This is a genomic window from Streptomyces sp. NPDC030296 (assembly GCF_055572815.1).
In genome coordinates this window covers 43,020-874,730 of sequence record NZ_JBVICQ010000003.1, presented here as the reverse complement: position 1 = coordinate 874,730, position 831,711 = coordinate 43,020, and the positions used below count along the sequence as shown (strand labels likewise).

At 71.1% G+C, this 831,711-nt stretch carries 727 protein-coding genes, 4 tRNA genes, 14 pseudogenes and 3 riboswitches; of the genes and pseudogenes, 307 read left to right on the top strand and 438 right to left on the bottom strand.

From position 1 onward, the window contains the following. The 3 genes from ACZ4Z3_RS11955 to glgB all read left to right on the top strand — a co-directional run. The coding region (locus tag ACZ4Z3_RS11955; RefSeq protein WP_468500806.1) for an alpha-glucosidase C-terminal domain-containing protein at positions 1–555 on the top strand (555 nt) is incomplete at its 5' end. A 92-nt stretch (positions 556–647) separates the two neighbouring features. Then, the gene (locus tag ACZ4Z3_RS11950) at positions 648–2,150 is read left to right on the top strand and encodes a maltokinase N-terminal cap-like domain-containing protein (protein ID WP_468500805.1); all 1,503 of its coding nucleotides are present in this window, start codon (positions 648–650) and stop codon (positions 2,148–2,150) included. A gap of 104 nt (positions 2,151–2,254) precedes the next feature. Further along, on the top strand, positions 2,255–5,413 hold the full coding sequence (glgB, locus tag ACZ4Z3_RS11945) for a 1,4-alpha-glucan branching enzyme (RefSeq protein ID WP_468500804.1): 3,159 nt from the start codon (positions 2,255–2,257) through the stop codon (positions 5,411–5,413). A gap of 226 nt (positions 5,414–5,639) precedes the next feature. On the opposite strand, the gene ACZ4Z3_RS11940 is transcribed toward glgB, so the two are convergent. The 5 genes from ACZ4Z3_RS11940 to ACZ4Z3_RS11920 all read right to left on the bottom strand — a co-directional run bounded on the left by ACZ4Z3_RS11940 (position 5,640) and on the right by ACZ4Z3_RS11920 (position 12,237). Next, positions 5,640–7,082: a cytochrome P450 family protein gene (locus ACZ4Z3_RS11940; RefSeq protein WP_468500803.1), complete on the bottom strand. Its 1,443-nt coding sequence runs from the start codon at positions 7,080–7,082 to the stop codon at positions 5,640–5,642. Between the two features lie 255 nt (positions 7,083–7,337). Beyond that, positions 7,338–9,629, bottom strand: coding sequence for a HelD family protein (locus tag ACZ4Z3_RS11935; RefSeq protein WP_468500802.1), 2,292 nt, complete (start codon positions 9,627–9,629; stop codon positions 7,338–7,340). A 126-nt stretch (positions 9,630–9,755) separates the two neighbouring features. Continuing rightward, the gene (locus tag ACZ4Z3_RS11930; protein ID WP_272172083.1) at positions 9,756–10,088 is read right to left on the bottom strand and encodes a thioredoxin family protein; all 333 of its coding nucleotides are present in this window, start codon (positions 10,086–10,088) and stop codon (positions 9,756–9,758) included. After that, the gene (locus tag ACZ4Z3_RS11925) at positions 10,085–10,513 is read right to left on the bottom strand and encodes a MerR family transcriptional regulator (RefSeq protein WP_055717561.1); all 429 of its coding nucleotides are present in this window, start codon (positions 10,511–10,513) and stop codon (positions 10,085–10,087) included. The genes ACZ4Z3_RS11930 and ACZ4Z3_RS11925 overlap by 4 nt, the downstream gene beginning before the upstream one ends. Before the next feature lie 335 nt (positions 10,514–10,848). Then, positions 10,849–12,237 carry a cation:dicarboxylate symporter family transporter gene (locus ACZ4Z3_RS11920; protein ID WP_468500801.1) on the bottom strand — a complete coding sequence of 463 codons (1,389 nt, stop codon included), beginning with the start codon at positions 12,235–12,237 and terminating at the stop codon, positions 10,849–10,851. 372 nt (positions 12,238–12,609) lie between these two features. On the opposite strand from ACZ4Z3_RS11920, the gene ACZ4Z3_RS11915 reads away from it, so the two are divergent. The 6 genes from ACZ4Z3_RS11915 (at position 12,610) to ACZ4Z3_RS11890 (ending at position 19,251) form a co-directional block, all read left to right on the top strand. Then, a complete protein-coding gene (locus ACZ4Z3_RS11915; RefSeq protein ID WP_468500800.1) occupies positions 12,610–14,334 on the top strand; it encodes a sensor histidine kinase in 1,725 nt (574 codons plus the stop codon). Continuing rightward, complete coding sequence (locus ACZ4Z3_RS11910) at positions 14,331–15,017, top strand: response regulator (protein WP_468500799.1); 687 nt, start codon at positions 14,331–14,333, stop codon at positions 15,015–15,017. Before ACZ4Z3_RS11915 ends, ACZ4Z3_RS11910 begins: the two co-directional genes overlap by 4 nt. 112 nt (positions 15,018–15,129) lie before the next feature. Continuing rightward, on the top strand, positions 15,130–16,539 hold the full coding sequence (locus tag ACZ4Z3_RS11905) for an extracellular solute-binding protein (protein WP_468500798.1): 1,410 nt from the start codon (positions 15,130–15,132) through the stop codon (positions 16,537–16,539). 10 nt (positions 16,540–16,549) lie between these two features. Continuing rightward, complete coding sequence (locus tag ACZ4Z3_RS11900; protein ID WP_468500797.1) at positions 16,550–17,440, top strand: carbohydrate ABC transporter permease; 891 nt, start codon at positions 16,550–16,552, stop codon at positions 17,438–17,440. A 4-nt stretch (positions 17,441–17,444) separates the two neighbouring features. After that, positions 17,445–18,320 carry a carbohydrate ABC transporter permease gene (locus tag ACZ4Z3_RS11895; RefSeq protein ID WP_468500796.1) on the top strand — a complete coding sequence of 292 codons (876 nt, stop codon included), beginning with the start codon at positions 17,445–17,447 and terminating at the stop codon, positions 18,318–18,320. Between the two features lie 121 nt (positions 18,321–18,441). Beyond that, positions 18,442–19,251 carry a helix-turn-helix domain-containing protein gene (locus ACZ4Z3_RS11890; RefSeq protein ID WP_468500795.1) on the top strand — a complete coding sequence of 270 codons (810 nt, stop codon included), beginning with the start codon at positions 18,442–18,444 and terminating at the stop codon, positions 19,249–19,251. A 12-nt stretch (positions 19,252–19,263) separates the two neighbouring features. On the opposite strand, the gene ACZ4Z3_RS11885 is transcribed toward ACZ4Z3_RS11890, so the two are convergent. Further along, complete coding sequence (locus ACZ4Z3_RS11885) at positions 19,264–20,289, bottom strand: ATP-dependent 6-phosphofructokinase (RefSeq protein WP_468500794.1); 1,026 nt, start codon at positions 20,287–20,289, stop codon at positions 19,264–19,266. Positions 20,290–20,626: 337 nt separating this feature from the next. Here ACZ4Z3_RS11885 and pta point away from each other — a divergent pair, with 337 nt between their 5' ends. The 3 genes from pta (at position 20,627) to pyk (ending at position 25,493) form a co-directional block, all read left to right on the top strand. Further along, complete coding sequence (pta, locus tag ACZ4Z3_RS11880) at positions 20,627–22,714, top strand: phosphate acetyltransferase (RefSeq protein WP_468500793.1); 2,088 nt, start codon at positions 20,627–20,629, stop codon at positions 22,712–22,714. Between the two features lie 32 nt (positions 22,715–22,746). After that, positions 22,747–23,952 carry an acetate kinase gene (locus ACZ4Z3_RS11875; RefSeq protein WP_468500792.1) on the top strand — a complete coding sequence of 402 codons (1,206 nt, stop codon included), beginning with the start codon at positions 22,747–22,749 and terminating at the stop codon, positions 23,950–23,952. 110 nt (positions 23,953–24,062) lie between these two features. Beyond that, the gene (pyk, locus tag ACZ4Z3_RS11870) at positions 24,063–25,493 is read left to right on the top strand and encodes a pyruvate kinase (RefSeq protein WP_468500791.1); all 1,431 of its coding nucleotides are present in this window, start codon (positions 24,063–24,065) and stop codon (positions 25,491–25,493) included. Between the two features lie 111 nt (positions 25,494–25,604). Here the strand turns inward: pyk and ACZ4Z3_RS11865 are convergent, their stop codons facing one another. The 4 genes from ACZ4Z3_RS11865 to ACZ4Z3_RS11850 form a co-directional block, all read right to left on the bottom strand. Further along, a complete protein-coding gene (locus ACZ4Z3_RS11865; protein ID WP_468500790.1) occupies positions 25,605–26,951 on the bottom strand; it encodes a hypothetical protein in 1,347 nt (448 codons plus the stop codon). After that, positions 26,941–27,579 carry a DUF6114 domain-containing protein gene (locus ACZ4Z3_RS11860; RefSeq protein ID WP_468500789.1) on the bottom strand — a complete coding sequence of 213 codons (639 nt, stop codon included), beginning with the start codon at positions 27,577–27,579 and terminating at the stop codon, positions 26,941–26,943. The genes ACZ4Z3_RS11865 and ACZ4Z3_RS11860 overlap by 11 nt, the downstream gene beginning before the upstream one ends. A gap of 169 nt (positions 27,580–27,748) precedes the next feature. Next, positions 27,749–28,333, bottom strand: a complete 585-nt coding sequence (locus tag ACZ4Z3_RS11855; RefSeq protein WP_468500788.1) for a DUF6230 family protein — start codon at positions 28,331–28,333, stop codon at positions 27,749–27,751. Positions 28,334–29,078: 745 nt separating this feature from the next. Further along, on the bottom strand, positions 29,079–30,053 hold the full coding sequence (locus ACZ4Z3_RS11850) for a tetratricopeptide repeat protein (protein WP_468500787.1): 975 nt from the start codon (positions 30,051–30,053) through the stop codon (positions 29,079–29,081). Positions 30,054–30,251: 198 nt separating this feature from the next. On the opposite strand from ACZ4Z3_RS11850, the gene ACZ4Z3_RS11845 reads away from it, so the two are divergent. After that, the gene (locus tag ACZ4Z3_RS11845; RefSeq protein WP_468500786.1) at positions 30,252–30,863 is read left to right on the top strand and encodes a TetR/AcrR family transcriptional regulator; all 612 of its coding nucleotides are present in this window, start codon (positions 30,252–30,254) and stop codon (positions 30,861–30,863) included. Between the two features lie 62 nt (positions 30,864–30,925). Here ACZ4Z3_RS11845 and ACZ4Z3_RS11840 read toward each other — a convergent pair whose 3' ends face one another. Next, complete coding sequence (locus ACZ4Z3_RS11840; protein ID WP_468500785.1) at positions 30,926–32,626, bottom strand: acyl-CoA mutase large subunit family protein; 1,701 nt, start codon at positions 32,624–32,626, stop codon at positions 30,926–30,928. A 95-nt stretch (positions 32,627–32,721) separates the two neighbouring features. On the opposite strand from ACZ4Z3_RS11840, the gene ACZ4Z3_RS11835 reads away from it, so the two are divergent. After that, on the top strand, positions 32,722–33,063 hold the full coding sequence (locus tag ACZ4Z3_RS11835) for a DUF3817 domain-containing protein (RefSeq protein ID WP_468500784.1): 342 nt from the start codon (positions 32,722–32,724) through the stop codon (positions 33,061–33,063). 15 nt (positions 33,064–33,078) lie between these two features. On the opposite strand, the gene ACZ4Z3_RS11830 is transcribed toward ACZ4Z3_RS11835, so the two are convergent. From ACZ4Z3_RS11830 to ACZ4Z3_RS11815, 4 genes are all read right to left on the bottom strand, one after another. Then, positions 33,079–33,588, bottom strand: a complete 510-nt coding sequence (locus ACZ4Z3_RS11830) for a MarR family winged helix-turn-helix transcriptional regulator (protein ID WP_468500783.1) — start codon at positions 33,586–33,588, stop codon at positions 33,079–33,081. Positions 33,589–33,736: 148 nt separating this feature from the next. Then, positions 33,737–33,883 (bottom strand): hypothetical protein, encoded by a 147-nt coding sequence (locus ACZ4Z3_RS11825; RefSeq protein ID WP_468500782.1) that lies wholly within the window; start codon positions 33,881–33,883, stop codon positions 33,737–33,739. A 221-nt stretch (positions 33,884–34,104) separates the two neighbouring features. Next, positions 34,105–34,398 (bottom strand): MTH1187 family thiamine-binding protein, encoded by a 294-nt coding sequence (locus ACZ4Z3_RS11820; protein ID WP_468500781.1) that lies wholly within the window; start codon positions 34,396–34,398, stop codon positions 34,105–34,107. After that, positions 34,395–34,739: a DUF3817 domain-containing protein gene (locus tag ACZ4Z3_RS11815; protein ID WP_468500780.1), complete on the bottom strand. Its 345-nt coding sequence runs from the start codon at positions 34,737–34,739 to the stop codon at positions 34,395–34,397. Before ACZ4Z3_RS11815 ends, ACZ4Z3_RS11820 begins: the two co-directional genes overlap by 4 nt. 178 nt (positions 34,740–34,917) lie before the next feature. On the opposite strand from ACZ4Z3_RS11815, the gene ACZ4Z3_RS11810 reads away from it, so the two are divergent. From ACZ4Z3_RS11810 to ACZ4Z3_RS11795, 4 genes are all read left to right on the top strand, one after another. After that, complete coding sequence (locus tag ACZ4Z3_RS11810; RefSeq protein ID WP_159776404.1) at positions 34,918–35,550, top strand: AIM24 family protein; 633 nt, start codon at positions 34,918–34,920, stop codon at positions 35,548–35,550. Between the two features lies 1 nt (position 35,551). Further along, positions 35,552–36,202: an AIM24 family protein gene (locus tag ACZ4Z3_RS11805; protein ID WP_468500779.1), complete on the top strand. Its 651-nt coding sequence runs from the start codon at positions 35,552–35,554 to the stop codon at positions 36,200–36,202. Positions 36,203–36,204: 2 nt separating this feature from the next. Beyond that, positions 36,205–37,002, top strand: coding sequence for an AIM24 family protein (locus ACZ4Z3_RS11800; protein ID WP_468500848.1), 798 nt, complete (start codon positions 36,205–36,207; stop codon positions 37,000–37,002). 110 nt (positions 37,003–37,112) lie between these two features. Beyond that, the gene (locus ACZ4Z3_RS11795) at positions 37,113–37,589 is read left to right on the top strand and encodes a MarR family winged helix-turn-helix transcriptional regulator (RefSeq protein ID WP_055538055.1); all 477 of its coding nucleotides are present in this window, start codon (positions 37,113–37,115) and stop codon (positions 37,587–37,589) included. Positions 37,590–37,706: 117 nt separating this feature from the next. On the opposite strand, the gene ACZ4Z3_RS11790 is transcribed toward ACZ4Z3_RS11795, so the two are convergent. After that, positions 37,707–39,134, bottom strand: coding sequence for a sensor histidine kinase (locus ACZ4Z3_RS11790; protein WP_468500778.1), 1,428 nt, complete (start codon positions 39,132–39,134; stop codon positions 37,707–37,709). Continuing rightward, a complete protein-coding gene (locus ACZ4Z3_RS11785; protein ID WP_468500777.1) occupies positions 39,131–39,799 on the bottom strand; it encodes a response regulator transcription factor in 669 nt (222 codons plus the stop codon). The genes ACZ4Z3_RS11790 and ACZ4Z3_RS11785 overlap by 4 nt, the downstream gene beginning before the upstream one ends. 122 nt (positions 39,800–39,921) lie before the next feature. Here ACZ4Z3_RS11785 and ACZ4Z3_RS11780 point away from each other — a divergent pair, with 122 nt between their 5' ends. Next, positions 39,922–40,626, top strand: coding sequence for a PepSY domain-containing protein (locus tag ACZ4Z3_RS11780; protein ID WP_468500776.1), 705 nt, complete (start codon positions 39,922–39,924; stop codon positions 40,624–40,626). 145 nt (positions 40,627–40,771) lie between these two features. On the opposite strand, the gene meaB is transcribed toward ACZ4Z3_RS11780, so the two are convergent. Both meaB and ACZ4Z3_RS11770 read right to left on the bottom strand, forming a co-directional pair. Continuing rightward, on the bottom strand, positions 40,772–41,728 hold the full coding sequence (meaB, locus tag ACZ4Z3_RS11775; protein ID WP_055540585.1) for a methylmalonyl Co-A mutase-associated GTPase MeaB: 957 nt from the start codon (positions 41,726–41,728) through the stop codon (positions 40,772–40,774). Between the two features lie 46 nt (positions 41,729–41,774). Continuing rightward, positions 41,775–42,977, bottom strand: a complete 1,203-nt coding sequence (locus ACZ4Z3_RS11770; protein WP_468500775.1) for an acetyl-CoA C-acetyltransferase — start codon at positions 42,975–42,977, stop codon at positions 41,775–41,777. Positions 42,978–43,125: 148 nt separating this feature from the next. Between ACZ4Z3_RS11770 and mce the strand changes: the two genes are divergently transcribed. The 7 genes from mce (at position 43,126) to ACZ4Z3_RS11735 (ending at position 53,063) form a co-directional block, all read left to right on the top strand. Further along, positions 43,126–43,566, top strand: coding sequence for a methylmalonyl-CoA epimerase (mce, locus tag ACZ4Z3_RS11765; RefSeq protein WP_055717368.1), 441 nt, complete (start codon positions 43,126–43,128; stop codon positions 43,564–43,566). A 243-nt stretch (positions 43,567–43,809) separates the two neighbouring features. After that, complete coding sequence (scy, locus tag ACZ4Z3_RS11760; RefSeq protein WP_468500774.1) at positions 43,810–47,658, top strand: polarized growth protein Scy; 3,849 nt, start codon at positions 43,810–43,812, stop codon at positions 47,656–47,658. Between the two features lie 234 nt (positions 47,659–47,892). Then, positions 47,893–48,831, top strand: a complete 939-nt coding sequence (locus ACZ4Z3_RS11755) for a coiled-coil domain-containing protein (RefSeq protein ID WP_055540376.1) — start codon at positions 47,893–47,895, stop codon at positions 48,829–48,831. A gap of 159 nt (positions 48,832–48,990) precedes the next feature. Then, entirely contained in the window at positions 48,991–49,965 is a 975-nt protein-coding gene (locus ACZ4Z3_RS11750) for an ABC transporter ATP-binding protein (protein ID WP_468500773.1), read from the top strand. 2 nt (positions 49,966–49,967) lie between these two features. Next, complete coding sequence (locus ACZ4Z3_RS11745; protein WP_468500772.1) at positions 49,968–50,738, top strand: ABC transporter permease; 771 nt, start codon at positions 49,968–49,970, stop codon at positions 50,736–50,738. Positions 50,739–50,913: 175 nt separating this feature from the next. Further along, entirely contained in the window at positions 50,914–52,197 is a 1,284-nt protein-coding gene (locus tag ACZ4Z3_RS11740; protein ID WP_468500771.1) for an ABC transporter ATP-binding protein, read from the top strand. Next, positions 52,194–53,063 carry an ABC transporter permease gene (locus ACZ4Z3_RS11735; RefSeq protein ID WP_468500770.1) on the top strand — a complete coding sequence of 290 codons (870 nt, stop codon included), beginning with the start codon at positions 52,194–52,196 and terminating at the stop codon, positions 53,061–53,063. Before ACZ4Z3_RS11740 ends, ACZ4Z3_RS11735 begins: the two co-directional genes overlap by 4 nt. A gap of 100 nt (positions 53,064–53,163) precedes the next feature. Here the strand turns inward: ACZ4Z3_RS11735 and ACZ4Z3_RS11730 are convergent, their stop codons facing one another. Then, a complete protein-coding gene (locus ACZ4Z3_RS11730) occupies positions 53,164–53,487 on the bottom strand; it encodes a zinc ribbon domain-containing protein (protein WP_468500769.1) in 324 nt (107 codons plus the stop codon). Positions 53,488–53,707: 220 nt separating this feature from the next. On the opposite strand from ACZ4Z3_RS11730, the pseudogene ACZ4Z3_RS11725 reads away from it, so the two are divergent. Then, positions 53,708–53,887, top strand: a pseudogene (locus tag ACZ4Z3_RS11725) (IS5/IS1182 family transposase); the annotation flags it as partial. A gap of 71 nt (positions 53,888–53,958) precedes the next feature. Here the strand turns inward: ACZ4Z3_RS11725 and ACZ4Z3_RS11720 are convergent. Next, on the bottom strand, positions 53,959–54,300 hold the full coding sequence (locus ACZ4Z3_RS11720) for an ATP/GTP-binding protein (RefSeq protein WP_468500768.1): 342 nt from the start codon (positions 54,298–54,300) through the stop codon (positions 53,959–53,961). A gap of 222 nt (positions 54,301–54,522) precedes the next feature. Between ACZ4Z3_RS11720 and ACZ4Z3_RS11715 the strand changes: the two genes are divergently transcribed. Then, a complete protein-coding gene (locus ACZ4Z3_RS11715; protein ID WP_468500767.1) occupies positions 54,523–55,551 on the top strand; it encodes an LLM class flavin-dependent oxidoreductase in 1,029 nt (342 codons plus the stop codon). Between the two features lie 223 nt (positions 55,552–55,774). On the opposite strand, the gene ACZ4Z3_RS11710 is transcribed toward ACZ4Z3_RS11715, so the two are convergent. Next, positions 55,775–56,167, bottom strand: coding sequence for an SCO5389 family protein (locus ACZ4Z3_RS11710; RefSeq protein ID WP_055717359.1), 393 nt, complete (start codon positions 56,165–56,167; stop codon positions 55,775–55,777). Positions 56,168–56,537: 370 nt separating this feature from the next. On the opposite strand from ACZ4Z3_RS11710, the gene nucS reads away from it, so the two are divergent. Beyond that, the gene (gene nucS, locus ACZ4Z3_RS11705; protein ID WP_055717358.1) at positions 56,538–57,218 is read left to right on the top strand and encodes an endonuclease NucS; all 681 of its coding nucleotides are present in this window, start codon (positions 56,538–56,540) and stop codon (positions 57,216–57,218) included. Positions 57,219–57,271: 53 nt separating this feature from the next. Here the strand turns inward: nucS and ACZ4Z3_RS11700 are convergent, their stop codons facing one another. The 4 genes and pseudogenes from ACZ4Z3_RS11700 to ACZ4Z3_RS11685 all read right to left on the bottom strand — a co-directional run. Next, a complete protein-coding gene (locus ACZ4Z3_RS11700) occupies positions 57,272–59,962 on the bottom strand; it encodes an ATP-binding protein (protein ID WP_468500766.1) in 2,691 nt (896 codons plus the stop codon). 300 nt (positions 59,963–60,262) lie between these two features. Beyond that, on the bottom strand, positions 60,263–60,586 hold the full coding sequence (locus tag ACZ4Z3_RS11695) for an STAS domain-containing protein (protein WP_009297239.1): 324 nt from the start codon (positions 60,584–60,586) through the stop codon (positions 60,263–60,265). A gap of 174 nt (positions 60,587–60,760) precedes the next feature. After that, entirely contained in the window at positions 60,761–61,609 is an 849-nt protein-coding gene (locus ACZ4Z3_RS11690) for a 3-hydroxyacyl-CoA dehydrogenase family protein (protein WP_468500765.1), read from the bottom strand. A gap of 129 nt (positions 61,610–61,738) precedes the next feature. Further along, positions 61,739–62,091 (bottom strand): annotated as a pseudogene (locus ACZ4Z3_RS11685) (TetR/AcrR family transcriptional regulator); the annotation flags it as partial. Between ACZ4Z3_RS11685 and ACZ4Z3_RS11680 the strand changes: the two are divergent. Both ACZ4Z3_RS11680 and ACZ4Z3_RS11675 read left to right on the top strand, forming a co-directional pair. Beyond that, on the top strand, positions 62,074–62,763 hold the full coding sequence (locus tag ACZ4Z3_RS11680; RefSeq protein WP_468500764.1) for an ABC transporter permease: 690 nt from the start codon (positions 62,074–62,076) through the stop codon (positions 62,761–62,763). The pseudogene ACZ4Z3_RS11685 and the gene ACZ4Z3_RS11680 overlap by 18 nt on opposite strands. Positions 62,764–62,776: 13 nt before the next feature. Further along, complete coding sequence (locus ACZ4Z3_RS11675) at positions 62,777–63,349, top strand: cob(I)yrinic acid a,c-diamide adenosyltransferase (RefSeq protein ID WP_468500763.1); 573 nt, start codon at positions 62,777–62,779, stop codon at positions 63,347–63,349. A gap of 79 nt (positions 63,350–63,428) precedes the next feature. On the opposite strand, the gene ACZ4Z3_RS11670 is transcribed toward ACZ4Z3_RS11675, so the two are convergent. After that, the gene (locus tag ACZ4Z3_RS11670) at positions 63,429–64,010 is read right to left on the bottom strand and encodes a hypothetical protein (protein ID WP_468500762.1); all 582 of its coding nucleotides are present in this window, start codon (positions 64,008–64,010) and stop codon (positions 63,429–63,431) included. A gap of 152 nt (positions 64,011–64,162) precedes the next feature. Here ACZ4Z3_RS11670 and ACZ4Z3_RS11665 point away from each other — a divergent pair, with 152 nt between their 5' ends. From ACZ4Z3_RS11665 to ACZ4Z3_RS11655, 3 genes are all read left to right on the top strand, one after another. Continuing rightward, positions 64,163–65,350, top strand: coding sequence for a sensor histidine kinase (locus ACZ4Z3_RS11665; RefSeq protein WP_468500761.1), 1,188 nt, complete (start codon positions 64,163–64,165; stop codon positions 65,348–65,350). Then, positions 65,347–65,988: a response regulator gene (locus ACZ4Z3_RS11660; RefSeq protein ID WP_468500760.1), complete on the top strand. Its 642-nt coding sequence runs from the start codon at positions 65,347–65,349 to the stop codon at positions 65,986–65,988. The genes ACZ4Z3_RS11665 and ACZ4Z3_RS11660 overlap by 4 nt, the downstream gene beginning before the upstream one ends. A gap of 152 nt (positions 65,989–66,140) precedes the next feature. Further along, positions 66,141–67,964 (top strand): glycosyl hydrolase family 18 protein, encoded by a 1,824-nt coding sequence (locus ACZ4Z3_RS11655; RefSeq protein ID WP_468500759.1) that lies wholly within the window; start codon positions 66,141–66,143, stop codon positions 67,962–67,964. Positions 67,965–68,013: 49 nt separating this feature from the next. Here the strand turns inward: ACZ4Z3_RS11655 and ACZ4Z3_RS11650 are convergent, their stop codons facing one another. The 27 genes from ACZ4Z3_RS11650 to ACZ4Z3_RS11520 all read right to left on the bottom strand — a co-directional run bounded on the left by ACZ4Z3_RS11650 (position 68,014) and on the right by ACZ4Z3_RS11520 (position 97,870). After that, positions 68,014–68,466: a DUF2550 domain-containing protein gene (locus tag ACZ4Z3_RS11650; protein ID WP_055514818.1), complete on the bottom strand. Its 453-nt coding sequence runs from the start codon at positions 68,464–68,466 to the stop codon at positions 68,014–68,016. A 133-nt stretch (positions 68,467–68,599) separates the two neighbouring features. Then, complete coding sequence (locus ACZ4Z3_RS11645; protein WP_468500758.1) at positions 68,600–68,974, bottom strand: F0F1 ATP synthase subunit epsilon; 375 nt, start codon at positions 68,972–68,974, stop codon at positions 68,600–68,602. A 131-nt stretch (positions 68,975–69,105) separates the two neighbouring features. Continuing rightward, positions 69,106–70,542 (bottom strand): F0F1 ATP synthase subunit beta, encoded by a 1,437-nt coding sequence (gene atpD, locus ACZ4Z3_RS11640; protein WP_107466616.1) that lies wholly within the window; start codon positions 70,540–70,542, stop codon positions 69,106–69,108. Next, positions 70,542–71,456 carry a F0F1 ATP synthase subunit gamma gene (locus ACZ4Z3_RS11635; protein ID WP_468500757.1) on the bottom strand — a complete coding sequence of 305 codons (915 nt, stop codon included), beginning with the start codon at positions 71,454–71,456 and terminating at the stop codon, positions 70,542–70,544. The genes atpD and ACZ4Z3_RS11635 overlap by 1 nt, the downstream gene beginning before the upstream one ends. A gap of 21 nt (positions 71,457–71,477) precedes the next feature. Further along, the gene (gene atpA / locus ACZ4Z3_RS11630) at positions 71,478–73,076 is read right to left on the bottom strand and encodes a F0F1 ATP synthase subunit alpha (RefSeq protein WP_468500756.1); all 1,599 of its coding nucleotides are present in this window, start codon (positions 73,074–73,076) and stop codon (positions 71,478–71,480) included. A gap of 119 nt (positions 73,077–73,195) precedes the next feature. Next, positions 73,196–74,011: a F0F1 ATP synthase subunit delta gene (locus tag ACZ4Z3_RS11625; RefSeq protein ID WP_468500755.1), complete on the bottom strand. Its 816-nt coding sequence runs from the start codon at positions 74,009–74,011 to the stop codon at positions 73,196–73,198. Continuing rightward, entirely contained in the window at positions 74,008–74,553 is a 546-nt protein-coding gene (locus tag ACZ4Z3_RS11620) for a F0F1 ATP synthase subunit B (RefSeq protein ID WP_055514830.1), read from the bottom strand. Before ACZ4Z3_RS11620 ends, ACZ4Z3_RS11625 begins: the two co-directional genes overlap by 4 nt. Positions 74,554–74,594: 41 nt before the next feature. Next, positions 74,595–74,840 (bottom strand): ATP synthase subunit c family protein, encoded by a 246-nt coding sequence (locus tag ACZ4Z3_RS11615; RefSeq protein ID WP_055514831.1) that lies wholly within the window; start codon positions 74,838–74,840, stop codon positions 74,595–74,597. A 71-nt stretch (positions 74,841–74,911) separates the two neighbouring features. Continuing rightward, on the bottom strand, positions 74,912–75,739 hold the full coding sequence (atpB, locus tag ACZ4Z3_RS11610; protein WP_468079252.1) for a F0F1 ATP synthase subunit A: 828 nt from the start codon (positions 75,737–75,739) through the stop codon (positions 74,912–74,914). Positions 75,740–75,964: 225 nt separating this feature from the next. Further along, on the bottom strand, positions 75,965–76,402 hold the full coding sequence (locus tag ACZ4Z3_RS11605; protein ID WP_055514835.1) for a hypothetical protein: 438 nt from the start codon (positions 76,400–76,402) through the stop codon (positions 75,965–75,967). A 428-nt stretch (positions 76,403–76,830) separates the two neighbouring features. Then, complete coding sequence (locus tag ACZ4Z3_RS11600) at positions 76,831–77,241, bottom strand: hypothetical protein (protein ID WP_468500754.1); 411 nt, start codon at positions 77,239–77,241, stop codon at positions 76,831–76,833. A 225-nt stretch (positions 77,242–77,466) separates the two neighbouring features. Beyond that, positions 77,467–78,756 (bottom strand): MraY family glycosyltransferase, encoded by a 1,290-nt coding sequence (locus ACZ4Z3_RS11595; protein WP_468500753.1) that lies wholly within the window; start codon positions 78,754–78,756, stop codon positions 77,467–77,469. A 129-nt stretch (positions 78,757–78,885) separates the two neighbouring features. Continuing rightward, a complete protein-coding gene (locus ACZ4Z3_RS11590) occupies positions 78,886–80,124 on the bottom strand; it encodes a serine hydroxymethyltransferase (RefSeq protein WP_468500752.1) in 1,239 nt (412 codons plus the stop codon). A 78-nt stretch (positions 80,125–80,202) separates the two neighbouring features. After that, positions 80,203–80,874, bottom strand: a complete 672-nt coding sequence (locus tag ACZ4Z3_RS11585) for an arsenate reductase/protein-tyrosine-phosphatase family protein (RefSeq protein ID WP_055514842.1) — start codon at positions 80,872–80,874, stop codon at positions 80,203–80,205. Next, entirely contained in the window at positions 80,871–81,518 is a 648-nt protein-coding gene (locus tag ACZ4Z3_RS11580; protein ID WP_055514844.1) for an L-threonylcarbamoyladenylate synthase, read from the bottom strand. Before ACZ4Z3_RS11580 ends, ACZ4Z3_RS11585 begins: the two co-directional genes overlap by 4 nt. Before the next feature lie 53 nt (positions 81,519–81,571). Then, positions 81,572–82,411 carry a peptide chain release factor N(5)-glutamine methyltransferase gene (gene prmC / locus ACZ4Z3_RS11575; RefSeq protein WP_468500751.1) on the bottom strand — a complete coding sequence of 280 codons (840 nt, stop codon included), beginning with the start codon at positions 82,409–82,411 and terminating at the stop codon, positions 81,572–81,574. An 80-nt stretch (positions 82,412–82,491) separates the two neighbouring features. Beyond that, the gene (gene prfA / locus ACZ4Z3_RS11570; protein ID WP_099967487.1) at positions 82,492–83,568 is read right to left on the bottom strand and encodes a peptide chain release factor 1; all 1,077 of its coding nucleotides are present in this window, start codon (positions 83,566–83,568) and stop codon (positions 82,492–82,494) included. Between the two features lie 99 nt (positions 83,569–83,667). After that, a complete protein-coding gene (gene rpmE, locus ACZ4Z3_RS11565) occupies positions 83,668–83,889 on the bottom strand; it encodes a 50S ribosomal protein L31 (protein ID WP_055514850.1) in 222 nt (73 codons plus the stop codon). Between the two features lie 232 nt (positions 83,890–84,121). Beyond that, positions 84,122–85,264: an LCP family protein gene (locus tag ACZ4Z3_RS11560; RefSeq protein WP_468500750.1), complete on the bottom strand. Its 1,143-nt coding sequence runs from the start codon at positions 85,262–85,264 to the stop codon at positions 84,122–84,124. 212 nt (positions 85,265–85,476) lie between these two features. Beyond that, positions 85,477–87,231 (bottom strand): trypsin-like serine protease, encoded by a 1,755-nt coding sequence (locus ACZ4Z3_RS11555; protein WP_468500749.1) that lies wholly within the window; start codon positions 87,229–87,231, stop codon positions 85,477–85,479. Between the two features lie 153 nt (positions 87,232–87,384). Further along, positions 87,385–89,400 (bottom strand): transcription termination factor Rho, encoded by a 2,016-nt coding sequence (gene rho, locus ACZ4Z3_RS11550; RefSeq protein ID WP_055713636.1) that lies wholly within the window; start codon positions 89,398–89,400, stop codon positions 87,385–87,387. Positions 89,401–89,807: 407 nt separating this feature from the next. Next, the gene (gene thrB / locus ACZ4Z3_RS11545; RefSeq protein ID WP_055538228.1) at positions 89,808–90,761 is read right to left on the bottom strand and encodes a homoserine kinase; all 954 of its coding nucleotides are present in this window, start codon (positions 90,759–90,761) and stop codon (positions 89,808–89,810) included. Between the two features lie 338 nt (positions 90,762–91,099). After that, on the bottom strand, positions 91,100–92,158 hold the full coding sequence (thrC, locus tag ACZ4Z3_RS11540) for a threonine synthase (RefSeq protein WP_468500748.1): 1,059 nt from the start codon (positions 92,156–92,158) through the stop codon (positions 91,100–91,102). A gap of 6 nt (positions 92,159–92,164) precedes the next feature. Further along, positions 92,165–93,454, bottom strand: coding sequence for a homoserine dehydrogenase (locus tag ACZ4Z3_RS11535; RefSeq protein ID WP_468500847.1), 1,290 nt, complete (start codon positions 93,452–93,454; stop codon positions 92,165–92,167). 328 nt (positions 93,455–93,782) lie between these two features. Then, positions 93,783–95,174: a diaminopimelate decarboxylase gene (gene lysA / locus ACZ4Z3_RS11530; RefSeq protein WP_468500747.1), complete on the bottom strand. Its 1,392-nt coding sequence runs from the start codon at positions 95,172–95,174 to the stop codon at positions 93,783–93,785. 400 nt (positions 95,175–95,574) lie between these two features. Further along, positions 95,575–97,053, bottom strand: coding sequence for an ArgS-related anticodon-binding protein NrtL (nrtL, locus tag ACZ4Z3_RS11525; protein ID WP_468500746.1), 1,479 nt, complete (start codon positions 97,051–97,053; stop codon positions 95,575–95,577). Between the two features lie 316 nt (positions 97,054–97,369). After that, positions 97,370–97,870: a response regulator gene (locus ACZ4Z3_RS11520; protein WP_468500846.1), complete on the bottom strand. Its 501-nt coding sequence runs from the start codon at positions 97,868–97,870 to the stop codon at positions 97,370–97,372. 193 nt (positions 97,871–98,063) lie between these two features. On the opposite strand from ACZ4Z3_RS11520, the gene ACZ4Z3_RS11515 reads away from it, so the two are divergent. Beyond that, positions 98,064–98,135, top strand: a tRNA-Arg gene (locus ACZ4Z3_RS11515). Between the two features lie 274 nt (positions 98,136–98,409). Here ACZ4Z3_RS11515 and ACZ4Z3_RS11510 read toward each other — a convergent pair. Then, positions 98,410–99,297, bottom strand: coding sequence for a nuclease-related domain-containing protein (locus ACZ4Z3_RS11510; RefSeq protein WP_468500745.1), 888 nt, complete (start codon positions 99,295–99,297; stop codon positions 98,410–98,412). Positions 99,298–99,372: 75 nt separating this feature from the next. Beyond that, positions 99,373–100,410 (bottom strand): annotated as a pseudogene (locus tag ACZ4Z3_RS11505) (tyrosine-type recombinase/integrase); the annotation flags it as partial. A 296-nt stretch (positions 100,411–100,706) separates the two neighbouring features. Between ACZ4Z3_RS11505 and ACZ4Z3_RS11500 the strand changes: the two are divergent. Beyond that, entirely contained in the window at positions 100,707–101,321 is a 615-nt protein-coding gene (locus ACZ4Z3_RS11500; protein ID WP_468500744.1) for a hypothetical protein, read from the top strand. Between the two features lie 112 nt (positions 101,322–101,433). Beyond that, a complete protein-coding gene (locus tag ACZ4Z3_RS11495; protein ID WP_468500743.1) occupies positions 101,434–103,440 on the top strand; it encodes an ATP-binding protein in 2,007 nt (668 codons plus the stop codon). A 230-nt stretch (positions 103,441–103,670) separates the two neighbouring features. On the opposite strand, the gene ACZ4Z3_RS11490 is transcribed toward ACZ4Z3_RS11495, so the two are convergent. From ACZ4Z3_RS11490 to ACZ4Z3_RS11465, 6 genes are all read right to left on the bottom strand, one after another. Further along, positions 103,671–104,444, bottom strand: a complete 774-nt coding sequence (locus ACZ4Z3_RS11490; RefSeq protein ID WP_468500742.1) for a DUF6339 family protein — start codon at positions 104,442–104,444, stop codon at positions 103,671–103,673. Further along, positions 104,444–105,346 carry a hypothetical protein gene (locus tag ACZ4Z3_RS11485; protein WP_468500741.1) on the bottom strand — a complete coding sequence of 301 codons (903 nt, stop codon included), beginning with the start codon at positions 105,344–105,346 and terminating at the stop codon, positions 104,444–104,446. Before ACZ4Z3_RS11485 ends, ACZ4Z3_RS11490 begins: the two co-directional genes overlap by 1 nt. Continuing rightward, the gene (locus ACZ4Z3_RS11480) at positions 105,343–107,220 is read right to left on the bottom strand and encodes a hypothetical protein (protein ID WP_468500740.1); all 1,878 of its coding nucleotides are present in this window, start codon (positions 107,218–107,220) and stop codon (positions 105,343–105,345) included. Before ACZ4Z3_RS11480 ends, ACZ4Z3_RS11485 begins: the two co-directional genes overlap by 4 nt. Then, entirely contained in the window at positions 107,217–108,233 is a 1,017-nt protein-coding gene (locus ACZ4Z3_RS11475) for a PD-(D/E)XK motif protein (protein WP_468500739.1), read from the bottom strand. The genes ACZ4Z3_RS11480 and ACZ4Z3_RS11475 overlap by 4 nt, the downstream gene beginning before the upstream one ends. Then, positions 108,230–110,821 carry a Z1 domain-containing protein gene (locus tag ACZ4Z3_RS11470; protein ID WP_468500738.1) on the bottom strand — a complete coding sequence of 864 codons (2,592 nt, stop codon included), beginning with the start codon at positions 110,819–110,821 and terminating at the stop codon, positions 108,230–108,232. The genes ACZ4Z3_RS11475 and ACZ4Z3_RS11470 overlap by 4 nt, the downstream gene beginning before the upstream one ends. Before the next feature lie 188 nt (positions 110,822–111,009). Further along, positions 111,010–112,293: a DNA cytosine methyltransferase gene (locus ACZ4Z3_RS11465; protein WP_468500737.1), complete on the bottom strand. Its 1,284-nt coding sequence runs from the start codon at positions 112,291–112,293 to the stop codon at positions 111,010–111,012. 547 nt (positions 112,294–112,840) lie between these two features. Between ACZ4Z3_RS11465 and ACZ4Z3_RS11460 the strand changes: the two genes are divergently transcribed. Further along, positions 112,841–113,254 carry a very short patch repair endonuclease gene (locus ACZ4Z3_RS11460; RefSeq protein ID WP_468500845.1) on the top strand — a complete coding sequence of 138 codons (414 nt, stop codon included), beginning with the start codon at positions 112,841–112,843 and terminating at the stop codon, positions 113,252–113,254. 1,207 nt (positions 113,255–114,461) lie between these two features. Further along, positions 114,462–115,763 carry a restriction endonuclease gene (locus ACZ4Z3_RS11455; protein ID WP_468500736.1) on the top strand — a complete coding sequence of 434 codons (1,302 nt, stop codon included), beginning with the start codon at positions 114,462–114,464 and terminating at the stop codon, positions 115,761–115,763. Between the two features lie 342 nt (positions 115,764–116,105). Here the strand turns inward: ACZ4Z3_RS11455 and ACZ4Z3_RS11450 are convergent. Further along, positions 116,106–116,303 (bottom strand): annotated as a pseudogene (locus tag ACZ4Z3_RS11450) (hypothetical protein); the annotation flags it as partial. Between the two features lie 461 nt (positions 116,304–116,764). Here ACZ4Z3_RS11450 and ACZ4Z3_RS11445 point away from each other — a divergent pair. From ACZ4Z3_RS11445 to ACZ4Z3_RS11430, 4 genes are all read left to right on the top strand, one after another. After that, complete coding sequence (locus ACZ4Z3_RS11445; RefSeq protein ID WP_468500844.1) at positions 116,765–117,526, top strand: ZIP family metal transporter; 762 nt, start codon at positions 116,765–116,767, stop codon at positions 117,524–117,526. 263 nt (positions 117,527–117,789) lie between these two features. Further along, on the top strand, positions 117,790–118,611 hold the full coding sequence (gene modA / locus ACZ4Z3_RS11440) for a molybdate ABC transporter substrate-binding protein (protein ID WP_468500843.1): 822 nt from the start codon (positions 117,790–117,792) through the stop codon (positions 118,609–118,611). Between the two features lie 2 nt (positions 118,612–118,613). Continuing rightward, the gene (locus ACZ4Z3_RS11435; protein ID WP_468500842.1) at positions 118,614–119,477 is read left to right on the top strand and encodes an ABC transporter permease; all 864 of its coding nucleotides are present in this window, start codon (positions 118,614–118,616) and stop codon (positions 119,475–119,477) included. Then, positions 119,474–120,550, top strand: a complete 1,077-nt coding sequence (locus ACZ4Z3_RS11430) for an ABC transporter ATP-binding protein (RefSeq protein ID WP_468500735.1) — start codon at positions 119,474–119,476, stop codon at positions 120,548–120,550. Before ACZ4Z3_RS11435 ends, ACZ4Z3_RS11430 begins: the two co-directional genes overlap by 4 nt. Positions 120,551–120,563: 13 nt before the next feature. On the opposite strand, the gene ACZ4Z3_RS11425 is transcribed toward ACZ4Z3_RS11430, so the two are convergent. Continuing rightward, a complete protein-coding gene (locus tag ACZ4Z3_RS11425; RefSeq protein WP_359695624.1) occupies positions 120,564–120,926 on the bottom strand; it encodes a (2Fe-2S) ferredoxin domain-containing protein in 363 nt (120 codons plus the stop codon). 953 nt (positions 120,927–121,879) lie between these two features. On the opposite strand from ACZ4Z3_RS11425, the gene ACZ4Z3_RS11420 reads away from it, so the two are divergent. Beyond that, positions 121,880–123,001, top strand: coding sequence for a lysylphosphatidylglycerol synthase transmembrane domain-containing protein (locus tag ACZ4Z3_RS11420; RefSeq protein ID WP_468500734.1), 1,122 nt, complete (start codon positions 121,880–121,882; stop codon positions 122,999–123,001). A gap of 141 nt (positions 123,002–123,142) precedes the next feature. On the opposite strand, the gene ku is transcribed toward ACZ4Z3_RS11420, so the two are convergent. Beyond that, positions 123,143–124,180, bottom strand: a complete 1,038-nt coding sequence (gene ku / locus ACZ4Z3_RS11415) for a non-homologous end joining protein Ku (RefSeq protein WP_468500733.1) — start codon at positions 124,178–124,180, stop codon at positions 123,143–123,145. A 141-nt stretch (positions 124,181–124,321) separates the two neighbouring features. Here ku and ligD point away from each other — a divergent pair, with 141 nt between their 5' ends. Continuing rightward, positions 124,322–125,203, top strand: coding sequence for a non-homologous end-joining DNA ligase (ligD, locus tag ACZ4Z3_RS11410; protein ID WP_468500732.1), 882 nt, complete (start codon positions 124,322–124,324; stop codon positions 125,201–125,203). 47 nt (positions 125,204–125,250) lie between these two features. On the opposite strand, the gene ACZ4Z3_RS11405 is transcribed toward ligD, so the two are convergent. Then, a complete protein-coding gene (locus ACZ4Z3_RS11405; RefSeq protein ID WP_468500731.1) occupies positions 125,251–126,054 on the bottom strand; it encodes a nuclease-related domain-containing protein in 804 nt (267 codons plus the stop codon). A 104-nt stretch (positions 126,055–126,158) separates the two neighbouring features. Here ACZ4Z3_RS11405 and ACZ4Z3_RS11400 point away from each other — a divergent pair, with 104 nt between their 5' ends. The 7 genes from ACZ4Z3_RS11400 (at position 126,159) to ACZ4Z3_RS11370 (ending at position 132,861) form a co-directional block, all read left to right on the top strand. Next, positions 126,159–126,671 carry a protein-tyrosine phosphatase family protein gene (locus ACZ4Z3_RS11400; RefSeq protein ID WP_468500730.1) on the top strand — a complete coding sequence of 171 codons (513 nt, stop codon included), beginning with the start codon at positions 126,159–126,161 and terminating at the stop codon, positions 126,669–126,671. 101 nt (positions 126,672–126,772) lie between these two features. Beyond that, a complete protein-coding gene (locus tag ACZ4Z3_RS11395) occupies positions 126,773–127,636 on the top strand; it encodes a hypothetical protein (RefSeq protein WP_468500729.1) in 864 nt (287 codons plus the stop codon). Between the two features lie 17 nt (positions 127,637–127,653). Next, positions 127,654–128,916, top strand: coding sequence for an ATP-binding protein (locus ACZ4Z3_RS11390; RefSeq protein WP_468500728.1), 1,263 nt, complete (start codon positions 127,654–127,656; stop codon positions 128,914–128,916). 113 nt (positions 128,917–129,029) lie between these two features. Continuing rightward, positions 129,030–129,386, top strand: coding sequence for an SH3 domain-containing protein (locus ACZ4Z3_RS11385; RefSeq protein WP_468500727.1), 357 nt, complete (start codon positions 129,030–129,032; stop codon positions 129,384–129,386). A 48-nt stretch (positions 129,387–129,434) separates the two neighbouring features. Next, positions 129,435–130,820, top strand: a complete 1,386-nt coding sequence (locus ACZ4Z3_RS11380; protein ID WP_468500726.1) for an FtsW/RodA/SpoVE family cell cycle protein — start codon at positions 129,435–129,437, stop codon at positions 130,818–130,820. After that, a complete protein-coding gene (locus tag ACZ4Z3_RS11375) occupies positions 130,817–132,280 on the top strand; it encodes a penicillin-binding transpeptidase domain-containing protein (protein WP_468500725.1) in 1,464 nt (487 codons plus the stop codon). Before ACZ4Z3_RS11380 ends, ACZ4Z3_RS11375 begins: the two co-directional genes overlap by 4 nt. 71 nt (positions 132,281–132,351) lie before the next feature. Beyond that, on the top strand, positions 132,352–132,861 hold the full coding sequence (locus tag ACZ4Z3_RS11370) for a DUF3291 domain-containing protein (protein ID WP_468500724.1): 510 nt from the start codon (positions 132,352–132,354) through the stop codon (positions 132,859–132,861). Positions 132,862–132,885: 24 nt separating this feature from the next. Here the strand turns inward: ACZ4Z3_RS11370 and ACZ4Z3_RS11365 are convergent, their stop codons facing one another. Then, positions 132,886–133,560, bottom strand: a complete 675-nt coding sequence (locus ACZ4Z3_RS11365) for a hypothetical protein (RefSeq protein WP_468500723.1) — start codon at positions 133,558–133,560, stop codon at positions 132,886–132,888. Positions 133,561–133,824: 264 nt separating this feature from the next. On the opposite strand from ACZ4Z3_RS11365, the gene ACZ4Z3_RS11360 reads away from it, so the two are divergent. From ACZ4Z3_RS11360 to ACZ4Z3_RS11345, 4 genes are all read left to right on the top strand, one after another. Continuing rightward, positions 133,825–134,763 carry an AurF N-oxygenase family protein gene (locus tag ACZ4Z3_RS11360; RefSeq protein ID WP_468500722.1) on the top strand — a complete coding sequence of 313 codons (939 nt, stop codon included), beginning with the start codon at positions 133,825–133,827 and terminating at the stop codon, positions 134,761–134,763. 277 nt (positions 134,764–135,040) lie between these two features. Then, positions 135,041–135,766 (top strand): TetR/AcrR family transcriptional regulator, encoded by a 726-nt coding sequence (locus ACZ4Z3_RS11355; protein WP_468500721.1) that lies wholly within the window; start codon positions 135,041–135,043, stop codon positions 135,764–135,766. A 24-nt stretch (positions 135,767–135,790) separates the two neighbouring features. Next, positions 135,791–136,096 carry a hypothetical protein gene (locus ACZ4Z3_RS11350; RefSeq protein WP_468500720.1) on the top strand — a complete coding sequence of 102 codons (306 nt, stop codon included), beginning with the start codon at positions 135,791–135,793 and terminating at the stop codon, positions 136,094–136,096. A gap of 102 nt (positions 136,097–136,198) precedes the next feature. After that, entirely contained in the window at positions 136,199–137,437 is a 1,239-nt protein-coding gene (locus ACZ4Z3_RS11345) for a C40 family peptidase (RefSeq protein ID WP_468500719.1), read from the top strand. An 87-nt stretch (positions 137,438–137,524) separates the two neighbouring features. Here the strand turns inward: ACZ4Z3_RS11345 and ACZ4Z3_RS11340 are convergent, their stop codons facing one another. The 5 genes from ACZ4Z3_RS11340 to ACZ4Z3_RS11320 all read right to left on the bottom strand — a co-directional run bounded on the left by ACZ4Z3_RS11340 (position 137,525) and on the right by ACZ4Z3_RS11320 (position 143,490). Further along, positions 137,525–138,763, bottom strand: coding sequence for a styrene monooxygenase/indole monooxygenase family protein (locus tag ACZ4Z3_RS11340; protein ID WP_468500718.1), 1,239 nt, complete (start codon positions 138,761–138,763; stop codon positions 137,525–137,527). A 48-nt stretch (positions 138,764–138,811) separates the two neighbouring features. Further along, positions 138,812–139,435, bottom strand: coding sequence for a GTP-binding protein (locus ACZ4Z3_RS11335; RefSeq protein WP_468500841.1), 624 nt, complete (start codon positions 139,433–139,435; stop codon positions 138,812–138,814). Between the two features lie 115 nt (positions 139,436–139,550). Continuing rightward, positions 139,551–140,051, bottom strand: a complete 501-nt coding sequence (locus ACZ4Z3_RS11330) for a DUF742 domain-containing protein (protein WP_468500717.1) — start codon at positions 140,049–140,051, stop codon at positions 139,551–139,553. Continuing rightward, positions 140,048–140,560: a roadblock/LC7 domain-containing protein gene (locus tag ACZ4Z3_RS11325; protein ID WP_468500716.1), complete on the bottom strand. Its 513-nt coding sequence runs from the start codon at positions 140,558–140,560 to the stop codon at positions 140,048–140,050. Before ACZ4Z3_RS11325 ends, ACZ4Z3_RS11330 begins: the two co-directional genes overlap by 4 nt. Further along, a complete protein-coding gene (locus ACZ4Z3_RS11320) occupies positions 140,557–143,490 on the bottom strand; it encodes a sensor histidine kinase (protein WP_468500715.1) in 2,934 nt (977 codons plus the stop codon). Before ACZ4Z3_RS11320 ends, ACZ4Z3_RS11325 begins: the two co-directional genes overlap by 4 nt. Positions 143,491–143,860: 370 nt before the next feature. On the opposite strand from ACZ4Z3_RS11320, the gene ACZ4Z3_RS11315 reads away from it, so the two are divergent. After that, positions 143,861–144,646, top strand: coding sequence for a protein phosphatase 2C domain-containing protein (locus ACZ4Z3_RS11315; protein WP_468500714.1), 786 nt, complete (start codon positions 143,861–143,863; stop codon positions 144,644–144,646). Positions 144,647–144,736: 90 nt separating this feature from the next. Here ACZ4Z3_RS11315 and ACZ4Z3_RS11310 read toward each other — a convergent pair whose 3' ends face one another. Together ACZ4Z3_RS11310 and lon are read right to left on the bottom strand one after the other, a co-directional pair. Beyond that, entirely contained in the window at positions 144,737–145,231 is a 495-nt protein-coding gene (locus ACZ4Z3_RS11310) for a MarR family winged helix-turn-helix transcriptional regulator (RefSeq protein WP_468500713.1), read from the bottom strand. Between the two features lie 286 nt (positions 145,232–145,517). After that, positions 145,518–147,920: an endopeptidase La gene (gene lon, locus ACZ4Z3_RS11305; RefSeq protein WP_468500712.1), complete on the bottom strand. Its 2,403-nt coding sequence runs from the start codon at positions 147,918–147,920 to the stop codon at positions 145,518–145,520. A gap of 216 nt (positions 147,921–148,136) precedes the next feature. Between lon and ACZ4Z3_RS11300 the strand changes: the two genes are divergently transcribed. After that, positions 148,137–148,790 (top strand): GNAT family N-acetyltransferase, encoded by a 654-nt coding sequence (locus ACZ4Z3_RS11300; protein ID WP_468500711.1) that lies wholly within the window; start codon positions 148,137–148,139, stop codon positions 148,788–148,790. Between the two features lie 74 nt (positions 148,791–148,864). On the opposite strand, the gene ACZ4Z3_RS11295 is transcribed toward ACZ4Z3_RS11300, so the two are convergent. Both ACZ4Z3_RS11295 and ACZ4Z3_RS11290 read right to left on the bottom strand, forming a co-directional pair. After that, entirely contained in the window at positions 148,865–149,704 is an 840-nt protein-coding gene (locus ACZ4Z3_RS11295; protein WP_468500710.1) for a rhomboid-like protein, read from the bottom strand. A 325-nt stretch (positions 149,705–150,029) separates the two neighbouring features. After that, positions 150,030–150,707, bottom strand: a complete 678-nt coding sequence (locus tag ACZ4Z3_RS11290) for a TetR family transcriptional regulator (RefSeq protein ID WP_468500709.1) — start codon at positions 150,705–150,707, stop codon at positions 150,030–150,032. Between the two features lie 212 nt (positions 150,708–150,919). On the opposite strand from ACZ4Z3_RS11290, the gene ACZ4Z3_RS11285 reads away from it, so the two are divergent. The 6 genes from ACZ4Z3_RS11285 to ACZ4Z3_RS11260 all read left to right on the top strand — a co-directional run bounded on the left by ACZ4Z3_RS11285 (position 150,920) and on the right by ACZ4Z3_RS11260 (position 160,096). Beyond that, positions 150,920–152,587, top strand: coding sequence for a glycoside hydrolase family 3 protein (locus ACZ4Z3_RS11285; RefSeq protein ID WP_468500708.1), 1,668 nt, complete (start codon positions 150,920–150,922; stop codon positions 152,585–152,587). 101 nt (positions 152,588–152,688) lie between these two features. Next, on the top strand, positions 152,689–153,363 hold the full coding sequence (locus tag ACZ4Z3_RS11280) for a spermine/spermidine synthase domain-containing protein (protein ID WP_468500707.1): 675 nt from the start codon (positions 152,689–152,691) through the stop codon (positions 153,361–153,363). A 131-nt stretch (positions 153,364–153,494) separates the two neighbouring features. Next, the gene (locus ACZ4Z3_RS11275) at positions 153,495–154,232 is read left to right on the top strand and encodes a response regulator transcription factor (RefSeq protein WP_055513578.1); all 738 of its coding nucleotides are present in this window, start codon (positions 153,495–153,497) and stop codon (positions 154,230–154,232) included. Positions 154,233–154,288: 56 nt separating this feature from the next. After that, entirely contained in the window at positions 154,289–155,431 is a 1,143-nt protein-coding gene (locus ACZ4Z3_RS11270; RefSeq protein WP_468500706.1) for a HAMP domain-containing sensor histidine kinase, read from the top strand. 615 nt (positions 155,432–156,046) lie between these two features. Continuing rightward, on the top strand, positions 156,047–159,829 hold the full coding sequence (locus ACZ4Z3_RS11265; protein WP_468500705.1) for a multifunctional oxoglutarate decarboxylase/oxoglutarate dehydrogenase thiamine pyrophosphate-binding subunit/dihydrolipoyllysine-residue succinyltransferase subunit: 3,783 nt from the start codon (positions 156,047–156,049) through the stop codon (positions 159,827–159,829). Positions 159,830–159,916: 87 nt separating this feature from the next. Then, positions 159,917–160,096 carry a DUF6104 family protein gene (locus ACZ4Z3_RS11260; protein WP_003992906.1) on the top strand — a complete coding sequence of 60 codons (180 nt, stop codon included), beginning with the start codon at positions 159,917–159,919 and terminating at the stop codon, positions 160,094–160,096. Positions 160,097–160,139: 43 nt separating this feature from the next. Here ACZ4Z3_RS11260 and ACZ4Z3_RS11255 read toward each other — a convergent pair whose 3' ends face one another. Beyond that, the gene (locus tag ACZ4Z3_RS11255) at positions 160,140–160,985 is read right to left on the bottom strand and encodes a hypothetical protein (RefSeq protein WP_468500704.1); all 846 of its coding nucleotides are present in this window, start codon (positions 160,983–160,985) and stop codon (positions 160,140–160,142) included. A gap of 207 nt (positions 160,986–161,192) precedes the next feature. Here ACZ4Z3_RS11255 and ACZ4Z3_RS11250 point away from each other — a divergent pair, with 207 nt between their 5' ends. Together ACZ4Z3_RS11250 and ACZ4Z3_RS11245 are read left to right on the top strand one after the other, a co-directional pair. Beyond that, positions 161,193–162,224: a DUF4097 family beta strand repeat-containing protein gene (locus ACZ4Z3_RS11250; RefSeq protein ID WP_468500703.1), complete on the top strand. Its 1,032-nt coding sequence runs from the start codon at positions 161,193–161,195 to the stop codon at positions 162,222–162,224. Position 162,225: 1 nt separating this feature from the next. After that, on the top strand, positions 162,226–163,446 hold the full coding sequence (locus tag ACZ4Z3_RS11245) for a PadR family transcriptional regulator (RefSeq protein ID WP_468500702.1): 1,221 nt from the start codon (positions 162,226–162,228) through the stop codon (positions 163,444–163,446). A 49-nt stretch (positions 163,447–163,495) separates the two neighbouring features. Here ACZ4Z3_RS11245 and ACZ4Z3_RS11240 read toward each other — a convergent pair whose 3' ends face one another. From ACZ4Z3_RS11240 to ACZ4Z3_RS11225, 4 genes are all read right to left on the bottom strand, one after another. Next, positions 163,496–164,176 carry a Clp protease N-terminal domain-containing protein gene (locus ACZ4Z3_RS11240; RefSeq protein ID WP_468500701.1) on the bottom strand — a complete coding sequence of 227 codons (681 nt, stop codon included), beginning with the start codon at positions 164,174–164,176 and terminating at the stop codon, positions 163,496–163,498. Continuing rightward, positions 164,176–164,385: an RNA polymerase sigma factor sigma-70 region 4 domain-containing protein gene (locus tag ACZ4Z3_RS11235; protein ID WP_055513588.1), complete on the bottom strand. Its 210-nt coding sequence runs from the start codon at positions 164,383–164,385 to the stop codon at positions 164,176–164,178. Before ACZ4Z3_RS11235 ends, ACZ4Z3_RS11240 begins: the two co-directional genes overlap by 1 nt. 111 nt (positions 164,386–164,496) lie before the next feature. Beyond that, complete coding sequence (locus ACZ4Z3_RS11230) at positions 164,497–165,462, bottom strand: zinc-binding dehydrogenase (protein ID WP_468500700.1); 966 nt, start codon at positions 165,460–165,462, stop codon at positions 164,497–164,499. 415 nt (positions 165,463–165,877) lie between these two features. Beyond that, positions 165,878–167,128, bottom strand: coding sequence for an NAD(P)-dependent malic enzyme (locus ACZ4Z3_RS11225; RefSeq protein WP_468500699.1), 1,251 nt, complete (start codon positions 167,126–167,128; stop codon positions 165,878–165,880). Between the two features lie 610 nt (positions 167,129–167,738). Between ACZ4Z3_RS11225 and ACZ4Z3_RS11220 the strand changes: the two genes are divergently transcribed. The 3 genes from ACZ4Z3_RS11220 to ACZ4Z3_RS11210 are packed head-to-tail and all read left to right on the top strand — an operon-like array spanning position 167,739 to position 170,437. Then, positions 167,739–168,707, top strand: a complete 969-nt coding sequence (locus tag ACZ4Z3_RS11220) for an ABC transporter substrate-binding protein (protein WP_468500698.1) — start codon at positions 167,739–167,741, stop codon at positions 168,705–168,707. 30 nt (positions 168,708–168,737) lie between these two features. Further along, on the top strand, positions 168,738–169,679 hold the full coding sequence (locus ACZ4Z3_RS11215) for an amino acid ABC transporter permease (protein WP_468500697.1): 942 nt from the start codon (positions 168,738–168,740) through the stop codon (positions 169,677–169,679). Next, positions 169,676–170,437 carry an amino acid ABC transporter ATP-binding protein gene (locus tag ACZ4Z3_RS11210; RefSeq protein ID WP_468500696.1) on the top strand — a complete coding sequence of 254 codons (762 nt, stop codon included), beginning with the start codon at positions 169,676–169,678 and terminating at the stop codon, positions 170,435–170,437. Before ACZ4Z3_RS11215 ends, ACZ4Z3_RS11210 begins: the two co-directional genes overlap by 4 nt. A gap of 88 nt (positions 170,438–170,525) precedes the next feature. Here the strand turns inward: ACZ4Z3_RS11210 and ACZ4Z3_RS11205 are convergent, their stop codons facing one another. Continuing rightward, positions 170,526–171,308, bottom strand: a complete 783-nt coding sequence (locus tag ACZ4Z3_RS11205; protein ID WP_468500695.1) for a class I SAM-dependent methyltransferase — start codon at positions 171,306–171,308, stop codon at positions 170,526–170,528. Between the two features lie 111 nt (positions 171,309–171,419). On the opposite strand from ACZ4Z3_RS11205, the gene ACZ4Z3_RS11200 reads away from it, so the two are divergent. Next, positions 171,420–172,049: a CGNR zinc finger domain-containing protein gene (locus ACZ4Z3_RS11200; protein ID WP_468500694.1), complete on the top strand. Its 630-nt coding sequence runs from the start codon at positions 171,420–171,422 to the stop codon at positions 172,047–172,049. Here the strand turns inward: ACZ4Z3_RS11200 and sodX are convergent. After that, the gene (gene sodX, locus ACZ4Z3_RS11195; RefSeq protein WP_079049858.1) at positions 171,953–172,387 is read right to left on the bottom strand and encodes a nickel-type superoxide dismutase maturation protease; all 435 of its coding nucleotides are present in this window, start codon (positions 172,385–172,387) and stop codon (positions 171,953–171,955) included. The two genes, ACZ4Z3_RS11200 and sodX, sit on opposite strands and share 97 nt — an antisense overlap. Before the next feature lie 146 nt (positions 172,388–172,533). Between sodX and sodN the strand changes: the two genes are divergently transcribed. After that, complete coding sequence (gene sodN, locus ACZ4Z3_RS11190; RefSeq protein ID WP_020136639.1) at positions 172,534–172,929, top strand: superoxide dismutase, Ni; 396 nt, start codon at positions 172,534–172,536, stop codon at positions 172,927–172,929. A 162-nt stretch (positions 172,930–173,091) separates the two neighbouring features. Here the strand turns inward: sodN and ACZ4Z3_RS11185 are convergent, their stop codons facing one another. The 3 genes from ACZ4Z3_RS11185 to ACZ4Z3_RS11175 form a co-directional block, all read right to left on the bottom strand. After that, positions 173,092–173,427 (bottom strand): hypothetical protein, encoded by a 336-nt coding sequence (locus ACZ4Z3_RS11185; protein ID WP_468500693.1) that lies wholly within the window; start codon positions 173,425–173,427, stop codon positions 173,092–173,094. Positions 173,428–173,494: 67 nt separating this feature from the next. Beyond that, positions 173,495–174,991 (bottom strand): FG-GAP repeat domain-containing protein, encoded by a 1,497-nt coding sequence (locus ACZ4Z3_RS11180; RefSeq protein ID WP_468500692.1) that lies wholly within the window; start codon positions 174,989–174,991, stop codon positions 173,495–173,497. 207 nt (positions 174,992–175,198) lie between these two features. Next, positions 175,199–176,551 carry a glycoside hydrolase family protein gene (locus ACZ4Z3_RS11175; RefSeq protein ID WP_468500691.1) on the bottom strand — a complete coding sequence of 451 codons (1,353 nt, stop codon included), beginning with the start codon at positions 176,549–176,551 and terminating at the stop codon, positions 175,199–175,201. Between the two features lie 188 nt (positions 176,552–176,739). Between ACZ4Z3_RS11175 and ACZ4Z3_RS11170 the strand changes: the two genes are divergently transcribed. The 7 genes from ACZ4Z3_RS11170 (at position 176,740) to ACZ4Z3_RS11140 (ending at position 183,030) form a co-directional block, all read left to right on the top strand. Next, the gene (locus ACZ4Z3_RS11170; RefSeq protein ID WP_468500690.1) at positions 176,740–177,759 is read left to right on the top strand and encodes a LacI family DNA-binding transcriptional regulator; all 1,020 of its coding nucleotides are present in this window, start codon (positions 176,740–176,742) and stop codon (positions 177,757–177,759) included. A gap of 172 nt (positions 177,760–177,931) precedes the next feature. Further along, complete coding sequence (locus tag ACZ4Z3_RS11165; RefSeq protein ID WP_468500689.1) at positions 177,932–179,287, top strand: ABC transporter substrate-binding protein; 1,356 nt, start codon at positions 177,932–177,934, stop codon at positions 179,285–179,287. A gap of 76 nt (positions 179,288–179,363) precedes the next feature. Next, complete coding sequence (locus tag ACZ4Z3_RS11160; RefSeq protein ID WP_468500688.1) at positions 179,364–180,359, top strand: carbohydrate ABC transporter permease; 996 nt, start codon at positions 179,364–179,366, stop codon at positions 180,357–180,359. A 7-nt stretch (positions 180,360–180,366) separates the two neighbouring features. Further along, a complete protein-coding gene (locus ACZ4Z3_RS11155; RefSeq protein ID WP_468500687.1) occupies positions 180,367–181,227 on the top strand; it encodes a carbohydrate ABC transporter permease in 861 nt (286 codons plus the stop codon). Between the two features lie 93 nt (positions 181,228–181,320). After that, positions 181,321–181,746, top strand: a complete 426-nt coding sequence (locus tag ACZ4Z3_RS11150; RefSeq protein WP_055522800.1) for a helix-turn-helix transcriptional regulator — start codon at positions 181,321–181,323, stop codon at positions 181,744–181,746. A gap of 9 nt (positions 181,747–181,755) precedes the next feature. Beyond that, complete coding sequence (locus ACZ4Z3_RS11145; RefSeq protein WP_468500686.1) at positions 181,756–182,232, top strand: VOC family protein; 477 nt, start codon at positions 181,756–181,758, stop codon at positions 182,230–182,232. Positions 182,233–182,268: 36 nt separating this feature from the next. Next, complete coding sequence (locus ACZ4Z3_RS11140) at positions 182,269–183,030, top strand: VOC family protein (RefSeq protein WP_468500685.1); 762 nt, start codon at positions 182,269–182,271, stop codon at positions 183,028–183,030. Positions 183,031–183,096: 66 nt separating this feature from the next. On the opposite strand, the gene ACZ4Z3_RS11135 is transcribed toward ACZ4Z3_RS11140, so the two are convergent. The 5 genes from ACZ4Z3_RS11135 to ACZ4Z3_RS11115 all read right to left on the bottom strand — a co-directional run bounded on the left by ACZ4Z3_RS11135 (position 183,097) and on the right by ACZ4Z3_RS11115 (position 187,530). Next, positions 183,097–183,510 (bottom strand): YciI family protein, encoded by a 414-nt coding sequence (locus ACZ4Z3_RS11135; protein ID WP_468500684.1) that lies wholly within the window; start codon positions 183,508–183,510, stop codon positions 183,097–183,099. Positions 183,511–183,720: 210 nt separating this feature from the next. Next, positions 183,721–184,020 (bottom strand): hypothetical protein, encoded by a 300-nt coding sequence (locus ACZ4Z3_RS11130; protein ID WP_468500683.1) that lies wholly within the window; start codon positions 184,018–184,020, stop codon positions 183,721–183,723. Positions 184,021–184,082: 62 nt separating this feature from the next. Beyond that, positions 184,083–184,667 (bottom strand): dihydrofolate reductase family protein, encoded by a 585-nt coding sequence (locus ACZ4Z3_RS11125; RefSeq protein WP_468500682.1) that lies wholly within the window; start codon positions 184,665–184,667, stop codon positions 184,083–184,085. Positions 184,668–184,862: 195 nt separating this feature from the next. Next, positions 184,863–186,065 (bottom strand): family 2 encapsulin nanocompartment cargo protein polyprenyl transferase, encoded by a 1,203-nt coding sequence (locus tag ACZ4Z3_RS11120; RefSeq protein WP_468500681.1) that lies wholly within the window; start codon positions 186,063–186,065, stop codon positions 184,863–184,865. Between the two features lie 58 nt (positions 186,066–186,123). Further along, positions 186,124–187,530: a family 2B encapsulin nanocompartment shell protein gene (locus ACZ4Z3_RS11115; protein ID WP_468500680.1), complete on the bottom strand. Its 1,407-nt coding sequence runs from the start codon at positions 187,528–187,530 to the stop codon at positions 186,124–186,126. 283 nt (positions 187,531–187,813) lie between these two features. On the opposite strand from ACZ4Z3_RS11115, the gene ACZ4Z3_RS11110 reads away from it, so the two are divergent. Then, positions 187,814–188,404, top strand: coding sequence for an N-acetylmuramoyl-L-alanine amidase (locus tag ACZ4Z3_RS11110; RefSeq protein WP_468500679.1), 591 nt, complete (start codon positions 187,814–187,816; stop codon positions 188,402–188,404). A gap of 81 nt (positions 188,405–188,485) precedes the next feature. Then, complete coding sequence (locus tag ACZ4Z3_RS11105; RefSeq protein ID WP_468500678.1) at positions 188,486–189,409, top strand: 1-aminocyclopropane-1-carboxylate deaminase/D-cysteine desulfhydrase; 924 nt, start codon at positions 188,486–188,488, stop codon at positions 189,407–189,409. 35 nt (positions 189,410–189,444) lie between these two features. On the opposite strand, the gene ACZ4Z3_RS11100 is transcribed toward ACZ4Z3_RS11105, so the two are convergent. Beyond that, entirely contained in the window at positions 189,445–191,040 is a 1,596-nt protein-coding gene (locus ACZ4Z3_RS11100) for a Na+/H+ antiporter (protein WP_468500677.1), read from the bottom strand. A gap of 61 nt (positions 191,041–191,101) precedes the next feature. Here ACZ4Z3_RS11100 and ACZ4Z3_RS11095 point away from each other — a divergent pair, with 61 nt between their 5' ends. The 3 genes from ACZ4Z3_RS11095 to ACZ4Z3_RS11085 all read left to right on the top strand — a co-directional run bounded on the left by ACZ4Z3_RS11095 (position 191,102) and on the right by ACZ4Z3_RS11085 (position 193,266). Continuing rightward, a complete protein-coding gene (locus ACZ4Z3_RS11095) occupies positions 191,102–191,362 on the top strand; it encodes a UBP-type zinc finger domain-containing protein (RefSeq protein ID WP_055538647.1) in 261 nt (86 codons plus the stop codon). 342 nt (positions 191,363–191,704) lie between these two features. Further along, positions 191,705–192,118 (top strand): ATP-binding protein, encoded by a 414-nt coding sequence (locus ACZ4Z3_RS11090; protein ID WP_033525425.1) that lies wholly within the window; start codon positions 191,705–191,707, stop codon positions 192,116–192,118. Continuing rightward, on the top strand, positions 192,115–193,266 hold the full coding sequence (locus tag ACZ4Z3_RS11085) for an RNA polymerase sigma factor SigF (protein ID WP_468500676.1): 1,152 nt from the start codon (positions 192,115–192,117) through the stop codon (positions 193,264–193,266). The genes ACZ4Z3_RS11090 and ACZ4Z3_RS11085 overlap by 4 nt, the downstream gene beginning before the upstream one ends. A gap of 85 nt (positions 193,267–193,351) precedes the next feature. On the opposite strand, the gene ACZ4Z3_RS11080 is transcribed toward ACZ4Z3_RS11085, so the two are convergent. Continuing rightward, positions 193,352–193,804: a hypothetical protein gene (locus ACZ4Z3_RS11080; protein WP_468500675.1), complete on the bottom strand. Its 453-nt coding sequence runs from the start codon at positions 193,802–193,804 to the stop codon at positions 193,352–193,354. Between the two features lie 138 nt (positions 193,805–193,942). Here ACZ4Z3_RS11080 and ACZ4Z3_RS11075 point away from each other — a divergent pair, with 138 nt between their 5' ends. Both ACZ4Z3_RS11075 and ACZ4Z3_RS11070 read left to right on the top strand, forming a co-directional pair. Then, positions 193,943–194,914, top strand: a complete 972-nt coding sequence (locus tag ACZ4Z3_RS11075; RefSeq protein ID WP_468500840.1) for a diacylglycerol/lipid kinase family protein — start codon at positions 193,943–193,945, stop codon at positions 194,912–194,914. Positions 194,915–195,232: 318 nt separating this feature from the next. After that, positions 195,233–195,490, top strand: a complete 258-nt coding sequence (locus ACZ4Z3_RS11070) for a WhiB family transcriptional regulator (protein ID WP_003992873.1) — start codon at positions 195,233–195,235, stop codon at positions 195,488–195,490. Positions 195,491–195,694: 204 nt separating this feature from the next. Here the strand turns inward: ACZ4Z3_RS11070 and ACZ4Z3_RS11065 are convergent, their stop codons facing one another. Together ACZ4Z3_RS11065 and ACZ4Z3_RS11060 are read right to left on the bottom strand one after the other, a co-directional pair. Beyond that, positions 195,695–197,170 carry a sensor histidine kinase gene (locus ACZ4Z3_RS11065; protein WP_468500674.1) on the bottom strand — a complete coding sequence of 492 codons (1,476 nt, stop codon included), beginning with the start codon at positions 197,168–197,170 and terminating at the stop codon, positions 195,695–195,697. A gap of 509 nt (positions 197,171–197,679) precedes the next feature. Further along, positions 197,680–198,312, bottom strand: a complete 633-nt coding sequence (locus ACZ4Z3_RS11060) for a TetR/AcrR family transcriptional regulator (protein ID WP_468500673.1) — start codon at positions 198,310–198,312, stop codon at positions 197,680–197,682. A 95-nt stretch (positions 198,313–198,407) separates the two neighbouring features. Between ACZ4Z3_RS11060 and ACZ4Z3_RS11055 the strand changes: the two genes are divergently transcribed. Both ACZ4Z3_RS11055 and nagB read left to right on the top strand, forming a co-directional pair. Next, positions 198,408–199,157: an SDR family oxidoreductase gene (locus ACZ4Z3_RS11055; protein ID WP_468500672.1), complete on the top strand. Its 750-nt coding sequence runs from the start codon at positions 198,408–198,410 to the stop codon at positions 199,155–199,157. A gap of 150 nt (positions 199,158–199,307) precedes the next feature. Beyond that, positions 199,308–200,093 (top strand): glucosamine-6-phosphate deaminase, encoded by a 786-nt coding sequence (nagB, locus tag ACZ4Z3_RS11050; RefSeq protein WP_468500671.1) that lies wholly within the window; start codon positions 199,308–199,310, stop codon positions 200,091–200,093. Positions 200,094–200,243: 150 nt separating this feature from the next. On the opposite strand, the gene ACZ4Z3_RS11045 is transcribed toward nagB, so the two are convergent. From ACZ4Z3_RS11045 to ACZ4Z3_RS11030, 4 genes are all read right to left on the bottom strand, one after another. After that, on the bottom strand, positions 200,244–201,776 hold the full coding sequence (locus tag ACZ4Z3_RS11045) for a glycoside hydrolase family 3 protein (RefSeq protein WP_468500670.1): 1,533 nt from the start codon (positions 201,774–201,776) through the stop codon (positions 200,244–200,246). Between the two features lie 7 nt (positions 201,777–201,783). Further along, the gene (locus tag ACZ4Z3_RS11040) at positions 201,784–202,626 is read right to left on the bottom strand and encodes a carbohydrate ABC transporter permease (RefSeq protein WP_468500669.1); all 843 of its coding nucleotides are present in this window, start codon (positions 202,624–202,626) and stop codon (positions 201,784–201,786) included. Beyond that, complete coding sequence (locus ACZ4Z3_RS11035; protein ID WP_468500668.1) at positions 202,623–203,615, bottom strand: carbohydrate ABC transporter permease; 993 nt, start codon at positions 203,613–203,615, stop codon at positions 202,623–202,625. The genes ACZ4Z3_RS11040 and ACZ4Z3_RS11035 overlap by 4 nt, the downstream gene beginning before the upstream one ends. A gap of 261 nt (positions 203,616–203,876) precedes the next feature. Next, the gene (locus tag ACZ4Z3_RS11030) at positions 203,877–205,154 is read right to left on the bottom strand and encodes an extracellular solute-binding protein (RefSeq protein WP_468500667.1); all 1,278 of its coding nucleotides are present in this window, start codon (positions 205,152–205,154) and stop codon (positions 203,877–203,879) included. Positions 205,155–205,522: 368 nt separating this feature from the next. Here ACZ4Z3_RS11030 and ACZ4Z3_RS11025 point away from each other — a divergent pair, with 368 nt between their 5' ends. The 7 genes from ACZ4Z3_RS11025 to ACZ4Z3_RS10995 all read left to right on the top strand — a co-directional run bounded on the left by ACZ4Z3_RS11025 (position 205,523) and on the right by ACZ4Z3_RS10995 (position 213,976). Then, on the top strand, positions 205,523–206,287 hold the full coding sequence (locus tag ACZ4Z3_RS11025; protein ID WP_468500666.1) for a GntR family transcriptional regulator: 765 nt from the start codon (positions 205,523–205,525) through the stop codon (positions 206,285–206,287). A gap of 205 nt (positions 206,288–206,492) precedes the next feature. Continuing rightward, a complete protein-coding gene (locus tag ACZ4Z3_RS11020) occupies positions 206,493–206,774 on the top strand; it encodes a DUF3311 domain-containing protein (protein ID WP_107463215.1) in 282 nt (93 codons plus the stop codon). After that, positions 206,771–208,408 (top strand): monocarboxylate uptake permease MctP, encoded by a 1,638-nt coding sequence (mctP, locus tag ACZ4Z3_RS11015; RefSeq protein ID WP_468500665.1) that lies wholly within the window; start codon positions 206,771–206,773, stop codon positions 208,406–208,408. The genes ACZ4Z3_RS11020 and mctP overlap by 4 nt, the downstream gene beginning before the upstream one ends. A 208-nt stretch (positions 208,409–208,616) precedes the next feature. Next, entirely contained in the window at positions 208,617–209,606 is a 990-nt protein-coding gene (locus ACZ4Z3_RS11010; protein ID WP_468500664.1) for a nucleoside hydrolase, read from the top strand. Between the two features lie 121 nt (positions 209,607–209,727). Then, a complete protein-coding gene (locus tag ACZ4Z3_RS11005) occupies positions 209,728–210,234 on the top strand; it encodes a GNAT family N-acetyltransferase (RefSeq protein ID WP_468500663.1) in 507 nt (168 codons plus the stop codon). 62 nt (positions 210,235–210,296) lie between these two features. Continuing rightward, positions 210,297–210,420, top strand: a riboswitch (cobalamin riboswitch). A 125-nt stretch (positions 210,421–210,545) separates the two neighbouring features. Next, positions 210,546–212,966 carry a ribonucleoside-diphosphate reductase subunit alpha gene (locus ACZ4Z3_RS11000; RefSeq protein ID WP_468500662.1) on the top strand — a complete coding sequence of 807 codons (2,421 nt, stop codon included), beginning with the start codon at positions 210,546–210,548 and terminating at the stop codon, positions 212,964–212,966. Continuing rightward, the gene (locus tag ACZ4Z3_RS10995; RefSeq protein ID WP_468500661.1) at positions 212,966–213,976 is read left to right on the top strand and encodes a ribonucleotide-diphosphate reductase subunit beta; all 1,011 of its coding nucleotides are present in this window, start codon (positions 212,966–212,968) and stop codon (positions 213,974–213,976) included. Before ACZ4Z3_RS11000 ends, ACZ4Z3_RS10995 begins: the two co-directional genes overlap by 1 nt. A 56-nt stretch (positions 213,977–214,032) precedes the next feature. Here the strand turns inward: ACZ4Z3_RS10995 and ACZ4Z3_RS10990 are convergent, their stop codons facing one another. Both ACZ4Z3_RS10990 and ACZ4Z3_RS10985 read right to left on the bottom strand, forming a co-directional pair. Continuing rightward, positions 214,033–214,833 carry a hypothetical protein gene (locus tag ACZ4Z3_RS10990; RefSeq protein WP_468500660.1) on the bottom strand — a complete coding sequence of 267 codons (801 nt, stop codon included), beginning with the start codon at positions 214,831–214,833 and terminating at the stop codon, positions 214,033–214,035. Positions 214,834–214,899: 66 nt separating this feature from the next. Beyond that, on the bottom strand, positions 214,900–215,115 hold the full coding sequence (locus ACZ4Z3_RS10985) for a hypothetical protein (protein WP_468500659.1): 216 nt from the start codon (positions 215,113–215,115) through the stop codon (positions 214,900–214,902). Positions 215,116–215,208: 93 nt separating this feature from the next. On the opposite strand from ACZ4Z3_RS10985, the gene ACZ4Z3_RS10980 reads away from it, so the two are divergent. Next, positions 215,209–216,174: a helix-turn-helix domain-containing protein gene (locus ACZ4Z3_RS10980; protein WP_468500658.1), complete on the top strand. Its 966-nt coding sequence runs from the start codon at positions 215,209–215,211 to the stop codon at positions 216,172–216,174. A gap of 76 nt (positions 216,175–216,250) precedes the next feature. On the opposite strand, the gene def is transcribed toward ACZ4Z3_RS10980, so the two are convergent. The 11 genes from def to ACZ4Z3_RS10925 all read right to left on the bottom strand — a co-directional run bounded on the left by def (position 216,251) and on the right by ACZ4Z3_RS10925 (position 226,222). After that, positions 216,251–216,901 (bottom strand): peptide deformylase, encoded by a 651-nt coding sequence (gene def / locus ACZ4Z3_RS10975; protein ID WP_107463221.1) that lies wholly within the window; start codon positions 216,899–216,901, stop codon positions 216,251–216,253. 134 nt (positions 216,902–217,035) lie between these two features. Next, complete coding sequence (locus ACZ4Z3_RS10970; protein ID WP_468500657.1) at positions 217,036–218,043, bottom strand: tetratricopeptide repeat protein; 1,008 nt, start codon at positions 218,041–218,043, stop codon at positions 217,036–217,038. Between the two features lie 126 nt (positions 218,044–218,169). Continuing rightward, positions 218,170–219,426, bottom strand: a complete 1,257-nt coding sequence (locus ACZ4Z3_RS10965; protein ID WP_468500656.1) for an HD-GYP domain-containing protein — start codon at positions 219,424–219,426, stop codon at positions 218,170–218,172. After that, positions 219,423–220,928 carry an HD-GYP domain-containing protein gene (locus ACZ4Z3_RS10960; RefSeq protein ID WP_468500655.1) on the bottom strand — a complete coding sequence of 502 codons (1,506 nt, stop codon included), beginning with the start codon at positions 220,926–220,928 and terminating at the stop codon, positions 219,423–219,425. The genes ACZ4Z3_RS10965 and ACZ4Z3_RS10960 overlap by 4 nt, the downstream gene beginning before the upstream one ends. A 386-nt stretch (positions 220,929–221,314) precedes the next feature. After that, positions 221,315–221,704, bottom strand: coding sequence for a roadblock/LC7 domain-containing protein (locus tag ACZ4Z3_RS10955; protein ID WP_468500654.1), 390 nt, complete (start codon positions 221,702–221,704; stop codon positions 221,315–221,317). A gap of 57 nt (positions 221,705–221,761) precedes the next feature. After that, positions 221,762–221,944 carry a hypothetical protein gene (locus ACZ4Z3_RS10950; protein WP_468500653.1) on the bottom strand — a complete coding sequence of 61 codons (183 nt, stop codon included), beginning with the start codon at positions 221,942–221,944 and terminating at the stop codon, positions 221,762–221,764. 437 nt (positions 221,945–222,381) lie between these two features. Next, complete coding sequence (locus ACZ4Z3_RS10945; RefSeq protein WP_468500652.1) at positions 222,382–223,224, bottom strand: DUF4388 domain-containing protein; 843 nt, start codon at positions 223,222–223,224, stop codon at positions 222,382–222,384. A 182-nt stretch (positions 223,225–223,406) separates the two neighbouring features. Beyond that, on the bottom strand, positions 223,407–223,718 hold the full coding sequence (rsrA, locus tag ACZ4Z3_RS10940) for a mycothiol system anti-sigma-R factor (RefSeq protein ID WP_055523575.1): 312 nt from the start codon (positions 223,716–223,718) through the stop codon (positions 223,407–223,409). After that, the gene (sigR, locus tag ACZ4Z3_RS10935; RefSeq protein WP_055523577.1) at positions 223,715–224,386 is read right to left on the bottom strand and encodes an RNA polymerase sigma factor SigR; all 672 of its coding nucleotides are present in this window, start codon (positions 224,384–224,386) and stop codon (positions 223,715–223,717) included. Before sigR ends, rsrA begins: the two co-directional genes overlap by 4 nt. Positions 224,387–224,760: 374 nt before the next feature. Continuing rightward, positions 224,761–225,405, bottom strand: coding sequence for an alpha/beta hydrolase family protein (locus ACZ4Z3_RS10930; RefSeq protein WP_468500651.1), 645 nt, complete (start codon positions 225,403–225,405; stop codon positions 224,761–224,763). Position 225,406: 1 nt separating this feature from the next. Continuing rightward, positions 225,407–226,222, bottom strand: a complete 816-nt coding sequence (locus ACZ4Z3_RS10925) for an SOS response-associated peptidase (RefSeq protein WP_099967564.1) — start codon at positions 226,220–226,222, stop codon at positions 225,407–225,409. 344 nt (positions 226,223–226,566) lie between these two features. On the opposite strand from ACZ4Z3_RS10925, the gene ACZ4Z3_RS10920 reads away from it, so the two are divergent. The 4 genes from ACZ4Z3_RS10920 (at position 226,567) to ACZ4Z3_RS10905 (ending at position 230,302) form a co-directional block, all read left to right on the top strand. Beyond that, positions 226,567–227,289 carry a M50 family metallopeptidase gene (locus ACZ4Z3_RS10920; protein ID WP_468500650.1) on the top strand — a complete coding sequence of 241 codons (723 nt, stop codon included), beginning with the start codon at positions 226,567–226,569 and terminating at the stop codon, positions 227,287–227,289. A gap of 135 nt (positions 227,290–227,424) precedes the next feature. Then, positions 227,425–228,762, top strand: coding sequence for a 3-phosphoshikimate 1-carboxyvinyltransferase (gene aroA, locus ACZ4Z3_RS10915; protein ID WP_468500649.1), 1,338 nt, complete (start codon positions 227,425–227,427; stop codon positions 228,760–228,762). 16 nt (positions 228,763–228,778) lie between these two features. Beyond that, positions 228,779–229,792, top strand: coding sequence for a ribosome small subunit-dependent GTPase A (gene rsgA, locus ACZ4Z3_RS10910; protein ID WP_468500648.1), 1,014 nt, complete (start codon positions 228,779–228,781; stop codon positions 229,790–229,792). Positions 229,793–229,978: 186 nt separating this feature from the next. Next, on the top strand, positions 229,979–230,302 hold the full coding sequence (locus ACZ4Z3_RS10905; protein WP_468500647.1) for a DMT family transporter: 324 nt from the start codon (positions 229,979–229,981) through the stop codon (positions 230,300–230,302). Here the strand turns inward: ACZ4Z3_RS10905 and ACZ4Z3_RS10900 are convergent. Next, positions 230,299–230,934 (bottom strand): TetR/AcrR family transcriptional regulator, encoded by a 636-nt coding sequence (locus tag ACZ4Z3_RS10900; protein WP_468500646.1) that lies wholly within the window; start codon positions 230,932–230,934, stop codon positions 230,299–230,301. The two genes, ACZ4Z3_RS10905 and ACZ4Z3_RS10900, sit on opposite strands and share 4 nt — an antisense overlap. 258 nt (positions 230,935–231,192) lie before the next feature. Here ACZ4Z3_RS10900 and hisN point away from each other — a divergent pair, with 258 nt between their 5' ends. The 3 genes from hisN to ACZ4Z3_RS10885 all read left to right on the top strand — a co-directional run bounded on the left by hisN (position 231,193) and on the right by ACZ4Z3_RS10885 (position 233,265). Next, the gene (hisN, locus tag ACZ4Z3_RS10895) at positions 231,193–231,993 is read left to right on the top strand and encodes a histidinol-phosphatase (protein WP_468500645.1); all 801 of its coding nucleotides are present in this window, start codon (positions 231,193–231,195) and stop codon (positions 231,991–231,993) included. A 192-nt stretch (positions 231,994–232,185) separates the two neighbouring features. Beyond that, the gene (locus ACZ4Z3_RS10890; protein ID WP_055515600.1) at positions 232,186–232,578 is read left to right on the top strand and encodes a CBS domain-containing protein; all 393 of its coding nucleotides are present in this window, start codon (positions 232,186–232,188) and stop codon (positions 232,576–232,578) included. A 270-nt stretch (positions 232,579–232,848) separates the two neighbouring features. Continuing rightward, entirely contained in the window at positions 232,849–233,265 is a 417-nt protein-coding gene (locus ACZ4Z3_RS10885) for a Fur family transcriptional regulator (protein WP_468500644.1), read from the top strand. 167 nt (positions 233,266–233,432) lie between these two features. On the opposite strand, the gene ACZ4Z3_RS10880 is transcribed toward ACZ4Z3_RS10885, so the two are convergent. The 4 genes from ACZ4Z3_RS10880 to ACZ4Z3_RS10865 all read right to left on the bottom strand — a co-directional run bounded on the left by ACZ4Z3_RS10880 (position 233,433) and on the right by ACZ4Z3_RS10865 (position 239,058). Continuing rightward, positions 233,433–233,506 (bottom strand) — tRNA-Met (locus ACZ4Z3_RS10880). Positions 233,507–233,627: 121 nt separating this feature from the next. After that, the gene (locus tag ACZ4Z3_RS10875; RefSeq protein WP_468500643.1) at positions 233,628–235,799 is read right to left on the bottom strand and encodes a tetratricopeptide repeat protein; all 2,172 of its coding nucleotides are present in this window, start codon (positions 235,797–235,799) and stop codon (positions 233,628–233,630) included. Between the two features lie 171 nt (positions 235,800–235,970). Then, a tRNA-Met gene (locus ACZ4Z3_RS10870) sits at positions 235,971–236,044 on the bottom strand. A gap of 44 nt (positions 236,045–236,088) precedes the next feature. Further along, on the bottom strand, positions 236,089–239,058 hold the full coding sequence (locus ACZ4Z3_RS10865) for a UPF0182 family membrane protein (RefSeq protein WP_468500839.1): 2,970 nt from the start codon (positions 239,056–239,058) through the stop codon (positions 236,089–236,091). 164 nt (positions 239,059–239,222) lie between these two features. Here ACZ4Z3_RS10865 and ACZ4Z3_RS10860 point away from each other — a divergent pair, with 164 nt between their 5' ends. Next, the gene (locus tag ACZ4Z3_RS10860) at positions 239,223–239,765 is read left to right on the top strand and encodes a PPA1309 family protein (RefSeq protein WP_468500642.1); all 543 of its coding nucleotides are present in this window, start codon (positions 239,223–239,225) and stop codon (positions 239,763–239,765) included. 89 nt (positions 239,766–239,854) lie between these two features. On the opposite strand, the gene ACZ4Z3_RS10855 is transcribed toward ACZ4Z3_RS10860, so the two are convergent. The 4 genes from ACZ4Z3_RS10855 to ACZ4Z3_RS10840 all read right to left on the bottom strand — a co-directional run bounded on the left by ACZ4Z3_RS10855 (position 239,855) and on the right by ACZ4Z3_RS10840 (position 243,132). Continuing rightward, complete coding sequence (locus tag ACZ4Z3_RS10855) at positions 239,855–240,952, bottom strand: YlbL family protein (RefSeq protein WP_468500641.1); 1,098 nt, start codon at positions 240,950–240,952, stop codon at positions 239,855–239,857. 118 nt (positions 240,953–241,070) lie between these two features. Beyond that, a complete protein-coding gene (locus tag ACZ4Z3_RS10850; protein WP_468500640.1) occupies positions 241,071–241,196 on the bottom strand; it encodes a hypothetical protein in 126 nt (41 codons plus the stop codon). A 222-nt stretch (positions 241,197–241,418) separates the two neighbouring features. Next, complete coding sequence (locus ACZ4Z3_RS10845; RefSeq protein WP_055539787.1) at positions 241,419–241,880, bottom strand: molybdenum cofactor biosynthesis protein MoaE; 462 nt, start codon at positions 241,878–241,880, stop codon at positions 241,419–241,421. A 139-nt stretch (positions 241,881–242,019) separates the two neighbouring features. Beyond that, on the bottom strand, positions 242,020–243,132 hold the full coding sequence (locus ACZ4Z3_RS10840; RefSeq protein WP_468500639.1) for an SDR family oxidoreductase: 1,113 nt from the start codon (positions 243,130–243,132) through the stop codon (positions 242,020–242,022). 189 nt (positions 243,133–243,321) lie between these two features. On the opposite strand from ACZ4Z3_RS10840, the gene ACZ4Z3_RS10835 reads away from it, so the two are divergent. Then, positions 243,322–244,776 (top strand): zinc-dependent metalloprotease, encoded by a 1,455-nt coding sequence (locus ACZ4Z3_RS10835; RefSeq protein ID WP_468500638.1) that lies wholly within the window; start codon positions 243,322–243,324, stop codon positions 244,774–244,776. Further along, on the top strand, positions 244,773–245,294 hold the full coding sequence (locus tag ACZ4Z3_RS10830) for an NUDIX hydrolase (protein ID WP_468500637.1): 522 nt from the start codon (positions 244,773–244,775) through the stop codon (positions 245,292–245,294). The genes ACZ4Z3_RS10835 and ACZ4Z3_RS10830 overlap by 4 nt, the downstream gene beginning before the upstream one ends. Positions 245,295–245,394: 100 nt before the next feature. Here the strand turns inward: ACZ4Z3_RS10830 and ACZ4Z3_RS10825 are convergent, their stop codons facing one another. From ACZ4Z3_RS10825 to ACZ4Z3_RS10810, 4 genes are all read right to left on the bottom strand, one after another. Next, positions 245,395–246,147 (bottom strand): AIM24 family protein, encoded by a 753-nt coding sequence (locus ACZ4Z3_RS10825; protein ID WP_055539783.1) that lies wholly within the window; start codon positions 246,145–246,147, stop codon positions 245,395–245,397. Between the two features lie 27 nt (positions 246,148–246,174). Further along, a complete protein-coding gene (locus ACZ4Z3_RS10820; RefSeq protein WP_468500636.1) occupies positions 246,175–246,852 on the bottom strand; it encodes an AIM24 family protein in 678 nt (225 codons plus the stop codon). Positions 246,853–246,860: 8 nt separating this feature from the next. Continuing rightward, complete coding sequence (locus tag ACZ4Z3_RS10815; RefSeq protein WP_468500635.1) at positions 246,861–248,483, bottom strand: TerD family protein; 1,623 nt, start codon at positions 248,481–248,483, stop codon at positions 246,861–246,863. 209 nt (positions 248,484–248,692) lie between these two features. Next, entirely contained in the window at positions 248,693–249,289 is a 597-nt protein-coding gene (locus tag ACZ4Z3_RS10810) for a M48 metallopeptidase family protein (RefSeq protein WP_468500634.1), read from the bottom strand. A 219-nt stretch (positions 249,290–249,508) separates the two neighbouring features. On the opposite strand from ACZ4Z3_RS10810, the gene ACZ4Z3_RS10805 reads away from it, so the two are divergent. Both ACZ4Z3_RS10805 and ACZ4Z3_RS10800 read left to right on the top strand, forming a co-directional pair. Further along, the gene (locus ACZ4Z3_RS10805) at positions 249,509–250,774 is read left to right on the top strand and encodes a TOMM precursor leader peptide-binding protein (protein ID WP_468500838.1); all 1,266 of its coding nucleotides are present in this window, start codon (positions 249,509–249,511) and stop codon (positions 250,772–250,774) included. After that, entirely contained in the window at positions 250,767–252,119 is a 1,353-nt protein-coding gene (locus tag ACZ4Z3_RS10800; protein ID WP_468500633.1) for an ABC1 kinase family protein, read from the top strand. The genes ACZ4Z3_RS10805 and ACZ4Z3_RS10800 overlap by 8 nt, the downstream gene beginning before the upstream one ends. Before the next feature lie 52 nt (positions 252,120–252,171). Here ACZ4Z3_RS10800 and ACZ4Z3_RS10795 read toward each other — a convergent pair whose 3' ends face one another. The 5 genes from ACZ4Z3_RS10795 to ACZ4Z3_RS10775 all read right to left on the bottom strand — a co-directional run bounded on the left by ACZ4Z3_RS10795 (position 252,172) and on the right by ACZ4Z3_RS10775 (position 256,231). After that, positions 252,172–252,381, bottom strand: coding sequence for a hypothetical protein (locus tag ACZ4Z3_RS10795; RefSeq protein WP_468500632.1), 210 nt, complete (start codon positions 252,379–252,381; stop codon positions 252,172–252,174). Positions 252,382–252,537: 156 nt separating this feature from the next. Then, complete coding sequence (locus ACZ4Z3_RS10790) at positions 252,538–252,861, bottom strand: hypothetical protein (RefSeq protein ID WP_468500631.1); 324 nt, start codon at positions 252,859–252,861, stop codon at positions 252,538–252,540. Further along, positions 252,858–253,226, bottom strand: coding sequence for a WhiB family transcriptional regulator (locus ACZ4Z3_RS10785; RefSeq protein ID WP_055538974.1), 369 nt, complete (start codon positions 253,224–253,226; stop codon positions 252,858–252,860). The genes ACZ4Z3_RS10790 and ACZ4Z3_RS10785 overlap by 4 nt, the downstream gene beginning before the upstream one ends. Positions 253,227–253,401: 175 nt before the next feature. After that, a complete protein-coding gene (locus tag ACZ4Z3_RS10780; protein WP_079049870.1) occupies positions 253,402–253,725 on the bottom strand; it encodes a hypothetical protein in 324 nt (107 codons plus the stop codon). Positions 253,726–253,888: 163 nt separating this feature from the next. Then, entirely contained in the window at positions 253,889–256,231 is a 2,343-nt protein-coding gene (locus ACZ4Z3_RS10775) for an ATP-dependent DNA helicase UvrD2 (RefSeq protein ID WP_468500630.1), read from the bottom strand. A 138-nt stretch (positions 256,232–256,369) separates the two neighbouring features. Here ACZ4Z3_RS10775 and ACZ4Z3_RS10770 point away from each other — a divergent pair, with 138 nt between their 5' ends. Further along, complete coding sequence (locus tag ACZ4Z3_RS10770; RefSeq protein WP_055519018.1) at positions 256,370–256,612, top strand: mycoredoxin; 243 nt, start codon at positions 256,370–256,372, stop codon at positions 256,610–256,612. Between the two features lie 29 nt (positions 256,613–256,641). Here ACZ4Z3_RS10770 and nudC read toward each other — a convergent pair whose 3' ends face one another. The 5 genes from nudC to ACZ4Z3_RS10745 form a co-directional block, all read right to left on the bottom strand. Further along, on the bottom strand, positions 256,642–257,589 hold the full coding sequence (gene nudC / locus ACZ4Z3_RS10765; RefSeq protein ID WP_468500629.1) for an NAD(+) diphosphatase: 948 nt from the start codon (positions 257,587–257,589) through the stop codon (positions 256,642–256,644). A gap of 106 nt (positions 257,590–257,695) precedes the next feature. Continuing rightward, positions 257,696–259,099 carry a dipeptidase gene (locus ACZ4Z3_RS10760; RefSeq protein ID WP_468500628.1) on the bottom strand — a complete coding sequence of 468 codons (1,404 nt, stop codon included), beginning with the start codon at positions 259,097–259,099 and terminating at the stop codon, positions 257,696–257,698. 10 nt (positions 259,100–259,109) lie between these two features. Then, complete coding sequence (locus tag ACZ4Z3_RS10755) at positions 259,110–262,670, bottom strand: UvrD-helicase domain-containing protein (RefSeq protein ID WP_468500627.1); 3,561 nt, start codon at positions 262,668–262,670, stop codon at positions 259,110–259,112. Between the two features lie 100 nt (positions 262,671–262,770). Continuing rightward, on the bottom strand, positions 262,771–266,262 hold the full coding sequence (locus ACZ4Z3_RS10750; protein WP_468500626.1) for an ATP-dependent helicase: 3,492 nt from the start codon (positions 266,260–266,262) through the stop codon (positions 262,771–262,773). A gap of 251 nt (positions 266,263–266,513) precedes the next feature. After that, positions 266,514–266,903, bottom strand: coding sequence for an MGMT family protein (locus ACZ4Z3_RS10745; RefSeq protein ID WP_055714404.1), 390 nt, complete (start codon positions 266,901–266,903; stop codon positions 266,514–266,516). A gap of 185 nt (positions 266,904–267,088) precedes the next feature. Here ACZ4Z3_RS10745 and ACZ4Z3_RS10740 point away from each other — a divergent pair, with 185 nt between their 5' ends. The 3 genes from ACZ4Z3_RS10740 (at position 267,089) to ACZ4Z3_RS10730 (ending at position 273,218) form a co-directional block, all read left to right on the top strand. Then, entirely contained in the window at positions 267,089–269,899 is a 2,811-nt protein-coding gene (locus ACZ4Z3_RS10740) for a lysylphosphatidylglycerol synthase transmembrane domain-containing protein (RefSeq protein WP_468500625.1), read from the top strand. A 131-nt stretch (positions 269,900–270,030) separates the two neighbouring features. Next, positions 270,031–271,581 carry an alpha/beta hydrolase gene (locus ACZ4Z3_RS10735; RefSeq protein ID WP_468500624.1) on the top strand — a complete coding sequence of 517 codons (1,551 nt, stop codon included), beginning with the start codon at positions 270,031–270,033 and terminating at the stop codon, positions 271,579–271,581. 116 nt (positions 271,582–271,697) lie between these two features. Beyond that, positions 271,698–273,218: an alpha/beta hydrolase gene (locus tag ACZ4Z3_RS10730; RefSeq protein ID WP_468500623.1), complete on the top strand. Its 1,521-nt coding sequence runs from the start codon at positions 271,698–271,700 to the stop codon at positions 273,216–273,218. Between the two features lie 86 nt (positions 273,219–273,304). Here ACZ4Z3_RS10730 and moeZ read toward each other — a convergent pair whose 3' ends face one another. From moeZ to ACZ4Z3_RS10695, 7 genes are all read right to left on the bottom strand, one after another. After that, positions 273,305–274,483, bottom strand: a complete 1,179-nt coding sequence (moeZ, locus tag ACZ4Z3_RS10725; protein WP_055514434.1) for an adenylyltransferase/sulfurtransferase MoeZ — start codon at positions 274,481–274,483, stop codon at positions 273,305–273,307. 63 nt (positions 274,484–274,546) lie between these two features. Continuing rightward, positions 274,547–275,296, bottom strand: coding sequence for a spherulation-specific family 4 protein (locus ACZ4Z3_RS10720; RefSeq protein WP_468500622.1), 750 nt, complete (start codon positions 275,294–275,296; stop codon positions 274,547–274,549). Continuing rightward, complete coding sequence (locus ACZ4Z3_RS10715; protein ID WP_468500621.1) at positions 275,284–276,243, bottom strand: NAD-dependent epimerase/dehydratase family protein; 960 nt, start codon at positions 276,241–276,243, stop codon at positions 275,284–275,286. Before ACZ4Z3_RS10715 ends, ACZ4Z3_RS10720 begins: the two co-directional genes overlap by 13 nt. Positions 276,244–276,447: 204 nt before the next feature. Then, positions 276,448–277,644: a hypothetical protein gene (locus tag ACZ4Z3_RS10710; RefSeq protein ID WP_468500620.1), complete on the bottom strand. Its 1,197-nt coding sequence runs from the start codon at positions 277,642–277,644 to the stop codon at positions 276,448–276,450. Then, complete coding sequence (locus ACZ4Z3_RS10705) at positions 277,641–279,509, bottom strand: DUF3492 domain-containing protein (RefSeq protein WP_468500619.1); 1,869 nt, start codon at positions 279,507–279,509, stop codon at positions 277,641–277,643. The genes ACZ4Z3_RS10710 and ACZ4Z3_RS10705 overlap by 4 nt, the downstream gene beginning before the upstream one ends. Before the next feature lie 198 nt (positions 279,510–279,707). Further along, complete coding sequence (locus tag ACZ4Z3_RS10700) at positions 279,708–281,273, bottom strand: DUF3152 domain-containing protein (RefSeq protein WP_468500618.1); 1,566 nt, start codon at positions 281,271–281,273, stop codon at positions 279,708–279,710. A gap of 8 nt (positions 281,274–281,281) precedes the next feature. Next, positions 281,282–282,442 (bottom strand): alpha/beta fold hydrolase, encoded by a 1,161-nt coding sequence (locus tag ACZ4Z3_RS10695; protein WP_468500617.1) that lies wholly within the window; start codon positions 282,440–282,442, stop codon positions 281,282–281,284. Positions 282,443–282,697: 255 nt separating this feature from the next. Here ACZ4Z3_RS10695 and ACZ4Z3_RS10690 point away from each other — a divergent pair, with 255 nt between their 5' ends. The 4 genes from ACZ4Z3_RS10690 (at position 282,698) to ACZ4Z3_RS10675 (ending at position 284,689) form a co-directional block, all read left to right on the top strand. Beyond that, complete coding sequence (locus ACZ4Z3_RS10690; protein ID WP_107463251.1) at positions 282,698–282,922, top strand: hypothetical protein; 225 nt, start codon at positions 282,698–282,700, stop codon at positions 282,920–282,922. A 276-nt stretch (positions 282,923–283,198) separates the two neighbouring features. Continuing rightward, positions 283,199–283,840, top strand: coding sequence for a TetR/AcrR family transcriptional regulator (locus tag ACZ4Z3_RS10685; protein WP_055514444.1), 642 nt, complete (start codon positions 283,199–283,201; stop codon positions 283,838–283,840). 178 nt (positions 283,841–284,018) lie between these two features. Next, on the top strand, positions 284,019–284,246 hold the full coding sequence (locus tag ACZ4Z3_RS10680; protein WP_055514448.1) for a DUF3107 domain-containing protein: 228 nt from the start codon (positions 284,019–284,021) through the stop codon (positions 284,244–284,246). Between the two features lie 173 nt (positions 284,247–284,419). Next, positions 284,420–284,689 (top strand): hypothetical protein, encoded by a 270-nt coding sequence (locus ACZ4Z3_RS10675; protein WP_468500616.1) that lies wholly within the window; start codon positions 284,420–284,422, stop codon positions 284,687–284,689. A 269-nt stretch (positions 284,690–284,958) separates the two neighbouring features. Here the strand turns inward: ACZ4Z3_RS10675 and ACZ4Z3_RS10670 are convergent, their stop codons facing one another. Further along, complete coding sequence (locus ACZ4Z3_RS10670; protein ID WP_468500615.1) at positions 284,959–285,729, bottom strand: ferritin-like fold-containing protein; 771 nt, start codon at positions 285,727–285,729, stop codon at positions 284,959–284,961. A 498-nt stretch (positions 285,730–286,227) separates the two neighbouring features. On the opposite strand from ACZ4Z3_RS10670, the gene ACZ4Z3_RS10665 reads away from it, so the two are divergent. Both ACZ4Z3_RS10665 and ACZ4Z3_RS10660 read left to right on the top strand, forming a co-directional pair. Beyond that, complete coding sequence (locus ACZ4Z3_RS10665; RefSeq protein WP_468500614.1) at positions 286,228–288,735, top strand: DEAD/DEAH box helicase; 2,508 nt, start codon at positions 286,228–286,230, stop codon at positions 288,733–288,735. Positions 288,736–289,210: 475 nt separating this feature from the next. After that, entirely contained in the window at positions 289,211–290,080 is an 870-nt protein-coding gene (locus tag ACZ4Z3_RS10660) for an alpha/beta fold hydrolase (protein WP_468500613.1), read from the top strand. Positions 290,081–290,104: 24 nt separating this feature from the next. Here ACZ4Z3_RS10660 and ACZ4Z3_RS10655 read toward each other — a convergent pair whose 3' ends face one another. After that, positions 290,105–291,010: an NYN domain-containing protein gene (locus ACZ4Z3_RS10655; RefSeq protein WP_107424150.1), complete on the bottom strand. Its 906-nt coding sequence runs from the start codon at positions 291,008–291,010 to the stop codon at positions 290,105–290,107. Between the two features lie 240 nt (positions 291,011–291,250). Between ACZ4Z3_RS10655 and ACZ4Z3_RS10650 the strand changes: the two genes are divergently transcribed. Continuing rightward, positions 291,251–291,403: a hypothetical protein gene (locus tag ACZ4Z3_RS10650; RefSeq protein ID WP_099967352.1), complete on the top strand. Its 153-nt coding sequence runs from the start codon at positions 291,251–291,253 to the stop codon at positions 291,401–291,403. A 137-nt stretch (positions 291,404–291,540) separates the two neighbouring features. On the opposite strand, the gene ACZ4Z3_RS10645 is transcribed toward ACZ4Z3_RS10650, so the two are convergent. The 4 genes from ACZ4Z3_RS10645 to ACZ4Z3_RS10630 form a co-directional block, all read right to left on the bottom strand. Continuing rightward, positions 291,541–292,146, bottom strand: coding sequence for a MarC family protein (locus ACZ4Z3_RS10645; RefSeq protein ID WP_055542815.1), 606 nt, complete (start codon positions 292,144–292,146; stop codon positions 291,541–291,543). Positions 292,147–292,533: 387 nt separating this feature from the next. Continuing rightward, positions 292,534–293,409 (bottom strand): PHP domain-containing protein, encoded by an 876-nt coding sequence (locus ACZ4Z3_RS10640; RefSeq protein ID WP_468500612.1) that lies wholly within the window; start codon positions 293,407–293,409, stop codon positions 292,534–292,536. Positions 293,410–293,642: 233 nt separating this feature from the next. Next, positions 293,643–294,284 carry a DUF6758 family protein gene (locus ACZ4Z3_RS10635; protein WP_055520711.1) on the bottom strand — a complete coding sequence of 214 codons (642 nt, stop codon included), beginning with the start codon at positions 294,282–294,284 and terminating at the stop codon, positions 293,643–293,645. A 264-nt stretch (positions 294,285–294,548) separates the two neighbouring features. Next, a complete protein-coding gene (locus tag ACZ4Z3_RS10630; RefSeq protein WP_468500611.1) occupies positions 294,549–295,133 on the bottom strand; it encodes a suppressor of fused domain protein in 585 nt (194 codons plus the stop codon). Positions 295,134–295,703: 570 nt separating this feature from the next. Here ACZ4Z3_RS10630 and ACZ4Z3_RS10625 point away from each other — a divergent pair. Both ACZ4Z3_RS10625 and ACZ4Z3_RS10620 read left to right on the top strand, forming a co-directional pair. Continuing rightward, a complete protein-coding gene (locus ACZ4Z3_RS10625) occupies positions 295,704–296,828 on the top strand; it encodes a magnesium and cobalt transport protein CorA (protein ID WP_468500610.1) in 1,125 nt (374 codons plus the stop codon). Between the two features lie 41 nt (positions 296,829–296,869). After that, positions 296,870–297,415, top strand: coding sequence for a hypothetical protein (locus tag ACZ4Z3_RS10620; protein ID WP_468500609.1), 546 nt, complete (start codon positions 296,870–296,872; stop codon positions 297,413–297,415). Positions 297,416–297,572: 157 nt separating this feature from the next. On the opposite strand, the gene ACZ4Z3_RS10615 is transcribed toward ACZ4Z3_RS10620, so the two are convergent. Beyond that, complete coding sequence (locus tag ACZ4Z3_RS10615) at positions 297,573–298,325, bottom strand: hypothetical protein (RefSeq protein ID WP_468500608.1); 753 nt, start codon at positions 298,323–298,325, stop codon at positions 297,573–297,575. Between the two features lie 235 nt (positions 298,326–298,560). Between ACZ4Z3_RS10615 and ACZ4Z3_RS10610 the strand changes: the two genes are divergently transcribed. The 3 genes from ACZ4Z3_RS10610 to ACZ4Z3_RS10600 are packed head-to-tail and all read left to right on the top strand — an operon-like array spanning position 298,561 to position 301,700. Further along, positions 298,561–299,850, top strand: a complete 1,290-nt coding sequence (locus tag ACZ4Z3_RS10610) for a magnesium transporter MgtE N-terminal domain-containing protein (RefSeq protein WP_468500607.1) — start codon at positions 298,561–298,563, stop codon at positions 299,848–299,850. Further along, the gene (locus ACZ4Z3_RS10605) at positions 299,840–300,523 is read left to right on the top strand and encodes a DUF1003 domain-containing protein (RefSeq protein WP_468500606.1); all 684 of its coding nucleotides are present in this window, start codon (positions 299,840–299,842) and stop codon (positions 300,521–300,523) included. The genes ACZ4Z3_RS10610 and ACZ4Z3_RS10605 overlap by 11 nt, the downstream gene beginning before the upstream one ends. A 43-nt stretch (positions 300,524–300,566) precedes the next feature. After that, positions 300,567–301,700 (top strand): Mrp/NBP35 family ATP-binding protein, encoded by a 1,134-nt coding sequence (locus ACZ4Z3_RS10600; RefSeq protein ID WP_055713389.1) that lies wholly within the window; start codon positions 300,567–300,569, stop codon positions 301,698–301,700. A gap of 113 nt (positions 301,701–301,813) precedes the next feature. Here ACZ4Z3_RS10600 and ACZ4Z3_RS10595 read toward each other — a convergent pair whose 3' ends face one another. The 5 genes from ACZ4Z3_RS10595 to sigE form a co-directional block, all read right to left on the bottom strand. Further along, complete coding sequence (locus tag ACZ4Z3_RS10595; RefSeq protein ID WP_468500605.1) at positions 301,814–302,485, bottom strand: hypothetical protein; 672 nt, start codon at positions 302,483–302,485, stop codon at positions 301,814–301,816. Between the two features lie 310 nt (positions 302,486–302,795). Continuing rightward, on the bottom strand, positions 302,796–303,248 hold the full coding sequence (locus ACZ4Z3_RS10590) for a sec-independent translocase (protein ID WP_468500604.1): 453 nt from the start codon (positions 303,246–303,248) through the stop codon (positions 302,796–302,798). Positions 303,249–303,461: 213 nt separating this feature from the next. Next, complete coding sequence (locus tag ACZ4Z3_RS10585) at positions 303,462–305,102, bottom strand: S1C family serine protease (protein ID WP_468500837.1); 1,641 nt, start codon at positions 305,100–305,102, stop codon at positions 303,462–303,464. Positions 305,103–306,042: 940 nt separating this feature from the next. Further along, positions 306,043–307,260, bottom strand: a complete 1,218-nt coding sequence (locus ACZ4Z3_RS10580; RefSeq protein WP_468500603.1) for an anti-sigma factor family protein — start codon at positions 307,258–307,260, stop codon at positions 306,043–306,045. Continuing rightward, positions 307,257–307,973: an RNA polymerase sigma factor SigE gene (gene sigE / locus ACZ4Z3_RS10575; RefSeq protein WP_079054608.1), complete on the bottom strand. Its 717-nt coding sequence runs from the start codon at positions 307,971–307,973 to the stop codon at positions 307,257–307,259. The genes ACZ4Z3_RS10580 and sigE overlap by 4 nt, the downstream gene beginning before the upstream one ends. Positions 307,974–308,330: 357 nt before the next feature. On the opposite strand from sigE, the gene ACZ4Z3_RS10570 reads away from it, so the two are divergent. Continuing rightward, positions 308,331–308,948 carry an O-methyltransferase gene (locus ACZ4Z3_RS10570; protein WP_079054609.1) on the top strand — a complete coding sequence of 206 codons (618 nt, stop codon included), beginning with the start codon at positions 308,331–308,333 and terminating at the stop codon, positions 308,946–308,948. A 111-nt stretch (positions 308,949–309,059) separates the two neighbouring features. Here ACZ4Z3_RS10570 and ACZ4Z3_RS10565 read toward each other — a convergent pair whose 3' ends face one another. Next, positions 309,060–309,227: a DUF3117 domain-containing protein gene (locus tag ACZ4Z3_RS10565; RefSeq protein ID WP_003966491.1), complete on the bottom strand. Its 168-nt coding sequence runs from the start codon at positions 309,225–309,227 to the stop codon at positions 309,060–309,062. 379 nt (positions 309,228–309,606) lie between these two features. Between ACZ4Z3_RS10565 and chcB the strand changes: the two genes are divergently transcribed. Further along, positions 309,607–310,398: a 2-cyclohexenylcarbonyl CoA isomerase gene (gene chcB / locus ACZ4Z3_RS10560; protein ID WP_355402204.1), complete on the top strand. Its 792-nt coding sequence runs from the start codon at positions 309,607–309,609 to the stop codon at positions 310,396–310,398. A gap of 113 nt (positions 310,399–310,511) precedes the next feature. Here the strand turns inward: chcB and ACZ4Z3_RS10555 are convergent, their stop codons facing one another. Both ACZ4Z3_RS10555 and ACZ4Z3_RS10550 read right to left on the bottom strand, forming a co-directional pair. Beyond that, entirely contained in the window at positions 310,512–311,102 is a 591-nt protein-coding gene (locus tag ACZ4Z3_RS10555; protein WP_468500602.1) for a DNA-3-methyladenine glycosylase I, read from the bottom strand. Next, positions 311,099–311,449 carry a DivIVA domain-containing protein gene (locus ACZ4Z3_RS10550; protein ID WP_055520438.1) on the bottom strand — a complete coding sequence of 117 codons (351 nt, stop codon included), beginning with the start codon at positions 311,447–311,449 and terminating at the stop codon, positions 311,099–311,101. Before ACZ4Z3_RS10550 ends, ACZ4Z3_RS10555 begins: the two co-directional genes overlap by 4 nt. A gap of 119 nt (positions 311,450–311,568) precedes the next feature. On the opposite strand from ACZ4Z3_RS10550, the gene folP reads away from it, so the two are divergent. Next, positions 311,569–312,429 carry a dihydropteroate synthase gene (folP, locus tag ACZ4Z3_RS10545; RefSeq protein ID WP_468500601.1) on the top strand — a complete coding sequence of 287 codons (861 nt, stop codon included), beginning with the start codon at positions 311,569–311,571 and terminating at the stop codon, positions 312,427–312,429. A gap of 53 nt (positions 312,430–312,482) precedes the next feature. Here the strand turns inward: folP and ACZ4Z3_RS10540 are convergent, their stop codons facing one another. Then, positions 312,483–313,241 (bottom strand): LOG family protein, encoded by a 759-nt coding sequence (locus ACZ4Z3_RS10540; RefSeq protein WP_055520441.1) that lies wholly within the window; start codon positions 313,239–313,241, stop codon positions 312,483–312,485. Between the two features lie 167 nt (positions 313,242–313,408). Next, positions 313,409–314,488: a succinyl-diaminopimelate desuccinylase gene (gene dapE / locus ACZ4Z3_RS10535; RefSeq protein ID WP_468500600.1), complete on the bottom strand. Its 1,080-nt coding sequence runs from the start codon at positions 314,486–314,488 to the stop codon at positions 313,409–313,411. A gap of 119 nt (positions 314,489–314,607) precedes the next feature. Here dapE and ACZ4Z3_RS10530 point away from each other — a divergent pair, with 119 nt between their 5' ends. Beyond that, complete coding sequence (locus ACZ4Z3_RS10530) at positions 314,608–315,618, top strand: VldE C-terminal domain-containing protein (protein WP_468500599.1); 1,011 nt, start codon at positions 314,608–314,610, stop codon at positions 315,616–315,618. Positions 315,619–316,010: 392 nt separating this feature from the next. Continuing rightward, positions 316,011–316,454 carry an ATP-binding protein gene (locus ACZ4Z3_RS10525; RefSeq protein WP_468500598.1) on the top strand — a complete coding sequence of 148 codons (444 nt, stop codon included), beginning with the start codon at positions 316,011–316,013 and terminating at the stop codon, positions 316,452–316,454. A gap of 65 nt (positions 316,455–316,519) precedes the next feature. On the opposite strand, the gene ACZ4Z3_RS10520 is transcribed toward ACZ4Z3_RS10525, so the two are convergent. Together ACZ4Z3_RS10520 and fdxA are read right to left on the bottom strand one after the other, a co-directional pair. After that, complete coding sequence (locus ACZ4Z3_RS10520) at positions 316,520–317,620, bottom strand: bifunctional succinyldiaminopimelate transaminase/glutamate-prephenate aminotransferase (protein ID WP_359696346.1); 1,101 nt, start codon at positions 317,618–317,620, stop codon at positions 316,520–316,522. A gap of 182 nt (positions 317,621–317,802) precedes the next feature. Further along, positions 317,803–318,120 carry a ferredoxin gene (fdxA, locus tag ACZ4Z3_RS10515; protein ID WP_004926152.1) on the bottom strand — a complete coding sequence of 106 codons (318 nt, stop codon included), beginning with the start codon at positions 318,118–318,120 and terminating at the stop codon, positions 317,803–317,805. Positions 318,121–318,260: 140 nt separating this feature from the next. Here fdxA and ACZ4Z3_RS10510 point away from each other — a divergent pair, with 140 nt between their 5' ends. Both ACZ4Z3_RS10510 and ACZ4Z3_RS10505 read left to right on the top strand, forming a co-directional pair. Continuing rightward, positions 318,261–319,343, top strand: a complete 1,083-nt coding sequence (locus ACZ4Z3_RS10510; RefSeq protein WP_468500597.1) for a GNAT family N-acetyltransferase — start codon at positions 318,261–318,263, stop codon at positions 319,341–319,343. Positions 319,344–319,360: 17 nt separating this feature from the next. Further along, positions 319,361–320,212 carry a transglutaminase-like and tetratricopeptide repeat-containing protein gene (locus ACZ4Z3_RS10505; RefSeq protein ID WP_468500596.1) on the top strand — a complete coding sequence of 284 codons (852 nt, stop codon included), beginning with the start codon at positions 319,361–319,363 and terminating at the stop codon, positions 320,210–320,212. Between the two features lie 212 nt (positions 320,213–320,424). Here ACZ4Z3_RS10505 and ACZ4Z3_RS10500 read toward each other — a convergent pair. From ACZ4Z3_RS10500 to ACZ4Z3_RS10480, 5 genes and pseudogenes are all read right to left on the bottom strand, one after another. Next, positions 320,425–320,654, bottom strand: a pseudogene (locus ACZ4Z3_RS10500) (response regulator); the annotation flags it as partial. A gap of 54 nt (positions 320,655–320,708) precedes the next feature. Further along, a complete protein-coding gene (locus ACZ4Z3_RS10495) occupies positions 320,709–322,808 on the bottom strand; it encodes a hypothetical protein (protein ID WP_468500595.1) in 2,100 nt (699 codons plus the stop codon). Positions 322,809–322,968: 160 nt separating this feature from the next. After that, entirely contained in the window at positions 322,969–323,400 is a 432-nt protein-coding gene (locus tag ACZ4Z3_RS10490) for a DUF6113 family protein (RefSeq protein ID WP_468500594.1), read from the bottom strand. A 64-nt stretch (positions 323,401–323,464) separates the two neighbouring features. After that, on the bottom strand, positions 323,465–324,397 hold the full coding sequence (mshB, locus tag ACZ4Z3_RS10485) for an N-acetyl-1-D-myo-inositol-2-amino-2-deoxy-alpha-D-glucopyranoside deacetylase (protein WP_468500593.1): 933 nt from the start codon (positions 324,395–324,397) through the stop codon (positions 323,465–323,467). 95 nt (positions 324,398–324,492) lie between these two features. Next, positions 324,493–324,687, bottom strand: coding sequence for a hypothetical protein (locus ACZ4Z3_RS10480; protein WP_055713941.1), 195 nt, complete (start codon positions 324,685–324,687; stop codon positions 324,493–324,495). A 225-nt stretch (positions 324,688–324,912) separates the two neighbouring features. Between ACZ4Z3_RS10480 and ACZ4Z3_RS10475 the strand changes: the two genes are divergently transcribed. Continuing rightward, entirely contained in the window at positions 324,913–327,030 is a 2,118-nt protein-coding gene (locus tag ACZ4Z3_RS10475) for a S9 family peptidase (protein WP_468500592.1), read from the top strand. Positions 327,031–327,195: 165 nt separating this feature from the next. On the opposite strand, the gene ACZ4Z3_RS10470 is transcribed toward ACZ4Z3_RS10475, so the two are convergent. From ACZ4Z3_RS10470 to ACZ4Z3_RS10450, 5 genes are read right to left on the bottom strand one after another with little or no spacing between them, the layout of a single operon-like run. After that, a complete protein-coding gene (locus ACZ4Z3_RS10470) occupies positions 327,196–328,281 on the bottom strand; it encodes an ABC transporter ATP-binding protein (RefSeq protein ID WP_468500591.1) in 1,086 nt (361 codons plus the stop codon). Further along, positions 328,250–329,257: an ABC transporter ATP-binding protein gene (locus ACZ4Z3_RS10465; protein ID WP_468500590.1), complete on the bottom strand. Its 1,008-nt coding sequence runs from the start codon at positions 329,255–329,257 to the stop codon at positions 328,250–328,252. Before ACZ4Z3_RS10465 ends, ACZ4Z3_RS10470 begins: the two co-directional genes overlap by 32 nt. Before the next feature lie 9 nt (positions 329,258–329,266). Then, entirely contained in the window at positions 329,267–330,280 is a 1,014-nt protein-coding gene (locus tag ACZ4Z3_RS10460) for an ABC transporter permease (RefSeq protein ID WP_468500589.1), read from the bottom strand. Next, positions 330,273–331,196 (bottom strand): ABC transporter permease, encoded by a 924-nt coding sequence (locus tag ACZ4Z3_RS10455; protein WP_468500588.1) that lies wholly within the window; start codon positions 331,194–331,196, stop codon positions 330,273–330,275. The genes ACZ4Z3_RS10460 and ACZ4Z3_RS10455 overlap by 8 nt, the downstream gene beginning before the upstream one ends. A 49-nt stretch (positions 331,197–331,245) precedes the next feature. Next, positions 331,246–332,886 carry a peptide ABC transporter substrate-binding protein gene (locus ACZ4Z3_RS10450; protein ID WP_468500587.1) on the bottom strand — a complete coding sequence of 547 codons (1,641 nt, stop codon included), beginning with the start codon at positions 332,884–332,886 and terminating at the stop codon, positions 331,246–331,248. Positions 332,887–333,601: 715 nt separating this feature from the next. Between ACZ4Z3_RS10450 and ACZ4Z3_RS10445 the strand changes: the two genes are divergently transcribed. Continuing rightward, the gene (locus ACZ4Z3_RS10445; protein WP_468500586.1) at positions 333,602–333,934 is read left to right on the top strand and encodes a hypothetical protein; all 333 of its coding nucleotides are present in this window, start codon (positions 333,602–333,604) and stop codon (positions 333,932–333,934) included. Positions 333,935–334,032: 98 nt separating this feature from the next. On the opposite strand, the gene ACZ4Z3_RS10440 is transcribed toward ACZ4Z3_RS10445, so the two are convergent. From ACZ4Z3_RS10440 to ACZ4Z3_RS10410, 7 genes are all read right to left on the bottom strand, one after another. After that, entirely contained in the window at positions 334,033–335,175 is a 1,143-nt protein-coding gene (locus ACZ4Z3_RS10440) for an ABC transporter ATP-binding protein (protein WP_468500585.1), read from the bottom strand. A gap of 14 nt (positions 335,176–335,189) precedes the next feature. Beyond that, positions 335,190–336,251: an ABC transporter ATP-binding protein gene (locus ACZ4Z3_RS10435; RefSeq protein ID WP_468500584.1), complete on the bottom strand. Its 1,062-nt coding sequence runs from the start codon at positions 336,249–336,251 to the stop codon at positions 335,190–335,192. 15 nt (positions 336,252–336,266) lie between these two features. Next, positions 336,267–337,244, bottom strand: coding sequence for an ABC transporter permease (locus tag ACZ4Z3_RS10430; protein ID WP_468500583.1), 978 nt, complete (start codon positions 337,242–337,244; stop codon positions 336,267–336,269). Positions 337,245–337,342: 98 nt separating this feature from the next. After that, a complete protein-coding gene (locus tag ACZ4Z3_RS10425) occupies positions 337,343–339,136 on the bottom strand; it encodes an ABC transporter substrate-binding protein (protein WP_468500582.1) in 1,794 nt (597 codons plus the stop codon). A gap of 102 nt (positions 339,137–339,238) precedes the next feature. Beyond that, positions 339,239–340,285, bottom strand: a complete 1,047-nt coding sequence (locus ACZ4Z3_RS10420) for an ABC transporter permease (RefSeq protein WP_468500581.1) — start codon at positions 340,283–340,285, stop codon at positions 339,239–339,241. A gap of 471 nt (positions 340,286–340,756) precedes the next feature. Continuing rightward, on the bottom strand, positions 340,757–342,664 hold the full coding sequence (typA, locus tag ACZ4Z3_RS10415) for a translational GTPase TypA (RefSeq protein WP_468500836.1): 1,908 nt from the start codon (positions 342,662–342,664) through the stop codon (positions 340,757–340,759). 310 nt (positions 342,665–342,974) lie between these two features. After that, positions 342,975–345,302, bottom strand: coding sequence for an ABC transporter family substrate-binding protein (locus ACZ4Z3_RS10410; RefSeq protein WP_468500580.1), 2,328 nt, complete (start codon positions 345,300–345,302; stop codon positions 342,975–342,977). 339 nt (positions 345,303–345,641) lie between these two features. On the opposite strand from ACZ4Z3_RS10410, the gene ACZ4Z3_RS10405 reads away from it, so the two are divergent. The 5 genes from ACZ4Z3_RS10405 to ACZ4Z3_RS10385 all read left to right on the top strand — a co-directional run bounded on the left by ACZ4Z3_RS10405 (position 345,642) and on the right by ACZ4Z3_RS10385 (position 351,566). Further along, complete coding sequence (locus ACZ4Z3_RS10405; RefSeq protein ID WP_468500579.1) at positions 345,642–345,932, top strand: hypothetical protein; 291 nt, start codon at positions 345,642–345,644, stop codon at positions 345,930–345,932. 60 nt (positions 345,933–345,992) lie between these two features. After that, on the top strand, positions 345,993–346,829 hold the full coding sequence (locus ACZ4Z3_RS10400) for a hypothetical protein (protein ID WP_468500578.1): 837 nt from the start codon (positions 345,993–345,995) through the stop codon (positions 346,827–346,829). A gap of 19 nt (positions 346,830–346,848) precedes the next feature. Next, complete coding sequence (locus ACZ4Z3_RS10395; RefSeq protein WP_468500577.1) at positions 346,849–348,786, top strand: fumarate reductase/succinate dehydrogenase flavoprotein subunit; 1,938 nt, start codon at positions 346,849–346,851, stop codon at positions 348,784–348,786. A 22-nt stretch (positions 348,787–348,808) separates the two neighbouring features. After that, positions 348,809–349,585 carry a succinate dehydrogenase/fumarate reductase iron-sulfur subunit gene (locus ACZ4Z3_RS10390; RefSeq protein WP_468500576.1) on the top strand — a complete coding sequence of 259 codons (777 nt, stop codon included), beginning with the start codon at positions 348,809–348,811 and terminating at the stop codon, positions 349,583–349,585. A 109-nt stretch (positions 349,586–349,694) separates the two neighbouring features. After that, positions 349,695–351,566, top strand: coding sequence for a hypothetical protein (locus tag ACZ4Z3_RS10385; protein ID WP_468500575.1), 1,872 nt, complete (start codon positions 349,695–349,697; stop codon positions 351,564–351,566). A gap of 13 nt (positions 351,567–351,579) precedes the next feature. Here the strand turns inward: ACZ4Z3_RS10385 and ACZ4Z3_RS10380 are convergent, their stop codons facing one another. The 7 genes from ACZ4Z3_RS10380 to ACZ4Z3_RS10350 all read right to left on the bottom strand — a co-directional run bounded on the left by ACZ4Z3_RS10380 (position 351,580) and on the right by ACZ4Z3_RS10350 (position 360,546). Continuing rightward, positions 351,580–354,411 carry a SpoIIE family protein phosphatase gene (locus tag ACZ4Z3_RS10380; protein WP_468500574.1) on the bottom strand — a complete coding sequence of 944 codons (2,832 nt, stop codon included), beginning with the start codon at positions 354,409–354,411 and terminating at the stop codon, positions 351,580–351,582. 274 nt (positions 354,412–354,685) lie between these two features. Beyond that, on the bottom strand, positions 354,686–355,093 hold the full coding sequence (locus ACZ4Z3_RS10375) for an ATP-binding protein (RefSeq protein WP_099967310.1): 408 nt from the start codon (positions 355,091–355,093) through the stop codon (positions 354,686–354,688). Between the two features lie 275 nt (positions 355,094–355,368). Further along, positions 355,369–355,776 (bottom strand): (deoxy)nucleoside triphosphate pyrophosphohydrolase, encoded by a 408-nt coding sequence (locus ACZ4Z3_RS10370; protein WP_055713410.1) that lies wholly within the window; start codon positions 355,774–355,776, stop codon positions 355,369–355,371. 45 nt (positions 355,777–355,821) lie between these two features. Then, a complete protein-coding gene (locus ACZ4Z3_RS10365; protein WP_468500573.1) occupies positions 355,822–356,013 on the bottom strand; it encodes an SPOR domain-containing protein in 192 nt (63 codons plus the stop codon). A 497-nt stretch (positions 356,014–356,510) separates the two neighbouring features. Then, positions 356,511–357,263: a GntR family transcriptional regulator gene (locus ACZ4Z3_RS10360; protein WP_055538431.1), complete on the bottom strand. Its 753-nt coding sequence runs from the start codon at positions 357,261–357,263 to the stop codon at positions 356,511–356,513. Between the two features lie 147 nt (positions 357,264–357,410). Beyond that, positions 357,411–358,625 carry a DUF4190 domain-containing protein gene (locus ACZ4Z3_RS10355; RefSeq protein ID WP_468500572.1) on the bottom strand — a complete coding sequence of 405 codons (1,215 nt, stop codon included), beginning with the start codon at positions 358,623–358,625 and terminating at the stop codon, positions 357,411–357,413. Positions 358,626–358,977: 352 nt separating this feature from the next. Continuing rightward, a complete protein-coding gene (locus ACZ4Z3_RS10350) occupies positions 358,978–360,546 on the bottom strand; it encodes a S8 family peptidase (RefSeq protein WP_468500571.1) in 1,569 nt (522 codons plus the stop codon). Positions 360,547–360,805: 259 nt separating this feature from the next. Between ACZ4Z3_RS10350 and ACZ4Z3_RS10345 the strand changes: the two genes are divergently transcribed. Further along, positions 360,806–361,912, top strand: a complete 1,107-nt coding sequence (locus ACZ4Z3_RS10345; protein ID WP_468500570.1) for a pyridoxal-phosphate dependent enzyme — start codon at positions 360,806–360,808, stop codon at positions 361,910–361,912. A gap of 112 nt (positions 361,913–362,024) precedes the next feature. Here ACZ4Z3_RS10345 and ACZ4Z3_RS10340 read toward each other — a convergent pair whose 3' ends face one another. After that, complete coding sequence (locus ACZ4Z3_RS10340) at positions 362,025–362,855, bottom strand: SDR family NAD(P)-dependent oxidoreductase (protein ID WP_468500569.1); 831 nt, start codon at positions 362,853–362,855, stop codon at positions 362,025–362,027. A 123-nt stretch (positions 362,856–362,978) separates the two neighbouring features. Here ACZ4Z3_RS10340 and ACZ4Z3_RS10335 point away from each other — a divergent pair, with 123 nt between their 5' ends. Next, positions 362,979–363,911, top strand: a complete 933-nt coding sequence (locus ACZ4Z3_RS10335) for a LysR family transcriptional regulator (RefSeq protein ID WP_468500568.1) — start codon at positions 362,979–362,981, stop codon at positions 363,909–363,911. Positions 363,912–363,913: 2 nt separating this feature from the next. Here ACZ4Z3_RS10335 and ACZ4Z3_RS10330 read toward each other — a convergent pair whose 3' ends face one another. The 4 genes from ACZ4Z3_RS10330 to ACZ4Z3_RS10315 form a co-directional block, all read right to left on the bottom strand. Beyond that, a complete protein-coding gene (locus tag ACZ4Z3_RS10330) occupies positions 363,914–364,081 on the bottom strand; it encodes a hypothetical protein (protein ID WP_468500850.1) in 168 nt (55 codons plus the stop codon). Between the two features lie 118 nt (positions 364,082–364,199). Then, complete coding sequence (locus ACZ4Z3_RS10325; RefSeq protein WP_468500567.1) at positions 364,200–365,576, bottom strand: glycoside hydrolase family 43 protein; 1,377 nt, start codon at positions 365,574–365,576, stop codon at positions 364,200–364,202. Positions 365,577–365,751: 175 nt separating this feature from the next. After that, entirely contained in the window at positions 365,752–367,179 is a 1,428-nt protein-coding gene (locus ACZ4Z3_RS10320) for a glycoside hydrolase family 43 protein (RefSeq protein ID WP_468500566.1), read from the bottom strand. Between the two features lie 687 nt (positions 367,180–367,866). After that, positions 367,867–368,241 carry an ROK family protein gene (locus ACZ4Z3_RS10315; RefSeq protein ID WP_468500565.1) on the bottom strand — a complete coding sequence of 125 codons (375 nt, stop codon included), beginning with the start codon at positions 368,239–368,241 and terminating at the stop codon, positions 367,867–367,869. Positions 368,242–368,413: 172 nt separating this feature from the next. On the opposite strand from ACZ4Z3_RS10315, the gene ACZ4Z3_RS10310 reads away from it, so the two are divergent. From ACZ4Z3_RS10310 to ACZ4Z3_RS10295, 4 genes are read left to right on the top strand one after another with little or no spacing between them, the layout of a single operon-like run. After that, entirely contained in the window at positions 368,414–369,511 is a 1,098-nt protein-coding gene (locus ACZ4Z3_RS10310) for an alpha/beta hydrolase (RefSeq protein ID WP_468500564.1), read from the top strand. Next, on the top strand, positions 369,508–371,274 hold the full coding sequence (locus tag ACZ4Z3_RS10305) for an FAD-dependent oxidoreductase (protein WP_468500563.1): 1,767 nt from the start codon (positions 369,508–369,510) through the stop codon (positions 371,272–371,274). Before ACZ4Z3_RS10310 ends, ACZ4Z3_RS10305 begins: the two co-directional genes overlap by 4 nt. 6 nt (positions 371,275–371,280) lie before the next feature. Beyond that, positions 371,281–372,186 carry an intradiol ring-cleavage dioxygenase gene (locus ACZ4Z3_RS10300; protein ID WP_468500562.1) on the top strand — a complete coding sequence of 302 codons (906 nt, stop codon included), beginning with the start codon at positions 371,281–371,283 and terminating at the stop codon, positions 372,184–372,186. Beyond that, the gene (locus ACZ4Z3_RS10295; RefSeq protein WP_468500561.1) at positions 372,183–373,262 is read left to right on the top strand and encodes a maleylacetate reductase; all 1,080 of its coding nucleotides are present in this window, start codon (positions 372,183–372,185) and stop codon (positions 373,260–373,262) included. Before ACZ4Z3_RS10300 ends, ACZ4Z3_RS10295 begins: the two co-directional genes overlap by 4 nt. Here ACZ4Z3_RS10295 and ACZ4Z3_RS10290 read toward each other — a convergent pair. Beyond that, positions 373,259–374,155, bottom strand: coding sequence for a LysR family transcriptional regulator (locus ACZ4Z3_RS10290; RefSeq protein WP_468500560.1), 897 nt, complete (start codon positions 374,153–374,155; stop codon positions 373,259–373,261). The two genes, ACZ4Z3_RS10295 and ACZ4Z3_RS10290, sit on opposite strands and share 4 nt — an antisense overlap. A 228-nt stretch (positions 374,156–374,383) precedes the next feature. On the opposite strand from ACZ4Z3_RS10290, the gene ACZ4Z3_RS10285 reads away from it, so the two are divergent. From ACZ4Z3_RS10285 to ACZ4Z3_RS10275, 3 genes are read left to right on the top strand one after another with little or no spacing between them, the layout of a single operon-like run. Then, a complete protein-coding gene (locus ACZ4Z3_RS10285; RefSeq protein WP_468500559.1) occupies positions 374,384–375,625 on the top strand; it encodes an acyl-CoA dehydrogenase family protein in 1,242 nt (413 codons plus the stop codon). Beyond that, a complete protein-coding gene (locus ACZ4Z3_RS10280; protein ID WP_468500558.1) occupies positions 375,622–376,194 on the top strand; it encodes a flavin reductase family protein in 573 nt (190 codons plus the stop codon). Before ACZ4Z3_RS10285 ends, ACZ4Z3_RS10280 begins: the two co-directional genes overlap by 4 nt. A gap of 26 nt (positions 376,195–376,220) precedes the next feature. Further along, a complete protein-coding gene (locus tag ACZ4Z3_RS10275; RefSeq protein WP_468500557.1) occupies positions 376,221–377,750 on the top strand; it encodes an acyl-CoA synthetase in 1,530 nt (509 codons plus the stop codon). 342 nt (positions 377,751–378,092) lie between these two features. Here the strand turns inward: ACZ4Z3_RS10275 and ychF are convergent, their stop codons facing one another. Then, on the bottom strand, positions 378,093–379,181 hold the full coding sequence (gene ychF / locus ACZ4Z3_RS10270) for a redox-regulated ATPase YchF (protein ID WP_055511817.1): 1,089 nt from the start codon (positions 379,179–379,181) through the stop codon (positions 378,093–378,095). A 451-nt stretch (positions 379,182–379,632) separates the two neighbouring features. Between ychF and ACZ4Z3_RS10265 the strand changes: the two genes are divergently transcribed. Then, positions 379,633–380,331: a DUF6542 domain-containing protein gene (locus tag ACZ4Z3_RS10265; RefSeq protein WP_468500556.1), complete on the top strand. Its 699-nt coding sequence runs from the start codon at positions 379,633–379,635 to the stop codon at positions 380,329–380,331. Positions 380,332–380,527: 196 nt separating this feature from the next. Here the strand turns inward: ACZ4Z3_RS10265 and ppgK are convergent, their stop codons facing one another. After that, a complete protein-coding gene (gene ppgK / locus ACZ4Z3_RS10260; protein ID WP_468500555.1) occupies positions 380,528–381,274 on the bottom strand; it encodes a polyphosphate--glucose phosphotransferase in 747 nt (248 codons plus the stop codon). Positions 381,275–381,415: 141 nt separating this feature from the next. Continuing rightward, complete coding sequence (locus ACZ4Z3_RS10255) at positions 381,416–382,435, bottom strand: 4-hydroxy-3-methylbut-2-enyl diphosphate reductase (protein WP_468500554.1); 1,020 nt, start codon at positions 382,433–382,435, stop codon at positions 381,416–381,418. A gap of 284 nt (positions 382,436–382,719) precedes the next feature. On the opposite strand from ACZ4Z3_RS10255, the gene xseA reads away from it, so the two are divergent. From xseA to ACZ4Z3_RS10240, 3 genes are all read left to right on the top strand, one after another. Continuing rightward, complete coding sequence (xseA, locus tag ACZ4Z3_RS10250; protein ID WP_468500553.1) at positions 382,720–383,946, top strand: exodeoxyribonuclease VII large subunit; 1,227 nt, start codon at positions 382,720–382,722, stop codon at positions 383,944–383,946. Between the two features lie 10 nt (positions 383,947–383,956). Then, positions 383,957–384,247 carry an exodeoxyribonuclease VII small subunit gene (locus tag ACZ4Z3_RS10245; RefSeq protein ID WP_468500552.1) on the top strand — a complete coding sequence of 97 codons (291 nt, stop codon included), beginning with the start codon at positions 383,957–383,959 and terminating at the stop codon, positions 384,245–384,247. A gap of 245 nt (positions 384,248–384,492) precedes the next feature. Then, entirely contained in the window at positions 384,493–385,083 is a 591-nt protein-coding gene (locus tag ACZ4Z3_RS10240; protein WP_468500551.1) for a malonic semialdehyde reductase, read from the top strand. Positions 385,084–385,181: 98 nt separating this feature from the next. On the opposite strand, the gene ACZ4Z3_RS10235 is transcribed toward ACZ4Z3_RS10240, so the two are convergent. Then, positions 385,182–385,700: a DUF4245 domain-containing protein gene (locus ACZ4Z3_RS10235; RefSeq protein WP_468500550.1), complete on the bottom strand. Its 519-nt coding sequence runs from the start codon at positions 385,698–385,700 to the stop codon at positions 385,182–385,184. Between the two features lie 125 nt (positions 385,701–385,825). Here ACZ4Z3_RS10235 and glpX point away from each other — a divergent pair, with 125 nt between their 5' ends. After that, positions 385,826–386,860, top strand: a complete 1,035-nt coding sequence (gene glpX, locus ACZ4Z3_RS10230) for a class II fructose-bisphosphatase (RefSeq protein ID WP_055516998.1) — start codon at positions 385,826–385,828, stop codon at positions 386,858–386,860. A 169-nt stretch (positions 386,861–387,029) separates the two neighbouring features. On the opposite strand, the gene ACZ4Z3_RS10225 is transcribed toward glpX, so the two are convergent. After that, a complete protein-coding gene (locus ACZ4Z3_RS10225) occupies positions 387,030–387,407 on the bottom strand; it encodes a WhiB family transcriptional regulator (RefSeq protein WP_079049771.1) in 378 nt (125 codons plus the stop codon). 174 nt (positions 387,408–387,581) lie between these two features. Then, entirely contained in the window at positions 387,582–388,286 is a 705-nt protein-coding gene (locus ACZ4Z3_RS10220; RefSeq protein ID WP_468500549.1) for a DUF1707 SHOCT-like domain-containing protein, read from the bottom strand. A gap of 205 nt (positions 388,287–388,491) precedes the next feature. Here ACZ4Z3_RS10220 and ACZ4Z3_RS10215 point away from each other — a divergent pair, with 205 nt between their 5' ends. Further along, the gene (locus tag ACZ4Z3_RS10215) at positions 388,492–390,159 is read left to right on the top strand and encodes a fumarate hydratase (protein ID WP_468500548.1); all 1,668 of its coding nucleotides are present in this window, start codon (positions 388,492–388,494) and stop codon (positions 390,157–390,159) included. Positions 390,160–390,239: 80 nt separating this feature from the next. Here ACZ4Z3_RS10215 and ACZ4Z3_RS10210 read toward each other — a convergent pair whose 3' ends face one another. Next, positions 390,240–390,974 carry a hypothetical protein gene (locus ACZ4Z3_RS10210; protein ID WP_468500547.1) on the bottom strand — a complete coding sequence of 245 codons (735 nt, stop codon included), beginning with the start codon at positions 390,972–390,974 and terminating at the stop codon, positions 390,240–390,242. 147 nt (positions 390,975–391,121) lie between these two features. Here ACZ4Z3_RS10210 and ACZ4Z3_RS10205 point away from each other — a divergent pair, with 147 nt between their 5' ends. The 3 genes from ACZ4Z3_RS10205 to ACZ4Z3_RS10195 all read left to right on the top strand — a co-directional run bounded on the left by ACZ4Z3_RS10205 (position 391,122) and on the right by ACZ4Z3_RS10195 (position 395,793). Continuing rightward, the gene (locus tag ACZ4Z3_RS10205; RefSeq protein ID WP_468500546.1) at positions 391,122–392,507 is read left to right on the top strand and encodes a class II fumarate hydratase; all 1,386 of its coding nucleotides are present in this window, start codon (positions 391,122–391,124) and stop codon (positions 392,505–392,507) included. Between the two features lie 114 nt (positions 392,508–392,621). Further along, positions 392,622–393,317 carry a cytidylyl-2-hydroxypropylphosphonate hydrolase gene (gene fomD, locus ACZ4Z3_RS10200; protein ID WP_468500545.1) on the top strand — a complete coding sequence of 232 codons (696 nt, stop codon included), beginning with the start codon at positions 392,622–392,624 and terminating at the stop codon, positions 393,315–393,317. A 346-nt stretch (positions 393,318–393,663) separates the two neighbouring features. After that, on the top strand, positions 393,664–395,793 hold the full coding sequence (locus ACZ4Z3_RS10195; RefSeq protein ID WP_390952114.1) for an ATP-binding SpoIIE family protein phosphatase: 2,130 nt from the start codon (positions 393,664–393,666) through the stop codon (positions 395,791–395,793). Between the two features lie 174 nt (positions 395,794–395,967). On the opposite strand, the gene ACZ4Z3_RS10190 is transcribed toward ACZ4Z3_RS10195, so the two are convergent. Next, positions 395,968–398,337: a transglycosylase domain-containing protein gene (locus ACZ4Z3_RS10190; RefSeq protein WP_468500544.1), complete on the bottom strand. Its 2,370-nt coding sequence runs from the start codon at positions 398,335–398,337 to the stop codon at positions 395,968–395,970. A 333-nt stretch (positions 398,338–398,670) separates the two neighbouring features. Here ACZ4Z3_RS10190 and ACZ4Z3_RS10185 point away from each other — a divergent pair, with 333 nt between their 5' ends. The 3 genes from ACZ4Z3_RS10185 to ACZ4Z3_RS10175 are packed head-to-tail and all read left to right on the top strand — an operon-like array spanning position 398,671 to position 402,229. Beyond that, a complete protein-coding gene (locus ACZ4Z3_RS10185) occupies positions 398,671–399,195 on the top strand; it encodes a PadR family transcriptional regulator (RefSeq protein WP_055521151.1) in 525 nt (174 codons plus the stop codon). After that, positions 399,192–399,884 carry an ABC transporter ATP-binding protein gene (locus tag ACZ4Z3_RS10180; protein WP_468500543.1) on the top strand — a complete coding sequence of 231 codons (693 nt, stop codon included), beginning with the start codon at positions 399,192–399,194 and terminating at the stop codon, positions 399,882–399,884. The genes ACZ4Z3_RS10185 and ACZ4Z3_RS10180 overlap by 4 nt, the downstream gene beginning before the upstream one ends. Then, the gene (locus ACZ4Z3_RS10175; RefSeq protein WP_468500542.1) at positions 399,881–402,229 is read left to right on the top strand and encodes an ABC transporter permease; all 2,349 of its coding nucleotides are present in this window, start codon (positions 399,881–399,883) and stop codon (positions 402,227–402,229) included. The genes ACZ4Z3_RS10180 and ACZ4Z3_RS10175 overlap by 4 nt, the downstream gene beginning before the upstream one ends. 32 nt (positions 402,230–402,261) lie before the next feature. Here ACZ4Z3_RS10175 and ACZ4Z3_RS10170 read toward each other — a convergent pair whose 3' ends face one another. Then, positions 402,262–403,197 (bottom strand): LysR substrate-binding domain-containing protein, encoded by a 936-nt coding sequence (locus tag ACZ4Z3_RS10170; RefSeq protein WP_468500541.1) that lies wholly within the window; start codon positions 403,195–403,197, stop codon positions 402,262–402,264. A gap of 175 nt (positions 403,198–403,372) precedes the next feature. On the opposite strand from ACZ4Z3_RS10170, the gene ACZ4Z3_RS10165 reads away from it, so the two are divergent. From ACZ4Z3_RS10165 to ACZ4Z3_RS10135, 7 genes are all read left to right on the top strand, one after another. After that, on the top strand, positions 403,373–403,927 hold the full coding sequence (locus ACZ4Z3_RS10165) for a peroxiredoxin (RefSeq protein WP_055542837.1): 555 nt from the start codon (positions 403,373–403,375) through the stop codon (positions 403,925–403,927). A gap of 7 nt (positions 403,928–403,934) precedes the next feature. Beyond that, entirely contained in the window at positions 403,935–404,468 is a 534-nt protein-coding gene (locus ACZ4Z3_RS10160) for an alkyl hydroperoxide reductase (protein WP_468500540.1), read from the top strand. A 150-nt stretch (positions 404,469–404,618) separates the two neighbouring features. Further along, complete coding sequence (locus ACZ4Z3_RS10155; protein WP_468500539.1) at positions 404,619–405,398, top strand: class I SAM-dependent methyltransferase; 780 nt, start codon at positions 404,619–404,621, stop codon at positions 405,396–405,398. Positions 405,399–406,187: 789 nt separating this feature from the next. Continuing rightward, entirely contained in the window at positions 406,188–406,961 is a 774-nt protein-coding gene (locus ACZ4Z3_RS10150; protein WP_099967277.1) for an isoprenyl transferase, read from the top strand. Between the two features lie 337 nt (positions 406,962–407,298). Beyond that, the gene (locus ACZ4Z3_RS10145; RefSeq protein WP_055543334.1) at positions 407,299–408,624 is read left to right on the top strand and encodes a PhoH family protein; all 1,326 of its coding nucleotides are present in this window, start codon (positions 407,299–407,301) and stop codon (positions 408,622–408,624) included. Between the two features lie 427 nt (positions 408,625–409,051). Further along, entirely contained in the window at positions 409,052–409,762 is a 711-nt protein-coding gene (locus ACZ4Z3_RS10140; RefSeq protein WP_468500538.1) for a cell envelope integrity TolA family protein, read from the top strand. A 186-nt stretch (positions 409,763–409,948) separates the two neighbouring features. Next, positions 409,949–411,325 (top strand): AI-2E family transporter, encoded by a 1,377-nt coding sequence (locus tag ACZ4Z3_RS10135; RefSeq protein ID WP_468500537.1) that lies wholly within the window; start codon positions 409,949–409,951, stop codon positions 411,323–411,325. Here the strand turns inward: ACZ4Z3_RS10135 and ACZ4Z3_RS10130 are convergent. Beyond that, positions 411,322–411,888 carry a dihydrofolate reductase family protein gene (locus ACZ4Z3_RS10130; RefSeq protein WP_468500536.1) on the bottom strand — a complete coding sequence of 189 codons (567 nt, stop codon included), beginning with the start codon at positions 411,886–411,888 and terminating at the stop codon, positions 411,322–411,324. The genes ACZ4Z3_RS10135 and ACZ4Z3_RS10130 overlap by 4 nt on opposite strands. A 105-nt stretch (positions 411,889–411,993) precedes the next feature. Between ACZ4Z3_RS10130 and ACZ4Z3_RS10125 the strand changes: the two genes are divergently transcribed. Further along, positions 411,994–412,197 carry a hypothetical protein gene (locus ACZ4Z3_RS10125; protein ID WP_468500535.1) on the top strand — a complete coding sequence of 68 codons (204 nt, stop codon included), beginning with the start codon at positions 411,994–411,996 and terminating at the stop codon, positions 412,195–412,197. Between the two features lie 75 nt (positions 412,198–412,272). On the opposite strand, the gene ACZ4Z3_RS10120 is transcribed toward ACZ4Z3_RS10125, so the two are convergent. From ACZ4Z3_RS10120 to ACZ4Z3_RS10060, 13 genes are all read right to left on the bottom strand, one after another. Continuing rightward, on the bottom strand, positions 412,273–412,908 hold the full coding sequence (locus tag ACZ4Z3_RS10120; RefSeq protein WP_468500534.1) for an OmpA family protein: 636 nt from the start codon (positions 412,906–412,908) through the stop codon (positions 412,273–412,275). Between the two features lie 2 nt (positions 412,909–412,910). Then, the gene (locus tag ACZ4Z3_RS10115; RefSeq protein WP_468500533.1) at positions 412,911–413,504 is read right to left on the bottom strand and encodes a hypothetical protein; all 594 of its coding nucleotides are present in this window, start codon (positions 413,502–413,504) and stop codon (positions 412,911–412,913) included. A 15-nt stretch (positions 413,505–413,519) separates the two neighbouring features. Then, positions 413,520–414,137: a pilus assembly protein TadG-related protein gene (locus ACZ4Z3_RS10110; RefSeq protein ID WP_468500835.1), complete on the bottom strand. Its 618-nt coding sequence runs from the start codon at positions 414,135–414,137 to the stop codon at positions 413,520–413,522. Next, positions 414,134–414,343 carry a hypothetical protein gene (locus ACZ4Z3_RS10105; RefSeq protein WP_468500532.1) on the bottom strand — a complete coding sequence of 70 codons (210 nt, stop codon included), beginning with the start codon at positions 414,341–414,343 and terminating at the stop codon, positions 414,134–414,136. The genes ACZ4Z3_RS10110 and ACZ4Z3_RS10105 overlap by 4 nt, the downstream gene beginning before the upstream one ends. A 105-nt stretch (positions 414,344–414,448) precedes the next feature. Beyond that, entirely contained in the window at positions 414,449–415,264 is an 816-nt protein-coding gene (locus tag ACZ4Z3_RS10100) for a response regulator (protein WP_468500531.1), read from the bottom strand. After that, positions 415,257–416,672: a sensor histidine kinase gene (locus tag ACZ4Z3_RS10095; RefSeq protein WP_468500530.1), complete on the bottom strand. Its 1,416-nt coding sequence runs from the start codon at positions 416,670–416,672 to the stop codon at positions 415,257–415,259. Before ACZ4Z3_RS10095 ends, ACZ4Z3_RS10100 begins: the two co-directional genes overlap by 8 nt. Beyond that, positions 416,672–417,574 (bottom strand): DUF5936 domain-containing protein, encoded by a 903-nt coding sequence (locus ACZ4Z3_RS10090; RefSeq protein ID WP_468500529.1) that lies wholly within the window; start codon positions 417,572–417,574, stop codon positions 416,672–416,674. The genes ACZ4Z3_RS10095 and ACZ4Z3_RS10090 overlap by 1 nt, the downstream gene beginning before the upstream one ends. A gap of 20 nt (positions 417,575–417,594) precedes the next feature. Then, entirely contained in the window at positions 417,595–418,542 is a 948-nt protein-coding gene (locus ACZ4Z3_RS10085) for a type II secretion system F family protein (protein WP_468500528.1), read from the bottom strand. Between the two features lie 142 nt (positions 418,543–418,684). Beyond that, positions 418,685–420,025 carry a CpaF family protein gene (locus ACZ4Z3_RS10080; RefSeq protein WP_055717910.1) on the bottom strand — a complete coding sequence of 447 codons (1,341 nt, stop codon included), beginning with the start codon at positions 420,023–420,025 and terminating at the stop codon, positions 418,685–418,687. A 61-nt stretch (positions 420,026–420,086) separates the two neighbouring features. Further along, complete coding sequence (locus ACZ4Z3_RS10075) at positions 420,087–420,404, bottom strand: TadE/TadG family type IV pilus assembly protein (protein ID WP_468500834.1); 318 nt, start codon at positions 420,402–420,404, stop codon at positions 420,087–420,089. A gap of 557 nt (positions 420,405–420,961) precedes the next feature. Then, a complete protein-coding gene (locus tag ACZ4Z3_RS10070; protein ID WP_468500527.1) occupies positions 420,962–422,572 on the bottom strand; it encodes an AAA family ATPase in 1,611 nt (536 codons plus the stop codon). A gap of 142 nt (positions 422,573–422,714) precedes the next feature. Further along, positions 422,715–423,446, bottom strand: coding sequence for a Flp pilus assembly protein CpaB (gene cpaB, locus ACZ4Z3_RS10065; RefSeq protein ID WP_468500526.1), 732 nt, complete (start codon positions 423,444–423,446; stop codon positions 422,715–422,717). Positions 423,447–423,514: 68 nt separating this feature from the next. Further along, complete coding sequence (locus ACZ4Z3_RS10060; protein WP_468500525.1) at positions 423,515–424,387, bottom strand: hypothetical protein; 873 nt, start codon at positions 424,385–424,387, stop codon at positions 423,515–423,517. Positions 424,388–424,740: 353 nt separating this feature from the next. On the opposite strand from ACZ4Z3_RS10060, the gene ACZ4Z3_RS10055 reads away from it, so the two are divergent. The 3 genes from ACZ4Z3_RS10055 (at position 424,741) to ACZ4Z3_RS10045 (ending at position 428,383) form a co-directional block, all read left to right on the top strand. Next, positions 424,741–426,453 (top strand): chitinase, encoded by a 1,713-nt coding sequence (locus ACZ4Z3_RS10055; protein ID WP_468500524.1) that lies wholly within the window; start codon positions 424,741–424,743, stop codon positions 426,451–426,453. A 218-nt stretch (positions 426,454–426,671) separates the two neighbouring features. Continuing rightward, the gene (locus ACZ4Z3_RS10050; protein ID WP_468500523.1) at positions 426,672–427,343 is read left to right on the top strand and encodes an RNA polymerase sigma factor; all 672 of its coding nucleotides are present in this window, start codon (positions 426,672–426,674) and stop codon (positions 427,341–427,343) included. Continuing rightward, positions 427,340–428,383: a CU044_5270 family protein gene (locus ACZ4Z3_RS10045; RefSeq protein ID WP_468500522.1), complete on the top strand. Its 1,044-nt coding sequence runs from the start codon at positions 427,340–427,342 to the stop codon at positions 428,381–428,383. The genes ACZ4Z3_RS10050 and ACZ4Z3_RS10045 overlap by 4 nt, the downstream gene beginning before the upstream one ends. Before the next feature lie 128 nt (positions 428,384–428,511). Here the strand turns inward: ACZ4Z3_RS10045 and ACZ4Z3_RS10040 are convergent, their stop codons facing one another. Together ACZ4Z3_RS10040 and ACZ4Z3_RS10035 are read right to left on the bottom strand one after the other, a co-directional pair. Then, entirely contained in the window at positions 428,512–428,982 is a 471-nt protein-coding gene (locus tag ACZ4Z3_RS10040) for a DUF1266 domain-containing protein (RefSeq protein ID WP_468500521.1), read from the bottom strand. A 95-nt stretch (positions 428,983–429,077) separates the two neighbouring features. Continuing rightward, the gene (locus tag ACZ4Z3_RS10035; protein ID WP_468500520.1) at positions 429,078–429,935 is read right to left on the bottom strand and encodes a hypothetical protein; all 858 of its coding nucleotides are present in this window, start codon (positions 429,933–429,935) and stop codon (positions 429,078–429,080) included. 133 nt (positions 429,936–430,068) lie between these two features. Here ACZ4Z3_RS10035 and ACZ4Z3_RS10030 point away from each other — a divergent pair, with 133 nt between their 5' ends. Continuing rightward, positions 430,069–430,578 (top strand): SigE family RNA polymerase sigma factor, encoded by a 510-nt coding sequence (locus ACZ4Z3_RS10030; RefSeq protein ID WP_107463384.1) that lies wholly within the window; start codon positions 430,069–430,071, stop codon positions 430,576–430,578. A gap of 90 nt (positions 430,579–430,668) precedes the next feature. Further along, positions 430,669–431,928, top strand: a complete 1,260-nt coding sequence (locus ACZ4Z3_RS10025) for a hypothetical protein (protein WP_468500519.1) — start codon at positions 430,669–430,671, stop codon at positions 431,926–431,928. A gap of 40 nt (positions 431,929–431,968) precedes the next feature. On the opposite strand, the gene ACZ4Z3_RS10020 is transcribed toward ACZ4Z3_RS10025, so the two are convergent. The 3 genes from ACZ4Z3_RS10020 to ACZ4Z3_RS10010 all read right to left on the bottom strand — a co-directional run bounded on the left by ACZ4Z3_RS10020 (position 431,969) and on the right by ACZ4Z3_RS10010 (position 436,615). After that, positions 431,969–433,279 carry an Nramp family divalent metal transporter gene (locus tag ACZ4Z3_RS10020; protein WP_468500518.1) on the bottom strand — a complete coding sequence of 437 codons (1,311 nt, stop codon included), beginning with the start codon at positions 433,277–433,279 and terminating at the stop codon, positions 431,969–431,971. A 194-nt stretch (positions 433,280–433,473) separates the two neighbouring features. Next, complete coding sequence (locus ACZ4Z3_RS10015) at positions 433,474–433,884, bottom strand: ATP-binding protein (protein WP_468500833.1); 411 nt, start codon at positions 433,882–433,884, stop codon at positions 433,474–433,476. A gap of 217 nt (positions 433,885–434,101) precedes the next feature. Beyond that, positions 434,102–436,615 (bottom strand): ATP-binding protein, encoded by a 2,514-nt coding sequence (locus ACZ4Z3_RS10010; protein ID WP_468500832.1) that lies wholly within the window; start codon positions 436,613–436,615, stop codon positions 434,102–434,104. A gap of 103 nt (positions 436,616–436,718) precedes the next feature. Between ACZ4Z3_RS10010 and ACZ4Z3_RS10005 the strand changes: the two genes are divergently transcribed. Next, complete coding sequence (locus ACZ4Z3_RS10005) at positions 436,719–437,180, top strand: hypothetical protein (RefSeq protein ID WP_468500517.1); 462 nt, start codon at positions 436,719–436,721, stop codon at positions 437,178–437,180. A gap of 445 nt (positions 437,181–437,625) precedes the next feature. Then, a complete protein-coding gene (locus ACZ4Z3_RS10000; RefSeq protein ID WP_468500516.1) occupies positions 437,626–438,999 on the top strand; it encodes a M14 family metallopeptidase in 1,374 nt (457 codons plus the stop codon). An 84-nt stretch (positions 439,000–439,083) separates the two neighbouring features. Here ACZ4Z3_RS10000 and ACZ4Z3_RS09995 read toward each other — a convergent pair whose 3' ends face one another. The 4 genes from ACZ4Z3_RS09995 to ACZ4Z3_RS09980 form a co-directional block, all read right to left on the bottom strand. Then, positions 439,084–439,794, bottom strand: coding sequence for a hypothetical protein (locus tag ACZ4Z3_RS09995; RefSeq protein WP_468500515.1), 711 nt, complete (start codon positions 439,792–439,794; stop codon positions 439,084–439,086). A gap of 95 nt (positions 439,795–439,889) precedes the next feature. After that, the gene (locus tag ACZ4Z3_RS09990; RefSeq protein WP_468500514.1) at positions 439,890–440,300 is read right to left on the bottom strand and encodes a RidA family protein; all 411 of its coding nucleotides are present in this window, start codon (positions 440,298–440,300) and stop codon (positions 439,890–439,892) included. Between the two features lie 150 nt (positions 440,301–440,450). Beyond that, positions 440,451–441,230: an IclR family transcriptional regulator gene (locus ACZ4Z3_RS09985; protein ID WP_468500513.1), complete on the bottom strand. Its 780-nt coding sequence runs from the start codon at positions 441,228–441,230 to the stop codon at positions 440,451–440,453. Continuing rightward, complete coding sequence (locus tag ACZ4Z3_RS09980) at positions 441,227–442,642, bottom strand: sugar kinase (protein WP_468500512.1); 1,416 nt, start codon at positions 442,640–442,642, stop codon at positions 441,227–441,229. Before ACZ4Z3_RS09980 ends, ACZ4Z3_RS09985 begins: the two co-directional genes overlap by 4 nt. Positions 442,643–442,770: 128 nt before the next feature. On the opposite strand from ACZ4Z3_RS09980, the gene ACZ4Z3_RS09975 reads away from it, so the two are divergent. Continuing rightward, positions 442,771–444,045: an alanine racemase gene (locus ACZ4Z3_RS09975; RefSeq protein ID WP_468500511.1), complete on the top strand. Its 1,275-nt coding sequence runs from the start codon at positions 442,771–442,773 to the stop codon at positions 444,043–444,045. Positions 444,046–444,092: 47 nt separating this feature from the next. Beyond that, positions 444,093–445,715 carry an N-acyl-D-amino-acid deacylase family protein gene (locus tag ACZ4Z3_RS09970; protein ID WP_468500510.1) on the top strand — a complete coding sequence of 541 codons (1,623 nt, stop codon included), beginning with the start codon at positions 444,093–444,095 and terminating at the stop codon, positions 445,713–445,715. Between the two features lie 34 nt (positions 445,716–445,749). Here ACZ4Z3_RS09970 and ACZ4Z3_RS09965 read toward each other — a convergent pair whose 3' ends face one another. After that, positions 445,750–446,682 carry a trypsin-like serine peptidase gene (locus tag ACZ4Z3_RS09965; RefSeq protein ID WP_468500509.1) on the bottom strand — a complete coding sequence of 311 codons (933 nt, stop codon included), beginning with the start codon at positions 446,680–446,682 and terminating at the stop codon, positions 445,750–445,752. Between the two features lie 581 nt (positions 446,683–447,263). Then, positions 447,264–448,058 carry a hypothetical protein gene (locus ACZ4Z3_RS09960; protein ID WP_468500508.1) on the bottom strand — a complete coding sequence of 265 codons (795 nt, stop codon included), beginning with the start codon at positions 448,056–448,058 and terminating at the stop codon, positions 447,264–447,266. A gap of 227 nt (positions 448,059–448,285) precedes the next feature. Between ACZ4Z3_RS09960 and ACZ4Z3_RS09955 the strand changes: the two genes are divergently transcribed. From ACZ4Z3_RS09955 to ACZ4Z3_RS09930, 6 genes are all read left to right on the top strand, one after another. Next, complete coding sequence (locus tag ACZ4Z3_RS09955) at positions 448,286–449,497, top strand: pyridoxal phosphate-dependent aminotransferase (RefSeq protein WP_468500507.1); 1,212 nt, start codon at positions 448,286–448,288, stop codon at positions 449,495–449,497. Between the two features lie 92 nt (positions 449,498–449,589). Beyond that, positions 449,590–450,045, top strand: coding sequence for an SCO4983 family protein (locus ACZ4Z3_RS09950; protein WP_468500506.1), 456 nt, complete (start codon positions 449,590–449,592; stop codon positions 450,043–450,045). A gap of 552 nt (positions 450,046–450,597) precedes the next feature. Continuing rightward, positions 450,598–451,671, top strand: a complete 1,074-nt coding sequence (locus ACZ4Z3_RS09945; protein WP_468500505.1) for a substrate-binding domain-containing protein — start codon at positions 450,598–450,600, stop codon at positions 451,669–451,671. Between the two features lie 20 nt (positions 451,672–451,691). After that, on the top strand, positions 451,692–452,858 hold the full coding sequence (locus ACZ4Z3_RS09940; protein ID WP_468500504.1) for a toxic anion resistance protein: 1,167 nt from the start codon (positions 451,692–451,694) through the stop codon (positions 452,856–452,858). Next, positions 452,855–454,411 (top strand): substrate-binding and vWA domain-containing protein, encoded by a 1,557-nt coding sequence (locus ACZ4Z3_RS09935; RefSeq protein WP_468500503.1) that lies wholly within the window; start codon positions 452,855–452,857, stop codon positions 454,409–454,411. Before ACZ4Z3_RS09940 ends, ACZ4Z3_RS09935 begins: the two co-directional genes overlap by 4 nt. A 4-nt stretch (positions 454,412–454,415) precedes the next feature. Beyond that, the gene (locus ACZ4Z3_RS09930) at positions 454,416–455,000 is read left to right on the top strand and encodes a hypothetical protein (protein WP_468500831.1); all 585 of its coding nucleotides are present in this window, start codon (positions 454,416–454,418) and stop codon (positions 454,998–455,000) included. A gap of 4 nt (positions 455,001–455,004) precedes the next feature. On the opposite strand, the gene ACZ4Z3_RS09925 is transcribed toward ACZ4Z3_RS09930, so the two are convergent. The 10 genes from ACZ4Z3_RS09925 to ACZ4Z3_RS09880 all read right to left on the bottom strand — a co-directional run bounded on the left by ACZ4Z3_RS09925 (position 455,005) and on the right by ACZ4Z3_RS09880 (position 462,983). Next, complete coding sequence (locus ACZ4Z3_RS09925; protein WP_468500502.1) at positions 455,005–456,165, bottom strand: hypothetical protein; 1,161 nt, start codon at positions 456,163–456,165, stop codon at positions 455,005–455,007. A 151-nt stretch (positions 456,166–456,316) separates the two neighbouring features. Next, positions 456,317–457,099 carry a PP2C family serine/threonine-protein phosphatase gene (locus ACZ4Z3_RS09920; protein WP_468500501.1) on the bottom strand — a complete coding sequence of 261 codons (783 nt, stop codon included), beginning with the start codon at positions 457,097–457,099 and terminating at the stop codon, positions 456,317–456,319. 1 nt (position 457,100) lies between these two features. After that, positions 457,101–457,862 carry a vWA domain-containing protein gene (locus tag ACZ4Z3_RS09915; RefSeq protein ID WP_468500500.1) on the bottom strand — a complete coding sequence of 254 codons (762 nt, stop codon included), beginning with the start codon at positions 457,860–457,862 and terminating at the stop codon, positions 457,101–457,103. A gap of 88 nt (positions 457,863–457,950) precedes the next feature. Continuing rightward, positions 457,951–459,093, bottom strand: coding sequence for a hypothetical protein (locus ACZ4Z3_RS09910; protein WP_468500499.1), 1,143 nt, complete (start codon positions 459,091–459,093; stop codon positions 457,951–457,953). Between the two features lie 187 nt (positions 459,094–459,280). Continuing rightward, on the bottom strand, positions 459,281–459,565 hold the full coding sequence (locus ACZ4Z3_RS09905) for a hypothetical protein (RefSeq protein ID WP_468500498.1): 285 nt from the start codon (positions 459,563–459,565) through the stop codon (positions 459,281–459,283). A gap of 301 nt (positions 459,566–459,866) precedes the next feature. After that, entirely contained in the window at positions 459,867–460,856 is a 990-nt protein-coding gene (locus ACZ4Z3_RS09900; protein WP_468500497.1) for a serine/threonine-protein kinase, read from the bottom strand. A 269-nt stretch (positions 460,857–461,125) separates the two neighbouring features. Then, entirely contained in the window at positions 461,126–461,554 is a 429-nt protein-coding gene (locus tag ACZ4Z3_RS09895) for a DUF7144 family membrane protein (RefSeq protein WP_468500496.1), read from the bottom strand. Between the two features lie 38 nt (positions 461,555–461,592). Next, complete coding sequence (locus tag ACZ4Z3_RS09890) at positions 461,593–462,225, bottom strand: GAP family protein (protein WP_468500495.1); 633 nt, start codon at positions 462,223–462,225, stop codon at positions 461,593–461,595. Between the two features lie 9 nt (positions 462,226–462,234). Then, positions 462,235–462,540 (bottom strand): SHOCT domain-containing protein, encoded by a 306-nt coding sequence (locus ACZ4Z3_RS09885; protein WP_468500494.1) that lies wholly within the window; start codon positions 462,538–462,540, stop codon positions 462,235–462,237. Between the two features lie 92 nt (positions 462,541–462,632). Continuing rightward, a complete protein-coding gene (locus tag ACZ4Z3_RS09880) occupies positions 462,633–462,983 on the bottom strand; it encodes a hypothetical protein (protein ID WP_468500493.1) in 351 nt (116 codons plus the stop codon). Positions 462,984–463,407: 424 nt separating this feature from the next. On the opposite strand from ACZ4Z3_RS09880, the gene ACZ4Z3_RS09875 reads away from it, so the two are divergent. The 3 genes and pseudogenes from ACZ4Z3_RS09875 to ACZ4Z3_RS09865 form a co-directional block, all read left to right on the top strand. Further along, entirely contained in the window at positions 463,408–463,590 is a 183-nt protein-coding gene (locus tag ACZ4Z3_RS09875) for a hypothetical protein (protein WP_468500492.1), read from the top strand. A gap of 367 nt (positions 463,591–463,957) precedes the next feature. Continuing rightward, complete coding sequence (locus ACZ4Z3_RS09870; RefSeq protein ID WP_468500491.1) at positions 463,958–465,256, top strand: hypothetical protein; 1,299 nt, start codon at positions 463,958–463,960, stop codon at positions 465,254–465,256. A 26-nt stretch (positions 465,257–465,282) separates the two neighbouring features. Further along, positions 465,283–465,594: pseudogene (locus ACZ4Z3_RS09865) on the top strand (SHOCT domain-containing protein); the annotation flags it as partial. Positions 465,595–465,640: 46 nt separating this feature from the next. Here ACZ4Z3_RS09865 and ACZ4Z3_RS09860 read toward each other — a convergent pair. The 3 genes from ACZ4Z3_RS09860 to trhA form a co-directional block, all read right to left on the bottom strand. Continuing rightward, positions 465,641–466,372, bottom strand: a complete 732-nt coding sequence (locus ACZ4Z3_RS09860; RefSeq protein ID WP_468500490.1) for a Mut7-C RNAse domain-containing protein — start codon at positions 466,370–466,372, stop codon at positions 465,641–465,643. 34 nt (positions 466,373–466,406) lie between these two features. Further along, the gene (locus ACZ4Z3_RS09855) at positions 466,407–467,036 is read right to left on the bottom strand and encodes a TetR/AcrR family transcriptional regulator (protein WP_468500489.1); all 630 of its coding nucleotides are present in this window, start codon (positions 467,034–467,036) and stop codon (positions 466,407–466,409) included. Positions 467,037–467,217: 181 nt separating this feature from the next. Beyond that, positions 467,218–467,973 (bottom strand): PAQR family membrane homeostasis protein TrhA, encoded by a 756-nt coding sequence (gene trhA, locus ACZ4Z3_RS09850; protein WP_468500488.1) that lies wholly within the window; start codon positions 467,971–467,973, stop codon positions 467,218–467,220. A 341-nt stretch (positions 467,974–468,314) separates the two neighbouring features. Between trhA and ACZ4Z3_RS09845 the strand changes: the two genes are divergently transcribed. The 3 genes from ACZ4Z3_RS09845 to ACZ4Z3_RS09835 all read left to right on the top strand — a co-directional run bounded on the left by ACZ4Z3_RS09845 (position 468,315) and on the right by ACZ4Z3_RS09835 (position 470,842). Continuing rightward, the gene (locus ACZ4Z3_RS09845) at positions 468,315–470,141 is read left to right on the top strand and encodes a phosphoenolpyruvate carboxykinase (GTP) (protein WP_468500487.1); all 1,827 of its coding nucleotides are present in this window, start codon (positions 468,315–468,317) and stop codon (positions 470,139–470,141) included. A gap of 134 nt (positions 470,142–470,275) precedes the next feature. Further along, positions 470,276–470,557: a type II toxin-antitoxin system Phd/YefM family antitoxin gene (locus tag ACZ4Z3_RS09840; RefSeq protein ID WP_468500486.1), complete on the top strand. Its 282-nt coding sequence runs from the start codon at positions 470,276–470,278 to the stop codon at positions 470,555–470,557. A 3-nt stretch (positions 470,558–470,560) separates the two neighbouring features. Continuing rightward, on the top strand, positions 470,561–470,842 hold the full coding sequence (locus ACZ4Z3_RS09835) for a type II toxin-antitoxin system RelE family toxin (RefSeq protein ID WP_468500485.1): 282 nt from the start codon (positions 470,561–470,563) through the stop codon (positions 470,840–470,842). A gap of 97 nt (positions 470,843–470,939) precedes the next feature. Here ACZ4Z3_RS09835 and ACZ4Z3_RS09830 read toward each other — a convergent pair whose 3' ends face one another. The 8 genes from ACZ4Z3_RS09830 to ACZ4Z3_RS09795 all read right to left on the bottom strand — a co-directional run bounded on the left by ACZ4Z3_RS09830 (position 470,940) and on the right by ACZ4Z3_RS09795 (position 481,746). Next, positions 470,940–473,402 (bottom strand): galactose oxidase-like domain-containing protein, encoded by a 2,463-nt coding sequence (locus tag ACZ4Z3_RS09830; protein WP_468500484.1) that lies wholly within the window; start codon positions 473,400–473,402, stop codon positions 470,940–470,942. After that, complete coding sequence (locus tag ACZ4Z3_RS09825; RefSeq protein WP_468500483.1) at positions 473,399–474,679, bottom strand: glycosyltransferase; 1,281 nt, start codon at positions 474,677–474,679, stop codon at positions 473,399–473,401. The genes ACZ4Z3_RS09830 and ACZ4Z3_RS09825 overlap by 4 nt, the downstream gene beginning before the upstream one ends. Then, positions 474,676–476,334, bottom strand: a complete 1,659-nt coding sequence (locus ACZ4Z3_RS09820; protein WP_468500482.1) for an ArnT family glycosyltransferase — start codon at positions 476,332–476,334, stop codon at positions 474,676–474,678. Before ACZ4Z3_RS09820 ends, ACZ4Z3_RS09825 begins: the two co-directional genes overlap by 4 nt. After that, positions 476,331–477,593, bottom strand: a complete 1,263-nt coding sequence (locus ACZ4Z3_RS09815; RefSeq protein ID WP_107463420.1) for a glycosyltransferase — start codon at positions 477,591–477,593, stop codon at positions 476,331–476,333. Before ACZ4Z3_RS09815 ends, ACZ4Z3_RS09820 begins: the two co-directional genes overlap by 4 nt. Positions 477,594–477,826: 233 nt before the next feature. Further along, a complete protein-coding gene (locus tag ACZ4Z3_RS09810) occupies positions 477,827–479,869 on the bottom strand; it encodes a thioredoxin domain-containing protein (RefSeq protein WP_468500481.1) in 2,043 nt (680 codons plus the stop codon). 60 nt (positions 479,870–479,929) lie between these two features. Further along, positions 479,930–480,700, bottom strand: a complete 771-nt coding sequence (locus ACZ4Z3_RS09805) for a peptidoglycan recognition protein family protein (protein ID WP_468500480.1) — start codon at positions 480,698–480,700, stop codon at positions 479,930–479,932. A gap of 31 nt (positions 480,701–480,731) precedes the next feature. Further along, positions 480,732–481,190, bottom strand: a complete 459-nt coding sequence (locus ACZ4Z3_RS09800) for a peptidoglycan-binding domain-containing protein (protein ID WP_468500479.1) — start codon at positions 481,188–481,190, stop codon at positions 480,732–480,734. 91 nt (positions 481,191–481,281) lie between these two features. Continuing rightward, complete coding sequence (locus ACZ4Z3_RS09795; protein WP_468500478.1) at positions 481,282–481,746, bottom strand: peptidoglycan-binding domain-containing protein; 465 nt, start codon at positions 481,744–481,746, stop codon at positions 481,282–481,284. Positions 481,747–481,929: 183 nt separating this feature from the next. Between ACZ4Z3_RS09795 and ACZ4Z3_RS09790 the strand changes: the two genes are divergently transcribed. Both ACZ4Z3_RS09790 and ACZ4Z3_RS09785 read left to right on the top strand, forming a co-directional pair. Beyond that, positions 481,930–482,916, top strand: coding sequence for an ArsR/SmtB family transcription factor (locus ACZ4Z3_RS09790; protein ID WP_468500477.1), 987 nt, complete (start codon positions 481,930–481,932; stop codon positions 482,914–482,916). 130 nt (positions 482,917–483,046) lie between these two features. Further along, entirely contained in the window at positions 483,047–486,292 is a 3,246-nt protein-coding gene (locus ACZ4Z3_RS09785) for a tetratricopeptide repeat protein (RefSeq protein WP_468500476.1), read from the top strand. A gap of 136 nt (positions 486,293–486,428) precedes the next feature. Here ACZ4Z3_RS09785 and ACZ4Z3_RS09780 read toward each other — a convergent pair whose 3' ends face one another. Further along, positions 486,429–486,677: a hypothetical protein gene (locus tag ACZ4Z3_RS09780; RefSeq protein WP_468500475.1), complete on the bottom strand. Its 249-nt coding sequence runs from the start codon at positions 486,675–486,677 to the stop codon at positions 486,429–486,431. A gap of 21 nt (positions 486,678–486,698) precedes the next feature. After that, complete coding sequence (gene mca, locus ACZ4Z3_RS09775) at positions 486,699–487,550, bottom strand: mycothiol conjugate amidase Mca (protein WP_181361864.1); 852 nt, start codon at positions 487,548–487,550, stop codon at positions 486,699–486,701. 248 nt (positions 487,551–487,798) lie between these two features. Between mca and ACZ4Z3_RS09770 the strand changes: the two genes are divergently transcribed. From ACZ4Z3_RS09770 to arr, 3 genes are all read left to right on the top strand, one after another. Next, entirely contained in the window at positions 487,799–488,197 is a 399-nt protein-coding gene (locus tag ACZ4Z3_RS09770; protein WP_468500474.1) for a DUF4307 domain-containing protein, read from the top strand. Between the two features lie 222 nt (positions 488,198–488,419). Next, positions 488,420–488,920: a transcription elongation factor GreA gene (gene greA, locus ACZ4Z3_RS09765; protein WP_055713106.1), complete on the top strand. Its 501-nt coding sequence runs from the start codon at positions 488,420–488,422 to the stop codon at positions 488,918–488,920. 190 nt (positions 488,921–489,110) lie between these two features. Further along, positions 489,111–489,521, top strand: a complete 411-nt coding sequence (gene arr / locus ACZ4Z3_RS09760; RefSeq protein WP_468500473.1) for an NAD(+)--rifampin ADP-ribosyltransferase — start codon at positions 489,111–489,113, stop codon at positions 489,519–489,521. Between the two features lie 68 nt (positions 489,522–489,589). Here arr and ACZ4Z3_RS09755 read toward each other — a convergent pair whose 3' ends face one another. From ACZ4Z3_RS09755 to ilvA, 3 genes are all read right to left on the bottom strand, one after another. Next, on the bottom strand, positions 489,590–490,387 hold the full coding sequence (locus ACZ4Z3_RS09755) for an ABC transporter permease (RefSeq protein WP_468500830.1): 798 nt from the start codon (positions 490,385–490,387) through the stop codon (positions 489,590–489,592). A gap of 5 nt (positions 490,388–490,392) precedes the next feature. Then, positions 490,393–491,409 carry an ATP-binding cassette domain-containing protein gene (locus ACZ4Z3_RS09750; protein WP_468500472.1) on the bottom strand — a complete coding sequence of 339 codons (1,017 nt, stop codon included), beginning with the start codon at positions 491,407–491,409 and terminating at the stop codon, positions 490,393–490,395. A 194-nt stretch (positions 491,410–491,603) separates the two neighbouring features. Then, on the bottom strand, positions 491,604–492,833 hold the full coding sequence (gene ilvA, locus ACZ4Z3_RS09745; RefSeq protein ID WP_468500471.1) for a threonine ammonia-lyase: 1,230 nt from the start codon (positions 492,831–492,833) through the stop codon (positions 491,604–491,606). Positions 492,834–492,997: 164 nt separating this feature from the next. On the opposite strand from ilvA, the gene ACZ4Z3_RS09740 reads away from it, so the two are divergent. From ACZ4Z3_RS09740 to ACZ4Z3_RS09730, 3 genes are all read left to right on the top strand, one after another. Then, positions 492,998–493,492: a MarR family winged helix-turn-helix transcriptional regulator gene (locus ACZ4Z3_RS09740; protein ID WP_180303777.1), complete on the top strand. Its 495-nt coding sequence runs from the start codon at positions 492,998–493,000 to the stop codon at positions 493,490–493,492. 183 nt (positions 493,493–493,675) lie between these two features. After that, positions 493,676–494,167, top strand: coding sequence for a sigma factor-like helix-turn-helix DNA-binding protein (locus ACZ4Z3_RS09735; protein ID WP_468500470.1), 492 nt, complete (start codon positions 493,676–493,678; stop codon positions 494,165–494,167). After that, complete coding sequence (locus tag ACZ4Z3_RS09730) at positions 494,164–494,412, top strand: hypothetical protein (RefSeq protein ID WP_468500469.1); 249 nt, start codon at positions 494,164–494,166, stop codon at positions 494,410–494,412. The genes ACZ4Z3_RS09735 and ACZ4Z3_RS09730 overlap by 4 nt, the downstream gene beginning before the upstream one ends. Positions 494,413–494,437: 25 nt before the next feature. On the opposite strand, the gene ACZ4Z3_RS09725 is transcribed toward ACZ4Z3_RS09730, so the two are convergent. After that, positions 494,438–495,586, bottom strand: a complete 1,149-nt coding sequence (locus ACZ4Z3_RS09725; protein WP_468500468.1) for a cystathionine gamma-synthase — start codon at positions 495,584–495,586, stop codon at positions 494,438–494,440. Between the two features lie 528 nt (positions 495,587–496,114). Here ACZ4Z3_RS09725 and ACZ4Z3_RS09720 point away from each other — a divergent pair. The 4 genes from ACZ4Z3_RS09720 (at position 496,115) to msrA (ending at position 500,942) form a co-directional block, all read left to right on the top strand. After that, positions 496,115–497,233 (top strand): hypothetical protein, encoded by a 1,119-nt coding sequence (locus ACZ4Z3_RS09720; protein ID WP_468500467.1) that lies wholly within the window; start codon positions 496,115–496,117, stop codon positions 497,231–497,233. A gap of 206 nt (positions 497,234–497,439) precedes the next feature. Continuing rightward, complete coding sequence (locus tag ACZ4Z3_RS09715; protein ID WP_468500466.1) at positions 497,440–499,083, top strand: M48 family metalloprotease; 1,644 nt, start codon at positions 497,440–497,442, stop codon at positions 499,081–499,083. Next, a complete protein-coding gene (locus ACZ4Z3_RS09710) occupies positions 499,080–500,174 on the top strand; it encodes a hypothetical protein (RefSeq protein ID WP_468500465.1) in 1,095 nt (364 codons plus the stop codon). The genes ACZ4Z3_RS09715 and ACZ4Z3_RS09710 overlap by 4 nt, the downstream gene beginning before the upstream one ends. 90 nt (positions 500,175–500,264) lie before the next feature. Further along, a complete protein-coding gene (gene msrA / locus ACZ4Z3_RS09705) occupies positions 500,265–500,942 on the top strand; it encodes a peptide-methionine (S)-S-oxide reductase MsrA (protein ID WP_468500464.1) in 678 nt (225 codons plus the stop codon). Positions 500,943–500,963: 21 nt separating this feature from the next. Here the strand turns inward: msrA and ACZ4Z3_RS09700 are convergent, their stop codons facing one another. The 3 genes from ACZ4Z3_RS09700 to ACZ4Z3_RS09690 form a co-directional block, all read right to left on the bottom strand. Beyond that, entirely contained in the window at positions 500,964–501,419 is a 456-nt protein-coding gene (locus tag ACZ4Z3_RS09700) for a DUF5707 domain-containing protein (RefSeq protein WP_468500463.1), read from the bottom strand. Between the two features lie 171 nt (positions 501,420–501,590). Beyond that, positions 501,591–501,875: a hypothetical protein gene (locus tag ACZ4Z3_RS09695; protein WP_468500462.1), complete on the bottom strand. Its 285-nt coding sequence runs from the start codon at positions 501,873–501,875 to the stop codon at positions 501,591–501,593. 92 nt (positions 501,876–501,967) lie between these two features. Next, the gene (locus tag ACZ4Z3_RS09690; protein WP_468500461.1) at positions 501,968–502,804 is read right to left on the bottom strand and encodes an MBL fold metallo-hydrolase; all 837 of its coding nucleotides are present in this window, start codon (positions 502,802–502,804) and stop codon (positions 501,968–501,970) included. Between the two features lie 215 nt (positions 502,805–503,019). Here ACZ4Z3_RS09690 and ACZ4Z3_RS09685 point away from each other — a divergent pair, with 215 nt between their 5' ends. Continuing rightward, positions 503,020–503,841, top strand: a complete 822-nt coding sequence (locus ACZ4Z3_RS09685) for a hypothetical protein (protein WP_468500460.1) — start codon at positions 503,020–503,022, stop codon at positions 503,839–503,841. Positions 503,842–504,126: 285 nt separating this feature from the next. Here ACZ4Z3_RS09685 and ACZ4Z3_RS09680 read toward each other — a convergent pair whose 3' ends face one another. Beyond that, positions 504,127–505,170, bottom strand: a complete 1,044-nt coding sequence (locus tag ACZ4Z3_RS09680; protein ID WP_468500459.1) for an NAD(P)-dependent alcohol dehydrogenase — start codon at positions 505,168–505,170, stop codon at positions 504,127–504,129. A 173-nt stretch (positions 505,171–505,343) separates the two neighbouring features. Here ACZ4Z3_RS09680 and ACZ4Z3_RS09675 point away from each other — a divergent pair, with 173 nt between their 5' ends. Continuing rightward, entirely contained in the window at positions 505,344–506,270 is a 927-nt protein-coding gene (locus ACZ4Z3_RS09675) for a helix-turn-helix domain-containing protein (protein WP_468500458.1), read from the top strand. Between the two features lie 108 nt (positions 506,271–506,378). Here the strand turns inward: ACZ4Z3_RS09675 and ACZ4Z3_RS09670 are convergent, their stop codons facing one another. The 5 genes from ACZ4Z3_RS09670 to ACZ4Z3_RS09650 all read right to left on the bottom strand — a co-directional run bounded on the left by ACZ4Z3_RS09670 (position 506,379) and on the right by ACZ4Z3_RS09650 (position 511,707). Continuing rightward, positions 506,379–507,164 carry a hypothetical protein gene (locus tag ACZ4Z3_RS09670; protein ID WP_468500457.1) on the bottom strand — a complete coding sequence of 262 codons (786 nt, stop codon included), beginning with the start codon at positions 507,162–507,164 and terminating at the stop codon, positions 506,379–506,381. 260 nt (positions 507,165–507,424) lie between these two features. After that, positions 507,425–508,108 (bottom strand): ABC transporter ATP-binding protein, encoded by a 684-nt coding sequence (locus ACZ4Z3_RS09665; protein ID WP_468500456.1) that lies wholly within the window; start codon positions 508,106–508,108, stop codon positions 507,425–507,427. Between the two features lie 65 nt (positions 508,109–508,173). Then, positions 508,174–509,670, bottom strand: a complete 1,497-nt coding sequence (locus tag ACZ4Z3_RS09660) for an ABC transporter permease (protein ID WP_468500455.1) — start codon at positions 509,668–509,670, stop codon at positions 508,174–508,176. 201 nt (positions 509,671–509,871) lie between these two features. After that, positions 509,872–511,140, bottom strand: a complete 1,269-nt coding sequence (locus ACZ4Z3_RS09655; protein ID WP_468500454.1) for a L,D-transpeptidase — start codon at positions 511,138–511,140, stop codon at positions 509,872–509,874. 222 nt (positions 511,141–511,362) lie between these two features. After that, a complete protein-coding gene (locus tag ACZ4Z3_RS09650; protein WP_468500453.1) occupies positions 511,363–511,707 on the bottom strand; it encodes a hypothetical protein in 345 nt (114 codons plus the stop codon). A gap of 110 nt (positions 511,708–511,817) precedes the next feature. Between ACZ4Z3_RS09650 and ACZ4Z3_RS09645 the strand changes: the two genes are divergently transcribed. After that, positions 511,818–512,174, top strand: a complete 357-nt coding sequence (locus ACZ4Z3_RS09645; protein ID WP_468500452.1) for a hypothetical protein — start codon at positions 511,818–511,820, stop codon at positions 512,172–512,174. A 96-nt stretch (positions 512,175–512,270) separates the two neighbouring features. Here ACZ4Z3_RS09645 and hutH read toward each other — a convergent pair whose 3' ends face one another. The 3 genes from hutH to ACZ4Z3_RS09630 all read right to left on the bottom strand — a co-directional run bounded on the left by hutH (position 512,271) and on the right by ACZ4Z3_RS09630 (position 516,520). After that, entirely contained in the window at positions 512,271–513,809 is a 1,539-nt protein-coding gene (gene hutH / locus ACZ4Z3_RS09640; protein WP_468500829.1) for a histidine ammonia-lyase, read from the bottom strand. Positions 513,810–514,243: 434 nt separating this feature from the next. Beyond that, positions 514,244–515,413 (bottom strand): GGDEF domain-containing protein, encoded by a 1,170-nt coding sequence (locus ACZ4Z3_RS09635; protein WP_468500451.1) that lies wholly within the window; start codon positions 515,411–515,413, stop codon positions 514,244–514,246. 279 nt (positions 515,414–515,692) lie between these two features. Next, positions 515,693–516,520 (bottom strand): enoyl-CoA hydratase/isomerase family protein, encoded by an 828-nt coding sequence (locus tag ACZ4Z3_RS09630; RefSeq protein WP_055524409.1) that lies wholly within the window; start codon positions 516,518–516,520, stop codon positions 515,693–515,695. A 730-nt stretch (positions 516,521–517,250) separates the two neighbouring features. Here ACZ4Z3_RS09630 and ACZ4Z3_RS09625 point away from each other — a divergent pair. Continuing rightward, positions 517,251–517,802, top strand: coding sequence for a hypothetical protein (locus ACZ4Z3_RS09625; protein ID WP_468500450.1), 552 nt, complete (start codon positions 517,251–517,253; stop codon positions 517,800–517,802). Positions 517,803–518,111: 309 nt separating this feature from the next. Here ACZ4Z3_RS09625 and ACZ4Z3_RS09620 read toward each other — a convergent pair whose 3' ends face one another. Together ACZ4Z3_RS09620 and ACZ4Z3_RS09615 are read right to left on the bottom strand one after the other, a co-directional pair. Beyond that, complete coding sequence (locus ACZ4Z3_RS09620; RefSeq protein ID WP_468500449.1) at positions 518,112–519,248, bottom strand: adenylate/guanylate cyclase domain-containing protein; 1,137 nt, start codon at positions 519,246–519,248, stop codon at positions 518,112–518,114. 281 nt (positions 519,249–519,529) lie between these two features. After that, the gene (locus ACZ4Z3_RS09615; RefSeq protein ID WP_468500448.1) at positions 519,530–520,399 is read right to left on the bottom strand and encodes a biotin--[acetyl-CoA-carboxylase] ligase; all 870 of its coding nucleotides are present in this window, start codon (positions 520,397–520,399) and stop codon (positions 519,530–519,532) included. A 206-nt stretch (positions 520,400–520,605) separates the two neighbouring features. Between ACZ4Z3_RS09615 and ACZ4Z3_RS09610 the strand changes: the two genes are divergently transcribed. The 4 genes from ACZ4Z3_RS09610 to ACZ4Z3_RS09595 all read left to right on the top strand — a co-directional run bounded on the left by ACZ4Z3_RS09610 (position 520,606) and on the right by ACZ4Z3_RS09595 (position 523,306). Then, positions 520,606–522,204 (top strand): acyl-CoA carboxylase subunit beta, encoded by a 1,599-nt coding sequence (locus tag ACZ4Z3_RS09610; protein WP_468500447.1) that lies wholly within the window; start codon positions 520,606–520,608, stop codon positions 522,202–522,204. Between the two features lie 14 nt (positions 522,205–522,218). Then, positions 522,219–522,428 carry an acyl-CoA carboxylase epsilon subunit gene (locus ACZ4Z3_RS09605; protein WP_468500828.1) on the top strand — a complete coding sequence of 70 codons (210 nt, stop codon included), beginning with the start codon at positions 522,219–522,221 and terminating at the stop codon, positions 522,426–522,428. A 71-nt stretch (positions 522,429–522,499) separates the two neighbouring features. Further along, positions 522,500–522,628, top strand: a complete 129-nt coding sequence (gene mmpB / locus ACZ4Z3_RS09600) for a morphogenic membrane protein MmpB (protein ID WP_107099558.1) — start codon at positions 522,500–522,502, stop codon at positions 522,626–522,628. 54 nt (positions 522,629–522,682) lie between these two features. Further along, the gene (locus tag ACZ4Z3_RS09595; protein ID WP_468500446.1) at positions 522,683–523,306 is read left to right on the top strand and encodes a Maf family protein; all 624 of its coding nucleotides are present in this window, start codon (positions 522,683–522,685) and stop codon (positions 523,304–523,306) included. Between the two features lie 7 nt (positions 523,307–523,313). On the opposite strand, the gene ACZ4Z3_RS09590 is transcribed toward ACZ4Z3_RS09595, so the two are convergent. Further along, positions 523,314–523,784 (bottom strand): hypothetical protein, encoded by a 471-nt coding sequence (locus tag ACZ4Z3_RS09590; RefSeq protein WP_468500445.1) that lies wholly within the window; start codon positions 523,782–523,784, stop codon positions 523,314–523,316. A gap of 380 nt (positions 523,785–524,164) precedes the next feature. On the opposite strand from ACZ4Z3_RS09590, the gene ACZ4Z3_RS09585 reads away from it, so the two are divergent. Both ACZ4Z3_RS09585 and ACZ4Z3_RS09580 read left to right on the top strand, forming a co-directional pair. Next, positions 524,165–525,940, top strand: a complete 1,776-nt coding sequence (locus ACZ4Z3_RS09585; RefSeq protein ID WP_468500444.1) for an acetyl/propionyl/methylcrotonyl-CoA carboxylase subunit alpha — start codon at positions 524,165–524,167, stop codon at positions 525,938–525,940. Between the two features lie 352 nt (positions 525,941–526,292). Next, positions 526,293–526,856, top strand: a complete 564-nt coding sequence (locus ACZ4Z3_RS09580; protein WP_468500827.1) for a TetR/AcrR family transcriptional regulator — start codon at positions 526,293–526,295, stop codon at positions 526,854–526,856. 289 nt (positions 526,857–527,145) lie between these two features. Here ACZ4Z3_RS09580 and ACZ4Z3_RS09575 read toward each other — a convergent pair whose 3' ends face one another. After that, entirely contained in the window at positions 527,146–528,156 is a 1,011-nt protein-coding gene (locus tag ACZ4Z3_RS09575) for a DeoR/GlpR family DNA-binding transcription regulator (RefSeq protein WP_468500443.1), read from the bottom strand. A 143-nt stretch (positions 528,157–528,299) separates the two neighbouring features. Continuing rightward, complete coding sequence (locus ACZ4Z3_RS09570; RefSeq protein ID WP_468500442.1) at positions 528,300–529,748, bottom strand: NAD(P)H-quinone dehydrogenase; 1,449 nt, start codon at positions 529,746–529,748, stop codon at positions 528,300–528,302. A 448-nt stretch (positions 529,749–530,196) separates the two neighbouring features. Here ACZ4Z3_RS09570 and ACZ4Z3_RS09565 point away from each other — a divergent pair, with 448 nt between their 5' ends. From ACZ4Z3_RS09565 to ACZ4Z3_RS09555, 3 genes are all read left to right on the top strand, one after another. Next, positions 530,197–530,634: a gamma-glutamylcyclotransferase family protein gene (locus ACZ4Z3_RS09565; protein WP_107463474.1), complete on the top strand. Its 438-nt coding sequence runs from the start codon at positions 530,197–530,199 to the stop codon at positions 530,632–530,634. Between the two features lie 134 nt (positions 530,635–530,768). Continuing rightward, complete coding sequence (locus tag ACZ4Z3_RS09560; RefSeq protein ID WP_468500441.1) at positions 530,769–531,593, top strand: purine-nucleoside phosphorylase; 825 nt, start codon at positions 530,769–530,771, stop codon at positions 531,591–531,593. 268 nt (positions 531,594–531,861) lie between these two features. Then, the gene (locus tag ACZ4Z3_RS09555) at positions 531,862–533,493 is read left to right on the top strand and encodes a phospho-sugar mutase (RefSeq protein ID WP_468500440.1); all 1,632 of its coding nucleotides are present in this window, start codon (positions 531,862–531,864) and stop codon (positions 533,491–533,493) included. Positions 533,494–533,626: 133 nt separating this feature from the next. Here ACZ4Z3_RS09555 and ACZ4Z3_RS09550 read toward each other — a convergent pair whose 3' ends face one another. Next, positions 533,627–535,447: a hypothetical protein gene (locus tag ACZ4Z3_RS09550; RefSeq protein ID WP_468500439.1), complete on the bottom strand. Its 1,821-nt coding sequence runs from the start codon at positions 535,445–535,447 to the stop codon at positions 533,627–533,629. 168 nt (positions 535,448–535,615) lie between these two features. Beyond that, positions 535,616–536,170, bottom strand: coding sequence for a PH domain-containing protein (locus ACZ4Z3_RS09545; protein ID WP_468500826.1), 555 nt, complete (start codon positions 536,168–536,170; stop codon positions 535,616–535,618). Between the two features lie 436 nt (positions 536,171–536,606). Between ACZ4Z3_RS09545 and deoC the strand changes: the two genes are divergently transcribed. The 4 genes from deoC (at position 536,607) to ACZ4Z3_RS09525 (ending at position 540,879) form a co-directional block, all read left to right on the top strand. Beyond that, on the top strand, positions 536,607–537,557 hold the full coding sequence (gene deoC, locus ACZ4Z3_RS09540; protein WP_468500825.1) for a deoxyribose-phosphate aldolase: 951 nt from the start codon (positions 536,607–536,609) through the stop codon (positions 537,555–537,557). A 5-nt stretch (positions 537,558–537,562) separates the two neighbouring features. Further along, positions 537,563–538,999 (top strand): aldehyde dehydrogenase family protein, encoded by a 1,437-nt coding sequence (locus tag ACZ4Z3_RS09535; RefSeq protein WP_468500438.1) that lies wholly within the window; start codon positions 537,563–537,565, stop codon positions 538,997–538,999. Further along, positions 538,992–539,879 (top strand): aldehyde dehydrogenase family protein, encoded by an 888-nt coding sequence (locus ACZ4Z3_RS09530; RefSeq protein WP_468500437.1) that lies wholly within the window; start codon positions 538,992–538,994, stop codon positions 539,877–539,879. Before ACZ4Z3_RS09535 ends, ACZ4Z3_RS09530 begins: the two co-directional genes overlap by 8 nt. Positions 539,880–540,249: 370 nt before the next feature. After that, positions 540,250–540,879: a uridine kinase family protein gene (locus ACZ4Z3_RS09525; RefSeq protein WP_055524324.1), complete on the top strand. Its 630-nt coding sequence runs from the start codon at positions 540,250–540,252 to the stop codon at positions 540,877–540,879. Positions 540,880–541,118: 239 nt separating this feature from the next. Here ACZ4Z3_RS09525 and ACZ4Z3_RS09520 read toward each other — a convergent pair whose 3' ends face one another. Then, on the bottom strand, positions 541,119–541,877 hold the full coding sequence (locus tag ACZ4Z3_RS09520) for a SigE family RNA polymerase sigma factor (RefSeq protein ID WP_468500436.1): 759 nt from the start codon (positions 541,875–541,877) through the stop codon (positions 541,119–541,121). A 276-nt stretch (positions 541,878–542,153) separates the two neighbouring features. Here ACZ4Z3_RS09520 and afsQ1 point away from each other — a divergent pair, with 276 nt between their 5' ends. The 5 genes from afsQ1 to ACZ4Z3_RS09495 all read left to right on the top strand — a co-directional run bounded on the left by afsQ1 (position 542,154) and on the right by ACZ4Z3_RS09495 (position 546,060). Continuing rightward, the gene (gene afsQ1, locus ACZ4Z3_RS09515) at positions 542,154–542,831 is read left to right on the top strand and encodes a two-component system response regulator AfsQ1 (RefSeq protein ID WP_055515961.1); all 678 of its coding nucleotides are present in this window, start codon (positions 542,154–542,156) and stop codon (positions 542,829–542,831) included. After that, positions 542,729–544,420, top strand: a complete 1,692-nt coding sequence (locus tag ACZ4Z3_RS09510; RefSeq protein WP_468500435.1) for an ATP-binding protein — start codon at positions 542,729–542,731, stop codon at positions 544,418–544,420. Before afsQ1 ends, ACZ4Z3_RS09510 begins: the two co-directional genes overlap by 103 nt. A 41-nt stretch (positions 544,421–544,461) precedes the next feature. Continuing rightward, complete coding sequence (locus ACZ4Z3_RS09505; protein WP_468500434.1) at positions 544,462–545,106, top strand: hypothetical protein; 645 nt, start codon at positions 544,462–544,464, stop codon at positions 545,104–545,106. A gap of 75 nt (positions 545,107–545,181) precedes the next feature. Continuing rightward, the gene (locus ACZ4Z3_RS09500) at positions 545,182–545,733 is read left to right on the top strand and encodes a VanZ family protein (protein WP_404164146.1); all 552 of its coding nucleotides are present in this window, start codon (positions 545,182–545,184) and stop codon (positions 545,731–545,733) included. A gap of 126 nt (positions 545,734–545,859) precedes the next feature. Beyond that, positions 545,860–546,060 carry a PspC domain-containing protein gene (locus ACZ4Z3_RS09495; protein ID WP_055515954.1) on the top strand — a complete coding sequence of 67 codons (201 nt, stop codon included), beginning with the start codon at positions 545,860–545,862 and terminating at the stop codon, positions 546,058–546,060. 76 nt (positions 546,061–546,136) lie between these two features. Here ACZ4Z3_RS09495 and ACZ4Z3_RS09490 read toward each other — a convergent pair whose 3' ends face one another. Both ACZ4Z3_RS09490 and ACZ4Z3_RS09485 read right to left on the bottom strand, forming a co-directional pair. Continuing rightward, positions 546,137–546,508: an ATP-binding protein gene (locus ACZ4Z3_RS09490; protein ID WP_468500433.1), complete on the bottom strand. Its 372-nt coding sequence runs from the start codon at positions 546,506–546,508 to the stop codon at positions 546,137–546,139. Between the two features lie 139 nt (positions 546,509–546,647). Then, on the bottom strand, positions 546,648–547,808 hold the full coding sequence (locus ACZ4Z3_RS09485; RefSeq protein WP_468500432.1) for an adenosine deaminase: 1,161 nt from the start codon (positions 547,806–547,808) through the stop codon (positions 546,648–546,650). A gap of 113 nt (positions 547,809–547,921) precedes the next feature. On the opposite strand from ACZ4Z3_RS09485, the gene ACZ4Z3_RS09480 reads away from it, so the two are divergent. After that, positions 547,922–548,692, top strand: a complete 771-nt coding sequence (locus tag ACZ4Z3_RS09480; protein WP_468500431.1) for a prolyl oligopeptidase family serine peptidase — start codon at positions 547,922–547,924, stop codon at positions 548,690–548,692. 160 nt (positions 548,693–548,852) lie between these two features. Here the strand turns inward: ACZ4Z3_RS09480 and ACZ4Z3_RS09475 are convergent, their stop codons facing one another. Beyond that, positions 548,853–549,815 (bottom strand): LysR family transcriptional regulator, encoded by a 963-nt coding sequence (locus ACZ4Z3_RS09475; RefSeq protein ID WP_468500430.1) that lies wholly within the window; start codon positions 549,813–549,815, stop codon positions 548,853–548,855. A 63-nt stretch (positions 549,816–549,878) separates the two neighbouring features. On the opposite strand from ACZ4Z3_RS09475, the gene ACZ4Z3_RS09470 reads away from it, so the two are divergent. Both ACZ4Z3_RS09470 and ACZ4Z3_RS09465 read left to right on the top strand, forming a co-directional pair. After that, positions 549,879–551,147: an MFS transporter gene (locus tag ACZ4Z3_RS09470; protein WP_468500429.1), complete on the top strand. Its 1,269-nt coding sequence runs from the start codon at positions 549,879–549,881 to the stop codon at positions 551,145–551,147. Positions 551,148–551,293: 146 nt separating this feature from the next. Then, on the top strand, positions 551,294–552,304 hold the full coding sequence (locus ACZ4Z3_RS09465) for a sigma-70 family RNA polymerase sigma factor (protein ID WP_468500428.1): 1,011 nt from the start codon (positions 551,294–551,296) through the stop codon (positions 552,302–552,304). Here ACZ4Z3_RS09465 and ACZ4Z3_RS09460 read toward each other — a convergent pair. The 13 genes from ACZ4Z3_RS09460 to ACZ4Z3_RS09400 form a co-directional block, all read right to left on the bottom strand. Then, the gene (locus tag ACZ4Z3_RS09460) at positions 552,197–552,586 is read right to left on the bottom strand and encodes an STAS domain-containing protein (RefSeq protein ID WP_468500824.1); all 390 of its coding nucleotides are present in this window, start codon (positions 552,584–552,586) and stop codon (positions 552,197–552,199) included. The two genes, ACZ4Z3_RS09465 and ACZ4Z3_RS09460, sit on opposite strands and share 108 nt — an antisense overlap. 44 nt (positions 552,587–552,630) lie before the next feature. Continuing rightward, positions 552,631–553,914 (bottom strand): thymidine phosphorylase, encoded by a 1,284-nt coding sequence (locus tag ACZ4Z3_RS09455; RefSeq protein WP_468500823.1) that lies wholly within the window; start codon positions 553,912–553,914, stop codon positions 552,631–552,633. A gap of 101 nt (positions 553,915–554,015) precedes the next feature. After that, a complete protein-coding gene (locus ACZ4Z3_RS09450) occupies positions 554,016–554,408 on the bottom strand; it encodes a cytidine deaminase (RefSeq protein WP_055714431.1) in 393 nt (130 codons plus the stop codon). Continuing rightward, on the bottom strand, positions 554,405–555,679 hold the full coding sequence (locus tag ACZ4Z3_RS09445) for an ABC transporter permease (protein ID WP_468500427.1): 1,275 nt from the start codon (positions 555,677–555,679) through the stop codon (positions 554,405–554,407). The genes ACZ4Z3_RS09450 and ACZ4Z3_RS09445 overlap by 4 nt, the downstream gene beginning before the upstream one ends. Further along, positions 555,676–556,800, bottom strand: coding sequence for an ABC transporter permease (locus ACZ4Z3_RS09440; RefSeq protein ID WP_468500426.1), 1,125 nt, complete (start codon positions 556,798–556,800; stop codon positions 555,676–555,678). Before ACZ4Z3_RS09440 ends, ACZ4Z3_RS09445 begins: the two co-directional genes overlap by 4 nt. Then, complete coding sequence (locus ACZ4Z3_RS09435) at positions 556,800–558,416, bottom strand: ABC transporter ATP-binding protein (protein WP_468500822.1); 1,617 nt, start codon at positions 558,414–558,416, stop codon at positions 556,800–556,802. Before ACZ4Z3_RS09435 ends, ACZ4Z3_RS09440 begins: the two co-directional genes overlap by 1 nt. Before the next feature lie 227 nt (positions 558,417–558,643). Then, positions 558,644–559,699 carry a BMP family lipoprotein gene (locus ACZ4Z3_RS09430; RefSeq protein WP_468500425.1) on the bottom strand — a complete coding sequence of 352 codons (1,056 nt, stop codon included), beginning with the start codon at positions 559,697–559,699 and terminating at the stop codon, positions 558,644–558,646. 859 nt (positions 559,700–560,558) lie between these two features. Beyond that, the gene (locus ACZ4Z3_RS09425; RefSeq protein WP_468500424.1) at positions 560,559–561,617 is read right to left on the bottom strand and encodes a BMP family lipoprotein; all 1,059 of its coding nucleotides are present in this window, start codon (positions 561,615–561,617) and stop codon (positions 560,559–560,561) included. 337 nt (positions 561,618–561,954) lie between these two features. Beyond that, entirely contained in the window at positions 561,955–563,208 is a 1,254-nt protein-coding gene (locus ACZ4Z3_RS09420; RefSeq protein WP_468500423.1) for an amidohydrolase, read from the bottom strand. A 770-nt stretch (positions 563,209–563,978) separates the two neighbouring features. Further along, positions 563,979–565,142 (bottom strand): hypothetical protein, encoded by a 1,164-nt coding sequence (locus ACZ4Z3_RS09415; RefSeq protein ID WP_468500422.1) that lies wholly within the window; start codon positions 565,140–565,142, stop codon positions 563,979–563,981. 44 nt (positions 565,143–565,186) lie between these two features. Then, entirely contained in the window at positions 565,187–566,131 is a 945-nt protein-coding gene (locus tag ACZ4Z3_RS09410; protein WP_055539807.1) for an N-acetylneuraminate synthase family protein, read from the bottom strand. Between the two features lie 13 nt (positions 566,132–566,144). Next, positions 566,145–567,563, bottom strand: a complete 1,419-nt coding sequence (locus ACZ4Z3_RS09405) for a cytidylyltransferase domain-containing protein (RefSeq protein WP_468500421.1) — start codon at positions 567,561–567,563, stop codon at positions 566,145–566,147. A 35-nt stretch (positions 567,564–567,598) separates the two neighbouring features. Beyond that, positions 567,599–568,948: a DUF6716 putative glycosyltransferase gene (locus ACZ4Z3_RS09400; RefSeq protein WP_468500420.1), complete on the bottom strand. Its 1,350-nt coding sequence runs from the start codon at positions 568,946–568,948 to the stop codon at positions 567,599–567,601. A 198-nt stretch (positions 568,949–569,146) separates the two neighbouring features. Here ACZ4Z3_RS09400 and ACZ4Z3_RS09395 point away from each other — a divergent pair, with 198 nt between their 5' ends. From ACZ4Z3_RS09395 to ACZ4Z3_RS09380, 4 genes are all read left to right on the top strand, one after another. After that, the gene (locus ACZ4Z3_RS09395) at positions 569,147–570,124 is read left to right on the top strand and encodes a glycosyltransferase family 2 protein (RefSeq protein WP_468500419.1); all 978 of its coding nucleotides are present in this window, start codon (positions 569,147–569,149) and stop codon (positions 570,122–570,124) included. After that, positions 570,121–571,455 (top strand): alpha-2,8-polysialyltransferase family protein, encoded by a 1,335-nt coding sequence (locus tag ACZ4Z3_RS09390; RefSeq protein WP_468500418.1) that lies wholly within the window; start codon positions 570,121–570,123, stop codon positions 571,453–571,455. Before ACZ4Z3_RS09395 ends, ACZ4Z3_RS09390 begins: the two co-directional genes overlap by 4 nt. Before the next feature lie 7 nt (positions 571,456–571,462). Then, complete coding sequence (locus tag ACZ4Z3_RS09385; protein WP_468500417.1) at positions 571,463–572,644, top strand: acyltransferase family protein; 1,182 nt, start codon at positions 571,463–571,465, stop codon at positions 572,642–572,644. A 166-nt stretch (positions 572,645–572,810) separates the two neighbouring features. Then, entirely contained in the window at positions 572,811–573,758 is a 948-nt protein-coding gene (locus ACZ4Z3_RS09380) for a class I SAM-dependent methyltransferase (protein WP_468500416.1), read from the top strand. Between the two features lie 117 nt (positions 573,759–573,875). Here the strand turns inward: ACZ4Z3_RS09380 and ACZ4Z3_RS09375 are convergent, their stop codons facing one another. Next, positions 573,876–574,547, bottom strand: coding sequence for a TetR/AcrR family transcriptional regulator C-terminal domain-containing protein (locus tag ACZ4Z3_RS09375; protein ID WP_468500415.1), 672 nt, complete (start codon positions 574,545–574,547; stop codon positions 573,876–573,878). A 71-nt stretch (positions 574,548–574,618) separates the two neighbouring features. Here ACZ4Z3_RS09375 and ACZ4Z3_RS09370 point away from each other — a divergent pair, with 71 nt between their 5' ends. Beyond that, positions 574,619–576,145: an FAD-dependent oxidoreductase gene (locus tag ACZ4Z3_RS09370; protein ID WP_468500414.1), complete on the top strand. Its 1,527-nt coding sequence runs from the start codon at positions 574,619–574,621 to the stop codon at positions 576,143–576,145. A gap of 31 nt (positions 576,146–576,176) precedes the next feature. On the opposite strand, the gene leuE is transcribed toward ACZ4Z3_RS09370, so the two are convergent. Together leuE and ACZ4Z3_RS09360 are read right to left on the bottom strand one after the other, a co-directional pair. Further along, the gene (gene leuE / locus ACZ4Z3_RS09365; RefSeq protein ID WP_468500413.1) at positions 576,177–576,830 is read right to left on the bottom strand and encodes a leucine efflux protein LeuE; all 654 of its coding nucleotides are present in this window, start codon (positions 576,828–576,830) and stop codon (positions 576,177–576,179) included. Between the two features lie 68 nt (positions 576,831–576,898). Next, positions 576,899–578,479, bottom strand: a complete 1,581-nt coding sequence (locus ACZ4Z3_RS09360; RefSeq protein WP_055712829.1) for an acyl-CoA mutase large subunit family protein — start codon at positions 578,477–578,479, stop codon at positions 576,899–576,901. Between the two features lie 240 nt (positions 578,480–578,719). Here ACZ4Z3_RS09360 and ACZ4Z3_RS09355 point away from each other — a divergent pair, with 240 nt between their 5' ends. Continuing rightward, positions 578,720–579,637: a L,D-transpeptidase family protein gene (locus tag ACZ4Z3_RS09355; RefSeq protein ID WP_468500412.1), complete on the top strand. Its 918-nt coding sequence runs from the start codon at positions 578,720–578,722 to the stop codon at positions 579,635–579,637. Between the two features lie 324 nt (positions 579,638–579,961). Here the strand turns inward: ACZ4Z3_RS09355 and ACZ4Z3_RS09350 are convergent, their stop codons facing one another. The 4 genes from ACZ4Z3_RS09350 to ACZ4Z3_RS09335 all read right to left on the bottom strand — a co-directional run bounded on the left by ACZ4Z3_RS09350 (position 579,962) and on the right by ACZ4Z3_RS09335 (position 583,981). After that, positions 579,962–581,194, bottom strand: coding sequence for a hypothetical protein (locus ACZ4Z3_RS09350; RefSeq protein WP_468500411.1), 1,233 nt, complete (start codon positions 581,192–581,194; stop codon positions 579,962–579,964). Next, the gene (locus ACZ4Z3_RS09345) at positions 581,194–581,880 is read right to left on the bottom strand and encodes an RNA polymerase sigma factor (protein ID WP_055522212.1); all 687 of its coding nucleotides are present in this window, start codon (positions 581,878–581,880) and stop codon (positions 581,194–581,196) included. The genes ACZ4Z3_RS09350 and ACZ4Z3_RS09345 overlap by 1 nt, the downstream gene beginning before the upstream one ends. Positions 581,881–582,254: 374 nt before the next feature. Further along, positions 582,255–583,367, bottom strand: a complete 1,113-nt coding sequence (locus tag ACZ4Z3_RS09340) for a hypothetical protein (protein WP_468500410.1) — start codon at positions 583,365–583,367, stop codon at positions 582,255–582,257. Further along, entirely contained in the window at positions 583,364–583,981 is a 618-nt protein-coding gene (locus ACZ4Z3_RS09335; protein WP_468500409.1) for an RNA polymerase sigma factor, read from the bottom strand. Before ACZ4Z3_RS09335 ends, ACZ4Z3_RS09340 begins: the two co-directional genes overlap by 4 nt. Before the next feature lie 318 nt (positions 583,982–584,299). On the opposite strand from ACZ4Z3_RS09335, the gene ACZ4Z3_RS09330 reads away from it, so the two are divergent. Next, the gene (locus ACZ4Z3_RS09330; RefSeq protein ID WP_468500408.1) at positions 584,300–586,828 is read left to right on the top strand and encodes an FG-GAP-like repeat-containing protein; all 2,529 of its coding nucleotides are present in this window, start codon (positions 584,300–584,302) and stop codon (positions 586,826–586,828) included. Between the two features lie 158 nt (positions 586,829–586,986). Here the strand turns inward: ACZ4Z3_RS09330 and ACZ4Z3_RS09325 are convergent, their stop codons facing one another. From ACZ4Z3_RS09325 to ACZ4Z3_RS09305, 5 genes are all read right to left on the bottom strand, one after another. Further along, a complete protein-coding gene (locus tag ACZ4Z3_RS09325) occupies positions 586,987–587,442 on the bottom strand; it encodes a hypothetical protein (protein ID WP_468500407.1) in 456 nt (151 codons plus the stop codon). A 172-nt stretch (positions 587,443–587,614) separates the two neighbouring features. After that, positions 587,615–588,187, bottom strand: a complete 573-nt coding sequence (locus ACZ4Z3_RS09320; protein ID WP_468500406.1) for a hypothetical protein — start codon at positions 588,185–588,187, stop codon at positions 587,615–587,617. Between the two features lie 128 nt (positions 588,188–588,315). Next, positions 588,316–588,873 (bottom strand): hypothetical protein, encoded by a 558-nt coding sequence (locus ACZ4Z3_RS09315; protein WP_468500405.1) that lies wholly within the window; start codon positions 588,871–588,873, stop codon positions 588,316–588,318. Positions 588,874–588,957: 84 nt separating this feature from the next. After that, on the bottom strand, positions 588,958–589,791 hold the full coding sequence (locus tag ACZ4Z3_RS09310; protein ID WP_468500404.1) for a DUF4328 domain-containing protein: 834 nt from the start codon (positions 589,789–589,791) through the stop codon (positions 588,958–588,960). Positions 589,792–590,019: 228 nt separating this feature from the next. Further along, the gene (locus tag ACZ4Z3_RS09305; RefSeq protein ID WP_468500403.1) at positions 590,020–591,621 is read right to left on the bottom strand and encodes a beta-N-acetylhexosaminidase; all 1,602 of its coding nucleotides are present in this window, start codon (positions 591,619–591,621) and stop codon (positions 590,020–590,022) included. Between the two features lie 224 nt (positions 591,622–591,845). Here ACZ4Z3_RS09305 and ACZ4Z3_RS09300 point away from each other — a divergent pair, with 224 nt between their 5' ends. The 5 genes from ACZ4Z3_RS09300 to ACZ4Z3_RS09280 all read left to right on the top strand — a co-directional run bounded on the left by ACZ4Z3_RS09300 (position 591,846) and on the right by ACZ4Z3_RS09280 (position 596,139). Further along, the gene (locus ACZ4Z3_RS09300; protein WP_468500402.1) at positions 591,846–592,460 is read left to right on the top strand and encodes a 2-oxo-4-hydroxy-4-carboxy-5-ureidoimidazoline decarboxylase; all 615 of its coding nucleotides are present in this window, start codon (positions 591,846–591,848) and stop codon (positions 592,458–592,460) included. 262 nt (positions 592,461–592,722) lie between these two features. After that, positions 592,723–593,103, top strand: a complete 381-nt coding sequence (gene sdhC, locus ACZ4Z3_RS09295) for a succinate dehydrogenase, cytochrome b556 subunit (RefSeq protein WP_468500401.1) — start codon at positions 592,723–592,725, stop codon at positions 593,101–593,103. A gap of 5 nt (positions 593,104–593,108) precedes the next feature. Then, complete coding sequence (locus ACZ4Z3_RS09290; RefSeq protein ID WP_468500400.1) at positions 593,109–593,600, top strand: succinate dehydrogenase hydrophobic membrane anchor subunit; 492 nt, start codon at positions 593,109–593,111, stop codon at positions 593,598–593,600. 23 nt (positions 593,601–593,623) lie between these two features. Beyond that, entirely contained in the window at positions 593,624–595,378 is a 1,755-nt protein-coding gene (gene sdhA / locus ACZ4Z3_RS09285) for a succinate dehydrogenase flavoprotein subunit (protein ID WP_468500399.1), read from the top strand. After that, positions 595,378–596,139, top strand: coding sequence for a succinate dehydrogenase iron-sulfur subunit (locus ACZ4Z3_RS09280; RefSeq protein ID WP_468500398.1), 762 nt, complete (start codon positions 595,378–595,380; stop codon positions 596,137–596,139). Before sdhA ends, ACZ4Z3_RS09280 begins: the two co-directional genes overlap by 1 nt. Positions 596,140–596,252: 113 nt before the next feature. Here the strand turns inward: ACZ4Z3_RS09280 and ACZ4Z3_RS09275 are convergent, their stop codons facing one another. The 4 genes from ACZ4Z3_RS09275 to ACZ4Z3_RS09260 form a co-directional block, all read right to left on the bottom strand. Continuing rightward, positions 596,253–596,516 carry a TM2 domain-containing protein gene (locus ACZ4Z3_RS09275; protein ID WP_468500397.1) on the bottom strand — a complete coding sequence of 88 codons (264 nt, stop codon included), beginning with the start codon at positions 596,514–596,516 and terminating at the stop codon, positions 596,253–596,255. 356 nt (positions 596,517–596,872) lie between these two features. Continuing rightward, positions 596,873–597,271, bottom strand: a complete 399-nt coding sequence (locus ACZ4Z3_RS09270) for a DUF2752 domain-containing protein (protein WP_468500396.1) — start codon at positions 597,269–597,271, stop codon at positions 596,873–596,875. Further along, positions 597,264–597,755 carry a TM2 domain-containing protein gene (locus tag ACZ4Z3_RS09265; RefSeq protein WP_055517341.1) on the bottom strand — a complete coding sequence of 164 codons (492 nt, stop codon included), beginning with the start codon at positions 597,753–597,755 and terminating at the stop codon, positions 597,264–597,266. The genes ACZ4Z3_RS09270 and ACZ4Z3_RS09265 overlap by 8 nt, the downstream gene beginning before the upstream one ends. 99 nt (positions 597,756–597,854) lie before the next feature. Continuing rightward, positions 597,855–598,190 (bottom strand): DUF7737 domain-containing protein, encoded by a 336-nt coding sequence (locus ACZ4Z3_RS09260; RefSeq protein WP_468500395.1) that lies wholly within the window; start codon positions 598,188–598,190, stop codon positions 597,855–597,857. A gap of 482 nt (positions 598,191–598,672) precedes the next feature. On the opposite strand from ACZ4Z3_RS09260, the gene ACZ4Z3_RS09255 reads away from it, so the two are divergent. Continuing rightward, positions 598,673–599,464: a hypothetical protein gene (locus tag ACZ4Z3_RS09255; RefSeq protein WP_468500394.1), complete on the top strand. Its 792-nt coding sequence runs from the start codon at positions 598,673–598,675 to the stop codon at positions 599,462–599,464. Positions 599,465–599,522: 58 nt separating this feature from the next. Further along, entirely contained in the window at positions 599,523–600,080 is a 558-nt protein-coding gene (locus ACZ4Z3_RS09250; RefSeq protein ID WP_468500393.1) for a hypothetical protein, read from the top strand. Positions 600,081–600,165: 85 nt separating this feature from the next. Here the strand turns inward: ACZ4Z3_RS09250 and ACZ4Z3_RS09245 are convergent, their stop codons facing one another. Further along, positions 600,166–606,981, bottom strand: coding sequence for an RHS repeat-associated core domain-containing protein (locus tag ACZ4Z3_RS09245; protein WP_468500392.1), 6,816 nt, complete (start codon positions 606,979–606,981; stop codon positions 600,166–600,168). Between the two features lie 519 nt (positions 606,982–607,500). On the opposite strand from ACZ4Z3_RS09245, the gene ACZ4Z3_RS09240 reads away from it, so the two are divergent. The 6 genes from ACZ4Z3_RS09240 (at position 607,501) to ACZ4Z3_RS09215 (ending at position 614,267) form a co-directional block, all read left to right on the top strand. Continuing rightward, entirely contained in the window at positions 607,501–610,998 is a 3,498-nt protein-coding gene (locus tag ACZ4Z3_RS09240; RefSeq protein WP_468500391.1) for a DNRLRE domain-containing protein, read from the top strand. Between the two features lie 160 nt (positions 610,999–611,158). Continuing rightward, a complete protein-coding gene (locus tag ACZ4Z3_RS09235; RefSeq protein ID WP_468500390.1) occupies positions 611,159–611,569 on the top strand; it encodes a VOC family protein in 411 nt (136 codons plus the stop codon). A 127-nt stretch (positions 611,570–611,696) separates the two neighbouring features. Then, entirely contained in the window at positions 611,697–612,122 is a 426-nt protein-coding gene (locus ACZ4Z3_RS09230; protein WP_468500389.1) for a hypothetical protein, read from the top strand. A gap of 5 nt (positions 612,123–612,127) precedes the next feature. Continuing rightward, the gene (locus ACZ4Z3_RS09225; protein ID WP_468500388.1) at positions 612,128–612,745 is read left to right on the top strand and encodes a thiol-disulfide oxidoreductase DCC family protein; all 618 of its coding nucleotides are present in this window, start codon (positions 612,128–612,130) and stop codon (positions 612,743–612,745) included. 60 nt (positions 612,746–612,805) lie between these two features. Next, a complete protein-coding gene (locus ACZ4Z3_RS09220; RefSeq protein WP_468500821.1) occupies positions 612,806–613,564 on the top strand; it encodes a TetR family transcriptional regulator in 759 nt (252 codons plus the stop codon). Positions 613,565–613,664: 100 nt separating this feature from the next. Next, a complete protein-coding gene (locus ACZ4Z3_RS09215) occupies positions 613,665–614,267 on the top strand; it encodes a Uma2 family endonuclease (protein ID WP_468500387.1) in 603 nt (200 codons plus the stop codon). On the opposite strand, the gene ACZ4Z3_RS09210 is transcribed toward ACZ4Z3_RS09215, so the two are convergent. Further along, entirely contained in the window at positions 614,264–616,699 is a 2,436-nt protein-coding gene (locus ACZ4Z3_RS09210; RefSeq protein WP_468500820.1) for an MMPL family transporter, read from the bottom strand. The genes ACZ4Z3_RS09215 and ACZ4Z3_RS09210 overlap by 4 nt on opposite strands. 238 nt (positions 616,700–616,937) lie before the next feature. Between ACZ4Z3_RS09210 and ACZ4Z3_RS09205 the strand changes: the two genes are divergently transcribed. Together ACZ4Z3_RS09205 and ACZ4Z3_RS09200 are read left to right on the top strand one after the other, a co-directional pair. Beyond that, positions 616,938–617,606, top strand: coding sequence for a response regulator transcription factor (locus tag ACZ4Z3_RS09205; protein WP_468500819.1), 669 nt, complete (start codon positions 616,938–616,940; stop codon positions 617,604–617,606). Next, the gene (locus tag ACZ4Z3_RS09200) at positions 617,603–619,087 is read left to right on the top strand and encodes a sensor histidine kinase (protein WP_468500386.1); all 1,485 of its coding nucleotides are present in this window, start codon (positions 617,603–617,605) and stop codon (positions 619,085–619,087) included. The genes ACZ4Z3_RS09205 and ACZ4Z3_RS09200 overlap by 4 nt, the downstream gene beginning before the upstream one ends. A gap of 97 nt (positions 619,088–619,184) precedes the next feature. On the opposite strand, the pseudogene ACZ4Z3_RS09195 reads toward ACZ4Z3_RS09200, so the two are convergent. From ACZ4Z3_RS09195 to ACZ4Z3_RS09185, 3 genes and pseudogenes are all read right to left on the bottom strand, one after another. Next, positions 619,185–619,484: pseudogene (locus ACZ4Z3_RS09195) on the bottom strand (ABC transporter substrate-binding protein); the annotation flags it as partial. Positions 619,485–619,546: 62 nt separating this feature from the next. After that, positions 619,547–620,860 (bottom strand): metallophosphoesterase, encoded by a 1,314-nt coding sequence (locus tag ACZ4Z3_RS09190; RefSeq protein ID WP_468500818.1) that lies wholly within the window; start codon positions 620,858–620,860, stop codon positions 619,547–619,549. A 16-nt stretch (positions 620,861–620,876) separates the two neighbouring features. Continuing rightward, entirely contained in the window at positions 620,877–621,119 is a 243-nt protein-coding gene (locus ACZ4Z3_RS09185) for an SCO4848 family membrane protein (protein ID WP_055518845.1), read from the bottom strand. 121 nt (positions 621,120–621,240) lie between these two features. Here ACZ4Z3_RS09185 and ACZ4Z3_RS09180 point away from each other — a divergent pair, with 121 nt between their 5' ends. Beyond that, entirely contained in the window at positions 621,241–622,548 is a 1,308-nt protein-coding gene (locus ACZ4Z3_RS09180) for a D-alanyl-D-alanine carboxypeptidase family protein (RefSeq protein WP_468500385.1), read from the top strand. A 142-nt stretch (positions 622,549–622,690) separates the two neighbouring features. Here the strand turns inward: ACZ4Z3_RS09180 and ACZ4Z3_RS09175 are convergent, their stop codons facing one another. The 3 genes and pseudogenes from ACZ4Z3_RS09175 to ACZ4Z3_RS09165 all read right to left on the bottom strand — a co-directional run bounded on the left by ACZ4Z3_RS09175 (position 622,691) and on the right by ACZ4Z3_RS09165 (position 624,598). Then, positions 622,691–623,557: a YihY/virulence factor BrkB family protein gene (locus ACZ4Z3_RS09175; protein ID WP_468500384.1), complete on the bottom strand. Its 867-nt coding sequence runs from the start codon at positions 623,555–623,557 to the stop codon at positions 622,691–622,693. 58 nt (positions 623,558–623,615) lie between these two features. After that, positions 623,616–624,104: pseudogene (locus ACZ4Z3_RS09170) on the bottom strand (UbiA prenyltransferase family protein); the annotation flags it as partial. Beyond that, positions 624,092–624,598 (bottom strand): phosphatase PAP2 family protein, encoded by a 507-nt coding sequence (locus tag ACZ4Z3_RS09165; protein ID WP_468500383.1) that lies wholly within the window; start codon positions 624,596–624,598, stop codon positions 624,092–624,094. The gene ACZ4Z3_RS09165 and the pseudogene ACZ4Z3_RS09170, both read right to left, overlap by 13 nt. A 143-nt stretch (positions 624,599–624,741) precedes the next feature. On the opposite strand from ACZ4Z3_RS09165, the gene ACZ4Z3_RS09160 reads away from it, so the two are divergent. Both ACZ4Z3_RS09160 and ACZ4Z3_RS09155 read left to right on the top strand, forming a co-directional pair. Further along, a complete protein-coding gene (locus ACZ4Z3_RS09160) occupies positions 624,742–626,151 on the top strand; it encodes an FAD-binding protein (RefSeq protein WP_468500382.1) in 1,410 nt (469 codons plus the stop codon). Positions 626,152–626,200: 49 nt separating this feature from the next. Further along, the gene (locus ACZ4Z3_RS09155) at positions 626,201–626,956 is read left to right on the top strand and encodes a decaprenylphospho-beta-D-erythro-pentofuranosid-2-ulose 2-reductase (RefSeq protein WP_468500381.1); all 756 of its coding nucleotides are present in this window, start codon (positions 626,201–626,203) and stop codon (positions 626,954–626,956) included. A gap of 63 nt (positions 626,957–627,019) precedes the next feature. On the opposite strand, the gene ACZ4Z3_RS09150 is transcribed toward ACZ4Z3_RS09155, so the two are convergent. Both ACZ4Z3_RS09150 and trpS read right to left on the bottom strand, forming a co-directional pair. Beyond that, on the bottom strand, positions 627,020–627,601 hold the full coding sequence (locus ACZ4Z3_RS09150; RefSeq protein ID WP_468500380.1) for a 2'-5' RNA ligase family protein: 582 nt from the start codon (positions 627,599–627,601) through the stop codon (positions 627,020–627,022). Between the two features lie 164 nt (positions 627,602–627,765). After that, positions 627,766–628,779 (bottom strand): tryptophan--tRNA ligase, encoded by a 1,014-nt coding sequence (gene trpS / locus ACZ4Z3_RS09145; RefSeq protein ID WP_468500379.1) that lies wholly within the window; start codon positions 628,777–628,779, stop codon positions 627,766–627,768. A gap of 100 nt (positions 628,780–628,879) precedes the next feature. Between trpS and ACZ4Z3_RS09140 the strand changes: the two genes are divergently transcribed. The 3 genes from ACZ4Z3_RS09140 (at position 628,880) to ACZ4Z3_RS09130 (ending at position 631,389) form a co-directional block, all read left to right on the top strand. Next, a complete protein-coding gene (locus tag ACZ4Z3_RS09140) occupies positions 628,880–629,509 on the top strand; it encodes an RNA polymerase sigma factor (RefSeq protein ID WP_468500378.1) in 630 nt (209 codons plus the stop codon). Continuing rightward, entirely contained in the window at positions 629,496–630,461 is a 966-nt protein-coding gene (locus ACZ4Z3_RS09135; RefSeq protein WP_468500377.1) for a hypothetical protein, read from the top strand. The genes ACZ4Z3_RS09140 and ACZ4Z3_RS09135 overlap by 14 nt, the downstream gene beginning before the upstream one ends. A gap of 163 nt (positions 630,462–630,624) precedes the next feature. Further along, positions 630,625–631,389, top strand: a complete 765-nt coding sequence (locus ACZ4Z3_RS09130; RefSeq protein ID WP_468500376.1) for a hypothetical protein — start codon at positions 630,625–630,627, stop codon at positions 631,387–631,389. A 149-nt stretch (positions 631,390–631,538) separates the two neighbouring features. Here ACZ4Z3_RS09130 and ACZ4Z3_RS09125 read toward each other — a convergent pair whose 3' ends face one another. From ACZ4Z3_RS09125 to ACZ4Z3_RS09110, 4 genes are all read right to left on the bottom strand, one after another. Then, on the bottom strand, positions 631,539–632,987 hold the full coding sequence (locus ACZ4Z3_RS09125; RefSeq protein ID WP_468500375.1) for a glycine hydroxymethyltransferase: 1,449 nt from the start codon (positions 632,985–632,987) through the stop codon (positions 631,539–631,541). Positions 632,988–633,018: 31 nt separating this feature from the next. Further along, positions 633,019–633,106, bottom strand: a riboswitch (ZMP/ZTP riboswitch). An 86-nt stretch (positions 633,107–633,192) separates the two neighbouring features. Then, on the bottom strand, positions 633,193–634,377 hold the full coding sequence (locus ACZ4Z3_RS09120; RefSeq protein WP_468500374.1) for a glutathionylspermidine synthase family protein: 1,185 nt from the start codon (positions 634,375–634,377) through the stop codon (positions 633,193–633,195). A 21-nt stretch (positions 634,378–634,398) separates the two neighbouring features. Beyond that, complete coding sequence (locus ACZ4Z3_RS09115; RefSeq protein WP_468500373.1) at positions 634,399–634,785, bottom strand: hypothetical protein; 387 nt, start codon at positions 634,783–634,785, stop codon at positions 634,399–634,401. Positions 634,786–635,043: 258 nt separating this feature from the next. Next, entirely contained in the window at positions 635,044–636,318 is a 1,275-nt protein-coding gene (locus tag ACZ4Z3_RS09110; protein ID WP_468500372.1) for a helix-turn-helix transcriptional regulator, read from the bottom strand. Positions 636,319–636,381: 63 nt separating this feature from the next. Here ACZ4Z3_RS09110 and ACZ4Z3_RS09105 point away from each other — a divergent pair, with 63 nt between their 5' ends. Then, positions 636,382–637,677 carry an epoxide hydrolase family protein gene (locus ACZ4Z3_RS09105; RefSeq protein ID WP_468500371.1) on the top strand — a complete coding sequence of 432 codons (1,296 nt, stop codon included), beginning with the start codon at positions 636,382–636,384 and terminating at the stop codon, positions 637,675–637,677. Between the two features lie 22 nt (positions 637,678–637,699). Here the strand turns inward: ACZ4Z3_RS09105 and ACZ4Z3_RS09100 are convergent, their stop codons facing one another. Continuing rightward, on the bottom strand, positions 637,700–638,512 hold the full coding sequence (locus ACZ4Z3_RS09100; RefSeq protein WP_468500370.1) for a TetR/AcrR family transcriptional regulator C-terminal domain-containing protein: 813 nt from the start codon (positions 638,510–638,512) through the stop codon (positions 637,700–637,702). A 121-nt stretch (positions 638,513–638,633) separates the two neighbouring features. On the opposite strand from ACZ4Z3_RS09100, the gene ACZ4Z3_RS09095 reads away from it, so the two are divergent. Further along, positions 638,634–639,788 (top strand): FAD-dependent oxidoreductase, encoded by a 1,155-nt coding sequence (locus ACZ4Z3_RS09095; RefSeq protein ID WP_468500369.1) that lies wholly within the window; start codon positions 638,634–638,636, stop codon positions 639,786–639,788. A 16-nt stretch (positions 639,789–639,804) separates the two neighbouring features. Here ACZ4Z3_RS09095 and ACZ4Z3_RS09090 read toward each other — a convergent pair whose 3' ends face one another. The 3 genes from ACZ4Z3_RS09090 to ACZ4Z3_RS09080 form a co-directional block, all read right to left on the bottom strand. Next, positions 639,805–640,584 carry a hypothetical protein gene (locus ACZ4Z3_RS09090; protein WP_468500368.1) on the bottom strand — a complete coding sequence of 260 codons (780 nt, stop codon included), beginning with the start codon at positions 640,582–640,584 and terminating at the stop codon, positions 639,805–639,807. 267 nt (positions 640,585–640,851) lie between these two features. Continuing rightward, entirely contained in the window at positions 640,852–641,841 is a 990-nt protein-coding gene (locus ACZ4Z3_RS09085) for a malate dehydrogenase (RefSeq protein WP_468500367.1), read from the bottom strand. Between the two features lie 970 nt (positions 641,842–642,811). Then, positions 642,812–644,104, bottom strand: coding sequence for a helix-turn-helix domain-containing protein (locus ACZ4Z3_RS09080; protein WP_468500366.1), 1,293 nt, complete (start codon positions 644,102–644,104; stop codon positions 642,812–642,814). A gap of 495 nt (positions 644,105–644,599) precedes the next feature. On the opposite strand from ACZ4Z3_RS09080, the gene ACZ4Z3_RS09075 reads away from it, so the two are divergent. Beyond that, a complete protein-coding gene (locus tag ACZ4Z3_RS09075) occupies positions 644,600–645,133 on the top strand; it encodes a peptidoglycan-binding domain-containing protein (protein WP_468500365.1) in 534 nt (177 codons plus the stop codon). A gap of 89 nt (positions 645,134–645,222) precedes the next feature. Here the strand turns inward: ACZ4Z3_RS09075 and ACZ4Z3_RS09070 are convergent, their stop codons facing one another. The 3 genes from ACZ4Z3_RS09070 to ACZ4Z3_RS09060 all read right to left on the bottom strand — a co-directional run bounded on the left by ACZ4Z3_RS09070 (position 645,223) and on the right by ACZ4Z3_RS09060 (position 647,807). Next, the gene (locus ACZ4Z3_RS09070; protein ID WP_468500364.1) at positions 645,223–645,717 is read right to left on the bottom strand and encodes a helix-turn-helix domain-containing protein; all 495 of its coding nucleotides are present in this window, start codon (positions 645,715–645,717) and stop codon (positions 645,223–645,225) included. A 337-nt stretch (positions 645,718–646,054) separates the two neighbouring features. After that, positions 646,055–646,570: a DUF3017 domain-containing protein gene (locus ACZ4Z3_RS09065; protein WP_468500363.1), complete on the bottom strand. Its 516-nt coding sequence runs from the start codon at positions 646,568–646,570 to the stop codon at positions 646,055–646,057. 382 nt (positions 646,571–646,952) lie between these two features. Next, a complete protein-coding gene (locus ACZ4Z3_RS09060; RefSeq protein WP_055521975.1) occupies positions 646,953–647,807 on the bottom strand; it encodes a bifunctional methylenetetrahydrofolate dehydrogenase/methenyltetrahydrofolate cyclohydrolase in 855 nt (284 codons plus the stop codon). A 323-nt stretch (positions 647,808–648,130) separates the two neighbouring features. Here ACZ4Z3_RS09060 and ACZ4Z3_RS09055 point away from each other — a divergent pair, with 323 nt between their 5' ends. Further along, a complete protein-coding gene (locus tag ACZ4Z3_RS09055; RefSeq protein WP_468500362.1) occupies positions 648,131–648,712 on the top strand; it encodes a hypothetical protein in 582 nt (193 codons plus the stop codon). A 263-nt stretch (positions 648,713–648,975) separates the two neighbouring features. Here ACZ4Z3_RS09055 and purH read toward each other — a convergent pair whose 3' ends face one another. Further along, on the bottom strand, positions 648,976–650,559 hold the full coding sequence (purH, locus tag ACZ4Z3_RS09050; protein ID WP_099969625.1) for a bifunctional phosphoribosylaminoimidazolecarboxamide formyltransferase/IMP cyclohydrolase: 1,584 nt from the start codon (positions 650,557–650,559) through the stop codon (positions 648,976–648,978). Continuing rightward, positions 650,556–651,185: a phosphoribosylglycinamide formyltransferase gene (purN, locus tag ACZ4Z3_RS09045; protein WP_055521971.1), complete on the bottom strand. Its 630-nt coding sequence runs from the start codon at positions 651,183–651,185 to the stop codon at positions 650,556–650,558. The genes purH and purN overlap by 4 nt, the downstream gene beginning before the upstream one ends. Before the next feature lie 474 nt (positions 651,186–651,659). Between purN and ACZ4Z3_RS09040 the strand changes: the two genes are divergently transcribed. Beyond that, positions 651,660–652,511 carry a hypothetical protein gene (locus tag ACZ4Z3_RS09040; protein ID WP_468500361.1) on the top strand — a complete coding sequence of 284 codons (852 nt, stop codon included), beginning with the start codon at positions 651,660–651,662 and terminating at the stop codon, positions 652,509–652,511. A gap of 41 nt (positions 652,512–652,552) precedes the next feature. Here ACZ4Z3_RS09040 and ACZ4Z3_RS09035 read toward each other — a convergent pair whose 3' ends face one another. Continuing rightward, the gene (locus tag ACZ4Z3_RS09035) at positions 652,553–654,526 is read right to left on the bottom strand and encodes a cell division protein PerM (RefSeq protein ID WP_468500360.1); all 1,974 of its coding nucleotides are present in this window, start codon (positions 654,524–654,526) and stop codon (positions 652,553–652,555) included. Between the two features lie 171 nt (positions 654,527–654,697). Between ACZ4Z3_RS09035 and ACZ4Z3_RS09030 the strand changes: the two genes are divergently transcribed. Then, positions 654,698–655,738: an RNA polymerase sigma factor gene (locus ACZ4Z3_RS09030; protein ID WP_468500359.1), complete on the top strand. Its 1,041-nt coding sequence runs from the start codon at positions 654,698–654,700 to the stop codon at positions 655,736–655,738. Between the two features lie 118 nt (positions 655,739–655,856). Here the strand turns inward: ACZ4Z3_RS09030 and sucD are convergent, their stop codons facing one another. The 7 genes from sucD to ACZ4Z3_RS08995 form a co-directional block, all read right to left on the bottom strand. Then, complete coding sequence (sucD, locus tag ACZ4Z3_RS09025) at positions 655,857–656,741, bottom strand: succinate--CoA ligase subunit alpha (RefSeq protein ID WP_055523184.1); 885 nt, start codon at positions 656,739–656,741, stop codon at positions 655,857–655,859. Positions 656,742–656,760: 19 nt separating this feature from the next. Next, positions 656,761–657,939: an ADP-forming succinate--CoA ligase subunit beta gene (gene sucC, locus ACZ4Z3_RS09020; protein ID WP_468500358.1), complete on the bottom strand. Its 1,179-nt coding sequence runs from the start codon at positions 657,937–657,939 to the stop codon at positions 656,761–656,763. Between the two features lie 528 nt (positions 657,940–658,467). Beyond that, a complete protein-coding gene (locus tag ACZ4Z3_RS09015) occupies positions 658,468–660,765 on the bottom strand; it encodes a hypothetical protein (RefSeq protein WP_468500357.1) in 2,298 nt (765 codons plus the stop codon). 260 nt (positions 660,766–661,025) lie between these two features. Further along, a complete protein-coding gene (locus ACZ4Z3_RS09010; RefSeq protein ID WP_468500356.1) occupies positions 661,026–662,180 on the bottom strand; it encodes a hypothetical protein in 1,155 nt (384 codons plus the stop codon). Positions 662,181–662,358: 178 nt separating this feature from the next. Further along, positions 662,359–663,573, bottom strand: coding sequence for a vWA domain-containing protein (locus ACZ4Z3_RS09005; RefSeq protein ID WP_468500817.1), 1,215 nt, complete (start codon positions 663,571–663,573; stop codon positions 662,359–662,361). 226 nt (positions 663,574–663,799) lie between these two features. Beyond that, positions 663,800–666,292: a DUF5682 family protein gene (locus ACZ4Z3_RS09000; protein WP_468500355.1), complete on the bottom strand. Its 2,493-nt coding sequence runs from the start codon at positions 666,290–666,292 to the stop codon at positions 663,800–663,802. Next, a complete protein-coding gene (locus ACZ4Z3_RS08995) occupies positions 666,289–667,470 on the bottom strand; it encodes an ATP-binding protein (RefSeq protein WP_468500354.1) in 1,182 nt (393 codons plus the stop codon). The genes ACZ4Z3_RS09000 and ACZ4Z3_RS08995 overlap by 4 nt, the downstream gene beginning before the upstream one ends. A 133-nt stretch (positions 667,471–667,603) precedes the next feature. On the opposite strand from ACZ4Z3_RS08995, the gene ACZ4Z3_RS08990 reads away from it, so the two are divergent. Both ACZ4Z3_RS08990 and ACZ4Z3_RS08985 read left to right on the top strand, forming a co-directional pair. Then, positions 667,604–668,962, top strand: a complete 1,359-nt coding sequence (locus tag ACZ4Z3_RS08990; protein ID WP_468500353.1) for an SWIM zinc finger family protein — start codon at positions 667,604–667,606, stop codon at positions 668,960–668,962. Between the two features lie 118 nt (positions 668,963–669,080). Next, complete coding sequence (locus ACZ4Z3_RS08985; RefSeq protein WP_468500352.1) at positions 669,081–670,709, top strand: DUF5691 domain-containing protein; 1,629 nt, start codon at positions 669,081–669,083, stop codon at positions 670,707–670,709. Between the two features lie 193 nt (positions 670,710–670,902). On the opposite strand, the gene ACZ4Z3_RS08980 is transcribed toward ACZ4Z3_RS08985, so the two are convergent. Continuing rightward, positions 670,903–671,319, bottom strand: coding sequence for a cobalamin B12-binding domain-containing protein (locus ACZ4Z3_RS08980; RefSeq protein WP_055517099.1), 417 nt, complete (start codon positions 671,317–671,319; stop codon positions 670,903–670,905). Between the two features lie 697 nt (positions 671,320–672,016). On the opposite strand from ACZ4Z3_RS08980, the gene ACZ4Z3_RS08975 reads away from it, so the two are divergent. Both ACZ4Z3_RS08975 and ACZ4Z3_RS08970 read left to right on the top strand, forming a co-directional pair. After that, complete coding sequence (locus ACZ4Z3_RS08975) at positions 672,017–672,877, top strand: lipase family alpha/beta hydrolase (RefSeq protein WP_468500351.1); 861 nt, start codon at positions 672,017–672,019, stop codon at positions 672,875–672,877. A 354-nt stretch (positions 672,878–673,231) separates the two neighbouring features. Further along, positions 673,232–674,806, top strand: a complete 1,575-nt coding sequence (locus ACZ4Z3_RS08970; RefSeq protein WP_468500350.1) for a M23 family metallopeptidase — start codon at positions 673,232–673,234, stop codon at positions 674,804–674,806. A gap of 99 nt (positions 674,807–674,905) precedes the next feature. Here the strand turns inward: ACZ4Z3_RS08970 and pcrA are convergent, their stop codons facing one another. Then, positions 674,906–677,404 (bottom strand): DNA helicase PcrA, encoded by a 2,499-nt coding sequence (gene pcrA / locus ACZ4Z3_RS08965; RefSeq protein WP_468500349.1) that lies wholly within the window; start codon positions 677,402–677,404, stop codon positions 674,906–674,908. Between the two features lie 272 nt (positions 677,405–677,676). Beyond that, positions 677,677–677,851: riboswitch (cyclic di-AMP (ydaO/yuaA leader) on the top strand. 9 nt (positions 677,852–677,860) lie between these two features. Between pcrA and ACZ4Z3_RS08960 the strand changes: the two genes are divergently transcribed. Beyond that, positions 677,861–679,045: a C40 family peptidase gene (locus ACZ4Z3_RS08960; protein ID WP_468500348.1), complete on the top strand. Its 1,185-nt coding sequence runs from the start codon at positions 677,861–677,863 to the stop codon at positions 679,043–679,045. Positions 679,046–679,081: 36 nt separating this feature from the next. Here ACZ4Z3_RS08960 and ACZ4Z3_RS08955 read toward each other — a convergent pair whose 3' ends face one another. Continuing rightward, positions 679,082–679,435 carry a hypothetical protein gene (locus ACZ4Z3_RS08955; RefSeq protein ID WP_468500347.1) on the bottom strand — a complete coding sequence of 118 codons (354 nt, stop codon included), beginning with the start codon at positions 679,433–679,435 and terminating at the stop codon, positions 679,082–679,084. 180 nt (positions 679,436–679,615) lie between these two features. After that, positions 679,616–679,819, bottom strand: a pseudogene (locus ACZ4Z3_RS08950) (transposase); the annotation flags it as partial. Between the two features lie 540 nt (positions 679,820–680,359). On the opposite strand from ACZ4Z3_RS08950, the gene ACZ4Z3_RS08945 reads away from it, so the two are divergent. Next, positions 680,360–681,439: a C40 family peptidase gene (locus tag ACZ4Z3_RS08945; protein WP_468500346.1), complete on the top strand. Its 1,080-nt coding sequence runs from the start codon at positions 680,360–680,362 to the stop codon at positions 681,437–681,439. 178 nt (positions 681,440–681,617) lie between these two features. On the opposite strand, the gene ACZ4Z3_RS08940 is transcribed toward ACZ4Z3_RS08945, so the two are convergent. Together ACZ4Z3_RS08940 and ACZ4Z3_RS08935 are read right to left on the bottom strand one after the other, a co-directional pair. Continuing rightward, entirely contained in the window at positions 681,618–682,547 is a 930-nt protein-coding gene (locus ACZ4Z3_RS08940; RefSeq protein WP_468500345.1) for a LuxR C-terminal-related transcriptional regulator, read from the bottom strand. Next, complete coding sequence (locus ACZ4Z3_RS08935; protein WP_240496784.1) at positions 682,544–683,833, bottom strand: ATP-binding protein; 1,290 nt, start codon at positions 683,831–683,833, stop codon at positions 682,544–682,546. Before ACZ4Z3_RS08935 ends, ACZ4Z3_RS08940 begins: the two co-directional genes overlap by 4 nt. A 370-nt stretch (positions 683,834–684,203) precedes the next feature. Between ACZ4Z3_RS08935 and ACZ4Z3_RS08930 the strand changes: the two genes are divergently transcribed. The 4 genes and pseudogenes from ACZ4Z3_RS08930 to ACZ4Z3_RS08915 form a co-directional block, all read left to right on the top strand. Then, positions 684,204–685,679: a PspC domain-containing protein gene (locus ACZ4Z3_RS08930; protein WP_468500816.1), complete on the top strand. Its 1,476-nt coding sequence runs from the start codon at positions 684,204–684,206 to the stop codon at positions 685,677–685,679. Further along, on the top strand, positions 685,666–685,932 hold the full coding sequence (locus ACZ4Z3_RS08925; RefSeq protein WP_468500344.1) for a hypothetical protein: 267 nt from the start codon (positions 685,666–685,668) through the stop codon (positions 685,930–685,932). Before ACZ4Z3_RS08930 ends, ACZ4Z3_RS08925 begins: the two co-directional genes overlap by 14 nt. 803 nt (positions 685,933–686,735) lie before the next feature. After that, positions 686,736–686,846 (top strand): annotated as a pseudogene (locus ACZ4Z3_RS08920) (WhiB family transcriptional regulator); the annotation flags it as partial. A 107-nt stretch (positions 686,847–686,953) separates the two neighbouring features. Beyond that, a pseudogene (locus ACZ4Z3_RS08915) lies at positions 686,954–687,454 on the top strand (M4 family metallopeptidase); the annotation flags it as partial. A gap of 29 nt (positions 687,455–687,483) precedes the next feature. On the opposite strand, the gene ACZ4Z3_RS08910 reads toward ACZ4Z3_RS08915, so the two are convergent. Continuing rightward, positions 687,484–688,017: a DoxX family protein gene (locus ACZ4Z3_RS08910; RefSeq protein WP_468500343.1), complete on the bottom strand. Its 534-nt coding sequence runs from the start codon at positions 688,015–688,017 to the stop codon at positions 687,484–687,486. Between the two features lie 535 nt (positions 688,018–688,552). Continuing rightward, complete coding sequence (locus ACZ4Z3_RS08905) at positions 688,553–689,806, bottom strand: hypothetical protein (protein WP_468500342.1); 1,254 nt, start codon at positions 689,804–689,806, stop codon at positions 688,553–688,555. Between the two features lie 331 nt (positions 689,807–690,137). On the opposite strand from ACZ4Z3_RS08905, the gene ACZ4Z3_RS08900 reads away from it, so the two are divergent. Beyond that, entirely contained in the window at positions 690,138–691,073 is a 936-nt protein-coding gene (locus tag ACZ4Z3_RS08900; protein WP_468500341.1) for a DUF4429 domain-containing protein, read from the top strand. Between the two features lie 27 nt (positions 691,074–691,100). Here the strand turns inward: ACZ4Z3_RS08900 and ACZ4Z3_RS08895 are convergent, their stop codons facing one another. Continuing rightward, the gene (locus tag ACZ4Z3_RS08895; RefSeq protein ID WP_055519575.1) at positions 691,101–691,895 is read right to left on the bottom strand and encodes a class II aldolase/adducin family protein; all 795 of its coding nucleotides are present in this window, start codon (positions 691,893–691,895) and stop codon (positions 691,101–691,103) included. Between the two features lie 200 nt (positions 691,896–692,095). On the opposite strand from ACZ4Z3_RS08895, the gene ACZ4Z3_RS08890 reads away from it, so the two are divergent. Next, complete coding sequence (locus ACZ4Z3_RS08890; RefSeq protein ID WP_468500340.1) at positions 692,096–692,602, top strand: pyridoxamine 5'-phosphate oxidase family protein; 507 nt, start codon at positions 692,096–692,098, stop codon at positions 692,600–692,602. Between the two features lie 35 nt (positions 692,603–692,637). On the opposite strand, the gene guaA is transcribed toward ACZ4Z3_RS08890, so the two are convergent. Then, positions 692,638–694,218 (bottom strand): glutamine-hydrolyzing GMP synthase, encoded by a 1,581-nt coding sequence (guaA, locus tag ACZ4Z3_RS08885; protein WP_468500339.1) that lies wholly within the window; start codon positions 694,216–694,218, stop codon positions 692,638–692,640. A gap of 444 nt (positions 694,219–694,662) precedes the next feature. On the opposite strand from guaA, the gene ACZ4Z3_RS08880 reads away from it, so the two are divergent. After that, positions 694,663–694,974 carry a chorismate mutase gene (locus tag ACZ4Z3_RS08880; protein WP_468500815.1) on the top strand — a complete coding sequence of 104 codons (312 nt, stop codon included), beginning with the start codon at positions 694,663–694,665 and terminating at the stop codon, positions 694,972–694,974. 652 nt (positions 694,975–695,626) lie between these two features. On the opposite strand, the gene ACZ4Z3_RS08875 is transcribed toward ACZ4Z3_RS08880, so the two are convergent. From ACZ4Z3_RS08875 to ACZ4Z3_RS08855, 5 genes are all read right to left on the bottom strand, one after another. Continuing rightward, the gene (locus ACZ4Z3_RS08875; protein WP_468500338.1) at positions 695,627–696,352 is read right to left on the bottom strand and encodes a hypothetical protein; all 726 of its coding nucleotides are present in this window, start codon (positions 696,350–696,352) and stop codon (positions 695,627–695,629) included. Between the two features lie 259 nt (positions 696,353–696,611). Beyond that, positions 696,612–698,417: a GMC oxidoreductase gene (locus ACZ4Z3_RS08870; protein ID WP_468500337.1), complete on the bottom strand. Its 1,806-nt coding sequence runs from the start codon at positions 698,415–698,417 to the stop codon at positions 696,612–696,614. Between the two features lie 58 nt (positions 698,418–698,475). After that, entirely contained in the window at positions 698,476–700,107 is a 1,632-nt protein-coding gene (locus ACZ4Z3_RS08865; RefSeq protein WP_468500336.1) for a succinic semialdehyde dehydrogenase, read from the bottom strand. A 183-nt stretch (positions 700,108–700,290) separates the two neighbouring features. After that, positions 700,291–702,081 (bottom strand): serine/threonine-protein kinase, encoded by a 1,791-nt coding sequence (locus ACZ4Z3_RS08860; protein WP_468500335.1) that lies wholly within the window; start codon positions 702,079–702,081, stop codon positions 700,291–700,293. A gap of 126 nt (positions 702,082–702,207) precedes the next feature. Next, complete coding sequence (locus tag ACZ4Z3_RS08855) at positions 702,208–703,611, bottom strand: diacylglycerol/lipid kinase family protein (protein WP_468500334.1); 1,404 nt, start codon at positions 703,609–703,611, stop codon at positions 702,208–702,210. Positions 703,612–703,842: 231 nt separating this feature from the next. On the opposite strand from ACZ4Z3_RS08855, the gene ACZ4Z3_RS08850 reads away from it, so the two are divergent. After that, positions 703,843–706,020: a glycosyltransferase family 4 protein gene (locus ACZ4Z3_RS08850; protein ID WP_468500333.1), complete on the top strand. Its 2,178-nt coding sequence runs from the start codon at positions 703,843–703,845 to the stop codon at positions 706,018–706,020. Between the two features lie 18 nt (positions 706,021–706,038). On the opposite strand, the gene ACZ4Z3_RS08845 is transcribed toward ACZ4Z3_RS08850, so the two are convergent. The 5 genes from ACZ4Z3_RS08845 to ACZ4Z3_RS08825 form a co-directional block, all read right to left on the bottom strand. Beyond that, positions 706,039–707,799 (bottom strand): serine/threonine-protein kinase, encoded by a 1,761-nt coding sequence (locus tag ACZ4Z3_RS08845; protein WP_468500332.1) that lies wholly within the window; start codon positions 707,797–707,799, stop codon positions 706,039–706,041. Positions 707,800–707,946: 147 nt separating this feature from the next. Beyond that, positions 707,947–709,767, bottom strand: a complete 1,821-nt coding sequence (locus ACZ4Z3_RS08840) for a serine/threonine-protein kinase (protein ID WP_468500331.1) — start codon at positions 709,765–709,767, stop codon at positions 707,947–707,949. A gap of 240 nt (positions 709,768–710,007) precedes the next feature. Next, on the bottom strand, positions 710,008–711,951 hold the full coding sequence (locus ACZ4Z3_RS08835; RefSeq protein WP_468500330.1) for a serine/threonine-protein kinase: 1,944 nt from the start codon (positions 711,949–711,951) through the stop codon (positions 710,008–710,010). A gap of 288 nt (positions 711,952–712,239) precedes the next feature. Next, the gene (locus tag ACZ4Z3_RS08830) at positions 712,240–714,957 is read right to left on the bottom strand and encodes a protein kinase (protein WP_468500329.1); all 2,718 of its coding nucleotides are present in this window, start codon (positions 714,955–714,957) and stop codon (positions 712,240–712,242) included. 501 nt (positions 714,958–715,458) lie between these two features. Beyond that, positions 715,459–717,648 carry a serine/threonine-protein kinase gene (locus ACZ4Z3_RS08825; RefSeq protein ID WP_468500814.1) on the bottom strand — a complete coding sequence of 730 codons (2,190 nt, stop codon included), beginning with the start codon at positions 717,646–717,648 and terminating at the stop codon, positions 715,459–715,461. Positions 717,649–718,025: 377 nt separating this feature from the next. Here ACZ4Z3_RS08825 and ACZ4Z3_RS08820 point away from each other — a divergent pair, with 377 nt between their 5' ends. Beyond that, on the top strand, positions 718,026–719,168 hold the full coding sequence (locus tag ACZ4Z3_RS08820; protein ID WP_468500328.1) for a serine hydrolase domain-containing protein: 1,143 nt from the start codon (positions 718,026–718,028) through the stop codon (positions 719,166–719,168). Positions 719,169–719,188: 20 nt separating this feature from the next. Here ACZ4Z3_RS08820 and ACZ4Z3_RS08815 read toward each other — a convergent pair whose 3' ends face one another. Then, positions 719,189–720,895 carry a glycerol-3-phosphate dehydrogenase/oxidase gene (locus ACZ4Z3_RS08815; RefSeq protein ID WP_468500327.1) on the bottom strand — a complete coding sequence of 569 codons (1,707 nt, stop codon included), beginning with the start codon at positions 720,893–720,895 and terminating at the stop codon, positions 719,189–719,191. A 280-nt stretch (positions 720,896–721,175) separates the two neighbouring features. Between ACZ4Z3_RS08815 and ACZ4Z3_RS08810 the strand changes: the two genes are divergently transcribed. Next, a complete protein-coding gene (locus ACZ4Z3_RS08810) occupies positions 721,176–722,384 on the top strand; it encodes a nucleotide sugar dehydrogenase (RefSeq protein ID WP_468500326.1) in 1,209 nt (402 codons plus the stop codon). A gap of 572 nt (positions 722,385–722,956) precedes the next feature. Here ACZ4Z3_RS08810 and ACZ4Z3_RS08805 read toward each other — a convergent pair. From ACZ4Z3_RS08805 to ACZ4Z3_RS08790, 4 genes are all read right to left on the bottom strand, one after another. After that, complete coding sequence (locus ACZ4Z3_RS08805) at positions 722,957–724,081, bottom strand: GuaB3 family IMP dehydrogenase-related protein (protein WP_055522669.1); 1,125 nt, start codon at positions 724,079–724,081, stop codon at positions 722,957–722,959. Between the two features lie 118 nt (positions 724,082–724,199). Next, positions 724,200–725,705, bottom strand: a complete 1,506-nt coding sequence (gene guaB / locus ACZ4Z3_RS08800; protein ID WP_468500325.1) for an IMP dehydrogenase — start codon at positions 725,703–725,705, stop codon at positions 724,200–724,202. 211 nt (positions 725,706–725,916) lie between these two features. Continuing rightward, positions 725,917–726,492, bottom strand: a complete 576-nt coding sequence (locus ACZ4Z3_RS08795; protein WP_005481141.1) for a sigma-70 family RNA polymerase sigma factor — start codon at positions 726,490–726,492, stop codon at positions 725,917–725,919. A 257-nt stretch (positions 726,493–726,749) separates the two neighbouring features. Beyond that, complete coding sequence (locus ACZ4Z3_RS08790; RefSeq protein WP_003948568.1) at positions 726,750–727,361, bottom strand: response regulator transcription factor; 612 nt, start codon at positions 727,359–727,361, stop codon at positions 726,750–726,752. 391 nt (positions 727,362–727,752) lie between these two features. Here ACZ4Z3_RS08790 and ACZ4Z3_RS08785 point away from each other — a divergent pair, with 391 nt between their 5' ends. Continuing rightward, positions 727,753–728,082, top strand: a complete 330-nt coding sequence (locus ACZ4Z3_RS08785; protein ID WP_055540437.1) for a WhiB family transcriptional regulator — start codon at positions 727,753–727,755, stop codon at positions 728,080–728,082. Between the two features lie 129 nt (positions 728,083–728,211). On the opposite strand, the gene ACZ4Z3_RS08780 is transcribed toward ACZ4Z3_RS08785, so the two are convergent. After that, complete coding sequence (locus tag ACZ4Z3_RS08780) at positions 728,212–729,108, bottom strand: LysR family transcriptional regulator (RefSeq protein ID WP_468500324.1); 897 nt, start codon at positions 729,106–729,108, stop codon at positions 728,212–728,214. A gap of 80 nt (positions 729,109–729,188) precedes the next feature. Here ACZ4Z3_RS08780 and ACZ4Z3_RS08775 point away from each other — a divergent pair, with 80 nt between their 5' ends. From ACZ4Z3_RS08775 to ACZ4Z3_RS08760, 4 genes are all read left to right on the top strand, one after another. Beyond that, positions 729,189–729,881 carry an MOSC domain-containing protein gene (locus tag ACZ4Z3_RS08775; protein ID WP_468500323.1) on the top strand — a complete coding sequence of 231 codons (693 nt, stop codon included), beginning with the start codon at positions 729,189–729,191 and terminating at the stop codon, positions 729,879–729,881. 149 nt (positions 729,882–730,030) lie between these two features. Then, a complete protein-coding gene (locus tag ACZ4Z3_RS08770; RefSeq protein WP_468500322.1) occupies positions 730,031–730,501 on the top strand; it encodes a hypothetical protein in 471 nt (156 codons plus the stop codon). Next, positions 730,401–731,174 carry an SDR family NAD(P)-dependent oxidoreductase gene (locus ACZ4Z3_RS08765; protein WP_468500321.1) on the top strand — a complete coding sequence of 258 codons (774 nt, stop codon included), beginning with the start codon at positions 730,401–730,403 and terminating at the stop codon, positions 731,172–731,174. Before ACZ4Z3_RS08770 ends, ACZ4Z3_RS08765 begins: the two co-directional genes overlap by 101 nt. A 104-nt stretch (positions 731,175–731,278) precedes the next feature. Next, positions 731,279–731,986 carry an ester cyclase gene (locus ACZ4Z3_RS08760; protein WP_468500320.1) on the top strand — a complete coding sequence of 236 codons (708 nt, stop codon included), beginning with the start codon at positions 731,279–731,281 and terminating at the stop codon, positions 731,984–731,986. Between the two features lie 194 nt (positions 731,987–732,180). Here the strand turns inward: ACZ4Z3_RS08760 and groL are convergent, their stop codons facing one another. The 3 genes from groL to ACZ4Z3_RS08745 form a co-directional block, all read right to left on the bottom strand. Continuing rightward, a complete protein-coding gene (groL, locus tag ACZ4Z3_RS08755) occupies positions 732,181–733,809 on the bottom strand; it encodes a chaperonin GroEL (protein WP_468500319.1) in 1,629 nt (542 codons plus the stop codon). Positions 733,810–733,966: 157 nt separating this feature from the next. Further along, on the bottom strand, positions 733,967–734,275 hold the full coding sequence (groES, locus tag ACZ4Z3_RS08750) for a co-chaperone GroES (RefSeq protein WP_055715921.1): 309 nt from the start codon (positions 734,273–734,275) through the stop codon (positions 733,967–733,969). Between the two features lie 239 nt (positions 734,276–734,514). Then, entirely contained in the window at positions 734,515–735,543 is a 1,029-nt protein-coding gene (locus ACZ4Z3_RS08745) for a polysaccharide deacetylase family protein (protein ID WP_468500318.1), read from the bottom strand. A 177-nt stretch (positions 735,544–735,720) separates the two neighbouring features. On the opposite strand from ACZ4Z3_RS08745, the gene ACZ4Z3_RS08740 reads away from it, so the two are divergent. Then, positions 735,721–736,923, top strand: coding sequence for a class I SAM-dependent methyltransferase (locus ACZ4Z3_RS08740; RefSeq protein ID WP_468500317.1), 1,203 nt, complete (start codon positions 735,721–735,723; stop codon positions 736,921–736,923). A 314-nt stretch (positions 736,924–737,237) separates the two neighbouring features. Here ACZ4Z3_RS08740 and ACZ4Z3_RS08735 read toward each other — a convergent pair whose 3' ends face one another. From ACZ4Z3_RS08735 to ACZ4Z3_RS08715, 5 genes are all read right to left on the bottom strand, one after another. After that, on the bottom strand, positions 737,238–738,590 hold the full coding sequence (locus ACZ4Z3_RS08735) for an RNA polymerase sigma factor (RefSeq protein ID WP_468500316.1): 1,353 nt from the start codon (positions 738,588–738,590) through the stop codon (positions 737,238–737,240). Positions 738,591–738,689: 99 nt separating this feature from the next. Further along, complete coding sequence (locus ACZ4Z3_RS08730; RefSeq protein WP_055513072.1) at positions 738,690–739,046, bottom strand: YciI family protein; 357 nt, start codon at positions 739,044–739,046, stop codon at positions 738,690–738,692. A 149-nt stretch (positions 739,047–739,195) separates the two neighbouring features. Next, entirely contained in the window at positions 739,196–740,248 is a 1,053-nt protein-coding gene (locus ACZ4Z3_RS08725; protein WP_468500315.1) for an LCP family protein, read from the bottom strand. Positions 740,249–740,363: 115 nt separating this feature from the next. Further along, positions 740,364–741,743, bottom strand: a complete 1,380-nt coding sequence (locus ACZ4Z3_RS08720; protein ID WP_468500314.1) for a glycoside hydrolase family 10 protein — start codon at positions 741,741–741,743, stop codon at positions 740,364–740,366. A 159-nt stretch (positions 741,744–741,902) separates the two neighbouring features. Next, positions 741,903–742,964 (bottom strand): LacI family DNA-binding transcriptional regulator, encoded by a 1,062-nt coding sequence (locus tag ACZ4Z3_RS08715; RefSeq protein WP_359696033.1) that lies wholly within the window; start codon positions 742,962–742,964, stop codon positions 741,903–741,905. A gap of 198 nt (positions 742,965–743,162) precedes the next feature. Between ACZ4Z3_RS08715 and ACZ4Z3_RS08710 the strand changes: the two genes are divergently transcribed. From ACZ4Z3_RS08710 to ACZ4Z3_RS08695, 4 genes are all read left to right on the top strand, one after another. Further along, positions 743,163–744,497 carry an ABC transporter substrate-binding protein gene (locus ACZ4Z3_RS08710; protein ID WP_468500313.1) on the top strand — a complete coding sequence of 445 codons (1,335 nt, stop codon included), beginning with the start codon at positions 743,163–743,165 and terminating at the stop codon, positions 744,495–744,497. Next, a complete protein-coding gene (locus ACZ4Z3_RS08705; protein ID WP_468500312.1) occupies positions 744,494–745,396 on the top strand; it encodes a carbohydrate ABC transporter permease in 903 nt (300 codons plus the stop codon). Before ACZ4Z3_RS08710 ends, ACZ4Z3_RS08705 begins: the two co-directional genes overlap by 4 nt. A gap of 4 nt (positions 745,397–745,400) precedes the next feature. Beyond that, on the top strand, positions 745,401–746,306 hold the full coding sequence (locus ACZ4Z3_RS08700) for a carbohydrate ABC transporter permease (RefSeq protein WP_468500311.1): 906 nt from the start codon (positions 745,401–745,403) through the stop codon (positions 746,304–746,306). 97 nt (positions 746,307–746,403) lie between these two features. Next, positions 746,404–748,725 (top strand): beta-xylosidase/alpha-l-arabinosidase, encoded by a 2,322-nt coding sequence (locus tag ACZ4Z3_RS08695; protein WP_468500310.1) that lies wholly within the window; start codon positions 746,404–746,406, stop codon positions 748,723–748,725. A 5-nt stretch (positions 748,726–748,730) separates the two neighbouring features. Here ACZ4Z3_RS08695 and ACZ4Z3_RS08690 read toward each other — a convergent pair whose 3' ends face one another. Further along, positions 748,731–748,991 carry a DUF397 domain-containing protein gene (locus ACZ4Z3_RS08690; RefSeq protein WP_468500309.1) on the bottom strand — a complete coding sequence of 87 codons (261 nt, stop codon included), beginning with the start codon at positions 748,989–748,991 and terminating at the stop codon, positions 748,731–748,733. Here ACZ4Z3_RS08690 and ACZ4Z3_RS08685 point away from each other — a divergent pair. Next, positions 748,940–749,194 (top strand): hypothetical protein, encoded by a 255-nt coding sequence (locus ACZ4Z3_RS08685; RefSeq protein WP_468500849.1) that lies wholly within the window; start codon positions 748,940–748,942, stop codon positions 749,192–749,194. The two genes, ACZ4Z3_RS08690 and ACZ4Z3_RS08685, sit on opposite strands and share 52 nt — an antisense overlap. Positions 749,195–749,204: 10 nt before the next feature. On the opposite strand, the gene ACZ4Z3_RS08680 is transcribed toward ACZ4Z3_RS08685, so the two are convergent. After that, complete coding sequence (locus ACZ4Z3_RS08680) at positions 749,205–749,474, bottom strand: hypothetical protein (RefSeq protein WP_468500308.1); 270 nt, start codon at positions 749,472–749,474, stop codon at positions 749,205–749,207. A gap of 266 nt (positions 749,475–749,740) precedes the next feature. On the opposite strand from ACZ4Z3_RS08680, the gene ACZ4Z3_RS08675 reads away from it, so the two are divergent. Continuing rightward, entirely contained in the window at positions 749,741–750,577 is an 837-nt protein-coding gene (locus ACZ4Z3_RS08675) for an alpha/beta hydrolase (RefSeq protein ID WP_468500813.1), read from the top strand. A 47-nt stretch (positions 750,578–750,624) separates the two neighbouring features. On the opposite strand, the gene ACZ4Z3_RS08670 is transcribed toward ACZ4Z3_RS08675, so the two are convergent. The 4 genes from ACZ4Z3_RS08670 to tsaB are packed head-to-tail and all read right to left on the bottom strand — an operon-like array spanning position 750,625 to position 753,131. Beyond that, complete coding sequence (locus ACZ4Z3_RS08670) at positions 750,625–750,891, bottom strand: hypothetical protein (RefSeq protein WP_468500307.1); 267 nt, start codon at positions 750,889–750,891, stop codon at positions 750,625–750,627. After that, positions 750,888–751,985, bottom strand: coding sequence for a tRNA (adenosine(37)-N6)-threonylcarbamoyltransferase complex transferase subunit TsaD (gene tsaD / locus ACZ4Z3_RS08665; RefSeq protein WP_468500306.1), 1,098 nt, complete (start codon positions 751,983–751,985; stop codon positions 750,888–750,890). The genes ACZ4Z3_RS08670 and tsaD overlap by 4 nt, the downstream gene beginning before the upstream one ends. Continuing rightward, positions 751,978–752,457 carry a ribosomal protein S18-alanine N-acetyltransferase gene (gene rimI, locus ACZ4Z3_RS08660; protein WP_468500812.1) on the bottom strand — a complete coding sequence of 160 codons (480 nt, stop codon included), beginning with the start codon at positions 752,455–752,457 and terminating at the stop codon, positions 751,978–751,980. The genes tsaD and rimI overlap by 8 nt, the downstream gene beginning before the upstream one ends. A gap of 20 nt (positions 752,458–752,477) precedes the next feature. Next, on the bottom strand, positions 752,478–753,131 hold the full coding sequence (gene tsaB / locus ACZ4Z3_RS08655; RefSeq protein ID WP_468500305.1) for a tRNA (adenosine(37)-N6)-threonylcarbamoyltransferase complex dimerization subunit type 1 TsaB: 654 nt from the start codon (positions 753,129–753,131) through the stop codon (positions 752,478–752,480). Positions 753,132–753,255: 124 nt separating this feature from the next. Here tsaB and ACZ4Z3_RS08650 point away from each other — a divergent pair, with 124 nt between their 5' ends. After that, positions 753,256–753,816: a hypothetical protein gene (locus tag ACZ4Z3_RS08650; RefSeq protein ID WP_468500304.1), complete on the top strand. Its 561-nt coding sequence runs from the start codon at positions 753,256–753,258 to the stop codon at positions 753,814–753,816. Positions 753,817–754,019: 203 nt separating this feature from the next. Continuing rightward, the gene (locus tag ACZ4Z3_RS08645; RefSeq protein ID WP_468500303.1) at positions 754,020–754,157 is read left to right on the top strand and encodes a hypothetical protein; all 138 of its coding nucleotides are present in this window, start codon (positions 754,020–754,022) and stop codon (positions 754,155–754,157) included. Positions 754,158–754,330: 173 nt separating this feature from the next. Here the strand turns inward: ACZ4Z3_RS08645 and tsaE are convergent, their stop codons facing one another. The 4 genes from tsaE to ACZ4Z3_RS08625 all read right to left on the bottom strand — a co-directional run bounded on the left by tsaE (position 754,331) and on the right by ACZ4Z3_RS08625 (position 758,424). Then, entirely contained in the window at positions 754,331–754,912 is a 582-nt protein-coding gene (tsaE, locus tag ACZ4Z3_RS08640; protein WP_468500302.1) for a tRNA (adenosine(37)-N6)-threonylcarbamoyltransferase complex ATPase subunit type 1 TsaE, read from the bottom strand. Continuing rightward, the gene (locus ACZ4Z3_RS08635) at positions 754,878–756,125 is read right to left on the bottom strand and encodes an alpha/beta fold hydrolase (RefSeq protein WP_468500301.1); all 1,248 of its coding nucleotides are present in this window, start codon (positions 756,123–756,125) and stop codon (positions 754,878–754,880) included. Before ACZ4Z3_RS08635 ends, tsaE begins: the two co-directional genes overlap by 35 nt. A gap of 189 nt (positions 756,126–756,314) precedes the next feature. Further along, the gene (alr, locus tag ACZ4Z3_RS08630; RefSeq protein ID WP_468500300.1) at positions 756,315–757,481 is read right to left on the bottom strand and encodes an alanine racemase; all 1,167 of its coding nucleotides are present in this window, start codon (positions 757,479–757,481) and stop codon (positions 756,315–756,317) included. 58 nt (positions 757,482–757,539) lie between these two features. Then, the gene (locus ACZ4Z3_RS08625) at positions 757,540–758,424 is read right to left on the bottom strand and encodes a L,D-transpeptidase (RefSeq protein ID WP_468500811.1); all 885 of its coding nucleotides are present in this window, start codon (positions 758,422–758,424) and stop codon (positions 757,540–757,542) included. Positions 758,425–758,743: 319 nt separating this feature from the next. On the opposite strand from ACZ4Z3_RS08625, the gene glmS reads away from it, so the two are divergent. From glmS to ACZ4Z3_RS08610, 3 genes are all read left to right on the top strand, one after another. Continuing rightward, on the top strand, positions 758,744–760,591 hold the full coding sequence (gene glmS, locus ACZ4Z3_RS08620; RefSeq protein ID WP_468500299.1) for a glutamine--fructose-6-phosphate transaminase (isomerizing): 1,848 nt from the start codon (positions 758,744–758,746) through the stop codon (positions 760,589–760,591). Between the two features lie 363 nt (positions 760,592–760,954). Next, entirely contained in the window at positions 760,955–761,326 is a 372-nt protein-coding gene (locus ACZ4Z3_RS08615; RefSeq protein WP_468500298.1) for a holo-ACP synthase, read from the top strand. Positions 761,327–761,698: 372 nt separating this feature from the next. Further along, entirely contained in the window at positions 761,699–763,138 is a 1,440-nt protein-coding gene (locus ACZ4Z3_RS08610; protein ID WP_468500297.1) for an NAD(P)H-hydrate dehydratase, read from the top strand. A gap of 43 nt (positions 763,139–763,181) precedes the next feature. Here ACZ4Z3_RS08610 and ACZ4Z3_RS08605 read toward each other — a convergent pair whose 3' ends face one another. Then, the gene (locus tag ACZ4Z3_RS08605) at positions 763,182–763,394 is read right to left on the bottom strand and encodes a hypothetical protein (protein WP_468500296.1); all 213 of its coding nucleotides are present in this window, start codon (positions 763,392–763,394) and stop codon (positions 763,182–763,184) included. 190 nt (positions 763,395–763,584) lie between these two features. Here ACZ4Z3_RS08605 and coaA point away from each other — a divergent pair, with 190 nt between their 5' ends. Beyond that, a complete protein-coding gene (gene coaA / locus ACZ4Z3_RS08600) occupies positions 763,585–764,574 on the top strand; it encodes a type I pantothenate kinase (protein ID WP_390948092.1) in 990 nt (329 codons plus the stop codon). Positions 764,575–764,659: 85 nt separating this feature from the next. Next, on the top strand, positions 764,660–765,601 hold the full coding sequence (locus ACZ4Z3_RS08595; protein WP_468500295.1) for a DUF389 domain-containing protein: 942 nt from the start codon (positions 764,660–764,662) through the stop codon (positions 765,599–765,601). A gap of 131 nt (positions 765,602–765,732) precedes the next feature. Here ACZ4Z3_RS08595 and glmM read toward each other — a convergent pair whose 3' ends face one another. The 3 genes from glmM to rplM all read right to left on the bottom strand — a co-directional run bounded on the left by glmM (position 765,733) and on the right by rplM (position 768,350). Then, positions 765,733–767,091: a phosphoglucosamine mutase gene (gene glmM / locus ACZ4Z3_RS08590; protein WP_468500810.1), complete on the bottom strand. Its 1,359-nt coding sequence runs from the start codon at positions 767,089–767,091 to the stop codon at positions 765,733–765,735. 260 nt (positions 767,092–767,351) lie between these two features. Next, complete coding sequence (gene rpsI / locus ACZ4Z3_RS08585; protein ID WP_468500294.1) at positions 767,352–767,864, bottom strand: 30S ribosomal protein S9; 513 nt, start codon at positions 767,862–767,864, stop codon at positions 767,352–767,354. A 42-nt stretch (positions 767,865–767,906) separates the two neighbouring features. Further along, the gene (rplM, locus tag ACZ4Z3_RS08580; RefSeq protein ID WP_055715789.1) at positions 767,907–768,350 is read right to left on the bottom strand and encodes a 50S ribosomal protein L13; all 444 of its coding nucleotides are present in this window, start codon (positions 768,348–768,350) and stop codon (positions 767,907–767,909) included. 364 nt (positions 768,351–768,714) lie between these two features. Here rplM and ACZ4Z3_RS08575 point away from each other — a divergent pair, with 364 nt between their 5' ends. Beyond that, a complete protein-coding gene (locus ACZ4Z3_RS08575) occupies positions 768,715–769,602 on the top strand; it encodes a hypothetical protein (protein WP_468500293.1) in 888 nt (295 codons plus the stop codon). A gap of 20 nt (positions 769,603–769,622) precedes the next feature. Here ACZ4Z3_RS08575 and truA read toward each other — a convergent pair whose 3' ends face one another. From truA to rpsJ, 31 genes are all read right to left on the bottom strand, one after another. Continuing rightward, entirely contained in the window at positions 769,623–770,486 is an 864-nt protein-coding gene (gene truA, locus ACZ4Z3_RS08570; RefSeq protein ID WP_468500292.1) for a tRNA pseudouridine(38-40) synthase TruA, read from the bottom strand. A 140-nt stretch (positions 770,487–770,626) separates the two neighbouring features. Next, on the bottom strand, positions 770,627–771,133 hold the full coding sequence (rplQ, locus tag ACZ4Z3_RS08565; protein WP_468500291.1) for a 50S ribosomal protein L17: 507 nt from the start codon (positions 771,131–771,133) through the stop codon (positions 770,627–770,629). A gap of 211 nt (positions 771,134–771,344) precedes the next feature. Further along, positions 771,345–772,367 carry a DNA-directed RNA polymerase subunit alpha gene (locus tag ACZ4Z3_RS08560; protein WP_003966937.1) on the bottom strand — a complete coding sequence of 341 codons (1,023 nt, stop codon included), beginning with the start codon at positions 772,365–772,367 and terminating at the stop codon, positions 771,345–771,347. A gap of 154 nt (positions 772,368–772,521) precedes the next feature. Continuing rightward, positions 772,522–772,926, bottom strand: coding sequence for a 30S ribosomal protein S11 (rpsK, locus tag ACZ4Z3_RS08555; RefSeq protein WP_003956432.1), 405 nt, complete (start codon positions 772,924–772,926; stop codon positions 772,522–772,524). Between the two features lie 66 nt (positions 772,927–772,992). Next, positions 772,993–773,373 carry a 30S ribosomal protein S13 gene (rpsM, locus tag ACZ4Z3_RS08550; protein ID WP_030571236.1) on the bottom strand — a complete coding sequence of 127 codons (381 nt, stop codon included), beginning with the start codon at positions 773,371–773,373 and terminating at the stop codon, positions 772,993–772,995. Positions 773,374–773,568: 195 nt separating this feature from the next. Continuing rightward, positions 773,569–773,682, bottom strand: coding sequence for a 50S ribosomal protein L36 (gene rpmJ / locus ACZ4Z3_RS08545; RefSeq protein WP_003998809.1), 114 nt, complete (start codon positions 773,680–773,682; stop codon positions 773,569–773,571). A gap of 70 nt (positions 773,683–773,752) precedes the next feature. Then, the gene (infA, locus tag ACZ4Z3_RS08540) at positions 773,753–773,974 is read right to left on the bottom strand and encodes a translation initiation factor IF-1 (protein ID WP_003948620.1); all 222 of its coding nucleotides are present in this window, start codon (positions 773,972–773,974) and stop codon (positions 773,753–773,755) included. 219 nt (positions 773,975–774,193) lie between these two features. Beyond that, the gene (map, locus tag ACZ4Z3_RS08535) at positions 774,194–775,030 is read right to left on the bottom strand and encodes a type I methionyl aminopeptidase (RefSeq protein WP_055536773.1); all 837 of its coding nucleotides are present in this window, start codon (positions 775,028–775,030) and stop codon (positions 774,194–774,196) included. Between the two features lie 162 nt (positions 775,031–775,192). Next, positions 775,193–775,855: an adenylate kinase gene (locus ACZ4Z3_RS08530; RefSeq protein ID WP_468500290.1), complete on the bottom strand. Its 663-nt coding sequence runs from the start codon at positions 775,853–775,855 to the stop codon at positions 775,193–775,195. Further along, a complete protein-coding gene (gene secY / locus ACZ4Z3_RS08525) occupies positions 775,855–777,168 on the bottom strand; it encodes a preprotein translocase subunit SecY (RefSeq protein ID WP_468500289.1) in 1,314 nt (437 codons plus the stop codon). The genes ACZ4Z3_RS08530 and secY overlap by 1 nt, the downstream gene beginning before the upstream one ends. Positions 777,169–777,693: 525 nt before the next feature. Further along, entirely contained in the window at positions 777,694–778,149 is a 456-nt protein-coding gene (gene rplO, locus ACZ4Z3_RS08520) for a 50S ribosomal protein L15 (protein ID WP_055517269.1), read from the bottom strand. A 2-nt stretch (positions 778,150–778,151) separates the two neighbouring features. Continuing rightward, a complete protein-coding gene (rpmD, locus tag ACZ4Z3_RS08515; protein WP_003974250.1) occupies positions 778,152–778,334 on the bottom strand; it encodes a 50S ribosomal protein L30 in 183 nt (60 codons plus the stop codon). Between the two features lie 2 nt (positions 778,335–778,336). Then, complete coding sequence (gene rpsE, locus ACZ4Z3_RS08510) at positions 778,337–778,942, bottom strand: 30S ribosomal protein S5 (RefSeq protein ID WP_058923758.1); 606 nt, start codon at positions 778,940–778,942, stop codon at positions 778,337–778,339. Between the two features lie 36 nt (positions 778,943–778,978). Then, positions 778,979–779,362 (bottom strand): 50S ribosomal protein L18, encoded by a 384-nt coding sequence (gene rplR / locus ACZ4Z3_RS08505; RefSeq protein ID WP_468100356.1) that lies wholly within the window; start codon positions 779,360–779,362, stop codon positions 778,979–778,981. A 3-nt stretch (positions 779,363–779,365) separates the two neighbouring features. After that, positions 779,366–779,905, bottom strand: coding sequence for a 50S ribosomal protein L6 (rplF, locus tag ACZ4Z3_RS08500; RefSeq protein ID WP_058923759.1), 540 nt, complete (start codon positions 779,903–779,905; stop codon positions 779,366–779,368). Between the two features lie 24 nt (positions 779,906–779,929). After that, positions 779,930–780,328, bottom strand: a complete 399-nt coding sequence (gene rpsH / locus ACZ4Z3_RS08495) for a 30S ribosomal protein S8 (protein ID WP_007384075.1) — start codon at positions 780,326–780,328, stop codon at positions 779,930–779,932. Positions 780,329–780,541: 213 nt separating this feature from the next. Next, complete coding sequence (locus ACZ4Z3_RS08490; protein WP_049567381.1) at positions 780,542–780,727, bottom strand: type Z 30S ribosomal protein S14; 186 nt, start codon at positions 780,725–780,727, stop codon at positions 780,542–780,544. Positions 780,728–780,732: 5 nt separating this feature from the next. After that, positions 780,733–781,290: a 50S ribosomal protein L5 gene (gene rplE, locus ACZ4Z3_RS08485; protein ID WP_020135807.1), complete on the bottom strand. Its 558-nt coding sequence runs from the start codon at positions 781,288–781,290 to the stop codon at positions 780,733–780,735. Then, on the bottom strand, positions 781,290–781,613 hold the full coding sequence (gene rplX, locus ACZ4Z3_RS08480; protein ID WP_010036713.1) for a 50S ribosomal protein L24: 324 nt from the start codon (positions 781,611–781,613) through the stop codon (positions 781,290–781,292). The genes rplE and rplX overlap by 1 nt, the downstream gene beginning before the upstream one ends. A gap of 2 nt (positions 781,614–781,615) precedes the next feature. Further along, positions 781,616–781,984, bottom strand: coding sequence for a 50S ribosomal protein L14 (gene rplN, locus ACZ4Z3_RS08475; protein WP_003998823.1), 369 nt, complete (start codon positions 781,982–781,984; stop codon positions 781,616–781,618). Positions 781,985–782,157: 173 nt separating this feature from the next. Beyond that, positions 782,158–782,445 (bottom strand): 30S ribosomal protein S17, encoded by a 288-nt coding sequence (gene rpsQ / locus ACZ4Z3_RS08470; RefSeq protein ID WP_006130775.1) that lies wholly within the window; start codon positions 782,443–782,445, stop codon positions 782,158–782,160. Continuing rightward, positions 782,445–782,669, bottom strand: a complete 225-nt coding sequence (rpmC, locus tag ACZ4Z3_RS08465) for a 50S ribosomal protein L29 (RefSeq protein WP_007494763.1) — start codon at positions 782,667–782,669, stop codon at positions 782,445–782,447. Before rpmC ends, rpsQ begins: the two co-directional genes overlap by 1 nt. Beyond that, the gene (rplP, locus tag ACZ4Z3_RS08460) at positions 782,669–783,088 is read right to left on the bottom strand and encodes a 50S ribosomal protein L16 (RefSeq protein ID WP_055536777.1); all 420 of its coding nucleotides are present in this window, start codon (positions 783,086–783,088) and stop codon (positions 782,669–782,671) included. The genes rpmC and rplP overlap by 1 nt, the downstream gene beginning before the upstream one ends. Positions 783,089–783,093: 5 nt before the next feature. Continuing rightward, a complete protein-coding gene (gene rpsC / locus ACZ4Z3_RS08455) occupies positions 783,094–783,912 on the bottom strand; it encodes a 30S ribosomal protein S3 (protein ID WP_055536778.1) in 819 nt (272 codons plus the stop codon). Further along, positions 783,912–784,259, bottom strand: a complete 348-nt coding sequence (gene rplV, locus ACZ4Z3_RS08450) for a 50S ribosomal protein L22 (protein WP_055536779.1) — start codon at positions 784,257–784,259, stop codon at positions 783,912–783,914. The genes rpsC and rplV overlap by 1 nt, the downstream gene beginning before the upstream one ends. A 43-nt stretch (positions 784,260–784,302) precedes the next feature. Further along, positions 784,303–784,584, bottom strand: a complete 282-nt coding sequence (gene rpsS, locus ACZ4Z3_RS08445; protein WP_004984529.1) for a 30S ribosomal protein S19 — start codon at positions 784,582–784,584, stop codon at positions 784,303–784,305. 12 nt (positions 784,585–784,596) lie between these two features. Further along, entirely contained in the window at positions 784,597–785,433 is an 837-nt protein-coding gene (gene rplB / locus ACZ4Z3_RS08440; RefSeq protein ID WP_055517283.1) for a 50S ribosomal protein L2, read from the bottom strand. A 38-nt stretch (positions 785,434–785,471) separates the two neighbouring features. Then, positions 785,472–785,891: a 50S ribosomal protein L23 gene (gene rplW / locus ACZ4Z3_RS08435; RefSeq protein WP_055517285.1), complete on the bottom strand. Its 420-nt coding sequence runs from the start codon at positions 785,889–785,891 to the stop codon at positions 785,472–785,474. Then, positions 785,891–786,547, bottom strand: a complete 657-nt coding sequence (gene rplD, locus ACZ4Z3_RS08430; RefSeq protein ID WP_468500288.1) for a 50S ribosomal protein L4 — start codon at positions 786,545–786,547, stop codon at positions 785,891–785,893. Before rplD ends, rplW begins: the two co-directional genes overlap by 1 nt. 7 nt (positions 786,548–786,554) lie before the next feature. Continuing rightward, positions 786,555–787,199: a 50S ribosomal protein L3 gene (gene rplC, locus ACZ4Z3_RS08425; RefSeq protein ID WP_014674369.1), complete on the bottom strand. Its 645-nt coding sequence runs from the start codon at positions 787,197–787,199 to the stop codon at positions 786,555–786,557. A gap of 16 nt (positions 787,200–787,215) precedes the next feature. Next, positions 787,216–787,524, bottom strand: coding sequence for a 30S ribosomal protein S10 (gene rpsJ, locus ACZ4Z3_RS08420; protein WP_003948644.1), 309 nt, complete (start codon positions 787,522–787,524; stop codon positions 787,216–787,218). A gap of 483 nt (positions 787,525–788,007) precedes the next feature. Between rpsJ and ACZ4Z3_RS08415 the strand changes: the two genes are divergently transcribed. Next, positions 788,008–789,027: a hypothetical protein gene (locus ACZ4Z3_RS08415; protein WP_468500287.1), complete on the top strand. Its 1,020-nt coding sequence runs from the start codon at positions 788,008–788,010 to the stop codon at positions 789,025–789,027. 12 nt (positions 789,028–789,039) lie between these two features. Here ACZ4Z3_RS08415 and ACZ4Z3_RS08410 read toward each other — a convergent pair whose 3' ends face one another. Next, positions 789,040–789,765, bottom strand: coding sequence for a YoaK family protein (locus ACZ4Z3_RS08410; RefSeq protein WP_468500286.1), 726 nt, complete (start codon positions 789,763–789,765; stop codon positions 789,040–789,042). 102 nt (positions 789,766–789,867) lie between these two features. Here ACZ4Z3_RS08410 and ACZ4Z3_RS08405 point away from each other — a divergent pair, with 102 nt between their 5' ends. Both ACZ4Z3_RS08405 and ACZ4Z3_RS08400 read left to right on the top strand, forming a co-directional pair. Then, positions 789,868–791,622, top strand: a complete 1,755-nt coding sequence (locus ACZ4Z3_RS08405) for an RNA ligase family protein (RefSeq protein WP_468500285.1) — start codon at positions 789,868–789,870, stop codon at positions 791,620–791,622. 4 nt (positions 791,623–791,626) lie between these two features. Further along, a complete protein-coding gene (locus tag ACZ4Z3_RS08400) occupies positions 791,627–794,500 on the top strand; it encodes a poly(A) polymerase (RefSeq protein ID WP_468500284.1) in 2,874 nt (957 codons plus the stop codon). Positions 794,501–794,537: 37 nt separating this feature from the next. Here ACZ4Z3_RS08400 and ACZ4Z3_RS08395 read toward each other — a convergent pair whose 3' ends face one another. Then, positions 794,538–795,365 carry a hypothetical protein gene (locus tag ACZ4Z3_RS08395; RefSeq protein WP_468500283.1) on the bottom strand — a complete coding sequence of 276 codons (828 nt, stop codon included), beginning with the start codon at positions 795,363–795,365 and terminating at the stop codon, positions 794,538–794,540. Positions 795,366–795,495: 130 nt separating this feature from the next. Between ACZ4Z3_RS08395 and ACZ4Z3_RS08390 the strand changes: the two genes are divergently transcribed. Next, on the top strand, positions 795,496–795,714 hold the full coding sequence (locus tag ACZ4Z3_RS08390; protein WP_468500282.1) for a type II toxin-antitoxin system VapB family antitoxin: 219 nt from the start codon (positions 795,496–795,498) through the stop codon (positions 795,712–795,714). A gap of 50 nt (positions 795,715–795,764) precedes the next feature. On the opposite strand, the gene ACZ4Z3_RS08385 is transcribed toward ACZ4Z3_RS08390, so the two are convergent. Both ACZ4Z3_RS08385 and ACZ4Z3_RS08380 read right to left on the bottom strand, forming a co-directional pair. Beyond that, a complete protein-coding gene (locus ACZ4Z3_RS08385) occupies positions 795,765–795,974 on the bottom strand; it encodes a DUF397 domain-containing protein (protein ID WP_468500281.1) in 210 nt (69 codons plus the stop codon). Continuing rightward, positions 795,971–796,846, bottom strand: a complete 876-nt coding sequence (locus tag ACZ4Z3_RS08380) for a helix-turn-helix domain-containing protein (RefSeq protein ID WP_468500280.1) — start codon at positions 796,844–796,846, stop codon at positions 795,971–795,973. Before ACZ4Z3_RS08380 ends, ACZ4Z3_RS08385 begins: the two co-directional genes overlap by 4 nt. 155 nt (positions 796,847–797,001) lie before the next feature. On the opposite strand from ACZ4Z3_RS08380, the gene ACZ4Z3_RS08375 reads away from it, so the two are divergent. The 3 genes from ACZ4Z3_RS08375 to ACZ4Z3_RS08365 all read left to right on the top strand — a co-directional run bounded on the left by ACZ4Z3_RS08375 (position 797,002) and on the right by ACZ4Z3_RS08365 (position 799,232). Then, a complete protein-coding gene (locus ACZ4Z3_RS08375; RefSeq protein WP_468500279.1) occupies positions 797,002–797,493 on the top strand; it encodes an ATP-binding protein in 492 nt (163 codons plus the stop codon). Between the two features lie 198 nt (positions 797,494–797,691). After that, positions 797,692–798,585, top strand: a complete 894-nt coding sequence (locus ACZ4Z3_RS08370) for a helix-turn-helix domain-containing protein (RefSeq protein ID WP_468500278.1) — start codon at positions 797,692–797,694, stop codon at positions 798,583–798,585. Between the two features lie 47 nt (positions 798,586–798,632). Continuing rightward, positions 798,633–799,232: a Uma2 family endonuclease gene (locus ACZ4Z3_RS08365; protein ID WP_468500277.1), complete on the top strand. Its 600-nt coding sequence runs from the start codon at positions 798,633–798,635 to the stop codon at positions 799,230–799,232. 13 nt (positions 799,233–799,245) lie between these two features. Here the strand turns inward: ACZ4Z3_RS08365 and ACZ4Z3_RS08360 are convergent, their stop codons facing one another. From ACZ4Z3_RS08360 to ACZ4Z3_RS08320, 9 genes are all read right to left on the bottom strand, one after another. Beyond that, positions 799,246–800,325, bottom strand: a complete 1,080-nt coding sequence (locus ACZ4Z3_RS08360; RefSeq protein ID WP_468500276.1) for an endo-1,4-beta-xylanase — start codon at positions 800,323–800,325, stop codon at positions 799,246–799,248. Positions 800,326–800,423: 98 nt separating this feature from the next. After that, positions 800,424–803,606 carry a glycosyl hydrolase 115 family protein gene (locus tag ACZ4Z3_RS08355; RefSeq protein WP_468500275.1) on the bottom strand — a complete coding sequence of 1,061 codons (3,183 nt, stop codon included), beginning with the start codon at positions 803,604–803,606 and terminating at the stop codon, positions 800,424–800,426. A 162-nt stretch (positions 803,607–803,768) separates the two neighbouring features. Next, positions 803,769–804,371: a hypothetical protein gene (locus ACZ4Z3_RS08350; RefSeq protein WP_468500274.1), complete on the bottom strand. Its 603-nt coding sequence runs from the start codon at positions 804,369–804,371 to the stop codon at positions 803,769–803,771. Next, entirely contained in the window at positions 804,368–804,928 is a 561-nt protein-coding gene (locus ACZ4Z3_RS08345) for an RNA polymerase sigma factor (RefSeq protein ID WP_468500273.1), read from the bottom strand. The genes ACZ4Z3_RS08350 and ACZ4Z3_RS08345 overlap by 4 nt, the downstream gene beginning before the upstream one ends. 206 nt (positions 804,929–805,134) lie before the next feature. Next, positions 805,135–806,328, bottom strand: coding sequence for an elongation factor Tu (gene tuf / locus ACZ4Z3_RS08340; protein WP_055537301.1), 1,194 nt, complete (start codon positions 806,326–806,328; stop codon positions 805,135–805,137). 156 nt (positions 806,329–806,484) lie between these two features. Next, complete coding sequence (gene fusA / locus ACZ4Z3_RS08335) at positions 806,485–808,611, bottom strand: elongation factor G (protein WP_055537300.1); 2,127 nt, start codon at positions 808,609–808,611, stop codon at positions 806,485–806,487. A 39-nt stretch (positions 808,612–808,650) separates the two neighbouring features. Beyond that, positions 808,651–809,121 (bottom strand): 30S ribosomal protein S7, encoded by a 471-nt coding sequence (gene rpsG / locus ACZ4Z3_RS08330; protein WP_003992340.1) that lies wholly within the window; start codon positions 809,119–809,121, stop codon positions 808,651–808,653. Between the two features lie 2 nt (positions 809,122–809,123). Next, positions 809,124–809,495, bottom strand: a complete 372-nt coding sequence (rpsL, locus tag ACZ4Z3_RS08325; protein WP_003948652.1) for a 30S ribosomal protein S12 — start codon at positions 809,493–809,495, stop codon at positions 809,124–809,126. 502 nt (positions 809,496–809,997) lie between these two features. Continuing rightward, on the bottom strand, positions 809,998–810,549 hold the full coding sequence (locus ACZ4Z3_RS08320; protein ID WP_468500272.1) for a DUF1707 and DUF4190 domain-containing protein: 552 nt from the start codon (positions 810,547–810,549) through the stop codon (positions 809,998–810,000). 314 nt (positions 810,550–810,863) lie between these two features. Between ACZ4Z3_RS08320 and ACZ4Z3_RS08315 the strand changes: the two are divergent. The 4 genes and pseudogenes from ACZ4Z3_RS08315 to ACZ4Z3_RS08300 form a co-directional block, all read left to right on the top strand. Further along, a pseudogene (locus ACZ4Z3_RS08315) lies at positions 810,864–811,145 on the top strand (Crp/Fnr family transcriptional regulator); the annotation flags it as partial. 70 nt (positions 811,146–811,215) lie between these two features. Next, positions 811,216–811,584, top strand: coding sequence for a Pycsar system effector family protein (locus ACZ4Z3_RS08310; protein ID WP_468500809.1), 369 nt, complete (start codon positions 811,216–811,218; stop codon positions 811,582–811,584). A gap of 812 nt (positions 811,585–812,396) precedes the next feature. Continuing rightward, positions 812,397–813,308 (top strand): aldo/keto reductase, encoded by a 912-nt coding sequence (locus ACZ4Z3_RS08305; RefSeq protein ID WP_468500271.1) that lies wholly within the window; start codon positions 812,397–812,399, stop codon positions 813,306–813,308. Between the two features lie 424 nt (positions 813,309–813,732). Continuing rightward, positions 813,733–814,383: pseudogene (locus tag ACZ4Z3_RS08300) on the top strand (M48 family metalloprotease); the annotation flags it as partial. Between the two features lie 73 nt (positions 814,384–814,456). Here the strand turns inward: ACZ4Z3_RS08300 and ACZ4Z3_RS08295 are convergent. From ACZ4Z3_RS08295 to ACZ4Z3_RS08250, 10 genes are all read right to left on the bottom strand, one after another. Next, positions 814,457–818,356 carry a DNA-directed RNA polymerase subunit beta' gene (locus tag ACZ4Z3_RS08295; RefSeq protein ID WP_055515268.1) on the bottom strand — a complete coding sequence of 1,300 codons (3,900 nt, stop codon included), beginning with the start codon at positions 818,354–818,356 and terminating at the stop codon, positions 814,457–814,459. Positions 818,357–818,449: 93 nt separating this feature from the next. Next, positions 818,450–821,935, bottom strand: a complete 3,486-nt coding sequence (rpoB, locus tag ACZ4Z3_RS08290; RefSeq protein WP_468500270.1) for a DNA-directed RNA polymerase subunit beta — start codon at positions 821,933–821,935, stop codon at positions 818,450–818,452. Between the two features lie 646 nt (positions 821,936–822,581). Then, positions 822,582–822,965 (bottom strand): 50S ribosomal protein L7/L12, encoded by a 384-nt coding sequence (gene rplL / locus ACZ4Z3_RS08285; RefSeq protein WP_107102767.1) that lies wholly within the window; start codon positions 822,963–822,965, stop codon positions 822,582–822,584. 145 nt (positions 822,966–823,110) lie between these two features. Then, positions 823,111–823,641, bottom strand: a complete 531-nt coding sequence (gene rplJ / locus ACZ4Z3_RS08280) for a 50S ribosomal protein L10 (RefSeq protein WP_046731104.1) — start codon at positions 823,639–823,641, stop codon at positions 823,111–823,113. Between the two features lie 294 nt (positions 823,642–823,935). Next, on the bottom strand, positions 823,936–824,844 hold the full coding sequence (locus tag ACZ4Z3_RS08275; RefSeq protein WP_468500269.1) for an SCO4651 family lipoprotein: 909 nt from the start codon (positions 824,842–824,844) through the stop codon (positions 823,936–823,938). A gap of 180 nt (positions 824,845–825,024) precedes the next feature. Further along, the gene (gene rplA / locus ACZ4Z3_RS08270; protein WP_468500268.1) at positions 825,025–825,750 is read right to left on the bottom strand and encodes a 50S ribosomal protein L1; all 726 of its coding nucleotides are present in this window, start codon (positions 825,748–825,750) and stop codon (positions 825,025–825,027) included. 113 nt (positions 825,751–825,863) lie between these two features. Beyond that, positions 825,864–826,298, bottom strand: a complete 435-nt coding sequence (gene rplK, locus ACZ4Z3_RS08265) for a 50S ribosomal protein L11 (RefSeq protein ID WP_055515278.1) — start codon at positions 826,296–826,298, stop codon at positions 825,864–825,866. A 159-nt stretch (positions 826,299–826,457) separates the two neighbouring features. Then, positions 826,458–827,291 (bottom strand): transcription termination/antitermination protein NusG, encoded by an 834-nt coding sequence (gene nusG, locus ACZ4Z3_RS08260; protein WP_468500267.1) that lies wholly within the window; start codon positions 827,289–827,291, stop codon positions 826,458–826,460. 76 nt (positions 827,292–827,367) lie between these two features. Next, complete coding sequence (gene secE, locus ACZ4Z3_RS08255; RefSeq protein WP_033528314.1) at positions 827,368–827,655, bottom strand: preprotein translocase subunit SecE; 288 nt, start codon at positions 827,653–827,655, stop codon at positions 827,368–827,370. Positions 827,656–827,770: 115 nt separating this feature from the next. Beyond that, positions 827,771–827,843: transfer RNA gene (locus tag ACZ4Z3_RS08250), tRNA-Trp, on the bottom strand. Between the two features lie 249 nt (positions 827,844–828,092). On the opposite strand from ACZ4Z3_RS08250, the gene ACZ4Z3_RS08245 reads away from it, so the two are divergent. After that, complete coding sequence (locus ACZ4Z3_RS08245) at positions 828,093–829,319, top strand: pyridoxal phosphate-dependent aminotransferase (protein ID WP_055515288.1); 1,227 nt, start codon at positions 828,093–828,095, stop codon at positions 829,317–829,319. A 156-nt stretch (positions 829,320–829,475) separates the two neighbouring features. After that, entirely contained in the window at positions 829,476–830,507 is a 1,032-nt protein-coding gene (locus tag ACZ4Z3_RS08240) for an adenosine deaminase (protein ID WP_468500266.1), read from the top strand. Between the two features lie 12 nt (positions 830,508–830,519). Here ACZ4Z3_RS08240 and ACZ4Z3_RS08235 read toward each other — a convergent pair. Then, positions 830,520–831,590 (bottom strand): annotated as a pseudogene (locus ACZ4Z3_RS08235) (UDP-N-acetylmuramate dehydrogenase); the annotation flags it as partial. Positions 831,591–831,711 lie beyond the last annotated feature (121 nt).

Genomic DNA, 831,711 nt, shown 5'->3' with positions numbered 1-831,711 from the left:
TCGCCGATCCTCTACTACGGCGACGAGATCGGCATGGGCGACAACATCTGGCTCGGCGACCGGGACTCCGTCCGCACGCCCATGCAGTGGACCCCCGACCGCAACGCGGGCTTCTCCTCCAGTGATCCGGGGCGGCTGTTCCTCCCCACGATCATGGACCCGGTCTACGGCTACCAGGTCACCAACGTCGAGGCGTCGATGTCCTCACCCTCGTCGCTGCTGCACTGGACCCGCCGCATGATCGAGATCCGCAAGCAGAACCCCGCCTTCGGGCTCGGCACCTACACCGAGTTGCCGTCGTCCAACCCGGCGGTGCTGGCGTATCTGCGGGAGGCCCCCTCGACCGGGGGCGGCGGGGACGACCTGGTGCTGTGCGTGAACAACTTCTCCCGGTTCGCGCAGCCCACCGAACTCGATCTGAGCGCCTACGAAGGACGCCACCCCGTCGAACTCATCGGCGGCGTGCGCTTCCCCGCCATCGGCGAACTCCCGTACCTCCTCACCCTCGCGGGCCACGGCTTCTACTGGTTCCGCCTGCGGAAGGACGCCGTGTAACCGACCGGAACCCCGGGCGGGCCGGTTTTCCCCGGCCCGTCCGGGGCACGCAAACAGGAACCCCCCGCCCACCGGGGAAAGGACGCGACGCCATGTCGGAAGCCGCCACGCACTCCACTGCGACAAGTCCTGGTCCGCAGCCCGCCGCCCCACCGACGCCCGGGCTGCTCACCTCGCTGGAGCCACTGCTGAGGGAGTGGCTGCCACGGCAGCGGTGGTTCGCGGGGAAGGGGCGGCCGGTGTCCGGGTTCTCACTGGTGGCGGCCACCGAACTGCTCCCGGTGGGCGGGCGGCCCGACGACTCCCGGTCGGGCGGCGCCAAGGCCGGGCTGCTGCATCTCCTCGTCCGCGCCCATCAACCGCTGGTGCCGTCGCAGGGCGCGCCCGTCCAGCCCGGCGACTGCTACCAACTGCTCCTCGGTGTCCGCGAGACACTGCCACCCCGTCTAGCGCCCGCTCTGATCGGGCACGTCACCGACGGGCCGCTGGCCGGACGGACGGTGTACGAGGCGCTGCACGACCCGCGCCTCGCCGACGTCCTCCTCGAAGCGCTCCGGACACAGGCCCGCATAGGGGATCTGCGCTGCGCACGGGACACACGGCTGGCCCTGCCGGAGGGACTGGTGCCCCGCCTGGTCACGTCGGAGCAGTCCAACTCGTCCGTCGTCTACGGGGATACGTTCATCCTGAAGCTCTTCCGCCGGGTCGTGCCCGGCGCCAACCCCGACCTCGAACTCCCGCTGACGCTGTCGCGCGCGCGGTGCCCCCGCGTGCCGGCGCCCGCCGCCTGGATGACCGCCGACCTGGGCCCGGCCACCGACCCGGAGACCCATGTCCTCGGGGTGCTCCAGCCGTACCTCAAGGGCGCGGCCGACGGCTGGGAGCTGGCGCTGAGCATGCTGGCCAAGGGCGAGGACTTCACCGGAGAGGCACGGGCGCTGGGCCGGGCCACCGCCGAGGTCCACGCGGCCCTCGCCGAGGCCCTGCCCACGGTCACCCTGGGCCGGCCCCAGGTGGAGTCGCTGGTCGACGGGATGACCGAGCGCCTGGAGGCCGCGGCGCAGGCGGTACCGGCCCTGCGCCCGTACGCCTCCGGTCTGCGCACCGCCTTCGAGGCCCTCGCCGACCTGGCCGCCGAAGGCCACACCTGGACGGCGCAGCGCATCCACGGCGACCTGCACCTCGGCCAGTGCCTGCGGTCACCCTTCGAGGTCGGCGCACGGCACAGCGGCGGGGGCGAGTGGTCCCTCATAGATTTCGAGGGCGAGCCGTCGAAGCCGCTGGCCGAACGCCGCATGCCGCAGCCCGTCGCCCGTGACGTCGCCGGGATGCTCCGCTCCTTCGACTACGCCGCCCACTCCCTGCGGCCCCCGGCCGCCGACTGGGCGTCCGCCTGCCGGGCGGCGTACTGCTCCGGGTACGCGGACGTCTCCGGGGCGGACCCGCGGACCGACCCCGTGCTGCTGCGGGCCTACGAGACCGACAAGGCGGTGTACGAGGTCGTCTACGAGGCCCGGCACCGCCCCGACTGGCTGTCGGTGCCGATGGCGGCGATCCACCGCCTGGCCACCGACACCGGCGCCGCCACGACGTGACGTGACCTGACCTGTCCTGAACCCGTTTGTCCCTGTCCGAGGGCCGGGCACCCGCTCCGCCCACCGCTCACCACCCTGCACAACCCGCCGAGGAGGCCGTCCCTGTGACTCCCCGCCCGCCGTCCGACGACAGCACGCAGAACACCGGCAGCGACGCCGCTGAGGCGCCCGCCCCGGCGAAGAAGACGGCTGCCCGGAAGACGGCCACGAAGAAGACCTCGGCCAAGAAGGCGACGGCGAGGAAAACGACCGCGGCGGCGAAGCCGGCGACGGCCTCCAAGGCCGGGACCACGGCGAAGACCGCGAAGAAGGTCCCGGCCCAGAGGACGACGAAGGCCGCGACCGCCGAGGCGGCGGACGCCCCGGCCCCGAAGAGCGCGGCGAGGAAGGCCCCGGCGAAGAGGACTCCGAGCGCCAAGACCGGCACGGCCCTCGGAGTGGGTGTGGAGGAGACTGCGGCTGCCGCGAAGGCCGCCACCACCAGGAAGCCCTCGGCGTCGAAGAGCACGGCTTCCAAGACCTCGGTTCCGAAGCTCCCGGCCTCGAAGACCTCCGCTTCGAAGACCCCTGCTTCCAAGGCCCCTGCTTCCAAGGCCACGGCTGCTTCTGGGACGGCGGCCGAGAAGGCCACTGCCAAGAAGGCGCCCGCGAAGAAGGCGGTCACGAAAAAGGCTGTCGCGAAGAAGGCGGTCACGAAGAAGGCCGTGGCCAAGGCGACCGCGGCCGAGACCGCCGTGGCCAAGGTGACGGCGGGCGAGACAGCCGTGGCCAAGGCCGCCGTGTCGAAGAAGGCCGCCACCGAGAAGACCGCCACCAAGAAGGCCACCACGAAGAAGGCCGTGACGAAGAAGGCCGCCGCCAAGAAGGCGGTCGGGGTGGTACCGACTTCGGGTGAACCGGAGAAGACGACGACGGCGCCGGCCGTACCGCCGCAGTCGAGCGCCGGTGCCCAGTCGGCCGTTCCCGCTCAGCAGACGACGGCACCGGCCCCGCCCGCGTCACCCACCGAACCCCCCGTCCCCGCCCAGCCGTCCGTACCGGCCCAGCCCCGCGCCGCCACCACCGAGTCGGCCTTCTCCCCCGCCGTGGACGGGGGTGACCGGGAGCGGTTGCTGGCCGGTACGCACCACGAGCCGCACGCCGTGCTGGGAGCGCATCCGGTCGCGGAGGGCGTGGTGTTCCGGGCGTTCCGGCCGTTCGCGCTGGGCGTGACCGTCGTGGCGGGCTCGCTGCGGGCGGAGCTGCACGACGACGGCGACGGCTTCTTCTCGGGGCTGTTGCCGCTGCGGGAGGTGCCGGAGTCGTACCGGCTGCTGATCACCTACGAGGGGAACACCCAGGAGACCGAGGACGCGTACCGCTTCCTGCCGGCCGTCGGGGAACTGGATCTGCACCTGGTCAACGAGGGCCGCCACGAGGAGCTGTGGCAGGCGCTCGGGGCCCGGCCGATGACCCACCAGGGCGTGACCGGCACCCGCTTCACGGTATGGGCGCCGAACGCGCGCGGCGTACGGCTGGCCGGGACCTTCAACTACTGGGACGGCACGGGCTACCCGATGCGCGCGCTGGGCTCCTCCGGTGTGTGGGAGCTGTTCGTGCCGGAGATCGGCGAGGGCGAGCTGTACAAGTTCGAGATCACCCGCCCGGACGGTACGAGGACGCTGCGCGCCGACCCGCTGGCCCGCCGTACGGAGGTCCCGCCGAACACCTCGTCCGTCGTGCACGCGTCGCGCTACGAGTGGGGCGACGAAGAGTGGATGACGCGGCGGGCGGAGGTCCCCGCGCACGAGGCGCCGTTCTCCGTGTACGAGGTCCACCTGCCGTCGTGGCGCCCCGGCCTCACGTACCGCCAGCTCGCCGAGCAGCTCCCGGCCTACGTCAGCGACCTCGGGTTCACCCACGTCGAGCTGCTGCCCATCGCCGAGCACCCCTTCGGCGGCTCCTGGGGCTACCAGGTCACCGGGTTCTACGCGCCCACGGCCCGCCTCGGCGACCCGGACGACTTCAAGTACCTGGTCGACTCGCTGCACCGGGCGGGGATCGGGGTGCTGATGGACTGGGTGCCGGCGCACTTCCCTCGGGACGACTGGGCCCTGGCCGAGTTCGACGGGCGTCCGCTGTACGAGCACCAGGACCCGGCGCGGGCCGCGCACCCCGACTGGGGGACGCTGGAGTTCGACTACGGCCGCCGCGAGGTGCGCAACTTCCTCGTGGCGAACGCCCTGTTCTGGTGCGAGGAGTACCACATCGACGGGCTGCGCGTGGACGCCGTCGCCTCGATGCTCTACCTCGACTACTCGCGTGAGCCGGGCCAGTGGACGCCGAACGAGCACGGGGGCCGGGAGAACCTGGACGCGGTGTCCTTCCTCCAGGAGATGAACGCGACCGTGTACCGCAGGGTGCCCGGGGTCGTGACGATCGCGGAGGAGTCCACGGCGTGGGACGGCGTCACCCGCGCCACCCACCACGTCGGCCCCGGCGGTTTCGGCGGCCTCGGCTTCGGGCTGAAGTGGAACATGGGCTGGATGCACGACTCGCTCGGCTACATGGCGAAGGAGCCGGTGCACCGCAAGCACCACCACAACGAGATGACGTTCTCGATGGTGTACGCGTACAGCGAGAACTACGTCCTGCCGATCTCCCACGACGAGGTCGTCCACGGCAAGCGTTCCCTGGTGTCGAAGATGCCCGGCGACTGGTGGCAGCAGCGCGCCAACCACCGCGCGTACCTGGGCTTCATGTGGGCCCACCCCGGCAAGCAACTCCTCTTCATGGGCCAGGAGTTCGCCCAGGGCGCCGAGTGGTCGGAGACGCACGGCCCGGACTGGTGGCTCCTCGACCCGGCGTACGGCGCCGAGGCGGACCACCGGGGGGTGCGCGACCTGGTCCGCGACCTCAACTCCGTGTACCGCGACACTCCCGCGCTGTGGCAGCGCGACACCGACCCGTCCGGCTTCTCCTGGATCACGGGTGACGCGGCCGAGGACAACGTCCTTGCCTTCCTGCGGCTCGACGCGGACGGCGCGCCGCTGCTGGCCGTCTCCAACTTCAGCCCGGTGATCCGCCGCGACTACCGGCTGGGCGTCCCCGACGACGTCCCGGCGTGGCGGGAGGTCCTGAACACGGACGCGGCGTCGTACGGGGGGAGCGATGTCACGACACCGCACCCGGTGAAGTCGGAGCCGACACCGTGGCACGCCCGCGGGGCGAGCGTCCGCGTCACGCTGCCGCCCTTGGCGACGGTCTGGCTTCGCCCGGCGTAAGGGCGCGTCATGGCTCGGGGCCGCGGGTGGTTGGGCGACTGCGGGTGAGGTGTGGCTGGTCGCGCAGTTCCCCGCGCCCTTGGAGGGCCGGGCCTGCGGCCCGCCCTCCATCGGAAAAGCACGGGGCCGAAGGCCCCTGCTTTTCCAGGGGCGCGGGGAACTGCGCGAACGGCCCCCACCCAGCCGCACCCGCCGACGAACCGCGCACCCCCGACCCGTCCCGCGCTCACCCCCCACCCCTCCGCCCGCCGGACATCATCCGCCGCAACGCCCCCACCAACCCACTCCCACCCCGCCCGGACGCCCCCGCCGCCACCGCGGGAACCTCCCCCTCGCCCCCCGCAGACGCAGCCGCACCCGACCCCCCGGCCCGGCTCGCCACAGGCGCCCCCGGACCGAGTTCGTACCGCACCGGCAGCAGCCGCAGCCCCCGCACCACCGGCCCGGTGCGCCACGGCAACTGGTCCGGCGGCAGCGTGAGTTCCGCGCGGGCGAAGTGCTCGAAGATCCGTCCCACCGCCGTGGTGACGATCATCCCGGCCAGCTCGCGCGCGGCACTGGGGCACTGGTGCGGCCCCGCCCCCCACGCGAGGTGCGCACGCGTGCTGACCGCCGAGTCGACGAGGTGGGACGTGCCGATGGCGAGCAGGTCCCGATGCGCGGCGGCGACGGACGGGGACACGATGTCCCCGGCCCGGATCCAGAAGTTCCCCAGCCGTACGTCCCGCCCCGCGAACCGGAAGCACAGGTTGGCGGTCGGCGGGTTCACCAGCGCCGCCCGGTTGACGGTCTCCCCGATCTGCCCGGTCACCACGCTTCGCCGGACCGTCGCGTTGCCCCGCAGCACCTCCAGCAGGGTGTTGCAGACCATGTTGCCGGTGATGTCGTTGAGGTAGACCGCGTTCATGAACAGCTCACGGCCGAGCTGTTCGTCGGACAGGGACGGGTCGGACAGCAGCATGTACGACGTCAGGTCCTCCCCCGGCCGGGACCGGCGGTGCGCCGCGAGCCGGATCATCGCGCCCAGCGCCCGCTCGGTGGCCGGTCCCGCGTCCGGCCCGCCGTCGAGCATCCGCCACATCTCCATGACCATCTCGTCGCCGAGTTCGACGGGGCAGCCGAACAGCTTGGTGGTGACCATGAGGAGCAGCGGCCGGGTGTACTGCGCCGCGAGATCGGCGAAGCCGCTCGTGCCGGACTCCGCGGCGAGCATGCCGATGAGGTCGTCGGCGTACTTGGCGACGGCGGCCCGCAGTTCCCATCCCTCGGGGCTGTGTCCGTCCTGGAAGGGCCGCATGGCCGAGTGGTGGGTCAGCCGGGCGGCCCGGTGCTCGTCGTCGTCGAAGAACATGGTCTGCCGCACCTCGTAGCCGGCGAGCAGCGGCCAGTCCCTGGGCAGTCGCCCTTCCGCCCGCGCCCGCCAGTGCCGTACGTCGCGCCGCCAGACGCTGTCGTTGCGGAGGACTTCGAGCACCTCGCGGTAGTCGAGGACCAGCCACACCGGAACGCCCATCAGCCCCACCGGAGCGACGGGGCCGTATGTACTCCGCAGTCGCTCGTAGACGCTGCCCGGGTCCGTGTCGAACTCCGAGGTCAGCAACGGCTCCACGGGCAGCGAGTCGAGCGTGGGGCTGCCGGCCGGAGCGGCCGCGAACGGATGAGTTTCCATGAGCGACACGCATACCGCATGACACCTGCACAAGCAGTGACGATGCCGCGAACTGTTACGGCTTGGTGATCCCTGATGCACATGTGGTGATGGTGGCCCCCACCTGGCCTTACCGGTAGCACTCCCTCGGGGGCGGGCGGCCCTGACCGAGTGCGCCCCCTGGGTCGGGGCGGCCCGGCCCGGCTGCCGTCGGGCCCCGCTCGCGCGGTGCCGTCGGCGCACCGGCGGGGCCCCTCACCCGTCGTGCTCCGTCGGTCAGGCCGCCGTCAGCGACTCCCGCAGAGCCCCCGGCAGTGCCTCCGTGTGGACGACGCCGAGTACCTGGGTCGCCCGGGTCAGCGCCACGTACAGGTCGCTGGTGCCGAACCGCCCGGGTTCCACGACGAGGACCGAGTCGAACTCCAGCCCCTTGGCCTGCCGGGGGTCGAGGAGGACGACGGTGCGGGTGAGGTCCGGTTCCGCGCCGGCCGTGACGCCGTCCAGGCGGGCCGCGAGCGACCGGTGCAGCGCGCGCGGCGCGATCACGGCGAGCCGGCCCTCGGCGGGGGTGAGTTCGGCGGCGGCCTTGGCCACCTCGGCGGGCAGGTCCCGGGCCGTCGCGCGGCGGGCCCAGGGCCGTACGCCCGTGGACCGCACGGAGCTGGGCGGCTCGAAGTCCGGCTGCTCGGCGCGGACGACGCCGGCCGCGACCTCCATGATCTCGGCGGGGGTGCGGTAGTTGACGCCGAGCCGGGTGTGCTTCCAGCGGTCCTCGACGTACGGCGCGAGGATGTCGGCCCAGGAGCCGACGCCCGCGGCCTCCGCGGTCTGGGCGGGGTCGCCGACCAGGGTCATGGAGCGGGTCGGGGAGCGGCGCATCAGCAGCCGCCAGGCCATCGGCGAGAGCTCCTGCGCCTCGTCGACGATGATGTGCCCGAACGCCCAGGTCCGGTCCGCCGCCGCCCGTTCGGCGGCGCTGCGGTGGTCCTCCTCCTCGTGCCGCTCGGCGAACCGCTCGGCGTCGATGATGTCGTGGGCGGACAGCACCTCGGAGCTCTCGGGGTCGCTGTCCTCCTTGTCCTCGAACTCGTAGGTGCGGGACGCGTACGACACGTCGAGCACGCCCTGCGCGTACGCGATCTGGGTCTCCCGCTCGCGTTCGGCCCGGGCCCGCGCGAACCGGTCGTCCTCGCCCAGCAGTTCGGCGGCCTCGTCGAGGAGGGGCACGTCGGCGACGGTCCAGGCGCGGGTGACCGGACGGCGGACGGCGTCGGCGTCCTCCTCGGGGAGGAAGTGCTCGGGCTCGGCGAGGAAGTCGGCGACCAGGCGTCGCGGGGTGATCCGGGGCCACAACTGGTCGATGGCGGACCACACCTCGGGGTTCTCGGCGAGTTCGTCGCGGATCTGGGTGATGTCGCTGGCGTCGAGGAGGTTCGAGCCGTCGTAGGGATCGGTGCCGATGCGCTCGGCGACCATGTCGGTGAGGGTGTTGAGGATGTACCCCTCGAAGTGCTCGCGGGCCGCGTTGTGCGGGAGCTTCGCCTCGCGGGTGCGCTCGCGGGCGACCCGGACGAGGTCGTCGTCGAGCATGAGGACCTCCCGGTCGTGCTCGATGGCGATCACCGGGTCGGGCAGGGCTTGCCGGTCTCGTACGACGGCGGCGAGCACCTCGGCCATGTCGGCGCGGCCCTTGACCCGGGCCGCGTCCGGGGTGTCGGTCGCGGTCGCGTGTACGCCGGGGAACAGTTCGCCGACCGTCGACAGCAGGACGCCCGTCTCGCCGAGGGAGGGCAGGACCTCGCCGATGTAGCCGAGGAAGGCGGGGTTGGGGCCGACGATGAGGACGGCGCGTTTGGCGAGGAGTTCCCGCTGCTCGTACAGCAGGTACGCGGCGCGGTGCAGCGCGACGGCGGTCTTGCCGGTGCCGGGTCCGCCCTCGACGACGAGGACGCCCTGGTGCGGTGCGCGGATGATGCGGTCCTGCTCGGCCTGGATGGTCTGCACGATGTCGCCCATGCGGCCGGTGCGGGCCGAGTTGAGCGCGGCGAGCAGGACGGCGTCGCCGGTGGGGTCCTCGTAGCCGGTGCGGGTCTCGTCGCCGAGGTCGAGGATCTCGTCGTGCAGGGCGGTGACCCGGCGGCCCTCGGTGGTGATGTGCCGGCGGCGGCGCAGCCCCATCGGGGTGTGGCCGGTGGCGAGGTAGAAGGGGCGGGCGACGTCGGCCCGCCAGTCGATGAGGATCGGGGTGCGCTCGGTGTCGTCCTCCCGCAGCCCGATGCGGCCGATGTGGTGGACACCGCCGTCGGCGAGGTCGAGCCGTCCGAAGCACAGGGAGCCGTCGACGGCGTTCAGGGCGGCCAGCAGACCCGAGCGTTCGGCGACCAGGATGTCCCGTTCCAGCCGGGCCTGCATGGGCGTGTTGCCCTGCGCCAGCGCGTCGGTGACGGAGTCCTCGGTCTCACCGCGCAGCGCGTCGACCCGCCGGTACAGCGCGTCGATGAATTCCTGCTCCCGCCGCAATTCATCGTGCGAAAAGCCGGTGTTTGACAATTCCACTCCCGCCCGCATATACTGTGCTCACTGAACTTCTTTGCGACTTCTCCTTCTTGAAGTCGCGAACCATTAAATATACGCAGGAAAAGCCCCCGAGCACAATCGCTCGGGGGCTTTTCTCGTCCTGCCGCCTTCCCGGTGTCAGAGCACGTCGGCGAGTTCCTCCAGCAGCCTCCGCTTGGGCCGGGCCCCGACCATCGCCTTCACCGGCTCACCGCCCTTGAACACCATGAACGTCGGCATCGACAGCACCCGGTAGTGGTTGGTCGTCTCCGGGCTCGTGTCCACGTCCAGCTGCACCACCTTCAGCCGCTCCCCCTCCTCCGCCGCGAGGGCGCTCAGCACCGGCCCCATCTGCCGGCACGGAGGGCACCAGTCCGCGGTGAACTCCACCAGCACCGGCAGCTCCGCCCCGATCACCTCCGCCGCGAAATCCGCGTCCGTCACCTCGGCCACACCCGCAGCCCTGATCACAACCCGGCCCCTCCCAGTTCGCACTCCGGCTCCGGACCGCCCGGAACCTCCGCCTCGGCCGCCAGCCGCTCCCGCGCCGACTCCGCCCGCGCCAACTGCTCGCCGACCTTGGCCCGTACGGCCGCCAGCTCGCCGATCAGCGCGTCCAGCTCGTCCAGCTTCCGCCGGTAGACCGCGAGCGACGCCGGGCACGAGTCGCCCTCCGGGTGCCCGGCCCGCAGGCACTCCACGAACGGCCGCGTCTCCTCCAGGTCGAACCCGAAGTCCTGCAGCGTCCGGATCTGCCGCAGCAGCCGCAGATCGCCCTCGTCGTACGACCGGTACCCGTTGCCGCTGCGCCGCGCGGGCAGCAGCCCCCGCGCCTCGTAGTACCGCAACGTCCGTGTCGTGGTCCCGGCCCGTGCCGCCAGCTCACCGATGCGCATGACCCGACGCTAATCCTTGACCCCGACGTCAAGGAAAGAGAAAAACGAAAAGAGCCGAGCGGCCAGGTCTACAGGGGGAGGACCTGGCCGCTCGGTGTATCAGGGCGCGTATTCAGTTGTGGTGCCCGTTACGGCCGGGTCCACGGGGGGAGGACCCGGCCGTACGGGGGTTTCGGGAACTGCGGTTGGGGCCGCAGACCCTGCGGGGCTCGCGCTGGGGGCCGCAGGCCCCGAAGGAGCGCGGTGAACTGCGCGATACCAGCCACACTCGACCGGCAGTTGGTGCCGGCCTCACGGCCCGGCGGCGCTTACCTCCGGCGCCCCCAGCGGAGTGCTCAGGCCTTGGCGAGCTCCTTCTCACCGTCGGCCCCGGCCCCGGACTCGGCCTCGACCGGCGCAGCCACCCCGTGGTCGTCCAGCAGCGTCGCCTCGTCGAACGGCGCGTTCCCGGCGAGCACCTCGTGGACCCGGGCCTTGTCGATCTCCTTGGTCCACGTACCGATCAGCACCGTGGCGACCGCGTTGCCCGCGAAGTTCGTGAGGGCGCGGGCCTCGCTCATGAAGCGGTCGATGCCGACGATGAGGCCGACGCCGTCCACGAGGGCGGGCTTGTGGGACTGCAGACCACCCGCGAGGGTCGCGAGACCCGCACCGGTGACACCGGCCGCGCCCTTGGAGGCGACCAGCAGGAAGAGCAGCAGCGCGACCTGCTCGCCGATGGCCATCGGCGTGCCCATGGCGTCGGCGATGAACAGGGACGCCATGGTCATGTAGATCATGGTGCCGTCGAGGTTGAAGGAGTAGCCGGTCGGGACGGTGATACCGACGACGGGCTTGCTGACACCCAGGTGCTCCATCTTCGCGATGAGGCGCGGCAGCGCGGACTCGGAGGAGGAGGTGGACAGGATCAGCAGGAACTCACGGCCCAGGTACTTGAAGAGGGTGAAGATGTTCAGTCCCGCGACGATCTTCAGCAGCGCGCCGAGCACGATGAAGACGAAGAGGAAGCAGGTGATGTAGAAGCCGACCATCAGCACGGCCAGGCTCTTGAGGGCGTCCAGGCCGGCGGAGCCGGTCACGGCCGCGATGGCGCCGAACGCGCCGATCGGGGCGGCCCACATCACCATCGCGAGGATGCGGAAGACGAGGCGCTGGATGTGCTCGATGCCGCGCAGGATCGGCTGGCCGGCATTGCCCATGGCCTGGAGCGCGAAGCCCGCGAGGAGCGCGACGAGCAGGGTCTGCAGGACCTCGCCGCCGGTGAACGCGGAGACGATGGTCGTCGGGATGATGCCGAGCAGGAACTCGGTGGTGTCCTTGGCCTCCGGCGAGACCTGCGCCTGGCCGGTCTCCTTGATGGCGTCCGTGACCGCGAGGCCCGTGCCGGGCTCGACGATGTTGCCGACGACCAGACCGATGCCGAGGGCGACCAGCGACATGATCAGGAAGTAGACCAGTGCGATGCCGCCGACCGCGCCGACCTTGGCGGCCTTCCGTACGGAACCGATACCGAGCACGATCGTGCAGAAGATGATCGGCGAGATCATCATCTTGATCAGGTTCACGAAGCCGGTGCCGATGGGCTTCAGCTCGACCGCGAAGTCGGGGGCGATCAGGCCCACGGCGATACCGAGCGCCACGGCCACGATCACGGCGATGTACAGGTAGTGGGTGCGGTCCCGCTTGGCGGGTGCGGTAGGTGCCGTATGGGTGGTGCTGGCCACGGCTGCCCTCCTCGTCGACGACGTCGTCGGCTGATCGTCCGGCGTGCGGCTCACGTCCGGGGGATTGCGGGAGACGGTCTCCCGGGGGTGGGAGTGCGGCTCCCGGGCGGGGAGCTCGGCGAGCTCCCCGGCGGCGGGAACCCGGCGGTTCCCTGACGGCGGGAGCCGGGGCTCCCGGTGGGAGTGGGCTCCCGGGGGGTGTGGGAGCCGGTCTCCCGGCGGCTCGGGTGTGGGGTCCCGGACGGGAGTGGTACTCCCTCTCGTCGTTCATGTGCTGGACATGTTCGATGGGGTGACTATCTCCCGCCCTGTGAGGGCGGTCACCCTTCCGTTCATTTAGTTCACGCCAACACGTCCATGCAGACTGTTGCCATGCGCGTCGCGTCCCTCCTCAGACCCCGCAGCCTGGCCGGTCAGCTCTTCGCCGTGCAGGCGGTGCTGATCGCGGTCGTCGTCGCGGGATGCGCGCTGTTCACGTACGTCAGCGACCGGAGCCAGGCGGAGGACGCGGCGGGCCGGCAGGCCCTGGCCGTCGCCGCCGCGGTCGCCGACGCGCCGTCGGTGCGGGCCGCGATCCACACCGACGATCCGACGGCGCGGCTCCAGCCGTACGCCACCGAGGTGCAGCGGCACGCGGGCGTCGACTTCGTGACGATCATGACGCCGGACGGCATCCGCTGGACGCACCCCGTCGCCCAGCGGATCGGCCAGCGCTTCGTCGGCCACATCGAGAAGGCGCGGCGGGGCGGCACCATCACCGAGACCTACACCGGCACCCTCGGTCCGTCCGTGCGCGCGGTCACCCCGATAAAGGAGGACGGCCGGGTCATCGGCCTGGTCAGCGCCGGTATCAAGGTGCAGGCGATCAGCGACCGGGTCCAGGGCCAGGTGACGGCCCTGCTCGGGGTGGCGGCGGGCGCGCTCGCCCTCGGCGGCGTCGGCACGTACATCGTCAACGCGCGGCTGCGCCGGCACACGCACAACATGAACGCCGCCGAGCTGAGCAACATGCACGACTACCACCAGGCCGCCCTGCACGCCGTGCGCGAGGGGCTGCTCATGCTGGACGGCCAGTACCGGGTGGCGCTCATCAACGACGGCGCGCGGGAACTGCTGGGGGTGACGCAGGACGTGATCGGCCGATCGGTGGCGGACCTGGGCCTGCCGGCGCCGCTGACGGGTGCCCTGTTGTCGTCCGAGCCGCGGGTGGACGAGGTCCTGCTGACCGCCGAACGGGTCCTGGTCGTCAACACCTCGCCCGTGTCGGGCGGCCAGCGCCGGGGCACGGTGGTCACCCTGCGGGACGTGACCGAACTGCAGTCCGTGATGGGCGAGCTGAACTCCGAACGCGGCTTCACACAGGCCCTCCGCTCCCAGGCCCACGAGGCGGCCAACCGCCTGCACACGGTCGTCTCCCTCATCGAGTTGGGCCGCTCCGACGAGGCGATCGACTTCGCGACCGCGGAACTGGAACTGGCCCAGGCCCTCACCGACCAGGTGGTGGCGGCTGTGACGGAGCCGGTCCTGGCGGCGCTGTTGCTGGGTAAGACGGCACAGGCGAACGAGCGGGGCGTGGAACTGGTGGTGTCGCAGGACAGCCGCATGGACGACGGTCTGCTCCCGGAGTCCCTCCCGGCGCGGGACCTGGTGACGGTGCTGGGCAATCTCATCGACAACGCGGTGGACGCGGCGCAGGGGACGACGGGGGCACGGGTGACGGTGACCGCGTACACGGACGAGACGGATGCCTCGGCAGAGGACTCGGTGCTGGTGCTGCGCGTCGCCGATACGGGCAGCGGCGTGGACCCGGCCCACGCTGAGGCCGTGTTCGAACGCGGCTTCTCCACGAAACCGGCGGGCCCCGGCGGGCGAGGCCTGGGCCTCGCCCTCGTACGCCAGGTGGCCCGCCGCCACGAGGGCACGCTGACGGTGTCGGAGGCGGACGGGGGCGGGGCGGAGTTCGAAGTGCGTTTGCCCCTGCGTACGACTGCCGACCCGGGCGGGGCCGCTGCGGTCGCCGCTGCCGCTCAGCACACCGATGGCTCTCCCGCCCGACCCGCCGTTCAGTCCACCGCGCCTGGAGGCGACCGCTCATGACCCAGTCGGACCCCATCAGAGTCCTGGTGGTGGAGGACGACCCCGTCGCCGCCGACGCCCACATGATGTACGTCGGCCGCGTCCCCGGCTTCACGGCGGTCGGCAAGGCCCACACGGGCGCGGAGGCACGCCGTGCGCTGGAGCGCATGCCGGTGGACCTGCTGCTCCTGGACCTGCACCTGCCGGACGTGCACGGTCTGCAACTGGCGCGCTCGCTGCGCGCCGCCGGGCATCACGCCGACGTGATAGCGGTGACGTCGGCACGGGATCTGACGGTCGTCCGGGAGGGCGTCTCCCTGGGTGTCGTCCAGTACGTCCTGAAGCCCTTCACCTTCGCGACGCTCCGCGACCGGCTGGTCCGCTACGCCGAGTTCCACGCGGCGGCGGGCGAGGCCAGCGGCCAGGACGAGGTGGACCGGGCGCTGGCGACGCTGCGGGCACCGGGCCCGGCGGCCCTGCCGAAGGGCCTGAGCGCGCCGACCCTGGAACGGGTCACCGTCGCCCTCCGGGACACCGCGGTGGGCCTGACGGCCGCCGGCATCGCCGAGGCCGTGGGCATCTCCCGGATCACGGCCCGCCGCTATCTCGAACACCTGGTGGACGCGGGCCGGGCGAGACGTGAACCGCAGTACGGGCAGGTGGGACGCCCGGAGCTGGTGTACCGCTGGGTGCGCAAGGAGTAGACCGCCCAAGTCCGGTCCGCTGCACACTCATTGACCTGACTAGACCATTCCTCGTACCGTCACCGGGCACCACCCAAGGCCACAACGACGTAGCCAGCAGGAGGTCGTGCCCGTGCGCCCCACCGCACCCCCCACTCGCCGATCCCGCCTCCCCCTCCGTCTCCTCCTCGCCGGGGCCCTCGCCATCGCCGCGCCCGGTGTCCTCACCGCCTGCGGCAGCGGTTCCGGCAGCGATCCGGACACGGTCGAGGTGTCGTACAAGCAGTCCACGGACAACTCGGTCCGGGTGATGGACACCTTCCTCGGGGACGTGAAAAAGCAGTTCGAGAAGGCGAACCCCGGCAAGAAGGTGAAGCTCGTCCCGATCAAGGCGCCGGACTCGGAGTACTACACCAAGGTCCAGCAGATGCTGCGGTCCCCGAAGACGGCCCCGGACCTGGTCTACGAGGACACCTTCCTCATCAACTCGGACATCACCAGCGGCTATCTGAAGCCGCTGGACGACTATCTGGCCGACTGGAAGGACTGGGACCGGTTCATCGGCACGGCCAGGGCCGCGGCGAAGGCCGAGGACGGGAAGACGTACGGCGTCCCGGACGGCACGGACACCCGGGGACTCTGGTTCGACAAGAAGATCTTCGCCAAGGCCGGTCTGCCCGCCGACTGGCAGCCGAGGACCTGGGACGACGTCCTCTCCGCCGCCCGCGCCATCAAACGGAAGGTCCCCGGAGTCATCCCCCTGAACGTCTACACGGGCAAACCCGCGGGCGAGGCCGCCACCATGCAGGGCTTCGAGATGCTGCTCTACGGCACGGACGGCGCCACCGACAACGGCGGCGACCCCCTCTACGACGAGAAGTCCAAGAAGTGGAAGGCCGGAACCCAGGGCTTCAAGGACGCGCTGGCCTTCGTGGAGACCGTCTACCGGGAGAAGCTGGGCCCGGAGGTGTCCGACGCCCTCGACCCGAACATCGCGACCCGGGTCCGCGGTGAACTCCTCCCCGAGGGCAGGCTCGGCATCAACCTCGACGGCTCCTGGCTGCCGCAGGACTGGCTGCCCGGCAGCGGCCACGAATGGCCCGACTGGTCGGAGAAGCTCGGCCTCGCCGCCATGCCCACCCAGCACGGCCAGGCTCCCGGGAAGGTGAGCATGTCCGGCGGCTGGACCTGGGCGATCCCCGCCAAGGCCGCCAACCCGGACCTCGCCTTCGCGTTCATCAGGACGATGCAGTCGAAGGCGAACGCCCAGAAGTGGTACATCGCCAACTCCGGTATCGCCGTCCGCGAGGACGTCGCCGAGGACCCGGCCTACGCGAAGGCGCAGCCCGGCATCGAGTTCTTCACCGACCTGGTGGCCCACACCCACTACCGGCCCGCCTACCCCGCGTACCCGAAGGTCTCGACCGCCATCCAGGAGGCCATGGAGTCCGTGACGACGGGCGACGCGTCGGTGGCCGAGGCGGCCAGGAACTACGACGAGGAACTCGCGGCGGCCACCGACGACCAGGTGATCCGGGGCTGACCCGCCGCTCATGACGAGACGACCGGGCCGCCCGCCGCACCCCGCCCTCCGCTCCCTCACCCGAGCCCTCCCCGTCGCCCCCGCCAGCGTCCTGCTGCTCCTCTTCCTCGCCGGACCCATCGCCTACTGCGTCTCCATCGCCTTCACCGACCTCCAGCTCACCGGCCAGGCCGAGGACTCCTTCGTCGGCTTGGAGAACTTCCGGACCGCCTTCGGCGACGAGGCGTTCCGCAACGCCGTGTGGCTGACCCTCGTCTTCACCGTCGTCTCGGCGCTGCTGGGCCAGAACACCCTGGGGCTGGCCCTGGCCGCGCTGATGCGGCGCGCCTCGAAGCCCGTCCGCACCCTCGTCGGCGGCATCGTCGTCACCGCCTGGGTGCTGCCGGAGGTGGTCGCGGGCTTCCTGCTGTACGCCTTCTTCCGCCGCGAGGGCACCCTCAACGCCGTCCTGGACTGGCTCGGTCTCCCCACCCAGAACTGGCTGTACACCCTGCCCATCCTGGCGGTGTCGTTCGCGAACGTCTGGCGGGGGACGGCGTTCTCGATGCTGGTGTACTCGGCGGCGCTCGACGAGATCCCGAAGGAGATCACGGAGGCCGCGGAGGTCGACGGCGCGAGCGGTCCGCGCCGTCTGTGGCACATCACCCTCCCGATGATCCGCCGCTCCATCGGCACGAACCTCATGCTCATCACCCTCCAGACCCTCTCCGTCTTCGGGCTGATCTGGGTGATGACGAGGGGCGGCCCCGGCGGCCGGAGCCAGACGCTCCCGCTGTTCATGTACGAGGAGGCCTTCCAGAAGAGCATGATCGGTTACGGCACGGCGGTCGCGCTGCTGCTCCTGGTGGTGGGTTCCCTCTTCTCGGTCGTGTATCTGCGGCTGCTGCGAACGGAGGTCTGACCCGGTGCCGACCAGAACCCGGACACACTCCTCGCGCGGGGCCCGGACACCCGCCTCGCGCAGGACCCTGCGGCGCCGGCTGACCGCCGACGCCGGACTGCTCGTCGTGGCCGCCGCGTTCGTCCTGCCCCTCGCCTGGGTGGTCCTGTCGTCCGTGGACGCCCGCGCCGACCTCCGGGTCCGGCTCCCGGACTCCGTGACCTTCGCCAACTACGAGGCGGTCCTCACCCCGGACGTCACGGTCACGCCGCTGCTGAACAGTCTGCTGCTGTGCGGCGGCGGGACCGCGCTGACCGTGGTGTGCGCGGCCCTCGCCGCCTACCCCCTGTCCCGCTTCCGCTCCCGCCTGAACCGCCCCTTCCTCCTGACGATCCTCTTCGCGACGAGCCTCCCGATCACGGCGATCATGGTCCCGGTGTACGCCCTGTTCGTGCGGGTGAATCTGATCGACACCCACGAGGGCACGATCCTCTTCTTCGCCGCCTCCCAACTGCCGTTCGCCATCTGGCTGATGAAGAACTTCATGGACGGCGTGCCGAAGGAGCTGGAGGAGGCGGCGTGGACGGACGGCGCCTCGCCCCTGCAGTCGCTGCTGCGGATCGTGCTGCCTCTGATGGGGCCGGGCGTCGCGGTCGTGACCGTGTTCTCGTTCGTGATGATGTGGGGCAACTTCTTCGTCCCGTTCATGCTGCTGCTCACCCCGGACCAGATGCCGGCCGCGGTGAGCATCAACGAGTTCTTCGGCAACAAGGGGACGGTGGTCTACGGGCAGTTGGCGGCGTTCTCGGTGATCTACTCGACCCCGGTGATCCTGCTGTACGTGGGCGTGGCCCGACGTCTGGGCGGTGGCTTCGCCCTGGGCGGCGCGGTCAAGGGCTGAGCCGGCCATGCCCACCGGTCACTCGGACCACAGGAATCACAGAAACCGTAGGTTTCTACAATCCGTGATTGTGGCCGAACACCTCGTAGTCACCGCAGCCCCGCACCCCTACGTTGTGCGCGTGCACCGACGCTCAGCCCGTGAACGGCAGCCCCAGCACCCGCACCGTCGACCGACCCGTCCGAGCCCCGATCCGATCCGGACCCCGGCCGCCGACCACGGCCCGTACGGGCACCCGGAGATCCAGGCCCCCACCCCACCGTTCGACACCACCGCCGCCCGCCGACTCCGCGCCGCCCTCGGCATGGGACCCGAGCATGTCGCCTACGGCATGCGGGCCTCGTACGGTCTCCCCTATGTCACCCCGGACCTGGTGAACGCCTGGGAACGCGGCACGGTGGCACCGACGAGCCCCGAACTCACCGCTCTCGCGGGCGTGTTGTGGTGCTCGCCGGGTGAACTCATCGGTGCGCCGCGTACCTTGCGCGAGCATCGCATGGCCCGGGGGACCGCCCCCGAGGACGTGGCCCGCGCGATCGGCATGGACCTGACCGTCTACCTCCACATGGAGGAGACCGGTGAATGGCGCGGCACCGAACGGCAGTCCACCGCCCTCGCCGATCTGCTCGACCTCTCGCTCCCCGAGCTGGTCGTCGTCACCGGACGGGAGGCACGCCTCACCGAGCTGCTCCACGACGCGGTCGCCACCCGCTGGCAGGCGTACGTCCGGCCGACCGCCAAGCTGCTGTCCCTCGACCGGCGCCTCCTGGAGGACGTCCTCCAGGAGATGCACCTCGACTACCGGGGGAGGACGAGCGCCAGTCTCAGCTGGGCGGGCGGCACGGCTGCGACCGACGCGGGCGACGCCGGCCGCGACTACCTCGACCGGATCACCGACCACTTCTGGTCACTGGTCCGCCGGGCGGCCTAGGGGACCGGGCGTCTAGAAGACCGACTCCGCCTCGTCCATCCGGTCCTTCGGGACCGTCTTCAGCTCGGTCACGGCCTCCGCGAGCGGCACCATCACCACGTCGGTGCCGCGCAGCGCGGTCATCCGGCCGTACTCGCCCCGGTGCGCGGCCTCCACCGCGTGCCAGCCGAAGCGCGTGGCGAGCACCCTGTCGTACGCGGTCGGGGTGCCGCCCCGCTGCACATGGCCGAGGATGACCGGCTTGGCCTCCTTGCCGAGGCGGCGCTCCAGCTCGTACGCGAGGGCGGTGCCGATGCCCTGAAAGCGCTCGTGGCCGAACTGGTCGATCTCGCCGTGGCCGTAGTCCATCGAGCCCTCGGCGGGGTGGGCGCCCTCGGCGACGCAGATGACGGCGAACTTCTTGCCGCGCGCGAAGCGCTCCTCGACCATCTTGACCAGGTCGGCCGGGTCGAACGCGCGCTCGGGCAGACAGATGCCGTGCGCACCGGCGGCCATCCCGGACTCCAGGGCGATCCAGCCCGCGTGCCGGCCCATGACCTCGACGACCATCACCCGCTGGTGGGACTCGGCGGTCGTCTTCAGGCGGTCCATCGCCTCGGTGGCGACCCCGACCGCCGTGTCGAAGCCGAAGGTGCGGTCCGTCGACGAGATGTCGTTGTCGATCGTCTTCGGCACGCCGACGACCGGCAGCCCGGCGTCACTGAGCATCCGCGCCGCGGTGAGGGTGCCCTCGCCGCCGATCGGGATCAGGACGTCGATACCGAACTGGTGGGCCATGTCCTGCGCGTTCTCGCACGCCTCGCGGAGGCGGTCGCGCTGGAGGCGGGAGGAGCCGAGGATGGTGCCGCCGCGGGCGAGGATGCCGCTGACGGACTCCAGGTCGAGGCTGCGGTAGCGGCCGTCGAGCAGACCGGCGTAGCCGTCCTCGAAGCCGATGACCTCGTCGCCGTACTGGGCGACCGCTCGGTGCACGACCGACCGGATCACTGCGTTCAGGCCCGGACAGTCGCCGCCTGCGGTCAGAACTCCGATACGCATCGTGCTGTGTCTCCTGCTCGTCCTGCTGGGTGCTGGTACTTGTGAGCCGATCCGATTGTTTCACGCCTCGCAAGGGGGTGCCGCGCCCGCGGAGCCCGCCTCCGGTCGGCCGGGGAGCCCTCCCCCGCCCTGCCGACCTGATGGGCGCCTTATCCACCCCCGGAGGTATTGTCAAGAGGGTTTCCGTCCACCGCGGCGGTGTTTTCCGCACACCCGTCGCACCCCCGCGGAAACACTGCGCGAAGCCACTAAAGCGGCACTCGCGGCACCACCGGAACACCCGACCGAAGCACCGAGCGAAGCACCCACCGAACCCGACATGGAACGGAGAGCCCACGTGACGCGCAGCGTGTACGTGACCGGGATCGACCGCGGCGACGGCCGCCAGGTCGTCGAGCTGGGGATCATGGAGCTCCTGACCCGCCAGGTCGACCGGGTGGGGGTGTTCCGGCCGCTGCTGCACCACGGCCCGGACCGGCTCTTCGACCTGCTGCGCGCCCGGTACCGGCTCTCGCAGGACCCGGCCACCGTGTACGGCATGGACTACCACGAGGCGTCCACCCTCCAGGCCGAGCACGGCACGGACGAACTGGTCGCGGCCCTCGTCGAGCGGTTCCACACGGTGGCGCGGGACTACGACGTCGTCCTCGTCCTCGGCACCGACTTCGCGGACACCCAGTTCCCCGACGAGCTGTCCCTCAACGCCCGGCTCGCCAACGAGTTCGGGGCGTCGGTGATCTCCGTGGTCGGCGGGCGCAAGCAGACCGCCGAGTCGGTGGTCGCCGAGACGCACAACGCGTACCGCGCGTACGAGGGCCTCGGCTGCGACGTGATCGCGATGGTGGTGAACCGGGTCGCGCCCGGCGACCGGGACGAGATAGCCGAGCGGCTCACGGACGCACGCCATCCCCTGGCCGTGCCCTGCTACGTCGTCCCGGACGAGCCCGCCCTGTCCGCGCCGACGGTCGCGCAGATCACCCACGCGCTCGGCGGCAAGGTGCTCCTCGGCGACGACTCGGGACTCGCCCGTGACGCGCTGAACTTCGTCTTCGGCGGGGCGATGCTGCCGAACTTCCTGAACGCGCTCACCCCCGGCTGTCTGGTCGTCACCCCCGGCGACCGCGCCGACCTGGTGGTGGGCGCCCTCGCCGCCCACAGCGCGGGCACCCCGCCGATCGCCGGTGTGCTGCTGACCCTCGACGAACGGCCCAGCGACGAGGTCCTCACGCTGGCGGCGCGGCTCGCGCCCGGCACGCCCGTGGTCGCCGTGGAGAGCGGCTCGTTCCTCACCGCCTCCGAACTCTTCTCGATGGAGGGGAAGTTGAGCGCGGTGACCCCGCGCAAGGCGGAGACCGCGCTCGGCCTCTTCGAGCGGTACGTCGACACGGCCGAGCTGCGCGGCCGGGTCTCGGCGCCCAGCAGCGACCGGATCACCCCGATGATGTTCGAGCACAAGCTGCTGGAGCAGGCCCGCGCCGAGCGGCGCCGGGTCGTCCTCCCCGAGGGCACCGAGGAACGGGTGCTGCACGCGGCCGAGGTGCTGCTGCGACGCGGGGTCTGCGACCTCACCCTCCTCGGCCCCGTGGACCTGATCCGCAAGAAGGCCGCCGACCTGGGCATCGACCTCGGCGACAGCATGCTGGTGGACCCGGCGACCTCCGCGTGGCGGGACTCCTTCGCGGAGAAGTACGCGCAGCTGCGCGCCCACAAGAACGTCAGCGTCGAGCTGGCGTACGACGTGGTGTCCGACGTGAACTACTTCGGCACGCTGATGGTCCAGGAGGGGCTCGCGGACGGCATGGTGTCGGGGTCGGTGCACTCCACGGCCGCCACCATCCGGCCCGCCTTCGAGATCATCAAGACCAGGCCGGACGCGGGCATCGTCTCGTCGGTGTTCTTCATGTGCCTCGCCGACAAGGTGCTGGTCTACGGCGACTGCGCGGTGAACCCGGACCCGAACGCCGAGCAGCTCGCCGACATCGCCGTCCAGTCCGCCGCCACCGCACGGCAGTTCGGGGTGGAGCCGCGGATCGCGATGCTGTCGTACTCCACGGGGACCTCCGGTTCGGGCGCCGACGTCGACAAGGTGCGGGAGGCCACCGAGATCGTCCGCTCCCGGCGGCCCGACCTGCTGATCGAGGGGCCGATCCAGTACGACGCCGCCGTGGAGCCGAGTGTCGCGGCGACCAAGCTGCCGGGCTCCGAGGTCGCCGGGCAGGCCACCGTGCTGATCTTCCCGGACCTCAACACCGGCAACAACACCTACAAGGCGGTGCAGCGTTCGGCCGGCGCCCTCGCGGTCGGGCCGGTGCTGCAGGGCCTGCGCAAGCCGGTCAACGACCTGTCCCGGGGCGCCCTCGTCCAGGACATCGTCACGACCGTCGCCATCACCGCCATCCAGGCCCAGACCCCCGCGGCCCAGTGACCCCCACCGACGACAGAAGGCATACCACCACCGTGACCGCCACCCGCGTCCTCGTCCTCAACTCCGGTTCCTCCTCGGTGAAGTACCAGCTGCTCGACATGCGGGACAGCACCCGGCTTGCCGTGGGCCTGGTGGAGCGCATCGGCGAGCAGGGCTCCCGGCTGAAGCACACCCCGCTGACCGACGGGGGCGAGTCCCGGGAGCGCACCGGCGCGATCGCCGACCACGCGGCCGCCCTGAAGGCCGTCGCGGAGGAGCTGGCCAAGGACGGGCTCGGTCTCGACTCCCCGGAACTGGCCGCCATCGGGCACCGCGTGGTGCACGGCGGGCAGAGCTTCACCGAGCCGACGGTGATCGACGAGGCCGTGCTCGCCGAGATCGAGCGGCTGATCCCGGTGGCGCCGCTGCACAACCCGGCCAACCTGACGGGCATCCGCACGGCTCAGGCCCTGCGCCCGGACCTGCCGCAGGTCGCCGTGTTCGACACCGCGTTCCACACGACGATGCCGGAGTCGGCGGCACGCTACGCGATCGACGTGGAGACCGCCGACGCCCACCGGGTGCGCCGCTACGGCTTCCACGGCACCTCGCACGCGTATGTCTCGCGAGCCACCGCCGAGTTGCTGGGCAAGGCCCCGGAGGACGTGAACGTCATCGTGCTGCACCTCGGCAACGGGGCGTCCGCGTCGGCCGTGCGCGGGGGCCGGTGCGTGGACACCTCCATGGGGCTGACGCCTTTGGAGGGGCTCGTGATGGGTACGCGCTCGGGAGACATGGACCCGGCCGTCATCTTTCATTTGATGCGCGTTGGCGGAATGTCCACGGACGACATCGACACTCTCCTCAACAAGAAGAGCGGTCTGATCGGGCTGTGCGGCGACAACGACATGCGGGAAATAAGCCGGCGTATCGACGAGGGCGACGAGCGGGCGAAGCTCGCCTTCGACATCTACATTCACCGGTTGAAGAAGTACATCGGCGCCTACTGCGCGGTGCTCGGCCGGGTGGACGCGATCGCGTTCACCGCCGGAGTCGGGGAGAACGCGGCGCGGGTGCGGGAGGCCGCCCTGGCGGGCCTGGAACCGCTGGGGCCGGCGGTGGACGCCGACCTCAACGCGGTACGCGGCGACGGGCCGCGGCTGATCTCGCCGGCCGGTGCCCGGGTCGCCGTCGCGGTGGTGCCGACCGACGAGGAACTCGAGATCGCGGCACAGACGTACGCCCTGGTCGACAGATGAGCAAAACAGTCGGGAAATACACGCCGGTAACACGATTGAGCGCATAGCCGCCCATGTGCATTCCGCCAGACGGAATATTCCGCAGCGAAACAAACCGATAGGATCGTCCCATGCGCCGTTCGAAAATCGTCTGTACTCTCGGCCCCGCGGTCGACTCCCACGAGCAGCTTGTCGCCCTGATCGAAGCCGGCATGAATGTGGCCCGCTTCAATTTCAGCCACGGCAGCCACGCCGAGCACCAGGGCCGGTACGACCGGCTCCGGGCCGCGTGCGCCGAGACCGGCAAGGCCATCGGTGTCCTCGCCGACCTCCAGGGCCCCAAGATCCGTCTGGAGACCTTCGCCGAGGGGCCGGTGGAGCTGGTGCGCGGTGACGAGTTCACCATCACCACCGAGGACGTGCCGGGCGACAAGCACATCTGCGGGACGACGTACAAGGGCCTGCCCGGTGACGTCTCCGCCGGCGACCAGGTGCTCATCAACGACGGCAACGTCGAGCTGCGGGTCATCGAGGTCGACGGCCCGCGGGTGCGCACCGAGGTCGTCGAGGGCGGTGTCATCTCGGACCACAAGGGCATCAACCTGCCCGGCGCCGCGGTGAACGTGCCCGCGCTGTCCGAGAAGGACGTCGAGGACCTCCGGTTCGCGCTGCGGATGGGCTGCGACCTGGTGGCGCTGTCCTTCGTGCGGGACGCCGACGACGTGCAGGACGTCCACAAGGTGATGGACGAGGTGGGCCGCCGGGTCCCCGTCATCGCCAAGGTGGAGAAGCCGCAGGCGGTCGAGAACATGGAGGACGTCGTGATGGCGTTCGACGGCGTGATGGTCGCCCGTGGCGACCTGGCCGTCGAGTACCCGCTCGAGAAGGTCCCCATGGTGCAGAAGCGGCTCATCGAGCTGTGCCGCCGCAACGCCAAGCCGGTGATCGTGGCGACCCAGATGATGGAGTCGATGATCACCAACTCCCGCCCCACCCGCGCCGAGGCGTCCGACGTCGCCAACGCGATCCTGGACGGCGCGGACGCGGTCATGCTGTCGGCGGAGTCCAGCGTGGGCGCGTACCCGCTGGAGACGGTCCGCACGATGTCGAAGATCGTCGCGGCGGCCGAGGAGGAGCTGCTCTCCAAGGGCCTCCAGCCGCTGGTGCCGGGCAAGAAGCCGCGTACGCAGGGTGGTTCGATCGCCCGTGCGGCCTGCGAGATCGCCGACTTCCTCGGCGGCCGGGCGCTGGTGGCCTTCACGCAGTCCGGTGACACCGCGCGCCGGCTCTCCCGCTACCGCGCGTCCCAGCCGATCATCGCGTACACCACCGACGAGTCGACCCGCAACCAGCTGGCGCTCAGCTGGGGCGTGGAGTCGCACGTGGTGCCGTTCGTGAACAGCACGGACGAGATGGTCGAGCTGGTGGACCAGGAGATGGTCAAGCTCGAACGCTTCAACGAGGGCGACATCGCGGTCATCACCGCCGGCTCGCCCCCCGGCGTGCCGGGCACCACGAACATGGTCCGGGTGCACCACCTGGGCGGCGGCTCCCGCGACTGACGCCGCCGCCGTACGACAGCACCGAGGGCGCCTCCTGCGAGCAGGGGGCGCCCTCGGTGTGTTGCGGCTCCCGGACGGGTCCTGTGCGGCGCTCGGGCGCCGTGGGCGGTCTCAGTCGGTGGTGAACTGGTGCAGCCCGGGCACGGTGAGCGTCCCGCCGAACTGGCCCGCCTGGACGACCTTCACGTTGGTGAAGTAGATCAGCGGGATGTTCAGCGGCGGCGGGTGCTTCGGGTCGAAGGTCACCGGGATCAGACCGAGCAGGTTGCCGGAGATGCTCTCCGTGTACATGATCGTCTTGCCGTCGCGGATCGTGGACGTGCTGCCCTTGCGGGCCTGCACGTGGTAGGTGACGCCGGCCTGCTTGTCGTCGACCGTCTGGTGGAGGTCGCCGATGTCGGTGCCGTCGGAGATGACGTACTTCAGCACCTCCTTGACCGAGCCGTCGGCGGTCCGCACCTTGACGATGCCCTTGTAGTCGGCGCCCTTCAGCAGCAGGGAGCTGGCGTTCAGGTACCAGGGGTCGTTCGGCAGGGCGGGGATGCCCTTCTCGACGCCGCTCTCGTCCTCGGTGGCGACGGGGCAGTCGTCGGCGTTCACCTTGTCGCTCGGCGACGGGGTGGGGCTCGGGGTCGCGGTGGCGTCGCCGGCCGTGTCCTCGGCGTCGTCCTTCGCGTCCTTCGCCGCGTCCGTGACGTCCTTGGCCGTGTCGGTCACCTTGTCGGTGGCGTCGTCCTTCGCGTCCCTGGCGTCCTTGCCGGCCTTCCCGGCGTCGGATCCGGTGTCACCGGCGGTGTCCTCGGAGGCGGAGGGGGACGGGGTGGTGGACGGCTCGGGCGTGGTGTCCTCGGTGTCCTTCTCGGGGACGAAGATGTCCTCGAGCGCGTCGCCGATGTCCTCCAGGACATTGCCGCTGCCCGCCTCCTCGGCGGAGGGCGTGGGCGACGGGGTGGCCGTGGCGTCGGAGGCGGACGTGTCGGCGGGGTCCGTGGTGGACCCGTCCGCGTCGCCCTTGTCGTCGGAACCTGAATCCGGCGAAGAGGTGTCGTCGTCCGCGGAGTCGTCGCCGGACGCCGAGTCGCCGTCGCCGGTGGTGTCCTCGTCCTGCGTGCCGTCGTCCGTGGCCGGGTCGTCGCTCTCCGGGGCGGAGGCGGACGGGGTCGGGGTGGGCGAGGCGGACGTGTCGGTGTCCTCGTCGGCTGCCTCCAGGGCGGCCACGCAGTCCTTGTACTCGTCGGCCGTCAGGCTCTGCTTCGTCGGGTCCTCGGCGCGGGCCAGGGTGGGCGTGAAGCCCATGCCCATGAGGACCGCCGTCGGCATCGCCGCCAGGGCTATCGCCTTGCCCGCCGGCACGTTCAGCCGGGTGAGAAGGGGCTTCTTGGGCGCCGCGTGCCGCGGTCCGGTTCTCGCACGGGACTCTCCCACCGAAGTCCCGTGGGTCACCTTGTCAGCCGGCACTGTGCCTCCCGTTCGTCCCGTTCGTGGGGGTGGTACCTGACAGGTCGTCGCCCTCGCCGCGCGCCGCCCCGCTCGTCGAGTCCGCCGTCGCGGGCTCGGGGGCGTCGCCCTTGACCAGGGGGACCGCACCTGGTTGTGCCGTGTTCTCAGAGGCCGTGCCCTGGAGAGCCGTGTCCGGCGCGGCCGCGGCGCGGGTCGGGGTCTTGTACGTGGACGACACCCGCTCCTCCTCGTTGCCGGGCGCCCAGGCGATGGCCAGCGCGCCGCCGATCAGGGAGAGCAGGAAGCCGAAGCCGAAGCCGCCGAGGTTGGAGACCGGGATGGACACGAGCGCCAGGAGGATCGCCGCCGTACCGGCGAAGGTGCGTACGTGCCGCTGGAACCACAGACTGATCCCGAGCACCACCAGCAGGACGCCGATGATGAGGGAACCCGCGCCGCCCGTCGTCGACATGGCGAGCGTGAGGTGACCGATCTGCAGGTTCGCGTACGGCAGGTACATGATCGGGAAACCGCCGAGCAGTACCAGAAGGCCCGCCCAGAAGGGACGAGAGCCCCTCCAGTCGCGGAAGCGCCGCCGAAAGGCGCGGAGATAGTCTTCGTTCTGCCCCGTTGACTCGGCGCTCATGGACAACAGCTCCCTGGAACGGTGTTGCTGTGAGAAGTTCGCGTACGGCATGTGGTGCGAGGCGCGCGTACGGGAATTCACGTACGGAGGTCGCGCGCGGGATGCCCCGCGCCGCGAGAGGGACGGGCGGGCGAAGAAGCACAGGCCCCCTCACCCGCCCAGGGAGTGCCTAGTAGCACTCCACGGTGCCCTTGTGGAGCGACATCTTGAGGTTGCTCAGCTTGAAGGTTCCGGCGGTGGTCGCCCACGCCGTCTGCTTCACGTCGCTCAGCGTGGCCGAGTCGGCCTGCTGGGCGAACCCGTAGGGGTTGGCCTGCTCCGAGCCGCCCTTCATGCCCGGACCCTTGTTGGCGTCCTTGGCCGCCACACCGATGTCGATGCCCTTGAAGACGGCATCGGCCGAGAGGTCCTCGACGTCGATGTAGAGGTTCTCGGCCTCGACCTTCTTGCCACCGGTACCGGCGGTCAGCTTGAGGCTGACGCTACCGAGGAACGGGACACCAGGGGTCACGACCGACTGGCACATGTTGGTGATCTCGGCCTTCTTGAACGCCGAGACGGCGACGGGGTGAACCGTCTTCTCGCCCTTGAGGGTGTAGCCCTCGTCGAGCGCTCCGTACTGCGAGAAGCCCTGACCTTCGAGCTGACCCGCCGTCACCTTGAACGACTGGCCCGACACACTGAACGACGCCGCGAGAGCACCCTGCGCGAGGGCGACACCTATCGCTGCCGTGGCGGCGACGCTGGGCACCATGACCACAGCGAACCGCTTCCATCTGGTCCCGCCACGCACCTGGGACTCCATATTTCCTCCTTCTCGGACGTACATCTCCTGCCACCGGCTCGCCCCTTGACGGCGGCTCGGCCGGACAGGGATGGGAGAAGTGCTACGTCCTCGGGAATGGGGAGCGCCCGCGCTCGGTGGCACCGAAGCGCCCGAACTCACCGGCGATCACCCCCGAGCGACAACCACTGGTCGCGCCTGACACGCATCACGCACAACCTGCTGGACAGGCTCCACCGTTGAGGCGGAGACCCCCCTGTCCAAGAGACGACGCCACTGTCGCCGGCTCTACTCGGTGGGGACCCAGAAAACCCGTTGACCCGACTGGCCGGCGGGGTACGGGATTGGACCGAGCGTCGCCGATCGTGGTGCATTCTCGCCGCCCCCGCAAGGGGGTTCGTTACTCGCTAGTAACGGACGGATAACCGAACAACGACCCATTGGCATCGGGCAGCGACCCTGGGTCGCCCCGAGTGAGGCGACAGACTGGTTGACAGCCGGACAGAGTCCGACACATCGGCGCGGTTCTCTTACTGCCAGTAACAGCGACCGGGATTACCAAGATTTGGTAAAGGGCGGCCGGGATGTCGCCGTGTCGCCAAATCTCTCACTCCGGCCACACGTGTTCCGGCACATCACAGCCGTGCGCCCACGCCGAGGCGTGGGCGCGGAAGCGAACCGGGACGGGCCGACGCGGCCCGCCCCGGAACCCGTCTCAGAACAACGCCCGCGCCAGCGCCCGGCGGGCCGCGGTCACCCGCGGATCGTCGGACCCGACGACCTCGAACAGCTCGATCAGCCGCAGCCGCGCGGTCTCCCGCTCGTCACCCGCCGACCGCCGGACCGTCTCGACGAGCCGCCCGAAGGCGTCCTCCACATGTCCGCCCACGAGGTCGAGGTCGGCCGCCGCGATCTGCGCCGGCACATCGGCGGGGTTCTCCGCCGCGGCCTTGCGCACCTCCTGCGGGTCCATGCCCTGCACCCGCTGCAGCAACTCGGCCTGCGCGAGGCCCAGCTTGGCCTCGATGTTGCCCGGGTCGTCGCTCAGCACGTTCTTGTACGCCTGCACCGCGCCGCCGAAGTCGCCCGCGTCCAGGGCCTGTACGGCGGCGGCGAGCAGATGGTCGTAGGGGCCGGCCGGGATCTGCGGGGCCGACTCGACCGCACCGGGCTCGGCGTCGGGGTCGACCACGAGGCCGGTGAGGCCGAAGCGCTGCTCGGCGACCTGCACGAGCTGGTCGAGGGTGGCGCGGATCTGCTGCTCGGGGGCGGCGCCCTGGAAGAGGGGCAGCGCCTGCCCGGCGACGACGGCGAACACCGCCGGGATCCCCTGGATCCCGAACTGCTGCATCAGCATCTGGTTCGCGTCGACATCGATCTTGGCGAGGACGAACTTGCCGTTGTAGTCGACGGCCAGCCGCTCCAGCACGGGGCTGAGCTGCTTGCAGGGCTGGCACCACTCGGCCCAGAAGTCGATGACGACGGGCACCTCGGTGGAGCGCTGGAGGACCTCCCTCTCGAACCCGGCCTCATCGACGTCGATGACCAGGTCGGCCGGGGAGACCGCTCCTTGGCCGCCCTGCCGGGCCGCTTCGGCGCGCGCCTGCTCCGCCTTCGCCTTGGCCTCCTGGGCCGCCTTCACCGCGGCGAGGTCGACGACTCCGCTCATGGACATGTTCCGTGGCTGCATGAGTACATCCTCCCCCCTCCGGGCGCGCGTGTGAAAAGCGTCGCGAAGCCGACCGTCCCCCTGGCGCACAAGCTTTCGCTACGACCCGTAGCGTAACTGCACCCGCGACTCCTATGTACCCACTCCCCGGTGATCTGCCTCACGGCACCGGGCACGACATCCCTGGACGCCGAAGAACGGCCGGATATGGTCGGCGGCATGCAGAGCCGCACCCCCGCCTCCCGCGCCACGGGGCGTCCGCGCAGCGCCACGGCGGACGCCGCGATCCTGGCGGCCACCCGGGAGGCTCTCGTGGAGCTGGGCTGGTCGAAGCTGACGCTGGGCGACGTGGCGACGCGCGCCGGGGTGGCCAAGACGACCCTCTACCGCCGCTGGGCGGGCAAGAACGAGCTCGTGGTCGACGCGGTGGCCGAACTCTTCGACGAGCTGGAGATCCCCAACCGGGGCAGCCTCGCGGCGGACATCGAGGGCGTCGTGCTCCAGTTCGCCGCGATCCTGGCCCGTCCCGAGGCACGCAGCGGCCTGATGGCCGTCATCGCCGAGTCGACCCGCGACGACGCGCTGCGCGAACGCATCCGCACGTCCATCGTCGAACGCCAGAAGCGGCTGGTCCTCGAGGGCCGCACCCGTGCCCAGGCCCGCGGCGAACTCCCGCCGGAGTCCGACCCGACGACCGTCGACCTCATCTTCGACGTCGTGGCGGGTGCGGTGGTCCACCGCACGCTGGTGAGCGCGGAACCGGCCGACGAGCAGTGGGTGCGCGCCTTCACCAGGCTCCTGCTGGTGGGCCTGGGCGGGGCGGCGGGCTGAGGGGGACGCACGCGACCGCGCCGACCGGCCGGCACGCGCGGGCCCCCTTCCGCGAACGGCGTCTAGAAGCCCGCGGGCTCCGTGTAGACGCCCCACTCGTCGCGCAGGACGCCGCAGATCTCGCCCAGCGTGGCCTCCGCGCGGACCGCGTCCAGCATCGGCCCGATCATGTTCGACCCGTCCCGGGCGGCGGCGAGCATGGTGTCCAGGGCGCGCCGTACCGCCGCGTCGTCGCGGACGGACTTCCGGCCGGCCAGCACCCGCACCTGCTCGCGCTCGACCTCGTGGCTGACCCGCAGGATCTCCAGGTCGCCCGTGACGGAGCCGTGGTGGACGTTGACGCCCACGACGCGCTTCTCGCCCTTCTCCAGGGCCTGCTGGTAGCGGAAGGCGGACTCGGCGATCTCACCGGTGAACCACCCGTCCTCGATGCCCCGCAGGATCCCGGAGGTCATCGGCCCGATCGGGTGCCGCCCGTCGGGGTGGGCCCGCAGCCCGCGCTCCTTGATCTGCTCGAAGATCTTCTCGGCGTCGGCCTCGATACGGTCCGTCAGCTGCTCGACGTACCACGAACCGCCCAGCGGGTCGGCGACGTTGGCGACGCCGGTCTCCTCCATCAGCACCTGCTGCGTGCGCAGCGCGATCTCGGCGGCCTGCTCGGAGGGCAGCGCGAGGGTCTCGTCCAGGGCGTTGGTGTGCAGGGAGTTGGTCCCGCCGAGGACCGCGGAGAGCGCCTCCACAGCCGTGCGCACCACGTTGTTGTACGGCTGCTGCGCGGTCAGCGAGACACCGGCGGTCTGGGTGTGGAACCGCAGCCACTGGGCCTTGTCGGTCCGCGCCCCGTACACGTCGCGCATCCAGCGGGCCCAGATCCTGCGCGCCGCGCGGAACTTGGCGATCTCCTCGAAGAAGTCGACGTGCGCGTCGAAGAAGAAGGACAGCCCGGGCGCGAACACGTCGACGTCCAGCCCGCGGCTGAGCCCCAGCTCCACGTATCCGAAGCCGTCGGCCAGGGTGTACGCCAGCTCCTGCGCGGCCGTGGCCCCGGCCTCACGGATGTGGTAGCCGGAGACGGACAGCGGCTTGTACGCGGGGATCCGCTCCGCGCAGTGCTCCATGAGGTCGCCGATGAGCCTGAGGTGCGGCTCGGGCTGGAACAGCCACTCCTTCTGTGCGATGTACTCCTTGAAGATGTCGGTCTGCAGGGTGCCGTTCAGCACGCCCGGATCGACGCCCTGCCGCTCGGCGGCGACGAGGTACATGCAGAAGACGGGCACGGCGGGCCCGCTGATGGTCATGGACGTCGTGACGTCCCCGAGCGGGATGTCCTTGAACAGGACCTCCATGTCGGCGGCGGAGTCGATGGCGACGCCGCAGTGCCCGACCTCGCCGAGCGACCTGGGGTCGTCGGAGTCCCGGCCCATGAGGGTGGGCATGTCGAACGCCACGGACAGACCCCCGCCGCCGTTGGCGAGGATCGTCTTGTACCGCTCGTTCGTCTGCTCCGCGTTGCCGAACCCGGCGAACTGCCGGATCGTCCAGGTCCGCCCCCGGTAGCCGGTCGGGTGGAGCCCCCGCGTGAACGGGTACTCCCCCGGCCACCCGATCCGGTCGAACCCGTCGTACACGTCCCCGGGCCGGGGGCCGTACACGGGCTCCACCGGATCGCCGGAAAGCGTGGTGAAGTCGGCCTCGCGCTTGCGCGCGGCGTCGAACCGGGCCTGCCAGCGACGGCGACCCTCCTCGATGGCGTCAGCGTCCATGCACCCCAATTTACTAGGACGTCCTAGTAAACGACAGTGACGCAGGTCAGGACGCGCCGGAAGGATCCACGGAAGCACCCGTTACGCTCAACGGCATGAAGAAGAGCGTCTTGACCCGCTACCGAGTGCTGGCCCTCGTCACGGCCGTGCTGCTGATCCTGCTCACGGCGGGCGTGATCGGGAAGCGCGTGCTGGGCCTGGACGGCTTCGACACCTTCGTCACCGTGGTGGGCTTCGCCCACGGCTGGCTGTACGTGTTGTACCTGGTCTTCGCCTTCGACCTCGGCAACAAGATGAAGCTGCCGGTCGGGCGTCTGCTGTGGGTCCTGCTCGCGGGCACGGTCCCGACCGCCGCCTTCTTCGTCGAGCGCCGGATCACCCGTGAGGCCGAGCCCCTCGTCATCGAGGGCCCGGCGACCGAGACCGCCGCGGCCTGACCCGGCGGTCGCCGCTCAGCTCTCCTCGAAGTCCCCCGCCGCCACCCGCAGCGGGCGGAGCATCGCGAAGATCTCCGCGCACTCCTCGGCGTCGTAGACGCCGAGGCCGAAGTCCATGGCCATGAGGTCGCGGGTGGCGGCGTCACAGACCTCACGGCCCTTGTCGGTGATCGAGGCGAGGGTGCCGCGGCCGTCGTTGGGGTTGGGGCGCTTGTCTACGAGACCCGACTTCACCAGGCGGTCCACCGTGTTCGTCACGGACGTGGGATGGACCATGAGGCGCTCACCGATCTTCGACATCGGCAGCTCGCCCTTCTGCGAGAAGGTGAGGAGCACCAGCGCCTCGTAGCGCGCGAAGGTCAGCCCGTACGGCTTGACGACCGCGTCGACCTCCGCCAGCAGGATCTGCTGGGCGCGCATGATCGAGGTGATCGCGGCCATGGCCGGGACGTTTCCCCAGCGCTGCTTCCAGTGCTCGTCGGCGCGCGAGATGGGGTCGAAGGAGAGGCTGAGCGGCTTCGGCACGCCATCGACCTTACCGGCCGGTCACATGCTGGTCAGCCCCGTCTCGCGTTTCGGTCGCCCGGCGGACCGTCGACCCTCCGCGGGCGGTGTCGCCCCCGAGTCGATTTATCACCCTGCGCAACGATCAGTGACATATCGTCACGGTCCGTCACCGCCGGGGAGCAGGGGGAAGCGCCATGTCCCGGCCCCGCGCGTCCGTCCCGAACAGCGTGTACCAGCCCGGCGGCACGAGGGTCCGGTCCTCCGGGACGTCGATGGTGATCGAGTCGCGGGTCCGGGTGATCTCCAACGCCATGGACCGCTGTTCGACGTCGTGGAGTGGGTGACCGCGCTGGGCCGCACGAGCCGGGCCGCGACGCTCCGCTCCGGGTGCGCGGCGGCGAAGGCGGCGCGGCCCTTGGCGTCGGTCTCCTGGGGACCGTCGCCGAGGACGGGGCGGTCCTTGCGGAAGGGGCCGAACGGAGGACATTCCGGCGGGTGCCCGCTCCTGCGCCGGACGGCGTAGCGCTCGCACCCCTACCCGGCGAGGTACCGCTCGATCGTCTCCACCTTGGAGGTGAGGCCGTCGGTCACGCCGGGGCGGATGTCCGCCTTCAGGACCAGGGAGACCCGCGGGGCGCGCTCCTCGACTGCGGCGACGGCGCGGCGGACGACGTCCATGACCTCGTCCCAGTCGCCCTCGACGGAGGTGAACATCGCGTCGGTGCGGTGCGGCAGACCCGATTCACGGACGACCCGGACGGCGTCGGCGACGTACTCCCCCACGTCCTCGCCGACGCCGAGCGGCGTCACGGAGAAGGCGACGATCACGCGTTCACGATCCCTTCCTTGCGAGCGCGGGAGGCGATCACCGCGTTCTCGGCCTCACGGCGCAGCCTGCGCTCGGCGAAGAAGCCGCCGGCGGGAAGCACGGCGAGGGCGAAGTAGAGCGCGGCGGTCTTCAGCGACCACTTCGCACGGTTCCAGGCGTCGGCCCAGAAGACCAGGTACAGCAGGAACAGGATGGCGTGGACCCAGCCCATGACGGGCACCGCGTTGAACTCCGTGGTCCGCTTCAGCACCGAGCAGACGAGCAGCAGCAGGAAGGAGACGGCCTCGGGGGCGGAGACGAGGCGCAGGCGGCGGAGGGCGGAGGCGGTCTTTATGTCCACGGGTCACCTTCGGTGGGGTCGGCGGGCGAGTCGTCGAGCTTTGTGAACGCATGCACAAGCGCTGCCCATTCTGGCATCCGTCAACCGCCTGAATGCCCTAGGGGTCCCCTCAGGGTCGAGATCACCCTCTGGACCCTGTCCTGTCCGGCCATCGGCCGGTTACCTTCACCCCGTGGCAATGTTCCGACTTCAAGGCAGCAAGGTGCTCGCCGTCGACATGACCGGGGACGCCGTGAAGGCGAAGAACGGCTCGATGGTCGCGTACGACGGTCAGATGTCGTTCAAGAAGCTGAGCGGCGGTGGTGAGGGCCTGCGCGGGATGGTGACGCGGCGCCTCACGGGTGAACAGATGACGTTGATGGAGGTCACCGGGCAGGGGACCTGCTGGTTCGCGGACCGGGCCTCCGAGATCAACCTCGTGAATCTCCAGGGGGACAAGCTGTATGTGGAGTCGAGCAATCTGCTCGCGACGGACTCCGGCCTGCGGACGGGCACGAGCTTCACGGGGCTGCGCGGCGCGTCACAGGGCAACGGCCTGTTCACCACGACGATAGAGGGCCACGGCCAGGCGGCGATCATGTCCGACGGCCCGGCCGTGGTGCTGCGCGTGAGCCACCAGTACCCGCTGACGGTGGACCCGGGGGCGTACATCGCCCACCAGGGCAACCTCCAGCAGTCGTTCCAGTCCGGCGTGACGTTCCGCACGCTCCTCGGGGAGGGCGGCGGCGAGGCCTTCCAGATGCGCTTCGAGGGCGACGGACTCGTCTATGTCCAGCCGAGCGAGCGCAACACGATCGCGGGAGACGTGTGAGATGCCCTTCCGTGAGATCAACTCGAAGATGATCGAGGCGACCGTCATCCCCGGCCAGCGGCTGTTCAGCCAGCGCGGGGCGATGCTCGCCTACAAGGGCGAGGTGTCCTTCACGCCCAACATCCAGGGCGGCCAGGGCGGCATCGCGTCGATGATCGGCCGCCGCGTCGCGGGCGAGGCGACCCCGCTGATGACCGTCGAGGGCAGCGGCACGGTCCTGTTCGGGCACGGCGGCCACCACATCCAGGTGATCAGCCTGACCGGTGACACGCTCTACGTCGAGGCCGACCGTCTGCTGGCCTTCGACGGCACCCTCCAGCAGGGCACGATGTTCATGGGCTCGCAGGGCGGAGTCATGGGCATGGTCCGCGGCCAGGTGACCGGGCAGGGCCTGTTCACCACCACCCTCCAGGGCCACGGCGCGGTCGCCGTGATGGCGCACGGCGGAGTCATCGAGGTCCCGATCACCCCCCACCGCCCGGTCCATGTGGACCCCCAGGCGTACGTGGCCCACTACGGCGACGTGCGCAACAAGCTGTCCACCGCGCTCGGCTGGCGCGACATGGTGGGCCGCGGCTCCGGCGAGGCGTTCCAGCTGGAGCTGAGCGGCAACGGCGCGGTGTACGTCCAGGCCTCGGAGGAGAAGCTGTGAGCATGTACGGGGGCCCGGTCGCCGGCCCGACGGTCTTCGACCCGATGACGCTGCCGAGCGACGACAACGTCAACAACTACACCTTCTGCGTGGAGCTCAAGGGGAGCCAGTGGTTCCTGCAGAAGGGCAAGATGATCGCCTACTACGGGCAGATGGAGTTCAACGGCGTCGGGCACGGCCGGCTGGACCGCCTTGTCCGTACGTCCTTTCATTCGCCTCTGCACGCGAGCGACTGGGTCGTCGCCGAGGGCTCCGGGAAGATGCTCCTGGCCGACCGGGCCTTCGACGTCAATTCATATGACTTGGACGAGGGCAACCTGACCATTCGCTCCGGCAACCTCCTCGCTTTTCAGCCAAGTCTCGCACTGAAGCAGTCCATCGTTCCGGGGTTCCTGACGCTGATCGGGACCGGCAAGTTCGTGGCCGCCTCGAACGGCCCCGTGGTGTTCATGGAACCCCCCATTCGGGTCGACCCTCAGGCGCTGGTCGGGTGGGCCGACTGCCCCTCCCCCTGCCACCACTACGACCATGGGTACATGACAGGCGTGATGGGCGGTCTACGTGCACTGACGGGCATCGGAGGCGCCTCCGGCGAGGAGCACCAGTTCGAGTTCGTCGGGGCGGGCACGGTACTGCTCCAGTCGTCCGAAACGCTGATGGCCGAGCAGGCCATGGGCGCGGTGCCGCACGAGCCGGGCGTACCCGGCGGCGGAGGGGTACCCAGCCACCACGGACAGCAAGCCGGCACACCGCGCCTTCCCGGACAGCTGGGGGACCTCCAGCGTCGCTTCGGGCTGTGAGCGGTAGTCTGCGGAGTGTGACATCGAACGTGTGCACGCTGTCATGTTCCGACCCGTACCACCACAACCCTCACTAGTTCACCTTTCAACCTTTTAGGTAGACTTCATTCATGGAGACCGAGACGGCCACGCGCTGGCTGACCGATGCGGAGCAGTGCGCCTGGCGCACCCATCTGGACGTCAACCGACTGTTGACGCACCAGCTCGAAAGGGATCTGCAGCCGTTCGGCCTGACAATGAACGACTACGAGATCCTGGTGAACCTTTCCGAGTCGGAGGGTCTGCGGATGCGGATGAGCGACCTCGCCTCCGCGACCCTCCAGTCCAAGAGCCGCCTCTCGCACCAGATCACCCGCATGGAGAACGCGAACCTGGTGCGCCGGGAGAACTGCGAGTCCGACCGGCGCGGGCTGTTCGCCGTGCTCACCGAGCACGGGCTGGAGACCATGCAGCGGGTCGCGCCGCACCATGTGGCGTCGGTACGGCGGCACTTCATCGATCTGCTGCCGGAGGAGGCGCTGGAGGAGCTGCACAAGTCGCTGACGCCGGTCGCGGAGCACTTGCGCAGCCATCGCGGCAAGCCGTAGCGCTCCGCTTGGGGGGCCGGGGGAGTACGGGGGTGGGCTGCGGGTCTGGTGCCGGCTGCGGGTTCGTCGTGGCTGGTCGCGCAGTTCCCCGCGCCCCTGGGTTGCCTGGGGGCGCCCTCAGATCTCCCTCGGGAGGCGTAGTTCGAAGAGGGCGCCGCCTTCGGGGGCGTCCCGGACGGTCAGGGTGCCTCCGTGGCGGCGGGCGATGTCCCTGGCGATGGCCAGGCCCAGGCCGGCGCCGCCGTCGTCGCGGGCCCGGGACTCGTCCAGACGGACGAACCGTTCGAAGATGCGGTCGCGGTCGGCCGGGGCGACCCCCGAGCCGTCGTCGGCGACCTGGAGGACGGCCTCGCCGGCCTCGGCGCGCAGGGTGACGGCGACCCGGTCGCGGGCATGCCGGGCGGCGTTGTCCAGCAGGTTGCCGAGGACCCGGCAGATCTGGCCGCGGGAGCCGCCGACCTCCAGCGACGCCACACTGTCGAGGGCCACCCCCCGACGGGAGTCCACCTCCTCCCGGACGACGGCCGCGAGGTCGAACCGCGCGTCCGGCGGCGGCCGCTCCCCCGCGTCGAGGCGGGCGAGGAGCAGCAGGTCGGCGGCGAGAGTCTGCAGCCGCACGGTGTCCTCCAGGGCCCCCTCCAGGTCCAGCAGGTCCGGGTGCGCGGCGCCCACCTCCAGCTGGGTGCGCAGCGAGGCGATCGGGCTGCGCAGCTCGTGCGAGGCGTCGGCGACGAAGGCGCGCTGGCGTTCGACGGAGCTCTCCAGCGCGGCGAGCGTCTCGTTCGTCGTACGGGCCAGACGCGCGACCTCGTCATGGGTGTCCGGCTCGGGGACACGCCGCGAGAGGTCCTCGGACGCCGTGATCGCGGCCATCTCGACGCGGATGTCCTCGACGGGTCGCAGCGCCCGCCGGGTGACCACGTACGTCACCCCGCTGACCGTCAGCAGGAGCAGCGGCAGCCCGATCAGCATCGTCGTCAACGCGGTGTCGACTGCGTCCTGTTCGACGGCGAGCGGCGCACCCGCGTAGACGGTGAGGGGAACCCCGCCCTTCGTGATCACGTCGACGGCGGCGAACCGGTAGTCGGCCGTCTCCCCCTCGACGGTCGCGGTGCCCTCGCCGTACCAGGTCTCGTCGGCGACCTGACCGGGCTTCAGGCGGTCCGCGTCCTCCGCCTCCCGGTCGCCCTCAGCCCGGTCGTCGGCGTCGTCGTTGGTCTCGGAGTTGAGCCGCTCGGAGGCGACGGCGCTCACGCTGATGCCCTCGACGTCCTCGCCGACCACGACCGGCTTCTGCCCTCGGTCGAGGATCTCCACGGGGTTCTCGTCGCCGTCCGGCAGGTTCAGCTTGTCGTACGCGAAGCCGTGGGCGAGCGCCGAGGCGGCGCTGCGAGCCACGGAGTCGGCCTCGGTGTCCGCCTTGTCGACGAGGGTGAACCGCAGCGAGAGCAGCACCGCGGCGCCCGCGGCGACCAGGGCGACGGCGACGACCGCGGTCGCGGCGAGAGTGGCACGGGCCCGTACGGAGCCCAGACGGCGCCTCACGGGCGGGCCTCCAGTCGGTATCCGGCGCCGCGGACGGTCTTGATGAGCGTCGGGCCCAGCTTGCGGCGCAGGGTGCTGATGTAGACCTCGACGATGTTCGGGTCGCCGTCGTAGGCGAAGTCCCAGACGTGCTCCAGGATGTCGGCCTTCGACACGACCTCACCGGCCCTGTGCACGAGCTGTTCGAGGACGGAGAACTCCTTGGCGGTCAGGGTGACCTCGTCGTCGGCGAGGAACACGCGCCGGGCGGCGGTGTCGACCCGTAGATCGCCGACCGTGTGCACGGGCGCGGCCCCGCCGGCCGGGCCGCGCCGCCTGAGCAGCGCCTTCACCCGGGCGACGAGGACCACGTACGAGAACGGCTTGGTGAGGTAGTCGTCGGCGCCCGTGTCGAGTCCCTCGGCCTCGTCGTACTCGCCGTCCTTGGCGGTGAGCATCAGGATCGGCACGTCGTGGCCGGCGGCGCGCAGGGCGGCGCACACGCGGTAGCCGTTCATGCCGGGGAGCATGATGTCGAGGATGACGAGGTCGTAGACGCCCTCGCTCGCCCGGTGCAGGCCCTCCGCGCCGTCGTGGACGACGTCCACCGCGTAGCCCTCGGCCGTCAGCCCCTTGGCCAGGGACACCGCGAGCCGCTTCTCATCTTCCACGATCAACAGGCGCATGCGTTCAGCTTGGCAAAGCGAACCTGAAGCGGTCTTCAGGGGCTTTCAGGTCCGCTTCAGCGTCGCTCGGCCAGATTGGTGGACGTCGAAAGCAGACGAGGCACACCAGACGGAGGAATCCCATGAAGCGCAACATCGTCATCGCCACCGTCGCGGCCGCCGCCCTGATCGGCGGAGGCACCGCGACCGCCATCGCGGTCGCGGGTGACGACGAGGCGCCGGCGAAGAAGACGGTCACGGTGGCGAACGACGACAACGACCGCGACGACGCCCAGGACACCGACGACACCGCGCAGGACAGGGCCGAGGACAAGGCGGAGGACAAGGCCGCCCGTGACGCGGACGAGGACGCCGAGGACAAGGCCGAGAACGCGGCCGACGCCAAGGCCGCGCAGATCACGGCCGCCGACGCGATCGAGGCGGCGCTGAAGCACACGTCCGGTACGGCGGTCTCCGCCGACCTGGACGACGAGGGCACGACCTATGTGTGGGACGTCGACGTGCTGACGGGCGGCGGCGCCTGGCACAGCGTCCAGATCGACCCGGCCACCGGGAAGGTCCTCGGCTCGCACACCGAGAAGGACGACGACGGTGACGACGCCGCCGAGACCGCGCAGATCCGGGACGCGCTCAAGGGCAGCTCGGTGACCGCCGCGGAGGCCGCGGAGGCCGCCGCCGCGAAGGGCACGGTCACCTCGGTGGACCTCGACGAGGAGAGCCGGGACAAGGCGTGGGAGGTCGACACCACCGCCGCGAACGGCACGGGCAGCGACTGGCGCGTGGCGCTGGACACGGGGAAGGTCACGGCCGACCGCACGAACGACTGACGCGCGCGCGTTCGGGCCGTGGTCAGCCGCGGCCCGGGGCTGGTCGCGCAGTTCCCCGCGCCTTGAGGGGCGCGGGGAACTGCGCGAGAAACCACGACGCACCCGCAACCGCCAACGCACCCCGGCCCCCACCCACAAGGCGCTCCTACCCCTCCGTCAGGCCGGCGACCAGCTCGTCGGCCGCCCGGTAGGGGTCCAGCTCCCCCTCCACGATCCGCTCCGCGAGAGCGGACAGGCGGCGGTCTCCGTGGAGGTCCCCGATCCGCTCCCGCAGCGCGGTCACCGCGATCGTCTCGACCTCGCGCGCGGCCCGGGCCCGCCGCCGCTCCGCGAGCACCCCGCGCTCCTCCATCCACGCCCGGTGCTTCTCCAGCGCCTCGACGACCTCGTCGACGCCCTCGCTCCGTGCCGCGACCGTCTTGACGATCGGCGGACGCCAGTCCCCGGGGCCCCGCGTCTCGCCCAGTCCGAGCATGTGGTTCAGCTCGCGCGCGGTCGCGTCGGCGCCGTCCCGGTCGGCCTTGTTGACGACGTAGACGTCACCGATCTCCAGGATCCCGGCCTTGGCCGCCTGGATGCCGTCTCCCATGCCGGGCGCCAGCAGCACCACGGACGTGTCGGCCTGGGAGGCGATCTCCACCTCCGACTGGCCGACGCCGACCGTCTCGACCAGCACCACGTCGCAGCCCGCCGCGTCGAGGACGCGGATCGCCTGCGGCGCCGCCCAGGCGAGGCCGCCGAGGTGGCCGCGGGTCGCCATGGAGCGGATGTAGACGCCGGGGTCGGAGGCGTGCTCCGACATCCGGACGCGGTCGCCGAGCAGCGCGCCCCCGGAGAACGGCGAGGACGGGTCCACGGCCAGGACGCCGACCCGCTTGCCGGCCTTGCGGTACGCGGTGACCAGCGCCGACGTGGACGTGGACTTGCCCACGCCGGGCGATCCGGTGAGACCGACGACGTACGCCCCGCCGGTCAGCGGGGCCAGCGCCGCCATCACCTCGCGCAGTTGCGGGGACGCCCCCTCCACCAGGGAGATCAGCCGGGCGACGGCACGCGGCCGCCCTTCCCTGGCCTGGGCCACCAGCGTGGGGACGTCCTGCATCACAGCTCCGTTCCGAACAGCCACGTACACCTGGGAGGGGAAGGCCTCAGGCCTTGGGGACCCGCACGATCAGCGCGTCACCCTGACCGCCGCCGCCGCACAGCGCGGCCGCGCCGACACCGCCGCCGCGCCGCCTCAGCTCCAGCGCGAGGTGGAGGACGAGACGGGCGCCGGACATGCCGATCGGGTGGCCGAGGGCGATGGCACCGCCGTTGACATTCACCTTTTCAGGGGACACCCCGAGGTCCTTCATTGACTGCACGGCGACCGCCGCGAAGGCCTCGTTGATCTCGATGAGGTCGAGGTCCGCCACGTCCAGGCCGTCCTTCTTCAGGGCGTGCTGGATCGCGTTGGACGGCTGCGACTGCAGGGAGTTGTCCGGTCCCGCGACGTTCCCGTGGGCGCCGATCTCGGCGAGCCACTGCAGGCCCAGCTCCTCGGCCTTCTCCTTGCTCATCACGACCACGGCCGCGGCGCCGTCGGAGATCTGCGAGGCGGAGCCCGCGGTGATGGTGCCGTCCTTGGCGAAGGCCGGGCGCAGCTTGCCCAGCGACTCCGTGGTGGTCTCGCCCCGGATGCCCTCGTCCTGACTGAAGACGACCGGCTCGCCCTTGCGCTGCGGGATCTCCACGGGGGTGATCTCCGCGTCGAAGATGCCGTTCTTCTGCGCGGCGGCCGCCCGCTGGTGGGACAGGGCGGAGAACTCGTCCTGCTCCGGACGGAGGATGCCGAGCCGGGTGTTGTGCTTCTCGGTGGACTCGCCCATGGCGATGCCCTCGAAGGAGTCCGTCAGCCCGTCGTGCGCCATCGCGTCGAGCATCTGGATCGCACCGTACTTGTAGCCCTCACGGGACTTCGGCAGCAGGTGCGGGGCGTTGGTCATGGACTCCTGGCCACCGGCGACGACCACGTCGAACTCGCCGGCGCGGATCAGCTGGTCGGCGAGGGCGATGGCGTCCAGACCCGACAGACACACCTTGTTGATGGTGAGCGCGGGCACGTTCATGGGGATGCCCGCCTTGACGGCGGCCTGGCGTGCCGGGATCTGCCCTGCCCCGGCCTGGAGCACCTGGCCCATGATCACGTACTGCACCTGGTCGCCACCGATCCCCGCACGGTCGAGGGCGGCCTTGATCGCGAAGCCGCCGAGGTCGGCTCCGGAGAAGGACTTCAGCGAACCGAGCAACCGCCCCATGGGCGTACGCGCGCCCGCGACGATCACCGAGGTCCTGCCGTTCGTTCCAGTCATGAGGTGCGATCCCCTTCCAGCCTGTACGGCCGAGGAGTGAACGAGGGTTTACTTCGAATGTACTGAGTGGCACTCCGTGCCGTCACCCGGCGGTGAGTGTGATCGCTGGCACGTTGCGTAACCGCTCGATGCGCGCTGCACTGACACCATGCTGACGCGAATCGACCACATCGGGATCGCCTGTTTCGACCTCGACAAGACCGTCGAGTTCTACCGTGCCACCTACGGCTTCGAGGTGTTCCACTCCGAGGTCAACGAGGAGCAGGGCGTGCGCGAGGCCATGCTCAAGATCAACAGCACGGACGACGGCGGCGCCTCCTACCTGCAGCTCCTGGAACCGACCCGCGAGGACTCCACCGTCGCCAAGTGGCTGGCGAAGAACGGCGAGGGGGTGCACCACATCGCCTTCGGTACGGCGGATGTGGACGCCGACGCCGCGTCGATCAAGGACAAGGGCGTACGCGTCCTGTACGAGGAGCCGCGACGCGGTTCCATGGGGTCACGGATCACGTTCCTGCACCCTAAGGATTGTCATGGAGTACTGACAGAACTGGTCACTTCGGCGCCAGTTGAGTCACCTGAGCACTGACCCCCGTACATATGGGCCGGTAGGGTTGGGGGCGGCCGTCCCCTTCACCGGGCGACGGCCCGGGTCCTGCCGCCTTCCGACGACGGGACTCATGGGCCGGGGTCCAGGTTTCGGGGGACGAGGGTGAGGGCGGCAGCCCGTGCTCCGCCGTTGATCTGACACCATTCCCCGGGGGCCCCGTTCGCCGGTTGGACGGAGCTCGTTTGCCAGAGGTTGCGACCAGGGGACGGATGGGACCGCGCAGTGCGGGGCTACGAACGCCAGGAGCGAGAGCCGGCGGCTGACGTCGACCACCTCTCTCGGTTCGAGGCCGAGATGGAGCGGCTGAAGACCGAGCGGGAAAAGGCGATCCAGCACGCCGAGGACCTCGGCTACCAGGTCGAGGTGCTGCGCGCCAAGCTGCACGAGGCGCGCCGCACCCTCATGTCCCGGCCCGCCTACGACGGCGCCGACCTCGGGTACCAGGCGGAGCAGATGCTGCGCCAGGCCCAGATGCAGGCCGACCAGCTGCGCGCCGACGCCGAGCGCGAGCTGAGCCAGGCCCGGGCGCAGACCCAGCGGATCCTCCAGGAGCACGCCGAGCAGGCCGCGCGCCTCCAGGCGGAGCTGCACCAGGAGGCGGTCACCCGCCGCCAGCAGCTCGACCAGGAGCTGTCCGAGCGCCGCCAGACCGTCGAGTCCCACGTCAACGAGAACGTGGCGTGGGCCGAGCAACTGCGGGCCCGCTCCGAGCAGCAGGCCCGCCGGCTCGTCGACGAGTCCCGCGCCGAGGCCGAGCAGGCGCTGGCCGCCGCCCGCGCCGAGGCCGAGCGGCTCACCAACGAGGCCCGCCAGCGCCTCCAGAGCGACTCCGAGGCCGCCCGCGCGGAGGCCGACCAGATCCTGCGCCGCGCCCGCGCCGAGGCCGAGCGGCTGCTGAACGCGGCGTCCACGCAGGCCCAGGAGGCCACCGAGCACGCCGAGCAGCTGCGCTCCTCCACCGCCACCGAGTCGGACACCGCCCGCCGTCAGGCCGCCGAGCTGAGCCGGGCCGCCGAACAGCGCATGTCGGAGGCCGAGGCGGCGCTGCGCGAGGCGCGGGCCGAGGCGGAGAAGCTGGTCGCCGAGGCCAAGGAGAACGCGGCCAAGGCCCTGTCCACCGCCGAGTCGACCAACGAGCAGCGCACCCGCACGGCCAAGGAGCAGGTCGCCCGGCTGGTCGAGGAGGCCACGAAGGACGCCGAGGCCACCAAGGCGGCCGCCGAGGAAGTCGTCGCGGACGCCAAGGCCGAGGCGGAGAAGCTGCTCGCCGAGGCGGCCGAGAAGGCCCGCTCGCTCACCGCGGAGGAGTCCGCCTCCCAGCTCGCCAAGACGGCCAAGACCGCCGAGGACGTGCTGAACAAGGCGTCCGAGGACGCCCGCAGGACCACCAAGGCCGCCGCCGAGGAGGCCGACCGGATCCGCAAGGAGGCCGAGGCCGAGGCGGACCGACTGCGGGCCGAGGCGCACGACCTCGCCGAGGAGCTCAAGGGCGCGGCGAAGGACGACACCAAGGAGTACCGCGCCAAGACCGTCGAGCTGCAGGAGGAGGCGCGCCGGCTGCGCGGCGAGGCCGAGCAGCTGCGCGCCGACGCGGTCGCGGAGGGCGAGCGGATCCGGTCCGAGGCCCGCCGTGAGGCCGTCCAGCAGATCGAGGAGGCGGCGAAGACCGCCGAGGAGCTGCTCGCCAAGGCGAAGGCCGACGCGGACGAGCTGCGGCAGACGGCCACCGCGGACAGCGAGAAGGTCCGCACCGAGGCCATCGAGCGTGCCTCGGCGCTGCGCCGTCAGGCCGAGGAGACGCTGGAGCGCACCCGCAAGGAGGCCGAGCGGCACCGCGCCGAGGCCGAGGAGCAGTCCGAGCAGCTGAAGGCCGACGCCGAGCGCGCCGTCCGTGAGCTGCGCGAGGAGGCCGAACGGGGCATCGCCTCCCGTGAGGCGGAGGCCGCCGAGGGGCTGGCCCGGCTGCACACGGACGCCGAGCAGCGGCTCACCTCCGCCGAGGAGGCGCTCACCGACGCCCGCGCCGAGGCCGAGCGGATCCGCCGCGAGGCCGCCGAGGAGGCCGACCGGCTGCGCACCGAGGCCGCCGAGCGCATCCGTACGCTCCAGGCGCAGGCCGAGGCCGAGGCCGAGCGGCTGCGGGACGAGGCCGCGTCGGACGCGTCCGCGTCGCGGGCCGAGGGCGAGGCCGTCGCCGTGCGTCTGCGGTCGGAGGCCGCGGCCGAGGCGGAGCGGCTGAAGTCGGAGGCGCAGGACACCGCTGACCGGGTGCGGGCGGAGGCGCAGGCCGCCGCGGAGCGGCTCGCCGCGGAGGCCTCGGAGACGCTGGCCGCCGCGCAGGAGGAGGCCGCCCGGCGCCGCCGCGAGGCCGAGGAACTGCTCGGCGCGGCCCGCCAGGAGGCGGACCAGGAGCGCCTGCGGGCCCGCGAGCAGAGCGAGGAGCTGCTGGCCTCGGCGCGCAAGCGCGTGGAGGAGGCCGAGACCGAGGCCGTACGGCTGGTCGAGGAGGCCGAGCGGCGGGCCACGGAGATGGTGTCGGCCGCCGAGCAGCACGCCCAGCAGGTACGGGACTCCGTCGCCGGGCTGCACGAGCAGGCCCAGGAGGAGATCGCCGGGCTGCGCAACGCGGCGGAGCACGCGGCGGACCGTACGCGCCGGGAGGCCGAGGAGGAGGCGGACCGGGTCCGCGCCGACGCCTACGCGGAGCGGGAGCGGGCCACCGACGACGCCAACCGGGTGCGCCGTGAGGCCCGTGAGGAGACGGACGCGGCGAAGTCGCTCGCGGAGCGCACGGTCGCGGAGGCGATCGCCGAGGCGGAGCGGGTGCGTTCAGAGGCGTCCGAGCACGCCCAGCGGGTCCGTACGGAGGCCTCGGACACCATCGCGCGGGCCGACCAGGACGCCACGCGCACCCGCGCCGAGGCCCGTGAGGACGCCAACCGCATCCGGTCGGACGCGGCGACACAGGCCGACACCCTCATCACCGAGGTCACCGCCGAGGCGGAGCGGCTGACGCGGGAGACCAACGAGGAGGCCGAGCGGGTCCGGGCGGAGTCCGTCGCCCAGGCCGAGCGGCTGATCTCCGAGGCGACCGACGACGCGGAGCGGCTGCGGTCCGAGGCCGCGGAGACGGTCGGTTCCGCGCGGCAGCACGCGGAGCGTGTCCGGCACGACGCCGAGCGGGTCAGGGCCGAGGCGGAGGCCGAGGCCGAGCGGCTCACGTCGGCCGCCCGCGAGGAGGCCGACCGTACGCTCGACGAGGCCCGCAAGGACGCGAACAAGCGGCGCTCGGAGGCCGCCGAGCAGGTCGACACGCTCATCACGGAGACCGCGGCGGAGGCCGACAAGCTCCTCGCGGAGGCGCAGAAGCAGGCGCTGAAGACCACCGCGGACGCCGAGGCGCAGGCCGACTCCATGGTGGGCGCGGCCCGCACGGAGGCCGACCGGCTGATCTCCACGGCCACCGTGGAGGGCAACACCACGGTGGAGAAGGCCCGTCAGGACGCCGACGAGCTGCTGGTGGGCGCGCGCCGGGACGCGACCGCCATAAGGGAGCGGGCGGAGCAACTGCGCGAGCGGATCACCTCGGAGATCGAGGCGCTGCACGAGCGGGCGCGCCGTGAGTCGGCCGAGACGATGAAATCCGCCGGCGATCGTTGCGACGCGCTGATCAAGGCCGCCGAGGAGCAGTTGGAGAAGGCTCAGGCGAAGGCCAAGGAGATCGTTTCCGAGGCGAACTCCGAGGCGGGCAAGGTGCGTATCGCCGCCGTGAAGAAGGCCGAGGGTCTTCTGAAGGAGGCGGAGCAGAAGAAGTCCACCCTCATCCGTGAGGCCGAGGAACTGAAGGCCGAGGCGATCCGCGAGGCCCGCCGTACGGTCGAGGAGGGCAAGCGGGAACTCGAGGTGCTGGTCCGGCGCCGGGAGGACATCAATGCGGAGATCTCCCGTGTCCAGGACGTCCTGGAAGCGTTGGAGTCTTTTGAGGCCCCGTCGGGCGGCAAGGACGGTGGAGTCAAGGCGGGTGCCGCGGCGGGTGCTACCCGATCGAGTGGCAAGTCGTCAGACGGCTAGCGGAGGCGGGCTGTTGCGGGTATGGTTCCGCGCCGCTCGACCAACAGACACCCATTTGTGTTCTTCCTGTGCTCGCCAGGGCCTTGATGCAAAGTTTCTGGCAAGTATTCCGATGGTCGGCCACTCAAAAGGGGTGTCATTCTCCAGATCAAACGTGCATCCGCTCGATGACACGCCGCTTCGCCCCCTAGGATTCCACCTATCACCTCACCGGTCTCATTCGACAGGAACCCCATGAGCGACACTTCCCCCTACGGCTTCGAGCTTGTGCGGCGTGGATACGACCGCGCTCAGGTGGACGAACGTATCTCCAAGCTCGTCTCCGACCGTGACTCCGCTCTCGCCCGCATCACCGCCCTCGAGAAGCGCATCGAGGAGCTCCACCTCGAGACGCAGAACGCCCAGGCCGCGGTCACCGACGCGGAGCCGTCCTACGCCGGTCTCGGCGCCCGCGTCGAGAAGATCCTCCGCCTCGCCGAGGAGGAGGCGAAGGACCTGCGCGAGGAGGCCCGCCGCGCCGCCGAGCAGCACCGTGAGCTCGCCGAGTCGGCGGCCCAGCAGGTGCGCAACGACGCCGAGTCGTTCGCCGCGGAGCGCAAGGCCAAGGCGGAGGACGAGGGCGTCCGGATCGTCGAGAAGGCCAAGAGCGACGCTTCGCAGCTGCGTGCCGAGGCGCAGAAGGACGCGCAGTCGAAGCGCGAGGAGGCGGACGCCCTCTTCGAGGAGACCCGCGCGAAGGCCGCGCAGGCCGCCGCCGACTTCGAGACGAACCTCGCCAAGCGGCGTGAGCAGTCCGAGCGTGACCTGGCCTCGCGCCAGCAGAAGGCCGAGAAGCGCCTCGCGGAGATCGAGCACCGCGCGGAGCAGCTCCGTCTGGAGGCGGAGAAGCTGCGCACCGACGCCGAGCGCCGCGCCCGCCAGACGGTGGAGACCGCGCAGCGTCAGGCCGAGGACATCGTCGCGGACGCGAACGCCAAGGCCGACCGGATCCGTTCGGAATCCGAGCGCGAGCTGGCGGCGCTCACCAACCGCCGCGACTCCATCAACGCCCAGCTGACGAACGTGCGCGAGATGCTGGCGACGCTCACCGGTGCGGCCGTCGCCGCGGCGGGCACGCCGGTGACCGACGACGAGCCGATCTCCCGGGGTGTTCCGGCGCAGCAGACCCGGTAACACCGCTGTGTGACGGCGTCGGCCGCGGGTTCTTGAGGGCCTGCATCCCCTTCGGGGGGTGCGGGCCCTTCGGTGTGAGGGGTGCCGGGCGCGGGGCGCCCCGGTCGCGGGTGCGGGCGTCCGGTGGCAGGTGCCCCGGGCCCGTTCTAGCGTGGCCGCATGATCGAGCTCGAGGGGCTGACCAAGCGGTACGGGGAGAAGGTGGCCGTCAACAACCTCTCCTTCGCGGTCAGGCCCGGCATGGTGACGGGCTTTCTCGGGCCGAACGGCGCGGGGAAGTCCACGACGATGCGAATGATCCTCGGACTCGACCGGCCGACCGCGGGGGACGTACGGATCGACGGCATGCACTACGACCGGCTCAAGGATCCGCTGACGTACATCGGCGCACTGCTCGACGCCAAGGCCGTGCACGGCGGGCGGAGCGCGTTCAACCATCTGCTGTGCCTCGCGCAGAGCAACGGGATCCCCCGGGCGCGGGTGCACGAGGTGCTGGACACGGTGGGGCTCACCCCGATCGCCCGGAAGAAGGCGAAGGGCTTCTCGCTCGGCATGGGGCAGCGGCTCGGCATCGCGGGCGCCCTCCTCGGCGACCCGCGGATCCTGATGTTCGACGAGCCGGTCAACGGACTCGACCCCGAGGGCATCCACTGGATCCGCACCCTGATGAAGTCACTGGCCGCCCAGGGCCGGACGGTGTTCGTGTCGTCCCACCTGATGAGCGAGATGGCCCTGACCGCCGACCACCTGGTCGTGATCGGGCAGGGGCGGCTGCTCGCCGACACCTCCATGGCCGACTTCATCCAGCGGAACTCACGCGCGTACGTGCGCGTCCGGACCCCGCAGCCCGAGCAGTTGTCCGATGTGCTGGCGGCGGCCGGGATCACCGTCGTGCGGACGGGTGACGGCGCGTTCGAGGTGGACGGCGGCAAGGCCGAGCACATCGGGGAGCTGGCGGCCCGGCACCAGGTCGTCCTGCACGAGCTGAGCCCGCAGCAGGCCTCGCTGGAGGAGGCGTTCATGCGGCTCACGGCCGAGTCGGTGGAATACCACGCCCACTCCGGGGCCGGGACCGGGACCGGAGCCGCTCCGGCGGACCGGGCGTGGGGCGAGGGCTGGAAGGGAACGGGCTGAGCATGGCCGCCACCCAGGTCGTACGGTCGGAGTGGACCAAGATCCGGTCGGTGGCGTCCACGGTGTGGACGCTGTCCCTCGCGGTGGTCGTCACCGTCGCGCTCGGCATCCTCATCTCGCTGCTGTCCCGACACGAGTTCGACAACCTGAGCCGCGCGGAGCGGCTCTCCTTCGATCCGACGTTCGTGAGCTTCGCGGGGATGAGCCTCGGTCAGCTGGCGATGATCGTGTTCGGGGTGCTGGTGGTGTCGAACGAGTACAGCACCGGCATGATCCGCACCTCGCTGGCGGCGGTGCCGCAGCGGGGCACGTTCCTCTTCAGCAAGCTGGCGGTGGCGACCGCACTCGCGTTCGGAGTGGGACTCGCGACCAGCTTCGTGACGTTCTTCCTCGGACAGGCGATGCTCGGGGAGCACCGGGCCGCCATCGGTGATCCGGGCGTGCTGCGCGCGGTCGTCGGCGGCGGGCTCTACATGACGCTCATCGCGGTGTTCTCCATGGGGGTCGCGGCGATGCTCCGCGGCCCGATGCTGTCGCTCGGCATCCTGATGCCGTTCTTCTTCCTGATCTCCAACATCCTGGGCAACGTCGGCGCCACCGAGAAGGTCGGCCGCTATCTGCCCGACCAGGCCGGCAGCAGCATCATGCGCGTGGTCACCCCGGTGGACGACGACACCCCCTACGGACCCTGGGGCGGCCTCGGGATCATGGCGCTGTGGGTGCTGGCGGCGCTGCTCGGCGGGTTCCTGTCGCTGAAGAAGCGCGACGCGTGACCGAGAGCCTGACCAGGCGAAACGTACATGCCAAGTCGGCGACCGTGTGACCTGCGCGGTTTTACTTACTCTTGAGCGGAACCGTCAAGGCCCGGATAAGCTCCTAACCCTTACGGGGGCGTGCGCCCCGACGTCCTGAGACGAGACGTCCTGAACCGTTCGATGGGTGCGGAGCATGATCGAGGCAGTCGGCCTGACTAAGCGCTATGGCGCGAAGACAGCCGTGTACAACCTTTCCTTCCAGGTGCGGCCGGGGGCCGTCACCGGCTTCCTGGGGCCCAACGGCTCCGGCAAGTCGACGACGATGCGCATGATCCTCGGCCTGGACAACCCCACCTCCGGGCAGGTGACGATCGGCGGCTACCCGTACCGCAAGCTGCCGAACGCCGCCCGCCAGGTCGGTGCCCTGCTCGACGCCAAGGCGGTGCACGGCGGCCGGTCCGCCCGCAATCACCTGCTGTCCCTGGCCCAGCTGTCGGGCATCCCCGCCCGCCGGGTGGACGAGGTGCTCGGCGTGGTCGGCCTCCAGGACGTGGCCAAGAAGCGCTCCAAGGGCTTCTCCCTCGGCATGGGCCAGCGGCTCGGCATCGCCGCCGCCCTGCTCGGCGACCCCCAGGTGCTGCTCTTCGACGAGCCGGTCAACGGCCTCGACCCCGAGGGCATCCTCTGGGTGCGCAACCTGATGAAGGCGCTCGCCGCGGAGGGCCGTACGGTCTTCGTGTCCTCGCACCTGATGAGCGAGATGGCGCTGACCGCCGACCACCTGATCGTGATCGGGCGCGGCCAGCTGCTCTCCGACATGAGCGTCAAGGACTTCATCTCCGCGAACTCCGCCGACTTCGCGCGGGTCCGGACCCCGGACACCGAGCCGCAGCTGCGCGAGAAGCTGACGACCGCGCTGACCGAGGCCGGCGGCCAGGTGCTGCCCGAGCAGGACGGCGCGCTGCGGGTCATGGGCCTGCCGCTGCCCCGCATCAGCGACCTCGCGCACGACGCCGACGTACGCCTGTGGGAGCTGTCCCCGCACCAGGCGTCGCTGGAGGAGGCGTACATGCGGATGACGCAGGGCGCCGTCGACTACCGCTCGACGATCGACCAGAAGGCCGGGCTCCAGCAGCCCCTGCCGCCCGGCGCGCAGCCGCCGATGCCGGTTCCGGGCCAGGGCCAGCCCGGCTGGTACGCGCCGCCGGCGCCGCAGCAGGGCGGCCGGCAGTTCGCGCCGCCGCAGGGCCAGCCGCCGGCCGGCCCGTACGGGGCACCGGCGCCCGGCACCGCGCCCGCCCCGGCTCCGGGCGCGCCGCAGCCGAACCCGTACGCCCAGGCCGCGCCCCAGGCCCCGGCCCAGCCGGCCGCCACGCCCGCCGCACCGGCTCCCGCGCAGCCGGCCGCCGCCCCCGCCGCGCCGGCCACCGCGCCCGCGCCCGCCGCCGATCTGACCAAGTCCGAGGACGCCCGATGAGCACGCCCCAGCCGCAACTCGCCCCGCAGCAGCCGGCCGCCGCCCCCTGGCAGGGCGCGCCGGGCACGTCGTACACCTCGCCGATCCCGGTGGTGCGCACGCACCTCGGGCACGCGATCGTCTCCGAGTGGACGAAGATCAAGTCCGTGCGGTCGACGATGTGGACCCTGGGTGTCTTCGTCTTCCTCCTGCTCGGCCTCGGTCTGCTGTTCGCCGTCATCGCCGCGTCCGCGGACATGAACCTGGAGGGCGAGTCCCCGCTCGGGCTCGGCCTGTTCGGCGTGATGCTCGGCAGCGTCTGCCTCATCACGCTCGGCGTGCTGACGACCGCCTCCGAGTACGGCACCGGGATGATCCGGACCACGCTGACCGCGTGCCCGAGCCGCAGCCGGGTGCTGGCCGCCAAGGCGATCGTGTTCTTCGCCCTCGCGTTCACCATCACGCTGGTGGTCACCTCGCTCGTCGCCTTCCTCCAGGTGGCGATCCTGGAGGGCAGCAACGCGGCGGACCCGAGCGGCGAGGAGTGGCTCAAGGCGACCGTCGGTGTGAGCCTGTTCCTCGCCCTGTTCGGTCTGCTGTCGCTGCTCGTCGGCTCGCTGATCCGTCACTCGGCGGGCGCGATCACCATCATGCTGGGTGTGTTCCTCGCGCCGCTGGTCATCGCGATCTTCATGTTCGCGGAGTCGCTGCGGGACGTGCAGGAGTTCCTGCTCAACTACTCGATCCCGAGCCAGCTCGGCGTCTTCTACGGTGCCGAGCTCGGCGCCTCCGCCCCGTCCGGCTGGGACCCGCTGTGGATCATGCTGGGCCTGGTGGCCGTCGCGTTCGCCGGCGCGTTCGCCGTGTTGGAGAAGCGGGACGTTTGACGTGCTCCCTGGCCTGAAGGCCAGGGGGGTCCGGCCTGGGTCGTCTGACCCTTCCGGGTGCTTCCTGCTTCACCGCGCTGTGCGGGCACGTGTGCCCGTCTTACCGGCGCTTCACAGGCGTTTGGCGTCTCCGCCCGTCCGGCGGCGACGATACGACGTCCTTCGAAGAGGCGCGGGCTGCGTTGTGGTCGCGGTCGTGCACCGTGCCGCACTCGCAGCACGCCCACTCACGGACGTGGAGAGGCTTCGGGACCGTCCCGGAATCCGCAGGCCGAGCAGACCTGAGAGGACGGGAAGGCCCGGTCCACCTTGGCGAAGGGGTGGAAGTCCCGGCGCCGGTCCGCCACCTTGGCTTGCCGGCGTGCGACTTGGCTTGCCGGCATGCGACCTTGATGCGGGCCTTGGCCCGGTTCTTCGATCCCATGGCCTTGCGGGACAGCTCCCGCTGAAGCCGTCGCTGAACTGATCCAGCTCGTGCCCGCCACCTGATGACCAGACGGCCTCTGGGCGCCAAGTCGGGCTGCGGGTCTTGCCGTTGAGGGTCCCGATGGGCAGGGTGTCCGAGTGCGTGCTGATCTTGTTCCGGACGATCTGTGGGAGCGTGCAGTCCCGCTGCTGCCACCTACCCCCGAACGGCGCTGTCGCCACGCCGCAAACCCCGGCGTCTGTACGCCGACCGGGGCTACGACTTCGGCAAGTACCGCCGCCCGCTGTGGAAGCGCGGCATCAAACCCATGATCGCCCGACGCGGCGTGGCCCACGATTCCGGCTTGGGCGAAGTGCGCCGGGTTGTCGAACGCGCCTTCGCCTGGCTCCACCAGTTCGTCCCCGGCGTGAACGACGAGGCTTTTGCAAGAGTCCCGGTAACCGCCGGGCGGGCGCCCGGAGTCGGGCGTCAGAACCTCGGTGCGTTACGGGACCGCTGCACCCGCGTGGTGCGGCGGTCCTTCGCGTTCCAGCAGGACTTGTGCCAGTGGCGCCGTTCGTCGACGCCCGAGTGCTCGGGCCAGGCTACGACGTGCGGGACCCCGGAGGGGATCATCTGGTCGCAGCCGGGGCACCGGTAGGTCTTGCCCGCCGCGCTCGCGCCCGCCACATGGCGCACGCTCCACTCCTCGCCCTGCCAGGGCTCGCTGGACTGCCAGCCGCCGTACCGGTCCGAACGGTCCTCGTCGGCGCTCCGAGCCGACGGACCCGACCGGCCATCGCCCTTGGGACGGTTGCGACGCGGGGACACGGGACACCTCACGGGGCTATACAGGGAGCAGGGTTGGTGTCCAGCCTACGCGGGCCCGGTGGGGGTACGCGTACGGCACCAATCACCTCAGAACGCCCTCCGCTCGCAGCATTCTGCAGACAATCGGCAAATCTCGCCGCCAGGCCGTGTCTTCGGCACGTGTCAGAGGGTTATGCCGGGTGGGGGAGCTCCCGAGTCGGAGCCGAGGAAGCAGGAAGTGCGATGCGTGTAGGAACATTTGTACTGGGAGCCCAGTTCCCCGGCCAGGGGCAGGGAGAGGCTCTCCACCGGGCGGTGCGGACCGCGGACGTCGCCGAGGAGGCGGGGCTGGACTCGGTCTGGCTGGCCGAGCATCACTTCGTGCCGTACGGGACGTGCCCGTCGGCGATCACCCTCGCCGCTTTGCTGCTGGGGCGCACCCGGCGGATCCGCGTCGGCACGGCGGTCAGCGTCCTGCCCACCGTCCATCCTGTCGCCCTGGGCGAGCAGGCCGCCCTGCTGCACGTGACGTCCGGGGGACGCTTCTCGCTGGGCGTCGGACGGGGCGGGCCCTGGGTGGACCTGGAGGTCTTCGGCGCCGGGCTGCGGGCGTACGAGAAGGGGTTTCCGGAATCACTCGATCTGCTGCTGCGCTGGCTGCGGGAACCTTCGGTCTCCGCCGCGGGGGAACGATTCAGCTTCCGTGAGGTCCCCGTCGTGCCGAGGCCCTCGGAGGACCTGGACGAGACCCCCGGCCCCGAGGTCGTGGTCGCCTGCACCTCACCGGCGAGCGTGCGGCTGGCGGCGGAGCGGGGGCTCTCGATGCTCCTCGGGATGCACGTCGGGGACGAGGAGAAGGCGGAGATGGTGGCGATGTGGCGCAGCTGCGCCCGGGCCGCGGGCCGGTCACCGGAGGAGATCGCCGGCGCGGCCCATGTGTCGGCCGGCGTCTGCCAGATCGCGGACCGGCGCACCGACGCCGTGGAGGCCCTCACCAAGGCGATGCCGGGCTGGCTGAAGCAAGGCCTGGAGGCCCATGTGACCGTCGACGGCCGCGCCCGGGCCATGCGGGACCCGGTGGCGTACACCGACCTGCTCTGCGGGCTCCACCCGGTGGGGACGCCCCGGCTGTGCGTGGACCGGCTCTCGGCGACGAGCGAGCGCACGGGCATCTCCCGCTTCGCCCTGCTCGTCGAGGGCTCCGGCGATCTGGCGGCCACGGAGGAGAACGTACGGCGACTCGGTGCCGAGGTGCTGCCTCACCTCGGCTGAGCCGTTCCGTGCCGTGCGGTGCCGTGCCATGTCGTGAGTGCCATGCCGTGCGGTGTCGTGTGGTGCGGTGTTGTGCCATGCCGTGCGGTGTCGTGTGGTGCGGTGCGTGCCATGTCGTGCGGTGCCATGTCGTGCGGTGCCATGTCGTGCCGGGTAGCTTGCCGCCCCGCTCTACTGACGCACCTCCCCCGGTTGGAGCGGCAAGCCGTGCTGCCTCATCGCCTCAGCAGTCCCGGAGTTCCGGGGACTGGTTGAGGAGCTGGCCCCGTATCGAGGTGAAGCGGGCGAGCCTGTCGTCCACGGACGGGTCCTGCGGGAACACCGCCACCCGGTGGCAGTTCTGGAAGGCCAGCCGTACACCGAAGTGCCGCTGCAGGGCGCCGCGAATCGCGTCGCTGGCGAGCGCGCGCAGCAGCTGCCCGCGCGCCTGCTCGTCCGGCGGGGGCGTCTGGTTGTCGGCGAACTCTCCGCCTTCGACCTTCAGCTGGACCACCAGGGAGCTGATCATCTCCCACGCGTAGGGCAGGGAGGTCCGGACGCAGTCGACGAAGGCGGCTTCGTCGACCTCGCCTCGCTCGGCCTGTTCGAGTAGGGCCGGTGAGACGTCGAGCGACATGGGTACTCCTCTCGCACCCCCATTGCAACAGGGGTTGACGGACAGGGTCGGGGTTCGCGTTACCGAACACGCAGAGTGCACGGATCGCGACCTCCCGTTTCTACGGTAAGCAACCGAACGTGACCGCACCAGGAGATTGCGCGCACCGACCCCGCCCGAGACGCTCACAATCAGCCAATGCCGAACAGGAGTTGACAGCGGCACATGCCACGGGACGCCAGCGGCCCCCGTGCGGGCGCGGGGTCCCGTGACGGAGGGCGACGGGGGCGGGACAGGCGAGGACGGGGGCAGGGACGGGGGCGGGGACGGGGCGGGTCGTCACGGCGGTCGAATCGCGCGCACCCACCGCCGTCGAGTAGCGTTGCCGACCATGCGTCTCGTCATTGCCCGCTGCTCCGTCGACTACGCGGGCCGGCTCACCGCCCACCTCCCCTCGGCCCCCCGTCTGATCCTGGTGAAGGCGGACGGCAGCGTCTCGATCCACGCGGACGACCGGGCCTACAAGCCCCTCAACTGGATGTCGCCGCCGTGCACCTTGAAGGAGGACGCGGGGGACCCGGACGGCACGCCTGCCGTCTGGACCGTCATCAACAAGGCGGGCGAGAAGCTCATCATCACCATGGAGGAGGTCCTCCACGACTCCTCGCACGAGTTGGGGGTCGACCCCGGTCTGATCAAGGACGGGGTGGAGGCGCATCTCCAGGAGCTGCTCGCCGACCGCATCGAGACCCTGGGCGAGGGCTACACCCTCATCCGCCGTGAGTACATGACGGCCATCGGCCCGGTGGACATCCTGTGCCGGGACGCCGCGGGCGCGACCGTCGCGGTGGAGATCAAGCGTCGCGGCGAGATCGACGGCGTCGAGCAACTCACCCGCTATCTGGAGCTGTTGAACCGCGACCCGCATCTCGCGCCGGTCCGCGGTGTCTTCGCCGCGCAGGAGATCAAGCCCCAGGCCCGGGTGCTGGCGACCGACCGGGGCATCGACTGCCAGGTCCTGGACTACGACGCCCTGCGCGGTATCGAGGACGACAAGCTGCGGCTGTTCTGAGCCATTTCACGACGAGGGGCCGGGTCCGTGCGGACCCGGCCCTTTCTCTGTGATCAGGCGGGGGCGCCGCCGGGCGTCTCGGGACCGCTCTCCGAGGCGCTCGCCGAGACGCTGTTGGACGGCGCGGTACCGCCCGTGGTCCCGGCGGTCGTCCCGCCGTCGGCCCCGCCCGTCGTTCCGTCGGTGGTCGAGCCGCCGTCCGTGGTCCCGCCGGTCGTGTCGCCTGAGGCCCCTCCGGTGTCGGTGCCGCCCGTCGTCTCACCGGATGATCCGCCCGTGGAGCCGCCACTGTCAGTACCGCCCGTGGACCCCCCGGTGTCGGCGCCGCCGGTCGTCTCACCGGATGATCCGCCCGTGGAGCCGCCACTGTCAGTACCGCCCGTGGACCCCCCGGTGTCGGTGCCGCCGGTCGTCCCGCCGTTGGAACCGCTGCCGGACCCGCCCGAGGAGCCGCCGCCGCTCGTGCCGCCGTCCGACGAACCGGACGACTCGGAGGGCGACGGCTTGCCGTCCTTCGACGGCTTCGCCGACTCGCTGGGCGTCGGGTCGTCCGCCGTGCCGTACGTCCCGTCCGGGCCGGGGTCGCTCGGCTCGGGGAGCACTCCGGGGCCGTCGTCGCCCTCGCCCTGCTTGGCGCGGTCGGCGCCGAGGCCGCCGTCGTCGGCGCCCTCACTGGCGGAGGGGTTGACGCCGATCCGCTCGGCCGGGGTGTTGTTCTTGTCGGAGGTCGCGCCGAGGGTCACCACCGTGCCGAGGACGGCGGCGAGCAGGGCGCCCGCCCCCGCGGCCACCAGGTTGCGCCGGGCGCCGCCCACGAAGCTCGTGAGAACACCGCCACGGTGGGCGGGCGCGCCGCCCGTGTGCTGGGTGACGAGGGTGGACTCCCCCGTCGACAGGGGCGGGCCGACGGCCGCGCCGAAGGCGGCCGGGACGTACCCGGAGGGCACTCCGCCGGGCGGTGCGGCCGACTCCTCGTGCCGGGCGTCGGGCACCTCCTCCCCCGCCGCCGTGCGCCCGCCGGGCGGGGTGGCCCCGGAGCGGTCGGCGACCAGGGCGAGGGCCCTGCGGCCGGCGACGGTGCCGCGCTTGTCGGCGAGGACACCGCGCAGCCCGATGGACGCCTCCAGCTCGGCGCGGGCCTCGTCGAGCCGGCCGCGGCACAGCGCGAGGACACCCAGCTCGTGGTGGAAGTACGCCTGCTCGCCGGTCTCCTCGGCGAGGCGGGCCGCCTCCACGCCCGCCCGGAGCGCCCGCTCCCAGGCGTTCCAGTGCAGGCCCGCCGCGAACGCGGGCGCCGCCTGCCGGGCGAGCCGAACCGCGACGCTTCCCTCCTCGTCCTCGGAGGGCGAGGTGAGCGGCACGAGGGCGGTGAGCGCGGCGAGCAGGGCGTCCGCCTCGGCGGAGACCCGCTCGGGGGTGACCGACGGGTGCCCGGCCCACCAGGCGTAGTGCTGGGCGGCGGTACGGGCCCTGTCCTCTGTTCCGTCGCCGTATCCGGCGGCCTCCAGCTGGGTCCGCACGCCCGCCGCGAGCCGGTAGCGGGCGCCGACCGGGGTGACCAGGGCGCACGCGACCAGTTCGCCGAGGGCGGCGTCGGCGTGGGTGTCGCCCACGAGGGCGGGCAGATGCGCCTGGTGCGGGACCTCGCCGCCGAGGACGACCGCGAACCGCAGGGTCTCGCGTGCCGACGCGCTCAGCCGGGAGGCGAGCAGCGCGGCGGGCGCGGCGCCCTCGGCGAGCGAGGGCAGCGGTACGTCGTGCCCGCCCTCGGCCGGCTCGAAGGGCACGTCGGCCGGCGGCGCCTCCTGGAAGACCCCGACCTCGTCTACGGCGTCCTCGCCGGCCCGCTGCCGGTCCCGTTGCCGGAGCAACGCCCCGGCCTGGGCGAACCGCAGCGGCAGCCCCTCGGACTCGAACCAGAGGTCGCCCGCCCAGTTCGACTCGTCCTCGGTGAGGTCGCGTCCGACGGCGCGCTCCAGCAGCTCCTCGCTGCCCGCCCGGTCGAAGCCGCCGAGGACGATCTCCTCCACAGGCGCGTCGGACGACGGCAGGGGTGTGTCGGGGGTGGCCGCGATCAGGAAGGCGCACTCGGGGGTCGCGTCGAGCAGGTCGTCCAGTTCGGCGCCGCCGAACTCCAGGTCGTCCAGGACCACGACCGCGCCGATCTCCCGCACGAGCGCGAGGAACTGCTCACGGCCGGGCCGGTGCGCGGGCGCGCTGTGCACGGTCGCGAACAGGTCGTGGAGCAGGTCGTCCGCGGTGCGCCGGAATCCGGAGAGGCGGACGACACCGTCGGGCGCGAGGTCGGCGCAGTCCGCGGCGACGACGTCGAGGAGCGTGGTGCGGCCCGAGCCAGGGGCGCCGGTGAGGCGGACGGAGCGGCCGCGCGCGAGCAGCCGTACCAGCCGTGCCCGCTCGTCGTCCCGCTGGAGCAGGGGCAGCTTGGGCAGGGCGGGGCCCGGGGGCACCGGTGGCCGGGCGGCGCGGTCGATCTCGGCGCGCTCGGCCGGGGCGTGCTTCTCGGGTGGGGCGGGCAGCTCGCCCGGCGGGCAGTTCTCTATCTCACTGCCGTCCACGGGGTTGACGGTGAGCAGGAAGTCGCCCGAGACGAGCTGGACGGTGCGGGCGAGCGCCGGGGCGTGCCGGTCGAAGTCCTGGGACAGCGCCTCACGGGGCGGGCGCCTGCCGGGTGCCTGTGCGTCGTCGTGGCCGTGCTCGTCGGATGCCCGGTTCGTCGGGTCCATAGGTTCTAGCCCCCAAAAGCGTCTCGTGTGCTGGAGCCCCTCCCGGCCTTGCCGCACACCGCGCTGTCGCTTCTGGTCCGGAACCCGCTCGAGGGTTGCTGGCGGCGGGCAGCCGAACCCTAAACCTTCGCACAGTATCTCCGACAGTCCGGGGTACCGCGCCGCCCGAGACATCACAGTCTCGTGAGAATTGGGCGTGTGGTGCGTTTCGCCCCCATGGTCCGCACAGCCCCCGGGAGCAGGCATGACGACCGAGTGTCCCGTGTACACGGAGCCATACGTAGGAAGCCGTACGTCTGTTCACACCCGGGGCAGTGACTCCAGGCCGATGCCGCCCTCGATCGCCAGGATGCGGTGCAGTCGCGTGGCCACGAGCAGCCGCTGCATCTGCGGCGGTACACCGCGCAGCACCAGCCGCCTTCCGCACCGTCCCGCCCGCCGGTGGGCTCCCATGATCACACCGAGTCCGGTGGCGTCCCAGGAGTCCAGCTCTGACAGGTCGAGCACCAGGTCGCCGGCTCCGTCGTCGACGGCCGAGTGCAGGACCGTACGGGCGTCCGCCGCGCTGCGTACGTCGAGGCGGCCCCCGACGACCAGCTCGGCGTGGTCGCCCCTGATGTACATAAGCGCTCCCGTGAGTGCGTCTCGTACTCCGTGATCTGGGTGATGCAACGTCTGACGGCGTTTGACACCGTCAGGTTGCCGTCTGTGAGCGAACCGATACCGAATTCACCTCAAGGGGTGATGCCCTGGAGGCTCGTGCGTTCACTTGGGCGGCAAGTGACGCGCGTGTCGGCGTCAGTGCTTGTAGAAGCCCTGCCCGCTCTTGCGGCCGATGTCACCGGCGTCCACCATCCGGCGCATCAGCTCCGGCGGGGCGAACTTCTCGTCCTGGGACTCGGTGTAGATGTTGCTGGTGGCGTGGAGCAGGATGTCGACGCCCGTCAGGTCGGCGGTGGCCAGCGGTCCCATCGCGTGGCCGAAGCCCAGCTTGCAGGCGAGGTCGATGTCCTCGGCGGTGGCGACGCCCGACTCGTACAGCTTCGCGGCCTCGACGACCAGCGCGGAGATCAGACGGGTCGTCACGAAGCCGGCGACGTCGCGGTTGACGACGATGCAGGTCTTGCCGACCGACTCGGCGAACTCCCGGGCGGTGGCGAGCGTCTCGTCGCTCGTCTTGTAGCCGCGGACCAGTTCGCAGAGCTGCATCATCGGGACGGGCGAGAAGAAGTGGGTGCCGACGACGCGCTCCGGGCGCTCCGTCACGGCCGCGATCTTGGTGATCGGGATGGCGGAGGTGTTGGAGGCGAGCACGGCGTCCTCGCGGACCACCTTGTCGAGCGTCCGGAAGATCTCGTGCTTCACTTCGAGCTTCTCGAAGACGGCTTCGACGACGATGTCCGCGTCGGCCGCCGCGTCGAGGTCGGTGGTGGCGGTGATCCTCCCCAGCGCCGCCTCGGCGTCCTCGGCCGTCAACTTGCCCTTGCTCACGAACTTGTCGTACGAGGCGGTGATGCCGCCGATGCCACGGTCCAGCGCCTCGTCGGTGACGTCGCGCAGGACGACGTCCCAGCCCGCCTGCGCGGACACCTGGGCGATACCGGACCCCATGAGTCCGGCTCCGATGACGGCGAGCTTCCGTGCCACTGTGCGACTCCCCTGGTACGCGCTGTTGATGTGTTGCCTCTCGGGCGGACACTAGCGGTCGTGAGGGGCTGTGTGACCGCTTAGTAATGCGAGTCACGTCTCAATGGACGGACATCACACCGGCAGCGCTCACACGGAGGGACGGACGGCGTAGTTGAGCACCGTGTCACTCAACAAGCCCTCCATGTCGTCCAGGAGAAGAAGCACCTCTCGGGAGACTTCGTCCGGATTGTGCCCGGCGAGCATGCGGCGGCCGACGACGGCCGTCGTCGTCTGGTGGACCCAGTTGATCTGACCGGCGATCAGGTCGGCGCGGGGTCGTCGGCCGGGGCGCCGGTCTCCTCTCGGAGGACCTTCTCCAGGTTGTCCTGGATCTCCTGCTGGATGCTCCACAGCCTCGAGCGCGGCGCGGGCGCCTCGTGGGTGACGCTCATGAAGCGGTCGTACCCCGGCATCAGGCCGACGTGCGGCGAGACGGCCGCGGCGTGCTCGTGCCGCTGCTGTACCTGCTCTTCTTCGGCCCGCTGCTCATCGGCCTCCCGCTCGGCTCGCGCGGCAGTTCCCGGCAGGTGCTCGTGCCGGGTCTGCTGCTCCAGCCCAGCCTCTTCGGCGCCTCCTTCTCCGGCTTCGTGATCATCCTGGAGAAGCAGTCCGGCGTGGTCGAACGGATGCGGGTCACCCCGGTGAGCCGGCCGGCGCTGCTGCTGGGCCGGGTACTGCGGGACGCGGCGGTCTTCGTGTTCCAGGGGGTGCTGCTCGTCGTCGCGGCCCTGTTCATGGGGTTGCGCGCCCCACTCGCCGGCATCCTCGTCGGCTTCGTCCTCGTGGCCCTGCTGACGGTCTCGCTCGCCTCGCTGTCGTACGCGCTCGCCATGAAGGCCCGCTCCCAGCACGAGTTCGGTCCCGCGGTGAACGCCCTGACGATGCCGTCGATGCTCCTGTCGGGCCTGATGCTGCCGATGTCCCTGGCCCCCGGCTGGCTCGACCTCCTGTCGCGCTTCGTCCCGTTCCGCCATCTGGTGGACGCGATGCGGGACGCCTACGTCGGCCTCTACACGACCTCGTCCATGCTGTACGGCGCCCTGGCCGCGGTCGCTCTCACGACGCTCGCCGTGACGGTGGGCACACGGGGCTTCCGGACGGCCGGGGCGTAACTACGCTGGTCACATGGTCAATCTGACGCGTATCTACACCAGGACCGGCGACACGGGCACCACCAACCTCGGGGACATGAGCCGGGTGCCCAAGACCGACCTGCGGATCTCGGCGTACGCGGACGCCAACGAGGCGAACGCGGCGATCGGGACGGCGATCGCCCTGGGCGGGCTGGACGGGGAGATCGTGGAGGTCCTCACCCGCGTGCAGAACGACCTCTTCGACGTCGGCGCCGACCTGTCCACGCCCGTGGTCGAGAACCCGCAGTTCCCGCCGCTGCGCGTGGAGCAGTTCTACGTCGACAAGCTGGAGGCCGACTGCGACCGCTTCAACGAGCGGCTGGAGAAGCTCCGCTCGTTCATCCTGCCGGGCGGCACGCCCGGCGCGGCCCTCCTCCACCAGGCCTGCACGGTCGCCCGCCGCGCCGAACGCTCGACCTGGGCCGCCATGGAGGTGCACGGCGACACCATGAACCCCCTCACCGCGACCTACCTCAACCGGCTCTCCGACCTGCTGTTCATCCTGGCCAGGGCAGCCAACCAGGACGTCGGGGACGTCCTGTGGGTACCGGGCGGCGAACGCTGAGCACCAGGGAACCCCGCACACCACGACGAAGGGCGCGGGGCCGTGCGATCCGTCGCACGGCCCCGCGTCCCTCCGGCTCCTACCGCACCCCGGCCCGCTCCTTCTCGCGCTCGGCCTCCTCGGCACCCTCCGGTGCCTTCTTCGGCCAGATCGTGTAGGCGAGGGCGACCAACCCGTGGATGCCGGCCGCGCGGAGGGCCGCCCACTGGAACGACCTCAGCGACGCGACGTTCCCGTCGTCGCCGACGTACCAGACGGCCGCCTGGAGCAGTGCCAGAGCGACACCGGCCGCCACCACGGTCCGCAGCCAGAGGGCACCCTCGTGCCGGGCCCTCGCCATGCCGTACTTCGGCGACCCCACCGGCTTCGGCCCACCCGCCAGGCGGTGCGCGGCATGGCCGTCCAGCCGGCGGATCATGTAGTGGCCGTAGCCCACGGTGAACCCGATGTAGAGCGCCGCCAGACCGTGCTCCCAGCTCGGCTCCGCGCCGTTCTTCAGGTCGATCGCGGTCACCACGAACAGCACCAGTTCCAGCACGGGCTCGCACAGCAGCAGGACCACACTCGTCCGGCGCCACCTCAGCAGATAGCGGACGGCCAGGGCGAGCGCCAGCAGCGCCCAGAAACCGACCTCGCAGGCGATGATCAACGCGACGATCACGACTCGCTCCTCTCGTTCACCCTTCCAGGCTCCCGACCGGGCCGGCCGGAATCGTCGTCGGCGATGACGAACCCGCGGTACATCGAAGGATGCAGTCCAGGACCGTCCCCGGGCATCAGGCGGCGAGCAGCCGCGCCGTGTTGGATGGGGACATGGCCGTACGACCGCCCCGCCCGCACCCCTTCGACGTGCGCGCCGCCCTCGCCGGACTGCTCGGCGGCCTGCTGCTGTGGGGGCTCCACCTCGCGACCCGCCCGGCCCACGACCCGGTCGTGCTGCTCGACGGGCGCTGGTGGATCCTGCTGCCCCTGGTCGTGACGGCGGCCTGCGAAGCGCTCCGCCGCACCCTGCCCCGCACGGCCCTGCTGGTCGGATGGGCCGCGCTGACCGTGGACACGATCACCCAGGGCAATCTGGTCACGCTGGTGATGTTCACCGACCTGGTGTACGCGGCCGTGCTCTACGGCCCGCCCGCCACCGCCCGCCGCGTCCTGTGGATCTCCGGGGTGCTCACACTGGTCGGCACGGTCGTGCCGGTGGCGATCTGGCAGGTGCCCAAGGCGGTGCTGGTCGGCGCGGTGATCGGACTGGTCGCCTTCATGCCCGCCGCCACCGGCTGGATCGTCCGCAACCACCGCGACGCCGCCGAGGCCGCCCGGCTGCACGCCGAACAGACCGCGCTGCTCGCCGAGATGGACCGCGCCCAGGCCGTCGTGGCCGAACGGTCGCGCATGGCTCGGGAGTTGCACGACCTGGTGGCCAACCATCTGTCCGCGATCGCGATCCACTCCACGGCCGCGCTCTCCCTCGACGACCCCGACACCTCCCGGCAGGCCCTCGGGGTCATCCGCGAGAACAGCGTCGAGGGCCTCGCCGAGATGCGCCGGCTGATCGGCATCCTCAGGGACACCGGCGGCGACAACGAACCGGCCGTCGCCCCCACCCTCGACGGACTCGGCGCCCTGGTCGACGGCGCCCGCACCAACGGCCTGGACGTCACCCTCGACGCCGACCACGGCGACACCCTGCCCGCACCCGTGGGCCTCGCGGCCTACCGCATCGTCCAGGAGTCCCTCACCAACGCCCTCAAGCACGCCTGCCCCGGCCGCGTCACGGTGACCCTGCGGCAACCGAACGGCTCGCTCCACATCGCGGTGACCAGCCCGTACGGCGACCGGCGCGGCCCGAGCGCCCCCGGGTCGGGCGCCGGCCTGGTCGGCATGCGGGAGCGCGTGGCGCTGCTGGACGGCACCTTCGAGGCGGGCCCCGAGAGCGCGGAGCACGGCAAGATCTGGGTCGTACGCGCCTGCCTCCCGGTCCCCGAAGGAGAACCCGCATGATCCGCGTCCTCGTCGCCGAGGACCAGTCGGCCGTACGCGCCGGGCTGGTCCTCATCCTGCGCAGCGCGCCCGACATCGAGGTCGTCGGCGAGGCCGCCGACGGGGAGCGGGCCGTGGCGCTCGCCCGGGAGCTGCGGCCCGACCTGGTGCTGATGGACGTTCAGATGCCGCGCCTCGACGGGGTGTCCGCGACCCGTCAGGTCGTCGCCGAGGGCCTGGCGGACGTCCTCGTCCTCACCACCTTCGACCTCGACGAGTACGTCTTCGGGGCGCTGCGGGCGGGCGCCGCCGGGTTTCTGCTGAAGAACACCGAGGCGAAGGACCTGATCGCGGCCGTGCGGACGGTGGGGCGCGGCGAGGGGCTGATCGCCCCGGCCGTCACCCGGCGGCTGATCGCCGAGTTCGCCGCCGGGTCGGCCCGTGAACCCTCGGTCGACCTGTCGGTGCTCGACGCGCTGACCCGACGGGAGCGCGAGGTGCTGTCCTGTCTCGGCCAGGGGCTGCCCAACGCGGAGATCGCGGTGCGGCTCGACATGGCGGAGGCGACGGTGAAGACCCATGTGAGCCGGCTCCTCGGCAAGCTCGACCTGCGCAGCCGGGTCCAAGCGGCCGTGCTGGCCCAGGAACTGGGGATCTGACCCGCCGGAGGGGTGTCCGGCGGCCCTCCGGGCGAGCTGCCCGGCGTCGCGCACTGGTCCAGACCCATTGACCTATGGTCCAGACCTTTCTATTCTCGCCGCACTGCGCCACGTCATGCTCATGCTCACGACACCCCACAAGGAGGCGCGTCATGCGCTTCAGGCACAGACTCGCGGCGGGCTTCGCCACCCTGCTGCTTCCCCTGACGGGCCTGGTCGGTCTCGCGACCCCGGCCCACGCGGCGACGGAAGCCACCGCCACCTACACCAAGACCCAGGACTGGGGCAGCGGCTTCGAAGGAAAGTGGACCGTCAAGAACACCGGCACCACCACGCTCAGCTCCTGGACCGTCGAGTGGGACTTCCCCTCCGGAACATCGGTCACCTCGGCCTGGGACGCCGACGTGACCTCCTCCGGCTCCCACTGGACCGCCAAGAACAAGTCGTGGAACGGCTCGCTCGCCCCGGGCGCCTCCGTCTCCTTCGGTTTCAACGGGAGCGGCTCAGGCTCCCCGGCGAACTGCAAGCTGAACGGCGGCAGCTGCGACGGCGGCCCCAGCGTCCCCGGTGACGCGGCGCCCTCCGCCCCCGGCACCCCGACCGCGTCCGGTGTCACCGAGACCTCGGTCAAGCTCAGCTGGAGCGCGGCCACCGACGACAAGGGCGTCAAGAACTACGACGTCCTGCGCGGCGGCAGCAAGGTCGCCACCGTCACCGGCACCACCTACACCGACACCGGCCTGACCGCCGGCACCGACTACTCCTACACCGTCCAGGCCCGTGACACCGCCGACCAGACCGGGCCGCTCAGCGGCGCGGTCGCCGTCCGCACCAGCGGCGGGGTCGTCGACCCGCCGCCCGGCTCCAAGGTCAAACTCGGCTACTTCACCGAGTGGGGCGTCTACGGCCGCAACTACCACGTCAAGAACCTGGTGACCTCGGGCTCCGCGTCCAAGATCACCCACATCAACTACGCGTTCGGCAACGTCAAGAACGGCCAGTGCGTCCTCGACGACTCCTACGCGGCCACCGACAAGGCGTACACCGCCGACCAGTCCGTCAGCGGCACCGCCGACACCTGGGACCAGCCGCTGCGCGGCAACTTCAACCAGCTGCGCCAGCTCAAGGCGAAGTACCCGCACATCAAGGTCCTGTACTCCTTCGGCGGCTGGACCTACTCCGGCGGATTCGGCCAGGCCGCGCAGAACCCGGCCGCGTTCGCCAAGTCCTGCAAGGCCGTCGTGGAGGACCCGCGCTGGGCCGATGTCTTCGACGGCATCGACATCGACTGGGAGTACCCGAACGCCTGCGGTCTGACCTGCGACACCTCGGGGCCGGCCGCGTTCAAGAACCTGATGTCGGCGCTGCGCACCGAGTTCGGCTCGAACTACCTGGTCACCGCGGCCATCACCGCCGACGGCTCCTCCGGCGGCAAGATCGACGCGGCCGACTACGGCGGCGCCGCCCAGTACCTCGACTGGTACAACGTGATGACGTACGACTACTTCGGCGCCTGGGACAAGACCGGCCCGACCGCCCCGCACTCGCCGCTCACGTCGTACACGGGGATCCCGAAGGAGGGCTTCAACTCGGCCGCCGCCATAGCCAAGCTCAAGGCCAAGGGCGTCCCGGCGAGCAAGCTGCTGCTCGGCATCGGTTTCTACGGCCGCGGCTGGACCGGCGTCACCCAGTCCGCCCCCGGCGGAGCGGCCACCGGCGCGGCATCCGGCACCTACGAGGCGGGCATCGAGGACTACAAGGTCCTGAAGAACTCCTGCCCGGCCACCGGCACCGTCGCCGGCACGGCCTACGCGCACTGCGGCAACAACTGGTGGAGCTACGACACGCCCGCCACCATAGGCACCAAGATGACCTGGGCGAAGAACCAGAACCTGGGCGGCGCGTTCTTCTGGGAGTTCAGCGGCGACACGAGCAACGGAGAGCTGGTGACCGCGATCAACAACGGTCTGAAGTGACCGGCAAAGAAAGATCAGAGGTCGGTCGGAAGTGACCGACTGAGAAAGATCAGGCGACGTTGACGCGCTGACCGGGCGGGGCTGCCTCCAGCCACGCGAGGAAACCGGTCAGCGCGTCCTCGCTCATCGCCAGCTCCAGACGCGTGCCCCGGTGGAGGCAGACCAGGATGATGTCGTCCGGCAGGAGCACCAGCTCCTCACCGTCCGGGGTGCGGCGGCCGGCCACCTCGATCGCCGAGCGTTCCAGGACGCGGCGCGGGCGGGGCGAGTACGAGAAGATCCGGAACCATTCGATGCGGTCCCCGTTGTAGCGGGCGATGCCGTAGCCCCAGCCCTTGCCCTTCTCCTCGCCGCCCACGGGTTTCTCCGGGGCGTCCCACCGCAGGCTGCAGTTGAAGGTTCCCCCGGAGCGCTGGATCAGCCGGCGGCGCAGTCCGAAGACGACGAGCCCCACCACCACGAGCGCGATCACCGACCCGCACACAGTCAGAGCGAGGACCATCGACACCGACCTCCTCGTCTCCTAGGTAATGGAACGTAAAAAACACCCATATTCACCTCAGCCGCGGCCGGATCAGGATGTTTCCATCCAGACCCGGCCGCGGCTGAGACACAGCATCACACGGCGCACCCGTTCAGCGCGCCGACACCGTCCGCAGTCGGACGTCCGCGCGGCGCTCGGCGACGGCGTCGCCCTCCGCCTTCGCCCGCTCCAGCTCGCGCTCCACGCGCTGGACGTCGATCTCGTCGGCCAGCTCGGCGACCTCCGCCAGCAGGGACAGCTTGTTGTCCGCGAACGAGATGAATCCACCGTGCACGGCGACGACGACGGTGCCGCCCTCACTCGTACGGATGGTCACGGGGCCCGACTCCAGCACACCGAGCAGCGGCTGGTGACCGGGCATGACGCCGATGTCGCCGGACGTGGTGCGTGCGACGACCAGGGTGGCCTGGCCCGACCAGACCTCTCGGTCGGCCGCGACCAGCGCGACGTGCAGCTCAGCAGCCAAGGTGGCTCCTCGGGTCACCACCCGGCGGTTCCGCCGGGTGTTGGGTTCAATTCTAGAGGGAGTACAGAGAGGGGCGGGACGCACCCCTAGAGGTGTGGTCTCGCCCCCCACTGTTCACGAGTCGCCGGGCGTCAGCTGACGCCGAGCTCCTTCGCGTTCTTCTTGAGGTCCTCAAGACCACCGCACATGAAGAACGCCTGCTCCGGGAAGTGGTCGTACTCACCGTCGATGATCGCGTTGAACGCGGCGATCGACTCGTCCAGCGGCACGTCCGACCCGTCGACGCCGGTGAACTGCTTGGCGACGTGGGTGTTCTGGGACAGGAAGCGCTCCACGCGACGGGCACGGTGGACGACGAGCTTGTCCTCCTCGCCGAGCTCGTCGATACCGAGGATCGCGATGATGTCCTGCAGGTCCTTGTACTTCTGCAGGATGCTCTTCACGCGCATGGCGGCCGTGTAGTGGTCCGCCGCGATGTACCGCGGGTCGAGGATGCGGGACGTCGAGTCCAGCGGGTCCACGGCCGGGTAGATGCCCTTCTCGGAGATCGGACGGGAGAGAACCGTCGTCGCGTCGAGGTGGGCGAAGGTGGTGGCCGGAGCCGGGTCGGTCAGGTCGTCCGCGGGGACGTAGATCGCCTGCATCGAGGTGATCGAGTGACCACGGGTCGAGGTGATGCGCTCCTGGAGGAGACCCATCTCGTCGGCCAGGTTCGGCTGGTAGCCCACCGCGGAGGGCATACGGCCGAGCAGGGTCGACACCTCGGAACCGGCCTGGGTGAAGCGGAAGATGTTGTCGATGAAGAACAGCACGTCCTGCTTCTGCACATCGCGGAAGTACTCCGCCATGGTCAGACCGGCGAGGGCGACGCGCAGACGGGTGCCCGGGGGCTCGTCCATCTGACCGAAGACCAGCGCGGTCTTGTCGATGACGCCGGAGTCCGACATCTCCTCGATGAGGTCGTTGCCCTCACGGGTGCGCTCACCGACACCGGCGAACACCGACACACCGTCGTGGTTGTTGGCGACGCGGTAGATCATCTCCTGGATGAGCACCGTCTTGCCGACGCCGGCGCCGCCGAACAGACCGATCTTTCCACCCTTGACGTACGGGGTGAGGAGGTCGATGACCTTGACGCCGGTCTCGAACATCTCGGTCTTCGACTCGAGCTCGTCGAAGTTCGGGGCCTTGCGGTGGATGCCCCAGCGCTCGCCCGTGTACTGCTCGTCGACGTTCAGCACCTCACCGAGGGTGTTGAACACCTTGCCCTTGGTGAAGTCGCCGACCGGCACGGTGATGGAGGCGCCGGTGTCGGTGACCGGGGCCTGGCGGACCAGACCGTCGGTGGGCTGCATGGAGATGGTGCGGACCAGGCCGTCACCCAGGTGCTGGGCGACCTCCAGGGTCAGCGTCTTCTTCTCACCCTCGTTCGCCGGGTCGGAGACCTCGACGTGCAGGGCGTTGTAGATGTCGGGCATCGCGTCGACGGGGAACTCCACGTCGACGACCGGGCCGATGACCCGGGCGACGCGGCCCGTGGCAACGGCCGTCTCAGAAGTCGTCGTCATTACTTGTCACTCCCCGCGGTCGCGTCGGCAAGGGCTGCGGAGCCACCGACGATCTCGCTGATTTCCTGGGTGATTTCGGCCTGGCGGGCCGCGTTGGCAAGACGGGAGAGCGTGTTGATCAGCTCGCCCGCGTTGTCGGTCGCCGACTTCATCGCGCGGCGGGTGGCGGCGTGCTTGGAGGCAGCCGACTGGAGCAGCGCGTTGTAGATACGGCTCTCGACGTAGCGCGGCAGCAGGGCGTCGAGGACGTCCTCCGCCGACGGCTCGAAGTCGTACAGCGGCAGGATCTCGCCCGTCGGCTTCTCCTCCGCGACCTCGTCGAGGCTGAGCGGCAGCAGACGCGCGTCGAGCGCCTGCTGCGTCATCATCGACACGAACTCGGTGTACACGATGTGGAGCTCGTCCACGCCGCCGTCCGCCGTGTCCTTCTCGATGGCCTCGATCAGGGGCGCCGCGACCTTCTTGGCGTCCGCGTACGAGGGCTCGTCGGTGAAGCCCGTCCACTGGTCCACGATCTTGCGCTCGCGGAAGTTGTAGTGGGCGACACCGCGGCGGCCGACGATGTACGTGTCGACCTGCTTGCCCTCGGACTCCAGCCGCGCCGTCAGCTGCTCCGCCGCCTTGATGGCGTTGGAGTTGAAGGCACCGGCCAGACCCCGGTCACTCGTCAGCAGCAGCACTGCGGAACGCGTGACCGTCTCGGCCTGCGTGGTCAGCGGGTGCTTGGTGTTCGAACCAGTCCCCACCGCCGTGACCGCGCGGGTGAGCTCGGTCGCGTACGGCGTGGAGGCCGCCACCTTGCGCTGCGCCTTGACGACGCGCGAGGCGGCGATCATCTCCATCGCCTTGGTGATCTTCTTGGTCGCGGTGACGGATCGGATGCGACGCTTGTAGACCCGGAGCTGAGCTCCCATGAGTCAGGTCCCTTCCTTACGTCACTTGGAGACGTTGACGGCCGCCGGAGCGTCCTCGCCGAGCAGCTTGCCGTCCGAGGTCTCGAACTGCTTCTTGAAGTCGGCGATCGCGTCGGCGACAGCGGTCAGCGTGTCGTCCGAGAGCTTGCCGCCCTCCTTGATGGAGGTCATGAGGCCCTGCTCCTTGCGGTGCAGGTACTCCAGCAGCTCCTTCTCGAAGCGGCGGATGTCGGCGACCGGAACGTCGTCCATCTTGCCGGTGGTGCCGGCCCACACGGAGACGACCTGGTCCTCGGTGGACATCGGCTCGTACTGGGCCTGCTTCAGCAGCTCGACCATGCGCTGGCCGCGCTCCAGCTGGGCCTTCGACGCGGCGTCCAGGTCGGAACCGAAGGCGGCGAACGCCTCCAGCTCACGGAACTGGGCGAGGTCCACGCGGAGACGACCGGAGACCTGCTTCATCGCCTTGTGCTGGGCGGAACCACCGACTCGGGAGACGGAGATACCGACGTTCAGCGCGGGACGCTGACCGGCGTTGAAGAGGTCCGACTCCAGGAAGCACTGGCCGTCGGTGATGGAGATGACGTTGGTCGGGATGAACGCCGAGACGTCGTTGGCCTTGGTCTCGACGATCGGCAGACCGGTCATCGAGCCCTTGCCCATGTCGTCGGAGAGCTTCGCGCAGCGCTCCAGCAGACGGGAGTGCAGGTAGAAGACGTCACCCGGGTAGGCCTCACGGCCCGGCGGACGGCGCAGCAGCAGCGACACGGCGCGGTAGGCGTCGGCCTGCTTCGAGAGGTCGTCGAAGATGATGAGGACGTGCTTGCCCTCGTACATCCACTGCTGACCGATGGCCGAACCGGTGTACGGCGCCAGGTACTTGAAGCCGGCCGGGTCGGACGCCGGGGCGGCGACGATGGTCGTGTACTCGAGCGCGCCGTTCTCCTCCAGCGCGCGGCGGACCGACGCGATCGTCGAGCCCTTCTGGCCGATGGCGACGTAGATGCAGCGGACCTGCTTGTTCACGTCGCCCGAGCGCCAGTTGTCGCGCTGGTTGATGATCGTGTCGACGGCCAGGGCGGTCTTGCCGGTCTGGCGGTCACCGATGATCAGCTGACGCTGACCACGGCCGATCGGGGTCATCGCGTCGACGGCCTTGTAGCCGGTCTCCATCGGCTCGTGCACCGACTTGCGCTGCATGACCGTGGGGGCCTGCAGCTCGAGGGCGCGGCGACCGGTGGTCTCGATCTCGCCGAGGCCGTCGATCGGGTTGCCGAGCGGGTCGACGACGCGGCCGAGGTAGCCCTCGCCCACGGCGACCGACAGGACCTCGCCGGTACGGGTGACCGGCTGGCCCTCCTCGATACCGCTGAACTCACCGAGGACGATGGCGCCGATCTCGCGCTCTTCCAGGTTCAGCGCGAGGCCGAGGGTGCCGTCCTCGAACTTCAGCAGTTCGTTGGCCATGGCCGAGGGAAGACCCTCGACCTTCGCGATGCCGTCGCCGGCAAGGGTGACCGTACCGACCTCCTCGCGCGAGGCCGCGTCCGGCTTGTACGACTGGACGAAGTTCTCCAGCGCGTCCCGGATCTCCTCCGGCCGGATCGTGAGCTCCGCCATCTGGGTTCCCTGCTCTCCTTGTTGGGCCCGAAGTTTCAACTTGGGGGTCTGGGGGCGACCCCCAGGAATCCTCTGCACGGCCCAACCGGGCCGTCGGTCTGTACTGCGTATGAAGTTGCTCAGCTCGCCAGACGGCGGCCGGCGTCCTCGAGTCGGTCCGCGATCGAACCGTTGATGATCTCGTCGCCGACCTGCACCCGGATCCCGCCGAGGACGCCGGGGTCCACATCGAGGTTGAGGTGCATCGGGCGGCCGTAGAGCTTCGCCAGGGCGGCGCCGAGGCGCTGCTTCTGGGTGTCGCTCAGCGGGACCGCGGAGGTGACGACGGCGACCATGCGGTTGCGGCGCTCGGCGGCGAGCTTGGACAGGGACTCGAGTCCCGCCTCCAGGCTACGTCCCCGCGGCGCGGTCACAAGGCGCGTCACCAGACGTTCGGTGGTGGCCTTGGCGCGGCCGCCGAGCAGGCTGCGGAGCAGCTCGCCCTTGGCCGACGCGCCCGCGGCGCGGTCGGTCAGCGCGGACCGCAGCCCGGTGTTCGAGGCGACGATCCGGCCGAACCGGAACAGCTCGTCCTCGACGTCGTCGAGCGTGCCCGACGTCTGCGCGGCGGTGAGGTCGGCCAGGGCGGCCAGCTCCTCCAGCGCGTCCACCAGGTCGCGCGACTGCGACCAGCGGGAACGCACCAGACCCGCAACCAGGTCGGCGGTCGTCCCGCTGACCTGGCCGCCGAGGATGCGCCCGGCCAGGTCGGCCTTGGCCTCGCCGGCCTGCGCCGGGTCGGTGAGGACCCGACGCAGCGACACCTCGCGGTCGAGCAGCGCGGTGACGGCGGCCAGCTCGTCGGCGAGCGCGGCCGCGTCCACGGACGTGGAGTCCGTCAGCGCGTCGAGACGCTCACGTGCGGCTGCCAGGGCCTCGCGGCTCGCTCCGTTCATCGCGTCGCCTCGGCCTTCTCCTCGAGGTCGTCGAGGAAGCGGTCGATGACGCGGCTCTGCCGGGCGTGGTCCTCGAGGGACTCACCGACGAGCTTGCCGGCCAGGTCGGTGGCGAGCTTGCCGACGTCCTGGCGCAGCGCGGAAGCGGCGGCCTTGCGGTCGGCCTCGATCTGGGCGTGACCGGCGGCGACGATCTCCTCACGCTGCCGCTGGCCCTCGGCGCGCATCTCGGCGATGAGCGCGGCGCCCTGCTCCTGCGCCTCCTGGCGCAGTCGCGCGGCCTCGTGCCGGGCCTCGGCGAGCTGAGCCTTGTACTGCTCGAGCACGCTCTGGGCCTCGGTCTGCGCGGCCTCAGCCTTCTCGATACCGCCCTCGATGGCCTCGCGGCGCTCTTCCAGAACCTTGTTGATGTTCGGGAGGAGCTTCTTGGCGAGGAAGCCGAAGACGATGACGAAGGCGATCAGGCCGATGACGAGCTCGGGGATCGGCGGGATGAGGGGGTTTTCGGCCTCCCCACCAGCCGCCAGGTTAACCAGGCTCATATCAGTGCCTTCCGTCTAAAGGGGCGGTCCGACGAACCTGGTCAGGAGGTCGGGTAGACGAACGGCATGACCAGACCGATCAGGGCGAGCGCCTCACAGAAGGCGAAGCCGAGGATCTGGTTGGCGCGGATCAGGCCGGCCGCCTCGGGCTGGCGGGCGAGGGCCTGGGTGCCGTTACCGAAGATGATGCCGACGCCGACGCCCGGGCCGATGGCCGCCAGGCCGTAACCGATGGAGCCAAGGTTGCCCATGATCTGAGTCTCGGCGAGGGTCTGGAGAGCGGACATGCCGGTTCTTCCTTCTCTTTCAATGACCGGTGGGGGTTGGCCACCGGATGTCTGGTGGTGGGTCGGGGCTCTCAGTGGTGCTCGGCGAGAGCGCCCTGGATGAAGCTGCAGGTCAGCAGTACGAAGACGTACGCCTGAACGGCCTGGATGAAGAGCTCGAAGGCGGTCATCACGATGACCATCGTGAAGGACACGGCGGAGTAGGCGATGCCGATGCCGTTGAGCATGTACCAGGTGGCGATCGTGAAGAGCAGCAGCAGCGTGTGGCCGGCGAACATGTTCGCGAACAGACGCACGGCGTGGGTGAAGGGCCGCACGATGAGGTTCGAGAAGAGCTCGATCGTCATCGACAGCGGGAGCACTGCGCCCAGCGACTTGTCGTAGCCGGTGAAGTTCTTGAAGGCACCGACGAAGCCGTGCCGCTTGAAGGTCAGCGAGACCCACAGGATGTAGACGATCCCGGCCAGGGCAACGGGATACGAGATGATCGCGGTGACCGGGAACTGGGCGATCGGGACGATCGACCAGACGTTCATGATCCAGACGAAGAAGAAGAGGGAGACGACGAGCGGTACGTACTTCTCGCCTTCCTTCTTTCCGAGCGTCTCGTAGACGACGCCGCGTCGCACGAAGTCGTAACCCGCTTCGGCCACCATCTGGAGCTTGCCCGGGACGACCTTCGGCTTGGCGAAGGCGGCCCAGAAGAAGCCCACGATGATGATCGAGCCGAGCAGCGCCAGCAGCATCGTCTTGTTGAAGTAGACGGCGTCGTCCTGGTGGCCCATCAAGGGCTCGAAGAGGAACGAGTGCAGGCCCGGAGCGACATCGGCGAAGCCACAGCCGTCGAAAATGTGGCAGTCGGTCTCGAAGGCGAGCACCTGCGTCGGATCAGCACTCACCGCGGGCTCCTTCAGCGTGGCGCATGGGTACGGCAACCTCGTTGTGTCGGCGCGGCGCGCAGCCGCGGGTCGGCACTGGACTGGTGTTACGGATGTGGGGGCGGCTGTGGGGCATCGAGCCTCGCACTAGGGCAGGCGTCAGCTCGATCGCCCGCGCCCGCGATGCCGCAGTTGGCACCGGACGATAGCAGGATCTCCTGCGGTCACTTATCCCGCCCCTACCTCTCACGACGAGTGCCCCGATTTTTCGGGCTTGTTGCCCGTGGAGGAATCGGGTTCGACGTAGAGGACCTTGGCCTTCATGTGAGCGCGCGTCTGTGCGCCGATCCACACGAGGGTGGTGGCGACGAGCGTGAACGCGAAGGCGCGGGGGTGGAAGAGCGTGGTGTTCTTGAACGCGGCCAGGAAGATGAACAGCAGCAGAATCTGTGCCGCGTAGAGCATCAGGCCCATCGCCTGGAACAGATGAGGAAGCGATTTGGCGGTGCGCTGCAGAACGTAGAGCCCGATTCCCATGAAGAGGATCGTGATCACCGCGGCGACAATGGCCCCGACCGCCCCCTTGCCCCCGACGACCACACCGCTGATGACTGCGGCGATCGCGCCGGCGGCAGCCGTGGGCACGGCGGCCTGAAGGAGGATCCGGGCGTCATTGGACGGCATGGCGGCAACTCCGCTTACTAAGGGGGCAGGTGTCGTCATGGACGAGCGTAGTCCCCGGGGGCGAGCGGAATTCTCACGCCGCTGGACCGTCGCACTGCGGTCCTTCGGCTCCATCCGGGGTTCTCGTGAACCGTATCACAAACTATTTGATGAGGTCTTTACCTGAATGGTGTGCACGGCGTCACACATGAGAGTGAAGCCGCCCGTCTGTGCAAAATCAGCGCCGAATTGTCTGGTATAAGGACGGTTTGCCCTCCCAGGCTCTTGCATGCCATCGGCAAAGGCTTAGTCAGATTCTTACCTTGGCGTCAGCGGACGTCCCGACCTTGAGTCTCACGGGAGACGGCAGAACAGCGGAACGGCCGGGGGCCGTGTGCGGCTCGCGCACACGGCCCCCGGCCGCTGGAGTCACTCCGGCGAGTGTGGGGTCAGGCCTTCTTGATCTTGCCCTTGAGCTTGCCGTCGATGTAGCCGGCCCAGCTGCGACCCGCCTGGATCCTGAAGCACTGGTTCTTCTTCAGGCTCCTGTCGAAGGTGTAGTAGTCGCCCTTCTTCTTCTTGAATTCCTTCCAGCCCGTCAGCGACTTCCAGTCCTTGCCGCAGGTGATGAGGCGGATGCCGATGCCGTGGTCGTAGGTCTTCTTCGTGATCGTGAACTGGACCTTGCCGGCCGCCGTCGTCTTGAACTTGGCGTCGTCCTCGACCTTCTGCACCTCGTTGGTGTTGAAGTTGAACGGCAGGACCTTGGTGGCAGGAGCGGCCGAGGCCTGCGTCGCCGTCAGGCCGAGCGAGCCACCGAGCGCCATGACGACGAGAGTGGTGGCGATGGACTTGCGCATGCGTCCCCCATGAATGGTCGCGTCACGGGGGCGTCGGACCCGCACGGCCATGTCTCCGGCGGACAGCCCCCGCGCTGTCGGCCAAGACCTTTCCAGGGCGCTGGAGCGGGCTCAATTGTCCTTAGGTGACCTGTACTTGAGGTCCCTGCCCTTGAGGTCCCTGCCCTTCAGGTCCCTGCCCTTGACGGCCATGCGCCTTCAGGACCATGCGCGCCGAGGTCGACGTCACCGCCCCGCGCCCGCCGGGCTCGGCTCCTCGTCCTTGGGTCGGGCGCCGAGCGCGGTGGCGCCGTTGAGGGACGGGGTCCACTCCGGGGCGGGGCCGGGGGCCGCCTCGGGGGCCACGGCGCGACGGCGGCGGTACCGCGGCGGGACGAAGGACTCGGCCCAGCGGGGGGCTCGGGGCGTGAAGCGGGGCAGCAGCAGGAGGAAGAGGCCGACGCCGCTGAGGGCGGCGATGCCCAGGACGATCCACATGGACGCCGAGTTCACCGTGTAGGCGAGGGCGCCGAAGGCGATGACCGCGGACCAGAAGTACATGATCAGCACGGCCCGGCTGTGGGAGTGGCCGATCTCCAGCAGCCGGTGGTGCAGATGCCCCCGGTCGGCGGCGAACGGCGACTGACCTCGCCAGGTGCGGCGCACGATCGCGAGGATCAGGTCGGCCGCCGGGATCGCGATGATGGTCAGCGGCATCAGCAGCGGGATGTAGACCGGCACCATCTGGTAGACCGTGCTGCGCTCCGAGCCGTACAGGTTCATCACGTCCGGGTCGACCTGCCCCGTGACCGAGATCGCGCCGGCGGCCAGCACCAGGCCGATCAGCATCGAGCCGGAGTCGCCCATGAAGATCCGCGCGGGGTGCATGTTGTGCGGCAGGAAGCCCAGGCACATGCCCATCAGGACGGCCGCGAACAAGGTGGCGGGGGCGGCGGCCTCGATGCCGTAGCTGTACCAGAGGCGGTAGGCGTACATGAAGAACGCGCCCGAGGCGATGCAGACCATGCCGGCAGCGAGACCGTCGAGGCCGTCGACGAAGTTGACCGCGTTGATGGTGATGACGACCAGGGCGACCGTCAGCAGCGTGCCCTGCCACTGGGTCAGCGCGACGATGCCGACACCCGGGATGGGCAGCCACAGGATCGTCAGACCCTGCATGACCATCACACCCGCGGCGATCATCTGGCCGCCGAGCTTGATCAGCGCGTCGATCTCGAACTTGTCGTCCAGTACGCCGATGAGCCAGATCAGCGCGGCCCCGGAGAGCAGCGCGCGCGGTTCGTTGGACTCGGCGAAGACCTCGCTGAGGTTGGTCAGGTGGTCGGCGACCAGCAGACCGGCGCACAGCCCGAAGAACATCGCGATGCCGCCGAGGCGGGGCGTCGGCTCACGGTGGACGTCGCGCGCACGGATCTCCGGCATGGCTCCGGCCACGATCGCGAACTTCCGCACCGGCCCTGTCAGCAGGTACGTCACCGCGGCCGTGATGCAGAGCGTCAGGAGGTATTCACGCACGGGCTTCCCCACAGGTCTCGCTGGCCATCTCAGCCCCACACCCTAGCGATGCATGCATATGGTTGGGGACTTCCGGGTAGCGACGATGGTTGCACGTGATGCTGTGCGACGTGGTGCGTCTACCCCACCTCAGCGCGGATACGGCGGAAATCTTCCGGCCAGGTCCCGTACTTCTTCACGCGTCCGCTTGCCGTCGCCGCCGTCCCTGAGCGCCCGGGCGAAGAGCCCGGCGAGGTGTGTCATCTCCGCCTCGCCCATGCCCTGCGTGGTCAGCGCGGCCGTGCCGAGCCGCAGGCCACGGGCGTCGCCGTGCGGCAGCGCACAGCAGTCCAGCACGATCCCGGCCGCCGCGAGCCGGCCGCGGGCGGTGCGGCCGTCGACCCCGAGCGGTGCGGGATCGACGGCGAGGAGATGGGTGTCCGTGCCGCCGGTGACGACGACCAGCCCCTCCCGCGCGAGCCCCTCGGCCAGGACGCGGGCGTTGGCGACCACCTGATGGGCGTACCCGGTGAACGCCGGTGTTGCCGCCTCCCCGAACGCGACGGCCTTCGCGGCGATGGAGTGCATCTGCGCCCCGCCCTGGGTGAAGGGGAACACCGCCCGGTCCACCCGCTCGGCCAGCTCGCTCCCGCACAGCAGCATCCCGCCGCGCGGCCCCCGCAGCACCTTGTGCGTGGTGGCGCACACGATGTCGGCGTACGGCACCGGATTGGGCGCCGCTCCCCCGGCCACCAGCCCGATGGGGTGGGCGGCGTCGGCGATCAGGAAGGCCCCGACCTCGTCGGCGACCTCGCGGAAGAACGCGTAGTCGAGATGGCGGGGGTAGGAGATCGAGCCGCACACGATGGCCTTGGGGCGGTGCGTACGGGCGAGGGTGCGCACCTGTTCGCGGTCGATGAGGCCCGACTCGGCCTCGACGCCGTAGCCGACGAAGTCGAACCAGCGGCCGGAGAAGTTCGCCGGCGACCCGTGGGTGAGGTGGCCGCCGAAGTGCAGGCCCATCGCCAGCACGGTGTCACCGGGGCGCAGCAGGGCCGCGTAGGCGGCCAGGACGGCCGAGGAGCCCGAGTGGGCCTGGACGTTGGCGTGTTCGGCGCCGAACAGCGCCTTGGCCCGCTCCACGGCGAGCCGCTCGGCGACGTCGACCATCTCGCAGCCACCGTGGTACCGGGTGCCGGGATAGCCCTCCGCGTACTTGTTGGCCAGCGGCGACCCGAGGGCCGCGAGCACCGCGGGCGAGGTGAAGTTCTCGGCGGCGACGAGCTGGAGCGTCGTCGCCTGCCGATCGAGCTCGCCGAGGAGGATGTCGGCCAGTTCGGGGTCCTGACGTCGCAGGACATCGGCCTCTAGGACAGGGGTGACCGACATGGTGGGCTCCGGGCGTCGACGGTGACGTACGACCAATGTAGGCCCGTGTGTCCGGGGACGCCCGGTGTCGTCCCGTACTTACGCCCGGGCGGGCACCCCCGTCAGCGCGGTCACCACCGGATCCAGCGCCTGGTGTATCTCGTCGCCCACCGAACGGAAGAACGGCAGCGGGGCGCCGTACGGGTCGTGGACCTCGTCCGCGTCGGCCGTGGGGGCGAGGAGCCACCCGCGTAGAGCGGCGGCGGCACGCACCAGCGCACGGGCCCGTACGACCATGCCCTCCTCCAGCGGCGGCAGGGTGGCCGGGTCTATCGCCCGGACGAGGCGGGTGAACTCCTTCAGGGTGAAGGTGCGCAGGCCCGCCGAGTGGCCCATCGAGATGACCTGGGCCCGGTGGTCGCGGGTGGCGGTCAGCACGAGGTCGGCCATGATCACGTGCTCGTCCAGCAGTTCCCGCCCGGTGAAGCCGGAGGCGTCCGCGCCGAAGTCGGCGAGGACGGCCTCCGCGTTGGCCTCCATGGGCGCGCCCTCGTGTCCCCAGGTCCCGGCGCTCTCGACGATCAGTCCGCCGCCCAGCGGGTCCCCGAGCCGGTCCGCCAGGGCATGACGGGTCAGCCGCTCGGTGATCGGCGAGCGGCACACGTTGCCGGTGCTGACGTGGAGGATGCGGAAGGTGTCACGCGGCAGACCCGTGAAGGTCCGTGTCTCTTCCCCGTCCCATATGCCACGCCCCGCGTCAGGGGCCGTCAATTCGCCACCTCGAGGTCGGGTACGACCTTGCGCAGCTCCTCCGCCGACAGGGCGCCCGCACGCAGCAGCACCGGCACCTTGCCCGTGACGTCGACGATGGACGACGGCACGTTCCCGGGGGTGGGGCCGCCGTCGAGGTAGACGGAGACGGAGTCGCCCAGCATCGCCTCGGCGGCGTCGCAGTTCTCCGGCGCCGGGTGGCCGGTCAGGTTCGCCGAGGAGACGGCCATGGGGCCGACCTCGGTGAGCAGCTCGATGGCGACGGGGTGCAGCGGCATCCGGACGGCGACCGTGCCGCGGGTGTCGCCGAGGTCCCACTGGAGCGACGGCTGGTGCTTGGCGACGAGGGTGAGCGCGCCCGGCCAGAAGGCGTCGACGAGTTCCCAGGCCATCTCGGAGAAGTCGGTGACGAGGCCGTGCAGGGTGTTCGGGGAGCCGATGAGGACGGGGGTGGGCATGTTGCGGCCCCGGCCCTTGGCCTCCAGCAGGTCGGCGACGGCCTCCGAGGTGAAGGCGTCGGCACCGATGCCGTAGACGGTGTCCGTGGGCAGCACCACGAGCTCGCCCCGGCGGACGGCGGAGGCGGCCTCGCGCAGACCGGTGGCGCGGTCGGTCGCGTCGTTGGTGTCGTATCGCCGTGCCATCTAGCGGGCCTCCTCGTACACGTACTGCTGGGGGGTGGTGGCGGGCGTGCTCATCAGGGCAGCGCCTTGCGGGCGGTCGCGAACCGCGGCCGGTTGTTGAGGTCCGGGTGGTCGGCCGCGTCGGCCCAGCCCCGTTCCTCGGCGAAGATCCACGGCACCTGGCCGCCCTGGGTGTCGGCGTGCTCGACGACGACGACACCGCCGGGGCGCAGCAGCCGGTGCGCGGTGCGTTCCAGGCCGCGGATCAGATCCAGGCCGTCCTCCCCTGAGAACAGGGCGAGTTCGGGATCGTAGTCGCGGGCCTCCGGTGCCACGTACTCCCACTCCGTGAGCGGGATGTACGGCGGGTTGGAGATGACCAGGTCGACCTGGCCGTCGAGGTCGCGGAAGGCGTCGAGGGCGTTGCCCTGGCGCAGGTCGACCCGGGAGCCCGCCACGTTCTTGCGGGTCCACACGAGGGCGTCCTCGGACAGTTCCACGGCGTGCACGCGCGAGCGGGGCACCTCCTGGGCGAGGGCGAGCGCGATGGCGCCGGAGCCGGTGCACAGGTCGACGATGCAGGGCTCGACGACGTCCATCGCGCGGACGGCGTCTATGGCCCACCCGACGACGGACTCGGTTTCCGGGCGGGGCACGAACACCCCTGGCCCCACCTGCAGTTCGAGGTAGCGGAAGTACGCGCGTCCGGTGATGTGCTGGAGCGGCTCACGCTGCTCGCGACGCGCGATGACCTCCCAGTACCGGGCGTCGAAGTCGGAGTCCTTGACGGTGTGCAGCTCGCCCCGCTTCACGCCGTGCACGAACGCGGCGAGCTCCTCCGCGTCGTTGCGCGGCGAGGGCACGCCGGCGTCGGCCAGGCGCTGGGTGGCCTGGGCCACTTCCGCGAGCAGCACGCCGCGGGGGTTTGGGGGTCGCCCCCCAAGATGATGCTGCACGCAAGTCCTCCGGTCGTGCTCGTCGTACTCGTACGGGCCTACGCGGCTGCCAGCTTCGCTGCCGAGTCCGCGTCGACGCATGCCTGGATCACCGCGTCGAGGTCGCCGTCCAGGACCTGGTCCAGGTTGTACGCCTTGAAGCCGACGCGGTGGTCCGAGATGCGGTTCTCCGGGAAGTTGTACGTGCGGATCTTCTCGGAGCGGTCGACGGTGCGGACCTGGCTGCGGCGGGCGTCGGCGGCCTCCTTCTCCGCCTCCTCCTGCGCCGCGGCGAGCAGCCTGGAGCGCAGGATACGCATCGCCTGCTCCTTGTTCTGCAGCTGGCTCTTCTCGTTCTGGCAGGAGGCGACGACTCCGGTGGGAATGTGCGTGATGCGCACGGCGGAGTCGGTGGTGTTGACGGACTGCCCACCGGGCCCGGAGGACCGGTAGACGTCGATGCGGAGGTCGTTCGGGTTGATCTCGACGTCGATCTCCTCGGCCTCCGGGGTCACGAGGACACCGGCGGCGGAGGTGTGGATGCGGCCCTGGGACTCGGTGGCGGGGACGCGCTGGACGCGGTGCACACCGCCCTCGTACTTCAGCCGGGCCCAGACGCCCTGGCCGGGCTCGGTGGCGCCCTGGCCGCCCTTGGTCTTCACGGCGACCTGGACGTCCTTGTAGCCGCCCAGTTCGGACTCGGTGGCGTCGATGATCTCGGTCTTCCAGCCGACGCGCTCGGCGTACCGCAGATACATGCGCAGGAGGTCACCGGCGAACAGGGCGGACTCGTCGCCGCCGGCGCCGGCCTTGATCTCCAGGATGACGTCCTTGTCGTCGCTGGGGTCGCGCGGGACGAGCAGGAGGCGCAGCTTCTCCGTCAGCTCCTCGCGCTGCTTCTCCAGCTCCTTGACCTCGGCGGCGAAGTCCGGGTCGTCCGCGGCGAGTTCGCGGGCCGTCTCGATGTCGTCACCGGTCTGCCTCCAGGAGCGGTAGGTGCCGACGATCGGGGTCAGCTCCGCGTACCGCTTGTTCAGCTTGCGCGCGTTGGCCTGGTCGGCGTGGACCGACGGGTCGGCGAGCTTCTTCTCCAGGTCGGCGTGTTCCCCGACCAGTTCCTGGACCGCCTCGAACATCTCCGGCTCCCTGTACGACGTGATAAGTGGGCTGCACCGCAAAGCGCCGGTCCCTGGAAGCCCCGGACGGGGGCACCTAGGACCGGCGCTGTGGGCTCGCTACTTCTTGGCAGCGGCAGCCTTGCCGAAGCGGGCCTCGAAGCGGGCCACGCGGCCACCGGTGTCGAGGATCTTCTGCTTGCCCGTGTAGAACGGGTGGCACTCGGAGCAGACCTCGGCACGGATGGTGCCGCTCTCGATCGTGCTACGGGTGGTGAACGACGCGCCGCAGGTGCAGCTGACCTGCGTCTCGACGTACTGGGGGTGGATGTCGCGCTTCAAGGTGTCTCCTAGTTTCGGGAGGGCGCCGGGTCGCTGCCGCGGGATGCGAGAGCGTGAACCGGAGCCGACGTACCAGTCTGCCAGGACTGGCCGCATCTCCCAAAACCAGGGGGTCCGGCCATGTATTCCCGGGGGTCTGCTGTGGGGGAGGGTGCGCCCGCGGGGGTGCCTCGTGATCGCCGTGGGCGGCCGCGGGGCCGTCGTGGCCGGTCGCGCAGTTCCCCGCGCCCCTTCAGCGCCCGGCGGTGACGACGTCCCCGGCCGTTCCCGTCGCCGTGCCCTTCGTCGCCGACTTCGGGATGGGCTTGTCGGCCCTGAGGGCGGACCACACCCGCTTCGACTTCGCCTCGTCGACCAGGACGCGGTTGGGGTCGGCGGGGTCGTACTGGACCGGCATGGTGACCATGGTCATGTTCTTGGCGTTGATGCCCTTGAGGCCGCCCGCGAAGGAGGCCAGGTCCTTGACGTCGTCGAGGTCGGAGTCGGTGGTGACGGCGTCCGTGGCGGTGTCGGCGAGGTCGTAGAGCTTCTTCGGGTCGCTGAAGACGCCGACCTCCTCGACCTGCTTCAGGAGCGCCTTGATGAACGCCTGCTGCAGCTGGATGCGGCCGAGGTCGGAGCCGTCGCCGACGCCGTGCCGGGTGCGGACCAGTCCGAGGGCCTGCTCGCCGGTGAGGGTGTGCTCGCCGGCCTTGAGGTTCAGATGGCTGTCGGGGTCCTTGATGTCCTTGGTCGTGGTGATGTCGACCCCGCCGAGGACGTCGATGAGCTTCTCGAAGCCCGCGAAGTCGACCTCGATGTAGTGGTCCATGCGGATGCCGGTCATGGACTCGACGGTCTTCACCGCGCACGCGGCGCCACCGGTGGAGTACGCCGAGTTGAACATCGCCAGCCGCGCCGCCGGGTACGTCTTGCCGTGCGTGTCGGTGCACTCGGGCCGCTCCACCAGGGTGTCCCGGGGTATGGAGACCACACTGGCCTTCTTGTGGCCCTGGTAGACGTGCACGATCATCGCGGTGTCGGAGCGGGCGCTGCCGTCGTCGACGCCGCCGCCCAGCTTCTTGTTGCTGCCGGAGCGGGTGTCGGAGCCGAGGACGAGGATGTCCTGCGAGCCGTTGTCGACGTCGAGGGGCCGGTCGGTGCCGAGGGCCTGGTTGATGTCGACGCTCTTGATGTTGCCGTTGAGCTTGAAGTACAGGTAGCCGACTCCGGTGCCGCCCAGCACCAGGACGCCGGCGGCGGTCCAGAGGACGGCGAGCGCCGCCCTGCTGTGCCCGTCGCGCGGTTTGCGGCGGCGGCCCTTGGGCGCGCGGTGGCGGCCGGCGGTGCCGGACGCGTCCTGTGTGGCGGGATCCAGTGTGCTCTCGGCTGACATGCGCTCCTCGTCCTCTTTCCCGGTCGGTTACCCCCTGCGCTCAGGCCCAGGCCTGCTTGGGTCGGATGTGGCCGTACCGCTCATGGTCACTCCGATCGGTCAGACGGAGTAATTCGGGAAAGGGTTGCACAACGAACGGTGCCCATCGCGCAAAGAGCGATGGGCACCGGGTGCGCCGGATGAGCCCGGTGGGGCCGGGCTCATCTGGTGTTTCAGCCGAGCAGGTCGTACTGGGCGTAGCTGGTTCCGACCGAGACCCGTGTGCCGAAGATCTCGCTCGTGGCCTTCGAGGTGCCCTTGTAGAGGTACAGCGTGCCGCCGCTGGTGCGGGCCAGCAGGTCCGCGCGGCCGTCGCCGCTCACGTCACCGGGAGTGATGAGCGTGTTGTACGAGCTCCAGTCGGAGCGGACCTTGATCTTGGTGGCGAAGGCGCCCGTGCCGGCCTTGCCGGTGCCCTTGAACAGGTAGATGTCCGAGCCGGTCTTGGTGCGCGCGATCAGGTCGGCCTTGCCGTCACCGGTGAGGTCGCCATGACCGAGCACCGCGTTGTACGAGTTCCAGCCCGTGCTCACCTGGACGCGGGTGCCGAAGGTGCCGTTGCCCTTGCCCGGGTAGATCCACAGGGCGCCCGCCGAGTCGACCGAGAGCAGGTCGGGCAGGGCGTCGCCGGTGACGTCGCCGGGGGTGACGATCCGGGTGCGGGTCGCCCAGTTGTCGAAGATCTGCGTGGTCGTCCAGGTGCTCGACGACGCTGTGCGCCGCCGCCAGAAGACGTCACCGTCGGAGGCGCGGCGCAGGACGTAGTCCTGGTGGCCGTCCCGGTTCAGGTCGGTCTGCTGGACGAGGTTGTAGCCCGTCCAGCTGCCCTCGGCGGTCAGCGCCTTGCGGTCGGCGAGGCTTGAGCCGGTGGAGGCGCGGACGTAGCCCGAGCCGGTCTCCTTGTTGCGCAGGAAGACATCGGCCTTGCCGTCCCGGCTGATGTCGGTGTCGTCGACGCGCGGGTAGGCGGCGCCGACGTACTTGCTGACCTTCGCGAAGACCGGGTACGCGCCCTTCTCCACGCAGTCCACGACGCCCCACGAGACGACGCCGATGACCTTGCCGCCCACGACGAGCGGGCCGCCGGAGTCGCCGTTGCAGCTGGCGGTGGTGGTGGCGTCGGTGCCGCCGGCGGGCTTGCCCGCGCAGAACATGTTGCCCTTGACGAAGTAGCTGCCCCAGGTGTTCCCGCAGGTCGTGTCACCGACCACGGGCAGCGTCGCCGTCTTCAGCTTCTCCGAGATGTCCTGGCTGGTGGAGCTGGTACGGCCCCAGCCGTAGACCTTCGCGCTGGTGCCCGCCGCGTACGAGGACGTGTCGGTCGACGTCGTCATTTTGATCGGCGTGGCGGTGACCGGCTTGGCCAGCGTGAGGACGGCGACGTCGTTGTTGATCATGTCCTCGTCGTACGAGGAGTGGTTCCACTGGCGGGACACCTCTGTGGCCTCGCCGCCGTGGTAGTCCATGTCCACCAGGTTGCCGTCGCTGTCGTAGACGGCCGTGGGCAGCTGGTCCGTACCGGTGACGACGGAGCCGTAGGAAGCCCAGTCGTAGTGGTTCTTGTCGACGCAGTGGGCGGCGGTGAGGATCTTCGTCGGCGAGACAACCGAGCCGCCGCAGAAGAAGCCGAGGTCCTGGGTCGGGTCGTAGTACCAGAGCTGCGCCATCCAGGGCGCCGCGCCGATGGTTGTCTCGGAACCACCGATGATCTTGGCGTCCGGCTGCAGGCCGTCCGCGTCGGTGCTCGACGACTCGTCCGTCGACGGCGACGGCTTCGCCGCCGTCTCACCGACGGCGTCGTCCGCCGCCATCGCGTTCGCGATCCGCACGTCCAGCTCGTCGCTCCCCGACGAGCCGGCTCCGTTGGCCGCACCGGCCGATGACAGGAGCAGCGCCCCGGCTATCGCGGTGGCGACAGCTCCGGACATAGATATGGCCACTCAAGTCCCCCCTGAGAACTCAAGAATCAAAACAAGACAGAAGAAGTTCCGTGATCGTACACGTGTGCCATACAAAGACCGGGGCCACCCTCACGAAGGAGGGTGGCCCCGGTTCTGCTCTGTCGTGGACTACCGGTCGGGCTAGTCGCCGTTGCCCGGCGTCGGCGTCGTCTTCTGAATCTGCATCAGGAACTCGACGTTCGACTTCGTCTGCTTCATCTTGTCCAGCAGCAGCTCGATGGCCTGCTGCTGGTCCAGCGCGTGCAGCACCCGGCGCAGCTTCCAGACGACCGCCAGCTCCTCGTTGCCGAGCAGGATCTCCTCCTTGCGGGTACCGGACGCGTCCACGTCCACCGCGGGGAAGATGCGCTTGTCGGCGAGCTTCCGGTCGAGCTTGAGCTCCATGTTGCCTGTGCCCTTGAACTCCTCGAAGATCACCTCGTCCATGCGGGACCCGGTGTCCACCAGGGCGGTGGCGAGGATGGTCAGCGAGCCGCCGTCCTCGATGTTGCGGGCCGCACCGAAGAAGCGCTTGGGCGGGTACAGGGCGGTCGAGTCGACACCACCGGACAGGATGCGGCCGGAGGCCGGCGCGGCCAGGTTGTACGCACGGCCCAGACGCGTGATCGAGTCGAGCAGCACGACGACGTCGTGGCCCAGCTCCACCAGGCGCTTGGCGCGCTCGATGGCGAGCTCGGCGACCGTGGTGTGGTCCTCGGCCGGACGGTCGAAGGTCGAGGAGATGACCTCGCCCTTGACCGACCGCTGCATGTCGGTGACCTCTTCCGGACGCTCGTCGACGAGGACGACCATCAGGTGGCACTCGGGGTTGTTGTGCGTGATCGCGTTGGCGATCGCCTGCATGATCATGGTCTTGCCGGTCTTCGGCGGGGCCACGATCAGACCGCGCTGGCCCTTACCGATCGGCGACACGAGGTCGATGATGCGGGTGGTCAGCACGCCCGGGTCCGTCTCCAGACGGAGGCGGTCCTGCGGGTACAGCGGCGTCAGCTTGTTGAACTCCGGGCGGCCGCGGCCGTGTTCGGGCGCCATGCCGTTGACGGAGTCCAGGCGGACCAGCGCGTTGAACTTCTCGCGGCGCTCGCCCTCCTTGGGCTGGCGGACCGCACCGGTGATGTGGTCGCCCTTGCGCAGGCCGTTCTTGCGGACCTGGGCGAGGGAGACGTACACGTCGTTCGGACCCGGCAGGTACCCGGAGGTGCGGATGAACGCGTAGTTGTCGAGAATGTCCAGGATGCCCGCGACGGGGATCAGGACGTCGTCCTCGGCGAGCTGCGGCTCGGCCGCGCCCATGTCGTCACGGCCACGACGGCCACGACGGTCGCGGTAGCGACCGCGACGGCCACGGCGTCCGCCCTCGAAGTCGTCGTCGTCCTGCGGACCGTTGTCGCGCTGGCGGTCCTGGCGGCCGCCGCTCTGCTGCTGGCCCTGCTGCTGGCCGCGGTCGCGCTGCTGCTGACCGCCGCCCTGCTGCTCGTCGCCCTTGCCCCGGCGGTCGCCGCGGTCACGGTCGCGGCCACGCTCACGGCGGTCACGGCGGCCCTGGCGGCCGTCGGCGTCGGCGGCGTCGCCCTTCGCCTCGGCCTGCGGCTGGGCCGGCGTCTCGGCCTTGGGCTCGGCCTTCGCCTCGGCGGTGACCGTCTCGGGGCTGCCCGCGTCGGCGGTGGCCCGGCGACGGCGGCGCTCGGTGGGCGCCTCGTCCCCGCCGGCCGGCTGGCCGGGGATCTCGATCTGCTGCTGGGCGACGGCCTTCTCGGTCTTGTCGACCTTCTCGGCGGGCGCCTCGGCCTTCTTGGCGGCCTTCTCGGCCGGGGCGGCGTCCTCGCCCGTGCGTGCCTTCGAGGTGGTCCGGCGCTTGGGCTTGGTCTCGGTGGCGGCCTCGGCCTTGGGAGCCGCGGCACCCCCGCCCGCCTGCGCCTCCTTGATGACCTCGATCAGCTGGCTCTTGCGCATCCGCGCGGTGCCCCTGATGCCGAGGCCGGATGCGACCTGCTGCAGCTCGGCCAGCACCATGCCCTCGAGGCCGGTGCCGCGGCGCCGCCTGGAGCCGGCACCGCTGGCAGGCGCGGCGTCCGTGGCGGGCGCGGCAGCGGTCTCCTCGACACGTGCGCCCATCAGATCGGTGGTGTCGCTCACGAAGGGTCCTTCCCTGGAGCGGACGTCGGCCTTCTGGCTCGGCGACCGGTTGTGCTGTCCGGCTTCGGCCCTGTTCGGGTGGACCGTGCCGGGGCGGTGGTCCGCCAAAGCGGCGGAGGAAAATTTGCTGGTGATTCGGCGCTTACGGGGCCGCGGCACTCGGTGTCTGTGTCACGCGGCTCGGTCACGCCGGTTCCGGAGCCTGCTCGGCAGACCGCTCAGTGCCTGCGTACGGCGTACAGCTTGACGTACGAAGCACAGTGCGGCTTGGGAGACTCCCGGAAGAATGGTTGTCCCGGACGGGGACGATAAGCACCATGCCATGGCTGGGGCAGGTGCAGACTTGAGATTAACACTACCGGATCCAACAAACATTCCCCCTCTCGAAATCCGGCAACCGTACGCCCCTATGCGTCGCCGCTGTCGGCGCCGTTCTCGGCGACGGTGGTGGTGAGCGGCAGGACGCACGCCCCTCGGGCGTCGAGATCCAGCCGGTTGGCGGCCCATTCCGCGCCCGCGAGGTGGGCCACCTTGTCGGCGCTGGCCTCGTCGGCCAGGGCCAGGACCGTGGGTCCGGCGCCGGAGATGACCGCCGGGACGCCGTCGGCCCGCAGTCGCTCGACCAGGGCCGCGCTCTCCGGCATGGCGGGCGCCCGGTACTCCTGGTGCAGCCGGTCCTCGGTGGCGGGCAGCAGCAGCTCGGGACGCCTGGTCAGGGCCTCCACGAGCAGGGCGGCACGGCCGGCGTTGGTGGCGGCGTCGACGTGGGGGACGGTACGCGGGAGCAGTCCGCGCGCCGTCTCGGTGAGCACGGGCTTCCCGGGGACGAAAACCACCGGAACGATGGAATCGGCGGGATCCATCCTGATGGCCCGCGCTGAGCCGCCCTCCATCCAGGAGAGCGTGAAGCCGCCGAGGAGGCAGGCCGCGACATTGTCGGGGTGTCCCTCGATCTCGGTGGCGAGTTCGAGCAGGGCGGCGTCGTCGAGCCGGTTCTCCCCGCCTATGGTCACGGCGCGGGCGGCGACGATGCCGGCGCAGATGGCGGCGGAGGAGGAGCCGAGGCCACGGCCGTGCGGAATGCGGTTGGCGCAGACGATCTCCAGGCCCCGCGGCTGGCCGCCCAGCAGGTCGAAGGCGGTGCGCAGGGAGCGGACGAGCAGATGCCGCTCGTCGCGCGGGAGGGTCTCGCTGCCCTCCCCCGCGATGTCGACGTGCAGGCCGGAGTCGGCCACCCGGACGACCACGTCGTCGTAGAGCCCCAGCGACAGACCGAGGGCGTCGAAGCCCGGGCCGAGGTTGGCGCTGGTGGCGGGGACGCGCACCCGTACGGCGGCGGCGCGGAACGCTGGACCGGCCATCGCTCGATGACTCTCCTTGAGCTGCGTGATTGACGATTGTCGAATGACATTCGATGACGTACGCGGGAACCCGGCGGCCGTCTGCGGACGGCGCGGCGCCGCACCCTTGCGGGGCATATGCAGCGGGCGGGTTCGGTACAGCCTATCGAAGGTGGGTTCTGTGGCGACATAGGGCGCACAGGAGGCGCACGATGCGTGTCGTAAGCCCCCTGTGCACCCCCTGTCGGGTCCTGTCAGGGTTATCCCCCGGGAAACGGCGTCTACGCGCGACTCGCTGGTCGTTTCGAACCGTTGCCCGCCGGCTGGGCAAGGCCGAGGCGCTCGCGTTGCCGGAGCGGCTAGGCGAGGCCGAGGCGCTCGGCCGCCGTGGCCGCGTCGACGGGGACGGTGACGGGCTGCGGGGCGCCCGCGACGGCCCAGTCGGGGTCCTTCAGGCCGTTGCCGGTGACCGTGCAGACGATGGTCTGGCCCGGGTCGACCTTGCCGTTCTCGGCGGCCTTGAGCAGACCGGCCACGGACGCGGCGGAGGCGGGCTCCACGAAGACACCCTCCTGCGCGGCCAACAGCCGGTAGGCGCGCAGGATCTCACGGTCCGTCACCTCGTCGATGGCACCGCCGGACTCGTCCTTCGCGGCGAGGGCGTACTGCCAGGACGCGGGGTTGCCGATACGGATCGCGGTGGCGATGGTCGAGGGGTCCTTGACGACCTCGCCGCGCACGATCGGAGCGGAGCCGGAGGCCTGGAAGCCCCACATGCGGGGCGTCCGCGCGGCGATGCCGTCGGCGGCGTACTCCTTGTAGCCCTTCCAGTAGGCCGTGATGTTGCCCGCGTTGCCCACCGGCAGGACGTGGATGTCGGGGGCGTCGCCGAGCATGTCCACGATCTCGAAGGCGGCGGTCTTCTGGCCCTCGATACGCACCGGGTTGACGGAATTCACCAGCGCCACGGGGTAGTTGTCGCTCAGTTCACGCGCGAGGGTGAGGCAGTCGTCGAAGTTGCCGTCGACCTGGAGGATCTTCGCGCCGTGCACCAGGGCCTGGCCCATCTTGCCGAGCGCGATCTTGCCCTGGGGCACCAGCACGGCGGAGACCATGCCCGCGCGGACGGCGTAGGCGGCCGCGGAGGCGGACGTGTTGCCCGTGGAGGCACAGATGACGGCCTTGGCGCCCTCCTCCTTCGCCCGGGTGATGGCCATGGTCATACCGCGGTCCTTGAAGGACCCGGTGGGGTTGGCTCCCTCCACCTTGAGGTGGACCTCGCAGCCCGTGCGCTCGGAGAGCACCTGCGCGGGGACGAGGGGCGTGCCGCCCTCGCGGAGCGTCACGACCGGCGTGTTGTCGGAGACGGGCAGCCGGTCCCGGTACTCCTCGATGATTCCGCGCCACTGGTGGGTCATTGCTGGTTACTCTCCTTCAACCCGCATGATGCTGGCGACACCCCGCACGGTGTCGAGGTTGCGCAGCGCCTCGACGGTCCCGTTGAGGGAGGCGTCGGTGGCGCGGTGGGTGACGACGACGAGGGAGGCCTCGCCGTTGTTGCCCTGCTGGCGAACGGTATCGATCGACACCCCGTGTTCGGCGAACACGGTCGCCACCTGGGCGAGAACACCTGGTTTGTCCGCCACATCGAGGCTGATGTGGTAGCGCGTGACGACCTCGCCCATGGGCGAGACCCGCAGGGCGGCGTACGCGGACTCGCCGGGGCCGGTGGCGCCCGCGAGCCGGTTGCGACAGACGGCCACGAGGTCGCCGAGCACGGCGGAGGCCGTGGGCGAGCCGCCCGCTCCGGGGCCGTAGAACATCAGCTGGCCCGCGGCGTCCGACTCCACGAACACGGCGTTGTACGCGCCGCGTACGGAGGCCAGCGGGTGGGTCAGCGGGATCATCGCGGGGTGCACGCGCGCCGTGACGGAGCCACCGTCCGCGGCCCGCTCGCAGATGGCGAGCAGCTTGATGGTGCAGCCCATGTTCTTGGCGGAGGCGAAGTCGGCGGCGGTGACCTCGGTCATGCCCTCGCGGTAGACGTCGTCGAGCCGTACCCGCGAGTGGAAGGCGATCCCGGCGAGGATCGCGGCCTTGGCGGCGGCGTCGAAGCCCTCGACGTCGGCGGTCGGGTCGGCCTCGGCGTACCCGAGCGCGGTGGCCTCGTCGAGGGCCTCCTGATAACCGGCGCCCGTGGAATCCATCTTGTCGAGGATGAAATTGGTGGTGCCGTTGACGATGCCCATCACCCGGTTGATCTTGTCCCCGGCGAGCGACTCGCGCAGCGGGCGGATCAGCGGAATGGCGCCGGCGACGGCGGCCTCGTAGTAGAGGTCCTTGCCCGCCTCCTCGGCGACCGCGTGCAGGGCGGCGCCGTCCTGGGCGAGGAGCGCCTTGTTGGCCGAGACCACGGAGGCCCCGTGCTCGAACGCGGTGGTGATGAGCGAGCGGGCGGGCTCGATGCCGCCGATGACCTCGACGACGACGTCGATGTCCCCGCGTTTGACGAGGGCGGTGGCGTCGGTGGTGACGAGGGCAGGGTCGATGCCCTCACGGACCTTGGAGGGCCGGCGGACGGCCACACCCGCGAGTTCGACGGGGGCCCCGATCCGGGCGGCGAGGTCGTCGGCGTGCGTCGTCATGATGCGCGCCACCTCTGAGCCGACAACCCCACAGCCCAGCAGCGCCACCTTCAGTGGACGCGTACGCATCATCCGACCTCGTTTCCTCATACCGAATACGGTGGAACCAGTCTCACTCACCGGACGGGAGTTTCTATCCCTCGTCCGGATCGTGAGACATCTATTTCATTTTCGCGGGGCCGTGGGACGGAGATCTTTCGGCCCGACAATTCCCGGCATTCATTATCCGCCCCGCCGCTGACACGGCCGGACCCGCGTCACCCGACGTCGAGGCGGGGGGAGATCCGCCCCCGCCACCCGACGTCGAGGCGGGGAATCTTTCTCCCGTCACCCGACGTCTAGGCGGAGCAGATCCTCCTCCGTCACCCGACGTCGAGGCGGAGCAGATCCTCCTCCGTCACCCGACGTCGAGGCGGAGCAGATCCTCCTCCGTCTCGCGCCGGACGATCACGCGGGCCTCCCCGTCCTTGACCGCGACGACGGGCGGGCGCAGCACGTGGTTGTAGTTGCTCGCCATGGAACGGCAGTACGCGCCGGTCGCGGGCACGGCGATCAGGTCACCCGGTGCCAGGTCGGCCGGCAGGAACGCGTCCTTCACCACGATGTCACCGCTCTCGCAGTGCTTGCCCACCACCCGCGCGAGCATCGGCTCGGCGTCGGACGTGCGGGACACCAGCGCGACGCTGTACTCGGCGTCGTACAGCGCGGTCCTGATGTTGTCCGACATGCCGCCGTCGACCGAGACGTAGGTCCGCAGCCCGTCCAGCGGCTTGATGGTGCCGACCTCGTAGAGGGTGAAGGCGGTCGGCCCGACGATGGCCCGCCCCGGCTCGACGGAGATCCGCGGCGTACGCAGCCGGGCGCCCTCGCACTCCCGCGTGACGATCTCGGTGAGCGCCTTGGCGATCTCGTGCGGCTCACGGGGGTCGTCGGCGCTGGTGTAGGCGATACCGAGACCACCGCCGAGGTCGATCTCGGGCAGCTCGACACCGTGCTCGTCGCGGATGTCCTTGAGCAGCCCGACGACGCGGTGGGCGGCGACCTCGAAGCCGGAGGTGTCGAAGATCTGGGACCCGATGTGCGAGTGGATCCCGATGAGCTCCAGCCCGTCCAGCTTCAGCGCCCGCCGTACGGCCTCGGCCGCCTGCCCCCCGGCGAGCGGGATGCCGAACTTCTGGTCCTCGTGCGCGGTGGCGATGAACTCATGGGTGTGCGCCTCGACGCCGACGGTCACCCGGATCTGCACGCGCTGCCGCTTGCCGAGCTCCTGGGCGATGTGCGCGACCCGCACGATCTCCTGGAAGGAGTCGAGGACGATACGGCCGACGCCGGCCTCGACCGCCCGGTGGATCTCCTCCGTGGACTTGTTGTTGCCGTGGAAGGCGATGCGGTCGGCGGGCATACCGGCGGACAGGGCGGTGGCGAGCTCGCCGCCGGAGCAGACGTCGAGGTTGAGCCCCTCCTCGTGCAGCCAGCGCACGATCGCGCGCGACAGGAACGCCTTGCCGGCGTAGAACACGTCGGCGTCCTGCCCGAACGCGGTGCGCCAGGCGCGGGCGCGGGCGCGGAAGTCGGTCTCGTCGAGGAAGTAGGCGGGCGTGCCGAACTCTTCGGCGAGCGCCTTCACGTCGACCCCGCCGACGCGGACGACTCCGTCGTCCCCGCGGTCGACGGTCTGCGCCCACACCTTCGGATCGAGCGTGTTCAGATCGGCGGGCGGGGCGCTGTAATGCCCCTCCGGCAGCACATCGGCGTGACGGGGCCCGGCGGGGTGTGCGGAACGGCTCATGACTGGTCTGACTCTCTCTACCTATCGGGACTCTGTGCTCGCGGGGCCTGCGGCTCGGGTCTTTGGGCTTGGGCTTCGGGCGGAGGGCCTTTGGCTTGGGCTTGGGCTTGGGCTTCGGGCGGAGGGCCTTTGGGCTGGGGCCGGTGGCCGGGGCTCGGGCTTTGGCTTGGGCCGGTGGGCCGGGGCTTCGGCTTGGGGCTCCGGACCTGTGGGCTTTGGCCTTGGGCTTTCTTGCCTCGGGCTTCTGGCCTTGGGCTTTCGGCTGGCCTTAAGGCTCGGGCCGGTGGGCGGGGGGTTTTTGGCCTGGGCCTTCGTCCTGGGCTTTTGACCTGGGCCGGGGGCTTGGGGCTCGTGGGCCGGTGATGGCTTCGGGCCGAGGGCTTGGGGCCGGTGGGCTCGCTCAGAGGTATTCGGGTGCGTCGATGCCGAGCAGGGACAGGCCGCCGGCCAGCACCGTCCCGGCGGCTTCGGCAAGCGCCAGCCGGGCCCGGTGGGCGGCCGAGGGTTTCTCTTCGCCGCGCGGCAGCACCGTGTGCTGGAAGGCCAGCAGGGCGTCGGCGGTGACGACCAGGTGCCGGGCGAGACGATCGGGCGTTCGGTGGGTCGCGGCGCGAAGAAGGACGTGGGGGTACTCGGAGATCGCGGTGAGGAGGGGGGTGGTGGGGTCGGAGACGGGTACGACGTCCGCGGTGGTGAAGGCCGGGGCGTCCGGCGCCGTGAAGGGCGCGGCGATGACGCCGTGGTCGCCGCGGGCCGCGACCGCGCTGGTGGCGAGGCCGAGGCCGGGGCCGGCCGACGCGGTGGCGTCGAGGTGGCCGGGGGCAGCGGTGAAGCCGAGGGTGGCGGCGTTACGGGTGAGCGCGCGGGCTCGGGCGTGGGCGTAACGGACGCGGAAGAGGGGGTTGCTGGCCCGCTGCGCCAGAAGGTCGGCGGTGATCCGGGGCCGGTCGTGGGCGGCGGGGTGCAGCAGGGCCCAGCGGAGGGCGTCGGGGCCGAGGGGCGCGGGGTCCTCGGGGGCGGGGACGGGCCGTAGGTCGATTGGCTCGGGGGCGTGGCCCTGCCGGTTCGGGTGAATCGCGTCCGGCCTGGGGCCCGGCTCGCTGGCGTCGGCGGTCCGAGGCCTCGCGTCCCCGTCGGCGATGCGGACTTCGCCTTCCGCTGGTACGCAAACCTGAGGCGAGGAGAGATCGTCACTCCCCCGAGGCTCGGCGAGGGCGACGTGTACCTCTGATGCGTCGGACGGGTCGGAGCCGAGGGACGGGCGCTCGCCGGACATCTCCGACGCACCCGTCGCCCGCGGCGCATCCGTCGGCCCTGGCGCACCGGCTGCCCCCGGCGCACCCGGCGCACCCGGCGCACCCGGCGCATGAGACTCCAACCCCGAGGTCGTGGCCTGCGGCGGCCTGACGTGATGGACCTCGACACGGCCCCCCTGGCTGGCGACGATCCGCCCCACCGCGTCGGCGACGACCTCCGCGCGGATGTCGTACGGGATGCGCAGCCGGAGAACCTGCCCGGCGAGGGCGTCGCTGTGGCCGTAGGGAAGGCCGTGATCCCGCCGTTCGAGGACGTCCCGCACGAGGGAGGCGACGGCGTTCCGATCGAGGTGGATGTTGAGGAACCCGGGCCCGGTGATCTCGACGGCGGCGACACCCTCGGTCCGGCTGAGGTGGGGCCGCAGGATCTCGGCGACCTGCAGAGGCGGCCGCCCGGCGGGCCGAGCCAGTTGCAGGGCGATGTTGGTGGCGTAGTCCCCACTGCCGCCGGGCCCGGGCGGGGTGACCACCGCCCGTGCGGGCACGGCCACGCTCAGCTCCCCTTGATCCACAGCACGACGCACCGCGTGCAACACGGTGCGGGAGAGCTCGACGGGGGTCACGGGGACAAGCGTATGGGAGGAGGGGGGTGGGTATGCGAGCAGGTTTCCCGTGCGGTCCGGGATGTGGACAACCGTGGATGGCTGGGCGGCGGCTCGGCTGCGCGGAGGAACAGGACCGGAATGTGGGTGCGAGGCCCCGTCGGGGGTCGAGCCGCACCTCGTCGGGGGTCGTGCCGCACAGGTCCTCGGGCTGGAGGATCAGGCTTGGGCCGACTCGAGAGACAGGTCGAGGACCGAAGTCGGGACCGAGGCCGACGAAGAAATGGTCAAACCGACCGAGACGCAGAAAGAACGACCGGGCCTGCCCAGCCGACAGTCAGCTACCGGACCGACCGGCACACTCCGCACCCTCACCCCCACCCCTACCCCTACCACTCGTGCCGCCGGCCGGAGTGCTGGCGTTGGGGTTGGCGTTGACCCCTGCACCGGTGTCAATGCCGAACTGAACGGAGGGATCAGACTCCCCCCGCTCGACCAACTGCCTGACAAGGGCGACGAGTTCGTTGGGCTCGAAGGGCTTGGCAAGGAAGGCGTCGACGCCGACGTCGAGCCCGGCTTCGACCTCGTACTGGGTACAGGCGCTGACGATGGCGAGGGGCAACCGCTGGGTACGGGAGTCACTGCGGAGCCGGGCGGCGGTACGGAGACCGTCGAGCCGGGGCATCACGACGTCGAGGGTGATCACGTCGGGGCGAACCTGATGAACGACGTCCAGACACTCGGCACCATCGGCCGCGGTCACCACCTCGAAGCCCTCCAGCTCGAGGTTGACCCTGATCAGCTGCCGGATGACCTTGTTGTCGTCCACAACAAGCACCCGACCGGACACGCCTGGCACAACTCGAGAGTAGGTCCGCACGCACCGCCGCGTCCGGGTTTTCCCCACTTCCGCCCCCTGCGGGCGACCTCCCCCAGCTCACCCCCTCCCGCACACCCCAATAACCGTTCATGACCTGCCCCAGGGAGCTGGTAGGGTTCTACCCGTCGCCGCCACACAAGGCGCCCGACACGCCCCCGTAGCTCAGGGGATAGAGCAACGGCCTCCGGAGCCGTGTGCGCAGGTTCGAATCCTGCCGGGGGCACCTTGAATGAGGTGCCCAAAGACCCCGTCACCAGCGGAAACGCTGAGGCCGGGGTCTTCGTGTTTGTGCAGCCATATGCCGCTCGGAGCGGTCGTATGTCGGGGTCTGTGGACGAGGCGTGGACGGGATCTTGCTGCATTGCCGCAGGTGAGGTCCACGAAAGGGCGGAAGTCCGCGTCCTGTCCGGACGCCCTCTCCCGGACGATGGGCCCCGCCGGGGAGGCTGCTCTCAGTACCCATGGAAATGATCAGTGCCCCCGCTGAATGGTCCGGCTCAAGCCCTGCTCCAGGCCTGGCGATGGCGAGCGACGCTGTACACCTGCTCAACCTGCTCGGCTGTCAGCACCCCGGAGAGCGGCGCCAGTGCCGCGACTTGGCGCTCCTGGTACACCCGGACGCTGAGTTGTGTGGCGACCACCTTGAGATCGGTAACACCCACGAAGACAAGTACGGGCTCGACCTGCACGGGAAAGCCGCAGTAGTGCTCAAGCACCCGAACCACGCGCTTGGCCTCCGCTCGGCTCTTGCGTGCGTAGGGCGCCGGTCTTCCGTGGTTGACCTTCACGGCATCGTCGCCGACCCATACGGCCTTGTTGTGGTGGTGCTTCGTATTGATGCTGAACACCCCGCCCGGCCCAATCAGCAAGTGATCGACGTCCACGTCGTTGGCCAGGGGGATGGAATGCAGGACGCGCCATCCGCGACGCGCCAAACGGTTCAGCTCCGCTCCTACTCGCCTTTCCCCCGCCAGGCCCTGACGCCACGATTGCCACTCCGAGGGACGCCGCAGAAGCCGTGAGACGACTCGCTCGATCAGTCCTGGGCCGGATGTGGCAAGCAGGTCACGGAGGGCTTGTCCGGGGCGGTTGGTGGACAGGTCGTCTGCCGGCGTCAGAGGCGGCAGCACCGGACGGCCTTCAGCTTCAGATGCCTGCTGCGGCAAAACCAGCTTGTGGTGGTCCCGTAAGTGGTGTGTCAGCACGGCGATCACGTCGTCGCGATGCTCGTCGACTAAGACGGTGATGTCCCCCGTCCTTACGTCCGCCCAGCCGACCGCGGCTCCATCAGGAACATTCGCGTACAGGCGATCATGTCCGTACCGCTTCCAGCGCGTGACCTTCAGCTCCACGAGGCCCCCTCTTCCGCTCTCGGCTCGAAGCATCGCAGCAGGTGAGGCCCTAAAACGAGAGAGGCCCCGGACAAGATGCCCGGAGCCCCAAACGGGATGCAGAGTGTCTCACTCGTATTCGCGAAGGAGGTCCTCAATACGGCGGTTGGCAACGTCCTGCCGTCCGTCGAGGCACTTCGCGTAGCGGGTCAGCAGGACCTCCACGCTGTTGCCTGCGCGTTCGGCCACCTCGGTCGGGTCGACCCCCGCGTTCAGCCACGTCGACAGCGCCGAGTGGCGGAGGTCGTACGGCCGACTCGCGAGCGGCGAAGACGCGACGGCCGGCGGAAGCGCGAGCAGCCGGGCTTCCTGCCACACGCGGTAGTAGGTCGAGGACGGAACGACCGAGCCTTTCTCGCTGTAGAAGAGCCGGCCGTCATCGGCGGTACCGAAGGTGGCCAGGTGTTCGCGGAGCACTGCGACGAGGTGAGGCGGGATCGGCACTCGCCTCACGTCATCGGTCGGCCGGTTCTTCAGCCCTCGGTCGTCATGGGTCTCCCCCGAGTCGGTCCACTGCCTACCGACCGAGGGGCGGGTCCGGTGGAGGAGAGCCGAGCCCCAGCCCCGTTCGGGCAGGGTCAGGTCCGTCTCGACAAGGCCGACGGCTTCCGCCGGCCGAAGGCCACCGAAGTACATGGCGGCGAACAGACCCACGAGGCGACGGCCGCGGGCACGCCGGTATCCGCCCACATAGGAGACGGCCGCCAGAAGGTTGCGAGCCTGCTCCGGGTTGGCGACGACGCGCGGGTCCACCTGATTGGACATCTTCGGTTTCTGCCAGCGGACAGCAGTGACGGGGTTCTCGCGCAGCTCCCCCAGGTCGACCGCGTAGTTGGCCGCGTTGACCAGTGTCCGACGCTTACGCCGCACGGTTTCCGCCGCTGCTGCCGTGCCATCGAGCTTCAGCTTCAGCGAGTCGAGGACCGCGCGGGCCGTGGCGGGCTCAGCAAGATCAGCGAGCGGTCGAGAAGCCTTGGACACCCAGTGCAGAACGTTCCGCACGTCGTCAGGGAGCTCCCGATCAGCGGGGCACGGCAATACGAATGCCCAGTTCCGCAGTGCCCTGCGGAGCGCCTCATCGGACGGCCGGCCCGCACGCTCGTCAAGGCCCCGGCTGCGCTCAGCTCCGCCGGGCGCTTCCCGGCTCCGCTGCGCGCTGCGCTCCTGCCTTCGGCCCGCTCCGCGCGCGCTGCGCCGACGCGCGCGTGAGGGCCGGTGGCCATGAGTCGATCGCCGCCTAGCGCGGCCCAGGGCCAGAACAGAGCCTCCGGCGGTGGATCGGCCGGCACCGGGAGGGAGAGGCGCCGTTCAGGGGTGCGAGTCCATAGTGGCGTGCGCAGGGAGCTCCCATCCCGTCCACCGTCGACCTGGACGTCGACCCTGCGTTCCCCGCTGACTTGGCCATGGGTTTGCCCGACGAAGAGGACGTAGATGAGGAGGGCTACGGCTACTTCCGTGACGTCTGGACCATCGGGGAGGTGAGTCACGGGGAGGCGGTCAGCATGATCGAAGAAGAAAGGCGTCTGGTCAGCCTCGTAGACCAGGCAAGCCGCACTCATGCTGAGTTCGAGGCCATAGCCAAGGCACTGGAAGTGGGAGAGCTCGACTACTTGCCAGATGGCTACGCTGATCAGCATCCAGATAGCGAGCTTGTTCGTATCGTGGGTGAGGATGCCGAAGATGGCTCGCCCCTTGACGCTCTCGAACTCGGTGTGGCGGGGCTGTCGTACGCCCTGACGTCTGTCGGATGCTTCACCGCAGCGAGCTGCCGTAGCCATTACTCCGATCACTCATGGTCCGACCGACCGGTGATCTTCTTCGCTGCCGAGCGCCCCACCGTCCATTGGCTCACTCCGCTGGTACGCCAAAGCGGGTGCGGTTTCGCAGACGGCAGTGAGCGAGCGGACAGACTTCTGATCGTCGAAGCGCCCTCGATCAGGAACTTCATGGACCTGGCCAACCGCATCATGCAACAAGTCGAACGGCAGAGCCCTGTCAAGCCTCCCGTTGATGTCTGACACCAACGGTGGGGAACGGAGCCGGACGGAGGCGAACCTCAGCGACCATCGCAGCGTCACCGTGCTGGGTTTTCGCCGACAAGACACACCCCTAACCTCTACAGTCTGACTCATGTCGACTACTGAGAGCACACGCGACTTCAAACTCACCGTGCTCGGGCGCACGTTGGAGCATCTCGGAACTCAGATGTACAAGAGGCGTGATGTCGCTATCGCAGAGCTGGTTGCCAACTGCTGGGACGCGGGAGCAACCCGAGTGGATATCACGATCCCCGCAACAGGCGAATACGACCCCGAACTGAGCGAGGTGATTGTTCAGGACAACGGGATCGGAATGTCCGACGACGAGATCGAAGAAAACTACCTTGTCATCGGGCGAAACCGGCGGACTGACGGCCAAGAAGCCGCGAAGAATCGGCGCGTGATGGGCCGTAAGGGAGTCGGCAAGCTCGCTGGATTCGGCTTCGCGAAAAAAATGCAAGTACTGACTTGGCGAGATCAGACATCTTGCATTATCGAACTGAGCGCGAAGAACCTTAAAGCCGAACCCAACAGAACGCGCGAAGTAACGATCCCAGGACAGGTGGGCCCTACTCCAGATTTCCTTCCCCGGCCTTCCGGTACGCGCATCACCATGACCGAACTCAAGCACAAGACGCCAGTAGATATCTCCGGCCTGACACAGGCACTAGGCAGACGTTTTAGCCGCACCGTCCTAGGCGAAATGGAAATCTACGTAAACGGAACCCTAGTAGGCGAGCCAGAAGTAGATTTCGAGATTCGATACCCAGATGAGGGGTTCGAAGAAAAGGAACTGGACGATGGCAATATCATCAAGTGGTGGGCTGGCTTCAGCTCGAAGGTTCTGCCGAAGGAGCTACAAGGCTTCACCATTCAGGTGAATGGGAAGACAGCCCAAGCGCCACCCTACTTCTTCGAGGTGGAAGGCACAGCGAGTGGCCAACATGGAACGAAATACCTCACCGGCGTCATTGAGGCGGACTACCTCGACGAGGAGTCCGACGACGAGAGCGACAGGGTATCGACGGACCGACAGGAGATCGATTGGGACGATACGGATTCCGCCCCGTTGAAGAGCTGGGGAGCTGAAGCAACCCGGCGACTACTACGCGACCGGGTCGAAGCTAGAGGAGCTCAGGTCGAGAACTACGTCGACAGTCAGCCCGAGTTTGCGAATCGAATCGCACGACTTGATCAACAATCAGCATCACGAGTTCGACAATTCTTGAACCTTCTCGGCCGATCAGGGACCGAGAATGATCGAGTCGACCCGCTGGCCGACACAATTCTTCGCGCCTTCGAGTACCGACAGTTCCATGACTTCATTACAGAACTTGACACGGCAGCGACGTCCGCTAACCCCGAGGAATTCGCGCTGGTAGTGCAACACATAAAGGACTGGCGCCTTCTAGAAAGTCGCGCGGTACTAGAAATCATCAAGGGTCGGCTAGACATAATCGATAAGTTTTACGATTTCATCGTAAATGACACTCCCGAAACCGCAAAACAGCGAGGTCGAGAGAATCTGCATGATCTGATCGCCGACTACCCGTGGCTGATCAACCCGGAGTGGCAGGTACTCGCCGAAGAAAAGCGAATCACAACACAACTGCGCGAATGGGGTGCTGCGGAAATTGACGACCCCCATTACGCAGGCAGATACGACTTCATCGCACTCGCCGGGGACGGAGAACTTGTAGTCATCGAAATCAAGAGGTCTGGCCATATGGTCACCGTCCGAGACCTGTTCAATCTCGAGGAGTATGCATCGAGGCTAGGCCGTGCACAGAAAGTCGGCTATCGAGCTTTCATTTCCGGCGATGGCTACGAGATCGATGATAGCACTCGCAGAATGTGGGATAGCCAGCCAGATCGAGGCCTTCTCACGTGGCGAGAAATCCACGAGCGCATTCGCTCGCACTACGAACATTACCGTTCCGTCCTCGAAGGGAACACCGAGGACGCCCATTTCGCCAGAAAGTCAATTGAGGTAGCCCGCACCAAAGAGGTTCTACGCGACGGCGCGTACAGGGGTGAAGTTCGACGGGCTGCCGGGCTCGGGCCTCAGGACCTTCCTTATCCTGACGCGCAGAACTGAGGTGAACGAAATGAGTCTCATGGCCATGCTCGCTACTTAGGTGACCACAAGGCTAGTCCGAGCGTAGCTCTCAGACGAGCAATACTAATGCCTGGCTACTTGCCGCCTTGACGGCCATCAAGGCGGCAAACTCACAAGCGTGCAGGGTTAAAGCTGGCCTGCAAATGACGGGGATGGTCGTGATGAGCGAAGGTCGTGCAGTGGGTCAGCGACCTGTGTAGAGACCGTCGTCAAACGGCACCGCTTGACCCGGCCGTCGCAGAAAACGACTCCCGGAAGAGCACTCCCAATTCCTCGTCAAGCACTTCCGGAGGCAGGGAGTCGAAGGACATGAAGGCGCTGAGCCTGAGCACGCGCTTGAGGAAGTCCCGGAGCAGCGCCCTATCCACGTCGGGCGGGACGTCGAGTTCTTGCCAAACCCTGACGATCGCCCGGACCAGATGCGGGCTCCCGCCGATCGAAGTACGGCGTGCGTAGATCTGGTCGAAGGCCGCTTCCCCGAACACCGACAGCGAGGCGTAGAGATCCTCCCTACCGCCTTCCTCGTCGTAGAGGAGGTGCGCTCGCCACCACAACCGGCCGAAGACGTGACGCGTAACGTCGGTACCCAGAACCCGGTCAGGGTGGAAGTCCTGGAACCGCCATGCCGCCACGTCCGGCAGCACGACGAGGGAGAGGAAGGCCCAGAGGTCGCCCGCGACCGCCTCGGCCGGGATGATGCCGGAGTCGCGACCGAGGATCATCGCCACCTCGATGTCGAAACCCGCCGCCTGTCTCCTCCCAGGTTTGGTCGGGTAACCCCGGTCAATCGCGCACGTGAGCACTGCCTCCCGTAGGGCGGCGAGCCTCTGTTCGGGGAGACGCGTGCCACCGGTAGCCGCATAGAACATGGCTGGGTGGGAGAGGCCGGCGCGTTCGTGCAGGTACTCGACCGAACGAGCCAGGTACTCCTCCCTGAGCGCGGAAGCGGCTTTGGGTAGAAGTCGCGGGTAAAGGTAGGCCATCACGTCTCCTTGGAGAAGAGGCCGACGGCGTGTTGGATTTTCGCCGAGAAGAGAGCGGGGTCGGTCCGACGCGTCATACGCAGGGAAGTAAGAGATGCCCCCGGAAGAAAGGTGCGGATGAGGCCGAGCAGGGTGTGGCCGAGCGTGTCCGGCTCGAACCGCGAGTCGTCTGTCAGTTCCTCGTCCGTCACGGCCCGCTCGACCATCAGACGGACCACGTCCTGTCGCATGGCGGATTGGATGAGCCGTTCCGCGTACGACGCTTTGTCGGCCCGACGGAGCGCATTGAGCACAGTCGGCGTGCCACTGTTCACCAGGAGCACGACCGCTCCCATCGTCGCCGCCTCGAGGTTCGGGCCGATGTCTAGGTACCAGGGGGCGTTCTCCGGATAGCCGGCCTTCTTGAAATCGACCACCGCCATGGGGAACTGCGACGCGTCGCCTTGCAGCCGCACTCGGGCCTCGTGACGCCACAGCACGGACCCCGCCCGACGTGGCCCTGCCGGGTCGGGGTTGTCCAGGGCCTTCGCGAGGACAAGTTGGGTCTCTACGGACAGCAGTCCGCCGCTGTCGCGACCTGCCACGGTGAAGGAGAGCTGTGCCGAGCGGGTGCCCCCACCTTGCAGCGGAACGCGGTCGGCCAGTCGCCTAAGACCACTACCAGTGGAGTTCCAGATCACCGAAAGGGCGAGTTCGGCCTCGTTCGGAAGCCCAGCCGATGCCCTGACCACGTCGAGGTCGACGCCAACCACGGTTTCCAGGGACAGGTCCCTCTGGAAGTCCCAGTCGGGTATGAAGGCAGGCAGTGGTACGGCGTCTCCTTCTTCCGACTTGAGCGACCACTCGGCCATCGCGACCGATCCGGCAGCCGCTCTGCGGTAGGGATAGGCACGACGGTTCACCTGACGCCTCCCGCCTCCGCCACGACGACCACCTCGGTCACGGTGTCGGGGGCTGGTCGGACGAACAGGGACCAGACCGTGCCGTCACCGCCCTCCATCCGCAATGAGGGCCCGGGCGTCAAGGGACCATCCCCCGCGCTCCACCCCAATACGGTCGGGATCGAAGCGCCAAGAGGCGGCTCGGCCTCGACACCACGGCCGTCGCCCAATGCGACCGCAGGACGACCATGCACCACGCAGGGACCCGGATCGGGCAGGGTGAAGCGTTGGACCAGGACGGCCTTACCGTCCAGGACCTGGTACTCCAGGTCCCCGTCGTACAGGACACGCCGGCGGCCGGACGTGCCGCCCGGGACTCCTCTGGGCCTCGGGATCCCACCGGATCCAGTCGTCCCACCGAGGCCCCCTCCAGGACCCGCAGCACCACCTGGGGAGGCCGTGCCCCCAGTGAAGACGGCCTCCGCGCCCTCGCCGGCCGTACCCGCCATAAGCCCCGCCATTAGGCGACTCATTCCGGCGAGGGATACCCCTTCTCCCGCCTCGTTGGATGTCGGAGCCGGGCCAGAAGCCTCCTTCATAGCGTCGTTGATCTTGCGGAGTGCGTGCTTGGCCAGTCGGCGATCGTCGCCCGTGAGCTTCTCCACCAACCAGGCGTCGTGTGAGGCGGGCTCCGCCGCGGCGAAAACGCGGTCCATTTCGGCGTCGGCGCGGAAAACAGCCGCATAGCCGCCGCTCTCCTCGTAGAAGGGCGGGCCTTCGAGATACGTCACCACCAAATCGACCGGCCGCATGAGGCACGTGTGGTGTAGGCGCTCCCCGATCCCCGCCTCCTGCGCCACTCGCGGTGGCCTTCCAGCGGGTGCGATGAACTTCCGCATGCCAAGACGGCCGAGTACACGCCCCAGGGACTTATGTTCCACGGGACGATCCATGTCGTCGTATGCCCAAAGGAAGGGACGCAGGTGGGGCACCTCAGACGGTCTGGGAACCGGCACCGTCCGCCCCTCGTGCAGGGCGGAGAAGCGCATAGGGGCGTCACCCCCCTCGGGAAGCATCTTCGGCCAGAGGTTCCAAACCATGGCGTCGACCATCCACTGCATGGCCTCGGCGTCGTCGCGCTCACCGAAGACGGGGTCGAGGATCGCGACCGTGGTACCCGTCTCGCCGTCAGGTAGGCGGTCGAGACCGAGGCTTGCGGCGGCGGCGTCGGCTTCCGCTCCGACAAGGGGTTCGACGTAGCCGTCCTGGAGCCTTCCCCAATAGTGGCGGCCGGTGAAGGTCTTGGTCCCACCGTCGACGTTCACGGTGTAGCTCTCGTGCACCGCCCACCCGATGAGCCGGGTCTCCAACCGTCCGTCTATCAGGCAGCGGGTGTGTACCAGCACCGTGTGCGATGCGGAGAGGAGGTGGAACACCGCCTTTCCGAAGCCGTAGGTGCCGCCACGACCGCTGGTGTTGTTAGAGCTTCCGGTCTTGCGTACGAAAGATGCGAAATCCGACTGCCCGGGGACCGCGACGTCGGCACGGGTCGGTCCCCCCAGACCCCTGGTTCCCGTATCGGTCACGGTCAGGATGCGTAGAGCGGAGCGGGACAGCGAGGAGCGGAGCTTCAAATGCCGAATCGGCGGCGCGCCCGCCGTGAGGAGGTCGCGCCACACCGGCGCCTCGCCGGGCCCCAAGGTGCGCAGCTCCACCCGGTAGTCGACTGGGCCGTTCCCGGTTCGGGCGTCCCAACTGTTCTGGGCGGACTCCCTCACGAGGAGCGTCAACGGATCGAGCTCGGTGCCATCGAGGTTCTTCAGGGCGCCTTCGGCCGTCCCCCCTCCGCCTGGCGCGTAGGGCTCGGACAACCAGCGCAGGGGCCCCGCGTTCATGACGTTCTCCCCATTGCCGCGAGGAAGGCGTCGACAGTCTGGTCGTCGAGCGCCGGAGAGCGAACACCCGCCAGGTCGACGGTGTACTGGACGTCGAGAACCCCGTCGGGCACCGGTCCCTGGAGTGACGCCGTGGTGAGGCGGGGGAAGGCCTCATCGACCTCGTACCAACGTCCTTCGACCGGTGACACGCGCAGTGCCCCCTCGTCGTCCATCAACGTGGGCCGGTACCCGACGTGCGCCAGCCTGAGCCACAGCTCGGACTCGTCGTCGCACAGCCGCGCCGCCTCCGCGACGAGCTCCCCGACGGTGCGCCCGCGCGCGGTTCGCTCGAAACGCTGCCACGCCAACGCCAGGCGACCGCCCTGCGGAGCCTCCAGTTGGTCGAGTCCGTGTACGTCGAACGTCCTGCGTTCGGACGTCGTGTAAGTGCTCTTCACCTCGATGGCGTGGAGGCCGTCGAAGAAGTCGTGACGCCCGCCTTCAGGCCCGGACCAGAACCGTACGGCGCCCGGGTCCTTCTCAAGCAGACGGAGCAGGATCAACAGCTCGCCGGCCAGACCCGTCTCCTGGGCCTCCGTGAGGACCCGGGGTGCGCCGCTGAATAGCTGCCGCCACCGATTCACCACCGCCAACGTCGTTCGATACGGGCGACGCCCGTCCGCCTCCAGGGCCACAAGGACGTCGGCGCACAAACCGGTGAAGACGTCGTCGAGATCCCTCCGCGTGCACACGATGTCCGCGAAACGGCCGTAGGTGTCGTCGTCCTGCAGCGCCCGCTCGGTGATACGGAGTGTCCCCCCGATTCGACCAGTGGGAATCCGGCGGCGGCCCTGCAGGGGAATGAGCAGGTGACGCAGCGTATTGCCATCGGTTGCCGCGGAGACCGACCCGTGCTCGGTCTGTACGGGCAACTGGGACGTCTTGAGAGTTGCTCCGGCACCGAGCGGCGCCAGATCCAGCTCGGCCCAATGGCGATCGAGCACACGCCGGAGATCGGCGCTCCCGCTCAACTGTCGTCCTCCTCGAAGAGCATCGACAGGTCTTCCTCTTCCTCATCGTCCTGCACGCGGGACAGATCGGCACTCCAGTACTCCACCTCGTCGTCGTCCCCATCAGGCGTCGGGAAGACCAAACCGACACCGATAACGTGGTCGACTGCGTCGAGCGGAGCACGCTTCTTACGGTTCGTAGGTGAGGGCGAGTGCGCGTCGATGGGGTAAAGGGTCAACAGCCCGGTGTCCGGCATCTGCTCCCGTCGAGCGGCTTTCAGGAGCTCCTCGGTGATCTCCGGCAGTCCGTCGAGGTCGAGGTCCACTCCGGCGTCACGACGGCTCATCAGGGTCTTGATGTCGGCGGCGTCGCTTCCACTCTCTTCGAGCTTCGCTCGGATGACGCGGTCGACGGCGATCCCGGGTACGAACTCGTACCGCTTGTCCGGGTCACCACTGAGGGGGTTGCCGATGATCGCCACATTCCAGCGCTTGAGTGCGCCGTCCACGGAACGCACCCGGCGCATGACGTAGTCACGCAGCAGAGCCCCGTCACACTCCAAAGACTTGTCGTGGAACCGGTAATCGCCGAGGAAGTCCATGACGAGGTCGTAGGGCACGCCGCGGAGAACGTGTCGGCCTTGAGCGCCCCGGTCTTCATGCCGGGCGCCTGCCAGACGCAGAGAGCGGTCGACCAGATCGTGGGCGGCCTTCCTGTTGGCCTTCAACCAATCCGCGTCTTGCGCACGGAAATACCGTGTCTGTACCCGCTGCCCCCCATATGCCGCGCTCGCCTTCACCGCGTCACGCATCTTGCCGGCCGCGGTGATGCGGAGAGACGGGTGAGCGCGCAGGCGGACGGCGAAGGTCTTGGGCGTCTTGTCCTCGATCATGTACACATCGATATCCCGGCGCATCTCCGACTCGACGGTCGCGATGTGCCGGAACCAGTCGCGCAGTCCGTCCGTCATCCAGATGCGCGGCAGGTCCGCATACCCGTCACGGAATCCGAACCAACGTCCCATCTGCAGCAGGGAGTCGTACGTCCTTGCCCCTCGTACGAAGTAGCTGACGGCCAGTCCCTCGAGCGTCAGGCCACGTGACAACGTGTTGCCACCCACGGCGATGGCGACGACGGGGCCCGCCTCGTAGTCCAGTCGCTCCACGCTCTTCGAGTTGTCCATGATGATGCGGCAGTCGTCCACCACTGCAGCCAGCAGCGGCCGAAGGTCGTCGAAGGGGACGGGTGTCTCCCCGAGGTCGGGCTCGTCGCCGGGGACACGAGCGACTTCGGACTCCCAGAGGTTCTCCAATTCGTCCAAAAATTCCGAGTCGCCCGCCGCCAGCCGCCCGGCCGTGTGCGCGCGGAACGCCTCCAACGGCCCCTTGAAGCTCTCGTGGACCTGGGTGCTGACACTGGTGTGGATGAGCATCGTGGAGTGGGGCACACCGCGCCCGCGCACCCGTCGGGCGGCGGTGACGAGCCAGAAGTACAGCACCGCCGTCCGCAGGGAACCCTCGATCTCGGGCACGAACCCGTCGATCTCGTCTCGCCCCGGACGGACGAGCGGCACCTCCCAGAAGGGAACCGTACGGATCATGTCGTACCCGTCCGGCACATCCTGCGGATCCTCGCCATCCAACACCTCTCGACCGAAGAGGACCTCGGTTCCGAAGTGCCCCTTGGGCTTGGGCAGGTTGACGACGAAGTCCTCCGGATACAGATCCTTCGCGGCGGGGTCGATCAGCAAGTTGGCGAAGGGAGTGGCGGTGTAACCGATGTACCCTCCGCGGGGAAACAGGTCGATGATCTCTCGGATCAGCGGATTGGTACTACGCGACGCGACACTCGCCTGGTCTGCCTCGTCGTCGATGATCAGAGTGGGGCAATTCCGAAGGTAGTCGGGCGCCTTTTCCAACCATGCCTTGAGCTTCCGCAAACGCGGCACATTCTTCTTGATCACACAAAGCACGTGTTGCTGGCTCTTGTCACCGAAGAATGCGGCCGGATTGCCCGCGGGGGGCTCGAAGTCCCCAAACCGCCCGGTCAGCGTGTGCCATTGGTCTATCACCGGCTCCACGAGTTGCCGCTCCAGACGCAACTGGGTCTGGAGGCGCAGGCCGTTGTGGATGCCGGCGAGGACGATGAAGAACTTGTACCCGGCGTCGGCAGCCTTCGCAATCAGGGCGGTGAAGTTGCTGGTCTTCCCCGACTGCACATACCCGACCACCAGGCCCCGGGTCGAGAAGGTGCTCTCCAGCGGGTGGTCGAGCATCGAGACGACCTTGGTGGACGCTGAGTCGAGGTCGCGGAGGCTCTCCTCGGTCCACGTCTGCTTCGCGAGCAGCCTCCTGAGAGCGGGCCAGCACCTGTCGTCCTCCTGGGGACCGACATACCAGGTCTCGCGATTGTTCCGGACCACGGAACCCGGCTCGCGCTTCTCCCGGATGGCTATCGTCTCCTGCTGGTGACGCTCCGCGATGCGCTTGGCCAACTCGTCGGTCATACCGAAGAGCTTGATCGTCGCCAACGCCTGCTCCGGCGTATGCGTCTTGATGAGACGTTTGAATGCCTCGTACTGGTCTTCGAACTCGTTCAAGGCCCCCACCCCTGGGATCCGCGGCCACCCACCATTGCCAAGGCCGACGGCGACCGATCTCCGTACGCAGGCATGACTACACCACCCGCGCCACAGACCCCCCGGCCGACTCGTTGGCCATTGAAGCAACTCTATAGCCGAACCCGCCATCAGCCACCGGGAGATTGCTCATTGGGGTTCGAGGCCGTACCCCGGGGTCAGGCGGCGACAGGGAGCTTGCGGCGCGGCTTCCTCACGCGGGGCACCCTTGCAGTGCTCTGGGTGTGGAGGTCCTTCTGAGCAAGTAGGAGCGGGGCCAAGTGTTCGGCGATGGCCCGTCCCAGGCCCACCGGCACCGCGTTGCCGATCTGCCGCGCGATCTCGCTCCTACCTCCGCACCACTTGAAGGTCTCGGGGAAGCCCTGCAGTCGGGCCGCCTCCAGATGTGTGATGGGACGGTGCAACCAGGGGTGGAGATAGCGGCCCTTCTCGGGCTTGAAGAACTCCGTACGAATCGTGACAGAGGGCCGGTCGCGATAAAGTCTACCCATCACATCCGCCGATCCGGTCTTGTGCTTCTTCCAGCAATCGGCCAGGAGCTCTTCCGGCAGGTCGAAGCGGTTGCCCCCCTCAGGAATCGATCGGTAGCGCTTGATCGAAATCGGCTTGATGCCGTTCCGACTCAGATGCAGTTCCTCCATGGAGAAAGGTCCCGCGATCTCTCGGCCGTTGACTTTCACCTCTCGGGAAGGGAGTTCCGGGGACAGCTTCCGAAACACGAGATCCGCAATGGTCTGCCATACGGTCCGCCGAGGGCCACTCGATGGGCCTGGAATAAGCCGAGCCTGCAGCTCAAGCTCCGGTAGATCCCCGACTCGGTGAGCCGAACCGGGCTCTACGTACAGGTCCTTGCGAACCCCGACCGCGATCGTGCGCAGGCGTCGCTGCGGCACGCCGTAGTCCGCTGCGTTGAGGAGTTCATCGAAGATGATGTAGTCGGAGAGAGCACCGCCGTCACCCGTCTCCCTTATCAGGAGCTTGAACTCGGCGGACTTCCTGAAGGCGTCGACGTTCTCCATGACGAAAACCATGGGCCGAACGGTGGAAACGACCTCTAGATAATGGCGCCAGAGTTGGTTCCGCTCGTCGTTCGGATCCTGGTTGCCGAGTCGCGAGAACCCCTGGCACGGCGGCCCACCCAGCACGATGTCGGCTTCCGGGATCTCTTCGCGTCGGGTGACCCACTCGGCGATGTCCCCCTGGTGGATGTGCGATCCGAACGCCGTACCGAAGTTCACCGCGTAGGTGGCGGCAGCCGCCCGATCCAGTTCGACCGCAGCGACCGGACGGTACACCGGGCGCCCGCCGTGTCGGGCGTCCACGAACCCTTGGGTCAGCCCTCCACACCCCGCGAAAAGGTCGATCGTCCGAAGCGGTGGGAGGTCGGTACCGCCTCCGGCCGCCGTTCCGGAAGCGCCGACTTCGAGGTGTGGTTGGCTCATTGGCGCACTGTAGCCGGCCCGCCGGCCCCTAGGCAATCTTGGAACGATACCGCTCATCGAGGTCGCGCGCCGGCCCCCGATGACTCACAGACCGTTCTCCCAGGCCTAACGCTTGTAGTCTCGGACGGTGGGCAATGTGCATCCGATCAGTGGGACAGAAGGCATTTCGGCAGGGCGACCTACACGAGGCGACCTCCCGCTCGATCGCGCTTGGCGTCCACGAGCCGAGATGACGAGGTCCGAACGGGTCCGGGAACAGAATCGAGCCGCTGGAGGGGCGGCTAAACGGATCGTCCGGACCGAAGCGGGCGATACGGCGATCGCCACGATAGTGCTGAACCCGCGCCGAAGGACGGGGCGGGTCATGGCCAGGCTCCAGTGGACGAGCGCCGGGCGACGGCAACGGCGTCCTCTCGGGGAAGTCGCCCACGCCACCCGGGGAGCGAACCTCCGTGCCGCCTGGCGCCTCGCCGAGGAGACCGGACTTCTTGCGGGTGAAGAGGAGGTGAGCGGATCTTGGGCCTCGTCACCTGGTACGAGGGCCTCGATGCGCTCTAACAGAGGACGGGATACCAAGCCTGAACTGAGGCTGCGATCGGAACTCCATCGAACGGGATTGCGCTACCTGGTCTCGGCAAGGCCGGTGCCCGCGCTGCGCCGAACCGCCGACGTGGTCTTCACCAAGTACAAAGTGGCGGTCTTCGTCGACGGCTGTTACTGGCACGGTTGCCCCACGCACGGCTCGATGCCGACGAGGAATCGTGATTTCTGGGTCGCGAAGATCGAGGGCAACAAGAAACGGGACGTCGAGACGGACCGTCGGCTGGTGGAGCACGGGTGGTTCGTCGTCCGCGTGTGGGAACACACACCCACGGGAGATGCGGTGGCCCTCGTGCAACTCGGGCTCGCCGAGTCCGAGGACGGTCGTACCTCCCGAGTGATCAGAGCGGACGTCCGTTGAGTAGATCTTCGAGGGCGTCGTCGTGGCGTCGGAGCACGATGCGCCCGTCTCCGTCACTGTAGGCGAGAAGACGGTCACCGCTTGCCAGGCCTGCCTCGACGAGGACGCCCATCGGTAGCTCTACGCAACCATCGTCGCGCACGACGGTCTCAGCGGGTTCGCGGATCACACGGCCAGGGTCTCACGTCGTTCCGGTCTCCAGGCCTGATAATCGACGTTCGAATCTCCGGGGGAGCTCTGACCGGGCTCTCGGTCGCGGTCTCATTTTTTGGTCTCATTCGTATGTGTCCACCCCCGTCCGGACACCTTGCGGCCCAGGCCACAGCGCTGGCCGTGGGGCCGAGACGAACGCTGGCGAATGACCGCGTACAAGGCCATGAGTGCACCAACACACTTGGAAAGCGTGCGCCTGCTTTCGCTGCTCGCTGCGCGGCCCGGCGCTGGCGGGTCTCTCCTTAGCCATCGACGAAGCCCGACCGTTGGTTAGGTCCCGGGTTGTGCCCGGGCCACCCCCAACAGAGCCGGGGATGCAGCTGCTCTACAGAGTTGGATACCTCGGAAGCCGACCGCGCGTCTGAGACCCTAGCCATGGGCACTGACAACGCGCCTCGCGAGCAGAGTCCCTAACGCCACGCGGTCCGCACGACAGGCGCACCAGATCGAGCGGGGAACCACGGGGAACCACGGTGAAAGCGGTCTGGCCCGGCAAGGCTGTCTTCGTCCCCTTCGATGGCCTCCGACTCGCCGAAATCACGGCGATGCCGCATGGATGGAGCTACCTGCTCTCGGGGCCCGCGTCGAGGGCGAGATCATCTGGCACGCCGACACAACCACCAGGTGATGGTCAGGCTGGACGAGTGGATGACGCCTGCCCAATGATCGCTTCTGGGCCGCTGGCCCGTGCGAGGGCGCTCGGCGGCGACTGACGGCGACAACTAGTGACAGGTCAGCTACGAGCAGCGGCAGCGAAGGGCCAGCTCACAGCCCCCTGATGAAACTGGCTTCCATCCAGGGGTGGCCGTCAGGCCAGATGGGGTGTTTTTTGCCGCGGTTGTACAGCAGCGTCGTGCCGCAACCCCAGCACCTATCCGCACGCACCATCGTGCCTCAGAGGGTCTGTAGAGCTGGCTGGCCCTCACAACACTCTTGTCAGGGGTAGCAGCTACCGTGTCGAAGATGGTCAGGTCAGTACTGCCGAGGGGGACACATGGGTGGTCAGTTGCGCGTTGGCGAGGTCTATCGCTACGCCACGGGGAAGGATCCGGGGCCAGTGGAGCTGGAGGGATATCCCAACTTCCACCATGTGACCCACTCCCCCGATCTTCCGCGGGCCCTGCTGGAGGCCGGCATCAACGGCATGGCGAAGGTGCGCACTCCGGGTGGAGAGAGGCGGCCGGTGATCCTCGTGCGGTCGAGCCCTTGGAAGGCTGGCACTGAGCAGACGCCCTGGCACGACGTGTTCGACATGGACAACGGGCATGTCCGCTACTTTGGCGATCACAAGGCCACCACCATGGTCGATCCGGGGAAGACCATCGGAAACTCCGCCCTGCTCGATGCCTTTGCAGGGCATCAGGGGCACACACCTGAGGAACGGGCCCGCGCCATCCCGCTGCTGCTGTTCAGGGCGGTGTCGCGCCGCGGGAAGGTCAAGGGGCACGTCGAGTTCTGTGGGCTGGGCATCATCGAGCGGGCAGAGCGACTGGTGCAGTGGAGTGGCAGTGACCACACCACGTTCACCAACTACGTGTACGACATCGCCGTACTCGACCTCACCGACGAGGACGACAAGGTCTCTTGGGAGTGGATCGACTCCCGCAGGAACAAGGACCTGAGCGACGCGGCAACGCTCGAACTGGCACCGCGGGCATGGCGGGAGTGGGTCAAGAACGGCAGTTCGGAGCTCCCGCGGCTTCGCCGGCGGGTTGCGCGGGCCAAGGTGACCAAGGTGCCCGAGCAGCGGCCGACGTCGGGCACGGCCGAAGCCAAGGACCTGGAGCTGATCTACAAGTACTTCGACGGGCGCAAGCACGACTTCGAGGCCGTTGCCTCTGCGGTCGCAGCGCGCGTTCTGCGAGGTGCCGGGAACAGCTACGTCGAAGGGTGGTTGACGCAGCGGTCCGGCGACGGAGGGGCTGATTTCGTCGGCAGGCTCGACATCGGCAGCGGACTCGCTGGCACGAGCCTTGTCGTCCTCGGGCAGGCGAAGTGCGTCCGGCTCGACCACGTCGTTTCCGCTGACCAGATCGCTCGTGTCGTGGCCCGCCTCCGCCGCGGCTGGATCGGTGTCTACGTCACGACCGGCGCCTACTCTGTGCCGGCACAGACCGAGATGGTCGAAGACCAGTATCCGATCGTTCTGGTTAACGGTCTGGACCTGGCGCGGGTGCTCAGGAGCATGGCCCGGGACGACCACGGTGGAGACCTAGAAGCCTGTATCCAACACATACTGCGTGTCCGCGAGACCGCGGTCACCAACCGTCGCCCGGAGGAGATCTTGTTGGAGTAACCGTGCGGGCGACGCGCGACCTATTCGTGGACGGGGCGGCCCCGTCGGGGGGCACCGCAAGCCCCTGAACTGGCGCTATGTCGTGAGCACACGGGCCCTCCGGTGCCGTGTGCGCAGGTTCGAATCCTGCCGGGGGCACCTTGCATGAGGTGCCCAAAGACCCTGTCACCAGCGGAAACGCTGAGGCCGGGTCTTCGTGTTTGTGCAGCCGTGTGCCGCTCGGAGCGACCGTGTGTCGGAGTCCGCGGCCTGTTCGCGGTCAGGCCGCAAGGCGGAAAACCGCGGTAGAACCCAGGAGACGACGAGGCGCTCGGGCTGAGGTCCAGGGCCATCATGGTGCAGTCAAGCGTGTCGGAGGTGGGTCGGGATCAGCTCCTGTCGCCGTCCCCGTCGGCCTGGTCGCTGTTCCTTACGAGGAGTTGGGCGATGCGGCGATTGGTGACGCCATGGCGCCGTCGAGGCACGTGCGTCGAGGCACTTGGCGCACCGGCTCAGTAGCACTTCAATGCTGTTCCCCGCGCGCTCCGCATCCTCAGTCGGTGCACAGCACCGTCGAGCGGAAATCGCCGGGCTTCTTTTGGGTCTTGTCGTTGCCTTGGCCTTCTTCGCCTTCTTTCCCGGGCTGCCTCATGTGATCGACCGGGGACCGTTCTTGTGGCCCTCGCCGTGAATGGGATCACCCGAGGGGCCTGCCGCGCATGGATGACGAGCGCTGCGAAGAAGTCCGAACGCAGGTGACCGCCTCGGTGGGGACCAGGGAGTCGTCCAGTGCCGGGTACCCGGCCCGGCATCTCGTTTGTCCAGCCCAACACCACGTACCTACAACGTTGTCGGTTACTCATCAGGTCAGGGGCTTCCGGAACCGTCATGCTTGCTGACCGCGACCCGGATGAGGTCCTGAAGGTCCGCTGTTGGCGGGCACCTCCGAGGGGACGGGGGTGGTGTTCTGGTTCGGCCGGCGGGGGATCATCGGTCAGGGGCGGGGCGGGTACTCGGGCGGCATGAGTGATGTGTTGTTGGCTGGGGTTTGGGGGCTGGTGGCGGGGGCCGCCCTGTTGGTCGGGGCCCTCTTGGGGTTTGGCGTGCGTGTGCCTCAGAAGGTTGTGGCCGGGGTGATGGCCTTCGGGGCCGGGGTGTTGATCTCTGCGGTGTCCTTCGAGTTGGTGGAGGAGGCTCACGACGAGGCCGGGCTTGTTCCTGCTGCCGTGGGGGCACTCGTGGGAGCGCTGGCCTATACCGGCGGGAACGTGTGGCTCGCCCGCCGTGGGGCCCGGCATCGTAAGCGGTCCGGGTATCGGCGGGCGCAGGCGCAGCCGTCCGAGGGCGAGCAGGGTGGGTCCGGGATGGCGTTGGCCCTGGGTGCGCTGTTGGACGGGGTGCCCGAGTCCGCGGTCATCGGGGTGAGCCTGCTGGACGGTGGTGCCGTCAGCCTCGTGACCGTCGCCGCGGTGTTCATCAGCAACGTTCCCGAGGGGCTGTCCAGTGCGGCGGGGATGAAGAAGGCCGGCCGTGGTCGTGGCTATGTCTTCGGGGTGTGGGGGGCGATCGCCGCCGCCAGCATGGTCTCGGCGGTTCTCGGCTATGCGGTGGTCGGTTCCTTCTCGCCCGCCGTGATCGCCGGCGTGACCGCTGTGGCCGCCGGAGCGATCCTCGCGATGATCGCCGACACCATGATTCCCGAGGCGTTCGACGACGCCCATCTGGCTGTCGGGCTGATCACTGTGAGTGGGTTTCTTGTTTCCTTCGCTCTGTCCCACCTGTGAGCTCGGGGGCGGATGCGGCGCGGACGTGCCACGCGGCTCGGCCGGGGGGAGAGAGGAGGGCGGGCGCTCCGTACGGCATCCGGGTCCGGCTTCGGGGGAACGTACATGCCATGTCGGTTGCGATTCTTCCTTGCTTGTTCGATGGCATCATGCCTTATCGGCTTGCACGTGCGAGACAATGGGGGTTGTGATGGTCGCCTGGGGCCACGCGTTCTGAGGATCTTCGAGGGCCCCTGCGTCAGTGTGGGAGGAGTGGGGGCGTGGTGGTGCGGTCCTTGGGGTCTGGGCGGGTCGGTCGGTGGGGGGCCCTGCTCGGTGCGGTTGTGTTGTTGGGGGTTGCCGGGTGTTCGTCTGATTCGTCTGGAGAGGGCTCCGGTGGGGGGGCTGCTTCCTCGGGGGCCGGTGAGGTTTCCGGGGAGGTCACCGTTTTCGCCGCCGCATCGTTGAAGGAGAGCTTCACGGAGTTGGGGAAGCGGTTCGAGACGGCGCATCCGGGGGTCGAGGTGACCTTCAACTTCGGAGGCAGTGACGCCCTGGCCGCGAGCATCACCGGTGGGGCGCCGGCGGATGTGTTCGCTTCGGCCAGTCCCAAGACCATGAAGATCGTGACGGACGCGGGCGACGCCGTCGGGGTGCCCTCGACGTTCGTGCGGAATCAGTTGGAGATCGCCGCCCTGCCGGGTAACCCCGAGGGGATTTCCTCCCTGAGGGACCTCACCCGGGGCGGGCTCAAGGTCGTGCTGTGTGATGAGGAGGTGCCCTGTGGTGCCGCCGCGCGGAAGGCCCTCGACGCGAGCGGGGTCCGGGTCACTCCCGTGTCCTATGAGCAGGACGTCAAGGCCGCGCTCACCAAGGTCGAGCTGAAAGAGGCCGACGCCGCGGTCGTCTACAGGACCGATGTGCTCGCCGCGGGTGACAAGGTGGAGGGCGTGGAGTTCCCCGAGGCCGCAGACGCCGTCAACGACTATCCGATCGCCCTCCTCAAGGACGCCCCCAACACGAAGGCCGCGCAAGCGTTCATCGCGCTCGTGCGGTCCGGTGAGGGGCAGGAGCTTCTGAGCGACGCCGGGTTCCTGAAGCCGTGACCGTGGGCTCGGTCGACGGCTCGGGTGCCGGGTCCGGCCGCGACGCGGGGGGACCACGGCGGGGGCGTCGCGCGATCTCGCCGCGGCGCCGTCCCGTGCCCGTGCCGTTGCTGGTGCCCGCGCTCGTCGGGCTGGCGTTCCTGGTTCTGCCGCTCGTCGGGCTGCTCGTACGGGCTCCGTGGTCGAACCTTCCCGATCAGCTGACCAGTCCCGAGGTGTGGCAGGCGCTCCGGTTGTCGCTGCTCTGCGCCACGGCGGCCACCGTGGTGAGTCTCGTGCTCGGGGTGCCGTTGGCGTGGCTGCTGGCCCGGGTCGAGTTTCCGGGGCGGGGGTTCGTACGGGCCCTCGTCACGCTTCCGCTGGTGCTGCCGCCGGTGGTGGGTGGTGTGGCGCTGCTGATGGCGCTCGGGCGCAACGGGGTCGTCGGGCAGTGGCTGGAGTCGTGGTTCGGGATCAGTCTGCCCTTCACCACCGCCGGGGTCGTGGTCGCCGAGGCGTTCGTCGCCATGCCGTTCCTCGTCATCAGCGTCGAGGGGACCCTGCGGGCCGCCGATCCGCGCTACGAGGAGGCCGCGACCACGTTGGGGGCCTCCCGGTTCACCGCGTTCCGGCGGGTCACGCTGCCGTTGATCGCGCCCGGGATCGCGGCCGGGGCGGTTCTCGCGTGGGCGCGGGCGCTGGGTGAGTTCGGGGCGACGATCACGTTCGCCGGTAACTTCCCGGGGCGTACCCAGACCATGCCGCTCGCCGTCTACCTCGCTCTGCAGAGCGATCCGGCGGCCGCCATCGCCCTCAGCCTCGTCCTGCTGACCGTGTCCATCGCGGTCCTCGCAGGGCTGCGTGAGCGTTGGATGAGTGCCTCATGAGGGGGGCCGAGAGGAGGATGGTGGTGGGCTCCGGTGCCGGGCTGGATGCCCGGCTCGTGGTGCGGCGGGGGGTGTTTCGGCTTGATGTGGGGCTTCGGGTCGTGCCCGGGGAGGTCGTGGCCCTGCTCGGGCCCAACGGGGCCGGGAAGACCACCGCCCTGCGGGCGTTGGCGGGGCTCGAGCCGCTCGCGGACGGGTATCTGCGGCTCGACGGTGCCGCCCTGGAGCGTACGCCGCCCGAGGCGCGTCCCGTCGGGGTCGTCTTCCAGGACTATCTGCTCTTTCCCCATCTGACCGCCCTCGACAATGTGGCCTTCGGGCCGCGTTGCCACGGGGCCTCCAAGGCCGAGGCGCGTGCGCTGGCGGCCGAGTGGCTGGGGCGGATGGGGCTCGCCGAGCACGCCGGGGCCAAGCCCCGTCGGCTCTCCGGCGGCCAGGCCCAGCGCGTCGCCCTCGCCCGTGCCCTCGCCACCTCCCCCCGGCTGCTGCTCCTGGACGAACCCCTCGCCGCGCTGGACGCCCGTACCCGCCTCGACGTACGCGCCCAGCTCCGGCGGCACCTGGCGGACTTCGAGGCCGTCGCCGTGCTCGTCACCCACGACCCGCTCGACGCGATGGTCCTCGCCGACCGGCTCGTCGTCATCGAGGACGGGCACGTGGTGCAGGAGGGGACGCCGGGTGACATCGCCCGGCATCCACGGACGGACTACATCGCCCATCTCGTCGGGCTGAACCTCTACAAGGGCGTCGCCGACCGGCACACCGTACGGCTCGACGCCGGGCCCGCGATCACCACCACCGAGGACCTCACCGGGCCGGTCTTCGTCACGTTCCCGCCGAGCGCGGTGACGCTCTACGGCGAGCGGCCCACCGGGGTCAGCGCACGCAACCTGTGGCGTTGCGAGGTCGCCGGGATGGAGACCCACGGCGACCAGATCCGCGCCGACCTCACCGGTGAAATCCCCCTCGCCGCCGACCTCACCACGGTCGCCGCCGCCGAACTCGGCCTCCACGCCGGCGCCGAGGTCTGGGCCGCGGTCAAGGCGACGCAGACGCACGCCTATCCGGCCTGAGCCACCACCGGCGTCATCCGGCTCCGCGCCGGTGGGGCGGGGTGAAGACGTACAGGTCGAGGATGGGCGGCATCGGGGCCACGCCCGGGCCGCCCGCGCGTACCCAGGCGACGATGTCCTCGGTCGCGTCGGGGTCGTTGACGAGGCCGAGCCAGACCGGGCGGGCGCCGGCGGCGCGGCCCGCGGCGGAGGGCTGGACGACGACCACGTTGGCCTGGTCGCAGACGTCCAGGCAGGTGGAGACGCGGGTGGGGACCGTCTGCCGGAGCCGGGCGGTCTGGGCCTCGTGGTCGACACCGGGGAGCTTCGAGGTGCCGCAGCAGCAGTCGCGGCAGACGACGACCCGGCTGGGTGCGGGAGGCGGCGGAGTGGTCACGGACCGGCCCAGATGATCTTCACTTCGGCGAGTCTACTGGGCGCCCACGGGCGGCGGTTCAGCGCTCCGCCCTCCGCCCTCCGCCCTCCGCCGTCCGCTGTCCGCCCTCCGCCGTCCGCTGTCCGCTGTCCGCCCGTCGTCGCCATGTCCGTCGGCGTCCGCCGCGGCGTGGGTGGTCGGCGTGTGTACGGCGGTGGCGTCCAGGACGGAGTCCCTCGATCACGTCGTTCGCCCTGGGCCGTTCCAGAACGTGCCCGTTCGGTACTGCCCTCCCGTCACGCTCACCCCTGCCCGTCTTCCCGTCCCACCTTCCGCACCCACCGCCGCACGGCATCGCCCCCCGGGGGTCGGCGCTCGGGTCACGGCAGTGGCTACTCCGCCCAGATGATCTTGCCCTCGGGGGTGTAGCGCGGATGCCCCAGCGTTCGGTGAGCTGGGCGAGGATGCCGACCGCGAGCGCGCGTTCCAGGCGGGCGGGGTCCTGGGCGAGCCAGCCGCCCGCTTCCCGCGGAACGGCAGCGCTTCCAGGAGTCGAGCACCGGGTCGCACACCTCCGCGTCGACCCGCGCACCGGCGAGGAAACGCTCGTACGCGTCCACGAGCCCACCGATGTCGTCCCGGGCGACGGACAACGGGATCACTTCCCTCGTCCGGAGGTCTCCCCGTCGCTCGCCGCCCCTCGGCGCGCGCCCCGAGGACCCGTCAAGCGATACAACCCTAGACCTCGCGTGACACGAATCACAACATCGTTCGCACAAGGGCACGGGAGAATACAAAACGCCTGTACGGACGCCTGACGGTGGCTCCGGCGGCGGTGGGAATTCGGTTCCCCCACATGTGAGCGTCACATCCGAAGGGAACGCTCCTGTCATCCCCCTCGTTCTTGTCACGCCTTGCCTCCGCCGGTCCGGTCCCCGTCCGCCCGGCGGCGACACGGAAGGACGACGTGCCCTTTGTATCCGCTTCCGCTCGACGCGCCGCTCCCCGCGCGGCCCGCCGCCACCACTGACCCCGACCCCGAGCCCGAGCCGCCCTGCTCCACGCTCGCCCTCCCCACGACTCTCCCCACGAACCTCCCCAAGAGCCTCCGGAGCCGCCTCCCCAGCGGGCTCCGCCGACTCGTCCCCACCCGATCCGCCGCCACCGCCCGCCGGTTGCGGCTCACGCTCACCCTGCTGCCGCTACTACTACTCGGGGTGTGGGCCGCGGTCGACTGGCGCACCGTGTACGGCGGTGCCGCCCGGCTGGTCTCGGCCGACCCGCGGTGGCTGCTGGCCGGGGTCCTCTTCAGCGCCCTGTGCTCCGTGGCCGCCGCGTTCGTCCGGCAGGGCGCGGTGCCCGAGCGGCTGCCGCCGGGGCGGCTGATCGCGACCCAGTTCGCGGCCGGCGCGGCGGGCCAGGCGCTGCCGGGCAACATCGGCGCGCATGCCGTCGTCCTGCGCTTCCTGCGCGGCCAGGGCATACCCCTGCCCCGCGCCACGGCCTCCCTCGCCCTGTACTCGGCGGTGAAGCCGGTCGCCAAGACGCTGGTGATCCTCGCGTTCCTGGTCGCCTTCCCCGGCACCCTCAAGGTGACCGAGCTGCTCCCGAGGGGCGAGACGCTGGCCCTGGCCGGCGCGATCACCGGGGTCAGCGTGGCGGCCGTGGTCACCCTGATCACGACCGTACGGCCGCTGCGGCAGCCGCTCATCGGGGGGCTGCGGACCGCGCTGACCGATACGCGGGTCGTGCACAGCCGGCCCGTCCGGGCCCTCGCGCTGTGGGGCGGGGCGGCAGCGTTCCCGTTGTGCCAGGGCGCGGTCGTCGCCTCCGTCGGGACCGCCGTCGGGCTGCCCCTGTCCTGGATCCAGATGGTCTTCGCCTACCTCGTCGCCAGCACCGCCGCCGGTGCGGTGCCCGCGCCGGGCGGCCTCGGCCCGATGGACGCGGCCCTCGTCTTCACCCTGGTCGCCTTCGGCGCGCCCGCGGCGGTCGCCACGACCACGGTCATCGGCTACCGCGTCCTGACCGTGTGGCTGCCGCTGCTCCCCGGCACGCTGGTGCTGTCGGCGCTGGTACGGGCGAAGGTGCTGTGAGGGCCTGAGGCACCGGCGGGAGAGCCGGGCCGGGTGCGGGTGTGCAGGGGCTGGTCGCGCGGTTCCCCCCGCCCCTGAAGGGCGCGGGCCGCTGTAAGGCACGGGCTGGAAAGGCAGGGGCCGCGCCCCGCGCTTCGCGCCTCAGGCCGGGCGCTTGCGGGGCGTCGTCTTCTTGGCCGGGGTCTTCTTCGCGGTGCTCTTCGCCGTCGCGGACTTCTTCGCCGCGGACTTCTTCGCCGTCGTCTTCTTGGCGCCCTGGGCGCTCCCTGTCGCCTGGGACGACTTCGACGTGGACTTCTTGGCGGAGGCGGCCGACTGCGCCGACTTCTTCGCGGTGGCCGTGGACTTCTTGCCGGCGGGTTCCTTCGGCGTGCGCATGGGGGTCACGGCGGCGACGTCCTCGCCACGGGACTCCTTGGCGGCGCGGACGCTGTTCTCCAGGGCCGCCATCAGGTCGAGCACCTTGCCGCCCGGCTCCGGGACGGGCGCGGTCGGCGGCTCCTCGCCGGAGGCCTTCGCGGCGATGAGTTCCTCGACGGCCTCGCGGTAGTCGTCGTGCAGCTCGTTGAGGTCGACCTCGCCGAGCGTCTCCATGAGGGCGTCGGCGAGATCGAGTTCCTTGTCGCGGACGGTGACGCTCGCGTCGGGCGCGACCCCCTCCGTCGTACGGATCTCGTCGGGCCAGAGCAGGCCGTGCATGGCGAGCACGTCCTCCACCACCCGGAGCATCCCGAGCCGCTCGCGCCCGCGCAGGGCGAACTTGCAGATGGCGACCTTCCCGCTGCGTTTGAGCGCCTCCCGCAGCAGGGTGTACGGCTTGGCGGCCGGCACACCGTTCGGCGCCAGGTAGTACGCGGCGTCCACCTGGAGCGGGTCGACCTTCTCGGCCGGGACGAAGCCCTCGATCTCGATGGTCTTGGCGGTCGGGATCGGCAGCGACGCGAGATCCTCGTCCGTGATCGGGATCATCGTCCCGTCGGCGTCCTCGTACGCCTTGCCGATCTCCCCCTGCGCCACTTCGCGCTCCTCCAGCTCGCACACCTTGCGGTAGCGGATGCGACCGCCGTCCTCGGTGTGGATCTGCCGGAAGGAGACGGAGTGGCTCTCGGTGGCGTTCACGAGCTTGATCGGGATGCTGACCAGGCCGAAGGAGATGGCGCCGTTCCAGATGGATCGCACGAGCAGCACACCCCTTTCGGACGGTTTCCACCGAATCATCCACACCGTATCCCCGGCCGGTCACCCCTGCCCGCCGACAGTGACCCACCCCAGCCAAGGGACTTTGCCCTACTTTCACTACTTTCATGCGATTCTCGTTGCATGACGCCGATCACCGAGGTGGAGGGCCACCGGGTCGCCCTGTCGAATCTGGAGAAGGTCCTCCATCCGGCGACCGGCTTCACCAAGGGCGAGCTGCTGCACTACTACGCCACCACCGCGGACGCCCTCCTCCCCCATCTGCGGGACCGGCCGGTGTCGTTCCTGCGGTACCCGGACGGCCCCGGTGGCCAGCAGTTCTTCGCCAAGAACGTGCCGCCGGGCACCCCCGAGTGGGTCACGACCGCCGAGGTGCGACGCATGGAGGGGCCGTCCCGGATGGTGCTGGTGCAGGACCTGGCCAGCCTGATGTGGGCGTCGAACCTCGTCACCGAGTTCCACACGCCCCAGTGGACCGTGGACTCGCCCGACGAGGCCGACCGGATCGTGTTCGACCTGGATCCGGGGCCGCCCGCGAGCGTCGTGGAGTGCTGCGAGGTCGCCTGCTGGCTGCGGGAGCGGCTGGCGGCGGACGGGATCGAGGTCCTCGCGAAGACGTCCGGGTCGAAGGGGCTGCATCTGCTGGGCGCGGTGCGCGGGGCGTCGTCCGAGCGGGTGACGGAGTACGCCAAGGAGCTGGCCGTGGAGGCGGAGCGGGCGATGCCCCGCCGGGTCGTCCACCGGATGACGCGCAGCCTGCGCCCCGGCAAGGTGTTCGTGGACTGGAGCCAGAACGCCGCACGCAAGACCACGGCCGCCCCGTACACCCTGCGGGCCCGCACCGAGCCCACGGTGTCGGCGCCGGTCACCTGGACCGAGGTCGAGGAGTGCTCCTCCCCCGGCCGGCTGGTCTTCCGGGCGCCCGACATCGCGCCCCGCCTCCAGGACTACGGCGATCTGCTGGCCCCGCTGCTCGACCCGGCCGCCGCCCGTCCCCTGCCCTGAGGGTCCGCCTTCCCGGTGAGGCCCGGACCTGTCCGCCGTCGCGGCGGTCAGGCCCTCGTCCAGGTGCCCCGGTCCCTGGCCGTCGCGTGCAGGGCCTCGATGTCGGCCGGTTTGAGCATGCCGCCGGTGCGGGCGAGGCCGGGGAGGTCGGCGTCGGTCAGGACGCGGGCCCCGCGAGGGGGCGCGCCGACGCGCAGGTCGGCGGGTTCGACGAGGGCGAGAACGGGGTGGACCTCCGCGGTGAGGGCGTAGGAGGCCCGGTCGGCGTCGGCACGGAGCCGGCGCAGCAGGGGACGCGGCTGATGGCGGCCGAGGGCGACGAGGGGGTCGGAGACGGTGACGCGCTGCCTGCGGGCGTAGAGGGAGCGTACGCAGTACAGGCCGCCGGGGCCGATCACCAGGTGGTGGATGCGGTCCCCGCCGGGCAGCGGCACCGAGTGCAGGGTGCGCCAGCCCGCGCCCTCCAGGTCGTCCAGCAGCGCCCCTATCGTCTGTTCCGCCGTGAGGGCCCGGCGGCGCGGGTCGGGGCGCAGCCGGTGCGGCGGTCCGGGGTCGCGGTCGAGGTCGACGAGCAGGGCCTCGCCGGGGCGGTTGGGGGCGAGGTCGTCGTCGGGGTGCAGGCTCAGCCGGGCCAGCTCGGCGGCGGTCGGTACGGGCGGCGGGCCCACGGTGACCGGTCCGGTGACGAAGGGGTGGAGGGCGGCGAGCACGTCCGCTCTCGACTCCTCGCTCAGGAGGTTCACCCGGCCCGTCTCACGGTCGTACCAGGCGACGCTGCTCCCGTCGGTCCGGCAGACGTACAGGCGTTCCTGTCCGTGCCGCCGGGTCGGTATGACGCGCAGTCCGTTCATGCACCATCACCCCCGACCATGGGAACAGGCGGGGTGCTCCATCGGCAAGAACCCGGATACCTTTGGGGGGACGACCCGTCGTCAGGGGCTTGGGGAGGCCGCCGTTGCCGCCGCGCAGAAAGCAACCCGACGTTCCGGCTCCGCTCGAACCGTGGAGTGAGATCGTGCCCGGCCTGTGGATGGGCGGGCACGAGTTCGCGGGGCGGGCCGGCACCGGAGAAGTCGAATTCGCCGTCGTGGGCGATGAGTTCGATCTCGTGCTGTCCCTGCTGCGGCTCCCCGGGTACGGGCCGGGGGACGGCGTCGAGCACCATGTGTGGCCGATCCCGGACGGACCGCTCGACGGGACGCAGCTGGCGGGCGTGATGCGGCTGGCGCAGGCCGCGTGCGACGCGCTGGAGGACGGCCGCAAGGTCCTCGTCCGCTGCTTCCACGGCTACAACCGGTCCGGTCTGGTCGTCGCGCACGCGCTGATCCGCGACGGGCACTCCGCCGAGGAGGCGATCCGGCTGATTCGCACCCGCCGCTCGCCGTGGGCGCTGCACAACGAGCTGTTCGTGGAGTATCTGCACACCGGCCTGCCGACCGTCCGCCTCCTGGAGGAGCTCGCCGAGTAGGGTCCTCGTCCGGATCACGCCCACCGCGGACCCTGAGGGCGGATCGAGCCACGCATAAGGTGTACGGGACCGAAAGTCGCCCTTCCGTATCCAGGAGTCCCGTGTTCCGCAGCAGGTCCGCGCGTGCGGCCGTCGGCGCCGCGTTCGCCGCGGCCGTCGTCGTGCCGTTGACGGGCTGCGGCGACTCCGGGGGGCTGGTGAGCGCGGGCGCGACGCCCACCGCGAACGGCCCGACCCGGCTGTGGCCCGGGCAGCCGCCCGCCTCCTCCCCCGCCTACGACTTCGGCGAGGCCGACACCGAGGTGGTCAAGGGGGTCACCGCTCCCGGCGGCGACATCCGGAAGGTGGACCCGGTGGCGGTCGTGCGGGCGGAGATCGCCGCGCACCCGGACGTGTACGCGGGCTCCACCGGGCCGTACCGCGGGACGGTCCGGCGCATGGCCGACTGCGGGCCGGGCGGCGACCGGGAGGAGTGCCCCGTCCTGGAGGCCTACTACCGGGACCTCACCGGCGACGGGCACGACGACATGGTGCTGGGTTTCCGGCTGCTGCCGGGCAACCAGACGGCCGTGCGGATGTACACCTTGCGCAAGGGCCGGCTGGTGCAGGTGCTGGCCAACGACGACGCGGTGATCGCGGTGGAACTGGCCGGCCGTACGGTGATCATTCGGTCGCCCGCGGCGATCGAGGGCTACGAGTACCGCACCCAGTGGAACTGGGACGACGAGCAGCGGGCGATGCTGCTCACCCGGGACGAGATCCTCCGGGTCGGGGGGTCGGCGGGGCCGTCCGACGGGCCCACCCCTTCGCGTTCGCCGTCCGCGTCGTCGCCCATGTCGTCCACCTCATCCGCGTTGTCCTCGTCGCCCTCGTTGTCCCTGCCCTTCTTGTCGTCCACCTCGTCCACCTCGTCCACCTCGTCCTCGTCGTCCTCGTCGTCCGTCCTGACGTCGGAGAGCCCGTGAAGTCCGGCGGAGGGCTCGTGACGCGCGCTCCGGGGAGGCGGCCGGGGCTGCGTCGGCGGGCCGCCTCGCTCACCTGGAAGGCACTGGCCTTCATCACCGTCATGTGCTGCGGTCTGGCCGCGCTGCTCGGTGCCCTCGTGCATGTCTCGGTGACCGACCAGACGGTCAGCGACGCCCGCTCGCGGGCCCTCGGCCGGCTGGAGAACGCGACCCGGGCCTACGAGGCGGGGAACCGGCTCCCGCCGGACGCCGAGGTCGATCCGCCGGGGCTGCCGGAGTCGCTGCGCGCGCTGGCGGAGAGCGGGCGGCGCGGCACGATGGTCGGCGTCGTCGACGGCCACCCCACGATGTGGGCGGCGACCCCCGCAGACGGCCGCGCGCTCGCCGTACGCCTCGACTACGCGCAGAGCGCGGCCACGATCGAAGGGCTCGACCGGGCCATCCTGGGCTCGTCGGCGCTGGCGATCGGGGTGACGCTGACGCTGGGCGCGCTCGGCGTCACCCGGGTCACCCGGCGGCTGCGCACGACCTCCCAGGTGGCGCGGCGGATCAGCGCGGGCGACCTGGACGCCCGGGTCGGTGATCCCCGGACGACGGATCCGGCGCGGTACCGGGACGAGGTGGCGGCGGTGGCCGCGGCGCTCGACACGATGGCGTCGACGCTCCAGCGGAAGCTGCTCAGCGAGCAGCGGTTCACGGCGGACGTGGCGCACGAGCTGCGGACGCCGCTGACGGGGCTGCACGCGGCGGCCGAACTGCTGCCGCCGGGGCGGCCGACGGAACTGGTGCGGGACCGGGTCGCCGCGTTGCGGACGCTGACCGAGGACCTGCTGGAGATCTCCCGCCTGGAGACGGGGAGCGAGCGGCTGGACCTGGAGGAGGTCCGGTTGGGCGTGCTGGCGGAGCGGGTGGCCGCGCACGCCGGTGCCGGCACGGAGGTGCGCGTCGTCGACGACACGTGTGTCGAGACGGACCGGCGGCGGCTGGAGCGGGTGTTGGGCAACCTGGTGGCCAACGCGCACCGGCACGGGGCGCCGCCCGTCGTGCTCACCGTGGACGGGCCGGTGGTCACCGTGCGGGACCACGGGGGCGGGTTCCCGGAGTACCTCGTCACCGACGGGCCTCAGCGGTTCCGCACGGAGGGCTCGGCCAAGGGGCACGGGCTGGGGCTCACGATCGCCGTGGGACAGGCGGAGGTGCTGGGGGCGGAGCTGGAGTTCTCGAACGCCTCCGACGGGGGCGCGAGAGCCGCGTTGCGGCTGCCCGTGCGCGAGGGCTGACAGCTCCTCAGGATGCGGGGCTGCTCCGATGGCCCAACGCAGAAGGCGCCCGGTTCCCCCTCCTCCTAACGTGGCGATTAGTCAGCTTCACCCCCTTTCTGGAGGAGCATCACATGTCCCTGCGGATTCTGCTCATGCGATTCGGCATAGCCGCCGCCGGTGGCGCTCTCGTGGCGCTCGCGGCCACCACGCCCGCAGCCGCCGACGACGAACGGGGCCTCGCCGACCCCGCCAAGAGGACCGTCAAGGGGCAGGTCACGGCCCGCTCCGGACTGATCCTGCGCAGCGCGCCCAACCGCGGCAGCGCGATCATCCGCGTCGCGCCCTACGGCGAGATCGTCAAGATCTTCTGCCGGACCACGGGCCAGACCGTCGACGGCAACCGCTACTGGTACCTGCTCACCGACGGCACGTGGGCCTGGGGTTCGGCCCGCTACATCGACGCCCGGAAGACGCCACGCTGGTGCTGAGTTGAGCGACACGACGCACAAGACATTCCATTTAGGTAGGTTCCGGGCATGACCACCAAGGCCGGAACGACCCTGGCGGCGGGTCCGGCGGACCCGTCCCCGCCCGCCGTTCGCCTCCCCCGGCGCAGAGGCGCCGAGTTCAGCCTCGTCGTCGTGGCCGTCCTGCTCTCCGTGTACGGCTACTGCGCCGTCGGCCTCGCGAAGAACGGCACCGTCCCGCCCGGCGCCGCCGATTACGGCGCCGGGCTCGGCGTGCTCGCGCTGCTGGCACATCTGGCGGTGCGGCTGCGGGCGCCGTACGCCGACCCGCTGCTGCTGCCGATCGCGGTGCTGCTGAACGGGCTGGGGCTGGTGCTGATCCACCGGCTGGACCTGGAGACCCCGGCCGATCAGGCGGCGCCCGCCCAGCTGAACTGGTCGGCACTGGGCATCGGGCTGTTCATCGTGGTCATGGCCCTGCTGCGGGACCACCGGGTGCTTCAGCGGTACGCGTACGTCTCGGTGGTGGGCGCGCTGGTACTGCTGGCGCTGCCGATCCTCTTCCCGCCCGTGAACGGCGCCCGGATCTGGGTGCGGATCGCCGGATTCTCCCTCCAGCCAGGCGAGTTCGCGAAGGTGCTGCTGGCGCTGTTCTTCGCCAGCTATCTCGCGGCCAACCGCAACGCGCTGGCGTACGCCGGGCGCCAGATCTGGCGGTTCAAGCGGCTCCAGCTGCCGACGGGGCGGGTGCTCGGGCCGATCGTCACCATCTGGCTGCTGAGCGTCGGGGTGCTGGTCCTGGAGCGGGACCTCGGCACCTCGCTGCTGTTCTTCGGCCTGTTCGTCATCCTGCTGTACGTCGCCACGGGCCGTACCGGCTGGATCGCGGTGGGCCTGCTGCTGGCGGGGGTGGGCGCGGTGGCCGTCGGATGGCTGGAACCGCATGTCCATGTCCGGGTGGAGGACTGGCTGCACCCGTTCGCGTCCATCGAGGCGGGCGAGGGCCCCAACCAACTCGCGCAGTCGCTCTTCGCGTTCGCGGCCGGGGGGTTGCTCGGTACCGGGCTCGGCCTCGGCGAGTCGATCCTGATCGGCTTCGCCGCCAAGTCGGACTTCATCCTGGCCACAGCCGGCGAGGAGCTGGGCCTGGTCGGGCTCTCGGCGATCTTCCTGCTCTACGCCCTGCTGGTGGAGCGCGGCTACCGCGCCGGTCTCGCCCTGCGCGACCCCTTCGGGCGGCTGCTCGCCATCGGCCTGGCCTCGATCATCGCCCTCCAGGTCTTCGTGATCGCGGGCGGCGTGACCGGGCTGATCCCCCTGACCGGCATGGCGATGCCCTTCCTGGCCCAGGGCGGCTCCTCCGTCGTCACCAACTGGATCATCGTGGCCCTGCTGATGCGGCTGAGCGACTCGGCCCGCCGGCAGTACGACGCCCCGGCGGGGAGGGACGCGTGACCAAGTACATCCGCCGTGCCGCCGCGCTGTGCGCCCTGCTGCTGGTCGCCCTCCTCGTCAACGCCACCCGCGTCCAGGTCCTCCAGGCCCGCACCTACGGCGACAATCCCGCAAACCGCCGCCCGGAGATCGCCCGTTGGAGCCAGCCGCGCGGGGACATCCTGGTCGGCGGCCGGCCCGTCACCGGTTCGAAGGACACGGGAGAGCAGCTCCGCTACGAACGGACCTACCGGGACGGCCCGTTGTACGCGCCGGTCACGGGCTTCGCCTCGCAGGTGTACGGCACGACGCTGCTGGAGCACGCCGAGAACCCCCTCCTCGACGGCAGCGACCCGATGCTGTCCTTCCTGCCGCTGTGGAACGACATCACCCGCGACCAGAACGCCGGCGGCGAGGTCGTCACCACCGTCGACGCGGCGGCGCAGCGGGCGGCCTACCGGGGGCTGGGCGCCCGCCGGGGCGCGGTCGTGGCCCTCGAACCGGCCACCGGGCGCGTCCTGACGCTGGTCTCCCGGCCCTCGTACGACCCCGGGCTGCTCTCCGGGAACGGCCCCTCGGTGGCACGGGCCTGGGCGCGGCTCAACGGTGACGAGGGCAAGCCCATGCTCAACCGGGCGGTGCGGCAGACCTATCCGCCGGGCTCCACCTTCAAGGTGGTGACGGCCGCCGCCGCGCTGGAGGCCGGGGTCGTCGAGGATGTCGACGCCCCGACCCGCTCCCCCGCCCCCTACACCCTGCCGGGCACCACCACGTCCCTCGCGAACGAGGTCGAGGGCTGCGAGAACGCCTCGCTGCGCTACGCCTTCGAGTGGTCCTGCAACACGGTGTTCGCGAAGCTCGGCGTGGACGTCGGCCTCGGCACCATGGGGGACACGGCCCGCGCCTTCGGGTTCAACGACCCGGCGGTGCGCATCCCCTTCTCCGTGGCGCCGAGCAGCTTCGACACCCACATGGACCGGGCCCAGCTCGCCCTGTCCTCCATCGGCCAGTTCGACACCCGGGCCACGCCGCTGCAGATGGCGATGGTCACGGCGGCCGTCGCCAACGGGGGCACCGTCAGATCGCCGTACCTCGTCGAGCGCACCACCACGGCCGACGGCCGCACCGTCTCCGCGGCCGGCACCCGCACCTTCCGCCAGGCGATGACCTCGACGACCGCGAGACGGCTCCGCGAGCTGATGCTCGGCGTCGTCACCGACGGCACCGGCGGCAAGGCCCGTATCCGGGGCGCCGCCGTCGGCGGCAAGACCGGCACCGCCCAGCACGGGCTCGGCAACTCCGGCACCCCGTACGCCTGGTTCATCGGCTGGGCCCAGTCCCATGACGCGCTGGAGCCCGAGGTCGCCGTGGCGGTGGTGGTCGAGGACGCGGACGCGGTACGGGGCGAGATCAGCGGCGGCGGGGACGCGGCCCCGATCGCACGGGACGTGATGAGGGCGGTGCTGAAGAGGGCGGGATGAGTGGGCATGGGTTGTCCGCCCGCTGAGACAACGGGTGTCTCCCCCGAGTCGCCCGACCTATCGTTCGGTCCATGACCGCCGTGACGTACGAACTCGCCCAGGTGAACATCGCCCGTCTGAGAGCCCCCCTCGATTCGCCCCCGTTGAAGGACTTCGTCGACGCGCTGGACCCCGTGAACGCGGCGGCGGACGCCGCCCCCGGATTCGTCTGGCGCCTCCAGAGCGACTCCGGAAACGCCACGGACGTCCCGGTCCTCGGGGACGAGTGGCTGATCATCAACCTGACCATGTGGCAGGACATCGACGCCCTGACCACGTTCATGTACCAGGGGCAGCACCGGGAGATGCTGTCCCGCCGCAGGGAGTGGTTCGAGCGGCTGGCGGAGGCCGTCACCGCCCTGTGGTGGGTGCCGGCCGGTCACCGCCCCTCCGTCGCCGAGGCGGAGGAACGGCTCCTGCACCTCAGGGCGCACGGCCCGACGCCGTACGCCTTCACCCTGCGGACGACGTTCCCGGCGGGCCCAGCGGAGCCGCTCGGGGGGCCGGCCGCCGCACCGGAGCCCGGGGTCACCGTCGGCTGACGATGCCTCGGCCGGAGGCGGGGGTCAGCGGATCGGCCGACGCATCTCGTCCCGCACCCGGAGGGTCAGCTCGACGCTCGCCTCCAGGTCCACGTCGTCCGGGTCCTCGCTGGTCACCGCGGGGTCGACCACCAGGACCATCACTCCGGTGTTGCCGTCGTTCCAGGCGCACTGCGGATACACCGTCCGCGCTCCCAGGTCCTTCCTGGCGAGAAGCTGACAGGTCACGGTGGTGTCGGAACCGGAGGGACGGAAGTCACGGGGCCGCACGGCCAGCTCGGTGCCCTCGGCCCCGGCGGCACGCTCCAGCATCGTGTCGCGCGCCCGGTCCGGGTCCTTGAAGCGGCCGTACAGGCCCGAGATCGACAGCTGCCCGCCGCGGTTCACCGGTGTGTACGTGGCGACGGCCGCCCGGAGGTCACGGCCGCCCAGGGTGCGCTCGCTCTCCCGGGCGAAGGAACCGGCGGTGGTATCGGAGAAGTCCTCCTCCCGCGCGTACTCGCCGTCGAGCAGCTCCGGCGGCAGCGTCAGCCGGTACTCGGCCGCCGGATAGGCGGCGTGGGAGTCACCCCCGAGGACCACGAACGCGGTCACGCCCGCCGCCAGCAGGGCGACGGCCCCGCCCACGATCCCGAGGACGAGCCCGATCCGGCTCTCGCGTGCGGGCGGGGACGGCGGGGGCGGCGGAGGCATGGACACCCTGGGCACGCTACCCACCCGCCGGCCCGCGCAGGAGGTCCAGGCGCCTTGCCGAGCGCTTCTTCACCGACAGTTCCCGCCGTGTTCGCCCCGCCGCCGCCGTACGCGCCCGACCGGTCCGCCGACGCCCCGCGGACCCCACCGGTAGACGTGTCGTCAACAAGTCCTGCGCAGGGGATTGACGCCCTTGCTGACAAGTAGTCTCATAAGCGGTGACCGCCGGTAACTGACCGAAAACCCCCGTACGACGAGGTGGGAACAGCCATGACGACGGTGACCTCGGTGTCCGAGGCGGAGGTGCTGCGGGACGCCCTCGGCCTGCTCAAGGACCGTGAGCAGGTGGCCGAGCGCCTGCTCGCCTCCTCGGCGAAGCACTCCTTCGACCCGGACAAGGAGCTGGACTGGGACGCGCCCTTCGAGCCGGGGAAGTGGTTCTGGCCGCCCGAGCTGGTGTCGCTGTACGGGACGCCGATGTGGCGGCGGATGTCGGAGGAGCAGCGGATCGCCCTGTCCCAGCACGAGGCGGCCGCGCTGGCCTCGCTCGGCATCTGGTTCGAGATCATCCTCATGCAGCTGCTCGTACGGCACATCTACGACAAGGCGGCGACCAGCGCGCATGTGCGCTACGCGCTCACCGAGATCGAGGACGAGTGCCGGCACTCGAAGATGTTCGCCCGGCTGATCAGCAAGGGGGACACCCCGTACTACCCGGTGAGCCGGACGCACCAGAACCTGGGGCGGGTCTTCAAGACGATCTCCACGACCCCCGGGTCCTTCACGGCGACCCTCCTCGGGGAGGAGATCCTCGACTGGATGCAGCGGCTGACGTTCCCGGACGAGCGGGTCCAACCGCTCGTCCGCGGGGTGACCCGGATCCATGTGGTCGAGGAGGCCCGGCACGTGCGGTACGCCCGCGAGGAGCTGCGTCGGCAGATGGTGACGGCGCCCCGGCTGTCCCGCAGCTTCACGCGGGTCACCTCCGGTGAGTTCGCCCGGGTCTTCTCCGTGGCGTTCATCAATCCCGACGTCTACACGAACGTCGGCCTCGACCAGCGCGAGGCGCTCGCGCAGGTCCGCGCGAGCGCGCACCGGCGGGACATCATGCAGACGGGGGCGCGGCGGCTGACGGACTTCCTGGACGACATCGGGGTGCTGCGGGGGGTGGGGCGGCGGATGTGGCGGTCCTCGGGATTGCTGGGGTAGGCGGTAGGGCGCCTCATGGCTCGGGGGTACGGGTGGTTTTGGCGGGTGCGGGTGAGTGGGGGCTTGTCGCGCAGTTCCCCGCGCCCCTGGAGGGAACGGGCCTGCGGCCCGCCCCTTCATGAAAAGCACGGGGCGCAGCCCCGATCGCTTTTCAGGGGCGCGGGGAACTGCGCGAGAAACCACACATCACCCGCAGCCGCCAGCGAACACGCACCCCCGAGCTGTCAGGCGCCCGGCCCCCAGCCAGAGGCACCCCCCACGCGACTACCCTGCCCGTATGACGTCCGAGGCCCCCACCCGCGCGTACCGCCGCCTGAGCGTCGAGGAGCGGCGCAGCCAGCTCCTCGACGCGGCCCTGGAACTCTTCGCGCACAACGCCCCGGAGGACGTCTCCCTCGACGACGTCGCGGAGGCGGCCGGGGTCTCCCGGCCCCTCGTCTACCGCTACTTCCCCGGCGGCAAGCAGCAGCTCTACGAGGCCGCCCTCCGCTCGGCCGCCGAGGAGCTGGAGCACTGCTTCGACGAGCCCGCCGAGGGCCCCCTGACCGCCCGGCTGTCCCGCGCCCTCGACCGGTATCTGACCTTCGTCGCCGGGCACGACGCCGGTTTCAGCGCCCTCCTCCAGGGCGGCAGCGTCGTGGAGACGTCACGGGCTACGGCCATCGTGGACGGTGTGCGGCGGGCCGCGGCGGAGCACATCCTGCGGCATCTGGGGGTCGCTGAGCCCGACCTCCGGCTGCGGATGACGGTCCGGATGTGGATCACCGCCGTGGAGGCCGCCTCCCTGATCTGGCTCGACGAGGGCAAGCAGCCGGACGTGGCGGAGCTGCGGGACTGGCTCGTGGAGCAGTTCGTCGCCTGTGTCACCGTCACCGCCGGCCGGGACCCGCAGACCGCGGCGGCCGTGCGCGGCGCCCTCGCGATGGAGGCCGCGGACGGTGCCGTCGGCGCCCTGGCCCGCCGTGTCCTGCCCGTGGTCGGCGACGCCGCCCACCTGCTGTGACACCGGTCCTGTGACACTGGTCGGGTGAAGACACAGAACACCCCTTTCGTCGGCGGCCCCCTGGACGGGCGCGTCCTGCCGGTGCTGCTGGGCCTCACCGGGCACCCGCCGAAGACGTACCGGGTCCCCGTGCCCGATGCCGCGGGCGGCCCCGACACGGTGCTCGTGTACCGCAGGGTGGACGCCGGGCGGGGCGGGTTCATGCAGCAGCTGTGGAGGTACGAGTACGCGCCGGACGCGGATCCGGGCCGGGGCCCGAAGTGGCCGTGGTCGGGGCCGCGACGGCAATCCGCCACGCCGCCCGAGCGGCCGCCGTCCCCCGACGAGTGACCTCCGCGGGCCGGACGGCCCACCCGGCGCGCGCCCGCCCGTCGCTCCTCCCATCCTGCCGGTGCGAGATGGACGGCCCATCCGCGCACCGGAGGTGATGACGTGTCAGGTAAGGTCCTGCGCCTGGTCCGTACGGCGACGGCCACGGCGGTCGCGGCCGGCACACTCCTCACGACGGCACCCGTCCAGGCCGCGGCGGCCCCGCTGCCACCGCCGCCGGGCGACTCGGCCGGACCCGCGTCCGACAGCGACATCGCCGCGCCCCCCGCCGGCGGCGACACCGCCGGGGCCACCGTCGACGGGACCGCCGCCGGCGACGCCCGCTCGGTGGCCGGGCTCCTCGCCGACCTGCGGCGGCTGTTCCAGGAGGCGGAGGAGGCCACGGAGGCGTACAACGCCACCGAGGAGGAGCTGCGCAAGCAGCGGGCGGAGGTGGCGCGGCTCGACCGGCGGCTCAGCGCGGCCAGGCTCTCCCTGCACGACAGCCGGGGCGCCGCGGGACGGCTGGCCCGCCAGCAGTACCAGAACAGCACCACCGACCTCTCCCCGTACGTGCGGCTGCTCCTCGCCCGCGACCCGCACCGCGCGCTGGAGCAGGGCCATGTGATCGGCCAGGTCGCCCAGGAGCGCGCGCAGACCGTGGAACGGATGACCGGCACCGAGCGGACGACGGACGCGCTCGCCCGCCGGGCCCGCGCCGCCCTCGACCGCCGGCTCACCCTCACCGAGCGCCGCCAGAAGGAACGCGACGCCGTACGCAGCCGTCTCGGGGAGGTCGAGCGGCTCCTCGCCTCCCTCACCGCCGAGCAGCTCGCCGGGGTCGAACGGCTGGACCGGGACATGACGGCCGAGGCCCAGCGCAAGCTCGTCGCCTCCGGCGCGCTGAGCTCCGTACGGCCGCCGACCCGCACCGGGGCGAAGGCGCTGCGCTACGCGGTCGCCCAGATCGGCAAGCCGTACAAGTGGGGCGCCGAGGGCCCGAAGGCGTACGACTGCTCGGGGCTGACCTCCCGCGCCTGGTCGCACGCCGGGCGCCGCATCCCCCGTACCAGCCAGGCCCAGTGGGCCCGCCTCCCGCGCATCCCCCTGACCAAGCTGCGCCCCGGTGACCTGGTCCTGTACTACCCGAAGGCCACCCATGTCGCCCTCTACCTGGGCAAGGGCCTGGTCGTGCAGGCCCCCCGCCCCGGCACCGCCATCAAGGTCTCCCCGATCGCCGCCAACCCCCTCCTGGGCGCCGTACGCCCCGACCCCAAGGCCAAACCCCTGAAACGGTTCGCCCTTCCGAAACTCCCGAGGACGGCGAAGAAGGGCCCGGACACGGGCTACAACGCGTGGTGAGGGAGGAGGGGGGACGGTGATGTCGCGTGAGGGGAGGCCGGCGGGCGTCTCCGGCGCGGTGGCCGGGGCCCCTCGCTCCCGCGGCGCTCAGCCGCCCGCGACCTCCGACAGGTACGCCTCGGTCTTCTCCGCCTCGAAGAAGTAGTTCTCGAAGTCCGCCGGGTCGTCGAAGCCGTTCGCGTAGCGGTCGGCCACGCGGGGCAGGACGCCGGCCGCGCCGATGAGGGTCAGCACGTGCTCCGGCGGCTCCCCGAGCATCGCGTTCGTCCACTTCGTCGCCGGGCCCGCCGTCTGCGCCCAGAACCGTTCGAACGTGCGCCGCATCCACGCCTCGTCGTACTCCCCGTCCCCGTGGTCCAGGATGGCCCGCAGATACGCCGCCGCGCACTTGGCCGCCGTGTTGGCGCCCTGCCCGGTGAGCGGGTCGTTGGTCACGACCACGTCGGCCACTCCGAAGGCCAGTCCGCCGCCCGGCAGATGGGCGACCGGCTGCCGCACGACGGGGGTGTACCGGCCGGCCAGCACCCCGCCCGCGTCGGTGAGTTCGACCCGGCCGGTCCGCGCGTGCTCCCACGGGACGTACCGCTCCATCAGGTCCAGGGTCAGGGCCAGGTGCTCGGCCGGGTCGGTGACGCCCTGGAAGACGTCCGCCGGGCCGCCGGGCACCCCCTCCCAGAAGAGCAGGTCCGCCCGTCCGGACGTGGTCAGCGTGGAGGTGACGAAGAGTTCACCGACGCCGGGCACCAGAGTGCAGCGGGCCACCTCGTGGTCGGGGTGCTCGGGGCGGGGCTCCAGGCCGTGGACGTACGCCGCCGCGAGGGAACGCTGCGGCCGGGTGAACGGCGAACGGGCGGCGTCGCGGGCGAACATGGAGACCAGCTCGCCCTTGCCCGCGGCGACCAGGACCAGGTCGTAGACCCGGGCGAAGTAGTCGAGGTCGGAGACGGCCGCGCCGTGGACGACCAGTTGGCCGCCCCGCTGGGCGAACGTGTCCAGCCAGCCGGCCATCTTCACCCGCTGGTCGACGGACTGGGCGTACCCGTCGAGCCGCCCGACCCAGTCGACGAGGCGCTCGGCTCCGGGGCCGGAGACGGAGACGCCGATGCCCGTCATCCTCGGCGCCTGGGACTCCCAGAAGTTCAGCCCGAGGTCCCGTTCGTGCTGGAGGGCGGTGTGGAACATGCACTGCGTCGACATGACCCGCCCGTACCGGATCTCGTCCGGCGTGCGGTTGGACATCAGCGTGACCTCGTACCCGTGCGACTGGAGGCCGAGGGCGAGCTGGAGCCCGGACTGGCCGGCTCCGACGACGAGTATCTTCCGCATCCGGACTGGTCTCCTACGCCTCTGTGTGCCCCGCGCCCCCCGCCGGGGCTACTCGGGGCTGACGGATATCGCGTGGCCGCAGAGCGCGAGCAGGGTCTCCAGCACCGAGGCCCGGTCCCGCGCGTCCATGATCATGACAGGTACATGGGCGGGCACGGTCAGCGCGTCCCGTACGTCCTCCGGCTCGTAGCGGTCACTGTCGTCGAACTCGTTGACGGCGACGATGTACGGCAGGCCGCAGCTCTCGAAGTAGTCGAGCGCGGGGAAGCAGTCGGTGAGACGGCGGGTGTCGGCGAGGACGATGGCGCCGATCGCGCCGCGCACCAGGTCGTCCCACATGAACCAGAACCGCTCCTGGCCGGGCGTGCCGAACAGGTAGAGGACGAGGTCGTCGTCGAGGGTGATGCGCCCGTAGTCCATGGCCACGGTGGTGGTGATCTTCTCCGGGGTCGCGGAGAGGTCGTCCGTGGCGGCGCTGGCCTCGGTCATCAGGGCCTCGGTGCGCAACGGGGTGATCTCGGAGACCGCGCCGACGAGGGTGGTCTTGCCCACGCCGAAGCCGCCCGCCACCACGATCTTGGTGGCGATGGGGGCGCGGGACAGGTCGGCCTGCCAGGGTTTCAGGTCCTCCTCGGGCTCCGGCTCGTACCGGGGCGCGGGCGCCCCGGCCAGGCGGTCGAGACCGCGGGAGGCGGCCAGGGCGAAGCCGCCGGGCCGGTGGGCGTCGACGGTGACGCCCGGGGTGACGCCGGGCGAGGCGTCGGGGGTGACGCCAGGCGAGGCGGCGTCAGAGACTGCGGAGTCCACTCAGCACCCTTTCCAGCAGAGCGCGGTCCGGCTGTCCCGGGCCGTGACCTGTTCCGTACACACGGATCTTTCCCTGGTCCGCGAGATCGCTGAGGAGGACGCGGACCACGCCGAGCGGCATCTTGAGCAGCGCGGCGATCTCCGCCACCGTCCGCATACGGCGGCAGAGTTCGACGATGGCCCGCACCTCGGGCATCACCTTGCCGGTGATCGAACCTCCGCCGCTGCCGGGCGCGTGGGCGGTGGGCCCGTCCGGCTCCGGCCCGTCGGCCGGGGCCTCGAGCACGGCGACGAAGGTCTCGACGAGGAGCACATGACCGAAGCGGGTGCGGCCGCCCGTCAGGGAGTAGGGGCGTACGCGGGCGGGTTTGCGGTCCCCGCCGCGCACCGGGAGCCTTTTGTGGGGGCTCCGCTGCGGGCCCGGCTTCCTCGCCGAGCCCGGCTTGGGAGCGCGCGCCCTCGTCTTCTTGGCGCCGCTCATCGCCTGCTCCCGGCCGCCTCGATCTCCTCGGCCTCCAGGGACTTGCGCAGTTCGCTGCGGAGTTCGGGCGTGAGGACGTGTCCGGCGCGGCCGACGAAGAGGGCCATGTGGTACGCGACCACGCTCATGTCGCAGTCCGGGGAGCCGTGGACGCCGAGCAGTGAGCCGTCGCTGATCGACATCACGAAGAGGCTGCCCTCGTCCATCGCGACCATCGTCTGCTTGACCCCGCCGAACTCCATCAGCTTGGCGGCGCCGATGGTGAGGCTGCCGATGCCGGAGACGATGGTGGCGAGGTCGGCGGCGGAGCCCCGGGGGCCCTGGGGCCGTCCGCCCTGGGCCTCGCGGGCCTCGGCGATGCGGCCCGGGTCGGAGGAGAGCAGCAGCAGACCGTCGGAGGAGACCACCGCGACCGACAGCAGCCCCGGCACCTCCTCGACGAGGTTGGTCAGCAGCCAGTGCAGGTTGCGGGCTTCACTGCTCAAGCCGAAGGTACTGGGCGCGGTCAACTGCTTGCCTCCTCGGAAGTGCCCCCCGTGGTGTCAACTGCCTCTGTCCGGTACTCCTGTGGCTCGGGTGCCCGTGTCTCGCCCGACTGCTCGGCGATCTCCGCCTCGACGTCACGGCGTCCCTCCCTGGCCCCCTGGTGGAACCCGCCGAGCCGCCGCCTGAGCTCCTCGGCGTTCACGCCCCCCGCGCGCGGCTTGGGGGTGGTGGGCACGGGCGCGGTGATCCGGGGCGTGCGCTTGGGCAGGCCCTTGTCGGTCAGGCGCGGTGCCTTCGCCGGCGTGCGCGCCGCGTCCCCCTCGTCGGCGGCGCGCTCGTGGGTGTCGGGGCCGATGGTGTACGGGTCGTCGGTGTCCTCGTCGGAGCCTTGCTCCGGGACCACGGGAGCGAACAGCTCCATGGTGGTCTCGGAGACGGACTCCGTCGGGGCCCCCGGCGGGTCCTCCCGTACGTCGTCGTCCTCGTCGTCCCCGGCCGTGTCCGCGTTCCCCGCGCGGAGGGCCGTGTCCGTGGCCGTGTCCGCGTTCCCCGCGCGGACGGCCGTGTCCGTGTCCGTTTCTGTGGTCGTGTCCCCGTCCGTGGCGGGTGTGGTGTCCTCGTCGTCCGCCGTGCCGGTCGCGATCCCCGCGCGTCCGGCGGTGTGGGCGGTGTCCCGGGCGAGCAGCGCCCGTTCGGCGGCCTCGATCAGCGGGTCGCCGTCGCCCTCGGGCTCGCGGACGGCGACGGAACGGGTCGGCAGGGCGCCGTCGTTGGTCTCGGCGGCGATGCCGGGCAGCGACAGCACGGGCCCCGCGGTGGGCGTCGGCCCGGCGGCGGGCGGGGCCGGTGTCGTGGCCAGCAGCGTCGTGGGCAGGACGACGACCGCGGCGGTGCCGCCCGCCGTCTGCTCCTGGAGCCGGACGCGGGTGCCGAGCCGGTGGGCGAGGCGGGCCACCACGTAGAGGCCGAGGCCGAGGTCCTCGCCGTCCTCCTGGTCGTAGGGGGCGTCGGGGTCGAAGTCGGTGAGGCGGGCGTTGAGCTTCGCGAGCCGGTCGGCGGGGATGCCGATGCCGCCGTCCTGGACGGAGACGGTGACCTCGCCGTTCTCCGCCAGCCGGCCGGAGACCTCGACGCTCATCTCCGGCGGCGAGAACGTCGTGCCGTTCTCGAGGAGTTCGGCGAGGAGGTGGCTGAGGTCGTCGGCGGCGAACCCGGCGATGTGCGCGCTCGGCGGCAGCGCGGCGATACGGACCCGCTCGTAGCGCTCGATCTCGCTGACCGCTGCGCGCACGACGTCGACCAGCGGGACGGCTCCGGCGTGGTGCTGGATGTGCTCGTGGCCGGCGAGGACGAGAAGGTTCTCGCTGTGGCGGCGCATGACGGTCGCGAAGTGGTCGAGCTTGAAGAGGGTGGCGAGCCGGTCGGGGTCCTGCTCGCGCTCCTCCAGGGACTCGATGACGGCGAGCTGCCGTTCGACGAGGCCGAGGGTGCGCAGCGCGAGGTTGACGAACGTGCCGTTGATGCTGTGCTGGATCCTGCCCAGGTGGGCGCCCGCCTCGGCGAGTTCGGCGCGCAGCCGGTCGCGTTCGTCGGCCATGGTCTGACGCTGGCCGATGAGGTGCTTGCGGTCGCCCTCCAGGGGCGCGAGCCGCTCGTGCAGGGCGAGGGCGTGTGCGTGGAGCGCGTTGACGGAGCGCACGACCTGGGCGAACTCGTCGTTGCGGCCGGTGAACTTGACGGGTTCCTCGGCGAGGGGGTCGCCGGCGACGCGGGCGGACCCGATGCGCAGCACCGCGAGCGGGCGGGTGAGCGAGCGGGCCATGCCGGTGGCGACACCGACGGCGAGGAGCATCAGCGCGCCGAGGAGGGCGACCCGGATCTCCAGCGCGGTGACGTCGTCGTCGCGCAGCTGGGCGAGGTCCTTGGTGCGCCGGTCGTAGAGGGAGGACTCGGCGCCGCGCATCAGGTCGACGCGGGCGGAGAGCGCGGCGTCGACCTTGGTGGCGCTGGTGGTCTTCTCGTCGTCGGAGAGCGTGGGCTGGTCGGTGAGGCGCGTGAGGTACTTGTCGGCGGTGTCGGCCTCGGGGCCGGTGACCGTGGCGTCGTACGAGGAGCGGGCGGTGGCGGGAGCGGTCTCGCGGAAGTGGGCGAGGGCGGCGTCGGAGCGGACGCGGGCCTGCTGGGCGGCGGCGCCGAGGGCGTCGCGCTGCTTGTCGTCGGCGGCGGAGGAGCCGGTCGTGGTGGTGGGCAGTCCGGTGACCGGGTCGATGACGGTCCGCGTGGTGCTCGGGACGCTGAGCGCGGCGACGAGCAGTCCGCGGGCGGCTGCGGCCTGCTGGACGGCGGTGTCGAGTTCGGCGAGGGCGTACGCGCCGCCGCCCGCGCGGGGCGGCAGCTGCTGGGCGAGTTCCTCGGCGAGCGCGTGGAGTTCGGTGACGACGGCGGTGTACGCCTGGTGCGCTTCCAGAGCGGTGCTCTTGCCGGAGAGCGCCGCTTTGCGTACGGCGGCGATGGATCGGATGTCCTGGCGCAGCGCGGCGGAGGTGTCGGTGTCGGCGCTCAGCTCCGCGACCTGGCGGTCGACACGGTCGGCGCGCTGCTCGTCGGGGGCGGCCGACTTGGGCCGTCCTGCGGCGATGTACGCGGTGACCTCGTCACGCTCGTCGGCCAGCGCGTGGGCGAGGGTGAGCGTCTCCTGGGTCTGCTCGGCGAGCGTGACCAGGGACTGGGTGTCGTGCAGTTGCTCCGAGGCGGCGAGCACCGAGGGCGATCCCGCGGCCGCGATGGCGGCGGCCACGACGGCCACGGCGATGATGAGCCGGTTGCGTACGTGCGCCTTGCGCCCGGTGCCGACGGTGGGGGCCTGCTGCGCCGTCCCCTGCTGGTTCGGGGAGGCCGCGGAGGCCTTCGAAGCTGCCTTCTTGCCTGCGCGCCGAGGCCGCGTCTTCTGCACCGGTGCTCGCATTCCTGACTCGTGTACCCATGGGCCCGGGTGACGTTCCGTCAACTTGTGAGCGTCCCCCCGGTACGGCTCCCGACCCTCCCAGTGCCGGTGGGTGGTGGTCCCGCATCATCGGTCCCGCCACCCGAAGGAGTGAACATCGCCGGGGAGTTGGCGGGCAAGTTCCCCCGGCTCGTGCCGATGGCCCGCCCGGTCGGCCGGTTGGACGTCGGCGACGCGCTTTGGCAGTATTCGCCGCCGCGCTTCCCCACTCACGATCATTCCATGCCAAACCCGGCGCCCGGGCTGGAGGGTCCGGGTCGTACGGCGACCATTGTCGGCCTTTCGCGGATCTCGTGGAGGGCTCGTGCAGACTGGCCGAATGCGTACGGAACTCGTCTCCGAGCCCGGCCATCCCTCCCGCCCCAACGAGGACTTCGCGTCGGTCGCGCTTCCCGCCGGGGGACAGGGCGGTGCCGTGGTCCTCCTCGACGGCGTGACACCACCGCCCGCCGACTACGGCTGTCGACATTCGGTCGCATGGTTCACCTCCCGCCTCGGCGGCGCGCTGACCGAACTGTCCCTTTCGGAACGGGATTCGCCCCTGACCGCCGTCCTTGCGCAGGCCATCTCTCGTACCGCCGGGGCGCACGCCCAAACCTGTGACCTTTCTCACCCAAGAACCCCGCAGGCCACAGTGGTTCTGGCGCGGTGGTCGGAGGAGACGCTGGAGTACCTGGTCCTCTCCGACTCCGCGCTGCTGTTCGAGGGGCCGGACGGGCTCGTGACGACGGTGCTGGACGACCGTCTGTCCCGGCTCCCGCGGGCCTCCCTCGCCACCGCCGCGATCGCCGACTCGACGGTCCGCAACAAGGAGGGCGGCTTCTGGACGGCGGCGGCCGACCCGGCCGTGGCGGCGCGGGCGGTGACGGGGGTCGTCCCGCGCGAACGGATCCGGGCCGTGGCCGCCTTGAGCGACGGGGCGACCCGTTGGGTGGACATGTTCCGCGAGGGCGGCTGGGAGGACTGCTTCACGTACGTACGCAAGGAGGGCGCGGCCGCCCTGGTGGAGCGGGTACGGGACCTGGAGGACGCCGACACCGAACGCCGCTTCCTCGGCCGGGCGAAGACCCACGACGACGCGAGCGTGGTGTACGCGGAGCTGTGAGGCGCACGGCGGGCCGGATCGGGCCTCGACGAACGGCGGGCCGGATCGGGCCTCGACGAACGGCGGGCCGGATCGGGCCTCGGCGAACGGTCAGCCGTCGGCGCCCCGGTTCAGCTGGTGCAGCAGGCGCGCGAGTTGGGCCACCTCGTCGCGGTCCCAGTCGGCCAGTTGGCGTACGTACGCCACCCGCCGGGCGTCGCGCACCGCGCGGAACCGGGCCCGCCCCTCGTCCGTGAGGTGGACGAGCCAGGCGCGGCCGTCGGCCGGGTCGGGTTCGCGGGCGATGAGGCCGAGGTGTTCCAGGGCGCGCAGCTGACGGGACATCGTGGCCTTGCCGACGCCGATGTACGCGGCGAGTTCCGTGGCGCGCAGCCGTCCCGTCTCGTCGAGCCGGGCGAGGAGGCCGTACGCGGCGGACTCCAGGTCCGGGTGGACCGCCCGGGCCATCTCGCCGGACTTGGCGCGGGCGCGCCGCAGCAGGACCGTCAGTTCCCGCTCCAGCGCGAGGAACGCCTGGTCCATGCCGCCGGTCGGCGTCCCGGGCCCGATGTCGCCCCGGCCGCCGTTTCCGCCCTCGTCCTGCACGTCAGCGCTCCTGATCCCGGTTCCGCGTCGCCGAAGAGTTGCCGAAAGTCTCCGCCGCGGACCGCCGTCGCGGGCGGCGCCGTAAGTATTCCGCAGGTGAGGGGTGGCGCGGACCGCCGGGAACGCGCGTGTGACCGGCGGCGCCCGTGCTGGGGCGCCCAAGGGAGAGGCCCGGGCCTCCCTCACGGGACCCGGGCCTTCCCTCGTCCGGCGGATCTCCGTCACGTCACCGCCGGAGCTTCGCGGGGCCGCCCGTGTGCGGGGCGGCCGTACCGTCGTGCGGTCGTCAGGCGGCCGCCGGGACCGCCACCTCCGCGGGCGCGAGGGCCAGTTCCAGCACCTGGCGGACGTCGGTGACGGCGTGGACCTCCAGCTTGTCGAGGACCTCGGCGGGGACGTCGTCCAGGTCGGGCTCGTTGCGCTTGGGGATGATCACCGTGGTGACCCCTGCCCGGTGCGCGGCGAGCAGCTTCTGCTTGACGCCGCCGATGGGCAGGACCCGACCGGTGAGCGAGACCTCACCGGTCATCGCCACGTCCGTGCGGACCAGCCGGCCGGACAGCAGCGAGGCCAGGGCCGTCGTCATGGTGACACCGGCGCTCGGTCCGTCCTTGGGCACCGCGCCCGCCGGGAAGTGGATGTGCACGCCCCGGTCCTTCAGATCGGCGACGGGCAGTTCCAGTTCGGCGCCGTGCGAGCGCAGGAAGGAGAGCGCGATCTGCGCGGACTCCTTCATCACGTCACCGAGCTGCCCGGTGAGTGTCAGCCCCGCGGCGCCCGTCTCCGGGTCGGCCAGCGACGCCTCGACGTAGAGGACGTCGCCGCCGGCGCCGGTGACCGCGAGCCCCGTGGCCACACCGGGGACGGCCGTGCGCCGCTCCGCCGGGTCCTGGGCGGACTCGGGCACGTGGTGCGGGCGCCCGATGAGTGCGCGCAGGTCGGCGTCGGTGACGGTGAACGGCAGCTCCCGCTCGCCCAGTTCGTGCTGGGCGGCCACCTTGCGCAGCAGCCGGGCGACCGACCGCTCCAGGTTCCGCACCCCGGCCTCGCGGGTGTACTCGCCGGCGAGCTTGCGCAGCGCGCTCTCGTCGAGGGTGACCTCGTCGGCGTCGAGGCCGGCCCGCTCCAGCTGCCGCGGCACCAGGTGGTCGCGGGCGATGACGACCTTCTCGTCCTCCGTGTAGCCGTCCAGCCGGACGAGCTCCATACGGTCGAGCAGCGCGTCGGGGATGGCTTCCAGGACGTTCGCCGTGGCGAGGAAGACGACGTCGCTGAGGTCCAGCTCCACCTCCAGGTAGTGGTCCCGGAAGGTGTGGTTCTGGGCGGGGTCGAGGACTTCGAGCAGCGCGGCGGCGGGGTCGCCCCGGAAGTCGGAGCCGACCTTGTCGATCTCGTCGAGCAGGACGACGGGGTTCATCGACCCCGCCTCCTTGATGGCGCGGACGATACGGCCGGGCAGCGCGCCCACGTAGGTGCGCCGGTGGCCGCGGATCTCCGCCTCGTCCCGTACGCCGCCGAGGGCGACGCGGACGAACTTGCGCCCCATGGCGTGCGCCACGGACTCGCCGAGGCTGGTCTTGCCGACGCCGGGCGGCCCGACGAGGGCGAGCACGGCACCGCCGCGCCGGCCGCCGACGACACCGAGCCCGCGGTCGGAGCGCCGCTTGCGCACGGCGAGGTACTCGGTGATGCGCTCCTTCACGTCCTCCAGGCCCGCGTGCTCGGCGTCCAGGACACTCTTGGCGCCCTGGATGTCGTAGGCGTCCTCGGTCCGCTCGTTCCACGGCAGTTCGAGCACGGTGTCGAGCCAGGTGCGGATCCAGCCGCCCTCGGGGGACTGGTCGCTGGAGCGCTCCAGCTTGTCGACCTCCTTGAGCGCGGCCTCCCGGACCTTCTCGGGCAGGTCGGCGGCCTCGACCCGGGCGCGGTAGTCGTCGGACTCCTCGCCCTCCTTCTCGCCGTTCAGCTCGCGCAGTTCCTTGCGGACGGCTTCGAGCTGACGCCGCAGCAGGAACTCCCGCTGCTGCTTGTCGACGCCCTCCTGGACGTCCTTGGCGATGGTCTCGGCGACATCCTGCTCGGCGAGGTGGTCACGGAGCTGCTGGGTGGCGAGCTTCAACCGGGCGACCGGGTCGGCCGTCTCCAGCAGCAGCACCTTCTGCTCGGTCGTCAGGAACGGCGAGTAGCCGGAGTTGTCGGCCAGCGCGGAGACGTCGTCGATCGCCTGCACCCGGTCCACGACCTGCCAGGCGCCGCGCTTGCGCAGCCAACTGCTGGCCAGGGCCTTGTACTCGGTGACCAGTTCGGCGACATGGCCGGGCAGCGGCTCCGGCACGCTCTCCTCGACCCGGGTCCCCTCGACCCACAGTGCGGCCCCGGGCCCTGTGGTCCCGGCCCCGATCTTCACGCGGCCGCGTCCCCGGATGAGCGCGCCCGGGTCACCGTCGGCGAGCCGGCCCACCTGCTCGACGGTGCCGAGCACACCGGTGGCCGCGTACGCGCCGTCGATCCGCGGCACCAGCAGCACCCTCGGCTTGCCGCGTTCCGCCCGCGCCGCCGCCTGCGCGGCCTCCACCGCGGCCCGTACATCCGTGTCATTGAGGTCCAGCGGCACCACCATGCCGGGCAGCACGACCTCGTCGTCGAGCGGCAGTACGGGCAGGGTGAGCGGTGCGGACATCGAAGCCATGATCTCTCCCTCGGCATTCAAGTTGAGCTCTGCCGACTCAATGCACGTGAGCCCGTGAATGTTCCCCGGGGCCCGGGCCGTTCGCTGTGGGCGATCAGGGAAGGGACCACGGACAGGCGGCCACCCACTGACACACCCCCACCACAGGTAATAGTCTGTACACCCATACACCCATTACGGATGACGGACGTGCCACACCTACACGGGGGGGCGACAGTGGACGGAATCGTGCGGGCCTGGGTCGACGGCTGGGTCGTCTCGCGGGGCGCGGCGCCCCCGGTGGTGGAGCCCTGGGGCTGCACGATCGACAACGGAACGGCCGCCCACGTCACCCGTCATGTCCTCGCGGGGACCCATGACGACGTCGAGGAGGAGACGGTCCGGAAGGTGGCCGGCGCGGTCACCGGGGCCGGAGTGTGGCTCAAGGTCTTCGCCGACGCGTCGCGAGTCGCCCCCTGCCTGGGCGAGGGCTGGTGGGTGGACCCCGAGCCGGGCTGGCTGATGACCGCGCCCCTGGGGACACCGGAAGGCCCGGCCGTCACCGCCCCGGAGGGCTACCGCCTGCGCACCTGGGCCCGGGGAGGCGTGATCCGCGCGATGGTGGCCGCACCCGACGGCTCATGGGCCGCTCGCGGTCAGATCGCCCCGACGGGGCGGACCGCAGTCGTCGACCAGATAGAGACCTCCGCGTCCCACCGCCGCCGGGGCCTCGGCACGCTCGTCATGCGCACCCTGACCCGGGCGGCGTTCGAGGAGGGCGCGGAGGTCGGCGTACTGAGCGGCACACCGGACGGCCGGGCCCTGTACGCGTCCCTCGGCTGGACGACGGTCGCCCCGCTGACGAGCGCGAGGTTCGACGGCCGGCGGTGAGACGGCCGACCTGCCGATCGGGGGCGCCGCCCCTCCTCCGCGCGGGGCTCCGGTTCCGCTAGGGCCTGTCGACCCTAGGCCGGGACCTTCGCCGGACGCGCCGGACCCGGGGGCGGGGCCGCGTCGTGGGTCAACGCCGCGTGTCGCCACCGCCGTACCACCGGCCAGCTGGCGACCCCTATCGCGAGGGCGATCAGGTGCCCCCAGTCGGTCATCGGGTCCGTGAACGACATCAGGTCGTCCACGAGCATCCAGCCGAAGGCGAGCAGCAACGGCCAGCGTGACCACCACGGCAGCAGGGCGGCCAGCGCGCCCACGCACGCCGCCACGCCGAAGCTGATCCCGTAGTCGAGGCGGTGGAGGGAGCTGCCGGGAAGCCCGCCGGTCAGGACGGAGACTCCGACCGGGATTTCGGTGGCGAGAGTGGCGAGCACATGCCCCAGCAGGAAGACCAAGGCCGTCCGCCGGCCGCCGATCCGGCGCTCCAGCGCGGTGAGCACCAGCACGAAGCCGAGTGCGTACGGCGACACCATCCCGCCGGCGATCCACAGCGCGCTCGCGACGAGCACCGGCACCGGGGCGCCCACGAGGTGCGCCACGTCCGTACTGAAGCCCTGGTGGAGGGCGTGGACGACGGCCGGGTCCGCGTACTCGGTGATGAGCGAGGTCAGCAGCAGGACGGCCAGGTACCAGAAGGTGAAGGGCGTACCGGCGGGGGTCGGGAGCAGCCGCCAGGGGTGCGGAAGGGAGCCGGGTGCGGGGGTGGGACGCGCGCGACGGCTGGAGGAGACCGGGCCGCCGCCGCCCCGGCTCCCCGAGGGCGCGAGCCTCTCGCGACTGAGCCCTGACGGCTTCGGCAGCTCCGCCTGCTCCGCACCGGGCCCCAGCGGCTCCGGCGATCCCGCCTGCTCCACGCGAGACCCCAGCGGATTTGCCAGCCCCGCCCGCTCGACACCAGGCCCCAGCGACTCCGCCAGCCGCGCCCGCGCGGCACCGGGTCCCGACGGGCCGGCCTCTCCCCCGCCCCGTACCGGCGTCACCGCGCCCGGCTGGCGTGGGATTCCGTTCAGGAGCGGCCCGGCAGCCGACGGTGTCACGTCGGTCCGGTCCGGCCCTGTCCCGGTCTCCACGCCATCCAAGATGAAGCGCTCCCTCCGTTTGGCTCCACCTTCGGCATCCCGGCACCCCCTGTCTGTGACCTGCGCCACTTTCGCCGGGATTCACAGCAATCCGACAACCTCACCCGTCCATCGAGAGCGCTCGCAACACCCGCTCCACGTACGCCCGGAACCGTCCCGCCAGGTCGAACCCCGGCGGGTCCAGCACCCATTGGATCCGGAGTCCGTCCAGCACGGCGGTCACCTCCTGCGCGACGGCGACAGCACCGGCATCCGTGTCCGGCCGCAGTTCGCCGGCGTGCGCCGCCCGCCGCAGCACCCCCGCCATGACCTCCACCAACTCGGCGTACCGGTGGGCGAAGTACGCGTGGGCGGGATGCCCGGGGTTGCCCGCCTCCGCCGCCAGGACGTTGAGCATGCGCGTCTGCCCCGCCCGCGCGCTGTCGCGCTCGGCGAGCCGCACGAGCATCGAGAACATCTCCCGGGCCGACTCGAACTCGTACGCGAGGAACCCCTCCAGGTCGGTCGCGTGCGCGCGTTCCAGCACATGGAGGAGGAGGTCCTCCTTGGAGGGGAAGTGGTGCAGCAGGCCGCCCTGGGTGATGCCGGCGTCCCTGGCGATGCGGGCGAGGGAGGAGGCGTGGAAGCCCCATCGGGCGAAGTGGTCGACGGCCGTGTCGAGGATGCGCTGCCGTCGCTCGTCGCCGACGGCGTACGAGCCGCGCAGCGTCCGGGTGGCGGGCGGCGTCCGTCTGCCGGGTTCGTCGGCAGACCCCTCGGGCGTCCGGTTCCGCGCCATGCCCGCCACCCTAGCCCTCCCCCCTCCCACCTCGACGTCCGACATGAACCGTCGGTTACACGAGTCACTCGCCCTGTCGATCAAGCGGTTCGCCTGGTGATTCTGGCCACGTGACCAAAACCTAGTACCTACTCGGTTTTGCTGCTTCCCTGAACAGGCCTGCGCCCCGCCCCCCTACGCACCTCCGTACCCCCATGTACAAGGACTGCCGGATGCCCACCCCCGACTACCGCGACCCGAACCTTCCCGTCGAGGGACGGGTGGAGGACCTGCTGGCCCGGATGACGCTCGCGGAGAAGGCCGGCCAGCTCTTCCACACCCCGCTCACGATGAACGAGGACGGCACGCCGGCCGAAGGGGGCGGCTCCCTTCCGTACGGCACCACCGAGCTGGTGACGGACGGTCATCTGGCCCACGTCCAGCTCATGGGCCGGTACGGCGTGCGGGAGACGGCGGAATGGGTGAACCGGCTCCAGGCGCTCGCCGCGGACACCCGGCTCGGCATCCCGGTCACCCTCTCCACCACCCCGCGCCACTCGTACACCGACCAGCGGGGCGCGTCCTTCGCCACCGACCCGTTCTCCGCCTGGCCCGAACCGCCGGGCCTCGCCGCGATCGGCGACGCGGAGCTGATGGAGCGGTTCGGCGACACCGTCCGGCGCGAGTATCTGGCGGTGGGCTTCCGGGTCGCCGTCCATCCGGCGGTCCGCTTCGGTCACGACCTCGCCACCGGCCATGGCGGGCGCGGGGCCGACCTGCCCGGCACCTTCGGCTCGTCCGCCGAACTGACGGGCGACCTCGTCCGGGCGTACGTGCGCGGCCTCCAGGGCCCACGGCTCGGTCCGCGCTCCGTCGCCGCCATGCTCACGCACGTCCCCGGCGGCGACCGGTCCCTCGCGCCGGTCGAGGCGGCCGTCGACGCCGGGTGCTCACGGCTGATGCCGCATCCCGCCCGACCATTCGGGACCGGGGACGGGGAGCCGGCCGGCATGGGCGTCGGCTTCGGCGTCGTCGGCGACGGCTTCCGCTTCGGCCGTGACCCCCTGCCCGGCCCCCTGCCCGAACGCCTCGGCTTCGACGGCATCGTCTGCACCGCCCCCGGCCTGCTCACCGCCCCGGCGATCCCGGGCGAACCGCACGGGGAACGGGGCGGCGAACACCTCCCCCTCGCCGAGCGCGTGGCGAGGGCCCTGGACGCGGGCGCCGACCAGTTCGGCGGCGAGGGGTGCCCCGACGTCGTCGTGGAACTGGTGCGCATCGGCCGGATCTGCGAGGAGCGCGTCGACGCCTCCGTGCGCCGGTTGCTGCGCGAGAAGTTCCGGCTCGGCCTCTTCGAGAGGCGCTACGTCGACCCGGACCGGGCCGAGGAGACCGTGGGCGCGCCCGAGTTCACCGCCCTCGGCGCCACCGCCCAGCGCCGCTCCCTGACGATCCTCACCAATCAGTCCCTGCTGCCCCTCACCGACCGGCCGAACCTGTACGTCGACGGCGTCGGCGCGCAGACGGCGTCCCTGTACGGCAACGTCGTCGCCGATCCGGCCCACGCCGACGTCGCCGTACTGCGGCTGCGGACACCGCACGAGCGGCTGCGGGAGGTCCTCGCGCTGCTGGACGCCGTCCCCACCCTGGTCTGCGTCACCCTGGAACAACCCGCCGTGCTCCCGGAGATCGTGGCGAGGGCGGCCGCACTCGTCGTCGACTACGGGGCGTCCGACACGGCGTTGCTCGACGTGGCCTTCGGCCGGGCACGGGCCGAGGGGCGGCTCCCCTTCGAACTCAGGTGCCCCACCGCCGTGGTGGAGGAGTCCGGGCCGGACGTGCCGAACGCCGACGCCACCGGGACACCCCTCTTCCCGCACGGGCACGGCCTGGAGATCTGAACACGCCCCGTCGCGACGGACGACGCTCCGAACACGTCAAGCCCCGCCGGGGCGGTCGTAATTCAGCCGCCGTCGCGCGCGGGACGCGTAAGGATGGAGAGATGACCACCATCGACGTCCCCGAAGTCATCGACCGGCGCGAGGGCCCCTACGGCGAGGTAGTCCTGCGGCGGCACGGCGAGCTGTTGCAGATCATCGCCAACGGGTGCTTCCTGATGGACACCTCCGACGGGCGCTCGGAGCGCCTGCTGGTCGACGTTGCCCTCGACGCGCTGACCGGGCGTTTTCAGCCGAGTGTGCTCATCGGCGGCCTGGGCGTGGGCTTCTCGCTCGCACACGCCGCGGCGAACCCGAGTTGGGGCGCGATCACCGTCGTGGAACGCGAACCGGCCGTCATCGACTGGCACCGCGCGGGCCCCCTCGCCGACCTGTCCGCGGAGGCGCTCGCCGACCCGCGGACGGAGATCGTGGAAGCCGATCTCGTCGAGTACGTCAATGAGACTTGCGCCACGTTCGACGCGCTCTGCCTGGACATCGACAACGGGCCCGACTGGACCGTCTCCGACAGCAACGAAAACCTGTACTCACCGGCCGGATTGGCAAGCTGCGCAAGGGTGTTGAACCCCGGCGGAGTGCTGGCCGTGTGGTCGGCGCAGCCTTCCCCGGAATTCGAGGAAACCTTGGGGAATGCCGGGTTCCATCAGGTGCGTACCGAAGAGATCCCCGTTGCCCGAGGAGTTCCGGACGTGGTGCACCTCGCGGTCCGACCTGGATAGCCCTGGCGTGGTGACTGCCCGTACCCTGCTTGCCTGGCGCCGATCATTCAAGCGTCAATCGCAGTCATGCGCAGCCATGCGTAGTCAAGGGATCACCCCACGGATTCCGGAAAGCAACTCAGGGGCGGGCGATGGAGCAGACACACACCTCCCACAACGGCACGACGGCGACCCCGGGCGCACAGCGCCGGGTGCTCGTGGTCGAGGACGACCCGACGATCGTCGACGCCATCGCGGCCCGCCTGCGCGCCGAGGGTTTCGTCGTGCAGACCGCGTCCGACGGCCCGGCGGCCGTCGACACGGCGGAGGCCTGGCAGCCCGACCTGCTGATCCTCGACATCATGCTGCCCGGCTTCGACGGCCTGGAGGTGTGCAGGCGCGTCCAGGCGCAGCGGCCCGTCCCCGTGCTGATGCTCACCGCGCGGGACGACGAGACGGACATGCTGGTCGGGCTCGGCGTCGGCGCCGACGACTACATGACCAAGCCGTTCTCCATGCGCGAACTGGCCGCGCGCGTCCATGTGCTGCTGCGTCGCGTGGAGCGGGCCGCGCTGGCCGCCACCACCCCGCGCTCGGGCATCCTGCGCCTCGGTGAGCTGGAGATCGACCACGCGCAGCGCCGTGTCCGGGTGCGCAGCGAGGACGTTCACCTCACCCCCACCGAGTTCGACCTGCTCGTATGTCTCGCGAACACGCCGCGTGCCGTACTCTCGCGCGAACAGCTGCTCGCCGAGGTCTGGGACTGGGCGGACGCGTCCGGGACGCGCACCGTCGACAGCCACATCAAGGCGCTGCGGCGGAAGATCGGCGCGGAGCGGATCCGCACGGTGCACGGTGTCGGGTACGCCCTGGAGACCCCGACCCCCTGAGCCGCGTCCGCACGGCGCGCGTCGTACTCGCGTAGGCACAGGGGACTGGTGGCGATATGAGCGGAGTCGGTGACCCACGGCCGGGAAACCTCGGTGACGCACAGTCACGGAGGGTCGCGGGCCCGCTGGGCGGTCTGCGTCCCTTCTCGATCAAGACCAAACTGGGCACGCTCGTCGTCGTCTCCGTCCTGATCACCACGGGTCTGTCGATGATCGCCGTGCACACCAAGACGGAGCTGCGCTTCATCACGGTGTTCTCGATGATCGCCACACTGTTGATCACGCAGTTCGTGGCGCATTCGCTCACCGCTCCGCTGGACGAGATGAACGCGGTCGCCCGGTCCATCTCGCGCGGCGACTACACCCGGCGGGTCAGCGAGAACCGCCGGGACGAGCTGGGCGACCTGGCCCACACGATCAACCTGATGGCCGACGAGCTGGAAGCCCAGGACCGGCAGCGCAAGGAGCTCGTGGCGAACGTCTCCCACGAGCTCCGCACGCCCATCGCGGGCCTCAGGGCGGTGCTGGAGAACATCGTGGACGGCATCGCGACCGCCGACCCCGAGACGATGCGCACGGCGCTGAAGCAGACGGAGCGGCTGGGCCGGCTGGTCGAGACGCTGCTGGACCTCTCCCGCCTCGACCACGGCGTCGTCCCGCTCCGCAAGCGCCGTTTCGAGGTGTGGCCGTATCTGTCCGGGGTCCTCAAGGAGACCCAGATGGTGGCGAGCGCGCGTGGGGGCATGACCTCCGGCTCCGGCAGCCACACCCGCAAGGACGTCCACCTCCATCTCGACGTCCACCCCCCGGAGCTGACCGCGCACGCCGACCCCGAGCGCATCCACCAGGTGGTCGCCAACCTCATCGACAACGCGGTCAAGCACAGCCCCCCGCACGGCCGTGTCACCGTCAAGGCCCGCCGCGGGTCCACGCCGGAGTCCCTGACCCTCGAAGTGCTGGACGAGGGCCCCGGCATCCCTGAGTCCGAGTGGCACCGCGTCTTCGAGCGCTTCAACCGCGGTGCGGTGAGCCGGCCGCACGGCCCCGGCAGCGACGGCGGAACCGGCCTCGGCCTGGCCATCGCCCGCTGGGCCGTCGACCTCCACGGCGGTCGTATCGGGGTCGCCGAGTCCCCCAAGGGCTGCCGCATACAGGTGGCCCTGCCGGGAGCACCGCCCGCCCGCTCCCCTCAGCCGTAGGGGCTCCGCAGCAACAGAGTCCGCGTGTTGAACCGGTCGGCCGACTGCCGCGCCGTCGTGGCAGCTCGCGCAGTTCCCCGCGCCCCTTGGCGGCGCCGGGCGCGACCCAGGCCCTCAAGGGGCGCGGGGAAGTGCGCGACAAGCCACAGCGCGCCCGCAGGACAACACACGCACCGATCGCCCCGGGATCGCGGCGCCCGGCGGCAGCCCCGACGCCGGTACCCACCTTCCCGTGGCCGAATCCCCTCCCCTTTGCCAGATTTCGCTCACCCTCCCAGGGCTTACATCTCTGCCAAGTTGACGTAAAGTTCGAACCGGAGCCACAAGATCCACGGTCGATCCGCGTCGACGGACACGTGTGATCAGGGGCGTTCAGCCGGTCGGCCGCGCGTTCATCGCCGCAGGCCCCGGCCGACGCATGCCCGATCTGTGCCCACCGCACCCATTCCGGACCGGAACCCCGCTTGTTTCCCGCCATTTCCAGCCCCGAAACACGCATTCCGATGTGACTTACGCGACGATGAAGGGGCTCGACCTGACCTTCCCGGCCACGGAGGCGTAGCCTTTATTCCCGCTGTCCATCACCTTGTGAAGCGGAAGAGGGCGGTTGCCGCCGTGTCGCCACAGTCCCCCAGTAACTCGAGCATCTCGACCGACGCAGACCAAGCGGGTAAGAACCCCGCCGCGGCCTTCGGTCCGAACGAGTGGCTCGTCGACGAGATCTATCAGCAGTACCTCCAGGACCCGAACTCGGTGGACCGAGCCTGGTGGGACTTCTTCGCCGACTACAAGCCGGGGGCTGCCGCCGCCTCGGCTCCGGCGGGTACTGCGGCGAAGGGGGCCCCGGCGACCACCACGCCCGCGGCGCCCGCCGCCCCGGCCCAGGCCGCCCCCGCGGCTCCGGCCGCGCCCGCTCCGGCCGCCGCGAAGCCCGCCGCCGCTGCCCCGGCCCCGGCCGCCGCGAAGCCCGCGGCCGCCGCGCCGGCGAAGCAGGCCGCTCCGGCCGCTCCCACCGAGGGCCCGGAGCTGATCACGCTGCGCGGCCCGGCCGCCGCCGTCGCGAAGAACATGAACGCGTCGCTGGAGCTGCCCACGGCCACGTCCGTGCGCGCCGTCCCGGTGAAGCTGCTCTTCGACAACCGCATCGTCATCAACAACCACCTGAAGCGCGCCCGGGGCGGGAAGATCTCCTTCACGCACCTGATCGGCTACGCGATGGTGCAGGCCATCAAGGCGATGCCGTCGATGAACTGGTCCTTCGGTGAGAAGGACGGCAAGCCGACGCTCATCAAGCCGCCGCACGTCAACCTCGGTCTCGCCATCGACCTGGTCAAGCCGAACGGCGACCGCCAGCTGGTCGTCGCGGCGATCAAGAAGGCCGAGACGCTGAACTTCTTCGAGTTCTGGCAGGCCTACGAGGACATCGTCCGCCGCGCCCGCGACGGCAAGCTGACGATGGACGACTTCACCGGCGTCACGGTCTCCCTGACCAACCCCGGCGGCCTCGGCACCGTCCACTCCGTGCCGCGTCTGATGCCCGGCCAGTCGGTGATCATGGGCGTCGGTTCCATGGACTACCCGGCCGAGTTCCAGGGCACGAGCCAGGACACCCTGAACAAGCTCGGCATCTCGAAGGTCATGACGCTCACGTCGACCTACGACCACCGGGTGATCCAGGGCGCCGCCTCCGGCGAGTTCCTCCGCCAGGTCGCGAACCTGCTGCTCGGCGAGAACGGCTTCTACGACGACATCTTCGAGGCCCTGCGCATCCCCTACGAGCCGGTCCGCTGGCTCAAGGACATCGACGCCAGCCACGACGACGACGTCACCAAGGCCGCCCGCGTCTTCGAGCTGATCCACTCCTACCGGGTCCGCGGCCACGTCATGGCCGACACCGACCCGCTGGAGTACCGCCAGCGCAAGCACCCCGACCTCGACATCACCGAGCACGGGCTCACCCTGTGGGACCTGGAGCGCGAGTTCGCGGTCGGCGGCTTCGCCGGCAAGTCCCTGATGAAGCTCCGCGACATCCTCGGCGTCCTGCGTGACTCGTACTGCCGTACGACCGGCATCGAGTTCATGCACATCCAGGACCCGAAGCAGCGCAAGTGGATCCAGGACCGCATCGAGCGCCCGCACACCAAGCCGGAGCGCGAGGAGCAGCTGCGCATCCTGCGCCGGCTGAACGCGGCGGAGGCCTTCGAGACCTTCCTGCAGACGAAGTACGTCGGCCAGAAGCGCTTCTCCCTGGAGGGCGGCGAGTCCGTCATCCCGCTGCTCGACGCGGTCATCGACAGCGCCGCCGAGTCGCGCCTGGACGAGGTCGTCATCGGCATGGCCCACCGCGGCCGCCTGAACGTCCTCGCGAACATCGTCGGCAAGTCCTACGCGCAGATCTTCCGCGAGTTCGAGGGCAACCTCGACCCGAAGTCGATGCACGGCTCCGGCGACGTGAAGTACCACCTGGGCGCCGAGGGCACGTTCACGGGCCTCGACGGCGAGCAGATCAAGGTCTCCCTGGTCGCGAACCCCTCGCACCTGGAGGCGGTGGACCCGGTCCTGGAGGGCGTCGCCCGCGCCAAGCAGGACATCATCAACAAGGGCGGCACGGACTTCACCGTCCTGCCGGTGGCCCTCCACGGCGACGCGGCCTTCGCGGGCCAGGGCGTGGTGGCCGAGACCCTGAACATGTCGCAGCTGCGCGGCTACCGCACCGGCGGCACGGTCCACATCGTCATCAACAACCAGGTCGGCTTCACCGCGGCCCCCGAGTCCTCCCGCTCGTCGATGTACGCGACGGACGTGGCGAGGATGATCGAGGCCCCGATCTTCCACGTGAACGGCGACGACCCGGAGGCCGTGGTCCGCGTCGCGCGGCTCGCCTTCGAGTTCCGCCAGGCGTTCAACAAGGACGTGGTGATCGACCTCATCTGCTACCGCCGCCGCGGTCACAACGAGTCGGACAACCCGGCCTTCACCCAGCCGCTGATGTACGACCTGATCGACAAGAAGCGCTCGGTGCGCAAGCTCTACACCGAGTCCCTCATCGGTCGCGGCGACATCACCCTGGAAGAGGCCGAGCAGGCGCTGCAGGACTACCAGGGCCAGCTGGAGAAGGTCTTCACCGAGGTCCGCGAGGCCACGTCGCAGCCGGCCGCCGCCCCGTCCCACGACCCCCAGGACGGCTTCCCCGTCTCGGTGAACACCGCGGTCACGGCCGAGGTCGTCAAGCGCATCGCCGAGTCCCAGGTCAACGTCCCGGACCACATCACCGCCCACCCGCGTCTGCTGCCGCAGCTCCAGCGCCGGGCGTCGATGGTCGAGGACGGCACGATCGACTGGGGCATGGGCGAGACCCTCGCCATCGGCTCCCTGCTGCTGGAGGGCACCCCGGTCCGCCTCGCGGGCCAGGACTCGCAGCGCGGCACCTTCGGCCAGCGTCACGCGGTGATCATCGACCGTGAGACGGGCGAGGAGTTCACGCCGCTGATGTACCTCTCCGAGGACCAGGCGCGCCTGAACGTCTACAACTCGCTCCTGTCCGAGTACGCCGCGATGGGCTTCGAGTACGGCTACTCGCTGGCCCGCCCCGACGCGCTCGTGATGTGGGAGGCCCAGTTCGGCGACTTCGTCAACGGCGCCCAGACGGTCGTGGACGAGTTCATCTCGTCGGCGGAGCAGAAGTGGAACCAGACCTCCGGCGTCGTCCTGCTCCTCCCGCACGGCTACGAGGGCCAGGGCCCGGACCACTCCTCGGCCCGCCCCGAGCGGTTCCTCCAGCTCTGCGCGCAGAACAACATGACGGTCGCCATGCCGACCCTCCCGTCGAACTACTTCCACCTCCTGCGGTGGCAGGTGCACAACCCGCACCACAAGCCGCTGGTGGTCTTCACCCCGAAGTCGATGCTGCGTCTGAAGGCCGCCGCGTCGAAGGCGGAGGAGTTCACGACGGGCGAGTTCCGCCCGGTCATCGGCGACGACTCGGTCGACCCGGCCGCCGTCAAGAAGGTCGTGTTCTGCGCCGGCAAGGTCTACTACGACCTGGAGGCCGAGCGGCAGAAGCGCGGCGCCACGGACCCCTCGGCCGCCGAGACGGCGATCATCCGCCTCGAGCGCCTCTACCCGCTGCCGGGTGCCGAGGTCCAGGCGGAGATCAAGAAGTACCCGAACGCCGAGAAGTACCTGTGGGCCCAGGAGGAGCCGGCGAACCAGGGCGCGTGGCCCTTCATCGCCCTCAACCTGATCGACCACCTGGACCTGGCGGTCGGCGCCGACGTCCCGCACGGCGAGCGTCTGCGCCGCATCTCCCGCCCGCACGGCTCGTCCCCCGCCGTGGGATCGGCCAAGCGGCACCAGGCGGAGCAGGAGCAGCTGGTGCGTGAGGTGTTCGAGGCGTAAGCACCCTCGAAGGCATCCGCAGGCGGCCGGGCCGCACCCCTTCCGAGGGGTGCGGCCCGGCCGTTTTCCCGCACTTATCCTTGACCCATGTACTTCACGGACCGTGGCATCGAGGAACTGGAGAAGCGGCGCGGCGAGGAGGAGGTCACCTTCGAGTGGCTCGCCGAGCAGCTGCGGACCTTCGTGGACCTGAACCCGGACTTCGAGGTGCCGGTGGAGCGGCTGGCGACCTGGCTGGCGCGCCTCGACGACGAGGACGACGAGTAGGTTCCCCGGTCGGTCGCGGCGAAGGGACAGTGGCGCGGCGGGGTCAGTCGCGGGGGCGTGAGAGGTCGTACGTCAGGCCGAGGCCGCCGTGGGCGACCAGGAGGGCGCCCGCCGCGGTCCAGCCGCCGCTGCGGCGGCGCAGGCCCCAGGCCGTGAGGGGCAGGCCCGCGAGGAGCTGCGCGGTGGCGAGCGCGCGGGCCCGTGACGTGCCCGCCCAGGGCAGCCAGGGGCCGAGACGGCCGCGTTCCAGCGCGTCGAGCTCCGTGCGGACCGCTCCGCGCCAGCCGGTCCATTCGATGCGCTGGGCGTCCGGCTGGACGCGGGCGACCTCCCGGAGCCTGTCCGCGGGTTCGCCGGGAGTGAGACCGGCCGGGAGGGCCACACCCGCCCGGGCCAGGACCGCGAGCAGGCCCAGCAGCCGGGCGCGGGCGTCCGCCGACGGGTCCGCCTTGGTGAGGTCGTAGAGGGGCTGCGCGTCGAGGACCGGGTCCAGGCCGAGCCGCGCGGCGAACGTGCGCATCGCCTCGTCCTCGCCGACCGGGGTGCCGTTGGCGAGCCATACGTAGCCGACGGTGCGGCGGAAACCCGCGGCCAGGGTGTAGCCGCCGCGGTCCGCGTCCCACCACAGGGCCAGGACGGGCCAGGGAGCGCCGACGGCGAGCGCGGTGGCCCAACCGGTCAGCACCCGGTCGACAGGCTCTCCTCCCTGCACCCAGGGCTTCCCCTCGGGCACGAGGGCGCTCCACTCGGGGCCGGCCGAGGTGAGCAGCATCCGCTCCCCGAGGAGCTGCGCGACAGGGGCGACGGTTTCCCGGCCCCCGCGGCAGAGCAGCAGCCCACCGGGCGCGGGTCGGGGGCGCGGGGATCCCGGTGTGCTTTCCGTCGACATGACCCCACGCTAGGGTGATTTGCCCGGATTCATCCTGCGGGATCACCAGATCGGGTGTCTTGACTTCCGACGGGCGCGATATATCGTGAATAACGTGAGACGCGATATGGCGCGTTGCACAGTCCTGTTCGGTCTGCCATGAGGTGAGGGGCGGTCTCTCGTGAGGCCGGTCCGTCATGAGGTCGGCTTGTCATTGGGGGTCAGCACATGTCCGAGTGGTCCGTCGCCGAACCACGGAAGCTCACATTCGACGAACCGGTGACAGCGCTCCAGGTGCGCGTCGTCAACGGCACGGTGAACGTCGTGGGCACCGACGAGAGTTCCGCCCGTCTGGAGGTGTCCGACCTGGAGGGCCCGCCCCTGACGGTGACGCAGAAGGACGGCACACTGACCGTGGCGTACGAGGACCTGCCGTGGAAGGGCTTCCTGAAGTGGCTCGACCGCAAGGGCTGGCGCCGCACCGCACTGGTCTCCCTCGCCGTTCCGGCGGGCACCCGCGTCGAGGTCGGCGCCGTCGGGGCCACGGCCGTCATCTCGGGGGTGGACGGGCGGACGGAGGTGAAGGGCATCTCCGGCGACACCACCCTGGTCGGCCTGTCGGGACCCGTCCGGGCGACGACGGTCTCCGGGAACGTGGAGGCGCAGGCCCTCACCGGGGACCTCCGCCTGAGCTCCGTCTCCGGTGACCTGACCGTCATCGAGGGATCCTGCCCCACCCTCAAGGCCGACTCGGTGAGCGGCTCGATCATCCTCGACCTCGACCCGGTGGGCGCCCCGACCGAGGTCGGCCTCACCAGCGTCTCCGGTGAGATCGCCATCCGCCTCCCCCACCCCGCCGACGCCGAGATCGAGGCCAACACCGCCAGCGGCACCATCTCCAACGCCTTCGAGGACCTCCGCGTCAGCGGCCCCTGGGGCGCCCACAAGATCACCGGCCGCCTCGGCCGGGGGAACGGCCGCCTGAAGGCCACGACCATCTCCGGCTCCATCGCGCTCCTGCGAAGGCCCCCGGCGGAGGACGAGCCCTGGGACGAGGGCGAGACCGTCGGCGGGGCCGGGCCGGACACCCCGCCGACCGGGCCGTCCGGCGCCGTGACCGACAATGCGACTGCCGATGCCGCCGCCGAGCCGTCCGGCGCCCCCGCGGGCCCCCCGGTCCCCGACGGCACCACCGGCTCCTCGTCCGACGGCCCCGCCGACGGCACGAGCCCCAGCACGACCGACAAGAAGGTGCTCTGACATGCCTCCCGTCTTCGCCCACGGACGCCTGCGGTTGTATCTGCTGAAGCTGCTGGACGAGGCGCCGCGCCACGGCTACGAGGTGATCCGACTGCTGGAGGAACGCTTCCAGGGCCTGTACGCGCCCTCCGCCGGCACCGTCTACCCCCGCCTAGCCAAGCTGGAGGCGGAGGGCCTGGTCACCCACACCACCGAGGGCGGCCGGAAGGTGTACGCGATCACCGACGCGGGCCGTGCCGAACTGGCCGACCGCAGCGGGGAACTGGCCGACCTGGAGCTGGAGATCCGCGAGTCGGTGGCGGAGCTGGCAGCCGAGATCCGGGCCGACGTACGGGGCGCGGCGGGCGACCTGCGCCGCGAGATGCGGGCGGCGGCCTCCGCGGCACGCCAGGCCCCGGGGGCCGGCGCCGGGGAGCACGAGCCGCTCGGGGAGTTCGGGGAGCAGGCCGACAAGGAGGCGTGGCGAGCGGCGAAGGAGGAGATGCGCCGCGTCAAGCAGGAGTGGAAGGAGCAGGCCCGGCGTGCCAAGGACGAGAGCCGCCGCGCCCGCGAGGAGGCCCAGCGGGCCCGCCGCCAGGCCAAGGAGGCGCAGGAGCGGGCGCGCACCCAGGCCCAGGAGGAGCTCCAGCGCATCGCCAAGCGGGTCCAGGACCATGTCCAGGACCACTTCTCCCGCGGCGACTGGCCGACCGGGGTGCGCGAGGGACTGACGGAACTGGCCAAGGAGTTCGGCGAGTTCGGGAAGGACTTCGGAAAGGAGTTCGGCAAGGACCTCGGCTTCGGACGCCCGGGCGCGGGGTCCGGCCCGGACACGGCGGAGGCGACCGGCACGGGCTCGGGTACCGGTTCGGCCACGGGGCCCGGTACGGCACCGGGCGGGCCCGGCAGGACGACTGAGGCGGAGGCCGGCACGGGCACGTGGGCCGGCGTGAGCGAGCACGGGAGCGCGGGCGGGGCGAGGGGCGGCTCCGGCGCCTGGGCGCCGGAGTACTCGACCACACCGGAGGACTTCCCGGGCGCGTATGAACCCTCCTGGGTGCACGAGGCCCCGACGGGCGACCCGGCCCGCGATCTCGACCGGCTCCTGGACCGCTTCCGCGACGACATCCGCGACGCGGCCCGAGACCACGGGGTGACGGAGGACCAGCTCCGTGACGCCCGCCGCCACCTGTCGACGGCGGCGGCCCACATCGGAGCGGCGCTGCGGGCGGCCAAGGGGTAAGGGCGAGAACAAGGAGGCCCACACCACGCGGCGGGGCCTCTCCCCGCGGTCAGCTCGCCCTGGCCTCCCCCGCCCCGTACAGCACACGTTCCAGGGACTCGTAGGTCACTCCGTGGTCGGCGAGGACCTCGGCGGGGACTCCGGGGCGGGTGGTGAGGGCGAGCAGCAGGTGCTCGTCGCCGATGTGACGGTCGCTGTGGGACTGGGCGACGCGAAGGGAGCGGGTGAGCACGTCCTTGGCGTCGCGAGTGAAGGGCCGGTGGCCCGAGCGACGAGCGCGCCCCCTCCTGCCGCCGCGTCCACCACCCGTTCGGCCCAACCGTTCGCCTCCGCCGCGGTCATCGCCGCCAGCACCGCCGGCCTCACCGTCGGCACCACTGTCGGCACCACTGTCGTCCCGGCGCCGCCCCGGCTCCAACGCGCCCGCGCCATGGGCCTCCTCGACGCGGGAGACGATCCGTGCGAGGTCGATACCGAGGTCGGACAGGGCGTCCGCGTCGGCGCGGGTGAGGCCGCCCCGGCGTCGGGCGTCGGCGAGGGCCCGTTCGACGGAGCCCCGGTTGTCGGCCAGCCCCAGCGAGGCGAGGGCGAACGAGGCACGGCTGGCGCGGCGGTCCAGCAGGGCGAGCAGAAGGTGCTCCTCGGCCACCTTGTCGGCGCTGGAGCGTTGCGCGTGGTCGACCGCGGCGAGGACCACGGCACGGGCGTCCTTCGTGAACCGTTCGAACATCAATGCCTCCCGTACTTCTTGTGCACGGCCTGCCTGCTCACACCGAGTTCCGTGGCGATCTCCTGCCACGACCAGCCCTGATTGCGCGCGCTGCGCACCTGTACCGACTCCAGTTGCTCCAGGAGCCGGCGCAGCGCGGCGACGGCCCGCAACCCGATCCGGGGGTCGCGGTCACCGGCCCGCTCGGCGAGATCCGTTGCTTCGGTCATATCGTCAACTTACGTTGACACGGAGCTGTTGTCAACGTTGGTTGACATGACGAAGGCCGGCCCGAGGAGCCGGGCCGGCCGTGGTGTCGCGCGCTCAGCAGGGGCGAGCCGTCAGGGGTTGGTGAGCACGATCTTGCCGAAGAGGTCGCCGGACTCCAGGCGTTCGAAGCCCTCGCGGGCACGGTCGAGGGGGAGCACCTCGTCGATGACGGGGCGGACACCCGTCGCGGCGCAGAACGAGAGGAGGTCCTCCAGTTCGTCCTTGGTGCCCATGGTGGAGCCGACGACCTTCAGTTCGAGGAAGAAGATGCGGGTGAGTTCGGCGTGGGAGGGGCGGTCGCCGCTGGTGGCACCGGAGATGACGAGCGTGCCGCCGGGGCGGAGCGACTTCACCGAGTGGGACCAGGTGGCGGCGCCGACGGTCTCGATGACCGCGTCGACGCGCTGCGGCAGCCGGGCGCCCGACTCCAGCGCCTCGACCGCGCCGAGTTCCAGGGCCCGCTTGCGCTTCGCCTCGTCCCGGCTGGTGGCGTAGACCCGCAGGCCGGCCGCCTTGCCGAGCACGATCGCGGCGGTGGCGACACCGCCGCCCGCTCCCTGGACGAGCACGGAGTCACCCGGACGGACGCCGGCGTTGGTGAACAGCATGCGGTAGGCCGTCAGCCAGGCGGTGGGCAGGCAGGCGGCCTCCGCGAAGGAGAGTTCCGCGGGCTTGGGGAGGACGTTCCAGGTGGGGACGGTGACCAGTTCGGCGAAGGTGCCCTGGTAGCGCTCGGTGAGGATCGAGCGGGGCTCCTTGGGGCCGACGCCGTGGCCGCTCTGGCCGATCACCGAGTGCAGGACGACCTCGTTGCCGTCCTCGTCGACGCCGGCGGCGTCACAGCCGAGGATCATGGGCAGCTTGTCCTCGGCGAGGCCGACACCACGCAGGGACCACAAATCGTGGTGGTTCAGCGAGGCGGCCTTCACCTTGACGGTGGTCCAGCCGGGCCTGGACTCCGGGGCCGGGCGGTCACCCAACTCCAGTCCGTTGAGCGGGTTGTCACGGTCGATACGGGCGGCGTAGGCAGCGAACATGGGCCTGACCATAGGTGTACGCCGCACCCGATGGAACCGCGCGACGCTGTGACACGCGTCCCGCGGGGGCTGCGGGGGGGCTGCGCCCCGCGAAGCCCCCGGTCGGCTGCGGGTGGGTGGGGGTTGCTCGCGCAGTTCCCCGCGCCCCTGGAGGGACGGGCCTGCGGCCCGCCCTCCCCGGAAGGCGGGCCTGACGGCCCGGCCTCCATCAGGTGGCGCCGTTGAAAAGCACGGGGCGCAGCCCCGGTCGCTTCTCAGGGGCGCGGGGAACTGCGCGAGCAACCACGAACCACCCGCACCCGCCGACGAAGGCGCACCCCCGACCCACTAGGCACCCACATCCGCCCCCAGCAAAAAGGCGACCCCGCCCCCACACACGGGGACGGGGCCGCCAAACGCACTCGCGGTACTCGCCTCAGCGGCGAGCGACCCCCTCCGCCCGCGCGGCCGCGGCCACCGCCGCCGTCACCGCGGGAGCGACCCGCTCGTCGAACGGGGACGGGATGACGTAGTCCGCGGCGAGGTCGTCGCCCACGACCGACGCCAGCGCCTCCGCCGCCGCGATCTTCATCCCCTCCGTGATCCGCGACGCCCGCACCTGGAGCGCCCCGGCGAAGATGCCGGGGAAGGCGAGGACGTTGTTGATCTGGTTGGGGTAGTCGGAGCGCCCGGTCGCGACGACCGCCGCGTACTTGTGGGCGACATCCGGGTGCACCTCGGGGTTGGGGTTGGCCATGGCGAAGACGAACGCGCCGTCGGCCATCGAGGCCACCGCCTCCTCCGCGACCGTACCGCCGGAGACGCCGATGAAGACGTCGGCGCCGGCGAGGGCGTCCTCCAGGGAGCCCGTGATCCCGGCCTTGTTGGTGAACCCGGCCACCTCGCGCTTGACGTCCGTGAGGTCCTCGCGGTCCGCGGAGATGATGCCCTTGCGGTCGGCCAGGGCGACATCGCCGATGCCCGCCTCGACCAGCATCTTCGCGATGGCCACTCCGGCCGCGCCGGCACCCGAGATGACCGCCCGGAGCTGACCGATCTCCCGCCCGCTGAGCCGCGCGGCGTTCCGCAGGGCCGCCAGCGTCACGACCGCCGTACCGTGCTGGTCGTCGTGGAAGACCGGGATGTCCAGGCGCTCCTGGAGCCGCTTCTCGATCTCGAAGCAGCGGGGCGCCGAGATGTCCTCCAGGTTCACACCGCCGAAGGACGGGGCGAGCCGGACGACGGTCTCGACGATCTCGTCGACGTCCGTGCAGGCGAGCGCGATCGGCACCGCGTCGACACCGCCGAACTGCTTGAACAGGATCGCCTTGCCCTCCATCACGGGGAGGGAGGCCTCGGGGCCGATGTCGCCGAGGCCGAGGACGGCCGTACCGTCCGTCACGACGGCGACGACGGAGGACTTCCAGGTGTAGTCGTCGACCAGCTCGGGACGCTCGGCGATGGCGGTGCACACCCGCGCGACGCCCGGCGTGTAAGCGAGGGACAGGTCGTCCTTGTCGCGGATCGGCACCGTGCTCTGCACGGCCATCTTGCCGCCGCGGTGCAGCGCGAAGGCGGGGTCGAAGGAGTCGGGGGCGCCCAGGGAATTGAGGGGCTCCCCGTTGCCTTCCTGGCCCGTACTGCCGTCGCTGCTCTCGGTGCGAGGATTGACAATCTCCGCTGCCACTTTTGTTTACCCCTTAAGTCTTCAAGGTTTGAGGGTGACCGCTCCCGGTTCGGGAGTGGGCGGGCACCGCGTAAGGCCCAGGTCAACCGGTACGTACGGCGACACGTATGGGCTCAGACGCGACGGGCGCGCCGCACACGCGCCCTGGGCCCCGGATGAGGGGTGTAAGGAACCTTCTTACCGGACGGACGGTGCCGACGACGAGTCCAGACCCGTTCATACCTTGAAGGTCACAACTCGAAGGTCATTTGCGGCCCAATGGGGGCGCGGTGACTCGTCGACGAATGACGGGACAAGTCGGACCAATCCCGGACAGGCCCCATACGGACAGGTGTGCGGGGTGCGCGGCCGACCCGCATCCTCAGATGCACCGAAGATCTTCCGGCCGGAAGAGAAAAATTCCGCACAGGATCCGGCGCGATCGCACGGTCCGCAGCGGTTCGTAGGTCATTCGGGGGTCACCCGTTATCCGATTTTGACATAGCGGGTCATCTGAATGCACATGCCCGAATGGCAAGATGCCGTAATCACACGAGGTCGCGACACTCGAAGAAGCGTGTCACTCATCGACCTGTCGGCAACTCCACCCATCCCGCCGGAGGAACCCACCATGACCGCAAGCACCACCAGTCGTACGACCGGCCTGCGCTCCCGGACAGCCGCGGTCGGAGCGATCGCGGTCGTGGGCGCCCTGCTGCTCACCGGCTGCGGTGACCAGACCAAGGACGGCAACGGCAACGACTCGGGCAGCACCAAGGCCGGTTCGGCCCCGCTGGCCGACAAGCTCCCCGCGAGCATCCGCGACAAGGGTGTCATCCGCGTCGGCTCCGACATCGCGTACGCGCCCGTGGAGTACAAGGACAACGCGGGCAAGGTCGTCGGCATCGACCCCGACATCGCCGCCGCGCTGGGCAAGCAGCTCGGCGTCGAGTTCAAGTTCGAGAACGCCACCTTCGACACCCTCATCGGTGGTCTGGCGTCCAAGCGGTACGACATCGCCATGTCGGCCATGACGGACACCAAGGACCGTCAGGAGGGCATCGACGCCGACACCGGCAAGAAGGTCGGCGCCGGCGTGGACTTCGTCGACTACTTCACCGCCGGTGTCTCCCTGTACACCAACAAGGGTGACGACAAGGGCATCAAGACCTGGGACGACCTCTGCGGCAAGACGATCGCCGTGCAGCGCAACACGTTCTCGCACGACCTCGCCAAGGAGCAGGCGGCGAAGTGCAAGAAGGACGGCGGCAAGACCCTCAAGATCGAGGACTTCGCCACCAACCCCGAGGCCGAGACCCGGATGCGCTCCAAGGGCGCGGACGTCGTCTCCGCCGACTACCCGGTCGCCGCGTACTCGGTGAAGACCTCGGGCGGCGGCAAGTACTTCCAGATCGTCGGCGACCAGGTCGAGGCCGGCCCCTACGGCATCGCCGTCGCCAAGGACAGCACCGAGCTGCGCGACGCGCTGCAGGCCGCGGTCCAGGCGATCATCGACAACGGCGAGTACAAGAAGATCATCAGCAAGTGGGGCGTCGAGGACGGCGCCGTCACCGAGGCCAAGATCAACGGCGGCTCCTGATCTCCGTCTCGGCACTGAAAGGCACCACCCGTGACTGTTGACGTCAACAAGACGGACGGTCCCGAGGACACGCCCCCCGCCGGTCCGGAGGCCATCAAGGCCATTCCGGTCCGGCACCCGGGGCGCTATGTCTCCGCGGCCATCGCGCTCGCTGTCCTGGGCGCGATCGTCTACGCCTTCGCGCAGGCGAAGAAGATCAACTGGGGCGCCGTCCCCGACTACTTCTTCGACGACCGCATCATCGAGGGCGTTCTGAACACCCTGCTGCTCACCGTGCTGTCCATGGTGATCGGCATCGTCGGCGGCATCCTGCTCGCCGTCATGCGGCTGTCGAAGAACCCGGTGACCTCGTCGGTCGCGTGGTTCTACATCTGGTTCTTCCGCGGCACGCCCGTCCTGGTCCAGCTGTTCGTCTGGTTCAACCTGGGCCTGGTCTTCGAGTACATCAACCTCGGTCCGATCTACAAGGACTACTGGTCCTCGTTCATGACGCCGCTGCTGACGGCGCTGCTGGGCCTCGGCCTCAACGAGGCCGCGTACATGGCGGAGATCTGCCGCGCCGGTCTGCTGTCGGTCGACGAGGGTCAGACGGAGGCGTCGCACGCGCTCGGTATGAGCCACGCGAAGACGCTGCGCCGGATCGTCATCCCGCAGGCGATGCGCGTGATCGTGCCGCCCACGGGCAACGAGGTCATCAACATGCTGAAGACCACGTCGCTCGTCTCGACGGTGCAGTACGTGGATCTGCTCAAGGCGGCCCAGGACATCGGCCAGGGCGCCGGCTCCATCGTGGAGATGCTGTTCCTCGCCGCCGCCTGGTACCTGATCCTGACCAGCATCTTCAGCGTCGGTCAGTACTACCTGGAGCGGTACTACGCGAAGGGCTCGACCCGGTCCCTCCCGCCGACGCCGGTCCAGCGCTTCAAGGCGGCCGTGCTGCCCGCGCGCCGCCCGAAGGGAGTCTCGGCATGACCGCCATGGTGAAGGCCGAGGGCATCCACAAGTCCTTCGGTCCCGTGCAGGTCCTCAAGGGCATCGACCTGGAGGTGCAGACGGGTGAGGTGTTCTGCCTCATCGGCCCGTCCGGCTCCGGCAAGTCGACGTTCCTGAGGTGCATCAACCACCTCGAGAAGATCAACGCCGGCCGCCTGTACGTCGACGGCGAGCTGGTCGGCTACCGCCAGAAGGGCGACAAGCTGTACGAGCTCAAGGACAGCGAGGTCGCGCTGAAGCGCCGGGACATCGGCATGGTGTTCCAGCGGTTCAACCTGTTCCCGCACATGACCGCCACCGAGAACGTCATGGAGGCGCCGGTCCAGGTCAGGGGCGTCAGCAAGGCCCAGGCCCGCGAGCGCGCCCGGGAGCTGCTGGAGAAGGTCGGCCTCGGCGACAAGGCGGGCAACTACCCCTCGCAGCTCTCCGGCGGCCAGCAGCAGCGCGTGGCGATCGCCCGCGCGCTGGCCATGGAGCCGAAGCTGATGCTGTTCGACGAGCCGACCTCGGCGCTCGACCCGGAGCTGGTCGGTGACGTCCTCGACGTCATGCGCGACCTCGCCGAGTCCGGTATGACCATGGTCGTCGTCACCCACGAGATGGGCTTCGCCCGCGAGGTCGGCGACAGCCTGGTCTTCATGGACGGCGGTGTGGTGGTCGAGTCCGGCAACCCGCGTGACGTGCTCACGAACCCGCAGGAGGAGCGCACCCAGTCGTTCCTGTCCAAGGTGCTGTAGCCGGCGGGCCGGACACGGTTGCGCGCGAAGGGGCGGTACGGGTCTCCCGTACCGCCCCTTCCCCGTGCGAAAGCCGCCCCCGGGGGGCCTACTTCACGGCGAGCAGCAGGGTGTCGGAGGGCGAGCACCAGACGGGGCGGGCCTCCGCGAAGCCCTTCTCGCGCAGGACCCGGGCGTGCCAGGCCGGGGAGGGCATGTCACCGTCGGCGTGCTCGCCGTAGATCTCGAAACGGCGGGCCGTCGGCGCGGCGAGGACCGGGTCCTGGGCGGCGAGCTGCCACCATTCGGCCCAGTCGACGACGCCGTTCGCCTTGGCTCGATCCATACCCGCGTGACGGTGGGCGCGCTCCGCCGCGTTGATCCGGGGCGTGGTCTCGTCGATCATGTGGTCCGCGTTCATGAAGACACCGCCGTCGCGGACGAGCTCCGCGACCTGACCGTAGAGGGCGGCGAGGGGTTCGCTGTGCAGCCAGTGCAGGGCTGTGGCCGTCAGCACGGCGTCGTACACGTCGTACGGCAGCTGGGTGGGCCAGTCGGGGTCGGTGAGGTCGGCGGTGACGAAGGTGACGCGGCGGTCGCCCTCGAAGGTGCCCTCGGCGATGGTGAGCAGCGCGGGGTCGAGGTCGACCCCGGTGCTGACGGCGTCCGGGAACCGCGCGAGCAGCCGGGACGTGATGGATCCCGTACCGCAGGCGAGGTCGAGGACGCGGGGCTCGGGGCCGACGAGGGCCTCGACCATGTCGAGCATGACCCGGAACCGCTCCTCGCGGTCCGGCATGTACCACTCCTGCTGCCGGTCCCAGCTGCGCTGCCAGGCCCCCCAGTCGGTGCCGTAGGAGGTTCCGCTGCCGGTGCCGGTGGTCGTCGTCATGGGAGCCCCTTCTCGCGCTACGCCGCGATACCCGCCGTAATACCCTGAAAGCACGATCAGCTGTTACTTGATCCGCACCACGACGATAGAGTGCCCCCGTAAGGACTACAAGTGGAACTGGCCTATTACTCGGATTACGCCGTGCGCCTCGTGAACAGCGAGGAACCGCTCCGGGGCAAGGACACGCTCACCTCGGTGGAGGCCGTCCGCGACCTCTTCGGGGGCAACCGGTCGGCGGCCCGGCGGGCGACGGACGCCGACGTCACCCGGTTCCGTTCGGTGCGGGCGCGGCTGCGCTCGGTCTTCGAGGCGGCGGACGGAGGCGACGAGACGCTCGCCGTGGACCTGTTGAACTCGCTGCTGCTGGAGTTCCCGGTGAGCCCGCAGATTTCCGGCCATGACTTCCGGGACGACGACGGCCGCCCCCTGTGGCACATGCACCTGGCGGACCACCCCTCGAACGCGACGGCCGGCTATGCCGCGATCGCGGCGATGGGGCTCGCCTTCCACCTCACCGAGTACGGCGTGGACCGGCTCGGTGTGTGCGAGGCGGCGCCGTGCCGCAACGCCTACCTCGACACCTCCACCAACCGCTCCCGGCGCTACTGCTCGGACCGCTGCGCGACCCGCGCCAACGTGGCGGCCTACCGCGCCCGCAAGCGCCTGGAGGCCGACCGGTCGCAGAACACCGGCCGGGCCGCCGAGAACGCCCAGCGGGCCACCGCGAACGGCGAACGCTGATCGCCCGGCCGGGGCCGGTAGCGGAACCGGACCTTGCCGAGCACGAGTTCGTCGGGGACGGTCCCGTAGTCCGTGCTGTCCCCGCCGGCGTACGCGTTGTCCGCGAGGACCCACCAGCCGCCGTCCCGCCGCTCGGCGACCCGCTTGACGACGAGGAGGTCCTGCTGGAAGGGATGGCGCAGCACGACCACGTCACCGATCCTCAGCCGCGCCCCGTAGTGGACGAGCAGCCGGTCACCGTGGCGCAGCGTCGGCACCATCGACGGTCCCGTCACCTCGGCCACCCCCAAGGGCAGAACGGCCCTCGCCCGCTCGCTCTCCTGCGCCGGCTCCGGCATCCCTCGGCACCTCCCCGGTTCCATCCTCCACCAGTCCCAGTCTGACCCCGGACTTTTGTCCTAAGCCCATGGGGGCACTCGCGAAAACCTCTCTCGCAGGGAGTAATGTCCCACCTGAGAAGACGATCACGAGGAAGGAATGCTCCATGCTTTCCCGCCTGTTTGCCCCCAAGGTCAAGGTCAGCGCGCACTGCGACCTGCCCTGCGGCGTGTACGACCCGGCCCAGGCCCGCATCGAGGCGGAGTCGGTGAAGGCCGTGCAGGAGAAGATGGCCGCCAACGACGACCCGCACTTCCAGGCTCGCGCGACCGTCATCAAGGAGCAGCGCGCCGAGCTCGCCAAGCACCACGTGTCGGTCCTGTGGAGCGACTACTTCAAGCCCCCGCACTTCGAGAAGTACCCGGAGCTGCACCAGCTGGTCAACGACACCCTGAAGGCCCTCTCGGCCGCCAAGGCATCGACCGACCCGGCGACGGGCCAGAAGGCGCTCGACTACATCGCCCAGATCGACAAGATCTTCTGGGAGACCAAGAAGGCCTGATCTCCGGCCAGGCTGTCAGGATGTCCGACCTGCGGTTTCGCGGGTCCTGTCGGCTACCCGACCGCACCCGGACCGCAGGGCGCCGAACACGGCGTCCATCGCGGTCCGGGTGCGGTCGTGTTCGGCGGGGCGCGGGCCGACTGCGGTCGGGTGCGGCGCCGTTCAGACCGTGCTCCGGGTGTTCGTCACCGTTCCCCGCGCCAGGGTCTCGCTCACCGTGATCGTGCCGGGTACGGCGATCCCCAGGCTCAACGGGTAGCCCAGCAGCGCCTCCTCGCCGCCGATAGGGTGGCCGGTCGCCGGGTCGACGAGCAGCGAGTCCCGGAAGACGGCCTTCCGGTGCCCGCTCTCCTGCGTGATCGCGAGGGCCTGCCGCCCGTGCCAGGTGGTGGTCCTCGACACCTTCACATCGGTCCGCCTCGCGAGGACCTGGAGCGCCGCCGCGCGCAGCGCGGGCTCGACCGTGCCGCCCGAGGCCCGCCCGGCCTCGTCCAGCATGGCCGAGACGCCCCAGATCAGCCTCCGTCCCTCCCAGTTGACCTTCCTCAGCCGGGCGAGCAGCCGATCAGGGTCCGAGGTCCGTGGCGGTGAAGTGCCGCTGGTAGGTCATCCCCTGGTCGGTGCCGCGCAGTACCCAGAACGCGTCCAGGTCGTGCTTCTTGGCGTCCAGGAAGCCGGGGGCGCCGACGACCACGTCCAGGTGGTGGTCGCCGTCGGTGTCGAGGAGCGGGCCGACGACGGTGATGCGGTTGCGGGTCGGGCCCCGGCCCTCGGCGGGGGTGTCGCTGCCGGGGACCCCGGGGGTGTCCAGGGTCACCGCCCGGACCGTGCCCGCGGTGGCCGCCCGGAGATCCGGGACCAGCCACACGACGCCGTTGCTGTCGTTGGCGCCGGTCGCCGAGGTGACCAGATCGGCCCGGCCGTCACCGGTGACGTCGCCGAGGGCGGTGCCGCCCATGCCGCCGTACTGCGGGGCGTCCCTCAGGCCCGGCGGCTGGACCGTGGTCAGGCCGCCCCGCTTCCCGGTCTCGGGTCCGGAGCGGGTGCTCAGCGTGTATCCGGCGCTCAGTTGCTTCCGGTACGCGAAGAAGCCCGCCGAGTACAGGTCGTCGATGCCGTCACCGTCCACGTCCCCCGCCTGCCCCTCCAGGCCGAGGTCGGGTCCCTCGCGGCGCTCGGCGAGTCTCAGCCCTTTCGGGCCGCCGCGCAGATACTGAAGCCCGCTGACGCCCGCCTCGCCGTCGCCTTCGTTCTCAGGATCGGTCCAGTGGAACCAGAGCACGAGGTCGGTGGCCCGGTCGCCGTCGAAGTCGCCGGCCAGGGAGCGCGCCGGAATCGAGTCGGTCGGGCGGCCGTTGCGGAACTTCTGGACGCGGGCGGGTGCGCCTCCGCGCCGGACGGGGCCGTACCACACGGTGCCCTCCGGACCGTTGGCGCCGCCGGGGAGGAACAGGTCGGCGTTGCCGTCCCCGTCGAAGTCACCGGTGGCCGTGGGGCTCGTCGACGCCCCGGTGAGCGGCCGCGGATCGGTCACGCCGCGCCCACCGCCCCACAGCACGGTGGGTCCCCCGGTCCGCGGGGCACGCACGAGGTCGGTGTAGCCGTCGTGGTCCAGGTCGGCGCGCAGCAGCAGCGTCTGATCGGGCACGGTGCTCGAGGGCTGCCCCGGGGCCACGGTGCGTCGGCGTGGGTCCAGTCCCTTCGCCGAGCCGTAGAGCACGACCAGGCCGCCGCCGGTGATCACCGCGGCGAAGTCGTCGTAGCCGTCGCCGTTGAGGTCCTCCGGCCGGGGGTGCCGTGAGGGTTTCCCGGCGGGTGGCCGCTCGGCCCCGACACCGGACGGGGACCGCCCGTCCGTACGGCTCGCGCCCGGACGCCGCTCCCCGCCACCGGTGCCCGCGTCCGGACGCCGCACGGAGTCGCAGCCGGTCGCCAGCAGCACGGCGGCCAGCGCGGCAACGGCCAGTCCCCGGGTGCGCCGGGTCGACCGGGCGGATCGCTCACCACCGGTCGCGTCCACCTCCGACCGCGCCCTCCGCGCCACCTGCGTCAGCCGCTCCACGGGACCTCACACGTTCCCCTCGACACCACCCACCGGGACACAGACTGGACTGCCGACGGGACGGAAAGGTTGCCGCGGAGGGGGCGACGTGGCCGGCGCGGTCGAGGGGGCACGCCGAGAGAAGGGCGAGGGCGCGCCCACTCCAGCCAGTCGCCGCCCCCAGAACAACCACCCGCCCAGCCCGACTCGACCGGCCGGCGGCCCCGACTACGCGCCCCCCGGCCCCGGCCAGATCGCCGACGCGTCGTCGCGGGTCGGGTCCGGGAGGTGGACGGGGCGGGTCGGGATCGGGTGGGGGACGCCGTCGGTGGTCGCCGTCCACGGCGCGGGGTGACCCGAGTAGCACAGGGTCGTCAGGGCGAAGACGTCGTCGGCGTAGACCTCCACGTACTCACCGACCGTCAGGATGCGTAGGCGGGACGGGGGTTGGGACAGGACGGTCTCGTCCAGGGTGGCGCCGTCGGGGCCGGTCGCCCGGAGGTTCTTGCCGTCGCAGCCGAGGGTGAGGGCCGGCCTCGCGGAGCCGGGGGCGTCGGTGCGCAGGGTGATCTCCACGGGGCGGCCGGATACGGCGATGTCGCCGACGGCGTGCAGGAGGGGGCCGTCCGTCTCCGCGCCCAGCCAGCGGTCCAGCCCCGGCCACCACTCCAGGCGCGGTGCCGAATCGTCCCCGACGACAAGGGACTTGGGCTGGGCCAGCATGCCCCGGCAGCGGTCGCCCGTGTCGGTGAGGCCGACCCGGCGGGGGGTGGTGTGGAGGACGACGCGGGAGCCGTCGGGGGCGGGGATGACGCGGGGCGCGTAGGCACCCGTGGGGCCGAGGGGGCCCCGGTGCGTCCAGGGGCCGCGGAGGGTGGGCGCCGTCCAGGACTCGAAGCCCCGGGTCGCGCCGATGGAGCCGAGGAGCAGCCAGCCGCCGTCGTCGAGGCGCTCCAGGACCGGGCATTCGAGTTCGTCGACGTCGCCGGGTGAGATCAGCGGCGGGTGGACGGTCCAGTGCTCCAGATCGGGCGACGTGGCGAGGGCCACGCAGCCGCTGACCTCGACCGGGAGCGAGGCGTCGCTCGCGCAGACCACCATCGCCCAGCCGTCGCCCTCGTCGTCCCGCACCACGAACGGGTCGCGCCAGCCCATGCGGTCGGCGGTGCGGTACCAGCGGGGGTCCGCCTCGACGACGGGCCCGGTGCCATGGCGGCGCCAGCCGGTGCCGTCGGTGCGGTCGGAGTACGCGAGGCCGACCGACTGCAACGGCCAGCCCTCGGGGGTGAGTCCGCTCACGCCCGTGTAGAACATCGCCATCCCGGAGCCGTGCCGGAAGGGGTGCATCGTCCACACCGCCTGCTGGTCGAAGCGGCCCGGCAGCCCGTTGCCGAACGCGGTCCCCCGCGGCTGCCAGTCGACCAGGTCGGCCGAGGTGGCCCTGCCGTAGGAGGTCTCCATCCTCAGGTGGTCGAACTCGGTGGTCCACGGCCCCTGGAGGTGCAGCACCGCGTAGGTCCCGTCGTCGTCGCGGAGCAGGGCGAAGTCGTTCACGCAGAGGCCGGGCGGGGCGTATCGCATGCACAGTTCCTGTCGACTCGCAGCGCCCAAACGCGTGCGCTGACCATGGACCTTCTAGGTCTCGCTTGAGAATCGGCCCAAGTAAAACTGAACGCAAACGCTTGCGCAACAACCGGGTCGGGTTTACGGTCACGTCACCCACAGCTCACACCGCCGTGAAGATGTGCAACCGACGGGAGAAGTCCGCCGTGACCGTCAGCATCACCGATGTCGCCCGCGCCGCCGGGGTCTCGGCGTCCACCGTGTCCCGCGCGCTGCGCGGCCGGCCGGGCGTGTCCGACGAGGTCCGCGCGCAGATCGCGGCCGTCGCCGAGCAACTCGGCTACACGGCCTCCCGCTCGGCGTCCAGCCTGGCCAGCGGGCGCACCTTCACCATCGGGGTCGTCGCCCCGTACATCGGCCGGTGGTTCTTCGGCACGGTCCTCGACGCGGCGGAGCAGGTGTTCAGCGCCGCCGGGTACGACGTGCTGCTCTACAACCTCGGGTCGGCGGAGGCGCGCAAGCGTTTCTTCACGAAGATGCCGGTCCGCAAGCGCGTGGACGCGGTGCTGTCGCTGCTGATCCCGGACGAGGAGGAGTCGGCCGCGCTGCGTTCGCTCGGTGTGCCGCTGGCCTCCACGGTGGGTGGCGCGCGGCCCGGCTTCACTGTGGTCGGCATCGACGACCGGGCGGGCGCGGAGAGTGCCGTACGGCATCTGGTGAACCTCGGCCACCGCCGGATCGGCATGATCTCCGGGGCCAGCGGGCCCCTGCACTGGACCACTCCCGTCGACCGTCGGGCCGCTTATCTGCACGTCCTCGCCGAGGTCGGGATCGAGCCCGACCCGGCGCTGGAGGCGGACGGCGACTACACCGTGGAGGGCGGTGAGCGGGCGATGACCCGGTTGCTGGCCGCCAGCCGGCCGCCGACCGCGGTGTTCGCGCAGTCCGACGAGATGGCGATGGGCGCGCTGCGCGCGCTGCGGCGCCATCGGCTGCGGGTGCCCGAGGACGTGTCCGTGGTCGGCTTCGACGACCACGAACTCGCCGACGTGGTCGGGCTGACGACCGTCGCCCAGCCGGTCGCCGGGCAGGGCGCGGAGGCCGCGCGGCTGCTGCTGCGGCAGCTCGACGAGCAGGAGGCCGTGCCGCGGGGCCGGGTGGAGATGCCCATCCGCCTCGTCCTCCGCGAGACCACGGCACCGCCCCGCCCGCGCGGCCCGCAGTGACCGCCGGATCCCCTGAGGCCCCGGCCGACTCCGCCCGCTCCCTGAGGGCACCCGGCACCTCCGCCGCCCCGGCCCGGGGCCCCTCCCCGCATGCCCGCCCCGGGCCCACAGACTCACCCCCCGCACCCTCGACTCCACCCCCGCACCCTCGTACCGCACGGAGGCACAGTCCATGAGTTCGATCAACCGCTCGACCAGCAGCAGGCTTCGCCGTACGGCCTCCACGGGCCTGGCGCTCGTGCTTCCCCTGGCGGCGCTGGCCGCGTGCGGCGGGGGCGGCGGGTCCGACGCCTCCGCCGAGGCAGGCAGCGGTGAGGGCACGATCAGCGTCTGGGCCCACCAGGGCCAGAAGAGCGAGGCGGCCGCGCTGCAGAACGCGGTGAAGTCCTTCAACTCGTCGCAGGACAAGGTCAAGGTCGAGCTGAAGCTGATCCCCGAGACCGACTACACCAAGACCATCACCGCGACCGACGCGTCCGAGCTGCCGGACGTCCTGGAGTTCGACGGTCCGACCATGGCGAACTTCGTCTACAACAAGAAGCTCGCCGCGATCGACGACTTCGTCTCCGCGAAGACCCTGTCCAACGCCACCGACGCCAGCAAGGCGCAGGGCGAGATAGCGGGCAAGCACTACGGTCTCGGCATGTTCGACTCGGGTCTCGGCATGTACGGCAGCAAGAAGCTGCTGGACGCGGCCGGGGTGAAGTACCCGAAGGGCGTCGAAGACGCGTGGACGGCGGACGAGTTCGACGCCGCGCTGAAGGCGCTGAAGGCGAAGGACTCCGACGGCAAGGTCCTCGACATCCAGGAGGGCAACGGGCTCGCCAACGAGTGGGGCACCTACGGCTTCGCCCCGGTCGTCTGGTCGGCCGGCGGCGCCCTCCTCAAGGACGGCAAGGCGGAGGGTGCCCTCGACTCCCCGGCCGCGGTGTCGGCCCTGAAGACCTTCCAGTCCTGGAAGGGCACCGTCGACCCCAACACCGACGGCAACGCCTTCGCCAAGGGCCGTGTCGCGCTCAGCTGGGTCGGCCACTGGATGTACCCCGCGTACAGCGAGGCCCTCGGCGACGACCTGGTCGTACTGCCGCTGCCCGACTTCGGTGACGGTCCCAAGACCGGGCAGGGCTCGTGGTCCTGGGGCATCGGGGCCGACTCCAAGAACGCCAAGGCCGCGGGCGCGTTCATGGACTTCCTCCTCGACGACGCCAACGTCACCGCGATGACCAAGGCCAACGGCGCGCCCCCGGCCACCAAGTCGGCACTCGCCGCGAGCGAGCTGTACAAGCCGGGCGGCCCGCTCCAGCTCTTCGCCGACCAGCTCGCCAAGCCGTGCGGCGACAGCGACATCAGCAAGTCGTGCGTCGCCGTCACCCGCCCGGTGACCGCCGGATACCCGGTGGTGACGGAGAAGTTCAGCCAGGCCCTGAACGCGATCTACGGCGGCGGCGACCCGAAGGACGCCCTCGCCAAGGCCGCCCGCGCCATCGACCGGGACTTCTCGGACAACGCCGGTTACGAGATCCCGTAAGCACGCGCCCTGTCGGACCCATCGACCGGGGCGGGCGCGCCCTCGCGGCCGCCCGCCCCGCCGGGAAGAGGACCCCGTGAAAACCGTGGAACCCACGCACACCGCGCCGTCCGGCCGGGACCGGGCGCCAGATCTGACCACCGCCCCCGCCCCACCGGCCCGCCCCGCCCGCCGCGGCCGGGAGTGGCTGCACGGACTGCTGATGTCCGCGCCCGCCGTCGCCGGCCTGATCGCCTTCGTCGGCGTGCCCTTCTGCTACGCCGTGGTGCTCTCCTTCTACAACGTGCGCCTCGGCTCCCCGCTGGAGCCCACCTTCTTCGGCGTCGAGCAGTACCGGCGGCTGTTCACCGACCCCGATCTGTCCGGCCCGTTCCTGCGGGCCCTGCTGAACAACCTGACCTTCGCCGTCGTCGTCGTACCCCTCCAGACGGGTCTGGCACTGGGCCTCGCGATCCTGCTCAACCGCAAACTGAAGGCGATCGGTCTCTTCCGGTCCTTCTTCTTCATGCCGGTCGTCTTCCCGATGGCGCTGGTCGCGGTGATCTGGCGGCTGATCCTCGCCCGCAGCGAGCAGGGCATGCTCAACTCCGCGCTGGACGTGGTGAGTTTCGGCAACTGGGGCGCGTTCGACTGGCTGGGCGACGGGCTCACCGCGATGGCCTCGGTCATCGTGCTGTCGGTGTGGCAGGGCGTCGGCTTCCAGATGGTGATCCTGCTCGCCGGGCTCCAGCAGATACCGGACGAGCGCTACGAGGCCGCCCAGCTCGACCGGGCCTCCCGCTGGCAGCAGTTCCGGCACGTCACGCTGCCCGGCATCCGCGGCACCCTCGTGTTCGTCGCGCTGCTCACGTCGGTGCTGTCGTTCCGGGTCTTCGACCAGGTGTACGTGCTGGTCAAGGGCGGCGGCCTCGACGAGGACGCGGCCCGCACGGTGATGTACCAGGCCGTGACGACCGCCTTCGACCAGAACAACATCGGCCAGGCGTCCGCGATCACCGTCGTGTTCTTCCTGATCGTCGTCGTCCTGACCCTGATCCAGCGCCGTATCGTCCGGCCCGACAACGAGGACTGACTCAGCCATGAGTACGAGCACCGCCACCGGTCTCTCCCGCGGGCCCCTGCGCCGTTTCCTCGACTACGCCGTCCTCTCGGTCCTGGCGTTCGTCTTCGCGCTGCCCGTCCTGTACCTCCTGCTCGGCAGCCTCAAGCCGTCCGACGAGGTGCTGAACGGCCTGTCCGGCTTCCTCCCCACCCATCTGTCCTTCGACAACTACGCCGCCGTCCTGGACAACCTCAACTCCGACAGCACCGGCTACTTCTGGCAGTTCATGGGCGTCTCGCTGCTGCTGGCCTTCGTGGTGGTCACGGGCGGCCTGTTCGTCAACTCGATGGCGGCGTACGGGCTCTCCCGCCTCAAGTGGCGGGGCAGGGAAGCCGTGTTCACCCTGGTCCTGCTGCTGATGCTGGTGCCGTTCGAGTCGGTGGCCGTTCCGCTGTTCTACCTGTTCAACGACCAGCGGAACACGCTGTTCATCCAGGCGCTGCCGTTCCTCGCCAACGCCTTCTCGATCTACCAGTTCCACACGTTCTTCCGTACGATCCCGCCGAGCATCGAGGAGGCGGCCCGGCTGGACGGGGCCGGTCCCTGGCGCACGTTCTTCGCGATCGTCGTGCCGATGTCGAAGCCGGCCTTCGCCTCGGTCGCGATCCTGACGTTCCTCACCCAGTGGGGTTCGTTCCTGTGGCCGGTGCTGATGGTCTCCGACCCGTCGGTGCGCCCGCTGCCGCTGGAGATGAGCGTCTTCCAGGGCCAGCAGCCGCCCGACTGGGGCCAGATCCTCGCCTTCGGCGTCCTCCTCGTCCTGCCCGTCCTGATCGTCTTCGCCTTCTTCCAGCGCTGGTTCGTCCAGGGCGTGGCCAGCTCCGCCGTGAAGGGGTGAGTGCCGGCGCGGTGATCGTGGAGCGGCCGGGGTCGGCCGGCGGACAGCTCTCGTGACAGCCCGCTTGTCGGTGGTGGGTGTCATCCTGGGGACATGAACCGGGATGATCTGGTGCGGCTGCGGCGGGCGCGGGACCGCATGGACCGCGAGTACGCGGAACCGCTGGACATCGACGCCCTCGCGCGCACCGCGCTGATGTCCCCGGGCCACTTCCAGCGCAGCTTCCGCGCGGCCTACGGGGAGACGCCGTACGCGTATCTGATGACCCGCCGCATCGAGCGCGCGAAGGCGTTGCTGCGCCGGGGGGACCTCACGGTGACCGAGGTGTGCCTGGCGGTGGGCTGTACGTCGCTCGGCTCGTTCAGCTCCCGCTTCACGGAGCTGGTGGGCGAGACCCCGAGTGCTTACCGGGCCCGTCCGCACGAGTCGGGGGCCGCGATCCCGGCATGTGTGGCGAAGCGGCTGACACGGCCCTCCCGGCATCGCATACGCACGGCGGAACCGGACGAGGCGCCCTAGCGTGGGCACATGGATACGAACAGAGCCCACGGCCCGGACATCAAGCTCTCCCAGTGTTTCCTCGCGGTCGACGACCACGACAAGGCGCTCGCCTTCTACCGTGACGTCCTCGGCATGGAGGTCCGTGGCGACGTCGGTTTCGAGGGCATGCGCTGGGTGACCGTCGGCTCCCCGCTCCAGCCCGATGTCGAGATCGTCCTGGAGCCTCCGGGCGCCGACCCCGACATCTCCCCCGCCGACCGAGAGGCCATCGCCCAGCTCCTCGCCAAGGGCGTCCTGCGTGGCGTCAACTTCACCACCGACGACTGCGACGCGCTCTACTCCCGCGTCGAGGCCTCCGGCGCGGATGTCCTCCAGGAGCCCATGGACCAGCCCTACGGCGTACGGGACTGCGCGTTCCGCGACCCGGCGGGGAACATGCTGCGCTTCATGGAGCCGCGGAAGTCGGGAGAAGCGGGCAAGGCCTCGAAGTACGGGGCGCAGTGACAGGACGGGCATGAGGGCAAGACAGGCTTGGGTGGCATGACGGACAAGGGTGGCGTGACGGGTGGGGCGATCCGGTGGGCGTACGCCTTCATCGACCGGCCGGAGTCCGGGTTCGAGCAGGCGTGCGCGTTCTGGACGGCGGTGACGGCGACGGAGCTGTCCGCGCCGCGGGGCGAGCGGAACGAGTTCGTGACGCTGCTCCCCGGTCGGGGCGACGCCTGTGTGAAGGCCCAGGCGGTGGACGCGGGCGACGGCGGAGCCCATCTCGACTTCTCCGTGGAGGACGTACCCGCGTTCGTCGACCGTGCCGTCGGCCTCGGAGCCGAGGTCGTCGCCCCGCACACCGGCTGGGCGACGCTCCGCTCCCCCGCCGGACAGCCCTTCTGCGCGGTGCCGTGGCACGGGGAGAGCGTCCGGCCGCCGATGGTCGACGGGAGCCGTCTGGACCAGGTGTGCCTGGACATCGCGCCGGACGCGTTCGAAGCGGAGGTCATGTTCTGGGCCGCCCTGACGGGCTGGGAGTCGTACGCCGGCTCGCTCCCGGAGTTCCACGTCCTGCGCCCGCCCGCGGGTCTTCCCCTGCGCATCCTGATGCAGCGCCTGGACGCCCCTGCCCCGGCGTCGGCCCACCTCGACCTCGCCTGCGCCGACCGGCGCGCCACCCGCGCCCGGCACGAGGACCTGGGCGCCACCTTCCTGGCCGACCACCCCCACTGGACGGTGATGCGGGACCCGGCGGGCGGCACGTACTGTCTCACCGGCCGCGACCCGGAATCCGGGGGCCTGCCGATTGGGTGAGCGGCCGGGCGGCGGGGGCCCTGGGACAGGCGCCCGCCGGCCGGGCCTCGCCACTCAGGGCCGATATCAGAGGTCCTCGCCCCCGTCCATCACCGGCCGGATCACCACGGGGTACTCCTTGGCCCCGGCGGGCTGGGGGCACTGGGCGACGCGGGCCGCGATCTCCGTGACGCGGTCCAGGTCAGCGCAGTCCAGGAGCCAGTAGCCGGCGAGCACTTCCTCGGTCTCCTCATAAGGTCCGTCCGCGACGACGGGCTCGCCGTCGGCACCGAGCGTCACGAACCTGGTCCGGGCGGGTTCGGCCAGCCCCTGCCCGTCGATCATCTCGCCGCTCGCGGTGAGGTCCTTGTTGATGGCGGTCATGTGGGCGTACATCGCCCGCACGTCCTCCTGCGTCCAGGCCGGGGACCCCTCGGACCCGTCGCCGCCCATGGCCGCGTAGTCCGCCTGCGTGCCCTGGACCATCATCAGGTACTTCATGAGTCCGCTCCTCGTCTTCCTCGGTTCGGACCACCCTCGGCGGGCGGCTCTCTCATAGGAGACGCCGGAGCAGTGCCGAACTCATCGGCACACCCATGCGAACGCGCGAAGTTCTTCCGGCGCCACGAATCCCCGCGCGGTGCCCCGGTGGGCGGCGGCACGCTCGCGCCGAAGCCGGGACGGCGGCGGCACCCGTGGCACGGCGGCCCTTCACCCGTCGGTGGTGTCCTCGACCTGCTCCGCGGCCTCCCGGTCGGCGGCCTTCGCCGTGCTCACGCCCCGCGTGCCGGCCGAGCCGTGCGCACCATGGGCCCTCCGGCCCACGGCCCGCGTCCGCTCCGCGGCGGCCTCCTCGGCCTCGGCGGCCCTGTCGACGTACGCGTCACACTTCGGGTTCCTGCACGGACCCGGACCCCATACGGGAACGAACGCGCCGAGCGTCTTGTGCCGCCGCACGATCGTGGCCACAGGCTGTCCGCAGGCCGAGCAGACTTGCTCGTCGGTGCCCATGCCCTCAGGGTAGGGCCGACGGCCTCCGGGCGCTCCCCGCCGTACGCCCCCGACCCACGGGGTCACCGCTTCCTGGTGTACGTCCGCACCACGGCCCCGTTGTCGAAGGCACGCACCTCACCCAGCATGAACTCGGTGATGTCGAAGCCGGAGCCGAACATCGGCATCCCCGTCCCCAGCACGATGGGGTACGTCTTGATGATCAGCTCGTCGATCTCGTCGAGCAGTTCCCCCGCCAGGCCGGAGCCCCCGCACAGATAGATCCCGAGAGGGCCGTCCTCCGCCTTCAGCTCCCGGACCTTGGCGACCGGGTCCGACGAGACGATCTCGACGTTCGGGTGGGGCGACTCGGCCAGCGTGCGCGAGACGACGTACTCCCGCAGATGCGCGAACGGGCTGGTGATGCCCTCCTTCAGCGCCACGTCGTAGCTGCCGCGCCCCTGGACGATCGTGTCGTACGCCCGGTTCGGGACGCCGTCGGTCCCGATGAGCCGGCGCACATGGGTGGGGTTGATGTCGGGGTGTTCCGTCCTGAGGTACTCGGCGTACTCCCCCACCACGTGGGGGTACATGAAGGACGCGTCGCCGTCCGGGCCCCCGATGAACCCGTCGATCGAACAAGCGATGACGTACGTGAGCTTACGCAAACCAGCCTCTTTCTCTGATCTCGTCCCAGATCTCGCCTCGTTAACCACGCCACTTATAGTACTTCAGTTGTAGTGAATGCAAGGCATGAGCGGGCCCCGCACACCGTGGGGATGTGCGGGACCCGCGTCCGACCGGAGACACCGACACCGTGCGGGGTCAGGTCGGCGCGGTGCCGGTGCCTCCGGGGCCTCTTCTCAACTGCTGCGACGCGTCACGAACTCGGCCAGCGCGAGCAGACCTCCCGCCGCCTCCGGGTCCGGGACCGCCCGGGACAGCTCGTGCATGGCCCGGGCCATACGGTCGGCCGCCTGGACCTGCGCCCAGTCGCGCCCGCCGGCCCGCTCGACCACGAGCGCCGTCCGCTCCAGCTCGCCCTCCTCGTACGGCTCCCCGTACAGCGCGGCGAGTTCGTCCGCCTCGGGTGTGCCCGAGGCGAGCGCGGCGACCACCGGCAGGGACTTCTTGCGGGCGATGAGATCCGCGCCGGCGGGCTTGCCGGTACGGCTCGGGTCGCCCCAGATCCCGATCACGTCGTCGATGAGCTGGAAGGCGAGACCGGCCTCCCGCCCGAACGCGTCGAGGGCCTCGACCTCCTCCTCACCGGCCCCCGCGTACAGCGCCCCGAGCGCACAGGCGCAGCCGAGCAGCGCGCCCGTCTTCGCCTCGGCCATCGCGAGCACCTCGGGGAGGGTGACCTCCTCCGGCCGTCGCTCCTCCATCGCCGTGTCCGTGTGCTGGCCCGCGCACAGCTCGACGACACAGGAGGCGAGCCGCGCGGACGCCGCGGCCGACGCCGGATGCGGGTCCTCCGCGAGCAGCCGCAGGGCCAGGGCCTGCATGGCGTCCCCGGCGAGGATCGCGTCGGGCACCCCGAACACGGTCCACGCGGTGGGCCGGTGCCTGCGTGTGGCGTCCCCGTCCATCACGTCGTCGTGCAGCAGTGTGAAGTTGTGCACCAGCTCCACCGCGGCGGCGGCCCGGACGGCGGCGGACTCGCGCCCGCCGAGCGCCTCGACCGCCGCCAGCACCAGCGCGGGCCGGATCGCCTTGCCCGCGTTGCCCGCCGCCGGGGTGCCGTCCGCCCGCTCCCAGCCGAAGTGGTAGCGCGCGACCCGGCGCATCGAACTGGGCAACGACTGCACGGCCCGGCGCAGTTCGGGGTCGACCGACAGCCGCGTCCGCTCCAGGATCTCGGCCGCCTCCGGCCCGTCCGACGGACTGGACGCACCCTGTCGCGCCGGCCCGCTCCCGTGGCCGGCGGGAGTCGCCGCTCCCGTGGGATCCGGGGCTCCCGTCGGGTCCGGAGGGATCGCGATGTGGCTCCGCCTTTCCAGGATCTCGATGTCCGGAGCGCCACCCTCCACGGTCTCGACCGGACTCTGCCGCGTCTCCGTCATGCACTCACCCGTGGGATCGCCTCGGAGGAGGCCTCGGACGGCGGCGGTTCGGGTGAGGTCACCGCCACCGGCCGATCTCGACGTTCTCCAGCACACCGAGCGCGTCGGGGACGAGGACCGCGGCCGAGTAGTAGGCCGTCACGAGGTACTTGATGATCGCCTGTTCGTTGATGCCCATGAAGCGCACCGACAGGCTGGGCTCGATCTCGTCGGGGATGCTCGCGGCACGCAGACCGATGACGCCCTGGTCCTCCTCCCCGGTACGCATGGCGATGATCGAGGTGGTCCTGGCCTCGGTCACCGGGATCTTGTTGCACGGGTAGATCGGCACGCCGCGCCAGGTGGGGATGCGGTTGCCTGCGATGTCGAGGGTCTCCGGGACGAGTCCGCGCTTGTTGAGCTCGCGGCCGAACGCGGAGATCGCGCGCGGGTGGGCGAGCAGCAGCTTGGTTCCCCGGCGGCGGCTGAGCAGCTCGTCCAGGTCGTCCGGGCTGGGCACGCCGTCGTGCGGCTGGAGCCGCTGGTCGTACTCGCAGTTGTGGAGGAGGCCGAAGTCCCGGTTGTTGATGAGCTCGTGCTCCTGGCGCTCCTTCAACGCCTCGACGGTGAGCCGGACCTGCTGCTCGGTCTGGTTCATCGGCTGGTTGTAGAGGTCCGCCACGCGTGTGTGGATGCGCAGGACGGTCTGTGCGACGCTCAGTTCGTACTCGCGGGGCGCGGCCTCGTAGTCGACGAACGTGTGCGGGATGTCCGGCTCACCGCTGTGGCCGGCGGCGAGGTCGATCTCCTTCTCGCCGTACTTGTTGGTGCGCTGCTCCGGGATCGACCGCAGCTGCTGCAGGTGCTCGGCGAGGCTCTCGGCGCGCTCCGCGACCTGGTCGACTGCCTGGCGCGGCAGGACGAGCACCGTGCACGCGGTGACCGCGCGGGCCGTGTACTCCCAGATCGCGTCGGCGTCGAGCAGCGCCTGCTCGCCGAAGTACGCCCCGTCGGCCAGCACTCCGAGCACGGCGTCGTCGCCGTAGGGGCCCGTGCCGATCTTCTCGACCTTGCCGTGCGCGAGGAGGAAGACCTCCTCCGCCTGGCTGCCGAACTCGGCGAGCACCGCGCCGGCCGCGAACTCCCGCTGCTCGCACCGCTGGGCCAGCTCGCCCAGCACGTCCACGTCCTCGTAGGTGCGCAGGGCCGGCAGTTCGCCGAGCTCCGCGGGGATGACGGCGACCTGGTCGCCCGTCTTCACAAAAGTGATGCGGCCGTCCCCGACCGCGTAGGTGAGCCGCCGGTTCACCCGGTACGTGCCACCCTGCACGTTCACCCATGGCAACATGCGCAGCAGCCAGCGCGAGCTGATCTCCTGCATCTGGGGCGCGGACTTCGTGGTGGTGGCCAGGTTCCGGGCAGCGGCCGTGCCGAGACTCTGCTGCGGCCGATCCTGCTGCGTCCGGACCTCTTCGCCTACCGACATACGGATTTCCCCTCCGGGTGTGCACTGATATCGCGGTCACCGATCTCGCCACCAGCCTGACATCACGGAGCGTGCCGGTGCTATTACCCGAAAGAGCGGGAATGGATCTCGGGAACACTGGGCATATCGAGGGAATTTGTCCACCATCCCCCTGCCTTCTCGGAGGTGACCGGATCGGCTCGCACGCAACACCGACACCCGGCCTCCGCGTGCGGAGCTGGGTACAAGCCTGCGTACGAGGCGGCCGGACCAGCGGCCGTCGCACCGTACGAAGGAGTCGGTCATGGCCCCACCCATGTCCGCGGCCAGATTTCTCAGCATCCTCAAAGACGAGGGCGTCACAGTCGTCGAGGTCGGCGACTGGGAGCATCACAACCGCAACCACAAGGGGCCGTGGGGCCCCGTCCACGGCGTGATGATCCACCACACGGTCACCTCCGGCAGTGAACGCACCGTCCGCATCTGCCGCGACGGCTACTCGGGGCTGCCCGGCCCGTTGTGCCACGGCGTGATCACCAAGGACGGCCGTGTCCATCTCGTCGGCTACGGCCGCGCCAACCACGCCGGCAGCGGTGACGACGACGTCCTGCGGGCCGTGATCGCCGAGACGGCGCTCCCCCCGGACAACGAGGCGAACACCGACGGGAACCGCCACTTCTACGGCTTCGAGTGCGAGAACCTCGGCGACGGCCTCGACCCCTGGCCCGAGCCCCAGCTCGAAGCGATCGAGCGGGTCTCCGCCGCCGTCTGCCGCCACCACGGCTGGACGGAACGTTCCGTCATCGGCCACCTCGAATGGCAGCCCGGCAAGGTCGACCCCCGCGGCTTCACCATGACCTCCATGAGGAGCCGCATCCGCGACCGTCTCCGGTAGCCCCTCACCACGCGCGCGTGTCGCCCCGCACGACGGGCGCGCACGGGCGTCGGGGCTGGGCGGGCGACCGTTCCCGGACAGATGTCCGACAATGGCCGCGTGAGCAGCCCCGACCCCACCATCGCCCTGCGCCCCCGGCTGCCGTCCCCTCTCCAGGAGATCGAGGACGACCGCTTCGCCCGGCACGGCGTCCGGCTGCTCCTGAAGCGTGACGACCTGATCCACCCGCAGCTCATCGGCAACAAGTGGCGCAAGCTCGTGCCCAATCTGAGCGCGGCGGCGGGTCGTTCGCTCCTCACGTTCGGGGGCGCGTACTCGAATCACCTCCGGGCCACCGCCGCCGCCGGCCGCCTCCTCGGCCTGTCCACCGTCGGCGTGGTCCGCGGCCAGGAACTGGCGGACCGCCCCCTCAACCCCTCCCTGGCCCGCTGCGCGGCGGACGGCATGCGCCTGCACTTCGTCGACAGATCGACGTATCGCCACAAGACCGACCCGGCCACGCTGTCCGCCGTCCTCCGCGCCGCCGACGCCGAGGGCGCCTACGTCGTCCCCGAGGGCGGCAGCAACGCCCTCGCCGTGCGGGGCTGCCGGGAACTCGGCGCGGAACTGCGCGACCGCGCCGACGTGGTGGCCGTCGCCTGCGGCACCGGTGGCACCCTCGCCGGGCTGGCCGCCGGACTGGCCCCCGACCAGCGCGCCCTCGGGATACCCGTCCTCAAGGGCGGCTTCCTGGCGGACGAGATACGGCGGCTTCAGGAGAGCGCCTTCGGCGGCGGCCGCGGCCACTGGGACCTCGACGATCGCTTCCACTTCGGCGGCTACGCCCGCACCACGCCCGGCCTGGACGCCTTCGCCGACGACTTCGAGGACCGCCACGGACTACCCCTGGAACGTCTATATGTCGCCAAGTTGCTCTACGGACTTGTCTCCCTGACGAAGGAAGGCGCCTTCCCGCACGGGACGACGCTCACGGCGGTGATCACGGGAAGTCCGCTCCCCGCGTAACCCTCCGACCCACCTGGCCCGCCCGCCGCCCGGCCCTAGGAAACCTCCCGGTAGGCCGCGGCCTCCTCCAGGTCGAGTCTGCGCAGCAGCGTCCGCAGCATCTCGTCGTCGATGTAGCGGCCGTCCCGCAGCTTGACGAACACCTCGCGCTCGGCGCCGATCATCTCGCGGGAGAGCCGGCTGTAGGTGTCGTCGCTGGTCTCCCCTGTCACCGGGTTGACGGCACCGAGCCGCTCCCACACGGCGTTGCGGCGCCGCTCCAGGACCGTGCGCAGCCGGTCGACCAGCGGCGGCGGCAGAGTGTTGCGCTCGTCCTCCAGGAGTTCGGCGAGCCGCGCCTCGGCGATCCGGGACGCCTGGGCCTGGGCGTTGGCCTCGGCGAGGGTCTCGGCCTGCGCGTCGCGCCCCGGCAGCCGCAGGACCCGGATCAGCGGCGGCAGCGTCAACCCCTGGATGACGAGCGTCCCGATCACCGTCGTGAAGGTCAGGAACAGGATCAGGTTCCGCTCCGGGAAGTCGTCCCCGCCGTGCACGGTGAGCGGGATGGAGAACGCGATCGCGAGCGAGACGACGCCCCGCATTCCGGCCCACGCGATGACGAAGGGCCCCTTCCAGGTCGGGTTCTCCTCGCGTTCACGGATCCGCGCGGACAGCATCCGGGGCAGGAAGGTCGCCGGGTACACCCAGACGAACCGGGTCACGACCACGATCAGGAAGACGGCCACGGCGTACCAGGTGGCGCGCAGTCCCTCGTTCTCGCCGAGCCCTTCGAGCACGACCGGCAGCTGCAGTCCGATGAGCGCGAAGACCGCCGATTCGAGCAGGAAGGCGACCATCTTCCACACGGCCTCCTCCTGGAGGCGGGTGGCGAAGTCGACCTGCCAGTTGCGGTAGCCGAGGTAGAGGCCGACCACGACCACGGCGAGCACTCCGGAGGCGTGCACCCACTCGGCCAGCCCGTACGCGACGAAGGGGATCAGCAGGGAGAGCGTGTTCTGGAGCAGCGCCTCCCTCAGGTGGGTGCGCAGCCAGTGGATCGGCATCATCAGCAGCAGGCCCACCACGACGCCGCCGACCGCCGCCACCAGGAACTCGACGACCCCGCCGGCCCAGCTCGCGCCTTCCCCGATCGTGGCGGCGAGGGCCACCCGGTACGCGGTGATCGCGGTGGCGTCGTTCACCAGGGACTCGCCCTGGAGGATCGTGGTGATCCGCGACGGCAGGCCCACCCGCCGGGCGACCGCCGTCGCCGCGACCGCGTCCGGGGGCGCCACCACCGCGCCGAGCACCAGGGCTGCCGTCAGCGGCAGCCCCGGCACGATCAGATAGGCGGCCCAGCCGACGGCGAGGGTCGCGAACAGGACATAACCGACCGACAGCAGTGCCACCGGCCGTAGTTGCGCCCGCAGATCGAGATACGAGCTCTCGGTGGCGGCCGTGTACAGCAGCGGGGGCAGCACCAGGGGCAGGACGATCTCGGGGTCGAGCTCGTAGTTCGGCACGCCCGGCACATACGACACCGCGAGCCCGGCGGCGACCAGCAGCAACGGGGCGGGCACCGGCGTACGCCGGGCGGCACCCGCGACCGTCGCGCTACCGGCGACCAGCAACAGCAGGGGCAGGAAGTGCATCGCTTTGCGCCGCCTTCGTTTTCCGCGCGAGCTTCCGCGCACCCGTCGTAACCTGGCCATCATGAAACAGTGCACGCACGCGGACGCACTGCCGCACCCCGAGCCGACCCCGCTGACCGAGACCTGCCCCGAGTGCGAGGCCGCCGGAACGCACCCCGTGCAACTGCGGAAGTGCCTGGAATGCGGGCACGTGGGGTGCTGCGACTCCTCGCCCATGCGACACGCGACCGCGCACCACAAGGAGACCGGCCACCCCGTGATGCGTACCCACGAGCCGGGCGAGACCTGGCGCTGGTGCTTCGTCGACCACGTGCTCGTATGAGGGCGGGAAAACGAACAGGCCCCCGGTGAACACGCCGACGACGTCGCACGACGGAACCAAGTCACCCCGTGACACGTCGACGTACTCGTGTGACACGGTTCGGCGGCCGGACGCCTGGGTACGTCAAAGCGGCGCGCGCTCTTCCTATTTGAGGCCCGCAGACCCCTAGCCACCGAGCGTGTTCGTGTGCTTACTATGAGTGACAGCGTGGGGCTGGGTCGCCGGGACCCCAAGGACACGGCGCTCGGGAGCGCGATAGCGTCACCGCTGAACCACATAGCGCGTTACCCCGGGGGGCGACCCTCGGCCCCTGAAAAAGCTTGTACCACCTTGGAGGTGAGGGTGTCCCAGATCGCAGGCGAGCCCGGGACCCAGGACTTCGTGGAAGTCCGGCTGCCGGCCGCGGGTGCCTACCTGTCGGTGCTGCGTACGGCGACGGCCGGCCTCGCGGCCCGTTTGGACTTCACCCTCGACGAGATCGAGGATTTGCGCATCGCGGTCGACGAGGCCTGCGCGATCCTGCTCCAGCAGGCCGTGCCCGGCTCGGTGCTCAGCTGTGTCTTCCGCCTCGTCGACGATTCGCTGGAGGTCACGGTCTCGGCCCCGACCACGGACGGTCACGCGCCCTCACGCGACACCTTCGCCTGGACCGTGCTGTCGGCCCTGGCGGGGAAGGTCTCGTCCGCGGTCGCCGACGACAAAACCGTTTCGATCAGCCTCTACAAACAGCGCGGCGCGGGACCCGGGCCGGCGTGAGGAACGGGGACGGGCCGGTGCGGGACGAAGAACGCGGCACACGGGAACTTCCCGCGAAGGAGGTCGGCCCCGTCGGGCCGGCACACCTGACGGACGGCGTCGACGGCATTCCCGAGCAGGCCCGGCCGCATCCGGAGGACGACTCCTCGACGGCGGCCGGACCCTCGCGGTGGACGGAGCCGGCCGACGCAGAGGACGAGGCGTCCTCCGACGGGCGGCGGGAGCCGGAGGATGCCGCACGGAGCACCACGTCCTCACGAGGGCGGACTGGGGCCTCTCCCGCTCGAGCACAGTCGAGAGCTGGGGGAACGGTGACGGCGGGCGGGACTATGAGCGAGCACGAGCGACACGACGAGCTGGACGCGCGGATCGTGCGCAGCTCGCAGCACGATCCGCAGGACCGCAGCGGGGCGCGCGCCCTGTTCGTCCAGCTGCGCTCCCTGCGGGAGGGCAGCGCGGAGTACGCGGAGCTGCGCAATCAGCTGGTCCGGATGCACCTGCCGCTCGTGGAGCACCTCGCGCGCCGGTTCCGCAACCGCGGTGAGCCGCTGGACGACCTGACGCAGGTCGCGACCATCGGTCTGATCAAGTCGGTCGACCGGTTCGACCCGGACCGCGGGGTGGAGTTCTCCACGTACGCGACCCCGACGGTCGTCGGCGAGATCAAGCGGCACTTCCGCGACAAGGGCTGGGCGGTGCGGGTGCCGCGCCGCCTGCAGGAGCTGCGCCTGGCGCTGACCACGGCCACGGCCGAGCTGTCCCAGCAGCACGGCCGCTCCCCGACGGTGCACGAGCTGGCCGAGAAGCTGGCCATCTCGGAGGAGGAGGTCCTGGAGGGCCTGGAGTCCGCCAACGCGTACTCCACGCTGTCACTGGACGTCCCCGACACCGACGACGAGTCGCCGGCCGTCGCCGACACCCTGGGCGCCGAGGACGAGGCGCTGGAGGGCGTCGAGTACCGGGAGTCCCTGAAGCCGCTCCTGGAGGACCTCCCGCCGCGCGAGAAGCGGATCCTGCTGCTGAGGTTCTTCGGCAACATGACCCAGTCGCAGATCGCCCAGGAGGTCGGCATCTCGCAGATGCACGTCTCGCGACTGCTGGCCCGGACCCTGGCCCAGCTGCGGGAGAAGCTCCTCGTGGAGGAGTGACACCCGCCTCCTGTGGAGCCGCGGGTGGCGCGCCCCGCGGCGCCTCGGCCCGACTCCGCGGAGCGGTGGGACGCGGCGGCGTCCCCTAGCGCTTGCTCTCCTCCGTCCGACCAGGCCCTTGGATTCCGAGGGCCTGAGTCGTCGCCGGGTTGATCAGCAGCACCAGCGCCGTGATCGCGACCACGGCCAGCACGATTCCCGCGGGGATCGCGACGCTGTCCGCCCGGAGCAGGTTGTACGCAACCGGAAGCGCCATGATCTGCGTGATGACGGCGGGCCCCCGGCTCCAGCTCCGTCGCAGCAGCAGTCCGCGCGCGGCGATCAGCGGCAGCAGGGCCAGCGCGATGAGGGTGAGGCCCCCGGTGACGCCGGTACTGAGGTCACCGGAGTCGCCGGTGAAGCCCATGACCAGCATGGCGCCGCCGCCGACCAGCAGGGCGATCCCCTCCAGCGCGGCCAGTGCCGCCGCGGCGGTCAGCCGCCCGGGGCGGGGCTCGGCGTCGGAGGTGTCCGGCGTGGGGGTCTGCTGAGGGCTCACCCCTGAAGGGTAGCCCCGGCGCCCGGACGCACACCGGTGCCCCGTACGCCCCCACGTGCTGATCGTCACTACACGATCTCCCCCTTGGTCCGCACCTCGGTATGGGACGAGTACCGCTCAGTAGGTACGCTGCAACTCATGCGTGCACTTCTCGTGGTCAATCCGGCGGCAACCACCACAAGCGCACGTACGCGCGATGTCCTGATCCACGCGCTGGCGAGCGAGATGAAGCTCGAGGCGGTCACCACCGAGTACCGCGGCCATGCCAAGGACCTCGCCCGCCAGGCTGCCGAGGGCAAGGACGACATCGAACTGGTCGTCGCGCTCGGCGGTGACGGCACGGTCAACGAGGTGGTCAACGGCCTGCTGCACCACGGCCCCGACCCGGACCGTCTCCCCCGCCTCGCCGTGGTCCCCGGCGGCTCCACCAATGTCTTCGCCCGCGCCCTGGGCCTGCCCAACGACGCCGTGGAGGCCACCGGCGCCCTGCTGGACGCCCTCCGGGAGAACCGCGAGCGCACGGTCGGACTCGGCATGGCCTCGGGTACGCCCGGCACGGAGGACGAGGCGGTCCCGTCCCGCTGGTTCACGTTCTGCGCCGGCCTCGGTTTCGACGCCGGGGTGATCGGCCGGGTCGAGCAACAGCGCGAGCGGGGAAGGAAATCCACACACGCTCTTTACCTGCGTCAGGCATTCCGGCAGTTCCTGGAAGAGCCTCACCGCAGGAACGGCACGATCACTCTGGAGCGGGCCGGCGAGGAGCCGATTTCCGATCTTGTGCTGTCCATAGTCTGCAACACGTCCCCGTGGACGTTTCTCGGCAATCGCCCGGTGTACGCGTCACCTAAGGCCTCGTTCGATAAAGGTCTCGACGTGCTCGGTCTCAGCCGCATGTCGACGCCCGCGCTCGCCCGTTATGCCACACAGTTGCTCACTTCGTCCCCCGAGCGGGGACCCCATGGCAAGTACGCCACCACCGTGCACGACCTGACCGACTTCACCTTGCATTCGAAGGTGCCCCTCCCCCTCCAGATGGACGGCGACCACCTCGGACTGCGAACGAGCGTGACGTTCACAGGCGTACGCCGTGCACTGCGTGTGATTGTGTGAGCGGAACGGGCAAAAGTCCTTCCACTCGAACGTTTAGGCCAGGATCCACCCCATGGAAGTACGGCTGTGACACAGTCGACACCGAGGAATCAAAAAAAACTTTCCGGAAGGGGTTGTATCCGCCGCTGAGGTTTGCGAGTCTCTACGTGGCGCTCGGGACAGCCCGCAACACCGGCTCAAGCAAGCGCCAGAACCCCTCCTCAAATCACAGGACCACACCAGTCCGTCTGGTGATCGGCCCTTCACTTGTTGAGGGATTCGTGAAAGCGTTCACATTCACAAGCAACGTGCATGTAATACCAAGGAGAGGTAGCAGCCATGGACTGGCGTCACAACGCCGTTTGCCGCGAGGAAGACCCCGAGCTCTTCTTCCCCATCGGCAACACCGGTCCTGCGCTGCTGCAGATCGAGGAAGCCAAGGCTGTCTGCCGTCGCTGCCCGGTTATCGAGCAGTGTCTGCAGTGGGCGCTTGAGTCCGGCCAGGACTCCGGCGTCTGGGGTGGTCTCAGCGAGGACGAGCGCCGCGCCATGAAGCGCCGCGCCGCCCGCAACCGGGCCCGTCAGGCCTCCGCCTGACAATCCCACCCAGCAATAGCCTGAGCTTGGCGGCGCGTACAGCGAGTACGCATCTCCCGCCCCCGAGCCGCAGCGCGCAGTGCCCCCGGTGCGCCTAATCAGCGACGAGACTGAGCCCCGGACCACATGATGGTCCGGGGCTCAGTGCTGTTCGCCGTGGACCGGGACCGGCATCCGTGCCAGGTCGCTCGCATGCCCCAGCCTCTACTTCTGGGCGCGGACCGGGATGTCGAGGATGACCTGCGTTCCCTGCTCCTGAGCCGGGACCATGTCGAAGGTGCCGCCCAACTCGCCCTCCACCAACGTCCGTACGATCTGCAGACCGAGGTTGCCGGAACGGTGCGGGTCGAAGCCCTCGGGCAGGCCCACGCCGTCGTCCTGGACGGTGACGAGGAGGCGGCTCTCCTTGGTGGTCCCACCGCGCACGGCCGACACCTCCACGGTGCCGGTCTCCCCCTCGCGGAAGCCGTGTTCGAGGGCGTTCTGCAGGATCTCGGTGAGGACCATGGACAGCGGGGTGGCCACCTCCGCGTCGAGGATGCCGAAACGTCCGGTGCGCCGGCCGGTGACCTTGCCCGGTGAGATCTCGGCGACCATGGCGAGCACCCGGTCGGCGATCTCGTCGAACTCCACCCGCTCGTCCAGATTCTGGGACAGCGTCTCATGGACAATCGCGATCGACCCGACCCGCCGTACGGCCTCCTCCAGGGCCTCGCGGCCGCGCTCGGACTCGATGCGCCGGGCCTGGAGCCGCAGCAGCGCGGCGACCGTCTGGAGGTTGTTCTTCACCCGGTGGTGGATCTCCCGGATGGTCGCGTCCTTGGTGATCAACTCACGTTCGCGGCGGCGCAGTTCGGTGACGTCGCGCAGCAGCACGAGTGAACCGATACGCGGACCCTTGGGCTTGAGGGGGATCGCCCGGAACTGGATCACGCCCTCATTCGACTCGATCTCGAACTCGCGCGGTGCCCAGCCGCTCGCCACCTTCGCCAGCGCCTCGTCCACCGGCCCGCGGGACGGGGCGAGTTCGGCGGTGGTACGGCCGAGGTGGCAGCCCACGAGGTCGGCGGCGAGACCCAGGCGGTGGTACGCGGACAGCGCGTTCGGGGAGGCGTACTGGACGATGCCGTCCGCGTCGAGCCTGATCAGGCCGTCACCGACACGCGGTGAGGCATCCATGTCGACCTGCTGGTCGGAGAACGGGAACGCGCCGGCGGCGATCATCTGGGCCAGGTCGGACGCGCTCTGGAGGTAGGTGAGCTCCAGCCGGCTGGGGGTCCGCACGGTCAGCAGGTTGGTGTTGCGCGCGATGACGCCGAGGACCCGGCCCTCCCTGCGGACGGGGATGGACTCGACCCGTACGGGCACCTCCTCGCGCCACTCCGGGTCGCCCTCGCGCACGATCCGGCCCTCGTCGAGCGCGACGTCGAGGAGGGGGCGGCGGCCGCGTGGGACCAGGTGGCCGACCATGTCGTCCTGGTACGAGGTGGGGCCGGTGTTGGGGCGCATCTGGGCCACGGAGACATAGCGTGTGCCGTCTCGGGTGGGAACCCAGAGGACGAGGTCGGCGAAGGAGAGGTCGGAGAGGAGCTGCCACTCCGACACCAGCAGATGCAGCCACTCCAGGTCGGAGTCGCTGAGAGCGGTGTGCTGGCGGACGAGTTCGTTCATGGAGGGCACGTGTGCGAGCGTACCTGGCGGTACGGACATGCCTGGAAACGGCGGGCTGTGCCCGCTGGACCCCGGCCCGGGGGCTGACACCCCGGCCCCGGAAGCACCCGCGGGCCGCGGCGCCTGAGAGGGACCCTCAACCCTCCCGGCACCGCAGCCCGGAGCAACATCGGCCGTGGGGTGTGCGGTCCCGCGACCGAAGGATGAGGAGCCGGAGCAGTCAGGGCAGAGAGCGCCGGTTCCTCGGTCCGCCTTCCTGTGCGGGGAAGACGGAGGCCCGTGGTGTTCACAACTGATCGTCAACGTGGGAGCGCTGATCGATCAGATGACCTATCACGCCATTCTTGACTAGACCACTGCGTGTGTCCATGCGTGGGCGGATGTTTGTTGGTGTTCCCCTGCCGACCGTCCGTCGAGGGCGGGGCGAGGACTTATACGCAGCGTAGCTCGGTTCGGTGGGCCGCCGGACCGGAATGGCTTGGCCCGGCGGTTTTTCCAGCAGGGTGGGGCGAGGAGTGTCAGGCGTGGATCGGGGTGTCGGTGCGGGCCGGGTTGGGCCAGATCGCCATCGCCAGGTCGGCGACCGCCTCCAGTTCCCGCCTGGTCGCGCCGTCCCGTGCCTGCTGGGACATGCCTTGGATGATCACGCCCGTGTGGCGGGCGAGTGCGGAGGCGTCCGTGTCGGCAGGTAGTTCGCCCGTCGCGATGTCCGCTCTTATACGGCTCTCGAAGACGGTGATCCACGCGTTGCGCCGGTCGCGGAGGGATTCCTCGACCTCGCGGCTGGTGCAGTTGGTGGCCGCGTGGATGACCAGGCAGCCATGGGGGTGGGCGGGGTCCGTGTACTCGACGGCGGCCTCGCGCAGTATCCGCTCGACGGCGGCCCGCGCGGTGGGCTCCTCCTCCAGGGCCCGGTCGGTGAACGAGGCGTAGCGGACGCCGTACTCGCGGACCACCTCTTCGAAGAGGGACCGCTTGTCGCCGAACGCCGAGTACAGGCTCGGTGCGCCGATGCCCATGACACGGGTCAGGTCGGCGACCGAGGTGGCCTCGTAGCCGTTCTCCCAGAACGCCAGGATCGCCTTCTCCAGGGCGGTCGCGCGGTCGAAGGAGCGGGGGCGGCCGCGCTGCTTGCTCTCCTTGGTCACCATGGAACGGATTTTATAGCGGGCACTAGACAAATGTCAGCGGCCTGATCTACGGTGATTTTTGTAGCGACCGCTAGGAAATGTGGAGGGGAGCCGACATGGGCGTGCTCGCAGGCAGGACGACGCTCGTCACCGGGGCGAGCAGGGGCATCGGGCGAGGCATCGCCGAGCGGCTGGGACGCGACGGCGCACGAGTCGCGGTGCACTACGGGAGGAACGAGGCCGCGGCGAAGGAGACGGTGGCCGCGATCGAGGGGGCCGGCGGCTCAGCGTTCACCCTGGGTGTCGAGCTGGGACTGCCGGGGGACGCCGAAGCCCTGTGGGAGGAGTTCGACCGATACGCGGACGGGCTGGACATCCTGGTGAACAACGCGGCGATCGGTGACTCCCGTCCGATCGAGGAGATCGACGAGGAGGGGTACGACCGACTCTTCGCGGTGAACGTGAAGGCGCCCCTGTTCCTGGTCAAGCACGGCATGACCCGGCTCCGCGACGGCGGCCGCGTCATCAACATCTCGTCGGGGCTCGCACGGACCGCGGCGATGCCACACAACATGGCCTACGCGATGACGAAGGCGGCGCTGGACGTCCTCTCCCGCGACCTGTCGAAGGTGCTCGGCCCGCGGGGCATCACGGTGAACTCGGTGGCACCGGGCCTGACGGCGACCGACAACACCGCCGCGTTCCTGAGTACCGAGGCGGGCCGCGCGATGGCCGAGGAGATATCGGCGCTGGGCCGGGTCGGGACGGTGGACGACATCGCGGACGTGGTCGCGTTCCTGGCATCGGACGAGAGCCGATGGGTGACGGGGAGCTGGGTGGACGCCACGGGCGGCTCCCTGACGTAGAGGTCGGACTCGCGAACAGGGAACACGGCCGCATCCACGTGACACGGGACACATCCGTGCGAAGCCCGCTCTGCTGCTAGATTGGTCTAAACCACACAGTATCTCCCCCACTCCCAGTGGAGTCCCTCTCTCCAGATCGGCAGGGCCAGCGTGGAAGTTGTCATCGTTCCGGATGCCAAGGCGGGTGGCGAACTCATAGCCGAGGCGATGGCGCGGTTGCTCCGGCGGAAGCCCGACGCGCTGCTCGGCGTCGCCACGGGATCGACCCCGCTGCCCATCTACCAGGCACTGACCGCGAAGGCACGTTCCGGTGCCGTGGACGCCTCTCGGGCGCGGATCGCCCAGCTCGACGAGTACGTGGGGCTGCCGGCCGACCACCCCGAGTCGTATCGCTCGGTGCTGCGCCGGGAGGTACTGGAGCCCCTGGGGCTCGGTATGGAGGCATTCATGGGGCCGGACGGCACCGCCGAGGACATACCGGGGGCCTGCGAGGCGTACGACAGGGCGTTGGCCGAGGCGGGCGGTGTGGATCTGCAGTTGCTCGGAATAGGGACCGACGGGCACATCGGGTTCAACGAGCCGTGCTCGTCCCTGGCCTCCCGGACCCGCATCAAGACGCTGACCGAGCAGACGCGGATCGACAACGCTCGGTTCTTCGGCGGGGACATCGAGCAGGTGCCGCACCACGTCATCACCCAGGGCATAGGCACGATCCTGGAGGCACGCCACCTGGTGCTGCTCGCGACGGGCGAGGGCAAGGCGGACGCCGTCGCGGCGACCGTGGAGGGGCCGGTGGCGGCGGTGTGCCCGGCGTCGGCGCTGCAACTCCACCCGCACGCCACGGTGGTGGTGGACGAGTCGGCCGCGTCGAAGCTCAAGCACGCCGACTACTTCCGGCACACCTACCACAACAAGCCCCACTGGCAGGGCATCTGACGAGGCCGGCCTGCGCGAAGGCGCCACGGCCCGGGGAGGAGGGGTCGTGGCGCCTTCGTGTCGTGCGGCTGGGGCCCACATGCCCCGCCTCCGGTGCCGGGGCATGTCTCCCCCTGCGACCGCTCCGGGGCCGTCCGACGGCGGGGCGCGCTACTCGGCGTTCATGATGACCTCGGCCGCCGCTCGGCCGCAGACCCGCGCCGCTCCGTGGGTGGCGACATGGAGTGCGCCGCGGGGCGGTGACTGGGGGACGCCCATCTCGACGACGATGGTGTCGGGGCGGGTGGCGAGGAGGACGTCGAGGGCGTCGCTCATCCAGGGATGGCGGTGCTCGTCGCGGACCACGGCGACGATGCGCCGGGTGCCCGCCACCGCGAGGGCGGAGGCGCCGGCGCTGTCGCCCGCGAAGGTGCCGGTCTCGGTGCCCGGAAGGAGCCGCGCCAGTTCCGCGCCCACGCCCCAAGGGGTCTCGTCGCCGACGGCGATGTTCGCCACCGGGGTGAAGGCCGCGACATACAGCGGCTGGACGGGGGGCTCGTACGGCAGCGGGGCGAAGGTCGCCCTCAGCGCGCGTCGGGCGGCGACGAGGCCGACCTCGGTCAGGTCGGCGCGCCCGCTGTCCGCTGCCCGTACGTCCGCTCCCCCGGTTGCCCGGCGGGTCCACTCGGCCAGGCCTCGGACCCGGTTCGCCGCGTCCGCCAGGCGCTCCTCGGGGAGGGTGCCCGACCGCACGGCGGCGACCAGGGCGTCCCGCAGGCGCCGTACGGTGTCGTCGTCGGCGAGGCCGCCGCCCACGCAGATCGCGTCGGCACCGGCGGCCAGGGCGAGGACGCTGCCGTGCTCGATGCCGTACGTACCGGCGATGGCCCGCATCTCCATGCCGTCGGTGACGATGAGGCCCTGATAGCCCAGCTCGCCGCGGAGCAGGTCGGTGAGGATGCCGTGGGACAGGGTCGCCGGGCGGTCGGGGTCGAGGGCCGGGACGAGGATGTGGGCGCTCATGACGGCGCGGGTGCCGGCGGTGATGGCGGCGTGGAAGGGCGCCAGTTCACGGGCCTCGACCAGGGGGCGGTCGGCGTCGATGCGGGGCAGGGCCAGGTGGGAGTCGACGGCGGTGTCGCCGTGGCCCGGGAAGTGCTTGGTGCAGGCGGCGACGCCTGCGGCCTGCAGGCCGGTGACATAGGCGGCCGTGTGGCGGGCGACCAGGTCGGGATCGGCACCGAAGGAGCGCACGCCGATGACGGGGTTCGCCGGGTTGGAGTTCACGTCGGCGGAGGGGGCCCAGTTGAAGTTGACGCCGCATTCGGCGAGGCGGCGGCCGAGGGCGAAGGCCACGTCCCGCGTGAGGTCGGTGTCGTCGACGGCGCCCAGGGCGTGGTTGCCGGGGACGGAGGAGCCGGTGCGGACCTCCAGGCGGGTGACGTCGCCGCCCTCCTCGTCGATCGCGACCAGGACGTCCTCGTGCTCGGCGCGCAACTGGGCGGTAAGAGCGGAGAGTTGTTCGGGGGAGGTGATGTTGCGGCCGAAGAGGCCGACGGAGGCGAGGCCCTCGCCGAGGCGGCGCAGCAGCCAGTCGGGGGCGGTGGTGCCCGTGAATCCGGGCTGGAGGACCGTCAGCGCGTCCCGGGTGAGAGCGTCCTGCCCCGAGTGGGAGCCGGTCGAGCCGGTGGCGAATGTCGTCATCGGGTGGTTATCCCTTCACGGCGCCCGCGGTGAGGCCCGCGGCCATCTTGCGCTGGACGAGGAGGAAGAGGACGACGATCGGCACGGCCATCATGGTGGAGCCGGCCATCATCGGGGCGTATTCGGTGCCGTGTTTGGTGGTGAAGTTGCCGAGCCAGACGGTGGCGGTCTGGTTCTGCTGGCTCATCAGCATCAGGGCGTACAGGTACTCGTTCCACGCCTGGATGAAGCCGTAGACCGAGGTCGCCACCATGCCGGGCGCGAGCAGGGGGAAGACCACGCGCAGGAAGGCGGTGGTGCGGGAGCAGCCGTCGACCATGGCGGCCTCCTCCAGTTCACGCGGGATGTTGACGATGAAGCCGCGCAGGGTCCACACCGTGAACGGGAGGATGAACGTCAGATAGGTGATGATGAGGCCGGTGAGGCGGTCGTACTGGCCCAGGTCGTTCAGGAGCAGGAAGACCGGGATGATCATCGCGACCAGCGGGACCATCTGCACGGCCAGGATGCCGACGATCACCACCTTCCGGCCGCGGAAGGCGAAGCGGGAGATGGCGAGGGCCGCCAGCATGCCGACGACGATACCGATCACGACGACCGTCAGGGACACCACGAGGCTGCGGCCCACGGGGCCCCAGAAGTCGGCGATGTCCAGCGCGCGGCTGAAGTTGGAGAAGGTGACGGACGTCGGCAGGAGGCTCGGGTCCGGGTCGATGGCGTCCTTGGCCGGTTTGAACGCGGTGTTCAGCATCCAGTAGACCGGGAAGCCGGCCGTGACGAAGACGATGAGGCCGAGGAGGTTCCAGCCGAGCCTGGACCCGCGGCGACCGGAGACAGTGGCTGTGCTCATTCGACCTCTCCGATCTTCAGCATCTGGCGCATGTAGACGCCGATCACGCCGAGCAGCAACAGCACGGTGAGGAGTGCGATCGCGGAGCCCTGCGCGTAGTCGTTGACCACGAAGGCCCTGTCGTACGAGTAGGTGGTGAGCAGCTGGAACTCGGCCTCCGGGTGGCCGTTGCGCATCACGAAGACCTGCGGGAAGACACCCATGTCCCAGATGACCGAGAGCGTCGTGAGCATGACGACGATCGGCTTGAGGATGGGGAGGGTGACGTAGCGGAAGACGCCCCACGCGCCGGCGCCGTCCAGGCGGGCGGCCTCCTCCATCTCCTTCGGCACCTGGGTGAGTCCGGCGCTGAGGGTGATGACCACGAACGGCACGGCGCCCCACACCACCAGCAGTGTGATGACGGCGAGTCCTTCGGGGCCGCTCGCGAACCAGTTGTGGCCGATCATGTCGACGCCGGGGAGCTTGCTGAGGAGCGCGTTGAAGATGCCGTAGTCGGAGTCGAAGAGCCACTTGAAGACGGTGGTGGCCACGATGATCGGCATGCCCCAACTCGCCACGAGCGCGATGTTGATGAGGGTCTTCACCCAGCCGGAGACCCGCTGGAGCAGGAGCGCGATCAGCATGCCGATGACCATGGTGAACACCACGCAGGCGGCGGCGAAGACGATGGTCCGCACGACGACCGTCCAGAACTCGCCGTCCCCGAGCACCTTGGCGAAGTTGTCGAGGCCGACCGACTCCGCCGACTGGAAGCCCCACAGCTGGGACTGGCCGAACTTCTGGAAGGAGAGGGTGACCAGACGGACCAGCGGATAGCCGAGGACGACGGCGAGGATCAGCAGGCAGGGGGCGAGGAGCGCCCAAGGGGCAGCGGCGCCACCGGAACGCTTCGTGCCGGAGGCCCGGCCCGCGGCGGCGGGCGGCGCCGGTGGTACCTGCCGCGGTGGCGGCACCTTGGTCGGAGTGGTCGTATCTGCGGCACTCATCGCGCGCTCCTATTAGCAAAAGAAGAGGTGGCCGTCAGCGCCCCGCCCGCCCCGCCCCGTCGGGAGCCGGGCGGTGAAGCACCCGAAGAGGAGTGCGGGGAGCCGCGCGACCAGCCATGCCGCACGGCCGGCGCCCCCGCGCCCCGTCGCGGCACTGTCGTGATGCACCCGCCGGTTCGGCTCATGGCACCCACCGGTCGGGGCTGTGGCACCCCCGGTCGGGCCCGGCCCACGACGCCGGGCCCGACCGGGGGTCGACCGTCACTTGGTGTTGATGACCTTGTCGATCGCGGCGTCCGCGTCCTTCGCGGCTTCCTCGACCGTCTTCTTGCCGGTACCGATGTTCTGGAGCATGGTCTGGAGGATCTGGGCCTTCTCGACCTGGCCCCAGCCGGGCGCCATCGGGACGAACCAGTTGGACTCGGCCGCGGTGGCCGGGACCGCCGTGGCCGGGTCGTCCTTGAGGGTGGCGAGGTCGGTCTTGTTGTTGGGCAGGTTGCCCTTCTCCATCAGCCCCTTCTGGCCGGCGGGGCCGGTGAAGGCGTTGATCCATTCGGCGGCGACACCCTGCGCGTCGGACTTCACGGGGACGGCGAGGTCCGAGCCGCCGAGGAAGACGGGCAGGTTCTTGCCGGACGGTCCGGGCATCACGAAGTTCTCGACGTGGCCGGCGAGCTTGCCGGTCTTGTCGTTCTCCTTGGCCGCGGCGGTCGCGCCCTCCCATGCGGGGGCGAAGATCATGCCGGACTTGCCCTGGCCGTAGACGATGTACCGGTCGGACTCGTCCTTGGTCTTGTCGCCGTGCATGTACTTGTCGACGACCTTCTGGAACGCCTTGAGGCCCTTGACGGACTCCGGGGAGGAGAGGTTGGCCTTCCACTGGCCGCCCGACTCGACGGCGATGGAGCCGCCGGCGTCGTAGACGAAGGACATGGCCGCGTACCAGTCGCGGGTGGGCTGGTACCAGGCGCTGAACTTGTCGCCCTGCTTCTTCTGGACCTTGTCGAGAGCGGCGGTCAGCTCGTCGTACGTCTTCGGCGGGGACTTGACGCCCACGGCGGCGAAGACGTCCTTGCGCCAGTTGGCGACGCGGCCACCGGCGTAGTACGGGACGCCGTAGGTCTTGCCGTCGTAGGTCACGGAGGCCTTGAGGCCGTCGAGCCAGGCGCCGGAGTTGTCGAACTTCGCCGGGTCCACGGGGGCGAAGGCGCCCTTGACCATGTAGGCGAGCATCTCGGTGTTGCCCATCTCGACGACGTCGGGGGCCTTGTCGGTGGCGAGGACGGCGTCCAGCTTGGCGTTCTTGTCGGGCCAGCCGTAGTACTCGTGCTTGATCTTGATGCCGGGGTGCTTCTTCTTGACCGCGGCGTCGGCGGCCTTGACCAGTTCCGGCCAGTTGTTCTGCGCGTCGACCGTGAGCCAGACGGTCAGTTCCTTGGTGTCGGCCGCCTTGTCCGAGCCCCCGCTCTCGCCCCCGCACGCCGCGATGGAGACCATCATGCCCACGACACAGATCGCGGTTGTCAGCTTGCGCTTCACGCCACCCTCCTCAGGGATGCCATTCCTCAGGGATGCCACAAACCCCCCTGCTCCCCGCGGTGACAGACGTACCGCCCATGGGGCCGGGACCTGGACCAATGGTGTAGACCAGTACGCCGGAGCTTGGCTCAGACCAATCGGTGTGTCAAGGGTGTGCGAACCCGCTCTCACCAGCCGTTATGCGACCTACATATGCAAGAACCTTTATGTAAGAAGGCAGCGAAAACCGAGCGATTGAGTCACACTCGTCGGGTAGACCACTGCACCTTCCCGGAGTAGACCATCGGAGCCCCCTCCGTGGACTAGACCAGCGGGGGCTGTGCGGGTATACAGAAGGATCACGCCACTAGGAGCCGGGAAGGCGGAGCATGAGCACCGACGTCAGCAGTGCGGAGAACGAGAACGGGGCGAACGTCCGTACCGCGCGTGTGCCCAAGTACTACCGCCTGAAGAAGCACCTGCTCGACATGACCGAAACACTGCCGCCGGGCACGCCGGTCCCCCCGGAGCGGACGCTCGCCGCCGAGTTCGACACCTCGCGCACGACCGTGCGGCAGGCGCTGCAGGAACTGGTGGTCGAGGGGCGTCTGGAGCGCATCCAGGGCAAGGGCACGTTCGTCGCCAAGCCGAAGGTCTCCCAGGCCCTGCAACTCACCTCGTACACCGAGGACATGCGCGCCCAGGGTCTGGAACCGACCTCCCAACTGCTGGACGTCGGCTACGTCACCGCGGACGACACCCTCGCCGGGCTGCTGGACATCACGGCGGGCGGGCGGGTCTTGCGGATCGAGCGGCTCCGCATGGCGAACGGCGAGCCGATGGCCATCGAGACGACCCATCTGTCCGCCAAGCGCTTCCCCGCCCTGCGCAGGTCACTGGTCAAGTACACGTCCCTCTACACCGCGCTCGCCGAGGTGTACGACGTCCATCTCGCCGAGGCCGAGGAGACCATCGAGACCTCGCTCGCCACCCCGCGCGAGGCCGGCCTGCTCGGCACGGACGTGGGCCTGCCGATGCTGATGCTCTCCCGCCACTCCGTGGACAAGGAGGGCCAGCCGGTGGAGTGGGTGCGGTCCGTCTACCGGGGCGACCGCTACAAGTTCGTGGCACGCCTGAAGCGCCCGCAGGACTGACGGGTCCGCGGCGACCGATCCCCGCGGCGGCAGCCGTCCCGTGCGTCATCTCGCGCACGGGACTCAGTCGACACGCAGTCGACACGCAGTCGGGACGCAGTACCTCCGCAAATCCGTTATGCGAACAGGGGTTACGCGCAGCGGAGCAGTCCCTTAGATTTCCTGCGCATTGCTCAGGTGATCAGTGAGGGGACGGAGCCCTGGTATGTCCAACGCGCCCGACGTGAAATCACCGGAGACACCGGCGGTGACACCTGTCAGAGTGGTCATCGCCCTGTTCCTGTTCGCCCCGTTCGTGGCGATGCTCTGGGTCGGTTCGTACGCCAAGACGGACCCCGCGTTCATCGGCATCCCGTTCTTCTACTGGTACCAGATGGCCTGGGTGCTGATCTCCACCGCGCTCACGGCCGCCGCCTACGTGCTGTGGCAGCGTGACCAGCGAGCCCGCAGGTCCGCGCGGTCCGAGGACGGGGGTGTCGCGCGGTGAAGGACGGTGTGAACGGCGTGGCACTCGCCGTCTTCATCTTCTTCTTCCTGGCCGTCACGGTGATGGGCTTCATGGCCGCCCGCTGGCGCAAGGCCGAGAACGAACACAGTCTCGACGAATGGGGCCTGGGCGGACGGTCGTTCGGCACCTGGATCACCTGGTTCCTGCTCGGCGGCGACCTCTACACCGCGTACACGTTCGTCGCCGTACCGGCGGCGATCTACGCGGCGGGCGCGGCCGGCTTCTTCGCGGTGCCCTACACGATCCTGGTGTACCCGCTCATCTTCACGTTCCTGCCCCGCTTGTGGTCGGTGTCGCACCGGCACGGGTACGTGACCACGTCGGACTTCGTCCGGGGCCGCTTCGGCTCGAAGGGCCTGTCGCTCGCGGTGGCCCTGACCGGCATTCTGGCAACGATGCCCTACATCGCCCTCCAGCTCGTCGGCATCCAGGCCGTGCTGGACGTGATGGGCGTCGGCGGCGGCGAGAACACCAACTGGTTCATCAAGGACCTGCCGCTGTTGATCGCCTTCGGCGTCCTGGCCGCGTACACCTACTCCTCCGGCCTCCGCGCCCCCGCACTGATCGCGTTCGTGAAGGACACGCTGATCTACATCGTCATCGCGGTGGCGATCATCTACATCCCGATCAAGCTCGGCGGCTTCGACGACATCTTCGCCAAGGCGAGCGAGGCGTACGGCCAGCCCAACCAGGCGACGGGCGCTCCGCGCGGGGCGCTGGTCCCGGGCGACGCCAACCAGTGGACGTACGCGACCCTGGCGCTCGGCTCGGCGCTCGCGCTCTTCATGTACCCGCACTCGATCACCGCGACGCTGTCCTCCAAGAGCCGCGAGGTGATCCGCCGCAACACCACCATCCTGCCGCTGTACTCGCTGATGCTGGGCCTGCTGGCGCTGCTGGGCTTCATGGCGATCGCGGCCGGCGTCAAGGTGCAGAACGGTCAGCTGGCGATCCCGCAGCTGTTCGAGACCATGTTCCCGGACTGGTTCGCGGGCGTGGCCTTCGCGGCGATCGGCATCGGCGCCCTGGTGCCGGCGGCGATCATGTCCATCGCCGCGGCGAACCTTTTCACCCGCAACATCTACAAGGACTTCATCAAGCCGGACGCCACACCCGCGCAGGAGACCAAGGTCTCCAAGCTGGTGTCGCTGCTGGTGAAGGTCGGCGCGCTGGTCTTCGTCCTGACGATGGACAAGACGGTCGCCATCAACTTCCAGCTCCTCGGCGGCATCTGGATCCTCCAGACCTTCCCGGCCCTGGTCGGCGGCCTCTTCACCCGCTGGTGCCACCGCTGGGCCCTGCTCGCCGGCTGGGCGGTCGGCATGATCTACGGCACCCTGGCCGCGTACGGCGTCGCATCCCCGACCAACCCGTCCCAGAAGCACTTCGGCGGCTCCTCCGCGGAGATCCCCGGCATCGGCGAGATCGGCTACATCGGCCTCACGGCGTTCGTCCTCAACGTCGCCGTCACCGTGGTCCTCACCTTCGTCCTCCGTGCGGCCAAGGCCCCCGACGGCATCGACGAGACCAAGCCGAGCGACTACACGGCCGACGCGGGCGACGCGGGAGTCCAGGTGGAACTGCCTCCGGCGACGGCGGGTTCGACCCACTGACGCTCCGATGCACAGCTTCCCCGCGCCCCTTTGAAGGGCCGAAGGCCCAAAAGGGGCGCGGGAACCTGCGCGAGCAACCAAGACGACCCCGCACCCGCCGACACGGCGAACAACCCGATTTCATAGGCGCCCAAGCGGCCCGAAGGGTCACAGCCCATGCTGACGCAAGGGCAGGGGCAGCAGGCGTACCCCCGGTTAACCTGACCCCGTGACCGTCCCCACACCGATCGTCCTGGACAGCGACCCCGGTATCGACGACGCCGTAGCCCTGCAGTACCTCCTCGGCACAGGCCTCTGGGACCTCAAGGCCTACACCTCGGTCGGCGGCAACCTTCCCGCCGACGCCACCTACCGCAACGCCCGCGCACTGGCCCGAGCCCTCCGCATCGACACCGACGTCCCCGTCCACCGGGGCGCGGGCCGCCCCCTCTCGCGCCTCCCCTACCGCGAGGCATCCGCCTTCCACGGCCGGGCCGGCCTCGGCGAGGAGTCCCTGCCCGACTCCACCGCCCCGCACCCCACGGAGTCCTCCGCGCAAGCCCTGCTGCGTCTGTCCCGCGAGTACGCGGGCGAGCTGACGGTGTGCGCCACCGGCCCGCTCACGAACGTCGCGATCGCCCTGCTGGAGGATCCCGGTTTCGCCCGCCGCGTCGCGAAGTTCGTGTTCATGGGCGGCGCCGCGCAGGTGCCGGGGAACTTCACCCCGGTCGCCGAGTTCAACATCTGGTCCGACCCGGACGCCGCCGAGGTCGTGCTCTCCTCCGGTATCCCGTTCACGATGGTCGACCTGGACGCCTCCCACGGCTGGCTGTTCCGCCCCGAGGACCTCGCGGCGCTGGAGGCGGCGGGCCCGGGCACGGCGCTCGCCGCCCGGCTGATGCGGACGTACATGCGGGCCTACACCCGCCACGGCGGGGACGGCACGTGTCCGCTGCACGATCCACTGGCGGTGGGGGTGTGCGGGGACGAGTCGTTCGTGACGGCCGCCGAGGGGGCCGTGATCGTGGAGTGCGCGAGCGAACTCACGCGCGGCCAGACCGTGTTCGTGCCGGCCGACGCCCGGCGGATCTACTACTCCGAGTCCGCCGACCTGACCGCCCGCCTCCGCCTCACCGGTCGCGTCGCCCTCGGCCCCGGCCCCCGCGACTTCAGCGAGCACTTCGTGACGACGCTGCCGCACTGGCCGGCACTGCCCTGACCGGCCCGCCACCACCGCGGCCGCCACCGCAACGCGCCCGCCGAACCGACAATCACATGATCAACCGCCCCTGTGGACAACCGCGGACCTGCCGACCGCCTCCTCGTGCAGACTGCGATCCATGGACATCACGATCAGGCGCATCTCCCCCGACGAGTACACCGACCTGGGCGACATCACCGCACAGGCCTACCTGACGGACGGCTTGCTGGACTTCGGTGAGAGCGACGCATACCTCGGCGAACTGCGGGACGTGGCGCGGCGGGCCGCCGCGGCCCAGGTGCTCGTGGCCGTGGCGGAGGGGCGGGTGGTCGGCGGCGTGACCTTCGTCCCGGCCGGAGGCGCCATGGCCGACATCGCCACCCCCGGGGAGGCCGAGATCCGGATGCTGGCGGTCGACCACGCCGCCCGCGGCCGCGGCATCGGCGAGGCCCTCGTGCGCGACTGTGTCGAGCGCGCCAGAGCCGTCGAGGGCTGTGTACGGGTCGTGCTGTCGACCCAGCGGACCATGCACTCCGCCCACCGCATCTACGAACGTCTGGGCTTCGTTCGAACGCCGGCACGCGACTGGAACCCCGTCCCGCACCTCCCGGACCTGACGCTGCTCACCTATGAGTTGACGCTATGACACGCTCCGAAGTCACCGCGACACAACATCTGGGGGTGGACCGGCGACCCAACACAAGATGTATGCTCATGCTCGCTGTCGCCGCAGGGGAATCCGGTGCGAATCCGGAACTGTCCCGCAACGGTGTACTTGCGTGTTTTCGCACGCGAGTCCAGTCCGAGGACCTGCCGACAGTGCGCCCGGCCGTCCGGTCCGGGTGCCCTGACGTCCGGGCCTCGTGGAGTGGGCCGGTGGACGCGACGCCCCCGTGCGCTCGTGTGCTGCTGCCTGCCCTCCGCGAAGCCCCGTGCCGAGCGAGGGAGAGCCCCCACGTGACCATCGCGCCAGCCGACCCGGTTTCAGCCACCCCGGCCCCCGCCGGACCGGCTTCCGCCACCCCGGCGACGGAGACCGACGGTCCCGGGGCCGCGTTGCTGCGGACCCTGACCGAGCTGACCGCCGACCTGCCCGACGCCGACCCCGGCCGGGTCGCCACCGCCGCGCTGCGCGGCCGGTCCGCTCGGGCGGACGAGGCGGAGCTGCGCGAGCTGGCCACGGAGGCGGCCGCCGGCCTCATCTCCGAGGACCCCGCCTACTCGAAGCTGGCCGCCCGCCTGCTGACGATCTCCATCCGCGCCGAGGCCGCCTCCCAGGGCGTCACGACGTTCACGGAGTCCGTCGCCGTGGGCCACCGGGAAGGGCTCGTCGCCGACCGCACGGCGGAGTTCACGCGCCTGCACGCCGAGCGGCTCGACGCGCTCGTCGACCCGGCCGCCGACGACCGGTTCGGCTACTTCGGGCTGCGCACGCTCCACAGCCGCTACCTCCTCAGGCACCCGATCACCCGCAAGGTCGTGGAGACGCCGCAGCACTTCATGCTGCGGGTGGCCAGCGGTCTCGCCGAGGACGACACCGCGCGGTCCGTGGACGAGGTCGCCGCTCTGTACCGGCTCATGAGCCGCCTCGACTACCTGCCCTCCTCCCCCACCCTCTTCAACTCCGGTACGCGACACCCCCAGATGTCGTCCTGCTACCTCCTCGACTCCCCGCTGGACGAGCTGGACTCCATCTACGACCGCTACCACCAGGTGGCCCGCCTCTCGAAGCACGCCGGCGGCATCGGACTGTCGTACTCCCGCGTCCGTTCGCGCGGTTCACTGATCCGCGGCACCAACGGGCACTCCAACGGCATCGTGCCGTTCCTGAAGACGCTCGATGCCTCGGTCGCCGCCGTGAACCAGGGCGGCCGGCGCAAGGGCGCGGCCGCGGTGTACCTGGAGACCTGGCACTCCGACATCGAGGAGTTCCTGGAGCTGCGCGACAACACCGGTGAGGACGCCCGCCGTACGCACAATTTGAACCTGGCGCACTGGATCCCGGACGAGTTCATGCGCCGGGTCAACGCGGACGAGCAGTGGTCGCTGTTCTCCCCGGCGGACGTGCCCGAGCTGGTCGACCTGTGGGGCGCGGAGTTCGACGCCGCGTACCGCAAGGCGGAGGCGGACGGGCTGGCGCGGAAGACCATCCCGGCCCGTGACCTGTACGGCCGCATGATGCGGACGCTCGCGCAGACCGGCAACGGCTGGATGACGTTCAAGGACGCCGCCAACCGCACCGCCAACCAGACGGCCGAGCCGGGCCACGTCGTCCACTCCTCCAACCTCTGCACGGAGATCCTGGAGGTCACGGACGACGGTGAGACCGCGGTCTGCAACCTGGGCTCGGTGAACCTGGGCGCCTTCGTCGACCTCACGACCGGCGACCTGGACTGGCAGCGGCTGGACGAGACCGTCCGCACGGCCGTGACCTTCCTGGACCGGGTCGTCGACATCAACTTCTACCCCACCGAGCAGGCGGGCCGGTCGAACGCCAAGTGGCGCCCCGTGGGCCTCGGCGCGATGGGCCTGCAGGACGTCTTCTTCAAGCTGCGGCTGCCGTTCGACTCGGCCGAGGCGAAGGCCCTGTCCACCCGGATCGCCGAGCGCGTCATGCTCGCCGCGTACGAGGCGTCCACCGACCTCGCCGAGCGCAACGGCCCGCTGCCGGCCTGGGAGAAGACCCGGACGGCCCGCGGTGTGCTGCACCCCGACCACTACGGCGTGGAGTTCACCTGGCCGGAGCGCTGGGCGGCCCTGCGCGAGCGCGTCGCCGCCGTCGGCATGCGCAACTCGCTGCTCCTCGCCATCGCGCCCACGGCGACCATCGCCTCCATCGCCGGTGTGTACGAGTGCATCGAGCCGCAGGTGTCCAACCTGTTCAAGCGGGAGACCCTCTCCGGTGAGTTCCTCCAGGTCAACTCCTACCTGGTGAAGGACCTCAAGGAGCTCGGCGTCTGGGACGCCCGCACCCGTGAGGCGCTGCGCGACTCGAACGGCTCCGTGCAGGACTTCGCGTGGATCCCGGCCGAGGTCCGGGCGCTGTACCGCACGGCCTGGGAGATCCCCCAGCGCGGCCTGATCGACATGGCCGCCGCCCGCACCCCGTATCTGGACCAGGCCCAGTCGCTGAACCTGTTCCTGGAAACGCCGACCATCGGCAAGCTCTCCTCGATGTACGCGTACGCCTGGAAGTCGGGGCTGAAGACGACGTACTACCTGCGCTCGCGCCCGGCGACCCGTATCGCCCGCGCCGCCCAGGGCCAGACGCAGACGTCAGCCCAGCCCGAGAAGACCATTCCCGTCCAGCAGGCCGCCGACCCGGATGCCGTCGCCTGCTCCCTTGAGAACCCCGAGTCCTGCGAGGCCTGCCAGTGATGTCCAGCACCCAGAATCTTCTCGACCCCGGCTTCGAGCTGACTCTGCGCCCCATGCGATACCCGGACTTCTACGAGCGCTACCGGGACGCCATCAAGAACACCTGGACCGTGGAGGAGGTCGACCTCCACTCGGACGTCGCCGACCTCGCGAAGCTCAGCCCCGCCGAGCAGCACCTGATCGGCCGTCTGGTCGCGTTCTTCGCGACGGGCGACTCGATCGTCGCGAACAATCTGGTGCTGACGCTCTACAAGCACATCAACTCGCCCGAGGCGCGGCTGTATCTGTCGCGGCAGCTGTTCGAGGAGGCCGTCCACGTCCAGTTCTATCTGACGCTGCTGGACACCTACCTCCCTGACCCGGAGGACAGGGCGGCGGCGTTCGCGGCCGTGGAGAACATCCCGTCCATCCGGGAGAAGGCCGGGTTCTGCTTCAAGTGGATGGACTCCGTCGAGAAGCTGGACCGCCTGGAGTCGCGGGCGGACCGTCGCCGCTTCCTGCTCAACCTCATCTGCTTCGCGGCGTGCATCGAAGGGCTGTTCTTCTACGGTGCCTTCGCGTACGTCTACTGGTTCCGCAGCCGGGGCCTGCTGCACGGTCTGGCGACGGGCACCAACTGGGTGTTCCGCGACGAGACGATGCACATGAGCTTCGCGTTCGACGTGGTGGACACCGTCCGCAAGGAGGAGCCGGACCTCTTCGACGACGAGCTGCAGCAGCAGGTGACGGACATGCTGCGGGAGGCCGTGGAGGCCGAGCTGCAGTTCGCCCGCGACCTGTGCGGTGACGGCCTGCCGGGCATGAACACCGACTCCATGCGGCAGTACCTGGAGTGCGTCGCCGACCAGCGGCTGACGCGGCTCGGCTTCGCGCCGGTGTACGGCTCGGAGAACCCCTTCTCCTTCATGGAGCTGCAGGGCGTCCAGGAGCTGACCAACTTCTTCGAGCGGCGTCCGTCCGCGTACCAGGTCGCGGTGGAGGGCACCGTCGACCTGGACGAGGACTTCTAGGACCCGCGAGCCGGCTTCCCCCCGGGGGCAGGCCGGCTCGACCCGGCCCGCCGGGGTCACTTGAGCGTGATCGAGTTCCCGGCCGAGGTGACCCGCGCGGTCGACGTCAGGCCGGGGAAGTACCAGCGCCAGCTGCCCGCCGCGTCGACGGTCACCCTGGTGCTGAGCCTTCCGGCGCTGCCCGACTTCACCGTCTTCACGGTGGTGTAGCGGGCGGCGCCGTTCTTCTTGAACTGGAGCCGGACCGACTGCCCCTTGAAGCCCTGGTACTTGAGGGTCTCCCAGTTGGCGCGGGACAGCGCGCCGGTGACGGTGACCTTCGAGCCCTTGGCGACCTTGCCGGGCGCGATGGCGGTGGTCAGCTTCGAGGCACGCTTGACCTTGTACCGGGCGATGTTGTCGGAGATCCAGTAGTCGCCGTCGCTGGCCTTGACGGTGGCGTTGACCTGCCAGACCCCGGCCGCCTTGTTGCTGTCGGCGTCGCTGTAGCCGGGGATCCAGGCCGGGGTGATCGACATCATGGCCGTGCACACCGACGTGGTCGACGACTTCTTCTTGCAGGTGGCGCCGGTCCAGTCGGCGAAACCGCCGCCCTGGGCGCTGTAGGCGTAGAAGGTGCTGACGCGGGTCAGTCCCTTGACGCCGGAGTTGTCCCGGACGGTGATGGCGACCGGGAACCTGATGGTCTTCGACGTCCCCACGATGACGTTGTCGCCGCCGTTGACGACCGTCTTGGTCACCCGGACGTCGCCCTTCCCCTCGGCCTGGGCGCCCGTCGCCGCCAACAGCACCAGGGCCGCCGCCCCGCCCGCGACGGCCAGGGTGCGGCCGTGCGCGGGGCGCGTTCCGTGTCTCATGATCCTCCCCTTGTGGTCGGGGAGAGGCTACACACGGACGAAGGCGGGAGTCGTACGGATATGCGATCAGACCGTGCGGGCGAAGCGGCGCGAGACGGAGCCGGAGGTACGCCGCTCGGGCCGCGGCCCGTCGATGGCGGCCTGGCGTTCCGCCGCGGCCCTGAGCTGCCGGTCCACGCGCCGGTCATGGAGGACGCCGATGGCGGCGGGCAGCGCGACCAGGACGAGCATGCCGAGTACGACCAGTGTTCCGATGAGTGCTTGCAGCTGTGTGGTGTTCATGGACACCACTGTCGCGCGAGACACTCCTTACCAACAGTGGCAGTACTGCCGTGCGCCCTCCAATTACTGCCACTTCCGAGGCACACTGGTGGCATGCTGACCAATGTCGCGGCCGTCGTCATGGACGGCGTGCACCCCTTCGAACTAGGTGTCGTCTGCGAGGTCTTCGGCCTGGACCGCAGCGACGAGGGCCTGCCCGTGTACGACTTCGCGGTCGCCTCGGCGGAGGGTCCGACCCTGCGGACGCACGCCGGGTTCACGATCTCGACGCCGTACGGTCTGGACCGGCTCGACGAGGCCGACCTGGTCGTCGTCCCGGCGGGCGAGAGCTATGTGCGGCGGATCTATCCGGCGGACCTGCTGGAGGCACTGCGCCGGGCCACCGACCGTGGCGCCCGGGTGCTGAGCGTGTGCTCGGGGGTGTTCGTGCTCGGTGCGGCCGGTCTGCTGGACGGCCGGCGCTGCGCGGTGCACTGGCGGCACTCCGACGAGCTGTCCCGGCAGTATCCGCGCGCGATGGTGGAGCCGGACGTGCTGTACGTGGACGAGGACCCGGTGATCACCTCGGCGGGCACGGCGGCCGGCATCGACGCCTGTCTGCACATCGTCCGCAAGGAGCAGGGACCGGAGGTCGCCAACAGGATCGCCCGGCGGATGGTCGTGCCGCCGCACCGGGACGGGGGCCAGGCCCAGTACGTCGAGCGGCCGCTGCCGCGCTCACAGTGCGACACGGTCGGCGAGGTGCTGGCGTGGATGGAGCGCCACCTCGACGAGGAGGTCACCGTCGAGCAGCTCGCGGCACGCGCCCACATGGCGCCGCGGACGTTCGCCCGCCGCTTCCAGCAGGAGACGGGGACCACCCCGTACCGCTGGATCCTGCGTCAACGGGTGCTGCTGGCACAGCGGTTGCTGGAGGCGACGGACGAGACGATGGACACGATCGCCTGGCGCACCGGTTTCGGCACGGCGGCCACCCTGCGCCATCAGTTCGTCCGGGCCCTCGGTACGACACCGCAGGCCTACCGCCGTACCTTCCGGGGTCCGGAGGCCGCCGCCTGACAACGGCGCCGGGCGCGCGTCGGGGCGGTCGGCTGCCGCCCGGACGCGCGCCCGGGATGTGTCTCCGTGCGGTGGTTCAGTCGTTCGCGACGACGGGGTAGCGGGGCTCGTTCTCGGCCATCTGCCGCAGCGCGTCCTTGCGGTCGCGCTTGGAGAGCCGGTCGATGTACAGGTAGCCGTACAGGTGGTCGGTCTCGTGCTGGAGGCAGCGCGCGAAGTACCCGGTGCCGCGGACCTTGATCGGGTTGCCCTTCTCGTCCTGGCCGGTGACCTCGGCGTAGTCGGGCCGGGCGAGCGGCATGTACGCGGTCGGCACCGACAGGCAGCCCTCGTTGCTGTCGTCCAACCGGCGCTTGTCGGCGGGCAGTTCGACGAGCTTGGGGTTGCAGACGACGCCTACGTGGCGGTTGCCCTCGTCGTCGGGGCAGTCGTACACGAACACCTTCAGGTCGACGCCGATCTGGTTGGCGGCGAGGCCCACGCCCTCGGCGGTGCGCTGGCTGGCGAACATGTCGTCCACGAGCTCGGCGAGTTCGTCGCCGAACTCCGTGACGTCCTTGCACTCCTTGTGCAGGACCGGGTTCCCGACGACGGTGATGGGCCGCGAGGTGCCGCGCTCGCGGTACGCCTGCTCGCGCTCCTCGCAGTCCTCCGTGTCGACGACGAACCCCTCGTCGTCGACGGGGAGCACGCCCACGTGCTGCTGTTCGGTGTCCTGCTGAGCCATGACAGACGTACGCCTTCCTCACAAAACAAGGGCTGAGTTGCTGATACAGGGTACGGGCAGCGGCGGAGGGGAGCGCGGGCAACCGCGTGACCGGCCGGGCGCGGTCCGTGCCCGGCGTACGACCGCTCAACCCTTTAGCAGACCTCTTCGAGATCCCGCCAGGCCCGGGAATCAGGACTGTCGGCGACCCACCCGTCGAGCAGCCCCCGTACCAACGACGCCGGCGCGGCGATGCCGCACTCCCGCTCGGGCACCCACAACTGCCCGTCCGTGACATGCCCGAGCGGCCCGGGATGCCCCGGCTCGCTGTGGTCGTGCGGGTCCATGTGGTCCCCGTCGCCCTCGTCGGACGGCATCCGGGACTCCGAGCACAGCCGGCACAGCAGCCGCACCGACGACGACCAGTCCTCGGCGGCGAAGCCCGCGTCGGCCGCGAGCCGTTCCAGCGCGTCCCTGTCGGACTCCGTGGCGGCCTCCAGCAGCACCACCCAGGTCGGCACCGGCGACGGCGCCCACAGTTCGATCTCGTCGAACACCGGGTACGCGTGGCCGGCGGCCGTGGTCCGCTCGCCGTGCGGGACTCCGTCGTGGAGGACGACCTCACCCCAGCGCCGGCCGGACGACGGCAGCGGAATGGAGAGCACCTCTATGCGCGCCGGGTCGAGCCTGCGCCCCCACACGACCTCGGCCTCACCCTCGGGCGAGAGCCGCACGGCGGCGCTGCCCAGGTCCATGCCGACCGGCTCCCCGGTGTCCGCGACGCCGCCCCCGGGCTTCGGCCGGGCCGCGCCGCCGGGTACCCGCAACCCGTACGCCTGCCAGGCGCGGCGCGCCAGCGGCCAGTCCTGCAGGGCGGTGGCGGCGATGCCCACGTTCCACCAGTCGGGTGCCCCGGTCTCCCGGTCGAGTAGCGCGACGGCCCTCAGCCCGGCCGCTCTGGCCTGCTCCCAGTCGTGCCGGAACTTGTGCAGCAGGGCGAGGTTGAACCAGGACTCGGACAGCCACGGCTCCAGGTCCGCGGCACGGGTCAGCAGTGCCCCCGCGTCCTCGTAACGACCGTCGCCGATGAGCGTGAACGCCCGGTCGGTGGCCTGCCGCCACGAGGCGGAGGGCCTGTGCCGTCCCTTGCCGAAGATCCTCACGTTTCCCGCCTGCCAGTTACGGTTCCCGCCTGCCGTTTCCGTGGAGTGGGCCGGCCGTCGCCCCCGGTACACCCTCTCCCTCGCATCCAACCACGGACGCAAGGAGAGCCGCTCATTACCCATGGGTTACCCCACCACGGGCAAGGTCAGACCGTCTCGTGCGACTACCCTGGCAAGCGATTCGACCACCTCTGGCTGATAGTCGTGTGCTGTCGCGAGCCGCAGCTCCTCCAGGGCCCTGAGCGGCCCTGAGGGCCCTGCTTCCCGGGTCTTCTCCTCGTATGCGTTCACCGCCCGGACGATCCGCGCACCGACCGGCTGCTCACGGTAGGGATCGGCCTGGCGCTCCACCACCACGGCGACCTCGGTGTCCACCCCGGTCTGCCGGACGACCGCGCCGCCCAGCAGCGCGATCCGGCGCTGCTGGGCCGTCGGCAGGCCGGCGGTGGCACCGGCGGGCACCGGGTCGACCAGGCTGAGCTGCCCGATGTCGTGCATGAGGGCCGCGTACTCCAGGACGGTCAGCTCCCGTTCACCGAGCCCCAGCTCCCGCCCCACCTCACGGCTGAGGGCGGCGACCCTGCGGGCATGGCCGGGCGGGGTGTACCCGGCGATCTCCGTGGCCCTGGCCAGCGAGGCGATGGTCTGCCGGTAGGTGGTCCGCACGGCCGCGTACCGCCGGAACGACAGCTGGGTGAGCAGCAGCGGAAGCGAGAACACGGGCAGCGCCCACAGTCCGGCGACCCCCACCGCGACGGCCATCACGACGCCGGTCGCGCACACCGCCGAGCCGATCCCGAGGAGGCCCCGCAGTTCGTCCCGCAGCAACGGCCCGTACGGCCACCGCGTCCGGGCCCGTGCCAGGGCCGCCGCCAGGACGGCGTCGCACAGGGCGGTCACCACGAGCAGCCCGAGGAGCAGCAGCACGCGCGCGTGCCCGCTCCAGCCCAGCAGCCGTCCGCTGTCGTGCAGGGGCTGGAAGCACACGGCGGCGAAGGCGACGGTGAGGACCCGCCGGGTGAGGTGGTCGGCGGTGGTCCCGCGCCCCCTCGCCACGTGGGGCGCACACCCGAGCAGCGCGCCCACGGCGACGACGGCCACGACCTGCGGCACCCCGTGCGCCGTCGAGCGCCCCGCGCACTCCCCCAGCAGCGCGTACGCGAGCCCTCCGGCCGCACCCAGCGGCGCCTGCTCCCTGCCCTCCGCCCCGCGCCAGCGGGACAGCTCCCCCGCGCCCACCAGCACTCCGAACACGAGAGCGACTCCGGGCTCGTCGAGGCCGTATCGGAGGGTGTGCCCCAGGCCGGCGAGCACGAGCAGGGCGGCGAGGCAGCGGAGGAGGACGGGGAGGAGCTGGACCGGAGCCCCTCTCGGAGAGGTCACCGGCCCCGCCTCCCGGCGGCATCGCGCTCGACGGCTCCCCCATCACCCGCTCCCCACTGGGCCGCTGTCTGCTCGGCGGGGCAGGTCCCGGGCTCCCCGCCCGTGGTGGCGCCACGCTCGGGGACTCCACCCCCGGCCACGCCGCGCGTCGCCGCACCGGGCACGGGCCCTCCGCCCGCCCCCGCGCCACGCTCAACAGCAGGTGCCCCCGGCGCCGGTACGTTTCCGCGTGGCGCCGTGGTCACCAGGGGCTCCCAGCCGCAGCGGGACAGTGCCCGTCCCAGCGCTCCCACCATCACGGGGTCGAACTGCGTGCCGGCGCAGCGCTCCAGCTCCGCCAGCGCGGCGGTGACCGGGCGCCCCCGCCGGTAGGACCGGGTCGAGGTCATCGCGTCGAACGCGTCGGCCACGGCCACCAGCCGCGCGAACTCGGGGATCTCGCTCCCGACCAGCCCGTAGGGGTATCCGCTCCCGTCCATCCGCTCGTGGTGGTGCAGGACCGCCGCCCGCGCCTCGCCGAGGAAGGAGATCCCGCGCACCATCTCGTGCCCGTATTCGGGATGCAGTTCGACGATCCGCCGCTCCTCCGGGGTGAGCGGCCCGTCCTTGCGCAGCAGCCGCGTCGGCACCCCCAGTTTCCCCACGTCATGCAGGATCCCGGCGAAGCGCAGCACCTCGGCGCGGTCGTCGTCCATGCCCAGCTCACGGGCGATCATCAGGGACGCCTGCCCGACCCGTTCGCTGTGGCCACGCGTATAGGCGTCCTTGATGTCGACGGCCTGCACGAGCGCCCGGATGGTCGCCTGGTGCGCCGCCCGCTCACGGTGGTACTGCGCGAAGACCCAGCAGGACACGTACATCGGCAGCAGGACCAGCAGCGCGGCGACGGGCCCGTACGGGCTGCGCCAGAGCACGGCCATCATCAGCCCGGCGAGCCCGTGCGCCGCGACCGGTGCCAGCGCCCGGAGGAGGAGCCCCCGCCAGGCGGTGCGCCACGGCACCCGCTCGGCGAGTGCCAGGATGCCGCCGTCGAGGAGGGTGAGCACGGCGCAGAACGTCAGCACGGCGGCTCCGGCGGGCAGCAGCGCGTAAGGGAAGTCGGGGCCGGCGACCGCGTCCCGGCCGCCGAGCACCCCGTGCGTCCAGGACGCGGCCCAGACCGCGAGGACCAGCTGTGCCGCGCGCCAGACCCGTCGCAGCCGGCGCGGCCGCTGTTCGACGCGGGACATCAGCGCGCCCGGCACCGCGACCAGCGCCGCGGCAGGGGGCGGCAGCAGGAAGGCGCCCGCGAGGAGCACCGGGAAGAAGGTGCCCATGCCCCGGGGAGCGAGGTGGCCGACGAAACGACACCGGGTGATCTGCTCGCACCCGGCGTACAGCGCGGCGAGCAGGGCCACCGCCCACCAGGGGGCCCGTAGGCCCGGAAGCCCGGTGAGACAGGCGAGGGCCGCGAGCACGGTACAGGCGACGTACGCACGTGCCCATGCCGGAACCGACCTCATGGCGTCCCTCCCGAGTTTCAGCTTCCGGAGCGTAGGGCGGGACTGGCCGAGTGGGGGTGACTACGGGTGAATCCCCTGGACCACGATGGCCGGATTAACTCATTCGGGTGAAATGGGTGCCTGGAGGGAGGGGAGGGGCGGCGGTGTGACGGGAGGGGACGGGGGTGTGAGGGGAAGAAACGGGGCTGTGAGGGGAGGGACGGGGTTGTGAGCGGAGGCGCACACGACCTGACTGAGCTCACCGCGTCCGCCTGTGCGTCCGCTGCCCGCCCCGTCCGCCGGCTGTCACGACCGGTCGTGTCCGCCCCTCTCCAGCCGTCACGTCCGCCCCCAATCACGACCGACCATGTCCGCCCGCCGCACCTCAACCGCGACGTCCGCCCCTCTCAGCCCGCCACGTCCGCCGCGAGGGCCTTGGTGAGTTGGCCCACGGTGGCCGGGGACTCGCGTTGGAACGCGGCGATGTCTAGGCCGTCGTCGCCCATGACGGTCAGAAGGGTCCGTTCGCCGACGGCCACGACGATGACGTGACCGGCTCCGCAACGGACGACCACCTCGCGGAGCGCGCCGGAGCCGGACTGGTCGGCCATGCGGCGGCTGACGCCGAGCGTCGCGGCGGCCAGCGCGGCGACGGACTCGGGGTGCACCTTGTCGACGTCGGCGACGACGAGGAGCCCGTCCACGGTGGACAGGACGCTCTCGGAGACGCCCAGGACCCGGTCACGCAGCGAGGTCAGGATGCCGGTGAGTGTTTCGGTCGAGGCGTGTGCGGTCATGGGGACGTGCTCCTTGGTCCGGATGTCTGCGGTGGGGAGGGTGGGGTCCGTAGGGGCTCAGTCGGACGGGTTCCGGTCCGACTCGGGGAGAGCCCGAAGCCCGCGGCGGACGCGCCGCAGCATGTCGAGGGAAGGCTGGTGGGCGAGGAGTTCCTCGGGCGACAGCAGGGACAGGGGAGGGAAGGGAGGCAGTGCGGCGGTGGTCTCCGACGCGTCGCCCCCGGTGTCCGCACCGGGCACGGGCCCTGTGCCGCGCGCGGCTCCGCGTACGGGTAACGGGGGCGGTTTCACGGGTGCGCCCTTCGTTTCGGCCGAAGGCTGCGTGGGGGCGCTGGGATCGGATTCGGCGGACGAAGGCGGTTGGGCGGCGGGATCGGGCTCGGTGGGTACGGCCGGGCTGGGTGCGGGTCGGCTGGGTGTGGCCGGGCTGGGTGTGGGTTGGCTGGATGTGGCCGGGCTGGGTGTGGGTTGGCTGGATGCGGCCGGGCTGGATGCGGCCGGGCTGGGTGCGGGTCGGCTGGATGCGGCCGGGCTGGGTGCCGCCTCGCAGGAAGGCGCGGGTCGGGGGATGGGGGCCGGGTGGTCGGGGCCCGGCGGGGTTCTGGGGGCCTGCCTCCGCCGGAGGCGGGCGGCCTTGGTGCGTCGTCGGCGCTTGCGGGCCGGGTCCTGGTCTGCGCTCACTCCCCGTCCTCAGCGCCGAACTCGCCGACGGGGAAGCCCCCGCCCGGCCTGCGTCTGGGCAGGGGCCCGGCCCTCGGGGACGGTTCGTCGGCCGATGGCGCGGTCCGCGGGGGCACCCGGGGCGCGGTGCTGGGCCGCCCCTCGGGCACGGTCGTGGTCTCCCAGCGGACGGCGCCGAGCGCCTCCAGCCGGATCAGGTCCAGCATCACCGCGTAGAGTCCGCGCCCACGGGCGAAGGCGATGTCGCGCGGGGTGCGACGCCCGTTGGCGCTCTCGACGAGTTCGCGATGACGTGGCGTCAGTCCGCCGCCGGAAGCGGGGTGCGCGAGGTCGACGACCGGGGCGGGCCGGCCGCGGACCAGATCACCCGCGGGGCCCCGGAGCCGGGACAGCAGCGCGATACGGCGAGTCGTCTCCTCGGCCAGCGGGCGGGGTGCGACTCCGGGCCGGGCCAGGAGGGTGGGCTCACGGTCGGTCAGTTCCCAGTCCCCCGGTGGGCTCAGCGCCATCGCGAACGCCCCGTCATAGACGGCCGCCGTGCAGACGACCTCCAGTTCGGCGGCACCGATCAGACCCGCGGCCTCGAGATGGCGGCCCAGCCGGTCCGCGTCGGGCTCGGCCGCGCACGCGGCGAGCCAGGCGTCGTCGTCGATCCGGCCGGAGGCGAGCAGTGTGGACGTCGCGGTCGGCGCGCCCGGTGTCTCGATCGCGCCGACCCGGCCGTCGCGGAGATGAATCGTGCCACCAGGGGCACCGGCGACCCGTACCGTGCCGGTGAAGCCCTCCTGGTGCAGCGCCTGGAGCAGGGCCGGCACATTGCGGGCCGAGGGTGTCTTCACGCCAGCACCTCTCGGGCCCGGTCACCGAGGCTGCGCAGCGCCAGGGCCCTGAAGCGCGTGGAGACCGGTCTGGAGGTCTGATCGCTCCCGGCACCGCACACGACTGAGCCCGTTCCGGGCACGGCCGGACGGCCGTGCCCGGAACGGGCTCAGTTCAGGCACCACCACTGATGGGCGGGTGCTCAGGTCTCCTGCGGTGTCGCCGGGGAGGCCGTCACCTCGTGCTCGGGGACCGCCTGCCCTGAGCGGATCAGATCGATCCGCCCCATGACCTTGGCCCGCAGGTCGGTCGGCACGTCGTCCTGCCCGCAGCACCGCTTGACCAGCTTCTTGACGGCCTGTTCGAGACCGTACTTCTCCAGGCACGGCGAGCACTCCTCGAAGTGGTGCTCGAACTTGGTGCAGTCGGCGTCGGGCATCTCACGGTCGAGGAACTCGTAGAGATGATCGAGGATCTCGCTGCAATCCGTCTCGTGCGGCTCTCCGCAGCTCATGAGCCCGAGCCTTTCGCTTCGTTCGACTCTCCGGCGCCGGCCGGGACCAGCCCGCGGTCACGGGCGTAGTCCTCGAGCATGCCGCGCAGTTGACGGCGGCCCCGGTGCAGCCGGGACATCACCGTACCGATGGGTGTCCCCATGATGTCGGCGATCTCCTTGTACGCAAAGCCCTCGACATCGGCGAGGTAGACGGCGATGCGGAATTCCTCGGGGATCGCCTGCAGCGCTTCCTTCACGTCCGAGTCGGGCAGGTGATCGAGCGCCTGCGACTCGGCCGAGCGCAGACCCGTCGACATGTGCGACTCGGCGCGCGCCAGCTGCCAGTCCTCGATCTCTTCGGCCGCACTGCGCTGGGGCTCGCGCTGCTTCTTGCGGTACGAGTTGATGAAGGTGTTCGTGAGGATGCGGTACAGCCAGGCCTTCAGGTTGGTGCCCTCGCGGAACTGGTGGAAGGACGCGTATGCCTTGGCATACGTCTCCTGCACCAGGTCCTCGGCGTCGGCGGGGTTGCGCGTCATGCGCAGCGCGGCCGAGTACATCTGGTCGAGGAACTCCAGCGCGTCCCGCTCGAAACGAGCGTTGCGGTCCGCGGCGGTCTCCGTGCCCTCGGGCTGCTCCGCCTGGCCCCGTTCGGTCCCTGCGTCGGTCCCAGTGACCGGACCCACCTCCTCCAGTGTCTGTGCGGCACCGAAACCGGTACCACCAGATTCGGAGGATAGACGACGATCCGCACCCGCCGCCGCCCGAATAGGCGCGCTCTTCGCCGCGTGCAGCACCGTCCAGTCCAGGTCAGCGCGGCTGCTGCGGGTCGGGCAGATGGTCGAACCCATGCGGCGGACTTCCTCTCCTACGACGGTCAGCACGGTCTCGCGCTGTCTGATCCGCACAACAGGGGACCGTCACGCAACATTCCCGCCTTCCCACCGACTCCTTACCGAGTGACCCATTCCACTCGTCCCGGCGGGCGCCCTCAGCACGGCCCGGCGGGCGCCCTCAGCACGGCCCGGCAGGCGCCCTCAGCACGGCCCGGCGGACGACCTCAGCTCGGGCGGCCCAGCGAGGCGATCCACTCCACGACACCGTCGGTGATCACCTTCAGCGCCGCCGCCTGATCGATGGGCGCCCGCTTGGGTACGGCGAACCCGTGGTCGCCGTACGGCACCTCCACGAGCGCGTGGGGGCCCTTCGGGAACTCCTCCGGCCTCCCGAACGTGTCGTTCCCGCCCTGGACGACCAGGGTGGGCACCCCGGTGCCGAGCAGTTCGTCGGCGCGGGACTTCTCCGGCTTGCCCGGCGGATGCAGCGGGAAGCTCAGCGCGAGCACGGCGGCCGCGCCCAGTTCCCGCGCGGTACGGCAGGCCACCCGGGCCCCGGCGCTGCGCCCGCCCGCGATCACGGGCAGCCCCGGCCCCGTCAGCGCGGGCCACAGGCCCCGCCAGCCGATGTCCAGGGTCTTCGGCGCGGGTGCGAGCTTCTTGCCGGCCACCCGCCAGGGCTGCTCGACGAGCGCGACGGTCACCCCGTGCGCCGGGAGCACGGCGGCGAGGGCCTGGAGATCGCGCGCCTCGACACCGCCGCCCGCGCCATGACTCACGGCGAGCACCCATCGGGCGTCCCGCGCCTCGTGCCGGGTGACCCGGGCCGTGCCCGTCTCGGTGTCGATCTCTTCACTGATGCCGTTCACGTCAGAAGAGTGTGCCCTCCTCGGGGCCCTCCAGCTCCTTCAGCAGCTCCGGGGCGTTGTTGCGGACGTTGCTGACGGCCGTGGAGACGGGGTAGGCGCGCATCAGTCCGGCGGGCGGCGGCTCCAGCAGGCCGCGCAGATCGTCGGGATCCGTCCGGGCCGGGTCCAGCCAGCTGTCCCAGCGGTCGGGCGTGAGCATCAACGGCATCCGGGGGTGGATCTCGGCCAGCGTGAACGGGCCGTCCGCGGGCGCCACGGCCAGCGGGGTCGTCTCCGCCTCCGTCGTGATCACCGAGCAGGTGACCCACCAGGCCTGCGGATGGTCGTCCGGCAGGGTCTTGTCCCGCCAGAACTCGTACAGCCCGGCCATGGCGAACACGGATCCGTCGGCGGGGAGCACGAAGTACGGCTGCTTGCGCGGCCTCTTCTTCTTGCCCTCGACCTCCAGGTCCCGCTCGTGCTTGCCGGTGACCCACTCGTAGTAGCCGTCGGCGGGCAGGATGCAGCGGCGGGACGCGAAGGCGCGACGGTACGACGGCTTCTCGTGGACGGTCTCCGCGCGGGCGTTGATCATCCGGGCGGCGCCCTCGGGGTTCTTGGACCAGGAGGGGACCAGCCCCCACTTGAGCTTGCGCAGCTGGCGGACCGGCCGCTTGTCGTCGGTGTCCTTGAGGGGGCGGTCGAGAACCGCGTAGACCTCCTTGGTGGGGGCCACGTTGTAATCGGGCTCCAGGGTCTCCTCCGGCTCCCACTTCTCGATCTCGAAGACTCCCGCGAGATCCTCCGGCCTGCGACTCGACGCATACCGCCCGCACATCTCGAACCACCCCTCCGACCCGCGCACACACCGGGTCCTCCACCCGGACGTCTTCCAAGGGTGGCAGACCACGACCGGGGCACGGCGCGAACAGCTGCCCACCAGGCACCCCCGTATCCCCATCCGTCCCCTCCGTCGGGCCCGACCCCCGACCTCGTGCCGACCGCCACCGCTGCGACATCTGCCACCACCGCCCCCGCTGCGACCGCTGCGACCGCTGCGACCGCTGCGACCAGCCGGTTTCCCCCCAGGAACGATCCCCGCCACCCCGGCGTCTCTCATACGTCCGCTCCCGAGTGCCACACTTCCAGATCCGACGCGACCCGGAGGAGCCACCGCCGACCATGGAAAGCACCGCAGCCACCTCGCTGGCCAGCCTGTGGGACGAGGTCTTCGGCACCCAGCCCGACCCCGACACCTGGGTCGTCATCGCCACCGCGGTGGCCGCGCTCGCCGCGGTCGTCCCGCACGGCGTCTGGCGGCTCTCGCGCAACGCGATCACCATCGCGCACGAGGGCGGCCACGGCCTGGTCGCCCTGCTCACCGGCCGCACCCTGACCGGCATACGCCTGCACTCCGACACCAGCGGCCTCACCGTCAGCCGCGGCAAGCCCACCGGCCTCGGCATGATCCTCACCGCGGCCGCCGGCTACACCGCTCCCCCGCTGCTCGGCCTCGGCGGCGCCGCCCTCCTCGGTTCCGGCCGCATCACGCTGCTCCTGTGGCTCGCCACGATCCTCCTGGTGGCCATGCTGATCATGATCCGCAACGCGTACGGCGCCCTCACCGTCGTGCTCACCGGCGGCACCTTCGTCGTCGTCTCCTGGCTCGCCGGCCCCCAGGTCCAGGCGGCCTTCGCGTACGCGGTGGTGTGGTTCCTCCTCCTGGGCGGTGTGCGCCCCGCCTTCGAACTCCAGGCCAAGCGCCGCCGGGGCGGGGCCGGTGACTCCGACGCGGACCAGCTCTCCCGTCTGACCCATGTGCCGGCGACCGTGTGGCTGCTGATGTTCCACGTGGTGTCCGTGTGCGCGCTGCTGGGCGGCGGAAGGTGGCTCCTGAGGTTGTGACCGTCAGCTGTGACGGCCGTACGACGCGGCACCGCGCGGATCGGCCACGAACCGCCCCGAACGGACGTGTACGCGACGAGCGACGCACGTCAACCGGCTGAGCCCGGCGGAGCGAACCCCCACTAAAGTGGCCCCATGGCCCTGAACGCACAGCCCGCCCTCTGGCCCGCCCCGCACGCGAGCGGAGCCGTCGACGCGACGGTCCACGTGCCCGGGTCCAAGTCCGTCACCAACCGCGCCCTCGTCCTCGCCGCCCTCGCCAGCGAGCCGGGCTGGCTGCGCCGCCCCCTCCGCTCCCGTGACACCCTCCTGATGGCGGCCGCTCTGCGGGCGATGGGCGTCGGCATCGAGGAGACGGTGTCGTCCAGTTCCTCGGCCACGAGCGGCTCCGCCGTCTCCGGCGAGGCGTGGCGCGTCCTGCCCGCGGGACTGCGCGGCCCGGCCACCGTCGACGTCGGCAACGCCGGCACGGTCATGCGCTTCCTGCCCCCGGTGGCGGCCCTCGCCGACGGCCCCATCCGCTTCGACGGCGACCCGAGGTCGTACGAGCGCCCCCTGAACGGCGTGATCGACGGCCTGCGCGCGCTCGGTGCCCGGATCGACGACGACGGCCGCGGCGCCCTGCCGCTGACGGTCCACGGCAGCGGCGCCCTCGACGGCGGCCCGGTGGAGATCGACGCCTCGTCCTCCTCGCAGTTCGTGAGCGCCCTCCTTCTGTCCGCGCCGCGCTTCAACCAGGGCGTGGAGGTCCGGCACATCGGCTCGACGCTGCCCTCCATGCCGCACATCCGGATGACCGTCGACATGCTGCGCTCGGTGGGCGCCCAGGTGGACACCCCGGAGTCGGGCGGCGAGCCCAACGTCTGGCGGGTCACACCGGGCGCGCTGCTCGGCCGTGACCTGACGATCGAGCCGGACCTGTCCAACGCCCAGCCGTTCCTGGCGGCGGCCCTGGTGACCGGCGGCAAGGTCGTCGTCCCCGACTGGCCCGCGCGCACCACCCAGCCCGGTGACCAGCTCCGCGAGATCTTCACCGAGATGGGCGGTTCCTGCGAACTCACCGAGTACGGGCTGGTGTTCACCGGCTCCGGCGCGATCCACGGCATCGACGTGGACCTCGCCGAGGTCGGCGAGCTGACCCCCGGTATCGCGGCGGTCGCCGCCCTCGCCGACTCCCCGTCGACGCTGCGCGGCGTCGCCCACCTCCGCCTCCACGAGACGGACCGGCTGGCCGCGCTCACCAAGGAGATCAACGAACTCGGCGGCGACGTCACCGAGACCGCCGACGGCCTCCACATCCGCCCGCGCCCCCTGCACGGCGGTGTCTTCCACACCTACGACGACCACCGCATGGCCACCGCCGGCGCGATCATCGGCCTGGCGGTGAAGGACGTGCGGATCGAGAACGTGGCGACGACGGCCAAGACACTGCCGGACTTCCCCGAACTGTGGGCCGGGATGCTCGGGAACTGACGGGCGGACGACGATCATGCGCCGCTACGGCAAGCACACCGACGAGGACGACATCCGGAGCCGTCCCAACCGCAAGGGCAACCGCCCCCGCACGAACATCCGTCCGAAGCACGAGGACGCCGCCGACGGCATGGTCCTCACCGTCGACCGGGGCCGGCTGACCTGCCTCGTCGAGGACCGGATCGTGATCGCGATGAAGGCCCGTGAACTGGGCCGCAAGGCCGCGGTCGTCGGCGACACCGTCGCCCTGGTCGGGGACCTCTCCGGCAAGAAGGACACCCTCGCCCGCATCGTCCGCATCGCCGACCGCTCGTCGGTGCTGCGCCGCACCGCCGACGACGACGATCCGTACGAGCGTGTCGTCGTCGCCAACGCCGACCAGCTCGCCATCGTCACCGCCCTCGCCGACCCCGAGCCCCGCCCACGACTCATCGACCGCTGTCTGGTCGCGGCGTACGACGGCGGCCTCGAACCCCTCCTCGTCCTGACGAAGTCGGACCTCGCCTCCCCCGACAAGCTCCTGGAGCTGTACGGGGCCCTGGACATCCCCTTCGTGGTGACGAGCCGCGAGGAGCTGGAGCAGGGTGCCGCGGCGGACCGGGTGCGCGCGCACCTCGACGGCAAGGTCACGGCGTTCGTCGGCCACTCGGGCGTGGGCAAGACGACCCTGGTCAACGCGCTCGTCCCCGAGGACCGGCGCCGGACGACCGGCCATGTCAACGCGGTGACCGGCCGCGGCCGGCACACCACGACCTCGGCGCTGGCCCTGCCCCTCGCGGACTCCGACGGCGGCTGGGTGGTGGACACCCCCGGCGTCCGCTCCTTCGGCCTCGCCCACATCGACCCGACGCGGGTCATCCACGCCTTCCCCGACCTGGAGGCCGGCACCGAGGGCTGTCCGCGCGCGTGCAGCCACGACGAGCAGGACTGCGCCCTGGACCAGTGGGTCGCCGACGGGCACGCGGACCCGGCGCGGCTGTATTCCCTGCGCCGACTGCTCTCGACCCGCGAACGACGGGAAGGCGACTGACGCCGCCCGAGCGAAGGCGACTGACCCCGCCCGCGGGAAGGCGACTACCTCCGCGTTGTTTGCGCCCCCCTCCACCCGGTAAGTGCATAATCGCACCAAGTCTGATCCAGACCAGATGAGACCTGAAGAGATCAGGCGAGATCGGACGAAGCGGTCACGGAACGTGGGGACACGGGAGGACGAGACATGGCGTGGCTGCTGGTGGTCGTGGCAGGTCTGCTGGAGACCGGCTTCGCCGTCTGTCTGAAGCTCTCGCACGGATTCACCAGACTCTGGCCCACCGTCGCCTTCTGCGTCTTCGCCCTCGGCAGCTTCGGGCTGCTGACCCTCTCCCTGAGGAAGCTCGACGTCGGCCCGGCCTACGCGGTCTGGACGGGGATCGGCGCGGCCGGTACGGCGATCTACGGGATGATCTTCCTCGGCGACGTGGTGTCCACCCTGAAGATCGTCTCGATCACCCTCGTCATCGTGGGCGTCGTGGGCCTCCAGCTCTCGGGCTCGGCCCACTAGCTGCGCCTCGGCTGGACAAGGGGCCCGCTCAGCTGGCGTGGCAGGGCGGTCCGCACCAGCTCGGTGACCCCGCCCTCGCGCGGCGGCGCCGCGACGCAGGACAGGGCGAGCCGGACGGCGAGTTCGCAGGAACGGGCCAGTTCCACCGAGTCCGCCCTGGCGGTGCCGGGCGGCGACAGTGCCGCGACGGCCCGGTCGCGGACGAGCGCCACGAAGTCCGAGGGCGCGGGCAGCGGCCCGTCCGCGCGGCGCTGCGCGGGCACCAAGGAGGACGAGGGCACCGCCGAGAGCGTCAGCACCGGCAGCCGCTCGCTCCAGCACCCGGTGAGCATGGCCCGTACGAGCAGGTTGCTCCGGGAGACCGCCACGGTCCACTCGGCGGTCGCGGCGAGCCGCTCCCGGCTGTCCACCGGGGTGGCCAACGCCCGTTCGACCCCCGCGAGATAGCCGTCCGCCTCCCTGCGGACCAGGGCCCGGGCGAGCCCTTCCTTGCTGCCGAACTCGTTGTACAGCGTCTGGCGTGACACTCCTGCCACCGCCGCCACGTCGACCATCCGCACGGTGGACCACGGGCGGCGCACCAGCGCCGTGTAAGCGGCGTCCAACAAGGATTCCCGCGCTGCAGGCATCATCGCCTCCCTGATACGAGCGGGCGGCTCTGGCCCTCAGATTTGACGCGCATCAACCCACTGTCAAGGGTTCGCGAGAGTGCCGACGGGCGCACTCCGGCCAACCTGCGCGGGCCGACGGAACACCCGGAGGATCCCGTCGGCGTCAGGTACCCGCACAGCGCCGCGCCGCACCCCCGGGGGCGCCCCGAACTCCTCCGGGCGCCCTTGCCCCGGGCCCCCTATGGCCCCGCACCGACCTCGGCGGATACCGTTCGCACCATGGCCGACTACCTCGACGACCTCCGCTTCGCCCACGTCCTCGCGGACGCCGCCGACGCGAGCACCATGTCCCGCTTCAAGGCCCTCGACCTCAAGGTGGAGACGAAGCCCGACATGACTCCGGTGAGTGAGGCCGACAAGGCCGCCGAGGAACTCATCCGCGGCCATCTCCAGCGCTCCCGCCCCCGGGACGCGGTCCTCGGCGAGGAGTACGGCGTCGAGGGCACCGGCCCCCGCCGCTGGGTCGTCGACCCGATCGACGGCACCAAGAACTACGTCCGCGGCGTGCCCGTATGGGCGACCCTGATCTCGCTGATGGAGGCGGGCGAGGGCGGCTACCAGCCCGTCGTCGGCGTGGTCTCGGCGCCCGCCCTCGGCCGCCGCTGGTGGGCGGCGAAGGGCCACGGCGCGTTCACCGGCCGCAGCCTCAGCTCGTCCTCCCGCCTCCACGTCTCCCGTGTCTCGAAGCTGTCGGACGCGTCCTTCGCGTACTCCTCGCTCAGCGGCTGGGAGGATCGCGGCAGCCTGAACGGCTTCCTGGACCTGACCCGCGAGGTGTGGCGCACGCGCGCGTACGGCGACTTCTGGCCGTACATGCTGGTGGCCGAGGGCGCGATCGACCTGTGCGCCGAACCCGAGCTGTCACTGTGGGACATGGCCGCCAACGCGATCATCGTCACCGAGGCCGGCGGCACCTTCACCGGACTCGACGGCCGCCCCGGCCCGCACAGCGGCAACGCGGCCGCCTCGAACGGCCTGCTCCACGACGAACTGCTGGGTTACCTGAACCAGCGCTACTGAATCGCTGGTGCGCGTGCGGCTGTGAAGTGATCCCAAGGCGCCCTGAACTGACCACGCGCGCCCTCTTGTTGACCCTCTCTTTGCCTGGGAAGCTGGCAGTCCCCCCACTTGTGAACTTGTGCAGTGCTCAACAGGCGCGCCGGTGCGCCGTCATGACGACTGCCATGGTTCTCCAGGAGGTGACCGCACTCCATGCTCGTCCGCGACGCCATGAGCACGGTGGTTCTCACCATCGGCCCCGACCACACGCTCCGCCAGGCCGCCGCCCTGATGTCCGCACGCCGCGTGGGCGCGGCCGTGGTTCTCGACCCCGACGCAGGCGGACTCGGCATCCTCACCGAACGCGACGTCCTCAACTCCGTCGGTCTGGGCCAGAGCCCGGACATCGAGCGCGCCCACGCCCACACCACCAACGACGTCGTGTTCGCCGCGCCGTCCTGGACGCTGGAAGACGCCGCCCGCGCCATGGCGCACGGCGGCTTCCGGCATCTGATCGTGCTCGACGAGGCCGCGCCCGTCGGCATCGTCTCCGTCCGCGACATCATCCGCTGCTGGGCCCCGGCGCGACAGCACGCGCCGGCATGACCCCGACCGGGCCGGGACCCCGAGGAGTCCCGGCCCGTCCCGACGGCAAGCGGTCCAACCCTGGCCGACCACACAGAGCCTGGACGGCGGCCCACCAGGCACTTGCCGAGGTCCGGGCGGTGCCGTCCGCCGCTCTCCGGCCGAGGCCGGCACGGGCCTTGCAGCACCACTTCACGTGCCAGATCTTACATTGGACAAAATCCAAGTCAATATGCATTCCAAAGTCACACCCATTCGGAATCTGTCCCCCGGGCTGTTACGCTGACCTGTATGAGTGACCTTCTGGAGCGGCTGCGCGGACGCGGATGGCGTATGACCGCGCAGCGCCGTGTCGTGGCCGAGGTCCTCGACGGCGAGCACGTCCATCTGACGGCCGACGAGGTACACGCGCGCGCTGTGTCCAAGCTGCCGGAGATCTCCCGGGCGACCGTCTACAACACCCTGGGTGAGCTGGTCTCCCTGGGCGAGGTGCTCGAGGTCGCGACGGACAAGCGCGCCAAGCGGTACGACCCGAACGCGCACCGCCCGCACCACCACCTGGTCTGCGCCCGCTGCGGCACGATCCGCGACGTCCACCCCACCGGCAACCCGCTCGCGGACCTGCCCTCCTCGGAGCGCTTCGGCTTCACCGTCTCCGACGTCGAGGTGACCTACCGAGGCGTCTGCCCGAACTGCGCGACGGCGTAGACCCGCCAGCCACTCCGCTTCTCACCACGCCACACGCACACGACAGCCCCCGGCGGATCTGCTGCCGGGGGCTTCGCCGTTCTTCGGCCGCGGCATCCTCGCGCTAGGCCGTGGTCACATACACCGAAGGCCCGGAACCTGATCGGTTCCGGGCCTTCGGCCTTCAGTAGCGGGGACAGGATTTGAACCTGCGACCTCTGGGTTATGAGCCCAGCGAGCTACCGAGCTGCTCCACCCCGCGTCGGTAAACGCAACCTTACGTGGCCCCGTCGACCAGCGCAAATCGCTTCAGTGCCGGGACGGGACCCACGGGCGTCACACCCTTCCGATGTACGCCCGGGCCCCGCCCGCGCCACCCGCTCCTACGCCGACAACTCCTGCCGCAACGCGTCCCGCAGCCGCGCCGCCCGCTCGGTCACCTCGGCCGGCCCGAGCGCCACCGCACGGTCGGCCCACCGCTTCCCTTCGACCAGCTCACCCCGACGCGCGTAGACGAGGGCGAGCCGCAGCGCCGCCCGCCCGTGCCCCGCGTCGGCGGCCCGGGCCCACCACACGGCGGCCTCCGGCTCACTCCCCTCACGCGCCAGCAGCAGACCCAGGTTGAACGCGCCGTTCCGCGAACCGGCCTCGGCGGCGATGCGGTACCACCGCGCCGCCTCGACGACGTCGCCCCGCCCCGCGGCCAGCATCCCGACGCGCACCTGCGCCCGCCGGTGCCCCTGCGACGCGGCCCTCTCGTACCACTCCTCGCACTCGTTCCTCTCGCGCACCGGCTCCCCCAGCTCATGCGCGGGCGCGGGCGGCCTGCGCGCGTCGAGCACGGCGGCGAGCCGGTACGCGGCCTCCGCGCTGCCCCCACCGGCCGCACACCGCAGATGCCGCTCGGCGGCCCGCTCGTCCCCCTCCCGCAGCCGCGCGATGGCGACCTGGAGCGCCGCCTCCGTGTGGCCGGCGGCGGCCGCCCGCTCGTACCAGACGAGCGCGGTCGCGTCGTCGCCCCGCCCGGCGTGCAGGATCCCGAGGTTGAACGCGGCGTCCACGCTGCCGGCCTCCGCGGCCTTGGAGAACCACGGCTCGGCACCGGCCGCGTCGCCGACCTGGAGCAGCAGGATGGCGAGCGCGTTGGCCGCCTCCCGGTGCCCGGCGTAGGCGGCCTGCCGGTACCACTGCTCGGCCTGCGCGGTCCGCCCCTGCTCGGCGCAGAGCAGTCCCAGGTTGTACGCGCCGTTCACGTCACCGGCGTCCATCGCGGCCCGGTACCAGCGCTCGGCGGTCTGGGTCTCGCCGCGCTCGGCGTGCAGCGCCCCCAGGGCGTTCGCGGCGTTGCCGTCGCCGTCCTGGGCTGCCCGCAGCCACCACACGGCCGCGCTCTCGGTGTCGCCCGCGTCGCGCAGCAGGAACCCGAGCGCGCACGCGGCCCGGGGCTCGCCGTCCTTGGCGGAGGTCAGGTACCAGCGCCCGGCCTCCTTGAGCTCGCCGCGCCGCTCCAGGATCGCGCCGAGGTGCAGTGCGGCCCGCCGGTGGCCGCGCGCGGCGGCCTGGCGGTACCACTGCTCGGCCTCCTCGGCGGCGGTCGGTGCGACACCGTTGTCAGCCCCAGGCGCCCCCGCTCGCGCGGCGGAACGCCCTTCGCGTACGCCGTCCCGCCCTTCACGGACCGCGATACCGCGACCGCCCCGTCCACCGTCGCGACTGTCCCGCGCTGCCTCCCTGGCGTCCCTGATGTCCCGAGCGGCCCGTCCGTCCCGTGCGTCAGGCGAATCCCGGACGACCTCGCGGCTCGCGCCGCCGATCTCCAGGGCGGCGCGGGCGATCCTGCGCCCCTCGCGGACGGCCGCGCGCTCCTCGCGCTCGGCGCGATGGTCGAGCGTCCGGGCAAGGCGGTAGGCGGCCTCGCGGTGACCGCGTTCGGCGGCGACGCGCATCCACTTCTCGGAGGCGGCGTCGCTGCGGTGCTCCAGCAGGTCGGCGAGGGCGTACGCGCCGAGCGCGTGGCCCTGCTCCGCGGACTGGCGCAGCCAGTACTCGGCGGCCGGCTCGTCGCCGCGCTCACGGTGGTGCCGTCCGAGCGCGTGGGCGGCGGCCGCGGAACCGGCGACGGCGGCGATCCGCCACCATCCGGCGGCCTCGTCGGGGTATCCCCTCTGGTGGAGCAGAACGCCCAGGTTGTTGGCGGCCGCGCGGTCCCCGGCGGCGGTGGCGGCGCGCAGGTACGGCTCGGCCCCGTCGAGGTCACCGCGGCGCAGCAGCATGGCTCCGAGGACGCTCATGGCCTCGGAGTCACCGGCTTCGGCGGCGAGCCGCTGACGCGCCTCCTCGACGGCTTCCCCGGCCTCGTCCGGGTCCGCGGCCGGCGCGGAGTCACCCGCGGGACGCGGACGGCCGATGGTGATCTCGGACTCGGTGGTCAGGACGGACTCCCCCGACGGCTCGGACTCCGCGGGCAGCACAAGGTCGGCAGACAGCGCAACATCGACGGACTGCGCAAACCGCCCTGTCTCCCACAGAGTTGCCTTGTCCCCCATAACGTCCATCGTCGCACCACCTGCAACCTGGGTACACCTGGTATACCGCAGCCATTGAGGTCACTACAGCGTTTTGTCGACATGCCCACAGAGCGACAAGTCAAACACAGATCGCCCCATGTCCCCAGGCAACACGTCGAAGGCCCGGATCCTTTGGAGGATCCGGGCCTTCAACTTCAGTAGCGGGGACAGGATTTGAACCTGCGACCTCTGGGTTATGAGCCCAGCGAGCTACCGAGCTGCTCCACCCCGCGCCGTTGCTCTGCAACCGTATCACGGCGCGGGGTGGAGCCCTGAATCACCCGCTCCCAGTGCCCTCGTCGGCGCTCTTGTCGCCCTGGTCGGCCTGGTCGCCCTTGTCCGTGTCCTTGTTCTCGCTGCCTGCGGTGCCACCGGCCCCGTCGGCCTTGGACTGCGCCTCCTCGGCCCGCTTCAGCGCGTCCTCGAGGTCCTGCTGGGCGCGGCCGTACGCCTCCCAGTCGCCGTCCTTGAGGGCCTTCTGGCCCTCGTCGAACGCCTTCTGGGCGTCCTGCAGCGCCTGTTGGACCGTCGGGTCGCCGGACGTCGGCGGCTCGTCGGTGCCTTCGTCGCCGTCGTCCTTCGGTGGCTCGGGCGTCGGGCCCTCCGCCTCGAACACCTTGTTGAGCGCGGCGTCGAGGGTGTCCTCGAAGGCCGTGTTGCCGCCGTAGGTGACGAGAACCTTGCGCAGCAGCGGGTACTTGAGGCCGCCGCCTCGCACGTAGACGGGTTCCACGTAGAGCAGTCCGCCGTCGAGCGGAACCGTCAGGAGGTTGCCGTACTCGACCTGTGAGTCACCTCTCTTGAGGAGGCTGATGGTCTCGGCGATGTCCTGTTCGGAGTTGAACTGGCTCTGGACCTGCTTGGGGCCGTCGATCGGTTCGCTCGTCGGCAGTTTCAGGACCGTGATCTTGCCGTAGTCCGGTGTCCCCGCCTCGGCGTTGACCGACACGAAGGCGCTCAGGTTGTCGCGGCCGTTCGGCGTGAGCGTCGTGGTCAGCGAGAACGCCTGCGCCTGCTGACCCGGCAGCTTCATGCTCAGGTAGTACGGCGGCACCGCGTTGCCCGAGGTGTTGGTCGGGTCGTCCGGGACCTGCCACACCTCGCTGCCGCTGAGGAACGTCTCCGCGTCCTTCACGTGGTAGCGGGTGAGCAGTTCACGCTGGACCTTGAACAGGTCCTGCGGGTACCGCAGATGGGCCTCCAGCGACTTGGAGATCGCCGTCTTCGGCTCCACCGTGTCCGGGAACGCCTTCATCCAGGTCTTCAGGACCGGGTCCTTGGTGTCCCACTGGTAGAGCTTGACCTCACCGGTGTACGCGTCGACGGTCGCCTTCACCGAGTTGCGGATGTAGTTGACCTGGTTCTGCTGGGCCACCACCGCGCGCTGGCTGTTGTCGGCGGTCAGCGAGTCGGCCGTCGTGTCGCCGAGGGTGGTGCGGGAGGCGTACGGGTAGCCGTTGGTCGTCGTGTACGCGTCGACGATCCACTGGATCTTCCCGTCGACGACGGCCGGGTAGGCGTCGCCGTCGATGGTCAGCCAGGGGGCGACCGCCTCGACGCGCTCCTTGGGCGTGCGGTTGTACAGGATCCTCGAACCCTCGCCGATGGCACCCGAGTAGAGGATCTGCGGCTCGCTGAACGCAGCCGCGTACGCCGCCCGGTTGATCGGGTTCGAGAGGTTGACCCCGCTGTCGCCCTTGTAGCTGGTGGTCTTCTCACCGCTGTCGTCGGAGTAGTCGATCTCCTTCTGGGGACCGCCGACGATGGAGTACTGGGTGGTCTTCTCGCCGTAGTAGATGCGCTGCTGGTACTCGCCCAGAGTGCCCTTGGACGGCAGGTCGGACTCCGTGAACACCGGACGGCCGCCGGAGGTGGCCTCGGTGCCCTTGGCGGCGACGACGCCGTAGCCATGGGTGTAGCGGAAGTGGTCGTTGATCCAGTTGTTCTTCGGGATGCCGGCGAGGTTCAGCTCGCGCAGACCGATGACCGTGTCCTGCTCCGCGCCGTCCTCACCGCTGTACCGGTCCACGTCCAGGTTGGTGGGGAACGCGTAGTAGTTCCTCATCTGCTGGAGCTGCTGGAACGTCGGGGAGACGATGTTCGGGTCGAGCAGGCGGATGCTTGCGGCGCCGTCGGCGTCCTTGCGCAGCTTGGCCTTGTCGGTGGTGTCGCCCGTGCCCGAGTACTCCTGGACCGTGGTGCCGTCGATCCCGTACGCCTGGCGGGTCGCCTTCAGGTTCTCCTCGACGTACGGCGCCTCCTTGGCCTGCTCGTTCGGCTGGACCTGGAACTTCTGCACGATCGCCGGGTACAGCCCGCCGATGAGGATCGCGGAGAGCACCATCAGACCGAAGCCGATGACGGGCAGCTGCCAGGTGCGCCGCCAGATCGTGGCGAAGAACAGCAGCGCGCAGATCACGGCGATGCAGAACAGGATGGTCTTGGCCGGCAGGTACGCGTTCGCGTCGACGTACCTCAGGCCCGTCCAGTTGCCCGTCGCCTTGAAGTCGCTGGACTTAACCGCGAGGCCGTACCGGTCGAGCCAGTAGGCGACGGCCTTCAGGGCGACGAAGATGCCGAGGAGCACCGACAGGTGCCCGGTGGCCGCGGCCGTGGCGCGCGCGCCCGGGGAGGTGACCCTGAGGCCGCCGTACAGGTAGTGGGTGAGCGCGGCGGCGATCACCGAGAGCACGGCGGCGGCGAAGCCGAAGCCGAGCAGGAAGCGGTACCAGGGCAGGTCGAAGGCGTAGAAGGAGACGTCGAGGTCGAACTGGGGATCCTTCTGGCCGAAGGACACGCCGTTGACCCACATCAGCCACGTACGCCACTGCCCGGAGGCGGAGGCGCCGGCGATCAGGCCGACCAGGGCCGTGATCCCGAGGAGCAGCCACTTCTTGTAGGGCGCGATGCCCATGCGGTACCGGTCGAGGCTCTGCTGCTCCATCGACATGGCACTCAGCGGCGGGCGCAGCCGGTGCGCCAGCCAGATGTTGAAGCCGACCGCGGCCGCCATCAGCAGACCGAAGACGAAGAAGAGCCCGATCTTCGTCCACAGCGTGGTGGTGAAGACGGACGAGTAGTTCACCGACCGGTACCAGAGCCAGTCCGTCCAGAACCCCGCGAACATGACGAACGCCATGCCGAGCGCGGCAAGGACGCCCAGCGTCATGAGCAGGGTCCGGACACGCCGGGACGGTCGGCCGACTCTGATCCGCGGCCCCGTCGGGCCTCCGCCGCGGTCCGGCATCTGGAAAGCCAAGGTGTGCACCTCGAAAATCGCTGTCGACATGTCGGGGCCGCGTCTACGGACCCTTCAGCGGGCCCCCTGGTCCTAGGAGCCTCACCTATTGCAACTTACTCACGCTTTACTCGGTTCCCGCTTCGGGTAACGAACGAGGCAGGATTGTGACCATGTCCAACACTCCCATGGCAGCGAACCCGCTCACCCGGGCCGTACTCGAGATCGACGAGTACGCCTCGGGCCTCGGCTGGGACCAGCCCGCTCGCCTCTTCGCCCTCGTAGACACCGCGCGCCTGAAGGCCCAGGAGCCCGCGCTCGCGGCGCAGCTCGGTCTGGAGGACGAGTCCGAGACCAGCGGCCTCACCCCGATCGAGCAGGACGAGATCCCCAGCGGCAAGGCGCTGGACGAGTTCCTCGGCACGATCGCCTGGCCCGACGCGGTGGTCGGCTGCGCGCTGACCGTGGAGCGGCTGATGCTGCCGCCGTCCGTCGAGGCGTCCGTCCCGGACCACCTCGACGGGGCCCGGCTCACCGAGTGGGTCGCCTCCCACCCGGAGCGTCAGGAGGTCCGCATGACGGTCGCGGTCCTGCGGGACGGCTCCCGCGACTCCGCGCTGCGCCTGCGCGAGAAGGACTCCCCGACCGAGGTCCTCACCGGCCCCGAACTGGTGCCGGGACTGGCCGAGGCGCTGACGGCGACGTTCGCGGACTGATCACTCGGAGGCCGTCGCGCGGCGGACCCCTGCCCTACGGCGGCGGGGGCGCCCCCTGGTGACAGAGCGCCCCCACGCGCGCGTGCACTTCAGCCCTTGGTGGTGCACTTCGGCAGGTCGGAGGTGTCTCCGGAGCGGATGTCCCTCAGGGCGCCGAGGGCGTCCTCGATGGTGTCGACCTTGACGAGGGTGAGTCCGTCGGGGGTGTCCTTGGCGGCCGCGGCGCAGTTGTCCTTGGGCGTCAGGAAGTACTGGGCGCCCTTGCCGCGCGCACCGACCGTCTTCATCTCGATGCCGCCGATGGGGCCGACCTTGCCGTTGTCGTCGATCGTGCCGGTGCCGGCGACGAACTTTCCGCCGGTCAGATTGCCCGGCGTCAGCTTGTCGTAGATGCCGAGGGCGAACATCAGACCGGCGCTCGGGCCGCCGACGTCGGCGAGCTTGATGTCGATGGTGAACGGGAAGGTGTGGTCGGTCCCTGCGGAGATCCCGACGATCGCCCGCTCCTTGCCCGAGTCGTCGGACTTGGCGGTCGTGATCGTGATCTTCTGGGTCTCGGTCGCCGTGGTGTTCTTCTTCTCGGCGGCGGCCTGCGCCTTGGCGGGCACGATGACGAAGTCGACGTTCTCGCCCGGTTTGTGCTTGGTGACCTGTTTCGCGACGTCCTCGGGGGCCTTGATCGGCGTGCCGTCGACGGACTTGATCACGTCACCGGCGTGCAGTTCGCCCTCGGCCGGGGAGCCCTTGACGACGGTGGAGACGATCACCCAGGACTTCACCGGGATGCCCAACTGCTTCAGGGCGGCGACCTTGGCGCTCTCCTGGGACTGGCTGAACTCCTCGGCGTTCTCCTGGGTGGACTGCTCCTCGGTCTTGCCGTCCGGGTACAGCGTGTCGTGCGGGACGACCTTGTTGTCGTGTGCCAGCCAGCCGTAGACGGCCTCGACGAGGTTCATCTTGTAGTCGGCGCTCGTGACCCGGACCGTGGTCATGTTCAGGTGCCCGGTCGTCGGATAGGTCTTGCGCCCCGAGATCTGCAGCACCGGCTCGCCGTCGTGCTTGCCCAGCGTGTTCACCGTCGGCCCCGGCGACATCTCCGAGTAGGGCACGGGGATGAGCACTCCCGCGCACAGGATCGCGATCAGCATCAGGGTGGAGGCGAGCATCGTCGCGGTGCGGCGTGGCATGGAACGACAGTACGGGACAGGCCTGTAAGTGCACTGTCGGGGCTGCCGTCCGGGGCGGCGACGAGCGGGGGCGACGGCGCACCGGACAGGCGGGGGCGCGCGTGGGCGCGGGCAGGGGTCAACCGCCGGTGTGGGACCTCTCCATGGCCTCACGGAACCGTGTGTAGCCGGCGAGCTCGGTGCCGTCCTCGATGCTCTTGCGGTTCCGGCTGGCCCAGCCGCCCCACAGTCCGGCACCGATCACAGCCACAAGTGGAATCAGCAACCAGGCGAGCGCCGCCATGCCGACCTCCCAACCCGATTCACATGACCGCAACTGACTGATCAGCAGATTATCCGTCCGCTTCGTCAACGCTCACGCTGGGGGGCGGGTTACGCAACCGGAACGCGAATGGCCCCATCTCGGTCACGCCACCCGGGTGTTCCCCGGCCCCGACCCAGGTCCGTCGACGCTCTGGGGAGGGGCTCAGCAGGCCCCGACCCACTCCTCCGTGCCGTCGGAGAACTTCTGGTGCTTCCAGATGGGCACCTCGTGCTTCAGGTCGTCGATGAGCTTGCGGCACGCCTCGAACGCCTCACCACGGTGCGGGCACGACACGGCGACGACCACGGCGAGATCCCCTACCTTCAGACTTCCCACCCGGTGCACGGCCGCGAGCGCCCGCACGGGATAGTCGGCGACCACCTTCTCCGCGATCCGCCGCATCTCCGCCTCGGCGGTCGGATGGCACGAATAGCCCAGCTCGTCGACATCGGCTCCGCCGTCGTGGTTCCGCACCGTCCCCACGAACAGCGCGGTCCCACCGGCCGCGTCGTCCCCGACGGCCCGGAAGACCTCGTCCACGGAGAGCGCGGTCTCCCGGACACCGATCAGCTTGATGGGCTCCTCTGCCCTCTGCTCACCGGGATGATCGTTCATCGCTGCCATACCTCCATCGTGCCCCACCCGCCCCCCGGCCCGACATGGTCGGATCAGCAGGCACGCGCGTGCGTGCTCGTCCCGTCCCACAGGGCGCGCATCCTCGTGCCGGTCGCACCCTCGTCCCGGCGTCCCGCCGGGCGCCCCGTCACAGTCTGCGTCGAGCCTTCCGGGCCCGTCGTACCAGCGCCGCCGTACCCAGCAGCGCGACCGTGGCGCCCGCGGCACCCGCCGCCGTCGCGTCCTTCCGCCCGAGCCGGCGTCCGGCCACCGTGTGCCGCCCGGACACCTCCTCCAGCAGTTCGGCGAGCACTTCCTCGTTCGTCCACCGCGGCCGCCACCCGGCCTCGTGCAGCCGGCTGCCGCTGACGACCCAGGGGTACATCGTGTAGGCCAGGTCCCCGGCCGGCGACGGGGTGAGCCCGATGCGGTGCAGCCGGGCCGCGGCCCCCAGGGCCACCGCGGACGGCAGTTCCATGCGCCGGATCCCGCTGAGCTCCTCGACCTCCTCCTGCTCCAGCCAGCCCTCGCACCCGACGGCCAGCTCCCCGTCGACCTTCTCCAGGACGGCGTACTCCAGCGCCCCGCACAGGTCCTCGACATGGCAGAACTGCCAGGCCGGCCGCGATCCGGCCACCACCAGCAGTCGAGGCGACTCGAAGTACCTGGTCAGCGCGGTGTCGGTACCCCCGACGAGGACGGCGGGCCGGACGACGGTGACATTGAGGCCCGGGTGGGCGCGCGGCGCCCGGCGTGCGAGGCGCTCGATCTCCAGCAGGTCGCCGACCCCGGTGGCCTCCGCGGTCGCCCGCAGCTCGGCGTCCTCGGAGAGCGGCAGCTCGTTGTCGGGCAGCGCGCCGTAGACCATGGCCGAGGTGCACAGCACGACCCGGTGCACGCCGGCCGCGGCGGCCGCCGTGAGGACGGTCTGCGTGCCCCGCACGTTGTACGCGCTGCGGGCCGCCGGGTCGGTGCCCAGGTCGAGGTCGACCGCGAGGTGCACCACCACGTCCGCGCCGCGCAGCTTGTCGGCGATCGCCGGGTCCCGCACGTCCAGGATGTGCCACTGGGCGGCCGCGCACTCCCCCCGCCGCTCGTCGATCGCGATGACCTGCCGGACCTCGTCGGACTCGGCGAGCCGCTCGGTGAGCAGCGCGCCCACCCCGGACGCGGCGCCGGTGACCGCGACGACGGGTCCGCGCAGGGCGGAGCTGGTTGAGGGGTTTCGCGCTGCGCGAACCTGCGGATCTGGGGAACTCACCGGGCGTCTCCAGCGGTTGTCTTCAGTACGAACGCGGGTGACGCGTACGTACCAGGTGGCATCCATCCTGCCGCAGGCCATCGGTCGGCGGAGCACCGAGGCCCGAACCCGCCACGGTGTCTAGGCTGGGTGGTGTTCGGGCAGCCGTGCCGTCGGTGGAGCCGACGGCCCTATCAGCCGAGGAATCCCGTGAGTGACACCCCATTCGGATTCGGCCTTCCGCCGGAGGAGCCGGACGACGGCGACGAGGGCAAGAAGAAGGACCAGCAGAGCGGTGGTGGTCAGGGCCCGGCCAACCCGTTCGGTTTCGGGTTCCCCGGGGCCGGGGGCCCCGGCGCCGACAATCCGTTCGCCGCGATGTTCGGTTCCATGAACCCCACCGACCTGGGCGCCGCCTTCCAGCAGCTGGGCCAGATGCTCTCGTACGAGGGTGGCCCGGTGAACTGGGACATGGCCAAGCAGATCGCCCGCCAGACGGTCGCCCAGGGCACCGCCGACGGCACCAAGGACTCCAGTGTCGGCCCCGCCGAGCGCACCGCCGTCCAGGAGGCCGTCCGCCTGGCCGACCTGTGGCTCGACGACGCGACGTCCCTGCCGTCCGGTGCCGGATCCGCCGTGGCGTGGAGCCGCGCGGAGTGGGTGGAGGCGACCCTGCCCGCCTGGAAGGAGCTCGTCGACCCGGTGGCCGAGCGCGTCGGCGGCGCCATGGGCGACATCCTGCCGGAGGAGATGCAGGCCATGGCGGGCCCGCTGATCGGCATGATGAAGTCGATGGGCGGCGCCATGTTCGGCCAGCAGATCGGCCAGGCCGTGGGCGTGCTCGCGGGCGAGGTCGTCGGCTCGACGGACGTCGGCCTGCCCCTCGGCCCGGCAGGCAAGGCCGCCCTCCTCCCGGTCAACGTGGAGGCGTTCGGCAAGGACCTGGGCATCGGCCAGGACGAGGTGCGGCTCTACCTGGCGCTGCGCGAGGCCGCCCACCAGCGGCTCTTCGCCCATGTGCCGTGGCTGCGCTCGCATCTGTTCGGCGCGGTCGAGGGCTACGCGCGCGGGATCAAGGTCGACACGGCCAAGCTGGAGGACGTGGTCGGCCAGTTCGACCCGCAGAACCCCGAGGAGCTGCAGCAGGCGCTCCAGCAGGGCATGTTCCAGCCGGAGGACACCCCGGAGCAGAAGGCCGCCCTGGCGCGACTGGAGACGGCGCTGGCGCTGGTGGAGGGCTGGGTCGACGCCGTGGTGCACACCGCCGCGAAGCCGCGCCTGTCCTCCGCCGACGCGCTGCGCGAGACCCTGCGCCGCCGCCGCGCCACCGGTGGCCCGGCCGAGCAGACGTTCGCCACGCTGATCGGGCTGGAGCTGCGTCCCCGCCGACTGCGCGACGCGTCCCGGCTGTGGGCCTCCCTCACCGACGCGCGCGGCGTCGACGGCCGGGACGCCCTGTGGGCCCACCCGGACATGCTGCCCAACGCCTCCGATCTGGACGACCCCGACGGCTTCGTCCACCGCGAGCAACTGGACTTCTCGGAGCTGGACAAGATGCTCGGCGAGGCCGCGTCCGGGTCCGGGTCCCGGTCCACCGAGCAGCCGGACCTGAAGAAGTCCGATGAGCAGCCCGATCCGAAGAAGAAGGACGACGACACCGAGTGAGCCTGCACGACGACGCGGTCCTCGTACTGAAGGGCTACGAGGACCAGCCGGAGCTGCGCCAGGCCTACCTCGATCATCTGTCCGAGCACCCGGACGGCATCTGGAAGGCCTGCGGCGCCGGGCACATCACGGCGAGCGGGCTGGTGATCGACCCCGAGCGGGGGCGGGTCCTGCTGACGCTCCACAGGAAGCTGCGCATGTGGCTCCAGATGGGGGGCCACTGCGAGCCCGAGGACACCACCCTCGCGGCCGCCGCGCTGCGGGAGGCGACGGAGGAGTCCGGTGTCACCGGGTTGACCCTGCTCCCGGGCGGGCCGGTGCGTCTGGACCGCCACCCGATCCCGGCGCCGTGCCACTGGCACTACGACGTCCAGTACGCGGTGCTTGCCCCGCCGGACGCCGAGCACCTGGTCAGCGACGAGTCCCTCGACGTGCGCTGGTTCCCGTACGCCGAGGTGGCGGACGTGGCGGACGAGTCTGTCGTACGACTGCTGGAGGCGACACGGGCGCGGCTGTGACCGCGCGCCGGTCCCTCACCGGGAGACGAACGCCGTAAGGGGCGTCCGCCATTGGCGGACGCCCCTTACTCATGCGCGTGTCCGTACTGCCCCGCCGGGATCAGGCGCGGCTTCCACCGAGGTTGTTCCCGCTCAGACCGCCCGCGCCCATGCCGAACTGGCCGAGCACCCCGGAGGTGCGGACGTGCTGCGGCGGCAGCAGCTCGCTCGGCTGCACCAGGACGTGTCCGCTGCCGGAGAAGTGCATCTCCCAGCCCTCACCCGTGGAGCCCCGGCGGCGCCACACGGCGGACGTCGAGGTCGGCGCCTGCAGCTGGGTGCGCAGCGATGTGGACCAGGCGATGACGGCGTCGGAGTCGACGCAGATGTTCTTCTCGGGCGTCACCTCGAGCGCCAGCGGCTCGCCCGAGGTCATCAGGACGACCTTGCCGCCGCCGGACAGCTCCAGGTTGTACGCCCCCGCCGAGGCGACCTCGACGGCGCTGTCCACGGCGACGATGCCGACGTTCAGGGAGCCGTCGAACGCCAGGACGGAGGAGGAGTCCACGGTGATGCCGCGGCCGACGTCCATGATGTGCAGATACTGCGCGAAGTTGGCGAGATACACGATCCCGTTGCCCTTGCAGCGCATCAGTTCCAGGCGCTCACCGGTCATCCGCTCGGCGTTGCGCCAGCTGCGGTTGCGGTACTGGCTGTCGAACTCGACCTGCCCCTCGAAGGCGACCATGGCGCCCTGGCGAGCCAGGACGGGGCTGCTGCCGATGGTGACGTCCGTCTTCAGCAGCTGCGGGTTCTGCAGCGTGTAGCGCTCGGTGTGCTCCACCGGGATGTGCGCGAAGAGTGTGCTGTGCATGGTGTGCTGTTCTCCTCTCGGCCCCGGTCAGCCACGGACCTTGAAACGGTCACCGGTGTCCTCGCTGGGCTGGACGACCACGAAGCCCTGCCCCTTGAACCCGATCTGGAAGGCCTCCCCGCTGCCCCGGCCGATGAGCGCTCCGGCCTTGATGGTGCGGCGGGCCTTCATGTCGAGGCCGTCGGTCCAGGCGATCAGCGCGTCCGGGTCGACGTACGTCTCCCGTTCGGCGCAGTCGAGTGAGATCGGCACGCCCCTGCTGACCAGGGCGACCCATCCGGTGCCCCGGATGACCAGGTTGGTCAGTCCGGACCCGGAGAGCTTGGCGAGGCCCTTGACCGGTTCGATGGTCAGCTGGAGGGAGGCGTCGCAGGCCAGCAGGGTGGGGCCGTTGACGGACAGCGCCTCGTTGTTCAGGTGGACGATGAGGACGTCACCGCCGTAGTCGGCGAGGTAGAGGTCGCCGTCGCCGCGGCAGAGCATCAGCTTGCCGCCCTCTCCGGTGACCATCTCCTCCGCGCTGCGGCGCAGCGAGGCGGGAGCCGCGTCGAACTGCACGAACCCGTCGTAGGCGATCATCGAGCCGGCCTTGGCCAGGAGGTCCTGGCCGGTGACCATGGTGACCTTGAGCGTCTTGGAGCTGTGCACGCTCATCCGGACGCCGGTGGCCGCGGAGCGGTGCGCGTGGAGTGTCTGGAGGTCCATGCTCTGCCTCACACCTCGAAGGGCTGGACGACGACGAAGTTGCCGGGGGCACCGCGGAACTGGAGGTTGATCGCCTCCTGGGTCTGCCGGGCGTACCCGGAGCGGCGCAGCCTCAGCGAGGTCGTGGTGACGGCCTGCGCACCGGCGGACCAGGCGATGACGGCGTTGCCGTCGACGTAGGTGGCCGGACCGACGGGCAGGACGACGGGGACGCCGCGTGTCTTGACGACGACCGCTCCGGTGCCGGAGAAGAGCATGCTGAACAGGCCGCCGCCTGGCAGACCGGCACCCTCGATACGGCGGATCTCGGTGTCCAGCGCCTCGTCGAAGGCGAGGACGCCGCGCGCGCTGGTGTAGAGCTGCTCATTCTGGAGGCGGATGACGAAGAGCCTGCTGCCCTCGTCGGCGAGGAACACCTCGCCGTCGCCGGAGCACCGCATCAGGGCCATGCCCTGCCCGGTGAGCTGGCCCGTCAACTTGCCGAGCAGGCCGGAACCCTTGTGGGCGAAGTCGATGTCGCCCTGGTAGGCGACCATGCTGCCCTGCTTGGCGAGGATGTTGGCGCCCTTGGTGAGGGTGGCCCGCACCAACTGCGGGTTCTGCTCGGTCCAGCGGTCGCCGACGGGTGCCTCGGAGTACTTCGACAGCACGACGCGGAGTCCGGCCTCCGGCGGCACGGGGGCGAGCTGCGTCCCGCCGCCGAACGGCTGTCCCTGTCCCGGGAAGGCCCCGGGGGCGCCCGGAGGCGTGAAGGGGCCGCCCTGCGGTGCCGCGCCGGGCGGCGGTGTGAACGGCCCGCCCTGGGGCGGGGCGCCCGGAGGGGAGAACGGTCCGCCCTGGGGCGGTGCGCCGGGCGGTGTGAAGGGTCCGGCCGGCGGTGCGGCCGGGGGCGGGACGGTGCCACCGGGGGGCGTGTGCAGCGGCGCGGCGATGGTCGGAGCGGCGTGCACGGACGGGGAGGGCGCCGGGGGCGCGTAGGCCTGGGAGGGAGCCGGTGCCGGAGCCGGTGCCGGGGCAGGGGCGGCGGGGGCGCCGAACGCGGGCGGGGCGAAGCCGGGGGCGGCGTCCGCCTGCGGCTGCTGAGGCGGGGCGGCCGGCTCCTCCTCGGCGACCTCGCCGCCGAAGTTCTTCAGCAGCGCGTCCAGACCGCCGTCGAAGCCCTGGCCGACGGCCGCGAACCGCCAGACGTCCTTCAGGTAGAAGTCGCCCAGCATCACGGCGCGCTCGGTGGAGAACTCCGAGCCGTCGAACGGGTACCGGGCCACCTCCTCGCCGCCCGCGACGATGCGCAGGTAGCCGGGGGAGATCTGCGACATCTGGCCATTGCCGTCGATCGTCGCCGTGAACGACAGCTTCTGGATCTGTGGCGGGATCTTGTCGAGCGTGACCCGGAAGGACTCCGTGTCGCCCGCCTGGGAGCCCAGGAGCTGGATGGCTTCCTCGGGGGTCTTCGGCTGGTTGAAGAAGACGAAATAGCGGTCGTCCGAGAGACGTTCGTCGGCGTCCAGCCCGAAGCAGCTGATGTCGAAGGTCAGTCCGGGGGCGGAGATCTGTACACCTACGTATAGATCTGTACCCGCGGTGAGGTCACTGATCTTGGCCTTGTGGCCGCGTTGGAATTCCCTGGCCATGCGTAACGACCGTCCCCCATCCCGAAAGTGAGTGCGCCTGCGAGTGCGTCGCGCCAGGCTAACCGCAAAGTCCGAGACCGTACGAGGCTGGTACAGACCCGGTACAAAAGCGCGTCTTCGAGCCACCCTGCCGGGAATCGCCCACGCGCGCGTGGAGTGCACTTCACGTCACGCGTCACGTCACGCGCTCGCACCCCGTGCGCGCGGCGTCATTCGTCGTCGGAGGCGGAGAGATGCGGCAGCCGGTCGGCGGCGACCACCCCTTCGAGGTATCCGCGAGCGCGCTCCGTGCGCGGGTACGCCTCCAGAAGCCGCCAGAATCGTGGCCCGTGACCGGGCACGAGAAGATGTGCGAGCTCATGGAGGAGGACGTAGTCGACGACGTACTCGGGCATGCCCTGCAGGCGGTGCGACAGCCGGATGCTGCCCTCTGCGGGGGTGCAGGAGCCCCAGCGGGTGTTCTGGTTGGTGACCCAACGGACCGAGGCGGGCCGCGCGCGCCCACCGAAGTACTGGTCCGACAGACGGGCGGCGCGCTCGGCCAGCTCGGTGTCGCCGAGGAGCCGTTTGTTTTCCTGCGCGGCCAGCTTGTCGAGCATGACGGTCACCCAGCGTTGCTCCTCCGCCTCGGACATCCGGGCGGGGATCAGTACGACGGTGCGATCGCCCTCTCGGTACGCGGAGACCGTTCTGCGCCGTCGCGCGCTCCTGCGGACCTCGATCGCGCTCGCCCCCGAGCCGCTTGGCGGCTGGCTCGTCGTGCTGCGCTGTGGTTTTCCGGCGCGGTGCAGTGGGTCGGCGGGCACGCCCCGACGTTACCCGCTGCACACGGGGGAAGTCCCGCCTCCGGGACGGTTCGATATCGATCCGCACTCCGAGCGCCTGATTTGTACGACGAACGGCGTCGCCTGTGGACAACTCTCGACACGCGTCGTCGCGGTCCGTGCATGCTGGCACTCGTCGGCGGACCGGGCACTCGCCCCGTCGACATCATGGGGATCTTCTTCTGGCTACGGGGGCCGATCATGCATCCGATGGTGAAGCCCGCGCTCCGGCGCGGTTGGCGGGATCTCAACACCGTGCAGTTCGGACTCGCACCGGCGCACGCCATGGTCCTGGGGCCGATGGACACGACTACGGGCGGTTTCCTCGACCTCCTCGACGGGACGCGCGGGCTGCCGCTGCTGCGCGAGGAGGGACGTTCCATGGGCCTGCCCGACGGTCATGTGGACGGGATGGTGGAGCGGCTGGCCGCGTCCGGCCTGCTGGACGACGCCACCGGCGGCGGCCCGGCGGCGGACGCCCTGCGGAGCAAGCCCGAGGTCCTGGACCGGCTGCGGCCCGACGTCGCCACGCTCTCCCTGATCACCCCCGCCCCGGGCGACGCCATGCGGAACCTGGCCGCCCGTCGCTCACAGAGAGTGCAGGTACGGGGCGCGGGCCGGGTGGGCGCCATGCTTGCCTCCCTGCTGTCGGGAGCGGGGGTCGGCGAGGTCGACGTGCGGGACGTCGGGCGGGTGGAGCCGTGGGATGTGGCGCCGGGCGGTCTGCCCGTCGAGTCGATCGGTGAGCGCCGGGACGTCGCGGCGCGCCGGGCCGCTCGCCACGCGGCCCCCGGCCGACCGCCTCGGCGCCGCGGCGGAACCCGGCCCCCCGCGGACCCCTCCGAGGACATGCCGTCGAACCGCCTCCGCGACGAGCCCGGCTTCTCCCTGGTGATCCTCGCGCCACGCGACCCCGTCGACGTCCAGGCCCCCAGTCCCACCGCAGCCGAGCCGCTCATCGCCTCCGGGACACCTCATCTGTACGCCGGCGTCGTGGAGGGCACCGCTGTCGTGGGCCCTCTGGTTCTGCCCGGCGAGACGGGCTGCGCGGGCTGCCTGGAGCAGGGGCGCGCGGACCGCGACGAGAGCTGGCCGCGGTTGGTCGCGCAGTGGCGCTCCGGCCGCCCCCGCCAGGTCGAGGCCTGTGACGTGACGCTCGCCACCACCGTCGCGGCACTGGCGGCGGGTCACGCGCTGTCCTTCCTCGGCGGACAGACACCGTCCAGCGCGGGTGCCCGCTGGGAGGCCTCTCTACCAGGGCTCGACTGGCACTCGCGCCCGGTCTGGTCGCATCCCGATTGTCCCTGTGGGGCGGCGCAGAATGGACCGAGCGAGAAAGGTAACGGGGAACACACCCCAAAAGACGGGGAACGGCGCGAGACAATGGCGAGGCATCAGCGGTCAACGAGGTTGTCCCGCAAGGCGTACGCGGCACGGCCGGCTGGGACTTGGAGGGCGCATGTCTGATCTTCCCCGGAAGGCGGTCACCCGGACCGCCAAGCTCGCCGCGCTCCCGCTCGGCTTCGCAGGTCGGGCCACCTGGGGCCTCGGCAAGCGGATCGTCGGCGAGTCGGCGGAGCTCGTGGGCCGTGAGCTGCAACAGCGCACCGCGGAGCAGCTGTTCAAGGTCCTGGGCGAGCTGAAGGGCGGCGCCATGAAGTTCGGGCAGGCCCTGTCCGTCTTCGAGTCGGCGCTCCCCGAGGAGGTCGCGGGCCCCTACCGCGCCGCGCTCACGAAGCTCCAGGACGCGGCTCCGCCGATGCCGACCCGCACGGTGCACTCCGTGCTGCGGGAGCGGATCGGCGAGGACTGGCAGGAGCTGTTCCTCGAATTCGAGGACAAGCCGGCCGCTGCGGCCTCGATCGGGCAGGTCCACCGCGCGGTGTGGCACGACGGCCGCGCGGTCGCGGTCAAGGTGCAGTATCCGGGCGCGGGCGAGGCCCTCCTCTCCGACCTCGGGCAGCTCAGCCGGTTCGCCCGTCTTCTGGGCCCGCTGATTCCGGGGATGGACATCAAGCCCCTCATCGCGGAGCTACGGGACAGGGTCTCCGAGGAGCTCGACTACGGTCTGGAGGCGCAGGCCCAGCAGGCGCACGCGGAGGAGTTCGCCGACGACCCGGATGTCGTGGTCCCGGCCGTGGTGCACCAGTGCGACCAGGTCCTCGTGACCGAGTGGATGGACGGCACGCCCCTCTCGGAAGTGATCACCGACGGTTCCCAGGAGCAGCGTGACCGAGCCGGTCAGCTGCTGACCCGCTTCCTCTTCTCGGGCCCGGCCCGCACCGGTCTCCTGCACGCCGACCCGCACCCCGGGAACTTCCGCCTTCTGCCGGACGAGAAGGTCGGCTGGCGCCTCGGTGTCCTCGACTTCGGCACGGTGGACCGGCTGCCGGGCGGCCTGCCCACCCCGATCGGCGACGCCCTGCGTCTGACCATCGAGGGCGAGGCGGAGGCCGTTTACGAGATGTTGTGCGCGGAGGGCTTCGTCAAGGAATCGATCGACCTGGACCCGGACGCGGTCCTCGACTATCTGCTGCCCATCATCGAGCCGGCCCGGGCCGACGAGTTCACCTTCGCCCGAGGCTGGATGCGCAGCCAGGCCGCCCGTATAGCCGACCCGCGCTCCCCCGCCCACCAACTGGGCAAACAGCTGAACCTGCCGCCGTCCTATCTGCTCATCCACCGGGTCACCCTGAGCACCATCGGTGTGCTGTGTCAGCTGGGTGCGACGGTCCGTATGCGCGACGAGCTGGAGGAGTGGCTGCCGGGCTTCATGACGGACGCGGAGCCGGAGTCGGCCCCGGGAGCGTGAGCGTGAGCCGACCACCGGCCGACCATCACGGGTCCGGCGGGCCGGGTTCGGTTCACCACCAGGCCGAGTCCAGGCGTCCCTCGATCGCGCGAAGGTTCTCCCGGGCGCAGGTCTCGCAGAAGTAGTGCCGTCGGCCGTTCTCCACGGAACAGGTCCACAAGGAGTGGGGAGCCGCGGTGGTGGCCCCGCAGCGGGCGCACACGAGGGTCTGCGGTGTCGCGGCGGCGCCGCTGTCGTTGTTGCCCCCGGAAAGACTCGTCACCGGGCGACGATAACTCCGTGCCGGGCGGATCCGCGGGCGCAACGCAGCGCGGGGGCCGGTCCCTTCGGACCCGCCCCCGCGAGGAACCACCGTCAGAGGTGGTGATGAGGTGCCTGTGCCGGTTCCGGCAGGCTCATGCCGATGGCCGCGTGGCGGCTACTGCATGACCGCCAAGGCGAGCGCACGGCGGGCGCGCATCGAGGCGCGCTCGGCCCGGCGCTGCATCCGGCGGGCGACCGCCAGGCGCATGGCCCGGCGCTCCTGCTCGGCCTGGTGCAGGCGATCGTGCATATGCGCACGAGCCAGGGCTTCTGGCATGAGATGCATTTCTCGGGTCCTGTTCTGGCGCGAGGCGTTCGCGCCGGTGGTGGTGAAGTCTGGGGTCGCGGAGCCTGCGGGCTCGTTCGTGGACGGCTTCATCGGGGCCTGCTTCTTGGGGTCGTGCGTGAGGGGGCGGTCGATCGTTCCGGTGATGTTCATGCCGTGACCGGGTTCTTGCGCGGGCGACCACGAGGCCGCTTGCGGGCAACGACGACACCCTGGACGAAGAGCTCGCCACCCCAGACACCCCAGGGCTCACGCCGCTCCTTGGCGCCGGCGAGGCAGGCCTCCATCAGCGGGCAGGTGCGGCAGAGGGACTTGGCGTACTCGACGTCGGCCGGCGACTCGGCGAAGAAGACCTCCGGGTCGTAGGAGCGGCAGGGGACGGGTACACCCAGGTTCTCGATGGCGTCGTCGAGCGCGGTGAGCGCGGTGAGCGGGGTCAAGGTGGAGTCCTCCGTGAGGCGGGGCGGGGGGATCGTTTCGGAAGGCGGTACGGACGGGGCGTGCGCTTCGAGTTGCACGGTTCGTCTTCCTCGTCTGGTCGTTCCGGCCTGGTGGGCCGGGTGGCGGCTGGTACCGGGTTCTTTTCTTGTCCCGAGGCCCCTTCGCTCTGCAGTCCCCGGTCGGGGACAAACAGAAGGGCCGCGGATCCCGGATGGGGTTCCGCGGCCCTGAAGGCGCCGGCCTGATCGTCGATCAGGCTGGATCACTCCAGGGTTCAGGCCCACGGAAGGCCCACATCAGGTGGTGCTGCGTCGTCTGCTTCCGGATTCCGGCACCGGCCGCCGCAAAGGCATAGGCCTGGGCCTGTGCCTCTACTGCTGCTTCCAGTGCCTTGGTCGGTCGCTCATTGCGCTCACGGACGGGAAGGCCCGCAGGAGACACGGAGGACGCCGGACGGCCGCCACGGAGGGCGGACAGACCGGTGCCCAGGTTCGAGACGCCGAGCATGCACGTGGAGACGGCCGAGCGATCGGTCATTTTGACCGGGCTGATGAAGCTGGTGTTGATGCTGATCACTGGACTCGCCTCCTCTCGGCGTCTACGGGATCGGCGTGAGCCAATCCGACGGATATGAAGTACACCACGAAACCAGGGCCTTGGAGAAGGCCGCTGTTCCCGTGCCTAAGAACCTATGGGGATTGCTGGGGCATGCGCAAACTATTTTTTCGACGAGTTCGTATCAGCCGCTCTCGTCCTCGGCCAGGGGCTCCCGGCCTGCGCAGATGTCGAGAACATCGGCGCCGTACCGCTGGAGCTTACGGGCTATGACACCGGGGATACGACCCAGTTCCACCGGAGTGCTCGGCCCCGCTTCCGCGATCGCCATCAGGGTCCGGTCGGTGAAGACGCAGAAGTCGGGCTGCCCGCTGCGCCGGGCCTGGACGGCACGCCACTCGCGGAGCCGCTCGTAGAGACCCTCGTCCATGTCGGAGGGGCAGTCCTCGCAGCGCATCAGCTTCATCTCGCCCGCCTCGCGCAGACTGCGGCCGCAGACCCGGCAGCGGGCAGGGGTCCGGCTGGTGCGGCGCGCGACCGGTCCGCTGCCGCCGCCGACCGCGAGGGAGGTCGTTCGGTGACCCGTCGAGCCCTGTTCGATCCCGCCGGAGGCGGTCGCGCCGGAGCGGCCCCCGGGGGCGGTCGAGCCGGGGCGCAGACCGTCGAGGAACCGGCTGGGGCGCCGGTTCGGGCGGCTGCCGGGCGAGCGGGACAGGGCCCAGGAGACGGAGAGCTGCTGCCGGGCGCGGGTGACGCCCACATAGAGGAGTCGTCTCTCCTCCTCGATCTGCTCGTCCGTTCTGGCGTAGGTGATCGGCATCATGCCCTCGGCGACGCCGACCAGGAAGACGACGTCCCACTCCAGGCCCTTCGCGGAGTGCAGGGAGGCGAGGGTGACGCCCTGGACGGTCGGGGCGTGCTGGGCGCCGGCCCGCTCGTCCAGTTCCGCGACGAGGTCGCCGAGGGTGGCGTCGGGCTTGGCCGCGGCGAAGTCCTGCGCGAGGTTCACCAGGGCGGCCAGTGACTCCCAGCGTTCCCGGACCGCTCCGGAGCCGGCCGGTGGTTCTCCGGTCCAGCCCTCGCCGGACAGCACGGCCCGTACCTGTGAGGGGAGGTCGACGGCGTCCTCCAGGAGGCTGTCGTTGCCGCCGAAACGGGCCGCGGCTCTCAGCGCGGATCCCGCCTTGCGCACCTCGGGGCGGTCGAAGAAGCGCTCGGCGCCGCGCAGCTGGTAGGGCACCCCCGCGTCCGCCAGGGCCTGCTCGTAGGTCTCGGACTGGGAGTTCGTGCGGAACAGGACGGCGATCTCGCTCGCCGGGACCCCGGAGCCGATGAGGTCGCGGATGCGGCGGGCGGCGCCCTCCGCCTCGGCGGGCTCGTCCGTGTACTCGGTGTAGCGGGGTTCGGGGCCCGGGGGCCGTTGCGAGATCAGCTCCAGGCGGTGGTCGGCGGCGCGACCGCGGGCCTGGGCGAGGAGGCCGTTGGCGAGGTGGACGACCTGGGGGGTGGAGCGGTAGTCGCGAACGAGCTTGACGACGGTGGCCCCGGGGTGGCGGAGGCGGAAGTCGAGCAGATGGTCGGGTGTTGCGCCCGTGAACGAATAGATGGTCTGGCTGGCGTCGCCGACGACGCACAGGTCGTCCCGGTCGCCGAGCCACAGCTCCAGGAGGCGCTGCTGGAGGGGGCTGACGTCCTGGTACTCGTCGACCACGAAGTGCTGGTACTGGGAGCGGACCTGCTCGGCGATGTCGTGCCGGTCCTGGAGGATGCCGACGGTGAGCAGGAGGACGTCCTCGAAGTCGATGACGGCGCGCTCGCGCTTGAGGTCCTCGTAGGTGGAGTAGATCTGGGCGATCTCGGCAGGGTCGCGGGGGGTCTCCCGGCCGTGCTTGGCGGCTGCGGCGGCGTAGTCGGCGGGAACGGTCTGGGTGACCTTGGACCACTCGATCTCGGCGGCGGCGTCCCGTAGTTCGTTGCGATCGAGACGGATCCGGCAGGCGGCCGCCGCGTCCGCGACGAGGGGGATCTTGCGATCGACGATCCTGGGCATCCCGCCGCCCACGGCCTTCGGCCAGAAGTACTGGAGCTGGCGCAGGGCCGCGGAGTGGAAGGTGCGGGCCTGGACGCCGACGGCGCCGAGCTGGCGGAGGCGGCCGCGCATCTCCCCGGCGGCGCGGGCGGTGAAGGTGACGGCGAGCACGCTGCCGGGCTGGAGCATCCCCGCCCGCACGCCGTAGGCGATGCGGTGGGTGATGGCGCGGGTCTTGCCCGTGCCGGCTCCCGCCAGGACGCACACCGGCCCGTGCAGGGCGGTGGCCACCGCGCGCTGCTCGGGGTCGAGCCCTTCGAGCACCGCGTCGGCCGAGTCGGGGACCCGCGGGAAGAGGGTGGAATGCGTTGCTGCTGTCACACGGCCATGCTGCCAGGTCGCCGGAGACGGCTGAGCCGGTTGTCCACAGGCAGGCCCCCGCAGTCGTACTAATGCGGCAGGCGCCCCCGTGCGCTCCGGGCGTCCGGCGCGGGACATCCGGCGTGGGCCGTGGGGCGTGGGCCGGGAGAGAGCGTGGTGGTGGACGCCACCCTCCCGCGGGGAATGGCGGGCCCGTCGCGTACGTTCCACTCACTGCTACGAGCACCCCTCATACCGTGAAGGAGCGCCAGGGACATGGCGGGCACTGTGACGATGTACAGCACCACGTGGTGCGGCTACTGCCGTCGGCTGAAGAGCCAGATGGACCGCGAGGGCATCACGTACACCGAGATCAACATCGAGCAGGACCCGGAGTCCGCGGCGTTCGTGGAGAAGGCGAACGGCGGGAACCAGACCGTTCCCACCGTCCTCTTCCCGGACGGTTCGACCCTCACCAACCCCTCGCTGGCGCAGGTCAAGCAGAAGATAGGCGCGTAGCCGCGCGAGCCCCCGCCCCGTCGCACCCCTCAGCTGGTGTGCCCCCGGGTCGGCAGGGGCTTGCCGTACCAGAGTTCGATCAGCCGGGCCGCGATCGAGATGCCGTAGGGAGCCAGCACCTCCCCGGACTCGAACGCGGCCCGCAGCTCTTCCCGGGAGAACCAGCGCGCCTCGTGGATCTCGTCGCCGTCCACGTCTATGTCGGTGGAGGTGGCGCGGGCCATGAAGCCGAGCATGAGGCTGGAGGGGAAGGGCCACGGCTGGCTGGCGATGTACTCGACCTGGCCGACGGTGATGCCGACCTCCTCGTGAACCTCCCGGCGCACGGCCTGCTCGATGGACTCACCGGGCTCCACGAAGCCCGCGAGGGTCGAGAAGCGGCCCTCGGGCCAGTGCACCTGGCGGCCGAGGAGGAGACGGTCGTCGTCATCCGTGACACCCATGATCACCGCGGGGTCCGTCCGCGGGTAGTGCTCGGCGCCACAGGCCGGGCAGCGGCGGATGTGACCGGCCGCCGCGATGACCGTGCGCTCGCCGCAGCGGGAGCAGAAGCGGTGGGTCCGCTGCCAGTTCTCCAGACCGACCGCGTGCACCATGAGTCCGGTGTCGCGCGGCGACAGCAGCATGCCCGCCTCACGCAGGCCGGCCGGGCGGGCCGACTGGTCCATGCGTCCGGGCAGCGAGTCCTTCTGCAGTGCGAAGTAGCTCACACCCTCGGCGTCGGTGCCGAGGAAGTAGCGGTGCGCCTCGGTGAGCGGTGCCTCGAAGGACGCTGTCATGACGAGTTCGGTGGTGCCATCGGGCGTCTCGTCGATGAGGACCTGACCGCCGGAGACCACGAAGCAGCGGGTGGTGGGGTGGCTCCAGGCCGCGGCGAGCCATGCCTCGTCGAGGCGGTGGTGGGCCGCCCGGTCGATGCCGCTCGGGGCGGTGAGCGCGATGGGTCGATCGGCGGTGTGGTCGGTCCAGGTCGTCACGGGTGCTTCCAACTCCCCCGGTGGAACGGTCGGGTTCGGGCGGGCGGTTCGGGCGGGGCGTACGGCGGGCGGGTGCGCTGGGGCGGGGGGCGGTGTGGGGCCTTGTTCAGTGTGCCTCGCGGGAGCTCGCGGCCAGCTCGCTCCAGAGGTATGCGCTGGCCTCGACGCCTTTGAGGAGCAAGTCCAGTTCGACCTTCTCGTCAGGGGCGTGCCAGCCGTCGGAGGGGACGGAGATGCCCAGGAAGAGCACGGGCGCGCCGAGGACTTCCTGGAGGTCGGCGGCAGGGCCTGAGCCGCCCTCGCGGGTGTAGCGGATCGGCTGCTGGAAGGCGCGGCCCATGGCGCGCACCAGGGATCGCAGGGCCGGGTGGTCCAGGGGCGTCAGGCAGGGGCGGGTGGCCCCGCTGAAGGTGATCTCGTGGCGGATGCCGGCGGGGACGTGTTCGGCGGCCCAGGCGGTGACGGCCTTGGCGATGTGGTCGGGGTCCTGGCCGGCGACCAGCCGGAAGGACAGCTTCACCATTGCCGAGGAGGGGATGATCGTCTTGCTGCCGGCGCCCTGGTAGCCGCCGCCGATGCCGTTGACCTCGGCGGTCGGGCGGGCCCAGACGCGCTCCAGGGTGGTGTGTCCGGCTTCTCCGTGTGCCGCCGTCGACCTGGCCGTGCGCAGCCAACGGTCCTCGTCGAAGGGCAGTTCGGCGAAGAGTTCGCGTTCCCGGTCGGTGAGTTCGACGATGCCGTCGTAGAAGCCGGGGATCGCCACGCGCGCGTGCTCGTCGTGCAGGGCGGCGACGAGGCGGGCGACCTCGGTGGCCGGGTTCGGGACGGCGCCGCCGAAGGAGCCGGAGTGGATGTCCTGGTCGGGGCCGTACAGCCGGATCTCGCACTCGGCGAGGCCGCGCATGCCGGTGCACACGGTGGGGGTGTCCTCGGACCACATGCCGGTGTCGGAGACGACCACCGCGTCGGCGGCGAGCCGCTCGGCGCGCTCCTCGACGAGGGCCCGGAAGTGCGGGGAGCCGGACTCCTCCTCGCCCTCGACGATCATCTTGAGGTGGACGGCGGGGGTGTCGCGGCCGGTAGTGGCGAGATGGGCGCGGACGCCGAGTGTGTGGAAGAACACCTGCCCCTTGTCGTCGGCCGCCCCGCGCGCGTGGAGGCGGTTTCCCCGGATGACGGGCTCGAACGGCTCGCTGTTCCAGCCGTCCTCGCGGGCGGCGGGCTGCACGTCGTGGTGGCCGTAGACCAGGACGGTGGGGGCCTCGGGGTCCTCGGAGGGCCATTCGGCGAAGACGGCGGGGGCGCCCGGTGTCTCCCAGACCTCGGCGACGGGGAAGCCGGTCTCCCGGAGCTTAGCGGCCAGCCAGTCGGCGCTGCGGCGTACGTCCGTCGCGTGCTCGGGCTGCGCCGACACCGACGGGATGCGCAGCCATTCCACGAGGTCGTCGAGGAAGGCGGCACGGTGGTTCTCGATGTACGTACGGACGGCGCTGTCCGGGGTCTCGCTCATGCTCACGAGACTATCGGCCCGCACCGGCGTACTCGTCCGGCGGTTCGTCCCCGAACGGCCCCGGGGCCTCCTCCGGCCACTCGGGGGCCTCGGAGCCCGGCTCCTCCAGGAGCAGCCGTTCCAGAGCCGCCCGGTCGGGGAGGTTCTCCGGCCGTACGACCTCACCCGTACGCACGTACAGGAACGCGGCCCCCACGGACTCCAGGGGCACGCCCCGCTGCTCGGCCCAGGCGAGACGGTACAGCGCGAGCTGGAGGGGATCGGCGGTGCGGGCGCGGCTGGTCTTCCAGTCGACGATCTCGTACGTCGTCGTCCCGTCGCCGTCGGTGTTCCGGTACACGGCGTCGATGCGGCCGCGTACGACGCGTCCGGCGATCCCGAGCTGGAAGGGCGCCTCCACGCGGTACGGCGTGCGCTGGGCGTAGGGGGTGCGTTCGAAGGCTTCCTTCAGTGCTTCCAGATCCCGTTCGTCGGCGATCTCGGCCTCGCTGCCGGGCAGGTCCTCCGGCTCCAGCATGGGCAGCCGTAGTTCTTCGAAGCGGGCCTCCACCCAGGCGTGGAAGCGAGTGCCGCGGCGTGCGGCGGGCTGCGGGGGGCGTGGCATGGGGCGCGCGAGTTCCTGGGCGAAGCCGTCGGGGTCGGCGGCCAGGCGCACCAGCTGCGACGCGGTCAGCGACGCCGGCAGGGGCACCTCGGTGACCTTCGCGCGGGCGCGCAGGAGCTCTCCGGTGAGGGCGTCGAGATCACGGTCCCAGGAGGCGATGGTGCGGGCCTCCTCGGGCGTCAGGTCGTCCTCGGCGGGGTGTCTGCGGGCGTGCGGCACCGAGGGCATGCGCGTGCCGTGGCCAGGAGGTGGGAGTGGGGGTGGGGTCTCGCGAGGCCGGGCCGTCGTCCAGGAGTCCCAGTCGGCGGCGTCCTCCTCGGGAAACCCGTCCCCCGGAAGGTCCTCGGGGAGGTGGTCCGGGTGGTCGTCGTCCAGCTGCTCGTCGTCAGGCGGAGGCGGCCAGTCCGGGTCCTCGTGGGCGTACGGGTCGTCCGCACCGTCCGGGTGGGTGTCCTCGGGGGCCGAGGCACGCTCCAGGTGGGCCAGGACGGTCTCGGCGGCCGCGCGGCGGCGGGCCAGGGCCGTGCCGTCCAGCGGCAGCGGCCAGGCGTGGTCGGCCGACGCCTCACGCAGGGCGGGGTTCTCCGCGCCCTCCTCGGGTGCGTCGGCCCAGACCTCGATCTCGCCGAACCCGGCGGCGCAGTGGTCGTGAAGGGCCGTCAGGAAGTCGGACGGGCCGCGCGGGCGCTTCTGGGAGGGGCCCCACCAGTGGCCGGAGCCGAGGAGCAGGGAGCGGGGCCGGGTGAACGTCACATAGCCCAGGCGGAGTTCCTCGGTGTGCTGGTGGTCCTTCATGGCCTCGTGGAAGGCCTTCAGGCCGCGTGAGTCCCATGCCTCCACATCGGGCAGGGTGTCGGCGTCGCCGCGCAGTTCGTGCGGCAGGACCCTGCCCTGGGCGGTCCACTTCTCGCGGCCCTGAGTGCTGGGGAAGGTCCCGGTGACGAGGCCGGGGACGGCGACGACGTCCCACTCCAGCCCCTTCGACTTGTGGGCGGTGAGCACCTTGACGGTGTTCTCGCCGCCCGGAAGGGCGTTGTCGAGGCCCTTCTCGTACTGGGCGGCCGTGCGCAGGAAGCCGAGGAAGGCGAGCAGGGTGGCCTCGCCCTCGCTGTTGGCGGCGAAGGAGGCGGCGATGTCGAGGAAGTTGGAGAGGGTCTCGCGGCGACGGGCGGCGAGGCCGTGCGGGGAGGCGGAGAGTTCGACTTCGAGGCCGGTGACGGCGAGCACCCGGTGGAGGACGTCCATGAGCGGGTCGGCGAGCGAGCGGCGCAGGTCGCGTAGTTCTGCGGCGAGGCGGGCGAACCGTACGCGCGCGTCCGGCGAGAAGGGCAGCCCGTCGTCCTCGCCCTCCGCTTCGAGGGGCAGTTCGAGGAACGTGTCGAGCGCGTCGGCCAGCGAGATCACCTCGGCCGGGTCGACGCCCTCGACGGCGGCGGCGAGCCGGCGGTCCGGATCGTCGTCGGCGCCCGCGCGCGCGTGCGACACGAGAAGCCTGGCCCGGCGTCCCAGGAGGGCGAGGTCGCGGGGGCCGATGCGCCAGCGCGGGCCGGTGAGCAGGCGGACCAGGGAGGCGTTGGCGCCGGGGTCCTGGAGTACCTCGCAGACGGCGACGAGGTCGGCCACCTCGGGGAGGTGCAGCAGCCCGGAGAGACCGACGACCTCGACCGGGATGTCACGGGCGACGAGCGCGCCCTGGATGTCGGCGAAGTCGGTGGCCGTACGGCACAGGACCGCGATCTCGCCCGGTTCCTTGCCGGTGCGTACGAGATGGGCGATCGAGTCGGCGATCCAGTCGAGTTCCTCGGCGTGGGTCGGCAGCAGCGCGCAGCGGACCAGGCCGTCGCGCTCGGCTCCGGGGGCGGGCCTGAGGGCCTCCACGCCCGCGTGCATCGCGCGCAGGGGCTCCGCGAGGCCGTTGGCGAGGTCGAGGAGGCGACCGCCGCTGCGACGGTTCTCGCTGAGCGCCTGGCGGGTCGCGGGGCGGCCGTCGGAGTGGGCGAAGTGCTCGGGGAAGTCGTCGAGGTTGGCGACGGAGGCACCCCGCCAGCCGTAGATGGCCTGGCAGGGGTCGCCGACGGCGGTCACGGGGTGACCGGTGCCACCGCCGAACAGGCCCGCGAGCAGCACGCGTTGGGCGACTGAGGTGTCCTGGTACTCGTCGAGCAGGACCACCCGGAACTCGTCCCGCAGCAGGCGACCGACCTCGGGCAGCCGGCCGAGACCGGCCGACAGGGCGATCTGGTCGCCGAAGTCGAGGAGGTCCCGTTCGCGCTTGGCGGCTCGGTAGCGGCCGACCAGCTCCGCGAGTTCCCGGCGGGCGGCGGCCGCCTCGGGGACCTTGCGGAGGTCCGCGTTGGAGAGCTTGGCGCTCTCCAGGTCGCGCAGCAGCTCGGCGTCGTACGCGCGGAGTTCCTCGGGGCGTACGAGGTGCTCGGCGAGTTCGGAGTCGAGTGCCAGGAGGTCGCTGACGAGGTCGGGGAAGGAACGGGTGAGCGCCGGGTAGGGGCCCGGGGACTCGCGGAGCACGCGCGCGGCGAGCTGGTAGCGGGTGGCGTCGGCGAGGAGGCGGGAGGTGGGCTCCAGTCCGATGCGCAGCCCGTGATCGGTGAGGAGCCGGCCCGCGAAGGCGTGGTACGTGGAGATGACGGGCTCGCCCGGGGGGTTGTCGGGGTCGATCACGTCGGGGTCGGTGATGCCCGCCTTGACCAGGGCCTTGCGCACCCGCTCGGCGAGTTCGCCGGCCGCCTTGTTGGTGAAGGTCAGGCCGAGCACCTGTTCGGGGGCGACCTGTCCGGTGCCGACCAGCCACACCACGCGCGCGGCCATCACCGTGGTCTTGCCCGAGCCGGCTCCGGCCACGATCACCTGCGGGGCGGGCGGCGCGATGATGCAGGCCGTCTGCTCCGGGGTGAACGGGATGCCGAGGAGCTCCTTGAGCTGCTCGGGATCAGTGATACGGGCGGACACCCCAGAGAGGCTAGCGGCGGCCACTGACAGCGGACGCCGGATCACCGCCCCGGCGGGGATAGGCACTGGTCAGCAGGGGTGGTGCTGTGGATCACGTCGGTCACTCGACCACGTGGCGGCCCTCCGGGCGGGCGCTGCAGGACGCCCGGAAAGCGCAGTGTGCACAGTGTTGTCCGGCGGTCGGGGAGAAGCGCTCGTCGAGGACCTTGCCGGCGGCGTTGGCGAGGAGGCCGCCGACCCAGTCGCCCTCCAGGGGCCCCTGAGCCTGCACCTTGGGAAGCGTCTCGCCGCCGTTCTTCTTGGCGGCGCCCTGCCGCAGCTGGACGAGTTCGGCACCGCCCGGTTCGGGCCGTGCGCCGCCGAAGGGCTCGTCGACGGCCCCCTCGCGGACCGCGAGCTGGTACACGGCGAGCTGCGGGTGCCGTTCGACCTCGGCGGCGGTCGGCGCCTGTTTGCCGGTCTTGAAGTCGACCACGTAGGCGCGGCCTTCGGCATCGGTCTCGACACGGTCCATGGACCCCCGGATCCGCACCTCGTAGTCGCCCGCTTCCAGGGTCACGTCGAAGTCCTGCTCGCTGGCCACCGGGGTACGTCCGGCGCGCAGTCCGTTCGAGTCGACGTGCCAGGTCAGGAAACGTTCGAGCGCCACGCGCGCGTGCTGCTTCTCCTGGTCGGACTTCCAGGGCGCGTCGAAGGCGAGCGCGTTCCACACGGAGTCGAGGCGCTCCATGAGGACGTCGAGGTCGGCGGGGGTGCGTCCGGAGGCGACCTCGTCCGCGAGGACGTGCACGACGTTGCCGAAGCCCTGGGCGGCGGTCGCGGGCGCGTCGGCCTTCACCTCGCGCCCCAGGAACCACTGCAGGGCGCAGGTGTTGGCGAGCTGGTCGAGGGCGCTGCCGGACAGCACGACGGGCTGGTCGCGGTTCCTGAGCGGGACCTTGCTCTCGGTGGGTTCGAACATGCCCCACCAGCGGTACGGGTGCGCCGACGGCACCAGGGGACGGCCGTCCTCGTCGCTCAGGGCGGCGAGCCTGGCCAGTCGCCGGGCGGCTGCCTCACGCAGCGCGTCGGACACTCGCGGGTCGACCGTCGTGGCGCGCAGTTCGGCCACGAGGGCGGCCACGGAGAGCGGGCGGCGGGGGCGGCCGGTGACGTCCTTGGGTTCCACGCCGAGTTCGGCGAGGAAGCGGGAGGGCTGGTCGCCGTCGTCGGCAGGGGCCTTCACCGCGGTGACGACGAGGCGTTCACGCGCGCGCGTGGTGGCCACGTAGAACAGACGCCGCTCCTCGGCGAGCAGCGCTCCGGGGGTGAGCGGTTCGGCGAGGCCGTCGCGGCCGATGCGGTCGGCCTCCAGGAGCGAGCCACGGCGGCGCAGGTCCGGCCAGAGTCCCTCCTGGACGCCCGCGACGACGACCAGGCGCCACTGGAGGCCCTTGGAGCGGTGCGCGGTCATCAGACGCACGGCGTCGGGGCGCACCGCCCTGCCGGTGAGCGTGTCGGCGGCGATGTCCTCCGCCTCGATCTCCGCGAGGAAGTTGAGCGCGCCGAGACCTCCGGTGCGTTCCTCCGCGCGGGCCGCGGTGGCGAACAACGCGCACACGGCGTCGAGGTCCCGGTCCGCGTTGCGTCCGGCCGCGCCGCCGCGCCGGGCGGCCCGCTCCAGGCGCCTGGGCCACGGCGTGCCGTCCCACAGGTCCCACAGGGCCTCCTCGGCCGTGCCGCCGCCGGCGAGGCGCTCCCGTGCCTTCCGCAGCAGCGCGCCGAGGCGTTGCGCGCCCCGCGCGTACACGGGGTCGTGGGCGACCAGCCGCTCCGGTTCCGCCAGGGCGCGGGCCAGCAGCTCGTCCGAGGGCGGCGGCACGGGGTTGCCGCCGGCCCGCTCCTCCTCGCGCAGGGCACGGCCCAGCCGCCGCAGGTCGGCGGTGTCCATACCGGCGAGGGGGGAGGCGAGGAGGGTGAGCGCGGTCTCGGTGTCCAGCCAGCACGAGTCCGGCTCGGGGGCGGCGGACGGCTGGCCGGACTCCGCCGCCGGACCGGCGTCGGGCTCGTGGTCCGCCTCCGAGGCCGGCCCGAAGTCGCGCTCGTAGCCCCCCTCCGGCGCCCCGCCTGTTCCGGTCTCCTCCGCCTTCTCACCGTCCTCGGTCCTCGCGCTCTCCCTGGGCCCCACAGGCCCCTGTGCGGCCGTCGAGCCGGCACCCAGCTCCGCCCGGGCGACCGCTCGCAGGGCCGTCAGGAGGGGCTGTACGGCCGGCTCGTGGCGGAGCGGCAGGTCGTCGCCGTCGATCTCCAGGGGTACGCCCGCTGCCGTGAGGGCACGTCGCATCGACGGGATCGTGCGGGCACCCGCGCGTACCAGGACGGCCATCTCGCCCCAGGGGACTCCGTCCTCCAGATGGGCCCGGCGCAGGACGTCCGCGATGTTGTCCAGTTCGGTGCCCGGCGTGGGGTACGTGTAGACCTCGACGCGGCCGCCGTCCCGTACCGGTCGGAGCTCGCGGTGGGCCCGTACCTTCTCCGCCGGGAGGCGGGTGAGCGGCATCCGCTGCGTGAGCAGTCGGGTGGCCGCGAGCAGGTCGGCCCCCGAGCGGCGGGAGGTGCGCAGTACCGCGACCGGCGCGGGGCGGCCGTCCGCGCGAGGGAAGGCGGCCGGAAAGTCCAGGATTCCGTTCACATCGGCGCCCCGGAACGTGTAGATCGACTGATCGGGGTCACCGAGGGCGACCAGGGTGCGGCCGCCGCCCGCGAGGGCCCTCAGCAGCCGTACCTGCGCCGGATCGGTGTCCTGGTACTCGTCGACGTAGACGGCGTCGTACTGCCCGGCCAACTGTTCGGCGACGCCGGGCCGGCCGGCGAGGAGCACCGCGCGGTGGACGAGTTCCGCGTAGTCGAGGACTCCTTGCAGGTCGAGGACGTCGAGGTACTCGGCGAGGAAGGCGGAGGCCGCGCGCCAGTCGGGACGGCCGATGCGGTCGGCGAAGGCCCGCAGGTCGGCGGGGGCCAGGCCCAGCTCACGGCTGCGGGCGAGGACCGCGCGGACCTCGTCGGCGAACCCGCGCGTGGTGAGGCAGGCGCGCAGCTCGTCCGGCCAGCGCACGTGCGCGAGGCCGAGGCGTTCGAGGTCGGGCTGTCCCGCGAGCAGCTCACGGACGGCGACGTCCTGCTCGGGACCGGACAGCAGCCGCAGCGGTTCGACGAACAGGTCGCTGTCCTGGTGGGCGCGGACCAGGGCGTAGCAGAACGAGTGGAACGTGGTGGCCCGGGGGGCCCGCGCGGCGCCCATGCACAGCGCCATGCGGTCGCGCAGCTCGACAGCCGCCTTGCGGCTGAAGGTCAGGACGAGGACGCGCTCGGGGTCGGCTCCGCGGGCGATGCGGGCCGCCACGGACTCGACGAGGGTGGTCGTCTTTCCGGTGCCCGGACCTGCGAGAACGAGCATGGGGCCCGTCTCGTGGTCAACCACGGCGGCCTGCTCGGCGTCCAGATGAGGGGGACTCGATCGGACCGGTGGGGTACGCACCAGTCGGTAAGCGCCACGGCTCCCCTGTCGCACCTGGGTGTGCGACAGGCGCCTGGTGGAGGAAGAGGAGCTCACGTGGTTCGCCGGTCCTGGTGGGTGTGCTGGTTGTCCTGCCCCTGCTCGTGGAGAGCGGTGGCCGCGGGGTGAGGCGGACACGTGCAGCCGACGCTACGCCGACGGGTGGTGCGGAAGCGCAGCTTCCTCTTGTTCCCTCCCGACTCACGCGGCCCGTGCGTCCCTCGCCCCACGAACGTACGGCATGCCGCCGACGTGCCCCGCTTCCCCCGTACGGGGGCGTCGGCGCGACCGTCGGACGCGGAATGCCGTCAGGTGTGATCTTCCGCGCGTTCGCCGCCGTCCCAGCCGGTGCGTTCACCGCCGTCCCAGCGCGCCCGTTTCATGTCGAGGCGCGGCACATGGCCCTCGGCGGCGCGGCTCGCCTCGCGCAGGGGCGTGCCCTCCGTCCGGTAGTGACCCAGCGCTCTCAGTTCGTGGCCGGGCAGCAGATGCCCGTCCGCACGGACCACCCGCCACCACGGCACGGCACCCCCGTAGAGGGCCATCACGCGGCCCACCTGGCGCGGGCCGCCCTCCCCCAGCCACTCGGCGACGTCCCCGTACGTCATGACCCGCCCGGGCGGGATCAGCTCGGCGACCTCGAGGACCCGCTCCGCGTACTCCGGCAGGGCGTCCGCCGGAAGGCTCTCCTCGCTCATCCGGCCCATCCTGCCCCACCCCACCGACAATGGGACGTGGTGGCCGACGCGTGCGTCCCTCGCTCCGAGGACGGTCTTCGGGCAGACTGTGCGCCCCCGCATTGCACCCTGATGCCCCTGTGTGCCCACCCGGCATGCCACCATCGTGCGGGCGGTGACTGGTGATACGAGACCAAGAAGAGACGATGAAGCAGCAGAGCGTGCACCCCGATGACGCGGCGGGCACCTCTGACGCCTCGTCGCGCCCGGACGCCGCCGACGGGGACGACAAGGGCGCAGGGACCGCCGACCCGAAGGACCCGGCGAGCACCGCGCCCGCGGAGACATCGCTCTCCCCCAGGGCGCGCGAGGACCGGCTCGACGACACGTCGTCGCAGGTCGGACCGGATGCCGACGTCCTGGACGAGGGGCACACCGAAGCGGTCGAGGGCGACGAACCACTGCTCCCCGCGCGCGTGCACCGTCCTTCGGACCTCATGCGGCTGTCGGTCGGCATCCTCGGGATCATCGTCCTGCTGGCGATCGCCGCGTTCGCGCACGGCACCACGGCCGGTCTCGAACAGGACATCAACAAGGGCACGGGCCAGGCACCCGATTTGATGATCAAGCTCGCGGGCCTGGGGTCGAGCATCGCGATCCTGCTGGTCCCGGTCGCCTTCGCGATCGAGCGCCTGGTCAAGCGGGACGGGCTGCGCATCGCGGACGGTGTGCTCGCGGCGGTCCTGGCGCACGGGGTGACCCTGGCGACGGACCTGTGGGTCGCCCGTACCGCCCCGGACTCGATCCAGGAGGCGCTGACCCAGCCCTCCCCCGGCGACATCCACGCCCTCACGGACCCCGTCCACGGCTATCTCGCGCCGGTCATCGCCTATATGACGGCCGTGGGCATGTCCCGCAGACCCCGCTGGCGCGCGGTGCTGTGGATCGTGCTGCTGCTGGACACGTTCTCCATGCTGGTCGCCGGCTACACGACGCCGTTCTCGATCATCCTGACGGTGCTCATCGGCTGGACGGTCGCCTACGGGACGCTCTACGCCGTCGGCTCACCGAACGTCCGCCCCACCGGCCGGACCCTGATGGCGGGCCTCAGGCGGGTCGGCTTCAAGCCGGTCAGCGCCGCCCGCGAGGAGGCCTCGGACACCACGGAAGGCGGCGATCGGGGCCGCAGGTACTTCGTGACGCTGGAGGACGGCCCACCCCTCGACGTCACGGTCGTCGACCGGGAGCAACAGGCACAGGGCTTCTTCTACCGCGTCTGGCGGCGGCTGACCCTGCGCGGCATCACGACGCGCCGCAGCCTGCAGTCCCTGCGCCAGGCCCTGGAGCAGGAGGCGCTCCTCGCCTACGCGGCCATCGCGGCCGGCGCCAACGCCCCCAAGCTGATCGCGACCTCCGAACTCGGACCGGACGCGGTGATGCTCGTCTACGAGCACACCGGTGGACGCACCCTGGACTCGCTGTCGGACGACGAGGTCACCGACGAACTGCTGCACGACACCTGGGCCCAGGTGAAGGCCCTGCAGTCACGCCGCATCGCGCACCGCAGGCTGGTGGGCGACGCGATTCTGGTGGATCGTTCCGGCACGGTGATCCTGACCGATCTGCGCGTGGGTGAGATCGCGGCCGGCGACCTGGTGCTCCGCATGGATGTCTCCCAGCTGCTGACCACGCTCGGGCTCCGGGTGGGCGCCGAGCGGGCGGTGGCGTCGGCGGTGAGCGTCCTCGGCCCCGACGCGGTGGCCGACTGTCTGCCGATGCTGCAGCCCATCGCGTTGTCCCGCTCCACGCGCGCGACCCTGCGCAGACTGGCCCGGGAGCGGGCGGAGCGCGAACGCGAGGCGGTCCTGGAGGCCTCCCAGCTCGCCAAGCAGGCCCGCGCGGAGGAGCACGAGGAGGCCGAGGCGGGCAAGACCGCCAAGAAGGCCGTACGAGCCGAGCAGCGGGCGGAGAAGCGGGCCATCGACGAGGCCCTGGAGGAGGCCCGCGAGGAGGACCTGCTCACCCAGATCCGCCACCAGGTGCTGCTCATCCGGCCGCAGGCGCCCGTCGAACCGGCCCGCCTGGAGCGGGTCCGGCCGCGCACCCTGATCAGTTTCATCGCCGGCGCCATCGGCGCGTACTTCCTGTTGACGCAGCTGACCCACATCGAGTTCGGGCCGCTCATCAAGAACGCCGAGTGGGGATGGGTCGCCGCCGCGGTGTTCTTCTCCGCGCTGAGCTATGTGGCCGCCGCAATGAGCCTGCTGGGCTTCGTACCGGAGCGGGTCCCGTTCCCCCGGACCGTGGCGGCGCAGGTCGCCGGGTCGTTCGTGAAGATCGTGGCCCCGGCGGCGGTGGGCGGTGTGGCGCTCAACACGCGCTTCCTGCAGCGGGCGGGGGTACGGCCGGGTCTCGCGGTGGCAAGTGTGGGCGCCTCGCAGCTGTTCGGGCTGGGCTGCCACATCCTGATGCTGCTGGCCTTCGGCTATCTCACCGGAACCGAGAAGACGCCGTCCCTGTCGCCGTCCCGCACGGTCATCGCGGGCCTGTTGACGGTCGCGGTGCTCGTCCTGGTGGTGACGTCGATCCCGTTCCTGCGGAAGTTCGTCGTCACGCGCGTGCGGTCGCTGTTCGCCGGTGTCGTCCCGCGCATGCTCGACGTGCTGCAGCGGCCGCAGAAGCTCGTTACCGGCATCGGCGGCATGCTGCTCCTCACCGGTTGCTTCGTGATGTGCCTGGACGCCTCGATCCGCGCCTTCGGTGACGAGAACGCCTCGATCAGCATCGCCAGCGTCGCGGTCGTCTTCCTCGCGGGCAACGCGCTGGGCTCGGCGGCGCCGACGCCCGGCGGTGTGGGCGCGGTCGAGGCCACGCTGACGGTCGGTCTCATCGCCGTCGGCCTCCCCAAGGAGGTCGCGGCCCCCGCTGTCCTGCTGTTCCGGCTCCTGACGCTGTGGCTGCCCGTGCTGCCCGGGTGGCTGGCCTTCAACCAGCTGACACGCAAGGGCGCCCTCTAGAGGGCGGTGCGCCGCCTCCACACGCGCGGGTGGGGGCGGATCTCAACCACTCGGCCCGCCCCCTCGGGACCCTCTCACCCGCTCGGCCCGCGCCCCGAGCGCACCGCTCGGGGCGGCTTCAGGATGAGGGCATGCCCACCTCGCTCCGGCTGCGCGCCGTCGTCCTGACCGCCATGGCCGTCGCCCTGTCCTGGGCGGCGGCGGGCTGTGGCGGCGAGCCCAAGGGCGAGGACGAGGATCTGACGACGCAGAAACTGGACTGGAAGGACTGCCCGGCGCCATCGGCGTCCGAGGGCGGCGGCCCAGCCCCCTCGCCCCTGCCCAACGGCACCCCCTGGCAGTGCGCCACCATGAAGGCTCCTCTCGACTGGGGCGACCCCAAGGGCGACACGATCGACATCGCGCTGATCCGGGCGCGGTCGAGCGGCGACCGGGACCGGCGGATCGGCTCGCTCGTCTTCAACTTCGGCGGCCCCGGGGGCTCGGGCGTCAAGGGGCTGCCCGCCTTCGCAGACGACTTCACCACGCTGCGCACCCGCTACGACCTGGTCAGCTTCGATCCGCGGGGAGTCGGTCGCAGCGCGGGCGTCGAGTGCGAGGACGACGAGGAACTCGACGAGTACTTCCAGCAGGACCAGACGCCGGACGACGCGTCCGAGCGGAAGGAACTCCTGGACAGCACGAAGACGTTCAACGCGGCCTGCGAGGACAACTCCCGCAAGACCCTCCCGCACGTCGGCACCCCGGACGCCGCACGCGACCTGGACCTGATGCGCGAGGTTCTCGGCGACGACGAACTGCACTACTTCGGCATCTCCTACGGCACCGAACTCGGCGGCGTCTACGCCCACCTGTTCCCCAAGAACGTGGGCCGGGCCGTCTTCGACGCCGTCGTCGACCCGACACAGACACCGGAACAGAGCAGCCTCGGGCAGGCCAAAGGCTTCCAGCTCGCGCTCGGCAACTTCGCGAAGGACTGTGTGTCGAAGGCGGAGGAGTGCCCGGTCGGCGACACCGCGCAGGACGTCGAGAACCGCATCATGACGCTCCTCGACGACCTCGACCGCGAGCCGATCCCGGGTGTCTTCCCCCGCGACCTGACGGAGTCCGCCGCCATCACCGGCACCGCGCAGGCCCTGTACTCCCAGGACCTCTGGCCCCTCCTCACCGAAGGGCTCCAACAGGCGTACGACGGGGACGGCCGACTGCTGATGCTGCTGGCCGACTCGATGAACGGGCGCAACGAGAACGGCGAGTACAGCAATCTGGCCGCGGCGAACGTCGCCATCAGCTGCGCCGACGACAAACAGCGGTACACCACGAAGGACGTGGAGGCGAAGCAGGGCGAGTTCCGGGCCGCCTCCCCCGTCTTCGGTGACTGGCTCGCCTGGTCCATGCTCACCTGTGCCGACTGGGCCGTCGCCGGCGCCGCCGACCATCCGGAGGTCAGCGCGGCGGGGTCGGCGCCGATCCTGGTGATCGGCAACACGGGCGATCCCGCCACGCCGTACGAGGGCGCGCGGAAGATGGTGGGGGCGCTCGGGGCGGGAGTCGGTGTCGAGCTGACGTACAAGGGGCAGGGGCACGGGGCATACGGCAGCGGGAACGGCTGCGTGAAGGCGGCCGTGGACGGCTACCTGCTCAAGGGCAAGGTCCCGAAATCCGGCACGGTCTGCACCTGAAACCGCAGGTCAGAACGTTATCCACAGGCCCCGACGCGAGCGCGGCAGTCCGCATACCATGGCATGACTGCCATTCACGACATCCGGCGGGTGGTGTCGTAAGGGGGGATTTGCTCATGGCTCGATGGCTACGGGGAGCGGCTCTGACCGCGGCTGCGGTGCTGGTCGCCGGCTGCAGTGGAGCTACCGACAGCGGGAAGGGCGAGAGCGCCGAGTCCGCGTCCGCGGTTCCCTCACCTTCCCCGCTCCCCACACAGAAGCTCGACTGGGGGCGCTGCGAGGCGACGTCGGAAGGTCCGGCGCCGGGCGGCGACTGGCGGTGCGCGACGCTCAAGGTCCCGCTGGACTGGTCGAAGCCGGACGGCGAGACGATCGGGCTGGCGCTGATCCGCAGCGAGGCGACCGGCGACAGGAGTGAACGGCTCGGCTCGCTCCTGTTCAACTTCGGCGGACCGGGCGGCTCGGGTGTCTCCACGATGCCCTCGTACGCCGCTCTCACGAGCGAGCTGCACAAGCGGTACGACCTGGTGAGCTGGGACCCCCGGGGCGTCGGCGGGAGTGAAGGGGTGCGCTGCCGCAGCGACAAGGAGATCCAGGCGGCCGAGTCCGTGGACGCCACTCCGGACGACGCCGCCGAGGAGACGGCCTTCTTCGACGACGCGGCCTCCTTCGGCGCCGGTTGCGAGCGGGCAGCGGGCAAGCTCCTGTCCCATGTGTCGACCGCCGACACCGCCCGCGACATGGACCTCATCCGCCGAGCGGTCGGCGACCGGAAGATGCACTACTTCGGCATCTCGTACGGCACGGAGTTGGGCGGCGTCTACGCCCATCTCTTCCCCGGGAACGTCGGGCGCCTGGTGCTGGACGCGGTCGTCGACCCGACCGCCGACACGGTGGGCCACGCCAAGAATCAGACCCTGGGCTTCCAGCGCGCCCTCGACAACTACCTCGCGTCGACAGGCCAGGACCCGAAGAAGGGCACCCGGAAGATCGCGGACCTGCTGGAGCGGATCGACGCCGATCCCCTGCCGACGACGTCCGGACGGGAGCTCACCCAGACCCTGGCGATCACCGGTATCGTCCTGCCGCTCTACAGCGAGCAGAGCTGGCCCGGCCTGACGAGCGCTCTCGACGCGGCGGAGGACGGCGACGGCACGGAGCTGCTGGCGCTCGCCGACGGTTACAACGAGCGGGACCCCTCGGGCCGCTACGGCACGACGACCCACTCGCAACGGGTCATATCGTGCCTGGACCAGAAGCAGCGGCCGACACCGCAGGAGACGAAGACGCTGCTGCCCGAGTTCCGGAAGCTCTCGCCCGTGTTCGGCGAGTTCCTGGGCTGGGACACCGCGGGCTGGTGCCACGACTGGCCGGTGCCCGGCCTGACGGACTCACCGGAGGTCAGCGCGCCGGGGGCCGACCCTGTTCTCGTCGTGGGCAACACCGGGGACCCGGCGACGCCGTACGAGGGCGCCGAGAGGATGGCGCGGGAGCTGGGCGAGGACGTCGGAGTGATGCTCACCTGGAAGGGCGAGGGCCATGGGGCGTACGGCAGCGGCAGCAGCTGTGTCGACTCGACGGTGAACGCGTATCTGCTGGCCGGGAGGGTGCCGAAGGACGGAAAGGTCTGCGCGTAGTCGTGGCCACCGCGACAAGGGGCCCGGCACACGCCGTGCCGAGCCCCTCCGGAGAAAGCGTCCGCCCGCCTACGGCGAGGACGGGACTAGTAGACCGGCTTGTCGGGCTCGATCTGGTTGACCCAGCCGATCACGCCGCCGCCCACGTGGACGGCGTCGGAGAAGCCGGCCGACTTGAGGACCGCGAGGACTTCCGCACTGCGGACACCCGTCTTGCAGTGCAGGACGATCTTCTTGTCCTGCGGGAGGCTTTCCAGCGCGGAGCCCATGAGGAACTCGTTCTTCGGGATCAGCCGGGCACCGGGGATCGAGACGATCTCGTACTCGTTGATCTCGCGGACGTCGATGATGTCGATGTTCTCGCCGTCGTCGATCCACTCCTTGAGCTGCTTGGGAGTGATCGTCGAGCCCGCGGCCGCCTCCTGGGCCTCCTCGGAGACGACGCCGCAGAAGGCCTCGTAGTCGATGAGCTCGGTGACGGTGGGGTTCTCGCCGCAGACCGCGCAGTTCGGGTCCTTGCGGACCTTGACCTGGCGGTACTGCATCTCGAGGGCGTCGTAGATCATCAGTCGGCCGACGAGGGGCTCACCGGTGCCGGTGAGGACCTTGATGGCCTCGGTGACCTGGATGGAGCCGATGGACGCGCACAGCACACCGAGGACACCGCCCTCGGCGCAGGAGGGGACCATGCCCGGCGGCGGGGGCTCCGGGTACAGGCAGCGGTAGCAGGGGCCGTGCTCGGACCAGAAGACGGAGGCCTGGCCGTCGAAGCGGTAGATGGAGCCCCACACGTACGGCTTGTTCAGCAGCACGCAGGCGTCGTTGACCAGGTAACGGGTCGCGAAGTTGTCCGTGCCGTCGACGATCAGGTCGTACTGGCTGAAGATGTCCATCACGTTGTCGGCCTCGAGCCGCTCCTCGTGAAGGATCACGTTCACGTACGGGTTGATGCCGAGGACGGAGTCACGGGCGGACTCGGCCTTGGAGCGACCGATGTCGGCCTGGCTGTGGATGATCTGACGCTGCAGGTTCGACTCGTCGACCTCGTCGAACTCCACGATGCCGAGCGTCCCGACGCCCGCCGCGGCCAGGTACATCAGCGCCGGCGAGCCCAGGCCGCCGGCGCCCACACAGAGCACCTTGGCGTTCTTCAGCCGCTTCTGCCCGTCCATCCCGACGTCGGGGATGATCAGGTGGCGGGAGTACCTGCGGACCTCATCTACGGTGAGCTCGGAAGCGGGCTCGACCAGGGGTGGCAGCGACACGGGGACTCCGTTGATCGGTCAATCACTACAGTTGTTCTCCCAGTAACACTGCCACGCCCTTTTTCATTCCGAGACACCCGTTCCAACCAGCGAGACAATGTCGTCCCAGTAGCCGGGCAGGGTCGCCCAGGGATCGACTCGGCCGCCCCGGTCCGTGCGGTCGGTGAAGTAGATCGTGGCGGCGCCCTGCCAGCGGGCGACGCGCAGCGCCTCGTCGAGGTGGACGCGGGGCACACCGTGGACGAAGTGACAGAAGCGCTCGGGAGGGTGGTCGGCGGTCCATTCGGCGACCTGGGACCAGCGGTAGTCGCTCCAGGGCCCGGAGAAGGTCACGAGTTGGTCGGCGCTCTCGGCATACCCGGGATGTGGATGGGTGCCGTGGCCGAGGACTATGTGGCCGCCGCCGACGAGCGCCCGGAGGGTGAGGACGGTGCGGCTGATCCCGGGGAGTGCGCCGCGCTCGGTGGGGCAGCGGTCGAGGAGGTAGCCGTCGACCTGGTACCAGTCGAGGTGGCGGTGGGCGTCGGCGACGATCTCACCGAAGGGGCGCGCGCCATGGGTCACGTCGATGTGGCCGAGGACCCGGACGCCGGCGTTGCGGAGCCGTCCCGCCGCTTCCAGACAGAGCGGGTCGGGGCGGGTACCGGGGCCGTCGGAGACGTTCAGGACAACCCAGTGCAGAGGGGTCCCGGGGCGGGTGAGTTCGCCCCATTCCAGCGGGGCGACAAGGGGGTGCGCATAGCCGGGAATGCCGAGGCCGGCGCTCAGGCCGGTGCTGGCGGTGCCGGACGGGGCGGAGGTCAGATACGGCATGCGGCCTCCATCCAGATGTCGGCGAGGGACTCCTCCAGATTGATACGGGGCCGCCAGCCGAGCCGGTCACGGGCGGTGCGGACATCGGCCTGCTGCCAGCTGCCGCAGCCGTCCGGGTAGGGATAGGCGACCGGAGGGGTGTGGTCCGGTTCGGGCCGGGGGTGGCCGATGGTCGGCCTGAGGGACCCGGGCAGGGTGTCGAGTTCGTGGAGGGCGCCGCCGTAGCCGGCGACACGGGCGAGGACGGCGGCGGCGTCGCGGAGGCGTACGGCACGGCCGGACCCGATGTTGATCACGCCTTGGGCGGCGGAGAGTGAGGCCGCGTGGACGGCGCGGGCGACGTCCCGGACGTCGACGAAGTCGCGCTGGACGCCCAGGCCGCCGAGTTTGAGTTCGCCGTCGCCGGACTGCATGGCGCGCCGCATGGCTTCGGCGAGGCGACCGAGCGGCGAGCCGGCGGGGGTACCGGGCCCGGCGGGTGAGAAGACCCGCAGGACGACGGCGTCCAGGCCGGAGCCGAGGACGAGTTCGGTGGCGGCGAGTTTGCTGACGCCGTACGGGCCGCCGGGGCGGGGCACGGCGTCCTCGGCGGTGGAGGAGCCGGGCTGGCTGGGGCCGTATTCGGCGCCGCAGCCGATCTGCACCAGGCGGGCACCGCAGCCGCTGCGGCGGAGGGCCTCGCAGACGGTGGCGACGGCGACGGTGTTGTGCCGGGTGAGTTCGCGGGCGCCGCCGCGGGTGGCTCCGGCGCAGTTGATGACGACGCCGGGGTGGACCGCGTCCAGGAAGCGGGTGAGCGCGCCGGGACTGCCGGTGGCGAGGTCGAACCGTACGTCGGCGTCGTCGCCGCGACCGAGCGCGGTGAGTTGGACGGCCGGGTCGGCGAGGAGGCGTTCGGCGACGAAACGGCCGAGGTATCCGTTGGCTCCGATCAGCAGGACCCTCATCGGGCGGCTCCCGGGGCGGACTCTCCGGTTCGGGAGGTGATCATCTGGCGTTCTCCTTATGAGGTGGTGCCGTGGGTGATGAGGTGGTCCCGCGGTGTCGGCCCCGCGGGAGGTGGTGCGCGCGACGGCTGTCCCGCGCGCCGGTGGGGCTCGGTTGCGGGCTGCGGTCTGTGGTGACCGCGCCGTGGACCGGCCGGAGTGGGGTCAGACCGCCCCCGGCGGGCGGGCGTGGGCCGAGGCCCGGGTGAGGGTGCGGGTGGCGTGCACGAGGAGGAGGAGTGCGGCAGTGCCGCAGACCAGGGCGGGGACGGCGCCCGGTCCCCAGGCGTCGGTGACCGTCCTGACGGGGACGGCCAGGAAGGAGTAGCCGGGCAGGCGGCTCGCGAAGACGGTGGCGAGGGCGCAGGTCTCGGTCAACGCCGCCGTGCACAGGACGGTGGCGGGGGCGTGGGGGAAGCCGTGGGTGCTGAGGAGGCGGGCCAGCAGAAGCAGCGCGCCGAGGGCGACCGCCCCCACGGAGACGGCCGGTTCGTCCAGGACCGTGCCGCACAGGGCGAGCAGGAAGACCAGGGCGCACAGGTACAGGGCGAACACGCCGAGAAGCAGGGGCTTCACGGAGTCGGCGAAGTCGGCGAGGCCGCGGCTCGCGACGAGCTTGCGGCGTGCGCGTACGGAGAGGAGGTGGGCGCACCAAAGGGCGGGAGCGCAGCTCAGGGCGAGTGCCAGGACGGGTGCCGTGGCGAGGGCCCAGGGGCCGTCGGGGCCGTCGGCGAGACCGGCGGCGAGCAGTCCGTCGCCGAGCAGGGCGTACGCGAGCAGCCAGCAGGTCCATGTGCCGCTGCGGCCGGTAGTACCGAGCGGCGACCCGAGCGGGCCGCGGCGGAGGGCGACGCGCAGGCCGAGGGCGACGGCGAGGATGCCGGCCGTGACGACGGCGAGGCGGGGTTGGCCGTGGGTGAGCCGTACACCGGCCACGGCCGCCGCGCAGAGGGCGCCCGGGAGAAGGGCGAGGACCGCCCAGCCGCCGCCCGGCCCGGACGCGGCGGGCATCGGCCGACGCTCCGGGGGTGTCTCCGCGTCACGGGGCACGCGCGCGTACATCTCCTCGGCGAGCGAGAAGACGTCCCGGTGCCGGAAGCGGGCGGCCGTGCGGTCGGTGACCCCGTGGGCCTCCAGCCCGGCGGCGATCTCCAGCGGGTCCACGGCCCGTTCGCACAGCTCCCGGTGCCGGTGCATCAGGGCTTTCACGGGGTCCACGGCCCCGCGTCCGGCGGCGGGCGGGGATTCAGGTTCGTGGGAGGTCCGGCCTTCGCCAGCAGGACTCGGCTCAGCCGGACCGGGCCCGGCCAGTTCGTCGGCCCCGTCCCTGCTCTCCAGGCCGTCCAGCCGCAGCTCGCTCATCGCGCTCCCTCTCCCGCCGGCACGGGTTCACCGGTAGCGGCCGGAGGCGTTCCCATGGTGTGGACGGGGGTTTCCACGGCCCAGCGGGGACGGCCGGACGCAACCCCGCCGACGCCCGAGCCCGCCGTGACGGCACCGGCCACGCCCGCCGCACCGGCCATGCCGGCAACACCGAGGCCTCCCGTCCCCAGCCGGGGCTCGGTCCAGCGGCCGGGGACGTGCGCCTCGGCAGGGGCGCCGAACGGCAGGGGCGCGTCGGTCTCGTCGAGGACGTCCTTCCGTACCGGGGCGTGGGAGACGACCTCCAGGTAGATGCCGCGAAACGCGGCGACGTTCTGCTCGACCGTGAACAGTTCGAGGGCGCGTGCGCGGGCGGCCGCGCCGAGGCGCGCACGTCGCTCGGGTGCGCGCAGGAGCGCCACGCACGCCTCCGCAAGCGCCTTCGGGTTGCGGGGCGGGACGACGAGCCCCGTCCCGCCGATGACCTCGACGACCGCGCCGGCATCCGTGGACACCGTGGGCCGTCCGCAGAACATGGCCTCCACGAGGCTGATGGGAAACCCCTCGACGACACTCGACAGGACGACGACGGCGCCGGACGCGTACGCCTCGGCAAGATCGGGGACGGCGGGGTCGCCGATCTCCTCGAAGGAGACGGGGTTGTCACCGACGGCGTGCACTCCGTCGGCCTCGTCGGGGAAGAGTTGCGCGGCCAGGGCCCTGCAGTGGCCGAGATAGGCGGCCCCCTCGTCGCCCGCGGCCGCTCCGACGATTCTGAGCCGGGCCTTCGGCTCCGCTCTGCGGATCTCGGCGAAGGCGTGCAGCAGGGAGACCAGGTCCTTGGCCGGCTCGACACGGCCGACCCAGACCAGGGTGTGGGGGTCCGCGCTCTCCGGCGCCTCCCCCACCTCGGCGAAGCGGGACGCCTCCATGCCGGGATAGACCGTGCGGATCTTCGCCCGGTCGGCGCCGCAGCGTTCCTGCCAGCGTCGGGCGTGGGTGTTTCCGGGGGTGAGACAGGCGGCGCGCCGGTAGACCTCGGCGGTGAGTCGCCGGTGGAAGGCCGCGAGCAGGGCGCGCACCGGCGCGTCACCGGAGGCCCCGAGGTAGTGCGCGCGCAGCGGCACGCCGTACTCGGTGACCAGGAGCGGCACCTCGTGGAAGTGGGCGGCCAGCAGACCGGGCAGGGCGGCCGAGCCGCCGGCCGCGGCGTGGCACAGGTCGACCGAGCCGAGCCCGTCGTCCTCGTACCAGTCGAGCGAGAGGGGGCGCAGGGCGCGTTCGAGGTGGGCGGCGACGGTCAGCAGATCCGGTACGCGGGCTTCGCGCGCCGCTCCGAGTGCGCCCGGCGCACGACAGGCGCGTTCGAGTGTGTGGACGGCGGCTTCCGAGCGCAGGGCGCCCACCAGTCCACCCTCGTCACGGGCCAGCTCGGCAAGCCCGTACAGCGCGTTGCCGAAACGGTCCGCCTCACGACGGGAGCCGCTCTCGGGGGCATCTCCCATTCCGAGGGCTCTTCCCGTTCCGGGAGCTTCTTCTCCCGTTCCGCCGGCTTCTCGCGTCTCAGGCGTCCCGGCGGAGCAGATCACCGACGCCAGTTCGCCGTACGCCTCCGTGAAGCGCCGCCGCGCCCGGCGGCGGTGGACCACACCGTCGTCCTCGGCCGTCCACAGCGGTGCCGTCCGGACGCGGCTGACCTGCGGCGGAAGCGGGACCCAGCCCTCGTCCTCCTGTTGCTCACTACGGCTGAGCGCGTAGACGTCGAACTCGTGTCGCTCCAGCCCACGCACGAGTCGGTCGCACCAGAGCCTGGCGTCACCGCTCACATACGGATAGCCACCCTCCGTAAGCAGTCCGATGCGCACGTGTGCACCCCCGATCTCCCGTTTGGGGAGCCGCCGTTCACCCGGCGGCTCGCAGCGGGACGAACGTATGCGGACATGGCGGTGGCGCGACGGACGGTTGTCCGTCGCGCCACCAAAAGGGGTGAACGGTCGTAACTTTCCCTAGCGGAACGCGTTTCGTCGCGCTAGGGGATCAGTCGACTACGGTGCGTCAGAAACTCAACCTTCGGGGAACGCCCACGGGTTGGCCTTGCAGGTGATCCCGTCGTAGGAGAGGAACTTGCTCTGCTGCTGCATGACGGGGGCGAGGTCACCGTCCTTGTCGCAGGTCACGTGGCTGTAGCCGAGACGGTGCCCGATCTCGTGGTTGATCAGCATCTGCCGGTACGCGTGGATGCGGTCGCCGTAGGTCTTCGAACCCTGGGCCCAGCGATAGGCATTGATCATCACGCGCTCAGTGGCGGCGGAGTCGCACGACACGTTGTCCACCGTCGTGTCGAGCCCCGACTTGGCACACCACACGGCGGTGGTGCCCGGACTTGCCAGTGTGATCACGAAGTCGGGCTTCCCGGAGGAGATCCGTTCGAAGGTGCGGCCGCCGTTGTGCGCCCAACTCCGGTCGTCGTTCAGTGTCTTCTGGACGGCCTGGGCGAACAGTTCCGCGTCGAGGACGAGCCCTTCCTCGACGTCGACCCGGTAGCGGTACTTCCGTCCCGTCCCGGGCGCCTTGTCGAAGCCCCTGACGGTCTGGAACTTGCCGTTGCCCTCCAGGTCCGCGGCTAGTGCGTACTTCTGACCCATCTTCTCGTCGTACGAGAGCGGGGTCGCGCGCATGCTCGGCGGACTGGACGGCGTGGGCCGGTCGTCGCTGCGTGAGGCGCCCCGAACGGCGCGGTCGGCGGCGTCGGCGGCCCGCCCCTGGGCGGTGGTGTCCTCCTGGCCGCCGGTGACCTGCCCGCCGACGATGACCGCGAGCACGGTGGTGACGGCGGCGGCCGCGATCCCGGCGAACGCCCGCCCCTTGCCGCTCCTCCCGGTGTCCTTGCCCTCGCCGGACTCACCGGTCGGCGGTCGCTCTTCGTCGAAGGCGTCCAGGTAGGCCTGCCGCGGCCCGCCCGGCGGCGGTGGCGCGGCTTCCTGCCGCTGCCGAGGGATGGGGATGCGCCGACCCTGACCCTCCCCGGGCGCGCCGGAGGAGGGGCCGCCGGACTCGCCGTGCCGCATGCCGTACGAAGGGCCGCCGGGCGCGCCGTACGGGGCCCCCGAAGGAGCCCCGTACGCACCCTGTCCGTCACCCGGGAGTGGTCGCGTCTCACCGCCCAACCGGCCCCAGCCGCCGCCCGCTTCACGGTGCTCGGGATGCCCGCCACGACTCTGCGGGACGCCTCGGCCGGGGGTGCCGTCGGGGAGACAGGGGAAACCGTGCGCGGGTGTGCCGTCCGGGAAACGCGGCACTCGTTGCCCCGAACCGCCGTCCGGAAGACGCGGAAACCCATGGGCGGGCGTACCGTCCGGCGGACGCGGGAACCCGTGTGCCGGCGTGCCGTCGGGGAATCGCGGGACACCGCGCACGGGCGGGCCTTCGGCATGACGGGGGAAACCGTGCGCGGGCGGGCCGTCGGCAAGGCGCCGCATGCCCGGGCCCGGGGCCCCCTCGTACCCCGGACGTGGTCCGCCGAGCACCGCCCCGTGGTCGCCCCCTACCGGCGGGCCCGCTGGAGCCGCCGTCGAGTTCTCGCTCGTGTCGCCTTTCGGCGCCCGCCCCTTGCGGCTGTGTCGTCCCACGCCGCGCCTCAGCTCCCCATAGCGGGGGCGCCGGGGACGACCCCGTCCCCGGTGGATTCGTCGGCCTCGCCCTTCACCGGCTTGCCGTTCACGGACTCCCCGTTCACCCGCTTCGCGTCCGCCCCGTCCGGGGCCGACGTCGCCGAGCCCCGTACGCCTGATTGCCGCGTCCCGGAGCCATGTCCCTCAGAGCCTCCCACACCGTTCGACGCCCTCCTGGTCGTATCGGCCAGCAGGTCGCGGACCGCCGCGGCGACCGCCTCCGGGTACTCCATCATGGCGACGTGCCCGGCGTCCGGCAGGGAGACGAGGCGCGAGTCGCGGAAGGCGCGGGCGGCGCGCTGGGCCATGCGGTAGCCGACGAGCTGGTCACGGCGGCCGTAGACAAGGAGCGTCGGGGCGAGGACCCGCTCGGCCTGACGCCACAGCGAGTGCTGCCCGCCCAGTGTGTACGCGTCGACGATGCCGCGGGCTGACCTCGTCATCGCGTCCCACATATAGGGAAGCCGCAGGCGCCGCTCCATCTCCTCCACCGCGTTGCGGAAGCCCTCCCCCGTGACGCGGCCGGGGTCGCCGTAGCAGAGCGCCATGACACCCCGGACTCGCTGCTCGGCGGTCCAGCCCTTGGTGAAGCGGGTGAAGAGTGCCGCGGCACCGGGGACCGCGAGCATCCCGGTCGGCACCGCGGTGCGCTGTACACGCAGTTCGGGCAGTGCGGGCGACACCAGCGTCAGCGTCCGGACGAGGTCGGGGCGCAGGGCCGCGACGCGGGTGGTGACCGCGCCGCCGAGGGAGTTGCCGAAGAGGTGCACCGGGCCGCGCCCGGACGCGTCCAGATAGCGGATGACGGCACGCGCGTGTCCCGTGACCGAGTAGTTGCCGTCGTCCGGCGGCGGCGAGTCGCCGAAACCGGGCAGGTCGACGGCCTCGTTGGCCACCAGGTCGTCGAGCAGCGGCATCAGCGCCGACCAGTTCTGCGAGGAGCCGCCCAGGCCGTGTACGTACAGGGCGGGCGGCAGATCGTCACGGGCCGGGGGTCTCGACCGGACCGCCAGAGTGATCCCCGGCAGACGCACCGACCTGAGCCGCTCCCCCGGCGCCACGCGCACGGAACTCGCCTTCGGCGACGCGGTGGCGGTCATCAGGGACGGCAGCTCGGTCGAAGACATGCGGCAATGTTACGAGACGATCACGTAGTGGTTCATGTGTTCGCCGTCACAGATCGAGCCACGTACGGCGGGGTACCGGAGGGAACGACTCATGGAACAACTCGTAGAGCGAACCGTCCCGTCACCACCGGACCGCATAGCGCCACGTTCGGCTGTCTCCTAGGCTCGTAGACAGCAAGGCACACCCGTACGTGGCCCCTGCCGCTTCACAGGGTTCCGGCAGCACCGAGGCAGGAGCAGGAAGGGGAAACCACGATGGCCGTTGACCCCACCGATCCCGAGACGTTCGCGGAGACGGAGGCCGATTCCGTGGAGATCGACGACGTCGAGGCCCCCGAGGCCGATGCCGCCGAGCAGCACACGTACGTCACCCCGGACCGGGACGACCCGTTGACCGACGTCGATCCGGGCGTCGCCAACCCGGCCGATCTCGCCGAACAGGCCCGGGTGGTCGACCTCGACGAGGACGACTACCGCTAGAGCGGGCCCCTCGCCCGGGGACCGCCGGCGGCCGACCACGCCCGCGTGCCCACAGGAGCCCCGTCCCCGAGGACGACCGCCGGTGACGCGAAAGACGACGACCGGTGACGGGAAAGGGCTTCCTTCTGTCCACCCTGCCCGCGTTTGACGTGGTCCGCGGCACTTTCCCAGGCGTCCGGTCCGTGAAATTCTGCGCTCGCACCGCGCGCGCCAGGGTTACCGAAAAGTACGATGGCGGCGCGGCGCACACCGCACATGGACGATTTGGGAGGCGGCGTGACAGCCATCGAGCAGACAGAGGCGGCACGCCCGCGGGGCACACGCCTTCCGCGCCGAGCCCGACGGAACCAGCTGCTGGGCGCCGCCCAGGAAGTCTTCGTGGCCCAGGGCTATCACGCGGCCGCGATGGACGACATCGCCGAGCGCGCCGGTGTCAGCAAGCCGGTCCTCTACCAGCACTTCCCAGGCAAGCTCGACCTCTACCTGGCCCTGCTGGACCAGCACTGCGAGTCCCTCATCCAGGCCGTGCGCGGCGCGCTCGCGTCGACGACCGACAACAAGCAGCGCGTACGGGCGACGATGGACGCGTACTTCGCGTACGTCGAGGACGAGGGCGGCGCCTTCCGGCTGGTCTTCGAGTCGGACCTGACGAACGAGCCCGCCGTGCGCGAGCGCGTCGACAAGGTCACGAACGAGTGCGCGGAGGCCATCTGCGACGTCATCGCCGAGGACACCGGTCTGTCGCGCGCGGAGTCGATGCTCCTCGCCTCGGGCCTCGGCGGGCTCGCCCAGGTCGTGGCGCGGTCCTGGCTGCACAGCGACCGCAGCGTCCCGCGCGAGCAGGCGGTCCAGCTGCTGGCGTCGCTGGCGTGGCGCGGCATCGCCGGCTTCCCGCTGCACGGCATCGAGCACCACTGACCGTCGCCCGCGGCCCCGGACCGTTGATCGGCACACCCCTGGTCCGGGGTTTTGTTCCCGCACCCTGTTCGCTCCTGGCGTTGCCGAGCGGAGGGTGGACGTCCCCTCACCGGGCTAATGTGTGCTGGGTACGGCGCGGACGCCCGCGCACTTCACTGACCGTCGGAGGGACATAGCCGTGGAGGTCAAGATCGGCGTGCAGCACGCGCCCCGCGAGATCGTTCTGGAGAGCGGTCAGAGTGCCGAGGAGGTCGAGCGTGCCGTGTCCGAGGCGCTGGCCGGCAAGTCGGCGCTGCTGAGCCTCACGGACGAGCACGGTCGCAAGGTGCTGATCCCTGCCGACCGTCTCGCCTACATCGACATCGGCGAGCCGACCGTCCGCAAGGTCGGTTTCAGCGCGCTGTAGCCGAGAGGCGCACGACGTGTACGGAGGGGCCCGGTGGTATGAAACCACCGGGCCCCTCCGTATGCGTCCCTCCACAACTCGTCCACAGGGGGAGGATTGCCTTCCGTGACTCGCGGGTAGTACCGGCTACGACCGATTTGCCCAGGCCAGGCTGTGTGGGAGGGAACCCGATCATGTTCTTGGAAGCGCTCGGATCCGCACTCGTCGGGCTCGCCCTCGCCTGGGCCGCCGTCTACCGCCTGCCGCACCGTCTGCCGCCCCGCACGCTCGTCCTGCCGACCGGCGTGGCGGGCGCCCTCTTCGGCGCGTTCCTCACCCACACCGCCCTGGGTTCCACGAACGTCCTGGTGCTCCTGAGCGGCGGGGCGATCGTCGCCGCGGCGTCGTTGTCGCTCCTGCTTCGGCCGACGGAGCGTTTTCGACGCAGGTCGGCCACCGCGTAGCCCGCGCCACGGCGAGCCCTCCGAAGAGACGCGGAGCCGCGGCGCCACCGAGCGGGCGCGACCGACCGCGCATCCGCGACCGGCCTCGCACGCCCCGCGTCCCAGGCATGATCCAAACGACAGGCCCTAGCCGGCCGCGAAGTCAGCGGCCCGCGGCGGCCGGGGGCTCACGGCGGCCGGGCCCTCAATGCAACCAGCGGCTCATGGCGGCCGGGCCCTCAATGCAACCAGCGGCTCATGGCGGCCGGGCGCTCAATGCAAGCAGCGGCTCACGCGGCCAGGCCGAGCGCCGCCATCCGCTTCGTGTGCGCCTCGGTGATCCGGGAGAACATCCGCCCCACCTCGGCCAGGTCGAACCCGTCGGCCACGCCGCCCACGAGCATCGTGGACAGGGCGTCCCGGTCGGCCACGACCCGCTGCGACTGCGACAGCGCCTCGCCCATCAGCCGCCGCGCCCACAGCGCCAGCCGCCCGCCGACCCGCGGGTCCTCGTCGATCGCGGCCCGCACCTTCTCCACCGCGAACCCGGCGTGCCCGGTGTCGTCGAGGACGGCGAGCACCAGCCCGCGCGTGTCCGCGTCGAGGTGCGCCGCGACCTCCCGGTAGAAGTCACTGGCGATCGAGTCGCCGACATACGCCTTGACCAGGCCCTCCAGCCAGTCCGACGGCGCAGTCTGCTTGTGGAAGCCGTCGAGCGCGTCCACGAACGGCTCCATGGCGCGCGTCGGCTCCTCGCCGATCTCCGTGAGCCGGTCCCGCAACCTCTCGAAGTGGTGGAACTCGGCGGCGGCCATCTTCGCCAGCTCCGCCTTGTCGACGAGCGTCGGCGCCAGCTTCGCGTCCTCCGCGAGCCGTTCGAACGCCGCGAGCTCCCCGTACGCCAGCGCTCCGAGCAGATCCACGACGGCGGCGCGGTACTGCGGGTCGGCCGAGGCTTGGGCCCAGTCCTGGGCGGCGATGCCGGTGACCTCGGCGGTCTCGGCCGTCTCAGCGGTACCGGCGGCGTTCTCAGGCTTGTCAGACGTGGTCATGAAGCGCACAATAGCCCGCTCTGCGCAGGGCGGAAGGGTCCGGTCGATCGGTGTGACGACGACTACGTGACCAAATCGGCCATCGCATGTGCGCGTTTCCGGGGTATGGTGGTAATGCGCCTGCTGAGTACGTCGACGTACCACCGCGGTATCTCGACCGTCTCTCGACAGGCCGCACGCATGAGGATGCCCGGTCGGTGGCCCGATCGGCTCCGACCCGACAGCCCTCCTGTTCCGTACGGCACTCCGCGTACGGCGTCCGGAGGGAACCCCTCAGCGGTATGAGCGCTAGAGCGTCGGCAGTGGTCCCGTGCCACACGGCCAGCCCGTGAGGGCGGCCGATGCCCCCAGGCACGGTCAGACGACACGACCCCCGCGCTCGCGCCACACCGCGTACACAGAAGAGGCAGCACCCTGACTACGACTTTTCGAGATCTCGGAATCCTTCCCGAGACGGCCGAGGCCCTGGAAGCCGTCGGCATCGTCACTCCCTTCCCCATCCAGGAGATGACGCTCCCGGTCGCTCTTTCCGGCACCGACGTCATCGGCCAGGCCAAGACCGGCACCGGCAAGACGCTCGGCTTCGGCCTGCCGCTCCTGGAGCGCGTCACCGTCCCCGCCGACGTCGAGGCCGGCCGCGCCAAGCCCGAGGACCTCACCGAGGCCCCGCAGGCGCTCGTCGTCGTCCCCACCCGCGAGCTGTGCACCCAGGTCACCAACGACCTGCTGACGGCCGGCAAGGTGCGCAACGTCCGCGTCACCGCGATCTACGGCGGCCGCGCCTACGAGCCGCAGGTCGAGGCCCTGAAGAAGGGCGTCGACGTCGTCATCGGCACCCCCGGACGACTCCTCGACCTCGCCGGCCAGAAGAAACTGAACCTGAAGCACGTCAAGTGCCTGGTCCTCGACGAGGCCGACGAGATGCTCGACCTGGGCTTCCTGCCCGACGTCGAGAAGATCATCAACATGCTTCCGGCCCGCCGTCAGACGATGCTGTTCTCGGCGACCATGCCGGGCGCGGTCATCGGTCTCGCCCGCCGTTACATGTCCCAGCCGACGCACATCCGCGCCACGGCCCCGGACGACGAGGGCGCGACGGTCGCGAACACCTCGCAGCACGTCTACCGCGCGCACAACATGGACAAGCCCGAGATGGTCGCGCGCATACTGCAGGCCGACGGCCGGGGACTGGCCATGGTCTTCTGCCGCACCAAGCGCACGGCCGCCGACCTGGCCGACCAGCTCAAGCAGCGCGGCTTCGCCTCCGGTGCGGTCCACGGCGACCTCGGCCAGGGCGCCCGTGAGCAGGCGCTGCGCGCGTTCCGCAACGGCAAGGTCGACGTCCTCGTCTGCACCGACGTCGCCGCGCGCGGCATCGACGTCGAGGGCGTGACCCACGTCATCAACTACCAGTCCCCCGAGGACGAGAAGACGTACCTGCACCGCATCGGCCGTACGGGCCGCGCGGGCGCCAAGGGCATCGCGATCACCCTCGTCGACTGGGACGACATCCCGCGCTGGCAGCTCATCAACAAGGCGCTGGACCTCGGGTTCAACGACCCGCCGGAGACGTACTCCACGTCCCCGCACCTCTTCGAGGAACTGAGCATCCCGGCGGGCACCAAGGGTGTCCTGCCGCGATCGGAGCGCACGCGGGCCGGACTCGACGCCGAGGAGCTGGAAGACCTCGGTGAGCCGGGTGGTCGCGGTGCCCGCGGGCGTGGCGGACGTTCCTCCGGCCCAGCGCCCTCCGCGGAGCGTGAGCGCCCGGCGCGTACGCCGCGCCGTCGCCGCCGGACGCGCGGTGGCGCCACCGTGGACGCGACGGCCCCCGAGGCGACGGCGGTCACCGAGCCGACGCGGCCCACGGAGACGCCGGGCACGTCCACCGAGGCCGACGCCGGCCCCCGTACACCCCGCCGTCGTCGTCGCACCCGCGGCGGTACGGCGCCGACGGCCCAGACGGTGACGTCGGCGGTGGAGGCGGAGGGGTCCGAGAAGGCCCTGGACGCCACCTCCGCCACCCCCGACGCCGCGGACGCCGTGAAGGCTTCGGCCGTGAGCACGGTCGCGGACGTCGCGGACACCGCCGACGCCCTGCCTGCCGCCGACGAGGCGAAGCCGCGCCGCCGCCGCACGCGCAAGACGGCCTCGGCGGAGCCGGTCGAGGCTCCGGCCGCCGAGCTGACGGTCGACACGGTCGCCGAGGAGGCCGCGCCGAAGACGCGTCGGCGTACGCGGAAGGCCGCAGAGGCCCCCGCGGCTGCCGAGGCGCCCGCCGCCGAAGCCGCGCTCGACACGGCCGAGGGCGCGCCCGCCACCGAGGAGGCCGCCCCCAAGGCGCGCCGCCGGACCACCCGCAAGGTCGCGGAGGCGCCGGTCGACGCGTCCGAGGCCGTGGCCGAAGAGGCTGCGCCCAAGACGCGGCGCCGGACGCGGAAGGTCGCCGAGGCACCGGTTGACACGGTCGACGTGGGCGAGACCACGGTCGCCGAGGAGGCCGCGCCGAAGACGCGCCGGCGTACGCGGAAGGCCACGGAGGCCCCCGCGGCTGCCGAGGCGCCCGCCGCCGAAGCCGCGCTCGACACGGCCGAGGGCGCGCCCGCCACCGAGGAGGCCGCGCCCAAGCGCCGCCGGACCACCCGCAAGACCGCGGCGACGGCCGAGGCCACGGGTGACGGGACGGCCGCCGCCGAGGAGAGCGCGCCCAAGACGCGCCGCCGGACCACCCGCAAGGTCGCGGAGGCGCCGGTCGACGCGGCCGGGGCCGTGGCCGTGGCCGAGGAGACCGCGCCGAAGACGCGTCGGCGTACGCGGAAGGTCGCGGAGGCTCCGATCGAGGCGTCGGTTCCGGCGCAGCCGACGGAGGAGCAGGCCACCAAGCCGCGTCGTACGCGCAAGGCTGCCGCTCCGGCTGTTGCCGTCGAGGACGCCGGTGCGGGTGCGGCTGAGACGCCGGCGCCGCGTCGGCGGGTGCGGAAGGCTGCGGCTGCTGTGGAGCCGACGGATGGCTGAGGTCAGGTAGTAGCCGGCTGCGCGGAGGCCCGGTTCCCCTTCCTGGGGGCCGGGCCTCCGGCGTTCCGGCGGGGGCGCGACCGCCGGAGCCGGACACGGGTTTCCTCGCTCCCGCCGCCCCTACCCGTCCCCTCCCCTCCCCAGGGGCTGCCGCCCCTTCGACCCCGCCTGGCCGGAGCGGCGTATGCGGGTCATGGGGTTCCAGGAGCAGATGCGGGTCCGTGGGGGCTTGGCGCACCGTTCCCCGCGTCCCTGAAGGGGCCTGCGGCCGTTCAGGGGTCAGCTGCTGATGGGGTCTGCGGCCCTCCAACGGCAGCTGGGGCGGGCTCAGGGGCGCGGTGAACTGCGCGATCAACCCCCACCCACTCAGCCGCCGGGTGAAGGACCGGCCGTGTGCGCCCATCGTCTCCCGACGGCCCCCCCGAACCACCCTGCAGGGTGATTCCTCTCCTCGGTCTCCGGTTACCCTCGCCCCATGAGCCGTCCTCCCACGTTCACCCCTCCCCCCGGTGCCCGCGCCCACCGGCTGCGCACCTCGCGTGGTGAGTTCGCCGTCATCGAGGCGGGCAACCCGGTGAAGGGCACCGTGCTCCTCGTGCCGGGGTTCACGGGCAGCAAGGAGGACTTCATCGCGCTGCACGAACCCTTGGCGGAGGCCGGCTACCGCTCCGTCGCCGTGGACGGACGGGGCCAGTACGAGAGCGAGGGCCCCAAGGACGACGAGTCGCCGTATGCGCAGGACGAGTTGGCGAGGGACCTGCTCGCCCAGGCACAGGTCGTCGGCGACGGCGCCCCCCTGCATCTCCTCGGCCACTCACTCGGCGGTCAGATCTGCCGCGCCGCCGTCCTCCTGGACCCCTCCCCCTTCGCCTCCCTCACCCTGATGGCCTCGGGCCCGGCCCAGATCTCGCAGAGTCAGCAGCAGCGCGTGAAGCTGTTGAGGGACGCCCTGGCCGTGATGGGCATGGAGCAGGTGTGGGACGCCATCCAGGCGATGGAACCGCCGGAGGAGACCGACACCGGCGGCCTCGACGAAGGGCTGGACGACAGCGCCGACCTGCGCCGCCGCTGGCTCGCCCACAGCCCGGCGCAGCTCATCGCCACCGGCCGGCAGCTCTGCGCGGAACCCGACCGCGTCGCGGAACTGGCCGCCCTGGGCCTGCCCACACACGTCCTGTCCGGCGAGCGCGACGACACCTGGCCGATCCCACTCCTCGACGACATGGCCGCACGCCTCCAGGCGCACCGCACGGTCATCGCCGCCGCCGAGCACTCCCCCAACACGGACCGGCCGAAGGCCACGGCCTCCGCCCTGATCGGCTTCTGGGATCAGCTGACCGGCTGATCGCCCTCTGCCGGCACTGGCTAGCTAGTACTGCGCCCTCAAGTGCTCCCAGAACCCGTCCCGCAGCGCCCTTCTCAGATCCGCCTGGCCCCGTAGCGAGTACTGGAGCAGCCCCTCCGCCTCGACGAGGAGGTCCTGGTCGACCGAGCCGGGCAGGTACGGGTGGCCGTGCAGGAGTTCCTTGAGCGGCTCGCGGCCCCGGGACGCCAGCCATTTCGCGGCGATCTGGGCGCCGACGAAGCGGACGTCCTCACGGGTGGGCCGGGCCCCGGCGGTGGCCTCGTACGGGACGGCGGCCCTCCGGGACACGTACGGCTTGAAGAAGTCGAGGTCGAAGGTGCGCTGGCTGTCGACCTCCCAGAGCAGCGGCTCGGCCTGGTTGCGGCCCTCCGGCGCCTCGATGCCCCACAGATGGACGCGCGCCCCGTACCCCTGCGCGGCCTCGACCGCCGAGACCAGGTCCTCGTCGCCGCCGATCAGCGCCGCGTCGCTGATGGCGCGGTGCCTGGCCAGGGACTCCAGGTCCGTGCGGATGAGGGAGTCGACGCCCTTCTGCTGGTTGTTCGCGTTGAGGTTGCCGAGCCGCACCTTGACGTCCGGCAGCTCGGCGATGGACTGCTGCTCCGCCGTGTGGATGCGGCGCCGCGCCCCGTCGTACCAGTAGACCCGGAGCAGCCGGCTGTCCGCGAAGATCGTGCGGGCCCGGTCGATCAGGGCGTCGATGAGACCTTCCGCATCGAGGTCGAAGGACCGCCGGTCCTCCGTCCCGGCGACGAGCCGCCCCACGGCCGCGTAGAGATACCCGGCGTCGACGAAGATCGCATGGGTCGAGGGCGTCTTCGCCACCTCGGCGAGCATGCGCTGGAGCAGCTCGTTCGTACGGTCGATGCGGGCGCCGAGCGCCGCCAGGTCGTCGTCGTTCATATGCATCCATTGTCCTGGCGGTCACGCTGCGAACACAACCGGTCCCAATCAGTCTTACAGCTTCCTGGTAGACACACCCACAACGTCACTTACCAGCCAGTAATTAGGTTCTCGAAAAATTTCCTTAGCGTAGGGAATGTTTGTAACAGGCATACCGTTGAATCCTCATGGAACACGGGCACCGACGACCCGCGCACCGCCAGTAGTTCTCCCCAGTGGGAGGACGACCAGACGAAGGGAGAAGCCATGCGCTTCGAAATCCTGCGACTCGACGACGTCAACGGCACGCCCGTCGACAGCACGGTCGTGGACGCCGCCTCCGTCAACAGGATCGTGCAGCAGGCCGCCGCCATCGGGCAGCGTCTCTGGATCCGCCCCGCCGACGTGACCGCTTCGTAGGACCGGCCGACGCGGCCGCCCCGCATCGGGCGGATGCGTGCAGACTTCAGAGCCCCGTGCGGGCCGCACCGAGGTGCGCCGTACGGGGCTCTGCGTACATCCGGCCCCTGCACGGCTGTACGTTTGGCGGGTCGGCGTCAGCTGCCCTGGACCACCTGCGTGACACCGTTGATGATCTGCTGCACCGCGATGGCGGACAGCATCATGCCCGCGAGCCGGGTCACCAGCACCACACCGCCGTCCTTGATGACCCGGATGATCAGCAGCGAGTACCGCATCGTCAGCCACAGCACGACGTGGATCGCGAGGATCGCGACCCACACCGACACCTGGGCGGCCACCCCGTCCGCCTTCTGCACCGCGAGGATCACCGACACGATCGCCCCGGGCCCGGCGAGCAGCGGCATGCCGAGCGGCACCAGGGCGACGTTCACGTCCTTCGTCTGCTTGGGCTCGTCCGTCTTGCCGGTGAGCAGATCGAGCGCGATCAGCAGGAGCAGCAGTCCGCCCGCGATCATCAGCGCGGGAACGGAGACATGCAGGTAGTCGAGTATCTGGTGCCCCAGCAGACCGAAGACGGCGATCACACCTCCGGCCACACAGACGGCCTGCAGCGCCATCCGCTTCTGCGTCCGGGCGGGGCGCCCGGCGGTGAGGCCGAGGAAGATCGGGGTGATCCCGGGGGGATCCATGATCACGAACAGGGTGAGGAACAGGGAACCGAAGACGGCGAGATCGAACACGGGGGTGCCTTGCGAGAGTGTGCGGAAGGGGAGGGAGAGGGGCGGGGGGCCGGCCCGTATCGCGGAGCGGGGCGGTGCGGGCGCGGGGAGGGCGGGGCGGGGGCCTTACGCCGGTGGTGACGAACGGGTGACGGGGCCGGGGGGTGAGCACGGAGAACGGGGGCGGAGGACGGAGGACGGGAGGGCGAGACCTCAGGTCGAGCAGCCTCAGGCCGAGCAGCGGGACTGCCGACCCACCTGGTCACCCCTGCCCGCCCGATCAGCGACCCCTGGGGCGACCCATCAGGTGATCCGCCGACCGACCCGCCCGCCAAGCCGTGGATCGACCTGCCGGCCGCCCCGTCGACCGACCCGCCGACCACGCCTCCTGCCGAACCGCCGGATGCCCTACGGCCGAGGCACCGAACGCTTCCCGCCGGTGCCCGGGACGGGGAACGCTCCGGTGGCTCGGCGGGTGATCTCCCCGTACACCTCGGGATCGGTCGTGTACTCGCCGAGCTCACAGGTCTTGCGGCTGCCGTGGTAGTCCGAGGATCCGGTGGCGAGCAGCCCCAGTTCCTTCGCCAGGCCGCGCAGCCGCGCCCGGGTCGCCGGGTCGTGGTCCATGTGGTCGACCTCGATGCCGTCGAGCCCGGCGGCGGCGAGGTCGGCGATCGCGGACTCGGGGACGGTGCGGCCTCGTTTGACGGCGGCGGGATGCGCGACGACCGCGACTCCGCCGGCGCCCTTGATCAGCCGGATCGCCTCGAACGGGTCGGTCTCGTGCTTCTCGACATAGGCGCGGCCGCCGTCGGCGAGCCACTGCGGGGAGAACGCGTCGTTCACGGTCGGTACGACGCCGAGTTCGACGAGGGCGGTGGCCACGTGCGGCCGGCCCACGGAGCCGTCCCCGGCGATCCGGGCGACCTGTTCCCAGGTGACCGGCACACCCAGTTCGTTGAGCTTGTCGACCATGCCGCGGGCCCGCGGCACCCGGTCGTCCCGGACCAGTTCGCGCTCGGCGAGCAGGCGGGGCTCCTCCGGGTCGAACAGGTAGGCCAGCATGTGCATGCCGACGCCGTCCAGGCGGCACGACAGCTCGGCGCCGGTGACGAGCGTGAGCCCCTCCGGCAGCGCGGCGATCGCCTCGGCGTACCCGCGGGTGGTGTCGTGGTCGGTCAGCGCGACCACGTCCAGGCCCGCGGCACCGGCCTTGCGGACCAGCTCGGCGGGGGTGTCCGTACCGTCGGAGGCCGTGGAGTGGCAGTGCAGATCAATGCGCACGACGCGGACTCCAGGCACAGACGAAACGAAAGCGGACGCTCAAGAATAGCGTCCTTTTGAAGCACTCCGGTCACACCCGAAACCGGGTAGTGCCCCCTACACATGGAGGGGGCACCCCGCCGTTGCGGGACGGGCCCGCAACCGTTGCGGACAGGCCCCGGTCGTTGCGGACAAGCCCCCCGGCCGTCGCGGACAGGCCCCCGCCGACCAGACACGTGCCGGCGCAGGGCCGCCTACGGCTCCAGGATGCGCGGGGAGAGCGCGCCGCAGGGCAGCAGTTCCACCTCGGCGCCCGCGTCCCGCAGGTCGGTCAGGACCAGTTCGTCGTACATGAGCAGGCCCGTCTGTTCGGGCCAGACGACCGCCCAGAGCCAGAGGCCGAGTGCCTCCCCGGCGAAGACGGCGCGGTCGTCGGGGGTGCCGGAGACATGCCAGAGGGGCGTGGGGCGTCCCGCGGCGAGCACCTTCGCCTGGGGCGGTTTCTCGACGCTGAGATACGGGCCGGGGTCGGGTCCGTCGATGCCGGCGTACCGGGCACCGAGGCCCACGCCGAGCTCCTCGGCGATGAGCACCAGCTCACCCATGCCGCCGAGCGGCCCCGGACCGGAGCAGGCCACGGCGGTGGCGCGCCCTCCGCTGCGGTCGTCGCCGGCGAAGGCCGCGCCGGTGAACAGCCAGCCCACCGGCAGCGGCCACGGCATCCACACCGGCACCTGGGCGCGGTGCACCACGACACTGAGGGCCTCGACGCTGGGCGGGATCACGGGCTGCAGCGGGTGCACCGTCCCGTGTACAGCGCACTGCCAGGAGTCGGCAAAGAGGCCGGGAGCCCTGACCCGGCCACCACACTTCGGGCAACTGGGTTCGCCCCTCATAGGGCCCAACGGTCCTCCCCGTGCTTCCTCGCGTCAAGGACGATCACCCGTCCGGCGTGTGCGCGTCACATTCCGCGCACGACCACCGGACGCCGGACGGCGGCCGGCCCTCCGGGGGACCGGAGAACCCGCCATCGGGATCAACTACCCGCGCCACGGAGGGAAGCGCCGATTTTCGGCCACCTGCCGGGCGCCCACCGGTCACGTGTGGCGTGCCATCGGTCACACGGGGAAGTCGCGGAGGGAGTCCTCGGGGCGGTCGGCCTAGTCCAGGGAGACCGACGTACGGACGGGGTCACGGAGGTCCGTCCCCTGGGTGAGCCAGCGCTCCTGGAGGGCCTGGGCGCCGTGGACGCGCTTCCAGGCCGCCTCGTTGGGGGTCATCGGAAGGAGGGGGAGGAACCGTACGGGGTCGGCGGGGGCCTCCAGTTCGAGGTCCTCGACCAGGCCGCCGGACTCGGCGACGAGGACGGAGGTGAAGGGGGCGCCCGGCCACAGCGGATCGCCCACGTCGAGGGAGGCGCCGGGCGCCACGACCACACCCTCCACCTGCGGTGACGCGGCGAGCACGGCGAGCGGGCGGAGCACCTTGTCGGTGTCGGCGATCCCGTGCCGTACGGACAGGACGAGCTCGGCGCGGGGACCCTTGACGGGGTCGGCGAGGACCGCGGTGGGGTCGGCCATCGGCTGGGCGGACATGCCGAGCGTGGCGTAGCGGACGACGTCGCCGTCGGTGAAGCGGAGCACCTCGATGCGGTCCGTACCGAGGAAGGTGACCGCGGCGCGCGCGTCCGGCTCGCCCAGCGCGGACCGCAAACGGGCTTCCACCAACGGAAGAACATCAACCATGAACCGAGCATAGAACTCGTCAGGAACCGGCAAACGGGCGCCTTGACACTTCAGTCGACTGTTAGTCTGGGGCGCCGGTCGGAACAACACGCGGGCAGCACGCAGAAGCGTCGCTCTCAAGCCCTCTTGTCCCGGCCAGAGAGAACTGACTCCCCTACGGGGAACCCCGGATGGGGTATGGAACGTCCCTTACGAGGGACCGGCCGGAGGAGGTGGGGCTGCGATGGACCGAAGTCGACCGTGCAGTACCACCCGCTCTTCCGACCGCTGAGTCACGTAGCTCTCGCGTCAGCTCTCTGCTTGGCTGCCACCCTCACTCGCGTCGTGCCGCTCGTCGGTCGTCGCGCAACGGAAGAGCACTTCTTTCCCGCCTTGATCCCATCACCGATCAGCCGTCGCCGATCAGACCGCATCGATCCGACGTCGCCGATCTGAATCAAGCGAAGCTGTCACCGCGACGGTGCGGTGCTCCCCGCTTTGTGGACGTGCCAAACATCGGAAGCCAAAACGTCCTCATTCCGGGTAGTTCCAACCGTCGTCGGCGGCCTTTCGTTGCGAAGGAGTCTGCCCATGTCGATGATCAACAACCTGCGCGCCGCGGTCCGCCCCTCCCGGCCGTCCCGGCTGTCGCTGCGCAAGGACGGGGCCGTGTACGACGCCACCCGCCCCGCGGAGGCGACCACGGCCGTCGTCGACTGTGCCGTCTACCGGGACGGCGCGCGCGTCACGTTCGAGCGCACCCTCGCCCCGCACGAGGCGATCCGTCAGGTACGCCGGGACGGCGGGTTCGTGTGGATCGGTCTGCACGAGCCGTCCGAGGCCGAATTCGCCGGTATCGCGGCCGAGTTCGGGCTGCACCCGCTGGCCGTGGAGGACGCGGTGCACGCGCACCAGCGGCCGAAGCTGGAGCGCTACGACGACACCCTCTTCACCGTCTTCAAGACCATCCACTACGTCGAGCACGACGAACTCACCGCCACCAGCGAGGTGGTGGAGTCCGGCGAGGTGATGTGCTTCACCGGGCGGGACTTCTTCATCACCGTCCGGCACGGCGGCCAGGGCTCGTTGCGGGCGCTCCGTCACCGGCTGCAGGACGACCCGGAGTTGCTCGCGAAGGGCCCCTCCGCCGTGCTGCACGCCATCGCCGACCACGTCGTCGACGGGTACGTGGCGGTCGCGGACGCGGTGCAGGACGACATCGACGAGGTGGAGACGGAGGTGTTCTCCCCCGGACGCAAGGGCACGCCCCGGGGCACCGACGCCGGCCGCATCTACCAACTCAAGCGCGAGGTCATGGAGTTCAAGCGGGCGGTACTGCCTCTGGTGCGCCCCATGCAGCTGCTGAGCGAGCGTCCGATGCGGCTGGTCGACCCGGACATCCAGAAGTACTTCCGTGACGTGGCCGACCACCTCGCCCGCGTGCAGGAGCAGGTCGTCGGCTTCGACGAGCTGCTGAACTCGATCCTCCAGGCGAACCTGGCGCAGGCCTCCGTCGCCCAGAACGAGGACATGCGCAAGATCACCTCATGGGCGGCGATCATCGCCGTGCCGACGATGGTCTGCGGGGTGTACGGCATGAACTTCGACTACATGCCGGAGACGCACTGGAAGTTCGGCTACCCGGTGGTCCTCGGCGTCACGGTGGCGCTCTGCCTGGGCATCCACCGCACGCTCAAGCGGAACGGGTGGCTGTAGCCGCCCGGCGCCGCCGGGGGGCCAGGGCCTAGGCTGACGGCATGACGGAACAGCTGCTCGACCGGGCCCTCGTCGAGGAGGCCACCAAGAAGTCCGGGCTCATCTGGGTGAGCGGCGGCGGGGCGCCGTCGGCGCACGCCCAGGGGCCCGGGGTGCCGTCGCGGGCGCTGTGGCACGTCTGGCACGAGGGCGCGGTGTGTCTGGTCGGCGACGGGCCGGGGGAACAGCCGCTGCCGGGGCTCGCCGACGGCGGCCCGGCCGTGGTGACCGTGCGCAGCAAGGACAAGGGCGGGCGGCTCGTGACCTGGGACGCGACGGTCGTGGAGCTGGCCCCCCGGTCGCCCGAGTGGGACGCGGCCGTGGCCGAGCTCAAGGGGAAGCGGCTCAACGCGCCCGACGGTGAGGCCATGCCGGAGCGGTGGGCGCGGGAGTGCCGGGTGCTCCGTCTGGAACCGACGGGGACGACCGCGCCGCTGCCCGACGGCGATCTGGCGCGGGCTCCGCTGCCGACGCCGGCGACGACGCGGCAGCCGGTGCCGGCCGGGTTGCCCCGGCTGCTTTTCAAGCGTCGGAAGAAGCAGGGCTGAGGGGTTTCGTTCGCCCACCGGGGCGGGGGTGTGCTTCCTTCGCCCACCGGGGCGGGGGTCGTGCGTCCGTCGGCGGCTGGAGGGTTCGTCGTGGCTGGTCGCGCGGTTCCCCGCGCCCCTTCGGGGGCCTGCGGCCCCGAACGCTCGTCGGCCCGTCCTACGACGTCGGGAGTTGTTTGCCGTAGTCGACGACCGACTTCTTGTCCGGTTCCTCCAGGGGGAAGTCCTTGCCCCAGTCGGTGAGGAGGATGGTGCCCGCGTCGCCGGCGCGGACCAGGCGGAGCGGATAGGGGGTGCCCTCGAGGGAGACGTCGAGGGTGCCGCCCGCGCCCTTGTCGCCGGTGATGCGGACGGTGCGGGTGCCGGACTGGTCGTGGTGGCCGTCGGTGGAGAGGGTGCCGTGCAGGGTCAGCAGGCTGTTGAGGAGGACGTCCTTGTCGGTGAAGCCGCTGAACCGCTGGTAGGCCGGGTCGCCGGTGGGGACCTTGACGTACATGCCGTCCAGCTTGTCCGCGGCGGCCTCGTCGGAGTCGTCGTCGTTCTTGCCGCCGCCGTCCTCGTGGTCCCAGAACTCGGCGTCGGCCTTCAGGAAGAGGTGCTCGCCGACCTTCAGCAGCCGGAACGTCGTGTCGCCCGAGGTCACCGAGCCGGTGCCGCCGCCTTCCTTCAGGCGCACGTCCAGCTTGTAGGTCTTGCCGTTGCTGACGACGGATCCGGACAGCCGGACGGTGTCCGCCGCCGTGGCGGCCGCCTTCGTTTTGGTCTGGATCTTCTCGGGGGTCAGTCTGCCGACGCCGTTGGTGCCCTCGTTCGGATCCTCACTGCACCCGGTGAGCCCCAGCCCGCTCGCCACGAGGGTGCAGACGGCGCCCACCAGTGCGGCCCTTCGGGTACGGGGAGTCGGAGTCACAGACGATGCACCTCTTCGTGTGGAGTCCAGGCCTACCGCAGAGTACCGGGGCTCGCGGGGTGCCACGGAGGCAGTCCGTCCGCACCGCTCACCAGGGCATATCCGATCGGGACGGGCTAGCCTGAAGCCCTCCTCGTCCGACAAATCCCGTATGGCTCGCCTGATTATCGCGAAAGACCCACGCGGCCAGCAGAGCACACGGATCTCGCACCAACACGCAGGAAAGGGGCGGCTCATGGCGGCGGTGGCGCCCCGGATCTTCGTCTCCCACCTCTCCGGAATCTCGGTCTTCGACCCGAACGGCGACCAGGTGGGCCGCGTCCGCGATCTCGTGGCCATCCTGCGGGTCGGACGGAAGCCCCCGCGGCTGCTCGGCCTGGTCGTCGAACTGCACACGCGACGCCGCATCTTCCTGCCGATGACGCGGGTCACCGGCGTCGAGTCCGGCCAGGTCATCACCACCGGGGTGCTGAACGTGCGCCGCTTCGAGCAGCGGCCCACCGAACGGCTCGTCATCGGGGAGCTGCTGGACCGTCGCGTACGGCTCGTGGAGACGGGTGAGGAGGTCACGGTCCTCGACATCTCCGTGCAGCAGCTGCCGGCCCGCCGGGACTGGGAGATCGACCGGGTGTTCGTCCGCAAGGGGAAGGGCGGCGCGTTCCGGCGGCACAAGGGCGAGACGCTGACCGTGGAGTGGTCGGCCGTCACCGGGTTCTCGCTGGAGGAGCACGGGCAGGGCGCCGAGAACCTCCTCGCGACCTTCGAGCAGCTGCGCCCCGCCGACCTCGCCAACGTGCTGCACCACCTCTCCCCCAAGCGCCGGGCGGAGGTGGCCGCCGCCCTCGACGACGACCGCCTCGCCGATGTGCTGGAGGAGCTGCCCGAGGACGACCAGATCGAGATCCTCGGCAAGCTCAAGGAGGAGCGGGCCGCGGACGTCCTGGAGGCCATGGACCCGGACGACGCGGCCGACCTGCTGGCCGAGCTGCCGGTGGCCGAGCAGGAGCGGCTGCTGACCCTGATGCAGCCGGACGAGGCGGCGGACGTACGGCGGCTCATGGCGTACGAGGAGAAGACCGCCGGCGGACTGATGACGACCGAGCCGATCGTGCTGCGCCCCGACGCCACCGTCGCCGACGCGCTGGCCCGGGTCCGCAACCCCGACCTCTCCCCGGCCCTCGCCGCCCAGGTGTACGTGTGCCGGCCGCCCGACGAGACGCCGACGGGGAAGTACCTCGGCACGGTCCACTTCCAGCGGCTGCTGCGCGACCCGCCGTACACCCTGGTCAGCTCGATCCTCGACGACGACCTCCAGCCGCTCGACCCGGACGCCGCGCTCCCCGAGGTGGCCGGGTTCTTCGCGACGTACGACATGGTGGCGGCGCCCGTGGTCGACGAGAGCGGCTCGCTGCTGGGCGCGGTGACCGTGGACGACGTGCTGGACCACATGCTGCCGGAGGACTGGCGGGAGACGGAGTTCCATCTGGACGACGACGATGTGGAGGGGGCCGCCCATGGTTCCTGAGCGTTCCGAGCGCCAGGGGCGTGACGGGCGGGACGGAGGGCGCGAGCGGGCACACGCCGGGGCGGGGACACGCGAGCGCACGCCGTCCTCCGGGGCGCCTGTGCGGGAGCGCGTGCCCGCTGGGGCCACCGCGCGCCCGCGCACCCGTCTCGACCAGCCCCTGCCGCGCCGAGCGAGGCTCCTGCCCGAATGGGACCCGGAGGCCTTCGGGCGGCTCTCGGAGCGGATCGCGCGGTTCCTGGGCACCGGGCGGTTCATCGTCTGGATGACCGTCGTGATCATCCTGTGGGTGGTGTGGAACGTCTCCGCCCCGCGGGACCTGCGCTTCGACAACTACCCGTTCATCTTCCTGACGCTGATGCTGTCCCTCCAGGCGTCCTACGCGGCCCCGCTGATCCTCCTCGCGCAGAACCGGCAGGACGACCGGGACCGGGTCAATCTCGAACAGGACCGCAAGCAGAACGAGCGGTCGATCGCCGACACCGAGTATCTGACCAGGGAGATCGCGGCCCTGCGGATCGGTCTCGGGGAGGTCGCCACCCGCGACTGGCTTCGCTCCGAGCTCCAGGACCTGGTCAAGGAGCTGCACGAGCGCGACGGCGACGGACATCGCGGGACGAGGACCCTATTCCCGCCGGAGCGCCCCGGCGGGCGTGACATGGACGACCGCTGAGAGGGCTCCCAGGGGCCCGGCGCGTCGCCGTACCATCGTCACTATGGCTACGGAAGACGCGGTGCGCGAGGCACTGTCGACGGTGAACGACCCCGAGATCAACCGCCCCATCACCGAGCTCGGGATGGTCAAGTCGGTGGAGATCGGTGCGGACGGAGCGGTCGCGGTCGCCGTGTACCTGACGGTCTCCGGCTGCCCCATGCGCGACACCATCACGCAGCGTGTGACGGAGGCGGTCGCCCGGGTCGAGGGCGTCACCCGTGTCGACGTCGAGCTGGACGTGATGAGCGACGAGCAGCGCCGTGAGCTGGCGTCCGCCCTGCGCGGTGGCCAGACCGAGCGCGAGGTGCCCTTCGCGAAGCCGGGCTCGCTCACCCGCGTGTACGCGGTCGCGTCCGGCAAGGGCGGCGTCGGCAAGTCCTCGGTGACGGTGAACCTGGCGGCCGCGATGGCCGCGGACGGTCTGAAGGTCGGCGTGGTGGACGCCGACATCTACGGCCACTCGGTGCCGCGCATGCTGGGCGCCGACGGCCGTCCCACCCAGGTCGAGAACATGATCATGCCGCCGTCGGCGAACGGTGTGAAGGTCATCTCGATCGGCATGTTCACCCCGGGCAACGCGCCCGTCGTCTGGCGCGGCCCGATGCTCCACCGCGCCCTCCAGCAGTTCCTCGCGGACGTCTACTGGGGCGACCTGGACGTCCTGCTCCTGGACCTCCCGCCGGGCACCGGCGACATCGCCATCTCGGTGGCGCAGCTCGTCCCGAACGCGGAGATCCTCGTCGTCACGACGCCTCAGCAGGCGGCGGCCGAGGTTGCCGAGCGGGCCGGCTCCATCGCGGTCCAGACCCACCAGAAGATCGTCGGCGTGGTCGAGAACATGTCGGGCCTGCCCTGCCCGCACTGCGACGAGATGGTGGACGTCTTCGGCACCGGCGGCGGCCAGGTCGTCGCCGACGGCCTCACCCGCACCACCGGCGCCACGGTGCCCGTCCTCGGCAGCATCCCGATCGACGTCCGTCTCCGCGAGGGCGGCGACGAGGGCAAGCCGGTCGTGCTCTCCGACCCCGACTCCCCGGCGGGCGCGGCCCTGCGGGCCATCGCCGGCAAGCTGGGCGGCCGTCAGCGGGGCCTGTCGGGCATGAGCCTGGGCATCACCCCGAGGAACAAGTTCTAGGGCGCCAGCCGAAGCAGGAGAGCGCTCCTCGGGGGCGTTGACGGGGCACCGCGGGTCATCCGACGCGGTGCCCCTTGTCTTCTGGGGGTGTTTTGCGGGCGTACGTCGAACCGCTAGGCGTACGTCACGATGTCCTTGATCATCGCGAACCCGAGGCCGTACGCGCTCATCCCGCGCCCGTACGCCCCTACGTGCACCCCTTCCTGGGTCGAGCCGGCGAGCACCCATCCGAACTCGGACTCGCGGTAGTGGAAGGGCGTGGGGACGCCGTCCACCGGCAGGGACAGCGTCGACCAGTCGGGTCCGGCGAGATCGTCCGCGAGGGCCCACGCCGTCTCCGTCTGCTGGTCCAGCCAGTCGTCTCTCAGGGTGTGGTCCAGCTGCCCGGGCCAGGTGAAGGACAGCAGCCCCACACCGGCCAGCCAGGCGGCGGAGGAGACCGAGGTGGCCTCCAGCAGGCCCGTGCCGTCGGCGCTGCGCCGTACGTCGTTGGCTGCGACGGTCACGACGACCGCGAACCGCTCCTTGGGTTCGTCCTCCGTGACCGCGGTGAACTCGTTGCGGACCGAGGGCTCGTCGCCGTGTCCGACCGAACCGTGCTCGACGGCGCCTTCCGCCGAGGTACCGACCTGCATCAGCCAGCGCGGCCCCGTGAAGGCCTCGTCGAGGCCGTACCAAGGGAAGGGCGCCAGCAGATAGCCGTCGACCGTGCGTCGGGCGGAGGGCAGCTGTTGTCCGCCCTCCGCGGCCGACGCCTGCGCGCCTACCCGACTCGTCGTCTCCATGTGCCCGGACGCCTCCTCGCTCTCGACGGACCGGAGCGGCCCGCCCCCCTCTCGGGCGTCGCGCTCGCTTTCCTTACGGTCCGCACAACAACTGGGCAGCATAGCCACAGCGCTCCGAGCAGCAGGGAAAGCGCCCGGCGCGTAGGACGGCGTACGGGCGGCTTCGGACCGTACGAGGGCGTGTGACGGTATGAATCGCATCACGTACGGGGGCGTGGCGGCACGCGGGTGTACGGCGCGGAAGCGCAGGCGGGAGGCCGTGCGGACGACTACGGGCGGCGCGGCTCGGGCGGGCGACCGTGCGGTCGGCTCAGGTGGCGTCCAGGTCGTACGGCGGGCGCTCTTCCAGTTCGAGCTTCTCGCGCTTCTTGGTCATGTCGACGGAGCCGCCGGACCCGGAGGAGGAGCTGGAGAGGGCAGCGGAGGACGGCGACTCGGACTCCCGGCCGTGCACCGCGTCCGTCAGCTCGGCCATCTCCTTCTTCAGGTCGAAGCCGTTGCGGATCTCCTTCAGCCCCAGTTCGTCGTTGTCCAGCTGCTTGCGGATGAACGTCTTGGGGTTGAGGTCCTCGAACTCGAAGTCCTTGAACTCGGGGCCGAGTTCGTTGCGGATGTCCTGCTTGGCGCTGTCCGAGAACTCGCGGATCTTCCGGATGGTCCGCGTGACGTCCTGGATCACCTTCGGGAGCTTGTCCGGACCGAAGACGAGCACGGCGAGGACGACGAGCGTCACCACCTCGAGCGCACCTATGTCATTGAACACCTGAAGCTCCTTGCGATGTCCTCGGTCCCGATCCGCGGGCCTCGGCAGGTCTTCCGTGGTCCGGGCCGGGTCCACGGTACCCGGCGATGCTGTCGAACCGGTACTGTCGGGCGGCCCCGGACCATGGTCACGCCACGGTTTTCCCAGCTGTTTGCCTGACAGGAGGGGGGGACGGCTCCCCCTCCTGTGACGTCGTCGGCATGCGCGCCGGTGTCAGCCCCCGTCGGAGGAGCCCAGGGTCAGGGTGACCTTCTGCTCCCCGCCGTCCCGCTGGAGGGTGAGTTCGAGCCGGTCGCCGGGCCGGTGGGCGCGCACCTTGACGATCAGTTCGTCGCCGGAGTGGACGCGCTGCCCGTCGACCTCGGTGATCACGTCACCCGCGCGGATGCCCGCCCGGTCGGCGGGTCCGCCCTTCTTCACGGTGCCGTCGCTGTCGTCGCCGACACGGGCGCCGTCACCCGAGTAGTCCATGTCGAGGGTCACGCCGATCACCGGGTGCGTCGCCTTGCCCGTGTTGATCAGTTCTTCGGCGACGCGCTTGCCCTGGTTGATGGGTATCGCGAAACCGAGCCCGATCGAACCGGCCTGGCCGCCGTCCGACTCGGAGCCGCTGCCCGCGGAACGGATGGCGCTGTTGATGCCGATCACCCGGGCGTTGACATCGACGAGGGGGCCCCCGGAGTTGCCCGGGTTTATCGGCGCGTCGGTCTGCAACGCGTCGACGTACGACACGTCGCTGCGGTCGCCGCCGTCCCCGCCGGCAGTGATGGGCCGCTCCTTGGCGCTGATGATGCCGGAGGTGACGGTGTTGGCGAGGTCGAAGGGGGCGCCGATCGCGACGACCGGGTCGCCGACCCGTACGTCGTCGGAGTTGCCGAGCGGCAGCGGCTTCAAGCCGTCGACCCCCGACACCTTGACGACGGCGAGGTCGTACCCGCTGTCCCGGCCGACCAGGCTGGCGTCGGCGGTCTCCCCGCCGCTGAAGGTGACCGTGATCTCGCCGTCGTCCCCGGCGGGCTCCACGACGTGGTTGTTGGTGAGGATGTGGCCCCGCTTGTCGAGCACGAACCCGGTGCCGGTGCCCTGCGCGTCGGAGCCGCTCACATGGAGGGTCACGACGCCGGGCAGCGCGCTGGCGGCGATCCCGGCGACGCTGTCCGGGGCCCGCCCGGTCGTCCCGCCGCCGGCCTGCGGCAGCTCGACCTCGCCGACCCCGCCGTTGCGCTCCAGATACGCCCCCACGGCCCCGCCGACACCACCGGACACGAGCGCGATCAACACGGCCCCCAGCACGAGGATCCTCATCCCTCGCTTCCGCCGCCGCGCCATGTCGTCGACACCGGCCCCGTTCTGCTGCAACGACCCCGACGCGGACCACGGATCGTAGTTCCGCCAGGGATCCCGAGCCGCCGGGGAGGCCCCTTGGGGAGCATCAGCGAAGGGGGGCTGCGTCGAGTCTGTGTAGGGGGCGGCTGGGGTGCCGGCCTGGGAGGCGTCCGGGTGGACCGGCGAAGGGGGGTGAGAGCCGTCCGGGTACGGATGCGCCGCGGGCGGCGATGTGGGCTGGGCGCCGCCCGCGTACGGGGGCGCCACGGGGTGCGAGCCGTCCGAGTAGCCGTCCCCGTAAGGCGGTGGGGCGGGCTGGGAGACGTCCGCGTACGGCTGCGGGGCCGCGTTCCCGTAAGGGGCGGGCGCTGGTGCGGCCGACGTGGCGTGTGTGCCGTTGGTCGAGTGGGCCGACGGTGGGGCGGGCTCGGCGGCCTGGGGCGCCACCATGGTGGTCGTCGCACTGGGCACCGGGGGCGCGGCCGGGGCCGTCGCGCCGTGCGAGGGAGCCACCGCTGGGCTCGGCACCCCGTGCGCCGACGTCCCCGGCTGAACGGTCGTGCCGTGCGCCGGGGTTGTCGCCGGGTGCTGGACCGGCGGTGCGGGCGCCCAAGGGCCGGGCTCGCCGTAGGGCGGGGTGCTGTAGGGATCGGGGTCGTGCAGCGGCTTGGGGCGCTCCACGGCCGTTGCCGGGCCCTCTGCGGGGCCTGGGGCTCTCAGCGGCTCCGGCGGGCTCTGCTCCCTCACACCCGCCACCACGGTCACCGGCGCCTCGTGACGCGGGAGCGGAGTCGTTTCGTCAGTCGTGGGCGCGCTCTTCTCCAGGACGAGCCGTGTGGTCGTCTCGTCCGCCTCGACGTGGGCGCTGTCCGCAGCCGTCGGTGCCTCCCCGCCCGCGTCCACGCTGAGAGTCGTCGACGCGTCGGCGCCCCTCGCCGGGCCGGCGGAAACCGGCCGCGCCAGCTCGAAGTCGCCACTGTCCGCGTCGGCACTCTCCGCACGCCGCGTCGAGCCGGCCGACGGCGCGGCGTCCCCCGGCGGCTCGTCCTGTCGGGACGGTGCCACGGGGTCGGCCAGTGCGAAGTCGTCGTCGTGGGCGGGGCGGCCGGGGGCCGGTGTCGTCGCGGGTCGCTCCAACTCGAAATCGCCCCCGTCGCTCGCCCTGCCGCCCGCGTCGCCCGCTCTGCCGGCTCCGTCTTGCACCGCGTCCGCGGGCGCCCCGTCGGCCCCCGAAGGCCCGCTGTGGTCCCCCGTCGTCCCGGCCCCCGCGCCATGCGCTCGGGGTCGGCCCCACCACTTCCCCTTCGTGGGCTTCCCCTCGTTCATGTTCTCCCCACACCTGGGGCCCGTCCCGAGGACCGGCCCTACGCCCACCGTTCGCCGAGTGCCGCCGGCCGGAACCGGCCGGAGCGGACACGGCCCACTCTGGATTCAACCAGGTTCGCGGGCCGGCGCGCAGAACTCGGGGTCAGCGGAGGGCAGGGGAGGTGGGAGGGGGAGACGAGGTGGTGTCGGGGGCTGTCAGCAGGCCCGGAGCGATGAGCTCGGGTGCCTGGGACCAGGTCGTCAGCTGGAACGGCGGGGCCGCCGTGAGCGGACGTATCAGCGGGGACATCACGGCCGCGTCCGCGAGGACAGGCGTGGGCAGAGGGCTCACGGCCTCGCGGAGCTGACCGCCCGGCGCGGGGATCCCGGGCAGCAGGGGCGCGGAGACCTCCGTCGGCGCCACCGGCACCTCGGCCCGCTGGCCCTGTCCGAGGAGGGGGCCGGCGGTCCCACGGCGGCGCTGCGCCTCGGGGCTCGTGGCCGCTCCGGTGGTCTGGGTGCGCAGAGGCGTGACGTTGCTGCCGGAGCCGGCGCCGCCCCGGGCGTCCACCGTCTCGGCGGGCACACCCGAGGTCATACCGCCCAGCGCGATCGCGGCCAGCGAGACCGCGCCGGCCGCCACGAACGCGAACCGCATACCGCGCGAGGCCGAACGCTCGGCTTCGTGCCGGCTCACGTCATGGATCCGAAAGCCGCGGTCACCCGTGGCTCCGCGCTCCTCGGCGGCCGTGCCCTGTCGGCCCTCGCCGCTGTCCCCGTCGGCGGAGAGCGAACTGCCTCCGCCGAGGAAGCCGCGGTCGCCGGACGGGGACCGTCCGTTGAGCCCGCTTCGGTCGCCGAGGAATCCCCGAGCCCCGAGGAAGCCCCGGTCACCGAGGAAACCGCGTCCCCCCGTCAGGCCCCGACCGCCGAGCACTCCACGGCCTTCCGAGGGTGAGAGCGCGCCGCTGTGCGGACCTGAGGGGACGTATCCGAAGGAGTCCCCGGTGGTGCCGAAGACGCCGAAGTCGGCGAAGTCCCTGTTGTCGGAGGGGTCCAGCGGGAGTCCGGGGCCGCCGGGCGCCCCCCCGAGTCTTCCTCCGAAGCCTCCGCCGCCCAGCGGGGAGCCGCCGTCGAGGTCGCCGCCCGCCGGGAGCATCTGGAGCCGGGCCAGGAAGCTCTCGGAGGGAGGCGGCGGCGCGGCCTCCGCGAAGACGTTCTTCAGTCGGCGCTGGGCGTCCGCCTCCGCCTTGCACTTCGGACACGTGGCCAGATGTGCCAGGACGCGTTCGCGCGCCTCATGACCGAGCTCTCCGTCGACCAGCGCGGAGAGTCGGTCTCCCAGATGCTGCTCAGCAGGGGTGGGCCGGGATCCACTCACGCGGTCGCGCCCCCTCCTCCCAGCGCGGGCACCCGGGGCACCGTGAAGCCGCGGCGCTGCTCGGCCCGGGCCTCCGGGGAGCGGTGCGCGAGGGCCTTGCGGAGCTGGGAGCGGCCGCGGTGGATCCGCGAGCGGACCGTACCGAGCTTGACGCCGAGCGTCGCGGCGATCTCCTCGTACGACAGTCCTTCGATGTCGCAGAGGACGACGGCGGCGCGGAACTCCGGGGCGAGGGTGTCGAGGGCCTGCTGGACGTCGGCGTCGAAGTGCGCGTCGTTGAAGATCTGCTGCGGGGTGGGCTCGCGGCTGGGCAGGCGCTCGGCCGCGTCCTCCCCGAGGGCGTCGAAGCGGATGCGCTGCTTGCGCCGGACCATGTCCAGGAAGAGGTTCGTGGTGATGCGGTGCAGCCAGCCCTCGAAGGTGCCGGGCGTGTAGGTCGACAGGGAGCGGAAGACGCGGACGAAGACCTCCTGGGTGAGGTCCTCGGCGTCGTGCTGGTTGCCGGTCAGACGGTAGGCGAGGCGGTAGACCCGGCCGCTGTGGGTGCTGACGATCTCCTCCCAGGTGGGCGGAGTCCACGCCTGCGCGTGCGCGTCCGTGGTGAAGGTCGCAGTCTGCGCTCCGTGTGCGGCGGCAGCGTCGGCGTGGGCGTGGTCAGCGGTGTCGTTCACGGATTTCGGCCTACCCGCCGATCCGAGAAAGCGCCGCAGCACTCCTCCCCGATCCACAGGCGCAGCCGCACCTCCCCTATCGGCTCTGGTGGTGTCCAGTGGAGCCCCTACCATAGCCACCTCGCCCGTTAGCTCCGGATAAGCGGTTTTACGAGAATTTGATGTGTGCCGATGTGCCTCATACGGCTGATCCGGCCGATCCGGCTCATATGGCTTTGTCAGCACCTGCACCGGCGCCTGCTCGCCGTACCGATCCATCACTTGACCCCCGTCGCGGCCCCCGTCACTCACTCATCCCTTTAAACGACCGGTCCCATCAGCAGGTTCCCGGCGGCAACGGATACAGTCACGCCCAGGCATCCGCGGGTACATAAGGAGAGGGTCATTACCGGCAACCGGCTGACGAGCTGGGCGTTCGCCGACGCCTTTGTCGCCGAGGACGACGCGCTGCGCTGGGCTCGCGACCGGGCTCGGGAAGCAGGGCTGCGCTCGGTGTCGCCCGGCACAGGCGCCGCGTTGAGCATGCTCGCGGCCTCCGTGGACGCGAAGGCGGTCGCGGAGATCGGTACCGGGACCGGCGTCTCCGGCATCCACCTGCTGCACGGCATGCGGCCGGACGGTGTGCTGACCACCGTCGATCCGGAGCCGGAACACCAGCAGTTCGCCCGGCAGGCGTTCCGCGCGGCCGGCTTCGCCAGCAACCGCGCGCGCTTCATCCCGGGCCACGCCCTCGATGTGCTGCCCCGGCTCGCGGATGCCGGGTACGACCTCGTCTTCTGCGACGGCGACCGGCTGGAGAGCCTCGACTACCTCGCTGAATCGTTGCGTCTGCTCAGACCCGGCGGGCTGGTCGCCTTCGAGGGTGTCTTCGCCAGCGGCCGCACCGTCGACTCGGGCCCCCAGCCCACCGAGGTCATACGTCTGCGGGAGCTCCTGCGCACGGTCCGTGAGAGCGCCGAGCTGGTGCCCTCCCTGCTGCCGGTGGGCGACGGCCTGCTCTGCGCGGTCAAGCGCTGAGGGCTCCCCGCTCCGCCCCCGCCGTTCACCGGGCCCGCCCCGTACAACAGTGCCCCGGCACCACCGAGGGGCGGTGCCGGGGCACTGAAGAGACATGGGTCGCTACGCGCGTCAGCCGACGACCTTCTTGAGGGCGTCGCCGAGGGCGTCGGCCTCGTCAGGGGTCAGCTCGACGACGAGCCGACCGCCGCCTTCGAGCGGAACGCGCATGACGATGCCCCGCCCCTCCTTGGTCACCTCGAGCGGGCCATCGCCCGTCCGCGGCTTCATGGCCGCCATGCTCGTTCCCCTTCCTGAAACCAGCTCATCGCCATAGCCGACGGCCCTGGAGGGCAGGCGCGGGCCCCACCTGGGGACACGCGACACCGGCATCGAACACATTGCTTCCAGGCCATTATCCCGCATCTCATGACCCGATGACCAACATCAGTAGGCATCGCTTGGGCAACGCGCGCGAGCAAAACCACCCAATTCGGCGGTGTGGCTGCGATACTGCGCCACCACACCGACATCGGTCACCGCTCGGCCGATCGTGATTCTTTGACACAGGTCACACGTCCGGCCCGCGCCACCGTCGGTGATCTCCGACATGCTGTGCTGTGACGCAGGGCGTACCGACCAGTACGTCACCAGCCGCGACACCGGAGGGGTAACCGCCATGGCCGACACCGTGCTCTACGAGGTGCACGACGGACTCGCGACGATCACGCTGAACCGCCCCGAGGCGATGAACGCGCTGAACATCGCGACCAAGGTCGCGCTGCGGGAGGCCGTGGAGTCCGCCGCCGGGGACGACGCGGTACGGGCCGTGCTGCTGACCGCCGCCGGGGACCGGGCCTTCTGTGTGGGGCAGGACCTGAAGGAGCACATCGGGCTGCTCGTCGAGGACTCGACGCAGGTCATGAGCACGGTCAAGGAGCACTACAACCCGATCGTGAAGGCCATCGCGGGCATGGCGAAGCCGGTGGTGGCGGGCGTGAACGGGGTCGCCGCCGGTGCCGGCCTGGGCTTCGCGCTGGCCGCGGACTACCGGGTGGTCGCCGAGACCGCCGCGTTCAACACGTCCTTCGCCGGGGTCGCGCTGACCGCGGACTCCGGGGTCTCGTGGACGCTGCCGCGCGTCATCGGGCCGGGCCGCGCGGCCGATCTGCTGATGTTCCCGCGGAGCATCAAGGCCCAGGAGGCGCACGAGCTGGGGATCGCCAACCGGATCGTGCCGTCGGCCGCGCTGCCGGAGGCGGCCGAGCAGGTGGCTCGGATGCTGGCCGAGGGGCCGACGGTGGCGTACGCGGCGATCAAGGAGGCCATGGCGTACGGGTTCTCGCACTCGCTGGCCCAGACGCTGGACAAGGAGGACGAGCTCCAGACCCGGGCGGGGGCGTCGGAGGACCACGCGATCGCCGTGCGGGCGTTCGTGAACAAGGAGACGCCGAAGTACCTGGGCCGCTGAGGTTCGGCTCGGCGGGCCGCTCTCCCGCTCGGAAGGGCGCGCTCCTCTCGCGGGGCTCGCCCTTCCCGTGGTCGGAAGGGGTGTAGCCACCCCGCCGGGCCACCCTGGAGCGGCTAGAGCACCGCCCCTCTCGCCACGCAGGTCTCCAGATGGTCGTCGACCAGGCCGCACGCCTGCATCAGGGCGTATGCCGTGGTCGGGCCGACGAAGCGGATGCCCTGCTTCTTCAGGGCCTTCGACAGGGCCGTGGACTCGGGAGTGACCGCCGGGACGTCGGCGAGGGTCTTCGGGACCTGCCGGGTGGCCGGGTCGGGGGCGTGGGACCAGATGAGGGCGTCCAGATCACCCGGGGACCACTGTGCGAGGACCCGGGCGTTGGCGACCGTCGCCTCGATCTTGGCGCGGTTGCGGATGATGCCGGGGTCGGCGAGGAGCCGCTCCTTGTCGGCGTCGGTGAAGGCGGCCACGTCGGCGATCCTGAAGCCGCAGAAGGCCGCGCGGAAGCCCTCGCGGCGGCGGAGGATGGTGATCCAGGAGAGGCCGGACTGGAAGGCCTCCAGGCAGAGCCGCTCGTACAGCGCGTCGTCGCCGTGGACCGGGCGGCCCCACTCCTCGTCGTGGTACGCCACGTAGTCCTCGGTGGACAGGGCCCAGGGGCAGCGCGGGGCGCCGTCGGGACCGGCGAGGGCCGTGCCGTCGCTCACCGGTGCTCGCCCTCCTCCGGTTTGCGCAGGGACGTCATGGTGGCCGCGCGGGCGCCGGCGAGCGCCGACTCCAGGTCGGCGATCCGGGCGTCCCGCTCGGCGATCTCGGCGCTGAGGCGGCTGAGGGCGTCGTCGACGTCCACCATGCGGTAGCCGCGCACGGCGACCGGGAAGCGGAGGGCCTCCACATCGGCGCGGTTGACCGGGCGGTCGGCCGGCAGCGGGTCCTGGAGCCGCTCGGCCGGGGCCTCGGGCAGGGCGGCGCTCTCGCCGCCGCCCACCACGGCGAGCGTCACCGCGGCCACCACGACCGCGAGCGCGACGACCAGGAACAAGAACATGAACATCGCTGGGGTCCCCTCGACTGTGTCCGCTCCGATCGTGCCATGCGAGTCTGACAGTTAGGGTCGCAGGCGGTTGGGCAGGGCGGTCAATCGGCGGGACGTACTGGGAGAGGGCACAGCGGATGCTCAGGCTGGGCAAGCGGGAATTCGGCACGCACGAGCCGGTGATCATGGCGATCGTGAACCGGACCCCCGACTCCTTCTACGACCAGGGGGCGACCTTCCGGGACGAGCCGGCGCTCGCGCGCGTGGAGCGGGCTGTCGCCGAGGGGGCCGCGATCATCGACATCGGCGGGGTGAAGGCCGGGCCCGGCGAGGAGGTCACCGCCGAGGAGGAGGCGCGGCGGACGGTGGGGTTCGTGGCCGAGGTGCGGCGGCGGTTCCCCGACGTGATCATCAGCGTCGACACCTGGCGGCACGAGGTCGGGGAGGCCGTCTGCGAGGCCGGGGCGGATCTCCTGAACGACGCGTGGAGCGGGGTCGATCCGCGGCTGGCGGAGGTGGCGGCGCGGTACCGGGTGGGGCTGGTGTGCACGCACGCGGGGGGCGCCGAGCCCCGTACGCGGCCGCACCGGGTCGAGTACGACGACGTCATGGCGGACATCCTGCGGGTGACCGTGGGGCTCGCCGAGCGGGCCGTGGCGCTGGGGGTGCCGCGGGAGTCGGTGCTGATCGATCCCGGGCACGACTTCGGGAAGAACACGCGGCACAGCCTTGAGGCCACCCGGCGGCTGGGGGAGATGGTGGCGACGGGGTGGCCCGTGCTGGTGTCGCTGTCCAACAAGGACTTCGTCGGGGAGACGCTGGACAAGCCGGTGAAGGAGCGGGTGGTCGGGACGCTGGCGACGACCGCGGTGTCGGCGTGGCTGGGCGCGCAGGTGTACCGGGTGCACGAGGTGGCCGAGACCAGGCAGGTGCTCGACATGGTGGGTGCGATCGCCGGGCACCGGGCTCCGACGGTGGCCCGGCGGGGGCTGGCGTAGCGAGAGGCAGGGGGCTGCTCCCCTGCCTCTCGATCACGGGTGGGCGGGCGCGGTCAGCGGCCCGCCTCCTTCGAGACCAGGGCCACCGCCTCGTCCACGTCGTCGGTGACGTGGAACAGGGTCAGGTCCTTCTCCGCTGCCTTGCCCTGGGCCACGAGCGTGTGGGTGAGCCAGTCGACCAGGCCGCTCCAGTAGGACTCGCCGAAGAGGACGATCGGGAAGCGGGTCACCTTCTGGGTCTGGACGAGGGTGAGCGCCTCGAAGAGTTCGTCGAGGGTGCCGAGACCGCCGGGCAGGACGACGAAGCCCTGGGCGTACTTGACGAACATCATCTTCCGGACGAAGAAGTAGCGGAAGTTGAGGCCGATGTCGACGTAGGGGTTGAGGCCCTGCTCGAAGGGCAGCTCGATGCCGAGTCCGACGGAGGTGCCGCCGGCTTCGAGGGCGCCCTTGTTGGCCGCCTCCATGGCCCCGGGGCCACCGCCTGTGATGACGGCGAAGCCCGCCTCCACGAGGCCGCGGCCGAGCCGGACGCCCGCCTCGTACTCGGGTGAGTCGACCGGCGTCCGGGCGGAGCCGAAGACGCTGATGGCGGCCGGGAGTTCGGCGAGCGTGCCGAATCCCTCGATGAACTCGGACTGGATGCGCAGGACCCGCCAGGGGTCGGTGTGGACCCAGTCCGAGGGGCCGCCCGCGTCCAGCAGCCGTTGGTCGGTCGTGCTCGCCTGCACCTGGGTGCGTCTGCGCAGCACCGGCCCCAGCCGCTGCTCCTCCGGTGGCTGGTTCTTGCCCTCGGGGTTGCCGGTCGCCATGTCCGCTCCCTCCGCCGTGCTGGTGGTTCGGTTCAGCGTAGATCGACACGGGTTACGGAGGGGGGACGCGAGCGTGTCCGCCGCGATCCGTCACCGACGCGTTCCGATGCCCGCCGATATGCGCTGATTCATCTCCAGCGGATCCCCGGCCGAATCCATTCCCCGCCTCAGGCCGTGAGCCAGGCCCGCAGGCGCTCCTCCCCCGCCAGGATCTTCGCGGTCTCCACGCGCTCGTCCCGCTTGTGCGCCAAGTGCGGGTTCCCGGGGCCGTAGTTGACCGCGGGGACGCCGAGGGAGCTGAAACGGGAGACGTCCGTCCAGCCGTACTTGGGCGAGGGGGTGCCGCCGACCGCCTCGATGAAGGCGGCGGCCGCCGGGTGGGAGAGGCCGGGCAGCGCGCCCGGGCTGTGGTCGTCGACCACGAGCTCCTCGACACCGCAGTCGGCGAAGACCTCGCGGACGTGGGCGATGGCCTCCTCCTCCGTACGGTCGGGGGCGTAGCGGAAATTGACCGTGACCACGCACTCGTCGGGGATGACGTTGCCGGCCACGCCGCCGGAGATGCCGACCGCGTTGAGGCCCTCGCGGTACTCCAGGCCGTCGATCAGCGGGTAGCGCGGCTGGTACGCGGCGAGGCGGGCGAGGATCGGGGCGGCCGCGTGGATGGCGTTGGAGCCCATCCAGCCGCGGGCGGAGTGGGCGCGTTCGCCCTTCGTCCTCAGCAGGACCCGCAGGGTGCCCTGGCAGCCGCCCTCGACCTGGCCGTCGGAGGGCTCCAGGAGGACCGCGAAGTCGCCCTCCAGCCACTCGGGGTGGGCCTCGGAGATGTGCTTCAGGCCGTTCAGCTCGGCGGCGACCTCCTCGTTGTCGTAGAAGACGAAGGTCAGGTCGCGGTTCGGGGACGGCACCGTGGCCGCGATGCGCAGCTGGACCGCGACGCCGGACTTCATGTCGCAGGTGCCGCAGCCCCACAGGACCCCGTCCTCGTCGAGACGGGAGGGGACGTTGTCGGCGATGGGCACGGTGTCGATGTGGCCGGCCAGGATCACCCGCTCCGCCCGCCCCAGGTGGGTGCGGGCGACGACGTTGTTGCCAAAGCGCTCGACCGTGAGGTGCGGCAGGGCGCGCAGCGCGGTCTCGATCGCGTCCGCGAGGGGCTTCTCGGTGCCGCTCTCGGAGGGGAAGTCGACGAGCTGCGCGGTCAGCCGCGCGGCGTCCAGCGTGAGGTCAATCGGGGTGTCGGCCATGGCCACGACCCTAACGCGCCGCGCTCGCGGATCCGGCCGCCGACCGGTTCCCGCCGCCCGCCGGGAGGTTGTCCACAACCGGGGGCACGTTCCCATTACCCTCCAGTACCTTGTACGGCGTGCCAGAGTCGTACACCGTTTCTCCTCATCCCCGTCCCCGTCGGCGTGGTGGCTGCTTCCTGCGTTTCTCCGCGGCCTTCGTCGTGCTGCTCGCGCTGGGGGCGTATCTGACCATGCAGTATCTGACCGGGGGCAACGGCACACCGAAGTGCACGGTGGTGTCGGCCGACGACGAGAAGACGTCGTACGAGTTCACCCCCGAGCAGGCGGCGAACGCGGCGACGATCTCGGCCGTGGGCACCTCCCGCGACCTGCCCGAGCGGGCCGTGACGATCGCGCTGGCGACCGCGCTCCAGGAGTCAGGTCTGCGGAACATCGCGCACGGCGACCGGGACTCGCTGGGACTGTTCCAGCAGCGTCCGTCGCAGGGCTGGGGCACCGAGCGGCAGATCCAGGACCCCGTGTACGCGTCGGGCGAGTTCTACGAGCACCTGGTGAAGGTCTCGGGCTACGAGAAGCTGCCGCTGACCGTGGCCGCCCAGAAGGTGCAGCGCAGCGGTTACCCGGACGCCTACGCCAAGCACGAGCCGGACGCCACGCTGCTGGCCGCCGCGCTGACCGGCCGGGCGGCGGCCACGCTGACCTGCGAGGGGCGCCTGGAGGCGAAGGCGACGGCGTACGGCGGCGGCCCCGAGGCGGTGCGCAGCGCGCTCGCGCGGGACTTCGGCGACAAGATCGAGACGGCCGGGGCGGTGGTGAAGTCCTCGCGCTCCGTCGCCTCCGCGACCGCCTCGACGGCGTCCAGCGCCCCGTCGGCGACCGGGGCGAGCCCGAGCCCGGCCGTGTCCGCGCTGACGATCCCGGTGTCGGACGCCGGGAGCGCCGACGACGTGCGGCGGCGCGGCTGGGAGCTGGCGCACTGGGCCGTGGCGAACTCCTCCCGGCTGGGCGTCGAGCGCGTCACGTACGCCGGGCGGGAGTGGGTGGCCGAGGGCCGGGCCGGCGCCTGGCGCAAGGCCGCGGCGGCGGGCGGTTCGACGGCCGAGGTCCGCATCGTCACGGGACGGTAGGGGCCGCGCCACGACGGGGCACCCGCGGGCGGCGGTCCGAATCGTCCCTGGACAACCGGGGTCGGGGCTCACCCTTCGGTGGTACGCGCGGCGCGTCGGGTGGACGGGGTGCGCAGGTTTTCGCCTGCTCATCCTCGCCTCGGCGGATTCCTTGGGAGGGCGGGGCCGTAAGGATTCAGCAGACAGTCGGACCGCGCGTCATTCATCTGCTTTGTCCGCATTCGATAATGCGACGCATTGCCAACTCTTTACGTTGGGCCGCCGCAACCTTCACGGACTTCGAGCGGTAGTCACTGCGTCCGAGCCCGGAACGATCACGCCGACAGCCATTCGGCGGTCAACTCCCGGGCACGGTCGGACACTTCACCGTTCCCTTCCGTCAAAGGAGCACCATGTCCCTCCCCCTGACCCGCCGGATCGCCAATGCCGCGCTGCTGACCGCAGCGGGAGCGGCCTCCGTGGTCGGTGCGGCCGGCTCCGCGAGCGCGGCGCCCGAACTCCCGGCCACCCCGGACCTGGGCGGTCTGTCCGCCGTGGACGGGGCGAACGCCGGCAACACCGTGGACGGCGCGACGCAGAGCGTCACCGGCGTCGCGAGCAACGTGGGCGGCAAGACGGCCAAGGAGACCCTGCCGACCGTGAGCAAGACCGGTGGGAAGACCGTCAAGAAGACGACGCCCGTCGCGCAGAAGGCCGCCGGGGACGCCGCGGGCACCGCCGGGGCGGCTCTGGGCGACACGGCCAAGGGCGCGACGAAGGGCGGCCTGCCCACGGACTCCGTCGCCAAGGGCGGCCTGCCCACGGGCAAGCTGCCGGTCAAGAGCCCGCTCGGCTGACACCTGCTCCAGCGGAAAAGGGGCCCGGGGTTTCCCCGGGCCCCTTTTCCGTCGTCCGGCCGGGACTACGCCCCGGTCAGCCGGGCCACCGCCGCCGCGACCCGCTCGTCCGTGGCGGTGAAGGCGACGCGGACGTGGTGCTCGCCCGCGGAGCCGTAGAAGTCACCGGGGGCCACGAGGATGCCCAGGTCGGCGAGGTGGGCGACCGTGGTCCAGCAGGACTCGTCGCGGGTGGCCCAGAGGTAGAGGCTGGCCTCGCTGTGCTCGATGCGGAAGCCGTGGCGCTCCAGGGCGTCACGGAGGGCGGCACGGCGGGCGGCGTAGCGGTCGCGCTGCTCGCGGACGTGGGCGTCGTCACCGAGGGCGGCGACCACGGCGGCCTGGGTGGGGGCCGACGTCATCATGCCGCCGTGCTTGCGGATCTGCAGGAGCGGGTTCAGGACGGCCGGGTCGCCCAGCAGGAAGGCCGCGCGGTAGCCCGCGAGGTTGGAGCGCTTGGAGAGGGAGTGGACGGCCACGATGCCGTCGTACGAGCCGCCGTTGACGTCGGGGTGCAGGACCGAGACGGGGTCCGCCTCCCAGCCCAGCTCCAGATAGCACTCGTCGGAGAAGAGCAGGATGCCGTGCTCGCGGGCCCATGCCACGATCCGGGTCAGCTCCTCCTGGGAGAGGACCTTGCCGGTGGGGTTGGACGGCGAGTTCAGCCAGAGGAGCTTCAGTCCCTCGGGGTCGAGCCGCGTCGGGTCGTCGTAGACCTCGTACCCGGCGCGGGCGAGGCGGGCGCCCACCTCGTACGTCGGGTAGGCGAGGCGCGGGTACGCGACCCGGTCGCCGGGGCCGAGGCCCAGCTGGGTGGGGAGCCAGGCGACCAGTTCCTTGGAGCCGACGATCGGCAGGACGTGGCGGTGGGTGATCCCCCGGGCGCCGAGGCGGCGCTCGGCCCAGCCGGTGATCGCGTCCCGCAGCTCGGGGGTACCCCACACGGTCGGGTAGCCCGGCGAGTCCGCGGCGGCCACCAGGGCCTTCTGGACCAGCTCGGGGACCGGGTCGACGGGGGTGCCCACGGAGAGGTCGACGATGCCCCCGGGGTGGGCGGCGGCCGTCGCCTTGTACGGCTCCAGCTTGTCCCAGGGGAAGGTGGGGAGACGGTCGCTGACTGCGGACACGGGATCTGGCTCACTTTCTCGTACGGACGCTCCGTACGGGCCCGTGGGACGGGACGCGGGCGTACGTACTGCTCGTACGGCAACGCCTCGGTCCCGTACGGCGATCATGTGATCGGACCGTACGGGACCGAGGCGGCGCCTGCCGCGGGCCGCCGGCCGGGCGGGACCGCGGCGTCGCTTCCTCAGGCCTGCGGCGGCAGGGCGGCGATGAAGGGGTGGTCGCGCTCGATCAGGCCGAGCTTGCTCGCACCGCCGGGAGAGCCGAGCTCGTCGAAGAACTCGACGTTCGCCTTGTAGTAGTCCTTCCACTCCTCCGGAGTGTCGTCCTCGTAGAAGATCGCCTCGACCGGGCACACCGGCTCGCAGGCACCGCAGTCGACGCATTCATCCGGGTGGATGTAGAGGGACCGCTGACCCTCGTAGATGCAGTCGACCGGGCACTCCTCGATGCACGCCTTGTCCTTGACGTCGACACAAGGCTGCGCGATGACGTAGGTCACGCTGTCGTTCCTCCTCGATAGGGCGCTGGCGGGCCTCCTCAGGCTCCGCCGCCTGGCGCGCGGGAGCGCGGCGTCGTCGATGCCCGCCCCTAGTATCTCCGTTCCTGGGCATGATCCGAACAGGAGGGGTGAACTGACCTGTGGAAATCTCTGCCGGTGGACGTCTCGAGATCCGCGTTTCCGCCGCTGACGTGGGAAAACGCGTCTCCGTGCGGCGGGTCGCCGACGACGCCGTCGCGGGTCGGAAATTCACCGACACGGTTGGTGTTCTCACATCATGGGACGACGGCGTGCTGCTGATCACCCGCAGGGACGGGCAGCGCGTCCGGATCGAGGAGTCGTCGCTGGTGGCGGGGAAGGTGGTGCCCGCCGCGCCCGCCCGCCGACGGGGACCGGCGGCCTCGTACGAGGAACTGGCGCGGGTCTGCGCGCGGGCCTGGCAGCCCGTCGAGCGGGAGTCGCTCGGCGGCTGGGAGCTGCGGGCCGCCTCCGGCTTCACCCGCCGGGCCAACTCGGTGCTGCCCCTCGGCGACCCCGGCATACCCCTGGACGAGGCGCTGACGGCCGTACGCGGCTGGTACGCGGCCCGGGGGCTGCCCGCGTACCTGCAACTGGCCACCGGCGCCGAGGGCACCCAGGAGCTGCTCTGCGCGGAGGTGGAGGACCGCGGGTGGATCCGTGAGGTCACGGCCGAGCTGTGGATCGGGGCGCTCGCGCCCGTCGCGGACCGGGAGGCGCCCGCGGTGCGGCTGTCCCGGACGGCGGACGAGGCGTGGCTCAGCCGCTACCGGCGCAAGGGAGCCGGCGAGGTCGCGCTGCAGGTGCTCGGCAGCGGGCCCTCGGTGTGGTTCGCGACGGTGCCGGCGGCCGAGGGGGCCGCGCCCGCGGCGATCGGACGGTGCGTCGTGGACGGGCGGTGGGCCGGTTTCGCGGCCGTGGAGGTCGATCCGGCGCGCCGCCGGGAGGGCCTCGCGACGACCGTGATGGCCGCGCTGGCGCAGCGGGCGCTGGACGAGGGGGCCTCGGCGGGCTGGCTCCAGGTCGAGACGGACAACGCGGGCGCGCGGACGCTGTACGGGGGCATGGGCTTCGCCGCGCACCACGCGTATCACCACTATCGGGCGCCCGGGGACGAGGCGATCGAGGGCGGGGCGTCCGAGGAGGCCGAGGACAGGGCGTCCGGGGAGTCCGGGGGCCGTTTCGAGTCGTCCGGGCCGTCATGAGCGGGCCGTACCCCGACATGCGTGCGCCTCTGCCGCCGGAGCCGGAGCGGGCCGCCGAGGTGCGGCGGCGGTTCGCCGCGGAGGCGCGGGCCGAGCGGCCCGACCTCGCCGCGCTGTGCCTGCTCGTGGGCGCCGCGGGCGACGGGACGCTGGACGACGCCGGCCTCGACGCCGCGCAGATCGAACTGGACCGGCTCGCGGGGCTGCTGCCCTACCGGCCCGGCGGGCCTCGGGCGTGGGCGCTCGCGCTGGCGGGGCTGCTCGGCGAGCGGTGCGGGTTCCACGGCTCGGCCGCGGACTACCAGCGGCTGGAGTCGTCGCTGCTGCACCGCGTGCTGGAGCGGCGGCGGGGGCTGCCGATCCTGTTGTCGGTGGTGTGGATGGAGGTGGCCCGGCGAGCGGGGGCCCCGGTGTACGGGGTCGCGCTGCCCGGGCACTTCGTCGTGGGGTTCGGGCCCGCGGAGGAGCAGGTGCTGGCCGATCCGTTCGACGGGGGGCGGCTGCTCAGCGGGAGCGACGCGGAGACCCTGGTCGCGGGGGCGACCGGGGGTCCCCTGGAGCCGGGGATGCTGCGGCCGGCCGATCCGCTGGACGTCGTGCTGCGGGTCCTGAACAACGTGCGGGCGTGGGCCGCGGCCCGGCCCGAGCGGTCGGACGTGGCGTTGTGGGCGATCGAGTTGTCGCTGGCCCTGCCCTCGCATCCGGCGCGGCTGCGGTACGAGTGGGCGCAGTTGCTGGTATTGCGGGGGGACTTCCTGCGCGGGGCCGCGGAGTTGGAGGCGTACGCGGAGGTGCTGGCGGGGGTGGACGACAGCGCGGCGGAACGGGTGCGGCGACAGGCGGGCGCGGCTCGGGCGCGGTTGAACTGAGGGGCGGCTTCGGTGGGGGCCGGGTGCGGCTTCGGTGGGGGCCCGGTGCGTGTTCTCGCCGTGGGGGCCGGGTGCGTGTTCTCGCCGTGGGGGCTGGTGTTCGTTGACGGCTGCGGGTGCGTCGTGGTCGGTCGCGCAGTTCCCCGCGCCCCTGGGGTGGCTGCCCTGGCCGGCGGCTTCCAGGTCCCGTCGAGTCGCCTCGACCCATCCACCGCCACCTCGCGTTCGCGGTCGGTCAGGGGCTTGGCTCCCTCGGCGAGGGCCGTTGCCGCGTGGGTGGGGTCGATGACCCGTTCGCCGGTCAGGACGCGGTGTACGGCGTCGGCCAGCCGCGCGGCGGGAGCGTCCTTGACGAGGAACGCGTCGGCGCCGGCCTCATGGCGCCGCGGAGGTTGCCGGGGCGGCCGAACGTGGTGAGGACGACGAGGTTCACGGCGGGCAGCACGGGCAGGGGGCACCCGGTATGCCACCGGATGCCCCCTGCTCGCGTGCTCGGTCAGGTCGGGTTCGTGTCGATCACGGCGACCCGGTCGGTCTTGCTCTTGAGGGCCAGCCGGAGGGCGCCGTAGACGTCCTTGGCGTTGACGGGGGTCTTCTCGCCGTTGGCCCGGGTGATCAGGACACCGTTGAAGGTGCCGCCGTAGAGCTCCACCAGGGCCTTCTCGTTGTAGGAGTCGACGAGCTTGCCGTCCACGGCCTTGACGGTGAGGAACTTCCAGAGGGAGTTCTCAGGGCTGAGCTTCACGGAGTGCGCGGCGTCCGTCTGCACGGTGACGATGCCGGACATCGCCGGCTGCGCGAACTCCTTCATGAACCGGTCGACCTCGGCCTTGTCGACCGACGGCTCCTTGGTGGTGGTCGGCAGGCTCACGGCGGGGGTCGTACCGGTCTCGACCTGGGTGCGGTAGGCCTTCTCGACGGCGTCGGAGGACTGGTCGACGGCGATGCCCTTGCCGGCCTTGCCGTAGACGGGGACGGCCTTGCCGGGCTCGTACTTCACGGTGCCGTCGCTCGACGAGCCGGAGCTGCCCGCGGCGCGCTCCAGCGCGGCCCGGAGCTTCTCGGAGTCGACCGGCATGACGGGCTCGACGACCCGCTTCTGCCCGAAGAGGGAGCCGATCACGGAGACCGGGTTGTAGTCGCTGACCGCGGCGACGCGGACCGTGTCCTGCATGTCGAACTGCAGTCCGGCCTGGTCCGGGCGGAGTGTGACCGTCTCGCCGTCGACCGTGAGCTTCAGCTCCTTGTTCGTATGGTCGGCGAAGGCCTTGTCCAGCTTGTTGACGGCCTCGTCACGGGTACCGCCGCCGATGTCGACGCCGAGGACGGTGGTGCCCTTCGGGACGTCGGAGTGGTTCATGAGGAGACCGGCGCCGTAGACACCGCCGGCGAGGACGACCACGCCGCCGCCGAGGAGCGCCAGCTTGCTGCGGCCCTTCTTCTTGGCGGGCTTCGCCGCCTTCGGGGCCTTGCCGCCGGCGGGCTTCTGCTGCTGCGTACCGGGGTCGGGCAGCTTCGGCGGGGTGTGCCGGGTCGCGCCGTCGACGCCGCCCGGCCCGAACGGGGCGCCCTGGCTGCCCGGGGGCACGACGGGGATGCCGCTGGTCAGGGTGTGCCCGGACGGATTGTCCAGGGGGCCGGGGCCGCCGTAGCCGGGGGCGCCGGACCCGTCGGCGGGACGCTGCGGGGTGAGGACCGCGGTGTCGTCGCTGAGTCCGCCGCCGGGCTGGGCGTAGTCCGCGCCGACCGGGGAGGTGAAGTCGGCGGCCGGGCCGAACGGGTCGTTCGGGGCCGGGGGCGGGCCGAGGGGGCTGTCTCCGGTGACGGGGCCGCCGGTGGGGCCGGAGGGGCCGCCCGCGGTGCCGTTGCCCGAGAAGTACGGCAGGTCCTCGCGGTCGGACGTGGCGGCGGCGAGCGCGGCCGACACGTCGAAGGAGCCGGTGCCGCCGCCGTGGCCGGGAGCCACCGGTCCGGCGCCGGTGGCACCGGGGAGCCCGGCGCCGTTCGTCCCGCCGGGCCGGGGGGCGCCGCTCGCGCCGGGGCGGGGGCCGCCGGGCTGGGCGGAGGGGGCGCCGGGCGGCCTGCCTGCGCCGTTGCCGCCGGGGCGGGGGGCCGGTGCGCCGGCCGCGGCCGCCGCACCGGCGGAGAATCCGGCGCCGTTGCTGTGGCCGCCGCTCGGGCCCTTGCCCGCGGGGGCGCTCTTGCGTGGCGCGAACCAGTCGCTCGCCGGCTTGTCGTCGGCCGCCGGGGACGGCTCCGGCGCGGGCGCCGGGACGTTCGTCAGCACGGGCATGGCCGTGGTGCCGGTGGTCTCCGACTCGGAGCCGGCGTCGTCCGCCGGGGCCTCGCCGTCACCGACCGGCTTGCGCACGACGACCGGCGGGATCGGCCGGGACCCGGGGATGTTGATCCGGACCCGGGTCGTCAGCGTGGTCTCGGTCTTGGGGCCGTCCGGCCGCTCGCCTGCGGCCGACCGGGCCGCTTCGGCACCGGCCTCGGTGGCCATGGGTGTGCCGTACGGCGGTGTCCCCGACGGGTACGCGGTGCTGCCGCGCCCATTGGCCCCGGAGGACGAAGTGTCAGTTTCACGACTCAAGGCAGGTTCTCCCGGTTTGCTCCGCCGCCCGTCACGACCTCAACTCAGCGGGCAGCTCGGCGGCGCGCACCACCATACTGGCCACTTCCGGCGCGTATCCCACGACCGCGTGGGAAACCCACACCGGACCCGCACCCCCGGACTGCGGCGAAGTGGTACGTCACTTCCCAAGTCGGGCGTCGGACCCGGCCGGTTGCCGCCCCCACCCAAGGGTGGCGCACATCACAGCCACAGCCATGCCACCGAGCAGGAAGAGATACGAGCCGACTCCCGCGGCGAAGAGGAAGTCGCCCTCCGGGCGGGTGGAGGTCAGCAGCACCACGGAGACCATCCAGCCGGCGGCCGGCGCAACGGCCCCCGCCCTGCCGCCCGTCGCCCGGGCGCCGCCCAGGAAGAGCCCGGCCGCGGCGACCAGCGCCAGCAGCAATCCGAGCGGGAACCAGGCCGCTTGGGCGAGCCCGCCGGCCACTCCGAGCACGGCTCCCAGCAGGAGAAGGCCCAGGTAGGCGGCGATCCGCGGGAGCGAGGGCAGGGTCAACGGCTGGGCGAGCATGCTGCCTTGTCCGCCCGTGGGCGGCTGGGTCGGCTTCATCGCGCGACCGCCTCTCGGCCGTCGCGCGGACGTGCCACTCGTTCGTCATACACAGTCGTACGCATCACAGGCCCGTTCCGTTCTGGACTTCCTCGAAAGACCTGCCGGGAATCCCCTCGAACAAGTCGCTCTCCCGGCTGCCGCCTTCGCGTCTGCCGCGCACCAACTCGTAGTACTCGGTGGTGAGGAGGGGCTGGGCCAGCTCGTTGGAGAGGACGAAGTAGGGTTCGGCGACCTCGATCTGGGTGGCGTGGGCACGCATCGCGGCGGCCTTCGCTGCCGCGAAGCCGGTGCCGTCGATCTCGGTGGTCACGATGTGGTCGTCCACCACGCCCGGCACGTCGGTGACGTCGGCGGCCCGCTCGAAGGGCAGCCGGCCGGGTTCGGCGAGGTCGCGGCGGAGCCGGGCGAAGCCCTCGACGATCACCCCGCGCGGCACCCGGTTCCAGTAGACCTTGTCGATCTCCCAGGGGGCGCCCAGGCCGGGGCGGAAGCCGGGGTCGGCGGCGAGGTCGACGGCGCGCATGGCGACGCGGTGGGCCTGGATGTGGTCGGGGTGGCCGTAGCCGCCGTCCGGGTCGTAGGTGACCAGGACCTGGGGGCGCACCTCGCGGACGACCGCCACGAGGTGGGCGGCGGCCTCGTCGACGTCGGCGGACCAGAAGGCGCCCGGCCGCTCGTTCTGCTCGACGCCCATCATCCCGGAGTCTCGGTAGCGGCCGGGGCCGCCGAGGAAGCGGTGGTCGGTGACACCGAGCTCCTTCATGGCCTCGGCCAGCTCACCCACCCGGTAGGGGCCCAGGGAGTCGTCGCGGTCGGGCGCGAGATGCGCGAGGTGGGGCGGGATGACCTCGCCCTCCTCACCGAGGGTGCAGGTCACCAGCGTCACCCGCGCTCCCTCGGCCGCGTACTTGGCCATGGTCGCGCCGTTGTTGATCGACTCGTCGTCCGGGTGCGCGTGCACCAGGAGCAGTCGGCGGGCGGGCAGATCGGTCATGGACCCACCCTACGAGGCGCCCGATCCGTGCCCGCGCCGGGCGCGGGCACGCACGGGAACGGGCGCGAGGGCGGGCCCGAAGGCGGCCGGAGGTCTCAGAACTTGATGCTGCCGATCATGCCCGCGATGTTGGTGGTCAGCTCGCTGATCGTCGGCGCGATGGTCGACGAGGAGAGGTAGAACCCGAGCAGGATGCAGATGATCGCGTGTGGTGCCTTCAGCCCTGACTTCTTGATCAGGATGAAGACGATGATCGCCAGCAGCACCACCGCCGAAATCGAGAGTGCCACGGCGGCTCACCTCCAAAAAGTTCCCTGGGACCTGGGGAGTGAAGCAGTTGTCGAACGGCGACGGTGAGATCGTCGTCGGACGATGACTCGGGTGACGCAGTTGTGAATCCGTACAGCGGCCAGCAGGTTCATACCCACCCAGCGGTAGTGATCATAACTATCCAAACGCGCGCATCGATCGGCGCACGGCCGCACAAGGGGGCGCATGGCCAATATGGTCGGCACATGACGACCGAGCCCGAGTCCTTCCCCCGTCGGCACGCCCGGACACAGCGTTTCAGCCTCGGCGCGCCGCGCGCGTTCTCCGTCGCTCCCGATGGTTCCCGTGTCGTGTTCCTGCGTTCCTCGTCCGGTACCGACCGGGCCAACAAGCTGTGGGTACTGGACCTCCCGGAGGGCGCCGAGCGAGTGGCGGCCGACCCGGGGGCGCTGCTACGCGGTTCGTCCGAGGAGTTGTCCCCCGAGGAGCGGGCGCGACGTGAGCGCAGCCGCGAGGGCGGCGCCGGCATCGTCGGCTACGCCACCGACGCGGCCGTGGAGTTGGCCTCTTTCGCCTTGTCAGGGCAGCTTTTCGTGGCGGAGTTGCGGGCCGGTACGGCACGTGGACTCGACGTCCCCGGACCGGTGATCGACCCGCGCCCCTCCCCCGACGGCCGGTACGTCGCGTACGTCACCCGCGGCACGCTGCGGGTGGTGGAGGCGGAGGGTGGCGGCGACCGGGCGCTCACCCAGGAGGGGACGGAGAACGTCACCCACGGCCTGGCGGAGTTCATCGCGGCCGAGGAGATGGGCCGTTCACGTGGTTTCTGGTGGTCGCCGGAGTCGGACCGGCTGCTCGTGGCGCGCGTGGACGACACGCCGGTGCGCCGCTGGTGGATCTCGGACCCCGCGCAGCCGGAAAGGGACCCGCGGCGGGTGGCGTATCCGGCGGCCGGCACCGCCAACGCGGAGGTGCGGCTCTTCGTGACCGACCTGGCGGGGACGCGCACGGAGGTCGTGTGGGACCGGGCCCGCTATCCATATCTGGCGCATGTGCACTGGTCAGGGGCGGGGGCGCCGCTGCTCCTGGTGCAGGCGCGGGACCAGCGCAGCCAGTTGTTCCTGGCGGTGGACCCGGACACCGGGGCGACCCGGATGGTGCACGCCGACGAAGATCCACATTGGCTTGATCTTTTCCCCGGGGTGCCTTCGTGGAGTCCGTCGGGGCAGCTCGTGCGTGTCGCGGACGAGGGCGGCGCGCGGGTGCTGGCGGTGGGTGAACGCCCGCTGACGGGGCCGCAGTTGCACGTCCGGGCGGTGCTGGACGTCTCCGACGACGATGTGCTGGTCTCGGCGTCGGCGGGCGAGAGGGCCGCCGAGCCGGAGATCGGCCAGGTGCACGTCTACCGCGTGAACGAGCTGGGGGTGGAGCGGGTCTCCGAGGAGCCCGGCGTGCACTCGGCGGTGCGTTCCGGAGGTGTGACGGTCCTGGTTTCCGCCGTGCCGGACCGGGCGGGGTCACAGGTGCGGGTGCTGCGGGAGGGCAAGCAAGTGGCCACCGTGGCGACTTGCGCGGAAAACCCCGGTATGTCCCCGCGCGTGCGGTTCACACAGGGGGGCGCACGCCGCGTACCGTGCGCCCTGCTTATGCCGAGGGACTACGACGGCGTCACACCCCTGCCGGTCCTCATGGACCCCTACGGCGGTCCGCACGGCCCCCGGGTGCTGGCGGCGCACAACGCGCACCTCACCTCGCAGTGGTTCGCCGACCAGGGCTTCGCGGTGGTGGTCGCCGACGGACGAGGCACGCCGGGTCGCTCCCCCGCGTGGGAGAAGGCGATCGACGGCGACCTCACGCTCTCCCTGGACGACCAGGTGGACGCGCTGCGGGACCTCGCGCGGTCACATCCCCTCGATCTGTCGCGGGTGGCGATCCGCGGCTGGTCGTTCGGCGGCTGGCTGGCCGCCCTGGCCGTGCTGCGCCGCCCGGACGTCTTCCACGCCGGGATCGCGGGCGCCCCGGTCACCGACTGGCGGCTGTACGACACCCACTACACGGAGCGGTATCTCGGCGACCCGGCCGCGAACCCGGAGGCGTACGCGGGGAGTTCGCTGGTGACGGACGGCGGACTCTCCTCGCCCGCGTCGCCGCACCGGCCGCTGATGATCGTGCACGGCACGGCCGACGACAACGTGGTCTTCGCCCACGCCCTGCGGCTGTCCTCCGCTCTCCTCGCGGCCGGCCGCCCGCACGAGGTGCTGCCGCTCTCCGGGGTCACGCACATGACCCCGCAGGAGCAGGTGGCGGAGAACCTGCTCCTGCTCCAGGTGGACTTCCTGAAGCGTTCGCTGGGTCTGGAGTAGGGAGCCGGGCGGCGGGCACGGCAACGGGCCGGGGCGACATGGCGCGCCCCGGCCCGTTTACGGCACCCGCACGGCCGTACGCTGTTCAGCTTCGCCCGTCCGTATATCGGAACGGCGACAGTCAAGTTGCCTGCGTGTTAACGCCGTTGGTGTGCTTTTGTACCGCTATACGGCTCCCTCGACATGATCGTCCAGCTGTTCCTCCGGCGGGACGACCTGCTTCTCCTCCGCGAAGTGGCAGGCGGAGTCATGGGCGGCCGGGCCGAATCCGTGCCGGAACTCCGCCGGTACCGCGAGCGGCGGCACCTCCCGCTCGCACTTCTCGCGGGCCTTCCAGCAGCGGGTGCGGAAGCGGCACCCGGACGGGATGTTCGTCGGGGAGGGCACATCGCCGAAGAGGATGATCCGTTCGCGGTGCTCCCGGGCCTCGGGATCGGGGACGGGCACGGCGGACAGCAGCGCCTGGGTGTAGGGGTGGGTGGGGTGGTCGTAGATCTCGGCGTCGCGGCCGATCTCGACGATCCGGCCGAGGTACATCACGCCCACCCGGTCGGAGATGTGCCGCACGATCGACAGGTCGTGCGCGATGAAGACGTAACTCAGCCCGAACTCCCCCTGGAGCCGCTCCAGCAGGTTGATCACCTGGGCCTGGACGGACACGTCGAGCGCGGAGACCGGTTCGTCGGCCACGATGATCTCGGGGCGGAGCGCCAGCCCGCGGGCGATGCCGATGCGCTGGCGCTGCCCGCCGGAGAACTGGTGCGGATAGCGGTTGACGTACTCGGGGTTGAGGCCGACCACGTCGAGGAGTTCCCGCACCCTGCGCCGCCGGTCTCCCTTGGGGGCGACCTCGGGGTGGATGTCGTACGGCTCGCCGACGATGTCGCCGACGGTCATCCGGGGGTTGAGGGAGGTGTACGGGTCCTGGAAGACCATCTGGATGTTGCGGCGCACCGCCTTCAGGGCCCTGCCCGAGAGCTTGGTGATGTCCTCGCCCTTGTACTTGATCGTCCCGGCGGTGGGCCGCTCCAGGTTGACCAGCATCTTGGCCACGGTCGACTTGCCGCAGCCGGACTCGCCGACGATGCCGAGGGTTTCCCCCGCGCCGAGCGTGAAGTCCACCCCGTCCACGGCCTTCACCGCGCCGACCTGCTTCTTGAACAGCACGCCCTGGGTCAATGGGAAGTGCTTGACCAGTCCACTGACCTCCAGGATCGGCTCAACCGTTGACGTGGCCGTCGACTCGGTCATCGAGGCACTCCCTCCAGAAGTGGCAGGCGCTCACCCTCGTGCCGTCGGACGGGGTCACGTCGTACAGCGGGGGTACGTCGGTGCGGCACACGTCGCGGGCCATCGGGCAGCGCGGGTGGAAGGCGCAGCCGGGCGGGATCTTCGTGAGGTTGGGCGGGAGGCCCTTGATGGCGTACAGCTCCTGGCCCTTCTGGTCCAGGCGCGGGATGGAGTCGAGCAGGCCGCGGGTGTACGGGTGGGCCGGGGCCTTGTAGATGTCGTGGACGGGGGCGGACTCCACGATGCGGCCGGCGTACATGACGGCGATGCGGTCGGCGACGTCCGCGACGACGCCGAGGTCGTGGGTGATGAGGATGAGGCCCATGTCCAGTTCGCGGCGCAGCTCCGCGAGGAGGTCCATGACCTGGGCCTGGACGGTGACGTCGAGGGCCGTCGTCGGTTCGTCGGCGATGATCAGGGAGGGCTCCAGGGCCAGCGCCATCGCGATCATGATGCGCTGGCGCATACCGCCGGAGAACTGGTGGGGGTAGTCCCGTACGCGTTCCTTCGCGGCCGGGATGCGGACCCGGTCCATCAGCTCGACGGCCTTGGCACGGGCGTCCTTCTTGGACATGCCCCGGTGCACCACGAACATCTCGCCGAGCTGGTCGCCTACGGTGAGGACGGGGTTCAGGGCCGAGAGCGCGTCCTGGAAGATCATCGCCATCTCGGCGCCGCGGACCTTCCGGCGCTCGTCCTCCTTGAGCCTCAGCAGGTCCCGGCCCTGGAAGAGGATCTCGCCGCCGGTGATCCGCCCCGGCGGCATGTCGAGGATCCCCATGATCGCCTGCGCGGTGACCGACTTCCCCGACCCGGACTCCCCCAGCACCGCGAGCGTCTGCCCGGCGTCGACCGCGTACTCGACCCCGTTGACCGCCTTGGCGATCCCGTCCCGCGTCCTGAACTCCACCCGCAGATCACGTACTTCGAGCAGCATGACGACGGCTCACCTCAGCTTCGGGTCGAGGGCGTCGCGGACCGCGTCGCCGAGCATGATGAACGCCAGGACGGTGATCGCGAGGGCGCCGGAGGGCCACAGCAGGGCGTGCGGGGCGTTGCGGATGTACGGCGAGGCGGCGGAGATGTCGATGCCCCAGGAGACGCTGGGCGGCTTCAGACCGACCCCGAGGTAGGACAGGGTGGCCTCCAGGGCGATGTACGTGCCCAGCGCGATGGTCGCGACGACGATGACCGGGGCCACGGCGTTCGGCGTGATGTGCCGCAGCAGCATGCGGGAGTTGGAGGCGCCGAGCGCGCGGGCGGCCTGGACGTAGTCGTTCTGCTTGGCGGTGATGACGGAGCCGCGGGCGATGCGGGAGATCTGCGGCCAGCCCAGCAGCACCATGAACCCGATCACCGGCCAGACGCTGTTGCTGGTGACCACCGACAGCAGCACCAGACCGCCGAGCACCACCGGGATGGCGAAGAAGACGTCGGTGACCCGGGACAGGAACGAGTCGGAGATCCCGCCGAAGAAGCCGGCGAGCCCGCCGAGCACCGACCCGAGGATCGCGACCCCGAGCGTGGCGCAGACGCCGACGGCGATGGAGATCCGCGCCCCGTACACGGTCCGCGTGTACACGTCGCAGCCCTGGCCGTCGAAACCGAAGGGGTGGCCCGGCTGCGAGCCCTCCTGGGCCTTGGACAGGTCGCACTTGAGGGGGTTGCCGGAGGCGATCAGCGACGGCCACAGGGAGATGACGACCAGGAAGAGGATCACGAGCGCCGAGATGATGAAGACGGGGTTGCGGCGCAGGTCGCGCCAGGCGTCGGACCAGAGGCTGCGGGCCTTGTCCACCGGGCCCCCGGCGTCGGCGTTGCCGAGGCCCTTCTCCAGGGTCTCCCCCTCGGTGGTGGCCAGATCCATGGTGCCGTCCAGTCCCGTCGCGGCGATCGCCCCGTTCTCGACGGCGCGTTGGCCGCCCGAGACGTGCGGCTCCCCCGGCTGCGGCTCAGGCATAGCGGATCCTCGGGTCGAGTACGGCGTAGAGGAGGTCGACGAGCAGGTTGGCGACGAGGAACACCAGGACGAGGACGGTCACGAAGCCGACGACGGTCTGGGTGTTCTGGCGGAGGATGCCCTGGTAGAGCTGGTAGCCGACGCCGTGGATGTTGAAGATCCGCTCGGTGACGATGGCCCCGCCCATCAGGGCGCCGATGTCGGTGCCGATGAAGGTGACCACCGGGATCAGGGAGTTGCGCAGCAGGTGCTTGCGGATCACCCGGTGCCGGGGCAGGCCCTTGGCGACGGCGGTGCGGACGTAGTCGCCGCGGGCGTTCTCCGCGATCGACGTACGGGTCAGCCGGGTGACATACGCGAGGGAGACGGAGGCGAGGACGAGTCCGGGGACGATCAGCTCGTCGAAAGGGGCGTCGGAGGAGACCGACGGGCTGATCCAGCCCCACTCCACGCCGAGCAGCAGTTGGAGCAGCAGACCGGTGACGAAGGTGGGGACGGAGATGACGACCAGGGTGGTCAGCAGGACGCCGGTGTCGACGGGCCGGCCGCGCCGCAGCCCGGTGACGACGCCGAGCGTGATGCCGATGACGATCTCGAAGAGGATCGCGACGATCGTCAGCCGGATGGTGACCGGGAAGGCGGTGGCCATCAGCTCGGTGACCTCCTGCCCGTTGAAGGCGGTGCCGAAGTCGCCGGTGAAGACGTTGCCCATGTAGGTCAGGTATTGCTGCCACACGGGCTTGTCGAGGCCGAACTCCCTGCGGAGCTGGGCGGCGGTCGCCGGGTCGCACTCCCGGTCGCCGCACAGACCCGCGATGGGGTCGCCCATCACGTTCACCATCAGGAAGATCAGGAGGGTGGCGCCCACGAAGACCGGGATCATCTGCAGCAGGCGCCGGATCACATACCGTCCCATGCGGGCTCCGGAGGTAGTGGGCGGGCTCCGGGGCGCCCGCCCGGACGGCTCAGCCGACCTTGATCTGGTCGTACACGGGCACGCTGAAGGGGTTCAGGGACACGTTGGACAGCCGCTCCGAGTAGCCGGCGCTGCCGTTCTGGTACCAGAGCGGGATGGCGGCCATGTTGTCCCGGACGACCTCCTCGGCCTGCTGGAACTTCTCCACGGCCTTTGCGGTGTCCTCCTCGGCGTTGGCCTCGTCGACGCGCTTGTCGAAGTCGGCGTTGATCCACTTGCCGTCGTTGGAGGAGGCGTTGGTGTAGTACAGCGGCTGGAGGAAGTTCTGGATGAGCGGGTAGTCCATCTGCCAGCCGGCGCGGAACGGGCCGCTCATCTTCCGCTGGGTGATCTGGTTGCGGTAGTCGGCGAAGGTGCCGACCGGGTTGCCGACGCACGCCTGGTCGTTGTCGAGGGCGTTGTTGATGGAGTTGCAGACGGCGTCGACCCACTGCTTGTGGGAGCCTGTGTCCGCGTTGTACGTGATCTTCACCTGGCCGCCGGGGAGGCCGCCGCCCTCCTTGATCAGTTTCTTGGCCGCGTCCGCGTCGTACTCGCAGGCGTCACCGCACAGGCCCTCCTTGTAGCCGCCGTCCTCGCCGAGCACGGGTGAAGTCCAGTCGGTGGCGGGAGTACGGGTCTTCTGGAAGATGGTGTCGGTGATCTGCTCGCGGTCGATCGCGCGGGACAGGCCCTCGCGGACCTTCTCCGAGCCGGGCTTGTTCCAGGCCGGGTCGTAGAACGGGAAGGACAGCGTCTGGAGGATGCCGGCCGGGGTGTTGATGTACCGGTTGCCGAGGTCGGCCTGGACGTTCTTCAGCTGGGCGGCGGGGACGTCGTCCACGAGGTCGAGGTTGCCGGCCATCAGGTCGGTGTAGGCGGTGTTGTTGTCCGTGTAGACCTTCAGGTCCACACCGCCGTTCTGGGCCTTGTCCCCGCCGGGGTAGTCGTCCCACTTCCGCACCGACAGCTGGGAGCCCTTGGTGTACGAGTCGACGGCGTACGGACCGTTGCCCACGGGCTTGCTCAGCCAGGCGTCGTGGTCGGTGAAGAACGACTGGGGCAGCGGGGCGTAGGCGTTGTAGCCGAGGGTGTCGGGGAACGTCGAGAACTTCTGCGTCAGCGCGACGGTGAACGTCCGGTCGTCGACGACCTTCAGGCCCGAGAGGGTGTCGGCGGTCTGCTTGCCGCCGTCGTCCGGGTGGGTCTTGTCGTAGCCCTGGATGTACTCGAAGAAGTAGGCGTTCTTCTGGTTGTTCTTCAGACTGGCCCCGTAGTTCCACGCGTCCACGAAGGACTTGGCGGTGACCTTCTCTCCGTTGCTGAAGGTCCAGCCGTCCTTGACGGTGATCGTGAAGTTCTGCGAGTCCGTCGTCTCGATCTTCTCGGCGAGCATGTCCTCGGCCTCGCCGGTCTTCGGGTCGTACTGCTTCAGCCCCCGGAAGATCATCGAGAGGACCTTGCCGCCCTGCACCTCGTTGGTGTTGGCCGGCTCCAGCGGGTTCTGCGGGTCACCCCAGGAGGAGCTGAGCACCGCGCCGCTGTCACCGCCGCCGCTGCTGTCGCCGCCGTCCCCGCCGCCGCAGCCGGTCGCGGTGAGCGCCACCGCGACCGCGCCCGCGGCCCATCTGGCATGCGTGGCTCCGCGCATCGAGTGCCTCCTCTCGAGTGATCCCGTTACCGGTCAATATCGGCGGACGGCACACATCGCGCACGTTCGCGGGGGCCGTACGAGTACGGGGGGCAAGGGCAGAACCGATGGACGAACGGGCCGGGTTCAGTAACCCGAGCCCAGCAGGAATCGGCGATCGAGCACACCGGCGGTTTCAACACAACCGACTCGGCTCACTGCACACAGCCCACTGAAACCAACCTCAAATGTTGATCAGAATTCAGTGGACACCGCGCCACCGGCTCACTTTGTTGGCATGATCGCAGCCGTTGGGAAAATGACCCACCGCAACGAGTCCGGATATCCCGCGACCGAGGAGTTCCGCTGTGCGCAATTCCAGAAGCAGAATTCGTCCCTGTTACTCGCCCCGACACTTGCCATTGTGGTTATGGGTGGTGCCAGCCCGGCCATGGCGGAGACGTCCACGCCAACTGCACGAAGGGGAAGAAGGTCAAGTCGACGCTGCTGACCCCTCGCCGTGTGGGCTGACACGTCTGGGAAAAGTGACGTGACTCGGCGAACACACATCGCCCTGAGTCTCGTGTCGGCGGCCACCCTCTTCTCTCTGACTGCCGCCTGCTCGGCGTCCGGCCCATCGGCGCATTCATCCCCACGGCCGTCCCATGACAGCGGCCAGGGTCGCGAGGCCGATACTTCGCCCGTCAAGGACGTGGATCCGGTGAGTCCACCGGAGATGGACGAGACAGAGATCGTGGCTGCCGAGCGGGGAAAGACCCACGGGAATGGACTTGTTCGTTTCCGCGGAGGAAAAAAGGGTGACGCACTGATCGTCGCAGTGCGATGCCAAGGAAAGGGAAAGATCAACGTTCGGGTGAGACCGGTCGATGTTTCCTTTCCCTTGGAGTGCCTCGACGAGGAAACGGCTACGACCTATAACCAGGTCGGTGTCCCTGGAACTGAGAAGCAGGGAACCATCTCGGTTCGAGCGCCCGCCACCGTCCACTGGTCCCTGACGGTCGGCCGTGGTGCAGCAGCCGAAGCGGCCGGCGCTGGAACGGTCGGCTGACCGTAGAACCGTCCAAGCGCGAAATGCCGGTGCTCCCGGTGCCCAGGAAGAAACTCCTGCGCACCGGGAGCACCGGCCATGCGTTCGGCGGCTGCCGATCAGCCCTGCGCGGGCTTCGACTCGGCGTCGTCGGCCGTGTCCTTCTCCAGCGCCTTCAGCGCCGGGTCGAGCACGACGTCCTCGGCGCGGGCCTCCGTGGTGGGGTCCTCCGGGAAGTGGCAGGCCGTCAGGTGGCCGTCGCGGTTGCCGGAGAGCTGCAGCAGCGGCGGCTCCTCGCTGGCGCACTTGTCCTGCGCCTTCCAGCAGCGGGTGCGGAAGCGGCAGCCGGACGGCGGGGAGATCGGGGAGGGGACGTCGCCGTAGAGGCGGATCCGCTCCTTGTCCCCGGCCTCGTCGTCGACCGCGACCTCGGGGACCGCGGAGAGGAGGGCGTGGGTGTACGGGTGGCGCGGCCGGTTGTAGATGGAGTCACGGTCGCCGACCTCGACCACCTTGCCCAGGTACATGACCGCGACGCGCTGCGAGAAGTGCCGGACGATCGCGAGGTCGTGGGCGATGAACAGGAAGGCGATGCCCAGCTCCTGCTGAACCTTCTGCAGCAGGTTCACCACCTGCGCCTGGATCGACACGTCCAGCGCGGAGACCGGCTCGTCCGCCACGATCAGCTTCGGGTTCAGTGCCAGGGCGCGGGCGACGCCGATGCGCTGGCGCTGACCGCCGGAGAACTCGTGCGGAAAGCGGTTGTAGTGCTCCGGGTTGAGGCCGACGAGCTCCAGGAGCTCGCGGACCTTCTTCTCCTGGCCGCCCTCGGGCTCGATCCCGTTGACCTCCATGGGCGACTTGATGATGGAGCCGACGGTCTGCCGCGGGTTCAGCGAGGAGTACGGGTCCTGGAAGATCATCTGGATCTCGGACCGCACGGGTGCCAGCTGCCTGCGCGAGGCGTGGGTGATGTCCTGGCCCATGTAGCTGATCTTGCCGGCGGTCGGCTCCAGCAGCCGGGTGATCAGTCGGCCGGTGGTCGACTTGCCGCAGCCGGACTCGCCCACCAGGCCGACGCTCTCGCCGACGCCGACGGTCAGATCGACGCCGTCGACGGCCTGCACGGCGCCGACCTTGCGCTTGATCGGGAAGCCGCCGTAGATGGGGAAGTGCTTGGTCAGCCCCTGCACCTCGAGAAGGGTCTCCGTCGAGGTGTCGGTGGGGCCCTGCTGTGCGGGGAGGGTGAGGTTGTCGCTCATGATCTCGGTTCTCCCTAGCGCAGCCGGGGCTGGATCTTGTCGATGAAGATGGTCTGCTTCTGCTCCGCGGTCAGGTGGCACGCGGCGGCCCGGCCGTCGGCGAGCGGCGGACGGGTGTCGCTGCACAGCGTGCCGGCGACCTCGTCCTTGAACGCGCACCGCGGGTGGAAGCGGCAGCCGGGGGGCGGGTTGAGCAGCGAGGGCGGCGAGCCGGGGATCGGCGTCAGCATCTCGTGGATGTCGCCGTCGAGGCGCGGCATCGAGCTGAGCAGGCCCCAGGTGTAGGGGTGCTGGGGCGTGCGCAGCACCTCCTTGACGCTGCCGCGCTCCACCGCGCGGCCCGCGTACATCACCAGCAGGTCGTCGGCCATGTTGGAGATGACGCCGAGGTCGTGGGTGATGAAGATGATCGCGGAGCCGAACTCCTGCTGGAGGTCCTTGAGCAGGTCGAGGATCTGGGCCTGCACGGTCACGTCGAGCGCGGTCGTGGGCTCGTCGGCGATCAGCAGGTCGGGGTCGCACATCAGCGCCATGGCGATCATCGCGCGCTGGCGCATACCGCCGGAGAACTGGTGCGGGTAGTCGTCGAAGCGCACCTTCGGCTGCGGGATGCCGACCTTCTCCAGCATCTGGATGGCCCGGTCCTTGGCCTCCTTCTTGGAGGCGCCGCGGTGCTTCATGAACGGCTCGGACAGCTGCCGGCCCACCGTGTAGTACGGCGACAGGGCCGTCAGCGGGTCCTGGAAGATCATCGCCATCTTGTTGCCGCGGAGCTGCTCCAGCTCCTTGTCGGTGGCGGTGACGAGTTCCTGCCCGTCGAGCAGGATCTCACCGTCGATGGTGCTGGTCCGCGGGTTGTGCAGGCCCAGGATCGACAGGTTGGTGACGGACTTGCCGGAGCCGGACTCACCCACGATGCCCAGGGTCTTGCCGCGCTCGACATCGAAGGAGAGCCCGTCGACGGCCTTGACGATGCCGTCCTCGGTGGAGAACTGCACCCGCAGGTCACGGACCGAGAGGAAGCTCTCGGGCCCGGTCGGGGCCGGGGCGTCCTCGGTCTTGGTCAGTGTGGTCACGGTGGTTCGTTCTTCCTAGGAGAGCCGGACGCGCGGGTCGATCCAGGCGTACGCGATGTCGGTGAGGATGTTCACGATCAGGATGAAGAAGGCCCCGAACATCATGACGCCCATCGTCAGGGGGAGGTCCCTCGTCATGGCGCCGTTCACGGCCAGGCGGCCGATGCCCTGCAGCGAGAAGGTGAGTTCCGTGACCACGGCGCCGCCCAGCATGGAGCTGATGTCGATACCGAGGACCGTGACGATCGGGATGAGCGAGCCGCGCCAGGCGTAGCGGAAGAAGACGTACTTCTTCGTCATGCCCTTGGCCCGAGCGGTGCGTACGTGCTCCTCGGCGAGTTGCTCGATCATGGAAGCGCGTGCCATACGCGTGTACTGCGCGGTGAAGATCGTGGCCATCACGACGACCGGGATGGACATCCCGACGAACCAGCCGACCGGGTCCTCGCTGATGGGGACGTACTTGGGGTCCTCCATCCAGCCCGTGCTGTAGACGAGGACCGTCAGCGCGATCGGGCCGAGGAAGTAGATCTGGAAGGAGCTGAGCACCATCGACGAGCCCGTGGCGAACTTGTCGAGCGTGGAACCGCGCCGGTAGGCGGAGATCATGCCGGCACCCACACCGAAGATCAGGAAGCAGATCGTGCCACCGGCGGTCAGCGTGAGGGTGGTCGGGAAGCGGTCCAAGATCGTGTCCCAGACCATGTCGCCCGAGTAGAACGACTGGCCGAGGCACGGGGCGGCACAGTGGCCGTCCGGGAAGTCACGGCCCATCACGATGCCGGACATGAACTGCCAGAACTGCGTGGCGACCGGCAGATTGAGGCCGAGCGCCTCGCGGATGTCCGCGATCCTCGTCGGGGAGCAGTCCCTGCCACAGGCCAGAGAGGCGTAGTCGGACGGCCCGGCGATGAAGAGGAAGAACGTGACGGCGCCGATCAGGAACAACGTGACGACGGCACCGGCCAGGCGCCGGATGATGAACTGAAGCATGGCGGGGAGGCTGCTCTCTGCAGAGAGGGTGGACGGTTTCACGGAACCGCGGGGATGCGCTCCGCCTGGTGCGCACCCCCGCGATCAGCCGTAGGGAGTTACGACTTCAGGAACAGGTTGTTGACGTCGATGTAGCTCGACTCGGTGCTGTAGCGGGCACCGCCGATGTTCGAACCGTAGAGCTGGAACTGCTTGGCGTACCACAGCGGAGCAGCCGGGTTGATCTTCTCCAGGATGTAGTGGTGCGCCTCCTGCCAGGTCTTCTGGGCCGCGGTCGGCTCCTCGGAGAGGGCCTTCTTGATCAGCTCCTGGACCTTCGGGTCGTTCACGTGCGAGTAGTTCGGCGAACCGTCGGCGATCTGGTCACCGTCGTAGATCGGGGTGACGACCGTGCCCGCGGACGGCCAGTCCTGGCCCCAGCCGGTGACGTAGATGTCGTACGGGTTCTTGACCTTGCCGATCTGCTCGTAGAAGCTCGCGGCGTCGATCTCCTTGCCGACGACCTTGATGCCGACCTTGGACAGCGCGTCCTCGAGGGCGACCTTGCGCTTCTGCTCGTTCTCGCTGTTGCGGTAGGCGAAGACCAGCTTCTTCTCGGACGCCGGGACGTCCTTCAGGAGCTCCTTGGCCTTCTCGATGTTGCCGGACGGCGTCTTCAGACGGCCGTACGGGTCGTACTTGGCCTCGTAGCCCGGCAGGGTCGGGGCGAACAGGTTCGGGGCCGGGTCGCCACCGTAGGCGCCACCCTCACCGGCGATCAGCGACTTGGAGTTCACCGCGTAGGTGACGGCGTCGCGGACCTTCTTGTTCTTGACCCGGTCCAGGTTGAAGTTCAGCACCATGACGTAGGGCTGGTAGCCCTTGATGGTGCGCTTGTTGACGGCCGGGTCGGTGATGACGTCCTGGATCTGGGTGGACTCGACGCTGCCGGTGAACTGGATGGCGTTCTTGGAGGCGCCCTGGTCCGCGATCAGACGCTTGGTCTGGGTCGACTCGGTGACACCGAAGTCGAAGTTCCAGCCGTCCACGTACTGGTGGCGCACGGAGTCGGTCTTCGGGTCCCACTGGTCGTTCTTGACCAGCTTGAGGGCCTTGCCGACCTTGTACTCGGAGATCTTGTACGGGCCGAGGGAGACCGGGGCCTTGTCGTACTTCTCCTTCGTGTCGGTCTTCTCCGGGACGATGGAGTAGCCCGACATGGCCAGCATCTGCGGCAGGTCCGGACGCGGCTGGTCGAAGTGGAAGACGACCGTCTTGTCGTCCGGGGTGTCCAGGACCGAGGCCGGCAGGTGCTTCTTGCCGAAGCCGCCGTCCTTCAGCGCCTCGCGGTACTTCGGACCGCTCAGCCAGGTCTGCAGGTAGTTCGGGCCGTCGAAGATGAACTCGGCGTACATGCGCTCGACGGTGTGGCGGACGTCGGCCGAGGTGATCTCGTTGCCGTTCTGGTCCTTGATGCCGTCCTTGAGCGTGTACGTCCAGGTCTTGCCGCCGTCGGACGACTTGCCGGCGTCGGTGGCGATGTCACCGACGACGGACATGTTGCCCTTGCCGTCCTCCTTGAAGTTGGTCAGCCCGCGGTAGATCAGGTTGGCGACCTGGCCACCGTCGGAGACGTAGATCTGGCCCGGGTCCAGGTGCGAGAGACCCGCCTCCTGGTAGACCTCGATGGTGCCGCCGCTCTTCGCGCCGGCCACCTCCGCTGCGGGACCCGTCGACGCGGCGGCGTCGGCGTAGGTGATGGCCTTCGACTGCTGGGCGGCCTGCTTCTGGTCCTTCTTGGAGTCGGTCCCCGAGGTGTTGCCCTTGTTCTCCGAGCACGCCGTGAGCACGAGGGAGCCGGCCGCGACGGCGACCACTATGGCGCGCGCTCTGCGCGAGGTGAGCGACTTCATGACGGTGTATGCACCTACCTGTCGTTTGTTATCCATGAGTACTGCCTGACGCGGCTGGTAGGCCGACGCGGGGGCGGCAGCCACCCCCCACCAATGGACGATTCAGCGCCCGGACTTGGGGTCGAACGCATCCCGTACGGAGTCTCCGAGGAGGTTGAAGCACAGGATGAAGATCACCAGCGCGAGGCCCGGGAAGAACATGAACGCCGGGTCCTGCTCGGCGTACTTGGCGCCGGCGGCGAACAGCCGTCCCCAGTCCGGGGTGGGCTCGACGAAGCCGACACCCGCGAAGGAGAGGAACGCGATGGTGAGGATTGTGCTGGGCAGCTGATACGTGAACTGCACCAGGATCGGCGAGACGACGTTCGGCAGGATCTCCTTGCGGACGATCCGCCACGGCGAGGCGCCGGACACCTTGGCCGCCTCCACGAACTCGCGCTCGCGCAGGGAGAGCACGGTGGAGCGGACCAGGCGGGCCATACCCATCCAGCCCAGCAGCCACAGCACGATCAGGATCGCCACCGCCCGGAAGTAAGTGGGGGTTTCTTCCTCCGGGTCGACGAAGAACGCCGTGACCACGGGCATGAAGGCGATGAAGAACAGCTGCTGCGGGAAGGCGAGGAAGAAGTCGGTGACGCGACCGATCCAGTAGTCGGTGCGACCGCCGAAGTAACCGCCGATGAGACCGATGATGACGCCGGTGGCCATCAGGAGCACGGTCACGCCCAGTGCCATGTACAGCGAGGTGCGCATGCCGTACATCAGCATGGCGAACAGGTCACGGCCGTACTGCGGCTCGACACCGAACCAGTGGTCCCCCGAGACACCACCGAAGTAGCCGAGCGGCAGACCGAAGTCGTCCAGGATCGGGTTGGTGTCGACATACGTCGGGTCCTGCCCGTACAGCGTGTACGGGTTGGTCCCGCTGAGGGCCGTCATCAGGGGCGCGCACAGGGCGAGGACGAAGTAGAAAATCACTACCCCGGCGCAGATCATGCCGGTACGGTCACGCCTGAAGCGCTGCCACATGAGCTGGCCGGGGGAACGGCCCTCAAGGGTCTTGGGCTTGTCGACCTCGGAGGTCGCCGCCAGTTCGGGGTCCAAGGCGACCGCGGGCCCTGAGCCCTCGGCCTTGGTTGGACTGGTCATGTGTGTTCTTCCCCCGGGGGGTTGGAGAGTTGAGCGCAGCACAGATCCGGCTACCGGCGGGTTCTGCGTTTTGGGGGAACTTTCGCCAAGTGAGTCAACGCGCGTCAAGGGCGGAAGGCATAGGGATCTCCCTACCGTCCATATTTTGAGCAAAAATTGCAAAGATTGACATCTGGTCGCGCTTGACAGGTGAGATGAGATTCCGGCTAATCGGACATTCGGTGAAGGATTTTTGTTTACATGTCCGAAACTTGATCGCCGGAACACCGATATGCGAACAGTGCTTCACGGGCACATCGACAGCCCGCGGAGGGGTTCGGGTCGTGAGGCCGACCTTCCCCCACCGCTCCTTCACGAGTGGTCCGGGAGCCCCGGTCCCTTCACAGGCTCTCCCCAAGTGCGGGCACACCGCAGGCCCGGTCCGCCGCTGGGCGGTGGACCGGGGCCTCGGGGACCGCGGATGACGGTCTGTCAGCCGTGCTTGGCGCGGCTGGCGGCGCGGGCGCGCTCACGGGCGTCCAGGTTGACCTTGCGGATGCGCACGGCCTCCGGGGTCACCTCGACGCACTCGTCGTCCCGGCAGAACTCCAGGGACTGCTCCAGCGAGAGCTTGCGGGGCGGGACGATGGACTCGGCGACGTCAGCGGTCGAGGACCGCATGTTCGTCAGCTTCTTCTCCTTGGTGATGTTGACGTCCATGTCGTCGGCGCGGGAGTTCTCACCGACGATCATGCCCTCGTACACCTCGGTGCCGGGCTCCACGAACAGCACACCGCGCTCCTGGAGGTTCGTCATCGCGAACGCGGTGACGGCGCCGGAGCGGTCGGCGACGAGCGAGCCGTTGTTGCGGGTCTGCAGGGTGCCGAACCAGGGCTCGAAGCCCTCGTGGATGGAGTGCCCGATGCCCGTGCCGCGGGTCTGCGTGAGGAACTCGGTACGGAAGCCGATGAGGCCGCGCGAGGGCACCACGAACTCCATGCGGACCCAACCCGAGCCGTGGTTGGACATGTTGTCCATCCGGCCCTTGCGGACACCCATGAGCTGCGTGACGGCGCCCATGTGCTCCTCGGGCACGTCGACCGTCATGCGCTCGACCGGCTCGTAGGTCTTGCCGTCGATCTCCTTGGTGACCACCTGCGGCTTGCCGATGGTCAGCTCGAAGCCCTCGCGGCGCATCTGCTCGACCAGGATGGCCAGCGCCAGCTCACCGCGGCCCTGCACCTCCCAGGCGTCGGGGCGCTCGGTGTCCAGCACGCGCAGCGAGACGTTGCCGATCAGCTCGCGGTCGAGGCGGTCCTTGACCTGGCGGGCGGTGACCTTGCGGTCCTTCACGGCCGCCTTGGCGTCCGCGCCCTTGCCGGTGCCGCCGCGGCCGACCAGCGGGGAGGTGTTCGTACCGATGACCATGGAGATCGCGGGCTCGTCCACCGTGATGAGCGGCAGCGCGACCGGGTTCTCCACGTCGGCGAGGGTCTCGCCGATCATGATGTCGGGGATACCGGCGACGGCGCAGATGTCACCGGGGCCCGCCTTCTCGGCCGGCTTGCGGGTGAGCGCCTCGGTCATCATCAGCTCGGAGATGCGCACGTTGGTGACGGAGCCGTCGCGCTTCATCCAGGCGACGGTCTGCCCCTTCTTCAGCTCGCCCTGGTGGACGCGGAGCAGCGCGATACGGCCGAGGAAGTTGTCGGCGTCGAGGTTGGTGACGTGGGCCTGGAGCGGCGCGGCGTCGTCGTACGTCGGCGCGGGGATGTGCTCCAGGATCGTCGAGAAGAACGGCTCCAGGCTGGTGGAGTCGGTCGGGACGGTGCCGTCGGCGGGCTTGGTCAGCGAGGCGACGCCGTCACGGCCGCAGGCGTAGACGATCGGGAACTCGATCTGGTCCTCGTCGGCGTCCAGGTCCAGGAACAGGTCGTAGGTCTCGTTGACGACCTCGTCGATCCGGGAGTCCGGGCGGTCCGTCTTGTTGATGCACAGGATGATCGGCAGCCGCTGCTGGAGCGCCTTGCGCAGCACGAAGCGGGTCTGCGGCAGCGGGCCCTCGGAGGCGTCGACGAGCAGCACGACACCGTCGACCATCGACAGACCGCGCTCGACCTCGCCGCCGAAGTCGGCGTGGCCGGGGGTGTCGATGATGTTGATCGTGATGGGCTCCCCGCCGTCCTTCGGGTGGTACTTGACCGCCGTGTTCTTGGCGAGGATCGTGATGCCCTTCTCACGCTCCAGGTCGTTCGAGTCCATCATGCGGTCGTCGACGGAGTCGAGCTGGTGCGCGGCGAAGGCACCGGCCTGCTTCAGCATGCCGTCGACGATGGTCGTCTTGCCGTGGTCGACGTGGGCGACGATGGCGACGTTGCGGATGTCGTGACGTGTGGTCACAGCCATGTTGCGGCGTTCTCCCGGAGTGTGAGGACGGCCCTGCTGCGTACGTCTGTGTTACGCGGGCCCTGCCGGGCTGGACACGCCACGGCCTCACCCCATGGTACGGGCCCCCGACGGCAGGAGCTCCCCGGGCCGGACGGCCCTGGCTCCGCCGCAGGTCAGACCCTCTTGACGGCCTCCGATCACCGCATGTGGTGCCTCGATGGCGGCCCGCCCGGCCGTGTCGACGAAGCCCGTGTCCCCTACGGCCGACCGCCGCCCCGCGTCGTGCGGGGCGGCGGTCGGAACGTACGTGGAGGGTGATCGCTCACTTGCGGGCGGGGCTCTGCGACGCCCTCGGGTCCTTCTTCAGGAAGCCCATGTCCTCGTAGACGGGGGTCTGGAAGCCGAAGGCGCCGGCGTTCGCCAGGTGCGGGCGGGCGGCGTAGAGCTGAGGGCGCTGGTAGAGGGGGATCGAGCCGGCCGCGGCCCAGATGCGGGCGTCGGCCTTGCGGATCAGGGAGCGGGTCTCGGACTCGTCGAGGGTGGAGATCGCCTGGTCGAAGAGCTGGTCGACCTGGTTGGTGCCGACCCGGGTGTAGTTCTGCTCGACGCTCAGCGAACCGTCGGCCGCGGGGACCGGCTTGGCGTAGATCGGGCGGGCGTCGGTGGCGGGGAACGCGGAGGTGGGCCACGAGTACAGGGCGAGGTCGTACTGCCCGTTCGCGACGTGGTCCTTGAAGTAGCTGTCGTCGGCGACCTTGGAGATCTCCGTGCGGATGCCGACCTGCTCCAGCATCACCGCGATCCGCTCGCCGACGGTGCGCAGGGACTCGGTGCCCGGGCCGGACGGCAGGACGAAGCGGAGGGTGAGCGGCTTGCCGTTCTTTGCGAGCGGCGCCCGCGCGGCGTCGCCGGGGGCCCGCGTGCCGCGCGGGGCGTAGGCGCCGGGGGCGTTCTCCTTGCCGTCCCGGGCGAGCGGGCTGTCGTCGTCGGTCTCGTACGGCTTGTTGTCGTCGCCGACGACGTAGGTGTCCTCGTCGCCGGTCTTCTTGTCCGCCTTCTTGTCCGCCGCCTTCTTGTCAGCCTTCTTGTCCGCCGCGTCGTCCGACTTCTTCTCCGTCTTCTTCCCGGGCTTCTCCTCCTTCGACCCGGCGGTCTTCTCGCTCTCCGCCCCGGCGGCCTTCTTGGTCTCCCGGAGCGGGCCGCCCTCCTCCCAGCCGGCGTCGGCGAGGAGGGCGCGGGCCTCGTCGGTGTCCTGACCGCCGAGGGCACCGCTGCTGTCGGCGTAGGCGGCCTGGCCGGAGAGGGCGAGGTGGCTGCCGACCGGGACGGCGGGCAGGCCCAGCGGCTTCAGGACGAGGGCGGCGAGTTCCTCGCGGTCGAGGGCGCGGGCCACCGCGCGGCGGACGCGCTCGTCGGCGAGGGGTCCGTCGGCGCCGTTGAGGGCGAGCTGGGTGAAGGCCGGTTCGAGGGAGCGGCGCACCTCGAAACCGCGCAGGGCGGACTGCTGCGCGGTGTACTCGGCGAGCGCCGCCCGCCGCTTCTTCCGGGCGCCGGCCTCCTTGCCTGCGGCCTTCTCGTCGGAGCCGTGCGCGATCGCCCAGGACCGCAGCGACTGCGCGGGCGTCAGCGCGGCGCCGGGCCCCTGGACGAGGATGCCGCCGGCCCCGGCGAGGGGACCGCCGAGGCCCTGCGCCGCCCCCCGGACGCCCGGAGAGCCCTGCGGGGCGGCGGAGCCGCGGGGGCCCGCCGAGCCCTCGGGGCCCCGGGCCTCCTTGCCGGCCAGCATGACCCGCTGCGCCTGGGACGAGTCGATCTCGGCGATGTCCACCTCGCCCTTGGCGAGCGCCTCGGCCCGTTTGTCGCGGGGGACGGCGCGCAGCACCAGTTCCGACAGCTTGGCCTGGCGGCCCCACCAGCGGGGGTTGCGGGTGAGGGTGACCTTGCCGCCCTTGCGGTCGATGTCCTTGACGGCGAAGGGGCCGGCGGTGACGTTGAGCTTCTTGCGGGTGCCGTCGTTGAAGGCGTCGGGGGTGCCCGTCACCTGCTTGGGGTAGAGCGGGGAGAACAGCGACTTCCAGTCGGCGTAGGGGCGGGCGAAGGTGACGCGGACCTCCAGGTCGTTGGCGCCGCGCTCGACCTTCCCAATGCGCTCGTAGCCGGCGTTCCTGGCGGTCCAGTACGCGGAGTCCTTGCCGGACAGGGCCCGCCACTGGGCGACGAAGTCGGCGGCGCCGATCTCCCGGCCGTCGCTCCACACCGCCTCCTGGTGGAGCTTGTAGAGCACGACCTGCCGGGGTTCGCGTTCGACGATCTTCGCGGACTCCAGGTAGTCGGTGTCGACCTGGGGCCGTCCCCTGGCGTCGAGGCGGTACATCGACGGCAGGACGGCGTCGGCGACGCGCGCGCTGGTGGGGTCGGCGTCCGCCTGGAACGTGTTGAACGTCTCCGGTACGGCGTCCACGGCCCAGCGCAGGGTGCCGCCGTCGGCGATCCGGTCACGGGCGGCCGGAGCGATGTCGGGGCCGGCCGTCGGCCTGCCCGCGGGGTCCTCCTCGCCGCAGGCCGCGAGCAGGGGCGCCGCGAGCACACCCGCGGTCAGGAAGGCGACCGAGCGCATCACCGCACGCGGTCCGACGCCGTGGTGGGACATCACTGCTACCTCCGGAGGACCGCACCCTCCACCAGGAGGGCGTTATGATCACTTTTGGGTGCATATGGAGCTGATCACATCTACGGCCACACACTGAAGAGGAAAGGATTCACCGACCTAGGGAGACACGGCGACGGGGAGTGAAAAGCCACCCGTGCGGCGCAATGTGCCGTAGGTGATCCCCGGCGCATACCGAGCGCGCATGGGCGCGCGGAGGAGGCCCGCAATCCGCCAATCGATGCACATCCCTTCCCAGCGCAACGTGTGACGCGCAACACTCGCAGGCGCATGAACGTTGCCGCCTCGGTCCTCGACGATCCGCGGAAGTGAGGGCAAGTCATGTCCGTGCAAGAAGAACTGACATCGATCCAGCGCTGCCTCGACGACCTCTACCGGTCGGTGGGACGCCTGGAACAACAGATCGGCAGCGGCGGGCTCGACATGCGCCGTGTCCGCGCCGACGCCGATCACCTGCGCGAGAGCGTCGCACTGCTGCGCGAGGGGGCCGTCGCCCGCTCGTCGGCCAAGCACCCCGAACTCGTCCCCATCCCCGACACCCCGTACGACGACTCGCTGTGGACGGACTCGGACGACGAGGGACTCGGCGCCCGCGACCGCCGCGCCCCCTGACCCCGGGCACCCGGCACGCCGAGCGCCCGACAACCGAAAAGAACCGACCGGGAGTCCCCGTTGGCCACTGGTACGGAACCTCCAGGCACCGAACCCCATCCCCAGCGCGGCGGCGTGCACAGCGGTACACGCGCCGCGATCACCGCACCGCATCTGCGGACCGACCGCTGGTGGCTGGCCCCGGCCGGCACCGCGGCCGGTCTGCTCGCCTTCATCGTGTACTCGACATGGCGGGCCTTCTCGGACGCGCACTACTACGCGGCCCCCTATGTCTCGCCGTTCTACTCCCCGTGTCTGGCGGAGCGCTGCGAGCCGATGCACGCGGGGCCCAACTGGGAGATCTTCGGCAGCTGGTGGGGCATCTCACCGGCGATCATCATCCTGATCTTCCCGTTGGGCTTCCGCCTGACCTGCTACTACTACCGCAAGGCGTACTACCGCGGCTTCTGGGCGTCCCCGCCAGCCTGCGCGGTGGCCGAGCCGCACAAGAAGTACACCGGTGAGACCCGCTTCCCGCTGATCCTGCAGAACATCCACCGCTACTTCTTCTACGCAGCGATCGTCGTCGCCGGGATCCTGACGTACGACACCGTCCTCGCCTTCCGCGACGAGAACTACGAGTGGGGCCACATGGGCCTCGGCACACTCGTCTTCCTGGTCAACATCGTGCTGATCTGGGCCTACACGATCTCCTGCCACTCCTGCCGGCACATCGTCGGCGGCAAGCTCAAGCACTTCTCCAAGCATCCCGTGCGCTACCGGATGTGGCAGTGGGTCGGCAGGCTCAACGCACGCCACATGCAGCTGGCCTGGGCGTCCTTGGTGAGCGTGGCGCTCGCCGACTTCTACGTGTATCTGCTCGCGTCCGGCGCGTTCGACGACCCGACCCTCTTCTGACGACAAAAAGGTGCTTGAGATGTCCGTGGTCGAACGACAGGAGTGGGACGTCGTCGTGGTCGGCGCCGGCGGAGCCGGGCTGCGCGCCGCGATCGAGGCCCGCGAACGGGGCGCCCGTACGGCGGTGATCTGCAAGTCGCTGTTCGGCAAGGCCCACACGGTGATGGCCGAGGGCGGCATCGCGGCCGCCATGGCCAACGTCAACTCCGGTGACAACTGGAAGGTCCACTTCCGCGACACCATGCGCGGCGGGAAGTTCCTCAACCAGTGGCGCATGGCCGAGCTGCACGCCCGCGAGGCCCCCGACCGGGTGTGGGAGCTGGAGACCTGGGGTGCGCTGTTCGACCGTACGAAGGACGGCCGGATCTCGCAGCGCAACTTCGGCGGGCACGAGTACCCGCGGCTCGCACACGTCGGCGACCGGACCGGACTGGAGCTGATCCGCACGCTCCAGCAGAAGATCGTGGCGCTCCAGCAGGAGGACCACAAGGAGACCGGGGAGTACGAGTCCCGGCTGAAGGTCTTCCAGGAGTGCACGGTCACCCGGGTCCTCAAGGACGGCGGCCGCGTCTCCGGGGTCTTCGCCTACGAGCGCGAGTCGGGCCGCTTCTTCGTCCTCGAAGCGCCTGCCGTCGTCATCGCCACCGGTGGCATCGGCAAGTCCTTCAAGGTGACGTCGAACTCGTGGGAGTACACGGGCGACGGACACGCGCTGGCGCTGCTCGCGGGGGCGCCGCTGCTGAACATGGAGTTCGTGCAGTTCCATCCGACGGGCATGGTCTGGCCGCCGTCGGTGAAGGGCATCCTCGTCACCGAGTCGGTGCGCGGCGACGGCGGGGTCCTCAGGAACTCCGAGGGCAAGCGGTTCATGTTCGACTACATCCCGGACGTCTTCAAGGAGAAGTACGCGCAGTCCGAGGAGGAGGGCGACCGCTGGTACGAGGACCCCGACCACAACCGGCGGCCCCCCGAGCTGCTCCCCCGTGACGAGGTGGCCCGCGCCATCAACGCGGAGGTGAAGGCGGGCCGGGGCTCCCCGCACGGCGGGGTCTTCCTGGACGTGTCCACCCGCATGCCGGCCGAGGTGATCCGCCGCAGGCTGCCCTCGATGTACCACCAGTTCAAGGAGCTGGCCGACGTCGACATCACCGCGGAGGCCATGGAGGTCGGCCCCACCTGCCACTACGTGATGGGCGGCATCGCCGTCGAGTCGGACACGGCTGCGGCGCGCGGGGTGCCCGGGCTGTTCGCGGCCGGGGAGGTGGCCGGCGGGATGCACGGCTCCAACCGGCTGGGCGGCAACTCCCTGTCCGACCTGCTGGTGTTCGGCCGCCGGGCCGGGCTGTACGCGGCCGAGTACGCGACGGGCCTCGCCGGGGCACGGCCCCCGGTGGACGACGAGCAGGTCGACGCGGCCGCCGCCGAGGCGCTGCGCCCGTTCTCCGCCGAGGGCGAGGGCCGGGAGGAAGGGCAGCCGCCGGAGAATCCGTACACCCTGCACCAGGAGCTCCAGCAGGCCATGAACGACCTGGTCGGCATCATCCGCCGCGAGGGCGAGATGGAGCAGGCCCTGGAGAAGCTGGCGGATCTCCGGGTGCGGGCGCGCCGGGCCGGGGTCGAGGGGCACCGGCAGTTCAATCCGGGCTGGCACCTCTCCCTGGACCTGCGGAACATGCTGCTGGTCAGCGAGTGCGTGGCACGGGCCGCGCTGGAGCGCACCGAGTCGCGCGGCGGCCACACCCGCGAGGACCACCCGGCGATGGACCGCGACTGGCGCCGGCTCAACCTGCTGTGCCGGCTCACCGACCCGACGGGCGGGCTCGCGGCCACCGACCCCGTCGCGGGCCAGATCTCCCTGACGCGGGAGACCACCGATCCCATCCGCCCGGACCTGCTCGCCCTCTTCGACAAGGAGGAGCTGGTCAAGTACCTCGCCGAAGAGGAGCTGTACGAGTGAGCAGCCACGAGGAGCCACGGTCATGAGCGGCTACACGGCCCACTTCAGGGTGTGGCGGGGCGATGTGAACGGCGGCGGCCTGGAGGACTTCAAGGTCGAGGTCAACGACGGCGAGGTGGTGCTGGACATCATCCACCGCCTCCAGGCGACCCAGACCCCGGACCTCGCCGTCCGCTGGAACTGCAAGGCCGGCAAGTGCGGTTCGTGCTCGGCGGAGATCAACGGCCGTCCCCGGCTGATGTGCATGACCCGGATGTCGGTGTTCGACCGGGACGAGACGATCACGGTCACGCCCCTGCGGGCCTTCCCCGTCGTACGTGACCTGGTGACGGACGTCGGCTTCAACTACCAGAAGGCCAGGGAGGTTCCGGCGTTCGTACCGCCGGAGGGGCTCGGCCCTGGTGAGTACCGGATGATGCAGGAGGACGTGGACCGTCCGCAGGAGTTCCGCAAGTGCATCGAGTGCTTCCTGTGCCAGGACACCTGCCATGTGGTGCGCGACCACGAGGAGAACAAGCCGGCGTTCGCGGGCCCTCGATTCCTCATGCGGGTGGCGGAGCTGGACATGCATCCGCTGGACGCGGCCGAGGAAGCCGGCCTGGACCGCAAGCGCACCGCGCAGGACGAGCACGGCCTCGGCTACTGCAACATCACCAAGTGCTGCACGGAGGTCTGCCCCGAGGGCATCCGGATCACGGACAACGCGCTCATCCCGTTGAAGGAGCGGGCCGTCGACCGCAAGTACGACCCGCTCGTCTGGCTCGGCTCGAAGATCAGGAGGCGCTCCTCGGCGGACTGAGCGCCGCCGCGGGGGCGCCGCGCAGGACGCGGAGCTGCCGGGCCGCGTCCGGGACGTCTTTGCCTCCTCCCGGTCGCGACCTGGCGGGTCCGGCCATACGCTCCCAAATGTGACGTCGCGTTCGAGGAGTAACCGGTCGCGCGGCGCCACGTCGCACATAGGGGTGCGGGTGGCGCACGCCGCGTTCGGCGGGATGACCGCCTTGGTCTGGCTGCTGCTGGTCCCGGTGACGGACTCGCCGGACACGGGCCACCGGACGCCCCCGGCGGCGGCCGCGTCCCCGGCGGCCGCCGAGTGGTCCACGGGGTCCTCGGGGTTCGCGGACATCGACCCGTCCCCGTTCCCGGTCGGCGTCCGGCGGGCCGTGGCCGTCGGGGCGGGCGACGCGGCGCCCGGTGACGACGAGAGTTCGGCGACGGAACTGATCCTGCCGGTCGCGGTCGCCGCGGTGGTCGCCGGTTTCGCCGCGTACTCACTCGTCCGGCGCAAGCGACGCGCGGCGCTGCGGACGACGCCGACCGAAACCTTCGCAGAACATCTGCCCCCGCTGCCGGACCTGCACCAGCGGGGTCGCCGCCTGCTGGTGGAGACGGACGACTGCGTCCGTACCGGCGCCGAGGAACTCCGCTTCGCCGTCGCCCGATCCGGCCCCGCGGCGGCCCAACCCTTCACCGACGCCCTGGCGGACGCGCGCCGCGAGGTCGAGGCGGCCTTCCGGCTCCGGCAGCGGCTCGACGAGACCACCGGCACGCTGCCGCCGGACGAGGAGCGGGCCCTGCTGGAGGAGATCCTCGCCCGCTGCACGATGGCCCAGCGACGCCTCGACATCGCCGCCCCCGCCTTCGACCAGCTCCGCGCCCTGGAACGCGACGCGGTCCCGGCCCTGCAGAGCGCGGAGGCCCGCTTCCGCGAGCTGACCGGCCGTACGGCGACGGCGGCCGCCACCCTCGCCGGGCTCCGTGCGCGCTACGCCCCCGACGTCGTCCTCCCCGTCGCCGGCCACGCCGAACAGGCCGAGGACCGGCTGGTGTTCGCGACGGCCGAGCTGAACCGGGCCCGCCAGTTCACCTACGTGGGCGACCCGCTCACGGCCGCCGTGCATCTGCGGGCCGCCGAGGGCGCCATCGACCAGGCGGACGTCCTCGTGACGGGGGTGGAGCGGCTCGCCGCGGAGGTGGCACGCGCCGCCGGCGCGACGAAACAGGGCGCGCCCGGCGAGGGCACGTACGCCGACCCCCTCGACGCCCTCTGCCGCGAGGACCGCTGGCTGCTGCCGGCCCGCAGCGCGGTGGCCACCACGAGGGACTACATCACGACGCACCGCGGAGCAGTGGGAGCAACGGCGAGAACCCGCCTCACGGAAGCGGAACACTGCGCGGCCACCGCCGAGGCGGCGGCACTCCGGGAGGGGCCCACGGGAGCGGCGTGGGCGGAGGCAGCCGGGACGGATGGGGTCGGCGGGGCCGAGGGGGCTGAGGCTGGCAGGGCCGAGGGGTCCGGGGCTGGCGGCGCCGCGGGGGATGGGGGCGGCGGGGCCGAGGGGTCCGGGCTCGGCGGGACCGAGAGGGCCGACGCGGTGGCGTCTCCGGGCGACGAGGGCGCCGGGGCGGGCGCGGCCGGCCAGGCGGCACCCCCGGACGACGGGAGCGCCGAGGAGGGCGCGCCCGGCCAGGCGGCACCCCAGGGCGATGTGGCCGCCGCCGTGGAGACCGCTGATGTCGAGAGCGCCCGGCGTGCCCACTCCCTTGCCCGGGAGGCGTGGCGGTTGGCCGAGCGGGACGTGCGGGAGTACGGCGAGCCGTACGAGGGGCCGGTCGGCGACGGGATGGCCGGGGCGCTGCTGGGCGGCATCATCCTCGGGGACACCCTGGAAGGCGGCCGGATCACCCCACGGGGCCCGGCCTGCTTCGGCGGCACGGCGACCCGCGCCCGCAGGGCGGCGAGCCCCGGCCAGGCCGCGGGGCCGGAGGCTCTCCCGTGAACCGGGGGCTCCCCTAGAACAGGCTCAGCAGCGCCTCCGCCGGGTCCGTGAGGGCGCCCTCTTCTCCGGGGAGCGGCAGTTCGAACCACACGGTCTTGCCGCGGGGCGTACGACGGGAGCCCCACGCCGCGGAGAGCAGGCCCACGAGTTGCAGGCCCCGGCCGCCCTCGTCCGTGTCGCGTGCGCGGCGGCGGCGCGGCTGGACGAGCCCGGCGTCCCAGACCTCGCAGACGAGGGTCCTGTCGAGGAGCAGCCGGAGCCGTATCTCGCCCTCGCCGTAGCGCAGCGCGTTGGTGACCAGCTCGCTGACGAGCAACTCGGCCGTGTCCACCAGGGGTTCGAGGTCCCAGCTGAGCAACTGGCCCCGGGCGTACTCCCGGGCGCGTCCCACGCTGCGCGGCTCACGGGGCAGGGTCCAGTCGCCGACGGAGTCGGAGGGCAGTCCCTGGACACGTGCCATCAGCAGCGCGATGTCGTCCTCGCCGTGATGGGTGTCGAGGGTGTTGAGGACGTGGTCGCAGACGTCCTCCAGCGATCGGGGGCCGTCGGAGCGCCCAGTCGGCGGTTGGGCGGGGTCGGTGAGGGCGCCGACGAACGCCTGGAGGCCCTCGTCGAGGGGATGGTCGCGTGATTCGACCAGTCCATCCGTGTAGAGCGCCAACAGCGCGCCCTCGGGCAGTTCGACCTCGACCTCCTCGAACGGCTCACCGCCGACGCCGAGCGGCATGCCGGGCGGCACGTCGAGCATCAGCGCGCTCTCGCCGGGTTCGACCAGCACGGGCGGCAGATGGCCCGCGTTGGCGAAGGTGCAGCGCCGGGTGACCGAGTCGTAGACGGCGTACACACAGGTCGCGAGGTACACCTCGGAGAGGTCCTTGTCGCGGGGCCGGCTGGCGGCGGTGCGGGAGGCGGACTGGACGCCGCCGGGGTTGCCGAGGCCGCGGGCGATCTCGTCGAGCGCGGAGAGGACCTCGGCGGGTTCCAGGTCGAGCAGGGCCAGGGTGCGCACGGCCGTGCGGAGTTCACCCATGGCGACGGCGGCGCGCAGGCCCCGGCCCATGACGTCGCCGACGACGAGTGCCGTGCGGTGGCCGGGGAGCTCGATGACGTCGAACCAGTCGCCGCCGACCTCGGTGGCCGCGTTGCCCGGCAGATAGCGGCAGGCGATGTCGAGGCCGGAGGCCTCGGGGTCGCCCGGCGGCAGCAGGGAGCGTTGCAGGATGAGGGCGCGTTCGTGTTCGCGCCGGTAGAGGCGGGCGTTGTCGATGCAGACGGCGGCGCGGGCGGCCAGCTCGACCGCGAGGGCCCGGTCGCGTTCCCCGAACGGTTCGCTGCCCTTGGTGCGGGAGAACTGCACGAGCCCGACGACGGTGTCGTGGGCGACCATCGGCACGGCGAGCGTCGACTGGATGAGGTTGCCCTCTTCGGGGACCTGCTGGGGGCGGGCGGTGCGCAGGGCGTCCGCGCAGGGCGAGTTGAACGGGTAGTGGTGGACCGCGCCGACGCGCACCGGGGCGGGCCCGCCGACGAACGGCGCGTCGGAGACGGCGCTGGCGAAGGCGACACGGCGCAGTTCGGCGCTGCCGTCGGCGAGTCCGGGCGGGGTCTCGTCGCCGACGAGGAGGCCCTGGTGGAGGTCGACGGTGGCGAGGTCGCAGAAGTTGGGGACGACCACGTCGAGGAGTTCGCGGGCGGTGGTCTCCAGGTCGAGGGAGTTGCCGATGCGTGAACCGGCCTCGTTCAGGAGGGCGAGATTGCGCCGTGCGGCGGCGGCCTCCCGGGCGGCGGCGCGACGGGCCGTCACATCGATGCCGAGCCAGGCGATGCCGATGGGGCGGCCGGTGCCGCTGTGCACCCGGTAGAGGTTGACGGACCAGTGGCGGCGTTCCTCGGAGCCGGGCACGAACCCGGAGATGTGCATGTCGGTGATGGAGTCACCGGTCTCCAGGACCCGGCGCAGGGTCGCCTCGACCCGCTCGGCCTCCGGGGACCGGAGGTAGTCGTGGACGCCCCGGCCGCGGTGGTCGTCGACGTGGCCGCCGTAGATGGAGGCGAACCGCTGGTTGGCGCGCCGCACCCGCAGGTCGGTGTCTATCAGCAGGAAGCCGAACGGAGATTGGCCGAATATCGCCTGCGAGGCGGCGAGGTCGGTCTCGATGCGGCGCAGCGTGCGCACGTCCACCACGATGCACACGGCGGCCCGTTCACCGCCCTCGACGGTGGTCGGCATCACATAGACCTCGGCGAGCCCCTCGATCCCCTCGGGGCCCGGAACCCGAAAGGGCACCACTCCGGTCCACTCGCGGCCGTCGAGGACCTCGGCCATCTTCCGCTGGCCCTCTTCGCGCCGGTCGGGGTCGACGAACGCCTCGATGGGGTCCATGCCCACGGCCCGTGCGGCCGAGATCCCGAACAACTGCTCGGCGCGCAGGCTCCACTGGTCGACGAGACCGTCCGGGCCGATGGAGAACGAGGCCACCTTGATGTAGTCGTACATCGATCCGGGCGGGCTGGTCTGCCACATCGGGTCGCCGGGCCCCTGACCGGCCAGGACACCGGCGGCCGCGACGGCGCCGGCGGCCCGACCCCCGGCACCCGCCGGACGGCCGGCCGACGGTCGGCTTCCGGACGCCGGCCGCTGGGCGTCGCCGCCCGCCTCGACGGAAGCGCTTACGCCCTCGCGCGTGACGTCGTCGCGTGTGGCGCGGCCCAGGCCGGGATCGCCCGCGGCCTCGGGCCTCGCGCGGTCCGTCGGGCCCTTCGGCTCCGTGGACTCCGTGGCCTTCGCTGGTATCTCGCTCACGCGAACCGTCCCCTCCAGCTCACCGCGTCCGGCTTCGGTCACCAGGGGCGGCTGCCCGCAGTATCCAGCACTACGGCGCCGCGCAACACGGTGTTCACGATCACAGCACGGTCCCGATCGTTTTTGGACCGGCTTGGCCATACTTCCAAGTCTTCTAACCAGGCGTTGCCCGCTCGAACCAAAGACTCCAGCCAGCGCTACTGGCTTGAACCGATCGGTCGCACGCGCGCCCTGGGGAGCCGCCCCTTGCCCGGTCCGTACGCCGTGGACGCCGGTCGTGCACCAGGTCTTTCACCTCGTACGCCCATGGGTCCGGTCAGTCGGGAACCGTCAACTCGAACCAGACCGTCTTGCCCGATTCACCGGGCCGGGTACCCCATGCCCGCGCGGAGCAGGCCACGAGCCGCAGTCCTCGGCCACCTTCGTCGTCCAGGTCGGCGGTCCGCTCGCGCGGCGGGTCGGGCAGCGGGTCGGAGACCTCGACGAGCAGGGTGCCCGGCGAGCCGTCGGAGCGTACGAGGCGCACGCCGATGGGGCCGGTGGCGTGCCGCAGGGCGTTGGTCACCAACTCGCTCACCAGCAGGGCGGCGATGTCCCCGACGGAGTCGAGCCCCCATGCGCGCAGCCGGTCGCGGACCACGGCCCGAGCGGTCCGCACGGCGCCGGGCTCCGCGGGAAAGGTCCACTCGGCGCAGTCGTCACCGTTGTCGATCACGCCGATCACTTCCCAGTCAGAAGCGGACCCTGTCCGGTTTCATGGGGTTAATGGGCACATACCCGATATCCAACCTCGAGTACCGCGCATGAGGGCGCACTGTGGCACAAACAGCGCAGTGAGCGCATCCCCCCGTACGCGAGGCGTCAGAAAGGGGCGCACGGAACCGCTCGACGGACGCGGGCAGAGGACACGGCGAGAAGGGGCGGCAGGGGCGCGGCGAGAAGGCCGGCACGGCGGGCGCGACGGGGAAATGCGGGCCGTTTCGCCGAGACGGAGGCCGCTCAGACGCCCCCGGGACCCCAGGCCAGCCGCACGGTCTCCATCACGGCCGGAACGTCCTGGTCGAGCCAGTCGACGTCCCACACCTCGTCGGCGCTGAGCCAGCGCAGCTCGTCGTGGTCCTCCAGCGGCCGGGGCTCCCCGGAGAGGAGATGCGCGATCCAGACGCGCAGGACGTAGCCGGAGCCCACCGGCCACTCCCCCGGCACCCGCTCGGCGGACTTCGCCTCGACGCCGAGTTCCTCGCGCAGCTCCCGCACGAGGGCCTGCTCGGGGGGCTCGCCGGGCTCCACCTTGCCGCCGGGCAACTCCCAGCGCCCGGCCAGCTCGGGCGGCGCGCTGCGACGCGCGGCGAGCAGCCGGCCGTCCTTCAGCAGGGCGGCACCCACCACCACGATCGGTTCGGTCATGCGCGGGAGCCTACGGGAGCGGACGGAGACGTCGGGCGGGGTGAATCACTTGCTCCCACTCTGACCGTTCTGTCCGATGCGCTCGACCCAGTAGAGCTGCTTGTGTCCGCGATTGTCGAGGCTGTCCGCGATCTTCTGCGCCTCGGCGCGGGTCGCGTACCGGCCGACGCGATAGCGATTGCCGTTGTCGTCCTGCCTTATGACGAGCCAGGGAAGAGTGATCGTGCCGTCGCTCATCGACCCCCACCGCTCCTTCCCGCCTCGGCCGATCCGAGTCCCGTCCCCGGATTCCGCCGCACCCCGCCACCTAAGGAAACCGCAATCCGCATATGCCCGAGCGTACGCCCAACCTTTACGCAGCGAATCCGTCTTTTCACAAAGAGGTACGCAACAAGCCAAGATGAGAGCGGCGCACCCCGTCGAACGCGCCGTCGCTCACCACCCGTGCACCTTTCCGCGCCCCAACGAGCAGCCGTACAGCGCCTCTAGGGCGTACCGGGAGGCCATCGGGGCGCACCGCCGCCCGGCGGCAAGAACGACCGGATTCGAACGGTGTTCGGACGCCCCCGAAAGCCCCGACACTTCCAACTTCCCTCAGGCAAAGGCCACTTGACCCATGCCCGCGTCACCGTCCGATACACACCGAATCTTTGGAATCCCGGGACGGGCGGGCCGACCCCGACGGACCACAGGCCCCGACGGACGGTCAGGCCCCGACGGGCAGATGGCGCCGCTCACTTGACCGGCAGGTGGTAGGAGACCCGGTACCGGTCGGCCGGCACCACCACGTCCGCCGTCTCCACCGGGCGCCCCGAGGCGAAGTACGTCCGCTGCACGACCAGGACGACATGCCCGGGGACGCCGCCCAGGGCGAGGAGTTCCTCCGCGAGGCCGGGGCGGGCGCCGACCTCCTCCGTGACGTTGTCCACGATCACGTCGATCGCGGCCATGCGCTCCACGACGCCCATTCCGCCCAGCGGCCCCTCCTCGGGGAGCATCACGGGGGTCCGCCCGGTGAGGGCGAGGGGCTCCCAGGAGGTGGAGAGCATCATCACCTCGCCCGCGTCCCGGAACGTGTACTTCGTGCACATCACCCGGTCCCCGGGCTGGATGGCCAGCCGCTCCGCGATCGCGCCGCTCGCCTCGACCTGTTCGCTGCGGGACTCCCAGGTGCCGCGGGCGGCGACGTCTGCCTGCTCCTGCCGGAACGGCGTGGCCCCGCCGACGGGACGGAACCCGGAACGGGCCACCCGACGCGGCACCGGCCGCTCCCGCACATACGTGCCCGATCCGGAGCGGCCCTCGACCAGCCCCTCGGCCATGAGCACCTTGCGCGCCTCCAGCGCGACCGTGTCGGAGACGCCGTACTCCTCGCGGATCCGCGCCTGGGAGGGAAGACGGGTGTGCGGCGGCAGCGATCCGTTCACGATCTTCTTGCGGAGATCACCCGCGACACGCAGATACGCCGGCTGCTCACCGAAAGTCACTGGCCGCTCCCATCAGGCTGTACAGACAGCAACAGCCTGGCAACCGTCGGTTGTGCCATGCAAGCGAAGGCCAAGGAATCACTCGATGTGATGACATGTGCCCGGGGAGGCCTTTACGCAGGCAGTTTCTCCCCGCTATGGACGCCGTCACACCTGCGCGCGGGGCTCGCTCTCGCCGTCGCCCTCGCCCGTGCCGTCCTCGTCGCTGATCTCCGGAGTGGTGGCCAGACCCAGAGCCTCGCGGGCCGTGACCGCCTTGGGGCCGTCGGTCAGCCGGTGCGCGCGGTCCCAGTGGTCACTGAACTCGTCGGCGTCGCTCGCGTCGGCGGCGCCCTGCCACTCCTCGCGGGCCCGGTCCAGAGCCCTGGCGTAGGCGGTCACCGCCTTCTCGGCGCCGGGCTCCCAGTCGTGCGCCCGCAGGGCCGCCGCCTGCTGCTCCAGGGCGTCGACCACATCGGGCGCCCACGCCTTGTGGGCGGGCAGGTCGTCACTGACGTAGTCGGTGTCGGGCAGGCCCTCGAAGGCCTCGTTGAGGAGGGCGTCGGCCTGGAGGAACGCGAACTGGTCGGCGTCGAGGGTGGTCCCGTCCTGACGCAGCGAGCCGGTCAGGCCCGCCTCCGCGTCCTCGTTGCCGAACACACAGGCCACCTGGCGGTCGCCGTACCGCCAGCTCTGCCGGGTGGGCGTGTAGTAGTACACGTCGACGTCGGCCGGCATCGCCCAGGTGTCCATGACGTACGAGGCGGACAGGTCGTAGCACCGGTCACCGGCGGCGTCCTCGACCTCGTCGTCGCCCGGGTACGCCCCGTCCGGCAGCGAGAACTCGGCGAACACCTCGGCGTCGTGCCTCCCCTCGCACGGCACCACGTCCACGTCGTACGCGTAGCCCTCCAGGGAGCCGTTCGGCGCGTCGAAGCACTCGCCCTTCTTCACCGAGAAGGTCGTGCCCGCGCCGCTCGCCGCGTCCCGGAAGCCGTCCCACGCGTCGCGCGCGCCGCCCGTGGTGAGCGCGAGCGTCATCAGTAGCGCACCGGTCGCCGACAGTGCGATTCCGGCCACCGCCATGCCCTTGCCGCGCTCCCCCTTCCGCTTGATCTGCACCAGGGCGAGGACGCCGAGGACCAGACCCGCGCCCGGCAGCAGGCACATGACGCCCAGGACGAGCGCGGCGATCGCGAGCCCGTTGACCTGCGGGGGCAGCGGCGCCGGGTAGGCCCGCCCCCAGGCCTGGCCCCAGGGCTGGGGCGCCACCGGGTACGGCTGTCCCGACGCGGACTGCGGCTGCCCGGACTGCGGCTGCCCCGGAGGCGGAAACGGGCCGCCCTGGGGCGGCTGGGCACCGGGGGGCGGGGGTGTGGCCACGGGTCGCGTGCTCCTTGCGCCGGAGTGAGAGGAACTGACGTACGACCTTCGTACGGCTTGGCGCATGGTAAGCGCGGGGCCGGGCGGGGGCGACACGCGGGGCGCGGCCCCAGAGGGTCCGGCACCGGTGGTGTCGCTCCCGCCCGGCCCGTGGCCGACCAGTAGGCCGTGCGGCCGGGATCCGGAATCCCTGGCCCCGGGACGGAAAGCCCGGGGCCAGGGCCTGTCGTGGGGGTCCCCGCGCGAGGTTGTTCGAGCGTGGGGGAACTGGCAACCGACGACCACGCCGCAGATGTGCGCACCAAGCCCGGCGGCACAGGCGGGATCCAAACGACAGGCCCTGGGTCCGGGATCAGAACTGGAGGGCCCATGAGTCGATGCGGCCCGTGTCCAGCGCGGCGTTGTCGCTCACCCGGAGCTTCCACACGCCGTTGGCGACCTCCGAGGAGGCGTTCACCGTGTACGTGGTGTTGATGTTGTCCGCGCTGCCGCCGGCTCCGTACGCCTTCAGTGTGTACGCGGTGCCATCGGGAGCGACCAACTGCACTTGGAGGTCACCGATATAGGTGTGGACGATGTTCACGGGCACGCTGAGTGAGGACGGCGCGTTACCGGTGACACCGCTGACGGTGATCGGCGACTCCGCGGTGGAGTTGTCGTTGACCGCGTAGTCGGCCGTGTTCTCGAAGCGCGGCCCGGTCGGCGGCGGTGTGGTCCCTCCGCCGCCCACGTTCAGCAGACGGTTGGGCGAGCCCGTGCCGGGGCTGGTGACGACACCGGTGGTGGCGGCGTTCACCAGGGCCGTCTGGACGGCCGCCGGGGTGGCCGTGGAGTTGTCCGCCAGGTACAGCGCGGCGGCTCCTGCGACATGCGGGCTCGCCATCGACGTACCGGAGATGGTGTTGGTCGCCGTGTCGCTGGTGCGCCAGGCGGAGGTGATGGAGGAGCCGGGGGCGAACAGGTCCAGGACGGTGCCGTAGTTGGAGTAGCTCGCCTTGGCGTCGGAGCTGGTGGTGGCACCGACGGTGATGGCCTCCGTGACGCGGGCGGGGGAACGGGTGGAGGCGTTGGTCGTCTCGTTGCCGGCCGCGACGGCGAAGGTGACGCCGGAGGCGACGGCGTTGCGCACGGCGGTGTCGATCGCGGTGTCGCCCGGGCCGCCGAGGCTCATGTTGGCGACGGCCGGCTTGACGGCGTTGGCCGTCACCCAGTCGATGCCGGCGACGACCTGCGCGGTGGTGCCCTGGCCCGAGTTGTTCAGGACGCGCACGCCGACGATCTTGGCCTTCTTGGCGACGCCGTACGCCGTGCCGGCGACGGTTCCCGCGACATGCGTGCCGTGGCCGTGGCCGTCCTGGGCGGTGTTGTCGTTGTCGACGGCGTCGTAGCCGTCCACCGCGCGGCCGCCGAAGTCGCTGTGCGAGATGCGCACACCGGTGTCGATGACGTACACGGTGACGCCCTCGCCCGCGGTGTCGTCGTAGCTGTAGCTCTGGTTGAGCGGCAGCGCCGACTGGTCGATGCGGTCCAGGCCCCAGGAGGGCGGGTTGGGCTGTGTCGCCGTGATGCGGAAGGTGCGGTTCTGGACGACGGAGACGACGTTCGGGTCAGCGGCGAATCGTTTCGCCTCGGCCTCGGTGGCCTCGACCTCATAGCCGTTGAGCGCCTTGGTGTACGTGCGCTCGATCTCGGCGCCGTACCGCTCGGCCAGGGCCCTGCCCTTGCCGGAGCCGGCCTTGGCGTCCGCCTTCAGGGTGACGATGTAACTGTCCTTCACAGCGTCGGCCGCGCCGGCGTACTGGATCCGGCCGTCCGTCGCGGCGGTGGCGGGGAGGGCGGAGACGAGGCCGGAGGCGAGCGCCGCGGTGGTCACCGCGCCGATCAGGGCCAGTCTTCGCCGGTTCTGACGCATCACTGCCATCTGAGGGTCCTCCTCGATCGGTGGTGCGCTGATGGGGGACGACGCACACACGCGGACGCGCGAGAGGGCATCGCGAAGATCATGCCCATGTCAAAACTCTGTGGGGTTCCTGTGCGTCAGCCGAAAGATTGAGGCCTCTGAAGGAATTGCACAAGCCCCCGCACACCAGGGAACGGCGGCCGCGACACGATGGTCATGCCACTGCCATGACACACCGTCATACGTCACCGTCGGCGACGCCCCCACTTACCCTGCGTGCATGACACCTCTGCCGGATCGCTTCTGCCCGACGGACGGCACCCGCGTCCCCGCCGCCTCCCTCGCCTGGTGCTGCCCGGCCTGCCGCGGCCCCCTGGACCTGGACTTCGCGCCCACCCCCGCCCCCCTCAAGTCCCTGACCGGCCGGGTGAACTCGCTCTGGCGGTACGCCGAGTGCCTTCCCCTCGCCACACCGTCGGTCTCTCTCGGCGAGGGCCGCACCCCGCTCGTCGAGCTCACGGACGGCGTCTCCGCGAAGCTCGACTATCTGATGCCGACGCTGTCCTTCAAGGACCGGGGCGCGGTGCTCCTCGCCGAACTGGCCCTGCGGCTCGGGCCGAGCCGGGTCGTCGCCGACAGCAGCGGCAACGCGGGCACGGCGGTCGCCGCGTACTGCGCGCGCGCCGCGCTGCCCTGCACGGTGTACGTCCCCGTCGGCACCTCGGCGAAGAAGCTGGAGCAGATCGACGTGCACGGCGCGCGGCTCCGGATCGTCGAGGGGGACCGCGAGGCGGCGGCGGCCGCGGCCCGCGAGGCGGCGGACGAGGAGGGCGTCTTCTACGCCTCGCACGTCTACAACCCCTACTTCCTCCACGGCACGAAGACCTACGTCCACGAGCTGTGGGAGGACCTCGGCGGCCGCCTCCCGGACGTCCTGGTCGTCCCGGTCGGCAACGGCACGCTGCTGCTCGGCGCCGCTCTCGCCGTCGCCGAACTCCACGCGGCGGGCCTGATCGACCGCCGACCGGCCCTGTACGCCGTCCAGTCGGCGGCGGTCGCCCCCCTGGCCCACGCGTGGGCCGAGGGCGCGGACGATCTCGTCGGCACCACCCCCATGGCGCCGACCCACGCCGAGGGCATCGCCATCCCGCGCCCGCCCCGGGCCCGCCAGATCCTGCGGGCCGTACGCGACTCCGGCGGCAGGTTCCTCACCGCCACCGAGGACCAACTCCGCCACGCCCAGCACGATCTCGCCTCCCGGGGCCTGTTCGTCGAGGCGACGGGAGTGGCCTGCTGGGCCGCCGTACGGGAGGGGGTCCTGGGGAGCCGCACGGCGGTGGTCCCACTCTGCGGGGCGGGGCTGAAGTCGGGGGTGGCGGGGGGCTAGGTGTACTGATCACGAGCGGCTACGCCTGCGACCAGCTGAGGCCCCCGTGCCCGCACCCGTCCCCTCCCCCTCACGCTCCCGCTCCCCCTCACGCTCCCGCTGCCGCTCCCGGTCACGCGTCGAACGCCGTCGCCCGCGCCCGCTTCTCCCAGGTGAGGACCTCCTCGCGCACCCCTTCCAGGTGCTCCAGGATCGTGGTCACGCTGTCGTCGCCGAGCGGCAGTCGCAGCGGGGTGCGCTCGGCCTCCAGCGCGGCCAGGATCAACGCCGCCGCCTTGACGGGGTCCCCGGGCTGCGTACCGTCCCCGCCCTCCACGAACCCCCTGGTCGCGTCGACCTTCCCGTACACCCCGCTGTCCGCGCTCACTCCCGCCCGGCCGCTCTCGAACAGTGCCGTGCGGAACGCCCCCGGCTCGACGATCAGCACCTTGATCCCGAACTCCGCCACCTCGTCCGCGAGCGCCTCCGACATGCCCTCCAGCGCGAACTTCGTCCCGCTGTACGCGGAGAACCCGGCGAACGACCCCTGGCCGCCCACGCTGCTCATCTGCACGACGGCCCCCGACCGCCGGTCCCGCATGGCCGGCAGCACGGCGCGCGTCAACGCGGCCGGCCCGAACACATGCAGGTCGAACAGCGCCCGCAGCTCCGCGTCCGTGGTCTCCTCGAAGGCCCCCACATGGGTCCGCCCCGCGTTGTTGACCAGCACGTCGATCCGCCCGTGCCGGGTCAGCACGTCCCGTACGGCGGCCTCCGCCGCACCCGTGTCGGTGACGTCGAGGGCGAGGGTCTCCATCTGGTCGGGGTGCGCGGCCACCAGGTCGTCCAGCGCGCCGGTGCGCCGGGCTGCGCCGATCACCACGTCCCCGTCCGCCAGCGCCGCCTCGGCGATCGCCCGCCCGAAACCGCTGCTCGCCCCGGTCACCAGCCACACCTTGTTCATGACGACTCCCCGTTCCGCGTTCGATCCGTGGCCACCCGCCTCGATCAGCGCCGGTGACCGTTCCGACACCGACAAGCCTGCGGCGAACGGTGCTTGTGCGTCCAAGACCTTCGGTGATAGCCGATGGTTATGACCACGGACGTACACGGCCGGGATCTGCGGTACTTCGTCACCGTCGCCGAGGAACTGCACTTCACCCGCGCCGCCGAGCGCCTCTACGTCTCCCAGCCGGCGCTGAGCAAGCAGATCCGCGCGCTGGAGCGCCGGCTGGGGGTGGAGCTGTTCCGGCGTGAACGGCAGGGAGCGGCGCTCACTCCGGCGGGCGAGGCCCTCCTGCCGTACGCCCGGCGGGTGCTGGAGGCGTGGGAGGAGGGCGCGGCGGCGGTCGAGGAGGTGCGCACGGCGCAGCGGAGCACGCTGGTGGTGGGGATGAGCACGAGCCCCGGCCGCGGCGGCCTGCTCCCCGCCGTCCGGTCCCGTTTCACGGCGGCCCGTCCGGAGGCCGTGATCCGGCTGCGCCAGGTGAACTGGGCGGACCCGACGGCGGGTCTGGCGGACGGCGACGCGGACGTGGCGTTCATCTGGCTGCCCGTCCCCGACCAGGACCGTTACGCGTGGACGGTGATGGCCGAGGAGCCCGTGCGGGTGGCTCTCCCGGACACGCACCCCCTCGCCGCCCGCGCCGAGATCGACTTCGCCGACCTCCTGGACGAGCCGTTCCTGGCCCTGCCGGAGAGCGCGGGCCCGCTGCGGGACCACTGGCTCGCCCTGGAGGCCCGCGACGGCCGTCCGCCCCGTATCGGCGCGGAGATCGCCGGCACGGAGGAGACGTACGAGGCCCTGCTCGCCGGCCTGGGCGTCTGCCTCGTCGCCGCGGGCAACGTGCCCCTCCTCACCCTGGGCGGCGTGACGACCCGCCCCGTGCGGGGCGTTCCCCCGAGCCGCTACGTCCTGGCCTGGCGCAAGGACGACGCCCGACGCCCCCTGGTCCGGGCGTACGCGCAGGCGTGCCGGGCGGCGACCCGTGGCGGGCGGGGCCTCGCGGACACGCCCTAGGACTAGAACGCCACGAACCACAGCAGGGCGAGAGCACCCGCACCGGCCGCCGTCATCAGCATGTTGCCGCGTTTGTGCCCCAGCCAGAGCAGGAGCACCGCTGCGGCGACCGCGAGCACCCGCACCTCACCGTTGAACACGAGCAGCACCCCGAGAATCGCCAACGCCACCCACATGGATCCCCCTCCCCCGACCTGCCGGCCTCCCTCCCCGAGAGCTGCCCACGCGAAGAGATCGACATCCCCCGAACCACCACGATCCGGGCGCATTCGGAGCGTGCGCGTCGCCTCAGTACCAGACGGAGAACGTGGCGTCGGCTCTGCCGGTGGCGGTGGAGATCGGGTCGATGCGCAGCGCGTAGTTGAAGTGCCGGATGTAGCGGTCCGGGTAGTTGTGGGAGCGGAACGAGGACCAGGATGGGTCGGCGAGCCCGGCCGTCTTGTGGAAGGTGGCGTCCTGGGCGAACTTCGCGGTGCCGTCGTTGGCGTCCAGTCGCAGCTGGTAGTAGGCGTGCCGCAGGTAGCGGGTCGGGGCGGTGACGGACTGGAAGGAGACGCCGGAGGGGTCGGCCAGCCCCGGCACCAGCTTCCATTGCGAGTCGGTGTAGGGGTCGAACGGGTACGGGTCGATGCGGCCGAGGGAGTCGAGGTGCCGCCAGTATCTGTCCGGGAAGTTGTAGGACTTGAGCCGGTTCCAGGCGGGCTTTCCCCACTTGGTGACCATGTTGTCGTACACCGTCTGGGGGATCGGCTTGATGTCGGCGTGCTTGGAGTTCAGCGGCTGGGTGTAGAGGCGCCGGTCGGTGGCGGTCCAGGTGCCGGTGGAGAGGTCGTTGGTCTGGTAGGCGTAGAAGAGCGCGTTGGCGTCGCCCCACAGGTACCAGGTGCCGGAGGCCTCGGCGAGGATCGGGCCCTCGATGCCTCCCTGCGGCGCCAGGCCCGAGGTGAACTGGGTGAAGCTGCCGGGGGCGAGGGAGGTGGACCTCGCGCCCACCAGGCTGTTGCGGCCCTTGTAGTACAGGTAGTTGACGCCGTTCACGTCCTTGGCCAGAGTGCCGTCGATGATGTCGTAGCCCGGGTCGAAGAAGACCTGCGGTGCCGTCACCGTCTGGAAGTCCGTGGTGTAGTTCACCATGATCACGTTGTGGCCGCTGCTGTTGACGGCCGAGTAGATGAGGGCGTACTGGCCGCGGGAGGGGTCCCAGAAGGCTTCGGGCGCCCAGGTGTGGGTGGCCATGTCGTGCAGTTTCAGCAGACGGTAGTTGTCGAAGGAGCGCAGGTCGGCGGAGTCCCAGACGTGGATGTACGGGGTCTTCTTGGTCCAGTCGGTGCCCTTCAGATTGGTCGCCATGACGACGTAGGTGCCGTCCTGCTTGGGCAGGATGAAGGGGTCGCGCAGACCGAGGTCGCCCGCGGTCGGGGTGACGACAGGGTTGTTCTGGTTCAGCGGCATCCATTGCAGTGCGTCGGTGCTGACGGCGAGGTGCAGGCCGTAGTCCGTGCCGAGGTTTCTCGGTGACTGGGTGAAGTAGGCCATGACGTACGGGGAGGTCGTCGCGGCGCTCGCGGACCGGCTGCCGAGGGCCAGCACGCCGGTGGTGGACAGCGGCACGGCCGCGGCCATGCCGAGGAAGAGCCGGCGCGACGGGAGGGGGGTTGCGCTCATCTGGTGCCTCCGGGGCGTAGGGAAGAAGCGGGCGGATCCATAACCGTGGGCGGCCCCTGCCCGGAGCCGCCCACGGGTTCGGTCCCTCGTCAGCTCCAGGGAGCCGCGGTGGGCCAACTGGTACGCATCGGTGCCGGCGCCGACCTGGAGGCGCCGGCACCGCTGGCGATGCGGGTCAGTTCGTCACACGGAAGGTGGCGTCACCGCGGCCCAGAGTGGTGGTGATGGGGTCGAGGCGGAGCTGGTAGGCGTAGTGGCGGATGTAGCGGTCGGGGTGGTTGTACGACTGGAAGGACGACCAGGCGGGGTCGGCGAGGCCGGCGACCTTGTTGAAGGTGGCGTCGGCGGCGAACTGGGCGGAGCCGTCGTTCAGGACGAGCTGGAAGTCGTAGTTGGCGTGGCGCAGGAAGTAGCCGGGGTGGGTCACCGACTCGAAGGAGACGGTGCCGGTGCCCGCCAGGCCGGGCCTGATCCGGAACTGGGAGTCTTCGACGGGGCTGACGTTCGGGTCGATGCGCACGTCGAAGTCGATCTGGCGCACGTACCGGTCCTGGAAGTTGTACGACTGGAGCCGCTGCGCGGGGGTGTTGGGCCAGCGGGCGAGGACGCGGCTCTCCTCGGCGGAGGTGAGGGGCATGATCGCGCCGTGGCGCTTGGCGGTGCCGCCCATGTCGTAGCTGGTCGTCGGCTGGAGCTGGTAGGTGCTGACGTCGAACGGGTTGGTCGTCAGGATCGGCCGGTATTCGCGTACGCCCTGTGCGTTGTTGTGGTCGATGTAGAGGGCCCACTGATTGCTGTTCTGGAACTTCATCCAGACCGGGCCTTCGACCACGTTGCCGGTGAGGCCGAGGCTGGAGAGGTTGCCGAGGTTGGTCCAGGTCCCGAGGATCGAGTTGCTGCCCTCGATGTTGTTCTGGCCGTCGCCGGAGGCGCGCAGGTAGCGGTAGGGGCCGGTACCCGCGGGCACCTCGGTCATCTGGGTGTCGACGACCGGGGTGCTGCCGGGCGGGTCGATCCAGATCTGCGGGGTGGTGATGGTGCGGAAGTCCTTGGTGCGGGCGGCGTAGATGCGGTACTTGAAGATGCCGTTGACCGTGGCGTTCGTCGACCAGTACAGGACGTAGTCGTTGGTCTCGGGGTTCCAGATCGCCTCCGGCGCCCACGCGTTCTTTCCGCCGGGGACCAGGGAGGCGGCGGGGAGCAGCCACGGCTTGGACCAGGTCACCAGGTCGGTCGACTCCCACACCACGAAGTTGGGGCTGCCGTTGGTGTACGTCGAGCCGCAGCGGATGCACAGGTCGGTCGCGATGATCCAGTACTTGCTGCCGTCGGGAGAGCGCACCAGTGCGGGGTCGCGCACCCCCTTCGTGCCGATCTTGGAGTTGAGGATCGGCGCTCCGCCGTTGAGGTCGTTCCAGTGCAGGCCGTCCGTGCTGTGCGCGAGGTACAGCATCTGACCGGTCGCGGAGTCGCCGGTGAAGTGCACCATCAGGTAGCCCGGGTCGGCGGCGGCCGCTTGTCGGGGTGTGGTGAGGGCTTGGCCCGTGAAGAGGAGGCAGACGGCGAGCAATATCACCGTCAGCCGGGCGCGGAGCGCAGACATCGGATCTCCTGTCGGGTGCGGGTGCCACCGCCGGGCGAAGGGGGAGCGGGGTGGCGGGGGGAACTTGGTCTCGGAGGGGGCGGGACAGGACCCGGACACCGCGCGGGCCGGACGGGGGGATCCGCACGACGGTGTTTCACCGCTGCGCCCAGGGAGCTGCGGTGACGGCGGGTCAGGACGCGCGAGCAGTGCGACCGCCCAGGTGGGGCGGTTGCGACACGGGCCGGGTGTCTGTGCTTCTCAGGTTCAGGTGGGCGGCGCTCCGGCTGGAAGCCTCATGGTCAACTCACTGTCAGATCAGGCAGGTTGGACGACATATCGAACACTGTTCGCGAAATCGGGCAGAGGCTAAATCCGGAAAAGGAGCCGCGTCAATACATCCGACACATCCGATTAACCGAACGTACAAATGAGCGATCCGGCACTCACCCGGTCCCTGGCCGTGGCGCGCGGCGGGAGACGCGACACGGCACGTCCGACCACGACCGACTCGTCCAGCAGCTCGACGACGCGACCGGCCCGTCGTACGACGCCCGCGCGGAACTGATCGACATGGGCGCCGCCGCCCTTCCCGCGTCCGGGGTGCGTCAAGCACAGTTCGTTCACCCGGTCGCGCAGCGGTTGCGGAAGCCGGTCGCCCGCGCGGGAGAGTCCCCCCGCCGATGACGACGAGCCCGGGGTCGAGGGTCAGGACGAGGCCGAGATGCCGTCGGCGAGGGCGGACGCGCAGGCGCGTACGGCGTCGGCGGCCTCGAGGTCGCTCGGCGCGGCGCCGAACACGGCCGCGGCGTCGGCACCGTGGGCCTCCAGGCCGCCCGGGGGCGTCGCACCAGCCAGCAGGCGCAGGTTCCCGATCTCGTCGGCGGCGCCGTTCGGGCCCCGGTGCAGCCCTCCGCCGACGATCAACCCGGCACCGGTGCGCCGGCCGGCGAGGATGTACACGACATCGTCGATGTGGCGGGCGCAGTCGCGCCAGTGCTCGGCGAGGGTGGCGAGGTCGGCGTCATTCTCGGCGTTCGCCTGGCAGCCGAAGCGGGTGGCGAAGTAGCCGCTGAGGTTCACTCAGCTTCACGTGCGGCCCGGCCGGCCGCCCCAGCTGCAGGAGGCCGCGCTCTACACCCACGCCCTGATGAGCGCCATGCATCACTGCGTCCCCAACCGGCATTGGACCGGCCCGGAGCCGGTCACCAATAGTGCTGGGCATGGGCGCAGACGCCGTGACGGAGGTTCGCCGATGACCATCTCCCCACCACCCGCAACCGCCGAGCCGGCCCGTGCCGCCTCGCCGTTGACGATCAGCGAGCAAGGCGCGTTCTGGATCGGTGTCGGGCGCAAGCCGACCGAGGCCGGGACCGCCGCCGAGGCCGCGATGTACGTCCAGTACCAGATCCCGGCCGATCTGCGGCATCCGCTGCCCGTGGTGATGGTCCACGGGGGCGGCGGCCAGGGCACGGACTACCTGTCGACGCCGGACGGGCGCCCCGGCTGGGCCACCCGGTTCCTCCAGGCCGGTTACGCCGTGTACGTGGTCGACCGTCCAGGTCACGGACGCTCCCCGTACCACCCCGATGTCCTCGGGCCCATCGAGGGCGCGGCGCCGACGTACGAGTTCATCCGCTGGCTGTTCTGCGACGGGGCGGGACGACCTGGTGGCCAGTGGCCCGGCAGCGGCGAGATCGGTGACGACTCCGCGCTGGACCAGGTGATGGCGAGCCAGGGCCCGACGCTGCCCACCTTCGCCGAGAACGAGGAGCAGATGCGGCGCTGCGGGGCCGAGTTGCTGGACCGTATCGGACCGGCCGTGCTGATCACCCACTCCATGGGTGGGCCGTTCGGCTGGCTGGTCGCCGATGCCCGGCCCGGGCTGGTGAAGGCCGTTGTCTCCGTCGAGCCGATCGGGCCGCCGTTCACCGAACTGCCCGGCCTCGGAAAGCTGGAGTGGGGGCTCACCGCGGCCCCGATCACTTACGAGCCGCCGGTAACGACCCCGGACGAACTGCGCACTCGGCTGCGCGAGGCCGGGGGCGACGGGCTCCAGGACTGTCTCGTCCAGGACGAAAAGGCAGGTCCCGTGCGGTCCCTGCCAGGGCTCCAGGGCTTCCCGATCGCCGTGGTCGCGGCCGACCACTCGCCGTTCGCCTCGTTCCAGCACGGTGTCGCCGACTACCTCGCCCAGGCCGGTGCCGACGCCGAGTTGCTGCGCCTGGCGGACCTGGGGCTCACGGGCAACGGTCACCTGCCCATGGGCGAGAAGAACTCCGACGACGTGGCCGAGGCACTGATGACCTGGCTGGACAAGCGACTGGCGGATGGGGAGGACACGTCCCGATGACAACCGTGACAACCGTGCCGAGCGTCGAGACCGATGTGCTCATCGTGGGCAGCGGGCCCGCGGGAGCGAGCGCCGCACTGGCGCTGAGCACCTATGGCGTGCCGAACGTCATGGTCACCCGCTACTCACGCCTCGCGGACACGCCCAGGGCGCACATCACCAACCAGCGCACCATGGAAGTGCTGCGTGACCTGGGTGTCGAAGAGGAGGTGATCGCCCAGGCCACCCCGCAGCATCTGATGGGCAACACCGTCTTCTGCACCGCCGTCGCGGGCGAGGAGCTCGGCCGGCTGAGGTCCTGGGGCAACGAACCGCTCGTGCAGGCCGCGCACGAGCTGGCGAGCCCCACCCGGATGTGCGACATGCCGCAGCACCTCATGGAGCCGGTGCTCGTGAACGCGGCCATAGCACGCGGAAGCAAACTGCGGTTCGGCACCGAGTACCTGTCGCACGAGCAGGACGCCGACGGCGTGACCGCCATGGTCCGCGACCGGCTGCGCGGCGACACGTACACCATCCGCGCCAAGTACCTGATCGGCGCGGACGGCGGTCGCAGCAAGGTGGCCGAGGACGCCGGGCTGCCGATGGGCGGCCAGATGGGCGTGGCCGGCAGCATCAACATCGTCTTCGACGCGGACCTCACCAAGTACGTGGCGCACCGACCCGCCACCCTCTACTGGGTGCTGGCGCCCGGCGCGACCGTGGGCGGCATCGGCGCCGGCCTGGTGCGCTGCGTACGGACGTGGAACGAGTGGCTGATCGTGTGGGGCTACGACGTCGACGCCGGGCCGCCGGACCTCACCGAGGAGTACGCCCTGTCCGTCGTCCGCAAGCTGATCGGCGACGACGAGATCCCTGTGACCATCAAGTCGTCCTCCGCGTGGACGGTCAACGAGATGTACGCCGAGACGTACTCCAGCGGCCGGGTGTTCTGCGCGGGCGACGCCTGCCACCGGCACCCACCGTCCAACGGGCTGGGCTCCAACACCTCCATCCAGGACTCCTACAACCTGGCGTGGAAGCTGAAGCTCGTCCTGGACGGCACCGCGTCCCCGTCCCTGCTGGACACCTACAGTGACGAGCGGGCACCGGTCGGCAAGCAGGTCGTCACCCGGGCCAACCAGTCCATCGGTGAGACGGCACCCGTCTTCGAGGCGCTCGGCGGCCTGGCGCCGCAGACCCCCGAGCAGTTGTGGCGGAACATCGCCGCCCGCAAGGACGCCACCAAGGAGGCCGAGGAGCAGCGGGCGCGGCTGCGGGAGGCGATCGCCTTCAAGGCGTACGAGTTCAACGCCCACGGCGTGGACCTCAACCAGCGCTACACCTCCGCCGCGATCGTCCCGGACGGCACCGAGGACCCCGGCTTCGCACGCGACCCCGAGCTGCACTTCCAGCCGAGCACCCGCCCCGGCGCCAAGCTCCCGCACGCCTGGCTCTGCGCGGGCACCCGCAACCTGTCCACCCTGGACCTGGGCGGGAACGGCCGGTTCACCCTGATCACCGGCATCGGCGGCGAACCCTGGACGGAGGCCGCCCGCATCCTCGGCAAGGAGTTCGGCCTGGAGATCGCCACGGCGGTCATCGGCCCCGGCCAGGAGTACGAGGACCCGTACGGGGACTGGGCCCGGCTGCGGGAGATCGGCGACTCGGGCGCGCTGCTGGTGCGGCCGGACAACCACGTGGCCTTCCGCCGCCAGGACGCCACCGGTGACGTCACGGCCGCACTGAGGGACGCACTGCGGCAGATCCTCGGGCGGGGCTGAGCGGCCATGGACCTCACCACGAAGACCACGAAGACCGCGACGACCGAGAAGACCGAGAAGACCGAGACAACGACGGCGGTGCTGGAAAGCTTCGCCCACACCTCCGATCCCCGACTGCGCGAGGTGCTGGTCTCCCTGACGCGTCACCTGCACGATTTCGTACGGGACATCGAGCCGACCCAGGCCGAGTGGGAGCGGGCGATCGACTTCCTCACCGCGACCGGGCACATGTGCGACGACACCCGGCAGGAGTTCATCCTGCTGTCGGACGTCCTGGGTGTGTCGATGCTCGTCGAGACGATCAACGACCACAAGGCCGCCGCCGCGACCGACTCGACGGTGCTCGGCCCCTTCCACATGACCGAGTCCCCGGTCCGTGAACTCGGGGCGAACATCGATCTGGTCGGCGGCGGCGAGCCGTGCGTGATCAGCGGACGGGTCGTCTCCGTCGACGGCACCCCGCTGCCCGGCGCGACGCTGGACGTGTGGCAGGCCGACGACCAGGGCTTCTACGACGTCCAGCAGCCGGAGAAGCAGCCGCCGGGCAATGGACGCGGGCTGTTCACAGCGGACGCGGAAGGGCGGTTCTGGTTCCGCTCGTGCGTTCCGAGCCCGTATCCCATTCCGACGGACGGGCCCGTCGGCTCGCTGCTGGAGGCGACCGGCCGTCACCCCTACCGGCCGGCCCATGTCCACTTCATCGTGGGCGCCGAGGGGCACAGCCCCGTGACGACGCACATCTTCGTGGCGGGCAGCGACTATCTGGAGTCGGACGCCGTCTTCGCCGTGAAGGAGAGCCTGGTCGAGGAGTTCGTCGAGGTGGACTCCCCCGAGGAGGCCGCGGAGTCGGGCCTGGCCAACCCCTTCCGCCGGGCGCGCTTCGACATCGTGCTGCAACCGGTGATCGCGTGAAGGGCGAGGCCCTGGACTTCACCTACCAGGCCCAGCCGATGCGTGTCCTCTTCCGGACGGGTGCCGTGCCGGACGCGGTGCCCGACGAGGTCGCGCTTCTCGGCCTGCGCCGCGTCCTCGTGCTGTGCGACGACCATGGCCTGGACACGGCCCGTGCCGTCGCCGCGTCTCTCGGCGACGCCTGCGCCGGACTGCACGCGGGGGCGGTGACGCACGTCCCCGTGGAGGTCGCCGACCTGGCCGTCGAAGCGGCTCGCGAAGCCCGGGCGGACGGCTGCGTGGCGGTCGGCGGCGGTTCCGTGACCGGCCTGGCCAAGGCCGTCGCGCTCAGGACCGGCCTGCCGATCGTCGCCGTCCCGACGACGTACGCCGGATCGGAGATGACACCCGTCTGGGGCCTGACCGAGGGCGCGGTCAAACGCACAGGGCGCGACCCGAAGGTGTTGCCGCGCAGCGTCGTGTACGACCCGCTGCTCACGCTCACCATGCCGCCCGTGGGGTCCGCGACGAGCGGCATGAACGCGATCGCGCACGCCGTCGAGGCTCTGTACGCCCCGGACTCCACTCCGATCGTCTCCCTCATGGCGGAGGAGGGCGTACGGGCGCTGGCCGCGGCCCTTCCCGAGATCGTCGCCGACCCCTCGGGGCATGACGCACGCAGCCGCGCGCTGTACGGGGCGTGGCTGTGCGGTGCCTGTCTCGGCGCCACCACCATGGGGCTGCACCACAAGCTCTGCCATGTGCTCGGCGGCACCTTCGACCTGCCGCACGCCGAGACACACGCCGTCGTCCTGCCCCATGTGCTGGCCTTCAACGCGCCGGCGGTTCCCGAGGCACTGGCGGCGCTGCGCCGGGCGCTCGATGTCCAGGATCCGGTACGGGAGTTGCACGAGCTGGGCGAGCGTCTTGGCATCCCGCGATCGCTCGCCGACCTGGGCCTGAACGCCGCCGACGTGGACCGTGCGGTCGATGTCGCTCTCGGGGCGCCGTACACGAATCCCCGCCCGGCCTCCGCCGACGATCTGCGCGCCATCCTGCACGCGGCCTGGGCGGGCGAGCCGCCGGACAGGCCCTAGGAGATCTCGGCGTACGGAACGCCGGTCGCGCGTCGGGCCACCCGGCGTGCGACCTCGGCGAACGCCGGGGCGGCGGGCGAGTGACCGGCCTCCGGAAACACGACGGCGGCCACCAAGCCGAGGGGCTCCTTCGGAGCGACGTTATGCACTCCCGGGTGCGGGAACATCCGGGTGGCCGACAGCGGCATCAGTCCCACCATGTGCTGGTAGGCGATCTTCAAGGACACGTCCTGGGCCGAGCGGGCGTGGAAGCCGACCGTCGGGGCGTCGTCCCCGTTTCGTCCGCCCACCCAGAAGTCGAGGCCCGGCGCGGGGGTGACCCAGGGCTGATCGAAGACCTCGGTCACGTCCACCGCGGCTGCCCCAGCCAGCGGATGCCCCTTCCACAGCGCGAGGGAAGCGGGCTCGGTGAAGATCGGTACGCGTGTCACGCCCGGCATGTCGACGTTCAGGGGCAACAGCGCCACGTCGTACTCGCCGGCCAGCAGCGGGGCGAGACCCTGGTGGAAGTCCGCTTCATGTACCCGGACCGTGACGCTGGGATACCGCTCGCAGAACGCCTCGATGACCGGATGCGTCAGCTCCGCGAGAGCCACCCCGTAGAGCGCGACCCGCACCTCGTCCCGTCGCCTGGCCCTGATGGCGTCTGCGGCGGCGGCGAACCGGTCGGCGTCGGCCAGCACCTCGCCCGCCCGTTCGAGCAGTTCCGCGCCGTCGGCGGTGAGCGCCACATGCCGTTTGTCGCGGTCGAACAGCTGGACGCCCAGCTCACGCTCGAGGGCGGCGATCGATCGCGTCAGCGCGGGCTGGGTGAGGTGCAGACGCTCGGCGGCGACCCGGTAATTCAAGGTCTCGGCGAGCGCCGAGAAATGGCGCAGGTTCCGGAGTTCCACTCAGCCCTCCAGAAAGGCGAGGTCCACGACGTTGTGGTCCGTGCCAGGTTACAGCGCGCTTCCCCGCACGTCACCAGGCAGAAATGTGCGGCATTCCCGTCACCCCCTCCGACCTGCTGTGATGCACAGCATTCATCAAGCCACCAGTTACCGGCATTGGACGGCCCTTCGCCGCGCCGCCAACACTCCCTTCAGGCCGACCCAGAACAGCAGCGGATGGGGTGCGAATTGTCCGAGACAACCGAGACAGCCGAGAGAATCATCGAGATTCCGCAGCCGGAGCCGGACCTGACACCAGAGGAACTGGTGCGCCGGGCCACCGGCATGAGGACCTGGCTACGTGATCACCAGGACGAGACCGAACAGCGGACCGGTATCTCCGAGGACACGCACAAGGCGTTCCTGGAGGCGGGTTTCTACCGGTCCCTCCAGCCACGCCGCTTCGGCGGTTACGAGTTCGACCTGCGGACCTACTCCCGGATGGTCACCGAGGTGGCCCGCGGCTGCCCGTCCAGCGGCTGGAACCTGTGTCTGGCCGCCTCCCACAGCCTGGTGGTGGCCGGCCGCTTCCCCGAGAGCACCCAGCGCGAGGTGTTCGGTCCGGACGGTGACTTCCGGGCCCCGCTGCCGATCGCCCCGAGCGCCACCGCGACGAGGACCCCCGACGGGTACCTGGTCAACGGCCGCTGGGACTACTCCTCCGGAGTCAACGTCTCCACGCACTTCCTGGGTGGCGTGCTCATCATCGACGAAGAGGGCGGCACGCCCGTGTCGGGCATGGTGCTCGTGCCCTCCGGCTGGCGGATGCTCGACAACTGGGGCGAGATCCTGGGCTTCCGCGGCAGCGGCTCCAACAGCGTCGTGGCCGAGGACGTCCTCGTACCGTACGAGTACGTGTCCAGGACCCACCTCGCGGCGAGCGACGCCACCGACGGGCCGGGTGTGGAACTGCACGGCAACCCGATGTACGCGGGCCGGCTGATGTCGTTCTTCAACATCCAGCTGTGTTCGATCGTGGCGGGCACCGCCTGGGCCGCGGTCGACGAGTACCAGCGGATCATCACCACCAAGAACAGCCCGATACCGCCCTTCACGCCGCGCAGCCACGATCCGGAATACCAGCGCAACCTCGGCCTGGCCACGGCCCTGGCCGACAGCGCGCAGCGGATCGTCCTGTCGGTCGCCGACGACTACACCGCGTACGCCGCCCGGGGCCTGGCAGGGGGCGAGCCCTTCTCCGAACTGGACGACCAGGCTCTCTCCCTCACGGCCCGGCAGTCCGGCCAACTCGCCTGCCAGGCCGTCGAGATGCTGGTCTCGGCCAGTGGCTCCAGCGCGCTGGCGAACGGCCAGCGCATGCAGCGGTACCTGCGCGACGTCGCCACGTACAAGACCCACATCAACGCGCAGCACGGCTCGTGGGCCACGGGGTACGCCCGTTCTCTGCTCGGGCTGGAGACGCCGGCGTGAACCGGCACACGCCCGCCACGACGGCGCCCGGCGGTAGCCCGGCGGACGACCCCGGCTGGTTCCGGCACGTGCTCGGCCACTACCCGACGGGTGTCACGGTGGTCACCGCGCAGGAACCCGACGGCACCCCGGTCGGCATGGTGATCGGCTCGTTCGTCTCGGTGTCCCTGGACCCTCCGCTCGTCGCGTTCCTCCCCGGCCGCTCCTCCACGACCTGGCCAAGGATCATGGCCGGCGGCGCCTTCTGCGTGAATGTGCTGGCCGCCGGCCAGGAGGGCCTCTGCCGGGACGTCAGCGCCAAGGCACCCGACGTCTTCGACCTCCATCCGTGGCGCGGCGCGGCCTCGGGCAGCCCCGTCCTGGCGGGCGTCGCCGCCTGGATCGACTGCGACATCGCCGACGTGTGGACCCTCGGCGACCACTACTTCGTCCTCGGCCGTGTCCGGGAACTCGGGGTGGAGAAGACCGGCGCCGCACCGCTGGTCTTCTCCCGGGGGCGGCTCGCCCCGTTGCCGCCCCGCCGGGATCACGACGAATCGGCCGACTACACATGGCCCGACTGGTTCTGAGAGCTCTGAGAGAGGAGAGACGCACCATGCGCGATCAAGGGCTCGGCTCGTGGCCCGCGCGGCGTGCCCGCATGTCACCGGAAGCCACCGCCGCCGTGCACGACGGTGGATCCCTGTCCTACGGAGAGCTGGCCGCGCGCGTGACACGGCTCGCTCACGCCCTGCGCGCCCTGGGGGTCAGCCACGGTGACCGGGTGGCCTACCTGGGCGCGAACCATCCGGCCCTGGCGGAGACCCTGTTCGCCGCGAACGCGCTGGGCGCCGTCTTCGTACCGCTCAACACCCGCCTCGCGGCACCCGAGTTGGCCTTCATCCTGGGTGACTCGGGAGCGTCGGTGCTGGTGTTCGGGGCCGAACTCACCGACCTCGTCGACGCGTTCAGGGACGACGTCGAGGTGAAGCACTACGTCGAGGTGGGGAAGGCGTACGAGGAACTGCTCGCGAGCGCGCCGGACGACCCCCTGGACGAGACGGTCGGCCTCGACGAGGTGTGCATGATCCAGTACACCTCGGGCACCAGCGGCCGCCCCAAGGGCGTCATGCTCACCCACGCCAACATCACCTGGAACTGCTTCAACATCCTGCTGGACGTGGACATCGCCTCCGACGACGTCGCTCTGGTGGTGGCACCGATGTTCCACACCGCCGCCCTCAACACCGTCTTCCTGCCGGGCTTCCTCAAAGGAGGAACGTCGGTGCTGATGGGCGGTTTCGACCCGGAACGGGTGCTCGACGTCATCGCCGAGCACCGGGTGACGAGGATGTTCGGCGTGCCCGCGATGTACCAGGCCATGGCCCGGTCGTCGCGGTGGGCGACGGCCGACCTGTCGTCGATCCGGATCCTGCAGTGCGCGGCGGCACCCGTACCCAAGGCCCTCATCCACACCTACCAGGACCGTGGCCTGACCTTCCTCCAGGCGTACGGCCTGACCGAGACCGCTCCCGCCGCGCTGGGCCTGGGCGCAGCGGACAGCATCCGCAAGGCCGGCTCGGCCGGCACACCCTGCTTCTTCACCGACGTACGCGTGGTGCGGCCCGACCTCACCGATGTCGCACCGGGCGAGGTCGGCGAGGTGATCATCGAGGGCCTCAACGTGATGAAGGGCTACTGGCAGTGGCCCGAAGCGACCAAGGACGCCTTCGTGGACGGAAGCTGGTTCCGCTCCGGGGACGCGGCCACTGTCGATGAGGAGGGGTACGTCACGATCGTCGACCGGATCAAGGACATGTACATCTCCGGCGGGGAGAACGTCTATCCGGCCGAGGTCGAGCAACTCCTCTACCAGCATCCCGCGGTCGCCGAATGCGCGGTGATCGGCGTACCCGACGAACGATGGGGCGAAGTGGGCAGAGCGCTGGTCGTGCCCCGAGCGGGCGCCGACGTGTCGCCGGACGACATCATGGACTCCCTGTCCGGCCGACTCGCCAAGTACAAGCTCCCCAAGTCGGTCGTCCTCGTCGACGCCCTGCCCCGCAACGCCACCGGCAAGATCCTCAAGGCCCGCCTGCGCAGCCAGTACGGCTCCCTGTCAGACCGCGGCGCCGAGGAGGCATGACGCCAGGCCAGGGAATCCGAACACTCCACGCCACACGGTCACCACATCGTTCGCCGACAGTGGCGGGAGCCTCGCCTCCCTGCGGGCCCCGCGCACCACGAGACGTTTCTCGGCCCCGGACCAGGCTCTGGACAGTGCCCGCCCCAGCACGGGCGCTCTCATCCTTCCTTCCCAGCACGAATCCAGCACGGTAGGGATGAGCAGGGGTGATGACAGGTGACCAGGGGTCAGAAATCCAGCACCTATCCAGCACGGTGAAAATCAAGGGGCCTGACCCCGAAGAGTCAGACCCCATGTGACCTGGACGTTTTCCAGATCAGCGAAGTGGCGCTAAGTCACCCGCTAGACGTTGAAGCGGAACTCCACCACGTCGCCGTCCTGCATGACGTAGTCCTTGCCCTCCATGCGGGCCTTGCCCTTCGCCCGGGCCTCCGCCACCGAACCGGTCTCCACCAGGTCGTGGAAGGAGATGACCTCCGCCTTGATGAAGCCCTTCTGGAAGTCCGTGTGGATGACGCCGGCGGCCTCGGGGGCGGTGGCGCCCTTCTTGATCGTCCAGGCGCGGGACTCCTTGGGGCCGGCCGTCAGATACGTCTGGAGGCCGAGGGTGTCGAAGCCGACCCGGGCGAGGGTCGCGAGGCCCGGCTCGTCGGCGCCGACGGACTGGAGGAGTTCGAGCGCGTCCTCCTCGTCCAGCTCGGCGAGGTCCGCCTCCAGCTTGGCGTTGAGGAAGATCGCCTCGGCGGGGGCGACCAGCGCGCGCTGCTCGTTCTTGAAGTCCTCGTCGACCAGTTCCTCCTCGTCGACGTTGAAGACGTAGAGGAAGGGCTTGGTGGTGAGCAGGTGCAGGTCGTGCAGCAGCTCGTTGCGCTCGCTGCCCTGGACGATCCCGTGCGCGAAGAGCGTGTCGCCCTTCTCAAGGATCTCCTTCGCCTCCTCGACGGCCTTCACCTTCGGCGCGATGTCCTTCTTGATGCGCGACTCCTTCTGGAGGCGCGGCAGGACCTTCTCGATGGTCTGGAGGTCGGCGAGGATCAGCTCGGTGTTGATCGTCTCGATGTCGTCCTTCGGCGAGACCTTGCCGTCGACGTGGACGACGTTCTCGTCCTTGAAGGCGCGGATGACCTGGCAGATCGCGTCCGACTCACGGATGTTCGCCAGGAACTTGTTGCCGAGGCCCTCGCCCTCGCTGGCGCCGCGCACGATGCCCGCGATGTCGACGAAGTCGACGGTCGCCGGGAGGACGCGCTGCGACCCGAAGATCTCGGCCAGCTTCGTCAGGCGCTCGTCCGGGACGCCGACGACGCCGACGTTCGGCTCGATCGTGGCGAACGGGTAGTTGGCCGCCAGCACGTCGTTCTTGGTCAGGGCATTGAACAGGGTCGACTTGCCGACGTTGGGCAGACCGACGATTCCGATCGTGAGCGACACGTTTACGACTTCCCGTACGTAGGAGGGCCAGGCGGCCGGTGGCCTGGGGCGGCGGGGCCTGGGGGTGCGGTCCGGCGGATCGTGCCCCAGGGGCCAGAGGGCTGGCCGGTCCCCCAGTTTACGGCGTGCCCGCGCCCCACCCCCGCCTACGCGCGTGTGGACGCCCCGGCCACCCGCGAGGCGGCGTATCGAACGCTTGGCCAAGGTCCCCGCGACGGCGTGTCTATGCACCCATTCGGCACATTAACCGACCTAAGTTGGTCGAGTGGAGCAGCACAGGACGCATCTCCCTCGGTCCGGACCGCGGCGTGGCACTCCCCTTCCCCCGCAGATGGTCAGAGGAGGCCGTGCGCGGGGCGGCGCGGGGGCGGCACGTCGTGCCCCGGTCGCGCGCCGGCCCGTTCCGGTGCCGGCCCGAGCCGTGCGGCGCGTCTCCCGCGCCGTGCGGCGGATGCCGAACCCCCGGCTCACCGGGCTGGGCGGCGGACTGTTCTGCGCGGTGTCGATGTTCGCGCTGGCCTGCCTCGACCGGCTGCTGTTCGGCGCGTCGCTCACGGTGTACGGGCTGCTGTTCCTGCCGGTCAGCGCGTTGACCGCGGTGTGGGTGCGGCGGGGCGACCTCGCGAGCGGGCCGGTGGTCGTGCCCATCGCCTTCGCGGCCGGGCTACCGCCGATCGCCGGGGGCGAGGGCGGACCCGCCGGGTATCTGATGGGCCTGGTCACCGCCCTCGCGATGGCCGCGGGCTGGCTCTACGGCGGCACGCTGATCGTCGGCGTCATCGTGACCGCGCGCAAGCTGCGCCTGATGGCCCGGCGGGCGGCGGAGCGGGAGGGGGAGAGGGAGACGGCCCGGAAGCGGAGGGGCCGGAGGACGGAGGAGCGGCAAGCGGCGACGTCCCGGGGAAAGGAAGCGTTCCGGGGGGCGGCGGCGTCCCGGGGAGTCGAAGCTCCCCGAGGGGCGGCGGCCCCCCGGGGAACGGAGGCGTTCCGGGAGGCGGCGGCATCCCGAGGATCCGAGGCGCCGCGAGGGCTCGGACGACCGGGAACACCCGGCGCCCGGCCCCACCCCTCGTACGACAATGCCTCGGCCCGGCCCCGGACCCCGAGGCCCCCGGTCCAGCCCCGCCGCACGGTGCCCCGCGGCCTCTGACCCGCCCTCGAACGGATGGGGGCCTCTTCTGATGAGCTGGCCCTCGAACGAGTCCGCGCACCCCTCCGGGGTCGGCCCGGCCTCCGGACGGGGCTGCGCCCCCTTCGGCTTCCCCGCCGACGGACGCTGTTCGCGCGCGCCCCTTCTGGAATCACCCCGCCCCTCCGGACGGACGGATCCGCGCGCCCTCCCGCGGTCAGCCTGCCTTCGCCGCCCGCATTGCCGCGCCCACGATGCCCGCGTTGTTCTGGAGCTGGGCCGGGACGATCTCGGCCTGGATGCCCTCGATCAGGTGCAGGAACTTGTGGGACTTGCGGCTGACGCCGCCGCCGATGATGAACAGCTCCGGGGAGAACAGCATCTCCACATGAGCGAGGTACTTGGTGACGCGCTTGGCCCAGTGCTCCCAGGTCAGCTCGTGGTCGTCCTTGGCCTTCGTGGAGGCGCGGGTCTCCGCGTCGTGGCCGCCCAGTTCCAGATGGCCCAGCTCCGTGTTGGGCACGAGGACGCCGTCGCAGAAGACGGCGCTGCCGATGCCCGTGCCGAAGGTCAGCATGATGACCGTGCCCCGACGGTCGCGCCCGGCGCCGAACTGCACCTCGGCGACGCCCGCCGCGTCCGCGTCGTTCACCACGGTGACCGGGAGGCCGCCGAGCCGGTCGCCGAGCAGGGTGCGGGCGTCGACGTCGATCCAGCCCTTGTCGACGTTGGCCGCCGTACGGATCGTGGCGCCGCCCGTGACCACGCCGGGGAAGGTGATGCCGACGGGGCCGGTCCAGCCGAAGTGGTCGACGACCTCCTTCACCCCGTCGGCCACCGCGTCCGGCGTCGCCGGGTGCGGGGTAAGCACCTTGTACCGCTCGTCCGCCAGGTCGCCCAGGTCCAGGTCCACGGGAGCGCCCTTGATCCCGGATCCACCGATGTCCACGCCGAAGATGTGCATGGCCCTACGTTACGTCGTACGACTGACAGTCACGGCCGGGGGCCGCCAGGCCGTCGCGGCCCGGCCCCGGAACCCTCACGTCGCCGTACGCGGACGGCCCCGGAACCTTCACGTTCCGGGGCCGTACGGGACAGCGGGGGCTCAGGCGCCCGCGGCGCCCTGTCCGGTGCGCTCGGCGACCAGGGCGGCCGCCTCCTCGCGCAGATCGCGGCGCAGCTCCTTCGGCAGCGAGAAGGTGATCGACTCCTCGGCGGCCTTGACCAGCTCGACGTCCTCGTAGCCCCGCTGGGAGAGCCACTCGAGGACCTCCTCGACGAGGACCTCCGGCACGGAGGCGCCCGAGGTCACGCCGACGGTCTCCACGCCCTCCAGCCAGGCCTCGTCGATCTCGCTCGCGAAGTCCACGAGGTACGCCTCGCGGGAGCCGGCGAGCTTGGCGACCTCGACGAGCCGCTTGGAGTTGGAGGAGTTGCGGGAGCCGACGACGATGACCAGCTCGGCCTCCGCGCCCATCTGCTTCACGGCGAGCTGACGGTTCTGCGTGGCGTAGCAGATGTCGTCGCTCGGCGGGGAGACGAGCAGCGGGAACTTCTCCTTGAGGGCGCCTACGGTCTCCATGGTCTCGTCGACGGAGAGCGTGGTCTGGGAGAGCCAGACGACCTTCGACGGGTCGCGGACCTCGACCTTCTCGACGTCACCGGGGCCGTCGACGAGCTGGATGTGGTCCGGGGCCTCGCCGGAGGTGCCGATGACCTCCTCGTGGCCCTCGTGCCCGATCAGGAGGATGTCGAAGTCCTCGCCCGCGTAGCGGATCGCTTCCTTGTGGACCTTGGTGACCAGGGGGCAGGTCGCGTCGATGGTGGCGAGCCTGCCGCGCTGCGCCTCCTCGTGGACGGTGGGGGCCACGCCGTGCGCCGAGAACATCACGATGTTGCCCTCGGGGACCTCTTCCGTCTGCTCGACGAAGATGGCGCCCTTCTTCTCCAGGGTCTGCACGACGTACTTGTTGTGGACGATCTCGTGGCGGACGTAGATCGGGGCCCCGTACTGCTCGAGGGCCTTCTCGACGGCGATCACGGCACGGTCGACACCCGCGCAGTAGCCGCGCGGAGCGGCGAGGAGGACACGGCGGCGGCCAGGCGAAGCGGTCATGCACCCCATCGTAGGGGGTTCCCCGCGGGGGGCTCCGCCGTGGGAGCGGGGATGAGCTCGGGGGTGCGCGTGGGTGCCGGTGCGGGTGGGTGGGGGTTGTTCGCGCAGTTCCCGCGCCCCTGAAAAGCGACCGGGGCTGCGCCCCGTGCTTTTCATGAAGGGCGGGCCGCAGGCCCGATCCCTTCAGGGGCGCGGGGAACTGCGGGAACAACCACACACCACCCGCACCCGCCAACGAACCCCGCACCCCCGAGCCATGAGGCGCTGTCGGCACCCCCCGATACGCTCCCCACATGGCTCTCAACACATCCGCCGACGCCCCCTTGCCCGTCGGTGAGGTCTCCCGGCTCATCGGCGGCTGGATCGACCGGCTGGGCACGGTGTGGGTCGAGGGGCAGATCACGCAGCTGTCGCGGCGCCCCGGCGCCGGCGTCGTCTTCCTCACGCTGCGGGACCCGTCGCACGACATCTCCGTCAGCGTCACCTGCTACCGACAGGTGTTCGACGCGATCGCGGACGTCGTCAGCGAGGGCGCCCGGGTCGTCGTGCACGCGAAGCCCGAGTGGTACGCGCCGCGCGGTCAGCTGTCCCTGCGGGCCACCGAGATAAAGCCGGTCGGCGTGGGCGAGCTGCTGGCCCGGCTGGAGCAGTTGAAGAAGTCTCTGGCGGCGGAGGGGCTGTTCGCGCCGGAGCGGAAGAAGGCGCTGCCGTTCCTTCCGCAGCTGATCGGGCTGGTGTGCGGCCGGGCCTCCGCGGCCGAGCGGGACGTGCTGGAGAACGCCCGGCACCGGTGGCCGGCCGTCCGCTTCGAGGTGCGCAACGTCGCCGTGCAGGGCGTGCACGCCGTGCCGCAGGTGGTGCAGGCGGTGAAGGAGCTGGACGCGATGGAGGGCGTGGACGTCATCGTCGTGGCGCGCGGCGGCGGCAGCGTGGAGGACCTGCTTCCGTTCTCGGACGAGCAGCTCGTCCGGGTGGTCGCGTCCTGTCGTACGCCGGTGGTGTCGGCGATCGGGCACGAGCCGGACACCCCGCTGCTGGACTACGTCGCGGACCTGAGGGCGTCCACGCCGACCGACGCGGCCAAGAAGGTCGTGCCGGACGTCGGCGAGGAGTACGAGCGGGTGCGGTGGCTGCGGGACCGGGCGCGGCGGTGCGTGGAGGCGCTCGTGGAGCGGGAGGAGCGGGGGCTCGCGAACGCCCTGGCGCGCCCGTCGATGGAGGATCCGCATCGCATGATCGACGAGCGCGCCGACCAGGTGACCTCCCTGCTCGACCGGGGTCGCCGCTGCCTCGGCCACCACCTGGACCGGGCCGTCTCGGAGCTGACGCACACGCACGCGCGCGTGGTGGCCCTCTCCCCCGCCGCGACCCTGAAGCGGGGGTACGCGGTGCTGCAGAAGGCGGACGGGCACGTGGTGCGCACGCCCGGGGAGGTCACGGCCGAGGAGCCGTTGCGGGCGCGGGTCGCGGAGGGTGAGTTCGCCGTCCGGGTCGACGGCACTGTCGGAGGGGACGCATAAGGTGGGCCGCATGACCAGCAACGTGAGCGAGGCCGAGGAGACGACCGTGACGGGCGGGGCGGCCGAAGCGTCCGAGGCCGACCGGGCCCTCGGCTACGAGCAGGCGCGTGACGAGCTGATCGAGGTCGTCCGGCGGCTGGAGGCGGGCGGTACGACGCTGGAGGAGTCCCTCGCGCTGTGGGAGCGCGGCGAGGAGCTGGCCAAGGTGTGCCGCCGCTGGCTGGACGGCGCCCGGGCCCGGCTGGACGCGGCCCTGGCGGAGGACGAAGGGACGGACGCCTCCGGCGACGGCCGGGGCTGACCGCGCCCGTCCCGGCACCGCCGCCCGCCGTCCACGCCTGGGGGTGCGACACCGGCTCCCCTCTCAGGGTGCGACACCGGCTCCCTCTTCCGGGTAGGGCACCGGCACCCCCGGCACCCCTTTTCGGGTACGGCGAATCCCTGGTTCCTGTGAAGCGGATCACCCCAGCCCGCTTTTGGTTGAACCTTGAACTTCCATTGCGTACCTTCGATGCCGTCAGCGCACGTCTTTACGAAGGTTGTTCCATGTCTCTCGTTCTCGACCCCGCCGCCCAGGACCTGCTGTTCCGCGAGGCGCACACGGCGAACGCGTTCACCGACGAGCCGGTCACCGAGGAGCAGGTGCAGGCGATCTACGACCTGGTCAAGTACGGCCCCACCGCCTTCAACCAGACCCCGCTGCGTATCGTCCTGGTCCGCTCCGCCGAGGCCCGCGAGCGCCTGGTGACGCACATGGCCGAGGGCAACCAGGCCAAGACCGCCACCGCCCCGCTGGTCGCGATCCTCGCCGCGGACAACGAGTTCCACGAGGAGCTGCCGACCCTGTTCCCGGCGTTCCCGCAGGCCAAGGACCTCTTCTTCGCCGAGCGTCCGGCCCGTGAGGCCGCCGCCGGGCTGAACGCCGCCCTCCAGGCCGCGTACTTCATCATCGGCGTCCGCGCCGCGGGCCTCGCCGCCGGCCCGATGACCGGCTTCGACGCCGCCGGTGTCCAGAAGGAGTTCCTGGACGACGACCACACCCCGCTGATGGTCGTCAACATCGGCAAGCCGGGCGAGGGCGCCTCCTACCCGCGCTCGCCGCGCCTCGCCTACGACGACGTCATCACGACCGTCTGATCCTCGGGCACCACGCGGAAGGGGCCCCCGGCACGACTGCCGGGGGCCCCTTCCGCGTCCCTGTCCATGGGCGCGTCATTCGCGGTCTCCGTGGCACGTCACTCCGTGCTCAGGGCCTTCGCCATCTTCGTCAGCTCATCGAACGACGCGCTGCCCGCGACCACGGTGGTCGCCTCCTCGCCCCGCAGGACGAGGGCGTCGTAGCGGTCGCCCTCGTAGCGGGTCCAGGTCTCGCCGCCGATCTCCTGCGTGGTGCCGGTCTTCTTCGCGTCCTGGGTGGCGTCCGGGATGAACCGGGACGGCTTCCCGGCGGACTGCTCGACGGCCACGTACTGGCCGTCGGGGGCGTGGAACCCGAGGTGCCAGTGGTCGGAGTCGGCGCCGCTGAAGCGGACGGAGGTCGCCTTCCACGTGTCGGGCAGGCCGACGGGCGCGGCCACCGGGTAGGAGGCGGCGCGGCGCGCCGTGAGCAGCTCGACGCGGTAGTCGACGCGCTTGGGCTCCTGCTCGGTCTCGTCGTGCGGGATGAAGAGATAGATGACCCAGGCCGCGAGCATGATGAGCCCCAGGGAGAGGACCATGTCGCGAACGGTCTGCTTGCCTTTCGTACCTGCCACGCCCTCATCGTCGCAGGTGCACCGGTCTGCTCATCCGTGGGGTCCCCTGCTCAATTTGTCAGCCTGACGATAGAGTCGAGCCGAACCCTCATCCGGCCGTCGTCGTATCAGAAAGGTGCGCTCCGATGACCGAGAATCATCATTTGCCGTCCGAGCTCGAAGTCCCCTCCGAGGCTCCCGACCGCAACCTCGCCCTGGAGCTCGTCCGGGTGACCGAGGCGGCCGCGATGGCTGCGGGCCGCTGGGTCGGCCGCGGCGACAAGAACGGCGCCGACGGCGCCGCCGTACGCGCCATGCGGACCCTCGTCTCCACCGTCTCGATGAACGGCGTCGTCGTCATCGGGGAAGGCGAGAAGGACGAGGCCCCCATGCTCTTCAACGGGGAGCGCGTCGGTGACGGGACCGGCCCGGAGTGCGACATCGCCGTGGACCCGATCGACGGCACCACGCTGACGGCCAAGGGCATGACCAACGCGATCGCCGTGCTCGCGGCGGCCGACCGGGGCACGATGTTCGACCCGTCGGCCGTCTTCTACATGGACAAGCTCGTGACCGGCCCCGAGGCCGCCGACTTCGTCGACATCGACGCGCCGATCTCGGTGAACATCCGCCGGGTGGCCAAGGCGAAGCGGTCCACGCCCGAGGACGTCACCGTCGTCATCCTCGACCGGCCGCGGCACGAGGGCATCATCAACGAGATCCGGGAGACCGGGGCACGCATCAAGCTCATCTCGGACGGTGATGTCGCGGGCTCGATCCTGGCGCTGCGGGAGGGCACCGGGGTCGACATGCTGCTCGGCATCGGCGGTACGCCCGAGGGCATCATCTCGGCCTGCGCGGTGAAGTGCCTAGGCGGCACGATCCAGGGCAAGTTGTGGCCGAAGGACGACGAGGAGCGGCAGCGCGCGATCGACGCCGGGCACGACCTCGACCGGGTACTGACCACGGACGACCTGGTCTCCGGGGAGAACGTGTTCTTCGTCGCCACGGGGATCACCGACGGCGAGCTGCTGCGAGGCGTGCGGTACCGGTCGGAGACCGCGACGACCGACTCGATCGTGATGCGGTCGAAGTCGGGGACGGTGCGGCGGATCGACTCGGTGCACCGGCTGAGCAAGCTGCGTGCCTACAGCTCGATCGACTTCGAGAAGGCGAAGTAGCTCCGCCGGTCGAGCGGTGGGGGTCAGGGGACTGCGGTGCGCTGTCGGCCGCGAGATGCGTCGTGGCTTGTCGCGCGGTTCCCCGCGCCCCCCAAGGCCTTCGGGCCCACCGGCGTCACGAAGGCGTCCTCTTGTGCGGAAGAGGGCGCCTTTCGCGCGTGTGGTGCGGCTAGCCGGCCGCCGCTATCGTCCCCGCCGCCCGCGCCGCCTTCTTCAACTCCAGGTCGCGGCGGCGCCGTCGGGCGAGCACCACCCGGCGCTCCGCCGCGGTCAGGCCGCCCCAGACGCCGTACGGCTCCGGTTGCAGGAGTGCGTGTTCCCGGCACTCGACCATGACGGGACAGCGGGCGCAGACGCGCTTGGCGGCCTCCTCGCGGGAGAGCCGGGCCGCGGTGGGCTCCTTGGAGGGGGCGAAGAACAGGCCGGCCTCGTCACGCCGGCACACGGCCTCCGTATGCCACGGGGCTTCCTGATCCCTGTCTCGCACTGGCACCCGCTGGGGCGGAACGGCAGCGACCTGCAGGGACGAATGCGGCGGTTGCAGCACGGTCTACTCCTGACGACGGCTTCGCGAGCGAGAGACGATGCAGCAAGGCCTACCCGCTGTGCGCGGGCCTATGCACTGAGTCCCCAACCACCGGAATTCCGGGCTCTCACCAAGTGGTCACAAGTGGACCGAACCCCTTCGGGAACGGTCCGAAAGTGATCCACTTCACAGACGTCAACGGTCCAGATGTTTGCGCAAACTGCCGTCGACCTTACGGGCGACATGATCGGTGACCCGGCCGAGGAGGTCGGCGATCATCTTGCCGCGCCGGGGCTTCGCCTCGACACTGCCGAGCACGGCGAAGCCGTCCACAAAGACCACCGGCGCGTCCGGTTCACCGGAATCGAGGTTGTCCACCTCGAAGGAGCCGAGGACACCACCACCGCTGCCGCGCAGGGAGACGTTCTCCGGGACGCGGATCTCCACGCTGCCGAAGAGGGAGACAGCCCTGATCATCACCTGGCGGTGCTCGAAGAGGGCCTCACTGAGGTCTATCTCGACACTGCCGAACACGGCGTACGCGTGGATGCGGCGGCCCGCGCGCCAGCGGCCCTTGCGGACCGAGGAGCTGAAGACCGCGAGCAGACGCTCGTCCGCGTCGATCGGGATGGCGCCGGGGGTCGGGCGGTGCGGCACGGAGGACGGCGGCGCGTACGCCGACGACTTGTGCGCGGCCGGCAGGTCCCGGATGAACACGTCCAGCTCGCCGACCGTCTTGGCGGCCAGCACGCCCTCGACCCGCTCGGCGTGCTCCTCGGCGGTGAGGCGTCCCTCGGCGAGGGCGTCCCGAAGGATGTCGGTGATGCGGTCACGGTCGGCGTCCGAGGCGCGCAACTCGGCGGCGGCGGCGCGCGCCCCGGTCTGCTTCTGAAGGTCCACGGAAGCAGCGTACCCACACACGATAGATCGCGATAGACCCCGCAGGTGTGGAACTGAGCCTTACCTCACAAGCCCGCCGCAGACCGCAGGTTCTACGCTGGTGGACGCCGCCGACGGAGGCCGGCCGCCGGTGTGAGTCACAGGCTTCGGCGCCCCGGAGGCGAGCCGCGCCTGAATCAGCCTGTCTAGTGAGGAATGGGCACCGATGCCTGAGTTCGAGTACACCGATCTGCTCCCCATGGGAGAGGACACCACTCCGTACCGGCTGGTGACCTCCGAGGGTGTCTCCACCTTCGAGGCCGACGGACGCACCTTCCTCAAGGTGGAGCCGGAGGCGCTGCGCAAGCTGGCGGCCGAGGCCATCCACGACATCCAGCACTACCTGCGCCCCGCCCACCTGGCGCAGCTGCGCCGGATCATCGACGACCCCGAGGCGTCGAGCAACGACAAGTTCGTCGCCCTGGACCTGCTGAAGAACGCGAACATCGCGGCGGCGGGCGTCCTGCCGATGTGCCAGGACACCGGCACGGCGATCGTCATGGGCAAGCGCGGCCAGAACGTCCTCACCGGGGGCGGTGACGAGAAGGCGCTGTCCCAGGGCATCTACGACGCGTACACCAAGCTGAACCTGCGCTACTCGCAGATGGCTCCGCTCACCATGTGGGAGGAGAAGAACACCGGCTCCAACCTCCCGGCGCAGATCGAGCTGTACGCGACGGACGGCGGCGCGTACAAGTTCCTGTTCATGGCGAAGGGCGGCGGCTCCGCCAACAAGTCGTTCCTGTACCAGGAGACGAAGGCCGTCCTGAACGAGGCCTCCATGATGAAGTTCCTGGAGGAGAAGATCCGTTCGCTGGGTACGGCCGCCTGCCCGCCGTACCACCTCGCGATCGTCGTGGGCGGCACGTCCGCGGAGTACGCCCTCAAGACCGCCAAGTACGCCTCAGCGCACTACCTGGACGAGATCCCCGCCGAGGGTTCGCCGCTCGGGCACGGCTTCCGCGACAAGGAGCTGGAGGAGAAGGTCTTCGAGCTGACGCAGAAGATCGGCATCGGCGCGCAGTTCGGCGGCAAGTACTTCTGCCACGACGTGCGTGTGGTGCGGCTCCCCCGGCACGGCGCGTCCTGCCCGGTCGCGATCGCCGTGTCCTGCTCCGCCGACCGCCAGGCCGTCGCGAAGATCACCGCCGAGGGTGTCTTCCTGGAGCAGCTGGAGACGGACCCGGCGCGGTTCCTGCCGGACACCACCGACGAGCACCTCGACGAGGCCGGCGACGTCGTGCGGATCGACCTCAACCAGCCGATGGACGACATCCTCGCGGAGCTGACCAAGTACCCGGTCAAGACCCGGCTGTCGCTCTCCGGTCCGCTGGTCGTGGCCCGCGACATCGCGCACGCCAAGATCAAGGAGCGGCTGGACGCGGGCGAGGAGATGCCGCAGTACCTGAAGGACCACCCGGTGTACTACGCGGGCCCGGCGAAGACCCCCGAGGGGTACGCCTCCGGCTCCTTCGGTCCTACGACGGCCGGCCGCATGGACTCCTACGTCGAGCAGTTCCAGGCGGCGGGCGGCTCCAAGGTGATGCTGGCGAAGGGCAACCGCTCCCAGCAGGTCACGGACGCGTGCGGCACGCACGGCGGTTTCTACCTGGGTTCCATCGGCGGCCCGGCGGCCCGCCTCGCCCAGGACTGCATCAAGAAGGTCGAGGTCGTCGAGTACGAGGAGCTCGGCATGGAGGCCGTCTGGAAGATCGAGGTCGAGGACTTCCCGGCGTTCATCGTCGTCGACGACAAGGGCAACGACTTCTTCAAGGACCCGGCGCCCGCACCGACGTTCACCACCATCCCGGTCCGCGGCCCGGGCCTGGCCTAACCGACGGCCCCGCGCCCCCGGAAGGCGAAGCTTCCGGGGGCGCGGGGGATCCGTACGAGCCGCGGTCGTCCGGCGGGCCGTCAGGCCAGCTTGGCGATCTGCGCGTCGGCGATCTCGGCCGGGAAGTCGAAGTCCTTGCCCGTGGCGAGGGATCCGATGTTCAGCGCGGTGAAGTAGGCCACGGTGGTGCCCTTGCGGACCACGACGACCTTCATCGGGACCTTGGCGTCCTCGGCCTCGGACACGATGTCGAGGGCCACCGCCTCGTCGGCGCCGCCCGGAGCGTCGGTCTTGGCGACCTTGGTGACCTGCTGGTCCGTGCCGTCGGCGGTGACCTTGAAGCCCTTGGCGCAGGCGTCCACGGACTTGTTCAGGGAGGCCAGCGCGGCCTCGGCGCCGCCGCCCTCGTAGGAGGACAGACGGATCAGGGTCCGGGTGACGTCGAGGCTCTTGGGGTCCGCGGGGTTCGGCACGCTCGCCGTCTCACGCTGCACGGTGGCGCCGGGCCGGTCGACGACCGAGCCGATCGTCGCGTACGCCAGCGGGGCGCACGCCTTGTCCTCGGTGGTGATGTCCTTCTGCTCGACGGTGACGGTGGGGGCGGTGACCTTGTGCCCCTTGACGTCGCCGTCCTTCAGCACGACCTTCTCCAGGTCCGCGGCGGACAGGGCGGGCGCCTTCTTCTCGGCGGAGCCGGAGCCACCCTTGCCCGTCTCCTTCCCGTCCTCCCCGGAGTCCGAGCAGCCGGCCAGCAGGGTCAGCGACAGGACGGCGACACCGGTCGCGCAGGACCGGCGTATGACAGCGCTTCTCAATGCACGTTCTTTCTTCGAAGTTCGTTCGACCGTTGGGTCAACGGGGCGACGCTACTGCACACCGCCGACAAGGGCCCGTCGAATTCCGCCCTCACTCGTCCGAGGGAAACCGGGAACATCGGGACGGGCCCGGACGCTGTACCGGTCATGAGTGACTACCGCGTCGAACACGACTCCATGGGCGAGGTCCGGGTCCCCGCGGACGCCAAGTGGCGGGCGCAGACCCAGCGGGCGGTGGAGAACTTCCCGGTCTCGGGGCAGCGCCTGGAGCGCGCCCACATCGAGGCCCTGGCGAGGATCAAGGGCGCCGCGGCGAAGGTCAACGCCGAGCTGGGGGTCCTCGACCAGGACATCGCCGAGGCAGTCCAGGAAGCGGCGGCGGAGGTCGCGGAGGGCCGCTGGGACGAGCACTTCCCGGTGGACGTGTTCCAGACCGGCTCCGGCACCTCGTCGAACATGAACACCAACGAGGTCATCGCCACCCTGGCGACGGAGCGGCTCGGCCGGCCCGTCCACCCCAACGACCACGTCAACGCCTCGCAGTCGTCCAACGACGTGTTCCCCTCCTCCCTCCACATCGCCGCCACCGCCGCCGTCACCCACGATCTGATCCCGGCGCTCGACCACCTCGCGGCGGCGCTCTCCCGCAAGGCGGAGGAGTTCGCGGACGTCGTGAAGTCCGGCCGTACGCACCTGATGGACGCCACCCCGGTCACACTCGGCCAGGAGTTCGGCGGATACGCGGCCCAGGTGCGGTACGGCGTGGAGCGGCTGCGGGCGTCGCTGCCCCGGCTCGCCGAACTGCCCCTGGGCGGTACGGCGGTGGGCACCGGCATCAACACCCCGCCCGGGTTCTCCGCCGCCGTGATCGCCGAGGTCGCGCACGCCACCGGGCTGCCGCTGACCGAGGCGCGGGACCACTTCGAGGCGCAGGGCGCGCGGGACGGCGTCGTCGAGACGTCCGGGCAGCTCCGTACGATCGCCGTGTCCCTCACCAAGATCGCCAACGATCTGCGGTGGATGGCGTCCGGGCCGCGCACGGGGCTCGCTGAGATCTCCCTGCCGGACCTCCAGCCGGGCTCCTCGATCATGCCGGGCAAGGTCAACCCGGTGGTCCCGGAGGCCGTTCTCATGGTCGCCGCCCAGGTCACGGGCAACGACACGACGGTCGCCGTCGCCGGCGCCTCCGGCAACTTCGAACTGAACGTCATGCTGCCGGTCATCGCGAAGAACGTCCTGGAGTCGATCCGGCTCCTGGCGAACGTCTCCCGGCTGCTGGCCGACCGGACGGTGGACGGGATCGTCGCCCACCGCGAGCGGGCCCGGGAGTACGCCGAGTCGTCGCCGTCGGTGGTCACCCCGCTGAACAAGTACATCGGCTACGAGGAGGCGGCGAAGGTCGCCAAGAGGTCGCTGGCCGAGCGGAAGACCATTCGCGAGGTCGTCCTGGAGAGTGGTTACGTCGACCGCGGCGATCTGACGGTGGAACAGCTCGACGAGGCGCTGGATGTCCTCAGGATGACGCGGCCGTGACCGGGCGGCGCACGGCGGCCGTCCCGGATGACACACGGGTAACCGATTCCCGCCCAGGCGTGAACCATCACCGGCACCGCAGCGTCATATGCGCATGACACCTAATATCTGTCCATGGCGGATGGTGGAGCGGTGAGACGAGCGGAAGCGGGCGGCCCGACGACGGCGTTCTGGGAGCCAGGACGTCACATCCTGTGGCGTTACCGGGAGAACGCGGGCGAGCGCTTCCACATCGTGCGCCCCGTCACCGTGGTCCGTGACGACGAGGAACTGCTGGCCGTGTGGATGGCACCCGGCACCGAGTGCGTGAAACCCGTCCTCGCGGACGGGACCCCGCTGCACGCGGAGCCCCTCGCCACCCGCTACAAGAAGCCGCGCGAGGTCCAGCGCGACCGCTGGTTCGGCACGGGCGTGCTGAAGCTCGCCCGGCCGGGCGAGCCGTGGTCGGTCTGGCTGTTCTGGGAGCCGGGTTGGCTTTTCAAGAACTGGTACGTCAACCTGGAGACGCCGCTGTCCCGTTGGGACGGTGGTGTGGACTCCGTGGATCACTTCCTGGACATCTGCGTGTATCCGGACCGGTCCTGGGACTGGCGCGACGAGGACGAGTTCGCGCAGGCCCAGCAGGACGGGCTGATGGACGGTCATGCGGCGGAAGGGGTGCGGGAGGCGGGGCGTTCGGCGGTGGAGACGATCCGCGCCTGGGGCCCGCCGTTCTCGGACGGATGGCAGCACTGGCGCCCGAATCCCGCATGGGGAGTACCGTCTCTCCCTGACGACTGGGACCGTACGCCTGCGCACTTGTCCTCATGAGACCCTTGATGCGCCCCCGGTCCACAACCGTAGGATCGTCCTCCGCGAGGATCCACAGGGGTAAGTCCCGCAGTTCGCGCAGTGCTTGACCATACGTCACCGAGGGGCGGCAGGACGTGATCAAGGGGTACGAGGGCCACACCGGCAGAAACCGGAGAAGGCCAGACGGACGGTCAGTACTGTCGTTCGGCGGGCCCGCCGGTACCGTGTGCGGCACAGGAAGTGCCTCTGACCACGCGGGAAATCCGTTCCGGGGGCACGTAATCCGGGTATCGGCCTTTCTGCGGGACGAAGTATCGGGTTTGCTGCGGGACGAACTGCGCGTAGCTCGCGCAGTCCCGGACGGATGGATTCGACACGCGTGACGGAGCACCCCACCTCCCACGAGCGCCCTCAGAGCGGCGCCGGCCCCGCGGATGCCCGCGGGGCGGTTCTGCGTACCCAGGAGCCGCTGCGCGCGGCGCCCGCCGGGGCCTTACCCGCACAGGCGCGCATGAGTGACGCGCAGGCCCGTACGGGCGACGCGGCCGCCGAGCCGGGCACGGCGACCCCGTGCCCGAAGAACGGCGAAGCCCCCTCGGAGCACGCCCAGCCGGCGCTCTCCGAGCACTCCCAGCCCGCGGCGACCGAGCCCGACCCGCACCGCCCGCGCCCGGCACCGGAGACCATTCCGGCGCAGCCCGGCGGCGAGGCGGAGCGGTCCGCCGGCACGGTCGGCGGCCTGGAGCGGCGCAGCGGGCAGGGTGTCCCGCCGGGCGCCCCCATGCCGATGCGACGCGACGGCGACCGGCTGCGGTTCGTCGGCGCGGCCACCCGGCGGATCGCCCGCGGCATCGACCTGGACGAGATCGTCATGGGTCTGTGTCGGGCGACCGTGCCGACGTTCTCCGACGCGATCCTCGTCTATCTGCGCGAGCCGCTGCCCGTCGGTGACGAACGGCCCACCGGGCCCATGCTGCTGCGGCTGCGCCGCACCGACCGGATCCCCGAGGAGCGGGACACCGAGGGCGGCTTCATGCCCGCGCTCCAGCCCGAGCCCGTCGATCTGGCGGTCGTCACCGCCGAGCAGTGCGAGGTGCGGCCCGGCGGGGCGCTCGCCGAGGTGCTGCGCGGGGTGCGGCCGGTCTTCGCGGACGCTCCCGCCGCGCACGACGCGCTGCCGGAACTGCTCGGCCCGGACGCGCAACTGACGGTGCCGACGGGGCAGCGGGCGATCCTCGCGCCGCTGCGCGGGCGGCGCCGGGTGATCGGCGCGGCCGTGTTCCTGCGCCGCCCCGAGCGGATGGCGTTCGAGCAGGACGACCTGCTGGTCGCCGCGCAGCTCGCCACCCACAGCGCGCTCGGCATCGACAAGGCCGTGCTGTACGGGCGTGAGGCGTACATCGCCGACGAGTTGCAGCGCACGATGCTTCCGGAGGCGCTGCCGAAGTGCACCGGCGTCCGGCTCGCGCACCGGTATCTGCCGGCCGCGGAGACGGCCCGGGTCGGCGGCGACTGGTACGACGCGATTCCTCTGCCGGGGAGCCGGGTCGCGCTGGTCGTGGGCGATGTCATGGGCCACTCGATGACATCCGCCGCGATCATGGGCCAGCTGCGGACGACCGCGCAGACGCTGGCGGGTCTCGACCTTCCTCCGCAGGAGGTGCTGCACCACCTCGACGAGCAGGCGCAGCGGCTGGGCACGGACCGGATGGCGACCTGTCTGTACGCGGTCTACGACCCGGTCTCGCACCGCATCACCATCGCCAACGCCGGGCATCCGCCGCCCGTCCTGCTGCATCTGGGCGGGCGAGCCGAGGTGCTGCGGGTGCCGCCGGGCGCGCCGATCGGTGTGGGCGGGGTGGACTTCGAGGCGGTGGAGCTGGACGCGCCGGCCGGGGGCACGCTGCTGCTGTACACCGACGGGCTGGTGGAGTCCCGGCTCCGGGACGTGTGGACGGGGATAGAGCAGCTCCGCGAGAAGCTCGCCGCGACCGCGCAGTTGACCGGGCCGGACCATCCGCCGCCGCTGGAGGCGTTGTGCGACGAGGTGCTCGACATGCTCGGTCCTGGTGACCGGGACGACGACATCGCGCTGCTCGCCGCACGGTTCGATGGGATCGCTCCCAGTGACGTCGCCTACTGGTTCCTGGAACCGGAGGAGATGGCTCCGGGGCGGGCCCGTCGTCTCGCTCGTCATGCCCTGTCCCGCTGGGGGCTGGAGGAGCTGACCGACTCGGTCGAGTTGCTGATCAGTGAGGTCGTGACGAACGCGGTGCGGTACGCGACGCGGCCGGTGACGCTGCGGTTGCTGCGGACGGATGTGCTGCGGTGCGAGGTGACCGACGACGTGCCCCAGCTGCCGCGGCTGCGGCAGGCCCGGGCGACCGACGAGGGCGGGCGCGGGCTCTACCTCGTCAACCGGTTGGCGAAGCGGTGGGGAGCGACGCGGTTGAGTGCGGGGAAGGTGGTCTGGTTCGAGCTGAACCAGGCGTGAGCGCTCCGCTGGGTTCGGCCGGCATAGCTCGGGGCGGCTCGGGGCCGGCCGTTGTCTTCGGACTGCGGGTTGTGTGTGGTTGATCGCGCTACCCGCGCCCCTGAACTACGGAGGGGGCGCCCCGTTTTCACCGGGCGCCCCCTCTTTTGTGTGGCCTTGTGCGGCCTTGTGCGGCTAGCCGCCTGTCTGTGGGTCCTTCGGGTCCGGTGGCAGGTCGATGTCGCCGTCGCTGGGGGTCTCCTCCGGCGACGTCTCCGGGGATTCCGACGGGGACGTCTCGGGCGTCTCCTCCGGCGTCGTCTCCGGGGACTCGGACGGGGTGGTCTCCGGGGACTCGGACGGGGTGGTCTCCGGGGACTCCGACGGGGTCGGGGTCGGGCTCGGGGACTCGGTGGGTGCGACCGCGGCGCCCTGGGTGGTCTTCAGGTCGAACTTGGTCTTCTGGCCCATCACGCCGAAGGTGTACGTGGCCCAGATCTGGGCGGGGAAGCCACCGCCGTTGACGCGTTCGACGCCGGCCGCCCCGTACATCGGGACGTGCTTGCCGTTCTTGCTCATGTCCTCGCCGAAGAGGCCGACCGAGGTCACCAGCTTCGGGGTGTAGCCGGTGAACCAGGCGGAGCGGTTCTCGTCGGAGGTACCCGTCTTGCCGGCGACCTGCTGGCCGCCCCGGGCGGGGTTGTCCCGGACGGAGATCTTGGCCGTACCGTCGTCGACCACGCCCGTGAGGACCGAGGTGACCGTGTCGGCCGCCTCGCGGGTGATGACCTGCTCGCCGATCGGGTCGGTCATCTGGACCGCGCCGTCCCGGTGCGTGGCCGAGGCGAGGATGGTCGGGGTGACCTTCTTGCCGTGGTTGTCGAGGGTGGCGTAGATGCCGGCCATCTCCAGCGGGCTCGCGCCCATGGAGCCGAGGGTCTGCGCGGGCACCGCCTCCATGCCCTCGGTGTCCATGCCGAGCTTCCCGGCCACCTCCATGACCTTCTCCATCCCGACGTCGACGCCCATCTGGGCGAAGACGGAGTTGATGGACTTGTTCATGGCGGTCTGCACGGTGACGTCGCCGTAGTTGACGTCGTCCTCGTTGGGCGGGGCGAAGCCGACCTTGGTGCCGTTGTCGAGGACCTGGTGCCTGCTGTCACCGTCGTAGATGGTGTTCGCGGCGATCGGGTCGCCGTCCTGGGTCTCGGCCTGCCCGTCCACGGCGGCGGCGAGGATCACCGGCTTGAAGGTGGAGGCGGGCTGGTAGTCCCGGCGCGTGGCGTTGTTCTGGTAGTGCTTCACGTAGTCGATGCCGCCGTACATCGCGAGGACCTTGCCGGACTTCGGGTCGACCGAGACGGCACCGGCCTGGATGTGTGCGTCGACCTTGCGCTTCTTGGGGTCGAGCTTGCTGGTGAGCCGCTGCTTGACGGCCTTCTCCAGCGCGGCCTGCTTCTTCGGGTCGATGTTGAGCTTGATGGTCCAGCCGCCCTTGTCGATGAGCGCCGTGGCCTGCTCACGGTTGTCCACCCTGTTGCTGGCGACGAGCTGGCGGGCCAGCTCGCTGTTGGCGGCCTCCACCAGGTAGCCGGTCTGACCTGCCATGTCAGGCGTGGCCTGCGGCGGCTTCGGCTTCGGGAACTTCATCGCCTTGCGCTCGGAAGCGTCCAGCCACTTCATCTCGACCATGTTGTCGAGGACGTAGTTCCAGCGCGCCATGACCAGCTTCCTGCCGGTCGGGGTGGCGACGGCCAGGTCGTACTGGCTGGGGGCCTGGAGGAGGGCCGCGAGGTACGCGCCCTCGGCGACGGTGAGGTCCTTGGCGTCCTTGCGGTAGTACGCCTGGGCCGCGGCCTGGATGCCGGAGGCACCGCGGCCGTAGTAGCTGGTGTTGATGTAGCCCGCGAGGATGTAGTCCTTGGTCTTCTCGCGCTCCAGCTTCAGGGAGATGACCAGCTCATTGAGCTTGCGGGTCACCGTCTGGTCGGGCTTCAGGTAGAAGTTCTTGACGTACTGCTGAGTGATCGTCGAGCCGCCCTGCTTGCCCTTGCCCGAGAGGGTGTTGATCACACCGCGGGTCATGCCCTTGAGATCGACGCCCGGGTCGTCGTAGAAGGTCTTGTTCTCGGCGGCGACGAAGGTCTGCTGGACTCCCTTTGGCACCTTGTCGAGGTCGACGATCTCGCGAGCGGTCGTGCCCTTGCCCGTGCGCGCGAGGAGGTCGCCGTTCTTGAACTCGTAGACGTTGCTTTCCTTCGTCGCGTCCGGGTTGCCCTCGGGGATGTCGATCATCAGGTACAGCACGACGAACGCGCCCATGACGAGCAGGCAGAGACCGAAGAACGTGCCGAGGATCTTCTTCCAGGTGAAGAAGCGGCGTATACCGGTCTTCTTCTTTTTCCCGCCCTTGGCGCCCTTGGCCGCGGCCCGGGCCGCGGCCCTGCCGCCGCCCGCGGGCGCCTCTATGACGGCGGTCGTCCCTGCGTCGCCGCCGGACGAGCGCTTGGGCGCCGCGCGGCGACCGCCGCGTTGCCGCGCTCGTCTTTCTTCCGCTCGTCCCATGACTCCGGTCCGCTCCGCCTCTGCTCGGTCTCGTACGTCACTCAGGTCAATGCCAGCTCAGCAAGCTAACACCGAGGACTGTGGCAAAGAGGAGTCGATAGGGCCTCGTCCGGCGTGACAATGCGCACGCGACACGGACGGTCACATACCTCGTCCCACCGGAACGGACGTTCCAGCAGGCGCAATGGTTGCCCCAGCAGGCCCACAGGTTGCGGGCCGCAGCGGTGACAGAACCGTGACATTCCCGTGTGACCTGCGGCGGATCCACCGTCCGGCACGACCTATACACGGCAGGTATACGTGGTGTGTATACGCGATGTGTACAGTCGTGTCATGTCCATCGGTCACACACTCCTGGGACTCCTGGAGTCCGGGCCCCGACACGGTTACGACCTGAAGCGGGCCTTCGACGAGAAGTTCGGTCATGACCGGCCCCTGCACTACGGCCAGGTCTACTCGACGATGTCGCGGCTGCTGAAGAACGGCCTGGTCGAGGTCGACGGCATCGAGCCCGGCGGCGGTCCCGAGCGCAAGCGGTACGCGATCACCGAGGCGGGCATCACCGATGTCCAGCGGTGGCTCGCCACGCCGGAGAAGCCGGAGCCGTACCTGCAGTCGACCCTCTACACGAAGGTCGTGCTCGCCCTGCTCACCCACCGGGACGCGGCGGACATCCTCGACACCCAGCGCTCCGAGCACCTGCGCATGATGCGCATCCTCACCGACCGCAAACGCAAGGGCGACCTCGCCGATCAACTGATCTGCGACCACGCCCTGTTCCATCTGGAGGCCGACCTGCGATGGCTGGAGCTGACCGCCGCCCGACTGGGCAAGCTGGCCGAGGTGGTGACCCGATGACCCCGCCGCCCGCCGGCTCCCTGCTCGTCGCGACCGATCTGCGCAAGGCGTACGGTCCGACCACCGCGCTGGACGGCGCCGGGTTCACCATCCACCCCGGCGAGGTCGTCGCGGTGATGGGGCCCTCCGGCTCCGGCAAGTCGACCCTGCTGCACTGTCTCGCCGGGATCGTGCCGCCCGACTCCGGGTCGATCACCTACAACGGCCGCGAGATGGCCACCATGAACGACGCCCAGCGCAGCGCGCTCCGCCGCAGCGAGTTCGGGTTCGTCTTCCAGTTCGGCCAGTTGGTGCCCGAGCTGACCTGTGTGGAGAACGTGGCGCTGCCGCTGCGGCTGAACGGCACCTCCCGCAAGGAGGCCGAGCGGACGGCGCTGTCCTGGATGGCCCGCCTGGAGGTCGACGACCTCGCCCGCAAGCGCCCCGGCGAGGTCTCCGGCGGCCAGGGTCAGCGGGTCGCCGTGGCCCGGGCCCTGGTCACCGGCCCGCGGGTGCTGTTCGCGGACGAACCCACCGGCGCGCTGGACTCGCTCAACGGCGAACGGGTGATGGAGTTGCTCACGGAGGCCGCCCGGTCCACCAACGCGGCGGTCGTCCTGGTCACGCACGAGGCGCGGGTGGCCGCGTACTCCGACCGCGAGATCGTCGTACGGGACGGCAAGTCGCGGGACATGGAGCGCGTCATATGAGCGCTGTCGTCGGCCAGTGGTACCGGGACCTCGCGATGGGTGTGCGGTTCACCTTCACCGGGGGCCGTGAGGGCTGGGTGCGCGCCGTGCTCACCGCGTTCGGCGTGGGTCTCGGCGTGGCGCTGCTCCTGCTCACCGCGGCCGTGCCGAACGTGCTGTCCGCGCGGGACGCCCGCGAGGAGGCCCGGCAGGACCGGGGGATCGGCTACCTCGAGAACAACGCCGAGTCCAAGCCGACCGACAGCACTCTGCTCATCGCCGACACGGACACCGAGTACCGGTACCAGGAGATCCGCGGCCGGCTCCTCGAACCCGAGGGCGCCGACGCGCCGCTGCCGCCGGGGGTCGCGAAGTTCCCCGCTCCGGGCGAGATGGTCGTCTCCCCCGCCCTGTCCGAGCTGCTGGCGTCCGACGCCGGGAAACTGCTGCGCGAGCGGTTGGCGTACAAGACGGTGGGGACCGTCGGCCAGGCCGGGCTCATCGGCTCGGGCGACCTCACCTACTACGCCGGCGGCGAGGGGCTCGCCAAGCGGCTCGACGGGTCGGTGGTGGCCCGCATCGACCGGTTCGGTTCGTCGGATCAGCCCGAGCGGGAGGTCGACCCGATCCTGCTGCTGCTCACCGTGGTCGTCTTCGTGGTGCTGCTGATGCCGGTCGGCGTCTTCATCGCCACGGCCGTACGGTTCGGCGGCGAGCGGCGCGACCGCAGGCTCGCGGCGCTCCGGCTGGTCGGCTCCGACAGCCGGATGACCCGTCGGATCGCGGCGGGCGAGGCCCTCGCCGGGTCCGTGCTGGGGCTGCTCTTCGGGACCGGGTTCTTCCTGCTCGGCAGGGAGGTCGCCGGTTCGGTCGAGGTGTTCGGCGTCAGCGTGTTCCCCAGCGACCTCAACCCCTCCCCCGGTCTGGCGCTGCTGGTCGCGCTCGCCGTGCCGGCCGCCGCCGTCCTCGTCACGCTGTTCGCGCTCCGCGGCGTCGTCATCGAACCCCTGGGTGTGGTCCGCACGGCCAGACCGGTCCGCCGGAGGCTCTGGTGGCGGCTGCTGCCGCCGCTCGGCGGTCTCGCCCTGCTCTACCCGATGCTCGGCCAGGGCTCGGAGAACGGCGAGTTCAACGAGTACCAGGTGACCGGCGGTGTCGTCCTGCTGCTGTTCGGTATCACGGCGCTGCTGCCCTGGGTCGTCGAGGCGTTCGTCGCCCGGCTCGGCTCCGGCTCGGTCTCCTGGCAGCTCGCCGTCCGCCGGCTCCAGTTGAGCAGCGGCTCGGCTGCCCGGATGGTCAACGGGATCGCGGTGGCGGTGGCCGGCGCGATCGCCCTGCAGATGCTGTTCGCCGGGGTCGAGGGCCGGTTCACGGCGTCGACCGGAAAGGACACCACACGCGCCCAGCTGGAGCTGTCCCTCCCGAAGGACGGTTCGTTGATCGCCATCGGGGAGAAACTGAGGGGGGCCAAGGGCGCGGCGGCAACCGCGGCACTGTCCACGACGGAGGTGTCCGCCACGGCCAAGGACCCCGAGCAGTGGCTGGGGGTGACCGTCGGCGACTGCGCCGCGCTGCGCGAGCTCGCGAGGATCCCCTCGTGCCGCGACGGCGACGTCTTCGTGGCGCCCCACCCGGCCGACCCGGCCTCGACGAACCTCGCCACCGCGGGCCGCACCGTGTACTTCGACCCGTCCTTCAGCGGGGACGAACCGGGCTCCGAGGTCGCCTGGAAGCTGCCGTCCGGGATGAAGAAGGTGACCGTGCGCACCGACTCCCTGCGGATCGGGGCGTCAGGGCTGATGGTGACCCCGGCCGCCCTGCCCGCGAAGACCGAGGCGGACTTCACCAGCACCGTGTACGTGCGGACGGACCCGGCTGTCCCGGACGCGCTCGACGAGGTGCGCAACGCGGCCGTGGCGATCGATCCGCTCATCCGGACCTGGGAGTGGGAGTCGACCACGCAGGCGGACCAGTTCACCGACATCCGCACCGGACTGCTGGTCGGCGCGACCGCCGTACTCGTCCTGATCGGCGCGAGCCTCCTCGTCTCCCAGCTGGAGCAGCTCCGGGAACGCAGGAAGCTGCTGTCCGCGCTGGTCGCCTTCGGCACGCGCCGGCGCACCCTCGGGCTGTCCGTGCTGTGGCAGACGGCGATCCCGATCACCCTCGGCCTGGCCCTCGCCCTGACGGTCGGCCTGACCCTGGGCGCCGTCCTGCTGAAGATGACGAACGTCTCCGTGGGTGTCGACTGGGCGAGCGTGCTGTCGATGACCGCTATCGGCGCGGGTGTCGTCGTCCTGGTCACGGCCCTGAGCATGCCGCCGCTGCTGAGGATGATGCGGCCGGAGGGGCTCCGCACGGAGTAGCCGGAGCGGCCAGGCCCGTTCGCGGGACGCGGCTACAGCACCCGGACCGGCAACGGCCGCAGCGCTTCCCTGAGCGCTGCGGCCAGTTCCTCGTACTCGGCCTCCCGCGCCGCCCCCGTCCGCATGGCGAGGGCGACACGGCGGCTCGGGGCCGGGTGCGCGAAGCGTCCCGTCAGCAGCTGGGGGTTCCGGCCGGTCTCCACCGTCACGGCCGTGCGGGGCAGCAGGGTCACCCCGAGTCCGCCGGCGACGAGTTGGACGAGGGTGGAGAGACCGGCTGCGGTCGTGGTGACGGGGACGTCGTCGCGGCCGGCCTCCCGGCAGATGTCCAGGGCCTGGTCGCGCAGGCAGTGGCCCTCGTCCAGCAGGAGCAGGTTGAGCGCGCGGAGCGCCTCGCGGGGGATGCCGTCCTGGCCGCCCAGTTCATGGCCGAGCGGGGTGACGAGGACGAAGTCCTCGTCGAACAGGGGCAGTTCCGTGACTCCGGGGACACCGAGCGGCACGGCGAGGAGCAGCAGGTCGAGACGGCCGGTGGTGAGGCCGTCGAGCAGGTTCGCGGTCTGCTCCTCGTGGACCTGGAGGTCGAGGTCCGGGTAGCGCTCGTGGACGAGGTTGAGGACCGTCGGCAGCAGATACGGCGCCACCGTGGGGATCACGCCCAGGCGCAGCGCCCCGGTGAAGGGCGCCCGCACCGCCTCGGCCTCCTCCATCAGCGCCGCCACCTCCGCCAGCACCGCCCGCGCCCGTACGGCCAGTCGCTCACCGGCGGGCGAGAGCAGCACCTTGCGGGTGGTCCGCTCGACCAGGGTCACGCCCAACGTCTCCTCCAGCGCGGAGACGGCACCGGACAGGGCGGGCTGGCTCATCCCTATCGCGGTCGCGGCGTCCCGGAAGTGCAGATGCTCGGCGACGGCCGCGAAGGCCCGCAACTGGGAGAGGCTGGGCAGGCGACGGACGGCACCGTTCACGGGAGGCCTCACCTATGACCCCACCTTTCACTGAAAGTCACTGATAACTACATCCGATCAACCCGACCGAGTGTAGCTATTTCATTGATCAATGCACCCTGTGCCACCATCGTGATCGTCCAACCCGTCGGAAACCCCTGGTCCAAGGGGTGTTTTCGCGTTGCAAGGAGAGCCTGTGCTCACTGTCGGTGACAAGTTCCCCGAGTTCGATCTGATGGCCTGCGTCTCGCTGGAGAAGGGCAAGGAGTTCGAGCGGATCAACCACAAGACCTACGAGGGTCAGTGGAAGATCGTGTTCGCGTGGCCCAAGGACTTCACCTTCGTGTGTCCCACCGAGATCGCCGCGTTCGGCAAGCTGAACGACGAGTTCGCCGACCGTGACGCCCAGGTCCTCGGCTTCTCCGGCGACTCCGAGTTCGTCCACCACGCCTGGCGCAAGGACCACGACGACCTGCGCGACCTGCCGTTCCCGATGATGGCCGACTCCCGGCACGAGCTGATGCGGGACCTCGGCATCGAGGACGAGGAGGGCTTCGCCAAGCGCGCGGTGTTCATCGTGGACCAGAACAACGAGATCCAGTTCGCCATGGTGACCGCGGGGTCGGTGGGCCGTAACCCCAAGGAGGTCCTGCGGGTCCTGGACGCCCTGCAGACCGACGAGCTCTGCCCGTGCAACTGGAGCAAGGGCGACGAGACACTGGACCCCGTCAAGCTGCTGGCCGGGGAGTGAGGCTGCCATGTCCCTCGACGCTCTGAAGTCCGCGATACCGGACTACGCCAAGGACCTCCGCCTCAACCTTGGGTCCGTCATCGGCAACTCCGAGCTGCCCGCGCAGCAGCTGTGGGGCACGGTGCTCGCCACGGCGATCGCCTCCCGGTCGGCCGTGGTGCTGCGGGAGCTCGCGCCGGAGGCCAGGGCGAACCTGTCGCCCGAGGCCTACACGGCGGCGAAGTCCGCGGCGGCGGTGATGGCGATGAACAACGTCTTCTACCGGACGCGGCATCTGCTCTCGGACCACGAGTACGGCAATCTGCGGGCCGGGCTGCGGATGAACGTGCTCGGCAACCCCGGGGTCGACAAGGTCGACTTCGAGCTGTGGTCGTTCGCGGTGTCCGCGATCAACGGGTGTGGGCTGTGCCTCGACTCGCACGAGCAGGTCCTGCGGAAGGCCGGGGTCGACCGGGAGACCGTGCAGGAGGCGTTCAAGATCGCGTCGGTGATCCAGGCGGTGGGGGTCACGCTGGAGGCGGAGTCGATTCTCTGCGATTAGGCCGCCGGCCGCCCCGTGGGTGGGGGGTGGGGGTGCGTCGGCGGCCGCGGGTATGTCGTGGCTGGCCGCGCAGGCCAGCCGACGCACCGGGGCGCGGGCCTGCTGAAAAGCGCTCGCGTCCCGAGCAGCCCCTCGGCAGAATCCCTGCCCATGACTGGTCTCCCCTCCTCCACGTTCGAAGCGCTCGTCGCCGAAGGCGATGCCGTGCCCACCGAGGGGTGGGACTTCTCGTGGTTCGAGGGGCGGGCCACCGAGGCCCGGCCCTCGTGGGGGTACGCGCGGGGGATGGCGGAGCGGCTGGGGCGGGCGTCGGCCGCGCTGGACATCCAGACCGGGGGCGGTGAGGTGCTGGACTCCGCCCCGCGGCTGCCCCGGCTGACCGTCGCCACGGAAGGGTGGCCGCCGAACGTCGCCAAGGCCACCGCCCTGCTGCATCCGCGCGGGGCGGTGGTCGTCGCCAGCCCGGAGGACGCGCCGTTGCCCTTCGCGGACGGGGCCTTCGACCTGGTCACCAGCCGGCACCCGGTTCAGGCGCACTGGGCGGAGATCGCCCGCGTGCTCAGGCCCGGCGGCACCTACTTCGCCCAGCACGTGGGGCCCGCCAGCGTCTTCGAGCTCGTCGAGCACTTCACCGGCCCCCTGCCGGACGAGGTCCGCGCCGGCCGGGACCCGGAACGCGAGCGCGTCGACGCCGAGGCGGCGGGGCTGGAGATCGTGGATCTGCGGGCCGAGCGGCTCCGGATGGAGTTCTACGACATCGCCGCCGTCGTGCACTTCCTGAAGAAGGTCATCTGGATGGTGCCCGGCTTCACCGTCGACGCGTATCTGCCCCAGCTGCGCTCCCTCCACGAGCGGATCCGGGCCGAGGGGTGTTTCGTCGCCCACAGCGCCCGCCACCTCTTCGAGGCGCGCAAGCCCACGCCCGCCTAGCCGGTCCTGCGCCCGCGACACCACGCCCATGGCCTTCCCTTTCGCCAACTCCGGCCAGGGCCGACGGCACTTCGGGGCGCCTGCGCGTGAGCCGTCCGGGTGAGGGGGCGTCCGTCGCTCCCCGGCGGCGACACCTCGCCCTCTCCCCGTCCCCGCCCTGGTGTCCACATCGTTATCGCCCGCGACTTGGCGTGGACGGCTACTCTCGCGTAGGTTCAGACCAAGGTAATTCGCGTGAGCAAAGCTGCGCGGGACGGCACCGCGCAGTGGAGGGGGCTGCGCGGTGCCGTGAACCACCGGCCGCGCCGACCGGGACGACAGCCGTCCGTCAAGCGGGCGTTCCAGGGTCGCTTCACCCACACGAGCGCGCTCCACCTTCTCTCCCCGAGAGTCGCACAAGCATGCGCGAACCTCATGAATCCATCAGGATTCCTTCTCTTCCCCTTGGAATCGGTCGCGATCCAGCCATGATCGCCCCTCGATCACACCCTGAATGACCGCTTCCGCGCTCACCCTCGCGCTGTCGCCCGACTCCGCAGAGTAGTTGTGGCACGCCGATGCACGCAGCATCACTCACGAAGGGTTATGGTGGAAACCCCCCCTCGGGCCGGTCCGTCTCCCCCCCACGGACCGGCCCGTTTTTCTGCCCGTCCGCGGACACCTCTCCACGGCCCGGGCGACGGGCCCCCGAGGGCCTCCAACCCCGAACACCCCTTGGCGGAGTTGGCCTCCACCACCGGTAGGCTCTGGCAACCAAGGGGACTGCCGCGACACCGGAGGGGCTTTCACGTGAACCTGCGCGACACACTGCGCGGCCTGCTGGTCAAGGTCTACGCACGCAGGGTCGAGGGGCACCTCGACCACGCCCAGGTGCCCAAGCACATCGGCGTCATCATGGACGGCAACCGGCGCTGGGCGAAGGCCGCGGGTTCCACCACCGCGCAGGGACACCGGGCCGGGGCCGACAAGATCGAGGAGTTCCTCGGCTGGTGCACCGAGACGGACGTGAAGGTCGTCACCCTCTGGCTGTTCTCCACCGACAACTTCGGCCGCCCCCAGGAGGAGCTGGTCCCGCTCTTCGGCATCATCGAGGACGTCGTGCGCTCCCTCGCCGCCGACGGCCGCTGGCGGGTGCACCACGTGGGCACCCTCGACCAGCTCCCCGGGCAGCTCCAGACCGCCCTCAAGGAGTCCGAGGAGGCCACCGCGCACGTCGACGGGATACTGGTCAACGTCGCCATCGGGTACGGCGGCCGCCAGGAGATCGCCGACGCCGTACGGTCCATGCTCCTCGACGCCCAGGACAAGGGCACCTCGATGGAGGAGCTCGCCGAGAGCGTCGACGTCGACATGATCGGCCGCCATCTGTACACCGGGGACCAGCCCGACCCGGATCTGGTGATCCGTACGAGTGGCGAGCAGCGGTTGTCCGGATTCATGCTCTGGCAGACCGCGCACTCCGAGTACTACTTCTGCGACGTCTTCTGGCCGGCCTTCCGGAAGGTCGACTTCCTGCGCGCGCTGCGCGACTACGCCGTACGACACCGGCGCTACGGGGGCTGAACCTCCGCATTTCCCCCGCGTTACCGATGAGGTGTCCACCACCCCTTTCGCGGCAGACGTAACGAGGAGTTCACCGGGGCGCCCCCGTATGGCGTGGCATGGCGGCGCATGTTCGAGGGCATAAGCCAGTCAGGTCGACACCCGAACCACGGGTGTCGGATCTCAGCGGGCGGCTCGGGGCCGTCCGCCCGGGAGGCCCTTTGCACCAGCCCGATCGTGCGGTCACAGCACGGACGAAGCAGCGGAGGGCCGGTCACCGGCCCGTGCAACGGCGCCGACGACCGGCCCAGCTCAGACCCGTCGCTCCCCGACCTCATCCGAGGGGGTACGTCCTTCCGTGGTGACCAGCACAAAGCGCCACAAGCCAGACCGGCGCACCTACGTCCTCGACACCAGCGTCCTGCTGGCCGACCCGAACGCTTTGAGCCGCTTCGACGAGCACGAGGTCGTGCTCCCGATCGTCGTGGTGACGGAGCTGGAGGCGAAGAGGCACCATCCCGAACTCGGCTACTTCGCCCGGCAGGCCCTGCGCCTGCTCGACGAGTTCCGGGTACGGCACGGCCGCCTCGACGCCCCCATCCCGATCGGGGACCTCGGCGGGACCGTACGCGTCGAGCTCAACCACTCGGACCCCAGCGTCCTGCCGACCGGCTACCGCCTGGGGGACAACGACTCCCGCATCCTGGCGGTCGCCCGCAATCTGCAGGCCGAGGGCTACGACGTGACTGTCGTGTCGAAGGACCTGCCCCTGAGGATCAAGGCGTCCTCCGTGGGCCTCCTCGCCGAGGAGTACCGCGCGGAACTCGCCATCACGGACGCCTCCGGCTGGACCGGGATGTCCGAGGTGACCCTGCCGGGCGACCAGGTGGACATCCTCTTCGAGGAGGGGACGGTCTACGTCCCCGAGGTCAGCGGCCTCCCCGTCCACACGGGTCTGACGATCCAGTCCGAGCGGGGCAAGGCCCTCGGCCGGGTGACCGCGGACGGCAACATCCGGCTCGTCCGCGGCGACCGTGAGGCCTTCGGCATCCACGGCCGCAGCGCCGAGCAGCGCATCGCGCTGGACCTGCTGCTCGACCCGGACGTCGGGATCGTTTCGATGGGCGGCCGGGCCGGCACCGGCAAGTCCGCGCTCGCGCTCTGCGCGGGCCTGGAGGCCGTGCTCGAACGGCGCCAGCACCAGAAGGTGATGGTCTTCCGACCGCTGTACGCGGTGGGCGGGCAGGAGCTCGGCTATCTGCCCGGCAGCGAGGCCGAGAAGATGAGCCCCTGGGCGCAGGCGGTCTTCGACACGCTCTCCGCGGTCACCTCCCGCGAGGTCATCGAGGAGGTCACCGCGCGCGGGATGCTGGAGGTCCTTCCGCTCACGCACATCCGCGGCCGTTCGCTCCACGACGCGTTCGTCATCGTGGACGAGGCCCAGTCGCTGGAGCGGAACGTCCTGCTGACCGTTCTGTCCCGGATCGGGGCGAATTCGCGGGTGGTTCTGACCCATGACGTGGCCCAGCGCGACAATCTGCGCGTCGGTCGCTACGACGGTGTCGTCGCCGTGGTGGAGAAGCTGAAGGGTCATCCGCTCTTCGCACACGTCACGCTGACGCGGTCCGAACGCTCCCAGATCGCGGCCCTGGTGACCGAAATGCTGGAGGACGGGCAGATTTAACGGTTCTGCCGGTTCCGGACGATCTGACCAGTTTTGGTCAAGTCCGGTCACTGACGGACCTCTTGGCGCCGTCCGGCAAAGGCGATGAGCCTAGCCGGGCGGCGCCTCGGCGTGTGGGCGTTTCCGAGAATCCCTGGGGCCAAACGAGGTGTGAGCTTTCACACGCAACTACGAATTGCCTTGCGACGCCGGGTTACGGCAGAGTCTCACTCCTGTCAGGCCCCGCATACGACACAGCCGTACCCCCAGCGGTACGGAACCACAGCAACACCACGGTCAACTCCATAGCGTCGTCGTATGCCGCCCGAGCACCACGCGGCGCTCCCCGCAGGGGAGTTGCCCACCGGGCCCGCGCCTCCGTGACCCCGCAGTTGGGAGGCCAGCGCCAGGGGCACGATTGCGTCCGCCAGGGTCACCGAGGCGGGCGATGCTGGAAGGAAACCGTGTGAGCCGGATTTCGGTCCGGGGATTCGCAGTGGCTTCGGCCACCGCGGTCACCGCAGTCGGAAGTGTCGTCGGAGTTGCCTCGGGCAGCACCGCCCAGACCACGGACGACGCCGAGGCGGTCGCGAACGACACCACGTTGCTCGCCGACATACCTGTCGGTGAGCAGGCGCAGGTGCAGACCGCATCCCTGACTGCACAGGCCGACGCCCAGGCCATCGCCGCCGACGCGACTGCCCGCAAGGACGCCGAGGAGACCGCCCGTAAGAAGGCGGCCGAGGACGCGATCGCGAAGCAGAAGCAGGCGGAGAAGGCCGAGCAGGAGCGCAAGGCGAAGGCAGAAGCCGAGACGAAGGCCCAGGCGGCCAGCTCGCTCGACGACGCCCCGACGCAGAGCTCCTACACCGTCGCGGAGGTCCAGGCGATGGCGAAGGCGGTCGTGGCGAGCGACCAGTGGACCTGCTTCAGCAACATCGTGAACCACGAGTCCACCTGGAACTACAAGGCCGTCAACCCGTCCTCGGGTGCCTACGGTCTCTTCCAGGCGCTCCCCGGTTCCAAGATGTCGTCCGCCGGCTCCGACTGGCAGACCAACCCGGCCACCCAGATCAAGTGGGGCCTCAACTACATGGAATCGCGCTACGGCAGCCCCTGCGAGGCGTGGTCCTTCTGGCAGGCCAACCACTGGTACTAGGCCCGCCGCCTCGACGATGACCTGCCGCGATCCTCGCCGGCGGGGCATCGTCGGCCGCTCGACGCCCGGAAGCCCCCCACCGTTCTTCGGTGGGGGGCTTCCGCCATGTACGGTCGAAGCCCCCGGGATGAATCGCGACCTCCGGGGCACATGGTGGACAGCAGGGGCGACGGGGGAAGAGGACGCATGAAGTCGCGGGTACCAGGGTGGCTCGGCCGCATCGGCTCCGGCCTGAGCGGTTGGAGCGAGCGGTTGGAGCGCCGCCGCGCGGAGATGGAGTCCGAGTCCTCGGAGTCCTCCGGGCCTTCGGGACCCGAGGAGGTTTCCTCGCGCCCGTCCGGAGGCGATGCCCCCAAGAGGCTGGCTGTGGAATCTCAGGGCTCTCCCGGCGGCGGTCCGGCCGACGCGCCCACCGCCGTCCTCCGCCCGCGCCCCGACCCGGCGTCCGCGGTGCCCTGGGGCATGCGGGTCGCCGCGGAGGCCGGCTGGCGGCTGCTCGTCCTCGCGGGCACCGTCTGGGTGCTGATGCGGATCATCAGCTCCGTCCAGCTCCTGGTGCTGTCGTTCACCAGCGCGCTGCTCATCACGGCGCTGCTCCAGCCGACGGTGGCCCGGCTGACCCGGCACCGCGTACCGCGCGGCCTCGCCACGGCCCTGACCGCCGCCCTCGGCTTCGTCATCATGGGGCTCATCGGCTGGTTCGTCACCTGGCAGGTCATGGAGAACATCGACGACCTCTCCGACCAGGTCCAGGACGGCATCGACGAGTTGCGGCGCTGGCTGCTCGACAGCCCGTTCCATGTCACCGAGAACCAGATCAACGACATCGCCCAGAACCTCCGCGAAGCCGTCAGCGACAACACGGACACGATCACCACAGCGGGTCTGGAGGGCGTGACGGTCATCGTCGAGGCGCTCACCGGCATCCTCCTGACGATCTTCTCCACGCTGTTCCTGCTCTACGACGGCAAGCGGATCTGGCAGTGGTCCCTGAAGCTGGTCCCGGCGGCGGCCCGCCCCGGAGTATCCGCGGCCGGGCCCCGCGCCTGGCGGACGTTGACCGCGTATGTGCGCGGCACGGTGATAGTGGCCCTGATCGACGCCATCTTCATCGGCCTCGGCATCTACTTCCTCAATGTGCCGATGGCCGTCCCGCTCGCCGTGTTCATCTTCCTGTTCGCCTTCATCCCCCTGGTCGGCGCGGTCGTCTCGGGCGCCCTCGCCGTGGTGGTGGCGCTGGTGACGCAGGGCGTCTTCACCGCCGTCATGACGCTCGTCGTGGTCCTCGCGGTCCAGCAGATCGAGGGGCACATCCTCCAGCCGTTCATCCTCGGACGCGCCGTGCGCGTCCACCCGCTCGCCGTCGTCCTGTCGGTCGCCGCGGGCGGGATGATCGCGGGGATCGGGGGTGCGGTGGTCGCGGTGCCGCTGGTCGCCGTCACGAACACGGTGGTGGGGTCCCTGCGGGCGTACGCGCAGGACCGACCGTACGGGGACGAGGAGCCGCAGGGCCGTGGGGCGCCGTCCGACGGCGGGGCCCGGTCCGGCGGGGGTGCCGGTTAGTTCCTTCCATGGCGGAGCAGGACGACGCCGTTGCCGAAGGTGCGGGTCTCGATCAGGCGCAGGTCGGCCTTCGGCCGGTCCTCGGCCTGGGAGAACAGCGGCCTACCCCGGCCGAGGATGACCGGGTGGACGTAGAGCCAGTACTCGTCGATCAGGTCGTGCCGCATGAACTCGGCGGCGAGGGTGGCGCCGCCGAGGGCGAGGTCGCCGCCTTCCTGCGCCTTCAGCGCCATGATGTCCTCCACGACGACGTCCCGCACGATCGTGGTGTGCCAGTCCGCGTGGTGCAGCGTGCGCGAGAACACGAGCTTCGGCTTCTCACGCCAGATGCGGGCGAAGTCCGCGACGGGAGCGGGCGCGTCGGGGTCCCGGTCGGCTGTGGGCCAGTAGTCGGCCATCAGCTCGTAGGAGACCCGGCCGTCCAGGAAGACACCCATGTCCCTGAGGACGTCGTTGAAGTGGGTGTGCAGCTCCTCGTCGACGAGATGCCAGTCCAGCTCGCGATTCGGGCCCTCCATGTAGCCGTCGAGGGACAGGGACATCATCAGGACGATCTTTCGCATGTGTGAGCTCCCGCGCTTCTCGGTGTCGACCTGGGACGAGCATGGCGCGGAGAAGGGCCGGTCGCACGGATATGGCATCGCGGGGTGGGTCGGCTGAGCACGTTCATGGCCAACGATCCACAGGTCACCGGGCTGATCCTTACGGCCCAGGCCAAGGACACCCTGGTGGCCCTGAGCAACCTCACGTTGATCGAGGCATGGCACGCCAGAGTGCGCATGGACCGCCTCCGCTGGCACACGTCCCAGCCGCAACGGCTCTGGGCTACGCCGGGCCCCGCGTCGTCGTCACGTCGGACGCGGACGGCATGAACAAGCTGTGCGGCGACAGGATCCGCGTCGTGGGTGTCTGAACGACCGTCCGTCTTGGCCGCGGCCGGTCGCTGGTCAGCCCTGTTCGTCGCCGGTCCCCGACGCGGTCCTCGGGAAGGAGACCTCCACTCGGCGGTTCTTCTTGCGGCCCTCCTCCGAGGAGTTGTCGGCGATGGGGTAGTCCTCGCTGTAGCCGCGCACCTCGAAGGTGACGTCACCGTCGAGGTCACCGGCCAGGACGTCGTGGACCGCCTCGGCCCGCTTCTTGGAGAGGGTCAGGCCGTGGGCGTACGAGCCGAGGTCGTCGGTGAAGCCGAACACGCGGACCTTGGTGGCGCTCTGCGCCTTGATCTCCGCCGCGATCGCCTCGATGCGGGAGCGGGCCTGCGGGTTCAGCTTCGCGCTGTCCTTCGGGAAGAGGACCTCCGCCTGGAGCGCGAACGTCACGTTCTCGTTGGTGTCCTCGCGGCGCTCCTCGCCGCCGAGGTCCTCCACGACCGACTTGATGTCCAGCACCTTGGCGGGCGCGAGCGTCGCCCCCGCGGCCAGCTTCAGCCCCGGACTGTTCGCGTCCACCTCCGGGGGAGGGGAGGTGGTGACCGTGCCCGGGGGTTCGCTGGGGTCGTCGTCGGCGTGGGCCGCCGGGGTGGCGAGGGCGAGCGCGACCACGACCGCGAGGGCGGCGGTGACCCGTGGGGTGAGAGCGGCCATGGTCACTCGCCCTCGGAGAGCTCGATGGTGGCGGGGGGCATGGAGCCGACTTGGAAGTCTACGGAGGTGGTGCCTTCGGGGGGAGCGGGGAATTGGGCGAACCAGTCCGTGGTCGCGCCGGTCTGAACTCCGCCGGTGAACCTCGTGCACAGGCACCGCCCTTCGGTGTCGCGCAGAACGAGGTACTTCTTCTTCCCGTTCGGGTCGACGAGATTGGCGCCCGCGATGGAACCGCCGTTCTTGACCAGTTCGCTTTCGTCGCCTCGCCACTCCGCGCCGACCCACGGCTTGCCGGTGCCGTTGGTCACGGTTCCCTCGACCGTGACGAAGCCACCGCCGTCGCGAGCGGCCGACGTGACCTTGAGGGTCAGGCCACCGGCCTTGACCTCGGCCAGGACGGACCGCGTGGCAGGGGCTTCGGATTCCTCCTTGGCCTCATCCTTGTTGTCCTGGGAGGGCTTCGCCGAAGAGTCCTTCTTCGGCGGGTTGTCGTCGTCCCCTCCCCCACCGCAGCCGGCCACCGTGAGGACCAGCCCGGTGGCGATCGTCACCGCGGTCAGAGCCGCGCGGCCCCTTGTGGTGTACCGGAACTTCATGGACACAGCTTCCTCTCACTCAGCCAGACGCACAGAGAACATCACGGACGCGTCGGGAAGGTCGTCCGGATCGAAATTGTCGGGGTCGATATCCACGGGCTGACCGTCGCAGTCCAGTGTCACCGGCTTGGCCGGGTCCGCGTCCAGGTCGACATCGCACCGGGGTTGGACGACCGCGGTCGCCTGAGCCGTGGCAGGCAGGCTCTCGGTACCGGGGATGATCGAGTCGCCGACCGTGTAGTCCGTCTGGACCTCGACCCGGAAACCGGGGAAGCCGCCCGCCTCAGTGGGCTGGGCGCCACCCAGCACCGTTGACTCGTTGGCGGCGGCCAGTTCTTGGGCGGCAGCCGTGGCGCCATCGGCGGGCAGGCCGTCAAGGATGTCCAGCCAGTCCAGCCAGGCGTCGTCGCCGGCTTCGATGGCGTCTGAGAAATCCAGCAAAAGGTCTTCACGCGCCTGCTGTGCTGCAGCCAACGCCGCAGCGTCCGCCGCTGATTGGGCTCCACTGCGAGCGGACGCTGCTTGCGCGAACACGAAGAAGGCCAACGCCGCGAAGAGCAGAATCGCCGTCAGCCATATGTAGAGGGGGAGGGTGGACCCTCGATCGTCGAACCGGACCCGAGAGCCCCTCAGCCTCCGATGACGTTGGTCACGGCTGACAGGATCGCCCCCGAGATCAACCCGTCCAACCCCAACCCGTCGATCATCACGAAGATGCCCGCGACGATGATCATGATGCCGGCGTACTCCACGAAGCCCGCGCCCGCGTCGCGGTTCCTGCCTCGCATGCGGGACGTGACCGTGGATTTCCAGGTGGTGAAGCGGTGCTTGAAGCTCATGGCGGTTGCCCTCCCGCGCGACGGGGACGTCTATCGGATCACCGTACGTGAAAGGGCCCGTACGGGGGGTGGGCCCAGGGGCCCAACTTGGGCGGGTGGGTGGGGTCATCGGGTCCACCCCCCGCGGGCCGTGCCGAGCCAGTGGGCGATCGCTTCGCTGCGCGTCGTGGTGTGCAGTTTCGCGAAGATGCGGTTGATGTGGTTCTTGACCGTCTTCTCGCTGATGAAGCAGGCGGCGGCGATCTGGCGGTTGTTCATGCCGGACGCGATGAGGTCCATCACCTCCACCTCCCTTGCGCTCAGGCCGAATGACGGTTGATCGGGCGGGCCGGAGGCGCGGTGGTGCGGGGGTGCGCCTCGTCGCTCCGCATGGGTGGAGCGAGCCTCCGACGACTGTGGCACATATGGTTGCAGGTGCGAAGGTCGGTCATGACTTTCGTGTGAAGGTTTGTAGGAAACGCCGAGGGAAGTTGAGACATCCGCGACCGCCGTGGAGACGGACGCGGAGATCGTCGGGCGGCCCTCCCGTAACTGCCGTACCGCCCGCATCAGTTCCGCCGCCGTGAAGTCGCCGTGGACCAGGTAGCCGGACGCGCCCCGGCGTACGGCTTCCGCCACCACCTCCGGTTCCGTGCTGTACGTCAGCATCATCACCGGTGCCAGCGCGACCAGTTCGGGGAGTGCCGTGAGGCCGTCCGTGCCGGGCATGCGGACGTCGAGGAGGACGACGTCGGGGCGGTGCCGTCGTGCGTCCCGTACCGCCTCCTGCCCGTTCGTCGCCTGGGCCACCACCTCGATGTCCGGGTGGGCGCCCAGGAGCGCGGCGAGGCCGGCGCGGACGACCGGGTTGTCGTCGGCGACCAGTACGCGCAGCACGCGCGGGCGGGGCTCGGTGGGGAGTTCCTGGTCCCGGTCATGCATGGGCGGACTCCTGGTGGAGGGTTCGAGAGGGGCGGGGGGTGTCGGTGGGCAGCTCGCGGAGCGGGAGGGTCAGCGTTACTTCCGTGCCCGGTGTGCCGGGGGCGATGTGGAGGTGCGCTCCCAGCTGTTCGGCTCGCTCCCTCATGCCCACGAGACCGAAGTGGCCGGAATCGGATGCCTCGGCCAGTACGTGTGCGGGCGGGAGGCCCACTCCGTCGTCCTTGATCGTGAGGCGCAGTGCGGTCGCGGTGACCGTCAGGGTGACGTCCGCTCTCGTCGCGCGCGCGTGGCGGTGGGTGTTCTCCAGTGCTTCGGTGGCGATGGCCAGGAGGTGGTGGGTCGTCTCGGGTGGGAGGGGCGGGGGCTTCGGGCCGGTGTGGGTCAGGTGCGTGGGGAGGGTGGTGCGGGTGGTGAAGGTGCGGGTTCTCGCCGTCAGTTGGGTCTTCAGGTCCGGCGGAGGGGGCGTTCTTGTCAGGTCCGTGTGGCGGCGCAGGTCCGTGAGGAGGTCGCGGGACTCAACTGCGGCTCGGCGGGCCGCCGCGGCCACGAGGGTCGCCTGACGGCGCAGTACGGCCGGGTCGGGGGCCGGGCGGTCCGCGGAGGTCGACAGCGCGTCCGCGGCGAGGGCCAGGCCGTGCAGGGTCTTGGCCACGGAGTCGTGCAGTTCGCGGGCCAGGCGGGCGCGTTCCGACTCGACGGCCTCCGCCACGGCGAGACGGGACGTCGCCTCCGCGAGGGCCTGCGTGGCCGTACCGAAGCGGAACATGAGGTTGCGGAGGGTCACGCCGATGATGCCGGCCGCGACGCAGAAACCGGCGATGAGGAGGGTGCCCGCGCCCGCTCCCGGGCTGTGCTCCCAGGCACGGTGGACGGTCAGCAGGACGGCCAGCTGGAGGCCGGTGAAGAGACCGGCGCCGCGCCAGCCGTAGAGGAGGCCGGAGAGGAGCGGGGTGCAGACCGTGGCGTAGGCGAGGGGCGAGACCGGGGAGGCGGTGAGGAGGAGGACCGCGCCGAGGAGGAGGTCCAGCGCCATCAGGGAGGGGTGCGCGAGGAGGCGGGGGGCGAAGCGGTCCCAGTCCCGGAGCATGGCGTACGAGATGGTGATGCCGAGGGCGGCGACGACGAGTACGGCTTGGGTGGGGGCGCCGCCGGAGGTGTTGGCCATGGCGAAGGGCGTGCCGATGGCCAGCATCGTGAGGCGGACGGCGATCGTCTGGCGGGACAGGGCCTGGAGGGCGTTCAGCTGGAGGCGGAGGGTCGCGGGGGGTGCCGCGTCGTCCTGGAGGTAGCCGGTGGTGGGGGCGCCGGACCGGGCCGTGGTGCGGTCGGCCGACGGGCGGCATCGGCGGGCCGCCACCGAGACGAGCCGGCGGGCCGATGGGGGCAGGTTCCGTCCGCGGGTTCTCATCAGCGGCCCAGGATCTCGCCGAAGTTGGTGCCCGAACCGAGGAACATGCCCGTCGCGATGAGGATCATCGTCGCCGGGAGCATGAAGATCAGGGTCACCAGCGTGGCCTTGGGGATCGTCCTCGCGGCCCTGCGCCGCGCGTTCTGGGCGTCCGTGCGGCGCATGTCGGCCGCCAGTTGGATCAGCGTCTCGGCGATGGGGCTGCCCAGTTCCTCGCCCTGCTGCAACGCCGAGACGAACTGCGCCACCTGCTCGGACGAGTTGCGCCTGCGGAGCTCGTCGAACGCCTGGCGGCGGCTGACGCCCATGTCCATCTGGCGGAGGGTGATGCGGAGCTCGTCGGCCCACGGGCCCTCGTACTTCTCCGCCACCCGGTCCAGTGCCTGGCGGAAGCCGAGGCCCGCCGAGACGACCACGGCGAGCACGTCCAGGAAGTCCGGGAGCGTGCGGTCGATGACGTCCTTGCGTTCCCGGACCGCCTGCCAGATCGCGGCGTCCGCGGCGAAGAACCCGAACACGAACGTGCCGGCGGCGAAGAGGGGGCGGTCACTGGTGAGGAAGACCAGGCCCATGAAGGCGCCGAAGAAGCCGTACACGGCCCGGCGGGCGGCGTAGCGGTTGAGGGTGAGGCCGCCTGGGTTGCCCGCCATGTCGATACGGCGGCGCTTCGCCTCGACCCGGCGAGGGCCCATGAGGCGCAGGACGAGCGGGGCGAAGCGCATACCGAGCCGGTCGACCGCCGAGCCCGCCTTGGAGACGCGGGTCGCGCCCACCTCAAGGGCGAGGGCCAGGTCGCTCGGGAGTTTCGCCTCGGCGCGGATCATCCGGATGCCCAGCAGGACACCCGCCACGGCGACCGCCATCAGCAGGGCGAGGAGGAGCGGGAGCGTCGATGTCGTCATGTCGGGTCGCGGCTCCCTTCTCAGACTTCGATCTTGCCGAGGCGGCGGATGACGAAGAAACCGACGGTGTAGAGGCCGATCGACACCAGGACCAGGATCTGGCCGAGGGGCGAGCCGGTCACGCGGGCCAGCGCGCCCTCGTTCGAGGAGTTGATCAGGAGGAGGGAGCCCAGGCCGAGGAACGGGACCGTGAACGCCGTCGCGTTGACCTCCGAGAGCATCGTGCGGACCTCGCGTCGTGTCTCCTTGCGGTCCTCCAGGGTCTGGGTGAGATTGCGGAGCGAACTGACGACCGTGCCGCCCGCCTTGTTCGACAGGACGAGGGTGGTGACGAGGACGACCAGTTCGCGCGACGGGAGGCGTTCGGCGAGCTCGCCGAGCGCGTCGTCCACGGAACGGCCGAGGGCCAGCTGGTCCGCGACCCGCGCCAGCTCCTCCCCCGCCGGGGCCTCCAGCTCCTCCGCCGCCATCGCCAGCGCCGTGCGCAGGGCGAGACCGGCCGCCGTGGCGTTGGCCAGGAGGCGGGCCACGTCGGGGAGCTGGTTGATGAACGCCTCGATACGTTTCTGGCGCTGCCAGTTGAGGAAGATCGCGGCGGCCCAGATGCCGACGGCGCCGGCGATCGGGCCGAAGAACGGGGCGAGCGTCGCGGCGGCGATCAGCCACAGGGCGACCACGACCATCGCCACGTACGTGGCGAACTCGCCCGCGGTCAGGTCGAGTCCCGTCGTGGTCAGGCGAAGGTGGATCGCCCGGCCGAGGCGGGTGCGGCGCAGTCGGCGGTCGACGGTCGTGAAGCGTCGTACGCGGCCGCTCGCCGTGCGGAGCGGGCCGCCCTGGCCGCCGGCGAGACGGTCGACCAGGGCCTGGCGCTGCGCGCGGCCCGAGGCGTAGGTGTGCGCGCCCGCGACGGCGAGGGTGCCGCACAGGACGGTGGCGCCGAGGGCCAGCAGGGTGGCGTTGTTCACCGGGTGCTCCTGTCTGGGGGCTCGGGGCGGGGTGGGGGCGGGGATGTGGGGTTGGGCTGGGGGGTGGGGCGGGTGCGGGTCGTGGGGCGGGTGCGGGTCGTGGGGCGCGTGCGGGTGCGGGCTGTAGGGCCGGTGCCGGGCTTCATCCGATGGCCTGCCTCGTGTGGAGTACGTCTATGGCCTCCGCCACGCCGTACGCCGGTGGCAGCGGCTCGTTCGCCACGTACAGCTTCTCCGCGACCGGGCGGGGGATCGGCAGGTGCTCGAAGCGGCCGTGGACCACGCGGTCGGCGCCCAGGGGGTCCGGGGCGAAGCGGGAGACGGTGGCGATGCGGAACTGCTCCCGGCCGTGCGAGACGAGCAGCGCGATCTCCGTGATCTTGCGGGAGCCGTCGGCGAAACGGGTCAGCTGGACTACGACGTCCACCGCCGAGTTGATCTGGTCCTTGAGCGCCTCGAAGGGGATCAGGACCTCGGACATCGAGCCGAGGGTCTGCAGCCTCATCAGCGCGTCCTCGGCCGAGTTGGCGTGCACCGTGGCGAGGGAGCCGTCGTGGCCCGTCGACATCGCCTGGAGCATGTCCAGGGTCTCGCCGCCGCGGACCTCACCCACGATGATGCGGTCCGGGCGCATGCGGAGGGAGTTGCGCACCAGGTCGCGGATGGTGATCTGGCCCTTGCCCTCGATGTTGGGCGGCCTCGACTCCAGGCGGATGACGTGGTCCTGCTGGAGCTGGAGTTCGGCGGAGTCCTCGATGGTGATGATGCGCTCGCGGGGTGGGATCAGGCCGGAGAGCGCGTTGAGGAGGGTCGTCTTGCCCGTGCCGGTACCGCCGCTGACGATCACGTTGAAGCGGGCGCGGACGAACGCGGCCAGCAGCATCAGCATCTGCTCGTCGAGGGAGCCGAGGCCTATCAGCTCCGGGAGGGTGTACGCCCTCGGGAAGCGGCGGATCGTGAGGGTCGGGCCGGTCAGGGCGAGCGGGGGGATGATGACGTTGACGCGTTCGCCGGTGGGGAGGCGGGCGTCGACCATGGGGTTCGACTCGTCGACGCGGCGGTTGACCGTGGAGACGATGCGTTCGATCGTCTGCATCAGCTGGTCCGTGGAGGCGAAGCGGAGCGGGAGCTGTTCCACGCGGCCGGCTCGCTCCACGAAGATCGAGTCGGGGCCGTTGACCATGATCTCGGTGACGGAGGCGTCGGCGAGGAGCGGCTCCAGGACGCCCAGGCCGAGGGCCTCGTCGACGACTCTGCGGATCAGCTGGGAGCGTTCCGCGGAGGAGAGGACCGGGCCTTCTCGGCTGATGATGTGGCCGAGGACGCGTTCCAGGCGGGCTCGGCGGTCGGCCGCCGTCAGGGCCGACATCTCGGCGAGGTCGATCTCTTCGAGGAGCTTGGCGCGGTAGACGGCCACGAGGTGTCCGTCCTCGCGTCCGGTTCCCCCCTCGTCGGGGGCGGCGATACGGGATCGCAGGCTCATCTCTTCGTCAACTCCTCTCGGGGGCGGGGCGGTGCTTTCTGTCTGGCGTGGGGGCTTCTCGTCAGTCGTCGTCCTCGTCGTTCGGCATCGTCGCTGTGCGTTCGAGGGAGACGGGGTCGAAGAGGGGGATCACGGAAGGGACCGTGACGATGACTGTGGCGGTGGTGGTGTCGGGGCCCTGGTTGGGGCTCACCTCCGGGTTGAGCCAGCCGCTCGCCGCGGCCTGGCCCGCGGCGACGCCGTCGTTGCCGAGGGACTCGGCGCGGGCCGCCGCTCTCGCGGCTGAGCCGGCCTGGCTGATGCCGTAGCCGATGAGGCCGAGTTGGATGGCTGCCATGGCCACCAGGAGGAGGATGGGGAGGAAGCCGGCGAACTCCAGGATGGCCGCGCCTCGGTCGCTGCGGAGGCGGGTTCGTTGGGGTGCGGGTCTGGCGCGTGGGGTGTGGGGGTGGGTCGGGGGCGCGCCGGGGGGTGTCCGTCCTCGGAACGGCGCGGAATCGGTCGCCCGAGAAGCGGAACGAGTTGACGCGCCAACCGCTGCGGGCGGACACCCCCCGGCACACCCCCTCACGTCCGTACGCGCCACACCCACGGAGGGGGCTTGCGCCACCACGGCGACGTCCCCCGACCCGTCCGCGTGCGGCTCGCCTCCGGCGGGGGGTAGCGCCGCCACGGCGACGTCCCCCGACACGTCCGCGAGCGGCTCACCCGCCGCAGGGGTTTGCACCGCCCCAGCGACGTCCCCCGACACGTCCGCGAGCGGCTCACCCGCCGCAGGGGTTTGCGCCGCCCCGGTGGCGTGCGTCGGCTCGTGCGCGAGCGGCTCACCCGCCGCAGGGGCTTGCGCCGCCCCGGTGGCGTGCGTCGGCTCGTCCGTGTGCGGTCGGCCCGGTGTGGGCGGCGCCTCGGGCGGGTGGGGCTGGGGTGCTGTGGGGGTCATGGGGACTTCTCCAGGGCGGCGCCGGCTTCGGCGCTTACCGTCCAGCCCGCGTCGAAGCCGGGGAAGAAGAGGGGCACCGGGGCCTCTACCTCGGCCTTCATGACCGTGCCGTTGGAGGCGCAGTCGATGGAGGTGTCGCTCCAGGCGCCGGGGAGGTGCTGGGTGCCGGCGGCCTGGCAGGCGCCCGGGACGTCGCCGTCGATGGCGTGGGCGGCGGTGGCGGCGCGGGCGGCCTCGTCGGCGGCGTTGCCGGCGAGGGAGTACGTGTAGCCGTAGAGGGCGGCCTGCCAGAGGATCGTCATGACGATCAGGAGGAGAGGGAACATTCCGGCGAATTCGAGGGTGGCCGAGCCCCGGTCGCCCTTGCGGCGCAGGACGAGGGCGCCGCGGTCGGAGGACGGTTTGCGGCGGCGGCCGCCGCCGCCGGTCTCCTGGGGGGTGACCAGTTCGAGTTCGCCGGCCAGGGACCACAGGGCCTGCTTGACCGAGGAGCGGGCGTCCAGGTCCTGGAGGCGGCCCGCGTCGACGACGGACTGGAGGTCCTTGAAGGCGGCGGGGACCGCGTTGCGGGCCACCTTCGTGCCGGTGACCTTCTCGACCAGGGACGGCTGGATCTCCGTGCCGCGCGAGTGGCGGTTGACCACGGTGAGGGTCTCCTCCGCCTTGCGGATCTGGAGGCGGTCCCAGAGGCGGACCATGCGTTTGGCGGCGCGGATGGCGACGACGTCCGGGGTGACGAGGAGGAGGGCCTGGTCGGCCATCTCGACGGCCGCGGCGGTCGCCGCGGTCATCTGCGAGCCGCAGTCGACGATCACCACGTCGTGGCGGGAGCGCAGGGTCGCGAGGACATGGCGGGCGACGCGGTCGGTCACCTCCTCGCCGCGTTCACCCTCGGCGGGTGCGAGGAGGAGGGAGAGGCCGGTGTCGTGCGTGAACACCGCCTCCTGGAGGACGCGGGGGTTGATGTCCGTGATCCCGGCGAGGTCGGCGACGGAGCGGCGGAACTGCACGTCGAGGTACGAGGCCACGTCCCCGGACTGGAGGTCCAGGTCGAGGAGGGCGACCGTACGGCCCGACGCGCAGGCCGCGAGGGCGAGTTGGACGGCGGCGACGGTGGCGCCCACGCCGCCCTTGGCTCCGCTGACGGTGACGACGGTGCCGCCGGGGCCCGCGTACAGCTCGGGGGTGCCGCTGCCGAGGTGGCGGCGCATGCCCGTCGACCAGGCCGCGGCGGCCTGGACGCGTTCGGCGAGGGCGTCGTAGGACAGCGGGAGGTTGACGATGCCGCGGGCGCCGGAGTCCATGGCGGCGGTGAGGACACCGGTGCTGGTGTCGGAGGTGACGAGGACGACACCGACCGCCGGGAAGCGCAGGACGAGGTCCCGGACCAGGTCAAGTGCGGGTACCGGGCCGATGCGCTCGTGGACCAGGACGACCTCGGGCAGTTCGTCGAGGGAGTCGGCCGCGAGACGCGCCAGGGTGTCGAGGAGGGCGGTGGAGTCGGGCACGGGTGGGGCGGGTTCGGCGTCGGCGAGCTGGCCGAGCAGGGTGGTCAGGGCGCGGGCCGAGTCGATGTCCCCGACGGCGGGGAGGATGCGGATGGTCATCGGCGGTTCCCCGTTCCCGTGCCGGCCCCGGTGGGCTCCCCCGGTGACGCCTGTCCCTGTTCACTCATCAGCATGCCCAGCCGCAGGGGCATTCGACGCACCCCCGTTCGGGGTGCCCTCGTGCGGACGTTCCGGACCGACCTCATCGCGCGGTCTTCTCCTTGTCCTCGTCGAGCGTGTACGAGCGGTCGTCCGGTACGACGACCGTGGCGTCGCCGCCCCCGACGAGGGCGAGACGGACGTGCTCAGCGAAGGACTCGGCGAACGCGACGCGCTGGGCGTCGGCGGTGTCGAGCGCGAAGGTGATCGGGACGGCCTCGGTGACCGTGCGGCGGCGTTCACTGCTGGACTGGCCCGGTTCGAGGGGGGTGAGTCTGCCGACGTCGATGACGCGGGCGTCGGAGACCATCAGCTTGGAGGTGTCCTTGCCGGAGTCGCTGTCCTTCTCCTCGAACGTGGCGTAGATGTTGACCAGCGAACCGGGGTTGATCTTTCCGGCCACGCCGGTCGACGCGTCGATCATGATCGCGATCTCCTGCTGGCCCGGCTTCAGTTCGGGACGGTCGACGATCATGTCGGACTGGAGGAGGGAGCCCTTCTCCAGCTGGGTGACGGCGATCTTGCCGCGGATGTCGGCGAGGTCGGTTATCGCGGTGTCGGACAGCCATCGCTCCGGCATCGAGATCTTCTCGAACTGGCCCGCGGTCAGCTCCTTGTAGGGCGCGATGTCATCCTTCAGCCGGTAGGCCGTCACCTCGGGCCCGACCTTGGAGTTCACGTCGCGGATCACCGAGAGCACCCCGGCGAAGGCGGCCAGGGCGCACAGGGCCGACAGGACCAGCAGGACGACGCCGCGGCGCTGGCGCGAGTTCACTGAATCTCACCTCGTGGGGACGTGCCGGGCAGTGGAGCGGACCTGCGTGCGGAGGGGGCGCGCGTCCTTCATGGGGCGCCCTGCGGAAGGGCGCGGGCCGGGGCGGTCTCGGGTTCGCGCAGTGGGGCGGCGCAGAATCCGCAGCGGTCGCCGATGAGTTCCAGCCCGCACCAGTGGCAGGTCTCCCGGCGTACGGAGGACACGAGCTGGTAGAGCACGGAGACGTCGGAGAGCCCGGCGGCGAACTCGACGAGCTTCCCGGTCCCCCACCAGCGCACGGACCCCTCGGGCAGCGGCACGGTGGCGGCCCCCTGCACCTTCCAGGCGGGCGCGAGGGTCGCGGTCACCCAGTCGGACGGCGGCTGCGGCCCTTGGGCGACCAGCAGCCGGGTGCCGAACTCGGGTCCGGCCAGCGGTTCCTGGCCGGCCACGTTCAGCCGGACCAGTTGGGGGCGCGGTGTCGCCAGTACGGCGAACTGGGCGCCCGGCAGCCAGGACTTGGCGTGCGCCTTGAGCGTGACCGGGATCCGGTCGAGTTTGGCGACGGTGCCGAGGACGGCGCCGGCGTAGATGTAGTGCGCGAGGAGGCGTACGGAGGAGGCGAGCACGCCCGGGCTGAAGTCGCAGGCGGACAGCTGGCGCAACTGCTGGGCCAGCAGCGCGAGTCCGAGGGGCGGCAGGTCGACGCCGAGCACGGCGATGCGGTCGCTCTCCAGGACGGAGCGGACGGTCTGGAGGCGCCGGGTGACGGCGAGTTCCTCCGGGGTCGCGCCGGACGCCTGGTGGAGGGCGATGACGTAGCCGTGCTGCTCGATGAGCGCGTGCATGCCGAGCAGGGAGCTCTCCAGGGTCTCCTGGGGCTGTACGGCCGCGGGCGGTGTCTGCCGGTCGTGCGGTGGGAGCACCAGATCGGCACTGGTGACGGCTATCGCGGTCGGCACGCTGCACACCACCCCGTTCACTGCGGCGGGGTGGTCGAACCACCGCCTCAGTCGGCCCCGAGAGGGGCGGCACACGACTCGCCGTCCCTCCTGCATCGTCTTGCATCAGCACCATATCCACGGCATGGCCCGATCAACACTGAATCTCCTTGATCAACTCACCGAAGGTGCGGGCCGTATCCACACAGAGTGAGACGCATATGCCCCAACTCGACGGGCGAACTGGGAGCTTGGCGCGCCCTTACGGGTGAACGGGCCCCGGAACGGAGTATTGACAACCCGATTGGTCTGGACCAACTTGTACGTCCAGCGGTGGCCACCGTCCTCATCCCACTCCCCACCGGAGGCACCAAGTGGACCGCGTCTCAGGCATACCCCCACGCATACGCAGATGGGCGGCGGGAGCCGTCACCGCCGTACTGGCCGCCGCCGGCCTCACCCTCGCCGGAGCGGCCCCGGCGTCCGCCGCCGACATCAACAACGCCAGGAACGCCGGCTTCGAGTCGGGCCTCGCGAACTGGACGTGTTCGGCGGGCAGCGGCACGACCGTCTCCTCCCCCGTGCACGGCGGCGCCGCCGCCCTGCGCGCCGCTCCGGCCGGGCAGGACAACGCCCGCTGCGTGCAGACCGTCGCGGTGAAGCCCAACTCGACGTACACGCTGAGCGCCTGGGTGCGGGGCGGGTACACATATCTGGGAGCGAGCGGCACCGGGACGACCGACGTGTCGACGTGGACGCCGGACTCGTCGGACTGGAAGCAGTTGAGGACCACCTTCACGACGGGCGCCTCGACGACGTCGGTGACGGTCTACACGCACGGCTGGTACGGGCAGGCGGCGTACTTCGCGGACGACGTGTCGGTGTTCGGGCCCGACGGCGGCGGTGGCGGCGACCAGCCGCCGACCGTCCCGTCCACCCCGGCGGGCCTCACCGTCTCCGGCACGACGTCCTCGTCCGTGTCGCTGGCGTGGAACGCGGTGTCGGGCGCGACGGGCTACAACGTGTACCGCGGCGGCACGAAGGTCCAGGCCGTCAGCGGCACGTCCGCCACGGTGACCGGGCTCGCCGCCTCCACCTCGTACACCTTCCAGGTCTCGGCGGTGAACGCGGCGGGCGAGTCGGCCAGGTCGGCGACGGTGACGGGGACGACGACGGCGTCGCCCGGCGGTCCCGGCACAGGGCTGCCCCGGCACGCGGTGACCGGCTACTGGCAGAACTTCAACAACGGGGCGACGGTGCAGAAGCTGTCCGACGTCCCGTCGCAGTACGACATCATCGCCGTCGCCTTCGCCGACGCCACCACGACTCCGGGCGCGGTGACGTTCAACCTCGACTCGGCGGGCCTCGGCGGGTACACCGTCGACCAGTTCAAGGCGGACGTCAGGGCCAAGCAGGCCGCGGGCAAGAAGGTCATCGTCTCCGTCGGCGGCGAGCGCGGCACGGTGGCCGTGAACAGCGCGGCCTCCGCGACGAACTTCGCGAACTCCGTGTACTCCCTGATGCAGACGTACGGTTTCGACGGCGTCGACATCGACCTGGAGAACGGTCTCGACGCGACGTACATGACGCAGGCGCTGCGGGCCCTGTCGGCGAAGGCGGGCCCCTCGATGGTCCTCACCATGGCTCCGCAGACCATCGACATGCAGTCGACGTCCAACGCGTACTTCCGCACGGCGCTGAACGTGAAGGACATCCTCACCGTCGTCAACATGCAGTACTACAACAGCGGTTCGATGCTGGGCTGCGACGGCAAGGTCTACAGCCAGGGCTCGGTGGACTTCCTGACCGCGCTCGCCTGCATCCAGCTGGAGGGCGGCCTCGCCCCGTCCCAGGTGGGCCTCGGCCTGCCCGCCTCGACGCGTGGCGCGGGCAGCGGGTACGTCGCCCCGAGCGTCGTCAACAGCGCGCTCGACTGCCTCGCCCGGGGCACCAACTGCGGCTCCTTCAAGCCGCCGCGGACCTACCCCGACCTGCGCGGCGCGATGACCTGGTCGACGAACTGGGACGCGACGGCGGGCAACGCGTGGTCCAACGCGGTGGGACCGCACGTGCACGGACTGCCGTAGGACGTCGACGCGCGGACTGCCGTAGGGCGTCGCGGCGGCTCCGGTGATGACGTCCGGGGCCGCCGTCGACATCGACGGGTGACCGTTTCCCCGGCGGTGCCTTCGGGTGCCGCCGGCGGACGTGTCACCGCCCGCCCCCACCTCTGTGGCGCACGTCACCGGAACCCGCCCCGTCCCGCGGAGAGGCAAGGGTGTGAGGTGGAAGAGGTGCATACGAGATGAGTGAGGTCGGCGACCCCGTGCGGGCGCGGATACGGGCCGGTGACCGGGCGGCGTTCTCCGAGGTCTACGACGCGTACGCGCGCGCCGTCTACAACCACGCCTACAGGCTCACCGGCGACTGGTCGACGGCCGAGGAGGTGATGGCGGACACCTTCCTCGACGCGTGGCGCACCCGGGAGCAGTTGGACCCGGACGGCGGTTCGCTCAAGCCGTGGCTGCTCGGCATGGCGACCAACAAGGCCCGCAACGCCAACCGGGGCCTCGGCCGCCGGCTGGCCTTCCTGGCCCGTCGCCCCGGCCCCGACCCGGTGGCCGACTTCGCCGACGAGACCGCCGGACGCGTCGACGACGCGCGCCGGCTCGCCGCCGTCCGCCAGGTGTACGGGCGGCTCAGGCGCGGCGAGCGGGAGGTGCTGGCGCTGTGCGTGTGGTCGGGGCTCGACTACGCGCAGGCGGCCGAGGCGCTGGGGGTGCCGGTCGGGACGGTCCGGTCACGGCTGTCGCGGGCGAGGGAGCGGCTGCGGCGGCTGACGGACGAGCGGCTGGGCGAGCAGCGCGGAAGATCCCTGACAAAGAGTGAGGAACCGGGGCGCCGCCGCGGAGAGGTAGAGGGTGAGGCCGCGTTCGCGGCCCTTCGACTCAAGGAGATTCAGGAGGGATCCCGATGAACGAGGAGCTGGCCCGACTGCTGCCGCCCCCGCCCGAGCGGGACGTTCCCCCTGGTCGCCTCTCCCACCACAAGGAACGCCTGATGCGACTCATCGACGAAGGCCGGCCCGACGCCGCCTCCACCACGCCCGCCGACCCGGCCGCCGCCGCTGCCGGCGGCCGGGACTCCGCCGTCCGCGGGTCCCGCCTGCGGAGGCCGCGCCCCGCGCTCTGGATGCCGGCCGCCGCGCTGACGCTGGCCGGGGCGCTGACCGCCGGGCTGGTCACGACCCTGGACTCCGGCCTCGGGGTGCGGACGTCCGACAAGGAGACCGCGGTCGTCCTGCTCGACCGGATCGCCGAGGTGGCCGCGGACACGGAGGTCACACCCGTACGCGACGACCAGTTCGTGTACGTCAAGAGCCTCTCGGCCGGAGCGGAGGCCAAGGACGAGAACAGTGTGTTCGTACCGGGGAAGCCGCACGAGGTGGAGGCGTGGCTGCCGCAGGAGCCCGGCCCCGTGAAGCAGGTGGCCCTGCACTACGAGAGCGGCGGCTACGTCCCGGTTCGGGAGCTGCTGCCGCCGGGGTCCCCGGGGACGCCCGCGGGCATCGACCGCCCCACGTACACGTGGCTGGCGTCGCTGCCGACCGACCCCGAGCGACTCCTCGACCGGCTCTCCCGCCTGACCAGGACCTTCGAGGGGCAGGAGAAGGACCAGGCCGTCTTCGACAAGATCGGTGAGCTGCTCGGCACGTCGGTCATGCCGTCGAGGACCGCCGCCGCGCTGTACGAGGCCGCCGCGAGGATCCCCGGGGTGACCCGGATCGAGAACGCGGTGGACCCGGCCGGACGGCACGGGGTGGGCATCCGCCGCGTCGACGGGCACGCCGACTGGGCCACCGAGTGGATCTTCGACCGGCACAGCCTGGAGTACATCGGCCGGCGGAGCTATCTGACGGCCGACGGGCCGATGGGCAAGAAGGGGACGGTCATGGACGAGTCGGCGGTGCTGGAGCGGGCCGTCGTCGACAAGTGGCGGGAGCGGCCGGGCGCATAGCCGGTGGGGCCACGAGGGGGCCTGCCCGTCTCGGCGGCGGCCCCCGATGCCGGTCGGCCCCTCTGAGCGCCGTCGACCCCTCTGAGCGCCGTCGGTTCGTCCGGGCGATCGGCGGCAGTCGTCGGTGCTCAGCGGAAGGGGATGTTGAGCCAGGGGCTGCCGGGGTCGGACATCAGGATGCGGTGGGCGGCGACCATCTCCGTGTACCAGTCGCCGAACTCCTCGTCGTCGAAGTGCAGACAGCGACCGAGGATGTATCCGGCGGAGAAGTCCCGCCACGACCGGTACTCGACGGCCGCCGCGCGCCCGGCCCGCACGACCGCGGCCTCCGCCTCCTTCAGCGTCCCGAACCGGGCGCCGAGTCCCCAGCGGGCCATCTTCGAGGCCCGGCCGAGGTCCCAGGCCTCGACAGAGGTGACGTACCGGTTCTCGTCGAGGATCCCGTCGGCGCGCATCCGGGCCTCGTACCGGGTGATGCGCCCGATGAGCCGCCGGACCCCCTCGACGTGGGCCTCGGTCTCGACCTCGGGAAGCGGGTCGTTCCTGGTGACTCCGTCGGGGCCGAGGGTGAGCGACCCTCCGGCCTTGGCGCGCAGCACCTTCTCGGCGCTCTGCTTCCAGTAGCCGACGTCGACCAGCCCGCCGAAGTCCCGCGCTATGCCTTCCGCGGGAAACCAAAAGGGTTCAGTGGGCGCTAGCCCATCGGCCGGTAGTAGCCCAGTACGTGGGCCAGGTGGGGGAACCACTCGTGGAGGCGGGTTCGGGGTTTGGCCTCGACCGTGCACTCGAAGAAGCTGCCGTCCAGGTGGACCACCGCGACCATGAGGGCCTTGCCGTTGGGGCTCGCCTTGTAGTGGACGCTGCGGATCTCGGACCACGGGAAGTCGACGGAGACTCCGTGGTCCTCGAAGGCCACGCCTGACACGTCGATGACGATGGAGTTGTGGCGGTCGACCGCCAGGAACTCCGGGCCCGTGGAATCGGGGCCCGCCGGTGCCGCCCCGGAGGTAGGGGGTGCGTACGGGTGGGGCGGCTGGGGCTGCGGCGGTTGTGGGTAGGGGTGTGCCTGCGGCGCGTACGGCTGGGGTGCGTACTGCTGTGGCTGGGGCGGCTGACCGTACGGCTGCGGGGGTTGGGTGTACGGCTGCGAGGGCTGCCCGTACGGCTGGGGTGGTTGGGCGTACGGCTGCGGCGGCTGGGCGTAGGGCTGTTGCGGGTACGGGTACGCGTACCCCTGCTGCGGTTGCCCGTACGGCTGTGGGGCCGGCGCACCGTACGGCTGCGGCGCCGCTCCCGGCGGTGGTGGTGGCGGGCCGAAGCCCTGGGACGGTGTCTGTGCCGGCGCGGGCTGGGTCTGGCCGGCCGGAGGCTCCGGGGCCGGCGCGGGCGCGGGAGTCGTCTGCTCCCCCGGCTGCCCTCCCGGCGGTGCCCACGGCTGACCCTGCCGCTGCGGCTCAGGCTCCGGCTGCCCGTGCGGCTCCGGTCGTCCCTGCTCCTCAGCCTGCCGCTCCGGTCTCGGCGTCGGCTCGTGGCCCTGTTCCGGCTGGTCCATGGGTGTTCGTCCTTCTGCCCCGTCGGTGTGACTCGTACCGCACCGTATCCCTCTGCCTTCGGTGAAACATTCCCCGGGGGTCACCGCATCAAAGGAGTGACAGGCCGACGAGCCCGGCAGGGGGAAGCCAGAGATGAGATCAGTCCGCGCGGACGAGTACCAGGAGTTCGCGGCGGCGCGCGCGGGGCATCTGTACCGGTCCGCGTGTCTGCTCACCGGCGGGGACACACACCTCGCCGAGGACCTCGTGCAGGAGACCCTCGGGCGGTTGTACGTGAAGTGGGGGCGGGTACGGCGGGCCGACAACCCCGCCGGGTACGCGCAGACCGTGCTGACCAGGGTGTTCCTCGCCCATCAGCGGCGGCGCAGCAGCAGGGAGCGGGCCACCGATGTGATTCCGGACGTGCCCGCGTCGCCCGGTTCCGACTCCTCGCTGCGGCTCACGCTCGTGGAGGCGCTCGCCCAACTGCCCGCCAAGGACCGGGCCGTGGTGGTCCTGCGGTACTGGGAGGACCGGTCCATCGAGGAGACCGCGGCGGCGATGAACGCCAGTTCGGCGGCGGTACGGACGCGCTGCGTCCGCGCCCTCGCCCGGCTTCGTGTCCTCCTTGGGGACGGCATCGGTGAGTACGTCACTCCCTGAGGCCCCGGGCCCCCACCCCTCCCAGGTCCACCACACCTCCAGTTCGGCCCCAGAGACTCCCCCCTTCAGCCACAGAAACGGCGGTGCGCCATGCCCGTAGACCAGCGTCAGCAGCAGGACGACCGCTTCGAGGGCCGGATCGGTGACGCCCTGCGCCGAGCCGGGGACTCCTTCGTCGCCGACGGGCAAACACTCGTCGCCGGTGGCGCCGCACGCGGCCGTCGGCTGCTGTTCCGGCGGCGGGCGGCGGTGCTCGGCGGGGTGGCGGGGATCGCGCTCGTCGGGGTGGGCGGCGCGCTGCTGCCGGGCGGCGGGGGCGGCCCCGACGGCACGTCGTCCGTGGCCGCCTCGGACGCGCCGCGGGACGACGACGGGAAGGTGTCCGGCACCGATCTCGTCCGTACGCTCAAGCGCCTGATGCCGGAAGGGGAGTTCAGCGACGCGCAGGGCCGCGGCACGGGCGCGAAGGAGGGGCCGTACGCGCGGGTCGTGTACGACGACGGCAAGGGCGCGGCGGCCGTACAGGTCGGGCTCTCGCGGATCGATCCGGGCAGCGACGAGGCCTTTCACGCGACACAGTGCCCGGACACCAACCAGAGCAACTTCGACGCCTGCCGCTCGAACAAGCTGGAGGACGGCTCGACGCTCATGGTCCACCAGGGGTACACGTTCGCGGGCCGACGGGAGAACACGAGGCTCTGGCTCGCCAACCTGGTGACGCCGCAGGGCTACTTCGTGACCGTCTCGGAGTGGAACGCGCCCCTCGAGAAGGGCGCCCCGGTCACCCGGAAGGCACCGCCCCTGCGCGAGTCCGAGCTGGCGGAGATCGCGACGCACCCGTACTGGATCAAGGCCATCGAGGCGATGCCGGACGACCGGACCGAGCGCTCGCCGAGCACCGACCCCTCCCCCGGATCCGCCGAACCGCCACTGGTCGGCGATGACGCGATCCGGGCGACGCTGGTCAGGCTCGTGCCGAAGGATGTCAAGGTCGTCCTCGACGGCACCGAGCACACCGGCTTCGTGTATGCCGTCCTCGACGACGGCAAGGGGCGCAGCCTGGTGCAGGCGAACGTGCAGCTGGGCGGTCCGACCTCGCTGTTCGGGCCCGACGCCGAGACCCTGCCCGACGGGACGAAGGTCGTCACCCGGCAGGGGCCCGGCGAGAAGGGCGGCGAGGGCGTCGTGATGTGGACCGTGGAAGCGCTCCGGCCCGACGGCACCCGTGTCGCGGTCAGTGCCTTCAACTCCGGGGCCCAGCACACCGCCGCGACCCGCGCCACCCCCGCCCTCACCATGGCCCAGCTCAAGGCCATCGCCACCAGCGAAGAGTGGGCCGGGATCGGCTGATCACCGGCCGGCGCCCTCGCCCCGTGCCGCTTCGCCGCGGTCAGAAGAAGTCCGCCCAGTTCTGGTCCCAGATCTGCTTCACGCACAGCACCAGGAACAGCAGGCCCGCGATCACCAGCATCGCGTTGCTCACCATCCCGTTGCGCCACTCGCGGGGTGTGCGGGAGGAGTTGAGGAGCCAGACGAGGGTGGCGGCGAGGAAGGGCAGGAAGGCCGCGCCGAGGACGCCGTAGAGGATGATCAGGCGGAACGGCTGGCCCTGGAAGAGCAGGACGATGGGCGGGAAGGTCAGCCAGAGCAGATACGCGCGGAACGGCCACGACCGTTCGCGCTCGCCGGAGGCGACCTGCTCGCCCTTCACCGCGCCCTTCTTCCGGTAGCGGGCGACGAAGTCGGCGAACATCAGGCTCACACCGTGCCAGACGCCGATGAGGGAGGTGTACGAGGTGGCGAAGAAGCCGATCAGGAAGAACTTGGCGGTGGCCGGGCCGTACTCGTCCTCCAGGATGCCGCCGAGCTGGATGAGCCCCTTGTCGCCGCTGGCGATGGCGATGTTCGCGGAGTGCAGCAGTTCCGCGCCGACGAAGAGCATCGCGATGACGAAGATGCCGGTCGTGGCGTACGCGACCCGGTTGTCGAGGCGCATGATCCTCATCCAGCCGGCGTCGGTCCATCCCTTGGCGTTGACCCAGTAGCCGTACGCGGCCAGCGTGATGGTGCCGCCGACGCCGCCGATGAGACCGAGGGTGTTGAGGACGGAGTCCTTCTCGTCGGGCAGGACGGGGAGAAGGCCCGCGAACGCCTCGGGGAGGTTCGGGGTGACCCGGATCGCCAGATAGACCGTCACCACGAACATGACGCCGACGAGGACAGTCATGACCTTCTCGAAGACGGCGTACTTGTTGAACCAGACGAAGACCAGCCCGGACAGGCCGCACAGGATGGCCCACCATTCGAGGTCCATGACGTCCGGGAACAGCGCCTGCAGGGGCAGGGCGCTGGACGACATGGCGGCCGCGCCGTACGCGAAGCCCCAGATCACCACGTAGACGACGAAGAACCACGTCGTCCAGCGGCCGAGGCTGGCCCAGCCGTCGAAGAGGGTGCGGCCGGTGGCCAGGTGCCAGCGGCCGGCGGCCTCGGCGAGGGAGATCTTGACGAGGCAGCCGATGACGGCCGCCCACAGCAGGGTGTAGCCGAAGTTGCTGCCGGCGATCAGGGTCGCCACGAGGTCGCCGGCGCCGACGCCGGTCGCGGCGACGACGATGCCGGGGCCGATGTACTTCCAACTGGACTTGCGCGGGGCCGATGTCGCTCCCCCGGTAGCTGTGTTGTCCGTGGTGTCAGCCATGCGGATCAAGAAAGCGTAAAGCCGGGGCGGGCACAAGAGGGCGTGCGGTGAAGGAAAACGGGGGGTTGCCGGGGTCGCGGAGGCGGTGGGAGAGGGCCGTGACGTGGAACGGGCCCCGGCGGCTGGACCAGCCGCCGGGGCCCGGGCTGTGGTTCAGGGGCGGCTGACGAGGCCGCTGCCCGGAACTCCGCGGGCTACGCCGGCTGTCGCCGACCACAGCCGGCGGACCCGCACGTGCCGAGCTCGAACCACACGGTCTTGCCCGGCCCGTCCTGGTGGCAGCCCCAGCGCCCGGCGAGCGCCTCCACCAGGAACATCCCTCTGCCGCTCTCCGATATCTCCGTGACCCGTCGCACCCGGGGCGGGCGCCCGTCGGTGTCCGACACCTCGCAGCGCAGGACGCCGTGCGCCGCGGTCAGCGTCAGCTTCAGACGGCTCTCCGCGTGCACCAGGGCGTTGGTGACGAGTTCGCTCACCAGCAGCTCCGCGACATCGGTCTGGTCGAGCAGTCCCCATCCCTCCAACTGCCTGCGGACCTCCGCGCGTGCCTCTGCCGCGGCGGTCGGACGGGGGTCGTACTCGACACTCAGATGACCCGCTCCCATGGAGGGTTGGAAGTACGAGGCGAAGTGGGGGCCGGAATCCGGAAGGAGACCCCCGGAGAGTTGCAGCATGCTTCCAGGGTTGCCCCACCGGGGGTACGGCACACGGGGAGGATTACCCGTTTCCCTGTGTGCATATACCTGCTTCACGCCCCAGTACGTCCGTAATTGCCGCCGTACAAGGCTGATGGGCATGTACGAACCCATACAGGGGTAACGTTCAGGACCGCTCCGCGGCGAAGCCCTGGGTGGTGGCCCAGGCGGCGATCTGGCTGCGGTTGTGGAAGCCGAGCTTGCCGAGGATCCGCTCGACATGGCCCTCGGCGGTACGGCGGGCGATGACCAGGCGGTCCGCGATCTGCTGGTTGGCGAGTCCCTCCGCCACGAGCAGGGCGACCTCGGTCTCCCGGGCGGTGAGCGGCACCGGGGTCTCGGGCACGGTCTGCGGGGGCTCCTGCTGGAGCGCGTACGACACCAGCTCGTCGAGGCCCAGGGTGCCGCCACGCCGGTACGCCCGCTCGAACGGGCCCCGGCCGAGGGACCGGCGCAGGAGGGCCTCGCTGTCCCGGCGGGCGGTGCGTTCGCCGTCCCGGTTGCCCGAACTCCCCGGGCCCGACCGCAGGTTGGCCGCCCGGAGGCGGTCCGTGCCGCCGAGGAGGACGGCGGCACGTTCGCGGGCGCCGAGGGCGGTGGTGATGTCGATCAGCAGGTCGAGGGAGAGGGCGACCCCGACCACGTCATGGAGCGCGAGCCCGCGGCGCAGCGCCTCACGGGCGTGCGACTCGGCGCGGTGCCACTGCTTCCGCGCAGTGTACGCGTGCGCCAGGGCCCGCAGCGCGGACGACCGCACCCAGTCCTCACCGTGCCGTTCACAGCGCCGCAGGGTCTGCTCGCAGAGCGCCACGGCACGGTCGGTCTGTGCCAAGGGGACGAGGGCGTGGGCGAGTTGCACCTGTTCCAGCGCGGCGAGGGCCGGCAGGTGGCCGGTGGCGGGGACACCGGCGAGGACGGAGTCGTAGTGGGCTACGGCACCGGTGGGGTCGCCGCCGGACAGCAGGGTCAGGCCGAGGACGTACTCGGCGTGGGCGGCTTCGGCGGGGGCGGACTGTGTCGCCGCCGGGCGGCGGAGGTCGGGGGTGAGGTCGAGGGCCAGTTCGCGGGATTCCGCGGCCAGTTGGCGGGCTCGGGAGGTGTCCTCGCCTGCGGCGGTCAGGAGGAGGGCCGCGGCCCACAGGGCGCGGGCGCGTTCGAGGGTCGGCTCGGGGTTGGCGTCCAGGGCGCGCTCCAGCCAGTGCAGGCCCTCGCCCGGTGCCCCGCCGGCGTACCAGTGGAACCAGAGGCCGCCCGCGAGCCGCAGCCCGGCCAGGGCCTCGCCGGCGGTGGTGAGGCTGAACTCGAGCGCCGTACGCAGGTTGTCCTGGTCGGCGCGGAGCCGCGCGGCGATCTCCCGCTGGCCCGGCCCGAACCAGGCCCGCTCGTACGCCGCCACCCGACGCTGCGTCCAGTCGCGGTGGCGGCGCCGGGCGTCGGCCTCCGCCCCCGGGGTGCGGCGCAGCAGGTCGAGGCCGTAGTGGCGAAGGCCGTCGAGGAGGCGGTAGCGGACGGTGCCGCTCCAGTGCTCCTCGCGGGTCAGCACGGACTTGTCGACGAGCCCGGCGACGGCTTCGAGGACGTCGTACGGGGTGCGGAGGGAGGGGGCGGCATCGGTGTCAGGGCTGGGGACGGGGCCGGGGACGGGGCCGGGGTCCAAGTCTTTGTCCGCACCCGGGTGCGCGCTCACGCTCGCGCCGCCCTTGCTGGTGTCCGTCTCGGCGTCCGCGCACACGCTTTCCGCGGTCTCCAGGTCGAAGCTGCCGGTCAGGACGGAGGCACGGGCCCAGACGGAGCGCTCCCCGGGGGTGCAGAGGTCATGACTCCAGTCGACGGCCGCGCGCAGCGTCCGGTGGCGCGGCTGGACTCCGGGGCCCGAGGCGGCGAGGAGGCGGTAACGGTCGTCGAGGCGTTCCAGGAGTTGGTCGACCCCGAGGACGCGCAGCCGGACGGCGGCGAGTTCGATGGCGAGCGGGAGGCCGTCGAGGCGGTGGCAGAGACGGGCGACGGACGCGCGGTTCGCCGGGGAGAGCGTGAAGCCCGGGACCACGGCGGCGGCACGGTCGGCGAACAGGGCGAGCGCCGGGTGCGCGGCGGGGTCGGAGAGGTCGCCGTCGGGGTCGGGCACCGGGAGGGGGCGAACCTCCAGGAGGTGTTCCTCGGTGAGTGCCAGACGGTGACGGCTCGTGGCGAGGATCCGGACGCCGGTGGTGCCGCGCAGCAAAGCGGCGACGAGGTCGGCGCAGGCGGGCAGCAGGTGTTCGCAGTTGTCGAGGACCAGGAGGAGACGACGGTCGCGTACGTGCCGGACGATCGCGTCGAGCGGGGCGAGCGAGGGGAGCGGATCGGGCAGACCGAGCGCCTCGGCGGCTGCCGCGAGCACCAGGGCTGGGTCGTGCAGATCGGAGAGGTGGACGAGGCGGACGCCGTCCGGGAAGGCCCGCTCCGCCCGGGCGGCGAGCCGGCACGCCAGCCGCGTCTTCCCCACACCGCCGGGTCCGGTGAGCGTGACCAGCCGACTGCGGGTCAGCAGGCGGCGTCCTTCGGCGAGTTCATGGTGCCGGTCGACGAAGGAGGTCGTCTCTACGGGGAGGGGGGCCGGGGTGGGGATGGAGGCTGGGGTGGGAGGGGGAGCTGCGGACAGGGCGGGACCGGGGGCGGAGGCGAGAGCCGGGGGTGCGGGGGGTGGCGTACGGGGGGTGCTGGGCGGGCGGGTCCCGTTGGGGGCGCGGGTCCCGTTGGGCGCTGTGGACACCACGGAGGAGGCGCCGGAGCTCCCGGAGGCGCTGGACGCGCTCGGTGCTCTCAGGGCGCGGGGGGCGCCCGGTGGGGCGGGTGCAAGCGGCGTGCGCGGCGCGTTCGGTGAGGTGGGCGTGGGCGGGGCGGTCGGTGGACGGCGGGTGATCGGCGTGCTCGGGACAGCCGCCGTACGGGACGCGCCCGGCGCCCGCGACGTACTCGCCGGATGCGACGCACCCGGCGTCCGCGAGGTGCTCGCCGTTCGCGACGGGCTCGCCGTTCGCGACGCGCCCGGTCTGCGCGGCGCACCCGGGGGCGTCGACGTGGTGCGCGGTGCCGTCGGCACGCGTGTGGGTCCCTGCGCGCTCGGTGTGTCGAGCGCGCCCGGCGTGTCCGGCGCGCTCGGCTTGTTCCGTTCCCGGCGTGGCGCTGATCCGCTCATGATCAGCCAGTCCTCTGGAGTGAGTTGAGGGGGTTGCCGGAGTGTGGGGCTCCTTTTGCGCGGCTTCCCACTGTCGCCGCGTTCGCACGGCATCGCACCCATAGTTCACCCCTGCGGGTGCACTCTTGCGCGGTGGAGGCGGAGTCGCGCTTCCGCACGCGTACACTGCGCGACTTTCAGGGGCGCGGGAGCGGTGTCGCGCCACCGGCGCGTGAGCCCGGCGCCCTCGACCTGGCCGTTCGCGCCCCAACCCCGGCCATTTGGCGGCCCCTTCCGGCCACGCGACCCCGGCACACACACCGGCCACTCTTGACCTGGTCATGCCAGAGCCGCACCATGAGCGCCACACCCGCACCAGGGCCCGACGATCACCTCGTTGTCATCGGCGGGCCCGAGGCACGTCGCACGGATCCACCCCCCGCTCCACTCCCCACTCCGGAGACCCCGGAATTCCTGGAGAAAGTAGGAGACTCATGCGACTCCGCATTCGCGGCAGATCAGCGGTGCCCGACGGCACGGGCAGGAGATCGGGCCGCCGCACCGCCGCCCTCGTCGGCCTGCTGGCGATGGCCCTCGCGGCGCCGGTCGCCGCGACCACCACGGACGCGACGGCGACCAGCGCCGAACGCCCGAAGGCCTCGGCGGACGACATCCGCCAGTACGAGGTCCACATGCACTCGGACGTCAAGTCCCGCACGGCACTCCAGAAGGCCGGTGTCTCGGTGGACGACGCCGACGACCACTCGGTCTTCGTCTCGGGCCGCGCGGACCAGATCAAGAAGCTCAAGCAGCAGGGCTACGAGGTCACCCCGCTCGGCGCCGTCCCGGACCGGTCGAAGGGCGAGGACGACGTACGCCTCTTCGACTTCCCGTCCGCCGACTCCCGCTACCACAACTACGCGGAGATGACGAACGAGATCAACTCCGTGGTCGCGGCGAACAGTTCGATCGTCAGCCAGCGGGTCATCGGCACCTCCTACCAGGGCCGGAACATCGTCGCCATCAAGATCAGCGACAACGTCGGCACCGACGAGGCCGAGCCCGAGGTGCTGTTCACCCACCACCAGCACGCCCGCGAGCACCTCACCGTCGAGATGGCGCTCTACCTCCTGAACGAGCTGACCTCCGACTACGGCACCGACTCCCGCGTCACCAACATGGTGAACAACCGCGAGATCTGGATCATCCCGGACCTCAACCCGGACGGCGGCGAGTACGACGTGGCCACCGGCTCGTACCGCTCGTGGCGCAAGAACCGCCAGCCCAACAGCGGTTCGTCGGCCGTCGGCACCGACCTCAACCGCAACTGGAACTACCGCTGGGGCTGCTGCGGCGGTTCGTCCGGGTCGACGTCCTCGGAGACGTACCGGGGTCCGTCCGCCGAGTCCGCGCCCGAGGTGAAGGTCGTCGCGAACTTCGTCCGCAGCCGTGTCGTCGGCGGGGCGCAGCAGATCAAGACCGCCATCGACTTCCACACGTACAGCGAGCTGGTGCTGTGGCCCTTCGGGTACACGACCGCGAACACGACGACCGGGATGACGGCCGACGACCGCAACGCCTTCGCGGCGGTCGGCGAGAAGATGGCCGCGAGCAACGGGTACACGCCCGAGCAGTCCAGTGACCTGTACATCACCGACGGGTCGATCGACGACTGGCTGTGGGGCAACCAGAAGATCTTCGGCTACACCTTCGAGATGTACCCGTCGTCCGCCGGCGGGGGCGGCTTCTACCCGCCCGACGAGGTGATCGCCCGGGAGACCGCGCGCAACCGGGACGCCGTGCTGCAACTGCTGGAGAACTCGGACTGCATGTACCGGTCCATCGGCAAGGAGGCGCAGTACTGCTAGCGACGGGTCGGTAGTGAGCGTGGGGAACTGCGGGCCCGCTGTGGCCGGCCGCGCAGTTCCCCGTGCCGCTCATGGTCGCGCGCGCTATTTGTCCGCGCTCTCGTCGGCGTCCCGCTTCGCGGTGCCCTCGGGATCGGCCGGGTCGTCCGCCGTCGCGGGCTCGGCCGAGTCCTTCTTTTCGCTGTCGCCGTCCTCGAAGTACGCGTCCAGGACCTCGTCGATCCGGGTCTCCCACGCGGCGTGCTCGGACTTGGCCTTCGCCTCGATCTCGATGGGGTACCAGCGGCGGTCCGGGGTGTGGACCGTGATGGTGAACCGCTTCCCGAAGCGGGGGGACTCCGTCTCGATCGCGCCGATCTCGTCCCAGCGGAACTCGCACGCCTGGTCGTCGAGCTGGAGCCGTACGCCCCTGTGGTCGGCGACGATCCTCGCGCGGCGGTCGGCGGCCTCGAAGACGGGGCCCTTGACGGCCTCCTCGTCCTCGACGGCCCCGGCGTCGGCCTTCGCGTCGGGCTCGCTGCCGGCCTTCGCGTCGGACTCGTCGTCGGCCTTCGCGTCGGCCTCGCCGTCCGGTTCGGCCGCGGTCTTCCTCACCGCGGCGGGGCCATCGGCCGGGACAGCCTCGTCCGCATCCACGGTCTCCGCCTGCTCGGCGGATTCCGTCGGCTTGATGTCCTCCGGCTCCTCCTGCTTCTCCTTCGTCACGGACACGGGTGCCGTGAGTCCGGGGATGTGCGACGGGTCGACCGCGGCGGCGGCCAGGGGCTGGCTGTTCGAACCAATGCGCTGCTCCACAGCGGGCAGTATGGTCGACGATCCTGTGCGGGGAACAGTCGGCCCGCCATATGTCCGCATCTGCGGCCCGACAAGGGGGCGCGCGGGGTGGTTCGTCAGGCGTCCAGTACCGCCAGCGCGTCGATTTCGATCAGGAGGCCCGGCGGGAGGCCCATGTAGACCGTGGTGCGGGCCGGGGGCGCCACGGTGAGGTGTTCCTCGAAGTACGCGTTGTAGAGCGCGTTCATCTCGGCGAAGTGGTCCACGTCCGTGAGGTAGACGCGGATCATCATCACGTCGTCCCAGGTGGCGCCGCCCTCCTCCAGGACCGCCTTGACGTTGGCGAGGGTCTGGAGGGTCTGTTCGCGCAGCGTGGGGCCCGCGGGGGTGGGGGGCTGTCCCTCCACTGCGGGGAGGAAGCCGACCTGGCCGGCGACCTGGAGGATGTTGCCCTTGCGTACCCCGTGGGAGAACTTCGCGGGCGGGGCGGCGTGGGTCTTCGGGGTCAGGGCGATCTTCTCGGTCATGGTGGGGGTCCTTGTCGGTCGGAGGGGGGCCTTTGGGGGGCGGGTCTGTCGTGGGGGTTCGAAGAGGGTCCGGCGTGGGGTTCGGACGGGGCCCGTCGTCGGGTTCAGGCGGGGCCCGTCGTCGGGTTCAGGCGGGGTCCGTCGTCGGGTTCAGGCGGGGTCGTCGGGTTCAGGCGGGGTCGTCGTCGGGGTTCTGCCGGAGTACTCGCCGCTGATCGCGTCCGCCGTGCGGCGTACCAGGGGGAGCAGGGTGAGGAGTTCGTCGGCGGTGACCACGACGTTGGGGGCGGAGAGCGACATCGCGGCGACCACCCGGCCGTCGGCGCCCCGGACGGGGGCGGCCACGCAGTTGATGGACTCCTCGTGGCCGCCGAGGTCGGTGGCCCAGCCCTGTTCGCGGACCTTCGCCAGCTCCTTCAGGAACGCCGCGGCGTTGGGGGTCGAACGGGACGTGTACATGGGGTAGTCGAGCTTCTCCACGCGGGCCCGGCGCTCGGCTTCGGGGAGGTCGGCGAGGCACAGCTTGGCGACGGCGGCGACCGTGATGGCGACCGGTTTGCCGATGCGGGAGTACATGCGGACCGGGTAGCGGCTCTCCACCTTGTCGATGTAGAGGACCTCGTTCTCCTCGTACACGGCGAGGTGGACGGTGTGGCCGCACTGTTCGTTGAGGCGTACGAGGTGAGGATGGGCGATCTCGCGGATGTCGAGGTTCTCCACGGCCTCCTGGGCGAGGGCGAAGAGGCGGGCGCCGAGGCGGTAGCGGTGGTCGGACTGGCGGTAGACGAGGCCGTGCTCGTGGAGGGTGCGCAGGAGGCGCAGGGCCGTGGACTTGTGGACGCCGAGGCGGTCGGCGACCTGGCCGAGGTCGGCCGGGCCCTCGGCGAGCAGCGGCAGGATGCTGAGCGCGCGGTCGACGGTCTGGCTCATGTGGTGCGTACCTCCTCGTCGGCGCCGTCCGGTGCCTCTGTCCAGCCGGGGGCGAGTCGAAGTGTCCCCCAGGTGTCGTCGTCCAGGGCGGCGAGGTGGTCGGCGTGGTGGCGGATCGGTGGGGTGCCGAGGTCGCCGGGGGTGGTGAGGGCTGCGGCGGCCATGAGGTGGCCGTGGCGGAGGCGGGTCTTGGCGGGTAGGCCGCGGAGGGTGGCGGAGAGGAAGCCGGCGGCGAAGGCGTCGCCTGCGCCTATGGGGGATACGACGGTCACGTGGGGGGACGGAACGAAGGTGGTGGTGTCGGGGCGTTCGGGTGCGGGTCGGGCGCGCGGGGTGTGGGGGTGGGTCGGGGGCGCGCCGGGGGGTGTCCGTCCTCGGAACGGCGCGGAATCGGTTTCTCGGGAAGTGGGACCCGTTGACGCGCCAACCGCTGCGGGCGGACACCCCCCGACACACCCCCTCACGTCCGTTCGCGGCTGACCCGCCGCGGGGGCTTGCGCCACCCCGGCGACGGGCCCCGACTCGTCCGCATGCGGCTCACCCGCCGCGGAGGCTAGCGCCGCCCCGGTGACGGGCGCCGACTCGTCCGTACGCGACAGGCCCGCCGCGGGGGCCTGCGCCGCCCCGGTGACGGGACCCGACTCGTCCGTCCGCGGCTGGGCCGCTTCGCGTTCGAAGACGGTGGCTCCTTGGGCGCCCTGTTTCACCACCAGGGTGGTGGGTTCCGGGAGGGCTGCCCGGATTGCTTGGGGGCCGCCCGTGAGGCCCCAGGTCTCCTCTGCCTCGTCCTCGCCCACGAAGACCAGGTCGGCTCGGCGGGCCAGGTCGAGGAGGACCTGGGGGGCGTCTTCGTGGGGCCAGAGGCCGGGGCGGTGGTTGACGTCGAAGGAGATGAGGGGGCGGTCGGGATGGGGGGCCGTCAGGTCCTGGAGGAGGGACAGGCAGGACGGGGAGAGCGCGGCCGTGATGCCGGAGAGGTGGAGGACGCGGGCGGCGCGGGCCGCCGGCAGGTCCGTGTTGTCGGTGGTCATCGCGGACGCCGCCGAACCCTGGCGGTAGTACGCCACCTCGTGCGCGTCGGTCGCGCGGTCCGCGGCCGTGCGGAAGTAGACGCCGGTGGGGCGGGCCGGGTCGCGGCGCACGGAGGTGACGTCGACGCCGTGCGCCGCGATCGTTTCGAGGAGGTGGTCGCCGAAGCCGTCCGCGCCCACGCGGCTGACCCAGCGGGTGGTGTGGCCGGTGGCGGCGAGGGCGCAGAGGACGTTGGACTCGGCTCCGCCGATGGCGCGTTCGAAGGAGGGGACGTCGGCGAGGCGGCCGGGGCGGGTGGGCAGGAAGGTCACCATGGACTCGCCGAGCGCGACGACGTCGACGACGTCGGGTGCGGCCTTGGAGAAACCGTCGGCGGTCACGGTGGGGGCTCCTCGACAGGGGGCGGGGGCACCGTTGACCCGGTGCTCGCTGGGATGTTAGACAGCCGTGAGCGATATATGCAATGAGTGTTGCAGCTGCTGCAACGGTGCCTTTCAGGGAGGGTCTCATGGGTGTCGAAGCGCTCGCTCGTCTCGCCGCCGAACGCGTCGACCACCGTTTCAAGGGCCTCCCTCCGGACGCCGACGGGCTGAGCGTGGAGGAGCTGGCCGGGCAGCGCCGGAACCTGTTCACCGGCGGGTTCACCACTCCCGTGCTCGCCCTGTCCGCCGAGCGGCTGGAGCACAACCTGGCCCTGATGGAGGCGTACTCCGAGCGGCACGGGCTGGCCTTCGCGCCGCACGGGAAGACGTCGATGGCGCCGCAACTGTTCTGGCGGCAGATCGAGCGGGGGGCGTGGGGCATCACCCTCGCTGTGCCGCACCAGGTGCGGGTCGCGCGGGAGTTCGGAATCGAGCGGGTGTTCCTCGCCAACGAGGTGGTGGACCCGGCGGCGTTGCGGTGGATCGCCGCCGAGCTGGCCGCCGATCCGTCGTTCCGGCTCGTCTGTTACGTGGACTCCGTGCGCGGCGTGGAGCTGATGGACGCGGCGCTGCGGGGCTCGGCGCGCCCGCTGGACGTGGTGCTGGAGTTCGCCGCGGGCGACGGCGCGCGGACCGGGGTCCGTACGGAGGCGGAGGGCGCGGCGGTCGCGGACGCCGTGGCCGGGGTGGAGACGCTCCGGCTGGTGGGCGTGGCCGGGTACGAGGGCGAGGTGCCCGACGCGACTTTGGGGCGGGTGGGCGACTGGCTGCGGCGGCTCGTCGCCCTGGCCGTCGACTTCGACAGGGCGGGACGGTTCGCGGGGCTGGAGGAGATCGTCGTCAGCGCCGGCGGCAGCGCCTGGTTCGACGCGGTGGCGGAGGTGTTCGACGAGATCCCCGAGCTGACGGCGCCCGTGCTGAAGCTGCTGCGGTCCGGGGCGTACGTATCGCACGACGCCGGGCACTACCGGCGTCTGACCCCGTTCAACCGGGTACCCGAGGAGGGTGCCCTGGAGCCCGCGTTCCGGCTCTGGGCCCAGGTCGTCTCCCGCCCCTCCCCCGAGCAGGCCTTCGCGAACGCCGGCAAGCGGGACGCCGCGTACGACCTCGATCTGCCGACGGTGGAGGTGGTGCGGGACGCCGCGTCGGGCGAGGTGCGGGACGCGGGCGACGGCATCGCCGTGACGGGCCTGTCCGATCAGCACGCCTGGCTGCGCACGCGGGCGGGGGCGGACGTGTCGGTCGGGGACTGGGTCGGGCTGGGTCTGTCCCATCCGTGCACGTCGTTCGACAAGTGGAAGCTGATCCCGGTGGTGGAGGCGGACGGGACGGTCGTGGACTACGTCCGCACCTACTTCTGAGGGTCGGCCGGACTCTCCCGCTCCCCGCTCCCCGAAAGGTGGCAGACATGGACGACGTCGTCCTGCGTGACGCCGAGGTCGTCGACGGGTCCGGCGGCCCCTCCTACCGCGCCGACGTGGTCGTGTCGGGCGGCAGGATCACCTCGATCGTCCAGGAGGCCGCGGCGGCCGGGTGCCAGCGGCCGTCCGCCCGGCGGGAGCTGGACGTCGAGGGGCTGGTCCTCGCGCCCGGCTTCGTCGACATGCACGCCCACAGCGACCTCGCCCTGCTGCGCGACCCCGAGCACACCGCGAAGCTGGCGCAGGGGGTGACCCTGGAGGTCATCGGACAGGACGGGCTGTCGTACGCGCCCGTCGACGACCGGACCCTCGAAGAGGTGCGGCGGGCGATCACCGGCTGGAACGGCTACGGCGAGGACATCGACTTCACCTGGCGTTCGGTCGGCGGGTACCTGGACCGCCTCGACCACGGCTTCGACAGCGAGGGCATCGCCGTGAACGCCGCGTACCTCGTCCCGCAGGGCACCGTGCGGATGCTCGCCATGGGGTGGGAGAACCGGGGGGCCACACCTCAAGAGCTGGATCGTATGCGGGAGTTGGTCGCGGACGGGCTGCGCGAGGGCGCCGTCGGCATGTCGTCGGGGCTGACGTACACGCCGGGCATGTACGCCGAGGACGCGGAGCTCACCGAGCTGTGCCGGGTGGTCGCCGAGTACGGCGGCTACTACTGCCCGCACCACCGCTCGTACGGGGCGGGCGCGCTCCGGGCGTACGAGGAGATGATCGCCCTCACGCGCGAGGCCGGCTGCGCCCTCCATCTCGCCCACGCCACCATGAACTTCGGCGTGAACAAGGGGCGCGCCCCCGAGCTGCTCGCGCTCCTCGACGACGCGCTCGCCGCCGGCGCCGACATCACCCTCGACACCTACCCCTACACCCCCGGCTGCACGACCCTCGTGGCGCTGCTGCCCAGTTGGGCGGGCGAGGGCGGCCCGGAGGCGGTCCTGGCGAGACTGGAGGACGACGACACCGCCGCACGCGTCCGGCACGAGCTGGAGGTCGTCGGCGCCGACGGCTGCCACGGGGTGCCCGTCGCGTGGGACACCGTCGAGATCTCGGGGGTCGCCGACCCGGCGCTGGCGTCGTACGTCGGCCGGACGGTCCAGGAGTCCGCCGACACGCGCGGCGAGGACCCGTGGGTCACCGCGCGGCGGCTGCTCGTCGAGGACCGGCTGGGGTCGACGATCCTGCAGCACGTGGGCCACGAGGAGAACGTACGGGCGATCATGCGGCACCGGGTGCACACCGGCGGCTCGGACGGCATCCTGCGCGGCGCCAAGCCGCACCCACGCGCGTACGGCACGTTCCCGCACTATCTGGGCCGGTACGTACGGGAGTTGGGGGTGCTGTCCCTGGAGGAGTGCGTCGCCCACCTCACCTCGCGCCCCGCCGCCCGGCTGGGCCTGCCCGACCGGGGGCTGGTCCGCGAGGGGTACCGCGCCGACCTCGTCCTCTTCGACCCGGCGACGGTCGCCGCCGGCTCGACGTACGAGGCGCCGCGCACCCCGCCCACCGGCATCCCGTACGTCCTCGTCGACGGCCGTTTCGCGATCGAGGACGGTCGGCGGACGGACGTCCTGGCAGGGCGGGCGGTCCGCCGCGCCCGCTGAGAGGGCGCGGCGTCACGATGACTGCCCTGGGGCGTTACGGCCTGGGGAGTATGCAGCCGCTGCGGGTCAGGTCGAGCTTGCTGTCGACGCCGAAGCAGGCCGGGACGTGCCAGGTCTGCTGCCCGTAGTTGATGCCCTCGCGGACGGTGACGGTCCCGTTCGCGTCGACCTCGCACGGGTTGTTGTCGGTGCAGCGCCCGCCGTCCTCGTTGCCCGTGTTGTTGACGGCCACGACCTTGCCGGTGGCGTTGTCGAGCACCGGCGAGCCGGAGGTGCCGCCGATCGTCTTGCAGGCGGAGGTGTAGCGGACCGAGTCCTTCCAGGTCCACACGCCTTCCTTGAGGCGGTACGCGTAGCCGTCGACGTCGCAGGCGTACGTCCGCTTCCAGTAGCCGGAGACGACGGTGATGTCGGTGCCCACGGCCGGGCGGGCCGTGTCGAAGACCAGCGCGTTGATCCCGTACGAGGACTTGATCTGCCCGTACGTGGTGGTCAGCCGGTACAGCGCCATGTCCGTGTCGGTCATGGTGCCGTACACGATCCGGTTGGCGCGGAGGGTGGCGACGCGGGTGCCCGCCGAGTTGAGGAGGCCGAAGGAGCGGGTCGAGGCCCGGTCGACGAGGACCTCACCGGGGTTGGGGAAGCCGGTCTCCAGGCAGTGGCCGTTGGTCATCACCAGGGCCGGGTCGTCGTCCTCGGCGTCCGGCATCCGCACGACCGAGCCGGAGCAGTTGCTGAGCGAGACGGTGCCCGCGAAGTTCACGGCCTGGACCGCGGAGTCGGCCGGAGCCACCCGGGACGCGGCGTCGGCCACGGCCTTGTTCGCCGCGACCACGACACTGCCGACCGCCGTCTTCACGGTCCCCGTCGCGGGCTCCGGCGCGGCCTGGGGTGCCGCGACCGCCGGTGCCGCGCCTGCCCCGGTGATCACCAGGGCGAACAGCGCGGCAACGAGAGGCTTTCTCATGTGGGGGTCCCTCTCTTGCTACGTGAGTGACAGGAGATCTTCCGGCCACCGCAGTTTGTCATGCGCATTGTGAGGGCGGTGTGACGACCGAGCAAGGACTTGGTTCCGGCCGGATGCGGTTCGGCCAGGGGGATGGCGGGAGGTGGCGGGGGTTCGGGCGGGGATGCGGTGATGTGGGGTGGGGGGCGTCTCGGTCGCCGGTAAGACGGTCGCCGGTAAGGCAGTTGCCGGTAAGACGGTCATTGAAAGGCAGTTGCCGGCAGGCGGTCGTTGGTGAGGCAGTTGGGCGTCCACCGGGTCGACACGCAGGCGGCAGGCGGCAGGCGGCAGGCGGCAGGCGGCAGGCGGCAGGCGGCAGGCGGCAGGCGGCAGGCGGCAGGCGGCAGGCGGCAGGCGGGGATCAGGGCTTCAGTCGCGGGCGTTACAACGGGCAAGGGTGGGGCGGTTTTTGTGGATACGTCAGCCGCGACCCTTGGCCCCGTGGGGCGCACCCCTGCCCCATGGGGCACACCCGATACACCACATCCCTCCCGGTCGCCCCCCTGCGGCGCCGCCCGAGCCGACGAGCTCGACCCGACCGTCTACCTCGGCCCCTTCGTCGCGCCCTGCCCCCGGCCCTGGTTGCCGCCGGAGTTGCCTCGGCCCGGGGCGGTCGTCTGGGAGGGCTGGGTGGGGGCGGTGGTGGAGCGTGTGGGCGTCGGGGTGGGGGCCGTGGTCTCGGAGCCGGTGGCGGACGGGGACGGTTCCGCGGAGGTCTCGGTCGGGGAGGCGGACGGCGATGCCGGCTCCGTCGTGGCGGAGGACGCTTGGGCCGACGGCGTGGCCGCTCCCCCGCCGCCGGACCGGCCGCCCGCCGGGGAGGACTCCTTGGTCGCCGGACCGCTCGGTCCCTCCTCGTCCGAGGAGCCGACACCCGCGAGTCCCGCCGCCACGGCACCCAGGATCACGGCCGCGGCGACCCCGCCCGCGATCAGGGCCCCGCGCCGCCGGGCGCGGCGGCGGCCGAGCGTGGCCCGACGGCCGCCGGACGGCCGGGCGCGACGTCCGCCGGGGTCCACGCCACCGAGGGGGGACGGACCGTCCGGTGCGTACCGGGCGGCCTGCCCGTCCGCTCCGGCCGCGTACGCCACGTCGGCCGCAGCCGCACCCGCTGACCCGGCCGCCCCAGAGGCGGGCGGGGTGCCCGTTGCGCCAACGGTCCCCCGGAGGTCGTCGAGCACGACCGCGTCCAGCTGCACGGTGTCGTCGTAGGCGTTCTGCCAGCCGTGGGCGGCGGCGGGGTCGGGGAAGGCCTCGTAGGCGGGCGCCGCGTCGGGGTCGCCGAGCGGGTGGTAGACGTTCGGCGGCTCCTGGGCGGTCTCACCGTCCCGATCCACACCGCTCACCCCGTTCGCCCCGTTCACCCGATTCGCCCCATTCATCGTTTTTTCTTCTCTTCATCTCGCGTGCCCTGAAACCGTGTGGGGGGCGGTCGGACCTGGGGGCGGATTCTAGGGAGGAGTGGCGCTCAGGGACAGCGGAGGAACATTTCGCCGCATAGCGGCGGTCTCACGTGGTGGAAAACACGACCCACGAGCCGTTACCGGGTCGTAAGCTCACGGACATGCAGGTGATCCAGTCGACCAAGCTCGCCAACGTCTGTTACGAGATCCGGGGCCCGGTGCTCGAGGAGGCGATGCGGCTGGAGGCTGCCGGTCACCGCATCCTCAAGCTGAACACGGGCAATCCGGCCGCCTTCGGCTTCGAATGCCCGCCGGAGATCCTGGAGGACATCCTCCGCAATGTGTCGTCCGCCCATGGCTACGGCGACGCGAAGGGCCTCCTGGCGGCGCGCCGCGCGGTCGTCATGCACAACCAGACCCTCGGCATCGAGACGGACGTCGAACACGTCTTCATCGGCAACGGCGTCTCCGAGCTGATCGTCATGGCGATGCAGGGCCTGCTCGACGACGGCGACGAGGTGCTCGTACCGGCCCCGGACTATCCGCTGTGGACGGCGGCGGTCTCGCTGTCCGGCGGCACGGCGGTGCACTACCGCTGCGACGAGCAGGCCGACTGGATGCCGGACCTCGCGGACATCGAGCGCAAGGTCACCGACCGTACCAAGGCGATCGTCATCATCAACCCCAACAACCCGACGGGCGCGGTGTACGACGAGGCGATGATCCGGGGGCTGACGGACATCGCGCGCCGCCACAACCTCCTCGTCTGCTCGGACGAGATCTACGACAAGATCCTCTACGACGGCGCCACGCACACCCCGACCGCCTCGGTGGCCCCGGACCTGCTGACGCTGACCTTCAACGGCATGTCGAAGGCGTACCGGGTCGCGGGCTACCGCGTCGGATGGATGTCGATCTCCGGCCCGCGCGCGCACGCCGACTCCTACATCGAGGGTCTGACGATCCTGGCGAACATGCGGCTGTGCGCCAACATGCCGGGGCAGCACGGCGTGGTCGCCGCGCTCAGCGGACGCCAGACGATCAACGACCTGGTGCTGCCGGGCGGGCGCCTGAAGGAGCAACGGGACGTCGCGTACGAGCTGCTGACGCAGATCCCCGGGGTGTCGTGCGTGAAGCCGAAGGGGGCGCTGTATCTGTTCCCGCGGCTCGACCCCGACGTCTTCAAGATCAAGGACGACCGGCGGATGGTCCTCGACCTGCTCCGCCAGGAGAAGATCATGGTCGTCCAGGGCACCGGCTTCAACTGGCCCGAGCCGGATCACTTCCGTGTGGTGACCCTGCCGACCGTGGCCGATCTGAGGTCGGCGATCACCCGGATCGGGAACTTCCTGGACGGGTACGGCCAGCCGTGAGGCACACCTCAGGAAGACTTCCGGACCTCGCTCAACTTTAGACGTAATCTAATGTAGGCTGGTTCTCCGAGAGCGAGCTTGGAGGCCATCCCATGTACGAGCCGATCCGCACCAAGTCGGTCCACACGATGGCCGCGACGACCTCGCCCGACTTCCCGCACCGTTCGCGCGAGGAGGAGCTGGACATCCAGCTCGCCGGCCATCTGGCCGCCCTGCTCGCGACGACGGACGAGCTCCGTGCGCTCACCCCCACCGCCGACCTCGACACGGCCGCCGAGCGGCTGTCCGAGCAGGTGGCCCGGCTGCGCGGCGGCCTTCCGCCCGTCCGCTCCTCCGCGTCGGCCGGCGGACGCGACCGGGATGCCGCCGGGCTCCACCGGCGCGCCCACACCCTCGCCGGGCGCGCCCTCGTCGTGGCCGCCTCCCGCGCCGACACCGCGGCCGCGATCCTGGCCGCCGAGCGCATGGACGCCCACGCCGCCGCCGAGCGCGTCGACGCCCGCACCTCCGCCGAGCCTCTCGCCGACCGCGAGCTGGCCTCCCACTGACGTAGGGCCCGGCACACCCCCGAGCCGACGGCACACCCCCGAGCCCCGGCTCGCCCCAGACGGCCCCGGTCCGCGTGCACCCGCAGCGACGCGCGGACCGGGCGCCACAAGCCTCCGGCCCCAACCCCGTGACCGCCCCGCCACGCAGCCCCAGCCCCCGCACCACGACCGCTCCGCCACACGCCCCGCACACCGCGCGGCAGCCTCGCCCCTGCGGACCTCCCCGACCCCCAAGGGCGACCCCCGGGACGGGCCCGTGAGACGCGGGCGCCCCGGCCTCGCGGCCCCCGGCCCGACGCCGAACACCGTGGCGGCCTCGCCAGCGGAACTTCCCGCTCCCCGCCCCCCGAGGGTGACCACCGGGACGGGCCCGTGAGGCGCGGGCGCCCCACCACGCCCACCGACCACGCCCCCACCCCTCCCCCTCGTAGCCACCCTCCCCCTCCCCCGGAGCGGCGGCGCCCGTTCCGGTTGCGTTCCGGGACGGCGGCTTCACCCCGTGTTCACCCCTGCCGCCCTGGAACGTCGGGTTCCGGGAGCACGCTCCCGGGTGTGAGACGCATCGCAGGGATCGTCCTCGCGGTCCTGCTGATCGGCGGCGTGGTGGCAGCCGTCGTGGCGGGCCGGGACACCGGGGACACGAGCACGGCAACGAAGACCGTGCGAGGAGTGATCGGGTCGGAGAAGGCCGAGTTCTTCGCCGACCCGGAGGTGGTGAAGGCCCTGGCCGCCGAGGGCTACACCGTGAAGACGGAGACATCGGGCTCCTGGGCCATGGACGGGCTGGACCTGAAGGGGTACGACTTCGCCTTCCCCTCCAGCAAGGCCCCCGCCGACGAACTGGCCGAGAAGTACCGGGTACGCGAACCGCTGCCCCGCCCCTTCTACTCACCCCTCGTCGTGGTCGCCCACCGGGGCGCCGCCGAGGTGCTGAGCCGCAACGGGCTGGCCACGCTGGACAAGGACCGCGGCGTGCTCGACATGGACGCCTACCTGAAGGCGGCCGAAGCCGGCCGCACCTGGCAGCAGCTCAAGGGGTCGGAAAGGTACGGCGAGTTGTCGGGGCTGCTCTACATCGCCACGACCGACCCGACCAGCTCCAGCTCGGGGGCCCTCTATCTCGCCGCGGCCTCCAACGTCGCCAACGACGGACGGGTCGTCGCGAACGAGGCGGACATCAAGAGGACCGCGCCCCTCCTGCACGAGCTGATCAGCGTCCAGGGCGCTCAGCAGCCGAGCAGCGACGCGGCGTTCCGCGACTTCGTCAGCGGAGTCGGCAATCCGCTCGTCCTCGTCTACGAGTCCCAGGTCGCCGCGCTGCTCGCCGACGGCCAGAAGGTCGACGGCCTGGTCGTCCTCTACCCGGACACCACCGTCAACAGCGACCACACCGTCGTACCCGTCACCGACGAGGGCCGCGCCCTCGGTGAACTGCTCGGCACGGACCCGGAGTTGCGCCGCCTGGCGGCCCGGCACGGGTTCCGGCCGCAGGGCTCGGCGAAGGAGTTCACGGCGGCGACGGCCGGCCTCACCACGTATCTGACGCCTCGGCTCACCGTCCGGCAGGCGCCCGTGCCCACCTCCGAGGTGCTGCACGAGATGGCGCGCCGGGCGCGGGGCCGCTGAACCACGGGGGAACACCACTCATGACAACGGAAGACAGCTTCACCCTCACCCCGCCCGAGCCGGTCGCGGCCGTACCCCGGGAGAAGGCCGGCGGCCTGGTGCCGGTCGAGGAGTCCGTACGGTCGGACATGGCCAGGAAGGCCGAGGAGTACGTCCGCTCGCTGGCCGCGCTCGACGCCCGGTCGCCGGAGTTCGCGGGGAAGGTCGGGGAGATCGCGGCGCTCGGCGCGGGCGAGATGCGCACCGCCGCCGCACAGTCCAACCGCATGCTGGAGCGGACCGTCCGCAGCCTGCCCGACAAGGGCGGGGACGCCCAGTCGCAGGTCGCCGGCTCGCTCGTCGAACTGCGGCGCGTGGTCGAGGACCTGGACCCGCGGGACCTGCCCACCGGCAAGGGCCGCAAGCTCCTGTCCCGGCTGCCGGGCGGCAACCGGCTGCGGGACCACGTCGCCAAGTACGCCACCGCGCAGGGCACCCTGAACCGCATCGTGGGGTCACTGCGTGGCGGACAGGACGAACTGCGCCGGGACAGCGCCGCGTTGCAGACGGAGCGGGTCCGCCTGTGGGAGACCATGGGCAAGCTCCAGGAGTACGTGGTCCTGACCGAGGCCCTGGACACGGCCGTCGAGGCGCACATCGCCGCCGCCGACCCGCAGCAGGCCGACACCCTGCGCGCCGACGTCCTCTTCCCCGTCCGGCAGAAGCACCAGGACCTGCTCACCCAGCTGGCCGTCTGCGCCCAGGGCTATCTGGCCATGGACGTCGTCCGCCGCAACAACGAGGAACTGATCAAGGGCGTCGACCGGGCCGCCACGACCACGGTCTCGGCGCTGCGCATCTCCGTGATGCTGGCCTCCGCCCTCGACACACAGCGCAAGGTCGTCGACCAGGTCAACGCGTTGCGCGGCACCACCGAGGACCTGGTCCGCGGCAACGCCGAGATGCTCGCCACCCAGAGCGGCGAGATCCAGCGCATCGCCGCCGACCCGGCCGTCGGCGCGGAGACGCTCCGCTCGGCCTTCCAGCAGATCTACCGCACCCTCGACACCATCGACACGTACAAGGCGCAGGCCACGGAGACCATGGCCGCGACGGTGGAGTCCCTGACGGCCGAACTCCAGCACGCGGGACGCCACTTGGAGCGCAGCCGCTCGCAGGGCGCCCTCGAAGGGGGTGGCCTCGTATGAGACGGACCCTCTCGGCCTCCCGCGGCACCGCCGCGGCCCTCGCCCTGGCCCTGGCGGCGGCCGGATGCACGACCGCCACCGGCACCCCCTCCGATCCGAACACCTACGTCCCCGGCACCCTGCGCGTCCTCGCCTCCAGTGAACTCGCCGACATGAAGCCGGTGCTGGAGCGGGTCGAGAAGGACACGGGCCTCCGGGTGCGGCCCACCTACATGGGCACCCTGGACGCCGTGGAACTGCTCGCCGGGGGCCGGGCGAAGGACGTGTACGACGCCGTCTGGCTGTCGTCCAACGACTATCTGCGGCTGCGCCCGGACGCGGCGAAGCAGGTCGTGTCCGAGACACCGGTGATGTCCAGCCCGGTGGCGATCGGTGTGAAGGAGGCGACCGCGCGGAAGCTGGGCTGGAAGCCGGACCGCGTCTCCTGGTCGGACATCGAGAAGGCCGTCGCGGACGGCGACCTCACGTACGGCATGACGGACCCGGCCCGCTCCAACTCCGGTTTCTCCACGCTCGTCTCGGTGGCCTCCGGGCTCTCCGACGCGCAGGCCGCGCTCACCGACGCGGACGTGGCGCGGGCGACGCCCCGGCTGAAGGAGTTCTTCCAGGGGCAGAAGCTGACGTCGGGCTCGTCGGGCTGGCTGGCGGCGGCCTACGACCGGCGCGGTGACGTCGACGCGCTGCTCAACTACGAGTCGGTGCTGAAGGCGCGGAAGGACCTGACGGTGATCCGCCCCCGCGACGGGGTCGTCACCGCCGACTACCCGCTCTCCTCCCTCGCGTCGACCGGCAAGGACGTCCGCGACGACGTACGCCGCCTCACCGACGCCCTGCGCGCCCCGGACACCCAGCGGCTGATCACCGAGAAGACCCTGCGCCGCCCGGTCGTCCCCTCGGTCCGCCCGGCCGCCGGCCTCGACACCACCCGGCGCCGTGAACTCCCCTTCCCCGGCAGCCGTTCCGTCGCCGACGGACTCCTCGACGCGTACGAGAACGAGCTGCGCCGCCCGTCGAGGACCGTGTACGTCCTCGACACCTCCGGCTCCATGGAGGGCGACCGCCTGGACCGGCTGAAGGAGGCCCTCACCGAGCTGACCGGGGACTTCCGGGACCGGGAGGAGGTCACGCTGATGCCGTTCGGGTCGGGGGTCAAGAGCGTGCGGACCCATGTGGTCCGGCCGTCGGACCCGAAGGCGGGCCTCGACGGCATCCGCGCCGACACCCGCGGGCTCTCCGCCTCCGGCGACACCGCCATCTACACCTCGCTGCGCAAGGCGTACGAGCACCTCGGCGCCGCCGACCGGGACACGTTCACCTCGATCGTGCTGATGACGGACGGCGAGAACACCGAGGGCGCGAGCCCCGCGGACTTCGACGCCTTCTACCAGGGGCTGCCCGCCGCCGAGCAGCGCGTCCCCGTCTTCCCGATCCTCTTCGGCGACTCCGACAGGGACGAACTGGAGCACATCGCCGACCTGACCGGCGGCCGCCTCTTCGACGCCCAGCAGGGCTCGCTGGACGGCGCCTTCGAGGAGATCCGTGGCTACCAGTAGGTTCATGGCGTACGTCGAGTCCCGCAAGAACCTCACCGGCAGCGTCCTCGGGGTGGCGGGGCTCGGACTGACCTTCGCGGGGCTCGCGGGCCCGTACTGGCCGGTCGTGGTCGCCGGGTTGTACGGCGCGGGCGCGCTGCTCGCCCCGCCGGAGCGCCCGCCGGTGCCCGACTTCCCGGACCCGTCCGCCCAGCTCGACGAGGTCCGCGCCGACTTCGCCCGGCTGGGCGGCTACCTCGCCGGCATCGAGCTGCCGCCCGCGGCCGCCGGGCGCCTCACCGAGTTGACGGAGCTGCTGACGGCCCTCCTCGACCCCGGCTGGGTCGCCGAGCTCCTCGGCCAGGACCCCGAGGGCCTCCACACGCTGTCGCGGGCGGTGCGGCAGGACGTGCCCGAGGCCGTCGACACCTACGTCCGCACCCGCTGGTGGACCCGTCTGACGCCGGGCACGGAACCCCCCGAGCGCCATCTGGAACGCCAGCTGACCCTGCTGCACGACGAGTTGCAGCGGCTGGCGGCGGCCCTGCGCGACACGGAGGCCCGGCGGCAGGAGTCGCACACCCGGTACCTGGAGGACCGCTCCGGCTGAGCACTCAGCCGATGTTCGCCAGAATCACGATCAGCAGCACCACCGCGAGCACCACGCCCAGCACCTTCAGGCCGGCGTACGGGGACGGGGGCTGGTCCGGTGTGGGCGGCGTTCCCGGGACCTGGGCCGGTCGGGGTCCGTTGAACACGTCGTGCCCGGTCACGGAGACCCGCGTGCACCAGGGGCAGGTCGGCAGGTGGGAGCCGTACGTGTGCAGGGGCCGTACCGTGCACGACCGCACCTGCCCACGCTCCTTGTCGAGGGCGCGCAGCCATGCCTCGGCCGGGGGCCGGGCGGTGGGGGTCTGGACGCCGGGGCCGAAGGCGGCCCTGGCGAGGGTGAGGAGTTCGGGCGGCAGGACGGAGGGGTCGACGGTGCCGCGCGGGATGATGACCATCTCGGGGCGGACGACGTAGGAGATGCTCGCGGCGATGTTGTCCTTGACGGTCGACTCGGAGGTGCTCTCGTGGGGGACGCCGCCGAAGGGGTGGTTGCCCGCGGTGAGCAGCTGGTAGACGAGGACGGCGAGGGCGAAGTCGTCGCTCTGCCGGGTGGCGGGGCCGCCGGCCTGCCGCTCGGGGGCCGAGTAGTCGGTGGTGTGCATCAGGCAGGGGAACAGCTCGCCGGTGGCCGGGTCGGTGAAGGCGATGGAGTCGCAGTCGAGGAAGGTGACGAAGCCGTTGCCGTCGACGACGACGTTGCTGCTGGAGAAGTCGCCGATGACGAGGTTGTCGTAGTGCATGCGGGCCGTCATGAACGCGAGGTTCCAGGCGACGCCGAGCAGGAACCGCCAGTCGGCCCGGTCCGGGAACAGCTTCAGCCGCTGGACGCGGGTGAACAGGCCGACGAGCTGCACGTGCTGGGGTTCGCCGAACCGGCGCATCGCGTATCCGAGGAACTCGCCGTTCGTGCCGCGTGCCATCGCCGTCGGCCAGGCCAGCTCGGGCGGCTGGTTGGCGTCGGTGGGGCGGGCGGCCAGCGGGGACATGGTGAGCATGCGGGCCAGTCGCCGTTCCTGGTCGGGGCCCGGCGGGTCCCGGTAGATCTTGACGACGATCCCCGCGTCGCCCTCCACGGGGAACACGGCCGCCTGCCCGCCGCCTTTGAGGGGCTGCTCGGCGAGGGTGACCGCCTTGCCGTCGAGGAAGACCCTGCGGCCGCTCATGGCCGTACCTCCGAGTGCTCTCTGGGGCGGACCGGCGTCGGCCGCGGCCCCGGCGCCGCCCGTCCTACGAGCCGCGCCGACGTCGACCGACCGGACCGCCGTGGGTGGTTGTCCGGGCCGCCGGCCCGCCGGGGCCGGCCGGTTTCCGCGGTCATCCGCGGCTCGTGCGGACGGCTCGCAGCAGGGTTTTGTCGTCGGCGTTCAGGGCGGTGAGGCGGTCGGAGCGCAGGAGGGCGGCGAGCTTGCCGTCGGCGTCGTCCGGCGCGGTGTCGAGGGAGCGGAAGACGGCGTCCGCGAAGGACGTGTTCGGGGACTGGGCGCCGCCGGCCGTGCGGTTGAGCATGGCCTGCGCGAGGCCGTCCGTGGAGAGCAGCACTCCGTCGATGCCGTCGTCGGAGAGGCACTCGGTGTGCGTCCAGCGCGCCGCGTCCGGCGAGGTCAGGAACACCGTTTCGTTGCTGTACTCGCTGACCGCCGCCGCCTGCGGCAGCAGATGGAACTGCCGCTCCCCGTCCTCGGTCCCGGCCCGTACGACGACGAACCCGTCCCCGACGGTCAGGTGCCCCAGCCAGCCTGGCGCCAGCACCACCACGGTGAGGGTGGTGGCGAAGTCGGGCGCGTCACTGCCCGTACGGTCCAGGAAGTCGTCGCTGACGTCCTGCAACGCGTCCCGCAGCAGCTCGTGCACGGCCTCGCCGGGCTGTACCTCCATGGCCGCGCCGGCCCGCCGCGCGAAGTGCTCGGCGGCCAGTTTCACCGCCAGCCGGGAGCCCTCCTCCGAGCGTGGCCGGCTCCCGGCGCCGTCGGCGACGGCGAGGACGGCGACGGCGGAGGTGACGACCCAGCCGCAGGCGTCCTGGCAGGGCAGGCCCTGCCGCCGGTGCCGGTACCCCTCGACGCTGAGCCCGTGGATGCGCCACGACGGGACGGTCACGTCACGCCTCCCAGGCGGGGCGCTGCGTCTTGAACTGGCTGAAGATCTTCTCGAACACCTCGTCCCCCGCCCCCTTCTGCTCGGCGTTGGCGCTGGCGGACATCATCTGGAGCAGCTCCCGGAACGGGAATCCCTGCAACCGCGCGTTGAACTTGGGTGCGAACGCCTGCAGCACCTGCTCCCCGCGGTCCGTGATGCCGCCCACCCCGATGGCGTACAGCCGGAACCGGCGGGACCGCTGCTCGTCGGCGAGGACGGGTATCAGCCGTTGCCAGGAGTCGGTGAGGTGACCGGTCGGGTCGGTGGGCAGCCCGTCGGTGACGAGGCAGATCTGCGGCCGGTAGTACTGGAGTCCGGACGCCCGCAGCTCCGCCTTGCGCGCCGCGACGATGTGCATGGACAGCTCCAGCGCCTCGGTCATCAGGGTGACCCCGGCGGCCGTCAGCTGCGGTGCCTGGAAGGCGTGCGCGGGGATGAAGGGACTCGTGCGGGTACGTGGGTCGAGCAGTTGGGGCCCGCGCCAGGCGCCGACGCCCTGGCCGCCGAAGGTGACGACGGCGACCTCCACGCTGTAGCTGAGGCTGACGTCGTCGTGGAGTTCGCGGGTCCACTCGGCGAGCGCGTTGTTCAGCGCCTGGATCGGCGCGCCCGCCATGGAACTGGATGTGTCGAGGCACAGCACGAGCGGCATGCGCTGGGCGTTGTTCTCGAACTCGATGTCGGCGTACTCCGCCGGCAGGGTGGGCGGGTATTCGCTGTGCATCGCTGGTCCCCCTGATGTTTCCGTTTCGTGCGCGGTACGCGTGCGGGTGAGGCGTGGGTGTGGGGCTCGGGGTGACGGGTGTCGTGCCTTAGCGGGGGGTGCCCTTGGCGTGGCGGGCGGCGGGCGGGAAGGCGTACAGGACGTCGGAGTCGCGTTCGGGTGCCTCGGCGACGTCGACGAGCCCACCGGGCGCGGGCGGCGGCCGTCCCGCCTCGGCCCACACCGCCCGGTAGAGCACCCGGTCGAGTTCGACGTAGCCCTGTGGGTGCAGTTCGGTGCGGACCACGGCGGTACGGGTGTGGGCGGGGCGGGCGCTCACCTGACGTCCGTGGCGCGCGGTGGGCGCGACGCGCAGTCGGGTGGTGCTCTCGTCGCCGTCGTGTGCGGCCTGGGTGGGGGCCTGCCCGTCGCCGCCGCGTGCGGCGCCATGGGTGGGCGACCGCCCGTCGGCGGGCCGCGGCTCACGGCGGCGCGCGCCGCCTCCCGGTGGCATGGCGGCGAGCCGCCCGGAGGCCGTGCGATGCCCGACGGCGACGGGGCCGCGCGAGCGGCGGATCACGACGGCGAAGGCGAGAAGCAGCAGCACGAGCAGCAGTCCCATCCAGAGAGCGGCCCAGGAGGTGCTGTCCCCGGCGGCCTCGGTGTCCCCACCGCCGGCCTGCGCGGTGTCGTCCTTGGCGTCCTTGCCGTCGTCGCCCCGGCCGTTCTTGCTGTCCTCGTCGTTGGGGTTGCCGGAGGTGGTGGCCGGGTCGGTGGTCACGCTCTCGACGGTGAAGACGTGGGTCTCGGGGTCGGCGGCGAGCCCCTTGTCGATGAACTGCTTGCCGGTGAGCTTGTTCTTGACGGTTTCGCACAGATCGTTGTCGTCGCGACAGACCCCGGCGTTCCTCAGCTCGCTCCGCGCTTCCGGCGGCAGCGGGTCGATAGTGGCATCGGGATGCACGAGACGGCCTTCGGCCATGAGGAGCAGGGCGGTGCCGCCCTCGCCGGTCGATATGCCCTCGGGTACCTGTACGACCAGCGGATTGGTGTCCTCGTACAGCTTCTTGAGGCTCTCATGCTCCTGTTGGCTGAGCTTTTCGAAGTCCAGCGGGCCTTCGAGTGTGATGACGACGGCGCCCCGGGAGATCACATCGCCTCCGCACGTCACCTTCTCGCCGAAGGTGTCGCCGCAGGAGTCGGCCGCGGCGACCGGTGACATCAGCGGCACCGCGGCGACCAACACCCCCATGAGTACAGCGAAAGAGGACAAACGCCTGACGGCACCCATCGCACCAACCCCCCGTGGCCTGAAAGGCACGCCCCCGCGGCCCTGAAAGACCCGTCCCATACTGGAGCAGGCAACGGGGTGGCCGGAAGGGTTTGGAGAATTCCACCGGGCGACTTCCGGCAATTGTCGATCGCTTTGCGTTTCACTTCTACAACTTGAACACCTGGTGACAACGACTGAACATCTGCCGCGCCCGTTCCACCCAATCATTGGCCAACACATCGAAGTCGGCCTGGGTGATGCGACAGGTCAGCGGAAGATCACAGACCCCGGCGAGGCAAGGACGCGGCCCCCGTACGTCCCACACGGACAGCATGGGGTTCAGTTGTTCGGTATTCCACGCGTTCGAAGCGGCGGCGGCGATGGCGAGTTGGTCCTGCCGCAGGAAATGCCCGTCCGTGGCGAACGCGACGAGGAGTTTCTTGGTCGTCATGAATCTGACCGTGACCGTCCGCCCCGCCTCACGGAGATCGAATTGCAGGGAGACGGACACGGTGTCGTGGACCGTGTGGTAATTCCGCCGCGCCACCCAGTTCTGCACGAGTTGCCGCCAGTGCGTCCCGAGGTCGAAGATCTCGGCCCGCCCCGCATACGACTCACGACCGGAATAGGAGTCCCGGCCGGGGTGGGAGTCACGGCCGGGGTAGGAGTCCCGGCCCGGGCTGGGATACGAATCTCGGCCGGGGTACGAGTCCCTGCCGGGGCCGGGGTAGGAGTCCCGGTTCGGGTAGGAGTCAGGCACCGTCACGGACCACCGCCTCGGCGACCATGGCATCGGTCAACCCGGCGTCCAGCAGCGCCTGGGCGTGCAGCAGCAGACAGGAGGGCACGGACTCGCTGGTGGTGCGCCGCAGGTGGCGTTCCTTCAGCTCCTCGTACCGCACCTCGATGGTCCGGGCGACCTGGGGCGGCGGCCAGGCGGCCACCGTGGGCTGCTCCATGACCAACTCCGCCAGGATCTCCGCGAGTTGCGGGCGGTGTTCGGGCCGCTTGGCCAGGCAGCGCGTGATGAGGGGCCGCAGCCCCTCCGGGACACCGTCGAGCTGCGGCTTCCCTCGTACGACCTCGGCCCGCACCCCTTCCCCGCCGCCGTGCGGGGGACGCCCGGTGAGCGCGTACACGAGCACGCCGCCCAGGGAGAAGATGTCACTGGGCGGCCCGACAGCGGCGCCGCGAATCTGCTCCGGCGACATGAACGGCGGTGTGCCGACGACGACGCCGACACGGGTCAGCCCGGGGGCACCGTCCACGCGGGAGATGCCGAAGTCGATGACGCGGGGGCCGTCGCTCGCCAGCAGGACGTTCGCGGGCTTGAGGTCGCGGTGGACGACCTTGGCGGCGTGGATGGCCTGGAGTGCCTCGACGAGCCCGGCGCCGAGGGGGCGCACCTGGGCCTCGGGGAGGGGCCCGTCCGCGCGGACCGCCTCGGCGAGGGAGGGGCCGGGGACGTACAGGGTGGCCAGCCAGGGCAGTTCGGCGTCAGGGTCCGCGTCGACGACGGCGGCGGTGTACGCGCCGCTGACCACGCGGGCGGCGGCGACCTCCCGCGCGAAACGTTCACGGAACTCGGGTTCCGCGGCGAGTTCCGGTCGGGCGACCTTGACCGCGACCTCGCGGCCGGCGGGCGACCGGCCGAGATAGACCCAGCCCATCCCTCCGGAGCCGAGCCGGCCCACTATCTTGTACGGGCCGATCTTCATGGGGTCACTTACGGGTGTACGCACCCCCGGCTCACCTCATTTCGGGGTTCGGTGCGGATGTCCCGTAGTGTCCCGCGATTTCCCCCGCGGGGCAGCCGTTTTGCCCCGCACCGCCCGTACCTGTTCACCGCGGAGGGGCCACACCCCACGCGACGCACGCGACGCGCCTGGGGCCGACATGACGCCCGCCGCGGGCTCCGGCAGGACTCAGACGACATTCCGGAGGACTCAGGCGGTGAAGAAGCGCGCGAGCAGGCGTCGGAAGAAGTGGGCACCCCTACGCCCCCAGCCCCTCACCTCCCCCGAGGCTGCGCCGTGCACAGGGCCCAGATGATGAAGCCGTAGACCGCTATCAGGACGAGTGACCAGACCGGGTAGTACGGGAGGGTCAGGAAGCTGGTGATGAGGAGTAGGCCCGCGAGCAGGACCCCGACCGCGCGGGCCCAGGTCCGGCCGTTGAAGAGGCCGGCGCCGGCCACCACGGCCAGGGCGCCGAGCAGCAGATGGATCCAGCCCCACCCGGTCGTGTCGAACCTGAACACGTAGTTCGGGGTGTTGACGATGATGTCGTCGTCGGCGATGGCCACGATGCCGCGCAGCACATCGAGGGTCCCTCCGATCATCAACATGACCGCGCCGAACGCCACCAGCCCGCCGGCCCATGACGCGGAGCGCTGGTGGGACCGGGACGAGGACCGGCGTGCATGTGTCGTCTGAGTCATGGTGTGTCTCCCTGTCACTTGAATGTGGTTCACCGGTGTCAGGCGAGGATCAGGATGATGAAGACCACGCACACGATGATGTTCACGAGCCAGCTGTGCGTGTTCGTCCAGTCGCGGATCTTGGGCATGGCCCCTTCCGCGTGATGACCGAACAGCATCCGGATCAGCAGCGGTAGCGCCGCGACGAGGACGGTCAAGCCGATGAACGGCAGCGCCGCGACGAACGACGCGTGGGAGTGGATCAGGTTGACGCCCACGGTCATCATGATCACGAGGTCGGACGGCATCACCAGGATGACCATCAGCCCGACCTTGAACGCCTTGCGCGGGTCCGCGTTCATCAACGTGCCGAGCCACTTGGGCGGTTCGACGCTCTCGCGTTTGATCCAGTTCTTCAGCACGGCCGCGGCCAGAAGCGCCACCAGCACGTACTGGACGATGTGGCCGACGGAGCCGTTGTCGGAGGGGTCACCGAAGTCGACGACGTTGTCGAGAGCGGCCGCGAGGCCCATCATGACGGCCACGCCCGCCGTCGTCGCGAGGGTGATGCCGGCCAGGAACCCCAGGGACACCGGTACCGCTCTCGGCGTCGTCACGAAGATGATGGCCGAGATGATCTGCGGCCCGACCATCATGGTGATCGCGAGCGGAAGAATCTGAAGTCCGTCCATGACTGGGCGTCACCCGTTGAGAACGGCGCGCTTCTGCTCTTGGAACTCCTCCTCGGTCAGCACCCCTCGCGCCTTCAGCTCGCCCAACTCCTTCAACTGGTCGACCTTGTCCGCCGAGGACAGCGCCGAGGACTGAGTCGCGGGTTGTGGAGCCTCCTGCGCCACGTACGGAGCGGGGGCCGACCGAGGTGTGTATTGCTGGGCGTCCTGCAGGGCCCACCGGCCCGCCTGACGCCGGGACACACGGTTCGACACCGCCGTCGCCGTGCCCGCGACGGCGGCGGTGCGGGCTACGCCGCGCATGAGACCTGGCATGGTCGGCACCTCCTGCTGTGCTCTGCGTACTGTCACGAACCGGTGCCCAGACCGGTCTCGGCCCGGCCCCGGCCCCGGCCCCGGCCCCGGTCTCAACGTCGGCCTCCACCGAGTCCAGCGCCGCGACGAGGTCCTGGACGGGGATCCTTCCGACGGCCACCAACCGGGCGCCGTTGCCGCAGCGCGCGGGCGAAGGGCGCGGCCCAGCGGTTCTCGTACATCAGGATGGCGGCCGTGCTGCCGGCCCCGATCGTCTGCCCGACCTCTTCGATGTCGTCCTGACCGAGCAGTCCCGAAGTCGCGCCCTCGAGCACCGTGAGCCCCGTGTCCATGTCCCGGCTCAGCTCGACGATGTCGACCGCCGCCACGGAACCGTCCTCGCCCTCGCGGACGGTGGGCGGGGCCGGGGGTGCGATGACGTCCCCGTCAGGCACACCCACCATGCGGCACACCCACCATGTCCGACGTTTCCGGCGCCCCGGCACACCAGCCGCGTCCGTCCGGCGTTCCCGGCGGGTCCCGGTCGCTTCCCCTCCGACACCACGGCGCCCTCATCCAGTGCACCACCCACCGCCAGGATCCGCATATCGGTCCCCTTCGGCGGCGTGACCCGCGGCGGAGCAGGGCCGGCACAGGGCGGACGGCACTCGCCATGCGTCACCCGACCAGCCTGGCTAAAGTGGTCAAGTCCGGAAACACATGCCGAAAAACATCGCCGATGGGTCGTGATCGACGACGGATCGGATGGCAACCATGACCGCGCAACCGTCACCCCCCCAGGAGACCAGCCCCCTCCCCCGCAGCACCCCAGACACGGATGCGGCGACACCGAGCGGGGCGGCGGACCGCGCTGTCACCCACCACGCCGTGACACTCGACGTGTTCGGTGCCCGTATCGAACTGCTCCCACCCGACCAACTCGCCTTCCTCGCGGGCGTCGGCGTCCTGGCGGCGTGCGAGATCATCGAGTGGCCGGTGGCGCTGGTCCTGGCCGTGGGACACCAACTGGCCCACAGCCATCACGACCGGACGCCGCGCGAGTTCGGCTAGGCCCTGGAAGAGGCGTGAGGCACCGCCCCCGACCTGCTCGCCCAGCCCGCCCGACCTGCTCGCCCCGACCGACGTACCCGGCCCACCACCGCCAAGCCGGCTGACTCGGCCCGCCGCGGCGACCGCCGACGACGACGAAGCCGCCGACAGCCGGCAGCACGCCCCCTCCCCTGCCGTACCCCTGCCCCTTGCCCCCTGCCGCTCCTCCCCAGCACCCGCGAGCCCACCGTCACCCCCACCCCATCCACACCCCCGCCCAGCCCTGCACTCAGCCGAGTGCCCGTCCGCCAAGGGGAGTTCCATGGCTTCTTCCGGTGGCTCTTCATCGGCTTCCGAAGGTGCCGGCCGTCCGACCGGCGAACCTCCGTTGAGTGCCGCGGAACGCGACGAGTACGAACGGCTGCGCAAGGCCGCCCACGGCCGCCACCGGCGTCTGCGGTACGCGGCCACCTCCGTACTGCTGCTCGTGGCCTTCCTGTTGGCGCCGCTCGCCGTGGTCGCCGCCTGGGTGGACTCCGAGGTGTCGGACACCGACCGGTACGTCCAGACCGTCGCCCCCATCGCGACGAAACCCTCCGTCCAGAACGCCGTGACCGACCGGCTCACCAAGCGCGTGGTCGACAGCGTCGACGTCGCCGCCTTCACCGACGCCATCGGACGGACCCTGCAGAGGGACGGGGCGCCACCCCCGGTGGTCCAGGGCGCGGAAGCGCTCACCGGACCGCTCAAGAGCGCGCTCAACTCGGCAGTGCACTCCGTCGTGAACAGGGTGGTGACCAGCGATCAGTTCGCCGAGGTGTGGGACAACGCCAACCGGCGGGCCCACGCCGCCGTGGTCAAGGTCCTCACCGGCGAGGGTGACAGCGCGATCCAGGCCGGCACCGACAGCATCGACCTGAATATCGGCACCCTCGTCGACGAGGTCAAGAAAGAGCTGGTGAACGCGGGTTTCGATCAGGCGTCGAAGATTCCTGACGTCGACAAGAAGGTCACCCTGCTGAAGACCGACAAACTCAACGAGGCCCAGGACGCCATGCGCCTGCTGGACGTGGTCGGCACCTGGCTCCCCGTCCTGGTGCTCGTCCTGTCGGCGCTCGCCATCTGGAGCGCGCCCAGGCACCGCGTGGCGCTGATGGCGACGGCGATCGGCATCGGGATCATGATGATCGTGCTGCTCGTCGGCCTCGCCGTGATGCGGTCGGTCTATCTGGACTCCGTCCCGTCGAGCGTCCTGCCGAAGAACGCCGCGGCCGACATCTACGACACCTTCATCCGCTTCCTCAAGAACAGCACCGTCACGGTCCTGGTCATCGCGGTGATCACGGCGTTGGCCGCTTACCTGTACGGCCCCTCGCGCCCTGCCCGGTGGGTCAGGGGGGCGGCCGCGAAGGGGACCGGCGCCACCGGGCGGGCCATGGCGCGCCGCGGACTGCGCACCGGCGAGGCGGGCCGCTGGCTGGCCGCCCACGTCACGTGGACCACCGGTATCGCCATCGGCGGCGGCGCGCTCGCCCTGGTGCTGTGGAACTACCCCACCCCCGGGGCGGTGGCGCTCGTCCTCGGCGTCGTCGTCCTCGTACTGATCATCCTGGGCATGCTCGCGGCGGCCTCCGGCCCGGGGCGACACCCGCCCGCCGACGGCCGGTCGGCGCCGACCCCCGGCTGACGCCGGCCCACCCGCAGGCGTACGCGGTCGCCGACATCTTCCGGGACGACGGGCTCGGCGGCTGGGCCCAGACGGGCTGGCTGGTCTTCGCGCTCGTCCTGCCGGTCCTGGGCGTCTTCGTCTACGTCGTGGCCCGGGGCAAGGACATGGGCCGGCGTGAACAGGACCACGTCCGGGCCAAGTTGCGGGAGACGGACCAGTACGTCCGCGAGACCGTCGGCACCGCCGGCCCCACCGACGAGGCGGAGCAGCTCGCCAAGCTCTCCGAGATCCGGGCCAAGGGCGACATCACCGACGAGGAGTACCGCCGGGCCAAGGAGATGGTCCTCCACCACTGACGCCACACGGACGCCACCGCCGGCCCGGCACGGGCGCCACCCTCGCTCAACCCGCCTGGGTACGCGTCCTCAACGCCTCTCGCACGATCGCCTCCAACTGCTCGTGGTGCGCGCCCTTCCAGTACGCGCGCCCGCAGTCGCCGCACTGCGCGAACACGTCGTACGACCGCTGCGTGCCGTGCTCCAGGCGGTCGGCGACCTCTTCCTTCGTGGCCGGTCTCAGCAGTCCGTTGCAGGCGGTGCAGCGGGTCCACGGCCGCAGCTCCGGCGCGAAGCGCTCCAGTACGTCGCTCAGTTGCTCGTCCGGCTGTGTGCTGTAGACGTACGCCCCCGCCCACAGCTCCCGCCGCCGCAGCAGCCCCCGGTCGCGGCTGAGCATCACACGCCGCTCGGCGGCGGAGCGCGTGGCGAGCGCCGGGTCGCCGATGTCGGTCGACTCGTACGCCGTGTCGACGCCGAGCAGCCGGAGCCGCCGCGCGAGCGTCCCGAGGTGGACGTCCAGGAGGAAGCGGAGCGGGGCGCCCGGTACGCGCTGGGGGCGCTCGACCGGACGTACGGTCACGGACTCACCGGCCGCCGGCACGTGCGACACCGGCACCTCGCGGCCATCCACGACCAGCTTCCCGACCTCCGTCAGCGGGACACCCAGCGACTCGACGACATGGCCGAGCGTGGAGACTCCGTCCGTGGCGAGGGCGGTCGCGCCCCGGCGGCGGTGGTGCGGCACGAACAGGGCCAGCTGGGGAGCGACTTCGACGTGGATCTCGGGACCGTTCACCTGGTCAGGATGGCATGGCGGAGGGCGGGTGACCTCAGGGTTTTTCGGCAGCGAAGCCGTGTTCCAGGACGGACAGGGCACGGTCGACGAGGTCGGCGGGGTCGTCGCGGAAGTCGTTCTCGGCCCAGTAGAGGGTGATCTCCGTGAGTCCGCCGACGAGGGACATCGTGAAGACCCGCACCTCCAGGCTGTCCCGGTCGAGGCCGGTGCGCGCGGAGACGGCCTCGGCGATCTGCCGGCCGGTGACGGCCGTGCTCTCCACCATGCGGCTCCGTACCGCGGGAACGGTGACCATCAGACGGGCCCGCAGCCGGGTGATCTCCGGCTCCCGCTCCAGCCCGAAGCCGAGGGCCTTCTTCGTGACGTGCCGCAGCGAGTCGACCCACGGCTCGTCCACCGGCCGTCCGGCGAGTTCCGCCAGGAGGACCGGGTCGTACTCGTCGGTGACGACGATGTCCTCCTTGGTGGGGAAGTAGCGGAGGACCGTGGACGGCGAGACCTCGGCGCGGTCCGCGATCTGCTCGATCGTGGTGGCGTCGTAGCCCTGTTCCTTGATCAAGGCGTAGGTGGCGTCGCGGATGGCCGTCCGGGTCTTGATCTTCTTCCGTTCACGGAGTCCCAGCTGGGGGCCCTCGGTGGGGGGAGTCGTGCGCGCGGGGCTCATGCGGCTCATTCTCGGGCATCGGCCTCCGGCGCCACCATGCCCGAACCGCCCTCGCCCGGACCGCCGTCCCGCCCCACAGCAGCGGAAACGGCCACGGCGGGAAGCCGTGGCCGCCGAGGAGCGCGGAGCGGGAACGGGCGCAGCCCGTTCCCGCTCCGCGCGTACCGGTTCGTCCGGTCCGCTACGCGTGCTGGTACGCCACCAGCGAGATGCCGACGTAGTGCACCACGAACGCGGCCAGCGTCAGCGAGTGGAAGACCTCGTGGAAGCCGAACCACCTCGGGGAGGGGTTCGGCTTCTTGATGCCGTAGATCACGCCGCCGGCGCTGTAGAGGAGCCCGCCGACCACCACGAGGACCAGGACGGCGATGCCGCCGGTACGCATGAAGTCGGGCAGGAAGAAGACCGCGGCCCAGCCCATCGCGATGTAGCAGGGCGTGTAGAGCCAGCGCGGGGCGCCGACCCAGAAGACCCGGAAGACGATCCCCGCGAGCGCCGCGCCCCAGATGCCCCACAGCAGCCACTGCCCCTTGGCATCGGGCAGGAGCAGCATGGTCAGGGGCGTGTACGTACCCGCGATGATCAGGAAGATGTTCGCGTGGTCGAGCCTGCGCAGGATGCCGTCCATGCGGGGGCTCCAGTTGCCCCGGTGGTACAGCGCGCTCACCCCGAACAGCAGGCAGGCCGTGAGGACGTAGATACCGCAGGCGAGGCGTCCCCGGGGCGAGTCCGCGAGCGCGGTGAGCACCAGGCCGGCGACGAGCACGGCCGGGAACATACCGAGGTGCAGCCAGCCGCGCAGCTTGGGCTTTATCTCGTGGAGTTCGTCCGAGATCTGGTTGGCGATCTGGTGCGGCAAGGAACGCGCGTCCGGATGGCGGCGGTCGGCCGGCGTCTCCGTGGGCGCGTCGGGGACGGACGCAGTCATGTCAGGCATCGTACCTACGGAACCGTAACTTGCGGGATGGTGCGGGCCGTTCGAGTGCCCGGAAGTGGCCATCGTCTCACGCGGATGTCGTATCGGGGATACGGGGGCGAATTCCCGGACACCCAGGGTGAAGCAGTGGTGACCCACGGGAACCTCGGACAACGGAGCGGATGAGTGGCGATACTCACGGTGCTCACGTGTGAGGCCCTCTGGACATATGGGCACTCCCGTCGGATGATCAAATGAGTGCGGTCGGCACCGGATGAGCGCCCAAAGATCCAACCCGTGAAGCATCCGGGCCGCAGCCCCCACGGGGCCTCCAACAACAAATCCCTCATTTAGGAGCAATCGTGGCGCGCGACATCGCGGCTCCCCCGTCAACCGTCCCCACCACCCACCGAGAACTGATCTCCTGGGTGAACGAGATCGCCGAACTGACCCAGCCGGACAACGTGGTCTGGTGTGACGGATCCGAGGCCGAGTACGAGCGCCTGTGCGAGGAGCTCGTCGAGAAGGGCACCTTCCGGAAACTCGACGCCATCAAACGCCCGAACTCCTACTACGCGGCCTCCGACCCGACCGATGTCGCCCGGGTCGAGGACCGTACGTTCATCTGCTCGGAGAAGGAGGAGGACGCGGGTCCGACCAACCACTGGAAGGCCCCCGCCGAGATGCGGGAGATCTTCCAGGGCGAGAAGGGCCTGTTCCGCGGCTCGATGCGCGGCCGGACGATGTACGTCGTCCCGTTCTGCATGGGTCCCCTCGGCTCGCCGCTCTCCGCGATCGGCGTCGAGATCACGGACTCCGCGTACGTCGCCGTCTCCATGCGCACGATGACGCGCATGGGGCAGCCGGTGCTGGACGAGCTGGGCTCCGAGGGCTTCTTCGTGAAGGCCGTGCACACCCTCGGCGCCCCGCTGGAGCCCGGTCAGGAGGACGTCCCCTGGCCCTGCAACAGCACCAAGTACATCTCCCACTTCCCGGAGAGCCGCGAGATCTGGTCGTACGGCTCCGGCTACGGCGGCAACGCGCTGCTCGGCAAGAAGTGCTACGCCCTGCGCATCGCCTCCGTCATGGCCCGCGACGAGGGCTGGCTCGCGGAGCACATGCTGATCCTCAAGCTCACGCCGCCGCAGGGTGAGTCGAAGTACGTGGCGGCGGCGTTCCCGTCGGCGTGCGGCAAGACGAACCTCGCGATGCTGGAGCCGACGATCTCCGGCTGGACGGTCGAGACGATCGGCGACGACATCGCGTGGATGCGCTTCGGCGAGGACGGCCGGCTCTACGCGATCAACCCCGAGGCCGGGTTCTTCGGCGTCGCCCCCGGCACCGGTGAGCACACCAACGCCAACGCGATGAAGACGCTCTGGGGCAACTCGGTCTTCACCAACGTCGCGCTGACGGACGACGGCGACATCTGGTGGGAGGGGATGACGGAGGAGACCCCGGAGCACCTCACGGACTGGAAGGGCAACGAGTGGACGCCGGCGTCCGAGACCCCGGCCGCCCACCCCAACGCCCGTTTCACGGTGCCCGCGTCGCAGTGCCCGATCATCGCACCCGAGTGGGAGGACCCCAAGGGCGTCCCGATCTCGGCGATCCTCTTCGGCGGGCGCCGCGCCACGGCCGTACCGCTGGTGACGGAGTCCTTCGACTGGAACCACGGCGTCTTCCTCGGCGCGAACGTGGCGTCCGAGAAGACGGCGGCGGCCGAGGGCAAGGTCGGCGAGCTGCGCCGCGACCCGTTCGCGATGCTGCCGTTCTGCGGCTACAACATGGGCGACTACATGGCCCACTGGATCGACGTGGCCAAGGACAAGGACAAGTCGAAGCTGCCGAAGATCTACTACGTCAACTGGTTCCGCAAGGACGACCAGGGCAAGTTCGTCTGGCCGGGCTTCGGTGAGAACAGCCGCGTCCTGAAGTGGATCGTGGAGCGGCTGGACGGCAAGGCGGAGGGTGTGGAGACCCCGATCGGCATCCTGCCGACGGCGTCCGCCCTGGACACGGCCGGACTGGATTTGTCCTCCTCCGACCTGGACTTCCTGCTGACCGTGGACAAGGAGGTGTGGCGGGAGGAGGCGGCACTCGTCCCCGACCACCTCAACACCTTCGGTGACCACACGCCGAAGGAACTGTGGGACGAGTACCAGGCCCTGGTGGACCGCCTGGGCTGATCCCCCCGCCCGCTCCGCGGCCGGCCGTATATGGGTTGCCCTGACCAGCGACGTCTCCTCGGCCGGCCGCGGTTCGTTCATGCACCGACTGACTGCCGCCAGGCAGCATCATGTACATCTGCTACATTTGTGACATGAGTGATCCGGTGATCGAATCCATGGCCGCTGTCCGCAGCCACCTCGCCGACGTCATCGATCGCGCTCGTCGGGAGGCAACCCCGACGATCATCACGCGGCGCGGCAAGCAGGAGGCTGTCGTGATCGACATCCAGGAGTACCAGCGCCTGCGTGAGATCGCCGACAACGCCGAAGAGGCATGGCTCAACCAACTGGCCGACGAAGCCGAATCGGAGGGCACGGAGGGGTCGGTCTCGCTCGAAGAGATGGCCGCCCTGTTGCGCTCCGACCAGCGCTGAACCATGGGGTACGTCACGCGCTTCACACCGCACGCCCAGCGGGACATGCTCAAGGTTCCGCGCCCCGACGCCCTGCGCATCCTGTACAGCCTCGCCGAACTCCAGAAGGCCATGGACGCGGGAGACACCGCGTCGTTCGACATCAAGGTGCTCCAGGGCCACAGTTCGCGCCGGCGGCTCAGGGTCGGCGACTACCGCGTCGTCTACACCGTCGAGGACGGCCAGTTGATCGTGTGGGTCCTGGCCGCCGGCAACCGTCGCGACGTCTACCGCCAGGTTCCGTAGATCCCGCAACGACATCGCGAGGCCTCGCCCCGACACGCTTTCGCACTGCGAGGCCCCGCACCCGACGAAGTGCCGTCGGATACGGGGCCGTCGGCCCTCAGCTCCGCCTCACGTCCCCCTTCCCGCACGCCACCCCGTCCCCGTTGCGGTCCAGGCGCAGTGGGTCGTCCTTGCCGTTCAGTCTCAGGCGGCCGTAGTCGTTGTCCTTCAGCCAGGTGCAGCGGGACGTGGTCGTCGGCTCGACCTCGGCCGGGAAGGCCGTCGGCACGCACACGTTGGCGGAGCCGTAGTGGCGGTCGCAGCCGGCGAGTGTGGGGCTCACCTGCTTCGACTTCGTCTTCTTCTTCGGGCCCGTGGTCTTGCCCTTCAGGTCGTCCGCGAAGTCGTGGACGTGCGCCGACGGGGCCTCGCCCGAGGCCGCCGCCATCGCCGACGGGCCTTGCAGGTGGACCCATTCCGCCACCGACGGGACACCGTTCGCGTCGACCGCGAAGAGCATGTACCAGCCCGGCGGGGCCAGGTTCGGGTTGCTCGTCACGTTCAGGTCGACGTTGTTGCCGTCGACCGACAGCGGCAGGTCCACGTAGCGCTGGTTCGGGTCGGAGGAGTGCGTCACCGCCGCGGGGCGGATCAGTTCCGCCTTCGCGATCGGGCGGTCCACCGTGATGCGCTGCGTGTCCCCGTACACCCACTCCTTGTCGATCACCGACGTGATCTTCGGGCGGGCGCCCTTCAGGAGGTACGGCGGCGTGTAGATCGACACGTTGTGGTTCCAGGAGCCGTTGCCGGGGTTGTCGCCCGTGGCCATGACGCGGCCGTCGGGGAGCAGGAACGCCGAGGAGTGGTAGCCGCGGGCCTCGGGGTCCGCCGCGACCGGGTCGAACGTGTGCGTCGCCGGGTCGTAGAGCGACGCCTCGAAGACCGGGTTGGCCCGGTTGTGGAGGCCGCCGCCCGTCTCCAGGACCTTGCCGTCGGGCAGCAGGACCGCGGAGACGTACATCTTGCCCTGGTCGCCCGTCTGGGCGACCTTGCCGGCGCCGAGGTCCACCGTGCCCTGCGGGATCGGCGGTCCGGCGACGTACGCCGGGTTCGGGGCCTTGAGGTCGATGATGTCCGTCAGGCGGTTCGCCTCCGGGTTCGACTCGATGTTGCCGCCGCCGAGGGTGAGGACCTTCTGGTCCTGGGCGGGGGGCAGCAGCACGCTCGCGGACTGGTCGCGTTCGTCCTTCCGCTGGAGCCCGGACACGGACGTGACCGTGTTCGCGCCGTAGTCGTAGATCGCGGAACCCGTGCCGGGGATGTTGTTGCCGAAGACATGGCTGCCCGAGTAGAAGAGGCGGCCGTCCTGCATGAGGATCATCGACGGGTACAGGCCCCAGTACGACCAGGTCTGGTTGACCTTCCAGAGTTCCAGCCACTTCTGCTCGGCGTCCGACCACAGTTCGGCCGTCACCGAACCCGTGGAGTCCTCGCGCAGGCCGCCGAACGAGATGACGTCACCGTTGCCGAGGATCGTCGCCGACGGGTACCAGTGGCCGTCGTTCATGTCGTTGGTCTTGCTGTACGTCTCGGTGACCGGGTCGAAGACGTACGAGTCCTTGTAGCCCTCGTAGCCGTGCGAACCGTTGGCCGCCGGGTACGCCTTGTTGCCGCTCATCACCAGGACACGGCCGTCGTCGAGCTGGACGTGACCCGCGCAGAACATGTCGTCGGGTGTCGGGATCTGCTTGTACGTGCCCTTCTTCGGGTCGTAGACCGCCGAGGTGAACGTGCCCGCCTCGAACATCTGCTCGCTGTTGCCGGAGCCGGCGATCAGCAGCACCTTGCCGTTGTTGAGGACGACGGAGTGCATGGAGCGTACGGGGTTCTGGGTGGGCAGCACGTCCCAGCGGCCGTTCGCGCACTCCGCCGGTGTGCCCGTGCACTGGGGTTCGGGGACCGGGTCGGCGACCTGGTCCATCGTGTAGTCGTCGGTGGTGACCGAGCCGGTGCCGTAGACGGAGACGCCCCAGGTGATGCGGTCGGTGCCCGCCGGGATCTCGGGGGTGCGGACCGACGCCTGCGTCCAGGTGCCCGCCATGTCCAGCGTCTTCAGGTCGGTCCAGTACTGCCAGCCCGCGGTGGTGTCGTGCCGGAAGAGGGTGAGGGCCGTGTCCGGCGTCGTCGACTTGTACCAGAGGCTCAGGTCGTACTGCTTGCCCACCGAGACCGACGGGGCGCAGGCCGCCGACTCGGTGATCAGGGCCTTGCGGTCGCCCGAGACCCGGCGGGTCAGCTCGACCTTCATGGCCTTGCTGCCGGAGTGGGCGTCCGCGACCGTGGTGAAGCTGAAGTCGTTGTCGCCCCAGCCGGACTTCTCCCAGCAGTACGGCATGTCGGCCGCACCCGGTGGGCCCGCCGTCTCGAAGCCGGGGTTCTGGACGAGGTTGGCGGCGGACGCGGTCGGGGGCGAGACGAGGAGGAGGCCCGAGGCGAGGGCGCCCACGGCCAGCAGGGCCGTCCTGCGTCTGGGTCTGGGTCGTATGCGGATTCTCGTGCGGCTCTTGAGACGGCTCGTCATCGTGTTCTCCTTGCGGACTCGGCCGGACCGGACCGCCGCTCGGCCTCCGTGCTCGCGGCCGAACCGGGCCCCCCGCCGGCCTTCTGCTCCCCGCCGCGCTCCCCACGGCGGGGCTTCCTGCGGGGCAGGTAGATGAGCGCTTCCGTGCCCACGAAGCGCAGGACGAACGTCGTCACCAGGGCGAGCGCGGTGGCGGGCAGCGCCCCCATGCCGAACTGGCCGACGAACAGGGCGATCAGCGGGATCCGCAGCACCAGGTCGGCGTTGGCGAGGACCGCGAACCGGCCGAGGCGGTCCCAGCCCTTGCGGTGTGCCCGCCGCTCGCGGAAGCACAGGTGCTCGATGAGGAAGAAGTTCCAGAGCACCCCGAGCTGGTTGGCGAGGATCTCGGCGGGGACGTAGTGCATGCCGGCCGAGGTCAGCGCGTACAGGCCGGCCAGGTTCGGCAGGAAGCCGGTGACGCCGATCAGACCGAAGACGATCATGCGGGCCAGCGGGGACGCGGTGCGCAGGCCCGCCAGATGGCGCAGGAACCGAAAGCCCTCCTTCGCCGTCGACTTGGACTCGCCGGCGAAGCGGTCCTGGAAGACGAAGGGCACTTCGGTGACCTGGCGGGGACGGCTGCGCACGGCCAGTTCGAGGAGGATCTTGTAGCCGAGGGGCTGGAGGGTCTCCGCGGTGACGACGCTGCGGCGGATCGCGAAGAAACCGCTCATCGGGTCGCTGATCCCGTGCAGCCTGCGCGGAAAGAGGGACTTGGTGAGCCAGGTCGCGCCCCGGGAGACGGCGATGCGGTAGCTGCCGGCGAGCCCGGCGCGGCTGCCGCCCTTGATGTAGCGGGAGGCGACGACGAGGCCCGCCGACGACCGCTCCCCCGTCGCCACCAGCTCGGGCACGAGGGACGGCGGGTGCTGGAGGTCGCCGTCCATGACGACGATCCAGTCGGAGGTCGCGGCCTTCATGCCCTCGACGACGGCCCCGCCGAGCCCGCCCGTCGGCCGGTCGCGGTGCAGGACGGTCACGGGGAAGGGGCAGTCCTGTGCGGCCTCGTTGATGACGTCGGGGGTGTCGTCGGTGGAGTCGTCCACGAAGACGACCTCGCACGGCAGCCGGGAGGGCACCGTCTCGGTGATCTGGTGGAGCAGCTCCCGGACGTTGGCGGACTCGTTGAAGGTGGGGACGACGATGGTGACGGCCCCGGGCTCGGGCACCTCGGCGCCGCGCACCGCCGGGTCGCCCAGCTCCTTGGGGACGATGGACTCGTAACCGCTGCTCATCGGTCGCCTCCCGCGGCCTGGATCTTGCGGATCTCGATGCGGTCCTCGCCGGTGCCGAAGGTGGCGACCGGTGTCGAGTTCTTCATCGCGGCCCTCACGTTGGGCAGGTCGACCGCGTCGCGCCGTACCGTCGGGGAGGCGACCACGTAGTCGAGGTCGCGCCAGCCGCGCGGCATCGTCTTCGTGACCGCGGGGTCGAGGTCGGCCTTGTAGAACCAGATGACGCCGAGGCCTGGTCGGTAGCCCTCGTGGACGAGGTCGAGCCAGAGGGCGTCGTCGACGAGGACCCGGGTGTCGCCGGGGTCGTCGACCTCGCTGCCGAGCCACTGCGCGGCCTGCCGGTAGGGGGCGTTGGCGTCGAAGGTCATGGCCGTGCGGTTGCCGTCGTACCAGCGGGGGACGACGTACAGGGCGGCCGCGGCGGCGAGGGCGACGGCCACCCCGTACCGCGTCCAGGTCAGCGGGCGCCTCTCCGTCGCGCTCCGCCGGCGGCGGAGGACCCCGTGGGTGACGCTCGCGGCGCCGCCCGCGAGGACCAGGGCGAGGAAGGGCAGCGCCTGAATGACGTACATCGCGGGCAGATAGCCGGGGCGCAGGGCCATGCCGGCGAGGATCGCGACGGCCAGGGCGGGACCGGCGAGGGCGCGGGCCGTCACCGACCAGCGCCAGGTGATCAGGAGCAGCAGGGCGCCGGCGAGTCCGCCGAGGGGCAGGACGCGGTCGTAGTAGAGCCAGGACCGCAGGACGCCGTTCGAGCCGGTGCCCTCGGTGAGGAGGAAGCCGGAGCCGGGTCGGCTCATCTGGTAGACGATGCCGTCCCACAGGGAGACGTGGCCGGCGCCGGGGAACAGCTCGCCCTTGAGGAGGGCGAACAGCGGGTACGACACGCCGATCAGGGTGCAGGCGGTGATGGCGCCGGTGAGGGCGAACTTGCGGGTGTCCCGGTGGCTGTGCCGCCACATGGTGAGCAGCACGGCGGGCAGGACGAGGAGCATCGTCTCCTTGGTCAGGACCGCCGCGGCGGCGGCGATGCCCGCGCCGAAGTGGTGCCAGAGGTGACGGCTCGGGGAGGCGGCGAGGCAGAACGCGAGCAGCGTCCACATGACCGCGATGTTGTCGAGGAAGATCTCCCGCTGGAGGACGACGGACAGCGGTGAGAGCCCGAAGAGGGCCATGCCGAGACCGGCGGCCCAGCGGGGCAGGGACAGGCGGCGGCCGAGGACGTAGACGAGGACCGCGCTGATGGCGCTGATGAGCAGCATCACCGCGCGCATCGAGCCGACGGTCATCGACTCGGGGGCGAGCTGGGCGGGGATCCAGGTCAGGATGGCGATCTGGATCCAGCCGAGGGGCGGGTGGTCGTACCAGTAGGTGTAGTGGGCGAGTCCTCTGCCCTCCTGCACCGCCCAGGCCTGGGCGAGGTAGGTGCCCTCGTCGTCGCTGAGGGTCGGGTAGTCGGCGATGTTCCAGCCCTGCACGATCATGATCCCCACGAGGAGGAGTCCGCACAGGAGCAGGTCGGGGCGCGATGAGCGCAGACGGCCGGGCGGAACGGAAGGAGTCGTTCGACCGGTCGAACGGGCTGCGGGCGCAGCTGTCCGCTGCGCGGGGACCTTGACTTCCGTCTTGGTCGCCGCGGGAAGTGTGGAGGTCACGCAGGAACGTCCTCTCGGTTCACGTTCGCGAGATGTGCGCCGACATGGCTCGTCAACTCCCAGTCGTTGCGGCCGCGTTGTTCGCGCCAGACGGCGCGGACGGCGGCGAGGGCGAGGAGCACCTGGTAGAAGGGGCCGCCCACGATGAGCTTGACGTAGTGGGAGAAACGGACGCGCAGGCCGTACTGCTTGCCGAAGTCGTGCAGTCCGACGACTTCGAACACGAAGGTCACGAGCGCGGTGACGGCCGGCAGGAAGGTGATGAAGGCGATGCCGACGGGCACGTCGAGGAAGAGCGCGATGGCCACGTTCAGCGGGATGATCACGCCGGACACTGCCTGGAGGTACGGCGTCATGAGGGTGTAGCGGGCCAGCAACCGCTGCCGGAACCCGGGGAGTTGCTTCCAGTCCCGCTTGCGGTAGACCTGGAGGAAGCCCTGGTTCCAGCGGGTGCGCTGCTTCATCAGCGACATCAGGCTGCCGGGGGTCTCCTCGCGGGTGACCATGTCGGAGTCGTAGGCGACGACGACCTTCTTGCCGACGCTGGAGAGACGTACGCCGAGGTCGCAGTCCTCGGCGAGGCAGTCGGGGTCCCAGCCGCCGGCGTCGCGCAGCACTCCGGTGCGGACGAAGACGGTGTTGCCCCCGAGCGGGATGAACCCTTTCTGCGCGTGCAGGTGCAGTCGGGAGCGGAACCAGAAGAAGTACTCCAGGCAGTTGCGCAGGCTGTACCAGCTGGAGTGGAAGTTGATCAGCTGCACCCCGCCCTGGACGACGTCCGCGCCGGTGGTGCGGAAGGCGTGGTCGACGTGGGAGAGCAGCTCCGGGTGAACCTGGTCCTCGGCGTCGAAAACACCGACGACGTCACCGCGACAGTGCGGCAACGCCGTGTTCATCGCTTTCGGCTTGTTCTTCTTCTCATGATGGTCGACGACGACGCGGACCCGCGGATCGCGGGCCTCGGCCGCCCGGGCGACCGCCGTGGTCTCCGGATCGTCGTGGCCGACGATCACGATGATCTCGAAGTCGTCGTGGCTGGATTCCAGTAGTCGTTGGATGGTGTGATCGAGCACGGCCTGTTCATGCCGTGCGGGCAGCAGCAGCGAGAAGGACACATGTTCGTCCCCGTCGGGTCTGCTGAACCGGGTGGAGGCGAGCACCTCGGGCGTGCGCCACGCGTGCATCTGCCACCACAGGGTGAAGGCCGCCATCCAGAACAAGGCCAGCGAGACGACGGCAATGAAGACTGACGTCAGCAAGAAAGATCCCCCCAGATCCCAAAGCCCCCTGTCACGACCGGAGTTCACACCCCTGACGGGGTGTCACTCCGGTCGCGTACCAGTGCAGAGACTAGGGGGAAACTGTGAATCCTGTGGACCCTTCCGATAAATAGCGTGTTTCCGAACGACAGACACCACAAACGGACGAGTCCGAACACTCGCCCAATTCCAGCCAGTTGTTCGACCTCGTCCCTGCACGTCAGGGGCGCTTTTCAGCCGTTCAAGGCTGTTCGAAGGGCCGTACGAAGACGGTCGGTGTCCGTCGTGGGCGCGTCACAGGTGAAGTCACGGCAGACGTACGCCGCCGGTGCACCGCCGACGAGCGGACGGTCGGCGAGCAGCGGCAACTCGTCACTGCCCTCGGCCCCCACGGCGACGACCGCGCCCGGCGCCGTGCCGAGCAGGGCCGTACGGTGCAGCTCCCTCGTCCGCGGATCCCCGTCCGGACCGACGATCGCGACCTCACGGGGCCCGTCGAGCAGTGCCTCCGCGGTGGCGAGCCCCCAGCCGGTGAACCTCGGCGCCCGCGGCCCGAGCGCCTTCACCACGCCCAACGCCCGCTCCGCGGCGGTCCGATGGGGCTCGGACCCGGTGTGCGCGGCATACCCGAGCAGCGCCCCGGCCGCCGCGCTCCACCCCGAGGGGACGGCGTTGTCGGTGGGGTCCTGGGGCCGCCGGATGAGCTTCTCCGCGTCGGCCGCCGTGTCGTACAGCGCGCCCGACTCCTCGTCGACGAACCGGACGAGCACATGGTCGAGCAGGAACCCCGCGAACTCCAGCCACACGCCCTCACCGGTCACGGAGGCGAGCGCCAGGAACCCCTCGGCGACGTCCGCGTAGTCCTCCAGCACCCCCGCGTGGGCCCCGGCCTGCCCGTCCTTGCTGGTACGGGCGAGCCGCGCCTGCTCGTCCAGGTGCAGCCGTACGAGGAGGTCGGCGGCGGTGAGGGCGGCCTCCACGAGGTCGGGCCGGTCGAAGTAGGCGCCGGTCTCGGCCAGCGCGGCGACGGCGAGGCCGTTCCAGGCGGCGACGACCTTGTCGTCCCGGCCGGGGGCGGGGCGCTCGGCTCGGGCACGCAGCAGCCGCTCCTTGACCGACGCGATCCGCTCGGCGTCGAACACGCCCTCCTGCTGCGGGAGTTGCAGGACGGAGGCGCCGTGCTCGAAGGTGCCCTCCTCCGTGACGCCGAAGTACTGGGCGGCGAGCCTGCCGTCCTCCTCCCCCAGCACCTCGGTCAGCTGCTCCGGGGTCCACACGTAGAAGGCGCCCTCGACGTGCCGGCCGGTCCCGTCGTCGCTGTCGGCGTCCAGCGCGGAGGCGAACCCGCCCTCGGCGGTACGCAGTTCGCGGACCATGAAGTCGGCGGTCTCCAGCGCGACCCGTCGGGCCAGTTCGGAGCCGGTGGCCCGCCACAGGTGGGCGTAGACCCGGCAGAGCAGGGCGTTGTCGTACAGCATCTTCTCGAAGTGCGGCACGACCCACTCACGGTCCACGGAGTAGCGGGCGAAGCCGCCGCCGAGCTGGTCGTAGATACCGCCGCGGGCCATGCGTTCACAGGTGTCCCGCGCCATCTCCAGAGCGCCCTCGGAGCCGGTGCGGGCGGCGTGCCGCAGCAGGAACTCGATCACCATGGACGGCGGGAACTTCGGCGCCCCGCCGAAGCCGCCGTGGGAGGCGTCGTACTCGCGGGTGAGGCCGAGCAGCGCCTGGGCGAGGTCCTGCTCGCCGGGGACCTCGACGGCGGCGAACTTCAGCTCCCGGCCGGCCAGGTCCCGGACGATCTTCCCGGCCACCTCGGCGACCTCGTCCCGCCGGTCCGCCCAGGCCGCCCGCACGCCCTCCAGCACCTGCTGGAAGGAGGGCATGCCGTGGCGGGGCGCCGGCGGGAAGTACGTACCGAAGTAGAAGGGCTCCGCGTCCGGGGTGAGGAAGACGGTCATGGGCCAGCCGCCGTGCCCGGTGGCCGCCTGCACCGCCTCCATGTACACGGCGTCGACGTCGGGCCGCTCCTCGCGGTCGACCTTGACGTTGACGAAGTGGGCGTTGAGGTAGGCGGCGGTCTCGTCGTCCTCGAAGGACTCGTGGGCCATGACGTGGCACCAGTGGCAGGAGCTGTAGCCCACGCTCAGCAGGATGGGGACGCCGCGCCGCCGGGCCTCCTCGAACGCGGCCGGCTCCCAGGGCCACCAGTCGACAGGGTTGTCCGCGTGCTGCAGGAGGTACGGGGACGTGGACTGCGCGAGTCGATTGGACATACCTCCATCCTTGCGCACCCACCGGACCGCCGCCCGTGCGGCACGGGGGTGAGTGCCGGGTCACCCGGCCATCAGGGCCGCGACCTCGTCACGGAGGGACGGCATGGCGGTGTACAGCGAGCCGGGGCAGTCGGTGCTCGCCCAGTGACGGTGCCCGCCGATCGCGGGCGCGACCCGGCCGGCGCCGCTGACGGGGTTGCGGTAGGCCACCTTGCCCAGGGGATCGATCGAGTGGCGCTCGGCGAGTTCGGCGAGGAGCCGGACCAGCGTGGCGCGTGCGGCGGCGGACGCGGGCCTGTCGGTCAGCGTGCCCAGCAGCGCGATGCCGACGTTCCCGGAGTTGTAGCCCCGTACGTGCGCCCCGGTGACGAGGCGCCCCGCGGCGTCATGGGCGGGCGTGCCGTCGGTGCCGGACCAGCGCCCCTCGTACACCCTGCCGTTCTCGTCGATCAGGTAGTTGTAGCCGATGTCGCCGTAGTCGTCGGCGCCGACCGCCTCCTCGCGGTAGATCGCCCGCACCCGGGCGGCCGGGTCCGGGTCGGTGCCGCCGTCGGCGGTGTGGTGGACGGTGAGCGTCTGGACCGGGTGGTACTCGGGCGGCCAGAGTTCCCTGCCGTCGGCGGCGAAGCGCAGCGTTTCGTCCGCGCCCCAGTCCCTGCGGGTCAGCAGCGTGTACGGGACCGCCGTGGCGGCCGCCGCCGGCGACGGGCCGGTGACCGCGGCGGTGGCGGCGGCCCCGAGGGCCGTCAGGACCGCACGCCGGGGCAGGGGGGAGGCCGGGGAGGCCCCCTGCCGTCCACTTCGGGAGCCGGTGGAGTCCGAGTGCCTCATCTTGCGCTTCTCCCTGGTCCGTCAGTCCGTCTCACGCGTCGTGTCCTGTCCGGCCGGCCCGTTCCGCCTGTTCCGCGTGTTCCGCGTGTTCCGCGCCTTCGGCGGCGGGGCGCTGGAAGGCGCACTCCGGCTTGGGTGTGTAGAGCCGGGACCAGGTGCTGGGGCCGACGATGCCGTCGGGACCGCCCGTGGTCCCGTTGCAGTTCTGTACCCAGCGGACGGCGTCCTGGGTCCTCGGACCGTAGGTCCCGTCCTCTTCCAGCCAACGGGGGTAGCCGCTGTACTGGTTGACGAGGCACTGCACCTGACGCACCGCGGGGCTCACATCGCCCGGTCGGACCGTGGGCCGGGCGGGGTCGTCGATGTGATCGCAGTGGGGCTCGGACGGCGCGGCGCTCGCCGTGGGTGCCCCGGTCAGGAGCGTTCCGGCGGCCAGTACGGCGATCGCGGCGATACGGAGGTGCTCTGAGCTGTGGGTGCGTAGGCGCATGGCTTCTCCCCCCCGGGTCGGGTGACTGCCCCCGCCGAGCGGCGCGCGTCCCGGCGGGGCCGGGGTGCGCCGCCCGGCTCGGGACCGGCCACTAGTAGACGTCCACGCACCAGTTGGCGAAGGTCTTGAACGCCGCCTGGGTCTGCGGCCCGGCCTGGCCGTCGATCTCGCCGGCGTAACCCCAGCCGTTGTTCTTCAGGAAGCGCTGCAGCGCGCTCACGGTGCCGCTGCCGACGATCCCGTCGATGGACCCCCGGTAGCCGTGGTGCGCCTTGAGGTGGCGCTGGAACGCCTTCCAGCTGTCGGTGCCCAACTGCCCGTCGATCGAGTCGGTGTAGCCCCACTCGGCCCTCAGCCAGCGCTGGACGCCCTTGGCCTGGTTGGTGCTCAGGCCGAGGTTGACCACCGCGAGAACCCTGGCGTCGGCGGTCACCGCCTGTCCCGGAGCCGACTCGGACGCCGCGAAGCCGGCGCTCGCACCGGCCAGGGTCCCGGCGGCAATTCCGACGACGGCGGTGAGGCTGACAAGCGTCCGGGCCATGACATTCGGTCGCATTCGTTCCCCCTTGGGGTCGTAGGGCGGCACCCGAAGCTATTGCCGTACGGGATGCCACGGTCCCTTCCGGATTGGTTTTCGGCCGATCCGTATCGGGCTCTGTGCGCACCTTGTCAGCATCCCCGCCACATCGAAATAATTTTGCGCCTGAGCGCAAAAGCCCAGTTCCACGACGGGAATTGAATGCTCCGCATACACTTCACGGACGCCGATCTCGCACGCGTCCAGGTCGCGTCCCGACCTGATCCGCTCTGGGAGATCTTTTTCAGCCTCCTCCGCTTCCAAAGCCGTCGAGGCCTGTGGTCCTACGCGGACTGGCATCGGACCACCCGCGTGGATCTGCACGAGAAAGGGCTCGCACCCGCCGTCCGCAATGTATTGCTGCCCCTTTACCCGCGTGGCGCCTATTTCCCGGATTTCCTGACACCGGGTGAATCATCCGAGGGCCTGGAGGCGGGCCTCGACGCGGTCCTGGGCGTTCCCCGCCGACGCGTCCTGCGGGAACTGGCCATTCTGGACCGGGTGAGCGGTGCGCCCGCGTGGTCCCGGGGGTTGGCGGACAGCCGGGAGCGCAAGGAGTTCGTCCACGCCATGCGGACCTACTACGACGTCGCCATCCACCCCCATGGCGAGCACATCCAGGCGCACGTCGACGCCGACCGCTCCGTCCGCGCCCGCGCCCTGCTGGAGGGCGGCGTCCACGGGCTCCTGGCCGGGCTGGGACCGTACATGCGGTGGCAACCCCCCACGCTGTCGGTGGAGTACGCCGCCGAGGACCGTGATCTGTACTTACGGGGGCGGGGCCTCACGCTCGTGCCGTCGTACTTCTGCTGGGGCGGCCCGGTGTCGCTGGCCGATTCCGATCTCCCGCCCGTCCTCGCCTATCCGCTGCGCCACCGGGCTCCCCGCGCCGACGACGCCGAGGCCCGGCAGGCACGGGCCCCGCTCTCCGCGCTCCTCGGCACGACCCGCGCCGTCATCCTCCAGGCGACCGTGACCGGCGCCACGACCGGTGAACTCGCCCGTGCCGCGGGGGTCTCGGCGGCCGCCGCCACCCGCCACACCACCGTCCTGCGCGACGCGGGCCTCATCATCAGCCACCGCCAGGGCCAGTCCGTCCTGCACACCCTGGCCCCCGCCGGCGCCGCACTGCTGCGAACCGGCACCTGAGCCCTCGTACGGACCAGTCCTCCCGTGCGCCCGCGCATGCGACCCCGGGCTGATCCACGCCCTCTCGCCAGTGCGCCCCATCCGCTCCACACTGGCCTGGGAAAGCCGTTTCGGCGAAGGGGGACGTGTGATGCGGGACAGCCACCGGGGGGAGGCCGAACGGCTGTTGGTCCGGGCGGTCGAGGAGGAGGTCCGCAGATCGGGTGGCCGTACCGACGGGGTCGTCCTGCTGGGCCGCGCTCGGGCCGCCCTGGACACGATGGCGCAGAACGCGGCGGAGGAGTACGAGGCGTACACCCGCGCACTGGACGAGTCGGAGGCGGGCCGGCTGACCTTCGGCCAGCGCTACGCGCGGGAGGGCTCCGGAACTCCCCTGCTGGTGGCGGCCGTCGCCGCGGGCACCGCCGTGGTGACGGACCTGGCGTTCGGCGTCGACGCGGGCACCGCCGTGAGCACCGGTCTGATCGTCGGCGTCGCGAGCGCCGTCGCCACGGTGCTGAAGGTGACCGCCTCGCATCTGCCGGCCGCGCACCACCACGCGGGCGCCCTGGGCCAGCCCGGCGGCCCGGAGCAGCTGCGGTTGCAGTGGCTGACGGCGCTGGAGGTGCGCGGGATACGCCCGTTCCTGGACCAGCAGCGCGTGCTGACCGCCTCCACCGCCCAGAAGAAGGCGCCCCGGCTGCGGGGCGCCGACAAGAGCGCGGCGGCCCGCCGGCGCAATGTGCTGGAGCAGTCGTTCGCCCAACTCCCCGAGACGGACGACCGGTTCGCGGGCCGGCGGGCGGAGATGGCGAGGATCCGCCAGTGGGTGCAGGCGGCCCGCGCCGAGACCGAGACGCGGCCGACGGTGGTCGTCCTGCACGGCGTGCCCGGCTCAGGCCGTACCACGCTCGCCGTGCGGGCCACCCACGATCTGCGCGACTACTTCCGCGGCGCCTGCGTCGTCGATCTGCGCGCCGACAGCCCCGGGGAGACCCCGCTGTCGACGCGGGACGCGCTGATGCATCTGCTGAACCGGCTCGGCGCGCCCCGCGAGCAGTTGCTGTTCCGTGAGCGCACCTCGCAGGACCAGCAGGTCAAGCGGCTGAGCGAGCTGTACCACCAGCATCTGACGGCGCTGCCGGTCACGATCGTCCTCGACGACGCCTCCGACCCCGAGCAGGTCCGCGCCCTCGTCCCCGAACGTTCCGACAGCCTCGTCCTCGTCACCGCCCGCGCCCCGCTGGCGCTGCCCGCCGACCTCCCCGCCTGGGTGCACCAGCTGCCCGTCGAGGCGCTGGACGGCGACGGCACGCGGGAACTGCTGGGCACGGCGGCCCAGGACGCCTCCGCCCTGTCGGCCGGGGCGCACGAGGGCTCGGCCGCGACGGGCTCCGCGCCCGCGCACGACGTCGAGTCGCTGTCCCGTATCCGGCGGTTGTGCGGCGGTCTGCCGCTCGCACTGCGCGTCGCCGGTTCGTCCCTCGGCCCGCGCACCCCGCGCCGGCTCGCCGCGGACCTGGGCGCGTACGGCCCGGTCGAGCCGATCGAGCGCGCGCTGTGGCTGCGGTACACCGACCAGTCGGAGCCGTCCCGTCGGCTGCTGCGCAGGCTGGCGCTGGCGGGCCGGGCCTCCCTGGGCGCGGCGGCGGCCGCGTCGCTGCTCGCCACGGACGAGACGGAGGCGACCCGCCATCTCACCGCGCTGGCCCGCGCCGGGCTGATCGACCATGTGCACGGCAACCGGTACCGGCTGCACGACCTGGTGCGCGCCTTCGCGCAGGCCCGGCTGGTGGACGAGGAGGAGCCGAGCGAGCGCACGGCCGCGCAGGAGCGGCTGATCGTCACGTACGCGGACCTCGCCGACTCGGTGCTCCGCCTGGTCGACGGCAACATGTCGACCCGCTCGGACCGCTTCGGCTCGCACGGCTTCGTGTCGCTGGACGAGGCGCTGCGCTGGCTGGACGACGAGACGAGCTTCATCACCTCCACGCTGCGGCACGCGGAGGGCGTGAACCAGGCGGCTGTCCTCAGCCTGCTGGGCGCGCTGTGCGACTACTGCCTGCTGCGCGGCGACCTCTACCGCCTCGGTGAGCTGAGTGAGCTGGCCCAGTCGGTGGACCAGGGGCTGCTGACCCGCTCGGTGCAGTGGCGTACGGGTATCGCGGCCCGTCAGCTGGGCGAGCTGGACAAGGCCCGTACGACGCTGGCGTCGGTGGTCGACCTGTACATGGAGACCAACCACGACGCGGGCGCCGCCCGGGCCCTGTGCTCCCTCGGCATCACCCTGCACCACCAGGGCAATCTGACCGAGGCGGCGGCCAAGCTGCACGAGGCCCTGGACATGCAGGCGGTCCCCCAGCTGGCGGCCGACCGCGCCTGGACGATGCACGCGCTGGCGGCGGTCGAACGCGACCGCTCCCGGCTCGCCGACTCGCTGGACCTGCTGACCCGCGCCCTCGTCGTCCACCGTCAGCAGGAGTCCCTGCACGGTGAGGGCTGGGCGCACTTCCAGCTCGGCCAGCTGCTGCTGCGCATGGGCGACGTCCCGCGGGCGGAGGGCGAGCTGCGCATCGCGCTGGACCTGTTCGGCCGCACCCGTGACGCGCGGGGCCAGGCCTGGAGCATGACGCAGCTCGCGCGGGCCCGTCTCGTCGCCGGTGACCCGTCCGCCGCCGTCGACGGCCTCCGGCAGGCGCTCACCCACCACCGCGACAACGAGGACGCCCGCGGCGAGGCGTGGACCGGCTACTACCTGGGGCAGTCGCTGGAGGAGACGGGCAACCTCGACCAGGCGGTCAGGGAGCTGGAGCGGTCACGGACGATGTTCTCGCGGATGCGTGACGTGTACGGCCTGGCCTGCGCCCGGCACCACTCGGCACGCGTCACCCGGGACCAGCGGGCCGTGCAGACGGGCTCGCTGCGCAACTCGGGCTTCGCCCGTCAGCTGCTGGTCGACGCCCGCGCCGACTTCCAGCGCATCGGCGTCGCCCACGGCGAGGCGTGGACCTGTCTGGAACTGGCGGTCGTGGACGCCGGCAACGCCCGCATCCCGCAGGCGCTCGCCCTGTGCGACGAGGCCACGCACCTGTTCGCGTCCTACGGCGACCGCCGCGGCGAGGACTGGGCGCGCTTCCTGCGCTGCACGATGCTGCCGTACGGCGCACCGGGCGGCGTCGAGATCGGCACGGCGGTGGCCCAGGAGGAACTCGCCCAGCTGTCCCGCACGCCCCATCCGCTGCGTGACGAGAAGCTCACCGAGTACATCGAGGCGTACGAGCTCCTCCTCGAACGCGGTGTGAACCTGGAGGCCGGCTGGCGCGCCTGGACCCTGGGCATGGTCCCGAACCGGCACGCCCGCGAGGTGATGGGGGTGGCGGTGACGGCGGGCCAGTGAGGCAGCACGGCATGACTCCATGACCCGGTGCCGGTTCCGATGTCGGTGTCGCTGTCTGCCGATGTCGGTGCGGTCGCGGTGTCACGGAATCACGCCGTCGGACCGGCGCGGGGGGCTCAGCCCTTCATGAGGGGGCTCAGCCCTTCGCCGGGGACGTCTTCCCGGACGCCGAGGCCGTGCCGGCCTTGCCGGAGGCGGCCGGGTCCGGCGTCTCCTCGAAGTCGACCTTGCCCATGTGCTTGTTCATCGACTTCATCAAGCCCCAGACGGCCAGGGCCATCACCGCGAAGACGATGAAGCCGAGGACGCCGGGGGTGACCTTGTCCTTGTCCAGCTCCTTGGCGAGGGGGAGGACGTGCGTGGTGACTGCCAGGCTGAAGCTCATGTCTGGCATTGTCCCCCAGGGCTAGCGGATGCCCGCAAAGAGGTCGTCCTCCGGGAGCGAGGTGTCCACGAGGGACTTCGCGAGCTCGTACTCCTCGGTGGGCCAGACCTCCTTCTGGATCTCCATCGGGACGCGGAACCAGCCGCCGTCGGGGTCGATCTGCGTGGCGTGGGCGATGAGGGCCTTGTCACGGATCTCGAAGAACTCGGCGCACGGGACGTGCGTGGTCAGCGTGCGGTTCCTGTGGTCCGACTCGTCCCACCGCTTGAGCCAGTCCCCGTACGGGGACTCCAGGCCGCGGGCCAGCAGGGCGTTGTGCAGGGCCTCGGTGCGGGGGCGGTTGAAGCCCTGGTTGTAGTACAGCTTCTGCGGCTGGTACGCCGGGCCGTACGCGTCCTCCGGGTACTTCTCGGTGTCCGCCGCGCCCTCGAACGCCACCATCGAGATCTTGTGGGTCATGATGTGGTCCGGGTGCGGGTAGCCGCCGTTCTCGTCGTAGGTCGTGATCACCTGGGGACGGAACGCCCGGATCTTTCTGACCAGCTCGCCGGCCGCCTTGTCGACGTCCTCCAGGGCGAAGCAGCCCTCGGGAAGGGGCGGCAGGGGATCGCCCTCGGGGAGACCGGAGTCGACGAAGCCGAGCCACTCCTGCTCGACGCCGAGGATCTCGCGGGCCTCGTCCATCTCCTTCTTGCGTACCTCGTGAATGTGCTCCTCGATGTACTTGTCGCCCTGGAGCTTCGGATTGAGGATGGAGCCGCGCTCCCCGCCCGTGCAGGTCACGACCAGCACGTCCACCCCCTCGGACACATACTTCGCCATGGTGGCCGCACCCTTGCTCGACTCGTCGTCGGGGTGCGCGTGCACGGCCATCAGTCGCAGCTGGTCAGTCAAGACTCATTCCCTCGTAAGTCGGCGCCCGGCCTGTACTGCGGTGACTCGGCCCGGCGCGATCCGGTGAGTCCATACTGCCGTCCCGCGCGGACACCCCCGTCGGGGCGGCCGTCAGGCGCTGGGCGGAAGGCTTCTATAGTGACCGAATCGGGGGGCGGGATATTCCCGGTCCGGACCTTGGACCCCCCGTGGGGGACCGCGTTCCGGCCCACTCCGAGAGGACGATCATGAGTACGGCGAGCACTCAGCTGCCCGAGGGCCGCTACGGCCGCTCCGCGGACGAGCGCGCCGACCGCAAGCTCAAGGTCATCGGCGCCGTCCTGGGCGCCGCCCTGCTCGTCCTCATCGGCTGGTTCGCGTACCACTATGTCGCCGGGAACCGGATCAGCGTCGAGATCCTCACGTTCGAGACGTCCGCGAAGTCGGTGAAGGTACACCTCACGGGCGACAAGGACGCCGGTGTCGAGGGTTACTGCACGGTCCGCTCCCAGGCGGAGAACGGTGCCGAGGTCGGTCGCGCCGACTTCCGCTTCGCCGCCGCCACCACCGACATCGACGAGGTCGTCACCCTCCAGACCACCTCCCGCGGCACCACGGCGGAACTCGTCGGCTGCCACGTCGGCTGATCCGGTCGAACCTCCAGCGTGTGTCGAGCCTCCGGCGTGTGTCGAACCTCCGGCGTGTGACGCTCGAAACAACGCGCTGACCTGCGGTGACGTAATGCTTGTGGTTTATGTCCTCCCCCTTGGGCCACTGAATTGTTAGGCTCGTGGTTTCGCCCACTCATGGAGGAACATTCTTCTGGGTAGGGCGATGCTTTGTATTCCCAGTACCTACGAGGAGCACCTGTGACCCAGACCAGCGAGAACGTCACCTGGCTGACCCAGGAGGCGTACAACCAGCTCAAGGCCGAGCTGGAGTACCTGTCTGGTCCTGCGCGCACGGAGATCGCAGCCAAGATCGCGGCCGCGCGCGAGGAGGGCGACCTGCGCGAGAACGGCGGGTACCACGCGGCCAAGGAAGAGCAGGGCAAGCAGGAGCTCCGTGTGCGCCAGCTGACCCAGCTCCTGGAGAACGCCAAGGTCGGCGAGGCACCCGCGTCGGCGGACGGCGCGGTGGCGCCCGGCATGGTCGTGACGATCGCCTTCGACGGCGACGAGGACGACACCCTGGCGTTCCTGCTCGCCTCCCGCGAGTACGCCAGCTCGGACATCGAGACCTACTCGCCGCAGTCCCCGCTCGGCTCGGGCGTGATCGGCAAGAAGGTCGGCGAGGACGCCCAGTACGAGCTGCCGAACGGCAAGCTCGCCTCCGTGCGGATCCTCAAGGCCGAGCCCTACCAGAGCTGAGCGGCACCGGAGCCGGCCCGCGCGACCGCGCCGCCGCCTCCGGTCACCCCCGGCCCCCGGCTTGCCCACGAGCCCCCGGCGCCCTTCGGCACCGGGGGCCTCGTCATGCCCGCCGGGGGCCTCGTCATGCCCGCCGGGGGGCTGCTCCGGGCCCGCCGCTGCCTATGCGCCGGGTTGTTAACCTGGGCCGATGAATGAGGCCTTGGACGAGGGACCCTTCTACCACGGTACGAAGGCCGAGCTGAACGTCGGAGATCACCTCACCGCCGGTTTCCGGTCCAATTACCGGCCCGAGATCGTGATGAACCACATCTACTTCACCGCCCTGCGAGACGGGGCTGGGCTCGCCGCCGAACTCGCCGCCGGCGAGGGGGCCCCGCGGGTGTATGTCGTCGAACCCACCGGGGACTTCGAGAACGATCCGAACGTCACCGACAAGAAGTTCCCCGGCAATCCCACCCGCTCCTATCGCAGCAGGGAGCCGCTCCGGATCGTCGGCGAGGTCACCGACTGGACGCGACTGCCCCCCGAAGCCCTCCAGATGTGGCGGGACCGGCTCGCCGCGATCCGCCTGGACGACCGCGCCGAGATCATCAACTAGCCTCCCCCGGCCTGCCCCGTCCACCTCACCCCGCCCGGCCCGGCCCGGCCCGGCCCGGCCCACCACGATCAGCCGGCGGCTCGGCGGTACTTGCGGACCGCGAGTGTGCGGAAGACCGCGATGATCACGATCGAGTAGATGATCGAGGCCCAGACGGGGTGGGCCATCGGCCACGCGTCGGACGGGGAGACGCCCGGGTCGCCGAACAGCGTGCGGCAGGCCTGGACGGTGGCGCTGAACGGGTTCCACTCGGCGATCGGCTGCAACCAGGACGCCATCTGGGAGGAGTCCACGAACGCGTTGGAGATGAAGGTCACCGGGAAGAGCCAGATCAGGCCCCCCGATGTGGCCGCCTCGGGGGTGCGGACGCTCAGGCCGATCAGGGCGCCGATCCAGGTGAAGGCGTAGCCGAGGAGCAGCAGCAGGCCGAAGCCGGCCATGACCTTGCCGAAGTTGGTGGGCTCCGCGAAGCCGGGGCGCCAGCCCACCACGAGCGCGACGGCCGCCAGAACGAGCAGGGTCAGCGCCGTCTGGACGAGGTCGGCCATGGTGCGACCGGTGAGGACCGCGCCGCGCGCCATGGGCAGGGAACGGAAACGGTCGATCAGGCCTTTGTGCATGTCGTCGGCGATGCCGGCGCCCGCGCCCGCGGTGGCGAAGGTGACCGTCTGCGCGAAGATGCCGGCCATCAGGAAGTTCTTGTAGACGTCCGGGTCGGTGGAGCCGCCGATGTTCATCGAGCCACCGAAGACATACGTGAAGAGCACCACGAACATGATCGGCTGAATCAGCCCGAAGATGACCATCTCGGGAATCCGGCTCATCCGGATCAGATTTCTGCGGGCGATGACCAGGGAATCGCTCATGGTGCTCACTTCGCGCTCTCCTTTCTGCGCCCGCGCCCCTTGGCGTCGGCCGCCTCGCCGTTCGTCTCGGCCTCGTCCTTCACCTCGGCGGTGTGGCCGGTCAGGGAGAGGAACACGTCGTCCAGGGTGGGGCGGCGCAGTCCGATGTCGTCGATCTCGATACCGCGGGCGTCCAGCTCGCGGATGACCTCGGCGAGCAGCTTGGCGCCGCCGGTGACGGGCACGGTGAGCTGGCGGGTGTGCTGCTCGACCGTCGTCTCGCCCTTGCCGAAGCCGTTCAGCACCTCGACGGCGGTCGGGATGTGCTCGCGGTCGTGCACGACGACCTCGACGCGCTCGCCGCCGGTGCGGGCCTTGAGCTGGTCGGAGGTGCCGCGGGCGATGACCCGGCCGTGGTCGACGACGGCGATGTCGTGCGCGAGGTGGTCGGCCTCCTCCAGGTACTGGGTGGTGAGCAGCAGGGTCGTGCCGCCGGAGACCAACTGCTTGATGACGTCCCACAGTTGCTGCCGGTTGCGGGGGTCGAGGCCGGTGGTCGGCTCGTCCATGAACATCACCGGCGGTGAGACGACGAGCGCGGCCGCCAGGTCGAGACGGCGGCGCATACCGCCGGAGTAGGTCTTGGCGGTGCGGTCGGCGGCGTCGGCGAGGTGGAACTGCTCCAGCAGTTCGCTCGCGCGGGCCTTCGCGGCCTTGGCCCGCATCTGGTAGAGCTGGCCGACCATCTGCAGGTTCTCACGGCCCGTCAGATATTCGTCGACCGCGGCGAACTGGCCGGAGAGGCCGACGGAGCGGCGGACGGCGTCGGGGTGTTTGAGGACGTCTATGCCCGCGACCGTCGCGGTGCCCCGGTCGGGGCGCAGCAGGGTGGTGAGGCAGCGGACGGTGGTGGTCTTGCCCGCGCCGTTCGGCCCGAGCAGGCCCAGGACGGTGCCCTCGGGTACATCGAGGTCGACACCGTCCAGAGCCCTGACGTCACCGAAGGTCTTGACCAGACCTTCGGCATGGATGGCGCCTGGCATGTGATTTCTCCACGTCGTCGGGGTTCCTTCGCAAAGCCTAGGTTTGTGCGTTTCGCTCCGCGCCGGGGCGGACGCGACTTTTGCCGCGCCGGCGGCGTGACACACACCATAACGCGATGTATCGCGTCTCTCAATGGACTTCCCCGAACGAGTGACACAGGGCTGCCTGACCTCGGGTTTCGCCGAGCGGGGCGTCAGTCGATGACCGTGTAGCCCGCCTCGCGCAGGGCGCTCCCGACCTCGACGCAGTGGGCGGGACCCCTCGTCTCCAGGTGCAGTTCGACCTCCACCTCCGTGAGGCCGAGCCGGGGGTCGGTCCGGACGTGGCTGACATCCAGGACGTTGGCGTCCGCCGCCGACAGCACACCGAGGAGGGTGGCGAGGGCGCCGGGGCGGTCGGTCAGCCGGAGGCGGACCTGGAGGTAGCGGCCACCGGCGGCCATGCCGTGGCGCAGGATGCGCTGCATCAGCAGCGGGTCGACGTTGCCGCCGGAGAGCACCGCGACGACCGGCCCCTCGAAGGCTCCCGGGTCGCGCAGCAGGGCCGCGACGGGGCTGGCGCCGGCCGGTTCCACGACCAGCTTGGCCCGCTCCAGGCAGAGCAGCAGGGCGCTGGAGAGGTTGTACTCGGAGACGGTGCGCACCTCGTCGACCAGGTCGGCGACGATCTCGAACGGCACGTCGCCGGGCCGGCCGACCCTGATGCCGTCGGCCATCGTCGCCGGGTTCGTGACGGCCAGGGGCCTGCCCGCCGCGAGCGAGGGCGGGTACGCCGCGGCGCCCTCCGCCTGCACACCGATGATCCGCACGTCGGGCCGTACCGACTTCACCGCGACGGCGATGCCCGCGGCGAGACCCCCGCCGCCGATGCCGACGACGATCGTGCGCACCTCGGGGCACTGGTCCAGGATCTCCAGACCCACCGTGCCCTGGCCCGCGATGATGTCGGGATGGTCGAAGGGGTGGATGAACACCGCGCCCGTCCCGGCCGCGTACTCCTGCGCGGCGGCCAGCGTCTCGTCGACCACCGTGCCGTGCAGGCGCACCTCGGCGCCGTACTCCTCGGTCGCGCTGATCTTCGGCAGGGGCGCGCCCTTCGGCATGAAGACCGTGGAGCGCACACCGAGCAGCGAGGAGGCGAGGGCGACGCCCTGGGCGTGGTTGCCCGCACTCGCGGCGACCACTCCGGCGGCGCGCTGCTCCGGCAGCAGGCCGGCGATGCGCACGTACGCGCCGCGCAGTTTGAACGAACCCGTCCGCTGGAGGTTCTCGCACTTGAAGTGCACCGGAGCGCCGACGAGCTGCGAAAGATGCCTGCTGCCCTCCATCGCGGTGACACGTGAAATGCCCGTCAGCATCTTCTGGGCGCCTCGCACGTCGTCGAGCGTCACCCCCGGCAAGGAGTCAGCCGTGCTGTAGCTCATGACATCAGTCTCGCAGTTCACAGGGTCGGGACGCGGGTGTGACCAAGGCGCGGGACGGGTTTCAGCGGCGCCCGTACACCCCGCGCCCGGTCCGCGTACTCTGTCCCCCACCACCAGCGCCCCACGCATGAATTGAGCCTTTGGCCATGCCCACAACACCTGAAATGTCGATGGACATGACGACCGTCGGTGACACCGGTCTTCTCGACACGCTGCAGCACGAGGTCGCGGTCTTCGCGCGCCGTGCCGAACAGACCCGGCTCGGCGGTGTCGGGCAGGTGCGCAACTCCATGGACCGCGCCGCCTACCTGCTGCTCAACCGCCTCGACAAGGAGGGGCCGATGGGCGTCAAGGCGCTCGCGGCGAGCATGGGGATCGACTCGTCGACGGTCACGCGGCAGGTGGCGCCGCTCGTGGACACCGGTCTCGTCAAGCGCACCTCGCACCCGGAGGACGGCCGCGCGGTGGTCCTCCAGCTCTCCCCGCGCGGACTCTCCCGACTCGAGGAGGTACGTTCCTCCCGGCGTCAGTTGATGGCCGAGCTGACCCAGGACTGGGCGCCCGGGGAGCGCGAGGCGTTCTGCTCCCTCCTCACCCGGTTCAACACCGCGCTCTCGGCCCGCATGGCCTCCGCCCCCGAGGCGCCGTCGCCGTCCTGAGCACCGGGCCGTACCGCTTCGCGGGTACGCGCGTGCGCGTGGCGCCCGTCCGGTGCGCCGCCCCAGTCCTGCTGTGTGCCGCCCGAGTCTTGACCGGGCGCCCGCTCCTGGCCTCATATGAGATCGGGCCCTGTCGTGCGTGGCCGGGCCCGCCTGCTCAGGTCGGCCTCAGGGGGAGGCGCGGTGCGACAACGGAACGTGGCCCAAGCCTCCCGCAGGGACAGGGAGTTCGAGGCGTTCGTCGCGGGTGCGGCGGGGCGGCTGCTGCAGACCGCCACCCTGCTCACGGCGGAGCCGCCGGACGACAACCCCCGCGCGCGGCGGCTGCTCACGCGCGCCCTCGCTCATACGTACGCCGTCTGGGACGGTCTGCGCGGCGAGGACCCCTACGACCGGACCCGCCGTGAGCTGGCCCTCCGCTTCGAACGCGGGGCCTGGCACCACCACGGCTTCTTCCGTCCCCCGCCCGGTGGTGTGCTGAGGGCGCTCGGTCCGCAGGAGCGGCTGGTCCTCGTCCTCAGGCTGTACGAGGGGGTCGCGGAGGAGCAGACGGCGGCGCTGCTCGGGATGCCCGCCGAACGTGTCCGGGCGATCTGCCTGCGGGCGATGGCGACGGTCCTGCATCCGCGGCGCGAGAAAACCGTCCCCCCGGTGGTGGAGGTGGCACCGTCATGAACCTACGGGAGCGGGAGGCCGCCGTACGCCGGATCCTGGACCGTCGGCCGCCGCCGGTGCCGCCCGAGCTGTGCGCGGACGCGGTGCGGCGGGGCGGCCGCATGCTGCGGCGCAGGACGACGGCCCGGCACGTGATGTGGCTGGTGCTGCTGGCCGCCGTGGTCGCGTTCGCCGTGTGGGCGTCGACGACCCGCCCCTGGGTGGAGCCGCCGTCCACGACGACCCCACCCGTGACCGGCTGGTGAGCACGGCCGGCGCGTAGTACGCGTACTAGCCGAGCGCCTGCTGGAGGTCTTCGAGGAGGTCGTCGACGTTCTCGATGCCCACGGAGAGGCGGACGAGGTCGGCGGGGACCTCCAGGGCCGAGCCCGCGGCCGAGGCGTGCGTCATGCGGCCGGGGTGTTCGATCAGGGACTCGACGCCGCCGAGGGACTCGCCGAGGGTGAACACCTTGGCGCGGTCGCAGACCGCGACGGCCGCCTCCTCGCCGCCCTCGACCTGGAAGGACACCATGCCGCCGAACGCCTTCATCTGCTTGGCGGCGACCTCGTGGCCCGGGTGCTCCGGGAGGCCCGGGTAGAGGACGCGGGACACGCGCGGGTGCCGGGTCAGCATGTCGGCGATCTTCGTGGCGTTCTCGCTGTGGCGGTCCATGCGCACGGCGAGGGTCTTGGTGCCGCGCAGCACGAGCCAGGAGTCGAACGGCCCGGCGACCGCGCCCATCGCGTTCTGGTGGTACGCCAGTTCGTCCCCGAGGGCCTGGTCGCTCACGATCAGGGCGCCGCCGACGACGTCGGAGTGGCCGCCCATGTACTTGGTGAGCGAGTGCACGACGACGTCCGCGCCGAGCGCCAGCGGCTGCTGGAGGTAGGGGGTCGCGAAGGTGTTGTCGACGACGAGCTTCGCGCCGGCTTCGCGGGCGATCTGCGCGACGGCCGGGATGTCGGTGATGCCGAGCAGCGGGTTGGAGGGGGTCTCCACCCAGACCGCCTTGGTCTTCGGGGTGATGGCGGCGCGTACGGCCGACGGGTCGCTGGTGTCGGCCACCGACCAGTCCACGCCCCACCGGGAGACGACCTTCGCGAAGAGGCGGAACGTGCCGCCGTACGCGTCGTTGGGGATGACCACGTGGTCGCCGGGGCTGAGGAGCGTACGCAGCAGGCAGTCCTCGGCGGCCAGTCCGGACGCGAAGGCGAGGCCGCGGCTGCCGCCCTCCAGGGCGGCGAGGTTCTCCTCCAGCGCGGTGCGGGTGGGGTTGGCGCTGCGGCTGTACTCGTAGCCGCCGCGCAGGCCGCCTACGCCGTCCTGCTTGTAGGTCGAGACCTGGTAGATCGGCGGGACGACCGCGCCGGTGAGGGGATCCGCGGTGTTGCCGGCATGGATCGCGAGGGTCTCGAAGTGCGTGTAGCTGTCGCTCATGACCCCGAGGGTATGTCTTCCACCGACCAAGGACCGCGCCACGCCTCCGACGGGCCCCCGCGACTGCGGCGAACACGCGGCGGCTCGGCCGGCCACCCCTGCGCCTGGGGCGGGCGCACCCGACTCGGACGGGCAACCGCAGCTGGGGCCCTGCGGCTCTGGCCGGCACCCCGCGACTCGGGCGGCCGCCTGGCGGCTCTGGCCAGCCCCCCCGCCTTCGGCGGCCGCCCGGCGGCTCGGCCAGTACCCCTGTGACTACGGCGGACGCCCTGCGGCACCGGGGGACGCCCCCGAAGCTCCGGCCTGGGACCCTGGGGTTCCGGCCAGCACCCCGAAGCTCTGGTTTGCACCCCTCCGACTCGGGCGGCCGCCCGGCGGCTCCGGCCGGCACCCCGCGGCCCCCCGGCTCTGGCCGGCACCCCGCGACTCGGGCTGGGCGCCCGGCGGCTTCGGTCGGCAGCCCCGCGGTTGCGGGGGCGCCCCCGCCCTCGTTCGCCATTTGTCGGTGGTGTCTGGAACCCTTGGCGTATGGAGATTCTCTGGGGGCTGATCGCGCTGCTCATGATCGGCATGGTGGTATGGCCGATCGTGGCGCGCAGGCGGGCCGGTATTCAGCAGGTGCACGCGGGGCACCCGGACGCGGCCGATCCGGCGAACTACGGGTTCGTCCGGCAGGAGCTGCTGGACGTCCGGATGCCCGGCCCCGACCAGGATCTGCTGGACGTGCTGGACGTGGTGCAGCGCACCCAGGACTACCGGGCGGCGCAGCAGCTGCTGGCCGGGACCGAGGCGGACGGCGAGGTGCGCTGGCAGCGGGTGCAGGCGTTCGCGGGCGCCGCCTCGCTGGAGCTGGCGCAGCGGCCGGGCGGGGTGAGCGACACGCCGGGCGGGCAGTGGCTGCGCGTGTGGCGGACCGAGGCCCCCAAGGACGCGGGCGGCGCCGCGGTGCACGCCGAGTTCCTGGTGCAGCAGGCGTGGCGGACGGCGACGCCGGGCACGGACGAGTTCCGGATCATCATGGAGGAGGCGAGGTCGGCGTGCGGCGACGCGGCGCTGCTCGCCCCGGGCGACCCGATCCCGTACATCATCGAGCTGTCGGTCGCGCGGGGACTCGGCTACTCCCGCGAGGAGTTCGAGCAGCTCTGGCTGAGAATCCTGGACCGCGCGCCGGCGCACATGGGCGCGCACCTGGCGGCGCTGCACTACTGGTGCGAGAAGTGGCACGGCTCGCGCGAGCAGGCGTACGCGTTCGCCGAGGCGGCCGCGGCGCGCGCGCCGCAGGGGTCGCTGCTGGCGGCGATGCCACTGTTCGCGGTCTTCGAGCACCTGCCCGAGGTGATCGTGGTGCAGGGCTTCTACGAGAGCGAGGTCGTCACCAAGGCGATGCACGGCGCGCTGTACGCGGTGCACTCGGCGCGGCCCGACGACCCGATGCTGGCGCATGTGCGCCATCTGCTGATCTTCTTCCTGGTCCGTGCCGAGCGCTGGTCCGAAGCCATGAACCAGCTCGTACACGTCGACGGCCATGTGGGCGCCCTCCCCTGGACGCTCGCCTCCGACCCCGCCTCGGACTACGCGATATACCGGGCCCTGGCGGTCGCGGGCTACGAGGCGAACGGCGGCAGCCCGGCGACGCTGCTGCACTGACGCCCGGGGCCGGGGCCGGGCCCGGCAGCGCCCCCGCGGACGCCGCCCGGCCCACCCCGAGGGCCCGTCCAGTAAGGCCTTGCCACCCTCACACCCCGTGAGAAATACTCCGCCCCCTCACCTCTTGGTCATGGACACGTCCCAGGCCGACCGATTTAGTTGATTTTGTGATCGTTCGCGATCACACCGTGGGGGGAAACTGCCCGATGGGCGCAACCTTGCGCGCAGTGCGCGCTCTCGTGTTGCTCGCTGGCTTCTATCTGCTCGGCGTCATCCTGCTCGCGGCGCTCGCCGGCGCCGACTATCTGCTGTACCTGCACGCGCCGTCCGGCGTGGCGCTCAAGCTGTACGTGGTCTCCGTACTCCTGGCCCTGCCGCTGATCCGCGGCCTGTTCATGCTGCGGACCCCGAAGGGCGAGGAGCGGCCCGGTCTCGCGGTGACCGACGCCGACGAGCCCGCGCTGTGGCGCACCGTGCGGGAGCTCGCCGACCAGGTCGGCACCCGCGCCCCGACGCGCATCCTGCTGACGCCCGACGTCAACGCCGCCGTCAGCGAGGACGCCCGGCTGCTCGGCCTGCTGCCCGGCCCGCGCCGCCTCTACCTCGGCGTACCGCTGCTGCAGGGCCTGACCGAGGCGCAACTGCGCGCGGTCCTCGCCCACGAGCTGGGCCACTACTCGAACTCCGACACCCGCCTCGCCGCCATCACCGCGCGCGGCCGGGCCCAGGTGCTGCGCACCATCGACACCTTCGAGGAGCGGGCCGACAAGACCGCCGGACGCGAGCAGGCCCGGCAGGAGAAGAAGAACGCCAAGGCCGCGGCCAAGGGCAAGAAGACCAAGGAGATCGACACCCGCCACTCGGGTTTCACGTACCGGCTGATGGCGCGGATCTACGTCGGCTACGCCCACCTCTACTTCCGGGCCACCCTCGCCGGTTCGCGCCGACAGGAGTACGCCGCCGACGCCGCGGCCGCCCGGATCGCCGGACGCGACGCCACCGCCTCGGCGCTGCGCGAGATACCGGCGCTGTCCGCCGCGTTCGGGTTCTACATGAACAGCTACGCCACGCTCGGCTCCGAGGCCCGGCTGCTGCCGCCGCGCGGTGAGTTCTTCGGCGGGTTCGGCCGGATGCTGACCGCCCGCCAGCTCGAACTCGTCGGTCTGCGCACCGACCTGCCGAGCGAGCCGTCGTCGCCGTACGACTCGCACCCGCCGATCGCCGACCGTGTCGCGCGGATCGAGGCGCTGCCCGCCGACGGCCGTGCCGACGAGGCGAGGGGCGCCGCGCTGACGCTGCTCACGGACCCGGAGCGGACGCTGGCGGAACTGGAGGACGCGGTCCTCACCGACGACGTGCTGCGGTTCGCCCGCGCCGCCGACTGGCAGGAACTGCTCGACGGTTCGATGGCCGCGAACTTCGTCAGCGCGGACACCGCCCTGCACCGGGCACTCGCCATGTACACCAAGGAGCACCCGTCCCTGCGGGGGCTGCTGAAGGTGATCGACGACGGTCAGCTGTGGCAGCTGGCCCGGCGGCTGCCGGTGTCCGACCAGGCGGCGGAGGCGAAGGGGCGGGCCTTCCGCGAGTTCGTCCGGCCCGCCCTGGCGGACGGGCTGCAGACCATGGTGCTCGCCGAGCTGAGCGCCCACTCCCGGCTGCGCTGGGAGTTCTCCTGGGCGGACGCGGCCACGGTGCACCTGCCGCCCGCGCCGGACGGCTCCGAGGCCGACCTCGGCGCGGCGATCGAGGCGGCGGTCGCCGACCACCCGGACACCGGGCCGCTGCGCGCGCTGCTGCCCTCCGCTCCCCAAGGCCCCGCCGCACGAGAAACGGACGCCCCGCGATGACCGTACTGCTGTGGATACTGGCCGTCCTGGCCGTGCCCACCCTCCTGATCGGTCTCTGGCTGGCCGGGGTGTTCCTCAAGGAGTTCTTCCGCCCCAGCGGCGACGCCGACCCGGACGCCGCCGAGGCGCTGGGCCTGCTCCCCGCCGAACGGCAGAACACCCAGTACGCCGGTCCGCTGCCGGCGGACGTCGACGCGACGCTCGCCGCCGTGCGCGGCGGCGACTGGAAGGCCGCCGCCAAGCTGCTGCACGACATCGGCCGGGACTGGGACCGCCGCTCCTGGGCGACGGGCCTGCTGGGCGGGATCGCCGCCGACGACGACGAGTGGCTGCTCGCCTGGGAGGCCGACCGGCCCGACGACCCGGACGCGGCCGTCGTCCGCGCCCGCAGCACGGTGATCCTGGCCGGGCAGATGCGGGGCGCCAAGCGCGCCCAGTACACGACCGGTGAGCAGTTCGCGGGCTTCCACCGGTTGCTGGAACGTTCCCGCGAGGAGATCGCTCGGGCCGCCGCGCTGAACCCCGACGACCCCACGCCGTACGTCACGGAGATCACCGTCGCCCTCGGGCTCGGCTACCCGCACGCCGAGATGGACCGGCTCTGGAGCGAGATCACCGCCCGCGCCCCGCACCACTACGAGGCGCACTACATGGCGCTCCAGTACTGGTGCGCGAAGTGGCGCGGCTCGGAGAAGCTGGCGACGGACTTCGCCGAGCGGGCGGCGGCGAACGCGCCGCTGGGCAGCCTGCTCACGGTGCTTCCGCTGATCGCCCACTTCGAGCACGACCAGTCAGACGACAGCGAGGTGGACCGCACGCCCAGGATGATCGGCCGGGTCGACGCGGGTCTCGCCGACGCCGCCGCGGCCGACCAGACCCACCCGCGCCTGCCGGAGCTGCGCCACCTCCTCGCGTACTACCTCGCCCTCCAGAACCGCGACGCCGCCGCGCTCGAACAGTTCAGGCTGGTCGACGGCCACGTCGACGCGCTGCCGTGGCGCTACCGGGGCAGCGAGGAGGAGATGGCGGCGTTCTACTGCCGGATCCGCAACGCCTCGGCGCAGGCGGTGGCGGCGGAGAGCGCCGGCTGACAGCGCCACCTCGGCGACCGGAATTCGGGCGGTACCCGGAGCGTTGTCCAGGTACCGCCCGCTCGTTCCCGCACGTTCCTAGGAGTCACGATGCTCTTCGGCCGCACGCCCCAGCTGCCCACCCCCGAGCAGGCTCTGCCGGGCCGCGCCGAGCTGCCGTTCACCGTGCCCGACCGGCACACCGTGCTCGGCACCCCGCTCCTCGGCCCCTACCCCGAGCACCTGGAGATCGCCGACTTCGGCCTCGGCTGCTTCTGGGGCGCGGAGCGCAAGTTCTGGCAGCTCCCCGCGGGCGTGTGGACCACGCTCGTCGGCTACCAGGGCGGCTTCACCGAGAACCCCACCTACGAGGAGGTGTGCTCGGGCCTCACCGGCCACACCGAGGCCGTCCGCGTCGTGTACGACCCGTCCCTCATCTCGTACGAGCGGCTCCTCCAGGTCTTCTGGGAGTCCCACGACCCGACCCAGGGCTTCCGCCAGGGCAACGACGTCGGCACGCAGTACCGCTCCGCCGTCTACACCCACACCCCGGCCCAGGAGAAGGCCGCCACCGCGTCCCGCGAGGCGTACCAGAAGGTCCTCACCGGCTCCGGATACGGCACGATCACCACGGAGATCCTCCCGGCGGAGGGCCGGACGTTCTACCCCGCCGAGGGCTACCACCAGCAGTACCTGGACAAGAACCCGGCGGGCTACTGCGGCATCGGCGGCACCGGGGTGTCCTGCCCGATCGGCGTCGCTCCCGCGCCGGGGGGCACGGGGGAGTAACCCCGTACCCGGCGGCGGGGGTCACCGGACGGTGAAGTCCGCCGCCTCCCTGTCCAGGGTCGTGGTGCCGTCCTTGGCGGTGGCCAGGACGGCGACGTGCCAGGTGCCGCGCGGGGAGGACTTCGCGTCGGAGCGGGTGACCTTGACGCTGTACGTGCAGTGCACGGTGTCCTTCCCCGCGGGCTTGCAGACGGCCGACTCCGCTCCGGCCATGTCCTTGGCGGTCAGCTCGTCCTCGGCGAAGGACGAGTCCTGCGGCCACGCCAGCACCTTCACGCTCTTCACACCGGAGGAGGCCGGCGTGACGTCGGTGTCGAAGGTGAGCGAGCCGTCACGGTCGCCGGCGGGAGCGGTGTAGCGGGCAGTGCTGTGCGCCAGCTTCAGCGGCTGGTCCCCGGCGTAGGCAAGGGTGAGGGCACCGGCGCCACCGAGGACGACGAGACCGGCGACCACGGACAGAGCAGTACGTCGGGACATGGGGATCTCCGTAAGGTCATGTATCGGGTCGGCGCTTCTCGACCGCGCCGCTGCACCGATACTCGCCGCACAGAGGTCCGCCGAACATGAGCGCACCTACTCAACTCATGCTGAGTAGGCCCGTGTTGTCCCCCACGGGGCGCATGGCAGCGCAGGCATGACGGGCGGGCGTCAGTCGGAGGCCACCACTTCGCCGGCCATGACCGCAGGCGGGTCGGGAAGCAGCGACGCGAGGTTGTCCCGCACGAAATCCGCGGCCCTGGAGATCGATTCCTCGGCGCCGGCCCGGTCCTGGAAGACGCTGGTCGAGACCATCACTCCCTCCCCGGCGTCGACGAAGTAGTAGGCCACGAAGCCGGGGACTTGGCGCATGAGCGGCACGAACCCCTCCTTCACGAGACGTGCCGCCTCGGCCGGATCGGTCACCCCTTCGTACCGCCGCACTGCCGCGTACATCTCCACGCTCCTCACCGCGTTGTGGGTTCGTCCTTCGAACGAGACGCCGTGCCCCGGCGGCCGTCGGCCCTGGATCCCGTGAGCCACCGGTTTCAGGGGCCGCCCCCGTCCGGCTGGAAGCTCGCCAGCATCTGTTCCAGGGCCGCCTGGTCCGGGCCGACGAAGGGCGGCGCGGACGGGGCGGTGGCGAGCGTGTCCAGCATGGTGCCCGTGATGCCGGCGGCCGGGGGCAGATGCGTCGAGAGGACCAGGTCGGGCTTGCGGTCCTTCAGCGAGTCGAAGGTCCTGAGGTACTTCTCCACGTCGACCGTCTGGACCCAGGGACTGTCGACCGTCGCCCAGAGGAGCTGAGCGGTGCGCAGTTCCTCGACCGCGACATCGCGGACGTCGTCGGCCTGGGCGAGGTCGGCGGTCGGCAGCGGGGCGCCGAAGCAGTCGGAGCTGAAGCAGACACCGGAGTGGTCGTCGAAGAAGCCGACGGTGGCGGGGTTGTCGAACAGCGGCGGACGGAACCCGGTGAGGGTGCGGTCGCCGATGTCGAGCGTCTCGCCGGGGTTCACGAGGTAGGCCCGGTCGAGGGGCAGCGGGTGCTCGCAGGACAGGATCCCGGCGCCGATGAACGTCGTCACGACCCGCGCCTTCGGGGCCGCCGCCAACAGGTCGAAGATCCCGCCGGTGTGGTCGCGGTCGGGGTGGGTGAGCCAGATCCAGCGGACGTCTGCCGGGTCCAGCACGGCGCTGAGGGCCTCGACGAAGTTCCGGTCGGGCAGCCCCAACCCGGTGTCCACGACCACGGGTTCGGCGCCGAGCAGTACGAACGCGTTCACCGGGATGTACCCGATGCCCGGCACCTCCAGGCTGTCGGCGAGAACGCTGATGTCCGGGCGCAGCCGGTGCACGGTACCCGGGCGGACCTTTTGAAGGGGCATGTCACTCACACCTCGGAAACCCCCCGGCGGGTGATCGTCGCGACCGCATGCCTCCGCTGTTGCTCCCGCCTCCATCGTCCGGCCGTGCGAGCGCGGGCGCATCCGCTGCCGTGACCGCACCCGCGCGGGAGAACGACGAGGCGACGCCACGGACGCAGCACCTGCACCGGGACCCGGCGGGGTACTGCGGGGCGGGCGGCCGATAGCTTGCCGGCATGTGTGTCTCCCTGGCCCCGGCCGAGTTCACCGGCACCACCCTGTACTGCGGGCGGCTGCACCACCCCGAGCACGGACTGATCCACGTCCTCGGCTACCAGAACACGGCGGCGAACCTCGCCGACGGCCCCAACGCCATGCTGCTGCACCTGCCGGCGCGGCAGATGAGCCGACGCAACTTCCTGTCCGTGGGGCGCGCTTCCGACGTGCTGGAACGGATGGTGGACGCGGTACGGCCGGTCTCCGTGGGCCTGGTCGACGACTCGATCGCCTGGATGGGAGCGGCTCGGGAGCCGGGCGTGGAGGTGTTCGAGCACGACGTGTACACGGTGGTCCTGGCCCGTGACCCGCGTGCCGTGCCGGCGGCGCTCGCCGAGGTGCCGGAGCACCGGCGGCCCGCGCTCAACCCGGAGTTGTTCGCGTTCTACGCCGAACGCTGTCCCGCGCACGCGATCGCCGTGTGCTGCTTCGACAACGCGGAGGCCGCGCAGGCCAAGCCGCTGCTCATGTGGTACCCGCCGCACGACCCCGATGTGCTGATCCTGCCCGCGCTCGACTGCCACACCGGGGGCGTGCCCGATCCGGACGCGCTGGTGGACACGGACCACTGGGTGATCCTCGGCACGGACGAGGCGCCGGACGGCTGGGGTTCGCCCGTCGACCACGACCCCGCGATGCGGCACGCGCTGCGGAGCTGTCTGCCGGACACGGTCGTGGGCCGCCACTTCGGCGGGCCCATGCGCAACGGGGACTTCACGATCAGCCACGAGGAGCTGCTGCGGGTCGGCGAGGTGGGGGTGAGCCGGGTGGGGGTGTTCTAGCGCCGCCTGTTCCAGCGTCGCCGGGGGTGGGGCCGTGGCGGGTCGAGTGGCGGGTGCGGGGGGTGGGGGCTGGTCGCGCAGTTCCCCGCGCCCCTGAAGGAAGCCTGCGGCTCCTTCACCCGCGGCGCGGGGCGGCGCGGGGAAGGACCGGCCTGCGGGGCCGTCCTTCCAGGGGCGCGGGAACTGCGCGACCAGCCCCACGCACCCGCACCACACCGCACCACACCCGCACCCTGGCCCCGAAGCCGACCCCCAGCCCAGACCGAAGCCGGCCCCGGTCCCGGATCAGATCGTCGCCGCGTCAATCACGAAGCGGTAGCGGACGTCGCTGGCCAGGACCCTTTCGTACGCCTCGTTGATCTGGTCCGCGCGGATCAGTTCGATCTCGGCGCCCAGGCCGTGCTCGGCGCAGAAGTCGAGCATCTCCTGGGTCTCGCGGATGCCGCCGATACCCGACCCGGCGAGGGTCTTGCGGCCGGCGATCACCGAGAACAGGTTGAGGGCGACCGGCTCCTCGGGGGCGCCCACGTTCACGAACGCGCCGTCGGTCTTCAGCAGCGACAGGTACGCGTCCAGGTTCAGCGGCGCCGAGACCGTCGACAGGATCAGGTCGAACGAGCCCCGCAGTTCCTCGAAGGTCGCCGGGTCGCTGGTCGCGTAGTAGTGGTCGGCGCCCAGCTTCAGCCCGTCCTCCTGCTTGCGCAGCGACTGGGACAGGACGGTCACCTCCGCGCCGAGCGCGTGCGCGAGCTTGACGCCCATGTGGCCGAGGCCGCCCAGACCGACGACGGCGACCTTCTTGCCGGGGCCGGCGTTCCAGTGCTTGAGCGGGGAGTACGTGGTGATGCCCGCGCACAGCAGTGGCGCGGCCTCGTCGAGGGCGATGCCCTCGGGGATGCGTACGGTGAACGCCTCGTCGACGACGATCTTCTCCGAGTAGCCGCCGTAGGTGGGCTCACCGTTCTTGTCGAGGGCGTTGTACGTGCCGACGTTGCCCTTGAGGCAGTACTGCTCCAGCCCGGCCTCGCAGTTCTCGCACTCGCGGCAGGAGTCGACCATGCAGCCGACGCCCACGCGGTCGCCGACGGCGAACTTCGTGACGCCGGGGCCGACGGCCTCGACGACACCGGCGATCTCGTGACCCGGCACCATCGGGAAGATCGCCTCGCCCCAGCCCTCCCGGGCCTGGTGGATGTCGGAGTGGCAGATACCGGCGAACTTGATGTCGATCAGGACGTCGAACTCACCGACCTCGCGGCGCTCGATCGTCGTGCGCTCCAGCGGAGCCTTGGCGGAGGGGGCCGCGTAGGCGGCGACAGTGGTGGACATGCCGAGGGTTCTCCTAGCCGTCGTTCCCGTGCCCGGCCTGCCTTCCGGCCGGGCACGGTTGTCAGCCTGCCCGAGGTCACCGCGTTCACCCAGGTCACGGTTCTGCGTACGTCCGCTGGTCCTACCACTGGCGGGGTCAGGCTGCTGGGCGTACGACCGTGAATACTTGACGTATGGACGCACAGCCCGAAGCCGCACAGGACCGGCAGCCGCCCGGCGGCCCGACCGGAGCCCCCCTCGACCGGCGTGCCGAGCTCAGTGAGTTCCTGCGGACGCGACGGGCCCGCCTGAAGCCGGAGGACGTCGGGCTGCCGGAGTTCGGCCGGCACCGGCGGGTGCCCGGGCTGCGGCGGGAGGAGCTGGCGCAGCTGGCGGGCGTGTCCGTGGCGTACTACACGCGGCTGGAGCAGGGCAACGGCCGCAATGTGTCGGCGGAGGTCCTCGACGCCATCGCGCGTGCCCTCCGGCTGAGCGACGCCGAGCACAACCATCTGACGCACCTCGCCAAGCCGAAGGCCCACAAGAAGAAGCCGTCGGCCCGTCCGCAGCAGGTCAGGGGCGCCCTGCGGCAGCTGATCGACTCCCTGGACGGCATCCCCGCGTACATCACCGGACGGCGCTCGGACATCCTCGTCTGGAACCGGATGGCGGCGGCGGTGTTCGGGGACTGGTCGGAGCTGCCCGCGCAGGAGCGGAACTGGGCGCGGATGGTGTTCCTGCGGCCCGAGTACCGGGACCTGTACATCGACTGGGATCAGAAGGCCGCCGACGTCGTCAGCTATCTGCGGATGGACGCGGGCTGTCACCCGGACGATCCCCGGCTGTCGGCGCTGGTCGGCGAGTTGTCGGTGAAGAGCGAGGAGTTCCGGCGGCTGTGGGCCACGCACGACGTGAAGGAGAAGAGTCACGGGGTGAAGCGCATGCGGCACCCGCTGGTCGGTGATCTGACGCTGTCCTTCGAGTCGTTCCCGCTCCCCGACGACCACGAGCAGACCCTGGTCACCTATCACGCCGAGCCGGGCTCCCAGTCCGCGGAGGCCCTGCGCCTGCTGGCCAGCTGGGGCACGGACGCCACCCGCGCCCGGACGGCGACGCCGTGAGGGTCCGCCCGCGCGGCCGGGCGGTGCGGAACGGCCCGCCGGAGGAGGGCGCCTCCCGGCGGGCCGTCGCCCTCAGCCGTGTCCTGCTCCGTGATCCGCGCCCGCGTCTCACGCGCCGACGTACGCGTCGTGGATCGTCACCGTCGACCGGTTCCCGTCCTCGTCGATCACCTCGGCGCGGAGCGACACGCTCTTGCCCACCCCCGGTGTCACGACGGTGACCTTGCCGTTCTTCACCGCGGCCTTGGTCCACTTCTCGCCGCCGCGCGACACGTACACGGTGAGCGACTCCCGGTTCCCGTCGGCGGCCGCGCCCTGGACGGCGACGGGGACGCCGATCCTCGTGCCGGCCGGGGCCGTGCTGTCGAGGCCCAGGTACGCGCCGCCGAAGCGGACCGTGGAGACCGGCAGTCCCCTGTCGCTCGTGGTCCTCGCGGACCGGAAGGTCCAGCTCGCGTCGACCCGTGAGGAGGCCCTGGCCAGCGCCGGGTCTCGGGTGACGCTGGTCGTCAGTCGGTAGGTGGCGGGCGCGGAGGGGACCGTGAAGCGGGCGGAGCCGTCCAGCGGGTCCTCGCCGGAGGCGATCTTCTCCCCGTCGCGGTGGAGGGTCGTGGTGACCTTCTTGTAGAAGGACGCCCCGGCGTGCCCGGCGCCGTCGGCGACCATCGGCAGCAGGCCGTACAGCTGGTTCCCGTCGCGACGGATGCCGAAGGACCGGCTGATCCTCGGGCCGAAGACCCCGACGTTGAACGTGTGGGTGTAGGTGCGGCCCGCCGTGACGGGCCTGCTGTCGCCGGTCGTGTAGTACGCGTCCAGCAGCGGGAAGCCCTGTTCGTCCTCCGCGCCGTACTGCTCGAAGTCGAAGCTCCACTTCACCTGGTCCGTGGCGGACACGTACAGCGTGCGGGTGCCGGGCAGCGGCCCCCGGGACGGCGAGGGCGGGCGAGCCGGGGCTGCCGGGGAGCCAGGCCCAGGCGCCGACCGCGCCCGTCTTGCCCGGGGTGACGCGTCAATTCCCCCCGGCCTTCGCAGTATGACCGGGCGTCAACTCGCGTCACATACCGCGCGACTGGCGCAAAGCGGCGAAACCGGAGACGCCCGCAACCGCACGCGCCCCGGTCTCCGCTCCCACGCGCCCCATACCTAGGGCGGTCTCACGCCCCGGCGTTCTCCTTCACGGTGATGCGCCCCTTGCGGATCGTCGCGACCCGGGGGGCCTTCCTCGCCAGCGTCGAGTCGTGCGTGACCATGACGAAGGTGAGTCCGTGCTCCTTCCACAGGGCCTCCAGCACCTCCATGATCTCGTCGCGCGTCGACTCGTCGAGGTTGCCGGTGGGTTCGTCGGCCAGCAGCACCTTGGGCCGCTTCACCAGCGCGCGGGCGATCGCGACCCGCTGCTGCTGACCGCCCGAGAGTTCCGCCGGAAGATGCCCGAGCCGCTCCCCCAGCCCCACCGACTCCAGCGCCTCGGCGGCGCGTCGCCGCCGCTCCCCCGCCTTCACACCGAGCGGCACGAGCGCCGTCTCCACGTTCTCCTGCGCGCTCAGCGTCGGGATCAGATTGAAGCTCTGGAACACGAACCCGATGCTCTCGCTGCGCACCCGGGTGAGCCTGGCCTCCGACAGCCCGGCCAGATCGGTGCCGTCGAGTTCGACGCTCCCGCCCGACGGCCTGTCGAGCCCGCCGAGCATCTGGAGCAGCGTGGACTTCCCGCCCCCGGTGGGCCCTTGGATGACGAGACGGTCCCCGTCCGCGATGGTGAGGTCGACTCCGTCGAGCGCGTGGACGGTGTCCTTGCCCCGGGTGTAGCGCTTGGTCACGCCGGTGAGTACGTACATGGTGCAACTCCTGGATGGTGTGAGGACGCGGCCGACGTGCCGCTCGGGTCGGGGACGGCGGCCGGCTACTCCACCCGCCGCAGGGCGTCGGCGGGGCGCAGCCGGGAGGCGCGCCAGCCGCCGAACGCGCCCGCGATCAGTCCGCCGGTGACGGCGAGGCCCACCGCGAGGGCGACCGTGGAGAGGCTGACGGGCGCGGTGAGCGCGACGTCGAGCGCGTTCGACGCCGCCTGGCGTCCGCCGCCCGCACCACCGGCGCCCGGGAAGCCCCCCGCGCCGGGTCCGCCGCCCGCGCCGCCGAACCCGCGTCCGGCCGCACCGACCTCCGCCTGAAGCGTCGGGCTGATCGCCGTGACGGTGTACGCACCCGCGAGGCCCAGCGCGATGCCGAGCGCCCCGCCGGCGAGGCCGTTGACCATGGCCTCGCCGACGACCTGCCGGGTCACCCGCCCCGACCTCCAGCCGAGCGCCTTGAGCGTCCCGAACTCCCGCACCCGGCGCGAGACCGCCGAGGAGGTGAGCAGCCCGGCCACCAGGAACGCGGCGGCGAGCACGGCGGCGGAGAACCACCTGCCGACGTTCGAAGCGAGGTCGGAGGCGGTGGACAGCGACCCGGACACGGTGTCGGCGAGATCGGCGGAGGTGGTGACCGTGGTCCCCGAGATGTTCTTCTGGATGGCCGACTTGACGGAGCCGATCCGCTGGGAGTCGCTCGCCTTGACGTAGATCGTGGTGACCTCGCCCTGGGAGTCGCCGAGCGTCTGGGCCTGCTTCAGCGGCATGTAGAGGTCGGCCGCGGCGTCCCCGCTGTCGGGGGTGGCGATGCCGATGACCTTGTACTTCGTGGCGTCGATGGTGACGCTGTCACCGACCTCCAGCTCCTTCTCGCGGGCGTAGGAGGCGTCGGCGACGACGACCCGCGCGTCGCTCTCGGAGGTCGTGAACGTACGTCCGCCGGTGATCTTCGAGGAGGTGAGGGGGCCGAGGTCCGGTTCGGTGACGTCGGTGCCGTAGACGGAGTAGTTGTCGACGTCGAACTCGGCGCCGCCGCCCTCGACGCGCCCCTGCGGCTGCCCGGCACTCCCACCGTTCTGTCCGGGACCGCCCTGCTGCCGGCCGCCCGCGCTCTCGTCCTGCTGGAACCGGCCGCGCCGGAACTGCCCGTCGACCTTGATGACCTGGAGGCTGAGGCCGCCGACGGCCTCCGCGACGCCCTGCTGCTCGGCGACCTCGGTGACGGTGGAACTCTTCAGGGTCTGGAAGCCCTGGACGCGGACGAGGTCGCTGCTCTGCTCCTCGTCGGAGTCCTCGTCCCGTGCGTCGAACTCGAAGCGGGGGCGTTCGGCACCGTTCTCGCCGGGAGCGGCGGCGGCCTTGGTGACGGTCATGTCCGTCCCCAGGCCGTAGAGGGAGGCGAGCACCTTGCCCTGGGCCTTCTCCATGCCGGACGACACGGAGCTGACCACGATCACCAGCGCGATGCCGAGGGCGAGCCCGGAGGCGACGACGAGCGCCGCCCTTCTGCGGCGGCGCAGTTCGCGCCTCAGGTAGGTGAGAAACATGGCCGAAAGCTAGGGAGGCCACGTGATGACGGGATAAGCCCCTCGTAAGAGCGGGATGAGAACGCCGAACCCGGCCGGGAAGCGCCGAACCTGCCCCCGTAGGACGCCGAAGCCGCCCCTGAGGGCGGCTTCGATGTCAGGAGGCCGGAAGAGGGTCGGTGCCGCGTCCGGTGTTCGGCGCGGCACCGCTCGGCCGGCGGGTCAGGCCGCCGAGCCCGCCTTCCAGTCGGCCCAGCTCAGGTTCCAGCCGTTGAGGCCGTTGTCCGGGGCGACCGTCTTGTCGCCGGTGTTCTTGACGACGACCACGTCACCGACGATGGAGTTGTTGTAGAACCAGGCGGCCTCGGTGTTGGGGTCGTTGGCGCCCTTGGTGTCGTTCAGACCGACGCAGCCGTGGCTGGTGTTGACGTTGCCGAAGATGGAGTCGGCGCCCCAGTAGTTGCCGTGGAGGAAGGTGCCGGACGTCGTCAGACGCATGGCGTGCGGCACGTCCTTGATGTCGTACTCGCCCTTGCCGTCGTCGTCGGTGAAGCCGACCGTCGCGCCGTTCATCCGGGTCTCCTTGAACTTCTCGGAGATCACCATCTGGCCCTCGTACGTCTTGTTCTCGGGCGAGCCGGCGGAGATCGGTATGGTCTTGACGACCTTGCCGTCCTGCATGACCTTCATCTGCTTGGTCTTGGCGTCGACGACCGAGACCTGGTTGCGGCCGATCTTGAAGGTGACCGTCTTCTGCTGGACGCCGTAGACGCCGTCGGCGCCCTCGACGCCGTCGAGCGCGAGCTTCAGCGTGACGGTGGAGCCCTCCTTCCAGTAGTCCTCGGGCCGGAAGTCGAGGCGGTTCGCGTTGAACCAGTGCCCGACGACCTCCTGGCCGGAGCTGGAGGAGACGGTGATGCCCTTCTGGACGGCGGCCTTGTCTGTGATCGCCTTGTCGAAGTTGATCGAGACCGGCATGCCGACGCCGACGGTGGAGCCGTCCTCGGGCGTGAAGTTGCCGATGAAGCTGTTGGCGGGCGAGACCGTGGTGAACGCCGCGTTCTCGTGGGCCTCGCGGCCCTCGGAGTCCTCGGCGGTTGCGGTGATCTTGTAGTTGGTGGACCGCTCCAGCTGCACGCTCGGCGCCCAGCTCTTCTTGTCGGCGGATATCTCACCCTGGACGGCGGCGCCGTCCGTGGTGGTCATCGTCACCTTGGTGAGCTCGCCCTTGCTCACGGTGACCTTGGCGGAGTTGTTGATGGAGGCGTTGTTCGAGCCGTCCTTCGGGGTGATCTTGATGTCGGCCTCGGAGGTCTTCTTGGCCGCCGCCTCGTCGACCTTGGACTGCGAGGAGTCCCCGCCGTCGCCGCCGGAGGCGTTGTCGCCGTCGCCCCCGCTGCACGCAGAGAGCACCAGCACCCCGCCGAGCAGTGCGGACGCGACCGTCAGGCCCTTGCGCCGCTTACTGTTCGTCATCACACGCTTCTCCATCGTTGCCGAAATCCCCAAGAGCCGAGAATCCCCGTAAGCACTGAAACGCCATTACGGCACCGAGCCGTTCCGCTTGGCGCCGTTGTGTGGGATACGCCACTCCGCCTGGTCCGGGTCGCCAGCGACCCCGGCGGTGGTGCGCGAGTGACCAGTGCGCCCCTCGGGACGGGAGAACCCCGGGCGGCGGTCGCCGCCCGGGGTCATGTTCTCCCCCAAGGCGCCTCAGCCGCGTCCGACTTCCTCGTCGTCCTCGCCGTCATCATCCTCGTCGAGGCCCCATTCCGGCGAATCGGGGTCGTAGTCGATGCCCTCACTGCTCCAGGAGGCCTGCGCGAGTTCGACGCCCGGCACCTCACCGACCAGGTCGAACGGGTCGATCAGATAGGCGAGCGCCTCCGCTGTGTCCTCCGTCACCGCGCTCTCGGCGTGTACCCGTTCGTCGCCCGGCATATCAGGATCGCCGGCGATCCGTCGCAACGCGGCGCCGGTGACGGCCTCGACGTTCTCGACCTCCACCACCAATTCCACGCGAAGACGGACAAACTGTGATGTCTCATCTGTAGTCATGCCTCGGAGCGTACGGCTCACACGTCCCGCGACTTTCCCGCGACCCGCGACTTTCATTAGCATCGCTGTCCACGGCCAATTCGCCAGCGTCACAAGGGGATCGATATTCCGTGTCCGTCGCACGTCGCGCGTCGTCCACCGCCCGCCGATCGCTGCTGACCGCCACCGCCGCGGGGACCCTTCTGGCTGCCCTGTGGTTCGTGCCGTCGGCCAACGCGACCCAGGAGGCGCCGGACATACGGCAGGAGACGACGACCACGACCGATTCCGACGGGACGACCGACTCCGACGGGACGACCGTCTCCGGATCGGCCGAGGACGGGGAGTCGGCGGGCCGCACCACCCAACTCGCCGACACGGGCAGCCCCAACACCACGCCGTACATCGTCGGCGGCACCCTCTTCCTGGGCCTCGGCGCGGGCTTCGTGGCGTTCTCGGTGCGCCAGGGCCGCCTGGAGGCGTACTGACGCGCCCGGCACTGACACGCGTACGCAGGGGGGCACCGCCACGTGGGCGGTGCCCCCCTGCGCGTCCCGGTCGGGCGCTGGCCCCAGGGGCAGAGGTCAGGCCAGCGGGCCGGTGACCGACTCGGCGGCCGCGACCAGCCGGCCCTCGCGGACGAACGTGTCGGCGAGCGCCAGGTCGGGGGCGAGGAAACGATCCGGCCCGGGGCCCTCGACTCCGAACTTCCGTACGGCCTCGATGACCGCCCGGGTGGCCGGCGCGGGCGTGAGGCCGTCGCGCAGCTCCACGCCGCGCGTCCCGGCGTAGAGCTCGACGGCGAGCACCCGGGTGAGGTTGTCGACGGCGGTGCGCAGCTTGCGGGCGGCCGACCACCCCATGGAGACGTGGTCCTCCTGCATCGCGGAGGACGGGATCGAGTCCGCCGAGGCCGGGACGGCGAGCCGCTTCAGCTCGCTGACCAGTGCCGCCTGCGTGTACTGGGCGATCATGAGGCCCGAGTCGACACCGGCGTCGTCCGCGAGGAACGGCGGCAGCCCGTGCGAGCGGTTCTTGTCGAGCAGCCGGTCGGTGCGCCGCTCGGCGATCGAGGCCAGGTCCGCGACCGCGATGGCGAGGAAGTCCAGGACGTACGCGACCGGGGCGCCGTGGAAGTTGCCGTTGGACTCGACCCGCCCGTCCGGCAGGACCACGGGGTTGTCGACGGCGGACGCCAGCTCCCGCTCGGCGACGAGCCGCGCGTGGGCGAGGGTGTCCCGTCCGGCGCCGGCGACCTGCGGGGCGCAGCGCACCGAGTACGCGTCCTGCACGCGCGGCGCGTCGTCCTGGTGGTGCCCGGTGAGCCCCGAACCCCGCAGTACGGCGAGCATGTTGGCAGCGGAGGCGCCCTGTCCGGGGTGCGGGCGGATGGCGTGCAGCTCGGGGGCGAGGACCTTGTCGGTGCCGAGCAGCGCCTCCAGGGAGATCGCGGCGGTGACGTCGGCCGACTTGTACAGCGTCTCCAGGTCGGCGAGCGCCATGACGAGCATGCCGAGCATGCCGTCGGTGCCGTTGAGGAGGGCGAGCCCCTCCTTCTCGCGCAGTTCGACGGGGGTGATGCCGTGCGCGGCGAGCAGCTCGGCGGCCGGCCGTACGACGCCGTCGGGGCCCTCGGCGTCGCCCTCGCCCATGAGGGTGAGCGCGCAGTGCGACAGCGGGGCGAGGTCGCCGGAGCAGCCGAGGGAGCCGTACTCGTGCACGACGGGGGTGATCCCGGCGTTGAGGACGTCGGCCATGGTCCGCGCGACCTCGGGGCGCACACCGGTGCGGCCGGAGCAGACCGTCTTCAGCCGCAGGAACATCAGCGCGCGGACGACCTCGCGCTCCACCCTCGGGCCCATGCCGGCCGCGTGCGAGCGGACGATGTTGCGCTGGAGCTGGGCGCGCAGCTCCGGGCTGATGTGCCGGGTCGCGAGGGCACCGAAGCCGGTGGAGACCCCGTAGACGGGTTCCGGTTTGGCCGCCAGCGCGTCCACGATCCCGCGGGCCGCGGCGAGGGCCGCCAGCGCCTCCTCGGAGAGCTCGACCCGGCTGCCGGCGCGCGCCACGGCGAGGACGTCGGCGGCGGTGACACCGGACGTCCCGAGGACCACCGTGTCCACAGAGTGCATATCCATATTCAGGATCGTAGGGACTGAATCGCCGAATGTCACGAGCGGAGGCCGGGTGGACTCCTTACCGGACCGACGACCCACGACACGATCCGCGACATTCTCGGACGAAGCAATTCGCGTAGATCAGAGAACGATCAGAGTGTTATGGGAATTCGATCAAAGAACGATTAGAAACTCGCAGGTAACAGACGTATCCGGCAGGGCGGGGGGTTACGGTCATGACACCTGATGCGTTGACGCCTCACGTGCACGTCGCCTCCCCCGTGCGCGCACATGACGGGTCGACGCCTCAAACGACCTCAGGTCCCCACGGCCACCACTCCCCCCTGTCGGCCGTGGGGCCCCTACGGCCCCGGCCACACCCCCGGCGTCCGTAGGCGTCCCAGGGCCGCGCGCGACCTCGACCAGGCGCGCGGCCCGCCCTAGGGCCGGCGCCCTCGAATGCGGCGCCGGTCCCCGGGGTGTGCCGGGTCGGCGGGCGCGGGCGGCCGGTCGGCGAGCCGGACGACCGGGTCCTCGCCGTCGTCGCCCTCCCGGCCCGCGACGACCGGCTCCAGGGAACCGGCGGCCTTGGCCCGGTACTGCGCGGCGTCCGCGAGCCGGAACAGCCGCCGCGCCGAGCGCAGCGGCCCGATCGGGTCCCCCGTGGAGGCGACCCCGCAGGCCACGCCGCCACCGGGCTCCAAGTCCCGCGCCCGCGCGCACAGGTCACCGGCCACCCGCACCACCTCGTCCGCCGAGGGCCCCACCGCGAGTAGACAGAACTCGTCGCCGCCGAGCCGCGCGGCCAGGACGTGCGGCAGCTCCGCCGCGCAGCGCGAGAGCACCGAGCCGAACCGCTCCAGCACCTGGTCGCCCACGGCGTGCCCGAAGGAGTCGTTGACCTTCTTCAGCCCGTTGAGGTCGCAGACCACCAGGCTGATCACGGTGCCGTCGCGCCGGTGCGCCTCCATCGCCTCGTCCAGCCGCAGATCGACCGCGCGCCGGTTGCCGAGGCCGGTGAGGGGGTCGGTGAAGGCGAGCCGCCGGGCCTCCTCCAGCCGTTCCGACTGCGCGATCCCCGCCGCCACGACCGAGGCGAGGACCGTCGCGAACGCGGCGTCGTCACCGTGGAAGACGGGCTCTCCGGCGGGCCGGGCCACATACAGCTCGCCCCACGCCCGGCCGTTCAGCACGACCGGCGCCACCACGCAACAGCCCCGGCCGCGCCGGCGCAGCGCCGCCACCCGCTGATGGCAGTAGCCGCCCCGGCGCCGGTCCGCGACCGGCCCGGCCGCCGTCTCCACCCAGGCGTTGGGCTCACCACCCTCCAGCCACCGCTCGTGCAGGAACTCCGCGATCTCCGGGAACTGGTGCACGGGGTACGTCTCGTCCTCCGGGAACTCCTCCTCGTCCGCCGCCCGGTTGCCCACGTTCACGAGCACCCGCAGCAGCCCGCGCTCCCGCTCCCACACGGACAGCGCGGCGAAACTGCCGGACAGGGCCCGGCACGCCCCGTCCGCGGCCGCCCGCCACGACTCCTGCGGCGTGTGCGCGGCGGCCATGCCCCGCGCCAACGCCACCACGGCCCTCAGCCGTCTGTCCTCACCCACGACTCCAGGCTAGGGAGCTTTGCGCCGCTTTGAGACGTTGGCGAGGCGAACAGGGGTACGGCCCGACCCCGTCCGCCCCGACCACCGGGCAAAGAGAGGTACGGCCTGCCCACACCCGCCCCGATCACCAGGGCGAACAGAGGTGCGACCCGAGCCCGCCCGTCTCGGTCACCCACGCCGAGCGCGGGGCGCGGCCCCTGTCTCTCAGGGCCGGAGGGGACGGCGCGACCACCACCGACCCTCGGACCCTCCGCGTACGCCCCCGGCGGAGCCCGCGGCTCACTCCCCCGGCCACTCCGGCTTGCGCTTCTCGTTGAAGGCGGCCACGCCCTCCGCCCGGTCGCCCGAGAACGCCACCGAACGCCACGCCGCGTCCTCGACGTCCAGCCCCGCCCGCAGATCGAGCCCGTGGCCCAGCCGCAGCGCCCGCTTCGCGGCCCGCAGCCCCACGGGCGAGTTGGCGGCCATCCGCGCGGCCAGCGCCAACGCCTCCGTACGGTCCTGCCCCTCCGCGACCAGTTCGTCGACCAGACCCAACTCCCGCGCCTCCGCGGCCTCCAGGCGTCGCGCGGTGAAGATCAGCTCGGCGGCCCGCGCGGCCCCCACCCGACGCGGCAGCAGCTGCGTACCGCCGCCGCCCGGAATCACCCCCACCGACACCTCCGGCAGCCCCACCACCGCCGTACGGTCGGCCACGATCACGTCGCAGGACAGCGCCAGTTCGAACCCGCCGCCCAGCGCGAAGCCGTGCACCGCGGCGACGGTCGGCATCGGCAGCTCCAGCACACCGGTGTACGCCGCGCGCGCGACGGGCCGCTGCCGCACCAACTCCGCGTCACTGAAGGAGTTCCGCTCCTTCAGGTCGGCACCCACGCAGAACGCCCGCTCGTGCGTCGAGGTCACCACGACCACCCGTACGTCCCGGTCGGCGGCCAGCGCGTCGCACGCGGCGGCGATGGAGCGGGCCATGTCGGTGGAGACGGCGTTCATGGCCTTCGGCCGGTCGAGGGCTAGTTCGGCGACGTACGCGTGCCGCCGCACGACCACGAACTCGCCGTACCGCCGCTCGCCGCCCGGCCCCTCTGCGACATCGACACCGACACCCATGACACCCTCCGGTTAACGCGGGTTAACTACCGTCACTCCGATCATCGCAGCCCGGCCCGTCCCGCAACACCCCGGTCACGGCGCGGGCCCCCGGCGGCGACGCGTTCGGCAACCGCGCGCGACAACGCGTCGGCCCGTTTCCCCGTTCGAGTGACATCCGGTCCTTGACGGGCTCCATCGCCCACTTCGCCGCATAGCCTGCGCTCCGCCAGGCGCACCGGGGGGCTCGGGCGCGGAGGGAGGACGGACCATGACGACGAACACGGTGACCAGGCCGACGACACCCACAGGTGGGGCACGCCCGAACACCCCACCGACGGCACCCCAGCCGCCGACGCCGCGACCACCCGCCTCCGCGACGGCACAGCCCCGGAAAGCCCCGCCCTCATCCCAGCCGCAGCCGCCGGCACCCTCGCCCCAGGCGAGCACCAGCACGTGGCGCGGGCCCACGACGCCCGAGGCTGACCGGCGACCCCCCGGGGCCCGGGCCGCGACCGGCTCACCCGCGACGCAGGCCTCGCCAGGCTCGCCGTCGCCGCTAGGACCCCCGTCAGGGACGATTCGAGGTGCCTCGGCGCCCTGGACTCCGTCGGCCGCGTCCGGATCGTCGAGCGCGGTCCCTGCGGCGGACGCGTACGACGATCAGCAGGCGCCTGTCGTCCTCGCCGGGCGGCCCCGTGGGCGGCACCGGCGGCCGCGTCCCCGGAAGGTGCTGTTCGCGGTCGGTGGGATGGCTCTGGCGGCCAGTGCGCTGAGCCTGCTGCGGCTGGCCTCGGACCCGGTCTCGGGCGGCGGCGCGGCCGGTACCGCGCCGAGGGCGGCGGACGACCTCTCGGACGAAGCGACCGATGAGCCGACCGGTACCGGCGCTTCCCTGGGCGGCGTGCCCTCGGCGGAGCCGACCGCCGACTCGCCGATGGGCGACACGGGCGCCGCGCCGACGGCACCACCGGCACCGGGTTCGGCCACCGCCGTAGCGAAGCCGTCGGCGACCTCGTCCGTCCCCTCCATCGGCGTCGAACTCCCCGACGGCCCCGCCGCTCCATACAGTCCCCCGGCCCGCGCCACGCTCCCCGAGAGCCCGGCGGCCCCCGAGGCCCCCCGCCCCACCCCGGACACGCCCACCCGACAGCCGCCCGCGGCCGGGCAACCCGCCGCATCCGACGCACCGGCCTCCCCGACCACCCCCGACACCACGACCGAGCCGACTCGGCCGCAGCGGCCGGGCCCGTGCGTCCCGATCGTCGGCCTGTGCGTCGACGACACACAGGTCGGCAGGTGAGAACGGCCCTCCCGGCAGCCGACGCCACACCGCGACCGCCCGGCAGCGGCGCCACGGCTCGCAGCCCACGGCCCGCGATCGGACGCCGCGGGCCTCATTCGGCGCGGAGTCCCGAGCCCTCGGCCCAGGTCCCCGCCGGGGAACGCGGTGCCTCACCCGACTCTCGTCCCGGCGCCGCACCGCTCATCCGCCCGGTCGCCGACTCGCACCCTCAGTCCTTGCGCCCCTCAGCCGGAAGCCCACCGCTCGGTCACCCGGAGTCACCGGACGATCGCGGCGGTCACCCGTCCGGGCCGCGCGCGGCCGGGTCTACGCCCTGCCCGGTCGGCGGGTGAGGAGCCACGGCTGGACCACGCCGAGACCTCGTACGGGGCGTTGCCACATGGGCTGGAGGGCGAAGCGGTACGTCGGCGGTTCCTCGCCCTCCTTCTCGGCGGCGGCCGCGGCCTCGGCGGCCTCCGTCTCGGACGCGGGGGCCTCACCGGTGCGGATGAGCTCCTCGGCGAACGCGGCGTCGACGAGGACCGCGTCCTTGGGCGCTATCGAGGTCAGCCGGCTCGCGAGGTTCACCGTGGAACCGAACACGTCGCCCATCCGCGTCGTGACGGTCCCGAAGGCCATACCGACGCGCAGTTCGGGCATGGTCTCGTCGTTCGCCATGGTCTCGATCAGCCGCAGGGCGATCTCCGCGGCCACCCCCGAGTCGTCGGTGGCGTAGAGGACCTCGTCACCCAGGGTCTTGATCAGCCGGCCCCCGTTCGCGGCGACGAGATCCGCGGCCGTGGTCTCGAAGGCCTCGACGAGTTCGCCGAGCTCCTCCTCCTCCATACGGCGGGTCAGCCGGGTGAAGCCGACCAGGTCGGCGAAGCAGACCGCGAGCCGCCGGTCGACCATCTCCTCGTCGTCGGCGGCCTGCACGACCCGGCCGGTGGCGGCGGCGAGCTGGCGCCGCCAGACGTAGACGAGGAACTCCTCCAGCTCGGGCAGGAGCAGTTCGACCAGGGGGTACGTCACCTCGGTACGGGTCATGCCCGGCTCCGGCGGCTCCGTCAGCCCCTCCAGGAACGAGTCGATCTGCCACTCGGCGAGCCGCGCCGTGGTCTGACCGGTGGAACGTGCCACCTGCACGGCCATGGCCTCGCTGAGCAGGCCCGCCTCGACGAGACCGGCGAGGCGCCGCAGGGCGAGGACGTCCGCCTCGGTGAGCGCCTTGGCCTGGCCGATGTCCGCGAAGCCCATGGCCCGCCAGAACCGGGACGCCAGTTCCATGGAGACGCCCGCGCTCCGGGCCGCCTGGAAGGGGGTGTAACGACGCTCGGCTCCGAGGATGAGCCCTTCGAGCCGCAGCGCGAGCGGGTCCTCCTCGCCGCCGTCCGCGCCCTGGGGGTCCGGCGGGTCCACGCGGCCCTGCGCGTCCGTGCCGGAGCCCGTGTCCTCGACGCTCACGCCAGCTGCCCTTCCGATCTCCCGCGGTCACGTACTCGACCGGCCTCAACTCTACGGCAGGTGTGCGCCAGCTCACTCCGTCAGGTGTGGCCGACAGGGGTGCCCTCCTTGACCGTACGGCCACGGCGTGCTCGCTGCCCCCGGGAGCGGAACCCCCGGGTGCCCCACCCGCACCCCCGGCCGGCCCGCCTTCCGGCGGCGGGCGGGGTTGACGCCGTCACCGGGTGCCCGGACAACAGGTGCCCCACACACCCCACCGCCCCCGCTGTCGTCTCCTCCTCTCACACGGCGCGCAGATGCACGATGTCCCCGGCGCCCACCGGTTCCTGCACGCCTTCGCCGGTGGCCAGCACCAGCCGCCCGTCCCCGTCGACGGCCACGGCCTCCCCGACGATCGACCGGTCGCCCGGCAGCTCGGCCCGCACCTTGCGCCCGAGGGTCGCGCAGCCGGCCGCGTACGTCTCCTGCAGCCCGCTCACCGCTGGGTCGCCCCCGGCCCGCCGCCAGCGGCCGTACCAGTCCTCCAGCGCGCGCAGCACGGAGCGCAGCAGCGGATCACGGTCGGTGGTCACGGCGCCGGCGAGGGCCAGCGATCCGGCGGTGGGCACCGGCAGCTCGTCCTCGCGGAGGCTGACGTTGACGCCGATCCCGATGACGACGCCGCCGTCACCCGCGCGCTCGGCGAGGATGCCGCCGGCCTTGCGTTCCTCCCCGCCGACGGTCACCAGCACATCGTTGGGCCATTTGAGTGAGGTGTCGACGCCGGCGGCCCGGGACAGCCCCGTGGCGACGGCGACACCGGCCAGCAGCGGTAGCCAGCCCCACTGGTGGACGGGCACCTCGGTGGGCTTGAGGAGGACGGAGAAGAAGAGGCCGGAGCGGGGCGGTGCCGTCCACTGCCGGTCGAGGCGGCCCCGGCCGGCCGTCTGTTCCTCGGCGACGAGGACGGCGCCCTCCTCGGCGTCCCCCCGGGCCGCGAGGTTCACCAGGTCGTGATTGGTGGAGCCGGTGCGCTGCACGACCTCCACATCGCGATACAGGCCCCCGTGTCCGCCGTCCCGCACCAGCCCGCGTCGCAACGCGGCCCCGTTGAGCGGCGGACGGTCGAGGTCGGACCAGCGGCTGTTGTCTGAGGCATCTCGCGGCGTCATGCAACCCACCCTAGGTGTGGTAAACGCCGCACTGCCGATCCCCAGGGGCAGCACTACGCTACGGATGAGTAACCACCGCCACTTCTGAGCACATACCGAGACAGCACACGCCGTCGCCCAGAGCAGACACGTACCGCCCGAGCAAGCACGCACCGCGAAGTTCTCACGTCCCACGTCCCACTGAGCAGGCAGGGAGCCGCATCCCGATGTCCGAGCCGGAAGAGCCAGCGACCATCGACATCCACACGACCGCGGGGAAGCTCGCGGATCTGCAGCGCCGTATCCACGAGGCGACGCATGCCGGCTCCGAGCGCGCGGTGGAGAAGCAGCACGCCAAGGGCAAACTGACGGCCCGTGAGCGGATCGAGCTGCTCCTCGACGAGGACTCCTTCGTGGAGTTCGACGAGTTCGCCCGCCACCGTTCCACCGACTTCGGCATGGAGCACAACCGCCCCTACGGCGACGGTGTCGTCACCGGCTACGGCACGGTCGACGGCCGCCCCGTCGCCGTGTTCTCGCAGGACTTCACCGTCCTCGGCGGTTCCCTGGGCGAGGTCTTCGGCCAGAAGATCATGAAGGCGATGGACTTCGCCCTGAAGACCGGCTGCCCGGTGATCGGCATCAACGACTCCGGCGGCGCCCGCATCCAGGAGGGCGTCATGGCCCTCGGCATGTACGGCGAGATCTTCCGCCGCAACACCCACGCCTCCGGCGTGATCCCGCAGATCTCCCTGGTCGTCGGCCCCTGCGCGGGCGGCGCGGTCTACTCCCCCGCGATCACCGACTTCACGGTCATGGTCGACCAGACCTCTCACATGTTCATCACCGGCCCCGACGTCATCAAGACGGTCACCGGCGAGGACGTCGGCTTCGAGGAGCTGGGCGGCGCCCGCACCCACAACGCAACCTCGGGCGTGGCCCACCACATGGCGGGCGACGAGAAGGACGCCATCGAGTACGTCAAGCAGCTCCTGTCGTACCTGCCCTCGAACAACCTCAGTGAGCCCCCGGCCTTCCCCGAGCAGGCGGACCTCACCGTCACCGACGAGGACCGCGAGCTGGACACCCTCGTCCCGGACAGCGCGAACCAGCCGTACGACATGCACACGGTGATCGAACACGTCCTGGACGACGCCGAGTTCTTCGAGACCCAGGCCCTGTTCGCGCCGAACATCCTCACGGGCTTCGGCCGGGTCGAGGGCCACCCCGTGGGCATCGTCGCCAACCAGCCGCTGCAGTTCGCCGGCTGCCTGGACATCGACGCCTCGGAGAAGGCGGCCCGCTTCGTGCGCACCTGCGACGCCTTCAACGTCCCCGTCCTGACGTTCGTCGACGTCCCCGGCTTCCTCCCGGGCGTCGGCCAGGAGCACGAGGGCATCATCCGCCGCGGCGCCAAGCTCATCTACGCCTACGCCGAGGCCACCGTCCCGCTGATCACGGTCATCACCCGCAAGGCCTTCGGCGGCGCCTACGACGTCATGGGCTCCAAGCACCTCGGCGCCGACCTCAACCTCGCCTGGCCCACCGCCCAGATCGCCGTCATGGGCGCCCAGGGCGCGGTCAACATCCTGCACCGCCGCACCATCGCCGCCGCCTCCGAGGAGGAGCGCGAGGAGGTCCGCGCCCGCCTGATCCAGGAGTACGAGGACACCCTCCTCAACCCCTACACGGCCGCCGAACGCGGTTACGTCGACGCCGTGATCACCCCTTCGGACACCCGCCGCCACGTCGTCCGCGGTCTGCGGCAGCTCCGCACGAAGCGGGAGTCCCTGCCCCCGAAGAAGCACGGCAACATCCCCCTGTAGACCCGACGGGAGCCATCGTGATCAAAGTCGTACGGGGCAACCCGACCCCCGAGGAGCTGGCCGCCGCCCTGGCGGTGGTCCAGGCGCGCGCCGCGGCGGCGGCCACACAGCCGTCCGGCGCGCCCGCCCCCCGGGACTCCTGGTCCGACCCGTCCCGCATCGCCGCGCACCGGCTGCCCGCGCCGGGCCCCACGTCCTGGAGCCGGAGCTACTGGCCCGGCTGAGCGGAACCACGGCCTCAAGTTGAGTACGCGTACTCAGGCGTTCGGACCACGGCGACCCGCACCATCGGAGCATGCTGTGGTCCGACCCTGAGAACGAGCCGCCGAAGGAACTCCGCGACACCCAGGACATGCTCCGCCGGCTCAGCATCCTCATGGCCCTGGCCATGGTCCTGGCGATGCTGGTCCTGGGCATCCTCTGAGCGCCGGTCGGCGACGGCCCGGCCGCCCCACGTGCCCGCCGCTACCCTGACGGCATGACCGAACCGCACCCCCGGCGCCGTCTGGTGCTCGCCTCGCAGTCCCCCGCCCGCCTCAACCTGCTCCGCCAGGCCGGCCTGGCCCCCGAGGTGATCGTCAGCGGAGTGGACGAGGACGCCGTCACCGCCCCCACCCCCGCCGAGCTGGCCCTCGCCCTCGCCGAGGCCAAGGCCTCCGTCGTCGCGGCGAAGCCCGAGGTCAAGGGCGCCCTCGTCATCGGCTGCGACTCGGTGCTCGACCTGGACGGCGAAGCCCTCGGCAAGCCGGCCGACGCCGAGGAGGCCACGGCCCGTTGGAAGGCGATGCGCGGCCGCGCCGGCACCCTCCAGACCGGCCACTGCGTCTACGACACCGCCACCGGCCGCTACACCTCCGCGACCGCCTCCACGGTCGTCCACTTCGGCGATCCCACCGACGAGGAGATCGCCGCGTACGTGGCCTCGGGCGAACCCCTCTACGTCGCGGGCGCGTTCACCCTCGACGGCCGCTCGGCCCCGTTCATCGACGGCATCGACGGCGACCACGGCAACGTGATCGGCATCAGTCTCCCCCTGGTCCGCCGGCTGCTGGCCCAACTGGACGTGGCCATCACCGACCTGTGGACTCCCCGAGCCTCGTAGCGGCGGCTCAGGACGCTCCGGCGGCCGGCGGCGCGACGGGCGCGGCCGGCGCGCCCTCCTCGTCCGGGCCCGGCTCCCCGGCGCCCGCCTTGCGGTCGTAGGTCATCAGGGTGAGCACCACGAGCGCCAGCACCACCATCATGAAGACGAACGCGCCCCACCCGACCAACCCCACCGTGAGCGCGCCGAGCAACCCGTGCACCACGGCGGCGCTGATGAGCACGACACGCCCGAGCCCGGCGGCGGGCCGGTCCCGTACCGCGACGAGCAGCGCGACGACTCCGCAGAACGCGAAGTAGAGCCCGAAGACGACACCCCCGGCCTTCGAGGACAGGGACATCGCGTCGGGGTCCAGCCCGGCGAGGGACATCTTCTGCCGGTCGACGACGGTGCCGAGGAACCACTGGAGCAGGGCGATCCCCAGCCCCTCCGCGAACAGCACGATCGCCGTGACCACCGCCACCGGTCTGCGGATCACCGCCACCCACCCACTTTCCCTGCCGCGCCGTTCCCGCCGGGGCATCGTCACCCCACGTACGTGTTCGAGACATCGCGAACGCTACTAACGGGTAAACCCGGGGACAAGGGTTCTCACGAGAGCAAAGAATCGTTGGGCCATTAGTAGGGATTCCACAAAGAAACCCAACCGGCCGCAGCGCGGCCGCACAGAGACCTTGACCACAGTAGAGGGCTAGGGTTTTCGGGTGGAGTCCTGCGTGATGCGGTACGACAAGGGATTTCACCGGTCGAGCGAGCCTCGATTCACGCTCCGTGTGGGCAAGGTCACCATTGAGGACGGGTCGAAACGCCGTGTCGGCAGTCCCTAAACTCGGCTTGTTTCAAGGAGAGGGAGCCATCGTGCGCAAGGTGTTGATCGCCAACCGAGGCGAAATCGCTGTCCGCGTCGCCCGGGCGTGCCGGGACGCCGGGATCGCGAGCGTGGCCGTGTACGCGGATCCGGACCGGGACGCACTGCATGTGCGGGCCGCGGACGAGGCGTTCGCCCTGGGCGGTGACACCCCCGCCACCAGCTACCTGGACATCTCCAAGGTGCTCCAGGCCGCGAAGGACTCCGGAGCGGACGCGATCCATCCGGGCTACGGCTTCCTCTCGGAGAACGCGGAGTTCGCCCAGGCGGTGCTGGACGCGGGCCTGATCTGGATCGGTCCGCCGCCGCAGGCGATCCGCGACCTCGGCGACAAGGTGGCGGCCCGTCACATCGCCCAGCGCGCGGGCGCCCCGCTCGTCGCGGGCACCCCGGACCCCGTGTCGGGCGCCGAGGAGGTCGTGGCGTTCGCCGAGGAGCACGGTCTGCCCATCGCCATCAAGGCGGCGTTCGGCGGTGGCGGTCGCGGTCTGAAGGTGGCCCGCACCCTCGAAGAGGTCCCGGAGCTGTACGACTCGGCCGTCCGTGAGGCGGTCGCGGCGTTCGGTCGCGGCGAGTGCTTCGTGGAGCGCTACCTGGACAAGCCGCGGCACGTCGAGACCCAGTGCCTCGCGGACAAGCACGGCAACGTGGTCGTCGTCTCGACCCGTGACTGCTCGCTCCAGCGCCGCCACCAGAAGCTGGTCGAGGAGGCTCCGGCGCCGTTCCTCTCCGAGGAGCAGAACGCGGAGCTGTACCGCGCGTCGAAGGCCATCCTGAAGGAGGCCGGCTACGTCGGCGCCGGCACGGTGGAGTTCCTCGTCGGCATGGACGGCACGATCTCCTTCCTGGAGGTCAACACCCGTCTCCAGGTCGAGCACCCGGTCACCGAGGAGGTCACCGGTATCGACCTGGTCCGCGAGATGTTCCGGATCGCCGACGGCGAGGAGCTCGGGTACGACGACCCGCCGATGCGCGGCCACTCGTTCGAGTTCCGCATCAACGGCGAGGACCCGGGCCGCAACTTCCTCCCGGCCCCCGGCACGGTCACCACGTTCACCCCGCCGTCCGGTCCCGGTGTCCGTCTGGACGCGGGCGTGGAGTCCGGCAGCGTCATCGGCCCGGCCTGGGACTCCCTCCTCGCCAAGCTGATCGTCACCGGCGCCACCCGGCAGCAGGCCCTGCAGCGTGCCGCGCGCGCCCTGGAGGAGTTCCAGGTCGAGGGCATGGCCACGGCCATCCCGTTCCACCGCGTGGTGGTGAAGGACCCGGCGTTCGCTCCCGAGCTCACCGGCTCGACCGACCCGTTCACGGTCCACACCCGCTGGATCGAGACGGAGTTCGTCAACGAGATCAAGCCGTTCGCGGCTCCCGCGGACACCGCCGAGCCCGAGGACGAGACGGACCGCGAGACGATCGTCGTCGAGGTCGGCGGCAAGCGCCTGGAGGTCTCCCTCCCGGCCGCTCTCGGCATGACCCTGGCCCGCACCGGCCTGGCCGCGGGTGCCAAGCCCAAGCGCCGCGCGGCGAAGAAGTCGGGCCCCGCGGCGTCCGGCGACACCCTCGCGTCCCCGATGCAGGGCACGATCGTGAAGGTCGCCGTCGAGGAGGGCCAGGAGGTCAAGGAGGGCGACCTCATCGTGGTCCTGGAGGCCATGAAGATGGAGCAGCCCCTCAACGCCCACCGCTCCGGCACGGTCAAGGGTCTGAGCGCGGAGGTCGGCGCCTCCATCACGTCGGGCGCGGCGATCTGCGAGATCAAGGACTGAGGTCCGGTACGACGAGACGACCCCCGCGCCCGTCAGGGCCGCGGGGGTCGTGTCGTCCCCGCGACAACTCGCGGGCCGCCCGAGCTCCTAGGCCGTGTCCGCACAGTCCTGTCCACCCCGCGACGCCCGGCACGCTCCCCCAAGCTCTCCGAGCAGGGGGTGTACCCCCAGAGCAAGCACCAGACGCCGCGGGGCCCGCCCTCCGGGCGGACGACGGGACTTCGCGGACACGACCTAGGCTGAGGAGACCCCAGCGAGGAGAGCAGGTGAGGTCACGGTGAGCACCACCCCGGCCGGGCCCCCGGCAGCAGCGCGGCCGTCGGCGGCCCGGCCCCCGGCGGGCGCCCGCCCCATGCGGGCCGACGCCCGCCGCAACCACGAGCGCCTGCTCACGGCGGCCCGCCTCGCCTTCGCGGCCCATGGCACGACCGCCTCGCTGGAGGACATCGCCCGCCGCGCGGACGTCGGGATCGGCACGCTCTACCGCCACTTCCCGAACCGGCAGGCCCTCCTCGGCGCGGTCTTCGAGGAGGCGGTGCAGGAACTGCTGGCCCGGGCCCGGGAACAGCTCGACGCGCCCCAGCCGTGCACCGCGCTGGTCACCTGGCTGCGCGACATCATCACTCGTGCGAGTGAATACCGGGGTCTGGCGAAGGCCCTCATGACGGTGTCGTACGCCGACTCCCGCATCGAGGAGAACGCCTCGGACCTGGCCCGGTGCTGCGCCCCGATCCGCGAGGCGGGCACCACCCTCCTGACACGGGCCCAGCGGGCTCACGCCGTACGGGACGACGTGTCGATCGGCGACCTGCTCCAGCTCACCCACGCGATCGCGCTGGCAGCCGAGGAAACCCCGGACGACCCGGAACTGGCCGACCGCCTACTGACCCTGACGCTGCGCGGCCTTGAGCCGTAGCGAAACGGGCGGGCCGCAGCGGTGGTGAAGCAGTTGCCCATGGCCGTGGTGGACGGGCGACCCGGAACCGCACGGCGAACAGGTGATCCCGAGCGGTGATGCAGCAACTGCCCCAGACCGTAGTGAACCGGCGGGCCGGAACCGCGCGGCGAACAGGCGATCCCGAGCGGTGGTGCAGCGGCAGCCCGTAGCCGTGGTGGACCGGCAGCCCGTGGCCGTGGTGGACCGGCAGCCGGCGGGGCGGTGCCCGCGTCCGCGGGACTTGCCCGGGGTGTCGCCGGCGCCGCGTTCATCGGCGGCGCAGGTCCGCCACGCGGGCCGCTCGCTCCCTCTCCCGCTCGCCGCCGGTCGGCGGCTGCTCCCCCAGAACCGTGGCGCTGCGCAACTGGGGCGCGGTGCCATGGACCTGGTTCCGGCGGGGGCCCGGGAGCGGCATGTCCCGGCGGGACTGGCGTGCCGGTACCGGATCGCCGCCCGCGCCGCTGCCGCCCGACGCCCCGGCCACGGAGATCTGCACGCCCTGATCGGCCAGGGCCTGCAACTCGGTGACCGCCCGGTCGTCGTGGCCCGGCGGGTCGTCGGTGACCAGTCGGGTGATCACATCGGTCGGCACCGTCTGGAACATCGTGTCGGTGCCCAGTTTGGTGTGGTCGGCGAGGACGACGACCTCGGCGGCGGCCTGGACCAGCGCCCGGTCGACGGACGCCGACAGCATGTTGGACGTGGACAGCCCGCGCTCGGCGGTCAGCCCGCTCCCGGAGAGGAAGGCCTTGGAGACACGCAGCCCCTGGAGGGACTGCTCGGCGCCGGAGCCGACCAGGGCGTAGTTGGAACCGCGCAGTGTGCCGCCGGTCATCACGACTTCCACACGGTTGGCGTGGGCCAACGCCTGGGCCACCAACAGGGAGTTGGTGACGACGGTCAGCCCGGGGACCCGCGCGAGCCGGCGTGCCAGCTCCTGCGTGGTGGTCCCCGCTCCGACCACGATGGCCTCGCCCTCTTCGACGAGGCTCGCGGCGAGGTCGGCGATGGCCGTCTTCTCGGCGGTCGCGAGATGAGACTTCTGCGGAAAGCCGGACTCCCGCGTGAACCCGCCCGGCAATACCGCACCGCCGTGCCGGCGGTCGAGGAGTCCTTCTGCCTCCAGCGCGCGCACGTCCCGCCGTACGGTCACTTCGGAGGTCTGGACGACGCGGGCGAGCTCACGGAGCGACACGGCTCCATTGGCCCGCACCATTTCGAGGATCAATTGGCGACGTTCTGCAGCGAACACGAAACTGACAGTAACGCCAACGACCATCTGGTTTCAGCAGTTTGCGCCGAATAACAGAAGTTGTTCGCACCCTGGGGCGAGGAGTGATATAGGGGCCATCCGGGACGTAAACGCAGCGGGCCCGGACCGCCGACCGGCCCGGACCCGCCTCGTACCGCCGTGTGACCTCGTCAGACGCCGCCGCCCGCCTTGCGGGTGTGGAGCTGGCGGGCGACCTCGGCGATCGAGCCCGACAGGGACGGGTACACGGTGAACGCGTTCGCGATCTGTTCGACGGTCAGGTTGTTGTCGACCGCGATCGAGATGGGGTGAATCAGTTCCGAGGCGCGCGGGGAGACCACGACGCCGCCGACGACGATGCCGGTGCCCGGCCGGCAGAAGATCTTGACGAAGCCGTCGCGGATGCCCTGCATCTTCGCGCGCGGGTTGCGCAGCAGCGGCAGCTTCACGCCGACGGCGTCGATGATCCCGGCGTCGAGGTCGGCCTGGGTGTAGCCGACGGTGGCGATCTCGGGGTCGGTGAAGACGTTGGACGACACGGTCTTCAGGTTCAGCGGGGCCACCGCGTCGCCGAGGAAGTGGTACATGGCGATACGGCCCTGCATGGCGGCCACGGAGGCGAGGGCGAACACGCCGGTGACGTCACCGGCGGCGTACACGCCGGGGGCCGAGGTCCGGGAGACCTTGTCGGTCCAGATGTGCCCGGAGTCCTTCAGCTTGACCCCGGCCTCCTCCAGGCCCATGCCGGCGCTGTTCGGGATGGCGCCGACGGCCATCAGGCAGTGGGTGCCGGTGATGACGCGCCCGTCGGCGAGGGTCACCTCGACGCGGTCGCCGACCCGCTTGGCGGACTCGGCCCGGGAGCGCGCCATGACGTTCATGCCGCGCCGCCGGAACACGTCCTCCAGGACGGCGGCGGCGTCGGGGTCCTCGCCGGGCAGCACGCGGTCGCGGCTGGACACGAGGGTGACGCGCGAGCCGAGCGCCTGGTAGGCGCCGGCGAACTCGGCGCCCGTCACACCGGACCCGACCACGATCAGCTCTTCGGGCAGCTCGTCGAGGTCGTACACCTGCGTCCAGTTGAGGATCCGCTCCCCGTCGGGCTGTGCGTCGGGCAGCTCACGCGGGTGGCCGCCGGTGGCGATGAGGACGGCGTCGGCGGTCAGGGTCTCCTCGGACCCGTCCGCGGCCCTGACGACGACCTTGCGGGACCCGTCGAGGTCCTGCTGGCCCTCCAGCCGCCCGCGCCCGCGCATGACCCGCGCGCCGGCGCGTGTCACGGAGGCGGTGATGTCATGCGACTGCGCCAGCGCGAGCCGCTTCACACGCCGGTTGACCTTGCCGAGGTCCACCCCGACGACACGCGCGGGCGTGTCGATGTACGGGGTGTCGTCGGCGACGATGATGCCCAGCTCCTCGTACGACGAGTCGAAGGTGGTCATCACCTCGGCGGTCGCGATGAGCGTCTTCGACGGCACGCAGTCGGTCAGCACCGACGCCCCGCCCAGACCGTCGCAGTCCACGACGGTCACCTCCGCACCGAGCTGCGCGGCCACCAGCGCCGCTTCATAGCCGCCGGGTCCGCCACCGATGATCACGATCCGAGTCACGTACTCCATTCTCCCGCACGATCCCGAATACAGCGGAGCCGGGGTACACGGCCCACGGCGACGGCGGGGGGAGTGGCTTGCGAACTGCTGGAACAGCGGGGAGGAAGGGACCGACGGGGACGAGAGGGGTGAGGGGCCGAGCGGCCGCCGGAGCAGGGACGAGGGGCGGGAGGGAAGGTGTCGAGAGGAGGAGAGGGACGGAGAGCCGGGGAGCCGGGAACGACCGGCGGTGGACGGCTCGGGGAGACGGGGCGCGGGAGGGGCGCTCGGCGGAGCCAGGGGCGGGCCGCGGTGAACACGGGGGCGCGCCCGGGGCGCACCGGTCCGGCCCGGAGGGCCGTCCAGGGGTGCGGGGAACTGCGCGACCAGCCACAACTGACCCGCACCCCGCCGACGCGCCCCCTCCCCCACCCCCTCCCGCCCCACCCACCCCAGCGGAGCGCTTACGCTCTCCCCCATGTCGCTCTACGCCGCCTACGCCGGCAACCTCGACGCCCGCCTGATGTCCCGCCGCGCCCCCCACTCCCCGCTGCGCGCCACCGGCTGGCTGAACGACTGGCGCCTCACGTTCGGCGGCGAGCACATGGGCTGGGAGGGCGCCCTCGCGACGGTCGTCGAGGCCCCCCGCTCGCAGGTCTTCGTGGCGCTGTACGACATCGCCCCGATGGACGAGGAGGCGATGGACCGCTGGGTGGGCGTCGGCCTCGACATATACCGCCGGATGCGCGTCCGGGTGCACACCCTGGAGGGTGAGGAACCGGCCTGGGTCTACGTCCTCAACGGCTACGAGGGCGGCCTGCCCTCCGCCCGCTACCTCGGCGAGATCGCCGACGCCGCGGAGTCCGCCGGAGCACCCCACGACTACGTGATGGAACTCCGCAAACGCCCGTGCTGAGGCCGGTGACCCGGCCGGGGCGGCACCCCGCCGAACCCCGGAACCCCCGTTGGCGGGAAACGACAAGACAACGATCCCAATCCCGTGAGGCTTGTCATCTACGCGCGTAGGCCCAGACCGGATACTCTCGTCGCGTGAACGCTTCTCTTCTTCCGGACGACATCCAGGACGACCCCTACGCCGCCGCCGACGCCGCCGCCGCGCGCCTGCGGGAGCTCACGGGCACCGAGACCCACGACGTCGCCCTCGTGATGGGCTCCGGCTGGGCCCCGGCCGTGGACGCGCTCGGCGCCCCCGAGGCCGAGTTCCAGGTCACCGAGCTGCCCGGCTTCCCGCCCCCGGCGGTGGAGGGTCACGGCGGCAAGATCCGCTCGTACAGGATCGGTGACAAGCGCGCGCTCGTGTTCCTGGGCCGCACCCACTACTACGAGGGCCGCGGTGTCGCCGCCGTCGCGCACGGCGTCCGTACGGCCGTCGCCGCCGGCGTCAAGACGATCGTCCTGACCAACGGCTGCGGTGGTCTCCGCGAGGGCATGCGCCCCGGCCAGCCGGTCCTGATCAGCGACCATCTGAACCTGACGGCGACGTCGCCGATCGTCGGCGCGAACTTCGTCGACCTGACGGACCTGTACTCGCCGCGTCTGCGCGCCCTGTGCAAGGAGATCGACCCCACCCTGGAGGAGGGCGTCTACGCGCAGTTCACGGGCCCGCACTACGAGACCCCGGCGGAGATCCGCATGGCCCGCGTCATCGGCGCGGACCTGGTCGGCATGTCGACGGTCCTGGAGGCCATCGCCGCGCGCGAGGCGGGCGCGGAGGTGCTGGGCATCTCCCTGGTCACGAACCTCGCCGCGGGCATGACAGGGGAGCCCCTCAACCACGAGGAGGTCCTCCAGGCGGGCCGCGACTCGGCGACCCGCATGGGCGAGCTGCTGACGCAGGTGCTGGACCGTCTGTAGCCGCGGTGGAGCGGGGGACTCGGGTTCGTCGCCGGGTGCGGGTGGTATGTGGTTGCTCGCGCAGTTCCCCGCGCCCCGGAAGGGGACGGGGCCTGCGGCCCGCCCATCAGGAAAAGCACGGGGCGCAGCCCCTGCTTTTCAGGGGCGCGGGGAACTGCGCGACAAGCCCCCACTCACGCGCACCCGCCAACGAACCCCGCACCCCCGAGCTAGCGGGCGCCCGGCCCCGAACCCCGACGCTGACGAACAAGAGAGGTTGGACCCCGACGTGCAGGACGAACTCATCGCACGGGCCAGGACATGGCTCGCCGAGGATCCCGACGCGGAGACCCGCGAGGAACTCGCCGGGCTCATCGACGCCGGGGACACCGCGGAGCTCGCCGCACGCTTCAGCGGCACCCTCCAGTTCGGCACCGCCGGCCTCCGCGGGGAACTCGGCGCCGGCCCGATGCGTATGAACCGCTCGGTGGTCATCCGCGCCGCGGCCGGTCTCGCCGCGTACCTGAACAAGCGGGGCTCGGCCGGCGGCCTCGTCGTCATCGGCTACGACGCCCGCCACAAGTCGGCGGACTTCGCCCGCGACACCGCCGCGGTCATGACCGGCGCCGGTCTGCGCGCCGCCGTCCTGCCCCGCCCGCTCCCGACCCCCGTGCTGGCCTTCGCCATAAGGCACCTGGGCGCGGTGGCCGGCGTGGAGGTCACGGCCAGCCACAACCCGCCCCGCGACAACGGCTACAAGGTCTACCTCGGCGACGGTTCCCAGATCGTGCCCCCGGCCGACGCGGAGATCGCGGCCGAGATCGACGCCGTACGCTCCCTCGCCGACGTCCCCCGCCCCGACAGCGGCTGGGAGACCCTCGACGACAGCGTCCTCGGCGCCTATCTGGCCCGTACGGACGCCGTCCTCGCTGACGGCTCCCCCCGGACCGCGCGCACCGTGTACACGGCGATGCACGGCGTCGGCAAGGACACCCTGCTCGCGGCGTTCGCCCGGGCCGGGTTCCCGGAGCCGGTGCTGGTCGCGGAGCAGGCCGAGCCGGACCCGGAGTTCCCGACCGTGGCCTTCCCGAACCCGGAGGAGCCCGGCGCGATGGACCTGGCCTTCGCCAGGGCCCGCGAGACGGACCCCGATCTGATCGTCGCCAACGACCCGGACGCCGACCGCTGTGCCGTGGCCGTCAAGGACGGGGCGGACTGGCGGATGCTGCGCGGCGACGAGGTGGGCGCGCTCCTCGCCACCCATCTGGTCCGGCGCGGCGCGCAGGGCACCTTCGCCGAGTCGATCGTCTCCTCGTCCCTGCTCGGCCGGATCGCCGAGAAGGCGGGCCTGCCCTACGAGGAGACCCTCACCGGCTTCAAGTGGATCGCCCGCGTCGACGGTCTGCGCTACGGCTACGAGGAGGCCCTCGGCTACTGCGTCGACCCGGAGGGCGTCCGCGACAAGGACGGCATCACCGCCGCCCTGCTCATCACGGAACTGGCCTCGCAGCTGAAGGAGGAGGGCCGCACCCTCCTGGACCTCCTCGACGACATCGCCGTGGAGCACGGGCTGCACGCCACCGACCAGCTCTCCGTCCGCGTCGAGGACCTCTCGGTCATCGCCCGCGCCATGGAGCAGCTCCGCGAGCAGCCGCCGACCACCCTCGCGGGCCTCGCCATCACCAAGGCCGAGGACCTCACCCGCGGCACGGACCGGCTCCCGCCCACGGACGGCCTGCGCTACACGCTCGACGGCGCCCGCGTGATCGTCCGCCCCAGCGGCACCGAGCCCAAGCTCAAGTGCTACCTGGAGGTGGTCGTCCCGGTCGCCACCCACGCCGACCTCCCCGAGGCGCGCGCGACGGCCACGGACCTCCTCGCGAAGATCAAGCAGGACCTCTCGGCGGCCGCGGGCATCTGAGCCCCCCGGCGCCCCGCCCCGCTCCGAGCAGCGCGGAAGCCCCGGCCGACGATCGTCGGCCGGGGCTTCCGTCGTGTCCGCCCGTCGTTGCCCACGTGGCTCTCCGGCGGGCTCCCGCCGTGCGCGCCCGCGCCTACGGCACCAACACCAACGCCGCCACCCACACCAGCCCCAGCACCACGCCCAGCGGCCACAGCGCTCGGCCCCGTTCGCGTTCGCCGCTCACCTGCGTGGGCCGCAGTGCCGGGTCCCGCCACATCGCGGTGATCTCGGCGGCCGTCCGCTCGTACGGGTGGATCAGTCCGAACCGCCGCTCCAGCCGGCCCCAGCGGGGCGCGTGCGCCGTCCAGGCCGAGCCGAACCGGGGCCGACGGCTGTCCAGCTTCAGTTCGCCGCCCTCGCACCGGACGGTCATGAGGTGGTCCCACTCGATGTGGCGGACCTCGCGCAGGCCGTTGAACCACAGCCCGTCACGGTCGGCGGTGATGCGCCACGCCGCCATGCGCGGCAGCAGCAGGGCGCCGATGAACCCGAGGAGGGCGCCCGGGACGTACCGCCATCCGCCGACCTCGCCCAGCACCATCAGCGCCGCCCACAGCACGACCACCAGGCAGACGGCCCGGTCCAGCCAGCCGGCCCGCCACCGCCGTACCTCCCCGGACGCCAGCCGCTCGGTGAGCCCGTCGGCGGCGGCCGCGCGCCGGTCCCCGTACACCGCGGCCCGCCGGGCCCGCGCCTTCTCCGCCGCGATCCGCAGCCGTACCGCCCGCTCGGACAGGGCCCGCACCGGCGCCATGGACGACTCGACGACGAACTCCTCGTCCCCCGAACCGCCGCCGCCCCCCGGCTCCCGCACGCCCTCCGGCGCCTCCCGCTCCCCCGCGCCCTGGGCCTCATCGCCCTGGGCCTCATCGCCCTGGGCCTCCTCGGCCTGGGCTTCCTCGGCGCCGGTCCGCGCGTCCTCGGGGGCGCTGACGATCACGAGTTCGCCGCCGTCGTACGGCACTCCGTAGAGGACGGCCTCGCGCAGGGGGCCGGGCTGTGCCGCCTCCTCCGCGTCGGCGTCGAGGGAGTCGAGGAGCGCCTCCAGCTCCTTCTCCTTGAGCAGGCGGGCCTCCTCGTCCTCCTCGTCGTCATCGTCGTCGTACCACTCCTCGGCGGTGACGGTGAACATCGGCCGCAGCGCCGCCACGTCGTCGGCGGTGAAGACCTCCACGTCACCGTTGGCGCCGTCGCGCACGAGGACCCGCAGGACAGGAGCGGGGGCTCCGCGCAGCGCGGCGGCGCGGCGGCGGGCCAGCCGACCGGAGGCCAGCGCGGTGAGCCCCCAGTCGACCGTGAACCACCCTGCCAGCACGGCCTCCCGCCGGTCGGCGGGCGCCTCCCACCCGGACGCGACGAGGACGAACGCCCCGCCGAGGGCCGCGAGCACCAGCCCCAGCGCGATGAGGAACCGCCCGCGCCGCAACGGCCCGATCCCCTCCGGCACCACGGCGGTGACGCCCTCGGCGGCACTCACGGCCCACATCCGCTGCGTCCGCCGCGCGCTCATCCGGAACTCGGCGAGCGCCCAGGCGGCGTTCACCAGGAGGAAGCCCACGAGGATCGGCAGGTCGTGGGTGCCGCCGTACCAGGCGAGGACGAGGGTCAGTACGGGGCCGGAGACCCGCAGCACCTCGGGGCGCGCCAGGGTCCACACCAGGTGCAGGGGGACCAGCGCGGCGAGGGCGGGCGGTACGTCACGGGAGTTGGCCAGCCAGAACCCGGCCGTCAGCCCGACCATGGCCAGGGCGAGCAGATGCAGGGACCGCATCCGCACCGGCACCCACAATGGGGGCTGCGCCCGCGCCCACAGCCGTGCCTTCTCACCGCTCCAGGCCGGGCAGCCCTCGGGCACGGCGGACTCGGGCAGCCTGCGCGACGGCCGCCCCGGGGACTCGATGCTCGTGCTCATGGCTACCCCGACACTCGGACCGCAACGGTGCTCATCATTCGTACGACCGTACGGCCCGGCTCTGACGAGCTCTCAGTACGGGTGCCCTTCGCGGCTGGACGGCGGCGACTTACGTCCGAGACTCACGTCCGTCCCGGCCCCCTCGTCAGGCGTTCCGCGCCCCCGCGCTCACCCCACCGCGATCAGGATCGTCAGCAGTACGGCTCCCGCCGCCGCCGGCGCCATGACCTCCCAGGCCCAGCGGACGGTCGGCGCCCCCTGCGACCCCGGCGCCTTCGCGCGGGCCTCGCACAGCTCGCGCAGGTCGGCCATGATCTGGTCGGTCTCGGCGCGAAAGGTCCGCTCCTCCAGCGACGTACGGCCGCTGCTGTCGCCCTTGGCGGCCCTGCCGGACTCCCGGGACTGCTGCCGGGCGGCCTTCTTGCGGGCGCGAAGCGACACCGGGATGGCCCAGAGCTGGTATTTGGTCCCGGCCTCGTCGATCACCTCGTTGGAGTAACCGGAGCGCAGCGAGACGACGGAGGCCCAGGGCAGTTCGATCACGCGGAACGGGTTGCGCACCCGGAGGCGGTCGTCGTTGGCGAAGACGGCGGGCCGTACCGAGAAGGCGACCACCAGCGGCACCGCCAGCAGCAGCACGGCCAGGGCCAGCCAGGGCGTACGCCCGTCCCCGCTGATGACCGCGTCCGTCCCGAGCCAGCCGAGGAGGCCGAGCAGCAGCACACCGCCGGCGAGACCGCCGGGCGACCGGTAGGCACGGTCCTTGTAGACCGGCTTGGCGGGAGTGGCCGGTGTGGCGGGCTTCGCGGGCTCGGCGGACCGCGGGGCCGCCGCGGGCGTCTGCCGCGGCCGGGCTTGCGCGGTGTCGGGCGCGGGCTCGGTCTTCGGGGTCTCCGAGGACGGCGTGCCCTCCGATGACGTCGAGGCCGCCGAGCGCTTCCGGGTTTCCGGCTGCTCCTGGGACGACGGTCGATCCGGGGTGGTCATACTTCCGATTCTGCACGACACCCCACGTCCACCCCGCACACGGCCCCGGCCCGCGCTTCCCTCGACCCCGGCCACGCCCCCGCAGGCCCCCGGCCCGGCCCCCACCACCCGCCTCCAGAAGACTTCGGGGGTGTACACCCGCTACGCGCGTAGATATGCTCGTCTGGTGACCATGTCCACTGCCGCACCCCACGCCCTAGCCGACGTCACCGCGTCCGACAGCACACTGCGCCGCTTCCTCCACGGACTGCCCGGTGTGGACGCGGTCGGCCTGGAGGCGCGCGCCGCCTCCCTCGGCACCCGTTCCATCAAGACGACCGCCAAGGCGTACGCCATCGACCTGGCCATCTCCATGGTCGACCTGACGACGCTGGAAGGCGCGGACACCCCGGGCAAGGTCCGGGCGCTCGGCGCCAAGGCGGTCCACCCCGACCCCATCGACCGCACCACCCCGTCCACGGCGGCGGTGTGCGTGTACCCCGACATGGTCGCCACCGCCAAGGCGGCCGTCGCGGGGTCCGGTGTGAAGGTCGCCTCGGTCGCCACCGCCTTCCCGGCGGGCCGCGCCCCCCTGTCGGTCAAGCTGGCCGACGTGCGGGAGGCGGTCGCCGCCGGCGCGGACGAGATCGACATGGTCATCGACCGGGGCGCGTTCCTCGCGGGCCACTATCTGAAGGTCCACGAGGAGATCGTCGCCGTGAAGGAGGCCTGCGGCGCCGCCCGTCTGAAGGTCATCTTCGAGACCGGCGAGCTCTCGACGTACGACAACATCCGCCGCGCCAGCTGGCTCGGCTTGCTCGCGGGCGCGGACTTCATCAAGACCTCGACCGGCAAGGTCGCGGTCAACGCCACTCCCGCCAACACCCTGCTCATGCTGGAGGCCGTCCGCGACTTCCGCGCCCAGACGGGTGTCCAGGTCGGCGTGAAGCCGGCCGGCGGCATCCGCACGTCGAAGGACGCGATCAAGTTCCTGGTCCTGGTCAACGAGACGGCGGGCGAGGACTGGCTGGACAACCACTGGTTCCGCTTCGGAGCCTCCTCGCTCCTCAACGACCTGCTGATGCAGCGCCAGAAGCTGGCCACCGGCCGCTACTCCGGCCCCGACTACGTGACGGTGGACTGATCACCATGGCATCCGTATTCGAGTACGCCCCGGCCCCCGAGTCCCGCGCGATCGTCGACATCGCGCCCTCGTACGGCCTGTTCATCGACGGCGAGTTCACGGAGGCGGCCGACGGCAAGGTCTTCAAGACCGTCAGCCCCGCCTCCGAGGAGGTCCTCTCCGAGATCGCCCGGGCCGGCGAGGCCGACGTCGACCGCGCCGTGCAGGCGGCCCGCAAGGCGTTCGAGAAGTGGTCGGCGCTGCCCGGCTCGGAGCGCGCGAAGTACCTCTTCCGTATCGCCCGCATCATCCAGGAGCGCAGCCGTGAGCTGGCGGTCCTGGAGACGCTGGACAACGGCAAGCCGATCAAGGAGACCCGCGACGCCGATCTGCCCCTGGTCGCCGCGCACTTCTTCTACTACGCGGGCTGGGCCGACAAGCTCGACCACGCCGGCTTCGGCGCGAACCCCCGGCCGCTGGGCGTCGCGGGCCAGGTCATCCCGTGGAACTTCCCGCTGCTGATGCTGGCGTGGAAGATCGCCCCGGCCCTGGCCACCGGCAACACGGTCGTCCTCAAGCCGGCCGAGACCACTCCGCTGACGGCGCTGTTCTTCGCGGACATCTGCCGCCAGGCGGGCCTGCCCAAGGGTGTCGTCAACATCCTCCCCGGGTACGGCGACACCGGCGCGGCCCTGGTCGCGCACCCCGACATCGACAAGGTGGCCTTCACCGGCTCCACGGCCGTCGGCAAGGAGATCGCGAAGACGGTCGCCGGCACCCGCAAGAAGCTCACGCTGGAGCTCGGCGGCAAGGGCGCGAACATCGTCTTCGACGACGCTCCGATCGACCAGGCCGTCGAGGGCATCGTGAGCGGCATCTTCTTCAACCAGGGCCAGGTCTGCTGCGCGGGCTCCCGCCTCCTGGTGCAGGAGTCGATCCAGGACGAGCTGCTGGACTCCCTGAAGCGCCGCCTGTCGACGCTCCGCCTCGGCGACCCGCTCGACAAGAACACGGACATCGGCGCGATCAACTCCGAGGAGCAGCTGACCCGGATCACCTCGCTCGTCGAGAAGGGCGAGTCGGAGGGCGCCGAGCGCTGGTCCCCGGCGTGCGAACTGCCCTCGGCGGGCTACTGGTTCGCGCCGACGCTGTTCACGAACGTCACCCAGGCGCACACCATCGCCCGCGACGAGATCTTCGGCCCGGTGCTGTCGGTGCTGACCTTCCGCACTCCGGACGAGGCCGTCGCCAAGGCCAACAACACCCAGTACGGCCTGTCGGCGGGCATCTGGACCGAGAAGGGCTCCCGGATCCTGGCCGTCGCGAACAAGCTCCGCGCGGGCGTCGTCTGGTCCAACACGTTCAACAAGTTCGACCCGACCTCGCCGTTCGGCGGCTACAAGGAGTCGGGCTTCGGTCGCGAGGGCGGCCGCCACGGCCTGGAGGCGTACCTTGATGTCTGATCGTCTCAGTGTGTTCAAGACCTACAAGCTGTACGTCGGCGGGAAGTTCCCGCGTTCCGAGAGCGGCCGGGTGTACGAGGTGACCGACGCAAAGGGCAAGTGGCTGGCCAACGCGCCGCTCTCCTCCCGCAAGGACGCCCGTGACGCGGTGGTCGCCGCCCGCAAGGCGTTCGGCGCCTGGTCCGGCGCCACGGCGTACAACCGGGGCCAGGTCCTGTACCGGGTCGCCGAGATGCTGGAGGGCCGCAAGGGCCAGTTCGTCCACGAGGTCGCCGGCGCCGAGGGCCTGTCGAAGTCGAAGGCCGCCGCCCAGGTGGAGGCGACGATCGACCGCTGGGTCTGGTACGCGGGCTGGACCGACAAGATCGCCCAGGTGGTGGGCGGCGGGAACCCGGTGGCGGGCCCGTACTTCAATCTCTCCTCCCCCGAGCCGACCGGCGTGGTCGCCGTCCTCGCCCCGCAGGAGTCGTCGTTCCTGGGCCTGGTCTCGGTGGTCGCCCCCGTGGTCGCGACCGGCAACACCGCGGTCGTGGTCGCGAGCGAGAAGTCCCCTCTCCCGGCCCTCTCCTTCGGCGAGGTCCTGGCCACGTCCGACGTGCCCGGCGGTGTCGTGAACGTCCTGTCCGGCCGTACGGCGGAGATCGCGACGCCGCTCGCCGCGCACCAGGACGTCAACGCGATCGACCTGGCCGGCGCGGACGACGTCCTCGCCAAGGAACTGGAGATCGCCGCGGCCGACAACCTGAAGCGGGTACTGCGTCCACAGCCTGTGGACGACTGGTCGGCGACGCCGGGCATCGACCGCATGACGGCGTTCCTGGAGACGAAGACGGTCTGGCACCCCACGGGCTCGCTGGGCGCGTCGGGTTCCTCGTACTGACGCCCCCGGGGCAGGCGCGGGTCGGCCCGTGGACGACGGGGGTCGTCCACGGGCCGACCGCGCGTTTTCCCGCGTCCCGTCGTCGGCGAGGGTTGGGCTTGAGGTCGGCGACTGGGCCGGTGACGTGGCCGACGGCGCCGGTCAGGGTCCGGCTGTCCGCCTGGGGGTCCACGGAGCCCGCGGTCGTGACGGCGAGCAACGCGCGCCGGGCGAAGGGGGACCGGGGGCCGAGTGTCGAGCCTTCAGCGTGGCCACCTTCCACTACGGAAAGCAAGCATGGAGGCACACACGGTGGTTGAGGTGTGATGTGCGCTCCAAGGGCGACCCGCCGACTCGGCGGGAGCCGCGCGATGCCTCACACTGGACTCTCGTGAGTTCGCATCCCCCGATACCGACCCGGGTCGTCCTGCTGTCCGGTCCGTCCGGCTCAGGCAAATCCCTCCTCGCCGCCCGCTCCGGCCTGCCCGTGCTGCGGCTCGACGACTTCTACAAGGAGGGCGACGACCCGACGCTGCCGCTGGTGGAGGGCAGCACGGACATCGACTGGGACCATCCGCTGTCCTGGGACGCGGACGCCGCCGTCGCGGCGATCGAGGAGCTGTGCCGCACGAGCCGTACGACCGTCCCGGCGTACGACATCTCGCTCAGCGCGCGCACCGGCTGGGAGTCCCTGAGCATCGAGCGGACCCCGCTGTTCATCGCCGAGGGCATCTTCGCCGCGGAGATCGTGGGACGCTGCCGCGAACTCGGCGTCCTCGCGGACGCGCTGTGCCTGACCCGGGGCCCGGTGACGACGTTCCGCCGCCGCTTCCTGCGCGATCTGCGGGAGGGTCGCAAGTCGGTGCCCTTCCTGCTGCGGCGCGGCTGGCGGCTGATGCGCCTGGAGCGTTCGATCGTGGCCCGGCAGACGGAGTTGGGCGCCCACGCCTGCGACAAGGACGAGGCGCTCGGACGGCTGGCGTCGGCCGCGGCGGGCCGCCGCGCGCAGACCCCGGCCTAGCAGCAGACCTCAGCCCCGCTGCACGAACGACATGAAAAAAGCGGGACTGGACGGACCCCCCGGCCCTCCAGCCCCGCTTCCCCCGTTGTCCCCCGTCGTGACCCCGTGTCCCTCGTGGCCCCGTCGGTTTTCCCTGATTCCCCCGATCCCCCCGGTTGTCGCGGCGGCGCTCCCCCGCGCCACCGCGATCTCCCCTGGATCCCCCGTGATCCCCCGGTTTCCCTGCTCCCCCCAGACCTTCAGGCGACAAGCTCCCCGAAGGACTCCTCCTCGTCACGGCCGAAGCTGAGGACCTCGTCCTCGCGCAGACGGCGCAGGGACCGCCAGATGCTGGACTTCACCGTGCCGACGCTGATGTCGAGGATCTCCGCGATCTCCGGGTCGGTGCGGCCCTCGTAGTAACGGAGGACCAGCATCGTCCGCTGGAGTTCGGGGAGCCGGGCGAGCGCCTGCCACAGGACGGCGCGCAGCTCGGTGCCGCGCATCGCGTCCGTGTCGCCGGCGGTCTCCGGCAGCTCCTCGGTCGGGTACTCGTTCAGCTTGCGGCGGCGCCACGCGCTGATGTGCAGGTTGGTCATGGTGCGGCGGAGGTAGCCCCCGACCGCGGCCTTGTCACTGATCCGGTCCCACGCCTTGTACGTCGAGAAGAGGGCGCTCTGGAGGAGGTCCTCGGCCTCGAAGCGGTCACCGGTCAAGTGGTAGGCGGTTGCGTACAGGGAGGCACGACGCTCCTGGACGTAGGCGGTGAACTCCGCCTCCGACACAGAACGGCGCTCCCCCGTGCCCTCCCCGTACGCGGCCCCCGTTCCCCCGTGGGCCACCCCCGTGGTGCTTCCCCCCACATGTGCGTCGACCACCGACATGTACGTGGTGTGCTGACGCCCGGTACCGCGAGCGCACCCCCGCCCGCTCACGGCACCGGACTTCTCCGTGTTCCGGATGACGTCGTGGAGACGCGTGACAACTGCGCTAGTGCTGGTGCTGTGCAGCGTGTTCATCTCGCGCCCCCCGTCGTGGAGTTCCGGTCTCTCACCCCGCTTCGGCGCTCGACCGCCGCGGTGCTTCCTGCCTGTGCCGAAAAGATTGCCGGGCCACTTTCATGGCCGTGTCCGCCGACTGTCACAGACCTGTCACAGGGGTTGGCCCCAGGGAAGACACAGCGCGCTCACAGAGAAGAGTCGTACGGCTACGCGAACGGCACGATCGTGTGCGGGTGTCGCGTGGGAGCGCTTCAACGGTCGATTCGTGGCCATGCCATGGGCCAGAATGAGCCCGTGCCTTCCCTGTTGCTGATCGAGGACGACGACGCCATCCGCACGGCCCTGGAGCTCTCACTGACGCGCCAGGGGCACCGTGTCGCCACCGCCGCCACCGGCGAGGATGGTCTCAAGCTGCTGCGCGAACAGCGGCCGGACCTGATCGTTTTGGACGTGATGCTGCCCGGCATCGATGGCTTCGAGGTGTGCCGTCGTATCCGGCGCACCGACCAGCTGCCGATCATCCTGCTGACCGCCCGCAGCGACGACATCGACGTCGTGGTGGGTCTGGAGTCCGGAGCGGACGACTACGTGGTCAAGCCCGTGCAGGGGCGGGTGCTGGACGCCCGTATCCGCGCGGTGCTGCGGCGCGGTGAGCGCGAGGCCAATGACGCGGCGACCTTCGGGAGCCTCGTCATCGACCGCGCGGCCATGACCGTGACGAAGAACGGCGAGGACCTCCAGCTGACGCCGACCGAGCTGCGGCTGTTGCTGGAGCTGAGCCGGCGCCCCGGACAGGCCCTGTCCCGGCAGCAGTTGCTGCGCCTGGTGTGGGAGCACGACTACCTGGGCGACTCCCGGCTGGTCGACGCGTGCGTCCAGCGGCTGCGCGCGAAGGTCGAGGACGTGCCGTCGTCGCCGACCCTGATCCGTACGGTGCGTGGCGTGGGCTACCGGCTGGACGTTCCTCAGTGACGAAGGCTCGAGGGGGGATCCGCGGCTGGTCCGCGACGCGTACGAAGGTCCAGTCCCGGATTCGTTTCACCAGCCTGCGGCTGCGACTGGTGGTGGTGTTCGGGCTGGTGGCGCTCACGGCAGCCGTGTCGGCGTCCGGTATCGCGTACTGGCTCAACCGGGAGGCCGTGCAGAGCCGTGCCCAGGACGCGGCGCTGAACGACTTCGAGCGTGAGCTGCAGAGCCATGTGAGCACGCTCCGCCCGAGCCCCTCCCAGGACCAACTGCGGATCGCCGCGCGCAAGATGGCCGACGGCGGTGAGCGCTTCGGTGTGCTCCTCATCGACGAGGACGCCGCCGGCCGGACCGTGTCGGGTTCCTCGACCGACAACGCGCTGAACGGCTTCTCCCTCGACGACGTGCCCGCGTCCCTGCAGAAGGCCGTCAACAAGCGGCAGAAGATCACCTCCGGGAACCAGCACCCGTACCACGTGTACTGGCAGCGGGTCATCGACGGCGACACCCCGTATCTGGTGGGCGGCGCCAAGATGATCGGCGGCGGTCCGACCGCCTACATGCGCAAGTCGCTGGAGAAGGAGGCCGAGGACCTCAACTCGCTGGCCTGGTCGCTGGGGATCGCGACGGGTCTGTCGCTGATCGGCTCGGCGCTGCTCGCGCAGGCCGCGGCGACGACCGTGCTGAAGCCGGTGCAGCGCCTCGGGGTGGCCGCCCGGCGGCTCGGCGAGGGCAAGCTCGACACCCGGCTGCGTGTCTCCGGCACGGACGAACTGGCCGACCTCTCACGGACCTTCAACCTCGCGGCGGAGTCCCTGGAGAAGAGGGTCGACGACATGAGCGCCCGCGAGGAGGCGTCCCGCCGCTTCGTCGCCGACATGTCGCACGAACTCCGTACACCGCTGACGGCGATCACCGCCGTCACGGAGGTGCTGGAGGAGGAGCTGGACGCGGAGACCGGCAGCGTCGACCCGATGATCGAACCCGCCGTGCGGCTCGTGGTGAGCGAGACCCGGCGGCTGAACGACCTCGTCGAGAACCTGATGGAGGTGACCCGCTTCGACGCGGGCACGGCCCGGCTGGTCCTCGACGACGTGGACATCGCCGACCAGATCACCGCCTGCATCGACGCCCGCGCCTGGCTGGACGCGGTGGACCTGGACGCCGAGCGCGGCATCATGGCCAACCTCGACCCGCGCCGCCTGGACGTGATCCTCGCCAACCTCATCGGCAACGCCCTCAAGCACGGCGGTTCACCGGTGCGGGTCTCGGTGCGCGAAGAGGGCGAGGACCTGCTGATCCAGGTGCGGGACCACGGGCCCGGCATCCCCCAGGACGTCCTCCCGCACGTGTTCGACCGCTTCTACAAGGCGAGCGCCTCCCGTCCGCGCTCCGAGGGCAGCGGCCTCGGCCTGTCCATCGCCCTGGAGAACGCCCACATCCACGGCGGCGGGATCACCGCCGCCAACTCCCCCGAGGGAGGGGCGGTCTTCACGCTGCGCCTGCCCAGGGACGCCGCCCCGCTGATCGCGAGGGAACGCGACGGGGACCAGGGCGACGGCGGCACGGAGGACACCGAGGGGGACGGGCAGTGACGATACGAGAGGTGCCGGCGAGAGACACACGGGTACGGCGGATGCGGACGCGAGAGCGACAGGGGCGGGCCGCGCGGGTGCGGGGCATACGGATCCTGACCGCGGGCGGGGTGCTCACCGGACTGCTGGCGGGCTGCGGCATCCGGGCCACCCAGGTGCCGACGGACTTCGGTCCCGCGCCGTCGATGGTGCCCTGCGAGTCGTCGGTGACGGACCTCGCGACGCAGGCCGGCCCGTCCGGGATGCCCGTCGAGGTGTTCCTGCTCTGCTCCGGCGCGCTCGTCCGCGTCGACCGCTCGGTGCGGGTCACCGACGGCACGGACGAGGCGAAACGGCGCGTGGTCGTCGCCCAGGGGCTCCTGAGGGCCCTGGGCGAGACACCGTCGGGCGTGGAGGACGAGGCCGGCTACCGCACGGCCGTGCCGCCCGGGATCACGGTGACCGGCCCCCGGCCGGGTGACCCCGACGACGCCCTGCGGCTGTCCACCGCCCCCGACGCCCTGCCCAAGTACGCCCTCGCGCAGATCGTGTGCACCTTCGCGGACACGGCGGCGACCGGTGACAACGGCTCGGTCGTCCTGGGCAGCACCAGCGCCGACACGCTGCGCCGGTACGAGTGCGCCGCGGACGTCCAGTCGGATCCGGGGGCGGGGATACCGCCCTCGACGGAGGTCTCGGGTTCCTGACGCCTTTCCGCCGCCCCGGGGCCGCCGGAAAAATCGAGCGGAACCGATCGCGCCGGAGGGCGCGTCTTGGGGGGCGTGCAGCGTCAAGGTACGAGCGGCGGTAGTGCCGCGGTCCGTGTTCGTGCGGCGGGGGGTGTCCTCCTCGCCGCACATCTCGCGGTCGTTGCCTGGATCACGCTACGTCCGCTGGACGTCACCTGGGTGAGCCCGACCAACATGCGGCCCTTCGCGGGGATCAGAGCGGATCTGGCGCTGGGCTGGCCGGAGGCGGCCCTGCGGATCGGTGAGGGGCTCGCGCTGCTGGCACCGCTCGGTGTGCTGCTGCCACTGGTGCACGGCCGGCTGTCGGTGTCGCCGGTCGCCTCGCTGGCCCGGTCGGTCGCGGCCGGGGCGCTGCTGTCGCTGGCCGTCGAGCTGTTGCAGACCGGGGTGCCGGGCCAGGTCGTGGACATCGACTCCATCCTGCTGAACGCGGTCGGTGTGGGCCTCGCCCATGTCGCCGTCGTCCCGGCGGCCAGGGCCGCGCTCCGTCGCAGGGCGGACAGCCGGGTGCGGACGGACCACCGCCGTGAGGAGCATTCTCAGGGTCGGACCCCGACGATTCCCAGGGTCGGGATGGCTCCGTAGAGGGACGCTTCGTCCGCTTCGTCACCGTAGCGTCGATGGTGTGGAAAAGAGAGTGGCGGCCACCAGGAGGCCCCGCCCCCACCGTCGGCCCGTGGCCGACGTCCTACGCTGACGAAGGAGCCCCTCATGAGCCGCCTTGCCCGCCCCGCGGAAGGCCGGATGATCGGCGGAGTGTGCGCAGCGCTGGCACGGCGCTTCGGCACCTCGGCGACCACGATGCGTGTGCTGTTCCTCGCGTCGTGCCTGCTTCCGGGCCCGCAGTTCCTGCTCTACATAGCCCTGTGGATCCTGTTCCCGTCCGAGGGAAAGGCCCGCACGGCGTGGTGACGCATCTCCGCTGACACGCCGATGGGGCGCACCCTCGCAGGGTGCGCCCCATCGGTGTGCGAGTGGAGCGGTCCGCTCAGACGCCACCGAGGGGCAGGCCGTTCACGCCGAGGCCCTTGGTGGGCAGGGGCTTGCCGGCGGGGAGGCCGCCCAGCAGGCCACCGGCGGGGGCGGCCGGCCCCTCGGCGAGGACGTTGGCGGCGGCGGGCTGCATCGACTCCAGACCCGCGCCGAGCGCACGCTGCCCCTGGGTGACGGCTCCGCCGGGAGCCGGAAGCGCCTTCGACACCTTCTCCACGGGCAGCGACTGGGTGACGGTGCCCACGGCCTGGGAGGCGTCGGGAGCGGCCGGCATGCTCGGGGCGGCGTTCGCGGCGCCCGCGCCCGCAGCGGCGATGGCGGCACCGAGGGCGGCGACACCGAGGGTCTTGGCAGCAGACTGCTTCATGTGGAATGCGTCCTTGGAATGCGTTCGACAAGTGGTAAGCGGTGCCGAAACGTAAACATCAAAGTCCCGCCGGTGGCAACCATCGACAAGCGGCCGCGTCGCCCTCCACGCGGCCGCTCCCGGAATCTATTGTTCGGCACTATTCGTCGACAGATCCGCTGGTGGAGGCCGTTTGACGGAACAGCCATTCGGATTTCAACTCGGCATATCCGGGCTTGATCACGTCATTGATCATGGCCAGTCGTTCATCGAAAGGAATGAATGCTGACTTCATAGCATTGACCGAGAACCACTGCATGTCGTCGAGCGTGTAGCCGAAAGCCTCGACCAGGTACTCGAATTCGCGGCTCATGCTGGTGTGGGACATCAGCCGGTTGTCGGTGTTGACCGTGGCGCGGAAGTGCAGCCGCCGCAGCAGTCCGATGGGGTGCTCGGCGTACGAACGGGCGGCGCCCGTCTGGAGGTTGGAGCTGGGGCACAGCTCCAACGGGATGCGCTTGTCGCGGACGTAGGAGGCGAGCCGGCCGAGCTTCACCGAGCCGTCCTCGTGGACCTGGATGTCGTCGATGATGCGGACGCCGTGGCCGAGCCGGTCGGCGCCGCACCACTGCAACGCCTGCCAGATGGAGGGCAGCCCGAAGGCCTCCCCGGCGTGGATGGTGAAGTGGTTGTTCTCGCGCTTGAGGTACTCGAAGGCGTCGAGGTGCCGGGTGGGCGGGTAGCCGGCCTCCGCGCCGGCGATGTCGAAGCCGACGACGCCCAGGTCGCGGTAGCGGTTGGCGAGTTCCGCGATCTCCAGGGCGCGGGCGGCGTGCCGCATGGCGGTGAGCAGGGCACCGACACGGATGCGGCGCCCGGCCGCCCTGGCCCGGCGCTCACCCTCGCGGAAGCCCTCGTTGACGGCCTCGACGACCTCTTCGAGGCTCAGGCCGCCGTCGAGGTGCTGCTCGGGGGCGTAGCGGACCTCCGCGTAGACGACACCGTCCTCGGCGAGGTCCTCCGCGCACTCGGCGGCGACCCGGACGAGCGCGTCGCGGGTCTGCATGACGCCGACGGTGTGGGAGAAGGTCTCCAAGTACCGCTCCAGGGAACCGGAGTCGGCGGCCTCGCGGAACCAGACGCCGAGCCGGTCGGGGTCGGTCTCCGGCAGCCGGGAGGTGCAGCCCGCGGCGTCGGCGAGTTCGACGACGGTGCCGGGGCGGAGCCCGCCGTCGAGATGGTCGTGCAGCAAAACCTTGGGCGCCCGGCGGATCTGGTCCGAGTCCGGGGTGGTTCCGGTCCGGTCAGTCTGGTTCGTCATTTTCGCACCATATCGCCTACGCGCGTAGAGCACCTGTCGGGCGGTGTCGTCGATACCCAACGGTGACCCGCAGGACGGGTGGCGTACACCATCTCTTCTGACACTGTTCTGTCATGGCGCAGCAAGCAATGCCGGTACGGACGCCCCGACTTGGGCGGACGTTCGGTCCGGAGCCCAGCACGGTCGGCGCGGTGGTCCTGCTTCTCCCGGCCGGCGACGAGGCTTCCCTCCGCAGGCCCTCCCCCATGGTCGCCACCGCCTCCGTACGCGCCCTGGGGCGCCGACTGGTCCGCGCGGGACGTGAAGAGGGCCTGGCGGCCCATGTCGTGCACTACCGCCACCGCGGCTGGAACGGCACGGAGGCGCGGCTCGCACGGGACGCCGAGTGGGCCGCGGACGAGGTGGTCCGGCGGTACGGGGACGTGCCGGTGTGCCTGGTCGGGCTGCACATGGGGGCGCGCGCCGCGCTGCACGCCGGGGGGCACGACGCCGTCAACTCCGTGCTGGCGATCGCCCCCTGGCTGCCCGAGGAGGACGCGGCGGCGACACCCGAACCGGTGAAACAGCTCGCGGGGCGGCGGGTGCTGATCGTGCACGGCACGAACGACGAGCGGGTCGATCCCGAGCTGTCGTTCCGGTTCGCCGCGCGGGCGAAGAAGACGAACCCCGACATCTGCCGGTTCGAGGTGCACGCGGACCGGCACGGGTTGACCCAGTACCGGGACGAGGTGCACGCACTGGCCTCGGACTTCGTGATGGGGGTGCTCTTCGGGCGGGCGTTCGCGCGCCCCCTGGAGGACGCGCTGGCCGCGCCGCCGCCGCTGGGCCTGCGGATGCCGCTCGCCTCCGGCTTCGGAGCCGCCCGCTCGCGGTGGAGCGCCTGAGGGCCGCGACGCGCCCTGCGGCGAGCGGGGGCGGCCGAGCGGGTCCCCCTGCTGACTCCGAGCCGGGCCGCGCTGTCCCCGCGCACGCGGACACGCGGACACGCAGACAGGCAGACAGGCAGACAGGCAGACAGGCAGACACGCGGACAACCAGACACGATCAGTCGTGCAGGAGGCGGCCCTTTCTCGACAGCAGGAACTTCTTGAAGGCGGCCACCGGGGGTGTGTCCGGGTGACCCGCCAGCCAGGCCACGCCGATCTCCCGGGCCGCCCGGGGAGCGGTGACGGTCAGTTCCACGACGCCGGGCCTCGGCACGGCCGGCGGGGGCAGCAGGGCGACACCCAGGCCCGCGGCGACGAGGCCGCGCAGTGTCTCGGCCTCCTCGCCCTCGAACGCGATACGGGGTTTGAAGCCCGCCTGTTTGCACAGGTCGTCGGTGATGCGGCGCATGCCGTAGCCGGGTTCGAGGGTGACGAACGTTTCGTCGGCGGCCTCGGCGAGGCGGACGCGTTTGCGGGCGGCGAGGCGGTGGTCGGCGGGGACGACGAGGCGGAGCTTCTGCTCGTCGAGGCGGCGGGCGACGAGGTCGGGGGCGTCCGGGACGGGCGAGGTGAGGCAGAGGTCGAGTTCGCCCGCGCGCAGGCGTTCGATCATGGCCTCGCCGTAGTTCTGCACGAGGCTGAAGCGGACGCGGGGGTGCTCGGCGCGGAAGGCCTGGAGGAGGCCGGGGACGGTCTCGGCGCCCATGGTGTGCAGGAAGCCGAAGGCGACCTTGCCGGTGGCCGGGTCGGCGTCGGCGCGGACCTCGTCGGCGGCCCGCTCGATCTCGGCGAGGGCGCGTTCCACGGAGGCGTGGAAGGTGCGGCCCGCGTGGGTGAGGGACACCGTACGGCCGCGGCGGGCGAACAGGTCGACGCCCAGGTCCTGTTCGAGCCGGACCATGGCCCGCGACAGGGTCGACTGCGGGACCTGCATCTCCTGCGCGGCACGGGTGACGTGCTCGGTGCGGGCGACACCGGCGAAGTAGGCGAGGCGGGGGGCGAGCCGCAGGACGATGTCCTCGATGTCTTCTGTGTCACCGGACGGTGACAGCCGCGGCTCTGACCTTCGCTGATGCATCACGGGAACGATTATGGGGGTTCCATGCATTGGACGGATGAGTAACGGCGTACGTAGTTTCGAGGCATGCCTTCCGCCAGTACCGAGGCGTCCACCAGGGTGGGCGCCGGATCAGTCAGCACCCCCGCCGATTCCCGAGTGGCGCCGGGAGGTCCCGGCTACCGCCGGATGAGCCTGGCGCTGTTCCTCGCGGGGGTCGCCACCTTCGCCCTCCTCTACTCCACGCAGGCCCTGCTGCCGTTGATCTCGACCGACTTCGGGGGCACGGCGAGCGCGGCGAGCTGGACGGTCTCGGCGGCGACCGGTGCGCTGGCGCTGTTCGTGCTGCCGATGAGCGCGCTGTCGGAGCGGTTCGGGCGGCGCGCGGTGATGACCGCGTCGCTGGCGGTCGCGGTCACGGTCGGGCTGCTGATCCCCTTCGCGCCCTCGCTGGGCGCGCTGGTGGTGCTGCGCGCCGTGCAGGGCGCGGCGCTGGCCGGGGTGCCGGCCTCGGCGACCGCCTATCTCGCCGAGGAAGTCCGCCCCAAGGCCCTCGTCACCGCGATCGGTCTGTTCGTCGCCGGCAACAGCGTCGGCGGCATGAGCGGACGGATCGTGACCGGCTGGGTCGCGCAGGAGTGGGGCTGGCGGGTCGCGCTCGGTGTGCTCGGTCTGATCGCGGTGGGGTGCGCGGTGGCCTTCCGTCTGCTGCTGCCCGCGCCGAGGCACTTCGTGGCGGGGTCGCTGCGGCCGGCGGTGCTGGCCCGTACGGTCCGTTCGCACCTCGGCGACCCGCTGCTGCGGCGGCTGTACGCCATCGGCGCGCTCTTCATGACCGTCTTCGGCGCCGTGTACACGGTCATCGGCTACCGGCTGACCGACGCCCCGTTCTCGCTGCCGCAGGGCGTCATCGGGTCGGTCTTCCTGGTGTACCTGGTCGGCACGGTGTCCGCCTCCACCGCCGGGAAGCTGGTGGCGCGGCTGGGGCGGCGGGGTGCGCTGTACCTGGCGGGCGGTACGACGACCGCCGGGCTGTCGGTCTCGCTGTCCGGTTCGCTGCCGCTGGTGCTGATCGGGCTGGTGCTGATCACCGCCGGGTTCTTCGCCGGGCACGCGGTGGCGTCGTCGGCGGTCAGCCACACGGCGAAGGAGGGGCGGGCGCAGGCGTCCGCGCTGTACCAGTCGGCCTACTACGTGGGGTCCAGCGCGGGCAGCACGCTCGGCGCGATGGCGTTCCACGCGGGTGGCTGGCTCGGGACCGTGTCCATGGGCCTGCTGGCCGTGCTGGGGGTCGTGGCGATCACCGTCGTGGGATCGCGTGCGGCTCGCGTGCAGCGGAGGCTCGCCACCGTCTGACATCCCCTCCCCCCTGCTCCACCACACCCCGCTGACCTGGCCCCTCTTCCGCTCCGGGGGCCATTGTCAGTGGGCTGCGGTAGCTTCCGGAGTGTTGGCGCGCACTGGTGCGTGTGACGGAGATGAGCCACAGGGGTGGGTTGGCCATGAGTGACGGTACGGCGACGGTGACGGCGGATCTGGACGTCCGGCTGGAGAAGCACCGGGTCGAGCTGACCGGGTACTGCTACCGGATGCTCGGCTCGTCCTTCGAGGCGGAGGACGCCGTGCAGGACACCATGATCCGGGCCTGGCGGAGCTACGAGAAGTTCGAGGGCCGCTCCTCCCTGCGCTCGTGGCTGTACCGCATCGCGACGAACGTCTGCCTGGACATGCTGACCGCGGGGAACAAGAGGGCGCGTCCCATGGATCTCACCGAGTCGACGCCCCTCGCCCAGGCCGCCCTCGCCCCCCGCCCCGACAACACCTGGCTGGAGCCCGTCCCGGACGCCCGGGTGCTGCCGACGACCGCCGACCCGGCGGAGGCGGCGGTTGCCAAGGAGTCCGTGCGGCTGGCCTTCGTCGCCGCCCTGCAGAAGCTGCCCGCCAAGCAGCGGGCCGTGCTCATCCTGCGCGAGGTGCTGGCGTGGAAGGCGAGCGAGGTCGCCGAGCTGCTGGACACCTCGGTCGCCTCGGTGAACAGCGCGCTCCAGCGGGCGCGCGCCACCCTCGGCGACGGCGAAGGCCGGGTCGCCGAGGGCGATGTCTCCGACCCGCTCGACGAGGAGCAGCAGAAGCTGCTGGAGCGCTATGTCGCCGCCTTCGAGGGGTACGACATGACGGCGCTGACGGCCCTGCTGCACGAGGACGCGGTGATGACGATGCCGCCGTTCGACCTGTGGCTGACGGGCACGGGCGACATCACCGGGTTCATGACCACGCTGGGTGCCGCCTGCGCCGGCTCGCACCTGGTGCCCGTCGCGGTGAACGGCCTGCCGGGCTTCGCGCAGTACAAGCCCGACGAGGAGAAGGGCGGCTTCACCGCCTGGGCCGTGCAGGTGCTGGAGATATCACAGGGCCGGATCGCCGGGTTCCACTGCTTCCTGGACACGGCCCGCTGGTTCCCCCTCTTCGACCTGCCCCTCCACATCGAGGACAAGCCCGACCAGGCGCAGTAGCGCGCACAACGCCGGGGCGGGGTCCCGCAGCCGTATGCGGCCCCCGGCCCGTTTCGCCGTGAGCTGCAACCGGGCCAGCAGGTCGACGGCCCCCAGCCCGGGCGGCCCGATCCCGGCGACGTCGCACACCACCACACCGCCCGCCCCGTCCGCCTCCAGTCGCGCGCGCACCTCGGCACAGAGCCGGGGCACCTCGTCCCGGGTGACGAGGCCTGGCAGCACGAGTACGGCGGGTGTCGTCGCATCCACGATCGGTAGACCGGACCGGCCCCCGGAACTCATCGCGGACACGACGACAGCGGCGTCGACCATGTGGGGCCGCCCGCTCAGGCGATGCGGTCCAGCACGATCGGGTTCGGGGTGAACGGCGTGCCCGCGGCGGCGATGTCGTACGAGCCCTGGACGGCCTCCAGCGCGTAGGAGAAGCGCTCGGGGGTGTCCGTGTGCAGGGTGAGCAGCGGTTGGCCCTCGGTGACGGTGTCACCGGGCTTGGCGTGCATCTCGACGCCCGCGGCGGCCTGGACCGGGTCCTCCTTGCGGGCGCGGCCGGCGCCGAGACGCCAGGCGGCGATGCCGATGTCGTAGGCGTCGAGGCGGGTCAGGACGCCCGAGGAGGGGGCCTTGACGATGTGCTGCTCGCGGGAGGTGGGAAGCTCCGCGTCGGGGTCGCCGCCCTGGGCCGCGATCATGCGGCGCCAGGCGTCCATGGCGCGGCCGTCGGCCAGGGCCTTCGCCGGGTCGGCGTCCTTCACGCCGGCCGCGTCGAGCATCTCGCGGGCCAGCGCGATCGTCAGCTCGACGACGTCCGCCGGGCCGCCGCCCGCGAGGACCTCGACCGACTCGCGGACCTCCAGCGCGTTGCCGGCGGTCAGACCCAGCGGGGTGGACATGTCCGTCAGCAGCGCCACGGTCCTCACACCGTGGTCCGTGCCCAGGCCGACCATCGTGGAGGCCAGCTCACGGGCGTCCTCGATGGTCTTCATGAAGGCGCCACTGCCTACCTTCACATCGAGGACCAGGGAGCCGGTGCCCTCCGCGATCTTCTTCGACATGATCGAGGAGGCGATCAGCGGGATGGCCTCGACGGTGCCGGTGACGTCGCGGAGCGCGTACAGCTTCTTGTCGGCGGGGGCCAGGCCGTCGCCCGCCGCGCAGATCACCGCGCCCACTCCGTCCAGCACGGACAGCATCTCCTCGTTGGAGAGGAGGGCGCGCCAGCCGGGGATGGACTCCAGCTTGTCGAGGGTGCCGCCGGTGTGGCCGAGGCCGCGGCCGGAGAGCTGGGGGACGGCCGCGCCGCAGGCCGCGACCAGGGGCGCCAGCGGGAGGGTGATCTTGTCGCCGACGCCGCCGGTGGAGTGCTTGTCGGCGGTCGGCAGGGACAGCGACGAGAAGTCCATGCGCTCGCCGGAGGCGATCATCGCGGCCGTCCAGCGGGCGATCTCGCGGCGGTTCATGCCGTTGAGCAGGATCGCCATGTTCAGGGCGGCCATCTGGTAGTCGGCGACCTCCCCGCGGGTGTACGCGTCGATGACCCAGTCGATCTGCTCGTCGCTCAGCTCACCGCGGTCCCGCTTGGTGCGGATCACGGAGATGGCGTCCATCGACAACACAGTCATGGCTTTCCTTTCGAAGGTTCCGAAAGCGACCCGGTGCGGATCGGAAAGGGAGCGGCCCCTCCGACCGGTCGTCAGGAGGGGCCGCGCGGGAGTTACTTGGTGAGATGGTCCGGGCCGAAGGCCTGGGGCAGCATCTCCGAGAGAGGGAGGATCCCCCCGGGGGTCTCCAGCAGCAGATCCGGGCCGCCGAACTCGTACAGCAACTGCCGGCAGCGGCCGCACGGGACGAGGACCTCGCCCTTGCCGTCCACGCAGGTGAAGTGCGTGAGGCGGCCGCCGCCGCTGTTCTGCAGCTCCGAGACGAGCCCGCACTCCGCGCACAGGCCGAGCCCGTAGGAGGCGTTCTCGACGTTGCAGCCCGAGACGATCCGGCCGTCGTCGACGAGGGCGGCCACGCCGACCGGGTAGCCGGAGTACGGGGCGTACGCCCGGGACATGGCGTCCCGGGCCACCGTACGCAGCTTCTCCCAGTCGACGGCGGTCACTTGCCCTGTCCCTTCCGGTACGGCAGGCCGTCCGCCTTCGGCATCCGCAGCCGCTGTGCGGAGAGCGCGAGGACGATCAGGGTGATGACGTACGGGGTGGCGGCGACGACCTGGTTCGGGACCTCGTTGGTGGTGGCGTACCAGGTGAACACCAGTGCGCCGATGACGGCGGTGATCAGGGCCGGGACGAACTTCTTGCGGACGGCCAGCCAGATCGCGCCGATCAGCAGCAGCAGCGCGCCGAGCAGCAGCAGGGCGTGGACGTTCTCCGAGCCGCCGCGCAGGTTGAGGCTGTCGGTGTAGCCGAACAGGCCGGCGCCGAGGGCGAGGCCGCCCGGCATCCAGTTGCCGAAGATCATCGCGGCGAGGCCGATGAAGCCGCGGCCGCTGGTCTGGCCCTCCAGGTAGAAGGGGTTGGCGACGATGGAGAGGAAGGCTCCGCCGAGGCCAGCCAGACCGCCGGAGATGATCACGGCGATGTACTTGTACTTGTAGACGTTGACGCCGAGGGACTCGGCGGCGATCGGGTTCTCACCGCAGGAGCGCAGCCGCAGACCGAAGGCGCTGCGCCACAGGATCCACCAGGTGGCGGGGATCAGCGCGACGGCGACGAGGGTCAGCCACGAGACGTTGGTGACCAGACCGCCGAGCAGGCCGGCGAGGTCGGAGATGAAGAACCAGCCCTTGGAGTTGAGTTCCGTCAGCGCGTCCGACAGTCCGGGGATGGTGAAGTCGCCGATGGACTCGACCGGCGGGGACTGCTTGGCGGAACCGCCCTGGTGGCCCTCGAAGGCCAGCGGGGCGAGGTAGCGGGTGGCGCCGAGGGCGAGGATGTTGATGGCCACACCGGAGACGATGTGGTTGACGTTGAAGGTGACGGTGACGAAGGCGTGCAGCAGACCGCCGACCGCGCCGCCGGCGATGCCGACCAGAACGCCGGTCCACGGGCCGTACTGGAAGCCGGCCCAGGCACCGAACCAGGTGCCGAGGATCATCATGCCCTCGAGGCCGATGTTGACCACGCCCGAGCGCTCGGCCCACAGACCGCCGAGACCGGCCAGACCGATCGGAACGGCCAGCTCCAGCGCGGTGGACATCTGACTGACGTTGGTGATGCCGTCCGCGCCGGTGATGATGCGGACGAGCGAGGTGAGTGCCAGGACGCCGGCGATGACCAGCAGCAGCACGGGCAGCGACATCTTCCGCCCGGTGCGGGCGGTGGGCTCCAGCGAGGGCTGGTTGAGGTCGGTCGCGGTGGTGCTCGTGGTCATCGGCCAGCCACCTCCTTCTTGACGTTGTTGTCCGCGCCGAGGACGTTCCCGGCGGCGAGCTCGGCGCCGACGCGGCGCTGCTGGCGGCGCAGGCCCCACTCACGGACGGTCTCGTAGGAGACGACGACCGAGAGCACGATCAGGCCCTGCATGATGACCGCGATCTCCTTGTCGTAGCCGTGGAAGTCCAGCTCCGGCGACGCCTTGTCGAGCCAGGCCCACAGCAGGGACGCGAAGGCGATGCCGACGGGGCTGTTGCGGCCCAGCAGGGCGATGCCGATGCCGAGGAAGCCGATGCCGGTGGGGAAGTTCAGGCTGTAGGTGTGGGTGTCGCCGAGCAGGATCGGCAGACCCGCGAGGCCGGCGACACCGCCGGAGATCAGCATCGCGGTGAGGATCATCCGCTTGGGGTCGACACCGCTGGCCGCGGCGGCCGTCTCCGAGGCGCCGGAGGCGCGCAGGTCGAAGCCGAAGCGGGTGCGGTTGATGACGACCCAGTAGCCGACGCCGAGCGCGACGGCGAGGAGGACCAGGCCGTAGATCTCGCCGGCGGCGCCCATGTCGATGCCGGGGACCCAGCCGGACTCGGCCATCTCGCCGGTGGTGTTGTTGTTGCCGACCTTGACGCCGAAGACGTCCGGCAGCCAGAGGTAGCCGATGATCGAGGTCGCGATCGCGTTCAGCATGATCGACGCGACGACCTCGCTGACCCCGCGGGTGACCTTGAGGACACCGACGATGCCGGCCCAGAAGGCACCCGTGAAGATCGCCGTGAGCATCAGCAGCGGGATCTGGAGGGCCGCGGGCAGGTCCATGTGGGCGCCGACGATCGCGGTCATCATGGCGCCGAGCAGGTACTGGCCGTCGACGCCGATGTTGAACAGGTTCATGCGGAAGCCGATGGCCACCGCGAGGGCCGCGATGTAGTACAGCGACGCCTGGTTGATGATCCGGACCTGGATGTCCGAGAACGACGCCTGCTCGAACATGATCGAGAACGGCTCGACCGGGTTCTTGCCGGACGCGAGCAGCACGATCGCGGTCAGCACGAAGGCGACGGCGAGCGCGAGGACCGGCCCGGCCACCGCGAGGAGCACCCGCTCCTTGTCGAACTTCTTCATCAGCGGGCCTCGCCTTCCGGAGACTCGGGGGCCTTGCCCGGCGTCTCGGGGGTCTCTTCATGTTCGAGGTGGCCGGTGGCGGCACCGGTCATGGCGGAGCCGAGCTCCTCCGGGGTGATGGTGGCTGGGTCGGCGTCCGCGACCAGCTTGCCGTTGTAGATCACCCGGAGGGTGTCGGACAGGCCGATCAGCTCGTCGAGGTCGGCGGAGATCAGCAGCACGGCCAGACCCTCGCGGCGGGCCTCCCGGATCTGGTCCCAGATCTGGGCCTGCGCGCCGACGTCCACACCGCGGGTGGGGTGGGCGGCGATCAGGAAGCGCGGCTTGTGGCTCATCTCGCGGCCGACGATCAGCTTCTGCTGGTTGCCGCCGGACAGGGAGGCGGCGGTGACGTCGATGCCGGGGGTGCGGACGTCGTACTCGGCGACGATCCGGCGCGTGTCCTCCTGGGCGGCCTTCGGGTCGAGCCAGACGCCCTTGGCGTTGGGCCGCTCGGTCACATGGCCGAGGATACGGTTCTCCCAGAGGGGGGCCTCCAGGAGCAGACCGTGCCGGTGGCGGTCCTCGGGGATGTAGCCGACGCCCTGCTCACGGCGCTTGCGGGTGGGCCACGTGGTGATCTCGTCGTCGGCCAGCCGGACGGTGCCGGAGTCGGCTGCCTTCAGACCGATCAGCGCGTCGATCAGCTCGGTCTGGCCGTTGCCCTCGACACCGGCGAGGCCGAGGACCTCGCCCGCGTGGATGGTGAAGCTGATGTCGTCCAGGAGCACCTTGCCGCCGGGCGCCACGAGACGCAGCTTGTCGACGCTCAGGACGGCGCGGTCGGTGACCGTGGACTCGGCGGTCTCCGGGGTGGGCAGCTCGCTGCCGACCATCAGCTCGGCGAGCTGACGCGGGGTGGTCTCGGCGGGGACGGCCGTACCGACGGTCGTACCGCGCCGGATGACGGTGATCTCGTCGGCGACGGAGAGCACCTCACCCAGCTTGTGGGAGATGAAGATGACCGACAGGCCCTGCGCCTTGAGCTCGCGCAGGTTGGCGAAGAGCGCGTCGACCTCCTGCGGCACCAGCACGGCGGTGGGCTCGTCGAGGATCAGGGTGCGGGCGCCGCGGTAGAGGACCTTGAGGATCTCCACGCGCTGGCGCTCGGCGACGCCGAGTTCCTCCACGAGGACGTCGGGGCGGACCCCGAAGCCGTACCGGTCGGAGATCTCCTTGATCGTGCGGCGGGCCTTGGCACCGATGCCGTAGAGCTTCTCGCTGCCGAGGACCACGTTCTCCAGAACGGTGAGGTTGTCGGCCAGCATGAAGTGCTGGTGCACCATGCCGATGCCGCGCGCGATGGCGTCGGCGGGGGACGAGAAGCTCACCTGGTGGCCGTCGACAGCGATGGTGCCCTCGTCCGGCTTCTGCATGCCGTAGAGGATCTTCATCAGGGTCGACTTGCCGGCGCCGTTCTCACCGACGAGGGCGTGGACGGTGCCCTTGCGGACGGTGAGGTGGATGTCGTGGTTGGCCACCACGCCGGGGAATCGCTTGGTGATCCCGGCGAGTTCGACGGCGGTCTCCTGACCGTTGACCGCCGCGTCGGCCGGAGGGCTGCTGGACGCGTTGATGGCGCACTCTCCTGGGAAAGGGGGTCGTCTACGCGCGTAGCGCCCCTACGGCATCGAAAGGGGCGACGCCCGAGACAACGGGGTACAGGGAGTCAGACTCCCCGTACCCCGTTGAGCGGACGTAACCCCGCGGTTACCAGCGGCTCCGGGGAGGTGCGGGCCGGATGTACGGCTCCCGCACGGCCGCACTCCCCCGGGGCCGCGTGTCTGCTCGAGGTTCTGCTGGCTCAGCTGGTCTTGACCTTGATCTCGCCGCTGATGATCTTCTCCTTGGCCGTCTCAAGGGCCTCCTGGAGCTTGGTGTCGTCCTTGAACGTGGGGTTCGAGACGGCGAGGCCGACCTCACCGCTCTTCAGATCGCCCCTGACGATACCGGTCTCGGGCTTGCCGTCCTCGACCGACTTCGCCAGGTTGTACACCGCCTTGGCGACGTCCTTCATGGCCGAAGTCAGGATCGCGTCCTTGTACTTCGCGAGGGCTTCCTGCTTGTACTGGTCGGAGTCGACACCGATCGCCCACACCTTGTTGGCGGCGGCGGCCTCGATCACGCCCTGACCCGACAGACCGGCCGCCGCGTACACGACGTCGGCCTTCTTCTCGATCTGGCCCTCGGCGGCCGACTTGCCCTTGTCGGGGCTGGAGAAGCCGCCCTCCTCGGCCGTCTGGGTGAGGTACTGGGTGAGCACCTTGGCCTTGGGGTTGGTGTCCTTGACGCCCTGCTCGAAGCCGGCCTGGAACTTGTGGATCAGCGGGATGTCCACGCCGCCCACGAAGCCGACCACGTTGGTCTTGGTGCTCTTGGCGGCCGCGACGCCCGCGAGGTACGAAGCCTGCTCCTCGGAGAAGACCAGGTCGGCCACGTTCTTCAGCTGGACGGTGGAGTCGTCCACGATGCCGAAGGTGGTGTCCGGGTACTGCTCGGCGGCCTCCTTCACGGCGGTCGCGTACGCGTAGCCGACGCCGATGACCGGGTTGTAGCCCTGCTTGGCCAGGGAGACCAGGCGCTGCTCCTTGTCGGCGTCCGTCTCGCCCTCGGTGGGCTCGATGTCCTGGGTCTGGTACCCGAACTCCTTCTTCGCCTGCTCCAGGCCCGCGAACGCGGCGTCGTTGAAGGACTGGTCGCCCTTGCCGCCGACGTCGTACGCGATCGCGAGGCCCTTGTCGCCGCCCTTCGAGTCGGAGGAGGACGAGGCCTCCGTCGAGGTGCCGCCACAGGCGGAGAGGGCGAGGGTGAGGGAGGCGGTCGCTGCGCCTGCGACCGCGATGCGGGAAACCCGGCGCATGTTCTGGTGCTCCTAGTCGTACAAGCGCCGGAGGGTACTGCTCAGTGGTGCTTCACAGCGTCGGCGCTGGCTTTCGCCGAGGGTAACGCGCGTAGACCCTGGCGGGAAAGCCCCGGTTGCCCTGTTGTTATGGGGCCGTGTCGGAGGCGGGATCCAGGCCGACGTGCCTGCTGATCGGGACGCGAACCCTTCAGTCAGGACGCACAGGTCAGCGGTCCGCCGAACGTGAATCCCGGCCGGACGGCTCCCCGGACGGCGCCATCCACCCCAGAAGCACGCGGGAACGGCGCTGGTCGCCTCCAGGGGCCCAGAACACGCCGGTCGGGAGACAGCCCGCTGCAGTCGATCACGGTTGGTAATGTCATGCACACTTCTCGAACTCACGCACGAGATACATGAGTTCGGCTAGAACGGCAGACGACACGACATCAAGGGACTTCATTGAACAGGATGACGCACGCGATAACCCCGCGGCTCTTGGTTGCAGCCGTCCTGGCGGGCGGCATGGTGACCGCCTTCAGCGGCAGTGCACAGGCGGCCGTCTCCGGCTGCAGCGCACGCATCAACACGCCCATAACGAATCAGGCGTCAGCCCACTGCACCAGCGGGTTCGGGAAGTTTCGCGTCAAGGCACAATGCGACTCACCCAACTACCCCTACACCACGACTGTCTACGGACCGTGGCGGTCGCTCACGTCCGGTGGCGGCACGTCACCTTCGGTTGTGAACGGCGACAGCTACAACTGTCACACCTCCAAGGCTTGGGTGGACCCGCGCTAGCTCGACTACTCGCAACAAGAGGCGGGCGGGTGCCGTGGCACCCGCCCGCTTCTTCACGTCCTCAAGGCCGTTCCGGTGACTACTCGGTCTTGACCTTGATCTTGCCGGCGATGATCTCTTCCTTCGCCTTGGCGACGGCGTCCGAGAGACCCGCGATCTTGGCGAACTCCGGGTTGGACTCGGCCAGGCCGACTCCGTCGACCTTCAGGTCGAACGTCTGGACGCCGGTGAGCGGCTTGCCGTCCTCGACGGACTTGGCCAGCGTGTAGACCGCGCCGCCGACGTCCTTGAGGGCCGAGGTGAGGATGGAGCCCTTGTAGGAGGCGAGGGCCTCCTGCTTGTACTGGTCGGAGTCGACACCGATCGCCCAGACCTTCGCCTTGGCGGCGGCCTCGATCACGCCCTGACCGGAGAGACCGGCGGCGGCGTAGAGGACGTCCGCGCCCTTCTCGATCTGGCCCTCGGCGGCGGCCTTGCCCTTGTCGGGGCTGGAGAAGCCACCCTCCTCGGCCGTCTGGGTCAGGTACTGCGAGATGACCTTGACCTTGCCACCGCTGGTGTCCTGGACACCCTGCTTGTAGCCGGCCTCGAACTTGTGGATGAGCGGGATGTCCACACCGCCCACGAAGCCCACGGTGTTCGACTTGGTGGCCTTGGCGGCCGCGACACCGGCGAGGTACGACGCCTCCTGCTCGGCGAAGACCAACGAAGCCACGTTGTCGGCCTTCACCTCCGAGTCGACGATGCCGAACGTGGTCTTCGGGAACTTCTTGGACGCGGCCTCCATGGCCGGGCCGTACGCGAAGCCCACGCCGACGACCGGGTTGTAGCCCTGCTTGGCGAGGGACTCCAGGCGCTGCTGCTTGTCGGCGTCCGTCTCGCCCTCGGTGGGCTCGATGTCGGCCGTCTTGTAGCCGAACTCCTTCTCGGCCTTCTGCAGGCCCGCGTACGCCGCGTCGTTGAAGGACTGGTCGCCCTTGCCGCCGATGTCGTACGCGATCGCGAGGCCCTTGGTGCCCTTGCTCTCGCCGTCGCCGCCGTTGCCGCTCTCGCTGCTGGTCCCGCCACAGGCCGTGGCGGCGAGCGCCAGCGACGCGACCCCCACCGCGACGCGGGTCAGTTTGGAAATCCGACGCATCTTGAAGTTCCCCATCTTCTCCAAAGCCCCGCAGCCGGGTGCTCAGTTCGGCGCACATTAACGCGCGTAGACACTCCTGGGAACGGGGTTTCGACTGGCCGTTATCCATTCGTGCCGATGGCCGGTTACGTCCTCGTGAACCATGGGACCGAAAGGGACGCTTGGGGACAGAGCCCTTCTCACGTCTCTCGCGTTCCGTGTCTGCCGGGTGACTTAAGCGTGACGGTGCGCGCGCCGTACGGGGGCCGTACGACACGCGCACCAGGCTGCCGCGAGGGCGGGGGCGCCGCAACCGGAGAGGGTGCGGATCGGGTACCGGATCCGTGAAGGCCGTGCCCTAGGAGGTGGCGGCGGTGTCGAGGACCTGCATCCGGGCGTCCAGCAGGGCGGCGGCGGTGAACAGCTCGACACCCACGGTGATGGCGTGCTCGTCCGCGTCGAAGTCGCCCTGGTGGAGGTCGCGGACCGTGAGGTCGCCCGCGCGGCGGACGCCCAGGCGGGCCATGGCGCCGGGGACGTGCTCCAGGTACCAGGAGAAGTCCTCGCCACCGAGGCTCTGCTCGGTGTCCTCGACGGCCGTGGCGCCGCGGCGGGCCACCATGGCGTCGTGGATCAGCTCGGTGACGACGGGGTCGTTGACGACCGGCGGGACGCCCCGGACGTAGTTGATCTCGGACTTGGCGCGGTGCAGGGTCGCGACCTCGGCGATCGCCTCGTGCACCAGGTCGGGCGCCTGCCTCCAGGCGTTGATGTCGAGGCAGCGCACGGTGCCGGACAACTCGGCGTGCTGCGGGATCACGTTCGGGGCGTGGCCCGACTCGACGCGGCCCCAGGTCACGGACAGTCCGCTGCGGGCGTCGACCCGGCGGGCGACCAGCGCCGGCACGTCGGTGACGACGCGGGCGGCGGCCGTGACGAGGTCGGTGGTCAGGTGGGGCCGCGCGGTGTGGCCGCCGGGGCCGTCGAGGGCGATCTCCAGGCGGTCGCAGGCCGACGTGATGGGGCCGTGGCGCAGACCGATACGGCCGGCGTCGACCCTCGGGTCGCAGTGCACGGCGATGATCCGCCCGACGCCTTCGAGGGCGCCGCTCTTGATCACGTCGCCGGCACCGCCGGGGAGGACCTCCTCGGCGGGCTGGAAGATCAGCCGGACGGGGCGCGGCAGCTGCCCCTTGCGATGCAGGTCGGCGAGGACGAGCCCGGCGCCGAGCACGACGGTGGTGTGCACGTCGTGGCCGCAGGCGTGGGCGCGGTCCGGGACGGTGGAGCGGTACTCGCAGTCCACCTTGGTGTCCGGGATGGGCAGCGCGTCGATGTCGGCGCGCATCGCGAGGCGGGGCCGGCCGCCGTCCCAGTCGCCGATGTCACAGATGAGTCCGGTTCCGCTCTCGAGCACGCGCGGTCGGAGCCCTGCCCTCTCCAGGCGGGCCTTGATCGCGGCGGTCGTGCGGAACTCCTGGTTCCCGAGCTCGGGGTGCATGTGCAAGTCGCGGCGGAACGCGACGAGTTCGGCACGCAGGGCTTCGGGCAGGGTGCCGGGGAGGGCGGCTTCGGCTTCCCCGGGCAGATCGGCCTCGGACTCTCGGGACATCAGTTGGTTCACCCTCTGAAGGGTAGGGCGATCGAGCGACCTTCTAACCCTCGATCAACAAAAAATCAGCCCGTAAGGGGAAGATTTCTGGCCGCACGACGCATACGTATGGGCAGGGATGGGTATACCCGTCCGCCTTTCGTGGCGGGCAGACCTCATGGACGGGACGCGATCGACGCGGCGCCGACGGCGCGACCCACCGGGATGACCGGGGCGTCCCTCCGGGAACGCCGGGGGTTGCCCGCGAATCCCTTCGTCCAAACGTCCGGGGGTACCCGAACGATTCCCACGTTCCACGGATACCACGTTCCGGGCACCGTGATGTGCCGAAGCTGGCGCCCTTGGGTGACTGTTTGACTACCGCGGGCGAGACTCACCAGGTACGGGGTGGGGCTGTGAGGTGAGGATTCAGGGGCCGAAGGTGACCAGGGTCACCCAAGGGCGCGGGGGCCGGACGGGGGTGGTGCGGTGACGCTGCGGGGCGGGTGGACACCCGACTGTGAGGGTCGGCCGCGCCCCTTGCGTCGCGCCTGAGGCCGGCTGGAGTCGCACGGGAGGCGGAGGGAGCCGCACGGTGGGGTGGTGGCCGGTCTGTCCGATGGTCGCCCCTGGAGGGGCCCCTGGCGGGCCGGGGCGGTCCGGCGCAGGGCACGTACGTACGTGCTCACAGGTAGATCCGGAACGCCGCATGGACGGCGAAGCCGTGGGTGGTCACGCCACCGGGCCTGCCCCGGCACGCGGCCAGATCGACGCCACCGACGACAGGCGAGCTAGATCGGCGCCACCGACGACAGGCGGTGCACGTCCCTCGCCGTGCCGGTGACTCCGGAGAGGAAGCCCTGGGCGCGGGGGGAGGCGGTCTCGGTCAGCCAGCTGGGGTCGATGTCGCAGACGGCGACGCGTACGTCCGTGCCCGCCAGGGCCAGCGGCAGGGTGTGGACCACGGTCGACGGGAAGCTGAGGATGGTGCGGCCGATGGGACCGCGGCGGGCGATCAGTTCCAGCGGGAGGTCGGGGCGGACGATCTCCAGGCCCGTCTCCGCCGCGAGGGCGTGGAGCTTGTCGGAGCTCTCGCGGCGGTGGGCGAAGTAGCGGGTCGCGCCGTGGGCCTTGGCGAGGGAACGGACGGCTTCGAGGTAGCGGTCGCCGTCCACCACGCCGGTCTCCACCAGGGAGGTGCCGACGAGGTCCGCGCCCTTGGTGATGCGGGGCGGGCCGAAGCGGTCCCGGGTCCAGGCGAAGTCGTTGGCGGTGACGGTGACACCCTCGGGGGTCTCGTCGATCGGCATGGAGGAGAAGACCTCGACGCGCCGGCCGGCGGTCGGGGTCAGCCGTCTGCGGGCCTTCGCGGAGACCGGGGCGAAGACCAGGTCACGGGGGCCGGGACGGCCGCCCTTGCGGTGCCAGCGGACCAGGCGTTCGCCGCGGGCCAGCTGGGAGACGAACTCCATGGTGGCGGTGCCGTCGTCGACCACGACGACGTCCGGTGCCCTGGTGATCGTCAACAGGAGCTGGACGTAGCGGGAGAAGGGGTCGCCCAGGACGACGCGGCGCGCGGCGCGCAGCAGCGGGGCGAGCCCGCCGACGGTGCGGAACGGGGCCGCCGCGCCGCCGCGGGCCTCCTCCCAGCGCACCTCGTGGCCCTCGTCCCGCGCCAGCTCCGTCATGCGGCGCAACTGTCCCCGGGTCATGGGGTCGTTGGGCGACAGGACGACCAGGGTGAGCCCCGTGCCGGACGCCCCGGGCGACGGTCGCACGCCGTAGGAGGCGGCGAGGCCGGAGGGCGCCCCCGGCTCGGAGGCCGGCCCCGCGCCGGGGGCCTGTCGCGTGCCGAGGGCGTGGGCGTGAGCCCACTCCAGCACGTTCAGGAGCTGTACCGGGCTCTCGACGAAGGCGAGAGTGTGGGGGCCGGTGGTTCCGGCGCGGGGGCTCATCGACGTACGACCGTCGCTTCCCTTGGTGGATGGGAGGTGGGGTGTCAGACGCCGACCGGCTCGCCCGCCGCCGCCGCGATCTCCGCCTCGGCGACGACGCCGGAGACACGGCGCAGCTTCTTCATGGGGCCGAGCTCGGAGTCGTAGACCTTCTTGACGCCGTCGCCGAGGGAGGCCTCGATGGTGCGGATGTCGCGGACCAGGCGGGTGAGGCCCTGGGGCTCGACGGAGGCGGCCTGGTCGGAGCCCCACATCGCGCGGTCGAGGGTGATGTGGCGCTCGACGAAGGTGGCGCCGAGGGCGACCGCGGCGAGCGTGGTCTGCAGCCCCGTCTCGTGGCCGGAGTAGCCGATCGGGACGTTCGGGTACTCGGCCTGGAGGGTGTTGATGACGCGGAGGTTCAGCTCCTCGGCCTTCGCCGGGTACGTCGAGGTGGCGTGGCAGAGCAGGATGTTGTCCGAGCCGAGGACCTCGACCGCGTGGCGGATCTGCTTCGGGGTGGACATACCGGTGGAGAGGATGACCGTGCGGCCGGTGGCGCGGAGCGCGCGCAGCAGCTCGTCGTCGGTCAGGGAGGCGGAGGCCACCTTGTGGGCGGGGACGTCGAACTTCTCCAGGAAGGCGACGGCCTCGGTGTCCCACGGGGAGGCGAACCAGGCGATGCCCTTCTCCTTGCAGTACGCGTCGATCTGGCGGTACTCGTCCTCACCGAACTCCACGCGGTGGCGGTAGTCGATGTAGGTCATGCGGCCCCAGGGGGTGTCGCGCTCGATGTCCCACTGGTCGCGGGGGGTGCAGATCTCCGGGGTGCGCTTCTGGAACTTGACGGCGTCGCAGCCGGCCTCGGCGGCGACGTCGATCAGCTTGAAGGCGTTCTCCAGCTCGCCGTTGTGGTTGATGCCGATCTCGCCGCAGATGTAGACGGGCTGGCCGGGGCCGGCGATGCGCTCGGTACCGAAGGTGCGCAGGCGGGAGTTGGTCGCAGACATGGTGGAACGTTCCTTACTTGTCGAGGGGGTCGAGAGAGTCGAGAGAGGGACCGAGGATCCAGCCGGCGATCTCTCGGATCGCGCCTTCACCACCGGGGACGGTGGTGACCGCGCGTGCGGCGCCGCGCACGACGTCGTGGGCGCTGCCGACCGCCACGGGCCAGCCCACGAGGGCGAAGCACGGGAGGTCGTTGACGTCGTTGCCGACGTAGAGCACGCGCTCGGGCGCGATGCCCTGTTCCTCGCACCACTGCTTCAGGGCGAGGTCCTTCCGGTCGATGCCGTGGAGCACCGGGATCTGCAGCTTCCGGGCCCGGGCGGCCACGACCGGGTTCTGTTCCGTGGACAGGATCAGCATCTTCAGGCCGCTCCTGCGGAGGGCCGCGATGCCGAGTCCGTCGCCGCGGTGCACGGAGACGAACTCCCGTCCGTCGGAGTCGATCAGCACCCGGTCATCGGTCTGGGTGCCGTCGAAGTCGAGGACTACGGCGTCGATGTCGTCGTAGGTGGGGAGGGCGCCGGGCCGGTTCGCGTCGAAGAGGGGCGCGAGGGCCTGGGCGCGGGCGAGGTCGTGCGGGTCGTCGATCTCCAAAACCCGGGCGGGGTCGGTGCGGACGAGTTCCGTACGGCCGAAGAAGCGGTGCCGGTGCTTGCGGAGTCCGGCGGCGTCCATGGCGTACGCGGCACCGGTCTCCAGCAGGTCCTGGGGGCGGTCCTGGCGGCGGGGGCGGAACGACTTGTCGTGGTTGACGCCGTAGCCTCCGGCGGTCGGGCCGGGGTCGGCGGGGCCGTCGCCCGCCGGTGCCACGCCGAGCCCGGTGGCGGCGTCGGCTCCGTTCCGCGTGCCGCCGGCGAGCGTCGTGGGCGCGCCGTGCACCATCGCGCCGCGCGCCGCCGCGCCGCCGACCGCCGCGGCGCCCACGCGGTTCGCCTCGTCGCCGTCGGCGAGCTCGTCCGCCGTGTCCCGCCAGACGAACCCGTGGAACGGGGCCACGGTGAGGGCCGTGTCGGCTCCGTGTTCCACCACGGCGCGGGCCACGCCGTCGATGTCCTCGCGGAGGATGAACGGGCTGGTGCACTGGACGAGGAGGACCACGTCGACGGCGGCGCCGTGGAGCGCCTCGTGGGCGTCGAGGGCGTGCAGGACGGCGGCCTCGGAGGTGGCGGTGTCGCCGGCGATGGCGGCGGGCCGCAGGACGACCTCGGCGCCGGACTCGCGGGCGGCGGCGGCGATGGCGTGGTCGTCGGTGGAGACCACGACGTCGGTCACCAGCCGGGCAGCCCTGCACTCGCGCACCGCGCGGGCCACCAGCGGCACACCGCCGACGGGGGCGAGGTTCTTCGCGGGGACGCCCTTGGAGCCACCGCGTGCGGGGATGACGGCGAGGACGCGGCGGACGGAGGCCGCTCGGTCCGCTTCCGGGTGGGACATCAGTGGAGCTCCTTGCGAGGGCGACGGGTGGCGGCTCACAGCTCCCCCATCCGCCGGATGACGGGTGCCACGCGCTGCACCCCGTGCCGGTAGGCGCCGCGCGCCGCCCGGCGCACGATCTGCCGTACGGGCCCTGCCTGCCGGTCGGCGGCGGGCGCCCCCGGCAGCGGGCTGCCGTCGGGGCCGAGGTGGTGGCGGGCGAGGATGCCGGGCAGATAGCCGGGCGCGGTGACGGTGGTGTAGTACGGCGTGAGGGGCGGGAGTTCGGCGGCGATCAGCTTGGCGAGACGGTCGCGCGCGGCGTCGAAGGCGGTGGCGTAGGAGCCTGTCCCGGTGACGGTGCCCGCGGCGGCGACGCCCTGCCGGGCCACCCACTCGGGGTCGGGCGCCGGCTCGTGCCCGGCGTCCAGCTGGTCCCAGGAGGCCAGGCATCCGGAGCCCACGAAGTGGTGGTTGCCGAGCGCCTCCCGGATCCCGAGGTCGGTGAGGACCACGGTGGGGATCCGGCGGTGCAGCGACTCCAGGGCGGCCGTGGAGCTGACGGTGACGAGCAGGTCGGTGGTGTCGAGGACCTCGCCCATGTGCCCGTAGACCAGGCGGAAGTTGGACGGCAGATCGGTCTTCTGCGCCAGCTTCTGGTAGGGCAGCTCCTCGATGTGCGTGGTGTGCTCGCCCGGCTTGGAGCGCAGCTTCAGCAGGACCTGGCGGTCCGGGTGCAGCCGGGCGTGCTGGATGAGCCGGTTCAGCAGGTACGTACGGTCCTTGCGGTTGTCCGGGACGGACGGCTGGACGGCGAAGACGACCGTGTAGGGCCGGCCCCCCTGCTCTTCGGCGCCCTTGTACGGCGTGCCGCCGAGGAAGGGCAGCGCGACCTCGGTGACCGAGCCGGCGTCGGCGCCGACCCCCTCGTACACGGCGCGGAAACGCTCCGCGTCCTGGCGGGAGTTGGCGAGGACGAGGTCCGCGCCGTGCCGCAGCAGCAGACCGTCGGCGAGCTTCTCGTAGACGACACCGACATAGCCGGTGACGACCACGGGCCGCCTGCTCCGGGCGCCCCAGGCGTGCCGCAGTCCGTGCAGCATCGCCTGGACGCCGCCGCCCACGAGGGCGAGCACGAGGACGTCGTACGACTCGGCCGCCTCCGGCGTGCCCAGGGCGCGCAGGAACTCGACGCCCGTCACCTCGCGCAGGGAGTCGGGGCGGACGCCGACCTCCTGGAGCTGGCGGGCGGTGGGGGTGGCACGGCCGCGCAGGAGGAAGCCGTCCAGGTGGATGTCCGCGCCCTCGGGGGCGAGGCGGCTCGCGGTGAGCGCACCCCATTTCCACCGGGTGTCGGAATCGGCGAGGACGGCGACTCGCAGGCTGTTCGTAGCACTTGCTGGCACGTCGAAGACGCTAGGAAGGGATTCCGTTGATCGGCCCAACCCGAATGCAACAAAGGGTTAACAGCGCGTCGACGAATGGCGAATCGGGCCGTGGAACGGCGGGAAATGCGCCTGGTTCACGGTACCGCCACGCGTCGTTCACCTGACATCAAGCGGGTGGTCAAGACGAATGCCGGAGGGCCGCCTAACGTCACAGGGGTGGTCAAGCTCTCCGTCATCGTGCCGTTCTACAACGTGCAGCAATACGCGCCCGACACCCTGAAGAGCCTCAGAGCGAACGCGCGTGAGGACTTCGAATTCATTCTCGTCGACGACTGCTCGCGCGACGAGACACCGGACATCCTCGCGCGCGCGGAGCGCGAGTTGCCGGGCGCCGTGTATGTCAGACACGAGCAGAACGGAGGACTGGCGACCGCGCGCAACACCGGCATCGACAAGGCCCGCGGCGAGTACCTGACGTTCCTCGACGGGGACGACTGGCTCGCCCCCGGCTACTACCCACGACTCGTCTCCGCGATCGAGGAGTTGGGATGCGACTTCGTCCGCGCGGACCATGTCCAGTGCACCGCGCGGGCCCGTTCGGTCCACCGGGTGCCCAACGGGCGGCGGGGCGTGGTGATGAACCCGCGTGACGCGATCCTGCCGGCGGACCGCTCCACCTCCGTCGACTACGCGTACGCGTGGGCCGGTGTCTACCACCGCCGGCTGGTCGATCGGGGGCTGCTGCACTTCACCCACGGGCTGCGTACGGCGGAGGACCGGCCCTGGATCTGGAAGCTGCACCGGGAGGCGGAATCCTTCGCGACCGTGGGGCTGCTGGGCGTGTTCTACCGGCGCGGAGTCGCCTCTTCGCTGACCCAGATCGGTGACGTACGCCAGCTCGATTTCATTCGCGCATTCGACCAGGTCATCGCGGAAACAGCGCAGGACCGGGACGCGGACAAACTCCTCCCCAAGGCCGTGCGCACATATTGCGCGATTATCTCCCACCATTTGGGATCCATCGAAAGGTTCGAGCCGGCGGTGGCACGGAAACTCAAGTCGATGAGCGCGGTCGCGTTGCGCCGAATGCCGCAGGACGTCCTGGACGAGGCGCTCGACTCCATGGACATCCAGCGCGCCTCGCGGCTGCGCCGGCTGCGCCGCCGTCCCGCCGCGACGGGGGCCGCCGCGTGACCACGCAGATCTTCATGGCGTCCACGCTGTACGGCACGGCCACCCTGGCGGCCGCCCTGGACACCGAGTGCTTCCGCCCGGCGGACCGGCGCATCCTGCTGATCTCGAACAACGCGGCGACGCCGGAGACGGCCCCCGCCCTGGACGAGATGCCCGGCTTCGAGCTGCTGCGGACCCGCTTCGACGACGTCATCTCCTGGAACGAGACCATCTCCCCGTTCCACCCCGGCGGCTGGTCCCCCCGCATGGACGACGTGCCCCTGTGGGAACGGCATCTGCGGCTGCTGTGGGGGCTCGGCGACGACGACGTCGAGCTGGCGGTGGAGTCCATCCAGGTCCACCCGGCGCTGGGTTTCACCCAGATCTTCACCGGCGCGCCCGTCACCGTGTACGCCGACGGCCTGATGAGCTACGGCCCCACCCGCAACAAGATCGACCCGCTGGTCGGCACCCGGATCGACCGGCTCCTCCACCTGGACCTGGTGCCGGGTCTGGAGCCGCTGCTGCTCACCGAGTTCGGGGTCCCGGCGGAGATCGTGCCGACGGACGCCTTCGTGAAGGTCCTCGCGGAGCTGGTCGACACCGGTGACACGCTGCCCGCCGTCGAGGAACCGGCGCTGCTGCTCGGCCAGTACCTCTCCGCGCTCGGCATCCTCACCGCCGAGGAGGAGGAGGACCTCCACGTACGGATGCTGAAGGGCGCGGTGGCGCTCGGGCACACGCGGGTGGTGTTCAAGCCGCACCCCAGCGCCCCGGCGCGCTGGTCGCGCGGGCTGGAGAAGGAGGCCGAGCGGCTCGGCGCCGACCTCACGGTGCTCGACACGCCGGTCCTCGCCGAGGTGCTCTACCAGCGGATGCGTCCGGCGCTGGTGGTCGGCTGCTTCTCCACGGCCCTGCTCACCGCCTCCGCGCTGTACGACCTGCCCGTGGCCCGCGTGGGCACCGGGACCCTGCTGGAACGGCTCGCGCCGTACGAGAACAGCAACCGGGTGCCGGTCACCGTCGTGGACGCGCTGCTGCCGGATCTGGGCGACCGGGCGGCGGTGGAGGCGCGGAAGCCGGGGATGAGCGTGGCCGACCTCAACCGGCTGGTCCGCGCGGTGGGGTACGCCATGCAGTCCAAGATCTACCCGTCGCTGCGCGGGGAGGCCGAGTCGTATCTGGCGAGGCATCTGAGCACGCACACCCTGCGGTACTTCAAGCGCCGCCGGCTCACCTCGCTGGGGCTGCCCGGCGGTATCCCGGTCCAGCTCGCGTTCATCCCGCGCAACGCGACCGTACGAAGAGTCGCGCGCCGGGCCAGGTCCCTCAAGCGAGCGACCCTGGGGTGAGCGCGGCGTGACCGCGAAGAGCACGACGCTTCCGACGCTCTCACCGGAAGCGGGCACCACCCCGAGCACGACCCCCCGCACCGCCCCCGCCGCGACCCCCGGGCCCTCCGCCGCTCGCGGCGGGGCCCGCCCCGCGCCCCGGCTGTACGCCCTCGACGGGCTGCGGCTCCTCGCCGCCCTCTCGGTCGCGGCCTACCACTACGGAGGCCGCGACGGTGAGATCGAAAAGGCGTGGGGGGCCTCGCCCGCCGTGCAGTTCCCGACCGCCCACAGCTGGTTCGCGTACGGCTGGGCGGGCGTCCAGGCCTTCTTCGTGATCAGCGGGTTCGTCATCTGCGCGAGCGGCTGGGGCCGTTCGGTCCAGTCGTTCCTCGCGTCCCGCGCGGCCCGGCTGCTGCCGGCGTACTGGGCGGCGGTCGTCCTCGTCGCGGCGGTGCTGGCCCTGCCGGGGATCGCCTTCGCACGGGTGTCGGCCAGCGAGTTCCTGGTCAACCTGACCATGCTCCAGATGCCGCTGGGCGCGGACCGTGTCCTCGGGGTGTGCTGGACGCTGTGGGCGGAGGTCCGCTTCTACGTCCTGTTCGCGCTGTGCGTCGTCCTGCCCGGGGTGACCCGGAGACGGGTCATCTGGTTCTGCGGGGGCTGGACGCTGGCCGCGACCCTGGCCGAGGCATCAGGGGAACCGTTCCTGCAGCTGGTGCTGATGCCGGAGTACGCGTCGCTGTTCATCGGCGGCATCGGCCTCTACCTGGTGCACCGGGACCGCCGGGACACCGCCGCCTGGCTGATCGTGGGGTTCAGTCTGCTGCTGAGCCAGTACCACACGGTCCGGGACATGTGGCACGCGCCGAACGACGCGTTCTTCTCGTACCGCCCCCAGCCGGCCATCGTCCTCGCCGTCGTCGTCGGCTTCGTGGCCGTCGGCGCGGTCGCTCTGGGCTTCCTCGACCGGGTGAACTGGCGCTGGCTGACCACCGCCGGCGCGCTGACGTACCCCTTCTACCTGGTCCACGAGCACCTCGGCTGGCCGGTGGTGCAGGCGCTGCACCAGGGCCTGGGGCTGCCGTCCTCCCTGACGCTCGCGCTCACCGTGGCGCTGATGCTGCTGCTCGCGTGGCTGCTGCACCACGGGGTCGAACGGCCGCTGCAACCGCGGCTGCGCGCGTCACTTCAGGGACGCCGTAGTTGAACCCGAAATTGTCCCAGTGTTCACCCAGGTCAGGGGTTCGAAACGGGCTCCGCGGAGAGGCTCCGCAGCATCCTTGACCGGGTCGGGGGCTTCTCGTAGGTTCCTGGCCCGTTCGCCTGTTCGCCTCGTCGACGCAAGAGAGTCTTCCGTCCTCATGACCTCTGACATGACCTCTGAACAAGGCACGATCCGGCTCCCCCGTGAACTCGACGACGTACCCGGCTGGTTCCCGGTGCTCGACCAGCTCCTCTTCAACTGGTTCCTCGACCGGCAGGAGGCCGCCGGTGAGCGGGGCGACCTCCTGGAGGTCGGCGTCTACATGGGCAAGAGCGCCATCTTCCTCGGCCGGCACCTCCAGGAGGGCGAGTCCTACACGGTCTGCGACCTCTTCGAGAGCGACGCCCCCGACGACGCCAACGCGGCGGAGGCCACCAAGTCGTACCGCAGCACCCTGACCCGGCGGGCCTTCGAGGCGAACTACCTCGCCTTCCACGACGAACTGCCCCGCGTCCTGCAAGGCCCCAGCTCGATCGTCCCCGGTGAGGTGAAGCCGCGCTCGTGTCGTTTCGTGCACATCGACGCGTCGCACCTCTACGAGCACGTCCAGGGCGACATCACCGCCGCCCGCGACATCCTGCTCCCCGGCGGCGTCGTCGTCCTCGACGACTTCCGCTCCGAGCACACGCCCGGTGTGTCGATCGCCGCGTGGGAGGCCGTGCTCAACCGGGGCCTCAACCCCGTCTGCCTGAGCACCCAGAAGCTCTACGGCACCTGGGGCGATCCCGAGCCGCTCCAGGAGGCCCTGCTGGAGATGGTCGCCGGGCGCGACGACTGCCACCTCAGCAATCAGCGGGCCGCCGGGCACCGGGTGCTCCGCCTCAAGTCCAAGGGCATGAAGGCGCCGGACTTTCCCAAGTCCCGGCACTGGGCGGAGCCCGAGCCGACGCCGACCGGGCCGGTCGGACCGGCTGGGTCGCCGGTCGCCGCCGTGCGGTCGCGGCCTCGGCCCCGGCCACCGCTGAGCGGGGCCCGTCGGCTGGCCGTTGATCTGCTGCCGCCGGTGGTGACCAGGGCGATCCGGAAGGCGCGGGCGGGCAGGATGCCGGGGAGGTAGGGGGCGGTTCTTCGGCGGGTGGATCTTCTGTGGGGGGCGGTTGCGTGCGCGGGTGAACTGCGGGTCGAGTGTGGCTGGTCGCGCAGTTCCCCGCGCCCCTTTGGGGGCTTCGCCCCCTCAGGGCCGGTGGGGTCTCATCGTCGTCCCGATACCCGCCAGGACCGCCTCCAGGCCCTCCTCGAAGCCTCGTTCGTGGTCCTGGAAGATCTCCCAGCCCGCCTCCGCCGCCAAGGGGAACGCCTCCAGGCGCTCGGCGCGTGCCGTGAGGTCGTAGCCCTCCGTGCCGGCCGCCGGATCCGGGCCCATCGCCTGTTCCTCGATCACGTAGCCGATCGTGTAGCTGTACGCCGTCAGCCAGGCCCGCGCGGCTCCCGCCGGGGTGAAGCCCGCCGCCGTGAGCATCCGCAGGTGCGCCTCCATGGGCTCCGCGTACGACAGGTCGGTGAAGCGGGTCCCGCTGTACACCTTCGCGCCGTCGCGGTAGCGCAGCAGATGCTCCCGCATCCCCCGCATCCGCGCCCGTAGCCCCTCCTGCCAGTCGGCGCCCTCTTCCCCGGCCGGCGACAGTCGCGCCCAGTCCGCCGCCATCCGGCGGACCATCTCGGTCGCCATCTCGTCGAGCAGGTCCTGCTTGTTCTTGAAGTGCCAGTACAGCGCGGGTGCCTGGACGTCGAGTTCCTTGGCGATCGCCCGGAGGCTCAGCCCTTCGAGACCGACCTCGTTCAGCAACCGCAGGGCCGTCTCGGCGACCTGCCTCTTGTCCAGCTTCGGGGATTTCCTGGGAACCACGTTGACAGCTTAACGGCGTTAAGCGCATGCTGTCGCCCATCGGAACTTAACACTGTTAAGGAGATTCTTGAATGAGTACGGACACGCAGACCACGGACGTCCTGATCGTCGGCGCGGGCCCCACCGGTCTCGCCCTCGCCGTCGACCTCGCCCGGCGCGGCGTCCGCGCCCTGCTCGTGGAACGGGCCGGTGGCCTGTTCCCGGGGTCGCGCGGCAAGGGCATGCAGCCGCGCACGTTGGAGGTCATGGACGACCTCGGCGTGCTGGACAGGATTCACGCCGCCGGTGGCCCCGCGCCCGTCGGGATGATCTGGGGCCTCGGACGCCCGCAGGGCGAGCACCGGATGTTCGACGAGGTGGAGGCGACCGAGACCGAGCCCTATCCGGGACCCTGGCTGATCCCGCAGTGGCGTACGCAGGAGATCCTGCTGGACCGGCTGCGGGAGCTGGGGGGTGACGTGGTGTTCGACCGTGAGCTGGTGGGGCTGGTCCAGGACGCCGACGGCGTCACGGCGTCCTTCGACCGGGGCCCCGGGGTCCGCGCCCGCTACGCCGTCGCCGCCGACGGGGGCCGGTCCACCGTCCGCCGCCTCCTCGGCATCGGTATGACCGGCGAGACCGTCGATCCGGGCCCGACCCTGGTGGCGGACGTGCGCATCCCGGCCCTGGACCGCGACCACTGGCATGTGTTCCCGCCCGCGGCCGACCCGGAGGACGCCCCCGGCACGGTGGCCGCGGGGGCGGCGCGACCCGCCCGGCCCGACTCCCTGACCGGCGGCTTCCTGGCGATCTGCCCGCTCCCCGGCACCGACGACTTCCAGCTGGTCGCCAACTTCCCCGACGCCGAGACCGTGGTGGACCTGTCCGCCGACGGCATCCGCAAGGTGGTCGCCGCCCGCTCGCACCTCGCGCCCGGGGAGGTGACCGAGGTGCGCTGGGCGTCGGACTTCCGGCCCCGGGCCGCGCTCGCCGACCGCTTCCGCGAGGGACGCGTGTTCCTCGCCGGGGACGCGGCGCACGTCCACTCGCCCGCCGGGGGCCAGGGCCTCAACACCAGCGTGCAGGACGCCTACAACCTGGGATGGAAGCTGGGCGCGGTACTGCGCGACGGCGCGGACGCGACGCTGCTGGACACCTACGAGGAGGAGCGGCGCCCGGTGGCGGCGGACGTCCTGGGCCTGTCCACGCGGGTCCACCGGGGCGAGGAGCGCCGGGGCCGCGCCACCCGCCAGCTCGACCTCGGCTACCGGGGCGCCTCCCTCTGCGTCGACACCCGCGAGAACCTGCCCCCGGACGCTCTCCGCGCCGGGGACCGCGCGCCCGACGGACGGCGCGGCGGCGTACGTCTCTTCGACGCCTTCCGCGGGCCGCACTGGACGCTGCTCACGGTCGGCGCCGGGGCCGCGGACCTCCCGGAGCCGTGGGACGTGCGACGGGTCCGCATCCCGGCCCACGAGGCGTACGGCACCGGCGTCTTCCTGGTCCGCCCCGACGGCTACGTGGGCTGGGCGGGCGGGACGGCGAGCGTGACGGGCGGAACGGCGAGCAGTCTGCGCCGGTACGCGGCCCGCGTGGGCCTCGCCGAGGCCACGCCGTGAGCTGCCGGACGCCGACCGCCGGCGTGCACCGCTACGCGCCGCTCGCCAGGGACAGCTTGACGGCGAAGCCGAGGAACAGCGCGCCCGCCGCCGAGGTCGCCCCGGCCGACAGCCGCTTGCGGCGGCGGAACGCGGCGGCCAGCTTGGTCCCGCCGAATATCAGCGCGGTCAGATACAGCACGCTCGCGAGCTGGGCGAAGGCGCCGAGCACCACGAAGGAGAGGGCGGGGTAGGCGTACGCCGGGTCCACGAACTGCACGAAGAAGGCGACGAAGAACAGGATCGCCTTGGGGTTGAGCAGGCTGATGACCAGCGCCCGCCGGAAGGGCCGCTCTCCTTCCACGACCTCTCCGCCCGCCACCTCGGCCACCGTCTGCCGGCGGCTGCGCCACATGCCCCACGCGGCCCGCAGCATGCCGACCGCGAGCCACGTCAGATAGCCGGCGCCCGCGTACTTCACGATCCCGAACAGCACGGCGTTGGCCTGGAGCAGCGAGGCCACCCCCGCCGCCGACAGGGTCATGAGCACGGCGTCCCCGCACCACACGCCCGCCGCGGCCCGGTACCCCGTCCGTATCCCCCGCCGGGCGGCGACGGACAGCACGTACAGGGAGTTGGGACCGGGCAGCAGGACGATCAGGACGAGGCCCGCCAGATAGGTGGGAAGGTCGACGACTCCGAACATGGGCCGCATTCTGGCACGGGGGTACGACAATCCGCCCCGAAGTCCGGACGGCTCCGGACGGCGAACCGTCAGAAGGCGTCCGAGGGCACGTACGTGCCCCACACGTCGCGGAGCGCGTTGCAGACCTCGCCCACCGTGGCGCGGGCCTTCAGCGCCTCCCGCATCGGGTAGAGGACGTTGTCGGTGCCCTCGGCGGCCTTCTTCAGGTCGGCGAGGGCGCTGTCGACGGCCGTCTGGTCCCGCTCGGCGCGCAGCTTCGCGAGGCGCTGCGCCTGCTGGGCCTCGATGGCCGGGTCGACGCGCAGCGGCTCGTAGGGCTCCTCCTCGTCGAGCTGGAAGCGGTTGACGCCGACGACGACGCGCTCACCGGAGTCGGTCTCCTGGGCGATCCGGTAGGCGCTGCGCTCGATCTCGTTCTTCTGGAAGCCGTGCTCGATCGCGGAGACCGCGCCGCCGAGGTCCTCGACCTTCCGCATCAGCTCGACCGCGGCGGCCTCGACGTCGTCGGTCATCTTCTCGATGACGTAGGAGCCCGCGAAGGGGTCGACGGTCGCGGTCACGTCCGTCTCGTAGGCCAGGACCTGCTGGGTGCGCAGCGCCAGGCGGGCCGACTTGTCCGTGGGCAGCGCGATGGCCTCGTCGAAGGAGTTGGTGTGCAGCGACTGCGTGCCGCCGAGCACCGCCGCGAGGCCCTGGACGGCCACGCGCACGAGGTTCACCTCGGGCTGCTGGGCGGTCAGCTGGACGCCCGCGGTCTGCGTGTGGAAGCGCAGCATCAGCGACTTGGGGTTCTTCGCCCCGAACTCGTCCTTCATCACCCGCGCCCAGATCCGGCGCGCGGCACGGAACTTGGCGACCTCCTCCAGGATCGTCGTCCGGGCGACGAAGAAGAACGACAGCCGGGGTGCGAAGTCGTCGACGTCCATGCCGGCCGCGACCGCCGTGCGCACGTACTCGATGCCGTCGGCGAGGGTGAACGCGATCTCCTGCGCGGGCGAGGCACCGGCCTCGGCCATGTGGTAGCCGGAGATCGAGATGGTGTTCCACTTCGGGATCTCGGCCTTGCAGTACTTGAAGATGTCCGCGATCAGCCGCAGCGAGGGCTTGGGCGGGAAGATGTACGTGCCGCGGGCGATGTACTCCTTCAGCACGTCGTTCTGGATCGTGCCGGTCAGCTGGTCGGCACTGACGCCCTGCTCCTCGGCGACGAGTTGGTACAGCAGGAGCAGCAACGAGGCGGGGGCGTTGATCGTCATCGACGTGGAGACCTTGTCCAACGGGATGCCGCCGAACAGGACCCGCATGTCGTCGATCGAGTCGATCGCCACACCCACCTTGCCGACCTCGCCGTGCGCGATCGGCGCGTCGGAGTCGTGGCCCATCTGGGTCGGCAGGTCGAACGCGACGGACAGGCCCATCGTGCCGTTGGCGATGAGCTGCTTGTAGCGGGCGTTGGACTCCACCGCCGTGCCGAAACCGGCGTACTGCCGCATCGTCCACGGCCGCCCCGTGTACATGGACGGGTACACACCACGGGTGAAGGGGTACTTCCCGGGGGCACCCAGCTTGTCCGCCGGATCCCAGCCCTCGAGGGCGTCCGGTCCGTACACCGGCTCGATGGGCAGTCCGGACTCCGACTCGCGCGCCATGGTGTGTGCCTCCGCGTTGCTTGTTACTCGGTGGTTACTCGCTAGTACAGACGACCCTCGCGACGGACTGTAGCGGCGGCCGTGCGCCCGGTGGAGGGGCACCCGCTGGGACCTTGCTCACAACCATGCCCCGTTGTTCGCGACGGGTCACGCCCGGGCAACCTTTCGGCAGACCCGGCCGGGAGGACGGCCGGGCCCGCGCGCCCACGAGACCGCGGCCATGAGACGTCGGGGAGCCGGATGCGTACGAAGGACATGCGGAGATCCGCGGCCGCACTCGCGGTGATCGTGGTGGCCGGCGCCTGTACGGGCCCGGTGGTACGGGTGGACGGCGACCAGCGGCAGCCGGTCCGCGTCGACGGGACGGCCGCGCCGGGCGGCGGCTCCCTGAAGGACGACGGCGACACGGCGGCCGGCGACGGCGACGGCTACGAGAAGGGCGGGGGGCCGGGCGGGCAGGGGTCCGGTGGCGGGGCCGCCCCGACGACCGCGCCGTCCGGCGGCGATCCCACCCCGGCGGCCCCGGCGAAGGTCCTGTGGTCCCGTGGCGACGAGGGGTTCGAGGTGCGCGAACTCCAGGCCCGCCTCCGGCAGGTCGCGTGGCTGCACGTCGGGCCGACGGGGACGTACGACGAGCTGACCGTCCAGGCCGTGAAGGGCTTCCAGGGCAAGCGGGGGCTGCCGCGGACGGGGCGGACGGACACCGTCACCTGGGCGCGGCTGGTGGGGATGACACGGGAGCCCGGCAAGTGGGACCTGTACGCGTTCGGGGGCCAGCCGGCGGCGGAGCCGGACCCGCGCTGCCTCACGGGCCGGGTGCTGTGCATCAGCAAGACGAGCCGCACCCTGCGCTGGATGGTGAACGGCACCACGCTGACGACGGTCGAGGTGCGGTTCGGCTCGCAGTACACGCCCACCCGCGAAGGCGTCTTCAGCGTCTACTTCAAGTCGCGCGACCACTGGTCGACCCTGTACGACACGGCGATGCCGTACGCGATGTTCTTCAGCGGCGGCCAGGCCGTCCACTACTCGTCCGACTTCGCGGCCCGCGGCTACTACGGCGCCTCGCACGGCTGCGTCAACGTCCGCGACGAGGCGGCGATCGCGCGGCTGTTCGCGCAGGTCAGGAATGGCGACAAGGTGGTCGTCCATTGGTGAGGGGGCGGGTCGCCGGGTCGGACGCCGGGGCCGCGAGGGCCGGTTGAGAAGTGATGTGCGTCACAGGACGCATAGCGGGAGGGCGCCGGAAGCGTCGCTGGGAGTACGGGGTGACCACGGGGGATTGCCACGGGGGATTGGGGCGCGGGCGGGACCGGGGGAACGTGTCCCGCCCGCGCCTAGGTGCACGAGCCGTAGGTACGGGGGGAACCCCGGCTCTGTGCGACGGCCGATGACCAGTCGGCTCACTCATTACTGCGGCGGGGCGGCCGAAAGTGTTACCCGTTACGGGAAGGAATTTCTGAAGGGACGGGAAACCGCAGGTCAGACGCGGCGAGAGGGTGCGTCGGCCGGGCTCGTGCGCAGGTCGGCGGCGATCATCGCCGCCGTACCGCCCTGGCCCCGGTGCTGGTTGCCGCCCTGGCCGGAGCCGTGGCCGCCACCCTTGCCCTGACCGCCGCCCTTGCCGCCGTGGCTCTTGCCGTTGCCCCGGCCGTAGCCCTGTCCCTTGCCCTTGCCGCCGCCCCGGCCGTGGCTCTTGCCGTTGCCATTGCCGTTGCCGTGCCCGTTGCCCCGGCCGCGGTCGGAGTCGTCGTCCTCGTCGGGGTCGAGCCCGGAGCGGTCCTTCGACCCGGTGCCGGTGGAACCGGCGGAACCCGACGCGCCACCGGTGCCCCGGCCCTTGCCGTGGCCGTCGCCGAAGTTCCTGCCGCCGCCCGCGAGGACGCCGTCGCAGTACTTCTTCAGCCGGCCGCCGCCCTTGCCGCCGGACGCGCCCTCCAGGCTGCGCCGGCGGTCGTCGTCCAGATCCTTGCCGTTGCGGACGTCGCGGCACGCGGACAGGACGCTGTTCCACCACTCCGGGGTGAGGCCGCCCTGGTTCCCGCCGCGGTCGTCCGAGGTGTCGTCGTCGGTCCCGCCACCGGACTTCCCGCTGCCGGGGGTGTTCCCGCCGGAGCCGTCACCGCGCGGCGTGGGTTCGCCCCGCGTCCCGCCGCCGGTGTCGCCCCCTGGCACGAACTCGCGCGGCGACGGCGACATCAGCGGCTGGTCCGGCGACTCGGCGGGAGAGGTGACGGAGACGGGGGGTTCCGGTTGCTCGTCCCCGATGGAGCCCACCAGGGCACCGCTGCCCGCCGCCAGGACGGCACCGCCGAACATCCCGCCGGCGAGCGACGCGACGAGCCCGAACCGCACGGGCCGGCCCCAGCGGGCCCGCCGGCCGTCCGGGGCGGGCCGCCCGAGACGGACGAGCCCGGCGTCGGCGACCGGCGCCGACCTGTGGGTACGGCTGCTCCCCGCGGGCGCGACGGCCTCGTCCCGCTGCCCGGCGCGGGCGGTCCTGGCGGTGCGGAAGGCGGCCAACGCGGCTTCCTCACCCGGAAGTTCGGAGCCCGGCGCGGGCTTGGGGGCGGCTTCGGCGGCCAGTGCGCCGAGCGTCTCGGCGAGCCGGTCGGCCCGAGAGCGGGTGTCGGGGTCGACGGCGTCGAGCGGCTCGCCACGCAGCAGCCGCTCCGCCATATCGCGGTTCAGCCACTTGTACTGCTCGTCGGCCATCACATGTCCTTCTGCGTCCGCGAACGCATATGCGTCACACCGGCGGACGTAGCCGCGCGGGTACGCGGTTCTCTTGGTGGGGGCACCGCGTCCAGCGAGTCGCCGGATTCCGGATCGGCCTCCGCGGCCGTCTCCGGATTCTCCCCGATCAGCTCCGCGAGCCGTTTCAGGCCCCGGTGCGCGGCCGTCCGTACGGCGCCCGCGCGCTTGCCGAGCGTCTCGGCGGCCGTCTTGGCGTCGAGGCCGACCACGACACGCAGCACCACGGCCTCGGCCTGGTCCTGGGGCAGCTGGGCTATGAGGGACAGGGTGTGGCCGGTGGCGAGTGCCTCCATCGCCTCGCCCGCCGTGTCGGACTCGGCCGCCCGCCCGGTCAGCTCGGTCTCGTCGCCGCCTATCGCGGGGCGGCGGCCACGCATGCGTATGTGGTCCAGGGCGCGGTTGCGGGCGATCCGGGCGGCCCAGCCCCGGAACCGGTCGGCGTCACCGGTGAACCGCTCCAGATCGCGGGCAATCTGGAGCCACGCCTCGGAGGTGACGTCCTCCGCGTCCGGATCACCGACGAGCGTCCGTACATACCCGAGCAGCCGTGGATGCACGGCGCGGTACACAGTCCGGAACGCGGTCTCGTCCCCGTCCTGTGCCGCAAGTACCGCGGCGGTCAGCTCCGCGTCGTCCCCCAGCACCGCGCCCCTCTTGCGCCTGAGCCGGCGCCGCTCTCGCGGCCCGGGTTCTCTCCGTCGTGGTTCCGATCAATGGTTGCGGTCTCAACCTCACCGGCGGTCAGAGCTGTGGTCGTCCTCCGCGATCCGGCGCGAATGGCACGTTACGGCCTGAAACCGCTGCCCGTCCATGTCCGTAGAACATGCAACTAACTCGTGATCCGGCGGGGTGTGACACAAATCGGGGGCGCGGCGCTGTAGGTAGTACGGGCCGCCGCGCGGCCCGTGCCGCGCGACGGTCGGGGCCTCTCCTGTGGGGGGTGGCGGCCCCGGCCGTTGCCATCGGCGGAGTCGGCCGGGTGTCTTGCGAGTACGGGGGTCTCGCGAGCACGCCGGCCTTACTTCGTTCCCGGGGCCCTGTCCGCCCCGTCGCCCCGGCCGGGCGCGTCCGCGCCCTTCGGCTCGTCCTCGCGGCCCCCCTGGTCCGCCTGGCTCCCCAGGTCCTTCTCTTCCCCCTGGCCCGCCCGGCCCTGCCGGTCCGCCCCGTCCGGTTTCCCGGTGGCGGCCCCGGCCGGTACGCCCGCGTCGTCGGACTTCCGCCCGGCCTCGGCCCCCGTGGACCGCTCGGTCCCGTCCCGCTTCCCGGCGGAGTCCCCGGCCCGCTGCTTCCGGCCCCCGGCGTCGTCGGCGTCGCCGAGCCGGGCGGCGCAGTACGCGGCGACCTTCTCCGTGCCGCCGGCCGCGTCGGCCAGCCGCCGCCAGGCGGTGGCGTCCAGGGCCCTGCCCCGCCCCTCGGCCTTCTCCTCGTACGCCCGGCAGTGGGCCTCGGTGTCCCGCGCGCTCGCGGGCCGGTCGCCCGTCGAGGAACCGGCGCCCGGCGTTCCGGAGGAGCCGGGTGCGGCGGGGGCGCTGCGCGCGGTCCCCGTACGACCGTCCTCCCCGTGCCCCGGCGCGGCGGCGTCGTCGCGGGTGGCCGAGCCGATCGCCGCGAAGGCGACACCGCCGAGGGTGAGGCTGGACAGCAGCACGGCCAGGGTGGTGCGGACGGAGAGCTGCACCCGACGCCGCGGGTTGGGGCGCCAGTCGTCGCGCCGCCGGGTCCGCGCGGTCCGCGCCCCCTGCTCCCGCGCCGCCCGGAACGCCGCCACGGCCCGCGCCTCCCCCGCGCTGTCCACCTCGGCCCGGCCCCGCACGGCGACGGCGAGCAGGAGATCGACGGAGGAAGCGTCGGCCGCGGGCACGCCGATGTCGGAGAGGCCGGCATGGGTGAGGCCGGCGTCGCCACCGGAACAGGGACCGGCGTCAGTGCGGTCGGACGGCGAGTCGGTCGGCCTCTCCGGGGCGGGAGCCGGGGCGTCGCTTCGGGCGGGGCGGCCGTCCTGGCCCGCCTCGCCGTGTCGTCGTTCGCCCATGTCCGACTCCGCCCTGCCCGGCGGCATCGCGCGCCCTTCACTGTCGCCGTGCCGCCCGTCGCTGCCGTGGCCGCGGCGGCTGCCGCCGCTGCCGTTCATCCCGACTCCCCCAGCGTCCGGGCGCCGTCTTCCGTCACACCCTCCGCGCGGAGCAGCTGGGCCAGCCGCTTCAGCCCCCGGTGCGTGGCGGTGCGCACCGCGCCGGGGCGTTTGCCGAGGACACGGGCCGCGGCGGGGCCGTCGAGGCCGACGACCACCCGCAGCAGCACGGCCTCCGCCTGGTCACGGGGCAGCCGGGCGACGAGCGCGAGGGCCTGCGCGGTGGAGAGCGACTCCAGCGCCTGGTCATGGGTGTCGTGGACGCCGGGCAGCTCCAGCAGGTCGTTCTCCAGGGCGGTCCCCCGGGGCCTGACCTTCTGGCGCCGCAGATGGTCGAGGGCCCGGTGCCGGGCGATGGTCGCGGTCCAGCCGCGGAACCCGGCCCCGTCGCCCTTGAACCGCCCGAGGTCCCGCGCGATCTCCAGCCAGGCGTCCGAGGCGACGTCCTCCGCGTCGTCCCCGACGATGCCGCGCAGGTACCCGAGGAGCCCCGGCTGCACCAGCCGGTACGCGACCGCGAACGCGGCCTCGTCGCCCTCCTGTGCCCGCGCGACGGCCACGCCCAGTTCCCCGTCGAACGCCTGCACGCGGCGAGGTTCGCCTCCCTGGCCCAAGAGCTGTCCTAGTCAGTACGACGTCGCGGTCCCGGGACCCGCCCCCGACCCCCTCGGGATCGTCACCGGGCCCCACGGTCATCTGCGTCGTGCCCCGCGGAAGTGTCACTGAGCACGGGACGGATCCGCCGAAGATCACCCTTGCGGGGGAGCTTTGGCCGTTCGCATGACTTGGGTCACACGCGTGCCGCCCGATGGTGATGTTCGCGGCGGCTTGTGCTCTGAATAGAAGGCCGCCCTTGTGCCGGGTGGTGTCTTCGCGTTGTTCGTGTAGGGGTGGGGCATTTGATTCGCCGTAGGAGCCATGCGTACCGGCCGATGAGTGCGAAGCGAAGGGCGTGGCTGACGCTCGGCGCCGCCGTCGCGGGTGGCGCGAGCGTGGTGTCGTACGCAGTGGCCGGCCCCCAGGACTCGACGGCCGGCACGGTGGGCACTGCCCGGTCCGCCGGGGCCCAACGCCCCGCGTCGGTGCACGAGGTGGCGCTCACGTCCGCCGTCGGCGGGCGGCCCGCTCTGGCCCGCACCCGCACCGCTCCCTTCTCCCTCCTCGGTGTCTCCTGGACCGATGCCGCCGCCCGGCTGGACGGCAGGGCCCAGGTGCGCACCCGTGACGCCGCGACCGGCCGGTGGAGCGCCTGGCGCGCCCTGCGCCCGTCCGCCGCCCTGCCCGGCGGCACCCGCGGTGCCTCCGAGCCGCTGTGGGTCGGCCCCAGCGACGGCGTCGAGGCCCGGGTCGTCACCGCCGACGGGTCACGGGCGGGGCTTCCGAAGGGGCTGCGGGTCGACCTCGTCGACCCGGGGACGACGGACGGCACGGCCGGGCACACCGCCGCGACGGCCGGTACGCGGAGCGCGACGGGCGCCGACGGCATGCGCAACGCGGCGTTCGTCACCGACGATCCGCCGGTCGCCGTCACCTCCACCGTCACCCGGCCCCCGATCGTCGGCCGGGCCCGGTGGGGCGCGAACGAGGCGACGGTGACCGGGTCGCCGCAGTACAACGACAAGGTCGGCGCGGTGTTCGTGCACCACACGGGCGGCAGCGACGCCTACAGCTGCGCCGAGTCCCCGGCGCTGATCCGCGCGCTCATGGCGTACGACACCGGGACGGCCGGCCTCGGCGACCTCCGGTACAACTTCGTCGTCGACAAGTGCGGCCGGATCCACGAGGGCCGCGCGGGCGGCGCCGACCTGCCCGTACGTGGCGCGCACACTCCTGGCTTCGACCGCGCCTCGACGGGTGTCGCGGTTCTCGGCGACTACGACGGCGCCACGCCGACCCGGGCCGCCGTGGAGTCCGTGGCCCGCCTCGCGGCCTGGAAGCTCGGCCAGTACGGCGGCGACCCGAACGGCACGGTCACGCTGACCGCGTCCGAGGACAGCGGCACGTACGGGCAGGACGAGCCGGCCGAACTGCCGGTGATCTCCGGAGGCAAGGACGCGGCGTCGACCACCTCGCCCGGCGCGAACCTGTACGCCGAACTCCCCGAGATCCGTCGCTACGCCGCCTCCCCCGCCCGCAACTCCGCGATCCCCACCGCCGACTACACCGGGGACGGCGTCAGCGACCTGGTCGCCGCCACGCCGGGAACCGGCAGCGGAGTGCTCACCCTCGTGCCGGGCGGGACCGGCGGCCCCGTCTCCTCCGCCAGGCTCCGCCTGGACCAGGCGAGCGCGGGCGTCCCCGGCGCCGCCGAGTCCGGCGACCAGTGGGGCTCGGCCACCGCGTGGGGCGACATCAACGGCGACGGGTACGCGGACCTCGCGGTCGGCGCGCCCGGCGAGGACGACACCACCGGGCACGCGGACCGCGGCGCGGTGACGATCCTCTACGGGCCCTCCTTCACCGCCGACGCCGACACGATGGCCCTCGGCGACGACTACGAGCCGAAGGGCGCGCGGTTCGGGGCGACCGTCGCGGTCGGCGACTTCAACGCCGACGGCAGGGCGGACGTGTTCACCGCCGCCACCGGCACGGGCGGCAACTGGGCGGCCCGGTTCAACGACGGCCACGAGGTCGCCGGTGATCTCACCACGGCGACGGGCCCGTTGGCGTACGCGGACGCCGCGAGCGGCGACTTCAACCGTGACGGGTACGCCGACGTGGTCCTCAACTACCGGGACGCGTCCGGGATCGGCAAGGTGAACTGGTTCAAGGGGTCCCGGTCGCTGGGGCTCACCAAGGTGGCGACACTGACGGTGAAGGGCGGCCGTGCCGTCGCCACGGGCGACGTCGACGGCAACGGCTACGACGACATCGTGGTCGGCCAGCCGTACACGGGTGAGTCGGGCGGCGACGCGGGCGGCCAGATCACCATGGTCCCCGGCTCGGCCACGGGCCCCACCACGACCGGCGTGCGGACGGTCCACCAGGGCACGGCGAACGTGGAGGGCGCGTCGGAGACGTCCGACGGGTTCGGGGCGTCGGTGTCCGTCGGGGACGTGGACGCGGACGGCTACGCGGACGTCCTCACCGGCGCGCCCAACGAGGACATCACCCGTGCCGGGACGAACCGCGCGAACGCGGGCTCGGTGTGGCTGCTGAAGGGCACGGCCTCCGGGCCGACCGGCACCGGCTCCCTCGCCCTCTCCCAGGACGCGCCCGACGTCCCCGGTTCCACGGAGAAGGACGACAAACTGGGCTCCGCCGTCTCCCTGACGGACGTCACGGGCGACGGACACGCCGACCTGCTCATCGGGGCGGAGGGCGAGGACGCGGGCACCGGCACGATCCTGTACGTGCCGTCGCCTGGAGGCACACCGACGACGACGAGGTCGACGTACTACGGCGTGACGCAACTGGGTACGGCTTCGGGGGCGCGACTCGGGCGGCATCTGACACCGTGAGGGCGGGCTTCCCCGCGCCCCTGAAAGGCGACCGGGACTGCGCCCCGTGCTTTTCATGAAGGGGCGGGCCGCAGGCCCGTTCCTTCAGGGGCGCGGGGAACTGCGCGAGAAACCACGGCGCACCCGCACCCGCCAACGCACCCCGCGCCCCCGAGCTGTCAGGCGCCCGGCCTCAAGCGCATCGCGTCGCGGCACAGCAACCGCAGCGCCCCCTCCCCCGTATAGCAGCGGCGGGCCTCCTCGAAGGGGTCCCAGTAGCTGCCGTCCCAGGTGCGGACCCAGTGGCCGCCCGCCTCCTCGACCCACTCACCGCCGGCCCACCGCACGACGACCTCGCCGCCGTACGCGCCGAACCCCCGCAGGACGCCCTGCACGGCGGCGTACGGCGCGCCCTCCTGCCGTATCTCCTCGATCATCCGGTCCACCCGCCACAGGCTCTGCGGCGAGTAGTCGAGGCGCACCCGCGCCCCTTCCCGCATGACCGCCACCGCGTCGGCCGCCCATCGCAGGGGCTTGGCCGCGCTCGGCGACCGTCGCGCGGGCCCGCTGCTCTCACCGAACGAACCGAACGAACCGACCGACCTGACCGAACCGAATGTCTGCTGTGCGCTCACACCCGTACAAGCGCTCGTCCCACGCCTCGCGTCACACGATCCGGGCTCCTTCGGCGACACCGGCGCAGGACCCCCACACCCGCCCGCAGGACACCCACAGAACCCGCTCGGAAAGCCCGGTTTACGGGCTGTGCGGCAGCGCCCCCGCCTCCCCCTCCGTGGTTCCGCGCCCTCAGCCGCGTACCCCGCGTGCCCGGCGCGACACGACCGCGCGCAGGACGCGCCGTCCCTCCGTGGAGACGTCGAGCGCCTGCCGAACGGCCCCCGCGCCGTGCCCGGCGATCAGCTCCAGGACGGCGACCTGGCGCCGGAGTTCGGCGGCGACGAGATGGGACGCGCCGTCGGTGCGGCCCTCCCGGCACGCGGCGACGGCCTCCGTTCCCCCGCGGTCCAGCGGATCGAGCAGTTGATGGATGCGCAGCGCGGCGACGGAGCACACCTCCGCCCACTGCCTCAGCTCCGCGCCGGACCGTTCGTCGGGCACCGCGTCGAGCATGCGACGGGCGAGGCCGACGACGTCCTCCCCCTCGTCGGCGCCGTCGGGTGCGGTGCCGGCCCCCAGCTCACCGCGTATCTTCGCTATCCGTTCGCCCCAGCCGTCCCCGTCGTCCACCAGCCCCGCCCACAGCGGGCGCAGGACCTCGTCGTCCCCGCCGAGAAGCGGTACGCAACGGTCCAAACAAGCCAGTCCGCTTGCTGCCAGACCGCGTTCGTCGGCCTGGGCGATCAGCTCCACCAGGCTCATCACGCCTCCCTCGATCCTGCTCGTCCTCGCTCGACAGGGCTCCGTATTCCAGAACTTCCGGGCGTTCCCTCCAACACCCGTTAACGGAACCCGCACTTCCCCTTACTGCGTGCAACGGCCCGGGAGTGTCACAGCGGGACGACCCCGAGCCGGTCGAGCAACCGGAAGAGGATATTTTCAGCCAGAGGGTCCACCGGTCCAGGCTCCGAGGCCAGTACGTCGGCCAAAGCCTCCTCAGCGGCGACCCGTCCCGCCTCCGCCGCCCAGGCCACGGCCCGCTCGGCCGCGTCACGCGGTTCGAGGAAGTAGTCGTCGACGGTGAGCCCTTGGCCGCCGTCCCCGAGGTAGTCGGCCATGGCGGTCCGAGCCAGACAGGTCGTCCACGCCCCGCTCTCCGGCGCGGCGGCCTCCACCACGACGCAGTCGCTGTCCATGACGTAGCCGAACAGCGCGGGCGAACCCGTCTCCCCCGCCAGCGCGTTCATGTTCCCGATGTCACCGTCAGCGCCACTGTCGCCGCCGTCGCCCGCCGCACCATCGCGATCGGCGCCTCTCGGGCAGGCCCAGACCTGCCACCCGTCGGCCGCCGCCGTGCGCAGCGTCATCCCCCGCGCCCCGGCGAGCGCGTCCAGCTCCGCGAGCGGCCGCTCGCTGCGGGCCACGACGTAGTACCCCCAGTACCCCATGTCGGGAATACACCACAGCCGCACGGCGGTCCGCCCCCGGAATCGGGCAATCCGCACGATTGTCGGAAGCCGGCCTGGCGTCGGTCAGGCCGTCGCCGGCTCCGGCTCCGCTGCACGCGGCCCGCTGCGGGCCTTGTCGTCCTGCATCCGGGTGAGCGCGAGGACGAAGAGGATGGCGAGCCCGGCGGTCAGGATCTCGAAGGCGTCGGCGAACAGCACCATCTGCGTGGCCGAGTGGAGCTCGTCCGCGGTCTCGGCCCTCGCGTAGGCCCGGGTGCCGGCCTGGCTGACGCCGTTGCCGATCAGCCAGAACGTCCACCAGGCGTTGACGAGCGCGTGCGACCGGGGCTTCGCCCAGGGGCTGCTCGCGTCCCAGGCGTCGATCGCGATCCGGCGCGGGAACCAGAGGTTCACGACGGGCACGAACCATCCGCCGATCGCCCAGCCCCGCTTCTTGCTGTGGCCGAACGGCTCGAACACCTCGGCGTTGACGCGCACCCGGTGGAACCAGACGAGGAACACGACCACGGTGGCGAGGAAGGCGACCGACTGCGCCGCACCGGTCATGGCGTACAGCTGGTCGGCCCGGTCCGCGTCGGCCTCGATCGCCGACCCGTACGCGCCGTCCGCCATCCGGCCGAGGACGTCGAGCATCGTGACGTCCGCCCACACGGCGACCAGGTCCGTGAGGGCGACCACGCCGAGCAGGATCGCCACGGCCCGCCCGAGCCCCACCGGCGACCGCAGCCAGGACGCCGGGGCCCCCGGACCGAACTGCGGCGCCCCGGCGGCGTGCGGGAGCGGCGGGGCCTGCGGCAGGCTCGGACCCACGTCCGGATGCAGGTCCTCGGCCTCGCAGGCCCGGCAGAGTTCTCCTCCCGGCGCCACGTCGAACTGCCGACAGCGTGTACAGGTCATGCCAAAGCCCCCCGTGCGACCGCGTCCCCGGGACGCGGAAGAAAGCGAATGCGGTGAAGGAGCCGAGCCCGGTCCTCCCCAGACCTTCACGCTCGGCGATCAGAACACGCGGAACATACGGTTCACCGGCCCCGCCCGTCCACCCCTTTCCACGGCGCGCTCGGCTCCCGCCCCGCTCCGGCGCGTTCAGCCCCCGGCGCGGCCCGTTCGGCTCCCTCCCCGGCGCGCTCAGCTCACCTTTGCCGCCAGCGCCCGGAACTGCGCCCACGTCAGCGTCGGCTTCGCCGGGTCCCACAGCTTCTGCGACAGCGCCCGCAGCGGCATGCGCACCCCGGCCGCCACCTGGGCCTCGGTCTGCCGGTTCGCGAGGTCGCACCAGACCGCGAAGACACCGCCGAGGATCTGCTTGTCGTACTGCGCGGGCACGGCGGTCGTGCCGCGCAGCACCCGCGGGGTCCACGACTCGTAGATGCGCTGCCCGGTCGGGTAGAAGAACTGGTTGGGCTCACCGAGCACGTAGTAGAGGTACTCGTCGTTGTAGTTGACGACCTGCCGCCCGGCGCTGAGGTACTCGACCGGCTGCCGTGCCCCGATCTCCTTGCCCGTCCAGTAGGCGACCTGGATCCGCTTGTCCGCCTGGACGCGGCCGCCCCGGAAGAACCCGTCGTTCCACGCCCGCACCGTCCGGTCGTGGCCGCGCATCACCCTGGCCCGGTCGTTGAGCCAGCCGGTCGCCAGGTCGGCGACGGTGGCGCCCGCGCCGTACTTCGCCCGCGCGGCCGCCGCCAGCTGCGGGTAGGACGCCTCCGGGTTCGACGCGAAGAGCGCCCGGTACTCGTCGCCACCGAGGTGCCAGCGCGCGCCGGGGAAGAGGCCCGCGTACTCGTTGAGGAGTTCGTCGACGATCTTCGCGGCGGCCGGCTTGGAGATGTCGACGGCCCCGCGCGCGGCCACACCCTGCGCGTTGACCAGTTGCAACCCCGGGTTCCCGGCGATCACGGCCCCCAGGTGGCCGGGCGAGTCGATCTCGGGGACGACCTCGATGTGGCGGCTCTCGGCGAGCGCCACGATCTTCCGCACCTGCGCCTTGGTGAGGTGCTGGCCCGACACCACCTCGGGATGGGTGGAGGACTCGATCCGGAAGCCCTGGTCGTCGGAGAAGTGCAGGCCGAGCTGGTTGTACTTGAGGTCGCCCAGCTCCCGGACGCGGTCCTCGATCCAGCCGGCCGTGAAGTGCTTGCGCGCGATGTCGAGCATGAACCCGCGCTGCGGCTTGGCGGGCTGGTCGTTGATCACGCCCTCCGGTGCCGTACCGCCGCCGCGCACCGTCTGCTTCAGGGTGCGGGTGCCGTAGAAGACCCCGGCCTCGGCCGGCGCCGCGATCCGCACCCTCCGGTCCTTCACCGTCAGTGTGTACGCCTCCGAGGCGGACTTCCCCGATCCGCTGAGCGCCAGCTCCACATCGCCCTCGCGGGGCTCGGTGTCCCCGGCGTACGTCAGACCCAGCTCCCCGGCGGTCAGCCGTCCCTCGTCGGCGAGCGCCCCGCTGCGCACGACGACCCGTCCGCCGCCGGAGGGGCGCCAGCCCGGCCCGCGGGCGGCCTGGTGCTGCCGTACCGCCGGAATGGTGCGCGGCTTCTGCGACAGGGCGTACGAGCGCGAGGGCGACGGCGAGGGGGACGGCGTGGGGGATCCCTTCGCGGCACTCACGGACGACGGCTCCCGCGAGGGCCCCGAGCCGCCCGCCGTCCGGGTGTCACCGCCCGGCCACACGGTCACCGCCACGGCGACGGCGCCACCCGCCAGGACGACCCCGGAACCCAGGAGCAACCCTTTCGTCGTGACCGCCGTCCTCCTGCGGGGAGCCCGGCGCCGGCCACCGCTCACGACGCGCCCCCGGCCCCGGTCCTCATCCGCCACATCTCGCACACCTCTCTGCCGTCCTCTCCCCGTACCTCCCCCTCGAACCTACGACGTCCGACCACCCCACCAGTCCACCACAGGGTCCGAAACTTGCCCGACCGGGTGAATTTCGGGCATCGAACGGACAGCCCATGACCCACCTCGATAACGTGGTGGCACATCTCGCTCAGCCTGCTCTGCCGGCCCCTACACATCGCCGAGGAACCACGCTGCCTCCGCACCGTCTCCCCCACCTCCCCGGCCGGGTCACCCTTCCGGAGCAGGCGCACGCCCCGGGTCCCACGGCCGTGGAGTGGTTCAACCACGCCCCCGAGGACACCCTGCGTCAGTCCCTCCTCGGCTGTCTGCGCAGCCTCCGCTGGGCCCACCGGCTCACCGACCACCGCCCCTACCCGGACCTGGACTCCCTGCTGGCCGCCTCCGACGAGGCCGCGTACGACCTCACGGCGACCGACCTCGCCGAGGCACTGGCCGGCGAGACCCTCCCCTCCCTGCCCTCGGACACGTACGACGTGGCGCACACGGCCCTGAGCGCCGCCCACGCCGCCTACGAGGCCCGCTTCGGGCATGTGTTCGTCATCTGCCTGGACGGCACCCCTCCGGTGGAGCGCCTGGACCGCACCCTGGAGGGCATCCGCTCACGTCTGGCCCACGACCCGGAGGAGGAACGGGTCGTCGTGGCGGAGGAACTCCGGCGCCTCGCCGCGGAAAGGCTGATCGGCTTCCTCCGGGGCGCGCCGCACTGACCCCGTACGGCCCGGCCGCACGGGCGGAACCGGCCACGACGGACCCCCACCGGGCGGCGGGCCGGCGACCCGCACCCCGGACGCCGCCCGATACTCACCCTTACGTGCAGCCTTCGATGCCAGTTTGATCACACCGCCATACCCGGCTTAAGCGCCGCACGCACACGTCGCTACGATGGCCAGGGCCGGTGGACCGTACCCGGCCGGGTCAGACCGACAGACAAGCCGGCCGGCCCCAATCCCGCTCCCGGAGGGTTCTTCCGTGCCGGCTGGAACGCTGTACCGCGGCCGGGAAGGAATGTGGTCCTGGGTGGCTCATCGAGTCACCGGCGTCCTCATCTTCTTCTTCCTGTTCGTACACGTGCTGGACACCGCTCTCGTCCGTGTCTCCCCCGAGGCCTACGACACGGTCGTGGCCACGTACAAGACGCCGATCGTCGCGCTGCTGGAGTACGGCCTCGTCGCCGCCATCCTCTTCCACGCGCTCAACGGCCTTCGGGTGATCGCCGTCGACTTCTGGTCGAACGGCCCGCGTCACCACAAGAAGATGCTGTGGATCGTCCTCGGCGTCTGGGCCGTGCTGATGATCGGGGCCCTGTACCCCGTCCTCGGTCACGCCGTCCGTGAACTGTGGGGGAGCTGACAGCCATGTCCACCACTGAGACCACCGCCTCCGGCATCGGCCCCGTCGAGGGCTCGGGCAACCTGTCGGGCTACAGCCCGGAGAACCCGGCGCCGCTCATCGAGCCGCCCCGCAAGCGCACCAAGAAGACCCCGAAGTCGACCCGCGGCAACTTCGAGATGGCCGCGTGGCTGTTCATGCGGCTGTCCGGCATCGTCCTGGTCGTCCTGGTCATCGGCCACCTGCTGATCCAGCTCGTCCTGGACGGCGGCGTCTCCAAGATCGGCTTCGCGTTCGTCGCGGGCCGCTGGGCGTCCCCGTTCTGGCAGGTCTGGGACCTGCTCATGCTGTGGCTGGCGATGCTGCACGGCGCCAACGGCCTGCGCACGGTCATCAACGACTACGCCGAGCGTGCGAACACGCGGCTGTGGCTGAAGGGCCTGCTGTACACCGCCACGGTGTTCACCATCCTGCTGGGCACGCTGGTGATCTTCACCTTCGACCCGAACATCCGCTAGGCACGGGGCTGAGGCAACCGATCATGAAGATCCACAAGTACGACACCGTCATCGTCGGCGCCGGCGGCGCCGGTATGCGCGCCGCGATCGAGTCGACGAAGCGCAGCCGCACCGCCGTGCTGACCAAGCTGTACCCGACCCGCTCCCACACGGGCGCCGCGCAGGGCGGCATGGCCGCCGCGCTCGCCAACGTGGAGGAGGACAACTGGGAGTGGCACACCTTCGACACGGTCAAGGGCGGTGACTACCTGGTCGACCAGGACGCCGCCGAGATCCTGGCGAAGGAGGCCATCGACTCCGTCCTCGACCTGGAGAAGATGGGCCTGCCGTTCAACCGGACCCCGAACGGCACGATCGACCAGCGCCGCTTCGGCGGTCACAGCCGCAACCACGGCGAGGCCCCGGTCCGCCGGTCCTGCTACGCGGCCGACCGCACCGGCCACATGATCCTCCAGACGCTGTACCAGAACTGCGTCAAGCACGGCGTGGAGTTCTTCAACGAGTTCTACGTCCTCGACCAGCTGATCACCGAGGTCGACGGCGTCAAGAAGTCCGCCGGTGTCGTGGCCTACGAGCTGGCGACCGGCGAGATCCACGTCTTCCAGGCGAAGTCCGTGATCTACGCGTCCGGCGGCTGCGGCAAGTTCTTCAAGGTGACGTCCAACGCGCACACCCTCACCGGTGACGGCCAGGCGGCCGTCTACCGCCGGGGCCTGCCGCTGGAGGACATGGAGTTCTTCCAGTTCCACCCGACCGGCATCTGGCGCATGGGCATCCTGCTGACGGAGGGCGCCCGCGGTGAGGGCGGCATCCTCCGCAACAAGGACGGCGAGCGCTTCATGGAGAAGTACGCGCCGGTCATGAAGGACCTCGCGTCCCGTGACGTCGTCTCCCGCTCCATCTACACGGAGATCCGCGAGGGCCGCGGCTGCGGTCCCGAGGGCGACCACGTCTACCTGGACCTGACGCACCTCCCGCCGGAGCAGCTGGACGCCAAGCTCCCGGACATCACCGAGTTCGCGCGGACCTACCTCGGCATCGAGCCCTACACGGACCCGATCCCGATCCAGCCGACCGCGCACTACGCCATGGGCGGCATCCCCACCAACGTCGAGGGTGAGGTCCTGGCGGACAACACCACCGTCGTGCCGGGTCTGTACGCCGCCGGTGAGGTCGCCTGTGTCTCCGTGCACGGCGCCAACCGCCTCGGCACGAACTCGCTGCTCGACATCAACGTGTTCGGGCGCCGGGCGGGCATCGCGGCCGCCGAGTACGCGCAGAAGGCCGACTTCGTCGAGCTGCCGGAGAACCCGCAGTCCCTGGTCGTCGAGCAGATCGAGCGGCTGCGCTCCTCCACGGGCAACGAGCGCGTGGCGGACCTGCGCCGTGAGCTGCAGGAGACCATGGACGCGAACGTCATGGTGTTCCGCACCGAGCAGACGATCAAGACGGCCGTCGAGAAGATCGCCGAGCTGCGCGAGCGCTACAAGAACGTGGCGATCCAGGACAAGGGCAAGCGGTTCAACACCGACCTGCTGGAGGCCATCGAGCTGGGCAACCTGCTCGACCTGGCCGAGGTCATGGCCGTCTCCGCGCTCGCCCGCAAGGAGTCCCGCGGCGGTCACTACCGCGAGGACTACCCGAACCGCGACGACGTCAACTTCATGCGTCACACCATGGCGTACCGCGAGGTCGGCGACGACGGCTCCGAGACCGTCCGCCTCGACTACAAGCCGGTCGTCCAGACCCGCTACCAGCCGATGGAGCGTAAGTACTGATGGCTACCCCTGTTCTGGACAAGGCCGAGGCAGCCTCCGCCGCGTCCCCGTACATCACCGTCACCTTCCGGATCCGCCGGTTCAACCCGGAGGTCGCGGCCGAGGCGGTGTGGGAAGACTTCCAGCTGGAGATCGACCCCAAGGAGCGTGTCCTCGACGGTCTGCACAAGATCAAGTGGGACCTGGACGGGACGCTGACCTTCCGCCGCTCCTGCGCGCACGGCATCTGCGGTTCGGACGCCATGCGGATCAACGGCAAGAACCGTCTGGCGTGCAAGACGCTGATCAAGGACATCAACCCCGAGAAGCCGATCACGGTCGAGCCCATCAAGGGCCTCACGGTCCTCAAGGACCTGGTCGTGGACATGGAGCCGTTCTTCCAGGCGTACCGGGACGTGATGCCCTTCCTGATCACGAAGGACACCAACGAGCCCACGCGTGAGCGGCTTCAGACGGCGGAGGACCGCGAGCGGTTCGACGACACGACCAAGTGCATCCTGTGCGCCGCCTGCACGTCCTCGTGCCCGGTGTTCTGGAACGACGGCCAGTACTTCGGTCCGGCCGCGATCGTCAACGCCCACCGCTTCATCTTCGACTCGCGTGACGAGGCCGGCGAGCAGCGGCTGGAGATCCTCAACGACAAGGACGGCGTGTGGCGTTGCCGCACGACCTTCAACTGCACGGACGCCTGCCCGCGCGGTATCGAGGTCACCAAGGCGATCCAGGAGGTGAAGCGGGCGCTGATCACGCGCCGCTTCTAGGACTCCGCGGCCGTTCCCGGCCGTACGACGCTGAGGGCCCCGCTCCGGGATCGGAGCGGGGCCCTCAGCGTTGTCGCCGTACCTCACCGGGCCCGAGGGGCCCGGTCGGAGTGTCAGCCGCGCAGGACGCGGCCCTGCGAGTCGGTGCGGTCGTTGCTCGTGAGGAACAGGATGCCGTCGATCAGGGCCCAGAAGCCCAGACCACCGCAGGTGAGCAGCTGGGCGACGCCCACGCCCACGGAACCGACGTAGAAGCGGCCGATGCCGAGCGTGCCGAGGAACAGCTGCAGGATGCCGGCGACGATCTTCGACTTGTCGGAGTAGGGACGGCCCTGCGGGTCGTAGCCGAAGGGAGCGTCAGGGGTGGGGACGGTCATCGAAGTAACTCCTGGATGTACTGACTGAGAAGGCCGAAGCGGATTGCCTCGGGAAGAGTCCAGGAGGGAAGGCGCGGCGAAAACCGGCAGCCGTCGGGCACGGCGAACGCCGACCGACGATCGAGCACGACGTAATCCCCCGTCATCCCCCCTGTCGCCGTTGCAGCGTAGTGAGGCGCATGGGGCCGGTGGGAGGGGAAACAGCCGATCGTTCCGATTCCGTGATCCGGTTCCAGCCAAGTTGCGACAACTGCGCGACATAAAGCGGGCGTAAGGGATTTACGGCGGCCCGGGAAGGGAAGAAGCAGCGATTCGGCGCGGATGTGCCGACCGTTCAGTGGATTGCGGACGACCGTTCAGCGCACATTGCGGACGACCGTCCAGGTCACCGCGACGCCCAGGATCAAGGCCTGGGTGCGGGGCTTCAGTCCGGGGCGCCAGCGGCGTCCGCGCAGCCCCTCGACGAACCAGCGTCCGAGCAGGACGAACGCGAAGGGCGCGGCGAGCAGCAGCACCCGGTTGTCGTGCCAGGCGGCGGTGAACTGGCCGTGCATCAGGTCGTACACCATGCGGGTGCCGCCGCAGGCGGGGCAGAGCAGCCCCGTGACATAGCGGAACGGGCACTGGGGCAGCAGATGGCCGGGCTCGTGCGGATTGGTGCCGTACACATAGGCGGCGCCCGCCAGCCCGGCGGCGGCCACCGCGAGGGGGGCCGCCGCCGGGTGTCGCAGGACGGCGGGGCCGCGCTCAGCCACGCAGGACCCGCCCGTTGGAGTCCGTGGTGTTGCTGCTCGTCAGCAGGATGATGCCGTCGACCAGCGCCCAGATGCCGAAGCCGCCGCAGGTGAACAGCTGGCCGAGGCCGAGGCCGACGTGGCCGATGTAGAAGCGGCCGACGCCGAACGAGCCGAGGAACAGCGACAGGATGCCGGCGACGATCTTCGACTTGTCGGAGTACGGGCGGCCGTACGGGTCGTACCCGTACGGGGCGTTGGGGTCGCCCGTGTACGCGCCGCCGACCGGGGGCGCCTGGTAGCCGTAGCCCGGCTGGGCGCCCTGCTGGGGGTAGCCGTAGCCCGGAGCGGCGCCCGGCTGCTGGTACGCGTCCTGCGGGTAGCCGCCCTGCGGAGCGCCGTAGGGGTTGGCGCCCGGCGCCTGGCCAGGAGCCTGGTTCGGGTACCCGTAGCCGGGCTGGGGCGGCTGCGGGGGCTGAGCGGGCTGCTGGGGCTGCTCGGTCACGGTACTGACTCCTGCGTGTTGATTGCTTGAGCGGCTGAATATGGGCTGTCCGTCATATTGCAGGAGAGAGGGCCCCGGAGAGAAGTTGTTACCTCGTGGTCACAGCTGGCTGAGGATCGTCGGGTCCGTGATCTCCGTGTCCTTGGCGAGCAGCATCGCTTTGCTGAGGATCACCGCGCGGATGCGGTCCCCCTCATAGGGGAGATAGCCAGTCTGCGCGGTTCGGTTCCCGTCCGTGCCACCGGTGGCCGATTTCGGCCCGATGCACAGGTACTGGTCGTGGGGCGTCCGCAGGATGTCGCCGGACCCCAGGTGGATCTTGTAGGTGTGCCGCTCGCCTCGGACGTGCAGGGACGACGTCCGGTACTCGCGGAACCGGCCCTCGGGGCCACCGTCCTGCCAGGTCGGGTCGTTGCCGACGCTGGCGACGCCCACGAGCGCACGGGGTCGACCGGATCCCGCCCGTCCCGCAGCCACATGGTGTATTCGCGCCCGTGGCAGGGGGCGAGGTTCTCGGGGGCGTCGAGCGGATAGAAGCGCACTTGGTCGGTGGACGGCCGCAGACGGCTGCCGGACTCGGTGATGTCCTCGCCGTAGGCGTGGCCGTCGCCCTCGATCCAGTACTCGGCGCACAGCCCCCACTCGGGCAGCTGAGTTCCTTCAACTCGTCGGCATGTGCGGCGCGGACGGCGGCCGGGACGCTCTGCACCGCCCTGCCGGCGGCGTTGCGCCGGCCGAGGACGCTCGGCCACCGTGGACGCCGACCAGGGCCGTGGCGTCGCCCAGCCGGTGCTCGGCGGAGCCGACCTCGGCCAGTCCGTAGGCCGGTACGGCGATCTCCTCACGCGCGGCGTCGGGTGGCCGAAATGTTGCGTAACTGCTGTGACGGATGGGGGAGTTGAACACAGACTTCGCTCATGAACTCCCTGAGGAAAGCCGCCGCCGCGTTGTCGGTCGCGGCCGCGATGCTGATCGCGACACCCCCCACTGCCTCGGCGACCCCCGCCCCGCACGACGTGTACGGCGGGACCTTCGCAAAGGAGAACTTCAACCGGCTCCCCCTCGGCCCCGTCACCGGCGGCCGTGGCTGGACCACCGACACCGCGAACGGCTCGCTGACCGTCGAGCGCGCCGCCGACGGGCGCGGCCGGGAACTCCGGATCCACACCGAGGGCAACGGCCGTGCCTTCATGGTCTTCCCCGACCTCGCCCCGCCCGGCAACAGCTTCTGGGCGCGGATACGGCTGCGGGTCGACCGCTTCCCGGAAGGGCCCCCCTGGGCCCACTGGACCCTCGCGGAGGCGTCCGGCGCCGACTCCCCCACCCTGGTGCGCCCGCTCGGCGGCCAGTTCGCCCCCACCGACAACGGCAACTTCTACGGCGTCGGCTCCGACCTCGGCCCCACGGGCGACTGGACGAACTGGCGCACGTCCGCGCCGGCCGCCGACGGGGCGTGGACCTGCGCGGAGTTCCACCTCGACGCCATGGACAACCGAGTCACCGTGTACCTCAACGGCGTCGAGCAGCCCGACCTGACCGTCTCGACGAAGCAGCACGGCGGCACGGCGGACGACTTCGTCTTCCCGACGTTCGACAAGCTGAAGCTGGGCTGGCAGCTGTACCAGGCGAACCCCAGCCCGTCGTCGTACGACGTACGGATGGACGACATCGCGCTGAGCACGCGGCGGGTGGGGGGTTGCGGGTCCTGAGCCGGGGGCGGGTGGCCGGGATGCGGGCGGGAGAACCGCCGGTGGCACACTGGCCGCCATGTCCAATTCCTACGCACAGCCCGTCCTGAGGACGACCGACCTCCCGGAGGGCCTGCGCATCGTCGAGCGGTTGCTCGCGATCGCCGATCTGCGGGGCCTCGAGATCGACTACGAAGCGGTCATCCCCTCGGTGGACGTGCTCGCGTCGATGCTGGAACTGCTGCCGCACGCCAAGTGGTACGCCGAGGGGAGCTCGGGGGGCTCGTCGGCGAAGGGGGACGACCCCTCGGCGCATCTTCCCGTCCGGCTGAGGGCCCTGGGCCGGCCGCCGGAGACGGTGGGGCCGTTCCTCGACCTGGTGGGGGACAGCCCCGCCACGGTGCGCTGGGACTTCAGCGGCTGGCCCGAGGCCCCCGAGGTGGGACTGGGTGCCGGCGGCGAGAGGGGTGCGTTCGTGACACTGTGCGTCAATGTCCGCGACCTCGAGCTGGAGGAGCCCGCGGCCGATCACACGGTCTTCGTCCACGTCAAGCAGGTCGAGGCCGAGCGCGCTCCCTGGCTCGCGGCCCAGGTCGGCCTGACCGTGATCGGCGATCTGGAGATGGCCCCGTACTGAGCTTGCGCCCGCACACGGGTGTGCCCCGCCGGGACTTCCCGGCGGGGCACACCCACGGAACTGGACCTCGTGCGGCCCGGTCCTCCTAGATCGGCGGGTTCACCTCGTCCGAGGGTTCCACGGCCTCGTGGAATCCGAACGGATCGAAGAAGTCCTTGCCCATCTCCGCCATGCCGCCCCAGAACCCGAAGCTCCGGACATAGCTGTTGGTCTGGGCGAACGGCATCAGCGATCCGGCGACACCCAGGACGCGGCCTCGGATCCTCGGGCTGACGCGCGCCGCGTTCGCCCCGGTCGCGATGTTGAACACCCTGCGCGAGTCGAAGCCGCTGTCCGGATGGATCACCCGGACACGGGAGTCGTTGGTGTACTCGTTGGCGACCTGATTGGCCTGGGCCTCGCTCGCGGCGACGAAGACCACGTTGTTGGCCTGCCCCTTGCCGTCGAGCTCCTTCGGGGTCATCTTGCCGTCGATGTCACCCTTGATGTAGTCGAGTCTCTTGGTGGGGGACTTGGCGCTGGTCGCGTCGAAGTCGATCACGTCGACGATCTTGCCGTTCTCGTACGTGACCTTGATGAAGTCGGACGTCGTGCCGTTGAACCGCCGGTTCCCGTCCTTGTCGATGAAGTGCCCCTTGTCCACCAGGACGTCCTTGTCGATCTGCGACAGGTAGATCTCGCCGGTGCCCTTGTTCGACCCGTCGGTGTAGAGCCCGGCCGCCTTGAGGTCGTCGTTGAGGTACTTGAGCGCTCGGACCGCGGCGTCGTTGTCCGGCGTGCCGCCGACGACGTGCCCGATTCCGTACTCGTCGTAGATCGCCGTGCGACCGTCGGAGAGCTTCTTCTGCGTCAGTTTGGGACCGGACGGGACGGGTTTGCCGCCCCCGCCGCCCCCGATGATGCCGCCCGGGATCAGGATCGGGAACAGACCGCTCGGGTCGGCCTTGCTGACCGGGCTGTTGTTTCCGTACGCATACCCGTTCATCTGCAGCGGGTCGGCGATGTCGATGACCGGGTCGGCGGAGAGGAAGCGGCCGGACGCCTGGTCGTACTCGCGGGCGCCGATGTGGGTCAGGCCGGTCGCGGCGTCGTCGATGCCGACGCCGAGGTAGCCGCGCTTGTTGGGCCAGGTCGACGGCTGGATGCCGCGGATCTCGCCGTACGGCTTGTACGCGCGGCGGGCCACCGGCTGGGTGCCGGCCAGTTCGACCGCGGTATTGGCCGTGCCGAGGTGGTCGGCGAGCAGCACGTTCAGCTTGTGGCCGGTGGTCGCGCCGTTCGCCGTGCTGCGGATGACGGTGGGGGCGCCCGCCTGGGCGTAGGACCGGGCGGCCTTGGTGATGGTGCCGCTCGCGTTGGTGGTGATCTCGGTCTCGCCCAGGTACAGGGTCGAGCCGGTCGGCGAGTTCTCCAGGACCCGGTTGCCGTCGGCGTCGTAGACGTAGGCCGTCCTGACGCCGTCGTCGGTGATCGTGTCGAGGCGGTTCTCCGCGGTCCACGTCAGGTTCTGGGTGGTGGCGGCGAGATCGCGGAGCTCGGTGTTGCCGGCCGCGTCGTAGGTGTACGAGCTGCCCTTGCCGGACGGGCTGGAGCTGATCCAGTCCACGGTGTGGGGCTGCTTGGTGTCGTAGCCGTAGGTGTAGGCGACGTTCTTGGTGGCGTCGGCCGGGTTGTGCTCCGTCATGGTGGCGCGGTTGCCGAGCCAGTCGAAGGTGAACGACTGGCGGTAGGCGGTGGCGCCCGTGGCGACGGTGGCCGCGTCGGGGGCGGCGGCGGCCAGGGTGGACGCCAGCGAGGTGTCCGGGCTGGTGACGTCGTCCGCCGCGTCGGGGGCGTCGGCGAGCGGACCGGTCGAGGCCTCGTAGTCGGTGCGGTAGCCCCAGGTCGTGCCGTTCGACGCCTTGCAGCCGGTCGCCTTGCCGTCGGGGGTGATCTTCGACGTCCAGGCGTTCACCATCTCGCCCATGGCGTCGTAGGTGAAGCACTGGGTGTCCCACGTGGTGCCCGAGGCTTCGGTGAGGCTGCGGGCGTTGGAGGTGATGGTGCCGGAGGCGTCGTAGGAGTAGTAGTTGTCGCTGACGCGGTGGGGGCCCGCGGTCTCGCGGTCGGCGACCGAGCGCTGGAGGCGTCCGGTGTGCGGGTCGATGAAGTTCGTCGTCCACACCCGGGCCGGCTGGGAGCCGGAGACCGTGCGCAGGGGCTCACCGAAGGGCGAGTAGGTGACGTCGGAGGTGTACCAGGCGCGGCCCGAGGTGGACTCGGCGAGGCCGTCGCTGTTGTAGCGGGTGACGACCTTCTCGGCGGGGAGTCCGCCGACGGCGGGCATGGTGTACGAGAGCGGCTTCCCGGTGACCGGCGTGTACGTGTACCCGTAGGTGTAGGTACCGGCGACGCCCGTGGTCATCGTGTTGGACGGGATGACCGTCTCGCGGCCGGTGACCCGGTACTCGGCGTCGTAGCCCGTGACCCGGCTGATGTAGTCGCCGTTCGCGGTGTGCCGGGTCGAGGCCACGGGCCTGCCGAGCCCGCCGGGCAGGGAGTCGTAGGTGAACTCCTTGACCGGGGTGGCCGTCTCGGACCCTTCGCGGACCTTGGTGGGGCGGCCCAGCTCGTCGTACTCCGTGTAGGAGGTCTTCCCCCGGGAGTTGGTCGACTTGTTGGGCCGGTCGGCGGCGTCGTACCAGGTCTCCGTCTTGCCGGTGTCCGGGTCGGTGGCCGAGGTCACCCGGCCGCGCGCGTCATGGGTGTACGACCAGATGTTGCCGGCCGAGTCGGTGACCTTGGTGCGGTTGCCGCGGGCATCGTAGTGGTAGGCCGTCGTGCGCCCGGCGTCACTGGAGTCGTCCCGGCTGTAGTGCTTGACCAGGGTGATCCGGCCGAGGGCGTCGGTGTAGGTCCGGGTCCGGGGGGCGGTCCCGCCGGCCGGGTTCACATAGGTGCTGGTGTCGGAGTAGCTGGTGTAGGTGGCGTACCGGTAGTCGCCGTCGAAGTAGGTCGAGTGGCGGACCGGGCGCTCCAGACCGTCGTACCGGGTCTTGGTCCAGCTCGGGATGGCGGTGGTCGACTTCGGGGTGAACAGCTCCGGCGCGGGATCGCCCTTGGCGAGGTAGCCGGCGGTCTGCTCGTCGACGAGTCCGTGGTCGTTGTACGACGTGTCGGTGACGATCCGGCCCGGTCCGTGGGCCTCTTCCTGGGTCTGGACCTTGCGCATCAGGCCGTCGTAGACGGTGACCTGCTTGCTGTAGGTGCCGTCGTCCTTGAGCATCCTGACGGTGACCGCGGCGGGCCGCGTCGTCTGGGAGGTGGCGATGGCGCTCTGGTACTCGAACAGGACGTCCGGGGACTTCCCGCCGGACGACCGGGAGGCCGACCAGCCCTTCACCGACCGTCCGAGCGCGTCGTACTCGGTCTTCAGCACCCGGCCGTTGGGGTCGGTGACCGTGAGCGCGAGGCTGCGGCCGGGGTCGAAGGCCGTGGTGGTGGCGTGCCCCTTGGCGTTGATCACCTTGATCGAGGTGACCGGGCCGCCGTCCGCCGGGACGTACTGCGTCTCGGTGGTGCCCTCACCGGGCGCGGTGACGAGGCGCTTGCGGCCCAGGTCGTCGTAGGTCGTCGTGGTGACCTTCGAGTAGGACGTGCCGGCGCCGTCGATCTCCGCGACGGAGGTGAGGTCGCCCTTGGTGGGGGTGGCCCCGTGGTTCAGCTTGTCGTAGCTGTACCGGACAGCGCTCTTGAGCTGCTTGGCGGGGTCGGCCGCGTCGTAGCCCGCGCAGGAGGTGCCGGTGGTGCGCTTCTCCTTGGTCAGGCCGATCAGCCAGGCCGAGGTGTTGTGGACGTACGTCGTCCTCGTGCAGGTCTGGTCGGAGAGGGTCTCGCCGGAACCGTTCGGCTTCACCACGGCCGTCTCGACCTGCTCGGGCAGGCCGTAGGTGTCGTCGAACGAGGTCAGGGTGCGGACGCCCCGCCAGCTGGAGTCGACCGTCTGGATCTCGTCCGTGCGCTTGATGCCGCCCTGGTGGGCGCGCAGCGGTTCCAGGTCGGTGCCGTTCTCGGCCTCACGGGTACGGGAGGCGGTCTGCTTCGACCAGGGGTAGTTCAGGACGCGCTTTTGGACCTTCTTGTCGGAGTTGAGGTAGGTGATGGACTCCGCGAGCAGGCCCGTGAACTGCTGGGCGTCGTCGTCCACCAGCGTGTAAGTACCGGTGGAGTCCTTGACCGCGCCGCCGACGCCCTGGAAGTAGCGAGTCACGGAGTACGACTGGGACTGCGGGTCGCCCTGCTGGGAGGTGGACTTGCTGCCCTTGGTGACGGCCACCTGCCGGTAGCCGTGCCAGTCGCTGTAGGTCTGCAGTGCCGGGCGGGTGAACTCGTCGACGCTCTTGGCCCAGCCGGGACCGCTGTAGTCGTACCGGGTGACGACGGGCTTGCCGTGCGAGGTGATCTTGTCGGTCTCGGTCACCGAGTGGACGACGTACTTGTTGAACCAGGACTTCGCGGGCGTCTTCTCGTCACCGTCGGGCGACCAGCGCACCGGGTAGCAGGTGCCGTTGCTGCGGCCCTTGTCCTCGGCCGGCTCGGTGGCGCAGCCGCCCTTGTACTCGACCTCGATGTCACCGCCGTACTCGGTGGCGACGGTGCCGATGCGGGGCCGGGTGAAGGCGGGGCGCTGGTCGTTGGGGCCGGTGCGGACGAGGTTCGGCAGCTGGCGGTCCTGGAGCCGGGTGCGCAGCGGCGACGTGGAGCCGACGGAGTACTCGGCGAAGCTGACGCCGTCCTTGTGCTGGAGGGTGCCGGTGGTGTCACCGGGGGCGAAGCCACGGCGGGTGATCGAGTTCAGCCACAGGCCCGGGGAGGTGTCGTACCAGTCCTCGGGGAACGACTGGTGCAGCTCGTAGGTGTCGACCTTGCCGAGGCCGGTCTGGCCGGCGCGGGCGCCCTTCGTCGTCACCGTGTCCAGGCGCATCTGCGTCCAGAAGGAAGGGAAGGGCGGGCAGAGCTTCGAGGAGGACTTGCAGTTCAGGTTGCCGGGCGTGTCCCACCAGGGGCGGTAGGCGCCCGGGTCGTCGGTCTTGTTGAAGTTGTCCGCGGTGCACGCCGCGTCGGACTTGAGGCAGCGCTGCCTGACGCCGAACTCGACGCTCGCCGAGGGCTTGGTGAGGTCCGCGCGCATGCCGTACTCGATGAGGGTCGGGTAGGCGAAGCGGTCGTACTGCTCGGGGCTCTTGAACTTCTTCTTTACCGCGTAGTAGTTGGTCTCCTGCTTCCAGCTGACGACCATCGTGTTGCCGTGGGTGTCGACGACCTTGTCCAGGCCCCAGCGCCAGGCCTGCTTCTTGCCGGCGCCACAGCGGGAGTCGGCGAACGCGGTCGCGTGGCAGGGCTCGCCCGGGTGGTTGCCGAAGACGGGAACGGTGGAGACCGAGTGGGTGTCGGCATGGCCGCCGCCGACCTGGTTGAGGCCGTAGTAGTACTTCGTGCCGTCCGTGGTCGTGACGACCCAGTACTCGCCGTTGTTGTCGCCGTTGCTGCCGCCGGTCCGGCGCTCGACACGGGTGCCGTCGTCCTGGAGGGGGCGGTACACCTCCGTGTCGGTCTCGGGGTCACTGCCGGACGCGGCGTCCCGCACGAGTTCGGTGGTCTTGCCCATGAGGTACATCACCGCGTTGTACGACGCCCAGCACAGGTCGGACGTCTTGTCCTTCTTGGCGGTGTTGTTCGGCGTGCCGGAGTTGAGGGTCTTCCGGTCGTCCTGGCAGGTGCGGTACCGGCGTTCGATGTGTCCGGGGTCGTAGTCCCAGCCCTCGCCGATCCAGGACGGCTGGGGCGAGGTGACGGCGGTACGGCCGTCCACCGTCTGGGAGTTGTAGGTGAACGAGACACCCGGCACCGGCCCCGCCGGAGCCGCCGGGATCGACAGCGGGTACGACCAGGTGAAGGCGCCGGAGGAACCGCCGGCCGCCCACTTGCCGTTGGAGACGAGCGGGGTGGCCTTGAAGGTGCCGCCCGCCCCGCCGCCCGAGTCGACCGCGCCGACGACGGCGGCGTCACCGGTCGCGGCGACCGGCGTGGCGGACGCGCCCGCCTTGCGGTACGCGGCCTGCGCGAGGGTGGGTCCGCCGGACTCGGCGACCTTCGCGGCGGCCGCCGGGGTGACCGTGCCGTCGGCGGCGGTGTCGACCGTGGCGGTGATCGACTGGGTCTTGGTGTCGTTGACGGTCTCCAGTTCCTCGTACTCCTGGCACGCCTCGACGTCCGGCGTCGTCAGGTAGCACTCGGGGAACTGGACGAAGCGCAGCCGGGAGGCCCAGTCGGCGCCGTACAGGTTCTTGAACTTGGCGTAGTCGAGCTTGACGGAGACCGGGACGGACCCGGTGGCGGGCGCCTGGACCTTGACCACGGCGCCGTCGACGCCCTGGGCGACGGTGGAGGCGCGGTCGTAGACCTGGACGGCCCATGTGCCGGTGGGGGCAGCCTGGTCGGGGGCCTGGCCGAGGCTGACGGGGAGGTCCTCGACGGGCTTGAGGTCGACCTGCTGGGCCGTCGAGGCCGTGCGGGCAGAAGGCGTTCGGGTCGAGGCCGTGCGATCCGAGGCCGTGCGTGCCGAGGCGGGGGTCGTGGTCGCGGTGCCGCCGAAGCTGACCGTGCCGGTGTCGGCGAGCGGTGCGGTGGCGGTGCCTGCCGGGGCCTGCTCCAGGTCCTCGGGGACCTCGACCTTCAGGGTCTCCAAATCCCGTTCGAACGTCTCGCCCGTCAGGGGCTTGTCCTGGTCGAGCGCCTCCAGGTCGAGGGTCTCGCGGCCCTTCTCCGCGACGGCCGGATCGGGCGGCAGGGCCAGGGACTGGGCGGGCACGAGGCCCACGAGCAGCGCCGCGCCGATCGCGGGCACGACGGCTCTGCGCACACGGGCACGACGGACATTCGAGTAGCGACCGAACACGGCGAGGTCCCCCCGGACCACTCGAGGCGGGCCAGGAACAGACCACGCGTGATGGCGTATCAGATGCCGAGGATTCTGTGGGGCTCATGTGAAGTTTCGCTAGATCATCTGTACGTATGTGATGACCGTCACGGTGCGTAAACATGGATAGCGGCCAGGGGGGACCAGATACGGGATTTGCCGAGGTAAGGGAAAGCCCCGCCCCTCCGCGATCAATCGCGTAATTCACCAGTTCCCCTGGCAAATAACCATCGAAACACGGGAGTTCAGGAATGTTTCGCGGCTTTTGATGGCAACCGTTGTGGCCGGTAGGCGTCTTGTCCACCGTCTGCCGCAACCACCTTTACGGGCCGCCGCCTTGATCCGCTCAATCCCCCGCGGCGGCTGCGAAGCGTGACGACGGCCCGTGCATAGGTCATCATCGGCTCGCCCGGCCGAGCCCTGCCCGTGCCGGTTCCAAGGGGGGAAGGGGGAACTCGCCCGATGACGCGCAAGGAGCGCAACTGGCGTCGTCTGCCCGGCAGACGCACCACGGCCGCCGTACTCACCGCGGCGCTGGCCGCGACCGGCATCACCTTCATCGGTCTCGGTCTGGACGAGCCCGGTTCGCGCGGCGGCTCGGACGGCGCGGGTCGGAAGAAGCCGGTCGGGGAGGCCGCCGCGCTCGCGCGGGCGGCCGAGACCGGCAGGCCCGTCGAGGTCACGGCGGCACGTACGGCGAGGTCCACGACGTGGGCGCGCCCCGACGGCCAGATGGCGAAGAGGCTGTACTCGTCGCCGATCCGGGCCAAGGTGGGCGGCGAGTGGAAGCCGATCGACTACGACCTGCGCCGCACCGCCAAGGGCTGGGAACCGAAGGCCACGAACGCGAGAATGGTGTTCTCGGCCGGGTCGAGGGCCGCGCGCGGCGAGGACGGGCGGGACGACGAGCGCGCCTCCCGCGCCGGCTCCGGCGTGCGGCGGATCTCCCTGGTCAAGGGCGTGCGCACGGCCGCCGCCGCGGACGCGAGCCCCCTGGTCAGCCTCACCGTCGACGGCTACACCATCCAGCTGACCTGGCCGGGCCCGGTCCCCGCCCCGATCATCGACGGCTCCCGCGCGCTGTACCCGGAGATCCTCCCGGGCGCCGACCTGGTGCTGACCGCCGACGACGACGGCTTCGCCCAGCTCCTCGTGCTGAAGAACCGCACGGCCGCCGCCGACCCTCGGGCCCAGCAGCTGTCGTACGGCATCACCGCCGCCGATCTGACGTTCCGGCTCGACCCGGTGACCAGTGTGCTGAGCGCGGAGAACGCGTACGGCAACGAGGTGGCCGTCTCGCCGACCCCGCTGATGTGGGACAGCTCCGGCTCCCCGGCGGTGACCGACGGCCAGGTCGGGGCCACCGCGCAGCCGACCACGGAGGAGAGCCCGGAGCCCACCGCGTCGGCGTCCGACGAGCCGGGCGACAGCCCGAGCCCCACCGAGGGGCTGATCGAGACCGACGAGCAGGGCGACACCAACCCGGAGACGCTGCCGCCGGCCACCGACGGTCCCGCTCCGACGGTGTCGGAATCCCCGCTGCCGTCCGCCCCGGCCGAGCCGACACCCGCGCCCACGCAGGGCGGCTCGGCGGCCACGCTCAGCCTGCCCGGCCTGGACGGGCCCTCGCCCGACTCGCGCGGTGAGCTGGTCGAGGCCGATCTGTCGGGGGCGAACTGGGTGCTCACCCCGAACACGGAGTTCCTGACCGACCCGGCCACCAAGTACCCGGTGTTCGTCGACCCGTCGGTGAAGAAGCACACCCAGAACTGGACGACCGCCTACAGCCGGCACCCCAACGCCACGTTCTACAACGGCAAGGGCTTCAACAAGGGCGGCACGCACGAGGCCCGCGTCGGCTTCGAGTCGGACACCTGGGGCACCTCGCGCTCCTACTTCAACATCGCCTTCGACAAGGACCTCAAGGGCACGAAGATCACAAGTGCGAAGCTGCGCATGCTGGAGACGTACTCCTGGTCGTGCAGCTCCCGCTCGATGAGCGTGCACCTGACGGGCCCGGTGAACGGCAAGACCAACTGGAAGAACGCGCCCAAGCTGAGCGACGGCAACAAGTTCGCGACCAAGAGCTTCGCGCACGGCTACAAGTCCGGCTGCCGGGACGCGTACGAGACCTTCGACGTGCGCCGGGCCGCGCAGAAGCGGGCCGACGAGGGCAAGGACACCATCACGTTCGGTCTGCGGGCACGGGACGAGCACTCCCAGTACTCGTGGAAGAAGTTCCAGGCCAACGGCGACAACGCCCCGGTACTCGAACTCGTCTACAACCGCAAACCGACCATCGACGCCAAGTCGCTCGACCTCGGCCCGGACGCCAAGTGCACCACCACCGAGCCATACGTCCGCATGGGCTCGGGCAGTCTGACGTTCACCGCGCGGGGAGCCGACAAGGACAAGAACCTCGACTTCCTCGACTTCGACCTGTGGCCGACCGGCAAGTGGGACTCCACGCATGATCTGCTGGGCTCCACCGGCAAGGTGTCGGTGGGCGGCGACAAGGACGTCGCGCTGCGCACCACCAGCGGCTTCTCCACCAGCAAACTCACCAACGGCACCCTGTACTCCTGGCGGGTGCGGGCCGTGGACGACGCGAACGCCAGCTCCGGGTACGCCCCGGCCAGCACCCCGTGCCGCTTCGTCCTCGACACCACCGCACCCAAGCCGCCGAAGGTCAGTTCGACGGACTTCCCGAACGCGGACGGCGCCGAGAACGGCTTCGGCAACGACGCCGAGGACGCCAACTGGTCCACGAAGAAGTTCGGCACGCCCGGCTCCTTCACCGTGCGCGCGCTCAACACGGACGTCGTCCGCTACGAGTACGGCTTCAACGCGCCGAGCTACCCGTTCAGCGTGAACCGCACCAGCGGCACGGCCACCACGGTCAGCGCGACCCTCGCGAACGCGAAGCCGCCGACGGCGGGACCCAACGTGCTGTACGTGCGCACGGTGGACGCCGCGGGCAACCCCTCGCAGCCGACGAAGTACTTCTTCTACGTCACCCCGCGCGACCAGGCCGACTCCCCCGGCGACTTCACCGGGGACAAGCTGCCCGACCTGATGGTGGTCTCCGACGCCGGCAACCTGGTGATGTACCCCTCCCAGGCCACCAACGACCTGACCAAGGGCACCGGCGACCTCGACTACTCGATGTCCGGCGCCTACCGGGCGAATCCCGACAAGGATCCGAACGGCGACGACCTTCCGGCGTTCGTCGCCGCGCCCGCCGGCCACTTCAAGGGCGCGCTCATCACCCACAACGGCGACATCTACGGCGGTGACGGCCTCCAGGACCTGGTCGTCCGGCTCGGCGACAAGCTGTGGGTGTACCCGGGCGACGGCTACGGCGCGGTCAACATCGACCGCCGGGTGGAGATCCTGCTCCCGTCCAACGCGCCGAACCCGTCCACCCTGACCCAGATCGTCTCGGCGGGCGACGCCACCGGGGACGGCCGCACCGACTTCTTCGCCACCATGGGTGACGAGCTGTGGGCGTTCACCGGGTACCACGGCGCCACGATCGACCAGGCGATCCGGCTGTCGTCCTCGCCCTGGACCGAGCGGGACATCGTCAGCGTGGCGGACTTCAGCGGCGACGGCGTGACGGACCTGATCTACCGCAGTGACGTCTCCGGCCGCCTGCTGTCCCGCAAGGGCGTCAAGGCGAGCAGCGGTACGGGCACCGACCTGAACTCCCTGGCCGCCGCCGCCAACTCGGCCGACGGGGAGGACGGGATCTACGGTGCCTCCGGCTGGGGCAGCGGCAACATCTATCTGCTGGCCGGCACGCCGGACGCCAACGGTGACGGGATCCCGGACATCTGGACGGTCCACACCAACGGCACCGTCCGCTTCTACACCGGCAGCCGCACGGCGATGTCCGGTTCGGGCACGGAGATCATCGGCTCGGCGAGCTACTGGAAGACCCGCATCGCCATCGGCTGACCCCAGCCCGGGAGGGGCCGACCGCGAACGTCTGCGGTCGGCCCCTCGCCGTTCTCCCCCGCCCCGCCTCTCACCGCCCGCTTCGCCCGTTCCGTCGACCCTGTCGCGCCGCCCGCCGTCGCTCCCGGGGTTCCGCCGGACCGCGTTCTAACCTGACGGCATGTCAGATGATGAGTCGTACGAACTGCTCGGTTTCGACAACATCCTCCTGCCCGTCGGCGACCTCGACGAGGCCGTCGCCTTCTACGGGCGGGCAGGATTCGACGTCGCCTTCCACCTCGACGAGGCCGGGATCGCCCTGCTGAAGGTGGGCAAGGAGACCCCCGGACTGCTGCTCCGCACGGAGGACGAGCTGCGGCACCGGCCGCCGGGGTGGGCCGCCGCCCGGGTGTGGCTGGAGGTGCGGGACGCACGGTCCGCCGCCCGCGCCCTCACGGCGGCGGGCGTCCAGCCGATCGACCCGCCGTTCTCCGTCGCCACCGGCTGGACCGTGGAGTTCGCCGATCCATGGGGGAACGTCATCGGCCTCACGGACTACACCAAGCGGCCCGAACTGGCCCGCACCTCCTGACCCCTCCCCGGGTTCCCCCTCTCCCCACCCCCTCCGAATCTCCGCTTGAACATGTTCAAAAACAGGGCTACTGTCTCACCGACAGCACGTTTTGAACGTGTTCAAGTAAGCCGGAAGGGGTGGGGGCATGGACCTCACGGTCGTCGCGTACGTCATCTATCTGCTGGTCAGCGTGGGTCTGACGGTCTGGGTGGCGAGGACGCTGAGCAGGAACGGGCGGATCTTCCTCGGAGACGTGCTCCACGGGAACGACAAGCTCGCGGACGCGGTGAACCACCTGCTGGTCGTCGGCTTCTACCTCGTGAACCTGGGCTTCGTGGCCCTCTACCTGAACGCGGACGGCGCCATCGAGAGCCCCCGCGAGGTGTTCGAGGCGGTGTCGGCGAAGCTCGGCGTGGTGCTGCTGGTGCTGGGGGCGCTGCACCTCGGCAATGTGTTCGTGCTCAACAAGTTCCGGCGGCGGGGCGCCATGGAGCGGGAGCAGGTGCCGCCGGTCGCGCCGCAGGGCTGGACCACGCACGCGGCGCCCTCGGTCCCGCCGGCCGGGGCGTGACCCCGATGACGGCGATCGAGGCCACCGTGGACCGGGGCGCCGAGCGCGTCCCGGTCCACGGGCTCACCGTGCTCTACGACGCCCGGTGCACCCTCTGCGTCTTCGTGAGGGAGTGGCTGGGCCGGCAGCGGCAGCTGGTGCCGCTCGACTTCGTCGCGGCGGGGTCCGACGAGGCCCGGCGGCGCTTCCCCGCACTCGACCACCGGGCGACCCTCGCGGAGATCACCGTCGTCGGGGACGCCGGGCAGGTCTACCGGGGCTCCGCCGCCTGGGTCGTCTGCCTGTGGGCACTGCGCGAGCACCGGCCGCTGGCCCACCGGCTGAGCACCCCCGCCGGGGCACGGCTCGCCCGCGGCGCGGTGCTCGCCGCCGCGAAGTGGCGGGGCGTCGAGCAGGGAAGCGGTACGCGCGGGGCGGGCGCCCGGCCGCAGTGGGGCGGCGGGATCTACTCCAGCGCGGACGGCTGGACGTACGACCCCCGGCACGGGTGGACGTACACCGCGCCCCAGCCCGCCGCCCCGGCGGGGGCCGCGCCCGGCGTTCCCTCCCCGGCCGCCGGCCCCGCCGGTCCCTCCCCCGCCCTCCCCGGCGGCTGCGACAGCGGTACCTGCCCGACTGGTTAGGCTCTGCCCGTGCCCGCAGTGAACGACGAACCCAGCGCAGAGACCGGCCCCGAGCTTCCCGTGGCGGAGCCACCGGCCGCCGACGACGACGGGGCACCCGGCGGCCCCCGGGGCGGCTCCGCCAAGTCCGAGCAGACCCGCGCGCTCATCCTGGAGACCGCGCTGCGGCTGTTCCAGGAGCGCGGGTACGACAAGACGACGATGCGGGCGATCGCCAAGGAGGCCGGGGTCTCCGTCGGCAACGCGTACTACTACTTCGCCGGCAAGGAGCACCTGATCCAGGGGTTCTACGACCGGATCGGCGCGGAGCACCGGGCGGCGGTTCGGCCGGTGCTGGAGCGGGAGACGGATCTGCAGGCGCGGATCGCCGGGGTCCTGACGACCTGGCTGGACGTGGCGGAGCCGTACCACGAGTTCGCGGCGCAGTTCTTCAAGAACGCGGCCGACCCGGACAGCCCGCTCAGCCCCTTCTCGCCGGAGTCGGCGGGGGCGCGCGAGGAGTCCATCGCGGTCCACCGCGAGGTCCTCGCCGGTGCGAAGGCGAAGGTCCCGGAGGAACTCCGCGAGGTCCTGCCCGAGTTGATGTGGCTGTCCCAGATGGGTCTCGTCCTCTACTGGGTCTTCGACCGCACGGAGGGCCGCGAACGCAGCTACCGCCTCGCGGAACGAGGGGCCCGCCTGACGACCAGAGGGGTCTCCCTGGCCCGCTTCCGCGTCCTGCGCCCCCTCGTCCACGAGGTCCACGAACTGTTCACGGACTTCCTGCCGGGGATGACGAAGGTCCTGCCGGACCCGGGGGGCAGGAAGCCGACGGGCTGACACGATCGAGGGACGGCGCCCCCACCCGCCGCCACCGGCGCCACTGGACGGAGATGATGCCTCCGGCACCGCACGGGGCGGGCAGTGGGAGGGGCACGGAATGGCACAGGGGTTGGGCAAGTGGTCCTCGCTCGGTTCCATCGCCGAGGAGATCGAGGAGTCCCGGCCGGGGTGGCGCGCCGAGGTCCACCACGGTCAGATCGTCGTCGTACCGCTGCGGGACGGCCCCCATGCGGAGATCCTGACCGAGGTCCTCCTCAGCTGCGTGGAGGCCGGTCTGCACCGCGGTGCGAGCAGGGTGCTCCCGGGCATCGGCCTGCGGCTGCCGGACGGTCCGGGCGGCCAGGACGCCTATGCGGTGCCGCACCTCTCCGTGGTCACCGCCGACTACCGCGAACACCTCGTTGGGGCCACCCACTACGCCCCGGACTGCTTCCGGCTCGTGGTGGACATCGCCCACAGCGGTATCCCGCCGGAGCTGGGCTCGAAGACCTCGGCCTACGCCGGCGCCGGGGTGCCGTTCCATGTGGTGGTCGACCGCCACCACGGGCGGCTCCATGTCCTCACGGACCCCTCCGGGGACGACTACGCGGTCCACCGCGTCCACGCCCCCGGTGAGATCGTCACCCTGCCCGACTCCGTCGGCGCCGAGGTCACCCTCGATGTGGAACGGATCCTCCGAGCCGGTCGGCCGACCCACTAGCCGACCGCGTCCACCTCCCCCTCCGCCCCCGCCAGCTCCACGTCGTACACCAGTGGGGCCTCCCCCACGTCCACCTGTCGTGCGCGGGACGTGTGCGCCGGGGATGTCGCCGCCAGGAGGTACGTCCCCGGGCCGGGCACCGCGACGATGTACGAGCCGTCCGCCAGGGACGTCACCCGGTCCAGTCGGCGGCCGCCCCGGGTCAGCAGGGTCACGTCGGCGTCGCCCACCGGCTCACCGTCCGCCGTGCGGATGAAGCCGTGGATCACGGAGGCGGGTCCGCCGCCCTCCGACCCGGTCGCCGGTTCGACGGCCGCCGGCTCCTCCTTCGGCTCCACCGCCAGATGCGGCAACCGCTTCTCCAGCCCCGCCGGCAGCCACCAGTTCGCCTTCCCCAGCAGATGCATCGCGGCCGGCACGAGCGCCGTCCGCAGGATGAACGCGTCCAGGGCGACGGCCGCCGCGAGGCCGATGCCGGCCATCGCGGCCTCCAGCTCACCGCTCAGCACGAACGCGCTGAAGACGCAGATCATGATGAGGGCCGCGCAGTTGATGACCCGGCTGGTCTCGGCGAGGCCGACCCGCACGGCGCGGGCGTTGTCCTTGGTGTGGACCCACTCCTCGTGCATCCGGCTCACCAGGAACACCTGGTAGTCCATGGAGAGCCCGAAGAGGAGGGAGAGCATGATGACCGGCAGGAACGCGGCGATCGGGCCCTCCTTGCCGACGCCGAGCAGTTCCGTGCCCCAGCCCCACTGGAAGATCGCCACCAGGACGCCGAAGGACGCGGCCGCCGCGACGAGGTTCATCAGCGCGGCCGTCAGCGGCACCACCAGGGAGCGGAAGGCGATCATCAGCAGCAGGAAGCCCAGCGCGATGATCGTCGCGATGAAGTAGGGCAGCCGGTCGCCGGTGACCGACGCGAAGTCCTTCGACACCGCCGTCACCCCGCCCACATGGGCCTCCGTCCCGGACGCCGGGATCACGTCGTCCCGCAGCCGGTCGATGAGCCGGTCGGTCCGCTCGTCCTGGGGCGAGGTCGTCGGGACCACCTGGATCACGGTGACACCGTTCGCGGGCGGTACGGCGGCGACCTGGGCCACACCCGGCGTGGACTCGATCCGCGCGACGAGACCCTTCGCGTCCGTGCCGTCCACGACCACCTGGAGGGGCCCGTTGAAGCCGGGGCCGAAGCCCTCCGCCAGGAGGTCGTACGCCTGCCGGGTGGTCGTCGTGTCCCGGTGGTTGCCCTGGTCGGAGGTGCCGAGCCGGATCGACAGGACCGGCACCGCGAGGACCACCATCACGACGAGGGCGAGCACCGCGGTCGAGCGGGGGCGCCGCTCGACGTACGCCGACCAGCGGGCGGCCAGACCGCTGGTCACCTCCGGCTCGGGCCCGGCGGCCGCGAGCCGGCGCCGCTGGCGGCGGCTGAGGACGCGCGGGCCCAGCAGCCCGAGCAGGGCCGGCAACAGGGTGACCGCCGCGAGCACGCTCAGCACCACGGTCAGCGAGGTCGCGATGACGACGCCGTCCAGGAAGCGGAGGTTCATCACCAGCATGCCGGCGAGGGCGATGCACACGGTGCCGCCCGCGAACAGCACCGCACGGCCGGAGGTGTTGAGGGCGGTCACTGCCGCCTCCTCCGGTTTCATGCCGCGCAGGATGCCGCGCCGGTGCCGGGTGACGATGAACAGGGCGTAGTCGATGCCGACGCCGAGACCGATGAGCGAGCCGAGCAGCGGGGCCACGTCCGGGATGTTCGTGGTGTGGCTGAGCAGGGCCGTGGCCATCATGCCGGTGCCGACGCCCGCGATCGCCACGACGATCGGCAGCAGCATCGCGAAGAGCGAGCCGAAGGCCAGGAAGAGGACGACGGCCGCCGCGAGGATGCCGACCGCCTCGGACGTGCCCTGGGTGGCCTCCTGCGCCCGGGCGATCGCCTGACCGCCCAGCTCCACCTGGAGTCCGTCCCGTTCGGCGTCCCGCGCCGCCTCGATGACGTCGTCGATCAGCGCCTTCGGTACGGAGTTCGCCTGCTCGGTGAAGGTCACCTGGGCGTAGGCGATCGTCCCGTCCCGGCTGACGCCCGCGCCGCCGCCCGCGGCGCCGCCCTCGCCGTAGGGGCCGGTGACCTCGCCGACGCCGTCCATCCGCCCGATCCGTTCTAGCGCGGGCTCGATCCGGGACCGTACGGACGCGTCCCTGACCGACCCCTCGTCGACCTTCCACACCACCGTGTCGACGTCGCCCGCGCGTTCCGGGAAGGCCCTGTCCATCAGGTCGTACGCGCGCTTGGAGTCCGTGTCCGGGAGCGAGAAGACGTTCGCGTAGTCGGTGCCCGCGGCCGAGCCGGCGAAGCCGACGCCGAACACCGTCCCCACCCACAGCAACAGGACCACCAGTCGGTGCCGATAGCACCACCGTGCCAGTGTCGCCACGATCAACTCTCCTTCTGCGGCGGTCGATGGGTCCCCCAGGTCCTCGGATCACCTTCGACGGCCGGGCGGCCGGGACGACATGGCCCGCCCATGACTCTCAAGGAACTCCAAAGAGGAAGCGGCCCCACCGCGGAACACCCGTGCGGATACTGAGGACATGACCCGACACGAGGGAGTCGACGAGGCCGTGGGCCACGCCGGGGCCGGGCAGCACGGGACGACGGCCACCGTGCTCGTCGTCGAGGACGAGCCGAGCATCGCGGACGTCCTCGCCATCGCCCTGCGCTACCACCGCTTCGAGGTGATGACCGCCGGTACGGTCCGGGAGGCGCTCGCGCTCGCCGAGCGCACCCGGCCCGACGCGGCCCTGCTGGACGTGATGCTCCCGGACGGCGACGGCCGGGCCCTCGGCCGTGAACTGCGCGTCCGGCGGCCGGAGCTGGCGCTGGTCTTCCTGACCGCGCGGGACTCGCCCGCAGAGATCGTCGGCGCGCTCGGCTTCGGCGACGACTACATCACCAAGCCGTTCCACATCGACGAGGTGGTCGCCCGCGTCACCGCCGTGCTGCGCCGCACCCGGCCCGCCGACGTCCTCCCCCAGCGCCCGCCGCTGCGCTACGGCGACCTGGAGCTGGACGAGACGACGTACTCGGTGCACCGGGCGGGCCGCACGGTGGAGCTGACGCCGACGGAGTACGCCCTGCTGCGGTTCCTGGTGCGCAACGGCGGGCGGATCGTGCCGAAGGAGCAACTCCTTCGCCATGTCTGGCAGTACGAGCACACGCCGGCCGAGTCGACCGTCGTGGAGACCTACATCAGCTATCTGCGCCGCAAGCTGGACGCCCTCGGCCCGCCGCTGATCACCACCCGGCGGGGCGTCGGATACGGACTGGCATGACACTCCCCCGACGGCTTCCCGGCGGGCCCCGGCGGCTCCTCGGCGGACCACGGCAGGGGCGCGCCCACTACTCCCTGCGCGCCAAGCTCACCCTCGCCAACGTGGTGCTGCTGGCCGTGGCGATCACTGCGGCGACCACGGTCAGCGCGATGGGCATGCGGCTGTACCTGCTGGACAGCGTCGACACGGAGCTGATGACGACCCGCGACTCGATCGGCCGGACGCGGGTCAGCATGGAGCAGATCGACGCGCTGAGCGCGCTGGTCGCCGTCAGCCACAAGGCGTCCGCCGACCCGGCCGCCGAGGACGCCGACTCCCTCGTGCAGGGCGCCGTCTTCACCGCCCTGGACGACCGGGGCGAGCCGCTGAGCATCGCCGGTTTCGCGCCCACGGCCGGCCAGCGGGCGCTCGCCGCCGCCGTCGACGACCCGGCGGCCCTCGTCGCCGACGACGAACCCCACGACGTCGACGTGTCCGGCGCCCCGCACCGGGTCACCGCGGCCCGCCTCGGCGACGGCACGACCGTGCTGCTCGCCACCTCCACCGAGTCGCTCCACAAGGTCATCGCCAAGGCCCTCAGACTGGACTTCGGCGTCGGCGGCCTGCTCCTCGCGCTCCTGGCCTGCCTGACGCTGTTCAGTGTGCGCCGCCGGATGCGGCCCCTGGAGGACATGGTCGAGACGTCGTCGGCGATCGCCGAGGGTGATCTGACCCGCCGCATCCCCTCCAGCTCCGAGGCGACGCTGGAGGTCGAGCAGCTGCGCCTCGCCCTCAACTCGATGCTCCAGCAGGTCGAGTCGGCCTACCGCACCCGTGAACGCAGCGCCGCCCAGCTGCGCCGCTTCGTCGGCGACGCCTCCCACGAGCTGCGCACCCCGCTGTCGGCGATCCGCGGCTACCTCCAGCTCCACGAGAAGGGCATGCTCACCGATCCCGCCGAACGCCGTCGCGCCTGGGACCGCATGAACGGCGAGGTCGACCGCATGGGCCACCTCGTGGACGAACTCCTCACCCTCGCCCGCCTCGACCAGCACCCCGAACTCCGGCTGCGGAACGTGGACCTGGCCTGCCTGGTCCGGGACGCCGCCGCCGATCTCCGCGCCCAGCAGCCCGAACGCCCCGTGACGGTCGCCGCGGAGGGCGCCCTCCTCGTGCACGCCGACGAGTCGGGGCTACGGCAGATCCTGGGCAACCTGGTGAGCAACGTACGCACCCACACCCCCGCCGACGTGCCGGTCCGCCTCCGCGTGGCACGGGAGGACGGCACCGTGCGGCTGTCCGTCGCGGACGAGGGGCCGGGGCTGCCGGAGGAGGACGCGGCCAGGATCTTCGACCGCTTCTTCCGGGCGGGCGGGGGCGCAGGCAGCGGCCTGGGCATGGCCATCGTGCAGGGCGTGGCGGAGGCCCACGGCGGGGAGGTCACGGTGACCACGTCCCCGGGGTTGGGCCTGGAGGTGACGGTGACGCTGCCGCCGCGCTGAGACCTCCGCGGCCCCCGCTCGCCGTCGGATCCGGTCCGGCCGCCGCAACCGGGAAACACCCTCAGATCCAGTCCGCCGCCGCAACCGGATAACGCCGTCAGATCCAGTCCAGCCGCCACAACCGGAACACCCCGGTCGCGTCGGACAGGTACTGCGCCCCGCCGACGTCCTCCGTGCTGAGCACGTACTCCTTGCGCTGCCACAGCGGGATCAGCGGGACGTCCTGCGCGACGACGTCCTGGAGGCTCTTGAAGTCGTCCACCGCCCGGCTGCGGTCCTCGTAGCGCCGGCCGTCCCGGACGAGCCGGTCGGCCTCCTTGCTGCTGTACCCGTTCTTCAGGGAGCCGTCGGTGCCCACCAGGGGCCCGCTGAAGGTGTCGGGGTCGGGGAAGTCGGCCGAACTTGGTAAGCACGGGGAGCGCGTGAACTACGCGCTTCCCACGAGATCCTGACGAACCGTCACGCCTGCTTCGACGCCAGCTCCACGACGGTGACGTCCGACGGCGCCCCCACCCGCACCGGAGGCCCCCACGCGCCCGCGCCACGGCTGACGTACAGCTGGGTGTCGCCGTAGCGCTCCAGGCCCGCGAGGGTCGGGTTGGCGGCCTCGGCGACGTAGTTCATGGGCCACAGCTGGCCGCCGTGGGTGTGCCCGGAGAGCTGGAGGTCGACGCCGTGGTCGACGGCGTCATGGATCTGGACGGGCTGGTGGGCGAGGAGCACGACGGCCCGCGAGGTGTCCCGGTCGCCGAGCGCCCTGGCGAAGTCGGGGCCCTGCCCGTCGTCCTCCCCCGCGATGTCGTTCACCCCGGCGAGGTCGAGGTGCGGCAGCTCCCGGCGGTCGTTCTCCAGGGGGGTCATCCCCAGGCGCCGCACCTCCTCCACCCACTGCTCGGCGCCGGAGAAGTACTCGTGGTTCCCGGTGACGAAGTACGTGCCGTGCCGCGCCTCCAGACCCGCGAGCGGCGCCGCCGCCGGGCCCAGGTCCTTCACGCTGCCGTCGACCAGGTCGCCGACCACGGCGATCAGGTCGGGCTGGGTCGCGTTGATGGTGTCGACGACCTTCCGCGCGAAACCCCGGCCCAGCATCGGCCCGAGGTGGATGTCGCTGACCACGGCGATCCGGAAACCGTGCGCCGCGCGCGGCAGCTTGGCCAGCGGCACGGTGACCCGCTTGACCCGGGGACCGCGTACGACGCCGTACGTGCCGTAGCCGACCGTCCCGACGGCGGTCGCGGCGACGGCCCCACCGACCACACGGGAGACGAAGAGACGCCGGGAGACCCCCGAGGGGGACGCCCCGGCGGGCTGGACGGGGGAGCCTGCGCCGGGTACGGCGCCGTCGGCGGAGGCCGGGTCGGCGGACTCGGCGGCAGCCGTGGGCTTCGCGCCCGCCGGTACCGGCTCCGGTTCGCGCACCGCCGGTTCGGGCCGCTCGGCCGGGGCCGGGGCGCGCCGCGCGAGCAGACGGTTCAGCAGGGGGCGTACGGCCTCCCCCGCCAGGAGGGCCAGCAGCAGGTACAGCGAGAGAGCGAGCCACAGGAAGCCCGGCCAGCCCAGCGTCTGCTGGAGCCAGAAGGGGGCGCCGCCGCGCTCGGCGCCGAAGGCCGCGAACAGCAGCACCGGCCCGGCGATGAACACACCGGCGCCCACGCGTCTGGCCAGGCCCGGCCCCCGGGTCGTGTCCCGCACCAGCCGGCGCCAGGCATACCAGTGCAGGACACCGAAGGCGGCCAGCACCAGCAGCGCCACGAGAACGAAGACGATCACCATCACGTCGTACTCCCCGTCACGTCGTCCGACGAAGTGCGCGCAGACCACGCAACCCGATGACACCGATGGCCGTCCCAAGGACAAAGGAGACGACGGCGAGCGTCAGATGCACCCAGAAGTACGCGGTCGGATCGCCCGCGTCGTCGAACGCGAGGCCGCTGCCGTCCTTCCAGAGATTCCGGATGAAAGTGACCCAGATGACCCAGCTCCACACCCCGAAGGCGAGCAGGAACCAGGAGAGGGGGCGGCTGAGCTTCATGGGTTCAGTATCACCGCCAACCGCCGGGGCTTCGCGCCGGGGTGCGAGCGGGGGCGTGGGCGGCGCGGTGGCCGAGAACCGCGGTGGGACTCACCGGGCGGAGCCATGTACTTTCTCGATCGTGCCCGCCTCCAAGAAGACCGCCAGGCGCTCCCTGCCGGTCACCTCCGCCCTCGCCGTGTCCCTCTCGCTGACGTCGCTGTTCTCCCCGGCGCTCGCCCCGGCCGCCCATGCCGCCGACCCGAGCCCGAGCGGCAGCGCCTCCCCGTCGGCGACTCCCCCGGCGACGATGTCGAGCGTCGGAGGCGAACAGCTGGGCAGGCCGGGGACGCAGGCCAACCTGGACGGTGACGCGCCGGTCGTGCCCAAGGACATCAGCGCCCGCTCGTGGATCGTGGCGGACGCGGAGTCGGGCGAGGTGCTGGCCGCGCACAACGCGCACTGGCGGCTGGCGCCGGCGAGCACGCTGAAGATGCTGTTCGCGGACACGGTGCTGCCGAAGTTCAACAAGGACGACAAGCACAAGGTCGCCCTCAGCGACCTCGCCGGGGTCGGCGCGGGCTCCAGCATGGTCGGCATAAAGGAGAACGAGACGTACACCGTCCACGATCTGTGGCTCGGCGTCTTCCTTCGCTCCGGCAACGACGCGGTGCATGTCCTGTCCGCGATGAACGGCGGTGTCAAGCAGACCGTCGCCGACATGAACGCTCACGCCGAGGAGCTCCAGGCCCTCGACACGCACGCGGTCAGCCCGGACGGCTACGACGCCAAGGGGCAGGTGTCGTCGGCCTACGACCTGACGCTGATCGCCAGGTCGGGGCTGCAGAAGAAGGACTTCCGGGAGTACTGCTCCACCGTGCGCGCCAAGTTCCCCGGCGAGACGAAGAAGGGCAAGAAGGGCAAGAAGACCCGGTCGTCCTTCGAGATCCAGAACACCAACCGGCTCCTGACGGGCGACAGCGGTCTGGACGCCTACCAGGGCATCGCGGGTGTGAAGAACGGCAACACGACGAACGCGGGCGCGACGTTCACGGGGGTCGCCGAGCGGGACGGCCGGGTGCTCCTCGTCACCGTCATGCACCCCGAGAAGGAGGAGCACAACCAGGTCTACAAGGAGACCGCGAAGCTCTTCGACTGGGGGTTCGCGGCGGCGGGCAAGGTGCGGCCGGTGGGTGAACTGGTGCCGCCGAAGGGTGCGGAGACCTCCGGTGGCGGCACCGACCCCAGCACGCCGCCGGGGGGTACGGCATCGGCCACCTCCCCCGCGCCGGCCTCCGGCGGCGCGGGCGGCAAGGCGGTGGCCTCCGCGGCGTCCGACAGAACGAGCGGCATCGGGATCGCGCTGGGGATCACGGGCGGGGTGCTCGCCCTGGTGGCCGCCGGGGTGTTCCTGGTCAACCGGAAGTGGCCTCTGCGGCGCGGGAAGTAGGGCGCTGCTCCGGGCACGTCTGCGGGGTTGCCGTGCATCGCGGTCCGCGGGCGCGTCGTGGTTTCTCGCGCAGTTCCCCGCGTGGAACTGCGCGAGAAACCACACACCACCCGCACCCGCCGACGAACCGCGCACCCCCGAGCTATGAGGCGCCCTCGGCCTCCTCCCGCCCCTCAGCCGTCCAAGCCGCGCAGTACAGCAGCAACTTCGACGTGAAGTTGATCCACAGCAACAACGCGATCGGCACCCCGAACGCCCCGTACATGCTCTTCGACGCGACCCCCTGCATGTACCCGCTGAGCAGCAGCTTCAGCAGTTCGAAGCCGATCGCCCCCATGAACGCGGCCACCACGAGCCGCCGCCGCGGCGGGTGGACGCCCGGCAGAAGCGTCAGGACGTACAGCAGGAGCAGGAAGTCGGCCAGTACGGCCACGGCGAACGCGGCGATCTGGAGCACCACCCCACCCCACCCGTCCCGGTCGACGCCGAGCCGGTCCGCGGTCCAGCCGACGGTCGCCGACGCCACCGTGGACGCCGCGAGGGAGACGAGCACCGCGCCGCCGAGTCCGACGAGGATGCCCGCGTCCTTGGCCTTGGCGAGGACGGGGTTCTCCTCGGGCTCCGGCTTCTCCCACACCGCCCGCAGACAGCCCCGCATCTCCCCGACCCAGCCGATGCCGGTGAACAGCAGCACCGCGCCGGCGATGATCCCGACGGTGCCGGCGTTCTGGACGAGCCCGGCGATGTCGAGCTGGTCGGAGATGCCGGGCACCTGTTCGGCGAGCCGGTCCTCCAGCTCGCGCCGCCGGTTCTCGTCGAGCGTCGCCGCGGCGATGGCCGCGCCCATGGTCAGCAGCGGGAACAGCGCGAGGAAGCTGAGGAACGTCATGGCCGCGGCCAGCCGCGTCCATGTGACCCGCTCCAGCCGTTCGTACGAGCGCCACGCGTGCGTGATCATCAGGCGCTCGGCCAGCGGGCCGATCCCGGGGAGCTTTTTCAGCCAGTCCATGATCCGACTCTGCCCTCGTCGTGGTCACCCGATGCCGGAGTACCCACATGAGCGCTGATCACCAGTCGGCGACGGCCAGTCCGTACGTCACCAGCCACACCAGCGCGATGCAGGCGAGGGCCCGGTCGCGCAGGACGGCCAGGACGAAGGCGACCATGGAGAGCTGACGCCACGGCAGCACACTGGTGCTCGGGGCGCCGCCCTCTTCGAGGGCCCACAGGCAGTAGCCGAGGACGGCGAGCCCGGCGGCCATCTGCCAGACGAAGCGCAGGTTCCGGCGGTGTACTCGGTGAGCAGCGCCCGGGGCGCCGGCCCGGCCGGCGAGCTGCACGGCTTCCGAGTACCGCTTGGCGGCGACCATGAACAGCGCGCCGTACCCGGTGGTGATGAGGAACCAGCGGGACAGCGGGATGCCCGGTGCGAGCCCGCCGATCACCGCCCGCATCACGAACCCGGCGGTGACGACCGCGAGATCGACGACGAGGACGCGCTTGAAGCTGACGCAGTAGGCGAGTTGGAGCCCGAGGTATGCGGTCAGCAGGGCGGCGGTCCACGCCACGTGGCGGCGCCCAGCGCCACTCCGGCGGCCACGTCCGGGGGATGGTGCACGCCGACCACGAGCCGCGACAGACACGTCGCGGTGCCGAGCGGCGCGACGAGCGGGACGACGCCGAGCGTGCCGTACGCGACGACCGCCGCCGCCGACGAGGTGGCGTGCGAGCTGGGGAAGGAGTGCCGTCCGGCGGTGCGGACGAGCGGTTCGACGTGGGCGGGGCGGGCGCGGCGTACGAGCCGTTTGACGCCCATGCCGATCAGGTGCGCCCCGGCCGTGACCGCCGTGCCGCGCGGCCAGACGGCCCGCCGCTCCCGGTCGGCGACGGCGCCCGTGAGTCCGGCCGCGAGCCAGAGCGCCGTGTCCCCGGCCCGGGACAGTCCGCGCGCGGCGGCCGCGACGCGCGGATCGGCGCCCCGGGCCCGGCACGCGGAGAGCAGCCGCCGGTCCAGGCGGCGCACACCCCCGACAGCGTCGACTTCGTCCATGCGATGCCACTCTTCTGGGCGACCACTCGAGAACTCCGGCAATCTTGAACGACATCCCATTAATCACCCATTTCGGTGAGGCACCTGGGAAGGCGGGCCGATACGCCGGTTTCCTTGGCATTCACGGCGATACGGTCGCGCGCATGCCAGCCAACGCCGTCCCCTTCCCCGGTCGCATCACCCCCGTCACGGGCTGGGGCCGCACCGCCCCGACCGCCGCCCGGCTGATCCGCCCCCGTACGTACGAGGAGGCCTCGGCCGCCGTGCGGGCGTGCGGGGCGCGCGGCGGGATCGCCCGGGGGCTGGGGCGGGCGTACGGGGACGCGGCGCAGAACGCGGGCGGCGCCGTGCTCGACATGACGGGACTGGACCGGATCCACGCCATCGACGCGGACGGCGGCACGGTCCTGTGCGACGCGGGGGTGTCGCTGCACCGGCTGCTGGAGGTGCTGCTGCCGCTGGGCTGGTTCGTTCCGGTGACGCCGGGGACCCGCCAGGTGACCGTGGGCGGCGCGATCGCGGCGGACATCCACGGCAAGAACCACCATGTCTCCGGGGCGTTCGCCCGCCATGTGCTGTCGCTGGAACTGCTCACCGCGGACGGCGAGATCCGCACGGTTGCCCCCGGCACCCCGCTGTTCGACGCCACGGCCGGCGGCATGGGCCTGACGGGCGTGATCCTCACCGCGACCGTACGGCTGCTGCCCGTCGAGACGTCCTGGATGTCGGTCGACACGGAACGGGCCCGCGATCTGGACGACCTGCTGGCCCGGCTCACGGCCACCGACCGGTACTACCACTACTCCGTCGCCTGGATCGATCTCCTCGCCCGGGGCTCGGCGACCGGCCGCGCGGTCCTGACCCGCGGCGAGCACGCGTCCCTGGAGACGCTGGAGTCCTCGTCGGCACGCGCGCGTGGGGCACGTTTCGGCCGACGGGGTCCGCTCGGCCGTCCGTTGGAGTTCCGGACCTCGCGTTTCCCGGCCGCCCCCGCGTTCGTCCCCGAGGGGTTGCTCGGCCAGTCGACCGTGGGGCTGTTCAACGAGCTGTGGTACCGCAAGGCCCCCCGGGCCCGCGCCGACCAGCTCCAGCGGATCTCCACGTTCTTCCATCCCCTGGACGGAGTCCCGCACTGGAACCGGCTCTACGGGCGTTCCGGGTTCGTGCAGTACCAGTTCGTCGTCGGGCACGGCCACGAGGAGGCCCTGCGGCGGATCGTGACGCTGATCTCCGCGCGCCGCTGCCCCTCCTTCCTCGCCGTGCTGAAGCGGTTCGGGGAGGGCGACCCCGGCTGGCTGTCGTTCCCGATGCCCGGCTGGACGCTCGCCCTCGACATCCCGGCGGGCCTGCCCGGTCTCGGCGCCTTCCTCGACCGGCTGGACGAGGAGGTCGCGGCGGCCGACGGGCGCGTGTACCTGGCCAAGGACGCCCGGCTGCGCCCTGAGCTGCTGGCCGTGATGTACCCCCGTCTGCCCGAGTTCCAAGCGCTGCGCCGCGAGTTGGACCCCGACGGCGTGTTCGTGTCGGACCTGGCCCGCCGCCTGGGCCTGTAACGCCCGTACCGCGCCCTGCCCCCCGTTTCCCAGTCGTTCAGGAGCTGTCATGAAGGACGCGTTCGGCACCCCCCAGTCGCTGCTGATCCTCGGCGGTACGTCGGAGATCGCGCTCGCCACCGCCCGCCGGCTGATCGCCCGCCGTACCCGCGCCGTCTGGCTCGCCGGACGCCCCTCGCCGGACCTGGAGAAGGCCGCCGCCCATCTGCGGGGTCTCGGAGCCGAGACGCACACCATCGCCTTCGACGCCCTCGCCCCCGACTCGCACGAGACGATCCTCGGCAAGGTCTTCGCCGAGGGTGACATCGACATGGTGCTCCTCGCCTTCGGGGTGCTCGGCGACCAGGCGCACGACGAACGCGACCCGGCGGCCGCCGTCCGCGTCGCCCAGACCAACTACACGGGTGCCGTGTCGGCCGGCCTGGTCTGCGCGCGGGCCCTCCAGGCGCAGGGCCACGGCTCGCTCGTCGTCCTGTCGTCGGTGGCCGCCGAGCGCGCCCTCCGCTCAAACTTCATCTACGGCTCCGCCAAGGCCGGCCTCGACGTCTTCACCCAGGGCCTCGGCGACGCCCTCCACGGCACCGGCGTCCATGTGATGGTCGTACGGCCCGGTTTCGTGCGCACGAGCATGACCGCGGGCCGCCCGGAGACGCCCTTCGCCACCACTCCGGAGGCGGTGGCGACGGCGATCGAGCTGGGACTGCGGCGCCGCTCGGAGACGGTGTGGGTGCCGGGGACGCTGCGACTGGTGATGGCGGCGCTGCGTCATGTGCCGAGGCCGCTGTTCCGCCGGCTGCCGCTGTAGGACACCGGCTGACCCGGCATGGCACGGGGCCGACTACCGCTGAAGAACCGGGGGCGCCCGGCCTCAGTGGGTGGGGAGCGTGGTGTCGCCGACCGGGGCGCCCGCCTGCGGGGGGACGACCGTACCGCCGAAGGCGAACTCGCGGAGCTTGCGCCAGACCCCGTCGGCGCCCTGCTCGTAGAGCGCGAAGCCGGTGCAGGGCCATTCGGCCTCGTACCCGGCGAGTTCCTCGAACGCCCGGTCCATCGCCTCCTCGGCGATGCCGTGGGCCACGGTGACGTGCGGGTGGTACGGGAAGTTCAGCTCGCGCGCCACCGGCCCGGAGGCGTCCCTGACCTGCTTCTGCAGCCAGGTGCACGCCTCGGCGCCCTCGACGACCTTGACGAACACCACGGGCGACAGCGGCCGGAAGGTGCCCGTGCCGGCCAGCCGCATCGGGAAGGCCCGGCCGGCGGCCGCGACCTCGACGAGATGCGCCTCGATCGCCGGCAGCTCGGTCTCCTCGACCTCCGTCGGCGGCAGCAACGTGACATGCGTGGGGATGCCGTGAGCAGCGGCGTCGCCGAAGCCCGCGCGCCGCTCCTGGAGCTGGCTGCCGTGGGGCTCCGGGACCGCGATCGACACACCGATCGTTACGGTCCCCACGTCGTCTCCTGTCGTCGTGTCATGCGTCCGTGTCTTCGTCTGTCGTGACGCGCCACCGGCTATCGACTGTACGGCCACGGCGGTGTTCCGGGCAGGCGCGGCCGGAGTGATGTACAGCGCTGCCGGTGGCGCGATCGGCGCGCGGCCGACCGGGGTGGTGCGGCTCAGTGCTTGGCGGGCAGGAATCCCACCCTGTCGTACGCCTGGGAGAGCGTCTCCGCGGCGACGGCGCGTGCCTTCTCCGCGCCCTTGGCCAGGATCGAGTCGAGCGTCTCCGGGTCGTCCAGGTACTGCTGGGTGCGCTCCCGGAAGGGCGTCACGAAGTCGACCATGACCTCGGCGAGGTCCGTCTTGAGCGCACCGTAGCCCTTGCCGACGTACTTCTGCTCCAGTTCCGCGATACCCGTCCCCGTGAGCGTGGAGTAGATGGTCAGCAGGTTGCTGACACCCGGCTTCTCGACGGCGTCGTAGCGGATCACGGTGTCGGTGTCGGTGACCGCGCTCTTGACCTTCTTGGCGGTGGCCTTCGGGTCGTCGAGCAGGTTGATCAACCCCTTGGGGGTCGACGCCGACTTGCTCATCTTGATCGCCGGGTCCTGGAGGTCGTAGATCTTCGCCGTCTCCTTGAGGATGTACGGCTTCGGGATCGCGAAGGTCTCGCCGAAGCGGCCGTTGAAGCGCTCGGCGAGGTCACGGGTGAGCTCGATGTGCTGGCGCTGGTCCTCGCCGACCGGGACCTCGTTCGCCTGGTAGAGCAGGATGTCGGCGACCTGGAGGATCGGGTACGTGAAGAGGCCCACGCTCGCGCGTTCGGCGCCCTGCTTGGCGGACTTGTCCTTGAACTGGGTCATCCGGGAGGCCTCGCCGAAGCCGGTGAGGCAGTTCATGACCCAGCCGAGCTGGGCGTGCTCGGGGACATGGCTCTGGACGAAGAGGGTGCACCGCTCGGGGTCGAGACCGGCGGCGAGCAGCTGCGCGGCGGCGAGCCGGGTGTTCGACCGCAGGTCCGCGGGGTCCTGCGGAACGGTGATCGCGTGCAGGTCGACGACCATGTAGAACGCGTCGTGGGACTCCTGCAGAGCCACCCATTGGCGCACGGCGCCGAGGTAGTTGCCGAGGTGGAACGAGCCTGCGGTGGGCTGGATTCCGGAGAGCACACGGGGTCGGTCAGAGGCCATGCCCACCATTCTCTCAGGTATCGGGGCCCGCTCCGGAACCTACCGGAAACAGATGGGGCACAGCTGGGAACCGATCGGCCGCGGGCGGTGTACCCCTGTTGTGAGAACGCGGGAGGGGGGCCGCATCGTCGATGAGGCCGCGGTGATCGCACGCGTACGCGCCGGAGAGCCGGAGGCGTACGCGGACCTGGTGCGCGCCCACACGGGCATCGCGCTGAGGGCGGCCCGGGCGCTCGGCGCCGGTCCGGACGCGGAGGACGTGGTGCAGCAGGCCTTCTTCAAGGCGTACTGCTCGCTCGGCCGCTTCCGGGACGGGGCGGCGTTCCGGCCGTGGCTGCTGTCGATCGTGGCCAATGAGACGAGGAACACAGTGCGGACAGCCGGACGTCAGCGGTCCCTGGCCGACCGTGAGGCGGCCCTCGTGGAGGCCGAGCCGCTGATACCACCGGCGGCCGATCCGGCGGTCGCCGCGCTGGAGATAGAGCGCCGGGTCGCCCTGCTGGGCGCGCTGGAGCAGCTCAGCGAGGAGCACCGACTGGTCGTCACCTACCGCTACCTGCTGGAGATGGACGAACCGGAGACGGCCGCCGCCCTCGGCTGGCCCCGGGGCACGGTCAAGTCCCGCCTGAGCCGGGCCCTGCGGAAGCTGGGGCGTTTACTGCCGGAGTTCGATCCGGGCGAGTCCCTCGACCGGAGGGGACGCAGGAGAGGGGGTGATGGGGGTGAGTGAGCGGACCGGGGACGAGGAGCGAGAGCCGGAGCGGGCGCGCAGGCAGGGCGAGGGGCCTCGGGGCGGAGACGGGGCCGGTGCCCGTGGCGACGACGGCGACCGTACCCGTGGCGGCGACGGCGGGCTGCGTGATCGTCCGGTGGTCGGGCTGCCCGCGGAGCTGCGGGCGCTCGGGCGGTCGCTGGACCGGCCGGCCGGCGGCCGGGACGGCGGGGACGACCCGGACGAGACCATGGTCGAGCGGGTCCTGCGGCAGATACTCGCCGAGCAGGTGCCGACGCCGGTGGCCGAGCCGCCGGTGGCCCGTGGACGGCTGTCGGCGGTGCGCCGGTGGCTGCGGCTCAGGGGGCGTGCGCTGACCGCCGCGCTGTGCGGGCTGCTCACCGTCTTGGTCCTCACTCCCCCGGTGCGGGCGGCCGTGGCCGACTGGTTCCGGTTCGGCGGGGTCGAGGTGCGGTACGACCCGTCGGCGACGCCTTCGACCGGCGCGAGGGTGCCGGGCTGCCCGGACCCGGTGCCGCTCGCCGAGGCCGGGCGGCGCGCCGGGTTCACTCCGCTCGTGCCGGAGGCGCTGGGCGCGCCGGACGCGGTGTCCGTGACCGTGGCTCCGAAGGGCCGCACCGTGATCACCCTGTGCTGGCGGGAGCGGGGGCGTGTGATCCGGCTCGACGAGTACGCGGCCCGGCTGGCGCCCGAGTACGCCAAGACCGTGGCCGGGGAGCAGGACGTGCAGTGGGTCGAGCTGGGCCCCGGCTGGTACGAGGTGCTGTGGTTCCCCAGGGCGCATCGGCTGCGCTTCTGGATGCGCTCCGAGGACGGATCCCGCTTCACCCGCTCCGAACGCACGGCGGGTCCGACGCTGCTGTGGGTGCACGAGGGCGACTTCACCCTCAGGTTGGAGGGCGTGGACTCCAGGGCACGGGCCGAGAAGATCGCCCGGTCGGTGAAGTGATGGGTCGGTGAAGTGATGGGTCGATGGGGTGACCGGTCGGTGGGGTGATCAGGCTGTGGGAATCGGTCCGGCCTGAGTGGGAACCCCGGCGGCGCGAGCGGTGTACCAGGAATGACACTGCGCGTGCGGACGGACCGCACCGCTTCCGATCGGGGGGTGTCGGATGCGTGGACCGCGACAACCGGTGGCGACCATGGGCGCGCTGCTGACGGCGTTACTGACCGGCTTCGGCCTGGTGTTGCTGGGGGCGCAGCCCTCGGCGGCGGGCGGGCCGACCAGCGTGCTGCTGGCCTCGCCGACCAGCCAGCGGACGGCTTCGCTCTACGGCACGGACAAGGCGTACATACGCCTTCAGGAGTTGGTGGGCCTGGTCGGCTCCGGGCTCGACGGCGGCCGGGGCAAGCCTCCGATGTCGGAGGAGGAGCTGGCGGAGACATCGGGCGAGATGATCAATGTCACCTGGATGATCCATGACGTGAGCCCATGGCGTGTGGACCGGGTCTATCCGAGCCTGCCCAGCACGAAGGACGTCTGGATCCATACGACGGTGAGCGTCGGCGGCCTGGGGACGGACGCCGCCGCGGAGAGCCGCGGCGTCTGGCACAAGGCGAAGGACTCCGAGGAGCTGCGGCAGGTGCTGACCCGGCTCGGGGTCCTGGGCAAGGAGTCGGACGGTACGGCGCGGGGCGAGCTGCCGTCGCTCCCCGCACCGGTCACGGCCGGTGCCGACACCGGCGCGACAAGCGATGGCGAGGGCGATGAGGGGAGCGCGAGCGAACCGGGCCTGGCGGACCAGGCCCGGTGGGCGATACCCGCGCTGGCGCTGGGCGCGGCCCTCGGCTCCACCGTCACGCTGGTGCTGCGCCGCACGGCGGCCCGGCGGGACACCGGACCGCGAGGGCCCCGTCAGGAACTGCTGGACGCCTGACCGACGAAGGCGGCCGCCCGTCGCGGTCACGACGAGCGGCCTCCTGCGTAGGGCGTCCGGGGTCCTGCGGGAAGCTTCCGGGGTCCGGCTTCCGGCTTCCGGCTTCCGGCTTCCGGCTTCCGGCTTCCGGCTTCCGGCTTCCGGCAGGGTCAGCCGAGGTCGATCTCCGGGTACAGCGGGAAGCCGGCCACGAGGTCGGTGGCGCGGCGGGAGATCTCGTCCGAGACCTTCGCGTCGAGCACGTGCTGTGCCTTGGACGGGGCGCCCGACTTGGTGGTGCCGGGCGTCGCGGTGGTGAGGACGCGGTCGATGAGGCCGGCGACCTCGTCCATCTCGGCGGTGCCCAGACCACGGGTGGTCAGGGCGGGCGTGCCGATGCGGATGCCGGAGGTGTACCAGGCGCCGTTCGGGTCGGCCGGGATGGCGTTGCGGTTGGTGACGATGCCGGAGTCGAGCAGCGCGGCCTCGGCCTGGCGGCCGGTGAGGCCGTAGGAGGTGGCGACGTCGATCAGGTTGAGGTGGTTGTCGGTGCCGCCGGTGACCAGGGTGGCGCCGCGGCGCATCAGGCCCTCGGCGAGGGCGCGGGAGTTGTCGACGATGCGCTGCGCGTAGTCCTGGAAGGCCGGCTGGCGGGCCTCGGCGAGGGCGACGGCCTTGGCGGCCATGACGTGCGGGAGCGGGCCGCCGAGGACCATCGGGCAGCCGCGGTCGACCTGGTCCTTGAGGGAGTCGTCGCACAGGACCATGCCGCCGCGCGGGCCGCGCAGCGACTTGTGGGTGGTCGTGGTGACGATCTGGGCGTGCGGCACCGGGTCGAAGTCGCCGGTGAGGACCTTGCCGGCGACGAGGCCCGCGAAGTGCGCCATGTCCACCATGAGCGTGGCGCCGACCTCGTCGGCGATCTCGCGCATGATCCGGAAGTTCACGAGACGGGGGTAGGCGGAGTAGCCGGCGACGATGATCATCGGCTTGAACTCACGGGCGGATGCGCGCAGGGCCTCGTAGTCGATGAGGCCGGTGGCGGGGTCGGTGCCGTAGGAACGCTGGTCGAACATCTTGCCGGAGATGTTCGGGCGGAAGCCGTGGGTGAGGTGCCCGCCGGCGTCCAGGGACATGCCGAGCATGCGCTGGTTGCCGAAGGCCTGGCGCAGTTCGGCCCAGTCGGCCTCGGAGAGGTCGTTGACCTGGCGGGCGCCGGCCTTCTCCAGGAAGGGGGCCTCGACGCGGTCGGCGAGGACGGCCCAGAAGGCCACGAGGTTGGCGTCGATGCCGGAGTGCGGCTGGACGTAGGCGTGGCGGGCCCCGAACAGCTCCCGGGCGTGCTCGGCGGCGAGGGCCTCGACGGTGTCGACGTTGCGGCAGCCGGCGTAGAAGCGGCGGCCGACGGTGCCCTCGGCGTACTTGTCGCTGAACCAGTTGCCCATGGCCAGGAGGGTGGCCGGGGAGGCGTAGTTCTCGGAGGCGATCAGCTTGAGCATCTCGCGCTGGTCGGCGACCTCCTGGCCGATGGCGTCGGCCACGCGCGGCTCGACGGCGCGGATCACGTCGAGGGCGGAGCGGAAGGCGGTGGACTCGGTGGAGAGGGGCTCGGCTGACATGGGGACCTCCGGACGTTGCGTTCAGCGTTCACGGTACGGCCCAGGCGCACGGCACTCATCTTCCCGGGCCGCTCCCCGATGGTCCGTCCCATCCCAGCGCGCCAGTCACGGCCCGTCGATCACCTTATCGGGCGGCGACGAGCGGCAGACCCGGACGTCCACCATTCGAACGACGCGGAGACCGACGGGCCGGGCGCCGCGGGCGTCACAGGATGACGTGCGGCAGGAAGCGGGCGTACTCGTCGGTCACCAGGCCGGAGGACTCCCGGATGCCGAGGCCGGCCGACTCGTTCTCGACGACCCAGGCGCCAAGGACGACATGGTTGCCGTCGAAGGCCGGCAGCGGCGCCAACCCCTGGTAGCAGCAGGGTTCCTCGCGCAGGACCGGGGCGCTGCCGGGCTCGTGGACGGTGACACCGGCGCCCTCGCGGCCGAGGAGGGGCTTGGAGACGTAGCCGTCGGTGGCGGCCAGTTCGCGGGGGCCGTCGAGATAGGCGGGGAGGAGGTTGGGGTGGCCGGGGTAGAGCTCCCAGAGGACGGCGAGCAGCGCCTTGTTGCTGAGCAGCATCTTCCAGGCGGGCTCGATCCAGAGGGTGGTGCCGGTGCCGCCCCCGTTGTCGAGGGTGGCGAGGACGTGCGGGGCGAAGCGGTCCGTGGTGAGCCACTCCCAGGGGTACAGCTTGAAGATGCTGCGGATGAAGCGGAGCTTCTTGTCGACGAAGCGCCCGGAGAGGCGGTCCCAGCCGATGTCCTCCATGGAGATCCAGTCGGTGTCGAGCCCGGCCTGCTCGGCGGTCTCCTTCAGATAGGCGACGGTCATCAGGTCCTCGCCGAGTTCGTCGCCCGCGGTGTGCGCGAAGTACAGGGGGCTGCCCGGCGGGAGGAGGTGGGCCTGCTTCTTCCAGGCGTCGACGAGGCGTTCGTGGAGGGAGTTCCACTGGTCGGCGCCCGGGAAGCGTTCCTCCATCCAGAACCACTGGGGGCTGGCCGCCTCGACGAGCGAGGTCGGGGTGTCGGCGTTGTACTCCAGCAGCTTGGCGGGGCCGGTGCCGTCGTAGCGCAGGTCGAAGCGGCCGTAGACGGACGGCAGTTCGGCGCGGCGGCGCCACGCCTCTGCGACGAGACGGGCGAGGCGCGGGTCGGTGATGCCGAGGTCGGCGAAGCGGTCGTGCTCGACGATGTGCGCCGCGGCGGCCAGGCACATGGCGTGCAGTTCCTCGACGACCTCCTCCAGCGCCTCCACCTCGGGCAGCGTGAAGACGTAGTAGGCGCTCTCGTCCCAGTAGGGGCGCAGCGTGTCGTCCGGATACCGGGTCAGGGGGTAGATGAGCCCCTGCTCCTCGACCGTCTGTTGCCATCCGGTCCGGGGTTCGATCGTGCGGCGTTCCATGGCTCTGTCTCCCGGGCGGGGTCAGCCGCCGCCGGAGCCGGATCCGGAGCAGCCGAAGCCGTCCCGGTCGACGGCCTCGCTACGGCTGAAAGTGCCGTAGTCGGCCCTTTTGCCGGTGACGTCGGCGTCGTAGTACCAGGCGGCGTCGACCGTGCCGGGCTGGCTGCGGTTGCCGCTGCTGTTGGTCTTGCGGTTCTTGCCGTACGACGAGAAGGAGGAGCCGGAGTCGGAGTCGGAATTGCAGTTCTTGTCGGCGATGATCTTGTAGCCGTTGGCGACGTCGTAGCTGTCGCGGTCCACGCACCGGCGGTCCGGGTCGGATCCGCAGGACGTGAGGGCCGCGGCGACCACACCCATCCCACCGAGTACGACCGTGCTGGACCGCAGTCGCCTGCGCTGTTCTCCCATGTGCTCCCCCGTCGGGCTGGTGTGCTCGGCCGAGCGGGGCCGGTACGCGGGGACCACCCCCCGAAGCGCCCGGCACTCGGCACCCGGTTCATCCGGGCTTTATCGGCGCTCAGACTAGTGATCGGTTCAGGCCACAGCCAAACGGCGCGGGGTGGGTACCGGGGGGAGGGGCCGGGGGGAGGGTCCGGGCGTGCGGGGAGGCGGTGGGAGGGCCGGGGGAGCCGGAGGGCTGGGGCCCTCCCACGCGGAACCGCCGGGTCACCGGGTGTCCTTCCGGCGCTGCGATGCGGGGCGGGACGCGGACGCGGACGCGGACGCGGACCCGGACAGACAGCGGATCGCCTGGGTGCGGAGCGCCTCGGTGAGTTGCGGCGGCGCGTCCGGGGAGAGGCTGAAGTCCGCGTCCACCGAGGTGATCATCCAGGCGAGGTCCCGTGGGGTGTCGGCCCCCAGGTGGAGCAGGCAGCTGTGGTCGTCGAGGCGTTCGAGGACCCCCATGCCGGGCCACACCCGGTCCGCGACCGCGGACACGGGTTCGTGGAGGGTGACGGTGGTGCGGACGGGCCAGGTCCGCGAGGAGAGGCGGTGTGCCAGATACGTCGCCGCGTCGCCCTCTGGGATCGGCCTGGGCGCGAACCGGGGCCCGGTCTGGGTGCGCGGGACGAGCCGGTCGACCCGGAAGGTCCGCCAGTCGGCCCGGTCGAGGTCCCAGGCGACCAGATACCAGCGCCGGTCAAAGCTGACCAGGTTGTACGGCTCGACGCAGCGGACGGCGCGTGTGTCGCCGGACCAGGCTGAGTCCGCCCCACGAGCCCCGCCCCGGTCCGCGCTAGGCACCCCTGGGTCGGACCCGTCGTACCCCGAGCCGCCGCCAACCGCCCTACCGGCGACGGATCCGCCGCCACCGGGCCCGCCCCCGTCGGGCGCGCCCTTGACGGCCCCGTCGGCGTCGGCCCACCCGTCCCAATCGCCCGCGTCGTCCCCCACCCCCGCGGCCGTCGGCGGCATCGGCGGCTCGACGGTGTGGGGGCCGGTCACGTGCGGGGTCGGGTAGGTGAAGCGGAGCTGTTCGCGGCGGCGGCAGGCTTCGGCGATGGTCATGAGGGTGTCCGGCGAGACCTTCGGGGCCGGCGCGGCCCCGGCCCGCACTGTGGCGGTGTGGAGGGTGGTGACCCGGTGCCGCAGCCGGGAGGGCAGTACCTGTTCCAACTTGGTGAGGGCGCGCAGCGAGGCCTCCTCGATGCCCGCGACCGTACCGTCGGCGGCTGTGCGCAGCCCGACGACCACCGCGACGGCCTCCTCGTCGTCCAGCAGCAGTGGCGGCAGACTCGCCCCGGCGCCGAGCCGGTAGCCCGCGGCGCCCCGGGCGGCGTGCACGGGATAGCCGAGGTCACGCAGCCGTTCGATGTCGCGGCGCAGGGTGCGGCGGCTGACGCCCAGGTGCTCGGCGAGTTCCGCCCCGGAACGGTCTCGCTCTCGGTGGGTCTGCAGCAGGGCGAGCAGTCTCAGCAGCCGCCCGGAGGTCTCCAGCATGGACACGAGACTGCCGCGCCCTTAGGCCCGTAGGTGACCTAACCGGCCCCTAGCGTCGCTGCCATGACGAAGCCCACCCCCGGCGGACACGCCGTTCAGGACACCCCCGCCACGCCCGCGCACCCCACCGGTCAAGCCCTGCGGCCCTTCCGCGTCGACATCCCCCAACCCCAGCTGGACGATCTCCGCGCGCGACTCGCGGGCGCGCGGTGGCCCGACGAGTTGCCCGATGTGGGATGGAGTCGTGGCGTGCCGGTGGGCTACGCGAAGGAACTCGCGGAGTACTGGCGTACCGGGTTCGACTGGCGGGCCCAGGAGGCGCTGCTGAACTCGTACGAACAGTGGACGACGACGGTGGACGGGCAGAACCTGCACTTCCTCCATGTGCGTTCGCCGGAGCCGGACGCCACGCCGCTGCTGTTGCTGCACGGCTGGCCCGGCTCCGTCGTGGACTTCCTGGATGTCATCGGGCCGTTGTCCGATCCGCGGGCGCACGGTGGCGACCCGGCGGACGCGTTCCATCTGGTCGTCCCGTCGCTGCCGGGGTTCGGTTTCTCCACGCCGCTGGCGGGCCCCGGGATGAACGCGGCCCGGATGGCCGGTGTCCTCGCCGGGCTGATGTCCCGTCTCGGCTATGGCCGTTACGGCGTGCAGGGCTACGACACCGGTTCCTGGGTGGCCCCCGAGATCGGCAAGCAGGCCCCGGACCGGGTGATCGGCGTCCATGTGAACGCCATGATCGCCTTCCCGGTGGGCGCGGAGGGCGAGACGGACGGCCTCAGCGAGGTGGAGCAGCGGCGCTGGCAGACCATGCAGGACTTCAACGACGGCTACCTGCAGTGCAACTCCAAGCGCCCGCAGACCGTGGCGTACGGCCTCACCGACTCACCCGTGGGCCAGCTCACCTGGATCGTCGAGAAGTTCAAGGAACTCACCGACCCGGAGGACGGGCTGCCCGAGGACAGCGTCGACCGGGACCGGATGCTGACGAACGTCTCGCTGTACTGGTTCACCGGCACCGCCGCCTCCGCCGCCCAGGTGTACTACGAGGAGATCTCCGCGAACGCCTGGGAGTCGAAGGGCTCTGGGGACGGGGCGGCGTGGGAAGCGGACGGGGCGAGCCAGTGGGCGGAGGCTGCCGGTGGTCATCGCGCGCCCACCGGCGTGCTCGTCTCCGCGCACGATGTGACGGTCCGGCGCTGGGCCGAGCGTGACCATCACATCGTGCGGTGGACGGAGCTGGACCGAGGTGGTCATTTCCTCGCCCTGGAGGCGCCGGAGGCGCTGGTCGCCGATGTCCGGGCGTTCTTCCGGGCGGTGCGCGGGGAGGAGACGGAGGTACCGCCGGTCGTCCGATGAGGCGAGGAGGGGGTGAAGGCCGTTATCCGGCGGGCGGGTGGACCACGGTGATGCCGGCGAGGATGAGGGTGATCCCGGCGAGGAACTGCTCACGGTCGTCGTGCCCGCGCAACTGGGGGGCGAGGGACCGGGTGAACGGGTACTCGTCGGGGTCGAGCTCCTGCCACGCCGTCGACACGGTGTCGAGGAACCGGTCGCGGTCCACGTCGGGCGGGAGTGCGCGGGCGCTCGCGCTGTTCGCGGCGTTCTGGCCGGCGGCGCCGAGGATGTAGTGCATCAGGGCCGAGGTCGCCGTGAACCAGCTGTCCTCGGGTACGCCCAGCGCGCGGACCTGCCGGCCGATGCTCTCGAAGAGGCGTGGCGCCACCGTTCCCCAAGGGCTGCGGGAGAGCTGGGTCGCCAACTGCGTGGCGAGCCACGGGTGCTCCTCGATCGCGTCGAACAGCCCGAGCGCGACAGCCTGGATCCCGTCGCGAGCCGCCCCGGGAAGCCCACCGGCCCCGTCCGTCCCAGCAGACCCAGCGGCCCCAGAGGCCTCTTCTCCTGCCCCGCCGGCCCCAGCCGACCCCGAGGCCGAGGCCGCCCCGCCCGTCCCGCCGGCCTCGACCGCCACGGCGTCGGCGACGACCGCGTCCGTCACGGCGTCGAGCAGTTCCCCCTTGTTCTCCACATGCCAGTAGATCGCCCCCGGTCCGGTGGCGAGGCGCTCGCTCAGTGCCCGGAACGTCAGTCCGCCCTCACCCGCCGCGTCGAGCAGTTCGATCGCCGCCTCGACGATGCGTTCACGGGAGAGCGCCTCTGTGCGCCGCTGCGACCGGCGCGTCCGCGTTGCCATGCCGTCATCTTGACACGGCTGGAGCGCCGTTCCAAAGTTGGAACGCCGCTCCATCATGGAACGGCGTACCAGAGCCGATCGCCACCTCACAATCGGCCGACTCGCGTGCGGAGGAACCACCATGACGACCACCACGCCCAGCCCGGTCACGATCGTCGGCGCCGGGTTAGGCGGCCTCACCCTGGCCCGTGTCCTGCACCTCCACGGCATCCCGGCCACCGTCCACGAGGCCGAGCCCTCTCCCTCGGCCCGCGCACAGGGCGGGCTGCTCGACATCCACGAGCACGACGGGCAGCTCGCCCTCGACGCGGCCGGGCTGACGGACGAGTTCCGCGCGATCGTCCTGGAGGGCCGCCAGGCGATGCGGCTGCTCGACACGGACGGGACCGTCCTGCTGGACAGGCCCGACGACGGCACCGGTGGCCGTCCCGAGGTGCAGCGCGGCGAGCTGCGGCGGATCCTGCTCGACGCGCTGCCGGCCGGCACCGTCCGGTGGGGCCGCAAGGTGAGCGGCACCCGCGCCCTCGGCGAGGGGCGTTTCGAGGTGGTGTTCGCCGACGGCGACACCGTCACCACCGGTCTGCTGGTCGGGGCGGACGGCGCGTGGTCACGGGTCCGGCCCCTGCTCTCCCCCGCCGAACCGGAGTACGTGGGCACCTCGTTCGTCGAGACCTACCTGTTCGAGGCCGACACCCGGCATCCGGCCGCAGCGAAAGCGGTGGGCGGCGGGTTCATGATGGCGCCCGCGCCGGGCCTGGAGATCTTCGCCCACCGGGAGGGCGGCGACACCCTCCACGCCTATGTGGCGCTGAGCAGGCCTCAGGACTGGTTCGCGGCCATCGACTTCAGCGAGGGCGACGCCGCCCTCGCGCGCATCGCGCGGGAGTTCGCGGGCTGGGCACCCGAACTCGTCGCACTGATCACCGAGAGCGACACCGCGCCGGTCCTGCGCTCCCACCACGCCCTGCCGAGGGGCCACCGCTGGGAGCGGGTGCCGGGCGTGACCCTGCTCGGCGACGCCGCCCACCTCACGGCCCCGAACGGCGAGGGCGCCAACCTGGCCATGCTCGACGGCGCCGAACTCGGCAAGGCCCTCGCCGCGCACCCCGACGACACCGAGGCCGCGCTCACCGAGTACGAGCAGGCCATGTTCACGCGCAGCGCCGAGGTGCCCACCTTCGAGGGAGCCGATCTGCACAAGATCGACTCCGAGAACAACACGGCCCCCTGGCTCCTGCGGGCCTTCCTGGAGCACGAGAAGGGCGGGCGGGGCTGAGCAGGCCCGGTGCGGTTCAGCCCCGTACGCAGGTCGTGCCCGTCGGGCACAGGGAGGTCACCGCGTTGGTGACCGGCTCGCGGAGGTCGGTGAGGGAGGTCGACTCGGGGGCGCTGAAGCGGACGCCGTAGGGCTTGCCGTCGGGGGCCAGGAACCGGTGGTCGATGACCCGGCGGGGGCCGGCGCCGCTCTCGCCGTCGAAGCGGTAGACGACCTCGGAGTAGACGTCCTCCTCGGAGCGGTCGAGGACGCGGTAGCCGGGGAGGCGGGCGAAGCCGTAGTTCGCGTTCTCGGCGTCGTCCATGGAGGCGGCGGGGCTCTCCTCCATGACCTCGAACAGCTGGAGGACCCGGGTGCCGTCCGGGGACTCGTACGTCACGACCGTCGGCTTGCCCTCGGGCTGCTTCGCCGTGCGGGTCCAGCCGGAGGGGACGTCGACGGTGAAGCCTGCGGGGTCCTCGGAGCGCACGTAGCCGGGTGCGGCGTCGGCCGAGGTCCCGCCGGACGCCCCGGACGTGCCCCCGCCACCGCCAACGTCACCACTCCCGTCACCGCTTCCGCCCGCGCCCCCGCCCGTGAAGCCGCCCGTCCCCCCGTCCGCGCCTCCGGACGAGTCCTGCCCGGGGTCGCTGCCGCCCTTCGCGCCCGCCTCCGGGGCGGAGGGTGACGGGGGCGGCGAGGACGGGTGTGCGGCGGTCGTACGGTTCTTCGTGTCGCCGTCCGGTCCCACCAGGGTCCATACGCCGAGGCCGGCGCCCCCGCCGAGCAGGGCCGCGAGGGCGATCACCAGGGCCATGCGCCATACGTTGACGGGTGCGGGTGGGTCGTCCACCCAGCGTCCGGTTGTCGGATCCCAGCGCGCCATCAAGTCCCCCTTGCCGTCGCGGGCGTTCACGACTGCGTCGACGCGCGTGCGCGTGACCGCGTTTGACGACGATAGCGGCGTAAACGCCGACAGGCCCCGTCCCGGGCGAAACCGGGACAGAGCCTGTGCGAGCCCGCTATGGGACCGTGACGCCCCGCCTCATGGGCGACGACGGGGGCAACGGCGTGGGGAAACCGCTCAGATGAGGCCGAGCGCGCGGACCGCCTCGCGCTCCTCCTCGAGCTCCTTGACGGAGGCGTCGATACGGGCGCGGGAGAACTCGTTGATCTCCAGGCCCTGGACGATCTCGTACTTGCCGTCCTTCACGGTGACCGGGAAGGAGGAGATGAGGCCCTCGGCCACACCGTACGAACCGTCGGACGGGATGCCCATGGAGGCCCAGTCGCCGTCGGCGGTGCCGTTGACCCAGGTGTAGATGTGGTCGATGGCGGCGTTGGCGGCGGAGGCGGCCGAGGAGGCGCCGCGGGCCTCGATGATGGCGGCGCCGCGCTTGGCGACGGTCGGGATGAAGTCCTCGGCGAGCCACTTCTCGTCGTTCACGACCTCGGCGGCGTTCTTGCCGGCGACCGTGGCGTGGAAGATGTCCGGGTACTGGGTGGCGGAGTGGTTGCCCCAGATCGTGAGCTTCTTGATCTCGGAGACCGGGACGCCCGTCTTCTTCGACAGCTGGGTCAGCGCGCGGTTGTGGTCCAGGCGGGTCATCGCGGTGAAGCGCTCGGCCGGTACGTCCGGCGCGGCGGCCTGGGCGATGAGGGCGTTGGTGTTGGCCGGGTTGCCGACGACGAGGACGCGGATGTCGTCCGCGGCGTGGTCGTTGATGGCCTTGCCCTGCGGCTTGAAGATGCCGCCGTTGGCCTCCAGCAGGTCGCCGCGCTCCATGCCCTTGGTACGGGGGCGGGCGCCGACGAGCAGGCCGACGTTGGCGCCGTCGAAGGCGACGTTCGGGTCGTCCGTGATGTCGATGCCGGCGAGGAGCGGGAAGGCGCAGTCGTCGAGCTCCATGGCGGTGCCCTCGGCCGCCTTCAGCGCCGGCGTGATCTCCAGCAGGCGGAGCTTGACCGGCACGTCCGCGCCGAGCAGCTGGCCGGAGGCGATGCGGAAGAGCAGGGCGTAACCGATCTGGCCGGCCGCGCCGGTGACGGTGACGTTCACGGGAGTGCGGGTCATGGCGTTCTCCGTATGACAGCTGGCGGTGGGGCGTCCCTGCCCCGGACGTTTGATCGATCTCTTGGCGTCAAGAGAGATCGGTGGTCAGGCTATCGCGCATCCAGGATCCCCGACGGCCGGGTTCGTGTGGCCCACCACACACGGCCCGCCCCTGGCGCGCCGACCCACAAGAAAAGGCGGCCGCCGGGTCCGAGGGGGGGTGGACCATGGCGGCCGCCGGTGGGGGTGCCGGGCCGGGAGAGACCAATCTCCCGGGCGGGCCGGACTCCCGTGGGGGTACCTTCCGCCTGCCCAGGCAACCGGAAGGCATGCCCTCCAATTTCCAACTACTTTGCGGGCGACTGCGATCACTATCGGTCACGGTGGCACCCCCGGAGGGGGTTGCCCGTTCGAGGGCGATGAGTACGGCCGCCCCTTCGGCCGAGTGAAGGGGGTGGGTCCTGCGGTGCGGCGGGAGGGCGGGCCGGCGAGGCGTGGGCCCCCGGCCGAGGCGTGCCGCGCATGAGCCGATCGGACCCGTTTGGCGGCACGACGTGTGGCGGCACGACCTGTCAGCCCGTCAGGCACGGCGGCCCGTCAGACCATCACCTGCCGCCCGCCGCCCGCCCGGCCAGTCAACCGTCCGGCCCGTCAACCCTTCGGCCCCTCTGCCGCCGGGCCGCGTGTATGCGGCCCGCCCGAGGGCAGCCCGGCCGTCCGGAACTGCCCTCAACAGCCGTCCGGAACGGCCGCTCTGGGGCTCGTCGGTGACAGCGTCAGCCGCCCGCCCCCGCCGTCGGCGCGGCACGTCAGCCGCCCCACGCCTGAGCCGGGCAGCACCCTCCGCCGCCCGGCTCACCCTGCGCGCCAGTCCTTCCGGCCCGTCAGCCCCTTCGGCCCCTGAGCCCTTCGGCCCGTCAGCCCCTCGGCCCGCCAGCACCCTTGGCCCGTCAGCCCGTCAGCCCGCCAGCCCGGTCGGCCCCGTCGGCCCTCAGTTCGTGCAGCCCTCCTCGCCCGTTGCCAGCGTCACGCATGCCGTGGCGTCGCCCGCGTCCTTGACCGCGACCATCGACGTGTACGCGATGTTGTCGCCGGCCTCCTCGACCGCCGCTGTCTGCTTGGCCTTGCCGGCCGTCACACGCACCTTGTCGCCCTGGCCCGCCAGCGTGACGCGGGCCCAGGCCGCGCGGCAGTTCTCGCTGTAGCGGACCTCGACCCGGGCCGTGCCGACGGTGGCCTCGTCCGCGGTCTTCACGACACCCGTCGTGCACCCCATGGTCTCGGGGTCCTTGCCGGTGCAGTCGGCGCCCGCGCACTTGACGCCGGACGGGAGGTCGGGTTCCGTGCCGGCCCCGGTCGAGGCGTTCGCCGGCTGCTTGTTCTCGGCCTCGCTCCCGCCGTCCCCCTGGGTGAGGAAGAACGCCGCCGCGATCACGACGAGCGCCCCCACGGCTCCCGCGAGGAACATCGTCACGCGCCGCCCGGGCGCCGAATCGCCACCGTCGGGACGACCCGTGCCGCCGGGAGGCGGGCCGAAGACACCGGACGGAGCCGCCGCGCCACCGCCCGCGCGGGCCGCCGACGCTGCCGACGCCGAGGACGCCGACGAGACCGAGGCCGCCGGGGTCGCCGGGGTGGACGGCGTTCCGACCGGACCCGAGGCGGACGAGGGCGAGGTGGCCCCCCAGTTGACACGGGGGGCACTCGCTGCCGCCCCCGGCCCGCCGCCGCCGTACCGCGACGACGAGGACGACGAGGAGGAAGACGAGGATGAGGACGAGGACGAACTCCCGTACGACGGACGGGACGTGCGCTCCTCCGCCGGCCCACGCGGCTGCGGCGGAACCGTCGGCGAGACGCCCGCGGGTCCCGCGATGCCCGGTGTCGCCGTCACGCTCCGGCCCGCCCTGGCGTTCTGGCCGCCCTTGACGATCGCCTGGCCCCCGGTCTCACCCAGCGCGGCGCGCGCCTGGGAGATACGGATGGCCTCCATGGTCATGTCGTGGCGCATCTCCGAGCGGCTCCAGGCACGCTCGGCCAGCTCCCACATGGTCGTCAGGTGAACGGGGTTGGTGCCGGTCACCTCGGCCAACGCGACGATCGCGCCCTTCGGCGCGAGCAGTCTGCCGTTGAGATACCTCTCCCATGACGTCTTGCTGTAGCCCGTACGGTCGGCCACCGCGGCGATGCTCAGTCCACCGCGGTCGACGAGTCTGCGCAGCTGACTCGCGAACTCCTTTACCTGTGGATCGAGTTCATCCGGCAAGGCCCTCCAACGAGGCATTGATTCCCCCCTCTTCCCCCTGAGCGTCTCTGTCCATGCCCCCTGTGCCGACTATCCGTGTGCCGCGCATGATGCCCTCGCTGAATCCTGGTCCGTGACCGAGCCCGAGGCCCCCTTCCGCACCCCGTTCCGGCCTACCCATTGGGATGCGCCCGGCCTGCATGTCAGTTCCCGGAAAAGGGGCGTGCGGGAGCATTTCGGGCCGGGCGCACCCCCTCGCGCGCCCCCTGCCGGTCCGCGGTCCAGTGTCCCACCGCCATCCCGGCTTTCCGGGCGGAATGACAGATCCCCGCGCGGGCCGTCCCGGACCGTCCCAAAAGCTCACGTTAGCCCTGGTGCCGAGCCGATCGTCGGTAAATCCTCGAACTCGTCAGCACATCGGCCCGACCACCGCACAGGCACGGCCACCCGTGTCGAACAGGATGACGGGAGTGGTACCGGCGTCCTGTGCACCGGTGACGGTCGGAAGGTCATACGGGGAACCAGGGGGATCACATGCAACTCAAGGCCAGGCTGCTGCTCGCGGCCGCCGCCGTGACGGCCTCGACCGGGCTCGCGCTCGGTGCCGCCGCTCCGCTCGCCACGGCCTCCGGGCCGCATGTCGTCGACGGTTCGGGCGCCGCGTACAACGACTGGGGCGACGAGGGCACGCTGTCCGTGAACAGCCACTCCAGGAGCAACGCGACCCGGCTGTGGCAGAGCGTGCTCTACGCCGACGGCGCCAAGTGGAAGGACTCCGGCGGCAATCTCCACACCTTCACCCCGTGGGACATCGACGGGGTCTTCGGCTGGAAGACGCGCTCGGCGACGAAGTACTGGCAGGTGCAGGAGGAGCTGGAGGACATCGACGGCATCGTCGGCCAGGAGACCTTCGGGCAGGCGGACGGCTTCCTCGACGGGCCGTACGCCGACGGCCTGGTCACGTACACGGGCACCGTGAACCAGGTGACCTTCAAGCGGCTCGCCGGGAAGTACTACGTCCGGGTCGGTTCGAAGTGGAAGCTCGCCGCGTACGACTGGCGCAGCTGAGGTCGGGGCGGGCGGCGGCGCGCCGCACAATGCCACTCGGCTGCCGCCAGGGGGCCGCCGGGCTGCCGCCCGCCCAGGCCGAGGGGCCGTCACGACAGTGTGGCGGCCCCCAGCAGCGCGGCCCCGACGAGGGCCAGGACGGCGAGGACGGCGAGCGCGGCGTAGAGCGCGAGACGGCCCGGCCGGCGTGCCGCCGGATCCTCGGCGGGGGCGTCCCACCAGGGCAGCGTGGGGTCGTCCTCGTACGCCTCCGCCTGCGCTGCCCCCGCCCCCGCCCCCGCCGACGACGGGTCCGGGGTCATCGCCGGTACCGGCGGGCGCGGCCAGACCCGTACGGCCAGCTCCCAGCGCACCCCGAAGCGTTCGGCGTCCTCCCCGGCGACCTCGCAGAGGGCGACGACGGCCTGGCGGGGCGGGGGCTGGGTCGCGTTGAGGTAACGCTGCCAGGAGGACTTGCTGTAGGCGGTGCGCGCGCCGAGGGCGACCAGGCTGAGCCCCGTACGGTCCTTCAGCAGCCGCATCTGCTCGACGAAGTGCTGCACCTCCGGGGGGAGTCCGTCCGGCAGCGGCTGCCAGGCGCTCATCGACTGCCTCCTGGGCTCGGTCGGGGTCTGAGCAAGTGACGACGGCCGTGGGCGGACCGGTTCCCGTCAGCGCGGTCATCAGCTCGGGCGCGTGGGGCGACGGCGGGGCGTGCCGGAGCGCGAAGGGCGCGCGGCGCGGTTCGGGGGCGGAACGCACACGGAGATGACCTGCGGGTGCCGGCGTCGTGGCCGGGTGGGGACACCTCGGCGGAATTGTCACTTCCGTGCCACAGCGGGTCGGCAGCTGTTGAACAGGGCGTTCGCCGTGCACGAGGGTGGATCGCGGCGGCGGTCCGTCCTGACTCGGGGGAGGGGACGGGCCGCCGTCGCGCGTCCGTCAGCCGGTCTCGTCGCCGACGGTGAAGTGCAGGGTGTCCTTGAGGAAGGGGATCTCCAGCAGCGGCTTCGGCTGTGCCATCAGCGCGAGGAGCACGATGACGGAGCCCAGCGCGATGAAGGTGACCATGTCGGTGAAGCGTGAGCGGACGGCGAGCATGCCGACGTCCGGGACCAGCCAGCGCAGCAGCGCCCCGGCGAGCAGCGCGGAGCCGATCAGGATCGTGCCGAGCCGGAACGCGTCGAACGCGGTGAGCAGCAGGCCGAGGCCCACGGTGCAGAGCACGGCGAGGATCGGCCACTGCCGGGCGGGCGCGGGCGCGTCCCGAGGGGCGGCCCGGCCGCCGCCCTCGGGCCGCGCGGTGTCGCGGGTGAACATCGGGAAGCGCCGGGTGGCCCGGACGGGCTTGCCGTCCGCGTCGGGCGCGCTGATGGGATCGCGCACCTCGATCTCGTCCGGCGCGCCACCCGTCACCGCCGCTCCACGCTTCTCCGTCTCCCCTGCACGTCCCGACATCTCCACCCTCTCCGACCCACCCGACGCCACGGCGTCCCCGGCCGACTTCGCGGACGCACCGGGGCTCTCGGAGCTTCCCGCCCCTCCGGACGAGCCCGGCGTCCTGGGCGCGCCCGACGTCGCCGACGCACTCCTCGACGCGGCCGACGCACCCGGCTCGTCGGACGCGTCCGCCCCGGCCGACGCGCCCGACGTGGCCGACGCCTGCGGCATACCCGGCGTCGCCGATCCGGCCGACTTCTCCGACGTACCAGGTGCGTCCGGCGTACTCGACGCACCCGACGTACCCGACGTCCCCGACCCGGTCGGTGTCCGTGGCGTGCTCGGCTTCGCCGATGCCCGGGGCGTTCCCCGGACCTCGGCCTTCCCCGACGCCTTGTCGTCAGCCGGCACTGCGCTCCGCCGCCTCGACCACGTTGACGAGCAACTGGGCCCGGGTCATGGGGCCGACGCCACCGGGGTTGGGGGAGATCCAGCCGGCGACCTCGGCGACGCCGGGGTGCACGTCGCCGACGATCTTGCCCTCGGCGGAGCGGGAGACACCGACGTCGAGAACGGCGGCGCCCGGCTTCACGTCCTCGGGACGGACCAGGTGCGCGGAGCCGGCGGCGGCGACGATGATGTCGGCGCGCTTGAGGTGGGCGGCCAGATCACGCGTACCGGTGTGGCACTGCGTGACCGTCGCGTTCTCGCTGCGCCGGGTCAGCAGCAGCGGCATCGGGCGACCGATGGTCACACCGCGGCCGACGACGACGACCTCGGCGCCCTTGATCTCCACGCCGTAGTGGCGGAGCAGGGTGAGGATGCCGTTCGGGGTGCAGGGCAGCGGGGCGGGCTCGTTCAGGACGAGGCGCCCGAGGTTCATCGGGTGGAGGCCGTCGGCGTCCTTGTCGGGGTCCATCAGTTCGAGGATGCGGTTCTCGTCGATGCCCCGGGGAAGGGGCAGCTGGACGATGTAGCCGGTGCAGGCGGGGTCCTCGTTGAGCTCCCGCACCACCGCCTCGATCTCTTCCTGGGTGGCGGTCGCGGGCAGTTCGCGCTGGATGGAGGCGATGCCGACCTGCGCGCAGTCGCGGTGCTTGCCGGCGACGTACTTCTGGCTTCCGGGGTCCTCCCCGACGAGGATCGTGCCGAGGCCGGGCGTGACGCCCTTCTCCTTCAGCGCCGCCACGCGGGCGGTCAGATCGGACTTGATCGCGGCTGCGGTGGCCTTGCCATCGAGAATCTGGGCGGTCATGGGCCCAATCTTCGCGGATGACGGCCTCCCGGTTCCAATCCGGCCGCCCCTCGGACACCCGCGGCCGGTCCGCCGCCAGGTCAGCCGCCGGTCTGTCGCCAGGTCAGCCGCCCCGCCGGTCCGCCACCTGCCAGCCGCCCGACAAGATCGGATGTGTTGCACTTGCACAACGCCCCGGAATCCGGCTGGACATCCGAGCGGGCATATAAAACGATTGGGGCACAGTGCCGCGGGCACTGCCGGGGGGCGTGACCACAACAGAGCAGGGCATTCCTCCGACCCGTGCCGCGCGTCCCCGCACAAGGCAACGGAGGAGACCCGCCATGAGCTTCGGTGACCCGAACAACCCCTACGGCCAGCCCCAGCAGCAGCCGTCCCCGGGCTACGGCTACCCGCAGCAGAACCAGCCCCAGCAGCCCGGCTACGGCTACCCGACCGCCCCGCCGGTCTCCCAGGGGTACGGCGGCGGGTTCCCGGGCGGCGCGCCCACGACCATGCCCAGCACGGTCAACGCGGCCCGTGTGATGCTCTGGGTCATCGCCGGTCTCCAGGTGATCGGCGTGCTGCTGTACGCGATCGGCGCGGTGGCCATCAGCGCGGCGAGCGACAGCGCCGAGGACCCGGCGCTGAAGGACGCGCTCGGTGACGTCCCGGTCGGCATGATGTGGGCGATCGCCGTGTTCGCCGTGGGCTGGCTCGTCTACGCGATCATGCTCGCGGTGAAGTTCAAGAGCGGCGGCAACGGCGTACGCGTCGCCGCGCTGGTCTTCGGCATCATCACCGCCGTCCTGAGCATCTACCCGTTCTTCCTGATCGGCCTGGTCCACCTGGTGCTGGGCATCCTGATAGCCGTCTTCACCGGCAACGCCAACGGCAAGGCGTGGTTCAACCGCCCGCGCTACTGAGCCGCCGAGCCCACGGAGGGCCGTACCCCGTCGGAGGGGTACGGCCCTTCGGCGCTTCCGGAGACACCGGAGACACGGAGACAGCGGAGACGTACGACTACGGCCTTCCCAGCGATCAGAACGGGCAGGCCCGCCGGTCGGACGAGGTGACAGACCGGCCGCACAGGCCGCACAGGCCGCACAGGGGTCCGAGAACGCGCGGGGGCGCGCCGCGTCGAGCGGCACGCCCCTTCTGCTCCGCCGTCCGGCGGTCAGTGTCCGTGTCAGTGGAAGAAGTGCCGCGTCCCCGTGAAGTACATGGTGACGCCCGCCTTCTGCGCGGCCTCGACGACCAGTTCGTCGCGGACCGAGCCGCCGGGCTGGACGACGGCCTTGACACCGGCCTCGGTGAGGATCTCCAGCCCGTCCGGGAACGGGAAGAAGGCGTCGGAGGCGGCGTACGAGCCCTGCGCCCGCTCGGCGCCCGCCCGCTCGACGGCGAGCTTCGCGGAGTCCACACGGTTGACCTGGCCCATGCCGACGCCGACCGAGGCGCCGTCCTTGGCGAGGAGGATCGCGTTGGACTTGACCGCGCGGCAGGCCCGCCACGCGAAGGCCAGCTCGGCCAGCTCCTCGGCGGAGAGGGCCTCGCCGGTGGCGAGCGTCCAGTTCGCCGGGTCGTCGCCGTCGGCCTGGAGCCGGTCCGTCACCTGGAGGAGGGCACCGCCGTCGATCGGCTTGACCTCGGCGGGGTGGGAGGGCGCGGCCGGGGCCTTCAGCACACGGATGTTCTTCTTCTTGGCGAGGGCGTCGAGGGCGCCCTCCTCGTAGTCCGGCGCGACGATGACCTCGGTGAAGATCTCGGCGACCTGCTCGGCCATCTCCTTGCTCACCGGCCGGTTGACGGCGATGACCCCGCCGAACGCGGACAGCGGGTCGCAGGCGTGCGCCTTGCGGTGCGCCTCGGCGACGTCCGCGCCGATCGCGATGCCACAGGGGTTGGCGTGCTTGATGATCGCGACACAGGGCTCGTCGTGGTCGTACGCGGCACGGCGGGCGGCGTCCGTGTCCGTGTAGTTGTTGTACGACATCTCCTTGCCGTGCAGCTGCTCGGCCTCGGCGAGACCGCTGCCGGTGCCGTCGACGTAGAGGGCCGCGGGCTGGTGCGGGTTCTCGCCGTAGCGCAGGGTGCTCTTGCGCTCCAGGGCGGCGGCGATGAACTCGGGGAACGGCGAGTCGTCGGCGGGCGCGTAGGCCGAGGCGAACCAGGAGGAGACGGCGATGTCGTACTCGGCGGTGTGGCGGAACGCCTCGGCGGCCAGCCGCTTGCGGGCGGCGAGGTCGAAGCCGCCGTCCTTGACGGCCGTCAGGACGTCCGCGTACCGGGCCGGGCTCGTGACCACCGCGACCGACGGGTGGTTCTTGGCCGCCGCGCGCACCATCGACGGGCCGCCGATGTCGATCTGCTCCACGCACTCGTCCGGGGTGGCGCCCGAGGCGACGGTCTCACGGAACGGGTACAGGTTCACGACGACCAGGTCGAACGGCTCCACGCCCAGCTCGGCGAGCTGACGCCGGTGGTCCTCCAGACGGAGGTCGGCGAGGATGCCCGCGTGCACCTTGGGGTGCAGCGTCTTGACCCGGCCGTCCAGGCACTCGGGGAAGCCGGTCAGCTCCTCGACCTTGGTGACGGGGACGCCGGCGCCGGCGATGCGCCCGGCGGTCGACCCGGTGGAGACGAGCTCCACGCCCGCCTCGTGCAGGCCACGGGCGAGCTCCTCGAGCCCGGTCTTGTCGTAGACGCTGACGAGCGCGCGACGGATGGCCCGCTTGCCGCTCTCGGCCGTGACAGTGCTGTCGGCGGTCACTGGATAACTACCTTTCGTCCCTCAATGCGATAGCCGTTGCGGGCGAGCCGCCCCACGACATCGACGAGCAGCCTTCGCTCGACTTCCTTGATGCGCTCGTGCAGAGCGCTCTCGTCGTCCTCGTCCCGGACCTCCACCACGCCCTGCGCGATGATCGGCCCGGTGTCGACGCCGTCGTCGACGAAGTGGACGGTGCAGCCGGTGACCTTGGCGCCGTACGCGAGCGCGTCACGCACACCGTGGGCTCCGGGAAAACTGGGCAGGAGGGCGGGGTGCGTATTGACGAACCGCCCGCCGAACCGGGCGAGGAACTCCTTGCCCACGATCTTCATGAACCCGGCGGAGACGACCAGATCCGGCTCGTACGCGGCGACGGCCTCGGCGAGCGCCGCGTCCCACTCCTCACGTGTGCCGTGGTCCTTGACGCGGCAGACGAACGTCGGCAGCCCGGCGCGCTCGGCCCGGGCGAGCCCTTCGATGCCGCCGCGGTCGGCCCCGACGGCCACGATCTCGGCGCCGTAGGCCTCGACGCCGGTCGCCGCGATGGCGTCGAGCAGCGCCTGGAGGTTGGTGCCGGATCCGGATACCAGCACGACGAGGCGCTTGGCCACGGGCTTGGCGGCCACGGTGGGACCCTTTCTGCGGTTCTGGTCCCGTGCGGGTGCGCACGGGTTCCTGGGGGGCCGCTCCACGGTCGTGCGGAGCGATCCGGCCCGCCGGACCCGTACTTGTACATTCATACGAATGCTTCACGTCCCCCGATACGGGGAAGTCTACGAACCGGCCGACCGTCAGCAACGATACCGGCACACCCGGCGGCCCCCGTGGGACGGGGGCGTGGCCGGAAGGTAGCGTCTGCGAGGAGCGGGCCCGGGAAGGCGGTCGGGAACGCGGCCGGTGTGCGGGGCGTTCACGAAGTGACAGCTCATGCCGTACCGGCCGAGTCCACCGCCGGACCCGGCACGCTCAGCATCGTGTTCAGCCGACGCCGTCGACGCCGTCGACACCGACCTGTTCACCGCTGTGTCCACCGCCGACTCACCGCCCGACCGACAGCCCTACCGCCGCCGCCTTTTCACCAAGGGGAAGACGCACTCCTGATGCCGGACCGCAGCCTCCGCCTTCCTTCGCTCCTGCTGCGCGAGCGGAGCTCCTCTCCCACGCCTCCGCGCGAGAGCGAGGACGCCGCCGAGCGGCCCGGGCAGCCGGGGTCGTCTGGGTCCGGTGGCTCCTCCGGTTCCTCGGGTTCCGCCGGTCCTTCCGGTTCCTCCGGTTCCTCCGAGGACAATCCGTTCGCGCCGCCTCCTGAGGGTGCGCCCGATCGGCCGTGGCAGCCTCGGCGGCCCGCGGGCGGCCAGGGTTCCGACGGCGGTCACGGTGGCGGTCCCGGCGGGGGTGGTCACTCGCCGTGGGGCAGTCAGTGGAGCGACCGGCAGCCCGGCCGCTCCACCGGTGGGCATTTCGGTGAGCGACCCGGTGGCCAGGGCCAGGGCGGTCCCGGCGGTCCGGGTCAGGGCCAGGAGGGTGGTCCGGGCGCCGGAATGCGCTGGGACCCGACCGACCCCGCCCAGCGTCGCGCGCGGTACGCGCTGCTCTCCGGGATGTGGGCCTTCTTCTTCGCCCTCTTCGCCTGGCCGTACGTGGCCCTGCTGCTCGGCTCGCTGGCCCTGTACTGGGCGATCAGCGCGTTGCGCGCCAAGCCGCGGACGCCGGACCCCGAGGCTCCGGCCCGCCCCGAGGTGAGCGGCCGCCCCCAGCGGACGGCGGCCATCAGCGGCCTCGTGACGGCCTCGCTCGCCCTGACCGTCGTGATCGCCACGTTCACGACCCAGTTCGTGTACCGGGACTACTACACCTGCGTGAACGACGCCCTCACCACAGCCTCCGAGAAGTCCTGCAAGGAACTCCTCCCGGAGGGCCCGGTACGGGACATGCTGGGCAGCGCGCAGTAGGCGGTGGACAGCGGGGCGGCCGAACGGCGGTGAGGCGGGGATCAAGAGGTTTGGTCGGGTGCCTTCGCCCTCGTCGGCTCGCCGGGGCCGAGGGGTGTGGGGGGCTGCGCTGCCACCGGCCTCCGCGTCGGCTTGGAGAACCACGAGGGCAACTGCAGAGCCCTAGTTCGGAGCCGTCGTCGGCCCGGTCGCGGGGAGCGGCTCGGATCCGGTCGCGGGGAGCGGCTCGGTTCCGTCCGCGGTGAGGCGGCCGCAGTGGCGTCCTTGAGAGGCTGGTCCGGGTGATCCGCCACCTCGGTACGGTCCCCGGCACCCCCTTCGTGGAGGGGGCGGTCCGGAGCGCGGTCCGCGTGAGCCTCGGCCGTGGAGACCAGGGCGGCCAACGGCAGGTCCGAGAAGCGCTCACGCGGTGCCGCCGCGTCCAACGCCTCCTCCAACTCACGTGGAAACACGGTCGGCACCGCCGAACCCGGCCTCGCGACCACCGCCCCTCGCTTCCGCTCCGCCCCGCCCGGCTTCCTCATCGACCGCGCCCGTTCCGCTCTCGCCTCCTTGCGGCGGAAGAGGCCACCTCTCGTTCGGGTCCGCTCCCCCGAGCGTCCTTCCGCTGAGGGCAGCCGCACGGTCGTGATGACGGGGCCCGCGCCCCGGTCCGCGCCCTGGGGCTTCCCGTGGGCGCGGGCGCGCCACCAGCGTGACGAGAGGGCGACGGGCAGGGCGACGGTGGCCACCCAGGCGCCGGCCGCTCCACCGGTCTGCCACCAGAGGGGGCCGAAGTGGCTCAGCGCGGCCACTCCGAGGGAGCCGCTCGCGAGGACGGTCAGCAGGGCTACGGCTACGGCGCACAGGGCGGCGGCGACGAGGGCGGCGGCCGCGGTGCGGCGCACGGACCACGGAGCGCCCCGTTCGGCTGCGGCTCGCGCCCCCGTGAACCACCCCACCGTCACCCCGGCGGCCAGCGGTACCACCCCCACCGCCCAGGTCAGCGCCGTACCGCCCCCCGTCGGCACCGCCGCCAACAACGGGAACGGGGGCAGCAGAGCGGTCGGCGCCGTCGCCGACAGGGGCGCCACGACGTGCCCGGCGCCCAGGACGAAGCCGGGGCCCAGCGCATAGGCCGCCGCCCACACGGCCGCGTTCGGCAGCAGGGCCACACAGAGCATCAGTACGGCGAAACGACCCGACCAACCCTCGGTGAGCTGCGGGAACGACGCGCGGAGCGCGTCGCCGTGCCCCACCAGGGACACCGCGACCAGCAGCACCCCGCCGCCGACCAGCGTCAGCGCCCCCGCCCCAGCGGCCCTCCCCGCGGCGGTCAGTACCTCCCGTCGGCCTTCCGTCTCCAGCGCGCCGCCGAGGGGCGCGGGCAGGGGCAGGCGGGGGCGCCCGTGTGCCGCCCACACCCCTGTGCCCGCCGCGAGCGCCGCCAGCGCCGGTACGCACACCACCGCCCACCACCACGAGGGGCGCAGCACACCACCCGACGCGTACAGCGTGACCGCCCCGCCGACGGCCGTGTAGCCCGCGACGAGCCCGGCCCAGGTCGCACGCGCGCCGGCGCCGAGGCTGCCCCCCGCGTGATCGCGGGCCGAGCGGTGCAGCAACACCAACGGCAGGGCGAGCAACAGGAGCGGGACGAGACCGACAGGGGCGGGGTCGCCGGAGAGCGTGTCCGTCCGGATCAGTTCAACGCCGTGGGACAGCAGCCACAGGGCCGCCGCCACGTGCAGGGCCCCGCCGGGCCCGCTGTCCGGGTACGGCGAGCTGATCCACAGCACCATCACCAGCGCCGAGAACGCCCCGAGACCGAGCCCCGCCGCGAGGATTCCGCCCAGCATCCCGGTGACCAGTTCGGACGACCGACGGCGGATCCGGCCGAGCGACGGCGACAGCGCGGACAGCGGCGGCAGGCCGGCCGGGGAGGGCGGGGGCGGCGCCGACCGGCCATGCGGGGAGGGCTGGTCCGAGGCGGTGGACGGGTCGTTCGGGTCGGTCACGTGCGTCACGTCCGCCATGCTCCCAACGACACGCGCTTTACCCGGGTAACAGGGGATTCGCGCACGTGTCGCCCACTATGTGCTTATGTGGTTTCTCGTACGCGGAACGGTTCTCCCCAGGGTGCGGAGGCCGGGGCGGGCGGCACGGCAGGGTTTCCGGCGGGGTTCCGCACCACGCGAGTGCCACCGATGACCGAGACGCAGGGGCCCACCGACGCCGAAGCCGGGCCCGCCGCCGATGCCGCCGCCCCCACCCCCGACACCGACGCCGAAGCCACGTGTGCCGCCGACCTCGCGAACGGGGCCGCGTGTGACGCCGGCTCCGCCGGAGAGGTCGAGTGGTATCGGCAGCCGCTCCCCACGGACGCCGAGGCCGCCGCCGATCCGGCGCTCGCGCCCCCGCCGCTGACGCCCGAACAGGCCTTCGACGCCCTCTACTCGTACTGCGCCCCCACCCTCGTACAGCAGACGTATCTGCTCACCGGGAGCCTTCGGCAGGCCCGCGACGCGGTCGAGCGGGCCTTTCAGCAGGCTTGGCAGCGTTGGCCGGAGGTGGCCGTTGACCGGGACCCGGCCGGGTGGATGCGGGCGGTGGCCCACGACTGCGCCCTCTCGCCCTGGCACCGGCTGTGTCACCGCCTCCCCCTCCCCTTCCGCGGCCCGGAGCCGGGACCGGCACCCGCGTCCGCGCCACCGGATCCGACCCATCGCGCCCTGCTCACCGAACTCCAGAGACTGCGGCCCCCGTACCGGCGCGCTCTCGTCCTCTACGACGGTGTGGGCCTGGACCTGCCGGAAACGGCCGCCGAGACGGAGGCGAGCACCCCGGCGACGGCGGGACGTGTGCAGTACGCGCGAGCGGTCGTCACCGCCATCCTCCCGGAACCGGCACCGCACGAGGAGCTACATCGGCTGCTGAATGAGCTGGCGGCGGACGTCCGGCCCCGGCCCACGCGGCCGATCGTCCTGCGCACCAGGGCCGAGCTGCGGGCCAGGCGCTGGATCCACGCCGTCGTCGTCTTCGCCAGCGCCCTCCTCACCACCACCGCCCTGACCCTTCGCACGGCCCCCGACCACTACGAACCCCCGGTCCCCCCGGGCGCCCCCGTGAGCGGCGTCCCCCCGCAGGCGGTCCCCGGCCCCCTCTCCCACAAGCAGCTCAAGCTGCGGTCCAAGCTCAGAGCGGCGACGGCCGCGGGGCCCGAACGCCTGCACCCGGAGGCCAGGTGAGGCCGGCCGCGAGTCGGACGTGGACAACGCGACGGGCCCGTACCCCACGCAGGGGTACGGGCCCGCTCGACGTTCAGCCGGAGCGAGTGCTCAGCACTCGGCGTTCAGCCTTCAGCCTTCAGCCGCCGAGGATCTCGCGCGCCAGCTTCGCCGTCTCGGTCGGGGTCTTGCCGACCTTGACGCCGGCGGCCTCGAGGGCCTCCTTCTTCGCGGCGGCCGTACCGGAGGAACCGGAGACGATGGCGCCGGCGTGGCCCATGGTCTTGCCCTCGGGCGCGGTGAAGCCCGCGACGTAGCCGACGACCGGCTTCTTCACGTTCGCCTTGATGAAGTCGGCGGCACGCTCCTCGGCGTCGCCACCGATCTCACCGATCATCACGATGAGGTCGGTGTCGGGGTCGGCCTCGAACGCGGCGAGCGCGTCGATGTGCGTGGTGCCGATGACCGGGTCGCCACCGATGCCGACGGCCGACGAGAAGCCGATGTCACGGAGCTCGTACATCATCTGGTACGTCAGCGTGCCGGACTTCGAGACGAGACCGATGCGGCCCGGCTTGGTGATGTCACCGGGGATGATGCCGGCGTTCGACTGACCGGGGGTGATCAGACCGGGGCAGTTGGGACCGATGATGCGGGTCTTGTTGCCCTTCTCGACCGCGTACGCGTAGAACGCGGCGGAGTCGTGCACCGCGATGCCCTCGGTGATGACGACCGCGAGGGGGATCTCCGCGTCGATGGCCTCGACGACGGCGGCCTTGGCGAAGGCCGGCGGCACGAAGAGGACGGATACGTTCGCGCCCGTCTTCTCGATCGCCTCGGCGACGGTGCCGAAGACCGGGATCTCGGTGCCGTCGACGTCGACGGTCGTGCCCGCCTTGCGGGGGTTCACGCCACCGACGATGTTCGTGCCGTCGGCCAGCATGAGCTTGGTGTGCTTCATGCCCGTGGCACCGGTCATGCCCTGGACGATGACCTTGCTGTCCTTGTTGAGGAAGATAGCCATGGCTGTGTGTCCTCGTCCCTTACTTCGCAGCCGCGAGCTCGGCGGCCTTGTCGGCCGCGCCGTCCATGGTGTCCACTCGCTGGACCAGCGGGTGGTTGGCGTCGGAGAGGATCTTGCGACCCAGCTCGGCGTTGTTGCCGTCGAGACGGACGACGAGGGGCTTGGTGACTTCCTCGCCCTTGTCCTTCAGGAGCTGCAGCGCCTGCACGATGCCGTTGGCGACCTCGTCGCACGCGGTGATGCCGCCGAAGACGTTGACGAAGACGGACTTGACGTCCGGGTCGCCGAGGATGATCTCCAGGCCGTTCGCCATGACGGCGGCGGAGGCGCCACCGCCGATGTCGAGGAAGTTGGCGGGCTTGACGCCACCGTGGTTCTCACCGGCGTACGCGACGACGTCCAGGGTGCTCATGACGAGACCCGCGCCGTTGCCGATGATGCCGACCTCGCCGTCGAGCTTGACGTAGTTGAGGCCCTTCTCCTTGGCGGCGGCCTCCAGCGGGTTGGCCGACGCCTTGTCCTGGAGCTCCTCGTGCGAGGGCTGACGGAACTCGGCGTTCTCGTCCAGGGAGACCTTGCCGTCGAGGGCGATGACATCGCCGGAGGCGACCTTCGCCAGCGGGTTGACCTCGACGAGGAGCGCGTCCTCGGCGACGAAGGTCTTCCACAGGGTGACGAGGATGTCGGCGACCTTGTCGGCGACCTCGGCCGGGAACTTCGCGGCCTCGACGATCCGGCGGGCGACCTCGGGGGTCACACCCTCGTTGGCGTCGATCGGGGTCTTGGCGACGGCCTCGGGGCGGGTGGCCGCCACCTCCTCGATCTCCATGCCGCCCTCGACGGAGGCGATGGAGAGGAAGGTGCGGTTGGTGCGGTCGAGGAGGAAGGAGACGTAGTACTCCTCGACGATCTCCGGGGCGGTCTCGGCGATCATCACCTTGTGGACCGTGTGGCCCTTGATGTCCATGCCGAGAATGTCCGTCGAACGGGCGACGGCCTCGTCCGGGGTGGCGGCGAGCTTCACGCCGCCGGCCTTGCCTCGACCACCGACCTTCACCTGAGCCTTGACGACAGACTTGCCGCCCAGCCGCTCGGTGATCTCGCGCGCCGCCTCAGGCGTGTCGATGACTTCACCGGCCAGCACCGGTACACCGTGCTTGGCGAAGAGGTCCCTCGCCTGGTACTCGAACAGGTCCACGCGCTTCCGTCCCTATCAGTGATCGCGGTTCGTTGGATGCGTGGGCGTGCCGCGAAGGGCAACGTGACGTCCGCCGAGAGTCACAAGGGAGGCGCACACGGTGTCCGAGCGCGCGGCATGTCCGTCTCGCAGGTTATCGCTGCTACCGGGAGCCCTCTAAATCGCGCGTCACACCTGAGCGGTGATACCTGTCACATGATGTCGCACTCACTGGCACGGCGTGCCGGATGTGAGCCGCATGTGCGCCGGATTGCGGGGTCTCACCGGGCTGGGGTGCGCCCGGTGAGACCCCTTTCCGGGCCCTTCCTCGACTCGGGGAAGGGCCCGCGGCGGGTGATCGTCTCCCCAATGAGGACCACCCGCTCCTCTCCGTCGGCATCCACCCGAGCCCGACCGACGGCTTTCGGCCGTCCGGGTCTCCACCGACGGAGAGCAGCACTGGAGCAGCACTGGAGCAGCACTACGGGCCGGACGCGTTCACCCGGCCCTCCCGCGCACCGGCCGAGCGGGACGATGCGCGGGGCACGGTCACAGGCCGCGCGGGCCGCGCGGGATGTAGCCGGGCGCGGTCGCGTCGGCGAGGGTCTCGACGCCGGTGACGGCGTTGCCGGCGAGCGGCGTACCGGTCGCCCGGACGGTCCCGGTGACGTCCTCGGCGAACGGGGCGCCCTGCCCGACGACCGGGCCGGCCTCGCCCGCGACCCCGTGCGCGAAGGGGGTGAGGTCCTCCACCACGCCGTGCGTGAAGGGCGCCACGCCCTCGGTCACGCCGTACGCGAAGGGCGGCACGTCGTCCGTGACGCCGGACGCGAAGGGGGTGACGTCATGCGCGACGCCGTGGGCGAGGGGAGTGGCGTCGTGCACGACGCCGTACGCGACGGGAGTGACGTCATGCGCGACGCCGTACGCGAAGGGCGCGGCGTTGCCCGCCACACCGTCGGCCAGGCCGGTCGCGCCGCGGGCGACGTCGTCGGCCACGGGGCGGACGTAGCCGACGACCGTGTCCGCGACGGGCTGTACGGCGCCGACCGTGCCGTCCGCGAAACGCTGCGCGGCGTCGGCCGTGCCCTCGGCGAACGGATGCGCGGCACCGGCCGTGCCCTCGGCGAACGGGTACGCGGCATCGGCCGTGCCGTCCACGAGCGGCCTCGCCTCCTCCGCGACCAGCCGACCCGCGAACGGCGCCGCGTCCTCGGTGACCAGCCGCCCGGCGAAGACCGCGGCGCTGTCGATGACCTGCTCCTTCGCGAAGGTGCCCGCGTCGTGCGCGACCACCTGTTCCGCGAAGGGTGCGATCTGCTCCCCGGCCAGGCCCGTCGCCAGCGGACCCGCCCCGCCGACGACACCCTCCGCGAACGGCGTCACGTCCCCGGCGACCCCGTACGCCACCCCGCCCGCATCCCGGACCGCCTGCCCGGCGACGGGCAGCGCTCCGTCCACGGCGGTGCCCACGACCGGCGGAAGCACCGCGTCGGTCGTGCCGTCGACGGCGTACTCGGCGACACCGGACGCGTACGGCGGTACGTCGGCCACGACCTGTCCGGCGAGCGCGGACCCGTCACCCGTGATCCCGTGCCCGATCCCGTGGGCACCGGCCAGCGCCTGGTCGGCGAGTGCGCCGGTACCGGCGAGGGTTCCCCGCGCCACGGCGGTGGCGTGGGCGACCGTGCCGCGCGCCACGTTCGTGGTGTCGGCGACCGTCCCGTGCGCCACGGCGGCGGTGTGGGTGGTGGTTGTGCCGGTCAGCGCCGTGACGTCGCCGGCCGCGCGACCTGCCACCGGGGTCACACCGTCGACGGCGGTACCGACGACCGGGGGCGTGACGGCGGTGACCGTCTCGTCGACGACCGGGGCGACCGTGTGGGTGACGGTTGCGGGGAGGCCCTCGACGGTTCCGGTGGCGGTGCCACGGACACCCGCGACCGTGCCGACGGCCGTCGTGCGGATGTCCCCGACCCTGCCCGTGATGTGAGCCGGGACAGAGGAGACCGCGGACTGGGCGGCGTTCGTGGTCGTGGTGGCCTGCGACTGGGCCTGGCCGATCGGCGCCTTGAGGCGGGTCCGGGCGCCGTCGGCGGTGCCGTGGGCCGAGGTGCGGGCGGCGGCCGCCGTGCGGTCCGCGCCGGTGGTCACGGCGACCACCTTCTGCCGTGCCGTGCCACGGGCGACGTTGCCGGTGCTGCCGTGGAGCCGGGTCTGAGCGGCGGCGAGCGCCTGCTCCAGTTCGGGGGCGAAAGCGGCCAGCGGGCCGAATAGGTAGTCGATCTCGTCGCCGGGGTGGTGGAGGTCGGCGGCGGTCGCGCGGGCGGCGCCGACGCCTGACTCCGCGGTCGCGATGGTTGCCGCGACGCGGCCCGAAGCCTTGCCCACGGTGTGCGGGACCTCGCCGTCGACGTAGCGGCGCGCCTGGTCGGCGGCCCCGACGGGCGTGCCGGGCGCGCCTGCGGCGGTCCGCTCCGCGTGCGCGGAGATGTGGCCGGTGACGGCCCCCGCCTCGTCGTCGGCCTGGGCCTTCGCCCCGACCGTGGTGTCGGCGACCGTCCCGGTCACGCCGCTGACCTCGTCGGACGAGGTGACGTCCGAGACGCCGCCGGTGGCCCCGGTGAGGGCGCGGTCCACCGTGCCGGTGACCGTACCCAGGGTGTCCGCGACCGTGTCGTCGGCGTTGCTGTCGGCGGTGTCCGTGTCGGCGGTGTCCACGCTCACGTCGGGCACGGTGACCGTCGGCGTGTGCAGTTCGTCCGCGCCGGCGGCGGTGGAGCCGAGCGCCCACGCGCCGGTGACACCGGCGGCTATGACGATGGAGCGGCGGATGTTCTTGTTCATGCGTACGTCAGTTCCTTCGGGATTCCGAGTCGTGGGAACCGGGTGGGATCCGCGACCGGTGCCACCGCTTTCGTTGCGGTCCCGTGAGTGGGACCGGCGGCCGAGCACCCGGCGTCGTCGCCTCCGTCGCTGTGACGGGGCCGCGGTACCGGTTCCGAGGGGTTTCGTCCGGGCCTCCGCGAAAGGGAGGGACGTTCCGGACGGAGGGCGGAGCTGTCACGCCCCCGCTCGACGAGTGCGGCGGGGGAGGACGGCCTGCCCTACCCGGGGAACTCGGGGATGTCCCGGTGCCTGTCCCGGGTCCCGTCCGCGGCATCGGCCGCGGCGGCGCCGGGCGCGAGACTCAGCGGCGCCCGGTGAGGAGAAGTGACGGCGTGGGGCTCGGCGTGACGCGGCCCGCCGTTGTCGACCGCGGAGTGACCAGCGAGGGCGCGCGTGGGTACACCGCCGGGGGCCTGCGGCTCGACCGTCCGCCCGACACGCACGTCCCCGGCCCCCGCGTCACGGTGGGGCGCCGCCACGGCTGCCACGTCACCGTCCCCGGCGAACGGTCCGTGCACGACGCGAACCGGACCGACGTGCCGCTCACGGCCGCCGTCCACGGTTTGGCCGGCCTCGTCGGGCCGCACCCCGCCCGGCTCCCGAGGCGTCACCTCGACGGGCAACGTCTCCCCCGGCAACGCGGGCCACGAGGGCACGCCGGGCAACCGGGGCAGCTCAGGCAGGCCCGGCCAGTCGGGCGCGTCCGGCCACTCAGGAACCCCCGGCCATCCGGAGCCCTCGGACCACGACGGCATCTGAGCCTCGGGCGGGAACGACGCCGCGTCCCCCAACCCCCCGGCGACGGCCCCCACGACATCACCGACCGGCCGCAACACGTCACCAGTGACGGGCCGCAGGGTTTCGTCAACGACCGGATCCGGATGCACGACGTCCCGGCCGACCGGCCGCACGACGCGCTGCGCCACGGGCCGCACTGCAACTCGCTCGACCGGCCGCACCACTTCCCGCGCGACGGATCGCACCGCTTCCCGCATGACGGGCCGCACCGCATCCCGCTCGACGGGCCGCTCCGCATCCCGCTCGACGGAGCGCACCGCTTCCCGCGTGACCGGCCGCACCGCATCCCGTGTCGCCGGCTCGACGATCTGCCCGCCCGCCGACGTCACCACGTCATCGACCAAGCCGGTCGTCTCGACAGGCCCCGTGTCCCCAGGGCCCGTATCGAGGGCGCTCATGCCGACCTCGGCCGAAGCCGTCACCTCTTCCGCCGCGTTCGCCCGCCCCCCGCAGAGAATCCCGAGGACGAACAGCCCACCCACCACCAGCAACAGCCGCACCACACTGCGCCCGGTGGCTCCGCGCAACAGGCGCGGCGCGGCACCGGCACCGGGAAGTGCGGCTGCTGGAGTCAAGACGGGGAGGTTCCTCCCGTGCGGCGGTACTACGGAGTACGGGGTGGAGATGGGAACACCCGTGTGAAGGCTGTGAAGCGCTGTCGATCCTCGCACGGACCGCCCGCCGTCGCGCAAGCCCCACGTCACCGATGCACTGTCATGTCCCCTTTTCAACCTCCCCTGTCCGGTTCCTCGCCTAGGCGCTGTCCGGTATCGGCAACGGCCGCTTCTCGATCGCCGCCGCCATCACCTCCGGGAACAGATCGGGCGTACAGGCGAACGCCGGTGCGCCCAGGGCGGAGAGGGCCGCCGCGTGCTCCCGGTCGTACGCGGGCGCCCCCTCGTCGGAGAGCGCCAGCAGCGTCACGAACTGCACCCCCGACGCCTTCATCGCCGCCACCCGCTTCAGCATCTCGTTGCGGATCCCGCCCTCGTAGAGGTCGCTGATCAGCACGACCACCGTCTCCGCGGGCCGGGTGATCTGCGACTGGCAGTAGGCGAGCGCCCTGTTGATGTCCGTGCCGCCGCCGAGCTGGGTGCCGAAGAGAACGTCGACGGGGTCGTCGAGCTGGTCGGTGAGGTCGACGACCGCCGTGTCGAAGACGACGAGCCGGGTGCTGATGGACCGCATCGACGCGAGCACCGCCCCGAACACGGACGCGTAGACGACCGAGGCCGCCATCGACCCCGACTGGTCGATGCAGAGGACGACCTCCTTCTTCACCGACTGCGAGGCCCGCCCGTACCCGATGAGCCGCTCCGGCACGACCGTGCGGTACTCGGGCAGGTAGTTCTTCAGGTTGGCCGCGATCGTGCGGTTCCAGTCGATGTCGTGGTGGCGCGGCCGGCTGACACGGGCGCTGCGGTCGAGCGCACCGGTGAGGGTGGCCCGGGTGCGGGTCGTGAGCCGCTTCTCCAGGTCCTCGACGACCTTCCGCACGACGGCCCGCGCCGTCTCCTTCGTCGTCTCCGGCATGGCCTTGTTGAGGGAGAGCAGGGTCCCGACGAGGTGGACGTCGGCCTCCACCGCCTCGAGCATCTCCGGCTCCAGCAGCAGCGTGGACAGCCCGAGCCGGTCGATCGCGTCGCGCTGCATGACCTGGACCACGGAGGAGGGGAAGTACGTCCGGATGTCCCCGAGCCACCGCGCCACCGACGGCGCCGACGCCCCGAGCCCGGCCGAACGGTCCCTCCCCGTCTGCGGCTTGTCCCCCTTGCCGTACAGCGCTGTCAGCGCCTGGTCCATCGCCGCGTCCCGGCCGCCGAGCGCGCATCCGGTGCCGTCGGCCGAGTCCCCGCCGAGCACCAGCCGCCAGCGCCGCAACCGTTCGTCGGCCGCACCCCCACGCACGCCCTCCACGGCCACCTCCGTCCCCTTCACCGGTCCCTTCGCCCCCTCCACGGCCCCGATCACCGCGTCCGTGGTCCCCTTCACCTCGTCCGCGATGCTCTTCGTCCCGTCCGCGATCCCCTGCACCGTCATCCGCGCACCCCCGTACGAGGCCGGGCCCACAGCGGCATCACCGGCACCGTCGTCGTCGGCCGGTCATCCGACCGGGGCCCCGGCGCTTGGCCGTGACCGTCCCCGGCGGCCACGACTTCCGCGGCCCGCCTCGTCCGCCTCAGCCCGTCCCTCGTCATCCCGCCACCCCCGCAAGGTCGTTGTCGTCGATGCGGGCCCGGTCGTCGTCCAGGCCCAGCAGCAGCCGCACCACCGGCAGCACCGCGTCCGCGCGGCCATGGTCGAGGTCGGCCGCGAAGCCCGGTGCGCCGGCTCCGCCGGCGGCCACCGCGCTGCCCCGCCCGGGTCCGCGCCGGACCAGCTCGCCGAGCGTCCTGCGCACCCCCGGCTCGTACGCCGAGAACGTCCGCCGCAGCAGCGGCAGTACGTCCGTGAACGCGTCCCCCGGCACCCCGGTCAGCCAGGTGTCCACCAGCCCGAGGAGCCGTTCGTCGTGGACCAGCAGCATGCCGCCGCCCGAGCCGCCGCCGACGAACCCCTCGATCCATGCCGCCGCGTCGGCGGGCGCCGTGCCCGGTGACAGGACGAGCCCCATGAGCCGGGCCGCCTCGTCCTGCGCCAACTCCCCGTCGTCCAGCAGGAGCCGGACGGCCCGGCCCCGGATGACGCCCGGTGCGGTGTCCCGCCCGGAGAGCGTCCGCAGGACGGAGTGCCAGCGGACCCGCAGGTCACCGTGCCCGGCGCCGACGGCATCGCCCAGCAGCCCCACCGCTCCGTGCACGGCGTCCACATGGCCGCACATCTCCTGTGCCGCCTCCGCGTCGAGCGCGGCGCAGGCCGGCGGCAGTCCGACGAAGATCCGCTCGGCGAGCCCGGCGGCGACCTCGGTGAGCGCCCGGGTGTCGGTGGCGCGGACGTCGCCGTAGCGCAGGGACCGGACCAGGGCCGGGAGCGCCTGCGCGAGGTGGGCGACGTCGGCGTCGAGCGCGGCCCGGTCGGCGAGGACCCGCATCACCACGGGGAGCGCGTCGGTCAGTTCGGCCAGCAGGCAGTGCTCGGCGAGCGCGGTGATGTCGGCGAGCGACCGGGCGGAGACGGCGTCCGCCTCGGCCTTCGCGGTCGCCGCCGCGAGCACCGTGGTCCCCCACACCCCGGCCTCGGCGACCCGCACGGCGAGCTCCGGCTCCCAGCGCAGTCGCCAGGTCTCCCGGAACGTCCCCGTGCTGCTCCGTGACACGGTGGGCTCGCCCCAGGCGACGCCGAGCAGTCGCAGCCGGTGCAGGAGGCGGCTGCGCTCGGCGTCGTTCTCCTTGCGCAGGTCGAGTTCCAGTTCCCGTTCCAGCGCCTCCGGCTTGAGCCGCAGGCGCCGCTGGAGCTTTGCCAGGTCCCGCTGGAGCGGCACGGCCGGAGCCGCCTCGGGCACCTCCCCCAGCACATCCCCCACCACCAGCCGGTCGTGCACCAGGGACAGCGGCACGTCCGAGCCCTCGCACATCACGGCCCGTACGGCGTCGGTGGTCTCGGTGAGGCCCGGCAGGGGGCGCCCGCGCATCGCGGCGAGCGTCTCGGCCAGCCGCACCGCCTCGATGACATGCGCGGAGGACACGATGCGGTCCTCCTCGCGCAGCAGGCCGGCCACCTTGGTCAGCCATCGCTCCACGGGACGGTCGGGCGCGCCGAACAGGTGCCCGTACCAGCCCGGTGAGTCGATCCCCGCGCCGTAGCCGCTGGCCCGGGCCAGCCGCCGGTGCGTCCACGGCACCCAGGTCATGTCGGCCTTGACCTTGGCCAGCCCCTTGAGCAAGGCCCGGTCGGCGGCCATGGTCCGCTTCTCGCGCAGCGCGGGCACGTGCCAGGCCCCGCACACGACGGCCACCAGGTCGTCCCCGAACTCCTTCTGCGCGGCCCGCATCTGCAACCGCATGTACGCCTCGCGCACGGAGTCGCGGTCGTGCCCGCCGGTCACCTCCACCTCGCGGAGCGCACCCATGGCCTCCTCCAGCACGGTGAACGGCGCGAACGCGTCCCCACCGGTGCCCCGGTGCTCGACCACGTCCTCCCACCAGCGCTCCGGATCGTCGTAACCGGCGGCTTCCGCGAGCGCGGCCAGAGGGTCGACCCGAACCGTGTCCGCCGCTGACCCCCGGCCGTCGTCCCCGGCGTTCTCGTCGGCCGCCTCGCCGGCGTCTTCCCCGGTCCGCTCCCCTGCCGCGTCCGGGACGGTCTCCCCCTGCGCCTGCCCGGCCGGTTCCTCCGCCGCCGAGGTCGGTCCTTCCGGCTCGGCTGCCGCGGTGTTCTCCCGCCCCCAGGCCAGCGTGTGCGTCGCCGGGAGGTCGATGAAGCGGGCGGGGACCTCGTGCTCCAGGGACCAGCGGATGGCCACCCATTCGGGGGAGAACTCGGCGAGGGGCCAGAACGCGGAGCGGCCGGGCTCGTCGACCGCGTGGGCGAGGAGGGCGACCGGGGGCCGCATGTCCTCGTCGGCGGCGAGCGGGATGAGGGTGTCCGCCTCCGGTGGCCCCTCGATCAGCACGACCCGGGGCCGGGCCGCATCCAGCGCGGCCCGCACCGCCCGCGCCGAGCCGGGCCCGTGGTGCCGTACGCCGAGGAGCAGTGGTCCGGCGCCGGACGGCCGTGGGCTGTCCGGGCGCTCGTCCTGGGCCGTCACGCGCTCACCTCGCGGCAGGCGCGGTAGAAGTCGGTCCAGCCGTCGCGCTCGCGCACGACCGCCTCCAGGTACTCCTGCCAGATGACGCGGTCGGCGGCCGGGTCGCGGACGACGGCGCCGAGGATGCCCGCGGCCACGTCGGAGGGGCGCAGCACGCCGTCGCCGAAGTGGGCGGCGAGTGCGAGTCCGTTGGTGACGACGGAGATCGCCTCGGCGGTGGAGAGCGTGCCGCTGGGCGACTTCAGCTTCGTACGGCCGTCGGTGGTGACGCCGTCGCGCAGCTCGCGGAAGACGGTGACGACGCGGCGGATCTCGTCGATGCCGTCGGGCGCGGTCGGCAAATCGAGGGAGCGGCCGATCTGGTCGACGCGGCGCGAGACGATCTCGACCTCGGCGTCGGCGCTCTCCGGCAGCGGCAGCACGACGGTGTTGAAGCGGCGGCGGAGGGCGCTCGACAGGTCGTTGACCCCGCGGTCGCGGTCGTTCGCGGTGGCGATGAGGTTGAAGCCGCGCACGGCCTGTACTTCCTGCCCCAACTCCGGGATGGGCAGGGTCTTCTCGGACAGGATCGTGATCAGGGTGTCCTGGACGTCCGCCGGGATGCGGGTCAGTTCCTCGACGCGGGCGGTCATGCCCTCGGACATGGCGCGCATGACGGGGCTGGGCACGAGGGCGTCGCGGCTCGGGCCGTGGGCGAGGAGCTGCGCGTAGTTCCACCCGTAGCGGATGGCCTCCTCCGGGGTGCCGGCGGTGCCCTGCACGAGGAGGGTCGAGTCGCCGCTGACGGCCGCCGCGAGGTGCTCGGAGACCCAGGTCTTGGCGGTGCCGGGCACACCGAGCAGAAGCAGGGCGCGGTCGGTGGCGAGGGTGGTGACGGCGACCTCGACGATGCGGCGCGGGCCGACGTACTTCGGTGTGATCACCGTGCCGTCGGGGAGCGTCCCGCCGAGCAGATAGGTGGCGACCGCCCACGGCGACAGCTTCCAGCGGACCGGGCGGGGCCGGTCGTCCTGGGCCGCGAGCGCGGCGAGTTCTCCCGCGAAGGCGTGCTCGGCGTGCGGGCGCAGTTCCTCGCCGCCCGCGGGCGCGCCCGGCACGCGCGCATCCGTGTGCGCGTTCGCGGGCGCGGACTGGTCGTGGCTCGGGTCGACAGCGGTCGTTTCTACGGACGCAGGCATGGCTGAGTCCCCCTCCAGCTCGGCCGGTTCGGATCTGCTGACCACGATGCACCACGCCACTGACAATCCAGTCTGACCTGCGGAAATCCATTGGCGCAAGCCAATTGTCAGTGGTGGGATCTACCTTCGGAACATGACTCAGCAGGGGGTGCGCTGGACGGCTGAGCAGGTGCTGGCACTGGCACCTGACGCAGCCTCGCGCAAAGCCGGAAGCAAACTCGCCGCGGCCGGACCGTGGTCGCAGGCGGGCACTTCGGACGAGGGGACGGTGTGGGGACTGTGCAAAGGCAGTGGCAGCAAGCCGTATCAGACTGTGGTCGACGTCGCGGACTCATCCGGGCCCGCGTACAAGTGCAGTTGTCCGAGCCGCAAATTCCCGTGCAAGCACGCGCTGGGACTGCTGCTGCTCTGGGCGGGCGACGCCGGTGCGGTGCCGCCCGGGCAGGCGCCGGACTGGGCGGAGCAGTGGCTGGAAGGCCGCCGCAGGCGCGCAGCGGAGAGGACGACGAGGACGGGCGCGGCATCTGGGGCCACGTCCGCTGACCCCGAGGGCGCCCGGCGCCGGGCCGAGCGGCGCGCGGAGCGGATCACCGCGGGCGCGACCGAGCTCGAACAGCGCCTGACCGACCTGCTCCGTGGCGGCCTCGCCGCCGCGGAGCAGGCGGGGTACGGGCTGTGGGAGGAGACGGCCGCCCGCATGGTCGACGCGCAGGCACCCGGACTGGCCGCACGCGTCCGGGAGTTGGGGGCCATACCGGGATCGGGCGCGGGCTGGCCGGTCCGGCTCCTGGAGGAGTGCGCCCTCCTCCACCTTCTCGACCAGGGCTGGCTGCGCCGCGAGAGCCTCCCGGAAGGACTCGCGGCGACGGTCCGCTCCCGTGTCGGCCTGCCGGGCTCGGCGGACGGACCGCCGGTCCGTGACCGTTGGCTGGCCCTGGCCCAGTACGACACGTCCGACTCCCGCCTCACCACCCGCCGTATCTGGCTCCACGGCGCCGAGTCGGGCCGTACGGCGCTGCTGCTGTCGTACGGGGCCGCCGGCCGCGTGCCCGAGCTGTCGCTGCCGGTGGGCCTGGCGTTCGAGGCGGAGGTGGCGGCGTACCCGGGCGGCGGGCAGCTCCGAGCGGCCCTGGGGCAGCGGTTCACCGCGCCCGCGCCCGCGGACGTTCGGCCTCCCGGAATCACTCCGGCCGAGGCCGCGGCCCGTTACGGCGAGGCCCTGCGGGACGACCCATGGCTCGACTCGTACCCGGTCACGCTCGCCCGGGTGACACCCACGCCGGACGGCGACTCCTGGCAATTGGCGGACCCGGAGAGCGGCTTGGCCCTGCCCCTCACGCCGTCCGCCCGCTCACGCCCCGGCCTGTGGCGCCTCGTCGCCCTGTCCGGCGGCGCCCCCGTCACGGTCTTCGGCGAATGCGGCCACCGGGGCTTCACTCCGCTGACGGCATGGCCGGAGGACCCGACGGGACAGGCGGTGGCCCTGTGCTGAGAGAAGCCGACACCGCGCTCACCGGCACCGGCCCCGATTCAAGCGCTGGCACCGGCACTGGCAACAGCCGACCGACCGGCTCGGCCCACCCGGCCGTCCCCGTACGGAAGGAACCCTCATGACCAGCACGTCGACCGGACAGACGGGGCACGCCTGGGAGGAACTCGTCACGGCGGCGCTCCTCGGGACGGATCGCCGTACGCCTCCGGTGTCGGTGTCCGGCCGGGAGGCCCCCATGGCCCTGCTGGACGCGGCGGCGGTGGAGACCGTCCGGCGCAGGGCGGGGCTACGGCCCGTACGGGCGGCGGCGGGACTGCGGCCCGCCGCACCGGACGGACGGCCTCCGCTGCCGCCGGCCGCGGCTCGCCGCCTGGCGACGTTGCTGACGGACCGGCCCGGCACGGGCGGCGGCCGCCGGGGGACGGCGCCGGACCTGATGGAGCTGCTGCCCCAGTGGCTGGCGCTGGCCAACGCGCATGGGTACGCGGCTCCGCCGGAGAGCCTGCCCGCGCTGCTCGACGCGGCGCGCGGCCGTACCGATCTACGGACAGCCGCCCTGACTTTCGCGGGCACGCGCGCGTTGTGGCTGGCCCGGTTGAACACGGACTGGCGTTTCGCGTTGCGTGCCGCGCCGGGCGGCGGTTCGGCGCTGCCGGGCCCGGACGAGCCGGAGCGGGTGCGACGCCTGTGGGGGGAGGGCCTGTTCGCCGAGCGGGTGGCGCTCCTCACCGCCCTGCGCGCCCAGGACGCGTCCGCCGCACGGGAGTTGCTGGCCTCCACCTGGTCGACGGAACGGGCGGAGGACCGGCTGATGTTCCTCGACTCCCTCCGGACGGGACTGGAGGCGACGGACGAGCCGTTCCTGGAAGGGGCGTTGTCCGACCGCAGCCGCAACGTGCGTTCCACCGCAGCCGAGTTGCTGTCCGCGCTGCCCACCTCGGCGCTGGCGGGCCGGATGGCGCGGCGGGCGACGGCGTGCGTGGCCGTGGACTGTACGGGCGACACGCCCACGATCGTGGTCGAGGCGCCGCACGAGTGCGATCCGGGCATGGAACGCGACGGCGTCCAGCCGAAGGCTCCGGCCGGTCGGGGCGAACGGTCGTGGTGGCTGGGTCAGTTGGTGGAGGCGGCCCCGCTCGACGCCTGGTCGGCGCGGCTCGGCGGCCGTTCACCGGAGGAGGTGGTGGCTCTGCCGGTCGCGGACGACTGGCAGGCGGAGCTGCACGGCGCCTGGTGCCGGGCGGCGGTACGCCAGCGCGATCCGAGCTGGTCGAGGGCCCTGCTGGGGGCACCCGTCACGCCGGAAGCGGGCGGGCCGGGGGCGGTGTCGTTGGCCGAGCGGGCGAAACTGCTCGCCACTTTGGACGCCGACGAGCGGGCCGAGTGGGTCGCCGGGTTCATCGGGACGCACGGCCTGTCGGAGGCGTTCCAGCTGCTCGGAGTGTGCGACGTCCCGTGGGCTCCGCCTCTGGGCCGGGCCGTGGTGGACGCCCTCGACATCGCGCGCGACGCCGGCAGTTACCCCTGGAGCTTCAGCGGGGTGATGGGCCTGGCGGAGCGATGCCTGGACCCCGACGAGGCCGCCCGGCTCGAACCGCTCACCGCGGCCACGGAGGAACCGGAGGGCGCGGCGCCCGGCGCCGGGGGTTACTGGGCCGAGGCGTTCCAGCGCCTGGCGACGACGTTGCGGTTGCGCGCGACGATGAGAGCGGAGTTGGCTCCGCCGGGCATGGTCGGCGCCTCGTAGCTCGGGGCCGCGGGGTTCGTTGGCGGGTGCGGGTGGAATGGGGGTATCTCGCGCAGTTCCCCGCGCCCCTGAAAAGCGGGGGCCGCGCCCCACGCTTTTCCCCGCTGCTTTCCCCGCTACCGCAAAGCCGCCCCCATCCCCAGAGGGCCCTGATCCCGAGTGGGTCCTGGGGGCGGCAGACCCTGCGGGGCGGTTACGCGCCCGCCGGCTGTCGGACGTTCGCCCGGACCCAGTCCACGATCGACGCCGTCGTCGCCCCGGGCGTGAAGATCTCTGCGACACCCTTCTCCTTGAGGGGCGCGATGTCGGCCTCGGGGATGATGCCGCCGCCGAAGACGAGGATGTCCTCGGCGTCACGCTGCTTGAGGAGATCGATGACGGCCGCGAAGAGCGTGTTGTGGGCGCCCGAGAGGATGGACAGGCCGATCGCGTCGGCGTCCTCCTGGATCGCGGTGTCGACGATCTGCTCCGGTGTCTGGTGAAGGCCGGTGTAGATGACCTCCATACCGGCGTCGCGCAGCGCCCGCGCGATCACCTTGGCCCCACGATCGTGGCCGTCGAGTCCCGGCTTGGCCACCACCACGCGGATCGGACCGGCTGCCACACCCATCACTGCCTCCATGAAACGACTACACCCATCCGTAACAGAGCACGGCCGTCAGTACCGCACGTACCGCGAAAACCGCACATATCACTACCCGCCGCACCGGGCATGTCCGCATGCCATCCGTTCCGCAGAACAGCTATCCGCACCACATACCGGGGAAGTGAACGAACGTTATCCCCAGCATCCCGCAACCGGCCGTTTCGCGGTGGAGACCGAGGGGGAAATCACACGATGGGACACGTTCGCCGCGCACCGTTCCCGGTTCTCGCGGCTCACGCGTCGCGGGGATCGAGGTGCCACGGCAGCCGTGCCGGGCACCTCAGCCCCCGTGCCGCGCGCGCCACGAACGGGAGCGGGCGCACAGGAAGGCCGTCAGCAAGGTGCCGCACCACCCTCGCCGTTCACGGGAGCCACGGCGACGGAGGATCGACACCGGCGGACGGTGGACGGCAGGACAGCGGGGGCCAGAAGGAGAATCGACGGCTTCCCGTAGCGTCACCGACGCCTCAGGCGTCGCTGGCGCACCACGCGTTGCAGGGATCGGAGGCATCCGGACACCCCGGATGTGCGCGGACGCACCAGGCGCCGCAGATGATCAGGATTCGCGTCCACGCCGCCCGCCGACCGCGCCGCGGGCCTTCCACTAGGGCATACGGGGGGCGCCGGCCGTCCGACCGTCTGCCGACGGGAGGGTCGGGCATTGAAGGTCACCAGGGCGGCAGCGCCCCTTCTTCCGCTCTGCGAGCGACTCCTGCCCCCACGACTGGCCGGCCTCTCGGTCGCCCTCCTCAAAGCGACCGCCCTGGAACTGGCGATCCTCGCCGGACACCTGCTGCTCTACCCGTCCGGGATCATCCAGGAGCGCCGGACCACACCCGCGCCCCCTTCGGCGGACGCGCCCCGCCTGCCGACGGAGGACAAGCCTCCGGTCGTACTCCTGCACGGATTCATCGACAACCGCTCCGTGTTCGTCCTGCTGCGCCGCGCCCTCGCCCAGGACGGCGGCCGGCACCTGGAGTCCCTCAACTACTCGCCTCTGACCTTCGACATCCGTACCGCCGCAGAGTTGCTCGGCCGACACATCGAGGACATCTGCGAGCGCACGGGCCGGGAGCGGGTCGACGTCGTCGGGCACAGCCTGGGCGGGCTGATCGCGCGGTACTACGTGCAGCGGCTCGGCGGCGACCACCGCATACGCACGCTCGTCACCCTCGGCACCCCGCACGGCGGCACCCAGGTCGCACCCCTCGCGAACGCGCACCCGATCGTCCGGCAGATGCGGCCGGGATCGGACGTACTGGAGGAGTTGCGTCTGCCGGCGCCGGGCTGCCGTACGCATTTCGTGGCGTTCTGGAGCGATTTCGACCATGTGATGGTTCCGGTGGAGACCGCTTGTGTCGACCACCCCGACCTCATGGTGCGCAACGTCCAGGTCACCGGCATCGGTCACCTCGCCCTGCCCGTACACCCCACCGTCGCCCACGAGATCCGCCAGGCGCTGGACGCGGCCCCGACGGCAACCCGCCCCGCCGCCCAGCCGGGCGGCCTGACTGTGGCGTGACAACACGGGACACATCGGCGTAAACCCGGCACACTTCCGCACGCCCCCGCCGTGCGCCGGACCCACGACACCCTTCCGCTCAGTATCCGCGCGCCCCACGGACGACCCACCCGCGCATCGAGGAGCGCCCGAAACCCCGAAACTCGGCCGCCCCACAGGGCCCCGCACAGCCGCCGACTATCGAACAAGCTTCGAACGCAAAGCCAAACTCGTACCCACAGATCGCCGAAAGACGCTCGAATGCCCGTTTCCTACGACCGCGAAACCCGTTGAAGATTGTCGCGCGCGCATACCGCCGGGTACAGTCACCGCACTGCTCTGCCAGCCCCTGTCGTCGAGGCGAAAGAGAAGTTGGTGAACGATCGTCACCCGTCGGGGACCGCAACATCCCCGGCTCCGGCCTCCGATGCCGACCCGGCGCACTACGCGTCGTACGGCCACCAAGGAGCCGGTTACGGCGACTTCACCACCTACGGCGATTACTCCGCCACTGGTTTTGACTCCGGCACGGGTGCCCAGGCGAACGCCACCGGAACCTTCGAGACCGACCCTCTTTTCGGTGACCTTCCCGGCAATGACGAGGGCACCGGCTCCTACGACGCCTCCCAGTGGTCCACGGGCAGCCACCAGACGCTGAACTACGACCCGTATGCCGCGCAGCACCAGGCCGCGTACGACACGGGCAACTACGACTCGACGTCCTGGTCCGCCGGTTACGTGCATCTCGCCCAGGTCCCGGGCCAGTCGCAGGGCCCGGACGCCAGCGGCCAGTGGGACGCGAGCGGCTGGCTGCAGGCCGAACAGCTCGGCCAGAACGATCAGTTGGACGCCGACCAGACCCAGCAATGGGTCGGGGTGCAGCACTTCGCGACGGGCGTGTTCGACGCCACGCAGTGGAACACCGACGGCGCGCAGGCCGCCGACGAGCACGACGGCGGCGCCGCCGAGTCGTACGACCACGGCGACAGTGCCCCCGAGGTGCCCGAAGCGCACGAGCACCCCTCCCCGGAGGCCGTGGAGTTCGCCCAGCAGGCGACCGCCACCTTCGAGCACCTCGCCCCGTACGACGACGATCAAGCCCTCTCCGATGACGGCGAGTTCGAGCACGGCCGGGCCGCGCTCCTCGACGACCAGGAGGAGGCCGCCCCGACCGCCGCGGCGAGCCCGGGCCGGGCGGCCACTCGCGCGGCCTCGCGGTCACGTCGTCGCGCTCCGGCCAAACGTTCCGCCCTGCTGACGGTGGCCGTGCCCTCGGCATGCGTCATGGGTGTCGCCGGTATCGCGGCGGCCTCGGTCGGCATCGGTGGAGGCGAGACGGAGACGACGGCGGCCACCAAGTCGGACGCCACCGCCGTGAAGCCGTCCGCCGCCAACAACCAGCTCGACACCCAGCTGGAGAGCCTGTCCGCCGAGGCGGACGACTTCGCCGACCGGGCGAGCCGTACGCAGGAGCGCATCGACCTGAAGGCCCAGCAGGAGCTGGAGCAGAAGAAGGCGGCGGCCGAGGCGGCCCGCAAGGAGCGGCTGCGGCCGAAGTTCGCGCTGCCCGTCGCCAAGCACGGGCTCAGCGCGTACTACGGGCAGTCCGGCGTCAACTGGATGTCGCTGCACACCGGTATCGACTTCCCCGTCTCATACGGCACGCCGGTGATGGCCGCGACCGACGGCACCGTGCGCACGCAGTGGAACCCGGCCTACGGCAACATGGTCATCGTGACCGCCAAGGACGGCACCGAGACCTGGTACTGCCACCTCTCCACGTACAAGGTCGCCTCCGGTGCGACGGTCAAGGCCGGCGATGTCATCGCCTACTCGGGCAACTCGGGCAACTCGACCGGCCCGCACCTGCACTTCGAGGTCCACCCCGCGGGCGGCTCGGCCATAGACCCCCTGCCGTGGCTGCGCAGCCACGGACTGGACCCGACGTAACCGTCACCGACCGGCACCAACACGACAACCGGGCCCCTGCTGAGCAGGGGCCCGAGTCATGTCACCGGAGGCGGAGGCTCGTCACCGAGCCTCGGGTCGCTACAGCTTCTCCACCGGCGCGTACCGCAGCAGCAGCCGCTTCGGCTTGGCGTCACCGAAGTCGATCGTCGCCTCCCCGTTGGCCCCCGTGCCCTTGACCGCGATGACCGTGCCGAGGCCGAACTGGTCGTGGGTGACGCGGTCGCCGACGGCGAGGGAGACCACCGGCTTCTCGTTGGTGCGACGGGTGGCGAAGCCGGACGCGCCCGAGGCGGAGGAACGGGAGCGCGACGACGACAACGACGACGCGATCCCGCCGACCGGCCCCGAGGACATCGGCGCGGAGCCGCCCTTGCGCTTCCACTCCAGGTAGCTCGCCGGGATCTCCTCCAGGAAGCGGGACGGCGGGTTGTACGACGGCTGCCCCCAGGCGCTGCGCATCGACGACCGGGTGAGATAGAGCCGCTCCCGCGCGCGGGTGATGCCGACGTAGGCGAGGCGGCGCTCCTCCTCCAGCTCCTTGGTCTGGCCCAGGGCACGCATGTGCGGGAAGACCCCGTCCTCCATGCCCGTCAGGAAGACGACGGGGAACTCCAGGCCCTTGGCGGTGTGGAGGGTCATGAGCGTGATGACGCCCGAGCCGTCCTCGTCCTCGTCGGGGATCTGGTCGGAGTCGGCGACCAGGGCGACCCGCTCCAGGAACTCGGCGAGACTGGCCGGGGTCGCGCCCTCGCCTTCCGCCGCGCCGGCCTCCTGCTCGAACTCCAGGGCCACGGCCGCGAGTTCCTGGAGGTTCTCGATGCGGGTCTCGTCCTGCGGGTCGGTGGACGCCTGCAACTCGGCCAGATAGCCCGTGCGCTCGAGGACCGCCTCCAGGACGGTCGCGGGACCTGCGCCGGACTCGACGACGGTCCGCAGGTCCTCCATCAGCGTGTTGAACCGCTTGACCGCGTTCGTCGACCGGGCGGCCATGCCGTATGCCTCGTCGACGCGCTTCAGCGCCTGCGGGAAGCTGATCTTCTCGCGCTGGGAGAGGGCGTCGATCATCGCCTCGGCACGGTCACCGATGCCCCGCTTGGGGACGTTCAGGATGCGGCGCAGCGGGACCGAGTCCTCCGGGTTGGCGAGAACACGCAGGTAGGCCAGGACGTCCCGGACCTCCTTGCGCTCGTAGAAGCGGACGCCGCCGACGACCTTGTAGGGCAGGCCGACGCGGATGAAGACTTCTTCGAACACACGGGACTGGGCGTTGGTCCGGTAGAAGACGGCGACGTCCCCGGCCTTCGCGTGGCCCGCGTCCGTGAGGCGGTCTATCTCGTCGGCGACGAACTGGGCCTCGTCGTGCTCGGTGTCGGCGACGTACCCGGTGATCTGCGCGCCGGCGCCCGCGTTGGTCCACAGGTTCTTGGGGCGGCGGGACTCGTTGCGCTCGATGACGGCGTTGGCGGCGGAGAGGATCGTCTGCGTCGAGCGGTAGTTCTGTTCGAGCAGGATCGTCGTCGCGTTCGGGTAGTCCTCCTCGAATTGGAGGATGTTGCGGATCGTCGCGCCGCGGAAGGCGTAGATCGACTGGTCGGCGTCACCGACGACGCACAGCTCGGCGGGCTGGATGTCGTACTCGCTGGGGGGCACGTCGACGGGGTGCTCGGAGGTGCCGACCAGCTCCCTGACCAGGGCGTACTGGGCGTGGTTGGTGTCCTGGTACTCGTCGACGAGGACGTGACGGAAACGACGGCGGTAGTGCTCGGCGACATCCGGGAAGGCGCGCAGCAGATTGACCGTCGTCATGATCAGGTCGTCGAAGTCGAGCGCGTTCGCCTCGCGGAGGCGGGACTGGTAGAGCGCGTAGGCCTGCGCGAGGGTCTTCTCGAAGCCGTCGGTGGCCTGGGCGGCGAAGTCCTCCTCGTCGATCAGCTCGTTCTTCAGGTTGCTGATCTTGGCGCTGAAGGACTTGGGCGGGAAGCGCTTGGGGTCGAGGTCCAGATCACGGCAGACCAGGGCCATCAGGCGCTTGCTGTCGGCGGCGTCGTAGATCGAGAAGGATGAGGTGAAGCCCAGCTTCTTGCTCTCGCGGCGCAGGATGCGGACGCAGGCGCTGTGGAAGGTCATGACCCACATCGCGTTCGCCCGCGGCCCGACGAGCTGCTCGACACGCTCCTTCATCTCACCCGCGGCCTTGTTGGTGAAGGTGATCGCGAGGATCTGGCCCGGATGGACGTTCCGCTCGCCGAGCAGGTGGGCGATGCGGTGGGTGAGCACGCGGGTCTTGCCTGAGCCGGCGCCGGCCACGATGAGCAGGGGGGAGCCGGCGTGCACGACGGCCGCGCGCTGGTTCTCGTTCAGCCCGTCCAGGAGGGCGGCCGCGTCGATCGCGGGGCGTGGGGCGCCGTCGCGGTAGTAGGCGTCCCGGTCCGGCGGCACGTCGAACTTCCCGCCGAACAGATCGTCCGGAATCGACTCCGGCACATGATCGTCCTCGGGCGGCGGCGGGGGCTCCTCGTCACGGCCGCGGGGGGCCTGGAGGTCCGCCAGGAAGCTGTCGTCAAAGAGGCTGCTCATCGCTCTCCGAGTCTAGGCGCCCCCACTGACAGCGAGGGGCCGCCCCGGGAAGTCCGTGGGCACGCTCCGGGCCGCGCCCCGTGGAGCCGTGGGCCATCGGTCGCACGCACCCCATCACGGTGAGCGACCGAACGTAGCACCTATCGTGTCCGCGAGGCCAAGGTCACGAAAACGTATCGGGCATATCGAACATCAACCTTCACACGGACCACACCAGTTGGCTAGCGTCTTGGGTCAGGCCGTACGACCCAACCGGCGAACGTCGCCGGGCCGCACGGCCTCCGCCGAGTCCGGTGCGCCCCTCCACGGCAGCCGGAGCCGGGGACCCACCGACCTCTGGGGTGAATCGACCCGACCGCCGTACGCGGCGAGGGCCGTAGGGCAAACCTTCCGAAAGCTTGCGCCCGAACCCGACAGCTAACTCGGTAGGCGGACTACGGAAGGAGTCGCCGAACCATGGCGCCGCACCGCAAGCCGCGTCCGGCCGGCCGGACGCGCGCGGGCATCCGCACCCCCGCTCTCGCCACCGCCGCCCTCACCTCCGTGGCCCTGCTCTCCCAGACGGCCACCGCCGCCCCTTCGACCGACGACAAGCCGAGTCTGGAGGAGATCGAGAAGAAGGTAGGCGATCTCTACCGCCAGGCGGAGACGGCGACCGAGAAGTACAACGCGGTCAAGGAGAAGACCGCAAAGCAGAAGAAACAGGTCGACAACCTCCTCGACGACGTCGCGAAGCGGACGGAAAAGCTCAACGAAGCGCGCGGCGAACTGGGTTCGTACGCGGCCGCCCAGTACCGGACGGGCGCGGCCGCCCCCGACACGGCGGCCCTGCTCCTGGCGGACGACCCGCAGGAGTACTTCGCCCAGAACCAGTTGATGGACCGGCTGACGGACCGCCAGCAGGAGTCCGTCGACGAGTACGTCGCGCAGCAGGCGGAGACCTCGCAGCGGCGCCAGGAGGCGTCCGAGGGCCTGGAACAGCTCACCGAGTCGCAGAACGCCCTCAAGTCCAGCAAGGCCAAGGTCCAGGCGAAGCTCGCCGCGGCCCGCGAACTGCTCTCCCAGCTCACCGCCGAGGAGAAGGCCAGGCTCGCGGACATCGAGCAGCGGAAGCAGGAGGAGGCCGACCGCAAGGCGGAGGAGCTGGCGCGGCAGCAGGCGGCGGCCGAGTCACGGGCCGAGTCACCCCAGGAGACGCAGGAGGCCCCTCAGGACACCTCCGCCTCAACCTCCCCGTCCACATCCACCCGGACCACGACGACGGTCGAGGACTCGACCTACGCCACGAAGGCCGCCAAGGCCCTCGCCTTCGCCCGTGCGCAGATCGGCAAGCCGTACGTCTGGGGCGCCACCGGTCCCGGCTCCTACGACTGCTCCGGCCTCACCCAGGCCGCCTGGAAGGCCGCCGGCGTCGACCTCCCCCGCACCACCTACGACCAGGTCAACGCCGGTACGACCGTCTCACTCCCCGCCGCCCGTCCCGGAGACCTGATCTTCTTCTACGACAACATCGGCCACGTCGGCCTCTACATCGGCAACGGCATGATGATCCACGCCCCGAAGCCGGGCACCTACGTCCGCGAGGAGTCGATCTTCTACGACGGCGAGTCCTCCATCCACAGCGTGGTGCGGCCGGCGTAACCGTCGAGCGGCCGGTTCGCGGGGAGGCGTGCCGGCTCAGGTCCAGAGCACCGCGATGAAGACGTTCGCCATGGTGAGTGCGCCCACCAGCCCGAACAGCGACTTGTCCACGGTCTCCTCGTCGCGCTTGACGTACACCAGCCCCAGGATCACGACCAGCAGCGCCATCTTGACGCCGATCTTGATGTTGTTGACGGGCTGGTCGTCCGCCTGGTTGAGGCCGACGAGGATCGCTCCGGTGATCAACATGGTGAGCGCGCCGTGCAGCATGGCGGGGACGAAGAGGGCGGTGCCCTGGCCCATGGCCTTCATCTGGGTGAGGAAACCGCCCAGGAGAGCGGCGATCCCGATGATGTGGAGCGCGACGAAGAGGTGGATGAGTACGTCCATGGCCGGAGCCTAATGAGGAGGCGACGACCGGCCGGGCACCGGGGGCGGGGTGCTTCACTGGCGTGAGGCGCTTCCGGACGCGGAGGACTTCCGGACGCGGAGGACTTCCGGGCGCGGGAGGCTCCCGGAGGCGGGGGCTTCAAGCGGTCACCTCGGCGACGTCGCCAGGGCCGAGACTGGGTCGCTGGAGCGTCCACGACGTCCGTAAACGTGGCAGAACAGCCGCTCCGGGCTGCCGGGAGCTTCCGGGCGCGGCCAGTGGGTGACGTCGACCGCGAGGACGAAGCGGTCGTTGGCCGCCTTGGGCTGCGGCAGCACCGCCAGGGCGTGGCGAAGCGCGTACGCATCGATGCGTGCGCAGTTCAGCGCGTCACTCGAGTGGCCGGCGTCGCCGGAGGGGCGGCGCGGGGCGATGTACCCCGTGGCGGGACAGCGGCGGTGCCGCTTCGTCGGCGCGTGGCATGATCGACGACGGCAGCGCGATCGACCCCAAGCCTTGCTTTTCGAATCCAAGACCCTGCGCCGCAAGTGGTGGCGATGGAATCGATCTTGCATATATGCGCCCCATAGCACCGTCTCGCCCCGTCCCGGCCGGGAATCGCCGCATCGGTCATCGCGCAGTGTGATTACGACGGCGCCAGGGCGAGATCGCGGTCACATACGGTCACCTCGCGGTCGGTGCGCGCCACTTCCGTACAACGCGTTACCGGCCCGACACAGTCAGGTTTAGCGTCCTCCTTCAGGTGACCGGCTCCCCACCGCCGCCCGGGCCAGGGGCGGCAGTCGGACACCACCGCCGAGAAAGTCCGGCGGCGTCCCGCTCCCCCCTGTGCGGGCCGCCGCCGGATGCGTCACCGCTCCCCCAGGCGGTCCGTGCGCTCCGACGTACGGACGGCGGTCGTACGAGAGGACTTGGAGTCCCACGTGGCAGCGCACCGCAAGCCCAGACAGCGCTCGCTCGGCGGCCCGACGGTCCGCACGGCCGCGACCCTCGCGCTCGCCGGCGCGGCGACCGCGACCGGTTTCGACGGTACCGGGCACGCCGACCCTCACCTCACGCCCGAGCAGCTCAAGGCGAAGGTGGACAAGCTGTACGAGGAGGCGGAAGTCGCCACCGACAAGTACAACGGAGCCAAGGAGAAGGCTGACAAGGCGCAGATGAAACTGGAGGAACTGCGCGACCAGGCGGCCCGCCGCACCGACCGGCTCAACTCCGCCCGCGAGCAGTTGGGTTCGCTGGCCACCGCGCAGTACAGGACCGGCGGCATCGACCCGTCGTGGCAGCTGGCGCTCTCCGGTGACCCGGACCAGTACCTCGACAACGCCGCCCTGGCCGAACGCGTCGGCCACCGGCAGGCGGCCGATGTGGCCGGCGTACGGCAGCAGCTGCTGGAGATCGAACGGCTCCGCGGGGCCGCCCGTGTCGAACTGGGCACCCTCAGGACCAAGCAGCAGGAGGTCAAGCGGCACAAGAAGACGGTCACCTCGAAGTTGACCGAGGCACGGCGGCTCCTCGACCGCCTGACGCCCGAGGACCGGACCCGTCTGAGCAGCCCCGGCTCCGGCACCGGTCACGCCTCGCGCTCCGCCCTCTCCTCCCCGCGCACCTTCACCGGCCCGGTCTCACCGGCCTCCTCCGCCTCCGCCGCCCCCAATCCCCGTGCCGCCTCAGCCGTTTCCTACGCGTACTCCAAGCTCGGCAGCCCGTACGTCTGGGGTGCCACAGGCCCCAACGCCTTCGACTGCTCCGGCCTCACCCAGGCCGCCTACCGCTCCGCCGGTGTCTCCCTCCCCCGCACCACCTACGGCCAGATCGGCGCCGGCCGCCGCGTCTCCCGCGCGGAACTGCTCCCCGGCGACCTGGTCTTCTTCTACTCCGGCATCAGCCACGTGGGCATCTACGTGGGCAACGGCCAGATGATCCACGCCCCGAACCCCTCCGCGCCGGTACGCGTGGCCCCCCTCGACGAAATGCCGTTCGCCGGGGCCACGCGGGTGGCCTGAGCGGGGCAGCGTCGGGGCCGTCAGAGCCGCGTCAGTCGGTGGCGTGACGGCAAGGGCCTGGCGGCGGGGCGGCAGGGCAGCGGGGGTCGGAGGTCCGGGGGCAGGCCGGAGTCGAGAGGCTGGTCGGTCCGTCGGGCGCGGCCGGGAACGCGGCCCCGGCCCCCTTGGTCGCTCAGCCTTACACCAGCCGTCGTGCCGTCGCCCATCTCGTCAGCTCATGCCGGTTGGAGAGCTGCAATTTGCGGAGCACCGCGGAGACATGGGACTCCACGGTCTTCACCGAGATGTAGAGCTGCTTGGCGATCTCCTTGTACGCATAGCCGCGGGCGATGAGACGCAACACCTCACGCTCACGCTGGGTGAGGCGGTCGAGGTCCTCGTCGACGGGCGGGGCATCGGTGGAGGCGAAGGCGTCGAGGACGAAGCCGGCCAGCCGTGGGGAGAACACGGCGTCCCCGTCCTGGACCCGGAAGATGGAGTCGACGAGGTCGGTGCCGGTGATCGTCTTGGTGACATAGCCCCGCGCACCGCCCCGGATCACCCCGATGACGTCCTCCGCCGCGTCCGACACGGACAGCGCGAGGAAACGAACGGGCCGTTCGGTGTCCGCCATCAACGCCGAGCAGCGGCGCAGGACTTCCACCCCACCGCCGCCGGGGAGATGGACGTCCAGGAGCACCACCTCGGGGCGAGTGCTCGTGATCACCGAGACCGCCTGGTCGACGTCAGGAGCCTCCCCGACGACCTCGACCCCCGTTCGCTCCGTCTGCCCGATCTCGGCCTGCACTCCCGTACGGAACATACGGTGATCGTCGACGAGCACGACCCGAACATGCCGCCCCGGACCGGACACCGCGGCCTCCGGCTCTCCCCCGGCCACGAGCCCGCCGGACGCACCGGAAGCCCCGGAAGCGGACCCGTCGGAAGTCGACGCGTCGGAGACACCGGCGTCCCCGAACTCCCCCTGACCCGCGACCTCACCCTGCCGGCCACCAGCGGGCACGGGGCCGGGGTCCTGCGCGGCCCGGTCGCCTCCCCGGCCCACGGTCGGTTCCGTGCCCGAACCGCTCTGCCCGGCAGGGTCGTTCGGCTCGTTCGCGTCACTCATGACGTCGTCTCCGCCCTCTCCATCTCCAGCTCGACCTCCGTGCCGCCGCCCGGTACGGCGCGGAGCCGTGCCGTACCGCCGTTCCGTTCCATGCGGCCGATGATCGATTCTCTGACGCCCATGCGGTCGGCGGGTATCGCGTCGAGATCGAAGCCGGGACCGCGGTCACGCACGGACACGAAGACCGTCCTTCCCTCGACCTCGGCGAAGACCTGTACGGCACCGCCCTCGCCACCGTACTTGGCGGCGTTCACCATCGCCTCGCGCGCGGCCTGCATCTGTGCGGTCAGTCCCTCGTCGAGGGGGCAGTCGCCGACGACGACCACTTCTATGGGCACTCCATGCTTGTCCTCCACCTCCGCGGCGTTGCGCCGCACAGCCTCGGCGAGGGTGTCGGGCTCGTCGTCCTCGTCCTTTCCGGTGCCCTCGGGTTTGTACAGCCAGTTGCGCAGGTCGCGCTCCTGGGCGCGGGCCAGGCGGCGGACCTCGTTGGGGTTGTCCGCGTTGCGCTGTATCAGCGTCAGGGTGTGGAGCACCGAGTCGTGGACATGGGCCGCGACCTCCGCGCGTTCCTGGGCGCGGATGCGCATCAGGCGCTCCTCGGAGAGGTCCTGGGTCATCCTGACGAGGTAGGGGCCCGCCAGCAGCGCTATCCCCACGAGGACCGCGAGCGCTGCCTGCAGCACCGAGCCGAGGTGGGCGGCGGAGCCTTGCAGGACGAATATCCCGGAGACGCCGGCGGTGACGAGCAGGACTCCGGCCACCGAGCGGAGCAGGGTGATGGTGCGCCGGCGGCGGCCGACCTCGGCCCAGCGTGCCCGCCGGGCATTGTCCGCCTGACGCCAGACCAAGGCCACACCGGCGGCGACCAGCACCGTCGGCCAGAGATACGCTCGGGCGCCGTCCCCCAGATTCACATTGCCGACGAAGACCATGGCCACGACGACCATGAGGAGGAGGGCGACGATCTGGCCCCGGTCGGGCCGACGGGCCACGAGTCTGCGGCGGCCGTCGGGTGACGTCTCGGTCGTGATGGCGGAGGGCCGCTGGTTGTCGACCCCGCCGACGCCGAGCGGCACGAAGAACCAGAACGCCGCGTACACCAGGGCGCCCAGGCCGTCTGCCGTGAACAGGCCGACGAACACGAGCCGGACCCAGATCACCGGCAGCCCTAGATGCCCCGCGAGCCCTCGCGCCACTCCGCCGAGCCAGCGACCGTCGCTGCTGCGGTAGAGCTTGCGCGGGGGCCGCGGAGTGTCGATGGGCAGTGCTGCGGCTTCCGGCATGCCATCGATGTTCACACGCACGGCCGATCGAGGCATCAGGGTCGATCCCCGAGACGCCCCTGATCTTCGGCGAAGCCATGATCGAACGCATCCCCGGGTGGATATCAGGGTTCGACCAGGGTCATCCCGACTGCCATCGAACCGGCACGGCGGTCACGATGGACGCATGACGGATCACCAGCACGCGGCATCGGAGTCGGGACCCACCTCCGGCCCCGACTCCCAGCGGCCGACCACCGAGCCGCAGGACGCCGTGCCCCCACCGGGTACGGCGGAGGAGCCGCGCGCGCACGAGGGCCGGGGCACGGCGAAGGACCCGCAGGCGGGCCCGGGCACGCGCCCGGGCACGGACATGCACGGGGGTGCGGGCATGAGTGCCGGTGCGCATGCGGGTGCGCCCGCGGATCAAGCGGCCTACGGCGCGCATGCTGCCGGCCCGGCTGGTTCGGGCGGTTCGGCTGGCCCGGGCGCCTCAGGGGGGGCGGGCGGCTCGGGTGGGGGTGATCCGAAGGACCGAGCCGCTGCCGGCGGCTCTGCTGATCCGGCGGGGCAGGCCGCTGCCGGTGATCCCGTCGGCGCCCCGCTCACTCCTCAGGGGTTCCGCCGTGACCGGCGGTACAAGATGTTGGGCGGTGTCTGCGCCGGCCTCGGGCGGCAGTGCGACATGGACCCGGTGATCTTCCGGATCGTGCTCGCGGTGCTCTCCGCGACCGGCGGCCTCGGCCTCATCTTCTACGGCTTCGCCTGGCTGTTCGTGCCGTACGACGACGAGGAGGAGAACGAGGTACGGAAGCTGCTCACCGGCCGTGTCGACGGTCAGGCGCTGGCGGCCGTGCTCTTCGCACTGGTCGGCTGCGGCGTGTTCCTGACGATGCTGGGCAACAGCACCGTCCTGACGTTCTCTGTGCTCGTCTCCCTCCTCCTGGCCGGCGCGGGCTACTGGTCACGGCAGCGAGGCACCCCCGACCCCGACCCGTTGGCAGCCCAGGCCGTCGCCGACGCGCCGCCGGAGGCCCAGGCACCCCCCGTGGCCGCCTCCTACCCGTCGTGGTGGCGGGACCCGATAGTCAAGGACGGCACCCACGTGGGCAGCACCGGTTACCTGTGGGGCCCCTGGGAGACCCGTGGGCGGGACATCTCCGCGGCGGTCAACATCGCTCGCGGCACCTCCTCGCAGCACGACATACGCACCGCGCGCGGACCGAAGCCGCGCGGGCCGCGCTGGATAGGCGGCTGGGTCTTCCTGCTCGCGCTGCTCGTTGGCGCTCTCGGGACCACCACGACGTGGGAGGACCGCACGCTGGCCGCCAGCCTGCAAACAGGGCTGGCCTGTGCGCTGGTGGTGTTCGGCCTGGGCATAGCGGTGAGCGCCTTCCTGGGCCGGACGGGAGCCGGGTCGATCTTCCTGGCCCTGGTCACCGCGGGGCTCCTGGCGGGCGCGGCGGCGCTCCCGTCGAACATCACGACGGACTGGGCCCGCACCGAGTGGGCACCGGGGAAGGCCGCGGACGTGGCGGCGCGGTACGAGTTGGGGACGGGAGTGGGCACGTTGGATCTGACGCGGGTGGACCTGGCGAAGGGCCGGACGCTGTCCACGAGTGTGGAAGTGGGGGCGGGCAAGGTGAAGGTCGTCGTCCCTCCGGACGTGACGGTGCGGCTCGACGTCCAGGTGGGCTTCGGTGACATCCAGCTGCCGGGCGAGGGCAAGGAGGACGTGGACGTGGCACCGGACAAGAGCGATCGTCTGACACTGCCCCCGCCCGAGGGCTCGGGGAGTGGCGGGACGATCACCCTCGACCTGGAGGTCGGTCTGGGACAGGCGGAGGTGGCCCGTGCTGCGGCATGAGTTCCAGCCCGGGAAGCTGGTCGGCGGCCTCTTCGTGACCGCCGCCGGTGTCCTCTACCTCGGCGATGCGGCCGGTGCCTGGCAGACACCGTGGTTCGTCGTCCTGCCGCTCACCTTCGGCGGCCTGTGCCTGGCGGGCGCGGTGGCCTCCGTACACCACGCGATACGGGGCCACCGGGCGTCTTGCCGGACGGGAGGGGAGGGCACGCGGACGCGGCGGGGCCGACAGGACCAGCCGAGTCACCGGGCGTAACAGGGGCCATGTGACGGACTGGACCGTTGGGACGGCTGGACCGCTGAGGAAGAGGGCGGCGCCGACGGAACGAGCGGGGCCGACGGCGCCGAGGGGCCGGGACCGAGGGGGCCGACGGGGTCGACGAGGCCGAGGCGGCCTACGCGGCGGCGGAGGGCACGGGGGCGGGGGAAACCCGGGTCGGCAGGGTTGACAGGGCAGTGCCCCCGAGACGGGCAATCGCCGAGTAAGGGTCTGGGCTGACCGGCGCAGGCGCGAGCAGGCAGGGCTGGGCGCCTCGCGAGCGGATCGGGGATCGCCAGGGCGCTACCTTGCCGATGGCGCCCCAGCGGTGGCGGAGCCCAGCCCGCGGCAAGGGCTACCTCGTGGGGCCGAGGGCGGCCCCATGGTCCGGGGCATGCGGCCTCGGTGGCCTCATGGCCTCGGGCGCAGGCCATGAGAGCTGCGCACACAAAGCAGCCGTCCAAGCCGGGGAGGCCAACCCGCGCTGCGGCGGCTGCGCGCCATTCAGCGCGTTCAGCTCGCCGCACTCCGTGCTGATCAGGGCGTTGGCCGTTGAAAGTCGGGCCGTAGGCGGCGCGCGCACGGCAGCCGCGCTTGCTCCTCGTGGAGGCGCCGTTGCTCAGCATGAGGTCTCGGTCAGCCTCCCGGGGCGGTGGGTTCCGTGCGCGCGGAGCCGAGCGGTAGTGCGGGGGCGCCCGGAGCGGTGGCGAAACAGGTCGTTCCCCGTTGCCGCCCTTCGTCCGCCCATGCGGCGGATGTGGACATGACAGTCTCGTGGGCTCTTAAATGCAGGGCAAGATCTGCAACCGGAGCCGTACGGCGTCTGGGGCGGCCTGACCGCGGCGGAGCGCCGGGTGGTGCTCGCCCGACGGCGTCGCCGCGACCTGGAGTTGAAGAAGGCGGCCGGCACGGCGCCCTCTGTGCCGTTGCCCCAGTGCCCCCTTGTGTGCCCCCCCCGACGCCCACCGCCACAGGCGCTCCCCCATGCGGCGCCTTCTCCAGGAGACAGAAGACACTGATGCGTTGGATTCGGCAGCACGTCCGAGGTTCCCGTCGCGCCACCGCCGGCTTAGCGACCACAGCCACACTTCTGGCCGGTGTACTCTCCCCGGCCGCCGACGCGGCCGAGAGGCCGAGCCGTGCCGCCGCCCTCGACAACGCGTCGACGGTCCTCGCCGACCAGGCCGCGTCGCTCGGCCTCACCTCCGCGCAGGACACCTCCGTGCGTGACGTGATCGTGGACAAGGACGGTTCACAGCACGTTCGCTACGACCGTACGTACCGGCAACTCCCGGTGCTCGGCGGCGACTTCGTCGTACACATGGCGCCCGACGGTACCTACCGCGGCGCTGACCGGGCGGCGAGGGCGGAGATCTCGCTGCCGAGCACCACACCGAAGGTGCCGGCCCCCAGGGCGGCCGACCTCGGCGTGAACGCCCTGCGCGCGGCCAACCCGGGTGACGCGTTGAGGCAGGTGAAGGCCAAGCCCGAGCTCGTCGTCGACGCCCTGCACGGCGCTCTATTTCGGCCGCGAGGACAGCGTGCGAGTCAGCGGTAGCTGTCGGCTCGGCGCCTGTTGCGTCGGGAGCGGAAGACCGCGTCCACGGAGAGGATGGGGGCGCCGGCGAGGATCAGGGGGATCCAGGCCATGAGGTAGGGGAGGTCGTTGCCGTAGTAGTACGGGCTGGACGACCAGCTGACCGTCAGCCACAGGCTGAGGGAGATGAGGGCGCCGCCCAGGGCGGCCAGGCGGGCGAGGAGACCGATGAGGGTGCCGATCCCGACGGCCAGTTCACCGATGGCGATGGCGTAGCCGAAGCCGACGGGGTTCTTCAGGGCCGTGTCGATCATCGCGGGGATGGCTGAGGCGTCTCGCGCGGCGCTCATCATGTCGCCGATCGAGCCGGAGCCGGACGCGGCCATGAACGCGCTGTCGGTGAGTTTGTCCAGGCCCGCGTAGATGAAGGTGACGCCCAGGAAGACCCGCAGGGGAAGAAGTGCGTACCGGGTGGCCGCGTCCCGCCAGTCGTGGCCGCCGTCGAGGTAGGGGGTGTGGGAATCCGTGCGAGTACCGTGAGCCATCAGTCTGCGCCGCCTCTTGTCCGCCGTGCCGTTGACCCCTCAACAGACGATACGTTCGGAGGGGTGGGGGCGCTCAATGGTGCGGCACCCTTTTTCCGTCTTGGGTGGTCTCGTCCCGAGGGTCTGCCTACGGGCCCATATCGGCCGCGTCCCGGCGCCCACGTCCGCCGGGGAGGGCCTGCCCGACCAGGGTTCCGCCGCAGCGGCCATCGCGGACGCGCTTCCGCCCCGCCCCTCCCCGCTTACGCCCTGACCCGGCTTCCGCTCCGCCCCGCACCGCTCCGGCAGAGAGTCACCCGGGGGTCGGAGCCGCCACCAACGCCCGGAGACCGCGCCACACGGCTTCGCCTCTCGACAGAACCACCCGGGTGGCCGCGAGGGCCGCCGGCCCGCCCATCCGGCTGACGCGTCCTGGTGGACGCATCCTGCTGGACGTATCCGGTGATGTTTCTGATCCGCGACGGCCTAGCGCGAGCGCGGCCACGGCGGAGGCCGCTGCCCCGCCCCCCGGCTGCAAGGCCGCCCCCGCCTCGGATCAGTCGGCTGAGACCTCGATGGCGTAGCGGTTGGTCTCCACTCCGGCCGCGGTGACGACCTGGACGTCGACCTTGCCGGGTTCGACGTCGGCGGGGACCGGCACGGTGAGGACCGCGTCGGTGGGGTTGCTGAAGCCGCCGGTCACGGGGACGAGGGGAACGTGGACGTGGACGGGGCCGATGCGGACGACCATGCGGGAGAGGCGGTCGGCGGTCTGCGCGCCGGGCGGGACGAAGCCGGCGCCGCGGATCTCGATGTCGTCGCCGTTGCGGATGGGCGCGTCGAGGTCACCGGCCTCGCGGGCGCGGACGACGGAGAGGATGACGGGGCGGCCGCCCTCGGCGTACTTGCCGGCGACGTAGGTGGCCGCGGAGACGAGGACGAGGAGGGCCAGGCCCCAGGGGAGGTCGGGGAGCTGGTCGGGGCGGCGGGCCAGCCGTACCGCCGCGAAGACCAGGGCGACGGCGCAGATGGTCACGTACTGGATGTCGGTGAAGCTGCCCCGGCCGGCGTCGTCGGTGAGGAGGTCGGCGGCGCGGGGGCGGTGGGCGGGGACCTTCTGGAGGCGCTGGCCGAGGACGCGGAGGCCGACGACGCGGCGTACCAGGACGGCGATGCCGCAGACCACGGCGAGGACGGTGACGATCCCGGCGCCGCGGGCGAGTTCGAAGCCGGCGATGAGGGCGTCGCGTTCGCGGTGGTCGGAGGCGGCGGCCAGGCGGCCGACCAGGACGAGGACGCAGAAGACGACGAAGAGGACCCAGCTCGCGGCGATCGCGCGGGACGTGGAGAGGCGGTTGTCCTCGCCGATGACCGGGGCGAGGGCGCCGCCGCGCGCACGGTGCAGACAGCCGGCGCCGGTGAGTGCCGCGGCGACGAGAAGGGCGGCGATCAGGCCGGCCGTGCGGGCGACGGTCCAGCCCGCGCCGATCGCGGTGAGCGCCTGGACGAGGAGCAGGGTGACGACGGCGGCCCAGACGACGATCGCCGTGCGCAGCCAGAGCCGGCCGAGCCAGGCCTCGCCCTCGACGCGGCCGCGTTCGGCGACGACGGCGGCGGACTGGGTGAGCTCGTCGGAGACCCATTGGCGGGAGGCCGACGCGGAGTGGGCGACAGCGGCGGGCAGGCCCTGTCCGGCGGCGAACTCCTCGCGTTTCGACAGGAACTCGGCGACCGCGCGCCGGTGTCCCGTGCGCGCGCCGTGCGGGCAGTCCCCGCACGTGCATCCGCCGTCATGGGCAGCCGAGCCCATGCCCCCTCTGGCCTCCTGCACCGCCACGCCCGAGCCCGCCTTCCCGCGCCGCGCACGCCTCTGCGTGCGCTGTCCTCGGCATTCGCCGTCACCGTCATCGACGCCGTCACCGTCATCGACGCCGTCACCGTCATCGACGCCGTCACCGCCTCGCGGGGCGCCGTCCGTACAGCCGCTCACTACCACAGCCGTGCGGCCGGACACGTGCCCCGCGATGACAGCGAATTGTGCCGTACGGAAGGCGGGCCGTGCCGGGCAGGGGCGTCGAGTGCAAGGAGAGCGCGGGGTGAAGTTCGGGTCGTCCTGTTGACCCGGCTGCGAGAATCTCCCTATGGCCGAGATCATCCAGCGGGACGGGTCCTGGGCCTTCGACGGGAGCACGGTCCGGATCACGCCGGGACCGCACCGTTCCGTGGCGCTGTTCCGGCAGACGTACGGGGAGGTCGCGGTTCCGCTGGAAGCGGTGTCGGGTGTCGTCTACGAGCCCGAACGCAAGCGGGGCCGGCTGCGGTTGCGGCTCCGTGAGGGCAGTGATCCGCTGCTCCAGGCCACCGGCGGGCGGCTGCCGGACGAGGCCGACCCCTACCGGCTGACGGTCGACCTCGACCGGTCGGGTGTCGCCGAGTACGTGGCCGAGGAGATACGGCAGGCCCTGCTGCTCGAACAAATCCCTAAGGAGCCCGCCACGGCGTATCTGCTGCCGGGGCCCCCTGTGCCGGTGTCGGTACGGTCCAGCGACGGCACCGTGTCCTTCGACGGCACGCAGGTCAGGATCGACTGGAACGACACGTCCGACCGGGTGAAGCGGGCGACCGGGCCGCGGATCGTCGCCCTCGGCGATCTGGCGCAGGTGGAGTGGTTGCCGAACTCCGGTTACGAGGACGGGTTCCTGCGGTTCGTGACCCACGAGACGGTGTTCTCCAAGCTGCCGCCCGAGAAGGACCCGTACGCCCTCGATCTGTGGGGCAACGCCCGCCGTGATCTGCTGACGGCGCTGGTCGCCACGGCCGTCACCGCGCGGCTTCCGCACCCGTCGACCAGAGCGGACGGCCACGCGGACCGCCCCCGGCCGGTCGACGCCGCGGGCCCTGCCCGGCCACGGCGCCTGGTCCCCGCTCCGGCCCCGGCCCCTGCCCGGGCGCTGGCCTCGGACCATCACGACGTGCTGCTGCGCCGCCTGCGCGAGTTGGGTGAGCTGCACCGCGACGGGGTCCTCACGGACGAGGAGTTCGCGGCCACGAAGGCGGCGGTGCTGCGGGACTTCTGAGCGACACGGCGGGGGCTTCCGCGCGGGTCAGCTCAGCAGGTCCGGCTCGCTTCGGCTGATGTCCTGCCACAGGGGCTGGTAGTTGATCCACGCCACGAGATCCCCGCCCGCCTGTTCGCGGGTGGCGACGGCCAGCCGGTGGTCGACGAGGAGGGGGCGGCCCGCGGCCTTCGCGGTGAGCTGGACCTGGGCGGAGCGTTCCATCGACAGGAACCACCAGGCCGCCGCGTCCACCGAGTCGCCGACGGTCAGCAGACCGTGGTTGCGCAGGACCAGGGCCTTGCGGCTCCCGAGCACCGCCGCGATCCGCCGCCCCTCGTCCGCGTCCACGGCGACGCCCGTGTAGTTGTCGTAGAGCGCGTGGTCCTCGTAGAACGCGCAGGACTCCTGGGTGATCGGCTCGATCAGTTCGCCGAGCGCGGCGAGAGCGCGGCCGTGCACCGAGTGGCAGTGCGCGACGGCGACGACGTCCGGGCGGGCGGCGTGGACCTGGGCATGGACGGTGAAGGCGGCCTGGTTGACGTGGTAGCGGCCCTCGATGACCTGGCCGTCCTGGTTGGCGAGCACGAGGTCACTGACGGTGACGTGCTTGAACGACATCCCGAACGGGTTGACCCAGAAGCAGTCGCTGAACTCCGGGTCGCGGGCGGTGATGTGCCCCGAGACGCCGTCCTCGAACCCCAGCCGTCCGAAGATCCGCAGGGCCCCGGCCAGCCGTTCCTTGCGGTGCCGCCGCTCGTCCTCCACCGACTCGTGCATCGGCGGCATGGCGAACCGCAGCTGGTCGGTGGGTAGGGGCAGGGGCGGTGTGGGCCCGTGCATGTGTCCTCCAGACTGACTTCCTTGACGAAGCGGAAGTTACCGTCGGTCTCCCTCACAGAACAGGTCCGTTCCCTGAAGAGAGTGTGCAACCGTTACGCAAGTCACAGAAGCGTGCTGACGCCTCACCACTCAGGGACGAGTCGTCAGTCGCTCGGGGTAACCGGACAGTGGTTGTCGGGTATCCGCGCGAGACTCGTCCCATGCCACGAAATACTCCACGCGCCGTGCCGCAGGGTGCCGCCGACTGGGCCGCCTTCTCCGCCGCCGAACCCGGTCTCGCGCAGACCGTGGAGGCACGCTTCGGCGCCTTCACCCACCATGTCCTCGCCACCCTCCGCCGGGACGGCTCGCCGCGTACGACCGGACTGGAGGTCAGGTTCGTCGGCGGCGAGCTGTGGCTGGGGATGATGCCGGACTCCCTCAAGGCGCTCGACCTGCGCCGCGACCCCCGGTTCGCGCTGCAGGCCAACCCGGGGCCGGGCACCGGGATGGGCGGCGGCGACGTACGGATCAGCGGGCGGGCGGTCGAGGTCGACGATCCGGCCGTCAAGGCCGCGTACGGCGAAGAGGTGGAACCGCCGGAGCCGTTCCACCTCTTCCGCACCGAGCTGACGGAGGTCGTACGGACCTACGTCGAGGACGAGACGTATCTGGTCGTCCAGGTCTGGAAGCCCGGAGAGCCGGTGCGCACTCTCAAACGGACCTGAGCCCTCACTTCACAAAGGTGCTCACCCGAGGAGGGTCACTCCCACTCGATGGTGCCCGGCGGCTTGGACGTCACGTCCAGGACCACGCGGTTGACGTCGCGCACCTCGTTGGTGATGCGGGTCGAGATCTTCGCCAGCACGTCGTACGGCAGGCGCGACCAGTCGGCCGTCATGGCGTCCTCGGAGGAGACCGGGCGCAGGACGATGGGGTGGCCGTAGGTGCGGCCGTCGCCCTGGACGCCGACGCTGCGGACGTCCGCCAGGAGCACCACCGGGCACTGCCAGATGTCGCGGTCGAGGCCGGCCGCCGTCAGCTCCTCGCGGGCGATGGCGTCGGCCTCGCGGAGCAGGTCGAGACGGTCCTTGGTGACCTCGCCGACGATCCGGATGCCGAGGCCGGGGCCGGGGAACGGCTGCCGCTGGACGATCTCCTCGGGCAGGCCGAGCTCCTGGCCGACCATGCGGACCTCGTCCTTGAACAGCTTGCGGAGCGGCTCGATGAGCCGGAACTCCAGGTCCTCGGGGAGGCCGCCCACGTTGTGGTGGGACTTGATGTTGGCGGTGCCGGTGCCGCCGCCGGACTCGACGACGTCGGGGTACAGGGTGCCCTGGACCAGGAACTCCACGGCCGGGCCCTCGTCCGCGATGATCTCGGCCTGCGCCTGCTCGAACACGCGGATGAACTCGCGGCCGATGATCTTCCGCTTCTCCTCGGGGTCGGAGACCCCGGCGAGCGCCTTGAGGAACCGCTCCTCCGCGTCGACGACCTTCAACTGGACGCCGGTGGCCGCGACGAAGTCCTTCTCGACCTGCTCGGTCTCGTCCTTGCGCATCAGACCGTGGTCGACGTACACGCAGGTCAGCTGGGAGCCGATGGCCTTCTGCACGAGGGCCGCGGCGACCGCGGAGTCCACGCCGCCGGAGAGGCCGCAGATGGCGCGCTTGTCGCCGACCTGCTCGCGGATGGCGGCGACCTGCTCCTCGATCACGTTGCCGGTGGTCCAGGACGGGGTCAGTCCGGCGCCCCGGTACAGGAAGTGCTCCAGCACCTGCTGGCCGTGCGTGGAGTGCATGACCTCGGGGTGGTACTGGACGCCGTACAGCTTCTTCTCGTCGTTCTCGAAGGCGGCGACCGGTACGACGTCGGTGGAGGCGGTGACGGTGAAGCCCTCGGGGGCGGCGGAGCAGGCGTCGCCATGCGACATCCACACCGACTGCTCGTCCGGGGTGCCCTCGAAGAGGGTCGAGCCGGACTTGGTGACGTGCAGCGGCGTACGGCCGTACTCGCGGGCGCCCGTGTTGTCGACGGTGCCGCCGAGGGTGGTGGCCATCAGCTGGAAGCCGTAGCACATGCCGAAGACGGGGACGCCGGACTCGAAGAGTTCGCGGTCGAGGCGGGGGGCGCCCTCGGCGTAGACCGAGGAGGGGCCGCCGGAGAGGATGATCGCCGCCGGGTTCTTGGCGAGGATCTCCGCGACCGGCATGGTGCTGGGCACGATCTCGCTGTAGACCCGGGCCTCGCGGACACGGCGGGCGATGAGCTGGGCGTACTGCGCGCCGAAGTCGACGACCAGAACGGTGTCGGGGGCGGCGGCAGCGGAGGGCGCTGATGACACGGGGTGCCTTCCGGCGGTCGGGCGGGGGTCTGTGTGGCCGAGTCTACCGGGGTGCGCTCTTGTGGTGCGGGCCACCGTGGGCTCCGCCCCCGGGCCCCCGGAGCACCCCTTGCCGCCCCCTCGGAAAGGGACGCCCCCGCCCGGCCGGGCCGCGGGGTCGACCAGTCCGTGCGGCCGGCCGGCCGCGTCGGAGCCGGTGGCTTGCCGTGGCATACTGGCGGCCATGTTCGCGCACTCGACCTTCGTCTTTACCTATGGCAACCGGCCCACCGGCTGCCATGGTCGTGCTGCTTGAGCTACTGACAAGCGACTTCCCCAGGCTCCCCGGGCCGACAAGGTCCGGGGCGCCTGGCGTTTTCCGGGGATTGTCGGAGCGGGGCGCGGAACCGGACACGAGGAGTTCCGACGATGACCACCACCACCGCTGAGAAGACCACCGCCGAGATGACCGCCGTCACGAGGACCACCTCGGTACGGACCGTCACCGAGAGGACCGGCGCGCGGACCGAGGAGGCCGCGGGTGTGATCAGCGGCGCCCGGGAGCGGATCGACGCGCTGGACGACCGGATCATCGGGCTGGTGCAGGAACGGATGGCGGTGTCGGCCGTGATCCAGGACGCCCGGATCGAGTCGGGTGGGCGGCGGGTGAACCTCTCGCGGGAGATGGAGGTCCTCGCCCACTACAGCGACGCCCTCGGCAAGCCCGGCACCGCCCTCGCGATGACCCTGCTGGAGCTGTGCCGGGGACGCATCTGACCCGCCGCCCAGCGGGACCCCGCCGCCCCACGCAACCCCGCTCACCCGCGCAATCCCGCCCTCCCACGCAACCCCGTCGCCGGTCACGGCGCACGCCCCGGGCGCACGTACGTACGCCTGCCGTCTCACCCGTACGGCGCGTGACCGCCGCACGAGGCGCTTCGTTGGTCCCGATGCCCGTGCCAGCCAGGTCCGGGTCCGAAAGAACCACGCGTGGCTCCACTGGAGCGATGAGGCGTCCGGATCGTGCCGTGCGCCGTGGGACCTCGCTCCAAAGCTGTGACCGGACCGCAGGGGACAGCAGCCCGGTCACTCAACTGAACGGTCGGCTCCGGGGACGCCCGGGGCCGACCGGCGGATTGTTCCGAGGGCGGCGGGACGGTTACGGAGGCCGTCAGCCGCCCGGCACGATGCAGGAGCAGCCCTCATCGCAAGGTCGACATCCGGTACCGCGCCCCGTGCGCGCGTCCGACATCCACCCCCCCACCAGCGGCGCGACCCCCCGGTGCCGCTGCGAGGCACCGGCGCTGCCCTGACGTCGGTGCTGACGGCGAAGGGCCCCGTGGGTTCCGTCCCACGGGGCCCTTCGCCATGCGTGCCACAGGCAGATCGCCGTTGAGCGGCCCCGGATGAGCCGCGGATCAGCGGCAGATCAGCCGGCCGCCTTCTCCAGCTTCGCGACCTGCGCCTCCAGCACCTCCGCCGGGACCTTCGCCTTGTCCGCGTCGAGCATGTTCATCGAGTAGAACCCGATGAGCGTCGAGCCGCTGCGGACGACGGTGAAGGACATCGGGATCTTGGCGCCCTCGATGTCGCCCTTCAGCTTGTACGAGACGGCCTCGTCGCCCTGCTCGGGGGCGGGGAGGGCCTCGACGCCGGAGTACTTGTTGCCGACGTGCTCGTACTTCGTGCAGTTCTCGGTCGCCTTGCGCAGGTCGGCCATCACCTTCTCGGCGTCGCTCTGCTCGTGCGCGGCGAGGGCGAGGGAGATGACGCTGCCGGAGAGCTCGTCCTTCGGGGTGACCGTGCGCCCGGCGCGGGCCTTGGCCTGCGGGTCCGAGGTGAAGAAGAACATGTTCGCGATGGGCTGGCAGGCGGCCGGCTGCGCGGGAACGGTCTCGGCGGGCATGTCCTCCGCCGGCATGTCGGCGATGGTGTAACCCTTCACGTCGCCCTTCGTCAGGGCGGCCTTCTGGAGCTGGGCCTCCGTCAGGGCGCCCTGCCCCGCCGGCTCCTTCGGCTTCTCGGCCGGGGCGGAGGAGCCCGCCGAAGGCTTCTTCTCCGCCTCCTTGTCCTCGCCGCCGCCGCACGCCGCGGTGAGACCCAGCGTGGCCATGACCGAGACGGCCACCGCTGCCCGCGACATCTTCGACTTCATGTCCCCCACCCTTTACGCCTTGCGCTTCTCGCATCACACAGGGCCCCACAGGACCCATCGAACATGTATGTGACATCCAGACCCATGGATTCGTTGCGTCACTCCCGCCACATTCACATGTGACTCACGTCACTTCAGAAAACTGTGATCCGGAGGGCAACCCTTCGCATGCCTCGCTTGTCACACCTGGCACACGAGAGAAGGACCCGCGCTCGGAGGGGGGTGCGGGTCCTTCTCCGCTCCACTTCGAATGGCAGCCCTACTTCTTCGGCGGCACCGTCGGTACCGGCATCAGCGGCAGCCGCAGCGCGCCGAAGGCGTCCGCCGGGACGGCCGGGTTCACCGGCTCCACCGGGCGGAGGCGTTCGTACGCCGCTCCGGGGGCGGGACGGTGGTCGGGCTCGTCCTTGTTCGGCCAGTACGACATCGCGCGCTCGGCCTGGGCCGTGATCGTCAGGGACGGGTTGACGCCCAGGTTGGCGGAGACCGCGGCGCCGTCGACCACCGAGATACCGGGGTGACCGTGCAGGCGGTGGTACGGGTCGATGACGCCTTCCTCACGGGTGGCGCCGATGGGGCAGCCGCCCAGGAAGTGCGCGGTGAGCGGGGTGCCCATCAGTTCGCCCACGTTGCTGCCGGCGAAACCGTTGATCTCGGCGGCGATGGTGGAGGCCGCGGCCGAGGCGGCCTCGATCTGCTTGGGGTTGGGGGCGCCGTGGCCCTGCCGGGCGGTCAGCAGGCCCTTGCCGGGGCCCTTGGGCCTCAGATGCGTCGTGAGCGAGTTGTCGAGGGACTGCATCACCAGGCCGATGATGGTCCGCTCGGACCAGCGGCGGTTGGACAGCGAACGGACCACCAGCAGCGGATGTCTCGTCGCGTGGGCCAGCCAGCCGAGCACGCGCGACGCGCCCGACGCCGTGCCGCCCGCGTACGGGACCTGGAGGATCGACAGACCGCCCATCGCGTTGGAGCCCTTGCCGTAGCGGACCGGCTCGATGTGGGTGTTCTCGTCGGGGTGGATGGACGAGGTGATGGCCACGCCCCGGGTGAAGTCCACGTCGGCCCCATGGGCCTTGCGGTAGCGGCGGTTGTCGGTCTGGGCGCCGACCAGGGCCTCGGAGTTGGTGCGGGTCAGCATGCCCAGACGGTCGGAGATGTGCGGCAGTTGGCCGCCTGCCTTCATACGGTGCAGCAGGGTCTGGGTGCCGTAGGTGCCGGCGGCGAGGACGACCCGGCGGGCCTTGAAGACACGGCCACCGGAACCGCCCCTGCCCTTGCCCCGGCCCGCCTTGCGGCGTTCGTCGGTGGGCAGGGTGGTCACGGCGAAGCCGCCCTGCGAGTCCTCGGTGAGGGCGACCACCGTCGTCATCGGGTGGACGACCGCGCCCGCCTTCTCGGCGAGGTGGAGGTAGTTCTCGTTGAGGGTGTTCTTCGCGCCGTGGCGGCAGCCGGTCATGCACTCGCCGCACTCGGTGCAGGCGTTGCGGGCCGGGCCCGCGCCGCCGAAGTAGGGGTCGGGCACCTGCTCGCCGGGCGCCGCCTTGGCCTTGCCGTCGGCGTCCTCACCGTCACCGAAGAACACGCCGACCGGGGCCATGTGGAAGCTGTCGCCGACGCCCATCCGCTCGGCGGCCGCCTTCAGGTGCACGTCGGACGGGGTCATCGTCGGGTTGAGCCGTACGCCGAGCATCCGGCGCGCCTGGTCGTAGTACGGCTTCAGCTCCTCCTCCCAGTCCGTGATGTCCTTCCACTGGGGGTCCTCGAAGAAGGGCTTCGGCGGGACGTACAGGGTGTTGGCGTAGTTGAGGGAGCCGCCGCCCACGCCGGCGCCGGCGAGCACCATGACGTTGCCGAGCAGGTGGATGCGCTGGATGCCGTACATCCCCAGGGCGGGGGCCCAGAGGTAGTTCCTCAGGTCCCAGGAGTTCTTGGGCAAGGAGTCACGGGTGAAGCGGCGCCCTGCTTCCAGGACGCCGACCTTGTACCCCTTCTCCGTGAGGCGCAGGGCGGTCACGGAGCCGCCGAAGCCGGAGCCGACGACGATGACGTCGTAGTCGTACGACACGTGTTCTCCTCGTTGAGAACGGTCCTGGTCTGCGTTGAGAACGGTCCCGGCGGGTCGGTTACCTGAGCCGGAGCGCCTTCATGACCTTGAGGCTGGTGCTCATGAACTGCGCGTACTTCTCGTCGTCCATGCCGAAGGCCGGGGCCATCGGGAGGACTCGCTGCTGGGCGACCGTCTGGGCCTCGGTGTACTTGAGGATGCCCTCGGAGCCGTGACGGCGGCCGAGGCCCGAGTCCTTCATGCCGCCCATCGGGGACTGGACGCTGCCGTACGCGGAGGCGTAGCCCTCGTTGACGTTGACCGTGCCGGCGCGCAGGCGGGCGGCGACGGCGAGGCCCCGGCGGCCGTCCTTGGTCCAGACGGAGGCGTTGAGGCCGTACGCGGTGGCGTTGGCCTCGTCGATGGCCGCCTCCTCGTCCTTGAAACGGTAGACGGAGACGACGGGGCCGAAGGTCTCCTCGTTGCACACGGCCATGGGCTCGGTGACGCCGTCGAGGATGGTCGGCTCGTAGAAGTAGGGGCCGATGTCGGGGCGGGCGACACCGCCGGCCACGACCTTGGCGCCCTTCGCGACGGCCTCGTCCACGTGCCGGGTGACCGTCTCCAGCTGGCGGTCGCCGACGAGGGAGCCCATGTCGGCGCCGTAGGCGAGGGACGTGCCGAGGCGCATCGCCCGGGTGCGGGCGGCGAAGCGCTCCAGGAAGGCGTCGGCGACGGACTCGTGGACGTACAGGCGCTCGATGGAGATGCAGAGTTGGCCGGCGGAGGAGAAGCAGGCGCGGACGGCTCCGGCGGCCGCCTTCTCTATGTCGGCGTCCTCCAGGACCAGCATGGCGTTCTTGCCGCCCAGTTCGAGGGAGACCCCGACGAGGCGGGCGGCGGCGCCCTGGGCGACCTCGCGGCCGGTGCGGGTGGAGCCGGTGAAGGAGACGTAGTCGGCGTGCTTGACGACCTCGGGTCCGATGACCGGGCCGTCGCCGAGGACGACCTGGAAGACCTCGGCGGGCAGACCGGCCTCGACGAGGAGGTCGCGCGCCCACAGGGCGGTCAGGCAGGTCTCCGTGTCCGGCTTCATCACGACCGCGTTGCCCGCGACGAAGGCGGGGATCGCGTCGCCGACGGAGAGTTCGAGCGGGTAGTTCCAGGGGGCGATCTGGCCCACCACGCCACGCGGGTGGCGGAGTTCGACGACCTTGGTGAGGGTCGGTACGGCACCGGTGTGCCGCTTCGGCTTCAGGTACGCCGGGGCCTTGCGCCCGTAGTGGCGGGCCGCGACCGCGACGGCCTGGACCTCCTCATGGGCGTGCAGCCGGGCCTTTCCGGTCTCCAACTGGATGAGGTCGAGCACCTCGGCCTGGCGCTGCAGGACGAGGTCGTGGAAGCGGAGCAGGACGGCGGCGCGCTCACGGACGGGCACCTGCGCCCACACGGCCTGCGCGGCGCGGGCCCGCACGTACGCCTTCTCCACGTCCTCGGGGGTGGACTCGGGCAGGTCGGCGAGCTTCTCGCCGGTGAACGGCGTGTGGTTGGCGGTCCGGCCGGAGCCGACCACACCCTTGGTGAGCTGGGCGACCAGTTCGGGGGTGACCACGTCGGCGGCGGTACGGGCTCCCGCCGGGGCGGGTGCGAGGGGGTTGGTGCCGGTCGTCCGTGCCGTGCCGGTCTTTTCGGGGGCCTGCGAGTCCGTCATGACGCGCAGGGTATTCCGGAGCGGACGACTTTGGGTACCCGGCGGTAACAGGCTTTCACCGGCCGCACACACCGTGCCAGTGATCAGTGGCACGAAGACGCTGATCAGCGCGTTGTGCGCCCCCGGTCGCGACTTGGTCACATCACGCGGAACCTCGGCGTCACCTCGGCGGGAGCGCCTGTGTCACCCCGTCAGGATCTTCAGCCGCTCGCGTGCCCCCTTGAAGACCGCGGTGCCCTTCTTCTCGTCCGGCGTGCCCTTCGGCATGTCCACCCGGAGTGCGAACATCCGGCTGTCGTCGGTGCGGACGATCAGTTCCAGGACGCGGGTGGGGATGCCGTCCGCGTAGTGCGTGGTGTCGGCGAGCACCGCCTCCTGCCCGTCGAAGCTGGTACTCGTGTACTGCGCGGTGGACTTCACGCCGCTGCCCACGATGTCCGAGGAGTCCTTGGCCTCCTTCATGGGCGACGTGGGCGCCTTGTCCCACTGGGTGAGCCGTACGCGGATGACCTTCTCGCCGTCGTAGATGACCGTGCGGGACGCGCCGCCCTCGCCGCGCTTCTCGCCGGTCCGTTCGTACGAACTCGGGAGGGACAGGACGGCGTTCATCTCCTTCTCGCGGTGCGCGACCCAGCGGGTGTCGGCGCCGTACGGGGACTCCGACGCGGCGCCGGACTCGGGGCTGGACGAGGCGGGGCGACCCGGGAACGACCCGATGCGGGGCTCGGGGACCGCGGGACTGTCGTCCTCGGCTCCGATCAGCGTGCCCGCCCAGACTCCCCCGCCGACGAACAGAACCCCGGCGACGGCCCCCAAGGCGCCCAACCGCCGGGACGGACGCCTGCCGGGCCGCCGGGCGGGCGCCGACCGCCGTAGGTCGACGGTCACCGACGGGATCGCCGACGAGTCCCCGGACACCGGCTCGGGACCGGCGGTGCGGGGGACCGCGGGGTCGTTCTCAGGGTCGGCCGCGGCGACAGCCGGTGCGGCCTCCTCGCGTAACGCCGTGCCCGGCTGTTCGCCCACGAGTCGCAGGGTCTCCTCGTCCTCGCCCAGTTGCTTCAGCTCAGACGGCAGTTGTGTGTCCGGGGTCCGGCCCGCCGCGACGTCGGCCAGGATCCGCGCCGTCTCCTCGGCGTCGGGGCGGTCCGCCGGGTCCTTGGCCAGGAGCCGGACGACCAGGGGGCCGAGGGGGCCCGCCCCGGCGGGTTCGGGGGGCTCGGTCGAGAGGATCGCGGCGAGCGTGGACTCCGGGGACGTACGGCGGAAGGGCGACGCGCCCTCGACGGCGGCGTACAGGAGGACGCCGAGCGACCACAGGTCGGAGGGCGGCCCGGCGGCACCGTGCCCGGACATGCGCTCGGGGGCGACGAACTCCAGCGAACCGACGAACTCCCCGGTCATGGTGAGCGATTCCTCGCCCTGGACATGGGCGATGCCGAAGTCGGTGAGGACGACCTGGCCGTGCGACCCGAGCAGGACGTTGGCCGGTTTGACGTCGCGGTGCACGATGCCGACGCCGTGCGCGGCGTGCAGCGCGCCGACGACGGCGAGGCCGATACGGGCCGACTCGGCGGGGGTGAGGGGTCCGCGTCGGAGCCGTTCCTGGAGGGACTCGCCGCGGACCCACTCCATGACGATCCAGGGGTGGCCGTCGTCGATGACGACGTCGTGGATGGTGACGGCCGAGGGGTGGTCGACGCGGGCGGCGGCGCGGGCCTCGCGGTAGAGGCGGTTGGCGGCCCGGCGGCGCTCCTCGTTCTCCGGGTCGTCGGGGTCGCCCGGCAGCCGGGGCTGCTTGACGGCGACCTCACGGCCCACCAGTTCGTCGACGGCCTGCCACACGGTACCCATGCCTCCGGACCCGATGCGCTCGATGAGGCGGTAGCGACCGCCGATCAGACGATCGTCGCACTGGGTGATCCGCCCGCCGAACCGGCGTGCGTCGCGCTGATGTTCGCCGTCATCACTCATGCGACATCAGTACCGCGCGGAAGCGGAACTTGTCGACGTACGGCCAAGGCGCCGGGCGTGCCGCCGACCTGTCGACGTACGGCCAGGCCGCCGGGCGCGCCGCCGGGCGGAGCGGCTTGCCGGTCGTCACCCTCCCCTGTGACGTCGGCGGTTCCACAGGTCCTCGGCCCAGCCGTACCGTTCGCGGTGCTTGGGCAGGGCCGTGCGGCCGACGGCGGCGGCGAGCTTGCGCAACCGGCGCCAGTCCAGCGGCGGTTTGGGCTCGGGGACGCCGGGCCGGTCGCGCGGCACCCGGACCCGCAGGGCCTTGGGCGAGATCCGGCAGTGGACCGGGGTGGGCAGGACGAGGGCCTCCCCGTCGACGCCGACCTCGATCTCCGGCCGGTCGGCCTCGACCACGATCTCGTCGGCGATGAGCAGGCTCAGGCCGGGCGCGTTCGGCCCGAGGACCAGGCTCGCGGCGTCGGCCGCGCTGTCGACCCGCACGCCCACCACGCCCAGCACCCCGGCGTCCAGCCGCTCCCGGCGGCCGAGGCCGACCAGGTCGTCACTCCGGTAGACGTTGTTGCTGACCAGCACGGCCTGGGGCGCGTCGATCACGGCGTCGCCGATCCGGGCGGTGAGCCGCGGACCACGCTGGTGCGTGAGCAGTTCGGGCAGCAGTTCCAGTGTGGTGCGGACCTTGTCGTCGCGGTAGGCGGGGCTCTGCACGACGGCCGCGTACGCGCCGAAGGACGCGTTGTTCACGAAGGGGTGGCCGCTGGCGTACCCGAGGTCGACATGGAGCTCGACGCCCTTGTCGGTGAGGGCGTCGAGGCAGGCGGCGGGGTTGTCGCGGTCGAGGCCGAGGTCCATGGCGAAGTGGTTGCGGGTGCCGGCGGAGATGACGAGCAGGGGCACGTCGTAGGCCGCGGCGATGGCGGCCACCTGGGCCTGGGTGCCGTCGCCGCCGGCGACACCGAGCAGGTCGGCGCCCTCCCGGACCGCGTCGCGGGCCAGCACGGCGACGTCCTCGGGGTGCTCCGGGTCGAGCAGGTGGACCCGGGCGCCGAGCCGTTCGGCCCGCTCCCTCAGCCGGAAGCGCTCGACCTTCCCGCCCCCCGACTTGGGGTTCATGATGAGGAAGGGCCGGGTCGGCGGGGGTGTGCGGTGCTCGGGCACGTCCACCCGGTGCGACTTGGTGAGGCTGAGCGCGAACTTCCCGGACCAGACGGCCGCAGCCCACAGCGCGGCCGACACGAGCACCACCCACAGCAGGTTGACGGCCGCGAACCACCAGATGACGCCCACCGGAGCGGCCACCGCCAGCGTGGCCGCCGCCACCCGGACGGCACCCCGATGGGTCAGCACCCACCAGAGCGCGGCCACCGTCAGACCGGCGCCCAGCAGCAGGCCCGCGACGAGCAGCAGGCTCGCCTCCCGCGCGTAGCCGATCGGCAGCAGGACGGCCAGCGCCGCGCAGCCGAGGGCGGCCCGCGCCGCCCATCGCTGTCGCGCATGAGCCCGCACGTCCAGGTGTTCGATGCCCACGCCCGCCCGCCCTCCGCGCCGATCATGCACTTGACACGGCATGTTAGGGCCAGGGAGCGGGCCAAGGCGATGCCCTTCCGATCATCCGCGGGAACGCCGTCGCGAGTCCCGCACGGAGCCGCGACCCGCGTACGCCCATTGGGGTCATGGTCGGAGTCCGGGCCGGTTCCTGGCGGCGCGGCGGGGTGTTGGGCGAGTCGGCGTGGCCGACGAACGCGGAGCCCGACACCCATGAAGATCACCTTTCTGCTGCACAACGCGTACGCGATCGGCGGCACGGTCCGGTCGACCCTGAACCTCGCCGGGGCGCTGGCCGCCCGGCACGAGGTCGAGATCGTCTCGGTCCTCAGGACGGCGGAGCAGCCGATGCTCGGTGTGCACGGTGACGTCCGCCTGGTCCCGCTGGTCGACGAGCGCCCCGACTCCGCGGCGTACGACGGCGGCCACGAGCTGATGGCGCGGCCCTCCGCGCTGGTCCCGCCCACCGAGGTCCTCGCCCACCGCTACACCGCCCTGACCGACGCGCGCCTGCGCGCCTTCCTCGACACCACCGACGCCGACGTCCTCGTCGCGACCCGTCCCGCGCTGGTCGTCGTCCTCGCCGAGCACGGACCGCGCCACGCGATCCGCATCGGTCAGGAGCACCTGTCGTACGACAACCACGTGCCCGGCGTGCGCACGGCGCAGAACGAGGCGATCGCCCGCCTCGACGCGTTCGTCACCGTGTCCGCGCGGGACGCCGCCGACCACCGCCGCCGGCTGCCCGGCCTGCGCACCCGGATCACGGACATCGCCAACGCCGCGCCCCGCCCGCGGGCCGAACCCTCCGATCTGCGGGCCCCGCTCGTGGTGGCCGCCGGGCGGCTGGTGCCGGTCAAGCGCTACGACCTGCTCATCGAGGCGTTCGCCAAGGTCGTCGCCGAGCGCCCCGAGTGGCGGCTGCGGATCCACGGCCAGGGGCCGGAGCGCGCCAACCTGCGCGCCGCCGTCGCCGCACACGGTCTCCACGACCACGTGTTCCTGATGGGCCCGCACACCACTCTGGAGACCGAGTGGGCGAAGGCCTCGGTGGCCGTCGTCAGCTCCTCGTGGGAGTCCTTCGGCATGACCATCCTGGAGGCCATGCACGCCGGGGTGCCCGTGGTCGCCACCGACTGCCCCCACGGCCCCGGCGAGATCATCACCGACGGCTCCGACGGCCTCCTCGTCCCGCCGGGCGACCCGGACGCCCTCGCGACGGGTCTGCTCCGCCTGATCAACGACCCCGGCCTGCGGCACACCCTCGGCACCGCCGGGCGCGCCACGGTCCAGCGGTACGAACCGGCCACGATCGCGGACCGGTACGAGCGGCTCATCACCGAGCTACTGGGCGCCCGCCGGCCGGGGCTGGTGGCCGGGATGGGGCGATGGCCGGGTTTCGCGGTGCCGGGGCAGGGGCGACGGGCGGGCCGTGCGGCGCCGGGGCGGTGGACGCGGTGGGCGACTCCGGGGCGAGGTGCGCGGCGGGCCGGGACGGCGCCCGCGGCGGAGACCGGGCACCGGCCGTCCCGTCCGTGGGGCGACTGCCGGGTCGACGCCCGGCGGGACGTACGGCTCTCGGTCGGCTGGACCGACGCGTCCGGACGGGACCTCGTACTCGTCCTGCGCCACCGCCTCGGCGCCGACGAACTCCGTGTGCCGCTGGAACGGGAGGCACCGGACGGCACCGGAGACCGCTGGGCCACGCTGCTGAGCCAGACCCGGCCGCCCCTCGCCGAGGGCCGCTGGGACCTGTACGCGGAGTGGGCGGGGCGCGGTGTCCGGCGCCGGTTGCGGGCCGGGCTCGTGGAGCAGCGGAACCTGTTGACCTCGGAGTTCACCGGTGCGGGCCCGGTCGCGTGGTGGATCCCGTACACGACGAAGGACGGCTACCTCGCCCTGCGGACCTTCCGCCGCGCCGCCCACGCCGAGGTCACCGCGCTGCCGGTCGGTGAGGGTTCGTCGGCCGTGGAGGGCGTGCTGCACGGGGCCGAAATCGGCGTCGGCGCGGCGCTGGTGGGTGTCGCCCGGGGCGGGGAGGCGGCGGACTTCGAGGCACCGGTGGAGGCCACCGGCGGGCGCCCGCCCGAGGGACATCCGTTCGCCGGGCGCCTGTTCCACGGGAGGCTGCCGTCGCTGCCGGGGCCGACCGCGCCCGGCAAGGTGGTCTGGGACCTGTTCCTGCGGCCCGCCACCGACGCGGAACCGGTCCGTCTCGGACGGCTGTTCGGCGACATCGTGGACCGCAAGGACACCGACAAGTACCCGGAGGTCACGCTGCCGGCGCGGTCGGGCGCGTCCGTGCGGGCCCGCTACTTCTTCACCGTCACCAACGACCTGGCCGTGACCGTCACCAACGACCCGGCCGTGAGCGTGTCCCGACCGGAGTGAGTCCTCGCCTCGGCGTGGCTACAGCTTGTCGATCTTCAGGGTCTCGATGGCCGTCCGGGCGATCTCGCGGCCCTGCTCGGTGAAGTGCCCCTTGCCCGGATAGTCGATCCAGAGCCGGTACGTGTCGCCGTTCTTCGCCCGGTAGTAGAGGAGCCGCGCCTCGCGCACGCGCGGGGACTCGCTGTCGGTGGTCGTGTACACGATGGTGTTCTCGGCGGCCTCGCGCTCCTGGTACGTGGCCTCCTTCGGCTTGCCCCTGGGCGCGGGGTCGTCGGCGATGCCCCAGGAGTACTCGCCGTCCTTGAGCATGGCCCAGTCGGCGTAGGCCTTGTCCAGCGCGGTGGCCGGGATCTCGTTGTCCTTGTCGTCCGCCTTGATGTCGCGGTCCACGGCGATCTGGATCAGCCCGCTCGGATCGCTGTACGACGCGTAGGTGTCGTCCGCCTCGTCCGGCTCGTACGTGTCCTTCGTGAAATCGCCGGGCACGCCGACGCTCGCGGCGACCCTGCCCCCGAGGTCCCGCTGCTTCCAGCCGTCCGGCAGCGGTCCGGCGAAGGGGTCCGCGACGACCAGGTACGCCGTGACCGCGGCCGCGACCACCACCGCGGCGAGGCCCACGAGGGTCCTGGGGCCGAGGCGCACGCCCTTCCCGGAGGGGGCGGCGACCTGCTGGATCACCTGGGTGGGCGCCGGGGCCGGCGGGTTCGCGGCGGCCTCCAGGAGTTCACGGACGCGGGCGGCGTTCGGGCGGCGCGCCGGGTCCTTCTGCAGCAGGCCGTTGATGGCCTCGGCGAGGGGGCCCGTGGCCGACGCGGGCGCGGCGGGCGCGGCGTTGAGGACGGACTGCAGCGTCGCGGGCGTGTTGCTGCGCCGGAAGGGTGAGACCCCTTCGGTGGCGGCGTAGAGGACGACGCCGAGCGACCAGAGGTCGGAGGCGGGGCCGGGGCGCTGGCCCAGCACCCGCTCGGGGGCGATGTACTCGGGGGAGCCGACGAAACCGCCGGTGTCCGTCAGATTGGTCTCGCCCTCGATCTGGGCGATGCCGAAGTCGGTGAGGACGACCCGGTCGTGACGGCCGAGCAGGACGTTGTCCGGTTTGACGTCGCGGTGCAGGATGCCCGCCGCGTGCGCGGCCTCCAGCGCGCCGAGCACCTCCAGGCCGATCCTCGCCGCGTCCCGCACCCCGAGGGTGCCCTCCTGGAGGGCGTCGCCCAGGGAACGCCCCTGCACCAGCTCCATGACGATCCACGGCCGGTCGTCCACGACCGCCACATCGTGCACGTTCACGACCGCCGGGTGATCGAGCCTGGCCGCGGCCCGTGCCTCGCGGCGCATCCGCTCGTAGGCGTTGGCCCGTTCACGCTCGGGAAGGTGGTCCGGGACACGGGGCTCCTTGACGGCGACCTCCCGGTCCACCGTCTCGTCCTTCGCCCGCCACACCGTGCCCATCCCGCCGTGCCCGAGCTTGGCGAGCAGCCGGTAGCGGCCCGCGATCAGCCGTCCGGCACCGGGTTCCTGCGCGGGGGGCGCGGACGGGCCGGGCAGGGCGGAGGGGGCGGGATGAGGCTGTGGGGCGGGTGGGGCGGCCGGGGCCGGGTGGGACGGCGGGGCGGGCTGCGGCGCCGACTGTTGAGCGGGCGGCGCCGGCTGCGGGGGCTGCGCCGGCGGCGTCGGCTGCGCGTACGGGTTGCCGGGGTACGGCACGGCGGGCTGCGGCGGTTGCAGTCCGAAACTCGTCGGCTCGCCGGATCCGTAAGGGGCTCCCCCGTTGCTGCTCATATGCTCATCTGTATCGCGACAGCCCTCGGGCTTCCAGTCCGGTCGCTTTCCAGTCACAGACCCGTGACGCGAGAAGCCCCTTATTTCCCTTTTACTCGCCTACGGTGACGTCCTCTCACGGACCCGCGAAGGTGTCCACCACGCCCCTCATGGACCCGCGAAGGTGTCCACCGCGACGTCGAAGTACTCCTTCGCCTCGCTCACCCTCCCGACCGGCGCCGAGACCCACACGTCGTACAGCTTCCCGTCCTGCTCCCAGCACAGGTCGTACGTGTGCCGGGGGCCCTCCGCCGAGCTGAAGCCGTCCCAGGTGAACTCCCAGAGCGCCGCCGGCCGCCCCTGGTGCGTCGTCCCGGCCACCCGGCCGTCGCGGTAGCCGGGGTTCGTGGAGGGACCCTTCTCGTGGGCGCGCCGCATCACCGCGACCGGTCCGCCCTCCTCCGGGTCGTCGACCTTGATGCCGATCCGGATCGACTGCCCCGGCGACATGTAGAAGACCCGCTCCCCCTGCGGCTCCCGGGTGAAGTCCTCCGGCACGGCGAGGCGGAAGCCCCGGTCGTCCCGGGTGAGCCGGTACCCGGAAGGCACCGTCGGCGCCGTGGCCGCCCGTGACCGCGTCACGGTGGGCGTGGCGCCCCCCGACGAGCCCGAGGACGCCCCCGACGACGCGCCCTCCGTCGTCCCGGACGCCGTACCGGAGGTCGCGCCCGAGGCCGTCCCGTCGGTGCCCGGCGTGTCGCGCCCGCTCGACTGACCCGCCGAGCCGGACGGCGTGTGCGACGTGCCGGGCGTCCGGGGCGCCGATGTCGTCGGCCCACCGCTCCCGGGGCCGCCGCCCTCCCCCAGCAGCAGCGCGGCCGCCGACACGCCGGCCCCGGCCATCGCCGCGACCAGCGCGGCGGCGACCAGGACGCTCCGGGTGGGCTGGGGCCCCCTGGGCCGGCCGGGCTGCTCCCGCAGGGCCGCCGCCCGGTCGTGCGCGGGCCCGCCGGGCTCCCCGGGCTGTTCGGGGTGGTCCCGATGCCCGGCCTCCGGCGTGTCCTGGGGGGCGGTCGGCGGGGGCGTGCGCGGCATGTCGCGCCGGGTCGGTGTGTAACCGGTCGAGGTGCGCGGTCCCTTGGGCGGTCTCGGCGTACGGCCGGTCTCCCGGAACGCGCGCAGCAGCCGCTCCGCCTCCGCCGCACCGAGCCGCTGGTCGGGGTCGCGCTCCAGCAGGCCGCGGATCACGGGAAGCAGTGGCGCGGCCTGGGCCGGTGGCCGGATCTCGTCGAAGACGACGGCGTGCAGGATGCCGCCCAGCGAGTCGCGGCGGAACGGCGATTCCCCGCTGAGCACGGTGCACAGCAGCGCGCCCAGCGACCACAGGTCGGACTCCGGCCCGGTACGGACCCCGGACATCCGTTCCGGCGCGGTGTACTCGGGCGAGCCGACGAACGACCCGTTCTCGGTGAGCGTGGTGGCGCCCGCGACCTGGGCGATGCCGAAGTCGGTGAGGACGACCCGGTCGGTGCCCTTCTCCAGCAGGACGTTCGCGGGTTTGAGGTCGCGGTGCAGGACACCCGCGTCGTGCGCCCGCCGCAGCGCGGCCAGCAGGGCGAGCCCGATCCGGGCCGCCTCCCGCGCGTCGACCGGTCCGTCGGCCGCGACCCGCTCCGCGAGGGAGCCGCCGTCGATGAACTCCATGACGATGTAGGGGCGTTCGTCCTGCTCGACGACGTCGTGGACGACGATGATGTGCGGGTGGCCGAGCCGGGCCACCGCCCGGGCCTCCCGCAGGGTGCGTTCACGCAGCTGCCGGGACGTCTCCTCCGGGAGCGAGGGGTCGAGGGCCAGCTCCTTGACCGCGACACGCCGGCCGAGGAGTTCGTCGGTGGCACGCCACACGATGCCCATACCGCCGCGGCCGACCCTGGCCTCCAGCCGGTACCGGCCCGCTATGACGCGGACGTTCTCCCCCTCGGTCCCCATGCGCCCCATCATGCCGCACCGGACCGAAACCCTCCGGTGCCGCGCGACAGGGCTGGCCGACAAGCGACGTACGCGCGTCGCGCGAGCGCCGCGAACGCGCCACGCGTGGGCCCCGGCCCCGAGTCGGGCCGACCCCAGGAGCCGGGCCGACGCCCCCTTCACGTTCACCCTCGCCCCTGGGGCTCCGCCCACTTGGCCCTACAGGACCCTTGAAGTCGGCCTACGCCGGCGCCCCTCGGGTCACTTGCGTGCCTCGCGCCAGCTGCGCAGCACCGTGTCGAACTGTTGGCGCGCGGTCTCCCAGTCGGCGGCCGGCGAGGACATGTAGATCGTGTACTCGACGCCGTCGCGGGCCAGATACGTCTGCTCGATCGCCCGGCGCGGGCCGGGGAAGTCGGTGTCCTGGGCCGCGTTCCAGGTGAACTCCCAGAGCGCGCCCGGACGGTCGCGGTAGAGGTTGTCCTCCAGGCCCACCCGCCGGTACCCGGGGAGCCGGTCCTTCACCTGCTCCTCCAGGTCGAGCTGGTGGTGGGAGGGGCTGTCGAAGTCCGGGGAGTCGTCGACGGCCACCCGGAGGAAGTGCTTGCCACCGTCCGGTGTGTAGTCGATCTGCGCGCCCTCCACCTGGCGCTTCCACCCCTTGGGCAGGGCGAGGCTGAACCCCTCCGGGTCCTCGACGCGAACCCAGCCCTCGGGGACGCCGTCCGTCGCCGGCCGACCCTGGCCCGTGGTCGTACCGCCGGTCCCGGCCGTCGTGCCGGCGGTGGCCGAGGTGTTCTCCGTCCGCCACTCGTCCGTGTAGTGCATCGCGGCGGCGCCACCGCCGCCGATGAGCGCGGCCAGCAGGGCGACGAGCGCGACGGTACGGCCGCGTCCACGCCGCGTGGTGCCGCCGGGCGCGGGGGCGGGAGCGTGCCCGGGTGCGTGGCCGACCATCTGGCCGCCGGGAGGGAAGCCGGTCGCGGGCGTGGCGGAGTGCACGAAGCCGCCGGGCGGCACGGCACCCCCACCGGGACGCCCCGCGCCGTACGCCTCCCCACCGGTGTTCCCGACGGGCCCGCCGTACGCAGGGGCGGAGTGGGCGCCACTGGCACCCCCCTCGCGCACCCCGTGGGGACCGACACTCACGGCCCGACCGTCAGTCCCGTGCGAGCCGCTGCCGGCCCAGCCGTCCGCCCCGCGAGAGCGGCTCGCGGACCCGGAGTCCGTGTCAGGCGCTCCGTCCGCCTCGCTCACCGCGTCCCGGCCACGACGACCGGAATCCGTACCGGTCGACCCGGCCGCGCCCATCGCGCCTGCCGTGCCCTCCGTCCCCGCCGTGCCCGCCGCCTGCTGCCGCGTGGCCACGTACGCCTCGGCGACGCGCGGCCTTCGGCCCTCCGCGGCCTCGGCGAGCATCAGTTCGGCGTCCTGCGCACCCGGCCGTACGGCGGGGTCCTTGCACAGCAGCGCGGCGATGACGGGTCCGAGCGGGCCCGCCGCCACCGGTTCGGCGGCCTCCTCGCTCACCACGGCCTGCATGGTGGTGAGCGGGGTCGTGCGCCGGAACGGCGACTTGCCCTCCACCGCCGTGTACAGCGTGGCGCCCAGTGACCAGAGGTCCGACGCGGGCCCCGGTTCATGACCGCGCACCCGCTCGGGCGCGATGTAGTCGACCGAGCCGACGATCTCCCCGGTGCGGGTGATCGTCGTGTCGCCCTCGACCTGGGCGATGCCGAAGTCGGTCAGCATCACCCGCCCGTCCTCGGCGAGCAGGACGTTGCCGGGCTTCACGTCACGGTGCAGCACACCGGCCTGGTGGGCGGCGCGCAGCGCGCGCAGCACCCACATGCCGATCCGGGCGGCCTCCCGCGCCTCGACGCGTCCCTGTTCCCTGACCGCGTCGGCGAGCGAGACCCCCTCGACCAACTCCATGACGATCCACGGCCGGTTGTCGTGCTCCAGCACGTCGTGCACGGTGACGACGGCCGAGTGGTTGATCCGTGCCGCCGCGCGCGCCTCCGCCCGGGTCCGCGCCAGGAGGACGGCCTGCTCGTTCTCCGAGACGTACAGCGCGGCCGTCAACTCCTTGACGGCGACGGCCCGGTGCAGCACCTCGTCCCGGGCACGCCACACCCGGCCCATGCCGCCGCTGCCGATGACGTCGACGAGCCGGTAGCGCCCGGCGATGAGCCGGCCCTGCATCTGATTCACGTTGCCCCGCAATGCTCTTGACAGGGTCAGGTTAAGGAGCGGTGCTCCCCCCGGGAAACCGGCACGGCCGCACAGAGACAGCACTGTGACGGTTCTCGCTTCCGCGAGCGGAGCGCAACCTTCCGCCGCCCTCGCGGTTCGGACTCCCCAATCCCCGGTGCGGCAAGGTCAACTCCCCCGTGGAGCACGGTCAACTCCCCCGTGGAGCACGGTCAACTCCCCCGAGGCCGCGGGGTCGACTCCCTTGTGGAACAAGGTCGGCTCCCCCGTGGAGCGGGGTCAGCCGGACACCCGGTAGGTGTCCGCGGCCTGCTCGTACAGCCGCGTCACCTCGTCCCGCTCGGCCTCCGGCCCACGCACCTGCACCACGTGGTACCTGCCGTCGAGGAGTATCGCGAGGTTCCGGACGAACACGCCGCGTCCCTGGCTGTCCTGCCAGGTGAACTGCCCCTCGGCCATGGTGACCCCGCCGACCTCGACCAGCCGCATGCCCCCGGAGGTGGCCCACGTCGAGTCGCGGAACGGCTGGAGTTCGCGCTCGCCCTCCCGCTGGTACTTCAGCGGATCGCTGCCGTACGTCGCCGTGCTGTCCCGGCCGGGTACGACGATCAGCTCGAAGCTTCCCCGCGAGTAGACGACCTGGCCGCGGCCGTTCTTGGGGCTGCGGTCCCAGCCGGTGGCGACGGCGACCTGGAAGCCCTCGGCGTCCTTGCGCAGGGTGAAGCCCTGGGCGGCGACCTCGGGGCCGCCGGTCTGGGTCTGCTCCGAACCGGACGACTCCGACGGGCTCGCCTGCCCCTCCCCTTCCTCGCCCCCGTCGGGGGAACTGGAGTTCTGGTCGGGTCGCGACTGGCTGCTCGCCTCCGGCCCGGCACTCGGCTGTCCGGCCGCGTCGCTCCGGCCGCCGTTGCTCACGCCGTCGCTGCTCGGCTCGGCCTTCGGCATGAACACCATGGCGTACGCGACCGCCGCGGCCAGCGCGAGCAGGATCAGCAGGAGCAGGGTGCGCCCGAGCTTGCGGGGCTGCGGGGGCTTCTCCTCGCGGGCGCGCCGGTGGCGGGCGTGGACGCTGGTCGCGGGCACCTTGGCGCGGCGCCTGCGGACGAGTTCACCGCGCCGCCGGACGATGGGCAGCCGGCTCGCGTTCACGGGCGGCGCGGCGACGACGTGGGTGCCGGCCTCGGGCTCCGGCGCCGACCGCACGAGGGAGCGCAGCCAGCCGCGCAGCTCCTCGAAATCCAGTCGCTCGGTGGGGTCCTGACGCAGCAGCGACTCCACCACGGGGCGCAGCGGTCCGCACTCCTCGGCGAAGGCGGGCGGTTCCGAGCACACCATCTCGACCAGCTCGGCGGTGTTCTCCTCCGGGTACGGGGCGTGCCCCTGCACCGCGCGGAACAGCAGCGCGCCCAGCGCCCACAGGTCCGTCGCGGGTCCGATCGGGGCCGCCAGCTGCCAGTTCTCGTGCACCGGCCCGGCCTGTTCCGGCGCCCAGCGCTCGGTGACCGGTCCCACCACCGCCATCCGCGCCTGCCGCGCCCGCTCGGCGGCGAGCGCCGTGGCGGGCCCACGTCCGCGCGCCGCCCCAGCGGCGCGGTCCCAGGGTGTGGCGTCCGTGGTTCCGGCGGGCACCGGCACGCCGCTGCCGTCGCCCATGACGCCGTCGGGGCGTGCGTCGCGCGGAGCCGCGTGGTTCCGTCCGTCGGGGCCGGGTCCGGGCATGCCGCCGCGGGGCTGTGCGCCGTGCCAGGCGGTCGTCGTGCCGCGGCCCGCGCGGACGCCGTACGGGTCGGCGATCTGGCCGGGGGGTACGGGGCTCGTCGCCAGCCCGGGGGCGAGGCCGTCCTCGCGGCCGCTGGCCGGGGGTGCCGTGCCGTCGTGGGCCGCGCCGGGTGCCGGCCGCTGGGCGGGCAGCCCACTGCCGGGGCCGCCTCGCCGGTCGTCATGGACCCGGGCCGCCGCGCGGGCACCCGCCCGGTACGCCGCGATGGCGCCCGCCCGTGCCGCCCGGACGTCACCGCCGGCCTCCAGGGCACGCTGCCCTTCCGAGGGGTCGGTGACCGCTCTCGCCTCGATCGCGGCCCGACGCGCCGCCTCCGGGTCGCCGACCGCGCCACCGGTCCCGCCGCCGAGGGCGGGACCACCGTACGCACCGCCCGTCAGGGCGCCACCGGGCGCGGACACCCCAGGCGCGCCCGCACCGCCGCCCCCGAGCGCCCCCGGAACCGGGCGGGCACCGCCGACGCCACCGGGCCCCACCGCTCCCGCGGCTCCGCCCTGACCGGCCCCGGACGCACCCGGACCGCGCCCGCCCGGCACGACCGGCCGGGCACCCGTCGCGTCGCCCGGACCATCGCCGGGCGTGCCGGGACGGTCCTCGAAGTCCCGTACGGGCACCGGGTCGTACCCGCACAGGGCCTCCTCGGCGGCCCCGACCGCGAGCCCCGTGAGCATGACCCGGCCGTCGTCGCAGACGAGCACCGTCCGTTCGGTGATGTTGCGGTGCACCCAACCGTGGGCGTGCAGCGCCCGCAGCGCGGTGAGCACGTCGGAGGCGACCTCGGCCGCCCGGTACGGGGTCAGCGGCTGGTCCGCCAACAGCGCCGCGAGCGGCCGCGCCGGCACCAGTTCACTCACTATCCACAGCGAACCGCCCTCGGCGAACACGTCGAAGACCTGGTCGAGCCGCGGGTGGTCGGGGATCTGCGCGGCGGCCTGCGCGGCCTCGATCGCCCGCCGTACGGCCGGGTCGGTGGCCCCTCGCGTGGTGCGCGCCGCACCCCGGCGCGCCCCGCGGTCCCGGGCCACGTACCCCTCGGGCAGGCCGTCCGCGTCGAGTACCTCGGCCTCGACGACCTCGGGCAACGGCACCTGCCGTACGAGGACTTCCTGGCCGCTGTAGGTGTCGAAGGCCCGGCTCTCGGCGAACTCGTAGTCGTCGGTGGGCGGCAGGGGCAGGCGGTAGCGGTCCGCGAGTACTCGTCCCGCGTATTCGTCCACGATGCCCTCCCCCGAGCCTCTGGTTGGTCAAATTCGTTCGCCCGGCGGCCCGTTCCGTGCTGGATGCGTACGGTCCGCAGCCATTCACGATACGTGCCGGAGGCAACCCGCATTGAGGGGATGCGATATCTCACCCGTCTCGAATGCGCTCGAACGCCCTCGATCTTCCCCGGAACACCCGTCCCCGAACTCACCGGGCGGGCACAACTCCCCCAGCCGACCTCGCATCGGAGGAGCTCACACCACCCCGTGCCCCCGCACGCCCCCGTACGGCGCATCGGGCCGGAGCGGCATCCTCACGGCTCCATAACGAGATGGGCACCGGCGCACAACAGCCGCGCCCCCCTTGCCGGGACCGCAGTCGCCGTACACCCGAACCGCCCCTCCACGGGCACCGCCCCGCCCCGGCGCGCCGCGGACTCACGCCATCACACGCACCCCGCCGACCGCGTCCGGTGTGCCTCGGAGCGCCTCCCGCGCGCCGACAGGTGCCCCGGCGCCTCAGGACTTCGGGCGGAACGTTTTGGTGAATGTCCGCCAGGTGTCCTTGCGCAGCTCGCCGCTCCACTCGGACGCCTTGGCCGTGTACATCAGCGCGTACCCCTGCTGCCCGTCGACCACGAACCCGCGGTCGATCGACCGGTACTTCGTCCCACCCTCCACATAGGTGAACTCCCAGTCGGCCGTGTTCCAGCCCCGGTAGTTCACCGCCTCTATGCGGATCCGGTCGTACTGCGCGCGGGTCATGTACTGCTCTTGGTTCTTCCAGTCGGCGACCGGGTCGTCCTTCGGGGTGCTCGTCCAGCCCACGAGGAGCTTCTGCCCGTCGGGACCGGCGAACCGGGCGCCCGCCGCGCCCGTGGACTGGTACTTCCACCCGTCGGGCAGTCCGATGGAGAAGCCCTGGCCGCTCTTGTACGTCTGGGCGGAGATGTCCTTCGAGGACCCGGAGCCGCCGGAACCGCCGGAACCCGTGTCGGAGTCGGTGGACGGCGAGTTCTCCTTGGAGTCGTCCGACCCCGTGGGCTCCTCGGCGGTCTCACCGTCCGGGCTGGGGACCGAACCCGCGTCCTCGTCCTTGCCGCTCTTGTCCTCGTCCTTGGCGGCGTCGTCCGAGGAAGTCCCGCCGGACACGGCGGCCTTGGTGCCGGCGCCCTTGCTGTTGTCGGCGCTGCCGTCGCCGTTGAACACGAACGCCAGCACGGTCCCGAGGACCACCAGCGCCACGGCCACGGCGATGACCGCGAGCGTCCGCCGCGAGACCACATCCGTGATGGGCGCCCTGGGCACGGGCCGCGGCGGAAGGTCCGGCGGCGGCACCTGCGGCCACCCCGAGGAGGTCGCACCGCCCGCGACGGTGCCACCGTCGCGCGCCCCGACCGCCCCGACCGCCCCGGCGACCGGCTTGCCCGAAGCGCTCCCGGCCTTCGCGGCACCGGCAGCCGCGGTCCCGGCGGCGGCCCCGGACGAGAGGCCGACCGACGCGGACCTCGTGGTGACGGCCGTGGCCGGCTCGGCGGGCTTGGCAGGCGTGGCGGGCTTGGCCGGCGGCGCGGACGGGGTCGGCGTCGCGGCCGGGGCCGCGCCCCGCGTGTTCCCGGAGGTGCCGCGGGCGGCCTCGCCGGACGCGCTCGACGCGGCGGACGCGGCAGCGGCCGACCCCGTCTCGGGCGCGCCCTTGCGCATGGACCAGCGCGGCGCGCGAGGCCGCTCCCCGGCCTCGTCGCCCCGCTTGGTCCCGAGCGCGCCGAACCCGCCCTTCTTGGGCCGCTCCTGAGGCACCACCGGCAGCGGCACGAGCTGCGTCGCGTCCAGCGGCGCGGCGTCCTTCGGGTCGGGCGCGTGGATGACCGTGTTGAGCATCGCCCGCGCGCCGGCGTCGTCCAGGCGCCGCTCGGGGTCCTTCGTGAGCAGTCCGAAGATGACGTCCTTCAGCGGCCCGCCACGCTTGGGCTCCGGGACCGGCTCGGTCATCACGGCGGTCAGCGTCGCTATGGCCGACCCCTTGTCGTACGGCGGCACGCCCTCGACCGCCGCGTACAGCAGCCCGCCGAGCGACCACAGGTCCGCCGCGGGGCCGGGCTTGTGCCCGCGCGCCCGCTCCGGCGAGATGTACGAGGGGGCGCCCACGAGCATGCCGGTCGAGGTGATGGACGGGTCGCCCTCGACCTGCGCGATACCGAAGTCGGTGAGGACGACCCGGCCGTCATGCTTGTCGATCAGCACGTTCGACGGCTTCACGTCCCGGTGCAGGATGCCCTCGCGGTGCGCGGCGCGCAGCACGTCGAGGATCGCGAGCCCCACCTCGGCGGCGCGCCTCGGTTCGAGCACACCGTCCTCACGGATGACCTCGGCGAGCGACTTGCCCTCGACGAGTTCCATCACGATCCACGGCCGGTCGTCCTCGTGGACGACGTCGAACACCGTCACCGCGCCGTTGTTGCGGATCCGTGCGATCGCCTTGGCCTCGCGCAGTGTGCGCGTGATCAGCCGCCGCTTCTCGTCCGCGTCGATGCTCGACGGGAACCGAAGCTCCTTGATGGCGACCGTACGGCCCAGCGTCTCGTCCTTGGCACGCCACACCGTGCCCATGCCGCCCCGACCGAGCACCCCTCCCAGCCGGTACCGCCCGGCGAGGAGACGTGCGTCCTTGTCCTGACGGGATTCCCCAGCCCGCTCCGCCTCCGACATGCGTCCCCTCATGCAACCCGCCCTGACAGAGCCTCCATTGTCACCCACCCGCCAAGCGCCCCTCGCCCAGGGTGCCCCTCAACCAGCCACCGCATCTCCCCAGACCCTCACTCCGCCCACCCACACTTCACAGCCGGGTCGGGCATAGTCGGCCCGTCGACCCGGTCCCCGCACCCCGTCCGGCGTGCGGGTAAGCGCTTCTGAGGCGTCGGACGGGGTTCCCTGACACGCCCTCGGGAGGCGGGTCGCGACGCCGTGACAGGGACGACGAAAACCAGCCAACGGAGGCGCGGCACGTCGGGCTGCCCCGGAAGTCCGCCCCCGCCCCGGTGCCGCCCGGGGCCGTCCCGCATGATGTGCCGCGACAGGAAGAACCGATGCCACCGACCAGGACGCCCATGACACCGAGGAAGCCCATGGCGCACCTGGCCGTCCCCGTGGCCCTGTTCCTCCTGGCCGTGGCCCCGACGGCCTCCCGGGCGCAGGTCGCGGCGGGCACGGACGCCGTCCTCCCCCTCCTGGTCACCCGGGGCCACGCCCCCGCCGCCGCCCTCCTCGCCGACGACCCGTCCGGCACCCGTTACGCCCACGCCGAGGCGGAGGACTGGGCCGAAGTCGGCCGAGAAGGCACGCCCGGGCAGAGGCCCGAGCCGCTTAGCCGCACGGACCGCTTCCGGGCCGGCAGCATCACCAAGACGTTCATCGCCACCGTCGTGCTCCAGCTGGCCGCGGAACACCGGCTGTCGCTGTCGGACTCGGTGGAGGACCACCTGCCGGGCCTGGTCCGAGGCGAGGGCGCGGGCCGGGCCGACGACGGCCGCCGCATCACGCTGCGCGCACTGCTCACACACACCAGCGGCCTCGCCGACTTCACGGCAGTCACCGGCGGAACCACCCCCGTGACCCCGCGTCAGGCCGTACGCCTCGCGCTCGCCCTCCCCCCGGCCGTCCCCGGCCGCTTCTTCTACTCGAACACCAACTACGTGCTGCTGGGCCTGGTCATCGAACAGGTCACCGGTAACTCCTACGCCACCGAGGCCGAGCGCCGCGTCATCGCGCCCCTCCGTCTGACGGGGACGTCCTTCCCGGGTGCCCGCTCCTCACTGCCGGAGCCGCACGGCCGCGCCTACTCCGCCGACGGCTCCGACGTCACCGACCTCGACCCGCGCGCGGCCGGGGCGGCGGGCGAACTCGTCACCACGCTCCCCGACTTGAACCGCTTCTACCGGGCGCTGCTCGGCGGCGAACTCCTGCGTCCCCGTCAGCTCCGCGAGATGCTCGACACCGGGACCGCCCACGGCGCGTACGGCATGGGCCTCCACCCCGTGAGGCTGCCGTGCGGCACCACGGTGTGGGGGCACAACGGCAGGATCGCCGGCAGCTACGTGCGCACCGCGGCCACGGTCGACGGCCGTCACGTCCTCACGTACCGCGTGAACACGGACGCGCCCGAGGACCCCGACCTGGAACCGGCGCTGCTCACCGCCGAGTTCTGCCCCCGCACCCTCAAAAGGTTTTAAGTCGCTACAGCGGCACGTTGCTACAGGGGCACGATGTCCGGCGCGCCCAACCGCGCCGCGTCGGCCGTCAGGTCGTCCGGCTGGCGCTGCGACTCCCGCTCGGCCTCCACCCTCTTCTCGTAGTGCTGGACCTCCCGCTCGATCTGGTCCTTGTCCCAGCCGAGCACCGGCGCCATCAGCTCCGCCGCCTCGCGCGCACTGCGCGTCCCCCGGTCGAAGGTCTCGATGGAGATCCGGGTGCGCCGGGTGAGCACGTCGTCGAGGTGGCGCGCGCCCTCGTGGGAGGCCGCGTAGACGACCTCGGCCCGCAGGTAGTCGTCGGCGGCCTGGAGCGGCTCGGCCAGGGAGGGGGCGTCGGCGATGAGGTCGAGGATCTCCTCGGTCGCGGACCCGTACCGGTTCAACAGGTGCTCCACGCGCACCACATGGAGCCCGGTGCCGGCCGCGATCCGCGCCCGCGCGTTCCACAGTGCCCGGTACCCCTCGGCCCCCAGCAGCGGCACGTCCTCGGTGACGCACTCGGCGACCCGCTGGTCGAGCCCGTGCACGGCGGCGTCCACCGCGTCCTTCGCCATGACCCGGTACGTCGTGTACTTGCCGCCGGCCACGACCACCAGGCCCGGCACGGGGTGGGCGACGGTGTGTTCGCGCGAGAGCTTGCTGGTCGCCTCCGACTCGCCGGCGAGCAGCGGTCGCAGCCCGGCGTACACGCCCTGCACGTCGTCACGGGTGAGCGGCACCGCGAGGACCGAGTTCACCTGCTCCAGCAGGTAGTCGATGTCCGCGCTGGACGCCGCCGGATGGGCCTTGTCCAGGTCCCAATCGGTGTCGGTGGTGCCCACGATCCAGTGCCGGCCCCAGGGGATGACGAACAGCACGGACTTCTCGGTCCGCAGGATCAGCCCGGTCGTGGAGTGGATCCGGTCCTTGGGTACGACCAGATGGATGCCCTTGGACGCCCGCACATGGAACTGGCCGCGTTCCCCGACCATCGCCTGGGTGTCGTCGGTCCACACCCCGGTGGCGTTCACGACCTGCTTGGCGCGGATCTCGTACTCCCCGCCCCCTTCGACGTCCCGCACCTTGGCGCCGACGACCCGCTCGCCCTCGCGCAGGAACCCCGTGACACGCGCCCGGTTGGCGACCTTCGCGCCGTAGGAGGCGGCCGTGCGCACCAGGGTGGCCACGTAGCGGGCGTCGTCCATCTGGGCGTCGTAGTACTGGAGGGCTCCGACCAGCGCGTCCTTCTTGAGGCAGGGCGCTATGCGCAGGGCGCGGCGGCGGCTCAGATGGCGGTGCAGGGGCAGGCCCCGGCCGTGGCTGCGGGCCATCGACATCCCGTCGTACAGGGCGACGCCGGATCCCGCGTAGAACCGCTCCCAGCCCTTGTGCTGCAGGGGGTAGAGGAACGGCACGGGCTTCACCAGATGGGGTGCGAGGCGCTCCAGGAGGAGCCCGCGCTCCTTCAATGCCTCCCTGACGAGGGCGAAGTCGAGCATCTCCAGATAGCGCAGGCCGCCGTGGATGAGCTTGCTCGACCTGCTCGACGTGCCCGACGCCCAGTCACGCGCCTCGACGAGACCCGTGGACAGACCGCGTGTCACGGCGTCCAGGGCCGTACCCGCACCGACCACGCCACCACCCACGACCAGCACGTCCAGCTCGCGCTCGGCCATACCCGCCAGTGACTCGGCGCGCTGTGCCGGTCCCAGTGCCGCTGTCCTCACCGCTGCCTCCCGCTGTTTGTCGCGCCGGTCCCACCTGTCGATGCCCGTCGAGCAAGACCCTGCTCACATCCCCCTGCCCAGAATTCTGGCCGTGTTGCCCGACATCGGCCACCACCCGCCCCCAGCCTGTGGACAACTCTCCAGGACGCGCGACGACATACCCCTGCCAATCCAGCACATCGGTCATATTTACTCCTAGTCTGACATTGCGCTCGCTCATCCAGTCCACAGGGCTTGCGCGTCTGTCCCGCTTCGGTTACTGGGAAGGACGGCTCACGCCATGCCCGCAGATCTCGCCGTCATCGGACTCGGCCAGCTCGGCCTGCCGCTGGCCCAGGCCGCCGTCGCCGCCGGCATCCCCACGCTCGGTTACCGCACCGGCCCCGAACGCGGCTCCCTCACCCCCGCCGAACTGCGCCGCATGCTCGCCAGCGGCTTCAAGCCCGGCACCAGCCCCGCGGAACTCGGCCGGGTCCGTACGGCGGTCATCTGCGTCCCCGTGCCCATGGGCGCCGACGGAGCGCCGGACCTCACCCAGGTGGAGGAGGCCGCCCGGGTGCTGGCCGCCCGTCTGCGCCCGCACACCACGGTCATCCTGGAGTCACCGGTCCACCCGGGCACCACCGAGGAGTTCCTGCGTCCGCTCCTCGAAGAGGGGTCGGGTCTGCGCGCGGGCCGCGACTTCCACCTCGCCTACTCGCCCGCCCGCGTCGACCCGGGCAACCGCGACTTCGGCCCCGCGAACATCCCCAAGGTGATCGGCGGCGTCACCCCGGCCTGCACCGAGTCGGCGGCCGCCTTCTACGGCCGGCTCACCGACAAGGTGGTACGCGCGCGTGGACCGCGCGAGGCCGAGACGGTGCAGTTGCTGGAGACCAACTACCGGCACGTCAACATCGCCCTCGCCAACGAGATGGCCGTCCTCTGCCACGACCTCGGCGTCGACCTGTGGGACGTCATCCGCTGCGCCGAGACCAAGCCGTTCGGCTTCCAGGCGTTCCGCCCGGGGCCCGGCGTGGGCGGTCACGCCCTCGCGCAGGACCTGTCGGGCCAGGCCCCGCACTCACTCCGCATGGTCGAACTGGCCCAGCGGGTCAACCACCGCATGCCCCAGTACGTCGTCCAGCGCGCCGCCACCCTCCTCAACGAGCACGGCAAGTCGGCCCGTGGAGCCCGCGTCCTCCTCCTCGGCGTCACGTACAAGCCCGACGTCCCCGACCAACAGGGCACCCCCGCGGAGGAGATCGCCAGCCGGCTCCTGCAACTCGGCGCGCACGTCAGCTACCACGACCCGTACGTCCCCGCGTGGAGCGTCCTCGACCGCCCGGTCCCCCGCGCCGACTCCCTCTACGAGGCCACCGCCGACGCCGACCTGACGATCCTCCTCCAGCACCACCGCACCTACGACCTCCAGGGCCTGTCGGTGAAGGCCCAGCTCCTCCTGGACACCCGCGGAGCCACTCCGACGGGAGCGGCGCACAGGTTGTGAACGGGGCGCACACCACCGCCCGACACTCCGGCACTGGTGGCAGCCGGGCCCCCGCGCGGGTACCGTACAGACCCAGGTGGAGCCCACCGCAGCGGGTACTGCGGCAGGGCTCCTGGATGGTTCACGGAGTGTCCGCCCCTACTTCTTCTGGGGGCGGCCGCTCACCATCCGTAAAGCCGCAAGATCCACCTCCTCCGGCACTGCACCATCCGAAGACGGAGCCGGTCCCAGCGGGTGGGCTTGCGGTGACGTCCCATGGGCGCCCCCTTCCACGACACCGCCCAGTAGCCCGGTGAACGGTTCGTCGGAGATCGGGCCGGGCCCCGAGGGCGGGGTCCGGACCATGTCCTTGGAAGGGGGCCCCAGAAGAACTGGGGCGCCGATCACGAACGCTCTCCGCCCACTTCGCCCGTTCGGCCCACATTCGCCCCGAACGCAACCGCGCGCCCCCCCACCCCCCCCCCACCGCAGCCCACGCCCCCACCAGCCCCTTTGGGCACACGAAGAGGGGCCCGGTCGCCCCCGTGGGTGACCAGGCCCCTCTCTCCGCTCAAACCGAGCGCGGTGTCAGTTCACCGCTTGTGCTGCGAGTCGGCGATCGTCACCTCGACGCGCTGGAACTCCTTCAGCTCGCTGTACCCGGTGGTGGCCATGGCCCTGCGCAGCGCGCCGAAGAGGTTCATCGAGCCGTCGGGCGTGTGCGAGGGTCCGGTCAGGACCTCCTCGATCGTGCCGACGGTGCCGAGGTCGACCTTCTTGCCGCGCGGCAGCTCCTCGTTCACCGCCTCCATGCCCCAGTGGTGCCCCTTGCCGGGCGCGTCCGTGGCGCGGGCCAGCGGGGAACCCATCATCACCGCGTCGGCGCCGCAGGCGATCGCCTTGGGGAGGTCGCCGGACCAGCCGACACCACCGTCGGCGATGACGTGCACGTACCGGCCGCCGGACTCGTCCATGTAGTCGCGGCGGGCCGCGGCCACGTCGGCCACCGCCGTCGCCATCGGGACCTGGATGCCCAGCACGTTCCGCGTGGTGTGGGCGGCGCCGCCGCCGAAGCCTACGAGGACGCCGGCCGCGCCGGTGCGCATCAGGTGCAGGGCCGCCGTGTACGTGGCGCAGCCGCCGACGATCACCGGGACGTCCAGCTCGTAGATGAACTGCTTCAGGTTCAGCGGCTCGTGCGAGCCGGAGACGTGCTCCGCCGACACGGTCGTACCGCGGATGACGAAGATGTCGACGCCCGCGTCCACGACGGCCTTGGAGAACTGGGCCGTGCGCTGCGGGGAGAGCGCCGCCGCGGTGACCACACCGGAGTCGCGCACCTCCTTGATGCGCTGCCCGATCAGCTCCTCCTTGATGGGAGCCGCGTAGATCTCCTGGAGACGGCGCGTCGCGGCCTCGTCGGGCATGCCGGTGATCTCGTCGAGCAGCGGCTGCGGGTCCTCGTACCGCGTCCACAGACCTTCGAGGTTCAGTACGCCGAGGCCGCCCATCTCGCCGATGCGGATCGCGGTGGCCGGGGAGACGACCGAGTCCATGGGGGCGGCCAGGAAGGGCAGCTCGAAGCGGTAGGCGTCGATCTGCCAGGCGATCGAGACCTCCTTCGGGTCGCGCGTACGACGGCTGGGGACGACGGCGATGTCGTCGAAGGCGTACGCCCGGCGGCCGCGCTTGCCGCGCCCGATCTCGATCTCAGTCACGTGTGTGGCCTTTCCCTGAAGCGTTCAGCGTCTTCCAGTATCGCCGACGGGCACGACGAAGGCGGCCCCGGATGCACCGGGACCGCCCTCACCAGGTCCACTGCCTGCCTACGGCTGTCTACTTACGGCTGTAGTTCGGCGCCTCGACGGTCATCTGGATGTCGTGCGGGTGGCTCTCCTTCAGTCCCGCGGAGGTGATCCGGACGAAGCGCCCGTTGGCCTGGAGGTCCGGGACCGTCCGGCCGCCGACGTAGAACATCGACTGGCGCAGGCCGCCGACCAGCTGGTGGACGACCGAGGAGAGCGGGCCGCGGTAGGGCACCTGGCCCTCGATGCCCTCGGGGACGAGCTGCTCGTCGGAGGCGACGCCCTCCTGGAAGTAGCGGTCCTTGGAGAACGACTTGCGGTCGCCGCGGGACTGCATGGCGCCGAGCGACCCCATGCCGCGGTACGACTTGAACTGCTTGCCGTTGATGAACATCAGCTCGCCCGGCGACTCCTCGCAGCCCGCGAGCAGCGAGCCGAGCATCACCGTGTCGGCGCCCGCGACCAGGGCCTTGGCGATGTCGCCGGAGTACTGCAGGCCACCGTCGCCGATGACCGGGATGCCGGCCTCCTTGGCGGCGAGGGACGCCTCGTAGATCGCGGTGACCTGCGGGACGCCGATGCCGGCGACGACACGGGTGGTGCAGATGGAGCCGGGGCCGACGCCGACCTTGATGCCGTCCACGCCGGAGTCGATGAGGGCCTGGGCGCCGTCCTTGGTGGCGATGTTGCCGCCGATGACGTCGACGCCGGTCGAGTTCGACTTGATCTTGGCGACCATGTCGCCGACCAGGCGGGAGTGGCCGTGCGCGGTGTCGACGACGATGAAGTCGACGCCCGCCTCGATGAGGGCCTGGGCGCGCTCGAAGGCGTCACCGGCCACACCGACGGCGGCGCCGACGAGGAGACGACCCTCGCCGTCCTTCGCGGCGTTCGGGTACTTCTCGGCCTTCACGAAGTCCTTGACCGTGATGAGGCCCTTGAGGATGCCCGAGTCGTCGACCAGCGGCAGCTTCTCGATCTTGTGCTTGCGCAGCAGCTCCATGGCCTCGACGCCGGAGATGCCGACCTTGCCGGTGACCAGCGGCATCGGCGTCATGACCTCGCGGACCTGGCGCGAGCGGTCGGTCTCGAAGGCCATGTCGCGGTTGGTGACGATGCCCAGCAGCTTCTTGTTGCCGTCGGTCACCGGGACACCGCTGATGCGGAACTTGGCGCACAGCGCGTCGGCCTCGGCGAGCGTGGCGTCCGGGTGCACGGTGATCGGGTCGGCCACCATGCCGGACTCGGAGCGCTTCACCAGGTCGACCTGGTTGGCCTGGTCCTCGATGGACAGGTTGCGGTGCAGGACACCCACGCCGCCCTGGCGGGCCATGGCGATGGCCATGCGGGACTCGGTGACCTTGTCCATCGCGGCCGAGAGCAGCGGGATGTTCACCCGCACGTTCTTGGAGACGTACGAGGCGGTGTCGATCTCGTCGGGAGCCATGTCCGACGGGCCCGGCAGCAGCAGCACGTCGTCGTAGGTCAGCCCGAGCGTCGCGAATTTTTCGGGCACTCCGTCGACGTTGGCAGTCATGACACCTTCCCCAAATGGCCTTGATCGGTGCGGATGTCCATGCTAACGGGAAGCGCGGAGCACACATTCCACGGTACGAAGTCATCCCGGGCTTCGTATGTTCGTACGGACGTCATACGGAAAAGGCACCCCGCCTGTTCATACGGGGTGCCTTCCGGACTGCGGGACGAACGCCGGTCCTCCTGCTCGACCGGCGCGGTTCCTACTGGTCCTACTGTTCGGCGAGGGCCCTGAGTCTGCTCAGCGCCCGGTGCTGCGCGACCCGGACCGCGCCGGGCGACATGCCGAGCATCTGTCCCGTCTCCTCGGCCGTCAGCCCGACGGCGATCCGCAGCAGCAGCAGCTCCCGCTGATTCTCGGGCAGGTTGGCCAGGAGTTTCTTGGCCCACTCGGCGTCGCTGCTGAGCAGGGCGCGCTCCTCCGGGCCGAGGGAGTCGTCGGGGCGCTCGGGCATCTCGTCCGAGGGCACGGCCGTCGAGCCGGGGTGGCGCATCGCGGCGCGCTGGAGGTCGGCGACCTTGTGGCCGGCGATGGCGAAGACAAAGGCTTCGAACGGCCGTCCGGTGTCCTTGTAGCGCGGCAGCGCGAGGAGGACGGCGACGCAGACCTCCTGCGCCAGGTCCTCCACGAAGTGCCGCGCGTCACCGGGCAGCCGGGACAGACGGGTGCGGCAATAGCGCAGGGCAAGGGGGTGGACATGGGCGAGCAGATCGTGGGTCGCCTGCTCGTCCCCGTCGACGGCGCGATGCACGAGCGCACCGATCACTGTCGTCTCGTCGTCGCGCATCGGTCCATGGTGCCTTGCGGCCGTCCGGTCCGTGGCGTCACGTCCATGGTTGTGCACCGAAGCGTTATGAGTAGGCGCGCCGGAAGTCATCTCCTGCGCCCTCCCCTCCCGCTCGTTCGACTGCTCCCCGAGGAACTCCACACCTCAAGGATGCGGCATCCGCGGCGAAACGAGCAGCGGGCATCCGGTGGACCGCTCGGCCACCCCCGCCCACCTGGTGGTGAGCGGGGATTCTCCTACCCCCGTCACGGCTCAACTCAGCGGACCAGACCCCAACGGAAGCCGAGCGCAACGGCGTGCGCGCGGTCCGAGGCACCGAGCTTCTTGAACAGCCGCCGCGCGTGGGTCTTCACGGTGTCCTCGGAGAGGAACAGCTCGCGCCCGATCTCCGCGTTCGAACGGCCGTGGCTCATGCCCTCCAGCACCTGGATCTCCCGCGCGGTGAGTGTCGGCGCGGCGCCCATCTCGGCGGACCGCAGCCGGCGCGGGGCGAGCCGCCAGGTGGGGTCGGCGAGCGCCTGCGTCACGGTGGCGCGCAGCTCCGCGCGGGAGGCGTCCTTGTGCAGATAGCCACGGGCACCGGCGGCGACGGCGAGCGCCACGCCGTCCAGGTCCTCGGCGACGGTGAGCATGATGATGCGCGCACCGGGGTCGGCGGACAGCAGCCGCCGAACGGTCTCGACGCCGCCCAGGCCGGGCATGCGTACGTCCATCAGAATCAGGTCCGAGCGGTCGGCCCCCCAGCGGCGGAGGACTTCCTCGCCGTTGGCCGCCGTGGTCACGCGCTCGACGCCGGGCACGGTCGCCACCGCACGGCGCAGCGCCTCTCGGGCAAGCGGGGAGTCGTCGCAGACGAGGACGGATGTCATGGCCGTCCTCCGCAGCTGATGCGCGTCACCTTGAGCCTCCAGGCTGGTACGAAATCGTCACCTGTGCGGTCGACACTCACGAGCGGACACGAACGCCTGCCCGAGCGCTTCTTCCTTCAACCGCCTCCGACCTCTCAACGACGGTCACTCGAAAGAGTTACGGGATGGCTGGCCACCTTCGGCACTCTACGTGAGGGCACGGACACGGTGCAGACATGCGCAACAGACCCTCAACGTTTCATCACAACCTATGCCCCATTCAGCCGTTTTTGTTCCTATTTGCCGGTGTCTGGAGCTAGATTCGCAATGAGTCATATTTTCATCTCCTTAGATAGTCCATGTACGGTCATGGGCACCATATCCTCTCAGAACGGCAACAAGGGGACACGTAATGGCAGATTTCTCCCGCCTTCCCGGACCGAACGCTGATCTGTGGGACTGGCAGCTCCTCGCGGCCTGCCGAGGGGTGGACAGCTCGCTGTTCTTCCACCCCGAGGGAGAGCGCGGCGCGGCGCGGAGCGCTCGTGAGAACTCGGCCAAGGAGGTCTGCATGCGCTGCCCGGTACGCGCCCAGTGCGCGGCCCACGCCCTCGCGGTCCGTGAGCCGTACGGCGTGTGGGGCGGGCTGACCGAGGACGAGCGCGAGGAGCTCATGGGACGTGCCCGGCACCGCCTGGTGTCGGCGTCCACACCCGTCGGCGACGCCGGCTCGAACAACTGAAGGAACGTTTCATCAGGCGCCGCCCCGGGCGGACGCCACAACAGCGCGTACGACCGCTCCACGACCCGGCGGTCGCTCGGAGGGAGAGTCCGGCTCCGTGGAGGCCGTGCCCCGCACCGACGACGGTGACTAGCGGGTCGCCGCCTTCGTCAGTTGGTCGAGGGTCGCGGCGACCGTGGGGACCCGGGCCAGGTCCGGGAGGGTGAGCGCCACGATCTCCCGGTGCACCACCGGCTCCACCGTGATCATCCGTACCCCCTTGGGCCGCACCGACTCGATGGCCAGTTCCGGCAGGACCGCGACGCCGAGGCCCGCGCCCACCAGACCGACCACCGCCGGGTAGTCGTCGGTGGCGAAGTCGATCCGCGGGGTGAAGCCCGCGCTCTCGCAGACCCGCACCAGCTGGCCCCGGCAGCGGGGGCAGCCGGCGATCCAGGGTTCCCCCGCGAGTTCCCCGATGCCGATGGACCGCGCGCCGGCCAGCCGGTGCCCCTGCGGGACGAGGCCGACGAGACGGTCGGTGAGCAGGGGGCGTACGACCAGGTCCTCCCACTCCTCGGCGTTCGCCGCGCCCTCGTAGCGGAAGGCGAGCGCGATGTCGCAGTCGCCCTCGCGGAGCAGTTCGACGGAGCGGGGCGGTTCGGCCTCCTCCAGGGAGACCCGGGTTCCGGGGTGGGCGGCGCGGAGGGCGGCGAGGGCGGTGGGGACGAGCGTGGAGCTGCCGCTGGGAAAGGAGACCAGCCGGACCCGGCCGGCGCGCAGACCCGCGATCGCGGCGACCTCCTCCTCGGCCGCCGTCAGACCGGCGAGGATGCCGGCCGCGTGCCGCACGAGCGCCTCGCCCGCCTGGGTCAGCCGCATCTCGCGGCCGCCGCGTACCAGCAGGGGCGTGCCGACGGACGATTCCAGCGCCTTCATCTGCTGGCTCACGGCGGGCTGGGTGCAGCCGAGTTCACGCCCGGCAGCCGAGAAGGAGCCGGTGGTGGCTACGGCGCGCAGGACGCGGAGATGACGGGCCTCGATCACGGGTCGAGCATAAGGGTGGCTTGGAAGGGGCGGCGAATATTGCGTCGACGCTTTGACCGACGCTCGCCTAGCGTGCCGGTATGAAGCTTTTGTCACTGAACCTCGGGCAGGCCGCGGCGGTCGACGTCCCCGAGGAGTCGAAGCGCGTGACAGGGATCGACAAACGGCCGGTGGCCGGGCCGGTGCGGGTGGCCGCGCCCGGGCCGAAGGGGGTGGGCGGCAGCGGACTGGCCGGGGACGCGGTGTGCAACAGACGGCATCACGGCGGGAACGACCAGGCGGTCTACGCGTTCGCCCGCGAGGACCTCGACGCGTGGGAGCAGGAGCTCGGCCGGGACCTGCCCAACGGGTCCTTCGGGGAGAACCTGACGACCGAGGGCCTCGACATCTCCGGCGCGCTCATCGGGGAGCGCTGGCGGATCGGCGCGGAGGTCGTCCTGGAGGTCACCGCCGGCCGCGTCCCCTGTCTGAATTTCCAGCGGCACCTCGGTGAGCGCGGCTGGGTCAAGCGTTTCGCGGGGAAGGGCGAGCCCGGGGCGTATCTGCGGGTGGTGCGGCCGGGCGAGATCCGGGCGGGCGACCCGATCGAGATCGTCCACCGCCCGGACCACGACGTCACCGTCGCCCTCGCCTTCCGCGCCACGATGAACGAGCGGGAGCTGCTGCCGCGTCTGCTGGCCGCGGGCGAGGCACTCCACCCGGAGATCCTGGAGTCGGCCCGGACGTACGCGGCCCAACAGGACGGAAACGCCGACTCGGCAACTCGACGGTGACGCCGGACATCTGAGACCCCGTGACCCACGAGGCCGGGCGCCGCACGGCTCCTAGGGGTGATCCCCGGGGAGCGGGCCGGGGGTGGGTCAGGGAGGGGCCAGGGGCGGTCCCGGATGTTCGCCGACGGGCGGGGCGGAACGCTGGAGGCATGTCGCGGATCAAGCGTGTCCTCATCGTGCTCGGCTCGGTCGTCACTGGCGTGGGGCTGACGATCGGCGACCTGTTCACATGGCTGTGGACGGGCGCCGACGTCAGCACGACCGGCCGGGGCGCCTTCGACGAGAAGCTGGCGATACCGCCGCTCGCGAAGTCGTCCGTCGACAAGCACGGCACCCGCGTCCTCGATCGGCGCATGCGGGCCGGCACCACCGAGTTCAAGGACGCCGTGAAGACACCGGCCTGGGGCTGCCGCGCCGCACCCGGCACACGCGCGGCACGTCCAGGGGCGGGGACGACCGGGCCGGGTCCGCCGCCGTGGGCAAGCGGATCAGCGCAGTCCGGGTCACTACCCTTGCGCCATGACAACGGCTCTGATTACGGGATCGACCGCGGGCATCGGCGCAGCCTTCGCGCGGCGGCTGGCGGCGGACGGGCACAACCTGGTGCTGGTGGCGCGTGACACGAAGCGGCTGCGGGAGCAGGCCACGGAGTTGCACGACCGGCATGGCATCGAGGCGGAGGTCCTGACGGCGGATCTGGCGACGGACGACGGCATCGAGGCGGCGGCGAAGCGGCTGTCCGACCGCAAGAACCCGGTCGACCTGCTGGTCAACAACGCGGGTTTCGGCAACAAGGGCCGCTATCTCGACGTCTCGATGGCCGACGAGCTGAAGATGCTCAAGGTGCACTGCGAGGCGGTGCTCCGGCTGACCTCCGCGGCGACCGAGGCCATGCGGGAGCGCGGCCGGGGCGGTGTCGTGAACGTGGCGTCGGTGGCGGCGTTCGTGCCGCGGGGGACGTACGGCGCGTCCAAGGCGTGGGTGGTGCAGTTCACCCAGGGCGCGGCGCGGGACCTGGCCGGCAGCGGTGTCCGTCTGATGGCGCTGTGCCCGGGCTTCGTCCGCACGGAGTTCCACGAGCGGGCGGGCATGGGCACGGACAACATCCCGGGCTGGATGTGGCTCGACGCGGACAAGCTGGTCACGGCGGCCCTGGCCGACCTGTCCCGCGGCAGGACGGTCTCGATCCCCGACCCGCGCTACAAGGCCCTGATGGGTGTGGTGAAGGTGATGCCGCGGGGGCTGCTGGGCGGGGTCAGCTCGAAGACGGGGCGGAAGTACGGCCCCCAGTAGCCGGGCTGGCCGAGGCACCCTCGTCGCGCAGCGGGTGAGCGGGAGGCGGCGCGGGGTGAGAATGGAGCTGTCCGACCGGACCCAGGGGGGCCGGAGGTGGTCTTGTGACGTTTGTACAGCTCATCGACTGTAGGACGAGCCGGTTCGACGAGATGGACCGGCTGATGGACAGGTGGATCGAGCAGACCAAGGGAAAGCGGACGGCGACACACAACATGATCGGGAAGGACAGGTCCGACGAGGGGCACTTCGTCGAGATCGTGGAGTTCCCGTCGTACGAGGAGGCCATGCGGAACTCCCAGCTGCCGGAGACGGACCGGATCTTCAACGAGATGGTGGCGCTCTGCGACGAGATGCCGACCTTCACGGATCTGGACGTGGTGCGGGACGAGCAGCTGAACGCGGACACCGCGCGGAGGTTCTTCGAGACGCTGGGCACGCGGGGGGAGCTGCCCCCGATGAACGATCTGCTGGTGGAGGACTATCACGACCACGACCCGGCCAACCCGCAGGACGTGATCGGCATGGACGCGGCCCGGCGTGAGTTCGCGATGTGGCGGGCGGGTTTCGACTTCTCGTTCACCATCGAGGACCAGCTGGCGCAGGGTGACCGGGTGTGCACGCGGTGGACGTGGAACGCCACGCACAAGGGCGAGTTCCTCGGTATCGCGCCCACCGGGAGGAAGGTCTCCATGACCGGGACGACCATCCATCGCTGCTCGGCGGACGGGAAGCTCGCCGAGGGGTGGTGGCAGTACGACCGGCTCGCGCTGATGGCGCAGTTGGGGGCCCTGGAAGGGGTGGAGCGCTGAGCGAGCGGTAGGCGAGCGCTGGGCAGGGCGGCGGCCGGGAGCGCCTGGGGAGACCGCCGGTAGGACGTGTGTGCACCGTGCACGGGAGAAGCCCCCGTTCCGGCGGGCGGAACAGGGGCTTCTCGCAGGGGTCCGCCTCGGAGGGCGGTGTCCGGCCTCAGTGGGCCGGCGTCGCCTCGGAGGGCGGCGTTGCCTCAGTGGGCGTGGCCGTGACCGTGGCCGTGGCCCGCCTCGGCCGGCTCCTCTTCCTTCTTCTCGACGACCAGGGTCTCGGTCGTGAGGAGGAGGGAGGCGATGGAGGCGGCGTTCTCCAGGGCGGAGCGGGTGACCTTGACCGGGTCGATGACGCCGGCCTTGACCAGGTCGCCGTACTCGCCGGTGGCGGCGTTGTAACCGCTGCCCTTCTCCAGCTCGGCGACCTTGGAGACGATGACGTAGCCCTCCAGGCCGGCGTTCTCGGCGATCCAGCGCAGCGGCTCGACGGCGGCCTTGCGGACGACGGAGACACCGGTGGCCTCGTCGCCGTCCTTGCCGAGGTTGCCCTCGAGGACCTTCACGGCGTGGACGAGCGCGGAGCCACCACCGGAGACGATGCCCTCCTCGACCGCGGCGCGGGTCGCGGAGATGGCGTCCTCCAGACGGTGCTTCTTCTCCTTCAGCTCCACCTCGGTGGCGGCGCCGACCTTGATCACGCACACGCCGCCGGCCAGCTTCGCGAGGCGCTCCTGGAGCTTCTCGCGGTCCCAGTCGGAGTCGGTGTTCTCGATCTCGGACTTGATCTGGGCGACGCGGCCCTGGACGTCCTCGGAGTTGCCGGCGCCGTCGACGATCGTGGTGTCGTCCTTGGTGACGGTGACGCGGCGGGCGGTGCCGAGCACGTCGAGGCCGACCTGGTCGAGCTTGAGGCCGACCTCCTCGGAGATGACGGTGGCGCCGGTGAGGACGGCCATGTCCTGCAGCATCGCCTTGCGGCGGTCGCCGAAGCCGGGGGCCTTGACGGCGACAGCGTTGAACGTGCCGCGGATCTTGTTGACCACGAGGGTGGAGAGGGCTTCGCCCTCGACGTCCTCGGCGATGATCAGCAGCGGCTTCGAGGCGTTGGCCTGGATGATCTTCTCCAGCAGGGGCAGCAGGTCGGCGATGGCGCCGATCTTGCCCTGGTGGATGAGGATGTAGGGCTCGTCGAGGACGGCCTCCATGCGCTCCTGGTCCGTGACGAAGTACGGCGACAGGTAGCCCTTGTCGAAGGCCATGCCCTCGGTGAAGTCCAGCTCCAGACCGAAGGTGTTGGACTCCTCGACGGTGATGACACCGTCCTTGCCGACCTTGTCCATCGCCTCGGCGATGAGCTCGCCGACCTGCTGGTCCTGGGCCGACAGCGCGGCGACGGCGGCGATGTCGGACTTCTCGTCGATCGGGCGGGCCGAGGCGAGCAGGTCCTCGGAGACCGCGGCGACGGCGGCGTCGATGCCCTTCTTCAGGGCGGCCGGGGAGGCGCCCGCGGCGACGTTCTTCAGGCCCTCGCGCACCAGCGCCTGGGCGAGCACGGTGGCGGTGGTGGTGCCGTCACCAGCGATGTCGTTGGTCTTGGTCGCCACCTCCTTCACCAGCTGCGCGCCGAGGTTCTCGTACGGGTCCTCGATCTCGACCTCGCGGGCGATGGTCACACCGTCGTTGGTGATGGTGGGGGCGCCGAACTTCTTGTCGATGACGACGTTGCGGCCCTTGGGGCCGATCGTCACCTTCACCGTGTCGGCAAGCTTGTTGACGCCGCGCTCGAGGGCGCGACGGGCGTCCTCGTCGAACTTCAGGATCTTCGCCATGGCAGCGGGAGCCCTCTCGGAAATCTCGGGTGAATGCAGGCTGCGCCCCGGGCGCCCGGCTTTTAGTGGTCGCGGGGGCCAGGGGCGCAGCTCAAAGCAATGTGTTTCGCGAAGTGACGCGCCGCGCTGGGCGGCGGGCTGCCTCGCGAGAGGTGAACTACTTGTCGATGATCGCGAGGACGTCGCGAGCCGACAGGACGAGGTACTCCTCGCCGTTGTACTTCACCTCGGTGCCGCCGTACTTGCTGTACAGCACGATGTCGCCGGTCTGGACGTCGAGCGGCAGACGCTCGCCGTTCTCGAAGCGGCCCGGACCGACGGCCAGGACGACGCCCTCCTGGGGCTTCTCCTTGGCGGTGTCCGGGATGACCAGGCCAGAGGCGGTGGTCTGCTCGGCGTCGAGCGGCTGGACCACGATGCGGTCCTCGAGCGGCTTGATGGCAACCTTGGAGCTGGTGGTCGTCACGATCCGACCTCCCCCTTCGGAGATCTCACGGGGTTAACTGTCTGAGGTGGCGACCAGGTGGATCCGTCGTCGCGGGTGCCGGACCTGCCCGTCGCGTAGTTGGCACTCTCCAGGGGGGAGTGCCAGACCTGAGACTATGACCGTGGTTAGCACTCGGTCAAGCGGACTGCTAATTGCGGCCGCGTGGCGTGGTGCGGGACCCCGGGTTGCCGCGAGGTTCCGCCCCGCGGAGGTGGCCCTCAGAGGTAATCCTCCAGACGACCCACCGTCAGGCCCTGTTCCTGGATGCGGCGCAGGAGACCGGTCGTCACCCGGGTGAGCGTGGCGCCGTCCAGCCGACCCGGACCCCGGCCCTGGACATGGACGTGGACGTGGACGATGTCGCCGGGCCGGAGCCGGTCGCCGGCGGCGGTCGCGGCGCCGGTGGCGGTGGGACGGAAGCCGTCGGCGCTCATGGACGCGCGCCACAGGACGACGGCGGCGATGCCGCAGTCGGCGGCGGCGCGGAGCGTGGTGGTGTCGTAGACCCCGTACGGCGGGCGGAACAGGGTGGGGCGGACACCGAAGCGCTGCTTCAGCTTGTCCTGCTGGCCGCAGATCTCGGCCCGCTGCCCGGCGTACGGCAGGCCGCGCAGGGCGATGTGGTCGAGGGTGTGGTTCTGCACGGTGGCGCCGACCTCGCGGAGCCGGGCGAGCCGGCCGTAGCCCGGCCCGACGACGCTGTCCGTGAGGAACATGCTGACCGGCAGCCGCAACTCCCGCACCATCCGCACGAATCCCGGGTCCTTCTCCGCACCGTCGTCGAACGTCAGGAACACGACGTTGTCGCGCGTCGCGACGCGCTCGACGACAGGGGCCAGACCGGGGCGCACGGCCCCGGCCACGGACGGCCGGTCGGGCTTCTGGGGAGCCGGGACGAGCGGCCCGGCGAGCCCCCAGCGACGGTATGCGGGCGGACGGGCAGGGGCGTGGGGCGGGTTGGTGTGACGCCGGGGCGGATCGGTGCGACGCCGGGGCGGATCAGCGCGGTGCCCGGGCTGGTTGGCGTGACGCCGAGGCGGGTCGGTGTGGTGATCGGATGGGTCATGACCGGGCGCCGGGGCCGCGCGGCCGTGGGCCGGGGCCGTCGTCTGCCGCCCTTTCTCCATGGATCTCGTCGCGGAGGTGCCGTCCCCCGCGGTGCCGCCCCCGGCACCCTCGGCGTCGCCCCCGGCGCACCCGGACACCACCATCGCCACGATCACCACGGCGAGCGTCAGCACAGGCATGGCGCATGCGCCCCGGAGGCCGCCGGCCGGCCTCCGATGACTCGTCCGCTTCACCCTCGTTTCATCATGTTGTCGCACGAGTCGCATGGCGCCGCATCCTCGCAGGGCACGCCCGGCGCCCCGGCCCGACACCGCCACCACCGGCGCGCCGTCCACCGGGTGGCCCACAATGGCCCGGTGAACGACCTCTCCCCCGACTCCCTCCTCGCGCCCCTGCTGACCCCCGAGGGCCGTGCCCTCCTCGACGAGGTGCGCGGTGTGGAACCGGCGCGGGAGCTGGCCGTGGCGACGCGTCTGCGACGCACGCACCCGGCGGAACTGGTCTCGGCGGCCATCGCCCAGGCGAGGCTCCGGCAGCGGGCCGTGGCGAAGTTCGGGGCCGAGGACGCGGCACGGATGTTCTTCACGCCGAACGGGGTCGAGCAGTCGACGCGGACGAGCGTGGCGACGTACCGGGCGGAGTGCTTCCGGGCGCTCGGCGTGCGGTCGGTCGCGGACCTCTGCTGCGGGATCGGCGGGGACGCGATCGCGTTCGCGCGGGCCGGTATCCGCGTCCTGGCCGTCGACCGCGACCCGCTGACCGCGGCGGCGGCCCGTGCCAACGCGGACGCGCTCGGGCTCGCCGATCTGATCGAGGTCCGCGAGGCGGATGTGACGGAGGTGGACACGACCGGGTACGACGCCGTGTTCGTCGACCCGGCCCGGCGTTCCTCCAAGCGCGGCCGGATCTTCGACCCGGAGGCCTACTCACCGCCCCTGTCGTGGGCCGTGTCGGCCGCGCTGAAGGCGCCGCTCGGCGCGCTCAAGATCGCACCGGGCATCCCGCACGAGGCGATTCCGCCCGAGGCCGAGGCCGAGTGGATCTCGGACGGCGGGGACGTGAAGGAGGCCGTGCTGTGGTTCCGCGCGAGCGGGACGCCGGGGGCGCGGCGGGCGGTGCTGCTCCCCTCGGAGGCCGGGATTTACGCCGCCCCCGACACGATGCTGCCCGACCCGGCGGTCCGGCCCGTCGGGCGGTACCTGTACGAGCCGGACGGCGCCGTCATCCGCGCCCATCTGGTCGCCGAGGTCGCCGAGGATCTGGAGGGCGGGCTGATCGACCCGACGATCGCGTACATCACCGCCGACGAGCACCACGTCACGCCGTACGCGACCGCGTACGAGATCACCGACGTGCTGCCTTTCAACGTGAAGAAGCTCAAGGCGCTGCTGCGGGAACGCGGGATCGGCATCCTGACGGTGAAGAAGCGCGGGTCGGCCGTCGAGCCGGAGGAACTGCGCCGCAAGGCCCTGCCGAAGCCGCACGGCACCGCCTCGACGACGGTCTTCCTGACGCGGGTGGCAGGCGCGCCGACGATGCTGCTCGGCCATCCGGCCTGAGCCGACCGAGTCGCGCCGACGCCCACGCGGCCGCAGGACCGCGCCCGACCCTCTGCGCCGCACCGCCCGCAGGGGCGGCCGACCGGAGCAGGCACCCGCGCCGAGCCCTCCGCGGGGGCCGATCCGGCCTGCGGAGGCCGACCGGCCTGCGAGGGGCCGAACGGTTGGCGAGAGGCCGAACGGTTTGCGAGAGGCCGACGGGGCCTGCCGGGGCCCGACCCGGCCCAGGGCCCACGCACCGGGCCGCGTCAAGGACGGCTCTCCGGCCTCCTTCGCCTCACCCGACTTCTCCGCCCTTCACGCCTCCTTCGCCCTCACTCGCCTTCTCCGCCCTCCCCAACCCCCGGCTCCGCCCGCTCCCCCGCCTCCCCCGCCTCCTCCGCCCGTGCCAACAGCAGTCGGCGTTCTCGTTCGTTGCGGGCCAGTGTGGCCGCTCGTTCGAACTCCTCGCGGGCCTCCGCCGGGCGGGCCAGGCGGGTGAGGAGGTCGCCTCGTACGCTCGGCAGCAGGTGGTAGTCGCTCAGGGCCGGTTCGGAGGCCAGGCGGTCGACGATCTCCAGGGCGGCGGCCGGGCCCTCGGCCATCGAGACGGCGACCGCGCGGTTCAGCTCGACGACCGGGGACGGCGAACGGGTGGCCAGGAGGGCGTAGAGCGTCGCGATGCGCGGCCAGTCGGTCTCCTCGTAGGTGTACGCCTGGGCGTGGCACGCGGCGATCGCGGCCTGGAGCGCGTACGGGCCCGGGCCGCCGTGGGCCGCGGCGGTGGCCCGGCCCAGCGCGGTGAAGCCGCGGGCGATGAGCAGGCGGTTCCAGCGGCGGCGGTCCTGGTCCTTGAGGAGCACCGGCTCACCGGTCGGGCCCGTGCGGGCGGCGGCCCGTGACTCCTGGAGTTCGAGCAGCGCCACCAGCCCGTGCACCTCGGGTTCCTTGGGCATCAGCTCCGCGAGGACGCGGGCGAGCCGCAGCGCGTCCTCGCACAGCGCGGGCCGCAAGAGGTCGTCGCCGGCGGTGGCGGCGTACCCCTCGTTGAAGATGAGGTAGATGACCTCCAGGACGGAGGCGAGGCGGGCCTCCCGGTCGAGGCCGTAGGGCACCTCGAAGGGGACGCCTTTCTTCGCGAGGGTCCGTTTGGCGCGGACGATGCGCTGGGCGACGGTGGCCTCCGGGGAGAGGAAGGCGCGCGCGATCTCCGTGGTGGTGAGGCCGCCGAGGAGGCGGAGGGTGAGGGCGATGCGGGCCTCGGCGGAGAGCACGGGGTGGCAGGCCGTGAAGACGAGGCGCAGGAGGTCGTCGTCGATGCCGTCGGGGTCGGACGGCGTGTCCAGGTACTGACCCGCCGGGTTCGCCGCCTCCAGGTCCCGGCCGACCTCCGCCAGCTTGCGCGCGTAGCGTTCCCGGCGGCGCACCAGGTCGATCGCCCGGTGCTTGGCGGTGGTCATGAGCCAGGCGCCCGGGTTGTCGGGGACACCGTCGCGCGGCCACTGCTCCAGCGCGGCGACCAGCGCGTCCTGGGCCAGTTCCTCCGCGATCCCGACGTCCCGCACGATCCGGGCGACCCCGGCGATGACGCGGGGCGCCTCGATGCGGAAGACGGTCTCGATGGCCTTCCGGGGGTCCGCCGGGGCACGCCCCGCACGGTCGGCGTCGGTGGTGGGCTGTGCTGTCACAACCCACCATCAGACACCCACGGTGCGCCCCGGCCAAGCGGGTTCAGGGGTCCTTTCACTATGAGCGTCCGCCCCGGACGGGCATGGTGAATGGACCCCTCAGCCCTCCGCGATCTCCCGGACCTCGCAGGTCACCGTCCAGTGCTCCTCGTGCACCTTGAGGAACCGCGTGGTCCACTCGACGGCCTCGTCCATGTCCTTGCACTGCATGAGGGCGTAGCCGCCGACGACCTCCTTGGTCTCGGTGAACGGCCCGTCGGTGACGGACAGCTCGCCGCCCGCCCAGTGGACCCGCTTGCCCTGGGCGCTCGGCAGCAGTCCGGCGGTGTCGAGCATGACGCCGGCCTTGGTGATCTCCTCCAGCAGGTCGCCCATCCGCTGCATCAGCTCGGGGCTCGGGCCCTCGGCGGGGGCGGTGGACTCGTCGATCCGGACCATCGACAGGTAGCGCGGCATGGTGGCTCCTTCGGTAGGGGCGGCGGGGTCTCTCCCCGCCTCTCACCCCTTGCGTCGAACGAGCAGACACCGGATCGACACGCGAGCCGGACTTCTTCGAAGAATTCTTTCGACGGGTCTTCCGCGTCGGTCACGTCACCTCCGTGACATCACCTCAGTGACTTCCACAGTTCCTTCGCCTCCGGCTCGTCCGCCACGACACGGTTGGGGTCGTAGGGGGCGGGGACGACCGGCATCATCACCGTCCTCGTCGCGTCGGACGACAGTCCCTTCAGGCTCTGGCCCAGTCGCACCAGATCGTTGAGGGAGTCGAGGCCGGTGTCGGTGGTGAGGCTGCGGGTGACCGCGTCGGCGGCCCGGTACAGCTCGGCGGGGTCGGTCAGGAGGCTGGTGGCGGCGATCTGGTCGAGCAGGGCCTTCACGAGCTTCTGCTGGAGCCCGATGCGGCCGAGGTCGCTGCCGTCGCCGATGCCGTGCCGGGTGCGGGCGAGGGCGAGTGCCTGCTCTCCGTCGAGGTGATGGGTGCCCGCCGCCAGTTTCAGGTGGCTGTCCTCGTCGTCGATGTCCTCGTCCGTGGTGACGGTGACGCCGCCGAGCGCGTCGACCAGTTCGGCGAAGCCCGCGAAGTCGATCTCGATGTAGTGGTCCATGCGGACGTTCGTCAGGGACTCGACGGTCTTCACGGCGCAGACGGGGCCACCCACCGCGTAGGCGCTGTTGAACATCGCGTTGTACGCGACCGCCGTCGAACCGCCCGACTCCCGCGGGCAGGACGGGCGGGTGACCAGGGTGTCGCGGGGGATGCTGACGACCGTCGCCGCGGTGCGGCCCTCGTCGATGTGGACGACCATCGCCGTGTCGGAGCGGGCGCCGGAGGTCTCGCCGCCCCCGCCCAGCTCGGCGTTCTCCTTGCCGCTGCGGGAGTCGGAGCCGAGGACCAGGATGTTCAGGGCGCCGCTGGGCAGCGGTTGGGCGGCGGTGGACGCCGAAGGGGTCGCGGTCGGCGGGGACTTCGGGGGGCGGTCGTCGCCGAGCGCGGTGTTGATGTCGACGCTTCTGATGTTGTGGTTGAGCCGCCAGAACGTCCAGCCCGCCCCGCAGGCGCCGAGTACGAGGACGCCGGCGAGCGCGCCCCCGGCGATCTTCAGCCAACGCGGCCGTCTGCCCGCGCCCTCGTACTCCTCGTCTTCTTCACCCTTCACACACAAGAACGTACGTCCGAATTATTACGAGCGCGCACTCCTGCGGCCGTTCCTTCGGAAATTCTCATACTTTTCGAACCGACCCTCGCGTCACCGCTCAGCCCAGCGTCACCGCTCAGCCCAGCGTCACCGTCGGAACCGGATTGCTGCCACTCCAGGACGCGTTGAAGCCGAACATCACCGAACCGCCGCTCGGCACACTTCCGTTCCACTGCGCGTTCGAGCAACTGACCGTCGACCCGGTCTGGGTGCAGGTCGCGTTCCACGCCTGACTGATGCGCTGGCCGGCCCCGAACGTCCAGTTCGCGCGCCAGGATGAGAGCGAGGACCCGGCGGCGCAACGGATCGTCACATAGCCCGTGAAACCGGTGTTCCACTGGCTCTGGACGCTGTACGCGGCCGAGCAGCCGGTCGGTGTCGGCGGCGGGGTGACCGTGCCGCCGAGCGCGGTCACGATGCCGTAGTACGCCGGTTTCGGCTGGAAGTTCGCGTCGTACGGGGTGGCCGCGCCCTCGCCCGGGAAGGTGTCCGGGATCCAGGAGTCGGAGTCGGTGAAGCCCCAGACGGTCACTCCGGTGCAGCGGGACACGGCCACGCACGCCTTGAACACGGCCTCGTACTCGGTGCGCTGCTGCGTCAGCTTGGCGTCGGTGGCGGGCGTCTGCATCCGGATGTCGAGTTCCGTGATGGCGACGTCCAGGCCCAGGTCGGCGAAGCGCTGGATGTTCTGCTGGAAGGTCGAGGGGACCTGACCGAGGATCAGATGGGCCTGGAGGCCGACCCCGTCGATCGGGACGCCGCGCGCCTTGAGGTCCTTGACCAGGTTGTACAGGGCCGTGGACTTCGCGTTGACGCCCTCGACGTTGTAGTCGTTGATGTAGAGCTTCGCGGCCGGGTCGGCGGCGCGGGCGGCCGTCAGGGCCTGGGCGATGTAGTCGGCGCCGAGGCCGTTGTACCAGAGGGTCGGGCGGAAGGTGCCGTCCTCGTTGAACGGCTCGTTCACCACGTCCCAGGCGGCGAGGCGGCCCTTGTAGCGGCCCACTTCGAGCGCGATGTGGTCGGTCATCAACTGACGCAGCTGGGCGGGCGTCCAGGTGCCGTTGTCCAGCCAGCCGGGGTTCTGGCTGTGCCAGACGAGGGTGTGGCCGCGTACGTCCTGGTCGTGGGCCTCGGCGAAGTCGACGATCCGGTCCGCCTCGGTCCAGTCGAAGGTGCCGCGGCTGGGCTCGACGGAGCCCCACTTCATGGCGTTGCCGGGGGTGAGCCAGTTGAACTCCCGGCCGGCGAGGTCGCCGTAGGTGCCGGTGAGCTTGGAGCCGGTCACGGCGGTGCCGATCGCCTTGCCCTTGGCGGCGGCGAGGTCGCGCAGCGGGGTGTCGGCGGCCTGGGCGGCGGGCGCGGCGACGAGCAGGGCGGTGACCGCGGACACGCCGGTGAACAGGGCGGCGAGGCGGGCCCCTAAAGACCGGCGCCGGTTTCCGGGGGAGGTTCTCATGGAGGTTCTCATTGCGGGTGCCTCCGAAAGTTTCGGCCGTGCATCCGATTGACTGCGGAGCAGTGTGGGGGCGCCCGGAACCCACGTCAATACACACGGAACACACGGAACGGGCGGAACACCGGCCCATACGGCACCACGAGGCGACTCGGCGCCGCCCTACGCCTCCGGCGGCGGCGCCGTGCTGCTGCGGACGACCAGGCTCGTGGCCAGCTCCACCCGGGTCGCCGACGAGGCGCCGTCCTGTCGGCCGAGGTCCAGCACCAGCCGGGCCGCCGCCTCCGCCATCTCCATCAGCGGCTGCCGTACGGTCGTCAGCGGCGGCCCCACCCAGCGGGCCACCGGCAGATCGTCGAAGCCGACCACGCTCAGGTCCTCCGGGATGCGCAGCCCCAGCTCACGGGCGGCCTCGTACAGGCCGAGCGCCTGGAGGTCGTTCCCGGCGAAGACGGCGGTGGGCCGGTCGGGGCGGCGCAGCAGCTCCAGGCCCAGCCGGTAGCCCGTCTCGTGGTGGAAGTCCCCGGCCCTGATCAACCCGGGGTCGACGGGCAGCTCGGCGGTCTCCAGCGCGGCCCGGTAGCCGTCCACGCGGGCCCGGCTGCACATCATCCGGGAGGGCCCGGTGATCGCGCCGATGCGGCGGTGGCCCAGCTCGACGAGGTGCCGGGTGGCGGCGAGTCCGCCCTGCCAGTTGGTGGCGCCGATCGACGGCACGTCGGCGCCGGGGTCGCCCGCCGGGTCCATCACCACGAACGGGATGGAGCGGCTGGTCAGCAGGGCGCGCTGGGACTCGTCGAGCCCGGACAGGACGAGGACGACGCCGTGCGGGCGGCGGGCGGCGACCTGGTCGGCCCAGGTCCGGCCGGGGGTGAGCCGACCCGCGCTCTCGGAGAGCACGACACTCAGGCCCTCCTCGCGGGCGACGTTCTCGACGCCCCGGATGACCTCCATGGCCCAGGCGCTCTCCAGTTCGTGGAAGACGAGATCGATGAGCGGGGACCGGGTCGCCTCGGCGCGCCGGCGCCGGTAGCCGTACTCGCGCAGGAGCTCCTCGACCCGGGTGCGGGTGGCGGGGGCGACGTCCGCACGGCCGTTGAGCACCTTCGAAACAGTCGGAGCGGAGACGCCGGCCTGACGGGCGATCTCGGCGAGCGTCGCGGTCTGCGTGGACTGCGACACGCGCGCTCTTGTCTGGGTTTCCTCTGGCTTCGCGGAGTTCATGAGCCGGATCGTATCCCTGCGCGACCTCTTGACGAACCCTTTCGACGGCCATACGTTCCCGGAACATTCGAAGAGACAGGCGAAACATTCGCACCACCGCGTGGCCGCAGGGTTCTGTGGACGCGCGTCCCGCACAGCCGTACCACCCGCACAACCGCACGGCCGATACATCCGAAACGTTCGTGAGAGGTGCTGTCAATGGAGTCGAACAGAGGGCGGACGTTCAGCAGGCGCTGGTTCCTCGGCGCCGGTACCGCCTCCTTGGCCACCGCGGGACTCGGCGCCGGCCTCACGGCCTGCGGCTCCGGCAGCTCCGGGGCCGGCGACGGCAAGACGGTCACCGCGTTCGTCTACGGCGACGACGCGGTGAAGGTCCAGCAGGCCGCCGTCGACCGCTACAACAAGTCGGCCGCCGCCAAGAAGGCCGGCGGCACGATCAAGCTCCAGAAGGTCCCCGGCTCCGACTACTCCCCCAAGCTCCGCACGGCCATGGGCTCCCCGAGCGCCCCCGACGTGTTCTTCAACTGGGGCGGCGGCTCCATCAGGACGTACGAGGAGGCCGGCAAGCTCGTCGACCTCACCGACATCATCGCGGACGACCCGGTCCTCAAGAGCGGCTTCCTGCCGTCCGTGCTGTCCGCCGGCGACCTCAAGGGCCGCCACTACGGCATCCCGATGCGCGGTATGCAGCCGGTGATCCTCTTCTACAACAAGTCCGTCTTCGCCGAGCACAAGCTCCAGCCGCCCACCACCTGGGACCAGCTCCTCGACATCAACGCCAAGCTGAAGAAGGCGAAGATCACCCCGTTCGCGCTCGGCGGCTCCGACCTCTGGCCCAACCTGATGTGGCTGGAGTACCTCGTCGACCGCCTCGGCGGCCCCGAGGTCTTCAAGCGCATCCAGGACGGCGACTCCGAGGGCTGGGGCGACCCGGCCGTCCTCAAGGCCGCCGAACTGGTCAAGCAGCTCGTGGACGACGGGGCCTTCGGCTCCAAGTTCACCTCGGTGTCGTACGTCAACGGCGGCGCCCCGGCGGTCTTCGCCAAGGGCAAGGCCGCCATGCACCTGATGGGCTCCTGGGAGTACTCCACGCAGCTCGGCAAGTTCCCGGACTTCGCCAAGAGCAACCTGGGCTGGGCCGCGTTCCCGACCGTCGAGGGCGGCACGGGCGACGTCCGCAACGTCGTCGGCAACCCCACCAACTACTGGTCGATCAACGCCCGTACGAAGAACAAGGACCTGGCGGTCGGCTTCCTGAAGGAGTGCGCGTCGGAGGCGTACGCCAAGGACCTGGTCGCCAACGGTGACGTCCCGACCACCTCGAACGCGAAGAAGCTGCTGGCGTCCGCGCCGAACCCCGAGTACGCCACGTTCCAGTACGACCTGGTGGAGAAGGCGCCCGCGTTCACGCTCTCCTGGGACCAGGCGCTCGGCGACGCGCTCGGCACCAAGATGCACACGGAGATAGGCAAGCTGTTCGCGGGGAAGTCGTCGCCGAGCGAGTTCGTGACGGCCTGCAAGGGGCTGAAGTGACCTCGACGGTCCAGAAGACCTCCACGGTCGAGCAGGGGTCCCGGAAGGCGTCGCGGGTGGGCCGCCCGCACGCCGTCTGGGCCCTGCCCGCCGTGCTCTTCTTCACCTTCTTCGCCGTCGTGCCGATGGGCCTCGCGCTCTATCTGTCCTTCACCAGCTGGGACGGCCTCGGCGACCCCCAGCCGGTGGGCCTCGACAACTGGAAGAAGCTGCTCGACGACCCCCGCCTCACCCAGTCGCTGACGCTGACGGTGGTGCTGACCGTGGCCAGCTGGGCGTTCCAGACGGTCGTGGCCCTGCTGCTCGGCGTGTGGGCGGCGGGACGGCAGCGCAACCGGGCGGTGCTGTCCGCGATCTTCTTCGTGCCGTTCCTGCTGTCGTCCACGGCCATCGCGATCCTGTTCTACGCACTGCTCGACCCGAACTTCGGCATCATCCAGGCGGACACACTGGGCTCGCAGAGCGGCGCGTTCCTCGCGATCGTCTTCGTCGGCGGCTGGCAGTTCATGCCGTTCCACACGCTGATCTACCAGGGCGGCGCCCGGCAGATCCCCGAGGTCCTCTACCAGGCCGCCGCGATCGACGGCGCAGGCCGCTACCGCCAGTTCTTCTCGATCACGCTGCCGCAGCTGCGGCACACGATCACCACGTCCACGGTCCTGATCGTCGTCGGCTCGCTGACGTACTTCGAGACGGTCCTGATCCTCACCAAGGGCGGCCCGGGCACGGACACCGCGATCCTGCCGTACCTGATGTACGAGGCGGGCTTCAAGCAGTACGACTTCGGCTACGCGAGCGCCATCGCGACGACCCTGGTCATCGCCGCGACGGGCCTCTCGCTGGTCCTCGTGCGGCTGACCGGGTTCGGCTCCATGCGCAGCACCCGCGAAGGGATGTGACGGCATGTCACACGACACGTTGGCGCGCCCCGCGAAGACCCGGCGGCCGGACGGGGCGGAACCGCCGACGGCCTCCCGGCGACGGCGCCACTGGACACGGCGGGCCAACCCCGTCGCGGGCCTCGGCGCGTTCGTCTGGCTGGTCGTCGTCCTGATCCCGATCTACGCGATGCTGTCGGCCTCCCTCACGAGCGCGGACAAGGCCCTGACGGGCAATCCGCTCAAGCCGCCCACGGATCCGACGCTCGACAACTACAACACCGTCCTGAGCAGCGGCTTCGGCCATCTGCTGACCAACACGGCGATCGTCGCCGTGGCGGTCGTCGGCATCGTCCTCGCCCTGTCCGTCCCGCTCGCGTACGTGGCCGTCCGCACCCGGAACCGCTGGTCGAACGCCGCGTTCCGGCTGTTCCTCCTCGGCGTGGCGATCCCGGCCCAGGCGGTCGTCGTCCCGCTGTACCTGCTGATCGCGAAGCTCGACCTGTACGACACCCTCCTCGCCGTCATCCTGCCGACGGCGGCCTTCGCGATGCCGGTGTCCGTGCTGGTGCTCGTCGGCAGCCTGCGGGACGTCTCGGAGGACCTGTACGAGGCGATGGCCCTGGACGGCGCCTCACCCTCCCGGATGCTCTTCCAGCTGACGATCCCGCTGGCCAAGGGCGGCATCAGCACCGTGGTGATCTACTCGGCGCTCCAGGCGTGGAACGGCTTCCTGTTCCCGCTGATCTTCACCCAGTCCGACGGGCCGCGGGTCCTCACCCTCGGCCTCTTCAACTTCGTCAGCCAGTTCGGCGTCAACATCCCCGCCGTGCTCGCCTCGGTCGTCCTCTCGGGCATCCCGATCTTCGCCGTCTACCTGGTGGCGCGACGGGCCCTGGTGGGCGGGCTGATGGGCGTGGGCGGCAAGTGAGCGCGCCCACCGGCCCCGAGCCCCTTCCGCATCCGTGAGCGTCCCCGCTCGAACCCTTTCCGCACCCCTGAAACTCACCACCACCGACAGGAGTTTCATGACCACCCCTTGGCGTGACCGCGCCCTGCCCGCCGCCGAGCGGGTCGAGGACCTGCTGTCCCGGATGACCCTCGAAGAGAAGACCGCGCAGTTGTACGGCGTGTGGGTGAAGAACGACTCGAACGGCGAGGACATCGCCCCCGACGAGGCGGGCATGACGGAGGCGTTCGACTTCGACGAGCTGATCACCCGGGGTCTCGGCCAGCTCACCCGTGTCTTCGGCACGGCGCCCCTCGACCCCGAGGAGGGCGCGCGGGTCCTGGCCCGTTTCCAGCGCCGCATCATGGCCGCGAGCCGCTTCGGCATTCCGGCGGTCGCCCACGAGGAGTGCCTGGCCGGCTTCACGAGCTGGCGGGCGACGGCGTACCCGGTGCCCCTCGCCTGGGGCGCGACCTTCGACCCGTCCCTGGTCGAGGAGATGGCCCGGAGCATCGGCCGGGACATGGCGTCGGTCGGCGTCCACCAGGGCCTGTCCCCCGTTCTCGACGTCGTCCGCGACCCGCGCTGGGGGCGGGTCGAGGAGACCGTGGGCGAGGACCCGTACCTGGTCGGCACGATCGGCTCGGCGTACGTCCGGGGCCTGGAGTCCGCCGGGATCGTGGCCACCCTGAAGCACTTCGCCGGGTACGCCGCGTCCGTGGGCGCCCGCAACCACGCACCCGTACGCGCGGGCGTGCGCGAGTTCGCGGACGTGGTCCTGCCGCCGTTCGAGATGGCGCTGCGGGAGGGCGGCGCCCGCTCGGTGATGGCGGCCTACACGGAGACCGACGGCATCCCCGTGTCGGCCGACCGGGCCCTGCTCACGGAACTCCTCCGCGGCGACTGGGGCTTCACCGGCACGGTCGTCTCCGACTACTTCGGCATCGGCTTCCTGGAGACCAACCACCGGGTGGCGAACAGCCGCGCGGAGGCCGCGCACGCCGCGCTGGCCGCCGGGATCGACGTGGAGCTGCCGAGCCTGCGCTGCTACGGCGAGCCCCTGATCGAAGCCGTGAAGGCGGGCGAGATCCCCGAGTCCCTGGTGGACGTGGCCGCCCGCCGGGTCCTGCTCCAGAAGTGCGAACTGGGCCTCCTGGACGAGGACTGGAGCCCCGAGCCCGCCACCGCGTCGGTCGACCTGGACCCGCCCCGCAACCGCGACCTGGCCCGCCGCCTGGCCGAGGAGTCGGTGGTGCTGCTGGACAACCCCGACGCCGTCCTGCCGCTCGCCCCGGACCTCAGGATCGCCGTCGTCGGCCCCCGCGCCGACGACCCCCTGGCCATGCTGGGCTGCTACTCGTTCCCCTCCCATGTCCTGCCCGCCCACCCCGGCACCGCCCTCGGCATCGAGATCCCGACCGTCCTGGAGTCCCTGCGCACGGAACTCCCCGACGCGAAGATCACGTACGCCGCCGGCAGCGCGGTCGACGGCGACGACACGGAAGGGTTCACCGAGGCGGTCGCCCGCGCGTCCGAGGCCGACATCTGCGTGGCGGTCCTCGGCGACCGCGCGGGACTGTTCGGCCGGGGCACCTCCGGTGAGGGCTGCGACGCGGAGGACCTCCGGCTGCCCGGCGTCCAGGCGAAACTGCTGGACGCGCTGGTCGCCACGGGCACACCGGTCGTACTGGTCCTCCTCACCGGCCGGCCCTACGCGCTGGGCCGCTGGCACGGCGGGCTCGCGGCCTCCGTCCAGGCGTTCTTCCCCGGGGAGGAGGGCGGCCCGTCGGTGGCGGGAGTGCTGTCGGGCCGCATCTCCCCCTCCGGCCGCCTCCCGGTCAGCGTCCCGAACCGCCCCGGCGGCCAGCCGTGGACGTACCTCCAGCCGCCTATGGGCCTGTTCGGCGGCGCGAGCAACATCGACCCGACCCCGCTGTACCCGTTCGGGCACGGCCTGTCGTACACGACGTTCGAGTGGACCGACTTCGAGGGCGGGGGTGACGGCGGCGGGGTCCCGGAGATCGGCACGGACGGCGAGCACGACATCGCGGTGACCGTCCGCAACACCGGGGACCGCGCGGGCGCGGAGGTCGTGCAGCTCTACCTCCACGACCCCGTGGCCACGGTGACCCGCCCCGACATCCGCCTGATCGCCTACCAGCGCGTCGAGTTGGCCCCCGGCGAGGCCCGTCGGGTGCGGTTCCGCTTCCACGCCGACGTGTCGTGCTTCGCCGACCGCACGGGACGCCGCGTGGTGGAACCGGGCGAGCTGGAACTCCGTGTGGCCGCGTCCAGCACCGACGTCCGCCACGGGGTGCGCGTCGCGCTGACGGGCCCCGTACGCGAGGTGGGCCCGGACCGCCGCCTGCACTGCGAGACGGAGGTCCGGGAGGCCCACTGACGCGCTCAGTCCGCCTGGGCCGCCGCGAACGGAACGAAGGCGGCCCAGGCGGAGGGGTGGAGGCCGAGGGGGGTACGGGTGGTGTCCTTGGAGTCACGGACGTGGATGGTGACGGGGGTGGCGGCGGCGACTTCGACGCAGTCGTCGCCCTGGGGGCCGCTGTCCGATCGCCGAGGTCGCCGACCTCTCCGCCACCGCCGTACGGCTCGGGCTCGTGTCGCCGGAGACGCGGCCCGACGTGGAGGAGCGGATCGAGCGCGGGGCACGGCGGCGCACGGCGTGGCGGCGGTCGGCCGTCGTCGTCGTGGTGGTCGCGGTCGCGATGTTCGTCCTCGACGGCTGGCTCCTCTTCACCGACCGGCCGACGCACACGTTTCTGCTGGTCCTGTGCGTCCCGCTGCTCTGCCTCCCGGTCGCCTTCCTCGCCCTGGACCGCGTCGGCGAGGCCCGCGCCGCCCGGGCCTCGTGACACCGGCCTCTCAGTCCTCGTCCTCGTCCTCGTCCTGGTCGGGCAGCTCGAACACGAAGTACACGCTCAGGCACAGCGGCTCGTCCTCGCCGAGGAGGTGGTCCCACGAGACGTCCAGGACGCGGACGTCGTGCTCACCGACCCAGGTCTGTGCCCGGGAGAAGACCTGCGCGGCGCTCGTCCCGACGAAGAACTTCCTGGCGATCGGGTGTACCTGGCTGTCCTCCTCCGAGTCGTCGAAGCCTTTCGGGACGTCCAGGCAGCGGGAGGGATCCAACATCACGGCACCGTCCTTGACGATCGAGGTGGCCGCACGCCCGGGGGGATCTCCTGGGCGTGCCACTGGGAAGGACGCCGCACCGCGAGGAAGGTTGCCTGTGGCGCGCGGGTCGCGGCAATCGGCTCGCGTTCCCCTCTTGCGTGCGCACCCGACGAGCCTCCATCATCAGGTTTCCTGATGGTTTAACTTTGCAGTGATGGGGACTCGCCGTGCCACTCAAGTCGCAGATACAGGCCAGAGGCGTCCAGTTGTTCTTCGGCCGGATCATGAGCCGCGTGCACGAGGACCTGCGCTTCGCCGACATCCCGAAGCACACGGAAACCCTCCAGGTGGAGACCGGTGCCGGGACGGTGACCTGCACCGTCTACCGTCCGCCCGCCACGACCCCCGACCCCGCCCCGGTGTACGTGAACTTCCACGGCGGCGGTTTCGTGGTCGCCCGCCCGGAGCAGGACGACCACCTGTGCCGCTACATAGCCGCCACGGCCGGCTGCGTGGTGATCAACGTGGACTACGGCGTGGCCCCGCAACAGCCGTACCCCGCACCCGTCGTCCAGGCGTATGACGTCACCGCCTGGGTGGCCGAGAACGGCTCCGCCCACAACTGGGACGGCTCGCGGCTCGCCGTGGGCGGACACAGCGCCGGGGCCAACCTGACCGCCGCGGTCTGCCGCACGGCCCGGGACCGCGGCACCTTCACGCCCCGCCTGCAGATCATCGACTCGGCGCCGCTCGACCAGCTCGTCGACCCGGCCACCAAGCAGTCACCCATCGCCAAGCCGCTGCTCGCCCCGCAGCTCCTGCGGATCTTCACCGCCGCCTACGTCCCGGACCCCGCCGACCTGTCGCATCCGCTGGTGTCGCCCGGCCTGGCCGACGACCTGGCCGGACTGCCGCCCGCGCTGGTCATCACCGCGGAGTACGACCGCCTGCGCGACGAGGGCGACGCCTACGCCAAGGCCCTGGAAGCGGCGGGCGTTCCGGTCACCCACCGTTGCTTCGAGGGCGTCGACCACTACTTCACGCACACCGGCCCGGTGGAGGCCGGGAAGGAGGCCATCGACCTGATGGCCACCACCCTGCGCACGGCACTCAGCGCCTGACACGGCTGATCAAGCCGCCGGACCGAGCCGCGTCAACAACAGGCCAGTCACTCGCCCGGTGACGCGCCCAGTGACTCGAACCGCCAGCGGTGCACCGCCCGGCCGACCAACTCGGCGTCGGGCTCCGGCAGTTCCGGCAGCTCGGCGTCGAACTCGGCGTCCCACCAGGTGATGACGAGCACCCGGTCCTGCGGCGCCCGGAACGTCTCGCGCCGCAGCGGCCGTACCGGGAGCCGCTGGTCCCGGGCCCAGGCGAGCAGGTCCTCGCCCCGGCCGGGGACCGCGCGGGCCTCCCACATCAGGGCGACGGTCACGAGTACAGGTTCTCCTTGCTGACCTCGTGGACGTGGTCGTGCGTGTGCGAGGCGCCCGGCACGTGCGGGTCGGTGACGGGGAGGGAGGAGTCGGCGGACAGGTCCCAGTCGGAGGCGGCGCGGTTCCGCGCGACCATCTCCGCGCCCAGCGCGGCCACCATCGCGCCGTTGTCCGTGCACAGCTTGGGGCGCGGCACCCGCAGCCGGATACCGGCCGCCTCGCAGCGCTCCTGGGCGAGTGCCCGCAGCCGGGAGTTGGCGGCGACGCCACCGCCGATCATCAGATGATCGACGCCCTCGTCCTTGCAGGCCCGTACGGCCTTGCGGGTGAGGACGTCCACCACCGCCTCCTGGAAGGAGGCCGCCACGTCCCGCACCGGGACGTCCTCGCCGGCCGCCCGCTTGGCCTCGATCCAGCGGGCCACGGCGGTCTTCAGGCCGGAGAAGGAGAAGTCGTAGATGGGGTCGCGGGGGCCGGTGAGCCCGCGCGGGAAGGCGATCGCGTCCGGGTCGCCCTCCTTGGCGTAGCGGTCGATGACCGGGCCGCCGGGGAACCCGAGGTTCAGCACGCGGGCGATCTTGTCGAAGGCCTCGCCGGCCGCGTCGTCGATGGTCGAGCCCATCGGCCGTACGTCCGCCGTGATGTCCGTGGACAGCAGCAGCGACGAGTGGCCGCCGCTGACGAGCAGCGCCATCGTCGGCTCGGGCAGCGCCCCGTGCTCCAGCTGGTCCACACAGATGTGGGACGCCAGGTGGTTGACGCCGTAGAGCGGCTTGCCGAGCGCGTACGCGTACGCCTTCGCCGCCGAGACGCCGACGAGCAGCGCGCCCGCGAGTCCGGGACCGGCGGTGACGGCGATGCCGTCGAGGTCCCGGGCGCTGACGCCCGCCTCCTTCAGCGCGCGGTCGATGGTCGGGACCATCGCCTCCAGGTGGGCGCGGGAGGCCACCTCGGGCACCACGCCGCCGAAGCGGGCGTGCTCGTCGACACTGGACGCGATCGCGTCCGCGAGGAGGGTGTGGCCGCGGACGATGCCCACGCCGGTCTCGTCGCAGGAGGTCTCGATCCCCAGGACCAGGGGTTCGTCAGCCATTGATCTCGGTTCCTTGTACGGATGTGGAGGGGTCGTTGAGGCGCATGACGAGGGCGTCGACGTTCCCCGGCTGGTAGTAGCCGCGGCGGAAGCCGATCGCCTCGAAGCCGAAGCGCTCGTACAGCTTCTGGGCGCGGACGTTGTCGACCCGGCATTCGAGCATGACCTGGGCGCACTCGAAGGCGGTCGCGGCCCGCAGCAGCTCGGTCAGGAGCAGCGCGCCGAGGCCGGTGCCCCAGTGGTCGCGGGCGACGGCGATGGTCTGGACGTCGGCGACGTCACCGGCGGCCGCGAGGCCCCCGTACCCGACGATCCGGCCGTCCTCGGGGGACTCGGCCACGAAGTACCGCCGGGTCGCCTCGGGCCCGCGCGCGTGGGCCAGGTCCGACCAGAACATGCCGCGGGACCAGGCGTCCTCGGGGAAGAGGTCCTTCTCCAGCTCCAGGACGGGCTCGATGTCCCACCAGCGCATCTCGCGCAGCACCGCGGTCGTCACTTGGGGGTGACCACCTTGTAGTTCTTGGGCACCTGGGCGTCCGGCCGGCGCAGGTAGAGCGGCCGGGGGGCCTCCAGTTCCTCGCCCTTGGCCAGCCGCTCCGCGGCGAGGGACGCGAGCGCCGCCGCCGAGACGTGCTCGGGGGCGCGGGCGTCGGGGAAGGTGTCGGGGTAGAGCAGCGCCCCCGCGCCCACGGCCGGGAGCCCGGCCACCGCCTCGGCGATCTCGGCGGGCCGGTCGACGGCCGGGTCCGTCACCCGGGTGCGCGCGTCCTCGTACCGCGCCCAGTACACCTCCTTGCGCCGGGCGTCGGTGGCCACCACGAAGGGCCCCTCGACCTCGGCCGCGTACGCGAGCGCGTCGAGGGTGCACAGGCCGTGGACGGGGACCCCGAGGGCGAGGCCGAAGGTGTCGGCGGTCATCAGGCCGACGCGGAGCCCGGTATAGGGGCCGGGCCCGGTGCCCACGACGATCGCGGTGACGGCGTCGAGGCGGGCGCCCGCCTCGGCGAGGACCCGGTCGACGGCGGGCAGCAGCAGTTCCCCATGGCGACGGGCGTCCACCTGGCTCGACGCGGCGACGACATCCGTCCCGTCGTGCAGCGCGACGGTGACGGCGGGGGTGGCGGTATCCAGAGCGAGCAAGAGCACGCAAACAGCCTACGGCGCTTCGGCCCGGGCCACGGCCGACCCGGTGCACCGTCCCTCTGCTGCTACCGTCACAGCACAGACGTACATCAAGGGCGTACGTGCGTACGAGAGGTGGGCGCAGAAGGTGGCCAGCAGCAGCTCGGGATTCGTGGCCGGGCTCACGGCGGCGGCGATCGCCGCAGTCGGTTTCCTCACCTACCAGGCGTCGGCCAGCGTGCCGGACGACCTCGGCAAGCCGTCCCCCTCCGAGACACCGGCGGCCAAGAAGTCCAAGGCCGCCGCCGGCAAGGAGAAGGACGACGACCTCCTCGTGCCCAAGGGTTCGGGCACCGGCGAGCGTGTCGTCTACTCCCTGGACGAGGACCGCGTCTGGCTGGTCGGCGCGAACGAGAAGGTCACCCGCACCTTCGAGGTCACGCCCAGCGCGGTGGACCCCACCCCCGCCACCTACACGGTGACGTCCCGCTCCGCCGCCATCACCGGCTCCGACGGCACCCCCATCGAGCACGTCGTCCGCTTCGCCTCGGTCGACGGCGTGGTGATCGGCTTCAGCGCGGCGGTGGACGGCTCCACCCCCCGGCCCGACCCCGCCGTCAAGACGGGCGGCATCCGAGAGTCCCGCAAGGACGGCAAGGCGATGTGGCAGTTCGCAGGCATCGGCACGAAGGTGGTCGTGGTCGAGTAGCGGGAGAGGCCGTCTGCATAGTCACCGGCCAGGGGAACCGCCGGTCTTTAAGGGGCGCGGGGAACTGCGCGACAAGCCCCCACGACCCGCAGCCGCGACACGCCCGCAGACACCCCTTCCCAGGGCGTAACGTCTACGCAGCCCGGGGGTGCGGCCCCTCCACCGCCCGCCGTTCCTCCCCCCGAACCGGCGGAGCCTCCGGCGTGGACACCGCCTTCGCCGCCGCACAGCTGGCCAACAGGTCCCGCATCGACACCCCGGCGACCCCGGAGGCCACCCCGGAGCCCGCTCCGGACGGCCGCCCGTCCCGCCGCTCCGAACCCTGCATGGACGCCTCCTGATGCCACCGGCGAACCAAGTTAGGTAGACCTAACCAAGGACTGGTTACCATGTGACCACGCCGGAAGCGCCAAAGCAACATTTTGCCGACACCTTGTCGGAACCGACACAAGAGGCGACCGCCCGACGACGGAGCCACCCCACTCAGCCGCCGCCCCACCAGGCGCCGCCCAGCTCAGGCGGACAGCACCCCCAGCTCGACGGAGGCCCACCGCTCCCCGACCCCGGTGACGGTCACCTGCCGCACCTCGTCGGTGGTGTCGCCGACCGCCCGGTGGATGACGACATGGAGCCGGTCGTCGGTCAGCTCCTCGACCTTGCCCTCGCCCCACTCCACCACGATCACCGAATCCGGCAGCGAGACGTCGAGATCGAGGTCCTCCATCTCGTCCAGCCCGCCGCCCAGGCGATACGCGTCGACGTGGACGAGCGGCGGCCCCTCCCCCAGCGAGGGATGCACGCGCGCGATGACGAACGTCGGCGAGGTGACGGCCCCACGCACCCCGAGCCCTTCCCCGAGCCCCCGGGTCAGGGTCGTCTTCCCGGCGCCCAGCTCCCCGTTGAGCATGACGAGATCACCCGGACGCAGCAGCTTGGCCAGCCGACGGCCCAGTTCCAGCATCTGCTCGGGAGACTGCACGACGGCCTCGAAGGACGTCACGGACGACGAAGACGACGAGGGTGAAGAGGGCGAGGTGGGCGAAGAGGGGACGACCCCGGGCTCACCCGGGACGTACCGTGCTGCTGGCGCTTCCATAACCACTTACGGTAGCCCCCATCGGCACGGCACCCACCCGGGTCAGCAGGTCGGCGAGCCGGTCGGTGACCACCTCGGGGTGCTCCAGCATCACCAGGTGCCCGGCGTCCGGTACGAGCACCAGCTCCGCGGCCGGCAGCAGATCGGCGATCGCCTCGCTGTGCTCGCTCGGCGTGACGAGGTCCTTGACCCCGGCCAGCACGAGCACCGGCAGCTCGGCGAACTCCGCGAGCGCCTCCGTCTTGTCGTGCTCGGTGAACGCCGGGTAGAACTCGGCGACGACGTCGATGGGCGTGCCCTCGATCATCCGCTCGGCGAACCGCTCGACCGCCGGGTCGACGTCCCGCGACGCGAACGAGTACCGCTTGATGATCCCGGCGAACAGATCGGCGGTCGCCCGCCGCCCCCGCTCCACCAGCGCGGCCTGCTGCCCGAGCGCCCTGAGCACCCCCGGCAGCACCCGCCGCACCACGTTGACGCCCGCGACGGGCAACCCGAAGTTGACCTCGCCGAGCCGCCCCGACGACGTACCGACCAGGGCGACGGCGACGACCCTCTCGCGGATCAGCTCGGGGTAGTGGGCGGCCAGGGCCATGACGGTCATCCCACCCATCGAGTGCCCGACCAGCACGATGGGCCCGTCGGGCACGGCCGCGTCGATCACCGCCTTGAGGTCGCGCCCGAGCTGGTCGATGGTGACGGGCGCCCCGTCGACGGCCTGGGACCGCCCGGAGCGGCCGTGGCTGCGCTGGTCCCAGTGCACGGTCCGTACGACACCGCGCAGCGCGGCCCGCTGGAAGTGCCAGGAGTCCTGGTTGAGGCAGTAGCCGTGGCTGAAGACGACGGTGACGGGGGCGGGGGACTTGCGGCCGAAGAGACGGCGTCTGCGGGGCGCGAGGCCGGCCTCGGGCTCGATGTCGTCGACCTCGTAGTACAGCTCGGTGCCGTCGTCCGCGTACGCCTTGCCTGGGGTGCCGCGCAGCGTCCCGTAGGGGCCCGTGGAGTCGAGCGCGAGCCGGGCCTTCCTGCGCATGCCGCGGCCCACGGTGAGCCGCTCTATGGCGACACCGGCGGCCGCGCCCGCGGCGACCACACCTATCGCCGCCCCCGCGACACCGGCCCTGCGCCAGGTCCCACCGGCGGCAGCGGCGGACGCGGCTGTGGCGGCCGCGCTCGCGACGGCCTCCACGGCCTCCGCGCTGCTCTCGCTCACATCCCGCTCCTCTTCGCCGGCCCTCGGGCCCTAGCCGCTCCGCACACCCGTACGGAGTTTCCCGTCTCGTTCGTCTTTCACTTACCCGTGGTGTACGCGCACTTGCTCGTGTTGTACTCGCGTCGACGCGGGCGCGTTCACGCCTGCGGGGCAGCTCACACGCTCACCCGTTCGGGGGTACCGGATTCCTCACGCCTGCTCACCCGTGTTGACGTAGACGCGCGGTACGCGGGTTCCGATGCGGGTCACGATCTCGTAGGCGATGGTTCCGGCCGCCTTCGCCCAGTCCTCGGCGGTCGGTTCGCCGTCGTCACCGGCGCCGAACAGCACCACCTCGTCGCCCACGGCGGGTTCGTCCCCGCCGAGGTCGACGACGAACTGGTCCATCGCGACCCGGCCCGCGACCGTCCGCCACTTCCCGCCGACGAGCACGGGCCCGGTGCCGGAGGCGTGCCGGGGGATGCCGTCCGCGTAGCCGACGGGGACGAGGCCGAGGGTCGTGGCGCCCGGGGTGACGTAGTGGTGCCCGTAGCTGACGCCGTGCCCCCCGGGCACGTGCTTGACCAGGGCGAGCGAGGCGCTGAGCCGCATCACGGGACGCAGTCCGAGGTCGGCCGAACTGCCCAGCTCCGGGCTGGGCGAGATGCCGTAGAGGGCGATGCCCGCCCGGACGAGGTCGAAGTGGCTCTCCGGGAGGGTGAGCGTGGCGGGCGAGTTGGCGATGTGCCGCACCTCGGGCCGTACGCCCTGGTTCTCCGCGTACGTCACCATCTCGCGGAAGAGGCCGAGCTGTGAGGCGATGGACGGGTGCCCCGGCTCGTCGGCGCACGCGAGGTGCGACCAGATCCCGGTGACGGTGACGAGCCCGTCGGCCTCGGCGGCGAGCGCCTCGGTGACCAGCTCCGCCCAGTCCTCCGGCTGGCAGCCGTTGCGCCCGAGCCCCGTGTCGGCCTTGAGCTGCACGCGCGCGCGTGCCCCCGCCGCACGGGCGGCGTCGGTGACCTCCCGCAGCGCCCACAGCCCGCTGACCGACACGTCGAGGTCGGCCTCGATCGCCTCCCGCCACGGTCCGCCCGGCGCCCAGAGCCAGCACATGATGCGCCCCGGCAGCCCCGCCGCGCGGAGCGCCAGCGCCTCCTCGGGCGTGGCCGTACCCAGCCAGGCGGCCCCCGCCTCGACCGCGGCCCGCGCACACCGCACCGCCCCGTGGCCGTACGCGTCGGACTTGACGACGGCCATCAGGGCGGCACCCGGCGCCAGCGCGCGCAAGGTCCGCACGTTGGCCCGCAGGGCATCCAGATCGATCTCGGCGCGGGCCCGCAGGGGCGCGGTCCGCGAAGGCGCTGTCTCACTCATGTCAGCCCCAGTGTCTCAGAGCCCCGGGGCACCCCCACGGCGCCCCACGACCGAGGGCTCACTTCCCCGCCCGCCGCCCCCAGACGAACACCCGGTCGTTGGTCTTCAGCACCCCCCACAGGGTCCGCGCGTCCGCCAGCCGCAGGTTCACGCACCCCATGGACCCGATCTCCGTGTAGATGGACCCGTACACGGCGTGGAACGCCTGCCCCCCACTGAAGAACTGCGCGTACGGCATCGCCTGGTGATAGAGCGTCGACCAGTGGTTCTTGTGCTTCCAGTACACCTTGTGCCAGCCCGCCCGGGTCGGGTACTGCCGCCGCCCGCTGCGCATCGGCACCGGCCCGAAGACCACCTTCGTGCCCTTCTGCACCCACGTCAGCTGCCGGGTCAGATCCACACACGCCACCCGGTACGTGCGGACCGGACACTTCCCCGCCGCGTTGGGGTTCTTGCGGGCCGACAGGTACTGCATCCGCGCCCAGGTCACCGGCCCGGCGAAGCCGATGGCGGGCTTGATGCCCTGCTGGATCTGGAACGCCCGGATGGCCAGGCAGTCCGCCCTCGACTGCTTCGCGTCGGCGTTCTTCCGCTTGAGCCACCGTTCGACCTGCTTCTGGTACGGCCCCGTCGCCGTCGTGCAGGTGACCTTCGACTCGGCGACCGCCTCGGCCTCACTCAGCGGCACGTACTCGATGAGGGCGTACGTCCCGGCCGCCGCGCTCCTCGGCTCCACCGCCTCCTCCGAGGCGCTCGGCCGGTACACCCGGGGCGGCAGCACCTGGTCGGGCGTATCGAGGTGCCAGGGCTGATGGGGGCCGGGCGGCACACCGGGGACGAGTTGCTCCTCGGCGGGGGCGGGTGGCGGCGCCTCGGCCAGGGCGCTGTCCAGGGGCAGGACGCTCACCAGGGCGAGGAGCACGGCGACACGCCGAAAGGTCATGCGTCGGCCGCGGTTCTCGGGGCGTCGCGCGATGCGGTGGGGGGTGGTTTGTCCGATCGTCATGTGATCAGCCATACGTGCCGCCCACCTGCGGAGGAGTGCGCCGCGCGCGCCGGGTCACCCGAATATCGCGCGCCAGGTCACCCGATGTGAGGGCTCACCCAGGACCCGATCGTCACGTACAGTCACAGAGGGCGCACAACATGTCGCATGGGACGGCACCACCGGAAGACGACAGCACCACCAGGACGACAGCAGCACCAGGACGGCAGCACCACCAGGACGGCAGCACCGGACGCCATCGGACACAGGGGTTGATATGTGCGGAATCGTGGGATACGTCGGATCACAGTCCGCGCTCGACGTGGTCCTGGCCGGGCTGAAGCGGCTGGAGTACCGGGGGTACGACTCGGCGGGCGTGGCGGTGCCGGCCGACGGCGGTCTGGCAGCCGCCAAGAAGGCCGGGAAGCTGATGAACCTGGAGAAGGAGCTGGTCGGCCGTCCGCTGCCCAGCGGCACCACCGGCATCGGCCACACCCGCTGGGCCACCCACGGCGGCCCCACCGACGTCAACGCCCACCCGCACCTGGACAACGCGGGCCGGGTCGCCGTCGTCCACAACGGCATCATCGAGAACTTCGCGGCCCTGCGCGCCGAACTGACCGAGCGGGGCCATGAGCTGGCCTCCGAGACGGACACCGAGGTCGTCGCCCATCTGCTCGCCGAGGAGTACTCGTCGTGCGACGACCTCGCCGAGTCGATGAGGCTGGTCTGCCGCCGTCTGGAGGGCGCGTTCACCCTTGTCGCGGTGCACGCGGACGAACCCGACGTGGTGGTGGGCGCCCGCCGCAACTCCCCTCTGGTGGTCGGAGTCGGCGAGGGCGAGGCGTTCCTCGCGTCGGACGTCGCCGCGTTCATCGAACACACCCGCTCGGCGATCGAGCTGGGCCAGGACCAGGTGGTGGAGCTGCGCCGCGACGGCGTGACGGTGACGACGTTCGACGGCCGCCCCGCCGAGGTCCGTTCGTACCACGTCGACTGGGACGCGTCGGCCGCCGAGAAGGGCGGGTACGACTACTTCATGCTCAAGGAGATCGCCGAGCAGCCGAAGGCGGTCGCGGACACCCTGCTGGGCCGTATCGACACCGCGGGCTCACTGACACTGGACGAGGTCCGCATCTCCGACCGGGAACTGCGCGAGCTCGACAAGGTGGTCATCGTCGCGTGCGGTACGGCCTTCCACGCCGGCCTCATCGCAAAGTACGCCATCGAGCACTGGACGCGGGTGCCCTGCGAGGTGGAGCTGGCCAGCGAGTTCCGCTACCGGGACCCCATCCTCGACCACCAGACGCTCGTCGTCGCGATCTCCCAGTCCGGCGAGACCATGGACACGCTGATGGCCGTGCGTCACGCGCGCGCACAGGGCGCCCGGGTCCTCGCGATCTGCAACACCAACGGCTCGACGATCCCCCGCGAGTCGGACGCCGTCCTCTACACCCACGCGGGCCCGGAGGTCGCCGTCGCCTCCACGAAGGCGTTCCTGACCCAGCTGGTCGCCTGCTACCTGGTCGCCCTGTATCTGGGCCAGGTGCGCGGCACCAAGTGGGGCGACGAGATCCGGGCGGTGATCCGCGACCTCTCCCGTATCTCGCGCGAGGTCGAGCGGGTCCTCGAAACGATGGAGCCGGTACGGAAGTTGGCGCGCACCCTCGCCACGAAGAGCACGGTGCTGTTCCTCGGCCGCCACGTGGGCTACCCGGTGGCCCTGGAAGGCGCCCTGAAACTGAAGGAACTGGCCTACATGCACGCGGAGGGCTTCGCCGCGGGCGAGCTGAAACACGGCCCGATCGCGCTGATCGAGGAGGACCTCCCGGTGGTCGTCGTGGTCCCCTCCCCCGCGGGCCGCTCCCTCCTCCACGACAAGATCGTCTCCAACATCCAGGAGATCCGCGCCCGCGGCGCCCGCACGATCGTGATCGCCGAGGAGGGCGACGAGACGGTCGCCCCCTACGCCGACCACCTCATCCGTATCCCCGCGACCCCCACGCTCCTCCAGCCCCTCGTCTCCACGGTCCCCCTCCAGGTCTTCGCCTGCGAACTGGCGACGGCCCGAGGCAACGAGGTGGACCAGCCACGCAACTTGGCGAAGTCGGTGACGGTGGAGTGAGCGAGGCGGGGTTACCGCTTCAGCGGCCCTGGTCGGGATTCGCCCTGATCCGCACGACGAGCGAGATGGCGCCACAGGCCACCACGGCGAACACGGCGCCGCCGTAGTTCTCCTGGGCGACGCTTCCGGCGGCGATCACGAGCCGATGACGAGGGGTAAGCCGACGGTCATGTCGTTCTTCTTCACGAGGGCCTCTCCCGAGAGGTGGATGCCGAATCGCAGCATGATCTCAACGCGCGCGCCGACCGGACCAGCCGATAACAGGGCGTGGCGCGAAGGGATTTGGCCGTCGGCGCCGGGCGCGGGCGGGGCGGGCCCGGTGTGGCGCCCCTGCCGGGGGCGGCGCGCCGTAGGGTGCAGATCATGCCCATCATCGGAGTCGGCATCGACGTCGCCGAGATCGACCGCTTCCGCGCGGCCCTGGAACGGACCCCCTCCATGGCCGAACGCCTCTTCGTGCCCGACGAGCTGCTCCTCCCGAGCGGCGAACGCCGGGGCGTCGCCTCCCTCGCGGCCCGCTTCGCCGCGAAGGAGGCCCTCGCCAAGGCCCTCGGCGCGCCGGCGGGCCTCCACTGGACCGACGCGGAGGTCTACGTCGAGCCCTCCGGCCGGCCCCGCCTCCGAGTGACCGGCACGGTGGCGGCCCGCGCGGCCGCGCTCGGCGTCAAGTCCTGGCACATCTCACTGAGCCACGACGCGGGCGTGGCCTCAGCGGTGGTGATCGCCGAGGGCTGAGACCGGGGGCGCCCAGTAGCTCGGGGGGCGTGTGGTTCTGGCGGGTGCGGGCGGGTGGGGGCCGTTCGCCCAGTTCCCCCCGCCCCTGAAAAGCGACCGGGGCTACGCCCCGTGCTTTTCACCGGCGCCATCGGGTGGAGGCCGGGCCGTCAGGCCCGCGCCCTCCGGGGGAGGGCGGGCCGCAGGCCCGTTCCTCCAGGGGCGCGGGGAACTGCGCGAGAAACCACGACGCACCCGCACCCGCACCCGCACCCGCCAACGAACCGCGCCCCCCGAGCCCTCAGGCGCCCGGCCCCCAACCCCGCGCACCCCACACCCCCAAGGCTCACCCCCTCCTCCCCCGGCCAAAAAGAGAAGGGCACACTCGACCCCATGCGCTCAGCCCACCGCGTAGAAACCGTCCGCTCAGCCGAACGCACCCTCATGGCCCAACTCCCCCCGGGCGCCCTGATGCAACGCGCCGCCGCCGGCCTCGCCGCAGCGTGCGCGGACGCGCTCCGCCGGGTCTACGGCAGCCGCGTCGTCCTCCTCACCGGCAGCGGGGACAACGGCGGCGACACCCTGTACGCCGGTGCCCGCCTCGCGAGGCGCGGCGCGGGAGTGACGGCCGTTCTCCTCAACCCCGACCGCACCCACCCCGACGCCCTCAAGGCCCTCCTCCGAGCCGGCGGCGCCACCACCACGCCGTCCGCCGCGGCGGAGCCCATCGCCCGCGCCGACCTCGTCCTGGACGGCATCGTCGGCATCGGCGGCAAGGGCGGTCTCCGCCCCGACGCCGCCCGCCTCGCCGAACTCGTCACCGCCTCCCGCGCCACGGTCGTCGCCGTGGACCTCCCGAGCGGCATCGAACCGGACACGGGCGAAATCCACGGCACCGCCCTCCGCGCCGACCTCACCGTCACCTTCGGCACCCACAAGCCGGGCCTGCTCATCGACCCGGCCCGCGAGTACGCCGGTTCGGTCCGCCTGATCGACATCGGCCTGGCGGACACCCTCCCCGCCACCCCCGACCTGGAGTCCCTCCAGCACGCCGACCTGGCCGCCCTCCTCCCCCAGCCGGCCGCGGAGAGCGACAAGTACCGCCGGGGAGTCGTGGGCATCGCCGCCGGTTCGACCCGCTACCCGGGGGCCGCGGTCCTCGCGGTCGCCGGCGCCCTGCGCTCCGGTGCCGGCGCCGTCCGCTACGTGGGCCCGGCCGCCGACGCCGTCCTCGCCCGTTTCCCGGAGACCCTGGTGTCGGACAGCGGCCCGAAGAAGGCCGGCCGGGTCCAGGCCTGGGTGACCGGCCCCGGCGCGGGCGACGACGCGGCCCCGGTCGCCGAGGCGCTCTCCACCGACGTACCCGTCCTCCTGGACGCCGACGGCCTGCGCCTCGCGGACGTGGCCGCCGTACGGGCCCGTACCGCCCCCACCGTCATGACCCCGCACGCGGGCGAGGCCGCGGCACTGCTGGGCGTCGCCCGCGAGGAGGTCGAGTCGGCCCGGCTGACCGCCGTACGGGAGCTGGCCCGCCGCTACGCCGCCACGGTCCTCCTCAAGGGGTCCACGACCCTGATCGCCGGGCCCGACGACGCCACCCCGGTCCGGGTGAACCCCACCGGCACCCCGTGGCTGGCCACCGCCGGCAGCGGCGACGTCCTGTCCGGCCTCACCGGCTCCCTGCTGGCCGCGGGCCTCGCACCCCTGGACGCGACGAGCGCGGCGGCGTACCTCCACGGCCTGGCGGGCCGCTACGCCGCGAACGGCGCCCCCGCGGCCGCCCAGGACGTCGCGGACGCCATCCCGCAGGCATGGCGGGACATCAGGGCCTGACCGTCGTCACCCACCTACGCCGAGGCCGCGAGGCGGGGGCCCGTCACTCCCCCTCTTCGATCCGGTCGATGGCGTCCCGCACCATCCCCAGATACTCGACCTCCTCGCACCGCGGCTTGCTGCCCATCTGGTACATGTCCATGGCGTCGTCGAGGCACTCACCCAGATCCTCGTCCGGCAGATCGTCCGCCAGCTCACTGCAGACCTGCCCGGCGAACTCCTGGTCAGCGCGGCGCGTAGACCATACGGAAGCCACCCGATCGCCCCTCAGGTAAGTCGGAAGGCGGCTCCCTCCCGACTGCCGGGGACGCTAGTCCTCCCCACACCGCAGATCCATACCTTCACCACAGTTCACCCACAGTGAGTACCCGGTCCGCTACCGTCCTGCGGCCGAGGGTGACGGACCCCACCCCGCCACCCCGTTCGAACTCCGTTAACAATGGACTGTGATCTCACCGGTCTCCTCGTTGCCGCGGAGCGCCAACCGGCCCAGGCCGGAGGCGACTCCCTACGTCGACCTCACCCGTACCGAGTGGAGCGCGCTGCGTGACAAGACGCCGCTGCCACTGACCGCCGAGGAGGTCGAGAAGCTGCGTGGCCTGGGCGACGTCATCGACCTCGACGAGGTACGGGACATCTACCTGCCGCTGTCCCGGCTCCTCAACCTCTACGTGGGCGCCACCGACGGCCTGCGCGGCGCCCTGAACACGTTCCTCGGCGAGCAGGGCTCCCAGTCGGGCACCCCGTTCGTCATAGGCGTCGCCGGCTCCGTGGCCGTCGGCAAGTCCACCGTGGCCCGTCTCCTCCAGGCCCTCCTCGCCCGCTGGCCCGAGCATCCGCGTGTGGAGCGGGTCACCACGGACGGCTTCCTGCTCCCCATGAAGGACCTCCGCGAACGCGGCCTGGTCTCCCGCAAGGGCTTCCCCGAGTCGTACGACCGCCGTACGCTCACCCGCTTCGTCGCCGACATCAAGGCCGGCAAGGACGAGGTGACGGCCCCCGTCTACTCCCACCTCATCTACGACATCGTCCCGGACAAGCGGCTCACGGTCCGCCGCCCCGACATCCTCATCGTCGAGGGCCTGAACGTCCTCCAGCCCGCCCTCCCCGGCAAGGACGGCCGGACCCGCGTCGGCCTCGCCGACTACTTCGACTTCAGCGTGTACGTCGACGCCCACGCCGACGACGTCGAGCGCTGGTACCTCAACCGCTTCCGGAAGCTGCGCGAGACCGCCTTCCAGGACCCGTCCTCGTACTTCCGCAAGTACACCCAGGTCTCCGAGGAGGAGGCCCTCGACTACGCCCGCACCCAGTGGCGCACCATCAACAAGCCCAACCTGATCGAGAACATCGCCCCCACCCGGGGCCGCGCCACCCTGATCATCCGCAAGGGCTCCGACCACAAGGTGAAGCGCCTCAGCCTGCGCAAACTATGAGGCCCGACCGAGTGTCGGCCGTGGCGCGGCGGCCGCCCGTACCCGCGACGGCGGGCCGTTCGACGGGTGCTGTTAAAAAGGCACCATGCTGCATCTGCGCCTGATCACCCCGGCCGCCCGGACCGACGAGGTGGTGCGCCTGATCGAGTCGACGCTCGGCACCACCCATCTCGTCGTGGTGCCGGGCGCCGCTCGCAACCCCTCCGGCGACGTCGTCATGTGCGACGTCGCGAGGGAGGCCGGCGACGAACTGATCGGCGCGCTCCGCGAACTGCACCTCGACAAGACCGGCTCGATCGCCGTCGAGAACATCGACCTGTCGCTCTCCAAGCGCGCCGACGAGGCGGAGGAGGAGGCACCGGGCGAGGGCGCCGACGCCGTGCTGTGGGAGCACCTGTCGGACGCGACCCACGAGGAGTCGACGCTCTCCGTCACCTACGTCGCCTTCATCACCCTCGCCACGATGATCGCCGCGTGCGGTGTGGTCCTCGACAACGCGATCCTCATCGTCGGCGCGATGGCCGTCGGCCCCGAGTTCGGCCCCCTGGCCGGCTTGAGCACGGCCATCGTGCAACGGCATCCGCGGCTGGCGCTCCGCTCCCTGATCGCCCTGCTCGTGGGCTTCGCGGTGGCGATGGCGATGACGGTCGGCTTCACCGTCTTCATGGACGCGCTCGGCTACTTCACCGAGGCCAAACTGGAGGCCGACCGCCCCAACACCGCGTTCGTCTACGCCCCCGACGCGTTCTCCTTCATCGTCGCCGTCCTCGCCGGCATCGCGGGCACCCTCTCCCTGACCTCGGCGAAGTCGGGCGCCCTGGTGGGCGTGGCCATCTCGGTCACCACGGTCCCCGCCGCGGCCAACGCGGCGGTGGCCCTGGCCTACGGCGACACGAAGCAGACGGTGGGCTCGACGAACCAACTCCTGCTGAACCTGGCGGGCATCATCCTGGCGGCAACCCTGACCCTGATCCTCCAGAAGTACCTCTGGTCAAGGCAACGAGCAGTGACAAAGGCCGCCCGATAACTCCCGGGTACCAGGGGGCGCGAGGCTGTGTCGAATGCGGCTCCGCCGCGTGGGCGCGCCAAGCCACAAAGAACCCGCAGCCCGCACATCACAGAACCCGGCACCCCGAACCCGGCACCGAAACCGACGCCCTACCCCAGCGCCGACTTCACCACATCGGCCAACCGCCCTGCCACAGACCGAGCCTGCTCGATATCGGCCGCCTCCACCATCACCCGCACCAACGGCTCCGTCCCCGACGGCCGCAGCAGCACCCGCCCGGTGGACCCCAACTCCCGCTCCGCGTCGGCCACCGCGGCGGTCAGCTCCGCGGACGTCCCCACCCGCGTCCGGTCCACGTCCGGCACGTTGATGAGCACCTGCGGCAGCCGCTCCATGACCCCCGCGAGGTCCTTGAGCGTGCGCCCGGTCCGCGCGATCCGCGCCGCCAGCAGCAGCCCGGTCAGCGTGCCGTCCCCGGTGGTCGCGTGGTCCAGGACGATGACGTGCCCGGACTGCTCGCCACCGAGGGCGTACCCGTGCTCCTTCATCTCCTCCAGCACGTACCGGTCCCCGACCGCCGTCTGGACGAGCCGCAGCCCCTCCCGCTCCAGCGCCAGCTTGAAGCCGAGGTTGGACATGACGGTGGCGACCACGGTGTCCGAGCGGAGCGCCCCCCGCTCCCGCATGTCGAGGGCGAGTACGGCGAGGATCTGGTCCCCGTCCACCTCGTTGCCCTCGTGGTCGACGGCGAGGCACCGGTCGGCGTCCCCGTCGTGCGCGATGCCGAGGTGCGCCCCGTGCTCGACGACGGCGGCGCGCACCTTCCCGAGGTGCGTGGACCCGCATCCGTCGTTGATGTTGAGCCCGTCCGGCTCGGCCCCGATCGTGACGACCTCGGCCCCGGCGCGGGTGAACGCCTCCGGGGAGACGCCGGCGGCCGCGCCGTGCGCCTCGTCGAGGACGATCTTCAGCCCGTCGAGGCGGTTCGGCAGCACGGACAGCAGGTGCTCGACGTACCGCTCGAACCCTTCGTCGTAGGAGCGGACACGTCCGACGCCCGCGCCGGTCGGCCGGTCCCAGGGCGCCCCGGTCCGGTGCTCCTCGTACACGGCCTCGATCTTGTCCTCCAGCTCGTCGGCGAGCTTGTGCCCGCCGCGGGCGAAGAACTTGATGCCGTTGTCGGGCATGGCGTTGTGGCTGGCGGAGAGCATCACGCCGAGGTCGGCGCCCAGCTCGCCGGTGAGGAACGCCACCGCGGGGGTGGGCAGCACACCGACGCGCAGCACGTCGACGCCCGCGCTGGCGAGGCCGGCCACGACGGCCGCCTCCAGGAACTCCCCGGACGCTCGCGGATCCCGCCCGACCACCGCCACCGGCTTGTGGCCTTCGAACGTGCCCGCCTCGGCGAGTACGTGTGCCGCCGCGACGGAGAGTCCGAGCGCGAGCTCGGCCGTCAGATCCGCGTTGGCGACACCGCGCACGCCGTCCGTGCCGAAGAGTCGTCCCACTGTGGTGTCCTCCGAATTGCTGAGAATGTGCGGCTCGTACCAGGTGGTCCCGTACCGGGCGTCCCTCACCGGTTGTCCCCCGAGTGTCCCGGTACCCCCCGGACCAAGTACATCCCCTGAGACCGTCCTCCCCCGTTCGGGGTTGTACCGGCAGTCTGTGTGTAGTCGTGCGGGAACAGAAGCGGCCCTGCTACGCAAACCGCCCCGGCGGCACAGGTACGTGCCACCGGGGCGTTGCGTGCGGTGCAGCGGAGCGGTGTTTAGCGCTTGCTGTACTGCGGAGCCTTGCGGGCCTTCTTCAGACCGGCCTTCTTGCGCTCGACCGCGCGGTCGTCGCGGCGGAGGAAGCCGGCCTTCTTGAGGGCGCCACGGTTGTTGTCGACGTCGGCCTCGTTCAGGGCGCGGGCGACACCGAGACGGAGCGCACCGGCCTGGCCGGAGACGCCGCCACCGGCGATGCGGGCGATGACGTCGTAGCGGCCCTCGAGCTCAAGAACCTTGAACGGCTCGTTGACCTCCTGCTGGTGGACCTTGTTCGGGAAGTAGTCCTCGAGCGTCCGCCCGTTGATCTTCCACTTGCCGGTGCCCGGCACGATGCGAACGCGCGCGATGGCGTTCTTGCGGCGGCCCAGGCCGGCGGCCGGCTGGGGCTCGCCGAAGCGGGAGGCCATGGACTCGGTGGTGTACTCGCCCTCGACGGGGGCGTCCGACTCCGTGGTGTAGCTGTCGATGTCAAGCTCTTCGAGCGGCTGCTCGGCAGTGGTCTCGGCCACGATTCTCCTCAGATTCTCTTCAGGCTTTGGGGGCGGCCGGACTTACTGCGCGACCTGGGTGATCTCGAACGGCACCGGCTGCTGGGCAGCGTGCGGGTGCTGGTCGCCCGAGTAGACCTTCAGCTTGGAGAGCATCTGACGGCCCAGGGAGTTCTTGGGAAGCATGCCCTTGACGGCCTTCTCGACGGCCTTCTCGGGGTTCTTCTCCAGCAGCTCGTCGTAACGGACGGAGCGCAGACCACCCGGGTAGCCGGAGTGGCGGTAGGCCATCTTCTGGGTCCGCTTGTTGCCGGACAGGTGCACCTTGTCCGCGTTGATGATGATGACGAAGTCACCAGCGTCGACGTGGGGCGCGTAGATCGGCTTGTGCTTGCCGCGGAGCAGGGTCGCGGCGGTGGTGGCGAGACGACCCAGGACAACGTCCTGAGCGTCGATGACGTGCCACTGACGCGTCACATCGCCGGGCTTGGGGCTGTACGTACGCACGGTTCGTAGCCTTCGCTTCTTCAGTGAGGTTCCTGACAAGGTCACCGAAGACGATCACGACAGCCCTGACCGCACAGCGGTGACGCAAACCGCGTGCTGGTCGCTGGTCATCGGCCCGGTGGACCGGTGTAAGGGCGTCTCACGTGAGAATGAGCAAGCCAATACACATAACGAACCTGAAGAATAGCCGTGCGGCCCCGGACGGGTCAAAACGAACCCGGCGGACGGCCGACCCGGCCGGGAGGACGATCGTCCCGACCACCCACGGTTGGCGTCATTTGCCCCGGCCCTCCAGATCACGCTCGGGGCTCAACTCCCCCTGGACACTGACCAACACCCCCCGTCCCCCGTCTAAAATGCGCCCATGAGCTTTGGGCAGGGGGGGTCTCAGTGGAGCCCCGGGGGTTCCCACAATCCGTGGGGCGATCAGTGGGGTTCCTCCAACCAGACCCCGGACTGGGCGGCGCTGGCCGAGCAGTCCGAGACGCGCAACAAGCGCCGCAGACTGCTGATGATCGTCGGCGGTGCCATGGCCACCGTCGGGATCGGCGCCGCCGTGGCCGTCGCCGTCGTGAACACCGACAGCGGCGGCACGAACACGACCGCGAACCAGCCGGGCGACCTGCCCGCCGACGGGGGCATACCGAGCGCGAGCACGAAGACGGACCCCTCGTTCGAGCCCACCACCGCGCCGCCGCCGCTGGACCCGAAGGAGTTCATCTCCAGCTCGGGCAAGGACAAGGCACCGATCAGCCCGGACATCCTCTTCCCGGGGTCCCAGCTGACGCGGGCCGACGACGTCGTCTACCGCAAGGGCCCCACCGCCTCGACGAAGGACTGCGCCTCGGCCGTCAGGGGCGCCCTCGGCAAGCTCCTGGACAGCAACGACTGCACCCGCTTCATGCGCGTGACGTACCACCGGGAGAAGGTGGCGACCACGATCGGCGTCGCCCTGTTCGACACCGAGGCCCAGGCGACCAAGGTCAAGACGGGCTGGGACAAGAAGAGCACCATCCTCTCCCTCTCCGGCGAGGGCGTCCCCGTCTTCTGCAGTTCGGCGATCTGCCGTACGACGGTCAACTCCTACGGCCGCTACGCCTACTTCACGCTCTCCGGCTTCACCGGCGGCAAGGACGTCACGGAGAAGGACACCTCCGTCTACACCGCCGGCGACCACCTCGCCCAGGCCACCTTCGAGCAGATCCGCCGCCGAGGCGAGGCCCAGGCGGCCGCCGCGGCCAACGCGCAGTAGCCGCGTACGGCCGCCCGGGGTCAGCAGCAGCCGGCCCCGGGCGCACCCGGCAGGGTCCGCCGGTTCCGCGCCTCCTTGTTCCGCGCGGCGAGCAGCTCGTCGGCGGGGTACCCGACCTCCTCCAGGGTCAGCCCGTGCGGCCGTACGACGTGCACGGCGGAGTCCCGGACCCCGGCGGCCAGCACCTTGCCGGGCCACTCGGCGCCCCGGTGCCCGTCGCCCACGAAGAGCAGCGCCCCGATGAGGGAGCGCACCATGTTGTGGCAGAACGCGTCGGCCCGCACGGTCGCCGTGATGATCCCGTCGTCGCCCCGCACGAGGCTGAGCTCCTGGAGGGTGCGGATGGTGGTCGCCCCCTCGCGCCGCTTGCAGTAGGCCGCGAAGTCGTGCTCCCCCAGCAGCCCCTGGGCCGCCTCGTTCATGGCGTCCACGTCGAGCGGCCAGTCGTGCCACAGCACATGGTTGCGCAGCAGCGGATCGACACCGCCGGGGTTGTCGGTGACGCGATAGGCGTACCGCCGCCAGACGGCCGAGAACCGCGCGTTGAAGCCGCTCGGCGCCTCCCGGAGCGCCCACACCCGCACGTCCCTCGACAGCCGCCCCGCGAGCCGCTTGAGCAGCTTCCCGTGATGTTCGTCCCACACCTCCCGCGGCAGGTCGACATGGGCCACCTGCCCCCGGGCGTGCACCCCGGCATCGGTCCGCCCGGCCACGGTCAGCTCGTACGTCGTCGCCGACCGCGTCACGGTCCGCAGCGCGTCCTCGATCTCCCCCTGCACGGTCCGCCGTCCCGCGGCCTGCTTGGCCCACCCGGAGAACTCGGTCCCGTCGTACGAAAGATCAAGACGCACCCGCGCGAACCCGGGTGCCACATCGTCACTCACACAGAGATCCTCTCAGGAACACGAAAGCGGGCCCGCTCCTGTAGGGAACGGGCCCACTTCAACGCCGATCAAGGGGCGCGGGGAACTGCGCGACCAGCCACGACGTCGTCGCAGCCGACAACGCAGGCCCCCCAGAACGCTTACGCGTCCTTGGACTCCTCGGCAGCCTCATCGCCGGCGTCGTCGGCCTTGGTGGTGTCCACCTTGGCCTCAGCGGCCGGCGCCTCCGCGTCCTTGGCGGCACGCTTGGTGGCGGCCTCGGCCTCACCGGTGGCCTGCTGTGCGACCGTCAGCGCCTCGACCAGCTCGATGACAGCCATGGGCGCGTTGTCGCCACGGCGGTTACCGATCTTGGTGATACGGGTGTAGCCACCCGGACGGTTCTCGTACCGCGGGCCGATCTCGGTGAAGAGCGTGTGCACGACGCTCTTGTCCGTGATGACCGAGAGCACCTGGCGGCGGTTGTGAAGGTCGCCCTTCTTCGCCTTGGTGACCAGACGCTCGGCGTACGGCCGCAGACGGCGGGCCTTCGCCTCGGTGGTGGTGATGCGGCCGTGCTCGAAGAGCGACTTCGCGAGGTTCGCGAGGAGCAGCTTCTCGTGCGCGGCGCTGCCGCCCAGACGGGCACCCTTGGTGGGCTTCGGCATGGTGTTTCTCCTAGGTGTCTGCCCCGGCCGTATCAGGTACCGGAGTCAGTATCTGAGCAGGCGGTCGCCTGTCAGAGATCCGGACGACAAGCCCCAGAGGGCGAGTCGTCCGGAAGGGGCGCGGGGCTGTGTTACATCTGCGGCTCCGCCGCGTGGGCGCGACAAGCCACAGCGCACCCGCGCCCGAGTACGGACCGTCCGGCCCGAGCTCTTAGTACTGCTCGGTCTCGACGAAGCCCGCGTCCGCGTCGTCGTCCGCGCCGAACGCGTCCGCCGCAGCGGTGGGGTCGAACCCGGGAGGCGAGTCCTTGAGCGCCAGGCCCATACCCGCCAGCTTCGCCTTGACCTCGTCGATCGACTTCGCACCGAAGTTGCGGATGTCGAGCAGGTCGGCCTCGGAACGCGCCACGAGCTCACCCACGGAGTGGATGCCCTCGCGCTTGAGGCAGTTGTAGGAGCGGACCGTGAGCTCCAGCTCCTCGATCGGCAGCGCCAGGTCCGCGGCGAGCGCGGCGTCCGTCGGGGACGGACCCATGTCGATGCCCTCGGCGTCGATGTTGAGCTCGCGCGCCAGACCGAACAGCTCCACCAGGGTCTTACCGGCGGACGCCATGGCGTCACGGGGACGCATGGCCTGCTTGGTCTCGACGTCGACGATCAGCTTGTCGAAGTCGGTGCGCTGCTCGACACGAGTCGCCTCGACCTTGTAGGTGACCTTGAGAACCGGCGAGTAGATGGAGTCGACCGGGATACGGCCGATCTCCTGGCCCACCTGCTTGTTCTGCACGGCGGAGACATAACCGCGGCCACGCTCGACCGTCAGCTCCATCTCCAGCTTGCCCTTGCCGTTGAGCGTGGCGAGGACCAGGTCGGGGTTGTGCACCTCGACACCGGCCGGGGGCGCGATGTCGGCGGCGGTGACCAGACCCGGGCCCTGCTTGCGCAGGTACATCACGACCGGCTCGTCGTGCTCCGAGGAGACGACCAGCTGCTTGATGTTGAGGATCAGGTCGGTGACGTCCTCCTTGACGCCCGGCACGGTGGTGAACTCGTGCAGGACACCGTCGATACGGATGGACGTGACCGCCGCACCCGGGATCGACGACAGGAGCGTACGGCGCAGGGAGTTGCCGAGGGTGTAACCGAAGCCCGGCTCCAGCGGCTCGATCACGAACCGGGAGCGGAACTCGTCGACGACCTCTTCGGTCAACGAGGGACGCTGAGCGATCAGCATGTGTGGATCAGATCCTTCTGTCGTGGACGCCCGCTATTTGACGCCCGACGGAAACCACGCCCGTGAAAAGCGTGGGTACTGCAAGGGTACGGGCGATACGCCCCCGAAGGGTCGTACCGCCCGGAACCGAGAACCGCGAAGCGGCCGACCGAGGTCAGACGCGACGACGCTTCGGGGGACGGCAGCCGTTGTGCGGGGTGGGCGTGACGTCCTGGATGGAGCCGACCTCGAGACCGGTCGCCTGGAGCGAACGGATGGCCGTCTCACGACCCGAGCCCGGGCCCTTGACGAACACGTCGACCTTGCGCATGCCGTGCTCCTGCGCGCGACGGGCAGCCGACTCGGCGGCCATCTGCGCGGCGAACGGCGTGGACTTCCGGGAGCCCTTGAAGCCGACGTGGCCGGCGGAGGCCCAGGAGATCACGTTGCCCGAGGGGTCCGTGATCGAGACGATCGTGTTGTTGAACGTGCTCTTGATGTGCGCGTGGCCGTGAGCGACGTTCTTCTTTTCCTTGCGGCGCACCTTCTTGGCAGCGCCCTGACGACCCTTGGGGGGCATCTGTACTCCTACGGGAGGTGGTCGGTCCTACAGCGAAGACCGCTGGACGGCGAAGTCCGCTGTGGACTACTTCTTGCCCGGCTTCTTCTTACCGGCGATGGCGCGACGCGGGCCCTTGCGGGTGCGAGCGTTGGTGCTGGTGCGCTGACCGCGGACAGGCAGACCGCGACGGTGACGGAGACCCTGGTAGCAGCCGATCTCGACCTTGCGGCGGATGTCGGCCTGGATCTCGCGACGGAGGTCACCCTCGGTCTTGATGTTGTTGTCGACGTACTCACGAATCGCGACGAGCTGCTCCTCGGAGAGGTCGCGAACGCGGGTGTTCGGGTCGATGCCGGTCTCGGCCAGCGTCTGCTGGGAGAGGGTCCGGCCGATGCCGAACACGTAGGTGAGGGCGACCTCCACGCGCTTGTCGCGCGGGATGTCAACACCGGAAACGCGTGCCATTCAATGGCTCCTGGTGATCTTCGGAGGTCTTCCGCAGAACCGGCTCCCGGCCGCCGTACCAGGTACGAACCGGGTCCCCGGCCTCCGACCGGGGGTGTCAGGCACCTGGGGCGCCTGGGTCCTGCGTATGAACAATTCAGCTCGCGTCGCGCGAATCCCTGCGATATCGATGCAGAGGGAGCGGTCGAACGTGCGTCAGCCCTGGCGCTGCTTGTGGCGCGGGTTCTCGCAGATGACCATGACCCGACCGTGACGGCGGATCACCCTGCACTTGTCGCAGATCTTCTTGACGCTCGGCTTGACCTTCATTGGGTGAGGTTCTCCGGGTCAGTGCCATCACCCGCGTCCCCGGGGACCGGGGCACGGATGCGGGCAAGATCTACTTGTAGCGGTAGACGATCCGGCCACGCGTCAGGTCGTACGGAGACAGCTCCACCACGACCCGGTCGTCAGGGAGGATGCGGATGTAGTGCATACGCATCTTGCCGCTGATGTGTGCCAGGACCTGGTGGCCGTTCTGGAGCTCGACCTTGAACATGGCGTTCGGCAGAGACTCGACGACAGTGCCCTCGATCTCGATGGCACCTTGCTTCTTGGCCACGCTTCGCCCTTCGAATCGACTACCTTGATCGACTCTCCGCGACCGCATGAGGACACACGGGCACACGAGAGCCGACGAGTCAGTCTACGTCAGCGCCACCAGAAACACGAATTCGGTATGACTGCCCACTCCGGATGATCCTTATTCCGCCACGGCAGCGCCCCCTCGCCGGGCCGGAGGCCGGTCGAGGGGGCGCTCATGACCGCCGGTGCGGGTGCCTCAGGCCAGCGGGTCGGGTGCCGCCGTGATGCCGTGCTCCGCCAGCTTCGCCCGGCCGCCGTCGGGCGCCGTCAGCACCAGCGGCCCCTGCTCGGTCAGGGCCACCGAGTGCTCCCAGTGCGAGGACCAGGTGCCGTCGGTCGTCACCACGGTCCAGTCGTCCGACAGGACCTCCGTGCGCGGGGTGCCCAGGGACACCATCGGCTCGATCGCCAGGCAGAAGCCCGGCACCAGCTTCGGCCCCTTGCCGCGCCGCCGCTCGACGTAGTTCAGCAGGTGCGGGTCCATGTGCATCTCCGTGCCGATGCCGTGGCCGCCGTAGTCCTCGACGATGCCGTACTTGCCGCCGCCCGGCTTCGGCTGCCGGCGGATGTACGTCTCGATGGCGCGGGAGATGTCGACGAGCCGGTTCCCCAGCCTCATCGCGGCGATCCCGGCCCACATGGACTCCTCGGTGACCCGCGACAGCTCGATCAGCTCGGGAGCGTGGCCGGAGCCCACGAACGCCGTGTACGCGGCGTCCCCGTGCCAGCCGTCGACGATGGCGCCGCAGTCGATGGAGATGATGTCGCCGTCCTTCAGGACGACGTCGTCGCTCGGGATGCCGTGCACGACGACCTCGTTGACCGAGGTGCAGATGGTCGCGGGGAAGCCGCCGTACCCGAGGAAGTTCGACTTCGCGCCGTGCTCCGCGAGCACCTTGCGGGCCACGTCGTCGAGGTCCTTCGTGGAGGCGCCCGGCACGGCCGCCTCACGGGTGGCCGCGTGGATGGCGGCGACGACCAGCCCCGCCTCGCGCATCTTGGCGATCTGCTCGGGGCTCTTGATCTGCACCATGAGGTCCTGCGCTCTCCGTCTTCTCCGCCTACGGGCGTCCACTGTGCCGCTGGGCCGGTCCTCGGCCCACGGCTCGTCGTTCTCGGGGTTGTCGGCGTTGCCTACACAACAGTACGGCCGCGGCGCCCCTGACGGGCACCGCGGCCGACGTACCGCTGACGGCTACTTGCCGTCGTCCTCGCGCTTCAGCGCGTCCATGGCGCGCTGGGTGACCTCTTCCACCTTGCCGAGCGCCGAGATCGTCACCACGAGGCCCTGGGCCTTGTAGTAGTCGATGATCGGCTCGGTCTGGGTGTGGTAGACCTCCAGGCGCTTGCGGACGGTCTCCTCGGAGTCGTCGTCGCGCTGGTACAGCTCGCCGCCGCAGACGTCGCACACGCCGTCCTGCTGGGGCTGCTTGTACGTGACGTGGAAGACGTGCGCCGAGTCGTTCCGGCAGATGCGCCGGCCGGCGATCCGCTTGACGACCTCTTCCTCCGGGACCTCGAGGTCCAGCACCGCGTCCAGGGTCATGGACTCTTCCCGCAGCGTCACGTCGAGGGCCTCGGCCTGCGAGACGTTGCGCGGGAAGCCGTCGAGCAGGAAGCCGCCCACGGCGTCCGGCTGCTCCATGCGGTCCTTGGCCATGGCGATGGTGACCTCGTCCGGCACCAGTTCGCCCTTGTCCATGTAGGACTTCGCGAGTTTGCCGAGCTCCGTCTGCTTGCTGATGTTGGCCCGGAACAGGTCGCCCGTGGAGATGTGCGGGATGGACAGGTTGTTGGCGAGGAACGCGGCCTGCGTTCCCTTGCCCGCACCCGGCGGCCCGACGAGGACGATTCGCATCAGCGGAGGAACCCTTCGTAATTGCGCTGCTGGAGCTGGCTCTCGATCTGCTTCACCGTCTCCAGACCCACACCCACGATGATGAGGATGCTGGTACCGCCGAACGGGAAGTTCTGGTTTGCCCCGAAACCAGCCAACGCCATTGTCGGGACGAGAGCGATCAGACCCAAGTACAGCGAACCCGGCCAGGTGATCCGGTTGAGCACGTAGGAGAGGTACTCAGCGGTCGGTCGGCCAGCCCGGATGCCCGGGATGAAGCCACCATACTTCTTCATGTTGTCCGCGACTTCCTCGGGGTTGAACGAGATGGCCACGTAGAAGAAGGCGAAGAAGACGATCAGGAAGAAGTAGATCGTGATGTGCACCGGCGCGTCCGGTTGCGCCAGGTTCTTCGTGACCCAGGCGGCCCAGCCGGCCGTCGATCCGGAGAACTGGACGATCAGCGCCGGGATGTAGAGCAGCGACGACGCGAAGATGACGGGGATCACACCCGCCTGGTTCACCTTCAGCGGGATGTACGTCGAGGTACCGCCGTAGGACCGGCGGCCGATCATGCGCTTCGCGTACTGCACCGGGATGCGGCGCTGGGCCTGCTCGACGAAGACCACCAGCGCGACCATCACGAAGCCGACCGCGATCACGGTGGCGAACTCGATCCAGCCGTCCGCCAGGCTTCCCTGCTCCTTGATGGCCCACAGCGCGGCCGGGAAGGTGGCGGCGATCGAGATGAACATCAGGATCGACATGCCGTTGCCGATGCCGCGGTCGGTGATGAGCTCACCGAGCCACATGACGAGCGCCGTGCCGGCGGTCATCGTGATGACCATGACGACGGTGTTGTAGATCGACGGGTCCGGCACGACCTGCTGGGCCTGCGGGCAGTTCGGGAAGAGCGAACCGCTGCGGGCCGTGGCGACCAGGCCGGTGCCCTGAAGGATCGCCAGCGCCACGGTGAGGTACCGCGTGTACTGCGTGATCTTCGCCGTACCGGACTGACCCTCCTTCTTGAGGGCCTCGAGGCGCGGGATCACCACGGTCAGCAGCTGCAGGATGATGCTCGCGGTGATGTACGGCATGATGCCGAGCGCGAAGATCGTGATCTGCAGCAGCGCACCACCACTGAACATGTTGACCAGACCGAAGAGGCCAGAGTTGGACTTCTGCGCATCGATGCAGGCCTGGACAGCGGTGTAGTCGATACCGGGGATCGGGACGTGCGTGCCGATCCGGTAGATCACGATGATGCCGAGCGTGAAGAGCAGCTTCTTGCGCAGGTCGGGCGTCTTGAACGCCCGGGCGAACGCGGTGAGCACGGTTCCTCCTGCGACCCCCGCGACGCGCGCGGTAGGGACTAGTCGTTTCAACAGGGCCCGGTGGGCCGAACGATGTTTTCTACCACCCCGACACCGAACGGCATTCCTCGCGCGGGCACAGGTGGACCTCACGGACTCTAACAGTGCCTGTGCAGCCAGGTGAAGTTCGCTTGCGCGGCGAGCAATTCGCGGTCACCCGCCGTCCACCGGATCCCGTCACATGTTCGAAGTCCGCACACGGGACGGGATCTCCCGCCGAGCGTCTCCCCCTGTCACCGACCACGACGACGAACCGGAAGAAACGGCGCAGATCGCTCGCCGGACTCCGCACTCGCCGCGCGGAAAGTTACCGCACAGTCACCACGGTGTACGACGAATCCTCGTCCGCCGGAGTTCCCGGCGGGAAGGCGTCGGCGGTGCCGACCGCGGTCTTTTCGCGCCGGGTGAACGCCGAAGGCCGAGCGGCTCCCCCGTGAGGGGAACCACCCGGCCTTCGTACGTGCTGCGCGGCGCGGCCGCCCGGGCTCAGATGAGCTCGGTGACGCTGCCGCCGGCGGCGGTGATCTTCTCCTTGGCGGAGCCGGAGACGGCGTCGACCGTCACCTGCAGCGCCACGGAGATCTCGCCCTGGCCGAGGACCTTGACGAGGCTGTTCTTGCGAACGGCACCCTTGGCCACCAGACCCTCGACGGTGACCTCGCCACCCTCGGGGTAGAGCGCGGCCAGCTTGTCGAGGTTCACGACCTGGAACTCGGTCTTGAACGGGTTCTTGAAGCCCTTCAGCTTCGGAAGACGCATGTGGAGGGGCATCTGGCCACCCTCGAAGCGCTCCGGAACCTGGTAGCGGGCCTTGGTGCCCTTGGTACCACGACCGGCCGTCTTACCCTTCGAGGCCTCACCACGACCGACACGGGTCTTGGCGGTCTTGGCACCCGGGGCGGGACGGAGGTTGTGGATCTTGAGCGGGTTGTTCTCCGCCATGATCAGTCGACCTCCTCGACCGTCACGAGGTGGCGGACGGTGTGCACCATGCCGCGGAACTCGGGGCGGTCCTCCTTGACGACCTGCGTGTTGATGCCCTTGAGACCAAGGGAGCGCAGGGTGTCACGGTGGTTCTGCTTGCTGCCGATGTAGGACTTGACCTGCGTGATCTTGAGCTGCGCCATGATCACACACCCGCCCCGGCACGCGCACGGAGCAGAGCCGCGGGGGCGACGTCCTCGAGGGGCAGACCACGGCGGGCCGCGATCTCCTCGGGACGCTGCAGGCCCTTCAGGGCCTCCACGGTCGCGTGCACGATGTTGATCGCGTTGTCGGAGCCGAGCGACTTCGACAGCACGTCGTGGATACCGGCGCACTCGAGCACGGCACGCACCGGACCACCGGCGATAACACCGGTACCGGGGGACGCGGGCTTGAGCAGCACGACGCCGGCAGCCTTCTCACCCTGGATGGGGTGCGGGATGGTGCCCTGGATACGGGGGACCTTGAAGAAGTGCTTCTTGGCCTCCTCAACGCCCTTGGCGATGGCGGCCGGCACCTCCTTGGCCTTGCCGTAACCGACACCCACGGTGCCGTCACCGTCGCCCACCACGACCAGCGCGGTGAAGCTGAAGCGACGACCACCCTTCACAACCTTGGCGACGCGGTTGATCGCGACGACGCGCTCAACGTACGCGGTCTTCTCGGCGGCAGCAGCGCCGCCGTCACGGCCCTTCCGGTCCCGCCGCTCGCCGCCACCGGCACCGCTTCCGCGGCGCTGGGGTCCAGCCATTGGATTACCTCTCTCTTTCCGCTAGCTACAAGCGGCTCAGAACTTGAGCCCGGCTTCGCGGGCGGCGTCGGCCAGGGCCGCGATGCGACCCGCGTACCGGTTACCACCACGGTCGAACACGACGGCCTCGACACCGGCGGCCTTGGCGCGCTCGGCGACCAGGGCGCCGACCTTGCCGGCCTGCGCCGACTTGTCGTCGTCGTTGCCACGGATCGACGCGTCCAGGGTGGAGGCCGACGCAAGAGTGTGACCCTTGAGGTCGTCGATCACCTGGGCCACGATGTGGCGGTTCGAGCGGGTCACGACCAGGCGGGGACGCTCAGCCGTACCGTTGACCTTCTTACGGATACGGATGTGGCGCCGCTTGATGGCAGCACGCTTGTAAGCGTCGCCCTTAGCGATCTTCGTGCCGTATGCCATGGCTTACTTACCCGCCTTTCCGACCTTGCGGCGGATGACTTCGCCCTCGTACTTGACGCCCTTGGCCTTGTACGGGTCGGGCTTGCGCAGCTTGCGGATGTTGGCCGCAACCTCGCCGACCTTCTGCTTGTCGATGCCCTCGACCTGGAAGCGGGTCGGGGTCTCCACCTTGAAGGTGATGCCCTCGGGCGCCTCGACGGTGATCGGGTGGCTGTAGCCGAGCGCGAACTCGAGGTTCGAACCCTTGGCCGTCACGCGGTAACCGACACCGCTGATCTCGAGCTTCTTCACGTAACCCTGGGTCACGCCGGTGATCATGTTCGCCACCAGCGTGCGGGACAGGCCGTGCAGGGCCTTGCTCTGACGCTCGTCGTTGGGGCGGGTGACGTTCAGGACGCCGTCCTCACCCTTGGCGATCTCGATCGGCGCCACGACGGTGTGGGTCAGCGTGCCCTTGGGGCCCTTGACCGAGACCGTCTGGCCGTCGATGGTGACGTCCACGCCGGCGGGAACCGTGATGGGGAGCTTGCCAATGCGCGACATAGCTGTTTCCTCCGTTCCCTTCCGCTACCAGACGTAGGCGAGGACTTCTCCGCCTACGCCCTTCTTGCCGGCCTGCTTGTCGGTGAGGAGCCCGTGGGACGTGGAGATGATCGCCACGCCGAGACCGCCGAGCACCTTCGGCAGGTTGGTGGACTTCGCGTACACCCGGAGACCGGGCTTGGAGATCCGCTTGATGCCCGCGATGGAGCGCTCACGGTTGGGGCCGAACTTCAGCTCCAGGACGAGGTTCTTGCCGACCTCGGCGTCCTCGACCTTCCAGCCCGTGATGAAGCCCTCCTGCTGGAGGATCTCCGCGATGTGAGACTTGATCTTCGATGCCGGCATCGTCACGGAGTCGTGGTATGCCGAGTTCGCGTTCCGCAGACGCGTAAGCATGTCTGCGATCGGATCAGTCATGGTCATGAATTGGCCTTCGGCCTCTCTCGCCGGGGTTTCCAGGTGCCCATCCCTCTCCTCGATCCGAGACGAGGCGGGTGCGGTGCGGTGGACCTACGGCGTAGTAAGTCGTACGGGCGACCATCAGGCGCCCAACCCTCCAAGCCTAAGCCATGGAAGGGAGGGCACCTGACACGCCCAGTGCTTACCGAGAGCTTCCGGAATCCCTAAAAGGCGGGATTACCAGGAGCTCTTGGTCACGCCCGGCAGCTCGCCACGGTGAGCCATCTCACGGAGGCACACGCGGCACAGGCCGAACTTGCGGTACACGGAGTGCGGACGGCCACACCGCTGGCAGCGGGTGTAGCCGCGCACGGCGAACTTCGGCTTGCGGGCAGCCTTCGCGATCAGTGCCTTCTTCGCCATCTCGCTCACGCCTCCTTGAAGGGGAAGCCGAGGTGACGAAGGAGCGCGCGGCCCTCAGCGTCGTTGGTCGCCGTGGTCACCACGGTGATGTCCATACCCCGGGTGCGGTCGATCTTGTCCTGGTCGATCTCGTGGAACATGACCTGCTCGGTGAGACCGAAGGTGTAGTTGCCACGGCCGTCGAACTGCTTGGGGGACAGACCACGGAAGTCGCGGATGCGCGGGAGCGCGAGCGACAGGGTGCGGTCCAGGAACTCCCACATGCGGTCGCCACGGAGCGTGACGTGGGCACCGATCGGCTGGCCCTCACGCAGCTTGAACTGCGCGATGGACTTGCGGGCCTTGGTGACGGCCGGCTTCTGACCGGTGATCGTGGTGAGGTCGCGGATGGCGCCCTCGATCAGCTTGGAGTCGCGGGCGGCGTCGCCCACACCCATGTTGACCACGATCTTGACGAGGCCGGGGATCTGCATGACGTTCTCGTACTTGAACTCGTCACGCAGCTTGCCCGCGATCTCCTCGCGGTACTTCGTCTTCAGACGCGGAGTGGTGGTGGTAGCCATCAGATGTCCTCACCCGTCCGCTTGGCAACGCGGATCTTGTTGCCTTCGTCGTCGAAGCGGTAACCGACGCGGGTCACGACCTTCTTGCCGTCCTTCTCCACGACCAGCTGGACGTTGGAGACGTGGATCGGCGCCTCGGTGGTGACGATGCCGCCGGCCTGCGAACCGCGAGCCGTCGGACCGGCCTTGGTGTGCTTCTTGACCCGGTTGACACCCTCGACCAGGACGCGGTCCTCGCGGGGGAAGGCCGCGATGACCTTGCCCTGCTTGCCCTTGTCCTTACCGGTGATGACCTGGACCAGGTCGCCCTTCTTGATCTTCATGCTTACAGCACCTCCGGCGCGAGCGAGATGATCTTCATGAACTTCTTCTCGCGCAGCTCACGGCCGACGGGGCCGAAGATACGGGTGCCGCGAGGGTCGCCGTCGTTCTTCAGAATGACGGCGGCGTTCTCGTCGAAGCGGATGTACGAGCCGTCCGGACGGCGGCGCTCCTTGACGGTGCGAACGATGACCGCCTTGACGACGTCACCCTTCTTCACGTTGCCACCGGGGATCGCGTCCTTGACGGTGGCGACGATGACGTCACCGATGCCCGCGTAGCGGCGACCGGAGCCACCGAGCACACGGATGCAAAGGATTTCCTTCGCACCAGTGTTGTCGGCGACACGCAGTCGCGACTCCTGCTGGATCACGTCTATCTCCTGATTGTCTGCCGGTTCCCTCCGGAAGCTGACCGGAGAGCCTGGCGGAACCGTCCTGCGGGGATACCCCCGCAGGAATTACTTGCGCCTCTTCGGGCGAGAACCCACGCCGGGGTCCGGGACGGAGCCCCGGCGGGGGTCAGCGGGGGCGGTGCCCCCGCTTATTACTTCGCCTTCTCGAGGATCTCGACGACGCGCCAGTGCTTGGTGGCGGACAGCGGCCGGGTCTCCATCAGGAGGACGCGGTCGCCGACGCCGGCGGCGTTCTGCTCGTCGTGCGCCTTGAGCTTGCTCGTGCTGCGGATGACCTTGCCGTACAGGGCGTGCTTCTTGCGGTCCTCGACGGCGACGACGACGGTCTTGTCCATCTTGTCGCTGACGACGATGCCCTCACGGGTCTTGCGGAAGCCCCGCGCCTCAGTGTTCGTCTCAGTCACGTTGTTCTCGCTCATCAGGCGTTCTCCACCGTTTCGATGCCCAGCTCACGCTCGCGCATCAGGGTGTAGATCCGCGCGATGTCCTTGCGGACCGCCTTCAGACGGCCGTGGTTCTCGAGCTGTCCGGTCGCCGCCTGGAAGCGGAGGTTGAACAGCTCTTCCTTGGCCTCGCGGAGCTTCGCCAGAAGCTCCTCGTTGCCCAGCTCGCGCAGCTCGGACGCCTTGGTACCGGCCGACATCACGCTTCACCTGCCTCGCGCTTGACGATCCGGCACTTCATCGGCAGCTTGTGGGCGGCGCGAGTCAGGGCCTCACGGGCGATCTTCTCGTTGGGGTACGACAGCTCGAACATCACGCGTCCGGGCTTGACGTTGGCGATCCACCACTCCGGGGAACCCTTACCGGAACCCATGCGGGTCTCGGCGGGCTTCTTGGTGAGGGGACGGTCCGGGTAGATGTTGATCCAGACCTTGCCACCACGCTTGATGTGACGCGTCATGGCGATACGAGCGGCCTCGATCTGACGGTTCGTCACATACGCCGGGGTGAGCGCCTGGATGCCGTACTCGCCGAACGCAACCGTCGTGCCACCCTTGGCAGCGCCGTTGCGCTTCGGGTGGTGCTGCTTGCGGTGCTTGACCCTACGGGGGATCAGCATGTCGGTCAGGCCTCCGTTCCGGTGCTCTCAGCCGGAGCGGCGGGGGCCTCGGCCTTGGGGGCCTCGGCGCCGGCAGCCTGCTGCGGCTTGCGACCGCGCCGCTCGCCACCGCGGCCACCACGGGCCGGGCGGTCGGCACCACCGCGGGCCGGGCGGTTACCCGCACGGGCAGCGGCGTTCTCGGCGCGGACCTCGGCGATGTTCTTGACGTCGCCCTTGTAGATCCAGACCTTCACACCGATGCGGCCGAAGGTCGTCTTGGCCTCGAAGAAGCCGTAGTCCACGTTCGCGCGGAGCGTGTGCAGGGGCACACGGCCCTCGCGGTAGAACTCCGAGCGGGACATCTCGGCGCCGCCGAGGCGGCCACCGCACTGGATCTTGATGCCCTTGGCGCCGGCCTTCATGGCGGACTGCATGCTCTTGCGCATGGCCCGACGGAAGGAGACACGGGAGGACAGCTGCTCGGCGACGGCCTGAGCAACCAGCTGAGCGTCGGTCTCGGGGTTCTTGACCTCGAGGATGTTCAGCTGGACCTGCTTGCCCGTCAGCTTCTCCAGCTGACCGCGGATCTTGTCGGCCTCCGCGCCGCGGCGGCCGATGACGATGCCCGGACGCGCGGTGTGGATGTCCACGCGGACACGGTCACGGGTGCGCTCGATCTCCACCTTGGAGATACCGGCGCGCTCCATGCCGGACGTCAGCATCCGACGGATGGCGACGTCTTCCTTGACGTAGTCCTTGTACAGCTTGTCGGCGTACCACCGGGACTTGAAGTCCGTGGTGACACCGAGCCGGAACCCATGCGGGTTAACCTTCTGGCCCATTACCGGGTTCCTTCCTTGCTGCTGACGACCACGGTGATGTGGCTGGTCCGCTTGCGGATCCGGTAGGCACGGCCCTGGGCACGCGGACGGAACCGCTTCAGGGTCGGACCCTCGTCGACGTACGCCTCGCTGATGAACAGCGAAGTGGCGTCCGTGTGGTCGTAGTTGTGCGCGGCGTTGGCAATGGCGCTGTCGAGCACCTTGCCGACGGGCACGGAGGCGGCCTGCGGAGCGAATCGCAGGACCGCCTGAGCCTCCGTGGCGTCCATGCCACGGATAAGGTCCACCACGCGGCGGGCCTTCATGGGCGTGACGCGGATGTACCGCGCCTGGGCCCTGGCTTCCATGGTTGTCCCTTCAGTTACTTACGTGTCTGAATGCGATCCGCTACTAGCGGCGCTTCGACTTCCGGTCTTCCTTGACGTGACCCCGGAAGGTGCGCGTCGGCGAGAACTCGCCGAGCTTGTGGCCGACCATCGACTCGGTGACGAACACCGGGATGTGGGTCTTGCCGTTGTGCACCGCGATCGTGTGGCCGAGCATGGCCGGGACGATCATCGAGCGACGGGACCAGGTCTTGATGACGTTCTTGGTGCCGGCTTCGTTCTGGGCGTCCACCTTCTTGATCAGGTGGTCGTCGACGAAGGGCCCCTTCTTGAGACTGCGCGGCATCTAAACCCGCTCCTAGCGCTTCTTGTTCGTCTTGCGGCGGCGGACGATGTACTTGTTCGACGCCTTCTTGGGCGAACGAGTACGACCTTCCTTCTGACCCCAGGGGCTGACCGGGTGGCGACCACCGGAGGTCTTGCCCTCACCACCACCGTGGGGGTGGTCAACCGGGTTCATCGCCACACCGCGAACGGTCGGGCGGACGCCCAGCCAGCGCTTGCGGCCGGCCTTGCCCCAGTTGATGTTGCTCTGCTCGGCGTTGCCGACCTCGCCGACGGTGGCGCGGCAGCGCACGTCGACCAGGCGGATCTCACCGGAGGGCATGCGGAGGTGGGCGTAGGCGCCCTCCTTCGCGAGCAGCTGCACGGAGGCACCGGCGGAGCGGGCGAACTTGGCACCGCCACCGGGACGGAGCTCGATCGCGTGGATCGTGGTACCGACCGGGATGTTGCGGAGGGCCAGGTTGTTGCCCGGCTTGATGTCGGCCCCGGGACCGTTCTCGACGCGGTCACCCTGCTGCAGGTTGCGCGGGGCGAGGATGTAGCGCTTCTCGCCGTCGGCGTAGTGCAGCAGCGCGATGCGCGCGGTGCGGTTGGGGTCGTACTCGATGTGCGCGACCTTCGCCGGCACGCCGTCCTTGTCGTGACGACGGAAGTCGATCACTCGGTAGGCGCGCTTGTGTCCGCCACCCTGGTGGCGAACGGTCACACGACCGGCGTTGTTACGGCCGCCCTTGCTGTGCAGGGGGCGGACCAGCGACTTCTCCGGCGTGGACCGCGTGATCTCGACGAAGTCGGCGACGCTGGAACCACGACGGCCCGGCGTAGTCGGCTTGTACTTGCGGATTCCCATTTCTCAGTCCTCGTCCGATATCGGACGATCCGACCCGCTTACGCGGTCGGACCGCCGAAGATGTCGATACGGTCGCCCTCGGCGAGGGTCACGATCGCGCGCTTCGTCGCGGAGCGCTGGCCGAAGCCGGTGCGGGTCCGCTTGCGCTTGCCCTGGCGGTTGATCGTGTTGACCCCGGTGACCTTGACCGAGAAGACCGACTGGACGGCCTGCTTGATCTGGGTCTTGTTGGCGCCGGGCGCGACGATGAACGTGTACTTGTTCTCGTCGAGGAGCGCGTAGCTCTTCTCCGACACGACCGGCTTGATCAGGACGTCACGGGGGTCCGTGTACGCCTTGCTCGCCGGGGTGACGACGGTGTTCTTGCCCTCGGTGGCGTGGCGACGCGCCTTGGCGACGCGCGCGGCCTTGGCGGCCTTGGCCGCCTTCGAGGCGATGGAGGGGTGACGGACGGCCATCAGACCTCAGTCCCTTCGGTGTCGTTGGCCTTCGGGCCGGCGACGAAGGACTCGAGAGCGGCCTGGGTGAAGACCACGTCGTCCGAGACGATCACGTCGTACGTGTTCAGCTGGCCCGGCTCCAGGATGTGCACCTGGGGCAGGTTACGGGCGGAGAGCCACGCGGCCTCGTCGGAGCGCTCGGCGACCAGGAGCAGGTTCTTGCGCTCCGAGATCTTGCCGAACAGGCTCTTGGCGGCCTTGGTGGAGGGGTTCTCGCCCTCGATCACGCCGGAGACGACGTGGATGCGGTTGTGACGGGCCCGGTCGGTGAGGGCGTGGCGCAGGGCCGCGGCCTTCATCTTCTTCGGGGTCCGCTGCGAGTAGTCACGCGGCTGCGGGCCGTGGACGACGCCACCACCGGCGAACTGGGGCGCGCGGGTCGAGCCCTGACGGGCGCGGCCGGTGCCCTTCTGGCGGTACGGCTTCTTGCCGCCACCGCGAACCTCGCCGCGGGTCTTGGTCTTGTGCGTGCCCTGGCGGGCAGCGGCGTTCTGCGCGACGACGACCTGGTGGATCAGCGGGATGCTGACCTTCTCCACGCCGAAGATCTCCGCGGGGAGCTCGACGCTTCCGGTCTTCTCGCCGGCAGGCGAAAGGATGTCAACAGTGCTCATCGGTACCTCAGGCCCCCTTGGCCGCGGTGCGGACCAGGACGAGGCCGCCGTTCGGACCGGGAACCGCGCCCTTGATGAGCAGCAGACCCTTCTCCGCGTCAACGGCGTGGACGGTCAGGTTCTGGGTGGTGACCCGCTCGTTGCCCATGCGACCCGCCATGCGGAGGCCCTTGAACACACGGCCCGGGGTGGCGCAGCCACCGATGGAACCGGGAGAGCGGTGCTTGCGCTGGGTGCCGTGTCCGGCGCCGAGGCCACGGAAGTTGTGACGCTTCATGACACCGGCGAAGCCCTTGCCCTTGCTCTTGCCGGTGACGTCGACCTTCACGCCGGCCTCGAACACCTCAGCGGTGATCTCCTGGCCCAGCGTGTACTCGGAGGCGTCCGCGGTGCGGATCTCGACGAGGTGGCGACGGGGGGTGACGTCGGCCTTGGCGAAGTGGCCCTTGAGGGGCTTGTTCACCTTGCGCGGGTCGATCTCGCCGAAGGCGATCTGGACCGACTCGTAGCCGTCGACGTCGTTGGTACGAACCTGGGTCACGACGTTGGGGCCGGCCTTGACGACGGTGACCGGAACAACACGGTTGTTCTCGTCCCACACCTGCGTCATGCCGAGCTTCTCGCCCAGGATGCCCTTGATCTGCTTAGCCATTCTCAGATCACCGCCCTCAGAGCTTGATCTCGATGTCGACACCGGCCGGGAGGTCGAGTCGCATCAGAGAGTCAACGGTCTTGGGGGTGGGGTCGAGAATGTCGATCAGGCGCTTGTGCGTGCGCATCTCGAAGTGCTCGCGCGAGTCCTTGTACTTGTGCGGCGACTTGATGACGCAGTACACGTTCTTCTCAGTGGGCAGCGGCACCGGGCCCGCGACCGACGCACCAGTGCGGGTCACCGTCTCGACGATCTTCTTCGCCGAGGAGTCGATGACCTCGTGGTCGTAGGCCTTGAGCCGGATGCGGATCTTCTGTCCCGCCATGGCTACTCAGTAGTCCTGTCTCTTCTAACGCTCTGGAACCTGGTGTTCCCTGGTCCGTCCTCCGACCCACGCGGTCGGGCGTGTCGCGCTTCCGCTGACACAGATGTCCCTTGTTCGAACATCCCCTGCGCGGGAACGCGGCCCTACCGGAACCGCGGGCCGGGGGCGGAGGCCCACCGGGCGCCTGGCCGGCGCCGCGCCACACTTCCCGGAAGATTCCCGTACGTCCGCTCCAGCGCTGCCGTGAGGCAGTTAGAGCGACGAGTACTGTGGGACTCGCTTCCGGTCCCCCCGGCGGGAGGCGTGCAGCATCAACACTCGACCGAGCAACTCCGACAGTCTGCCATATGGCCCAGGCCCTCCGCCAATCGAGCCGGAGAGATTACCCCGAGAGTGACCAAGGTCAAACCAGACCCCCGCGAGCCGTCGCCACACGGGCCCCCGGCGGGCGTCCGGCGGGGGCCGACCCGTTTGAATGACACCGTGCATGACAGGTCGTACGCGTTCCGGGTCTCCGTGGACCGCCCCTCCCCCGTGGCCGATCCGCTCTCGCTGGGGCTGCCGCCCGACGCCGAGCCGGCGTCGACGATCCGGCCGCCGACCGCGCCCGGTGCGCGGGACGCGCCGGTGGCCCGGGTCTTCGCGCCCCGCTCGGGGCTGCCGGGGGTCCGTGAGACGCCGTCGCCCTTCTGGATCGTCGACGGTACGAGCGACACGCTGTGGTGCTCGGTCCACCCGGTGGCCCCGGGCGCCCATGACGTCCGCGCCGCCGACGGCACCGTCCTGGCGCGGGTCACCCGCCGCGCCGGCCGGGTCCTGCCGTGGCCGCGCCGGGTCCGCTGGTCCGTGGGGACGGCGGGCACACCGCTGACGGCCACGGGTAAGGAGGGCACCTGGTACGCGTGGCTGCTCCTGGCGGCGACGGCCCCGCTCTGGGCGGTGTGCCTGCTGGTCGTGAAGGTGTACGACCTCCTGAACGGCGAGAGCGACGACTACGTGTCCCGCCCCACGCGGACCCGCTGGCGGGTGAAGGGCAGGGGGACGGTCCTGGATTTCCGGGGCCTCGGTGAGAAAACCTTCCACTCGGACCCCGGACGTCTGGACATGCGTATCGCCCATGCCGTGGCGATTCTCCGGGCCTGGGAGGACAAGGACCGGGTCATGGCCGAACCACGGGACGGGGGCGGTCGCGGCGGAGCCGCGCGGAAGATGGCCAGGGAGGACGCCGTGGCGGCGGGAGCCCGATTTCTGATGACGGAGTGCTACCCGGACCGGGCGGATTCCGTCGTCATGCTTCCCGACTCGGCCGTCGACTTCGCCTACGGATGGACCGTGCGGTTCGACTTCAGGGAGCACATCGAGACGGGCGACCCCACCCAGGCCCCGTTCAGTGCCGTGGTCGTGGTCCCGCACGACGGGACACCGGCCCACTTCGCGCCGACGTTCCCGCCCACCGAGACGTACATGACGCTGCGCGCCACGGGAGCCTGGCCGCCCGCTTAGGCCGTGTCGCGCTCAGTCGCGTACCGACGTGCGTTCCGCCCCGGCGACCAGGTGGGCCGTGCCCAGGCCGAGGGCGATCGCGGCGGGCAGGAACAGGACGACCGCCGGGGGCGCCGTCCTGTCGAGGAGCCAGGCACCCAGCACGCCGCCGATGAACATCGCGCCGACCGACGCGAGACGGCGTCTCTCGTGCCGGGGGCCCGAGCCGATCCGGGTGTCGGGGGTCGGCGGGAGGGCGCTGAGGAGGGCGGTCAGGGAACGGGTGGACAGGGTGGTGGGCACGTCCGGGACCGACGCCCTCAGCGCGGTGACGTTGCGGAGCCCCATCGCCCCGGCCACCAGCGCGATCACCGCGAGGTGGCGGCCCGTCAGCGGTTCGCCCGGCGCGGTCGACGCGTGGACGCCGGTGCGCCACGCGACCAGGGCGCCCACCCCCAGCAGCGCCCCCTCGGCGAGCAGGGCGACCACGAACCAGCGGCCGCCCCGCCGGTCCACCCCCGACTCCACCCGGGAGCCGAGCACCGTGCCCACCGCGAAGCCGACGAGGGAGACACCGGACGCGGCCGGGGAGAGATCGGCGGCGCCGGTGAGCGCGAAGGCGAGGAAGAGCAGGTTGCCCGTCTGCACCGCGGTGAACACCGGGCCCAGCACGAGGAAGCTCACGGCCTCGATCATGCCGGTGGTCAGGGTGAGCACCAGCATCACCGAGGTGAGGACGGCACCCGCTCCGGGTTTCATGGCGGGACCCTAGGTCCCGTTAATCCGTTGGCCCGCCGTCGCCACGCGCTCCTACGCTGATCAGGCGCGCCCGCACGGCGCTCGGGCGGGGGAACATCCATCATGCGTACGCACTATCCACGGACCCGGCATCTGCCCTGGTCCCCCGGCGCGACCTCGGACGATCTCCGGGTCACGGATCTGTCCGGGCTGCGCGGGCGCGAGGTCGTCGTCACCGAGAAGCTCGACGGCGAGAACACGACGCTGTACGCCGACGGCCTCCACGCCCGGTCGCTCGACTCCGCCCACCACCCCTCCCGCACCTGGGTCAAGGCGCTCCAGGCGCGCATCGGGCCGTACATCCCCGAGGGGTGGCGGGTGTGCGGGGAGAACATGTTCGCCCGGCACTCCCTCGCGTACGAGGACCTGGAGAGCTGGTTCTACGGCTTCTCGGTGTGGGACGCCGGGGGCCGCTGCCTCGACTGGGACAGCACGGTCCGCTTTCTGCGGGGGCTCGGGATCCCGGTGCCGCGGGTGCTGTGGCGGGGCGAGTTCGACGAGCGGGCACTCCGGGCGCTGCGGCTGGACCTCGCACGACAGGAGGGGTACGTCGTCCGGGTCGTGGACGGTTTCGGCGCGGCGGAGTTCGGGGCGCGTGTGGCGAAGTGGGTGCGGGCCGGGCACGTCCGGACGGACACGCACTGGATGCACGCGGCGGTCGTCGAGAACGGTCTTGGCGCGCGGGCCGCCCTGTGGGACGTGCGCTCGGGGGTCGGTGTCGACGCGGCGGTGCTGACGGAGGCGGTCGGGCTGTCCGGCGCGGGGGACGTGGGGGACGCGGGGGCTCTCGCTCGGTTCGACGGGGCCGGGTTCACCGGGGACGACCGGCTCGCCGGGGCCCTCGCCGCGCTGCTGCACACCCGGCACGGCCAGCGGGGGTGGCTCGCGGCGCGGCTCGCCGGGGTGGTGGGCCTGCCGCTCGCACGGCGGGTGGCGGATCTCGTCGGGCTGCACCCGGCGCTGCACCGGCCGTATCCGGACGGGGACCGGCGGACGGGCCTGCTGCGGATGTCGTACGCCGCCGACCTCGGGCTGCTGCACGCGGTCGCTCGGGCCACCGCGGACACGGACGAGGCGCGGGACCAGGTGGAGTGGTCCGCGCTGCACGCGGAGGAGGTCGGCCGCCCGGAGTGGGACGCGCTGCGGGCCGCGTTCGCCGACCTGCCCGCCGACGCGGCCGCCCGCTGCCGGGCCGAGGCCCGGGAGGCGTACGCGCGCGGGCGGATCAGCGCGATCGCGGGGGACGGTGGGAGCGATGAGCTCAGCGCGAGCGGCCGGCCCGGCCGCCCTGAGGGCCTGCCCCGGGCGGTGTCCGAGGAGGCCGTGGCCGCGACGTGGCGGTGGCGGGCGGGTGACTTCCCGAAGCTGATCCAGCTGGTGGGCCCGTCGGGCAGCGGCAAGAGCACGTTCGGGCGGGAGCTGCCGGGGGTGGACGCCTACGTGTCGCTGGACGAGTTGCGCGCGGGCCGGGGTGCGCGCGCCGATCAGCGGGCCAACGCGGAGGTGTTGCGCGCGGGGCTCGACCGGCTGGACGCGGCGCTGGCCGCCGGGGGGACGGTGGTGTGGGACGCCACGTCGCTCACCCGGCAGCAGCGCTCGCTCGTGCACGCGGTCGCCCACCGCCGGGACGCCCTGGTCACCCATGCCGTGGTCCTCGTCGACGAGGACGAGCTGGTGCGGCGCAACGCCCGCCGCGAGCACCCGGTGCCGGCGGAGGTGCTCACCACGCAGGTGCGCAGGTTCAGCCCGCCGTACCCGGGCGACGCCCATCGCACCTGGTACATCGGGGCGAGTGGGACCGTAGAGGAAGAGGTCTGAGGACGTGCGTACGAGCGAGGAGATCTACCACCGGGTGCGCTGGGACGCCCGCTTCGACCCGGCCCGCTTCGTGCTGGGCGTGACGCAGCGCGGCGCCGACCCCAAGCGCGTCCCGCTGCCCGTGTTCGTGCCGGGCGGCGAGATCCCGTGGCACCGGGTGCTGTTCTTCGAGGCCGACGGCGAGGTGGTGTGGGACCGGACCACCGGCGTGGACCGCATCGACGCGACGGACGCCGGGCGCGTACGGGAGGCCCGGCGGCTGCGGGCGCCGTTCTTCACGCCGCGCACGCCCCACGTCTGGGACGCCGCCGACGAGGACTGGGTGCCCGCGCCGCCGGTGGCCACGACCGCCCCCGCCGACCGGGCCTCGGGTACGCCGGGCGGCACCGTACGCGTCCTGACCTGGAACACCCTCTGGGACCGCTACGACGCCGACCTCATCGACAGTGCCCGGCGGCGGCCTTCGCTGCTGCGGGCGTTGCGCGACGCCGACGCGGACGTGATCGCGTTGCAGGAGGTCGAGGCGGAACTGCTGGCCATGCTGCTGAGGGAGCCCTGGCTCCGGGCGGGCTGGACGCTGGGCGCGGACCCTCGCGGCCGTGACGTGGACGAGTGCGGTCTGCTGCTCCTGAGCCGGCTGCCGGTGCGCGAGGCGGCGCATCACGCGCTGGGCCCGCACAAGGGGGTGACCGCCGTGGTCGTGGAGACGGCCGCCGGCCCCCTGGCCGTCGCGGCGACCCATCTCAGCAGCGACCACTCCGTGGACGGCGCCGGTCGCCGTGCGGCCGAACTGGCCCGTATCGCCGAGGGGTTGGCCGGTCTGGACGCCGATCTGGTCCTCCTGGGCGACTTCAACGACGGCGGGGACACCCCGCAGGTCACCCTCGGGATGCGGGACGCGTGGGTCGAGGCGCACGGCCCCGGCGACACGACTCCGACCTTCGACCCCGGCGCCAACCCCCTCGCCGCGATCTCCTCCCTGAGCGGCCGGGCCTCCCGGCTGGACCGGGTGCTGCTGCGCTCGGCGGGCGAGGGCCTGCGCGTGCGCCGGGCCGAGCTGTACGGGGACCGGCCCACGGCGGACGGCCTCCACATCTCCGACCACTACGCGGTACGGGTCGATCTGGACCTGACGACGGCTCCGTCCGCGTCGGCAGGTGCCCCGGCCGGGGTGACCGCCGGCGTCTGCGACGCCCCGGTGACGGCGCGCACGGCGCTGGCGTGGCTGCCGCCGGAGGAGCTGTGGCCACCGCTCCAGGACATCCGCCGTGAGCACGACCCGCAGATCCACCGCTGGCCCCCGCACGTCAACGTCCTCTTCGGCTTCGTACCGGAACACGCCTTCGAGCAGGCGGCGGCCGTGCTGGCGTCGGCGCCGACCGCCGCGTTCGACGCCCGGTTGGAGGGCGTGCACTGGTTCGGGCACCGGGAGGACGCGACGGTCTGGCTGGACCCGGCGGCGGCCGGCGAGGAGCCGTGGGCCGAGCTGCACCGAGCCCTGGTGAACCGCTTCCCCCGTTGCCGGGGCCGCCGCGACGGCTTCACCCCGCACCTCAGCCTGGGCCGCACCACCGACCCGAACACCCTGGCCGCCGACTGCGCCGACCGGCTCACGCCGCTGCCGGCCCGGGTCGACCGGCTGGCCCTCCTGTCGAGGCGCGGCGACGAACCGATGCGTGTACGGGCCTGGGTGACGCTGGGGAGCGGCGAGGTGCGCTGGGTCCGGGAGGAGCCCCTGTCCTCCGGACAGCCGGGCGCGGGCGAGGTGGCCGACACGGCGATGGCCGACACGGTCGTGGCTGACACGGCGGTGGCTGACGGCCTCGCCCGCCGGATCGCCGCGGCCCTCCCCCACGGCGTCGTCCACGTCGTCGGCTCCCGGCGCATGGGCTGTGCCCTGCCCGGCGCCGACCTGGACCTGGTCGCGGCCCTCCCCGGTACCGTCGAACTCGCCTCCCTACGGGCGGAGTTGGCCGCCGCCTTCCCGGAGGCGACCGGTGTACGGGAGGTGGTGGGAGCCCGGGTGCCGGGGTTGCGACTGCGCCTCGACGGGATGGACGTCGACCTGGTGATCGTGGCCACCGGCTCGCTGGACCCCGCCGAGGCGGTGGACCGCCGGGCCCAACTGGGTGAGGCGGCGGCGATCGCGCTCAGCGCGGTGAGCGACGCCGACGCGGTCCTCGCCTCGGCGGACCCTCACCGGCCGGCCTTCGCCCGACTGGCCACGCAGGTCAAGGCATGGGCGAAGGCCCGGGGGCTCGACTCGGCACCGTTCGGCGGCGTACCGGGGCTGGCCTGGTCGGTCCTGGCGGCCCGCACGGCGGGCGAGGCCGGTGACCTGCCACCGACCGACCTCCTGCGGCACTTCTTCGCGACGTGGGCGGCGTGGGACTGGCGAGAGCCGGTGGGTGGTGGGGCGGATCGGTCCGCCCACCCCCTCACCATCACCACCCCCTCGCCCCCGATCCGCCCCTGCACGGATCAGGTCACGGCGGACATGCGTGACCTGATCACGCAGGAGCTGTTCCGAGCCTGGGAGTTGCTGGAGGAGGGCCGCCCCTGGTCCGACGTCCTCGCCCCTCCCCCGCTCCACCGCCGCCACGCCGCCTGGGCGATCGTGACGGTGGGCGGGGGCGCGGACGAGGGCCGGGTACGGGGCAGGATGCGGGCCTTGATCACCGACCTCGCCGAAACGGCCCCCGGGTGCCACGCCTGGCCCCGCCCCTTCACCACCGCCCCCACCCGCTACGCCATCGGCCTGGGTCCGACCCCGCCGACCACCGACGCGCTGACCGCCGTGGCGGAACGCCGGCTACGCGGTCTGGACGGGGTCACGCTCACACGGGCCGAGGGGGGCGAGATCCCGACCCTGTACTGACCCGACCCAGTACTGACCCGACCCTGTGCTGAGGTGGTCAGAGCACGTCGACGTAGTCCGCCGCGCTGGTCGCGACGCCGGTCGTCGAGTTGCCGTAGTACACCCAGCGGAACGAACCGTCGGTGGAGGCGGTGACGCTCGCCTTGAGGCCGCCGGTGCTGCTGCTGGTGACCTTCTTGACCGTCTGAAAGGTGTCGGCGCCCTTGGCGCGGAACTGGAGGCTGACCGTACGGCCGCCGTAGGCGCCGTACGTCTTGGTGCTCCAGTTCGCCCGGGTCAGCTTGCCCGTGACGGTGATCGTCCTGCCCTTGGTGACCGGCTCCGGCGTGGCGTTGACGGTCGCCCTGGCCGCGCGCTTGAGCTGAGCGGTCTTCGACCGCGTCTCCAGCTCCTCGGTTTTGAGACCGCCGTCGGCCTTCCACAGCCGCAGCGAGACGCCGACCTTCCACGTCGTCGCGTCGCTGTTGGAGTCGACGTGCTCCTGGCTCGGGTGCGGGTCGATGTAGAGCTCGCCCTCGCAGCGGGCGTGCTTGGAGTCGATCTCGTAGCAGGTGTAGCCACCCGGCTGGATGAAGTTCTCGCCGGTGTCGGCCGCGGTCGCCATGGTGCCGCGGTAGAGGAAGGGGTACGCCTCGTACCGGGAGGGGTCAGCCGTGCTGTACCCGGTCGGCAGGGCGATGTTGAAGGAGATGGGCGGCTCCACCACCTTCGACGTGCCGACCACGATCGGCTTGCCCTTGTTGATGACGATGTCCGACACGGTGATACCGGTGTCCGCCGCGCTGGCCGTCGGCGCGTTCAGCACGGAGAGCGCCAGCGCTCCCGCGAGCGCGGCCACCGCGACGGACCGTCTGCCTGTGTGCATGCACACCTCTTCGGAGGAGATGGATGAAGGAGGCGGCACAGTACCAATGACGTGCACATGCATCTGCAGGCGGTATGCCCCCGCGTACGTCACGCTGGCCGCCCTCAGTGGCCGGTTCCAGGAGGTTCGCATGTCCAGGACGCTTGTCGACATCGACGACGACATGCTGGCCTTGGCTCAGCGGCGACTCGGCACCAAGACCAAGCGGGACACCATCAACCGGGCACCGGCCATAGCGGCGGCGATCAGCACCGACGACCGGGCACGCGCGCTGCGCTGGCTCCAGACGAACGCCGACGCGTTCCTCGACTTCGACATCCTCGAAGTCAGGGAGCAGGACGGACTGTGACCGTTCGCGGGGCGTGCGGCTGAGCGGGCTCGCTCAGTCCACAGGAACGGTCAGCTACCGGACGCGTACGTCACGAACTCCGCCCACGCGTCCCGCGTGAGCGCGAGCTGAGGCCCGGTGAGGTTCTTGGAGTCGCGGACGTGGACGGTGCCGGGGGCTACGGCGATCTCGACGCAGGACTCGCCATTGTTGCCGCCGCTGTGGCTGCTCTTGAACCACGCCAGTTCGGAGGCGTCCCCGGCGAGGGCCTTGCGCATCATGTCTCTCCCAGCAGTTGCTCGATGAAGGCCAGCGACTCCCCCGGCGGGAGGGCCTGCGCTCGGATGGTGCCATATTGCAGTTCAAGGACCCGGAGCTGCTTGAGGTCAGTGACAGGGCGCCCGCTGAATACGCCGTCGCAACGTCCCACCGCCGTACCGTCCGCGAACTTCAGCAACTCGATCCGTCCGTCCAGGCCCGAGTGGACCTCGCGGTGCGTCGGCATCACCTGAAGCGTGACGTTCCTCAACCGACCCACCTCCAGCAGGCGTTCGAGCTGCCGCCGCCACACCATTGTGCCTCCAAGAGGACGCCTCAGCGGCGCCTCTTCCAGCACAAAACTGATCGCGGGCCCGGGGTCACGCTCGAAGACGGATTGCCGAGCCATGCGGGCGGCCACCATCCGGTCCACGTCGTCCTGCGAGTACGGCGGCTGCGCCGCTTCGATCGCCGCCCTGGCATGCTCCGGCGTCTGCAACAAACCGGCGATGATGTTGCACTCGTACCCTGCGATCTCGACCGCCTTGGCCTCCAGCTTCCCCAGCGCCCGCACCTTCTTCGGGTACCGGACCTTCTTCACGTCCTCCCACGTCGCCGTGATGAGCCCGCCCGCGCCCAGCGCCTCGTCGGCCTTGTCCAGGTACTCCTGCCTGGGAATCCGCTTCCCACCCTCGATCTTGTAGACGAGGTCCTCGCCGTACCCGACCGCCCTCCCGAAGTCCGCGGCCCGCATCCCCACCGCCTCCCGCCGCAGCTTCAGCTGCCGCCCGACCGTGGCGATGACCGCGACGCCCCACTCGTCGTCCGGATCCACCTCCCAGCCCGGCTCGTCGGCCTCCGTCTTGAGCCGCCCCGCCTCGCCGTCCACCAACATCGCGCACCTCTCCGCCGTACCGTCGCGCCTCAACGCCCCCTACCCGTACGGCCCTTCCGGACAGGCCCGACACGACCGGACAACGTCCGGACAGTCACCGTACGTATCAGCGCAGTCACTATGCACAGTAGGCGCGCGTCGCCACGCTGAGTGATGTGAATACGGAAACCGTCGGCCCCGGCACCGAACACCGCAGCCCCATCCGCAACTTCAGCGTGCGGCTGTCCTCCACACCTCGCGGGGCCCGCCTCGCCCGTCTGCTCGCGACCGAGCAACTGCGCAGTTGGGGACTGCCACCCGACCCGGCGGAGCACATCGTCGCGGAGCTGGCGGCCAACGCGGCCACGCACGGGCGGGTCCAGGGGCGCGATTTCGACGTGACGCTCTACGTCATCGGCGACACCCTCCGCATCGAGGTCACCGACACCCGCGCCGAACGGCTTCCGTGCGCCCGGCACCCTGACTCCGACGACGAGTCCGGACGCGGTCTGCTTCTGGTCGAGGCACTCGCGGACCGCTGGGGAACCGCGCCGGGGCGTCCCCCACGCAAGACCATCTGGGCAGAGGTCCGCCTCAGCCCGACACCGGCACCCAGCGGCACGTGCTTCGGTGGCACGGGCCGTCTTTTCCAAAGAACTCACAGGTGAAAGGACCCCACCAAGCCCCACCCCTCCCGCCCGCCGAGCGGCCTCACCCTCGCGAGTGAACATCGCCAACTCGGCTGGCGCCGGGACCGGTTGGGCGCCTTACTCTCAGCGCAACACAACCGCAGACATGCGACGGCCCCCGCCGGGACGGCAATCCCAGTGCGAGGGCCTGACCACCGAGGAAGTAGGAGCTTCCCGATGGATACGCAGAACCCTAGCGCGCCCGCGCGCGCCCAGTCCCGCCTTGCCGACAACAAGCACCCGAACCGGCGGAGCCACTCCGGCGGTGGTCTGGTCCACGACCACACCCGTCACACCACCCGCTTCACGGTGATCGGCAACCACCTCGCGCAACACCCGGAGCTGTCACTCCTGGCGATCGGCCTGGCCACGCACATCCAGTCGCTGCCGCAGAGCGCCCGCGTCGACATCAAGAGCCTCGCGGCCCGCTTCACGGAGGGTGCGACCCGTATCGCGGCCGCCCTGCGCGAGCTGGAGACCCACGGCTACCTGCGCCGCGAGCGCGTACGCACACCCGCGGGCCGCATCATCACCCGCACGATCTCCTGCAACCAGCCCGGTCGCGGCGGCCACGCGGACGCCGAGCCCGTACGCCGCACGCACCCCTCCCGCCCGGCGAAGAAGCCACCCCGCAAGCCCCTCCCCGCCGTCCCCCAGCCCGCCTACCGCTCCCCCAGCCTCCTCCAGACCGCCACCGACCTCCTCGCCGACCTGCGCCGCACGGACCCCCGCCTCCTCCTCTCGGCCTGCGACACCGCCCACCTCGCCCCGGGCGTGGCCGCCTGGCTGGAGCGCGACCTCAGCCCCACGGTCGTACGCCAGGCCCTGGCGAAAGACCTCCCGTCGGAGCCGATCCACCGCCCGGCCGCGCTCCTGGCCCACCGCCTCACGGCCCAGCTGCCACCCCCGCCCCCGTTCCGGGCGCCCGCGGCACCACCGGCCGTCCGGGTCAAGTACGAGATGACGAACTGCGACGGCTGCGACCGCGGCTTCCGGGGACCGAAGGGCAGCCGCTGCCGCGACTGCAGGCCCCAGCCCCACGCCCGACCTCACGGAGGCCACCTAGCATGAACGTGACGATCCTTGCCCCCGGGCACAGACGACGAGGAGCGAGCGCCATGACCATCGCCCCGGACGACTCACAGCACGGCTCCTCCCACATCTACCTGGCCATGCGGGACTTCGTTCAGTCGATGGACGACACCCTCCCCGGCAAATTCGAGATCACCAAGGAAGGGATCGTCCACGACATGATGGCGCCCATCGGACCGCACGAACTCACCGTGCTGCGCCTACGAAAGCGCCTGGAAAAGGCGATGCCGGAAGAGATCGTGGCCCATACGGGTGAGCCGGATGTGGAGGGCGAAGCCGAAGGCATCATGCGACGCCCCGACGTGATGGTGATCGCCGAAGCCGACATGGAGGTCGAGGGCACCTTCGATCCCCGCACGATTCACGCCGCCGTCGAGGTCGTTTCCCGTTCCAACCCCGACAACGACTGGGTCACCAAGATGCGTGACTACCCTCTGCTCGGCATCCCCGTGTACGCGGTGTTCGACCCCCGCACCGGCACGGGCGCCGTCCTCACGGACATCCACTCCACCCCGGACGGCCCCCGCTACGCGACCCGCAAGGACTTCGTCTACGGCGAGGACGTCACCATCGCCGACTGGACCATCTCCACCGAGAACCTGCCCCGCTACCCCGACAAGGGTTGAGGGCGGCTCCGGGTCACCTCCCCGCCGCCAGCCCCTCCCGCAGCGCCTCGTACGCCGGCTTGCGGCCGTACGTCTCGTCCATCGGCGTCGCCGATCCCTCGCCGTCGAAGACGCCCGGCACCCAGGAGTACTTGTCGGTGAAGCCCCACACCGTGAAGGACTTGCAGCTCCGGGCGCCCAGGCAGGCGTCCAGCAGGCGGCGGTAGTAGCTCGCCTGGGTCGCCTGCTTCGTCTCGTCGACCGGCAGGATCATCCGCACGTCGACCTCGGTGAACGCCGTCTGCATCCCCAGCCCCCCGAAGCGGGCGAGGTTCTCGGCGACCTGCCCCGGGAAGCCGTACTGGATGGCGAGGTGGCCCTGGATGCCGAAGCCCTGGACGGGTACGCCCTTCGCGCGCAGCCGCTTCGCCAGTTCGTAGTACGCCGTGGACTTCGCGTTGACGCCCTCGACGTTGTAGTCGTTGAGGAACAGCTTCGCCTTCGGGTCGGCCGCGTGGGCCCAGCGGAAGGCGTCCTCGATGTAGGAGGGGCCGAGTTCCCGCAGCCAGATCGAGTTGCGCAGGCTGCCGTCCTCCTCGAAGACCTCGTTCACCACGTCCCACTGCTGGATCTTCCCCTTGTACCGCTTCACCTCGGCGGTGATGTGGTCGCGGAGGATCTTCCGCAGCTCGGCCCGCCCGATCGAGCCGTCCTCCACACCGCTCGTCAGCCAGGCCGGCAGCTGGCTGTGCCAGACCAGGGTGTGGCCCCGGACGACCTGCCCGTGCGCACGGGCGAAGCGGACCAGGTCGTCGGCCGGCTTCCAGTTGTGGACACCCCGCTCGGGCTCGACCGACTCCCACTTCATGACGTTCTCGGCGGTGACCGAGTTGTAGTCGCGGATCGTCGTCCTGCGGTACGTCCGGTCGTCCGCGAGCGCCGTCATGTCCACGGCCGTCCCGATGCGTACGCCCGCCCGCGCGGCCAGCGCGCGCAGCGACGGCCCTTCCCCTCCCTCACTCGCCGACGCCGGCTGCACGGCGACCACCGTGGACAGCAGTGTCCCGGCGGCCAGCGCGAGCGCGGGCAGGCGGAAGCGGTTCATGTGCCTCATGCGTGGTTCCTCTCTCAGTTCCGGCTCTCGGCGCCGGAAGTCAGATGCGCCGGATCACAGGCCCGGCAGTCACATCCGGCGGCTCACAGCCCCGGCGGTCAGATACGCCGGCTCTCCAGCGGTCCCAGATACGTCGGTGTCAGCCCGCCCGTGTCGATCACCAGGCGTTGCAGGATCACCGTCGGGTCGACCATCCAGAACTTCAGGCGCCGCACACCGGGCCCGGCGACGGTGTGCCGGGTCGCCGTCGCGTTCACGTTGTCGGAGGTGTTGCGCGCCCACTGCTTGTTCATGAGCCCGTCGTCGGCGCCGGTGACGGCGTGGATGTCGACGACCTGGGGTTCCGCGTCGTCGAAGGACACCGCATAGCGCAGGCCCCCCGTCGGGAGGGCGGGGTTCCGCGGCGAGACGTACGCCCACACCGTCACCTCGCCGCCCGCCGGCACCGACAGCAGGCCGACCTCGTACTCCAGCCGCGGCCCGGCGCCACCCGGTGTCTGCCGCGCCGCCGTCACCGGCCACGGGGTCATCCCCGCCCCCGTACGGCCGATCCGCTCGATCCGCCGCCAGCGGACCCGGCCGCCGGGCGATCCCACGGCCCGCGCGTGGTGCTCCGCGTCGATCGCGACGTACCCGCCGGCCTCGACGAACCCCCGCAGTGCCCGCGCCTGCCGGGCCGACGGTTTCTCGGCGACCGCCTTCACCGTCACCGAGGCCCCCGCCCCGCTCACCGTCAGCGTCCCTTCGGCGCCCCCGGCGGGGACCCGCGCCCAGTCCACCCGCACGGCGACCCGGACCTGCTGGTCGACTCGGCCGCGCGACCGGTCGACGACCAGCCACGGCACCGACGGCTCGACACGGTACGAGAAGGGCATACGGCCCCGGTTGAAGATCTCCACGTACTGCCGGGGCCGCGTCTGGTACGGGCTGAACACCGGGAGCACGGCCGCCGCGCCGGACGCGCCGCCCGGCCACCACGCCCCCCGGTCGTCCGCCCCGTCGACGGCGACTCCCAGCTCCGCGCGCTCCGGCACCTCGATCCGCCGCACCTTGGGGAAGATCTCGTCCGGCAGCGCCTGGTGGTCCTTCTCGGGCTGCTGCCATCCGGCGTTGGGGCCGTAGCGTTCGACGTCCCCGTACCCGATGTGCGGCTGGGTCTGGAAACCCCGCCACTTGCCGTCGGCGACCTCGGTGTTGAACCGGTCGGCGAGGGCGAAGTCCCTGGCCAGGCCGTCCTCCGCGGCTGTAGCCCGGTCGTTCGTCGCCGCCCGCCCCTGGCGCGCGTACAGCAGGTTCTTGAACTCGTCCTCACGTAACCCGTACAGGTTGGCCGTCGCCAGCACCGGGTAGCCGACCATCTCGAACCACGCGTCCTGGACGCCGGCCGGCAGCCTCCGCCCCAGCCGCTCCGTCCGCCGGGCCAGCGCGCGCCACTCCTCGGTGACGCGCTCCAGCTCGTGGTGCCCGAAGAAGAACGGCGTCTCCATGTCGTCGTAGACGATCGCCCGCTCGTCCTTCGTCGAGTCCTTCGACGGGTCGAGGGTGATCCGCCGGTTCAGCAGCTCGGGTTTGCGGCGCGCCTGCAACTGCCCGTACGCGCTCAGCACCTCGGCGATCTCGGCGGCGAACCGCCCGCCGAAGTTCTGCCGGGCGAACCCCCGCTCCCACTCCTCCAGGTTCTCCAGCCCCCAACGCCCGGGCCGCCAGGCATAGTTCAGGAAGAACTCGGTGGGCAGCTCGTTCCCCTTCAGGTCGCCGACGTTCGCCACCCACAGGCCGTGGTTGCCGTACGCGTCAGCCGTGTGCAGCTGCTCCCAGAGGTTGGCGAGGTTCGCCGTGTCGACCCACTTGTAGTTGCGACCGACGCCCACATAGTCGAAGTGGTAGTACAACCCGTAGCCCCCGGGTCGGGGCTCCCGTGGGTCGGGATGCTTACGGATGTTCCCCCAGTTGTCGTCCGTCAGGACGACCGTCACATCGTCCGGTGCCCTCAGGCCCCGGTCCCAGTAGCGCTGGACCTCCTTGTAGAGGGTCCACACCTGAGGGGTCTCGTCCGCCGGCCTCCCGGTCACCTCCTCGATGATCCGGCGCTGCGTGGCGATGATCTCCGTCATCAGCTCGATGCCGTCGCCGTCGGGCAGGCTCGTGTCGCCGTTCCCCCGCATCCCCAGGGTGACGACGCCCTCGAAGTCCTCGTCGACCATGCGCCGGATGCCGTCCCGCCAGTAGGCCCGGATGGCCTCGGCGTTCCGGCGGTACGACCACTCCCCGGTGCCTCCGTAGGGGTCGCGGCCGGGGGTCACGATCGCCCCGGAGGAGTCCCTGACCGCCGGCACGGCGTGGCGGTTCCACTCCTCGATGCCCCGCATCATGGGCGCCTCATGAGACGTGCCCATGACAATCCCGTACTCCTTGGCGCGCGTGTGGTTCTCCGGGTCGTCCTCGGCGAACGCCCGCCCCCACACCGCCGGCCAGACGTAGTTGCCCTTCAGCCGGAGCAGCACCTCGAAGACCTTGGCCCAGAAGTCGGCGGTGAACCCACCGGGATACCCGGGCGCCTTGCCGGGCCCGAAGAACGCCGGCGCCCAGGTACCGAGCGCCGGGTTCTCGTCGTTGATGAAGACCCCCCGGTACTTCACCGCCGGCGTGCCCTGGCTGTACCGGCCCGGCAGCACGTACACCTCGTCCCGGCGCACCGGCGGCACGTCGTCCCACCAGTACCAGGGGGAGACCCCGATGCCGTACGACACGTCGTACACCCCGAAGATCGTGCCGCGCGGATCGCTGCCCGCGACCACGAAGGCCCGCTCCACCCCGGGCATCGGCCGCTCCACGACCGTCTGCAACGAGGTCTCCCACTTCCCCCGCACCCCGCTGACGTCGAGCTTCCCCGCGCTCACCAGCCCGTCGATCAGCGGACTCCGCCCGATGGTCCCCACCAGGACCACCTCACGGCCCATCGAGCCCCCCGGCCGCACCCCCGTGACCCGCTCGATGTCGTCCCGCAGATCCCCCGCCACCCGTACGACTCCGGGGTGATCCTCGGGACTCACCACGACCGGCGCACCGACCAGCGCGAACGCGCCGGGGGCCGGGGTGAAGGACAGGTACGCCCCCGAGTCGGACACCCGCAGCGCCCCACCCCCACCGCCGACCCCGGCCCCGGCGCCGCCGCCGACCGCGGAACCGTCGTCCGCCGACGCGGCCCCCGGCAACGCGGGGCCCACGGCAAGCCCCGCGCCCACTCCCAGAACGGTTCTACGGCTGACGTCCGCGGACATGCCACACCCCTCGACCGATCGACCCGAAACCGGGATTTGCTCAGCGACATGACAAATGGTGGAGGGAGTGAAGCGAGGGGACAACGGGTCAGGCGCGTCGAATAGTTTCGAAGGCGGGAGACGAGGGACCGACACGACTTCGCTCGCACGGGCCCACTCTGGTTAGTCCTCTCCCACGAGCCCTTCGAAGGGCACTTCCTTGCAGGGCTTGATCCGACCCTCGACCATGTACATGCTCCAGGCGGGGCTGACATCGTCCTTCACCCGCTCCGGCTCCTCGAAGGCCAGGGTGTCGCCAGGATGGAGCGTGTACGTCAAGGGCTCACTCCACACGCCCGTCTTCACGTTGTAGGTCCGCGTGCGTTCCGGCGGCATCTTGCCTCGCGGCTGCTCACACACGAAGCCGCTCCTGGGCTTGTCGACACTGACGAAGATGCCCTCCGCGCTCAGGCGCTCGATCAGCCTGGACTTGTCGTCCCAACTCAGGGCGACGATCTCGTCGAACGTGAGGGTGACGCTGCCGTCCTTGTGCCGCTCAAGCGCGTAAGCCTGCGGCCCACCCGTCGACGACGGCACCGCAACCACGACCCCCGCCGCCACGGCGCACGCCGCGAGCGCCACCAGCGCCCGCCGGGGCGTGACCCGGCGCCGCCGCACCGGTTCCTCCTCCGTCCGGTCCGCCGCGCGCAGCGCGATCTCCCGCTGGAGTTCGCCCAGCAGCCGGTCCTCGAAGGTGTTCGCCGTCTTCCCCGTCTTCGTCGTCATGCCTTGCCCCCTGCGTAGCTGAGCCCTGCCGTCTGCTCCGTCTGGTTTGTCGGTGCCGCCGCCGACCGCAGCGCCTTGCGCGCCCGGTGCAGCCGCACCCTCGCGGTGACCTTGCGTATCCCGAGGGCCGTCGCCGCCTCCGTGACGCTGAGCTGGTCGACCGCGACGAGTTCGATCACCGCGCGTTCCCCGTCGGGCAGCCCTTCCAGCGCGGCCAGCGCCCGTCGCCCGGCGGCCTCCGCGTCGAGCTTCTCCTCCAGCCGGTCGATGTCGTCGCCGTCGAGCAGCCGGCGGCCGGCGATACGGCTGCCGAGGACGCTCTGACGGGCGCTGCGCCGGGCCTCCGCGGCGACGACGTTGCGCGCGATGCCGTACAGCCAGGCCGTCTCGCTGCCGAGGTCGGCCCGGTAGGCATGCGCGGAGTCGATGGCCGCGAGGAAGGTCTCGGCGGTCAGGTCGGCGACGGTGTGGGGATCGGTGACCCGCCGGGCCATGAACCGGGTGACGGTGTCGACGTGGCGGCGGTAGAAGACCTCGAATGCCGCGGGGTCGTACATCTCTCCCGGCGGACCGCCCCGGCCTCTGCTGTCCGGTGCCAAGGTGTGTACCTCCCGTCGTCGGTCATGCTGTCACCTGTACTTGGCCGGGGAGGGCGAAGGCGTTACCGGGAGAAGCCCCGAGAACGCGAAAGGGCCCGTACGACCGAAGTCGTACGGGCCCCTTCTGGAGCTCGCGCTGGAGCTACCAGGTCAGATCAACGGACTTACTTGTTGATCTTGGTGACCTGGCCGGCGCCCACGGTCCGGCCACCCTCACGGATGGCGAACTTCAGGCCCTCTTCCATGGCGACGGGCTGGATGAGCTCGACCTTCATCTCAGTGTTGTCGCCCGGCATGACCATCTCCGTGCCCTCGGGGAGGGTCACAACACCGGTCACGTCAGTCGTACGGAAGTAGAACTGCGGACGGTAGTTGTTGAAGAACGGCGTGTGGCGGCCACCCTCGTCCTTGGACAGGATGTAGGCCTGGGCCTCGAACTCGGTGTGCGGGGTGACCGAACCCGGCTTGATGATGACCTGGCCGCGCTCGACGTCCTCGCGCTTGATGCCACGGAGGAGCAGACCGACGTTCTCACCGGCCTGGCCCTCGTCGAGCAGCTTGCGGAACATCTCGATGCCGGTGACCGTGGTGGTGGTCTTCTCGGTCTTGATGCCGATGATGTCGACGGTCTCGTTGACCTTGAGGACACCACGCTCGATACGGCCGGTGACGACCGTACCGCGACCGGTGATGGTGAAGACGTCCTCGATCGGCATCAGGAACGGCTTGTCGACGTCGCGCTCCGGCTCCGGGATGGCGGAGTCGACGGCGTCCATCAGGTCCAGGACCGACTGGCCCCACTCCTTGTCGCCCTCGAGCGCCTTGAGCGCCGAGACCTTGACGACCGGCAGGTCGTCGCCCGGGAACTCGTACTCGGAGAGGAGCTCACGAACCTCGAGCTCGACGAGCTCCAGGATCTCCTCGTCGTCCACCATGTCGGCCTTGTTCAGGGCGACGACGATGTACGGAACGCCGACCTGGCGGGCCAGGAGCACGTGCTCCTTGGTCTGCGGCATCGGGCCGTCGGTGGCGGCGACCACGAGGATGGCGCCGTCCATCTGGGCAGCACCGGTGATCATGTTCTTGATGTAGTCGGCGTGACCCGGGCAGTCGACGTGCGCGTAGTGACGCGACTCGGTCTGGTACTCGACGTGCGCGATGGAGATGGTGATACCGCGCTGGCGCTCCTCAGGAGCCTTGTCGATCTGGTCGAAGGCCGAGGCCTCGTTCAGGTCCGGGTACTTGTCGTGCAGCACCTTGGTAATGGCGGCCGTGAGGGTCGTCTTACCGTGGTCGATGTGACCGATGGTGCCGATGTTGACGTGGGGCTTAGTCCGCTCGAACTTCGCCTTCGCCACGGGGTCCTCCTGTGGAGTGGTTCTGAACGCCTTGCTTCATCGGCGCCAGGTGATCTTTGCTGGAAAGCCCGGGCCCCGGGGTCAAACATCCGCGTTCGCGGGGGTTTGACCCCGTAAGGCTCCGGAGTCAAGCCTAAAGGCTGGAACTCTGCTGAGTTACTCGCCCTTGGCCTTCGCGATGATCTCCTCGGCGACGTTCCGCGGAACCTCGGCGTAGGAGTCGAACTGCATGGAGTAGCTGGCGCGGCCGGACGTCTTGCTGCGCAGGTCGCCGACGTAGCCGAACATCTCCGAGAGGGGCACGAGGCCCTTCACGACACGGGCACCGGCCCGCTCCTCCATGGCCTGGATCTGGCCACGGCGGGAGTTGATGTCGCCGATGACCTCACCCATGTAGTCCTCGGGCGTGGTGACCTCGACGGCCATCATGGGCTCGAGCAGCACGGGGCTGGCCTTGCGCGCGGCCTCCTTGAAGGCCTGCGAACCGGCGATCTTGAACGCCAGCTCGGAGGAGTCGACCTCGTGGTAGGCACCGTCGAGAAGCGTGACGCGGACGCCCGTCATCTCGTACCCGGCGAGGATGCCGAACTGCATGGCCTCCTGCGCACCGGCGTCCACCGAAGGGATGTACTCCTTCGGGATGCGGCCACCGGTCACCTTGTTCACGAACTCGTACGAGGCGTCGCCGCCCTCGATCGGCTCGATCGCGATCTGCACCTTGGCGAACTGGCCGGTACCACCAGTCTGCTTCTTGTGCGTGTAGTCGACGCGCTCGACGGCCTTGCGGATCGTCTCGCGGTAGGCGACCTGCGGCTTGCCGACGTTGGCCTCGACCTTGAACTCACGGCGCATACGGTCGACCAGCACCTCGAGGTGCAGCTCGCCCATACCGCCGATGATGGTCTGGCCGGTCTCCTCGTCGGAGTGGACCTGGAAGGACGGGTCCTCCTCGGCCAGGCGCTGGATCGCGACGCCGAGCTTCTCCTGGTCGCCCTTCGACTTGGGCTCGATGGCGACCTGGATGACCGGGGCCGGGAAGTCCATGGACTCCAGGATCACCGGCTGCTTGTCGTCGGCCAGCGTCTCACCGGTGGTGGTCTGCTTCAGGCCCATGACGGCGACGATGTCGCCGGCGCCCACCGAGTCGATCTCCTCACGCTTGTTCGCGTGCATGCGGTAGATCTTGCCGATGCGCTCCTTCTTGCCCTTGACGGAGTTCAGCACGGCGGTGCCGGACTCCAGGCGACCGGAGTAGATCCGGACGAAGGTGAGCTTGCCGAGGTGCGGGTCGCTCATGATCTTGAACGCCAGCGCGGACAGCGGCTCGTCGTCGGACGGCTTGCGCTTGATGACCTCTTCCGGGTCGTTGACGGCGTGGCCCTCGATGGCCTCGACGTCAAGCGGCGTCGGGAGGTAGCGCACGACCGCGTCGAGCAGGGGCTGGACGCCCTTGTTCTTGAACGCGGTGCCGCAGAAGACCGGGGTCACCGTGGTGCCGGTGCCCTTGCCGGACGCGATGGTGATACGACGGATCGCCGCGTAGAGCTGCTCCTCGGTGGGCTCCTCGCCCTCCAGGTACAGCTCCATCAGCTCCTCGTCGTTCTCGGCGACGGCCTCGAGCAGCTTGCCGCGCCATTCCTCGGCAGCCTCGGTGTGCGTGGCCGGGATGTCGACGGTGTCGTACATCTCGCCCTTGGCGGCCTCGGCGGACCACACGAGCGCCTTCATGCGGACCAGGTCCACGACGCCCTTGAAGTCGGCCTCAGCACCGATGGGGAGCTGCATGACGAGCGGCTGGGCGCCCAGGCGGTCCGAGATCATGTCCACGCAGCGGTGGAACTCGGCGCCGGTGCGGTCCAGCTTGTTGACGAAGCAGATGCGGGGCACGCCGTAACGGTCGGCCTGACGCCACACCGTCTCGGACTGCGGCTCCACGCCGGCAACGCCGTCGAACACCGTCACGGCGCCGTCGAGAACGCGGAGCGAACGCTCCACCTCGACGGTGAAGTCGACGTGACCCGGGGTGTCGATGATGTTGATGGTGTGGTCGACACCCTCAAGCGGCCAGTGACAGGTGGTGGCAGCAGAGGTGATCGTGATGCCACGCTCCTGCTCCTGCTCCATCCAGTCCATGGTGGCGGCGCCGTCGTGGACCTCACCGATCTTGTAGCTGACGCCGGTGTAGAAGAGGATCCGCTCGGTGGTGGTCGTCTTGCCCGCGTCGATGTGGGCCATGATCCCGATGTTGCGGACCCTGGCCAGGTCAAGTGAAGTGGTAGCCATAAGGCTTCAGTCTTCTCTCGGTCTCGATGGGGTCTGCGACTACCAGCGGTAGTGCGCGAAGGCCTTGTTGGACTCGGCCATCTTGTGGGTGTCCTCGCGCTTCTTCACAGCGGCGCCGAGGCCGTTGGAGGCGTCGAGAAGCTCGTTGAGCAGACGCTCGGTCATCGTCTTCTCGCGACGGGCGCGGGAGTAACCGACGAGCCAGCGCAGCGCGAGCGTGTTGGCACGACCGGGCTTGACCTCGATCGGAACCTGGTACGTCGCACCACCGACACGGCGGGACTTGACCTCGAGGGTCGGCTTGATGTTCTCCAGAGCGCGCTTCAGCGTGATGATCGGGTCGTTGCCCGTCTTCTCACGCAGGCCCTCCATGGCGCCGTAGACGATGCGCTCGGCGGTGGAGCGCTTGCCGTTCAGCAGCACCTTGTTGATGAGCGACGTGACAAGAGGAGAACCGTAGACCGGGTCGATGATGACCGGGCGCTTCGGGGCGGGGCCCTTACGAGGCATTCTTACTTCTCCTTCTTGGCGCCGTAGCGGCTGCGGGCCTGCTTGCGGTTCTTGACACCCTGGGTGTCGAGCGAGCCGCGGATGATCTTGTAGCGAACACCCGGCAGGTCCTTCACACGGCCACCACGCACGAGCACGATGGAGTGCTCCTGCAGGTTGTGTCCCTCACCCGGAATGTAAGCGGTGACCTCGATCCCGCTGGTCAGACGCACACGCGCGACCTTACGCAGGGCCGAGTTCGGCTTCTTCGGGGTGGTCGTGAACACACGCGTGCAGACGCCGCGGCGCTGAGGGGAACCCTCGAGTGCGGGCGTCTTGTTCTTCTCGACCTTGTCCTGCCGGCCCTTGCGGACCAGCTGCTGGATCGTAGGCACTACTTCTCCGGTTTCTGTGTGCCGAATGGTGAAGCTAACCCGGAACATCTCCGACCCACGCGGTCGGGTGTGTCGAATACTGCGGAGTCCCGCCGCGAGGCAGAGGGCGCAGATTACGGCGTCCGCTTACGGCTCCCACCTGTGCGGTTCAAGGCACGCACGAGAGCCAGGGCACACCCCAGGCACAAGGTCTGAGCGTACCTATCGCATTCGCTACGGTCAAAACAAATGGGTAGCCGCTGCGCTGGGCTGGGGCGGGGGGCTCGTTGGTGGGGGTCAGGGGGATGCGGCGGGCCTTTGCTGGTGCCCTTGTCGAGGGGGGCCGGGGGGATGCTGGTGCCCTTGTCGAGGGGGGCCGGGGGCCTTGCCAGTGCCCTGTCGAGGGGGCCGGGGGATGCGGGGGCCTTTGCTGGTGCCCTTGCCGGTGAGGGCCGGGGGTGCCGGGGCCTTTGCCCGTGCCGTATCGAGAAGGCCGGGACCCCGGGCCCCCGCCCCGTCGTCCTCAGACTCCGCTTTCCGAGGCCACCCCGGCGATGATCATGATGGCGAGGAAGAAGGCCCAGCCGGCGACCGAGAGCCAGCCCAGGATCAGGCCCGCCAGGGCGAAGCCCTCGCCGCCCTCGCCGGTGCGCTTGATCTCGGAGCGGGCGGTGTGACCGAGAACGACGGCCGGGATACCGGTGAGCCCCATGGTCATCGTGGTGAGGACACCGCACACCATCGCGCCGACGGCCTTGCCGTTGGTGGGCGGGGGCGGAACGGGGGCCGGCATGAACGTACGCGGGACCATCGGGGGCATCGCGGGCATCGCACTCGGCTGCATGGCCGAGGGCCCCTGCGGCAGGTCGGCGACCAGAAGGGCCAGCTCGCCCACCGTGCGGGCCGTGTAGGCCCGCTCGATGCGCTTCTCATACTCGTCCTGCTGAAGGCGGCCCTCACTGAAACCGGCCCGCAGGACATCCACGGCACGCTCACGATCGGCATGGGCGGCAAGCAGCGACGGACTACTGCCCTGCGCCTGCCACGGCATCGGCTGCCACGACGGGTTCGACACGAGAAACACTCCCCCGGACTGGTTGTGCCTCCAATGATGCTCCAACGCACGTCCCCCGGCACAGGTTCCCAGACGCCGGTTGTGTTTCGGTTCCGCTACCGGTGTCCCGGTTCGGCGACCGAGCGGACGATCGGTGTCCGCGCCGGCGACGCGACGAGTCCCCGGCGCATGAGGCGGCGGCGCCGCCCCGGCTGACGGCAGGGGCGAGTGTCGGCCAGCGGCCGATTGCAGCCCGTTCCCCGCCCCGCCGCCTCAAGTACGTTGAGTGGTCGCGGTATCGACGGCATCGGCACAGGTGGACGCGGGGGCGAGGCATGACCGGGGGGCGTACGCGCGCGTGGGACGACGACGGGTTCGATGACCGCGTGCCCTTTCTGGCCCGGCTGGAGAAGGAGGACCGCGCCGCCCTCCTGGCCGTCGGCCGGCCTCTGCGGTACCGGGAGCGCGCCGTGATCATGCACCAGGACGAGCCGTCCACCCATGTGCTGCTGCTCCTGCACGGCTGGACCAAGGTGACGGCCATCGCCGCCAACGGCTACGAGGCGCTGCTCGCCCTCCGCGGCCCCGGCGACATCCTCTGCCGGGGCTCCTCCATCTGGTAGCTCTCCAGTCCGTCCTTGTCGAGCACACGGTCGATCAGATGGCGTTGGGTCGCGAACAGCCGGTCTGCTCGGCGGACACGGCTGGGGCCCGGCCGGGCTCCCGCCCGCCGCCACCGTCCTGTGGTGGCTTGGCGCGGCCTCGCTCTTCGCCGCGCTGTTCGCCCTGCTGCTCGCCGTCCTCCCCCGCTACCGCAGAAGCAGCTGGGAGTTCGGCCGCCCCCTCACCTACTTCGGGGACGTACAGCGTGCCGCCCACTCCGGCGGGCTCGCCGCCGCCGTGGCGGAGACCGGGCGCGATCCCTCCGCCGGTCTCTTCCCGGCACTCGCCGAGACCAGCCGCATCGTGGCCCGCAAACACCTCTGGATCCGCACCGGCCTGATCGCCTTCGGCTCCGCCGCGGTACTACTGCCCGCCTCCGCCCTCATGGCCTGATCACGCCCCCGCGCGGCCCCGATCCGACAAGGAGCGCCATGTCCGTACCCCACGGTTCCGAGAGCGGCCGAAAAACCTGTCGACCCCGGCCCCGGCCTTGAGTCCGGCCACGAACCCGGCTCTGACCTACGGCCCCACTCAGGCCGCGTCCACATATCGGCCCGGCACCGGCACATCGACGTCACCACGCTCGGAACGCTCGCTCTCCAACTGCCCCACCTGCTGACCAGCCTGACCGTGGTCGTCGCAGCCTCGTACGTCGTCGACGCCCTGTTCGGGCCTCCTTGGTGGATCCCGGTGGGCTGCTGGGCGGCGAGCGGCGCACTGGCCTTCCACCGCCCCTGCGAACGACTCCTCGCCCGCTGGCTGTACCGGCTGCGCCACCCCACGCCGGAGGAGGCCCGGAAACTGACCTCGGTCTGGCTGGCTCTGTTCGCGAGTTCCGACAGCAGATGTTCACCAGTTTCGACAGCGCTCACAGTTGGCACTGTTCGATTGTCGGTACGTCAGGCAGACGAGCCGCAGCTGCTGTCGATGCCATGTGCCACCGAACGTGCACACGTGATGGGGATATGTGAAAGTCCCCATCTCATGCTCAAGGTGGCCTCTCCTGCCCGGTGGATCTCCCCGGGCTTCCGAGGCAGGTAGTGTGGGCTGTTGATCACGTGATTTGGTCCGCGCCGTCTCCCGTGCCGGCCACCGCGTGAACGACACACGGACCACGAAACAGCGGCAGACCGATGAACACGAGGACCAGACCCTTCCCACCGACCGGACGGCCGCTCGGAGCCGTCGGCCTGGGCTGTGCCGGGATGAGCCCCTGGATGTACGCCCGCCCGCAACCCGACGACCAAGCCTCAGCCGCGCTGCTGCACGCAGCCTTGGACCTCGGAGTCACATTCCTGGACACCGCGGGCGTATACGGTGAAGGCCACAACGAGACTCTGATCGGCCAGACCCTGGCCCCACGCCGCCACGAGGCGTTCCTCGCCACCAAGGTCGGCTTGGTCGTGGACGACCTCGCAGCTATGGCACTGCACCGCGACGGCAGACCAACACACCTGCGCAACGCGGTCGAGGCGAGCCTGCGCCGCCTGCGTACCGACACCGTGGACCTGTGCTACCTGCACCGCATCGACCCAGCCGTCCCCCTGGAGGACAGCTGGGGCGCCCTCGCCGAAATGGTGACAGAGGGCAAGATCGGCCACCTCGGCCTCTCGGACGTCCGCATCCAGGAGGCCGACCAGGCACATCGAATACACCCCGTCGCCGCCATCCAGTCCGAACTCTCCCTCTGGTCCCGGCGATCGCTTGGCACCCGGGCACACGAGGAAGACACCGTCGGCTGGTGCGCCCGCAACGGTGCCTTGTTCGTCCCCTTCGCACCCCTGGGACGCGGATTCCTCACCGGCACCATCACCCCGGACACCTCCTTCCCGCCCAGCGACCTACGCGCCCGCCACCCCCGCTTCACGTCTCCGGCCCGCGCCGCGAACCTGCGGATCGTCACCGTCCTGCGCACGGTCGCGGAGCGCCACTCCGCGACCCCGGCCCAGGCCGCGCTCGCCTGGATCCTCGCCCAGGGCCAGCACGTCATCCCCATCCCCGGTACCACCCGCCCGACGTACCTACGGGACAACATTCACGCAGCGGACCTGGAACTGACGTCCCACGACCTCGCCGACCTCAACGACGCGCCCCCGGCGACCGAAGACCACTCCTGACGACCGGCCGGCACGGCCCGCACACTCCACGAGCGGGCGAGAACGCATTCCTCGCTCGTTGAAACTCCCCACTCCGTTGAACGCCGGAGCGAGTGGAGCGACGAGCAGCTCTGGTCGTTTTCAAGAATCCCCGCGGAGGCGGCGGCCAGGCCGGCCGCAGTCAGGGTACGAGTGATGTTCATGACCTGATCAAACGACAGCCGTCCACCAGAGACACGAGCGGTGAGCCGAGCGAGCGGTGCAACCCCGGGCCGTAGCCCGGCCCGCCATGGGCTCCAGCCGCTGATCCAACCCTTCCTGGACCTGTGCGAACAAGCCCGGGAAGCTGATCCACGAGGCGCGAACCAGGTCGCGCTGTTCGAATCCGCGAGCCCTGTGAGCGCTGTCGAAACTGGTGAACATCTGCTGTCGGAACCCGCGAACAAAACCAGTCTGGCGGAAGGTCACCGCCCGGGCCGGAATCGACCCGGACGCCTACCAGCTGTGGATCGAGGACAGCGACGAGGTCAACGCCATGGCCGCCGCAGGGCACATCGTCGGCGTCACCAGCCACTCGCTCCGGTCCCTGACGCCGGCCCGCCTCGCCGGAGTGCTCGCGCACGAGTTGGGACACCATGTGGGAGGGCACGCCTGGGCCTCCCTGGTCACGTACTGGTACACACTGCCTGCCAAGCTCACCTGGCGCCTGCTCCGACGACTGGTCGCACGCGTCGACCGTCTCCCCGTGGGCACCGCCGCAGTGGTGATCGGCGTCCTGGGCGCCACCGTGTTCGCGGTGGCGACGGCCACCTACGGCCTGGTCCTCCTCCCCCTGGCCACGCCCTGTCTGGTCGCCGCGGTGTCCCGCCGATCAGAGCTACGCGCCGACGAGCACGCGGCCCGCCTCGGTTTCGCCCCGCAGCTGATGGCCGTGCTACGCGAGGACCTCGCCCACGACGAGGCATCGCGAGTGGGCGCCGCCGCCATGGGCGTCCGCTTCGAGGAGGAGGGAGTCATCGCCCGGCTCCTCGCCTCGCACCCCGACGTCCACACCCGGCTCCACCGCCTGCAGACCCACGTGGACGGCGGGCGCTGACACACCCCCCGAGAACCCCGAAGGGCGCCCACCCCCCGCAAGCGGAGTGGGCGCCCTTCAGCAGACGTACGCCTTACTGGTTGTACGGACCGTAGTCGTAGTCCTCCAGCGGAACGGCCTGGCCGGAGCCCGTGCCGAACGGCGAGTAGTCGATGTCGTCGTAGCCGACGGCCGAGTACATCGCGGCCTTGGCCTCCTCGGTCGGCTCGACCCGGATGTTGCGGTAGCGGGACAGACCCGTACCGGCCGGGATGAGCTTACCGATGATGACGTTCTCCTTGAGGCCGATCAGCGAGTCGGACTTGGCGTTGATCGCCGCGTCCGTGAGGACTCGCGTCGTCTCCTGGAAGGACGCCGCCGACAGCCAGGACTCCGTGGCCAGCGAGGCCTTGGTGATACCCATGAGCTGCGGACGACCGGAGGCCGGGTGACCGCCCTCCTGCACCACACGACGGTTCTCCTGCTCGAAGCGGGAGCGCTCGACCAGCTCGCCGGGCAGCAGCTCGGCGTCGCCGGACTCGATGATCGTCACGCGGCGGAGCATCTGCCGGATGATGATCTCGATGTGCTTGTCGTGGATCGACACACCCTGCGAGTTGTACACCTTCTGGACCTCGCCGACCAGGTGGACCTGGACGGCACGCTGACCCAGGATGCGCAGCACGTCGTGCGGGTTGGTGGCACCCACGGTGAGCTTCTGGCCCACCTCGACGTGCTCGCCCTCGCTGACCAGGAGCCGGGCGCGCTTCGAGATCGGGTACGCCGTCTCGTCGCTGCCGTCGTCCGGCGTGATGACGATCTTCTTGGTCTTCTCGGTCTCCTCGATGCGGACGCGACCGGCCGCCTCGGAGATCGGGGCGACACCCTTCGGGGTACGGGCCTCGAAGAGCTCGACGACGCGCGGCAGACCCTGCGTGATGTCGTCACCGGCCACACCACCGGTGTGGAAGGTACGCATCGTCAGCTGGGTACCGGGCTCACCGATGGACTGGGCGGCGATGATGCCGACCGCCTCACCGATGTCGACCAGCTTGCCGGTGGCCAGGGAGCGGCCGTAGCACATGGCGCACGTGCCGACCTTGGACTCACAGGTCAGGATCGAGCGGGTCTTGACCTCCTCGACACCGTGGTGCACGAGCTGGTCGATGAGCACGTCGCCGAGGTCCACGTTGGCCGGCGCGATCACCTTGCCGTCGATGACGACGTCCTCGGCGAGCATGCGGGCGTAGACGCTGGTCTCGACGTCCTCGGCCTTGCGCAGGACACCGGTCTCGTCCTTCGAGGCGATCCGCAGCTTCAGACCGCGCTCGGTGCCGCAGTCCTCCTCGCGGATGATGACGTCCTGCGAGACGTCCACCAGACGACGGGTCAGGTAACCCGAGTCGGCGGTACGCAGGGCGGTGTCCGCCAGACCCTTACGGGCACCGTGCGTGGAGATGAAGTACTCCAGCACGGACAGACCCTCACGGAACGACGCCTTGATCGGACGCGGGATCGTCTCGTTCTTCGCGTTCGACACAAGACCACGCATACCGGCGATCTGACGCATCTGCATCATGTTGCCTCGTGCACCCGAGTTCACCATCATGAAGATCGGGTTGGTCTTCGGGAAGTTGTCGTTCATCGCCTCGGCGACCTCGTTGGTCGCCTTGGTCCAGATCGCGATGAGCTCCTGCGTGCGCTCGTCCTTGGTGATCAGACCACGCTCGTACTGCTTCTGGACCTTCTCGTCCTGCGCCTCGTACCCGCGGACGATCTCCTTCTTCGCCTCGGGGACGACGACGTCGGAGATGGCCACGGTGACACCGGAACGGGTCGCCCAGTAGAAGCCCGCCGCCTTCAGGTTGTCGAGCGTCGCCGCCACGATGACCTTGGGGTAGCGCTCGGCGAGGTCGTTGACGATCTCGGAGAGCTGCTTCTTGCCGACCTCGTAGTCGACGAACGGGTAGTCCTCGGGCAGCAGCTCGTTGAAGAGCGCGCGGCCCAGCGTGGTCCTCAGAGTGAAGGTGTCACCCTGCTGCCACTCCGGCTCGCCCTCCTCACGCGCCGGCGGGGTCCAGCCGCGCGGCGGGATGGTGCCCACCGGGAAGCGGATGTCCACGCGCGACTGCAGCGAGAGCTCACCGGCGTCGAACGCCATGATCGCCTCGGCCACGGAGGAGAAGGAGCGGTCCTCGCCCTTCACGTTCCGCATCTCGCCGTCGGTGGTGAGGAAGAACAGACCGAGGACCATGTCCTGGGTCGGCATCGTCACCGGACGGCCGTCGGCCGGCTTGAGGATGTTGTTCGAGGACAGCATCAGGATGCGGGCCTCGGCCTGCGCCTCCGCGGACAGCGGCAGGTGCACGGCCATCTGGTCACCGTCGAAGTCCGCGTTGAACGCGGTGCAGACGAGCGGGTGGATCTGGATGGCCTTGCCCTCGACCAGCTGCGGCTCGAAGGCCTGGATGCCGAGGCGGTGCAGGGTGGGAGCACGGTTCAGCAGAACCGGGTGCTCGGCGATGACCTCTTCGAGGACGTCGTACACGACCGTGCGGCCGCGCTCCACCATGCGCTTGGCGCTCTTGATGTTCTGCGCGTGGTTCAGGTCGACCAGGCGCTTCATCACGAACGGCTTGAACAGCTCCAGCGCCATCGCCTTCGGCAGACCGCACTGGTGCAGCTTCAGCTGCGGACCGACGACGATCACGGAACGCGCGGAGTAGTCCACACGCTTGCCGAGCAGGTTCTGACGGAATCGACCCTGCTTGCCCTTCAGCATGTCGCTGAGGGACTTCAGCGGGCGGTTACCGGGACCGGTCACCGGGCGGCCGCGACGACCGTTGTCGAAGAGGGCGTCAACAGCCTCCTGAAGCATGCGCTTCTCGTTGTTGACGATGATCTCCGGAGCACCCAGGTCGAGCAGGCGCTTCAGACGGTTGTTGCGGTTGATCACACGGCGGTACAGGTCGTTCAGGTCGGAGGTCGCGAAGCGGCCACCGTCCAGCTGCACCATCGGACGCAGGTCCGGCGGGATGACCGGCACGCAGTCCAGCACCATGCCCTTGGGGCTGTTGCTGGTCTGCAGGAACGCGGAGACGACCTTGAGGCGCTTGAGCGCACGGGTCTTCTTCTGGCCCTTGCCGGTGCGGATGATCTCGCGGAGGCGCTCGGCCTCCTCGTCCAGGTCGAAGGACTCCAGGCGCTTCTGCAGCGCCGCGGCACCCATCGAACCGTCGAAGTACGTGCCGAAGCGGTCACGCAGCTCGCGGTAGAGGAGCTCGTCGCCCTCCAGGTCCTGGACCTTGAGGTTCTTGAACCGGGTCCACACCTCGTCGAGACGGTCGATCTCGCGCTGCGAACGGTCGCGCAGCTGCTTCATCTCACGCTCGGCGCCCTCGCGCACCTTGCGGCGCACGTCGGCCTTGGCGCCCTCGGCCTCCAGCTCGGCCAGGTCGGTCTCGAGCTTCTTGGCGCGGGCCTCCAGGTCCGCGTCCCGGCGGTTCTCGATCTGCTGCCGCTCGACGGAGACGTGCGCCTCCAGGGAGGGCAGGTCGCGGGTACGGCGCTCCTCGTCGACGTACGTGATCATGTACGCCGCGAAGTAGATGACCTTCTCGAGGTCCTTCGGGGCGAGGTCGAGCAGGTAGCCCAGCCGCGACGGAACGCCCTTGAAGTACCAGATGTGGGTGACGGGAGCGGCCAGCTCGATGTGGCCCATCCGCTCACGGCGCACCTTGGCGCGGGTGACCTCGACGCCACAGCGCTCACAGATGATGCCCTTGAAGCGGACACGCTTGTACTTGCCGCAGTAGCACTCCCAGTCCCGGGTCGGACCGAAGATCTTCTCGCAGAAGAGTCCGTCCTTTTCGGGCTTCAGGGTGCGGTAGTTGATCGTCTCGGGCTTCTTGACCTCGCCGTGGCTCCACTGACGGATGTCGTCAGCGGTGGCCAGACCGATCCGGAGCTCGTCGAAGAAGTTGACGTCGAGCACTATGCGTCAATCCCTCTCAGGGTTGTAAGTCTTTGGTCTGAAACGGGGGTCCTGGGGCCGGCCGGGCTCGTCACGAGCCCGGCCGAACTCCCGTCAGACCTCTTCGACGCTGCTCGGCTCGCGCCGGGACAGGTCGATGCCGAGCTCCTCCGCAGCGCGGAAGACGTCCTCGTCGGTGTCACGCATCTCGATGGACATACCGTCGCTGGACAGCACCTCCACGTTCAGGCAGAGAGACTGCATCTCCTTGATGAGCACCTTGAAGGACTCGGGGATGCCGGGCTCGGGGATGTTCTCGCCCTTGACGATGGCCTCGTAGACCTTCACGCGGCCGGTGACGTCGTCGGACTTGATGGTCAGCAGCTCCTGGAGGGCGTACGCGGCGCCGTAAGCCTCCAGCGCCCACACCTCCATCTCACCGAAGCGCTGGCCACCGAACTGGGCCTTACCACCCAGCGGCTGCTGGGTGATCATCGAGTACGGGCCGGTCGACCGGGCGTGCAGCTTGTCGTCGACCAGGTGGTGCAGCTTGAGGATGTACATGTAGCCGACCGAGATCGGGTCCGGGAACGGCTCACCGCTACGGCCGTCGAACAGCCGCGCCTTGCCGGACGGGAGCACCATGCGCTCGCCGTCGCGGTTCGGGATGGTGTGCTGCAGCAGACCCGCCAGCTCGTCCTCACGGGCACCGTCGAAGACCGGGGTGGCGACGTTGGTGCCGGGGGCGACACTGTCGGCGCCGATGGCCTGCAGACGCTGCGCCCACTCGTCGGCGAGACCGGAGACGTCCCAGCCGCGGCTGGCGAGCCAGCCGAGGTGGATCTCCAGGACCTGTCCCGGGTTCATTCGGGACGGCACACCGAGCGGGTTGAGGATGATGTCGACCGGGGTCCCGTCCTCGAGGAACGGCATGTCCTCGATGGGCAGGATCTTGGAGATGACACCCTTGTTGCCGTGACGGCCGGCGAGCTTGTCACCGTCGGTGATCTTGCGCTTCTGCGCGACGTAGACGCGCACCAGCTGGTTGACACCGGGGGGAAGCTCGTCGCCCTCCTCGCGGTCGAAGACGCGGACGCCGATGACCTTGCCGGTCTCGCCGTGCGGCACCTTCAGCGAGGTGTCACGGACCTCACGGGCCTTCTCACCGAAGATCGCGCGGAGCAGGCGCTCCTCGGGCGTCAGCTCGGTCTCACCCTTCGGGGTGACCTTGCCGACGAGGATGTCACCGGCGATGACCTCGGCACCGATCCGGATGATGCCGCGCTCGTCGAGGTCGGCGAGGACCTCCTCGGAGACGTTCGGGATGTCCCGGGTGATCTCCTCGGGGCCGAGCTTGGTGTCACGGGCGTCGACCTCGTGCTCCTCGATGTGGATCGAGGAGAGGACGTCGTCCTGCACGAGGCGCTGCGACAGGATGATCGCGTCCTCGTAGTTGTGACCCTCCCACGGCATGAACGCCACGAGCAGGTTCTTGCCCAGCGCCATCTCGCCGTTCTGGGTGGCCGGACCATCGGCCAGGACCTGGCCCTCGATGATGCGGTCGCCCTCGTGGACGATGACCTTCTGGTTGACCGAGGTGCCCTGGTTGGAGCGGGCGAACTTGGCCAGCCGGTAGGTGATGTAGGTGCCGTCGTCGTTGGCGGTGGTGATGTAGTCCGCGGAGACCTCCTGGACCACACCCGCCTTCTCGGCCTTGACCACGTCGCCGGCGTCGACGGCGGAGCGGTACTCCATGCCGGTGCCGACGAGCGGGGACTCGGACTTGATCAGGGGCACGGCCTGGCGCATCATGTTCGCGCCCATGAGGGCACGGTTGGCGTCGTCGTGCTCCAGGAAGGGGATCATGGCGGTCGCGACCGACACCATCTGGCGCGGCGAGACGTCCATGTAGTCGACGTCGTCACCGGGGACGTAGTCGACCTCGCCGCCACGACGGCGGACCAGGACCCGGGCCTCCTCGAACCGCATGTCGCTGTTGAGCGTGGCGTTGGCCTGCGCGATGACGAATCGGTCCTCTTCGTCGGCCGTCAGGTAGTCGACCTCGTCGGTGACCTGGCCCTCGACGACCTTGCGGTACGGCGTCTCCACGAAACCGAACGCGTTGACGCGGCCGTAGGAGGCGAGCGAGCCGATCAGACCGATGTTCGGGCCTTCGGGCGTCTCGATCGGGCACATGCGGCCGTAGTGCGACGGGTGCACGTCACGGACCTCGAAGCCGGCCCGCTCACGCGACAGACCACCGGGACCCAGCGCCGAGAGACGACGCTTGTGCGTCAGCCCCGACAGCGGGTTGTTCTGGTCCATGAACTGCGAGAGCTGGCTGGTGCCGAAGAACTCCTTGATGGAGGCGACGACCGGCCGGATGTTGATCAGGGTCTGCGGCGTGATCGCCTCGACGTCCTGGGTCGTCATGCGCTCGCGGACGACGCGCTCCATACGCGCCAGACCCGTACGGACCTGGTTCTGGATGAGCTCGCCGACGCTGCGCAGACGACGGTTGCCGAAGTGGTCGATGTCGTCGGTCTCGACGACGATCGTGCCGCCGCTGTCGCCGACCGTCTCGGTCTCGCCCGCGTGCAGCTTCACCAGGTACTTGATCGTCGAGATGATGTCCTCGACGGTCAGGATGCCCGCGTCGAGCGGGGCGTCCGCACCCAGCTTCTTGTTGACCTTGTAGCGGCCGACCTTCGCGAGGTCGTAGCGCTTGGGGTTGAAGTACAGGTTCTCCAGCAGCGTCTGCGCGGCCTCACGCGTGGGGGGCTCGCCCGGACGCAGCTTGCGGTAGATGTCGAGCAGCGCGTCGTCCTGGCCCTGGGTGTGGTCCTTCTCCAGGGTGGCGCGCATGGACTCGTACTCGCCGAACTCCTCCAGGATCTGCTCGGTGGTCCAACCGAGGGCCTTGAGGAGGACGGTCACGGACTGCTTGCGCTTGCGGTCGATGCGCACACCGACCATGTCGCGCTTGTCGATCTCCATCTCCAGCCAGGCACCCCGGGACGGGATGATCTTGGCGGAGAAGATGTCCTTGTCGGACGTCTTGTCGATGGAGGAGTCGAAGTAGACACCGGGCGAACGGACGAGCTGCGACACCACGACACGCTCGGTGCCGTTGATGACGAAGGTGCCCTTGTTCGTCATGAGCGGGAAGTCGCCCATGAAGACCGTCTGGGACTTGATCTCACCGGTCTCGTTGTTGGTGAACTCGGCCGTGACGAAGAGCGGGGCCGCGTACGTGAAGTCGCGCTCCTTGCACTCGTCGATGCTGTTCTTCGGCGGCTCGAAGCGGTGGTCGCGGAAGGTCAGCGACATCGACCCGGAGAAGTCCTCGATCGGGGAGATCTCCTCGAAGATCTCCTCCAGACCGGACTTGGTGGGGACGTCCTGTCCGTTCTCCAGAGCCTCCTCGACCCGACTCTGCCAAGCGGTGTTGCCGAGCAGCCAGTCGAAGCTCTCGGTCTGCAGCGCGAGCAGGTTGGGAACCTCGAGAGGCTCCTTGATCTTTGCAAAGGAGATGCGCAGCGGGGCGGTGCTGGCGCCGTTGTTCGTATTCGCGGTCGAGGCGTTGCGCGAGGCGGCCAAGAGGGGGTCCTTCCGAGGGCTCGGACTCACTACGCGCGTACCGGCCCCTCTCCTGCGCAAGGCGAACAGGATGTTCCTGAACTGACAGATAAGGCCAGGTCGGGAATGGTCCTTCGTCGATGCTCAAGTGAGGGCATGCCCCTGGTGACGGGCAGGGGACAGCTAACAGGCAGCGCAAAGGGTCAGTGTAGCCACTCGGCACACTGATGTCCAGTGCGGGTTTTTCGAGACCCTCGTTGTTCTCGACACCTGCGCAAGCCCACGCCCTCAATGCACGTTGATACTGCCCTCTTCGCCGTCGATCCATGCCTCGGAGTTCGGATCGTTGTGACGACGCGTCCTGAGAATTGCGCGCTGCGTGCGGTTCGTCAAGGCCCCTCATGCCCGATCCGCATGCCGCGATCGTCACTCGCGGTCCGTCACCCAGGGCACCCGGAGGCACGGCGAAGATCACCATACTCGCCGCCACCGACAGTGCAAGGCAGCCGTCGCTCGACGTCCCGGAACGCCGAAGGGCGACCACCCAGTTGGGTGATCGCCCTTCAGTGTGCTCGCGTTACAGATTCGAACGAGTTTTTGCCACTCGTCTCAGATCCGTGTCGCACGGGCCCTCGCGGGCCCGGGAAGCTGGCGGACCAGCGAGGCCTTACTTGACCTCGACGGAGGCGCCGGCGCCCTCGAGGGACTCCTTGGCCTTGTCCGCGGCCTCCTTGTTGACCTTCTCCAGAACCGGCTTCGGCGCACCGTCGACCAGGTCCTTGGCCTCCTTCAGGCCGAGGGAGGTGAGCTCACGCACGACCTTGATGACCTGGATCTTCTTCTCGCCGGCGCCGGTGAGGATGACGTCGAACTCGTCCTTCTCCTCGACGGCCTCGGCCGGGGCGCCGGGAACGGCGGGGCCGGCAACGGCGACCGCGGCGGCGGCGGTGACGTCGAACTTCTCCTCGAACGCCTTCACGAACTCGGAGAGCTGGATGAGGGTCATGCCCTCGAACTCGGCGAGCAGTTCGTCCTGGGTGAGAGCCACGATGGCTTTCCTTCCACTAATTCGGCTGGTGCCGGATGTACATGTCTGGCGGGCGTGCGCCTTACGGCGTTACTGCGTAGACGTGCGGCCCGCTACGACCGCTGCTTCAGGCGGGAGGCCTCAGGCGGCGATCATGATGCGAGCCGAGTTACTCGGCACCGCCCTGCTCGTCCTGCTTGGCGCGAAGCGCGTCCACGGTGCGGACGAGCTTCGACGGGAGCGCCTGGAAGACCTGAGCAGCCTGGGTCTGCTTGCCCTTCAGGGCGCCCGCCAGCTTGGCGAGCAGAACCTCGCGGGACTCGAGGTCCGCAAGCTTCTTGATCTCGTCGGCGGACAGCGCCTTGCCGTCAAGGACACCGCCCTTGATGACGAGGTTCGGGTTGTCCTTGGCGAAGTCACGAAGACCCTTCGCCGACTCCACCGGGTCACCGGTGACGAAGGCGACCGCCGTCGGACCGTTGAACAGGTCGTCGAGCGTCGTGATCCCGGCCTCGTTGGCCGCAATCTTGGTCAGCGTGTTCTTCACCACGGCGTACTGGGCGTTCTCACCGAGCGAACGACGCAGCGTCTTGAGCTGCGCCACGGTGAGACCCCGGTACTCGGTCAGCACGGCGGCGCTCGAGCTACGGAACTGCTCCGTGAGCTCGGCCACCGCGGCAGCCTTGTCGGGCCTTGCCATAGAGCGTCGGCCTCCTTCCGGGTGATGAGGACCGCTCGGAAGGGGCTGCGTCAAAACGAAACGCCCCGGCGCAGGCGCACGGGGCGTAGCTCAACCGAATGAATTCCGCTGGAGACGGAACAGATCCGGGAGCAACTTCCACAGTCACCTGCGCGGGTCGTCCGCATTCAGCGGATCCTTCGGCCACCGAGCCCTCTCAACGAGCACACGGCAACGACCAGCGGTCTTTGGCTTCTCCGGAAGAGTACGGGACCGTGTCGCCGTCAAGCAAATCCGCTCCCGCCGGGGCCCGACTCAGGGCTTCGGCGGACCACCCACCAGCTCGGCTAGGTCCACGGTGTCGTCGGCCGCCGGGGGCTCGATGCCCACCGACGGGTCGACATCGAGGAAGGTGAAGGTGAGGTCGAGCGGACCGGTGTCGACCTCGCGTCCCTTGGCGTCCAGCCCGCTGGTGTCGCCCCGCAGCCGGAACCGCTTGGCCCGGCCGTCGCCGTCGATCCACAGGTCCATGGCGAGCTCGCTCCCGTACCGCAGGCCCAAGCCCATGAACTGGTCGAGGCCGTTCATCCGGAGTTCCCTGGTCTTCCTGTCCCCGGCGGCGGCCTGGGCCTTCCTCAGGCCCTTGCTGGTGACCTCGCCCGCGTAGTGGGTGGTCCGGGTGCCGTCGACGGTCTCGGTGCCGGTCTCCTTCACCTTCCGGGCACCCGCGAGGATCGTGGACTGCAGGAGCGGGCTGCCCTCCAGTTGGCGGGGCACGACGCCGTAGGAGCGGTTGTCCGCCGGGCCGGAGCCCCAGCGCGCCGGCGCGGCCTTGGTCCAGTGCTTGCCCGTGGTGTCGCCGAGGACCTTCGTGTCGGCCTGGGCGTACAGGGCGCCGTCGACAAAACGGATCTCCACCGGCTTGTCCGCCGTGTCCCCGATGCCGGTGATCTTCATGCGCATGGCAGAGGGATCGACGCCCATGGACGCCTCGGCCCGTATCCGGCCGTGCTCGGGCACCGTGCCGGCCACCCTGTACCGCAGCGAGGTGAGGCCCGTCGTCGTCTCGGCCGCACGGGAGACCGCCTGGGCGGGCGTCAGCCTCGCCGCGGCCGCCGTGTCCGACGTGCCGCAGCCGCTGGTGCCGCCGAGCGCTACGGCGGCGACGACTGTCGCTGCGGCGGCTCTGGGCCGCCGTCCGGAACCGGCCGAGCGAAACCTCATGTGTCCCCCTGTCACCTCGTGCCCCCACGCGGGGCCGAGGGGACACTAACGTGCCCGCAACCCGGCTGTCCCCGGGTGTCAGGCGGTCGGCGGAGCAAAGGGACGAGCCCCGCACCTCGGAAGGTGCGGGGCTCGTTCTCGTTACGCGTGCGCGACGCGGCTGCCTGGTGAGCGGTGGGCTCAGACGGCGGCCGGGTCCTCCTCGACGAGGAGGTTGCGGGTGCGGTTGGGGTCGACCGGGATGCCGGGGCCGATCGTGGTGCTGATGGCGGCCTTCTTGATGTAGCGGCCCTTGGCGGCGGACGGCTTGAGACGCGTGATCTCCTCGAGGGCCGCCGCGTAGTTCTCCACCAGCTTCTCGTCCTCGAAGGACGTCTTGCCGATGATGAAGTGCAGGTTCGAGTGCTTGTCGACGCGGAACTCGATCTTGCCACCCTTGATCTCGGTGACAGCCTTCGCGACGTCCGGGGTCACGGTGCCGGTCTTGGGGTTCGGCATGAGACCACGGGGACCGAGCACACGGCCGAGGCGGCCGACCTTGCCCATGAGGTCCGGGGTGGCGACGACGGCGTCGAAGTCCAGACGGCCCTTCGACACCTCGTCGATGAGCTCGTCGGCGCCGACGATGTCGGCGCCCGCGGCACGAGCGGCCTCGGCACGGTCACCGGTCGCGAAGACCAGGACCCGGGCGGTCTTACCGGTGCCGTGCGGGAGGTTCACGGTGCCACGGACCATCTGGTCGGCCTTACGAGGGTCGACACCCAGACGGAAGGCGACCTCGACGGTGCCGTCGAACTTGGTCGTGGAGGTCTCCTTGGCGAGACGGACGGCCTCGAGCGGGGCGTACAGCTTCTCCCGGTCGACCTTGGCGTCCGCAGCGCGGAGAGCCTTGCTGCGCTTGCTCACAACTGCTCCTGTGTGTTCTGAAAGGAGTCGTGGTACGGGCCGAGCAGGCCCTGCCACGTGCGGCCGCCTTCACGGCGCCCGCATGGTTCTACGAAGGTGCTACGAGGCTGAGATCAGCCCTCGACCGTGATGCCCATGGAACGGGCGGTGCCGGCGATGATCTTCGACGCGGCGTCCAGGTCGTTGGCGTTCAGGTCGGGCAGCTTGGTCTGCGCGATCTCGCGGACCTGAGCCTCGGTGATCTTGGCGACCTTGGTCTTGTGGGGCTCGCCGGAGCCCTTCTCGACACCAGCGGCCTTGAGGATCATCTTCGCGGCCGGCGGGGTCTTGGTGATGAAGGTGAAGGAGCGGTCCTCGTAGACCGTGATCTCCACCGGGATCACCCAGCCACGCTGCGACTCGGTCGCCGCGTTGTAGGCCTTGCAGAACTCCATGATGTTGACGCCGTGCTGACCGAGCGCGGGGCCGACCGGCGGGGCCGGGTTCGCCGCACCGGCGTTGATCTGGAGCTTGATAAGCCCCGTGACCTTCTTCTTCTTGGGAGGCATAGCTCTCCGGGTCCTTTCGATTCGAGTGCGCCCTCATCCGGTTCGCGGCCAGATGAAGGCATACCGCACAACGATAACGGGTATAGATGCGCGGCCAAAAACGAGCAGGTCAGGGGGTCCTCAACAAGGACCGACCTGACCTGCTGCTTTCGAGCTTCGTCAGTTCTTCTGAATCTGGTCGAAGGAAAGCTCGACCGGGGTCTCGCGGCCGAAGATCTCCACCAGGCCCTTGACCTTCTTGGAGTCGGCGTTGATCTCGTTGATCGTCGCCTGCAGCGTGGCGAAGGGGCCGTCGGTGACGGTGACCGAGTCGCCGACCTCGAAGTCCAGCACCTGGACCTCGACCTTGCGCTGCGGGGCGGGCTTGCCCTCGGCCTCGGCGGCCTCACGCGCGGCCTTCTCCTCGGCCTCCGGAGCGAGCATCTTGACGATCTCGTCCAGGGTCAGCGGGTACGGGTCGTACGCGTTGCCCACGAAGCCGGTGACGCCGGGGGTGTTGCGGACGACGCCCCAGGACTCGTTCGTCAGGTCCATGCGCACCAGGACGTAGCCGGGGAGCTTGTTCTGACGGATGGTCTTGCGGTCGCCGTTCTTGATCTGGACGACCTCTTCCTGCGGCACCTCGGCCTGGAAGATGTAGTCCTCGACGTTCAGCGAGACGGCGCGCTGCTCCAGGTTGGTCTTCACGCGGTTCTCGTAACCGGCGTAGGTGTGGATGACGTACCACTCGCCGGGCAGGGTCCGCAGTTCCTCGCGGAGGGCCTCGACCGGGTCGACCGGCTCGGCCTCTTCCTCGGCGGCCTCTTCCTCGGCTTCCTCGGCGGCCTCGGCCTCGTCGTCCACGACGTGCACGGCCTCTTCCTCGGCCGGCTCCCCCGCCTCGGCTTCCGCAGCCTCGAACTCGTCGACCTCGTCCGCTCCCTCGACGATGTCGAGCTCATCATCCACGGACTGGTCCGGCTCGATGGCGTCGTTCAGGTTCGGGTCAGACACTGTGGCTGCTTCTTCCTGGATACAAGGGGTGGAACACGCGAAAGGGGCGCCTGGTACGGCGCCCTTCGCGATCGGCTCAGCCGAAGACGTACTTGGCGGCCTTGTCGAGTCCGAAGTCAATCACAGTCACGAGACCGATCATGATGACGACGAAGACGATGACCACGGTGGTGTAGGTCGTCAGCTGGGAGCGGGTGGGCCAGACGACCTTCCGCAGCTCCGCGACGATCTGGCGGTAGAAGAGCGCCAGGCGCTTCAGCGGGCCCTTCTTGGCGCGCTTTCCGCCCTTACGGGTCTTCTTCTTGTCCTCGGGCACCTCGTCCTGGGCATCAGGCGTGTCGATGGAGCCCACGGCGTCCGTCATTCATCCTCACCTGATTCCGGTCCGGGTCCGTGGCCGTGCCGCGCCCGGTCTGAGCCGCACGGCGGAACATTGCTGTACGTACATGCGCACACATCCTGGCGTGAGGAGTGTGTAGCAGGGCCGGAGGGACTTGAACCCCCAACCGCTGGTTTTGGAGACCAGTGCTCTACCAATTGAGCTACGACCCTTTGTGGTTCTCCACCAACGTACCGCATGCGACCGAGTGCTAGGTGTGCACCTGAGGCTGCGGCCGGTGAAGGCCAACGAGGTGTGAGTGTACGTGGTCCGAGGCCCGTCGTCGAACAGAAAGCGTCCGGTGGGGCGTTGTGCGTCGAAGATCGACCGCGGCCGAGTGCGGATACGGGCGGTTGTTCCTGTCCCGCTCAGACTGTGAAACCCGTGTGCCGCGCGCGTTTCCTCTCTGGAACGATGGGCCCATGAGCGCTGCAACCCCTCCGACCGAGCGCCGGGTCTCCGCCCGCATCGGCGCGATCTCCGAGTCCGCGACCCTCGCCGTCGACGCCAAGGCCAAGGCCCTCAAGGCCGCCGGACGTCCGGTGATCGGCTTCGGCGCCGGTGAGCCCGACTTCCCGACCCCCGACTACATCGTCGAGGCGGCCGTCGAGGCCTGCAAGAACCCGAAGTACCACCGCTACACGCCCGCCGGTGGTCTGCCCGAGCTGAAGGCCGCGATCGCCGCGAAGACGCTGCGCGACTCGGGCTACGAGGTCGACCCGGCGCAGATCCTCGTCACCAACGGCGGCAAGCAGGCCATCTACGAGGCGTTCGCCGCGATCCTCGACCCGGGCGACGAGGTGATCGTCCCGGCGCCGTACTGGACGACGTACCCGGAGTCGATCCGCCTGGCCGGCGGTGTCCCGGTAGAGGTCGTCGCCGACGAGACCACCGGCTACCGCGTCTCCGTCGAGCAGCTGGAGGCCGCGCGCACCGAGCGGACGAAGGTCGTCCTCTTCGTCTCCCCCTCCAACCCGACCGGCGCGGTCTACAGCGCCGAGGACGCCGAGGCGATCGGCCGCTGGGCCGTCGAGCACGGCCTGTGGGTGATGACGGACGAGATCTACGAGCACCTCGTCTACGGCGACGCGAAGTTCACCTCGCTGCCCGCGCTCCTGCCCGAGCTGCGCGACAAGTGCATCGTGGTCAACGGCGTCGCCAAGACGTACGCCATGACCGGCTGGCGCGTCGGGTGGATCATCGGCCCGAAGGACGTGGTGAAGGCCGCGACCAACCTCCAGTCGCACGCCACCTCCAACGTCTCCAACGTCGCCCAGGCGGCCGCCCTCGCCGCCGTCTCCGGCGACCTGGACGCCGTGGCGACGATGCGTGAGGCCTTCGACCGGCGCCGCAAGACCATCGTGCGGATGCTCAACGAGATCGAGGGCGTCCTCTGCCCGGAGCCCGAGGGCGCGTTCTACGCCTACCCGTCGGTGAAGGCGCTGATCGGCAAGGAGATCCGGGGCAAGCGGCCGCAGAACTCGGTCGAGCTGGCCGCGCTGATCCTGGAGGAGGCCGAGGTGGCGGTCGTCCCGGGTGAGGCGTTCGGCACGCCCGGATACCTGCGGCTGTCGTACGCGCTGGGTGACGAGGACCTCGTCGAGGGCGTGTCGCGGATCCAGAAGCTGCTGGCCGAGGCCACGGACTGACGTTCCGCCGAGGCGTTTCGGGGGCGGGCATCTTCCGGATTCCGGGGTGCCCGCCCCATTCGTTTGTGCGAGCTTGACCACGTTCGTTTGTGCGAGCAAGACCACGTTCAGGGATTCCGCTACCGGGACGGCGGGGGCGTGCGGCAGGATCCTGCAATGGAGCGCGTACGTGATCTCTCTGAACTGCCGAAGGCCCATCTGCACCTGCACTTCACCGGGTCGATGCGCCCGGGGACCGTCCTGGAACTGGCCGACAAATACGGGGTACGGCTGCCCGACGCGCTGACGGACGCGCTGACCAGCGGGGAGCCGCCGCGGCTGCGGGCCACGGACGAGCGCGGCTGGTTCCGCTTCCAGCGGCTGTACGACGCGGCGCGCTCGTGCCTGCGGGAACCGGAGGACATCCAGCGGCTCGTGCGGGAGGCTGCCGAGGAGGACGTCAAGGACGGCTCCGGCTGGCTGGAGATCCAGGTCGACCCGACGTCGTACGCCCCTCGGCTGGGCGGGCTGATCCCCGCGCTGGAGATCATCCTGGACGCCGTGGACACGACGGCGCGCGAGACCGGGCTCGGGATGCGGGTGCTCGTCGCCGCGAACCGGATGAAGCACCCGCTGGACGCGCGGACGCTGGCCCGGCTCGCCGTGCGGTACGCGGAGCGGGGCGTCGTCGGGTTCGGGCTGTCCAACGACGAGCGGCGCGGCATGGCGCGGGACTTCGACCGGGCGTTCGCGATCGCGCGCGACGGGGGGCTGCTGTCCGCTCCGCACGGCGGCGAGCTGACCGGGCCGTTGTCCGTCCGCGACTGCCTGGACGACCTGGACGCGGACCGGATCGGGCACGGGGTGCGCGCGGCGGAGGACCCGCGGCTGCTGAAGCGGCTCGCCGACCGGGGCGTCACCTGCGAGGTGTGCCCCGCGTCGAACGTCGCCCTCGGGGTCTACGAGAAGCCGCAGGACGTACCGCTGCGCACGCTCTTCGAGGCCGGTGTGCCGATGGCCCTGGGGGCCGACGACCCGCTGCTGTTCGGGTCCCGTCTCGCTGCGCAGTACGAGATCGCCCGTACGCATCACGGGTTCACGGACGCGGAGCTGGCGGAGCTGGCCCGGCAGTCGATCCGGGGGTCGGCGGCGCCGGACGACACGAAGGCGCGGCTGGTGGCGGGGGTGGATGCGTGGCTCGCCTCGTGACCGTGGGGGCCCTTACAGGCTGACGCCGATCGTCACCGGCTCGTTGACGAGGGTGATGCCGAAGGCGTTGTGGACGCCGGTGACGACCTCGCGGGCCAGGGTGAGGAGGTCCTCGGTGGTGGCCGCGCCGCGGTTGGTGAGGGCCAGGGTGTGCTTCGTGGAGATGCGGGCCGGGCCGGTGCCGTAGCCCTTGGTGAAGCCGGCCTTGTCGATGAGCCAGGCGGCGGAGGTCTTGGTGTGGCCGTCGCCCGCGGGGTAGGCGGGCGGGGTGACGTCGTCGCCGAGGCGGGCGCGCACGCGCGCGTGGAACGCGGCGAACTCGTTGTTCGTGAGGATCGGGTTCGTGAAGAACGAACCGGCGGACCAGGTGTCGTGGTCCTCGGGGTCGAGCACCATGCCCTTGCCCGCGCGGAGCTTCAGCACGGTCTCGCGGGCGGCGGTGAGGGGGACGCGGTCGCCGGGCTCCACGCCGAGGGCGCGGGCCGTCTCGGCGTACTTGATCGGGCCGGAGAGGCCGTCGGCGTCCTCCAGTTCGAAGCGGACGCGGAGGACGACGTAGCGGTCCGGGTCGTTCTTGAAGCGGCTGTGCCGGTAGGAGAAGGCGCAGTCGGCGTTCGGGAGGGTGACCGTTTCGCGGGTGCGGCGGTCGTAGGCGACGACCTCCGTGATGGTGGAGGCGACCTCCTGGCCGTACGCGCCGACGTTCTGGATGGGGGTGGCGCCGGCGGAGCCGGGGATTCCGGCGAGGCATTCGATGCCGGCGAGTCCGGCGTCGACGGTGTGGGCGACGGCGTCGGTCCAGACCTCGCCGGCGGCGAGCTCCAGCTTCGTGCCGTCGAGGGTGACCCCTTTGGTGGCGATGACCAGGGCGGTGCCGGCGAAGCCCTTGTCGCCGATGACCAGGTTGGAGCCGCCGCCGATGAGGAGGAGGGGGGTGCCGGCGTCGTCGGCTTCGCGGACGGCGGCGATCACCTCGTCGTCGGTGGTGGCGGTGATCAGCCGGTCCGCGGGACCGCCCAGCCGGAAGGTGGTCAGCGGGGCGAGGGGGGCGTCGTGTCGTTCCTGCACGCGCTCAAGAGTACGAGTACGAGGACGTGGGTGGGGGTGCGGGTGCGGGTGCGGGTGCGGGTGCGGGTGCGGGTGCGGGTGCGGGTGCGGGTGCGGGTGCGGGTGCGGGTGCGGGTGCGGGTGCGGGTGCGGGTGA

Bases quoted from the DNA above. Each gene is read 5' to 3' on its own strand.
- ACZ4Z3_RS11950 (WP_468500805.1), top strand. From the start codon at position 648: ATGTCGGAAGCCGCCACGCACTCCACTGCGACAAGTCCTGGTCCGCAG.
- ACZ4Z3_RS11940 (WP_468500803.1), bottom strand. From the start codon at position 7,082: ATGGAAACTCATCCGTTCGCGGCCGCTCCGGCCGGCAGCCCCACGCTC.
- ACZ4Z3_RS11935 (WP_468500802.1), bottom strand. From the start codon at position 9,629: ATGCGGGCGGGAGTGGAATTGTCAAACACCGGCTTTTCGCACGATGAA.
- ACZ4Z3_RS11925 (WP_055717561.1), bottom strand. From the start codon at position 10,513: ATGCGCATCGGTGAGCTGGCGGCACGGGCCGGGACCACGACACGGACG.
- ACZ4Z3_RS11915 (WP_468500800.1), top strand. From the start codon at position 12,610: ATGCGCGTCGCGTCCCTCCTCAGACCCCGCAGCCTGGCCGGTCAGCTC.
- ACZ4Z3_RS11910 (WP_468500799.1), top strand. From the start codon at position 14,331: ATGACCCAGTCGGACCCCATCAGAGTCCTGGTGGTGGAGGACGACCCC.
- ACZ4Z3_RS11900 (WP_468500797.1), top strand. From the start codon at position 16,550: ATGACGAGACGACCGGGCCGCCCGCCGCACCCCGCCCTCCGCTCCCTC.
- ACZ4Z3_RS11885 (WP_468500794.1), bottom strand. From the start codon at position 20,289: ATGCGTATCGGAGTTCTGACCGCAGGCGGCGACTGTCCGGGCCTGAAC.
- pyk (WP_468500791.1), top strand. From the start codon at position 24,063: ATGCGCCGTTCGAAAATCGTCTGTACTCTCGGCCCCGCGGTCGACTCC.
- ACZ4Z3_RS11860 (WP_468500789.1), bottom strand. From the start codon at position 27,579: ATGAGCGCCGAGTCAACGGGGCAGAACGAAGACTATCTCCGCGCCTTT.
- ACZ4Z3_RS11855 (WP_468500788.1), bottom strand. From the start codon at position 28,333: ATGGTGCCCAGCGTCGCCGCCACGGCAGCGATAGGTGTCGCCCTCGCG.
- ACZ4Z3_RS11850 (WP_468500787.1), bottom strand. From the start codon at position 30,053: ATGCAGCCACGGAACATGTCCATGAGCGGAGTCGTCGACCTCGCCGCG.
- ACZ4Z3_RS11845 (WP_468500786.1), top strand. From the start codon at position 30,252: ATGCAGAGCCGCACCCCCGCCTCCCGCGCCACGGGGCGTCCGCGCAGC.
- ACZ4Z3_RS11840 (WP_468500785.1), bottom strand. From the start codon at position 32,626: ATGGACGCTGACGCCATCGAGGAGGGTCGCCGTCGCTGGCAGGCCCGG.
- ACZ4Z3_RS11835 (WP_468500784.1), top strand. From the start codon at position 32,722: ATGAAGAAGAGCGTCTTGACCCGCTACCGAGTGCTGGCCCTCGTCACG.
- ACZ4Z3_RS11825 (WP_468500782.1), bottom strand. From the start codon at position 33,883: ATGGCGTTGGAGATCACCCGGACCCGCGACTCGATCACCATCGACGTC.
- ACZ4Z3_RS11810 (WP_159776404.1), top strand. From the start codon at position 34,918: ATGTTCCGACTTCAAGGCAGCAAGGTGCTCGCCGTCGACATGACCGGG.
- ACZ4Z3_RS11805 (WP_468500779.1), top strand. From the start codon at position 35,552: ATGCCCTTCCGTGAGATCAACTCGAAGATGATCGAGGCGACCGTCATC.
- ACZ4Z3_RS11800 (WP_468500848.1), top strand. From the start codon at position 36,205: ATGTACGGGGGCCCGGTCGCCGGCCCGACGGTCTTCGACCCGATGACG.
- ACZ4Z3_RS11795 (WP_055538055.1), top strand. From the start codon at position 37,113: ATGGAGACCGAGACGGCCACGCGCTGGCTGACCGATGCGGAGCAGTGC.
- ACZ4Z3_RS11785 (WP_468500777.1), bottom strand. From the start codon at position 39,799: ATGCGCCTGTTGATCGTGGAAGATGAGAAGCGGCTCGCGGTGTCCCTG.
- ACZ4Z3_RS11780 (WP_468500776.1), top strand. From the start codon at position 39,922: ATGAAGCGCAACATCGTCATCGCCACCGTCGCGGCCGCCGCCCTGATC.
- meaB (WP_055540585.1), bottom strand. From the start codon at position 41,728: ATGCAGGACGTCCCCACGCTGGTGGCCCAGGCCAGGGAAGGGCGGCCG.
- ACZ4Z3_RS11770 (WP_468500775.1), bottom strand. From the start codon at position 42,977: ATGACTGGAACGAACGGCAGGACCTCGGTGATCGTCGCGGGCGCGCGT.
- mce (WP_055717368.1), top strand. From the start codon at position 43,126: ATGCTGACGCGAATCGACCACATCGGGATCGCCTGTTTCGACCTCGAC.
- ACZ4Z3_RS11755 (WP_055540376.1), top strand. From the start codon at position 47,893: ATGAGCGACACTTCCCCCTACGGCTTCGAGCTTGTGCGGCGTGGATAC.
- ACZ4Z3_RS11750 (WP_468500773.1), top strand. From the start codon at position 48,991: ATGATCGAGCTCGAGGGGCTGACCAAGCGGTACGGGGAGAAGGTGGCC.
- ACZ4Z3_RS11745 (WP_468500772.1), top strand. From the start codon at position 49,968: ATGGCCGCCACCCAGGTCGTACGGTCGGAGTGGACCAAGATCCGGTCG.
- ACZ4Z3_RS11740 (WP_468500771.1), top strand. From the start codon at position 50,914: ATGATCGAGGCAGTCGGCCTGACTAAGCGCTATGGCGCGAAGACAGCC.
- ACZ4Z3_RS11735 (WP_468500770.1), top strand. From the start codon at position 52,194: ATGAGCACGCCCCAGCCGCAACTCGCCCCGCAGCAGCCGGCCGCCGCC.
- ACZ4Z3_RS11730 (WP_468500769.1), bottom strand. From the start codon at position 53,487: ATGGGATCGAAGAACCGGGCCAAGGCCCGCATCAAGGTCGCATGCCGG.
- ACZ4Z3_RS11715 (WP_468500767.1), top strand. From the start codon at position 54,523: ATGCGTGTAGGAACATTTGTACTGGGAGCCCAGTTCCCCGGCCAGGGG.
- ACZ4Z3_RS11710 (WP_055717359.1), bottom strand. From the start codon at position 56,167: ATGTCGCTCGACGTCTCACCGGCCCTACTCGAACAGGCCGAGCGAGGC.
- nucS (WP_055717358.1), top strand. From the start codon at position 56,538: ATGCGTCTCGTCATTGCCCGCTGCTCCGTCGACTACGCGGGCCGGCTC.
- ACZ4Z3_RS11700 (WP_468500766.1), bottom strand. From the start codon at position 59,962: ATGGACCCGACGAACCGGGCATCCGACGAGCACGGCCACGACGACGCA.
- ACZ4Z3_RS11695 (WP_009297239.1), bottom strand. From the start codon at position 60,586: ATGTACATCAGGGGCGACCACGCCGAGCTGGTCGTCGGGGGCCGCCTC.
- ACZ4Z3_RS11675 (WP_468500763.1), top strand. From the start codon at position 62,777: ATGGTCAATCTGACGCGTATCTACACCAGGACCGGCGACACGGGCACC.
- ACZ4Z3_RS11665 (WP_468500761.1), top strand. From the start codon at position 64,163: ATGGCCGTACGACCGCCCCGCCCGCACCCCTTCGACGTGCGCGCCGCC.
- ACZ4Z3_RS11660 (WP_468500760.1), top strand. From the start codon at position 65,347: ATGATCCGCGTCCTCGTCGCCGAGGACCAGTCGGCCGTACGCGCCGGG.
- ACZ4Z3_RS11655 (WP_468500759.1), top strand. From the start codon at position 66,141: ATGCGCTTCAGGCACAGACTCGCGGCGGGCTTCGCCACCCTGCTGCTT.
- ACZ4Z3_RS11650 (WP_055514818.1), bottom strand. From the start codon at position 68,466: ATGGTCCTCGCTCTGACTGTGTGCGGGTCGGTGATCGCGCTCGTGGTG.
- atpD (WP_107466616.1), bottom strand. From the start codon at position 70,542: ATGACGACGACTTCTGAGACGGCCGTTGCCACGGGCCGCGTCGCCCGG.
- ACZ4Z3_RS11635 (WP_468500757.1), bottom strand. From the start codon at position 71,456: ATGGGAGCTCAGCTCCGGGTCTACAAGCGTCGCATCCGATCCGTCACC.
- atpA (WP_468500756.1), bottom strand. From the start codon at position 73,076: ATGGCGGAGCTCACGATCCGGCCGGAGGAGATCCGGGACGCGCTGGAG.
- ACZ4Z3_RS11625 (WP_468500755.1), bottom strand. From the start codon at position 74,011: ATGAACGGAGCGAGCCGCGAGGCCCTGGCAGCCGCACGTGAGCGTCTC.
- ACZ4Z3_RS11620 (WP_055514830.1), bottom strand. From the start codon at position 74,553: ATGAGCCTGGTTAACCTGGCGGCTGGTGGGGAGGCCGAAAACCCCCTC.
- ACZ4Z3_RS11615 (WP_055514831.1), bottom strand. From the start codon at position 74,840: ATGTCCGCTCTCCAGACCCTCGCCGAGACTCAGATCATGGGCAACCTT.
- ACZ4Z3_RS11605 (WP_055514835.1), bottom strand. From the start codon at position 76,402: ATGCCGTCCAATGACGCCCGGATCCTCCTTCAGGCCGCCGTGCCCACG.
- ACZ4Z3_RS11600 (WP_468500754.1), bottom strand. From the start codon at position 77,241: ATGCGCAAGTCCATCGCCACCACTCTCGTCGTCATGGCGCTCGGTGGC.
- ACZ4Z3_RS11590 (WP_468500752.1), bottom strand. From the start codon at position 80,124: ATGTCGGTCACCCCTGTCCTAGAGGCCGATGTCCTGCGACGTCAGGAC.
- ACZ4Z3_RS11580 (WP_055514844.1), bottom strand. From the start codon at position 81,518: ATGGCACGGCGATACGACACCAACGACGCGACCGACCGCGCCACCGGT.
- prfA (WP_099967487.1), bottom strand. From the start codon at position 83,568: ATGTTCGAGGCGGTCCAGGAACTGGTCGGGGAACACGCCGACCTGGAG.
- ACZ4Z3_RS11560 (WP_468500750.1), bottom strand. From the start codon at position 85,264: ATGTCAGCCGAGAGCACACTGGATCCCGCCACACAGGACGCGTCCGGC.
- ACZ4Z3_RS11555 (WP_468500749.1), bottom strand. From the start codon at position 87,231: ATGTCCGGAGCTGTCGCCACCGCGATAGCCGGGGCGCTGCTCCTGTCA.
- thrB (WP_055538228.1), bottom strand. From the start codon at position 90,761: ATGGCCGGTCCAGCGTTCCGCGCCGCCGCCGTACGGGTGCGCGTCCCC.
- thrC (WP_468500748.1), bottom strand. From the start codon at position 92,158: ATGACCCACCAGTGGCGCGGAATCATCGAGGAGTACCGGGACCGGCTG.
- ACZ4Z3_RS11535 (WP_468500847.1), bottom strand. From the start codon at position 93,454: ATGCGTACGCGTCCACTGAAGGTGGCGCTGCTGGGCTGTGGGGTTGTC.
- lysA (WP_468500747.1), bottom strand. From the start codon at position 95,174: ATGAGCCGTTCCGCACACCCCGCCGGGCCCCGTCACGCCGATGTGCTG.
- ACZ4Z3_RS11510 (WP_468500745.1), bottom strand. From the start codon at position 99,297: ATGCTTCGAGCCGAGAGCGGAAGAGGGGGCCTCGTGGAGCTGAAGGTC.
- ACZ4Z3_RS11500 (WP_468500744.1), top strand. From the start codon at position 100,707: ATGGGTTTGCCCGACGAAGAGGACGTAGATGAGGAGGGCTACGGCTAC.
- ACZ4Z3_RS11495 (WP_468500743.1), top strand. From the start codon at position 101,434: ATGTCGACTACTGAGAGCACACGCGACTTCAAACTCACCGTGCTCGGG.
- ACZ4Z3_RS11490 (WP_468500742.1), bottom strand. From the start codon at position 104,444: ATGGCCTACCTTTACCCGCGACTTCTACCCAAAGCCGCTTCCGCGCTC.
- ACZ4Z3_RS11480 (WP_468500740.1), bottom strand. From the start codon at position 107,220: ATGAACGCGGGGCCCCTGCGCTGGTTGTCCGAGCCCTACGCGCCAGGC.
- ACZ4Z3_RS11465 (WP_468500737.1), bottom strand. From the start codon at position 112,293: ATGAGCCAACCACACCTCGAAGTCGGCGCTTCCGGAACGGCGGCCGGA.
- ACZ4Z3_RS11460 (WP_468500845.1), top strand. From the start codon at position 112,841: ATGCGCTCTAACAGAGGACGGGATACCAAGCCTGAACTGAGGCTGCGA.
- ACZ4Z3_RS11455 (WP_468500736.1), top strand. From the start codon at position 114,462: ATGGGTGGTCAGTTGCGCGTTGGCGAGGTCTATCGCTACGCCACGGGG.
- ACZ4Z3_RS11445 (WP_468500844.1), top strand. From the start codon at position 116,765: ATGAGTGATGTGTTGTTGGCTGGGGTTTGGGGGCTGGTGGCGGGGGCC.
- ACZ4Z3_RS11430 (WP_468500735.1), top strand. From the start codon at position 119,474: ATGAGGGGGGCCGAGAGGAGGATGGTGGTGGGCTCCGGTGCCGGGCTG.
- ligD (WP_468500732.1), top strand. From the start codon at position 124,322: ATGACGCCGATCACCGAGGTGGAGGGCCACCGGGTCGCCCTGTCGAAT.
- ACZ4Z3_RS11405 (WP_468500731.1), bottom strand. From the start codon at position 126,054: ATGAACGGACTGCGCGTCATACCGACCCGGCGGCACGGACAGGAACGC.
- ACZ4Z3_RS11385 (WP_468500727.1), top strand. From the start codon at position 129,030: ATGTCCCTGCGGATTCTGCTCATGCGATTCGGCATAGCCGCCGCCGGT.
- ACZ4Z3_RS11380 (WP_468500726.1), top strand. From the start codon at position 129,435: ATGACCACCAAGGCCGGAACGACCCTGGCGGCGGGTCCGGCGGACCCG.
- ACZ4Z3_RS11370 (WP_468500724.1), top strand. From the start codon at position 132,352: ATGACCGCCGTGACGTACGAACTCGCCCAGGTGAACATCGCCCGTCTG.
- ACZ4Z3_RS11360 (WP_468500722.1), top strand. From the start codon at position 133,825: ATGACGACGGTGACCTCGGTGTCCGAGGCGGAGGTGCTGCGGGACGCC.
- ACZ4Z3_RS11355 (WP_468500721.1), top strand. From the start codon at position 135,041: ATGACGTCCGAGGCCCCCACCCGCGCGTACCGCCGCCTGAGCGTCGAG.
- ACZ4Z3_RS11340 (WP_468500718.1), bottom strand. From the start codon at position 138,763: ATGCGGAAGATACTCGTCGTCGGAGCCGGCCAGTCCGGGCTCCAGCTC.
- ACZ4Z3_RS11330 (WP_468500717.1), bottom strand. From the start codon at position 140,051: ATGAGCGGCGCCAAGAAGACGAGGGCGCGCGCTCCCAAGCCGGGCTCG.
- ACZ4Z3_RS11315 (WP_468500714.1), top strand. From the start codon at position 143,861: ATGCGTACGGAACTCGTCTCCGAGCCCGGCCATCCCTCCCGCCCCAAC.
- lon (WP_468500712.1), bottom strand. From the start codon at position 147,920: ATGGCTTCGATGTCCGCACCGCTCACCCTGCCCGTACTGCCGCTCGAC.
- ACZ4Z3_RS11290 (WP_468500709.1), bottom strand. From the start codon at position 150,707: ATGGCGCGGAACCGGACGCCCGAGGGGTCTGCCGACGAACCCGGCAGA.
- ACZ4Z3_RS11285 (WP_468500708.1), top strand. From the start codon at position 150,920: ATGCCCACCCCCGACTACCGCGACCCGAACCTTCCCGTCGAGGGACGG.
- ACZ4Z3_RS11280 (WP_468500707.1), top strand. From the start codon at position 152,689: ATGACCACCATCGACGTCCCCGAAGTCATCGACCGGCGCGAGGGCCCC.
- ACZ4Z3_RS11275 (WP_055513578.1), top strand. From the start codon at position 153,495: ATGGAGCAGACACACACCTCCCACAACGGCACGACGGCGACCCCGGGC.
- ACZ4Z3_RS11270 (WP_468500706.1), top strand. From the start codon at position 154,289: ATGAGCGGAGTCGGTGACCCACGGCCGGGAAACCTCGGTGACGCACAG.
- ACZ4Z3_RS11260 (WP_003992906.1), top strand. From the start codon at position 159,917: ATGTACTTCACGGACCGTGGCATCGAGGAACTGGAGAAGCGGCGCGGC.
- ACZ4Z3_RS11255 (WP_468500704.1), bottom strand. From the start codon at position 160,985: ATGTCGACGGAAAGCACACCGGGATCCCCGCGCCCCCGACCCGCGCCC.
- ACZ4Z3_RS11250 (WP_468500703.1), top strand. From the start codon at position 161,193: ATGTCCGAGTGGTCCGTCGCCGAACCACGGAAGCTCACATTCGACGAA.
- ACZ4Z3_RS11245 (WP_468500702.1), top strand. From the start codon at position 162,226: ATGCCTCCCGTCTTCGCCCACGGACGCCTGCGGTTGTATCTGCTGAAG.
- ACZ4Z3_RS11240 (WP_468500701.1), bottom strand. From the start codon at position 164,176: ATGTTCGAACGGTTCACGAAGGACGCCCGTGCCGTGGTCCTCGCCGCG.
- ACZ4Z3_RS11235 (WP_055513588.1), bottom strand. From the start codon at position 164,385: ATGACCGAAGCAACGGATCTCGCCGAGCGGGCCGGTGACCGCGACCCC.
- ACZ4Z3_RS11230 (WP_468500700.1), bottom strand. From the start codon at position 165,462: ATGTTCGCTGCCTACGCCGCCCGTATCGACCGTGACAACCCGCTCAAC.
- ACZ4Z3_RS11220 (WP_468500698.1), top strand. From the start codon at position 167,739: ATGACCGCAAGCACCACCAGTCGTACGACCGGCCTGCGCTCCCGGACA.
- ACZ4Z3_RS11210 (WP_468500696.1), top strand. From the start codon at position 169,676: ATGACCGCCATGGTGAAGGCCGAGGGCATCCACAAGTCCTTCGGTCCC.
- ACZ4Z3_RS11205 (WP_468500695.1), bottom strand. From the start codon at position 171,308: ATGACGACGACCACCGGCACCGGCAGCGGAACCTCCTACGGCACCGAC.
- sodX (WP_079049858.1), bottom strand. From the start codon at position 172,387: ATGCCGGAGCCGGCGCAGGAGAGCGAGCGGGCGAGGGCCGTTCTGCCC.
- sodN (WP_020136639.1), top strand. From the start codon at position 172,534: ATGCTTTCCCGCCTGTTTGCCCCCAAGGTCAAGGTCAGCGCGCACTGC.
- ACZ4Z3_RS11185 (WP_468500693.1), bottom strand. From the start codon at position 173,427: ATGCTGGACGAGGCCGGGCGGGCCTCGGGCGGCACGGTCGAGCCCGCG.
- ACZ4Z3_RS11175 (WP_468500691.1), bottom strand. From the start codon at position 176,551: ATGCGATACGCCCCGCCCGGCCTCTGCGTGAACGACTTCGCCCTGCTC.
- ACZ4Z3_RS11165 (WP_468500689.1), top strand. From the start codon at position 177,932: ATGAGTTCGATCAACCGCTCGACCAGCAGCAGGCTTCGCCGTACGGCC.
- ACZ4Z3_RS11155 (WP_468500687.1), top strand. From the start codon at position 180,367: ATGAGTACGAGCACCGCCACCGGTCTCTCCCGCGGGCCCCTGCGCCGT.
- ACZ4Z3_RS11150 (WP_055522800.1), top strand. From the start codon at position 181,321: ATGAACCGGGATGATCTGGTGCGGCTGCGGCGGGCGCGGGACCGCATG.
- ACZ4Z3_RS11145 (WP_468500686.1), top strand. From the start codon at position 181,756: ATGGATACGAACAGAGCCCACGGCCCGGACATCAAGCTCTCCCAGTGT.
- ACZ4Z3_RS11140 (WP_468500685.1), top strand. From the start codon at position 182,269: ATGACGGACAAGGGTGGCGTGACGGGTGGGGCGATCCGGTGGGCGTAC.
- ACZ4Z3_RS11135 (WP_468500684.1), bottom strand. From the start codon at position 183,510: ATGAAGTACCTGATGATGGTCCAGGGCACGCAGGCGGACTACGCGGCC.
- ACZ4Z3_RS11130 (WP_468500683.1), bottom strand. From the start codon at position 184,020: ATGGGCACCGACGAGCAAGTCTGCTCGGCCTGCGGACAGCCTGTGGCC.
- ACZ4Z3_RS11120 (WP_468500681.1), bottom strand. From the start codon at position 186,065: ATGACGGAGACGCGGCAGAGTCCGGTCGAGACCGTGGAGGGTGGCGCT.
- ACZ4Z3_RS11115 (WP_468500680.1), bottom strand. From the start codon at position 187,530: ATGTCGGTAGGCGAAGAGGTCCGGACGCAGCAGGATCGGCCGCAGCAG.
- ACZ4Z3_RS11110 (WP_468500679.1), top strand. From the start codon at position 187,814: ATGGCCCCACCCATGTCCGCGGCCAGATTTCTCAGCATCCTCAAAGAC.
- ACZ4Z3_RS11105 (WP_468500678.1), top strand. From the start codon at position 188,486: ATGTCCGACAATGGCCGCGTGAGCAGCCCCGACCCCACCATCGCCCTG.
- ACZ4Z3_RS11100 (WP_468500677.1), bottom strand. From the start codon at position 191,040: ATGCACTTCCTGCCCCTGCTGTTGCTGGTCGCCGGTAGCGCGACGGTC.
- ACZ4Z3_RS11095 (WP_055538647.1), top strand. From the start codon at position 191,102: ATGAAACAGTGCACGCACGCGGACGCACTGCCGCACCCCGAGCCGACC.
- ACZ4Z3_RS11075 (WP_468500840.1), top strand. From the start codon at position 193,943: ATGCGTGCACTTCTCGTGGTCAATCCGGCGGCAACCACCACAAGCGCA.
- ACZ4Z3_RS11070 (WP_003992873.1), top strand. From the start codon at position 195,233: ATGGACTGGCGTCACAACGCCGTTTGCCGCGAGGAAGACCCCGAGCTC.
- ACZ4Z3_RS11060 (WP_468500673.1), bottom strand. From the start codon at position 198,312: ATGGTGACCAAGGAGAGCAAGCAGCGCGGCCGCCCCCGCTCCTTCGAC.
- ACZ4Z3_RS11055 (WP_468500672.1), top strand. From the start codon at position 198,408: ATGGGCGTGCTCGCAGGCAGGACGACGCTCGTCACCGGGGCGAGCAGG.
- ACZ4Z3_RS11045 (WP_468500670.1), bottom strand. From the start codon at position 201,776: ATGACGACATTCGCCACCGGCTCGACCGGCTCCCACTCGGGGCAGGAC.
- ACZ4Z3_RS11040 (WP_468500669.1), bottom strand. From the start codon at position 202,626: ATGAGCACAGCCACTGTCTCCGGTCGCCGCGGGTCCAGGCTCGGCTGG.
- ACZ4Z3_RS11035 (WP_468500668.1), bottom strand. From the start codon at position 203,615: ATGAGTGCCGCAGATACGACCACTCCGACCAAGGTGCCGCCACCGCGG.
- ACZ4Z3_RS11025 (WP_468500666.1), top strand. From the start codon at position 205,523: ATGAGCACCGACGTCAGCAGTGCGGAGAACGAGAACGGGGCGAACGTC.
- ACZ4Z3_RS11020 (WP_107463215.1), top strand. From the start codon at position 206,493: ATGTCCAACGCGCCCGACGTGAAATCACCGGAGACACCGGCGGTGACA.
- ACZ4Z3_RS11005 (WP_468500663.1), top strand. From the start codon at position 209,728: ATGGACATCACGATCAGGCGCATCTCCCCCGACGAGTACACCGACCTG.
- ACZ4Z3_RS10995 (WP_468500661.1), top strand. From the start codon at position 212,966: ATGTCCAGCACCCAGAATCTTCTCGACCCCGGCTTCGAGCTGACTCTG.
- ACZ4Z3_RS10990 (WP_468500660.1), bottom strand. From the start codon at position 214,833: ATGAGACACGGAACGCGCCCCGCGCACGGCCGCACCCTGGCCGTCGCG.
- ACZ4Z3_RS10985 (WP_468500659.1), bottom strand. From the start codon at position 215,115: ATGAACACCACACAGCTGCAAGCACTCATCGGAACACTGGTCGTACTC.
- ACZ4Z3_RS10980 (WP_468500658.1), top strand. From the start codon at position 215,209: ATGCTGACCAATGTCGCGGCCGTCGTCATGGACGGCGTGCACCCCTTC.
- def (WP_107463221.1), bottom strand. From the start codon at position 216,901: ATGGCTCAGCAGGACACCGAACAGCAGCACGTGGGCGTGCTCCCCGTC.
- ACZ4Z3_RS10960 (WP_468500655.1), bottom strand. From the start codon at position 220,928: ATGAGGTCGGTTCCGGCATGGGCACGTGCGTACGTCGCCTGTACCGTG.
- ACZ4Z3_RS10955 (WP_468500654.1), bottom strand. From the start codon at position 221,704: ATGACCGCACACGCCTCGACCGAAACACTCACCGGCATCCTGACCTCG.
- rsrA (WP_055523575.1), bottom strand. From the start codon at position 223,718: ATGAGCTGCGGAGAGCCGCACGAGACGGATTGCAGCGAGATCCTCGAT.
- ACZ4Z3_RS10925 (WP_099967564.1), bottom strand. From the start codon at position 226,222: ATGTGCGGGCGGTATGCGTCGAGTCGCAGGCCGGAGGATCTCGCGGGA.
- ACZ4Z3_RS10920 (WP_468500650.1), top strand. From the start codon at position 226,567: ATGGAAAGCACCGCAGCCACCTCGCTGGCCAGCCTGTGGGACGAGGTC.
- aroA (WP_468500649.1), top strand. From the start codon at position 227,425: ATGGCCCTGAACGCACAGCCCGCCCTCTGGCCCGCCCCGCACGCGAGC.
- rsgA (WP_468500648.1), top strand. From the start codon at position 228,779: ATGCGCCGCTACGGCAAGCACACCGACGAGGACGACATCCGGAGCCGT.
- ACZ4Z3_RS10905 (WP_468500647.1), top strand. From the start codon at position 229,979: ATGGCGTGGCTGCTGGTGGTCGTGGCAGGTCTGCTGGAGACCGGCTTC.
- ACZ4Z3_RS10900 (WP_468500646.1), bottom strand. From the start codon at position 230,934: ATGATGCCTGCAGCGCGGGAATCCTTGTTGGACGCCGCTTACACGGCG.
- hisN (WP_468500645.1), top strand. From the start codon at position 231,193: ATGGCCGACTACCTCGACGACCTCCGCTTCGCCCACGTCCTCGCGGAC.
- ACZ4Z3_RS10890 (WP_055515600.1), top strand. From the start codon at position 232,186: ATGCTCGTCCGCGACGCCATGAGCACGGTGGTTCTCACCATCGGCCCC.
- ACZ4Z3_RS10885 (WP_468500644.1), top strand. From the start codon at position 232,849: ATGAGTGACCTTCTGGAGCGGCTGCGCGGACGCGGATGGCGTATGACC.
- ACZ4Z3_RS10875 (WP_468500643.1), bottom strand. From the start codon at position 235,799: ATGGACGTTATGGGGGACAAGGCAACTCTGTGGGAGACAGGGCGGTTT.
- ACZ4Z3_RS10865 (WP_468500839.1), bottom strand. From the start codon at position 239,058: ATGCCGGACCGCGGCGGAGGCCCGACGGGGCCGCGGATCAGAGTCGGC.
- ACZ4Z3_RS10860 (WP_468500642.1), top strand. From the start codon at position 239,223: ATGTCCAACACTCCCATGGCAGCGAACCCGCTCACCCGGGCCGTACTC.
- ACZ4Z3_RS10855 (WP_468500641.1), bottom strand. From the start codon at position 240,952: ATGCCACGCCGCACCGCGACGATGCTCGCCTCCACCCTGATGCTGATC.
- ACZ4Z3_RS10845 (WP_055539787.1), bottom strand. From the start codon at position 241,880: ATGGCAGCGATGAACGATCATCCCGGTGAGCAGAGGGCAGAGGAGCCC.
- ACZ4Z3_RS10825 (WP_055539783.1), bottom strand. From the start codon at position 246,147: ATGCACAGCACACTCTTCGCGCACATCCCGGTGGAGCACACCGAGCGC.
- ACZ4Z3_RS10820 (WP_468500636.1), bottom strand. From the start codon at position 246,852: ATGGACCTCCAGACACTCCACGCGCACCGCTCCGCGGCCACCGGCGTC.
- ACZ4Z3_RS10815 (WP_468500635.1), bottom strand. From the start codon at position 248,483: ATGGCCAGGGAATTCCAACGCGGCCACAAGGCCAAGATCAGTGACCTC.
- ACZ4Z3_RS10805 (WP_468500838.1), top strand. From the start codon at position 249,509: ATGCATCCGATGGTGAAGCCCGCGCTCCGGCGCGGTTGGCGGGATCTC.
- ACZ4Z3_RS10800 (WP_468500633.1), top strand. From the start codon at position 250,767: ATGTCTGATCTTCCCCGGAAGGCGGTCACCCGGACCGCCAAGCTCGCC.
- ACZ4Z3_RS10790 (WP_468500631.1), bottom strand. From the start codon at position 252,861: ATGAACATCACCGGAACGATCGACCGCCCCCTCACGCACGACCCCAAG.
- ACZ4Z3_RS10775 (WP_468500630.1), bottom strand. From the start codon at position 256,231: ATGTCCCGCGCCGGACGCCCGGAGCGCACGGGGGCGCCTGCCGCATTA.
- ACZ4Z3_RS10770 (WP_055519018.1), top strand. From the start codon at position 256,370: ATGGCGGGCACTGTGACGATGTACAGCACCACGTGGTGCGGCTACTGC.
- ACZ4Z3_RS10760 (WP_468500628.1), bottom strand. From the start codon at position 259,099: ATGAGCGAGACCCCGGACAGCGCCGTCCGTACGTACATCGAGAACCAC.
- ACZ4Z3_RS10745 (WP_055714404.1), bottom strand. From the start codon at position 266,903: ATGAGCGAGGAGAGCCTTCCGGCGGACGCCCTGCCGGAGTACGCGGAG.
- ACZ4Z3_RS10740 (WP_468500625.1), top strand. From the start codon at position 267,089: ATGAAGCAGCAGAGCGTGCACCCCGATGACGCGGCGGGCACCTCTGAC.
- ACZ4Z3_RS10735 (WP_468500624.1), top strand. From the start codon at position 270,031: ATGCCCACCTCGCTCCGGCTGCGCGCCGTCGTCCTGACCGCCATGGCC.
- ACZ4Z3_RS10730 (WP_468500623.1), top strand. From the start codon at position 271,698: ATGGCTCGATGGCTACGGGGAGCGGCTCTGACCGCGGCTGCGGTGCTG.
- ACZ4Z3_RS10720 (WP_468500622.1), bottom strand. From the start codon at position 275,296: ATGCCGTATCTGACCTCCGCCCCGTCCGGCACCGCCAGCACCGGCCTG.
- ACZ4Z3_RS10715 (WP_468500621.1), bottom strand. From the start codon at position 276,243: ATGAGGGTCCTGCTGATCGGAGCCAACGGATACCTCGGCCGTTTCGTC.
- ACZ4Z3_RS10710 (WP_468500620.1), bottom strand. From the start codon at position 277,644: ATGAGCGAGCTGCGGCTGGACGGCCTGGAGAGCAGGGACGGGGCCGAC.
- ACZ4Z3_RS10695 (WP_468500617.1), bottom strand. From the start codon at position 282,442: ATGTCTTCGACCGAGCTGCCGTCCCTGATGACCGCCACCGCGTCGCCG.
- ACZ4Z3_RS10690 (WP_107463251.1), top strand. From the start codon at position 282,698: ATGGCCGTTGACCCCACCGATCCCGAGACGTTCGCGGAGACGGAGGCC.
- ACZ4Z3_RS10675 (WP_468500616.1), top strand. From the start codon at position 284,420: ATGTTCTTGGAAGCGCTCGGATCCGCACTCGTCGGGCTCGCCCTCGCC.
- ACZ4Z3_RS10665 (WP_468500614.1), top strand. From the start codon at position 286,228: ATGACGCTCCCGGTCGCTCTTTCCGGCACCGACGTCATCGGCCAGGCC.
- ACZ4Z3_RS10660 (WP_468500613.1), top strand. From the start codon at position 289,211: ATGAGCCGTCCTCCCACGTTCACCCCTCCCCCCGGTGCCCGCGCCCAC.
- ACZ4Z3_RS10655 (WP_107424150.1), bottom strand. From the start codon at position 291,010: ATGCATATGAACGACGACGACCTGGCGGCGCTCGGCGCCCGCATCGAC.
- ACZ4Z3_RS10650 (WP_099967352.1), top strand. From the start codon at position 291,251: ATGCGCTTCGAAATCCTGCGACTCGACGACGTCAACGGCACGCCCGTC.
- ACZ4Z3_RS10635 (WP_055520711.1), bottom strand. From the start codon at position 294,284: ATGAGGGGCGAACCCAGTTGCCCGAAGTGTGGTGGCCGGGTCAGGGCT.
- ACZ4Z3_RS10630 (WP_468500611.1), bottom strand. From the start codon at position 295,133: ATGGTTGATGTTCTTCCGTTGGTGGAAGCCCGTTTGCGGTCCGCGCTG.
- ACZ4Z3_RS10625 (WP_468500610.1), top strand. From the start codon at position 295,704: ATGTCGATGATCAACAACCTGCGCGCCGCGGTCCGCCCCTCCCGGCCG.
- ACZ4Z3_RS10620 (WP_468500609.1), top strand. From the start codon at position 296,870: ATGACGGAACAGCTGCTCGACCGGGCCCTCGTCGAGGAGGCCACCAAG.
- ACZ4Z3_RS10610 (WP_468500607.1), top strand. From the start codon at position 298,561: ATGGCGGCGGTGGCGCCCCGGATCTTCGTCTCCCACCTCTCCGGAATC.
- ACZ4Z3_RS10605 (WP_468500606.1), top strand. From the start codon at position 299,840: ATGGTTCCTGAGCGTTCCGAGCGCCAGGGGCGTGACGGGCGGGACGGA.
- ACZ4Z3_RS10600 (WP_055713389.1), top strand. From the start codon at position 300,567: ATGGCTACGGAAGACGCGGTGCGCGAGGCACTGTCGACGGTGAACGAC.
- ACZ4Z3_RS10595 (WP_468500605.1), bottom strand. From the start codon at position 302,485: ATGGAGACGACGAGTCGGGTAGGCGCGCAGGCGTCGGCCGCGGAGGGC.
- ACZ4Z3_RS10565 (WP_003966491.1), bottom strand. From the start codon at position 309,227: ATGGCGGCCATGAAGCCGCGGACGGGCGATGGCCCGCTCGAGGTGACC.
- chcB (WP_355402204.1), top strand. From the start codon at position 309,607: ATGGCCGACACCGTGCTCTACGAGGTGCACGACGGACTCGCGACGATC.
- ACZ4Z3_RS10550 (WP_055520438.1), bottom strand. From the start codon at position 311,449: ATGTTCATGTTCTTGTTCCTGGTCGTCGCGCTCGCGGTCGTGGTGGCC.
- folP (WP_468500601.1), top strand. From the start codon at position 311,569: ATGCTCAGGCTGGGCAAGCGGGAATTCGGCACGCACGAGCCGGTGATC.
- ACZ4Z3_RS10540 (WP_055520441.1), bottom strand. From the start codon at position 313,241: ATGGCGACCGGCAACCCCGAGGGCAAGAACCAGCCACCGGAGGAGCAG.
- dapE (WP_468500600.1), bottom strand. From the start codon at position 314,488: ATGGCCGACACCCCGATTGACCTCACGCTGGACGCCGCGCGGCTGACC.
- ACZ4Z3_RS10525 (WP_468500598.1), top strand. From the start codon at position 316,011: ATGTCCCTCCCCCTGACCCGCCGGATCGCCAATGCCGCGCTGCTGACC.
- ACZ4Z3_RS10505 (WP_468500596.1), top strand. From the start codon at position 319,361: ATGCGTGCGCCTCTGCCGCCGGAGCCGGAGCGGGCCGCCGAGGTGCGG.
- ACZ4Z3_RS10490 (WP_468500594.1), bottom strand. From the start codon at position 323,400: ATGAAGCCGACCCAGCCGCCCACGGGCGGACAAGGCAGCATGCTCGCC.
- mshB (WP_468500593.1), bottom strand. From the start codon at position 324,397: ATGACCGATCTGCCCGCCCGCCGACTGCTCCTGGTGCACGCGCACCCG.
- ACZ4Z3_RS10475 (WP_468500592.1), top strand. From the start codon at position 324,913: ATGACGACCGAGCCCGAGTCCTTCCCCCGTCGGCACGCCCGGACACAG.
- ACZ4Z3_RS10470 (WP_468500591.1), bottom strand. From the start codon at position 328,281: ATGACCGAGTCGACGGCCACGTCAACGGTTGAGCCGATCCTGGAGGTC.
- ACZ4Z3_RS10465 (WP_468500590.1), bottom strand. From the start codon at position 329,257: ATGCTGCTCGAAGTACGTGATCTGCGGGTGGAGTTCAGGACGCGGGAC.
- ACZ4Z3_RS10460 (WP_468500589.1), bottom strand. From the start codon at position 330,280: ATGCCTGAGCCGCAGCCGGGGGAGCCGCACGTCTCGGGCGGCCAACGC.
- ACZ4Z3_RS10455 (WP_468500588.1), bottom strand. From the start codon at position 331,196: ATGGGACGGTATGTGATCCGGCGCCTGCTGCAGATGATCCCGGTCTTC.
- ACZ4Z3_RS10450 (WP_468500587.1), bottom strand. From the start codon at position 332,886: ATGCGCGGAGCCACGCATGCCAGATGGGCCGCGGGCGCGGTCGCGGTG.
- ACZ4Z3_RS10445 (WP_468500586.1), top strand. From the start codon at position 333,602: ATGGACGAGACAGAGATCGTGGCTGCCGAGCGGGGAAAGACCCACGGG.
- ACZ4Z3_RS10440 (WP_468500585.1), bottom strand. From the start codon at position 335,175: ATGAGCGACAACCTCACCCTCCCCGCACAGCAGGGCCCCACCGACACC.
- ACZ4Z3_RS10430 (WP_468500583.1), bottom strand. From the start codon at position 337,244: ATGCTTCAGTTCATCATCCGGCGCCTGGCCGGTGCCGTCGTCACGTTG.
- ACZ4Z3_RS10425 (WP_468500582.1), bottom strand. From the start codon at position 339,136: ATGAAGTCGCTCACCTCGCGCAGAGCGCGCGCCATAGTGGTCGCCGTC.
- ACZ4Z3_RS10420 (WP_468500581.1), bottom strand. From the start codon at position 340,285: ATGACCAGTCCAACCAAGGCCGAGGGCTCAGGGCCCGCGGTCGCCTTG.
- ACZ4Z3_RS10410 (WP_468500580.1), bottom strand. From the start codon at position 345,302: ATGTCCCACCACGGCGTCGGACCGCGTGCGGTGATGCGCTCGGTCGCC.
- ACZ4Z3_RS10405 (WP_468500579.1), top strand. From the start codon at position 345,642: ATGTCCGTGCAAGAAGAACTGACATCGATCCAGCGCTGCCTCGACGAC.
- ACZ4Z3_RS10395 (WP_468500577.1), top strand. From the start codon at position 346,849: ATGTCCGTGGTCGAACGACAGGAGTGGGACGTCGTCGTGGTCGGCGCC.
- ACZ4Z3_RS10390 (WP_468500576.1), top strand. From the start codon at position 348,809: ATGAGCGGCTACACGGCCCACTTCAGGGTGTGGCGGGGCGATGTGAAC.
- ACZ4Z3_RS10370 (WP_055713410.1), bottom strand. From the start codon at position 355,776: ATGACCGAACCGATCGTGGTGGTGGGTGCCGCCCTGCTGAAGGACGGC.
- ACZ4Z3_RS10365 (WP_468500573.1), bottom strand. From the start codon at position 356,013: ATGAGCGACGGCACGATCACTCTTCCCTGGCTCGTCATAAGGCAGGAC.
- ACZ4Z3_RS10350 (WP_468500571.1), bottom strand. From the start codon at position 360,546: ATGGCAGTGATGCGTCAGAACCGGCGAAGACTGGCCCTGATCGGCGCG.
- ACZ4Z3_RS10345 (WP_468500570.1), top strand. From the start codon at position 360,806: ATGACACCTCTGCCGGATCGCTTCTGCCCGACGGACGGCACCCGCGTC.
- ACZ4Z3_RS10340 (WP_468500569.1), bottom strand. From the start codon at position 362,855: ATGAACAAGGTGTGGCTGGTGACCGGGGCGAGCAGCGGTTTCGGGCGG.
- ACZ4Z3_RS10335 (WP_468500568.1), top strand. From the start codon at position 362,979: ATGGTTATGACCACGGACGTACACGGCCGGGATCTGCGGTACTTCGTC.
- ACZ4Z3_RS10325 (WP_468500567.1), bottom strand. From the start codon at position 365,576: ATGAGCGCAACCCCCCTCCCGTCGCGCCGGCTCTTCCTCGGCATGGCC.
- ACZ4Z3_RS10320 (WP_468500566.1), bottom strand. From the start codon at position 367,179: ATGTCTGCGCTCCGCGCCCGGCTGACGGTGATATTGCTCGCCGTCTGC.
- ACZ4Z3_RS10310 (WP_468500564.1), top strand. From the start codon at position 368,414: ATGACCATCTCCCCACCACCCGCAACCGCCGAGCCGGCCCGTGCCGCC.
- ACZ4Z3_RS10305 (WP_468500563.1), top strand. From the start codon at position 369,508: ATGACAACCGTGACAACCGTGCCGAGCGTCGAGACCGATGTGCTCATC.
- ACZ4Z3_RS10300 (WP_468500562.1), top strand. From the start codon at position 371,281: ATGGACCTCACCACGAAGACCACGAAGACCGCGACGACCGAGAAGACC.
- ACZ4Z3_RS10275 (WP_468500557.1), top strand. From the start codon at position 376,221: ATGCGCGATCAAGGGCTCGGCTCGTGGCCCGCGCGGCGTGCCCGCATG.
- ACZ4Z3_RS10265 (WP_468500556.1), top strand. From the start codon at position 379,633: ATGCCGAACCCCCGGCTCACCGGGCTGGGCGGCGGACTGTTCTGCGCG.
- ppgK (WP_468500555.1), bottom strand. From the start codon at position 381,274: ATGCACATCTTCGGCGTGGACATCGGTGGATCCGGGATCAAGGGCGCT.
- ACZ4Z3_RS10255 (WP_468500554.1), bottom strand. From the start codon at position 382,435: ATGGGGTGCATGACCGCTTCGCCTGGCCGCCGCCGTGTCCTCCTCGCC.
- xseA (WP_468500553.1), top strand. From the start codon at position 382,720: ATGGCTCTCAACACATCCGCCGACGCCCCCTTGCCCGTCGGTGAGGTC.
- ACZ4Z3_RS10245 (WP_468500552.1), top strand. From the start codon at position 383,957: ATGACCAGCAACGTGAGCGAGGCCGAGGAGACGACCGTGACGGGCGGG.
- ACZ4Z3_RS10240 (WP_468500551.1), top strand. From the start codon at position 384,493: ATGTCTCTCGTTCTCGACCCCGCCGCCCAGGACCTGCTGTTCCGCGAG.
- glpX (WP_055516998.1), top strand. From the start codon at position 385,826: ATGACCGAGAATCATCATTTGCCGTCCGAGCTCGAAGTCCCCTCCGAG.
- ACZ4Z3_RS10215 (WP_468500548.1), top strand. From the start codon at position 388,492: ATGCCTGAGTTCGAGTACACCGATCTGCTCCCCATGGGAGAGGACACC.
- ACZ4Z3_RS10205 (WP_468500546.1), top strand. From the start codon at position 391,122: ATGAGTGACTACCGCGTCGAACACGACTCCATGGGCGAGGTCCGGGTC.
- fomD (WP_468500545.1), top strand. From the start codon at position 392,622: ATGGCGGATGGTGGAGCGGTGAGACGAGCGGAAGCGGGCGGCCCGACG.
- ACZ4Z3_RS10195 (WP_390952114.1), top strand. From the start codon at position 393,664: ATGGATTCGACACGCGTGACGGAGCACCCCACCTCCCACGAGCGCCCT.
- ACZ4Z3_RS10190 (WP_468500544.1), bottom strand. From the start codon at position 398,337: ATGGGACGAGCGGAAGAAAGACGAGCGCGGCAACGCGGCGGTCGCCGC.
- ACZ4Z3_RS10185 (WP_055521151.1), top strand. From the start codon at position 398,671: ATGTCCATCGGTCACACACTCCTGGGACTCCTGGAGTCCGGGCCCCGA.
- ACZ4Z3_RS10180 (WP_468500543.1), top strand. From the start codon at position 399,192: ATGACCCCGCCGCCCGCCGGCTCCCTGCTCGTCGCGACCGATCTGCGC.
- ACZ4Z3_RS10175 (WP_468500542.1), top strand. From the start codon at position 399,881: ATGAGCGCTGTCGTCGGCCAGTGGTACCGGGACCTCGCGATGGGTGTG.
- ACZ4Z3_RS10160 (WP_468500540.1), top strand. From the start codon at position 403,935: ATGTCCCTCGACGCTCTGAAGTCCGCGATACCGGACTACGCCAAGGAC.
- ACZ4Z3_RS10155 (WP_468500539.1), top strand. From the start codon at position 404,619: ATGACTGGTCTCCCCTCCTCCACGTTCGAAGCGCTCGTCGCCGAAGGC.
- ACZ4Z3_RS10140 (WP_468500538.1), top strand. From the start codon at position 409,052: ATGCTGGAAGGAAACCGTGTGAGCCGGATTTCGGTCCGGGGATTCGCA.
- ACZ4Z3_RS10135 (WP_468500537.1), top strand. From the start codon at position 409,949: ATGAAGTCGCGGGTACCAGGGTGGCTCGGCCGCATCGGCTCCGGCCTG.
- ACZ4Z3_RS10130 (WP_468500536.1), bottom strand. From the start codon at position 411,888: ATGCGAAAGATCGTCCTGATGATGTCCCTGTCCCTCGACGGCTACATG.
- ACZ4Z3_RS10125 (WP_468500535.1), top strand. From the start codon at position 411,994: ATGGCCAACGATCCACAGGTCACCGGGCTGATCCTTACGGCCCAGGCC.
- ACZ4Z3_RS10120 (WP_468500534.1), bottom strand. From the start codon at position 412,908: ATGGCCGCTCTCACCCCACGGGTCACCGCCGCCCTCGCGGTCGTGGTC.
- ACZ4Z3_RS10115 (WP_468500533.1), bottom strand. From the start codon at position 413,504: ATGAAGTTCCGGTACACCACAAGGGGCCGCGCGGCTCTGACCGCGGTG.
- ACZ4Z3_RS10105 (WP_468500532.1), bottom strand. From the start codon at position 414,343: ATGAGCTTCAAGCACCGCTTCACCACCTGGAAATCCACGGTCACGTCC.
- ACZ4Z3_RS10100 (WP_468500531.1), bottom strand. From the start codon at position 415,264: ATGCATGACCGGGACCAGGAACTCCCCACCGAGCCCCGCCCGCGCGTG.
- ACZ4Z3_RS10095 (WP_468500530.1), bottom strand. From the start codon at position 416,672: ATGAGAACCCGCGGACGGAACCTGCCCCCATCGGCCCGCCGGCTCGTC.
- ACZ4Z3_RS10090 (WP_468500529.1), bottom strand. From the start codon at position 417,574: ATGACGACATCGACGCTCCCGCTCCTCCTCGCCCTGCTGATGGCGGTC.
- ACZ4Z3_RS10080 (WP_055717910.1), bottom strand. From the start codon at position 420,025: ATGAGCCTGCGATCCCGTATCGCCGCCCCCGACGAGGGGGGAACCGGA.
- ACZ4Z3_RS10070 (WP_468500527.1), bottom strand. From the start codon at position 422,572: ATGACCATCCGCATCCTCCCCGCCGTCGGGGACATCGACTCGGCCCGC.
- ACZ4Z3_RS10050 (WP_468500523.1), top strand. From the start codon at position 426,672: ATGAGTGAGGTCGGCGACCCCGTGCGGGCGCGGATACGGGCCGGTGAC.
- ACZ4Z3_RS10045 (WP_468500522.1), top strand. From the start codon at position 427,340: ATGAACGAGGAGCTGGCCCGACTGCTGCCGCCCCCGCCCGAGCGGGAC.
- ACZ4Z3_RS10035 (WP_468500520.1), bottom strand. From the start codon at position 429,935: ATGGACCAGCCGGAACAGGGCCACGAGCCGACGCCGAGACCGGAGCGG.
- ACZ4Z3_RS10030 (WP_107463384.1), top strand. From the start codon at position 430,069: ATGAGATCAGTCCGCGCGGACGAGTACCAGGAGTTCGCGGCGGCGCGC.
- ACZ4Z3_RS10025 (WP_468500519.1), top strand. From the start codon at position 430,669: ATGCCCGTAGACCAGCGTCAGCAGCAGGACGACCGCTTCGAGGGCCGG.
- ACZ4Z3_RS10020 (WP_468500518.1), bottom strand. From the start codon at position 433,279: ATGGCTGACACCACGGACAACACAGCTACCGGGGGAGCGACATCGGCC.
- ACZ4Z3_RS10015 (WP_468500833.1), bottom strand. From the start codon at position 433,884: ATGGGAGCGGGTCATCTGAGTGTCGAGTACGACCCCCGTCCGACCGCC.
- ACZ4Z3_RS10000 (WP_468500516.1), top strand. From the start codon at position 437,626: ATGCGACTCCGCATTCGCGGCAGATCAGCGGTGCCCGACGGCACGGGC.
- ACZ4Z3_RS09990 (WP_468500514.1), bottom strand. From the start codon at position 440,300: ATGACCGAGAAGATCGCCCTGACCCCGAAGACCCACGCCGCCCCGCCC.
- ACZ4Z3_RS09985 (WP_468500513.1), bottom strand. From the start codon at position 441,230: ATGAGCCAGACCGTCGACCGCGCGCTCAGCATCCTGCCGCTGCTCGCC.
- ACZ4Z3_RS09975 (WP_468500511.1), top strand. From the start codon at position 442,771: ATGGGTGTCGAAGCGCTCGCTCGTCTCGCCGCCGAACGCGTCGACCAC.
- ACZ4Z3_RS09970 (WP_468500510.1), top strand. From the start codon at position 444,093: ATGGACGACGTCGTCCTGCGTGACGCCGAGGTCGTCGACGGGTCCGGC.
- ACZ4Z3_RS09965 (WP_468500509.1), bottom strand. From the start codon at position 446,682: ATGAGAAAGCCTCTCGTTGCCGCGCTGTTCGCCCTGGTGATCACCGGG.
- ACZ4Z3_RS09955 (WP_468500507.1), top strand. From the start codon at position 448,286: ATGCAGGTGATCCAGTCGACCAAGCTCGCCAACGTCTGTTACGAGATC.
- ACZ4Z3_RS09950 (WP_468500506.1), top strand. From the start codon at position 449,590: ATGTACGAGCCGATCCGCACCAAGTCGGTCCACACGATGGCCGCGACG.
- ACZ4Z3_RS09940 (WP_468500504.1), top strand. From the start codon at position 451,692: ATGACAACGGAAGACAGCTTCACCCTCACCCCGCCCGAGCCGGTCGCG.
- ACZ4Z3_RS09935 (WP_468500503.1), top strand. From the start codon at position 452,855: ATGAGACGGACCCTCTCGGCCTCCCGCGGCACCGCCGCGGCCCTCGCC.
- ACZ4Z3_RS09930 (WP_468500831.1), top strand. From the start codon at position 454,416: ATGGCGTACGTCGAGTCCCGCAAGAACCTCACCGGCAGCGTCCTCGGG.
- ACZ4Z3_RS09925 (WP_468500502.1), bottom strand. From the start codon at position 456,165: ATGAGCGGCCGCAGGGTCTTCCTCGACGGCAAGGCGGTCACCCTCGCC.
- ACZ4Z3_RS09915 (WP_468500500.1), bottom strand. From the start codon at position 457,862: ATGCACAGCGAATACCCGCCCACCCTGCCGGCGGAGTACGCCGACATC.
- ACZ4Z3_RS09910 (WP_468500499.1), bottom strand. From the start codon at position 459,093: ATGGGGGTGTTGGTCGCCGCGGTGCCGCTGATGTCACCGGTCGCCGCG.
- ACZ4Z3_RS09905 (WP_468500498.1), bottom strand. From the start codon at position 459,565: ATGACGACCAAGAAACTCCTCGTCGCGTTCGCCACGGACGGGCATTTC.
- ACZ4Z3_RS09895 (WP_468500496.1), bottom strand. From the start codon at position 461,554: ATGACTCAGACGACACATGCACGCCGGTCCTCGTCCCGGTCCCACCAG.
- ACZ4Z3_RS09890 (WP_468500495.1), bottom strand. From the start codon at position 462,225: ATGGACGGACTTCAGATTCTTCCGCTCGCGATCACCATGATGGTCGGG.
- ACZ4Z3_RS09885 (WP_468500494.1), bottom strand. From the start codon at position 462,540: ATGCCAGGTCTCATGCGCGGCGTAGCCCGCACCGCCGCCGTCGCGGGC.
- ACZ4Z3_RS09880 (WP_468500493.1), bottom strand. From the start codon at position 462,983: ATGGTGGGTGTGCCTGACGGGGACGTCATCGCACCCCCGGCCCCGCCC.
- ACZ4Z3_RS09855 (WP_468500489.1), bottom strand. From the start codon at position 467,036: ATGAGCCCCGCGCGCACGACTCCCCCCACCGAGGGCCCCCAGCTGGGA.
- trhA (WP_468500488.1), bottom strand. From the start codon at position 467,973: ATGCCTGACATGACTGCGTCCGTCCCCGACGCGCCCACGGAGACGCCG.
- ACZ4Z3_RS09840 (WP_468500486.1), top strand. From the start codon at position 470,276: ATGAGTGATCCGGTGATCGAATCCATGGCCGCTGTCCGCAGCCACCTC.
- ACZ4Z3_RS09835 (WP_468500485.1), top strand. From the start codon at position 470,561: ATGGGGTACGTCACGCGCTTCACACCGCACGCCCAGCGGGACATGCTC.
- ACZ4Z3_RS09830 (WP_468500484.1), bottom strand. From the start codon at position 473,402: ATGACGAGCCGTCTCAAGAGCCGCACGAGAATCCGCATACGACCCAGA.
- ACZ4Z3_RS09825 (WP_468500483.1), bottom strand. From the start codon at position 474,679: ATGAGCAGCGGTTACGAGTCCATCGTCCCCAAGGAGCTGGGCGACCCG.
- ACZ4Z3_RS09810 (WP_468500481.1), bottom strand. From the start codon at position 479,869: ATGTCCAATCGACTCGCGCAGTCCACGTCCCCGTACCTCCTGCAGCAC.
- ACZ4Z3_RS09805 (WP_468500480.1), bottom strand. From the start codon at position 480,700: ATGAGGCACTCGGACTCCACCGGCTCCCGAAGTGGACGGCAGGGGGCC.
- ACZ4Z3_RS09800 (WP_468500479.1), bottom strand. From the start codon at position 481,190: ATGCGCCTACGCACCCACAGCTCAGAGCACCTCCGTATCGCCGCGATC.
- ACZ4Z3_RS09795 (WP_468500478.1), bottom strand. From the start codon at position 481,746: ATGCGACCGAATGTCATGGCCCGGACGCTTGTCAGCCTCACCGCCGTC.
- ACZ4Z3_RS09790 (WP_468500477.1), top strand. From the start codon at position 481,930: ATGCTCCGCATACACTTCACGGACGCCGATCTCGCACGCGTCCAGGTC.
- ACZ4Z3_RS09785 (WP_468500476.1), top strand. From the start codon at position 483,047: ATGCGGGACAGCCACCGGGGGGAGGCCGAACGGCTGTTGGTCCGGGCG.
- ACZ4Z3_RS09780 (WP_468500475.1), bottom strand. From the start codon at position 486,677: ATGAGCTTCAGCCTGGCAGTCACCACGCACGTCCTCCCCCTCGCCAAG.
- mca (WP_181361864.1), bottom strand. From the start codon at position 487,550: ATGGCCGTGCACGCGCACCCCGACGACGAGTCGAGCAAGGGTGCGGCC.
- ACZ4Z3_RS09770 (WP_468500474.1), top strand. From the start codon at position 487,799: ATGAGTACGGCGAGCACTCAGCTGCCCGAGGGCCGCTACGGCCGCTCC.
- arr (WP_468500473.1), top strand. From the start codon at position 489,111: ATGAATGAGGCCTTGGACGAGGGACCCTTCTACCACGGTACGAAGGCC.
- ACZ4Z3_RS09755 (WP_468500830.1), bottom strand. From the start codon at position 490,387: ATGAGCGATTCCCTGGTCATCGCCCGCAGAAATCTGATCCGGATGAGC.
- ACZ4Z3_RS09750 (WP_468500472.1), bottom strand. From the start codon at position 491,409: ATGCCAGGCGCCATCCATGCCGAAGGTCTGGTCAAGACCTTCGGTGAC.
- ilvA (WP_468500471.1), bottom strand. From the start codon at position 492,833: ATGAGCTACAGCACGGCTGACTCCTTGCCGGGGGTGACGCTCGACGAC.
- ACZ4Z3_RS09740 (WP_180303777.1), top strand. From the start codon at position 492,998: ATGTCGATGGACATGACGACCGTCGGTGACACCGGTCTTCTCGACACG.
- ACZ4Z3_RS09730 (WP_468500469.1), top strand. From the start codon at position 494,164: ATGAACCTACGGGAGCGGGAGGCCGCCGTACGCCGGATCCTGGACCGT.
- ACZ4Z3_RS09725 (WP_468500468.1), bottom strand. From the start codon at position 495,586: ATGAGCGACAGCTACACGCACTTCGAGACCCTCGCGATCCATGCCGGC.
- ACZ4Z3_RS09720 (WP_468500467.1), top strand. From the start codon at position 496,115: ATGGAGATTCTCTGGGGGCTGATCGCGCTGCTCATGATCGGCATGGTG.
- ACZ4Z3_RS09715 (WP_468500466.1), top strand. From the start codon at position 497,440: ATGGGCGCAACCTTGCGCGCAGTGCGCGCTCTCGTGTTGCTCGCTGGC.
- ACZ4Z3_RS09710 (WP_468500465.1), top strand. From the start codon at position 499,080: ATGACCGTACTGCTGTGGATACTGGCCGTCCTGGCCGTGCCCACCCTC.
- msrA (WP_468500464.1), top strand. From the start codon at position 500,265: ATGCTCTTCGGCCGCACGCCCCAGCTGCCCACCCCCGAGCAGGCTCTG.
- ACZ4Z3_RS09700 (WP_468500463.1), bottom strand. From the start codon at position 501,419: ATGTCCCGACGTACTGCTCTGTCCGTGGTCGCCGGTCTCGTCGTCCTC.
- ACZ4Z3_RS09695 (WP_468500462.1), bottom strand. From the start codon at position 501,875: ATGTACGCGGCAGTGCGGCGGTACGAAGGGGTGACCGATCCGGCCGAG.
- ACZ4Z3_RS09690 (WP_468500461.1), bottom strand. From the start codon at position 502,804: ATGCCCCTTCAAAAGGTCCGCCCGGGTACCGTGCACCGGCTGCGCCCG.
- ACZ4Z3_RS09685 (WP_468500460.1), top strand. From the start codon at position 503,020: ATGTGTGTCTCCCTGGCCCCGGCCGAGTTCACCGGCACCACCCTGTAC.
- ACZ4Z3_RS09680 (WP_468500459.1), bottom strand. From the start codon at position 505,170: ATGTCCACCACTGTCGCCGCCTACGCGGCCCCCTCCGCCAAGGCTCCG.
- ACZ4Z3_RS09675 (WP_468500458.1), top strand. From the start codon at position 505,344: ATGGACGCACAGCCCGAAGCCGCACAGGACCGGCAGCCGCCCGGCGGC.
- ACZ4Z3_RS09665 (WP_468500456.1), bottom strand. From the start codon at position 508,108: ATGTACGTACTCACCGGCGTGACCAAGCGCTACACCCGGGGCAAGGAC.
- ACZ4Z3_RS09660 (WP_468500455.1), bottom strand. From the start codon at position 509,670: ATGTTTCTCACCTACCTGAGGCGCGAACTGCGCCGCCGCAGAAGGGCG.
- ACZ4Z3_RS09655 (WP_468500454.1), bottom strand. From the start codon at position 511,140: ATGGAGAAGCGTGTGATGACGAACAGTAAGCGGCGCAAGGGCCTGACG.
- ACZ4Z3_RS09650 (WP_468500453.1), bottom strand. From the start codon at position 511,707: ATGACTACAGATGAGACATCACAGTTTGTCCGTCTTCGCGTGGAATTG.
- ACZ4Z3_RS09630 (WP_055524409.1), bottom strand. From the start codon at position 516,520: ATGGGTGTCGGTGTCGATGTCGCAGAGGGGCCGGGCGGCGAGCGGCGG.
- ACZ4Z3_RS09625 (WP_468500450.1), top strand. From the start codon at position 517,251: ATGGCTCTGGCGGCCAGTGCGCTGAGCCTGCTGCGGCTGGCCTCGGAC.
- ACZ4Z3_RS09615 (WP_468500448.1), bottom strand. From the start codon at position 520,399: ATGACGCCGCGAGATGCCTCAGACAACAGCCGCTGGTCCGACCTCGAC.
- ACZ4Z3_RS09610 (WP_468500447.1), top strand. From the start codon at position 520,606: ATGTCCGAGCCGGAAGAGCCAGCGACCATCGACATCCACACGACCGCG.
- mmpB (WP_107099558.1), top strand. From the start codon at position 522,500: ATGCTGTGGTCCGACCCTGAGAACGAGCCGCCGAAGGAACTCCGCGAC.
- ACZ4Z3_RS09595 (WP_468500446.1), top strand. From the start codon at position 522,683: ATGACCGAACCGCACCCCCGGCGCCGTCTGGTGCTCGCCTCGCAGTCC.
- ACZ4Z3_RS09580 (WP_468500827.1), top strand. From the start codon at position 526,293: ATGCGGGCCGACGCCCGCCGCAACCACGAGCGCCTGCTCACGGCGGCC.
- ACZ4Z3_RS09575 (WP_468500443.1), bottom strand. From the start codon at position 528,156: ATGGTCGTTGGCGTTACTGTCAGTTTCGTGTTCGCTGCAGAACGTCGC.
- ACZ4Z3_RS09570 (WP_468500442.1), bottom strand. From the start codon at position 529,748: ATGGAGTACGTGACTCGGATCGTGATCATCGGTGGCGGACCCGGCGGC.
- ACZ4Z3_RS09565 (WP_107463474.1), top strand. From the start codon at position 530,197: ATGTCGCTCTACGCCGCCTACGCCGGCAACCTCGACGCCCGCCTGATG.
- ACZ4Z3_RS09550 (WP_468500439.1), bottom strand. From the start codon at position 535,447: ATGAGCACGAGCATCGAGTCCCCGGGGCGGCCGTCGCGCAGGCTGCCC.
- deoC (WP_468500825.1), top strand. From the start codon at position 536,607: ATGTCCACTGCCGCACCCCACGCCCTAGCCGACGTCACCGCGTCCGAC.
- ACZ4Z3_RS09535 (WP_468500438.1), top strand. From the start codon at position 537,563: ATGGCATCCGTATTCGAGTACGCCCCGGCCCCCGAGTCCCGCGCGATC.
- ACZ4Z3_RS09530 (WP_468500437.1), top strand. From the start codon at position 538,992: ATGTCTGATCGTCTCAGTGTGTTCAAGACCTACAAGCTGTACGTCGGC.
- ACZ4Z3_RS09520 (WP_468500436.1), bottom strand. From the start codon at position 541,877: ATGAACACGCTGCACAGCACCAGCACTAGCGCAGTTGTCACGCGTCTC.
- ACZ4Z3_RS09505 (WP_468500434.1), top strand. From the start codon at position 544,462: ATGCGGACGCGAGAGCGACAGGGGCGGGCCGCGCGGGTGCGGGGCATA.
- ACZ4Z3_RS09495 (WP_055515954.1), top strand. From the start codon at position 545,860: ATGAGCCGCCTTGCCCGCCCCGCGGAAGGCCGGATGATCGGCGGAGTG.
- ACZ4Z3_RS09490 (WP_468500433.1), bottom strand. From the start codon at position 546,508: ATGAAGCAGTCTGCTGCCAAGACCCTCGGTGTCGCCGCCCTCGGTGCC.
- ACZ4Z3_RS09485 (WP_468500432.1), bottom strand. From the start codon at position 547,808: ATGACGAACCAGACTGACCGGACCGGAACCACCCCGGACTCGGACCAG.
- ACZ4Z3_RS09480 (WP_468500431.1), top strand. From the start codon at position 547,922: ATGGCGCAGCAAGCAATGCCGGTACGGACGCCCCGACTTGGGCGGACG.
- ACZ4Z3_RS09470 (WP_468500429.1), top strand. From the start codon at position 549,879: ATGCCTTCCGCCAGTACCGAGGCGTCCACCAGGGTGGGCGCCGGATCA.
- ACZ4Z3_RS09465 (WP_468500428.1), top strand. From the start codon at position 551,294: ATGAGTGACGGTACGGCGACGGTGACGGCGGATCTGGACGTCCGGCTG.
- ACZ4Z3_RS09460 (WP_468500824.1), bottom strand. From the start codon at position 552,586: ATGAGTTCCGGGGGCCGGTCCGGTCTACCGATCGTGGATGCGACGACA.
- ACZ4Z3_RS09445 (WP_468500427.1), bottom strand. From the start codon at position 555,679: ATGACCACGAGCACCACCGCGACCGACCTCAACCAGCCCTCGCTGGAG.
- ACZ4Z3_RS09440 (WP_468500426.1), bottom strand. From the start codon at position 556,800: ATGAAGAAGTTCGACAAGGAGCGGGTGCTCCTCGCGGTGGCCGGGCCG.
- ACZ4Z3_RS09430 (WP_468500425.1), bottom strand. From the start codon at position 559,699: ATGCGCCGGGTTTCCCGCATCGCGGTCGCAGGCGCAGCGACCGCCTCC.
- ACZ4Z3_RS09425 (WP_468500424.1), bottom strand. From the start codon at position 561,617: ATGCGTCGGATTTCCAAACTGACCCGCGTCGCGGTGGGGGTCGCGTCG.
- ACZ4Z3_RS09420 (WP_468500423.1), bottom strand. From the start codon at position 563,208: ATGTCCCGAGAGTCCGAGGCCGATCTGCCCGGGGAAGCCGAAGCCGCC.
- ACZ4Z3_RS09415 (WP_468500422.1), bottom strand. From the start codon at position 565,142: ATGAGCCCCCGCGCCGGAACCACCGGCCCCCACACTCTCGCCTTCGTC.
- ACZ4Z3_RS09410 (WP_055539807.1), bottom strand. From the start codon at position 566,131: ATGTCTGCGACCAACTCCCGCCTGCGCACCTTCGGTACCGAGCGCATC.
- ACZ4Z3_RS09405 (WP_468500421.1), bottom strand. From the start codon at position 567,563: ATGTCCCACCCGGAAGCGGACCGAGCGGCCTCCGTCCGCCGCGTCCTC.
- ACZ4Z3_RS09380 (WP_468500416.1), top strand. From the start codon at position 572,811: ATGACCTCTGAACAAGGCACGATCCGGCTCCCCCGTGAACTCGACGAC.
- ACZ4Z3_RS09370 (WP_468500414.1), top strand. From the start codon at position 574,619: ATGAGTACGGACACGCAGACCACGGACGTCCTGATCGTCGGCGCGGGC.
- leuE (WP_468500413.1), bottom strand. From the start codon at position 576,830: ATGTTCGGAGTCGTCGACCTTCCCACCTATCTGGCGGGCCTCGTCCTG.
- ACZ4Z3_RS09360 (WP_055712829.1), bottom strand. From the start codon at position 578,479: ATGGCGCGCGAGTCGGAGTCCGGACTGCCCATCGAGCCGGTGTACGGA.
- ACZ4Z3_RS09355 (WP_468500412.1), top strand. From the start codon at position 578,720: ATGCGTACGAAGGACATGCGGAGATCCGCGGCCGCACTCGCGGTGATC.
- ACZ4Z3_RS09350 (WP_468500411.1), bottom strand. From the start codon at position 581,194: ATGGCCGACGAGCAGTACAAGTGGCTGAACCGCGATATGGCGGAGCGG.
- ACZ4Z3_RS09340 (WP_468500410.1), bottom strand. From the start codon at position 583,367: ATGAACGGCAGCGGCGGCAGCCGCCGCGGCCACGGCAGCGACGGGCGG.
- ACZ4Z3_RS09330 (WP_468500408.1), top strand. From the start codon at position 584,300: ATGAGTGCGAAGCGAAGGGCGTGGCTGACGCTCGGCGCCGCCGTCGCG.
- ACZ4Z3_RS09320 (WP_468500406.1), bottom strand. From the start codon at position 588,187: ATGAGCCTGGTGGAGCTGATCGCCCAGGCCGACGAACGCGGTCTGGCA.
- ACZ4Z3_RS09315 (WP_468500405.1), bottom strand. From the start codon at position 588,873: ATGGGGTACTGGGGGTACTACGTCGTGGCCCGCAGCGAGCGGCCGCTC.
- ACZ4Z3_RS09310 (WP_468500404.1), bottom strand. From the start codon at position 589,791: ATGACCTGTACACGCTGTCGGCAGTTCGACGTGGCGCCGGGAGGAGAA.
- ACZ4Z3_RS09300 (WP_468500402.1), top strand. From the start codon at position 591,846: ATGACCCACCTCGATAACGTGGTGGCACATCTCGCTCAGCCTGCTCTG.
- ACZ4Z3_RS09290 (WP_468500400.1), top strand. From the start codon at position 593,109: ATGTCCACCACTGAGACCACCGCCTCCGGCATCGGCCCCGTCGAGGGC.
- sdhA (WP_468500399.1), top strand. From the start codon at position 593,624: ATGAAGATCCACAAGTACGACACCGTCATCGTCGGCGCCGGCGGCGCC.
- ACZ4Z3_RS09280 (WP_468500398.1), top strand. From the start codon at position 595,378: ATGGCTACCCCTGTTCTGGACAAGGCCGAGGCAGCCTCCGCCGCGTCC.
- ACZ4Z3_RS09275 (WP_468500397.1), bottom strand. From the start codon at position 596,516: ATGACCGTCCCCACCCCTGACGCTCCCTTCGGCTACGACCCGCAGGGC.
- ACZ4Z3_RS09255 (WP_468500394.1), top strand. From the start codon at position 598,673: ATGAACTCCCTGAGGAAAGCCGCCGCCGCGTTGTCGGTCGCGGCCGCG.
- ACZ4Z3_RS09250 (WP_468500393.1), top strand. From the start codon at position 599,523: ATGTCCAATTCCTACGCACAGCCCGTCCTGAGGACGACCGACCTCCCG.
- ACZ4Z3_RS09240 (WP_468500391.1), top strand. From the start codon at position 607,501: ATGACGCGCAAGGAGCGCAACTGGCGTCGTCTGCCCGGCAGACGCACC.
- ACZ4Z3_RS09235 (WP_468500390.1), top strand. From the start codon at position 611,159: ATGTCAGATGATGAGTCGTACGAACTGCTCGGTTTCGACAACATCCTC.
- ACZ4Z3_RS09230 (WP_468500389.1), top strand. From the start codon at position 611,697: ATGGACCTCACGGTCGTCGCGTACGTCATCTATCTGCTGGTCAGCGTG.
- ACZ4Z3_RS09225 (WP_468500388.1), top strand. From the start codon at position 612,128: ATGACGGCGATCGAGGCCACCGTGGACCGGGGCGCCGAGCGCGTCCCG.
- ACZ4Z3_RS09215 (WP_468500387.1), top strand. From the start codon at position 613,665: ATGGCACAGGGGTTGGGCAAGTGGTCCTCGCTCGGTTCCATCGCCGAG.
- ACZ4Z3_RS09200 (WP_468500386.1), top strand. From the start codon at position 617,603: ATGACACTCCCCCGACGGCTTCCCGGCGGGCCCCGGCGGCTCCTCGGC.
- ACZ4Z3_RS09190 (WP_468500818.1), bottom strand. From the start codon at position 620,860: ATGGTGATCGTCTTCGTTCTCGTGGCGCTGCTGGTGCTGGCCGCCTTC.
- ACZ4Z3_RS09185 (WP_055518845.1), bottom strand. From the start codon at position 621,119: ATGAAGCTCAGCCGCCCCCTCTCCTGGTTCCTGCTCGCCTTCGGGGTG.
- ACZ4Z3_RS09175 (WP_468500384.1), bottom strand. From the start codon at position 623,557: ATGGACTGGCTGAAAAAGCTCCCCGGGATCGGCCCGCTGGCCGAGCGC.
- ACZ4Z3_RS09165 (WP_468500383.1), bottom strand. From the start codon at position 624,598: ATGGACGAAGTCGACGCTGTCGGGGGTGTGCGCCGCCTGGACCGGCGG.
- ACZ4Z3_RS09160 (WP_468500382.1), top strand. From the start codon at position 624,742: ATGCCAGCCAACGCCGTCCCCTTCCCCGGTCGCATCACCCCCGTCACG.
- ACZ4Z3_RS09155 (WP_468500381.1), top strand. From the start codon at position 626,201: ATGAAGGACGCGTTCGGCACCCCCCAGTCGCTGCTGATCCTCGGCGGT.
- trpS (WP_468500379.1), bottom strand. From the start codon at position 628,779: ATGGCCTCTGACCGACCCCGTGTGCTCTCCGGAATCCAGCCCACCGCA.
- ACZ4Z3_RS09135 (WP_468500377.1), top strand. From the start codon at position 629,496: ATGGGGGTGAGTGAGCGGACCGGGGACGAGGAGCGAGAGCCGGAGCGG.
- ACZ4Z3_RS09130 (WP_468500376.1), top strand. From the start codon at position 630,625: ATGCGTGGACCGCGACAACCGGTGGCGACCATGGGCGCGCTGCTGACG.
- ACZ4Z3_RS09125 (WP_468500375.1), bottom strand. From the start codon at position 632,987: ATGTCAGCCGAGCCCCTCTCCACCGAGTCCACCGCCTTCCGCTCCGCC.
- ACZ4Z3_RS09120 (WP_468500374.1), bottom strand. From the start codon at position 634,377: ATGGAACGCCGCACGATCGAACCCCGGACCGGATGGCAACAGACGGTC.
- ACZ4Z3_RS09115 (WP_468500373.1), bottom strand. From the start codon at position 634,785: ATGGGAGAACAGCGCAGGCGACTGCGGTCCAGCACGGTCGTACTCGGT.
- ACZ4Z3_RS09110 (WP_468500372.1), bottom strand. From the start codon at position 636,318: ATGCTGGAGACCTCCGGGCGGCTGCTGAGACTGCTCGCCCTGCTGCAG.
- ACZ4Z3_RS09105 (WP_468500371.1), top strand. From the start codon at position 636,382: ATGACGAAGCCCACCCCCGGCGGACACGCCGTTCAGGACACCCCCGCC.
- ACZ4Z3_RS09100 (WP_468500370.1), bottom strand. From the start codon at position 638,512: ATGGCAACGCGGACGCGCCGGTCGCAGCGGCGCACAGAGGCGCTCTCC.
- ACZ4Z3_RS09095 (WP_468500369.1), top strand. From the start codon at position 638,634: ATGACGACCACCACGCCCAGCCCGGTCACGATCGTCGGCGCCGGGTTA.
- ACZ4Z3_RS09090 (WP_468500368.1), bottom strand. From the start codon at position 640,584: ATGGCCCTGGTGATCGCCCTCGCGGCCCTGCTCGGCGGGGGCGCCGGC.
- ACZ4Z3_RS09085 (WP_468500367.1), bottom strand. From the start codon at position 641,841: ATGACCCGCACTCCCGTGAACGTCACCGTCACCGGCGCGGCCGGCCAG.
- ACZ4Z3_RS09080 (WP_468500366.1), bottom strand. From the start codon at position 644,104: ATGCCTCGTTGGAGGGCCTTGCCGGATGAACTCGATCCACAGGTAAAG.
- ACZ4Z3_RS09075 (WP_468500365.1), top strand. From the start codon at position 644,600: ATGCAACTCAAGGCCAGGCTGCTGCTCGCGGCCGCCGCCGTGACGGCC.
- ACZ4Z3_RS09070 (WP_468500364.1), bottom strand. From the start codon at position 645,717: ATGAGCGCCTGGCAGCCGCTGCCGGACGGACTCCCCCCGGAGGTGCAG.
- ACZ4Z3_RS09065 (WP_468500363.1), bottom strand. From the start codon at position 646,570: ATGTCGGGACGTGCAGGGGAGACGGAGAAGCGTGGAGCGGCGGTGACG.
- ACZ4Z3_RS09060 (WP_055521975.1), bottom strand. From the start codon at position 647,807: ATGACCGCCCAGATTCTCGATGGCAAGGCCACCGCAGCCGCGATCAAG.
- ACZ4Z3_RS09055 (WP_468500362.1), top strand. From the start codon at position 648,131: ATGAGCTTCGGTGACCCGAACAACCCCTACGGCCAGCCCCAGCAGCAG.
- ACZ4Z3_RS09040 (WP_468500361.1), top strand. From the start codon at position 651,660: ATGCCGGACCGCAGCCTCCGCCTTCCTTCGCTCCTGCTGCGCGAGCGG.
- ACZ4Z3_RS09035 (WP_468500360.1), bottom strand. From the start codon at position 654,526: ATGGCGGACGTGACGCACGTGACCGACCCGAACGACCCGTCCACCGCC.
- ACZ4Z3_RS09030 (WP_468500359.1), top strand. From the start codon at position 654,698: ATGACCGAGACGCAGGGGCCCACCGACGCCGAAGCCGGGCCCGCCGCC.
- sucD (WP_055523184.1), bottom strand. From the start codon at position 656,741: ATGGCTATCTTCCTCAACAAGGACAGCAAGGTCATCGTCCAGGGCATG.
- ACZ4Z3_RS09015 (WP_468500357.1), bottom strand. From the start codon at position 660,765: ATGAACAAGAACATCCGCCGCTCCATCGTCATAGCCGCCGGTGTCACC.
- ACZ4Z3_RS08995 (WP_468500354.1), bottom strand. From the start codon at position 667,470: ATGCCTGCGTCCGTAGAAACGACCGCTGTCGACCCGAGCCACGACCAG.
- ACZ4Z3_RS08990 (WP_468500353.1), top strand. From the start codon at position 667,604: ATGACTCAGCAGGGGGTGCGCTGGACGGCTGAGCAGGTGCTGGCACTG.
- ACZ4Z3_RS08985 (WP_468500352.1), top strand. From the start codon at position 669,081: ATGACCAGCACGTCGACCGGACAGACGGGGCACGCCTGGGAGGAACTC.
- ACZ4Z3_RS08980 (WP_055517099.1), bottom strand. From the start codon at position 671,319: ATGGGTGTGGCAGCCGGTCCGATCCGCGTGGTGGTGGCCAAGCCGGGA.
- pcrA (WP_468500349.1), bottom strand. From the start codon at position 677,404: ATGAGCAGCCTCTTTGACGACAGCTTCCTGGCGGACCTCCAGGCCCCC.
- ACZ4Z3_RS08960 (WP_468500348.1), top strand. From the start codon at position 677,861: ATGGCGCCGCACCGCAAGCCGCGTCCGGCCGGCCGGACGCGCGCGGGC.
- ACZ4Z3_RS08955 (WP_468500347.1), bottom strand. From the start codon at position 679,435: ATGGACGTACTCATCCACCTCTTCGTCGCGCTCCACATCATCGGGATC.
- ACZ4Z3_RS08940 (WP_468500345.1), bottom strand. From the start codon at position 682,547: ATGAGTGACGCGAACGAGCCGAACGACCCTGCCGGGCAGAGCGGTTCG.
- ACZ4Z3_RS08935 (WP_240496784.1), bottom strand. From the start codon at position 683,833: ATGCCGGAAGCCGCAGCACTGCCCATCGACACTCCGCGGCCCCCGCGC.
- ACZ4Z3_RS08930 (WP_468500816.1), top strand. From the start codon at position 684,204: ATGAGTGCCGGTGCGCATGCGGGTGCGCCCGCGGATCAAGCGGCCTAC.
- ACZ4Z3_RS08910 (WP_468500343.1), bottom strand. From the start codon at position 688,017: ATGGCTCACGGTACTCGCACGGATTCCCACACCCCCTACCTCGACGGC.
- ACZ4Z3_RS08905 (WP_468500342.1), bottom strand. From the start codon at position 689,806: ATGGGCTCGGCTGCCCATGACGGCGGATGCACGTGCGGGGACTGCCCG.
- ACZ4Z3_RS08900 (WP_468500341.1), top strand. From the start codon at position 690,138: ATGGCCGAGATCATCCAGCGGGACGGGTCCTGGGCCTTCGACGGGAGC.
- ACZ4Z3_RS08895 (WP_055519575.1), bottom strand. From the start codon at position 691,895: ATGCACGGGCCCACACCGCCCCTGCCCCTACCCACCGACCAGCTGCGG.
- ACZ4Z3_RS08890 (WP_468500340.1), top strand. From the start codon at position 692,096: ATGCCACGAAATACTCCACGCGCCGTGCCGCAGGGTGCCGCCGACTGG.
- ACZ4Z3_RS08880 (WP_468500815.1), top strand. From the start codon at position 694,663: ATGACCGCCGTCACGAGGACCACCTCGGTACGGACCGTCACCGAGAGG.
- ACZ4Z3_RS08875 (WP_468500338.1), bottom strand. From the start codon at position 696,352: ATGAAGTCGAAGATGTCGCGGGCAGCGGTGGCCGTCTCGGTCATGGCC.
- ACZ4Z3_RS08865 (WP_468500336.1), bottom strand. From the start codon at position 700,107: ATGACGGACTCGCAGGCCCCCGAAAAGACCGGCACGGCACGGACGACC.
- ACZ4Z3_RS08860 (WP_468500335.1), bottom strand. From the start codon at position 702,081: ATGAGTGATGACGGCGAACATCAGCGCGACGCACGCCGGTTCGGCGGG.
- ACZ4Z3_RS08850 (WP_468500333.1), top strand. From the start codon at position 703,843: ATGAAGATCACCTTTCTGCTGCACAACGCGTACGCGATCGGCGGCACG.
- ACZ4Z3_RS08845 (WP_468500332.1), bottom strand. From the start codon at position 707,799: ATGAGCAGCAACGGGGGAGCCCCTTACGGATCCGGCGAGCCGACGAGT.
- ACZ4Z3_RS08840 (WP_468500331.1), bottom strand. From the start codon at position 709,767: ATGGGGACCGAGGGGGAGAACGTCCGCGTCATAGCGGGCCGGTACCGG.
- ACZ4Z3_RS08835 (WP_468500330.1), bottom strand. From the start codon at position 711,951: ATGCAGGGCCGGCTCATCGCCGGGCGCTACCGGCTCGTCGACGTCATC.
- ACZ4Z3_RS08825 (WP_468500814.1), bottom strand. From the start codon at position 717,648: ATGTCGGAGGCGGAGCGGGCTGGGGAATCCCGTCAGGACAAGGACGCA.
- ACZ4Z3_RS08820 (WP_468500328.1), top strand. From the start codon at position 718,026: ATGCCACCGACCAGGACGCCCATGACACCGAGGAAGCCCATGGCGCAC.
- ACZ4Z3_RS08810 (WP_468500326.1), top strand. From the start codon at position 721,176: ATGCCCGCAGATCTCGCCGTCATCGGACTCGGCCAGCTCGGCCTGCCG.
- guaB (WP_468500325.1), bottom strand. From the start codon at position 725,705: ATGACTGCCAACGTCGACGGAGTGCCCGAAAAATTCGCGACGCTCGGG.
- ACZ4Z3_RS08795 (WP_005481141.1), bottom strand. From the start codon at position 726,492: ATGCGCGACGACGAGACGACAGTGATCGGTGCGCTCGTGCATCGCGCC.
- ACZ4Z3_RS08790 (WP_003948568.1), bottom strand. From the start codon at position 727,361: ATGACATCCGTCCTCGTCTGCGACGACTCCCCGCTTGCCCGAGAGGCG.
- ACZ4Z3_RS08785 (WP_055540437.1), top strand. From the start codon at position 727,753: ATGGCAGATTTCTCCCGCCTTCCCGGACCGAACGCTGATCTGTGGGAC.
- ACZ4Z3_RS08775 (WP_468500323.1), top strand. From the start codon at position 729,189: ATGAAGCTTTTGTCACTGAACCTCGGGCAGGCCGCGGCGGTCGACGTC.
- ACZ4Z3_RS08770 (WP_468500322.1), top strand. From the start codon at position 730,031: ATGTCGCGGATCAAGCGTGTCCTCATCGTGCTCGGCTCGGTCGTCACT.
- ACZ4Z3_RS08765 (WP_468500321.1), top strand. From the start codon at position 730,401: ATGACAACGGCTCTGATTACGGGATCGACCGCGGGCATCGGCGCAGCC.
- groL (WP_468500319.1), bottom strand. From the start codon at position 733,809: ATGGCGAAGATCCTGAAGTTCGACGAGGACGCCCGTCGCGCCCTCGAG.
- ACZ4Z3_RS08745 (WP_468500318.1), bottom strand. From the start codon at position 735,543: ATGCCTGTGCTGACGCTCGCCGTGGTGATCGTGGCGATGGTGGTGTCC.
- ACZ4Z3_RS08730 (WP_055513072.1), bottom strand. From the start codon at position 739,046: ATGCCGCGCTACCTGTCGATGGTCCGGATCGACGAGTCCACCGCCCCC.
- ACZ4Z3_RS08720 (WP_468500314.1), bottom strand. From the start codon at position 741,743: ATGAGAACCTCCCCCGGAAACCGGCGCCGGTCTTTAGGGGCCCGCCTC.
- ACZ4Z3_RS08715 (WP_359696033.1), bottom strand. From the start codon at position 742,964: ATGAACTCCGCGAAGCCAGAGGAAACCCAGACAAGAGCGCGCGTGTCG.
- ACZ4Z3_RS08710 (WP_468500313.1), top strand. From the start codon at position 743,163: ATGGAGTCGAACAGAGGGCGGACGTTCAGCAGGCGCTGGTTCCTCGGC.
- ACZ4Z3_RS08700 (WP_468500311.1), top strand. From the start codon at position 745,401: ATGTCACACGACACGTTGGCGCGCCCCGCGAAGACCCGGCGGCCGGAC.
- ACZ4Z3_RS08695 (WP_468500310.1), top strand. From the start codon at position 746,404: ATGACCACCCCTTGGCGTGACCGCGCCCTGCCCGCCGCCGAGCGGGTC.
- ACZ4Z3_RS08680 (WP_468500308.1), bottom strand. From the start codon at position 749,474: ATGTTGGATCCCTCCCGCTGCCTGGACGTCCCGAAAGGCTTCGACGAC.
- ACZ4Z3_RS08675 (WP_468500813.1), top strand. From the start codon at position 749,741: ATGAGCCGCGTGCACGAGGACCTGCGCTTCGCCGACATCCCGAAGCAC.
- tsaD (WP_468500306.1), bottom strand. From the start codon at position 751,985: ATGGCTGACGAACCCCTGGTCCTGGGGATCGAGACCTCCTGCGACGAG.
- rimI (WP_468500812.1), bottom strand. From the start codon at position 752,457: ATGCGCTGGTGGGACATCGAGCCCGTCCTGGAGCTGGAGAAGGACCTC.
- tsaE (WP_468500302.1), bottom strand. From the start codon at position 754,912: ATGGAAGCGCCAGCAGCACGGTACGTCCCGGGTGAGCCCGGGGTCGTC.
- alr (WP_468500300.1), bottom strand. From the start codon at position 757,481: ATGAGTGAGACAGCGCCTTCGCGGACCGCGCCCCTGCGGGCCCGCGCC.
- ACZ4Z3_RS08625 (WP_468500811.1), bottom strand. From the start codon at position 758,424: ATGACCTTTCGGCGTGTCGCCGTGCTCCTCGCCCTGGTGAGCGTCCTG.
- glmS (WP_468500299.1), top strand. From the start codon at position 758,744: ATGTGCGGAATCGTGGGATACGTCGGATCACAGTCCGCGCTCGACGTG.
- ACZ4Z3_RS08615 (WP_468500298.1), top strand. From the start codon at position 760,955: ATGCCCATCATCGGAGTCGGCATCGACGTCGCCGAGATCGACCGCTTC.
- ACZ4Z3_RS08610 (WP_468500297.1), top strand. From the start codon at position 761,699: ATGCGCTCAGCCCACCGCGTAGAAACCGTCCGCTCAGCCGAACGCACC.
- ACZ4Z3_RS08595 (WP_468500295.1), top strand. From the start codon at position 764,660: ATGCTGCATCTGCGCCTGATCACCCCGGCCGCCCGGACCGACGAGGTG.
- ACZ4Z3_RS08575 (WP_468500293.1), top strand. From the start codon at position 768,715: ATGAGCTTTGGGCAGGGGGGGTCTCAGTGGAGCCCCGGGGGTTCCCAC.
- rplQ (WP_468500291.1), bottom strand. From the start codon at position 771,133: ATGCCGAAGCCCACCAAGGGTGCCCGTCTGGGCGGCAGCGCCGCGCAC.
- ACZ4Z3_RS08560 (WP_003966937.1), bottom strand. From the start codon at position 772,367: ATGCTGATCGCTCAGCGTCCCTCGTTGACCGAAGAGGTCGTCGACGAG.
- rpsK (WP_003956432.1), bottom strand. From the start codon at position 772,926: ATGCCCCCCAAGGGTCGTCAGGGCGCTGCCAAGAAGGTGCGCCGCAAG.
- rpsM (WP_030571236.1), bottom strand. From the start codon at position 773,373: ATGGCACGCGTTTCCGGTGTTGACATCCCGCGCGACAAGCGCGTGGAG.
- rpmJ (WP_003998809.1), bottom strand. From the start codon at position 773,682: ATGAAGGTCAAGCCGAGCGTCAAGAAGATCTGCGACAAGTGCAGGGTG.
- map (WP_055536773.1), bottom strand. From the start codon at position 775,030: ATGGTGCAGATCAAGAGCCCCGAGCAGATCGCCAAGATGCGCGAGGCG.
- ACZ4Z3_RS08530 (WP_468500290.1), bottom strand. From the start codon at position 775,855: ATGCGAATCGTCCTCGTCGGGCCGCCGGGTGCGGGCAAGGGAACGCAG.
- rplO (WP_055517269.1), bottom strand. From the start codon at position 778,149: ATGGCGGAGAACAACCCGCTCAAGATCCACAACCTCCGTCCCGCCCCG.
- rpmD (WP_003974250.1), bottom strand. From the start codon at position 778,334: ATGGCGCAGCTCAAGATCACGCAGGTCAAGTCCTACATCGGCAGCAAG.
- rpsE (WP_058923758.1), bottom strand. From the start codon at position 778,942: ATGGCTGGACCCCAGCGCCGCGGAAGCGGTGCCGGTGGCGGCGAGCGG.
- rplR (WP_468100356.1), bottom strand. From the start codon at position 779,362: ATGGCATACGGCACGAAGATCGCTAAGGGCGACGCTTACAAGCGTGCT.
- rplF (WP_058923759.1), bottom strand. From the start codon at position 779,905: ATGTCGCGCATTGGCAAGCTCCCCATCACGGTTCCCGCCGGCGTGGAC.
- rpsH (WP_007384075.1), bottom strand. From the start codon at position 780,328: ATGACCATGACTGATCCGATCGCAGACATGCTTACGCGTCTGCGGAAC.
- ACZ4Z3_RS08490 (WP_049567381.1), bottom strand. From the start codon at position 780,727: ATGGCGAAGAAGGCACTGATCGCGAAGGCTGCCCGCAAGCCGAAGTTC.
- rplE (WP_020135807.1), bottom strand. From the start codon at position 781,290: ATGGCTACCACCACCACTCCGCGTCTGAAGACGAAGTACCGCGAGGAG.
- rplX (WP_010036713.1), bottom strand. From the start codon at position 781,613: ATGAAGATCAAGAAGGGCGACCTGGTCCAGGTCATCACCGGTAAGGAC.
- rpsQ (WP_006130775.1), bottom strand. From the start codon at position 782,445: ATGAGCGAGAACAACGTGACTGAGACGAACACTGAGGCGCGGGGCTTC.
- rpmC (WP_007494763.1), bottom strand. From the start codon at position 782,669: ATGTCGGCCGGTACCAAGGCGTCCGAGCTGCGCGAGCTGGGCAACGAG.
- rplP (WP_055536777.1), bottom strand. From the start codon at position 783,088: ATGCTGATCCCCCGTAGGGTCAAGCACCGCAAGCAGCACCACCCGAAG.
- rpsC (WP_055536778.1), bottom strand. From the start codon at position 783,912: ATGGGCCAGAAGGTTAACCCGCATGGGTTCCGGCTCGGTGTCACCACG.
- rplV (WP_055536779.1), bottom strand. From the start codon at position 784,259: ATGGAAGCCAGGGCCCAGGCGCGGTACATCCGCGTCACGCCCATGAAG.
- rpsS (WP_004984529.1), bottom strand. From the start codon at position 784,584: ATGCCGCGCAGTCTCAAGAAGGGGCCCTTCGTCGACGACCACCTGATC.
- rplB (WP_055517283.1), bottom strand. From the start codon at position 785,433: ATGGGAATCCGCAAGTACAAGCCGACTACGCCGGGCCGTCGTGGTTCC.
- rplW (WP_055517285.1), bottom strand. From the start codon at position 785,891: ATGGCCGTCCGTCACCCCTCCATCGCCTCGAAGGCGGCCAAGGCCGCC.
- rplD (WP_468500288.1), bottom strand. From the start codon at position 786,547: ATGAGCACTGTTGACATCCTTTCGCCTGCCGGCGAGAAGACCGGAAGC.
- rplC (WP_014674369.1), bottom strand. From the start codon at position 787,199: ATGGCTAAGCAGATCAAGGGCATCCTGGGCGAGAAGCTCGGCATGACG.
- rpsJ (WP_003948644.1), bottom strand. From the start codon at position 787,524: ATGGCGGGACAGAAGATCCGCATCCGGCTCAAGGCCTACGACCACGAG.
- ACZ4Z3_RS08410 (WP_468500286.1), bottom strand. From the start codon at position 789,765: ATGAAACCCGGAGCGGGTGCCGTCCTCACCTCGGTGATGCTGGTGCTC.
- ACZ4Z3_RS08405 (WP_468500285.1), top strand. From the start codon at position 789,868: ATGCGTACGCACTATCCACGGACCCGGCATCTGCCCTGGTCCCCCGGC.
- ACZ4Z3_RS08395 (WP_468500283.1), bottom strand. From the start codon at position 795,365: ATGCACACAGGCAGACGGTCCGTCGCGGTGGCCGCGCTCGCGGGAGCG.
- ACZ4Z3_RS08390 (WP_468500282.1), top strand. From the start codon at position 795,496: ATGTCCAGGACGCTTGTCGACATCGACGACGACATGCTGGCCTTGGCT.
- ACZ4Z3_RS08385 (WP_468500281.1), bottom strand. From the start codon at position 795,974: ATGATGCGCAAGGCCCTCGCCGGGGACGCCTCCGAACTGGCGTGGTTC.
- ACZ4Z3_RS08380 (WP_468500280.1), bottom strand. From the start codon at position 796,846: ATGTTGGTGGACGGCGAGGCGGGGCGGCTCAAGACGGAGGCCGACGAG.
- ACZ4Z3_RS08370 (WP_468500278.1), top strand. From the start codon at position 797,692: ATGGATACGCAGAACCCTAGCGCGCCCGCGCGCGCCCAGTCCCGCCTT.
- ACZ4Z3_RS08365 (WP_468500277.1), top strand. From the start codon at position 798,633: ATGACCATCGCCCCGGACGACTCACAGCACGGCTCCTCCCACATCTAC.
- ACZ4Z3_RS08360 (WP_468500276.1), bottom strand. From the start codon at position 800,325: ATGAGGCACATGAACCGCTTCCGCCTGCCCGCGCTCGCGCTGGCCGCC.
- ACZ4Z3_RS08355 (WP_468500275.1), bottom strand. From the start codon at position 803,606: ATGTCCGCGGACGTCAGCCGTAGAACCGTTCTGGGAGTGGGCGCGGGG.
- ACZ4Z3_RS08350 (WP_468500274.1), bottom strand. From the start codon at position 804,371: ATGACGACGAAGACGGGGAAGACGGCGAACACCTTCGAGGACCGGCTG.
- ACZ4Z3_RS08345 (WP_468500273.1), bottom strand. From the start codon at position 804,928: ATGTACGACCCCGCGGCATTCGAGGTCTTCTACCGCCGCCACGTCGAC.
- fusA (WP_055537300.1), bottom strand. From the start codon at position 808,611: ATGGCTACCACTTCACTTGACCTGGCCAGGGTCCGCAACATCGGGATC.
- rpsG (WP_003992340.1), bottom strand. From the start codon at position 809,121: ATGCCTCGTAAGGGCCCCGCCCCGAAGCGCCCGGTCATCATCGACCCG.
- ACZ4Z3_RS08305 (WP_468500271.1), top strand. From the start codon at position 812,397: ATGAGCCCCTGGATGTACGCCCGCCCGCAACCCGACGACCAAGCCTCA.
- rplJ (WP_046731104.1), bottom strand. From the start codon at position 823,641: ATGGCAAGGCCCGACAAGGCTGCCGCGGTGGCCGAGCTCACGGAGCAG.
- ACZ4Z3_RS08275 (WP_468500269.1), bottom strand. From the start codon at position 824,844: ATGAGGTTTCGCTCGGCCGGTTCCGGACGGCGGCCCAGAGCCGCCGCA.
- rplK (WP_055515278.1), bottom strand. From the start codon at position 826,298: ATGCCTCCCAAGAAGAAGAAGGTCACGGGGCTTATCAAGCTCCAGATC.
- secE (WP_033528314.1), bottom strand. From the start codon at position 827,655: ATGACGGACGCCGTGGGCTCCATCGACACGCCTGATGCCCAGGACGAG.
- ACZ4Z3_RS08245 (WP_055515288.1), top strand. From the start codon at position 828,093: ATGAGCGCTGCAACCCCTCCGACCGAGCGCCGGGTCTCCGCCCGCATC.
- ACZ4Z3_RS08240 (WP_468500266.1), top strand. From the start codon at position 829,476: ATGGAGCGCGTACGTGATCTCTCTGAACTGCCGAAGGCCCATCTGCAC.